Source organism: Nocardioides sp. Z35_8, from assembly GCF_059621125.1.
The window spans coordinates 1-904,025 of the sequence record NZ_JCAQIE010000001.1 but is presented as its reverse complement, the minus strand read 5'-3'; the positions used below and the strand labels follow the sequence as shown (position 1 = coordinate 904,025).

859 protein-coding genes, 9 tRNA genes, 1 pseudogene and 1 riboswitch (1 of these 870 running past the window's edge) are annotated in these 904,025 nt (G+C 72.9%); of the genes and pseudogenes, 509 read left to right on the top strand and 360 right to left on the bottom strand.

Features of this window, described 5'->3' with window-relative positions; translation table 11 throughout:
- The 5 genes from yidC to AC54T2_RS04325 all read left to right on the top strand — a co-directional run.
- A protein-coding gene (yidC, locus tag AC54T2_RS04345; RefSeq protein ID WP_186339683.1) for a membrane protein insertase YidC crosses the window boundary here: on the top strand, positions 1–18 show its final stretch. It extends 957 nt beyond the left edge of the window; only the last 18 of its 975 coding nucleotides appear in the window; the start codon falls outside the window, past its left edge; it ends in the stop codon at positions 16–18.
- A 64-nt stretch (positions 19–82) separates the two neighbouring features.
- Positions 83–682 (top strand): Jag family protein, encoded by a 600-nt coding sequence (locus AC54T2_RS04340; protein ID WP_496665619.1) that lies wholly within the window; start codon positions 83–85, stop codon positions 680–682.
- 50 nt (positions 683–732) lie between these two features.
- Positions 733–1,431, top strand: a complete 699-nt coding sequence (rsmG, locus tag AC54T2_RS04335; protein WP_496665618.1) for a 16S rRNA (guanine(527)-N(7))-methyltransferase RsmG — start codon at positions 733–735, stop codon at positions 1,429–1,431.
- Positions 1,432–1,744: 313 nt separating this feature from the next.
- Entirely contained in the window at positions 1,745–2,683 is a 939-nt protein-coding gene (locus tag AC54T2_RS04330; RefSeq protein WP_277395306.1) for a ParA family protein, read from the top strand.
- Between the two features lie 13 nt (positions 2,684–2,696).
- A complete protein-coding gene (locus AC54T2_RS04325) occupies positions 2,697–3,671 on the top strand; it encodes a ParB/RepB/Spo0J family partition protein (RefSeq protein WP_496665617.1) in 975 nt (324 codons plus the stop codon).
- A gap of 133 nt (positions 3,672–3,804) precedes the next feature.
- On the opposite strand, the gene AC54T2_RS04320 is transcribed toward AC54T2_RS04325, so the two are convergent.
- Together AC54T2_RS04320 and AC54T2_RS04315 are read right to left on the bottom strand one after the other, a co-directional pair.
- Complete coding sequence (locus tag AC54T2_RS04320) at positions 3,805–4,608, bottom strand: lysophospholipid acyltransferase family protein (protein ID WP_496665616.1); 804 nt, start codon at positions 4,606–4,608, stop codon at positions 3,805–3,807.
- A 47-nt stretch (positions 4,609–4,655) separates the two neighbouring features.
- Positions 4,656–5,870, bottom strand: a complete 1,215-nt coding sequence (locus tag AC54T2_RS04315; protein WP_496665615.1) for a pyridoxal phosphate-dependent aminotransferase — start codon at positions 5,868–5,870, stop codon at positions 4,656–4,658.
- 41 nt (positions 5,871–5,911) lie between these two features.
- On the opposite strand from AC54T2_RS04315, the gene AC54T2_RS04310 reads away from it, so the two are divergent.
- On the top strand, positions 5,912–6,556 hold the full coding sequence (locus tag AC54T2_RS04310; RefSeq protein ID WP_186339678.1) for a GNAT family N-acetyltransferase: 645 nt from the start codon (positions 5,912–5,914) through the stop codon (positions 6,554–6,556).
- Between the two features lie 9 nt (positions 6,557–6,565).
- Here the strand turns inward: AC54T2_RS04310 and trxA are convergent, their stop codons facing one another.
- From trxA to AC54T2_RS04275, 7 genes are all read right to left on the bottom strand, one after another.
- Complete coding sequence (gene trxA, locus AC54T2_RS04305; RefSeq protein ID WP_277395305.1) at positions 6,566–6,889, bottom strand: thioredoxin; 324 nt, start codon at positions 6,887–6,889, stop codon at positions 6,566–6,568.
- 88 nt (positions 6,890–6,977) lie between these two features.
- Positions 6,978–7,997 (bottom strand): thioredoxin-disulfide reductase, encoded by a 1,020-nt coding sequence (trxB, locus tag AC54T2_RS04300; protein WP_496665614.1) that lies wholly within the window; start codon positions 7,995–7,997, stop codon positions 6,978–6,980.
- A gap of 96 nt (positions 7,998–8,093) precedes the next feature.
- Positions 8,094–8,828, bottom strand: a complete 735-nt coding sequence (locus tag AC54T2_RS04295; protein ID WP_496665613.1) for a hypothetical protein — start codon at positions 8,826–8,828, stop codon at positions 8,094–8,096.
- Positions 8,829–8,917: 89 nt separating this feature from the next.
- Positions 8,918–9,586, bottom strand: a complete 669-nt coding sequence (gene sigM, locus AC54T2_RS04290) for an RNA polymerase sigma factor SigM (protein WP_496665612.1) — start codon at positions 9,584–9,586, stop codon at positions 8,918–8,920.
- On the bottom strand, positions 9,583–11,622 hold the full coding sequence (locus AC54T2_RS04285; RefSeq protein WP_496665611.1) for a hypothetical protein: 2,040 nt from the start codon (positions 11,620–11,622) through the stop codon (positions 9,583–9,585). The genes sigM and AC54T2_RS04285 overlap by 4 nt, the downstream gene beginning before the upstream one ends.
- 53 nt (positions 11,623–11,675) lie before the next feature.
- A complete protein-coding gene (gene murJ / locus AC54T2_RS04280) occupies positions 11,676–13,316 on the bottom strand; it encodes a murein biosynthesis integral membrane protein MurJ (protein WP_496665610.1) in 1,641 nt (546 codons plus the stop codon).
- Complete coding sequence (locus tag AC54T2_RS04275; RefSeq protein WP_496665609.1) at positions 13,313–15,598, bottom strand: DUF6049 family protein; 2,286 nt, start codon at positions 15,596–15,598, stop codon at positions 13,313–13,315. The genes murJ and AC54T2_RS04275 overlap by 4 nt, the downstream gene beginning before the upstream one ends.
- 92 nt (positions 15,599–15,690) lie before the next feature.
- Here AC54T2_RS04275 and AC54T2_RS04270 point away from each other — a divergent pair, with 92 nt between their 5' ends.
- Positions 15,691–17,103 carry a CCA tRNA nucleotidyltransferase gene (locus tag AC54T2_RS04270; RefSeq protein ID WP_489976478.1) on the top strand — a complete coding sequence of 471 codons (1,413 nt, stop codon included), beginning with the start codon at positions 15,691–15,693 and terminating at the stop codon, positions 17,101–17,103.
- Between the two features lie 192 nt (positions 17,104–17,295).
- On the opposite strand, the gene mgtA is transcribed toward AC54T2_RS04270, so the two are convergent.
- The 3 genes from mgtA to AC54T2_RS04255 form a co-directional block, all read right to left on the bottom strand.
- Positions 17,296–19,887: a magnesium-translocating P-type ATPase gene (gene mgtA / locus AC54T2_RS04265; protein WP_496665608.1), complete on the bottom strand. Its 2,592-nt coding sequence runs from the start codon at positions 19,885–19,887 to the stop codon at positions 17,296–17,298.
- A gap of 205 nt (positions 19,888–20,092) precedes the next feature.
- Complete coding sequence (locus AC54T2_RS04260; protein WP_186339670.1) at positions 20,093–21,175, bottom strand: inositol-3-phosphate synthase; 1,083 nt, start codon at positions 21,173–21,175, stop codon at positions 20,093–20,095.
- 104 nt (positions 21,176–21,279) lie between these two features.
- The gene (locus tag AC54T2_RS04255; protein WP_496665607.1) at positions 21,280–21,888 is read right to left on the bottom strand and encodes a PadR family transcriptional regulator; all 609 of its coding nucleotides are present in this window, start codon (positions 21,886–21,888) and stop codon (positions 21,280–21,282) included.
- Between the two features lie 72 nt (positions 21,889–21,960).
- Between AC54T2_RS04255 and AC54T2_RS04250 the strand changes: the two genes are divergently transcribed.
- Together AC54T2_RS04250 and AC54T2_RS04245 are read left to right on the top strand one after the other, a co-directional pair.
- Positions 21,961–24,312 carry a transglycosylase domain-containing protein gene (locus tag AC54T2_RS04250; protein WP_489976399.1) on the top strand — a complete coding sequence of 784 codons (2,352 nt, stop codon included), beginning with the start codon at positions 21,961–21,963 and terminating at the stop codon, positions 24,310–24,312.
- Positions 24,313–24,320: 8 nt separating this feature from the next.
- Positions 24,321–25,646, top strand: coding sequence for a hypothetical protein (locus AC54T2_RS04245; protein ID WP_496665606.1), 1,326 nt, complete (start codon positions 24,321–24,323; stop codon positions 25,644–25,646).
- Here AC54T2_RS04245 and AC54T2_RS04240 read toward each other — a convergent pair.
- From AC54T2_RS04240 to AC54T2_RS04230, 3 genes are all read right to left on the bottom strand, one after another.
- A complete protein-coding gene (locus AC54T2_RS04240) occupies positions 25,557–26,636 on the bottom strand; it encodes an alanine racemase (protein WP_186339666.1) in 1,080 nt (359 codons plus the stop codon). The genes AC54T2_RS04245 and AC54T2_RS04240 overlap by 90 nt on opposite strands.
- A gap of 7 nt (positions 26,637–26,643) precedes the next feature.
- Positions 26,644–27,780 carry a lipid II:glycine glycyltransferase FemX gene (locus tag AC54T2_RS04235; RefSeq protein WP_241005267.1) on the bottom strand — a complete coding sequence of 379 codons (1,137 nt, stop codon included), beginning with the start codon at positions 27,778–27,780 and terminating at the stop codon, positions 26,644–26,646.
- 284 nt (positions 27,781–28,064) lie between these two features.
- On the bottom strand, positions 28,065–28,949 hold the full coding sequence (locus AC54T2_RS04230) for an SMP-30/gluconolactonase/LRE family protein (RefSeq protein ID WP_496665605.1): 885 nt from the start codon (positions 28,947–28,949) through the stop codon (positions 28,065–28,067).
- Positions 28,950–29,121: 172 nt separating this feature from the next.
- On the opposite strand from AC54T2_RS04230, the gene AC54T2_RS04225 reads away from it, so the two are divergent.
- The 5 genes from AC54T2_RS04225 to AC54T2_RS04205 all read left to right on the top strand — a co-directional run bounded on the left by AC54T2_RS04225 (position 29,122) and on the right by AC54T2_RS04205 (position 34,777).
- Complete coding sequence (locus tag AC54T2_RS04225) at positions 29,122–30,405, top strand: ABC transporter substrate-binding protein (protein WP_186339665.1); 1,284 nt, start codon at positions 29,122–29,124, stop codon at positions 30,403–30,405.
- A 97-nt stretch (positions 30,406–30,502) separates the two neighbouring features.
- A complete protein-coding gene (locus tag AC54T2_RS04220; RefSeq protein ID WP_489976396.1) occupies positions 30,503–31,489 on the top strand; it encodes an ABC transporter permease subunit in 987 nt (328 codons plus the stop codon).
- Positions 31,486–32,316, top strand: coding sequence for a carbohydrate ABC transporter permease (locus tag AC54T2_RS04215; RefSeq protein ID WP_186339663.1), 831 nt, complete (start codon positions 31,486–31,488; stop codon positions 32,314–32,316). Before AC54T2_RS04220 ends, AC54T2_RS04215 begins: the two co-directional genes overlap by 4 nt.
- A complete protein-coding gene (locus tag AC54T2_RS04210) occupies positions 32,313–33,755 on the top strand; it encodes a glycoside hydrolase family 1 protein (RefSeq protein ID WP_496665604.1) in 1,443 nt (480 codons plus the stop codon). Before AC54T2_RS04215 ends, AC54T2_RS04210 begins: the two co-directional genes overlap by 4 nt.
- A gap of 5 nt (positions 33,756–33,760) precedes the next feature.
- A complete protein-coding gene (locus tag AC54T2_RS04205; protein WP_241005265.1) occupies positions 33,761–34,777 on the top strand; it encodes a LacI family DNA-binding transcriptional regulator in 1,017 nt (338 codons plus the stop codon).
- Between the two features lie 100 nt (positions 34,778–34,877).
- Here the strand turns inward: AC54T2_RS04205 and AC54T2_RS04200 are convergent, their stop codons facing one another.
- Together AC54T2_RS04200 and AC54T2_RS04195 are read right to left on the bottom strand one after the other, a co-directional pair.
- Positions 34,878–35,684, bottom strand: a complete 807-nt coding sequence (locus tag AC54T2_RS04200; protein WP_496665603.1) for a deoxyribonuclease IV — start codon at positions 35,682–35,684, stop codon at positions 34,878–34,880.
- Positions 35,681–36,679, bottom strand: a complete 999-nt coding sequence (locus AC54T2_RS04195; RefSeq protein ID WP_496665602.1) for a serine/threonine-protein kinase — start codon at positions 36,677–36,679, stop codon at positions 35,681–35,683. Before AC54T2_RS04195 ends, AC54T2_RS04200 begins: the two co-directional genes overlap by 4 nt.
- 208 nt (positions 36,680–36,887) lie before the next feature.
- On the opposite strand from AC54T2_RS04195, the gene rpsF reads away from it, so the two are divergent.
- From rpsF to rplI, 4 genes are all read left to right on the top strand, one after another.
- The gene (rpsF, locus tag AC54T2_RS04190; RefSeq protein ID WP_186339658.1) at positions 36,888–37,178 is read left to right on the top strand and encodes a 30S ribosomal protein S6; all 291 of its coding nucleotides are present in this window, start codon (positions 36,888–36,890) and stop codon (positions 37,176–37,178) included.
- Positions 37,179–37,302: 124 nt separating this feature from the next.
- On the top strand, positions 37,303–37,920 hold the full coding sequence (locus AC54T2_RS04185; RefSeq protein WP_496665601.1) for a single-stranded DNA-binding protein: 618 nt from the start codon (positions 37,303–37,305) through the stop codon (positions 37,918–37,920).
- Between the two features lie 94 nt (positions 37,921–38,014).
- A complete protein-coding gene (gene rpsR / locus AC54T2_RS04180; RefSeq protein ID WP_056603689.1) occupies positions 38,015–38,251 on the top strand; it encodes a 30S ribosomal protein S18 in 237 nt (78 codons plus the stop codon).
- A 14-nt stretch (positions 38,252–38,265) separates the two neighbouring features.
- A complete protein-coding gene (gene rplI, locus AC54T2_RS04175) occupies positions 38,266–38,712 on the top strand; it encodes a 50S ribosomal protein L9 (RefSeq protein ID WP_186339656.1) in 447 nt (148 codons plus the stop codon).
- Positions 38,713–38,802: 90 nt separating this feature from the next.
- On the opposite strand, the gene AC54T2_RS04170 is transcribed toward rplI, so the two are convergent.
- Both AC54T2_RS04170 and AC54T2_RS04165 read right to left on the bottom strand, forming a co-directional pair.
- Positions 38,803–39,222, bottom strand: a complete 420-nt coding sequence (locus AC54T2_RS04170) for a DUF8738 domain-containing protein (protein WP_496665600.1) — start codon at positions 39,220–39,222, stop codon at positions 38,803–38,805.
- Between the two features lie 116 nt (positions 39,223–39,338).
- Complete coding sequence (locus AC54T2_RS04165) at positions 39,339–40,640, bottom strand: MATE family efflux transporter (protein WP_241005463.1); 1,302 nt, start codon at positions 40,638–40,640, stop codon at positions 39,339–39,341.
- A 676-nt stretch (positions 40,641–41,316) separates the two neighbouring features.
- Between AC54T2_RS04165 and dnaB the strand changes: the two genes are divergently transcribed.
- From dnaB to AC54T2_RS04110, 11 genes are all read left to right on the top strand, one after another.
- A complete protein-coding gene (gene dnaB / locus AC54T2_RS04160) occupies positions 41,317–42,720 on the top strand; it encodes a replicative DNA helicase (RefSeq protein WP_241005264.1) in 1,404 nt (467 codons plus the stop codon).
- Between the two features lie 515 nt (positions 42,721–43,235).
- Positions 43,236–44,213, top strand: a complete 978-nt coding sequence (locus tag AC54T2_RS04155; protein WP_186339652.1) for a Bug family tripartite tricarboxylate transporter substrate binding protein — start codon at positions 43,236–43,238, stop codon at positions 44,211–44,213.
- 63 nt (positions 44,214–44,276) lie between these two features.
- Positions 44,277–44,813 carry a tripartite tricarboxylate transporter TctB family protein gene (locus AC54T2_RS04150; protein ID WP_496665599.1) on the top strand — a complete coding sequence of 179 codons (537 nt, stop codon included), beginning with the start codon at positions 44,277–44,279 and terminating at the stop codon, positions 44,811–44,813.
- Between the two features lie 3 nt (positions 44,814–44,816).
- Positions 44,817–46,364 (top strand): tripartite tricarboxylate transporter permease, encoded by a 1,548-nt coding sequence (locus AC54T2_RS04145; RefSeq protein WP_496665598.1) that lies wholly within the window; start codon positions 44,817–44,819, stop codon positions 46,362–46,364.
- Positions 46,365–46,369: 5 nt separating this feature from the next.
- Complete coding sequence (locus AC54T2_RS04140; protein WP_489976389.1) at positions 46,370–47,020, top strand: nitroreductase family protein; 651 nt, start codon at positions 46,370–46,372, stop codon at positions 47,018–47,020.
- The gene (locus tag AC54T2_RS04135) at positions 47,011–48,150 is read left to right on the top strand and encodes an acyl-CoA dehydrogenase family protein (protein ID WP_496665597.1); all 1,140 of its coding nucleotides are present in this window, start codon (positions 47,011–47,013) and stop codon (positions 48,148–48,150) included. The genes AC54T2_RS04140 and AC54T2_RS04135 overlap by 10 nt, the downstream gene beginning before the upstream one ends.
- A gap of 16 nt (positions 48,151–48,166) precedes the next feature.
- Positions 48,167–49,204 (top strand): acyl-CoA dehydrogenase family protein, encoded by a 1,038-nt coding sequence (locus AC54T2_RS04130; protein ID WP_496665596.1) that lies wholly within the window; start codon positions 48,167–48,169, stop codon positions 49,202–49,204.
- On the top strand, positions 49,204–49,989 hold the full coding sequence (locus AC54T2_RS04125) for an enoyl-CoA hydratase/isomerase family protein (RefSeq protein WP_496665595.1): 786 nt from the start codon (positions 49,204–49,206) through the stop codon (positions 49,987–49,989). Before AC54T2_RS04130 ends, AC54T2_RS04125 begins: the two co-directional genes overlap by 1 nt.
- Positions 49,970–52,153 (top strand): acetate--CoA ligase family protein, encoded by a 2,184-nt coding sequence (locus tag AC54T2_RS04120; RefSeq protein WP_496665594.1) that lies wholly within the window; start codon positions 49,970–49,972, stop codon positions 52,151–52,153. Before AC54T2_RS04125 ends, AC54T2_RS04120 begins: the two co-directional genes overlap by 20 nt.
- 45 nt (positions 52,154–52,198) lie before the next feature.
- Positions 52,199–52,921: a FadR/GntR family transcriptional regulator gene (locus AC54T2_RS04115; protein WP_186339644.1), complete on the top strand. Its 723-nt coding sequence runs from the start codon at positions 52,199–52,201 to the stop codon at positions 52,919–52,921.
- 290 nt (positions 52,922–53,211) lie between these two features.
- The gene (locus tag AC54T2_RS04110) at positions 53,212–53,541 is read left to right on the top strand and encodes a hypothetical protein (RefSeq protein WP_496665593.1); all 330 of its coding nucleotides are present in this window, start codon (positions 53,212–53,214) and stop codon (positions 53,539–53,541) included.
- Positions 53,542–53,560: 19 nt separating this feature from the next.
- Here AC54T2_RS04110 and AC54T2_RS04105 read toward each other — a convergent pair whose 3' ends face one another.
- The 6 genes from AC54T2_RS04105 to AC54T2_RS04080 form a co-directional block, all read right to left on the bottom strand.
- Positions 53,561–55,156 (bottom strand): efflux permease Rv1217c-related protein, encoded by a 1,596-nt coding sequence (locus tag AC54T2_RS04105; protein WP_496665592.1) that lies wholly within the window; start codon positions 55,154–55,156, stop codon positions 53,561–53,563.
- Entirely contained in the window at positions 55,153–56,043 is an 891-nt protein-coding gene (locus AC54T2_RS04100) for an ABC transporter ATP-binding protein (RefSeq protein WP_496665591.1), read from the bottom strand. The genes AC54T2_RS04105 and AC54T2_RS04100 overlap by 4 nt, the downstream gene beginning before the upstream one ends.
- The gene (locus AC54T2_RS04095; RefSeq protein ID WP_496665590.1) at positions 56,040–56,819 is read right to left on the bottom strand and encodes a MerR family transcriptional regulator; all 780 of its coding nucleotides are present in this window, start codon (positions 56,817–56,819) and stop codon (positions 56,040–56,042) included. Before AC54T2_RS04095 ends, AC54T2_RS04100 begins: the two co-directional genes overlap by 4 nt.
- Before the next feature lie 231 nt (positions 56,820–57,050).
- Entirely contained in the window at positions 57,051–57,926 is an 876-nt protein-coding gene (locus AC54T2_RS04090) for an HDOD domain-containing protein (protein WP_489976386.1), read from the bottom strand.
- Positions 57,927–57,992: 66 nt separating this feature from the next.
- Positions 57,993–58,823 (bottom strand): class II glutamine amidotransferase, encoded by an 831-nt coding sequence (locus AC54T2_RS04085; protein ID WP_496665589.1) that lies wholly within the window; start codon positions 58,821–58,823, stop codon positions 57,993–57,995.
- A 132-nt stretch (positions 58,824–58,955) separates the two neighbouring features.
- The gene (locus tag AC54T2_RS04080; protein WP_489976384.1) at positions 58,956–59,576 is read right to left on the bottom strand and encodes a TetR family transcriptional regulator; all 621 of its coding nucleotides are present in this window, start codon (positions 59,574–59,576) and stop codon (positions 58,956–58,958) included.
- 115 nt (positions 59,577–59,691) lie between these two features.
- Here AC54T2_RS04080 and AC54T2_RS04075 point away from each other — a divergent pair, with 115 nt between their 5' ends.
- Complete coding sequence (locus AC54T2_RS04075; protein ID WP_496665588.1) at positions 59,692–60,747, top strand: hypothetical protein; 1,056 nt, start codon at positions 59,692–59,694, stop codon at positions 60,745–60,747.
- A 192-nt stretch (positions 60,748–60,939) separates the two neighbouring features.
- On the top strand, positions 60,940–61,971 hold the full coding sequence (locus AC54T2_RS04070) for an AMP-binding protein (protein WP_496665587.1): 1,032 nt from the start codon (positions 60,940–60,942) through the stop codon (positions 61,969–61,971).
- Positions 61,972–62,153: 182 nt separating this feature from the next.
- Here the strand turns inward: AC54T2_RS04070 and AC54T2_RS04065 are convergent, their stop codons facing one another.
- Positions 62,154–65,156, bottom strand: coding sequence for a reprolysin-like metallopeptidase (locus AC54T2_RS04065; protein ID WP_496665586.1), 3,003 nt, complete (start codon positions 65,154–65,156; stop codon positions 62,154–62,156).
- Between the two features lie 202 nt (positions 65,157–65,358).
- On the opposite strand from AC54T2_RS04065, the gene AC54T2_RS04060 reads away from it, so the two are divergent.
- From AC54T2_RS04060 to AC54T2_RS04025, 8 genes are all read left to right on the top strand, one after another.
- Positions 65,359–66,360 (top strand): RNA polymerase subunit sigma-70, encoded by a 1,002-nt coding sequence (locus AC54T2_RS04060; protein WP_186339635.1) that lies wholly within the window; start codon positions 65,359–65,361, stop codon positions 66,358–66,360.
- A complete protein-coding gene (locus tag AC54T2_RS04055) occupies positions 66,357–66,761 on the top strand; it encodes a DUF6069 family protein (RefSeq protein ID WP_496665585.1) in 405 nt (134 codons plus the stop codon). Before AC54T2_RS04060 ends, AC54T2_RS04055 begins: the two co-directional genes overlap by 4 nt.
- 187 nt (positions 66,762–66,948) lie before the next feature.
- On the top strand, positions 66,949–67,818 hold the full coding sequence (locus AC54T2_RS04050; protein WP_496665584.1) for an aldo/keto reductase: 870 nt from the start codon (positions 66,949–66,951) through the stop codon (positions 67,816–67,818).
- 59 nt (positions 67,819–67,877) lie between these two features.
- Entirely contained in the window at positions 67,878–68,429 is a 552-nt protein-coding gene (locus AC54T2_RS04045; RefSeq protein WP_186339631.1) for a GNAT family N-acetyltransferase, read from the top strand.
- A gap of 51 nt (positions 68,430–68,480) precedes the next feature.
- The gene (locus AC54T2_RS04040) at positions 68,481–68,915 is read left to right on the top strand and encodes a Fur family transcriptional regulator (protein WP_186339630.1); all 435 of its coding nucleotides are present in this window, start codon (positions 68,481–68,483) and stop codon (positions 68,913–68,915) included.
- 68 nt (positions 68,916–68,983) lie between these two features.
- Positions 68,984–71,263, top strand: coding sequence for a catalase/peroxidase HPI (gene katG / locus AC54T2_RS04035; RefSeq protein ID WP_496665583.1), 2,280 nt, complete (start codon positions 68,984–68,986; stop codon positions 71,261–71,263).
- A gap of 127 nt (positions 71,264–71,390) precedes the next feature.
- Positions 71,391–72,809 (top strand): MFS transporter, encoded by a 1,419-nt coding sequence (locus AC54T2_RS04030; protein ID WP_241005263.1) that lies wholly within the window; start codon positions 71,391–71,393, stop codon positions 72,807–72,809.
- A 125-nt stretch (positions 72,810–72,934) separates the two neighbouring features.
- Positions 72,935–75,400, top strand: a complete 2,466-nt coding sequence (locus AC54T2_RS04025) for an immune inhibitor A domain-containing protein (RefSeq protein WP_496665582.1) — start codon at positions 72,935–72,937, stop codon at positions 75,398–75,400.
- 94 nt (positions 75,401–75,494) lie between these two features.
- Here AC54T2_RS04025 and AC54T2_RS04020 read toward each other — a convergent pair whose 3' ends face one another.
- Both AC54T2_RS04020 and AC54T2_RS04015 read right to left on the bottom strand, forming a co-directional pair.
- On the bottom strand, positions 75,495–75,917 hold the full coding sequence (locus AC54T2_RS04020; RefSeq protein WP_186339627.1) for a hypothetical protein: 423 nt from the start codon (positions 75,915–75,917) through the stop codon (positions 75,495–75,497).
- Between the two features lie 35 nt (positions 75,918–75,952).
- A complete protein-coding gene (locus tag AC54T2_RS04015; protein ID WP_496665581.1) occupies positions 75,953–77,089 on the bottom strand; it encodes an alpha/beta hydrolase family protein in 1,137 nt (378 codons plus the stop codon).
- A gap of 99 nt (positions 77,090–77,188) precedes the next feature.
- Between AC54T2_RS04015 and AC54T2_RS04010 the strand changes: the two genes are divergently transcribed.
- Positions 77,189–78,061: a sigma-70 family RNA polymerase sigma factor gene (locus AC54T2_RS04010; RefSeq protein ID WP_496665580.1), complete on the top strand. Its 873-nt coding sequence runs from the start codon at positions 77,189–77,191 to the stop codon at positions 78,059–78,061.
- Between the two features lie 35 nt (positions 78,062–78,096).
- On the opposite strand, the gene AC54T2_RS04005 is transcribed toward AC54T2_RS04010, so the two are convergent.
- On the bottom strand, positions 78,097–79,500 hold the full coding sequence (locus tag AC54T2_RS04005; protein WP_186339625.1) for an MFS transporter: 1,404 nt from the start codon (positions 79,498–79,500) through the stop codon (positions 78,097–78,099).
- A gap of 153 nt (positions 79,501–79,653) precedes the next feature.
- Here AC54T2_RS04005 and AC54T2_RS04000 point away from each other — a divergent pair, with 153 nt between their 5' ends.
- On the top strand, positions 79,654–79,890 hold the full coding sequence (locus AC54T2_RS04000; protein ID WP_496665579.1) for a hypothetical protein: 237 nt from the start codon (positions 79,654–79,656) through the stop codon (positions 79,888–79,890).
- A gap of 116 nt (positions 79,891–80,006) precedes the next feature.
- Here AC54T2_RS04000 and AC54T2_RS03995 read toward each other — a convergent pair whose 3' ends face one another.
- Together AC54T2_RS03995 and AC54T2_RS03990 are read right to left on the bottom strand one after the other, a co-directional pair.
- Positions 80,007–80,324: a hypothetical protein gene (locus AC54T2_RS03995; RefSeq protein WP_186339623.1), complete on the bottom strand. Its 318-nt coding sequence runs from the start codon at positions 80,322–80,324 to the stop codon at positions 80,007–80,009.
- A gap of 31 nt (positions 80,325–80,355) precedes the next feature.
- Entirely contained in the window at positions 80,356–81,468 is a 1,113-nt protein-coding gene (locus AC54T2_RS03990; RefSeq protein WP_496665578.1) for an oxidoreductase, read from the bottom strand.
- A gap of 94 nt (positions 81,469–81,562) precedes the next feature.
- On the opposite strand from AC54T2_RS03990, the gene AC54T2_RS03985 reads away from it, so the two are divergent.
- The 5 genes from AC54T2_RS03985 (at position 81,563) to AC54T2_RS03965 (ending at position 85,184) form a co-directional block, all read left to right on the top strand.
- The gene (locus tag AC54T2_RS03985; protein WP_496665577.1) at positions 81,563–82,159 is read left to right on the top strand and encodes a mycothiol transferase; all 597 of its coding nucleotides are present in this window, start codon (positions 81,563–81,565) and stop codon (positions 82,157–82,159) included.
- Between the two features lie 61 nt (positions 82,160–82,220).
- Complete coding sequence (locus AC54T2_RS03980) at positions 82,221–82,532, top strand: hypothetical protein (RefSeq protein WP_186339620.1); 312 nt, start codon at positions 82,221–82,223, stop codon at positions 82,530–82,532.
- Positions 82,532–83,590: a hypothetical protein gene (locus tag AC54T2_RS03975; RefSeq protein ID WP_489976370.1), complete on the top strand. Its 1,059-nt coding sequence runs from the start codon at positions 82,532–82,534 to the stop codon at positions 83,588–83,590. The genes AC54T2_RS03980 and AC54T2_RS03975 overlap by 1 nt, the downstream gene beginning before the upstream one ends.
- Positions 83,587–84,126, top strand: a complete 540-nt coding sequence (locus AC54T2_RS03970) for a DUF4919 domain-containing protein (protein WP_496665576.1) — start codon at positions 83,587–83,589, stop codon at positions 84,124–84,126. The genes AC54T2_RS03975 and AC54T2_RS03970 overlap by 4 nt, the downstream gene beginning before the upstream one ends.
- The gene (locus AC54T2_RS03965) at positions 84,123–85,184 is read left to right on the top strand and encodes a WD40 repeat domain-containing protein (protein WP_489976369.1); all 1,062 of its coding nucleotides are present in this window, start codon (positions 84,123–84,125) and stop codon (positions 85,182–85,184) included. The genes AC54T2_RS03970 and AC54T2_RS03965 overlap by 4 nt, the downstream gene beginning before the upstream one ends.
- Here AC54T2_RS03965 and AC54T2_RS03960 read toward each other — a convergent pair whose 3' ends face one another.
- Positions 85,185–85,400 carry a hypothetical protein gene (locus AC54T2_RS03960; protein ID WP_186339616.1) on the bottom strand — a complete coding sequence of 72 codons (216 nt, stop codon included), beginning with the start codon at positions 85,398–85,400 and terminating at the stop codon, positions 85,185–85,187.
- A 105-nt stretch (positions 85,401–85,505) separates the two neighbouring features.
- Between AC54T2_RS03960 and AC54T2_RS03955 the strand changes: the two genes are divergently transcribed.
- Entirely contained in the window at positions 85,506–85,871 is a 366-nt protein-coding gene (locus tag AC54T2_RS03955) for a DUF1304 domain-containing protein (protein WP_496665575.1), read from the top strand.
- 12 nt (positions 85,872–85,883) lie between these two features.
- Here AC54T2_RS03955 and AC54T2_RS03950 read toward each other — a convergent pair whose 3' ends face one another.
- From AC54T2_RS03950 to AC54T2_RS03930, 5 genes are all read right to left on the bottom strand, one after another.
- The gene (locus AC54T2_RS03950; protein WP_496665574.1) at positions 85,884–87,545 is read right to left on the bottom strand and encodes an NAD(P)/FAD-dependent oxidoreductase; all 1,662 of its coding nucleotides are present in this window, start codon (positions 87,543–87,545) and stop codon (positions 85,884–85,886) included.
- Positions 87,546–87,651: 106 nt separating this feature from the next.
- Positions 87,652–89,490, bottom strand: a complete 1,839-nt coding sequence (locus AC54T2_RS03945; RefSeq protein ID WP_186339613.1) for a Na+/H+ antiporter — start codon at positions 89,488–89,490, stop codon at positions 87,652–87,654.
- A gap of 40 nt (positions 89,491–89,530) precedes the next feature.
- Positions 89,531–90,094 (bottom strand): dihydrofolate reductase family protein, encoded by a 564-nt coding sequence (locus AC54T2_RS03940; RefSeq protein WP_186339612.1) that lies wholly within the window; start codon positions 90,092–90,094, stop codon positions 89,531–89,533.
- 71 nt (positions 90,095–90,165) lie between these two features.
- Positions 90,166–90,654: an SRPBCC family protein gene (locus tag AC54T2_RS03935; RefSeq protein WP_186339611.1), complete on the bottom strand. Its 489-nt coding sequence runs from the start codon at positions 90,652–90,654 to the stop codon at positions 90,166–90,168.
- Between the two features lie 15 nt (positions 90,655–90,669).
- Positions 90,670–91,044, bottom strand: a complete 375-nt coding sequence (locus AC54T2_RS03930) for a metalloregulator ArsR/SmtB family transcription factor (RefSeq protein WP_489976366.1) — start codon at positions 91,042–91,044, stop codon at positions 90,670–90,672.
- A 152-nt stretch (positions 91,045–91,196) separates the two neighbouring features.
- Here AC54T2_RS03930 and AC54T2_RS03925 point away from each other — a divergent pair, with 152 nt between their 5' ends.
- A complete protein-coding gene (locus AC54T2_RS03925) occupies positions 91,197–92,183 on the top strand; it encodes a protein kinase domain-containing protein (protein WP_206054458.1) in 987 nt (328 codons plus the stop codon).
- A gap of 21 nt (positions 92,184–92,204) precedes the next feature.
- On the opposite strand, the gene AC54T2_RS03920 is transcribed toward AC54T2_RS03925, so the two are convergent.
- Positions 92,205–92,900: an alpha/beta fold hydrolase gene (locus tag AC54T2_RS03920; protein ID WP_186339609.1), complete on the bottom strand. Its 696-nt coding sequence runs from the start codon at positions 92,898–92,900 to the stop codon at positions 92,205–92,207.
- A gap of 93 nt (positions 92,901–92,993) precedes the next feature.
- Here AC54T2_RS03920 and AC54T2_RS03915 point away from each other — a divergent pair, with 93 nt between their 5' ends.
- Entirely contained in the window at positions 92,994–93,950 is a 957-nt protein-coding gene (locus AC54T2_RS03915) for a helix-turn-helix transcriptional regulator (RefSeq protein WP_496665573.1), read from the top strand.
- On the opposite strand, the gene AC54T2_RS03910 is transcribed toward AC54T2_RS03915, so the two are convergent.
- Entirely contained in the window at positions 93,940–94,572 is a 633-nt protein-coding gene (locus AC54T2_RS03910; protein WP_186339607.1) for a hypothetical protein, read from the bottom strand. The two genes, AC54T2_RS03915 and AC54T2_RS03910, sit on opposite strands and share 11 nt — an antisense overlap.
- 39 nt (positions 94,573–94,611) lie before the next feature.
- Between AC54T2_RS03910 and AC54T2_RS03905 the strand changes: the two genes are divergently transcribed.
- Positions 94,612–94,809, top strand: a complete 198-nt coding sequence (locus tag AC54T2_RS03905) for a hypothetical protein (RefSeq protein ID WP_489976364.1) — start codon at positions 94,612–94,614, stop codon at positions 94,807–94,809.
- Between the two features lie 19 nt (positions 94,810–94,828).
- Here AC54T2_RS03905 and AC54T2_RS03900 read toward each other — a convergent pair whose 3' ends face one another.
- A complete protein-coding gene (locus tag AC54T2_RS03900) occupies positions 94,829–95,431 on the bottom strand; it encodes a LysE/ArgO family amino acid transporter (protein ID WP_241005261.1) in 603 nt (200 codons plus the stop codon).
- 141 nt (positions 95,432–95,572) lie between these two features.
- Between AC54T2_RS03900 and AC54T2_RS03895 the strand changes: the two genes are divergently transcribed.
- The 3 genes from AC54T2_RS03895 to AC54T2_RS03885 all read left to right on the top strand — a co-directional run bounded on the left by AC54T2_RS03895 (position 95,573) and on the right by AC54T2_RS03885 (position 100,455).
- On the top strand, positions 95,573–96,349 hold the full coding sequence (locus AC54T2_RS03895; protein ID WP_186339604.1) for an ABC transporter ATP-binding protein: 777 nt from the start codon (positions 95,573–95,575) through the stop codon (positions 96,347–96,349).
- 2 nt (positions 96,350–96,351) lie between these two features.
- On the top strand, positions 96,352–98,895 hold the full coding sequence (locus AC54T2_RS03890; protein ID WP_496665572.1) for an ABC transporter permease: 2,544 nt from the start codon (positions 96,352–96,354) through the stop codon (positions 98,893–98,895).
- A gap of 84 nt (positions 98,896–98,979) precedes the next feature.
- Positions 98,980–100,455, top strand: a complete 1,476-nt coding sequence (locus tag AC54T2_RS03885) for a peptide MFS transporter (RefSeq protein ID WP_496665571.1) — start codon at positions 98,980–98,982, stop codon at positions 100,453–100,455.
- A 31-nt stretch (positions 100,456–100,486) separates the two neighbouring features.
- On the opposite strand, the gene AC54T2_RS03880 is transcribed toward AC54T2_RS03885, so the two are convergent.
- Positions 100,487–101,530: a DNA polymerase IV gene (locus AC54T2_RS03880; RefSeq protein WP_496665570.1), complete on the bottom strand. Its 1,044-nt coding sequence runs from the start codon at positions 101,528–101,530 to the stop codon at positions 100,487–100,489.
- A gap of 67 nt (positions 101,531–101,597) precedes the next feature.
- On the opposite strand from AC54T2_RS03880, the gene AC54T2_RS03875 reads away from it, so the two are divergent.
- The gene (locus AC54T2_RS03875; RefSeq protein ID WP_186339600.1) at positions 101,598–101,843 is read left to right on the top strand and encodes a hypothetical protein; all 246 of its coding nucleotides are present in this window, start codon (positions 101,598–101,600) and stop codon (positions 101,841–101,843) included.
- 8 nt (positions 101,844–101,851) lie between these two features.
- Here AC54T2_RS03875 and AC54T2_RS03870 read toward each other — a convergent pair whose 3' ends face one another.
- The 3 genes from AC54T2_RS03870 to AC54T2_RS03860 are packed head-to-tail and all read right to left on the bottom strand — an operon-like array spanning position 101,852 to position 104,534.
- A complete protein-coding gene (locus AC54T2_RS03870; RefSeq protein WP_496665569.1) occupies positions 101,852–103,063 on the bottom strand; it encodes a cysteine desulfurase-like protein in 1,212 nt (403 codons plus the stop codon).
- A 34-nt stretch (positions 103,064–103,097) separates the two neighbouring features.
- Positions 103,098–104,045, bottom strand: a complete 948-nt coding sequence (locus AC54T2_RS03865; RefSeq protein WP_186339598.1) for a succinylglutamate desuccinylase/aspartoacylase family protein — start codon at positions 104,043–104,045, stop codon at positions 103,098–103,100.
- The gene (locus AC54T2_RS03860; protein ID WP_489976359.1) at positions 104,046–104,534 is read right to left on the bottom strand and encodes a putative ATP-dependent zinc protease; all 489 of its coding nucleotides are present in this window, start codon (positions 104,532–104,534) and stop codon (positions 104,046–104,048) included.
- Positions 104,535–104,585: 51 nt separating this feature from the next.
- On the opposite strand from AC54T2_RS03860, the gene AC54T2_RS03855 reads away from it, so the two are divergent.
- On the top strand, positions 104,586–105,776 hold the full coding sequence (locus AC54T2_RS03855) for a RimK family alpha-L-glutamate ligase (RefSeq protein ID WP_186339596.1): 1,191 nt from the start codon (positions 104,586–104,588) through the stop codon (positions 105,774–105,776).
- 81 nt (positions 105,777–105,857) lie between these two features.
- Entirely contained in the window at positions 105,858–106,586 is a 729-nt protein-coding gene (locus tag AC54T2_RS03850) for a DinB family protein (protein ID WP_489976358.1), read from the top strand.
- Here AC54T2_RS03850 and AC54T2_RS03845 read toward each other — a convergent pair.
- The 10 genes from AC54T2_RS03845 to AC54T2_RS03800 form a co-directional block, all read right to left on the bottom strand.
- A complete protein-coding gene (locus AC54T2_RS03845; RefSeq protein WP_206054456.1) occupies positions 106,583–106,735 on the bottom strand; it encodes a hypothetical protein in 153 nt (50 codons plus the stop codon). The genes AC54T2_RS03850 and AC54T2_RS03845 overlap by 4 nt on opposite strands.
- Positions 106,736–106,799: 64 nt before the next feature.
- Positions 106,800–107,348 carry a putative glycolipid-binding domain-containing protein gene (locus AC54T2_RS03840; RefSeq protein WP_496665568.1) on the bottom strand — a complete coding sequence of 183 codons (549 nt, stop codon included), beginning with the start codon at positions 107,346–107,348 and terminating at the stop codon, positions 106,800–106,802.
- A gap of 155 nt (positions 107,349–107,503) precedes the next feature.
- On the bottom strand, positions 107,504–108,526 hold the full coding sequence (locus AC54T2_RS03835; protein WP_186339593.1) for a GNAT family N-acetyltransferase: 1,023 nt from the start codon (positions 108,524–108,526) through the stop codon (positions 107,504–107,506).
- A gap of 54 nt (positions 108,527–108,580) precedes the next feature.
- Complete coding sequence (locus AC54T2_RS03830; protein WP_496665567.1) at positions 108,581–108,982, bottom strand: hypothetical protein; 402 nt, start codon at positions 108,980–108,982, stop codon at positions 108,581–108,583.
- Positions 108,979–109,338, bottom strand: a complete 360-nt coding sequence (locus AC54T2_RS03825) for a hypothetical protein (RefSeq protein WP_186339591.1) — start codon at positions 109,336–109,338, stop codon at positions 108,979–108,981. The genes AC54T2_RS03830 and AC54T2_RS03825 overlap by 4 nt, the downstream gene beginning before the upstream one ends.
- A gap of 49 nt (positions 109,339–109,387) precedes the next feature.
- On the bottom strand, positions 109,388–110,095 hold the full coding sequence (locus AC54T2_RS03820) for an EcsC family protein (RefSeq protein ID WP_496665566.1): 708 nt from the start codon (positions 110,093–110,095) through the stop codon (positions 109,388–109,390).
- Between the two features lie 46 nt (positions 110,096–110,141).
- On the bottom strand, positions 110,142–112,373 hold the full coding sequence (locus AC54T2_RS03815) for a heavy metal translocating P-type ATPase (protein ID WP_496665565.1): 2,232 nt from the start codon (positions 112,371–112,373) through the stop codon (positions 110,142–110,144).
- Positions 112,363–113,331 carry a DUF8832 domain-containing protein gene (locus AC54T2_RS03810; protein WP_496665564.1) on the bottom strand — a complete coding sequence of 323 codons (969 nt, stop codon included), beginning with the start codon at positions 113,329–113,331 and terminating at the stop codon, positions 112,363–112,365. Before AC54T2_RS03810 ends, AC54T2_RS03815 begins: the two co-directional genes overlap by 11 nt.
- 44 nt (positions 113,332–113,375) lie before the next feature.
- Positions 113,376–113,579 (bottom strand): heavy-metal-associated domain-containing protein, encoded by a 204-nt coding sequence (locus tag AC54T2_RS03805; protein ID WP_186339587.1) that lies wholly within the window; start codon positions 113,577–113,579, stop codon positions 113,376–113,378.
- Positions 113,580–113,625: 46 nt separating this feature from the next.
- A complete protein-coding gene (locus AC54T2_RS03800; RefSeq protein ID WP_496665563.1) occupies positions 113,626–113,928 on the bottom strand; it encodes a metal-sensitive transcriptional regulator in 303 nt (100 codons plus the stop codon).
- A 187-nt stretch (positions 113,929–114,115) separates the two neighbouring features.
- Here AC54T2_RS03800 and AC54T2_RS03795 point away from each other — a divergent pair, with 187 nt between their 5' ends.
- Positions 114,116–114,754 carry a LuxR C-terminal-related transcriptional regulator gene (locus AC54T2_RS03795; protein ID WP_489976351.1) on the top strand — a complete coding sequence of 213 codons (639 nt, stop codon included), beginning with the start codon at positions 114,116–114,118 and terminating at the stop codon, positions 114,752–114,754.
- Here the strand turns inward: AC54T2_RS03795 and AC54T2_RS03790 are convergent.
- On the bottom strand, positions 114,742–115,128 hold the full coding sequence (locus AC54T2_RS03790; protein WP_206054454.1) for a hypothetical protein: 387 nt from the start codon (positions 115,126–115,128) through the stop codon (positions 114,742–114,744). The two genes, AC54T2_RS03795 and AC54T2_RS03790, sit on opposite strands and share 13 nt — an antisense overlap.
- Before the next feature lie 191 nt (positions 115,129–115,319).
- Between AC54T2_RS03790 and AC54T2_RS03785 the strand changes: the two genes are divergently transcribed.
- From AC54T2_RS03785 to AC54T2_RS03770, 4 genes are all read left to right on the top strand, one after another.
- Positions 115,320–115,862, top strand: coding sequence for a DinB family protein (locus AC54T2_RS03785; RefSeq protein WP_496665562.1), 543 nt, complete (start codon positions 115,320–115,322; stop codon positions 115,860–115,862).
- Positions 115,863–115,947: 85 nt separating this feature from the next.
- On the top strand, positions 115,948–117,096 hold the full coding sequence (locus AC54T2_RS03780; RefSeq protein WP_496665561.1) for an LLM class flavin-dependent oxidoreductase: 1,149 nt from the start codon (positions 115,948–115,950) through the stop codon (positions 117,094–117,096).
- Positions 117,093–117,755, top strand: coding sequence for an FMN reductase (locus tag AC54T2_RS03775; RefSeq protein ID WP_186339582.1), 663 nt, complete (start codon positions 117,093–117,095; stop codon positions 117,753–117,755). The genes AC54T2_RS03780 and AC54T2_RS03775 overlap by 4 nt, the downstream gene beginning before the upstream one ends.
- Positions 117,756–118,000: 245 nt before the next feature.
- A complete protein-coding gene (locus AC54T2_RS03770) occupies positions 118,001–118,369 on the top strand; it encodes a PRC-barrel domain-containing protein (RefSeq protein ID WP_496665560.1) in 369 nt (122 codons plus the stop codon).
- 53 nt (positions 118,370–118,422) lie between these two features.
- Here AC54T2_RS03770 and AC54T2_RS03765 read toward each other — a convergent pair whose 3' ends face one another.
- Complete coding sequence (locus tag AC54T2_RS03765) at positions 118,423–119,343, bottom strand: methylenetetrahydrofolate reductase (RefSeq protein ID WP_496665559.1); 921 nt, start codon at positions 119,341–119,343, stop codon at positions 118,423–118,425.
- A gap of 134 nt (positions 119,344–119,477) precedes the next feature.
- On the opposite strand from AC54T2_RS03765, the gene AC54T2_RS03760 reads away from it, so the two are divergent.
- On the top strand, positions 119,478–120,083 hold the full coding sequence (locus AC54T2_RS03760; RefSeq protein ID WP_496665558.1) for a hypothetical protein: 606 nt from the start codon (positions 119,478–119,480) through the stop codon (positions 120,081–120,083).
- A gap of 7 nt (positions 120,084–120,090) precedes the next feature.
- Here AC54T2_RS03760 and AC54T2_RS03755 read toward each other — a convergent pair whose 3' ends face one another.
- Positions 120,091–120,726, bottom strand: a complete 636-nt coding sequence (locus tag AC54T2_RS03755; RefSeq protein ID WP_496665557.1) for a hypothetical protein — start codon at positions 120,724–120,726, stop codon at positions 120,091–120,093.
- A 98-nt stretch (positions 120,727–120,824) separates the two neighbouring features.
- Positions 120,825–122,975: an MMPL family transporter gene (locus tag AC54T2_RS03750; protein WP_496665556.1), complete on the bottom strand. Its 2,151-nt coding sequence runs from the start codon at positions 122,973–122,975 to the stop codon at positions 120,825–120,827.
- 160 nt (positions 122,976–123,135) lie between these two features.
- On the opposite strand from AC54T2_RS03750, the gene AC54T2_RS03745 reads away from it, so the two are divergent.
- Entirely contained in the window at positions 123,136–124,284 is a 1,149-nt protein-coding gene (locus tag AC54T2_RS03745) for a sensor histidine kinase (protein WP_496665555.1), read from the top strand.
- A complete protein-coding gene (locus AC54T2_RS03740; protein ID WP_496665554.1) occupies positions 124,236–124,877 on the top strand; it encodes a response regulator transcription factor in 642 nt (213 codons plus the stop codon). Before AC54T2_RS03745 ends, AC54T2_RS03740 begins: the two co-directional genes overlap by 49 nt.
- Positions 124,878–124,933: 56 nt before the next feature.
- Here AC54T2_RS03740 and AC54T2_RS03735 read toward each other — a convergent pair whose 3' ends face one another.
- Both AC54T2_RS03735 and AC54T2_RS03730 read right to left on the bottom strand, forming a co-directional pair.
- Positions 124,934–126,430 (bottom strand): SDR family NAD(P)-dependent oxidoreductase, encoded by a 1,497-nt coding sequence (locus tag AC54T2_RS03735; RefSeq protein WP_489976341.1) that lies wholly within the window; start codon positions 126,428–126,430, stop codon positions 124,934–124,936.
- A gap of 72 nt (positions 126,431–126,502) precedes the next feature.
- The gene (locus AC54T2_RS03730; RefSeq protein ID WP_496665553.1) at positions 126,503–127,153 is read right to left on the bottom strand and encodes a response regulator transcription factor; all 651 of its coding nucleotides are present in this window, start codon (positions 127,151–127,153) and stop codon (positions 126,503–126,505) included.
- A 59-nt stretch (positions 127,154–127,212) separates the two neighbouring features.
- Here AC54T2_RS03730 and AC54T2_RS03725 point away from each other — a divergent pair, with 59 nt between their 5' ends.
- From AC54T2_RS03725 to AC54T2_RS03710, 4 genes are all read left to right on the top strand, one after another.
- Positions 127,213–128,100 carry an ABC transporter ATP-binding protein gene (locus AC54T2_RS03725; RefSeq protein WP_241005258.1) on the top strand — a complete coding sequence of 296 codons (888 nt, stop codon included), beginning with the start codon at positions 127,213–127,215 and terminating at the stop codon, positions 128,098–128,100.
- Complete coding sequence (locus AC54T2_RS03720; RefSeq protein WP_186339573.1) at positions 128,097–128,744, top strand: ATP-binding cassette domain-containing protein; 648 nt, start codon at positions 128,097–128,099, stop codon at positions 128,742–128,744. Before AC54T2_RS03725 ends, AC54T2_RS03720 begins: the two co-directional genes overlap by 4 nt.
- A gap of 37 nt (positions 128,745–128,781) precedes the next feature.
- Entirely contained in the window at positions 128,782–131,142 is a 2,361-nt protein-coding gene (locus tag AC54T2_RS03715; RefSeq protein ID WP_496665552.1) for an ABC transporter permease family protein, read from the top strand.
- A 64-nt stretch (positions 131,143–131,206) separates the two neighbouring features.
- Positions 131,207–134,287, top strand: a complete 3,081-nt coding sequence (locus AC54T2_RS03710; protein WP_496665551.1) for an FtsX-like permease family protein — start codon at positions 131,207–131,209, stop codon at positions 134,285–134,287.
- A 19-nt stretch (positions 134,288–134,306) separates the two neighbouring features.
- On the opposite strand, the gene AC54T2_RS03705 is transcribed toward AC54T2_RS03710, so the two are convergent.
- The 3 genes from AC54T2_RS03705 to AC54T2_RS03695 all read right to left on the bottom strand — a co-directional run bounded on the left by AC54T2_RS03705 (position 134,307) and on the right by AC54T2_RS03695 (position 137,180).
- Positions 134,307–135,047, bottom strand: coding sequence for a response regulator transcription factor (locus tag AC54T2_RS03705; RefSeq protein WP_186339570.1), 741 nt, complete (start codon positions 135,045–135,047; stop codon positions 134,307–134,309).
- Positions 135,048–135,219: 172 nt separating this feature from the next.
- Positions 135,220–136,035, bottom strand: a complete 816-nt coding sequence (locus AC54T2_RS03700) for a response regulator transcription factor (protein ID WP_496665550.1) — start codon at positions 136,033–136,035, stop codon at positions 135,220–135,222.
- Between the two features lie 227 nt (positions 136,036–136,262).
- Positions 136,263–137,180, bottom strand: coding sequence for a GNAT family N-acetyltransferase (locus AC54T2_RS03695; RefSeq protein ID WP_186339569.1), 918 nt, complete (start codon positions 137,178–137,180; stop codon positions 136,263–136,265).
- A gap of 107 nt (positions 137,181–137,287) precedes the next feature.
- Between AC54T2_RS03695 and AC54T2_RS03690 the strand changes: the two genes are divergently transcribed.
- On the top strand, positions 137,288–139,015 hold the full coding sequence (locus tag AC54T2_RS03690) for a DEAD/DEAH box helicase (protein WP_241005257.1): 1,728 nt from the start codon (positions 137,288–137,290) through the stop codon (positions 139,013–139,015).
- Between the two features lie 354 nt (positions 139,016–139,369).
- Here the strand turns inward: AC54T2_RS03690 and AC54T2_RS03685 are convergent, their stop codons facing one another.
- Positions 139,370–139,939, bottom strand: a complete 570-nt coding sequence (locus AC54T2_RS03685) for a YceI family protein (RefSeq protein WP_496665549.1) — start codon at positions 139,937–139,939, stop codon at positions 139,370–139,372.
- 165 nt (positions 139,940–140,104) lie between these two features.
- The gene (locus AC54T2_RS03680; protein ID WP_260988503.1) at positions 140,105–140,230 is read right to left on the bottom strand and encodes a hypothetical protein; all 126 of its coding nucleotides are present in this window, start codon (positions 140,228–140,230) and stop codon (positions 140,105–140,107) included.
- Between the two features lie 247 nt (positions 140,231–140,477).
- On the opposite strand from AC54T2_RS03680, the gene AC54T2_RS03675 reads away from it, so the two are divergent.
- Positions 140,478–140,738, top strand: coding sequence for a hypothetical protein (locus AC54T2_RS03675; protein ID WP_496665548.1), 261 nt, complete (start codon positions 140,478–140,480; stop codon positions 140,736–140,738).
- A gap of 12 nt (positions 140,739–140,750) precedes the next feature.
- A complete protein-coding gene (gene glmS / locus AC54T2_RS03670) occupies positions 140,751–142,574 on the top strand; it encodes a glutamine--fructose-6-phosphate transaminase (isomerizing) (protein ID WP_496665547.1) in 1,824 nt (607 codons plus the stop codon).
- 163 nt (positions 142,575–142,737) lie between these two features.
- On the opposite strand, the gene AC54T2_RS03665 is transcribed toward glmS, so the two are convergent.
- Positions 142,738–144,318 (bottom strand): glycerol-3-phosphate dehydrogenase/oxidase, encoded by a 1,581-nt coding sequence (locus AC54T2_RS03665; RefSeq protein WP_496665546.1) that lies wholly within the window; start codon positions 144,316–144,318, stop codon positions 142,738–142,740.
- Positions 144,318–144,908 (bottom strand): TetR family transcriptional regulator, encoded by a 591-nt coding sequence (locus AC54T2_RS03660; protein ID WP_489976335.1) that lies wholly within the window; start codon positions 144,906–144,908, stop codon positions 144,318–144,320. Before AC54T2_RS03660 ends, AC54T2_RS03665 begins: the two co-directional genes overlap by 1 nt.
- Positions 144,909–144,925: 17 nt before the next feature.
- On the opposite strand from AC54T2_RS03660, the gene AC54T2_RS03655 reads away from it, so the two are divergent.
- Positions 144,926–146,509: an FAD-binding oxidoreductase gene (locus AC54T2_RS03655; protein WP_496665545.1), complete on the top strand. Its 1,584-nt coding sequence runs from the start codon at positions 144,926–144,928 to the stop codon at positions 146,507–146,509.
- A 103-nt stretch (positions 146,510–146,612) separates the two neighbouring features.
- On the opposite strand, the gene AC54T2_RS03650 is transcribed toward AC54T2_RS03655, so the two are convergent.
- Positions 146,613–147,335, bottom strand: a complete 723-nt coding sequence (locus AC54T2_RS03650; protein ID WP_496665544.1) for a pirin family protein — start codon at positions 147,333–147,335, stop codon at positions 146,613–146,615.
- Positions 147,336–147,353: 18 nt separating this feature from the next.
- Between AC54T2_RS03650 and AC54T2_RS03645 the strand changes: the two genes are divergently transcribed.
- The 9 genes from AC54T2_RS03645 (at position 147,354) to AC54T2_RS03605 (ending at position 156,948) form a co-directional block, all read left to right on the top strand.
- Positions 147,354–148,703 carry a GH1 family beta-glucosidase gene (locus tag AC54T2_RS03645; protein ID WP_186339561.1) on the top strand — a complete coding sequence of 450 codons (1,350 nt, stop codon included), beginning with the start codon at positions 147,354–147,356 and terminating at the stop codon, positions 148,701–148,703.
- Between the two features lie 37 nt (positions 148,704–148,740).
- A complete protein-coding gene (locus AC54T2_RS03640) occupies positions 148,741–149,262 on the top strand; it encodes a hypothetical protein (protein WP_496665543.1) in 522 nt (173 codons plus the stop codon).
- Positions 149,263–149,353: 91 nt separating this feature from the next.
- Positions 149,354–150,346, top strand: coding sequence for a hypothetical protein (locus AC54T2_RS03635; protein WP_496665542.1), 993 nt, complete (start codon positions 149,354–149,356; stop codon positions 150,344–150,346).
- The gene (locus tag AC54T2_RS03630) at positions 150,343–151,089 is read left to right on the top strand and encodes a hypothetical protein (RefSeq protein WP_186339558.1); all 747 of its coding nucleotides are present in this window, start codon (positions 150,343–150,345) and stop codon (positions 151,087–151,089) included. Before AC54T2_RS03635 ends, AC54T2_RS03630 begins: the two co-directional genes overlap by 4 nt.
- A complete protein-coding gene (locus AC54T2_RS03625; protein WP_496665541.1) occupies positions 151,089–151,493 on the top strand; it encodes a hypothetical protein in 405 nt (134 codons plus the stop codon). Before AC54T2_RS03630 ends, AC54T2_RS03625 begins: the two co-directional genes overlap by 1 nt.
- 33 nt (positions 151,494–151,526) lie before the next feature.
- Positions 151,527–152,612: a sulfotransferase family protein gene (locus tag AC54T2_RS03620; protein WP_496665540.1), complete on the top strand. Its 1,086-nt coding sequence runs from the start codon at positions 151,527–151,529 to the stop codon at positions 152,610–152,612.
- Positions 152,612–153,550, top strand: coding sequence for a hypothetical protein (locus AC54T2_RS03615; protein WP_496665539.1), 939 nt, complete (start codon positions 152,612–152,614; stop codon positions 153,548–153,550). Before AC54T2_RS03620 ends, AC54T2_RS03615 begins: the two co-directional genes overlap by 1 nt.
- Entirely contained in the window at positions 153,547–155,337 is a 1,791-nt protein-coding gene (locus tag AC54T2_RS03610) for a glycosyltransferase (protein ID WP_496665538.1), read from the top strand. Before AC54T2_RS03615 ends, AC54T2_RS03610 begins: the two co-directional genes overlap by 4 nt.
- A 3-nt stretch (positions 155,338–155,340) precedes the next feature.
- The gene (locus AC54T2_RS03605; protein WP_489976327.1) at positions 155,341–156,948 is read left to right on the top strand and encodes a glycosyltransferase; all 1,608 of its coding nucleotides are present in this window, start codon (positions 155,341–155,343) and stop codon (positions 156,946–156,948) included.
- Positions 156,949–157,038: 90 nt separating this feature from the next.
- On the opposite strand, the gene AC54T2_RS03600 is transcribed toward AC54T2_RS03605, so the two are convergent.
- The 4 genes from AC54T2_RS03600 to AC54T2_RS03585 all read right to left on the bottom strand — a co-directional run bounded on the left by AC54T2_RS03600 (position 157,039) and on the right by AC54T2_RS03585 (position 161,052).
- Positions 157,039–158,211, bottom strand: coding sequence for a nucleotide sugar dehydrogenase (locus AC54T2_RS03600; protein ID WP_496665537.1), 1,173 nt, complete (start codon positions 158,209–158,211; stop codon positions 157,039–157,041).
- A 78-nt stretch (positions 158,212–158,289) separates the two neighbouring features.
- Entirely contained in the window at positions 158,290–159,321 is a 1,032-nt protein-coding gene (locus tag AC54T2_RS03595; protein WP_496665536.1) for a hypothetical protein, read from the bottom strand.
- Complete coding sequence (locus AC54T2_RS03590) at positions 159,297–160,784, bottom strand: hypothetical protein (protein WP_496665535.1); 1,488 nt, start codon at positions 160,782–160,784, stop codon at positions 159,297–159,299. Before AC54T2_RS03590 ends, AC54T2_RS03595 begins: the two co-directional genes overlap by 25 nt.
- Positions 160,768–161,052 carry a hypothetical protein gene (locus AC54T2_RS03585; RefSeq protein WP_186339549.1) on the bottom strand — a complete coding sequence of 95 codons (285 nt, stop codon included), beginning with the start codon at positions 161,050–161,052 and terminating at the stop codon, positions 160,768–160,770. The genes AC54T2_RS03590 and AC54T2_RS03585 overlap by 17 nt, the downstream gene beginning before the upstream one ends.
- 113 nt (positions 161,053–161,165) lie before the next feature.
- On the opposite strand from AC54T2_RS03585, the gene AC54T2_RS03580 reads away from it, so the two are divergent.
- The 4 genes from AC54T2_RS03580 to AC54T2_RS03565 all read left to right on the top strand — a co-directional run bounded on the left by AC54T2_RS03580 (position 161,166) and on the right by AC54T2_RS03565 (position 163,540).
- Entirely contained in the window at positions 161,166–161,303 is a 138-nt protein-coding gene (locus AC54T2_RS03580) for a hypothetical protein (protein WP_186339548.1), read from the top strand.
- A gap of 91 nt (positions 161,304–161,394) precedes the next feature.
- Entirely contained in the window at positions 161,395–161,529 is a 135-nt protein-coding gene (locus AC54T2_RS03575) for a hypothetical protein (protein WP_260988502.1), read from the top strand.
- A 31-nt stretch (positions 161,530–161,560) separates the two neighbouring features.
- The gene (locus tag AC54T2_RS03570; protein ID WP_496665534.1) at positions 161,561–162,562 is read left to right on the top strand and encodes a beta-ketoacyl-ACP synthase III; all 1,002 of its coding nucleotides are present in this window, start codon (positions 161,561–161,563) and stop codon (positions 162,560–162,562) included.
- Between the two features lie 48 nt (positions 162,563–162,610).
- Positions 162,611–163,540 (top strand): quinone oxidoreductase family protein, encoded by a 930-nt coding sequence (locus AC54T2_RS03565; RefSeq protein ID WP_496665533.1) that lies wholly within the window; start codon positions 162,611–162,613, stop codon positions 163,538–163,540.
- A gap of 13 nt (positions 163,541–163,553) precedes the next feature.
- On the opposite strand, the gene AC54T2_RS03560 is transcribed toward AC54T2_RS03565, so the two are convergent.
- Positions 163,554–164,396, bottom strand: a complete 843-nt coding sequence (locus AC54T2_RS03560) for an IclR family transcriptional regulator domain-containing protein (RefSeq protein WP_489976322.1) — start codon at positions 164,394–164,396, stop codon at positions 163,554–163,556.
- 86 nt (positions 164,397–164,482) lie between these two features.
- On the opposite strand from AC54T2_RS03560, the gene AC54T2_RS03555 reads away from it, so the two are divergent.
- The 12 genes from AC54T2_RS03555 (at position 164,483) to AC54T2_RS03500 (ending at position 175,728) form a co-directional block, all read left to right on the top strand.
- Complete coding sequence (locus tag AC54T2_RS03555) at positions 164,483–165,748, top strand: CaiB/BaiF CoA transferase family protein (RefSeq protein WP_186339544.1); 1,266 nt, start codon at positions 164,483–164,485, stop codon at positions 165,746–165,748.
- 2 nt (positions 165,749–165,750) lie between these two features.
- Complete coding sequence (locus tag AC54T2_RS03550; RefSeq protein ID WP_186339543.1) at positions 165,751–166,533, top strand: enoyl-CoA hydratase-related protein; 783 nt, start codon at positions 165,751–165,753, stop codon at positions 166,531–166,533.
- Position 166,534: 1 nt separating this feature from the next.
- The gene (locus tag AC54T2_RS03545; RefSeq protein ID WP_186339542.1) at positions 166,535–166,999 is read left to right on the top strand and encodes a PaaI family thioesterase; all 465 of its coding nucleotides are present in this window, start codon (positions 166,535–166,537) and stop codon (positions 166,997–166,999) included.
- A gap of 62 nt (positions 167,000–167,061) precedes the next feature.
- Positions 167,062–168,039, top strand: coding sequence for a Bug family tripartite tricarboxylate transporter substrate binding protein (locus AC54T2_RS03540; protein WP_186339541.1), 978 nt, complete (start codon positions 167,062–167,064; stop codon positions 168,037–168,039).
- The gene (locus AC54T2_RS03535) at positions 168,036–168,575 is read left to right on the top strand and encodes a tripartite tricarboxylate transporter TctB family protein (RefSeq protein ID WP_186339540.1); all 540 of its coding nucleotides are present in this window, start codon (positions 168,036–168,038) and stop codon (positions 168,573–168,575) included. The genes AC54T2_RS03540 and AC54T2_RS03535 overlap by 4 nt, the downstream gene beginning before the upstream one ends.
- 16 nt (positions 168,576–168,591) lie before the next feature.
- Positions 168,592–170,256 carry a tripartite tricarboxylate transporter permease gene (locus tag AC54T2_RS03530; protein WP_489976320.1) on the top strand — a complete coding sequence of 555 codons (1,665 nt, stop codon included), beginning with the start codon at positions 168,592–168,594 and terminating at the stop codon, positions 170,254–170,256.
- Positions 170,253–170,750 (top strand): AbrB family transcriptional regulator, encoded by a 498-nt coding sequence (locus AC54T2_RS03525; RefSeq protein WP_186339538.1) that lies wholly within the window; start codon positions 170,253–170,255, stop codon positions 170,748–170,750. The genes AC54T2_RS03530 and AC54T2_RS03525 overlap by 4 nt, the downstream gene beginning before the upstream one ends.
- Entirely contained in the window at positions 170,747–171,961 is a 1,215-nt protein-coding gene (locus AC54T2_RS03520) for a CaiB/BaiF CoA transferase family protein (protein ID WP_496665532.1), read from the top strand. The genes AC54T2_RS03525 and AC54T2_RS03520 overlap by 4 nt, the downstream gene beginning before the upstream one ends.
- Positions 171,958–173,178 (top strand): L-2-hydroxyglutarate oxidase, encoded by a 1,221-nt coding sequence (lhgO, locus tag AC54T2_RS03515; protein WP_496665531.1) that lies wholly within the window; start codon positions 171,958–171,960, stop codon positions 173,176–173,178. Before AC54T2_RS03520 ends, lhgO begins: the two co-directional genes overlap by 4 nt.
- Positions 173,175–174,092: a dihydrodipicolinate synthase family protein gene (locus tag AC54T2_RS03510; RefSeq protein WP_489976318.1), complete on the top strand. Its 918-nt coding sequence runs from the start codon at positions 173,175–173,177 to the stop codon at positions 174,090–174,092. The genes lhgO and AC54T2_RS03510 overlap by 4 nt, the downstream gene beginning before the upstream one ends.
- Entirely contained in the window at positions 174,077–174,850 is a 774-nt protein-coding gene (locus tag AC54T2_RS03505) for an SDR family oxidoreductase (RefSeq protein WP_489976317.1), read from the top strand. The genes AC54T2_RS03510 and AC54T2_RS03505 overlap by 16 nt, the downstream gene beginning before the upstream one ends.
- A 29-nt stretch (positions 174,851–174,879) precedes the next feature.
- Positions 174,880–175,728: a fumarylacetoacetate hydrolase family protein gene (locus AC54T2_RS03500; protein WP_186339534.1), complete on the top strand. Its 849-nt coding sequence runs from the start codon at positions 174,880–174,882 to the stop codon at positions 175,726–175,728.
- Here the strand turns inward: AC54T2_RS03500 and AC54T2_RS03495 are convergent.
- The 3 genes from AC54T2_RS03495 to AC54T2_RS03485 all read right to left on the bottom strand — a co-directional run bounded on the left by AC54T2_RS03495 (position 175,718) and on the right by AC54T2_RS03485 (position 177,660).
- Positions 175,718–176,509 carry an alpha/beta fold hydrolase gene (locus AC54T2_RS03495; RefSeq protein ID WP_496665530.1) on the bottom strand — a complete coding sequence of 264 codons (792 nt, stop codon included), beginning with the start codon at positions 176,507–176,509 and terminating at the stop codon, positions 175,718–175,720. The genes AC54T2_RS03500 and AC54T2_RS03495 overlap by 11 nt on opposite strands.
- 64 nt (positions 176,510–176,573) lie before the next feature.
- Positions 176,574–177,179, bottom strand: coding sequence for a M23 family metallopeptidase (locus AC54T2_RS03490; protein WP_186339532.1), 606 nt, complete (start codon positions 177,177–177,179; stop codon positions 176,574–176,576).
- A gap of 10 nt (positions 177,180–177,189) precedes the next feature.
- The gene (locus AC54T2_RS03485; protein ID WP_186339531.1) at positions 177,190–177,660 is read right to left on the bottom strand and encodes a hypothetical protein; all 471 of its coding nucleotides are present in this window, start codon (positions 177,658–177,660) and stop codon (positions 177,190–177,192) included.
- Positions 177,661–177,795: 135 nt separating this feature from the next.
- On the opposite strand from AC54T2_RS03485, the gene AC54T2_RS03480 reads away from it, so the two are divergent.
- Complete coding sequence (locus tag AC54T2_RS03480; RefSeq protein WP_489976315.1) at positions 177,796–178,182, top strand: cupin domain-containing protein; 387 nt, start codon at positions 177,796–177,798, stop codon at positions 178,180–178,182.
- Here the strand turns inward: AC54T2_RS03480 and AC54T2_RS03475 are convergent.
- Genes AC54T2_RS03475 through AC54T2_RS03465 form a run of 3 tightly spaced genes read right to left on the bottom strand, consistent with a single transcriptional unit; the run spans position 178,154 to position 179,076 of the window.
- On the bottom strand, positions 178,154–178,471 hold the full coding sequence (locus AC54T2_RS03475; RefSeq protein WP_186339530.1) for a winged helix-turn-helix transcriptional regulator: 318 nt from the start codon (positions 178,469–178,471) through the stop codon (positions 178,154–178,156). The genes AC54T2_RS03480 and AC54T2_RS03475 overlap by 29 nt on opposite strands.
- Entirely contained in the window at positions 178,468–178,872 is a 405-nt protein-coding gene (locus AC54T2_RS03470) for a VOC family protein (protein WP_186339529.1), read from the bottom strand. The genes AC54T2_RS03475 and AC54T2_RS03470 overlap by 4 nt, the downstream gene beginning before the upstream one ends.
- Before the next feature lie 54 nt (positions 178,873–178,926).
- A complete protein-coding gene (locus tag AC54T2_RS03465; RefSeq protein WP_496665529.1) occupies positions 178,927–179,076 on the bottom strand; it encodes a hypothetical protein in 150 nt (49 codons plus the stop codon).
- A 120-nt stretch (positions 179,077–179,196) separates the two neighbouring features.
- Between AC54T2_RS03465 and AC54T2_RS03460 the strand changes: the two genes are divergently transcribed.
- Complete coding sequence (locus tag AC54T2_RS03460; protein WP_489976314.1) at positions 179,197–179,781, top strand: hypothetical protein; 585 nt, start codon at positions 179,197–179,199, stop codon at positions 179,779–179,781.
- 3 nt (positions 179,782–179,784) lie between these two features.
- Here AC54T2_RS03460 and AC54T2_RS03455 read toward each other — a convergent pair whose 3' ends face one another.
- Positions 179,785–180,102 (bottom strand): hypothetical protein, encoded by a 318-nt coding sequence (locus AC54T2_RS03455; protein WP_186339527.1) that lies wholly within the window; start codon positions 180,100–180,102, stop codon positions 179,785–179,787.
- Between the two features lie 127 nt (positions 180,103–180,229).
- Here AC54T2_RS03455 and AC54T2_RS03450 point away from each other — a divergent pair, with 127 nt between their 5' ends.
- Complete coding sequence (locus AC54T2_RS03450) at positions 180,230–181,066, top strand: MOSC domain-containing protein (protein WP_496665528.1); 837 nt, start codon at positions 180,230–180,232, stop codon at positions 181,064–181,066.
- Between the two features lie 52 nt (positions 181,067–181,118).
- Here AC54T2_RS03450 and AC54T2_RS03445 read toward each other — a convergent pair whose 3' ends face one another.
- The 6 genes from AC54T2_RS03445 to AC54T2_RS03420 all read right to left on the bottom strand — a co-directional run bounded on the left by AC54T2_RS03445 (position 181,119) and on the right by AC54T2_RS03420 (position 188,493).
- Positions 181,119–182,330, bottom strand: coding sequence for an AI-2E family transporter (locus AC54T2_RS03445; RefSeq protein ID WP_186339525.1), 1,212 nt, complete (start codon positions 182,328–182,330; stop codon positions 181,119–181,121).
- Positions 182,331–182,556: 226 nt separating this feature from the next.
- Positions 182,557–183,996 (bottom strand): HAMP domain-containing sensor histidine kinase, encoded by a 1,440-nt coding sequence (locus AC54T2_RS03440; RefSeq protein WP_496665527.1) that lies wholly within the window; start codon positions 183,994–183,996, stop codon positions 182,557–182,559.
- Positions 183,993–184,724: a response regulator transcription factor gene (locus AC54T2_RS03435; protein ID WP_496665526.1), complete on the bottom strand. Its 732-nt coding sequence runs from the start codon at positions 184,722–184,724 to the stop codon at positions 183,993–183,995. Before AC54T2_RS03435 ends, AC54T2_RS03440 begins: the two co-directional genes overlap by 4 nt.
- A 33-nt stretch (positions 184,725–184,757) precedes the next feature.
- Positions 184,758–185,990, bottom strand: a complete 1,233-nt coding sequence (locus AC54T2_RS03430) for a monooxygenase (RefSeq protein WP_186339522.1) — start codon at positions 185,988–185,990, stop codon at positions 184,758–184,760.
- A 255-nt stretch (positions 185,991–186,245) separates the two neighbouring features.
- Positions 186,246–186,737, bottom strand: a complete 492-nt coding sequence (locus AC54T2_RS03425) for a DUF1360 domain-containing protein (protein ID WP_186339521.1) — start codon at positions 186,735–186,737, stop codon at positions 186,246–186,248.
- Between the two features lie 76 nt (positions 186,738–186,813).
- Entirely contained in the window at positions 186,814–188,493 is a 1,680-nt protein-coding gene (locus AC54T2_RS03420; protein WP_277395304.1) for a long-chain-fatty-acid--CoA ligase, read from the bottom strand.
- Positions 188,494–188,707: 214 nt separating this feature from the next.
- Here AC54T2_RS03420 and AC54T2_RS03415 point away from each other — a divergent pair, with 214 nt between their 5' ends.
- A complete protein-coding gene (locus tag AC54T2_RS03415) occupies positions 188,708–189,127 on the top strand; it encodes a CBS domain-containing protein (RefSeq protein WP_186339519.1) in 420 nt (139 codons plus the stop codon).
- Between the two features lie 45 nt (positions 189,128–189,172).
- Here the strand turns inward: AC54T2_RS03415 and AC54T2_RS03410 are convergent, their stop codons facing one another.
- From AC54T2_RS03410 to AC54T2_RS03400, 3 genes are all read right to left on the bottom strand, one after another.
- A complete protein-coding gene (locus tag AC54T2_RS03410; protein WP_496665525.1) occupies positions 189,173–191,203 on the bottom strand; it encodes an NADPH-dependent 2,4-dienoyl-CoA reductase in 2,031 nt (676 codons plus the stop codon).
- A 1-nt stretch (position 191,204) separates the two neighbouring features.
- On the bottom strand, positions 191,205–191,753 hold the full coding sequence (locus AC54T2_RS03405; protein WP_496665524.1) for a PadR family transcriptional regulator: 549 nt from the start codon (positions 191,751–191,753) through the stop codon (positions 191,205–191,207).
- Between the two features lie 206 nt (positions 191,754–191,959).
- Positions 191,960–192,487 (bottom strand): hypothetical protein, encoded by a 528-nt coding sequence (locus tag AC54T2_RS03400; protein ID WP_496665523.1) that lies wholly within the window; start codon positions 192,485–192,487, stop codon positions 191,960–191,962.
- A 186-nt stretch (positions 192,488–192,673) separates the two neighbouring features.
- Here AC54T2_RS03400 and AC54T2_RS03395 point away from each other — a divergent pair, with 186 nt between their 5' ends.
- From AC54T2_RS03395 to AC54T2_RS03355, 9 genes are all read left to right on the top strand, one after another.
- A complete protein-coding gene (locus AC54T2_RS03395; RefSeq protein WP_496665522.1) occupies positions 192,674–193,822 on the top strand; it encodes a CaiB/BaiF CoA transferase family protein in 1,149 nt (382 codons plus the stop codon).
- Positions 193,819–194,553: a glutamine amidotransferase gene (locus AC54T2_RS03390; protein ID WP_186339513.1), complete on the top strand. Its 735-nt coding sequence runs from the start codon at positions 193,819–193,821 to the stop codon at positions 194,551–194,553. Before AC54T2_RS03395 ends, AC54T2_RS03390 begins: the two co-directional genes overlap by 4 nt.
- A 24-nt stretch (positions 194,554–194,577) precedes the next feature.
- Positions 194,578–195,762 carry an MFS transporter gene (locus AC54T2_RS03385; protein WP_496665521.1) on the top strand — a complete coding sequence of 395 codons (1,185 nt, stop codon included), beginning with the start codon at positions 194,578–194,580 and terminating at the stop codon, positions 195,760–195,762.
- Positions 195,763–195,811: 49 nt separating this feature from the next.
- Positions 195,812–197,260 carry a flavin-containing monooxygenase gene (locus AC54T2_RS03380; protein WP_496665520.1) on the top strand — a complete coding sequence of 483 codons (1,449 nt, stop codon included), beginning with the start codon at positions 195,812–195,814 and terminating at the stop codon, positions 197,258–197,260.
- A 181-nt stretch (positions 197,261–197,441) separates the two neighbouring features.
- Positions 197,442–198,737 carry an ABC transporter substrate-binding protein gene (locus AC54T2_RS03375; protein ID WP_206054681.1) on the top strand — a complete coding sequence of 432 codons (1,296 nt, stop codon included), beginning with the start codon at positions 197,442–197,444 and terminating at the stop codon, positions 198,735–198,737.
- Between the two features lie 37 nt (positions 198,738–198,774).
- Positions 198,775–199,788, top strand: coding sequence for a carbohydrate ABC transporter permease (locus AC54T2_RS03370; protein ID WP_241005253.1), 1,014 nt, complete (start codon positions 198,775–198,777; stop codon positions 199,786–199,788).
- Positions 199,785–200,603, top strand: a complete 819-nt coding sequence (locus tag AC54T2_RS03365) for a carbohydrate ABC transporter permease (RefSeq protein WP_186339510.1) — start codon at positions 199,785–199,787, stop codon at positions 200,601–200,603. Before AC54T2_RS03370 ends, AC54T2_RS03365 begins: the two co-directional genes overlap by 4 nt.
- The gene (locus AC54T2_RS03360; protein WP_496665519.1) at positions 200,600–202,084 is read left to right on the top strand and encodes a GH1 family beta-glucosidase; all 1,485 of its coding nucleotides are present in this window, start codon (positions 200,600–200,602) and stop codon (positions 202,082–202,084) included. The genes AC54T2_RS03365 and AC54T2_RS03360 overlap by 4 nt, the downstream gene beginning before the upstream one ends.
- 10 nt (positions 202,085–202,094) lie before the next feature.
- Positions 202,095–203,129, top strand: a complete 1,035-nt coding sequence (locus AC54T2_RS03355; protein WP_186339508.1) for a LacI family DNA-binding transcriptional regulator — start codon at positions 202,095–202,097, stop codon at positions 203,127–203,129.
- A gap of 29 nt (positions 203,130–203,158) precedes the next feature.
- Here the strand turns inward: AC54T2_RS03355 and AC54T2_RS03350 are convergent, their stop codons facing one another.
- Genes AC54T2_RS03350 through AC54T2_RS03340 form a run of 3 tightly spaced genes read right to left on the bottom strand, consistent with a single transcriptional unit; the run spans position 203,159 to position 205,013 of the window.
- Positions 203,159–203,554 (bottom strand): arsenate reductase ArsC, encoded by a 396-nt coding sequence (locus tag AC54T2_RS03350; protein ID WP_186339507.1) that lies wholly within the window; start codon positions 203,552–203,554, stop codon positions 203,159–203,161.
- Positions 203,551–204,660, bottom strand: coding sequence for an ACR3 family arsenite efflux transporter (gene arsB, locus AC54T2_RS03345; protein ID WP_186339506.1), 1,110 nt, complete (start codon positions 204,658–204,660; stop codon positions 203,551–203,553). Before arsB ends, AC54T2_RS03350 begins: the two co-directional genes overlap by 4 nt.
- Positions 204,657–205,013: an ArsR/SmtB family transcription factor gene (locus AC54T2_RS03340; RefSeq protein ID WP_186339505.1), complete on the bottom strand. Its 357-nt coding sequence runs from the start codon at positions 205,011–205,013 to the stop codon at positions 204,657–204,659. Before AC54T2_RS03340 ends, arsB begins: the two co-directional genes overlap by 4 nt.
- Positions 205,014–205,090: 77 nt before the next feature.
- Between AC54T2_RS03340 and AC54T2_RS03335 the strand changes: the two genes are divergently transcribed.
- The 4 genes from AC54T2_RS03335 (at position 205,091) to AC54T2_RS03320 (ending at position 209,304) form a co-directional block, all read left to right on the top strand.
- On the top strand, positions 205,091–205,522 hold the full coding sequence (locus tag AC54T2_RS03335) for an ArsI/CadI family heavy metal resistance metalloenzyme (protein WP_186339504.1): 432 nt from the start codon (positions 205,091–205,093) through the stop codon (positions 205,520–205,522).
- A 229-nt stretch (positions 205,523–205,751) separates the two neighbouring features.
- Positions 205,752–207,227 (top strand): DEAD/DEAH box helicase, encoded by a 1,476-nt coding sequence (locus AC54T2_RS03330; RefSeq protein ID WP_496665518.1) that lies wholly within the window; start codon positions 205,752–205,754, stop codon positions 207,225–207,227.
- Positions 207,228–207,504: 277 nt separating this feature from the next.
- The gene (locus tag AC54T2_RS03325; protein WP_496665517.1) at positions 207,505–208,569 is read left to right on the top strand and encodes an LLM class flavin-dependent oxidoreductase; all 1,065 of its coding nucleotides are present in this window, start codon (positions 207,505–207,507) and stop codon (positions 208,567–208,569) included.
- Positions 208,570–208,617: 48 nt separating this feature from the next.
- Positions 208,618–209,304, top strand: coding sequence for a CPBP family intramembrane glutamic endopeptidase (locus AC54T2_RS03320; protein WP_496665516.1), 687 nt, complete (start codon positions 208,618–208,620; stop codon positions 209,302–209,304).
- Here the strand turns inward: AC54T2_RS03320 and AC54T2_RS03315 are convergent.
- The 3 genes from AC54T2_RS03315 to AC54T2_RS03305 are packed head-to-tail and all read right to left on the bottom strand — an operon-like array spanning position 209,287 to position 212,165.
- Positions 209,287–210,189: an NAD(P)H-binding protein gene (locus AC54T2_RS03315; protein WP_489976295.1), complete on the bottom strand. Its 903-nt coding sequence runs from the start codon at positions 210,187–210,189 to the stop codon at positions 209,287–209,289. The two genes, AC54T2_RS03320 and AC54T2_RS03315, sit on opposite strands and share 18 nt — an antisense overlap.
- Before the next feature lie 12 nt (positions 210,190–210,201).
- Positions 210,202–211,557 (bottom strand): cation:proton antiporter, encoded by a 1,356-nt coding sequence (locus AC54T2_RS03310; RefSeq protein ID WP_186339499.1) that lies wholly within the window; start codon positions 211,555–211,557, stop codon positions 210,202–210,204.
- Positions 211,554–212,165 carry a MerR family transcriptional regulator gene (locus tag AC54T2_RS03305; protein ID WP_489976294.1) on the bottom strand — a complete coding sequence of 204 codons (612 nt, stop codon included), beginning with the start codon at positions 212,163–212,165 and terminating at the stop codon, positions 211,554–211,556. Before AC54T2_RS03305 ends, AC54T2_RS03310 begins: the two co-directional genes overlap by 4 nt.
- Positions 212,166–212,270: 105 nt before the next feature.
- Between AC54T2_RS03305 and AC54T2_RS03300 the strand changes: the two genes are divergently transcribed.
- From AC54T2_RS03300 to AC54T2_RS03245, 12 genes are all read left to right on the top strand, one after another.
- Positions 212,271–213,482 carry an acetyl-CoA C-acetyltransferase gene (locus AC54T2_RS03300; RefSeq protein ID WP_186339498.1) on the top strand — a complete coding sequence of 404 codons (1,212 nt, stop codon included), beginning with the start codon at positions 212,271–212,273 and terminating at the stop codon, positions 213,480–213,482.
- A 48-nt stretch (positions 213,483–213,530) separates the two neighbouring features.
- Positions 213,531–215,759 (top strand): 3-hydroxyacyl-CoA dehydrogenase NAD-binding domain-containing protein, encoded by a 2,229-nt coding sequence (locus AC54T2_RS03295; protein ID WP_496665515.1) that lies wholly within the window; start codon positions 213,531–213,533, stop codon positions 215,757–215,759.
- Between the two features lie 264 nt (positions 215,760–216,023).
- Positions 216,024–216,722 (top strand): ABC transporter ATP-binding protein, encoded by a 699-nt coding sequence (locus AC54T2_RS03290; protein WP_241005251.1) that lies wholly within the window; start codon positions 216,024–216,026, stop codon positions 216,720–216,722.
- Positions 216,706–218,256, top strand: coding sequence for a hypothetical protein (locus AC54T2_RS03285; RefSeq protein WP_496665514.1), 1,551 nt, complete (start codon positions 216,706–216,708; stop codon positions 218,254–218,256). Before AC54T2_RS03290 ends, AC54T2_RS03285 begins: the two co-directional genes overlap by 17 nt.
- Positions 218,257–218,547: 291 nt before the next feature.
- The gene (locus AC54T2_RS03280; RefSeq protein ID WP_489976290.1) at positions 218,548–219,228 is read left to right on the top strand and encodes a TetR family transcriptional regulator; all 681 of its coding nucleotides are present in this window, start codon (positions 218,548–218,550) and stop codon (positions 219,226–219,228) included.
- Positions 219,225–220,004: a TIGR03084 family metal-binding protein gene (locus AC54T2_RS03275; RefSeq protein ID WP_496665513.1), complete on the top strand. Its 780-nt coding sequence runs from the start codon at positions 219,225–219,227 to the stop codon at positions 220,002–220,004. The genes AC54T2_RS03280 and AC54T2_RS03275 overlap by 4 nt, the downstream gene beginning before the upstream one ends.
- Positions 220,001–221,728: an acyclic terpene utilization AtuA family protein gene (locus AC54T2_RS03270; protein WP_496665512.1), complete on the top strand. Its 1,728-nt coding sequence runs from the start codon at positions 220,001–220,003 to the stop codon at positions 221,726–221,728. The genes AC54T2_RS03275 and AC54T2_RS03270 overlap by 4 nt, the downstream gene beginning before the upstream one ends.
- Complete coding sequence (locus AC54T2_RS03265) at positions 221,725–222,885, top strand: acyl-CoA dehydrogenase family protein (RefSeq protein ID WP_496665511.1); 1,161 nt, start codon at positions 221,725–221,727, stop codon at positions 222,883–222,885. Before AC54T2_RS03270 ends, AC54T2_RS03265 begins: the two co-directional genes overlap by 4 nt.
- Complete coding sequence (locus AC54T2_RS03260) at positions 222,885–223,355, top strand: SRPBCC family protein (protein ID WP_496665510.1); 471 nt, start codon at positions 222,885–222,887, stop codon at positions 223,353–223,355. Before AC54T2_RS03265 ends, AC54T2_RS03260 begins: the two co-directional genes overlap by 1 nt.
- Positions 223,356–223,423: 68 nt before the next feature.
- Positions 223,424–224,983: an acyl-CoA carboxylase subunit beta gene (locus AC54T2_RS03255; RefSeq protein WP_496666252.1), complete on the top strand. Its 1,560-nt coding sequence runs from the start codon at positions 223,424–223,426 to the stop codon at positions 224,981–224,983.
- An 82-nt stretch (positions 224,984–225,065) separates the two neighbouring features.
- Complete coding sequence (locus AC54T2_RS03250) at positions 225,066–227,066, top strand: acetyl/propionyl/methylcrotonyl-CoA carboxylase subunit alpha (protein WP_496665509.1); 2,001 nt, start codon at positions 225,066–225,068, stop codon at positions 227,064–227,066.
- Positions 227,063–228,226, top strand: a complete 1,164-nt coding sequence (locus AC54T2_RS03245; protein ID WP_496665508.1) for an acyl-CoA dehydrogenase family protein — start codon at positions 227,063–227,065, stop codon at positions 228,224–228,226. The genes AC54T2_RS03250 and AC54T2_RS03245 overlap by 4 nt, the downstream gene beginning before the upstream one ends.
- A gap of 4 nt (positions 228,227–228,230) precedes the next feature.
- Here the strand turns inward: AC54T2_RS03245 and AC54T2_RS03240 are convergent, their stop codons facing one another.
- Positions 228,231–229,637 (bottom strand): FAD-binding oxidoreductase, encoded by a 1,407-nt coding sequence (locus AC54T2_RS03240; protein ID WP_186339487.1) that lies wholly within the window; start codon positions 229,635–229,637, stop codon positions 228,231–228,233.
- Positions 229,638–229,750: 113 nt separating this feature from the next.
- Here AC54T2_RS03240 and AC54T2_RS03235 point away from each other — a divergent pair, with 113 nt between their 5' ends.
- Genes AC54T2_RS03235 through AC54T2_RS03225 form a run of 3 tightly spaced genes read left to right on the top strand, consistent with a single transcriptional unit; the run spans position 229,751 to position 232,021 of the window.
- Positions 229,751–230,425 (top strand): winged helix-turn-helix transcriptional regulator, encoded by a 675-nt coding sequence (locus tag AC54T2_RS03235; RefSeq protein ID WP_186339486.1) that lies wholly within the window; start codon positions 229,751–229,753, stop codon positions 230,423–230,425.
- 29 nt (positions 230,426–230,454) lie between these two features.
- Positions 230,455–230,832 (top strand): MmcQ/YjbR family DNA-binding protein, encoded by a 378-nt coding sequence (locus tag AC54T2_RS03230; RefSeq protein ID WP_496665507.1) that lies wholly within the window; start codon positions 230,455–230,457, stop codon positions 230,830–230,832.
- A 40-nt stretch (positions 230,833–230,872) separates the two neighbouring features.
- The gene (locus tag AC54T2_RS03225) at positions 230,873–232,021 is read left to right on the top strand and encodes a heparan-alpha-glucosaminide N-acetyltransferase domain-containing protein (protein ID WP_496665506.1); all 1,149 of its coding nucleotides are present in this window, start codon (positions 230,873–230,875) and stop codon (positions 232,019–232,021) included.
- Here the strand turns inward: AC54T2_RS03225 and AC54T2_RS03220 are convergent.
- From AC54T2_RS03220 to AC54T2_RS03175, 10 genes are all read right to left on the bottom strand, one after another.
- A complete protein-coding gene (locus AC54T2_RS03220) occupies positions 231,997–232,548 on the bottom strand; it encodes a protein-L-isoaspartate O-methyltransferase family protein (RefSeq protein WP_186339484.1) in 552 nt (183 codons plus the stop codon). The genes AC54T2_RS03225 and AC54T2_RS03220 overlap by 25 nt on opposite strands.
- A gap of 12 nt (positions 232,549–232,560) precedes the next feature.
- Positions 232,561–233,040: a cupin domain-containing protein gene (locus AC54T2_RS03215; protein WP_496665505.1), complete on the bottom strand. Its 480-nt coding sequence runs from the start codon at positions 233,038–233,040 to the stop codon at positions 232,561–232,563.
- Positions 233,037–233,501 (bottom strand): VOC family protein, encoded by a 465-nt coding sequence (locus tag AC54T2_RS03210; RefSeq protein WP_186339482.1) that lies wholly within the window; start codon positions 233,499–233,501, stop codon positions 233,037–233,039. Before AC54T2_RS03210 ends, AC54T2_RS03215 begins: the two co-directional genes overlap by 4 nt.
- A 10-nt stretch (positions 233,502–233,511) precedes the next feature.
- The gene (locus tag AC54T2_RS03205) at positions 233,512–233,973 is read right to left on the bottom strand and encodes a helix-turn-helix domain-containing protein (protein WP_186339481.1); all 462 of its coding nucleotides are present in this window, start codon (positions 233,971–233,973) and stop codon (positions 233,512–233,514) included.
- Between the two features lie 194 nt (positions 233,974–234,167).
- Complete coding sequence (locus tag AC54T2_RS03200; RefSeq protein WP_496665504.1) at positions 234,168–235,364, bottom strand: hypothetical protein; 1,197 nt, start codon at positions 235,362–235,364, stop codon at positions 234,168–234,170.
- A gap of 34 nt (positions 235,365–235,398) precedes the next feature.
- Positions 235,399–235,950 carry an RNA polymerase sigma factor gene (locus tag AC54T2_RS03195; RefSeq protein ID WP_206054447.1) on the bottom strand — a complete coding sequence of 184 codons (552 nt, stop codon included), beginning with the start codon at positions 235,948–235,950 and terminating at the stop codon, positions 235,399–235,401.
- Positions 235,951–235,996: 46 nt separating this feature from the next.
- The gene (locus tag AC54T2_RS03190) at positions 235,997–236,728 is read right to left on the bottom strand and encodes an anti-sigma factor (RefSeq protein ID WP_186339479.1); all 732 of its coding nucleotides are present in this window, start codon (positions 236,726–236,728) and stop codon (positions 235,997–235,999) included.
- Between the two features lie 76 nt (positions 236,729–236,804).
- Positions 236,805–237,410, bottom strand: coding sequence for an ECF RNA polymerase sigma factor SigK (gene sigK / locus AC54T2_RS03185; protein ID WP_496665503.1), 606 nt, complete (start codon positions 237,408–237,410; stop codon positions 236,805–236,807).
- 36 nt (positions 237,411–237,446) lie between these two features.
- The gene (locus AC54T2_RS03180) at positions 237,447–238,118 is read right to left on the bottom strand and encodes a fasciclin domain-containing protein (RefSeq protein ID WP_496665502.1); all 672 of its coding nucleotides are present in this window, start codon (positions 238,116–238,118) and stop codon (positions 237,447–237,449) included.
- Positions 238,119–238,268: 150 nt separating this feature from the next.
- The gene (locus AC54T2_RS03175; protein WP_496665501.1) at positions 238,269–239,810 is read right to left on the bottom strand and encodes a molybdopterin-dependent oxidoreductase; all 1,542 of its coding nucleotides are present in this window, start codon (positions 239,808–239,810) and stop codon (positions 238,269–238,271) included.
- Positions 239,811–239,910: 100 nt separating this feature from the next.
- Here AC54T2_RS03175 and AC54T2_RS03170 point away from each other — a divergent pair, with 100 nt between their 5' ends.
- The 8 genes from AC54T2_RS03170 to AC54T2_RS03135 all read left to right on the top strand — a co-directional run bounded on the left by AC54T2_RS03170 (position 239,911) and on the right by AC54T2_RS03135 (position 250,142).
- Positions 239,911–240,669: an enoyl-CoA hydratase-related protein gene (locus tag AC54T2_RS03170; protein ID WP_313960509.1), complete on the top strand. Its 759-nt coding sequence runs from the start codon at positions 239,911–239,913 to the stop codon at positions 240,667–240,669.
- 120 nt (positions 240,670–240,789) lie between these two features.
- Positions 240,790–241,218: a hypothetical protein gene (locus tag AC54T2_RS03165; RefSeq protein ID WP_186339474.1), complete on the top strand. Its 429-nt coding sequence runs from the start codon at positions 240,790–240,792 to the stop codon at positions 241,216–241,218.
- A 119-nt stretch (positions 241,219–241,337) separates the two neighbouring features.
- Positions 241,338–243,515 (top strand): HelD family protein, encoded by a 2,178-nt coding sequence (locus AC54T2_RS03160; protein ID WP_496665500.1) that lies wholly within the window; start codon positions 241,338–241,340, stop codon positions 243,513–243,515.
- A gap of 143 nt (positions 243,516–243,658) precedes the next feature.
- Positions 243,659–244,444, top strand: coding sequence for a hypothetical protein (locus AC54T2_RS03155; RefSeq protein WP_186339472.1), 786 nt, complete (start codon positions 243,659–243,661; stop codon positions 244,442–244,444).
- A gap of 59 nt (positions 244,445–244,503) precedes the next feature.
- Entirely contained in the window at positions 244,504–246,408 is a 1,905-nt protein-coding gene (locus AC54T2_RS03150; RefSeq protein WP_489976276.1) for a chorismate-binding protein, read from the top strand.
- Between the two features lie 101 nt (positions 246,409–246,509).
- Positions 246,510–248,216 (top strand): sulfatase-like hydrolase/transferase, encoded by a 1,707-nt coding sequence (locus AC54T2_RS03145; RefSeq protein WP_496665499.1) that lies wholly within the window; start codon positions 246,510–246,512, stop codon positions 248,214–248,216.
- A gap of 28 nt (positions 248,217–248,244) precedes the next feature.
- On the top strand, positions 248,245–248,805 hold the full coding sequence (locus AC54T2_RS03140; protein WP_496665498.1) for an anthranilate synthase component II: 561 nt from the start codon (positions 248,245–248,247) through the stop codon (positions 248,803–248,805).
- The gene (locus AC54T2_RS03135; protein ID WP_496665497.1) at positions 248,802–250,142 is read left to right on the top strand and encodes an anthranilate synthase component I family protein; all 1,341 of its coding nucleotides are present in this window, start codon (positions 248,802–248,804) and stop codon (positions 250,140–250,142) included. The genes AC54T2_RS03140 and AC54T2_RS03135 overlap by 4 nt, the downstream gene beginning before the upstream one ends.
- 27 nt (positions 250,143–250,169) lie before the next feature.
- Here AC54T2_RS03135 and AC54T2_RS03130 read toward each other — a convergent pair whose 3' ends face one another.
- From AC54T2_RS03130 to AC54T2_RS03110, 5 genes are read right to left on the bottom strand one after another with little or no spacing between them, the layout of a single operon-like run.
- Positions 250,170–251,570, bottom strand: a complete 1,401-nt coding sequence (locus AC54T2_RS03130; RefSeq protein WP_496665496.1) for a HAMP domain-containing sensor histidine kinase — start codon at positions 251,568–251,570, stop codon at positions 250,170–250,172.
- Positions 251,567–252,262, bottom strand: a complete 696-nt coding sequence (locus AC54T2_RS03125; protein ID WP_496665495.1) for a response regulator transcription factor — start codon at positions 252,260–252,262, stop codon at positions 251,567–251,569. The genes AC54T2_RS03130 and AC54T2_RS03125 overlap by 4 nt, the downstream gene beginning before the upstream one ends.
- Positions 252,263–252,313: 51 nt before the next feature.
- Complete coding sequence (locus AC54T2_RS03120) at positions 252,314–253,177, bottom strand: fructosamine kinase family protein (protein WP_489976272.1); 864 nt, start codon at positions 253,175–253,177, stop codon at positions 252,314–252,316.
- Positions 253,177–253,725: a low molecular weight protein-tyrosine-phosphatase gene (locus AC54T2_RS03115; RefSeq protein WP_186339464.1), complete on the bottom strand. Its 549-nt coding sequence runs from the start codon at positions 253,723–253,725 to the stop codon at positions 253,177–253,179. The genes AC54T2_RS03120 and AC54T2_RS03115 overlap by 1 nt, the downstream gene beginning before the upstream one ends.
- On the bottom strand, positions 253,725–254,114 hold the full coding sequence (locus tag AC54T2_RS03110; protein WP_489976271.1) for a phage holin family protein: 390 nt from the start codon (positions 254,112–254,114) through the stop codon (positions 253,725–253,727). The genes AC54T2_RS03115 and AC54T2_RS03110 overlap by 1 nt, the downstream gene beginning before the upstream one ends.
- Positions 254,115–254,178: 64 nt before the next feature.
- On the opposite strand from AC54T2_RS03110, the gene AC54T2_RS03105 reads away from it, so the two are divergent.
- Both AC54T2_RS03105 and hisC read left to right on the top strand, forming a co-directional pair.
- A complete protein-coding gene (locus tag AC54T2_RS03105; protein ID WP_186339462.1) occupies positions 254,179–254,754 on the top strand; it encodes a VanZ family protein in 576 nt (191 codons plus the stop codon).
- 10 nt (positions 254,755–254,764) lie between these two features.
- Positions 254,765–255,865 (top strand): histidinol-phosphate transaminase, encoded by a 1,101-nt coding sequence (gene hisC / locus AC54T2_RS03100; RefSeq protein ID WP_496665494.1) that lies wholly within the window; start codon positions 254,765–254,767, stop codon positions 255,863–255,865.
- 45 nt (positions 255,866–255,910) lie between these two features.
- On the opposite strand, the gene AC54T2_RS03095 is transcribed toward hisC, so the two are convergent.
- Positions 255,911–257,191: an MFS transporter gene (locus tag AC54T2_RS03095; protein WP_496665493.1), complete on the bottom strand. Its 1,281-nt coding sequence runs from the start codon at positions 257,189–257,191 to the stop codon at positions 255,911–255,913.
- The gene (locus tag AC54T2_RS03090) at positions 257,188–257,748 is read right to left on the bottom strand and encodes a helix-turn-helix domain-containing protein (RefSeq protein ID WP_496665492.1); all 561 of its coding nucleotides are present in this window, start codon (positions 257,746–257,748) and stop codon (positions 257,188–257,190) included. Before AC54T2_RS03090 ends, AC54T2_RS03095 begins: the two co-directional genes overlap by 4 nt.
- 72 nt (positions 257,749–257,820) lie before the next feature.
- On the opposite strand from AC54T2_RS03090, the gene AC54T2_RS03085 reads away from it, so the two are divergent.
- From AC54T2_RS03085 to AC54T2_RS03070, 4 genes are all read left to right on the top strand, one after another.
- Positions 257,821–258,810, top strand: coding sequence for a glutathione S-transferase family protein (locus AC54T2_RS03085; protein WP_496665491.1), 990 nt, complete (start codon positions 257,821–257,823; stop codon positions 258,808–258,810).
- Positions 258,811–259,017: 207 nt separating this feature from the next.
- Positions 259,018–260,187, top strand: a complete 1,170-nt coding sequence (pdhA, locus tag AC54T2_RS03080) for a pyruvate dehydrogenase (acetyl-transferring) E1 component subunit alpha (RefSeq protein WP_186339458.1) — start codon at positions 259,018–259,020, stop codon at positions 260,185–260,187.
- Positions 260,184–261,167, top strand: coding sequence for an alpha-ketoacid dehydrogenase subunit beta (locus tag AC54T2_RS03075; protein WP_186339457.1), 984 nt, complete (start codon positions 260,184–260,186; stop codon positions 261,165–261,167). The genes pdhA and AC54T2_RS03075 overlap by 4 nt, the downstream gene beginning before the upstream one ends.
- A gap of 10 nt (positions 261,168–261,177) precedes the next feature.
- Positions 261,178–262,737, top strand: coding sequence for a dihydrolipoamide acetyltransferase family protein (locus tag AC54T2_RS03070; protein ID WP_496665490.1), 1,560 nt, complete (start codon positions 261,178–261,180; stop codon positions 262,735–262,737).
- A 354-nt stretch (positions 262,738–263,091) separates the two neighbouring features.
- Here AC54T2_RS03070 and AC54T2_RS03065 read toward each other — a convergent pair whose 3' ends face one another.
- On the bottom strand, positions 263,092–264,042 hold the full coding sequence (locus AC54T2_RS03065; protein WP_496665489.1) for an NAD-dependent epimerase/dehydratase family protein: 951 nt from the start codon (positions 264,040–264,042) through the stop codon (positions 263,092–263,094).
- Between the two features lie 140 nt (positions 264,043–264,182).
- On the opposite strand from AC54T2_RS03065, the gene AC54T2_RS03060 reads away from it, so the two are divergent.
- The gene (locus tag AC54T2_RS03060; RefSeq protein WP_496665488.1) at positions 264,183–265,640 is read left to right on the top strand and encodes a coiled-coil domain-containing protein; all 1,458 of its coding nucleotides are present in this window, start codon (positions 264,183–264,185) and stop codon (positions 265,638–265,640) included.
- Positions 265,633–266,670 carry a DivIVA domain-containing protein gene (locus AC54T2_RS03055; RefSeq protein WP_496665487.1) on the top strand — a complete coding sequence of 346 codons (1,038 nt, stop codon included), beginning with the start codon at positions 265,633–265,635 and terminating at the stop codon, positions 266,668–266,670. Before AC54T2_RS03060 ends, AC54T2_RS03055 begins: the two co-directional genes overlap by 8 nt.
- A 9-nt stretch (positions 266,671–266,679) precedes the next feature.
- On the opposite strand, the gene AC54T2_RS03050 is transcribed toward AC54T2_RS03055, so the two are convergent.
- Genes AC54T2_RS03050 through AC54T2_RS03040 form a run of 3 tightly spaced genes read right to left on the bottom strand, consistent with a single transcriptional unit; the run spans position 266,680 to position 270,274 of the window.
- Positions 266,680–268,152, bottom strand: coding sequence for a carboxyl transferase domain-containing protein (locus AC54T2_RS03050; protein WP_489976263.1), 1,473 nt, complete (start codon positions 268,150–268,152; stop codon positions 266,680–266,682).
- Between the two features lie 29 nt (positions 268,153–268,181).
- Positions 268,182–269,699: a M1 family metallopeptidase gene (locus AC54T2_RS03045; protein ID WP_496665486.1), complete on the bottom strand. Its 1,518-nt coding sequence runs from the start codon at positions 269,697–269,699 to the stop codon at positions 268,182–268,184.
- A complete protein-coding gene (locus AC54T2_RS03040; RefSeq protein ID WP_186339450.1) occupies positions 269,696–270,274 on the bottom strand; it encodes an RNA polymerase sigma factor in 579 nt (192 codons plus the stop codon). The genes AC54T2_RS03045 and AC54T2_RS03040 overlap by 4 nt, the downstream gene beginning before the upstream one ends.
- A 20-nt stretch (positions 270,275–270,294) precedes the next feature.
- Here AC54T2_RS03040 and AC54T2_RS03035 point away from each other — a divergent pair, with 20 nt between their 5' ends.
- Positions 270,295–271,794 (top strand): serine/threonine-protein kinase, encoded by a 1,500-nt coding sequence (locus tag AC54T2_RS03035; RefSeq protein WP_496665485.1) that lies wholly within the window; start codon positions 270,295–270,297, stop codon positions 271,792–271,794.
- A 9-nt stretch (positions 271,795–271,803) separates the two neighbouring features.
- Here the strand turns inward: AC54T2_RS03035 and AC54T2_RS03030 are convergent, their stop codons facing one another.
- Entirely contained in the window at positions 271,804–272,433 is a 630-nt protein-coding gene (locus AC54T2_RS03030; RefSeq protein WP_496665484.1) for a hypothetical protein, read from the bottom strand.
- Positions 272,434–272,459: 26 nt separating this feature from the next.
- On the bottom strand, positions 272,460–273,113 hold the full coding sequence (locus AC54T2_RS03025; protein WP_186339447.1) for a hypothetical protein: 654 nt from the start codon (positions 273,111–273,113) through the stop codon (positions 272,460–272,462).
- Positions 273,114–273,175: 62 nt separating this feature from the next.
- Here AC54T2_RS03025 and AC54T2_RS03020 point away from each other — a divergent pair, with 62 nt between their 5' ends.
- Positions 273,176–274,675 (top strand): amidohydrolase, encoded by a 1,500-nt coding sequence (locus tag AC54T2_RS03020; protein WP_496665483.1) that lies wholly within the window; start codon positions 273,176–273,178, stop codon positions 274,673–274,675.
- A gap of 91 nt (positions 274,676–274,766) precedes the next feature.
- On the opposite strand, the gene AC54T2_RS03015 is transcribed toward AC54T2_RS03020, so the two are convergent.
- Positions 274,767–275,948: a PucR family transcriptional regulator gene (locus tag AC54T2_RS03015; protein ID WP_186339445.1), complete on the bottom strand. Its 1,182-nt coding sequence runs from the start codon at positions 275,946–275,948 to the stop codon at positions 274,767–274,769.
- Between the two features lie 103 nt (positions 275,949–276,051).
- Here AC54T2_RS03015 and AC54T2_RS03010 point away from each other — a divergent pair, with 103 nt between their 5' ends.
- The 5 genes from AC54T2_RS03010 to AC54T2_RS02990 all read left to right on the top strand — a co-directional run bounded on the left by AC54T2_RS03010 (position 276,052) and on the right by AC54T2_RS02990 (position 281,332).
- Positions 276,052–277,182: a ferredoxin reductase gene (locus AC54T2_RS03010; protein ID WP_186339444.1), complete on the top strand. Its 1,131-nt coding sequence runs from the start codon at positions 276,052–276,054 to the stop codon at positions 277,180–277,182.
- 33 nt (positions 277,183–277,215) lie between these two features.
- Positions 277,216–278,448, top strand: a complete 1,233-nt coding sequence (locus tag AC54T2_RS03005; RefSeq protein ID WP_186339443.1) for a fatty acid desaturase family protein — start codon at positions 277,216–277,218, stop codon at positions 278,446–278,448.
- Between the two features lie 622 nt (positions 278,449–279,070).
- On the top strand, positions 279,071–279,301 hold the full coding sequence (locus AC54T2_RS03000) for a hypothetical protein (protein WP_206054446.1): 231 nt from the start codon (positions 279,071–279,073) through the stop codon (positions 279,299–279,301).
- Positions 279,302–279,499: 198 nt separating this feature from the next.
- A complete protein-coding gene (locus AC54T2_RS02995; RefSeq protein ID WP_186339442.1) occupies positions 279,500–279,754 on the top strand; it encodes a hypothetical protein in 255 nt (84 codons plus the stop codon).
- Positions 279,755–279,829: 75 nt separating this feature from the next.
- Entirely contained in the window at positions 279,830–281,332 is a 1,503-nt protein-coding gene (locus tag AC54T2_RS02990; RefSeq protein WP_496665482.1) for a PQQ-binding-like beta-propeller repeat protein, read from the top strand.
- Here the strand turns inward: AC54T2_RS02990 and AC54T2_RS02985 are convergent.
- Together AC54T2_RS02985 and AC54T2_RS02980 are read right to left on the bottom strand one after the other, a co-directional pair.
- On the bottom strand, positions 281,329–282,255 hold the full coding sequence (locus AC54T2_RS02985; RefSeq protein ID WP_186339440.1) for an oxidoreductase: 927 nt from the start codon (positions 282,253–282,255) through the stop codon (positions 281,329–281,331). The genes AC54T2_RS02990 and AC54T2_RS02985 overlap by 4 nt on opposite strands.
- Positions 282,252–283,091, bottom strand: coding sequence for a maleylpyruvate isomerase family mycothiol-dependent enzyme (locus AC54T2_RS02980; RefSeq protein ID WP_496665481.1), 840 nt, complete (start codon positions 283,089–283,091; stop codon positions 282,252–282,254). Before AC54T2_RS02980 ends, AC54T2_RS02985 begins: the two co-directional genes overlap by 4 nt.
- A gap of 172 nt (positions 283,092–283,263) precedes the next feature.
- Here AC54T2_RS02980 and AC54T2_RS02975 point away from each other — a divergent pair, with 172 nt between their 5' ends.
- Positions 283,264–284,955, top strand: a complete 1,692-nt coding sequence (locus AC54T2_RS02975) for a carboxypeptidase regulatory-like domain-containing protein (RefSeq protein ID WP_496665480.1) — start codon at positions 283,264–283,266, stop codon at positions 284,953–284,955.
- 189 nt (positions 284,956–285,144) lie between these two features.
- Positions 285,145–285,357 (top strand): DUF6458 family protein, encoded by a 213-nt coding sequence (locus tag AC54T2_RS02970; protein ID WP_186339437.1) that lies wholly within the window; start codon positions 285,145–285,147, stop codon positions 285,355–285,357.
- A gap of 27 nt (positions 285,358–285,384) precedes the next feature.
- Here AC54T2_RS02970 and AC54T2_RS02965 read toward each other — a convergent pair whose 3' ends face one another.
- From AC54T2_RS02965 to AC54T2_RS02945, 5 genes are all read right to left on the bottom strand, one after another.
- Complete coding sequence (locus AC54T2_RS02965) at positions 285,385–285,990, bottom strand: response regulator transcription factor (protein WP_186339436.1); 606 nt, start codon at positions 285,988–285,990, stop codon at positions 285,385–285,387.
- Entirely contained in the window at positions 285,987–287,102 is a 1,116-nt protein-coding gene (locus AC54T2_RS02960; RefSeq protein ID WP_496665479.1) for a sensor histidine kinase, read from the bottom strand. The genes AC54T2_RS02965 and AC54T2_RS02960 overlap by 4 nt, the downstream gene beginning before the upstream one ends.
- Entirely contained in the window at positions 287,039–287,836 is a 798-nt protein-coding gene (locus tag AC54T2_RS02955) for an ABC transporter permease (protein WP_241005245.1), read from the bottom strand. The genes AC54T2_RS02960 and AC54T2_RS02955 overlap by 64 nt, the downstream gene beginning before the upstream one ends.
- Positions 287,833–288,723 (bottom strand): ABC transporter ATP-binding protein, encoded by an 891-nt coding sequence (locus AC54T2_RS02950; RefSeq protein ID WP_186339434.1) that lies wholly within the window; start codon positions 288,721–288,723, stop codon positions 287,833–287,835. The genes AC54T2_RS02955 and AC54T2_RS02950 overlap by 4 nt, the downstream gene beginning before the upstream one ends.
- A 218-nt stretch (positions 288,724–288,941) precedes the next feature.
- A complete protein-coding gene (locus AC54T2_RS02945) occupies positions 288,942–290,816 on the bottom strand; it encodes an acyl-CoA dehydrogenase (protein ID WP_186339433.1) in 1,875 nt (624 codons plus the stop codon).
- 273 nt (positions 290,817–291,089) lie between these two features.
- On the opposite strand from AC54T2_RS02945, the gene AC54T2_RS02940 reads away from it, so the two are divergent.
- Together AC54T2_RS02940 and AC54T2_RS02935 are read left to right on the top strand one after the other, a co-directional pair.
- Complete coding sequence (locus tag AC54T2_RS02940; RefSeq protein ID WP_186339432.1) at positions 291,090–291,989, top strand: sulfite exporter TauE/SafE family protein; 900 nt, start codon at positions 291,090–291,092, stop codon at positions 291,987–291,989.
- Positions 291,990–292,102: 113 nt separating this feature from the next.
- Positions 292,103–292,561, top strand: a complete 459-nt coding sequence (locus AC54T2_RS02935; protein WP_186339431.1) for an RrF2 family transcriptional regulator — start codon at positions 292,103–292,105, stop codon at positions 292,559–292,561.
- A gap of 35 nt (positions 292,562–292,596) precedes the next feature.
- On the opposite strand, the gene AC54T2_RS02930 is transcribed toward AC54T2_RS02935, so the two are convergent.
- From AC54T2_RS02930 to AC54T2_RS02920, 3 genes are all read right to left on the bottom strand, one after another.
- Complete coding sequence (locus tag AC54T2_RS02930) at positions 292,597–293,223, bottom strand: DUF2461 domain-containing protein (RefSeq protein WP_496665478.1); 627 nt, start codon at positions 293,221–293,223, stop codon at positions 292,597–292,599.
- A gap of 335 nt (positions 293,224–293,558) precedes the next feature.
- Positions 293,559–293,634, bottom strand: a tRNA-Gly gene (locus tag AC54T2_RS02925).
- 42 nt (positions 293,635–293,676) lie between these two features.
- Positions 293,677–294,450, bottom strand: a complete 774-nt coding sequence (locus AC54T2_RS02920; RefSeq protein WP_496665477.1) for an SGNH/GDSL hydrolase family protein — start codon at positions 294,448–294,450, stop codon at positions 293,677–293,679.
- Positions 294,451–294,506: 56 nt separating this feature from the next.
- Between AC54T2_RS02920 and dcd the strand changes: the two genes are divergently transcribed.
- The 6 genes from dcd to AC54T2_RS02890 all read left to right on the top strand — a co-directional run bounded on the left by dcd (position 294,507) and on the right by AC54T2_RS02890 (position 300,169).
- Positions 294,507–295,082, top strand: coding sequence for a dCTP deaminase (dcd, locus tag AC54T2_RS02915; RefSeq protein ID WP_496665476.1), 576 nt, complete (start codon positions 294,507–294,509; stop codon positions 295,080–295,082).
- A gap of 120 nt (positions 295,083–295,202) precedes the next feature.
- Entirely contained in the window at positions 295,203–296,237 is a 1,035-nt protein-coding gene (locus tag AC54T2_RS02910; protein WP_496665475.1) for an iron-siderophore ABC transporter substrate-binding protein, read from the top strand.
- Positions 296,238–296,239: 2 nt separating this feature from the next.
- A complete protein-coding gene (locus tag AC54T2_RS02905) occupies positions 296,240–297,268 on the top strand; it encodes a FecCD family ABC transporter permease (RefSeq protein WP_186339427.1) in 1,029 nt (342 codons plus the stop codon).
- Positions 297,265–298,329: a FecCD family ABC transporter permease gene (locus AC54T2_RS02900; RefSeq protein ID WP_496665474.1), complete on the top strand. Its 1,065-nt coding sequence runs from the start codon at positions 297,265–297,267 to the stop codon at positions 298,327–298,329. The genes AC54T2_RS02905 and AC54T2_RS02900 overlap by 4 nt, the downstream gene beginning before the upstream one ends.
- Positions 298,326–299,234, top strand: coding sequence for an ABC transporter ATP-binding protein (locus AC54T2_RS02895; protein WP_186339426.1), 909 nt, complete (start codon positions 298,326–298,328; stop codon positions 299,232–299,234). The genes AC54T2_RS02900 and AC54T2_RS02895 overlap by 4 nt, the downstream gene beginning before the upstream one ends.
- Positions 299,231–300,169 carry a siderophore-interacting protein gene (locus tag AC54T2_RS02890; RefSeq protein WP_186339425.1) on the top strand — a complete coding sequence of 313 codons (939 nt, stop codon included), beginning with the start codon at positions 299,231–299,233 and terminating at the stop codon, positions 300,167–300,169. The genes AC54T2_RS02895 and AC54T2_RS02890 overlap by 4 nt, the downstream gene beginning before the upstream one ends.
- Before the next feature lie 172 nt (positions 300,170–300,341).
- On the opposite strand, the gene AC54T2_RS02885 is transcribed toward AC54T2_RS02890, so the two are convergent.
- The 8 genes from AC54T2_RS02885 to AC54T2_RS02850 all read right to left on the bottom strand — a co-directional run bounded on the left by AC54T2_RS02885 (position 300,342) and on the right by AC54T2_RS02850 (position 309,459).
- On the bottom strand, positions 300,342–301,184 hold the full coding sequence (locus AC54T2_RS02885; protein WP_186339424.1) for a DUF4097 family beta strand repeat-containing protein: 843 nt from the start codon (positions 301,182–301,184) through the stop codon (positions 300,342–300,344).
- Between the two features lie 100 nt (positions 301,185–301,284).
- Positions 301,285–301,827, bottom strand: a complete 543-nt coding sequence (locus AC54T2_RS02880; protein ID WP_186339423.1) for a toxin-antitoxin system HicB family antitoxin — start codon at positions 301,825–301,827, stop codon at positions 301,285–301,287.
- A gap of 144 nt (positions 301,828–301,971) precedes the next feature.
- The gene (locus AC54T2_RS02875; protein WP_186339422.1) at positions 301,972–303,348 is read right to left on the bottom strand and encodes a calcium-binding protein; all 1,377 of its coding nucleotides are present in this window, start codon (positions 303,346–303,348) and stop codon (positions 301,972–301,974) included.
- A gap of 163 nt (positions 303,349–303,511) precedes the next feature.
- Positions 303,512–306,712, bottom strand: coding sequence for a heterodisulfide reductase-related iron-sulfur binding cluster (locus tag AC54T2_RS02870; protein WP_186339421.1), 3,201 nt, complete (start codon positions 306,710–306,712; stop codon positions 303,512–303,514).
- A 178-nt stretch (positions 306,713–306,890) separates the two neighbouring features.
- Positions 306,891–307,538, bottom strand: a complete 648-nt coding sequence (locus AC54T2_RS02865; RefSeq protein WP_496665473.1) for a hypothetical protein — start codon at positions 307,536–307,538, stop codon at positions 306,891–306,893.
- Positions 307,538–308,350, bottom strand: coding sequence for an IclR family transcriptional regulator (locus AC54T2_RS02860; RefSeq protein ID WP_186339419.1), 813 nt, complete (start codon positions 308,348–308,350; stop codon positions 307,538–307,540). Before AC54T2_RS02860 ends, AC54T2_RS02865 begins: the two co-directional genes overlap by 1 nt.
- 7 nt (positions 308,351–308,357) lie before the next feature.
- Positions 308,358–308,900: a hypothetical protein gene (locus AC54T2_RS02855; protein WP_496665472.1), complete on the bottom strand. Its 543-nt coding sequence runs from the start codon at positions 308,898–308,900 to the stop codon at positions 308,358–308,360.
- Positions 308,901–308,988: 88 nt separating this feature from the next.
- A complete protein-coding gene (locus AC54T2_RS02850; RefSeq protein ID WP_496665471.1) occupies positions 308,989–309,459 on the bottom strand; it encodes a hypothetical protein in 471 nt (156 codons plus the stop codon).
- 173 nt (positions 309,460–309,632) lie between these two features.
- Here AC54T2_RS02850 and hutH point away from each other — a divergent pair, with 173 nt between their 5' ends.
- Positions 309,633–311,195, top strand: coding sequence for a histidine ammonia-lyase (gene hutH / locus AC54T2_RS02845; protein ID WP_496665470.1), 1,563 nt, complete (start codon positions 309,633–309,635; stop codon positions 311,193–311,195).
- Between the two features lie 11 nt (positions 311,196–311,206).
- Here the strand turns inward: hutH and AC54T2_RS02840 are convergent, their stop codons facing one another.
- Positions 311,207–311,674, bottom strand: coding sequence for a hypothetical protein (locus tag AC54T2_RS02840; RefSeq protein WP_186339415.1), 468 nt, complete (start codon positions 311,672–311,674; stop codon positions 311,207–311,209).
- A 53-nt stretch (positions 311,675–311,727) separates the two neighbouring features.
- On the opposite strand from AC54T2_RS02840, the gene hutU reads away from it, so the two are divergent.
- A complete protein-coding gene (gene hutU, locus AC54T2_RS02835) occupies positions 311,728–313,413 on the top strand; it encodes a urocanate hydratase (protein ID WP_496665469.1) in 1,686 nt (561 codons plus the stop codon).
- A gap of 143 nt (positions 313,414–313,556) precedes the next feature.
- On the opposite strand, the gene AC54T2_RS02830 is transcribed toward hutU, so the two are convergent.
- Complete coding sequence (locus tag AC54T2_RS02830) at positions 313,557–314,828, bottom strand: phosphotransferase family protein (RefSeq protein WP_496665468.1); 1,272 nt, start codon at positions 314,826–314,828, stop codon at positions 313,557–313,559.
- 71 nt (positions 314,829–314,899) lie between these two features.
- Here AC54T2_RS02830 and AC54T2_RS02825 point away from each other — a divergent pair, with 71 nt between their 5' ends.
- Positions 314,900–315,928, top strand: a complete 1,029-nt coding sequence (locus tag AC54T2_RS02825; RefSeq protein WP_496665467.1) for a M48 family metallopeptidase — start codon at positions 314,900–314,902, stop codon at positions 315,926–315,928.
- Between the two features lie 126 nt (positions 315,929–316,054).
- Here AC54T2_RS02825 and AC54T2_RS02820 read toward each other — a convergent pair whose 3' ends face one another.
- The 4 genes from AC54T2_RS02820 to AC54T2_RS02805 all read right to left on the bottom strand — a co-directional run bounded on the left by AC54T2_RS02820 (position 316,055) and on the right by AC54T2_RS02805 (position 318,999).
- Complete coding sequence (locus tag AC54T2_RS02820) at positions 316,055–316,198, bottom strand: hypothetical protein (protein WP_186339411.1); 144 nt, start codon at positions 316,196–316,198, stop codon at positions 316,055–316,057.
- Positions 316,199–316,339: 141 nt separating this feature from the next.
- A complete protein-coding gene (locus AC54T2_RS02815) occupies positions 316,340–317,209 on the bottom strand; it encodes an HpcH/HpaI aldolase/citrate lyase family protein (protein WP_186339410.1) in 870 nt (289 codons plus the stop codon).
- A gap of 1 nt (position 317,210) precedes the next feature.
- Positions 317,211–318,296 (bottom strand): HpcH/HpaI aldolase/citrate lyase family protein, encoded by a 1,086-nt coding sequence (locus AC54T2_RS02810; protein ID WP_186339409.1) that lies wholly within the window; start codon positions 318,294–318,296, stop codon positions 317,211–317,213.
- Positions 318,297–318,435: 139 nt separating this feature from the next.
- The gene (locus AC54T2_RS02805) at positions 318,436–318,999 is read right to left on the bottom strand and encodes a DnaJ family domain-containing protein (protein WP_496665466.1); all 564 of its coding nucleotides are present in this window, start codon (positions 318,997–318,999) and stop codon (positions 318,436–318,438) included.
- Positions 319,000–319,114: 115 nt separating this feature from the next.
- On the opposite strand from AC54T2_RS02805, the gene AC54T2_RS02800 reads away from it, so the two are divergent.
- The 7 genes from AC54T2_RS02800 to AC54T2_RS02770 all read left to right on the top strand — a co-directional run bounded on the left by AC54T2_RS02800 (position 319,115) and on the right by AC54T2_RS02770 (position 325,659).
- The gene (locus AC54T2_RS02800) at positions 319,115–319,765 is read left to right on the top strand and encodes a M15 family metallopeptidase (RefSeq protein WP_489975356.1); all 651 of its coding nucleotides are present in this window, start codon (positions 319,115–319,117) and stop codon (positions 319,763–319,765) included.
- Complete coding sequence (gene alr, locus AC54T2_RS02795) at positions 319,762–320,952, top strand: alanine racemase (protein ID WP_496665465.1); 1,191 nt, start codon at positions 319,762–319,764, stop codon at positions 320,950–320,952. Before AC54T2_RS02800 ends, alr begins: the two co-directional genes overlap by 4 nt.
- Positions 320,949–321,926 carry a D-alanine--D-alanine ligase family protein gene (locus tag AC54T2_RS02790; RefSeq protein WP_496665464.1) on the top strand — a complete coding sequence of 326 codons (978 nt, stop codon included), beginning with the start codon at positions 320,949–320,951 and terminating at the stop codon, positions 321,924–321,926. The genes alr and AC54T2_RS02790 overlap by 4 nt, the downstream gene beginning before the upstream one ends.
- A gap of 136 nt (positions 321,927–322,062) precedes the next feature.
- Complete coding sequence (locus AC54T2_RS02785; RefSeq protein ID WP_496665463.1) at positions 322,063–323,379, top strand: sensor histidine kinase; 1,317 nt, start codon at positions 322,063–322,065, stop codon at positions 323,377–323,379.
- Positions 323,352–324,038 carry a response regulator gene (locus AC54T2_RS02780; protein ID WP_241005239.1) on the top strand — a complete coding sequence of 229 codons (687 nt, stop codon included), beginning with the start codon at positions 323,352–323,354 and terminating at the stop codon, positions 324,036–324,038. Before AC54T2_RS02785 ends, AC54T2_RS02780 begins: the two co-directional genes overlap by 28 nt.
- 54 nt (positions 324,039–324,092) lie before the next feature.
- Entirely contained in the window at positions 324,093–325,322 is a 1,230-nt protein-coding gene (locus tag AC54T2_RS02775; protein WP_206054444.1) for a 4-alpha-glucanotransferase, read from the top strand.
- An 85-nt stretch (positions 325,323–325,407) separates the two neighbouring features.
- Entirely contained in the window at positions 325,408–325,659 is a 252-nt protein-coding gene (locus AC54T2_RS02770; protein ID WP_489975351.1) for a PspC domain-containing protein, read from the top strand.
- Positions 325,660–325,757: 98 nt separating this feature from the next.
- Here AC54T2_RS02770 and AC54T2_RS02765 read toward each other — a convergent pair whose 3' ends face one another.
- On the bottom strand, positions 325,758–326,690 hold the full coding sequence (locus AC54T2_RS02765; protein WP_489975350.1) for a hypothetical protein: 933 nt from the start codon (positions 326,688–326,690) through the stop codon (positions 325,758–325,760).
- A gap of 80 nt (positions 326,691–326,770) precedes the next feature.
- Between AC54T2_RS02765 and AC54T2_RS02760 the strand changes: the two genes are divergently transcribed.
- Positions 326,771–327,400 carry a maleylpyruvate isomerase family mycothiol-dependent enzyme gene (locus tag AC54T2_RS02760; protein ID WP_496665462.1) on the top strand — a complete coding sequence of 210 codons (630 nt, stop codon included), beginning with the start codon at positions 326,771–326,773 and terminating at the stop codon, positions 327,398–327,400.
- Here the strand turns inward: AC54T2_RS02760 and AC54T2_RS02755 are convergent.
- The 3 genes from AC54T2_RS02755 to AC54T2_RS02745 are packed head-to-tail and all read right to left on the bottom strand — an operon-like array spanning position 327,390 to position 330,819.
- Positions 327,390–328,874 (bottom strand): MFS transporter, encoded by a 1,485-nt coding sequence (locus tag AC54T2_RS02755; RefSeq protein ID WP_496665461.1) that lies wholly within the window; start codon positions 328,872–328,874, stop codon positions 327,390–327,392. The genes AC54T2_RS02760 and AC54T2_RS02755 overlap by 11 nt on opposite strands.
- Positions 328,871–330,205 (bottom strand): M20/M25/M40 family metallo-hydrolase, encoded by a 1,335-nt coding sequence (locus AC54T2_RS02750; RefSeq protein WP_496665460.1) that lies wholly within the window; start codon positions 330,203–330,205, stop codon positions 328,871–328,873. The genes AC54T2_RS02755 and AC54T2_RS02750 overlap by 4 nt, the downstream gene beginning before the upstream one ends.
- Positions 330,202–330,819, bottom strand: a complete 618-nt coding sequence (locus AC54T2_RS02745; protein ID WP_496665459.1) for a nitroreductase family protein — start codon at positions 330,817–330,819, stop codon at positions 330,202–330,204. The genes AC54T2_RS02750 and AC54T2_RS02745 overlap by 4 nt, the downstream gene beginning before the upstream one ends.
- Positions 330,820–330,937: 118 nt before the next feature.
- Here AC54T2_RS02745 and AC54T2_RS02740 point away from each other — a divergent pair, with 118 nt between their 5' ends.
- From AC54T2_RS02740 to AC54T2_RS02700, 9 genes are all read left to right on the top strand, one after another.
- Positions 330,938–332,155 (top strand): allantoate amidohydrolase, encoded by a 1,218-nt coding sequence (locus tag AC54T2_RS02740; RefSeq protein ID WP_496665458.1) that lies wholly within the window; start codon positions 330,938–330,940, stop codon positions 332,153–332,155.
- A complete protein-coding gene (locus AC54T2_RS02735) occupies positions 332,152–333,465 on the top strand; it encodes a formimidoylglutamate deiminase (protein WP_496665457.1) in 1,314 nt (437 codons plus the stop codon). Before AC54T2_RS02740 ends, AC54T2_RS02735 begins: the two co-directional genes overlap by 4 nt.
- On the top strand, positions 333,462–334,652 hold the full coding sequence (gene hutI / locus AC54T2_RS02730; RefSeq protein WP_496665456.1) for an imidazolonepropionase: 1,191 nt from the start codon (positions 333,462–333,464) through the stop codon (positions 334,650–334,652). Before AC54T2_RS02735 ends, hutI begins: the two co-directional genes overlap by 4 nt.
- A 336-nt stretch (positions 334,653–334,988) precedes the next feature.
- Positions 334,989–337,907: an ATP-binding protein gene (locus tag AC54T2_RS02725; protein WP_496665455.1), complete on the top strand. Its 2,919-nt coding sequence runs from the start codon at positions 334,989–334,991 to the stop codon at positions 337,905–337,907.
- Positions 337,908–338,006: 99 nt separating this feature from the next.
- Positions 338,007–339,086: a hypothetical protein gene (locus AC54T2_RS02720; protein ID WP_186339397.1), complete on the top strand. Its 1,080-nt coding sequence runs from the start codon at positions 338,007–338,009 to the stop codon at positions 339,084–339,086.
- Between the two features lie 106 nt (positions 339,087–339,192).
- Positions 339,193–339,450 (top strand): hypothetical protein, encoded by a 258-nt coding sequence (locus AC54T2_RS02715; RefSeq protein WP_489975340.1) that lies wholly within the window; start codon positions 339,193–339,195, stop codon positions 339,448–339,450.
- A 101-nt stretch (positions 339,451–339,551) separates the two neighbouring features.
- Complete coding sequence (locus AC54T2_RS02710; protein ID WP_496665454.1) at positions 339,552–340,568, top strand: cupin domain-containing protein; 1,017 nt, start codon at positions 339,552–339,554, stop codon at positions 340,566–340,568.
- Complete coding sequence (locus AC54T2_RS02705) at positions 340,565–341,467, top strand: ferredoxin family protein (protein ID WP_496665453.1); 903 nt, start codon at positions 340,565–340,567, stop codon at positions 341,465–341,467. The genes AC54T2_RS02710 and AC54T2_RS02705 overlap by 4 nt, the downstream gene beginning before the upstream one ends.
- A 96-nt stretch (positions 341,468–341,563) precedes the next feature.
- Positions 341,564–342,859 (top strand): MFS transporter, encoded by a 1,296-nt coding sequence (locus AC54T2_RS02700; RefSeq protein ID WP_489975337.1) that lies wholly within the window; start codon positions 341,564–341,566, stop codon positions 342,857–342,859.
- Positions 342,860–342,884: 25 nt separating this feature from the next.
- On the opposite strand, the gene AC54T2_RS02695 is transcribed toward AC54T2_RS02700, so the two are convergent.
- The 4 genes from AC54T2_RS02695 to AC54T2_RS02680 form a co-directional block, all read right to left on the bottom strand.
- On the bottom strand, positions 342,885–343,877 hold the full coding sequence (locus AC54T2_RS02695; RefSeq protein WP_496665452.1) for a hypothetical protein: 993 nt from the start codon (positions 343,875–343,877) through the stop codon (positions 342,885–342,887).
- The gene (locus tag AC54T2_RS02690; protein ID WP_496665451.1) at positions 343,874–344,173 is read right to left on the bottom strand and encodes a hypothetical protein; all 300 of its coding nucleotides are present in this window, start codon (positions 344,171–344,173) and stop codon (positions 343,874–343,876) included. The genes AC54T2_RS02695 and AC54T2_RS02690 overlap by 4 nt, the downstream gene beginning before the upstream one ends.
- A gap of 63 nt (positions 344,174–344,236) precedes the next feature.
- Positions 344,237–344,749 (bottom strand): DUF1648 domain-containing protein, encoded by a 513-nt coding sequence (locus AC54T2_RS02685; RefSeq protein WP_496665450.1) that lies wholly within the window; start codon positions 344,747–344,749, stop codon positions 344,237–344,239.
- Positions 344,746–345,543 (bottom strand): hypothetical protein, encoded by a 798-nt coding sequence (locus tag AC54T2_RS02680; protein ID WP_186339390.1) that lies wholly within the window; start codon positions 345,541–345,543, stop codon positions 344,746–344,748. The genes AC54T2_RS02685 and AC54T2_RS02680 overlap by 4 nt, the downstream gene beginning before the upstream one ends.
- A gap of 137 nt (positions 345,544–345,680) precedes the next feature.
- Here AC54T2_RS02680 and AC54T2_RS02675 point away from each other — a divergent pair, with 137 nt between their 5' ends.
- The gene (locus AC54T2_RS02675; RefSeq protein WP_496665449.1) at positions 345,681–346,211 is read left to right on the top strand and encodes a hypothetical protein; all 531 of its coding nucleotides are present in this window, start codon (positions 345,681–345,683) and stop codon (positions 346,209–346,211) included.
- Here the strand turns inward: AC54T2_RS02675 and AC54T2_RS02670 are convergent.
- Positions 346,192–347,418 (bottom strand): MFS transporter, encoded by a 1,227-nt coding sequence (locus AC54T2_RS02670; protein WP_241005237.1) that lies wholly within the window; start codon positions 347,416–347,418, stop codon positions 346,192–346,194. The two genes, AC54T2_RS02675 and AC54T2_RS02670, sit on opposite strands and share 20 nt — an antisense overlap.
- Before the next feature lie 88 nt (positions 347,419–347,506).
- Between AC54T2_RS02670 and AC54T2_RS02665 the strand changes: the two genes are divergently transcribed.
- Complete coding sequence (locus AC54T2_RS02665; RefSeq protein ID WP_496665448.1) at positions 347,507–349,453, top strand: M3 family metallopeptidase; 1,947 nt, start codon at positions 347,507–347,509, stop codon at positions 349,451–349,453.
- Between the two features lie 48 nt (positions 349,454–349,501).
- Here the strand turns inward: AC54T2_RS02665 and AC54T2_RS02660 are convergent, their stop codons facing one another.
- The 3 genes from AC54T2_RS02660 to AC54T2_RS02650 form a co-directional block, all read right to left on the bottom strand.
- Positions 349,502–350,941, bottom strand: a complete 1,440-nt coding sequence (locus AC54T2_RS02660) for a M28 family peptidase (protein WP_496665447.1) — start codon at positions 350,939–350,941, stop codon at positions 349,502–349,504.
- Between the two features lie 77 nt (positions 350,942–351,018).
- Positions 351,019–353,028 carry a M4 family metallopeptidase gene (locus tag AC54T2_RS02655; protein WP_496665446.1) on the bottom strand — a complete coding sequence of 670 codons (2,010 nt, stop codon included), beginning with the start codon at positions 353,026–353,028 and terminating at the stop codon, positions 351,019–351,021.
- Between the two features lie 209 nt (positions 353,029–353,237).
- The gene (locus tag AC54T2_RS02650; protein ID WP_496665445.1) at positions 353,238–353,948 is read right to left on the bottom strand and encodes an SGNH/GDSL hydrolase family protein; all 711 of its coding nucleotides are present in this window, start codon (positions 353,946–353,948) and stop codon (positions 353,238–353,240) included.
- An 84-nt stretch (positions 353,949–354,032) separates the two neighbouring features.
- Between AC54T2_RS02650 and AC54T2_RS02645 the strand changes: the two genes are divergently transcribed.
- Positions 354,033–354,833, top strand: a complete 801-nt coding sequence (locus AC54T2_RS02645; RefSeq protein WP_496665444.1) for a GNAT family N-acetyltransferase — start codon at positions 354,033–354,035, stop codon at positions 354,831–354,833.
- Positions 354,834–355,056: 223 nt separating this feature from the next.
- Here the strand turns inward: AC54T2_RS02645 and AC54T2_RS02640 are convergent, their stop codons facing one another.
- Positions 355,057–355,347 (bottom strand): Dabb family protein, encoded by a 291-nt coding sequence (locus tag AC54T2_RS02640; RefSeq protein WP_186339384.1) that lies wholly within the window; start codon positions 355,345–355,347, stop codon positions 355,057–355,059.
- 187 nt (positions 355,348–355,534) lie between these two features.
- Here AC54T2_RS02640 and dnaK point away from each other — a divergent pair, with 187 nt between their 5' ends.
- The 6 genes from dnaK to AC54T2_RS02610 all read left to right on the top strand — a co-directional run bounded on the left by dnaK (position 355,535) and on the right by AC54T2_RS02610 (position 361,743).
- On the top strand, positions 355,535–357,397 hold the full coding sequence (gene dnaK / locus AC54T2_RS02635) for a molecular chaperone DnaK (protein WP_186339383.1): 1,863 nt from the start codon (positions 355,535–355,537) through the stop codon (positions 357,395–357,397).
- Positions 357,394–358,062, top strand: coding sequence for a nucleotide exchange factor GrpE (grpE, locus tag AC54T2_RS02630; RefSeq protein WP_241005235.1), 669 nt, complete (start codon positions 357,394–357,396; stop codon positions 358,060–358,062). The genes dnaK and grpE overlap by 4 nt, the downstream gene beginning before the upstream one ends.
- 72 nt (positions 358,063–358,134) lie before the next feature.
- Positions 358,135–359,322, top strand: coding sequence for a molecular chaperone DnaJ (dnaJ, locus tag AC54T2_RS02625; RefSeq protein WP_186339382.1), 1,188 nt, complete (start codon positions 358,135–358,137; stop codon positions 359,320–359,322).
- The gene (locus AC54T2_RS02620) at positions 359,319–359,732 is read left to right on the top strand and encodes a heat shock protein transcriptional repressor HspR (RefSeq protein ID WP_186339381.1); all 414 of its coding nucleotides are present in this window, start codon (positions 359,319–359,321) and stop codon (positions 359,730–359,732) included. Before dnaJ ends, AC54T2_RS02620 begins: the two co-directional genes overlap by 4 nt.
- Positions 359,733–360,058: 326 nt before the next feature.
- Positions 360,059–361,369 carry a reverse transcriptase family protein gene (locus tag AC54T2_RS02615; RefSeq protein WP_186339380.1) on the top strand — a complete coding sequence of 437 codons (1,311 nt, stop codon included), beginning with the start codon at positions 360,059–360,061 and terminating at the stop codon, positions 361,367–361,369.
- A 104-nt stretch (positions 361,370–361,473) separates the two neighbouring features.
- Entirely contained in the window at positions 361,474–361,743 is a 270-nt protein-coding gene (locus AC54T2_RS02610) for a hypothetical protein (protein WP_186339379.1), read from the top strand.
- Between the two features lie 11 nt (positions 361,744–361,754).
- Here the strand turns inward: AC54T2_RS02610 and AC54T2_RS02605 are convergent, their stop codons facing one another.
- From AC54T2_RS02605 to AC54T2_RS02595, 3 genes are all read right to left on the bottom strand, one after another.
- The gene (locus tag AC54T2_RS02605; protein WP_496665443.1) at positions 361,755–362,522 is read right to left on the bottom strand and encodes a lysophospholipid acyltransferase family protein; all 768 of its coding nucleotides are present in this window, start codon (positions 362,520–362,522) and stop codon (positions 361,755–361,757) included.
- Between the two features lie 157 nt (positions 362,523–362,679).
- Complete coding sequence (locus AC54T2_RS02600) at positions 362,680–363,525, bottom strand: aldo/keto reductase (protein WP_186339377.1); 846 nt, start codon at positions 363,523–363,525, stop codon at positions 362,680–362,682.
- Between the two features lie 45 nt (positions 363,526–363,570).
- Positions 363,571–364,200: a MerR family transcriptional regulator gene (locus AC54T2_RS02595; protein WP_489975328.1), complete on the bottom strand. Its 630-nt coding sequence runs from the start codon at positions 364,198–364,200 to the stop codon at positions 363,571–363,573.
- 77 nt (positions 364,201–364,277) lie between these two features.
- Between AC54T2_RS02595 and AC54T2_RS02590 the strand changes: the two genes are divergently transcribed.
- A complete protein-coding gene (locus tag AC54T2_RS02590; RefSeq protein WP_186339375.1) occupies positions 364,278–364,700 on the top strand; it encodes a hypothetical protein in 423 nt (140 codons plus the stop codon).
- Between the two features lie 6 nt (positions 364,701–364,706).
- On the opposite strand, the gene AC54T2_RS02585 is transcribed toward AC54T2_RS02590, so the two are convergent.
- Entirely contained in the window at positions 364,707–365,504 is a 798-nt protein-coding gene (locus AC54T2_RS02585) for a pentapeptide repeat-containing protein (RefSeq protein WP_496665442.1), read from the bottom strand.
- A gap of 237 nt (positions 365,505–365,741) precedes the next feature.
- Between AC54T2_RS02585 and AC54T2_RS02580 the strand changes: the two genes are divergently transcribed.
- Both AC54T2_RS02580 and clpB read left to right on the top strand, forming a co-directional pair.
- Complete coding sequence (locus tag AC54T2_RS02580) at positions 365,742–366,242, top strand: YflT domain-containing protein (protein WP_186339373.1); 501 nt, start codon at positions 365,742–365,744, stop codon at positions 366,240–366,242.
- Positions 366,243–366,392: 150 nt separating this feature from the next.
- Positions 366,393–368,975 (top strand): ATP-dependent chaperone ClpB, encoded by a 2,583-nt coding sequence (gene clpB / locus AC54T2_RS02575; RefSeq protein ID WP_186339372.1) that lies wholly within the window; start codon positions 366,393–366,395, stop codon positions 368,973–368,975.
- Positions 368,976–368,988: 13 nt separating this feature from the next.
- On the opposite strand, the gene AC54T2_RS02570 is transcribed toward clpB, so the two are convergent.
- A complete protein-coding gene (locus AC54T2_RS02570) occupies positions 368,989–370,659 on the bottom strand; it encodes a WXG100 family type VII secretion target (RefSeq protein WP_496665441.1) in 1,671 nt (556 codons plus the stop codon).
- Complete coding sequence (locus tag AC54T2_RS02565; RefSeq protein WP_496665440.1) at positions 370,656–371,732, bottom strand: hypothetical protein; 1,077 nt, start codon at positions 371,730–371,732, stop codon at positions 370,656–370,658. Before AC54T2_RS02565 ends, AC54T2_RS02570 begins: the two co-directional genes overlap by 4 nt.
- 113 nt (positions 371,733–371,845) lie before the next feature.
- On the opposite strand from AC54T2_RS02565, the gene AC54T2_RS02560 reads away from it, so the two are divergent.
- Positions 371,846–372,676: a CPBP family intramembrane glutamic endopeptidase gene (locus tag AC54T2_RS02560; protein WP_496665439.1), complete on the top strand. Its 831-nt coding sequence runs from the start codon at positions 371,846–371,848 to the stop codon at positions 372,674–372,676.
- Positions 372,677–372,695: 19 nt separating this feature from the next.
- Here AC54T2_RS02560 and AC54T2_RS02555 read toward each other — a convergent pair whose 3' ends face one another.
- The 4 genes from AC54T2_RS02555 to AC54T2_RS02540 form a co-directional block, all read right to left on the bottom strand.
- Positions 372,696–374,555, bottom strand: coding sequence for a reprolysin-like metallopeptidase (locus AC54T2_RS02555; protein WP_496665438.1), 1,860 nt, complete (start codon positions 374,553–374,555; stop codon positions 372,696–372,698).
- A gap of 66 nt (positions 374,556–374,621) precedes the next feature.
- Positions 374,622–375,059 (bottom strand): DoxX family protein, encoded by a 438-nt coding sequence (locus AC54T2_RS02550; RefSeq protein ID WP_496665437.1) that lies wholly within the window; start codon positions 375,057–375,059, stop codon positions 374,622–374,624.
- A 34-nt stretch (positions 375,060–375,093) separates the two neighbouring features.
- Entirely contained in the window at positions 375,094–376,554 is a 1,461-nt protein-coding gene (locus AC54T2_RS02545; RefSeq protein WP_496665436.1) for an FAD-binding oxidoreductase, read from the bottom strand.
- A 21-nt stretch (positions 376,555–376,575) separates the two neighbouring features.
- The gene (locus AC54T2_RS02540; RefSeq protein ID WP_489975320.1) at positions 376,576–377,487 is read right to left on the bottom strand and encodes an AEC family transporter; all 912 of its coding nucleotides are present in this window, start codon (positions 377,485–377,487) and stop codon (positions 376,576–376,578) included.
- A gap of 77 nt (positions 377,488–377,564) precedes the next feature.
- On the opposite strand from AC54T2_RS02540, the gene AC54T2_RS02535 reads away from it, so the two are divergent.
- The gene (locus tag AC54T2_RS02535; protein WP_496665435.1) at positions 377,565–378,497 is read left to right on the top strand and encodes a 2-hydroxyacid dehydrogenase; all 933 of its coding nucleotides are present in this window, start codon (positions 377,565–377,567) and stop codon (positions 378,495–378,497) included.
- An 11-nt stretch (positions 378,498–378,508) separates the two neighbouring features.
- Here AC54T2_RS02535 and AC54T2_RS02530 read toward each other — a convergent pair whose 3' ends face one another.
- Positions 378,509–379,741, bottom strand: a complete 1,233-nt coding sequence (locus AC54T2_RS02530; RefSeq protein WP_496665434.1) for an alpha-hydroxy acid oxidase — start codon at positions 379,739–379,741, stop codon at positions 378,509–378,511.
- A gap of 85 nt (positions 379,742–379,826) precedes the next feature.
- Here AC54T2_RS02530 and AC54T2_RS02525 point away from each other — a divergent pair, with 85 nt between their 5' ends.
- Positions 379,827–381,002, top strand: coding sequence for an L-talarate/galactarate dehydratase (locus AC54T2_RS02525; protein ID WP_241005233.1), 1,176 nt, complete (start codon positions 379,827–379,829; stop codon positions 381,000–381,002).
- Entirely contained in the window at positions 380,999–381,670 is a 672-nt protein-coding gene (locus AC54T2_RS02520; RefSeq protein WP_496665433.1) for a FadR/GntR family transcriptional regulator, read from the top strand. The genes AC54T2_RS02525 and AC54T2_RS02520 overlap by 4 nt, the downstream gene beginning before the upstream one ends.
- A gap of 202 nt (positions 381,671–381,872) precedes the next feature.
- Here the strand turns inward: AC54T2_RS02520 and AC54T2_RS02515 are convergent, their stop codons facing one another.
- The 7 genes from AC54T2_RS02515 to AC54T2_RS02485 form a co-directional block, all read right to left on the bottom strand.
- On the bottom strand, positions 381,873–382,208 hold the full coding sequence (locus AC54T2_RS02515; RefSeq protein WP_186339364.1) for an ArsR/SmtB family transcription factor: 336 nt from the start codon (positions 382,206–382,208) through the stop codon (positions 381,873–381,875).
- A 1-nt stretch (position 382,209) separates the two neighbouring features.
- On the bottom strand, positions 382,210–382,851 hold the full coding sequence (locus AC54T2_RS02510; RefSeq protein WP_496665432.1) for an SRPBCC family protein: 642 nt from the start codon (positions 382,849–382,851) through the stop codon (positions 382,210–382,212).
- Positions 382,852–382,985: 134 nt separating this feature from the next.
- Positions 382,986–384,251 (bottom strand): glucarate dehydratase family protein, encoded by a 1,266-nt coding sequence (locus AC54T2_RS02505; RefSeq protein ID WP_496665431.1) that lies wholly within the window; start codon positions 384,249–384,251, stop codon positions 382,986–382,988.
- A 4-nt stretch (positions 384,252–384,255) separates the two neighbouring features.
- The gene (locus tag AC54T2_RS02500) at positions 384,256–384,651 is read right to left on the bottom strand and encodes a universal stress protein (protein ID WP_186339361.1); all 396 of its coding nucleotides are present in this window, start codon (positions 384,649–384,651) and stop codon (positions 384,256–384,258) included.
- Positions 384,648–386,180, bottom strand: a complete 1,533-nt coding sequence (locus tag AC54T2_RS02495; protein ID WP_496665430.1) for a tripartite tricarboxylate transporter permease — start codon at positions 386,178–386,180, stop codon at positions 384,648–384,650. The genes AC54T2_RS02500 and AC54T2_RS02495 overlap by 4 nt, the downstream gene beginning before the upstream one ends.
- 25 nt (positions 386,181–386,205) lie before the next feature.
- Positions 386,206–386,769, bottom strand: a complete 564-nt coding sequence (locus AC54T2_RS02490) for a tripartite tricarboxylate transporter TctB family protein (RefSeq protein WP_186339359.1) — start codon at positions 386,767–386,769, stop codon at positions 386,206–386,208.
- 119 nt (positions 386,770–386,888) lie between these two features.
- Positions 386,889–387,890 (bottom strand): Bug family tripartite tricarboxylate transporter substrate binding protein, encoded by a 1,002-nt coding sequence (locus AC54T2_RS02485; protein WP_496665429.1) that lies wholly within the window; start codon positions 387,888–387,890, stop codon positions 386,889–386,891.
- 112 nt (positions 387,891–388,002) lie between these two features.
- On the opposite strand from AC54T2_RS02485, the gene AC54T2_RS02480 reads away from it, so the two are divergent.
- Both AC54T2_RS02480 and AC54T2_RS02475 read left to right on the top strand, forming a co-directional pair.
- Positions 388,003–388,908, top strand: coding sequence for a LysR substrate-binding domain-containing protein (locus tag AC54T2_RS02480; protein ID WP_496665428.1), 906 nt, complete (start codon positions 388,003–388,005; stop codon positions 388,906–388,908).
- A gap of 94 nt (positions 388,909–389,002) precedes the next feature.
- Positions 389,003–390,808, top strand: a complete 1,806-nt coding sequence (locus tag AC54T2_RS02475) for a sensor histidine kinase (RefSeq protein WP_186339356.1) — start codon at positions 389,003–389,005, stop codon at positions 390,806–390,808.
- On the opposite strand, the gene AC54T2_RS02470 is transcribed toward AC54T2_RS02475, so the two are convergent.
- A complete protein-coding gene (locus AC54T2_RS02470; protein ID WP_489975312.1) occupies positions 390,780–391,244 on the bottom strand; it encodes a GNAT family N-acetyltransferase in 465 nt (154 codons plus the stop codon). The genes AC54T2_RS02475 and AC54T2_RS02470 overlap by 29 nt on opposite strands.
- 221 nt (positions 391,245–391,465) lie before the next feature.
- On the bottom strand, positions 391,466–391,759 hold the full coding sequence (locus AC54T2_RS02465; protein WP_186339355.1) for a hypothetical protein: 294 nt from the start codon (positions 391,757–391,759) through the stop codon (positions 391,466–391,468).
- Between the two features lie 88 nt (positions 391,760–391,847).
- Here AC54T2_RS02465 and AC54T2_RS02460 point away from each other — a divergent pair, with 88 nt between their 5' ends.
- Entirely contained in the window at positions 391,848–392,768 is a 921-nt protein-coding gene (locus AC54T2_RS02460; RefSeq protein ID WP_186339354.1) for a glucose 1-dehydrogenase, read from the top strand.
- A gap of 180 nt (positions 392,769–392,948) precedes the next feature.
- Here AC54T2_RS02460 and AC54T2_RS02455 read toward each other — a convergent pair whose 3' ends face one another.
- The gene (locus AC54T2_RS02455) at positions 392,949–393,767 is read right to left on the bottom strand and encodes a Rossmann-fold NAD(P)-binding domain-containing protein (protein ID WP_496665427.1); all 819 of its coding nucleotides are present in this window, start codon (positions 393,765–393,767) and stop codon (positions 392,949–392,951) included.
- Between the two features lie 146 nt (positions 393,768–393,913).
- On the opposite strand from AC54T2_RS02455, the gene kdgD reads away from it, so the two are divergent.
- The 4 genes from kdgD to AC54T2_RS02435 all read left to right on the top strand — a co-directional run bounded on the left by kdgD (position 393,914) and on the right by AC54T2_RS02435 (position 398,911).
- Entirely contained in the window at positions 393,914–394,840 is a 927-nt protein-coding gene (gene kdgD / locus AC54T2_RS02450; RefSeq protein WP_496665426.1) for a 5-dehydro-4-deoxyglucarate dehydratase, read from the top strand.
- A 59-nt stretch (positions 394,841–394,899) separates the two neighbouring features.
- Positions 394,900–396,408 (top strand): aldehyde dehydrogenase (NADP(+)), encoded by a 1,509-nt coding sequence (locus AC54T2_RS02445; RefSeq protein WP_496665425.1) that lies wholly within the window; start codon positions 394,900–394,902, stop codon positions 396,406–396,408.
- The gene (locus AC54T2_RS02440; RefSeq protein ID WP_496665424.1) at positions 396,405–397,727 is read left to right on the top strand and encodes an enolase C-terminal domain-like protein; all 1,323 of its coding nucleotides are present in this window, start codon (positions 396,405–396,407) and stop codon (positions 397,725–397,727) included. The genes AC54T2_RS02445 and AC54T2_RS02440 overlap by 4 nt, the downstream gene beginning before the upstream one ends.
- Positions 397,728–397,834: 107 nt before the next feature.
- The gene (locus tag AC54T2_RS02435) at positions 397,835–398,911 is read left to right on the top strand and encodes a YihY/virulence factor BrkB family protein (RefSeq protein WP_186339350.1); all 1,077 of its coding nucleotides are present in this window, start codon (positions 397,835–397,837) and stop codon (positions 398,909–398,911) included.
- Here the strand turns inward: AC54T2_RS02435 and AC54T2_RS02430 are convergent.
- The 4 genes from AC54T2_RS02430 to AC54T2_RS02415 all read right to left on the bottom strand — a co-directional run bounded on the left by AC54T2_RS02430 (position 398,908) and on the right by AC54T2_RS02415 (position 402,262).
- Entirely contained in the window at positions 398,908–399,897 is a 990-nt protein-coding gene (locus tag AC54T2_RS02430; protein WP_496665423.1) for a PfkB family carbohydrate kinase, read from the bottom strand. The genes AC54T2_RS02435 and AC54T2_RS02430 overlap by 4 nt on opposite strands.
- On the bottom strand, positions 399,894–400,439 hold the full coding sequence (locus tag AC54T2_RS02425) for a cysteine hydrolase family protein (protein ID WP_496665422.1): 546 nt from the start codon (positions 400,437–400,439) through the stop codon (positions 399,894–399,896). The genes AC54T2_RS02430 and AC54T2_RS02425 overlap by 4 nt, the downstream gene beginning before the upstream one ends.
- A gap of 99 nt (positions 400,440–400,538) precedes the next feature.
- Positions 400,539–401,354: an ABC transporter permease subunit gene (locus AC54T2_RS02420; RefSeq protein ID WP_186339347.1), complete on the bottom strand. Its 816-nt coding sequence runs from the start codon at positions 401,352–401,354 to the stop codon at positions 400,539–400,541.
- Complete coding sequence (locus AC54T2_RS02415) at positions 401,351–402,262, bottom strand: ABC transporter ATP-binding protein (protein ID WP_496665421.1); 912 nt, start codon at positions 402,260–402,262, stop codon at positions 401,351–401,353. The genes AC54T2_RS02420 and AC54T2_RS02415 overlap by 4 nt, the downstream gene beginning before the upstream one ends.
- Positions 402,263–402,403: 141 nt before the next feature.
- On the opposite strand from AC54T2_RS02415, the gene AC54T2_RS02410 reads away from it, so the two are divergent.
- Positions 402,404–403,663 carry a hypothetical protein gene (locus tag AC54T2_RS02410; RefSeq protein ID WP_496665420.1) on the top strand — a complete coding sequence of 420 codons (1,260 nt, stop codon included), beginning with the start codon at positions 402,404–402,406 and terminating at the stop codon, positions 403,661–403,663.
- Positions 403,664–403,712: 49 nt separating this feature from the next.
- Entirely contained in the window at positions 403,713–404,504 is a 792-nt protein-coding gene (locus AC54T2_RS02405) for a hypothetical protein (protein WP_186339344.1), read from the top strand.
- A gap of 6 nt (positions 404,505–404,510) precedes the next feature.
- Here the strand turns inward: AC54T2_RS02405 and AC54T2_RS02400 are convergent, their stop codons facing one another.
- Together AC54T2_RS02400 and AC54T2_RS02395 are read right to left on the bottom strand one after the other, a co-directional pair.
- A complete protein-coding gene (locus AC54T2_RS02400) occupies positions 404,511–405,680 on the bottom strand; it encodes a pyridoxal phosphate-dependent aminotransferase (protein ID WP_186339343.1) in 1,170 nt (389 codons plus the stop codon).
- Positions 405,681–405,763: 83 nt separating this feature from the next.
- Positions 405,764–406,069, bottom strand: a complete 306-nt coding sequence (locus AC54T2_RS02395) for a response regulator transcription factor (RefSeq protein WP_260988497.1) — start codon at positions 406,067–406,069, stop codon at positions 405,764–405,766.
- A gap of 103 nt (positions 406,070–406,172) precedes the next feature.
- Between AC54T2_RS02395 and AC54T2_RS02390 the strand changes: the two genes are divergently transcribed.
- The 5 genes from AC54T2_RS02390 (at position 406,173) to pyrE (ending at position 412,415) form a co-directional block, all read left to right on the top strand.
- The gene (locus AC54T2_RS02390; protein ID WP_496665419.1) at positions 406,173–408,659 is read left to right on the top strand and encodes a helix-turn-helix transcriptional regulator; all 2,487 of its coding nucleotides are present in this window, start codon (positions 406,173–406,175) and stop codon (positions 408,657–408,659) included.
- A complete protein-coding gene (locus tag AC54T2_RS02385; RefSeq protein WP_186339340.1) occupies positions 408,656–409,138 on the top strand; it encodes a hypothetical protein in 483 nt (160 codons plus the stop codon). The genes AC54T2_RS02390 and AC54T2_RS02385 overlap by 4 nt, the downstream gene beginning before the upstream one ends.
- Before the next feature lie 98 nt (positions 409,139–409,236).
- Complete coding sequence (locus tag AC54T2_RS02380) at positions 409,237–410,556, top strand: TolB-like translocation protein (protein ID WP_496665418.1); 1,320 nt, start codon at positions 409,237–409,239, stop codon at positions 410,554–410,556.
- 80 nt (positions 410,557–410,636) lie between these two features.
- Positions 410,637–411,782, top strand: coding sequence for a hypothetical protein (locus tag AC54T2_RS02375; RefSeq protein ID WP_496665417.1), 1,146 nt, complete (start codon positions 410,637–410,639; stop codon positions 411,780–411,782).
- Between the two features lie 90 nt (positions 411,783–411,872).
- Positions 411,873–412,415, top strand: a complete 543-nt coding sequence (gene pyrE / locus AC54T2_RS02370; protein ID WP_186339337.1) for an orotate phosphoribosyltransferase — start codon at positions 411,873–411,875, stop codon at positions 412,413–412,415.
- 31 nt (positions 412,416–412,446) lie between these two features.
- Here the strand turns inward: pyrE and AC54T2_RS02365 are convergent, their stop codons facing one another.
- On the bottom strand, positions 412,447–413,229 hold the full coding sequence (locus AC54T2_RS02365) for a DedA family protein (protein ID WP_241005230.1): 783 nt from the start codon (positions 413,227–413,229) through the stop codon (positions 412,447–412,449).
- Positions 413,230–413,338: 109 nt separating this feature from the next.
- Between AC54T2_RS02365 and AC54T2_RS02360 the strand changes: the two genes are divergently transcribed.
- Both AC54T2_RS02360 and fbaA read left to right on the top strand, forming a co-directional pair.
- Positions 413,339–413,995, top strand: coding sequence for a TrmH family RNA methyltransferase (locus tag AC54T2_RS02360; RefSeq protein WP_496666251.1), 657 nt, complete (start codon positions 413,339–413,341; stop codon positions 413,993–413,995).
- Positions 413,996–414,267: 272 nt separating this feature from the next.
- A complete protein-coding gene (gene fbaA / locus AC54T2_RS02355) occupies positions 414,268–415,302 on the top strand; it encodes a class II fructose-bisphosphate aldolase (RefSeq protein ID WP_496665416.1) in 1,035 nt (344 codons plus the stop codon).
- Positions 415,303–415,369: 67 nt separating this feature from the next.
- Here fbaA and AC54T2_RS02350 read toward each other — a convergent pair whose 3' ends face one another.
- The 4 genes from AC54T2_RS02350 to lysS form a co-directional block, all read right to left on the bottom strand.
- Positions 415,370–416,143, bottom strand: coding sequence for an HAD family hydrolase (locus AC54T2_RS02350; protein ID WP_496665415.1), 774 nt, complete (start codon positions 416,141–416,143; stop codon positions 415,370–415,372).
- Positions 416,144–416,153: 10 nt separating this feature from the next.
- Entirely contained in the window at positions 416,154–416,576 is a 423-nt protein-coding gene (locus AC54T2_RS02345) for a DUF3151 domain-containing protein (protein ID WP_186339334.1), read from the bottom strand.
- A gap of 213 nt (positions 416,577–416,789) precedes the next feature.
- On the bottom strand, positions 416,790–417,836 hold the full coding sequence (locus AC54T2_RS02340; protein WP_496665414.1) for a hypothetical protein: 1,047 nt from the start codon (positions 417,834–417,836) through the stop codon (positions 416,790–416,792).
- A gap of 202 nt (positions 417,837–418,038) precedes the next feature.
- A complete protein-coding gene (gene lysS, locus AC54T2_RS02335; RefSeq protein ID WP_496665413.1) occupies positions 418,039–419,778 on the bottom strand; it encodes a lysine--tRNA ligase in 1,740 nt (579 codons plus the stop codon).
- A gap of 355 nt (positions 419,779–420,133) precedes the next feature.
- On the opposite strand from lysS, the gene AC54T2_RS02330 reads away from it, so the two are divergent.
- Positions 420,134–421,123 (top strand): helix-turn-helix transcriptional regulator, encoded by a 990-nt coding sequence (locus AC54T2_RS02330; RefSeq protein WP_186339331.1) that lies wholly within the window; start codon positions 420,134–420,136, stop codon positions 421,121–421,123.
- A gap of 10 nt (positions 421,124–421,133) precedes the next feature.
- Here AC54T2_RS02330 and AC54T2_RS02325 read toward each other — a convergent pair whose 3' ends face one another.
- On the bottom strand, positions 421,134–422,048 hold the full coding sequence (locus AC54T2_RS02325) for a diacylglycerol/lipid kinase family protein (protein ID WP_186339330.1): 915 nt from the start codon (positions 422,046–422,048) through the stop codon (positions 421,134–421,136).
- A gap of 108 nt (positions 422,049–422,156) precedes the next feature.
- Between AC54T2_RS02325 and AC54T2_RS02320 the strand changes: the two genes are divergently transcribed.
- On the top strand, positions 422,157–423,440 hold the full coding sequence (locus AC54T2_RS02320; RefSeq protein ID WP_186339329.1) for an adenylosuccinate synthase: 1,284 nt from the start codon (positions 422,157–422,159) through the stop codon (positions 423,438–423,440).
- A 22-nt stretch (positions 423,441–423,462) separates the two neighbouring features.
- Here AC54T2_RS02320 and AC54T2_RS02315 read toward each other — a convergent pair whose 3' ends face one another.
- Positions 423,463–425,562, bottom strand: coding sequence for a serine/threonine-protein kinase (locus tag AC54T2_RS02315; RefSeq protein ID WP_496665412.1), 2,100 nt, complete (start codon positions 425,560–425,562; stop codon positions 423,463–423,465).
- Positions 425,563–425,658: 96 nt separating this feature from the next.
- Between AC54T2_RS02315 and purD the strand changes: the two genes are divergently transcribed.
- Together purD and purB are read left to right on the top strand one after the other, a co-directional pair.
- A complete protein-coding gene (gene purD / locus AC54T2_RS02310) occupies positions 425,659–426,927 on the top strand; it encodes a phosphoribosylamine--glycine ligase (RefSeq protein WP_496665411.1) in 1,269 nt (422 codons plus the stop codon).
- Between the two features lie 62 nt (positions 426,928–426,989).
- Complete coding sequence (gene purB, locus AC54T2_RS02305; RefSeq protein WP_489975295.1) at positions 426,990–428,408, top strand: adenylosuccinate lyase; 1,419 nt, start codon at positions 426,990–426,992, stop codon at positions 428,406–428,408.
- Between the two features lie 85 nt (positions 428,409–428,493).
- Here the strand turns inward: purB and AC54T2_RS02300 are convergent, their stop codons facing one another.
- Entirely contained in the window at positions 428,494–429,945 is a 1,452-nt protein-coding gene (locus AC54T2_RS02300) for an MFS transporter (protein ID WP_496665410.1), read from the bottom strand.
- Between the two features lie 87 nt (positions 429,946–430,032).
- On the opposite strand from AC54T2_RS02300, the gene AC54T2_RS02295 reads away from it, so the two are divergent.
- From AC54T2_RS02295 to AC54T2_RS02270, 6 genes are all read left to right on the top strand, one after another.
- Positions 430,033–430,302, top strand: a complete 270-nt coding sequence (locus tag AC54T2_RS02295; RefSeq protein WP_489975293.1) for an acylphosphatase — start codon at positions 430,033–430,035, stop codon at positions 430,300–430,302.
- Between the two features lie 106 nt (positions 430,303–430,408).
- Positions 430,409–430,960, top strand: a complete 552-nt coding sequence (locus tag AC54T2_RS02290; RefSeq protein WP_496665409.1) for an antibiotic biosynthesis monooxygenase — start codon at positions 430,409–430,411, stop codon at positions 430,958–430,960.
- Between the two features lie 16 nt (positions 430,961–430,976).
- Complete coding sequence (locus AC54T2_RS02285) at positions 430,977–431,879, top strand: phosphoribosylaminoimidazolesuccinocarboxamide synthase (RefSeq protein WP_186339322.1); 903 nt, start codon at positions 430,977–430,979, stop codon at positions 431,877–431,879.
- Positions 431,768–432,316 carry an SRPBCC family protein gene (locus AC54T2_RS02280; protein ID WP_496666250.1) on the top strand — a complete coding sequence of 183 codons (549 nt, stop codon included), beginning with the start codon at positions 431,768–431,770 and terminating at the stop codon, positions 432,314–432,316. The genes AC54T2_RS02285 and AC54T2_RS02280 overlap by 112 nt, the downstream gene beginning before the upstream one ends.
- 32 nt (positions 432,317–432,348) lie before the next feature.
- The gene (locus AC54T2_RS02275; protein ID WP_496665408.1) at positions 432,349–433,911 is read left to right on the top strand and encodes a long-chain-fatty-acid--CoA ligase; all 1,563 of its coding nucleotides are present in this window, start codon (positions 432,349–432,351) and stop codon (positions 433,909–433,911) included.
- Positions 433,911–434,096, top strand: a complete 186-nt coding sequence (locus AC54T2_RS02270) for a hypothetical protein (RefSeq protein WP_186339320.1) — start codon at positions 433,911–433,913, stop codon at positions 434,094–434,096. The genes AC54T2_RS02275 and AC54T2_RS02270 overlap by 1 nt, the downstream gene beginning before the upstream one ends.
- Before the next feature lie 115 nt (positions 434,097–434,211).
- Here AC54T2_RS02270 and AC54T2_RS02265 read toward each other — a convergent pair whose 3' ends face one another.
- On the bottom strand, positions 434,212–435,039 hold the full coding sequence (locus tag AC54T2_RS02265) for a DUF72 domain-containing protein (RefSeq protein ID WP_496665407.1): 828 nt from the start codon (positions 435,037–435,039) through the stop codon (positions 434,212–434,214).
- Positions 435,040–435,173: 134 nt separating this feature from the next.
- Between AC54T2_RS02265 and purS the strand changes: the two genes are divergently transcribed.
- From purS to AC54T2_RS02250, 3 genes are read left to right on the top strand one after another with little or no spacing between them, the layout of a single operon-like run.
- Positions 435,174–435,455, top strand: coding sequence for a phosphoribosylformylglycinamidine synthase subunit PurS (purS, locus tag AC54T2_RS02260; RefSeq protein WP_186339318.1), 282 nt, complete (start codon positions 435,174–435,176; stop codon positions 435,453–435,455).
- The gene (purQ, locus tag AC54T2_RS02255) at positions 435,452–436,120 is read left to right on the top strand and encodes a phosphoribosylformylglycinamidine synthase subunit PurQ (RefSeq protein WP_496665406.1); all 669 of its coding nucleotides are present in this window, start codon (positions 435,452–435,454) and stop codon (positions 436,118–436,120) included. The genes purS and purQ overlap by 4 nt, the downstream gene beginning before the upstream one ends.
- Positions 436,117–436,572: a DUF3817 domain-containing protein gene (locus tag AC54T2_RS02250; RefSeq protein ID WP_186339316.1), complete on the top strand. Its 456-nt coding sequence runs from the start codon at positions 436,117–436,119 to the stop codon at positions 436,570–436,572. Before purQ ends, AC54T2_RS02250 begins: the two co-directional genes overlap by 4 nt.
- A gap of 111 nt (positions 436,573–436,683) precedes the next feature.
- Here AC54T2_RS02250 and AC54T2_RS02245 read toward each other — a convergent pair whose 3' ends face one another.
- The 3 genes from AC54T2_RS02245 to AC54T2_RS02235 all read right to left on the bottom strand — a co-directional run bounded on the left by AC54T2_RS02245 (position 436,684) and on the right by AC54T2_RS02235 (position 439,718).
- Positions 436,684–438,057, bottom strand: coding sequence for a glycoside hydrolase domain-containing protein (locus tag AC54T2_RS02245; RefSeq protein WP_489975288.1), 1,374 nt, complete (start codon positions 438,055–438,057; stop codon positions 436,684–436,686).
- Between the two features lie 152 nt (positions 438,058–438,209).
- Positions 438,210–438,608 carry a hypothetical protein gene (locus AC54T2_RS02240; RefSeq protein ID WP_186339314.1) on the bottom strand — a complete coding sequence of 133 codons (399 nt, stop codon included), beginning with the start codon at positions 438,606–438,608 and terminating at the stop codon, positions 438,210–438,212.
- A 24-nt stretch (positions 438,609–438,632) separates the two neighbouring features.
- Entirely contained in the window at positions 438,633–439,718 is a 1,086-nt protein-coding gene (locus tag AC54T2_RS02235; RefSeq protein WP_489975287.1) for a hypothetical protein, read from the bottom strand.
- A gap of 144 nt (positions 439,719–439,862) precedes the next feature.
- Between AC54T2_RS02235 and AC54T2_RS02230 the strand changes: the two genes are divergently transcribed.
- Genes AC54T2_RS02230 through purL form a run of 3 tightly spaced genes read left to right on the top strand, consistent with a single transcriptional unit; the run spans position 439,863 to position 443,893 of the window.
- Positions 439,863–440,243: a hypothetical protein gene (locus tag AC54T2_RS02230; protein WP_186339312.1), complete on the top strand. Its 381-nt coding sequence runs from the start codon at positions 439,863–439,865 to the stop codon at positions 440,241–440,243.
- Positions 440,240–441,550 carry a hypothetical protein gene (locus AC54T2_RS02225; protein ID WP_496665405.1) on the top strand — a complete coding sequence of 437 codons (1,311 nt, stop codon included), beginning with the start codon at positions 440,240–440,242 and terminating at the stop codon, positions 441,548–441,550. The genes AC54T2_RS02230 and AC54T2_RS02225 overlap by 4 nt, the downstream gene beginning before the upstream one ends.
- 33 nt (positions 441,551–441,583) lie before the next feature.
- Entirely contained in the window at positions 441,584–443,893 is a 2,310-nt protein-coding gene (gene purL, locus AC54T2_RS02220; protein WP_496666249.1) for a phosphoribosylformylglycinamidine synthase subunit PurL, read from the top strand.
- Positions 443,894–443,960: 67 nt separating this feature from the next.
- Here the strand turns inward: purL and AC54T2_RS02215 are convergent, their stop codons facing one another.
- Together AC54T2_RS02215 and AC54T2_RS02210 are read right to left on the bottom strand one after the other, a co-directional pair.
- A complete protein-coding gene (locus tag AC54T2_RS02215; RefSeq protein WP_186339310.1) occupies positions 443,961–444,707 on the bottom strand; it encodes an ABC transporter permease in 747 nt (248 codons plus the stop codon).
- Positions 444,704–445,729, bottom strand: coding sequence for an ATP-binding cassette domain-containing protein (locus AC54T2_RS02210; RefSeq protein ID WP_496665404.1), 1,026 nt, complete (start codon positions 445,727–445,729; stop codon positions 444,704–444,706). Before AC54T2_RS02210 ends, AC54T2_RS02215 begins: the two co-directional genes overlap by 4 nt.
- A gap of 60 nt (positions 445,730–445,789) precedes the next feature.
- On the opposite strand from AC54T2_RS02210, the gene AC54T2_RS02205 reads away from it, so the two are divergent.
- A complete protein-coding gene (locus tag AC54T2_RS02205) occupies positions 445,790–446,746 on the top strand; it encodes a WYL domain-containing protein (RefSeq protein ID WP_489975285.1) in 957 nt (318 codons plus the stop codon).
- Here AC54T2_RS02205 and AC54T2_RS02200 read toward each other — a convergent pair.
- Positions 446,664–447,239 carry an MFS transporter gene (locus tag AC54T2_RS02200; protein WP_496666248.1) on the bottom strand — a complete coding sequence of 192 codons (576 nt, stop codon included), beginning with the start codon at positions 447,237–447,239 and terminating at the stop codon, positions 446,664–446,666. The genes AC54T2_RS02205 and AC54T2_RS02200 overlap by 83 nt on opposite strands.
- Here AC54T2_RS02200 and AC54T2_RS02195 point away from each other — a divergent pair.
- From AC54T2_RS02195 to AC54T2_RS02125, 15 genes and pseudogenes are all read left to right on the top strand, one after another.
- A pseudogene (locus AC54T2_RS02195) lies at positions 447,153–447,401 on the top strand (hypothetical protein); the annotation flags it as partial. The gene AC54T2_RS02200 and the pseudogene AC54T2_RS02195 sit on opposite strands and share 87 nt — an antisense overlap.
- Before the next feature lie 175 nt (positions 447,402–447,576).
- Positions 447,577–448,302 carry an alpha/beta hydrolase gene (locus tag AC54T2_RS02190; protein WP_496665403.1) on the top strand — a complete coding sequence of 242 codons (726 nt, stop codon included), beginning with the start codon at positions 447,577–447,579 and terminating at the stop codon, positions 448,300–448,302.
- Between the two features lie 112 nt (positions 448,303–448,414).
- Positions 448,415–448,753, top strand: coding sequence for a sterol carrier family protein (locus tag AC54T2_RS02185; RefSeq protein ID WP_496665402.1), 339 nt, complete (start codon positions 448,415–448,417; stop codon positions 448,751–448,753).
- A gap of 71 nt (positions 448,754–448,824) precedes the next feature.
- Positions 448,825–451,242, top strand: coding sequence for a phosphoketolase family protein (locus tag AC54T2_RS02180; RefSeq protein ID WP_186339306.1), 2,418 nt, complete (start codon positions 448,825–448,827; stop codon positions 451,240–451,242).
- A gap of 9 nt (positions 451,243–451,251) precedes the next feature.
- Complete coding sequence (locus AC54T2_RS02175) at positions 451,252–452,061, top strand: GNAT family N-acetyltransferase (protein WP_186339305.1); 810 nt, start codon at positions 451,252–451,254, stop codon at positions 452,059–452,061.
- A 365-nt stretch (positions 452,062–452,426) separates the two neighbouring features.
- Positions 452,427–453,473, top strand: coding sequence for a 2-keto-3-deoxygluconate permease (locus AC54T2_RS02170; RefSeq protein WP_186339304.1), 1,047 nt, complete (start codon positions 452,427–452,429; stop codon positions 453,471–453,473).
- Complete coding sequence (locus tag AC54T2_RS02165) at positions 453,470–454,588, top strand: four-carbon acid sugar kinase family protein (RefSeq protein ID WP_496665401.1); 1,119 nt, start codon at positions 453,470–453,472, stop codon at positions 454,586–454,588. Before AC54T2_RS02170 ends, AC54T2_RS02165 begins: the two co-directional genes overlap by 4 nt.
- A complete protein-coding gene (gene pdxA / locus AC54T2_RS02160) occupies positions 454,585–455,652 on the top strand; it encodes a 4-hydroxythreonine-4-phosphate dehydrogenase PdxA (protein ID WP_496665400.1) in 1,068 nt (355 codons plus the stop codon). The genes AC54T2_RS02165 and pdxA (AC54T2_RS02160) overlap by 4 nt, the downstream gene beginning before the upstream one ends.
- Before the next feature lie 38 nt (positions 455,653–455,690).
- Positions 455,691–456,485: a GntR family transcriptional regulator gene (locus tag AC54T2_RS02155; protein ID WP_186339301.1), complete on the top strand. Its 795-nt coding sequence runs from the start codon at positions 455,691–455,693 to the stop codon at positions 456,483–456,485.
- A gap of 136 nt (positions 456,486–456,621) precedes the next feature.
- Positions 456,622–457,971 (top strand): dipeptidase, encoded by a 1,350-nt coding sequence (locus tag AC54T2_RS02150; RefSeq protein WP_496665399.1) that lies wholly within the window; start codon positions 456,622–456,624, stop codon positions 457,969–457,971.
- Positions 457,972–458,222: 251 nt separating this feature from the next.
- Complete coding sequence (locus AC54T2_RS02145; protein WP_186339298.1) at positions 458,223–458,693, top strand: SRPBCC family protein; 471 nt, start codon at positions 458,223–458,225, stop codon at positions 458,691–458,693.
- 67 nt (positions 458,694–458,760) lie between these two features.
- The gene (locus AC54T2_RS02140; RefSeq protein ID WP_496665398.1) at positions 458,761–459,801 is read left to right on the top strand and encodes an NAD(P)H-binding protein; all 1,041 of its coding nucleotides are present in this window, start codon (positions 458,761–458,763) and stop codon (positions 459,799–459,801) included.
- A gap of 83 nt (positions 459,802–459,884) precedes the next feature.
- Complete coding sequence (purF, locus tag AC54T2_RS02135) at positions 459,885–461,399, top strand: amidophosphoribosyltransferase (protein WP_496666247.1); 1,515 nt, start codon at positions 459,885–459,887, stop codon at positions 461,397–461,399.
- Between the two features lie 52 nt (positions 461,400–461,451).
- Complete coding sequence (gene purM / locus AC54T2_RS02130; RefSeq protein WP_496665397.1) at positions 461,452–462,519, top strand: phosphoribosylformylglycinamidine cyclo-ligase; 1,068 nt, start codon at positions 461,452–461,454, stop codon at positions 462,517–462,519.
- Between the two features lie 155 nt (positions 462,520–462,674).
- On the top strand, positions 462,675–462,863 hold the full coding sequence (locus tag AC54T2_RS02125; RefSeq protein WP_186339295.1) for a DUF3073 domain-containing protein: 189 nt from the start codon (positions 462,675–462,677) through the stop codon (positions 462,861–462,863).
- 318 nt (positions 462,864–463,181) lie between these two features.
- Here the strand turns inward: AC54T2_RS02125 and AC54T2_RS02120 are convergent, their stop codons facing one another.
- The 6 genes from AC54T2_RS02120 to AC54T2_RS02095 all read right to left on the bottom strand — a co-directional run bounded on the left by AC54T2_RS02120 (position 463,182) and on the right by AC54T2_RS02095 (position 468,975).
- On the bottom strand, positions 463,182–464,273 hold the full coding sequence (locus tag AC54T2_RS02120) for a Glu/Leu/Phe/Val dehydrogenase dimerization domain-containing protein (protein ID WP_489975276.1): 1,092 nt from the start codon (positions 464,271–464,273) through the stop codon (positions 463,182–463,184).
- A gap of 118 nt (positions 464,274–464,391) precedes the next feature.
- Positions 464,392–465,705 (bottom strand): hypothetical protein, encoded by a 1,314-nt coding sequence (locus AC54T2_RS02115; protein ID WP_496665396.1) that lies wholly within the window; start codon positions 465,703–465,705, stop codon positions 464,392–464,394.
- Positions 465,706–465,797: 92 nt separating this feature from the next.
- A tRNA-Phe gene (locus AC54T2_RS02110) sits at positions 465,798–465,871 on the bottom strand.
- A 46-nt stretch (positions 465,872–465,917) separates the two neighbouring features.
- Complete coding sequence (locus AC54T2_RS02105; RefSeq protein WP_496665395.1) at positions 465,918–467,255, bottom strand: sensor histidine kinase; 1,338 nt, start codon at positions 467,253–467,255, stop codon at positions 465,918–465,920.
- On the bottom strand, positions 467,255–468,367 hold the full coding sequence (locus AC54T2_RS02100) for a cytochrome P450 (RefSeq protein WP_496665394.1): 1,113 nt from the start codon (positions 468,365–468,367) through the stop codon (positions 467,255–467,257). Before AC54T2_RS02100 ends, AC54T2_RS02105 begins: the two co-directional genes overlap by 1 nt.
- Before the next feature lie 218 nt (positions 468,368–468,585).
- A complete protein-coding gene (locus AC54T2_RS02095; protein WP_186339290.1) occupies positions 468,586–468,975 on the bottom strand; it encodes a response regulator in 390 nt (129 codons plus the stop codon).
- A 162-nt stretch (positions 468,976–469,137) separates the two neighbouring features.
- Here AC54T2_RS02095 and AC54T2_RS02090 point away from each other — a divergent pair.
- The 3 genes from AC54T2_RS02090 to AC54T2_RS02080 all read left to right on the top strand — a co-directional run bounded on the left by AC54T2_RS02090 (position 469,138) and on the right by AC54T2_RS02080 (position 469,922).
- Positions 469,138–469,213 (top strand) — tRNA-Glu (locus AC54T2_RS02090).
- 88 nt (positions 469,214–469,301) lie between these two features.
- Positions 469,302–469,378, top strand: a tRNA-Asp gene (locus tag AC54T2_RS02085).
- A 190-nt stretch (positions 469,379–469,568) separates the two neighbouring features.
- Positions 469,569–469,922 carry a metallopeptidase family protein gene (locus tag AC54T2_RS02080; protein WP_186339289.1) on the top strand — a complete coding sequence of 118 codons (354 nt, stop codon included), beginning with the start codon at positions 469,569–469,571 and terminating at the stop codon, positions 469,920–469,922.
- A 58-nt stretch (positions 469,923–469,980) separates the two neighbouring features.
- On the opposite strand, the gene AC54T2_RS02075 is transcribed toward AC54T2_RS02080, so the two are convergent.
- Positions 469,981–470,916 carry an ATP-binding protein gene (locus AC54T2_RS02075; protein WP_186339288.1) on the bottom strand — a complete coding sequence of 312 codons (936 nt, stop codon included), beginning with the start codon at positions 470,914–470,916 and terminating at the stop codon, positions 469,981–469,983.
- A 227-nt stretch (positions 470,917–471,143) separates the two neighbouring features.
- Here AC54T2_RS02075 and AC54T2_RS02070 point away from each other — a divergent pair, with 227 nt between their 5' ends.
- Positions 471,144–472,631, top strand: coding sequence for an NAD(P)/FAD-dependent oxidoreductase (locus AC54T2_RS02070; RefSeq protein WP_496665393.1), 1,488 nt, complete (start codon positions 471,144–471,146; stop codon positions 472,629–472,631).
- A 12-nt stretch (positions 472,632–472,643) separates the two neighbouring features.
- Here AC54T2_RS02070 and AC54T2_RS02065 read toward each other — a convergent pair whose 3' ends face one another.
- On the bottom strand, positions 472,644–473,732 hold the full coding sequence (locus AC54T2_RS02065) for a phosphatase PAP2 family protein (RefSeq protein WP_186339286.1): 1,089 nt from the start codon (positions 473,730–473,732) through the stop codon (positions 472,644–472,646).
- Between the two features lie 113 nt (positions 473,733–473,845).
- Here AC54T2_RS02065 and AC54T2_RS02060 point away from each other — a divergent pair, with 113 nt between their 5' ends.
- Positions 473,846–474,868: a zinc-binding dehydrogenase gene (locus tag AC54T2_RS02060; RefSeq protein ID WP_489975272.1), complete on the top strand. Its 1,023-nt coding sequence runs from the start codon at positions 473,846–473,848 to the stop codon at positions 474,866–474,868.
- Positions 474,869–474,895: 27 nt separating this feature from the next.
- Here the strand turns inward: AC54T2_RS02060 and AC54T2_RS02055 are convergent.
- Positions 474,896–474,968, bottom strand: a tRNA-Lys gene (locus AC54T2_RS02055).
- Positions 474,969–475,028: 60 nt separating this feature from the next.
- Positions 475,029–475,592: a CGNR zinc finger domain-containing protein gene (locus tag AC54T2_RS02050; RefSeq protein ID WP_489975271.1), complete on the bottom strand. Its 564-nt coding sequence runs from the start codon at positions 475,590–475,592 to the stop codon at positions 475,029–475,031.
- A gap of 89 nt (positions 475,593–475,681) precedes the next feature.
- Here AC54T2_RS02050 and AC54T2_RS02045 point away from each other — a divergent pair, with 89 nt between their 5' ends.
- A complete protein-coding gene (locus AC54T2_RS02045) occupies positions 475,682–476,860 on the top strand; it encodes an AfsR/SARP family transcriptional regulator (RefSeq protein WP_496665392.1) in 1,179 nt (392 codons plus the stop codon).
- A 62-nt stretch (positions 476,861–476,922) separates the two neighbouring features.
- The gene (locus AC54T2_RS02040; protein WP_496665391.1) at positions 476,923–478,692 is read left to right on the top strand and encodes an ABC transporter substrate-binding protein; all 1,770 of its coding nucleotides are present in this window, start codon (positions 476,923–476,925) and stop codon (positions 478,690–478,692) included.
- Between the two features lie 74 nt (positions 478,693–478,766).
- Here the strand turns inward: AC54T2_RS02040 and AC54T2_RS02035 are convergent, their stop codons facing one another.
- On the bottom strand, positions 478,767–479,537 hold the full coding sequence (locus AC54T2_RS02035) for an aspartate/glutamate racemase family protein (RefSeq protein ID WP_206054436.1): 771 nt from the start codon (positions 479,535–479,537) through the stop codon (positions 478,767–478,769).
- A gap of 101 nt (positions 479,538–479,638) precedes the next feature.
- Here AC54T2_RS02035 and AC54T2_RS02030 point away from each other — a divergent pair, with 101 nt between their 5' ends.
- On the top strand, positions 479,639–480,367 hold the full coding sequence (locus AC54T2_RS02030) for a copper homeostasis protein CutC (RefSeq protein WP_489975267.1): 729 nt from the start codon (positions 479,639–479,641) through the stop codon (positions 480,365–480,367).
- On the opposite strand, the gene AC54T2_RS02025 is transcribed toward AC54T2_RS02030, so the two are convergent.
- Positions 480,350–481,876 (bottom strand): M81 family metallopeptidase, encoded by a 1,527-nt coding sequence (locus AC54T2_RS02025; protein WP_496665390.1) that lies wholly within the window; start codon positions 481,874–481,876, stop codon positions 480,350–480,352. The two genes, AC54T2_RS02030 and AC54T2_RS02025, sit on opposite strands and share 18 nt — an antisense overlap.
- 285 nt (positions 481,877–482,161) lie before the next feature.
- Here AC54T2_RS02025 and AC54T2_RS02020 point away from each other — a divergent pair, with 285 nt between their 5' ends.
- From AC54T2_RS02020 to pstB, 7 genes are all read left to right on the top strand, one after another.
- On the top strand, positions 482,162–482,365 hold the full coding sequence (locus AC54T2_RS02020; protein ID WP_056598399.1) for a cold-shock protein: 204 nt from the start codon (positions 482,162–482,164) through the stop codon (positions 482,363–482,365).
- Positions 482,366–482,562: 197 nt separating this feature from the next.
- Positions 482,563–482,724, top strand: coding sequence for a hypothetical protein (locus AC54T2_RS02015; protein WP_186339280.1), 162 nt, complete (start codon positions 482,563–482,565; stop codon positions 482,722–482,724).
- Positions 482,725–482,792: 68 nt separating this feature from the next.
- The gene (locus AC54T2_RS02010) at positions 482,793–483,659 is read left to right on the top strand and encodes an NUDIX hydrolase (protein WP_496665389.1); all 867 of its coding nucleotides are present in this window, start codon (positions 482,793–482,795) and stop codon (positions 483,657–483,659) included.
- A gap of 117 nt (positions 483,660–483,776) precedes the next feature.
- A complete protein-coding gene (locus AC54T2_RS02005; protein WP_186339278.1) occupies positions 483,777–484,907 on the top strand; it encodes a phosphate ABC transporter substrate-binding protein PstS in 1,131 nt (376 codons plus the stop codon).
- Between the two features lie 78 nt (positions 484,908–484,985).
- The gene (gene pstC, locus AC54T2_RS02000) at positions 484,986–485,936 is read left to right on the top strand and encodes a phosphate ABC transporter permease subunit PstC (RefSeq protein WP_241005228.1); all 951 of its coding nucleotides are present in this window, start codon (positions 484,986–484,988) and stop codon (positions 485,934–485,936) included.
- Positions 485,933–487,081, top strand: a complete 1,149-nt coding sequence (gene pstA / locus AC54T2_RS01995; protein WP_496665388.1) for a phosphate ABC transporter permease PstA — start codon at positions 485,933–485,935, stop codon at positions 487,079–487,081. Before pstC ends, pstA begins: the two co-directional genes overlap by 4 nt.
- A 37-nt stretch (positions 487,082–487,118) precedes the next feature.
- Positions 487,119–487,898, top strand: a complete 780-nt coding sequence (gene pstB, locus AC54T2_RS01990; RefSeq protein ID WP_496665387.1) for a phosphate ABC transporter ATP-binding protein PstB — start codon at positions 487,119–487,121, stop codon at positions 487,896–487,898.
- A 65-nt stretch (positions 487,899–487,963) separates the two neighbouring features.
- On the opposite strand, the gene AC54T2_RS01985 is transcribed toward pstB, so the two are convergent.
- The 5 genes from AC54T2_RS01985 to AC54T2_RS01965 form a co-directional block, all read right to left on the bottom strand.
- Entirely contained in the window at positions 487,964–488,590 is a 627-nt protein-coding gene (locus AC54T2_RS01985) for a hypothetical protein (protein WP_489975262.1), read from the bottom strand.
- Positions 488,591–488,848: 258 nt separating this feature from the next.
- A complete protein-coding gene (locus AC54T2_RS01980) occupies positions 488,849–489,844 on the bottom strand; it encodes an inorganic phosphate transporter (RefSeq protein ID WP_186339274.1) in 996 nt (331 codons plus the stop codon).
- A 5-nt stretch (positions 489,845–489,849) separates the two neighbouring features.
- The gene (locus AC54T2_RS01975) at positions 489,850–490,467 is read right to left on the bottom strand and encodes a DUF47 domain-containing protein (protein ID WP_186339273.1); all 618 of its coding nucleotides are present in this window, start codon (positions 490,465–490,467) and stop codon (positions 489,850–489,852) included.
- A 106-nt stretch (positions 490,468–490,573) separates the two neighbouring features.
- Positions 490,574–492,751, bottom strand: a complete 2,178-nt coding sequence (locus AC54T2_RS01970) for an RNA degradosome polyphosphate kinase (protein ID WP_186339272.1) — start codon at positions 492,749–492,751, stop codon at positions 490,574–490,576.
- A gap of 45 nt (positions 492,752–492,796) precedes the next feature.
- Complete coding sequence (locus AC54T2_RS01965; protein WP_496665386.1) at positions 492,797–493,159, bottom strand: DsrE family protein; 363 nt, start codon at positions 493,157–493,159, stop codon at positions 492,797–492,799.
- A 22-nt stretch (positions 493,160–493,181) separates the two neighbouring features.
- Here AC54T2_RS01965 and AC54T2_RS01960 point away from each other — a divergent pair, with 22 nt between their 5' ends.
- The 3 genes from AC54T2_RS01960 to ygfZ all read left to right on the top strand — a co-directional run bounded on the left by AC54T2_RS01960 (position 493,182) and on the right by ygfZ (position 495,131).
- Positions 493,182–493,676 carry a heme-binding beta-barrel domain-containing protein gene (locus AC54T2_RS01960; RefSeq protein WP_186339270.1) on the top strand — a complete coding sequence of 165 codons (495 nt, stop codon included), beginning with the start codon at positions 493,182–493,184 and terminating at the stop codon, positions 493,674–493,676.
- Between the two features lie 6 nt (positions 493,677–493,682).
- Positions 493,683–494,102: a Fur family transcriptional regulator gene (locus AC54T2_RS01955; protein WP_186339269.1), complete on the top strand. Its 420-nt coding sequence runs from the start codon at positions 493,683–493,685 to the stop codon at positions 494,100–494,102.
- Positions 494,103–494,183: 81 nt separating this feature from the next.
- Complete coding sequence (ygfZ, locus tag AC54T2_RS01950) at positions 494,184–495,131, top strand: CAF17-like 4Fe-4S cluster assembly/insertion protein YgfZ (protein ID WP_496665385.1); 948 nt, start codon at positions 494,184–494,186, stop codon at positions 495,129–495,131.
- A 27-nt stretch (positions 495,132–495,158) separates the two neighbouring features.
- On the opposite strand, the gene mshD is transcribed toward ygfZ, so the two are convergent.
- Together mshD and AC54T2_RS01940 are read right to left on the bottom strand one after the other, a co-directional pair.
- Positions 495,159–495,974, bottom strand: a complete 816-nt coding sequence (gene mshD / locus AC54T2_RS01945) for a mycothiol synthase (protein ID WP_186339267.1) — start codon at positions 495,972–495,974, stop codon at positions 495,159–495,161.
- 21 nt (positions 495,975–495,995) lie between these two features.
- Positions 495,996–496,712: a response regulator transcription factor gene (locus AC54T2_RS01940; protein ID WP_186339266.1), complete on the bottom strand. Its 717-nt coding sequence runs from the start codon at positions 496,710–496,712 to the stop codon at positions 495,996–495,998.
- A 78-nt stretch (positions 496,713–496,790) separates the two neighbouring features.
- Here AC54T2_RS01940 and AC54T2_RS01935 point away from each other — a divergent pair, with 78 nt between their 5' ends.
- The 8 genes from AC54T2_RS01935 to AC54T2_RS01900 all read left to right on the top strand — a co-directional run bounded on the left by AC54T2_RS01935 (position 496,791) and on the right by AC54T2_RS01900 (position 504,075).
- Complete coding sequence (locus AC54T2_RS01935; RefSeq protein WP_186339265.1) at positions 496,791–497,090, top strand: MoaD/ThiS family protein; 300 nt, start codon at positions 496,791–496,793, stop codon at positions 497,088–497,090.
- Positions 497,091–497,199: 109 nt separating this feature from the next.
- On the top strand, positions 497,200–499,398 hold the full coding sequence (locus AC54T2_RS01930; protein WP_496665384.1) for a carboxypeptidase-like regulatory domain-containing protein: 2,199 nt from the start codon (positions 497,200–497,202) through the stop codon (positions 499,396–499,398).
- Between the two features lie 115 nt (positions 499,399–499,513).
- Entirely contained in the window at positions 499,514–500,023 is a 510-nt protein-coding gene (locus AC54T2_RS01925) for a thioredoxin family protein (RefSeq protein ID WP_496665383.1), read from the top strand.
- A gap of 286 nt (positions 500,024–500,309) precedes the next feature.
- Complete coding sequence (locus tag AC54T2_RS01920) at positions 500,310–500,783, top strand: DUF4395 domain-containing protein (RefSeq protein ID WP_496665382.1); 474 nt, start codon at positions 500,310–500,312, stop codon at positions 500,781–500,783.
- Between the two features lie 61 nt (positions 500,784–500,844).
- On the top strand, positions 500,845–501,693 hold the full coding sequence (locus AC54T2_RS01915; RefSeq protein WP_186339262.1) for a sulfurtransferase: 849 nt from the start codon (positions 500,845–500,847) through the stop codon (positions 501,691–501,693).
- A gap of 1 nt (position 501,694) precedes the next feature.
- Positions 501,695–502,000: a DUF1416 domain-containing protein gene (locus tag AC54T2_RS01910; RefSeq protein WP_186339261.1), complete on the top strand. Its 306-nt coding sequence runs from the start codon at positions 501,695–501,697 to the stop codon at positions 501,998–502,000.
- A gap of 174 nt (positions 502,001–502,174) precedes the next feature.
- Complete coding sequence (locus tag AC54T2_RS01905; RefSeq protein ID WP_496665381.1) at positions 502,175–503,668, top strand: sensor histidine kinase; 1,494 nt, start codon at positions 502,175–502,177, stop codon at positions 503,666–503,668.
- Between the two features lie 284 nt (positions 503,669–503,952).
- The gene (locus AC54T2_RS01900; protein ID WP_260988495.1) at positions 503,953–504,075 is read left to right on the top strand and encodes a hypothetical protein; all 123 of its coding nucleotides are present in this window, start codon (positions 503,953–503,955) and stop codon (positions 504,073–504,075) included.
- A 9-nt stretch (positions 504,076–504,084) separates the two neighbouring features.
- On the opposite strand, the gene AC54T2_RS01895 is transcribed toward AC54T2_RS01900, so the two are convergent.
- On the bottom strand, positions 504,085–505,452 hold the full coding sequence (locus AC54T2_RS01895; protein ID WP_496665380.1) for a helix-turn-helix domain-containing protein: 1,368 nt from the start codon (positions 505,450–505,452) through the stop codon (positions 504,085–504,087).
- A 219-nt stretch (positions 505,453–505,671) separates the two neighbouring features.
- On the opposite strand from AC54T2_RS01895, the gene AC54T2_RS01890 reads away from it, so the two are divergent.
- Together AC54T2_RS01890 and AC54T2_RS01885 are read left to right on the top strand one after the other, a co-directional pair.
- Positions 505,672–507,303, top strand: coding sequence for a sugar transferase (locus AC54T2_RS01890; protein ID WP_496665379.1), 1,632 nt, complete (start codon positions 505,672–505,674; stop codon positions 507,301–507,303).
- Positions 507,303–508,448: a DUF1972 domain-containing protein gene (locus AC54T2_RS01885; RefSeq protein WP_496665378.1), complete on the top strand. Its 1,146-nt coding sequence runs from the start codon at positions 507,303–507,305 to the stop codon at positions 508,446–508,448. Before AC54T2_RS01890 ends, AC54T2_RS01885 begins: the two co-directional genes overlap by 1 nt.
- Before the next feature lie 408 nt (positions 508,449–508,856).
- Here the strand turns inward: AC54T2_RS01885 and AC54T2_RS01880 are convergent, their stop codons facing one another.
- The 5 genes from AC54T2_RS01880 to cysD form a co-directional block, all read right to left on the bottom strand.
- Positions 508,857–510,695: a glycosyltransferase gene (locus AC54T2_RS01880; protein WP_496665377.1), complete on the bottom strand. Its 1,839-nt coding sequence runs from the start codon at positions 510,693–510,695 to the stop codon at positions 508,857–508,859.
- 134 nt (positions 510,696–510,829) lie between these two features.
- Complete coding sequence (locus AC54T2_RS01875) at positions 510,830–511,525, bottom strand: hypothetical protein (protein WP_496665376.1); 696 nt, start codon at positions 511,523–511,525, stop codon at positions 510,830–510,832.
- A 784-nt stretch (positions 511,526–512,309) separates the two neighbouring features.
- Positions 512,310–513,476, bottom strand: a complete 1,167-nt coding sequence (locus AC54T2_RS01870; RefSeq protein WP_496665375.1) for a lipopolysaccharide biosynthesis protein — start codon at positions 513,474–513,476, stop codon at positions 512,310–512,312.
- A gap of 135 nt (positions 513,477–513,611) precedes the next feature.
- On the bottom strand, positions 513,612–514,913 hold the full coding sequence (cysN, locus tag AC54T2_RS01865) for a sulfate adenylyltransferase subunit CysN (RefSeq protein ID WP_186339251.1): 1,302 nt from the start codon (positions 514,911–514,913) through the stop codon (positions 513,612–513,614).
- Positions 514,913–515,827: a sulfate adenylyltransferase subunit CysD gene (gene cysD, locus AC54T2_RS01860; RefSeq protein WP_186339250.1), complete on the bottom strand. Its 915-nt coding sequence runs from the start codon at positions 515,825–515,827 to the stop codon at positions 514,913–514,915. The genes cysN and cysD overlap by 1 nt, the downstream gene beginning before the upstream one ends.
- Positions 515,828–515,928: 101 nt before the next feature.
- Here cysD and AC54T2_RS01855 point away from each other — a divergent pair, with 101 nt between their 5' ends.
- Positions 515,929–517,110 (top strand): glycoside hydrolase family 16 protein, encoded by a 1,182-nt coding sequence (locus AC54T2_RS01855; protein WP_496665374.1) that lies wholly within the window; start codon positions 515,929–515,931, stop codon positions 517,108–517,110.
- Positions 517,111–517,128: 18 nt separating this feature from the next.
- Here AC54T2_RS01855 and dtd read toward each other — a convergent pair whose 3' ends face one another.
- A complete protein-coding gene (gene dtd / locus AC54T2_RS01850; RefSeq protein ID WP_489975243.1) occupies positions 517,129–517,557 on the bottom strand; it encodes a D-aminoacyl-tRNA deacylase in 429 nt (142 codons plus the stop codon).
- Positions 517,558–517,574: 17 nt separating this feature from the next.
- On the opposite strand from dtd, the gene AC54T2_RS01845 reads away from it, so the two are divergent.
- The gene (locus AC54T2_RS01845) at positions 517,575–518,411 is read left to right on the top strand and encodes a beta-keto acid cleavage family enzyme (RefSeq protein WP_496665373.1); all 837 of its coding nucleotides are present in this window, start codon (positions 517,575–517,577) and stop codon (positions 518,409–518,411) included.
- Positions 518,412–518,433: 22 nt separating this feature from the next.
- On the opposite strand, the gene AC54T2_RS01840 is transcribed toward AC54T2_RS01845, so the two are convergent.
- The 4 genes from AC54T2_RS01840 to cysC all read right to left on the bottom strand — a co-directional run bounded on the left by AC54T2_RS01840 (position 518,434) and on the right by cysC (position 522,630).
- Positions 518,434–519,822 carry a tyrosine-protein kinase domain-containing protein gene (locus AC54T2_RS01840; protein WP_496665372.1) on the bottom strand — a complete coding sequence of 463 codons (1,389 nt, stop codon included), beginning with the start codon at positions 519,820–519,822 and terminating at the stop codon, positions 518,434–518,436.
- A gap of 97 nt (positions 519,823–519,919) precedes the next feature.
- Positions 519,920–520,930, bottom strand: coding sequence for a TSUP family transporter (locus AC54T2_RS01835; protein WP_489975240.1), 1,011 nt, complete (start codon positions 520,928–520,930; stop codon positions 519,920–519,922).
- A complete protein-coding gene (locus AC54T2_RS01830; RefSeq protein WP_496665371.1) occupies positions 520,923–521,459 on the bottom strand; it encodes an arsenate reductase/protein-tyrosine-phosphatase family protein in 537 nt (178 codons plus the stop codon). The genes AC54T2_RS01835 and AC54T2_RS01830 overlap by 8 nt, the downstream gene beginning before the upstream one ends.
- Positions 521,452–522,630: an adenylyl-sulfate kinase gene (gene cysC / locus AC54T2_RS01825; protein WP_496665370.1), complete on the bottom strand. Its 1,179-nt coding sequence runs from the start codon at positions 522,628–522,630 to the stop codon at positions 521,452–521,454. The genes AC54T2_RS01830 and cysC overlap by 8 nt, the downstream gene beginning before the upstream one ends.
- Before the next feature lie 41 nt (positions 522,631–522,671).
- Here cysC and AC54T2_RS01820 point away from each other — a divergent pair, with 41 nt between their 5' ends.
- From AC54T2_RS01820 to AC54T2_RS01805, 4 genes are all read left to right on the top strand, one after another.
- Entirely contained in the window at positions 522,672–523,658 is a 987-nt protein-coding gene (locus AC54T2_RS01820; RefSeq protein ID WP_186339243.1) for an asparaginase, read from the top strand.
- A 133-nt stretch (positions 523,659–523,791) separates the two neighbouring features.
- Complete coding sequence (locus AC54T2_RS01815; RefSeq protein WP_496665369.1) at positions 523,792–524,358, top strand: helix-turn-helix domain-containing protein; 567 nt, start codon at positions 523,792–523,794, stop codon at positions 524,356–524,358.
- 41 nt (positions 524,359–524,399) lie between these two features.
- Positions 524,400–525,134: a hypothetical protein gene (locus tag AC54T2_RS01810; RefSeq protein ID WP_489975235.1), complete on the top strand. Its 735-nt coding sequence runs from the start codon at positions 524,400–524,402 to the stop codon at positions 525,132–525,134.
- A 111-nt stretch (positions 525,135–525,245) separates the two neighbouring features.
- Positions 525,246–525,539 carry a DUF2516 family protein gene (locus AC54T2_RS01805; RefSeq protein ID WP_186339240.1) on the top strand — a complete coding sequence of 98 codons (294 nt, stop codon included), beginning with the start codon at positions 525,246–525,248 and terminating at the stop codon, positions 525,537–525,539.
- 22 nt (positions 525,540–525,561) lie between these two features.
- On the opposite strand, the gene AC54T2_RS01800 is transcribed toward AC54T2_RS01805, so the two are convergent.
- From AC54T2_RS01800 to AC54T2_RS01790, 3 genes are read right to left on the bottom strand one after another with little or no spacing between them, the layout of a single operon-like run.
- Positions 525,562–526,983, bottom strand: coding sequence for a sugar nucleotide-binding protein (locus AC54T2_RS01800; RefSeq protein WP_186339239.1), 1,422 nt, complete (start codon positions 526,981–526,983; stop codon positions 525,562–525,564).
- Positions 526,980–527,978, bottom strand: a complete 999-nt coding sequence (gene rfbB / locus AC54T2_RS01795; protein ID WP_489975233.1) for a dTDP-glucose 4,6-dehydratase — start codon at positions 527,976–527,978, stop codon at positions 526,980–526,982. Before rfbB ends, AC54T2_RS01800 begins: the two co-directional genes overlap by 4 nt.
- 10 nt (positions 527,979–527,988) lie before the next feature.
- Positions 527,989–529,872, bottom strand: coding sequence for a DUF4012 domain-containing protein (locus AC54T2_RS01790; RefSeq protein ID WP_496665368.1), 1,884 nt, complete (start codon positions 529,870–529,872; stop codon positions 527,989–527,991).
- A 74-nt stretch (positions 529,873–529,946) separates the two neighbouring features.
- Here AC54T2_RS01790 and rfbA point away from each other — a divergent pair, with 74 nt between their 5' ends.
- From rfbA to AC54T2_RS01765, 5 genes are read left to right on the top strand one after another with little or no spacing between them, the layout of a single operon-like run.
- On the top strand, positions 529,947–530,813 hold the full coding sequence (rfbA, locus tag AC54T2_RS01785; protein WP_186339236.1) for a glucose-1-phosphate thymidylyltransferase RfbA: 867 nt from the start codon (positions 529,947–529,949) through the stop codon (positions 530,811–530,813).
- A 60-nt stretch (positions 530,814–530,873) separates the two neighbouring features.
- Complete coding sequence (locus AC54T2_RS01780; protein WP_186339235.1) at positions 530,874–531,452, top strand: hypothetical protein; 579 nt, start codon at positions 530,874–530,876, stop codon at positions 531,450–531,452.
- A complete protein-coding gene (locus AC54T2_RS01775) occupies positions 531,449–531,763 on the top strand; it encodes a hypothetical protein (protein WP_489975230.1) in 315 nt (104 codons plus the stop codon). The genes AC54T2_RS01780 and AC54T2_RS01775 overlap by 4 nt, the downstream gene beginning before the upstream one ends.
- Positions 531,760–533,535 carry an alpha/beta hydrolase gene (locus tag AC54T2_RS01770; RefSeq protein WP_496665367.1) on the top strand — a complete coding sequence of 592 codons (1,776 nt, stop codon included), beginning with the start codon at positions 531,760–531,762 and terminating at the stop codon, positions 533,533–533,535. Before AC54T2_RS01775 ends, AC54T2_RS01770 begins: the two co-directional genes overlap by 4 nt.
- Before the next feature lie 11 nt (positions 533,536–533,546).
- Complete coding sequence (locus AC54T2_RS01765) at positions 533,547–534,062, top strand: hypothetical protein (protein ID WP_186339232.1); 516 nt, start codon at positions 533,547–533,549, stop codon at positions 534,060–534,062.
- Positions 534,063–534,203: 141 nt separating this feature from the next.
- Here AC54T2_RS01765 and AC54T2_RS01760 read toward each other — a convergent pair whose 3' ends face one another.
- Both AC54T2_RS01760 and gmd read right to left on the bottom strand, forming a co-directional pair.
- On the bottom strand, positions 534,204–535,139 hold the full coding sequence (locus AC54T2_RS01760; RefSeq protein ID WP_489975227.1) for a GDP-mannose 4,6-dehydratase: 936 nt from the start codon (positions 535,137–535,139) through the stop codon (positions 534,204–534,206).
- Positions 535,136–536,116: a GDP-mannose 4,6-dehydratase gene (gene gmd, locus AC54T2_RS01755; protein WP_496665366.1), complete on the bottom strand. Its 981-nt coding sequence runs from the start codon at positions 536,114–536,116 to the stop codon at positions 535,136–535,138. Before gmd ends, AC54T2_RS01760 begins: the two co-directional genes overlap by 4 nt.
- 40 nt (positions 536,117–536,156) lie before the next feature.
- On the opposite strand from gmd, the gene galE reads away from it, so the two are divergent.
- Positions 536,157–537,170 (top strand): UDP-glucose 4-epimerase GalE, encoded by a 1,014-nt coding sequence (galE, locus tag AC54T2_RS01750; protein ID WP_496665365.1) that lies wholly within the window; start codon positions 536,157–536,159, stop codon positions 537,168–537,170.
- 114 nt (positions 537,171–537,284) lie between these two features.
- A complete protein-coding gene (locus tag AC54T2_RS01745) occupies positions 537,285–537,500 on the top strand; it encodes a putative endonuclease domain-containing protein (RefSeq protein WP_496665364.1) in 216 nt (71 codons plus the stop codon).
- Positions 537,501–537,543: 43 nt separating this feature from the next.
- Here the strand turns inward: AC54T2_RS01745 and AC54T2_RS01740 are convergent, their stop codons facing one another.
- Entirely contained in the window at positions 537,544–538,446 is a 903-nt protein-coding gene (locus AC54T2_RS01740) for a dihydropteroate synthase (RefSeq protein ID WP_496665363.1), read from the bottom strand.
- Between the two features lie 31 nt (positions 538,447–538,477).
- Here AC54T2_RS01740 and AC54T2_RS01735 point away from each other — a divergent pair, with 31 nt between their 5' ends.
- On the top strand, positions 538,478–539,155 hold the full coding sequence (locus tag AC54T2_RS01735; protein ID WP_496665362.1) for a dihydrofolate reductase family protein: 678 nt from the start codon (positions 538,478–538,480) through the stop codon (positions 539,153–539,155).
- A 3-nt stretch (positions 539,156–539,158) separates the two neighbouring features.
- On the opposite strand, the gene AC54T2_RS01730 is transcribed toward AC54T2_RS01735, so the two are convergent.
- The 3 genes from AC54T2_RS01730 to AC54T2_RS01720 form a co-directional block, all read right to left on the bottom strand.
- Complete coding sequence (locus tag AC54T2_RS01730; RefSeq protein ID WP_186339225.1) at positions 539,159–539,683, bottom strand: type 1 glutamine amidotransferase domain-containing protein; 525 nt, start codon at positions 539,681–539,683, stop codon at positions 539,159–539,161.
- Between the two features lie 76 nt (positions 539,684–539,759).
- Positions 539,760–540,920, bottom strand: coding sequence for an acyl-CoA dehydrogenase family protein (locus AC54T2_RS01725; RefSeq protein WP_186339224.1), 1,161 nt, complete (start codon positions 540,918–540,920; stop codon positions 539,760–539,762).
- A 42-nt stretch (positions 540,921–540,962) separates the two neighbouring features.
- Complete coding sequence (locus tag AC54T2_RS01720) at positions 540,963–541,460, bottom strand: DUF1707 SHOCT-like domain-containing protein (protein WP_186339223.1); 498 nt, start codon at positions 541,458–541,460, stop codon at positions 540,963–540,965.
- A gap of 93 nt (positions 541,461–541,553) precedes the next feature.
- Here AC54T2_RS01720 and AC54T2_RS01715 point away from each other — a divergent pair, with 93 nt between their 5' ends.
- Positions 541,554–542,915, top strand: coding sequence for an MFS transporter (locus AC54T2_RS01715; protein WP_186339222.1), 1,362 nt, complete (start codon positions 541,554–541,556; stop codon positions 542,913–542,915).
- Positions 542,916–542,952: 37 nt separating this feature from the next.
- Here AC54T2_RS01715 and AC54T2_RS01710 read toward each other — a convergent pair whose 3' ends face one another.
- A complete protein-coding gene (locus tag AC54T2_RS01710; protein WP_186339221.1) occupies positions 542,953–543,573 on the bottom strand; it encodes a hypothetical protein in 621 nt (206 codons plus the stop codon).
- Positions 543,574–543,581: 8 nt separating this feature from the next.
- The gene (typA, locus tag AC54T2_RS01705; RefSeq protein ID WP_496665361.1) at positions 543,582–545,474 is read right to left on the bottom strand and encodes a translational GTPase TypA; all 1,893 of its coding nucleotides are present in this window, start codon (positions 545,472–545,474) and stop codon (positions 543,582–543,584) included.
- 219 nt (positions 545,475–545,693) lie between these two features.
- Here typA and AC54T2_RS01700 point away from each other — a divergent pair, with 219 nt between their 5' ends.
- The 3 genes from AC54T2_RS01700 (at position 545,694) to AC54T2_RS01690 (ending at position 548,616) form a co-directional block, all read left to right on the top strand.
- Positions 545,694–547,040 carry a protealysin inhibitor emfourin gene (locus tag AC54T2_RS01700; RefSeq protein ID WP_496665360.1) on the top strand — a complete coding sequence of 449 codons (1,347 nt, stop codon included), beginning with the start codon at positions 545,694–545,696 and terminating at the stop codon, positions 547,038–547,040.
- A 4-nt stretch (positions 547,041–547,044) separates the two neighbouring features.
- Positions 547,045–547,554 (top strand): O-acetyl-ADP-ribose deacetylase, encoded by a 510-nt coding sequence (locus AC54T2_RS01695; RefSeq protein ID WP_496665359.1) that lies wholly within the window; start codon positions 547,045–547,047, stop codon positions 547,552–547,554.
- Positions 547,555–547,620: 66 nt separating this feature from the next.
- Positions 547,621–548,616 carry a DNA topoisomerase IB gene (locus AC54T2_RS01690; protein WP_496665358.1) on the top strand — a complete coding sequence of 332 codons (996 nt, stop codon included), beginning with the start codon at positions 547,621–547,623 and terminating at the stop codon, positions 548,614–548,616.
- A gap of 24 nt (positions 548,617–548,640) precedes the next feature.
- On the opposite strand, the gene serC is transcribed toward AC54T2_RS01690, so the two are convergent.
- On the bottom strand, positions 548,641–549,762 hold the full coding sequence (gene serC / locus AC54T2_RS01685) for a phosphoserine transaminase (RefSeq protein WP_489975216.1): 1,122 nt from the start codon (positions 549,760–549,762) through the stop codon (positions 548,641–548,643).
- 99 nt (positions 549,763–549,861) lie between these two features.
- On the opposite strand from serC, the gene AC54T2_RS01680 reads away from it, so the two are divergent.
- Positions 549,862–550,395 (top strand): GNAT family N-acetyltransferase, encoded by a 534-nt coding sequence (locus AC54T2_RS01680; protein WP_489975215.1) that lies wholly within the window; start codon positions 549,862–549,864, stop codon positions 550,393–550,395.
- A gap of 7 nt (positions 550,396–550,402) precedes the next feature.
- Here the strand turns inward: AC54T2_RS01680 and AC54T2_RS01675 are convergent, their stop codons facing one another.
- Entirely contained in the window at positions 550,403–552,562 is a 2,160-nt protein-coding gene (locus AC54T2_RS01675) for a DUF5005 domain-containing protein (RefSeq protein ID WP_496665357.1), read from the bottom strand.
- A 425-nt stretch (positions 552,563–552,987) separates the two neighbouring features.
- On the opposite strand from AC54T2_RS01675, the gene AC54T2_RS01670 reads away from it, so the two are divergent.
- The 7 genes from AC54T2_RS01670 (at position 552,988) to AC54T2_RS01640 (ending at position 561,180) form a co-directional block, all read left to right on the top strand.
- A complete protein-coding gene (locus AC54T2_RS01670; protein ID WP_186339213.1) occupies positions 552,988–553,353 on the top strand; it encodes a thiol-disulfide oxidoreductase DCC family protein in 366 nt (121 codons plus the stop codon).
- A gap of 87 nt (positions 553,354–553,440) precedes the next feature.
- A complete protein-coding gene (locus AC54T2_RS01665) occupies positions 553,441–554,088 on the top strand; it encodes a VldE C-terminal domain-containing protein (RefSeq protein WP_496665356.1) in 648 nt (215 codons plus the stop codon).
- A 63-nt stretch (positions 554,089–554,151) separates the two neighbouring features.
- A complete protein-coding gene (gene pdxH, locus AC54T2_RS01660) occupies positions 554,152–554,790 on the top strand; it encodes a pyridoxamine 5'-phosphate oxidase (RefSeq protein ID WP_496665355.1) in 639 nt (212 codons plus the stop codon).
- A gap of 153 nt (positions 554,791–554,943) precedes the next feature.
- A complete protein-coding gene (locus AC54T2_RS01655) occupies positions 554,944–556,677 on the top strand; it encodes an ABC transporter ATP-binding protein (protein WP_186339210.1) in 1,734 nt (577 codons plus the stop codon).
- Positions 556,674–558,698: an ABC transporter ATP-binding protein gene (locus tag AC54T2_RS01650; protein ID WP_496665354.1), complete on the top strand. Its 2,025-nt coding sequence runs from the start codon at positions 556,674–556,676 to the stop codon at positions 558,696–558,698. Before AC54T2_RS01655 ends, AC54T2_RS01650 begins: the two co-directional genes overlap by 4 nt.
- A gap of 440 nt (positions 558,699–559,138) precedes the next feature.
- Positions 559,139–560,725: an MDR family MFS transporter gene (locus tag AC54T2_RS01645; protein ID WP_496665353.1), complete on the top strand. Its 1,587-nt coding sequence runs from the start codon at positions 559,139–559,141 to the stop codon at positions 560,723–560,725.
- Positions 560,722–561,180 carry a MarR family winged helix-turn-helix transcriptional regulator gene (locus tag AC54T2_RS01640; protein WP_496665352.1) on the top strand — a complete coding sequence of 153 codons (459 nt, stop codon included), beginning with the start codon at positions 560,722–560,724 and terminating at the stop codon, positions 561,178–561,180. The genes AC54T2_RS01645 and AC54T2_RS01640 overlap by 4 nt, the downstream gene beginning before the upstream one ends.
- 21 nt (positions 561,181–561,201) lie before the next feature.
- On the opposite strand, the gene AC54T2_RS01635 is transcribed toward AC54T2_RS01640, so the two are convergent.
- Complete coding sequence (locus tag AC54T2_RS01635; RefSeq protein WP_186339208.1) at positions 561,202–562,797, bottom strand: glycoside hydrolase family 13 protein; 1,596 nt, start codon at positions 562,795–562,797, stop codon at positions 561,202–561,204.
- Between the two features lie 12 nt (positions 562,798–562,809).
- The gene (locus tag AC54T2_RS01630; RefSeq protein ID WP_206054435.1) at positions 562,810–563,619 is read right to left on the bottom strand and encodes a hotdog family protein; all 810 of its coding nucleotides are present in this window, start codon (positions 563,617–563,619) and stop codon (positions 562,810–562,812) included.
- Positions 563,620–563,681: 62 nt separating this feature from the next.
- Here AC54T2_RS01630 and AC54T2_RS01625 point away from each other — a divergent pair, with 62 nt between their 5' ends.
- Complete coding sequence (locus AC54T2_RS01625) at positions 563,682–564,362, top strand: iron-dependent transcriptional repressor DtxR (protein WP_186339206.1); 681 nt, start codon at positions 563,682–563,684, stop codon at positions 564,360–564,362.
- On the opposite strand, the gene AC54T2_RS01620 is transcribed toward AC54T2_RS01625, so the two are convergent.
- The 3 genes from AC54T2_RS01620 to AC54T2_RS01610 are packed head-to-tail and all read right to left on the bottom strand — an operon-like array spanning position 564,359 to position 567,348.
- On the bottom strand, positions 564,359–565,195 hold the full coding sequence (locus tag AC54T2_RS01620; RefSeq protein WP_186339205.1) for a Sir2 family NAD-dependent protein deacetylase: 837 nt from the start codon (positions 565,193–565,195) through the stop codon (positions 564,359–564,361). The two genes, AC54T2_RS01625 and AC54T2_RS01620, sit on opposite strands and share 4 nt — an antisense overlap.
- Complete coding sequence (locus tag AC54T2_RS01615; protein ID WP_496665351.1) at positions 565,192–565,458, bottom strand: DUF2277 domain-containing protein; 267 nt, start codon at positions 565,456–565,458, stop codon at positions 565,192–565,194. Before AC54T2_RS01615 ends, AC54T2_RS01620 begins: the two co-directional genes overlap by 4 nt.
- A gap of 30 nt (positions 565,459–565,488) precedes the next feature.
- Complete coding sequence (locus AC54T2_RS01610) at positions 565,489–567,348, bottom strand: beta-propeller domain-containing protein (RefSeq protein ID WP_496665350.1); 1,860 nt, start codon at positions 567,346–567,348, stop codon at positions 565,489–565,491.
- 52 nt (positions 567,349–567,400) lie between these two features.
- Between AC54T2_RS01610 and AC54T2_RS01605 the strand changes: the two genes are divergently transcribed.
- Together AC54T2_RS01605 and AC54T2_RS01600 are read left to right on the top strand one after the other, a co-directional pair.
- Positions 567,401–568,582 carry a saccharopine dehydrogenase family protein gene (locus AC54T2_RS01605; protein ID WP_496665349.1) on the top strand — a complete coding sequence of 394 codons (1,182 nt, stop codon included), beginning with the start codon at positions 567,401–567,403 and terminating at the stop codon, positions 568,580–568,582.
- Positions 568,583–568,612: 30 nt separating this feature from the next.
- A complete protein-coding gene (locus AC54T2_RS01600; protein ID WP_496665348.1) occupies positions 568,613–569,641 on the top strand; it encodes a serine/threonine-protein kinase in 1,029 nt (342 codons plus the stop codon).
- A gap of 31 nt (positions 569,642–569,672) precedes the next feature.
- Here the strand turns inward: AC54T2_RS01600 and AC54T2_RS01595 are convergent, their stop codons facing one another.
- Positions 569,673–571,673 carry a vWA domain-containing protein gene (locus AC54T2_RS01595; RefSeq protein ID WP_496665347.1) on the bottom strand — a complete coding sequence of 667 codons (2,001 nt, stop codon included), beginning with the start codon at positions 571,671–571,673 and terminating at the stop codon, positions 569,673–569,675.
- A gap of 75 nt (positions 571,674–571,748) precedes the next feature.
- On the opposite strand from AC54T2_RS01595, the gene AC54T2_RS01590 reads away from it, so the two are divergent.
- Positions 571,749–572,279 carry a helix-turn-helix domain-containing protein gene (locus AC54T2_RS01590; RefSeq protein WP_496665346.1) on the top strand — a complete coding sequence of 177 codons (531 nt, stop codon included), beginning with the start codon at positions 571,749–571,751 and terminating at the stop codon, positions 572,277–572,279.
- Positions 572,280–572,367: 88 nt separating this feature from the next.
- Complete coding sequence (locus AC54T2_RS01585) at positions 572,368–573,813, top strand: DHA2 family efflux MFS transporter permease subunit (protein WP_241005221.1); 1,446 nt, start codon at positions 572,368–572,370, stop codon at positions 573,811–573,813.
- Between the two features lie 13 nt (positions 573,814–573,826).
- Here the strand turns inward: AC54T2_RS01585 and AC54T2_RS01580 are convergent, their stop codons facing one another.
- On the bottom strand, positions 573,827–574,642 hold the full coding sequence (locus tag AC54T2_RS01580; RefSeq protein ID WP_496665345.1) for a helix-turn-helix transcriptional regulator: 816 nt from the start codon (positions 574,640–574,642) through the stop codon (positions 573,827–573,829).
- 164 nt (positions 574,643–574,806) lie between these two features.
- On the opposite strand from AC54T2_RS01580, the gene AC54T2_RS01575 reads away from it, so the two are divergent.
- The 8 genes from AC54T2_RS01575 (at position 574,807) to AC54T2_RS01540 (ending at position 582,556) form a co-directional block, all read left to right on the top strand.
- Positions 574,807–575,826, top strand: coding sequence for an ABC transporter substrate-binding protein (locus tag AC54T2_RS01575; protein WP_496665344.1), 1,020 nt, complete (start codon positions 574,807–574,809; stop codon positions 575,824–575,826).
- Positions 575,823–576,707 (top strand): siderophore-interacting protein, encoded by an 885-nt coding sequence (locus AC54T2_RS01570; protein WP_186339196.1) that lies wholly within the window; start codon positions 575,823–575,825, stop codon positions 576,705–576,707. The genes AC54T2_RS01575 and AC54T2_RS01570 overlap by 4 nt, the downstream gene beginning before the upstream one ends.
- A complete protein-coding gene (locus tag AC54T2_RS01565) occupies positions 576,704–577,693 on the top strand; it encodes a FecCD family ABC transporter permease (RefSeq protein WP_206054434.1) in 990 nt (329 codons plus the stop codon). The genes AC54T2_RS01570 and AC54T2_RS01565 overlap by 4 nt, the downstream gene beginning before the upstream one ends.
- Before the next feature lie 41 nt (positions 577,694–577,734).
- On the top strand, positions 577,735–578,709 hold the full coding sequence (locus AC54T2_RS01560; protein ID WP_496665343.1) for a FecCD family ABC transporter permease: 975 nt from the start codon (positions 577,735–577,737) through the stop codon (positions 578,707–578,709).
- Positions 578,706–579,479 carry an ATP-binding cassette domain-containing protein gene (locus AC54T2_RS01555; RefSeq protein ID WP_489975199.1) on the top strand — a complete coding sequence of 258 codons (774 nt, stop codon included), beginning with the start codon at positions 578,706–578,708 and terminating at the stop codon, positions 579,477–579,479. The genes AC54T2_RS01560 and AC54T2_RS01555 overlap by 4 nt, the downstream gene beginning before the upstream one ends.
- Before the next feature lie 69 nt (positions 579,480–579,548).
- Entirely contained in the window at positions 579,549–580,130 is a 582-nt protein-coding gene (locus AC54T2_RS01550; protein ID WP_496665342.1) for a carboxymuconolactone decarboxylase family protein, read from the top strand.
- A 5-nt stretch (positions 580,131–580,135) separates the two neighbouring features.
- Entirely contained in the window at positions 580,136–581,017 is an 882-nt protein-coding gene (locus tag AC54T2_RS01545; RefSeq protein ID WP_496665341.1) for an RNA polymerase sigma-70 factor, read from the top strand.
- Between the two features lie 1,116 nt (positions 581,018–582,133).
- On the top strand, positions 582,134–582,556 hold the full coding sequence (locus AC54T2_RS01540; RefSeq protein ID WP_186339191.1) for a hypothetical protein: 423 nt from the start codon (positions 582,134–582,136) through the stop codon (positions 582,554–582,556).
- 534 nt (positions 582,557–583,090) lie between these two features.
- Here the strand turns inward: AC54T2_RS01540 and AC54T2_RS01535 are convergent.
- Positions 583,091–583,166, bottom strand: a tRNA-Arg gene (locus AC54T2_RS01535).
- 230 nt (positions 583,167–583,396) lie between these two features.
- Entirely contained in the window at positions 583,397–583,843 is a 447-nt protein-coding gene (locus AC54T2_RS01530; protein ID WP_489975194.1) for a MarR family transcriptional regulator, read from the bottom strand.
- A 47-nt stretch (positions 583,844–583,890) separates the two neighbouring features.
- Between AC54T2_RS01530 and AC54T2_RS01525 the strand changes: the two genes are divergently transcribed.
- The 3 genes from AC54T2_RS01525 (at position 583,891) to AC54T2_RS01515 (ending at position 586,179) form a co-directional block, all read left to right on the top strand.
- Positions 583,891–584,457, top strand: a complete 567-nt coding sequence (locus AC54T2_RS01525; RefSeq protein WP_489975193.1) for a hypothetical protein — start codon at positions 583,891–583,893, stop codon at positions 584,455–584,457.
- A 200-nt stretch (positions 584,458–584,657) separates the two neighbouring features.
- On the top strand, positions 584,658–585,947 hold the full coding sequence (locus AC54T2_RS01520; protein WP_496665340.1) for an LCP family protein: 1,290 nt from the start codon (positions 584,658–584,660) through the stop codon (positions 585,945–585,947).
- A gap of 13 nt (positions 585,948–585,960) precedes the next feature.
- A complete protein-coding gene (locus tag AC54T2_RS01515; protein ID WP_496665339.1) occupies positions 585,961–586,179 on the top strand; it encodes a hypothetical protein in 219 nt (72 codons plus the stop codon).
- Positions 586,180–586,217: 38 nt separating this feature from the next.
- Here the strand turns inward: AC54T2_RS01515 and AC54T2_RS01510 are convergent, their stop codons facing one another.
- From AC54T2_RS01510 to AC54T2_RS01500, 3 genes are read right to left on the bottom strand one after another with little or no spacing between them, the layout of a single operon-like run.
- The gene (locus tag AC54T2_RS01510; RefSeq protein ID WP_496665338.1) at positions 586,218–586,568 is read right to left on the bottom strand and encodes an MscL family protein; all 351 of its coding nucleotides are present in this window, start codon (positions 586,566–586,568) and stop codon (positions 586,218–586,220) included.
- Between the two features lie 60 nt (positions 586,569–586,628).
- Positions 586,629–587,261 carry an SAF domain-containing protein gene (locus tag AC54T2_RS01505; RefSeq protein ID WP_496665337.1) on the bottom strand — a complete coding sequence of 211 codons (633 nt, stop codon included), beginning with the start codon at positions 587,259–587,261 and terminating at the stop codon, positions 586,629–586,631.
- A gap of 52 nt (positions 587,262–587,313) precedes the next feature.
- Complete coding sequence (locus AC54T2_RS01500; protein ID WP_496665336.1) at positions 587,314–587,664, bottom strand: FmdB family zinc ribbon protein; 351 nt, start codon at positions 587,662–587,664, stop codon at positions 587,314–587,316.
- A gap of 120 nt (positions 587,665–587,784) precedes the next feature.
- Between AC54T2_RS01500 and AC54T2_RS01495 the strand changes: the two genes are divergently transcribed.
- A complete protein-coding gene (locus AC54T2_RS01495; RefSeq protein WP_496665335.1) occupies positions 587,785–590,433 on the top strand; it encodes a penicillin acylase family protein in 2,649 nt (882 codons plus the stop codon).
- Between the two features lie 22 nt (positions 590,434–590,455).
- Here the strand turns inward: AC54T2_RS01495 and AC54T2_RS01490 are convergent, their stop codons facing one another.
- Positions 590,456–591,043 (bottom strand): 5-formyltetrahydrofolate cyclo-ligase, encoded by a 588-nt coding sequence (locus tag AC54T2_RS01490; protein ID WP_496665334.1) that lies wholly within the window; start codon positions 591,041–591,043, stop codon positions 590,456–590,458.
- Between the two features lie 22 nt (positions 591,044–591,065).
- Between AC54T2_RS01490 and AC54T2_RS01485 the strand changes: the two genes are divergently transcribed.
- The 7 genes from AC54T2_RS01485 (at position 591,066) to AC54T2_RS01455 (ending at position 596,565) form a co-directional block, all read left to right on the top strand.
- Positions 591,066–592,496: a UTP--glucose-1-phosphate uridylyltransferase gene (locus AC54T2_RS01485; RefSeq protein WP_496665333.1), complete on the top strand. Its 1,431-nt coding sequence runs from the start codon at positions 591,066–591,068 to the stop codon at positions 592,494–592,496.
- Entirely contained in the window at positions 592,489–593,718 is a 1,230-nt protein-coding gene (gene glp, locus AC54T2_RS01480) for a molybdotransferase-like divisome protein Glp (RefSeq protein ID WP_186339181.1), read from the top strand. The genes AC54T2_RS01485 and glp overlap by 8 nt, the downstream gene beginning before the upstream one ends.
- On the top strand, positions 593,718–594,191 hold the full coding sequence (moaC, locus tag AC54T2_RS01475) for a cyclic pyranopterin monophosphate synthase MoaC (RefSeq protein ID WP_496665332.1): 474 nt from the start codon (positions 593,718–593,720) through the stop codon (positions 594,189–594,191). Before glp ends, moaC begins: the two co-directional genes overlap by 1 nt.
- A gap of 13 nt (positions 594,192–594,204) precedes the next feature.
- Complete coding sequence (locus tag AC54T2_RS01470) at positions 594,205–594,681, top strand: MogA/MoaB family molybdenum cofactor biosynthesis protein (protein WP_186339179.1); 477 nt, start codon at positions 594,205–594,207, stop codon at positions 594,679–594,681.
- A gap of 44 nt (positions 594,682–594,725) precedes the next feature.
- Positions 594,726–595,283 carry a GNAT family N-acetyltransferase gene (locus AC54T2_RS01465; RefSeq protein ID WP_489975185.1) on the top strand — a complete coding sequence of 186 codons (558 nt, stop codon included), beginning with the start codon at positions 594,726–594,728 and terminating at the stop codon, positions 595,281–595,283.
- Between the two features lie 60 nt (positions 595,284–595,343).
- Positions 595,344–596,333, top strand: a complete 990-nt coding sequence (gene sepX, locus AC54T2_RS01460) for a divisome protein SepX/GlpR (RefSeq protein ID WP_496665331.1) — start codon at positions 595,344–595,346, stop codon at positions 596,331–596,333.
- A 156-nt stretch (positions 596,334–596,489) separates the two neighbouring features.
- Positions 596,490–596,565 (top strand) — tRNA-Ala (locus AC54T2_RS01455).
- 66 nt (positions 596,566–596,631) lie between these two features.
- Here the strand turns inward: AC54T2_RS01455 and AC54T2_RS01450 are convergent.
- Positions 596,632–599,253 (bottom strand): CHAT domain-containing protein, encoded by a 2,622-nt coding sequence (locus tag AC54T2_RS01450; protein ID WP_496665330.1) that lies wholly within the window; start codon positions 599,251–599,253, stop codon positions 596,632–596,634.
- A 183-nt stretch (positions 599,254–599,436) separates the two neighbouring features.
- Between AC54T2_RS01450 and AC54T2_RS01445 the strand changes: the two genes are divergently transcribed.
- Positions 599,437–600,717, top strand: coding sequence for a S8 family peptidase (locus AC54T2_RS01445; RefSeq protein WP_496665329.1), 1,281 nt, complete (start codon positions 599,437–599,439; stop codon positions 600,715–600,717).
- A 196-nt stretch (positions 600,718–600,913) separates the two neighbouring features.
- Here AC54T2_RS01445 and AC54T2_RS01440 read toward each other — a convergent pair whose 3' ends face one another.
- Together AC54T2_RS01440 and AC54T2_RS01435 are read right to left on the bottom strand one after the other, a co-directional pair.
- Positions 600,914–601,621, bottom strand: a complete 708-nt coding sequence (locus AC54T2_RS01440; protein WP_496665328.1) for an FAD-binding oxidoreductase — start codon at positions 601,619–601,621, stop codon at positions 600,914–600,916.
- 1 nt (position 601,622) lies between these two features.
- Positions 601,623–602,231 (bottom strand): sulfite oxidase-like oxidoreductase, encoded by a 609-nt coding sequence (locus AC54T2_RS01435; protein ID WP_496665327.1) that lies wholly within the window; start codon positions 602,229–602,231, stop codon positions 601,623–601,625.
- A 91-nt stretch (positions 602,232–602,322) separates the two neighbouring features.
- Between AC54T2_RS01435 and AC54T2_RS01430 the strand changes: the two genes are divergently transcribed.
- Complete coding sequence (locus tag AC54T2_RS01430) at positions 602,323–602,934, top strand: hypothetical protein (RefSeq protein ID WP_186339174.1); 612 nt, start codon at positions 602,323–602,325, stop codon at positions 602,932–602,934.
- Between the two features lie 46 nt (positions 602,935–602,980).
- Here the strand turns inward: AC54T2_RS01430 and AC54T2_RS01425 are convergent, their stop codons facing one another.
- Positions 602,981–603,208, bottom strand: coding sequence for a hypothetical protein (locus tag AC54T2_RS01425; RefSeq protein ID WP_186339173.1), 228 nt, complete (start codon positions 603,206–603,208; stop codon positions 602,981–602,983).
- Positions 603,209–603,364: 156 nt separating this feature from the next.
- The gene (locus AC54T2_RS01420; RefSeq protein ID WP_496665326.1) at positions 603,365–604,945 is read right to left on the bottom strand and encodes a dolichyl-phosphate-mannose--protein mannosyltransferase; all 1,581 of its coding nucleotides are present in this window, start codon (positions 604,943–604,945) and stop codon (positions 603,365–603,367) included.
- Positions 604,946–605,135: 190 nt separating this feature from the next.
- Here AC54T2_RS01420 and rsmI point away from each other — a divergent pair, with 190 nt between their 5' ends.
- The 8 genes from rsmI to AC54T2_RS01380 all read left to right on the top strand — a co-directional run bounded on the left by rsmI (position 605,136) and on the right by AC54T2_RS01380 (position 614,288).
- Positions 605,136–605,966 carry a 16S rRNA (cytidine(1402)-2'-O)-methyltransferase gene (rsmI, locus tag AC54T2_RS01415; protein ID WP_489975180.1) on the top strand — a complete coding sequence of 277 codons (831 nt, stop codon included), beginning with the start codon at positions 605,136–605,138 and terminating at the stop codon, positions 605,964–605,966.
- Complete coding sequence (locus AC54T2_RS01410; protein WP_186339170.1) at positions 605,953–606,864, top strand: TatD family hydrolase; 912 nt, start codon at positions 605,953–605,955, stop codon at positions 606,862–606,864. The genes rsmI and AC54T2_RS01410 overlap by 14 nt, the downstream gene beginning before the upstream one ends.
- 288 nt (positions 606,865–607,152) lie before the next feature.
- On the top strand, positions 607,153–608,292 hold the full coding sequence (locus AC54T2_RS01405) for a resuscitation-promoting factor (protein WP_277395302.1): 1,140 nt from the start codon (positions 607,153–607,155) through the stop codon (positions 608,290–608,292).
- Positions 608,293–608,321: 29 nt separating this feature from the next.
- Complete coding sequence (gene rsmA, locus AC54T2_RS01400) at positions 608,322–609,206, top strand: 16S rRNA (adenine(1518)-N(6)/adenine(1519)-N(6))-dimethyltransferase RsmA (protein WP_186339169.1); 885 nt, start codon at positions 608,322–608,324, stop codon at positions 609,204–609,206.
- On the top strand, positions 609,203–610,162 hold the full coding sequence (locus AC54T2_RS01395) for a 4-(cytidine 5'-diphospho)-2-C-methyl-D-erythritol kinase (protein ID WP_496665325.1): 960 nt from the start codon (positions 609,203–609,205) through the stop codon (positions 610,160–610,162). Before rsmA ends, AC54T2_RS01395 begins: the two co-directional genes overlap by 4 nt.
- A 111-nt stretch (positions 610,163–610,273) precedes the next feature.
- Complete coding sequence (locus tag AC54T2_RS01390; protein ID WP_489975177.1) at positions 610,274–610,771, top strand: NfeD C-terminal domain-containing protein; 498 nt, start codon at positions 610,274–610,276, stop codon at positions 610,769–610,771.
- 57 nt (positions 610,772–610,828) lie between these two features.
- A complete protein-coding gene (locus AC54T2_RS01385; protein WP_186339166.1) occupies positions 610,829–612,370 on the top strand; it encodes a flotillin family protein in 1,542 nt (513 codons plus the stop codon).
- 91 nt (positions 612,371–612,461) lie between these two features.
- A complete protein-coding gene (locus tag AC54T2_RS01380) occupies positions 612,462–614,288 on the top strand; it encodes an ATP-binding cassette domain-containing protein (RefSeq protein ID WP_489975176.1) in 1,827 nt (608 codons plus the stop codon).
- 99 nt (positions 614,289–614,387) lie between these two features.
- On the opposite strand, the gene AC54T2_RS01375 is transcribed toward AC54T2_RS01380, so the two are convergent.
- Positions 614,388–614,873 (bottom strand): MarR family winged helix-turn-helix transcriptional regulator, encoded by a 486-nt coding sequence (locus AC54T2_RS01375; RefSeq protein ID WP_186339164.1) that lies wholly within the window; start codon positions 614,871–614,873, stop codon positions 614,388–614,390.
- Between the two features lie 176 nt (positions 614,874–615,049).
- On the opposite strand from AC54T2_RS01375, the gene AC54T2_RS01370 reads away from it, so the two are divergent.
- Both AC54T2_RS01370 and AC54T2_RS01365 read left to right on the top strand, forming a co-directional pair.
- Positions 615,050–615,850 carry a trans-aconitate 2-methyltransferase gene (locus AC54T2_RS01370; protein ID WP_496665324.1) on the top strand — a complete coding sequence of 267 codons (801 nt, stop codon included), beginning with the start codon at positions 615,050–615,052 and terminating at the stop codon, positions 615,848–615,850.
- Positions 615,850–616,227, top strand: coding sequence for a VOC family protein (locus AC54T2_RS01365; RefSeq protein WP_186339162.1), 378 nt, complete (start codon positions 615,850–615,852; stop codon positions 616,225–616,227). Before AC54T2_RS01370 ends, AC54T2_RS01365 begins: the two co-directional genes overlap by 1 nt.
- Positions 616,228–616,299: 72 nt before the next feature.
- On the opposite strand, the gene AC54T2_RS01360 is transcribed toward AC54T2_RS01365, so the two are convergent.
- From AC54T2_RS01360 to AC54T2_RS01340, 5 genes are all read right to left on the bottom strand, one after another.
- Positions 616,300–617,166: an amino acid ABC transporter permease gene (locus AC54T2_RS01360; RefSeq protein WP_186339161.1), complete on the bottom strand. Its 867-nt coding sequence runs from the start codon at positions 617,164–617,166 to the stop codon at positions 616,300–616,302.
- Position 617,167: 1 nt separating this feature from the next.
- Positions 617,168–617,857, bottom strand: coding sequence for an amino acid ABC transporter permease (locus AC54T2_RS01355; RefSeq protein WP_186339160.1), 690 nt, complete (start codon positions 617,855–617,857; stop codon positions 617,168–617,170).
- A gap of 104 nt (positions 617,858–617,961) precedes the next feature.
- Positions 617,962–618,846: a glutamate ABC transporter substrate-binding protein gene (locus tag AC54T2_RS01350; RefSeq protein WP_496665323.1), complete on the bottom strand. Its 885-nt coding sequence runs from the start codon at positions 618,844–618,846 to the stop codon at positions 617,962–617,964.
- Between the two features lie 93 nt (positions 618,847–618,939).
- Positions 618,940–619,716 carry an amino acid ABC transporter ATP-binding protein gene (locus AC54T2_RS01345; RefSeq protein WP_496665322.1) on the bottom strand — a complete coding sequence of 259 codons (777 nt, stop codon included), beginning with the start codon at positions 619,714–619,716 and terminating at the stop codon, positions 618,940–618,942.
- A gap of 59 nt (positions 619,717–619,775) precedes the next feature.
- Positions 619,776–620,273: a 2'-5' RNA ligase family protein gene (locus AC54T2_RS01340; protein WP_489975171.1), complete on the bottom strand. Its 498-nt coding sequence runs from the start codon at positions 620,271–620,273 to the stop codon at positions 619,776–619,778.
- Between the two features lie 90 nt (positions 620,274–620,363).
- Here AC54T2_RS01340 and miaB point away from each other — a divergent pair, with 90 nt between their 5' ends.
- Positions 620,364–621,866: a tRNA (N6-isopentenyl adenosine(37)-C2)-methylthiotransferase MiaB gene (gene miaB / locus AC54T2_RS01335; RefSeq protein ID WP_489975170.1), complete on the top strand. Its 1,503-nt coding sequence runs from the start codon at positions 620,364–620,366 to the stop codon at positions 621,864–621,866.
- A 200-nt stretch (positions 621,867–622,066) separates the two neighbouring features.
- Positions 622,067–623,044 carry a type IV toxin-antitoxin system AbiEi family antitoxin domain-containing protein gene (locus AC54T2_RS01330; RefSeq protein WP_206054433.1) on the top strand — a complete coding sequence of 326 codons (978 nt, stop codon included), beginning with the start codon at positions 622,067–622,069 and terminating at the stop codon, positions 623,042–623,044.
- 119 nt (positions 623,045–623,163) lie between these two features.
- Here AC54T2_RS01330 and AC54T2_RS01325 read toward each other — a convergent pair whose 3' ends face one another.
- On the bottom strand, positions 623,164–623,469 hold the full coding sequence (locus AC54T2_RS01325; protein WP_489975168.1) for a hypothetical protein: 306 nt from the start codon (positions 623,467–623,469) through the stop codon (positions 623,164–623,166).
- 14 nt (positions 623,470–623,483) lie between these two features.
- Complete coding sequence (locus tag AC54T2_RS01320; RefSeq protein WP_496665321.1) at positions 623,484–623,993, bottom strand: NUDIX domain-containing protein; 510 nt, start codon at positions 623,991–623,993, stop codon at positions 623,484–623,486.
- A gap of 33 nt (positions 623,994–624,026) precedes the next feature.
- Between AC54T2_RS01320 and miaA the strand changes: the two genes are divergently transcribed.
- The 7 genes from miaA (at position 624,027) to hflX (ending at position 631,607) form a co-directional block, all read left to right on the top strand.
- Positions 624,027–624,941: a tRNA (adenosine(37)-N6)-dimethylallyltransferase MiaA gene (gene miaA, locus AC54T2_RS01315; RefSeq protein WP_489975166.1), complete on the top strand. Its 915-nt coding sequence runs from the start codon at positions 624,027–624,029 to the stop codon at positions 624,939–624,941.
- 45 nt (positions 624,942–624,986) lie between these two features.
- Positions 624,987–625,505 carry a dihydrofolate reductase family protein gene (locus tag AC54T2_RS01310; RefSeq protein ID WP_186339152.1) on the top strand — a complete coding sequence of 173 codons (519 nt, stop codon included), beginning with the start codon at positions 624,987–624,989 and terminating at the stop codon, positions 625,503–625,505.
- A gap of 82 nt (positions 625,506–625,587) precedes the next feature.
- Positions 625,588–627,459, top strand: coding sequence for a gamma-glutamyltransferase (ggt, locus tag AC54T2_RS01305; RefSeq protein WP_496665320.1), 1,872 nt, complete (start codon positions 625,588–625,590; stop codon positions 627,457–627,459).
- A 28-nt stretch (positions 627,460–627,487) separates the two neighbouring features.
- Positions 627,488–628,285, top strand: coding sequence for a diaminopimelate epimerase (gene dapF, locus AC54T2_RS01300; RefSeq protein WP_186339150.1), 798 nt, complete (start codon positions 627,488–627,490; stop codon positions 628,283–628,285).
- 64 nt (positions 628,286–628,349) lie between these two features.
- Positions 628,350–629,126 (top strand): SDR family oxidoreductase, encoded by a 777-nt coding sequence (locus AC54T2_RS01295; protein ID WP_186339149.1) that lies wholly within the window; start codon positions 628,350–628,352, stop codon positions 629,124–629,126.
- 191 nt (positions 629,127–629,317) lie between these two features.
- Positions 629,318–630,004 carry an NYN domain-containing protein gene (locus AC54T2_RS01290; RefSeq protein WP_496665319.1) on the top strand — a complete coding sequence of 229 codons (687 nt, stop codon included), beginning with the start codon at positions 629,318–629,320 and terminating at the stop codon, positions 630,002–630,004.
- A 73-nt stretch (positions 630,005–630,077) separates the two neighbouring features.
- Positions 630,078–631,607, top strand: a complete 1,530-nt coding sequence (hflX, locus tag AC54T2_RS01285; RefSeq protein ID WP_496665318.1) for a GTPase HflX — start codon at positions 630,078–630,080, stop codon at positions 631,605–631,607.
- A 30-nt stretch (positions 631,608–631,637) separates the two neighbouring features.
- Here hflX and AC54T2_RS01280 read toward each other — a convergent pair whose 3' ends face one another.
- Positions 631,638–633,797: a M14 family zinc carboxypeptidase gene (locus AC54T2_RS01280; RefSeq protein WP_496665317.1), complete on the bottom strand. Its 2,160-nt coding sequence runs from the start codon at positions 633,795–633,797 to the stop codon at positions 631,638–631,640.
- A 164-nt stretch (positions 633,798–633,961) separates the two neighbouring features.
- Between AC54T2_RS01280 and secD the strand changes: the two genes are divergently transcribed.
- The 3 genes from secD to AC54T2_RS01265 all read left to right on the top strand — a co-directional run bounded on the left by secD (position 633,962) and on the right by AC54T2_RS01265 (position 638,626).
- Entirely contained in the window at positions 633,962–636,247 is a 2,286-nt protein-coding gene (secD, locus tag AC54T2_RS01275) for a protein translocase subunit SecD (protein WP_496665316.1), read from the top strand.
- Between the two features lie 196 nt (positions 636,248–636,443).
- Positions 636,444–636,575, top strand: a complete 132-nt coding sequence (locus AC54T2_RS01270) for a hypothetical protein (protein WP_260988491.1) — start codon at positions 636,444–636,446, stop codon at positions 636,573–636,575.
- A gap of 56 nt (positions 636,576–636,631) precedes the next feature.
- Positions 636,632–638,626 (top strand): ATP-dependent DNA helicase, encoded by a 1,995-nt coding sequence (locus AC54T2_RS01265; protein ID WP_496665315.1) that lies wholly within the window; start codon positions 636,632–636,634, stop codon positions 638,624–638,626.
- Between the two features lie 160 nt (positions 638,627–638,786).
- Here the strand turns inward: AC54T2_RS01265 and AC54T2_RS01260 are convergent, their stop codons facing one another.
- From AC54T2_RS01260 to AC54T2_RS01245, 4 genes are read right to left on the bottom strand one after another with little or no spacing between them, the layout of a single operon-like run.
- Complete coding sequence (locus AC54T2_RS01260) at positions 638,787–639,518, bottom strand: sulfotransferase family 2 domain-containing protein (protein WP_496665314.1); 732 nt, start codon at positions 639,516–639,518, stop codon at positions 638,787–638,789.
- Positions 639,519–639,560: 42 nt separating this feature from the next.
- Positions 639,561–640,778: an NAD(P)/FAD-dependent oxidoreductase gene (locus AC54T2_RS01255; RefSeq protein WP_496665313.1), complete on the bottom strand. Its 1,218-nt coding sequence runs from the start codon at positions 640,776–640,778 to the stop codon at positions 639,561–639,563.
- A 43-nt stretch (positions 640,779–640,821) separates the two neighbouring features.
- The gene (locus AC54T2_RS01250; RefSeq protein ID WP_496665312.1) at positions 640,822–641,181 is read right to left on the bottom strand and encodes a nuclear transport factor 2 family protein; all 360 of its coding nucleotides are present in this window, start codon (positions 641,179–641,181) and stop codon (positions 640,822–640,824) included.
- Positions 641,178–641,996, bottom strand: coding sequence for an NAD(P)-binding domain-containing protein (locus AC54T2_RS01245; protein WP_496665311.1), 819 nt, complete (start codon positions 641,994–641,996; stop codon positions 641,178–641,180). The genes AC54T2_RS01250 and AC54T2_RS01245 overlap by 4 nt, the downstream gene beginning before the upstream one ends.
- Before the next feature lie 82 nt (positions 641,997–642,078).
- Here AC54T2_RS01245 and AC54T2_RS01240 point away from each other — a divergent pair, with 82 nt between their 5' ends.
- Positions 642,079–642,966 (top strand): LysR family transcriptional regulator, encoded by an 888-nt coding sequence (locus AC54T2_RS01240; protein WP_496665310.1) that lies wholly within the window; start codon positions 642,079–642,081, stop codon positions 642,964–642,966.
- A gap of 1 nt (position 642,967) precedes the next feature.
- Here the strand turns inward: AC54T2_RS01240 and lexA are convergent, their stop codons facing one another.
- The gene (gene lexA / locus AC54T2_RS01235) at positions 642,968–643,690 is read right to left on the bottom strand and encodes a transcriptional repressor LexA (RefSeq protein ID WP_222129336.1); all 723 of its coding nucleotides are present in this window, start codon (positions 643,688–643,690) and stop codon (positions 642,968–642,970) included.
- Between the two features lie 128 nt (positions 643,691–643,818).
- On the opposite strand from lexA, the gene AC54T2_RS01230 reads away from it, so the two are divergent.
- The 5 genes from AC54T2_RS01230 to AC54T2_RS01210 all read left to right on the top strand — a co-directional run bounded on the left by AC54T2_RS01230 (position 643,819) and on the right by AC54T2_RS01210 (position 647,281).
- Entirely contained in the window at positions 643,819–644,649 is an 831-nt protein-coding gene (locus tag AC54T2_RS01230) for an SDR family oxidoreductase (RefSeq protein ID WP_496665309.1), read from the top strand.
- A 192-nt stretch (positions 644,650–644,841) separates the two neighbouring features.
- The gene (locus AC54T2_RS01225) at positions 644,842–645,195 is read left to right on the top strand and encodes a LysM peptidoglycan-binding domain-containing protein (protein WP_186339141.1); all 354 of its coding nucleotides are present in this window, start codon (positions 644,842–644,844) and stop codon (positions 645,193–645,195) included.
- Positions 645,196–645,396: 201 nt separating this feature from the next.
- The gene (locus AC54T2_RS01220) at positions 645,397–645,921 is read left to right on the top strand and encodes a hypothetical protein (RefSeq protein WP_496665308.1); all 525 of its coding nucleotides are present in this window, start codon (positions 645,397–645,399) and stop codon (positions 645,919–645,921) included.
- An 11-nt stretch (positions 645,922–645,932) separates the two neighbouring features.
- Entirely contained in the window at positions 645,933–646,730 is a 798-nt protein-coding gene (locus tag AC54T2_RS01215; RefSeq protein WP_496665307.1) for a PKD domain-containing protein, read from the top strand.
- Positions 646,731–646,996: 266 nt separating this feature from the next.
- Complete coding sequence (locus AC54T2_RS01210) at positions 646,997–647,281, top strand: hypothetical protein (protein ID WP_496665306.1); 285 nt, start codon at positions 646,997–646,999, stop codon at positions 647,279–647,281.
- 166 nt (positions 647,282–647,447) lie between these two features.
- Here AC54T2_RS01210 and AC54T2_RS01205 read toward each other — a convergent pair whose 3' ends face one another.
- A complete protein-coding gene (locus AC54T2_RS01205) occupies positions 647,448–647,789 on the bottom strand; it encodes a hypothetical protein (protein WP_186339137.1) in 342 nt (113 codons plus the stop codon).
- Between the two features lie 354 nt (positions 647,790–648,143).
- Here AC54T2_RS01205 and nrdR point away from each other — a divergent pair, with 354 nt between their 5' ends.
- The 3 genes from nrdR (at position 648,144) to AC54T2_RS01190 (ending at position 652,642) form a co-directional block, all read left to right on the top strand.
- Complete coding sequence (gene nrdR, locus AC54T2_RS01200) at positions 648,144–648,620, top strand: transcriptional regulator NrdR (protein ID WP_496665305.1); 477 nt, start codon at positions 648,144–648,146, stop codon at positions 648,618–648,620.
- Between the two features lie 124 nt (positions 648,621–648,744).
- Positions 648,745–651,642 carry a vitamin B12-dependent ribonucleotide reductase gene (locus AC54T2_RS01195; protein WP_496665304.1) on the top strand — a complete coding sequence of 966 codons (2,898 nt, stop codon included), beginning with the start codon at positions 648,745–648,747 and terminating at the stop codon, positions 651,640–651,642.
- A gap of 265 nt (positions 651,643–651,907) precedes the next feature.
- Positions 651,908–652,642: a hypothetical protein gene (locus AC54T2_RS01190; RefSeq protein WP_496665303.1), complete on the top strand. Its 735-nt coding sequence runs from the start codon at positions 651,908–651,910 to the stop codon at positions 652,640–652,642.
- A gap of 683 nt (positions 652,643–653,325) precedes the next feature.
- Here AC54T2_RS01190 and AC54T2_RS01185 read toward each other — a convergent pair.
- A complete protein-coding gene (locus AC54T2_RS01185) occupies positions 653,326–656,133 on the bottom strand; it encodes a DEAD/DEAH box helicase family protein (RefSeq protein ID WP_496665302.1) in 2,808 nt (935 codons plus the stop codon).
- A 154-nt stretch (positions 656,134–656,287) separates the two neighbouring features.
- Complete coding sequence (locus AC54T2_RS01180) at positions 656,288–657,415, bottom strand: glycerate kinase (protein WP_496665301.1); 1,128 nt, start codon at positions 657,413–657,415, stop codon at positions 656,288–656,290.
- 95 nt (positions 657,416–657,510) lie between these two features.
- On the opposite strand from AC54T2_RS01180, the gene AC54T2_RS01175 reads away from it, so the two are divergent.
- The gene (locus tag AC54T2_RS01175; RefSeq protein WP_496665300.1) at positions 657,511–658,242 is read left to right on the top strand and encodes a ComEA family DNA-binding protein; all 732 of its coding nucleotides are present in this window, start codon (positions 657,511–657,513) and stop codon (positions 658,240–658,242) included.
- A 34-nt stretch (positions 658,243–658,276) separates the two neighbouring features.
- On the opposite strand, the gene AC54T2_RS01170 is transcribed toward AC54T2_RS01175, so the two are convergent.
- Positions 658,277–659,110 (bottom strand): alpha/beta hydrolase, encoded by an 834-nt coding sequence (locus AC54T2_RS01170; RefSeq protein ID WP_186339129.1) that lies wholly within the window; start codon positions 659,108–659,110, stop codon positions 658,277–658,279.
- Positions 659,111–659,114: 4 nt separating this feature from the next.
- Positions 659,115–659,501, bottom strand: a complete 387-nt coding sequence (locus tag AC54T2_RS01165) for a DUF2237 family protein (RefSeq protein WP_186339128.1) — start codon at positions 659,499–659,501, stop codon at positions 659,115–659,117.
- 64 nt (positions 659,502–659,565) lie between these two features.
- On the opposite strand from AC54T2_RS01165, the gene AC54T2_RS01160 reads away from it, so the two are divergent.
- Positions 659,566–660,585 carry a DUF2804 domain-containing protein gene (locus AC54T2_RS01160; RefSeq protein ID WP_496665299.1) on the top strand — a complete coding sequence of 340 codons (1,020 nt, stop codon included), beginning with the start codon at positions 659,566–659,568 and terminating at the stop codon, positions 660,583–660,585.
- 10 nt (positions 660,586–660,595) lie between these two features.
- Here AC54T2_RS01160 and AC54T2_RS01155 read toward each other — a convergent pair whose 3' ends face one another.
- Positions 660,596–661,528 carry an acyl-ACP desaturase gene (locus AC54T2_RS01155; protein WP_496665298.1) on the bottom strand — a complete coding sequence of 311 codons (933 nt, stop codon included), beginning with the start codon at positions 661,526–661,528 and terminating at the stop codon, positions 660,596–660,598.
- 151 nt (positions 661,529–661,679) lie between these two features.
- Between AC54T2_RS01155 and AC54T2_RS01150 the strand changes: the two genes are divergently transcribed.
- The 9 genes from AC54T2_RS01150 (at position 661,680) to AC54T2_RS01110 (ending at position 669,595) form a co-directional block, all read left to right on the top strand.
- On the top strand, positions 661,680–662,270 hold the full coding sequence (locus tag AC54T2_RS01150; RefSeq protein WP_496665297.1) for a TetR/AcrR family transcriptional regulator: 591 nt from the start codon (positions 661,680–661,682) through the stop codon (positions 662,268–662,270).
- Positions 662,267–662,893, top strand: a complete 627-nt coding sequence (locus tag AC54T2_RS01145; RefSeq protein WP_496665296.1) for a VC0807 family protein — start codon at positions 662,267–662,269, stop codon at positions 662,891–662,893. The genes AC54T2_RS01150 and AC54T2_RS01145 overlap by 4 nt, the downstream gene beginning before the upstream one ends.
- 118 nt (positions 662,894–663,011) lie before the next feature.
- On the top strand, positions 663,012–663,428 hold the full coding sequence (locus AC54T2_RS01140; RefSeq protein ID WP_496665295.1) for a VOC family protein: 417 nt from the start codon (positions 663,012–663,014) through the stop codon (positions 663,426–663,428).
- Between the two features lie 144 nt (positions 663,429–663,572).
- A complete protein-coding gene (locus AC54T2_RS01135) occupies positions 663,573–665,063 on the top strand; it encodes a GntP family permease (protein ID WP_496665294.1) in 1,491 nt (496 codons plus the stop codon).
- 1 nt (position 665,064) lies between these two features.
- Positions 665,065–666,384 carry a four-carbon acid sugar kinase family protein gene (locus AC54T2_RS01130; RefSeq protein WP_496665293.1) on the top strand — a complete coding sequence of 440 codons (1,320 nt, stop codon included), beginning with the start codon at positions 665,065–665,067 and terminating at the stop codon, positions 666,382–666,384.
- 52 nt (positions 666,385–666,436) lie between these two features.
- Positions 666,437–667,474, top strand: coding sequence for a 4-hydroxythreonine-4-phosphate dehydrogenase PdxA (pdxA, locus tag AC54T2_RS01125; RefSeq protein ID WP_496665292.1), 1,038 nt, complete (start codon positions 666,437–666,439; stop codon positions 667,472–667,474).
- A 24-nt stretch (positions 667,475–667,498) separates the two neighbouring features.
- Complete coding sequence (locus AC54T2_RS01120) at positions 667,499–668,275, top strand: DeoR/GlpR family DNA-binding transcription regulator (protein ID WP_496665291.1); 777 nt, start codon at positions 667,499–667,501, stop codon at positions 668,273–668,275.
- 87 nt (positions 668,276–668,362) lie between these two features.
- Positions 668,363–669,343 carry an SPFH domain-containing protein gene (locus tag AC54T2_RS01115; protein ID WP_496665290.1) on the top strand — a complete coding sequence of 327 codons (981 nt, stop codon included), beginning with the start codon at positions 668,363–668,365 and terminating at the stop codon, positions 669,341–669,343.
- A gap of 12 nt (positions 669,344–669,355) precedes the next feature.
- Positions 669,356–669,595 (top strand): type II toxin-antitoxin system antitoxin, encoded by a 240-nt coding sequence (locus AC54T2_RS01110; protein ID WP_186339121.1) that lies wholly within the window; start codon positions 669,356–669,358, stop codon positions 669,593–669,595.
- A 27-nt stretch (positions 669,596–669,622) separates the two neighbouring features.
- Here the strand turns inward: AC54T2_RS01110 and AC54T2_RS01105 are convergent, their stop codons facing one another.
- Complete coding sequence (locus AC54T2_RS01105; protein WP_496665289.1) at positions 669,623–670,303, bottom strand: nucleoside/nucleotide kinase family protein; 681 nt, start codon at positions 670,301–670,303, stop codon at positions 669,623–669,625.
- A gap of 55 nt (positions 670,304–670,358) precedes the next feature.
- Here AC54T2_RS01105 and AC54T2_RS01100 point away from each other — a divergent pair, with 55 nt between their 5' ends.
- From AC54T2_RS01100 to AC54T2_RS01050, 11 genes are all read left to right on the top strand, one after another.
- Positions 670,359–670,505: a hypothetical protein gene (locus tag AC54T2_RS01100; protein WP_186339119.1), complete on the top strand. Its 147-nt coding sequence runs from the start codon at positions 670,359–670,361 to the stop codon at positions 670,503–670,505.
- A 61-nt stretch (positions 670,506–670,566) separates the two neighbouring features.
- Positions 670,567–671,514 (top strand): ABC transporter ATP-binding protein, encoded by a 948-nt coding sequence (locus AC54T2_RS01095; protein ID WP_496665288.1) that lies wholly within the window; start codon positions 670,567–670,569, stop codon positions 671,512–671,514.
- A gap of 2 nt (positions 671,515–671,516) precedes the next feature.
- The gene (locus AC54T2_RS01090) at positions 671,517–672,692 is read left to right on the top strand and encodes an ABC transporter permease (protein WP_496665287.1); all 1,176 of its coding nucleotides are present in this window, start codon (positions 671,517–671,519) and stop codon (positions 672,690–672,692) included.
- Positions 672,689–673,855, top strand: coding sequence for an ABC transporter permease (locus AC54T2_RS01085; RefSeq protein WP_496665286.1), 1,167 nt, complete (start codon positions 672,689–672,691; stop codon positions 673,853–673,855). The genes AC54T2_RS01090 and AC54T2_RS01085 overlap by 4 nt, the downstream gene beginning before the upstream one ends.
- A 60-nt stretch (positions 673,856–673,915) precedes the next feature.
- The gene (locus tag AC54T2_RS01080) at positions 673,916–674,155 is read left to right on the top strand and encodes a hypothetical protein (protein ID WP_186339116.1); all 240 of its coding nucleotides are present in this window, start codon (positions 673,916–673,918) and stop codon (positions 674,153–674,155) included.
- A 4-nt stretch (positions 674,156–674,159) separates the two neighbouring features.
- Positions 674,160–674,669 carry a mycothiol transferase gene (locus tag AC54T2_RS01075; RefSeq protein ID WP_186339115.1) on the top strand — a complete coding sequence of 170 codons (510 nt, stop codon included), beginning with the start codon at positions 674,160–674,162 and terminating at the stop codon, positions 674,667–674,669.
- Between the two features lie 78 nt (positions 674,670–674,747).
- Entirely contained in the window at positions 674,748–676,046 is a 1,299-nt protein-coding gene (locus tag AC54T2_RS01070) for an ABC transporter substrate-binding protein (protein ID WP_496665285.1), read from the top strand.
- Positions 676,043–676,939 carry a carbohydrate ABC transporter permease gene (locus AC54T2_RS01065; protein WP_186339114.1) on the top strand — a complete coding sequence of 299 codons (897 nt, stop codon included), beginning with the start codon at positions 676,043–676,045 and terminating at the stop codon, positions 676,937–676,939. Before AC54T2_RS01070 ends, AC54T2_RS01065 begins: the two co-directional genes overlap by 4 nt.
- 7 nt (positions 676,940–676,946) lie before the next feature.
- On the top strand, positions 676,947–677,762 hold the full coding sequence (locus AC54T2_RS01060) for a carbohydrate ABC transporter permease (RefSeq protein WP_496665284.1): 816 nt from the start codon (positions 676,947–676,949) through the stop codon (positions 677,760–677,762).
- A 130-nt stretch (positions 677,763–677,892) separates the two neighbouring features.
- Positions 677,893–678,114, top strand: a complete 222-nt coding sequence (locus AC54T2_RS01055) for a hypothetical protein (protein WP_186339112.1) — start codon at positions 677,893–677,895, stop codon at positions 678,112–678,114.
- Between the two features lie 142 nt (positions 678,115–678,256).
- Positions 678,257–679,012: an MOSC domain-containing protein gene (locus tag AC54T2_RS01050; protein ID WP_496665283.1), complete on the top strand. Its 756-nt coding sequence runs from the start codon at positions 678,257–678,259 to the stop codon at positions 679,010–679,012.
- Between the two features lie 51 nt (positions 679,013–679,063).
- Here AC54T2_RS01050 and AC54T2_RS01045 read toward each other — a convergent pair whose 3' ends face one another.
- Positions 679,064–679,384, bottom strand: a complete 321-nt coding sequence (locus tag AC54T2_RS01045; RefSeq protein ID WP_186339109.1) for a hypothetical protein — start codon at positions 679,382–679,384, stop codon at positions 679,064–679,066.
- A gap of 168 nt (positions 679,385–679,552) precedes the next feature.
- On the opposite strand from AC54T2_RS01045, the gene AC54T2_RS01040 reads away from it, so the two are divergent.
- Complete coding sequence (locus AC54T2_RS01040; RefSeq protein WP_496666246.1) at positions 679,553–680,920, top strand: GntP family permease; 1,368 nt, start codon at positions 679,553–679,555, stop codon at positions 680,918–680,920.
- A complete protein-coding gene (locus AC54T2_RS01035; RefSeq protein ID WP_496665282.1) occupies positions 680,917–681,435 on the top strand; it encodes a gluconokinase in 519 nt (172 codons plus the stop codon). Before AC54T2_RS01040 ends, AC54T2_RS01035 begins: the two co-directional genes overlap by 4 nt.
- 15 nt (positions 681,436–681,450) lie before the next feature.
- Here the strand turns inward: AC54T2_RS01035 and AC54T2_RS01030 are convergent, their stop codons facing one another.
- Positions 681,451–683,019, bottom strand: a complete 1,569-nt coding sequence (locus AC54T2_RS01030; protein ID WP_496665281.1) for an FAD-dependent oxidoreductase — start codon at positions 683,017–683,019, stop codon at positions 681,451–681,453.
- Between the two features lie 65 nt (positions 683,020–683,084).
- Here AC54T2_RS01030 and AC54T2_RS01025 point away from each other — a divergent pair, with 65 nt between their 5' ends.
- The 7 genes from AC54T2_RS01025 to AC54T2_RS00995 all read left to right on the top strand — a co-directional run bounded on the left by AC54T2_RS01025 (position 683,085) and on the right by AC54T2_RS00995 (position 690,385).
- Positions 683,085–683,645 (top strand): cupin domain-containing protein, encoded by a 561-nt coding sequence (locus AC54T2_RS01025; RefSeq protein ID WP_489975131.1) that lies wholly within the window; start codon positions 683,085–683,087, stop codon positions 683,643–683,645.
- Between the two features lie 123 nt (positions 683,646–683,768).
- Positions 683,769–684,452 carry an AIM24 family protein gene (locus tag AC54T2_RS01020; protein ID WP_186339104.1) on the top strand — a complete coding sequence of 228 codons (684 nt, stop codon included), beginning with the start codon at positions 683,769–683,771 and terminating at the stop codon, positions 684,450–684,452.
- Between the two features lie 342 nt (positions 684,453–684,794).
- Positions 684,795–688,148 carry an ATP-binding protein gene (locus AC54T2_RS01015; protein ID WP_496665280.1) on the top strand — a complete coding sequence of 1,118 codons (3,354 nt, stop codon included), beginning with the start codon at positions 684,795–684,797 and terminating at the stop codon, positions 688,146–688,148.
- A complete protein-coding gene (locus AC54T2_RS01010) occupies positions 688,145–688,582 on the top strand; it encodes a roadblock/LC7 domain-containing protein (protein WP_186339102.1) in 438 nt (145 codons plus the stop codon). Before AC54T2_RS01015 ends, AC54T2_RS01010 begins: the two co-directional genes overlap by 4 nt.
- Before the next feature lie 13 nt (positions 688,583–688,595).
- Positions 688,596–688,964 carry a DUF742 domain-containing protein gene (locus AC54T2_RS01005; RefSeq protein ID WP_186339101.1) on the top strand — a complete coding sequence of 123 codons (369 nt, stop codon included), beginning with the start codon at positions 688,596–688,598 and terminating at the stop codon, positions 688,962–688,964.
- The gene (locus AC54T2_RS01000) at positions 688,945–689,541 is read left to right on the top strand and encodes a GTP-binding protein (protein WP_241005211.1); all 597 of its coding nucleotides are present in this window, start codon (positions 688,945–688,947) and stop codon (positions 689,539–689,541) included. The genes AC54T2_RS01005 and AC54T2_RS01000 overlap by 20 nt, the downstream gene beginning before the upstream one ends.
- Positions 689,542–689,545: 4 nt before the next feature.
- Positions 689,546–690,385, top strand: a complete 840-nt coding sequence (locus AC54T2_RS00995; RefSeq protein WP_496665279.1) for an ABC transporter substrate-binding protein — start codon at positions 689,546–689,548, stop codon at positions 690,383–690,385.
- A 24-nt stretch (positions 690,386–690,409) separates the two neighbouring features.
- Here AC54T2_RS00995 and AC54T2_RS00990 read toward each other — a convergent pair whose 3' ends face one another.
- A complete protein-coding gene (locus tag AC54T2_RS00990) occupies positions 690,410–691,408 on the bottom strand; it encodes a GTP pyrophosphokinase (protein ID WP_277395301.1) in 999 nt (332 codons plus the stop codon).
- A 100-nt stretch (positions 691,409–691,508) separates the two neighbouring features.
- Here AC54T2_RS00990 and AC54T2_RS00985 point away from each other — a divergent pair, with 100 nt between their 5' ends.
- Complete coding sequence (locus AC54T2_RS00985; RefSeq protein ID WP_186339098.1) at positions 691,509–692,114, top strand: hypothetical protein; 606 nt, start codon at positions 691,509–691,511, stop codon at positions 692,112–692,114.
- 45 nt (positions 692,115–692,159) lie between these two features.
- Here the strand turns inward: AC54T2_RS00985 and AC54T2_RS00980 are convergent, their stop codons facing one another.
- Positions 692,160–693,611, bottom strand: a complete 1,452-nt coding sequence (locus tag AC54T2_RS00980; RefSeq protein WP_496665278.1) for a phosphodiester glycosidase family protein — start codon at positions 693,609–693,611, stop codon at positions 692,160–692,162.
- 102 nt (positions 693,612–693,713) lie between these two features.
- Between AC54T2_RS00980 and AC54T2_RS00975 the strand changes: the two genes are divergently transcribed.
- Entirely contained in the window at positions 693,714–694,913 is a 1,200-nt protein-coding gene (locus AC54T2_RS00975; protein WP_496665277.1) for a site-specific DNA-methyltransferase, read from the top strand.
- A 41-nt stretch (positions 694,914–694,954) separates the two neighbouring features.
- Here the strand turns inward: AC54T2_RS00975 and AC54T2_RS00970 are convergent, their stop codons facing one another.
- The gene (locus AC54T2_RS00970; RefSeq protein ID WP_186339096.1) at positions 694,955–696,373 is read right to left on the bottom strand and encodes a WS/DGAT/MGAT family O-acyltransferase; all 1,419 of its coding nucleotides are present in this window, start codon (positions 696,371–696,373) and stop codon (positions 694,955–694,957) included.
- A 103-nt stretch (positions 696,374–696,476) separates the two neighbouring features.
- The gene (locus AC54T2_RS00965; RefSeq protein WP_186339095.1) at positions 696,477–697,610 is read right to left on the bottom strand and encodes a glutamate--cysteine ligase; all 1,134 of its coding nucleotides are present in this window, start codon (positions 697,608–697,610) and stop codon (positions 696,477–696,479) included.
- Between the two features lie 79 nt (positions 697,611–697,689).
- On the opposite strand from AC54T2_RS00965, the gene AC54T2_RS00960 reads away from it, so the two are divergent.
- A complete protein-coding gene (locus tag AC54T2_RS00960; RefSeq protein WP_186339094.1) occupies positions 697,690–699,144 on the top strand; it encodes a threonine/serine exporter family protein in 1,455 nt (484 codons plus the stop codon).
- Here AC54T2_RS00960 and AC54T2_RS00955 read toward each other — a convergent pair.
- The 4 genes from AC54T2_RS00955 to AC54T2_RS00940 form a co-directional block, all read right to left on the bottom strand.
- Positions 699,122–699,691: a DUF402 domain-containing protein gene (locus AC54T2_RS00955; RefSeq protein WP_496665276.1), complete on the bottom strand. Its 570-nt coding sequence runs from the start codon at positions 699,689–699,691 to the stop codon at positions 699,122–699,124. The genes AC54T2_RS00960 and AC54T2_RS00955 overlap by 23 nt on opposite strands.
- A 240-nt stretch (positions 699,692–699,931) precedes the next feature.
- On the bottom strand, positions 699,932–700,765 hold the full coding sequence (locus tag AC54T2_RS00950) for an SDR family NAD(P)-dependent oxidoreductase (protein WP_496665275.1): 834 nt from the start codon (positions 700,763–700,765) through the stop codon (positions 699,932–699,934).
- 20 nt (positions 700,766–700,785) lie between these two features.
- A complete protein-coding gene (locus AC54T2_RS00945; RefSeq protein WP_241005209.1) occupies positions 700,786–702,222 on the bottom strand; it encodes a sensor histidine kinase in 1,437 nt (478 codons plus the stop codon).
- Complete coding sequence (locus tag AC54T2_RS00940; RefSeq protein WP_277395300.1) at positions 702,219–702,935, bottom strand: response regulator transcription factor; 717 nt, start codon at positions 702,933–702,935, stop codon at positions 702,219–702,221. Before AC54T2_RS00940 ends, AC54T2_RS00945 begins: the two co-directional genes overlap by 4 nt.
- A gap of 390 nt (positions 702,936–703,325) precedes the next feature.
- On the opposite strand from AC54T2_RS00940, the gene AC54T2_RS00935 reads away from it, so the two are divergent.
- The 5 genes from AC54T2_RS00935 (at position 703,326) to AC54T2_RS00915 (ending at position 710,697) form a co-directional block, all read left to right on the top strand.
- Positions 703,326–704,114, top strand: coding sequence for a hypothetical protein (locus tag AC54T2_RS00935; RefSeq protein ID WP_496665274.1), 789 nt, complete (start codon positions 703,326–703,328; stop codon positions 704,112–704,114).
- Positions 704,115–704,168: 54 nt separating this feature from the next.
- A complete protein-coding gene (gene hrpA, locus AC54T2_RS00930) occupies positions 704,169–708,035 on the top strand; it encodes an ATP-dependent RNA helicase HrpA (protein ID WP_496665273.1) in 3,867 nt (1,288 codons plus the stop codon).
- A gap of 29 nt (positions 708,036–708,064) precedes the next feature.
- Complete coding sequence (locus AC54T2_RS00925) at positions 708,065–708,661, top strand: hypothetical protein (protein WP_241005208.1); 597 nt, start codon at positions 708,065–708,067, stop codon at positions 708,659–708,661.
- A 134-nt stretch (positions 708,662–708,795) separates the two neighbouring features.
- Positions 708,796–709,275 carry a type II toxin-antitoxin system PemK/MazF family toxin gene (locus AC54T2_RS00920; RefSeq protein ID WP_496665272.1) on the top strand — a complete coding sequence of 160 codons (480 nt, stop codon included), beginning with the start codon at positions 708,796–708,798 and terminating at the stop codon, positions 709,273–709,275.
- Between the two features lie 9 nt (positions 709,276–709,284).
- Positions 709,285–710,697, top strand: a complete 1,413-nt coding sequence (locus AC54T2_RS00915; RefSeq protein WP_186339088.1) for an ABC transporter substrate-binding protein — start codon at positions 709,285–709,287, stop codon at positions 710,695–710,697.
- Positions 710,698–710,720: 23 nt separating this feature from the next.
- On the opposite strand, the gene AC54T2_RS00910 is transcribed toward AC54T2_RS00915, so the two are convergent.
- Both AC54T2_RS00910 and AC54T2_RS00905 read right to left on the bottom strand, forming a co-directional pair.
- Complete coding sequence (locus AC54T2_RS00910) at positions 710,721–712,070, bottom strand: HRDC domain-containing protein (RefSeq protein WP_496665271.1); 1,350 nt, start codon at positions 712,068–712,070, stop codon at positions 710,721–710,723.
- On the bottom strand, positions 712,060–712,677 hold the full coding sequence (locus AC54T2_RS00905) for a DUF3000 domain-containing protein (protein ID WP_496665270.1): 618 nt from the start codon (positions 712,675–712,677) through the stop codon (positions 712,060–712,062). The genes AC54T2_RS00910 and AC54T2_RS00905 overlap by 11 nt, the downstream gene beginning before the upstream one ends.
- Before the next feature lie 71 nt (positions 712,678–712,748).
- On the opposite strand from AC54T2_RS00905, the gene hemE reads away from it, so the two are divergent.
- Positions 712,749–713,795, top strand: coding sequence for a uroporphyrinogen decarboxylase (gene hemE / locus AC54T2_RS00900; RefSeq protein ID WP_241005206.1), 1,047 nt, complete (start codon positions 712,749–712,751; stop codon positions 713,793–713,795).
- Here the strand turns inward: hemE and AC54T2_RS00895 are convergent.
- Complete coding sequence (locus AC54T2_RS00895) at positions 713,761–714,741, bottom strand: LysR family transcriptional regulator (protein ID WP_186339086.1); 981 nt, start codon at positions 714,739–714,741, stop codon at positions 713,761–713,763. The genes hemE and AC54T2_RS00895 overlap by 35 nt on opposite strands.
- A 294-nt stretch (positions 714,742–715,035) precedes the next feature.
- On the opposite strand from AC54T2_RS00895, the gene AC54T2_RS00890 reads away from it, so the two are divergent.
- From AC54T2_RS00890 to AC54T2_RS00865, 6 genes are all read left to right on the top strand, one after another.
- Complete coding sequence (locus AC54T2_RS00890) at positions 715,036–716,178, top strand: LLM class flavin-dependent oxidoreductase (protein WP_186339085.1); 1,143 nt, start codon at positions 715,036–715,038, stop codon at positions 716,176–716,178.
- The gene (locus tag AC54T2_RS00885) at positions 716,175–716,696 is read left to right on the top strand and encodes an NADPH-dependent FMN reductase (protein WP_186339084.1); all 522 of its coding nucleotides are present in this window, start codon (positions 716,175–716,177) and stop codon (positions 716,694–716,696) included. The genes AC54T2_RS00890 and AC54T2_RS00885 overlap by 4 nt, the downstream gene beginning before the upstream one ends.
- Positions 716,693–717,295: a flavin reductase family protein gene (locus tag AC54T2_RS00880; RefSeq protein WP_186339083.1), complete on the top strand. Its 603-nt coding sequence runs from the start codon at positions 716,693–716,695 to the stop codon at positions 717,293–717,295. Before AC54T2_RS00885 ends, AC54T2_RS00880 begins: the two co-directional genes overlap by 4 nt.
- A 157-nt stretch (positions 717,296–717,452) precedes the next feature.
- Positions 717,453–718,547, top strand: a complete 1,095-nt coding sequence (locus AC54T2_RS00875) for an AI-2E family transporter (RefSeq protein ID WP_496665269.1) — start codon at positions 717,453–717,455, stop codon at positions 718,545–718,547.
- Positions 718,547–718,906 carry a YidH family protein gene (locus AC54T2_RS00870; protein ID WP_206054424.1) on the top strand — a complete coding sequence of 120 codons (360 nt, stop codon included), beginning with the start codon at positions 718,547–718,549 and terminating at the stop codon, positions 718,904–718,906. The genes AC54T2_RS00875 and AC54T2_RS00870 overlap by 1 nt, the downstream gene beginning before the upstream one ends.
- Positions 718,907–718,932: 26 nt before the next feature.
- Positions 718,933–719,277, top strand: coding sequence for a DUF202 domain-containing protein (locus tag AC54T2_RS00865; protein ID WP_496665268.1), 345 nt, complete (start codon positions 718,933–718,935; stop codon positions 719,275–719,277).
- Positions 719,278–719,283: 6 nt separating this feature from the next.
- On the opposite strand, the gene AC54T2_RS00860 is transcribed toward AC54T2_RS00865, so the two are convergent.
- Entirely contained in the window at positions 719,284–720,285 is a 1,002-nt protein-coding gene (locus tag AC54T2_RS00860) for an NYN domain-containing protein (RefSeq protein ID WP_496665267.1), read from the bottom strand.
- 54 nt (positions 720,286–720,339) lie between these two features.
- Here AC54T2_RS00860 and AC54T2_RS00855 point away from each other — a divergent pair, with 54 nt between their 5' ends.
- Genes AC54T2_RS00855 through AC54T2_RS00845 form a run of 3 tightly spaced genes read left to right on the top strand, consistent with a single transcriptional unit; the run spans position 720,340 to position 723,300 of the window.
- Positions 720,340–721,692 (top strand): protoporphyrinogen/coproporphyrinogen oxidase, encoded by a 1,353-nt coding sequence (locus AC54T2_RS00855; protein WP_496665266.1) that lies wholly within the window; start codon positions 720,340–720,342, stop codon positions 721,690–721,692.
- Positions 721,693–721,696: 4 nt separating this feature from the next.
- Positions 721,697–722,416 carry a hydrogen peroxide-dependent heme synthase gene (hemQ, locus tag AC54T2_RS00850; RefSeq protein ID WP_186339080.1) on the top strand — a complete coding sequence of 240 codons (720 nt, stop codon included), beginning with the start codon at positions 721,697–721,699 and terminating at the stop codon, positions 722,414–722,416.
- Positions 722,417–722,454: 38 nt separating this feature from the next.
- A complete protein-coding gene (locus AC54T2_RS00845) occupies positions 722,455–723,300 on the top strand; it encodes a hypothetical protein (RefSeq protein WP_496665265.1) in 846 nt (281 codons plus the stop codon).
- Positions 723,301–723,302: 2 nt separating this feature from the next.
- Here the strand turns inward: AC54T2_RS00845 and msrB are convergent, their stop codons facing one another.
- On the bottom strand, positions 723,303–723,701 hold the full coding sequence (gene msrB / locus AC54T2_RS00840) for a peptide-methionine (R)-S-oxide reductase MsrB (protein ID WP_496665264.1): 399 nt from the start codon (positions 723,699–723,701) through the stop codon (positions 723,303–723,305).
- A gap of 51 nt (positions 723,702–723,752) precedes the next feature.
- On the opposite strand from msrB, the gene AC54T2_RS00835 reads away from it, so the two are divergent.
- Positions 723,753–724,835 (top strand): non-homologous end-joining DNA ligase LigD, encoded by a 1,083-nt coding sequence (locus AC54T2_RS00835; protein WP_489975115.1) that lies wholly within the window; start codon positions 723,753–723,755, stop codon positions 724,833–724,835.
- A 6-nt stretch (positions 724,836–724,841) separates the two neighbouring features.
- Here the strand turns inward: AC54T2_RS00835 and AC54T2_RS00830 are convergent, their stop codons facing one another.
- Both AC54T2_RS00830 and AC54T2_RS00825 read right to left on the bottom strand, forming a co-directional pair.
- Positions 724,842–725,243: an aromatic ring-opening dioxygenase LigA gene (locus AC54T2_RS00830; RefSeq protein WP_186339076.1), complete on the bottom strand. Its 402-nt coding sequence runs from the start codon at positions 725,241–725,243 to the stop codon at positions 724,842–724,844.
- A 102-nt stretch (positions 725,244–725,345) separates the two neighbouring features.
- Positions 725,346–728,102: a stealth conserved region 3 domain-containing protein gene (locus AC54T2_RS00825; protein ID WP_496665263.1), complete on the bottom strand. Its 2,757-nt coding sequence runs from the start codon at positions 728,100–728,102 to the stop codon at positions 725,346–725,348.
- A gap of 107 nt (positions 728,103–728,209) precedes the next feature.
- Between AC54T2_RS00825 and AC54T2_RS00820 the strand changes: the two genes are divergently transcribed.
- Positions 728,210–729,352 (top strand): sulfotransferase family protein, encoded by a 1,143-nt coding sequence (locus AC54T2_RS00820; RefSeq protein ID WP_496665262.1) that lies wholly within the window; start codon positions 728,210–728,212, stop codon positions 729,350–729,352.
- Positions 729,353–729,564: 212 nt separating this feature from the next.
- On the opposite strand, the gene AC54T2_RS00815 is transcribed toward AC54T2_RS00820, so the two are convergent.
- Genes AC54T2_RS00815 through AC54T2_RS00790 form a run of 6 tightly spaced genes read right to left on the bottom strand, consistent with a single transcriptional unit; the run spans position 729,565 to position 734,776 of the window.
- Positions 729,565–730,155: a hypothetical protein gene (locus AC54T2_RS00815; RefSeq protein WP_496665261.1), complete on the bottom strand. Its 591-nt coding sequence runs from the start codon at positions 730,153–730,155 to the stop codon at positions 729,565–729,567.
- Complete coding sequence (locus AC54T2_RS00810) at positions 730,152–731,273, bottom strand: ATP-dependent DNA ligase (RefSeq protein ID WP_489975111.1); 1,122 nt, start codon at positions 731,271–731,273, stop codon at positions 730,152–730,154. The genes AC54T2_RS00815 and AC54T2_RS00810 overlap by 4 nt, the downstream gene beginning before the upstream one ends.
- 37 nt (positions 731,274–731,310) lie before the next feature.
- Positions 731,311–732,009 (bottom strand): ABC transporter permease subunit, encoded by a 699-nt coding sequence (locus tag AC54T2_RS00805; protein ID WP_489975110.1) that lies wholly within the window; start codon positions 732,007–732,009, stop codon positions 731,311–731,313.
- A 13-nt stretch (positions 732,010–732,022) separates the two neighbouring features.
- On the bottom strand, positions 732,023–732,934 hold the full coding sequence (locus tag AC54T2_RS00800; protein WP_186339070.1) for an ABC transporter ATP-binding protein: 912 nt from the start codon (positions 732,932–732,934) through the stop codon (positions 732,023–732,025).
- The gene (locus AC54T2_RS00795; protein ID WP_186339069.1) at positions 732,931–733,824 is read right to left on the bottom strand and encodes an ABC transporter permease; all 894 of its coding nucleotides are present in this window, start codon (positions 733,822–733,824) and stop codon (positions 732,931–732,933) included. Before AC54T2_RS00795 ends, AC54T2_RS00800 begins: the two co-directional genes overlap by 4 nt.
- Entirely contained in the window at positions 733,817–734,776 is a 960-nt protein-coding gene (locus tag AC54T2_RS00790) for an ABC transporter ATP-binding protein (RefSeq protein WP_241005203.1), read from the bottom strand. Before AC54T2_RS00790 ends, AC54T2_RS00795 begins: the two co-directional genes overlap by 8 nt.
- A 172-nt stretch (positions 734,777–734,948) precedes the next feature.
- Between AC54T2_RS00790 and AC54T2_RS00785 the strand changes: the two genes are divergently transcribed.
- Both AC54T2_RS00785 and AC54T2_RS00780 read left to right on the top strand, forming a co-directional pair.
- Positions 734,949–735,027 (top strand) — tRNA-Gln (locus AC54T2_RS00785).
- Positions 735,028–735,074: 47 nt separating this feature from the next.
- Positions 735,075–735,668 (top strand): uridine kinase family protein, encoded by a 594-nt coding sequence (locus AC54T2_RS00780; RefSeq protein ID WP_496665260.1) that lies wholly within the window; start codon positions 735,075–735,077, stop codon positions 735,666–735,668.
- On the opposite strand, the gene AC54T2_RS00775 is transcribed toward AC54T2_RS00780, so the two are convergent.
- The gene (locus AC54T2_RS00775) at positions 735,665–737,152 is read right to left on the bottom strand and encodes a DUF4389 domain-containing protein (protein WP_496665259.1); all 1,488 of its coding nucleotides are present in this window, start codon (positions 737,150–737,152) and stop codon (positions 735,665–735,667) included. The genes AC54T2_RS00780 and AC54T2_RS00775 overlap by 4 nt on opposite strands.
- Positions 737,153–737,349: 197 nt before the next feature.
- Here AC54T2_RS00775 and AC54T2_RS00770 point away from each other — a divergent pair, with 197 nt between their 5' ends.
- From AC54T2_RS00770 to AC54T2_RS00760, 3 genes are all read left to right on the top strand, one after another.
- Positions 737,350–738,750: a glycosyltransferase gene (locus tag AC54T2_RS00770; protein ID WP_489975107.1), complete on the top strand. Its 1,401-nt coding sequence runs from the start codon at positions 737,350–737,352 to the stop codon at positions 738,748–738,750.
- A gap of 45 nt (positions 738,751–738,795) precedes the next feature.
- Positions 738,796–740,232, top strand: coding sequence for a bifunctional UDP-N-acetylglucosamine diphosphorylase/glucosamine-1-phosphate N-acetyltransferase GlmU (gene glmU, locus AC54T2_RS00765; protein ID WP_496665258.1), 1,437 nt, complete (start codon positions 738,796–738,798; stop codon positions 740,230–740,232).
- Between the two features lie 109 nt (positions 740,233–740,341).
- Positions 740,342–741,313, top strand: a complete 972-nt coding sequence (locus AC54T2_RS00760) for a ribose-phosphate diphosphokinase (protein WP_489975105.1) — start codon at positions 740,342–740,344, stop codon at positions 741,311–741,313.
- A 36-nt stretch (positions 741,314–741,349) separates the two neighbouring features.
- Here AC54T2_RS00760 and pepN read toward each other — a convergent pair whose 3' ends face one another.
- Positions 741,350–743,770, bottom strand: a complete 2,421-nt coding sequence (gene pepN / locus AC54T2_RS00755) for an aminopeptidase N (protein WP_496665257.1) — start codon at positions 743,768–743,770, stop codon at positions 741,350–741,352.
- Positions 743,771–744,005: 235 nt separating this feature from the next.
- On the opposite strand from pepN, the gene AC54T2_RS00750 reads away from it, so the two are divergent.
- From AC54T2_RS00750 to AC54T2_RS00685, 14 genes are all read left to right on the top strand, one after another.
- Positions 744,006–744,677 (top strand): 50S ribosomal protein L25/general stress protein Ctc, encoded by a 672-nt coding sequence (locus AC54T2_RS00750; protein WP_496665256.1) that lies wholly within the window; start codon positions 744,006–744,008, stop codon positions 744,675–744,677.
- Positions 744,678–744,806: 129 nt separating this feature from the next.
- Positions 744,807–745,400: an aminoacyl-tRNA hydrolase gene (gene pth / locus AC54T2_RS00745; RefSeq protein WP_186339061.1), complete on the top strand. Its 594-nt coding sequence runs from the start codon at positions 744,807–744,809 to the stop codon at positions 745,398–745,400.
- A 76-nt stretch (positions 745,401–745,476) separates the two neighbouring features.
- Entirely contained in the window at positions 745,477–746,187 is a 711-nt protein-coding gene (locus AC54T2_RS00740) for a hypothetical protein (RefSeq protein ID WP_496665255.1), read from the top strand.
- 110 nt (positions 746,188–746,297) lie between these two features.
- The gene (locus AC54T2_RS00735; protein ID WP_206054422.1) at positions 746,298–747,140 is read left to right on the top strand and encodes a glycosyltransferase family 2 protein; all 843 of its coding nucleotides are present in this window, start codon (positions 746,298–746,300) and stop codon (positions 747,138–747,140) included.
- A complete protein-coding gene (locus AC54T2_RS00730) occupies positions 747,137–747,778 on the top strand; it encodes an acyltransferase (protein ID WP_186339059.1) in 642 nt (213 codons plus the stop codon). The genes AC54T2_RS00735 and AC54T2_RS00730 overlap by 4 nt, the downstream gene beginning before the upstream one ends.
- On the top strand, positions 747,775–748,875 hold the full coding sequence (locus tag AC54T2_RS00725) for a Gfo/Idh/MocA family protein (RefSeq protein WP_496665254.1): 1,101 nt from the start codon (positions 747,775–747,777) through the stop codon (positions 748,873–748,875). The genes AC54T2_RS00730 and AC54T2_RS00725 overlap by 4 nt, the downstream gene beginning before the upstream one ends.
- Positions 748,872–749,879, top strand: coding sequence for an NAD-dependent epimerase/dehydratase family protein (locus tag AC54T2_RS00720; protein ID WP_496665253.1), 1,008 nt, complete (start codon positions 748,872–748,874; stop codon positions 749,877–749,879). Before AC54T2_RS00725 ends, AC54T2_RS00720 begins: the two co-directional genes overlap by 4 nt.
- Entirely contained in the window at positions 749,876–751,027 is a 1,152-nt protein-coding gene (locus tag AC54T2_RS00715) for a DegT/DnrJ/EryC1/StrS family aminotransferase (protein WP_496665252.1), read from the top strand. The genes AC54T2_RS00720 and AC54T2_RS00715 overlap by 4 nt, the downstream gene beginning before the upstream one ends.
- A complete protein-coding gene (locus AC54T2_RS00710; protein ID WP_496665251.1) occupies positions 750,994–751,668 on the top strand; it encodes a NeuD/PglB/VioB family sugar acetyltransferase in 675 nt (224 codons plus the stop codon). Before AC54T2_RS00715 ends, AC54T2_RS00710 begins: the two co-directional genes overlap by 34 nt.
- Entirely contained in the window at positions 751,665–752,783 is a 1,119-nt protein-coding gene (locus tag AC54T2_RS00705; protein ID WP_186339055.1) for a DegT/DnrJ/EryC1/StrS family aminotransferase, read from the top strand. Before AC54T2_RS00710 ends, AC54T2_RS00705 begins: the two co-directional genes overlap by 4 nt.
- Positions 752,780–753,745 carry a glycosyltransferase gene (locus AC54T2_RS00700; protein ID WP_496665250.1) on the top strand — a complete coding sequence of 322 codons (966 nt, stop codon included), beginning with the start codon at positions 752,780–752,782 and terminating at the stop codon, positions 753,743–753,745. The genes AC54T2_RS00705 and AC54T2_RS00700 overlap by 4 nt, the downstream gene beginning before the upstream one ends.
- 108 nt (positions 753,746–753,853) lie before the next feature.
- Positions 753,854–758,617 carry a DUF4082 domain-containing protein gene (locus AC54T2_RS00695; RefSeq protein WP_496665249.1) on the top strand — a complete coding sequence of 1,588 codons (4,764 nt, stop codon included), beginning with the start codon at positions 753,854–753,856 and terminating at the stop codon, positions 758,615–758,617.
- A gap of 107 nt (positions 758,618–758,724) precedes the next feature.
- Positions 758,725–760,209 (top strand): oligosaccharide flippase family protein, encoded by a 1,485-nt coding sequence (locus AC54T2_RS00690; protein ID WP_496665248.1) that lies wholly within the window; start codon positions 758,725–758,727, stop codon positions 760,207–760,209.
- Between the two features lie 29 nt (positions 760,210–760,238).
- Positions 760,239–762,461: a glycosyltransferase family protein gene (locus AC54T2_RS00685; RefSeq protein ID WP_496665247.1), complete on the top strand. Its 2,223-nt coding sequence runs from the start codon at positions 760,239–760,241 to the stop codon at positions 762,459–762,461.
- Here AC54T2_RS00685 and AC54T2_RS00680 read toward each other — a convergent pair.
- Positions 762,397–763,521 carry a glycosyltransferase gene (locus tag AC54T2_RS00680; protein ID WP_496665246.1) on the bottom strand — a complete coding sequence of 375 codons (1,125 nt, stop codon included), beginning with the start codon at positions 763,519–763,521 and terminating at the stop codon, positions 762,397–762,399. The genes AC54T2_RS00685 and AC54T2_RS00680 overlap by 65 nt on opposite strands.
- A 175-nt stretch (positions 763,522–763,696) precedes the next feature.
- Between AC54T2_RS00680 and AC54T2_RS00675 the strand changes: the two genes are divergently transcribed.
- The 3 genes from AC54T2_RS00675 to AC54T2_RS00665 are packed head-to-tail and all read left to right on the top strand — an operon-like array spanning position 763,697 to position 766,895.
- Complete coding sequence (locus AC54T2_RS00675; protein ID WP_496665245.1) at positions 763,697–764,569, top strand: YveK family protein; 873 nt, start codon at positions 763,697–763,699, stop codon at positions 764,567–764,569.
- 3 nt (positions 764,570–764,572) lie between these two features.
- The gene (locus AC54T2_RS00670; protein ID WP_496665244.1) at positions 764,573–765,976 is read left to right on the top strand and encodes an O-antigen ligase family protein; all 1,404 of its coding nucleotides are present in this window, start codon (positions 764,573–764,575) and stop codon (positions 765,974–765,976) included.
- Positions 765,963–766,895 (top strand): glycosyltransferase family 2 protein, encoded by a 933-nt coding sequence (locus AC54T2_RS00665; protein WP_186339047.1) that lies wholly within the window; start codon positions 765,963–765,965, stop codon positions 766,893–766,895. The genes AC54T2_RS00670 and AC54T2_RS00665 overlap by 14 nt, the downstream gene beginning before the upstream one ends.
- A 9-nt stretch (positions 766,896–766,904) precedes the next feature.
- On the opposite strand, the gene AC54T2_RS00660 is transcribed toward AC54T2_RS00665, so the two are convergent.
- Positions 766,905–767,582, bottom strand: coding sequence for a polysaccharide deacetylase family protein (locus AC54T2_RS00660; RefSeq protein ID WP_496665243.1), 678 nt, complete (start codon positions 767,580–767,582; stop codon positions 766,905–766,907).
- Between the two features lie 151 nt (positions 767,583–767,733).
- On the opposite strand from AC54T2_RS00660, the gene AC54T2_RS00655 reads away from it, so the two are divergent.
- The 6 genes from AC54T2_RS00655 to AC54T2_RS00630 all read left to right on the top strand — a co-directional run bounded on the left by AC54T2_RS00655 (position 767,734) and on the right by AC54T2_RS00630 (position 775,150).
- Entirely contained in the window at positions 767,734–768,678 is a 945-nt protein-coding gene (locus AC54T2_RS00655; RefSeq protein WP_496665242.1) for a hypothetical protein, read from the top strand.
- A 17-nt stretch (positions 768,679–768,695) separates the two neighbouring features.
- A complete protein-coding gene (locus tag AC54T2_RS00650) occupies positions 768,696–769,985 on the top strand; it encodes a pyridoxal-dependent decarboxylase, exosortase A system-associated (RefSeq protein ID WP_496665241.1) in 1,290 nt (429 codons plus the stop codon).
- A 19-nt stretch (positions 769,986–770,004) separates the two neighbouring features.
- A complete protein-coding gene (locus AC54T2_RS00645) occupies positions 770,005–770,265 on the top strand; it encodes a phosphopantetheine-binding protein (RefSeq protein WP_489975088.1) in 261 nt (86 codons plus the stop codon).
- Between the two features lie 3 nt (positions 770,266–770,268).
- Positions 770,269–771,696 carry an AMP-binding protein gene (locus AC54T2_RS00640; protein ID WP_489975087.1) on the top strand — a complete coding sequence of 476 codons (1,428 nt, stop codon included), beginning with the start codon at positions 770,269–770,271 and terminating at the stop codon, positions 771,694–771,696.
- A gap of 323 nt (positions 771,697–772,019) precedes the next feature.
- A complete protein-coding gene (locus AC54T2_RS00635; RefSeq protein ID WP_489975086.1) occupies positions 772,020–773,324 on the top strand; it encodes a DUF4082 domain-containing protein in 1,305 nt (434 codons plus the stop codon).
- 83 nt (positions 773,325–773,407) lie between these two features.
- On the top strand, positions 773,408–775,150 hold the full coding sequence (locus tag AC54T2_RS00630; protein ID WP_496665240.1) for a hypothetical protein: 1,743 nt from the start codon (positions 773,408–773,410) through the stop codon (positions 775,148–775,150).
- Here AC54T2_RS00630 and AC54T2_RS00625 read toward each other — a convergent pair.
- From AC54T2_RS00625 to AC54T2_RS00600, 6 genes are all read right to left on the bottom strand, one after another.
- Positions 775,147–776,163 carry a hypothetical protein gene (locus tag AC54T2_RS00625; RefSeq protein ID WP_496665239.1) on the bottom strand — a complete coding sequence of 339 codons (1,017 nt, stop codon included), beginning with the start codon at positions 776,161–776,163 and terminating at the stop codon, positions 775,147–775,149. The genes AC54T2_RS00630 and AC54T2_RS00625 overlap by 4 nt on opposite strands.
- Positions 776,160–777,443 (bottom strand): MFS transporter, encoded by a 1,284-nt coding sequence (locus tag AC54T2_RS00620; protein ID WP_489975083.1) that lies wholly within the window; start codon positions 777,441–777,443, stop codon positions 776,160–776,162. Before AC54T2_RS00620 ends, AC54T2_RS00625 begins: the two co-directional genes overlap by 4 nt.
- A 4-nt stretch (positions 777,444–777,447) precedes the next feature.
- A complete protein-coding gene (locus tag AC54T2_RS00615; RefSeq protein ID WP_496665238.1) occupies positions 777,448–778,212 on the bottom strand; it encodes a hypothetical protein in 765 nt (254 codons plus the stop codon).
- Positions 778,213–778,258: 46 nt separating this feature from the next.
- Positions 778,259–779,725, bottom strand: a complete 1,467-nt coding sequence (locus tag AC54T2_RS00610; protein WP_496665237.1) for an exopolysaccharide biosynthesis polyprenyl glycosylphosphotransferase — start codon at positions 779,723–779,725, stop codon at positions 778,259–778,261.
- Between the two features lie 349 nt (positions 779,726–780,074).
- Positions 780,075–780,758: a LuxR C-terminal-related transcriptional regulator gene (locus AC54T2_RS00605; RefSeq protein WP_496665236.1), complete on the bottom strand. Its 684-nt coding sequence runs from the start codon at positions 780,756–780,758 to the stop codon at positions 780,075–780,077.
- Positions 780,736–782,238 (bottom strand): sensor histidine kinase, encoded by a 1,503-nt coding sequence (locus AC54T2_RS00600; RefSeq protein WP_496665235.1) that lies wholly within the window; start codon positions 782,236–782,238, stop codon positions 780,736–780,738. The genes AC54T2_RS00605 and AC54T2_RS00600 overlap by 23 nt, the downstream gene beginning before the upstream one ends.
- A 437-nt stretch (positions 782,239–782,675) precedes the next feature.
- Here AC54T2_RS00600 and AC54T2_RS00595 point away from each other — a divergent pair, with 437 nt between their 5' ends.
- Both AC54T2_RS00595 and AC54T2_RS00590 read left to right on the top strand, forming a co-directional pair.
- Positions 782,676–783,542 carry a helix-turn-helix transcriptional regulator gene (locus AC54T2_RS00595; protein ID WP_186339035.1) on the top strand — a complete coding sequence of 289 codons (867 nt, stop codon included), beginning with the start codon at positions 782,676–782,678 and terminating at the stop codon, positions 783,540–783,542.
- 66 nt (positions 783,543–783,608) lie between these two features.
- Positions 783,609–784,379 (top strand): 3'(2'),5'-bisphosphate nucleotidase CysQ, encoded by a 771-nt coding sequence (locus tag AC54T2_RS00590; RefSeq protein ID WP_186339034.1) that lies wholly within the window; start codon positions 783,609–783,611, stop codon positions 784,377–784,379.
- A gap of 41 nt (positions 784,380–784,420) precedes the next feature.
- On the opposite strand, the gene AC54T2_RS00585 is transcribed toward AC54T2_RS00590, so the two are convergent.
- The gene (locus AC54T2_RS00585; protein ID WP_489975078.1) at positions 784,421–784,735 is read right to left on the bottom strand and encodes an SMR family transporter; all 315 of its coding nucleotides are present in this window, start codon (positions 784,733–784,735) and stop codon (positions 784,421–784,423) included.
- 12 nt (positions 784,736–784,747) lie between these two features.
- Positions 784,748–784,812: riboswitch (guanidine-III (ykkC-III) riboswitch) on the bottom strand.
- A gap of 85 nt (positions 784,813–784,897) precedes the next feature.
- Between AC54T2_RS00585 and AC54T2_RS00580 the strand changes: the two genes are divergently transcribed.
- Entirely contained in the window at positions 784,898–785,308 is a 411-nt protein-coding gene (locus AC54T2_RS00580; RefSeq protein ID WP_186339032.1) for a VOC family protein, read from the top strand.
- Positions 785,309–785,318: 10 nt separating this feature from the next.
- Here the strand turns inward: AC54T2_RS00580 and AC54T2_RS00575 are convergent, their stop codons facing one another.
- From AC54T2_RS00575 to AC54T2_RS00565, 3 genes are all read right to left on the bottom strand, one after another.
- Positions 785,319–786,842 carry a M28 family peptidase gene (locus tag AC54T2_RS00575; RefSeq protein ID WP_496665234.1) on the bottom strand — a complete coding sequence of 508 codons (1,524 nt, stop codon included), beginning with the start codon at positions 786,840–786,842 and terminating at the stop codon, positions 785,319–785,321.
- Between the two features lie 79 nt (positions 786,843–786,921).
- Positions 786,922–787,599: a hypothetical protein gene (locus tag AC54T2_RS00570; RefSeq protein ID WP_496665233.1), complete on the bottom strand. Its 678-nt coding sequence runs from the start codon at positions 787,597–787,599 to the stop codon at positions 786,922–786,924.
- 87 nt (positions 787,600–787,686) lie between these two features.
- Complete coding sequence (locus AC54T2_RS00565; RefSeq protein ID WP_496665232.1) at positions 787,687–788,400, bottom strand: hypothetical protein; 714 nt, start codon at positions 788,398–788,400, stop codon at positions 787,687–787,689.
- Between the two features lie 194 nt (positions 788,401–788,594).
- Between AC54T2_RS00565 and mfd the strand changes: the two genes are divergently transcribed.
- From mfd to AC54T2_RS00550, 3 genes are read left to right on the top strand one after another with little or no spacing between them, the layout of a single operon-like run.
- Positions 788,595–792,176: a transcription-repair coupling factor gene (gene mfd / locus AC54T2_RS00560; RefSeq protein WP_496665231.1), complete on the top strand. Its 3,582-nt coding sequence runs from the start codon at positions 788,595–788,597 to the stop codon at positions 792,174–792,176.
- A gap of 4 nt (positions 792,177–792,180) precedes the next feature.
- Positions 792,181–792,849, top strand: a complete 669-nt coding sequence (locus AC54T2_RS00555; RefSeq protein WP_489975073.1) for a hypothetical protein — start codon at positions 792,181–792,183, stop codon at positions 792,847–792,849.
- Between the two features lie 4 nt (positions 792,850–792,853).
- Complete coding sequence (locus AC54T2_RS00550; RefSeq protein WP_186339026.1) at positions 792,854–793,270, top strand: MazG nucleotide pyrophosphohydrolase domain-containing protein; 417 nt, start codon at positions 792,854–792,856, stop codon at positions 793,268–793,270.
- 5 nt (positions 793,271–793,275) lie between these two features.
- On the opposite strand, the gene AC54T2_RS00545 is transcribed toward AC54T2_RS00550, so the two are convergent.
- Positions 793,276–793,548 carry a hypothetical protein gene (locus tag AC54T2_RS00545; RefSeq protein WP_186339025.1) on the bottom strand — a complete coding sequence of 91 codons (273 nt, stop codon included), beginning with the start codon at positions 793,546–793,548 and terminating at the stop codon, positions 793,276–793,278.
- Positions 793,549–793,909: 361 nt separating this feature from the next.
- Between AC54T2_RS00545 and eno the strand changes: the two genes are divergently transcribed.
- The 8 genes from eno to AC54T2_RS00505 all read left to right on the top strand — a co-directional run bounded on the left by eno (position 793,910) and on the right by AC54T2_RS00505 (position 799,386).
- Complete coding sequence (gene eno / locus AC54T2_RS00540) at positions 793,910–795,187, top strand: phosphopyruvate hydratase (protein ID WP_496665230.1); 1,278 nt, start codon at positions 793,910–793,912, stop codon at positions 795,185–795,187.
- A gap of 19 nt (positions 795,188–795,206) precedes the next feature.
- Complete coding sequence (locus tag AC54T2_RS00535) at positions 795,207–795,851, top strand: FtsB family cell division protein (protein ID WP_496665229.1); 645 nt, start codon at positions 795,207–795,209, stop codon at positions 795,849–795,851.
- Positions 795,848–796,387 carry a DUF501 domain-containing protein gene (locus tag AC54T2_RS00530; RefSeq protein ID WP_496665228.1) on the top strand — a complete coding sequence of 180 codons (540 nt, stop codon included), beginning with the start codon at positions 795,848–795,850 and terminating at the stop codon, positions 796,385–796,387. The genes AC54T2_RS00535 and AC54T2_RS00530 overlap by 4 nt, the downstream gene beginning before the upstream one ends.
- A gap of 44 nt (positions 796,388–796,431) precedes the next feature.
- Entirely contained in the window at positions 796,432–797,361 is a 930-nt protein-coding gene (locus tag AC54T2_RS00525) for a Ppx/GppA phosphatase family protein (protein ID WP_496665227.1), read from the top strand.
- The gene (locus AC54T2_RS00520; RefSeq protein ID WP_496665226.1) at positions 797,358–798,191 is read left to right on the top strand and encodes a uracil-DNA glycosylase; all 834 of its coding nucleotides are present in this window, start codon (positions 797,358–797,360) and stop codon (positions 798,189–798,191) included. Before AC54T2_RS00525 ends, AC54T2_RS00520 begins: the two co-directional genes overlap by 4 nt.
- A 13-nt stretch (positions 798,192–798,204) precedes the next feature.
- On the top strand, positions 798,205–798,723 hold the full coding sequence (locus AC54T2_RS00515; protein ID WP_186342711.1) for a glycine cleavage system transcriptional repressor: 519 nt from the start codon (positions 798,205–798,207) through the stop codon (positions 798,721–798,723).
- 11 nt (positions 798,724–798,734) lie between these two features.
- Entirely contained in the window at positions 798,735–799,292 is a 558-nt protein-coding gene (gene def, locus AC54T2_RS00510; RefSeq protein WP_496665225.1) for a peptide deformylase, read from the top strand.
- A gap of 17 nt (positions 799,293–799,309) precedes the next feature.
- A tRNA-Leu gene (locus tag AC54T2_RS00505) sits at positions 799,310–799,386 on the top strand.
- 39 nt (positions 799,387–799,425) lie between these two features.
- Here AC54T2_RS00505 and AC54T2_RS00500 read toward each other — a convergent pair.
- Positions 799,426–799,821 (bottom strand): hypothetical protein, encoded by a 396-nt coding sequence (locus AC54T2_RS00500; RefSeq protein ID WP_496665224.1) that lies wholly within the window; start codon positions 799,819–799,821, stop codon positions 799,426–799,428.
- A complete protein-coding gene (locus tag AC54T2_RS00495) occupies positions 799,808–800,023 on the bottom strand; it encodes a helix-turn-helix transcriptional regulator (RefSeq protein WP_496665223.1) in 216 nt (71 codons plus the stop codon). Before AC54T2_RS00495 ends, AC54T2_RS00500 begins: the two co-directional genes overlap by 14 nt.
- A 188-nt stretch (positions 800,024–800,211) precedes the next feature.
- Here AC54T2_RS00495 and AC54T2_RS00490 point away from each other — a divergent pair, with 188 nt between their 5' ends.
- Positions 800,212–801,096, top strand: coding sequence for a Bax inhibitor-1/YccA family membrane protein (locus AC54T2_RS00490; RefSeq protein WP_489975067.1), 885 nt, complete (start codon positions 800,212–800,214; stop codon positions 801,094–801,096).
- A gap of 110 nt (positions 801,097–801,206) precedes the next feature.
- On the opposite strand, the gene AC54T2_RS00485 is transcribed toward AC54T2_RS00490, so the two are convergent.
- Entirely contained in the window at positions 801,207–802,259 is a 1,053-nt protein-coding gene (locus AC54T2_RS00485; RefSeq protein WP_496665222.1) for an SGNH/GDSL hydrolase family protein, read from the bottom strand.
- Positions 802,260–802,319: 60 nt separating this feature from the next.
- Between AC54T2_RS00485 and AC54T2_RS00480 the strand changes: the two genes are divergently transcribed.
- The 5 genes from AC54T2_RS00480 to AC54T2_RS00460 are packed head-to-tail and all read left to right on the top strand — an operon-like array spanning position 802,320 to position 806,635.
- Positions 802,320–803,711 (top strand): cystathionine beta-synthase, encoded by a 1,392-nt coding sequence (locus AC54T2_RS00480; RefSeq protein WP_496665221.1) that lies wholly within the window; start codon positions 802,320–802,322, stop codon positions 803,709–803,711.
- Between the two features lie 17 nt (positions 803,712–803,728).
- A complete protein-coding gene (locus AC54T2_RS00475; RefSeq protein ID WP_496665220.1) occupies positions 803,729–804,136 on the top strand; it encodes a hypothetical protein in 408 nt (135 codons plus the stop codon).
- 14 nt (positions 804,137–804,150) lie between these two features.
- Positions 804,151–804,930 carry a TSUP family transporter gene (locus AC54T2_RS00470; protein WP_496665219.1) on the top strand — a complete coding sequence of 260 codons (780 nt, stop codon included), beginning with the start codon at positions 804,151–804,153 and terminating at the stop codon, positions 804,928–804,930.
- 35 nt (positions 804,931–804,965) lie between these two features.
- Positions 804,966–806,009: a YihY/virulence factor BrkB family protein gene (locus tag AC54T2_RS00465; protein WP_496665218.1), complete on the top strand. Its 1,044-nt coding sequence runs from the start codon at positions 804,966–804,968 to the stop codon at positions 806,007–806,009.
- On the top strand, positions 806,006–806,635 hold the full coding sequence (locus tag AC54T2_RS00460; protein WP_496665217.1) for a YigZ family protein: 630 nt from the start codon (positions 806,006–806,008) through the stop codon (positions 806,633–806,635). The genes AC54T2_RS00465 and AC54T2_RS00460 overlap by 4 nt, the downstream gene beginning before the upstream one ends.
- A 12-nt stretch (positions 806,636–806,647) precedes the next feature.
- On the opposite strand, the gene AC54T2_RS00455 is transcribed toward AC54T2_RS00460, so the two are convergent.
- The 9 genes from AC54T2_RS00455 to AC54T2_RS00415 form a co-directional block, all read right to left on the bottom strand.
- The gene (locus tag AC54T2_RS00455; RefSeq protein WP_186342721.1) at positions 806,648–807,868 is read right to left on the bottom strand and encodes an iron-containing alcohol dehydrogenase; all 1,221 of its coding nucleotides are present in this window, start codon (positions 807,866–807,868) and stop codon (positions 806,648–806,650) included.
- Between the two features lies 1 nt (position 807,869).
- Positions 807,870–808,904, bottom strand: a complete 1,035-nt coding sequence (locus tag AC54T2_RS00450) for an Ldh family oxidoreductase (RefSeq protein WP_186342722.1) — start codon at positions 808,902–808,904, stop codon at positions 807,870–807,872.
- Entirely contained in the window at positions 808,901–810,361 is a 1,461-nt protein-coding gene (locus AC54T2_RS00445) for an aldehyde dehydrogenase family protein (protein WP_489975063.1), read from the bottom strand. The genes AC54T2_RS00450 and AC54T2_RS00445 overlap by 4 nt, the downstream gene beginning before the upstream one ends.
- An 82-nt stretch (positions 810,362–810,443) precedes the next feature.
- Positions 810,444–811,814, bottom strand: coding sequence for an FAD-binding oxidoreductase (locus AC54T2_RS00440; protein WP_186342724.1), 1,371 nt, complete (start codon positions 811,812–811,814; stop codon positions 810,444–810,446).
- Entirely contained in the window at positions 811,811–812,353 is a 543-nt protein-coding gene (locus AC54T2_RS00435) for a gamma carbonic anhydrase family protein (protein WP_496665216.1), read from the bottom strand. The genes AC54T2_RS00440 and AC54T2_RS00435 overlap by 4 nt, the downstream gene beginning before the upstream one ends.
- Positions 812,350–813,270, bottom strand: a complete 921-nt coding sequence (locus AC54T2_RS00430) for a U32 family peptidase (RefSeq protein ID WP_186342726.1) — start codon at positions 813,268–813,270, stop codon at positions 812,350–812,352. Before AC54T2_RS00430 ends, AC54T2_RS00435 begins: the two co-directional genes overlap by 4 nt.
- Entirely contained in the window at positions 813,267–813,674 is a 408-nt protein-coding gene (locus AC54T2_RS00425) for a MaoC/PaaZ C-terminal domain-containing protein (RefSeq protein WP_186342727.1), read from the bottom strand. The genes AC54T2_RS00430 and AC54T2_RS00425 overlap by 4 nt, the downstream gene beginning before the upstream one ends.
- Entirely contained in the window at positions 813,671–814,111 is a 441-nt protein-coding gene (locus AC54T2_RS00420; protein ID WP_496665215.1) for an FAS1-like dehydratase domain-containing protein, read from the bottom strand. Before AC54T2_RS00420 ends, AC54T2_RS00425 begins: the two co-directional genes overlap by 4 nt.
- Positions 814,111–814,908 carry a GntR family transcriptional regulator gene (locus AC54T2_RS00415; RefSeq protein ID WP_496665214.1) on the bottom strand — a complete coding sequence of 266 codons (798 nt, stop codon included), beginning with the start codon at positions 814,906–814,908 and terminating at the stop codon, positions 814,111–814,113. The genes AC54T2_RS00420 and AC54T2_RS00415 overlap by 1 nt, the downstream gene beginning before the upstream one ends.
- 236 nt (positions 814,909–815,144) lie before the next feature.
- On the opposite strand from AC54T2_RS00415, the gene AC54T2_RS00410 reads away from it, so the two are divergent.
- The 9 genes from AC54T2_RS00410 (at position 815,145) to AC54T2_RS00370 (ending at position 825,375) form a co-directional block, all read left to right on the top strand.
- Entirely contained in the window at positions 815,145–816,434 is a 1,290-nt protein-coding gene (locus tag AC54T2_RS00410; RefSeq protein ID WP_496665213.1) for a CaiB/BaiF CoA transferase family protein, read from the top strand.
- 61 nt (positions 816,435–816,495) lie between these two features.
- Positions 816,496–816,888, top strand: a complete 393-nt coding sequence (locus tag AC54T2_RS00405; RefSeq protein ID WP_489975059.1) for a thioesterase, FlK family — start codon at positions 816,496–816,498, stop codon at positions 816,886–816,888.
- Between the two features lie 44 nt (positions 816,889–816,932).
- Positions 816,933–817,901: a tripartite tricarboxylate transporter substrate binding protein gene (locus tag AC54T2_RS00400; RefSeq protein WP_496665212.1), complete on the top strand. Its 969-nt coding sequence runs from the start codon at positions 816,933–816,935 to the stop codon at positions 817,899–817,901.
- A complete protein-coding gene (locus AC54T2_RS00395) occupies positions 817,898–818,494 on the top strand; it encodes a tripartite tricarboxylate transporter TctB family protein (RefSeq protein WP_186342732.1) in 597 nt (198 codons plus the stop codon). The genes AC54T2_RS00400 and AC54T2_RS00395 overlap by 4 nt, the downstream gene beginning before the upstream one ends.
- 3 nt (positions 818,495–818,497) lie before the next feature.
- The gene (locus AC54T2_RS00390; RefSeq protein ID WP_186342733.1) at positions 818,498–820,000 is read left to right on the top strand and encodes a tripartite tricarboxylate transporter permease; all 1,503 of its coding nucleotides are present in this window, start codon (positions 818,498–818,500) and stop codon (positions 819,998–820,000) included.
- Between the two features lie 20 nt (positions 820,001–820,020).
- Complete coding sequence (locus tag AC54T2_RS00385) at positions 820,021–820,800, top strand: enoyl-CoA hydratase (protein ID WP_496665211.1); 780 nt, start codon at positions 820,021–820,023, stop codon at positions 820,798–820,800.
- The gene (locus AC54T2_RS00380) at positions 820,797–821,990 is read left to right on the top strand and encodes a CoA transferase (protein ID WP_489975057.1); all 1,194 of its coding nucleotides are present in this window, start codon (positions 820,797–820,799) and stop codon (positions 821,988–821,990) included. The genes AC54T2_RS00385 and AC54T2_RS00380 overlap by 4 nt, the downstream gene beginning before the upstream one ends.
- 16 nt (positions 821,991–822,006) lie before the next feature.
- Complete coding sequence (locus AC54T2_RS00375) at positions 822,007–822,960, top strand: fumarylacetoacetate hydrolase family protein (RefSeq protein ID WP_496665210.1); 954 nt, start codon at positions 822,007–822,009, stop codon at positions 822,958–822,960.
- Positions 822,961–823,002: 42 nt separating this feature from the next.
- Positions 823,003–825,375, top strand: a complete 2,373-nt coding sequence (locus AC54T2_RS00370) for a thiamine pyrophosphate-binding protein (protein ID WP_496665209.1) — start codon at positions 823,003–823,005, stop codon at positions 825,373–825,375.
- Between the two features lie 50 nt (positions 825,376–825,425).
- Here AC54T2_RS00370 and AC54T2_RS00365 read toward each other — a convergent pair whose 3' ends face one another.
- Positions 825,426–825,788 carry a YchJ family protein gene (locus AC54T2_RS00365; RefSeq protein WP_496666245.1) on the bottom strand — a complete coding sequence of 121 codons (363 nt, stop codon included), beginning with the start codon at positions 825,786–825,788 and terminating at the stop codon, positions 825,426–825,428.
- 52 nt (positions 825,789–825,840) lie between these two features.
- Here AC54T2_RS00365 and abmR point away from each other — a divergent pair, with 52 nt between their 5' ends.
- From abmR to AC54T2_RS00350, 3 genes are read left to right on the top strand one after another with little or no spacing between them, the layout of a single operon-like run.
- Positions 825,841–826,383 (top strand): ATP-binding transcription factor AbmR, encoded by a 543-nt coding sequence (abmR, locus tag AC54T2_RS00360; RefSeq protein ID WP_186342738.1) that lies wholly within the window; start codon positions 825,841–825,843, stop codon positions 826,381–826,383.
- Positions 826,384–826,405: 22 nt separating this feature from the next.
- Positions 826,406–826,942 carry a DinB family protein gene (locus tag AC54T2_RS00355; RefSeq protein ID WP_186342739.1) on the top strand — a complete coding sequence of 179 codons (537 nt, stop codon included), beginning with the start codon at positions 826,406–826,408 and terminating at the stop codon, positions 826,940–826,942.
- The gene (locus tag AC54T2_RS00350) at positions 826,939–827,457 is read left to right on the top strand and encodes a GNAT family N-acetyltransferase (protein WP_489975055.1); all 519 of its coding nucleotides are present in this window, start codon (positions 826,939–826,941) and stop codon (positions 827,455–827,457) included. The genes AC54T2_RS00355 and AC54T2_RS00350 overlap by 4 nt, the downstream gene beginning before the upstream one ends.
- On the opposite strand, the gene AC54T2_RS00345 is transcribed toward AC54T2_RS00350, so the two are convergent.
- Both AC54T2_RS00345 and AC54T2_RS00340 read right to left on the bottom strand, forming a co-directional pair.
- Positions 827,443–828,897 carry a right-handed parallel beta-helix repeat-containing protein gene (locus tag AC54T2_RS00345; RefSeq protein ID WP_496665208.1) on the bottom strand — a complete coding sequence of 485 codons (1,455 nt, stop codon included), beginning with the start codon at positions 828,895–828,897 and terminating at the stop codon, positions 827,443–827,445. The genes AC54T2_RS00350 and AC54T2_RS00345 overlap by 15 nt on opposite strands.
- A 47-nt stretch (positions 828,898–828,944) precedes the next feature.
- Positions 828,945–831,671, bottom strand: a complete 2,727-nt coding sequence (locus AC54T2_RS00340; RefSeq protein WP_496665207.1) for a glycoside hydrolase family 3 C-terminal domain-containing protein — start codon at positions 831,669–831,671, stop codon at positions 828,945–828,947.
- A 284-nt stretch (positions 831,672–831,955) separates the two neighbouring features.
- Between AC54T2_RS00340 and AC54T2_RS00335 the strand changes: the two genes are divergently transcribed.
- Both AC54T2_RS00335 and AC54T2_RS00330 read left to right on the top strand, forming a co-directional pair.
- The gene (locus tag AC54T2_RS00335) at positions 831,956–832,606 is read left to right on the top strand and encodes a response regulator (protein ID WP_186342743.1); all 651 of its coding nucleotides are present in this window, start codon (positions 831,956–831,958) and stop codon (positions 832,604–832,606) included.
- 130 nt (positions 832,607–832,736) lie between these two features.
- Positions 832,737–833,330 carry a hypothetical protein gene (locus AC54T2_RS00330; RefSeq protein ID WP_186342514.1) on the top strand — a complete coding sequence of 198 codons (594 nt, stop codon included), beginning with the start codon at positions 832,737–832,739 and terminating at the stop codon, positions 833,328–833,330.
- Positions 833,331–833,393: 63 nt separating this feature from the next.
- On the opposite strand, the gene AC54T2_RS00325 is transcribed toward AC54T2_RS00330, so the two are convergent.
- The 4 genes from AC54T2_RS00325 to AC54T2_RS00310 all read right to left on the bottom strand — a co-directional run bounded on the left by AC54T2_RS00325 (position 833,394) and on the right by AC54T2_RS00310 (position 836,765).
- Entirely contained in the window at positions 833,394–834,974 is a 1,581-nt protein-coding gene (locus tag AC54T2_RS00325) for a GAF domain-containing sensor histidine kinase (RefSeq protein WP_186340441.1), read from the bottom strand.
- A 16-nt stretch (positions 834,975–834,990) separates the two neighbouring features.
- Positions 834,991–835,431 carry a pyridoxamine 5'-phosphate oxidase family protein gene (locus tag AC54T2_RS00320; protein WP_186340442.1) on the bottom strand — a complete coding sequence of 147 codons (441 nt, stop codon included), beginning with the start codon at positions 835,429–835,431 and terminating at the stop codon, positions 834,991–834,993.
- A gap of 72 nt (positions 835,432–835,503) precedes the next feature.
- Positions 835,504–836,436 carry an SPFH domain-containing protein gene (locus tag AC54T2_RS00315; RefSeq protein WP_186340443.1) on the bottom strand — a complete coding sequence of 311 codons (933 nt, stop codon included), beginning with the start codon at positions 836,434–836,436 and terminating at the stop codon, positions 835,504–835,506.
- Positions 836,437–836,507: 71 nt separating this feature from the next.
- Positions 836,508–836,765 (bottom strand): hypothetical protein, encoded by a 258-nt coding sequence (locus AC54T2_RS00310; protein WP_186340444.1) that lies wholly within the window; start codon positions 836,763–836,765, stop codon positions 836,508–836,510.
- Positions 836,766–836,882: 117 nt separating this feature from the next.
- Here AC54T2_RS00310 and AC54T2_RS00305 point away from each other — a divergent pair, with 117 nt between their 5' ends.
- From AC54T2_RS00305 to AC54T2_RS00295, 3 genes are read left to right on the top strand one after another with little or no spacing between them, the layout of a single operon-like run.
- Entirely contained in the window at positions 836,883–838,292 is a 1,410-nt protein-coding gene (locus tag AC54T2_RS00305) for a sigma 54-interacting transcriptional regulator (RefSeq protein ID WP_489975052.1), read from the top strand.
- On the top strand, positions 838,285–838,854 hold the full coding sequence (locus AC54T2_RS00300) for a GNAT family N-acetyltransferase (protein WP_489975051.1): 570 nt from the start codon (positions 838,285–838,287) through the stop codon (positions 838,852–838,854). The genes AC54T2_RS00305 and AC54T2_RS00300 overlap by 8 nt, the downstream gene beginning before the upstream one ends.
- Positions 838,851–840,848: a VWA domain-containing protein gene (locus AC54T2_RS00295; protein ID WP_489975050.1), complete on the top strand. Its 1,998-nt coding sequence runs from the start codon at positions 838,851–838,853 to the stop codon at positions 840,846–840,848. The genes AC54T2_RS00300 and AC54T2_RS00295 overlap by 4 nt, the downstream gene beginning before the upstream one ends.
- On the opposite strand, the gene AC54T2_RS00290 is transcribed toward AC54T2_RS00295, so the two are convergent.
- Both AC54T2_RS00290 and AC54T2_RS00285 read right to left on the bottom strand, forming a co-directional pair.
- Positions 840,845–841,249, bottom strand: coding sequence for a nuclear transport factor 2 family protein (locus tag AC54T2_RS00290; RefSeq protein ID WP_186340448.1), 405 nt, complete (start codon positions 841,247–841,249; stop codon positions 840,845–840,847). The genes AC54T2_RS00295 and AC54T2_RS00290 overlap by 4 nt on opposite strands.
- 49 nt (positions 841,250–841,298) lie before the next feature.
- Entirely contained in the window at positions 841,299–842,645 is a 1,347-nt protein-coding gene (locus AC54T2_RS00285) for an ABC1 kinase family protein (protein WP_186340449.1), read from the bottom strand.
- 208 nt (positions 842,646–842,853) lie between these two features.
- Between AC54T2_RS00285 and AC54T2_RS00280 the strand changes: the two genes are divergently transcribed.
- From AC54T2_RS00280 to AC54T2_RS00270, 3 genes are all read left to right on the top strand, one after another.
- Complete coding sequence (locus AC54T2_RS00280) at positions 842,854–843,141, top strand: DUF1905 domain-containing protein (protein WP_489975048.1); 288 nt, start codon at positions 842,854–842,856, stop codon at positions 843,139–843,141.
- Between the two features lie 52 nt (positions 843,142–843,193).
- The gene (locus AC54T2_RS00275) at positions 843,194–843,661 is read left to right on the top strand and encodes a hypothetical protein (RefSeq protein ID WP_186340451.1); all 468 of its coding nucleotides are present in this window, start codon (positions 843,194–843,196) and stop codon (positions 843,659–843,661) included.
- 177 nt (positions 843,662–843,838) lie between these two features.
- A complete protein-coding gene (locus AC54T2_RS00270) occupies positions 843,839–845,995 on the top strand; it encodes an MMPL family transporter (protein WP_496665206.1) in 2,157 nt (718 codons plus the stop codon).
- A 28-nt stretch (positions 845,996–846,023) separates the two neighbouring features.
- Here AC54T2_RS00270 and AC54T2_RS00265 read toward each other — a convergent pair whose 3' ends face one another.
- Both AC54T2_RS00265 and AC54T2_RS00260 read right to left on the bottom strand, forming a co-directional pair.
- Positions 846,024–846,686: a response regulator gene (locus AC54T2_RS00265; RefSeq protein ID WP_489975046.1), complete on the bottom strand. Its 663-nt coding sequence runs from the start codon at positions 846,684–846,686 to the stop codon at positions 846,024–846,026.
- On the bottom strand, positions 846,683–847,810 hold the full coding sequence (locus AC54T2_RS00260) for a sensor histidine kinase (RefSeq protein WP_496665205.1): 1,128 nt from the start codon (positions 847,808–847,810) through the stop codon (positions 846,683–846,685). Before AC54T2_RS00260 ends, AC54T2_RS00265 begins: the two co-directional genes overlap by 4 nt.
- Positions 847,811–847,951: 141 nt before the next feature.
- Between AC54T2_RS00260 and AC54T2_RS00255 the strand changes: the two genes are divergently transcribed.
- Together AC54T2_RS00255 and AC54T2_RS00250 are read left to right on the top strand one after the other, a co-directional pair.
- Positions 847,952–848,581, top strand: coding sequence for a GNAT family N-acetyltransferase (locus tag AC54T2_RS00255; protein WP_496665204.1), 630 nt, complete (start codon positions 847,952–847,954; stop codon positions 848,579–848,581).
- Between the two features lie 82 nt (positions 848,582–848,663).
- A complete protein-coding gene (locus AC54T2_RS00250; RefSeq protein WP_496665203.1) occupies positions 848,664–849,209 on the top strand; it encodes a hypothetical protein in 546 nt (181 codons plus the stop codon).
- Positions 849,210–849,215: 6 nt separating this feature from the next.
- Here the strand turns inward: AC54T2_RS00250 and AC54T2_RS00245 are convergent, their stop codons facing one another.
- The 3 genes from AC54T2_RS00245 to AC54T2_RS00235 form a co-directional block, all read right to left on the bottom strand.
- Positions 849,216–849,557, bottom strand: a complete 342-nt coding sequence (locus tag AC54T2_RS00245; RefSeq protein ID WP_186340457.1) for a YciI family protein — start codon at positions 849,555–849,557, stop codon at positions 849,216–849,218.
- A gap of 77 nt (positions 849,558–849,634) precedes the next feature.
- Positions 849,635–850,009, bottom strand: coding sequence for a PaaI family thioesterase (locus tag AC54T2_RS00240; RefSeq protein WP_206054417.1), 375 nt, complete (start codon positions 850,007–850,009; stop codon positions 849,635–849,637).
- Positions 850,010–850,070: 61 nt separating this feature from the next.
- Positions 850,071–851,621, bottom strand: a complete 1,551-nt coding sequence (locus AC54T2_RS00235; protein WP_496665202.1) for a multicopper oxidase family protein — start codon at positions 851,619–851,621, stop codon at positions 850,071–850,073.
- 169 nt (positions 851,622–851,790) lie between these two features.
- Between AC54T2_RS00235 and AC54T2_RS00230 the strand changes: the two genes are divergently transcribed.
- Both AC54T2_RS00230 and AC54T2_RS00225 read left to right on the top strand, forming a co-directional pair.
- Complete coding sequence (locus AC54T2_RS00230; RefSeq protein WP_496665201.1) at positions 851,791–852,855, top strand: FAD-dependent monooxygenase; 1,065 nt, start codon at positions 851,791–851,793, stop codon at positions 852,853–852,855.
- Between the two features lie 127 nt (positions 852,856–852,982).
- The gene (locus tag AC54T2_RS00225; protein WP_496665200.1) at positions 852,983–853,396 is read left to right on the top strand and encodes a DUF6220 domain-containing protein; all 414 of its coding nucleotides are present in this window, start codon (positions 852,983–852,985) and stop codon (positions 853,394–853,396) included.
- A 7-nt stretch (positions 853,397–853,403) separates the two neighbouring features.
- Here AC54T2_RS00225 and AC54T2_RS00220 read toward each other — a convergent pair whose 3' ends face one another.
- The gene (locus tag AC54T2_RS00220; RefSeq protein WP_496665199.1) at positions 853,404–854,138 is read right to left on the bottom strand and encodes an alkylmercury lyase family protein; all 735 of its coding nucleotides are present in this window, start codon (positions 854,136–854,138) and stop codon (positions 853,404–853,406) included.
- Between the two features lie 194 nt (positions 854,139–854,332).
- On the opposite strand from AC54T2_RS00220, the gene AC54T2_RS00215 reads away from it, so the two are divergent.
- Positions 854,333–855,346, top strand: a complete 1,014-nt coding sequence (locus AC54T2_RS00215) for an NAD(P)-dependent alcohol dehydrogenase (RefSeq protein ID WP_496665198.1) — start codon at positions 854,333–854,335, stop codon at positions 855,344–855,346.
- Positions 855,347–855,375: 29 nt separating this feature from the next.
- Here the strand turns inward: AC54T2_RS00215 and msrA are convergent, their stop codons facing one another.
- Positions 855,376–856,026, bottom strand: a complete 651-nt coding sequence (gene msrA, locus AC54T2_RS00210; protein ID WP_496665197.1) for a peptide-methionine (S)-S-oxide reductase MsrA — start codon at positions 856,024–856,026, stop codon at positions 855,376–855,378.
- 157 nt (positions 856,027–856,183) lie between these two features.
- On the opposite strand from msrA, the gene AC54T2_RS00205 reads away from it, so the two are divergent.
- The 5 genes from AC54T2_RS00205 (at position 856,184) to ilvA (ending at position 862,196) form a co-directional block, all read left to right on the top strand.
- Positions 856,184–856,942, top strand: a complete 759-nt coding sequence (locus tag AC54T2_RS00205; RefSeq protein WP_496665196.1) for a hypothetical protein — start codon at positions 856,184–856,186, stop codon at positions 856,940–856,942.
- An 81-nt stretch (positions 856,943–857,023) separates the two neighbouring features.
- Positions 857,024–858,184 carry a cystathionine gamma-synthase gene (locus tag AC54T2_RS00200; protein ID WP_489975034.1) on the top strand — a complete coding sequence of 387 codons (1,161 nt, stop codon included), beginning with the start codon at positions 857,024–857,026 and terminating at the stop codon, positions 858,182–858,184.
- Positions 858,185–858,187: 3 nt separating this feature from the next.
- Entirely contained in the window at positions 858,188–859,609 is a 1,422-nt protein-coding gene (locus AC54T2_RS00195; protein WP_496665195.1) for a glutamate mutase L, read from the top strand.
- 5 nt (positions 859,610–859,614) lie between these two features.
- The gene (locus AC54T2_RS00190) at positions 859,615–860,988 is read left to right on the top strand and encodes an AI-2E family transporter (RefSeq protein ID WP_496665194.1); all 1,374 of its coding nucleotides are present in this window, start codon (positions 859,615–859,617) and stop codon (positions 860,986–860,988) included.
- The gene (gene ilvA / locus AC54T2_RS00185) at positions 860,985–862,196 is read left to right on the top strand and encodes a threonine ammonia-lyase (protein WP_496665193.1); all 1,212 of its coding nucleotides are present in this window, start codon (positions 860,985–860,987) and stop codon (positions 862,194–862,196) included. The genes AC54T2_RS00190 and ilvA overlap by 4 nt, the downstream gene beginning before the upstream one ends.
- A 260-nt stretch (positions 862,197–862,456) precedes the next feature.
- On the opposite strand, the gene greA is transcribed toward ilvA, so the two are convergent.
- Together greA and AC54T2_RS00175 are read right to left on the bottom strand one after the other, a co-directional pair.
- Positions 862,457–862,948 (bottom strand): transcription elongation factor GreA, encoded by a 492-nt coding sequence (greA, locus tag AC54T2_RS00180; RefSeq protein ID WP_186341193.1) that lies wholly within the window; start codon positions 862,946–862,948, stop codon positions 862,457–862,459.
- A gap of 179 nt (positions 862,949–863,127) precedes the next feature.
- Entirely contained in the window at positions 863,128–863,526 is a 399-nt protein-coding gene (locus AC54T2_RS00175) for a DUF4307 domain-containing protein (RefSeq protein ID WP_186340469.1), read from the bottom strand.
- Between the two features lie 37 nt (positions 863,527–863,563).
- On the opposite strand from AC54T2_RS00175, the gene mca reads away from it, so the two are divergent.
- Both mca and AC54T2_RS00165 read left to right on the top strand, forming a co-directional pair.
- Positions 863,564–864,478 carry a mycothiol conjugate amidase Mca gene (gene mca / locus AC54T2_RS00170; protein WP_186340470.1) on the top strand — a complete coding sequence of 305 codons (915 nt, stop codon included), beginning with the start codon at positions 863,564–863,566 and terminating at the stop codon, positions 864,476–864,478.
- A 23-nt stretch (positions 864,479–864,501) separates the two neighbouring features.
- Positions 864,502–864,738, top strand: coding sequence for a hypothetical protein (locus AC54T2_RS00165; protein WP_186340471.1), 237 nt, complete (start codon positions 864,502–864,504; stop codon positions 864,736–864,738).
- 13 nt (positions 864,739–864,751) lie between these two features.
- On the opposite strand, the gene AC54T2_RS00160 is transcribed toward AC54T2_RS00165, so the two are convergent.
- Positions 864,752–866,908, bottom strand: coding sequence for an MMPL family transporter (locus AC54T2_RS00160; protein ID WP_496665192.1), 2,157 nt, complete (start codon positions 866,906–866,908; stop codon positions 864,752–864,754).
- A gap of 140 nt (positions 866,909–867,048) precedes the next feature.
- On the opposite strand from AC54T2_RS00160, the gene AC54T2_RS00155 reads away from it, so the two are divergent.
- On the top strand, positions 867,049–871,803 hold the full coding sequence (locus AC54T2_RS00155) for a 3-keto-alpha-glucoside-1,2-lyase-like domain-containing protein (RefSeq protein WP_496665191.1): 4,755 nt from the start codon (positions 867,049–867,051) through the stop codon (positions 871,801–871,803).
- A gap of 24 nt (positions 871,804–871,827) precedes the next feature.
- Here the strand turns inward: AC54T2_RS00155 and AC54T2_RS00150 are convergent, their stop codons facing one another.
- Genes AC54T2_RS00150 through AC54T2_RS00135 form a run of 4 tightly spaced genes read right to left on the bottom strand, consistent with a single transcriptional unit; the run spans position 871,828 to position 877,495 of the window.
- A complete protein-coding gene (locus AC54T2_RS00150; protein WP_496665190.1) occupies positions 871,828–872,436 on the bottom strand; it encodes a class I SAM-dependent methyltransferase in 609 nt (202 codons plus the stop codon).
- Between the two features lie 60 nt (positions 872,437–872,496).
- Positions 872,497–874,659, bottom strand: a complete 2,163-nt coding sequence (locus tag AC54T2_RS00145; RefSeq protein ID WP_496665189.1) for an alpha-galactosidase — start codon at positions 874,657–874,659, stop codon at positions 872,497–872,499.
- Complete coding sequence (locus AC54T2_RS00140; RefSeq protein ID WP_496665188.1) at positions 874,656–875,471, bottom strand: DeoR/GlpR family DNA-binding transcription regulator; 816 nt, start codon at positions 875,469–875,471, stop codon at positions 874,656–874,658. Before AC54T2_RS00140 ends, AC54T2_RS00145 begins: the two co-directional genes overlap by 4 nt.
- Positions 875,471–877,495, bottom strand: a complete 2,025-nt coding sequence (locus tag AC54T2_RS00135; RefSeq protein WP_496665187.1) for a beta-galactosidase — start codon at positions 877,493–877,495, stop codon at positions 875,471–875,473. Before AC54T2_RS00135 ends, AC54T2_RS00140 begins: the two co-directional genes overlap by 1 nt.
- 168 nt (positions 877,496–877,663) lie before the next feature.
- Between AC54T2_RS00135 and AC54T2_RS00130 the strand changes: the two genes are divergently transcribed.
- The 3 genes from AC54T2_RS00130 to AC54T2_RS00120 are packed head-to-tail and all read left to right on the top strand — an operon-like array spanning position 877,664 to position 880,860.
- Positions 877,664–878,992, top strand: a complete 1,329-nt coding sequence (locus tag AC54T2_RS00130; RefSeq protein ID WP_206054416.1) for an ABC transporter substrate-binding protein — start codon at positions 877,664–877,666, stop codon at positions 878,990–878,992.
- A 3-nt stretch (positions 878,993–878,995) separates the two neighbouring features.
- Complete coding sequence (locus AC54T2_RS00125; protein ID WP_496665186.1) at positions 878,996–879,937, top strand: carbohydrate ABC transporter permease; 942 nt, start codon at positions 878,996–878,998, stop codon at positions 879,935–879,937.
- Positions 879,934–880,860 (top strand): carbohydrate ABC transporter permease, encoded by a 927-nt coding sequence (locus AC54T2_RS00120; protein WP_186340479.1) that lies wholly within the window; start codon positions 879,934–879,936, stop codon positions 880,858–880,860. Before AC54T2_RS00125 ends, AC54T2_RS00120 begins: the two co-directional genes overlap by 4 nt.
- 119 nt (positions 880,861–880,979) lie before the next feature.
- Here the strand turns inward: AC54T2_RS00120 and nagA are convergent, their stop codons facing one another.
- From nagA to AC54T2_RS00105, 3 genes are read right to left on the bottom strand one after another with little or no spacing between them, the layout of a single operon-like run.
- Positions 880,980–882,110, bottom strand: a complete 1,131-nt coding sequence (nagA, locus tag AC54T2_RS00115; protein WP_496665185.1) for an N-acetylglucosamine-6-phosphate deacetylase — start codon at positions 882,108–882,110, stop codon at positions 880,980–880,982.
- A 1-nt stretch (position 882,111) separates the two neighbouring features.
- Entirely contained in the window at positions 882,112–883,362 is a 1,251-nt protein-coding gene (locus AC54T2_RS00110; RefSeq protein WP_186340481.1) for a PTS transporter subunit EIIC, read from the bottom strand.
- Positions 883,362–884,141, bottom strand: a complete 780-nt coding sequence (locus AC54T2_RS00105) for a UTRA domain-containing protein (RefSeq protein WP_489975025.1) — start codon at positions 884,139–884,141, stop codon at positions 883,362–883,364. Before AC54T2_RS00105 ends, AC54T2_RS00110 begins: the two co-directional genes overlap by 1 nt.
- Before the next feature lie 95 nt (positions 884,142–884,236).
- Here AC54T2_RS00105 and AC54T2_RS00100 point away from each other — a divergent pair, with 95 nt between their 5' ends.
- The 4 genes from AC54T2_RS00100 to AC54T2_RS00085 are packed head-to-tail and all read left to right on the top strand — an operon-like array spanning position 884,237 to position 886,699.
- Positions 884,237–885,277, top strand: coding sequence for an SIS domain-containing protein (locus AC54T2_RS00100; protein ID WP_496665184.1), 1,041 nt, complete (start codon positions 884,237–884,239; stop codon positions 885,275–885,277).
- Between the two features lie 29 nt (positions 885,278–885,306).
- The gene (locus tag AC54T2_RS00095; RefSeq protein WP_186340483.1) at positions 885,307–885,540 is read left to right on the top strand and encodes a PTS sugar transporter subunit IIB; all 234 of its coding nucleotides are present in this window, start codon (positions 885,307–885,309) and stop codon (positions 885,538–885,540) included.
- A complete protein-coding gene (locus tag AC54T2_RS00090; protein WP_186340484.1) occupies positions 885,537–886,019 on the top strand; it encodes a PTS sugar transporter subunit IIA in 483 nt (160 codons plus the stop codon). The genes AC54T2_RS00095 and AC54T2_RS00090 overlap by 4 nt, the downstream gene beginning before the upstream one ends.
- Entirely contained in the window at positions 886,016–886,699 is a 684-nt protein-coding gene (locus AC54T2_RS00085) for an HAD family hydrolase (RefSeq protein WP_496665183.1), read from the top strand. The genes AC54T2_RS00090 and AC54T2_RS00085 overlap by 4 nt, the downstream gene beginning before the upstream one ends.
- Positions 886,700–886,721: 22 nt before the next feature.
- Here the strand turns inward: AC54T2_RS00085 and AC54T2_RS00080 are convergent, their stop codons facing one another.
- Positions 886,722–887,711 carry a YihY/virulence factor BrkB family protein gene (locus AC54T2_RS00080; protein WP_496665182.1) on the bottom strand — a complete coding sequence of 330 codons (990 nt, stop codon included), beginning with the start codon at positions 887,709–887,711 and terminating at the stop codon, positions 886,722–886,724.
- Positions 887,712–887,871: 160 nt separating this feature from the next.
- On the opposite strand from AC54T2_RS00080, the gene AC54T2_RS00075 reads away from it, so the two are divergent.
- From AC54T2_RS00075 to AC54T2_RS00040, 8 genes are read left to right on the top strand one after another with little or no spacing between them, the layout of a single operon-like run.
- Complete coding sequence (locus tag AC54T2_RS00075) at positions 887,872–889,152, top strand: ABC transporter substrate-binding protein (protein ID WP_186340487.1); 1,281 nt, start codon at positions 887,872–887,874, stop codon at positions 889,150–889,152.
- Between the two features lie 25 nt (positions 889,153–889,177).
- Entirely contained in the window at positions 889,178–890,170 is a 993-nt protein-coding gene (locus tag AC54T2_RS00070) for a carbohydrate ABC transporter permease (RefSeq protein WP_206054415.1), read from the top strand.
- Positions 890,171–890,175: 5 nt separating this feature from the next.
- Entirely contained in the window at positions 890,176–891,060 is an 885-nt protein-coding gene (locus AC54T2_RS00065) for a carbohydrate ABC transporter permease (protein WP_496665181.1), read from the top strand.
- Between the two features lie 14 nt (positions 891,061–891,074).
- Positions 891,075–892,103, top strand: coding sequence for a substrate-binding domain-containing protein (locus tag AC54T2_RS00060; protein WP_489975022.1), 1,029 nt, complete (start codon positions 891,075–891,077; stop codon positions 892,101–892,103).
- Entirely contained in the window at positions 892,100–894,454 is a 2,355-nt protein-coding gene (locus tag AC54T2_RS00055) for a glycoside hydrolase family 3 N-terminal domain-containing protein (protein ID WP_489975021.1), read from the top strand. The genes AC54T2_RS00060 and AC54T2_RS00055 overlap by 4 nt, the downstream gene beginning before the upstream one ends.
- Positions 894,451–895,122 carry a polysaccharide deacetylase family protein gene (locus AC54T2_RS00050; protein WP_489975020.1) on the top strand — a complete coding sequence of 224 codons (672 nt, stop codon included), beginning with the start codon at positions 894,451–894,453 and terminating at the stop codon, positions 895,120–895,122. Before AC54T2_RS00055 ends, AC54T2_RS00050 begins: the two co-directional genes overlap by 4 nt.
- Positions 895,119–896,390, top strand: coding sequence for an FAD-binding protein (locus tag AC54T2_RS00045; protein WP_186340491.1), 1,272 nt, complete (start codon positions 895,119–895,121; stop codon positions 896,388–896,390). Before AC54T2_RS00050 ends, AC54T2_RS00045 begins: the two co-directional genes overlap by 4 nt.
- Before the next feature lie 32 nt (positions 896,391–896,422).
- Positions 896,423–897,346, top strand: coding sequence for a DUF1353 domain-containing protein (locus AC54T2_RS00040; RefSeq protein WP_496665180.1), 924 nt, complete (start codon positions 896,423–896,425; stop codon positions 897,344–897,346).
- Positions 897,347–897,376: 30 nt separating this feature from the next.
- Here AC54T2_RS00040 and trhA read toward each other — a convergent pair whose 3' ends face one another.
- Complete coding sequence (gene trhA / locus AC54T2_RS00035) at positions 897,377–898,117, bottom strand: PAQR family membrane homeostasis protein TrhA (protein ID WP_496665179.1); 741 nt, start codon at positions 898,115–898,117, stop codon at positions 897,377–897,379.
- An 80-nt stretch (positions 898,118–898,197) separates the two neighbouring features.
- Between trhA and AC54T2_RS00030 the strand changes: the two genes are divergently transcribed.
- The 3 genes from AC54T2_RS00030 to AC54T2_RS00020 all read left to right on the top strand — a co-directional run bounded on the left by AC54T2_RS00030 (position 898,198) and on the right by AC54T2_RS00020 (position 901,502).
- Complete coding sequence (locus AC54T2_RS00030) at positions 898,198–898,977, top strand: isoprenyl transferase (protein ID WP_186340493.1); 780 nt, start codon at positions 898,198–898,200, stop codon at positions 898,975–898,977.
- Between the two features lie 217 nt (positions 898,978–899,194).
- Positions 899,195–900,520, top strand: coding sequence for an RNA 5'-3' helicase PhoH2 (gene phoH2, locus AC54T2_RS00025; protein WP_186340494.1), 1,326 nt, complete (start codon positions 899,195–899,197; stop codon positions 900,518–900,520).
- A 244-nt stretch (positions 900,521–900,764) separates the two neighbouring features.
- Positions 900,765–901,502: an aggregation-promoting factor C-terminal-like domain-containing protein gene (locus AC54T2_RS00020; RefSeq protein ID WP_489975016.1), complete on the top strand. Its 738-nt coding sequence runs from the start codon at positions 900,765–900,767 to the stop codon at positions 901,500–901,502.
- A 197-nt stretch (positions 901,503–901,699) separates the two neighbouring features.
- Here the strand turns inward: AC54T2_RS00020 and AC54T2_RS00015 are convergent, their stop codons facing one another.
- Positions 901,700–902,032, bottom strand: a complete 333-nt coding sequence (locus AC54T2_RS00015) for a hypothetical protein (RefSeq protein WP_496665178.1) — start codon at positions 902,030–902,032, stop codon at positions 901,700–901,702.
- A 145-nt stretch (positions 902,033–902,177) separates the two neighbouring features.
- Between AC54T2_RS00015 and AC54T2_RS00010 the strand changes: the two genes are divergently transcribed.
- Positions 902,178–902,444: a DUF7660 family protein gene (locus AC54T2_RS00010; RefSeq protein WP_186340497.1), complete on the top strand. Its 267-nt coding sequence runs from the start codon at positions 902,178–902,180 to the stop codon at positions 902,442–902,444.
- Positions 902,445–903,171: 727 nt separating this feature from the next.
- Positions 903,172–903,474 carry a hypothetical protein gene (locus AC54T2_RS00005; RefSeq protein ID WP_496665177.1) on the top strand — a complete coding sequence of 101 codons (303 nt, stop codon included), beginning with the start codon at positions 903,172–903,174 and terminating at the stop codon, positions 903,472–903,474.
- The last annotated feature ends 551 nt before the right edge of the window (positions 903,475–904,025 follow it).

The window sequence follows — 904,025 nt, the reverse complement described above, 5'->3', positions numbered from 1 at the left end:
CAGAAGAAGAAGCGCTGACCAGACTTCCCGGGACGGCGACCCTGCGGGCGCCGTCCTCCGTGATCGAGACCAGGAGACACACGTGAGCGAGCAGCTGACCGACGGCGAGACCACCGAGGCCACCCCCGACGGCGGGGCCACCACCCACGTCGACGCCGCACCCGTCGACGCCGCCGGTGCGGACGAGGCCGGCGCGGACGAGGCCGGTGCCGCGCGCCCGTCCAAGGTGCAGCGCCTCGAGAACGAGGGTGACATCGCCGCCGACTACCTCGAGGAGCTCCTCGACATCGCCGACCTCGACGGTGACCTCGACATGGACGTCGAGGGTGACCGCGCGAGCGTGCAGATCGGCGGCGCGGACCTGAGCCTGCTCGTGGGGCGCAACGGCGAGGTGCTGGAGGCGCTCCAGGAGTTGACCCGTCTCGCGGTCTACCGCGAGACCGGCGAACGCTCGCGCCTGATGCTCGACATCGACGGACACCGCGCCCAGCAGCGCGAGCGCCTCGTCGCCCTGGCCGAGACGTCCATCGCCCAGGTGAAGGGGTCGGGCCAGCCGGTCTCGCTCGACCCGATGAGTGCCTTCGAGCGCAAGGTCGTCCACGACGCGGTCGCCGCCGCCGGCCTCACCTCGGAGTCCGAGGGCGCGGAGCCCAAGCGACACGTGGTGATCCTCCCGGCGTGAGCGACGACGTTTCACGTGAAACACCCTCCGTGCCTCCCGAGGCGCGGGGGGTGTTCGCGTCCGACCGGCTGCCGCTTGCGGAGCGCTACGCCGAGCTCTTGGCGACCGAGGGCGTCGTGCGTGGGCTGATCGGCCCGCGCGAGGCGCCGCGACTCTGGGATCGGCACCTGCTCAACTCAGCGGTGCTCGCCGAGGCGATCCCGGACGGATCGACGGTGTGCGACATCGGCACCGGAGCAGGCCTGCCCGGTGTCGTGGTCGCGATCGCACGTCCCGACCTGGCGGTGACGCTGGTGGAGCCGCTGCTACGGCGCACGACGTTCCTCGACGAGGTGGTCGCCGAGCTCGGGCTGACGCACGTGCGCGTGGTGCGGGGACGGGCGGAGGAGCTGCACGGCATCGAGACGTACGACGTGGTGACCTCCCGCGCGGTGGCCCCGCTCGACCGGCTGCTGGGCTGGTCGATGCCGCTGGTGGCGCCGACCGGCGCACTCGTGGCGATGAAGGGTCGGTCGGTGCACGACGAGATCGCGGCCTCCCGTGCGGTGTTGCGTCGCTGGCGGTGCGGCGAGCCCGAGGTGTTCGAGGTCGGCGTCGGCGTGCTCGATCCGCCGACGACGGTCCTCCGGGTGCCGTGGGCCGATCCGGGCCGGATAGGTTGGCCTCTTGCCCGCGGGCACCGGACCACGCCCCACACCAAGCGGCCCGCGCGCGGGGACCGACGAGCGACCAAGCGAGAGGTGAGCTGAGTTGAGCCACGGCCCCCATGACGATCCCACCGTCCACCCTGGTGGCACCGACGACGGGCGCGGCGGCGTTCCCGAGGGCGGTGAGCACTGGCGTGCCGGCGATCGGCCGTACCCGTTTTCCACCGACGCGGCAGGGGGGGGTGAGCGGGATTATCCACAGTTTGGTGTGGGTCATCCACAGAACGGGGACAACCGGCCCGTGCCATCCTCGCCGTCTGAGGACGATGTTTCACGTGGAACCAGCGAGCGCCCGGCGACGGAGCCGCCCGTCCCGACCCGCGGTGTTTCACGTGAAACCAAGCCGGCGTGGCAGGTGCGCACCGCCGGCGAGCTCGCGGGTCAGGACACCGACTTCGCGGACCAGGCGACCCCACTGGCCCAGGCCGCCCAGCACTCGGTGCTCGCGCGGACCGGCGGACTGCGCCGTCAGGGTGTCGCACGTCCCCCGGCGACCCGGGTGATGGTCGTGGCCAACCAGAAGGGCGGGGTCGGCAAGACGACGTCGACGGTCAACGTCGCGGCGGGCCTGGCCCAGCTCGGCCAGAAGGTCCTGGTCATCGACCTCGACCCGCAGGGCAACGCCTCGACGGCCCTCGGCATCGACCACCACCGTGGCGTCCCGTCGACCTACGACATGCTCGTCGAGGGCGCTCCGCTGGCCGACGTGATGACCGAGTGCGGCGACCTGCCCGGGCTGTGGGTCGTACCGGCCACCATCGACCTGGCGGGGGCCGAGATCGAGCTCGTCAGCGTGGTGGCGCGCGAGCAGCGGCTCGACCGCGCCATCACCGCCCACCCCCTCGTGGGGAGCGCGGCCGACGCGGGCGAGGAGCGGTTCGACTACGTCCTCGTCGACTGCCCCCCGTCGCTCGGGCTGCTCACCCTCAACGCGCTCGTGGCGGGGCGGGAGATGTTCATCCCGATCCAGGCGGAGTACTACGCGCTCGAGGGCCTCGGGATGCTGCTGGAGACGGTGGAGATGGTGCGTCAGCACCTCAACCCCCGCCTGACCATCTCGACCATCCTGCTCACGATGTACGACGCCCGCACCCGGCTCGCGGCCGGCGTGGCCGAGGAGGTCCGCGGGCACTTCGGCGACCAGGTGCTCAAGACCGCCGTCCCGCGGTCCGTGCGGGTCTCGGAGGCGCCGTCCTACGGGCAGACCGTGATGACCTACGATCCGGCGTCGGCGGGAGCACTCTCCTACCTGGAGGCCGCCCGTGAGATCGCGACCAAGGGAGCTTCTACATGATCGAGGTCCAGGCATGAGCGCCAACGCACCGCGCCGCGGGCTGGGTCGTGGCCTGGGCTCGCTGATCCCCACGACGCCCAGCCAGCCCGCTCCTTCGACGCCCGGCGCCGCCGCTGCGCCGTCGTCCGACCGTGGCGGACCGGCCGCCGCGGACGCGGGCGCCGCCGCCGCTCCCGTCGCGGGCGCCTACTTCGCCGAGCTGCCGATCGCCCAGGTGCGGCCCAACGCCCGCCAGCCGCGGCAGGTCTTCGAGGAGGAGGCACTCGCCGAGCTGGTGCACTCCATCCGTGAGGTCGGTCTCCTGCAGCCGGTGGTGGTGCGGCGCACGGGCGAGGAGAGCTACGAGCTCATCATGGGCGAACGCCGGTGGCGGGCCTCCCAGCAGGCCGGCCGCGACACGATCCCCGCGATCGTGCGCGAGACCGACGACGAGGACATGCTCCGCGACGCGCTGCTGGAGAACCTCCACCGCTCCCAGCTCAACCCCCTCGAGGAGGCGGCGGCCTACGGTCAGCTGCTCGAGGACTTCGGCTGCACCCACGAGGAGCTGGCCCAGCGCATCGGTCGCTCGCGACCGCAGATCTCCAACACCCTGCGGCTGCTCAAGCTCTCTCCCGCCGTCCAGCGCCGCGTCGCTGCGGGAGTGCTCTCGGCCGGGCACGCACGCGCGCTCCTCTCGGTCGACGACGCGACGCTCCAGGACAAGCTCGCTGCACGGGTCACCGCCGAGGGCATCTCGGTGCGCGGGCTCGAGGAGATCGTGTCGGTCGGCGTCGAGGAGGCCGCCCCCCGGGTGCGGCGCAACAAGCCCGTCGCGCCCGGCCTCGGCGAGCTCGCCGACCGGCTCTCCGACCGTCTCGAGACGCGCGTCAAGGTCGATCTCGGCAAGGCCAAGGGCAAAATCACCGTCGAGTTCGCCAGCCTCGACGACCTGCGCCGGATCGTCGACATCATGGACCCGCGCAACGGGGACGACCGCCCGATCTGACGGTGGGCGGGCCGACACACCACGTACGATCCGGGGCCGGTGTGCGCGGTCTCGAGACGGCGTCGACCAATGTCGACAAAGCGACATGTCGCTCAATCGATGTAACGATGTGGCGACCTAGCGACAGATCGATCTAGCGCTCTGGCTGCTTGTCTGCCGGCATCGCTGCCTGCGTGGAGGCACGCTTCTCGGCGCGGCGCCGGGCGCGCTCGCGCTTCTCCTCGGCGTCGAGCCGCGCGGCCTGCTCGAGCGTGGGGGCACCGCCTCCCATCGACGCGGGCAGCCACCACGAGCCCGGCGGCTGCTCCGCTGCCGGGTGGGCGGCGATGGTCTCGCGCAGCAGCTCGGACATCCGGTCGTGGAGCTGCGCGGTCTCACCCACCGGGTCGTCGCCCGTCGGGTGCAGGGGCTCGCCCACGGTGATCGAGATGGCGCGCCCGCGGGAGAAGTCGCGCGGGTGGTCCTTGGTCATCAACCGCTGGGTGCCCCACAGGATCACGGGCAGGAGCGGAACGTCGGCCGCGGCGGCGATGCGGACGGCACCGGTCTTGAACTCCTTGAGCTCCATGGCGCGCGAGATGGTGGCCTCGGGGAAGATCCCGACCGCCTCCCCGCGACGGAGCAGGTCGACGGCCTGGTGGAAGCTCTCCACGCCCTCGCCCCGGTCGACCCGGACGTGATGCATCGAGCGCATGACCGGACCGCCGACGCGGTGGTCGAAGATCTCGCGCTTGGCCATGAACCGGACCAGCCGTCGCGACGGGTGGGCGGCGAGCCCGCCGTAGATGAAGTCGAGGTAGCTGACGTGGTTGAACGCCAGCAGCACGCCCCCCTCGCGGGGCACGTGGTCGGTGCCGCAGAGCCTGATGTCCTGGCCGAGGAGGCGGAAGGCCGTCTTGGCGGTGACGATGATCGGCGGGTAGGTCACATCGCGCATGGCGAGGAGCCTAGGGGTCGCCCGAGCGGCGCGGCGACCGTTCGTGATCAGCGTCGCGTGGCGAGGAAGTCGGCGATGCGCCCGATGGCCTCCTCGAGCACCGACGCCTCGGGCAGCGTCACCAGCCGGAAGTGGTCGGGCTCGGGCCAGTTGAACCCCGTGCCGTGCGTGACGAGGATCTTCTTGGCCCGCAGCAGGTCGAGCACCAGCTCCTGGTCGTCATCGACCGCGTAGACGGCCGGGTCGAGCCGCGGGAAGCAGTAGAGGGCCCCGCGCGGCTTGACGTTGCTGACGCCGGGGATCTCGTTGAGGAGCCGGTGGGCGAGCATGGACTGCTCGTAGAAGCGTCCTCCGGGGCCGATGAACTCCTCGATGGACTGGTAGCCGCCCAGGGCGGTCTGGATGGCGTGCTGGGCGGGCACGTTGGCGCACATGCGCATGTTGGCGATGAGCGTGAGCCCCTCGAGAAAGTCGGTCGCGATCTCCTTGGGCCCCGAGATCATCACCCAGCCGGCGCGGTAGCCGCACACCCGGTAGGCCTTGGACAGCCCCGAGAACGTCAGGCACAGCACGTCGTTGCCGCCGTAGGTCGCCGCGTGGTGGTGCTGGGCGTCCTCGAACAGGATCTTCTCGTAGATCTCGTCGGCCATCACGACGAGCTGGTGGCGCCGCGCGATGTCGACGAGGGCCTTGACGGTCTCCGCGCTGTAGACGGCGCCCGTGGGGTTGTTGGGGTTGATGATGACGATGGCGTGGGTGTTCTCGGTGATCCTGGCCTCGATGTCGGCGAGGTCGGGATTCCACTCGTTGGCCTCGTCGCACCGGTAGTGCACGGGGACGCCACCGGCGAGCGTCACGGCGCCCGTCCACAGCGGGTAGTCGGGGGCCGGCACGAGGATCTCGTTGCCGTCGTCGACGAACGCCTGGAGCACCATCGAGATCAGCTCGGACACGCCGTTGCCGATGAAGACGTCCTCGACGCCCACGTCGCGCAGCCCGCGCGACTGGTAGTAGTGCATGACGGCGGTGCGCGCCGACCAGATGCCCTGGCTGTCGGCGTAGCCCTGCGACTGGGGCAGGTGGTGGATCATGTCGGCGAGGATCTGCTCGGGCGCCTCGAACCCGAACGGGGCGGTGTTGCCGATGTTGAGCTTGAGGATCCGGTGGCCCTCGGCCTCGAGCCGCTGCGCCTCCAGCAGGATCGGGCCGCGGACGTCGTAGCGGACACCTTGCAGCTTCTTGCTCTGTCGGATCGGGCGCACGCCTCATCCTCTCAGGCGCGGTCGCGGTCTAGCATCGAGACGTGTCCCGCAAGACCGCGTACCTGACGCTCGACCACCTCCGCGAGCTGGCCGACCCGGTGCGTTCGTGCGTGTTCTGGGAGCTCACCCCGGTCGAGCGCTCGCGCCTCGACGACGCCGACCGGATCGCCGAGAAGGAGCGCTGGCTCGCGTCGGTGACACGCGAGTGGGGTCCGTGCGGGCGGGTGGTGCGCATCGACGGTCGTACGGTCGGGCACATCGTCTACGCCCCGGTGCCGCGGCTGCCCGGTGCCGCGGCCCTGCCGACCGCCCCGGGCTCGCCCGACGCGATCATCGCGGCCACCGCCTGGGTCGAGCCGTCCCTGCGGCGCAGCGGACTCGGACGCCTGCTGGTCCAGTCGATGGCCGCCGACCTGGTCGAGCGAGGTCACACCACCATCGAGGCCTACGGCGACACGCGGGGGCACACCGTCGGGTGCGTGCTGCCGGCAGACTTCCTCGGCCGGGTGGGCTTCACCGTCCAGCGGGCGCACCCGACGACGCCGCGGCTGCGGATGGACCTGCGCACGACGCTGAGCTGGAAGGACGAGGTCGAGCTCGCCCTCGAGAAGGTCTGGGGGGTGGTGCGCCCCACGCAGAAGGCGACCCGCCCGATCGGATCGGTGCGGGTCGCCTCGCGCGACTAGAGGTGGGGCTCAGATGATGCCGTCGAGCTCCTTGAGCAGCGCGGCCTTGGGCTTGGCGCCCACGATGGACTTCACGACCTCGCCGCCCTGGTAGACGTTGATCGTCGGGATGCCGGTGACCCGGTAGGACGACGGCGTCACGGGGTTCTCGTCGACGTTCATCTTGAGGAACGTGAGCTTGTCGCCGTGCTCGGCGTTGAGCTCGTCGAGGATCGGGGCGACCTGGCGGCACGGGCCGCACCACTCGGCCCAGAAGTCCACGAGGACCGGCTTGTCAGACTTCAGGACCTGCGCCTCGAACTCGGCGTCGGTCACGGCGGCGATGTTGCCCACGGGTGTGCCTCTCTCTCGATGCTGTTGATGCGACGGAAGTCAGTGCTGTCCCAACACGGGGTCGGGGGCAGATGTTCCCGGGCGCGCCTCAGAGGCCGGCGGTCTGCACCTGGTCGGTGAGCGCGTCCATCGCGACGTCGTCCTGGGCCTGGCGGGCCGTCGCCCCGGTGTGGTCGAGCTCGGCGAGGTAGCGCTCGGCGTCGAGCGCGGCCGAGCAGCCGGTGCCGGCGGCGGTGATCGCCTGGCGGTAGTGGTGGTCGACCAGGTCGCCGGCGGCGAACACCCCGGGCAGGTTAGTGGCCGTGGAGGGGTGCCGGACCAGCACGTAGCCGTCGCCGTCGAGGTCGACCTGCCCGGTGAGCAGCTCCGAGCGCGGGTCGTGGCCGATCGCGATGAACAGCCCGGTGGCGGGCAGCTCGCGGGTCTCGCCGGTGACGGTGTCCTTGAGGGTGATCGACTCGAGACGGTCGCTGCCGTTGATGCTCTCCACGACCGAGTTCCACTCGATCTCGAGCTTGGGGTCGGCGAACGCCCGCTCCTGCATGATCTTGGAGGCGCGCAGCTCGTCGCGGCGCACGATCAGCGAGACCTTGGAGCCGAAGCGGGTCAGGAAGGTCGCCTCCTCGATGGCCGAGTCGCCACCGCCGACCACCGCGATGTGCTGCTCGCGGAAGAAGAAGCCGTCGCAGGTCGCGCACCACGACACGCCGCGCCCGGAGAGCTCCTCCTCGTTGGGCAGTCCGAGCTTGCGGTAGCCCGAGCCGGTGGCGAGGATCACCGCGCGCGCGGTGTAGGTCTCAGTGGTGGTCTTCACGACCTTCACATCACCGGTGAGGTCGACCTCGACGACGTCGTCGGAGACCAGCTCGGCGCCGAACCGCTCGGCCTGGGCGCGCATCTCGTCCATCAGCGCCGGACCCATGATGCCGTCGCGGAAGCCGGGGAAGTTCTCCACCTCCGTGGTGTTCATCAGCGCGCCACCGGCGGTGACCGAGCCCTCGAGGACGAGCGGGTTGAGCGAGGCGCGGGCCGCGTAGACGGCGGCGGTGTAGCCCGAGGGGCCCGAGCCGATGATGATGACGTTGCGCGTCTCGGTGCTGGTGCTCATGAGTGGTCAGTGACTCCTGCGGGATCGACTGGGGGGTGGGCGGTACGCCATCCTCAACGGATCGTAGGGGAGTGTTGTTCCGCAGCGGAGGGGCGCTCAGGGCGCGGGCAGCGTGAGGGTGCGCACCGGGTCGGTGATCCCGCACACGTAGACCTCGGCCTGCTGGGCAGCGCCGTCGGGGCGACGGAACACCACCACGCCGGGCTGGCCGTCGACCTCCACGAGGAGGCGGCGCCCACGGCCCAGGTCCGGCAGGTCGCAGCCGTCGACGGCGTCGGGCGAGCCGACCACCCGGTGCCGGGCGGAGGCCTGCGGGCGCAGCGCCAACAGCTCGTCGTCGAGGCGGGAGTCCGCTGAGGAGAGAGTGGGACGACCCGCGAACGCCGTCGCACCGCCGCTCTTGAGCGACTCCGGCGCGGACTCGGCCGCACCGGCCCCGTCGTCGGCCCCGTCGTCGGCACTGTCACGGGAGCTCGGGTCGCGGCTCGGCGCGGGGGCCCCGGCGATCGAGCTCTGGGAGGAGGACCCGGCGCTGGCGTCGTCGGAGCCGTCACGGGGGAGGGCCTGGCCGATCGCGACCCCGGCGACCACGACCGACGCGGCGGCCAGCAGCCCGATCCCGGCGCGGCGCCGCCGGCGCGAGCCGATGTCGACGATCCTCCCGGGCGACGACGCGGCCGTCGCGTCCGCACCGCGCTCGGCGACGAGCGAGGCCAGGGTGTCGTCGAGGCGCGCGACGACCTCGGGAGGCGTGGACTCGTCGTGACGCGCGTCGGCGAGGAGACGGCGTACGGCCTCCTGCTCGGGTGGCAGCCCGGAGGGATCGGGCATCGGGGCTCACCTCCTCGGGCGGCGCGGCGTGGTCACGGTCGGGGTCGGGCGACCCGGTCACGGACCAGGGTCGGGATCGGAGAACGGGGTCAGGGCGCGGGCGGTCCCCGCGGCCGCACGCTCGGTTGGACGGGACCGTCGGGCGGCGGGTTCCCGTGGGGCGGGTCACCGGCGGGGTGCTGGAGGTCGGCGAGGATCCCGGCCAGCTTGGTGCGTCCGCGCGAGCAGCGGGACTTCACCGTGCCCTCCGCGCACCCGAGCATCCGGGCCACCTCCGCGACGGGGTAGCCCTCCATGTCGACCAGCACGAGCGCGGCGCGCTGCTCGGCGGGCAGGGTCGCGAGCGCGTCGAGCACGCGCCGACGGCGCTCGGAGTCGACGGCGACCTCGTCGGGCCGGTCGTCGCGCACCGCGGTGGCCACCACGGTGCCGCGGTCCTCGACGTCGTCGGGCAGCGCCTCGAGGCGCCGGATCCGCGCCGACCGGATGCGGTCGAGGCACGCGTTGACCACGACCCGGTGCAGCCAGGTCGTGACGGCGGCCTCGCCGCGGTAGGAGCCGGCGCGACGGAACGCCGCGATCATGGCGTCCTGGAGTCCGTCGGCAGCGTCCTCGGGGTTGCCCATCGTGCGCAGCGCGACCGCCCACAGGCGGTCGCGGTGGCGGGCGAACAGCACGCCGAACGCCTCCGCGTCGCCGTCGACGTGGGCCTGCAGCAGCGCCTGGTCGGAGCGCTCGTCGCTCGCGGCGGTCCTCACCCGAGCACCTGCACCTCGGTGATCGTGCCGCGGAAGCCGTCGTCGACCTGGGGCAGCAGGGTGAGCCAGACCGTGACGTAGCGCCCGGACACCGCCTCGTCGAGGTCGACCGTCAGGTCGCCGGTGCCGGAGGCGGTGCCGACCGGGGTGAGCTCGGCGACGCCGGTGGGCGGCTCGGAGGTGACGTAGGCGGCGAGCGAGGTCTGTCCGCCGGTGGTGGAGACGACCACCCGGCGCACCGCCTTGGTGGCGCCGAGGTCGACGACGAGGCCGACCCCGGTCTTGAGGCCGGCCGGGCCGAAGTTCTGCTCGTAGGTCGAGGTCGACCACGAGGTGGCCGGGTCGCCGTCGAGGACGTTGGGCACCGAGTCGGGGTTCTCCTCCTGCGGGGCGGCGCCCTGCGGGTCGAAGTCGACGGCACTCAGGTGGGCGAAGGCCGTCGGCTCGGCGACGCTGGGGCTGGCCGTGGCGGTCGGCTCGTCGCCGGAGCCGGGCGTGGGCGGCTTGAGCCCGAGCTGGTAGGCGGCGACGGCGGCCACCCCCACGAGCAGGCAGATGCCCATGATCAGCGCGAGCCGGATCCAGCGGCGTCCGGGCACCTGGTCGCCGGTGTCGTCGACGTCGCCGGTGTCCCAGCGGTCGTCCGACCACGACCCGGAGGCCCACGACCCGGTGTCGCGCCCGAGCGGACGTACGCCGGAGTCGGTGTTGGGGCCCGAGTCCCACGGCCAGTAGGACGAGTCGGTGACGGCCCGGCTGCCGGGGCGCGGGCGGCGTACGGGCTGACCGTCGGGCGGGTCGGGGGCGAAGAGCGGCTTGGGCTCCGGCTCGTCGAGCGGCGGCGGCGGCGCGGGCCGCTCCGCGCGCGCACGCAGCCAGTCGACCTCGTCGTCGTCGTGGAACACCGGCATCCCGGCCTCGGTGGGCAGGTCGGTCACCGACGGAGCGGGAGCGGGATCGGGAGCGGGCGCCGACGCGTCGGCAGGCGGCGACCCGGGGTCGGCGTCGGCCGCGGGACCGACCCGGGGGGCGACCTCGGTGTCGGTGTCCGAGCCGGACGGGACCACCAGCTCGACGTCGGTGCGGGTGCCGTCCTCGACCTCGGTGGCGGTGTGGGTGGCGGCCCCGGGGGCCAGGTCGGGGGCCAGGTCGGGGGCCAGGTCGGGGGCCAGGTCGGGGGCCAGGACGGGGGTGGGCGGCGCGCCGGAGACGGTGGGCGGCGACGAGGTGGCGATGGGAAGCACGGCGTGGAGGGGGTGGGCGGGCACGTGGGTGCCGGTCGTCTCCCCGACGTGCTCGAGGAGCAGGTCGCGCACGGTGCGGGCCGAGGGCGGCGGGGCGTCCTCGCGCTGGGGGTTGAGCACCTGGTCGCAGAGCGCGTCGAGCATCCGCGGGATGCCGGCGCGGACCCGCCGTGGGCGCAGCACCCGCCCGTGCACCTCGGGTGCGGGAGGCAGGGCGGAGGGGGAGACCCCGGCCCACTTGCCGGTGAGCGCGCAGTAGAGCAGCCCCACCAGGTCGACGTCGTCGACCTGCGCCCGACCGGGCGGGAGGCCGCGCAGGGCGGCCTCGACGCCGAAGCCGATGATGCGTACCTGGCCGTGCTGGTCGACCAGCACGTGCTCGGGGGTCAGGCAGCCGTGGGCGAGCCCCGCCTCGTGCGCCCCGACGAGGCTGTCGGCCACCTCGGCGACGAGCCAGGCGGCGCGGCGGGGGGCGATCGGCCCCTCGCGGGTGAGCAGGATGTCGAGGGAGTCGCCCTGGCCCCACTCGTTGACCACGAAGCAGCGGCCGTCGGCCTCCTCGGCGTCGAGCACCCGCAGCAGCCGCCGGTCGATGACCGGGCCGGTGCGCCGCGCCGCCTCGAGGAGCGGCTGGGCGCGGTCGTCGTCGCGGCCGAGGATGTGGACGGCGACCGGGCGGTGCAGCACGAGGTCGTGGGCCCGCCAGAACCGGCCGGCACCCGACTCGGCCAGGAGGTCGTCGAGGCGGTAGCGCCCGGCGAGGACGTCACCGGCCTGCATCGACGCAGCCACCGCTCACCCCACCTCTCCTCACACGTCCGGTTGCGGGTCCACTCTAGGCAGTCTCACCCGCGCCGGAGGCGCGCCGCGACGGTGTCCAGCACGGTTGTCACCTCGCGGATGCGCAGCAACCGGGCGCCGCCGAGCACGACCACGAACCCGGCCAGCGCGCTGGCCCCGCCCCGGACCAGCCCGACCAGGGGCCCGGGACGCTCACCGAGGTCGGCCAGGGCGAGCCCGACCAGCCACGCCGTCGCGCCCGCGAAGGCGAGCACCACGGCCATCCGCACCAGGAACCGGAGCAGCTGGGGCGTCTCGAGCCCGCCCACCGTGCGCCGGAGCAGGGTGAAGCTCACCACCGCGCCCACGACGTACGACGCCAGGTAGGCGACGACGAGCATCGGCGCCGTCTCCTCGGCCGGGCGCGAGGGCACCAGCACGGTGGCGACCAGGACGTTGGTGGCCGACACCGCGACCTGGATGAAGAAGACCAGCCGCGTCATCTCCATGGCGTAGAAGCCGCGCAGCATGAAGTAGTGGATGGTGAAGAACACCAGCGCCGGACCGAAGAGGGCGAGGGTCGGAGCGAAGCTGGCGGCGGTGTCGGCGCCGCCGCCCCACCCGAACGCGAAGCCGGCCACGTCGCCGGCGACGACCGGCAGGATGACCGCGAAGGGGAGCACGAGCGCGAGCGCGGTGCGCAGCGTCGAGCCGACGGTGCTGCCGAGGTCACGCAGCCGGCCGTCGTGGGCGTGCACGGAGAGCTGGGGCAGGATCGCGGTGGCGAGCGACACGGTGATGATCGAGTGCGGCACCATCATGATCAGCAGGCTGCTGCTGTAGACGGTGTAGCCGGTGCCGTCGCCGCCCCCGGCCGTGCCGCCGGAGGCCAGCCTGACCACGACGAGGTAGGCCGCCTGGGTGACGATGACGAACAGGACCGTCCAGATGCCGAGCGACAGGGTGTGGCGCAGCTCGGGGTCGCGGAAGTCGAAGCGCGGGCGGTAGGTGAAGCCCGACGCCCGGAGGTAGGGCACGAGCACCACGAACTGGGCCACGATGCCCAGCGTCGAGCCGAGGCCGAGCAGCACCTCCTGGTCGGTGCCGAGCGGCGCGTACTGCTCGGGGCCGTCGCCGACCGATCCCCAGACCACGAGGTAGACCAGCAGCATCGCCACGGAGATGAGGTTGTTGGCGATGGGCGCCCACATCATCGGGCCGAAGCGACCGCGGGCGTTGAGCACCTGGCCCACCAGGACGTACATGCCGTAGAAGAAGACCTGCGGCAGGCACCATCGGGTCAGGTCGACGATCGACTCCAGGTGCGCGACCCGGTCGGGGGCGAGGAGGCGGCCGTCGAGGTAGAGGCGCAGCAGCTGGGGTGCGAGCACGACCAGCAGCACCGTGACGGAGCCGAGGAAGAGCGCCGAGAGGGTGATCACCCGGCTGGCGTAGGCGTCGCCGCCGTCGGGGTCGTCGGTGATCCGCCGGACCAGCTGCGGCACCAGCACGGCGTTGAAGATGCCGCCGGCCAGCAGGATGTAGACCATGTTGGGCAGGGTGTTGGCGATGGTGAACAGGTCGCCGCGCAGCCCCGCGCCGAGCGCGGCCACCAGCAGCGCGCTCCGGATGAATCCGGACGCGCGGGAGAAGATCGTGCCGGCCGCCATCACGGCCGAGTTGGCCAGGACCCGCTGGTCGCTCACGAACGCTCCCCGACGGGGGACTGCGGCGCGGGCTCGTCCCGCTGGTCGTCGGGCTCGTCGGGTGGGTCGTCGGCGTCGGCCTGCTCGCGCTCGGCTGCTTGGTCTGCGGCTTGGTCTGCGGCTTGGTCTGCGGCTTGGTCTGCCGCGAGCTGCGCGCGCCGCGCCCGGATCTGGCCCGGCAGCCGATAGCCGACCATCCCGAACAGCACGAGGCCGCCGAGGGCCATGACGATCCAGATGAGCGCGCTCACCCGGGCCGCGCGGATGGGGAGCTCGTCGGACGCGCCGAGCGGTACGCCCTCGAGGCTGGTGACCGCCAGCTGGACCTTGTGCACACCGGCGCGGCTCGTGGTGGCCTCGAAGCGCACCACGCTGCGCGCCCCGGGACCGAGGCGTCGTACGCCGCCGCCGCTGAGCGTCAGCGCGCCGTCGGTGCGCACCTGCACCCGCACCTCGACCGGCTGGTCGAGGCCGTTGACGAGGGTGACGCCGAGCGGGCCGGAGTCGCCGGAGAGGGTCACCGCGGGCGGTGCCTCGATCCCGATCCTGCCCAGGTCGGCCTGCAGGGACTCCTCGATCCGGTTGGCCGCGGTGCGCGCCATCCCCTGCTGCTCGCTGTGCTGCTGGGAGAGCGACACGAGCACCTCGTCGAGCACCGTCGCCTCGATGGTCGTCACGGGGACGAGCACCTGCTCGAGCAGGGTGGCGGCCGCGGTGGCCCGGGAGACGGCGGCGAAGACGGAGCCGCCGATCTCGGCGGCGAGGTCCTCCTCGGTGTAGGTCAGGCTGGCGGCCGGCACACCCTTGGCGGGGCGGCTCGCGATCTCGTCGACCGGCACCACCTCGAGCCAGCGTTGCTCGAGGTCGGTGAAGAACGACGCCGCGTCCTCGCCACGCCACACCGTCGGCAGGGTGACGACCAGGGGCGCGGTGTCGTCGGAGTCCAGCCGGAGGGCCGCCTCGCTGATCAGGCGCTGCCGCAGCGCGAGGGGGTCGTTGGCGGGGGTGGGGCCCGGGCCGCCCGCCTCGGCGCCGGTGCTGGTGACGACCACCTCGTGGCCCAGGAGCCGCACGACCGAGGTCGGGCTGGTCGGTGGGATCTCGAAGGCGTTGTCGCCCAGCAGGACGACCGTGCCCGCGGTGACCGCGGCGAGGGCCTCGGGGCTGAGCACGTCGTTGTCGGGCGCCACCGTGGGCTGGGAGGGGATCCCGAGCTCGGACATGACGGCGGCCGCACGGGCGACGGCCTGGTCGAGGCGGGTGCGGTCGTGGCGGACCGCCGCCGAGACGTCGATGTCGCCGTAGGGAAGGGTCAGCACCGGGGTCGAGGCAACCAGTCCCCGGAAGCGATCCAGCCACGCCGCGGCGGCGGCGGCCAGCGCGGCCTCGCCCTCGGTCGGCTCGTCTGTGGGCGCCGCGTCGGTCGGGCTCCCCGTCTCGCCCGCGGGGTCGGTGGTCTCCTCCCCGCCGGGCTCGACCGGTGTCGGCTCCTGGCCGGGCACGGTGGGGTCGGGGGCGAGGTCTCGCGGGGGGTTGCCCGCCGCCAGGCGGGCGAGGGCGAGCAGCACGGCGGGGTCGACCAGCCAGCTGTGGGGCGTGGTGCCGGCCGACTCGGCCATGTCGAGCACGCCGTCGAGACTGCCGCCCTCGGCGAGGCGGCGGGCCCACCGCTCGGTGCCGGCGACGGAGCCGTCCTCGGCGAACCAGACGCGGCTGCGGATCGGCAGGATCACCGCCGCCTCCTGCACCCTGTCGCCGGTGGGCAGGCGGGGGATGAACGTACGGGCGCGGCCGTCGGCGACGAGGTCGCGCGGCACCGCCCCGTCGCCGAGGGCGTGGATGCCGATCCAGTAGACGCCGGGCTCTCCGGAGGTGGCCAGGAGCTCCACGGGGATGGAGTCGCTGAACTCGGCGGTGGCTCCGGGCGGGAGCTCCTCGATGGTGTCGAACGTGCCGGGCACCGTCACCCGCTCGCCGACGTACTCGGTCGCGTCGATGGTGGCCGAGGCGGCGAGGTTGGCCGCGTCGAGGATGGGGAGCTCGGAGGAGAACGCGTGCAGGTTGACCCGGGTGAAGGTGTCGTCGCTGACGTTGGTGACGGTGCCGGAGATCTCCACGTCACCGCGACGGGGCAGCACCGGACTGATGGTGTCGATGTGCACGACGAGGGGGTCCGACAGGGCCGCGGGGGCCGCCGGAGCGGGTGCGGTGAGCCCGGCGCCGGCGATGCCGACGGTCAGGAGGCCCGCCAGGGCAGCACGGAACGACGACGGGCGGGGCACGCCCCGATGCTAGTTGCTCGGCCCCGTCGGCCCGGCACGTAGACTGGCCTGTCGTGTCCGACGTCGCACTGCAGCCCCTCACGATCGTCGAGATCCAGCGACGGGTCGGTGACGAGCTCGACCGGATCGGGTCGGTCATCGACGAGCTCGGCACCCTGTTCGCCGACGCCGGCGAGGAGCTGGCGCTGGTCGGCGGTCCCGTGCGTGACGCGATGATCGGTCGGCTGCAGAACGACCTCGACTTCACCACCTCCGCCCACCCCGACGTGACCGAGCGGCTCGTGTCGGGCTGGGCCGACGCGGTGTGGGACATGGGCCGCGACTTCGGCACGATCGGCTGCCGCAAGGGGCCGTGGCAGGTCGAGATCACCACCTACCGCTCGGAGAGCTACGACGCCTCCTCCCGCAAGCCCGACGTCGACTTCGGCGACTCCCTCGAGGGCGACCTCGGGCGGCGCGACTTCACCGTCAACTCGATGGCGGTGCGGGTGCCGAGCCGTGAGTTCGTCGACCCGTTCGGCGGCATCGTCGACCTCGCCGAGCGCGTGCTCCGCACTCCCGGCGCCCCCGAGGACTCCTTCTCCGACGACCCGCTGCGGATGATGCGCGCCGCGCGGTTCTCCGCCCAGCTCGGCTTCACCGTCGCGCCCGACGTCGTCGAGGCGATGACCGCGATGGCGGGCCGGATCGAGATCATCTCCGCCGAGCGGGTGCGTGACGAGCTGGTCAAGCTGGTGTGCGCCCCGCACCCCCGCCTCGGCCTCACGCTCCTCGTCGACACCGGCCTGGCGTCCTACGTCCTGCCCGAGCTGCCGGCCCTGGCCCTCGAGCGCGACGAGCACCACCGCCACAAGGACGTCTACGAGCACACCCTCACCGTGCTCGAGCAGTCGATCGAGCTCGAGCACCGCCTCGGCGGCGGCCCCGACTTCGTGTCCCGCTTCGCGGCCCTGATGCACGACGTCGGCAAGCCGCGCACCCGGCGCTTCGAGCCCGGCGGCGTGGTGACCTTCCACCACCACGACGTGGTGGGCGCCAAGCTGACCCGCAAGCGGATGCAGGCGCTGCGCTTCTCCAACCACGACATCGACGCCGTCTCACGCCTCGTCGAGCTGCACCTGCGCTTCCACGGCTACGGCTCGGGCGAGTGGACCGACAGCGCCGTGCGGCGCTACGTCCGCGACGCCGGCGACCAGCTCGAGCGGCTGCACATCCTGACCCGCGCCGACTGCACCACCCGCAACCAGCGCAAGGCCGACCGGCTGCGGCGCACGTACGACTCGCTCGAGGAGCGCATCGCGCGGCTCTCCGAGGAGGAGGAGCTGGCCTCGATCCGGCCCGACCTCGACGGCAACCAGATCATGGAGGTCCTCGGGATCGGCCCGGGCCGCGAGGTCGGCGAGGCCTACCGCCACCTCCTCGAGCTGCGGATGGACGAGGGCCCGATGTCCCGCGAGGCCGCCGAGGCGGCCCTCCGCGCGTGGTGGGCCGCCCGCCAGGGGTAGCGCCTGGCGTCGTGCTCGTCCCGACCTGTCGGCCTCTGTCGGGTCCCCCTGTCGGAGTCCCCGCTCGAGCGGGGACTCCGTCACTCGGAGGGGGTTGCAACCCCCTCCAGGTGTCAGACTTCCCCACCAAGTACGCGCCACGCCCCCTTCGGGTCCGCGCCCGCCACGCCCCCTCCGGCCGGGGCACCGCCGTCACCGCCCACCCGCGCGGGTCCCGCCGTGCTCGCGTACGACGTGCAGCAACCGTTGGTGCCGCCCGCGGGGGGTCACGGGCCGGGGTCGATTCGCCGCGCGGTAGAAGTGGCGCTTGAGCTGCTCCGCCGCCACGACGTAGCCGAGGGTGATCAGCAGGAGCGCGCCGACCACGGCCATGGGCAGGGACTCCAGGCCGAGCACCTCCGACACGCCGGGCACGAACGGGAGGGCCACGGTCAGCAGCCCGACGGCGAGCGAGGAGAGCAGGAGCGCGCGCCCCGGCCGGCTGCGGAACGCGGCGCGTCGGGTGCGCAGCACCATCAGCACCGCCAGCTCGGTCAGCGTCGACCCGACGAACCACGCCGAGCGGAACAGCGTCGAGCCGGCGTCGAAGACCTGCAGCAGGACCGCGAAGGTCAGCAGGTCGAACAGGGTGCTCAGCAGTCCGAAGACCACCATGAAGTCGCGCACGAAGCGCAGGTCCCAGTGCTGGGGCCGGGCCAGCTGCTCGGGGTCGACGCGGTCGACGGCGAGGGTGGTGCTCGGGATGTCGGAGAGGAAGTTGAGCAGCAGGATCTGGCGCGGCAGCAGCGGCAGGAAGGGTAGGAACGCCGAGGCGATCACCATGCTCGCGACGTTGCCGAAGTTGGCGCTGACGGTGGTGAAGACGTACTTCAGGGTGTTGGCGAAGGTCTGCCGCCCCAGGCGGACGCCGTGGCCGAGCACCGCGAGGTCCTTGTCCAGCAGCACGATCGAGGCGGCGCTCTTGGCCACGTCGACCGCGGTGTCGACCGAGATGCCGACGTCGGCGAGGTGGAGCGCGGCCGCGTCGTTGATCCCGTCGCCGAGGTAGCCCACCACCGACCCGCTGTCGCGCAGAGCCTTGATGATCCGCTCCTTGTGCAGCGGGTCGACCTCGGCGAAGACCTCGACGTCGCGCACCCGGCCGACCAGCTGGGCGTCGTCCAGCGCGTCGATGTCGTCGCCGGTCAGCACCGTCGCGGTGTCCATCCCGACCTGGCTGGCGATGTGGGCGGCGGCGAGGTGGTTGTCGCCGGTGATCATCGGCACGCTGATCCCGGCCTCCCGCAGCTCGCTCAGGGCGTCGGCGGCACCGGGCTTGGCCGGGTCGGCGAACGCCAGGAAGCCGACGAACTCCATCTCGCGCTCGTCGTCGGCGCGGAGGTCCTCGGCCCCCGGCATCGGCCGCCGGGCCAGGCCGAGCACCCGGTAGCCCTGGCTGCTGAGCGCGGCGAACCGGGCGTCGAGCGCGGCGCGGTCCACGCCGGCGCAGGCGTCGGCCACGGAGGCGTACGCCCCCTTGCACACCAGCTGCCGCCCGGTCGGGCCGTCGACCAGCACGCCGAGGCGCTTGCGCTCGAAGTCGTAGGGCAGCTCCGCCACCGCCCGGTGGTCCGGGTCCGGGCGGCGCCGCTCCACGATCGCCGCGTCGACGGGGTTGACGAAGCCGGTCTGCAGCCCGGCGTTGAGGGACGCCAGGGCGAGCACGAGGTCGCTCGGCGCGCCGTCGGCGTCCACCGCCGCGTGCAGCCGGGTCGTCCCGACCGTGAGGGTGCCCGTCTTGTCGGTGCAGAGCACGTCCATCGCGCCGAAGTCCTCGATGGTGTCGAGGCGGCGTACGACGACCCGATCGCGCGCCATCCGCCGCGCCCCGGCCGACAGGCTGACGGCGATGATCGCGGGGAGCATCTGTGGGGTCAGCCCGACCGCGAGCGAGAGCGAGAAGAGCAGTGAGTCGACGAACGGTCGCTCGAGCACGAGGTTGAGCAGCAGGATGACCAGCGCCAGCCCGGCGGTGACCCGGGCGAGCAGCAGCCCGAACTGACGGATCCCTCGCTGGAACCCGGTCGCGGGGGGCTGCTGCTCCAGGCGCTCGGACAACCGGCCCAGCTCGGTCCGGGCGCCGGTCGCCACCACCACCGCGAGGCCGCGGCCGCTGACCACGTGGGAGCCGAGCAGCAGGACTGCGTGCCGGTCGGCCGGCGAGGCGTCGGCGGACGTCGCCCCGGGGCGCTTGTGCCGGGGGAAGGTCTCCCCGGTCAGCGCGGACTCGTCGACCTGGAGGGCGTCGGCGCTCAGCAGCCGGCAGTCGGCCGGCACCACGTCGCCGGCGTGCAGCACCACCACGTCGCCGGGCACCACCTGCTCGAGGGCCACCTCGACCTCGGCGCCACCGCGGAGCACGTCGGCGTGGACCTGCACCAGCGCGAGCAGCCGGGCGACGGTGAGCGAGGCCCGGTGCTCCTGCCAGAAGCCGAGGACGCCGCTGAGGCCGACGATGGTCAGGATGATCACCGCGTCGGTGACGTCGTGCAGCACGAGGGAGATCAGGCTGGCGACGACCAGGATCAGGGTGATCGGCTCGGTGAACTGCATGGCCAGGGCGAGGGGCCAGGAGACCCGGTGCGGGGGCGCGAGCCGGTTGGGACCGGCCGACTCGAGCCGACGCGCGGCCTCGTCGGCGGCCAGGCCGGCGTCGGTGCTGCCGAGGGAGGTGAGGAGGTCGTCGTCGGGCAGCGCCCACCACGCCTCAGGCACCGCGGCCGCGGGTCGGTCGCCCTCCCCCATGCGCAAGCCCCTCGCCGTGCGGTGCCGTGCGGTGCCGTGTCGTTTCACGGTACGCCGACGCGCGCCGCAGCGACATGCCCCGCGCGCCGGACGTGGCGCGGGCGCAGCGGACACGCCAGCGGCCCCGCGGGTCCGGAGACCGGCCGCGGGGCCGCTGGTGGTGCTGGGTCGTGCTGGGTGGTGCTGGCGTCCGGGGACGCCGGGGTCACTCGCCCCTGATGAACTTCTCCAGCTCGGCGCGGCCGAGGTCGTCGGCCATCTGCACCGGCGGGGACTTCATCAGGTAGGCCGAGGCCGGCAGGATCGGGCCGCCGATGCCACGGTCCTTGGCGATCTTCGCCGCGCGGACCGCGTCGATGATGATGCCGGCCGAGTTGGGGGAGTCCCAGACCTCGAGCTTGTACTCGAGGTTGAGCGGGGCGTCACCGAAGGCACGGCCCTCGAGGCGGACGTAGGCCCACTTGCGGTCGTCGAGCCAGGCGACGTAGTCGGACGGGCCGATGTGGACGTTGCGGTCGCTGATCTTGTCGGCGAGCTCGCCCTTGAGGTTGGACGTCACGGCCTGGGTCTTGGAGACCTTCTTGGACTCCAGGCGCTCGCGCTCGAGCATGTTCTTGAAGTCCATGTTGCCGCCGACGTTGAGCTGGTAGGTGCGGTCCAGCGCGACGCCGCGGTCCTCGAACAGCTTGGCCATCACGCGGTGGGTGATGGTGGCGCCGACCTGGCTCTTGATGTCGTCGCCGACGATCGGGACGCCCGCGTCCTCGAACTTCTTGGCCCACTCGGGGTCGGAGGCGATGAAGACCGGCAGCGCGTTGACGAAGGCCACGCCGGCGTCGATCGCGCACTGGGCGTAGAACTTGTCGGCCTGCTCGGAGCCCACCGGGAGGTAGGACACCAGGACGTCGACCTCGGCGTCCTTGAGCGCCTGGACGACGTCGACCGGCTCGGCGGCCGACTCCTCGATGGTCTGGCGGTAGTACTTGCCGAGACCGTCCATCGTCGGGCCGCGCTTGACCTCGACACCCAGCGTGGGGACGTCGCAGATCTTGATCGTGTTGTTCTCCGAGGCGTCGATGGCCTCGGAGAGGTCCTTGCCGACCTTCTTGTCGTCGACGTCGAAGGCGAGGACGAACTCGACGTCCTTGACGTGGTAGTCACCGAAGACGACGTGCATGAGCCCCGGCACGGTCCCGGTGGGGTCAGCGTCCTTGTAGTACTCCACGCCCTGGATGAGGGACGTGGCGCAGTTGCCGACTCCCACGATCCCTACTCGTACAGAACCCATGGGGGTCTCCTTCTCTTTCTGGTGTTCCCGGCTGCTGGTCGGTGCTGCTGGTCGTGCTGCTGTGCCGTGCTGTGGTGCTCGGTGCAGGTGCTGGGGGAAGGTGCTCAGTGCAGGGGTTCGGTGGTGGGCCGCGCCGACTGGTTGAGCGCCTGGGCGGCCGCGGAGCCGCCGGCCTCGTCGCCGCGCTCGGCGCGGATCAGGTCGGAGAGCCAGCGGACCTCGCGCTCCACCGACTCCACGCCGTGGCGCTGGAGCTCGCCGGCGTAGCGGTCGACCTCGGCCTGGGTGCGGGCCAGCTCGTCCTGGACGCGGGCCAGCCGCTCCTGCAGGCGCGAGCGGCGACCCTCGAGGACCCGCAGGCGGATCTCCATGTCGGTGGAGGAGAAGAAGGCGAAGCGGATGTCGAAGTTGTCGTCCTCCCACGCCGTGGGTCCGACCTCCGACATCAGGCGCTGGAACTGCTCGTTGCCGGCCGGGGTGACCTCGTAGACGATGCGCGGGCGGCGGCTCGTCGTGGTGGTGGTGGTGCTCACCTCGGTGATGAGGTTGGCGCGGAGCATCTTCTTGAGGGCGGGGTAGAGCGAGCCGTAGGACAGCACGCGCCCCCAGCCGAGCATCAGGTTGAGCCGCTTGCGCAGCTCGTAGCCGTGCATGGGTCCCTCGTGCAGCAGTCCGAGGACTGCGAGCTCGATGGTGTCCCCGCGGCGTGCCATGTGACCTATCGTACCGATATATCCGCTGGCGACGAATCGGGATGCCCTGAGCGTTCCCCTTACCCTTGCCGCGTGAGTGTGAAGAAGCGGAGGGCCGACGGCAAGGCCCAGACCCGGCGGCCCCAGCCGCGGCGTACGGGGAAGCAGCGAGCGGCCAGGATCGCCAAGGTCCTCGCCGTCCTCGGTGTGGTCGGAGCCATCGTCCTCGGCGGCGTGGTGGTCGTGCTCTACCAGGCGATCAGCATCCCCGAGCCCAACGAGGACTTCGAGTCCCAGACCACCTTCGTCTACTACCGCGACGGCGAGCAGGAGCTCGGCACCTACTACGAGGAGCAGAACCGGGTCTCCATCCCGCTGTCGCAGATGCCCGAGACGATGCAGGACGCCGTCGTCGCCGCGGAGAACCAGACCTTCTGGACCGACAAGGGCCTCGACCCCAAGGGCATCGCCCGCGCGCTCTTCTCCAACGCCCGCGGCAACGCCCGACAGGGCGCCTCCACGATCACCCAGCAGTACGTCAAGATCCTCTACCTGACCAGCGAGCAGAGCTACAAGCGCAAGATCCGCGAGGCCGTCGTCTCGCTCAAGATCCAGCAGCAGCTGAGCAAGGAGGAGGTGCTCGAGGGCTACCTCAACACCATCTACTTCGGTCGCGGCGCCTACGGGATCGAGGCCGCGGCGGAGGCCTACTTCGACCGCCCGGCCAGCAAGCTCAACCTGCGCCAGTCAGCCGTCCTGGCCACGGTGCTCAACAACCCCTCCAAGTACGACCCCGCCAATGGCAAGGAGGCGCGGCAGGACCTCAAGGGCCGCTACGCCTACGTGCTCGACAGCATGGCCGAGATGGGCACCATCGACCCCGAGCAGCGCGACAAGGCGGTCAAGCGGCTGCCCAAGTTCCCCAAGATCGCCGCCCAGAGCCAGTACGGCGGGCAGCGCGGCCACATGCTCTCGCTGGTCAAGCAGGAGCTGCTGGCCCGCAACATCGCCAGCGAGGACGAGATCGACGGCGGCGGCCTGCGGATCACCACGACGTTCGACCCCGAGGTGATGAGCGACGTCGCGGAGGCCGTGACCGCGCAGCGCCCGGACGCCGGGATGCCCGGCCCCGCGGGCAACAAGGACCTGCACGTCGGTGCCGCCACCGTCGACACCGCCACCGGCGAGCTGCTCGGCTTCTACGGCGGCCAGGACTACCTCGAGTCGCAGATCAACTGGGCCGTCGCCGGCGGCATGGCGGGCTCGACGATGAAGGCCGCCACCAACGTCGCAGCCATCCGCGAGGGCTACTCCCTCAACGACACCTTCGAGGGCAACAGCCCGATCGACATCGCCGGCACCGAGTTCGGCAACCAGGGCGACACCGACTACGGCTCTGCGGTCTCCATGCTCGAGGCGACCGAGAACTCGATCAACACCGCCTACGTCGACATGGTCGACTCGATGGACGGCGGCCCGCAGAAGGTCATCCAGGCCGCCGAGGACCTCGGCATCCCGGGCAACGAGCCGCAGCGCTGGGGCATCCCGCGCAGCTCGATCGACTTCCAGGACAACATCGGCGTCACCCTCGGCACGGCGCAGGTGAGCCCGATCAACATGGCCAACGCCTACGCCACCCTGGCCAACGGCGGGGTGCGCAACGAGGTCCACGTCGTGCAGAAGGTCGTCGACCGCAGCGGCGAGGTGCTCTACGAGGCCAGCGAGCGGAGCAAGGAGACGGTGGACCCCGACATCGCGGCCGACGTGACCTACGCGCTGCAGAAGGTCGTCGAGTCCGGGTCGGGCACCGAGGCGCTCGCGCTGGGGCGCCCGGCCGCGGGCAAGACCGGCACCGCCACCAACGACAAGGAGGAGGTCTCCTCCTCGTGGTTCGTCGGGATGACGCCGCAGGTCTCCACCGCCGTCATGTACGTCCGCGGCCGGGGCCGTGAGGGCCTCGACGTCCCGCGACCCGACGGGGCCGACCTGTGGCTGCCGACCAGCTCGGACGGCAAGTCCGGCTACTTCGGCGGCAACTACCCCGCCAAGACGTGGACCGACATCATGCAGCGGGTGATGGAGGGCAAGGAGGTCGAGGACTTCCCCGAGCCGGTCTTCGTCGACGGCGACGCGCCCGAGGACGGCCACGAGTACACGCCGCCCCCGCCGCCGCCGTCCTCCTCGACGCCGCAGCCGTCCAACACGCCGTCGCCGACCCTCGAGCCGAGCGAGCCGAGCGAGACCCCCACGGAGACTCCCACCGAGACGCCGACGGAGACGCCGACGGAGACGCCGCTGCCGACCGAGACTCCGGTGCCCACGGAGACACCGACGCTGCCGACCGAGATCCCGACGCTGCCACCCGAGACGCCGCCCACGCCGGGCGTCCCCCCGCCGAGCGGGCGCCTCCAGCCCCGCTCCCCGTTGGCCGACGTCCGACCCTGACCCCGGCCGTGGACCGCGCCCAGCCCGAGCAGCCCGAGCCCGTCGAGGCGCCGACGCGCGTCGACCCGGTCGCGGCGGCCATGTCGGAGGTCGCGGGCGGTCCGCTGGGAGCGCACGCCGCCGGCCACCCCTGGTGGTCGGCCGCACGGGTGCTCGCCGGCGCCACCGCGGTCACCCTCGCCGCCGGGATGCTGGCCAAGACGGCCTGCGTGCCCACGGGCTGGGGCAACGAGCACCAGCCCTTCACCGAGCTGTGCTGGACCGACCTGGCCGGCAGGTCGGTCGACGCCGGGTCGCCGCCGCGGGTGGCCGCCTGGCTCACCGACGGGGTCGAGCGCGCCACCGCGGTGCTGCCCGGCTCGGGCACCGTCGCGACCACCGCGGGGCTGGCGGTCCTCCTCGCCGCGCTGGCCCTGCTGGCGACGGCGCTCCTCGTGCGGGTCGACCGCCGGCGGCCGTGGTCCGCCGCGGGCTGGGCGCTCGGCCCGGTGCTGCTCGTCCACTGGCTCTCGTGGGAGCTCGTCGCAGCCGTGGGCGTCGCCGTCCTGCTGTGGGGCTGGACCTCCGGGCGTCCGTGGCTGGCGGGGGTCGGCGCCGGCGTGGGGGCGGCGTTCGCGCTCCCTGTGGCGCTGGCGTTGGTGGGCGTGCTCGCCGTCGGAGGACGGCTGCGCGACCGGGTCGACGCGCTCCTCGCGGCGGGTGCGGCCTACGTCGTCCTCACCCTGCCCGGCCGGGTGACGGGGCCCGATCTCGACATCGGCTCGATCTGGCTGCTGCTCGACCAGACGGGCATCGGCGCCTCGACCACGGTCCGCACGCTCGGCCAGGTGGGCGTCCTCGCGCTCGCGGCGGCCGCGGCGTGGTGGCTCGTGCGCCGGGCCGGCCGGCCCACGGCGATGACGACCGCGCGCGCCGGGCTGGTGCTGTTGGCCGCCGGCCTGGTGGTGGCGCCGTCGGCCCCGCCCGAGTCGACGCTGCTCCTGCTGCCGCTGGCCGCGCTGGCCGTCCGCCGCTGGCGCGACCTGCTGGTGTGGCAGGGGCTGCACCTGGTGAGCTGGGTGATCACGGGCTGGTACGTCGGGCTGGCCCTGGAGCCGACCGTGTCGGACGACGGCCGTGCCTACTGGGTCGCGGTGCTGCTGCGGGTCCTCGGTCTGCTCTGGCTCATCGGTGCGGTGCTGCGTGACGCCGCGTCCGGGCCCGTCGACGGGCCGGACGACGACGCCGGCTGGCGGCCGCCGGGGTCAGTCGACGACGACGCGGTCGAAGTCCGTCGCGGTGAAGCGCACCCGCACCTCGATGTCCTCACCGACGTGGGGGACGCGCGCCCCTGAGGGGACGAACAGCATCGAGGCCTGCATGTGGGGCGGCTCGGCGAACAGCCGCTGCTTGCCGTCGATGGAGAACGGCGAGCGTACGAAGCCGACGGCGTCGAGGCCGCCGCGGGCCAGCGTCGCGGCCCGCGCCTTCAGCGACTGGTCGCCGGTGGGGGCCTCGAGGCCGATGCCGTGGGCGGTGCCACCGCTGACCACCACGATGTGGCCGTGCTTGGGCGCGCTGCGGCCCCGGTAGCCGAAGGTGTCGCCGCGCTCGACCTCGTGCACGTCGAGGACCGTGGCGGTGACCGAGAGGGCGCCACGGTCGCCGAGCCAGAGGTCGGTGCCGATGCGCGGGCGCACGGTGAAGTCGGGATAGGTGGTGGCCAGGGCGGCGAGCTCGGCGCGCGTGAGGTGGGAGACGAAGACCGTGCGGGTCGGCAGCCCGGACGCGACGATCTCGTTGATGAGGCGGTTGACCTCGCCGAGGTGGGAGGTGGTGTTGAGCGGCAGGTGCATGGCCACCCCGCGCAGCCCGCTGCGCGCCGTGCCCAGCGTCGCGGCCGCCGTGGCGAGGTCGCGGCGGGTCATGCCGTGGCGCAGCATCGAGGTGAGCTGCTCCAGGACGAAACGGGCGCCGGGGTCGCGCTCGCGCAGCGCCACCAGGTCGTCGGGGCGGCTGACGGTGTGCACGACGCGCGAGGCGGTGCGGGCGTCGAGGTCGAGGGCCGCGCCGAACGGGCGCCAGGGGGTGAGCACCAGGAGGTCACCGGAGTAGCGGCTCGCCGCCGGCTCGACCTCGTCGTACGTGCCGACCGCGAGGGTGTCGAGCGGCGCGCCGGTCTCGTCGGCGTGGTCGGCCAGCCACTGCGCGCGCCGGGCGAGGCGGGGGAGCGAGAGGCCGTAGCCGTTGCCCTTGGCGACCGGGACGATGCCCGGGTGGTCGCGGACCGTGCGGAGCAGGTGCGAGCGCCACCGCTCGCCGTCCACCGTGAGGGTCAGGCTCATCCGCGCCTCACCCCCTGCGCGCCAGGTAGAGCTGGAAGGCCTTGTAGATCGCCCGGTTGAGCGGCAGGTCCCACTCGCCGGCGTGCTCGACCGCCTGGCCACCGGTGCCGACCTTGAACTGGATCAGACCGAGGTGCGGGTCGTCGGCGTCAAGGGTCTCGGTGATGCCGCGCAGGTCGTAGACGTGGGCGCCCGCGCCGAGCGCGTCGCGCATCATCGCCCACTGCACGGCGTTGGAGCCGCGGACCTCGCGCTTCTCGGTCGACGAGGCGCCGTAGGAGTACCAGGCGTGGGTGCCGACCCGGATGCCGATGGTCGCCGCGACCAGGTCGTGGTCGTGGCGCGCCAGCCAGACCTGGATCCGGCCGGGGTCCTCGGCGGCCAGGGCGTCGTACATCGTCTCGAAGTAGGACAGCGGGCGCGGGGTGAAGTGGTCGCGCTCGGCAGTGTGGACGTAGAGGTCGTGGAACGCCTTGAGGTCGGTGCGCTGGCCCGGGCTCACCTCGACCCCCGCCTTGTCGGCCTTCTTGATGTTGCGCCGCCACAGCTGGTTCATCCCGGCGAGGACGTCGGCCTCGGTGCGCGGGCGGCCCTCGTCGTCGACCAGCGGGACCTGGAAGTTGAACTGCGGCTGACCGGCGGAGAAGCCGCCCGCCGCCGACTGATGCTGCCAACCGAGCTCGTGGAGCTGGGCGACCACCCGGGCACCCTGCTGGGTGCGCTCGAGCGGAGGCACGTCGCCGAGGCGGTGCACCGCCGGGTCGGCGATCCCCGCCTTGACCTGCTCGGCCGACCAGCGGCGGGTGAGGACCGGCGGTCCCATCCGCACCGCGAAGGCGCCCTGGTGCCTGAGGTGCGCGACCATCGGCGCCAGCCAGTCGGCGAGGTCGTCGCCCGACCAGTCGATCACCGGGCCCTCGGGCAGGTAGGCGAGGTAGCGCCGGACCTTCGGCAGCTGGCGGTAGAGCACCAGGCCCGCGCCGACGAGCTCGTCGCCGCGGAACCAGCCGATCGACTCGGCGCGCCACTCGGCCTTCACGCTCGCCCAGGCCGGGGTCTGCAGGAAGCTCGCGGACGACCGGCTGGCGATCAGGTCTCGGTGCTGCAGCGCGGAGATCGGGCGCAGCGTCAGGGGGGTCGTCACCCCGGCAAGGCTACAAGGGACCAGACACGACCCCCGTGCGTGTCTGGTCCCTTCGCCAGGAGAGACGCACGCCACAACGGATCGGTTGCACGGCGTCCGCCCTTTTCCCGTGGGGCACCCCCGAACGGGTGTACCCAGGGAGATCGTCGGAGAAACCTCGGACTTCCCCAACGCATCGTCGAGGTCGGCCCCGGGGTGCTTCGGACCCGTAGCTGTCCGCGCCCCCGCCACGACGGCTCACCCGGCGCCGCGACCACCGTGCCGGGCACTGCGTCGACGGCCCCTCACGCGCTGAACGCCGCGACCGGTGCTCCCTCGACGGCCACGTCGACGCAGAACACCGCACCCGCCGCGGGGTCCTCGGACTCACCCAGGCCCTGTCGGGACGTGGTGATGTAGAGATGGGTGTCGCCCGGTCCGCCGAAGGCGCACGACGACACCTGGACCGCATCCACCTCGACGACCGCGGTGAGCGTGCCGTCGAGGGAGTAGCGGTGCACCGCGGACCCGCCCCACAACGCGACCCAGAGACCCCCGTGCGCATCCTGCGCCATGCCGTCGGGGTCCCCCCCGGACACGTGCGCCACCGGTCGCCGGTTCGCCAGGGCCCCGGTGTCGCCGTCGTGCTCCAGCACGTCGATCGAGCCCCGCGGGGTGTCGACGTGGAAGGCGCGGGTCCCGTCCACGGACCACACGAGCCCGTTGGGGATCGTCAGGTCCGTGATCGCCGGCGAGACCGTGCGGTCCGGGTCGAGCCTCCACAGGGTGCCCTGTCCGGGCATCGCATGCACGTCCATCGAGCCGCAGTAGAACCGCCCCCGCCGATCGCACCCTCCGTCGTTCATGCGGCGACCGGGGCCGAACAGCGAGGGCGAGGTCCACTCGAGGGCGCCCGCGGGGTCGAGCAGGACGAACCGGTCGTCCGTCGCGACCACGACGCCCCCGTTCGTGCGGGGACGCCACGCCCCCACGACAGCACCCACGTCGAGGCGTGACTCGAGGCGCTCCCCGTCGAGGGTGAGGAGGTCGCCCTCGGAGACGTCGACCAGGCGCAGCCGCGACAGGGCGGGGTCCCAGCAGATGCCCTCTCCGTGGTGCGTGACGACGTCGGTCAGCTGCGCGGCTCGGATGGCTTCCTCCGGAACTGGGACGGGGGTGGGCGTACGCACGAATCCTAGAGAGAGGGGTCCTTGAATGGAACCGATTGCACGCGCTCCCCGGCGGCGTTCTCAGCTGGTGCACGCGCAGCCCTTGACGCTGTGTGTGATGGCGGTCATAGTTTCACGGCAACAACGGTGGAACCGATTCCACCATCGGCTCGACCGCGAGGAGCACCAGACCATGCGCCACTCCACCACTCGACGAAAGGCCGCCGTCGGTGCCGCCCTGGCACTCGTGGCCGGCACCACGGCCGCCTGCGGAGGCGACTCCGACGCGAGCCAGGCCTCGCTCGGCAAGGACGACGTCCTCACCATCACGACGTTCAGCGACTTCGGCTACGACGCGCTCATCGAGCAGTGGAACGCCGACCCCGAGCGTCCCTTCTCGGTCAAGATGACCAAGATCGCCGACTGGGACCCGTGGAAGCAGACGATGACCCAGGCCCTGCAGGCCGGTGACGGCCTGACCGACGTCATCGCGATCGAGGGCGACGCGATGCCGCAGTTCCTCACCGATGGCGCCTCCGAGCAGTTCGCCGACCTCACCGACCCCTCGCTCGACGACCGCTGGGTTGAGTACGCGTACGAGAACGGCCAGACCGCCGACGGCAAGCAGGTCGCCTACCCGACCGACGCGGGACCCGAGGGTTTCTGCTACCGCGCCGACCTCTTCGAGAAGGCCGGGCTGCCGAGTGACCGCGAGGAGGTCAAGGCTGTCTTCGAGAGCTGGGACAGCTACTTCGCCGCCGGCGAGCAGCTCACCGAGGAGCTGCCCGGGACGAAGTGGTTCGACTCGAGCGGGGCGATCGCCCAGGCCATGCTCAACCAGACCGAGTTCCCCTTCCAGACCGAGGACAACGAGGTCGAGGTGAACAACCCCGAGCTGCAGAATGTCTGGGAGACCGTCACCAGCAAGGTCGACACCCTCTCCCCGCGCGTCGTGCAGTGGGACGAGGACTGGGAGGCCGGCTTCACGAACGACGGCTTCGCCACGATCCCCTGCCCCGGCTGGATGTTCTCCAACGTGAAGTCGGCCGCTCCGGACGTCGAGGGCTGGGACTTCGTCGACGCCTTCCCGGGCGGCGGCGGCAACTGGGGCGGGTCCTACCTCGCCGTGCCGATGCAGTCCGAGCACCAGGAGGAGGCCAAGGAGCTCGCCAACTGGCTGACCGACACCGAGCAGCAGCTCGCCGCCTTCGAGGCCGCCGGCAACTACCCGGCCAACATCGGGGCGCAGGAGTCCCTCGCCGCGGACAACATCACCGACCCCTACTTCAACGACGCTCCCACCGCGCAGATCCTCGCCAACCGGGCCGCCGCGGTGGAGCCCGGCCACCCCTACAAGGGTGACAAGTACTCCGACATCCTCGGCCTCTTCCTCACCGCGATCCAGCGCGTCGACGAAGGCACCTCGCCGGACAAGTCGTGGGCGACGTTCGAGCAGGCCGTCGAGAGCCTGTCCTGACCGATGTCCCCGTCCAGCACGGACGCCTCCGCCGGGGAGGTCCCGACGACCTCCCCGGCCCGGGGCACCGGCCCCCACCCACGAGAGGAGCAGCCCGATGACGACCGTCGAGGCGCTCAGGGCCGGTGAGTCGGAGGAGCGGGCCCGTCCGCCGACGCCGCCGCTGACGTGGCGCCAGAAGCTGTCCCGGTGGGACTTCCGGATCTCGCCGTACCTCTACTTCCTGCCGTTCTTCCTGGTGTTCCTGCTCGTCGGGGTCTACCCGATGGCCTACTCGGGGTATCTCTCCTTCTTCTCCTGGCCGCGCTACGGGGCCGACCACGGTGCCGGCGTCGGCTTCGCCAACTACGCCCACGTGCTCACGGACCCGGTGTTCCACAAGGCCTTCTGGAACACCATCGGCATCTTCCTGCTCTCCTCGGTGCCGCAGGTCGTCATCGCCACGGTCATCGCCGGGATGCTGGACACGCCGTTGCGGGGACGGACCTGGTGGCGGATGAGCGTCCTCCTGCCGTTCGTCGTCGCTCCGGCCGCGACCGCGCTGATCTTCGGCAGCCTCTTCGCCGACAAGTCCGGTCTGGTCAACGAGGTCATCCGCGCGGTCGGCCTCCCCGGCGTCAGCTGGCACTCCGACCGCTTCGCCAGCTGGACGGCCATCGCCACGATGGTCAACTACCGCTGGACCGGCTACAACACGCTCATCATCCTCGCCGCGATGCAGGCGGTCCCGCGCCAGATCTACGAGGCGGCGGCGATCGACGGCGCCAACCGCGTGCGGCAGTTCCTCCACGTCACGCTGCCGTCGATCCGCCCGACGATGTTCTTCGTCATCGTCACCGCGACCATCGGCGGGATGCAGATCTTCACCGAGCCCCGGCTCTTCGACACCAACCTGCAGTTCCAGGGCGGCGCGAACTACCAGTACCAGACGCTGACGATGTACGTGTTCAACACCTCCAACAGCGGCACCGACCCCTACCCGCGGGCCGCCGCGGCCACGTGGCTGATCGTGCTGCTCATCATCGGCATCGCGCTGCTCCAGTTCCTCCTCACCCGCCACCTGCAGAGGAGGGCCGAGCGATGAGCCGGCGTCCCGGGTTCCTCGTCTACGGCCTGCTCTCCGCCTTCGTGGCGGGCTCGGCCTTCCCCCTCTACTGGTCGTTCGTCATCGGCTCGGTGACCAAGGAGCGCGCGATCCAGAGCCCGCCGCCGCTCTACCCGGGCGGCCACTTCCTCGACAACGCGCGGCGCGTCTTCGACCAGATCGACTTCTGGTCGGCGCTGGGCAACTCGGTGATCATCTCGAGCGTCTCGGCGGCGTCGGTGGTGTTCTTCTCCACCCTGGCCGGCTACTCCCTCGCCAAGCTGCGGTTCCGGGGCGCCAACCTCGCCATGGGCTTCGTCGTCGCGACCTTGGCGGTGCCCACCCAGCTCGCGTTCGTGCCGCTGCTCAAGGAGTTCAGCAACCTGGGGCTCGCAGGGACCCGCACCGCCGTGGTCCTGCCCTTCCTGGTCACCGCGTTCGGCGTGTTCTTCATGCGCCAGTACCTCGTCGACGCGATCCCGGACGAGCTCATCGAGGCGGCGCGGATGGACGGCTGCACGCAGATGCGCACCTTCTGGACCGTCGCGGTGCCCGCGGCCCGACCGGCCATGGCCATCCTCGCCCTGTTCACGTTCATGCACACCTGGACCGAGTTCATGTGGCCGCTGCTGATCCTGCAGGGCTCCGACGTGCAGACCCTCCAGACCGCTCTCGACCAGCTCAAGATCGCGCCCGCGGGAGGCATCGCCGACATCGCGCTGCTCCAGGCCGGCACCCTGCTCGCGACGATCCCGCTGCTGCTTCTGTTCATCGCGACCGGCCGCCAGCTCGTGGCCGGCATCATGCAAGGAGCCGTCAAGGGATGACGACGATCCGACCGTTCCCCGCCGACTTCCTCTGGGGAGCCGCTGCGGCGGCCTACCAGATCGAGGGCGCCGTGGCCGCCGACGGGCGCACCCCGTCCATCTGGGACACCTTCACCCGGGTGCCCGGTGCGATCCTCCACGGCGACACCGGCGACGTGGCCTGCGAGCACTACGACCGGATGCCGCAGGACGTCGCGCTGATGAAGGCGCTCGACCTCGGGTCCTACCGCTTCTCCGTCGCCTGGCCGCGGGTGTGCCCCGACGGCGGCGCGGTCAACAGGGCCGGGCTGGACTTCTACAGCCGGCTCACCGACGAGCTGCTGGCGGCCGGGATCACGCCCTGGCTCACCCTCTACCACTGGGACCTCCCGCAGGCGCTGGAGGACGACGGCGGCTGGACCAACCGCGACACGGCGCACCGCTTCCTGGACTACGCGATGGCCGTGCACGACGTCCTGGGCGATCGCGTCGACAGCTGGACGACCCACAACGAGCCCTGGTGCTCCGCCTTCATGGGCTACACCAGCGGTGGCCACGCGCCCGGACGCCGTGAGGGAGTCGCCGGCGTCGTCGCCGCGCACCACCTGCTCGTCGGGCACGGCCTGTTCGTCGACGAGTTCCGCCGCCGCGGCGGAACCCCCGACAACGGCAAGGCTGTAGGCATCACCCTCAACCCGACGGTGGCCGATCCCTTCGACCCGACCCGTGACGACGACGTCGACGCGGCCCGGCGCCTCGACGGCTTCCACAACCGGGTCTTCCTCGACCCGCTGTTCCTCGGGAAGTACGCCGACGACCTGTCCCGTGACACCGCGGGGATGCTCTTCCGGGGCCGGCCCTGGGAGGACTTCGTCCAGGACGGCGACCTCGAGCTGATCAGTGCGCCGACCGACTTCCTCGGTGTGAACTACTACCACCCCGACCTCCCGGCGGCCCTGCCGTGCGACGTCGAGCCGGACGAGCTCCTCGGGAGCCGCATCCAGCACTCCCCGCGTCCCCGCGAGTCGCCGTACCCCGGTGGTGGCTTCGTGTTCCCGCGCACCGGCCGGCCGACGACCGACCGCGACTGGGAGATCGACCCGGACGCGCTGACGCGCCTCCTCGTCCGGCTCGCGGAGACCTACGACGCTCCGCCGATCTACATCACCGAGAACGGTGCGATGGCCGACGACGTGGTGGTCGACGGTGCCATCCACGACACCGGCCGGCAGCAGTTCATCGAGCAGCACCTGCACGCGGTGCTGGACGCGGTGGACGCGGGCGTCGACGTGCGCGGCTACTTCGTGTGGTCGTTGATGGACAACTTCGAGTGGAGCTACGGCTTCGCCCACCGCTTCGGCATCGTCCACGTCGACTACGCCACCCAGGTGCGCACGCCGAAGGACAGCGCCCGGTGGTACTCGGAGGTGGCCGTGGCGAACGGCCTGCCAGTAGCGTGACCCACGTGGTGGGGAAGGCGCACGCGTCCACGCTGGACGATGTGGCCAGGCTGGCGGGGGTCAGCAAGGCGACGGCGTCGCGTGCGATCAACGGCAGGTCCAAGGTGAGCGCGAAGGCGCAGGCCGCGGTCCTCGACGCCGTCCGGGAGCTCGGCTACACGCCGAACGGTGCCGCCCGCTCCCTCGTCATGCAGCGGACCGGCTCCGTCGCGGTGATCCTGCCCGAGTCGGACGAGCGCATCTTCTCCGACCCGTTCTTCGCGCGGATGCTGCACGCCGTGGCGCGCTCGCTGCGCGAGCACGACCTGCAGCTCGTGCTCCTGCTCGCCCAGCCGGGCGACGAGGCGCGGATGCTCCTCTACCTGCGCGGGCGCTACGTCGACGGCGCCATCGTCGCGTCCCACCACCGCGACGACCGTCTCGCCGAGCACCTCTCCGACCTCGGGCTCCCGTGCGTGTTCATCGGCACCCCGTGGGTCGGCGCCGACCGGGTCTCCGTCGTCGACAGCGACAACGCCGGTGCCGCCGCCCAGGCCGCACGGGTCCTGGTCGAGAGTGGTCGGCGCAGGATCGCCGCGATCGCCGGACCGCACGACATGCGCGCCGGCCACGACCGGCTCATGGGCTGGCGCCAGGAGCTGGACGCCGCGGGCCTGGACAGCAGCCGGGTCGCCTACGGCGACTTCACCGAGCACAGCGGGACCAAGGCCTGCGCCGAGCTCCTCGACATCGACGGCGACATCGACGGCATCTTCGCTGCCTCCGACCTGATGGCACTCGGCGCGATGCGCGAGCTCGAGGCCCGCGGCATCCGGGTCCCGGACGACGTCGCGATCGTCGGCTACGACGACCTCGGCGTCGCCGAACGCACCCAGCCGCCCCTGACCACGCTGCGCAACCCGATCGACCAGATGGTCACCGAGGCGGTCCGGCTCCTCACGGAGGCCATCGGCCAGGGTGGACGTGGCGCCCCGCGTCGCGTCGTCTTCGTGCCCGAGCTGGTGCGTCGCGACACCGTCTGAGCGTCGCGCCGGCAGGTCGGCGGCTTCACCACCGGGCGGTGCCTCACGGTGAGCGGCGGGCACACCACCTGGTCCCGCCCTCGCTCCGCCGTGTCGTCGGTCAGAGGTGCTCGCGGAGCCAGGCGAAGTCGGCCAGGTGCTCGCTCGCGCCGCCCGGCGTCTCGCAGATGACCGGGGCGCCCGCCTCCCGCACGACACCGGCGAACTCGTCGGGCGGGAGGTGGCCCGCGCCGAAGTTGGCGTGCCGGTCGGCGCCCGAGCCGAACGCGTCGCGCGAGTCGTTGGCGTGCACGAGGTCGATGCGGCCGGTGATGGCACGGACCCGCTCGACGGCGTCGCCCAGGTCGATCCCACCGGCCCACGCGTGGCAGGTGTCGAGGCAGAACCCGACCTGCTCCGCGCCCTCGGCCGCCGAGATCGCGTCCCACACGCCGGCGATGCGGTCGAGGTGGCGCGCCATGGCGTTGTCGCCGCCTGCCGTGTTCTCGATGAGGAGCGGGATCTTGAGGTCGGTGGCCTCGATCGCCTTGCGCCAGTTGTCGAAGCCGACCGCCGGGTCGTCGCTCTTGTTGACGTGGCCGCCGTGGACGATCAGCCCCTTCGCCCCGATCTCGGCCGCGGCGTCCATGTGCTGCTGGAGCAGCTTGCGGCTCGGGATCCGGATCCGGTTGTTGGTCGTGGCGACGTTGACGATGTAGGGGGCGTGGACATAGAGGTCGACGCCGGCGTCCTCGGCCGCCGCGCGCAGCGCCGCCGGCCCGCCCTCGAACCGCACCTCGGGGCCCTGGTAGCCCTGGGGGTCGCCGAGGAAGAACTGCACGAGGCCGGTGGCGCGCGCGACGGCCTCGGCGACGGGGTCGGTCTGCTCGACGTGGGCGCCGATGGGGAGGGTGCTGGCGGTGCTCATGCGGCCCAGCCTAGGAGGACGTACAGACACCCGGCGACCACGCCGACCAGGGAGGCGACCGCCAGCCAGGCGAGCCAGTCCGCGCCGTCGGTGGGCACGGAGGGCGTACGCCGCGGGCGGGGAGCCGGCCCGAGCCGGTCGGGCACCGGCGGGCACTCGGGGGGCGGCACCGGGAGCCGCCGCAGCAGCCGCAGCGCCGCGTCGGCGGTGGCGATGCGCTGGGCGGGATCGGCGACCAGGAGCCGCTCGAGCAGCGGGCGGAGCGGGTGCGAGGGGATCGCAGGTTGGCCCGACGGCGGCAGCCCGGTGAGCAGCTCGAGGGCGACCCGCCCGACGGCGTAGAGGTCCTGCGCGGGGTCGGGCGGAGCGCCGCGCGCCTGCTCGGGCGCCATGTAGCCCTCGGTGCCGACGCCGCCGGGCACCGTGGTGAAGCGCCGGTCGGCCACGGGGGCCGCGACCCCGAAGTCGGCGAGCCGCAGGTGGGGCGGTCCGGTGCCGGTGGCCTCGAGGAGCAGGTTGGCCGGCTTGACGTCACGGTGCACCAGTCCCGCGGCGTGGACGGCACCGAGCCCCCTCAGCAGCTGCTCGACCAGCAGCGCCACCGTCCCCGCGTCGAGCGGGCCGTGCTCGCGCAGCAGCTGGGCCACCGAGCCGCCCGCCACCAGCTCCATCGCGAGCACGACGAGGTCGTCCTCCGCCGCCCAGCCGTGCGGTGCGACGACGTGCGGGTGCCGGACCCGCACCGCCTGCTCGCGCACGAAGCGCGCCAGCAGCGCGGAGCCGTGGCGCCCCAGCACCTTGAGCGCCACGTCGTGCCCGGTGCGCAGGTCACGCGCGCGCCACACCGAGCCCATCCCGCCGGCGCCGACCTGGTCGAGCAGCTGGTAGCGGCCCGCCACCACCGCGGGGGTGCGCGATCGGGTGCGGGAGGGGATGCGGGAGCGCGTCGGGACGGGCGTCATCGAGGAGGGGGTCGACGAGGGGGTCGCGGCCACCCGCCGACGCTAGCCCGGAGCGACGGCGCGTGGACCGTCCTCCACAGGCCGGTGCGACGATTCCAGCCGCCGGGGCGGTCGCTGATAATCTGCTCCGGTTGCCTTCGGGTGACCGTGCCGTGCGACCGATGTCGCCAGCCACGAACGCACAGTCCTCCTGCCACGGAGAGCCCGTGGCCGCTCTAGCCCAGAGGAGGTGGAGACCGCTATGCGTGCCTATGAAGTGATGGTCATCCTCGACCCGAGTCTCGACGAGCGCACCATCGAGCCGTCGCTCGACAAGTACCTCAACGTGATCCGCAAGGACGGTGGCTCGATCGAGTCGCTCGACGTGTGGGGTCGTCGCCGGATGGCGTACGAGATCAAGAAGAACGCCGAGGGCATCTACGCCGTCATCACGCTGACGGCCGAGCCCGCGACGGTCAAGGAGTTCGACCGCCAGCTCACGCTGAACGAGTCGATCCTGCGCACGAAGGTCATGCGTCCCGACGCCCACTGATCGCCCCGACGGGCGTCTGTGGATAGACCCTTCCCGCTGTCGGTGAGTGCCTGTTTGATGGGCGCAGCACCGGGAGCACCCGGATCAACCGGCACAGCAGCAGGACTTTCTGAGGAGACCTGACATGGCAGGCGAGACCACCATCACCGTGATCGGCAACCTCGTCGACGACCCGGAGCTGCGGTTCACCCCCTCGGGGGCCCCCGTGGCCAACTTCCGGATCGCGTCGACGCCGCGCACCTTCGACCGCCAGACCAACGAGTGGAAGGACGGCGACACGCTGTTCCTCTCCTGCGCGGTCTGGCGCCAGGCCGCGGAGAACGTCGCCGAGTCCCTCCAGCGGGGCATGCGTGTGATCGTCCAGGGTCGCCTCAAGTCCCGTCAGTACGAGACCCGCGAGGGTGAGAAGCGCACCGTCTTCGAGATCGACGTCGAGGAGGTCGGCCCGTCGCTGCGCAGTGCATCGGCCAAGGTCACCAAGACGACGCGACAGGGCGGCGGTGGCGGCTACTCCGGCGGCGGCGGTGGCGGCTACTCGGGTGGTGGCGGGCAGCAGTCCGCGCCGGCCGACGACCCGTGGTCCACCCCGGCGCCCGCCCAGGGCGGCGGCGGTTGGGGCGGCCAGTCCCAGGGCGGCCAGCCCCAGGGTGGCCAGTCGTCCCAGGGTGGCCAGTCCGCTCCGCCCAAGGACCCGTGGGCCACGCCCGGGGTCAGCGGCGGCAACGACGAGCCCCCGTTCTGAACCGGTTCCTGATCCGGACCACCTGCACCACGTTCACATTCCATTCCGTCCCTGATTGCCTTCAGGGCCGGGCTCACTGAAAGGGAGCACCACAATGGCCAAGGCAATTCTGCGCAAGCCCAAGAAGAAGGTCTGCCAGTTCTGCAAGGAGAAGGCGACCGGTGTCGACTACAAGGACACCACGCTGCTCCGCAAGTTCATCTCCGACCGCGGCAAGATCCGCGCCCGCCGCGTGACCGGCAACTGCGTCCAGCACCAGCGCGACGTGGCCATCGCCGTCAAGAACGCGCGCGAGCTCGCCCTGCTGCCCTACACGTCCACCGGTCGCTGAGAGGAGCACGGATCATGAAGCTCATCCTGACCCAGGAGGTCGACGGACTCGGCGCTCCCGGCGACGTGGTCGAGGTCAAGGACGGCTACGGCCGCAACTACCTCGTGCCCCGTGGTCTCGGCATCCGCTGGACCCGCGGTGGCGAGAAGACCATCGAGTCGATCAAGGCCGCCCGCACCGCCCGCGCGGTGCGCGACGAGGACCACGCCAAGGACGTCAAGGCCAAGCTCGAGGCCAACGCGGTCAACGTGAAGGTCCGCTCCGGTGAGGGTGGCCGCCTGTTCGGCGCCGTCACCACCACCGAGATCGCTGACGCGATCACGGCCGTCTCGGGCGAGAAGGTCGACCGCCGCACCATCGTGGTGGCCAACCCGATCAAGTCGCTCGGCGCCCACGAGGTGTCGGTCAAGCTGCACGACGAGGTGTCCGCCGCGGTGGCCCTCAACGTCGTTCCCGCCTGACCCGGCGCACGACACGACCACGGCCCGCCGCCCCTTCGGGGGTGGCGGGCCGTGGTGCGTCCGCGACCGGGCGACGCGGGGGGCGGTGGGTCACTGCGTGGGGTGGTCGCAACGCGTGGGGCGTCCGCTCGTGCCTGCGTGGTAGGCGTAGGTCCGAGAGCCGACGCGCAGCGTGATGCGTGAGCCCTCGACCACCGCCTGCGTGTAGGCCATCTCGGGCTCGGCGCAGCCGGGACTGCCGTCTCGCCACGTCACGTCCTCTACCGCGACCACCTCGACCGTGTCGGGGTCGACGCCGAGGGAGGCGGCGAGGTCGGCGACCGCGTGCGTGACGGCCGCCCCGGCCGGCAGGGAGGACGAGGGGGAGGACGAGGGGGAGGACGAGGGGCTGGCCGAGGGGGCCGGGTCCACGGCTGTCTGCTCGGGATCGGGCGATCCGCCCGGCGTCCCGCACGCGGTGAGGACCCAGGCCGCCGCGAGCAGGGTGAGGCGTCGGGGCGCGGTCGTCATGGCGGTGTGACGGGCGACCCGCTGGGAGTGTTCCGCGTGACCCCAGACGTCACCGGGGGAAGGTGGAGGCGATCTCGGAGCCCGGGGCGGAGGTCGTCCGCCGGGGTCGCCGGCCCTCAGCGGGCGGCGGCGCCGGTGACGAGCCAGTGGTCGCCGCGGGCCCGCCAGCCGAGCAGCAGCCCGCGCGCGCCCATGAACACGACCGTCATCGCCACCCAGACGGCGACCAGGCCGTGGGGGAGGGTGGCCGCCCACAGCGCCGCGGGGGCGTACGCCGCCAGCACCACCAGGCCGGCCCACGCGAGGTAGGCGCCGTCGCCGGCCCCGATCAGGACGCCGTCGAGGACGAAGACCACGCCCGCGACCGGCTGGCCGAGCGCCGCCACGAGCAGCACGGGCACCAGCAGGTCGCGCACCGCCGGGTCGGGGGTGAAGAGGACGCCGACGAACGGGGCGAGCGCCGCGAGCGCCAGCCCGGCGACGACGCCGCTGCCCCAGCCCCACCGCACCATGCGCCGGGTGAGGCGGCGGGTGCTCTCGACGTCGCCGCTGCCGAGTGCCCGGCCGGTGAGGGCCTGGGCCGCGATCGCGATGGCGTCGAGGCCGAAGGCGAGGAAGGTCCACAGCGTGATGGCGATCTGGTGGGTGGCGACGTTGACGTCGCCCGCCCCGGTGCCCACCCGCGTGACCGCGTAGGTGCCGACGAGCAGGCACGCCCGCAGCGCCAGGGTGCGGACGACCAGCGCGACGGCGGCGTGCGCGGCCGCGAGGATGCCGGCGCGGTCGGGGGCCAGGGGCGCCTCGTGCTCGCGGGCGGCGCGGACGACGACGACCAGGAACCACGCCGCGCTGAGCACCTGCGCGAGCACCGAGCCGATCGCCGACCCGGCGATGCCGAGGTCGAGGCCGTAGACGAGGACGAGGTTGAGGACGATGTTGAGCCCGTTGCCGACGACGGCGACGAGCAGGGGCGTACGCGTGTCCTGCAGGCCGCGGAGCACCCCGGTCGCGGCCAGCATCACCAGCAGCGGCGTGGTGCCGAGGAAGGCGATGCGCAGGTAGGTCTCGGCGTGCCCGGCCACCTCGGCGCCGGTGTCGAAGGCGCCCACGAGGGCCGGGGTGAGCGCGACGCCCCCGACGGTGGCGAGCACCCCGATCAGCACCGCGAGCCAGATCCCGTCGACCCCTTGGGCGAGGGCGGCACGGAGGTCGCCGGCCCCGAGGTGGCGCGCGACGCTCGCGGTCGTGCCGTAGGCGAGGAAGACGCACAGCCCGACGACCGTCTGCAGGACCACCGCCGCGACGCCGAGCCCCGCGAGCTCGGGGGTGCCGAGGTGTCCCACGATCGCGGCGTCGGAGAGCAGGAACATCGGCTCGGCCACGAGCGCGAGGAAGGCGGGGACAGCGAGTCGCAGGATCTCCCGGTCGGTCCTGCGGGCGGTCTCCCGGGCCGTCTCCGGGGCCGTCTCCGGTGCCGCGCCGGGATCCGACCCGGGGGTGGGGTGGGTGGTCGACCCCGGGGCTGGGTCCGGGGCTGACTCCGGGGGGCGGGCCGTCACGGACCCAGCCTAGGAACCTCCCGGCGCGGTGGCGGGGCGGGGACCCGGGCACCTCGCGGTCGCGTCGTCCATAGTCCATTGGGACTACCTGTGCATGGCCGTGTGGATGACGGCCGGTGGCGGTCGTCGGGGTCCGGGGACGACCCGGGCCGGCGGGCATCTTCCAGATGGCGGACAGATGAACGGTCCCGACGGCAACATATTTTCCCTCCACAGGGTGTGGGGCCCATCGGTGCAGGTCAGCGCGCTGAGCGGGGCTGATTCTCCACCTGTCTCCACAGCCTGTTCCACTGGCCGCCCGCGTGCTCACGCGTGTCGTCCACGGCGTTGCTCAGCTTGTCCACATGCCCTGTGGATAACTCGGCGTCGTCGGCTTCCCCCGGGACGCCGTGAGGACGTACGGTCCTGCGCGGGCCAGTGAGGAGACGACTGGTGGACCCGGGGGCGAGCGCGCCCTCGGCGACGAGGTCGTCGATGTCGGAGGTCGTCCCTACCGTCATGGTCGGCGGACCCGAGCGAGATGGAGGGAGCACCGGTGAGCGTCACCTTCGAGGGGGACACCGACGAGGCCTGGGGCGACGGCCCGGCGGCCTACGAGCCGGGCGCCTCGCCCCGCTCGCCGGGCAACCGGACGCCCCCGCAGGACAACGCCGCCGAGCAGAGCGTCCTCGGCTCGATGCTGCTGTCCAAGGACGCCATCGCCGACGTCGTCGACGTGATCAAGGGCGTCGACTACTACCGCCCCGCCCACGAGGTGATCCACGACGCGATCATCGACCTCTACGGCCGCGGCGAGCCGGCCGACCCGATCACCGTGGCGGCCGAGCTGGTCAAGCGCGGCGAGCTGCAGCGCATCGGCGGCGCCCCCTACCTCCACACCTTGTCGGCCAACGTGCCGATCGCGGCCAACGCCGGCTACTACGCCGAGATCGTGCGCGACAAGGCGATCCTGCGCCGCCTGGTCGAGGCCGGCACCCGCATCGCCGCCCTGGGCTACGCCGGCGAGGGGGAGATCGACGACGTCGTGGACCACGCGCAGGCCGAGGTCTACAAGGTCACCGACCGCCGGGCGAGCGTCGACTACGCCCCGCTGAGCGACATCATGAGCGGCGTCCTCGACGAGATCGAGGCCATCGGCAACCGCGAGGCCGGCCTCTACGGCGTGCCCACCGGCTTCGCCGACCTCGACGACCTGACCAACGGCCTGCACTCCGGCCAGATGATCATCGTCGCGGCCCGCCCGGCCATGGGCAAGTCGACTCTGGCCCTCGACTTCTGCCGTGCCGCGTCGATCCACAACAACCTGACCAGCTGCTTCTTCAGCCTCGAGATGACGCGCTCGGAGATCATGATGCGCCTGCTCTCCGCGGAGGCGAAGGTGCCGCTCAACCACATCCGCAACGGCACGATGCGCGACGACGACTGGGAGAAGCTCGCCCGCAAGATGGGCCAGGTCTCCGGTGCGCCGATGTTCATCGACGACAGCCCCAACATGACGATGATGGAGATCCGGGCCAAGGCGCGTCGGCTCAAGCAGCGCCACGACCTCAAGCTGATCGTGATCGACTACATGCAGCTGATGAGCTCGGGCAAGAAGGTCGAGTCGCGCCAGCTCGAGGTCTCGGAGTTCTCCCGCAACATCAAGCTCCTCGCCAAGGAGCTCGAGCTGCCGATCATCGCGCTGTCCCAGCTCAACCGTGGCCCCGAGCAGCGTGGTGACAAGCGCCCGATGATGAGCGACCTGCGTGAGTCGGGCTCGCTGGAGCAGGACGCCGACATGGTCATCCTGCTCCACCGCGACGACGTCTACGAGAAGGAGTCGACCCGCCCCGGCGAGGCCGACCTCATCGTGGCCAAGCACCGCAACGGCCCCACCCGCGACCTCACCGTCGCGTTCCAGGGCCACTACTCCCGCTTCGTGGACATGGCCCAGGGCTGATGCAGGCGCCGACGATGGTGTCACCGGGCGCGGACGGTCACCATCGACCGGCCCCGTCCCATGCGCGCGTCCCACGTCACGAAGGTTCCTCCGCGGTCGGCGTAGCGGGCGCGAAGGCCCACGTCGGGTCGCCGCCCGCTCTCCGTCGCGTCACCGGGAGCGCGGCCGTGTCGCGCTCTGGGGCGCCCGTGCCCATGCACGCCGGCCACCGCGCGTAGGCCCTGCCGCCCGTCTCGACGGGTGTCTCGACCCGGATTGCGTGGAATCCCCCACGTCCGCGCTCTGAGTCCCCGTCGCGTCCTGTGACCGGCCCCCGTCCGCGGATCCGGAGGCCGGGCCCGATCCCATGTCCCTGCGGCCGCGACGGGAGGGTGGCTCAACGGGTCGTCGGGCGGGCGGAATCTCGCCCGAAAGAAAAGATGGCAATGAATGCATAGATGGCATAGTGTGACGTCCGTCGCTCGCGCCGCTCCAGACGATCGGCCCGCGCCGCTCACAGCCCCAGGGAGGCACCCATGAACCGCGTCAGGATCACTTCGCTCGCTCTCGCACCGTCACTCGCCCTCGCCCTCGCTGCCTGCGGAGGCACGGGGGGCGACGACGCGTCCGCCGACTTCCCCAGCAAGGAGATCACCTGGGTCGTCCCGTACGACGCGGGCGGCAACACCGACTCGATCACGCGCACCGTGGCGGAGGCGATGTCCAAGGAGCTGGGCGAGGACATCGTGGTCGAGAACCGTCCCGGCGGATCGGGCGCCATCGGCATGCAGCACGTCCAGAACGCCGACCCCGACGGGCACACCATCGGGCTCTACACGACCGGGACGATGGTCGTCACCCCGCTGGTCAGCGACCTCGGCTACAGCGAGGAGGACTTCGACAACGTCGGCCTCATGCTCACCCAGCCCGTCGTCTTCCTGGCCATGCCCGACTCGGACTACTCCTCGATCGACGACCTCGTCGCCGCCGCGAAGGACGCGCCCGGCGACATCTCGATCGGCGTTCCGGGAGCGACCACGCCGCAGGGCTACGAGCTCGCCCGCATGGCCGAGGACTACGGCGTCGAGTTCACGCCGGTCCCGTTCGACTCCAACGCCGAGGTCGTGGCCGCGCTGCGCGGCGACAACGTCGACGCCATCGCGCTCAACGCCTCGCAGGACGTGGTGACCCAGATCGAGGCCGGCGACCTGACGCCGCTGGCGGTCGGTGAGCCCGAGCGGGTCACCTGGCTGCCCGACGTGCCGACGCTGAAGGAGTCCGGCTTCGAGGACCTCACGGTCTCGGGCACCCTGATCGGCCTCACCGCGCCCGCCGGGCTCGACGAGGACGTCCTGGCGGCTCTCGAGGATGCCCTCGAGGTCGCGCTGGAGGACGAGGCCGTCCAGGAGTTCCTCGGTGCGGACAACGTCCCGGACGAGTTCGTCGGGTCCGAGGCCGTGACCGAGCAGCTGGGCGAGCGCCGCGCGATCTACGAAGCGCTGATCGACAACTGAGCACAGAGCCCGGCTGGGTGAGGGCGGACCTCACCCAGCCGTGCCCCTGGGAGGGAGCAGGTGATGGTCCAGTCCGACGATGCGCCCGGCGACACCGCCGCGGCGGCGCCCGGGGCGGACGCGGGCGCTCGCTCGCCCCGCTCGTGGCGGCGGGAGCAGGCACACCGCCTGGCTCCGCTCCTGCTGACGGTCCTGGGCGGGCTCTGGGTCTGGCAGGCCTCGACGCTCGCCTTCGGTGAGGTCACCCGACCCGGTCCGGGGATGTGGCCGATGATCAACGCGGTCATCTTCACCGCCATCTGCGCGGCGCTGGTCCTGGTGGACCGGCGAGCCGACTACGAGAAGTGGTCGAAGCGCAGCCCGCAGGTGCTGGCCATGCTGGGGAGCCTGGCCGTCTACGTGGTCCTCTTCCAGGTGCTCGGCTTCCTGCTCGCCTCCACCCTGATGCTCGCGGTCTGGCTGCGTGTCTTCGGCCGGGAGTCGTGGCGGTGGACGCTCGCGCTCTCGGTCGGGGGAGCCGTCGTGTTCTGGATCATCTTCGACCGGCTCCTCGGGGTGCCCTTCCCCGCCGGTGTGTTGCTCGAACGGATCGGAGGCTGAGTCATGAGCGGTCTTCTCGACGGCTTCGCGCAGATGATGGACCCGCAGACGCTCCTCTTCGTCTTCGTCGGTGTCACGATCGGCACCCTGGTGGGCGTCCTGCCGGGGCTCGGGCCCACGGCCACGATCGCGCTGCTCCTCCCGCTGACCTACACGATGGAGCCCACGCAGGCGATCGTGATGCTCGCGGGGATCTACTACGGCTCGATGTACGGCGGGACCATCACGTCGGTCCTGCTCAGGCTCCCCGGCGAGGCGGCCTCGGTCGTGACCACGTTCGACGGGTATGCCATGACGCGTGCCGGCCGGGCCGGCCCCGCTCTCGGGATCGCCGCGATCGGGTCGTTCATCGGCGGGACCATCGCCGTGGTGGGGCTCACCCTGCTGGCACAGCCCATGGCCGAGCTGGCCGTGAAGTTCGGGCCGCCGGAGTACGTCGCCCTCACGGTCGTCGGCATCACGCTGGTCACCTACCTGGGCAGCTCCTCGACGTGGAAGGCCCTCGCCATGGCGGCGCTCGGCCTCCTGCTGGCCACCGTCGGCTCGGACTCCATCACAGGCAGCTCCCGTTTCACGTTCGGTGAGGTCTCGCTCCTCAGCGGACTGGACTTCGTGGCCATCGCCATGGGCCTGTTCGGCGTCAGCGAGATCCTCTACTCCCTGGAGCAGACCGAGACCGCGCAGACCGTGAAGGCGAAGGTCAGGGGCGTGTGGCCCAAGCGCCAGGACCTCCGCGACTCCAGCGGGGCCATCGCTCGCGGCTCCGTCCTGGGCTTCTTCATCGGCATCCTGCCCGGCGGCGGCGGAGTCATCTCCTCGATGGCGTCGTACGCCCTGGAGAAGCGCCGGGCCAAGGACCCGAGCAGGTTCGGCCGCGGGGCCATCGAGGGCGTCGCCGGACCGGAGACCGCGAACAACGCGTCGTCCACGTCGGCGTTCATCCCCCTGCTGACCCTCGGCCTGCCGCCGAACGTCGTCCTGGCGCTGATCTACGGCGCGCTGCTGATCCAGGGGGTGACGCCGAGTCCCCGCCTGATCGAGGAGCACCCCGACGTCTTCTGGGCCGTCATCGCGTCGATGTACGTCGGCAACCTGATGCTGCTCCTGCTGAACATCCCCCTCGTCGGGGTGTTCATCCGCGTGCTCCAGGTGCGGCCCGGGATCCTTGCGGCGTTCACCCTGCTGGTGACGATGGCCGGCGTCTACTCGGTCAACAACGAGGTCTTCGACATGTGGGTCGTCATCGGCTTCGGCGTGCTCGGCTGGCTGATGAAGAAGACCGGCTTCGAACCGGGTCCGCTCGTGCTCGCCTTCGTGCTCGGCCCGATCATGGAGCAGGCCTTCCGCCAGTCGCTGCTGATGTCCGGGGGCGACCTGGGCATCTTCGTCAGCCGGCCGCTCTCCGGCGGCATCCTCGTGACGCTCGTCGTGGCCATGGTCGTCATGGGCGTCCTGCGCACCCGTCTCCTGCGGCGCGCCGAGGAAGACGTCGAGGAGATCCTCGCGACCGAGAACGAGGCGTCGTCCGTGACGCCCACGAAGGAGGGGTGACGGGCATGGCCACCGTGCCTTCCTTCGATCCGGCCGCGATCACCGTGGCCGACGAGCTGCTGACCACCACGCGCGCGGTCCGCAAGCGGCTGGACCTCGAGCACGACGTCGACGACGCCCTTCTCCGCGAAGCGCTGGCCGCTGCCCGCCAGGCCCCCAGCGGGGGTGCGGAGGAGCCGCTGCGCTGGCTCGTGGTGAAGGACCCCGGCACCCGGGCGGCGGTGGGCGAGCTCTACCAGGCGGCGTACGCCGAGCTCGATCGCGCCCGGCCGGCCCCGTCGGGGGAGGCGGCCGGTCAGCTGACCAAGGTCCGGCAGAGCTCGGCCCACCTGGCCCAGGTGATGGGGAAGGTGCCCCGGATCGTCGTCGTCTGCTCGACCGCGCCCGCGCCGCAGGCGGCCGTCGGCGCCGAGGCGGCGAAGTTCTACGGCTCGGTGTACCCAGCGGTCTGGTCGTTCCAGCTCGCCGCCCGCGCCCGCGGTCTGGGCACCTGCCTGACCACGGTCGGCCTGCGGAGGTCCGGCGAGCTCGCCGGGGTCCTCGGGCTGCCCGACGACTGGACCCTGTGCGCGCTGCTGCCCGTCGCGCGCATCACCGGCACCACCCTGGGGGCGGCGCCCCGGCGCAACGGCGAGGAGGTCGTTCGATGGATCTGAGGTACACCGACCAGGAGGATGCCTTCCGCGCGGAGGTGCGCGGCTGGCTCGCCGAGAACGTCCCCCGGACGCCCCTGCCCTCGGGTGACACCGAGGAGGGATTCGCCGCCCACGTGGGCTGGGAGCGGTCGCTCTTCCAGGCGGGGTGGTCGGCCGTGTCGTGGCCGCGGGAGTACGGCGGACGCGACGCCTCGCTGTGGGAGTGGCTGATCTTCGAGGAGGAGTACGCCCGTGCCGACGCGCCGGCGCGCGTCACCCAGAACGGCATCTTCCTGCTCGCCCCGACCGTCTTCGAGTTCGGCACCCCCGAGCAGCAGCGGCGCATCCTGCCGCGGATGGCCGCGGCGGAGGACCTCTGGGCGCAGGGCTGGTCCGAGCCGGGCGCCGGCAGCGACCTGGCCTCCGTGCGGAGCCGGGCGGTCCGCGACGACGACGCCCAGGGCTGGCGGGTGAGCGGCCAGAAGACCTGGAGCACCCGCGGCGGCTTCTGCACGCACCTCTTCGGGTTGTTCCGCACGGACCCCGAGTCCGCCCGCCACCGCGGGCTGACCTATCTGCTGGTGCCGCTGGACGCGCCCGGTGTGACGGTCCGCCCCTTCCCGCGCCTGGACGGCGACCCCGGCTTCGCGGACGTCTTCTTCGACGACGTCCTCGTGCCCGACCGCGACGTGCTGGGCGGCGTCGGGGAGGGGTGGCGCGTCGCGATGTCGACCACCGGCTCCGAGCGCGGCCTCACCCTGAGGTCGCCGGGACGGTTCCGGCGCACGGTCGCCCGGCTCCTCGAGCTGGCCGAGCAGCACCCCGAGCGGGTCTCCGGAAGCCTGCACGACCGCCTCGTCGAGGCGTGGATGGACGCCGAGGCCTACCAGCTGTTCACCCTCAGGCAGGTCACCCAGATCACGGAGGGCCACCAGGTGGGGGCCGAGTCGAGCCTGAACAAGGTCTTCTGGTCGGAGATGGACGTCCGGCTCCACGAGATCGCGATGGAGCTCCTCGGGGCCGAGGCGCAGGTCGACTCGGTGTGGCCGCGGGGCTTCCAGTTCGCGCTCGGCGGAACGATCTACGCGGGGACCAACGAGATCCAGCGCAACATCATCAGCGAACGCATCTTGAAGCTGCCACGGAAGTAGGAGCGGTGGGAAACACATGAGATTCGATCTGACCGAGGAGCACCGGGCGCTGGCCGAGGTGACCGCGTCCCTCCTCGCCGAGCTCTGCCCGCCGGAGTTGCTGGCGCGTGCGTGGGAGTCGGACCCGGGCGGAGCCCCGGACCCGGAGGTCGAGCGGCTCTGGAACGCCCTCGCCGAGCTCGGTGTCCACCGGCTCCTGCTCGACGAGGCGTCGGACGGGCTCGGCCTGGACGAGGTGGCGCTCGCCGTCGTGTGCGAGGAGCTGGGCCACAGCGCCGTTCCGCTCCCGGTCGCCGAGACCATCTGCGCCATGCCCGTCCTCGCCGCGGCCGGTCGCGACGACCTGGTCGATCCCGCCCGCGACCGCGCGCCGCTCGTGGCGTGGTGGCCGGAGCCCGCCGCGCTCGCCGCGTGGGGTCACCAGGCCACCGTCGGGCTGGTCGGCGAGGACGGCGAGAGCCCCGCGCTCCGGCTGCTCGACCCGCCCGCGGCCCGCGTGGTCGACGTGCCGCTCGACAGGTGTCGGCCGCTCGCCCGGCTCGGAGACGATCCGACCGGCGGACAGCCGTTGGAGCTCGCCGCGTCCGACGTCGCCGCCCTCCGCCTCCGCCTCCAGCTGGCCGCGGCGGCACAGCTGGTCGGCCTGGCGCGCCGGATGCTGGCGATGACCCTGGACTACGTCCGCGGTCGCGAGCAGTTCGGCGTCCCCGTCGGCAGCTTCCAGGCCATCAAGCACGCTCTCGCCGACGTCCACCTCCGCGTCGAGTTCGCGCGTCCCGCCGTGTGGCGGGCGGCGTGGTCGATGTCGAGCGGGGACTCGGCGGCCGAGTCGCACGTCTCGATGGCCGTGCTGGCCTCGGTGCGGGCGGCCAAGGAGGCGGCGCGGGTCACCATCCAGGCGCACGGCGCCATGGGCTACTCCGCGGAGTATCCGCTGCACATGTTCGCCAAACGCGTGTGGGCGCTGGAGGCCTCGGTGGCGCCCGCCGACCATCGCCGGATGCTCGGCCGAGCACTCGGCGTACCCACCACCACGAGAAGGGCAAGCGCCTGATGACTTCCGATGCGACCGTGCTGCACGAGCGGCTCGGGCAGGTCTCCATGATCACCATCAACCGCCCGGAACGGCGCAACGCGCTCGATCCCGCCACCCACCTGGAGCTGCGACGCGCGCTCCAGGAGGCGGACCTCGACCCGGCGACCAGGGTGATCGTGCTCACCGGCGCGGGTCAGGGCTTCTGCGCCGGGGGCGACGTCAAGGAGATGGCGGGCAAGGACAGCTACGGCTCCAAGGACCGGGTGCTGTCGGTGGGGCGGGACCTCATCGACATCCTGCTCCGGCTCGAGAAGCCGATCGTCGCGATGGTGAACGGCGCCGCCGTGGGACTCGGTGCGACGATCGCGCTGATGTGCGACATCGTCTACATGGCCGAGGACGCGCGGATCGGCGACCGCCACGTCAACGTCGGGCTGGTCGCCGGCGACGGTGGCGCGGTCGTGTGGCCGCTGCTGATCGGTCCGGGCCGGGCCAAGGAGCACCTGCTCACCGGCCGCCTCATCGACGGGCGTGAGGCCGCGGCCATGGGCCTGGTCTCGCGCGCGGTCCCCGCCGCGGAGCTCCGTGCCGAGGTGCTGGCGCTCGCCGAGGAGCTCGCGGCCCAGCCCCCGTACGCCCTGCGCGCGACGAAGGCCTCCATCAACAAGGCCATCCAGGCCACGGCCAACCAGGTGCTGGACCTGTCCTTGGCCTACGAGCACCTCTCGATGCGCACGGCGGACCACCAGGAGGCGCTGAGCGCCCGTGCGGAAGGGCGTCCTGGTGTCTACACCGGTCAGTGAGGCACGCGAGGTCAGCCCGGTGGGCGACGCCGACGGGGCACGCGAGGAGCTGGTGCCGCGCCTGTTCGACCCGCGCAGCATCGCGGTCGTCGGCGCGTCGTCGGACCCGGTGAAGGCGGCGGGGCGGACGCTGCGCTACCTCCAGCGGTACGGCTTCGCCGGACCGATCTACCCGATCAACCCCGCCCGCACGGAGGTGCAGGGCCTGCCGTGCTACCCCAGCCTCGAGGCCCTGCCGGAGGTCCCCGACCTGGCGGTGATCGTGCTCCCCAGCACGGCCGTCGTCGAGGCCGTCGAGAGGTGCGCCGTCGCCGGGGTCGCGGTGGCGGTGGTGTTCGCGTCCGGGTTCAGCGAGACCGGCGAGGAGGGCCGCCTGCTCGAGGAGCAGCTGGCTCGGGTCACCCGCGAGCACCCGATCCGGGTCGTCGGGCCCAACTGCAACGGCGTCATCGGGGTGGCGTCGGGTGCGACGACCACCTTCATGTCCGGCATCGACGACCCCGACCTCACCCTGCGCGACGACGGGGTCGCCTTCGTCTCGCAGAGCGGTGCCATGGGTGCCTTCATCCTCACCGAGGCGCAGTACTCGGCCCTCGGTGTCGGGCGGTTCGTCAGCACCGGCAACGAGGTCGACGTGAGCCTGGCCGAGGTCGTCGGCGCCCTGGCGGAGGACCCCGCGACCCGCGTGGTCCTCGGCTACGTCGAGGGCGTCCGGGAGCCGGGACGGTTCCGCGACGCGCTGGCCACGGCGCAGCGCCGTGGCGTGCCGGTGTGCCTGATGAAGGTCGGCCGCTCCGCCGCAGGCGCGGAGGCGGCCGCCTCCCACACCGGCGCCCTCGCCGGTGAGGACGTCGTCTTCGACGGTCTCCTCACCCAGCACGGGGTCATCCGCGCGCACAGCGTCGACGAGCTGCTCGACCTCGGGAGGGTCTTCGCCTTCACCCCGCGCCCCGCGGGGCGGCGGCTGTCGATCCTGACCCTGTCGGGCGGAGCGGGAGTGCTGATGACCGACGCCGCCGCGGACCACGGACTGGAGGTCGCGCCCTGGACCGGCAGCTGGGCGCAGGACATGCGGGAGGTCCTCCCGGCGTTCGCCAGCGTGCGGAACCCGATCGACCTCACCGGGGCCCTGGTCAGCGACACCGAGCTGCTGCGCCCGGCGCTGGAGCTGGCGGTCGAGCACCCGGAGACCGACGTCGTGATGGTGATGCTCGGCAACATGCAGAACCAGGAGGCGGACGCCTGCCGGCTGATCGCCGAGGTGGCCGCCACGACCCACAAGCCGGTCGTGACCGTCTGGGTCGGTGGCACCGGGAGTGCGGTACGCCGCCTCGCCGAGGCCGGGCTCCCCGCGTTCACCGACCCGGTCCGTGCCGTTCGCGCCGTGGCCCGGCTGGTGGACCACTTCTGCGAGCCGGCCACCTCGTCGACCCCGGTCGGTGGCGACGGGGACGGCGGGTCCGCGCACGCCGCCCCGGCGCCCAGCTCGGGCACGACCTCCTCGGCCCTCGACGAGGTCGCGGCCAAGGAGCTGGTCCGGCGGCACGGCGTGCAGACCGTCGCCGAGCGGGCGGTGCACACCTCTGCCGAGGCGGCCGAGGCGGCGGAGGCGCTCGGCTTCCCGGTCGTCGTCAAGCTGCTCTCCACCGAGGTCCCGCACAAGTCCGACCACGGACTGGTCGCGGTCGGCCTGCGCGACAGTGGGTCGGTGGCGACGACCGCCGAGGAGATCCTCGCCCGGGCCGGTGCCATGGGCGTGGCGGACCGGCGGCTGGTCGTCCAGGAGATGGTGGCGGGTGAGACTGAGCTGATCCTCGGAATGCGCCGGGACGCTATCTTTGGCCCCGTGGTGGTCCTCGGCGTCGGCGGCGTCCTCACCGAGCTGGCATCGGACGTCCAGGTCCGTCTCCCACCGCTCGAGGAGCGTGACGCGATCTCGATGATGGACGGCCTGCAGTACAGCGAGCTGCTCAAGGGCCCCCGCGGCCGGGTGCCGGTCGACCGCGACGCGCTCACCAGGACGATCCTGGCCTTCGGCGAGTTCGTCCTCCAGGAGGGCGACGCACTGGAGACCGCCGAGCTCAACCCACTGGTCGTCGACAGCGACGGGATCCCGGTCGCGGTGGATGCGCTGGTGGTGAGGGCGACCACCGACGTCCCGTGACGCCGCGCTGCGCCGGCCACCGGGGCCGAGAGAAGAGGATGAGGCATGGGCACGCGTAGACCTCGCATCCCCAAGGCCTCGGACATCGTGGTCTCGGCGGTCCGCGAGCGCATCATCGTCCACCGTCTCGCCGAGGGCACGGCGCTTCCCACGGAGACCGAGATGATGGCCGAGTACGGCGTGGGTCGGGTGACCGTCCGGGAGGCGCTCCGCCTGCTGGAGCACGACGGGCTCATCGAGGTCCGGCGGGGGGTGCACGGGGGTGTCTTCGTGCGCCACCCGCAGGTGCGGCAGGTGAGCGACGTGGTCTCGCTGGTCTTCGCGATGCGGAACACGACGCTGCGCGAGTTCGCCGAGTACCGCCAGCTCGTGGAGCCGGCGGCGGCCGAGCTGGCCGCACGCAACATCTCCGAGGAGCAGCGGACCGCCCTCCGCGGCCTGGTCGAGCAGGAGTCGGGCCTGGGGCAGGTGCAGGACCTGCACCAGCTGGTGGCCGAGGCCACGGGCAACGGTGTGCTCGGCACGGCGCTCAACGCCCTGCACCACCCGTTCCAGGAGCACTTCCGGCCCGGCAAGATCCACGCCAGCCACCTCGCCGAGACCGCGGCCTCCCACCGCAAGATCGCCGAGCGCATCCTGGCCGGCGACGGTGCGGCGGCCCGGCGCGCCATGGCTGTGCACCTGGAGGCCTACCGCGCCTACCTCGAGCGCGAGGACCTGCTCGAGGAGCCGATCATCCCCCGTGAGGTGTGGCGGGTCCCGGGGTAGGCAGGCCCGTCGGCACCCATCACGACCTCGAGACACAACCACCTGGTGAGGCGTCGATCTCGAACGCGGTCCAGCACCGCCCGAATCAGGTCGGCCGGCTCGGCTGCCTCCGGGTCACTGATCGTGGTGCGCTTGCCTGCATCGCTCCGTGCAGAACCGGAAGGACCGCCCATGGCGACCAGGCCATCCAGCACGATCCGGTCCGGCCCCATCAGGGGGCTCGCGCCGCTCGTGCCGCCGAACCCCACATCACCCGGGGCGCGGGGAACGTGGACTTCGCGTCGCGCACGGTGCCTGTTCCGGGGCGGCGTGACGGACCGGCCATCGACTGGGCCCCGGTCGGCTCAGAGCTCGGCACCCCGGCCGAGCTGGGTGAGCGCGAGCTTCGCCGGCAGTCACTCACCGACGTCGACGGAGCACGGTTCGACGAGCCGCTGTGCGGGTCGGGCAGGAGCGATCCGTTCACCGAGATCATCACGACTGTCGAGACGGGGCGCAGCGGTGCCTACATCGACCGCGTGGACGTGAGCTACGACGTCGGGGGTCGTCTGTTCACGCTCTCGACCAGCTGGTCCTACGTCGTGTGCGGAGATGCCATCACCGAGCAGGACAACTGCTGAGCGCGGTCGTCGCGCAGGCTCAGGCGGCGAGGTCGCGGCGGGTGACGGCGGCCAGGGCCGCGACGACAGCTGATGCGGCCACCGCGGCCAGCACCAGCTGGGCAGCGACTCCGGTGCTCGTTGCGAGGCCCGCCGAGGTATGGCCGAACATGCTCAGGTCGACCACCCCCGAGGGGAGCTGCAGCTGCTTGCCGAGCAGCGTCACCCCGCCGCCGACCAGGAGGGGCACCCAGGCGATCCAGCTGATCCGCGGCGCAGCGGCGACGGCGAGGGCGGCCAGCCCGATCACCACCGCCACGGCGGGCCACTGCTGGACTGCCTGCCAGAACGCGTCGCGCGTGACGTCGGGGCCGCTGACGATCGCGCGGGCGATCACTCCGGAAGCGACGCCGCACAGCAGCAGCGTGGCGAGCGAGGTGAGGGCTGCGACGCCCACGTACGCGCGCAGCAGAGCGGAGCGGGTGGCACCGGCGGCGCGTACGTGCTCGGCGAGGCCGGAGCGTTCGGCGGCGGCGACCTGGGTGATCAGGGTGATGCAGACGGCGGAGGCCACGAGGGCCGCGATCGTGCCGCTGAAGGCGAAGTACGCCTCTGCAGGGTCGCGCCCCGACAGCTGGGCGCCGAGGAAGCCGCCGTCGATGCGGCCCCGGCGCAGGTTGTCGATCACCCCAGCGCCGAGGACGGCGAACAGCGCTGCGCCAGCGGCGATGAGCAGGGTCGACCACAGCGCCCGCCGCCGGTCGAGCCGCCACGCCAGGCCGTGGGGGGAGTCGATCCGAAGCCGGGCGGACTGTCGTTGGGGCAGCCTGACGATGCTGGCGCCGAGCTCGTTGGCCGTGGCGAGGCGCACGAAGACCCCGCAGAGCACCGCCGCCTCGATGACTGCGGGCACCAGCCACAGCACCCGGTCGGAGGCGAACGGCAGCGCCAGCGCTCGCAGCGACATCGGTGCCACCCACTGCAGCGCCGGCGTCTGCCCGACGTCGGCGATCGCGCGGACGCCGATGGCGAGCGCGACCGCCAGGGCGCCCGCGGCCCGGGCGGCGCGTGCGGTCGGCAGGGCCATCGCCAGCACAGCGGTGACCAACCCGACCAGCAGGAAGGTGAGCACGACGACCAGCCCGAGCGTCGCGGCTCCGGCGACGTCGACGCCGTCGATGCGACCGGAGTACGCCGCGGTCGCCGTGAAGCAGACCAGCCCGAGCCCGACGGCGACAGCGCCGAGCAGGATCAGCGCCGCCCAGGCCGCGTCGCGGCGCTGCGGGCCGGTGGTGAGCAGCAGCTCGAGCGAGCCGTCCTCGTCCAGGGCGCGGCTGAGCCGGACGGCGAGCAGCACGGCCATGAACGCGGCGATCAGGGTCAGGAACGTCCCCATCTCCCACGCGTAGACCTGCGCCGGCGTCCCCAGCTCGCCGAGTCGGCCGTAGAGGAACTGTGTCGCCGGGTCGGCACGGGCCTCGTCGAGCGCGGCTCTGGCGGTGGCCGCGTCGGCATAGGTCGAGGAGTAGCCGGGCACCGTGGCCGCCGCGACCACGCCGGTGGCGCCGAGCCAGGCCAGCGTCCAGGCCCGGTTGTGCCGCCACAGCGGAGCGGCCACGGACAAGGGACCGATCATCGGGCGGCCACCTCGTAGTGGCGCAGGAAGAGCTCCTCGAGAGTGGCGGGTTCGCACGTGATCGAGGTCGCGCCGACGTCCATCAGGGCGCGCAACACGTCGTTGACCTCGTGTCCGGCGACGCGTACGGAGACCCGGTCGCCGGCCCAGGCAGCCTCGACGCCGGAGATCGAGAGCCTGTGGCCAGCACCAGACGGGACCACCGCACTGACGGTCGAGGAGGCCAGATGGCGCATCTCGTCGACCCGCCCGGTCTCCACCAACCGACCGTCCTTGACGATCGTCACCCGCCCACACAGGCGCTCCACCTCGCTGAGGATGTGACTGGAGAGCAGCACCGTCCGCCCCGCCGCGGCGGCCTCGCGCACGCACGAGGCGAACACCTCCTCCATCAGCGGGTCGAGGCCGGAGGTCGGTTCGTCGAGGACGAGCAGGTCGGTTCGCGCGGCGAACGCGGCGACCAGCATCACCTTCTGCCGGTTGCCCTTGGAGTAGGTGCGCACCCGGCGCGACGGGTCGAGCGCGAAGGCGTCGACCAATCGGCGTTCGGCGTCCGCGTCGTACGCACCGCGGAGCCCGGCCAGCGCGTCCAGCACCTCCTGCCCCGTGAAGCTGGGCCACAGCGCCACCTCGCCCGGTACGTAGGACGCTCGCCGGCACACCGCGCCGGGGTCCATCTCAGGGTCCAGTCCGAGGACGCGGACCTGCCCCGCAGTCGGTCGATAGAGGCCGAGCAGGACCCGGATGGCGGTGCTCTTGCCGGCGCCGTTGGGGCCGAGGAACCCGTGCACCTCGCCCGTGGTGACCGTCAGGTCCAGACCGTCCAGGGCGAGGAAGTCGCCGAAGGTCTTGACCAGTCCCTGGGCCAGAACTGCCGGCTCGCTCACTGCTTCCTCCCGGTCTCGATCTCGCGGGTCAGGTGTCGCTGCATGGCCGTGCCGAGCCGTCGGCCGCGCTCGTCGTTGGTCGCGTCGAAGAGCGCATAGAGTCGTGCCACGACGTCGAGGTCGATCGAGGCCGCGATCTCGGGAAACCGTTCGCCGACCCGCCGCTTCATCCGCTCGACGTTGGCCGAAGCGAACGCGTCGAGCTCCTCGTCGCTGAGCTCGTCGGCGGTGTGGAGAGCGGCGAACGCCGCCAGGCCCTCGCGGAGCAGCTCGGGTGTCGAGCCGAGGAAGAGTGCCTCGGCCTCCGGCGGTACGTCCCCGCGGAAGTACGCCAGCTCGAGGAACTCCCGCTCCTCGCACATCGCCCGACGAGAGGACTCGTCGGGGGCGTGGGCCTCCAGCTCGTCGTAGAAGTCGACGACGACCTGCGGCAGGGGCGTCAGTGAGCCACCGGCGACGATCGAGTCGAGCAGCCGCGCGAGCCGCTCGCGCTGACCGGTGAGCTGGGCCAGACGCGCATCGAGCGTGGCCAGCGCCTCGCGCAGGTCGCTCGCCCCGGCGCCGTCGTGCTCGCCCGAGAGCAGCTCGGCGATGTGGGTGAGGCTCAGCCCCGACTCGACCAGCCACCGGATCCGGATCAACCGCGCCACGTGGCTCAGCCCGTAGTCGCGCACGCCGGCCACCGTCGCAGGCACAGGTATCAGTCCGCGCGCGTGGTAGTGCCGCACGGTCCGCACGCTCACCCCGGCCAGATCGGCCGCGTCCTTGACCCGCATGGCACCAGCATGGCGGTGTGACGTGACGTCACGGCAAGTGTCGGCGGGGTTTCTCGGAGACGTACATCCCGGCTGCGCCCACGACGGCGAGTGCGCACCTCGTCGTTGACACCCACCTGTTCCTCGCCGATGACCTCAAGACCCTCCAGGAGCGCTCGGCGGGAATCGTCGACGACAGCGAGAGCGCCCGCCTGGCCGATGCCTCCCGCCGAGCCGCGTGCCCCGGGGGGCTCAGGCGTTGTACCGGTCGGCCACCGCGTCGAAGCGCTCGCGCGACGTCGCCACGATCTCGTGGTAGGCGCGGTCGTCGAGCTGCAGGACCTGCAGCAGCGGCGCCACCTCGTGGTGCCGGGTCACCTGGCTCTCGAGCTCCTCCGGGTCCTCGTCGCGCGTGGTGATCTCGTGCGACATCGCACACGCCAGCGCCACGGCCGCACTCACGGCGGACAGGTCCTCGTGTGCCTCGTGGTGCTCGCGGATGCCGTCGACGATCGTCAGCGGGAGTCCCCACGCCTCGGCGACCGCGGCGCCGATGTCGGCGTGGGTGAGCCCGAGGACCCGCCGCTCGGTCTCGACCAGGTCGAGGCCGTCGGTGGCGGCGGCCAGGGCGAGCATGTCCAGGATCTGGTTGCCGAAGTGCCGGGCCAGCACGACCATGCCGAAGTCGTGCAGCAGCGCTGCGGTGCCTGCCTCCGCCGGGACCGGGACGCGGGCTCGGGAGCGGATCACCTCGGCCGCGATCGACGCGGCCACCGAGCGCTCCCAGAGCGCTCCCGGCTTGAGGCCGTACGCCGGCAGCGCCGCCAGCATCCTGCCGCCGACACGTGAGGCCATGGTCAGCGACAGCAGGGTGCTGGACCCGAGCCGGACGACGGCGTCGCGCACCGACGTGATGTTGGCGCGGTGGCCGAGCGCCACCGAGTTGGCCCGGCGCAGCACGTCCGCGGCCAGCGAGACGTCGAGTGCCACGGTCTCGCTGATCTCGCGGATGTCGGAGTCGGGGTCCGCGACCAGCGTGGCGAGTCGGGCGATGGTGTGGGGAAGGGGTTCGACGGACTCGGCGGCGGCCAACAGGTCCGCCTGGTCCACGAGCGGTGCGGTGGTCACGTCGTCCCGATCGGCACGACGGCGCCAGACCTGAGGGATTGGTGGGGTCGGGAGCCGGTCGGGCGCTCAGGGTGCCACCGGGCGGAACGGACGCACCTCCTCCACGCCGTCGCGCACCACCAGGAGCGTGGACTCCGGGACCTCCTGCCACATCCCGACCAGCGTGCCGAGCGGCTCGGAGGCCACGATCCGGGAGCCGGCGGAGAGGTCGTGGAGCACGGGGTGGTCGGGGTGCTGCCTCTTGATCGTGTCGACGTCGGTGCTGTGGAACAGCGACCGGGCGTGCCCGTCGCTGGCGTAGCGGAACGCCCACGTGGTCTCGCCGTCGGTGGTGGCCACCGTCATCTGGAGCGGGTGCTCGACGCCGTGGCGACGCCCCGTCTGCTCGATCAGCGCGACGGCCCGGGAGACCGCGGCGGGCGGATCGTCCTCGAGGCCGAAGGTCAGCGCGAGGTAGAAGAAGATCTCGCTGTCGCTCGACCCGGCGATCAGCGGGAAGAGGTCGGGAGCCACCGCCAGCGTCAGGTCGCGCTTGACCCGCGAGAAGGAGGCGATGGCGCCGTTGTGCATCCACAACCAGCGGTCGTGGCGGAAGGGATGGCAGTTCGTCTGCTGCACCGGGGTGCCCGAGGTTGCGCGGACATGGGCGAAGAACCGGTGCGACCGGACCTCCGCGGCGACCTCGCGCAGGTTGAGGTCGTTCCAGGCCGGCTCGGTGCTGCGGTAGCGACCGGGCGTGCCCGTCGCGCCATACCAGCCGACGCCGAACCCGTCGCCGTTGACGGCCTCGGCACCCATCTCGGATCGCTTGCTCTGCACCACCAGGGAGTTGGTGGGCCTGAAGAGGAGGTCCTCCAGCAGCAACGGCGAGCCGGAGTAGGCGAGCCAGCGACACATGGGCCCCTCCTCCTCGTCCCTCTCTGCACGATACGCCGGTGCCGCCGCGCCGCCCAGAGTCGTGGGGCCAGCCCTCCTGCGGTCGCCGTCCGCCTCGACGTACGACCCCGCGGCGCGCACCGGGCGCCCGCGTCACGTGCCCGGTGGCACCGCCCCGGTCGGCTCGGGGCTCCACGACTCCAGCCACGCAGGCCGCGGCCCGGGTGTCATCCCGGCGAGCAGGGTGGCGAGCAGTCGGGGGACCAGGTCGGGTGCCGCATCCCGGATGGCCTCCGGCAGCGGTCGGGTGACGAGCCCCAGGGCGAGCACCAGCTCCAGCGCTGCCACGTCGTCGCGGACCAGCCCGGCCCGCCGGCCCGCCGCGAGCACCCCCTCGACCCCGGCGAGCGTCTGCTCCTGGGCCTCTCGCACGGGGGCGGCGAGGTCGCGGGTCACGTGCTCGGTGAGGGCGGCGGAGACCGCGCCGAGGTCGAGGTCGGCGAGCCTGCCGACATAGCGCGTCCACGCGTGCGCCGGGTCGGTCTCGAGGTCGGCCATGGAGTCGGCGGCGGCCGCGCGCATGTCGAGCAGGATCGCGAGGACCACCTCGTCGGCCAGCGCCGACCTGGACGCGAAGTTGCGGTAGAGCGTGGCGATGCCGACCCCGGCGGCGTCGGCGACGGCCTCCAGGGCGACCTCGCCGCCCTCGGCCGCGAAGAGGTGCCGGGCCGCTCGGATGATCCGGGCGCGCCGCTCGGCTGCGTCCGATCGCATGGGGGTCTCCTGGTGCCGGGCGGGTCGGTGATTTGACTCGACCAGCATAAGCGGAGGATTGTTCTCCACATAAGCGGAGGAAAAGCCTCCGGCCGGCTTCTCCGCGAGGACCCCCGTGACCACCCCCACGCCCGTCTCCATCCCCACCGCACCCACCATTACCGGGGAGGGCGTGGACGACGACGGCTCACGGCCGAGCACGCCGGCACGCCGGACGCCTCCGCCGCTGGTGGCCGCCATCGCGATGACGGCCGGGCTGGGGGCGCTCCTGGTGCTCCTCCTCGCGCTCTTCATCCTCCCCTCGCTCAAGAGCGGCGCGCACCACCTGCCGGTCGGCGTGGTGGGATCCGCGGCGATGACCACGCAGGTCGAGCACGACCTCGCCGCGACGGCGCCCGAGGCCTACCGCCTCGAGCGCTTCGACTCCGCCCGCGCACTGGCCGACGCCGTGCGGGACCGGGAGGTGGCCGGCGGCTTCGTCGTCGGCAGCGACGAGGTCCACGCCGTCGTCGCGAGCGCCGGCTCGGCCGCGATCTCCTCCGCCGTCACCGCCACGGCCCAGAGCCTCGGCCAGGCCCTCGGCGCCGAGGTCAGCACCAGCGACGTCGTCGCGCTGCCCGAGTCGGACCCCACGGGCATCGGCATCGGCGGGCTGGCGTTCCCGCTCGTCTTCGGCGGCATCGTCCCGGCGGTCGCCTTCCGCACGATCTTCCCCCGCCGCCCGACGTGGCGGCTCGCCGGCGTCCTCGGCTTCTCCGTCGCGGGCGGCCTGATCGTCTCGGGGGTCCTGCGCTTCTGGTTCGGCAGCATCGAGACCGCGTTCTGGCCCGTCGCCGGCGCCATGGCACTGGGCATCGCAGCACTGGCGTTCCTGCTCAGCGGGCTCCAGCAGGCCTTCGGCGGCAAGGGCTTCACGATCGGCGCGATGACCATGATGTTCCTCGGCAACCCGCTCGCCGGCATCGCCACCACCGGGGCCTGGCTGCCCGCGGGCCTGGGCACCGTCGGCCAGGTCCTCCCGCCCGGCGCCGCCGGCACCCTCGTGCGCTCCGCCGCCTACTTCGGCGGCGCGGGCGGACTGACCGCCGCTCTCACCCTCGCCGCCTGGGTGATCGCCGGTCTCGCTCTCCACGCGTACGGCGTCGCTCGCCAGGCGCCCGAGCCCGCCTGAGCCCGCCTGATCCCGCCTGATCCGACGGGGGCAGCAGGCGTGCACCGCACCTGGCATGACCTGACCAGCTGACCAGACCAGCGACCAACGGCTTGCCCACCGGCAACCCACGCGAGGGTAAAACGGACACCCTGCTGCGAGGTGGCCGCAAGGGTGGGCGTCTCGTCAGCTGATCCTCGTGGGGAGAACTCGATGGGCCAGATCCCGGTCGCACGCGCCCCGGCGCTGCCGGGTCGCGCGACCGCGCCTGCCCGGTGGTCCCCGTGGCGCTCGCTGGCGCACCTGGCCACGGAGCGTCCCCACGACGTCGCCTTCGTCCTGACGTCCGGGGCCGGCGCGACGCGCACCTGGGCTGAGGTGGCCGAGACGGTCGAGCGCGCCGCCGCGGGCCTGGTCCGCAGCGGGCTGCGGGTGGACCAGGTCGTCGTGTCGCTGCTGCCGGCGGACCACGCCCACCCCGAGCTCGACCTCGCGCTGCGGGTCGTCGGCGCCGTGGTGGTGCACGTCGCCCCCGGTGCCCCCGCGGGCGACCTCGCCCGCGAGCTCGGCGACGCCGACGTACGCCTCGTGGTGGCCGAGGACTCCGACGACCTGTCGCGCCTCGACGGGGTCACCCTCCCGCGGGCGGAGCTGTTCGCCGTCGACGGTGGCCGCGGGTGGGACCGCCTGCTCGAGCTCGGCGCGGAGCGCCTGGTGATGGACCCCACGCTGGTGGAGCGCTCGGACGACATCGTCGACCCGGACGACGCCGACCCCCGGATGATCTCGGAGCGGGCGCCCCTGGGTCGCGTCCCGGTGGCCGGGCTGCGCGACGGCCTGGTGCAGGCCCGGTCGAGTGCCCTCGTCGTCGCCGACGCCGCCGACGCGCTGCTCCAGGTGGTGCGGCGCACGCAGCTCGACCTCGGGTTCGCCCTCTGCGTGGTCGAGGACCCCGCTCGCCTGCCGGGCGTCATGGCCGCCGTGCGCCCCTCGGTCGTCGTCGTGCCCGAGCGGCACGCCGGGGCCGTCCTCGACTCCCTCGGCGACCTCGGTGGGGCGGTCGAGGTCGTCGAGCTCGCCGACCTGCGCGCCGCGGACCTGCCCCAGCCGCCGCCGCTCGTCCTCGGTGATGCCGCCGACCTGCCGCGTCGTTCGCGCCGGGCGCGCGGGGACGACTTCGACCTCCGGCTCCCCCCTGAGCCGGGCGCCTCGGCCTTCCTGCCGGCGTTGCCGACCCGGACGTGAACCTTCGACGAAGCCCTCGGCATCGAGGGCCCGGTGGCCACGCTGCTCGTCGACCACCAGCCACCGGCTGACTCGCCCGAGCAGTGCCGTGACCGGTGCCGTGCCGGCGCCCCGTCCGGAGCCCGGACGCACGAGGGGCCGCCGGTGTCGCCACCGACGGCCCCTCGTCACTCACGATCGCGTCAGCTGGCGCGACCCCGGTCGACCACCGAGAACCGGATCGTCTTCGTGCCGGCCCGGACCTGGTCGTCGCCGCGGTAGCGCACGACGAGCCTGACCTTGCCGGTGCGCGCGAAGCGGGGCAGCTTCACGATGGCGCGGCCGCCGGCGTCGAGCGTCTTCGTCCAGGCCTTCGACCGGCCCGCGCCCTTCACCGTCACCCGCACCTTGCCCGACGGCGTGACGTCGTGGGCGGCCACGGCCACCCGCAGCTTCACCCGGCTGCCCAGCTCCACCGGCTTGACCATCTTGGTCGAGACCCGCGCCGCGACCTTGTCGGCACTCGGCGTGGTGGGGGTGGGGGTCGGCGTCGGGGTCGGGGTCGGCGTCGGCGTGGTGGTGCCACCATCACTCGGCACGTTGTCGGACAGGATCGTGATGTCCGCGTCGTTGACGTCGAAGAAGTAGTTCTCCACCGCCTCGACCTTGATCCGCGCCGTGGTGCTGGGCACGTCGGGCCACGTCACCTGGGCGTTGCCGTCGTTGGGCGTGCTCTCGGCGAGCACCGTCGGGAACGTCTTGCCACCGTCGAGCGAGAGGCTGATCCTCACGTTGGGCGACAGGGCCGCGGTGTTGGCGGTCCAGTAGACGGTCTCCGTGCGACCACCCACCGCGGCGGCGCTGGCGGCGCTCTTCGACGTCACGCGGAACGGGCCGGTGGTCTTGTCGATGAGCAGCTTGACGTCGCTGTAGGCGTAGCCGCCGCCCTCGGGGGCGAGGTCACGGGCGGTGAAGCGGAAGTTGAGCGACGGCTCGGCGTTGCCGTCCCACCCGACGCCGGGCTGCGCGGCGGAGCCCACGTAGTCGGCGGTCGGCAGCCACTCCCCGAAGCACTCGGTGACGGGGACCGTCGGGAGCGGGACGGGGGTCGGGCTGCCCACCGGCGGCTTGGTCGGCATGGCCGGGCAGGTGCCGTCGATCGCGTTGGTGTTGTTGGCCAGGATCTGCGCCATGTCCGGGAACACCCGCGTGGGGCTGGACGTGGCGAGGTTCTCGCCGGGGGAGTTGATCTGCAGCGCGCCGGCCGGGGTCACCGGGGCGTGCACCCCGAAGATCCGGAACAGCGGGCCGTCGACCTTGGTCTGGTTGCCCAGCGCGGTACCGGCGGCGCCGCCGCGGTCGTTCTGCTCCCAGATGTGGACCAGCGGGTCGCCGTCGGGGTCGCTGGCCTCGCCGGTCAGCGCGAACGGCGTCCGGATCGGGATCGTCTTCGTCACCGGGGCCTGCACCTCCGGAGCGTGGTTGCCCGACGGCGTGACGGTGAAGCCGCCGTTGCGCTGCGGGCCGCCCTGGGCGGTCTCGCCGACGAAGCCCGTGACGTCACCGGAGGCCGGCGCGAAGCCGAGCGCGGCGACGTCGGTGCCGGCGTACGGGGCACCGGTGAAGCGCACCTCGAAGCCGGTGTCGTCGAGCGTCGGGACGTTGCCGGGCGCGGGCGCAACCACCCGCAAGTCACCGAAACCTCGCACCTCCACGCTCCCGACGCCGGTCACGGCCTCGATGGCGGCGTCGATCCCGTCGAGGGTGTAGTTGGTGCCGCGCACGATCGGCGGGGTCTGCTGGGCGTTGAAGCTCAGCGTGAACGACTCGGCGTCGCTGAAGCCGCGCAGGGACACCGTCTGGACCTCGTTGATCGGCGCGCGGTTGGCGGTCATGGTGGTCGTCATGTCCGTGATGCTGCGCTGCGAGAAGTACGGGTCGCTGTGCGGCTGGAGGTTGTCCTGCTGGCAGATGCCGGCGTAGGCCATGACCGAGCTGCCCGAGCCCGGCTCGTACGGCGATCCGCCGCGGTTGCCGGAGCAGTTGAGCTCGGTGCCGTTGAAGGTGTGCGGACCGCCGAACTGGTGGCCGATCTCGTGGGCGACGTAGTCGACCGCGAAGTAGTCGCCCTCGGGGGCGGGGAGGCCGGTGCAGCCGCGGGCCTTGCCGTCGCCGCCGATGACGCCCAGGCCGGCGACGCCGCCCCCGTTGACGCCGAGCGCGATGTGGCCCACGTCGTAGGCCGACGCGCCGACGAGCTGGCCGAGCACGATGCGGTTGCGGTTGAGCAGACCGCCGGTGCAGCCGCCGGCGAGCGTGGCGGGCGGGAAGCACGGTGCCGAGCCACACGGGCCGTTGGCCTCGGTCGCCTTGGCGGCGGTGTCGAGGTTGAGCTTGTCGGTGTCGTTGATCAGCAGCATCCGCACGGCGAGGTCGTCGTTGTAGATCTGGTTGACCCGGTTCATCAGGGTGACCTTCTCGGCCAGCACGTTGGCGGTGCCGAAGTAGGTCGCGTAGGACGGGTCGGTCACCAGCGCGAGGCGGAAGGTCCGCAGCGAGACCTCGGTGCCGGGGGCCTTGCCCGCGGACTTGTCGCCGAGACCCTTGACGAGGTCGTCGTCGAGCTCGGGCTCGACGAGTCCCCGCTCGCTCGCGGGAAGGTCGCCGTGGCGGTAGGAGAGGTAGAGGCTGTCGTCGCCGTTCCAGGCGGGGTCGACGTACCAGGCGGCACGCTCACCGGAGCCGCGCACCGAGGCGTGGAAGCCCATCGGCGTGAGGTCGAGGCGGATGGTCGCGGTCGGGTCGCCGACGGCGCGGCCGGCGTAGGTCGCGATCTCGGGGTGACGAGCGGCGAGCTCGGCCTCCATGACGGCGACCTCGTGCACGCGGAAGTCGATCAGCTCGCCGTTGGGAGCCGGAACGCTCACCACGGTGCCGGTGCTGTCGGAGCGGGCGGCGTCCTCGGCGGGGGCCCGGTCGAGCGCGGCGCTGATGGCGTCGCGGTCGAGGGTGAAGGCGGCGTAGCGGGTCGGCTCGACGCGGCGTTCGGCGTCGCCGCGGTCACCGCCGGGACGCTGCTGGCTGGCGGTCCAGTAGCCGTCGTCGGGCGGTGGGGCGGCGGTGCCGGACAGGGCCAGGGCCTGGAGCCCGACGAGGGCGAGGGCGACGGAGACGAGCAGGGACAGGTAGCGGAGCGGACGGGACATGCAGCCTCTGATCTCACGGGGGGTGGAAGTCCGAAACGTAAGGCAGGTCGCCCCCGAAAGGGTGCACCCCGAGGGGGGTGTCCTCCCCCCTCCCGCATCGTGGGACGGCGCGCCCGGAGCGGCCGTCGTGTGCCGGGTGATGAGTTCCGGGTCCGGCAGCGGTCACACGGGTGTCAGGCAACGATGGACGAAAGGTTGGACGATGACGCTCGAGACGATCACCCAGGAGGTCGACATGGACGCGTGGCAGGCCATGGACCAGACGGAGTTCGCGGCGCTCGCCGAGCGGCACCGCCGCGAGCTCCACGTGCACTGCTACCGGATGCTCGGGTCGTTCCAGGACGCCGAGGACGCCGTGCAGGAGGCCTACCTCCGGGCCTGGCGCGCCCGGGCGACCTACGAGGGGCGCTCCCCGGTGCGGGCCTGGCTCTACCGGATCGCCACCAACGTGTGCCTCGACCTGCTCGCCCGGCGCCGCCCCGAGCCGGCCTCCGGGGGCGAGGTGCCGTGGCTGCAGCCCTACCCCGACCGGCTGCTCGACGAGCTGAGCGCCGACGGCGCCGACGAGCCCGAGGCGCTGGCCGTCGCCCGGGAGACCATCGAGCTCGCCTACCTCGTCGCGGTGCAGCACCTGGCTCCGCGTCCGCGGGCCGTGCTGATCCTCCGTGACGTGCTCGGCTGGCCCGCCAAGGAGGTCGCCGAGCTGCTCGGCGACTCGGTCAACTCCGTCAACAGCGCCCTCCAGCGTGCCCGCGCGGGCATGCGGCAGCACCTGCCGGCCGAGCGCCAGGACTGGACCGGCGAGGACGACGACACCGCGACGCGCGACCTGGTCCGACGCTTCACCGAGGCCAGCATCGCCACCGACATCGACGCGCTCGCCACGATGCTGCGCGACGACGTCCGGTTCGCGATGCCGCCCTCGCAGGGGCTGCTGGTGGGTCGCGAGGCGGTCGTGGCGGACTGGGTCGCCCAGGGCTACCCGCAGATGAGCGGCTTCCGCGCGCTGCCGACCGCGGTCAACCGGCAGCCGGCCGTCGCCCACTACCTGTGGAACGAGCAGGAGGCGGCCCATCTCCCGCTGACCCTCGACGTGCTCCGCATCTCCGGCGGGGCGGTGACCGAGGTGACCATCTTCGACGCCGACCGCTTCGCCTCCCTCGGCCTGCCCGACCGGCTCCCCGGCGAGGGAGTGCAGCGGTGAGCGGGCTCGCCCGGACCGCCCTGGTCGGGCTCGGGGCGGCCGCCGCGGCCGCGGCCGTCAACGCCGCAGTCGCCGCCGCCGCCCGCGGCGCGGGCGTCACCCTCGAGGTCGACGGGGGCGAGGCGATCCCGGTCTCGGGCATCGCCTTCGTCACCCTGGTCCTCGCTGCCGCCGGGGTGCCGATCGCGGCGGCACTGTCGCGGTGGAGCACCCGCCCGGTGGCGTGGTGGCTGCTTACGACGACCGCGCTGACCGCGTTGTCGCTCATCCCGCCGTTCGTGGCGGCCGCCGACGCCGCCACCGCGGTGACGCTCGTCGTGCTGCACCTGCTCGCCGCCGCGGTCGTCGTCCCGGTCGTCGCACGCACCCTGCGCACGCCGGCCCGCGCGGCCTCGGCCTGACGGGCGTCGGCCCCTGGCCTCCGGCAGCAGGCCGAGGTCCCGGCCCAGGGGCGTGGCGAGGGAGCGTGCGTAGACCGTCCCTCACTACCGCGCCGCCGCGCCCCGCTGCGGCCCCTCGAGCTCCTCGAGGCGCTCGGGCCCCAGCGGCTCACCCAGCGGCTCAGGCGGTCGACCGTAGGGTCGGGACATGAAGACGCGCACTCTCGGCAACCAGCAGGTCGGCGCCGTCGGCCTCGGCCTGATGACCTTCGACCAGACCGGCACGCAGCCGCGCCAGCAGCTGCTCGACACCGTCTCGGCGGCCCTCGACGCCGGTGTCACCCTCTTCGACAGCGCCGACGCCTACGGGCCCGGCGACGAGCTGGGTGGGGACGCCCAGGGTGAGAACGAGCGCCTGATCGCCTCGATCCTCGACGAGCTCGGCGTACGTGACCGCGTCCTCCTCGCCACCAAGGGCGGCCACGTCCGCACCGACGGCGGCGGCTGGGACACCGACAGCTCCGCGACCCACCTCCGCGAGGCTGTCGACGCCAGCCTGCAGCGCCTCGGCGTGGAGCAGATCGCGCTGTGGCAGCACCACCGCCCCGACCCGAAGGTCCCCTACGAGGAGGTCATCGGCACGCTCAAGGAGATCGCCGACAGCGGCAAGGTCGCGCACATCGGCCTCTCCAACGCCGACCCGCAGCAGATCCGCGACGCCCACGCCGTGCTGGGTGACGCGTTGGTGAGCGTGCAGAACCAGTTCAGCCCCAAGTTCCGCTCCAGCCGGCCCGAGATCGACGTCTGCGACGAGCTCGGCCTGGCCTTCCTCCCGTGGAGCCCGCTGGGCGGGCTGTCCGACGCCAAGGAGCTCGCCGACAAGCACCCCGCCTTCGCCGAGGTCGCGCGCGAGCGCGGCATCAGCGCGCAGCAGGTCGCGCTGGCCTGGGAGCTCGCCCAGTCGCCGGTCGTGATCCCCATCCCCGGAGCCAAGCGGCCCGCCTCGATCGTCGACTCCGCCGCCGCGGCAGACATCGAGCTCACCGCCGACGAGCTCGCGCGCCTCGACGCGAGCTGACCTGCGCGGGCCGGCCCGGCGCGCGCGAGGCGTCGCCGGGCGGCCCTAGGGTGGCGCGCGTGCTGAGCCTGCAGATCGACGACGCCCGCCTGTGTGACCTCGAGCCCTGGCACGCCGAGCAGCTCGCCGGCCTGTTCCGCGCGCACGGCGCCGACTTCTACGAGTGGCTGCCGTGGGAGGGCTTCGAGGACGTCGACGCCGCCCGCGGGTTCATCGAGGGCTTCGCCAAGGCCCGCGGGGAGGGCACCCGGCGTCTCCTCGGCATCTGGGTCGGGGACGAGCTCGTCGGCGGCACGCTGTTCCCGAGCATCAACGCCCGCTCCCGCACGGCCGAGGCGGGCGTCTTCCTCGCCTCGCCGGCGCGCGGGCGGGGCATCGTCACCCGGGCGGTCGCCGCGATGCTCGACTGGGCCTTCACCGAGCGGGGGATGCACCGCGTCGAGTGGCGCTGCGCCCCGGGCAACCACGCCAGCCGGCGGGTGGCGCAGCGGCTCGGATTCACCCACGAGGGCACCCTGCGCGAGGCGTTCTGGGTCCGCGACCAGCGCCAGGACCTCGAGGTCTGGTCGCTCCTGGCCCGCGAGTGGGCCGGCCCGCCCCCGCGCGACTGAGGCGTCGCCACAAACTTGACTCGTTCAAGAAAACGGGGCAGGGTGGGCGCGATGGACGACGTCGACTTCGAGCACCTCCTGCGCAGTGCTGACCTCCGGGTCACCCGGCCGCGTCTGGCCGTGCTCCGCGCCGTACGCCGTCACCCGCACGCCGACACCGGCAACCTGCTCGCCGCCGTGCGCACCGAGGAGCCGACCGTCTCCCACCAAGCCGTCTACGACGTCCTCGGCGCGCTCGCCGACTCCGGGCTGGTGCGCCGCATCCAGCCGGCCGGCTCCACCGCGCGCTACGAGCTGCGCGTCGGCGACAACCACCACCACGCCGTGTGCCGCTCGTGCGGCGTCGTCGCCGACGTCGACTGCGCGATCGGTGCCCGCCCCTGCCTCGACGCCTCCGGCACCGGCGGCTTCGTCGTCGACGAGGCCGAGGTCACCTACTGGGGCCTGTGCGCCGACTGCTCCACCGACCGGGCCGTCGTCACCTGACGCCTCCCCGCCGCATCCCCCGTCCCACCCCACGCCACGCACCGATCCCCTCTCGAAAGGTTTTCACCATGACCGACAGCCAGGACACCACCCCCGAGAGCCCCCAGGGGGTCGACCGGAAGGCCGAGGCCGGGTGCCCGGTCATGCACGACTCCGCCACCGCCCAGGGCAGCGAGAGCGAGAACCCGGCGATCGACTCGCCGCAGCCCAAGACCGGCGGCCGTCCCCACAGCCTCCAGGACTGGTGGCCCGACATGCTCGACCTCTCGGTCCTGCACGCGCGCTCGCCGAAGGGCAACCCGCTCGGCTCCGACTTCGACTACAAGAGCGAGTTCGAGAAGCTCGACGTCGAGGCGCTCAAGGCCGACCTGGTCGAGCTGATGCGCTCCTCGCAGGACTGGTGGCCCGCCGACTTCGGCCACTACGGCGGCCTGTTCGTGCGGATGAGCTGGCACGCCGCCGGCACCTACCGCATCTACGACGGCCGCGGCGGCGCGGGCGACGGCGGCCAGCGCTTCGCCCCGCTCAACTCCTGGCCCGACAACGCCAACCTCGACAAGGCGCGGCGCCTGCTGTGGCCGGTCAAGCAGAAGTACGGCCAGAAGATCTCCTGGGCCGACCTGATCGTCCTGGCCGGCACGGTCGCCATGGAGGACATGGGCTTCGAGAACTTCGGCTTCGCCTTCGGCCGCGAGGACGTCTGGGAGCCGGAGGAGATCTTCTGGGGCCCCGAGGACACCTGGCTCGGCGACGAGCGCTACTCCGGCGAGCGTGAGCTCGACGAGGTCCTCGGCGCGGTCCAGATGGGCCTGATCTACGTCAACCCCGAGGGCCCCAACGGCAACCCCGACCCGATCGCGTCCGCGCGCGACATCCGCACCACGTTCGCGCGGATGGCGATGAACGACGAGGAGACCGTCGCGCTGATCGCCGGCGGCCACACGTTCGGCAAGACCCACGGCGCCGGCGACGCCTCCCTCGTGGGCCCCGAGCCCGAGGGCGCGCCGCTCGAGCAGCAGGGCCTGGGCTGGAAGAGCGAGTTCGGCAGCGGCAAGGCCGGCGACACGATCACCTCCGGCCTCGAGGTCACCTGGACCTATCACCCGACCCGGTGGGACAACGAGTTCTTCCACATCCTCTACGCCTACGACTGGGAGCTGATGGAGTCCCCGTCGGGCGCCCACCAGTGGCGCCCGAAGAACGGCGCGGGCGCCGACATGGTGCCGGGCGCCCACGAGGGCGACCCGCGTCGCGAGCCCCGCATGCTCACCTCCGACCTGGCGCTGCGCATGGACCCCGAGTACGACAAGATCTCGCGTCGCTTCAAGGACAACCCCGAGGAGTTCCGCCTGGCCTTCGCCAAGGCCTGGTACAAGCTGCTGCACCGCGACATGGGCCCCGTCAGCCGCTTCCTCGGCCCCTGGGTGCCCGAGGCGCAGCTCTGGCAGGACCCGGTCCCGCCGGTCGAGGGCGAGCTCGTCGGCGACGCCGACATCGCGACCCTCAAGGCCGCCGTGCTCGACTCCGGCCTCTCGGTCTCCGAGCTGGTCTCCACCGCGTGGGCCTCGGCCGCGAGCTTCCGCTCCACCGACAAGCGCGGCGGCGCCAACGGTGCCCGCATCCGCCTCGAGCCGCAGCGCACCTGGGAGATCAACCAGCCCGAGCAGCTCTCCCGCGTGCTGGACCAGCTCGAGTCGATCCGCGCCGACTTCAACGCCAAGGGCGGGGCGCAGGTCTCGCTCGCCGACCTGATCGTCCTCGCCGGCAACGCCGCGGTCGAGAAGGCCGCCCGCGACGCGGGCGTCGAGGTCACGGTGCCGTTCCACGCCGGTCGCACCGACGCGACCCAGGAGCAGACCGACGTCGACTCCTTCCGGGTGCTCGAGCCGCGCGCCGACGGGTTCCGCAACTACGTGCGCCCCGGCGCCAAGCTGCGGCCCGAGACGCTGCTGGTCGACCGCGCCTACATGCTCGACCTCACGGCGCCCGAGATGACCGTCCTCGTCGGCGGTCTCCGTGCCCTGGGCAACAACGTCGGCGGCGTCCAGCACGGCGTCCTCACCGACCGCCCGGGCGTGCTCACCAACGACTTCTTCGCCAACCTGCTCGCCCCCGGCGCGCAGTGGAAGGCCTCGGAGTCCGAGGAGGGCGTCTACGACATCCGCGACGCCGCGACCGGCGAGCTGAAGTGGACCGCCACCGCGGTCGACCTGATCTTCGGCTCCAACTCGCAGCTGCGGGCGCTGGCCGAGGTCTACGCGAGCGACGACGCCCGCGAGAAGTTCGTGGCCGACTTCGCCGCGGCCTGGGCCAAGGTCATGGAGCTGGACCGCTTCGACCTGCGCTGACCCGCCTGCGACGGCCCGGACCCCTCTGCGGGGTCCGGGCCGTCGTCGCGTCCGGGCGGCTCCCCGCCCGGAGAGCGGGGCCAGAAGTCGGAGGCGCGGTGTCGGTGGGGGCGCCTAGGGTCGCGGTGTGTCCAAGGACGACCTCGACCCGGTGCCGGCGGCCCCCGCGGCCCCGCTCGTCGAGGCACATCTCCCGCCGGGGGTGACCCGCGGCCAGGAGACCCTGCGCACGTTCCGCCACGTGCTCGTCAACACGCTGGTCGCCAACGTCACCTCGAGCTATCTCTGGTTCGCCCTCACGTTCTGGGCCTACCTCGAGACGCGCTCGGTCATGGCCACCGCGATCATCGGCGGCGGCTACATGCTGTTCACCGCCGTCTGCGGCACCTACTTCGGCACCCTGGTCGACCACCACCGCAAGAAGCGGGTGATGGTCGCCTCCTCGACGGTCACGCTCGTCGCCTACGCGGCGTCGGGCGGGCTGTGGGTGCTGCTGGGCGAGGAGCGCCTGGCCGACTGGGGCAGCGCGTGGTTCTGGCTGTTCGCCGCCGTCGTGCTGGTCGGCGGCGTCGTGGAGAGCCTGCGCAACATCGCCCTCTCCACCACCGTGACGCTCCTCGTCCCCGAGGACGGCCGCGACAAGGCCAACGGCCTGGTGGGCACCGTCCAGGGCGTCGCGTTCATGATCACCAGCGTCTTCAGCGGGCTCAGCGTCGGCCTGCTCGGCATGGGCTGGACGCTCGCCGTCGCGATCGCGCTCACCGCGGCCTCGCTGCTCCACCTGCTGCCGATCCCGATCCCCGAGCTCGACCCGGTGCCCGAGGCGGGTGCCTCCCGCTTCGACGTGCGCGGCGCGGTCGCCGCCATCCGAGCCGTGCCCGGACTGGTCGCGCTGATCCTCTTCTCGACGTTCAACAACCTCGTCAACGGCGTCTACATCGCGCTGATGGACCCCTACGGCCTCACGCTGTTCAGCGTGGAGGCCTGGGGCGTCGTGCTCGGGGTCACGGGCATCGGATTCGTCGTCGGCGGCGGTCTGGTCGCCCGCTTCGGTCTCGGCGCCAACCCCGTGCGCACCCTGCTGCTGGTCAACGTCGCCGTCGCCGTCCTCGGGATGACGTTCACGCTGCGGGAGTCGGCGTGGCTCTACGTCGTGGGCCTCTTCGTGTTCATGTGCATCATCCCGGCCGCCGAGTCGGCCGAGCAGACGATCCTCCAGCGCGTCGTCCCGTTCCGCACCCAGGGACGGGTGTTCGGGTTCGCCCAGAGCGTCGAGCTGGCCGCCAGCCCGATCTCGGCGTTCCTCATCGGTCCGGTCGCCGAGTTCGCCCTCATCCCCTACATGGAGTCGCCGGAGGGCCGCGACACCTGGCGGTGGCTGCTCGGCGACGGCGACGCGCGTGGGATCGCGCTGGTGTTCCTGATCGCCGGCGCGATCATGTTCGTCACCGTGCTCGCCGCGCTGGCCTCCGCGCCCTACCGACGCCTCTCGGACGCCTACGCCTCGGCGCCTCCCCAGGAGCTCGAGGCGCCCCCCATGCACTGACCGATCGGTCAGTTTCCCCAAGGTTGGCCCTGTTCAAGACCCCGCCTCCGCGCTTAGTGTCCGCAGGGCAGGGAGTTGTCGTGGCCGATCCCGCCCGCCTTCCTGCCTCTCGGAAAGGAAGTCTCGTGAGATCCACGACCCTTGGGCTGTCCCTGGCCCTGATCACCGGGGCCGGGGCACTGAGCCTCGCTCCCTCGTACGCCGCCCCGGCGGACGACCAGCGCAGCGCCGATGAGGCGCGTGCGGCCACCGCCGAGCACGTCCTGCCCAACCCGGCAGCGGAGAAGCAGGAGGCGCTCCGGCAGCAGGCCTGGGCCGACGTGCTGAGCGGCGAGGCCGCGCCGCAGACCGTCAACGGCAACAGCGTGCTCAAGGTCGGCACGGAGCCGGCCGCCGCACGTTCCACCAACGCCCGTGGCCGCAAGGCCAAGGCCGCGGCCGCCACCCAGGACCAGTACGTCGAGCTGAGCAACGAGCGCACCGACAAGGTGTTCGTGTTCCTCGTCGACTACGGCACCCAGCGCCACCCCGACTTCCCCGACCGTGACACCGATCCACTGACGGCCGGGCCCACGCGCTTCGACGGACCGGGGTTCAACGAGATCCCCAAGCCGGGAGCCGACGACAACTCCACCCAGTGGCGCCCCAACTTCAACAAGCGCTACTACCGCGACCTCTACTTCGGTGAGGGCGAGGGCGTCGAGTCGCTCAAGACCTACTACGAGCGTCAGTCCTCGGGCCGCTACAGCGTCGAGGGCATGGTCACCGACGTCACGACGGTGCCCTACAACCAGGCGCGCTACGGCCGCAGCAACGGCTACCCCTGCGGCGGCACCAACTGCACCAACGTCTGGAACCTCGTCTCCGACGGCATGAACGCCTGGGTCGCCGACCAGAAGGCCGCCGGCAGGACCGACGCCCAGATCAAGCGCACGGTGTCGCAGTACGACATCCGTGACCGCAACGACTTCGACGGCGACGGCAACTTCGACGAGCCCGACGGCTACATCGACCGCTTCCAGATCATCCACGCCGGCGGCGACCAGGCCGACGGCGACCCGCTCTACGGCGAGGACGCGATCTGGAGCCACCGCTGGAAGGCCTTCCAGAACACCGGCCAGGGCCCGACCCCCGGCGGCGTCGCCAACCCCGACGGCGGCACGCAGATCGGCAACACCGGCATCTGGGTGGCCGACTACACCGTGCAGCCGGAGAACGGCGGCCTGTCCGTCGTCGCGCACGAGTACGGCCACGACCTCGGCCTGCCCGACCACTACGACACGGCCGCCTCGGGCGACAACCCCGTCAGCTGGTGGACCCTGATGGCCCAGAGCCGCGTGTCGGCCGCGGGCGACCAGGGCATCGGCACCCGCACCGCCGACCTCGGCGTGTGGGACAAGCTGCAGCTGGGCTGGCTCGACTACGAGACCGTGGTCGCGGGCCAGGACCGCACGATCGACCTCGGCCCCCACGAGTACAACTCCGCGAAGGCCCAGGGCGTCGCGGTCGTGCTCCCCGACAAGCAGATCCCGACCGCGCTGCTCACCCCGACCGAGGGCGCCAAGCAGTGGTACAGCGGTCGCGGCAACAACTACCGCTCGTCGATGTCCCGCGCCGACCTGGCCGTCCCGGCCGGCACGACGTCCCTGTCGCTGAAGGCCGCGTGGAACATCGAGGAGGACTACGACTACGCCTGGTTCGAGGTCGAGTCCCCCGCGGGCAGCGGCACCTGGACGGCGCTCGACACAGCGTCGATCGACCCGGACACCGACGGTGACGCCAACCCCGACAACGACCCGGTCAAGGAGCCGGGCATCGACGGGGTCAGCAACGGCTACGTCGCGGCCACCTTCGACCTGTCGGCCTACGCCGGCACGACGATCGGGTTCCGCGCCCGCTACGCCACCGACGGTGCCGTCGAGGGACAGGACCCCGCCCTCGGCTGGTCCGGTCTGCTGGTCGACGACATCAAGGTGACCAACGGCACCACGACCGTGCTCGCCGACGGCGCCGAGACCTCGCCCAACGGGTGGGCCCTGGCCGGCTTCTCCTCGGTGGGAGCCAGCTACAACACCGCCTACGACCAGTTCTACCTGGCCAGCAACCGCCAGTACGTCTCCTACGACAAGTACCTCCAGACCGGTCCCTACAACTTCAGCTTCGCCGACCGGCCCGACTTCGTGGAGAAGTTCCCCTACCAGGACGGCCTGCTGGTCAACTACTGGGACTCGTCCTACACCGACAACAACACCAGCCAGCACCCCGGCAGTGGCTTGGTGCTGCCTGTCGACGCCAACCCGGAGCCGCACTACAACCTCCAGGGGGCCGCGTGGCGCGGACGCATCCAGACCTACGACGCGCCGTTCAGCCTGCAGACGTCCGACTCCTTCTACCTGACGGCCAACGGTCGGCGCAGCTACATCCGTGGACGAGCGGCCAACCCGCTCTTCGACGACAGCGACCCCAACCGCTACTTCGCGCCGTACGCGGCCGCGGGCCTGCCCCGCGTCGGCGTGAAGGTGGCCGGAGTGGGCGTGAAGATCCAGGTGCTCTCCCAGAGCGGCACCAGCATGCGGATCCGCGTGCGCTGATCCCCGTCGGGCCGACGCCGTCGGCCTGACGACCAGGTCGCAGCGAGGGCCGGGAGCCGCATGGCTCCCGGCCCTCGCTGCGTCACCCGGTGCGTCAACCCAGGACCCGGACCGCCGACGCCCGGACGACCGACCCGGCGCACCCGGTCGCCGCCAGGTCGGGCGCACCCGTCACCGCGACCCGGTCGCCGGGCACCAGGTCGGCGGCCGGACCGCCGGTGATCGTCCACGTGATCGCGTGGTCGTCGCGCACCGCGAGGCAGTCGCCGATCAGCACGACCTCGCCGACCACCCGCACCTTCTGCAGGGCCTCGCTCGGCGGGGTGGTGCTGCCGGTGGTCGGCGCCCCAGTGGGCTCCGAGCTGGGATCGGAACTGGGCTCGGTGCTGGGCTCGGTGCTGGGCTCGGTGGCGGTCGGCTTCGTGGTCGGGTCGGAGTCGCCCGGCTCGCGATCGCCACACCCCGAGACGGACACCGTGAGCAGGAGGGCGAGGAGGGCGACGGTCCGAGAGCGCATGGTGGTGGGACGCCGGGAGGTGGTCGACGGCTCCGTCAGGCCGGCATCCGGGCGTCGAGGAAGCGCACCGTGCGATCCATCGCAGCGATGAACGCCGGGCCGAACGCGTGCCCGTCGTCGTACCACTCGAGGGTCGCGTCGACCCCGGCCCGCGTCATGGCGCGCTGGGTGGCTCGCGCCCACGCGGGCGGGCAGGTGTCGTCGAGGCGTCCGTGCACCATCAGCACCGGCTCGGTGACGTCGCCGAAGCGGGGTCGCGCCGAGATGCCGCGCCAGAACTCCGGATCGTCGGCCGGCAGGCCGTGCCGGCCGCGGAAGCCGGCCGCGAGCTGGGCGAGCGGCGCGTCGGGACGCTGGAACTGCGCGAAGTTGTCGGCCTCCAGGCTCGACACCGAGGCCCAGCCGACGCCGGCGGCGAACAGACCCGGCTCGGCGGCCAGCGCGCGCATCATCACCCCGCCCCCCATCGACCGCCCGAACAGCGCGATCCGGTCGGGGTCGACGCGCACGTCACGCGACTCCCGCAGCGCGTGCAGGGCGGCGATCGCGTCCGCGGCGTAGCCGAGCCGCACGGCCGTCTCGATGCGCGGGTCGTCGCTCGACTCGGCGTGGTTGCGGTAGTCGACGTGCAGCGCGACGTAGCCGCGCTGGGCCAGGAAGCCGCGTTCGCGGGTCATGCCCTGGCCGCGGAGGTAGGAGGCGGGGTCGATGTAGCCGTGGGCCAGCACGACCGCCGGGAACGGCCCGCGCCCGCGCGGCACGTTGAGCACCCCGCTGATCCGCAGCGGCCGCGTGCCCTCGCCCGCCGTCGTGGAGGCGAAGGTGACGTCGTACGACGTGTAGGCGGCCGTCTGCTCGCGCACGGCGCCGAGCCGGAGCCCGCCACCGGTCAGCTCGGCCCGCGACAGGGCGGCCATCGAGAGGGGATGGGCCGGCGCGAGCTCCTCGCTGGGCTCCTCGGACGGCTGCTCGGACGGCTGCGCGGTGGGCTCCTCGGACGGGTCCTGGGTGCGTTTCTCGGTGGGCTCGGCGGACGGCGTGCCGCTGGATCTCGGCGCCTCGCCGCCGCCCGCGTCGCCATCCGCGCCGCCGCCGTTGCAGCCGGTGAGCAGCACCAGGAGCGCGACGACGGTCGCCATCGGGGCCGCGGCCCGGAGCCGGAGAGCCTGCATGTCCTCCAGTGTGCAAGGCGGCCGGTCGCGCGGGTGTCACGTCCGCGGCCGCTGGTGCGTCGACTGGTCGAGACGTCGTGCACGCGCAAAGGTGGACCCATGGACCGGACGGAGGCCTTCGAGGCCGAGCGGCCACGGCTGCTCGTGCTCGCCGCGCGGGTGCTCGGCGACCACGCCGAGGGCGAGGACGTCGTCCAGCAGGCCTGGCTGCGGCTCGAGCGCGCCGCGGACCGCGACGGCACCGAGATCGACAACCTGGCCGCCTGGCTCACCACCGTCACCACCCGGCTGTGCCTCGACCGGCTCCGCGCGCGTACGCCCGTCCCCGTGGAGGACCCCGTGCTCGACGACGCGACGGCCGAGCTCTGGGTCGAGGCCCCGCCCGACCCGGCGGACGACGTCGCGCTCGCCGACACCGTCGGGATCGCCCTCCAGGCGGTGATCGACCGGTTGTCGCCGCGCGAGCGGGTCGCGTTCGTGCTGCACGACAGCTTCGGGTTCGACTTCGCGACCATCGGCGCCGTCCTCGACACCACCGAGGTCTCGGCCCGCAAGCTCGCCTCGCGGGCCCGCGCCAAGGTGTCCCAACCCGCCCCGGAGGACGCGCTGGCCGACTGGGAGGTGGTCGACGCGTTCATGGCCGCGGCCCGGGGCGGCGACTTCCAGCGGCTGCTGCGGCTGCTCGCGCCCGACGCGGTGGTCGGTGCCGACGAGGCGGCCGTCCTGATGGGCACGCCCGCGTCCATCGTGGGCCGCGACGAGGTGGCGACCTTCTTCAACGGCAGCGCCCAGGCGGCCCTGGCCGTCTTCGTCGGCGACCGTCCCGCCTCGGCGTGGTTCCACCGCGGGGCGGCTGCCGTCGTCTTCGACTTCGAGGTGGCCGACGGCCGGGTCCGGGCGATCACCTTCCGCGCCGATCCTGCCGTGCTGGAGCAGGTCGTGCGGCGCGAGGGCGACGCAGCGAGGTCGTGACGAGCGCCGTGGCGCGGACCGCCCGGTGGAGGCGGTCAGTGGTGGACGGGCGGCTTGTGGGGCACGGCGATCCGCTCGCGAGGCGTGCTGAGCGCGAGCCCGGCGATGAGCACCCCGGCGACCAGCAGCACCGCCCACACCCACCCGCCCATGTGGTCGAACGCCAGTGCGTCCGACGACGTCTGCGGTATGGCGAGGATCGAGCCGACGCCGGCGATGCCGATCAGCTGGCCGGTCTGCTTGGAGGTGGAGATGAGGCTGGACGCCAGCCCCGCCTCCGCGGTCGGCAGCTCGGAGAGCGCGGTGACGCTGACGGGATCGGCGATGAGGCCGAACCCGAGACCGAAGACGAAGTAGGGGACGACGACCGTCCACAGCGCCGCCGACTCGGTCGTCCACAGACCTCCGGCGCCGAGGGCGATGAGCACGCCGCTGGCGACCAGTGCCGCACGGGAGTGGCCGCCGGCCACGAGGCGCGCCGCCAGGAGGGCCGAGGCGGTGGCGCCCGCGGCCAGCGGGATCGTCATGAGACCGGCCTGCGTGGCGTCCAGCCCGCGCTCGGACTGCAGGTAGAACGTGTTGACGAACAGCAGGCCCGCGAGCGCGAGGTAGCCCGCCACCGCCATGGACAGCGCGGTGACGAACGGCCGGTCGCCCAGCAGGTGCAGCGGCAGCAGCGGGTCGGAGCGGCGCAGCTCGTAGGGCGCGAGGGCGACCAGTGAGGCGACGGCGACGAGGGCGGCAGCGAGCACCGGCGCGGACGTCCACCCGAGGTGCGACCCTTCGATGAGGGTGAACGCGACCGCGGCGAGGAGGAGGGTCAGCAGTACCTGGCCGACACCGTCGAACGGGGTCGGGCGCTCGGAACGCGACTCCTGCAGGAGCGCGACCGCGAGGACTGACGCGACCCCCCCCAGCGGCACCCCGGCCCAGAAGACCGATGTCCAGCCGAGGTCCTTGACGAGCAGACCGCCGAGGATCGGGCCCGCGGCGAGCGACGCGGTGCCGATCGTCGTCCACCACATCACCGCGACGGCGCGCCGCGCGGTCTCGGGGAACGCCGCCGCCAGCAGGGACAGGCCGGCCGGCGCGATCAGGGCGCTGCCGACACCCTGGACGACCCGCCCGACGACGAGCGATGGCACCGAGGTGCTGAGGGCGCAGACGATCGAGCCGACGACCATCACCACGTTGCCCAGCACGAGCACGCGCCGTCGGCCGATCCGGTCGGCGAGGTTGCCCGCGAAGACCAACAGGCTCGCCAGGCTCAGCACGTAGGCGCTCACCACCCACTGCAGGGAGCCCAGTCCGGCGCCGAGGTCGCGCGAGATGTCCGGCAGGGCGATGTTGGCGACGCTGCCGTAGACGGTGTGCAGGAACTGCGAGAGGCAGCAGACGACGACCAGCCACCCGCCCGCGACGCTGCGTGACCTCGCCATGTGCGCGCCCCCTGTCCGAGGCGTCGACTCTACCGGCGTGGTCGGCCATGCGCAGGGCACGCGAGGGCCCGCCCGCGACGCCGCGTGTCACGTCCGTGGCGTCCCGCTCGTCGACCGGGCAGAGTCACCACCAACACGAAGGAGGAGGACGGCATGAAGACCATGACCTGCCGCCAGCTCGGCGGCCCGTGCGACCTCGCCCACCGCGGCGAGACCCACGACGACGTGATCGTCGCGCAGGACGCGCACCTCAAGGAGGCCGAGAAGGAGGGCGACGAGGCCCACCTGCCGGCCCGCAAGGAGATGAAGGGCCGCTGGCGTCACCCCAAGCGGTCGCTCGGCTGGTATCGCGAGATGCAGGCCGCCTTCGCCGCACTGCCCGACGACTGACGGTTCATCAAGGTATGTCGCTGGACCCGCACTTCCCACGGCGAGCTGACCGTGGGAAGTGCGGGTTGCCCTACATACCTTGATGAACCATCACGGGCGGGCGGGGGGAGCTACCGTCAGGGGCGGGCGCGACGGTCGGCGAGCAGCCACGCCGCGCCGGAGGCGGCGGCGGTGACGCCGAGGACGGACGGCCAGGTGCCGACCTTCTTCGCGAGCGGGTGCGAGACGCCCATGGCGGTCCAGTAGGCCGCGCTCAGCCCGGCCACCAGCGGCGCGCCGCCGACGGCGTACCACTGGCGCGCGGCGAGCACGTTGGCGCCGAGCATCGCCGCCCCACCGAGGGGTCGTACGCCGGTGCGCTGGGCGAGCGTGAAACCACCGACGAGGCCGGCGGCGAGCAGGGGGGCGGTCGGGACGCGGGAGAGGTCGGCCATCCCTCGACCCTAGCGAGACGGCGTACGCGGCTCAGCCGCGGCCGACGCGGCCCTTCGACCCTGCCGCCCAGCACACCGTCGCGACGCACTCGATGGCGTGGTAGCCCAGCGTGCTGACGCGCTTCCACGTGGCCCCGCCGTCGGAGGTGATGCTCGATCCGGCCGAGCCGCCGTAGTCGCCGGTGGCGACGGCGTAGCGGGTGCCGCGCAGGAAGGACACGTCCTCGCCGACGTGCCTCAGGTCGGCGCCGACGGTCCACGTGCGACCGTCGCGGGTGAAGGCCGTCGTGTCCTCGGTGTCGTCGGCGTCGGCGAAGTCGCCACCGACCGCGATGCCGTGGCGGGGCGAGGCGAAGTCGCCGGCGAACCCGCCGGCGGCCTCACCGGCCGGGATGCCCGAGGGGGTGGCGGTCCAGGTCAGTCCACGGTCGTCGGAGCGCAGCACGCGCGAGCGCTTGCCGCCGGTGATCAGGAACGCCGACCGGCCGGCGGTGACCAGGCAGTCGCCGCTGGCGGCGAAGCCGAACTCGCCGTCCGAGGCCGGCATGCCCCTGCTGGGCAGCACCGACCAGCTCCGGCCGCGGTCCGCCGTGGACAGGATGCGGAGCTTGCCGTCGACGGGGTCGCTGACGGCCAGGCCGCGCTTGCCCCCGCCGTAGAAGGCCATGCAGTCGTAGAACGCATCCTCGTCGGTGTTGCGGAACGCCTCGGTCCAGCTGGCACCGCCGTCGGTGGAGCGGTAGATCCGCGAGGCCTCGCCGGGACCGATCGCCAGGACGTGGGCCACGCGACCGTGGACCTCGACGTCGCGGAACGACAGGTCCTCGGTGAGCTCGGGGCTCACGTCGGCCCACGTCCGGCCGCGGTCGGTGGTGCGGAAGACCCGGGCGGGCCCACCGTCGGTCAGGCTCTCGCCCGTCACCCACGCCTCGCTGCGGCTCACGGCGGCCAGGCCGCGGAGGTTCTGGTCGGCGTCGACCACGGTCTCGGACCACCCGTCGCGGAACGGGTCGGGCCCACCGGGCCTGGCGTCGGGGGAAGCGCCGGGGGAAGCGCCGGGCGGCGCCGCGGTCGCCGGGAGGGCGAGCGCGAGGGCCAGCGCTGGGGTGAGGGCTGAGGTGAGGGTGACGCCGAGTCGTCGCATCCGCACACCATGGCGCGAGGCGCGCATCGGTGTCCACACCCCGTGCCCGGTGAACCGGTCGCGGAACGTCCGCAGCCGGGTCTACGGTCCCGGCATGAGCACCGAGGACGACGAGCACGACACCTGGGTCCCGCCGCCGTGGGAGCCGCCGATCGACGGCACCGAGGCCGAGCACGTGGTCGGCGCGCTCGCCCGTCAGCGCGCGACGCTGCGGTGGAAGGCCGACGGTCTCGACGAGGCGGGCCTGCGGCATCGACTGCCGTCGTCCGCGCTCTCCCTCGGCGGCCTGCTGCTCCACCTGGCGATGGTCGAGGACTACTACCTGACGACCAAGCTCCGCGGCGAGGTGCTCGACGAGCCGTGGCGCTCGCTCGGCCACGACGGCACCGACGACTGGGAGTTCACCACCGACCGGCTGGGCGCCGCCGAGACGTACGCCGCCTACGACGACGCGGTCGTGCGCAACACCGCCCGGATCGAGGCGGCCCTGGCCGAGGGCGGCCTGGACCTCCTCGCCCACGTCGACGACGGCGACGGCGACGGCCACCACCCGCGCCTGCGCCGCCTGCTCCTCGACCTGCTGGAGGAGTACGCCCGGCACACCGGCCACGCCGACCTGCTGCGCGAGGCCGTCGACCGGCGCGTCGGCGAGGACCCGCCCGACGGCTGGACGCCTCCCTGGGTCTCCTGAGTCGTCCACAGGCGCTGGTCGCCGCGGTTTGGCGCGCGGCGCGGCGGGGCATCCACTCTCCATGTCGACCTACCAGGTGGAGCCCGCCGAGCTCCGGAGCACCGCGAGCGACCTCCGCTCCGCGGCCAAGGACGCCCGGGCGGCGGACGCCTCGGACGCCGTCGCAACGCTCGGGGGTGCGCTCCCCGGCAGCAGCACCGCGAGCGTGATGCCGAAGTTCGCCACCGCGTGGGACGAGGGCATCGACGGATGGGCGTCGTCGGTCGACGACTTCGCCGACGGACTCGAGGCGGCAGCCACCGACGCGGAGGCCGCCGACGCGAAGGCCCAGGCGTTCCAGGAGTGGCTGCGCAGCTTCGTGGGAGGCAGGTGATGATCACCTTCGGCGACCTGAGGTCCTGGCGCGCCGCGGGCGTGAGGGCGGCGAGCGACGCGCTCCGCGTCGACATCCTGTCCCTGGAGAAGGCCCGCGACGCCGTGGAGTCCGACGCGGTCCCCGCCGGCTGGACGGGCCTCGCGCGGTTGTCCGCCCTGACCCGGCAGGTGGGGCTCGTGGCCCAGATGACGAGGCACATCGACGGCCTGGCCCGCTTCGAGCGCGAGGTCTACGCCCAGATCGGCCAGGTCACCCGGATCGAGCAGGCCGTGCAGGACATCCTCAGCGACGCGGCGGCGCAGGACCTGGCCGTCGACGCCGCCGGCACCGTCAGCGACGTCGGGCCGCGGCGCACCTTCGACAACCAGTTCGAGGCGCGCGAGCACCTTGCGATCCGCCAGAGCGCGGTGTCCGCCCTGGCGGCGCGGGTGGGCGACGCCCTCGACCAGGCCTACGCCGTCGACTCGGCGCTCGTGGCCGCCCGTCCGCAGGGGTCCTTCAGCGACGACGGCCCGGAGTACGTCGCCGACCCCGAGGTCGCGCGCGACTGGGCCTCGATGTCCGACGCCGAGCGCCGTCGGGTGCTGACGCACATCGCCGAGCAGCAGGCCCGCGACGCCGGCGTGGACGACTTCGAGGTGCGCATCGAGGACCTCGAGGACCGGAACGGCGACGGCAAGGACGACGACCCCTCCACCGACTCCCGCGGCAGCTGGAGCGAGAGCGACCGGGTGCTGCGCATCGACGAGGGCAACCTCGACGACCCCACCATCCTCGGCACGGTCGCCCACGAGGTCCGCCACGCCGAGCAGCACAAGGCGGTCGACGACCTGCCCTGGTGGTGGTGGGAGGACTACGACGGACCCCCCGGCGTCAGCCAGGAGGAGGTCGAGCAGTGGCGCGACAACTTCGACGACTACAAGACATCGAAGGTCGACGGCTTCGAGGCCTATCGTGACCAGCCCGTCGAGAGGGACGCCCGTGAGACCGGCGGCGACTACCTCGACGACCTCGACGAGGACGACCTCGACCGGATCAGGAAGGACGCACGATGAGCGCGCACACCGCGCACCCCCCGCCCGACGGGCCGGCACTGTCCGACCTCGCGCTGGTGTGGGCCCGCACCCGGTCGGCCGCCGACCTCGCGGCGCTGCGCGAGGCCGTACGCGGTTCGACCGGGTTCGATCCGGGCCTCGACGTGGTCGCCCTCGCGGGCCCGGCCCTCGCTCGCGGTGACCATGCCGAGGCGGCCTCGCTCGTGCACGCCGCGATGCCGGGCGCGTTCTTCTCGCCGTCGGCGCACGCGGCGCTCGCCGCCGCACACGCCGGACTCGGCGACGACGCCCGGGTGCGCGCCGAGCGCACCCTCCAGGCGCTGGCGCTCGAGTCGATCCGGAGCACCGGCGACGGCACCCGCGAGCGCCCGTGGAGCGTGCTGCGGGTCAGTGACGAGTACGACGTGCTGCGTGCCGACCGGCGGACCTCGCGGCAGCAGAGCCTCCTGACCGTCCACGGCCGCTCGCTCGACCGGCATGAGTGTGACGACGGCAGCGAGGCGTGGTTCGACGTCAGCGGCCTGGTGCGTGCATGAGGTCGGGCCTCCCCGTAGCGGCGGTGCTGACCGTGGCGGCCCTGGCGCTCGCCGGCTGCTCCTCCGGCGACGGGCCCGAGGCGGACCGCAGCGGGGGCGGTGACGGTGGCGACGCCGGGTCGGGTGACGTGGCGCAGGTGCCCGGCGTGGCGTTCACCGGCGACTCCGCGGCGCTGAGCCCCGACGGTGCGCGACTCGCGGTGCCGTGCGACGGCGAGCTGTGCGTGTGGTCCACCGGCGAGGGGACCCTCGACGGGCGGTGGGACGGGGGCGGCGTGGTCGCGTGGAGCACCGCCGGGCTCGTCGCGACCGACCGGATCGACGGCGGGACCGTGTCGGTGGTCCTCCTCGACGACACGACCGGCGAGGAGGTCGGCTCGGTCGAGGCCTACGACGCCGCCGTCGTCCAGGACGCCGCGGGCGGCGGTCTGCGCGACCTCGAGTTCTCACCGGACGGCGACACCCTCGCCGGGGCGGGAGCCGACGGCGTCGTACGCCTCTGGTCGGTCGCCGACCCGGCGGAGGTGGCCGCGGTCGAGCCCGGGATCGACGCCGGGGGCGACGCCGTGGCGGTCGCGTGGTCCCCGCGCTCGCCGACGCTGGCCGTGGCCGCGTCCGACGCTCCGGCGAGCCTCCACGACACCGTGACCGGCGAGCAGGTGGGCGAGCTGGACGCGCCGCCCCAGGGGCACGTGGCCTGGGCCCCGGACGGCACCACCCTCGCGACCTCGTCCTTCGCCCTCGACGACGGCGCCGCCGTCACCGTCTGGGACAGCGCCACGCGCCAGGAGGAGGCCGCGCTCCCCGCCGCCGGCGACCACCTGGCGTGGCTCGGCGCCGACACCGTCGTGGCGAGCGTCAAGGACGATCCGGAGGTGCAGCTCTGGGACTGGCGCGACGACGCCGTGCGGGCGCTCGTCGGCGCCGACGACACCCCGCGCGCGGTGCTGGTGTCGCCCGACGGCTCGCGCATCTACGCGATCAGCCCGCGCGACGGCATCCTCGCCTGGCGGGTGTCGGGCGACCCGGCGACCACGTTCGAGAAGCCGGGGGCCTGACTACTTGCTCGGCTCGGGGGTGTCGATGTCGACGTCGACGCAGTCGACCTTGGGGTTGAGGCCGGTGTAGTTGAGCGGCCCGGCGACGATGTTGAGCGCGATGTCGCTGGCCTCGGAGCAGTTGGTCTTCGTGTCGTCGAAGTAGCCGCGCTGGAACGCCGCGAACGCGCCGATCACCAGCCAGATCACCAGCAGAATGCCGATCAGTCGTCCCATGTGGTCCTCCTCGAGGATCGGGGGCGGGGTTGCCGGGAGGGAGTCTGGGCCGTCTCGGTGCCCGCGTGCCACCCACTCAGGGGTAGGCGAGCCCAGGGTGGGTCGATGACGGTCCTCGCCGCCGTGCTCGCCGCCGCCGCACTCCTGCACGTCTACATCTGGGTGCTGGAGTCGTTCCGGTGGACCGAGCCGGCGACGCGTCGCGCGTTCGGGGTGGCGGAGGCCGATGCGCCGCTGCTGGCGCCGATGGCGTACAACCAGGGCTTCTACAACCTCTTCCTGGCGATCACGACAGGCGTGGGTGTCGTCCTGCTCGGCAGCAACGAGGACGTCGCCGCGCCCTCGCGCTCGCCGGCACCGGCTCGATGCTGGCGGCGGCGCTCGTGCTGGTCACCCACGACCGCACCAAGGCCCGCGCCGCACTCATCCAGGGCACGCTTCCCGCGCTGGCGGTGGTCTTCCTGCTGCTGACGCTCTGAGCGGCTATCGGCCGAGCCAGGCATGGACCGAGGCCACCACCGAGGCCCCCTCGCCGGTCGCCGACGCCACCCGCTTCATCGAGCCCGCACGGATGTCACCGCCGGCGAAGACGCCCGGCAGCGTGGTGGCCAGCTCGGCGGGAGGAACGCCGTCGACCCAGTGCTCCGACCCGACGTCGCGACCGGTGAGGACGAACCCGCGGTCGTCGCGCAGCACGGTCGGGGGCAGCCAGCCGCACTCCGGTGACGCGCCCAGCAGGAGGAACAGCCCGCGCGCCTCGACCCGCTCCCGCGCGCCGCTGTCGACGTCCTCCACGTCGAGCCAGGCCAGCTGCCCGACGTCGTCGGGGCCTCCGTCGACGACGCGGGTGCACGTGCGCACGGTGACGCGGGGGTTCCACTCGATCTCGTCGATCAGGTAGGACGACATGGTCGCCCGGAGGTCGGGGCGCCGCACGACGAGCGTCACCGCGGAGGCGAACCGGGCGGCGTGAACCGCCGCCTGGCCGGCGGAGTTGCCGCCGCCCACGACCACCACGTGGTCGCCGGCCAGCTCGCGGGCCGCTGCCATCGCCGCGCCGTAGTAGACCCCACGCCCGACGAGGTCCTCCAGCGACTCCACGCCGAGGCGGCGGTAGTCGACGCCGGTCGAGACGAGCACCGTGCGGGCGTGCACGTCGCCGCCGTCGGTGTGGACGACGTGGTGGTCGCCGTCGGCGCACGGGGAGATGCCCGTCGCAGGCCAGCCGGTGAAGAACCGGGTGCCGAAGCGCAGCGCCTGGCCGCGGGCGCGCTGGGCCAGGCGCATGCCGGAGATGCCGCGCGGGAAGCCGAGGTAGTTGCGGATCATCGAGCTGGTGCCGGCCTGCCCGCCGATGGCCTCGGCCTCCAGGCAGACGGTGGACAGTCCCTCGCTGGAGGCGTAGACGCTCGCGGCGAGACCGGCCGGCCCGGCGCCGACGACCACGAGGTCGACCACCTGGTCGACGTCGATCTCGTCGGGGCGGCCGTAGAGCCGGATGGCGAGCGAGCGGACGTCGGGGCAGTGCCCCGACCAGCCGGCCAGCGAGGACACGACCGGCCAGTGGCCGACCTCGTCCGGGCAGGTCGCCATCACCCGGCGCCCGACCTCGCTGTCGGGGTGGTGCACCCCGGCCGGCATGCCGACCCGGGCGAGGTAGTCGAGGAGGTCGCGGGCGAGGGCGTCCTTCTCCGGGGTGATGATGCGCACGCTCTCGACGACCGGTGTCGCCACCGTCGCGTTCCACTCGTTGAGCAGCTCGCCGACGGCGAGGTGGAACTCCTCGTCGCGGGGGCCCTGCGGCATCAGCAGCAGCGCGTCGACCTTGCCGGCCGCGACGGCGTGGCGGAAGGTCTGGTTGTCCTCGCGGAAGCGGCTGACGTGGGTGACGATCAGCCGGCGCGAGGTGGGCACCGCCTGGCGGGTGCCGTTGATCAGTCCGACCAGCTTGTCGCGGTCGTGGTCGCTGTCGACGACGAAGAGGGCGACCTGGTGTCCGGAGTGGACCAGCTCCTTGGCTGTGGCCTTGGCCATCACCTCGTCGCTGACGTGGCGGACGTCGTACTCCCGCTCGTAGCGGGCGAACGCCTCACCCAGCTCGGCGGCGTGGTGGGTGGAGGCGATGACGATCGCGGGCGCTCCCATCCGCCGAGCGTAGTCGCGCCCGGACTGGGTAGTGAGGGACGGTTTGGTCGGTTTTCGGGCCCCGGAGCGACCAGTCCGTCCCTCACTACCCAGGACGAGGGGTCAGTCAGCCGGTGATGTCGTGCACGTAGCACCAGCGCCACGACTCGTCGGGCTCGGCCGACTGCACGACCGGGTGCAGGCTCTCGTGGAAGTGGCCCGTGGCGTGCCTGCCGACCGAGGAGTCGCAGCAGCCCACGTGCCCGCAGCTCAGGCACTGGCGCAGCGACACCCACCGGGTGCCCTCGACGAGGCACTCCGCGCAGGCCGGGTCGCTCGCGGTCCGCGTGACCGGGTGCTCCGCGAGATCGCGGCAGGAGCGGCCGCCGGTGGGGGCCAGGCTGCTGCGGCGTACGTCGGCGCGCGCCGAGGTGGCGGCGTCGAGCATCGACTCCTCGATGTCGAGCATGCCGAGCACCTGGCTCACGACCTCCGACGGCACGTGGCCCCTGCTCCGCACGCGCAGCACCTTGGCCCGCTCCGCCTCGATCATCTCGCCGCGGATGCGGGCGTAGAGCTCCGACGGCGTCTCCTCCCCGGACGCGGTGGCCAGTTGCTCCCACGCCGCGAAGGTCCGCTGGTCGACGCGCGCGCGGACCTGGGCGGCGACGCCGTGGTGGTCGTCGTACTCCAGCTCGTCGAGCCGGGCGAAGCCCGCGTCGGCGGCCTGCTGGAGCAGCGAGGCCCGGGCGAGGGCGTCCTCGGCGGGGTCGGGCGCGGGGACGTCGAGCAGCCGGGTCACCAGCGGCAGCGTGAGCCCCTGCACGAGCAGGGTGCCGGCCACGACGGTGAAGGCGATGAGGAGCAGCACCTCACGGTGGGGTGCGTCCTCGGGGATGACGAACGCGGCGGCGAGGGTGACCACGCCCCGCATGCCGGCCCAGCCGATGAGGAAGCTCCACGAGGCGGGGATGGGGTCGCGGCGCCGGAGGAAGCCGGTGGCCTGCATGTAGACGAGCCGGACGACCACGACGGTCAGGAGGGTCGCGCCGCACACGAGCGCGATGCGGGACCCGGGCAGGCTGGAGGCGCGGGCGCCCTCGAGGATCCAGTCGAGCTGGAGGCCGATGAGGAGGAAGACGGTGTTCTCCAGCACGAACGCGACGGTGCGCCAGGTGATCCGCTCGGTGATCCGGGACTGGGCGGTCTGGATGAGCGGCGCCTTGTGGCCCAGCAGCAGCCCGGCGACGACGACCGCGATGACGCCGGACGCGTGGATCTCCTCCGCAGCCACGAACGCCGCGAAGGGGGTCAGGAACGAGACGGCCGTGTCCATCAGCGGGTCGCGCAGGCGCGTGCGCAGGGGGGCGACGAGCAGGAAGGCCGCGGCCCCGATGAGCACGCCCCCGCCGGCCGCCAGCGCGAAGTCACCGGCCACCGCGGCGACCGTCACGCCGGCGGACAGCGCGGCGACGGCCGTGCGGAGGACCACGAGGGCGGTCGCGTCGTTGAAGAGGGACTCGCCCTCGAGGATCGTGACCACGCGGCGGGGGAGCCCGATGCGTCGGGCGACGGCGGTGGCCGCGACGGCGTCGGGCGGCGCGACGACGGCGCCGATCGCGATGGCAGCCGCCCAGCCCAGGCCGGGCACCAGTCGGTCCACGACGACGGCGACCGCCAGCGCCGTGACCACCACGAGCAGCACCGACAGCCGCAGGATGGCGCCTCTGTTGGCGTTGAAGTCGACCAGCGAGGTCTGGATCGCGGCGGCGTAGAGCAGCGGCGGCAGCAGTCCCAGCAGGACCACCTCGGACTCGAGGTGGATCGTGGGCACGCCCGGCACGTAGGCCGCGGCCGCGCCGACGACGACGAGCAGGAGCGGCGCCGGCACGTGCAGCCGCTCGCTGACGGCGGTCACCGCGAGGACGACGGCCGCCATCGAGACGAGCAGCAGGGCGAGCTCCACCGACACAGGGTCCGGCAGAACCGGATGTCGCGCCAGAGGATCAGTGCACGACGTCGTAGCGCTGCAGCAGGATGCCGTTGTCGTAGGCGGCGTGCTCGACGAGCTCGAGCCTGGTCTTGTCGCTCTCGCCGAAGAGCCGCTTGCCGCTGCCGAGCAGGAGCGGGTAGACGAGGAGGGTGTAGCGGTCGACCAGCCCGGCCTTCGCCAGGCCCTGGGCGAGCTGGGCGCTGCCGTGGACGTGGATCTCCCCGCCCTCGGTCTCCTTCAGCGCCGCGACGTCGTCGAGGGAGCGGAGCACGGAGACGGTGCCCTCGCCCCACGGGACCGTGTCGCCCTCGAGCGTGGTGGAGACGACGTACTTCGGCATCGCGTTGTAGGTGGTGAACTCCTTCATCGAGGGCCACACGGGAGCGAACTCGTCGTAGGAGCGCCGGCCCAGGAGCAGGGCGCTGGCCTCCTCGGTCTCGCGGCCCTTGATGTCGTAGGCGGCCATGTCGGGCTCGACGTCCTTGAAGGTCCAGCCGGCGTGGGGGTGGTCGCCGCCGCCGGGCGCCTCCATGACGCCGTCGAGGGAGAGGAACGTGGTGATGACGATCGTGCGCATGGGTGGAGCCTCCTGTGCTCTGGGGCCGGCTGGGCTGGCGGGGCTGGCGGGGCCGGCTGGGCGGAGCGGCGTCAGGGGGCGAGCAGGCCGTCGATCTGGTTGATCGCCTGCGTGGAGCCCTCGACGACGCCCATGGCGAGCACCTTCTGGAGGGAGGCGGCGTCGGCGTAGGTCGAGACGAACGTCGCCCGCGTGCCGTCCGCGGTCTCGCTGAAGTCGTAGACCTGCTGGGACTCGGGCAGGTCGGGGTTGGCGGCGAACGTCTCGTCGACGGCGAAGCCGTCGGTGAACGTGAACCGGTGGGGCCGCTCGACGGTCGCGACGTCCCAGTAGGCGTAGAACCGGTCGCCGCCGGGGCTGGTCATGTAGTAGGTCATCCGCCCGCCCGGGACCAGGTCGTGGTCGACGAACGTGGCGGGGTAGCCGGGAGGTCCCCACACGCGCTCGAGCTGGCGCGGGTCGGCGTAGACCTGCCACACGCGCTCGGGAGGGGCGGCGAAGTCGGCGGTGATGGTGAGCGTGAGGGCGTCGAGGTCATGGGTGACGTCGGTGACGGGCATGGTCTGGTCCGTTCTTCAGGTGGTCCCCGTGCTGGTGGTCCGGCTGGGACGGGTTGGTGGTGCGGGGGCGGGCTCGGCGAGGAGCTCGTCCATGCGGGCGATGCGGCCGCGCCAGAGGCCCTCGAGCTCGGTGAGCATCGCGCCCACCGACCGCACGGCCTCGACGTCGCCGCTGGCCAGGGCCTCGCGGCCCCGACGGCGCTTGGTCAGCAGTCCGGCACGCTCGAGGACGGCGACGTGCTTCTGCACGGCGGCGAAGCTCATGTCGTAGCTGCGGGCCAGGGCGGAGACGGAGTGCTCGCCGGCCAGCACGCGCCGCAGGATGTCGCGCCGGGTGCGGTCGGAGAGCGCGTGGAACCAGGCGTCCGCGCGGTCCTCGTCGCTGTCCATGCCCACAACATACAACCGGTCGGTTGTATGTTGTCAAGGCACCCGTGGGGGTGGGAGCGCGGTCGTCGGCGCGGGAACGGGGTACCCAGCGGAGTAGCATCTGAAGCCTGGGCGCCCTCACGCGCCTCCTCCGAGGGAAGTGGGACACGCCCGTGCACAGGCTCGTGGAAGGACTCCGCCTCGGTGACCGCTACGTCCTGCAGGAGCGCATCGCCTCCGGCGGGATGGCGGACGTCTGGCGCGGCCTCGACGACGTCCTGCAGCGTGAGGTCGCCGTCAAGGTGATGCGGGCCGATCCCGACAACGAGGAGATCTTCGCCGAGCGCTTCCGCGACGAGGCGCTCCACTCCGCGGCTCTCCTGCACCCCAACATCACCACCGTCTTCGACTACGGCCACGACGACCACCTGACCTACCTCGTGATGGAGCTCGTGCCGGGACTGCCGCTCTCGGCGGTCATCCGCGAGCACGGGGCGATGCAGCCCGAGGCGGTGCGCTCGATCCTCGGCCAGGCCGCCCTCGCGCTCGGCACCGCCCACGAGGCCGGCGTGGTCCACCGCGACGTCAAGCCGGCCAACATCCTGGTCCGCGAGGACGGCCTGGTGAAGCTGACCGACTTCGGCATCGCCCGCGCGATCGACGCCATCGGCCACACGCGGGTGGGCGAGATGCTCGGCACGCCCAACTACATCAGCCCCGAGCAGGCGGTCGGGGAGCAGGCCACGGGCGCCAGCGACCTCTACGCCCTCGGCGTGGTGGGCCACGAGATGCTCACCGGCAAGCGTCCCTTCGACCGCGGCACCCCGATCGCGACGGCGCTGTGCCACGTCAACGAGCCGCCCCCGCCGCTGGGCGAGGACGTGCCGGAGGACCTGCGCGCCGTCGTCGCGTCGCTGCTCCAGAAGGACCCGGCGGACCGACCCGACAGCGCGGTCGCGGTGGCGGTGGCGCTGGGGATGGCCCCGGCGGAGCTCGTCGAGGTCGGCGTCGACCTCGCCTCGGGCGTGCACAGCGGCTACGTCGTGCTGCCGGTCACGCCGCTCACCCCGGCGACCCCGCTCGAGGCGGTGCAGCCCGCCGGCCGGGCGCCCGCCGACGTCCCGACGGTGGCGGCCGGGCCCGAGGAGCTGCTGCGCTGAGTCCCGCCGGGCCGACCCCGCTCAGCCGATCCGTGAGCGGGTGGCCGCGGCGTCGAGCAGCGCCGCCAGGGCGGCCGGCCGGGTGAACATCGGCCAGTGGCCGGAGTCGAGGTCGACCAGCTCGAGGGCCGTCGCGGCGGCGAGCTCGGGGACGTCGCCGCCGTCGATCCACTCCTGCGCCTGGGCGGGGCTGAACTCCGGGCAGACGAGGGTCAGCGGCACGCCGTGACGCCGCTCGTCGGTCCAGCGCACCACGCCCTTGGTCACCCCGACGGGCACCGGGTGGGTGCCTGCGGCGACCTCGGCCTTGAGCTCGGGGGACATGTCGTCGGAGTCGGGTCCGGCGAACGGCTCCCAGCCCGGGAACGCGACGGCGTCGCCGTCGGTCTCGAAGAAGTCGGCATAGGTCTCGCCGTCGGTCGTCGGGAAGCCGCCGATCAGCACGACGCCCGTCACGGCGTCGGGGCGCCGGTCCGCGGCCACCCACGCCAGCGTGGACGCGGCGGAGTGCCCCACCACGACGGGTGCGCCCTCGGCGGCGTCGACGGCGGCGAGCACCGCGTCGGCCTGGTCGTCGTACGTCGCGGTGGGGGCGCCGTCGCCCTGCCCGGGCAGCGTCACCGGTACGCCTCGGTGGCCGAGCGCCTCGAGCTCGGGCAGCACGTCGTCCCAGGCCGAGCCGTCGAGCCAGAGTCCGGGGATGAGCACGATGTCCATGGGTCCTCCTTGGTGGTGGGTGTCGACCCTCGACGCCCACGCTAGGACCGGTTGCGGACGTTTTCCGTCCGGAACCGGTGCGAGGATGTCCGCGTGAGCGACATCAGCCCCACCGCCCGCGCGCTGCGGGCGCTCGACATCCTGCAGGCGCGGCCGGGCACGACCGCGGCCGACCTGGCGGCACGGCTCGGGGTCACCGAGCGGGCCGCGCGGCGCTACGTCGCGATCCTGCGCGAGGCCGACATCCCGGTCGAGTCCACCCGCGGTCCCTACGGCGGCTACACCCTCGGGCGCGGGCTGCGCCTGCCACCGCTGGTCTTCTCCGCCACCGAGGCGCTGGGTCTCGTGATGGCCGCCCTCGACTCCCACCACGCGGTGGCCGACTCAGGCGACCCGGTCGGCGCTGCGCTGGGCAAGATCCTGCGGGTGCTGCCCACCAACGTCGCCCGCCAGGCCGTCGCGGTACGGGAGACGGCGCGAGCCGTCCCCGAGCGCACCCCGGTGCGTCCCGACCCCGAGGTCACCACCGAGCTGGTCGCGGCGGTGGCGGCCCAGCGGCAGGTCGAGGTGGGCTACCGCACCGCGGTCGGCAGCGAGCGCACGTTCGTCGTCGACCCCTGGTCGGTCGTGGTCCGCCACGGCCGGTGGTACCTGCTGTGCCACTCCCACCACGCCGACGCGCTGCGCACCTTCCGCGTCGACCGGATCACCGCCGTGGAGCTGCTCGACGGCACGTTCGAGGTGCCGGCCGACCTCGACCCGGCCGCGGCGCTGGAGGCCAACCTCGCCAAGGGGTGGGAGCACGACACGCACGTCGTCTTCGACGCGCCTCTCGACGAGGTACGCCCGTGGATCCGGCCGACCATCGGCGAGCTGCGCGAGCTGCCGGGCGGGCGCTGCGAGCTGCTCGGCAGCACCAGCAACCCCGAGGCCTACGCCGGGGAGTGGCTGGCCGGCGTCCCGTTCCCGTTCACGGTGGCCGGTGGGGCGGAGCTCCGGGCGGCGGTGGCGGTGGTGGCCGAGCGGCTCGGGCGCGCGGTCAGCGACTGACCGCGACCTCCGTGCCGAGCGTCCAGCCGGGCGCGACGGGCAGGTGGTCGCCGCTCCAGAACGTGCCCGGGTCGTACCAGGTGGCCCGCCGGTCGTCGCGCAGGATGCCCATCTCCATGTAGCAGGTCGCCACGACCTCGGCGCAGAACGCCGCCTCCGGGGTGACCCGCCGACCCCGCTCGCGGTGGGGGACGTAGGCGTCGCGGCCGCGCAGCCAGCGCGCTCCGAGCCGCGCCATGCTCGGGAAGGAGACCCCGTCGAGCCGGGCGACGGCGCGCAGCATGCCGTCCTCCTCCTCGGCACCGATCTCGGGCGCGAGCTGGCGCACCCAGGCGTCCTGGTCGTAGTCGGTGTGCCACCGCCCGACCGCCTCGCGCAGGTCGTGCAGCTGCACGCCGCGGTGGTGGGCGCCGGTCCACACGTCGAGCTGCGACCGGCCGAGCTCGGCGTGGAAGATCAGGGGCGGCAGGTCGTCGACGACGACCGCCATCCCGACGTGGTTGACCGGGGCGTTGGTGACGGCGCGGATGGCGCGGTCGGGCGCCCGCCGGCCGCGGAACAGCCAGATGTCGCCGCTGCGCGTCAGGTCGACCGCCTGGTCGAGGGTCAGGGCCGATGCCATGCGCGCAGTCTGCCGCAGGAACGGCGCTAGGCTCGCCGCATGCGCGTGTGGAAGTGGCTCGGCCTGGCGGGGATCCTCGCGGGCGTCGCCACGGGCGCGGCCGTCGCGCGTGACGAGCGGGCGCGCCGCCACTACGAGCCCGACGAGATCCGCGAGCGGCTGCGCGCGCGCCACGACGAGGCGCTCGCCCGGCAGGGCGGCGGGTCGGGCGACGGGTCGGGCACGACCGAGGCCTGAGGCGGCGCGGCCGCGCGGCTCAGGCCCCGAGGGCGAGGCGGACGGCGATCGCCAGCATGACCAGCCCGACGAGCACGTCGAGCACCTGCCACGCCCGCGGGCTCGCCAGGCGCGGCGCGAGCAGCCGGGCGCCGTACCCGAGCCCGGCGAACCATGCGAGGCTCGCCGCGCACGCCCCGAGCGCGAACCACCAGCGACCGGACGCACCGTGGGTGCCCGCGATCGAGCCGAGCAGGAGCACGGTGTCGAGGTAGACGTGGGGGTTGAGCCAGGTCAGCGCCACCGCCCGGACCACCACGCCCCGCCGGGCCTCGACCTCCCCGCCCGCCGCGTCGAGCGCCTGCGGCCGCCGAGCACGCAGCAGCGACGCCGCGCCGTAGCCGGTGAGGAACGCGACGCCGAGCCAGCGCACCACCTCGACGGCCCACGGCGCACGGTCGACGACGACCCCGATCCCGGCGACCCCGGCGACGATGAGCACGACGTCGGACAGCGCGCACACGCCCACCACCAGCCCGACGTGGCTGCGGCGCAGCCCCTGGCGCAGGACGAACGCGTTCTGCGCGCCGATCGCCACGATCAGCGCCAGACCGGTCAGCAGCCCTGCGACGACGTCTCCCACGCGTGCCAACCTAGGGCGCCGGACCCTCGCCGGCCCTCACCGGCCCTCACCGGACCCTTGCCCCGGCCCTGACACATGTCAGGGTCCGCTGCGGGTGTTATCCATGGCCCTGCTGCGTGGCCCCCTGTCAGACTTCCTCACATGAGTGAGCAGCCCACGGGAGAGGCGCCGCAGGGCGTGGCGGCACGTGCACGTGACCTGGTGAAGGTCTACGGCTCGGCGGAGGCGCAGGTGCGGGCCCTCGACGGCGTGACCGTCGACCTGATGAAGGGGGAGTTCACCGCCATCATGGGTCCCTCGGGGTCCGGCAAGTCCACGTTGATGCACTGCCTGGCGGCACTCGACGCCCCGACGTCCGGCGAGGCGGTCGTCGACGGCACGTCGCTGGGAGCCCTCAAGGACAAGGCGCTCACCACGCTCCGCCGCGACCGGATCGGCTTCGTCTTCCAGGCGTTCAACCTCGTGCCGACCCTGACCGCGCGCGAGAACATCGTCCTCCCGCTCGACCTGGCCGGCAAGAAGGCCGACAAGGAGTGGTTCGACGCAGTCATCGACGCCGTCGGCCTGCGCCCGCGGCTGGGCCACCGGCCCAGCGAGATGTCGGGCGGGCAGCAGCAGCGCGTCGCCTGCGCACGCGCGCTGGTGAGCCGCCCGTCGATCGTCTTCGCCGACGAGCCCACCGGCAACCTCGACTCCACCAGCTCGGCCGAGGTGCTCGGCTTCCTGCGTCGCAGCGTCGACGAGTTCGCCCAGACGGTGGTCATGGTGACCCACGACCCGGTCGCGGCGGCCTACGCCGACCGGGTCCTGTTCCTCGCCGACGGCAAGCTCGTCGACGAGCTGCGCGACCCCGACCGCGACGCGATCCTCGAGCGCATGGGCCGCCTCGGCGACGCCGCGGCCCGCAAGGCGGGCTGAGCATGCTCCGCCTCACCTGGCGCAACCTGGTGGCCCGCAAGGTCCGCCTGGTGATGAGCACGCTGGCGATCGTGCTGGGCATCGGCTTCCTCGCCGGCGTCCTCACCTTCAGCCACGGCCTCGGCGCGACCTTCGACAACATCATCGAGGGCTCCACCTCCGACGCCGTCGTGCGCACCGAGGGCGAGGTGTCGTTCCAGGCCTCCGGCGCCGGCACCACCAGCCTGATCAAGCCGAAGGCCGTCGACCGGTTGGCCGCGCTGCCCGAGGTCGCCGCGGCCGACGGCTCGGTCGACGGGGTCGGCGCCTACCTGCTCGGGGAGGACGGCAAGCTCGTCGGCGGCACCGGCGCGCCCACCCTGGTCTTCAACCACAACGACGGCGTCAACATCGCGGGCGAGCCGATCCTGGTCCTCGAGTCGGGCGAGTGGCCGGACGCGCCCGGCCAGATCAACCTCGACGCGTCCTCGGCCGAGCGCGGCGGCTACGAGCTGGGCGACGAGGTCACCCTCCTGCTGCCCACCGGCCAGCTGCGCAAGGAGTTCGAGCTCGTCGGCACGTCCAACTTCAACGGCGGCGGCACGGCCGGCGCCACGCTCGCGCTGCTCGAGACGAGCGAGGCCCAGGACGTCTTCCTCGACGGCGAGGACGCCTACACCACGGTGGCCCTCACCGCCGCCGACGGGGCCAGCCAGACCGAGCTCGCCGACGCCGCGAAGACCGTCCTGCCCGACGGCTTCACCGCCGTCACCGGGCAGGAGGTGATCGACGAGTCCGACGAGCAGATCGGGCAGTTCCTCGACGTCATCGGCTACTTCCTGGTGGCCTTCGCGGTGATCGCGATCGTCGTGGGCGCGTTCATCATCTTCAACACCTTCTCGATCCTGGTCTCCCAGCGGGTGCGCGAGTCGGCGCTGCTGCGCGCGCTCGGGGCCAGCCGTCGGCAGGTGACGCGCTCGGTGCTCGTCGAGGCGTTCCTGATGGGGGTCCTGGGCTCCACCCTGGGCCTCCTGATCGGGCTCGGGCTCTCGCGCGGGCTCGCCGCGATCTTCCGCTCGCAGGGCCTCGACATCGCGTCCGAGGTGCTGGTGCTGACCCCGTCCACGGTGATCGCCGCCTACGTCGTCGGCATCGTGGTGACGATGGTCGCGGCGTTCGTGCCCGCCCGCCGCGCCGCGAAGGTGCCGCCGGTGGCGGCCCTCCGCGACGACCTCACCGTCCAGGAGAAGGCACTCGGTCGCCGGCGCCTCGTGCTGGGCACCCTCGCCCTCGTCGTCGGCGGCGCGCTCATGGTCGCGGGCCTGGTCGGCGCACCGGGCGCCGACCCGGGGTGGATCGGCGCGGGCGCGGTGATCTGGGTGATCACCGTCGCGGTGATGGCGCCGGTCCTCGGGCACCCGGTGCTCCTGGCCTGCCGCACCCTGTTCGACAAGCTCTTCGGCACCACCGGCAAGCTCGCCGGCGAGAACGCGCTGCGCAACCCACGGCGCACCGGGGCGACCGCCTCGGCGCTGATGATCGGCCTCGCCGTGGTCTCGGCCGTGGGCGTGCTGGCGTCGTCGTTGAGCGCGACCAACGACGAGCTGGTCGACCGCGAGTTCCGCAGCGACTTCCTCGTGCAGTCGCCGAGCTTCCAGGGCTTCCCCACCCAGGTGGGCGACGAGATGGCCGAGGTCGACGGCGTCGGCACGGTCTCCCGGATGCAGGGGTCGGTGGCCCTCGTCGACCAGGACCAGAGCTTCGTGGCGGGCGTCGACGACGCGTTCGGCGACATCTACGACCTCGACATGCGCGCCGGCACCCAGGACATGAGCGGCGACCAGACGATCCTCAGCGCGTCGACCGCGAGCGACCTCGGCGCCGACGTGGGCAGCACGATCCCGGCGTCCTTCCCCGGAGGTCGGACCGTCGCCCTCGAGGTCGTCGGGATCTTCGAGGACACGCCGATCACCAACGGCGTGACGATGCCCATCGGCGTCCTCGAGGACGCCGGGCTGCGGCGCAACGACAGCACGCTCAGCATCAACGTCACCGACGGCGCCGACGTCGACGCGGTGCACGACGCCCTCGACGAGGTGGTCGCGGACCTGCCGATCGTCACGGTGCAGGACAAGGAGGGCTTCTCCGAGCTGATCAAGCAGCAGGTCAACCAGCTGCTGTTCATGATCTACGGCCTGCTCGCGCTCGCGGTCGTCATCGCCGTCATCGGCATCGTCAACACCCTCGGCCTCAGCGTCATCGAGCGCACCCGCGAGGTGGGCCTGCTGCGCGCCGTGGGGCTCTCGAGGCGGCGCCTGCGGCTGATGATCACGCTCGAGTCGATCACCATCGCGGTGCTCGGGGCGGTCCTCGGGCTCGTGGTCGGACTCCTCATCGGGGTGGCGCTGCGCCAGTCGCTCTCCGAGGACCTGACCGTGCTGGCCCTGCCGCTCGGCTCGCTCGCGGTCTTCCTGGTGATCGCGGTGGTGTTCGGGGTGCTGGCCGCGATCGTGCCCGCCGTACGGGCGTCGCGGATGAAGGTGCTCGACGCGATCGCCACGGAGTAGCACGACGGAGTAGCACCTGGTCGTCCGCCGCTCCCACCGGCCCCGGGTGCTGACGCATCCGGGCGTCGGTGGCACCGTGGACAGGTGAGCGACTCACGCGACGCGCAGGGAACCCGTCTCGAGGACCGGTCCGACACCCGCTTCTTCGGCCAGCCGGGAGTGCTGGCCAACCTCTTCGGGGTCGAGCTGTGGGAGCGGTTCAGCTTCTACGGCATGCAGGGCATCCTGCTGATCTACCTCTACTACTCCGCGTCCCGGGGCGGGCTGGGCATCGACGAGGGCGTCGCGACCGGCATCGTGGGCGCCTACGGCGGCGGGGTCTACCTCTCGACCATCCTCGGCGCGTGGCTCGCCGACCGGGTGATCGGACCCGAGCGGACGCTCTTCTCCTCCGCGGTCTGCGTGATGGCCGGCCACCTCGCCCTCGCCCTGCTTCCCGGCCTGCTCGGCGTCGGCGTGGGCCTGGTGCTCATCGCCCTCGGCTCGGGCGGGGTGAAGGCGACGGCGACCTCCCTGGTCGGCTCGCTCTACGACGAGCACGACACCCGCCGTGACGCCGGCTTCTCGCTGTTCTACATGGGCATCAACATCGGTGCGCTGCTCGGGCCGTTGCTGACCGGCCTGCTGCAGAAGGAGGCCGGCTTCCACTGGGGCTTCGGGGCGGCGGCGGTCGGGATGGCGCTCGGCCTGGCGCAGTACGCCGCCACCCGCAGCAAGCTGCCCGAGAAGACGCACCGCGTCGCCAACCCACTGCCCCCGGGTCGGTGGCCGCGCTACGTCGCCGTCGCGGTGCTCGCCCTCGCCCTGGTCGCCGTCCTGGTGTGGGTCGACGTGATCACCGCCGCCCGCCTCTCCACCATCGTCATCGGCATCAGCCTGGTGGCCGCGATCGCCTACTTCGCGGTGATCCTCGCCGACCGGGAGGTGCAGGGTGCGGAGCGAAGCCGGATCTTCGCCTTCATGCCGCTGTTCGTGTGCAACGTGGTGTTCTGGTCGCTCTACCAGCAGCAGTTCACCGTGGTGACGATCTACGCCGACAAGCGCCTCGACCGCGACATCCTCGGGTGGGAGATGCCGGTCTCGTGGGTCACCAGCATCAACCCGGTCTTCATCATCGTGCTGGCCGGGGTGTTCGCGGCGCTGTGGACCCGGTTGGGCACGCGGCAGCCGTCGACACCGGTCAAGTTCGGCGCGGGTACCGCGCTGATGGGCGTGGCGTTCTTCGGCTTCCTGCTGATGCCGAGCGGCCAGAACACCGCGCCGCTGCTCGGCCTCGCGGGCATCCTGCTCGTCTTCACCCTGGCCGAGCTGCTGATCTCGCCGGTGGGGCTCAGCGCCACGACCAAGCTCGCGCCTCGCAAGTTCGCGACGCAGATGATCGCGCTCTACTTCCTGTCCATCGCCCTCGGCACGGCTCTCGCCGGCACGCTCGCCGGCTTCTACGACGAGACCGACGAGGCGCCGTTCTTCCTCTGGGTGGGCCTCGCCTCAGTGGTCACCGGCGTCGTGGTGATGCTCGCGTCGAAGCCGATCCACCGGCTGATGGCCGGCGTCGACTGACCTGCTCGAGGCGCTCGGCCGGGGGGGCGACTCAGTAGCCGCCCTCGGGGGCGACCATCTCCCCGCGCACCCCCAGCAGCCGCACCGGGCGCGCGTCGTCCAGGGCGAGGTAGAGCTCGTGGGCCGTCCGGGCGACCACCTCGACGTCGTACGTCGGCTCGGCGAGCTTGCGGATCCGGGTGACGGTGAAGAACGGGGCGAAGCGCACCTTCAGGTGCACCCGCATGACCGCCCGGCCCTCCTTGCGGACGTCCTCCACGACCCGCCCGGCGAGCTCGAGGAGGGCGGTGCGCACCTCCTCGGGCGTCGCGAGGTCGGACTGGAACGTCGTCTCGCGGCCGTGGGCGCGGGCCACCCACGGGGTGTCGTCGGGTCGCGAGCGGCCGCCGCCGCGCCCGAGCCGGCCGAGGTGGGGGCCGTTGGTCGGGCCGAACGCCGCGACCAGGGCCTCGTCGTCGGCACCGGCGAGGTCGGCGACGGTGCGGATCCCGATCGCCTCGAGCCGCGCGCCGATCCTGTTCCCGACGCCCCACAGCGCGGTGGTCGGGCGGTCGCCCATGACCTCCATCCAGTTGTCGCGGGTCAGCACGAACGTGCCCTGCGGCTTGCCGAAGTCGGTCGCGATCTTGGCCCGGACCAGCGTGTCGCCGATGCCGACCGAGCAGTGCAGCCCGGTCGCTGCGAGCACCGCGGCCTGCACGGTTCGCGCCGTCGCGACCGGGTCGTCGGTCTCGACCCCGACGAACGCCTCGTCCCAGCCGAGCACCTCCACGACCGCGCCGGGCGTCGCGCGCAGCGTCTCCATCACCCGCGCCGACGCCTCCTCGTAGACGGGGAAGTCGACCGGCAGGAAGACCGCGTCTGGCGAGCGCCGCTTGGCCAGCTTGAGCGCCAGCCCGCTGCGCACGCCGTGGGCGCGGGCCTCGTAGGACGCGGTGGAGACGACGGCCCGCTCGGTCGGGTCGCCCCGTCCGCCGACCACCACGGGCAGCCCGACCAGCTCGGGGCGCCTGAGCAGCTCGACGGCGACGAGGAACTGGTCCATGTCGACGTGGAGGACCCAGTGCTGTGGCACCTCGCCATTGTGGCCGCAAGCCCTTCGTCCGCGCGTCTGCGACCACCCGTCGGCGTACGGTGGAGACATGACGAGCGACGAGCAGACCGGGCGCGATCCCTACGCCGAGCACCCGGAGGAGTCGGTCTTCCCCGGAGCGGGCGAGCGGGTCAGCGACGCCGACCGCCAGCGCGCGCTCGACGCCCAGCCGCGCGGCAACGCGACCGTCGGCGACACGGTCGACACCGACGACGTCGACTCCGAGGCCCATGAGCACGGTCCCGGCGCCGCGGACGTCGCCGACCAGGCCGACGGCGGCCACATCAGCGACTGAGTCGGCCCTCAGCCGAGGGCGTCGGCCAGCCCGTCGAGGAGCCGGTCGACGTCGCGGTCGTCGTTGTAGGCGGCGAGGCCGATCCGCAGCCCCGAGTCGACCGGGAGCCCGAGGGCGCGGAAGGTCTCGTGGGCGTAGAACGTCCCGGCCGGCACCAGCACGTCGCGGCGGGCGAGCCGCTCGAAGACCTCCCCGGGCGCGTGGTCGCGCAGGGTGAGGAACAGCGTCGAGGTGCGCGAGGCCGCCCGCGAGTGCAGGGTGAGCCGGTCGCCGAGGCCGACGAGCCCGTCCTCGATCCGCTCGCGCAGGCGCAGCTCGTGGGCGGCGATGCGGCCGGCCGCGTCGACCAGCCGCTCGCGACGCGTGTCGCCCGAGCCCAGCGAGGCGATCAGGTCGACGGCGGCGGTGACGCCGGCGAGCAGCTCGTAGGGCAGCGTGCCGAGCTCGAAGCGCTCGGGGACCACGTCGGTGGAGGGGAGCAGCTTGTCCGGCCGCAGCGTCTCCAGCAGCGCCGGGTCGGCGACCAGGGCGCCGCAGTGGGGACCGAAGAACTTGTAGGGCGAGCACACCAGGAGGTCAGCGCCCATCGCGGTGATGTCGGGGGCGGCGTGGGCCGTGTGGTGCACCGCGTCGACGTGGACGAGCGCCCCGACCTCGTGGGCGCGGGCGGCGACGGTGGCGACCGGCGGCCGGGTGCCGAGCAGGTTGGAGGCCGCGGTCAGCGCGACGAGGCGGGTCCGCTCGGTGATCTCCTCGAGCGAGGTGAGGTCGAGCTCGCCGGTCGCGGGATCGAGGCGCAGCCAGCGCACGGTGACGCCGGCCCGCTCGGCGGCCTGGAGCCACGGGCGCACGTTGGAGTCGTGGTCGAGCTCGCTGACCACGATCTCGTCGCCGGGCGACCAGGTGCGAGACAGGGTGCGCGAGACGTCGTAGGTCAGCGCGGTGGCGCTGCGCCCGTGGACCACGCCACCCGGTCGGCCCGCGACGAGGTCGGCGACGGCGGCGCGGAAGCCGACCACGGCGTCCTCGGCGTTGCGCTGGCTGACCAGCGCGGAGCCGCGCTGCGACAGCGGGCCGGTGAGGGTGCGCGCGATGGCGTCGCCGACGACGCGGGGCGTCTGCGTGCCGCCCGGGTTGTCGAAGTGGGCGATGCCCGACTCGAGCGAGGGGAACTCGGCACGGAAGGCGGCGACGTCGAGGACGGGCAGGTCGGCAGGCATGCTGCGCACTCAACCAGACGCCCCGACCGGGCGCTCACCCGGCGATGTGCACCACCGCGTCCCCGGAGTTGACCAGGGGGGCCTCGGTGCGGCCGATCACGACGCCGTCACGGTTGGCGTAGACCGCGCGGAGCGTCTTGCCGAAGGAGTCGAAGAGGGTGCCGAGCCGCTCGCCGTCGCTCACCTTCTGGCCGAGGTGGGCGTCGAGGTGCAGGATGCCCGAGCGCCGCGCACGCACCCAGCCGCTGGAGCGGCACTCCAGGCTCGGCTCGACCGGCGGCTCCTCCACCGGCTCGGTCATCCCCAGCGCGGCGAGCACCCGGCGTACGCCGACCACGCCGGCCTCGACGGCGTAGTCGTCGAAGCGGAGGTTCTCCCCGGCCTCGTAGAGCAGCACCCGCGCGCCGTGCTCGCCCGCCGCGTGGCGCAGCGAGCCGTCACGGATCCGGGCGTGGAGCATGACCGGCGCACCGAAGGCGGCCGCCAGCTCGCGGGTGCGGGGGTCGTCGAGGTCGGCCCGCACCTGGGGCAGGTTGCTGCGCTGATCGGAGCCGGTGTGCAGGTCGATGCCGACCTCGCAGCCGGCGACGATCTCGCGCATGAACAGGTGGGCGATGCGGCTGGCCAGCGAGCCGCGGGGCGAGCCGGGGAACGACCGGTTGAGGTCGCGGCGGTCGGGCAGGTAGCGGTCGCCCGTCATGAAGCCGAGCACGTTGACGATCGGCACCGCGACGAGCGTGCCGCGGAACGTCTTGGGGTCGAGTCCGGCCATCACCTGGCGCACCACCTCCACGCCCGCCACCTCGTCGCCGTGGATGGCGGCGTCGATCCAGATCCGCGGACCGTCCTCGCGCCCGTGCACCACGCGCACCGGCAGCGTGACCTCGGCGCCGGTGACGAGCCGGGTGATCGGCAGCTCGAGAGCACGCGCCGACCCGGCGCGGATCCGGACCCCGCCGATGGCGAAGGACTCGCGCGCCACCTACCTGCCCCAGTTCTTGCGGCGCACGGCGCGGCGCGGCCGCCCACCGGCGTACGACACCGACGCGTCGACGAGGAAGCCGCGCGCCAGCGCCTCGCGGCCGATCAGCATCCGGAAGCCCATCTCGTCGCGGTTGCTGAGCGTCATCTCGGTCGTGATGGTGCGTCCGGCGAGCGTGACGTCGAGCGCGACCGCGTAGCGCTGCTCGGCCTGACCGTTGCTGGAGCGCACCTCACGGCGGTCGAGGACGGGCAGGTCGAGCTCGACGAGGTCGTCGTCGGAGCGCTGCCAGGGGTGGATCGAGAAGCGCACCCGCTGCTGCCCGTCACGCTCGTGGGCCTCGAGGTCGAAGGCGTGCATCGACGACGATCGGGCGCCCGTGTCGATCTTGGCCTTGACCCACGGCACCCCGGCCTGGGGCAGCGCCACCCACTCGCGCCAGCCCAGCACGACCTTGTCGAGCGCGGGTGGCTGGGGGGCTGTGGACACCGGGCCATCTTGGCAGGTGGGCGCCGCGGAGGGGGTGGTTGGATGCTGCCCATGAAGCTCGCCATCCTCTCCCGGGCCCCGCGGTCCTACAGCACGCAGCGGCTGCGCACGGCCGCCGTGGACCGCGGTCACGACGTGAAGGTGCTCAACACCCTGCGCTTCGGCATCGACCTCTCCGGCGAGGAGCCCGACCTGCTGTTCCGCGGCAAGCAGCTCTCGACGTACGACGCCGTGCTGCCGCGCATCGGCAACTCGATCACCTACTTCGGCACCGCCGTCGTGCGCCAGTTCGAGCAGATGGACGTCTACACCCCCAACACGAGCTACGGCATCGCCAACAGCCGCGACAAGCTGCGCGCGACGCAGATCCTCTCGCGCCACAAGATCCCGATGCCGGCGACGACCTTCGTGCGCGACCGCGCCGACGTGATTCCGGCGATCGAGCGGGTCGGCGGCGCGCCGGTCGTGATCAAGCTCCTCGAGGGCACCCAGGGCATCGGCGTGATCCTGGCCCCGACCATCAAGGTGGCCGAGGCGATCATCGAGACCCTGCAGAGCACCCGGCAGAACGTCCTCATCCAGCGCTTCGTCAAGGAGAGCAAGGGCCGTGACATCCGCGCCCTCGTCGTCGGCGACCGGGTGGTCGCGGCGATGCGCCGGGTCGCGCAGGGCGACGAGTTCCGCTCCAACGTCCACCGTGGTGGCACCGTGGAGGCGGTCGACCTCGACGAGGAGTTCGAGCGCGTGGCGGTGCGGTCCGCGCAGATCATGGGCCTGCGGGTGGCGGGCGTCGACATGCTCGAGGGACGCAAGGGACCGCAGGTGATGGAGGTCAACTCCTCACCCGGCCTGGAGGGCATCGAGTCCGCGACCAAGCTCGACGTGGCGGGCGCGATCGTCGACTACATGGCCAACCAGGTCGCCTTCCCCGACATCGACGTGCGCCAGCGGCTGACCGTCTCGACCGGCTACGGGGTCGCCGAGATCGTCGTCCACCACGGCTCCGACATGGTCGGCAAGAAGCTCGGCGACTCCGGCCTCGACGACCGCGACATCACGGTCCTGACCCTGCACCGCGGCCCCCATGTCATCCCCAACCCGCGCAACAAGACGGTGCTGGAGGGCGAGGACCGGCTGCTGTGCTTCGGCAAGCTCGAGGAGATGCGCTCGATGATCCCCGACCGCAAGCAGAAGCGCGTGCGGCGGCTGATGAAGAAGCACCTGCCGCCGGAGAGCCTCTGACCTCCACCCGCGTCCCTGGCCGGCATCCGCGCTGCACGGTGCCCTGGTGCGGTGTCGGTGGCCGGGCCTAGCGTGCCGGGCATGAAGCGGTTCGTGGACGAGGACCTGACGGGCGCGGAGCTCCGCGAGTGCGACCTGAGCGGGGCGCGCCTGGTCGGCGTGGTCATGCAGGGCGCCGTGATCGACGGGCTGGTGACCGACCTCGTCGTCAACGGCGTCGAGGTCATGGCCTACGTCGAGGCCGAGCTCGACCGTCGTCATCCGGTCCGACGGCTCATCCGCTCCGACGACGTGGCCGACCTCCGCCGGGCCAGCCGCGAGCTGCGCACCGACTGGGCGGCGACCGTGGCACGCATGCGCGAGTCGCCCGGCATCGAGCACGAGAGCGTCGACGACGAGTGGTCGGCCGTGCAGACGCTGCGTCACCTGGTCTTCGTCCACGACTCGTGGTTCCGGCGCTGCTGCCTCGGGTCGACCGACCTGTTCACCCCGATGGGCCTCGGCATCGAGTCCGTGCCCCACCGCGAGGAGCAGGGGCTCGACCCGTCGGCGGACCCGACGCTCGACGAGGTGCTGGCTGTCCGTGCAGCACAGGCCGCCGAGCTCGAGCGTTGGCTCGACGCGGTCACGTCCCGAGAGCTCCAGGAGCCGGCACCGGTCCCCGCCGACGACAGGTGGCCGACCTATGCCCGCGGACGGTCGCTGCGGCAGTGTCTGGGCACGGTGCTCCGCGAGGAGTTCGAGCACCGTCGGTTCTGCGTGCGCGACCTCGACCTCCTCGCGGGGCCGGACCGGCGCCTGTCGTCCTAGTCCCGCGCCCGCGTGTGCCAGAGCCACGCGATCCCCACGAACGGCAGCACCAGCGGCAACCAGCCATACCCCGCGCCGTAGTCCGACCACACGGTCGCGTCGGGGAACAGCTCGGGGTCGAGCACGGTGAGCGTGCCGACGGTGAGCACGCCGACCAGCTCGAACCCGACCGCGGCCCAGGCCAGCCGGCGGGCGGTCGCGGCGCGGAGTCGCTCAGGAGAAGCGCACGGCGATGCCGGGATAGTCGAGCACGAGCAGGTGGTCGTCGACGTGCAGCTCGGCCTCGAAGCCGCCCTCGGACGTGTAGTGAAACCGCTTGGCGTCGATGCGCCGGTAGGTCTGGTCGAGCCGCCTGACCTTCAGGTCGAGCGCCTGGACGTAGACCGCCGAGGCCGTCACGGTCTCGCCGACAGGCAGGTCCAGGCGGTGCACGGGGAAGGTGTTGGTGCAGGCAGACGCCTCGAGGTCCACGTCCACGAGCCCGTCGAGGTCCGGTCGAGGCACGTCGTCGACCGTCCAACGACCGTCGCCGTTCACAGACAGGATGACGGTACGTCGGCCGTCGAGGGTGTCACTGCTGACGACGGCCGACGTGGTGCGCCACCCGCGAGAGAACGCGATGCGGTAGTCCACGGCATAGGGCATGCCACCCTCTACGGCGCTGGTGTGACCACGAAGCTCGCCGTCACTGGCGTAGACGACCTCGAACCCGGCGACGGCGTCGGCGAACCGCCAGGCGGCGAATCTGGGTAGCTGCGGCATGCGTCCAGTCGTTCCGTGCGAGATCGCGAAGGGCCGGAGAGTCGAGAATGACACGCCGCAGGCGCGGGTGTCACCAGTCGAGCCCGCTCTGCGAGCGGGATCGTCAGTGGCTGCGCGGGGGTGGCTCGCGTCCCTCGCCCGAGCCGCCGCGACGCTCACCCGAGGCGCAGCCGCGCGAGCGCCTCGCCGTCGTCGTGCTCGCCGGTGGGCACGAACCCCGACGCGAGGTAGAACGCCTCCGGTCCGCCCGGCGCCTGCACCCAGCTCGTCTCCGCCTCGGCGTGCCCCCGCTCCCGCATCGCCCGCACCCACAGGTCGAGCGCGCGGCGGCCGATGCCGCGGCCCTGGTGGCGCCGGTCGACGAGGAAGCGCCAGAGGTAGGGCCGTGGCGGCGACTCGGACCACATGAGGAAGCCGGCGGGATCGCCGTCGGCCTCGATGCCGCGACAGTCCGCGACGAGCGGCACGCCGTCGCGGGTGCCGGGGAAGAGCGCGTCGACGAACGACTGCTGCACCGTCGCGACGAAGCGCTGCTGCGTGTGGTGGACACCGACCCGCGTCCACCTCCGGAACGTGTCGTCGGTGATCTCCACGAGCCGCACGTCGGTCGGCGGCGTACGCGGCCGGTCCCGCCAGGCGCGCCACTGCGCCGCGCTCATCGCGTAGACGAGGTTGTCGTCCCACCCGCCGCGCCACCAGAACGAGCGGTGGGTCTCCACCTCAAACGTCATCCCCAGCCGCTCGAGCAGCCGCGCCGACGCGAGATTGCGCGGCGACAGCTCGGCGACGACCCGGTGCACGCCGAGGCGTTCGACGAGGTCGGCGACGACGGCGCTCGCCGCCTCGGTGGCGATCCCCTGCCCCTGGGCCGCCCGCGCCAGGGTGAACCCGAGGTGGGCCACCCCGCCGTGCTCGTGCAGGCCGACGAAGAGGTCGCCGACGACCCGGCCGTCCTGCTCGATCAGGACCTGGTGGCGGCCGCCGTCGGCGAGGTCGGTGAGGCCGGCGTGCCGGGCGACGAGCTCGAGCGCCCGCTCCTCGCTCCACGGCAGCTCCCAGACCTGCAGCGCGGCCACCTCGGGGTCGTTGCGGTAGGCCGTCAGCGCCGGCACGTCCTCGGCGCGGGGCAAGCGCAGCGTCAGCCGCTCGGTGCGCATCGGGTAGGGCGACGGGATCACCCGTACAGGCTCTCGGCCGCCACCGCGACCGGGCAACGGGGTTTGCACCCGTCGTCAGTCCCGCGCCCGCGTGTGCCAGAGCCAGGCGATGCCCACGAACGGCAGCACGAGCGGGAGCCACCCGTAGCCCGCGCCGTAGTCCGACCACACGGTCGCGTCGGGGAACAGCTCGGGGTCGAGCACGGTCAGGGTGCCGACCGTGAGCACGCCGACCAGCTCGAACCCGACCGCCGCCCAGGCCAGCCCGCGGGGGCTGGGGCCGACCTCGGCGAGGCCGAGGGTGGCGGCGACGTAGACGAGCGCGGCCATGGCCGAGAGGGCGTACGCGAGGGGCGCCTCGTCGGCCTTGGTGGCCAGCTGGACGAGCGAGCGGGCGGTCGCGGCGAGCGCGAAGACGCCGTAGACGGCGACGAGCGTGCGTCCCAGGCCCGACGACGTCGAGGCGGCGCGGCTCACGCGGTCCACACCGCCACCGCGCGGACGACGATGAACGCCTGCGCCAGCGCGGCGATCATCAGCACGGCCGTGGCGCCGCGACTGCGCTCGGCGAGCGACCAGGCGAACCCGATCGGCAGCAGCACGAGCCCTGCGACGAGGTAGCCGAACACCGTGATCGCCGAGGGGCCGCTGAGGTCGGCGCCGCCGACCTGGAACGCGGCGACCACGATCAGCACCAGCGTCGCGGCCTCGATGACGGCGGCGAAGCCGAGCAGGCCCCAGTCGGGCGTGCGGTCGAGCGCGACGTAGACCAGCACCACCAGCGCGAGGAGCAGCGAGGCGGCGAGCAGCACGAGGGGCAGGGGTCCGTCCACGAGGGTCGATTGTCCCAGAGTGGCCCGCACGTCCCGCCGGAGGACCGAGTCAGCCCTCGACCGGGGGGAGCTCGCGCATGGCGTGGTCGGCGATCTTCTTCATCATCCACCCGTCGATGCCGCCGCCGACCAGTCCGCCGGCGACCGGGACGCCCCGGCCGAGGCGGGCCAGCGCCTTCTCGCTCACCCCGCGCACCAGCCGGAAGCCGACGGCCTTGTTGACCATCATCAGCGCCGCGGGCGGCAGGCCCTTGAGGGCGTAGCTCGTCACCCGGCTGCCGGCGGTCGACATGCCGGTCCGACGCAGCACCTCGTCGGCGTCGGAGCCGACCAGCGTGAGCAGGATCGCCGTACGCACCCGCGGGTCGTCGATGTCGTGGCCGCGCAGCACCGCGATGCCGCCGACCATCCGAACGGCCTGGAGGTAGAACTCCGCGACGTTGACCGGCAGCGACACCGGCATCGTGACGAAGCCGCCGATCCCGGTGACGAAGCCGCCGACGCCGCCGGTGAGGGTGCTGCGGCGGGCCAGCGCCGCGATCGCCTTCTCCCGGTCGCCGCCGGCCTTGCGGAGCGCCTCGCCGGCGACCGAGCGGACCGGGCTGAGCGGTCCGCGGCCGTCGAGGCCGACGTCGAGGAGCAGCGCGACCATCCGGTCGACCGCCCCCGGGTCGGGTCGCGGGTCACCGGCGGCGTCGAGTGCCGACGTCCTCGACGTCTCGGAGCCGCCACGGCGCACCAGGTCCTTGAGTCCCATGCTGGCCACCCTACGAAGCGGTCGGGCACCCGACCCCTGGTCCCGCTCAGGAGGTCGCGGAGCGGAAGCCGCGCAGGCGCAGGCTGTTGGTCACCACGAAGACGCTCGAGAACGCCATCGCGGCACCGGCGAGCATCGGGTTGAGGAGGCCGGCGGCGGCCAGCGGCAGGGCGGCGACGTTGTAGGCGAAGGCCCAGAACAGGTTGCCCTTGATCGTGGCGAGCGTGCGGCGCGCGAGCCGGATCGCGTCGACGGCGACCAGCAGGTCGCCGCGCACGAGGGTCAGGTCGCCGGCCTCGATGGCCACGTCGGTGCCGGTGCCCATCGCCAGGCCGAGGTCGGCCTGGGCGAGCGCGGCGGCGTCGTTGACGCCGTCGCCGACCATCGCCACGACCTTGCCGGCCGCCTGGAGCCGCTGCACCTCGGCGACCTTGTCGGCGGGCAGCACGTCGGCCACGACGGTGTCGATGCCGACCTGCGCGGCGACGTGGCGGGCGGCGGCCTCGTTGTCGCCGGTGAGCAGGACCGGCGTCAGGCCCAGCTCGCGCAGCGCGGCGACGGCTCGTGCGGACGTCGGCCTGACGGTGTCGCCGACGACGACGACGCCCCGGGCGCCGCCGTCCCAGCCGACCGCCACCGCGGTGCGGCCCTCGGCCTGCGCCCGCTCCACGGCAGCCTCCAGCGACGGCGGCAGGTGCTGTGCCCAGTCGGCCAGCAGGCTCGGTCGGCCGACCACGACGGCGTGTCCCTCGATGACGCCCTGCACGCCCAGGCCCTCCCGGTTGGCGAACTCCGCCACGGGGGGCAGCGGACCCTCCACGGCGGCGATGGCCCGGGCGATCGGGTGCTCGGACGCCGACTCGAGGGCCGCGGCGAGGCGGCGTACGTGGTCGGGCGACTCGCCCTCTGCGGCCACCACCTCGTGGACGGTCATCTCCCCGGTCGTCACGGTGCCGGTCTTGTCGAGCACGATCGTGTCGACGCGGCGGGTGGACTCCAGCACCTCGGGGCCCTTGATCAGGATGCCGAGCTGCGCGCCGCGGCCGGTGCCGACCATGAGGGCGGTCGGCGTCGCCAGGCCGAGGGCGCACGGGCAGGCGATGATCAGCACCGAGACGGCGGCGGTGAACGCCGCGGTGGCGCCGCCCCCGGCGCCGAGCCAGAAGCCGAGCGTGGCCACGGACAGCGCGATGACGACCGGCACGAAGACGCCGGACACGCGGTCGGCGAGGCGCTGCACCTCGGCCTTGCCGTTCTGGGCGTCCTCCACCAGCCGCGCCATCTGTGCGAGCTGGGTGTCGGCGCCCACGCGGGTGGCGCGCACGACGAGCCGCCCGCCCGCGTTGACGGTGGCCCCGACGACGGCGTCACCGGGGCCGACCTCCACCGGCACGGACTCGCCGGTGAGCATGGACGCGTCGACCGCGGAGGTGCCCTCGACGACCTCGCCGTCGGTCGCGACCTTCTCGCCGGGGCGGACCACGAACAGGTCGCCGACCGCGAGCTGCTCGACCGGGATCCGGACCTCCGCGCCGTCGCGCAGGACGGCCACGTCTCGCACACCGAGCTCGAGCAGCGCCCGCAGCGCCGCGCCCGCGCGCCGCTTCGACCGGTGCTCCAGCCACCGCCCGGCGAGCAGGAACGTCGTCACGCCGGCGGCGGCCTCGAGGTAGATGTTGCCCGCGCCGTCGGTGCGGTCGATCGAGATGCGGAACGGGTGGGTCATGCCCGGCTCGCCGGCCGTGCCGAGGAACAGCGCCCACAGCGACCAGGCGAACGCGGCCAGCACCCCCACCGAGACGAGGGTGTCCATCGTCGTCGCGCCGTGGCGCAGGTTGGTCCAGGCGGCGCGGTGGAAGGGCAGCGCGCCCCAGACCACGACGGGAGCGGCGAGGGCGAGGGAGGCCCACTGCCAGTAGGTGAACTGCCATGCCGGCACCATCGCCATCGCGATCACCGGGACGGTGAGCACGGTGCTGACCAGCAGCCGCTGCAGGAGCGGGTCGCGCTCGGGGACGTCGTCGGGTGTGGGCGCACCGGGGGGCGTCGGCAGCGCGGCGGAGTAGCCGGCGGCCTCCACGGTGCGCAGCAGGTCGTCGGTGCTCACGGTGTCGGGGAAGGTGACCTTGGCCTTCTCGGTCGCGTAGTTGACCGTGGCCGTCACGCCGTCGAGCTTGTTGAGCTTGCGCTCGATGCGGTGGGCGCACGACGCGCAGGTCATGCCGGTGATGGCCAGCTCGACGTCGGCCCGGGGGCTCGTGGTGGTCTCAGTGCTCATGGTCGCCGCCCTCGGCGTGGTCGCCGGACGGTGCCCCGCCCGACTCGACGGTGAACGCGGCGGTGTGCACGGTGCCGCGGTGCTTGAAGTCCAGGAAGAGCCGGTAGGTCCCCGGCTCGGGGAACGCGGTCGCGAAGTCGATGCCCGGGCCCGCGGCGCCGTCCTCGGGGTGCACGTGGAGGTAGCCCAGGTCGCCGGCGCGCATCGCGACGAGGTGGCCGTGGGCGCCGAGGTAGGGCTCGAGGTCCGTGACGGGCTCGCCGTCGAGCTCGATGCGTGTGGTCAGCACCGTCGACGCTCCCGGGGCCGTGTCGCCCTGGAGCGTGACGGCGTACGTGCCCTCGTCCGTGCGGATCCGGTCGGTGCGGTCGTCGGCGGGCAGCGGGCGCGGGGAGAAGTCGCCGGCCACCGCCACGTCGTCGGCCAGCGTGATGCCGTCCCAGCCCTCGGGCACCAGGTCGGCGACCACCCGCCACACCCCGGGGGTCAGGTCCACGTCCACCGACCAGGTGCCGCTCGCGCGGTCGAGGCGCGGGTGCACGTGCTGGAAGCCGGTCAGGTCGCGGCGTACGACGATGAGGTGCAGGTCCTTCTCGTGCTCACGGGTGTAGTCGAGGAGGGGCCGCCCGCTGGAGGTCAGCACCTGGAAGTCGAGACGGGTGCGCCCGGCGGGCAGCGTGCGATCGGCGATGGCCAGCGAGAAGCCGTCGGCGCGGGAGGTGAGCCCGGCGACGTCGGCGACCCCCGACGCGTGCTCCGCGTGCCCGTCGCCCTCCCCGGCTCCGTCCTCGGCAGGGTGGTCCGCGTCGTCCCCGGCACCGTGACCCGCGTCGTCCGTGTGGGCGCCGGCGGCCGGCTCGGTGTCGAGCGGGCCGACGAACCGGCCGCCGACCCAGGCCAGCGCGAAGGCGGTGGCGAGGGAGGCGACGAACGCGACGACGCGCAGGGGGGTGCTCATGCTCGGGTCCTCCGGGAGGTGAGGGGTGGAGGGTGCAGGCGCGCTCAGGCGAGCGCGTAGCCGGCCTCCTCGACGGCGGCACGGACGGCCGACTCGTCGAGGGGGGCGGTGCTGGTGACGGTGACGGCTCCGGTCTCGACGACGACGTCGACGTCCTCGACGCCCGCGATCTCGGAGATCTCCTCGGTGACCGACGCGGCGCAGTGGCCGCAGGTCATGCCGGTGACGGTGAAGGTCTGGGTGCTCATGGGTGCTCCTCGATGGTGGGGATCCGGACTGGTGGTGGCTGGTGGCTCAGGAACGCACGAGGCGCGCGATGGCCTCGGACGCCTCCTGGAGCTTCTGCTCCTGCTCGGGGCCGCCCTGGCGCGCCGCTTCGACGAGGCAGTGCGCCATGTGGTCGTCGAGGAGCGAGAGGGCGAGCGACTGGAGCGCCTTGGTGGCCGCGGAGACCTGGGTGAGGATGTCGATGCAGTACTTCTCCTCCTCGACCATCCGCTGGATCCCGCGGATCTGTCCCTCGATCCGGCGCAGGCGCTTGAGGTGGGCCTGTACGGCCGCGTCGTTGCCCTCGAGGTGTCCGTGCTGCTCGCTCATGCGTCCATCATACCCCTTGGGGGTATGCGCGGCTCCGCGAGGCTCGCCCGTAGGGGTGGAAACGCTCGTGCTGGCACCACCATGAAGCGGTGCGGGGTACCGGCTCGGGCTACTGTCGCGGTGACGGTCGGGGGGTCGTCGGGGGTGGATCGTCCATCCCCCTCCGGACGACACCATCAGGAACACCATGGACATCCGAGTCGCACTTCTCGGTAGTGACGAGCTCGTCAAGCGAGGCCTCGACAGCATGCTCAAGACGCTCGGCGGCTTCGAGCTCGGCACCATCAAGGACCGCGCCCGCCAGCCCATCGACATCGCGCTCGTGGAGACGTTCGGGACGCCTCGCGGCGACACGTCCCTGCAGCGCGCGGTCGCCGATCCGCACATCCGCCGCGTGGCGGTCTACACGTGGAACCACCAGCCGGGGCTGGCGCACGAGCCGCTGGGCCAGGGCGTCACCGGCTACCTCGCCAAGAGCCTCAACGCCCCCCAGCTCGGGCGGGCGCTGCGCGCGATCCACCTCGGCGAGACGGTGGTCGCGCCGCTGCTGCCGGTGCTGCCGACCAAGGCCCTGCGCTCGAGCACGCAGGCCGACCTGCTGACCGCCCGCGAGCGCGAGACGCTGTCGCACATCGCCACCGGCAAGAGCAACGACGACATCGCGCGACAGATGCAGATCTCGCTCAACTCGGTGAAGTCCTACATCCGCAGCGCCTACCGCAAGACCGGTGTGCAGAGTCGGAGCCAGGCCGTGCTGTGGGCCGTGTCCCACGGCCTGGCCGCGGAGGCCTTCGGCGGCGTCGACGACGCCCGTCAGCTCCGGTAGCCGCCCAGCAGCTCGGCCAGGCGCAGGTGCGGCTGGGCCTCCTGGCGCCGTCCCTGGCGCTGCAGGGCGCGCCCGAGCAGCAGGTGGGCGTAGGGCTCGTTGGGGTCGTGCTCGAGCAGCTCGGTCGCGACCCGGATCGTGCCCTCGAGCTGCGCGGAGTGGAACAGCGCACGCGCCAGCAGCAGGCGTACGTCGGTCAGCTCGTGCCGCACCTCGCCGGGGTCGTCGAGCAGCTCGGTCAGCAGGACCGCCGTCTCGCGGTAGGCGCGCTCCTCGAAGAGCGCCTGGGCACGCAGCCAGCGGTCGTGGGTGCTGTCCTCGAGCAGGCCGGCGTGCCCGCGGAGCAGGTCCTCGAACGGGGTGAAGTCGGTCATCGTCGCTCCTCTCGCGGCGCTCGACCCGGGTGTCGTCACCGGGTGCTGTCCTCCGAGCGTGCACCCGGGGACCGGTGCAACGCGCCATCCCGCCCGGCGATTCCGCAGGTCGAGGCGCGGACGTCAGCGGGCGACACGGAAGGGGCGCTTCAGGACACCACCTGTCCTGAGGTGCGGGGAGGCTGGTGCCCATGACGAACTCCCGCATCACCCAGCTGGCTGAGCAGCTCGACTGGCACTGGACGGCCCAGCTGCGTCCCCGGCTCGACGGGCTCACCGACGACGAGTACTTCTTCGAGCCGGTGCCCGGCTGCTGGACGATCCGCAGGCACGGCACACGCATGGTCCCCGACTTCGCCGATCCGCCCCCGCAGCCCGAGCCGCTGACGACGATCGCCTGGCGGATGGCCCACGTGATCGTCGGCGTCCTGGCGACGCGGGCGCACTCCCACTTCGGCGGTCCGCCGGCCGACTACGAGTCGTGGGACTACGCCGCCGACGCCGACACCGCGCTGCGGCAGCTCGACGACGCCTACCGGCTCTGGCGCGACGGGGTGCACGGCCTGGCCGACGCCGATCTCGACACGCCCGTCGGGCCGGCCGAGGGGCCGTGGGCGGCCGCACCGATGGCGACGCTGATCCTGCACATCAACCGCGAGGTCATCCACCACGGAGCCGAGATCGCCCTGCTCCGTGACCTGTACGCCCACACCCCGCCCACCGCCGCGTCCTGACCGGTTCCTCGGAATACTGGGGACGGCAGCCCGGTTGGAGGTGATACAACCTTCAACCAGCCGTTCCCCATGTTCGGAGGACACCATGCAGTTCGGCATGTTCAGCGTCGGCGACGTCACCCCGGACCCGACCACCGGACGCACCCCGTCCGAGGCCGAGCGCATCGCAGCGATGACGCAGTACGCCCTCAAGGCCGAGGAGGTCGGACTCGACGTCTTCGCGACCGGCGAGCACCACAACCCGCCGTTCGTCGTGTCGTCGCCGACCACGCACCTCGGCTTCATCGCGGCGCAGACCGAGCGGCTCCTGCTCTCGACGAGCACCACGCTCATCACCACGAACGACCCGGTGAAGATCGCCGAGGACTACGCGTTCCTCCAGCACCTCTCCGGCGGCCGCGTCGACCTGATGATGGGCCGCGGCAACACCGGGCCGGTCTACCCCTGGTTCGGCAAGGACATCCGCGACGGCATCAAGCTCGCGGTCGAGAACTACCACCTGCTCCGCACGCTGTGGCGCGAGCCCGTCGTCAACTGGCAGGGCCAGTTCCGCACCCCGTTGCAGGGCTACACCTCGACGCCGGCTCCGCTCGACGGCACGCCGCCGTTCGTCTGGCACGGCTCGATCCGGAGCACCGAGATCGCCGAGCAGGCGGCCTACTACGGTGACGGCTTCTTCCACAACCACATCTTCTGGAACAAGGAGCACACCGAGCAGATGGTGAGGCTCTACCGCCGCCGCTTCGAGCACTACGGCCACGGCTCCGCCGACCAGGCCTACGTCGGGCTCGGCGGCCAGGCGTTCATGGCCTCGACCGAGGCCGAGGCCAAGCGGGTGTTCCGGCCCTACTTCGACAACGCCCCGGTCTACGGCCACGGCCCGTCGCTGGAGGACTTCTCCGAGATGACCCCGCTGACCGTCGGCACCCCCGAGCAGGTCATCGAGCGCACGCTCGGCTTCGCCGACTACGCCGGCGACTACCAGCGCCAGCTCTTCCTGATGGACCACGCCGGTCTGCCCACCTCGCTGGTCCTCGAGCAGATCGAGATGCTCGGCACCGAGGTCGTGCCGGTGCTGCGCGCCGAGTTCGAGCGGCGCCGTCCCGCCCACGTGCCCAGCGACCCGCCCACCCACAGCTCGCTCGTGACGGCCGGTCCCGAGGCCCCCCACCACCTCGTCGAGCCCGCCCGGGCCCGCATCGAGGCGCAGCAGGCCGCGCAGGTCGACGCATGAGCCGACGCATCGTCGTCGTCACGGCCGGGGTGACGGTGCCGTCGTCGACCCGGCTGCTGGCCGACCAGCTCGCCGAGGCGACCCTCGCGCAGGTCACCGCGCGCGGCGAGGCCGCCGAGACCGAGTTCATCGAGGTGCGCGAGGTCGCGGGCGAGCTGGCGACGTTCATGGTCACCGGCGGCATCCCCACCCCGCGGCTCACCGAGCTGCGCGAGCTGGTGGCGTCCGCCGACGGCCTCATCGTGGTGACGCCGGTCTTCAACGGCAGCTACAGCGGGCTGTTCAAGATGTTCTTCGACGCCCTCGACAAGGACGCGCTGGTGGGCACGCCGGTGCTCATCGCCGCGGCCGCCGGCAGCTCGCGGCACTCGCTGGTGCTCGACCACGCGATGCGCCCGCTCTTCGCCTATCTCCGCGCGGTGGTCGTCCCCACCGGCGTCTTCGCCGCCACCGAGGACTTCGGCAGCCACGGTCTCTCCGACCGCATCACCCGCGCGGCCGCCGAGCTGGCCGCGCTGGTGCTGGGCCAGGGCGGCTACGCCGTCGGCGGGTTCGCCCCCGACCTCGCCGCCCGCCCGCGGCGTACGTCCGGCACGCAGGTGGAGGCCGACGTGACGCCGTTCGGCGACCTGCTGCGGGGCCACACCGGCACCGACTGACGGCCCGGACCGGGACACCGCCCCACGGGTGTGCTCTCCGCCGTCGGGCGGTGGTTGTGTCGGTGACTTGCGGACCGCCTGTGTCGGAGTCCCCGCCTGAGCGGGGACTTCGACGGGATCGGGGATGATCCCAGCCACTGGGTGACGTGGAGCCTCCACGATCGCTCCGGGGCGCCGGATCGGGCTCCCCGGGGCGTATGCGTGTGACGAGCCTGCACGATCGACCGAGACCCCCGGAGGGACACATGAGCGACACAGTCTGGAGCTACCGCGACAGCGAGTGGGCGCACGACCGCGACCTCGTCGGCTACGACGTCGAGGGTGATGACGGCCCGATCGGCAAGGTCGACCGGGCCACCGCCGACACCGACGGGGCGTGGCTCGTGGTCGACACGGGCTTCTGGATCTTCGGCAAGAAGCGGCTGATCCCGGCCGGCACCGTCGTGGGCATCGACCACGACGGCAGACGGATCATCGTCAACGTCAGCAAGGAGCAGGTCAAGGCCGCGCCCGACTACGACGACGACACCTGGGACGAGCACGCCCGGGGCCGCCACGCCGCGCACTACGGCCGGCACGCCGGCCACGAGCACCGGGACGACCGCGAGCACTGAGACGACCACGAGCACTGAGACGACCACGAGCACCCGGTGCACCGCGAGGACCGCTAGGCCCTCAGGTGGGCCGCCAGCCGGGCGGCGAGGTCGACCGACGCCGCGATCTCGTCACGTCGGATGGAGACGCTCTCCACGTTGACGCCGATGGGCACCTCGAGGCGGCGGCAGAAGTCGATGAGCTCGACGGCCGTCGCCTGCGCCTGGTCGAGCGAGGCGGCCAACGGGTCGGTCGAGTGCCGCAGGTCGTTCTCGATCCACCGGGGGACGTCGACGCCGAGCCAGCGGAGGAACTCGAGGGTCTTCATCGAGCCGCACACGGAGAACGTGAACACCATCGGGACCGGAGCCAGGCCACGGGCCGCGCACTCGTAGCGGTAGTCGGAGACGAGGTTCTTGGCGGCGTTGAGGTCGTAGACGACCTGGGACACGAAGAACCGGCAGCCGGCCTCCTGCTTGGCGATCAGGCGCAGGTGCTCGTTGTCGCGTCGGCTGTGCCGCTCGGGGATCGCCACCCCTCCGCACAGCAGGTCGGGGTTGAGCTCGGTCCGCAGCGCCTGGGCGTCGGCGAGGGACACCGGCGCGGCCAGGCCGCTGGAGGCGGCACCGACCAGCACGGTCAACGTCCGGCGGGGATCCTGCGCGCTGAGCCAGGTCTGCAGCTCGTCGCGCTGGTACTTGCCGACCGCGCGGTAGACGATCGTCGGAGTCCGCCAGCCCCCGAGGTGTTCGGAGCGGTAGTCGGACGGGTCGACGGTCGGGCTGAAGGGGAACGGGCGCTCCGCGGGGTTGCGCGACCGCTCGTCGTCGATGTCGTAGAGGACCAGCGCGTCGAGGTCGAGGTGGTCGAGGCGCTCCATGGTGGCGCGCGCGATCTCCGGGAGCCGCTCGGCGGGCGTCGACCGCCGCGGCGGGGTGATCGCGAAGAGGATGAAGTCACCGTGGCCGGCGCCGATGCGCGTGGTGATCTCCACGCCGCCACGGTAGCGGTGGCGGCGCCCCACCTCCGAATGCGAGGGCTGCGGACGGCCGGGCCCGCGCTCGGGTCGGCCGCGTCTCGACCGTGCTCCTAGGGTGTGCGGAGCCGTCCCACCACCGAGGGAGCCCTGTGCCCGAGACCGAGCTCGTCCCGTGGCGCGCCGAGCCCGCGGTGCCTCGCGTCCACGCCGGCACCGTGCGCGCCGACCGGCTGCGGGTCCGCGCGGACTACCCGGTCACCGGCGTCGCCCTCGTGCTGCTGGTGCTGCAGGCGGTGTTCCTCCTCCCGCTCGTCTGGCAGCTCGACGTGACCGCGGTCGCGGTGCCGGCCCTGCTGGGGCTCGACGCGCTGGGCTTCGGCGGGCTGTGGCTGCTGCGCGAGCGGGCCCGCCGCGACGTCGGCCGGCTCGAGTCGTCGTACGCCGACAGCGAGCGCGACGGCGTCACCCGCGACCGGTCGCTGGCCGGGCTGCTCGCGGTCTCGCGCGAGCGGCACGAGGCGATCCGCGAGGAGTGGACCCGCGCGCTCACCGACCCGCTCGCGTCGCTCGCCCCGGCGGCCGCGACCGACGTCGCCGACCCCGACACCGCGGCGTTCCTCGAGTCCTACGCCGCGTTGGAGGACTTCCTGGCCGCCCACCCCCGCGGCGTGCCGCCCGAGCTGGTCGCGGTCTACGGCGAGGACGTCCGCGAGTGCCGGCGGCGCTGGGACGCGGCCCGGGCGCGCTCGGGCTGAGCGCTCCTCACCGCTCCCACGCCGGCCCGTCGCCGCCCAGGCGCTCGACCAGCCGCCGCCCGACGTGAGCGGCGTTGGCGAGGCGTACGTCCTCGGGGACCTCCGGGAGGTTCTCCTCCCAGTCGAGCAGGCACGACCCGCGCAGCTGCGCCATCCGGGCCGGGCGGGCGAAGAAGAAGGGGTGGGCGTGCGCGCCGCCGTCGCCGTAGCGACCGATGTGGCAGCGACCCACGCTCGGCAGCTCCTCGACCGCGGCGGTGATCCGGGCCATCAGCACGCCCATCTCGGCGGCCAGCTCGTCGGGCAGGTCGGCGACGTCGTGGTGCTCGACCGGGCGCAGGATGAAGGAGACCGGCAGCCTCATGTCGAGGGTGACGAGCAGCCAGCGCTCGTTGCGCCACGCCACCAGCGCGGCGCGCTCGGGCGGCATCGGCTGACGGCAGGAGCAGTCGGCCGGGTCCTCGCCGTCCCGCGGCGGCTCGGCGTCCTGCAGCGCCTCGAGCGGCTTGATCCGCAGCCCGTCGAGCTCGAACGGGAAGACGTCCCACCCCGGCATCGCCTCGATGGCGACCGGAAGCCTGCCCTCGGCGTCGGTGGCCGCGGCGACGCGGGCGTGGAACTGCTCGGCGGTCTCGAGGCTCATGCCGCGCAGTCAACCAGCCGGACCGGCCGGACGGGAGGCCGCGACGCGCCGGGTCGGCAGCGGGTGGGCGCCGACCCGGCACCTCCGGGGGGACGCCGTCACGCAGCGGGGGTGAGCTCGGGCTCGGACCCGGGCCCCGCGTCGACGAGGTCGCCGGTCGGCCGGGCGGGGCGACGCGGCCACCAGACGCGATCGCCGAGCAGCACCAGGGCGGCGGGCAGCATCACCAGCCGGATCAGGGTCGCGTCGAGCAGGATCGCCACCGCCAGCGCGACCCCCATCATCTTCATCTCGAGCATGCTCAGCGTCGCGAAGATGGCGAACACCGAGACCATCACCGCTGCGGCGCTGGTGACGACGGACGCGCTGTCGCGGATGCCCTGCTCGACGGCCAGCCGGGTCGGCAGCCCGCGCCCCACCAGCTCGCGGATCCGCCCGGTGACGAACACGTGGTAGTCCATCGACAGCCCGACCAGCACGACGAGCACGAACAGCGGGATCCAGTCGATCACGAAGCCCGGGCTGGTGAAGCCGAGCGCCCCCTCCAGCCAGCCGTGCTGGAACACCAGGGTCAGCACGCCGAAGGCCACGCCGACCGAGACCAGGTTGAGCGCGGTCGAGACCAGCGCCAGCGGCACGCTGCGGAAGGCGACCCCCATCATCACCAGCGTCAGCAGCAGGACGAACCCGATCACCACAGGCATCCACGTGGTGAGGTGCTCGTCGAAGTCGAGGTTGGACGCCGCGTCCCCGCCCACCGCCCACTCCAGGCCGTCGGCGTCGAGCGCCGCGGGTGCGATCTTCTCGCGCAGGTCGGTGATGGCCTCTGTGGTCCGCTCGTCGGAGTCGGGCCACGGCAGCGCCAGGGTGAGGGACGAGGTGTCGCCGTCGTCGGAGGTGGCCAGCCCGCCGGGCACCTCGCTGAACGCGCCGGATCCGGTCGCGGTGGACGCCAGCTCACCCAGGGCCGTCGCCGACCCCGGGCCATCGGCCAGCACCGTCACGGTGGTGCCCTCGCCGGGGAAGTCCGCTGCCACGTCGCGCATGGTCTGCACCGCCGCGATCTCGCCCGGCAGCGTCTCCAGGGTGGCGGCGTGCATCGTCATGCCGAGCGCCGGCAGGGCGAGGGCGGCGCACACCGCGAGCGACCCGCCGAGCGCGAGCGCGGGTCGGCGTACGACCGGGGCCAGGATGCGGCGACTGATCCCGCCGGCGCCGATGCGGCGGTTGAGGCGCCACAGCAGCGGCACGCGGGGCCGGTCGACCCACCGGCCGAGCTTGACCAGCAGCGCGGGCAGCACGGTGATCGAGCCGACGACCGCGACCGCGACGACGATGATCGCGCCGAGCGCGAGCGAGGTGAAGGTGACGAAGCCGACGAGGAAGAGTCCCGACATGGCCGCCGCCACGGCGAAGCCGGAGACGAGGATCGAGTGTCCGGAGGTCTGTGCCGCGATCTCGACCGCGTCGAGCGTGCTGCGCCCGCGAGCCCGCTCCTCACGTTCGCGCTTGAGGTAGAACAGCGAGTAGTCGACGCCGACGGCCATGCCGATCAGCACGATCATCGAGCCGACGGTCGGCTCCGCCGGCACGAGGTGGGACACCGCCGCTGAGATGCCCATCGTCGCCGCCACGCTGCCCAGGGCCAGCAGCACCGGGATGCCGGCGGCGATCAGGGCTCCGAAGGCCAGCAGCATCAGCACCAGCGTCACCGGGATGCTGATCCCCTCGGCCGAGGCGAGGTCGTCGGCGACCTGGTCGTTGATCGCCTCGTCGAGGCTCGGTCCGCCGGTCTGGCGCAGCGTCAGGTCGGGGTGCGCGGCGGCGACGGCGTCCGTCACCTCCTGGAGCGGGCCGGCGTCGTCGACGCCCTCGGCCAGCGAGGCCGACACCAGCATCGCGGAGCGGTCGTCGTCCCACACCGGCGGAGCGACGTCGCTGACCCCCTCGGCGCGGGCCATCTGCTGGGCGAGGTCGCGAGCCCCCTCCGGCACCCGGGCCGGATCGCCGCTGATGAGGACGACCTCGGACTCGGGTGCGGCCAGTCCCGCCCGCTCGGCCATCGCGTCCGCGCGACCCGACTCGCCCATGCGGTAGTCGGCCGGCTCCGCCTCGTGCGTCGGTACGAGGACGGCGAGGCTGGTCGCCGCCGCCACCAGCGCCAGCCAGGTGAGGATCGCGCGCCACGGGTGCTCGGCGCTCCAGCGCGCGGCGCGCTGGGGGATCCGGGTGATCAGGTCGGCTGCCATCGACGTGCTCCATTCCGTGTGCGTCCGGGCGGGTGGTGCCCGTGGATCGGTCGATCCCCACGCTCCCGGCGATCGCCGCGTCCGGCAGGGGTGGCACCTCCCGGCGCGAGGTGGGGAAAACCCCACCGACCGGGGCCTCGCGATCGGTGAGGATGGGGACATGGCGCACCGACCCGGCCCCCTCCGGCTGACCGGCTTCGCGCTCGCGCAGGTGGCGCTGGCCGTGCCGACGCTGGTCGCCGCCACGCTCGTCGCCCTCGGCGCCGGCACCGCGGTCGTCGTCGTCGGGATCCCGGTCCTGCTCGTCGGCCTGCCCCTGCTGCGCTGGATCGCCGACCGGCACCGCGCGATGGCGGCCGCCACCCTCGCCCACCCCGTACCGGCCGACCGCCTGCCGGACGACGACCTGCCCCTGCCGGCCCGGCTCGCCACCTGGGGTCGCGACCCGATGACCTGGCGCGAGCTGGTGTGGGCCGTGGCGTCGGCGAGCGTCGGGCTCGCGCTCTCGCTGGCCGTGGTGGTGCTGATGCTCGGCGTGGTCACCCTGGTGCTGTGGTGGTTCGCGACCCCGCACCTGATGCGGCTGCGCTCGGTCCTCGACGCCCGCCTGCTGAGCCGGGGCAGCCACGAGCTCCTCGCGGAGCGGGTGCAGGTGCTCACCGAGACCCGTGCCGAGACGGTGGAGGACTCGGCGGCGGAGCTGCGCCGCATCGAGCGTGACCTCCACGACGGGGCACAGGCCCGCCTCGTCGCCCTCCAGATGAGCCTCGGGCTGGCGCGCCAGCTGATCGACACCGACCCCGTCGCCGCCCGCCACCTGCTCGCCGAGGCGTCGACCACGACGGGGGCGGCGCTCGGCGACATCCGCGACGTCGTACGCGGCATCCACCCGCCCGTGCTCGCCGACCGCGGCCTCGCCGGCGCGGTGCAGGCGCTCGCTCTCGACCTGACCGTCCCGGTCGCGGTGGCCGGCGACCTGCCCGACCGGCCCTCGGCCGCCGTCGAGACCGCGGCCTACTTCGCGGTGCTGGAGTGCCTGGCCAACGTCGCCAAGCACGCCGGGGCGCAGCAGGCCTGGGTCGAGCTGGAGCGCCGCGGCGACCTGCTGGTCGTGGTGGTGGGCGACGACGGGCGGGGCGGCGCCGACCCGTCGGGCGGCACCGGGCTGCGGGGGGTGGCGCGGCGGCTGGCGGCGCTCGACGGCAGCGTGAGAGTCTCGAGCCCTGCGGGTGGTCCCACCCTGGTGACGCTGGAGGTGCCGTGCGAGTCGTCCTCGCCGAGGACAACGCCCTCCTCCGCGACGGGCTGACCCGGATCCTCACGGCGCACCGCTTCACGATCGTCCACTCGGTCGACAACGCACCCGCTCTCGCCGAGGCGCTCGCCGACCCCGACGTCGAGGCGGCGATCCTCGACGTACGCCTCCCGCCGACGCTCACCGACGAGGGCCTGCGCGCCGCGATCGCCTGCCGCGCGGCCCGCCCGGGCTTCCCCGTCGTGGTCCTCTCGCAGTGGGTGGAGCACCTCTACGCCCGCGAGCTGCTCGCCGGTGGCGGGGGCGGCATCGGCTACCTGCTCAAGGACCGGGTCGGCGACATCGGTGAGTTCGTCGACGCCGTGCGCCGGGTGGCCGCCGGCGGCACCGTGCTCGACGCGGAGGTGGTCTCCACGATCATGGCGCGGCCGCGGGCGCGCGCGGTCGACCGGCTGTCCGAGCGCGAGCGCGAGGTGCTGGGGCTGATGGCCGAGGGGCGCTCCAACGCCGCCATCGCGGCTCGGCTCCACATCACGCCCAAGGCCGTCGACAAGCACGCCAACAGCATCTTCACCAAGCTCGACCTGCCCGTCGCCCCCGACGACAACCGGCGGGTGCTCGCGGTGCTGGCCTGGCTCGAGTCCTGAGCCTGCCCCGAGCCGGCCCTGAGCCCGCCCCGGCCCACCAGGGGCTCACCGGAGTCTCACCAGGGGGAGGGCTGGTAGTCCTTGACGAAGCAGCCGAAGAGGTCGGTGCCGGCCTCGCCGAGCACGATCGGGTCGTAGACCCGCGCGGCGCCGTCGACGAGGTCGAGCGGGGCGTGCCAGCCCTCGGCGGCGATCCGCAGCTTCTCGTGGTGCGGGCGCTCGTCGGTGATCCACCCGGTGTCGACGGCCGTCATCAGGATCCGGTCGGTCTCGAACATCTCGCCCGCCGACGTGCGGGTCAGCATGTTGAGCGCGGCCTTGGCCATGTTGGTGTGGGGGTGCCCCGCGCCCTTGTAGCGCCGCGAGAACTGCCCCTCCATGGCGGAGACGTTGACGACGTACGCCCGCCCGGAGGTCGCGGCCGCCGCGGCGCTCGCCATCGCCGGGCGCAGCCGCGAGACCAGCAGGAACGGCGCGATCGAGTTGCACAGCTGCACCTCGAGCAGCTCGAGCGGGTCGACCTCGCCGACGGTCTGGGTCCACGAGTTGGAGACCTGCACGTCGGGCAGCAGCCCGCCGGCGTCGACCGCCGTGCCCGCCAGGTGCGCGTCGAGGGAGGCCTGCCCCGCCTTGAGCGCCAGCGCGGTCAGGGTGGCGGCGTTGTGCACGGCCATCGCGTGCTCGGCCGACTCGCCCTCGTGGTGGGCCACGGCGGTGTCGCGCAGCGCGCCCGCGATCGCGGCGGGGTGGGCCTCGGAGATCCGGTCGAAGGTCACCAGCTCGGGCACGGAGTCGTCGGGCAGCGGCAGCGACTCGGCCTCGACGAGCGGCGCGTAGGCGCCCGGCGTGCGGCGCACCGTCTGGCACGCGTTGTTGATGAGGATGTCCAGCGGGCCGGCCGCGGCGACGTCGTCGGCGAGGGAGATGACCTGGGTGGGGTCGCGCAGGTCGATGCCGACGACCTTGAGCCGGTGGATCCACTCGTCGCTGTCGGGCAGGGAGCCGAACCGGCGCACCGCGTCCTTGGGGAACCGGGTGGTGATCGTGGTGTGGGCCCCGTCGCGCAGCAGGCGCAGCGCGATGTACATCCCGATCTTGGCGCGCCCTCCGGTCAGCAGCGCCCGCCGGCCGGTGAGGTCGGTGCGCTGGTCGCGCTTGGCGTGGCTCATCGCCGCGCAGGTGGGGCACAGCCAGTGGTAGAACGCGTCGACGAGGGTGAAGTCCTGCTTGCAGATGTAGCAGCCGCGCGGGTTGATCAGCTCGCCGGCGAACGCGCCGGGCGCGGAGGAGACGAGCGGGATCCCGGACGTCTCGTCGTCGATGCGCTCGGGCGAGCCGGTGGCGGTGAGCTCGGTGACCGCACGGTCGTGCGCCAGCTCCTCGGCGCGCTTGGCCATCCGGCGCTCGGCCTTGATCGCCTTGTACATGTGCGAGGCCGCGCGCTTGACGGTGATGTGGTCGGGGTGGTCGCCCGGCACCCGGTGCAGCTGCTCGAGGACGCGGACGGTCGTCGCCAGGTCGGCCGGGTCGATGCCGTCGTGCTGCTCGTTCACCGGAGCAGGGTACGGGCGGCGGGCGCCGTCGCCCCAAAGCGCGGGCGGCGTCCGGGCGGCGGGTGTGACCCGTCAGACCTCGCGCGCCGGTGAGCCGTTGATCCGCACCCGGTCGGCCCGCATGCCGTGCTCGACGCCCCACAGCACCGCCCGGGAGCGGGAGTCGACGTCGATCTTGCGGTAGGCCGAGCGGATGTAGGACTTGATCGAGTTGAGGGAGAGCAGGGTCCGCTCGGCGATCTCCTGGTTGCTCAGGCCCATCGTGATCAGCGACAGCACCTCGGCCTCGCGGGCGGTCAGGCCCTCCTCGCGGCCGGGCCAGTCGCCCCCGACCAGCGGCGAGCGCCCCCGCGACGGCGAGACGACGAGCTGGCCCCCGGCGATCGAGACCAGGGCCTCGACCAGCCGCGCTGCCGGCAGGCTCTTGGAGAGGTAGCCGCGCACGCCCTGCCCGAGGGTGTCGCGGGTCAGCCACGGCTGGAAGTTCCAGGTGTAGACCGCGACCGAGCGCACCTGGGGGCTCTCGATGAGCTGGCGCACGGCCGGGCCGTTGCCCTGCCCCATCCCGAACGTGTCGTAGAGCGCGACGTCGACGGGCTGGGCGACGGGCTTGCCCGCCGCGAGCTCGACCACGTCGACGCGGTGGCCGTAGCTGCGCATCATCGCGTCGAGGCCCCGGACGACCACCTCGTCGTCGTTGACGAGCGCAACTCGGATCACCATGCATTCAACGTACTGCGGTTTATGTATGTTGAACCTCTTTACAGAGAGTTGAGGGCATCGTGCGGGACAGCGCGGCCGTGGTCGAGGAGACCCGCACCGGGGGCCTCGGCGTCCGTTGTGAGGGGGTCGTCCACCTCTACAAGACCTTTGGCGGACACGACGTCGTCGCCCTGCGAGGCGTCGACCTCACCATCCGGCCCGGCGAGCGGGTCGCGTTCCTCGGCCCGAGCGGGTCGGGCAAGTCGACCCTCCTCGCGCTCCTCGGCGGCATCCAGAAGCCGAGTGCCGGCAAGATCTACCTCGGCGACGAGGAGGTCTCGCGGATGGGCGAGCGCTACCTCGCCCGGATCCGCTCGCGGCAGGTATCCACGATGCTCCAGGGCGCCACCCGCAACCTGCTGCCCTACGCCACCGCCCGACAGAACATCGCGTTCGCCCGGCTCTCGCTCTCGGGCGGCGACCGCGACCACGCGCTGGCCGACACCGAGCTGCTCGACCGCGTGGGGCTCCTCGACCAGGCAGAGCAGGTGGTCTCCACGATGTCCGGCGGCCAGCGCCAGCGGCTCGCGCTGGCCTGCGCCGTGTCGACGTCGCCGCGCCTGCTCCTCGCCGACGAGCCGACCAGCCAGCTCAGCCACGCCGACCGCGACCACGTGCTCCACCTGATCCACTCGCTCGGCGACGACTTCGGCACCACCATCGTCGTGGTCACCCACCAGCCCGAGGTGGCCGCCACCTTCCCGCGCACGGTGACGATGAAGGGCGGCCGCGTCGGCGCCGAGGGCCACGGCGGCTCGGAGTACGCCGTGGTGGGCGAGGACGGCGTCCTCCACCTCCCCGGCCACATCGCCGCCGAGTGGCCCCCCGGCACGCTCGTCCGCTTCGAGGACGACGAGCAGGGCCGCATCATCGTCACCCGCGCCAGCAGTGAAGGATCCCAGGCATGAGCCAGCCGCGCGAGCTGCGGCTCGACGCCATCACCTACGTCAGCGGGCGCACCCTCCTCGACGACGTGAGCGTCACCTTCCCCGCGGGCAAGGTGACCGCGCTGTCGGGTCCGAGCGGGTCCGGCAAGACCACCCTGCTCTCCATCGCCGGCGGGCTGCTCGAGCCCACCTCGGGCTCCGCCGAGCTCGACGGACGCGAGATGTGGACGGGCAGCGGCGACCCGCTGCCCGAGGTGGCGTTCGTCCTCCAGGTCTACGGCCTGGTGCCGATCCTGTCGGCCCGGGAGAACGTCTCCATCGCCCTGCGCGCACGCGGGGTGGCGCCCGCCGACGCCGACGAGGCGGCCGAGGCCGCGCTCGCGCGGTTCGGGATCGCCGACCTGGGCGAGCGGCAGGTCGAGGAGCTCTCCGGCGGCCAGATGCAGCGCGTCGCCTGCGCCCGCGGCTTCGTGGTCGGCGCCGACGTGCTGCTCGCCGACGAGCCGACGTCCGAGCTCGACGAGGGCAACCGCGGTGTCGTCCTGGCCGAGCTGCGCGAGGAGGCCGCCCGCGGCGCCGTCGTCGTGGTGGCCACCCATGACCCCGCCGTCGTGGAGGCGTGCGACCTGCACATCGCGCTCGACGAGGGCCGGGTCGTTCGGTGACCGCCCGTCCGTCCGCGGCACCGGAGAGGCCGGGTCGTTGAGCCGAGTCCTGCGCGGCGCCTGGAGCCGCCGCGGTGCCCTGGCCACGCTGGTGCTGATGTCGCTGGTGGTCGTCGGCGGTGCCGTGACCGTGCTGCAGTTCGCCGAGGCGGCCGGCACCTCGCGCTGGCTGAGCGCCCCGCTGCTCCTGCTCGGGGCGGTCGCGGTGCCGAGCATCGGCGCGGAGCTCGCCGTGGCCCGCCGCGAGGAGGTGGGCCTGGCCCGGCTGCGGGGCGTCCACGGGGTGCGGCTGTGGCGCTTCCTGCTGGTCGAGCCGCTGCTCGCGATCGTGCTCGGCACCCTGCTCGGCCTCGCGGTCGGCGCGGCCGGCACCGTCTGGGCGAGCGCCACCTGGCTCGGCGAGGCCGCCCCGGCGCTCGGGCGTACGGCGCTGCTCGCGGCCGCCGCCATCGCCGGCGTGGGCCTGCTGATCGTCGCGCTGTCCGCGGCCTCGGCCGTGCGCGAGCCGCTCGCCGCCCAGGTCTCGACGCGGCGTCGGCCGCGCCGGGCGACGACGCTGGCGATCTTCCTCAGCGTGCTCGTCCTCGTCGGCGCAGCGGTCGCGGCCTACCGCAGCCGGGAGGGCGACGGCGATCCCGACCTGGTCGTCCTGCTCGGCCCGGCGCTGGTGGGCCTGGCGCTCGGGCAGGTCGCGGTGTGGGTGGTGCGGATCGCGGCCCGGGTGCTGACCCCGGCGACCGAGAGGCGCGGCCTGGGCGCGTTCCTGGCCGCGCGACGGCTCGCGCGCGCCGACGACCTGGTCACCCCCGTCCGGCTGGTCGTGGCCGCCGGCGTCGTCGGGGCCCTGGCGCTGAGCGGCGCGGTGGCGGTCAGCGGCTGGACCGACGAGCAGGCCGCCGTCGAGGTGCCGGGCGAGCGCACGATCGACGCGACCGCGCTCGGCGCGATGGGAGCCGTCGACCTCACCGAGCAGACCGACCCCGAGGGCGAGCACCTCGTCGCCACCGCGATCGTGCGCAACGAGAACCGGCTGGCCGAGCGCCGCGCCTACGTCGACGCCGCGCGCTGGGAGCGGGTGGTCGGCGACTTCTACGACGACACCCCCGCCCGGGCGGCGTCCGACGCCGTCGGGCGCCTCGCCACCGGCCTCGCCCCGGTGCGCGTCGCCGGCGACCGCCTCACGGTGGCGGTCTCCGGGATCGAGCTGCCGCCCGTGCGCACCCTCCGCGGCCCCGACGGCCAGGAGACCGAGGTCGGCGGCGCGCGCGCCGTGCTGACGCTGTCCTACGTCACCGCGGCCAACAGCTCGGGCGCCGTCACCGTCACCCTCGACGTGCCCACCGACGGCACCCCCGCCCGCCGCGCCGTGCGGGTGGACGAGTGCACCGACGGCTGCGTCGTGACCGGGCTCTCGCTCGACCGAGACAGCCGCGGCCTCATCGACGGCAACGACTTCGTGGTGCTGGTGGAGCAGCTCACCCTCGGTGGCACCGACCTGCTCGCCCAGCCGTGGGTGCCCGACCCGTCGTCGGTGGAGGCAGCTCTCTCCAACCAGTTCTTCCGCAACTACGAGCCCCCGGCGGTGCTCGTGGTCAACCGCCCCGACGGTCTCCAGGTGGCGATGCTGCCGGCCACCGCGCTCGAGCTCGACCTCGACCTGGGCGCGAACGAGGTGCCCGTGCTGGTCGCCGACGAGGCCGCGCCGCAGGCGCTCGACCTCGGCGGCGACGACCGGGTGACCGAGGTGGTCGGCGTCGCCCGGTCGCTGCCGCTGCTCGGCAGCATCGGCACGCTCGCCGACATCCGCACCTCGGCGGTCGGGTCGGGGCCGACCGTCCCCTCGGCCGAGGTGCAGGTGGTGGCCCGCGCGGGCGCCCCCCAGGAGGTCCTCGACCGGGTCGCCGAGGCGACCGGCACCCGTTGGCGCTCCCGGACGGCCGTGCGCGAGTCGCTCGGCGAGCGCTTCGGCGGCGCCCAGTCGGTGGCGTACGCCCTCACCGCCCTGGCCTGCGCGCTGGTCGCGCTGCTCGCGCTGGGCGCGGGCGTGGCGCGCCACCTGCGCGACTACCGCCGCGACGTGGCGTCGCTGCGGGTGCTCGGCATCTCCACCGGCACCGCCCGGCGCGCCGGGCGCACCGAGCTGGCCAGCCTCACCGTGCTCGCGCTGGCCGCGGTGGTCGCGGGCGGCTGGCTGGCGGTGCGGCTGCTGCTCGACGGGCTCCCGCTGCTCGCGGTCCCGGTGGCCGGGCTGCCCCTCGACACCGCGCCCCACGCCTGGCCGCTCGTCGTCCCCGCCCTGATCGCGGCGCTGGCGGTCGTGGTGGTGGGCGGCCGTGCGCGGGCCGTGCGCGCCGCCACGACCCGCCCCAGCCTGCTGCGCGAGGAGGAGGGCCAGTGAACCCACCCCACGACGTCCCTCGCCCCCGCTGCGCTCCTCCGACCGACGCCGAGGGGACCCCGCAATGATCCAGCTGTTCGGTGCGATCGTCCGCGGACTGCGGGCCCGGGCGCTGCTGTCCGCGGGCTCGGTGCTGCTGAGCGCCCTCGCCGTCGGCTCGGCCGTGCTCGGCCCGGTCTTCTCCGAGGCGGTGACCAACTCCTACGTCGTGACCCGCCTGCAGGAGACCCCGGCCGGCCTCACCGGCCTGAGCCGCGTCTTCACCCCCGACCCCGGGACCCCCCTCGGCGAGGCGCGCACCGACGCCGTCAACGCCTCGGAGGAGCTCACGACCGGCCCCTGGCAGGAGCCGGTGCCGATCGTGCAGTCCGAGCGGTTCAGCGCCCTGCGCGGCGTGGTCACCTTCTGGGCGCGCACCGACGCCTGCGAGACGCTCGAGGTCGAGGGACGCTGTCCCCAGGCACGCGGCGAGGTGCTGATGCTGGCCTCCGACCTCGAGAAGACCGGTGCCGAGATCGGCCGGCCGCTGGACCTCGCGATCTTCCAGCCCAACGGCGTGGCGGCCCTCGGGCTGCCGCGTCCCGGCATCGACGAGGTCGTCGTGGTCGGCACCTACCTCACCCCGCGCACGAGCGAGGACTGGCTCATCCCGGGACGGCTCACCAGCACCAACGAGCAGGAGAGCATCCGCGGCGGCTACCAGCCGTTCGCCCCCGCCCCGCTGATCACCACCGACGACACGATCACCGCGGCCGGCTCCTGGACGGTGCGCGTCGACACCCACCTGGCCGTCCCCGCCGACCTCACCCCCGAGCAGCTCGACGAGGCCGCGGCATCCGCCTCGGCCGTGCCCAGCGAGGGTGGCGTGGCGGTCGTCGGCGGCATCCTGCGCTCCGACGACACCAACTCGCTGGCCGACGTCGTCGAGGAGGTCCGCTTCCAGCAGTCGACCGCGCGCAGCTCGATCGCGCCGGCCGTGCTGTCGCTGGTGCTGGTCGCACTGGCGCTGCTGATGCGCCTGCTCAACGCCGCCAGCGAGCTGCGGGTGCCCGAGCTGGCGCTGGCGTCGCTGCGCGGGGTCACGTCCCGCAGGCTGTGGGGCCTCGGGCTCGCCGAGCCGCTCACCCTGCTGCTGGTCGCGACCCCGCTCGGCATCGCCTTCGGGCTGGGCCTGGCGGTCGTGCTCGTGCGGAGCTGGCTGGTGCCCGGCCTGCCGCTGCCCCTGCCGGCGGCCAGCTGGGTCGCGGCCGCGCTCGTGCTCGCCGCGGCCGTGGCAGTCGCCTGCGTGGCCGTGGGCCTGGTGGTCCGCGAGTCGCTCGCCTCCCAGCTCTCGGGCGTACGCCGCCCGGTGGCGGCGCGCCGCTGGTCGGTGATCGCCCAGCTCACCCTCCCCGCCCTCGCCGTCGCGACGCTGGCGAGCAAGCTGTCGGCCAGCGGCCCCGCCGAGCCCGACGCGACCGACCTCGTCCTGCCGGTGCTGCTCGCCGTCGTGGCCGGGCTCGCGGCGACGCGGCTGACCGCCGTGCTCGCGACGTGGTGGACCCACCGTTCGCGCGGGCGCTCGCTCAGCGGCTTCGTGTCCTCGCGCGCGATCTCGCGCCGCCAGGAGGGCACCCTCGTCATCCTGCCGATCACCGCCGCCATCGCGGTCGCCGTCTTCGGCGCGGGCGTCTACGACTCCGCCGCGACCTGGCGCACCAGCGTCGCCGCCACCGCCTCGCCGGCCGCCACGACGTGGTCGACCAACCTCACCATCTCCGAGGCCGTCGACCTGACCCGCCGGGTCGACCCCGACGGGGAGTGGATCATGGCCGCGGCCAGCGTCTCCAACCCCGGGGCCAACTTCTCGGTCGTCGACAGCAGCCGGCTGGCGCGCGTGGCGACCTGGCCGCCCACGTGGAGCCCGGGCCGCGACGTCGAGCAGGTCGCCGACACCATCGCGCCCGGTGGCCGGGTGCCGACGCTCGAGGGCCGGCGGATCACGCTCACCGTCGACAACCGGGCCGACCTCGACGACGGCCTGTCCGTCGAGCTCCGCTTCGGCAGCCGCGGAGGGGTGCCGCTCAAGGCCTACCTCGGGCCGTTCCCGCCGGGCGAGAGCAGCCGCTCGGCCCGGGTGTCGTTCTGCCGGGAGGGCTGCACGCTCGAGGGGATGACCCTCGGCGGGGGCGCCGGCACCAACGCCCGCATGTCGGGGACGATCCGTCTGGAGGAGGTCGCGGTCGACGGCACGCCCGTGCCCGACGCCATCGCCGGCGCGGGCTGGACGCCGACCCCCGACCCCGCCGTGCGCACCTCGATCACCGGCATGCGGGAGGTCGACGGCACCCTCGACCTCGACGTCGACACCGGCGACTCCGTCGGCATGGCGCGGCTCACCGCCGGCGGCATCACCCGCGACCGGCCGGCGCTGGCCGGGCCGGGCGTCCAGGCGCGGGCCATCGCCAAGCTCGACGAGGGCTTCGGACTGATCCCCGTCGACCCGATCGGCGGCATCGGCGCCATCGAGGGGATGCCCTTCACCGGCCCGTCGGGGCTGCTGGTCGACTACAGCTCGTTCGTCACCGACCGCCCCGTCTACGACAACCTGGTCACCACCCACGTGCTGGCGCGTGAGGGCACGCCGTCCTCGATCACCGAGGCGCTCTCGAGCGCCGGGCTGACCGTCGGCACCACCCTCCAGCAGGAGCGCGAGGTGCTCGACCAGAGCGCCTACGCCCTCGCGCTGCGCCTCTACGGCGTGGTCGCGGCGCTGGTGCTGCTGATGGCGCTCGCCGGCCTGTTCGTCAGCGCGGCGGTCCAGCTGCCGGCCCGCCGCCGCGACGCCGCGGCGCTGCGCGTGGTCGGCGTACCCCGCTCCGCGGTGATGGTGGCCGTGGTGCGCGAGCTCGCCGTCGTGCTCGGCAGCGCCGCGCTGGCGGGCATCCTGGCCGGCTCCCTGGCGCAGTGGGTGGTGCTGCGCACGATCACGCTCGGCTACGCCGACGATCCGGCGACGCCCGCGCTGGTGGCCGCGATCTCGCCGCTGCGCCTGGCCGTGCTGGCACTGCTCGCCGCGGCCGTCCTCGGCGCCGTCGCCCTGGCCAGCGCGTCGATGACCGTGCGCGGCGCCCGCGGCGCGACCCTGCGCGAGTCGGCCCGCTGAGGCGTCCGACGCCCGGGGGTCAGTCGCAGCAGGGGTCGAAGCGGAACCCGACCCCGCGGATGGTGCGGATCCACTGGTTGCCGGTGGCGGCGGCGCGGAGCTTGCGGCGCAGGTTGGCCAGGTGGACGTCGACCACGTGGGTGCTGTCGGGGACGAAGTCGCTGTCCCAGACCGCGCGCATCAGCTCCTCGCGGGGCACGACCACGCCCGGGTTGGCCACGAGGTGGGCGAGCAGGTCGAACTCGGTGCGGGTGAGGCCGACCTCGCGGCCCTCCACGAGGACCTCGCGGGCGTCGCGGTTGATGCTGAGGTCGCGGCACCCCTCCTGCCGCGTCGCCGGCGGGTCGGGCACCGCGACCAGGGTGGGCGCGGGCTCCGGTCCGGCCTCCGTGGTGCGCGGGCGCCGGAAGAGCGCCGCGACGCGAGCCTGGAGCTCGCGCATCGAGAACGGCTTGACGACGTAGTCGTCGGCGCCCACCTCGAGACCGATGAGCCGGTCGAGCTCGGCGGTGCGGCCGCTGATCACGATCACGTAGCAGTCGCTGACCGCGCGGATCCGGCGGCAGACCTCGACCCCGTCGATGTCGGGGAGCGTGAGGTCGAGGGTGACGAGATCGGGGCGCCGCTCGGCGATGTGCGCGAGGGCGTCGGCGCCGGTGGTCGCGACGGTGACGTCGAAGCCGGCCTGGTCGAGCAGCTGGCTGATGGCGTCGCCGACGTCGCGGTCGTCCTCGACCACGACGGCCGTGCGTGCATCCATGATCAGTCCACTCCCCTGGTTGACCGTTCACCTACCCCGCGCGCGGACGGCTCAAACCGGTCGGCGTGCGAGACCCCCTGCACCGATGCTAGGCGGCGACCGGTGGGTCATGTGGTGAATCGGCCCCACGCGCACCCGCCGGACGGCACCGGCGGGTGGGGGAGCGGACGGCTCAGAAGTCCAGGCCGCGGGCCCGGTCGTCGGAGTCGATGCGTGCCACGAGGAAGGGTCCTCCCCCGGAGCGCCGCTCCTGGTCGTCGTCCTCCTCGCGGTCCATCCGGTAGCCGATGCCACGGATCGTGTGGATCCAGGTGGCGTCGGAGTGCCGGCGCAGCTTGCCGCGCAGGTTGGCCACGTGCACGTCCACGAGGTGGTGGTCGTGGGTCAGGGCGCTGCTCCAGATCGCCAGCACCATCTCCTCGCGGGTGCAGACCCGGGACAGGTGGACGGCGAGGTACTCCAGGACGTCGTACTCGATGCGGGTCAGATCGACGATCGCGCCGTTGACCTGCACCTCGCGGCGGGCCGAGTTGATGACGAGCCCCGCCCCGGCGGAGATCGTGGTCGGCTCCTCGACCGGCTGCGCGGGGCTCGGCACCTGCGGACCGCGACCGGACGCCGACTCGTCGGCCCCCGCCGCAGTCCGGGGCCGGCGGAACAGCGCAGCCACCCGGGCGCGCAGCTCGCGCGGCGAGAACGGCTTGAGCACGAAGTCGTCGGCCCCGACCTCGAGGCCGATCAGCTTGTCGACCTCGTCGGAGCGCGCGGACACGATCACGATGTAGCAGTCGCTGGTCTCGCGGATGCGACGGCACACCTCGATGCCGTCCATGTGCGGGAGCGTCAGGTCGAGGGTGACCAGGTCGGGCGGGTCGCTGGCCGCCACGCTCACCGCTTGTCGTCCGTCCGGCGCCGAGGTCACCCGGAAACCGGCCCCCTCGAGGGTCTCCACCAGCGCTGACGAGATGTCAGGATCGTCCTCGACCACCAAAGCATGAAGTTCTTGCACGTCAAACCCCCACAGATGCGAAGACAAGGGCCCCACGCCCTCGCCGTGCGCCGCCCGAGCGGCGTCGCTCGATGCTAATGCCATCCCCGGGCCAGACATAGGGACGGTCTGACGGGGCGACGGCCTGTCTAGACCGGGGATGGACGCGGCCGCGCCGGGCGTCCCCTGTCGCCCTGTCACCCGTCACCGTCACCGTCACCGTCGGCTCAGCGCAGGTCGATCGCCCGGTTGACCCAGACCTGCTCCACCGCCATCCCGACCCGCTCGTACATCGGCAGCGCGCCGGTCCGCGAGTCGGTGCCCAGCTCGAAGGTGCGCGTGCCGTGCTCGCGACCGCGGGCGAAGGAGTCGACGAGGAGCGCCTGCGCGATCCCCCGGCGGCGCTGGTCGCGCCGCACCGCGAGCCGGTCGACGTACGCCGTGGTGCCCTCGTCGGAGACGAGCACGAGCGAGACCCCCACGACCGTGCCGTCCGGGTCGAGCGCCACGCGCAGGTTCCACGGCTCGAAGCCGGGGCGGCCGGTCGTGGCCGCCTCGAAGTCCTCGAACGGCTCGCGCTCGCGTACCGACCACTCGAGGAACGCGTCCTCCAGCACGTCGTGGGCGGCGCGGACCTCGCCGGCGGCGGCCGTGCGCACGACGTAGCCCTCGGGCAGCGGTCGCGCGGGCACGGTGGCGCCCTCGGGCAGCCGGAGCACCCAGCTCGTCCACCGCACGCGGAAGCCGAGCGACTCCAGCAGGCGGTCGCCGGGCGAGCCCTGCGGGACCGGCATCCCGACGGCCGGCGAGCCCAGGTCGCGGCCGAGGTCGACGAGCCACCGGGCCAGCCAGGTGCCGATGCCGCGGCCGCGGTGGGAGGGGAGCACCGCGGTGTCGGCGCGGTCGGCGCCCGTCAGCTCGGCGTACGCGACGAGGGTGTCGCCGTCGAGGACGCCCACCGAGCGTGCGGCGAGGTCGTGGCTGGGCCGCGCCCAGTCGCTGACGATGTCGGCCTCCTCGATCGCGACCTGCCCGATGTCCTCGAGCTCCTGGGCGACCATCAGCCGGTGGACGGCGCCCGCGTCGGACCTCCGGAGCGGACGGGTGGTGAGGCCCTCGGGGAGGGTGGCGGCGCGAGTCGACATGCAGGGGAGTGTGCTGCCTCACGTTGCCTGCTGTCGCGCGCTTATCGCCGTCCACGGGGGCGGGCGCGAAATCCCACTTTGCCGCCTGAGGCCCTACCGTGGTGAGCGTGAACGACGAGCAGCCCGCAGCGCCCGAGCAGACCTTCTCCGACCTCGGCCTCTCCGCCGAGGTGCTCAAGGCCCTCGCGGACGTGGGCTACGAGTCCCCCTCGCCGATCCAGGCGCGCACGATCCCGCAGCTGCTCGAGGGCCGCGACGTCGTCGGGCTCGCCCAGACCGGCACCGGCAAGACCGCCGCGTTCGCGCTGCCGATCCTCTCCCGCCTCGACCGCTCGCAGAAGACCCCGCAGGCCCTCGTGCTGGCACCCACCCGCGAGCTCGCGCTGCAGGTCTCGGAGGCGTTCGAGCGCTACGCCGCCCATATCAAGGGCGTCAGCGTGCTGCCGATCTACGGCGGCCAGGGCTACGGCGTGCAGCTCTCGGCGCTGCGTCGCGGCGTCCACGTCGTCGTCGGCACCCCGGGCCGGGTCATGGACCACCTCGAGAAGGGCACGCTCGACCTCAGCGAGCTGCGGTTCCTGGTCCTCGACGAGGCCGACGAGATGCTCAACATGGGCTTCGCGGAGGACGTCGAGACGATCCTGGCCGACACCCCGGCCGACAAGGACGTCGCGCTCTTCTCCGCCACGATGCCCAAGGCGATCCGCCGCATCGCGGAGAAGTACCTCAACGACCCCGTCGAGATCTCGGTCAAGGGCAAGACGTCGACGGCCTCCAACATCACCCAGCGCTACCTCATCGTCTCCTACCCCCAGAAGGTCGACGCGCTCACGCGCATCCTCGAGGTGGAGAACTTCGAGGCGATGATCGTCTTCGTCCGCACCAAGAACGAGACCGAGACGCTCGCCGAGAAGCTGCGCGCCCGCGGCTACTCCGCGATGGCGATCAACGGCGACGTCGCGCAGGTGCAGCGCGAGCGCACCGTCAACCAGCTCAAGGCCGGCAAGCTCGACATCCTCGTCGCCACCGACGTCGCGGCCCGCGGCCTCGACGTCGAGCGGATCAGCCACGTCGTCAACTACGACATCCCGACCGACACCGAGTCCTACGTCCACCGCATCGGTCGCACCGGCCGCGCCGGTCGCAGCGGCGACTCGATCGCGTTCGTCACCCCGCGCGAGCGGCACCTGCTCCGCGCGATCGAGAAGGCCACCAAGCAGCCGCTGACGCAGATGCAGCTGCCGAGCGTCGACGACGTCAACGCCACGCGGCTCTCGCGGTTCGACGACCAGATCACCGAGGCGCTGACCCAGCCGGAGCGGATCGACTTCTTCCGCGACGTGGTCTCGCACTACGTCAGCGAGTACGGCGTCGCCGAGGTCGACGTGGCCGCCGCCCTCGCCGCGGTGATGCACGGCGAGCAGCCGCTGCTCCTCGACCCGGAGCCCGAGCCGCGCACCCGCTCGTTCGAGGAGCGCTCGAGCCACGGCGGCAAGGCCGACCGCAGCCCGCGCGAGTCGCGCAGCGGCCAGCCGATGGCGGCCTACCGCATCGAGGTCGGCAAGCGGCACAAGGTCGAGCCGCGCCAGATCGTCGGCGCCCTGGCCAACGAGGGCGGCCTGTCGCGCGGCGACTTCGGCTACATCTCGATCAAGCCCGAGTTCTCCGTCGTCGAGCTCCCCGCCGACCTCCCGCCCGGCACCCTCGAGCGCCTCGCCGGCACCCGGATCTCCGGCAAGCTGATCGAGATCAAGCCCGACAACGGCCCCTTCCGCGGCCGCTCGGGCGGTGGCCACCGCAAGGGCGGCGGCTACCAGGGCAAGAACCCCCGCTGACGGCATAGGTGTCGAGTGGGCGCGTCCTGACCGAGTAGGCCCGTCGAGTCGGCGCGTCCTGACCGCGTAGGCACGTCGAGTCGGCGCGTCCTGACCGCGTAGGCACGTCGAGTCGGCGCGTCCTGACCGAGTAGGCCCGTCGAGTCGGTGCGTCCTGACCGCGTTGGCACGTCGAGTCGGCGCGTTCGAGCTGCCTGGAAATGCGTCGAGTCGGCGCCTCCGCACCATGAACTGGTGAGGAAGCGCCGACTCGATGCCATTCGTGCGTCAGGACGCGCCGACTCGAGGGGTTCAGCGCGTCAGGACGCGCCCACTCGACCGGATGGGGGCGTCAGGACGCGCCCACTCGACAACTCAGGCGTTGCGGATCGCGGAGACGTCGAACTCGAGCTTGATCTTGTCGGAGACGAGGACGCCGCCGGTCTCGAGGCCGGCGTTCCAGGTGAGGCCCCACTCCTTGCGGTTGACGGTGGTCTCGCCCTCGAAGCCGACGCGCACGTTGCCGAAGGGGTCGCGGGCCGAACCGGTCTGCTCGAAGGCGATCGTGACCGGCTTGGTGACGTCCTTGATCGTCAGGTCGCCGGTGATGGTCCACGTGGTGCCGTCGCGCGTGACGTCGGTGGAGGAGAAGGTGAGCTTGGGGTAGGTCTCGACGTCGAAGAAGTCCCCGGAGCGGAGGTGGCCGTCGCGGTCCGCGGTGCCGCTGTCGATGGAGGCGACGTCGATGGAGATGTCGACCTTGGACGCGGACGGGTCGGCCTCGTCGATGTGGGCGGTGCCGTCGAACGAGCCGAACTGGCCGCGAACCTTGGTCACCATGGCGTGACGGGCCACGAAGCCGAGGCGGCTGTGGGTCACGTCGATCGTGTAGTCGCCCGAGATGTCGTCGATGGCGGTGGTGGAGGCGTCGAATCCGGTGCTCATGAGGGCTCCCTCGTCAGGTAGTTGGTAGAACTTTCAACCATCCTAACGACCCATGCCCCGGGTTCATTCCCGAACAGCCAGAGATTCCTCCCCGGACGTGATCGGCGTCCGGACATGACACGAGCCACGCCCCCGCGTGGGGACGTGGCTCGGATGCGGACCGCGTCAGGCGACCTGGGCGGAGAACACCGAGGAGGTCGACCAGCGCGCCTCCATGCGGGTGCGACCCGACGCGTCGGTCACCGGGGTCCACGTGCAGACCGGGCGGTCGGTCATCGTCTGCGTGCTCATCGGACACCTCTCGTTCACCTGCTGTTCACCCAACCTAGCAGGTCTCCACCCGAGGGGACTCCGAACGACCTGACGCGCATCCGCGCCCCACCCGAGCGGCCAGAAGCATGCGTGGGCCGGGCTCATGCTCCACCGAGGCGACAGGCCGACACGAACCGCCGGGGGGATCCCGCGCCAACAGACGACTTTCTGCCCGATTTCGGGCAGGAACTGGTCGCGCGACCGATCTCGCAGGCATGATCGCCCGGTGCCGGACCCCGACCTCGTCGCCCACGTCGTCGCCACCACGCCGCTGACGCCGGGCGAGGCGGCGCGGGTGATCGACGACGTGATCGCCTTCCACGCCCAGCCGGTGGAGGACTACGTCAGGGCGCGCCACGCGCACCTCAAGACCTACGGCGCCAAGAACCCCGAGATCTTCGCGCGCATCGCCGAGGAGCTCACCCATCGCGTCGTCGCTGCTCCGGAGCTCACCGAGCGCCAGCTGCGGCGCATCATCTACGGATAGGACCCCGTCCCCATGTGTGGAATCGTCGGTTACATCGGCCGCCAGGAGGCCGCCCCGATCGTCCTGGAGGGGCTCACCCGCCTCGAGCACCGCGGGTACGACTCCGCCGGGGTCGCGGTGCTCGGCCCTCGGGGCGTCCGGGTGGCCAAGCGGGCCGGGCGGGTGCGCGACCTCGGCGACGCGCTGCCGAAGCGCTTCGCCGGCACCACCGGCATCGGCCACACCCGGTGGGCGACCCACGGCCCCGCGACCGACGCCAACGCCCACCCGCACACCGACGAGGCCGGCCGCGTCGCGGTCGTGCACAACGGCATTCTCGACAACTCCGCCGCGCTGCGTGCCGAGCTGACCGACGCCGGCGTCACGCTCGCCAGCGACACCGACACCGAGGTGCTCGCCCACCTCGTCGCACGCAGCGACGCCGACACGCTCGAGGGCAAGGTCCGCGACGCCCTCGGCGCGGTCGTCGGGACGTACGGGCTCGCGGTGCTGCACGCCGACTTCCCCGACCGCATCGTCGTGGCGCGCAACGGCAGCCCGCTCGTGGTCGGTGTCGGCGACAAGGAGATGTACGTCGCCTCCGACCTCGCCGCGATCGTGCGCCACACCACCACCGTGGCCGTGCTCGACGACGGCGAGATGGCGACCGTCACGGCTGCCGGGTTCAGCACGATGCGCCACCGCGACCTCGTCGCCACCGTCAAGACCGCGGCGGTGCTCGACGTCGACGCGGCGTCGTACGACGCGGGCGAGCACGAGTCCTACATGCGCAAGGAGATCCTCGAGCAGCCCACCACCGCCCAGGCCGTGCTGCGGGGCCGGCTCGACGAGCGCTTCGGCACCGCCCACCTCGGCGGGCTCGACATGGACGCCCGCGAGCTGCGGGCGGTGCGCCGGGTGAAGATCCTCGGGTGCGGCTCGGCCTACTACGTCGGCCAGATGGGCGCGGCGCTGATCGAGGAGCTGGCCAGGATCCCGGCCGACGCCGAGGCGGCCAGCGAGTTCCGCTACCGCGACCCGGTGATCGAGCCCGACACCCTCTACGTCGCGGTCAGCCAGTCGGGCGAGACGATCGACACCCTGCTGGCGGTGCAGGAGGTGCGCCGCAAGGGCGGGCGCTGCGTCGGGCTGGTCAACGTCGTCGGATCGGCGATCGCGCGTGAGTGCGACGGCGGGATCTACCTGCACGCCGGTCCGGAGGTGGCCGTCGCCAGCACCAAGGCGCTGACCAACATGTTCCTGGGCTTCGCGCTGCTCGCCCTCCAGCTCGGCCGCGTGAGGGACCTCTCCATCGCCGACGGCAAGCGCCTGGTCGCGGGGCTCGAGCGGCTGCCCGGGCAGATCGAGGAGATCCTCGCCGGCGAGGCCGACCTGGTCGAGGTCGCCCACGACCTCGCCGAGGCGCGCAGCCTGTTCTTCATCGGCCGGGTGCGCGGCTTCCCGGTGGCCCGCGAGGGGGCCCAGAAGTTCAAGGAGATCAGCTATCGCCACGCCGAGGCCTACCAGACCTCCGAGCTCAAGCATGGCCCGTTGGCCCTGATCGACCCCGAGGTGCCGACCGTCGCGCTCGTGCCCCATGACGAGCTCACCGAGCGCAACGTCGGCGCGCTGCACGAGATCGAGGCGCGCAAGGGGGCCCTGGTCGTCATCACGCACGAGGACGTCGACCTCGGGGAGGTCGGCGCGCGCCGGATCGTGGTACCCCGCAACGAGCCCGAGCTCGACCCGATCCTGCTGACGATCCCGCTGCAGCTGCTCGCCTACCACGCCGCGCGGCACCTCGGACACGACATCGACAAGCCGCGCAACCTGGCCAAGTCGGTCACCGTCGAGTGACCCGGGAGCCCGCAACCCGGGCCTGAGATGGACTGGCCGCCCCTTGCCGCATGGGGTCGGCAAGGGGCGCGCCGTGGAGAACCTTCCCACCCGCTCCACGTCCTGTCCGAGGTTCCCCCGAAGTGGCCCGCGGATTTTGCTGTCGCGAAGATCACGCCCCGGATCAGGGCCGCGAACGCCCCGTCGAGACCCCCCTCGAGACCGGGCGCGACGAGGCGGAGACCAGCTGCAGCGCCCGACGGGCCAGCGGCTCGGCCGCTGCCCGGTCCTCGGCGACGAGGCCGACGCGGGTACGCCGCCCGAGCAGGTCGTCGACGTCGTGCGCGCCCTCGTGGGTGATCGCGAAGACCAGCTCGGCGAGGGTCACGTGGACGTCGTCGGACACCGGCGCGAGCAGCTCGTCGTCGGCCAGGCCGGTCACCTCGCGGGCGACGGCGAGCACGAGCTCGGCGTCGGTGCCGAAGCGTCGGACGAGCCGGGCGGGCACCGTCGTCCGACGCAGGTCGTCGGGGGCGGCGGCGCCGAGCAGGGGGAGCGACGCCGTGCGGCACGAGCCGGCCTCGAGCCGACCGGCGGCGACGAGCGCGTCGAGGGTGTCCTGCGCCATCCGCCGGTAGGTGGTGAGCTTGCCGCCCACGACCGTCGTCACGCCGGTGGGCGCGGTGAGGATGGCGTGGCGGCGCGACAGGTCGGCCGTGGCATCGGTGCCGGCGACCTCGAGCAACGGTCGAAGGCCGGCGAAGGCGCCGACGACGTCGGCCCGCGTCGGCGGGACGGTGAAGGTGGGCGCCACCAACGCCAGCAGGAAGTCGATCTCGCCCTCGCTCGGCACGGGCACGTCGGGCACCGGCCCGGGCGCGGGCTCGTCGGTGAGGCCGACGTAGATCGTGCCGTCCGGCTGCGGGAGCACCATCGCGAAGCGCGCGCTCGTGCCGGGGATCGGCACCATCACCGCCACCCGGGTGCGGGGCAGCGCCGACCCGCGCAGGACGAGGTGGGTGCCCCGGCTCGGGCGCAGCCGCACCCGCTCGTCGAGGTCGCCGGCCCAGACGCCCGTGGCGTTGACGACGGCGCGCGCGCGGACGTCGTACGTCGTGCCGGTCAGCTCGTCGCGCAGCGTCACGGCGGTGCCGGTCGCGGACGTGACGCGAGCCCGGGTGCGCACGTGGGCGCCGTACGACGCCGCCGTGCGCGCGACGGTGACCACCAGCCGCGCGTCGTCCTCGAGCTGGCCGTCCCAGGCGAGCAGGCCGCCGCGGAGGCCCTCGCGACGCAGCGTGGGCGCGAGGGCGAGGGCCTCGGTCGCATTGAGCCGGCGCGGCCGGGGGAGGGTGCGGGTGGTGGTGCCGGCGGAGCGCCGGAGCGCGTCGCCGGCCCGCAGGCCCGCCCACGTGAGGGCTGCTCGGCGGCGCGGCATCGCGTCGTCGAGCGGGGTCAGCATCGGCAGCGCCCGGACGAGGTGGGGAGCCGTGCGGTGCATCAGGATCCCGCGCTCGACGGCGCTCTCCCGCGCGATGGCGAGCTGGCCCTGGGCGAGGTAGCGCAGCCCGCCGTGGACCAGCTTGGACGACCACCGCGACGTCCCGAACGCGACGTCGTGGGCGTCGACGGCGAGCACCGACAGCCCTCGGGTGACGGCGTCGAGGGCGACGCCCGCACCGGTGATGCCCAGCCCGACGACGACGACGTCGACCTCCGCGGGGATGGCGTCGAGGCCGGGGACGATCCGGCGGGCCGGGGACATCACGGCTCCAGCGCGCGGGTGACGGCGCGGACGTATTCCGCGTCGAGGTCGGCCAGCGAGACGCGGTCGTCGGTCATGGTGAGGGCGGAGAAGACGAACCCGTGCGCGCCCAGCGTCAGCGCCCGTGCCATCGGCACGGCGTCGCCCTGACGGATCGCGCCGGAGGCCTGGCCGCTCTCGATCTCGGCGGCGAGGATCTCCACCAGCGCCTCCTGCGAGCGGCCGCGGCGGTGGAGGAGGTAGGGCAGCATCAGGTCGGGGTCGAGCTCGACGATCCTGACGAAGAGCCCGTTGTCGCGCAGCGCCCGCACGGTGGCGAGCGCCGCCTCGGCGATCCCGGCGGGGGTCGTGGTGTCGGCGGCCGCGCGGCTGATGGCGGCGGCGATGCCGACCCACTCGCGGGTCATCAGGTCGCCGAGCAGCGCGCCCATGTCGGGCCAGGCGCGGTAGATGGTCATGCGGGAGACGTCCGCGCGCCGGGCGACCTCGGTGAGCGTCGTACGCCGCCAGCCCAGGTCGAGGATGCACTCTCGGGCCACGTCGAGGTAGCCGTCGAGGCGTGGGTCCGCGGTGTGACGAAGTGACGACATCTGTCACACTGTAACGCATGTCTCCCGCCTCGCCCGTCCCCGAGATGCACCCCCAGCGCTGGGGCGACCCGGCCTCGGCCACCGTCCTGCCCGACTCGGCGCTCGGCCTGGTCGAGCTGGCCTTCGGCCTGCAGGACCGCCGTCCGGTGAGCGGGGCTCGACCCCCGGCGTGTGCGCTCGACGCGGCCCTGCTCGACGACCTTCGCCGCGTCGTCGGCGCCGAGCACGTGCTGGTCGACGACGCCACCCGCACGGTGCGTACGCGCGGCAAGTCGACCCCCGACCTGCTGCGGGCCCGGGCCGGCGACCTCGCCGACGCGCCCGACGCGGTCGTGCGGCCCGACGGGCACGCCGAGGTCGAGGCCGTGCTGCGGTGGGCCGACGAGCACCGGGTCGCGGTGGTGCCCTTCGGTGGCGGCACCTGCGTGACCGGAGGCCTGGCGGCCCGTCGCGACGGCTTCGCCGGCGTCATCAGCCTCGACCTGGGCCGGATGAGGCGCCTCCTCGCCGTCGACGAGGTCTCCATGACCGCGACCCTCGAGCCCGGGCTGCGCGGACCGGAGGCCGAGGCGCTCCTCGCCGAGCGGGGCCTGACCCTCGGGCACTATCCCCAGTCGTTCCGCCACGCCTCGATCGGCGGCTTCGCCGCGACCCGCTCCAGCGGCCAGTCGAGCGCCGGCTACGGCCGCTTCGACGCGATGGTCGTCGGGCTCACGGCCGCCACGCCCACCGGCTCGCTCGACCTCGGCGCGGCGCCCGCCAGCGCCGCCGGACCCGACCTGCGCCAGCTGCTGCTCGGCTCGGAGGGCGCGTTCGGCGTCATCACGTCGGTGACGCTCCGGGTGCGGCGCGCGCCCGCCGTGACGGCGTACGAGGGCTGGCGCTGGCCGTCGTTCGGCGCCGGCTCCGACGCCATGCGCGTCCTGGCGCAGTCCGGGCTGCTGCCGACGGTGCTGCGGCTCTCCGACGAGGCCGAGACGGCGATCAACCTGGCCGACCCGTCCGCCATCGGCGCCACCGACGACCCCGGCTGCCTGATGGTGACCGGCTACGAGGGCACCGAGGCGTTGGTGGAGGCCAGGCGCGCGGCCGTCACCGCGGCGCTGACCGACCTCGGCGGGACGCCGCTCGGCACCGAGCCGGGGGAGAGGTGGGCGCACGGGCGCTTCGACGGGCCCTACCTCCGCGACGCGCTGCTCGACCACGGCGTCCTCGTCGAGACGCTCGAGACGGCCTGCTTCTGGTCGGACCGCGAGCGGCTGCACGCCGACGTCTCGACGGCCCTCACCTCGTCGCTCGGGGAGGGCACGCTCGTGCTGTGCCACGTGTCGCACGTCTACGAGACCGGCTGCTCGCTCTACTTCACCGTCGCCGCCCGCCAGGGCGACGACCCGCTCGCGCAGTGGCAGGCCGCCAAGGCCGCGGCCAGCGACGCGATCGTCGCCGCCGGCGCCACGATCAGCCACCACCACGCCATCGGCACCGACCACCGGCCGTGGCTCGCCGCGGAGATCGGCGAGGTCGGGGTGCGGGTGCTCCGCGCGGTCAAGGCCGAGCTCGACCCCCGCGGGGTCCTCAACCCGGGCGTCCTCATCCCGTAACCCCACCGGCGAGGGGTAGTGAGGGACACACCGGTTGGTGGGCGGGTCGAAAACCGACCAGACCGTCCCTGACTACCCGGACGAGACTAGCCCGGGCGAGCACCTACCCGGGGAAGGACCAGACCAGCAGCTCGGTCGCCTCGGCCGCGCTCAGGACGCGGCCGGGCTCGTCGGTGAGGCGTACGGCGTCACCGGAGTGCAGGTCGAGACCGTCGAGCGTGGCAGCGCCCGTCGCCGCGAAGACGTGCTGGCGCGGGTCGTCGGGCAGGGCCACCGACTCGCCAGCGGCCAGGCGCGCGACGAGCAGCCGGGCGCCGGCGGTGCCGACCGGCAGGCCGTCGCCGCCGGCGACCTCCACCAGTCCGGACGAGGGCTGCGGCGCCTCGCCGAGGACGTACGACGGAGTGGTGCCGGGGGTCGACGGGGTGAGCCAGGCCTGGACGAACCGGCAGCGCCCCGAGTGCCGGTCGGCGACCTCGCTGTGGCGCACGCCGGTGCCGGCGGACAGCACCTGGGCCCGCCCGGCCTCCACGACGTGGCTGGCACCGGAGGAGTCGGTGTGCACGAGCGCGCCCTCGAGCACCCAGGTGACGATCTCGAGGTCGGTGTGCGGGTGCTCGGGGTAGCCCGCGACCCCCGCGACCCCCGCGACCCCCGCGGCCCCCGCGGCAGAGGGGTCGAGCAGGTCGTCGTTGTGGCACACCAGCGGCCCGAAGCCGAGGTTGGCCGGGTCGTAGTGGGGGCCGAAGGAGAAGGAGTGGCGCGTGACCCGGCCCGCGTCGGTCTCGGTCGACCTCCGCGAACCCGCGTACACGGCGATGCCCATGGCGATATCTTCGCCGGTGTGGCTTCCCCGCACGACCTCCCCCTGCTCCCGCCCGGTTTCCGCTTCGGCACGAGCACGGCGAGCTACCAGATCGAGGGTGCGGTGGCCGAGGACGGCCGGGGACCGAGCATCTGGGACACCTTCGCCGCGGAGCCGGGTCGGGTCGCCGACGGCACCACCGGAGCGGTCGCCTGCGACCACTACCACCGCGTCGACGAGGACGTCGCGCTGATGAAGGAGCTCGGCACGGGCGGCTACCGCTTCTCGATCGCCTGGCCGCGGATCCAGCCGACCGGGCGCGGTGCGCCCAACGAGAAGGGCCTCGCGTTCTACGACCGGCTCGTCGACACGCTGCTCGCCAACGGCCAGGAGCCGATGGTCACGCTCTACCACTGGGACCTGCCGCAGGCGCTCGAGGACGACGGCGGCTGGCTCAACCGCGACACCGTCGAGCGCTTCGCCGAGTACGCCGCGATCGTGGGCGAGCGGCTCGCCGACCGCGTCGCGCACTGGATCCCCGTCAACGAGCCCAACGTCGCCTCGATCCTCGGCTACGGCCTCGGCACGCACGCCCCGGGCAAGACGCTGCGCTTCGACGGCCTGCCCGCCTCCCACCACCTGCTGCTGGCCCACGGCCGCGCCGCCATCGAGCTGCGCCGGGCGGGCGCGACGTCGGTCGGCTGCGCCAACAACCACTCGCCCATCTGGCCCGCGAGCGACGACGACGCCGACGTCGGGATGAGCAAGATCTTCGACGCCCTGTGGAACGGCGCGTTCCTCGAGCCGATGCTCCTCGGGCGCTACCCCGCCGACCTGATGCCCCTCTTCGAGGGCGTGATGGCCGACGGCGACCTCGCCACGATCCGCCAGCCGCTCGACTTCTACGGCGTCAACTACTACCAGCCGCTCAAGGTCGCGGCGGCCGACGAGGACTCCGACATCCCCTTCGCCGTCCGCGAGGTCGTCGGCTACCCGACCACCGACCTCGGGTGGCCGATCGTCCCGGACGCCCTGCGCGAGTGGCTGGTGATGTTCCGCGCCCGGTTCCGTGCGGCGCTCCCGCCGATCGTCATCACCGAGTCCGGCTGCGCCTACGGAGGCGACCCCGACGAGGACGGCGTCGTCGACGACCAGGCGCGCATCGACTACCACCGCGCCCACGTCAACGCCGTCGCCGAGGCCGTCCAGCGTGGCGTCGACGTGCGCGGCTACTACTGCTGGTCGCTGCTCGACAACTTCGAGTGGGCCGAGGGCCACCACCAGCGCTTCGGCCTCGTGCACGTCGACTACGACACCCTCGAGCGCACCCGCAAGAAGTCGTTCCACTGGTACGCCGCGCTGATCGCCGCGCAACCGCAGCACCTCTGACGCGGCTGGCTGGTCGCCGGGTGGTTGACTGCGCGCCATGGCCGACGAGCGTCCCGTCCCCGAGCGTCCCGTCCCCGACCGCCCCGGTGCGGAGGGGGGCGGCTTCTCCGGCGGCGCGGCGCGCGACAACCACGGCATGACCTGGGTCGCGCTGGTCCTGCTGCTCGTGATGGTGGTCGTGGTCGGGTGGCGGTTCTACGACTTCTGGGACAGCCGCCAGCCGCCGTCCGGCGTGCAGACGCAGCAGGCGACGGTCCTCGGCTTCGAGGATCTCGGCCCGAGCCGCGCCGGACAGAGGTCGACGGAGTACACCTCGGTCGTCTTCGAGCTGCCCGACGGTGAGCAGGCCTCCGCGCTCTACGAGCTGCGCCGCCTCGGCGACGTGGGGAAGGGCGACGAGATCACCGTCTACCAGCAGGGCGGGGAGTGGCGTACGACGGCCGAGCGGGCCTGGGGCTCGACGCTCGGGTGGGCCCTCGGACTGGTCGCGCTGCTCGCGATGGTCGTCGGCTGGTTCCGCGTGCGGTCGCGCGCGAAGCGGCGCGAGAGCCCTGCCTGACACGACCTCCCGCGTTTTGACGGCGACCGCTCCGGGTAGGAGGGGTGCCGGCACCGACCCCGACCGCGCCACTCGACGAAGGACCCCGACCGTGAGCTTCCAGGTGGACCCCGACGCGCTGACCGCGGCGTCGCGACTCGCGTCCAAGCAGCACGACCACATCAGCACGATCGACGACTACATCTCCTCCTCGTGCAGCAACTTCGGCGCCTTCTCCGGGGTGCTCAACCTCTTCCAGGGCAGCTACGAGTCGGCGGTGGCCACGGCCCACGACGGGCTGCGCGACTCCCGCGCGGTGGCCGACAAGGTGCGCGACGCGTTCCTCGACTCGCGCGACGACTACCTCGAGACCGACGAGGCGACCTACGACCGCTTCCGCGCGCTCGCGCCCGACCCGTCGAGCTTCCCGCCCTACGCCCCCGCCGGCAGCGGCAACGACACCCCGGGCGGCCCCCTGTCCGACGCCCCGCAGGACGGCCGCAAGATCCCCGACCTCGAGGACAAGCACCCCGGCATCTCCGACGGCGCCTCCGCGGTGGGCGACAAGGTCAAGCCCGGCAACGACGTGGGCGACGTGCCGCCGTGGATGGACCCCACGAAGGCCGCCGGGGACCACGTCTCCGACGCGATCGAGCGCCGCACCGATGAGTACAAGTACTACCGCTCGCTCGGCTACTCCGACGCCGAGGCGCTGGCCTACGCCAAGACCGACGGCATCGACGGCCGCGCCGACACGATCAACCACGACCGGATCAACCGCACCGCCGAGGGCGCCTACCACCGTGAGTACGACCGGGCGATCGCCGAGGGCGCCAGCCCCCAGGACGCCCGCGAGCGCGCCAACGACGCCTACGCCGACTCCCGCTCGCGCGACTCCGCCGACCACGACCGGCGCCGCGACATCGGCGAGACGGTCTCGACCTACACCGACGTCTACGACGAGGGCAAGAAGGTCGTCGACAACGTCAACGACCTCGTCGACACCGTCGGCGAGATCGGTGACAACGCCGACGACCTCGACCGATACGACGACTACCAGTCCCAGCACGAGGACGACAGCGCACAGGAGTGGGCCGGCCGATGACGACGATCACCGAGCACGTCAACCCCGTCTCCGCGGTCTCCGGCGGCACCCCGCCGGGCACCCAGGGGCAGTACATCGAGGACAAGAAGGGCGAGTGCGGCCTGATCATCCCGGCGATCGACGGCATCGTCGACAAGATCACCGGCTGGAGCCTGCTCGAGGCGCTGTTCAAGCCGGTCGCCGGCGACTTCAACGCCGTGTCGTCGATGCAGCTCGCCTGGGGCAACGTCGGCAACGCCTGCGGCGCGGTCGGCCAGAACTACACCTCCCTGGGCCAGCAGCTCCCCGCCGTGTGGCAGGGCCCGGCCGGCAGCTCGGCCCGCTCGCGGATGGCCGACGTCGGTGAGATGCACGCCGACCAGCAGGAGGCCTCGGGCTACATCGCCGAGCAGCTCGGCCACGTCATCGAGGTCGGCAAGGCCACCCTCGACGTGCTGGTGATCGCGATCGACTTCATCGACGGCGTGATCCAGGAGCTCATCATCTCCGGCCTCGCCGGACCGATCGGCTGGCTCAAGGCCGGCGTCTCGGCGCCCGGCAAGGCGCGTCGCATCGTCGAGCTGATCCACGACGGGCTGCGCGCGATCGAGAAGCTCACCCAGGCGGCGCAGGCGCTGCTCAAGGTGCTGCGCTACGTCAACGCCGGCCTCGGCGGCGCCAACGCCGTGCTGTCCTCGATCAGCACCGCCCAGCACGCCGCCGCGGGCAACCGCACCGACGACTCCGCGACGCGAGGATTCTGATGGCCCTCTCCGACGACCCCGGCCTGCAGGCCGCCCTCCAGGACTCCCGCCGGCAGGCGCGCGAGGCGACCGCGTCGCTGCGCCAGCTCGCCGCCCACCTCGGCGCCGAGCGCGACAAGTTCCGCGCCGAGTCGGCCCGCCGCATCCAGGACCTGCAGGCGCAGGCCCGCCGCGGCGAGCTCGGCCCCGACCAGGAGCGCCTGCAGCGCCGGGTCGACGCGGGCGAGACGTCGTGGCCCGACATCGCCTCCGGCGCCGACGACGACCCGTCCGCCGAGGCCGCCCGGGTGCACCTCGGCACGAGCCTCAGCGCGCTGCGCGAGGAGCTCGAGCACGACGAGGCGTTCCAGGAGGCCGACGCGGCCGCGAAGGCCCAGCAGGGGCGGGCCACCCCCGAGGCCTGATCGGTGCCGGAGGCCACCGATAGGCTCCGCAGCATGACCGAGCCCACCCGCCGCCGCGTCGTGTTCGTCGTCGGCTCGGGCCGCAGCGGCACGAGCACGATGGCCGGCACCTTGCGCACGCTCGGCCTGCACGTTCCGCAGCCCGAGGTGGTCGCCGACGCGACCAACCCCAAGGGCTTCGGCGAGCCGCGCTGGGTCGTCGACCTCCACACCGAGCTCCTCGCGCGCAGCAACGTGCAGGTCTCCGACGCCCGCCCGCGGGCCTGGCTCGACACCGGCACCACCAGCGGCGACCACGCCACCCGGGCCCGGGTCGCGGCCTGGCTGGAGGAGCAGCTGGCCGTCGGCGACGAGCTCGTCATCAAGGACCCCCGCGCCGCCTGGTTCCTCGGCCTGTGGCGCGCGGCCGCCGACCGGTGTGGCGCCGCGTCGTCCTACGTGACGATGCTGCGGCCGGTGACGGAGGTCGTCGGCTCCAAGCAGACCTACTACGGCTCGATGGGGACCGGGCGCGGTGGCGCCGGAGCCGACCAGGGCGCGATCACCCGCACCGCGGCGTGGGTCAACATGATGCTCCACACCGAGCGCGCCACCCGCGGCCGGCAGCGCGCGTTCGTCCACTACGCCGACCTGCTCGACGACTGGACGCAGCCCGTGTTCGCCCTCGGTGAGGCCTTCGACCTCGCCGGGGTCAAGACGGCGATGGCCGTCGACATCGCCGAGGTGCACCGCTTCATCGACCCCTCGCTGCGCCGGGTGACGATGACCTGGGACGACATCCCCGTGCCCGACCGGCTGCGCGAGCTGGCCGACGAGACCTGGCAGGCGCTCGACGCGATCGCCTCCGACGACACTCCCGCCCACCAGGAGTGGTGCGACCAGCTGCGCATCGCCTACGCCGAGCAGTACGCCGAGGCGGAGGCGTTCGCCCACTCGACCGTCGTCGCCCAGCGGCGCGCGGCCGCCGCGGAGGCGCGGCGCGAGGCGGGCGGGCAGCCCGCGCGCAGCGCCGTCGACCGGGTGCCCCACGCCGTGCGCGCGATGGTGCCCCCCGCGGCCCGCGAGCGGCTGCGCAAGGCGATCGGCCGCGAGCGCCCGCAGGGGCCGGGGACGCGCTGATGCCCGACATCGCCTCCCTCGAGGGCGACCCGGCGTACGACGTCACGTGGCCGTGGACGTCCGGCGAGCCGTTGGCCCCGGGCCTGACGTGCGTGTTCCGGGTGCGCAACGAGGCGCGCAACCTGCCGTGGGTGCTGCCTCCGGTCTTCGACGCGGTGCAGCACGTGCTGCTGGTCGACAACGCCTCCGACGACGGCACCGCCGACGTCGCCCGCGAGGTGGCCGAGCGGTGCGGCGCGTCCGACCGGCTCACCGTGCTCGACTACCCCCACCGGGTGTCGCGCGCCGGCGGCGAGCACCTCGCGACGCCCGCCACCAGCGTCCACTCGCTCACCCACTTCTACAACTGGTGCTTCTCGCACGTCCGCACGGCCTACTCGATGAAGTGGGACGGCGACATGGTGCTCACCCCCGAGGGATCGGGCATCCTGCGCGACCTCGCGTGGCAGCTCGAGGCGACCCGCGCGATCGTCGCGATCCCGCGCCACCCGCTGACCGTCGTCGACGAGTCGACCGGCTGGCTCGACCTGTCGTTGCGCTTTCTCGAGCCGTGGGTCTACCCGATGGGGCCCGACACCACCTTCGTGAAGGCCTTCGACTGGGAGCTGCGCGAGCAGCCGCCGGGCATCGAGCGGATCGTGCTGCAGCAGGGCCTGGTCGTCGAGGTCAGGTGGCTCGACGCCGACGAGTACGCCCACTGGCGCCGCGACGGCGTCGACTTCACCAACACCCGGCTCTACCGCAAGCTGCGGGAGTTCGAGGTCGACGAGGCGATCCGCCACGGAGACCCCGAGGCGCTCGGCGGGCTGGTCAAGGTGACCGCACCGCCGGGCGTGCACATCATCGACCACGTCAGCCGTGACTGGCTGTGGCGTCAGCCCCGACCGCTCGTGCAGCACTCGCTGCCCGCCTCGCTCAAGGAGCGCGTGCGACCGTGAACCTCCCTGCCCAGCACCCCCTCCACGACCTCCGGCTCCCGGGCCCGACGCTGGTCGTGGTCGACGACTCCGACAGCCTGGCTCTCGACGCCCTGCAGGGCATCGAGGACGTGCCCGGCATCGAGCCCACGATCGTCGCGCTGTCCTCGCTCACCGGGCCGCGCAAGGGCTGGGGCTCGGTGCTCGTCGTCGCCGCCGACCGGGCCCGGTTGCGCCGGATGGCCAGCGCCGTGCCGGCGCTCGGGCAGTGCAAGGCCGTCGCCTGCTGGCTCACCGACGCCCCCACGCCGTGGGTGCTGATGCCGCGCCCGGAGTGGCCGCGGATGGTGCACCTGGCCGCGCGCGAGGCCGGTGACCGCGGCGTGCTGACGGTCGTCCGGTTCGCCGCCGGAGCCCGCGCCCAGCTCGTCGTGATGGAGATGGCCCGCCAGGCCGCCGGGCCGGGCGACGCCACGCACGGCGGCCTCGTCGTGGCCTATGCCGGCCGACCGGCGGCGCCCGGGCTCGACGCCCGCGCGGTGCTGCTCCCCGACGTGGCGGACGCCGGCGCCGCCGAGCGCGACGTGCCGCCCGACGTGGTGGTCGCCCGGCGTGGCACCACCTCCCAGCAGGGCGTCGCGGCGCACCACGTGATCGACCGCGCCCCGACGGTCGTCACCGACCCCGGGCCCGAGCCGGTCGACGAGCGGGTCTTCAACCCGATCGGCTTCCGCAAGGACTGGGACCACCCCGTCGTCGACCTGGCCCGGATCGGCCGCGGACCGGTGACCGAGGGGGTCGTCGCGGCCGCGCGGGCGTTCCAGGGCGTACGCCTGCCCGCCGACACCCCCACCGCCGACCTGCTCGCGCTCGCGATCTCCGGTGTGCCGCTGGTGACCTCGGGCGTGCTCGACGTCGCACCGCCGCTGGCCGAGGCCCTCGACGCGGAGGTCGACCTCGACGACGCGCTGCGGCGCGAGGAGCACAGCCTCGCCGTGCGCCGCGCCGCCTTCGACCACCACTCCACGCTGGCCTGGCGCTCGGCGCTGGCCTCGCGGGCCGGCGTACGCCATGTCGGGCTGCAGCCGATCAGCGCGCTGCTGGCCACCCGGCGCCCCGAGATGCTCGAGTTCGCGCTGCGCCAGGTCGCCCGGCAGCGCGGCGCCGACGTCGAGCTGGTGCTGGCCGCCCACGGCTTCGAGCCCGACCGCGAGGTGGTGCGGCGCGTGCTCGGCGACCGCCCGCACCAGGTGCTCGCGTTCGACCAGGCGGAGTTCTTCGGCGACGTCCTGACCGCCGCGGCGCGCGCCGCGTCGAGCGAGGTGCTGCTCAAGATCGACGACGACGACTGGTACTCACCCGACGCGGTGCACGACCTGCTCATGGCGCGGCGCTTCTCCGGCGCCGACGTGGTCGGGATGCCGTCGGAGTTCGTCTACCTCCACGCCACCGACCAGCGCGGCGACCTCACGGTGCGGCGCAACCACCCCTCGGAGATCTTCGCCCGCTTCGTCGCGGGCGGCACCCTGCTCCTCGACCGCGGCCTGCTCCACTCCCTCGGCGACTTCCGCCGGGTGCGCCGCTACGTCGACGCCCAGCTGCTCGCGGGCGTCGAGGCGGCGGGCGGGCGGATCTACCGCACGCACGGCCTCGGCTACGTCCTTCGCCGCACCGGCGCCGGACACACCTGGCAGCGCGACGACGAGGAGTTCCGCCGGCCTGACATCGTGGCGTCCGAGTGGCCGGGCTTCCAGCCGAGCCGGGCGCTGGAGGTCGACCCGGTCGACCGTCCCGACGGGGGGAGCTAGGACATGGCGCGGCAGCCGGTGGTGCGGCACAACGACTGGGGCTCGCTCACGCCCGCCACCCTCGGCGACTGGGAGCCGACGCTGTCGGTGAGCGTCGTCGTCCCGACCTTCAACTACCAGCGCACCCTGCCCTACGTCCTCGCGGCGCTGGCCGCGCAGTCCTACCCCGACCACCTGCTCGAGGTGCTCGTCGTCGACGACCAGAGCTCGCCGCCGCAGGAGCTGCCCGAGGTGCGCCCCGAGCGCACCCGGCTGATCCGCGTCGAGGAGGGCTGGGGCCGCGCCAACGCCTGCCACCTCGGTGCGCTCGCCGCCGAGGGCGACGTCCTGCACTGGTACGACGCCGACATGCTCGCGCACCGCGAGGAGGTCGAGGCGCACGCCCGCTGGCACCACCTCGTCGACTACGCCGTGCCGGGCGGGCACAAGCTCTTCGTCGACCCCGCCTCCCTCTTCGACCTCGACCCCGCCGTCGTGCGCGACCGGGTCGCGGCCGGCGGGGCGGGCGAGCTGTTCCCCGGCCAGGAACACGAGCCGCACCAGTGGGTCGAGGACTACTGGGCCAAGACCGACGACCTGCGCACCGCCGGCCCGCGTGCCCAGCGCTACCACATCGGCATGACCGGCTCGGTCAGCAAGGCGCTCTACCTCGACTCGGCCGGCTTCGACCGCACGCTGCGCCTCGGCGAGGACATGCACCTCGGTCACTCGCTCGCCCAGGCGGGCGGCGTCTTCGTGGTCGACCGCCAGGCGCGCAGCTGGCACCTCGGCCGCTCGCAGGTGCTCCGCCGGGCCGAGCAGGTCAACCGCTTCAACGACCCCTACCTCGCCGACCTCGTCCCGACGATGCGCCCCAAGCGCAACCGGCGCGGCCGCGCCTACCAGGTGCCCTACCTCGAGGTCGTCCTCGAGGCCGGGCCCGCCGACGAGACGATCCACCTCGTCGACTCGCTGCTCGACGGCGACGTGCCCGACCTGCGCATCACCCTCGTCGGGCCGTGGGGATCGGTCCACGACGAGCGCGTGCAGCCCGTCGAGGACCCGGTGCTCGAGACCCGGCTGGTGCACCGCTCCTACCTCCACGAGCCGCGGGTGCGGCTGGTCGAGCAGCGGCCCACCGGCTCCGACGCCGAGTTCGTGCTGACCCTGCCCGACGTCTCGCACGCCCCGCTGCCGGCGACGCTGTCGGCCCTGCTCGACGACCTCGAGCGCACCCACCACGGCGCCCGCGTGCTGGCGTACGACACCGGCGCGGCCGCGCGCCTGGAGCGCACGTCGGCGCTGGCGCGGGTGGCGCGCCTGGTCGACGAGGGCGACGACGCCGAGGCGCTGCTCGACGAGTCGTTCGGCGTGAAGACCTATCCCGCCACGTCGGTGGGCTGGGTGCCGGTCGCCGACCGCGTGGTCGAGCGCTTCGTGCTCGGCGCGCGCCCGCCGATGGACCCCGACAAGTCGGAGCACCGGCTGCGCAAGGCGCTGCGCCGCGCCGCGGACGCCTCCGCTGCGGCCGGGCAGGACGGCCCGGGCCGGCCGGCCGAGCCGGCGCCGGGCGAGACGCCGGACGCCGAGGCCGACCACCACCGCCGGGGCATCTTCGGCCGCCGCCGCTGATGGTTCATCACGGTATGTCGGTGAACCCGCACTTCCCACGGTGAGCTCGTCGAGGGAGGCGCCGGTTGGTCTGCATACCGTGATGAACCGTCAGTCGCCGCCGAACAGGTCGCGGGTGTAGACCCGGTCGGCCACGTCGCGCAGCTCCTCGACCATCCGGTTGGCGACGATGAGGTCGACGCGCTCCTTGAAGCCGGCGAGGTCGCTGGTGACCTCCGAGCCGAACCACGAGTCGACGCCGAGCTCGGGCTCGTAGACGATCACCTCGACGCCCTTGGCCTTGAGCCGCTTCATGATCCCCTGCACCGACGACTCGCGGAAGTTGTCGGAGCCCGCCTTCATGATGAGCCGGTGGATGCCCACGACGCGGGGCGCGCGGTCGAGGATGTCGAAGGCGATGAAGTCCTTGCGGGTGGTGTTGGCCTCGACGATGGCCGAGATCAGCGTCTGCGGCACGTCGGAGTAGTTGGCCAGCAGCTGCTTGGTGTCCTTGGGCAGGCAGTAGCCGCCGTAGCCGAACGACGGGTTGTTGTAGTGGGTGCCGATCCGCGGGTCGAGGCCCACCCCGTCGATGATCTGCCGGCTGTCGAGCCCGTGCGAGAGCGCGAAGGAGTCGAGCTCGTTGAAGTAGGCCACCCGCATCGCGAGGTAGGTGTTGGCGAAGAGCTTGATGGCCTCGGCCTCCGTGGGCTCGGTGAACAGGACCGGCACGTCGTCGGAGTCGGCGCCCTTGACCAGCAGCTCGGCGAACGCGCGCGCCCGCGCGGAGTCCTCGCCCACGACGATGCGCGCGGGGTGGAGGTTGTCGTGCAGGGCTCGCCCCTCGCGCAGGAACTCGGGGGAGAAGATCACGTCGGCGATGCCCAGCCGGGTGCGTACGTCCTCGATGTAGCCCACCGGCACGGTGGACTTCACGACCATGGTGGCGCCGGGCGCGATGCGGTGCACGTCGCGCATGACGGCCTCGATCGAGGTGGTGTCGAAGTAGTTGGTCACCGGGTCGTAGTTGGTGGGCGTCGCGATGACCACGAAGTCGGCGCCGGTGTGGGCCTCCTCGGCGTCGGTGGTGAAGGTGACGTCGAGGTCCTCCTCGGCCAGGAAGCGGGAGATGTCGTCGTCGTGGATCGGGCTCTCGCCCCGGCGCAGCCGCTCGACCCGCGAGGCGTCGAGGTCGAGGCCGACGACGGTGTTGTGCCGGGCGAGCAGCACGGCCATGGACAGGCCGACGTAGCCGAGGCCCGCGACGGAGATCTTCGTGGTCACGCGAGCAGTCTGCCGCACGCCGGCGACGGGAGCGTGACGACGAGGGCGCGATCGCCCGTCATGGGTAGCGGGGCCGGGTCATCCGGCGATCGGGGTCAGGTCGGACGGCAGGACCGCGGGCACGCCCCGAGCGTGGCGGGGCCGTAGCGTGGTGTCGCCCGTGCAGGCCGGGTCGTCGAGCTCGGGGAGCTCCACGACGCGGGTCGGGTCGGGCCCCCCGGTGACCGGGAGCGTCACCCGCAGGTCCGTGCCGCCGGCGCCGAGCCGGGCGGTGAGCACGGCGGGCCCGGCGTCGAGCTCGCGGACGAACGTCGCGAGGGTGGCTCCGCCCCCGCCGCAGGCGGCGTAGGTGAGCCGCCACCCGGGCAGCCGCCCCGCCAGCTCGGCGAGCGTCGTCACGTCGGCCGTGGTCTCGGCGGCGGGTGCGCGGCGCCGGTTGACGCCCTCCTCCAGGCTCACCGACGCCACCCGCAGCCCGAGGTCGGCGAGCCCGGGGTCGGCGGCGGCCTGCTCGAGCAATGCGTCGACCCCGTCGGGGTCGTCGGCCTCCCACGCCGCGTCGGCGTCGGTCGCGCCCGCGTCGCCGATCGGGGCCGAGGCCAGGGGCGGCGCCTCGAACGGGGGCGACTCGGCGTCGAGGCACGTGCGCTCGACCGGGTCGGGCACCGCCCACGCGGTGTCGAGGTGGTGCCGGCCGACGACCTGCACCGCGGCGCTCGCGCCGTCGCCGTCGGGCGTCACGACCAGCTGGGCCACGGCGTCCTGCGTCGGCGCCACGAGCGCGACCCGGACGGCGTCGTCGCACGTGCTCGACGTGGGCGCCCAGCCCGCGGACCGGGCGACCCGCAGCTCGGCCCGGGCGGCGCGCTCGACGCCGGCGGCGTAGGGCGTCGTGCGCTGTGCGACGACCCGGTCGACCTGACCCCTGCTGCCGAGCGCCGGGCCGGCCACTGTCGCGGAGGTGGGCGCGACCCACGGGTCGGACCACACCGCGACCGCCGCGTCGACGTCACTGGCGTCGGAGACGATGCCCGCGTCGTCGGAGCAGCCGGCGAGCACCGCCGCCGTCACGACGGCGACGGCGCTCAGGACGGCGTGACGGCGAACCACGGCTCGTCCCACCCGGAGACACCGAGGTCGCCCCTGGTGAAGTCGTCGCGCGAGACCGTCTGCTCGCGTCCCGTCGCGGGGTCGTAGATCCTCAGCGAGTCGCCGTCGCCGCCGGTGACGAGGACGACGTGGCCGGGCCGGGTGGTGTCGCCGACGTAGAGGGGCACGTGGTGGCCGTCCTCGACCGAGTCGGCGATGTGGTCGTAGGTCGCGCCGCGGTCGCCCGGGGCCACCGTCTGCACCTCGTAGTCGCGCCCCGGCGCGCCGCTGCCGTCCTGCGCGGACATCTCGTTGGCGAGCGCCCACGGCTGGGTGCCGGCGGCCTCCGGCCACGGGAACTGGAGCTCGCCGTCACGGTCGCGGACGGCGTTGGTGCGCTCGTGCATCGCGAGCGACTCGTCGGCGAAGCGCTGCTCGGGGGTGCGCGGGTCGGTGACACCGGTCGCCGCGTCGTAGCCGGTCTCGATCCACAGCGCGTAGGCCGGGTCGTTGAGCATCCGCGACATCACCAGGCTCGAGGAGCCACAGGTCGTCTGGTCGGGCTGGGAGTAGGAGCCGTCGGTCGGCGGGTCGAGGCCGTCGAGCTGGGCGGGGCTCATCGTGTGGAGCTTGGCGAGGTAGTTGGCCAGCGCGGCGCCGCTCAGCCCCGAGGCGACCCCGGCGAGGATCCACGCGCGCTCCTGGTCGCTGCGGGCGCCGGCGAGGGCGTCGCGCACCGCCTGCTGCTGCGCGGGGGTCAGCTGGTCGAACGCCTCGTCGTAGGCGGCCAGGGCGGAGCCCGACAGCGGCCCCTCCTCGTCCTCCCAGGCGTTGACCAGCGACACCGCGCTGATGCCCCGGGGCAGCGAGTCGGGCAGGTCGATCTCGTCCATCGCCCGGCGGATCGCGGCGCGGGCCACCCGCACGGCGTCGCGGGCGTCGGCGTAGGAGCCGATCGCCTCCCGCACGGCGTGGACGACCCCCGCGACCACGCCGCGGAGGTGGTCGACGAGCTCCCACGGCATCAGGTCGCCCCACGAGAGCTCGAGGTTGTTGCGCAGCATGTCGTCGGCCCGGGCGTGCCGCTCGCGCGCGTCGGCCATCGCGTCGGCGAGGGTCTCGAGCGCGGTCACGACGCCGGTCGCGGCGGGAGGGACGGTCGCCGTACGCGTGCCCAGGCGCCGCATCGAGGTGCGGAAGGCGTCGCCCGACGTGCCGCGCCACACGGTCGCGTCGATGCGCTCGCGGCAGGTGTCGAGCTCGCCGCACCCGCGCTCGACGACGCCGGCGATGCGCCGCCACGCGGCCGCCGCGGCCGTCAGGTCGCGGGGGTCGGGGGCGGGCGGGTCGGTGGCGATCTCCACGGCCGTCGCGACGGCGTCGACGATCGTCTGGGCGGCGTCCCACGGCGGCCAGAGGTCGATGTCCTCGACGACCGCCAGGACGCCCCTCAGCCGGGAGACGGTGTCATCGAGCAAGCCCATGGAACTCTCCCGCCGAGCTGCCGTCGGTCGCCTCGAAGTCGGCGATGCACTGCTCGGTGCCGGTGCGGTGCTCGTCGATCACGCCTCGCACGACGCGCAGCACGCCTTCCATGTCGCCGGCCGCGTCGGCCAGGGCGTCGGCCAGGTCTCCGAGGGCGTGACCGGCGGCCTCGCCCGTGTGGTCGAGGCCGTCCTGGACCTCGGCGCGTGCGTTGTCGCCGTAGTGCCATCCGGCGCGGACCGCCGCGGGGTCGAGCTCGATGGTCATGGTGCCTCCCTGTCAGGAGGATTCCCCTCCCGGTGGCGATCAAACAAGGCGGTCGGCGGCTGTGCAGTCGGCGTCGGCGGCGACGGCTTGGCCGGGGCTGGCAGGGTGGAGGCATGGGAATGGCGAAGAAGCTCGCGACGCTCGGCATCGCGAAGAAGGTCTACGACGAGGCGCGCAAGCCCCACAACCAGGCCAAGATCCGCTCGGCCGTGCAGAAGGTCCAGGAACGCCGCGGCGGCAAGCGGTCCTGAGCCGGCCGGGCCGCGGCCGCGCAGGCCTGTCCCGGGCGCAGGCCGGGCCGGGCCGGTTGCCACGCCCGCCCGGTGGGCGTAGGACTGGTGCATGACCACCACACCCGTCGAGCCCGACGCCGACCCCGAGGTCGTGCCGTCCGGCGACCCCTCCGTCAACCCGATCGACCCGGGGGAGGTGCCCGACTCGCCCATCCCCGAGACCCGCCCCGACGGGGAGCAGTAGCGCCGCACCCCCGGCTGCCTATGCTCGCGGCATGACGATCCAGCAGCCCACCGCCCTCACCCACGCCGCGATGCTCGGCCTCGGCGTGCACCGGCCCCAGCGGCTGGTGACCAACGACGAGATCTGCGAGGTCCTCGACTCCTCCGACGAGTGGATCCAGACCCGCTCCGGCATCCGGACCCGCCGCTTCGCCGGCGCCGACGAGACGCTCATCGGCATGTCGATCTCGGCGGCGGAGAAGGCGCTGGCCGCGGCCGGGATCGCCGCCGACCAGGTCGGCTGCGTCATCGTCGCCACGTCGACGCACCCCGAGCACACCCCCGCCTCCGCGCCGCAGGTCGCCAGCGCGCTCGGCATCACGGCCGCCGCGTTCGACATCTCCGCCGGGTGCGCGGGCTTCTGCCACGCGCTCAACCTGGCCGCGGCGATGGTGCGCGCCGGTGCGGAGAGCCACGTGCTGGTGATCGGGGTGGAGCAGCTGAGCCGCTTCATGGACCCCGCCGACCGGGGCACCGCGTTCATCTTCGCCGACGGCGCGGGCGCGGTCGTGGTGGGTCCGTCGGAGACGGCGGGGATCGGCCCGACCGCCTGGGGCTCCGACGGCTCGCAGGCGCACGTCATCACCCAGACGCCCAGCTGCCTCGGCGGACACTCCGACCGCGAGCACCCGGTGGTGCAGATGGAGGGCACCGCGGTCTTCCGCTGGGCGCCGTTCGCGATGGCGAAGGTCGCCCACGAGGCGCTCGACCTGGCCGGCGTCCCGGTCGAGGAGCTCGACGCCTTCATCCCGCACCAGGCCAACCTGCGGATCACCCAGACCCTCGCCAAGAACATCCGGCTGCCCGAGCACGTCGCGATCGCCACCGACGTCGTCGACTCCGGCAACACCTCGGCCGCGTCGGTGCCGCTGGCCATGGAGGCGATGCTGCGCCGGGACGAGGCCGCGGCCGGCGACACCGCGCTGCTCATCGCGTTCGGCGCCGGGCTCAGCTATGCCGGACAGGTCGTGACCCTCCCGCCGCTCGGCGGGTGAGCCGGCCCCGTCCCGCACGGGGGCGACCGGCGGGCTAGGTTCGCGTCCATGGCTCACCACTGGATCGCCACCCGCCCCGGCGGGCTCGACGTCTTCTCCTTCGAGGCCTACGACGTGCCCGCGCCCCCGCGCGGTGAGGTCACGATCGCGGTCCGCGCGGCCGGGATGAACCCGGCCGACGCCAAGCACGTCGCCAGCGGGTCGGGCGACTTCCCCCGGGCCGTCGGCTACGAGGTCGCCGGGGTGGTCAGCGCCGTCGGGCCCGACACCGACATCGCCACGGGACCTGTGGCGGTGGGCGACGAGGTGCTCGCCTTCCGGATCAGCGGTGGCTGGGCGAGCGAGGTCACGGTCCCGGCGCAGGACGTGTTCGCCAAGCCCGCAGCGCTGTCGTTCCCCGAGGCGGCCAACCTCCTGCTCGCGGGCACGACGGCCGCCGAGATGCTCCACGTCACCGGCGTGGCCGCGGGCGAGACGATCCTGGTGCACGGTGCCTCCGGGGCGGTCGGCGTGAGCGTGCTGCAGCAGGCGGCGCGCCTCGGCGCCCGTGTGATCGGCACGGCCAGCCCGGCGCGCCACGACGTCGTCGCCGGCTTCGGCGGGGTGCCCGTGGGCTACGGCGACGGCCTCGAGCAGCGGGTGCGCGACGCCGCGCCCGACGGGATCGCCGCCGCGCTCGACTGCGTCGGCACCGACGAGGCGATCGACACCTCGCTCGCGCTGGTCGCCGACCGTCGTCGCGTCGTCTCCATCGCCGCACCCGGTCGCGCGAAGCAGGAAGGCATCATCGCCATCGCCGGCGCGCTGCCGGCCAGCAAGGCCTTCCGCGCCTCGGTGCGCGCCGACCTCGTCGACCTCGCCGGCGCCGGTGGGCTCGTCGTCCCCGTCGCGCGCACCTTTCCGCTCGCCGACGCGCTCGAGGCAGCCGAGCTGCTGATGGCCGGGCACCCGGGCGGGAAGCTCGCGCTCGAGCCGTGAGCGTCGAGACGGCTCAGGCGCCGGGGCCCGGCCCCTCGGCGAGGAGCCGCCGTTGGTCGACCAGCTCCCGGGTCGCGCCGAGCGCCTCCGAGACCTCCCAGGCGACCTGGGCGGCCCGCGCTCCGAGCTGGCCGGTGCGCGCGCCGTCCATCCGGACCGTCGGCACGGAGAGGCCGAGTGCGCCGACCACCGAGCCGGTGTGGTCGAAGACGGGCGCGGCGACGGCGCGGATGCCCGGGGTGCGCTCGGCGTCGGACCCCGCCCAGCCGCGTCCGCGGGCGACCGCGAGCTCGGCTGCGAGCTCCACCGGGTCGGTCACCGTCTTGTCGGTCACCGGCTCGATGCCGCGTGCGAGGGCCGCCTGCTGCCGCGCCCACGGCAGCATGCACAGCATCGCCTTGCCGGGCGCTCCGTGGGTCAGCGCGATGGGGACCCCGAGGTCGGTGTAGTGACGCCGCAGCTCCTGGCGTGACTCGACCTGGTCGACCACCGTGCGCTCGTACGTCGCGAGCAGCTCGTGCAGGCCGACGGTCTCGTCGACCTCGTCGCGCAGGGCCACCATGTAAGGGCGGGCCGCCTCGCGCAGGCCGGACGGGACGGCGCCCGAGCGCCCGAGCTGCACCAGCAGCGGACCCGGCCGGTAGCGCTTGTCGGGGCCCTGCTTGAGGAGCCGGTTGACGGTCATCGAGCCGAGCAGCCGGTGGGCGGTGCTGGTCGACAGACCGGTCAGCCGGGCGATGTCGGTGATCCCGAGGGCGGCGTGGTGGGCGTCGAAGCACCGCAGGATCGCGACGGCTCGGTCGATCGACTGGACGCTGCTGCGCTCGGTCGGGCGCTCGGTCGGGCGCTCGGTCATGGTGTCGTCCCTCGGTCCACGGAGTCAGTGTGCCGGAGTCCGGCGTTTCTCTTGACGACCCATGTGGCGTGTGCCACAGTTCCCGCATGACGGCAAGCAATCCCACGATACGGGAAAACTCCTCACGGCGTCCACTCGAGGGCTTCCGGGTCCTCGACCTGACCCGCTTCCTCTCCGGCCCCTACTGCACGATGGTGCTGGCCGAGCTGGGCGCCGACGTGATCAAGGTGGAGCAGCCGCACACCGGTGACGACTCGCGGCGCATGGCGCCGAAGATCGACGGCGAGAGCTACCCGTTCGCGATGCCCAACCGCAGCAAGCGGTCGGTGTCGCTGGACCTCAAGACCGACAAGGGCCGGGAGCTGTTCCTCGCGATGGCCGAGACGGCCGACCTGGTGATCGAGAACTTCCGACCGGGGGTCGCCGACCGGCTCGGCATCGGCTACGACGGCGTGAAGGCCGTCCGCGACGACATCCTCTACTGCTCCATCAGCGGGTTCGGCCAGACCGGTCCCTACCGCGAGCGCCCCGGCTTCGACATCATGGCGCAGGGCATGGTCGGCTTCCTCCGGATGACCGGTGAGCCGGGCGGGCGACCCGCCAAGGTCGGCATCGCGGTCAACGACATCGCCGCCGGCGCCACGGCGATCTACTCGATCCTGGCCGCCCAGATGCAGCGGATGACCACCGGTCAGGGCCAGTACATGGACATCTCGCTCGTCGACGCGGGGCTCGCCTGGGCCGTGTGGGAGTCCGGCGCCTACTTCGGCGCCGGCGAGGTGCCGCAGCCGACGGGCACCCGGCACCGCCGGTCCACTCCCTACCAGGCCTACCGCACCAGCGACGGCTACGTGACCATCGGTGCCGCCAACGATCGGCTGTGGCTGAGGCTCCTCGGCGCCCTCGACCGCCCCGAGTGGGAGAACGACCCGCGCTTCCTCACGCTGCCCGACCGGATGGCCCACATCGACGAGCTCGAGGCCGAGATCGAGGCGATCACGATCACGCGCACCACCGACGAGTGGATCAAGGCCATCGACGCCGTCGGCGTCCCCTGCGGCCCGGTGCTCACCTTCGACGAGACCCTCGACGACCCGCACGTCCAGGCCCGCGGCATGATCGCCGAGCTCCACCACCCGGTCATCGGCGAGATGCGGACGATCGCCCCGCCGACCAAGTTCTCCGCGATGGACTACTCCGTGCGCGGACCCGCGCCGTGGCTGGGCCAGCACACCGCCGACCTGCTGCGCGAGATCGGCGAGAGCGAGGACTCGATCGCCGCCCTGTTCGCCGACGAGGTCGTCTTCGACGCCCGACCCGACCTGCACGACCGACTCGAGGGAGAAGCCTGAGCATGTCCGACCACATCCTGGTGGAGCGTCGCGACGCGATCGCGACCGTCGTCCTGAACCGTCCCGAGAGCCACAACGCGATCAACGTCGCGATGTACCGCGACCTGCCCGACGTCGTCCGCGACCTCGACGCCGACCCGAGCGTCAAGGTGATCGTGATGCGCGGCGCCGGCACCCGGTCCTTCGCCTCCGGCGCCGACATCACCGAGTTCGAGGCCGAGCGCAGCGACGCGGTGAAGGCGAAGGCCTACAACGTGAAGGTCGCCGCGGCCGAGCACGCGATCGAGGGGCTCACCAAGCCCTCGATCGCGATGATCCACGGCTACTGCATCGGCGGCGGCGCCGGCCTCGCCCTGGCCTGCGACATCCGGTTCGCCGACCGGGCGGCGAAGTTCGCCGTGACCCCGGCCAAGCTCGGTCTGGTCTACAGCCTCGAGTCGACCAAGCGGATGGTCGACCTCGTCGGCCCCGCGCGCACCAAGTGGATCCTCTTCAGCGGCCTGCAGGTGCCCGCGGCCCGCGCCTACGAGCTCGGCCTCTTCGACGAGGTGGTCGACACCGAGGACCTCGAGGAGCTGACCTACGGCTTCGCCGAGACGGTGTGCAGCCGGGCCCAGTTCAGCGTCCGAGCCGGGAAGGTGATGGCCGACAAGGTCGTGGCCGGGCAGGTCCGCGACGACGAGGCCACCCTCGACCTGCGCAACTCCTCCTTCGACACCGAGGACTTCGCCGAGGGCGTCCGGGCGTTCATGGCCAAGCGTCCGCCCAGCTTCACCTGGTCCTGACATGACGACCACAGCGACCGGACGCGCCGTGCCGCGCGTCGACCCCGACGAGGTGTCGGCCTTGGCGCGCGAGGCGGCGTCCGATCCGGCCTGGGAGTTCGGCTCCTTCTTCCTCAGCCGGTTCCTGCAGCTCGAGATCTCCTATGACGAGCCGGAGCAGACCTGCACCGTCGTCCTTCCGTACGGCCCTCACCTGTGCAACCCGCAGGGCTCGGTGCACGGCGGTGTCATCACCACGGCCCTCGACATCTCGATGGGCCACCTCTGCAAGAAGTTCCTGTCACCGGCGGTGACGATCGAGATGCAGATGCGCTTCTTCCGTCCCCTCACCGGGACGGGCACCTGCACCGGCCGCCTGATCCGCTCGGGTCGCCGCATCGTGCACCTCGAGTCGCGGATGACCGACGACCAGGGACGACTCACCGCTCTCGGAACCGGGTCGTGGCACCGCCTCGACGCGGTGTGACCCACGCACCGACCACTCTCGACCCGGCACGGCAGCGCCGTGCCCCGCAACCAGGAGGAACCATGAAGCACAAGAGGATCGCAGTCGCTTCAGCGGCGGCGCTGATGCTCACCCTGAGCGCCTGTGGTGGCGACTCGGACGGTGGGTCGGGCGGGGCGTACCCGTCGGAGGACATGGACTGGACGATCGCGTTCGGCCCGGGCGGCGGCAACGACCTCATGGCGCGCACGATGGTCGACATCCTGCAGCGCCAGGACCTCTACCCCGAGAACATCCGCGTCGAGAACCGCGACGGCGGATCGGGCGCCACCGGGTGGGGCTACCTGCTCAACCAGTCCGGCGAGGGCTACGGCATCTCGACGACCTCGGGATCGTTCATCACCACGCCCCTGCAGGCCGACACCGGCTGGGAGCCGACCGACTTCACCCCGGTGGGCCTGCTCGCCGCCGACAACGCGCTGCTCATCGCGTCCGGCAAGGCCGACTTCCAGAGCTACGAGGAGTGGGTCGACTACGCCACCGAGAAGGGCAAGGTCGTGGTCGGCGGGATCGGCACGGTCAACGTCGACTACATCATCCAGCAGATGATCGCCGACGCCGAGGGCTACGAGATCGACTACGTGCCCTACAACGAGGAGGGCCAGATGCAGACCTCGCTGCTCTCCGGTGCCATCGACACGATGATCTCCAACCCCGGCTCGATCATGGGCCAGATCGAGGCCGGCCAGGTGACGCCGCTGCTCTTCACCGGACCCGAGCGCCTCGAGGCGCTGCCCGACGTGCCCACCGGCGAGGAGAACGACATCTCCGACATCCCGTCGATGCCGCGCGGCCTGATCCTGCCCCCCGAGGCCCCGCAGGAGGCGCAGGACTGGTGGATCGAGACGATGCAGGAGGTCGTCGAGACCCCCGAGTGGCAGGAGTACCTCGACGAGAACTACCTGCTCGAGGACGAGCGCTGGGGCGAGGACTTCACCACCTACCTCGACGACACGCAGACCGCGTTCGAGGAGCGACTCACCGACCTCGGTGCGCTGTGACGCTCGCTGACGCAGCCACGCCCGCGGCCCGGCCCCAGGGCCGGGCCGCGGGGTGGGTCCGGCCCAAGACCGTCTTCCTGGCGGGCGTGCTGGTCGTGCTCGCGGTCTACACCGAGATGGCCTTCGGCCTCGACTGGCGCACCCAGGCCGGCCGGATCGGTCCGGGGTTCTTCCCGCGGATCGTCGGCGTCGGTGGCCTGCTGATCACGCTGTGGGCCCTGGTCACCGCCATCCGCACCCCGGAGGACGACGAGGTGGTGGCCCTCGAGGACGAGGTCGGTGACGCCGACCTCGGCAAGCACCCGCGACTGCTCGCGATCATGGTGCTCGCCGCCGCCGCCCTCGTCGCCACGCTGCTGTGGCTCGGCACCATCATCTCGTGCGCGCTCTTCCTCGGCGTCATGTTGAGCCTGCTCAACCGCGGGCACCACGTGACCAACGCGGTCGTCGCCATCTGCCTGCCGCTCGTGATGTACATCCTTCTCCAGACCCTCCTGAACGCCGGGCTGCCCGAGGGCATCCTGCCGCGCTTCTGACGACCGGAACCCCGACATGGACATCTTCGACAACCTGGCCAACGGCATCGTCGCCGTCGCCACCCCGATGAACCTGCTGCTGCTGTTCGCAGGCGTCATGCTCGGCATGATCGTGGGGGTGATGCCGGGCCTCGGCCCCTCGGCCGGACTTGCGATCCTGCTCCCGCTCACCTTCACGCTGGACCCGACGGGCGCGGTGGTGATGCTGGCGGCGGTCTACTACGGCGCGATGTACGGCGGCACGATCACCTCGGTGCTGATCAACACCCCGGGCGAGTCGGCGACGGTCGCCAGCACCTTCGACGGCTATCCGCTCGCCAAGCAGGGCAGAGCCGGACCGGCGCTGGTGATGGCCGCCATCGGCTCGTTCGTCGCCGGCACCGTCGGCGCCGTGCTCATCAGCATCGCCTCGCCGGCCACCGCTTCGCTCGCGGCCACCTTCGGCCCGCCCGAGCTCTTCCTCGTCGTCGTCCTCGGCCTGCTCACGCTGATCGTCATCATCGGCGGCAACCGGCTCCTGGGCGCCCTGTCGGCGCTGATCGGCTTCGGCATCGCCACCGTCGGCATCGACATCGGCACGGGTCAGCAGCGCTACACGTTCGGCTCGGTCGAGCTGATCAACGGCATCGACTTCATCCCCGTCGCCATCGGCCTCTTCGGCGTCGGCGAGATCCTGCACACGCTGTGGCGCGGCGGCCACCTCGAGAAGCTCGCCTACTTCAACGTCTCTGCCCGCTCACGGGGCTTCTGGCCCACCAGGACCGACCTGCGCGAGTCGGCCGGGCCGATCACCCGAGGATCGTTCCTCGGCTTCTTCGTCGGCGCCACGCCCGGTGCCGGCGCCACGGTCGCCTCGCTCATGTCCTACAACCTGGAGAAGTCGGTCTCCAAGACGCCCGAGAAGTTCGGCAAGGGCGCGATGGCCGGCCTCACCGGCCCTGAAGCGGCCAACAACGCCGCCTCCTCGGGCGCGATGGTGCCGCTGCTGACGCTCGGCATCCCGGGCTCCGCGTCGACCGCGGTGCTGATCGGCGGCTTCATGATGTGGGGGCTCCAGCCGGGGCCGCTGCTGATGACGCAGAACCCCGAGTTCGCGTGGGGCCTCATCGCCAGCATGTTCCTCGGCAACATCATGCTGCTGCTGGTCAACGTGTTCTGCATCCCGGCATTCGCCAGCATCGCCCGGGTCCCGTTCCGGGTCCTCGGCCCGACGATCATCGTGATCTGCGTCCTCGGCACCTTCACGGTCAACGGCTCGATCGTCGAGGTGGCGATCATGCTCGCCTGCGGCGTGCTCGGCTTCTTCATGCGCCGCTTCGGGCTCTCCCCAGCCGCGATGGTCATCGCGCTCGTGCTCGGCCCCATGGCGGAGGAGTCGCTGCGCCAGACCATGATCATCTCGGGCGGCACCTTCGGGATCTTCTGGGACCGCACCACCTCCCAGGTCCTGATCGCACTGATCGTCCTGCTCCTGGTCCTCCCGCTCGTCACCCGGCTCATCAAGCGGGCCGCAGCCCGCATCATCGCGCGCCTCGGCGCCATGCGGCGCCGTCACGCCCGCGGCGGCACCCCGGTCCCGCCGCCCGAGGACCTTCCCGGCCCGTCCGGTGACGCGCCCACGGACGGCTCCACGGACGACGGTGACCGTGGGCCCACGCCCGAACGCGTGGACTCCCGTTGATCGCCAGCATCCTCGCCACGTCGGCGGCGGCGCTGGTCGGCGCGGGCGTCGCCACCGCGCTCAAACTCCCGGCGGCGCCGCTGCTGGGGGCGATGATCGGGGTCGCGGCCCTCTCGCTGTCGAGCGAGCTGAGCTGGCAGGCGCCGGGCGGGGCCAAGTGGGTGGTCTACGTCGCGATCGGTGCGCTGCTCGGGCAGTCCGTGACCCGCGAGTCGCTCGTGGCGCTCCGCTCCGCGGCGGTGCCCATCGTCATCACCGTCGTGCTGTTCCTCCTCTTCGGGCTGGCCCTCGCCTGGGGACTGTGGAGGTTCACCGACTTCGACGTGCACACCGCACTTCTCTCCACGGCACCGGGCGGCATCGCCCAGATGGGAGCGTTGTCGGCCGAGGCCAACGCCAACGTCCCCGTCGTGCTGTCGATCCACGTCCTGAGGATCACGTCGGTCATCGTGCTGATGAGCCTCGGACTCAAGCTGATGGGAGGACGATCATGAACCCGTCCGGACACCACCACCACCGCTCGCTCGACGGCGTACGCGTCGTCGACCTGAGCCGCGCGCTCGCCGGTCCCTACGCCACGATGATGCTGGCCGACGTGGGCGCCGACGTGCTCAAGGTCGAGCCGCCGTCGGGCGACGACAGCCGCGGCTGGCTCCCCTTCGCGCCGCCCGGCCCCGACGCCGCGCCGGACACCACCGAGGAGTCGGCCTACTTCCTCTCCGCCAACCGCGGCAAGCGCTCGGTGCGCCTCGATCTCAAGTCGCCGGAGGGCGCCCAACGCCTCCGCGACCTGTGCGCCGACGCCGACGTCCTGGTCGAGAACTACCGCCCGGGCCTGCTCGCCAGGCTCGGCCTCGACCCCGCCTCGCTGCGCGAGGCCAACCCGCGACTCGTTACGCTCTCCATCACCGGCTTCGGGTCGGGCGGCCCCGACGGCGACCGCCCGGGCTTCGACCAGATCGTGCAGGCCGAGGCCGGGCTGATGAGCCTGACCGGCGAGGCCGACGGCGACCCCACCCGCGTCGGGCTGCCGATCGCCGACATCCTGGCCGGCATGTTCGGCGCCTTCGGCGTGATGTCGGCCCTGCGCGAGCGCGAGGCGACCGGCGTCGGCCGGTCCGTCGAGACGAGCCTGCTCGCGGCCGTCGCCTCGGTCCACGCCTTCCACGGCTCCGGCTGGCTCAACGGCGGCCGGGTGCCGGCCCGCACCGGCAACCGGCATCCCTCGATCGCGCCCTACGGCACCTTCCGGTGCGCCGACGCCTCCCTGGTGATCGCGGTCGGCTCGGAGTCGCTGTGGCGACGCTTCGCGGCGGTCGTCGGCATCGACCCGGCGCGTCCCGACGTGGCCACCAACCGCGACCGGGTGGGCAACGTCGACGCCCTCCAGGCCGAGATCGACGGCCTGCTCGCCGACCGCGCGGCCGAGGACGTCCTCGCCGAGCTGGCCCGCGAGGGAGTGCCCGCGGGCCGGATCCGCAGCATCCCCGAGGTCTACGCGTGGGAGCAGGTCCGCCACCTCGGCCTGGTCCACCAGCTCCAGCACACGACCCTCGGCCAGGTGGCCGTGCCGGGCGGCGCGCTGCGCTACGACGGCGCGGCCTCGGCCTCACCGGTGCCCCCGCCCCTGCTCGGCGAGCACGAGGACCTCGCGTGGGACCGGCCCTGGCTCGACCAGCGCGACGCCGCGGACGGTGCGGCATGAGCGCCGTGTCGTACGCCGTGATCGGTGGCGGGATCCTGGGCGCGGCCGTCGCGCGGCGCCTCCAGGTGGTCGACCCCGACGCGTCGGTCACCGTGTGGGAGAAGGAGGACCGGCTGGCCGCGCACCAGACCGGACGCAACTCCGGCGTCGTGCACGCCGGGCTCTACTACGAGCCGGGCTCGCTCAAGGCGACCCTGTGCCGGCGCGGGGTCGGCCTGCTCCGCGACTTCTGCGACGAGCACGACATCGCCTACGACGCGTGCGGCAAGGTGCTCGTCGCCCTCGACGCGGCGGAGGAGGGCCGGCTCGACGCGATCGAGGCCAAGGCGCTCGCCAACGGCGTGCCCGGCATCCGCCGGCTGTCGGCCGGGGAGCTGCAGGAGATCGAGCCCCACGTGCGCGGGGTGGGCGGGCTGCACTCGCCGTCGACCGCGATCGTCGACTTCCCCGGCGTCACCCGCCGCCTCGCCGAGCTCGTGGAGCGAGACGGCGGCACCGTCCGGCTCTCGACCGAGCTGACCGGCGTCCGGCACGACGGCACGGGCGTGGTGCTCACCGCCCGCACGCCCGACGGCCCGGTCGAGGAGCGCTTCGACCGCGTGGTCCTCTGCACCGGGCTGTGGGCCGACCACACCGCCGAGCAGGCGGGCGACACGCGGGAGCCGCAGGTGGTGCCCTTCCGGGGCGAGTACCTCCTGCTGCGCCCCGAGCGCCGCTCCCTGGTCAACGGCCTCGTCTACCCGGTGCCCGACCCCCGCTACCCGTTCCTCGGCGTGCACCTGACGCCCCGGGTCGACGGCGAGGTGATGGTCGGCCCCAACGCCGTGCTCGCCCTGGCCCGCGAGGGCTACGACTGGCGCACCGTCTCCGCGCGCGACCTGCGCGAGATCGCGGCCTACGACGGGTTCCGTCGTTTCGCGCGCCAGCACTGGCGCACCGGCGTGATGGAGATGGCCGGGTCGCTGAGCCGCCGCCGCTTCGTCGCCGCCGCGCGCCGCTACGTGCCCGAGCTCCGGCTCGACGACGTGGTGAGCGGGCCCAGTGGCATCCGGGCGCAGGCGCTGGAGCGCAGCGGCGCGCTGGTCGACGACTTCCGGATCACCACCCGCGACCGGGTCACCGCGCTGCGCAACGCCCCGTCGCCGGCGGCGACCTCCAGCCTGGCGATCGCCGAGCACGTCGTCGACGTCGTGCTGGGCCGCGAGGTGGCGCGGTGAGCGACGTCCACCTCGACCGTGGCCTGTGGATGGTGCTCGCCTCGCCGTTCGACGACGGCCTCGCACTCGACACCGCCTCGCTGGAGCGTCAGCTCACGCTCGCCGACTCGGTGTCGGCGCAGGGCGTGGTCGCGCTGGGCGTCTTCGGCGAGGCCGACGCGCTGACGCGCGCCGAGCAGCAGGACGTCGTCCGCACGGTGACCACCGCCTCCGACCTGCCCGTCGTGATCGGGCTGTCGGCGCGCACCACGGCCGTCGCGGTCGACCAGGCGCTGTCCTGCCTCGAGGCCGCGCGGCGACCGCCCCGGGCGCTCATGGTGCAGGTCAACTCCCCGCGCACCGAGGTCGCCGTCGAGCACCTCACCGCGATCCACCGGGCGACCGGGCTCCCGGTCGTCGTGCAGGACTACCCGGCCGCCTCCGGCGTCACCGTCGCCGGCGACGTGCTGGTCGAGGTCGTCCGCGCCTGCGCCGGCTTCGCGGCCGCGGTGAAGGCGGAGGCCGCGCCGACCCCGCCCGCGATCGCGACGCTGACCGGCGCGGTCGAGGTCCCCGTGTTCGGCGGGCTCGGCGGTGTCGGCCTCGTCGACGAGCTCGCCAGCGGCGCCGCCGGGGCGATGACCGGGATGAGCCACCCCGAGGGGCTCCGCGCCGCGCTCGACGCCCACGAGGCCGGCGGTTTCGCCGAGGCCCACCGGGCGTGGGCGCCGTGGCTCCCGCTCGCCAACTTCGAGGGCCAGCTGCGGATCGGGCTGTCGATCCGCAAGGAGATCCTGCGTCGTCGCGGCGTGCTCGCGACCGGCCGGGTCCGCCCGCCCGCCGCCGCCCTTCCCGCCACGATGGTGCCGCTGCTCGAGCAGCACCTCACCCACCTGCCCCCCACCTCTGGAGGAACCCCATGGATCTCGGCCTGACAGGCAAGGTCGCCCTCGTCCTCGGCTCGACCGCCGGACTCGGACGCGCGTCCGCGGAGGCGCTGGCCGCCGAGGGCGCCCACGTCGTCGTCGCGGGGCGCCGCGCCGAGCTCGTCGACGCGCTCGTCGAGTCGCTGCCGTCCGCGGCCGGCGTGGTCGCCGACGTGACCGACCCCGACACCCCGGCCCTGCTGGTCAACCGGGCCCGCGAGAGCTTCGGCGAGGTCGACATCGTCGTCCTCAACGGCGGTGGCCCGCCGCCCGGCCCCGCCGACGCCTTCACCGCCGAGACCGCCCAGGCGGCGTTCGACCTGCTCCTCAAGCAGCACATCAGCCTCGTGGGCCAGGTGCTGCCCGGGATGCGCGAGCGCCGGTGGGGCCGCATCGTGGCGATCGGGTCGAGCGGCGTGCAACAGCCGATCCCCACGCTGACCGCGTCCAACGTCGGGCGCGCCGCGCTCGCGGCCTACCTCAAGACGCTCGCGGGCACGGTGTCCGCCGACGGCGTCACGGTCAACATGGCCCTGCCCGGCCGGATCGACACCGATCGCGTCGCCCAGCTCGACCGGGCCGCGGCCGAGCGCACCGGCACCACGCCCGACGCCTCCCGCGCCTCCTCGGAGGCGGCGATCCCCGCCCGACGCTACGGCGACCCTGCCGAGTTCGGCGCGGTCGTCGCGTTCCTCGCCTCGCAGCAGGCGGCGTACGTCACCGGCGAGCAGGTCCGCGTCGACGGCGGACTCGTCGGCGCCTACTGACCCCCACCACCACCCCCAGGAGACCACCCGTGCGACTCGCCACCATCCTCGACCGCGGCGCCGACGTCCCGGTCCTCGTCGACCCCGAGCGCGGCGTCGTGCCGATCGCGTCGCTCACCGACCGGCCGGTGCCCTCGCTGCTGAGCGTCATCGAGGACGACCTCTACGACGACCTGGTGGCCGCCGCCGCCTCGGCCGGCGCCGAGTCGTTCCGCCCGTCCACCGACGTCACGTGGACCGCGCCCTACCGGCGCCCCCGCAAGATCTGGGGCATCGGGCTCAACTACGTCGACCACGCTGCCGACCTCTCCGAGTCGGTGCCCGACGAGCCGGCCTCCTTCATCAAGGGCGACCACACCATCATCGGCCAGGGCGACGACATCCCGATCCCGTCGCAGAGCGAGCGCACCACGGCGGAGGGCGAGCTGGGCCTGGTCATCGGGCGCGAGTGCCGCAACGTCTCCGAGGAGGAGGCCCTCGACCACGTCTTCGGCGTCACCACGATCCTCGACCAGACGGCCGAGGACATCCTCCAGCGCAACCCCCGCTTCCTCACCCGCTCCAAGAACTTCCCCGGCTTCTTCTCCTTCGGCCCCGAGATCGTGCCGATGGCCGAGGTCCTCGAGCGGTTCGGCTCGATCGGCGACGTCGAGGTGTCCACCGTCGTCAACGGCGACCAGGCGCGCACCAACACCGTCGCGCACATGCGCTACAGCCCGGCGTTCCTCGTCGCGTTCCACAGCGCGGTGATGCCGCTCTTCCCGGGCGACGTCATCTCCACCGGCACGCCCGGCGCGATCCACGTGCGCGCGGGCGACGTCGCGGAGTGCCGGATCCCCGGCATCGGCCGCCTGGTCAACCCGGTGGTCAGCGGCTGACGGGGGCCGGCCGGGCCAGCCGGTCGGCCACCACCGTCCACACGTCGGGGTCGAAGCCCATCCCGAGGTGGGTCGAGCCGACCTCGACGTGCTCGACCCCGGGGGTGGACCGGTCGAGGCACGCCTGCCACGCCACCACCCCGTCGCGCCGGGAGAACAGCACCGTGAGCGGCACGCGGATCGGCGAGGACGCATCGAGACGGCGCGACACCCGGTCGGCGTCCGCATCGGCTCCGGTGCTGGAGGCCCGGGCGACGCTGGTGTGGCGCGCACCACCGGTCACCGGCGTGCCGTAGGTGACCACGCGGCGTACGACGTCGGGGTGGCGGCGGGCGACCTCGCGCGCGATGACGCCGCCCAGGCTCCACCCGACCAGCGAGGCGGGGGCACCCGTCTCGTCCACGAGATCACGGACCCGCCGCGAGAGCCGCTCGACGTCGCGGCGCGGGTCGCCGGTGTTGGTGCCGAAGCCCCAGCCGCGGGCGTCGTAGCCGAGCCGCGCGAGGTAGCCGCGCAGGGGTGCGCCGGTGAGCTCGGGCGCCTTCCACCCCGGGATGTCCACGACGAGGTGGCCGTCGCCGCGCGGTGCTGTCGCCAGCCGCGGGAGGGCGCCGACCAGGCGGGCGGCGTCGAGCGCCGAGCCCAGCTCGCCGAGCGTCGTACGCGCCGACGGTGGTCCGCTCGGGAGGCCGAGCCCCGCGGGGTCCGCGTGGTGCCGCGCCCGCGAGCGGGTGCCGGCGGCCGCCAGGAGGTGGTGCCCGGGGAGGGGGAGGCGTGCCATGTCGCGACTGTACGACGGGGGTGTCCGGCGGCGGCTGCGCCCGGCCCGGCGGCGTCGGCGTGGGCTACCCGGCGTCGACGACCTCGCCGTTGTGGGGCACCCGGCCGCCGAACGTGATCGGCACGGCGGCGGCCTGCGCGACGTCCGCGCGGTCCATCGCCTGGAGGTGGACGTGGGGCTCGGTGCTGTTGCCCGAGTTGCCGCACCGCCCGAGCACCTCGCCCACCTCCACCCGGTCGCCCGGCCGCACCTGGAGGCTGTCGCGTTGCAGGTGGCACACCGCGACCACCGGCCCCTCGGCCGTCCGGACGAGGACGTGGTTGCCGGCCAGCGCCTCCCACCCCGCAGCGACCCGGCGGCGCTGGGTGAGGGCGTAGCCCACGGACGGCAGGCCGCGGTAGGACGGGTGGTCGGTCGCCGTGCCGTGCACGCCCACGACCACGCCCGACACGGGGGCGAGGACGGGGCGCCCGAAGCCGGGGAACCGCTCGGCCGGCTCGGGGCGGACCAGCGACCCGATCGTGACGGGTGCGGTCCGCCCGCCCTCGTCGACCGGGACGAAGTCGATGGCGTACGAGGTGGCCAGCAGCGCGGTGCCGTGGCTGGGCACCCGGTCGGCGGGGCTGTTCTGGGTCAGCCAGCGCCCCGTGAACGGGAACGCGAGGTCCATGGGGGCTTGGTCAGCTCGACAGCGGCGAGGCCTTGCGGATGGCCCGCTTCGAGGTCTTCGCGCCCGCCTTGGCCGCCGAGACGACCCCCTGGCTCAACAGCGTCAGCCCGCCGCCGACCAGCCACACGTCCTTGGCCACCGCGATGCCCTCCTGGCTGGGGCGGATCCCGTCGTCGAGCGTCATCGACGGGGTCCTCAGGTACATCCCGACCAGGCTGCAGCCGAAGCCGGTCAGCGCGGCCCCGGCCACGGTCGCGGGGACCATGGGCGCCAGCAGCGCCGCCCCGACACCGATCTCGCTGTACGCGAGCAGCCGCGCGAACTTCGCCGGCTCCATGTCCTTGAACAGGGCGGGGTAGGCGCCGGCCGCGGCGCCGTGGAGGAACTGGGCCGTGCCCTCGTCGGCACCCAGCTTGCTGACGCCGGAGTTGAGGATGTAGGCACCGGTGGCGAGGCGAAGCGGGATCTGGGTGAGGGACACGGGCTCTCCTGGGTGGGTTTCGTGGACGGGCACTCGCTCTACCGTTACCCCCACGTGGCGCCCACACAACCCCGGGAGCCGATCGGTTTCGCGGGCGCGCTCGTGGGGAGGGTCCGCCCGTGGCACGCTGGGGCGGTGAGCGGTGAGCTGCCCCGGCCCGTGCGGGTCTTCACGCCGGCCGACCTGGCGCCGGGCGACCCGACGCCCGGCATGCACCGTGAGCTGGCCTTCGAGCTGCCCCTGCTGTGGGCCGGACAGGTCGCGACGGACCCCGGTGCCGTGTCTGGCTGGCACCACCACGAGCGCAACGAGTCGAGCCTCTACGTCGTGCGCGGGGTGCTGCGGCTGGAGTTCGAGGGCCACGAGGGCCACCTCGATGCCGGCCCCGGCGACTTCGTCCACGTCCCGGCCTGGACCGTCCACCGCGAGTCCAACCCCGGCCGGGAGCCGTCGCTGGCCGTGATCGCGCGCGTCGGTGGCGGTCTTCCGACCGTCAACGTCGACGGTCCGGCGGCTCGCTGACGCTCGGTCCGGCGTTCTCCTGGCCCCAGCGGCCGAGCGCGACGATCGCCTCGCGCAGGGCGAGCCCGCGGTCGGTGAGCGCGTACGCCCGGGTGTTGTGCCGCAGCGGCAGTCGGGTCAGGACGCCGGCCGCCTCGAGCTCGCGCAGGCGCGTCGCGAGCATGTTGGTCGGCACGCCCAGCTCGCGCTGCAGGTCGCCGTAGCGCTGGGGCCCGTCGAGCAGCCGCTCCACGATGAGCAGGGCCCACCGGGCCCCGACGACGCCGAGGGCCGCGGCGAGGTCGCTCACGCGGTCGGGTCGGCGTCCGGCTTCATCCAGAACGGGGAGTAGTGGTAGCCGTCGGGGTCGTCGAACTGTCGCTGGTACATGAAGGGGTAGTCGTCGGTGTCCCCGATCCGTCCGCCGGCGGCCCCGGCGCGCTCGACGACGGCATCGACCGCCTCGCGGCTGCCGAGGTCGAACGAGACCGTGACCTTGGAGGGCGTGTCGGGGGCGCCGACCAGCTCCTCGCTGCCGCCGACGCTCGCGTACATCTCGCGGCTGCCGAGCATGACGTACTGCTCGGGCGCGATCGCGAAGCACGACACGTTGTGGTCGGACATCTCCGGGTTGAGGGTCCACCCGAGGGCGGTGTAGAAGGCGGTCGCGCGCTCGACGCTGTCGACCGGGCAGGTGATGAAGAGGCTCATGGCATTGACACTTGCAAAATACAAGTGACGCGTCAAGGAGGTGGGGGAGTCGGCTCAGGTCCGCAGCTGCGTCCACTGCCCCTCGGACACCACGCGGACCTCCCCGTCGACCACCGTGATCGCCGTCTGGTCGTCGATCGCGGAGGCCGGGTGGTCGATGCCGGTCACCCACTCCTCCGCCTCGGCCATCGAGTTGCCGGGCATGCCGTCGGGGTGCGCCGACCCTCCCGCCCCCGGCATCGCGGTGACCGATTTGGGTGATGGCGACCGGGTGCTGCCCGGGCGTAGGTTCGGACATCGGCCCTTCGAGCACCGGAGCCCACCATGCGCATCTCCCGGACGCCCACCACCTCCACCGTCGTCGCTGCCCTGCTCCTGGGACTCCTCGCGACGCTGACCGTGGCGGTCGGCGCCGCGACCGGCGCCGGTCGTACGTCCGCTGTCAAGGCGTGCGCCAGCAAGAGCGACGGCTCCCTCCGCCTCGTCGGCACGAAGAAGTCGTGCCGCAGGGGCGAGCAGGCGGTCACCTGGAACAAGCGGGGCGTCCCGGGCTCGGACGGCGTCGACGGGACCAACGGTGCTGCCGGCGCCGCAGGCGCTGCCGGCGAGCGGGGGCCGGCCGGGGCCCCGGGCGTGTCCGGCTACCAGATCGTGGAGCGGTCCACCCCGGTCGACGGGTTCTTCCTCGGGAGCGCCGAGGTCGCCTGCCCCGCCGGGAAGAGGGTGGTCGGCGGTGGCGTCAGCGCGCTCAACGCGGCGGGACGGGACGTCGGGACGAGCACCTTCCTGGTCCGCGCCGAGTACCCGTCGGCGGACGGATCCAAGTGGGGCGCCGTCGTCGAGAACGGCAGCGGCACCGTCGTCAGCCGGTTCGTGATCCGCGCCATCTGCGTCACCGCCCTGGACTGAGCGTCAGCCTCTGGCGTCGCGTCGCTCCTGCAGACGCGCGCGGGCCTCGGGCAGGTAGGCCAGGCACGGCGCCTCGGCGTCGGGGTGCTTGGACGTGAGGTGCAGGATCCATCGGTCCATCGCGGCCATGTAGCCGTTGTCCTCGCCCGGCCGGCGCGTGCCCCAGGCGCGGGTGCCGGTGCCGGGCCGCGGCACCTCGCACTGCGTGCACGAGATCGTGTAGGCGTACGAGCCGTCGGGGCTCTCGTCGATGCGGACCACGGCCAGCGGTCCCGCCTCGGCGCTGGCCTTGCGCTGTCGGGCAGATCGGGTGGCGGGCACAGGGGACCTCGGTTCGTGCTCGGGGATGGCCGTCCCAGCCTAGGCACCGGCGGAGGTGCCGAGCTGCGGGGGCAGCGGTACGCCTCTCGGGCGGATGCCGTCCTCCGCTCTCGCCTACGCTGACGCCATGCTCGTGAGCGGCCTCGCCATCCACCCCGTCAAGAGCACGGCGATCCGGCCGGTGGACAGCGCGCGGGTCCTGCTCGGCGGCCTCGAGAGCGACCGGACGTGGATGGTGGTCGACGGCGAGGGGACGATGGTCACCGCCCGCGAGGCGCACTCCCTGTTCAGGATCGTCGCCGACACGCCGGCCACCGATCCCGCGCTGCAGCGAGGGCTGCGGCTGCGCGCCGACGAGATGCCGGACCTGCTCCTGGACCCGCCGAGCGCGGAGCGGGTGCGCACCCGGCTGTTCGGCCAGCAGCTCGAGGGCGTTCCCGCCGGCCGAGAGGCTGACGCGTGGCTCCGGGCGGTGCTGGGCCGCGAGGACGTCCGCCTGCTCTGGTGCGACGAGCCGACCCGGCGCAGCCTGGACCCCGAGCACTCCCGGCCTGAGGACTTCACGGCGTTCGCCGACGGCTATCCGGTCACCATCGCGTCGCTCGCCTCCCTGCGCCAGCTCAACGACTGGATCGCCGAGGGTGCGGTCCAGCGCGGCGAGGACCCGCCCCCGCCGCTTCCGATGGAGCGCTTCCGGCCCAACATCGTGGTGGACGGCGACCAGCCCTTCGCCGAGGACCACTGGAGCTCGGTGGTCATCGGGGACGTGCGGTTCCGGGCCGCCAAGCTCAATGCCCGGTGCGTGATGACGACGCTCGATCCCGACTCGCTGCAGACGGGCAAGGAGCCGATCCGCACCCTGGCCAAGCACCGGCGGGTCGGTCGGAAGACCCTGTTCGCGGTCAACCTGATCCCGGACACCACCGGTCAGATCAGCGTCGGCGATCCCGTCGAGGTCCGCTGAGGCCGTACGCGGGCAGGGCGGACCGATGCCTCGCCTGCGCCGTTGACCCTTCCTATGGGGCGGGAGGCGGTGCGACGGCAGGCGGGGGTCGTTCTCGGGAGCGTTGGGTGACGACGTCGTCGAGGTAGCGCACGACAACAGCCAGCACTGCTGTCACCGGGACTGCGAAGAACGCACCGGTGACGCCGAACAGGGTGCCGCCGAGGGTGACCGCGAGCAGCACCACGGCCGCGTGCAGGTCCATCGACTTCGACTGGAGGAACGGCGAGAGCACGTTGCCCTCGAGCTGTTGCACGGCGACGACCAGCGCCAGGACGAGGAGAGCGCCGGTCGTGCCGTTGGAGACGAGCGCGATGAGCACGGCGAGGAGGCCGGACGCGAACGCGCCCACGATCGGGATGAATCCGGCGAAGAACGTGATGATGGCGAGTGGCACCGCCAGCGGCACGCCGATGAGGAGCAGCCCGCCGCCGATCAGCACGGCGTCGATCAACGAGACCAGCGCCTGGGTGCGGATGAACCCGCCCAGGGTGTCCCAGGCCCGTTGCCCGACGGACTGCAGGTGGTGTCCCGCGGTGTGCCCCGCCAGGCGACCGACCCAGGGCAGGAAGCGCCTCCCGTCCTTGAGGAACAAGAAGCTGAGGATGAGAACGAGCACGAGGTTGATGACGCCGTTCGTGACTGCTGAGACGCCGGTGAGGACTCCGGAGGCGATGCTGCTGGCGGAGCCCGCGAGCCGTTCCTGCAGTGCCTGCAGGGCGGCGTCGATCTGCTCCTTCGACACGAAGTCCGATTCCTGGACCCACTCCTGCACGCGTTCGAGTCCGTCACTGGCGCTGTCGACGATGTCACCACTCTGTGCCGCCACGGACGGCGCGATGGTGAAGCCCACCGCGACGACGATCGCGACTGCGCCGAGCAACGTCGCGGCGGCTGCCAGGGCGTTCGGCAGGTGCGCCTTGGTCCGCAGGAACCTGGCGACGGGCGACAGGACGGTGCACAGGACCAGTGCCATCAGCACCGGGAAGAGGATGACCCAGGCATATCTGATGACGTATCCCAGGAGAACCGCGCCGAGAACGATGGCAGCCAGCCGCAGGCTCCAGCGTGCGGTCCAGGCCACACCCGCACCGATGGTCTCCTCCCGCGACGGCGGGTACGACGGCACCGCGACGGGTGGGGTCGGCGGAGCAGTCTGTGGGTCGGGGGGAGGCGGAGCCTGCGAGCCGCGCCCGGACGAGAGCTTCCTGGTGAAGAGCTTCACGCCATGAGTATCCATCTGGACGGCGCATGAGCGGCACGCCTGTGCGGGTGCCGATCTGCTGGTGGCACAGCGGCAGTCTCCGCAGCAACGGCGTCGTGAGGTTCCGTCATCCGTCGAGTCCGTCGATGTCCTGCGACGCCCGAGGGATTCAGCGCTGGCAGGCGCTCAGGCACGCGGACCGTCGGTGGCTGCCGGTGTCCGGGTGATCGTCCGCCGTCGGGGCGGGTCAGCGCACCGGGCCGTCCTCCGCGGCGGTGATCCGCGCGATCGGGGTGGGCGGGGACGCCGTCGGAAGGTCGACTCGAAGCAGCGCGCCTCCGCGTGCGGAGCGGGCGGCGGTCACCCGGCCGCCGTGGGCGGCGACGACCCGCTGCACGATCGACAGGCCGAGGCCGGATCCGGGCAACGCCCGGGCGCTGTCGGCCCGGTAGAACCGGTCGAACACCCGCGGCAGGTCGGCGGCGTCGATGCCCGGCCCGGCGTCGTCGACCTCGAGCACCGCGGACGCGCCTTCGGCACGGAGCCTGACCTGGACCTGCTCGTCCGCAGGGGACCACTTGCCGGCGTTGTCGATGAGGTTGAGGACCGCCCGCTGGAGCGCGGCGGGACGCCCGCCCACCCACACGGAGGTCACGTCGAGCGCGATCTCGACGTCGGGCGCGCGGGAACGCGCCAGGGCCGCGGCGGCCACCACCACGTCGGCGAGGTCGAGCAGCTCGGCGCTCTCGTCGGTGATGTCACCACGCGCCAGGTCGGTGAGCTCGGCGGCAAGGGTGCTCAGCTCGGCCACCTGGGCGCCGAGGTCGTTGAGCAGCAGGGTCCGGCTCTCCGCCGGCAGTGCGCTGTCCAGGGTCCCGCGCCGATCGAGCCGGATCAGCAGCTCGACGTTGAGGCGCAGGCTGGTGAGCGGGGTCTTGAGCTCGTGGGCGGCGTCCTCGGCGAGCAGCCGCTGGGCCCGACGGGAGTCCCGGAGCGCGGCGAGCATGTCGTTGATCGACCGGATCAGCCGCCGGATCTCCCCACCGCCCTCGTCCGGGATGTCGGCGTCGAGATCCCCCGTGTCCGCGACACGCACCGCGGCGGCGGTCAGCCGGTCGATCGGTGCCAGCCCGGCCCGCGCCACGGTCCGCCCGACGAAGGCGCCGCCGACCACGCAGAGCAGCCCGACCATCAGCATGCCGAACCCGAACCGGTTGATCGGGCTGTCGTCGGCGGCGCGGGCCACCTGGACCGCACCGGCACCCGCCCGCCGGGTGTGGATCACGTAGCCCTCCTCGGGGTCGTCCGACTCCATCAGGCCGGCCGGCGCGACCCGCCGGGCCTGCTCGGTGACCGGGGGCAGGGCGGGCTGGCCGGCCGGCGTCCGGGTCGAGCCGTCGGGCAGGAGGACCCGCACCAGGCGACCGGATCCGGGATACGGCGGCAGCTCCACCTGAGCCAGACCGGCGCGCTCGGCGGCCGTCGCCAGGACGCGGGAGTCGGCGCGCAGCTGGTCCTCGAGGCTGTCCCGCAGCTCCCGGTCCAGCAGCTCGCTGGCCAGCTGGAAGGCCACGAACACGCTGACCGCGATGGCCGTCGCCGCGATCACCGTCAGCCTGGTGCGCAGGGACCGCCCGCGCCACCACCGGGTCAGCGGGCGCGGCTCCCGGCCCGTGGGTCTGCTCATGGAGGAGTCTCGCGCAACGCGTAGCCCAGGCCGCGCAGCGTGTAGATCAGTCGCGGCTGACCCCCGGCCTCCATCTTGCGGCGCAGGTAGCTCACGTAGACCTGGAGGTTGTTGGCGGTGGCGCTCATGTCGAAGCCCCAGATCGCCTCGAACAGCATCTCGCGGGTCACCACCCGGGTCGCGTTGGCCATGAGCACCTGCAGGAGGGAGAACTCCGTCCGGGTCAGGCGCAGCGGCCGTCCGCCGCGCCACGCCTCGAACCTGTCGGGATCGAGGCGGACGTCGGCGAACGACAGGACCTGCGACTCCTCGTCGGTCGCCGTGCGTCGGCGAAGCAGGGCCCGCACCCGGGCCAGCAGCTCCTCGGTGGCGAACGGCTTGGGCAGGTAGTCGTCGGCGCCCGCGTCCAGCCCCTCGACGCGGTCGGAGACCTGGTCACGAGCGGTCAGCATCAACACCGGCAGGTCCTGGCCCGCGGCTCGCAACCGCCTGCAGGTCTCGATCCCGCCGAGGCGGGGCATCATCACGTCGAGGATCAGCAGGTCCAGCGGGTCACTGCCGGCCCCCCCGACCCCGTCGAGGACGGCGAGACCGTTGGCGACGGTGCTGGTGTCATAGCCCTCGACCCGGAGCACGCGCTCCAGCGATTCACGGATGGCGGCCTCGTCGTCCGCGATCATGATCCGCACGCCGGCCCGCCCTCTCCCGTCGATGCTCCTGCCGCTCATTGTCCCCGATCCACCTGCCCCGTGTTCGCCTCATCAGGGCTCGCGGGGGGAGACCGTCATGATGCCGATGCACATCTCGTCGCCGGTGCCGTCGCCCCACACCACGTATCGCGGCGGCAGCTTGCTCAGCTGGGGCACCTGCTGGCGCAACCCGGCGTCGTGCGTGCACGTCACCCGCAGGGTGTCCCCCGCATCGACCTCCACGGGCGACGGCAGCCTCACCATGTGCTGGTCGTCGAAGTCGAACTGCGGCACGTCCAGCAGGACCTTGGCCTGCGGCGTGCCCGGGTTGAGCTCGACCTTCAAGGACCGCCCGAGCATGTGCATGTGACCGAAACCGGCGAACACGGTCACCGGCTCCTCCACCACGTGGTCGCAGACCTGGGTGTCACCGGGCGTCGGCACGCCGCCCTCGTTGCACTCCTCCACCTGCTCGTCCGCGAACTCGCCGACCTCCGGCCCGAACCGCTTCGTCACGTCCGCGATCGAGGCCGCCCGGTCACACAGCGGACCCGACTCGCCCGCGGCACAGGGTAGGTCGGTCGGCGCGTCGAGCGACCACGTCTCGAGCTCCCGTGTCTGCGGCGTTCCGTCCGTCAGGCGCAGGCGCACCGCCGAGCGGTCCGACCCGGCCGGCTCGCCGTCGGTCGCGAGCAGGTTGTAGTGCATCTGGAAGACGATCAGGCTGCCCGGCTCGAGCTTGAAGCCGGCGTCCTGGTCGAGCAGCGTCTCGGCGGCGCCCGGCGCCCAGGTGTCCACCCACGCCGCGCCCGGGTCGGCGCCCTCGTCGTCGTCCTCCACGTCGGCTCCCTCGACGCCGGTCCCGCCGAAGCACCGCCAGCCGAGGCCGGGAGTCCTCGCGTCCTGCTCGCGCACCGCGTCGGCGTCGCGCGGCGGCACGGCGTACACGATGCCGTGGTGCGCGATGGCGACGTTCTCCGGCATGACCTGGGTCCCGGTCAGGAACGCCTCCTCGGTCAGGCCCGGATCGAGCACCTGGCACCGGTACTCGTCCAGGGCGCCCTCCGGCGGCTCGGGCGTGTAGGCCTCCGCCATCCTCAGCTCGACGAACCGCTCGCCGGCGCGCAGCGGCTGCGGGGGAGCCGACGACCCGCCCGCGTGCATGCTGTGCGAGGCGTCTCCGGGGGGCGCCGTGTCGTCGTCGGCGTCCGAGCTGCAGGCGGCGACGGCCAACGCCGTCGCGAGCACCGTGGTGGCCGCCGTGAACCTCCGCCATGCACCGGACGGCGCCGCGTTGACTGCCATGACTGGCCTCCTGCTTCGTAGTGCCTCGTCTGTCTGAGGCCTACGTCCTACCGAGCGAAACTTAGACACCTGTTAGAGCGATGAGACGGCCCGGAGTCGGTCTCGGGCCCCTCAGGTCAGAGGATGGAGCGGCCTCCGCCGCGACCCGGACCCAGTGTCAGTGGGCCCTGGAAGAGTGTCTCCATGGCGGCGATGGCACACGTCGACGACCACAGTGGTCCGACCACATCGGCAGGGGTTCCCGGCGCGAGTGGCTCAGTCGCCGCGCAGGCGCGAGTAGCCGTGCTGGAGGGCGTCGGACGCGCCGACCACGGTGAGCACGGCCGCGGCGGCACGGGTCGGCCGGGGCGCGAACGCCATCCCGGCGACGTAGGCCGTGCCCACCCAGACGCCCAGGCAGAACGGGCAGGTCAGCAGCTCGCCCACGGTGTGGCGTACGCCGTGCTCGCCGCGCGACGACTCCACGTGCTCGCCCGATCCCGCGGCCGCGTCGAACTCGGTGAACGGCGCGCGCAGCGGGCTGGCGACCGACGAGCGGCTGAGCAGCCGCGTCAGCTTGTGCGTGGCGATCCCGCCGAGGGTGAGGTCCGTGAGGGAGTAGCGCTCGGGGAGCGAGCGTCCCGTGCCGCGGCCGAGGAGCAGCAACCCGCCCACTGCGGCGACGTAGACCGCCATGCTGCCGGTGTAGCCGCGGAGGTCGACTGCGCCGTCCGGGTCGTAGCGGGAGGCGTCGAGGAGCTGGGTCATGCGCGTCCGTACCCCGTACCCGCCCCGACGATGACACGTGTGCCGGCCGATCAGGTCACAGCGGCCGGAGCCGGGCTCAGGAGTCGTGCAGCCGCGTCGCGACCTCGCGGCGCAGCACCTTGCCCATCGGGTTGGTCGGCAACTCGTCCATGAAGACGACCCGGCGCGGCACCTTGTAGGGCGTCAGGCCCTCGCGGGTGTGGGCGCGCAGCTCGTCGGGCTGCACCGGCACCCCCTCCACGAGCACCACCGCGGCGACGACCTCCTCGCCGCCGTCCTCGTGCGGCATGCCGACGACCGCCACGTCGACGACGCCGGCATGGGTGCGGAGCACCGCCTCGACCTCGGAGGGATAGACGTTGAACCCCCCGGTGATGATGATCTCCTTGATGCGGTCGACGATCGTCAGGAAGCCGTCGGGCGACATGGTGACCACGTCACCGGTGCGGAACCAGCCGTCGTGGAACGCCACGGCGGTCTCCTCGGGCATCCCGCGGTATCCGGAGAAGACCTGCGGGCCCCGCACCAGCAGCTCGCCGCGCTCGCCCTGCGGGACGTCGCGGTCGAGGTCCTCGGGGTCGGCGACGCGGATCTCGACGTCGGGGAAGGGCACGCCGATCGAGCCGGGCCGGCGCGCCTTCGTCATCGGGTTGCCGACGATCACCGGCGAGGTCTCGGTCAGGCCGTAGCCCTCGACGAGCAGCCCTCCGGTGGCCGCCTCCCACCGCTCCACGAGCGCGGCCGGCAGCGGCATCGCCCCCGAGAGGGCGTAGCGGATGCCGCGGATCGAGACGTTGCGGCGCTCGGCCTCGTCGACGATGCGCTGGTAGAGCGGCGGCACGGCGGGCACGAAGCTCGGCACGTCGCGCTCGATGGCCTCCATGATCAGCCCGATCTCGGGCTTGGGCAGCAGCACCAGCTTGGCGGCCAGGCTCACCCCGAGCAGCACGCTGACGGTCACGCCGTAGGCGTGGAACATCGGCAGCGCGACGAGGAACGTCTCGGTGCCCTCCTGCAGGCCCGAGACCCAGACGCGGCCCTGGAGCACGTTGGCGACGAGGTTGCGGTGCCGCAGCGGCACGCCCTTCGGCACGCCGGTCGTGCCGGAGGTGTAGAGCAGCAGAGCGACGTCGTCCTTGCCGGGGCGGGGGTGCGACGCGTCGATCGGCTCCGCGGACGCCAGCTCGGACCACTGCGTGGCCTGCGGGGCGGGCGAGGTCAGCTGGTCGCGGGCCGCGCGCGCCTTCGCGATCGGCAGGCGCAGCGCGAGCCGCTTGGTCCACGGCAGGCGGGTGGTCATGTCGACGGCGACGATCCGCTCGAGCGGGGTCTCGCCGACGAGCCCCTCGACGACGGGCACGACCTTGTCCCACACGATCGCGACGCGGGCGCCGTGGTCGGCGAACGGGTAGCGCAGCTCGGCCGCGGTGTAGAGCGGGTTGTGCTCCACCACGGTCGCGCCGAGGCGCAGCACCGCGACGAACGCGATGACGTTCTGCGGGCAGTTGGGCATGACGAGCGCGACGTTGTCGCCGGGGCGTACGCCGAGCGCGTGCAGGCCGCCGGCGACGCGCTGCACCTCCTCGTCGACCTCGGCGTAGGTCGACTCCCGGCCCAGGAAGTCGAGTGCCGGCCGGTCCGGGTGGTCGCGCACCGCGCTCTCCCACAGGTCGAGGACCGTGGTGTCGCCGTAGTCGAGGTGCAGGGGCACTCCGGGTGCGTAGGAGTCTGCCCAGAGGGGTTGTCGAGCAGGCACGGCTTTCCTCGCGTTCGGGTGTCGCGGGACGGGGATCGCGACTGCTTCCAAGATATCGCTCGGACAGCAGGGTCCGGCAGGGCGTACCCGCTCCTGCCCCGCACCGCGACCTCGAGAGCAGTTCGGTCCCTCCGGTGGGGACCAAGGACCCTGACCCGCCTGCCGGTGAGCACGCAGGCTGGAGTCAGCACCAGACACAGACCAGGAGGTCACCATGTACGCCAGCACCAGCACCGCCCACCCCGCCGACGCCGTCGCCCGAGTCATGGTGTGGCCCGTGGCCACGGTGGGCACGGCGACGTCCCTGCTGGAGGTCGCCGAGGCGCTCGCCGCGGAGGGGGTCGGTGTCGTCGCCGTGGTGCACAACGACCGTCTCGCCGGACTGGTGTCCGAGCGCGACGTCGTGCAGCACCTCGCCCAGGGCGCCAACCCCGAGCACGTGACGGCCGCCGACGTGATGAGCGTCGATCTCGTCACCGTGGGCCCCGACGACCACGTGCTCGACACCGCCCGCCGGATGGTGGAGGCCGATGTGCGGCACCTGCCGGTGATGGACGGCGACGAGATCGCCGGCATCGTCTCGATGCGCGACCTCTTCGGTGTGATCGTCGCCGCCGCCGCCCCGTGGGAGTGAGCCGGGGCCTCGAGCCGGTGGAGTGAGCCGCTCACCCCTCCCGGATCACAGCGCGGCCACCACCTCGGTGCCCTGCTTGATCGCCCGCTTGGCGTCGAGCTCGGCGGCGACGTCGGCGCCGCCGATCAGGTGCACCGCGGGTGCGTGCGTCGCCTCGTGGTCGAGGTCGTCGTAGAGGTCGCGCACGGAGTCCTGGCCGGCGCACACCACGATCGTGTCGGCCTCGAGCACGCGGGAGGCGCCGTCGACGGTGACGTGGAGGCCCTCGTCGTCGATGCGGTCGTAGGTCGCCCCGCGGACCTGGGTCACGTGTGACTGCTTGAGCACCGCGCGGTGCGCCCAGCCCGACGTCTTGCCGAGGCCGATGCCGATCGGCGTGGTCTTGCGCTGCAGCAGCGTCACCTCGCGGGCGGGGGTGCGCGGCTTGGCCTCGGTGAGTCCGCCCTCGTGCAGCGCCGGGTCGCCGACGCCCCAGTGGGCCATCCAGTCCTCGAGGTCCTCCTCCTCGTGGGTGAGGAAGACGCTCACGTCGACGCCGATGCCGCCGGCGCCGATCACGACCACCCGGCGGCCAGGGACGACCGCGCCGCTCAGCACGTCGGCGTACGACGCCACGCTGGGGTGATCGATGCCGGGGATCTCCGGCATCCGCGGCTCGACGCCCGTCGCGACGACGACCTGGTCGAAGCCGGCGAGGTCGGCGGCGGTCGCGGCGGTCGAGAGGCGTACGTCGACGCCGAGGACCTCGAGGCGACGGGTGAAGTAGCGCAGCGTGTCGGCGAAGTCCTCCTTGCCCGGCACGGCCATCGCCAGGCGGAACTGGCCGCCGAGCTCGGGCGACTTCTCGAAGAGCGTCACCGCGAAGCCGCGCTCGGCGGCGCTGGTCGCCGCGGCGAGGCCGGCGGGACCGGCGCCGACGACGGCCACCGTCTGCGTGCGGAGCGTGGGCATCAGCACCAGCTCGGTCTCGTGGCAGGCGCGCGGGTTGACCAGGCACGAGGCGCGCTCGTTGCTGAAGACGTGGTCGAGGCAGGCCTGGTTGCAGGCGATGCAGGTGTTGATCTCGTCGGCCCGCTCGTCCATCGCCTTGGCGACGAACGCGGGGTCGGCCAGCAGCGGGCGCGCCATCGAGACGAGGTCGGCCTCCCCGGCGGCGAGGATCTCCTCGGCCAGCTCGGGGGTGTTGATCCGGTTGGAGGCGCAGACGGGGACGTCGACGAGCTCCTTCAGGCGGGCGGTGTGCGCGCGCCACGCGCCGCGCGGCACCTGGGTGATGATCGTCGGCACCCGCGCCTCGTGCCAGCCGATGCCGGTGTTGAAGACGGTGACGCCGGCGGCCTGCAGGTGCAGGGCGAGCTCGGCGGTCTCCTCCCAGGTCTGGCCGCCCTCGACGAGGTCGAGCAGCGAGATCCGGTAGACGAGGGGGAAGTCGGCGCCGACCAGCTCGCGCGAGCGGCGTACGACCTCGACCGCGAAGTGCATCCGGCGCGCGGGGGAGCCGCCCCACTCGTCGTCGCGGTCGTTGGTGCGCGCGGCGAGGAACTGGTTGATCAGGTAGCCCTCGGAGCCCATGATCTCGACCGCGTCGTAGCCGGCCTTGCGGGCCAGCGCGACGCTCTTGGCGAAGGCGGTCGCGGTGCGGTCGACCTCCTTGCTCGACATGGCGCTGGGCTTGAAGGGCGTGATCGGCGACTTCTTGTCCGACGCGCTCTGCGAGAGCGGGTGGTAGCCGTAGCGCCCGGCGTGGAGCACCTGGAGCGCGATCGCGCCGCCGGCCCCGTGGACCGTCTCGGTGATCCGCTGGTGCCGCATCGCGTGGAGGCGGTTGGACATCTCGCTGGCGAACGGCTTGAGCCAGCCGCGCTTGGTGGGGGCGTACCCGCCGGTGATGATCAGGCCGACGCCGCCGCGCGCCCGCTCCTCGAAGAACGCCGCGAGCTTGTCGATGTCCCACGGGTGGTCCTCGAGCCCGGTGTGCATCGAGCCCATGACGACGCGGTTGCGCAGCGTCAGCGCGTCGGGCCCGGCGCCGAGGGTGATCGGCTCGAGGAGGTGGGGGTAGCGGGGGTGGGTCATGTCAGTCCCTCTCGTGGGCCCTGTCGTGGGCGTGCAGGTAGTCGGTGATCCAGTCGATCCAGAAGCGCTCCAGGCGGATGCCGCCGCGCAGCACCAGCCACTGGTCGAGCCCGGCCTCGTCGAGGGCGTCCGGGTCGGGGAACTGCTCGCGCTCGAGCGCCTCGTAGTGCGCGAGCCGGGTGGCGTGGTCGGCGCGCGCGTCGGCGAGGTGGGCGCTCAGCACCGCGCGGTCGCCGTACGACGCCCCGCGCAGCTTGACGGCCAGCTCGCTGCGGAAGGTCTCCATCGGCATGGGCGTGGCCAGCCACTCCGCGAGCACCCGCCGGCCCTCGGCCGACGGGGTGTGGACCCGCTTGTCGGGCCGGCCGTCCTGCTCGACCACCTCCACGGCGACCCAGCCGTCGGCCTCCATCCGCGCCAGCACCCGGTAGATCTGCTGGTGGGTGGCGTGCCAGAAGAAGCCGAGCGACTTCTCGAACCGCCGGGTCAGCTCGAGCCCGCTCGCCGGGCGCTCGCTCAACGCGACGAGGAGGGCGTGCTCGAGGGCCATGCGCGCATCGTGCCCGACCTATGCAACGAGTTGCAAGCCTTTGGTACGCCCGGGGCGAGGGGCGGGCGCGGGCGGAGATCGTGGAGCTTCCGAGTCACCGGGTGGCTCGGATCCACCACGATCTCCCCGTCGAGGCGAGGGGGGTTGGTCCGCGTCGTCGGGCTCGTCCTGCTCCGCGAGCTCGCGGCTCGGCGTCGCCCTTCGGCTCACTCGAAGCCCGGGGGCACGTGGGTCAGGCGCTCCTCGGTGGTGAGGCCGTCGTTCGGGGTGCCCGCGTCGTGCCACGGCGCGCCGTGAGCCAGCCACTCGGCGCGGTAGGCCCGGGCGCCCGCGGGCGTGACGTCCTCGTAGCCGGCCTCGACCTCGCAGCACGGACAGATGTCGAAGTCCGGGCTCCGCCCGTCGTCCCCCCACGGCGGAGACGGCCACCGGTAGCCGCAGGCTCGGCAGTTGTGCTCGTCCCCGGCCGCGCGCAGGTGCGCCCGCAACGGCTTCAGGGCCGTCATTGCTGCCGGATGCACCTCGTCGCCGAACACGGTGAACCTGATGAGCTCGAGGTCGCCCTCGACGTTGCGCACGACCCTCGCCACCTCGGACGAGCCGGGCGAGTCGGTGCGCTCGAGCAGCGTCACGACGGACTGGAGCCCGGCCTGGAGCGTCTCCAGGTCGATCTCGTGGGCGGCGAAGGCGCGCACGGTCTCGGCAGTCGCGGCCAGCAGGGTCTGGTTGCTCATCAGGTGGCCCTCGTGATCACGGTGATGGCGATGTCGTCCTCGGTGACGATACGCACGCCGTCGGCTCGTAGATCTCGCCGATCGCCCCGGCGGGCGTCCGCACCGTGCCGGGCGTGACCGTGCCGAGCGGGTGTCGAGGACGCGCGACCGGGCCGACCCTGACAGCGGTGGTGTCATGATCGGGCCATGACGTACGAGCTGGGGCAGGGCACCGGGCCGTTGCGGGGCGTGCGGGTGGTCGAGGTCGCCGGCATCGGGCCCGGCCCGCACGCGTGCATGATCCTGGCCGACCTCGGCGCCGACGTGATCCGCATCGACCGGCCGGGTGGCGGGATGTTCGCGATGGGAGCCAAGGACGTGATGGCCCGCGGCCGGGCGAGCGTGGCCCTCGACCTCAAGCACCCCGACGCGGTCGCCACCGTGCTCGACCTGGTCGAGCAGGCCGACGTCCTCGTCGAGGGGATGCGCCCGGGCGCGATGGAGCGCCTCGGGCTCGGCCCCGACACGTGTCACGCCCGCAACCCGCGCCTGGTCTTCGCGCGGATGACCGGCTGGGGCCAGGACGGCCCGTGGAGCGGGGCGGCCGGGCACGACATGAACTACGTCGCGATCAGCGGCGCGCTCCACGGCCTGGGCCAGGACCGCGACCGGCCGCACTTCCCGAGCAACCTCCTCGGCGACTTCGGCGGTGGCTCGACCTACCTCGTCATCGGCGTCCTCGCCGCGCTCCTCGAGGCGCGCGCCAGCGGACGCGGCCAGGTGGTGGACGCCGCGATCGTCGACGGCACCGCCCACCTCAACGCGATGGCCTCGACCTTCGCCGCGATCGGCCTCGCCACCGACACCCGCCGCTCGGGCCTGCTCGACGGCGGCACGCCGTGGTACGACCTCTACGAGACCGCCGACGGCCGGCACGTGAGCGTCGGCGCGCTCGAGCCGCAGTTCTGGGCCGCGCTCGTCGAGCGCGTCGGCGTCGACCTGCCCGACCGCGACGACCCGGCCAACCACGCCGAGATCCGGGACGCGCTGACCCGGCGGTTCAAGGAGCGCACGCAGGCCGAGTGGTGCGAGGTCTTCGACGGCACGGACGCCTGCGTCGCGCCCGTCGTACCCCTGTCCGAGGCCCCCGCCCACCCCCACCTCGCCGCGCGCGGCACCTTCGTCGAGCGTGACGGGGTCACCCAGCCGGCGCCCGCGCCGCGCTTCTCGCGCACCGCCCCCACCCTGGGCCTCGCGCCGGCGCTGCCGGGGCAGCACACCCGTGAGGCGCTCGAGGCGTGGGGCGTACGCGATGTCGACCGGCTGCTCGCCGACGGCGCGGCGGCGCAGGCGTGAGGCCCTTCCTCTTCCTCGGCACCCGCGCGGAGGACGACGTCGCCCAGCAGGAGTACGACGCGGTGCTGGCCGGCTGCGGCCTGCGCCCCGACGAGCTGGTGCGCGTCCGGCTCGAGGCCGAGCCGCTCGGCGAGGTCGACCTCGCCGCGTGGTCCGGGATCATCCTCGGCGGCGGCCCCTTCAACGTCTCCGACCCCGAGGACGTGAAGTCGCCGGCGCAGCGCCGGGCCGAGGCCGAGCTGCACCGGCTCGCCGAGCGGGCGGTCGCGGCCGACTTCCCGTTCCTCGGCGCCTGCTACGGCATCGGGGTGCTCGGCACTCTGGGCGGCGGCGTCGTCGACCGGACGTGGGGCGAGCCCATCGGCGCCCTGCCCGTGGGGCTCACCGAGGCCGGCCGCGCCGACCCCCTGTTCGGTGTGATGCCGGCGGAGTTCCTGGCCTACCTCGGTCACAAGGAGGCGGTCTCGCGGCTGCCCGACGGCGCGGTGCTGCTCGCCTCGACGCCCACCTGCCCCGTCCACGCCTTCCGGATCGGACGCCACGTCTACGCCACGCAGTTCCACCCCGAGCTCGACGCCGTCGCGATCTGCGACCGCATCGACGCCTACAGCGCCCACGGCTACTACGAGCCGCACGAGCAGGAGCACCTCAAGTCGGCCGCCCGCGAGGCGATGGTCGCCGAGCCGGTGCGGCTGCTGGCCAGGTTCGTCGAGCTCCACGCCCGCGCCTGAGCCCGTCTCTGGGAGGGTGAGGCGGTGGACGTCGACACGCACCCGGTCGCGGCGCGCCGCGCGCGCCTCGCCGTGCCGGTGGTCGTCGTCGCCCAGCTGCTCGGCACGTCGCTGTGGTTCAGCGCCAACGCCGCGGCCGCCGACCTCCGCGAGGTCTGGGACCTGACCGACGCGGGCCTGGGCAGCCTCACCGTCGCCGTGCAGTCGGGCTTCGTCCTCGGCACGCTCCTCGCGGCGGTGACCAGCCTGCCCGACCGCTTCCCGGCGAGCCGGATCTTCGCGGTCGCCTGCGTGCTCGGCGCGGGCAGCAACGCCGGCTTCGCGCTGCTCGCCGACGGCACGGCCGAAGGGGTGGCGTGGCGGTTCGTCACCGGACTCAGCCTGGCCGGCATCTACCCGCTGGGGATGAAGCTCGTCGTCTCCTGGTCCCCCGACCGCGCCGGCGAGGCGCTCGGCTGGCTCGTCGGCATGCTCACCCTCGGCACCGCCCTCCCGCACCTGATCACCTCGCTCGGCCTCGGCTGGCAGTGGCGGGCCGTCGTCCTCACCTCCTCGGTGCTGGCCCTCGCGGCCGGCGTCGTGGTGCTGCTGCTCGGCGACGGGCCCCACCTGCCGCGCGGAGGTGCCGCCGGGCTGCGCCCCGGCGCCGTGCTCCAGGCGTTCCGGGTGCGGGGCTACCGGGGTGCGGCGCTGGGCTACTTCGGGCACATGTGGGAGCTCTACGCCTTCTGGACCCTCGTGCCGCTGCTGCTGCTCGACCTCCTCGGCGACCGCGGCACGACCCTCAACGGCTGGGCGTTCGCGGTGATCGGGGCGGGGGCGCTCGGGTCGGTCGCCGGGGGCTGGTGGAGCCGGCGCGTCGGCGGCGTACGCGTGGCCGCGACCGCGCTGTCCGTCTCCGGCGCCGCCTGCCTGCTCTACCCGCTGGTCGCGCGCGCCCCGGTCGCGCTCGCGCTGGCGCTGCTGCTCGTGTGGGGCGCCGCGGTCGTCGCCGACTCGGCCCAGTTCTCCGCACTGTCGGCCCGGGCGTGCCCGCCCCACCTCGTGGGCAGCGCGCTCGCCATCCAGAACGGCCTGGGCTTCGGCCTCACCATCGGTGCCATCGCGCTGACCGTCGCGCTGGTCGGCGACCTCGGGCCGCTGGTGTCGCTGCTCCTGCTGCCCGGCCCGGTGCTCGGGCTCGCGGCGATGGCGCGCAACCTGCGCTGACCTGTCACTCGTGGTCACGCCCTGGGCCCGCGTCACCTACCCTCGGGACGTGAGCAGTGGCGAGCACGTCGACGTGCTGATCATCGGGGCCGGGCTGTCGGGCATCGGCGCGGCCGCGCACCTGGCCACCGACCTGCCGCAGACGACGTACGCCGTGTGGGAGCGGCGCGACGCCAGCGGCGGCACGTGGGACCTCTTCCGCTACCCGGGCGTGCGCTCCGACTCCGACATGCACACGCTGGGCTACCGCTTCCGGCCGTGGCGCGGCGACACGGCGCTGGCCGACGGCGCCTCGATCCTGGCCTACCTGCGCGACACCGCGCGCGAGCACGGCGTCGACCGCCACATCCGCTACGGGCACCGCGTCGTCGCGGCGGACTGGGACTCGAGCGCCGCACGGTGGACGGTGACCGCCGAGGTCGACGGCGAGCGGCGCACCATCACCGCCGGCTTCCTCTGGGCGTGCAGCGGCTACTACGACTACGACGCCGGCCACGCCCCGCACTTCGAGGGACAGGAGCGCTTCGGCGGCCGGCTCGTGCACCCGCAGCGCTGGCCCGACGACCTCGACCACACCGGCAAGCGCGTGGTCGTGATCGGCTCGGGCGCCACCGCCGTCACCCTCGTGCCCGCCCTCGCCGACACGGGCGCCGCGCACGTCACCATGCTGCAGCGCTCGCCGACCTACGTCCTCCCCGTGCCGGCCACGGACGGGGTGAAGGGGCGGCTGACCAGGCTGGTGGGGGAGGACCGCTCCTACGTCGTGACCCGCTGGAAGAACATCGCGCTGCAGGCCGCGCTCTACCGCGCGAGCCGCCGCCGCCCCGACCTCGTGCGCCGCTTCGTGCGCCGGGTCAACGTGGCGCAGCTGCCGGCCGGCTACGCCGTCGACACCCACTTCAACCCGGTTTACGACCCGTGGGACCAGCGGATGTGCCTGGTGCCCGACGGCGACCTGTTCCGGGCCATCGGCGACGGACGCGCGGAGGTCGTCACCGACCGCATCGCCACCTTCACCGAGACCGGCGTGGAGCTGGAGTCGGGGCGGCGGCTCGAGGCCGACGTGGTCGTGACGGCCACCGGCCTGTCGCTGCAGGTCTTCGGCGGCGCCGAGCTCAGCGTGGACGGCGAGACCGTCGAGCCCCGCGACACGATGGCCTACCGGGCGATGATGCTGTCCGGGGTGCCCAACTTCGCCTTCACGATCGGCTACACCAACGCCTCCTGGACGCTCAAGGCCGATCTCGTCAGCGAGTACGTCGTCCGGCTGCTGACGCGGATGCGCGCCACCGGGGAGCGCTCGGTGGTGCCGGTGCGCGACCCGTCGGTCGAGGAGGTCCCGCTGATGGACTTCGACGCGGGCTACATCCAGCGGGTGGTCCACACGCTGCCGCGCCAAGGCACCGTCGCCCCGTGGACGCTGCGGCAGAGCTACCTCCACGACGCCCGCACGATCCGCCGCGCGCCCCTCGACGACGGGGTCCTGGACTGGTCGTGAGTGCCGCTTTCATGGAAGCGCTCTCACATTCCGGATCGGTTTCGTCCGCAAGCCGTTGACAGGTCATGTGACCGTCGTCATAGTTGCTGGCGGACGGAAGTGGAAGCGCTCTCACACCGCTCACGTCCACCTCCGGCCGGGCGACCAGCCCGGCACCCCGCAGGACGGCAGGAGTGCAGTGGTGCAGACAGCAAGCAGGACCCAGCGGACCCGGCGGGTGCGACTCGCCTCGAGCGCACTGATGGCGCTCACCCTCGCGACGACCGCGGCCGCGTGCAGCAACGACGACGACTCCGACGGATCGAGCGCCGATGGCGCGACCACGATCACCGTCGCGACGTTCAACGAGTTCGGCTACGAGGACCTCATCGAGGAGTGGAACGCCGACAACGACGACATCAAGATCAAGCAGGTCAAGGTCGGCACCTGGGACGACGCCAAGGCCAACCTCTACACCAAGCTCGCGGCGGGCTCCGGCCTCTCCGACATCGAGGCGATCGAGGGCGACGCGATGCCCGCGATCATGGCCGAGAGCGGCGCCTTCGTCGACCTCACCGACCCCGAGCTCGAGGGCCGCTGGCTCGACTGGAAGGCCGAGGCCGGCACCAACGCCGACGGCCAGATGATCGGCTACGGCACCGACGTCGGGCCGGAGAGCATCTGCTACCGCGCCGACCTGTTCAAGAAGGCCGGCCTGCCCACCGACCGCGAGGAGGTGGCCAAGCTGATGGGGACGTGGGACGACTACTTCGCGACCGGCGAGAAGTTCGTCAAGGCGATGCCCGGCACCGCGTGGTACGACTCCTCCGGCGCGCTCGCGCAGGCGATGCTCAACCAGGTCGAGTACCCGTTCGAGACCGACGAGGCCACCATCGACGTGGACAACCCCGAGCTCCAGGCGGTGTGGACCGCCGTCACCGACAACATCGAGAGCGGGCTGTCGTCCAAGATCCCGCAGTGGAGCGACGACTGGACCGCGCAGTTCCAGGACGACGGCTTCGCCACGATCGCCTGCCCCGGCTGGATGATGGGCATCATCGAGGGCAACTCCGAGGGCGTCGAGGGATGGGACATCGCCAACGTCTTCCCCGGCGGTGGCGGCAACTGGGGCGGCTCGTTCCTCACCGTCCCGGCGCAGGGCGACAACATCGAGGAGGCCAAGGAGGTCGCCGCCTGGCTGACCGCCCCCGAGCAGCAGGCCAAGGCGTTCGAGGCCGTGGGTGCGTTCCCCAGCCAGGTCGAGGCGCAGGACGCCCCGGAGGTCAAGGAGGCGGTCAACGAGTTCTTCAACGACGCGCCCATCGGCACCATCACGGCCGAGCGCGCGGCGGCGATCACGGTGCAGCCGTTCAAGGGCCCGAAGTACTCCGACATCCTCTCCGCGTTCCAGGCCGCCATCCTGCGCGTCGACGACGGCTCGCAGGACCCCGACACGTCGTGGGAGCAGTTCCTGACCGACGTCGAGGCCCTGGGCTGACCCGGCCCCGGGCACCCCACCACCCGATCGGCGAGACGTGACCACTCATCTCCCCACCCGGGGCGACGGCACCGAGCAGGTGCCGTCGTCCCGGGCCCGGCTCCCGGCCGGCCGCGACCCCGGGCGGCGCCCGCGGCCGTGGAGCCACCGGCTGAGCCGGCTCGACGTGGCGCTCTCGCCCTACCTCTACATCGCCCCGTTCTTCATCGTCTTCCTCGTGGTCGGCATGTTCCCGCTGGCCTACACCGCGTGGGTGTCGGTGCACGACTGGAGCCTGCTCGGCGGCCAGGGCGACTTCGTCGGCCTCGGCAACTACCGCGAGGTCATCGACAACCCCTACTTCACCAAGCAGCTGGTCAACACGATCAGCATCTTCCTGATCTCCTCGGTGCCGCAGATCCTGCTCGCGCTCGTGGTGGCCGCCCTGCTCGACAACCAGCTGCGGGCGCGCACGACGTGGCGGATGAGCATCCTGCTGCCGTTCGTCGTCTCGCCCGTGGCCGTGGCGATCATCTTCGGCAGCCTCTACGGCGACCGCTACGGCCTGGTCAACGAGCTCCTCGGCATGGTCGGCATCGACCCGATCGCGTGGCACACCGACCGGCTCGCCAGCCACGTCGCGATCGCGACGATGGTCAACTGGCGCTGGACCGGCTACAACGCGCTGATCTTCCTGGCCGCGATGCAGGCCGTGCCCCGCGACCTCTACGAGTCGGCCGCGATCGACGGAGCCGGCCGGGTGCGCCAGTTCCTGTCCATCACCGTGCCGATGATCCGGCCCACGATGGTCTTCGTCATCATCACCTCCACCATCGGAGGTCTCCAGATCTTCGCCGAGCCCCGCCTCTTCGACGACACCGCGGCCCGCAACGGAGGCAGCGACCGGCAGTTCGGCACCATCACGATGCTGATCTACGACTTCGGCTGGCAGCTGCGCGACCTCGGCCGCGCCTCGGCCACGGCCTGGCTGCTGTTCCTCGTGATCTGCGTCTTCGCCATCGGCAACTTCCTGGCCATCCGCCGCTTCGGCACCCGGGGAGGATCCCGATGAGCCGGCGCCCGGGGTTCCTCGTCTACGGGCTGCTGGCCGCGTTCGCGCTCGGCTCGGCCGCACCGCTCTACTGGTCGTTCCTGCTGGGCTCGCAGACCAAGGAGGTGGCCGCCCAGGGCATCCCGCCGCTGCTCCCGGGCGGCCACTTCATCGACAACGCGCAGCGCGCGCTCGACTCCATCCCCTTCTGGAAGGCGCTGGGCAACAGCCTGCTCGTCTCGACCGTCACCGCGTGCTCGGTGGTCTTCTTCTGCACCCTCGCCGGCTACGCCTTCGCCAAGCTCCGCTTCCGGGGCAACGGGCCGCTGATGGTCATGGTCGTCGCGACGATGGCCGTGCCCACCCAGCTCGGCGTCGTCCCGCTGTTCATCCTGATGTCCAAGCTGGGGTGGGCGGGCAGCATCTGGTCGGTCGTCATCCCCTGGCTGGTGACCGCCTTCGGGGTGTTCTTCATGCGCCAGTACCTCGTCGACGCGGTGCCCGACGAGCTGATCGAGGCCGCGCGGATGGACGGGTGCTCGCAGATCCGCACCTTCCTCACGGTCGCCGTCCCGGCGGCGCGACCCGCCGCGGCGATCCTGTGGCTGTTCACCTTCATGCAGGTGTGGACCGACTTCTTCTGGCCGCTGATCGCCCTGCCGTCGGACAACCCCACCATCCAGGTGGCGCTCAACCAGCTGCAGAGCGGGTACTTCAAGGACTTCAGCATGGTCCTCGCCGGGACCACCCTGGCCACCGTCCCGCTCCTCGTCCTGTTCGTCGTCGCCGGTCGCCAGCTCGTGACCGGGATCATGCAAGGAGCCGTCAAGGGATGACCATCCACACCACGCCCGCCGCCACGCCCGCCGCCACCGCCATCGACACCGAGGCCGCACGCTTCCCGACCGACTTCGTCTGGGGCATGGCGACCGCGTCCTACCAGATCGAGGGCGCCGTCGCCGAGGACGGACGTACGCCGTCGATCTGGGACACGTTCTCCCACATCCCCGGTGCGGTGCTCAACGACGACACCGGCGACGTGGCCTGCGAGCACTACCACCGGATGCCCGACGACGTGGCCCTGCTGGCCGACCTCGGTGCGACGTCCTACCGCTTCTCCGTCGCGTGGCCGCGGGTGCGACCCGACGCCGGTCCGGTCAACGCAGCGGGGCTCGCCTTCTACGACCGGCTCGTCGACGAGCTGCTGTCGCACGGGATCGCGCCGTGGCTGACGCTCTACCACTGGGACCTGCCGCAGGTGATCGAGGACGCCGGCGGGTGGACCAACCGCGACACCGCCCACCGGTTCGTCGATCACGCCATCGCCGTGCACGACGCCCTGGGCGACCGGGTGCCGACCTGGACCACCCTCAACGAGCCGTGGTGCTCCTCCTTCCTCGGCTACACCGCGGGCCACCACGCCCCCGGACGCCAGGAGGGGGCCGCGGGCCTGATCGCGGCCCACCACCTGCTGCTCGCGCACGGGCTCGCGACGCAGGAGCTGCGCAGCCGGGGCGTCGACCGGCTCGGGCTCAGCCTCAACTTCACCGTCCCCGACCCGAGCGACCCGAGCGACCCGGTCGACGTCGACGCCGCGCGGCGCATCGACGGCCTGCACAACCGGTTCTTCCTCGACCCGGTCTTCCGCGGCGCCTACCCCGCCGACGTGCTCGACGACACGGCCGCGCTGACCTGGCAGGGCCGGCCGTGGCTCGACGTGGTGCGCGACGGCGACCTCGACGTGATCTCGTCCCCGATCGACGTCCTGGGCGTCAACTACTACCACGGCAACGAGGTGTCGGGTCACCCGCGCACGGACGTCGTCGGCCTCGGTGCCGACCACCCCGAGCGGGTGGCGCTCTCGCCGTTCCCCGGCTCCGAGCACGTCACGTTCCCCAGCCGCGGGCTGCCGCTCACCGACATGGGGTGGGAGATCCAGCCCGACGGCCTGCACCGCCTGCTGCGGCGCCTGCACGACGACTACCCCCGCCTGCCGATCTACCTCACCGAGACCGGCGCGGCGTTCGCCGACGCCCCCGACTCTCAGGGCCGGGTCCACGACCCCGACCGGATCGCGTTCCTCGACTCCTACCTGCGCGCGGTGCACCGCGCCATCGAGGAGGGCGTCGACGTGCGCGGGTTCTTCCACTGGTCGTTCTGCGACAACTTCGAGTGGGCCTTCGGCTACGCGAAGCGCTTCGGCCTGGTCCACGTCGACTACGCCACCCAGCGGAGGACGCCGAAGTCCAGCGCCCACTGGTACGGCGAGCTGGCCCGCTCCGGGAGCCTGCCGCCACCGGTGGGCGGGGCGCACTAGCGTGGCGCGCGTGTCGTCGTCGCGGAGTGCCGCCAGCGCCGGCCAGCCCACCCTCGACGAGGTGGCCCGGGTCGCCGGCGTCTCGCGCGCCACGGCCTCCCGCGCGATCAACGGCGGCCAGCGCGTCAGCGCGCGTGCCCAGTCGGCGGTCGAGACGGCGGTCCGCACACTCGGCTACGTCCCCAACCCGGCGGCGCGCAGCCTGGTCACCCGGCGCACCGACTCGATCGCGGTGGTCGTGCCCGAGCCCGACGACCGGGTCTTCTCCGACCCGTTCTTCGCCGGCACCCTGCGCGGGGTGACCCGCGTGCTCGGCGAGCGCGACATCCAGCTCGTGCTGCTGCTCGCCCGGCCGGGCGCCTCGAGCACGCGCACCCTGCGCTACCTCACCAACCGGCACGTCGACGGCGCGCTCGTCGTCTCCCACCACCGCGACGACCGGCTCGCCGAGCACCTCGCCGACATCGGCCTGCCCTGCGTCTTCGGCGGCCGGCCCTGGACCGGCGGCGACCGCGTCGCCTACGTCGACGTCGACAACGTGGCGGGGGAGTGCGAGGCCACCGAGCTGCTCGTGGCCCGCGGCTGCACGCGCATCGGCACCATCGCCGGGCCCTCCGACATGACGGCCGCGGAGGACCGTGTCGTCGGGTGGCGCCAGGCCATGGCAGCGGCCGGGTTGGCCGCCGACGCGATCGAGCACGGCGACTTCACCGAGGCGAGCGGCGAGGCGGCCACCCGTCTGCTGATGCAGCGCCACCCCGACCTCGACGGTCTCGTCGTCGCCTCGGACCTGATGGCCGCGGGTGCGTTGAAGGTGCTCGCCGAGCTCGGGCGCCGGGTGCCCGACGACATCGCCGTCGTCGGCTTCGACGACCTCGGCGTCGCCGAGCGCACCACGCCGGCGCTGACCACCGTGCGGCAGCCGGTCGACGAGATGGCCGAGCGCGCGACGCGCCTGCTGCTCGAGTGCGTCGACGACCCCGCCTCCGGCCGTCCGATGCGGCTGATCATCCCCCCGACACTGGTCCGCCGCGCCAGCGCCTGAGCCGCGCGGCGTACCGCGGTCCCTTGCGGTCAGGCCAACGAGGCCAGCAGCTGGTCGACCCGGCGGCGGATCTCGTCGCGGATCGGCCGCACAGCCTCGATCCCCTGCCCGGCGGGGTCGTCGAGGCGCCAGTCCTCGTAGCGAGTGCCGGGGAAGAACGGACAGGCGTCGCCGCACCCCATCGTGACGACGACGTCGGAGGCGCGCACGTCGGCCTCGTCGAGGACCCGCGGCTGGTGGCGCGCGATGTCGATGCCGACCTCGGCCATCGCCGCTACGGCGACCGGGTTGATCGACGACGCCGGCGCCGACCCGGCCGAGAGCACCTCGACCCGGTCGCCGGCGAGGTGACGCAGCCAGCCGGCGGCCATCTGCGAGCGGCCGGCGTTGTGCACGCAGACGAACAGCACGCTGGGAGTGGTCATCGTCGGCTCCTCGGCACGATCGGGTCGGGTGCGGGATCGGGTGCCGGGCCCGGCGCCCAGTCGGCGAAGCGGCCACGCAGGGCCAGGCTGACGTGGACGAGGCCGACGAGCACGGGCACCTCGATGAGCGGGCCCACGACACCGGCCAGCGCCTGGCCGGACGTGACGCCGAACGTCGCCACGGCCACCGCGATGGCCAGCTCGAAGTTGTTGCCCGCCGCGGTGAACGCCAGCGTCGTGGTGCGCTCGTACGACATCTCGAGCACGCGGCCGAGCAGGAAGCCGCCGCCCCACATCAGGGCGAAGTAGGCGAGGAGCGGCAGCGCGATGCGCGCCACGTCGAGGGGCCGGCTGGTGACCTGCTCACCTTGGAGGGCGAAGAGGAGGACGATCGTGAAGAGCAGCCCGACCAGCGCCCAGGGACCGACCCGCGGGAGGAACGCCGCCTCGTACCACTCCCGGCCGCGGAGGCGCTCGCCGTAGGTGCGCGAGAGCCAGCCGAGCAGCAGCGGCACGCCGAGGAAGACCAGCACCGACTTCGCGACCTGCCACGTGGACACGTCGAGGGCGGCCCCCTCCAGTCCCAGCCAGACGGGCAGCGCCTCGAGGTAGAACCAGCCGAGGCCGGCGAAGGCGACCACCTGGAAGACCGAGTTGAGGGCCACCAGCACCGCGGCGGCCTCGCGGTCACCGCACGCGAGGTCGTTCCAGATGACGACCATCGCGATGCAGCGGGCCAGGCCGACGATGATCAGTCCGGTGCGGTAGTCCGGGAGGTCGGGGAGCAGCAGCCACGCCAGCGCGAACATCAGCGCCGGCCCGAGCACCCAGTTGAGGACAAGGGAGGCGACGAGCAGGCGCCGGTCGGAGGTGACCGTGTCGAGGCGGTCGTAGCGCACCTTCGCCAGGACGGGATACATCATCACCAGCAGGCCGATCGCGATCGGCAGCGAGATCCCGTCGACCTCGACGGCCGACAGCGCGTCGTCCAGGCCGGGCACCGAGCGGCCGAGGAGGAGCCCGGCGGCCATGGCGAGGCCGATCCACAGGGGCAGGAGGCGGTCGAGCGTCGAGAGCCCGCCGCCCGCGCGGTCGGGCGTGCTCACGCGTCCCCGCCGATGAGGGCCGCGAGGTCGGCGAGCACCTCGCGACGCACGGCGTAGTAGACCCACACGCCGCGCTTGCTGCGCTCGAGCAGGCCGGCGTCGTGCAGCACCTTGAGGTGGTGGCTGATGGTCGGCTGGGAGAGGTCGAAGGCGTCGTTGAGGTCGCACACGCAGGCCTCGCCGCCCTCGCTGGCGGCGACGATCGAGACCAGGCGCAGGCGCACCGGGTCGGCGAGCGCCTTGAGCAGCGGCGCGACCCCCTCGGCCCGGTGGGCCGACAGCGGCTCGCGCACCAGCGGCGAGCAGCAGGCGACGGTCTCGACGGGGCTCAGGGTCAGCTCGGACTTCGACACGAGTCAATATTGACAGATGTCGATGTCTACGGCAATCTCGACCCATCGACATCCATCAATATCTCAAGGAGCACCCCATGTCCCGCCTACAGCTCGCGCTCAACGTCGACGACCTCGAGGCGTCGATCGCCTTCTACTCCACGCTCTTCGGCACCGAGCCGCACAAGGTCCGCCCGGGCTACGCCAACTTCGCGGTGGCCCACCCGCCGCTCAAGCTCGTCCTGGTGGAGAACGCCGGGCAGGGCGGGAGCATCAACCACCTCGGCGTCGAGGTCGAGGACGTCGACGCCGTGGACTCCGAGCTGACCCGCCTCGCGGCGGCCGGCTTCGCGACGACCGAGGAGCGCGACACCACCTGCTGCTACGCCAAGCAGGACAAGTTCTGGGTGCAGAACACGCCCGACGGGGAGCGCTGGGAGGTCTACACGATCACCGACGACGCACCGGTCCCCGCTGTGGAGGAGCGGGTCGAGGAGGCCGTCGACGGGGGCGCCGTCTGCTGCGCCTGACGCGTCGCGCGACAGCCGGCCGGGACGAACGAGGCGAGCGTCACCGCGCGGGAAATTCACACGAACACCATCCGCACCGGTAGCGTGGGTCTCTCAGACGCCCGGCCGGTCTTGCCCCGGGCGCAGGTCCTTGCGGACCTTTCCTCACTTCTGAGGCACGTACGCCGCGTACGTCCGTTCCACGCACATCGCGGCTCACGGTGGCGAGACGCCAACCGAAAGCAGTCACATGAACTTCGCCGCCCTCGGCGTTCCGTCCTCGCTCGCGCAGATCCTCGAGCAGCAGGGCATCACCACTCCCACCCCGATCCAGGCCGCGACGCTGCCTGACAGCCTCGCCGGTCGCGACGTCCTCGGCCGCGGCCGCACCGGCTCCGGCAAGACGTACGCGTTCCTGCTCCCGCTCGTGGCCCGCCTCGACGCGTCGAAGATGCCGGCCATGCCGCGCAAGCCGCGCGCGCTGATCCTGGCGCCGACGCGCGAGCTCGTCGGCCAGATCCACGCCGCCCTCGTCCCGCTCGCCAAGGCCGCCGGCCTGTCGACCGTCGTGGTCTACGGCGGCGTCGGCCAGAACCCCCAGGTCACCGCGCTGAAGAAGGGCGTCGACGTCGTCATCGCCTGCCCCGGGCGCCTCGAGGACCTGATGGGCCAGGGCTACGCCGACCTCTCCGCCGTCGAGATGACGATCCTCGACGAGGCCGACCACATGGCCGACCTCGGCTTCCTGCCGGGCGTGCGCCGCATCATGGACAAGACCCCGCAGTCGGGTCAGCGCCTGCTCTTCTCGGCCACGCTCGACAAGGCGATCGACGTGCTGGTCAAGCGCTTCCTGACCAACCCCGTCACCCACGAGGCCGACTCGGCGCAGTCGCCGGTCTCCACGATGCACCACCACGTGCTGCACCTCTCGCGCGAGCAGCGGGTGCCGGTGCTGGTCGACCTCACGTCGGCCCCGGGCCGCACGGTGGTCTTCACCCGCACCAAGTACGGCGCCAAGGCGCTGGCCCGCCAGCTCAACAAGTCGGGCGTGCCCAGCGTCGAGCTGCACGGCAACCTGTCGCAGAACGCCCGCACCCGCAACATGGAGGCCTTCCACGCCGGCCACGCCACCACGCTGGTCGCGACCGACATCGCCGCGCGCGGCATCCACGTCGACGACGTCGCCCTCGTGGTCCACGCCGACCCGCCGGTCGAGCACAAGGCCTACCTCCACCGCTCGGGCCGTACGGCGCGCGCGGGCAACGAGGGCACCGTCATCACCTTGATGACCGACGAGCAGGTGCGCGACGTGCGCGACCTGACCCGTCTGGCCGGCATCAAGCCGACCACCACCAAGGTCAACGGCCCCAGCCACCCGATGCTGGTCCAGCTCGCTCCCGGTGAGCGGACCCTCGTCCCCGGCGGTCTCGTGGTCGAGACCCCGACCGGTGCCGGCGCCCAGGGCGCTCGCGCCGGCGGCGGTGGCGGTGGCCGCAACAGGTCGCGTGGTCGCGGCAGGAGCAGCGGCCAGGGCGGCAGCGGTCAGGGTGGCCAGGGCGGCCAGCGCCGCTCCTCCGCCGCGTCCGGCGGGCAGTCGGCCAAGGGCGGCCAGTCCTCCGGCGGTCAGCGCCGGGGCCGCAGCGGCGGCTCGGGCGGCGGCGCCTCGGCCGGCACCTCGCAGGGCGGTCGCGCGCACAGCGCGTCGTCGTTCAGCCGCGGTCGCTGACCTGGCGCTCGGCCCCCCGACGGTTCATCACGGTATGTCGCTGAACCTGCGCTTCCCTCGCTGAATTCGCCGTGGGAGGTGCAGGTCGGCCTGCATACCTTGATGAACCAACGCCGCCCTGGGCCCTGAGTCTCCCTGAGACTCACCGTCCACCGACGGCCTCGATCCACCGCCACTGGCCCGTGAGTCCCTCAGGGACTCACGGGCCAGTGTGCTGTCCGGAATGCCCGGCCGGCCCCGGTGGTTCACGCTTCAACCAACCAAGGAGGGCGGACCCATGGCCGACTTCGACTTCTCCGTGCTCGGTACGCGCGAGCACCCCACGCTGGGCCTCGACACGTTCGGCGACGCCCCGCTCGAGGGCGCCCCGTGCAACCACCCGGAGACGCTCCGCCAGGTCGTCGCCGAGGCGGTGCTCGCCGACCGGGTCGGCGTCGACTACATCGGCCTCGGCGAGCACCACCGCCCCGACTTCGCGATCTCCGCCCCCGACGTCGTGCTCGCCGCGATCGCCGGGCAGACCGAGCGGATCCGCCTCGGCACCGGCGTGACCGTGCTGTCCTCCGACGACCCGATCCGCGTCTACCAGCGCTTCGCCACCCTGGACGCCGTGTCGGGCGGGCGGGCCGAGGTGCAGCTCGGGCGCGGCTCGTTCATCGAGTCCTTCGGCCTCTTCGGTCTCGAGCTCTCCGACTACGACCGGCTCTTTGCCGAGAAGCTCGACCTCTTCGCCGCGCTGCAGGACGAGGGCCCGGTGACCTGGGAGGGCACCGTCCGGCCGCCGCTCTCCGCCCAGCGCGTCTACCCGACCACGGCGGCCGGCCGCGTGCCGGCGTGGATCGGCGTCGGCGGCACACCGCAGTCGGTGGTGCGCGCCGCGCAGTACGGCATGCCGCTGATGCTGGCGGTGATCGGCGGCTCGCCCGCGTCGTTCGTCCAGCTCGCCGAGCTCTACCGCGAGGCGCTCGGGCGCATGGACCTGCCCGAGCTGCCGATCGGCATGCACTCCCCGGGCCACGTCGCCGCCACCGACGACGAGGCGCGCGAGCAGCTCTACCCCCACCAGGCCGAGCTCTACACCCGGCTGGGCCGCGAGCGCGGCTGGCCGCCCTACTCCCGCATCCAGTTCGAGCAGGCCGCCGCGCCGCAGGGCGCGCTGTTCGTCGGCTCGCCGGAGACGGTCGCGCAGAAGATCGCCTGGGCGGCGCGGACGCTGGGGCTCTCCCGCTTCCAGCTGAAGTACTCCGTCGGCGGGCTCGCGCACGAGCACCGCATGGAGTCGGTGCGCCTCTACGGCGAGGAGGTCGTGCCGCGGGTGCGCGAGCTCCTCGCGTCGTCCTAGCCCGAGTGCGCCCGGCCGCGCTGGCAGCGCCCTCCTAGGCTGGCCGACATGCGCTCCTGGATCCAGCGGTCGCTGTGGGACGTGGTCCCGCGCGACCAACGCGACACCGCCGCCGCCTTCCGCCGGCGGCAGGTCGTCGCGGCGGTCGTCGTGCTCGTCGGGGCGGTCGTCCTGGGCTGGTCGTTGCGCCTCGAGCCGGGCGGCAGCACGTTCTACGTCGCCGCGGTCGTGCTGGCCGGCGTCTGGGCGGCCGGCGCGTTCCTGTCCGGCCGGCTCCACCTCGGCCGGATCGCCGGCGACGGCGAGGTGTTCATCCGGCCGATCCTGGCGCCGATCATGCTCGGGCTGCTGATGGTCGGGGTCTTCGTCCTCGGCGCGCTGGTGGTGCGCGAGATCGACCCGCTGGCGACCTACGTCAGCTCGGTCCTGGAGTACGCCGACCAGGGCTCGCTGACGCTGCTGGCCGCCATCACGTTCGTCAACGGCATCGCCGAGGAGCTGTTCTTCCGGGGCGCGATGTACGCCGCGATCCCGCGTCACCCGGTCCTGTGGACCACGCTCGCCTACGTCGTGGCGACGCTGGCCACCGGCAACGTGATGCTGGCCTTCGCCGCCATCCTGCTCGGCACGGTCTGCGGCCTGGAACGACGGGCCAGCGGCGGCGTGCTGGCGCCGATCCTGACCCACATCACCTGGTCGCTCTCGATGCTGTTCCTGCTACCGCTGCTCTTCTGAGGCCGCCCGCTCGGCCAGCGCCCGGCGCACCGACTCGCGGTAGGACAGCGGCTCCCCGGGCACGACGTCGCGGATCGAGGTGTCGCGCACGACCACCTCGGTCGACATCGAGTCGATGAGGTTGCGCCCGGTCGTGGCGTCGACGTCGGTGACCAGCGCCAGCCAGTACGACGACAGCCGCGGCGTCAGCACGGGCACCACCACGATGGGGATGCGGCGTCCGCCGGCCGCCTCGGCGGCCACCCTCATCATGTCGAGGTAGGTGAGCTGCTCGGTGCCGCCGATCTCGAAGACCCGGCCGAGGGCGTCGGGATGGTCGACGACCCCGGCGAGGTAGCGCACGACGTCGTCGATGGCGATCGGCTGGGTGCGCGTCGCGACCCACCTGGGCACCACCATGGCGGGCAGGTTCTTGACGAGCTGGCGGGTCATCTCCCACGAGATGCCGCCGTGGCCCACGACGATCGCCGCGCGCAGCACGGTCACCGGCACGCCGTCGCGAGCCAGCAGCTCCTCGACCTCGCGGCGCGAGCGCAGGTGGGCGGACAGCTGGTCGCCGTCGTCGCCGAGACCGCCCATGTAGACGATCTGCCGCACCCCGGCCGCCGCCGCGGCGGCGCTGAAGCTGCGCGCCGCGTCGGCGTCCTTGCGCTCGAAGTCGGGGTCGTCGAGGGAGTGGACGAGGTAGATCGCCACGTCCACGCCGCGCAGCGCCTCGTCGAGCGACGCGCGGTCGCCGACGTCGGCCCCGACCGGCTCGCCCGGGCCGTCGTACGACTCCGGGCGCCGGGTCATCGCCCGGACGTCGTGGCCGGCGTCGATCAGGGCGGGGACCAGGCGGCGGCCGATGAAGCCGGTGGCGCCGGTGACGAGGACGGTGGCCATGCGGCCATGCTGTCAGGCGGGTCCTGACCCGCCGGTCGATCGAGCCGAGGCGCGGGCCGCGCGGCGGGCGTCGAGCCGCGCCATCGCCGGGGTCGCGGTGACGCCGTGCAGCAGCACCGACGCGATCACCGTGAAGGCGACCGTCGACCACAGCCACGCCTCACCCGGCACGTGCTCGTGGCTGACGGCGTAGCCGAGGTAGAACAGCGACCCCACGCCCCGGACCCCGAAGAACGACACGGCCGCCATCTCCCCGCGGTTGAGGCCCCCGTCGAGGTGCTCGCTGCGGGGCAGCACGCCCACGGCGATCCAGCCGGCGAGGGGGCGTACGACGAGGACGAGTCCCAGGCCCACGGCCACGCCGCGCCAGTCGAGGTGCTCGAGGAGCCCACGGGTCATCGCCATGCCCAGCACCAGCAGCACGAGCAGGGTCATCAGCCGCTCCAGGCGCTCGACGACCCCGTGCATCGCGCGCTGGTAGGAGTGGCCGCGGTGGGTGGCGCGCAGGCTCATCGCGCACACGAAGACGCCGAGGAAGCCGTAGCCGCCGACCACCTCCGTGGCGCCGTACGCCGCGAGCAGCGCGGCGAGCGCCAGCATCGGCTCCCCGTGGTCGGCGAGCCGGAGCGAGTCGCTGCGGGAGCGGAAGGCCTGCCGGCCCAGCAGCCATCCGATCGCGAGGCCCACCACGACGCCGATGGCGATCTTGCCGAGGACGTACCAGCCGAGCCAGGCGCCCGCGTCCGCGAGGCCGAACCCGCCGGCGAGCAGCAGCAGGGCGAGGTGCACGAAGGGGAAGGCGAGGCCGTCGTTGAGCCCGGCCTCCGCGGTCAGCGAGAACCGGATGTCGTCGTCCTCGTCGTCGCGGCGCGTCGGGCCGGGACCCTCGCCGTCGTCGACGTCCTCGGTCAGCGGCTCGCCGACCTGCACGTCGGAGGCGAGCACCGGGTCGGTGGGCGCGAGCGCGGCGCCGAGGAGCAGGGCGACGGCCGGCACCAGCCCGGCGACCCACCAGCCGATCAGCGCGACGCCGAGGATGGTCAGCGGCATGGCGACCAGCAGCAGCCGCCACACCGGCGACCAGGACAGCCACGAGCGCCACGACCGGGGATCGAAGCGGCGGTCGATCGCCAGGCCGACGCCCATCAGCGAGACCAGCACCGTGAACTCGGTGACGTGGGTGATCAGGGTGTGGTGGTCCTGCGGGTCGAGGCTCACCGAGTCGTCGATCGGCAGCAGGCCGATGGCCATGCCGAGGGCGACGAGCACCATGGGCGGCGACACCGGGACCCGGTGGACCAGCTGGGGCAGGACGATCGCGAGGAGCAGGGACAGGCCGAGCAGGAGGTAGACCGCCCCGCCCGTCATCGCGGCCGCCTGCCGTCGTACGCCGCCTGGCTCTCGTCGATCGCCTGCTCGTAGGCCGTCACCAGTCCCGCGATCGTGAGCGGCTTGAGCCGGTGGATGAACTCGCGCAGCTGCTCGGCGGTGTAGCCGGCCTCGCGGAACTGGGGCCAGACCTTGGTGCGCACGATCTCGGAGAGCTCCTCGGCGACCTGGCGCCCGTGGGCGGCGTAGACCTCCGCGACGGCCGCGGCGGCCTCGGGGGAGATGCCCATCCCCGACAGGCCGCCGGGGACGTCGACGTCGCGGTCGCCGGTGACCGGCGCGAGGAGCGAGAGGTGGCGCGCGATGTCGGACGGCGTGGCGGTGGCCGGGATCTGTTCGACGTAGCGCTCGATCGCCGACAGCGTGAAGCCGTGGCCCTGCAGCTCGCGCACGAGCTCGAGCCGGGCGACGTGGTCGGGGCCGTAGTAGCCCGAGCGGCCGCGGCGCACGGGCGGCGGCACGAGGCCGCGGGAGGCGTAGAAGCGCACGTTGCGCGCGCTGACGCCGGTGCGCTCGGTGAGCTGGTCGAGGGTGAGCAGCTCGTCGTCGCGCCGCGTCGGCTGGTCGGCGTGCAGCTCGGTCTCCACCGGACCATCCTCTCGTCTGCGGCGGTGTCGCCGGAGACCCCGTGGGGTGGGTGACCCGCGCCACACCTGTTGGACTGTGACAGTAATGGTGTCACAATCGGCCGCATGGCAGAAGCATTCGTCTACGACCACATCCGCACACCTCGCGGCCGCGGCAAGGCCGTCGGCACGCTCCACGAGGTGAAGCCGGTCGACCTGGTCGTCGGACTCCTCGACGAGCTCAAGACCCGCAACCCCACGCTCGACCCTAGCCGCGTCGACGACGTCGTGCTCGGTGTCGTGACCCCCATCGGCGACCAGGGCGGCGACATCGCCAAGACCGCCGCGCTCAAGGCCGGCTACCCCGAGACCGTCGCCGGCGTGCAGCTCAACCGCTTCTGCGCCTCCGGGCTGGAGGCCGTCAACCAGGCCGCGCAGCGGGTGCGCTCCGGCTTCGAGGACCTCGTCCTGGCCGGTGGCGTCGAGTCGATGAGCCGCGTGCCGATGGGCAGCGACGGCGGCGCCTGGGCGATGGACCCGGCGACCGCGCTGCAGACCGGCTTCGTGCCGCAGGGCATCGGCGCCGACCTGATCGCGACCATCGAGGGCTGGGGTCGTGAGGACGTCGACGCCTACGCCGCCGAGTCGCACCACCGGGCCGCCAAGGCCTGGGCCAACGGCTACTTCGACCGCTCCGTGGTCCCGGTCAGGGACCTCGCCGGCGTGACCGTGCTCGACCGCGACGAGACCGTGCGCCCCGACACGTCGGTCGAGGGGCTCGCCGGGCTCCGCCCGTCGTTCGCGCAGATCGGCCGCGACGCCGGCTTCGACGACGTCGCGCTCGAGAAGTACCACTGGGTCCCCGCGATCGACCACGTGCACCACGCCGGCAACTCCTCCGGCATCGTCGACGGCGCCGCCATCGTCGCGATCGGCACCGAGGAGGTCGGGACGTCGCTCGGCCTGACCCCGCGGGCGCGGATCATCTCGACCGCCGTCTCGGGCGCCGACCCCACGATCATGCTCACCGGTCCCGCGCCCGCTGCGCGCAAGGCGCTGGCCCGGGCCGGCCTCGAGGTCGACGACATCGACCTCTGGGAGATCAACGAGGCGTTCGCCGCCGTCGCGATGCGCTTCATGCGCGACATGGGCATCAGCCACGACGTCACCAACGTCAACGGCGGCGCGATCGCGATGGGCCACCCCCTCGGCGCCACCGGCGCGATGATCCTCGGCACCCTCGTCGACGAGCTCGCCCGCCGCGACCAGAAGCGCGGCCTCGCCACGCTGTGCGTCGGTGGCGGGATGGGCATCGCCACCATCGTCGAGCTCGTCTGAGCCGCGCCTCCTCCTGCCCCTCCTCGCTCCGCCAGACAGGACCTCCGCATGAGCACCGCCAGCACCGAGACCCAGACCGCCGTCCGCTACGACCGCGACGCCGACGGCATCGTCACCCTGACGCTCGACGACCCCACCGCCAGCGCCAACACGATGAACGAGCTCTACCTGTCGTCGATGGAGGCCGCGGTCCAGCGGCTCTACGACGAGCAGGACGACGTCGTCGGCGTCGTGCTGACCAGCGCGAAGAAGACCTTCTTCGCCGGCGGCAACCTCAAGAGCATGATGAAGGCGACGCCCGACGACGCGGCGGAGATCTTCTCGATGGCCGAGGCGATCAAGGCCAGCCTGCGCCGTCTGGAGACGTTCCCGCGCCCCGTCGTCGCGGCCATCAACGGCGCCGCGCTCGGCGGCGGCCTCGAGATCGCGCTCGCGGCCAACCGCCGCATCGCCGTCGACGACCGGTCGGTCAAGATCGGGCTGCCCGAGGCGTCGCTCGGCCTGCTGCCCGGCGGCGGCGGGGTCACCCGCGTCGTACGCATGCTCGGCCTGCAGACCGCGCTGATGGACGTCCTCATGCCGGGCACCCAGTTCAATCCTCAGGGGGCGCTCGCCAAGGGGCTCGTCGACGAGCTCGTCGCGACCCGCGAGGAGCTCGTCCCGGCCGCCCGGGCCTGGATCCTGGAGCACCGCGACGACGAGGACGCAGCGAAGAACCCGTGGGACCGGGCGGGCTACAAGATGCCCGGCGGCACCCCGCGCACCCCGGCGCTCGCGCAGTTCCTGCCGGCGTTCCCGGCGCTGCTGCGCAAGCAGACCAAGGGCGCGGTCTACCCCGCCCAGCGCGCGATCATGAGCGCCGCGGTCGAGGGGGCGCAGGTCGACGTCGACACCGCCTCGCGCATCGAGAGCCGCTACTTCACCAGCCTGGTGGTCAGCCAGCAGGCCAAGAACATGATGCAGGCGTTCTTCTTCGACCTGCAGGCGATCAACTCCGGCTCGCTGCGCCCGCAGGGCGTCGAGAAGTGGCAGGCCACCAAGGTCGCCGTGCTCGGCGCCGGGATGATGGGCGCCGGCATTGCCTACTCCTGCGCCCGCGCCGGCATGCAGGTCGTGCTCAAGGACGTCTCCCTCGAGGCGGCCGAGAAGGGCAAGGCCTACACCGCCGGCCTCAACGCCAAGGGCGTGGAGCGCGGCAAGATCACCCAGGAGAAGGCCGACGAGCTGCTCGGCCGCATCACGCCCACCGCCGACGCCGCCGACCTGGCCGGCTGCGACCTGGTGATCGAGGCGGTCTTCGAGGACCCGTCGCTCAAGGCCACGGTGTTCGCCGAGGTGGCGTCCTTCGTCGAGCCCGACGCGCTGCTGTGCTCCAACACCTCGACGCTGCCGATCACCGAGCTGGCCAAGGGCGTCGACCGCCCGGCCGACTTCATCGGCCTGCACTTCTTCAGCCCGGTCGACAAGATGCCGCTCGTCGAGATCATCCGCGGCGCGGAGACCTCCGACGTCGCGCTCGCCAAGGCGTACGACGTCGTGCAGCAGATCCGCAAGACGCCGATCGTGGTCAACGACTCGCGCGGCTTCTACACCTCGCGCGTGATCGGCACCCAGATCAACGAGGGCCTCACCATGCTGGCCGAGGGCGTCAACCCGGTCTCGCTGGAGCGGGCGGCGACGTCGGCCGGCTTCCCGGTCGGTCCGCTCCAGATCAGCGACGAGCTCAACCTCGAGCTGATGAAGAAGATCCGCGTCGCCAACGAGGCGGCGTGGCGGGCCGAGGGCAAGGACGTCTCCGCCGACCCCTCGTCCGCGGTCGTCGACACGATGCTCGCGCTCGGTCGCCCGTCGCGGCTCAAGGGCGCCGGGTTCTACGACTACGACGAGGCCGGCAAGCGCACGGGCCTGTGGCCCGGACTCGCCGAGACGTTCCCGGTCGCCGAGGAGCAGCCCCCGATCCGCGACGTGCGCGACCGGATGCTGTTCATCGAGGCGCTCGAGACCGCGAAGTGCTTCGAGGAGGGCGTGATCACCTCGGCCGCCGCGGCCAACATCGGCTCGATCATGGGCATCGGCTTCCCCGCCCTGACCGGCGGAGCGGCCCAGTTCATGACCGGCTGGCAGGCGCTGGACGACACCGGCCACGGCGTCGGCCCCGTCGGGCTCCCGGCCTTCTGCGACCGTGCCGACGAGCTCGCCGACACCTACGGCGAGCGCTTCCGCCCGACCGCCTACCTCCGCGACCTCGCGGCGCAGGGCGGCTCCTTCCCCGCCTGACCCCGGGCTGGGTCGAGTGGGCGCGTCCTGACGTTCAGACAGGGTCGAGTCGGCGCGTCCTGACGCCCAGACAGGGTCGAGTCGGCGCGTCCTGACGCCAAGACAGGGTCGAGTCGGCGCGTCCTGACGTTCAGACAGGGTCGAGTCGGCGCGTCCTGACACCGCGGCGGTCAGGATGCGCCGACTCGACGCCCGGTGGGCGCGAATGCGCCGACTCGACGCGTTCTGGGGGTGAGGACGCGCCCACTCGGCCAGAATCGTGCGGTGAGCCAGACCCCAGCCGTCGTCGTCCGAGACCTGCACGTCCGCTTCGGAGACGTCGAGGCGGTCTCCGGCGTCGACCTGTCCGCGGGCAGCGGCCGCGCCACCGCGCTCCTGGGCCGCAACGGCGCCGGCAAGTCGACCACCATGAAGGTGCTCGCCGGGGTCGTGCCGCCGACCTCCGGTCAGGTCACCGTCGCGGGCCACGACGCCGCGACCGACGTCCTCGGCGTCAAGCGCGCGGTCGGCTACTGCCCCGACGTCGGTGGACTGGTGCCGCGCGCCACGCCGTTCGAGCACCTCCAGCTCAGCGCCCGCCTGCGCCGGCTGGAGGCGTGGGAGGAGCGCGGCCGCGACCTGCTCGAGCGCTTCGAGCTGGGCGACGTCGCCCACCGCGTGGTCGGCGGCTTCAGCCACGGCATGAGCCGCCGGCTCAGCGTGGTCCTCGCCGCGCTCCACGAGCCCTCCGTCCTGCTGCTCGACGAGCCCTTCGACGGCGTCGACCCCCTCGGTGTCGAGGCGACCCTCGAGGTCGTCGCCGACGCGCGCGCCCGCGGCGCCTGCGTCCTCCTCTCCACCCACCTGCGCGACCTGGCCCTCGAGGCCTGCGGCGACGCGGTCGTGCTGCGCGGCGGCAACCGGGTCGCCGCGATGCAGGCCGCCGACCTCACCGGCGAGGCCTATCGTGCGCTCCTCGACTGACACGGGTCGGCGCGGCTGGCTCGACGCGGCGCGCGACACTGGCCACCTCCTGGCGTTCCGGACCCGGACCGTACGCCGTCGCGGCCCCGCCGTGCTCGGCCTGGGCGTCGTGCTGACGCTCAGCCTCGCCTTCGCCGTCGGCCCCGCGCGGATCGACCTCGACGCGGTGGGGTCGCCCGCGCTCGAGCGGGCACTGGCCGCCCTCGACTCCAACCTCGGTGCCGCCTTCGCCGGCTTCCTCGTGCTGGCGGTCGGCGCCGCGTTGGGCAGCGGCGGCGGACGCGAGCTGCTGTCGCGCGGCGAGGCCGCGGTCCACCCGATAGGTCCGGTGACCGAGCACCTCGGCGCGCTGCTGCTCGCCCCGCTCAACCTGGCCTGGCTGGTGCAGGTCTGGAGCCTCCTCGCGGTCACCGCGCTGGTCGCGCCGCCCGGCCGCCTCCTCGGCGCCCAGCTCGTCGTGCTGGCCTGGGCCGTCCTCGCGACCGCAGTCGGCCAGGCCGTCGGCTGGGCGGTCGAGGGCGTACGTCGCACCGCGCGCGGCGTGGTCGTCGTCCGGGTGGTCGGTGGCGCGGTCGTCGTGATGCTCGCCGGCCTGCACCTCGCCGGGCACCTCGCACCGCTGGCGCGGGCGCTGCCGACGACGTGGGTCGCCGACGCCGCCCGGACCGGGCGCTGGCCGACCGTCGTGCTCCTGCTCCTCGTCCTCGCTGTGGCGACCGTGGTCCTGGGGGCGCGGCCGGCGGCGTGGGCGCTGGGTCTGCCGCCGCGCGAGGAGCTGCGGACGCAGTCGGGCGTGCACGAGGCGCGGCCCGCTCCGGCGCCACGCTGGGGCTCCGCGGACCGCGCACTGCTGCGCCGCCTCGACCGCGGCTCGGTGTGGCGCTCGGTCGGCATGCGGCGCGGCCTGCTGGTCCTGGGCCTGGGTCCCGGTCTGGTCGCGCTGGTCGCCGGCCTCGAGTGGTCGACGGTGCTGCTGCTGCCCGGGCTGAGCGCGAGCGGCGCGGCGCTGCTCTTCGGCGTCAACGCCTGGTGCCTCGACGGCAAGGGCATGGTCTGGCGCGAGACGCTGCCGGTGCCCGCCGCCGACGTGTTCGGCGTACGCGCGGTCGTCGTCGCCGAGTGCATGGTGCTGGTGTCGGGCGTGACCGTCGTGCTGGCCCTGCTCCGCAACGGCCTGCCGCCGCTCGTGACGGGCGTCGCCGTCGCGTCGTGCTGGCTGGTCGTGCTCGTGCAGGTGCTGGCGGTCGTGATGACCTGGTCGATCCGCTCGCCCTACTCCGCCGACCTGTCCTCGCCCCGGGCGACGCCCGCCCCGCACGCCGCGATGGCGGGGTACGCCGGCCGGCTCTCGCTGGTCACGACGCTGACCGCGATGCTGTTCACCGGCCTCGCTGCGCTGCCGTACGCCTGGCTGCCGGTCGCCGTGGCACTCCCGTTCCTGGCCTGGTCGTCGCGCCGGTTGCTCCGCGCCCGTCGCCGGTGGCTCGCCCCCGACGAGCGCGCGCGCGTGGTGCTGACGGTGGCCGCGGTCTGAGGCTCGGGGGGCCTGTCGGAGCTGCCGGGCCTGTCGGGCCTGCCCGGCCTGTCGGGCCTGCCCGGCCTGTCGGAGTCCCCGCTCGAGCGGGGACTCCGACACCTGGAGGCGGTTGCAACCCCCTCGAGGTGTCGGACTACGCCGACAAGTCGGGGTCGAACGCGGCTGACCCGCCGATCCCACCGCCCATCGACGAGCGGGAGCGCCACGTCGCGACCCGGCGCGGGCGCCGGACACGCCCATTAAAAGTCAGGCTTGACTGTTTGTTTGTTCCCCGGCAGGCTGACGCCCATGACCCCACCGGCCCCGACGCGCGTCCCGCAGGCGGACCGCACCCGCGCGATGCGGGCCCGGCTGCTCGAGGCGACCGTCGAGCTGCTGGTGGAGCGCGGCTTCGCGGGGACGACCACGACGCTGGTCTCCGAGCGCGCGGGCGTGAGCCGCGGCGCCCAGCTGCACCACTTCCCGACCAAGAACGACCTCGTCGTCGCCGCCGTCGAGCACCTCACCGAGCGGCGCGGCGCCGAGCTGGCCGCTGCCGTCGCCCAGCTGCCGACCGGCGCCCGGCGCACCCGGGCCGTGGTCGAGATGCTCGGCGACCACTTCGCCTCACCCGTCTTCGCCGCCGCGCTCGAGCTGTGGGTCGCCGCCCGCACCGACGAGGCGCTGCTCGCCGCGGTCGCCCCGCTCGAGCAGCGGGTCGGCCGCGAGGCCCACCGGATGACCGTCGCCGCGCTCGGCGCCGACGAGTCCCAGCCGGGCGTACGCGAGCTGGTGCAGGCGACCCTCGACCTGGTCCGCGGGCTCGGGCTCGCCTCGACGATCTCCGACGACTCCGCGCGCCGCCGCCGGATCCTGCGCGAGTGGGCCGACGTGCTCGACCGCGAGCTCGACCGCGAGCCGGACGCCCCGCCGCCCGACGACACCACCCCCGTCCCCCCGACCCACCACGCCCCAGGGATCCCCACATGACCGACACCCTCACCCAGGTGCTCGCCGACCTCGCCGCCGAGGGCGACCGCCTCGAGCAGCTCGTCTCGGGCCTCGACGACGACGGCTGGCGCACCCCCACCCCGGCCGACGGGTGGGACGTCGCCACCCAGGTGGCGCACCTGGCGTGGACCGACGAGGTGGCCGAGGCCGCCGCGACCGACAAGGAGCGCTGGGACGGCTACGTCCTCGAGGCGATCAACGACCCGACCGGGTACGTCGACGCCTGCGCGCTCGAGATCGGCCGCGACCCCGCCCTGCTCGAGCGGTGGCGCGACGCGCGTACGCGGCTGGCGGCGGCCCTGACGGCCTACCCGCAGGGCGAGCGGATGCCGTGGTTCGGCCCGCCGATGAGCGCCACCTCGATGGCGACGGCGCGGCTCATGGAGACCTGGGCGCACAGCCTCGACGTGCACGAGGCGCTGGGCGCGCCGGTCGAGGACACCGACGCGATCCGCCACGTGGCCCACCTCGGGGTGCGCACCCGCAACTACTCCTTCGCCAACAACGGCCTCGAGGCCACGGGCGAGGAGTTCCGGCTCGAGCTGGTCGCCCCGTCCGGCGAGCTGTGGACCTGGGGCCCGGAGGACGCGGCCCAGGTGGTCACCGGCTCGGCCGGCGACTTCTGCCGCCTGGTGACCCAGCGCATCCACCGCGCCGACACCGACCTGGTCGCCACCGGCGCCGACGCCGACCGCTGGCTCGACGTCGCCCAGTGCTTCGCCGGACCGGCCGGCGAGGGGCGGGCGCCGCGATGATCGAGGCACACCGCCCACCACTGCGCATCGGCAACGTCTCGGGCTTCTACGGCGACCGGCTGAGCGCCATGCGCGAGATGCTCGAGGGCGCCGGGCCCGACGGGCAGGGTGTCGACGTCATCACCGGCGACTACCTCGCCGAGCTGACCATGCTGATCCTCGGCAAGGACCAGCTCAAGGACCCCACCCTCGGCTACGCCCGCACCTTCGTGCGCCAGGTCGAGGACTGCCTCGCCCTCGCGCTCGAGAAGGGCGTCACCATCGTCACCAACGCCGGCGGCCTCAACCCCGCCGGCCTGGCCGACAGGCTCCGCGAGGTCGCCACGGGCCTCGGCCTCGACGCCCGCATCGCCCACGTCGAGGGCGACGACGTGCGCCACCTGGCGTTCGACAACGCCCTGACCGCCAACGCCTACCTCGGCGCCTTCGGCATCGCCTCGGCCCTGCGCGCCGGCGCGGACATCGTGGTCACCGGACGCGTCACCGACGCCTCCCTGGTCGTCGGCCCGTGCATCGCCCACCACGGCTGGGACGCGACGTCGTACGACGCCCTCGCGGGCGCCGTGGTCGCCGGGCACGTCATCGAGTGCGGGGCGCAGGCGACGGGCGGCAACTTCAGCGGCTTCGGCGACCTCGACCTCGCCACGCCGATCGGCTTCCCGATCGCCGAGGTCGGTGCCGACGGCTCGTGCGTGATCACCAAGCACGAGGGCACCGGCGGGGCGGTCACGCTCGACACGGTCACGGCCCAGCTGGTCTACGAGATCCAGTCCACGCGCTACCTCGGACCCGACGTCACCACGCTGCTCGACACGATCCGCCTCGAGCAGCAGCGGCGCGACCGCGTCGCCGTCACCGGCGTACGCGGCGAGGCCCCGCCCGCAGAGCTCAAGGTCTGCGTCAACGAGCTCGGGGGCTGGCGCAACAGCGTGGAGTTCATGCTCACCGGGCTCGACGTCGAGGCCAAGGCCGCGCTCGTCCGCCGCCAGCTCGAGGCCGCGTGGGGCGACCGCGCCCCCGGCGACGTCACCTGGACGATGGGCCCGCTGCCGCGCCCCGACGCCGACACCGAGCAGGGCGCGTCGACCACGCTGCGCTGCGACGTGCGCGACGCCGACCCGAAGGTCGCCGGCAAGGGCCTCACCGGCCCGGCCGTCGAGCTCGCGCTGGCGTCCTACCCCGGCTTCACCATGACGGGTCCGCCCAGCCCGGCCACGCCCTACGGCGTCTACCGCCCGGAGTACGTCGAGCGCAGCCAGGTGAGCCACACGGTCGTGCACGCCGACGGCACCCGCGAGGTGATCGCCGACCCGGTGACCACGCAGGCGCCGTCCGCCGTCCCGCCCGTGGCCCACGCGCCGCTCCCGCGGCCTGCTGCGACCCGGCGCCAGCCGCTGGGCGAGTGGGTGCACGCCCGGTCCGGCGACAAGGGCGGCGACGCCAACCTCGGCCTGTGGGTCGCCCACACGGCCGAGCGTCGCGCGGAGCGCATCGACTGGCTGCTGCGGAGCGTCACCCCCGAGTGGGTCGCGGCCCTGCTGCCCGAGGCGCGCGACCTCGACGTCGAGGTCCACCCGCTGCCCGACCTGGGTGCGGTCAACGTCGTCATCCACGGGCTGCTGGGCGCGGGCGTCGCCGCGTCGACCCGCTTCGACCCGCAGGCCAAGGGCCTCGGCGAGTGGGCCCGCAGCCGTCACGTCGACGTCCCCGAGGAGATCGCATGACCGGCTGGCAGCACGACACCGAGGAGCGCCAGGCGCTCGCCGACATGGCCGCGGAGTTCACCCGGCGCGCGATCGTGCCGCACCTGCAGGCGTGGGAGGACGTCGGCGAGGTGCCGCGCGAGCTCCACCGCGAGGCGGGGGCGCTCGGCCTGATCGGCGTCGGCTTCCCCGAGGAGGTCGGTGGGCTCGGCGACGTGCTCGACACGGTCGCCGTGCAGGAGTCGATGCTCGCCGCCGGCGCGTCCAGCGGCCTGATGGCCACCCTGTTCACCGCCGGCATCGCGGTGCCGCACATCGCCGCCTCCGGCAACGCCGACCTGATCGAGCGCTTCGTACGCCCGACGCTGGCCGGCGAGCTGATCGGCTCGCTCGCGATCACCGAGCCCGGCGGCGGGTCCGACGTCGCGGCCCTGCGCACCACCGCCGTGCGCGACGGCGACCACTACGTCGTCAACGGCGCCAAGACGTTCATCACCTCCGGCGTGCGCGCCGACTTCGTCACCGTCGCGGTGCGCACCGGCGGTCCCGGCCACGGCGGCATCTCGCTGCTGGTCGTCGAGAAGGGCACGCCCGGCTTCACCGTCGACCGGTCGCTGGCCAAGATGGGCTGGCACTGCTCCGACACCGCCGAGCTCGGCTTCGCCGACGCCCGGGTGCCGGTGGCCAACCTCGTCGGCGACGAGGGCAGCGGCTTCCTCCAGATCGCCGGCCAGTTCGTCTCCGAGCGGCTCGCGCTGGCGGTCCACGGCTACGGCATCGCCGCGCGCGCCCTCGCACTGACCGTCGAGCACGCCCGGAGCCGCGAGACCTTCGGCCGCCCGCTGATCGCCAACCAGACCGTGCAGCACACGCTCGTCGAGATGCGCCGCCATGTCGAGGTCGCGCGCGCCTACGCCTGGCAGGTCGCCCGCCTCCACGCGGCCGGCACGATGCCGATCGCGGAGGTGACGATGGCCAAGCAGACGGGCGTCGACGCCGCGGCGTACGTGTGCGACCGCGCGGTGCAGCTGCACGGCGGCAGCGGCTACATGCACGGCACCGAGGTCGAGCGGCACTTCCGCGACGCGCGGCTGCTGCCCATCGGCGGCGGTGCCGACGAGGTGATGCGCGACCTCGCGGCCAAGCTGCTCGGCTACACCCAGAGGAAGAGCGCCTGATGGGCCTGCTGCCCGACCCCGCCGGCGAGGTGACGCTCTGGATCGACGCCCCGCCCGGCGAGGTGTGGGCGCTGGTCAGCGACGTCACCCGCATCGGGGAGTTCAGCCCCGAGACGTTCGAGGCGCGCTGGACCCGCGGGTCCGACGGCCCCGAGGTCGGCGCGACGTTCAAGGGCCACGTCAAGCGCAACGGCGTCGGCCCGACCTACTGGACGGCCTGCACGGTGACGGCCTGCGAGCCCGAGCGGGTCTTCGAGTTCAGCGTCGGCACGCCCGACGTGGCCGTCAACAACTGGGGCTACCGACTGGCGCCGCGCGACGGCGGCACCGAGGTGACCGAGTACTTCCGGCTGGAGCCCGTGTGGTTCCTGCGCGGCTACTGGCTCCTGCTGGGAGCCCTGCGCGGCCGGACCAACAGGCGCGGAATGCGCACCACGCTCGAGAGGATGAAGGCGGTGCTGGAGAAGTGACGGCAGACGTGAGCACGCAACCCGAGAACGGGGCCGGCGAGGCCGCGCCGCAGACCAACCGCGAGGCGATGCTGGCCCGCCTCGCCGACCTCGACGCGCAGCACGCCGTCGCGGTCGCCGGCGGCGGTGAGAAGTACGTCGCCCGCCACCACGAGAGGGGCAAGCTGACCCCCCGCGAGCGCATCGAGCTGCTCGTCGACCCTGGGTCGGCGTTCCTCGAGCTCTCGCCCCTGGCCGGCTACGGCTCCGACTTCACCGTCGGCGCGTCGGTCGTGACCGGCATCGGCGTCGTCGAGGGCGTGGAGTGCATGATCACCGCCAACGACCCCACGGTGAAGGGCGGCGCCTCCAACCCCTGGACGCTGAAGAAGACGTTCCGCGCCTCGCAGATCGCCGAGGAGAACGCGCTGCCGATGATCTCGCTGGTCGAGTCGGCCGGTGCCGACCTGCCGACGCAGAAGGAGATCTTCATCCCCGGCGGCAAGATCTTCCGCGACCTGACCCGCGCCTCCGCCCGGCGGGTCCCGACGATCGCGCTGGTCTTCGGCAACTCCACCGCCGGTGGCGCCTACGTCCCGGGCATGAGCGACTACGTCGTCATGGTCAAGGAGCAGGCCAAGGTCTTCCTGGCCGGCCCGCCGCTGGTCAAGATGGCCACCGGTGAGGAGTCGGACGACGAGACCCTCGGCGGCGCGGAGATGCACGCCCGCATCTCCGGCCTGGCCGACTTCCTGGCCGAGGACGAGCACGACGCGCTGCGCCTGGGCCGTCGGATCGTGGCCCGCCTCAACTGGACCAAGGCGTCGTACGTCGCGGCCGGCGGGGTCGGCTACGCCGAGCCCGACCACGACCCCGACGAGTTGCTCGACCTGATCCCGCAGGACCTCAAGGAGCCGTTCGATCCGCGCGAGGTCATCGCCCGGATCGTCGACGGCACCAGCGAGGGCAACGAGGTCGCCTTCGACGAGTTCAAGCCGCTCTACGGCTCCTCGCTCGTCACCGGCTGGGCCCGACTGCACGGTCGCGAGATCGGCATCCTGGCCAACGCCCAGGGCGTGCTGTTCAGCGAGGAGGCGCAGAAGGCGACGCAGTTCATCCAGCTCGCCAACGCCAAGGACACCCCGCTGCTCTTCCTGCACAACACCACCGGCTACATGGTCGGCAAGGAGTACGAGCAGGGCGGCATCATCAAGCACGGCGCGATGATGATCAACGCGGTCTCCAACTCGACGGTGCCGCACATCAGCATCCTCATCGGAGCGTCCTACGGCGCCGGCAACTACGGCATGAACGGTCGCGCGTACGACCCCCGGTTCCTCTTCACCTGGCCCAACGCCAAGTCGGCCGTGATGGGCCCGGCCCAGCTGGCCGGCGTGCTGTCGATCGTCACCCGCGCCGCCGCCGAGGCCAAGGGCAAGCCCTTCGACGAGGAGGCCGACGCCGGCATGCGGGCGTTCGTCGAGCAGATGGTCGAGGAGCAGTCGCTGCCCTACGTCCTGTCCGGGATGCTCTACGACGACGGCGTGATCGACCCACGCGACACCCGCACCGTCCTGGGCATCGCCTTCTCCGTCATCGACACCCGGCCGATCGAGGGCGCCTCCTCCTTCGGTGTCTTCCGGATGTGAGGACACCCATGACGTCCACCGCTCCGCTGCGCTCCCCGGCGAACCACGCCACGGGGACCCCGACCCTGACCGAGGTGTCCGCATGATCTCCCGAGTCCTCGTCGCCAATCGTGGCGAGATCGCCCGCCGTGTCTTCGCGACCTGCCGTCGCCTGGGCATCGACACCGTCGCCGTGCACTCCGACGCCGACGCCGAGCTGCCGTTCGTCACCGAGGCCGACCGCGCCGTGCGCCTGCCCGGCAACACCCCCGCCGAGACCTACCTGCGGGCCGACCTGATCATCGACGCCGCCCGCCGGGCCGGCGCCGACGCCATCCATCCCGGCTACGGCTTCCTCTCCGAGAACGCCGGGTTCGCCCGTGCGGTCGAGGCGGCCGGGTTGACCTGGATCGGCCCGGCGCCCGAGTCGATCGAGTCGATGGGCTCCAAGGTCGGCTCCAAGGAGCTGATGCGCGCCGCGGGCGTGCCGGTGCTCGAGGCGCCGGACAGTCCCACCGAGGCCGACCTGCCGCTGTTGGTCAAGGCGTCGGCCGGCGGTGGCGGCCGCGGCATGCGGATCGTCCGCGACCTCGCGGCGCTCGAGGGAGAGATCGCGCGCGCCTCCGACGAGGCGGCGTCCGCGTTCGGCGACGGCACCGTGTTCGTCGAGCCCTACGTCGAGGCCGGCCGCCACGTCGAGGTCCAGGTCGTCGGTGACGGCGCCGGCGAGGTGCTCGTCCTCGGCGAGCGCGACTGCACCGTGCAGCGCCGGCACCAGAAGGTCGTCGAGGAGGCACCCGCGCCGCGCCTGCCCGAGGCCGTCGCCAAGGAGCTGCACGAGGCCGCCCGTCGCGCCGCCGCGGCGATCGACTACCGCGGCGCCGGAACGGTGGAGTTCCTCTACGACCCCGCCAAGGAGCGCTTCTGGTTCCTGGAGATGAACACCCGCCTCCAGGTCGAGCACCCCGTCACCGAGCTGGTCCACGGCGTCGACCTCGTCGAGCTGCAGCTCGCCGTCGCGCAGGGCGAGGCCGACGCGGCGTTCGCCGCCGCCCAGGACGCCACCACCCGCGTCGACGGCCACGCCATCGAGGTGCGCCTCTACGCCGAGGACTCGACCTGGACCCCGCAGTCGGGCCCGCTGGTGAGCCTCGAGATCGAGCACGAGGCCGCCTTCGGTCCGCTCGCTCGCGCGGGCATCCGCCTCGACTCGGGCTTCGCGTCCGGCAACGAGGTCGGCACCCACTACGACGCCATGCTGGCCAAGGTGATCTCCTGGGCACCCACCCGGGCCCAGGCGACCCGCCAGCTCGTCGCCGCGCTGCGCCGTGCGCGCATCCACGGCCTCACGGTCAACCGCGACCAGCTCGTCGAGATCCTCTCCGACCCGGCGTTCGCGTCGATGGACGTGACGACCTCCTGGCTGGAGACCCGCGAGGTCGCCGCGCCCGAGGCGGTCGAGGGGACCGACCCCGCCGCGGTGGCGGCCGCGCTGCTGCTGGCCGCCGACGACGCGCGCCGGCGTACGGTCCAAGCCGGCCTGCCGCCGGCGTGGCGCAACGTCGTCTCCCAGCCCCAGCGCACCACCCTGGTGCCGCTCGGCGCCACCGCTCCCGACGCCGGGGCGGAGGTCGTCGTGGAGTGGCACGGCACCCGCACGGGGTTCGCCGTCGAGGGCGTCACGGTCCTCTCGGCCGGGCCCGAGGCGGTGCGCCTCGAGGTCGACGGGGTGGCCAGCACCTGGGCCGGCCGCATCGTGGCCGACACCCGCACGGGCGCCCGCGACGTCTACCTCGACGGCCCCGACGGCGCGTCCACCTGGCACCACCCGCCGCGCTTCACCGACCCCGCCGACCAGGTGGTCGCGGGGTCGCTCCTGGCCCCGATGCCGGGCTCGGTGGTCACCGTGGCCGTCGCCGCGGGCGACCGGGTCTCCGCCGGCCAGCTCCTGCTGGTCATGGAGGCCATGAAGATGCAGCACAGCGTCACCGCGCCGGCCGACGGGGTCGTCGCCGAGATCAACGTCGAACCCGGGTCGCAGGTCGCGGCCGGGCAGGTCCTGGTCGTCGTGAGCGACGACCTCGAGCAGGGAGCAGACGCATGACGATCAACTTCACCGAGCCCGAGGAGCGCGTGGCGCTGCGCGAGGCGGTCGCCAAGCTGGCCGGCAAGTACGGTCGGGAGTACATCGAGAAGCAGGCGGCCGAGGGTGGCAAGACCACCGAGCTGTGGCTGGAGATGGGCGCCAACGGCTTCCTCGGCGTCAACATCGCCGAGGAGTACGGCGGCGGCGGGGGCGGCATGTCCGACCTGGCCGCGGTGCTCGAGGAGGCGGCGGGCCAGGGCGCCCCGCTGCTGATGATGGTCGTCAGCCAGGCCATCTGCGGCTCGATCATCGGCCGCTACGGCACGCCAGCGCAGAAGCAGCGCTGGCTGCCCGGCATCGCCGACGGCTCGATCACGATGGCGTTCGGCATCACCGAGGCCGACGCCGGCTCCAACTCGCACAACATCACCACCACCGCCCGCCGTGACGGCGACGGCTGGGTGCTGACGGGGCAGAAGACCTACATCTCCGGCGTCGACGAGGCCCAGCTGGTGCTGATCGTCGCGCGCACCGAGGACGCCAGGACCGGCAAGCTCAAGCCCGCGCTGTTCGTCGTCCCCACCGACGCCGAGGGCTTCGGCAAGCAGGTCATCCCGATGGCCTGGTCGGCTCCCGAGAAGCAGTTCACCCTGTTCATCGACGACGTGCGGCTCCCGGGCGACGCGCTCGTGGGCGACGAGGACGCCGGCCTCGTGCAGCTCTTCGCCGGGCTCAACCCCGAGCGGATCATGGGCGCGGCGTTCTCGTGCGGCATGGCGAGGTTCGCCATCGACCGGGCCGTGGAGTACGCCAAGACCCGCACGGTCTGGAAGGCGCCGATCGGTGCCCACCAGGGCATCGCCCACCCGCTCGCCAAGGCCAAGATCGAGCTCGAGCAGGCGCGCCTGCTCTGGCAGAAGGCCGCCGCGCTCTACGACGCCGGGGACGACTTCGGCGCCGGCGAGTACGCCAACATGGCCAAGTACGCCGGCGGCGAGATCGCCTGCAACGCCACCGACATCGCCGTGCACACCCACGGCGGCAACGGCCTCACGGTCGAGTACGGCCTGGCCAACATGATGGTTGCCGCCCGCCTCGGCCGCATCGCGCCCGTCAGCCGCGAGATGATCCTCAACTTCGTGGCCATGCACAGCCTGGGGCTGCCGAAGTCCTACTGACCCCTCAGGTGTCGCGCTGCCCCAGCGGGGGGATGTTGGCATTGCCGCGGAAGACGTTGTCCGGGTCCCACGCGGTCTTCACGGTCCGCAAGCGCGACCACTGCGCCGCGCTGTAGGCCTCCTGGACCCGTGACTGTGCGTCGTCGCTGGTGAAGTTCACGTAGACGCCACGGCTGTGCGGGGCGAGGGCCTCGAAGAAGCCGCGCACCCAGGCCCGGTGCCGGTCCGCGTCCCCGGCCTGCTCGGGCAACCACGAGCCGACGATGTTGATGTCGTGGCTCGCGTCGCGGTGCGCGAAGGCGGTCGCATCGTCCGGCACCCGGCTCATCGCGCCGCCGAAGCTGAAGATCGGCACGGTCGAGAGCGGGCTGCTGATCATCGCGAGGTGCTCGCAGATCGTGTCGATGATGTCGCCGGAGAGCGGGCCGAGCCGGTGCGACCTCCAGTAGTAGTGCCGCCCGTGCGGCACCGCCGGGTCGAGGAACCTCTGGTGCGCGACATAGGGCTTCGCTGCGATCGTGTCGAGCACCGGGTGGCCGAGGGCTCGCACCGGCGCGAGCACCCGCTCGCCCTCTTCCACCGGGCCGGCGTAGGTTGCCACCAGGCCGATGATGGGCCTGCCGTGGAGGTGCTCGGGGAAGAGCGGCAGCGCCGGCGCGAGCCGCAGGTTGGCCATCAGGCCGACCTCGTCGGGCGCGTCGGCGATGAAGTCGCGCAGGAAGGCCAGCACGGTCGGCGCCTCCTCCGCCGACCAGGCGACCAGCCCGGCCAGGACGGTCGGACCGAGCGGCTGGAGCTCGAAGGTGAAGTCCGTGACGACACCGAAGTTGCCGCCACCGCCGCGCACCCCCCAGAACAGGTCGGTGTTCTCGGTCTCCGACGCCCGCACGATCGAGCCGTCCGCGGTCACCACCTGGCACGAGCGCAGCGCGTCGATCGCCAGCCCGGACCTGCGCATCAGGTGGCCGATCCCGCCGCCCAGCGTGAGGCCGGCGATCCCGGTGTGGCTGATGTAGCCGCTGGTCATCGCCAGCCCGAAGGCCTGGCTCTCGCGGTCCACGTGGGCGTTGAGTGCGCCGCCCTGCGCCGACACGGTGCGCGCCGCCGGGTCGACGACGGTGCCGCGCATCCCGGAGAGGTCGAGGACGACGCCGTCGTCGACGAGCGAATGGCCGGCGATCCCGTGGCCCCCACCTCGTACGGCGACGGGCAGGCCATGGTCCCGTGCCCAGCGCAGGGCGACGGCCACGTCGCTCGCCCCCTCGCACCGGGCGAGGAGGGCCGGACGGCGGTCGATCTCGCCGTTCCAGATGCGGCGCTGGACCTCGTACGCCGGGTGGTCGGGCGTGATCAGCTCGCCGGCGAAGTCGCCGGCCAGTGCGTCCATGGTGGGCAGGTCGAGCGTGGTCATGGGTCTCTCCTCGTCGGTGGGTGCTGCCCGACAAGGGTCGGTCGGCCGAGGAGCGGCGCGCGAGTATCGATCCTGTACTGGTACAGAACCCAGAGCGGACCTACCGTCGGAGGATGGCAACCACCTACGGCCAGTTCTGCCCCGTGGCGATGGCCTCGGAGGTGCTCACCGAGAGGTGGACGCCGCTCGTGGTCCGTGAGCTCCTGTGCGGCAGCACGCGCTTCAACGATCTCCGTCGTGGGGTCCCGCTCATGTCACCGGCGCTGCTCTCCAAGCGCCTCAAGACCCTCGAGCGCGTCGGGGTCGTGGACCACGACGGCGGCGCGTACCGGCTGACCGCGGCGGGTAGGGAGCTGTGGCCCGTGATCGAGGCGATGGGGGTCTGGGGCCAGCGGTGGGCGCGCGGTGACGTGATCGCCAAGCACTACGACGCCTCGCTGCTCATGTGGGACATCCATCGCAACGTCGACACCGACGCCCTGCCCGCGCGCCGGGTCGTCGTCCACTTCCACCTCCGGGGGTCGAGCGACAAGAAGAGCCACTTCTGGCTCGTCCTGGCGACACCGGCGGTGGACCTGTGCCTCACCGACCCGGGCTACGACGTCGACGTCGAGGTGGCCGGTCATGTCGAGACGATGATCGACTACTGGATGGGCCGCCGCGACCTGCTGGGAGCGGTGCGGGCCGGTGACCTCGCCATCGCCGGACCGCGTCCCCTGGTCAGGGCGCTCCCGACGTGGTTCACCCGCAGCACCTTCGCGCCGGTGCCGCTGCCCGAGGGCGCCTGACTGTCGGAGCCGGGTGGCAGGATCGCGGCGTGGCCCTCGCCGACCGACCGCTCGTGCCCGAGGAGTGGGTGCGGCGCATCGACGCCGTGCTCGGCGCCCTGCCGCGCTGCGTCCAGGAGCCGGCGTGGACCGGCACCCGGTGGCGGGTCGGCGGCGCCACGGTGGCGCACGTGTTCGGTGGGGAGGACCAGCTGTTCCGGATCACGTTCCGCGGCGAGCCCGACGAGGTCGCCGCCTTCCAGCACATGGGCGCGCCCTACTTCCGCGCCGGGTGGGGCGGCAACCTCATCGGCATGGTCCTCGACGACGACACCGACTGGGACGAGCTCGTCGAGCTGCTCACCGACTCCTACTGCGTCCAGGCGCCCGCCCGCCTCGCCGAGCAGGTGGCTCGCCCGGGCGCGTGAGCGGACGACCCGCCATGGCGCGCCCGGCAGGATGGGCGCCATGACCGCGACGTCGCACGGCCGCCTCGTCGGGCTCGACGTCGCCCGCTGCCTCGCGCTGCTCGGCATGGTCGCCACCCACGTCCTCGACGAGCGCACCCCGGCCGGCGACCTGGCCACCGCCCAGTGGCTGGCCGGCGGGCGGGCGTCGGCGCTGTTCGCCGTGCTGGCGGGGGTCAGCCTCGCCCTGATGACGCGCGAGCCGCTGCGCGCGCGCCCGCTCGCGCTGCGCACCGCCGGCATCGCCGGCCGCGCGCTGCTCATCGCGCTGCTCGGCCTGCTGCTCGGCGGTCTCGACACCGGGATCGCGATCGTCCTCACCTACTACGGCGTGCTGTTCGTGCTCGCCCTGCCGTTCACGCTGCTGCGGCTGCGGACGCTGCTGCCCCTCACCGTCGCCTGGGTGGTCCTGGCCCCGGTGGCCTCCCACCTGGTGCGACCGCACCTGCCGGAGCGCGGCTTCGACAGCCCGACCTTCGGGCAGCTCGTCGACGACCCCGGAGGTCTGGCGAGCGAGCTCCTCCTCACCGGCTACTACCCCGCGGTGCCGTGGCTGGCCTACCTGCTCGTCGGCCTGGTGCTCGGACGGCTCGACCTCCGCGACACCTCCCTGCTCGGCGGGCTCGCCCTGGGCGGGCTGTCGGTGGCGGTGCTCGCCACCCGGGTCTCCGGCTCGCTCGTCGACCCCGCCGTGGCCGAGGAGAACGCGACGGGCATGTACGGCACGACGCCCACCGGCGGGGAGTGGGACTGGCTCCTGGTCGTCGCGCCCCACTCGGCGACGCCGTTCGACCTCGCGCAGACCATCGGCAGCGCGGTGCTGGTGGTCGCGCTCTGCCTGCTCGTGGCACGGGTGCTGCCGCGGCCGGGGACAGCGGCGCTCGCCGTGCTGTTCGGGGCTGGCACCGCGACGCTCACGCTCTACTCCCTGCACGTGGTGATGCGCACCGACGCGGTGTGGCCGCCGGAGGAGCCCTCGACCTACGCCCTCCACGTCTCCGTGCTGCTCGCCCTCGGCGCGGTGCTGCGGGTGCTCGGCCGGCGCGGCCCCCTGGAGGCGGTGGCGGGCCTGCCGACCCGTCTCGCGCGCCGGGCGACCCGGGAGAAGGAGCCGGCCGGCGAGCCTCAGCGCAGCGGCACGAAGCGGTAGCGCCCGTGCTCGGTCACGACCGCCCCGGGGTTGCTCACCCGCAGCATCGTCCCGCCGGCGGGCACCACCATCACGCCCTCGCCGCCGAGCTGGGCGACCAGCTCGCCGGGGAGCGAGTCGGCCATCGCCGAGACCAGGATGCGGTCGTACGGCGCCCCGTCGGGGTCGCCGAGCACGGCCGGGTCGGCGGCGCGGATCGTGGCCCACGGCCGCCTGGTGCGGGCCAGGTTGGCGGCGCCGAACGCCACCAGCTCCGGCTCGAGCTCGACGCCGAGGACCGAGCCGGTCGGCCCCACGAGGTGCGCGAGCAGCGCGGCGGTCCAGCCCGACCCCGACCCGACGTCGAGGACCCGGTGGCCGACGTGGACGTCGAGCAGCCGAAGCATGCCGTCGACGGTGCGTGGCTGGGAGTTGGTCTGGCCTGCCGCGATCGCCAGCGGCCCGTCGTACGACGCGCGGCGCCGGACCCCGCGCGGGAGGAAGTCCCGTCTCGGGGTGGCGTCGAACGCGGCTGAGACCGGGTCCATCGGTCCATGCAATCAGACCCAGTGGTTGTCGTGCTCGCGCATGAAGCGGTCGTAGGCGTCGCCGTCGAGCTCGCCCATGCCGGCGGCGAGCCCTTCGAAGTAGGCCTCGCGCGGGGCGCCGGGTGCGAAGTGGAGGAGCATCGTGGCCGCCCCGTCCTCGTTGCGGAAGCCGTGGATCCCCCCGGCCGGCACGTGCGCGAAGTCACCGGCGTGGCAGCGCACCCAGTCGGCGCCGTCGAAGATCGTCACGGTGCCCTCGAGGACGTAGAACGACTCGGTGATCGTGCGGTGGAAGTGGGCGGCGGGACCGCTCGGCGCCCCGGCGAACTCCCACCGGTAGAGCCCGAACGTGCCCTGGGTGGAGGCGCCCTGCGCGAGGTAGAAGACCTTGTTGCCGTTGGGGTAGAAGACGGCCGGCTCGAGGCCGGCCCGCACGACGCGGGCCGAGACCTCGCCGGACCCACCGTCGTAGATCGGCGGCGGATAGCTCATCGGGCGTCGGCCGCCTCGTAGGCGTCCTGGACGTCCTGGGGGGAGGAGGCGTTGGGCTGGCTGACCCGGACGTGGTTGCCGAACGGGTCGCGGAGGCCGAAGTCGGTGCCGTAGGGCTGCTCGACCGGCTCCTGGGTGATCTCGACGCCCGCGTCGCGGAGCGCGGCGTAGGTCGCGTGCACGTCGTCGCTGAGCAGGAACACCCCGCCGAGGGCGCCCTTGGCGACGAGCTCGCGCACCTGCGTCGCCGAGGCGTCGTCGTGCACCGGGGGCCCGACGAGCTCGAGCAGGATCGAGGTGTCCTGGCCCGGGACGCCGACGGTGAGCCAGCGCATGAAGCCCAGGTCGATGTCGTCGCGCACCTCGAAGCCGAGGTGGCGGGTGTAGAAGTCGAGCGCCTCGTCCTGGTCGAGGACCGGCAGGCTGCGGATGTGGAGGCTGGTGATGTGGTTGGTGGTCATGCCGACGACGCTAGTGAGCCGGGCGCCGGTCCTGCTTCTCCGAAACCGCTGTCCCTTCCTCCTCGGCGCTGCGCTGGCGCGGCCGGGTCCAGGCCGCGACGAAGCACGACGGCACCGCGACCGCCTCGTGGCGGGCGCGGAACTCGCTGGGTGAGCAGCCGACCACGTTGCTGAACGTGCGGCTGAAGGTGCCGAGGCTGGCGAACCCGACGTCCCACGCCACGTCGGTGACGGGCCGGTCGGTCTGGCGCAGCAGGGTCATCGCCCGCTCGACGCGGCGACGCTGGAGGTAGCGGTGCGGGGTCTCGCCGTAGACCTCCTTGAACACCCGGCCGAACTGCGAGACCGACAGGTGGGCGATGGCCGCGAGCGTGGGTACGTCGAGGGGCTCGGCGTAGCGACGGTCCATCGCGTCGCGAGCGCGCAGCATCCGGCGGTTGGTGTCCTCCTGCGCGGACGGCGCCCGGCCCATGCCGAGGAAGGTAGCCCACGCCCACGCCCACGGCACGCGGACGCGACAGCGGCATGACCCCGGGGGGAGGGGCCATGCCGCCGTCTGTGCGTTGTAGGTCGGATCTCGCGTTCTGGGGGGGGATCCCGTACGTCAGCGGGGGTCGACGTACGAGGTGCGAGAGCCGGTCCTGCGGAACGCGGCCGCCGCCGGGCTCACCCGGACGTCTGGTCGTCCCCCTTCCCGGGAGGATCGATGGAGGTGGCACGGCCGGGGCCGTGGTTGCCCGGGTTGACGGAGTTGCCCGAGTTGCCGGGGCCGCCCGAGTTGCCGGGGGCGCCGTTGCCGGGGCCGTTCCCGGGGCCGCCGTGGCTGTGGCCGTTGCCCTGGTTTCCGTTGCCGGAGCTCCCGGGGCCGGAGTCCCCGTTGCCGGGGTTGCCCGAGTTGCCGGGGTTACCCGGATTGCCGTGGCCGTGGCCGGGGCCGCCGCCGGGACCGGAGTTCCCGGGGCCGCCGTGACCCGGACCGCCGTGACCCGGACCGCCGTGACCCGGACCGCCGTGACCCGGACCGCCGTGACCCGGACCGCCGTGGCCGCCGCCGTTGGTGCCGTGGGTGTGGTGGTGGTCGGAGGGGGTCGGCCCGTCGGTCCTGCCGCCGTCGCGCGGCGGACCGATGAGGGCGACGCAGTAGGTGGCGATGCGGTCGGCGCCGCCCGCCTCCTCGGCGAGCGCCTGGAAGGCGGCACTGTCGAGCGACGCGCCGGCCTGCGAGCGGTCGGTGGCCTGGAAGGCGCGGCACAGGCCCGCGTAGTCGGGGATGGCGGGGGTGGTCGTCGGGCCGGGCGTCACGGGCGGCGTCGGCGACGGCTTGGTGGACGGACCGACAGAGCCCGAGGGGCCGCCGGTGCCCGACGGCGCGAGCGACCCGCTGGTCGTCGCGGACGGAGCGCTGTCCGGGCTGCTGCTGGTGGGGTCGCCGGAGGAGGCGGACGGGCTGCCGCCCGTCGTCGGGGTGGCCGACTCGGCCGACTCGGCTGACTCGACCGACTCGTCCGCGGGCTTGCCGGGAAGCGACGGCAGGTCGGGAAGCGAGGGGAGGTCCACCGAGCTGGCGAGGGCGAAGCCGCCCGAGGTCAGGGCCACCACGGCGCCCGTCGCGACGGCGGCTCGGGTCGCGGCGCGGCGGGCCAGACGGGCGGGGGAGACGAAGCCGGAGCGCGTGGCGGGCCGCGGGGACGTCCGGGCGACGCGGAAGGCGGCCACCGTGGCGTCCTCGCGTCGCAGCTCGTCGGGATGCGCGGGTGCGCTCGCGGCGGCGAGCGCGCGCCCCAGGGCGTCGTCGTGCTCCGCCGGTGCGTCGAGCAGGCGCTCGGCGTCACGGCGGGACAGGCGGGGGTCGGGGGTGCTCATCTCACTCCCCTCAGCGTTGTGGGGCCCATGGGTGTTACGGCTCCTCCGAGATCCTCTTCGCGAGCCGCTTGAGCCCACGGTGGGCGGCAGCCCGGACGGCGCCCGGCCTCTTGCCGAGGATGCGTGCCGCGGTGGGGGCGTCGAAGCCCAGCACGGTGCGCAGCATGATCGCCTCGGCCTGGTCGGGCGGAAGCGCGGCGATCAACCGCACGACCTCCTCCGAGCCGACCCGCACGAGGGTGTCGGCCTCGACGTCGGTGCCGTCCGCCAGGTCGACCAGGTCCTCGACGGGCTGGTCGGCGACGGGCCTGCGCCGGGCGTGGCGCAGGTGGTCGAGGGCCCGGTTGCGGCCGATGGTGGTGATCCACCCGCGGAAGCCGTCGGCGTCACCGGTGAAGCGGTCGAGGTCGCGGAACGCCTGCGCCCAGGCGTCGCTCGCGACGTCCTCGGCGTCGGCGGGGCCGACGAGGACGGTGAGGTAGCGCAGGAGCGGCGGCTGCACGTGGCGGTAGACGAGACGGAACGCCGCCTCGTCGCCCGCCTGCATCGCCTCGACCGCATGGTCGAGCCCTTCCTCCGCGCCCACCGCCGCATTGTTGCCGACCGGGTCGCGACGGCACCAACCCCGACCCTCAGGCGGCGTCGGTGAGGTCGAAGACGGCGATCGGGTCGGTCGTGGGCTGCGGTGACCCGCCCTCGGGCTCGACGGTGATGCCCACCGCGGCGGCGTCCGCGGCCGGTCCGTCGAGCACGACGGTCTGGTCGGGGTCGTCGGGCATCAGCCCGGCGGAGACGAACTCGTCGCCGTCGATGAACCACAGCTCGTAGTCCTTGCCGGTCGGCGCGCTCACCATGTCGTCGGTGGTGAGGACGGCGCGGTCGCGCGACTTCGAGCGCGTCAGCGTGGCGCGGCCGGCCTCGCCGAGGTCGACGACGACCTCCTCGGCGTCGGGGGCCTGCAGCACCTGCTCGGCGGCGGTCAGCCGCTCGACGTCGTCGTCGGCGGACTTCCAGGGCTGCGTCACCGCCGCGCCGACGCCGACGATGATCGCGAGCGCTGCCGCGACGAGAAGGGGCACCCAGCCCCTCCTCCGGCCCGGGCGGCGGTGGTCGTGGGGCGGGGCGGGGGAGACCTCGGGAGCGAGTGGGCGGACCTGCGAGATGCCGGCCAGGACGGACTCGCGCAGCGATCCGGGCGGCGCGACGGCGACGGTCTCGGAGAGCAGCGCGGCGGTCTCGCGGAGCTCGGCCACCTCGGCTCGGCAGTCGTCGCACTCGGCCAGGTGCCGCTCGAAGCGGGCCCGCTCGAGCTCGTCGAGCGCGTCCATGGCGTAGGCGCCGGTGAGCTTGTGCACGTCACTCATGCGCCTTCTCGCTTCGCTCGACGCGCGCCGAGGGCACCGGGCGCGCAGGGGTGGATGATGAGCTCGCTGCGCTCGCTCATGAGGCAACTCCCATCAGGTCTCGCAGGCGGATCAGTCCGTCGCGGATGCGGGTCTTGGCCGTGCCGAGGGGCACGTCCAGCAAGGTGGCGACCTCGGTGTGCGTGTAGCCGCCGAAGTAGGTGAGCTCGACGGCCCGGCGCTGCACGTCGGTCAGCGTGGCGACCGCCCCGCGGATGCGGGCCGCGTCGAGCGAGGCATGCGCCGACTCGGCGGTCTGGTCATGGTCGGTGGGGGCCGCCTCGCGGTTCCACGTCTCCTCCCGCGAGGAGGCCGCCTCGACCGAGCGGACCCGGTCGACGGCCTTGCGGTGGACGATCGTGAGCAGCCAGCCGACGGCGCTGCCGCGGTCGGTGTCGTACCTCGTGCTCGAGCGCCACGCGTCGAGGTAGGCCTCCTGGGCCACCTCCTCGGCGTGCGCCGGGTTGCGCACGACACGCAGCGCCAGGCCGTAGGCCCGGGCCGACGTGGCGTCGTAGAACTCGGCGAACGCCGCCTCGTCCCCCAGGGCCGAGCGCCGCAGCAGGTCGGCGAGCCGGGCGGCGTCGCCCCCGGACGGGACGCCCTCAGGCGCCCCGTCCGGTACGGGCCTCACGTGGTCCACGTCAGCAATCCTCGCAGTGTGTGTCGGGTGCGGGCATCACATCTGCGGCATCAGGACCTGGTCGACGACGTAGACGGTGGCGTTGGCGGTCGGCACGTTGCCGCAGATGATGCTCGCCTCGCCGATGGTGAAGTCCTCGCCCTCGCCCTCGACGGTGATCATGTCGCCCGCGAGGGTCTCGTGCTCGCCCGCGACGGTCTCGGGGGTGAGCCGCTCACCGACCACGTGGTGCGTCAGCACGGTGGTCAGCATCTTCTTGTCCTTGAGGAGGGCGTTGAGGTCCTTCTTCGGGATCTGCGCGAACGCGTCGTCGGTGGGCGCGAACACGGTGATGTCCTCGGTCGAGTTGAGCGTGTCGACCAGGTCGGCCTCGGTCACGGCGGCGACGAGCGTCTTGAGGAGGGGGTTGTTGGACGCGGCGGTCGCGACCGGGTCGTCGGCCATGCCCTCGACCGAGCCCTCGCCGGACGTGGGGACGGCCGAGCAGCCCTCGCCGAACGGCGCGTCGGCGGCCATCGGCTCCTCGGACTCCATCGGGGTCTCGGAGCTCGACTCCGACTCCGTGGGGGACTCGGAGGTCGACTCGGACGTGGAGTCGGAGGCGCTGGTGTCGGAGTCGCTGTCGCTGCCACAGGCGGCCAGGCCCATCGACGCGGTCAGCGCGAGGGCGGCCAGTCCGAGGGTGCGGGTGCGGAGCAAGGTGTTCATGACATGCCTTTCGGTTGGAGCCGATCTGGGTGGGCCGGGGGCCCGTTGTCGAGAGGTGTTCGGGGCCGGTCTCGGGGTGGATGGGTGGATCGGCGAAAAACTTTGGACAATCCTTGGACGACCTCGCCCGGGCAGTGCTCGGGGGGCGCGTCAGGTGATGAGGACGGAGATCTCCTGGAGGCCGCTGGAGCCCTCGGGGAAGGGGCGCATCCGCACGTCCGTCTGCACGTCCCCGGCCCTGTTGGTGGCCCGGGCGGCGAGGAGGTGCCGGCCCGGCGTGGCGTCCCACTCGAGGTACCACTGGCGCCAGTAGTCGTCGGTGACCTGCGGGCCGAGGGTCGCCTGCTGCCAGGCCCCGCCGTCGACGCGCACCTCGACCCGGTCGACGCCCACGCCCTGCGCCCAGGCCACGCCGCCGACGACGACCGTGCCTGCGCCGGTCTCCGAGAGCGGTCGCGGGGTGTCGATCCGGCTCGAGATCTTGATCGGCGCGTCGGTGACCCAGTCGCGCTCGGTCCAGTAGGCCTGCTCGGCGTCGTAGGTCGTCAGGGTCATCCGGGTGATCCACTTGCACGCGCTGACGAAGCCGTAGAGCCCGGGCACCACCATGCGCGCCGGGAAGCCGTGGGTGCGGGGCAGCGGGCCGCCGTTCATCCCGATCGCGATCATGGCGTCGCGGCCGTCGAGCGCCACGTCGAGCGGGGTCGAGATCGTCATCCCGTCGACGTCGGTCGACAGGATCTGGTCGGCCCTCGTCGCGTCGATGCCGGCGCGGGCGAGCACGTCGGCGAGCGGTACGCCGAGCCAGCGGGCGCCGCCGACGTAGGGCCCGCCGACCTCGTTGGAGACGCAGGTGAGGGTGATGTCGCGCTCGATGGTCGGCATCGCGGCCAGCTCGTCGAAGGTGAGCGTGACCTCCCGGTCGACGTCGCCGTCGACGGTGAGCGTCCACGAGTCGACGTTCACGGCCGGGATCGTGAGCCGGGTGTCGACGCGGTAGAACTCGCCGGTGGGGGTCCGCAGCGGGGTGATCTGGTCGTAGGTCCCCTCCAGGCCCACCGGGAAGGACGACGCGGGGTCGGCGGCGACCGGCAGGGAGACGTCCGTCCCGCCGAGGCGGTAGGACGTCACCCAGCGGCCGGCGGCCCCCATGACCACGCCGGCAGCGGCGAGCCCGCCGGTCGCCAGCACGACCCCGCGTCGGGTGGGGCCGCCGACCCCCGGCGGCGGCCCCGGGCGGCCCCGGTCGTCGACGCGGTGCAGCCACCACAACGAGGTGGCTGCGACCGCGGCGGCGACCAGGGCGGGTACGAGGTCCAGCGGCCCGGATCCGGGGCGCAGGACGGCCAGCACGCCGGCGACACCGGCGAGCCCGACCAGCACGAGCAGCCCCGGCGTCTCGCGCCGCGCCGCGACCACCCCCGCGACGGCGGCGAGCACCAGCACGACGAGCGTCACCGAGCCGACGAGCACCAGCTTGTCGGCGCTGCCGAACTGCCGGATCGCCCACTCCTTGAGCGGGGTCGGCGTCAGGTCGATGACGGTCGAGCCGACGGCCAGCACGGGCGAGGCGGCCGGCACGGTCAGCGCGGCGACCAGGTGGCCGGCGGCCAGGCCGACGAGGGTGGCGAGCACGCCGTACGCCGCGTGGCGCGCGGTGCGCGAGCGGGACCGCTGGTCGATGGTGTGCATGGGTGGGGTTCGGAGCCGGGGGCCGCGCCGGATGGGACACCCCTGCCGGTCCCTCCAGAACCGGTCGGGAGCACCGCTGCGGTGCGGCAGGATGTCCGCCATGACCGACGCCCCCGACGAGCTGGTGCACTACGCCGTGTCAGACGCCGTCGCCACCATCACCCTCGACAGCCCCGCCAACCGCAACGCCCTGAGCCGCCAGCTGGTGACCGAGCTCTTCGCGCACCTCGAGCGCGCCGGTGCCGACGCCGACGTGCGAGCCGTGCTCATCGAGAGCTCGGGCAAGGTCTTCTGCTCCGGCGCCGACCTGACCGAGGCCTCGAGCGAGGGGATGGAGTCCGGCACCCGGGCGATCGTCGAGCTGCAGCGCCTCATCGCCACGCTCGACAAGCCGGTCGTGACCAAGAACCTCGGCGCCGTGCGAGCGGGCGGGATCGGGATCGTCGCCGCCGCCGACATCGCCATCAGCGCGGCCGACGCCACCTTCGCCCTCACCGAGGTCAAGCTCGGCCTCGCCGCCGCGATCATCAGCCTCACCGTCCACCACCGGATGACCCCGCGGGCGGCCGCCCTGACCACGCTCGGCGGCGAGGTGTTCACCGGCGCCGACGCGGCGGCGTACGGGCTGGTGACCAAGGCGGTGCCGGCCGACGTCCTCGACGAGGAGGTCGCCGCCGTGTGCGCCAGCCTCGCGACCGGGGCGCCCCAGGGCCTGCGGGAGTCGAAGCGGATCCTCAACCGCGACCTGGTCGCGCGCATCGACGCGCTGGGCGAGGAGATGGCGACCACGAGCACCCGGCTGTTCGCCTCCGACGAGGCGCGCGAGGCGATGGTCGCCTTCCTCTCCCGCAAGAAGTAGCCCCCGGGTCGCATCCGTCGGCCGCCCTGCGCGCGAGAAGCAGGTGAGGCGACAGAGGGAGGCGAACGTGGACCAGTACGACGTCGCGCGCCGTGGCCGCGCCAGTCCGGGAGCACCCCGGTGAGCCTGCCCGACCCCGCCGCGTGGCTGGGCGTGGTCGCCGCCGCCCACCTCGGCTTCCAGGTCACCGTCGACCGGGTGGTCTACCCGGCACTGCGCGACGTGGAGCACGGGGTGTGGCAGGCCGCGCACCAACGGCACGCGCGGCGCATCGCCCCGCTGGTGGGGCTGCTCTACGTGCCGCTCGTCCTGGTCCTGGCCTGGACCGCGGCGGTCGAGCCGCGGGCGGCCGGCACGTGGCTCGCCGCGATCGGCGCGTCGCTGTCCGTCGTCACCACCGCCGCGCTCGCCGCCCCGCTCCACGCACGGCTGGCGCGGGCCCCGCTGACGGAGCGCCCCCGGCTGCTGGACGACCTCGCGCGCGCCGACCGGGTCCGCACGCTGGGCGCCGCGGCCTGCCTGCTCGGCGCCGTCCTCCTGCTGACGTGAACGGCGGGTGCGCGGGGCCACGATCGCGAGGAGTCGGCGCTCGTCGGTGCCCGCCGGTAGGCTTGTCGGTCTGCCCGGGACCGTTGGGCAGTGGTTCATCGGGGGATGAGGAGCAGGATTTGAGCGAGGAGCTCGAGGCGCGCGAGATCGCGGCGGAGCAGGCGTACGTCGACGAGGTCTACGTGCAGCTCGAGGCGTCGACCCGCAGCGCGCGGGCGTTGGCGGCCGAGGGCCACAGCCGGGGCAAGCTGGGGCACGAGGGCGGCCTCGTCGAGCGCGACGCGATGGTCTTCCAGGCTGCCAAGCGCATCGCCCAGCTCGACGCCGCCCACGAGGGGCTGGTGTTCGGCCGGCTCGACCTCCGCCCGGAGATCGACGCCCAGCCGCGCTACATCGGGCGCATCGGCGTGCGCAACGCCGACCGCGACGTCCTGCTGATCGACTGGCGCGCGCCCGCCGCCGGCGTGTTCTACCAGGCCACCGCCGCCACGCCGTCCGGCGTGGTGCGCCGACGGGTGCTGCGCTCGCAGCACCGCACCGTCATCGGCGTCGAGGACGAGCTGCTCGACGACGAGGCCGACACCGACCTGCCGATCGTCGGCGAGGGCGCCCTGATGGCCCAGCTCTCCCGCGCCCGCGACCGGTCGATGCACTCGATCGTCGCCACCATCCAGGCCGAGCAGGACAAGGCGATCCGCGCGCCCGGCAAGGGCGTCGTGTCGATCTCGGGCGGGCCCGGCACGGGCAAGACCGTCGTCGCCCTGCACCGTGCCGCCTTCCTGCTCTACTCCGACCGACGCCGCTACGAGGGCGGCGGCGTGCTCGTGGTCGGGCCGAGCGGGGTGTTCATGCGCTACATCGAGCGGGTGCTGCCGAGCCTCGGCGAGACCGCGGTCGCGCTGCGCTCGCTGGGCGAGGTCGTCGGCGGCATCCGCGCCACGCGCCACGACGAGCCGAGGGTCGCCGACGTCAAGGGCGCGACCCGGATGGCCGAGCTGCTGCGCCGCACCGCCCGCCAGCACGCCCCGGGCGCCCCGACCAGCTTCCGCATCTACTGGCGCGACGAGACGATCGTGCTCGACCCCGCCCTGCTGGGCCGGCTGCGCCGCCAGCTGATGTCGCAGGGCCGCCGCAACCGGCAGCTGCCACGGGTGGCCAGGACGCTCCTCGACGCGATGTGGCGCCAGGTGAGCGGCGAGCGCGGCCGCGAGCGCGGCCGACAGGCGTTCGACGACGACATGCTCGGCCACGCCGGCTTCGTGGAGTTCGCCTCCGCCTGGTGGCCCCCGCTCGACGCCCTCACGGTGTTCGGCTGGCTGCGCGAGCCCGACTTCCTGGCCCGCGTGGGCGAGGGCGTCATCTCGCGCGAGGAGCAGCGGCTGCTCGGCAAGTCGTGGGCGTCCGGCGACCTCTCGATCGAGGACGTCCCCCTGGTCGACGAGCTGCGCTACGCACTCGGCGACGTGCCGCAGCGCACCGACGACGAGCGCGACCTCGACGAGACCGGCCTGCTCGAGGGCGGGGTCGACCTCCAGGAGCTCACCACGGTCTCCGAGCGCGACTACGCCCCCGGCGGTCGTCCGTGGGCGGCGCCGACGCACCGGATCGAGGACGACGGCTACGCCCACGTCCTCATCGACGAGGCGCAGGACCTCACCCCGATGCAGTGGCGGATGGTCGGTCGGCGTGGCCGCTCCGCCAGCTGGACGATCGTGGGTGATCCGGCGCAGTCGTCGTGGCCCGACGCCCCCGAGGCCGCTGCGGCCCGTGCGGAGGCGCTGGAGGGCAAGGAGCTCCACGAGTTCCACCTGTCCACCAACTACCGCAACTCCGCGGAGATCTACGCCTTCGCCGCCGACTACGCCCGCCGCGTGGGTCTCGACGCCGACCTTCCCGACGCCGTCCGCCGCACGGGCGAGGAGCCGCGGGTCGTGGGTCCGGTCGACGACCTCGAGGCCGCGGTGCGCGAGGCGGTCACCACGATCGCCGACCGCGTCGAGGGCACCGTCGCCATCGTCGTGCCGGTCGCTCGGCGCTCGGAGGTCAACGCCTGGCTGGCGTCGTGGCCCGAGCTCGCCGACGACGCTGTCGGCGCCCGCGCCGCCGTCGACTCGAGCGTGACGCCCAGCGGCGAGGACCGCGTGGTCGTGCTCACCGGGCTCGACACCAAGGGCCTGGAGTTCGACGGCATCGTGGTGGTCTCGCCGCAGGAGATCGAGGACGAGTCGGCCACCGGCCGCGCCACCCTCTACGTCGTGCTCACCCGCGCCACCCAGCTGCTGACGACGGTCGGTTGAGGGCGTCGGGCAGGGTCCGGCGGCTAGCATCGCCCTTCACCGTCCGGACGCAGTCACGAGTGGGGAGGCCGATGTCTGTGAGCGCACGCCGCGACATCGCTTGGCGACCCGCCCGTCAGGCCGCGAGGGGGGTCGGCGCCGCGATGTCCGCCCTCGCCCTCGTGCTGGGAGCCGGTGCCGCGCAGGCCGCGCTGCCGCGCGGTGAGACCGTCGAGTCCGACCCGGCGCCCACGTGGGGCTGGGAGGAGGCGTTCGTCGAGCAGTTCGACGGACCTGCCGGCACCGCGCCCGCGCAGTGGCACAGCATGCTCGGCTCGAACGGCGCCATCCACAACGGGCTCGGCCAGCTCGCCGTCGGGCACCTGTCCCAGATCCGCACCAACGCCGGCTGGACCTTTCCCCTCGGCACCCAGGTGCGCGCCACCGTCAGCCTCCTCATGCCCGACACGGGCAGCAACTACGCCGCGTTCTGGATCCAGCACCCCAACGGCGTCGACCCGCGCGAGATCGACGTCATCGAGAGCTACGGGCCGCTCAAGACCACGGGCGTCCAGGTGGGCTCGCACCTCTGCTACGACGACACCGCCGACACCGCCGTCAACGCGTGCGCGGCGACCGGCCGGCCGGCCGAGCTGTGGCCCGTCACCGACGCCTTCGGCGCGGGGCCGAGGCCCTGGGACGCCTACTGGGAGTACGCCGCCGAGTTCACCGTCGGTGGCGACACGGTGGTCTACACGGCCTCCGACGGCCAGGGCCAGGAGGTCTACCGCGTGACATCGACGCCCGACGCGCGCCGGGTGCCCAACGGCATCGTGCCGCTCCACCTCCGGCTGTCCAACAAGGACGTCCTGCCCGAGCACGCCGTCCCCGGCGGCAGTCGGCAGGACATGCTCGTCGACTGGGTCCGCGTCGAGGTCCGGACGCCCTAGGCGACGGCCGGGATGAGACGTCCCGGGGGGCGTCCCCGGGCGCCCGTAGGGTGCTTCGCATGACCCAGACCCCCGCCGTCCGCGACCTCCTGGAGCAGATCCAGGGGCACGGCGCGTGGGCGGTCATCCGGCGCAAGGCCTCGCCGACGGTGGGACTGGTCGGCGGCACGCCCCACGAGGTCGCGAGCCTCCTCGACATCCCGCTCGAGACGGGAGCCCCGGAGCCGGGCCGCAGCGCCGACCGGCTGGTGGCGGTGCCGTTCCGGCAGGTGCGCGAGCGCGGCTTCGCCGCCATCGACGACGGCGCCCCGCTGACGGTCGTCGACCTCGAGGTCGAGCACGAGGTGCCGGTCGACGACCTGCTCGCGGCGCTCCCCGACGTGCCCGTCGAGTTCGCCGACCGCGGTGGCTTCGCCACGAGCGACGAGGACTACGCCGACGTCGTCGAGGCGATCATCCGCGACGAGATCGGGCAGGGCGAGGGCGCCAACCTCGTCATCGGCCGGCACTACCGCGCGGTCGTCGCCGACTGGGACGCCGACCGCGCGCTCACGGTGCTGCGGCGGCTGATGGAGCGCGAGCGCGGCGCCTACTGGACGTTCTGCTTCTTCACCGGCGAGCGCTTCCTCATCGGCGCCAGCCCCGAGCGGCACGTCTCGGTGCGCCAGGGCGACGTCCGGATGAACCCGATCTCCGGCACGTTCCGCGTCGCGGGCCACGGCGACGACCTCAAGGAGCGCCTCCTCGACTTCCTCGCCGACGAGAAGGAGGTCTTCGAGCTCTTCATGGTGGTCGACGAGGAGCTGAAGATGATGTGCGACGTCTGCCAGGAGGGTGGCCAGGTCCTCGGGCCGTTCCTCAAGCCGATGACGCACCTGATCCACACCGAGTACCTCCTCGCCGGCCGCTCCGACCGCGACCACCGCGAGATCCTGCGCGACACGATGTTCGCGGCCACGGTGACCGGTGCGCCGGTCGAGAACGCCTGCCGGCTGATCGCCGACTACGAGCCCGAGGGCCGCGGCTACTACGGCGCCGCGCTCGCGCTGTTCGGCCGCTCTCCCGAGGGCACGCCCACGATGGACAGCCCGATCCTGATCCGCACCGCCGACGTGTCGCCGGCGGGCGAGCTCAAGGTCACCGCGGGCGCCACGCTCGTGCGCGACTCCGACGCCGCCTACGAGGTGGCCGAGACCCGGGCCAAGGCCGGCGGCATCCTCAGCGCCTTCGGCCTCGTGCCGGCGGCGACCTCCGACGGCACCGACATCGCCGAGCTGGCACGCGACGAGGACGTCCTGCTGGCCCTCGGCACGCGCAACCAACGGCTCTCCCGCTTCTGGCTCACCGACCAGGCCGGCGAGCCGGCCGACCCCGGTCTGGCGGGCAAGGAGGCCGTGATCCTCCACGGCGAGGACGACTTCGTGAACATGCTGGTCCACGTGCTCGGGGTCTTCGGCATGACCTCGCGGGTGGTGCGGCACGAGGACTACGCGCCCGGGGCGTTCGCCGGCGCCGACCTGGTGATCGTCGGGCCCGGGCCGGGCGACCCGCGCGAGGGCGAGCACCCCAAGATCGCGTCGTTCCGCCGTGCGGTCGACGACCTCCTCGCCTCGCAGCAGCCGTTCCTCGCCGTGTGCCTGGGCCACCAGACGCTGTGCGAGCGGCTCGGCCTCGACCTCGGCTACAAGGACGTGGTCTTCCAGGGCACCCAGTCGCCGGTGCGGCTCGACGGGCGCACCGAGCGGGTCGGGTTCTACAACACGTTCGTCGGCCGCGTGCCCGACGGCGGCGCCCTGCCCGACGGCGTACGCGTCGAGGCCGACCCGGAGACCGGTGACGTGCACGCGATCGTCGGCCCGCACTACCGGGGCATCCAGTTCCACGCCGAGTCGATCCTCACCGAGAACGGCTATGACCTGCTGCACGCCGCGGTGCGCGACCTCCTCGCCCGGCACGACGGGTAAAGTCGACCAGACGTCTAGACATTCGTCCGGCGTGGCAGGCAACGAAACGCCTGCCGAGGACGTCACCCTTGGTGACCGACGTGGGACAGGCAGGGGGGGCAGTGGGGTACGTCAAGGGAGCATGGGCCGGCGTGTGCCTGCTCGCGCTGATGGCATGCGGCGCGGCGAGCGGCGGCACCACCGACGGCTCGCGCGGCCCGGACGGCGTGGCACCGCCGCGCGTGACCAGCGGCGCCGTGGCGGTCGCCGAGGCGGTGCCGGCGGCGGCGCGGGCCCAGCGGCCCAACATCGTCGTGGTGATGCTCGACGACTTCTCGATGGACCTCGTGCAGACGATGCGCTCGGTGCAGCGGATGCGCAAGGCCGGCGCGAGCTACCCGCACTCGTTCGTGACCGACTCGCTGTGCTGCGTGTCGCGCTCGAGCTTCTTCACCGGCCAGTACCCCCACCAGACCGGCGTCCTCACCAACACCTCCAACAAGGGCACCTCCCGCCTCGGCGGCTGGCCCGCCTACGACACCAACGGCAACCCCGAGCGCGCCTTCAACGTGCGACTCCAGGAGGCCGGCTACCACACCGGCTTCATCGGCAAGTTCCTCAACGAGTACGAGTGGTCGCCGGGCCGCGCGCTGCCGCCGGTCGTGCCGGGGTGGACGACGTTCAACGTGGTCTTCGGCTCGGCCTACGACGGCTGGGACTTCGCCAGCACGACCCTGGTCGACCAGCGGCTACAGCTCGTGCAGCACCCCGCGCCGCCGGCGAGCGCGAGCAGCACGGTCAAGGACAAGGCCTACGCCGGGGCGGTGATCGGCGACCTCGCGATGGACTTCGTGCGGGACAACGAGGCCTCCGACGCGCCCTACTTCCTCGAGGTGTCGCTCTACGCCCCGCACAACCGCACCAACCCCGAGGGCCACTACGCCGGCGACCCGCTCTTCCCGCCGATGTTCCGCGACCGCACCGGTCCGCGCAGCTGCGGGCGCGTGGCCTGCCACAAGCTGACCGCGGCCGACCTGCCCGGTCTCGGCGACCCGCGCAAGGACAACCGGCCGCGGCGGGCCGACGGCAAGCCCGCCCGGGCGTGGAACACCGCCCGGATGCTGCCGCGGTCGGCGGCGGTGCGCGACCTGCGCGACCGGGCGCGGATGGCGCAGTCCGCCGACCGGCTGCTGAAGAGGATCCTCGGCGCCGTCGGCCCCCACACCTACGTCGTGCTCACCTCCGACAACGGCTTCCACCTCGGCCAGAACGGCATGGGCCGCGGCAAGGGGACGCCGTACGACACCGACGTGCGGGTGCCGCTGCTCGTCACCGGCCCGGGCGTGGTGCCGGGCAAGCGCCGCGAGGTGACCAGCAACATCGACCTCGCGCCGACGTTCGAGGAGCTCGCCGGCCTGCCGCCGGCGCCGTTCCGCAGCGGGCAGTCGCTGGTGCCGACCCTGGCGCAGCCCACGCTGGTCCAGCAGTCCTACGCGTTCCTCGAGCACACCCAGCAGACGCTCACCGGCAACGACCCCGACGCCGCGTTCAGCGGCACCGAGCTCGACCGGATCCCCTCCTACACGGCCGTGCGGAGCCGCACCGGGCTGCTCGTGCGCTTCGACCTCGACCCGCGCCCGGCCACGACCACCTGGGGCTACGAGTACTACTCCTACAAGAAGGACGCCTACGAGCGGCGCAACGCCTTCGCCGGCAAGCGGAGGTCGCCCGAGGTCAAGGACCTGATGGCGAGGCTGACCGCCTTCGACGGCTGCCGCGAGGCGGGCGACCAACCGGTGTCCGAGGCCTGCCGGGCGCTGCGCCGCTGACGCGCGCGGCAGGCACTAGCCTCGCTGCGTGACGCCGGACGTGATCGTGGTCGACCACCACGACTCCTACACGTGGAACCTGGTGCACCTCCTCGCGCGGGTGAGCGGTGTCCTGCCGCGCGTGGTGCAGCACGACGAGGTGGCGCCCGGCGAGGTGCTGCGGCACTCGCACGTCGTGCTGTCCCCGGGGCCGGGCCATCCAGCCCAGCGCGCCGACTTCTCGGTCGGCACCGCGGTGCTGCGTGACGCCTCGCGCCCCGTGCTCGGCGTCTGCCTCGGCATGCAGGGGCTGGTCACGGCGTACGGCGGCACGGTGGGGCGGCTGGCCCCGGCGCACGGGGACGTCGCGGCCGTGCGGCACGACGGCGTGGGCGTCTTCGCCGGGCTGCCGCAGGGCTTCGCCGCGGTGCGCTACCACTCGCTGGGGGCGGTCGAGTTGCCCGAGGGGCTGGTGGCGACCGCGTGGAGCGAGGACGGCGTGGTGATGGGCGTACGCCACGAGGCCCTGCCCCTGGAGGGCGTGCAGTTCCACCCCGAGTCGGTGCTGTCGGCGCACGGCGAGGACATCGTGCGGAACTTCCTCCGATGAGCGACCCCGTCGCCTTCTTCCGCGAGGTCGCGGACGCGCACCGGCGCTGCTTCTGGCTCGACGGCGGCGGCGCGCGCGAGTGGTCGGGGCGCCGCTCCATCATCGGCTGGCTCGACGACGACGACGTGTCGCTCTCGTGGTCGGCGACCAGGCGCGAGGTGACCCTGCACTCCGCCGGCCGCGCCGAGGTCGTCGGCGACGACGTCTTCGCCGTCCTCGAGGAGCGCATCGCGCCGGGCGAGCAGTGGTTCGGCTACCTCGGCTACGCCTCCCGCACCGACCTGCCCGCCACCCCCGACCCCCTGCTCCCCGACGCCGTGTGGATGCGCCCCCGCTCGGTCCGGGTGTTCGACCACCCGCCGCCGGGGCCGTCGTCGTCGGAGTCCCCGCTCGAGCGGGGACTCCGACACCTGGAGGGGGTTGCCACCCCCTCCAAGTGTCAGACTCCCCCTCCAAGTCAGGGCCCGACGGCCGCTACGACCCCGGCCGCCACTCCGGCCACCCCACCCGCCCCGCCCACCGCGTACGCCGACGCGTACGCGCGCGTCCAGGAGCACCTGCACGCGGGCAACTCCTACGAGGTCAACCTCACCCACCGGATCTCCCGCACGTCCGACCTGGACCCCGTGTCGGCCTACCTCCGCCTGCGTCGGCTCAACCCCGCGCCCTACAGCGGCTTCCTCCAGCACGACGTCGCCGGCGCGCGGGCGTGGCTGCTGTCGAGCTCGCCGGAGAGGTATGCCCTCGTGGGCGCGGACCGGCACCTGGAGACCAAGCCGATCAAGGGCACCACCCCGCGCGGCGCCACGGCCGAGGAGGACGAGCACCACCGCGAGCGGCTGGCCCGCGACCCGAAGACGCGCGCGGAGAACCTGATGATCGTCGACCTGCTGCGCAACGACCTGTCCCAGGTCTGCGAGGTCGGGTCGGTCGAGGTGCCGGCGCTGATGCAGGTCGAGTCCTACGAGTCGGTGCACCAGCTGGTGTCGACGGTCCGCGGGCGCCTGCGCGACGACGTGTCGCCGGTCGCCGCGCTGCGGGCGCTCTTCCCGGCGGGCTCGATGACGGGCGCTCCCAAGCTGCGCACGATGCAGGTGATCGAGGAGGTCGAGTCGACCCCGCGCGGGGCGTACGCCGGCGCGTTCGGCTGGATCAGCGCTGACGGCCCGGCCGACCTCGGGGTCGTCATCCGGTCGCTGACGACCGACGGCGGCGGCACCTGGACGCTCGGCACCGGGGGAGCCATCACGGTGCGGTCCGACCTCGCGGAGGAGTGGGCGGAGGCGGGGTGGAAGGCCGAGCGGCTGCTGCGCGTCTTCGACGCCCCGCCTGCCTGAGCCCGACCCCGGGGGACGAGCGGCGAGTCAGGTGCGCGCCACTGAGACGCCGGGCACCCACAGCGAGAAGCGGGCACCGCCGCCGGGCGCCTCGGAGACCTGGATCTGGCCGCCGTGGCGGTCGACCACCTGTCGCACGATGGCCAGGCCGAGGCCGGAGCCGGGCATCGCGCGCGACTCCTCCGAGCGGTAGAAGCGCTCGAAGACGTGCGGCCGGTCGGCCTCCGCGACGCCGCTGCCCTGGTCGTCGACGGTGAGGACGCCGTCGATGAGCCGGACCGTCACGGTGCCGTCCGGAGGGCTCCACTTGGCGGCGTTGTCGAGCAGGTTGGTCACCGCGCGCTCCAGGCTGCTGGCGTCGCCGACGACGGGCCACGCCTCGAGGTCGACGTCGAACGACACGCCCTGGGCGCGACGGCGCACGCGGGTCACCGCGCGCTCCACGACCTCGGCGAGGTCGACCTCGGCGACCACCCGGGTGGTGGGCTCGTCGCGGGCGAGCTCGACGAGGTCGCCGACGAGCGCGCTCAGCTCCTCGATCTGGCCGCGGACGTCGTCGAGCAGCTCGAGGCGCGCCTCGGCGGGCAGCGCCGAGTTGCCCTCGGCCTGGCGCAGCAGGTCGAGGTTGGTGCGCAGCGACGTGAGCGGCGTACGCAGCTCGTGGCTCGCGTCGGCGACCAGCCGGCGCTGCCGGTCCCGCGAGGCGCCGAGCGCCAGCAGCATGTGGTTGAAGGCGGTGGAGAGGCGGGCGACCTCGTCGTCGCCCTCCACCGGCAGCGGGGTGAGGTCCTCGGTCATCGCGATCCGCTCGACCGCTGAGGTGAGCCGGCGCACCGGTCTGAGCCCGTTGCTCGCGACCAGCCAGCCCGCCAGCAGCGCCGCCAGCACGCCGAGCGCGCCGAAGACGAACAGCACCCCGCTGAGCTTCTCGAGCGTGCGGTCGTTGGGCGCGAGCGGCTGCGCCAGGATCAGCGCGGCGCCGTTGTTGGCCTGCACGGTCGCCACCCGGAACCGCTCGCCCTCGGTCGTGACGAGGGTGCGCACCGACGACTTGCGCTGTCCGGTCGCGACCTCGTACTCCGGGCGGCCGAGGGTGAAGTCGGGGACGTCGTCGCCGGTCACCGTGCGTCCCTCGGCGGTGACGAAGATGATCCGCACGTCGGCCGCGCCGAGCATCCAGGCGGGCGCGCCCGACGCGGTGATGTTGGACAGCGTCGTGAACGCGGTGGCCTTGTGCGCGCGGTTGAGCAGCGACTGGTCGAGCGAGCTCATCATCTGCTGGCGCATCACCACGAACGCGGTGAACGCCATCAGCGCGATCGACAGGCCCAGCGCGACGGTGGTCAGCACGGCCACCCGCGAGGCCAGCGACCTGCGGTAGTGCCAACGCCCGTCGGAGCGGGTGGTGCTCGCGCCTGGGGTGTTCATGCTTCCTTCAGGACGTAGCCGACGCCGCGCACGGTCTGGATCAGCCGTGGCTCGCCCGCCGCCTCGGTCTTGCGGCGCAGGTAGCCCACGTAGACCTCGAGCGAGTTGGCGCTGGTCGGGAAGTCGTAGCCCCAGACCTCCTCCAGGATGAACGAGCGGTCGAGCACCCGGCGCGGGCGGCGCATGAACATCTCGAGCAGGGTGAACTCGGTGCGGGTCAGCTCGATCGGGCGCCCGCCGCGCGAGACGTCGCGGCTGGCGACGTCCATGGTGAGGTCGGAGAACGTCAGCACCTCGCTCGCCCCGTCGCCGTCGGGCACCACGCGCCGCAGCAGCGCGCGCAGGCGTGCCAGCAGCTCCTCGAGCGCGAACGGCTTGGTGAGGTAGTCGTCGGCGCCGGCGTCGAGGCCCTCGACCCGGTCGCCCACCGCGTCGCGCGCGGTCAGCACCAGGATCGGCACGTCGTTGCCGGCGGCGCGCAGCGCGCGCGTCGTCTCGATGCCGTCGAGCCGCGGCATCATCACGTCGACGACCACCACGTCGGGCTGGTGCGACCCGACCGCCACGAGCCCCTCGGCGCCGTCGGCGGCGAGCACCACGTCGTAGCCGTTGAACTCCAGCGACCGGCGCAGCGAGTCGCGCACGGCGCGGTCGTCGTCGACGACCAGCACGCGGGGCCTGGACTCACTCACGTCGCAAGGATGCCACCGCCCCCTGAAGCCACGCTGAGGAGCGCGCGCGGGTCAGGCGTATCGGGCCGCGACCGCCCCGGCGCGGGCGCCGTAGCCGCCGCCGAACATGCACGCGTGCACGAGCAGCGGGAACAGCTGGTGGATCCCGAGCCGGTCCTCCCAGCCATCAGCCAGCGGACGCGCCTCGTCGTACGCCGCCATCACCCGCGGCAGGTGGGTGAGCCCGAAGAGGTGCAGCATGGCCAGGTCGAGCTCGCGGTGCCCGCCGTGGGCCGCCGGGTCGATGACGTGGATGGCGAGGTCCTGGCCCCACAGGCAGTTGCCGTTCCACAGGTCGCCGTGCAGCCGGGCGGGCTCCTCCTCCGGCAGCAGGCTGCTCAGCCGGCCGATCACCGCCTCGACGTTGGCGGCGTCGGTGTCGGTGATCGCCCCGCGGTCGCGGGCGAGCTTCAGGTAGGGCAGCACGCGGCGCACGGCGTAGAACTCCGCCCACGAGTCGGCGGTCCTGTTGGGCAGCGGGAGCCGGCCGATGAAGCCGTCGTGGTCGAGGCCCCAGCCGTCGGCGCCCGCGGCGTGCGTCACGGCGAGCTGCTGGCCGAACGTGACGGCCGCCTCGACCGGCGTCTTGGCGCTCTGCTCCACCCAGGCCAGCACCAGGCAGTCGGGCGCCGCGGCCAGCAGCTCGGGCACCGGCACCCCGCCCTCGACCTCGCCCAGCCACCGCAGGCCCGCGGCCTCTGCCTCGAAGAAGCCCTCGGGCGCGTGCGGCAGCGTCTTCATCAGCGCGGTCTGCCCGTTGGACAGTCGCAGCCGCGTCGCGGTGGCGATGTCGCCGCCCGCCACGGGCGAGGTCGCGACCACGGCCGTGCCGAGGAGCTCCTCGGCACGCCTGGCGACCAGCGGCTGGCGAGCCATCAGGCCCTGCCCCCGCCCGCCGGGTCGCTCCTCTGGTCGCTCGTCTGGTCGGGGTCGAGGGCTCGGGGGAGGGCCGCCACGATCGCATCGCTCGTGCGCTCGACCATCGCCAGCACCTCCTCGAACCCGTCGTCACCACCGTAGTACGGGTCCGGGACCTCACCACCCGGATCGACCGGATCGAAGTCGCGGAACAGGCCCACGCGGTCGGTGCGCCCACCCACGTCGGCCAGGTTGGCCTCGTCCATGACGAGCACGAGGTCGTACGCCTCGGGCCAGGTGGCGTCGTACTGCCGGGCGCGGTGCCGGCTGGCGTCGTAGCCCGCCGCCGTCAGCGTGGCCGCGGCGCGCGGGTCCATCGGGTGGCCGACGTGCCAGTCGCCGGTGCCCGAGGAGGCCACCTCCACCCGGTCGTCGAGCCCGGCGTCGGCCAGCCGGGCCTCGAGCACGACGTGGGCGGTGGGCGAGCGGCAGATGTTGCCCAGGCAGACGAGGGCGATCCGGTAGCGACCGGGACGGCGGGCGGGCGGGAGTGCGGGCACCCGCATCAGTCCAGCGCCGGCAGCGCGGCCCGCACGCCCCAGCCGACGACCGTCACGATGACCGAGCCGACCAGCGCGCTCCAGAAGCCGTCGACGTGGAAGCCGAGGTCGAAGGCGCCGGCGAGCCTGGCGGTGAGCATGAGCATCAGCGCGTTGATCACGAGCAGCAGGAAGCCCAGCGTCAGGATGATGAACGGCAGCGAGAGCAGCTTGACGACGGGCTCCACGAACGTCGAGACGAGGCCGAGGATCACGGCCACGAGGAGCAGCGGCAGGATCTTCTCCTGCAGCTGGGCCTGGCCGCTGTCGGGTCCGTCGAACCAGATTCCCTTCAGCATCCAGGCGGCGACGGCCAGCCCGGCGGCGTAGGTGAGCAACCACGTCACGAAGCGCATGCCGACGACCCTAGCCAACCCGTGTGGGCCGGGGAGGGCCTCCGTCCCCGTTACCCTCGCCGTCGTGGTGACCATCGGAGGGGTGGGCGTGATGGCGCTCGGCGCGCTGGCCGCCGCGGTCGTCGCCCTCCTCGTCGCCCTCGCGGTCCGTCCGCTGCTGGGCACCGCGTCGGCGGTGTCGTTCGCCGGGCTGTCCTGGTCGCTGGTGGTGATCGCCCTGGTCACCCTCGTGCCGACCCGACCGGACGTGGGGATCGTGCCGGCGGAGGGCCGCAGCGAGGCGTGCTCGTGGGACTACGGCGGGCCCTCGGGGGCGGCGTTCGAGGTGTTCGGCCTCGACCAGCGCACCCTCAACGTGCTGCTCTTCGTGCCCGCCGCGGTGTTCCTCGTGCTGGCGGTCTGCCGCTGGTGGGCAGGTCTCGTGCTCGCACCGCTCGGTCTGGCCGGCCTGGCCGCCTACAGCCTCGTCATCGAGATGGTCCAGCTGCAGCTCGCCCGCCTCGACCGGGCCTGCGACGTGACCGACATCGTCGACAACGTGCTGGGAGCCGGCATCGGCTTCGTGGTCGGTGTGGTGCTCCTCCCGGTGGTGCGGCCCTGGCGGGGCCGCCGCCGACCGGAGCCGAGGCCGGCTCACTAGGGTGCGGGGCATGCCCTCCACCCCCGCCGACACCCCCGCCGAGTCCCCCCGGCCGCGGCCCAACGTGCTCGCGATCCCCACCTACGTCGCCGGCAAGCCGCCCGTCGCGCGGGCCGGGCTGGCGTCCTACAAGCTCTCGTCCAACGAGAACCCCTACCCGCCGCTGCCCGGCGTGCTGGACGCGGCGACCGAGGCCGCCGCGCAGATGCACCGCTATCCCGACATGGGCAGCACGGCGCTCTATGCGGCGCTCGGCGAGGCGATGGGCGTCCCGGTCGAGGACCTGGCCGTGGCGACGGGATCGGTGGCGCTGATCTACCAGCTCGTCCACACGTTCTGCGAGCCCGGCGACGAGGTCGTCTACGCCTGGCGCTCCTTCGAGGCCTACCCGATCGCCGTCACCGCCGGCGGCGCCACGAGCGTGCAGGTGCCGGTGACCGCGGACGGTCGCCACGACCTCGACGCGATGGCCGCCGCGATCACCGACCGCACCAGGTTCGTGCTGGTCTGCACGCCCAACAACCCCACCGGCCCGGCGGTCACGCAGACCGAGCTGGACGCGTTCATCGCGAAGGTCCCGGCGCACGTCGTCGTGGTGGTCGACGAGGCCTACCTCGAGTTCGTGCGGATGGACGACCCGGTCGACGGCCTCGCGACCTACCGCCGACACGACAACGTGGTGCTGACCCGCACCTTCTCCAAGGCCTATGGGCTGGCCGGCTTCCGGGTCGGGTACGCCGTCGCTCCCGCACCGCTGGCGGGCGCCCTGCGCGCGGTGTCGCTGCCGTTCGGCGTCAGCCACGTCGCCCAGGCCGCCGCCATCGCGTCCCTGGAGGCGCAGGCCGAGCTGCTCGAGCGCGTCGACGACCTCGTGGCCCGACGCGCCGACCTCGTGACGCGGCTGCGCGAGGTGGGCTGGGAGCTCCCCGACGCCCAGGGCAACTTCGTCTGGCTCCCGCTGGGCGAGCGGGCGCTCGACTTCGCCGCGGCCTGCGGCGAGCAGGGGATCTCGGTGCGTCCCTTCGCCGGCGACGGCGTGCGCGTGAGCATCGGCGAGCAGGAGGGCCTCGACCGCGTCGTCGAGGTCGCCGCCCGCTTCGCGCCCGCCTGAGCGACCCGTGGACGCGCGGACCTCGCTCGCCCCGTCCCGCCCCGTTCAGGCGTGGGGTGGCGGAGGGGTGCCGGGCAGGGTCCGCGCGCCTGCGTCCGGGGTCCGGTCCATGCCCCGGAAGGACGGCACCCGCGTCGGTGCCATCGTGGTCAGGGCGTAGACCGCGCCGGCGACCAGCAGGGCGGGGGAGATGCCGAGCCCCGCGACCGCGAGGCCGCCCAGCACGCCGCCCAGGGGCATCAGCGACCAGCAGATCGCGGTGTTGAGCGACGACACCCGTCCCAGCAGGGGTGCCGGGATCCGCTCGAGGATCACTGCTCCGAGGATCGGGTTGAGGCAGCCCGACGCCACGCCGGCGACGGCCGTGACGGCGAAGACCAGCCACAGCGGCGACTCCAGCGCCAGCACGACGTAGCGCGGGGCACCGGCGACGAGGAACGCGATGACGTACGTCCGGTAGCGCGGCAGCGTCTCGCCCCAGCGTGCCGCGGCGAGTGCGCCCAGCACCGAGGCACCGCTCATCACCGCGAAGAGCGTGCCGAGCACCGCCACCCCCGCCCCGGACTCCTTCGCCCAGACGGGCGCGAGGACCGCCGCGTAGGCCTGGTCGACGAGGTTGGTGACCGCGACCATCGCGCAGATGGCGATCAGCACCGGCTCGGTGCGCAGGAAGTCCCAGCCCTGCCGCAGCGCCCGGCCGTAGGACGTGGCGTCGGCCTCGGCGTCGGCGGCCACAGGCCGGCCGAGACCCGAGGTGGCGACGGCGAAGACGACGAAGGAGACCAGGAAGGACGCGGCGTCGACGTAGAGCGCGTCGGCGGCGCCGACGCTCGCGACGAGCAGTCCCGCCAGCGCCGCGCCGGCCATGGTGGAGGTGCGCTCGACCGCGCTCGCGAGCCCGGCCACCCGCTCCAGGGACCAGCCGGCGACGCGGGCGATCTCGGGGCTCATCGCCGCCTTGCCCGCATCGCCCGGGCCGCGCAGCGCGCCCGCGACCGCGACCAGGGCCAGGAGCGTCGGGAAGCCGAGCAGCCCGAGCCCGTGCAGCAGGGGGATCGCGGCCACCACGACGGCGGACAGCAGGTCGCACGCCAGGGTCACGCGGCGCGGGCCCACCCGATCGAGCAGCGGTCCGCCCAGTGCCTTGAAGAGGACCAGTGGCGTGATCTCGGCGGCGGCGACCAGACCGGTCTGCGTGGCGGAGCCCGTCGTCGAGAGCACGAACCAGGGGATCGCGATCATCGAGATGCGCGTGCCGACGAACGAGATCCCCTCCGCCGCGAGCCAACCGACGAGCGGCGTACGACGGGTGGTCGGCGCGGTCACGACCCGCCCCACCGCTGCCCGGGCCGCGGGAAGGCGTTGAGGTTGACCACGAACGCCGCGGCGTCGTCGCCGTCGGACTCGTCGGTCTCCTCGATGAGGGAGGTGAGCGACTGCACGAGCCGCTGCGCCTGCGCCGGGGTCAGGCTCAGCTCCCAGTCGCTCAGCGTGCCGATGTGCCGCCACTGCGGCGGGAGGGCGGCCATCTCGGCGATCGCAGCCCGCATGCGGTCGGCGTAGAGCAGTGCCACGGTGGTGAGGTAGGCCTCGACGTCGCTGTCGACGACGCCCTCCGCGCGCAACTCCGTGCGGGTGCTGTCGTGGGCCGCTCGCCACCAGCGGTCGCGGCCGTTGCCGCGCTCGGCGTCCTCCTCGATGAACCCGTGCCGCGCGAGCTGGCGCAGGTGGTAGGACGTGGCTCCGGTGTTGAGGTCCAGGCGCCGCGCCAGCGTCGTCGCCGTGGCGGGCCCGTCGCTGCGCAGCAGACCGAGCATCCGCAGGCGTAGGGGGTGGCTCAGGGCCCGGAGCCCCGCGATGTCGGGCGAGATGGAGGACGACACCGATGCACCGTAAACTGCCAACGACCCTTTGCAAAGGGTTGTTGGGGGGTTGGTGCGAGTTATGGTTGAAGAATGAACGACACGGCGACCTACACGACCAAGGGCAAGCCCTTCGAGCGGGACATGTCCTACCTCCCGGACCGCGTGCTGGCCGGCGAGCGGTCCGCCGATCCACTCGACGACACGTTCCCCAGCGGGTCGAAGGACAGCCCGCGCGACGTCCCGGTCTGGAAGGCCGAGCCCGGCCGCTACCGGCTCATCGCCGCCCGGGCGTGCCCCTGGGCGCACCGCTCGATCATCGTCCGCTCGCTCCTGGGCCTGGAGGACGCCATCTCGTGGGGGGCTCCCGGTCCCACGCACGACGCGCGCAGCTGGACGTTCGACCTCGACGAGGGCGGGCGCGACCCGGTCCTCGGCATCGAGCGCCTGCAGGAGGCCTACTTCGCCCGTGAGCCCGACTACCCCCGCGGCATCACGGTGCCGGCCATCGTCGAGGTCGAGTCGGGCAAGGTCGTCACCAACGACTTCCCGCAGATCACCCACGACCTGTCCTTCGAGTGGCGCGAGCACCAGCGCGCCGACGCCCCCGACCTGTGGCCCGCGGACGTCCGCGAGGAGATGGAGTCGGTGATGAGGCGCGTCTTCACCGAGGTCAACAACGGCGTCTACCGGTGTGGCTTCGCCGGCTCGCAGGAGGCGTACGACGACGCGTACGACCGGCTGTTCACCGCGCTCGACTGGCTCGAGGACCGGCTGGCCGAGCGCCGCTACCTGATGGGCGACGCCATCACCGAGGCCGACGTGCGGCTGTTCACCACCCTGGTGCGCTTCGACGCCGTCTACCACGGGCACTTCAAGTGCAACCGCAACAAGCTCACCGAGATGCCCCACCTGTGGGGCTACGCCCGCGACCTCTTCCAGACGCCCGGGTTCGGCGACGAGGTCGACTTCGACCAGATCAAGAAGCACTACTACGTGGTGCACACCGACATCAACCCGACGCAGATCGTGCCGGTCGGGCCCGACGAGTCGGGCTGGCTGACCCCGCACGGCCGCGGCTGACGGGCGCCTCCGACTTCGGTAGGCGCGGTCTGGTCCGGTCACCGGCGCCGGCTCCTCCGGTGACGGACCCGATTGGTGCTGTCCGGGCCCCGGCCGATACGTTGAGCCCCACCATGTGGTCGGGGTCACACACGCCCGCGACCACACTGTGAGCGTCGGCGTCCGGCGATCCCGAGACCGCCGCTGCCCGATTGTGAGGAGAGTGCGTTGTCCGATCCTGTGAGCTTCGGCCCCGACCTTGCGGAGGTCTTCGGACCGTCCCAGTCCGACGGTGGCGCCGACCTCGTCCAGCTGCTCACGCCCGAGGGCGAGCGCGTGCACCACCCCGAGTTCGACCACGACTTCTCCGCCGAGGAGCTGCGCGGGCTCTACCGCGACATGGTGCTGACCCGGCGCATCGACGTCGAGGCCACCGCGCTCCAGCGCCACGGCGAGCTCGGCATCTGGGCCCAGCTGCTCGGCCAGGAGGCCGCGCAGATCGGCGCCGGCCGCGCGCTGCGTCCCCAGGACTACGTCTTCCCGACCTACCGCGAGCACGGCGTGGCCTACTGCCGCGGCGTCGACCCGCTGCGGCTGCTCGGGCTGTTCCGCGGCGTCGACCAGGGCGGCTGGGACCCCAACGAGAACAACTTCGGCCTCTACACGATCGTCATCGGCGCGCAGACCCTCCACGCCACCGGCTACGCGATGGGCATGCAGCGCGACGGCGTCGTCGGCACCGGTGACCCCGAGCGCGACGCGGCGGTGATCGCCCACTTCGGCGACGGTGCGTCCTCCCAGGGCGACGTCAACGAGGCGTTCATCTTCGCCGCCTCCTACAACGCCCCCGTGGTGTTCTTCTGCCAGAACAACCAGTGGGCCATCTCCGAGCCGATCGAGCGCCAGACGCGCATCCCGCTCTACCAGCGCGCGCTGGGCTTCGGCTTCCCGGGCATCCGCGTCGACGGCAACGACGTGCTGGCGACGTACGCCGTCACCAAGGCCGCGCTGCAGCGGGCCCGCGAGGGCAACGGCCCGTCGTTCGTCGAGGCCTACACCTACCGGATGGGCGCGCACACCACCACCGACGACCCGACCCGCTACCGCCTCAACGACGAGCTCGAGCACTGGAAGCTCAAGGACCCGATCGAGCGGCTCAAGGTCTACCTGCGCCGCAACGGCCTGGTCGACCAGCAGTTCTTCGACGACCTCGACGCCGAGGCCAAGGAGCTGGGCCACCACCTCCGCGAGGGCTGCAAGGCGCTGCCCGACCCCAAGCCGCTCGACCAGTTCGACTACGTCTTCGCCGAGATGACCGACGAGATCGCCGCCCAGCGCGACCAGTTCGCCGCCTACCTCGCGTCGTTCGAGGGCTCTGCCGTAGGAGGGCACTCATGAGCACACAGAAGATCACCCTCGCCAAGGGCCTCAACATGGGCCTGCGCAAGGCGATGGAGGACGACGACAAGGTCCTGCTCATGGGCGAGGACGTCGGCAAGCTCGGCGGCGTCTTCCGCATCACCGACGGCCTGCAGAAGGACTTCGGCGAGGACCGCGTCATCGACAGCCCGCTCGCGGAGTCCGGCATCGTCGGCACCGCGGTCGGCATGGCGCTGCGCGGCTACCGCCCGGTCGTCGAGATCCAGTTCGACGGGTTCGTCTACCCCGCCTACGACCAGATCGTGTGCCAGGTCGCGAAGTACACCTACCGCTCGCAGGGCAAGGTGCGGATGCCGATCGTCATCCGCATCCCGTTCGGCGGCGGCATCGGTGCGGTCGAGCACCACTCCGAGAGCCCGGAGGCGCAGTTCGCGCACACGCCCGGGCTCAAGGTCGTCGCCTGCTCCAACCCGGTCGACGGCTACTGGATGATCCAGCAGGCCATCGCCCACGACGACCCGGTGATCTTCCTCGAGCCCAAGCGGCAGTACCACGCCGACAAGGCCGAGCTCGACGAGTCCGCGACCCCCGAGCCGCTGTTCACCTCCCGCGTCGTCCGCGCCGGGTCGGACGCGACGGTGCTGGCCTACGGCCCGACGGTGAAGACCGCGCTCAAGTGCGCCGAGGCCGCCGCGTCCGAGGGCCGCAGCCTCGAGGTGATCGACCTGCGCACGCTCTCGCCGCTCGACATGGGCCCGGTCTACGAGTCCGTACGCCGCACCGGCCGGTGCGTGGTCACCCACGAGGCCCACGTCAACCTCGGCATGGGTGCCGAGCTCGCGGCCCGGGTCACCGAGGAGTGCTTCTACTCCCTCGAGGCCCCGGTGCTCCGCGTCGGCGCGTTCGACATGCCCTACCCGCCCTCGCGGATCGAGGAGGAGTACCTCCCCGACCTCGACCGCGTGCTCGACGCCGTCGACCGCACCTTCGCGTACTGAGAGGAACGACGTGTCCGAATTCCTTCTCCCCGACGTCGGCGAGGGCCTGACCGAGGCCGAGATCGTGGCCTGGAAGGTCAACGTCGGCGACACCATCGAGATCAACGACGTGATCGTCGAGATCGAGACCGCCAAGTCGCTCGTCGAGCTCCCGTCGCCGTTCGAGGGCACCGTGCTGTCGCTCCTCGTGGCCGAGGGCGAGACCGTGCCGGTCGGCACGCCGATCATCGCGATCGGCGTCGAGGGCGAGGCGCCCGCGCCGTCCACCCCGGTGTCGTCGGGCGCCTCGGCGCCCGCCGAGCAGACCGAGTCCGACCCCTACCTGGGCATGGCCGAGAAGGCCGGCGCCAAGGAGGCCGACGCCGCCGAGATCGACCTGTCCAACCCGGCCGCGTCCGGCTCGATGGAGGGCGCGTCCCTCGTCGGCCGGATCAAGGCCGACCGGGGCCCGATGCGCCGCGCCCGCCGCGGCTCGGCGTCGCCGAGCACCGTCGCCGGCTCGCAGACCCAGATGCAGGTCCAGGGCGCGTTCGCCCCGGGCGGTGCGCAGTCCGACGAGGTGATGCCGGCCGACGAGACCCCGGTGCCCGCCGTCGACCAGCGCCCCGCGCCGGCCGCGGCGCCCGCCGAGGCGCTCGTCCCGCCGGCCGCGCAGGCCGCGCCCGGCGACGTACGCGCCCTCGCGAAGCCGCCGGTGCGCAAGCTCGCCAAGGACCTCGGCGTCGACCTGTCCCTGCTGGTCGGCTCCGGCCCGGCCGGGTCGATCACCCGCGACGACGTGCAGAGGGCCGCCAACGGCTCGGCTCCCGCCGCTGCGTCCTCCGTGCCCGCACCCACGGGCGCGCCGTCGTACGACGCGCCGCGCGAGCGCGAGACCCGCGAGCCGATCAAGGGCGTACGTAAGATGATGGCGGCGGCGATGAGCCGCTCCGCCTTCACCAGCCCGCACGTCACCGAGTGGGTCACCGTCGACGTGACCGCCGCGATGCAGCTCGTGGCTCGGCTCAAGGCGCGCCCGGAGTTCCGCGACACCCGGGTCAGCCCGCTCCTCGTGCTCGCCCGCGCCGCCGTCCTCGCGATCAAGCGCACCCCGGAGATCAACTCCTACTGGGACGACGACGCCCAGGAGGTCGTGTCCAAGCACTACGTCAACCTCGGCGTCGCGGCCGCCACCCCGCGTGGCCTGGTGGTGCCCAACGTCAAGGACGCCGACTCGCTCTCGATGGTCGAGCTGGCGCAGGCGCTCGGCGAGCTCACCGCCACCGCCCGCGAGGGGAAGACCCAGCCGGCCGAGATGGCCGGCGGCACCTTCACGATCACCAACGTCGGCGTCTTCGGCGTCGACGCCGGCACGCCGATCATCAACCCCGGCGAGTCGGCGATCCTCTGCTTCGGTGCGGTCAACAAGCGCCCGTGGGTCGACGAGGAGACCGGCGAGATCGTGGTCCGCGACGTCACCACGCTGGCGCTGTCCTTCGACCACCGCCACATCGACGGCGAGAAGGGCTCCCGCTTCCTCGCCGACGTCGCGGGGCTGATGCACGACCCCGGCACCGCCCTCCTCTTCTGACGCTCAACCGGGGTCGAGTGGGCTCGTCCTGACGTTCAACCGACGTCGAGTGGGCGCATCCTGACGTTCAATCGGGGTCGAGTGGGCTTGTCCTGACGTTCAACCGACGTCGAGTGGGCGCATCCTGACGTTCAACCGACGTCGAGTGGGCTTGTCCTGACGTTCAACCGACGTCGAGTGGGCGCATCCTGACGACAGGACGCGCCGACTCGAGCCTGTATCGCGGTCAGAACGAGCCCACTCGACGTGATTCGGCGGTCAGAACGAGCCGCCTCGACGTGTTTACGCGGTCAGGACGAGCCGCCTCGACGTGATTGGGCGGTCAGGACGAGCCGCCTCGAGCCTGTTTGTGCGTCACCGGGAGTGCCAGGCTGCGAGCACCTCGGCCTCGCGCTCGGCCGTCAGGGCGGTGACGGGGGAGTCGAGGCATGCCGGAGCCGTCTCCGAGGGCGGTCGCAGCCGGAGCCCGGCCGCCACGGCGGGGCCGGGGTCGTGGGCCAGCATCCCGGCGTACTCCGGTCGCGGCAGCCACAACGGCAGCGAGCCCTCGCCGGCCCACGGCACGACCCCCTGCTCCTCGAGGAACGACGAGTCGACCCAGGTGAGCGAGGGGCCCGGAGACCCGACGCCGGCCGCCACCTCGCTCAGGAGGTCGCCGAACGCCACCGGCTCGCCGACGGCGTCGTAGGTGCCGGTGGTGCGCGACTCGGCCAGCACCAGCAGCCACGCGGCGAGGTCGCGCACGTCGATCACCTGGACGACGTCCGTCGGCCGGCCGGGTGCCAGCACCTCGTCGCCGCGGGCGAGGCGCTGCGGCCAGTAGGCGAAGCGACCCGTCGGGTCGCCGGGGCCGACGATCAGCCCGGGCCGCGCGATCGCCCACGACGTGGCGCCCGCCTGCACGGCCTGCTCGCACGCGACCTTCATCCCGCCGTAGGCCTCCGCGTCGACCGCGAGGTCGACGTCCTCGTCGATCGGCGCGACCAGCGGCTCCATCGCCGGCGACGAGTTGTCCGCGTAGACGCTGATCGTCGAGACGAAGACCCAGTGGGCGTACGACGTCGCCGCCACCGCGCTGCGCACCTGCGAGGGCAGCCGCGCCACGTCGACCACGGCGTCCCAACCGCCGTCTGCCATCGCCGCCGGGGGAGCGTCGGCCCGGTCGTACGGCAGGTGCGTGGCGCCCTGCGGCACCGGCCCCGACGACCCACGACACGCGCAGGTGACGTCCCACCCCAGCGCCACGGCCAGGGTCGCGACCTCGCGGGACAGGTACCTGGTGCCGCCGAGCACGAGCAACTTCATGAGGTTCACCCCAGCGGGTGAGATACTGCGCACGCAAGCAGTTTCGCTGTCGGCGCAACCGCGTGCGCCCACCCCTCTGTCGTACGCGTCCGCGTGCGTGAACAATGCATGCCCTCGGATCGTGAGGAAGGAGCTGGCGGATGCCCCACAACGCCGCTGCGGCAGCCCCGGGCGAGCCCACGGCCTCGGCACTGCTGGCCCGTGCCCAGCAGGTCGCCGACGAGCTGGTGGGCGAGGCCCGCCGGGAGGCCGACGCGCTGACCGGGGACCTCGCCGTCCTGCGCGAGGAGCTGCGCCGGCTCACGGGCGAGGCGGAGGCCGACCGGGCCGAGGCGGGCCGCGTACGCCGGCAGGCGGAGGAGGTGCTCGCCGGAGCGTCGGAGGAGGCGGCGACCATCGTGGTCGACGCCAACGAGCAGGCCTCGCTGCTGATGTCGTCGGCCGAGAGCGCCCGCGACGAGCAGGTCGAGGCGGCACGGGCCGAGGGCGACGACGTCCTGGTCCGCGCCCGCGAGGCGGCCGGCGCGCTCCGCGCCGAGGCCGAGCACGTCCGCGACACCGCCACCGCCGCCCGCGACGAGCTCCTCGCCGGAGCCAGGGCCGAGGCCGAGTCGACGCTCGCCGCCGCCCAGGAGGCGGCCGCGCAGGTGCTCGAGGAGGCGCGCGCCGGTGGCCAGCAGCAGCTCGACACCGCCATGGCGGAGGCGGAGTCGCTGCGGGCGAGCGCCTCGACGGAGTCGGCCCGCATGCGCGACGAGGCCGCCCTGCACGTCGAGGAGATGCGCCGCACCACCGGCGCGGAGGTCGACCGCATGCGCCGATTGGCCGAGGAGACGCTCGCCGCGGCCCGCGCCGAGAGCGAGGACAAGCTCCGGCAGGCCGCCGAGCAGACCGACTGGGCGACCCGCACCGTCCGCTCGGTGCTCGACGGGGCGGCCGCCGAGGCCGACGCGATCCGCAAGGCGGGTCATGCGGAGATCGGCGAGCACACCCGCGTCGTACGCCGTCGCCTGCAGGGCGTGATGGCAGCGGTCGCCGGGCGGATGGCCCTCGAGCTCTCGGAGGCGAGGCGCCGTGCCGAGGAGATCACCCGTGCCGCGGGCCTGTCCGCCGCGGAGATGGAGAGCGAGGCCAAGTCGACGCTCGCCCGCGCCGAGGCCGATGCCGCCCGCATCGTCGCCGACGCCACCGACGACGCCGAGCGCGCCGTGGAGCGCCTCGAACGCCGGCGCGCCGAGGCCGAGGCGGGCGCCGCGAGCCTGCGCGCGCTGGTGGCCCAGGAGGTCACGCGCAGCCGTGCCGAGGCCGCCGAGGACCGGCGCCGCGCGCGCGAGGAGGCCAACGCGCTGGTCGCCGAGGCCCGCGCGGAGGCCGACCAGCTGCGCGAGGGCGCGCGTCGCGCGCTCGAGCGGGCCCGCACCGAGGTGGCCCAGCTCCAGTCGCGGCGCGATGGCATCGCGGCCGAGCTCGGCCAGCTCTCCGGAGTGATCGCAGCGCTGTCCGTCCCCGACCGCGGCGACGCCGCCCCCACCGACCCGTCCGCCCACCCCCCGAGCGAGCCCCCCTCGTCACCCCACCAGGAGAACCCGGATGCCTGAAGAGATGTTCACGACCGTGCGCCGCGGCTACGACCCGACCGAGGTGGAGCGAGCCGTCGGTCAGGCCCGCAACGAGGCGGCCGAGCTGCGCGAGCGCCTCGCCGCCGCCGAGCAGGCCGCCGAGCAGGCCCGCGCCGAGGCGGCCGCGTCTCGCGACGCGCTCGTCTCGCGGGAGTCGCAGGAGCCCGAGCTCCCGACCTTCGAGCACCTCGGCGAGCGCGTCGGTCAGATCCTGGCCCTCGCGGAGGCCGAGGCGGCCGAGATCCGTGACCGGGTGCTCGGCGAGGTCGAGACGCTGCGCAAGGAGGCCGAGCAGGAAGCAGGAGCGATGCGTGCCGACGCCGACCGCTACGCCGACGAGACCCGCCGCGACGCCGACGCCGAGGGCGCCCGGCTGCTCGCCGACGCCCGGAAGGCCGCCGACGGCGAACGCGACGCCGCCGAGCGCGACGCGTCCGCCCGGCGTGCCGAGGCCGAGGCGGTCTACGAGGACCAGCGGGCCAAGGCCGCCCAGGCCGCCGCCGACTTCGAGACCACCCTCGCCGAGCGCCGGCAGAAGGCGACCGCGGAGTTCCAGGCCCAGCAGGCGGCGACGCAGGCCGAGCTCGACGCGATGACCGCCCGCAACAAGGACACCGAGGCGACCCTCGAGCGCAGCCGCGCCGAGGCCGAGCAGCGGATCGCCCGCATGCTCGCCGAGGCGGAGGAGCGGGCCACGACGCTGGTGAGCGAGGCACGTGCCTCCGCCGACCGCGTACGCGTCGAGTCCGAGCGCGAGCTCGCCGCCGCCGCGCAGCGCCGCGACAGCATCAACGCCCAGCTCTCCAACGTGCGGCAGATGCTCGCCACCCTCACCGGCACCGTGCCCGGCGTGGCGCTGCCCGGCGACCTCCCCGCCGCGTCCCCGCACGGTGACCCGCTCGACGACGCCGCACAGGAGACCGACGACACCCCGGATGAGGCCGGCGAGGTCTCCGACCCGGCCACGGCCGACTCGGAGCAGGCGAGCGACGAGACGCCGGAGCGGTAGCCCGGCGGCTCAGACGTAGCGGCGCGCGCGGTCGGCCGCCGAGCCGGGACCGGACGCCAGGAGCGTGCCGAGCTCGTGCTCGAGCACGGCGCCGACCCGCCGGCAGAACTCCTCCGGCTCGTCGGCCGCGTCGGGCTTCTCCGCCACGATGCGGTCGACGACGCCCCGGCGGTGCAGGTCGATGGCCCGCACCTGCTGCGCGCGGGCCATCTCGGCGGCGTGGTCGCGGTCGCGGTGCACGATCGCCGACGCGCCCTCGGGCGGCAGCGGTGAGAGCCACGCGTGCTGCGCCGCGACGACGCGGTCGGCGGGCAGCAGTGCCAGCGCACCGCCGCCGTTGCCCTCGCCCAGCATCAGGCACAGTGTCGGCGCGTCGAGGGTGACGAGATCGGCCAGCGAGCGGGCGATCTCGCCGGCCAGCCCGCCGTTCTCGGCGTCGGCCGACAGCGCGGCGCCCTGCGTGTCGATGACGGTGACGAGCGGCAGCCCGAGCTCGGAGGCCAGCCGCATCCCGCGCCGGGCCTCGCGCAGCGCCTCGGGGCCCATCGGGTGGTCGGTGGTCTGACCGCGCCGGTCCTGGCCGAGGAGGACGCACGGCGCCTCGCCGAAGCGCGCCAGCGCGATCAGCAGCCCCGGGTCGCTCTCGCCCTGACCGGTGCCGTTGAGGGGTACGACGTCGCGCGCGGCGTAGCGCAGCAGCCGGCGCACGCCCGGCCGGTCGGGGCGCCGCGACCGGGTGACGCAGTCCCAGGCGTCGACGTCCGGCACGTCGTCCTGACCGGGGTCGGGCACCGCGGCGACGCCGTCGCGTGCCGCCATCAGGATCGTGAGCGCGCGGTCGAGGATCTCGGCGATCTCCTCCGGCGGGAGCACGGCGTCGACGATGCCGCGGGCGTAGAGGTTCTCCGCGGTCTGCACGCCCTCGGGGAACGGGCGCTCGTAGAGCGCCTCGTAGACCCGCGGGCCGAGGAAGCCGACGAGGGCGCCGGGCTCCGCGACGGTGACGTGGCCGAGCGAGCCCCACGACGCCATCACGCCGCCGGTGGTGGGGTGGCGCAGGTAGACGAGGTAGGGCAGCCCGGCGTCGCGGTGGGCGGCGATCGCCGCCGAGATCCGGACCATCTGCACGAACGCCGGGGTCCCCTCCTGCATCCGGGTGCCGCCGCTGACCGGGGCCGCGACCAGGGGCAGGCCCTCGCGGGTGGCACGCTCGATGCCGGCGACGATGCGGTCGGCCGCGTCCCGGCCGATCGACCCGGCCAGGAAGCCGAACTCGCCCACCAGCGCGGCGATCCGGCGCCCGCGCAGCCGCGCCTCGCCGGTCAGCACGGACTCGTCGACGCCCGACCTCTCCGCGGCCGCGGCGAGCTCGGCGGCGTACGCCTCGCTGAGGGGCCCGCGCGTCGGCGGGGTGTCCCAGGACGACCACGAGCCCTCGTCGAGCACCAGGTCGATCAGGTCGTGTGCGGAGAGGCGGCCCATGGGGCGAGGGTATTGCGCGCGGGTGCCGCTCAGCCCTGCGGGACCCCGCGCCCGGGCGTACGGGTGCCGGTGATCCACCGGTCGAAGAACGCCGACAGCTCGCGCCCGGTCTCGGCCTCCCAGTGGTCGTAGAGCTGCTCGCGCGACACCGACGTGTTGTCGTGGGCGGCCAGCCACGACCGGGCGACGGCGTAGAACTCCTCGTCGCCGAGGTCGACGCGCAGCTCGTTCCACATCAGCGCGGGCGTGTAGTAGATGTTGGAGCCGCCGAACTGGCGCGGGTCGTAGGCCCCGGGCGGTCCGTAGTCGTCGCGCAGCTGCTGGTCGATCAGGCGGGCGCCGCGCAGGCTCTCGCGCAGCGGGCGGATGTCGTGCTCGTCCTCGTAGGCCCACTGCAGCAGCATCGTCATGCCCTCGTTGAGCCAGACGTCGCGCCAGTCGGCGGGCGAGACCTGGTCGCCGTACCACTGGTGCACGATCTCGTGGGCGACGACCTCGGGCGAGAGCACGTAGTCGTTGTTGCCGAGCGTGACCATCGTCTGGGTCTCCATCGCGCTCTGCGAGTCGGTGACGACGAGGCCGAGGGCGTCGAAGGGGTAGTCGCCGAGCTTGGTCTCGATCCAGTCGACGGTGGCCGCGGCGGTCTGGATCGACGCGAGCGGACGCGTCATGCCGCGCGGCGTCCAGTAGTCGACCCGCAGCCCGCCCTCGGTGGTGGTGCTGCTGTGGGAGTAGTCGCCGATGGCGAGGGTGATGAGGTAGGACGACGCCGGCTCGGTGAGCTGCCACGAGGTGGTCGTGCCGTCGCCGTCCGTCGTGAGGTCGGTGAGCCGGCCGTTGGCGATCCCGGTCCAGCCGCGCGGCGCGTGCACGGTGATGTCGTAGAGAGCCTTGTCGGAGGGATGGTCGTTGACGGGGTACCACGTGAAGGCGCCGTGGGGCTCCTGCATCGTCCACACCTCGCCGGCGTCGGTGACGGTGAAGCCGGTGCTGGCGAAGTCGCCGCGGGTGGTGGGCGCCGGGATCGGGCGTGGCGTGCCGACGTAGTCGAGGGACAGCTCGTAGCGCTGGTCGGCCTCGATGGGCGCGTCCACGACGAGGTCCTTGCCCCGGCGGGAGAACGCGGCGGGCTCGCCGTCGAGGGTCAGCCGGCCGACGGTGAGCGGGCGCCCGAGGTCGAGCTGGAAGCGCGGCGCGGTGCGGGTGGCGCGGAACGTCACCGTGGCCGACGCGGTCAGGTGCTCGGCCTCGGGGTCCCAGTCGAGGTCGAGGTCGTAGTGCAGCGCGTCCACCCGCGGGTCGCCCACCGCGGGGTAGAGGCTGTCCTCACGAGGGGTCGACACCGCCACGTCGAGGTCGGGCTCCACCGGCTCGGCGACCTCCGGGTCCGAGACCGGCGCAGCCGTGGCATCGCCGTCCCCGACCGCGGCGGCCGGGGCGGGGTTGCTGAGCTCCTCGGGACCGGCGGCACCGCCGCCGGAGCACCCGGCCAGGACGGCGAGGGACAGGCCCGCCGCGAGCACCGCGCGGACGGGCCGGTGCCTCATCTCTCGCCCCGGAGCAGGGGGCGGGCGAGCTTGCGGCCGTGGTGGATCTGCGCCTTCACCGTGCCCAGCGGGGCGTCCACCAGCGCGGCGATCTCGTCGTAGGGCAGGCCGTAGACGTCGCGCAGCAGCAGCGGCTCGACGAACTGCGGGTGGTCCTTCTCGATGGTCTCCATCGCCTCGAGCAGGTCGAGGCGGGTGCCGGCGATCACGCTGGTCGTCCGCGGGTCGGGACGGTCGTGGGCGCCGTCCTCGAAGTCGGTCGGGGTGGCGAGGTTCTTGAGCCGTCGGTAGGTCGTGCGCGCGCTGTTGACCGACACGATGTGCAGCCAGGTGGTGAACCGCCCGCGCTCGCCCCACGAGCCGATCTTGGTGGCGACGTTGAGCATCGCCTCCTGGCACGCGTCCTCGGCGTCGCCGGAGTAGGGGAGCACCCCGCGGCAGATGTTGAGCACCCGCGGGCGCACGGCGGCGAGCAGCTGCTCGAGCCCGTCGCGGTCGCCGTCGCGGGCGCGACGAGCCAGCTCGTCGATGTCGTCCGGCGTCAACGCGTCGCCGTGGTCCCCGGAATAGCTCACGCCTGCACGATAATGCCCGGGTGTCCGCTCCCACTCGTCTCGGTCGCTACCCGGTGCGCCGCCGCATCGGGGCGGGAGCGTTCGCGACGGTCTGGCTGGCCTACGACGAGCACCTCGACTCGGCGGTGGCGATCAAGGTCCTCGCGGACAACTGGACCGGCGACCACCACATCCGCCAGCGCTTCCTCGAGGAGGGCCGCTTCCTCCGCAAGGTCGAGTCGCCCCACGTCGTGTCCGTCTACGACGCCGGCGAGCTCGACGACGGCCGCCCCTACCTGGTGATGGCGTACGCCGACCAGGGCACCCTCGACGACCGCCTCGACCTCGCGCCGCTGTCGCGCGCACAGGCGCTCTCGGTGATCACCCAGATCGGGCGCGGGCTCACCGCGCTGCACGACCGGGGCGTGCTGCACCGCGACGTCAAGCCCGGCAACGTCCTCTTCCGCACGGTCGACAGCGGCCGCTCCCCGCACATCGTGGCGATGCTCGGCGACCTCGGTCTCGGCAAGGCGATGGACATGTCCTCGCGGCTCACGATGGCCGGCGGCACCCCCTCCTACGTCGCGCCGGAGCAGGCGCTCGGCGAAGGGCTCGACGCGCGCGCCGACCAGTTCTCCCTCGCCGCCCTGACCTACCACCTCCTGGCCGGTCGCCGGCCCTACGCCCACGCGAGCCTGGCGGCCGCGGAGAACCCGACTCCGCCCGAGCCGCTGGGGATCGACAACCCGGCGGCGGACGCGGTCGTGCTCCGCGGCCTGGCCAAGGACCGCGACGACCGCTTCCCCGACGTCGCGTCGTTCACCGCGGCACTGGCGCAGGCACTCGGCGAGGAGCCCGGCGAGCTCGACGAGACGCCCGCTCCCTGGATCCCCGCCGACCCCGAGCTGACCCGCGCCTCGCGCCTGACCGGACAGGATGGGGCGACGACCGACGCCGACCCCGACCTCGACTCCGGCCCCGACTCCGGCCCCGACTCCGACCCCGCGCCGCGCCCGCGCCGCCGGTGGCCCTGGGTGGCGGCAGCGGCGCTGGCGCTGGTCGCCGGCACCGGCGCCGGGTGGACGCTGGAGCGCGAGACCACCTCGGAGCGCACCATCGAGGACGTCACCGGGACGATCGCCCTCACCGTCCCGAAGGCGTGGACCGCCCAGGTCGACCCCGAGCAGTGGACACCCGTCGACGGACGCGCCGAGCAGCCGTCGGTCGCGTCCGGCACCCGGGCGGGGTGGAACTCCGCCGACGACCCGGGCGAGGGCGTGTTCGTCGCGATCCTGCCCGGCGAGAAGCTGCCCTCGCGGGTGCCGGGCCACGCGGAGTGCCCGGTCGAGCGCGGTCCCTACTTCGACGAGAAGGACGACGAGACCATGACGGTGTTCTTCAGCGGGTGCCCGGGCGTCGACTTCATGGTCGAGCGGGTCATCCGGGTCAACCAGAACGAGCTCCTCTGGGTGCAGATCCGCAGCAACGACCAGCGCGTCGCCCGGCGGGTGCTCGACTCCGTGCAGGCGTTCGGAGTCTGAGCCGGGGGCTCAGCCGAGCTCGATCCCCGACCCCACCCGCGCGATCAGGTGCGCCATCCCGGGGTCGTCGGCCTTGCGGCCGGTGACCGCGATCTCCACCTGTGCGTTGTCGGATCCCGTGAGGTCGAGCCACCGCAGGTGGCCGTGGCGCAGGTGGTTGGCGGCGACGAAGCTGAAGTGCAGGCTGTCGCTGGTCTGCGCGATCACCTCGACGTTGCTCTCGTCCTCGCGGAGCTCGGCGAGGCGCCGGTCGAGCGTCCACTCGATCGATCGCCGGTTGCTCAGCACCTGCTCGACCCTCAGGACGTAGCCGAAGTCGGGCTGGCCGGACGGTCGCCACTGCCACTCGTTGAGCGAGTGCTCGAAGAACGACCACCCCTTCGGCACGGGCAGGGTCATCCGGAAGCTGCCCGTGCCCACCGACTGCCGCACCAGCGCGATGCCCGGCGCCAGCGGCGGCATGTCCGGGTCGGGCAGCAGCTCGGGGACGGGGTCGATCGGCAGGCTCGGCGAGGCGGCGACGGGTGACGCGGTGCCCCCGCCGGGCGGGTTCTCGCCGAGCGCCCACGACGCGCCGAAGCCGGCCGCCGCTCCGCCGGCGAGCACCACCACCAGGACCGCCGTCCCCCGCCAGCTCACGGGCCCAACCTAGTGGCCGGGACCGCTCAGCCGACAGGCCCGCCGCCGGCGCCCCGCATCCCGTCGCCCACCCGGCGGATCAGGTCCCGGGCGCCCGGGATGTCGCGCTCACGTCCGTGGACGACGATCTCCACGTCGGCCTGGCCGCTGGCGTCGAGGTCGAGCCAGCGCATGAAGCTGTAGCGGGCGTTGCCCTCGTTGCTGCGATAGGTGTATTCCAGCGTGTCCGCGCCACGGTCGAGGATCACCACGTCGTCCTGCTCGGCGCGCAGCCGCACCTCGCGGATGTTGATGGCGGCCTCGATGGTGATGTCCTGGCTGTCGATCTGCTCGATGCGCATCACGTAGGTGTTGTTGGACGTGCCGGGCTTCTTCCACTTCCACTCGTTGCTCGCGTTGGCGTTGGTGGTCCAGCCGACCGGCGCCGGGAAGGTGATCTCGAACTTGCCGGTGCCGAGCGTGGCCGGCCGCATCTCGATGCCCGGCTCCAGCCGGGGGTCGTCGGGGTCGTCGGCGAAGGGGCGCGGGGCCTCGACCGGCATGTCCGGCGCCCGGGCCGGCACCGGTGAGGCGACGCCCGTGCCGATGGAGTCGTCGCGGGCCTGCGCGGACGCCACGTAGCCGCCCCCGACGCCGAGCGCCAGGAGCGCGACCAACGCCATGAGCCCCCGCCACTCCACGCCGGTCATCATGTCAGCCGGGCGGGTGTCGCGCGCTCCGACGCACCTCCTACGGTGGCGCCATGCTGATCCGCGACACCCGCCTGGTCGCCCTCACCGAGACCGCGCCCGGGCCGGTCGACGTACGCCTCGACGGCGGCCGGGTGGTCGAGGTCGGCCGCGCGCTGCCGACCGGCGACGAGTCGACGTACGGGCCGACCTACGACGCGGGCGGGCGCTGGCTGATGCCCGGCCTCTGGGACCAGCACGTCCACCTCGGCCAGTGGACGCTCGCCTCGGCGCGGCTCGACCTCGCGCCGGCGCGCTCGGCCGAGGACGCCGTGGCGCTCGTGCGCGAGCGCCTGGAGCAGTGGCCGGACCTGCCGGTCATCGGGTGGGGGCACCGGCCGACGGCCTGGCCCGACAACCCCACCGTGTCCGACCTCGACGCGATCGGCACCGACCAGCCCATCGTCCTCATCGCCGGCGACGGCCATCACGGCTGGCTCAACACCATCGCGCTCCACGCCCTCGCCCTGCCGATCCGCGACAGCGTGGTGAGCGAGGCCGAGTGGTTCATGGCCTACGGCCGGCTGGCCTCGGTGCTGGGCCAGGACGGCACCGGGCCCGAGGCCTACCGGCGCTCGATGGAGGCCGCGGCCGCGATGGGGGTGGTGGGGCTGGTGGACCTGGAGTTCAGCGGCGGGGTGGGCGACTGGGTGGCCCGGTGGGCCGGGGGCGCCGACCTGCTGCGGATCCGCCACGCCTGCTACGCCGATGGCCTCGACGACGTGCTCTCCCGCGGCCTGCGCTCCGGTGACCCGCTCGACCGCGACCCCCGGCTGACGATGGGTCCGCTCAAGATCATCAGCGACGGCTCGCTCAACACCCGCACCGCCTGGTGCTGCGAGCCCTACGCGGAGAAGGCGGTCCCGGGCTTCGAGGAGGGTCAGCCCAATCAGTCGCCCGAGGAGCTGCGCGCGCTGCTGGCCCGAGCCGCCGCGGGCGGCCTCGAGGTGGCCGTGCACGCCATCGGCGACCGCGCGGTGACCGAGGCGCTGGCGGCGTTCGAGGAGACCGGTGCCCGCGGGAGCGTCGAGCACGTGCAGCTCACCACCCGCGACGACGTACGCCGGATGGCGCGCCTCGGCGTGCGCGCGAGCGTGCAGCCCGCCCACCTGCTCGACGACCGCGACGTGACCGACCGGCTGTGGCCCGGGCGGTCCGAGCGGTGCTTCCCGCTGCGCTGGATGCTCGACGACGGCGTCGAGGTGGTGCTGGGCTCCGACGCCCCGGTCTCCCCCCTCGACCCGTGGCTGGCGATCGCCAGCGCCGTGCACCGCTCCGGCGACGACCGCGAGCCGTGGCACCCCGAGCAGTCGATCACCGCCCGCGAGGCGCTGGCCGCGTCCACCGACGGCTGGGGCACGGTCGCCGTCGGTCACCCGGGCGACCTCGTGCTGCTCGACGCCGACCCGCTCGACGGGGCGTCCGACCGCGAGCACGCCCGGCGGCTGCGGGCCTTCGGCGACCACGTCGTCGCGACCTGGGTCGCCGGCGAGCCGGCGTACGCGCGCCCCTGACGCGGCGGGGTCTCCCGGCACGTCGTGGTGGATCCGAGCCACCGGGCGGCTCGGATCCACCAGGATCACGGTCTTCGCGAGGTCGGTGCCCTCAGGCCAGCGCCAGCGTCGCCTCGAGCACGAACGCCGGGTCCTCGAGCCGGTCGCCGTAGACCTCGCGGAGCTGGCCGACGCGATAGCGCACGGTCTGGGGGTGCACGAAGAGCTCCTCGGCGACCGCGTCGCGTCGCCCGTGGTGCACCAGCCAGCTGCGCAGGGTGTCGGTGAGCTTCTCGGCGGTCGACGGGCGCAGGTCGGCGAGTGGCGCGAGCACGCGGGCGCGCAGGTCGGCGCGCGCGGACGGGTCGGCTGTCAGCACCAGGGACGCGAGGTGGTCGTCGGAGTCGACGAGCCCGTGGACGCCGAGTGCCGTGCAACGCAGCGCCCGGCGGTGCGAGGCGACCGCGTCGAGCCAGGGCACGGCCGGGCCGACGACGGCGTCGGTGCCGCGGAGCGAGTGGAGCAGCGTGCGGCGGGAGGCGGCCGAGCCGGTCGTCGGCACGAGCAGCGCGGCGTACCCCTCCCGCAGGCCCGGGACGTCGTCGTTGGGGTGGAGCGTGCGCGGGTCGAGGGCGGTCAACGTGTGGGAGACCTGCGACTCGGGCAGCACGATTGCGGTGAGCGCGCCGGGCGGCTCCCAGTCGGCCCGCTCGGCGGCGGCGTTGACCGCGTCGGCCGGCGCGCCGGTGAGCAGCGCGCGCGCCAGCCGCTCGCGGTTGCGCTGGCGGACGCGCCCGCTGCTCTCGAGCTCGTCGGTGTGCCCGGCGACGGAGGCCGCGGACAGCTCGTCGATGTAGGCGAAGACCAGCTCGGCGAAGCTGGCGAGCTGGCCGGCGTCGACGCCCGCCTCCACCGCGACGTCGGCCATGTCGCGCCACGAGGCGCGCGCGCCGATGCGGTAGGCGGCCAGGAGCGCCTCCACGGTGCGCCCGCTGCGCGCCTCGCCGCGCCCGAGCTGGTAGGCGCCCTCGATCGCCGGGGCCTTGGGTGCCTCGGCGTCCTGGCGGGTGGCGAGGGTCAGGAAGCCACCCAGGGCGAGCTGCACGGCGTTGCGGATCACCTCGCCCATCCGCCCGCTCCACGCCCCGGCATAGCTCGGCACCTCGTCGACGATGGTGAGCACCGCACGGTCGGCGACCTCGGCCAGTCGCGAGCGCAGGGCCGCGGCCACCTCGGGGTCGAGCCCCACGACGGTGGGCACTTGTGTGGCCGGACGCACGGGGCGGGTCGCCATTGGCCCTCCTGAGGCGAGTCTTGTTCGCAGCGAACAAGAGCATAGCCCCGATTCACGTGCGAGGGGCAGGAAGCAGGGGCCGCGATCGGACACATTGGATGTCATGACCACGACTCTCGAACCGCCCGCACGCGGCGGCGCCCGGAGCCGTCGACTGGCCGACCAGCTCGTCCGCGTCGCCGAGGCGGCCACCACCCCCTACCTGCCGTCCGACTTCATGGACCTCTTCGCGCCCCTGCGCTCGGGTGCCGACCTGCGCGGGCGCATCGAGTCGATCCACCCCGAGACCGCCGACGCCGCCACCATCGTGATCCGCCCGGGCGCCGACTGGGCCGGGCACGTCCCGGGCCAGTACCTCCGCATCGGCATCGACGTCGACGGGGTACGCCAGTGGCGCGCCTACTCCCTCACCCACGGCCCGCGCGCCGACGGCCGCATCTCGATCACCGTCAAGGCCGTCCCCGACGGCCTGGTGAGCAACCACCTCGTGCACCGGGCGCGCCCCGGCACGCTGGTGCACCTCGAGCAGGCCGCCGGCGAGTTCGTCCTCCCGCCCGAGGGCGGCCGCTTCCTCATGGTCACCGCCGGCTCGGGCATCACGCCCGTGATCGGCATGCTGCGCAACCTCTTCCCGAGCACCGACGAGGGCGTGCTCCGCCCGGCCCGCAGCGAGGTCCACGACATCGTCGTGGTCCACGTCGCGCCGAGCCACCCCCACTCGATCTTCATCCGCGACCTCGAGGCGCTCCACGCCGCCGGCGCCATCCGCCTCGTCGCGCGCTACGACGACGAGCACGGCGTCCTCGACGTCGCCGACCTCGCCGCCCTGGTGCCCGACCTCGCCGAGCGTACGACGCTCGCCTGCGGGCCGGCGGGCCTGCTCGACGCCCTCGCCGCCCACCACGAGGCTGCCGGCCTGACGCTGACCACCGAGCAGTTCCGCACCGCCCGCGTCGAGCCCGGCGAGGGCGGCACGGTCACCTTCACCTCCGGCACGACCGTCGACGTCGACGGTGCCACGCCCATCCTCGACGCCGCCGAGGACGCCGGGATGCTGATGCCGAGCGGGTGCCGGATGGGCATCTGCATGGGCTGCGTGATCCCGCTGCGCGAGGGCAGCGTCCGCGACCTGCGCAACGGCGCGATCACCACCGCGGTGCCCGGCGAGACGGGCGACATCAAGGTGCAGACCTGCATCAACGCCGCCGCCGGCCCGTGCCACATCGACCACTGACCTGACCTCCCCGACACCCACCAGGAGATCGACATGACCACGATCCAGAAGAAGGCCGTGCTCGGCCAGACCAACCCGATCGCCCACCTCACCGAGGCCGACATCGAGCAGATCGGCATCGAGCTCGACGCCATCCGCCAGGACGTCCTCGACGACCGGGGCGCGAGCGACGCGGCCTACATCCGGCGCGTCATCGACACCCAGCGCAAGATCGAGCTCGGCTCGCGCGCCGTGCTGCTCTTCAGCGCGTTCCCGCCCGCCTGGGTGCTCGGCACGCTGGGCCTCAGCGTCTCGAAGATCCTCGACAACATGGAGATCGGGCACAACATCCTCCACGGCCAGTGGGACTGGATGCGCGACCCCAAGATCCACTCCTCGACCTGGGAGTGGGACATGGCCTCGCCCGCCGAGCAGTGGAAGCACAGCCACAACGAGCTGCACCACACCTACACCAACGTCATCGGCAAGGACAACGACCTCGGCTACGGCATCATGCGCGTCGACGAGGACCAGACCTGGGCGCCGGCGCACCTCGGCCAGCCGCTGTGGTGCTTCATCAACGCCGTGTTCTTCGAGTACGGCATCGCCGCCTACGACCTCGAGCTCGGCGCGGTGATCGCCAAGAAGCAGACCAAGGACCCCGACTTCCGTCGCCGCGCCAAGGCCGTGCTGGGCAAGATCCGCAAGCAGGCGACCAAGGACTACGTCGTCCACCCGGCGCTCTCGATCCCGACCGGCTCCTTCCTGCCGACGCTCGCGGCCAACTTCACCGCCAACGTGGTGCGCAACCTGTGGTCCAACTCCGTCATCCTCTGCGGCCACTTCCCCGAGGGCGTCGAGACCTTCGAGAAGCGCTCGATCGAGGGCGAGACCAAGGGCGAGTGGTACGTCCGCCAGATGCTCGGCAGCGCCAACATCTCAGGCTCCCCGCTCCTCCACCTGATGACCGGCAACCTGTCGCACCAGATCGAGCACCACCTCTTCCCCGACCTGCCGTCCAACCGCTACGCCGAGATCGCGCCCAAGGTGAAGGCCCTGTTCGACAAGTACGACCTCACCTACTGCTCGCGCCCGATGCCGACGCAGGTCGCCTCGGCCTGGCACAAGGTCATCCGCCTCTCGCTCCCCAACGGCTGGCTCGCCACGACCAACAAGAAGAACGCGCCGCAGCAGCTCGCGGTCCTCTACAAGATGGCCACCGGCGACCGTCGCACCCGCCGCCTGCTCGGCCGCAAGCTGGAGAGCGAGGCCCGCGCGGCCGCCTGAGCCGCCCGTCCGGCACCGGTCTTGTACCTCCGTGGAAGCGCGGATGTATCAGGACCGGGTCGAGCGCATCCTTGTTGTCGTGAGCATCGACATGGGGGAGTACGAGATGAGCACGAGCACCACCAAGGTGACGAGCACCACGGGCGTGTCGCGATGATCCGCATCGGGGCGGTGGGGGAGCCCGCCTACGACACGAGCGCCGAGACGCGCCCGCCAGTGCCTCGGCAGCGTGCCGCTGTGGTCGTGGGGGCCACGGCGCGCCAGCCGGTCGCCTGAACACCCGAGACCGACAGCACAGGGGGCTGACGGTCGAGAGCCGGGGGTCGAACGCCGGGCGGTCCACGGGCCGCCCGGCGCAACGACCCCCGGCTCTCGTGTCGAGTGGGCGCGTCCTGGCGCGGGATACGGGTCGAGTCGGCACGTCCTGACCCGCGAGGAGGGTCGAGTCGGCGCGTCCTGACCACAGAGGCGGGTCGAGTGGGCGCATCCTCACCACAGAGGACGCAGGATGCGCCGACTCGAGCACGGATCCGGCGCACGACGCGCCGACTCGACGCAGGTGTGGGCCACGACCGTGGCGAATCCCCGCGACACCGGTGACCCGATGTGGAAGTCTGGCCGCGTGCCAGCGCCCGAGGGATTCGACTACACGGTCCGCGGCCCGGAGGTCGTCATCACCCACCACGGCCGGCGGGCCACCGTGCTGCGCGGCCCGGCCGCGCAGCGGTTCCTCGACGACGTCGGGGACGACGGCGACGCGGGGGCGCAGGAGCTGATGGCGCGGGTCACCGGCAACTACCGCCGCGGCAACGAGCGGATGTCGCGCAACCACCCGCGCAACGCCGGCCGCTGACCCGTCCGGGTGGCACCCGGCGTCGTCCGGCGTCGTCCCGCTCCAGGACGTGCGGGATACGGGCCGCTGGTCTGGACCGTGTCCGGGAGACTTCCCGAAGGGTTGCCGCAGGCGGGGCTGCTCGCCGCCGATCCCTCCTAGGCTCCGGCCCGGGCTGTCCGAGGGGACAGCCGAGCGGTGACAGGAGGAGTCCCAACGATGAAGCACGACCGAGACAGCCGCCCGGTGGACCTCACCGGCCGCATCGAGTCGCTCGAGCACGTCACCGGCTGGCTGGTCGCCCGGCGGGAGTCCGAGGCCGCCGACGCAGACGTGATCCCGATCCGTGAGGCGTCCCGTGTCCGCGTGCCCGTGCCCCGGCGCTCGCGCGTCTACCTGCGCGGCGCCGGCGCACACGGCTCCTTCGCCGAGCTCACCCTCACCGCTCCCGTGCCGCGTCGTCCCGCCGACTGACGGTGTGAGCCACGCATCGGAGCAGCCCCGTTGCGCCTCCCGGGCGCGGGTGTCCGACTCACCTAGAGTCGCCCGGTGGTCTGGCTGGTCGGTGCTTTCCTCCTGCTGTGGATCGCGCTCGGACCGGGCGTCCTGCTCCTGGCCGCCGCCCTGCTCGCCGTGCCGCGCATCCGGTGGTGGGTCCAGGACCGCGTCCACGTCAGCCGTCGCGTCGCTCTCCGGTCGGCGGGCGCCCTCCTGGCCGTCGGCCTGGTGGTGGTGCTGGTCCCCGACGGATGGCTGCCGGTGCCGCCGGCACCCGGCGCCCTGGCCGGGCCGTCGTACGTCGGACGCCCGGCGTCCGCCCAGCCCCTTCCGGCCGAGGAGGTCCCGCAGCATCCGCACCGCAGCGCCGACGACCCGGCCGCCCGCCCGGGACCGCTGGGCCGCCAGCCCGAGGTGGACACCGCCTGGTACGGCCTGCAGCGGTGCGGCCGGCTCGAGCTCACCTCGACCGAGCACCTCGTGGGGCTGTGCGCGTCGGGCTCGGGCCGCAGCCTGCGGGTGATCGACCCCGAGACCCTGCGGCCGGTCGCCTCGCACGACGTCCCCGACGCCCCCGACGGCGCCGGTTGCGACGGCGAGGCGATCTACCTCGACGCCGCCGACCGCGCCGTGCTCGTCACCGGGGAGCGGCAGGTGCTCGCGGTGCGGACCGCGCGCGACGGCGAGCCCGACCTCGGGACCGACGCCACCTGGGACCTCAAGCCCTACGTCCCCTACGGCGACTGCCTCGTCACGGTCGCGCCCGACTGGTCGGGTCGCATCTGGTGGGCCTCGCACGCCGGCCTCGTCGGCACGCTCGACCCGGCCACCGGCCAGGTGGGCGTCGCCGACCTCGGCGAGCGGATCGGCCGCGACGTGGCCGTCGACCCGCGAGCGGCGTACGTCGTCACCGACGAGGCCGTCCACCGTCTCGTCGCCGGGGAGGACGGCACCCCGCAGCCCACCTGGCGCAGCGCGTACGACGGCGGCAACGGGTCGGAGCCGGTGCTGGTCGACGGTGGCGCGCTCGCCCTCACCGACGAGGTCGAGGAGCGGCTCGGTGTGCGGTTCGTCGCCCGCGACGACGGGCGCACCCTGTGCCGGCAGGAGGTCTTCGAGGCCGGCAAGGGCGCCACCGACAGTCCGCTCGCGGCCCTCGGATCCGGGGTCGCGGTGACCAACAACGCCGGCTACCGCTCGCCCCGCAGCACGCTGCTCGGCTTCACCACCCGGTCCGGGATCGCCCGGGTCGACCTGGCCGACGGCGCGTGCACGCTGCGCTGGACCAGCGACGTCGTCTCGCCCAGCTCCGGTGCGGTGGTCAGCCGCGCCACCGGCCTGCTCTACGCCTGGACCAAGCGGCCCTCACCAGCCGGCGTGAGCGCGTGGTACCTCACGGCCGTCGACGCCCACACCGGGCGCACCAAGTGGGGCGTGCGCACCGGCACGGGGCTGCTCGCCGGCAGCGACGGCTCGCGGATCACCCTCGGGCGCGACGGGTCGGCCTACGCCGGCACGATGTCGGGCATCGTCCGGGTGCACGACCGCCGCTAGGGCCAGGCGAGCCCGACCGTCGCCTCGCTCATCTCCCACAGCCGGCGCTGCGCGTCCTCGTCGCGGGCCAGCGGCGTGCAGCCGACGATGCGCGGCGCGCCGGCGGCCTCGCCGGGGCCACCCGGCCCGACGTACGTCCCACCGGGCAGCTCGGCCGTCGCTGCCATCAGCGTCGGCTGCGCCCCGGCCTCGGCGGACTGCGAGACCAGCTTGACGGCCCGGTCCAGGACGGATGCCCGCAGCCCGTGCGTCGTGCCGAGCTGACCGTTGACCGCGAGGTGGGTGCCGGCCAGGCCGGGGTGGGCGGCGAGCGCGCGCACGGGCAGGTCGGCCCGGCGCAGCCGGCGCTCGAGCTCGTGGGTGAAGAGCAGGTTGGCGAGCTTGGTCTGGCCGTAGACGCGCCACCGGCTGTAGCGCCGCGGCTCCCGGAGGTCGCCCACCGGCGCCGACCGGGCCACCCGGTGCATCTGCGAGGACAGCGTGACGACCCTGCCGTCGCCGGAGGCCGCCAGCTGGTCGAGCAGCAGCCCGGTGAGCAGGAACGGGCCGAAGTGGTTGGTCGCCATCTGCGACTCGAGCCCGTCGGCGGTGCGGCGCAGTGGCGGGGCCATCACACCGGCGTTGTTGACGAGCAGGTGAAGCGGGCCGAGATCGGCCGCCGCCTCGCCCGCGCGGCGCACCGACGCGAGGTCGGCGAGGTCGACGACCAACGACGGGGTCTCGGCGCCGGGCACCTCGGCGGCGATCGCGTCGGCCGCAGCACGCAGCTTGTCGGGCGTACGCCCGGCCAGCACCACCCGCGCGCCGTGGCGGGCGAGCTCGAGCGCGGTGTGGAAGCCGAGGCCGCCGATCGTCGGTCCGGTGACCAGCGCGGTGTGACCGCCCAGGTCGCCGATGTCGGCGCTGGACCAGGCGGTGCTCACGGCGTCACCGCCATGGAGGCCAGGACGCGCTCGCCCAGGGCGGCGTCGCCGGAGAGGCGTACGTCGACCCGGTCGGCCGCGCGTCGGCCGCCCGCCAGCAGCACGAAGCCCTCGCGGTCGGTCGCCAGGGTGAGGGCCGGCTCGCTGTCGCCGGGACCCGCGGGTCGCCCGCGACCGTCCTGGCCCACGACGACGGTCGCCGGCGGATGGCCGGACACCGCGAGGCGTACGACGGATCCGACCGGGGCCTGCGCCCGCTTGGCGACGACGTAGGGGAGGCTCTCCAGCAGGTAGTCGGTGGTGTGCACGGCGGGCGCGGAGTCGAGGTTGCCGGGCAGGTCCAGCGCCCGGCGGACGTCCTGCTCGTGCATCCACACGTCGAGGGGCCGGTTGCGCAGGAGCAGCTCGGTCGTCCAGCCGATGGCACCGAAGGCGCCCGGCGCCGGCGCGGACGGATCGGTGGGCGGGTCGGCCAGCAACCGGGCATGCCGCGCGGTCGCCGACTCGCGGATCTCGGTGATCAGCGCGTCGGGCGTGTGGTCGCGCCGGGCCAGCACGCCCTGCTCGGTGAAGCTCCCCATCGCCCCGCGGAGGTGGGCGGCATCGCCCACCTCCCCCTCGTCGTGGGGGCGGCCGGCCAGCAGTGCCTCGAGGTGGGCGGTGTGGGCGGCGACCGCGTGCACGTCCCAGCCGGGCAGGTCGGTCGGGGTGCGCCACCCGTCCTCGCCGATGCCTTCGAGCAGGCGGGTGAAGGAATCCACCGCCTCCCACCACACCGTGACGAGGGCGGCGAGGCGATCCTGGTCGGTCCGCGGGTCGCGCCGCACGTCGTCCATGGCGGACAGAGTAGGCGCTGGGAGGGTTTCACCGGAGCGACGGCGCTCGGCCGGACGCGCGCATCCGAGGGACGTGCCCCATGCGGCCGCGCGAGGAGTCCCGTCGCCATACTTCTCCCGATCATCGACCGCGCCGATCGGCGGCGCGAGTCCTTCGACGTGGGGGAGCTTCATGAACGCACGCCTGCGGCGGCCTGCCGCTGCACTGATCACGACCACGCTGGTGGCCGGCGTCCTTGGCCTCGCGCCCGCCGCGCACGCCGCCGACGGCACCATCTCGGGCATCGTCACAGGCTCGGACGGCCCGCTCGACGACGCCGGAGTCGACCTCTACGCCTTCGACGCCGACGATGCGCGCTGGAGCCTCGTCGCCGGCACCCACACCGATCAGGCCGGCGGCTACTCGATCGCAGTGGCGCCCGGCCAGTACCGCGTGCGCTTCGAGGACACGTACGCCGGACACGTCACGGAGTACTACGACGACGCGCGCCGTGTGGACGACGCGGACACCCTCACCGTGCCGAGCGGTGGCACCGTCGCGGCCAGCGCCCAGCTCGCTCCCGGCGCGCACATCACCGGCACCGTCACGGGTCCGGACGCAGACGCCGACCCGAGCGACATCGTGGCGGCCGCCTACGAGGTGGTCGAGGAGCACGGCTACGTCGCCTACGAGTGGGCCAAGACGGCCTTCGTCCAGGACGACGGCTCCTACGACATCGACGGGCTCGCGGCCGGCACCTACCGGGTGGAGTTCAGGGACAACGCGGACGTCGGCTCTCGCACCTACGCCACCGAGTACTACGACGACCAACCTTCCCTCGACGCCGCCGAGGACGTCGTCGTCGCCGAGGCGGCGACGGTCGCCGGGATCGACGCCGAGCTGTCGCCCGACGCCCAGGTCTCGGGACGGGTCACCGGCCCGACCGGGGCGGGCATCGAGGGCGCGTGGATCTCCGCGCTCGTCGAGGTCGGCGACGACTGGACCCCCGTGGGGAGCGGCCGCACCGGTACGGACGGCTCCTACGTGCTCGACGGACTCGCGGCGGGCACCTACCGCATCGAGCTCGGCGCCAACGTCGAGGGCACCTACGCCTACGAGTACTGGAACGACGAGGCTCGCCTGCGGAACGCCGACGACGTCGTCCTCGCTGCCGGCGGCGCACGAGCGGGCATCGACGCCAGGCTGGTGCCCGGCGAGCACGCTGCCGAGACGACCGTGACCAACACCGTCGCGCCGAGCATCAGCGGCGCACCCGTCGTGGGGTCCACGCTGACCGCGTCCATCGGCACCTGGACGCCGACCCCCACCGTGGTCTCCTACGAGTGGCTGCGCGACGACCAGCTCATCCAGGGTGCCGACGACTCCACGTACGTGCCGACCGCCGAGGACGTCGGGGCGCGGATCACGGTGCGGGTCACCGCCGGTGCCGCCGACCACCTCTCCGGCCGCGCCGAGTCGGCCCCGACGGCGCCCGTCACCGCCCCCGTCACGCCCGAGCCGACGCCCGAGCCGACGCCCGAGCCGACGCCGGTGCCGACGCCGGTGCCGACGCCGGTGCCGACGCCGCCCGTCGTCAGCGCCTCCGTGGCCCTCGCGGCGATCCTCGCGGGTGTCGACGTCAGCGGGAAGCCCAAGGTGGGCAAGACCCTCAAGCTGTCGGGCCTCGACAAGGTCTTCCGCGCGAGCACGCCGGTGACCTACAGGTTCCAGTGGCTGGCGGGCAAGAAGAAGATCAAGAAGGCCACCAGGTCCAGGCTCACGCTCACCCGGGCCATGAAGGGCACGAAGATCTCGGTGAAGGTGACCGCCAAGGCCGCCTCCACCACCAGGTCCGTCACGATCAAGGTCGGCAAGGTGCGCTGACCAGCTGAACCGCACGTGCGCGAGGGCCGGATCCCGCTCGGGGGTCCGGCCCTCGCCGCGTCCTGGCCGAGCACCCCGACGGGTCGGGGTCCACCGATCCGGCGCCGCCCGCCCCTACGCTTCCGGCAGCGCCCGGCCCCGAGCCGGGCGTGCCCGCACCCCGCGGGCCACCCTCACGAAGGAGTCGTCATGGGTATCGGAGTCGGCATCCTGCTGCTCGTCATCGGCCTGATCCTGCTGTTCGCCGTCAAGGAGTTCCCCGACTCGGTCCAGGAGGTCGTCGACCCGACCACCGTGGGCTGGATCCTGGTGATCGCCGGCGTCCTGGCGCTCGTGCTCGCGCTGGTCATGAACAACCAGCGGTCGAAGACCACCCACGTGGAGGAGCGCCGCGACGTGTGAGGCGGCGGCGTGCGGGACGCGGTCGGCTCAGAGCCAGCCGCGCTCCTGGGCGATCCGGGCCGCCTCGCTGCGGGTGGTCGCCCCGGTCTTGCCGATCGCGGCGGACAGGTGGTTGCGCACGGTGCCCTCCGAGAGGTGCACGCGCGCGGCGATCGCGGCCACCGGTGATCCGTCGAGGGCGTGGGTGAGCAGCTCGCGCTCGCGCCCGGTCAGCGGGCTCGGGCCGTCGACGAGCGACTCCGCGGCCAGGTCGGGGTCGACGACCCGCAGCCCGGCGTGGACCCGGCGCACGGCGTCGGCCAGCTGGCGCGACGGCGTGTCCTTGACGACGAACCCGGAGGCACCGGCCTCGATGGCGCGCCGGACGTAGCCCGGCCGGCCGAAGGTGGTGACGATCAGCGACCGCACGCCCGGCAGCTCGCGCCGCAGGGCCGCGGCGGCCTCGATGCCGTTGAGGCCGGGCATCTCGATGTCGAGCAGGCAGACCTCGGCCTCCGAGGCACGGGCGGCCTCGACCACCTCGTCGCCCCGGCCGACCTGGGCCACGACGTCGAGATCTGACTCGAGGTCGAGCAGCGCCGCCAGCGCACCGCGTACGAGCGCCTGGTCGTCGGCGAGCAGCAGCCGGATCACGGCAGCGCCACCTCGACGCGGGTGCCGGGGGTGGCCGGGCGGATGCTGAGGGTGCCGCCGGCGCCGCTGACCCGCTCGCGCATGCCGCGCAGTCCGTTGCCCTCGGCGCCGTCGCAGCCGGATCCGTCGTCGGTGACGGCGATGCCGTCGGGGCTCAGCTCGATGACCACGGTGCGCGCCTGCGCATGGCGCACGACGTTGGTGACCGCCTCGCGCAGCACCCAGGCCAGCAGCGCGCGGTGCCGTGGGTCGGTGTCGGCCACGGAGCCCTCGATCGTCGTGGCGACACCGGCGTCGGCCAGCACCAGGTGAGCGGCGGCCAGCTCGTCGTCGAGGTTGCCGGCGCGCAGCCCGCCGACGGTCGCCCGCACCTCGGCGAGCGCCTGGCGCGCCGTGCTCTGGATCGACTCCAGCTCCTGCTTGGCGCGGGCGGGGTCGAGGTCGATCAGCCGGGCGGCGAGCTCGGCCTTGACCGACAGCGCGGTGAGGGAGTGCCCGAGCACGTCGTGCACGTCGCGAGCCACCCGTTCGCGCTCGGCGACCACGGCGTGCTCGCCCAGGGCGCGGTAGGACAGCTCCTCGCGCTCGCCGAAGATGCGCAGCATGACGGCGCCGATCATGATCGGCCAGAGCACGAGGAAGAAGAAGGGTGGGAAGTCGTCGATCTGCAGCAACGACAGGAGCGGGAACGCCGCCCACAGGCCCACCGCCCACTTCCACCACGGGGTGGGCAGCTCGAGGGCCGAGAGGATCGCGAGGTAGGGCGTGAACGAGATGACGCCCATACCGATCACGGGCAGGGTGGCCAGGGCCATGGCCACCATCACGCCGAGGCACGCCCAGGTGTTCCAGCGCCAGGAGTAGCCCATCACGTTGGCGACGGCGAAAGCGGCGATGCACAGCCAGGCGGCCACCTTGACCGCGACCGGCACGTCGGCAGCCGCGACGGAGGTGACCGGGAAGACCAGGAAGACCAGCCAGATGGCCGCGAACGCCCAGCCCCACCTCTCCCAGGGGTTGGCCGGGAGCGTCGTGGTCGGCGCCGTGGTCATGTCCGCGCCCGGCTGCGGCGTACGCCCCACAGCGCGAGCAGCGCGAAGATCACGGTCCACGCGAGCACGTTAGCGATCGGCAGCCACAGCGGGTCGCGATCTCCCATCATCAGCCAGCCGTCGGTGACCGGGAATCGGGCGAGGGCGAGGTAGCCGTAGAAGGGGGTGAGCCGGCCCAGGTCGAGCATGACGCCGCTCATCGGCACGAAGACGTTGCCGAGGAAGGCCAGCACCACGACCATCCCCGACGCGATGCCGGAGGCGTTGGGACCGCGGAACAGCAGGCAGATCGCCAGGCCGTAGATCGCGAAGAGCGCCGAGCCGAGCCACACCACCGCGCCGGCCAGCACCCAGTCCGTCCAGTGGCCGCGGGCGCCGGTGGCGGCCCCGATCGCGAAGATCGCGACGACGGGGACGGCGGCCACCACCATCGCGACGGCTGCCTTGGCGACCACGAAGGCGACCGGGCGCATCGGGGTCAGCCCGAGCTGGCGTCCCCACCCCATCATCTGCTCGGTGGCGGCGCTGCCCGCGACGGTGGTCGTCGCGGTGACCGCGCCGTAGGCGGCCATCGAGATCATCACGACCATCGCGACGTTGCCGCTGCCGGCCGGGTCGTCGGAGCCGAGGCCGAAGACGAGGTACATGAACGTCGGCAGGCCGACGACGAAGAACATGCCGATCCGGTCGCGGAACTGACGCCGCAGGTCGAGGCGGGCGTAGGCGCGCATCTCGGGTCGCGGGGCGGGCCGTACGTCGTCCGCGGCGCGCGCGGGAAGGGTCGTGGCGGTCATCGGGTGGCTCCTTCGAGCTCGGGTGCGTCGGTCCCGCGCGACGGCTCGGCGGTGAGGGCGAGGAAGGCGGCCTCGAGGCTGGCGGCGGACTCCTCGACGTCGCTGACACCGAGGGGCGCCAGGGCCTCGCGCACCCGTGCCAGCCAGTCGGTGTCGATGCCGGCGCCGCCGACGACCTCCGGCGGGGGGCGGAAGGTCAGGGTGCGCCCGCCGTACGCCGCCCGCACGTCGGCGGTGGCGGCGTCGTGGACGATCCGGCCGTGGTTCATCAGGACCGTGCGCTCGGCGAACTCGTCGGCCTCGGCGAGGTAGTGGGTGGCGAAGACGATCGTGCGCCCGAGCGCGGCGTCGGCGCGCATCGCGTGCCAGAACTCCTGCCGCGCGCCGACGTCCATGCCGGTGGTCGGCTCGTCGAGGATGACCAGGTCGGGGTCGGGCAGCAGCGCCAGGGCGAACTTCAGCCGCTGCTGCTCGCCGCCGGAGCACGCCTCGACCCTGCGCGCGGCGATGCCGTCCAGCCGGGCCCGCCCGAGGACGACCGCGACGCGGTCGGAGCGGCCGTGCAGGGCGGCGATCGCGCGCACCGTCTCCTCGACGGTGAAGTCGTTGAGCAGGCCGCCGGTCTGCATGACCGCCGACACCCGCCCCTGGCGTACGGCGTGCGCGGGGGAGGTGCCGTAGACCTCCAAGGTGCCGGCGTCGGGCGTCGTCAGGCCGAGCAGCAGATCGACCGTCGTGGTCTTGCCGGCGCCGTTGGGGCCGAGGAAGGCGACGATCTCGCCGGGGTGGACCGTGAGGTCGACGTCGTCGACCGCGACGACCCGGGTGCCGTCGCTCGAGCGGAAGGCCTTGCGCAGCCCGGTGGCGTGGATGGCTGGGGTGCTCATGCGTCCACCCTGTCGGCCCGGGCGCGCCCGGCCCTCGCCCACGTGTCACGACCTCCCCGTGACACCTGTCATCCGTGGCGTTGGTCCATCAAGGTACGTAGACGAACCGGCACTTCCCTCGATGAGCTGAGCGAGGGAAGTGCCGGTTGAGCGACATACCTTGATGGACCGTCGGCGGGCCGGCGGCGGCCGCCGCCGCACGCCCGGTCAGGCGACGGTCAGAACGCCGCCTCGTCGAGGTCCATCAGCTCGAGGGTGGTGGCCTCGGCGATGGCGCGCTCGGCGCTGACCCGGGGCAGGTTGGTCTGCGCGAAGAACTGCGCGGCCGCGACCTTGCCCTCGTAGAACGCCTTGTCCTTCGCCGACACCTCACCGGCCAGCTTGTCCAGCGCGACCTCGGCCTGGCGCAGCAGCAGCCAGCCGCAGACGACGTCGCCGAGCGCCATCAGCAGGCGCGAGGTGTTGAGCCCGACCTTGTAGATGTTGCGCTGCTCCTCGGCCGACGACATCAGGTCGTTGATCATGTGGCCGACGATGGCGTTGGCGTCCTCGAGCGCCGTGGTGAGCAGCGCCCGCTCGTTCTTGAGGCGGCCGTTGCCGGCCTCGGAGGCGAGGAAGCCCTCGATCTCCTTGGCCAGGTGGCCCAGCGCCCGGCCCTGGTCCTTGACGATCTTGCGGAAGAAGAAGTCCTGGCCCTGGATCGCGGTGGTGCCCTCGTAGAGGGTGTCGATCTTGGCGTCGCGGACGTACTGCTCGATCGGGTACTCCTGCAGGAAGCCCGAGCCGCCGAACGTCTGCAGCGACTCGGTGCCCAGCAGCACCCACGAGCGCTCGGAGCCGTAGCCCTTGACGATCGGGAGGAGCAGGTCGTTGACCGCGGCGGCGAGGCGGGCCTCGTCGCTGTCGGCGGTGCCCGCGTGCTCGGCGAGCATCACCTCGTCCTGCCAGGTGGCGGTGTAGAGGACGAGGGCGCGCATCGCCTCGGCGAACGACTTCTGGGTCATCAGCGAGCGACGGACGTCGGGGTGGTGGGTGATCGTGACGCGCGGGGCGGTCTTGTCGGCGGCCTGGGTGAGGTCGGCGCCCTGGACGCGCTCCTTGGCGTAGTCGAGCGCGTTGAGGTAGCCGGTCGAGAGCGTCGCGATGGCCTTGGTGCCGACCAGCATGCGGGCGTTCTCGATGACCTGGAACATCTGGGCGATGCCGTCGTGCACCTCGCCGAGCAGCCAGCCCTTCGCCGGCTCGCCGCCACCGACCTGCGGGTCGCCGAAGGTCACCTCGCAGGTGTTGGAGACCTTGATGCCCATCTTGTGCTCGACGTTGGTGACGTAGACGCCGTTGCGCTCGCCCGTGAGCTCGCCGGTCTCGAGGTCGAAGTGCTGCTCGGGCATCCAGAAGAGCGAGAGGCCCTTGGTGCCCGGGCCGCCGACGCCCTCGACGCCCTCGGGGCGCGCGAGGACGAGGTGCATGATGTTCTCGCTCATGTCGTGGGTGGCGCTGGTGATGAAGCGCTTGACGCCGGTGATGTTCCACGAGCCGTCCTCGTTGGGGACGGCCTTGGCGCGGCCGGCGCCGACGTCGGAGCCCGCGTCGGGCTCGGTGAGCACCATCGTGCAGCCCCACCGCCGGTCGACCATGTACTGGGCGACGGCCTTGTCGCGGTCGTTGCCGTTGCGGTGGACCACGTTGGCGAACGCCGGCCCGGCGGCGTACATCCACACGGGGGCGTTGGCGCCGAGCACCATCTCGCCGAGGGCCCAGACCAGGGACGAGGGGGCCGGCGTGCCGCCCAGCTCCTCGTGGACCTGCAGGCGCCAGAACTCCGAGTCCATCCAGGCCTGGTAGCTCTGCTTGAACGACTCGGGCACCGGCGCGGTGTGGGTGGCGGGGTCGAAGACCGGCGGGTTGCGGTCGCTGTCCTCGTAGGACGAGGCGAGGTCCTCGCGGGAGAGCCGCTCGACCTCGCGCAGGATCTCGCGGGCGCTCTCGGCGTCGATCTCGCTGAAGGGTCCGGTGCCGAGGACCTCGTCGCGGCCGAGCATCTCGAAGAGGTTGAACTCGATGTCTCGGAGGTTGGTCTTGTAGTGGCTCACAGCTTCCACCTGTCAGGTCGCGGGATCGGGGGCGAGTGCCTACTCGCCAGTAACAAGATGATGCCTCGCCGGGCGGCGCCGCGCAACACGATCGGGCGAACGTCACGTTCGCCGAGCGCTCCGGGCGTGGTCGGGAAGGGCGACACGCCGCCGCGCCATGTCGATTTTGTCTATCACTCCATGTATGTCTAGTCTTTCACCTGACAAACCAGACCCGCTCGACCTGGCCCGCGACCGCGTCGCAGCCGTCCCCAGAACCGGAAGGAGCTGCGCATGCGCAAGCTCATCGTGCTCGGCGTCGTGGGCCTCATCGCCCAGCTCATCGACGGATCCCTGGGCATGGCCTACGGCGTGACGTCCTCGACGCTGCTCCTCGCGGCCGGTGTGGCACCGGCAGCGGCCTCGGCCGCCGTCCACTTCTCCGAGATCGGCACCTCGCTGGTGTCCGGCGCCTCGCACCACAAGCTGGGCAACGTCGACTGGCGCACGGTGTCGATCCTGGCGGTGCCCGGCTTCGTCGGCGCCTTCGCCGGCGCGACGCTCCTGTCCAACATGGACGCGGCGGTGGCCAAGCCGATCGTCGCGATCATCCTGCTCAGCCTCGGCTTCTACGTCGTCTACCGCTTCCTGCGCCTCGGCGGCGCCCGCCCGACGTTCAAGGGCCACCCCTCCGCGGCGTTCCTGGCCCCGATGGGCCTGGTCGCGGGCACGCTCGACGCCGTCGGCGGCGGCGGGTGGGGCCCGGTCGGCACCACCTCGCTGCTCTCCAGCGGTCGCCTCGAGCCCCGCAAGGTCGTCGGCTCGATCGACACCTCGGAGTTCGTCGTCGCGGTCGGCGGCTCGCTCGGCTTCCTCCTCGGGCTCGGCGCCGCCGGCATCAACTGGGGCTACGCCGGTGCCCTCCTCGCCGGTGGCGTGATCGCCGCGCCCGTCGCCGCGTGGCTGGTCAAGAAGCTCCCGGCCCGCGTGCTCGGCACCGCGGCGGGCGGCCTGATCATCCTGACCAACTCCAAGACGCTGCTCGACTCCATCGGCGCCCCGGGTGTCGCCACCGCCGTCACCGCCGCGGTCATCTTCGTCCTCTGGGTCTCCGCGATCGTCTGGGCCGTCAAGCAGGAGCGGCTGTCCAAGGCCGCACTGGCCGAGGAGGAGCTCCAGCCCACGACGGCCTGACCCGTCGATCGACGCACGCCGGCGCCCGTTCCCGGGCGGCCGGCGTACGTCCTCCGACGCCGCACGTCGGGCAAGCGCACTGTCTCTGCCGACATATCTGACAAACTGGGCATATGCGCGTCTCCGCCAAAGCCGACTACGCCCTCCGGGCCCTGATCGAGATCGCGGTGCGCGCCGACGGGACCGCCGTCAGCGCCGAGCAGCTCGGCAAGGCGCAGGGCATCCCCCACGGCTTCCTCCAGGCGATCCTGGCCGACCTGCGACGCGCCGACATCGTGGTGTCGCAGCGCGGCCAGTCCGGTGGGTGGCGCTTCGCCCGCAAACCCGAGTCGGTCACCGTCGCCGACGTCATCCGCGCGGTCGACGGCCCGCTGGTCTCGGTCTACGGCCTGCGCCCCGAGGCGGTGGAGTACGACGACAGCGCCAAGGTGCTGCAGCACGTGTGGATCGCCGCGCGCCACTCGCTGCGGATGGTCTTCGAGCAGGTCACCATCCAGCAGCTCGCCGACGGCACCCTCCCCGAGGGCGTCGCCGCACTGACCCGCGACGACGACGCCTGGCAGCCGCACTGACGGTCGGGCCCTGACGTACGCCCGACGCGGCCGGCTCAGTCGACCGCGCGCAGCCAGCTGATCAGCGGCCGCAGGGCGCGCCAGTCCTCGCGGACCCGGTCGACGAGACCGGCGCCGATGGCGTCGGCCTCGAAGCCGTAGGACCGCCCCACGAACAGCTGCTTGCGCCGCAGCAGGTGGATGCGCGGGTGGTCGGCGTCGTAGCCGCGGGGCGAGGTCTTGAGCTGGTCGCCGCCGACCTCGAAGCCCGCCCGCTCCAGGTTGCGCAGCAGCCGGTCGAGGGCAGGTCCGGTCGTGTCGTCGGCCATCGCGTCGCGGATCGCCGCGAGCGTCGGCCCGTCGGCGTCGTAGAAGCCGGCGCCGACGCGAGTGCCGCGCGGCGAGATCTCGACGTACCAGCCGGTGCGCGGTCCGGCCGCGACGAACGCGCCCTGGTGGGTCTTGTAGGGCGTCTTGTCCTTGGCGAACCGCACGTCGCGGTAGGGCCGGAACACCTTGGCGGTGCCGAACTCGGGCTCCAGGGCGGCCATCAGCGCCTTCATCGGCGCCTCCACCGACTCCTTGTAGACGTGCTTGTTGGCCTCCCAGAAGGACTTGGTGTTGTCCATCTCCAGGTCGTCGTAGAAGTCGAGCGCGGCGACGGGGAATCCGGTGAAGCTCACGCGGTGCGACGTTAGCCGACCGCGCACGTCCGCCCGCAGCCGAGGGGCGCGGTCAGGAGGAGATGTGGAGCGGATGACGAGATTCGAACTCGCGACATCGACGTCGGCGGAGCGTCGTGCTCGGCGCGCCCTCGCCCTGTAGGGGAAGGGGAGATGTGGAGCGGATGACGAGATTCGAACTCGCGACATCGACGTTCGCGGAGCGTCGCGCTCGGCGCGGTCTGTCGGCCGGGGAGGAGGAGATGTGGAGCGGATGACGAGATTCGAACTCGCGACATCGACGTTTCGCGGAGCGTCGCGCTCGGCGCGCGATCACGGGGGAGATATGGATGGAATGGAGCGGATGACGAGATTCGAACTCGCGACATCGACCTTGGGAAGGTCGCGCTCTACCAGCTGAGCTACATCCGCAGTGCCGTCCTGGGACAGCGGGCCAGATGCTACCGGACCGGGCTAGGCAGTGTCCGACCCGACCCGCGAGAGGGTGGGGTGCTTGGCTGTGACGCTGTCGCCGGACGAGCGCCCGGTGAGGCGCCGGTGCACCCAGGGCGCGAGGAACTCTCGGGTCCACTGGGCGTTGGCGGCCCAGGTCTCGCGGCGGCCGCGGACGGGCAGCGGCTCGACGGTGACCGGCTCCAAGCCGTGCTCCACGCCGATGGCCTCGAGGACGGCGTGCGCCATGTGGGTGTGGCCGGCGCTGTTGAGGTGCATCCGGTCGGTGTCCATGACGCTGCCGATCTCGATGTCGCGCATCCGCCACATGTCGACGATGGTCGCGCCGTGCCGGTCGGCGATCTCGCGCACCCACTCGTTGAAGATCGCCATCCGCCCGCGCACGGGTCCGTAGATGCCGCCGCTGCCGGGGTCGACCATGGTGAACATGACCACGCGGGCGCCCGTGGCGGCGAGCCTCGCGATCGCCTCGTCGTACGTCCGGGCGAGCGCGTCGATGTCGACGCGGGGTCGCAGCACGTCGTTGCCGCCGCCGTGGATGGTGACCAGGTCGGGCTCGAGGGTGAGGGCCACGTCGAGCTGCTCGTCGATGATGGCGCCGAGCTTGCGCCCACGGATCGCGAGGTTGGCGTAGCCGAAGTCGTCGGTCTGCCGGGCGAGCACCTCGGCGACCCGGTCGGCCCAACCGCGCAGGCCGTTGGGCCGGGTCGGGTCGGGGTCGCCGACGCCCTCGGTGAAGGAGTCGCCCAGGGCGACGTAGCGGTGGAAGGTCACCGAGCCATTGTGCGACCCCCTCCCCAGTGGCCGACGGGTGGCCTAGGGTCGGCCGGGTGCTGCTCTCCGATCGCGACATCACCGCTGAGATCGACGCCGGCCGGATCGCCCTGGAGCCGTGGGACCCGCAGATGATGCAGCCGTCGAGCGTCGACGTGCGCCTCGACCGCTTCTTCCGGGTCTTCGAGAACCACCGCTACCCCCACATCGACCCGGCGGCCGACCAGTCCGAGCTCACCCGCGAGGTCGAGCCGGAGGGCGAGGAGCCGTTCATCCTGCACCCGGGCGAGTTCGTGCTCGGCTCCACCTACGAGGTGGTCTCCCTCCCCCACGACATCGCCGCGAGGGTCGAGGGCAAGTCGTCGCTGGGCCGGCTCGGCCTGCTCACGCACGCGACGGCGGGCTTCGTCGACCCGGGCTTCTCGGGCCACGTGACGCTCGAGCTCGCCAACGTCGCCACGCTGCCGATCAAGCTCTACCCGGGCATGAAGATCGGGCAGTTCTGCTTCTTCCGGCTCTCCTCGCCGAGCGAGCACCCCTACGGCTCGGAGAAGTACGGCTCGCGCTACCAGGGCCAGCGCGGCCCGACGCCGAGCCGGTCGTTCCAGGGCTTCCACCGCACCTCGATCTGACGACCGTCCTCACCGCGCGGTCCGTGGCGTGGATTAGGACACACCTCCCTTGTCTTATTCGGGGGGCCTGGGGTTAGGCTGACCTAAGTTAGCCTTGCCTTACTGAGACACGGAGTCCTGATGAAGCGTTCCCTCGCCGCGCCCCTGGCCGCGTTCACCGTCCTGGCCGCAGCCCTCGCCGGCTGCAGCACCGGTTCCACCACCGACAGCGCGTCCGACGCGAAGCCGACGTCGACCACGAGCGTCGACGCGGATGCCTTCCCGGTGACCATCGAGCACGCGCTGGGGGAGACGACCATCGAGTCGGAGCCGACGCGGGTCGCGACGCTGGGCTGGACCGACCACGACCACGCGCTCGCGCTGGGTGTCGTCCCGGTCGGCGCCACCAAGATCACCTGGGGCGGCAACGACGCCGGCTCCACCGACTGGTTCGACGCGGCCATCGAGGAGGCGGGCGCCGAGGCCCCGGTGCGCTACGACGACGCCGACGGCGCGCCGGTCGACGAGATCGCCGAGCTCGCCCCCGACCTGATCCTGGCGACCAACTCGGGCATCACCGAGGCGGAGTACGCCAAGCTCTCCAAGATCGCTCCGGTCGTCGCCTACCCCGAGGCGCCCTGGACCACCGACTGGCAGACCTCGCTCGAGATGGTCGGCGAGGCCCTCGGCCGTACGGCGCTCGCCGACGAGGTCGCCGCCGACACCGAGGCCACCATCGAGCAGGCCGCCGAGGACAACCCCGAGCTGCAGGGTGCCGAGCTGATCTACGGCTACCTCGCGGCGACCGACCTGTCCACGGTCGGCATGTACGCCCCGGAGGACCCGCGGGTCTCCATCCTGCGCGACTTCGGGATGGTCGACGCGCCTGCCGTCGCCGACGCGATCAAGCCGGGCGAGTTCTACGGCACCGTGTCGGCGGAGAAGGCCGCCGACCTCGACTCCGACGTGTTCGTCACCTGGGTCGACTCGCCCGAGACCATCGAGACCATCGAGAACGACAAGCTGCTCGGCCAGATCCCCGCGATCGCGGAGGGCCACTGGTACGCCGAGTCCGACAAGCAGAACGCGATGGCCTCGACCAACCCCACGCCCCTCTCCATCCCGGTCATCGTGAGCGACTTCCTGCCCCACGTGGTCGAGGCGCTGAAGGGCTAGGGATGACCGCCCTCGTCCCGACGCGGGAGGACGTCCTCAGGCCCCCGGGCCGTGGACGACGTCCCGCGCTGCCGGTCAGCGTCGCGATCTCGGTCGTGGCGCTGGCCGGCGCCGGCGCGCTGTCGCTGCTGGTCGGGGCGCGGGCCGTGCCCGTCTCTGCGGTGTGGGACACCTCGCACCCCCTGCACGCGGTCGTCGAGGCGCGCCTGGACCGTACGCTGCTGGCACTCGCCGTCGGCGCCGCCCTCGGCCTCGCGGGCGCGCTGATGCAGGGGCTGACCCGCAACCCGCTGGCCGACCCGGGCATCCTCGGCGTCAACGCCGGCGCCACCTTCGCGATGGTCGTCGGGATGACGGCCTTCGGTGCGTCGGCGATGGGGCAGTTCCTGCCGCTCGCCTTCGTCGGCGCGGCCGTCGCCGCGGCCGCGGTCCACGGCATCGCCTCGATGGGCCGCGACGGCGCCACCCCGATGAAGCTCGCCATCACCGGCGCGGCGCTCAGCGCCGGCCTGGCCAGCTGGACCACCGGCCTGCTGCTGGCCGACCGCAAGACGATGGAGTCCTTCCGCTTCTGGCAGGTCGGCACGGTCGCCGGCCGCGGCACCGACGTGCTGGTGGCCGGTCTGCCGTTCCTGGTCGTCGGCGCGCTGCTCGCGCTCGCCGGCGCCCGCCTGCTCAACACCCTCGCGCTGGGCGACGACCTCGCCCGCGGTCTCGGTCGGCACACCACGCGCGACCGCCTCGTCATCGCGCTCGCGATCGTCCTGCTCGCCGGCACCGCGACCGCACTCGCCGGACCGATCGCGTTCGTCGGCCTCGTCGTGCCCCACGTCGTGCGCGCCCTCGTCGGCCCCGACCACCGCCGGCTGCTGCCGTTCTCCATGCTCGGCGGTGCCGTCCTCGTGGTCGTCGCCGACACCGTCGGTCGCGTCGTGCTGCCGCCGTCGGAGGTGCAGGTCGGCATCATGGCCGCGGTCGTGGGCGTGCCCGTCTTCATCGCCCTCATCCGCCGCACGGGGAGGGCCCTGTGACCGTGACCCTCGACCGCAGCCAGACCGCCGCGGAGGCAGCGCCCGACGCCGCCGACGTCGTACGACGCGCGCGCCGCGCCCCGGTGCGCCACCACCGCCGCCTGCTGGGCGGCCTGGTCGTCGTCCTGGTCGGTGCGTTCGCCGCCCGGGTGCTGCTGGGTGACTACACGGTGACGGTCCCCGACTTCGTCCGCATCCTCGGGGGCGAGCAGATCCCCGGCGCGACCTACATCGTGATGGAGTCCAAGCTGCCGCGCGCGGTGCTCGCGGTGCTCGTCGGCGCCGCCTTCGGCGTGGGCGGCGCGATCTTCCAGACCACGCTCCGCAACCCGCTCGCCAGCCCCGACATCGTCGGCATCAGCCTCGGGGCGAGCGCCGCGGCCGTGTCGGTCATCGCGCTGGCCGGCTGGTCGGGGTGGCCGGTGTCCGCCGCCGCGATCTCGGGCGCCCTGGCCGTCGCCCTCGTCGTGCGCGCCGTCGCCGGCGACCACGGCGGCTTCCGGCTGGTGCTGGCCGGCATCGGGATGGCCGCCGCCATGCAGTCGGTCATCCAATACGTCTTCACCCGCGTCGACGAGTACGACGTGCAGCTGGTGCTGCGCTGGCTGACCGGCAGCGTCAACGGGGTGGCCTGGCGGACCATCGGCCTGCTCGCCATCGCCCTCGCCGTGCTCCTGCCGGCGACGGCCTGGGCGGCCAGGTCGCTGCGCGCGAGCGAGCTCGGCGAGGACACGGCGGCCGGGCTCGGCGTGGGCCGTGGCCGCACCGACCTGCTGATGCTCCTCGGCGTGCTGCTCGTCGCCGTCGGCGTCGCGGCCGCCGGCCCGATCGCGTTCGTGGCGTTCCTGTCCGGCCCGATCGCCCGCGCCCTCAACCGGGGGCGTACGACGCTGCTCGCCGCCGGCCTGGTCGGCGCGGTGATCGTCCTGGTCGGCGACTACGCGGGCGCCTACGCGTTCCCCGACCTCAACCTGCCCGTGGGCGTCGTGACCGGCGCCTTCGGCGCGCCGTTCCTGCTCTGGCTGCTCGCCCGCGGCCGCACCGGAAGGAGGGCGGCATGACCGTCGCCGCTGCCCCGCACGTCCGTCTGGAGGCGAGCGACCTCACGCTCGGCTACACCGACACCGCCGTCGTGCGCGACCTCGACCTGCAGGTCCCGCACGGCCGGATCACCGTCATCGTCGGCGCCAACGCGTGCGGCAAGTCGACGCTGCTGCGCGGGCTCGCCCGGCTGCTCCGCCCCCGGTCGGGGTCGGTGCTGCTCGACGGCGAGGCCATCCACCGGCTCCCGACCAAGCAGGTCGCCCGCACGCTCGGGCTGCTGCCGCAGAACCCCGTCGCGCCCGAGGGCGTCACCGTCGCCGACCTGGTCGGACGCGGCCGTCACCCGCACCACGGGCCGTTCGGACGCTGGACCAGCGCCGACGACGAGGCCGTGGCCGAGGCGCTCACCCTCACCGACACCCTCGGCCTCGCCGACCGGGTCGTCGACGAGCTGTCCGGCGGCCAGCGCCAGCGGGTGTGGATCGCGATGGCGCTCGCGCAGGGCACTGACCTGCTGCTGCTCGACGAGCCCACGACCTACCTCGACGTCGCCCACCAGGTGGAGATGCTCGACCTCCTCGCCGAGCTCAACGCCCGCCGCGGCACCACGATCGTGATGGTGCTCCACGACCTCAACCTGTCGGCCCGCTACGCCGACCACCTGGTCGCGCTGCACACCGGCCGGATCGTCGCCGAGGGCGCGCCCCGCGAGGTCGTCACCGAGGAGGTCGTTCGCTCCGTCTTCGGTCTCGACAACCGGGTGATCGACGACCCGGTGTCGCACACGCCCCTCGTCGTGCCCGTCGGCCGGCACCAGCCCCGCCCCCGGCAGCCCTGCCCCGACGAGTTCAGCCACCCCGCCCAGCCCAGCCCGCTCAGCTCGCCCAGTCCGCACGTCCACCCCAGCCGGGAGACCCGATGACCGTGACCGCCTCCGTCCTGCCCCTGCTCTTCACCGAGGTCGAGGTCGTGGCCGTCGAGCGGCTCTCGCCCACCTTCGTCCGGGTCGAGCTCGGGGGCCCCGACCTCGCCGACTTCGGCGTCGACGGCCCGCGCTGGGACCAGCGGATCAAGCTGATCCTCCCCGATCCGGAGACCGGGGGCATCGCCTCGGCCGAGGGCGCCGACGAGGGCTGGTGGGCGACGTGGCTGGAGCGGCCCGCCTCCGAGCGCGGCCACATGCGCACCTACACGATCCGCGACGTGCGCGGCTCGGGCCCGCAGACGACGTTCGTCGTCGACATGGTGCTCCACCTCGAGGGCGACCTCGTCGGGCCCGGCTCGCTGTGGGCCTCGCGCGCGAGCGTCGGCGACCGGATCGTGATCCTCGCGCCGCGCCGCGGCTACCCCTACGGCGGGATCGAGTTCACCCCCGCCCCCGGTGCCGAGCTGCTGCTCGTGGCCGACGAGACCGCGGTGCCGGCCGTGTGCACCGTGCTCGAGCAGCTGCCGGCCGACGCCCGCGGCACCGCCTTCATGGAGGTGCCGTGCGCGGACGACGTGCAGGACGTTCGCGGTCCCGCGGGCGTCGAGGTCGTGTGGCTGGCCCGCGAGGGCGGCGAGCTCGGGGTCGGGCTGCACGACGCCGTGGTCGCCCACCTCGGCATCCCCGGGGCCGAGGTGGAGGTCGCCCCCGACGAGGTCGACCCCGACCTCTGGGAGACGCCCTACTACTCCTCCTCCGGCGAGGAGGTGCCGGGAGGCATCACCGGCGTGGGCGGCACCTACGCGTGGATCGCCGGCGAGTCGAGGATCGTCACCGGGCTGCGCCGGCACCTGGTCAAGGAGCTCGGCTTCGACCGCAGCCAGGTGGCCTTCATGGGCTACTGGCGCCGCGGCGTGGCCATGAAGGCCTGAGGTGACGCCCCGCCGCGGTGGGCAGCGGTGGATCAGCGGCGGTTGGTGCGGGGCGCGCGGGGGGAGTAGCGCACGCGCTCCGCGATGCGGTGGCGGGCGATCAGCTCGATGTCGGTGAACGAGTCGTGCATGGCCTTCTCCTTTCCGTTGGTCGGGGCTGGGACAGCGGGGCTCAGCTCGGGTGCAGGGTGACGTCGCCCGACGCGGTCGTGGCACGGACCTCGAGGTAGGGCTGGTCGGGGGCGGGCTCGCCCGTGCTCGGCAGCATCGAGGTGAGCCGGCCGCTCGCGGTCCGCACGTCGGTCCAGACGGGGGTCCCGTCGTCGACCCCGATGCGGACGTCGCCGCTGGCGGTCTTGGCCGTGACGCGGCCCGACGCCACCTGGGCGACGACCAGGTCGCCCGAACCGGTGGTGAAGACCGCCTCGCCGCCCAGCGACTGGACGTGGGCGTCCCCGGAGCCGGTCTTGACGGCGAGCCCGTCGGCGGAGTCGACGCGCACGTCGCCGCTGCCGGTGGTGACGACGAGGGCCGACTCCGCGCGGCGTACGACGATGTCGCCCGACCCCGAGCGCAGGTGCGCGTCGCCGAGGAGGTGCCCGGCGTGCAGGTCGCCCGACCCGGACTGGACGACGACGTCGCCCTCGACCACGTCGAGGGACACGTCGCCGGAGCCGCTGTCGACGCGCGTGTCGTCCAAGCGCCCCTCGGCGACGAGGTCGCTGCTGCCGACCTTGGCGCGCAGCCTGCTGGCGGTGGGCAGCTCCACGACGATCTCCGCGCGTGCGTCGCGGCCGAACAGGCCGCCGCTCGAGCGCGGAGGGACGATCGAGATGGCACTCCGCTCGCCGGCCTCGACGTGGTGGACGTCGAACTCCTCGGCCCGCTCGCCGATGATGCTCACGGTCGTCCGGGCGGTGGCGGTGGCGCTCACGCGGACCAGTCCGCGGGCGTTCTCGACGTGGAGGTCGATCGGCTCCGGGGTGTCGAAGGTGAGGTCGATCTGGTTGCGCATCGGGTCTCCAGAGGGTGTGGTCGTCCGCCGGGCCGGCCGGTGCCGGTCCGCTGGTCGCGAGGTGGGGGTGCGAGGTGGGACGGGCCGCTGGCCCGTCAGGTCAGAGCCAGCCGGTCATCCGGCGGTTGCCCTGCTTGCGGTGGCCCGCGAACGGGTCGTAGCCCACGAAGGGCACGCTGCTCAGGTCGATGTCGACGTTGATGGCGTGCTCGTTGGTCGCGCTGCGCACGAGGCCGACCATCCAGGTGTTGAGGCTCTGCCCGGCGGCTGCGGCCTTCTCCTCGGCGCGTGCCTTGACGGCCTCCGGGATGCGGAGGGTGATCCGGGCCAGGTCGCCGTCGTCCTCGTCGGGCGTCGCGGGCGGCGCGGGCGGCGGGGGCGGTGCGGGGATGGCGGCGGGCGGGGCGACCTCGACGACGAAGTCGAGCTCGCGACCCACCAGCCGGACGTCGACGCTGCCGTCCGGGAGCTCGGCGGTGATCTCCGCCGCGGCGTGGGAGATGGCCTCCATCAGCGCGAGCCGCGCGCTCGGGTCGAGCGCGTAGGCCAACCGCTCGGCCGCCTGCCGCAGCTCGTCGCTGCCCGCCTCCGCCGCGGCGACGAGGTCGCGGCGCAGGCCGTCGACGTAGGGGGTGATGTCCATGCGCACCACGATGACATCACGATGATGTCATGTCAAGGAGTATGCGATGTCACCGCGGCTTCGCGGTGACGCCATGATGCCGCGAGATCCGTCAGGTCACGCACGCGCGGCCCCGCCCGGCCCCGATGTGGCGGCGTGACGGCGTCAGCGTTCGCAGCGGCGCTCGCGCTCGGCGCGGCAGGAGTCGCGCCCACTCCCTCCGTCGGCGCGATCGCGCCCGCTCTCGCCCCGGAGCTCGTCCTCGCCGGACCTGCCCCTCAGCTCGTCGCGTCCCGCGCCGCCGTGGAGTCGGTCCGGGCCCTGCCGTCCGTCGAGCCGGTCGTTGCCCGTGCCGCCGCGAAGCACGTCGCGGCCCCGCGTGCCCCGGAGGTCGTCGTCGCCGCGGCCGCCGTCGACCCGCGCCTTCGGGAAGCGAGGGCAGAAGACGGTCTCGAACATGGACTCACTGTCAGGTTGGACCGTGTCCGCTCCGCCCCGACCGCGGACGGTGGCGTCGCACGCGCCGAACGTCAGGCTGTTGCCGTCCCGGGTGCCGGTGAGGACGACGCGGTGGGCGTACAACGAGGCGTTCTCGAAGTCGGTGACCGGGATCGTGCGCCGCGCCTCGGCGCCCGTGACGAGCCTGCCGCGCGCCAGGTCGAGGTCCAGCAGGCCGCTCTCGGTGGTGACGTAGAACCCGTCGTGGCCACGACCGCCCTCGATCGAGCTCCCGGCACGTGGTGCCTCGTCCGCCACGAGGGTGTCGTCCCCGGCGCCGAAGCTCGCGTCGACGGGGCCGGACGCCCGCGCGACGAGGGCCTCGTCGGCCGCGGTGCCGACGAACTGGAGGGGGGCGCCGCCGATCGTCCCGGTGTAGAACGTCTCCAGACCCGACCAGGTCGCGATGACCTGCTGGTCGACCACGAGGGTCCCCGAAGCGTTGTCGATCGTCGTGGCCCCGGATCGCGAGGTCGAGGGGAGGAGCTCGTCCACGCCGTCGCCACCGGCGATCGATCCACCGGGAGCCATCACGCCTGCATAGTCGAGTGCGTCGTCGCCGGCGCCCAGGTCGACGACGTCGGCGTTGGGCTCGCCGGGCACGCCGGTGTCCACCACGTCCCGTGCGTCGCCACCGATGATGACGTCGCGCGCGGTGTCAGCGGGGCCGGCAGCGACGACGTTCTCCCCGTCGCCTCCCTCGAAGCGGTCCGCTCCCTCGCCGAGCTCGGCCTGGACCGAGCCGCGCCAGGCCGTGCCGTCCACGAGGTCATCGCCGGCTCCCGCGTCGATCGTGGCGTGCCCGGACGGAGACATGCCCGTCAGGCAGATCACGTCGTCGCCGCCCACCGCCACGACGCGTGTCGCGCCGTTGGTGACGATGACGTCGCGACCCTCCGTGCCGGTGATGAGCTGCCCGGCCCCGACGAGGGTGGCAACCTCGCCCCGGCAGGTCTCGGCGGCGGCCGACGCGGCGGCGCCGGTCGGCCCGAGCAGGGTGAGCACCAGAAGGGCCGCGGCGGTCAGCGGCGTCGTACGACGCATGATGTCCTCCAGTGGTCGATGTCGTGGACCACTGGTGTGATGCCCGCGACGGTCAGCACGTTGCCACGGTCGCGCCCGCACCCGGCGCTCCCGCGCGGCGCGGCACGTGCCGGGTCGCTCTCCACGTCGCCCCAGTCGCCCTCCGGGTCCACCGCCTAAGCGGTCAGAGGTCGAAGAGCGAGCTCGATCCGCTGATGTCGACGTCGGTGCGTGGTGCTGGGCCGGCGTCGTCGGACGCGGGCTTCTGCGTCGGCGGTACGTCGTCGGCCCCGGATGCCGGCGCCTCGTCCTCGACGGGCTCGGCCTTCGGCGCGGGCTCGGCGGGGGCCGTCGGCTCGGGCTCGCTCGCCGCGGGCGGTGGGGCGGACGCCGGTGCCTCGACGTCGAAGAGCGAGCCGAGGCTCGACAGGTCGACGTCGGTGGCGGGCTCGGCCGTCGTGCCGCTGGTCGGAGCGGGTGACCCGACGGGCTCCGGCTCGGCGGCCGCTGCCTGCTCGGGCTCGGGCTCGGGGTCCGCGACCGCCTCCGCAGGAGCGGACTCGATGGCTGCCGGGGCGGGCTCGCTCGCCGGTGCCTCCACGTCGAAGAGCGAGCCGAGGTCCGACAGGTCTGTGTCCGTGGCCGGGGTGGACGCCGTACCGCTCGAGGTCGGCGCCCCGACCGGCTCGACCGGCTCGGTCGGCTCGCCACCGCTGGTCGCGGGGGACTCCGCGGCGGGCTCGGGCGCCGCGATGTCGAACAGCGAGCCTCCGCCGCCGAGGACGGTGGCGGGCGGCGCCGCGGCTGCCCTCCCGGCCGCCTTCTCGGGAGCCGGGGCGGGGGCTGCCGGCTCCTCCCCGGGCGCGCCCAGGTCGAAGAGCGACCCGCCGCCGAGGTCGGTGGACGGAGCCGGCTTCGAGGCGTCGGCCGGGGTGTCGAAGAGCGACGAGCCGCCGGACGCCGAGTCGGCCGGGGTGTCGAAGAGCGACGAGCCGCCGGACGCCGAGTCGGCCGGGGTGTCGAAGAGCGACGAGCCTCCGGACGCCTTGGCGGCCGGGCCGACGTCGGCGGTCTCGGCGACGGTGTCGTCGGTGAGGGTGACGTCGCCGGCCTCCGGCTCGTCCTTGGTGGCCACGTCGGAGGCCGTCGCGCCGGCTGCGGCAGCGGCGGGGGCAGCCGCGGGGACAGCGGCAGGGGACGACGCGGGGGCGGCCTTGGTCGCCTGCTCGCCCTTGACCGAGGCCAGCAGCATCTGCGCGACATCGAGGACCTCGACCCCCTCGCGGGCCTCGCCGTTCGCCTGCTGGGCCGTGAGCCCGTCGGAGAGCATGACCCGGCAGAACGGGCAGCCGACGGCGATCTGGTCGGCGCCGGTGCCGACGGCCTCCTTGGTGCGGTTGAGGTTGATCCGCTCGCCGAGGTTCTCCTCCATCCACATGCGCGCGCCACCGGCGCCGCAGCAGAAGGACTTCTCGGAGTGGCGCTCCATCTCGACGTACTCCGCGCCGGGCAGCACCTGGAGCAGCTCGCGCGGCGGCGAGTAGACCTGGTTGTGGCGACCGAGGTAGCACGGGTCGTGGTAGGTGATCGAGCGCTTCGCGGCGCCCGCGCCGTCCTTGACGGGGGTCAGCCTGCCCTCGCGCACGAGGCGGTTGAGCAGCTGGGTGTGGTGGACGACCTCGAGCTCGATGCCGAAGTCCTTGTACTCGTTCTTGAGCGTGTTGAAGCAGTGGGCGCAGGTCGAGACGACCTTCTTGACCTTGTACTCCTTGAACGTCTCGACGTTCTGCTGCGCGAGGCCCTGGAAGACGAACTCGTTGCCGGCACGCCGAGCGGGGTCGCCGGTGCAGGTCTCGCCGTTGCCGAGCACGCCGAAGGAGATGCCGGCCAGGTCGAGCAGCTCGGCGACCGCGCGGGTCGTCTTCTTCGCGCGGTCCTCGTACGCCCCGGCGCAGCCGACCCAGAACAGCCAGTCGACCGACTCGAGGGACTCCAGGTCCTCACCGACGACCGGCACGTCGAAGTCGAGGCCCTTGGCCCAGTCCATCCGCGCGGTGGCGGACATGTTCCACGGGTTGCCCTTGTTCTCCAGGCCCTTGAACAGCTGGTTGAGCTCGGCGGGGAAGTTGGACTCGACGAGCAGCTGGTAGCGCCGCATGTCCATGATGTGGTCGACGTGCTCGATGTCGACGGGGCACTGCTGGACGCACGCGCCGCACGACGTGCAGCTCCACAGCACGTCCTCGTCGATGACGAAGTCGCCGTCGGCGGGGTTGTAGAAGTAGTCGAGGACGTCGGTGCCGGCGCCAGCGGTCTCGCCCTTGGAGCCGACCCCGACGAGCTGGCGCTCGGCGTGCGCCTCCTCACCGTCGTGCTTGCCGTAGGCGTGGTCGCGCAGGCTCGTGATGAGCAGCTTGGGCGACAGCGGCTTCTCGGTGTTCCAGGCGGGGCACTGCGACTGGCAGCGACCGCACTCGGTGCAGGTCGTGAAGTCGAGAATGCCCTTCCACGAGAAGTCGTCGATCGAGCCCACGCCCAGCGTGGAGTCCTCGTCGAGGTCGTCGATGTCGTCGAGGGTGATCGCCTTGCCGTCGGACGTCAGCGGCTTCATGGCGCCGAGCGCCGTGCTGCCGTCGGCCTCGCGCTTGAACCAGATGTTGAACCAGGTCGTGAAGCGGTGCCAGGCGATGCCCATGGTGATGTTGCGGGCGATCACCATCAGCCAGACCATCGCCAGCGCGATCTTGAGCGTCGCGATGACGTAGATGAGGTTCTCGAGCGAGTCGACGGAGCTCGGGTAGAGCAGGTCGCCGAGCCACGACGAGAACGGGTAGTGGGCGCGGCCGGCCTCCTCGTCGAGGCGCCACTCCGCGGCGCGGACGAAGAGGATCGCCGAGCCCTCCAGCAGCGCGAGCGCCTCGACGAAGTAGGCCTGCCAGAAGGTCGAGCCGAAGAAGCGGCTCCGGCGGCCCTCGTTGCGGGGGTGGTGGCGCTGCCGGTAGACGATCAGGAAGACGATGCCGACCGTGCTCAGCGCGCCGATGAGCTCCATCAGCCACTCGAAGGGGTACCAGTGGCCGATGACGGGGTAGGCGAAGTCGGGCTTGAAGAGCTGGAAGTAGGCCGCCAGCACCGCGGTGCTGAGCAGCAGGAACCCCATGTAGACGAACCAGTGCATGATGCCGACCCAGTGCCACTGGAGCATCCGCGTGTGGAGGAACGTCTCCTTGAGCATCGTCGCGGTGCGACCGGCCGGGTTGTCGCTGCGGCCCGGCGCGGGCTGGCTCGCCCGGATCACGCCGAGCATCCGGCGTACGGCCGGGACCAGCATGGCGACCGCGGCGGCGGTCAGTGCGAACGAGACGACGATCGCGAACATCTGCATGGAGGGGTGCTCCTCGGTAGGGCGTAGAGGTCCGCAGCCTAGGCCGCCGCACCTGCCGACAGCCGCGCGCTACGGAGTGACACTGATCCTACCCGTTGGTAACTTGAGGTCGAGCGGCAGTGTGGCGGCCCTCCGGTGTACGACGACCCGTAGGCCGTGGCGCGGTTGCGCGACCGGCTCACCCACACCGGGGTTGACGCCCGCACCAGCCCAGCACCTGTGGGCTCCATCCGCGTCTGCTGGGCGCGGTGTCGCTCCGGCCGTCCTTGGCCACCCGCACCGCCGTCCGCCAGGCGCCGTGGTCATCGCCAGACGGGTAGGGGAGCTGGAGGCAGTCCCACAGGGAGGAGAGACCGACGACGAGCACGGCGTCACCGGGCCGCACGTTTCCGACCGGCATGAAGTCCTGGTCGTCGCGGCAGTGCACGCGGGTGCCGGGGTCGTCCCAGCCGCCACCGATCCGGAACTGCTGGTCGACGCGGAGGTCGGAGCGGCGCTTCGGTCCGGGCTTCCTCAGCCGCGCGTCGAGGCGACCCTCCGGCTCGGCGTCGCCGTCGACGTCGAACCAGACCGTGAGGTGGTGCCCGGGCCGGAACCCGCCGGGCACCTCGACCTCCACGTACTGGGTGGGGTTCTCCCAGGGGGCGCCGCGCAGCGTGACGCGCGCGATGTCCACGGACGGGCTCGAGGTCCGGCTGTCGTGGACCGTGACCCGCGGCGGCAGGACGTCCTCGGCCGCGGAGGCCGGCGGGAGCGCGGCGACGGCGAGCAGCAGCGCCATGACCGGGGCGGGAAGCAGGCGCGGGGAGGGGAGGCGAGCCGGCATCATTCGACGCTAGCACCGGCCGAGGGGCCTGGGGAGGGGCTGGGCGAGGGGCTTGTCGAGGCCCGACCGCTGACGCGTCTGGTCAGCCGGGTGGCGGTGTCGGTGACCGCAGCAGCGATCATCTCAGCGTCGGAGCCCGCGCCGCTGGGGAAGGTCACGGCCACCCCGGCCACGGGGTGTCCGTTGTGGTCGAGCACCGGCGCCGCGACGCTTCCCAGGCCGGGTGTCACCTCGCCGTCCTCCGTGGCATGCCCGCGCTGGCGGGTCTCCGACAGCACCGCCCGCAGCGCACTCAGGGAGGCGGGGCCCTTGCCGTGCCGGTCGACGAACGCCGTCCGGTCGGGGTAGAGCGCGCGCACCTGGCTGGCCGGCAGGGCCGCGAGCACCGCCCGGCCCGACGCGGTCAGGTGGGCGGGGAGTCGCACGCCGACGTCCGTGACCAGCGGTGCCCGGCCCGGCGCGCGCTCCTCGACGACGTAGAGCACGTCGCGGCCGTGGAGCACCGCCAGGTGGGCGCCGTGGCCGGTGTTGTCGACGAGCTCGGCGAGCGGTCGCCGGGCCAGCCGGGCCAGCGGCTCCTGGCGGGTGAACCCGCTGCCCACCTCGAAGGCGGCGACGCCGAGGCCGTAGCGGTGCTCGTCGGGCAGGTGCACGACGAAGCCCTCGTCGATCATCGTGTTGAGCAGGTGGTAGGCCGTGCTGCGCGGCAGGTCGCACGACCGCACGATCCGGTCGAGCGGGACCGGGTCGGCCTGGGTGGCCAGGAAGCGCAGGACCCGCAGGGCGCGCGTCGCGGCAGGGACCTGGCTCACCGCGGGGTCAGGACCGGTCGGAGCCCTTGGTGAACCAGCCGCCGCCGTCGCCCGACTCGATGGGCTTGCCCGGCATCTCCTGGGCGCCCGGGGTGCGGCGCGGGAGCAGCGGAGCCTGGCCGGCGGGCTGGTCGGCGGGCTGGTCGGTGGGCTCAGCGTCGACGTCGGCCGGAGCGGTGGGCTGCTGGTCGACCGTGCCGGGGACCTGCGGGGCGTAGTCGTCGGACCTGTGGTCGACACGCGGGTCCAGCCGATCGGCGGCGCGCACCTGCGACTCGTGCTGGGCCTCGGCCTGCTGGGCGGCCAGCCGGGCCTCGTGCGCCTCCGCCTCGGCCTGGTCGGCCCGGGCACGCGCCTCGTCGGCCTGCGCCTCGGCGGCGGCCGCGCGGTCCTGGGCGGGCGCGATGGTGGCCTGCGCCTGGCGCCCCGCCTGCTGACGGAGACTGTCGGCCCGCGCGATGTTGGCCTGTTTGTTCTTGCGCTGGACGACGAGGGCCGCGGCGGCGAGCACCACGACGAGGACGATGATGATGACGACGAGCGTGGTCACGAGACACCTCTCACGGAACAGGGGGGCCTCAGTCTGACAGTGCCCACGGCGTTGTCCAGCACCCCGCCCGTGGCGTCAGCCGATCGGTTCAGGCGGAGTGCGTCCCGCCGGTGGTGCCGTCGGTGCGGCGGGGGTCGTCGGTGTCCAGCACGGTGTCCGGGTCGTGCGTGGCGGTGTCGTGGGTGGCGGTGCCGTCGTCGTGCGTCGTCGTCCCGGGCGTGTAGTCGTCGGAGCGCGTGTCGACGTGGGGGTCGACCTCGTCGGCGGTGCGCAGCCGGTCCTCGTGCACCGCCTGCTGCTGGGTCGCGGCGACCTGCGCCTCGCGTGCCTTCGCCTGGGCGCGCTCGGCCTCGAGCCGCGCGCGCTCGGCCTCGGCCTCGGCCTCCTTGACGCGCACCTGCGTCTCGGGGATCTCGGTCGCGTGCTCGCGGGCCTCGGACCGCAGTCGTTCGGCCTGCGCGTGCTGCTGCTTCGTGCGCTGCTGGGTGACCAGCCAGGCGACGAGCGCCGCGACGACCAGCACCACGACCAGGACGATGATCCACGTCGTCGTATCCATCGGGGGACCTCCCTGCTCCGGCGGCCCGGGCGGCTCGCCACGGCGTCCACCGTGCCACAACGCCGGCGCGCCGGGTTCCCCCCGTTCGGGTGGGCGAATCGGTCTGGGATCCGAGACATCAGACGTACGCGGAGTGCTGGCGCAGGCTCGGCTCCGCGTGTTGCATGGGCGTCATGCAGACCATCCAGCCCATCGAGGTCGGGGTCGGTCCCGTCTCGTTCGAGCAGCTCGTGAGTGTCGCCCGCGACGGTGCGCCCGTCGTGCTCGGCGACGACGCGCTGGCCGCGATCGACCACGCCCGCGGAGTGGTCGAGGCGCTGGCCGACGCCGAGACCCCGACCTACGGCGTGAGCACCGGCTTCGGCGCGCTGGCCACCCGACACATCCCCACCGGGATGCGCGCCCAGCTGCAGCGATCGCTCGTGCGCTCGCACGCCGCCGGCTCCGGCCCCGAGGTGGAGCGCGAGGTGGTGCGCGCGCTCATGCTCCTGCGCCTCTCGACGCTCGCGACGGGACGCACCGGCGTACGCCGAGAGACCGCGCAGCTCATGGCGGACCTGCTCTCCCACGGGATCACCCCGGTGGTGCGCGAGTACGGCTCGCTGGGTTGCTCGGGCGACCTCGCGCCCCTGGCGCACTGCGCGCTCGCGCTGATGGGGGAGGGCGAGGTGCGCGACGCCTCCGGCGCGCTGCTGCCGGCGGCCGACGCGCTCGCCGCCGCCGGCCTCGAGCCGGTCGAGCTCGGGGCCAAGGAGGGGTTGGCCCTCATCAACGGCACCGACGGCATGCTCGGCATGCTCGTGCTGGCGATCACCGACCTGCGGATGCTGCTGCGCACCGCCGACGTGGCCGCCGCGATGAGCGTCGAGGCCCAGCTGGGCACCGACCGGGTCTTCGCCCCCGAGCTCCAGGCGATCCGCCCGCACCCGGGTCAGGCGCTGTCCGCGGCCAACCTCACCGCCCTGATGGCCGACTCCGCGATCGTGGCCTCCCACCGCACCGGGCCCGGCAACACGGTGGAGTGCAACCGGGTCCAGGACGCGTACTCGCTGCGGTGCTCGCCGCAGGTGCACGGCGCCGCCCGCGACACCGTCGAGCACGCCGCCACCGTCGCCGGTCGCGAGCTCGCCAGCGCGATCGACAACCCGGTGGTGGTCGGCGACCGGGTCGAGTCCAACGGCAACTTCCACGGCGCGCCCGTCGGCTATGTCCTCGACTTCCTGGCGATCGTCGCGGCCGACGTCGCCTCGATCAGCGAGCGCCGCACCGACCGGTTCCTCGACCGGGCGCGCAGCCACGGGCTGCCACCGTTCCTGGCCGACGACCCGGGCGTCGACAGCGGCCACATGATCGCGCAGTACACCCAGGCCTCGATCGTCTCCGAGCTCAAGCGGCTCGCGGTCCCCGCCTCGGTCGACTCCATCCCCTCCAGCGCGATGCAGGAGGACCACGTCTCGATGGGGTGGAACGCCGCCCGCAAGCTGCGTCGCGCCGTCGACGGGCTGTCGCGGGTCGTCGCCGTGGAGGTGCTCACCGCGGCCCGCGCCCTCGACCTCCGCGCGCCCCTCGAGCCGTCGCCCGCCACCGGTGCCGTCGTACGACGCCTGCGCGAGGCCGGCATCGCCGGCCCCGGCCCTGATCGCCACCTCTCGCCCGAGATCGAGGCGACGGTCGACCTCGTGCAGTCGGGCGAGGTGCTCGCCGCCGCGGAGACCGTGGTGGGAGCCCTGTCGTGACCGTCCGGTCGTCAGCCGGCGGAGGAGTCCTGGGCGATGAAGTCCTGGACCAGCCACAGCGAGAACAGCACCAGCCCGGGGTCGACCCGCTCGTGGTGCAGCGACACCCGGGCCGGCGTACGCCCCCGTCCGGTGGCCCGCACCTCGAGCAGGGCGGTGTCGCCGTCGGAGACCGAGTAGCGGGTGGTGACCAGCGCCTCGGAGCGCACCCGCAGCGGGCGGTCCCTCCATACGAGCTCGCCTCCGTGGGTCAGCAAACCCTTCTGCGCGAACCGGCCGACCGTCACCCCCGCGGTGTCGGTCGCCACGGCCGCCCTCCCCATCCGGCCCTGCGGGGCGGCGGTCAGCGGGGGCCCCTCGACGGGCACCAGCTCGCAGCTGCGCGACCACCAGCCGCCGCGCCGGATCGTCCCGACGCCGTCGAGGTCGTGACGACGACGGTCCCCGTCGGACCGCGTGAGGACCAGCTCGACCGCCATGCGCCCGACCGTAGTCCCGCCCATGCCCGCACGTCAGTCCCCAGGAGCATCCCGTGAGCACGAACCCCCGCCTGCCCATCCACGCCGCCACCGGCACCGAGCTGAGCGCCAAGTCGTGGCAGACCGAGGCGCCGTTGCGGATGCTGATGAACAACCTCGACCCCGACAACGCCGAGCGCCCCGAGGACCTCGTCGTCTACGGCGGCACGGGCAAGGCCGCGCGCAGCTGGGAGGCGTACGACGCCATCGTCGCGACCCTGCGCGACCTCGAGGACGACGAGACGCTGCTGGTGCAGTCGGGCAAGCCCGTCGGCGTGATGCGTACGCACACGTGGGCGCCGCGCGTGCTGATCGCCAACTCCAACCTCGTCGGCGACTGGGCCGACTGGGAGGAGTTCCGCCGCCTCGAGGACCTCGGGCTGACCATGTACGGCCAGATGACCGCGGGCTCGTGGATCTACATCGGCACCCAGGGGATCCTCCAAGGGACCTTCGAGACGTTCGCCGCGATCGCGGACAAGCGGTTCGGTGGCACCCTCGCCGGGACGATCACGGTCACCGCCGGCCTCGGCGGGATGGGCGGCGCGCAGCCGCTCGCCGTCACCATGAACGACGGCGTCGCCATCTGCGTCGAGTGCGACCAGCACCGGATCGACCGACGCCTCGAGACCCGCTACCTCGACGTCCAGGCGCGCGACCTCGACCACGCGATCGAGCTGGCGCTGGAGGCCCGCGACGATCGCCGCGCCCTGTCGATCGGGCTGCTCGGCAACGCCGCCGACGTGCTGCCCGAGCTGCTCGAGCGCCACCTCGACGGCTCGGTCCGCATCGACGTCGTCACCGACCAGACCTCGGCGCACGACCCGCTCTACTACCTGCCGTCCGGCACGGCGTACGACGACTGGGAGCGCGAGCGCACCGACGACCCGCGCGGGTTCACCAAGCGCAGCCAGGAGTCGATGGCGCGTCATGTGCGGGCGATGGTCGAGCTCCAGGACGCGGGCGCCGAGGTCTTCGACTACGGCAACTCGATCCGCGACGAGGCGCGCAAGGGCGGCTACGACCGGGCCTTCGCGTTCCCCGGCTTCGTGCCCGCCTACATCCGGCCGCTGTTCTGCGAGGGCAAGGGCCCGTTCCGCTGGGCCGCGCTGTCCGGCGACCCCGCGGACATCCACGCCACGGACCGGGCGATCAAGGAGCTCTTCCCCGCCGACGAGAAGCCGGAGTACGCCCGGCTGCACAAGTGGCTCGACATGGCGGCCGAGCGCGTGCAGTTCCAGGGACTGCCCGCGCGGATCTGCTGGCTGGGCTACGGCGACCGGGCGAAGGCCGGCCTGCGCTTCAACGAGATGGTCGCCAGCGGCGAGCTGAAGGCGCCGATCGTCATCGGCCGCGACCACCTCGACTGCGGGTCGGTGGCCTCGCCCTACCGCGAGACCGAGGCGATGCTCGACGGCTCCGACGCCATCGCCGACTGGGCGATCCTCAACGCGCTGGTCAACACCGCCTCCGGCGCCACCTGGGTGTCCTTCCACCACGGCGGCGGCGTCGGCATCGGCCGCTCGCTCCATGCCGGCCAGGTCACGGTCGCCGACGGCACCTCGCTCGCGGCCGAGAAGATCGAGCGGGTGCTCACCAACGACCCCGGCATGGGCGTGATCCGCCACGTCGACGCGGGCTACGACCGCGCCGTCGAGGTCGCCCACGAGCGCGGGGTTCGGGTCCCGATGCTCGGCTGACGCGCCGGGCTTGCCGGGGTGCGGGGCGTCCGCCCCGGCTCGAGCGGTCACGTCCCCGCTCAACCACCCGGATACGGGTGTCCCAGCGGGGACGAGGGTGTCCTAGTGGTCGTACGACGCGTCGGGTCGTCGTCTGCCCACGGCTACTCGTCGGTTGTGACCGACTCGAGGAGCTTGCGCGTCAGCATCAGCACGGCGCCGTCGAAGTCGTGGGTGCCGGCCTCGATCCCCTCGCCCAGCCGGTCGAACGTGACGGTCTGGAAGACCAGGTCGACCAGGGGTGCCAGCTCGACCGCGCGGTCGAAGTCGGCCTCGGGGAACGCGTCGCGCCACGGAAGTAGGACGGTGCGCACCCGGTCCTCTGCGTGGGTCCCGTCCGCCTCGGTGAGCCAGTGCGCGAGGTGGGTGCCGTCGAGGAAGGGGTGCGTGATGCAGCCGTCGCTCCAGTCGAAGACCCGCACGCCCGAGCCGTCGAAGGCGACGTTTCCCGAGTGCAGGTCGCCGTGGGCGAGGGTGTCGGGGAAGCCGCAGGCCCAGAGCTCGCGCACCCGCGTCTCGACGAGCGGGACCGCCTCGACGAGGGCGCCGCGCTCGTCCGTGGTCAGCGCGTCGAGCTCGCGGTTGGTCGCCAGTGCGCCGCGCCAGGCCGTCAGCGTCTCCTCCGCGCCTCGGCGAGGAGCGCCCGCCCCGCGCAGCTCGTCGAGCCAGTCCAGCGATGCGATCTGGGCAGCGGCCCACAGCGGCGCGAGCGTCATGGCGGCCTTTGTCGGCGCGCCGTCGTCGTCGACCCCCCGCAACGGCTCGGTCACGACCCAGCACCTCCTGTCCTCGATGGCGACCACCTCCGGGACCAGGTGTGGGAGGTGGGCGGCGAGCGTCGCCACGATGGCCGCCTCGGCCGCGAAGTGCGCGCAGCTGGCCTTGAACCACACGGGACCTCGGTCGGTCGGGACGACGTGGACCGCCGAGATGCTCCAGACGCGATGGGTCTGGAGCGAGCCGGTGCGCGACCGGCCGGTGTCCACCAGCGCGGCGTCGATCCAGGCCTCGACCTCGTCGGACCATCCGGGGCGATACCAGTCCGGCCGGTGTGCGGGCGGCGTGCCCCAGTGCTCACGGACCGCCCGCTCGACCTGGACGCGCACCTCCTCGCCGAGGTGGTCCGGGTCGGTCCAGTGCCCCCGCTCAGGTGCGCCGCTGCGCGCGCGGACGACGTGCAGGCGGTTGACCTCGTCGAGGACGACCGCCGGCGCGACGGGCACGGCGTCGGTGAGCAATCGGCTGGCGGTGGCCGTCGGGCTTGGCCCGCCTGCCTCCGGATCGTGGACGAAGCTCGGCAGCCGTCCGTCGTCGTCCACCCACACCCGCTCCCCGTCGGTGAGGGCGACGTGAATCGTGCGCGGCTGACGGGTCACCGCCGCATCGTGGCACGCGCGTCCTTCGCGGATCCCATGACATTCCCGCCCGGGTAGGTCAGGATCCCTCCATGGCATCGGGGGAGAGGAAGCCGGCGCGTGCGCGCGTCGTGCTCACGGACATCAGCTCGCGGGCGTGGGAGCACCCCGCCGACAAGGGCGCACTGGTCGCGCTGCGCAAGCTCAAGGGCTTCGACGTGCTGCTCAAGACCATGTCGGGCGTGTTCCGCGAGCGGGCCTGGCGGCTCACCCTGCTGGGCTCCGCGGTGCGCGTCGACGAGCGGCAGTTCGCCCGGCTGCACCGCCTGCTCGCCGAGGTGGGGCGCAGCCTCGACGTCGGCGACCTGCCGGAGATGTACGTCCAGGCCGACCCGACGCTCGGCGCCGTCACGGTCGGCATGGACCGGCCGATCATCGTGCTGTCGTCGGGCCTGGTGCACCACCTCGACGACGACGAGCTCCGCTTCGTCATCGGCCACGAGCTCGGCCACGCCGTCAGCGGGCACGCGGTCTACCGCACGCTGCTGGTGCGCCTGCTCGGGCTGGGCGGGCTGCTCAACGCCGTCCCCGGCGGCGCGCTGGGCATCCGGATGGTCACCGTCGGGCTGCTGGAGTGGTCGCGCAAGGCCGAGCTGTCGGCCGACCGCGCCGGCCTGCTCGCCAGCCAGGACCCGACGGCGGCGCTGCGCACCCACATGAAGCTCGCCAGCGGCGGCACCCTGGAGGAGCTCGACGTCACGTCGTTCCTCCAGCAGGGAGCGGAGTACGACGAGGGCGGCGACGTGCGCGAGTCGCTCATCAAGCTCTCGCTGCTCCAGCAGCAGAGCCACCCGTTCGCCGTCGTCCGGGCCACCGAGCTGCGCCGCTGGACCGACTCGGGCGCGTACACGACGATCCTCGCTGGCGACTACCCGCGCCGCACCGACGACGACACCGCGTCGGTGAGCGCGGCCGCGCAGGAGGCGGCCGCGAGCTACACCGCGACGTTCGAACGGACCCAGGACACCCTCGGCCGCCTGGTCCACGACCTCGCCGGCTGGATGGGCACCGCCAGCACCTGGCTCAACGACCGCTTCCGTCGCGGCGACCAGAGCGCCTGAGCCCACCCGTTCGGACGCGGGCGACGTCCGCCGTACGCACGAGCGGGCGGGCGGGCGGAGCAGCCCGAGACGCGGCAGGACCCCACACACCAGGGGTGTACGGGGTCCTCGCGGGGTGGCGGAGTGCTACCAGACCCGTCGGCTGGAGCCGCCGATCGGCACGAAGTTCAGCACCAGGCCGACCACGATCAAGATGATGCCGAGCGTGGTCAGGATGCTCTGGGGGAGCAGGAGCCCGAGGATGAGAAGGATCAGTCCGAGGACAATCATGGGGTGCCTCCTAGGTGTTGCGGCCGGCCCACGGTGGGCAGGGCGCCGACACTCTTGCGGGTCCGCAGCACGTTCGACAATTCCGCTCATCCCTGCGGGTGAGGCGATGTCAAGACCCTGTCCATCCTGTGGTGACCGCCCTCACTCGGTGCCGATCGCCTCGATGGCCTCGTGGATCGACAGCGTCCGGCGGGCCGACTCGACGTGGAGGTTCTCGATCATCCGGCCGTTGAGGGTCACCACGCCGGCGCCGGCGCCGGCCTCGAACGCGGCGATCAGCTCGCGCGCGTCCTCGACGGCCGCGGGGCTGGGTGCGAAGGCGCGGTTGGCCCCCTCGACCTGCCCGGGGTGGACGAGCGTCTTGCCGTCGAAGCCCATCTGTCGCCCCTGCTCGCACTCGGCGAGGAAGCCGTCGGCGTCCTTGACGTCGTTGTAGACGCCGTCGAGCACCGCGATGCCCGCGGCCCGTCCGGCCAGCAGCGCCGTGTGCAGGCTGGGCAGGATCGGGGCGCGGCCGGGGACGTGCTCGGCGTAGAGCTCCTTGACGAGGTCGTTGGTGCCGATCACGAAGGCGCCGAGGCGCTCGGAGGACCGGGCGATCGCGAGCGCGTCGAGGATCGCGACGGGCGTCTCGACCATCGCCCACAGCCGGGTGTGGTCGGGCGCGCCGGCCTTCTCCATCGCGGCCACCAGCCGGGCCACCTCCTCGGCGCTCTCCACCTTGGGGACGACGATCGCGTCGGGTCCGGCCTGGCTGGCCGCGGCGAGGTCGGCGTCGTGCCACTGGGTGCCGATCGCGTTGACGCGGATGGTGACGGTGCGCCGGCCGTAGTCGCCACTGGCGGCGGCCGCGGCGGCGGCCTCCCGGGCCGACTCCTTGGCGTCGGGCGAGACGGCGTCCTCCAGGTCGAGGATCAGGCCGTCGCAGGGGATCGTCCGCGCCTTCTCGAGCGCCCGCTGGTTGGAGCTGGGCATGTAGAGGACGCTGCGCAGGGGGGTGAAGTCAGTCATCTCAGGCCTCCTCGACCACGATCGCGTCGTACTGCTTCCTCAGCTCCGGGTCGATCGCGGCCAGCTCCTCGGCGAGGGCGACCATGACCTGGCACTGCTTCACCGAGGCGTCGTCCTCCATCTTGCCGTCGATCATCACCGCCCCGGTGCCGTCGCCCATCGCGGCGATGACGCGCCGCGCGTGCGCCACGTCCTCGACGCTGGGGGAGAAGACGCGGTGGGCGATCGCGATCTGCGCCGGGTGCAGGCTCCAGGCGCCGACGCAGCCGAGGAGGAACGCGTTGCGGAACTGGTCCTCGCAGCCGACCGTGTCCGCGATGTCGCCGAACGGCCCGTAGTAGGGGTAGATCCCGTGCATCGCGCACGCGTCGACCATCCGGGCGATCGTGTAGTGCCACAGGTCCTGCTGGTACGTCGCCCGCTCGGCGTCGTGCTGCGCCTTGCCGTCCGCGTCGCGCGGGGCGTCCTGGCGCACGAGGTAGCCCGGGTGGCCGCCGCCGACGCGGGTGGTCTTCATCCGGCGGTCGGCGGCGAGGTCGGCCGGCCCCAGGGACAGGCCCTGCATCCGCGGGCTGGCGCCGCAGATCTCCTCGATGTTCGCCACACCGCGCGCGGTCTCGAGGATCGCGTGGACGAGGATCGGGCGGTCGAGCCCGGCCTTCGCCTCGAGCTGGGCGAGCAGCCGGTCGACGTAGTGGATGTCCTCGGCGCCCTGGACCTTCGGCACCATGATGACGTCGAGCTTGTCGCCGATCGCGGGCACGAGGGTGGTCAGGTCGTCGAGCACCCAGGGGCTGTCGAGCGAGTTGATCCGCGTCCACAGCTGGGTGGGCCCGAAGTCGGTCGCCCGGGCGATGTCGACCAGTCCCCGGCGCGACTTCTCCTTGTTCTCCGCCTTGACGGCGTCCTCGAGGTTGCCGAGCAGCACGTCGACCGTGCCGACCATGCCGGGCACCTTGGCGGCCATTTTCTCGTTGCCCGGGTCGAAGAAGTGGATTGCGCGGCTCGGCCGGGCGGGGATCTCGCGCGGCGGCGCGGGCGCGCCGACGGCGAGCGGGGCGAAGAAGTCCTTGGCGGGGCGGGTCATGGGCGCAAACTACCGCTGCGCCGGAGCAGCCCGATATGACCCATGTCTCGCTGTCGGGCAGGGCGCGGGTCTCCCTCGACTCCTACGTGTGCGGCATCCAGCCGGTGTCCGACCCCGGTCGCAGGCCCAGCGACGACGGTCAGCGGGTGCGCCGGCGGCGCCACCACGACCGCTTCCGCGGCGGCGGCGCGGCAGCACGGGCCGCGGCCCGCTGCGCCTCGATGCGGGACGTCCGGCGCTCACCCCACGCCTCGACCTCCGCGTCGACGTCGCGCACGGCGGTGATCACCGGTGGACCGCCCTGCAGCTGACGGCGGGTCTCCACGACGCGGCGGTTGAAGTCGTCGAGCTCACGTCGTACCTCCCGCTCGATCGAGATCCCGTCGAGGCGTGCGTCGAGCCCGGCGTCCTCCTTGCGCAGCGCCAGGGCCGGCGGGAGGAGCGCGATGCTCTCGCGCTCGACGAGCTTCTTGACCCACCAGTCGGGGTCGTGCTCGCCGCCGAGGTCCTCGATCGGCTTGCCCGTGCCCGGCAGGTCGTCGAACTCGCCGCGCTCCATCGCCTGGCGCACCTGCAGGTCGACCCACGTCGACTGCTGCGCGATCCGGGCGGCGGAGGCCGAGCGCCCCGTGCGGTCGTCGCGCTCGCGCTCGCGGCGTCTCGACCCGGGGTCCGCGACGTCGAAGTCGTCGTTCTCGGACATGCGTCGAGTCTACGGTCGCCGGTCACGCCGAGGCCCACGTCGACCGGTGGCCCCGGACCGTCCCGGTCCTCGAGGACAGCAGCCCGGCACCTCAGGTGGAGGCGGGGGGACCGGCGTGACCGCGAACGTGGTCGTCATGGTGATCCTCCTGTCCGACCCCCGTGTCGCCGCCGTGCCCGTGCGTGAGTCCGGTGAGCCCCTGGTCCGCCTCGACGCGTCGTTCGGGCCGGCCCGGGCGCGGGTCAGGCGCGGCCTGGCCGACCGGCTGGCCCACGCCCGGCGCGACCTGCCGCCCGGCATCGCGATCCGGGTCGTCGAGGGACACCGGTCGGTGGCCGACCAGCGCTCGATCGTCGCCGCCTACGCCACGGAGGTCCGCGCCGCCCATCCGGAGGCCGGCCCCGACGAGGTGCGGCGGCTCACCAGCCGCTTCGTCGCGCCGGTGGACGTCGCGCCGCACGTGGCCGGCGCGGCGGTGGACCTGACACTGGTCGACGCCTGCGGCGACGACCTCGACCTCGGCACGCCCATCGACGCGACGCCGGAGCAGTCCGACGGCGCCTGCTACTTCGCCGCGGCCGGCATCGGGGCCGACGCCCGCGCGCACCGCGACCTGCTGGCGCGCGTGCTCGGCGGCGCCGGACTGGTCAACTACCCCACCGAGTGGTGGCACTGGAGCTTCGGCGACCGCTACTGGGCGCTCGTCACCGGCGCGGGTGCCGCGACCTACGGCCCGGCCCGCGTCGGCGACGAGGCAGCCGCGTGAGCGCGCTGGCCGTGGCGCCCACCGCGGTCCCCTGCGCAGCGCCCACCCTGGACGTCGACCTGTCGGCCGTCGCCGCCAACACCCGCCTGATCGCCTCGCGCACCGCGGCCGAGGTGATGGCGGTGGTGAAGGCCGACGGCTTCGGGCACGGCGGGGCCGATGTGGCCCGCACGGCGCTGGCGCACGGGGCGACCTCGCTCGGTGTCACCAGCATCGAGGAGGCGCTCGCCCTGCGTACGGCCGGCCTGACCGCGCCCGTCCTCAGCTGGCTCAACCCGGTCGACGCCGCGTACGCCGACGCGCTGGCCGGTGAGGTCGAGCTCGCCGTGCCCTCGCGCGAGCACCTCGACGCCGTCGTCCTCGCCCAGCGGTCCGGGCCGCACCAGCGCTCGGCCCGCATCCACCTGCACCTCGACACCGGCATGGCCCGCGACGGTGCGGAGCCGGCGGCGTGGCCCGACCTGTGCCGTGCCGCCCGCCGGGCGGAGCGGGCGGGACTCGTCCGCGTGGTCGGGGTGATGGGACACCTCGGCTGCGCCGACGACCCGGCCGACGCGTGCAACGCGCTGGGCCGGCGGCGCTTCGCGTGGGGGGTGGAGACGGCCCGGGGCGCCGGGCTCCGCCCCGCCCGCCGCCACCTCGCGGCCACGGCGGCGACCCTGCTGGACGTCCGCAGCCACCACACGACGGTCCGCGTCGGCGCCGGCCTCGTCGGCATCGACCCCACCGGCACCACCCTCCTGCGCTCGGGGCTGACCCTCACCGCGCCGGTGGTCGGCGTCCGTCGCGTCCGCGCCGGCGCGGGCGTCGGCTACGGGCACAGCTGGATCGCGCCCGCGGCGACCCACCTGGCGCTGCTGCCGCTCGGCTACGCCGACGGGCTGCCGCGCGCAGCCTCCGGTCGGGCGGAGGTGCTGCTGCGCGGGCGTCGGCGACCCGTCGTCGGGCGGATCTCGATGGACCAGGTCGTCGTCGACCTCGGCGACGACCACGCCGAGCCCGGCGACGCCGCCACCGTGCTGGGCCCCGGCGACGCCGGCGAGCCGACCGTCGGCGACTGGGCCCGCTGGGCCGACACCCTCCCGCACGAGATCGTCACCGGGATCGGTCCCCGCGTGCGCCGCAGCGTCCGCCCCGCCGGCCCTGCCGCGCACTCCTCCTCACCCCGACTCAGGAGCATCCCGTGACCACCCCCGCCACCTCGCAGGGCGCCCGCACCCGGGTCGCCGTCGTCGGCGGCGGCCAGAGCTGCGAGCACGAGGTCTCCCTCGCCTCCGCCGCCGCGGTCGCCGCCGCCCTCGACCCGACGGCCTACGACGTCGTCCGGCTGACCATCGCACGCGACGGGCGCTGGGCCGGCGGCGATCGGGCCCTCGGCCTCGGCGAGGCCGTGACAGTGCTGCAGTCCTGCGCCGCCGTGCTGCCCGTGGTGCACGGCCCGCGCGGCGAGGACGGCTCGCTCGCCGCGCTCTGCGAGCTCGCCGGGGTCGCCTACGTCGGCTCCGGCGTCGGGGCCGGGGCGCTGGCGATGGACAAGTGGGCGACCAAGCTCGTCGCCGGGGCGCTCGGCATCGCGACCGCCCCCGGCGTGCTGCTCACCGCGGCCACCGCCACGTCGTACGCGTGGACCCACCCGGTCGTCGTCAAGCCCGTCGCGGCCGGCTCGAGCCACGGCGTGAGCCTGGTCGGCGACCCGTCCCGGCTGGCCGACGCGCTCGCTGCGGCGCTCGCCCTCGACGACCGCGTGCTCGTCGAGGACGTCGTCGCGGGCCGGGAGGTCGACGTTGCCGTCCTCGGCGGGCCCGACGGCACCCGCGTGGTGTCGCCGGCCTTGGAGGTCGTGGTCGACGGTTGGTTCGACTACGAGGCGAAGTACGCCGGCGGTGCCGACTTCCGCGTCCCCGCCGCGCTGTCGGACGCCGAGCGTTGCGCCCTCGAGGAGGCCGCCCTCGCGGTCTACGACGCCCTCGGCTGCGCCGGAGTGGCGAGGGTCGACTGCTTCGTGACCGGCGACGGCCCGGTGCTCAACGAGGTCAACACCATGCCCGGCTTCACCGAGCAGTCGCAGGTGCCGCGGATGTTCGCCGCAGCCGGGATGTCGTACGCCGACCTGCTCGACCGCCTCGTCCGCGACGTGCTCCCGGGGCGAGCCGTGTCGTGACCGTCCCCGGCATGGTTCGATTGCGCCGTCACGCGCCCAGTCAGCCGCCCAGTCACCTGCCAGGAGGACCCGCCATCGCCGCGCTCACCCCGGTGCCGCCGACGTCGCGGCGGACCGTGCCCGGCGCAGTGGTGCCATGAGCGGCCCGCCGAGCCCGCCCGTCGCCGATCGGCTGCGGGACTGGGCGCCGGACATCGCGATCGGCGCGGCCGTGCTGGTCCTCGGCCTGGTCGAGGCGACGACCGCCGAGCACCTCCTCTCCCCGCCCCAGTTCTCACCGCCCCGGAGGCTGCTCCTGATCGCCGTCGGCATGGCCGTCGCCGCGGGCCTGTGCCGGCGCGCGCCGGCGATCGCGTTGCTGCTGGTCTGGGGGCTCTGCGGTCTCCAGCTGCTCACCGGCACCGATGTGATGCTCGCCCAGCTCGCCATCGCGGTCGTGGCCTTCGGCACCGCGCGCTGGGGGTCGCTCCCGACGGTCTGGCTCAGCGCTCTCTCGATCCCCGCTGCAGGGCTGATCGTCTTCGTGCTGATCGCGGCACCCCAGCTCTCGGGACTGGTCGACCAGGTCGGCCTCGGGACGATCGTCTCGGAGGCCTACTCCTACGGCGACACCTGGCAGATCGGCGCGGCGGTGACCGGGATGTTGGTGCTCGGTGCCCCGTGGCTCGCCGGGCTGGCGCTGCGGTTCATGTCCCGGGCCAGGACGTCGGAGCTCTCGCAGGTCGCCGCCGAGGAGGACGCGGCCCGGGCGCACCGCGAGTCCGAGCAGGCCCGCGAGATCGCCCGGCTGCGCGAGGAGCAGGCCCGCCTGGCCCGCGACGTGCACGACGTGGTGGGCCACTCGCTCGCGGTGATCCTCGCCCAGGCCGAGTCGGCGCAGTACCTCGAGGACGCCGACACCGAGCGGCTGAAGCAGACGATGGCGACCATCGCCACGTCGGCGCGCACGTCGCTGCAGGACGTGAGGGAGGTGCTGACCACCACCCAGGGTGCCACCGCGCCGACGGGCAGCGCGAGCCTCGACAGCCTGGTCGACAACGTCCGTTCCAGCGGGCACGAGGTCGTCTCGAGCGTCGTCGGCCGACCGCAGCCGCTGCCGCCCGAGCTCGAGACCGTCGCCTACCGCGTCCTGCAGGAGATGCTGACCAACGCGATCAGGCACGGCCGCCGCGACAGCCCGGTGACGGTGGAGCGGCACTGGGAGGGCGAGCTGCGTCTCGAGGTCCGCAACGTCGTGGACCCCGCCGCCTCCGACGCCACCCAGCCGATCCGCACCGCGGCCCCGGACGCCCCGCCCGTCGCGGTCCCGGGTCAGGCGGCCGGCCAGGGCGTCGACGGCATGCGGCGCCGGCTGGAGGCGGTCGGCGGCCGGCTCGACGTACGCCGACGCGACGAGGCGGGCGGGCAGACGTTCACCGCGACGGCGTGGCTGCCCGTGCGGGTCACGACGTGATCCGGGTCGTGCTGGTCGACGACCAGGAGCTCTTCCGCGAGGGCGTGCGCACGATCATCGACGCCCAGGACGGCATGGAGGTCGTCGGCGTCGCCGGCGACGGCTTCGAGGCCGTCGCGGTCTGCGACGAGCTCCAGCCCGACGTGGTGCTGATGGACATCCGGATGCCGGAGATGGACGGCGTCGAGGCGACCCGCCAGCTGTGCGCGCCCGACCGGGTGTCGCGGCGCGAGCGCCCGCTGCGGGTGGTGGTGCTGACGACCTTCAACCTCGACGACCGCGCGGCGACGGCGATCCGCTACGGCGCCAGCGGCTTCCTGCTCAAGGACACGACCCCGCTGATGCTGCGCGACGCGATCCGCACGGTCCACGCCGGCAACGCGGTGCTCGCACCCGCCGACCTGTCCCTGCTCCTGCAGGGTCAGTTCGTCGCCCGGGCGCCGGCGCCGGCGGCCTACCTCGCCCTGACCGGGAAGGAGCGCGAGGTCTTCGCGGCCGTGGCACGTGGCTTGTCCAACACCGAGATCGCCGCGGAGATCTTCGCCTCGGAGTCGACGGTCAAGACCCACGTCGGCTCGGTGCTGCGCAAGCTGGCGCTGCGCGACCGGGTGCAGATCGTGGTGTTCGCGCACGAGCACGGCCTGGTCGGCCAGCGCTGACACCGGCCCGGGGGCCTCCTCGTCCCGGGTCGGCTGCGTGGCAGGCTGTCGCCCATGGCGATCCCGGTACTGCCCGACCGTGCCGCAGGAGTGCAGCTCCACGTGACCTCGCTGCCCGGCGGTCGGCTCGGCGAGCCGGCCCGCGACTTCGTGCGGTGGCTGGCCGCCGCCGGCCAGTCGGTGTGGCAGGTCCTGCCCCTCACCGTCCCCGACGCGCACGGGTCTCCGTACGCCTCCCCGTCCGCGTTCGCCACCTGGCCCGGGCTGCTCGAGCACCCGGACGCGCCGGTCGGCGACGACGAGGTGCAGGAGTTCGCCGAGGAGAACGCCTACTGGGCGGGGTCGTGGACGGCATACGGCGGCGACCTCGCCGACCAGGTGCGCTTCGACCGCGAGTGGCGGGCGCTGCGCTCGTTCGCCGCCGACCACGGGGTCCGGGTGCTGGGCGACGTCCCGATCTACGTCGCCGCCGGCAGCGCGGACGTGGCGACGTGGCCCGAGCTGTTCCGCCACGACGCCGTCGCCGGCGTACCGCCCGACGCGTTCACCGACACCGGCCAGCTGTGGGGCAACCCGCTCTACGACTGGACGGCGATGGCGGCCGACGGCTACCGATGGTGGGTGGAGCGGCTGCGCCGGAGCCTCGCGCTCCACGACCTCGTCCGGGTCGACCACTTCCGTGCCTTCGCGGCCTTCTGGGCCGTGCCGGCGGACCACGAGACGGCGGAGCACGGCAGCTGGCAGCCGGGCCCGGGACGGGCGGTCTTCGACGCCGCGTCCGCCGAGCTCGGGCCGCTGCCCGTCGTCGCCGAGGACCTCGGGGTCATCGACGCCCCCGTCGAGGCGCTCCGCGATGCGCTGGGCTTCCCGGGGATGGCGGTCCTGCAGTTCGGCTTCGACCCCGACAGCGACGACGGCACCCACGAGCCCCACAACCTGCGCCCCGACCAGGTCGTCTACACCGGCACCCACGACAACGACACCGTGGTGGGCTGGTGGGACACCCTGCCGGAACGCCGGCGGCACAAGGTCGAGCGTGCCTGGGCCGCGGCCGGCATCGACGACCCGGACCCCGCGTGGGCGATGATCCGCCTCGCCCACCACGCCCCCTGCGCGCTCGCCATGGTGCAGGCCCAGGACGTGCTGTCGCTGGGCGGCGAGGCCCGGATGAACACCCCCGGATCCGTGGCCACCTGGTCGTGGCGCCTCGAGCCCGGCATGCTCACCGACGACCTCGCCCGGCGCCTGCGCGAGGTGAGCGAGGAGTCCGGCCGCGTCCACTGAGTCCGGTCGCCGCTGCGGGCGACCCGGGGTCGGACAAGGGTCGATCCCTATGGTGTCGCGCGCCCCGGCGGCCCATGCTGGAGGCATGGAAAAGATCCGCGCCTCCCTCGCCCGCCAGGGCCTCGTCCGCTCGGCCGACCGCGGCATCCTGGGCGGTGTGTGCGCCGGGGTCGGTCGCCGATTCGGTCTGACGCCCTGGATCACGCGGCTGCTGTTCCTGGTGACGCTCGTGGTCATCCCGGGCAGCCAGTTCCTGGTCTATCCGCTGCTGTGGTTCCTCATGCCGAGCGAGGACAGCGTCGTCGCCGCGAAGAACCCCCCGCACCTCCCGCGCTGACCGTGGTCCGAGGCATCGCTGCCGACTGGCTCGATGTCCCGCAGCACAGCACCCGGCGGTTCGCCGCCGCGCGCGGGACGCCCTGGCGCCTGAGGCACCTACTGGAACGAGACGAACCGGACGTCGGGCAGCGCCCGACGCACCTGCTGGGGCCGCATCCGCGGTGAGTCCTCGTCGTAGAACAGCTTGAAGCCCATCGTGAACTTCCGCGGCACCGCGACGTTGTCGTACGTCACCAGCTTGTCCGCCGGGCTGCCGAAGCCGTCGACGTGCTGGACCATCGCCAGCCCCTCGCGGTGCCGGACCTTGCGGACGTCGGGGACCATCCCGGTCGTGAACTGGTGGATGACGAAGAGCTTCTCCGGCAGCGCGTTGTCGCGGGTCAGCCGCGACAGCCAGCCGGCGGTGCGGTTGATCTCGCGGGCGCCGACGGAGCCGATCTGCTGCCCGGGGAACTGATCGGGGCCGACCCGCCACTCGGGGTCGAGCGCCAGCCCGACCCACGGGTCCTTCAGCGCCCACTCCCACCGCTTGGCCGCGGTCAGGAAGTCGGTGCGACCGGGCTGGAGGTCGAGCAGCAGCAGCGCGCCGTTGCGATGGGCGGCGTCGATGTAGGACTGCACGTGACTGTGCAGGACGTCGTGGGCGTGGTCGCCGTCGGTGCCGGGGTGGTCGGCGCCGTCCGCGACCGTGACGATGAGCTCGTAGACCGGCAGCAGCCGCTCGCCGCGCTGCAGGAACGGCTTCCCCGCACGGGTAATCCTGCGGAACGCCTGGTCCGGACCCGACTCGCCCAGCACGCCCAGCGCCCCGGTCGCGGCCGTGCCGTAGTAGGCGGTGAGGAAGCGCTTCTTGGCGAAGATCGTCGTCCCGCCGCCGGGGAGGCGAGTGGTCGTGCGCGCATCGGTCGCAGCGGCCGTCGTGGACGCCGCCGGATCGTGCGTCGCCGCGGCGGGCGTGCCGCCCAGGAGCGGAAGGGTGAGCAGTGCCGTCGTGAGCGCGACCAGCCGCGCCCGAGTCCCCCGATTCATAAAGCAGGACCCTAGTGGCACGCAGCCTCGCGGGCCCTCCGCCGCGCTGCGGTGTCGGCGCGGCCTGACAGGCTGACCGCATGAGCGACGTGTGGGAGCTGGTGCGCCGTGAGCGCGAGGCGCTGATCGACGACCTGGCCGGACTGTCCGACGAGCAGTGGGAGACGCCGTCGCTGTGTGGCGGCTGGACGGTGCACGACGTCGCCGCCCACCTCGTCGACAACGCCCGGACCACCCGCGTCGGGATCGTGGTCGCGATGGTGCGGGCGCGCTTCGACTTCGACCGGCAGAACGACCAGGGCGTCGCGCGCGTGAAGGGGGCGACCCCCGCCGAGACGCTCCAGCGGCTGCGCGAGGTCGTCGGACGCACGTCGACGCCACCGGCCCCGCTCGACAGCCGCCTCGTCGAGGAGGTCGCGCACGGTGAGGACGTGCGGCGCCCGCTCGGCCTCACCCGCGCCTACCCCGAGGAGTCGGTGGTCCGGGCGCTGGCCCACCAGCTGAGGACGTCGGTGGGGCTCGGCGGTGGCAAGCAGCGGGCGGCCGATCTCCGGCTCGTCGCGAGCGACGCCGACTGGTCGCACGGCGAGGGCCCGGAGGTCCGTGGGCCGCTGGTGTCGCTGCTCCTGGCCGTCTCCGGGCGGGAGCAGGCGCTGGCCGACCTGACCGGCCCCGGCGTCGCCCGGCTCGGCAGCGCCCTCAGCGGGTGATCGGCGGCGCGGGGGCGTCGCCGAAGGCGTGCCTCGGGGCCGCCAGCAGGGCGAGCGCCGCCACGAACGCCGCACCGGCGCACACCGCCCACACGGTGAGATAGCCGCCGAACGGCGCCACCTGCTCGGAGGTCGCGTCGAGCGAGCCGGTCGCGGTCAGCGCGATCGCGAAGATCGCCGAGGCGATGGCGCCGCCGACGGTCTTGGTGCCGTTGGTCATGCCGGTCGCGATCCCGGTGCGCTCGGGCGGCGCGGCGGCGGCCGCCGCGGCCGGCAGCGCCGCGACCAGCGCCCCCGACCCGAGACCGGCGACGCCCATGTTGAGGAGCGCCTGCCACGTCTCGTCGTGGAAGGGCAGCCACAGCAGGTAGCCGACGCCCACGAGCAGGCAGGCGACCACGAGCGCGCGGCGCACGCCGCCGAGCAGTCGGGTGGTCAGCGGCAGCGTGAAGGCGCCGACCGCGAGCGTGACGACGTAGAGGCCGATGAGGGTGGAGACGAACGCCGGGTCGGCGCCGAGCCCGTAGCCACGCTCGACGGGGTCGGCCTGGGCGTAGGTCGACAGCGGGATCTGGCCGCCGAGCACCGGGATGCCGAACAGGAAGGCCGTCAGCTGCACGGGCCACTGGGCAGGGCTCGACAGCAGGCGCACGTCGACGATCGGCTCGGGGTGGCGCTGCTCGAAGCGCCAGAACGCGGCGAAGAGCAGCAGCGACAGCACGATCGTCGACCACCCGAGCAGCGACCCGGCGCCGTCGAGGCGCAGCCACACCAGGCCGCCCATCAGGACGCCGAGCGAGACCGTGACCAGCCCCAGGCCGGTCCAGTCGAGCCCGCCACCGGTGTCGTCGCCCGGCACCTGCTCGATGCCGACGAGGATCACGAAGAAGACCGCGGTGACCACGACGGCGGGCAGGGCGAGCAGGACGTTCATGTCGAGGGTGTCGACGAGCAGGCCGCTGCTCAGCGCGCCCACGATCACTGCCAGCTCGAGCGAGCCGACCAGGACGGCGGCGCCGCGGCGCGTCAGCAGCTCCTGGCGGCCGGAGTCGCGCGTGCGCCGGTGGATGATCGCGATCTCCAGCGGCAGCCAGACGACGTACGCACCCTGGACGGCCCAGCCGAGCAGGAAGCTGCCGAAGCCCGGGGCGAACGCCAGCCACCACGACCCGATCGCGGTCGCGGCGGTCGAGATGAGGAGCACCCGCTTGTGGCCGACGAGGTCGCCGAGCCGCGCGAGGAGCGGGATGCAGAGGGCGCTGACGATGAGCTGCGCCGCCTCGAACCAGTTGATGTCCCCCTCGCTGATGGAGAGGTGGTCGGCGATCTGCGGGTAGATGGGCGTGTAGTAGCCCTGCAGGATGCCGCTGGCGACCTCGACCAGCACCAGGAAGCCGACGACGCTGACCAGACCCTTGACCGCCGAGTGCGCGGCCGGGGCCTGGATCGGGCCGGGCGGGATCTCGGTGCTCATGCCGGAAGCTTCTCGACCAGCAGCCGGTACCAGCGGACGCCGTCGACGAGGTCGGCGACGCCGAGGTGCTCGTCGTAGGAGTGGATGGCCGCGCGCTGCGCCTTGGACATCCGGAACGGGGCGAAGCGGTAGACGCGGTCGCTGATCGCGGTGAAGTGTCGCGAGTCGGTGGCCGCCATCATCACGTAGGGCGTCGCGACCGCGTCGGGGAACACCTCGCCGATGCAGTCCTCGATGAGCTCGAAGGCCTCGTCCATCGGGGACACCGGCGACGGCTCGCCGGTCTCGACCACGTCGATGCGGATCGCGTCGTCGTCGATCACGCGGCGCACGTGCTCCACGACGCCCGCGACGGTGTCGCCGACCATGACCCGGATGTTGAGCCCGGCGCGGGCCGTCGAGGCGATGACGTTGAGGGCGGGGGAGCCGCTCAGGGTCGTGGTGGCGACGGTCGTGCGGGTCATCGCCGCGGCCTCCGGACCGGCGGCGACGAGCGCCCGGGTGATCACCGGCGCGAGCCGGTCGGCGCGGCCCAGCAGGGGACGCAGCGGCAGCGGGACGTGGGGTGCCAGGCGGCGCGCCAGCTCCAGCGTCGGGGCGGGCGCGGACGCCGGGAACGGGGACTTCTCGAGCCGCAGGATCGCCCGGGCGATGCGGGCGGTCGGGCCGTTGCGCGCCGGGGTCGAGGCGTGGCCGCCACGCCCCTCGGCCACCAGCTCGAGCGAGGTGGTGCCCTTCTCGGTCACGCCGATGACGCCCAGGGGCGCCTTCACGCCGGGGAAGGCGCCGCCCGCGATCGCCCCGCCCTCGTCGAGGACGAGCCACGGCGTCACGCCGCGCGTCCGCAGCACCTCGACGGCGTCGGCGGCCGCGGTGCCGCTGACCTCCTCGTCGCAGCCGAACGACAGCCACACGTCCTGGGCCGGCACGTGGTCGGCCTCGAGCAGCTGCTCGACGGCCTCGCAGACCGCCGCGACGCAGCCCTTGTCGTCGAGCGTGCCGCGCCCCCAGATCGCCGGTCCCGCGGGGGAGTCGTGGATCTCGCCGCCGAACGGGTCGTGCTGCCACGGGGCCTCCGCATCGACCGGCACGACGTCGAGGTGGGCCATCAGCACGACCGGGCGCTCCGCGCTCGCCCCGGCCCAGTGGAACAGCAGGCCGTGGGAGGCCACGCGGGTGAGGGACAGCCGATCGTGCAGCAGCGGGAACCGGGTGGCCAGCTCGGCGAGCAGCCGGTCGAAGGCGTCGGCGTCGACGCGCGCGGGGTCGCGGTCGGAGACGGTCGGGATGCGGACGAGCGCCTGCAGGGCGGCGACGACGCGGTCGGTCATGGGGTGACCGTAGTGCCCCATCGCCCGCGGTGGACCAGATCGCCCAGCCGCTCGCGACGCGCCGGCGACCCGGGCGCTCCCGCGTCGTCGTCCGCCCGGTGGCCGACGGTGATCGCGCCGACCGGTGCGTGGTCGTCGGGGATGCCGAACGCGTCGCGGAACGACGCCAGGTGCTCGCCGGGGATGCCGAAGAAGCAGGCGCCGAGACCCTCGTCGACCGCCGTCTGCAGCACCAGCAGAGACGCCATGCCCGCGTCGACCCACCAGTAGGGGACGGGCCAGCGCCCCTCGTCACGATCGGTCCACCCCTTGTCGGGCTGGGCGTAGCGGTCGAGGTAGGCGGCCTTGCTGGTCAGCGGCACGATGACGACCGGAGCGGTGCGCATCCCGTCGAGCCAGGGGTTGTGGTCGTCCGGGTCGGCCCCCGTCGCCGCCCAGAACAGGGCCACGTCCTCGGGGTTGTCGAGCACCAGGAACGCCCAGCCCTGGGTGAACCCGGCGTTGGGTGCGCGCTGGGCGTGCTCGAGCATCCGCTCGACGGCCGCCGGGTCGACGGGGCGCTCGGCGTAGCGGCGCACCATGCGCCGGCGGCGGACGACGTCGCGGAACTCCATGGGGGCAGGCTCTCACCCGCAGCGGTGGAGCGCTCCGCCCGCCGCTGCGTCTGGGATCCGAGACGAATCGCCGACGTCGTGCGTTGACCGCGTCCGGCGATCCCGGTGGACTGCTCGCATGGCAGCACCGTCGGACTTCGAGCAGATGTGGCGCGACCTCGCACCGGTCGGGCGCAGCGCGTCGTCGGGCGGCTACTTCCGTCAGCCCTGGACCTCCGCCGAGTCGGAGCTGCGGGCCTGGTTCGCCGAGGCGTGCGCCGCGCGCGGCCTCGCCGTCGAGACCGACGGCGTGGGCAACCAGGTCGCCTGGTGGGAGCCCGCCAGTGCGTCGACCGCGAGCGGCGTGCTGACCGGCTCCCACCTCGACTCGGTCCTCGACGGCGGGGCGTACGACGGCCCGCTGGGCGTGGTCTCGGCGCTGGCGGCCGTCGACGTGCTCCGCGAGCGCGGCTTCGTGCCGGAGCGGCCGCTCGGCCTCGGCGTGTTCGTCGAGGAGGAGGGCTCGCGCTTCGGCCGCGCCTGTCTCGGCTCCCGCCTGGTCACCGGGGCGACGACCTGGGACGAGGCGCGCGAGCTGCGCGACCGCGACGGGGTGCTGCTCGCCGACGCCGTCGCCGACGCCGGGCTGGACCCGTCGCAGGGGCTGCTGTCGCTTGACCGCGTGGGCACCTTCGTCGAGCTCCACGTCGAGCAGGGCCGTGACCTCGTCCACCGCGACGTCGCGGTCGGGCTGGCCAGCGAGATCTGGCCGCACGGGCGGTGGCGCTTCGACTTCGCCGGGCAGGCCAACCACGCCGGCACCACGCGGATGGAGGACCGCCACGACCCGATGCTGACCTACGCGATGACGGCGCTGGCCGCCAACAAGCAGGCCCGCCTCGCCGGGCAGCGGGCCACCTTCGGTCGCCTCGCGGTCGAGCCCAACGGCACCAACGCGATCCCCTCGCTGGTGACCGCCTGGCTCGACGCCCGCGCCTCGTCGGACGACGCGCTCGCCGAGCTGGTGGACGCCATCGGGCGGCAGGCGCACGACCGGGCCGACCGCGACGGCACGTCGCTGGACGTCACCGCCGAGTCGGTCTCCGGCGCCGTCGCCTTCGACCCCGACCTCGCCGCGCGCCTCACCGACCTCGGCGACTGGCCCGTCATCTCGACCCAGGCCGGCCACGACGCGGGGACCCTGTCCGACGCGGGCATCCCCACGGCCATGGTCTTCGTCCGCAACCCCACCGGGGTCTCGCACTCGCCCGACGAGCGCGCCGAGACCGCCGACTGCCTGGCCGGGGTCGAGGCGCTCGCCGACGTGCTGGCCGAGCTCACCGGGGCCCCCGCGTGACGGCCTACCTCCTCGAGCGCGCCTGGGTGGGCGACCGCTTCCTCGACGACGTGCTCGTCGAGGTCGAGGACGGCCGCTTCACCTCCGTGACCCCGGACGCCGACCCCCGCCGCGCCGTCCCCGTGCGGGGCCTCGTGGTGCCCGGCCTCGCCAACACCCACAGCCACGCGTTCCACCGGGCCCTGCGGGGGCGCACGCAGCGCGAGCGCGGCACGTTCTGGACCTGGCGCGACCAGATGTACGCCGTCGCCGCGCGGCTCGACCCCGACACCTACCTCGCCCTCGCCCGGGCGACGTTCCGCGAGATGGCCGCGGCGGGCATCACCTGCGTCGGGGAGTTCCACTACGTGCACCACCGACCCGACGGCGCCCGCTACGCCGACCCCAACGAGATGGGCCGGGCGCTGGTCGAGGCGGCGCGACAGGCGGGCGTGCGCATCACCCTGCTCGACACCCTCTACCTGTCGGCCGGCTTCGGTGCCGCACCACAGGGCGCCCAGCTGCGCTACAGCGACGACTCGGCCCGGGCGTGGGCCGAGCGGGTCGACGCGCTCGACGTCGACCCCCACGCCCGGGTCGGCGCCGCCGTCCACTCGGTGCGCGCCGTGCCCGACCACGCGCTCGGCACGGTCGCCGACTGGGTCGGCGGGCGGCCGTTCCACGTCCACCTGTCCGAGCAGGTCGCCGAGAACCAGGCCTGCCTGGAGGCCTACGGGCTCACCCCCGCACGCCTGCTCGACGAGCACGGGCTGCTGCGGCCCACCACGAGCGTCGTCCACGCCACCCACCTCACCGACGACGACGTCGCGCTGATCGGTCGCGCGGGGGCGTACGCCGCCTTCTGCCCGACCACCGAGCGCGACCTCGGCGACGGCATCGGCCCGTCGCGGCGCCTGCACGACGCGGGCGCCCGGCTGACCCTCGGCTCGGACAGCCACGCGGTGATCGACCTCTTCGAGGAGATGCGCGCCGTCGAGCTCGACGAGCGGCTCGCCACCCTGCGGCGCGGCCACTGGAGCGCCGACGAGCTGCTCGACGCCGCGACGGTGACCGGCCACGCGTCGCTCGGCTGGTCCGACGCCGGCGCGATCGCCGTGGGGCAGCGCGCCGACCTCGTCGTCGTCGACCCGGCCAGCCCGCGCACCGCCGGCGCCGGCCGCGACGAGGGCGCGGTCGTGTTCGCGGCGTCCGCCGAGGACGTGCAGCGCGTCATGGCCGACGGCCGGTGGATCGTCGAGGAAGGTGAGCGCTACGACATCGGCCTCGAGCTCGAGGCCGCCGTCGCCCGCATCTGGGGGGAGGACCGATGACGACCGGACCGCTCGCGAGCGTGATCACCGGGATCGGCGAGCTCGTCACCAACGACCCGGCCCGCGCCGCGCAGGGCGGCCTGCTCGGCCTCGTCCGCGACGCCGCCGTCGTGATCGAGGGCAGCCGGGTCGCCTGGGTCGGCCCCGCCGTCGAGGCGCCCGCCGCCGACGTGCGCGTCGACGCCGGCGGCCGCGCGGTCATCCCCGGCTTCGTCGACTCCCACAGCCACCTCGTCTTCGCCGGCGACCGCTCCGCCGACTTCGAGGCCCGGATGACCGGGGAGCCCTACGCGGCCGGCGGCATCCGCGCCACGGTCGCGAGGACCCGTGCCGCCACGGACGACCAGCTCACCTCGCACGTCGCCCGGCTCGTCGCCGAGATGCGCGCCCAGGGCACCACCTCCGTCGAGATCAAGAGCGGCTACGGGTTGTCGGTGCACGACGAGGCACGCAGTCTCGCGGTGGCCCGCCAGTTCACCGACGAGACCACGTTCCTCGGTGCCCACGTCGTCCCCGACGGCACCACCCCGGAGGACTACGTCGACCTCGTGACGGGCCCCATGCTCGCGGCGGCGGCACCGCACGCCCGGTGGATCGACGTGTTCTGCGAGGACGGCGCCTTCGACGTCGACCAGGCACGCGCCATCCTCACGGCGGGGTCCGACAGCGGCCTGCGCGGCCGGCTCCACGCCAACCAGCTGACCTACGGCGGGGGCGTCCGGCTGGCCTGCGAGCTGGGCCTGGCCGCCGTCGACCACTGCACCTTCCTGTCCGACGCCGACGTGTCCGCGCTCGCGGGGTCGGGCACCATCGCCACGCTGCTGCCCGGCGTGGAGTTCTCCACCCGGCAGCCCTATCCCGACGCCCGGCGCCTGCTCGACGCCGGCGTCCGCGTCGCGCTGGCCAGCGACTGCAACCCCGGGTCGTGCTTCACCTCCTCGATGGCGCTCTGCGTCGCGCTCGCCGTCCGGGAGATGCGGATGACCCCCGCGGAGGCGCTCCACGCCGCCACCGCCATGGGGGCCGCCGCCCTCGACCGCGACGACATCGGCGTGCTCGCCCCCGGCAGGGCCGCCGACCTGGTCCTGCTCGACGCGCCCTCCCACGTCCACCTGGCCTACCGCCCCGGCGTCCCGCTCGTCGCCGGGGTCTGGCAGGCCGGCCGCCCGGTGGTCGTCCCGCGGTAGGCCGGTGGCCCACCGGCTACCTCGGGCGGGCGTCGTACGCGCCGGGCGGGGCATCTGAGGTAGCCGGCCGGCCGCGGATAGGGCACGCACCCGATGCCGGGTGCTACCTCACGGGCGCAACCTCGACACATCGATCCAGACGGGATCGGGAGACGAGGAGAAGGACATGTTCGCCACCGACAGCTTCCTGAGCGCCGAGATCAACTACCGACACGACAGGATCCGCAAGGACTACGGCCGGCGCCGCTGGACCCGCGTCCGCGCCGACGACACCGGGAAGTGACCCGCACCGCGATCGACCCGCGAGTGTCGGACGGGCACGACACAATGGCGTCCGTGCCGGCCCTGCGGACCACCGATCTCATCGGACGCGATGCCGAGCTGGAGCAGCTGACCGCCCAGCTCGGCATCCGCGCGTCCGGGACCGGCCAGACGGTCCGGTCGATGCTCGTCGCCGGCGACGCGGGTGTGGGCAAGACCCGACTGCTGATGGCGCTGCGCGACGCCGCCCTCGACGCCGACTGGCAGGTCGTCGCCGGACACTGCCTCGACCTCGCCGACAGCTCCCTGCCCTACCTCCCCTTCTCCGAGATCCTCGGCGGGCTCGTCGCCGACCACCCCGACGTCACCGGCCGCGTCCTCGAGGCCCACCCCACCCTCGCCCGCCTCCAGCCCGGCCGGCGCATCCGCAGCGGCGAGAGCGCCTCGGGCGACCAGGCCCTCGACCGCGGCAACGTCTACGACGCGTTCGGCCACCTCCTCGCCGCCGCCGCCGAGCACGCCCCGGTCCTGGTGATCGTCGAGGACGCCCACTGGGCCGACGAGTCCACGCGCGACATGCTCAGCTATCTCTTCTCCCGCCCCGTCCCGGGCGTCGCCCTGGTCGTGTCCTACCGTGCCGACGACCTGCACCGCCGCCACCCGCTGCGTCGCCAGGTGGCGGAGTGGATGCGCCTGCGTGGCGTCGACCGCCTCCAGCTCGAGCCGCTCGCCGCCGACGCCGTACGCCTCCTCGTCCGCGCGCTGCACCCCTCGACGCTGTCTGAGGCGGAGTACACCTCCATCGTCGACCGCGCCGAGGGCAACCCGTTCTTCATCGAGGAGCTCGTCGACGCCGCGTGGTCCGGGCAGGTGCCCGGCGAGCTCGCCGACGTGCTGCTCGTCCACCTCGACCGCCTCGACGAGACGACGCGCCAGGTCGTGCGCATCGTGTCGGTCGCCGGCCGCCAGGTCAGCCACGGCCTGCTCGCCGCCGTCTCCGACCTCGACGCCGCCGCGCTCGAGGCCGCGCTGCGCGCCGCCGTCGACGCCCACGTGCTGATCGCCTCCCGCGGCGACACCTACGCCTTCCGCCACGCGCTGCTCGGCGAGGCCGTCTACGACGACCTGCTGCCGGGCGAGCGCATGCGGCTGCACGCCGACTTCGTCGCCGCCCTCGGCGAGGGCCGCGCGGTCGGCACGGCGGCCGAGCTCGCGCAGCACGCCCGCCGGGCCCACGACGTTCCCGTCGCCGTCCGCGCCTCGATCGAGGCGGGCGAGGAGGCGCTGGCCGTCGGCGGTCCGGCCGAGGCGGCCACCCACTTCCTCGACGCGCTCGAGCTCGTCGACACCTCCCGCGAGCCGGTGCCCGGGATCGACGACTTCGCCCTCGCCCGCCGCTGCGCCGAGGCGCTGATCGCCTCGGGCCGGGTCGCCAAAGCCGTCAAGGTGCTGCGCGCCCGGCTGGCCGCCCTGCCCGCCGAGGGCGCCGACGTCGACCGCGGCCAGCTGCTGACGGCGCTGGCCTCCGCGCTGCTGCTCACCGACAGCCCCGAGTCGCCCAGCGAGACCGCCGCCGAGGCCGTCGAGCTGCTGCGCACGGGGCCGCCCAAGCTGCTGGCCCGGGCCCTGCTGGTGCACGCCCAGACCCTGGTCGGCTGGCACGACGACCAGGCGCGGGCGGTCGCGCTGCCGGCCCTCGAGCTCGCCGAGCGCCACGACCTCGCCAGCCTGGCCGTCGAGCTCCACGCCACCGTCGCCGGCCTCGACCCCGAGGGTGGGTCCAGTGCGGTCGTCGGGTGGCGGGCGGCGGCCGACCGGGCGCGTCGTGCCGGCCTGATCGAGCCGGAGCTGCGGGCGCTCTACCTGCTCGGGCGCGCGCACCACGACGGCGGCGACCTCGCCGCGGCGGTCGAGGTCTATCGCGAGGTGATCGCCCGCAGCGAGGTCGGCGGTCTGACCTGGTCGCCCTACCCCGCCGAGGCGCGGCTGCTGCTCGCCGTCGTGCTCACCCACCAGGGCCTGCTCGACGAGGCGTGGGAGCTCCTCGACGTGAGCGGGCAGAGCCCGCCCATGGTCTCGGAGTGGGCCTACTTCGCGCACCAGATGTTCATCGTCATCGGCCTGCGTGGCAGATCCAAGGCCCAGGCGTTGGAGCGGCTGCGCGAGCACTGGACCACCGACGGGCTGACCGCGATCTCGTCGGCCGCGGCCGAGATCCTGCGCGCCGCCGCCGCCGGCGACGGGGCGCTCGCACTGTCGGTCTACGACGACGTCGTCACCGCGGTCGTGCCGCTGTGGCACGAGTGGTTCCAGGCCCGGCTGCGGCTCGCGACGCTGGCGCTCACCGCGTTCGCGGCCGCCGCCCATCGCCAGTCGGCCGACGAGCGCGAGTGCGCCGCGCGCGACGTCGAGCGGCTGGCGGCCGACGGCGGCCGGGTGATCGACTTCTACGCCCCCTACGACGACAGCCAGGGCCCCGAATACCGGATGTGGGTCGCGCGCCGCACCGCCGAGCACCTGCGGTGGCGCTGGCTGGCCCAGGTCGGCCCGCCATCGGCCGACGAGCTCGTGTCGGCCTGGCGCACGGCCGAGGAGGCCGCCGTGGCCTACGGCAGCGTCCCCGAGCTCGCCCAGACCCGGGTCCGGCTGGCCGGGGTGCTGCGCGCGGCCGGCGACGCCGACGGCGCCCGGCAGGTCGCCGACCTGGCGCGCGAGGTGGCCCGGGCGATCGGCGCCCAGCCGATGCTCGACGAGCTCACCGCGCAGGGCTCCACCGCCACCCCGGCCACCTCCGAGCACGCGGCGAGCCTGACGCCGCGGGAGGCGGAGGTCCTCGCCCTCGTCGCGGAGGGCAGGTCCAACGGCGAGATCGGCAAGCAGCTCTTCATCAGCACCAAGACCGTCTCGGTCCACGTCTCCCACATCCTTGCCAAGCTCGACGCCGCCTCGCGCACCGAGGCCGCGGCCGTCGCCCGGCGCCGGGGGTTGCTGTGACCCGACCGCGTGCCGGGCGTTTGCCCTCCGGCTCCGCCGGGTAGGCAGGGGGGACCCCGGCATCCCACCCGACACCCCACCCGACACGGAGCGAAACACATGCGAGCAGGTCGACGTCTCACCACCGCACTGGCAGCGGCGGGGGTGGTCCTGTCCACGGCGTTCGTCGCCGGTCCCGTCGCGGCCGCCCCCGACGCCGAGCGCCGCACTCCTCCCGACGTGGCGCTGACGACCCGCGACGTGCAGCCACTGCCCCCGCCGGCGCCGCTCGTGGTGGAGGCACCCGGCTCGGCACGCACGTCCTCCGCCCGCGCCGCGCGCAGGCCGCTCTTCGCCTTCTGGGGCAAGAAGTACAACCGCATCGACGGCTTCGGCTTCAGCACCGCCATCCGCGGCTCCGGCACCGGCGTCCAGGTCCAGGCGGCGTGGAAGACCTACCGGGGCGTCAAGCCCATCAAGCCCAAGAAGGTCTTCGTGCAGGCGCGGGTCGACGGAGGCAAGTGGCGCAAGGTCAGCGGGGCCCGCGGCAAGATCGGCCGCCAGCTCGTCACCGCCCGGATCCCGGCCCACGTGGTGCCCGCCGGTGTCCCCGCGCAGCAGGTCGACTACCGCCTCAAGACCAAGAAGATCACCAAGGGCCCGCGGCGCGCGCGCCGCAGCGTGGCCTCCAAGCCGGTGAGCGTCAGGTTCGAGAACCAGGCGATGTACACCGGTGACCAGGCGCGCTTCTACGCGCCCATCGCCTCGCTGTGCCCCAACGCCAACATCACGATCGACACCACCGGTATCACCGGGGACCGCACCGGCGTCTTCAGCTGGCAGCACGGCATCACCATGGACGCCGCCACTCTCGCGACGCTCACGGCCGAGCCGGAGATCAGCAAGCTCGGGATCGCGATCCACGAGTGCGCGCACATGAAGCAGTTCTACAACTGGGGCGGGACCCGGGAGGGCTGGGACGAGCTCGTGGCCCGCTCCGCCGAGGTGTTCGTCCCCGACGTCAACCCCGACCCCGCGGTGCCGACCGTCCCGATGGCACCCGACTGGGCGCCGCTCGAGCACGCCGCCGACTGCGCCAAGGAGCTCATCTCGCCCGAGCGCTACCGCACCTACGGCGGCTACTGCAACCCCACCGAGTACGCCGCGGCGGGCCTGCTCTGGCAGGACCAGCGCTACTGAGGACGAGACCCCGTCCACCGGGGTGTGGAACGGGAGGGACACCGAGCGCCAGACTCGACACAGACCCGGGACGGACCGACCGTCACGGTGCGACTGGGAGGAACCCATGACGACTCCTGACAACCCCCTCGGCGACGACGAGATGAGCACCGAGGGCGTCGACCCCACCGGCGTCGCGGCCGGTCCCGGGACGGATGCCGACGGCACCGACGCCGACGGCACCGACGGTGACTCGACCGATGCGACCGACGGCGACTCGACCGACGCCGACGGCGCGGACGCCGACGGCACCGACGGTGACTCGACCGATGCCACCGACGGCGACTCGACCGACGCCGACGGCACCGACGGGACCGCGCTCTGAGCGCTCTCGACCGCCTCACGGGCGACGCCCAGACCTTCCTCGACAAGGTCTGGGCGTCGTCCGTCCACGTCCACCGCACCGATCCGGCCTACGGCGCCGAGGTGCTCTCGCTCGCCGACGTCGACCATCTCCTGACCCAGACCGCGATCCGCACGCCGGCCGTGCGGGTCGCCCGCAACGGGTCGGTGCTGCCGGAGTCGTCCTTCACCCGCGGCGGCAGCCTCGCCGGCAGGCCGCTGACCGGGCTGGTCGACCCGGAGAAGTTGATGCGCCTGCACGACGAGGGCGCGACGATCGTGCTGCAGGGCCTCCAGCGCTACTGCTCGCCCGTCGGCGACCTCGTCGCCGAGCTCGAGCTCGAGCTCGGCCACCCCTGCCAGGCCAACGCCTACCTCACCCCGCCCGGGGCGCAGGGCTTCGCGGTCCACTCCGACTCCCACGACGTGTTCGTGGTGCAGACCCACGGCACGAAGAGGTGGGAGGTGCACGGCGAGGGCGGGCCCGGCGACCTGCTGCTCGAGCCGGGGGTGGTGGCCTACCTCCCGACCGGCACCCCCCACGCCGCGCGTGCGCAGGAGTCCGTCTCGCTCCACCTGACCATCGGCATCAACCAGCTGACCTGGCGGGCCCTCCTCGCCCGTGAGGTCGAGGGGCTGCTCGCCGACGTGCCCGACGACCACCTGCCCGCCGGCTACCTCAGCGACCCGGCCCGCCTGGCCGCGGGACTGTCGGGCCACCTCACGACCCTCGCCGACGCCGTCCGCCGGCTCGACCCCGCGGCGCTCGCCGCCGGACAGGCAGAGCGGTTCGTCAGCCACCGCGCGCCGCGCCTGGCGGGTGCCCTGCTCGACCGCGCGTCGCTGGCCACGATCGACGCTGACACCCGCCTGCGCCGCCGGCGCGGACATCCCTGCGTGCTGGTCGACGACGGTGGCACGGTCCGGGTGCTGATCGGCGACCGCGTCGTCCGGGTGCCGGCGCGGGTCCGTCCGGCCTTGGAGCACGTCGCCGCCCACGCGGAGCTGACGCCGGGCGACCTCGCCCCGCTCGACGCCGAGAGCGCGCTGGTGCTGTGCCGCCGGCTGGTCCGGGAAGGGCTGCTCGAGGTCGTGCGGTGACCGCCTTCCGGTGCGCCCCGGCCAGCCGCGAGCGCGGCGACCAGCTCGCCGGCACCGCCTCCACCGTGCGCAGCTTCCTGCTGGTCGAGCACCCCGGGCCGTGGGGCGCGGACGCGCTGCGCGACGCTCGGCTCCCCGACGGCGTCGGCGCCCACCTGCGGGAGCAGTCCCGGCGCCACCGCGTACGCGTGCTCCTGGTCCGCCGTCCCGGCCGCAGCGCCCCCGGCGGTCCGACCCGCGTCGTCGCCGCACGCGTCGCCGGCCCGGGCTCCTGGGCCGAGGCGGTCGACCTCGACCGCGTGCAGGACGTGCGCGACCTCGACCTGGCCGCCCTCGGCCGTGGGCAGAGCCTCGGCCTCCCACCCGAGCCGGCCCCGGTGCTCGCGGTCTGCACCCACGGACGCCACGACGCATGCTGCGCCGAGCGCGGCCGACCGGTCGCGCGGGCGCTCGCCGACGGCCCGCACGCCGACGCCGTGTGGGAGGTGTCCCACGTCGGGGGCGACCGGTTCGCCGGCAACCTCGTCGTGCTGCCGCGCGGGCTCTACTACGGCGACCTCGATGCCGGGTCCGCGCAGCGCGTCGCCGCTGCCACGGCGGCGGGCGAGGTGCTGCTCGAGCACCTCCGCGGCCGGTCCGACCTGCCGATGGCGGTCCAGGCGGCCGACGTGGCGCTGCGCCACGAGCACGGCCTCGTCGGCCTCGACGACGTGCGCCCGGGCGCCGTCCGCGTGGACGGCGACCTGACCACCGCCCGGTTCGAGGTGCGCGGGCACGAGCCGGTCGACGTCGTCGTGCGCCGGGTGCCGGGGGAGACGACCCACCGGCTCACCTGCTCGGCCCGCCGCGAGAGCGCCGTGCCGCGCCACGAGGTGGTCGAGGTCCGCGCCGTCTCCTGACGGACCCGCGCGGGCACGAGGCCGGACACGAGGCCGGGCACGTCGTGCGCAATGTCGGGTGCGCCGGCGCGCCGCGATCGGGGAGACTGGTCCCTCGTGACCTGGACCGACCGGCTCCGCTCGATGCGGATGGACGTGACCCCGCTGCGCGAGTCGCGCGACTTCCGGCTGCTGTTCACCGCCGGCAGCGTCTTCTACCTCGGGAGCATGGTCGCCTACGTCGCCGTGCCGTTCGCGATCTACGACCTCACCGGGTCCAACCTCCTCGTCGGCCTCGTGGGCCTGGTCGAGCTCGGGCCGCTGATCGTGTTCGGGCTCTACGGCGGCGCGCTGGCCGACCACGTCGACCGGCGCCGGCTGCTCGTGGTGACCGGGGTCGTCCAGGTCGTCCTGATGGGCGTGTTCGCCTGGAACGCGTTCTCCGCGCACCCCAGGGTCTGGCTGATCTTCGTCGTCGCCGCCCTCTACGCGGCCGCGAGCTCGGTGCAGCGCCCGTCGCGGGAGGCGCTCGAGCCGCGCACCGTGCGGCACGACCAGATCGCCGCCGCCAACGCGCTCAGCAGCTTCGCGATGCAGCTCGGCGTCCTGCTCGGACCGCTCATCGGCGGCCTGCTGATGGCCTACGTCGGCGTCGGCTGGTGCTTCGTGGCGGGCATGGCGGGCTACGCGGTCGCCACGGTGCTGTTCACGGCCATGCGGCCCTACCCGCACGCCGGCGAGACCACGCCGCCGAGCCTGCGCGGCGTCCACGAGGGCCTCACCTATGCGCTGCGCCGCCGCGACCTCCTCGGCACCTACGTCGTCGACATCGCCGCGATGATGCTGGCGATCCCGGTGGTGCTGTTCCCCGCCCTGGCGCACGAGGTGTTCGACCGGCCCGAGCTGCTGGGCCTGCTCTACTCGGCCGAGACCGTCGGAGCCCTGGTCGCCACCGCGCTCAGCGGATGGATCGGGCGGGTGCACCACCACGGCCGCGCGATCGTCATCGCCGCCAGCCTCTACGGCGGCTGCATCGCGCTCGCCGGGCTGATGCCGTCGTTCTGGCTGGCGTGCCTGTTCCTGGCGCTGGCCGGGGCGGCCGACATGGTCTCGGCGGTCTTCCGGTCGACGGTGTGGAACCAGACGATCCCCGACACCATGCGCGGGCGCCTCGCCGGCATCGAGATGCTGTCCTACTCGGTCGGTCCGATGGTCGGCGAGACGCGCGCCGGCTTCGTGGCGGACGCCTGGTCGGTGCGCGGGGCGATCGTGAGCGGCGGCGTGGCGTGCGTCGGCGGGGTCGTTCTGACCGCGGTGGCGCTGCGCGACTTCTGGTCCTACGACTCGCGCACCGACGAGCACGCCGTCGCCGAGCGCGAGCGCCGCGCGACGGACTCGGCGCAGCCGGACTAGCGGGCAGCCGCGGGCGATCCGACGCTCAGCCGAGCCGGTCCTCGAGGTCGCTCGCGGGCCGGCGCTGGGCGATGAGGCGCGGCCCGCCCTCCTCCGCGGCCCGCAGGTCGCGCGCCGCGCGGTTGGCCTGAGCCTGCTCGCGGTCGGCGGCGGCCTCGGCGTCGCGGGCCTCGGCCCGGGCGTCGTCGAGCTCGCGGTGCAGCGCCTGGACCTTCCCTGCCTGGGCGTCGATCTCCTCGTGGGGCGCCCCGGCGAGGAGGAGCCGCTCGAGGCTGTCGAGCGCCGACTGCTCGCGGCGCCTGAGCGCGTCGACGGTGCCGCGAGCCGCGTCCGCGCCGTCCGCGGCCTCGACGGCCTCCCGGGCCTCCTCGGCGGCCTCGCGGCGAAGCTCGCCGAAGGTGACCGCACGTGGGCCGGCGGCGACGACCTTCGCCTGGTCCTTGTCGGGATGCACCCCGGCATGCTCGGCGAGCGCCCGCACGAGCTCGCGGGCGCCCGCACGGCGGGCGTCACGCAGCTCCAGCTTGGTCTCGAAGCAGGCCTGGTAGGCCCTCCACTCGGCCTCCCACGCGTCGGCCTGCCGCTGGGTGGCGTCACCGGGCAGGGTGGCGACCGGGGGCCAGATGCGTTGCTCGCGCACCTCGAGGCCCGTGCTCACGGCGGAGGCGCGCAGCTCCTCGAGTCCCTCACGGTGGCGGCGCAGGACGTCGGCGTAGGCGTTGATCGCCCGGCCGAGGCCGCGCAGGTCGTCGCGGACGCCCGCCGACTCCTCGTGCCGGCGGGCGGCGCGGTCGCGGAGCGTGTCGGCGGCCTCTCCGGCGAAGACGTCCTCGGAGAGCGTCGAGGTGCGCGCGAAGGCGTCGACGGCGAGCTCGACCTTGGCCGACAGCCGGCGCACCGAGTCGCCGTAGGAGTCGACCTCGTCGGGATCGAGCCAGTGGTAGCGGCAGCCGATCGGGTCGCCGAACTGGAAGCGGTCCTCCTGGGTCTCGACCCGGTCGGTCACGATCCTGGTCATGGCGTGACCTGGTCGAGCCTCGCGGCGACGGCGGCGGCCTCCCCGACCATGAGGTCGAGCTCGTCGAAGTCGACGACGGAGTCGTCGATCGCGCCGGCGAGGGCGCGGCACCACTTCGCGACCTGCTCGGCGTCGTCGACCAGGGCGCGCACGCCCTCGACCACCAGGTCGCGCCACGGGAAGTCGTCGGCGGGGTGGTCGATGTCGCCCAGCGCGCCGCGCAACGCCTCCCGCGCGGAGTCGAGCTCCTCCTTGGCGCCCCGCAGCGCCCGCTGGTTGATCGCGATCGGCCTCATGGGGGCCTTGTGCCCTCCGGGCCGGTGTCGAAACCAGGAGTCGTGCTCCTGTGGGCTACGCGCTCATCCGGTCTGGACCGGCGGCCGGTAGGCCCGCAGCAGGCGCACCGTCCAGAGTGCCGTCAGCACGAGGTAGCCCCCCACCAGCACCGGGAACACCCACGAGGGAGCGCCGTCCCGGCCGGTGACGCCGACCCAGGTCGTGAGGACCAGCGCGGCCACGAGCAGGGCCCCGGTGAGCGCGGTGACGGCCTCCATGTCGTCCTGGAAGCGCACGGCGAACTCGGCGCGCCGCTCCGGGGCGAACCAGTAGTCCTTCGACGCCTGCGGCATGTTGACCCAGGTGCCGTCGCCGGCGGTCAGCGCCCGGGTCAGCGCCGGGATGCCGGCGAGCACGACGACGCCGACGACGACCCAGAACGCGAGCATCCCGGTGCGCGAGGACCACTCGTCCACCCGGCCGGCGGCGTCGAAGTGGGTGGGCACCCGGTCGGGCAGGACGACGGCGGCCCACGCCAGCGCCGCGACGTACGCCGCGCCGACCACGAGGAGGGCGCGGCGGCCGGCACCCCTCACACGTGCCCGCTCAGCTGGGCCATCCGCAGCTCGAGGCGACCGAGGAGGTCGCTGCACGCCTTCTCGGGCATGGGGGAGCGCTTGTCGCCGCCCTGGGAGCACACCGGCAGCACGTCGATCGACAGCCTGGCGCCGCCGGCCAGGGCGCGGAGCTCGTCGAGGCGCTCGGCGAAGGGGGAGCCGCTGCCGGGGGAGTAGTAGCGCACCGCCTCGTCGACGTCGTCGGGGAACAGGTCGGCCTTGGTGACCGCGACGACCAGCCAGGTCGGCCGGTCGCGTCGCACCGCCATGCTGGCGATGCGGTGGGCCGTGATGGCCCAGTCGTCGAGCTCGGCGGCGAGCTGCTCCTCGCGCGTGGCGAGCGCCGCGCCGGTGGTGCCGGCGGTGCGCCGCGGGGTGGCGTGGCCCCACGCGACCACGTGCAGCACCCCGTCGACCGGCTCGTCGTGGAAGACCTCGTCGAGGGCGCCGAGGCGGGTGGCGGCGTTCTCGCCGGGCACGACGCGGAAGCGGTAGCCGCGCAGCCGCGCGTTGCGGCGCGTACGACGCTCCATGACGGCCGAGCCCACCTCCGGGCCCCCCTCCGAGCCGCCCGACTCCGCGCTCGCGCGCCGGGAGAGGCGGTCGGCCAGGCGGGTCTTGCCCACGCCCGTCATGCCGGTCACGGCGACCGTGGGGTAGCGGTGGCGCAGCAGGCGGGAGGCGCGCTCCGGGGCAGAGGACAGCGCGGCCAGCGCTCCGCCCGCTAGGGTCGTGCCGATGGCGGCCTTGCCGTGTCGCAACGGTGACTGCATGTGCCCATCCTGTCCGACGCGGGGTGGCACGCCCACCGACGCACCGGCCGACTTGGCCGCGCACCCGCCCCTCCCGGACAATGGCCCCGCCGACAACGAGGCCCCGCACCCCGCGCGAAAGGTCCCTCCCCACCGACATGGACACCGAGAACCGCCCCGTCCTGACGGGGCTCATCGCCCTGGTCGGGGTCGCCGTGGTCATCGGCCTGCTCGGCGGGCTCGCGGTCCTCGTCGGGGTCAAGGTGACCGGCATCGGCGACGACACCGAGGCCAGCGGCGCGCCGAGCTCCTCGGCCACCTTCCGCCTGCCCAAGCCCACCGAGACCAGCACCGAGGCCGGCTCCGCCGAGGCGTCGGAGCCCAACCCGGGTGAGGAGTCGACCTCGGAGGCGCCCGCGGAGGGCATCTCGCTGACGGCCAACCAGCAGTCGGTGAGCCCCATGCAGCAGATCGACCTCACCGGCACCTACCCGGCCGGCGAGGGGGCGATCCTGCAGGTGCAGCGGATGGAGAACGGCACGTGGTCGGACTTCCCGGTGACGATGTCGGTCAGTGGCGGCACGTTCGCCACCTACGTCCAGACCAGCCGCACCGGGCCCAACAAGTTCCGCGTGGTCGACACGGACTCCGAGGTCGTGTCCAACGAGGTCACGGTGACGGTCGGCTGACCGGCACCGCGTTCGTCCGCGCGAGGTCCACCCTCCGCGTCCAGTAGCCCACCCACCCCGCCCCGGCCAGGCCCAGCACGCCGACCACCACGCTCGCCGCAGCCAGCGGCGCGACGGCGGCCACCGCGCTCACCAGCAGGGGACCGCCGGTGTTGCCGATGTCGCCGCACAGCCGCCACGCGCCTAGGAACTGCGACCGGCCGCCCTCCGGCGCGGCATCCGCCCCCAGCGTCATCACGATGCCCGACCCGAGGCCGTTGCCGCACGCGATGAGGGCCATGACGAGCGCGACCGTGAGCGCGCTCGTGGCCAGGGGGAGCAGGAGGCACGCGACGGCCATCGACAGCACCACCGGCACCGCGACCACCATCCGGCCCCGGGCGTCCATCAGCCAGCCGCCCGGCCACATGAACGCCACGTCGATGGCGGACGCCCCCGCGAAGATCAGCGACGTGGTGGACGCCGAGAGCCCGATGTGGTCGGCCCACAGCGGCAGCAGGCTGAGCCGCAGCGACCGACTGACGCCCAGGACCATGACGGCCGTGCCGAGGGTGGCCAGGAGCCGGCGGTGCGCGACGATGACCGACCACACGCCGACGTGGCCACGTGCCCGCTCCGCCGCTCGCTTCTCCTCGCCGAGGTCGGGCATCGTGGCGGCGAGGAGGGCCGCGAGGACCGACATCGCCGCACCGAGCCAGAAGACGCTGGTCAGGTCGGTGACCTCGATCAGGCCGGCGCCGATGAGCGGACCGACGAGCACGCCCACCCGGTGGGAGCCGCCGAGCAGCGACATCGCCCGGGCGCGGTGGGTCTCGGGGACCGCGTCGATCATGAAGCCCTGCCGGGCGATGAGGAAGAGCGTCCAGCACACGCCGCTGAGCAGCACCCCGACCGCGAGCCCGGCGACGGAGTCGGTGAGCGCGGCGAAGGCCATCGCCGCCGCGTCGAGGATCCCCGCGCCCACGAGGGCCCGGCGCTCGCCCACCCGGGCCACCAGCGCGCCCGACGGGAGGCTGGCCAGCAGCATGCCGACGCCGGTGAGGGCCACGATCGCGGCGGCGGTGGAGACGTCGGCACCGAGGTCGCGTGCCCGCAGCGCCAGCACCGGCATGATCGCGCCGTGGCCGATGGCGGAGACCATCGAGGGCCCGTAGGCCACCAGCCAGATGTCGCGGAAGCGGAACGCGACGTCCCCCGAGGTGCTCACGCGCACACGCTACGGCCCGCGGCCCTCGATGCGGACGACCCCGACGGGCGTGCTGGAGCGCACGGGCGCGCGGCCGTAGGCTCGCCCGGTGCCGACCGATCCCCTCGCCCCCGCTCCTGCCCCCATCACCCTTCCCGGCGACGGCGACTGGCTCGACTGGGTGACGCGGCGCTGCCACGACCAGCTCGAGGAGGCTCGCCGCCAGGTCGGGCTGGTCAAGGCCGGCTCGTCCGACGCCCCCGTCGTCCTCGTCGCGTGGAACAAGGCCGAGACCGCCCTCGCCAACGCCGAGGCCGTGGCGCTGTGGGCCGAGGTGCACCCCGACGCCGCGGTCCGCGACCGGGCCGACGACCTGGGCCAGGAGGTCCAGAAGTATGTCACCGAGCTCGGGCTCGACCGCGACCTCTACGCCGTCCTCGACCGGTTGGCGACGTCCTCCGACCTCACCGCCCTCGACGCCGACGCCCGCCGCGTCCTCGACCACACGCTGCGTGACTTCCGGCGCGCGGGCGTCGACCGTGACGACGCCACCCGCGACCGGCTCCGCGCGCTCAGCGAGCAGGCCGTGAAGCTGTCGCAGGACTTCGGGCGCACGATCCGCGACGACGTCCGCTCCATCCGGATCGCCCCGGAGCGGCTCGCCGGCCTGCCCGACGACTACCGCGCCGCCCACGCCCCCGACGACGACGGCCTGGTCACCCTCACCACCGATTACCCCGACCTGGTCCCCTTCCTCACCTTCGGCTCCGACGCCGAGGCCCGCCACGACCTCGCGCTCGCGCACAGCAACGTGGCCTGGCCGGCCAACGACCAGGTCCTGCAGGACCTGCTGGCCGTGCGTCGCGAGACCGCGCAGCTGCTCGGCTACGACTCGTGGCCCGACTACGACACCGAGGTGAAGATGATCGGGAGCGGCCAGGCCGTCGCCGACTTCATCGACCGGATCGGCGAGGCCGCCAAGGAGCGGGCGGGCCAGGAGGTCGCCGTCCTGCTCGAGCGCAAGCGCGTCGACGACCCCACCGCCGACACCGTGACCGGCTACGACTCGCGCTACTACTCCGAGATCGTGCGCCGCGAGCAGTACGACGTCGACGGGCAGGTCGTGCGCACCTACTTCGGTTTCGAGCAGGTGCGGCAGGGCCTGCTCGACGTGACCGGTCGGCTGTTCGGCCTGACCTGGACGCCGGTCGCCCGTGAGGAGGCCGGCACCTGGCACGAGGACGTCGCCAGCTATGACGTCGAGCTCGACGGCACCCGGATCGGGCGCATCCACCTCGACCTGCACCCACGCGAGGGCAAGTTCAAGCACGCCGCCCAGTTCGACCTCGTCAAGGGCATCGCCGGCGAGCAGCTGCCCGAGGGGGTCCTGGTGTGCAACTTCGCCCGCGGCCTGATGGAGCACGACGAGGTGGTCACGCTCTTCCACGAGTTCGGCCACCTGGTCCACCACGTCCTCGCCGGTCAGGGCGAGTGGGCCCGCTTCTCCGGCGTCGCCACGGAGTGGGACTTCGTCGAGGCGCCGAGCCAGATGCTCGAGGAGTGGGCGTGGGACGCCGACGTGCTCGCCACCTTCGCCCGCAACGAGGCCGGTGAGACGATCCCGGCCGAGCTGGTCGCGGCGATGCGCCGGGCCGACCACTTCGGCAAGGGCCTCTACGCCGTCCAGCAGATGTCGTACGCCGCTCGGTCCTACTGGTTCCACGCGGAGCGGCACGACGACCTCACCGCCTACGGCGACGAGCTGCAGCGCCGCTACTCGGTGATCCCGCCGCTCGAGGGCGCGCACATGCACTGCGCCTTCGGCCACCTCGACGGCTACTCCTCGGGCTACTACACCTACATGTGGTCGCTGGTGATCGCCAAGGACCTGTTCTCCGCCTTCGACCCCGACGACCTCTTCGCCGCCGACGTCGCCCACGCCTACCGCGACAAGGTGCTGGCGATGGGTGGGCGCAAGGACGCCGCCGACCTCGTCGCCGACTTCCTGGGCCGGCCCTACTCCTTCGACAGCTGGGCTGCCTGGCTCGCCGAGTGAGCCGGGCGACCGGGAGGGCCAGGACCGGCCCTCGCCTGCGGGGCGGCCTCAGCTCGTCGTCACCGAGGTGTCGTCGAGCACGAAGCTCGTCTGCAGCGACGCGTCCTCGCTCATCAGGAACCGCACGGTGACGGTCTTGCCGCGGTAGGCGAGCAGGCTGTGGGAGAACTGCGCGTAGCCCGCGCCGGCGCCCACGTTGGAGAAGGTGCGCAGGGTGGTCGTCGTGCCGGCGCTGATCACCTGCACCTTGAGGGTGTCGTACGCCGTCGAGCCGGACTCGGCGGTGTCGGTGCGGAGCCAGTAGGCCAGCGACGCCGCGGTGGCGGACGCCGGGATGCTCACCTGCTGGGAGACGTTCTCCGACGTCGTCCGCCCGTTGCCGCCCAGCCACGCCTTCCACGTCCCGGTGCGCGCCGGGCGCGAGGTGCTGCTGGTGATCGCTCCCGACGTGCCCGACCAGCCGCTCGCCCCGGACTCGAAACCGGGGTTGACGAGCAGGTTGGTGCCGGCGGGGGGAGTCGTCGGCGGCGGGGTGGTGGCGCCGTAGTCCTTGTCGGCGTGGAGCCACACCATGTGGCCGATCATGTCGAGGTTGCGGTCGAGCGCGGTGGTGTCGACGTTGGCCGTCGTGTCGCACGCGCGGTGGTAGCAGGGGTCGAACGCCCGCCCGGCGGTGCCGCCCCACTTCGACGCCTGCGCGGCGGTCTTGGTGGTCTCGCCGCCGGAGTACATGCCCGTCGTGGCGATGCCCTGGCTGCGGAACGACGCGTGGTCCGAGCGGCCCTGCACGTCGACGTACTCCCACGCGATGCCCTTGGACGTGTAGTACGCCGTCATCGCGTCGCGGGCGCCGTTGCCGGCCGGGTTGTCGTCGTAGACGAAGTAGCCGGGGTTGGGCGAGCCGACCATGTCGAAGTTCATGTAGAGCTCGATGCGGTCCTTGTCGGCGGCCGGCAGGGTGCGCATGTAGTGGTTGCTGCCGAGCAGGCCCTGCTCCTCCGCGCCCCACCACGCGAACCGCAGGTGGTTGCGGGGGGTGTTGCCGCTCGCGGCCCAGGCGAGGGCGGCCTTGAGCACGGCGGCCGAGCCGGTGCCGTTGTCGTTGATGCCGGGGCCTGCGGCGACGCTGTCGAGGTGGGCGCCGGTCATCACCACGTGCTCGGGGTCGCCGCCCGGCCAGTCGGCCACGAGGTTGTAGGACGTCCCCGAGGAGGTCGAGACCTGCTGCACCTGCGTCGTGTAGCCGACGGCGTCGAGCCTGGCGCGCACCCAGTCGAGCGAGGCCTTGTAGCCGGGACGGCCGGTGGCGCGGTTGCCGCCGTTGGCGGTGGCGATCGACTGCAGCTGCTGGAGGTGGGCGGTGACGTTGGCGATGCTGAGGTCGGGCGACGGGGCCGCGACCGCGGGCGGGGTGCCGCCGACGAGCGCGCCGGCGACGAGGGCGGCGGTGGCCACGGCGGACAGGACGGGCGTACGGAGCGAGCGCATGGGATCTCCCGGGTGCTGGACAGGGGAACGGGGCGGGGCAGCGGTCGCTGCCCCGCCCCGTCACGGAGTGGCTGGCGTCAGGAGACGTTCAGCGCGGTGTCGTCGACCACGAAGCTGGTCTGGAGCGAGGCGTCCTCGGTCATCGTGAAGCGGATGGTGACCGTCCTGCCCTTGTAGGAGGTGAGGCTGTGCGAGTACTGCGTGTACGTCGTGCTGGTGCCCACGTTGGTGAAGGTGCGCACCGTGGTGGCCGTCGACCCGTCGACGACCTGCACCCGCATCCGGTCGTACGCCGTCGAGCCGCTCTCGGCGGTGTCGGTGCGGATCCAGTAGGACAGCGTGGCCGCCGTCGCGCTGGCCGGGATCGTCACCGTCTGGTTGATCGTCTCCGTGCTGGTCCGGCCGTTGCCGCCGAGCCAGGCCTTGAAGGAGCCGGTGCGGGCCGGACGGCTGGTGCTGGAGGTGATCACGCCGGTGTTGCCCGTCCAGCCGGTCGCGCCGGACTCGAAGCCCGGGTTGGCCAGGATGTTGCCGCCGGTCGTCGGGGGCGGTGTGGTGCCGCCACCGCAGGTCGGGTCGGCGGTCTGGGCGGGCACGTTGACCGCGTCCCAGGCGTTCTTGACGGCGTTGAACTGGGCGCACGTGCTGTCCAGGTTCTTCGCCGCGGTGAGGGTCCAGGTGCGGTACTTGAGGTAGTTCGACGAGCTGGTCTTCATCAGCATCGCGTTGTAGAGGACCTTGATGGCCGCCTGCTCGCCGATGCCGGTCGTCGAGGTGCCGTCGCACTTCGACACCCCGCCACGTGAGAGCAGGTAGAACCAGTGGTCGCCGGGGCCGGCGGCCGCGTGGACCTCGGCGGTGGGGATCGAGCTGGTGTAGCACGACGGGTCGCCGACGTTGGCCGGGTTGGAGCCGTCGCGGATCGGGCCCTGCCCGACGAGGTTGACCTCCTCGCCGACGGTGTGGTCGGGGGAGTCGTACGGCGCGGCCTGGCCGTCGTAGTACTCGGTGGCCGCGGCGAGCGCGTCGCCGATGAACTCCTGGGTGCCGCCGCCGGAGATGCCGCCGGGCGTCTTGTCGTCGACGCCGTGGCCGAACTCGTGCGCCACCACGTCCATCGCGGAGATCCAGGCGCCGGCCTGGTTCTTGCCGATCTGGACCTGCGTGCCGTCGTAGTAGGCGTTGATGTCGTTGAGCCCGACGCGGATCGGCACCCACCCGCCCGAGCCGTTCATCCCGTTGCGGCCCAGCCAGGACGACATCATCGCCTTCATCTGCTGGGCGGCGTAGAGCGCGTCGACGCAGCCGGTCTCGCGGTTGGTCGCGTTGCCGTTGCCCCACACGTCGTCGCTGCCGGTGAAGGTCGTGTTGGTGGCGGCGTCCTGGCAGCGCAGCGTGGTCGCCGTCGGGTCGGTCATCGAGTAGCTGCTGCCCGAGCCGCTGGTGGCGATGGGCAGGGGGTTGGGGCCGGAGTAGGCCGCCGTGCCGGTGCCGTGGGCGATCTGCTCGCGCGCCTCGAGGACGCTGCCGTCCTCGGCGTCGATCCAGACCTTCTGCCACGACACCTCGCCGGCGTCGGTGCCGCGCACCTCGACCTCGTAGGCGAGGCGGGTGCCGGCGTCGCGGTGCCAGACCACGAGCTCGGGCGCCGAGGCGTCGGCCACCTCGTCGAGTCGTCCCGTCGCGACGGCGCTCGCGCGCGCCGCGGGGACCGAGGCGGTGGTGTCGCTGATCGCGACGGGCGCCTCCTGGGCGACCGACGACCCGACCACCTGGCCGTCGGCGTCGGCGAGGACGACGAAGTCGCCCCCGACCACGCGCAGGCCCTCGTGGGTCCGCTCGTAGGCCATCGCGTAGATCCCGCTGTCGCCCTCGAACGTGCCGGTGCGGACGAAGGCGTCCGCTGCGGCTCGTTCGAGCGCGCGGGCGTGGCCCTTGACCCAGGCGGACGCCGCCTGCTGGGCCTCGAGACGGGGGTCGCCCGCCGCGGGGGAGGCGCCGGCCGAGGTGGCGGCCGGTGCCAGGAAGGACGCAGCGACGGCTGACGCTGCGATACCGGCCAGGAAGGCCGGACGGAGTGATTTCACTGGGATGTCCAATCGTGAGTTCGCGCCCGGCGGACGCGAGGGTGGATTGGGTGCTGCGGACCTCTGCACAAAGTCGCAATCGCCGACCACCCCGTCAATGAGCGCCGATCTGCGTGTTCGTGCAACGCGAGAACCTGCACCGTTCGGCCGATCGTCGGCGGAAGTGTCCGATAGTCGACGGCGGGCGACCGGTCACCGACCGGTGCGGGTCAGCGCGCCAGCACGGCCGGGCGCGTCGGGCGTACGTCCGCCAGCCGCGCGGCCACCGCGTCGCCGAACGCGCGGTGCCCGCCCGCGGTGAGATGGAGCCGGTCGTCGAGGTAGTCGAGGTCGAGGTCGCCGGTGGGGACGTAGGGCACGCCGTAGAGCGCGGCGAGCCGGGCCAGCTGCTCGTCCACCCTCGGCACGGCGCCCGCGCGCAGCGGAGCGCTCGCGGGGCCGACGACCACCACGTGGTGGCCTCGCAGGTCGGCCATCAGGGCGCGGAAGCCGCGGTCGATGGCGCGGGCGGGCTGGTCGTAGTCGTTGAGCCCGCCGGCGACGACGACGAGCTGTGGACGCACGCCCAACGCCGTCGGAGCGCGGTCGTGGAACGACACGCGGCCGCAGCCGCTGGCCCGGGCACTGAAGCCGGAGCCGGAGAAGCCGCGGACGTGCACCTCGCCGGGGAGGCGACTCGCCCACGACCCGACCGGGTCGTCCAGGCCGAGCCCGACGGACCACGAGTCGCCGATCACGAGCACGGGGGAGCCGTCGCCGGTCACGGCGCGCGCGCGCTCGCGGGACTCGACGCGGTGCTGCTGGCACCGGGACGGGCCGGCGCCGGCGACGTCGGCGACGTAGAACGCCAGGAGGGCGGCGAGCAGCAGCACGACTCCCGAGGCGCCGGCGACCCGGCGCGGGTTCCCCGCATGCAGCACAGGACAAGTGTGCGCCCCCAGCCCGGCGTCGCGCAGCGGAAAACCCCTGAGATTCCCCCGACTCCCGGCCTAGGGTGTCCACCCATGACGACGGACCCGCTGCTGGCGGCCTACGACGAGCAGCTGCGCACCGACGCCGAGATGGCCGGGGCGCAGGGCGTACGACGCGAGGGCCCGCTGTGGTGGGGGGTCTTCGAGCACGGCGGCTTCGTGTCCTACCGCGACCTCGGCGGTGTCGAGGGCGACGACCTCGACGCGCTGATCGCGCGCACCGTCGCCCACTACCGCGACGACACCGACGTGACGTCGTTCGAGTGGAAGTCGCGCGGCCACGATTGCCCGGCCGACCTCGGCGCGCGGCTCCTCGCCCACGGCCTCGCGGCCGAGCCGCGGGAGACCGTGATGATCGGCGAGGCGGCGCTGCTCGACGTCGCGGTGCCCCTCGCGGACACGGCCGAGGGCCCCGTCGTGCTTCGCCGGCTGGAGCCGGGACCGACCGCCGCCGCCGACGTCGTCCGGATGCTCGCCGCGCAGGAGTCGGTCTTCGGCAACGGCCGCGGCCCGTCGGCCGCCTCGACCCTGGCCGAGCTCGACGCCGGCCGCTCCGAGCTCTGGGTGGCCGAGGTCGGCGACCGGGTGGTGTGCACGGGCCGCCTCACCCCCGTCGAGGGCACCGAGTTCGCCGGGATCTGGGGCGGTGCGACCCTCCCCGAGCTCCGCGGCCGCGGGATCTACCGCGCCCTCGTCGCCGCCCGCGCCCGCTCCGCCGTCCAGCGCGGCATCCGCTACATCCACTCCGACTGCACCGACATGTCCCGCCCCATCCTCGAGCGCTCCGGCCTCCGCGCGGTCACCACCACCACGCCCTACGTCTGGTCCCGCTGACCCGAGGCGGCGCGTTCTGGCGCTGAATGGCGGTCGAGGCGGCGCGTCCTGGCGCTGAATCGTGGTCGAGGCGGCGCGTCGTGGCGCTGAATGGCGGTCGAGTCGGCGCGTCCTGCGCGTCAGCTGCCTGGCCACCACGTCAGGACGCGCCGGCTCGGCGGCGTATGCGGGTCAGGACGCGCCGGCTCGGCGGCGTATGCGGGTCAGGACGCGCCGGCTCAGGTCAGAGCGGCGTGTAGTCGATCTCGAGGAAGTCGGCGACCTCCGGCACCCACCGCTCCGCGACGAACGCGGTGTGGACCGGGTGCTCGGTGTAGCCGTCGTACGCCGCCTGGTCGGCGAACTCCATCGAGAAGCCGAAGGTGAAGTCGTTCTTCGCGCTGGTCTGGCGCAGCTGCTCGTACGCCGTGACGCCGGGGACGTCGGCGAGCGCCCGGGCGGCGGCCAGGAAGTCGGCCTCCTCCGCGGAGCCGGGGGCGTGGTGGAGCCGGAAGGCGACGGTGTGGCGGATCATGCGCGCAAGGCTAGAGCGATCCACGTCACATCACGAGTGCGCCGATCGGGGAACATCTGGGTGCGCCCTGCGTTGTACCCCATGAACAGACTTGAGTCAGATCGACTCAACTGTTTTGCCTCCTCCGTGGACCACACGGCAGGATGGCACGCAGACTCACCGTCATCCACACGCAGGAGGTAACACCATGGCTCGAGCGGTCGGCATCGACCTCGGCACGACCAACTCCGTCGTCGCCGTTCTGGAGGGTGGCGAGCCCACCGTCATCGCCAACGCCGAGGGTGCCCGGACGACCCCGTCCGTCGTCGCCTTCACCAAGTCCGGCGAGGTCCTCGTGGGCGAGGTCGCCAAGCGTCAGGCGGTCACCAACGTCGACCGCACCATCCGGTCCGTCAAGCGCCACATGGGCGAGGACTGGTCGGTCAAGATCGACGACAAGACCTTCACCCCGCAGCAGATCAGCGCCTTCGTGCTGCAGAAGCTCAAGCGGGACGCCGAGGCCTACCTCGGCGAGACTGTCACCGACGCGGTCATCACCGTGCCGGCCTACTTCTCCGACGCCCAGCGCCAGGCCACCAAGGAGGCCGGTGAGATCGCGGGCCTCAACGTCAGCCGCATCGTCAACGAGCCCACCGCGGCCGCGCTGGCCTACGGCCTCGACAAGGGCGAGGACCAGACCATCCTCGTCTTCGACCTCGGTGGCGGCACGTTCGACGTGTCCCTGCTCGAGATCGGCGAGGGCGTCGTCGAGGTCAAGGCGACCTCCGGTGACAACCACCTCGGCGGTGACGACTGGGACAACCGCATCGTCGAGTGGATGGTGAAGAAGTTCAAGGACGCCAACGGCGTCGACCTCGGGGCCGACAAGATCGCCAAGCAGCGCCTCCAGGAGGCCGCGGAGAAGGCGAAGATCGAGCTGTCGTCCTCCAGCGAGACCACGATCCACCTGCCCTACATCACCCACGGCGAGTCCGGCCCGCTCCACTTCGAGGAGAAGCTGACCCGCAGCGAGTTCCAGAAGCTGACGGCCGACCTGCTCGAGCGCACCAAGGCGCCGTTCCAGTCGGTGCTCAAGGACGGCGGCGTCGCGGTCAAGGACATCGACCACGTGGTGCTCGTGGGTGGCTCCACCCGCATGCCCGCCGTGGCCGAGGCGGTCAAGGACCTGCTCGGCGGCAAGGAGCCCAACAAGGGCGTCAACCCCGACGAGGTCGTGGCGCTCGGCGCCGCGCTCCAGGCCGGTGTGCTCAAGGGCGAGGTCAAGGACGTGCTGCTCCTCGACGTCACTCCGCTCTCCCTCGGCATCGAGACCAAGGGCGGCGTGATGACCACGCTCATCGAGCGCAACACCACCATCCCCACCAAGCGGTCGGAGATCTTCACCACCGCCGACGACAACCAGCCGTCGGTGGAGATCAAGGTCGCGCAGGGCGAGCGCCAGATGTGGTCGCAGAACCAGCCCCTCGGCAACTTCGAGCTGACCGGCCTCCCGCCGGCCCCCCGCGGTGTGCCGAAGATCGAGGTCACCTTCGACATCGACGCCAACGGCATCGTGCACGTCTCGGCCAAGGACCAGGCGTCCGGCCGTGAGCAGTCGATGACGATCTCCGGTGGCTCGGCGCTCAGCAAGGACGAGATCGACCGCATGGTCAAGGAGGCCGAGCAGTACGCCGAGGAGGACGCCCGGCGCCGCGAGGCCATCGAGGCCCGCAACCAGGGCGACCAGCTCGTCTACACGACCGAGAAGTTCCTCGCCGACAACGCCGACAAGCTCCCCGACGACGTGAAGACCGAGGTCCAGGCCGACGTCGACGCCCTCAAGGAGACCCTGGCCAAGGAGGACGCGTCCTCCGAGGAGATCACCGCGGGCATCACCAAGCTGGGCGAGTCCAGCCAGAAGATGGGTGCCGCGATGTACGCCGCCGCCGAGGCCGACCAGGCCGCCGCGGGCGGCACCACCGGGGCCACCGGTGAGTCCGACGACGACGTCGTCGACGCCGAGATCGTCGACGAGTCGACCGACGGCGCCGCCGAGGGTGAGTCCAAGTGACGCAGCGCCCCGACGAGCCCATGACGGGCACCGAGGCGACCGACCTCCCGGAGGGGGAGCCCACCGCGGCTCCCTCTCCGGAGGGCTCCGGCGGCTTCGGCGCCGCCGCGGGCGAGGCCCCCGCCCAGACCGAGGTCGAGGAGCAGGTCGCCGGTGACGCCGTCGCCGGTGACGCCCCCGGCACCGCCGAGGAGCGCCCCGACGGCCCGGACGACGCGGGCCAGGACGACGGGGAGTCGCTGAGGAAGGCGGTCGCCGACCTCACCAACGACCTCAAGCGCGTCCAGGCCGAGTACGCCAACTACCGCAAGCGGGTCGACCGCGACCGGCAGTTCGTCGCCGAGTCCGCGGCCTACAAGGCGCTGACCCCCGTGATCGAGGTCCTCGACACCATCGACCGTGCCCGCGAGCACGGCGAGCTCGAGGGTGGCCTCAAGGCGGTGGCCGACCAGCTCGAGCGGGTGGTCGCCGCGGCAGGCCTGGTGCGCTTCGGCGAGCCGGGTGACGCGTTCGACCCGACCATGCACGAGGCGCTGAGCAACATGGGCGCCGACCCTGCCGTCGAGGTGACGACCGTCAAGCACGTCGCCAAGGGCGGCTACCGGATGGGCGACCGCGTCGTGCGGGCCGCCCAGGTGCTCGTGGTCGAGCCCGCCGACGCCTGACCCGGCGCCGGCCGATGTCGCGATCGAGCACACGCACCGATGACCACGTCGAGGACGAAGGGAGGTTGATCCGTGGCTGACAACGAAGGTTTCCGCAACGACTGGGCGACCAAGGACTTCTACCAGGTCCTCGGCGTGGCCAAGGACGCCAGCGCGGCCGACATCAAGAAGGCCTACCGCAAGCTGGCGCGCGCCAACCACCCCGACTCCAACCCGGGCGACGAGGCCAAGCACGAGAAGTTCAAGGCCGTCGCCGAGGCCTACGACGTCATCGGCGACGAGGCCAAGCGCGCCAAGTACGACGAGTTCCGCGCGCTGCAGGCCCAGGGCGGGTTCGGCACCGGCATGGGCGGCGGCTTCGGCGGCGGTGGTGGCGGGTTCGGCGGGGGCGGCTTCAACCTCGACGACCTGCTCCGCGACAGGGCCGGCGCCGGCGGTGGGATCGGCGACATGTTCGGCGACCTCTTCGGCGGCGCCCAGCGCGGCCGTGGCCAGCAGCCGCGGCCGCGTCGGGGAGCCGACGTGGAGAGCTCGGCCACGATCGGGTTCACCGACGCGCTCGACGGCGTGACCGTCTCGCTCCGGCTCACCTCCGACTCGGCCTGTCCGACGTGCCAGGGCACCGGCGGCAAGCCGGGCACCCGGCCGCACATCTGCCCCGAGTGCGAGGGCGCGGGATTCGTCGTGTCCGGCACGGGCGGGGCGTTCTCCATCAACGAGACCTGCCCCGCCTGCGGCGGCCGTCAGCTGGTCTACGACGAGCCGTGCCCGACCTGCCACGGCAGCGGTCGCGGCACCTCCTCGCGCACGATCCAGGCCCGGATCCCGGCCGGCGTCAAGGACGGCGCCCGGATCCGGCTCAAGGGCAAGGGCGCGCCGGGCGAGAACGGCGGACCCGCCGGCGACCTGTTCGTCAAGGTCAAGGTCACGCCGCACCGCGTCTTCGGTCGCAAGGACGACAACCTCACCATCGACGTGCCCGTCTCGTTCGACGAGGCCGCCCTCGGTGCCGAGGTGAAGATCCCGACCCTCGGGGGCGCGCCGGTGACCCTCAAGATCCCGGCGGGCACGCCCAACGGACGCACCTTCCGGGTGCGCGGCAAGGGCGCCACCCGGCGCGACGGCAGCAAGGGCGACCTGTTGGCCACCGTCGAGGTCCAGGTCCCGGCCCACCTCGACCCGACCGCTCGCGAGGCCCTCGAGGCCTACCGGGCGGCGACCGCCGGCAAGCCGCTGCGAGCAGGGCTCTTCGACTCATGAGCGGGGCGCTCCACCCCCCTTCGCCCGACGCGGCGGTGTACGTCATCTCCGTGGCGGCCGAGCTCACCGGCCTGCACCCGCAGACGCTGCGCGCCTACGAGCGGATGGGGCTGATCCGGCCCGGCCGCACGGGGGGCGGTGGGCGCCGCTACTCCCACCGCGACATCGAGCGGCTGCGCGAGATCGCGGAGCTGACCCGGGCCGGCATCGGCATCGAGGGAGTGCGGCGGATCATGGACCTCGAGCGGCAGGTCGACGACCTCCGCGCCCGCAACGCCGAGCTCGACGGCGAGCTCGAGGCCCTGCGCCGCGGGCTGGCCTTGCGGGCAGCCGCCCGCTCGGACAACAAGCTCCCCGTGCGGCACCAGTCCGTCAGCCAGTCCCTCGTCGTCTGGCGCCGCGGGTCCTGACGTAGCTCCCGCCATCGACGTCGACGCGCCCCAGCAGGGGCACGACGCGTCGCCGGCCGACCGAGCGGCCTGGCTCGCGGCGCAACCGGCCCCCGGGTGTCGCGGCCTGCCGCTACTGTGCGCGGGGTGCGGCAGCGCAATCTCGAGACGGCGGACCGGTGCGCGTCACCGGTCGGCTTCTCCGGGGCTACCCCGGGGACCACCGGATCGTTCGGGCACGGCACCGCGCGCGACTCGCTGCGCTCCGCTGCAGGTCATCGCGCGCACGACGGGACAGGTCGGGCTGCGCTGCCGCACCCCCGTCCGGCCCACGGGTCGGCCGCCGGATGAGGTCCGACCTGGCGCGCGCCCTGGCGGCCGCCTTCCTCGCCGGTGAGTGGACCCATGAGGGCATGGTCGCGAGCGGGACGACCGTGCTGGGTCGCCGGGCGCGGTGGCTGCCGCCGCTCGTGCGCCAGACGCTCGCGCTCTACCCGCGCGCACCGCTCGACCGTCCCCGGGAGCTCGCCGCCAACCTCGCCTCGCGTCCCGCGGCGGCGAAGGCACAGCGCGCGGTCCCCCTGGTGCGACCGGTCGTCGCCACGCAGATGGCAGCCAACCGGTGGCGGCTGCCGGTGCTCGACGACCTCGCGGACGTGGCGTCGTTCGTGCGCCTCAGCGCCGCCGACCTCGACTGGTTCGCCGACCCGCGACACCTGGCGCGCAGCGCCTCCGAGGTCCGCCTCCAGCACTACCGCGTCAGCCACCGTGTCGCACCCAGCGGGGCGATCCGCGTGCTCGAGGCACCCAAGCCGCGACTCAAGGCCGTGCAGCGCCGGCTGCTCCACGAGATCGCCGCCCTCATCCCGCCGCACGACGCGGCCAGGGGCTTCCGGCCCGGGGGCTCGGTGCGGTCCTACGCCGCACCCCACGCCGACCGGAGCGTCGTCCTGCGGCTCGACCTCGAGGCGTTCTTCGCCAGCGTGACCGTCTCCCGCGTCTACGGCATCTGGCGCACCGCCGGCTACCCGGAGCCGGTCGCGCACTGCCTGGCCGGGCTCGTGACCAGCGTCCTGCCCCTCGCGCAGTGGCGGGCCGTCCCGCCGCCGGCCGACGACGGGCTGCTCGACGCCCACTGGCGCCTCGGCCGCCGCCTGGCCGCGCCGCACCTGCCGCAGGGTGCGCCCACGTCGCCGGCGATGGCCAACCTCGCGGCCTTCCGGCTCGACGTGCGCCTCACGGCGCTGGCCCGGTCGTGGGGCGGGCGCTACACGAGGTACGCCGACGACCTGGCGTTCTCCGGCGAGCGCGGGTGGGGCACCGGCACCTCGCGCCTGATCGACGCGATCGAGGCGATCGTCCGGGACGAGGGCTTCCGCCTCAACGCCCGCAAGACCGGCGTGATGCCACGCGCCGGCCGGCAGACGCTCGGCGGTCTGGTCGTCAACGAACGCCCGAAGGTCGCGCGCCACCAGGTCGACGTGCTGCGGGCGATCCTGCACAACTGCCACCGGCACGGTCCGAGCACGCAGAACCGCGACGACGTGCCGGCCTTCGAGGACCACCTGCGCGGCCGGATCGCCTGGGTGGCCCAGCACGACCCGGTGCGCGGACGCCGGCTGCAGGACGTCCACGACGCGATCGACTGGAGCCGGTGACCACCCTCGTCCGCTGCTGTCGGTGCGAGCGCGTAGGTTCATCACGTGAGTGAGCGAGCGACGACCAAGCGATGAGCAGGCGATGAGCAAGCGATGAGCAAGCGATGAGCAAGATGGACAACCTGCGTGCGATGCGCGAGGCGAAGTACGCCGAGGCGCAGAAGCGCTCGAGCTCCGCGCCGGCGCGCCCGAGGGCTGCGGCGCCCGTCGCGCCGCCTGCTGCGGCTGCGAGGACGCCGGCCAGGTCGGCAGCGCAGCCGGAGGTCGGGGCCGACCAGCCGGCGACCGAGGAGCTGTGCGGCCACCGCAACATGAGCGGGCGCACCTGCACCCGCGAGCAGGGCCACCCGCAGAAGAGCCACCGCTACTCCTGAGCCCGCTGCGCTCAGGCGCTGAGCGCCTCGGCCGGCACGCCGGTCGGGTGCGGCGCCGGCTCGCCGCGCAGCTCCGCGACCTGGGCCACCAGCGTGGCCATGACCTCGTCGGCGAGCCACCGCACCGTCGCCTCGTCGGCGATCGGGCCGTCGGCGACGCCCGCGAGGCGGCGTACGTCGATGGGCTCGCCGACCGCCACCCGCACGCGCGGGCGCAGCACCGTGTTGCGCAGCAGCCGCCGCACCACCCCGCTCGTGCCGACGACCTGGTGGGCGCCGACGAGCGCGACCGGCACGATCGGCGCCCCGGTGCGGAGCGCGAGCCTGACGGCACCGGTCTTGGACCGCTCGGGCCAGTGCTGCGGGTCGCGGCTGATCCGACCCTCGGAGAACAGGCCCACTGCCTCGCCGGCGGCGAGCGCCAGCGCCGCGGCGTCGAGCGAGCCGGCCGCCGCGTCGGTCCCGCGCAGCACCGGGATGAACCCCAGGCGGCGCACGAACGGCCCCACGAGACCGGAACGGAAGACCCCGCTGGTCGCCATCAGCCGCAGTGAGCGGCCGTGGCGGCGTCCGACGAGGGCCAGCAGGATCCCGTCGGCGAAGCTGGTGTGGTTGGCGACGACGATGAGCGGCCCGTCGGGGAGCCGGGTGTCGGGGAGGGCGCGCCGGGTGAGCTCGAGTCGGCTGACCACGGACACGATGGCGCCGAGGAGGCCGGCGGCGACGGCGTAGAGGAGAGCGGCGCGAAGGCCCGGGCGCTGCCAGGTGCTGGGGTCCATGCGCCGAGTGTCGAGCAGCCGCAGGGTGGCGCGCATGAGTACGCGCACCGGTCCTGCCGCCACCACGAAGGCAGTTCGCGACCGCCATCTGGGAGGCCGCGCTCAGCGCGGCGACCCGGTGGGCGAACTGCCTTCATGGTGTCCGGGAGCGGCTCGCTCAGCCGGGGATGTAGTCGAACGTGTCGGGGTTGGGGCCGGTGCGCCCGGGCTCCCCGCGGTCGAGCCCGGAGATCCGGGCCACCTCGTCGTCGGTGAGCGAGAAGTCGAAGATCTCGAAGTTCTCCCTCATCCGCTCGGGGTTGACCGACTTGGGGAAGACGATGTCGCCGCGCTCGACGTGCCAGCGCAGGGTGACCTGGGCGGCCGACCGGCCCTTCGCCTCCGCGATCTCGGTGATCACCGCGTCGTCGAGCACCGCGCCCTGCGCGATCGGCGACCACGCCTCGGTGGCGACGCCGTGGGAGGCGTTGGCGGCGCGGACCGCGTCGTTGGTGAAGTAGGGATGCACCTCGACCTGGTTGACGACGGGCACCACGCCGGTCTCGTCGACGATGCGCTGCAGGTGGGCGGGCTGGAAGTTGGACACGCCCACGGACGCGGCCCGCCCGTCCTCGACGAAGGACGCCATCGTGCGCCAGGTCGAGACGAAGTCCCCGTCGTAGCGCGTGGGCAGCGGCCAGTGGATGAGGAACAGGTCGATGCGGTCGAGGCCGAGGTCGGCGAGCGTCTTGTCGAACGCGCGCTCGGCCTCCGCGGGCTCGTGGAAGCCGTTGTTGAGCTTGGAGGTCACGAAGACCTCCTCGCGCGGCACGCCGGACGAGCGCAGCGCCTCACCCACCTCCTTCTCGTTGCCGTACATCTCGGCGGTGTCGATGTGGCGGTAGCCCACCTCGAGGGCGCGCGACACCGCCTCCGCCGTCTCGGCGGGGTCGATCTGGAACACGCCGAAGCCGAGCTGCGGGATGGACGTGCCGTCGTGGAGCTGGATACGGGGAACGGTCATGCCAGGCACAGCCCGTCCGGACCGGGAGGTATTCCGTCGCCCCGCTCAGGAGGGTGGGGCGAGGTCGGTGAAGCGGCGCAGCGACTCGTCCTCGTGGGCGAGCCGGCGCAGGCCGAGCAGGACGGGCTCGGCCAGGATGCTGCCGAGCAGCGCGTAGGTCACCGCCTCGTCGCGGTCGTCCTCCAGCACGCCGCCGACCTCGGCGCGGGCGACGTCGGCCATCGCCGCGGCGTAGCGGGCGAGCCCGTCGGCGGACAGCGGCTGGCCGGCGCGCGCCATCGCGTCGAGCGCCGCGGCGAGCGCCGTCGCGTGACGTCCGTCGACGTCGGCGCGCGAGTCTCGCGCGGCCAGGAGCGCCGCCACCGCCGCGCGGCTCTCCTCCGACGGCGGGATGTCGGGCTCGGGGGACAGCAGCTGGTGGGCGGCGGCGAGGGCCTCGTGCAGCGTGGTGCGGGAGTCGTCGAGCACGGCCAGCACCTGCCGCACCCGGTCGAGCCCGAAGCCGGCGACATCGACCAGCGCCCGGATCAGCCGCAGCCTCCTGACGTGCGCCATGTCGTACGCCGCGCGGGTCGCCCCGCGCGCCTCGCCCCGCGGGAGCAGCCGCTCGCGCAGGTAGAACTTCACGGTCGGCACGGGCACGCCGCTGCGCTCGGCCAGCTCGGCCATCCACATGGAACGTCCTCCTCAGGGGTTGCTTTGGAGACCATACTGTCCAATTATTGGAGAGTCGACTATCCAAAGGGGTCACCATGGAGCCTGCGTCCTACGTCCTGTCCGACGAGTCCCGGATCCTCGCCGGGATCCTGCTGCTCTCGCTGGTGACGGTCGAGACCGGCGGGCTCTACCTGCTGAGGCTCGCGCGCGGCGCGGTCGAGGTGACGCCGTTCCAGGAGAGGTTCGCCCGCGCCGGCCACGCGCACGCCGGGGTGCTGCTCGTCCTCGCCCTGGTGTGCCAGGTGCTCGCGGACTCGACGGCCCAGGCCGGGGCGCTCGACTGGCTCTCGCGCTCCGGCGTGGCCGTGTCCGCGCTGCTGATGCCCGCCGGCTTCTTCTTCTCCTCGATGGGCCCCGGCCGCACGCGACCCAACGGCCTGGTCGTGCTGGTGCTCGCCGGTGCGGCGCTCCTCGCGGTCAGCCTGACGAGCCTGGGCGTCGGCCTGCTGACCGCCTGAGGCGCCTCACGCCCGCCAGTGGCCCGGACGGGACAGCCCGCCGGGAAGGGTGGTCGCGACGTCGCCGAGCGCCGCGTTGACCTGGGGCTGGGTGAGGAACAGGGCGCTCGAGAGGTCGCAGCCCCGCACGTCGGCGTCGCGCAGGTCGGCGCCGAGGAGGTCGGCGTCGCGCAGGTCGGCGCCGTGGAGGTCCGCCCCGATCAGCAGGGCGCCCCGGAAGGTCGAGCCGCGGTGGTCGCCGGTGACCCGCTGCCCGGCCAGGTCGGCGCGCGTGTGGTCCCGCCCGGCGGGCCACGGTCGCCGTACGCGCGCACTGGCCTCGGCCAGCAGCCGCCCGACCCGGTCGTGGAGGGAGTCGAGGTCGGCGAGCAGGATCGTCTCCGGGTCGGCGCCGGTCAGGTCCTCGATCTCGGTGCGGACCGCGTCGGCGGCCGGGTCGGGCGAGCGCCGGGCGACCTCGACGAGGTGGGCGAGCATCTCGTGCAGCTGGCGCATCACCGTCAGCACCGCGCCCATCTCGGCCAGCCGGTGCGGCGGATTGCCGGGCTCGCGCCACGACACGCCTGCGTAGCTCACCTGCGAGACCTGCTGGCCCGCGCCGAAGCACTCGAAGACCGTGCAGCCCGGCCAGCCGTCCTCGCGCAGTGTCGCGTGGATGCGGCAGCCGTCGTCCTCGAGCAGGTTGAGACACGGGCGCCCGCCCGCCTTGTCGGCGCCGAAGCCGGCGTCGGCGGAGTAGGGCAGCAGGACGCAGCACAGTGCGAAGCAGCGCGAGCAGTCGGAGCTCAACCCGGGTGTCGCCACCCGGGGATCGTCGCACGCGCGTGGTGAGGGACCGGGAGGGTCCTCAGGCGCCGTACCACCCGTGCTGGATGGCGAACGCGTTGACCACGAGGAGGAAGACGAACAGCGCGCCGACCGCTCGGTTGTCGAAGATCAGCTTGCCCATAGCACCACCCTTGCCCGGTTGTTCGCAGAATGAAACAGGCGCTCGGTAAAGATTCTGGCCAGCCTGCCCGCAGGCGGTCGTATCGTGGATGCATGTCGACCCAGGCCCCGACCCCCGCGTCCCCGCTCAAGCTGCAGTTCCCGCAGTCGCTGGCGGTCTACGACGACTACGCCAAGGCGCAGAGGAGCGTGGACTTCCTCGCCGACGCCGACTTCCCGGTCGACCAGCTGATGATCGTGGGCACCGACCTCAAGCGGATCGAGCGCGTCACCGGGAGGCTGACCTGGTCGAAGATCGCCGTCGGCGGGATGCTGTCCGGGCTGTGGTTCGGCGTCTTCATCGGGCTGGTCTTCGCCCTGTTCACGACCGCCAACCTGTGGCAGGTGCTGCTCAGCACGGCGTTCATCGGTGCCACCTTCGGCCTGATCTGGGCCCTCATCGGCTACGCGTTCACGCGCGGGCGGCGCGACTTCTCCTCGGTGACGCAGGTGGTGGCGACGAAGTACGAGGTGCTGGTCGAGCACAAGCACGCCGCGCGGGCGCGCGAGCTGCTGGCCGGCCTGCCGGGCGCGCTGCCCGACCCGTTCGCCTGAGCCCCGGCGACCCGAACCCGGCCCGGACCGCTGCCCGAGCGGCAGCGGGCGGCAAAAAACTGAAGTTGAGGGGAATCGACTCAACTTCTGGCGCGTTGGGACTGACGGGACCACAGTGGTCACCACACGACGACGCAGACGGAGGAAGAGTTGAGCCAGTTCGGTGCCGACAAGTTCACCACCCGCAGCCGCGAGGTCATCGAGGCCGCCCAGCTCGCCGCGACCACCGGCGGCAACACCACCACCGAGCCCATCCACCTGCTCGTCGCCCTGCTGCGGCAGGAGGACGGCGCCACCCGCAGCCTCGTGCAGAAGGCGGGCGTCGACCCGGCCACGCTGCTCGCCCAGGCCGAGCGCGCGCAGCAGCAGCTGCCCCGCGCCACCGGCTCGACCGTGCAGCAGCCCAGCGCGTCGGCCGCCCTGACCCGGGTGCTCGCCACGGCCCTCGACCTGGCCGGCTCGATGAAGGACGAGTACGTCGCCACCGACCACCTGCTGGTCGCCACCGCGACCGTCGAGTCGAGCGCGCAGAAGGTGCTCACCGACGCCGGCCTGACGGAGTCCGGGCTGCGCGAGGCGATCACCGCCGTGCGCGGCAACCGGCGGGTGACCAGCGAGAGCGCCGAGGCGTCGTACGAGTCGCTCGAGAAGTACTCCGTCGACCTCACCCAGGCCGCCGAGGAGGGTCGCCTCGACCCCGTCATCGGCCGTGACGCCGAGATCCGCCGGGTGGTCCAGGTGCTCTCGCGGCGCACCAAGAACAACCCGGTGCTGATCGGTGAGCCCGGCGTCGGCAAGACCGCCGTCGTGGAGGGCCTCGCCCAGCGCGTGGTCGCCGGTGACGTGCCCGACTCCCTCAAGGGTCGCCGGGTGCTGGCCCTCGATCTCGCGGCGATGGTCGCAGGCGCGAAGTACCGCGGCGAGTTCGAGGAGCGGCTCAAGGCCGTGCTCGAGGAGATCAAGGACGCCGGCGGGCAGGTCATCACCTTCATCGACGAGCTGCACACCGTGGTCGGCGCGGGCGCCGGCGGCGACTCCGCGATGGACGCCGGCAACATGCTCAAGCCGATGCTGGCGCGCGGCGAGCTCCACATGATCGGCGCGACCACGCTCGACGAGTACCGCGAGCGGATCGAGAAGGACCCCGCACTGGAACGGCGCTTCCAGCAGGTCTTCGTCGGCGAGCCGAGCGTCGAGGACACCATCCAGATCCTGCGCGGCATCCAGGAGAAGTACGAGGCGCACCACGGCGTCCGGATCACCGACGCCGCGCTGGTCGCCGCGGCCACCCTGAGCGACCGCTACATCCCCGGGCGCCAGCTGCCCGACAAGGCGATCGACCTCATCGACGAGGCCGCCTCCCGGCTGCGCATGGAGCACGAGTCGAGCCCCGAGGAGATCGACGTGCTCCGCCGCCAGGTCGACCGGCTCAAGATGGAGCAGTTCGCGCTGCAGAAGGAGACCGACCCGGCCTCCGCGGAGCGGCTCGAGGTGCTGCGCAAGGACCTCGCCGACCGCGAGGAGGAGCTGCGCGGCCTCGAGGCCCGCTGGGAGCGCGAGCGCGACCAGCTCCAGGGCGAGGGTGAGCTGCGCCGTCAGCTCGACGCGCTCAAGATCGAGGCGGACAAGAAGCTGCGCGAGGGCGACCTCGCCGGCGCCTCGGAGATCCAGTACGGCCAGATCCCCGAGCTCGAGAAGCAGATCGCCGAGGTCGAGAGGGCCGAGGGCGCCGACATCGAGCCGCTGGTCGGCGAGGAGGTCGGTGCCGAGCAGATCGCCGACGTCGTCGAGGCCTGGACCGGCATCCCCACCGGCAAGATGCTGCAGGGCGAGACCGCCAAGCTCCTCGAGATGGAGTCGGTCATCGGCCAGCGCCTGATCGGCCAGCGCGAGGCGGTCACCGCGGTCAGCGACGCCGTACGCCGCTCGCGCGCCGGCATCGCCGACCCCAACCGGCCGACCGGGTCGTTCCTCTTCCTCGGCCCGACCGGCACCGGCAAGACCGAGCTGGCCAAGGCGCTGGCCGACTTCCTGTTCGACGACGAGCGGGCGATCGTGCGCATCGACATGAGCGAGTACAGCGAGAAGCACTCGGTCTCGCGGCTCGTCGGCGCCCCTCCCGGCTACGTCGGCTACGACGAGGGCGGCCAGCTGACCGAGGCGGTGCGGCGCCGGCCCTACAGCGTGGTGCTGCTCGACGAGGTCGAGAAGGCGCACCCCGAGGTGTTCGACATCCTCCTGCAGGTGCTCGACGACGGTCGGCTCACCGACGGCCAGGGTCGCACGGTCGACTTCCGCAACACCCTGCTGATCCTCACCTCCAACCTCGGCTCCCACTTCCTCGTGGACCCGCTGATGGAGCCGGAGGTGAAGAAGGAGTCGGTGATGGGCGTCGTGCGCGCGCACTTCAAGCCCGAGTTCCTCAACCGCCTCGACGAGGTCGTCATGTTCGACGCGCTCACCAAGGACGACCTGGCGCACATCGTCGACCTGCAGCTCGCGCTGCTGGAGAAGCGGTTGGCGGTGCGGCGGATCAGCATCTCGGTCACCGACGCCGCGCGCGCCTGGCTCGCCGAGACCGGCTACGACCCCGCCTACGGCGCCCGACCGCTGCGCCGGCTGATCCAGTCGGCGATCGGCGACCCGCTGGCCCGGATGCTGATCGCGGGCCAGGTCACCGACGGCGGCTCGGTCACCGTCGACGTGGGTGAGGACGGGCTCGTGCTCAGCTGACCCCCCGGGGGTCTCAGGGCGTGAGGCCGCGGAAGGCACCGCCGACGACCCCGTCGGTGCGCTGGTAGTCGCGCGCGGAGTCCATCAGGTTGTCGGAGGCGAGCGCGACCGCCTTCGACCCGGAGCGCAGGCTGTCGGACGCCGCGCCGAGCAGGGTCGTGACGGCCGCGGCGAAGACGGCCGCGCCGGGCACCTCGCCGAGGTCGGCCGCCTCGACCCGCACCCCGCGCACCGTCGACGACGCTGCGGACAGCTGGCCGCTCGGCTTGTCGAGGGCGTGGGAGGCCTCGCGCAGCGTGCCCGGCTGCACCTCGAAGTCCGCGGACAGGCCGAGCGCGGCAAGCGGGGTGACCGCGAGGTAGGGGTTGGCCCAGAGGTCGTCGTCGTCCGGCACGCCGGGGACCCAGCCCCAGTCGCTGCCGTCGTCGGAGTACTTCGCGGCTGTCGACTCGAAGGTCGTGACGAGGTTGCCGTCGACCTCCACGACCCCCTCCGCCATGGTGGGCAGCGGGTAGGGGTCGCTGCGCTCGCCCGAGTCGCGGTCCTGGACGACGAGGGAGCCGTCGTCGAAGCGGTTGGGAGAGGTGCTGAAGACGAACTCCCCGTCGCGCACGACCAGCCCCTGGGACTTGTCGGGGGTGTCGTGGACCTCCGGCTTGCCGCTGGCGTCCAGCACCGGCTGCCACCCGGACGGGCCCATCTCGTAGACGTGGAGCTTGTCGGCCCCGTAGTCGCCGAGGTAGAGCCTGCCGTCGTGGACGGCGGAGTAGGACCCTCCGGAGACGCCTTCCTGGACGCTGGTGGCGTTGACGCTGCCGCCGTTGCTCTGGCCCCGGATGTCCGACATCGAGTAGGTGTAGATCGTGCCCTTGTCGACGACGATGACCTGGTCGCCGTGCACGCTGACCCCGCCGGCGTGCGACGGTCCGGGAGCGGGCGGGTCGGCGTAGGGGTCGTGGACGCCAGCGAGGTCGACGTCGCCGATCTCCTGACCGGTGACGGAGTCGACCAGGGCCAGGGTGGACCTCCCGTCGGGGGTGTAGTAGCTCATCACGTAGGTGCCGGTGCGCGGGTCGTAGGCCAGCCCCTGCGGGATGAGCCCGCGATCGTCGCCGGTCGCGAGGGTGTTGGGGATGAGCGGACCGAAGGTGCTGCCGCTCTCCCCGGCCCACTCCTTGTTCTTCTCCAGCCCCTGCTCGACCCACTCGCGGGTCTCCTCGTCGAGGCTGTCGAGGTCGACGTCCTCCCCCTTGATCACCGCCGCCACCGCGGTCAGCTGCTGGCCGTAGGTGGCGCCCACCTCGACGAGCCGGGTGCGCACCACCATCGCGAGGAGCTGCTCGACGACGGGAACGAGGTCGCCGGGGCGGTTGCGCCAGAAGGAGATGTAGTGGTCGGCGTGCTGCACCGCGGTGCCGTACGCCGTCGCGGCGACGTCGAGGGCGCCGCGCGCCCGGGCGAGCGCGGAGCGGTTGACCGACACCCCGTTGGCGAGCTGCACGATGCGGGCCTGGAAGCCGACGGCGCCCGGCCCGCTCCAGTCGGTCGTGGCGGCCGCGTCGTGGATGCGGCCCCGGGCGTCGTCGAGGTCGTGCCCCACGTCGGCGAGGGTGTCCGAGGCGCCGGTGAGGGCGCTCCGGTCACCCGACACGATGCGCCGGTGGTCGATCTCCGGGTCGATCACGACCCACCTCCTGTCGGGTCGAGGTCGAGTGCCTCGTCGCCGGCGCCGACGGGGAAGAGGATGCGCTCGTCCGTGGTGCCGTCGACGGGGGTGCACCTGCCGTCGGGAACCCGGCAGGTGACCAGCGTCGAGGTGGTGCCGGGACCGATCTGCTGCCCCGTCGCCGGGCCGGAGATCGCGATCCCGACCACGGTCGAGTCGTCGAGCCACCACCGCAGGTCTCGCCGTGGCGTGCCGGTCCGGACCGGCACCGGGCGACCCTCCCGCGAGACGATCCGGTCGTCCAGGCCACGGTCGTCGATCGACCACGCCCCGTCCGGGCTGACCGGGTCGGCGGGGCTGCGTGGAGCCTGGTCGGTCGGCGTCACCTCCCCGTCGGGGAGGGAGACGAGGACGTCGCCCAGCCCCTCGACGACCGCACTCCCGGCGTCGGCGAAGCGCACCCCGAGGTCGACCTCCGCGTAGTCGCGCGCCAGGTCGTCCTGCTCCGGGTCGCCCATCGCGTCGGCGGTCTCGACGACCCGCTCCCCGGAGGTGAGGTCCACGACCACCGCCGTGCCCCGGGGGTGCCCGCTGAAGCGGTCGGCGGGTCCCGAGGTGGCGTCGACGAAGCCCACGTAGCGCCCGTCGGGTGAGCTGCCGATGGACTCGACGTAGACCGTCAGCCCGGTGTCGCTCACCCCGTCGCGGTCGGCGAAGCGCAGGGGCCCGGTCCTCATGGAGCCGTGCTCGGTGGCGGCCGCGTCGCTCGCGGCAGGGGTGAAGTAGACGCCGTCACCGGCCACGACGTAGGTCGCCATCGGGCCGCCGACGTCGACGGTGGTGCCGTCGGAGAGGTGGACGACGCCGCCGGAGGCCCACACCAGGCCGCCGGCCTCGACGGGGTCGGAGCTCGTCGTCCACGCCGTGTCGTCGGGCGGCCCGCTGGTCCCCTTCCCCCCGGCACCTCCGCCGCCCGTGCCCTCGGTCCCGCGCTCGCCCTCGCCGGGGGTGTCGGAGCAGCCCGCGCCCAGCAGCAGTGCTGTGGCGAGCACTGCTGCGAGCGGCGTGCGCGTGCGGGGGCCGGTGGGCATGGGAGCAGTGTGCCCTCGCCGGGCCCGGACAAACCGGCGGCTCCCGCCGGGGCCTCGGCCAGGTCTCGGCGGGGTCTCGGCGGGGTCGCGGCCTGCTGGGGGATGCTGGTCCCGTGACGACCACCGATGACGTACCCCCGTGGTGGCGGCTGCGGGACACCCCCGTCCCGGGCGGGGTGCCCGACCTGGCGAAGGCGCTGCTGTGGACCGAGCTCGCCATCGTCCTGCTCCTCTCGCTCGGGCGCAGCGCGGTCTATTCGGTCGTCAGCATCGTCTCGGCGCTCACCGCCCCGGGTCCGCTGTCGTCGCAGGCGGCCAACCTCAACAACTCGCTGGCCCCCGACCGGCCGTGGCTCGACCTGACCTACCAGCTGCTGCGGATCGGCTTCGCGCTGGTGCCCGTCGCGCTGGCGGCCTACCTGCTGGTCCGCTCCGGCACCCGGCTGCGCGAGGTGTGGGCACGCGACGGCGGCTGGAGCACGTGGCGCGACTGGGGCCGCGGCGCCTGGCTGGCGGCCGGCGTCGGCTCGGTGGGCGTGGTGTTCTACCTCGCGACCTACGCGCTCGGCACCAACCTCACCGTCGTCGCGCAGTCGTTGCCGGGGGAGTGGTGGCGGGTGCCGGTGCTGGTGCTGGCCGCGGCGGAGAACGCCGTGCTCGAGGAGCTCGTGGTGCTCGGCTTCGTGCAGGTGCGGCTGCGCCAGATCGGCTTCGGCGACACCGCTGCCATCGGCCTCGCGGCCCTGCTGCGCGGCAGCTACCACCTCTACCAGGGCCTCGGCGGCTTCGTCGGCAACCTCGCGATGGGCCTGCTGTTCGGCTGGCTCTTCCGTCGCTGGGGCCGGGTGATGCCGTTCGTGGTCGCCCATACGCTGCTCGACGTGGGGGCGTTCGTGGGGTACGCCGTGCTCGCCGGGCGGGTCGACTGGCTGCCGACCCTGTGACCCGCCCGGCGAGGGGCGTTCATCGACGGATCTTGACCTTCTTGGAGGACCGCCGTGCCTTCTCGTAGCCCTTGGCCTTCGCGGTGACCTGCACGGAGATCTTCTTGCCGCGGTCCTTGGCGCGGACGCGGTAGGCGGCCTTCTTGGCGCCCTTGATCGCCTTGCCGTTGCGCAGCCACTGGTAGCGGACCTTGACGTTCTTCTTCGCCGGCTTGGGCTTCCAGCCCTTCACCTTGACCGAGAGGACCCGGCCGGCGCGCGGCACGCCACGGAGCTTGGGTCGCTTCGTGCGGAACGATGCCTTGCCGACCACGACCGGGGCCGAGACCGTCGCCACCGACGGGTAGAAGGGCGCGGAGCCCACGACCTGCACACTGAGGCTCTTGCCGATGTCGCGTCGCGACAGCGAGAAGGTGCTCGTGGTGGCACCCGGGACGGCGACGCCGTCGAGCAGCCACTGGTAGCCCAAGGTGACCGTCGGCGACCACGGCGTCGTGGTGGCCGTGGCCATGCCCTTGAAGCGCGGACTGCCGCCGACGGTGGTCACGCCCGGGTAGATCTGCGACTGGCGGTAGTTGGCCACGGCCGCGATCTGCTCGTTGATGGCCTGGGCGTTGTTGGCTGCGGCGGCGCCGGTGGTGCGGCCGCCGTAGGCCACGTTGGGGTTGGAGAAGTGGCTGATGCGGGGACAGGTCGGGCAGGCGGTCGGGTAGGCCATCACCGTGAGGAAGTTGCCCGGCACGTCGACGTAGCCGCGGGCGTACGGCTTGACGCCGCTCGGCGGGAAGGACGCGCTCGCGTCGTGGTCGGCGCTGAGGTTGTGGCCGATCTCGTGGGCGAAGGTGAGGTTGGCGGTGGCGCACTTGTCGGCCCACACGACCGTCCAGGCCGCGCGCTCGGGATCGTAGGCGGGGTTGCCGCCGCCGAGGGCCCCGAGGCCGCAGGCGCTGCCGGAGGGGTAGGGACCACCGAGCCACAGGCTGACCAGGTCGGCGTGCGTCTCCTCGCGCAGCGCCTGGGCCTCGTCGAACACGCCGTCGCCCGGCGTGCCGAGCGCGCGGTAGTTGGCGTCGAGCGAGGAGTAGGGCGCCGCGGCGACCTGCCGGGTGCCGACCAGCCGGAGCTGCGTGCCGATGCCCGAGGCGGCGAACGCCTGGTTGGTCTGGGTGATGCCGAGGGCGAACTGCGCTTGCATCGCGGCCTCCCCACCCGCCGACGCGGGCAGCGAGGCGGAGTAGACGATGGCGACGTCGACGGTCGACGGCTCGTCGGCGGCGACCGGCACATCGCCGCCGCGCCCGGCCGGGACCTTGGCGTGCGCGTGGTCGGCGTGGATCGCTGCCTGCTCGGCGGGACGCACGGCGTCGTCGTGGGCGTCGGACGGGGACGGCACCTCGGTGACCTCGTAGCCGCCGCCGGGGACGCTGCTCACCTCGAAGGTGCCGTCGGCGGCTGACGCCACCTGCATCCGGACGACGCCGTCGACCTCCACGGCGGTGAACGTGCCGGTGGTGCCCACGAGGGACCCGGTCCACGACGTGACGCCGTCGGCGGAGGTGCGGTCGCCGACGGCCGCGGTGATCGTGGTGTCGTCGAACACCGTCAGGCTGATGCGGTCACCGGCTCGTACGTCGTCGAGCGCGGCCGCGTCGACGTCGACGGGACGCGAGCGCTCGTCGGCTGCCGCCCGAGACTCTGCATCGGCCTGTCGGCCGCTGCCGGCGGGGCCGAGCAGCTCGACGGCTCGCTGGTCGTCGCCGCGGGACGCGCTGGCGGTGGTGGCGGGCACCATGGTGGCGGTCAGGGCAAGGGCGCACAGGCCGGCGACGCCGACGAGTGTCCTGCTGGTGCTCCTGCGGATGGGCACGGTGATGGGCACGGAGTCCCCCTCTCTGTCGGACCCTTCGTGCCCCGCGTGGCGCGCCGCAAACCCGCGCCGGGCGGGCTATTCGCCCGTCTCGACCTCCTCGCGCTGCTCCCGCTCGGCGACGACCGGGCGGCGCCGGCCGAGCATCCCGCCGGCCCAGAGCGCCCACAGCACGAGCACCGGCTGGAAGAACAGCCGCGCCAGCCGTGCGCGGTCGGTGTCGAGCCCGAACGCGTCGGTGCCCTCGACGTACTGCGCGATGTTGCCGGGGACGATCGCGACGAAGAAGGCGGCCAGCAGCGCGCCGACGGTGCGTCGGTGCCTGGGCAGCGCGACGAACGCGCCGCCCAGCGCGATCTCCACGACACCGGAGCCGAGCACGGTGAGGTCCTCGTCGACCGGGAACCAGTCGGGGACCTGCGCCTGGAACTCCTCGCGCTGCGTGGTCAGGTGCATCACCCCCGCGCCCACCATCGCCGAGCCGAGCAGGACGCGACCGAGGGTCTGTGCCTTCATGGCGCCACCCTAGGTCGGGGTGTGGATCGGGGGCCTACGAGTCGGGCGGGAGCAGCACGCCGGGGTTCATCAGGCCGGCCGGGTCGAGGGCCTGCTTGACCGCGCGCATCAGGTCGACCTCCACGTCCGACTTGTAGGACGCCGCCGCGACCGCCTTGGTGCGACCGAGGCCGTGCTCGGCGCTGATCGAGCCGTCCTCGCGAGCGACCGTGTCGTAGATCGTCGCGGTCAGGTCGGCGGCCGCGGCGCGCAGCGCGTCGTCGCTGCGACCGTCGGTCAGGGGGGCGTTGAGGTTGTAGTGCAGGTTGCCGTCGCCGACGTGGCCGTAGGTCACCGGCCGCACCCCGGGGCAGACCTCCTGCAGCAGCGGCGCCGTGGCCTCGGTCCACTCGGCGAGCCGGGCGATGGGCAGCGTGACGTCGTGCTTCAACGTGGCGCCCTCGACCTTCTGCACCTCCGAGATCCCTTCGCGCAGTGCCCAGAGCGCCGAGCGCTGGGCCGGGCTGCCGGCGATCGCCGCGTCGGACGCCACGCCGGCCTCGACCGCCGCGCCGAGCAGCGACTCGAGGGCCTCGTCGAGACCGTCGTCCACGGCGGACCCCGCGAGCTCCACCAGGACGTACCAGTCGCTCGGGGCGGCGAGGGGGTCGCTCGCACCGGGCAGGTGGGCGAGGACGAGGTCGATGGCCTGGCGGTTGGCGATCTCGAACGTCGACAGGTGCACCCCGGCGTGCTGCTGGGCGAAGGCGAGCAGTGACACCGCGGCGGCGACCGACGGCACCGCGACCCAGGCGGTGGCGCGGCGCGGCGTGGCGGGGAACAGCCGCAGCACCGCGCCGGTGATGACGCCCAGCGTGCCCTCCGAGCCCACGAACAGCTGCGTCAGGTCGTAGCCGGTGTTGTCCTTGCGCAGCCCGCGCAGCCCGTCCCACACCCGGCCGTCGGGCAGCACGACCTCGAGGCCGAGCACCAGCTCGCGGGTCATGCCGTAGCGCAGCACGGCCGTGCCGCCGGCGTTGGTGGCGAGGTTGCCGCCGATCGTGCAGCTGCCCTCCGAGCCCAGCGACATCGGGAACAGCCGTCCGGCCTCCGCGGCCGCGGCCCGCACGTCGGCGAGCACGACGCCGGCGTCGACGGTGATCGTCCCGGCCACCGGGTCGACGTCGCGCACGTCGCGCATCCGGCCGAGCGACAGCACGACCTGGCGGCCCGACCCGTCCGGCACCCCGCCGCCGACCAGCCCGGTGTTGCCGCCCTGCGGGACGACCGGCGTACGCGCCTCGTGGCAGGCGCGCAGCACCGCAGCCACCTCGTCGGTGGAGCCGGGGCGGACCACGGCGAGCGCGCTGCCGCGGTGCACGCCGGTCCAGTCGACGACGTAGGGCGCGACGTCGGCCTCGGCGCTCAGCACGTGCGCCTCGCCGACGGCGTCGCGCAGGCGATCGAGCAGGCGGTCGAGCAGGCGGTCGGGCAGGCGGGCGGGCAGGTCGGTCACGGGGTCTCCTCAGGGGGTGGGTCAGCCGAGCACGAGGGCGATGAGCAGCACCACGGGCAGCGAGGCCACGGTGGTGACCAGGATGGTCTCGCGGGAGACATCCTCGCCGACGCGGTAGCGGGTGGCGTGCAGGAAGATGTTCTGGGCGGTCGGCAGCGCCGCGGTGATCACCACGCCCAGCAGGGCGCGGCCGTCCAGCCCGAGGCCGGCGGCCACGGCCCAGGCGACGGCCGGCATGACGAGGAGCTTGAGCACGCTCGCCAGCAGCACCTCGCCGTTGTGGCCCGCCCGGCCGAGCGGTGGGCTCAGCCTCAGCGCGGCGCCGTACGACATCAGCAGCAGCGGGATCGCCGCGCCGCCGAGCAGCTCGAGCGGGTCGAGGACCACCTGCGGCAACGTCCACCCGGTGGCCGCCAGGACCACCCCGACCACGGCGGCGACGGTGAGCGGGTTGGTCACCAGCCGCCGGGCCACCGCGCGGACGCCGTTGCCGCGTCCGGTGATCCGGTCGAGGACGACCAGGGAGGGCGGCTGCACCAGCAGCATCTGCACCAGCAGCGCGGGCACCACCACGGTGATGTCGCCGACGACGTAGGCCGCGATGGCGATGCCGAGGTTGCCCGCGTTGACGTAGGACGACGACAGCGCGCCGATCAGCAGCGGGCCCGTGGAGAGCCGCCAGCGCAGCCGCGCCACCACGGCGTACGTCGCGAACACGACGCCCAGCGACACCGACGAGGCGACGAGGTTGATCGCCGCCGACTCCAGGTGCACCCGGCTGATGGTGACGAGCAGCAGCGCAGGGGAGGCGACGAAGAACGCGATCTCGCCGAGCGTGCGCTGCGAGCGCCGGTCGAGGACACCGGCGTGCGCGAGCCCGGCGCCGGCGGCGATCACGACCAGGATGGTCGCGAAGCCGGTCAGCAGGTCCATCGCTCCCCCGTCCGGTGCATCGTGCGATAGCCAGCCCGTCTTGGACGCGGCGACCGTGGCCCCGCAAGGATGGCGTGGTGACCTCCGACACCCAGCACCCGGTCCGCGTCGTCCAGCTCGGAGGGCTGATGCCCTTCGTGCGCGAGTGGCTCGCCGAGCGCTACGCCGCCCCGTCGCTCGCCGACCTGTCCGACCCCTCGGGCGTGCGCGTCGCGGTGGTCGGCGGCGGGGCGCGCGCCGGCGCGGCCGAGATGGACGCGCTCCCCGACCTCGGCGCGATCGTCAACTTCGGCGTCGGCTACGACAACGTGGACGTGGAGGAGGCGCGCCGCCGCGGCATCGTCGTGTCCAACACCCCCGACGTCCTCACCGACGCGGTGGCCGACCTCGCGGCCTTCCTCGTCGTCGACGTGCTGCGCGGGATCACGGCGGCCGACCGGTTCGTGCGCAGCGGGGCGTGGGCCCGGGGTGAGCGGATGCCGTTGACCCGCGACGTGCGCGGGGCCGTCGTCGGGGTGCTCGGCCTGGGGCGCATCGGCACGGCCGCCGCCGAGCGGCTGGAGGCCTTCGGCGCGGTCGTGCACTACCACTCGCGCAGTCCCAAGGACGTCGCGTGGACCTACCACGACAGCCCGGTCGCGCTCGCCCGTGCGAGCGACGTGCTGGTCGTGCTCACCCCGGGCGGTGCGGGCACGGACAAGCTGGTGGACGCCGACGTGCTCGACGCGCTCGGGCCCGAGGGCCACCTCGTCAACGTCGCCCGCGGCTCCGTCGTCGACGAGGAGGCGCTGGTCGCGGCGCTGGAGGACGGCCGGATCGCCGGCGCGGGGCTCGACGTCTTCGCCGACGAGCCGCACGTGCCCGAGGCGCTGCTCGCGCGCGACGACGTCGTGCTGCTGCCGCACGTCGGCAGCGCCACGGTCGAGACCCGCGAGGCGATGGCCCGGCTGGTGCTCGACAACGTCGCGGCGTTCCTGGAGCGCGGCGAGCTGGTGACCCCGGTCGGCTGAGCCGGCCCGCCTCATCGGTCCCTCAGCCGCGCGTGGTCCGGGGTGAGGGCGGCGACGCTCGGCGCTCCCATCATGCTCATCGCGCGGCGCATCTCCCCGGTGAGCAGGTCGAGCACGTGGCTCACGCCGCGCTGGCCGCCGACCATCAGGCCGTAGAGGTAGGCGCGCCCCACCAGCACCGCCGTGGCGCCGAGCGCGACGGCCGCGACGACGTCGCCCCCGGTGCGTACGCCCGAGTCGAGCAGCACCTCCGCCCGCCCGTCCACCGCGTCCACCACGTCGGGCAGCAGCTCGAGCGGCACGGGCGCGCGGTCGAGCTGGCGACCGCCGTGGTTGGACAGCACGATCGCGTGCGCGCCCGCGTCGACGGCGGTCACCGCGTCGCGCGCCGACTGCACGCCCTTGACCACGACGGGGCCGTCCCACTGCTCGCGCAGCCAGGCGATGTCGGCGGGCCGGATCTGCTGCTCGCGCAGCTCGTTGGACATGCCCCACCGGGCGTACGTCGAGCCCTCCGGGAAGGTGGCGAACCGCAGCGGCTCGGTGGTGAGGATGTCGGCGACCCAGCGCGGGTGGCGCGCCATCCCGCCCACCGTGCGCGCGGTGAGCTGGGGCGGGATCGCGAAGCCGTTGTGCTTGTCCTTGCGCTTCATGCCGGTCACGGTCGTGTCGATCGTCAGCATCAGCGCCTCGTAGCCCTGGGCGCGCGCCTCGTCGAGGTGCGCGCGGTTCACGGCGCGGTCCTTCATCAGGTAGGCCTGGAACCAGTTCCGCCCGCCCGGCGCCGCGTCCGCGACGTCGGTGATCGACGTGGTGGCGTAGGTCGAGAGCGTGTAGGGGAGCCCGGCCTGCGCGGCCGCCGCGGCCACCGCGCGCTCGCCGGTGTGGTGGCTGAGCCGGGTGTAGCCGGTGGGGGCGAGGACGATCGGCGCGGCCGTGGGACGGCCGAGGAGCGTGGTCGCGGTGTCGGGCTCGGCGACCTGCTCGAAGGAGGTCGGGCGCAGCTCGACACGGTCGAACGCGTCACGGTTGCGGCGCATGGCGTGCTCGCCGTCGGAGCCGCCCTCGACGTAGTCCCACACCGCTCCCGGCACCCGGCGGCGGGCCAACCGCTCGACGTCGTCGACCGACAGGCACCGCGCCAGCCGACGGCCCACGGCGGTCCGCTCGACCGGCCGCGGGTGGAGGAACGGCTCGAGGTCGTGCCACCGCGGGACCTGCCGGCTGCTGCGGACCTGCGTCATCGAGTGCTCCTGACCGTGGCTTGACGTACTTGTGTAATGAGTTGCACACTCATCATACAAGTTTGCGACGACCCGAGGAATCCCCATGACCCAGACCCCCACCGCCCCGGCCACCTCGTCGGCTGTTGCCACCGGGCCCGGCACCGGCGACCGCATCCGGAGCGTGACGCTGTCCCACGTCGTACTGCCGCTGCCCAACCCGGTCAGCGACGCCAAGGTGCTCACCGGCCGGCAGAAGCCGTTGACCGAGACGGTCATGCTCTTCGTCGAGCTCACGACCGAGCAGGGCTTCGAGGGCATGGGCTTCAGCTACAGCAAGCGCGCGGGCGGCAAGGCGCAGTACGCCCACCTCAAGGAGGTCGTCGAGGTCGCGATCGGCCAGGACCCCAGCGACATCGCCAAGATCTACGAGTCGCTGATGTGGGCCGGCGCCTCCGTCGGCCGCTCCGGCGTCGCGACCCAGGCCGTCGCCGCGCTCGACGTCGCGCTCTACGACCTCAAGGCCCGCCGGGCGGGGCTGCCGCTGGCCAAGCTGCTCGGCGCGCACCGGGACTCGTGCCGTGTCTACAACACCTCCGGCGGCTTCCTCCAGGCCTCCGTCGAGGAGATCAAGGAGAAGGCGACCGCCTCCCTCGCGTCCGGCATCGGCGGCATCAAGATCAAGGTCGGCCAGCCCGACTGGCGCGAGGACCTGCGCCGCGTCGCCGCGCTGCGCGAGCACCTCGGTGACGGCCCGCTCATGGTCGACGCCAACCAGCAGTGGGACCGCGCCCGCGCGCGCCGGATGTGCCGTGAGCTCGAGCAGTTCGACCTGATCTGGATCGAGGAGCCGCTCGACGCCTGGGACCACGTCGGCCACGCCGACCTGTCGCAGACCTTCGACACCCCGATCGCCACCGGCGAGATGCTGACCTCGGTCGACGAGCACATGGGCCTGGTCGACGCCGGCTACCGCGGCATCGTGCAGCCCGACGCCCCGCGCATCGGCGGCATCACGCCGTTCCTCCGCTTCGCCACCCTCGCCGCCCACCACCGCCTCGACCTGGCGCCGCACTACGCGATGGAGATCCACCTCCACCTCGCGGCGACGTACCCCACCGAGCCGTGGGTCGAGCACTTCGAGTGGCTCAACCCGCTGTTCGAGGAGCGCATCGAGATCCGCGACGGGCGGATCTTCGTGCCGGAGCGTCCGGGCCTCGGGTTCACCCTCACCGAGCGGATGCGCGAGCTCACGGTGGAGACCGCTACCTTCTCGGCATGAGCACCCTGTCGGCGAGCGTGGTCGCCGGCCTCAAGGACAAGATCCTGGCCGGCGACCTCGCTCCCGGGGCCAAGCTGCCGTCGGAGGCCGAGCTCATCGAGGAGTACGGCGTCTCGCGCACCGTCGTGCGGGAGGCGGTCACCCGGCTGCGGGCGGAGGGACTGGTCGAGACCCAGCAGGGGCGCGGGTCGTTCGTGCTCGCCGTGCCGGAGGCGTCGTCGTTCAGCGTCGAGTCGTCCGCGATCCGCTCGCAGGCCGACGTGCTGGCGATGCTCGACTTCCGCATCGGGGTGGAGAGCGAGGCGGCCGGTCTGGCCGCGCTGCACCACACGGCGGCCGACGTCGCCGCGATCGAGCAGGCGATGGCGGGCTTCACCCGCGCCGGCCACGTGGGCGCCGTCGAGGCCGACTTCGCCTTCCACCTCGCCATCGCGCGGGCGACGGGCAACCGGTTCTATGCCGACCTGCTCGGCTCGCTCGGGCCGATGATGATCATGCTGCCGCGCACCCGCCTCGCCGAGCCGTACTCGATGACCGACGCCACCCACGTCGAGCGCGTGCGGCGCGAGCACGACAACGTCGCCGCCGCGGTCCTCGCCGGCGACGTCGACACCGCCCGGGCCGCCATGCGGCTCCACCTCGGCAACACCCGCCGCCGCGTCACCTGACCCCTCCCGTGTCGAGTGGGCGCGTCCTGACGGCTGTGGTGGGTCGAGTGGGCGCATCCTGACGGCTGTCGTGGGTCGAGTGGGCGCGTCCTGACGGCTGTGGTGGGTCGAGTGGGCGCATCCTGACGACGGTGCGGCGTCCAGTCGGCGCATCCTCTCGACGGGAGGTGTCAGGACGCGCCGACTCGACCCGAGAAATGCGTCAGGACGCGCCGCCTCGGCGCCGCTTGCCGCGGGCGACCTCGGTGCCGAGTGCATCGAGCTTGTGCTCCCAGAACACGCGAAACTGCTCCACCCATGCATCCGCCTCGCGGAGGCCGGTCGGGTCGACGGCGTAGAGCCGGCGCGTGCCCTCGGCGCGGACGGTCGCGAAGCCGTGCTCGCGCAACACCTTGAGATGCTGGCTCACCGCCGGCTGGCTGATGCCGAACTCGCCACGGACGATCGCGGCCACCTCGCCGGCGCTGGTCTCGCCGGCGGCGAGCAGCTCGAGGATCCGACGGCGCACCGGGTCGCCGAGGACGTCGAACGCGTGCACCTCAGGCCGGGGGCTCGGCGCCGGTGTAGAACGCCGCGGTGCGCGCGGCCGCCGCGCGGGAGGCGGCCGGGTCGTCGGACGAGGCCGCGTCGGCCTCGCCCCACTCGGTCGCCGAACCACTCATGAACGCCAGCCCGTCGGCGGACGCGCCCCACCCCTCGACCTGCTCGTGGGCGATGGGCGTGCCGGTGGCGAGGTGCTCGGCCAGGCCCATCAGCCCGAGCTCCCAGCCGACGCCGACCGCGCCCGGTCCGTAGGTCGCCCAGTGCTCGCTCGCGCGTACGTCGGCGGCGTGCCGCAGGGTGAGCGTGGTGGTGTCGCCTGCCGTCTCGAGGTCGACGTCGACCCAGGTGGTCTGGTCGCCGAACTCCCAGCTGATCGCGAAGTGCTTCGGCTCGTCGCAGGCGGTGACCTCGCCGCCGGCGTTGCCCTCGACCTGGAAGCGCCCGCCGAGTCGCAGGTCGCCGGACACCGGGGCGAACCAGCGCGCGATGCGTTCGGGATCCGTGACGGCCTGCCAGAGGTCATCGATGTCGGTGGGGTAGGTGCGGGAGGCGACGACGACCTTCACGGGCGTCCCCTCATGGGTGCTGTCCTCGACGGCGCGGGTCACCGCGCCCAGATGCTTGGCAACGTCGAACATGGCCCGAGAGTTTCACTCACCAGTTATATAAGTCAAGGACTATTGAGTGGCGCGCGTCGGTGGTCCCCGGTCAGGATGCGACGGCTCGACCCCTGCTGGCGGTCAGGACGCGCCGACTCGACCCCGACCCGACCTCACCAGCGGGAGGTGTTGACCTCGAAGTCGGGCTGGATGGAGCGCATGTAAACGGTGTCCTCGCGGCGGCGTACGCCGCAGGACAGGTAGAGCTCGTGCAGCTCGCCGATCCGGTCGCGGTCGAGGGAGATCCCCAGCCCGGGGCCCGTCGGCACGGCCACCGACCCGTCGACGAACGGCAGGGCGTCGTCGGCGACGACGTCCTGGGTCTTCCACGGGTAGTGGGTGTCGCAGGCGTAGGTGAGGTTGGGGGTGGCCGCGGCCAGGTGGACCATCGCGGCGAGCGAGACGCCGAGGTGGCTGTTGCTGTGCATCGACAGCCCCATGTCCCAGACCTCGGTGATGCCGCCGAGCAGCGCCGACTTCCTCAGCCCGCCCCACAGGTGGTGGTCGGACAGCACGACCTGCACGGCGTCCTGGGCGATCGCGGGCGGCAGGTGCTCCATCGCGATGACGCACATGTTGGTCGCGAGCGGGACGTCCGTGCGGGCCGAGACGGCCGCCATGCCCTCGATGCCGGGGGTGGGGTCCTCGAGGTACTCCACGACACCGGCGAGCCGCTCGGCCACCTTGATCGAGGTCTCGACGGTCCACGCCCCGTTGGGGTCGAGCCGCAGCGGCATCGACGGGAACGCATCGCGCAGCGCCTCGATCGCCTCGCACTCGTCCTCGGGGGGCAGCACGCCCCCCTTGAGCTTGAGCGAGCCGAAGCCCCAGCCGTCGACCATCCGCCGCGCCTGCGCGACCAGCTGCGACGGCGTCAGCGCCTCGCCCCAGGCGTCGTCGGCGAAGCCCGGGTGGCCGGCCCACTTGTGGAAGAGGTAGCCGCTGAACGGGACGGTCTCGCGCACGGCGCCGCCCAGCAGCGAGCTCACCGGCACGCCGGCCTCGTGGCCCTGCAGGTCGAGGCAGGCGACCTCGAAGGGCGAGTAGACGGTGTCGACGGCCGAGTCGACGTCGAGCATGCCGCCGAACGACGCGCCGCCCCCGCCGGTCTCGCGGCCCAGCACGTCGGTGACGAGCCGGCGCAGTCCGTGGAGGTCGTACGGGTCGTGGCCGGGCAGCGCGGCCGCGACGGCCTCGAGCCGGCCCAGGTGGGTCTCGTCGGCGTAGGTCTCGCCGAGCCCGAGCAGGCCGGAGTCGGTGTGCAGCTCGACGATCGCGCGCAGGGCGTAGGGCTGGTGGACGCCGACCACGTTGAGCAGCGGCGGGTCCTCGAAGGCGACCGGGGTGACGACGACCCGGGAGACGCGGCTGTGGCTCACGCGGTCACCGGGGAGGCTTGACGGCCAGGATCGGCACGTCGAGGTCGAGGAGCAGGCGCTGGGCGTCGCTCCCGGTGACGAGCTTGCCCACCGGCGAGCGCCGGCGCAGGCCGATCACCACGAGGCGGGCGGACGCCGCCTCGGCGACCCGGGAGAAGGTCTCGACGATGTCGTCGCCGTGGTCGGAGTGGTCGACGCGGGCGGTGACGCCGGCCGCGGTGGCGCGCGCGACCAGCTCGTCGGCGGTGGCCTCGTCGATGAGCTCGCCGTCGACGGTGGTCCGTCGGCGCGGGCTGTTGAGGATCACCACCTCGTCGCCGTGGACGGTCGCCTCCTCGAGGCCGGCCTCGAGGGCCGCCTCGCCGGCAGGGGTGGGCACGTAGCCGATCACGATGGTCATCGCAGGGAGTCCTCTCGCTGGACGCTGTCGGGGGTGGACGCCGCGGGGGTGGTGCGGCGGAAGGCCTTCTTGATCAGCGGGAACGCGATGACCAGGACGACGAAGGCCAGGATCGTGCCGGAGATGGGACGGGTCACGAAGCCCGTCGCGTCGCCGTCGAAGATCAGCATCGAGCGGCGGAAGCTCGACTCGATGAGCGAGCCGAGGACGAACGCCAGCACCATCGGGCCGGGCTCGAAGCCGGTCTTCTTCATCAGGTAGCCGACGATGCCGAAGAAGATCATCAAGAAGATGTCGAAGACCGAGTTGCGGATCGTGTAGACGCCCAGGATCGTGATGAGCGCGGTGATCGGGGCGAGGATCGCCGGGCGCACCCGCAGGATCCGGACGAAGATGCCGACGAGCGGGATGCTGAGCAGCAGCAGGATCAGGTTGCCGATGTACATCGAGTTGACCACGCCCCAGAAGAGGTCGGGTCGCTCGTCGATGAGCTGCGGGCCCGGCGTCACGCCGACCACCAGCAGGGCGGCGTAGAGCATCGCCATCGAGGCGTTGGCCGGGATGCCGATCGTCAGCAGGGGGATGAACGACGACGTGGCGGCGGCGTTGTTGGCCGACTCCGGGCCGGCGACGCCCTCGATGGCACCGCGGCCGAAGCGCTCGGGCTGCTTGGCGACCCGCTTCTCCGCCGCGTACGCCGCCAGCGAGGCCATCACGGCGCCACCGCCGGGCAGCACGCCGAGGACGAAGCCGATGAGCGAGCCGCGGCCGATGGCGGGGCCGGCCTGCCGGAGGTCCTTGCGGGAGGGCCAGATGTTGGCGATGGCGGCCGGGACGTGCGGCTTGCCGTAGCGCTCCTCGAGGTTGTAGAGGATCTCGCCGACGCCGAAGAGGCCCATCGCGACGACGACGAAGTCGATGCCGTCCTCGAGGTTGAGGCTGCCGAACGTGTAGCGGTCGGCGCTGGTGAAGGTGTCGCTGCCGACGGTCGCCAGGAGCAGGCCGACCGCGGCGGCCGCGAGGGCCTTGACGGTGTTTCCGTTGCCGATGGTGGCGACCAGCAGCACGCCGAGCAGTGCCAGCGCGGCGTACTCCGGCGGGCCGAAGTCGAGCGCGAACTCCGCCACGAGCGGACCGAGCAGCGTCAGCCCGATGATCGAGATGGTCGCGCCGACGAACGAGCCGATCGCGGCGATGCCGAGCGCCGTGCCGGCCTTGCCCTGCTTGGCGAGCGCGAAGCCGTCGAAGACCGTCACCACCGAGCTGGCCTCGCCCGGGATCCGGAGTAGCACCGACGTGATGGTGCCGCCGTACTGGGCTCCGTAGTAGATGCCGGCGAGCATGATGATGGCCGCGACCGGGTCGTGCGCGCTGTAGACGACCGGCAGCAGGATGGCCATCGTGGCGGCGGGACCGAGTCCGGGGAGGACGCCGATCAGCATGCCGACGACGACGCCGATCAGGCAGTAGAGCAGGTTGCCGGGCTGGGTGACGACGCCGAAGCCGTCGAGGAAGGCGCTGAGGTCCATGGGGGGTTCTCTTCCTGCGCTCGGGTCAGAAGGCGATCAGGTGGGGCAGCGGGACCGACAGGCCGTAGAGGAAGAGCCCGTAGAACGCCGCGGTGGTGAGGACCGAGATGACGATCGTGCTGCGCCAGGACTCCCCGCCGAGGAAGCGGAGCCAGACGATGCTGAGCAGCACGGCCGGGATCTCGAAGCCGACGACGGGGAGCAGCACGCCGAGGCCGACGAACGTGGCGGCGCCGGCGAGGACGAGCAGGCTCGAGCGGGTGAACCGCTCGGTGTCGGTCAGCCGACGCGCCACGACCAGCAGCACCACGGCGAGGACCACGACGAGGAGCGAGACGATGAACGGCCACAGGCCGGGTCCGGGGCGCCGCAGCGAGCCGAGCCCGTAGCCGTGGGCGAGGAAGGCCGCGACGAGGCCGAGCACGAGCAGCGCGGCGGCCGAGACCACCTGGTAGGCCGGCCCGCCCGCGGGCGGGCGCTCCTCGGCGAGGTCCCGGGCGACCTCGGCCTGGATCTCGGCCAGGATGTCGCGCTCGTGCGCGTCGTCCTGCTCCGATCCGGGCGCCGGGCGGGGCTGGGTCTCGCTCATCGTGGTCTCGTCTCCGTGCGGTGAGGGGCGGGGGTCCCCTCGGTGGGGCGTCGGGGTGGTGCGGGCCGGTCCCGGGCGGCGCGGGCCGCGGCCCGTGGCCGGCCCGGGACCGGCCGGGATCAGTTGGCGTCGCCGAGGTTGATGCCGTACTCCTCGACGAGGTCGGCGTAGCGCTGCTTGTCCGCCTCGAGCTGCGCGACGACCTCGTCGCCGGGGAGCTCCATCGGGGTGAGGTTGTTCTGCGCGTTGAAGTCCTGGTACTCCTCGGTCTCGAACGTCGCCTGCATGGCCTCGGCGATGGCGTCCTTGACGTCCTGCGGCGTGCCCTTGGGGACGGTCATGAAGCGGTACTGCGTGACCTCCACCTCGAGGCCCGACTCCTGGGCGGTGGGGACGTCGGGCAGGAACTCGACGCGCTCGGGGCCGAAGACCACGATCGGGGTGAGCTTGCCGGAGCGGATGTTCTCGATGGCCTCGCCGATCTGGAGGCACGCGGTGTCGACCTGGTCGCCGAGCAGCGCGGTGAGGGCCGGGGCGCCGCCGTCGAAGGGGATCGCCTCCGCGGGGGTGTCGTTGACGTTGAAGGTGAGCGCGCAGGCGAGCTGGGCGCCGGTGCCGACACCGGTGGTGCCGTAGGTGACCTTGCCCTTCGCGTCGGCGAAGGAGTCGATCGAGTCGAAGCCCGACCCCTTGCTCGCGACGAGGACGTAGTCGTCGCGCGAGACGCCCTGGACGATGTCGAAGTCGTCGATGTTGGTGGCCTGGTCCTCCGGGACGGCCAGCGGGGTGATCGTGAACAGCGAGGCGTTCTGGACCGAGATGGTCGAGCCGTCCGGGTCGGCCTTGGCGACCTCCGCGGCCGCCAGCGCGCCGTTGGCGCCCTCGCGGTTGATGACGGGGAACGAGCCGCCGAGCTCCTCGGACAGCCCGCGCGAGATCTGGCGGCTGATCAGGTCGGAGGACCCGCCCGCCGACGCGCCGACCGGCATGTTGACCGCCCCGGTGGGGTAGTCGCCGCTGTCGCTGCCGCCACCGGCCGTCGTCTGGACCCCACCGCAGGCGGTCAGGGCGAGAGCGGTGCCGGCGGCGAGGGCTGCCAGGCTGAGGGTCTGCTTGCGCATGGAGGTGCTCCTTGTTCGGGATGTGACCACCGACACTAGGTTTGCGCGATGATGCCGGTCCAAGCCCAATTGGGCATGGACTGATACGCCCGGCGCATCGTACCCTCACCCGGTGATCACCCTCGACCAGGTCCGCTCCTTCGTCGCCGTGGCCGAGGAGCTGCACTTCGGCCGGGCCGCCGAGCGCCTCCAGATGACCCAGCCGCCGCTGTCGCGGCAGATCCAGAAGCTGGAGAAGTCGGTCGGCGCGCGCCTGCTCGAGCGTGACAACCGGCGCGTCGAGCTGACCGGCGCCGGGGCCGCGTTCCTCGACGAGGCGCACCGGCTGCTCAACCTCGTCGAGGGAGCCGGCGACCTCGCCCGCCGGGTCGACGCGGGCGCCGCCGGCGTCGTACGCCTGGGCTTCACCGCCGTGTCGGCCATCTCGATCCTGGGGCCGCTGCTGCGGCGGCTGACCGCCGAGCTGCCCGACGTGGAGGTGGTGCTGTCCGAGCGGGTCACCAACGCGCAGGTCGACGGCATCCGGCGCGGCGAGCTCGACGTCGGCCTGGCGCGCCCGCCGTTCGACACCGGGCTGCTGCGCTCGCGGGTGGTGCTGCGCGAGCCGTTCATGGCCGTCGTACCCGTGTCGCACCCGCTGGCCGAGGCGTCGCGGCCCCTGAGCGCGGGCGACTTCGAGGGTGAGACCGTCATCGGCTACAACCCCGACCAGTCGCGCTACTTCCACGAGCTGTCGGTGCGCTTCTTCGCCAATGCCCACCCGCGGGTCGACCAGCGCGTGCACCAGGTGCTGACCGCGATGCTCCTCGTCTCCGCCGAGCGGGGGGTCACCCTCGCGCCGGCGTCGGCCGCGTCCCTGCACGTCGACGGGGTGGTGTTCAAGGAGCTGGCCCCGCCCGGCGACGCGGGGGGTGGCGCCGACGCGGACCGGCCCGTCGAGCTGCACGCGATCTGGTCGCGGGAGCGGGTGACGCCGGTCGTCCGTCGCGTGCTGGAGGTCATGGCCGCCCACGGGTGAGCAGATGGCGTCAAGGAAACCCTGCACCCGCGGCCCCGCGCCGCCTAGAGTCGGAGTGCTGCAGGCGCCGAGGACAGCGACGACGGGGGGTGTGATGTCGGTCGAGCCGCGTCCGGGTCGGCGTGCCGCCGAGCCCGCCTGGGACGACGAGCAGACGCGCCAGCACCTCCAGGTGCTGGTCGAGGGCGTCGCCACGCTCGCCGGGTTCGCCCAGTCCTCCCTCACACTGCGCCGCGACGACCACTTCGAGGTCGTCGCTGCCGCCGGGGTCGAGGACGGCTTCGTCGGCACCCGGGTGCCGGTCGAGTCGATCGAGCGCGAGCTCGAGGACGCCGACGAGTGGGGGGTGTGGCGTTTCGTGCCGCACGACCGGGCGAGCGCGGAGTCCCTGGCCTACAGCCACATCCCCGACGTCACGCCGCTGGAGGGGGAGGACGCCTGGCACCCGCTCGACCTGCTCGCCGCCCCCGTCCACGACGACCAGGGACGGCTGCGCGGAGTGCTGTCGGTCGACATCCCCGACGACGGCCGGCTGCCCTCGCCGGCGAAGATGGAGGTGCTGACGAGGTACGCCGGGCTCGCGCGCACCCTCGTCCTGCTCGCGCTCGAGCGCGAGGAGCTCAGCCAGCAGGTGCGGATGGCGGCGCAGGCGCGCCAGATCGTGCGCCAGGCGCTCGGGGAGCCGACCCTCGAGCTCGTCCTCGAGGCGTGCCGGGCCGCGGTCGTGTCCTGCTTCGACGCCGTGGGCATGTGGCTGACGGCGTTCGACGCCGACGGCACGGGCTCCACCACGACGTCGTACGCCGTGGACGAGACCTACGACGTGCCGCCGTTCGACGACATCGACGACGTGGTGGTGGGGCTCGCGCGCACCTACTGGGCCGACCAGGTGGTGACGCCCTTCTCCCGCGACCACCTCGACCACCCCGGCCTGTCCCCTGAGGACGCCGGGCGGCTGCTCGGGTTCCTCGACGGCATCGGCATCGGGTCGGTGCTCTTCGTGCCGATGGGAGTGGGGCCCGAGTGCGTCGGCTTCCTCGTGCTGACCCGCGTCTCGGCCTCCCGTCCGTGGAGCGACGTCGAGGTCGAGGCGGCGCGCGACATCGGCCGCGACCTGGGCCTGGCCGTCGGCAAGGCGCGCCAGCTCGAGCTCGAGCGTGCCGTCGTCGACCGGCTGCGGCGCCTCGACAGCTATCGCGTCGAGGTGGTCAACACCCTCGGCCACGAGCTGCGCAACCCGCTCTTCTCGATGAGCGCCAACCTCGAGCTCCTCGACACCGACCGGCTCGACGAGGACGGGCGCCGGTCGGTGGCGGCCGCGACGCGCGGCGCGCGGCGGATGCGGGCCGTCATCGACGACATGCTGACGATGGCCCAGGTCTCCGACCCGCACCGCGAGTTCGACCCGATCCCGGTCGACCTGCGCCGCGTGGTGCACGACGTCTACGAGGAGTGCCACGCCGCCGCGTCCGCCGGAGGCGTCACGTGCGACGCCGACCTGCCCGACGAGCCGCTGCTGGTGCCCGGTGATGCCGAGGAGCTCCACCGCCTCCTCACCAACCTGGCCACCAACGCGATCAAGTACACCGATCCCGGCGGACGGGTCACCGTGCGCGTCGCGCGGCAGGACGACTCGGTCGTCGTCGCGGTCACCGACACGGGCATCGGCATCTCCGAGGCCGACCGCACGCAGCTGTTCCGCGAGTTCTTCCGCTCCACCAACCCCGCGGCGCTGGCGCGACCGGGCACCGGCCTCGGGCTCGCGATCGTGGCCCGGATCGCGGCCCGCCACGGCGGCACGGTCGACATCGACTCCGAGCGGGGGCGCGGCACCACGGCGACGGTGGTGCTCCCGGCCTGGGCCGGCGACGTCAGCCCGGAGCCAGCACCAGCGTCATGAAGCAGCTCAGCGGGTCGTCGGCGTAGGACGCGAAGGGCGGGCACGGCACGAACCCGGCCCGGGCGTAGAACCGGCGCGCGGGCGCGAAGAACTCCATGCTGCCCGTCTCGAGCGACACGCGCCCGACGCCCCGTGCCCGGGCGTCGGCCAGGGCGTGGGCCAGCAGCCGGCTCGCCACGCCAGTGCCGCGCACCCGCGGCTCGGTGCGCATGCTCTTGAGCTCCTCATGGCCGTCCTCGAGCGCCGCCAACGCGGCCGTGCCGACGATCGCCCCGTCGTCCGTGCCCACCCACAGGCGTACGCCGTCGCCCCGCAGGGCGGCCAGGTCGAGGGCGTGGCGGCTCTCCGGCGGCGCGGTGGGGGCGAGGTCGTCGAGGTGCGCCCGGAGGAACGCCGCCAGCCGGGGGTCGTCGAAGTCGGCGCGGGTGATCTCCACGGCGCCAGTCTGGTGGCCTCGTGTTTCGGCGACGTGACTCCCGCCGGCGGGTCCGCGCTGGCTCGGCCTGTCGGAGTCCCCGCTCGAGCGGGGACTCCGACACCTGGAGGCCGTTGCAAAGGCCTCCAGGTGTCAGACTCGCCCACCACGTCGGGCGCTGCCTGCTCAGTCGGGCGGACAGGTGGACCCGCTGCGGAATGGGTCGAGCGTGGCGATCGGCGTCAGGGCCGCGGGTTGTCCCGCCTCCACGGCCGGCTGTCGCGCTTGGCGCCCATCCCCGCGGCGCACCGTCGGCAGACCTCGCGGACCTCGTCGGCGTCGCGTCCCGTGGCCGGCTGGGCATCGACCCACTGCACGTGCGGGAAGCGGTGCAGCCGCGCCTTGCTCAACGGGACGCCGCAGAGCGTCTGGTTGGTCCCCCGCAGCCAGGCGTGGACGAGCCCGGCAGGGGCGCGGATGCCGTCGGGATCGGTCCAACGGTCGGTCGCCGCGACCGCCGCGTCCTTGGGTGACATGGCCTTCCGGTGCCCCGCATCGACCGTCGTATGCCGGGTACCGCGATGCCGACCAGGCAATGCAGGCAACCCGAGAGGACGGACGACCATGGGCGACGACCGACAGGCCGACCAGACCCGCCAGGACCCCACCGAGCTGCACGAGCAGCCCGACACCGAGGGCGAGCAGCTGCCGAAGCCCGGCGACGAGGACTCCGTCACCGGCGAGATGGGCGAGAAGCCCGACCACGGCGAGGAGACGTACGTCGGCCACGACCGCCTGCTCGACCAGGTCGCCGTGATCACCGGCGGCGACTCCGGCATCGGCCGCGCGGTCGCGCTCGCGTTCGCGCGCGAGGGCGCCGACGTGGTGATCGCCTACCTCGAGGGCGAGGACGAGGACGCGCGCGAGACCGGACGACTCGTCGAGGAGGCCGGACGCCGGGCGGTGCTCGTGCCGACCGACCTCGTGCGCGAGGAGGCGTGCCAGGCGCTCGTCGACACGGCCGTCTCCGAGCTCGGTCGCATCGACATCCTCGTCAACAACGCCGCCTACCAGATGGCGCAGCCCGGCGGCCTCGCCGACATCACGACCGAGCAGCTCGACCGGGTGATGAAGACCAACGTCTACGCGATGTTCTGGCTGTGCCGGATGGCGCTGCCGCACATGAGGTCCGGCGCGTCGATCATCAACACCTCGTCGGTGCAGTCGTCGTCCCCGTCGCCGGAGCTGCTCGACTACGCCAGCACGAAGGCGGCGATCGTCAACTTCACCCGCGGCCTGGCCCAGACGCTGGCCGAGAAGGGGATCCGCGTCAACTCCGTCGCCCCCGGGCCCATCTGGACGCCCCTCATCCCGGCGACCATGCCGCCGGAGAAGGTCGAGGTCTTCGGTCAGGACACGCCCCTCGGGCGCGCCGGGCAGCCCGCCGAGGTCGCCACGGCGTTCGTCTACCTCGCCTCACCGGAGTCGAGCTACATCACCGGCGAGGTCATCGCCGTGACGGGCGGGAAGCCGGTCACCATGTGACCGGCGGGGGTGGTGTCGCTGCCGCCGTCGTCGCGTTGTCGGAGTCCCCGCTCGAGCGGGGACTCCGACACCTGGAGGGGGTTGCAACGGCCTCCAGGTGTCGGACTCGCCCACCAGGTACGCCGTTATGTCAGACGCGGTCGGCCCGCGCCAGCACGCCACCCCGCGCCCCCGAAGCCGTCAGCCCGGCAGCAGGCGGGCGTAGCCCTCGCGGTAGGAGGGGTACGCCGGCGCCCAGCCGGTGGCGCGCAGCCGCGCGTCGGACAGTCGCTTGCCGTGGCCCCGGGCCGGGTCGGCCGGAGGCGGGGCGGGTGCGCCGAGGCGCTCGGCGAGGAACGCCGCCACGTCGCCGAGCTGGGCGGGCTCGTCGTCGGTGCCGAGGTAGAGGCGCTCGGGCGGAGCGGGCATCGTCAGCAGGTGCACCACGGCGGCCGCGGCGTCCTGGCGGTGGATGCGGTTGGTCCAGCGGTGCGGGTCGTCGATCCGCCCCTCGCGGACCTGGTCGAGCAGCCGCGTGCTGGCGCCGCCGTAGAGCCCGGACAGGCGCAGCACCGTCCCGTGCGGGATCCGCTCGTGGAAGGCCTCCTCGGCGGCCACGAGCATCCGCCCTGGGCCGTCGGCCGGGGCCGGGGGAGCGGTCTCGTCCTCGACCTCCGGGAGGTCGCGGCTGGCGTGCACCGCGGTCGAGGAGACCAGCACGGCCCGGTCGGGGGCCTCGGCCAGCGTGTCGAGCGCGCGCGCCATCCCCTCGACGTACGTCGCGCGGTAGGCCTCCTCGGTGCGCGGACGGGCGGTGAGGGCGACGACGACCAGGCTCGGGCGTACGCCGGACAGGTCGGGCGCCGCACGGGTGAGGTCGACCGAGCGGCCGACGAGAGGGGCGGGCACCCGCGAGGCGTCGCGCCGCAGGGCGAGCACCCCGTGCCCGAGCGCGGCCAGCCGGAGGCCGACCGTGGCGCCGAGGTCGCCGGCGCCGACGAGGAGGACGTCCGGGGTCACGGGGTCACGGTAACCGGCCGCACCATGCCACAGGAGCATCACTGGATTCAGAAACGGGCTTGGACAGGCATCGTCGGGCTTCCTAGGTTGGTGAACACCGCCACATCCGTGACCACGGAGCCACGGCCCGAACCGAAGGACGCAGCGTGACGAAGTACAGCCCCACCGAGCTCGCCGAGACCCTGGGCAGCGGACTGCTGTCCTTCCCGGTCACCCACTTCGACACCGACCTCACGTTCGACGAGCCGGCCTACCGCGAGCACCTCGAGTGGCTCAGCGGCTATCCGGTGGCCGGCCTGTTCGCCGCCGGCGGCACGGGTGAGGGCTTCTCCCTCAACGCCGAGGAGTCCGACCGCGTCGTGCGGGCCGCGATCGCCGGTGCCGGCGGCAAGGTGCCCGTCCTGGGCCCCGCCACCGGCTCGACCGTCAACGCGGTCGCCCAGGTCAAGGCGGCCCAGGAGGCCGGCGCCGACGGCATCCTGCTGATGCCGCCCTACCTCACCGAGGCCGGCCAGCGCGGCCTGGTCGAGCACATCAGCGCCGTGTGCGCCGCCACCGACCTCGGCGTCGTCTACTACTCCCGCGCCAACGCCGTGCTCGGCACCGACGCCCTCGAGCAGGCCTGCGCCCGCAACGACAACCTCGTCGGCTTCAAGGACGGCGTCGGCGCGATCGAGCAGATGACCCGCACCTACGCCCAGCTCGGCGACCGGCTGATCTACATCGGCGGCCTGCCCACGGCCGAGATGTTCGCCCTGCCCCTGCTCCAGCTCGGCGTGACGACCTACAGCTCGGCGATCTTCAACTTCGTGCCGGGCTTCGCGCTCGACTTCTACGACGCCGTGCGCCGCCAGGACCAGACGACGGTCTACGCCATGCTCAACGACTTCGTCATCCCCTACACCAAGATCCGCGACCGCGAGTCCGGCTACGCGGTGTCGATCGTCAAGGCCGGCCTCGCCGCCGTCGGTCGCCCGGCCGGTCCGGTCCGTCCGCCGCTCGCCGACCTCACCGACGCCGAGCGGGGCGAGCTGCAGACCCTCGTGGACAAGGTGGCAGGCTCCCAGGCCTGACCGCGGGTCTGCCCGGGCCCGACCGGCCACGACCACTCATCCCGATCCCGAAGGACACCATGACCGACAGCCCCACGATCACCGCCACCTCGATCATCGCCGGCGCCGACTCCGAGCACCCGGACGTCGCGGCCGCGACCACGGCCGCCGCGCACGCGTTCACGGCCTACCGCGCCACCACCCCGGAGGAGCGCGGGGCGTTCCTCGAGGCGGTGGCGAGCGAGATCGAGTCCGACAAGGACGCGATCATCGTGGAGGCGGTGCGCGAGAGCGGTCTGCCCGAGGGCCGCATCACCGGCGAGGTGGGCCGCACGACCGGCCAGCTGCGCCTCTTCGCGGGGGTCGTGCGTCAGGGTGACCACCTCGGCGTGCGCATCGACCCGGCGCTGCCGGAGCGTACGCCGCTGCCGCGCGCCGACATCCGCCAGCGGATGGTGCCGCTCGGCCCGGTCGCGGTGTTCGGCGCGAGCAACTTCCCGCTCGCCTTCTCGACCGCCGGCGGCGACACCGCGTCCGCCCTGGCGGCGGGGTGCCCGGTCGTGGTCAAGGGCCACCCGGCCCACCCGGTCACCGGGACGCTCGTCGCCCGCGCGATCACCCGCGCGGTCGAGCGGGCCGGCCTGCCCGCCGGCACGTTCTCCTTCGTGCTCGGCGGCATCGAGACCGGCCAGGAGCTCGTCACCGACCCGCGCATCGCCGCGGTGGGCTTCACCGGCTCGCGAGGCGGCGGCCTGGCCCTGGTCCGCGCCGCCGCGGAGCGCGAGGTGCCGATCCCCGTCTACGCCGAGATGTCGTCGATCAACCCGGTCGTGGTGCTGCCCGGCGCCCTCGAGGGCGACGTCGCCGCCCTCGCCGGGGCCTACGTCGGCAGCCTGACGCTCGGCTCCGGCCAGTTCTGCACCAACCCCGGCCTGCTCTTCCTGCCGTCCGGCGAGCGGGGCGACGCCTTCCTCCGCGCGGCCGGTGAGGCGGTGGGCGCGGCCACCGGCCAGCCGATGCTCACCCCGGGCATCGCCGAGGCGTACGCCAGCGGCACCGCCAGCCTGCGAGGCACCGAGGGCGTCCGGGTCGTGGGCGAGGGCTCCGCGGCGGGCGAGCACGCCCCCGCGCCGGGGGTCTACGAGGCTCCCGTCGAGCTGCTCGCGATCGACGACAGCACGGTGACCGACGAGGTCTTCGGCGCCGCCGGCGTCGTCGTGCGCTACGACGACGTGACGAGCCTGCTGCCCCGGCTCGAGGGCCTCGAGGGCCAGCTCACCGCGACGGTGCACGCCACCGACGCCGACGTCGACGACGCCCGCGCGCTGCTGCCCGTTCTCGAGCTGAAGGCCGGACGCGTGCTCTTCAACGGCTGGCCCACCGGCGTCGAGGTCGGTCACGCGATGGTCCACGGCGGCCCCTACCCCGCGACGTCCGACTCGCGCACCACCAGCGTGGGCAGCCTGGCCATCGAGCGCTTCCAGCGCCCGGTCGCCTACCAGGACGTGCCGGCCGCGCTGCTGCCCGCCGCGGTGCGCGACGACAACCCGTGGGGCCTGCGCCGCCGGATCGACGGTGACCTCGAGTGAGCACGATCGCCAGGGTCGAGGTCGTCCCGGTCGCCGGGCACGACTCCATGCTGCTCAACCTCAGCGGCGCGCACGGCCCGTTCTTCACCCGCAACATCGCGGTCGTCACCGACTCCGAGGGCCGCGAGGGCCTCGGCGAGGTGCCCGGTGGGGAGGCGATCCGGCAGACGATCGCCGACGCCGCCGACCTCCTCGTCGGCCAGCCCGTCGCGCGGTTCCGCACGCTGCTGCGCCGCGTCGCGGCGGCGTACGCCGACCGCGACGCCGGCGGCCGCGGCCAGCAGACCTTCGACCTCCGCACCACCATCCACGCGGTCACCGCGCTCGAGTCGGCGCTGCTCGACCTCTCCGGCCAGGCGCTCGGCGTCCCGGTCGCGGAGCTCCTCGGCGAGGGCCAGCAGCGCGACTCCGTGCCGATGCTGGGCTACCTGTTCTACGTCGGCGACCCCGACCGCACGGACCTGCCCTACCTGCGCGAGCACTCGTCGGGCGTCGACGACTGGGAGCGGCTCCGTCGCGAGGAGGCGATGACCCCGGAGGCCGTCGTACGGCTCGCCGAGGCCGCGCAGGCCCGCTACGGCTTCACCGACTTCAAGCTCAAGGGCGGCGTGCTGCCCGGCGAGGAGGAGGTCGCGGCGGTGACCGCGCTGCACGAGCGCTTCCCCGACGCGCGGATCACCCTCGACCCCAACGGCGGCTGGCTCCTCGAGGACGCCGTCCGGCTGCTCGCCGGCAAGGGCGACGTCCTGGCCTATGCGGAGGACCCGTGCGGCGCCGAGGGCGGCTACTCCGGGCGCGAGGTGATGGCGCAGTTCAAGCGCCGCACCGGCCTGCGCACGGCCACCAACATGGTCGCCACCGACTGGCGCCAGATGGCCGATGCGGTGCGCACCAACGCCGTCGACATCCCGCTCGCCGACCCGCACTTCTGGACGATGGCCGGCTCGGTGCGCGTCGCGCAGCTGTGCCACGACTTCGGCCTGACGTGGGGCTCGCACTCCAACAACCACTTCGACGTGTCGCTGGCGATGTTCACCCAGGTGGGGGCCGCGGCGCCCGGCGAGATCACCGCCCTCGACACGCACTGGATCTGGCAGGACGGCCAGGGCCTGACGACCGACCCGCTGCAGATCCGCGACGGGGCGATCGCCGTGCCTGACGCGCCCGGCCTGGGGGTCGCCCTCGACCGCGACCGGCTCGCCGAGGCCCACGAGCTCTACCTCGAGCACGGCCTCGGCGCCCGCGACGACGCCGTCGCCATGCAGTACCTCGTCGCGGACTGGGCGTTCGACCCCAAGCGTCCGTGCCTGGTCCGCTGACCCAGCGCTGACCGATCGAGCGCGACGCGAGCGGGTGTCCACGGCGCCCGCTCGCGTCGCGTGGCGGACGACCGTATGGGCGGGCGCGCGTCGGGCACTGTGAGGTCATGACGCAGCGATCCGACTCCGCCCCAGGGGAGCACACCAGCGAGGAGCGGGAGACCGCCCCCGAGCCCGACGCACCCGGCAAGCCCGACTCGCCCGACGACCTGGCCAAGCCCACGTGGGGCTACGTGCTGCGCAAGACGGTCCGCGAGTTCCTCGACGACCAGTGCACCGACGTCGCGGCGGCACTGACCTACTACTCCATCCTCGCCCTGTTCCCGGCCGCGATCGCGATGCTCTCGCTGGTCGGCCTCGTCGGCCAGCAGCAGAAGACGGTCGACACGCTCCTGCAGATCCTGAGCGACATCGGTGCCTCCTCGGCCGCCGACACCCTCGAGCCGACGCTGACCGAGCTCGCCGGCAACCAGGGCGCCGGTCTGGCGCTGGTGATCGGCCTCGCCACCGCCCTGTGGTCGGCCTCGGGCTACGTCGGCGCGTTCGGACGCGGCATGAACCGGATCTACGAGATCGACGAGGGCCGCCCGATCTGGAAGCTGCGCCCGACCGTCCTCCTCGTCACGCTGGTGACCGTCGTGCTCGCCGCCGTCGTCGCGGTCGGGCTGGTGCTGACCGGCCCGGCCGCGGAGGCGGTCGGCCGCGCGATCGGGTTGGAGTCGGCAGCGGTCACGGTGTGGAGCATCGCGAAGTGGCCGGTGCTTCTGGCGGTCGTCGTGCTCATCGTGGCGCTGCTCTACTACGCCACTCCCAACGTGAAGCAGCCGAAGCTCCGCTGGATCAGCATCGGCGCGGTCGTCGCGATCGTGGTGTGGGTGCTGGCGTCGGCGGCGTTCGGGTTCTACGTCGCCAACTTCTCCAGCTATGACAAGACCTACGGCTCGCTCGCCGGCGTCATCGCGTTCCTGCTGTGGCTGTGGATCACCAACCTGGCGCTGCTCTTCGGTGCCGAGCTCGACGCCGAGCTCGAGCGCGGACGACAGCTCCAAGCGGGCATCGCCGCGGAGGAGGTGCTGCAGCTGCCCCCGCGCGACACCCGCAAGTCGGACAAGGCCGCCGAGAAGGCGCGCAAGGACGTCGAGAAGGGCCGGCGGCTGCGCGAGTCGGGCGGCCGCCGCACCTAGCCCGTTGCCCGGCCCGTCGCCCGACCCGTCGCCGGGCCGGCTCCCTGCCCGCCGCGGGCCAGGAACGCGTCGACCTCGGCGGCGGTCGGTGCCGACTCGGGGCCGCGCCGGGTGACCTTGATCGCCGCGGCCGCGTTGGCCCGGCGGCAGCCCTCGACCCACGGCGTGCCGGCCACCACCTCGGCCAGGAGCGCGCCGGTGTGGGTGTCACCCGCGCCGTTGGTGTCGACCGGCTCCTGCGGGAAGCCCGGGACGTAGGTCGTCGCGCCGTCGACGTGCACGGCGCAGCCCGCCGGTCCGTCGCGGACGATGGCGACGGCGGCGCCCCGCAGCAGGGGAGCGATGGCGGCGGTGCGGCCGGTGAGGTCGCCCGGCGCCTCCGCCCCCACGGCGTGGAGCAGGTGCTCGGCCTCCTCGGCGTTGCTCGTCCAGACGTCGGTCACAGCGAGCATGGCGGCGCGCACCTCCTCCGACAGGCCGGCGAACGCGGCTCCCGGGTCGAGGACCACGACCACGTCGGGGTCCAGGGTCGGCAACCAGGCCAGCAGCGGGTCGCGCGTGCTGTCGAGGGCGAGCGAGAAGCCGGTGACGCACACCAGGTCGCCGGGACGCGGCTCGGAGGTGCCCAGCGACTCCACGCTGATCCGGCGCTCGGCGCCCAGGGTGGTCACGAACGTCCGCTCGGCGCTCGGCTCGAGCATCACCACGCAGATGCCGGTGTCGAGCCCGGCCACCGGGGGAGCGGAGGCGGTGATCCCCTCGGCGGCCAGCGCCGCCCGGACCAGGTCGCCGTGCGGGCCGGTGCCGTGGGCGCCGGCGTGCACGCACTCCGCGCCGAAGCGCGCCGCCGCCGCGAGCACCGTCACCGCGCCCCCGGCGTAGTCGGCGGTCGAGACGGCCATGACGTTCTGGCCACGTGCGGGGAGGTCGGGCACCTCCACGACCACGTCGACGAGCGCCTGACCGGTGTGGATGACCCGGCTCACGACCCGAGGACCTCGTCGGTCGTGGCCAGGGTGATCTGGGGCGGGTAGAGGTCCATCACGTGCAGGGCCGCGCGCTGGTTGTCGGCCGAGGACCCGGCGCAGCCGTCGGTGACGACGGTGACCGTGGCGCCGGCGTCGGCCGCGGCGAGCGCGGTCGACACCACGCAGCAGTCGGTGCTCACGCCGGTGAGGACGAGGTGGGGCACGGGGCCGGTGACGGCGGCGAGCTCGGGACCCCACTTGCCGAAGGTCGGCAACGAGACGACGACGTCGCCCAGGCCGTGCGCCTCCGGGACCAGGTCGAGCAGCGGGTCGTCGTCGGGGACGTCGGCGAACGGCCAGGCGTCGAGGTAGGCGCGCCAGCTGCCCTGCGGGTCGCGGGCAGGCACCCAGCGGGTGACGACGGTGCGCTCGCCCGCGGCGGCCGCGAGTCGTCGTACGGGCTCCACGATGTCGGGGAACATGGCCGAGCCCCACGGGCTCGCGGGGTCGGCGAAGATCCGCTGCGGGTCGATGACGACCAGCCAGGCGTCCGGGTGCATGCGGCCAGCCTGTCAGAGACCGGGGTCTGCGACAGGCATCAGCGGCCGCCGGTCCCCCGACCGGCAGCCGCTGATGGGCACGAGGGAAGCAGAGGGGATCTACTTCACCTCGGCACGCAGGACCGCGCGCAGCCCGAGGGCCAGCGGGATCCAGAGCCACACCAGGGTCGTCACGCCGAGCTGGGCCCACTGCTCGCCCGTCATCGAGTCGCTGTAGAGCGCCGAGGTGGCGTAGTTGACGTCGATCCACGCGCCGTTGTCGCGCCACCAGTCCTGGGTGGAGGCGAGCGCACTGCTGATCGTGGGGAGCAGGGCGGTGTAGACGAAGTAGCCGACGATCGCACCGGCGGAGCTGCGCAGCAGCACGGCGAGCATGAAGCCGATGCCCATGCCGATCACGTTGGCCAGCACGATCTGCCCGAACTCGGCGAGCGAGACGTTCCAGGTCGTGTCGACCCCGGCGATCGCGGTGCCCACGACGTTGCCCAGGGCGCCGACGGCCGCAGCCAGGAGCATCGACGCGACGGCGACGCCGAGGACGGCGACCGCCTTGGCGGCGATGACGCGTCCGCGGTGCGGGACCAGGGTGAAGGTCGTCAACCCGCTGCGCTGGCTCCACTCGCTGGTGAGCGCGAGGATGGCGACCACCGGCAGCAGGATGGACATCGGCGCGCCGATGGCCGACGCGAACGTCTCGTAGGTCAGCTCGGCGCGGGGGGCGAAGACCAGGACGGCGGCCGTGGCGAGCAGCGAGACGATGCCGATCCCGGCCACCAGCCAGAAGCCGGCGCGGGTGTCGAACATCTTGCGCAGCTCGACCGCCACGAGCCGGGTCGTCGGGATCGGGGTCGCGGCCCGCACAGATCGCCCGGCGACGCCGGCGACAGTGGGCGCAGTGAGGGTCGTGTCGGTCATGCTGCTGCTCCTTCGAGGGCGGTCTCGTCGCGCGAGGTCTGGGCGGTGAGCTGGAGGAACATCTCCTCCAGGCCGGCGCCGTCGGCGGGGCGCAGCTCGTGCAGCGCGACGCCGGCACGGTGCGCGGTCTCGCCCACGAGCTCGGGGTCGGCGTCGGCGCGCAGGCCGCCGTCGACGGGGGTGGTGACGACCGCCGCCTCGTGCAGGGCACGGGCCAGTCGGTCGACGTCGGCGGTGCGCACGAGCGTGCCGGCCGCGGCCAGCAGGTCGGCCTTCCTCCCCTCGGCGACGATGCGACCCTGGCCGATGACGACGAGGTCGTCGGCGATGACCTCGATCTCGTGCAGCAGGTGCGACGACAGCAGCACGGTGCCGCCGTCGTCGGCGAAGCCGCGCAGCAGGTCGCGCATCCACCGGATGCCGGCCGGGTCGAGGCCGTTGGCGGGCTCGTCGAGGATCAGCACCTGCGGGTCGCCGATGAGGGCGGTGGCGAGGCCGAGGCGCTGGCGCATGCCGAGGGAGTAGTTGCGGACGCGGCGCTGGGCCTCGTCGTCGGTCAGACCGACACGGGTGAGCGTCTCGGTGACGCGGGACCGGGGCAGACCCATCGTGTGGGCGGCGACCGCCAGGATCTCGCGTCCGGTGCGACCGGCGTGCTGGGCGGACGCGTCCAGCAGGACGCCGACCTCGAGGCCCGGGTTGGCCAGGTCGCGGTAGTCGTGCCCGGCGATGGTGGCTCGGCCGGCGCTGGGCCGGGTCAGGCCGACCATGATCCGCATGGTCGTGGACTTGCCGGCGCCGTTGGGGCCGAGGAAGCCGGTGACCCGGCCCGTCGCGGCCGTGAAGGAGACGTTGTCGACGGCCGTGAACCGGCCGTAGTGCTGGGTGAGGTGCTCGACGCTGATCATGGCTCCACCTTCGCGGCGCACCGACGTGCGGCGCATCGGGGACAGCGCCCCGCCGGTCCCTGAGCCCGACCCTGAGAAACCCCGTACCGCCGTCACGGGGTGCAGTGGGGGATGGCTGGGTCGCACTGGGACAATGACCGCGTGAGCCAGCCGACCAAGCAGCGCCCGCCCCAGGTCAGCCTGGCGTCTGGCATCGTCATGTTCTCCTCGCTGATGGTGCTGCTCACCGCCTGGGAGCGGGTCACCTCGCTCCGCTCCCTCGAGACGCAGGAGGCGATCCGCGACGTCCTCGCCGACGCGCCGTTCTCCTCGCTGGGCCTGACCGTGCCCGCCACCACCGAGCTGCTGCGGATCTCGTGCATGGTCGCCGCGGCGTGCGCCTGCGCGACCGCCATCCTCGGCTGGTACGTCCGGCGGCCCGACCGCTCGGCCCGCCTGTCGCTCACCCTGTTCGCGATCCCGGTCTTCGTGACCGGCATCCCCGCTGGCGGGCTGGCCGGCTCCTTCGTCGCCGCCGGCGCGGCGATGCTGTGGATGCAGCCCGCGCGCGAGTGGTTCGCCACCGGCCGGTGGACGCCGCCGGAGCCGGTGAAGGCGAAGGAGCGGGGCGGTGACGACGCCCGCCGCGACGCCTCGAGCCCGTCGCCCTGGGGCGGGGCCGGCGACACCGCGCCGCCCGAGGCAGGCGACGGCCCGCCCTCTTCCTCACCCGATTCCTCACCCGGTTCCTCACCCGACGTGCCGCCGCCGGCCAGTCGTCCCTTCGGCGAGCCGGCGCCCGCCCCGGCTCCCGTCCAGCAGCCCGTGGGCGCGCCCGCACAGTCGCCCTACGGCCAGCCCTACCCGCCCCAGCCGCACGCGCCGCAGCCCTCCGCGCCGCAGCCGCACCCGGCGTACGCCCACCCCACGCAGCGCGGCCCGATGCCCCACGCCGCCCGCCCCGGTCAGCGCCACCAGCCCAGCCCGGCGCGGCCCGGTGCGCTGGTGGCGGCGTTCGTGATCACCGTCGTCACGGCCGGCGGGCTGCTGTCGCTGTCACTGCTGTGGCTGGCCATCGCCGGGCTCTCGCCGGACTTCCTGCGCAGTGTCCTCGAGCAGCAGCAGCCCGAGGTGCTCGACGAGCAGATGACGATGGACCAGGTGCGCTCGTCGATGCTCGCGCTGGCCGGTGTGCTCGTCGTCTGGTCCTCCGCGTCACTCGTGCTGGCGGGGTTCGCGATGGCTCGCCGCGCCTGGGCCCGTCGCGGACTGATCGTCAGTGCCTCCTTCAGCGCCGGCGCCTGCCTCGCCCTCGTGCTCGCGACGCCGCTCGTCCTGGTCCCGGCGGCCGCCGCCGTGGCGACGGTGGTGTGCCTGCGACGCGTCGAGGTGCGGCGCTGGTTCTCCCCCGAGGCGCGCTGACCGAGGCGCTCCGCGGCCCCTCGCCGCCCGGACGTGGTGAGATAGAGCCATGAGCGACCCGGGACCCACGCACCAGCCCTACGGCCAGGACCCCTACGGCCAGCAGCCGTCCTACGGCCAGAGCCCCTACGGCCAGCAGCCGTCCTACGGACAGCCGCCGGCCGATCGGCGCCCCGGCACCGTCACCGCGGCGGCCTGGATCACCATCGTCTTCTCCACCCTCAGCGCCCTGCTCTTCGGCTTCACCGGGCTCGCCCTCCTGGTCGCGCGCGACGAGGTCATCAACGAGATGGAGCGGGTCCCGGAGTTCCAGGACGCCAACATCGACGCCGACACGGCCGTGGGTGTGCTGGTGGCCGTCATCGTGGGCCTGCTCGTGTGGGCGATCATCGCCGTCGTGCTCGCCGTGCTGGTGCTGCGGCGCTCCAACGTCGCCCGCATCCTGCTCGTGATCTCCAGCGCGGTCGTGGCCCTCCTGTCGCTGCTGGGCGTCTCCAGCGGTGGCTCTGTCGTCACCCTCGTCGCCGCGGCCGCCACGATCGTGCTGCTCTTCGTCGGCGGGGCCGGCGACTGGTTCGCCGGGACCCCGTCCCACCCCGGCGGGCCCGGTGGCTACGACCAGCAGTACCCCGGCTACGGCCAGTACGGGGGCGGCCAGTACGGCAGCGGCTCGACGCCGCCGAGCCCCTACGGCCAGCCCGGCCAGCAGTCCCCGCAGTACCCGCCGCCGAGCAGCGACCCCTACGGCCAGGGCGGTCAGGGCGACCCCTACGGCCAGCGGCCGGGCGACGAGGGCTCGGACGGCTCCGAGCACCCGCCGCGGGACTACCCGGGTCGCTGAGCGGCGTCAGCGCGACAGGTCGGCGGCCGCGAGCCGGCGTACGCCCTCGCTGATCACGTCGGGCTGCTTGCAGAACGCCCAGCGCACCAGCTGGCGTCCCGCCTCGGCGTCGTCGTAGAACGCCTGCGCCGGGATCGCGACGACGCCGGCGAGCTCGGGCAGCGCGAGGCAGAGGGCCCGCCCGTCCGGCCAGCCGAGGTGGCTCACGTCGGTCGTGGCGAAGTAGGTGCCCTCGGGCACCCGCGGCGCCAGCCCGGCCGCGGTGAGCCCGTCGCAGAGCAGGTCGCGGCGACGTTGCAGGTCTCGGGCGAGCTCGCGCGGCCAGTCGGGCTCGTGGTCGAGCGCGTGGGCGACGGCGGGCTGGAGGGGCGCGCCGGAGGTGAAGGTGAGCCACTGCTTGGCGGCCAGCACGGCCTGCACCAGGTGGGCGGGGCCGGTGGCCCAGCCGACCTTCCAGCCGGTGAGGCTGTAGGACTTCCCCACGCTCGACAGCGTCAGGGTGCGCTCCCCCATGCCGGGCAGGGTCGAGATCGGCACGTGCCCCTCGGCGGATCGGGCGTCGTCGAAGACCAGGTGCTCGTAGACCTCGTCGGTCACCACGATCACGTCGTGCTCGACGGCCAGGTCGGCGACCACCTGCAGCTCCTCGCGGGTGAGGACCGTGCCGGTGGGGTTGTGCGGGGTGTTGAGCAGCACCAGCCGGGTGTCGCGGGTGATCGCGGCCCGCAGCTCGTCGAGGTCGGGCCGGAAGTCCGGAGCCCGGAGGGTCACCGGTCGCCGCCGCGCACCGCACATCTCCAGCACGGCGACGTAGGAGTCGTAGTAGGGCTCCAGCACGACGACCTCGTCGCCCGGGTCGACGAGCGCCAGCAGCGTGGCGGCGATCGCCTCGGTGCACCCCGTCGTCACGACGACCTCCCGGTCGGGGTCGATGTCGAGTCCGTAGTGGCGCTGCTGGTGCCGCGCGATCGCGGCCCGGAGCTCGGGCACGCCGATCCCGGGGGCGTACTGGTTGGCGCCCGACCGCAGCGCCTCCTGGGCCGCGGCGATGACCGAGGCCGGACCGTCGACGTCGGGGAACCCCTGGCCGAGGTTGAGCGCACCGGTGCGCACCGCGAGCGCCGACATCTCGCTGAACACGGTCGGCGGGACGGAGGCGAGTCGGCGGGCGATCATGCCCCGACGCTAGCGGCGACCCCGGGTGCGGCGTGGGGCGCGACGCGCCGCGCAGGCAGGTGGCCTGTCGGGGCCGGCGTGCGTCAGCGTCGGGGGGTGTGCCCGCGCTGCGCCGTGCACCGCAGGCGCGGCCGGGCGGCCGCCGGCGTCACGAAGCCGGTCGTGTAGGCCGCGACCACGAGCGCGACCCGGTCGCGCGCTCGGACCTTGCGCAGCAGCTGAGCCACGTGCGTCTTGACCGTCGGGACGGAGATGAACAGGTCGGCGGCGATCTCGGCGTTGGTCCGCCCCTGCGCGATGAGGCGCAGGACCTCGGTCTCGCGCGGTGAGAGCACAGCGCCCCACCCGGGTGGTGATTCGCGGCGTCGGTCGATGGCGGTGATGGTCATGGAGTCCCCCTCGGTGTGTCGACACCACCCTCGCCGGGGCGGGTGAGCGGCGCATCGTGCAATTGCGCCACGTCCGGCGCGGCCCGCCGCTAGCCTGCTCGCCATGAGGGAGCTCCTGGGGAGAGCAACCGAGCTGGAGTCGTTCGCCGAGCTGCTCGGTGGACCCGAGGGTGCGCTGCTCGTCCACGGCGAGGCCGGGGTGGGGAAGACCGCGCTCACCGCCCGTGCCCTCGCCGCCACCCCCCACCGCGTCGGCGGGGCCCTCGGCACCTTGGCGTGGCTGCCGTTCCTGTCCCTGCGACGGGCGCTCCCCGAGCTGCCCGACGAGACCTGGACCGGCGACCCCGACTACGTCGCGACGGCGGTCGAGGCCGCCATGGGGTCCTCGGTGCTGGTCGTCGAGGACGCCCAGTGGGCCGACCCCGCGACCTTGGAGGTGCTGGAGCAGCTGGTCGGCCGGGTCCGGCTCGTCGTCACCGCGCGGCGCGGCGACCCGGCGGCCGCCGAGGTCGTGACGCGGCTCGACAAGGCGGGCGCCGCCCGGCTCGACCTCGAGCCCTTGGGACGCGACGCCGCCCGGGCCCTGGTCGCGGCGGTCCGCGGCGGCCTCACCGACGCCGAGGTCGACGAGCTGGTGGAGCGCAGCGGCGGCAACCCGCTGTTCATCGAGGAGCTCGGCGTGGACGGGGGGACGGCCAGCCTGGAGCTCGCGCTGCTGGCGCGGTGCCGTGACCTGCCGGAGGCGCAGCTGGAGGGGGTCGCGCTGCTGGCGCTGGCGGGACGGCCGGTTCCGGCCACCGACGTGCCCGACGTGCCGGGCCTCCTCGACTCCGGGCTCGTGGTCGTCGATGCCGACGGCGGCGCCCGGATCCGGCACGCCCTCATCGGCGAGGTCATCGGCGACCTGGTGTCGTCGGAGCGGCGGGTGCGGTGCCACCGCACGCTCGCCCGGCTGAGCGACCACCCCGGTGATGTCGCGCACCACCTGCTCGCCGCCGGCGACCGGGGCGAGGCCCACGCCGCCGCCCTGCGTGCGGTGGAGCAGTCGGCCACCCCCGGGGAGAGGTGGCGCCACCTCGTCACCGCCGCCGAGTCGGCCGACGGGGACGACGCGACCGAGCTGCGGATCCGGGCCGCGGAGGCCGCGTGCACCGCCGCCGAGCCCGAGCGTGCCGGCCAGCTCCTCGAGGGCCTCGAGGTCGCCGGCCCCCACGGCGCCGCGCTCGCCCTGGCGAGGGCGACGCAGGCGTTCCAGATCGGCGACTGGGACCGCTACCCGGTCGAGATCGCCGCCGGTCGTGCCCTGGCGCGGCCCGGGTCCCGGGAGGAGGCGCAGCTGCTCAACCGGGAGGCGGCGGCGGCGCTGATCATGGACAACGACGCGCGTGCCGCGCTGGCGCTGGCCCGCGAGGCGATCGACCTCGCCGCGCGGTCGGGGACCAGCTCGGCCGGCGCCAAGGGCATGGCGGCGTCCGCGCTGGCAGACCTCGAGGAGCCGGGATGGCGCGAGCTCTTCGAGGAGTCGCTGGTCGAGGCCCGGGCGGAGGGCGACGCCTACCGCGAGCTCAGCGTCCTGCTCAACTACACGATCTCGCTGACCGCGGCCGGCGACCTCGACGAGGCCCTGGCGCAGGTCGATCGCCACCAGCGCCGGGCCCGCGAGCTGCGGCTGCTCAAGAAGGCGCACAACTCGGCCGTGACGGGGCTGGTGGTCGCGCTCTACCGCGGAGACCTGGCGTCCGTGGTCGAGGAGGGCTCCAGGATGCTCGCCGAGGCGCTCGCCCCCGGCGACCGCTACGACGTCATCTCCACCATCGGCTTCGCCCAGGCCGAGCTGGGGCACACCCGGGAGGCGCTCGCCGCCGCCGACGCGCTCAAGGACCGGGTCAGCCACCTGTCCAACCACCACGGCGTGCGCCTCCACGCGTTCGCGCTGGGCGGGCAGCCCGAGCGGGCCGTCGCCGAGTGGGAGCCCTTCACCTCGGCCGGCGGCAACGACACCTATGCCATCACCGGCGCGGCGCCGGTCGTCGCGTGGGCGGCGTACGACGGTGGGCTCCCCCCTCCGCCGCGCCCCGAGTCGCTGGCGGGCGGCCTGTTCGCCGGGACGGAGCCGGAGCTCGACGGGATCGACGCGCTCCGCTCCCAGCAGTACGACGCCGCCCGCGGCCACTTCGACCGAGCCGGTGAACTGCACGGCCAGCGGCGGTCCGCGGTCTGGATGTGTCGCTGGGCGGCGGCGGAGGCCACGCGGCTGGGCGGGGACACCGGCTCGGCCGAGGCCGAGCTGCGTGCCGTCCTCACCGCCGCCCGGGAGGATGGACTGGCGCCGTTGGTCGCCCGGTGCGAGAGGTCCCTCCGTGCCGCCGGCGTCCACCAGGGGGCCCGACGCACCGCCGAGGGTGCCCTGCTGAGCGCCCGCGAGCAGGAGGTCGTCGACCTCGTCGCGGAGGGCCTGACCGACCGGGAGATCGCCACCCGCCTCGCCCTGGCCCACCGCACCGTCCAGACCCACCTCGCCAGCGCCCGGAGGAAGCTCGGCGCCGACAACCGGAGCCACCTCGTCGCGATCCTGACCGGCTCGACGTGAAGCCGCTGGTCGTCGTCGAGGCCGGTCCGGACGCGGTCGAGGACGCACGCGGCGAGCTCGCGGCGCTGGGCTGGTCGGTCACCACCGAGCCGCGCGCGGGCGACGTGCTCGAGCTGACGGTCGACGACGAGGCCGCCGCCGTCGACGCCGTGCTCAGCGCGGTGGCGGGCCAGGGCCTGCTGGTCGAGGCGACCGCCGACCGGCCCGTCGTCGACCGGCTGTGCGACGACCTGCGTCGCCTGGGGCACCTCGACCACCGGGTCGCGCCCGGCGCCGTGCTCACCCAGGAGCAGCACGCGCTGCTCGCCCTGCTCGCCGGGGGCGAGTCGCTGGGCGCGGCCGCCGCGCGGCTCCACCTGTCCCGCCGGTCGGCCGACCGGCGGCTGGCCGGTGCCCGCGCGGTGCTCGGTGCCGGATCGACGCCCGCCGCGATCGCCGCCTGGCAGCGTCGCCTCGCGCGCCTGCCGCGTCCGGGCTGAACGACGCTCATCCTCGCGGACGAGGTGATCGCGCCCGTGGGCGGATGTGCGTCCGCGGCCGCGCAGGTGGGATGGGTCGACCAGACCCGAGGAGACACATGCGCATCCGACTGGCGGCCGTGGCCGCCCCACTGATCCTCGCGGCGGGGACGCTCACCCTGCCGCTGACGTCGCTGACGGCCGCGCACGCCGCGGTCCCGGGCGGCACCATCGCCTTCGTGCGCGACGCCAACATCTGGCTCGTCCGCGCCGACGGCACCGGCCTGCACCAGGTGACCCGCGACGGCACCGCCGACCACCCCTACGTGTCGCCGACCATGTCCGACGCGGGCGTCCTCGCCGCAGGGAAGGGCACCGAGATCCTGCGCCTGCAGCAGAACGGCGTGGTCCTCAACCGCATCGACCCGCCCGCCATGCTCAACTCGGTGGGCGCGCCCGTCGACGGGCCGCCGGTCGACGTCGCGATCTCCCCCGACGGCACCAGGATCGCCTACACGATGGCCAGCTACACCTGCCCGATCGGGGTCTCCTGCGGAGCCCGCACGGTGACCGGGGTGACGGCCGCCACCGGGCTCACCGGCCCGGAGATGACGTCGTACGAGCGGGAGCCGTCGTGGGTCAGCAACAGCCGACTCATGGTCCATGGCGGCTACGGGTCCCAGGTCAAGCTGCAGGACCAGGCCGGCGGCAGCCAGCACTGGTTCGACGACGGTGACATCTTCTCGTCGAGCACCGACCTCGGCGACGCCGCGCTCAGCCGCGACGGCACGCACCTGGCGGCCATCCGCAGCTACGGTCCCGACACCGAGATGATCTGGTACGCCGTCACCGGCGACCCGCGCACCGGCGCCATCGCCACGCTCCCGGACCCGACGCCCCGCTGCTCGGGAGCGCCCGGCGCGAGCCCCACCGACGCCCAGCTCCACGACCCGAGCTGGTCCCCCGACGGGGCCGCGTTCGCCGTCGGCGCCACCGAGGGGATCTGGGTGGTGACCCCCGCGCCCACGTGCGAGGCGAGCGGCATGAGCCTGATCGGTCCCGGCTCGGAGCCGTCGTGGTCGCCGGCCGCGATCGACCCGCCGCCGCTGCCCACCACGACCCCGCCCCCGACCCAGCCGCCCCCGCCGCCGCCCTCGGAGGGCGCAACGGGATCGTTCCGGCTGAAGGCCAAGCCCGTGCTCCAGGGCAAGGCCCGGGTGGGCAGGAGGCTCACGGCCACTGCCGGCACCTGGTCGCCCAAGCCCGCGAAGGTCCGCTACACCTGGCTCCGCAACGGCCGGGTGATCAAGGGGGCGACCAAGAAGACCTACCGGGTGGTGCGACGCGACCGGGGGACCCGGATCGCGATCAAGGTGACCGTCAGGGGCCCCGGCCTCGAGGCGGCCTCCGCGAAGTCGTCCGCGAGGCGAGTGCGGTGACCGCCGCGCACGACAGCACGACCGCACCGCCCCGTTGCGGCGCCACCCCACCCGTTCCATCCACGACAGCAGGAGGACCCATGACCGTCCGCAGCACCGTGAAGGCCGTGCTGGCCATGACCGCGTCGGCCGCGCTCGCCGGCAGCGTACTCGCCGCGCCCCCGGCGAGCGCCGCCACCGCGCCCGAGACCACGCTCGTGACCTACACGTGGTCCCACACGGCCCACCTGGCGGACTTCACCTTCCACTCCTCCGACCCTGCGGCGACCTTCGAGTGCAGCCTGACCGCACCGACCGAGCCGGCCTCGTGGACGGCGTGCACCTATCCCCGGAGCATCCAGTACGCCGACCTCGCCGTGGGTGACTACCTGTTCCGCGTCCGGGCCGTGGGCTCGGGGGGTGTCGACCCCACCCCGGCCTCACGCCAGTTCAACATCGGCGTCGACGACGTCCACCCCGTGACCACGCTGGCCACCACCGCGCGGACGACCTCTCGCGACGCCGTCTTCACCTTCGCCTCCTCCGAGCCCGGCACCTTCGAGTGCCGTCTCCGGACCAACAACCGGGGCTCCGACTACTACGAGCCGTGCAGCTCGCCCGTCGTCTACTCGGGCCTCGCCGACGCCCAGTACGAGTTCACGGTGCGTGCCATCGACCTGCACGGCGAGTACGACCGCAGGGGAGCCCAGCACACCTGGCTGCTGGACGCGACGCCGCCCGAGACGTCGTTCTCGGCCGGCACGATCGACGGCTCGGACGCCTCCTTCGGCTTCGGCAGCCCAGAGGGCTTGAGCCAGTGCGCGCTGACCGGTCCCTCCCAGGCCCACGACTGGCGCGCCTGCACCTCTCCGACGAAGTACGCCGGGCTCACGCCCGGCACCTACACGTGGCAGGTGCGCGCCCACGACCGCCACGGCAACGCCGATGCGACCCCCGGCACGCAGACCTGGCAGGTGGCCCCGACGACGGGGAAGGTGAGGGGCGCACGCACGGTCCGCCGCGGGGCCGTCGCGACGTTCAAGCTGTCCTCGCCCCACGCCGGTGCCCGGTTCTCCTGCAAGCTCGACAAGGGCGCCTGGACGTCGTGCAAGAAGACCCACCGGGTGCGCACGGGCAAGCTCAAGGCGTCGGCGCGCGGGACCAAGCACGTGCTCCTGGTCCGGGCCACGGTGGCCGGTGTCACCGACCCCACGCCGGTGCGGAAGGTGTTCCGCGTCCGCCGGTGACCACGGGACACCCAGACCCGCAGGCTCCCCCCGACCCCCGGGGGGGAGCCTGCGCTCGGACGACGACGACCCTTTGCGAGGATGCGACCCATGAACCCGGACGCGACCCCCGACGCCGCCCTCGCCGCCGACATCGACGCGGCCTGCCGCCTCACCGGGCAGTTCACCCTCCGCTCGGGGCAGGTGGCCGACACCTACTTCGACAAGTACCTCTTCGAGGCCCAGCCGGCCCTCCTCGAGCGGGTGGCCGCGCGGGTCGCCGACCTGCTGCCGGAGGGCACCGAGCTCCTCGGCGGCCTCGAGCTCGGCGGCATCCCCATCGCCACGATGGTGTCGGCCAGGACCGGCCTGCCGGCGCTGTTCGTGCGCAAGCAGGCCAAGGAGTACGGCACGGCCAAGCTCGCCGAGGGCCCGGACGTCGCCGGTCGCCGGGTGACGATCATCGAGGACGTGATCACGACCGGAGGCGCGGTCCGCGACGCCACCCACGCGCTGCGCGAGCTCGGCGCGGTCGTGGAGGTCGTCGTCTGCGCGATCGACCGCTCGCCTGCGGGGGAGAACCCCCTGGCCGACGTCGGGCTCGAGGTCCGGTCGGTGCTGACCCGCGCCGACCTCGACGCCGCCCGCGGCTGACGCCGTCCGACCGTCCCCGCCGGGAGGGTGGTCAGTCGAGGTCGCGGCCGGTGATGTCGCGGTCGGGCCCGCCGTCCTGCGGGCCGATCTCGGCACCGGGGGCGTTGGTGCGCTTGTGGCGCCACCATTCGTAGGCGACCGGGACCAGCGAGAACGCCAGGATCGCGATGATCAGCTTGTCGATGCTCTCGCCGAGCGCCGGGAACGCGTCGCCGAGGAAGAACCCGAGCAGGCAGATCGACACGACCCACAGGACAGCGCCGACGAGGCTCCACACGAAGAAGCGGCCCCGGTCCATCCGCGTCACGCCGGCCACGACGGTGATGTAGGTGCGCACGAAGGGCACGAAGCGGCCGATGACCAGGGCCTTGTTGCCGTGGCGGTCGAAGAACGCGGTCGTCTGGTCGAAGTACTTGCGCTTGATGATCCGGCCGTCGCGCTCGTAGAGCGGGGGACCGATGGCGCGGCCGATCTCGTAGCCCACCACGTTGCCGAGGAAGGCCGCGAGGGTCAGGGCGAGCACGGCGATGAGCAGCTCGACGCCCGTACCACCCGGGAACAGGTCGAGCTGGCCGGTGGCGATGAAGAGGCCGAGGGCGAACAGGAGCGTGTCGCCGGGCAGGATCGGGAAGAACAGCCCGCACTCGACGAAGACGATCAGCAGGCTGATCCAGAACAGCGCGGTGCCGAAGCGCTCGAGCAGCCAGTTGGGGTCCATCCAGTCGATGCCGAGCAGCATCGGCTGGACGCCCGCGGACAGGTCCCAGGACGACCCCGAGGACAGGATGGACTGCAGGTCCCACAACGCGCTCACCCGCGTCACCCTAGCCACGGGGTCCGCGGCCTCCGGCTTCGGCGTCGCTGCCTAGGGTGCTGCCATGCAGGACGAGGACCGGGCGCACGAGCGGGCGCCGTACGACCCGATGCCGCACGGTCCGCCCGAGGTCGGGGTGGGTCCGTGGGAGGGGCCGTGGCCCGAGGGGGAGCAGTGGGACCCCGACCTGCTCCGCGACGGCGATCGCCGCAACGTGGTCGACCGCTACCGCTACTGGACCCTCGAGGCGATCGTCGCCGACCTCGACACCCGGCGTCACGACTTCCACGTCGCCATCGAGAACTGGCAGCACGACTTCAACATCGGCACGATCGTGCGCACCGCCAACGCGTTCCTCGCCGCCGAGGTCCACATCGTCGGCAACCGTCGCTGGAACCGGCGCGGTGCGATGGTGACCGACCGCTACCAGCACGTGCGGCACCACCCCGACGCGGGGAGCCTCGCGGCCTACCTGCACTCCCTCCCCGCCGAGCGCGGCGGACCGGTGCGGCTGCTGGGCATCGACAACCTGCCGGGCTCGCTCCACCTCGAGACGATGGAGCTGCCCCGACGGGTGTGCTTCCTGTTCGGCCAGGAGGGGCCGGGGCTGTCCGAGGCGGCGCGCGAGGTGTGCGACGGCACCTTCTCCATCGCCCAGTTCGGCTCGACCCGCTCGATCAACGCCAGCGCGGCCGCCGCCATCGCGATGCACAGCTGGGTGCGGGAGTACGCCGACCTCGCCGGCGACGACGCCTGGCGCGGGTGACCCGCCGGCCGCCGGGTCGGGCGCGGTGGGGCGGACCCGGGCCCGGGATGTCCCCACGACACCCCGGACCCGTCCCCTCCCAAGGTCTGGCGAGCCGGTCCGGCGTCAAACCTAGGTCGGGGCCGCGGCCGCCGACCAGTCCCCGTGGGGGTGGAGCCGATCGGCCCGGGCCGGTCGTCACGAGGTGAGACGACCGGTCGGCCCGGATCGGACTCGCGGGTAGCCACTAGGGTTGGAGAGGCCTGCCTGACCGCTTCAGAGGAGATCTCCAGATGCCCATCGCCACGCCCGAGGTGTACGCCCAGATGCTGGATGCCGCGAAGGAGAGGTCCTTCGCCTACCCGGCCATCAACGTCTCGTCCTCGCAGACGCTCAACGCCGCGCTCAAGGGCTTCGCCGACGCCGGCTCCGACGGCATCATCCAGGTCTCGACCGGCGGCGCGGAGTACCTCTCCGGCCCGTCGGTCAAGGACATGGTCACCGGCTCGGTGGCGCTCGCCGCCTACGCCGCCGAGGTCGCGAAGAACTACCCGGTCAACATCGCGCTGCACACCGACCACTGCCCCGAGGGCAAGCTCGACGGCTTCGTCCGCCCGCTGCTCGACATCTCCGCCGAGCGCGTCGCCCGCGGCGAGGCGCCGCTGTTCCAGTCGCACATGTGGGACGGCTCCGCGGTGCCGCTGGAGGACAACCTCCGGATCGCCGAGGAGCTGCTCGCCAAGTGCGCGGCGGCCCACATCATCCTCGAGATCGAGGTCGGCGTCGTCGGCGGCGAGGAGGACGGCGTCGCCAACGAGATCAACGACCAGCTCTACACCACGCCCGAGGACGCCATCGCCACGATCAAGGCCCTCGGCTCCGGCGAGCGGGGCCGCTACCTGACCGCGCTGACCTTCGGCAACGTGCACGGCGTCTACAAGCCCGGCAACGTCAAGCTGCGCCCGGAGATCCTCAAGTCCGCCCAGGAGGCCGCCGCGTCCGAGCTCGGCCTCGGGGCCGACGCCCGCCCGTTCGACCTGGTCTTCCACGGCGGCTCGGGCTCGACCGCGCAGGAGATCAGCGACGCCGTGGACTTCGGCGTGGTGAAGATGAACGTCGACACCGACACCCAGTACGCCTTCACCCGCCCCGTGGCCGCGCACATGTTCAGCAACTACGACGGCGTGCTCAAGGTCGACGGCGAGGTCGGCAACAAGAAGGCCTACGACCCCCGCGCCTGGGGCAAGGCCGCCGAGGCCGGGATGGCCGCGCGCGTCGTCGAGGCCTGCGAGAACCTCCGCTCCGCCGGGACGTCGCTCGGCCGCTGAGCACCACCCCGCCCGCCGGCACGTCGTACGCCCGACGCGCCGGCGGGCGGTCGTGCGTCCACCCGGCTCAGCCGGCGTCGGCCCCGAGCATCCGCAGGACGTCGTCGGCGCACAGGCGTGGCACCGGGGCGACGAGGGCGTCGACCTGCGCGGCGAGCGTCCCTGACCCCGTGTCCGCGGCCTTCAGGGCACGCACCCGGTCGGCGCGCTCGGTGCCCGGTGCTCCCGGCATGAACCACACGCACCGCAGGCCGGCGCGGACCGCCGACTCCACGCCCACCGGTGAGTCCTCGATGGCGACCACCCGGGAGGCCGGCAGCCCCATCTCGTGCAGCGTGAGGACGTAGACGAGGGGGTCGGGCTTGCCCCGGGGGAGGTCGATGGCCGAGGTGCGGACCGGGATCGCCTCGCGCAGCCCGAGCACCTCGAGCGCCGCGTCGATGAACGGCAGCGCCGACGACGACGCCACGGCGAGCCGAATGCCGCGCCGATGCAGCGCGTGGGCCAGCTCGACGGCCTCCGGGATCGGGACGGGGGCGGCGGCGACGTCGGCGCAGACCCAGTCGATCACCGCCTGGACGACCTGACGGGTCTCGCCGGCGTCGAGCGCCGCATCGAGTCCGAGGTCGGCCAGGGTCGCGGCGACGGTGTCGGGCACCCGGCCGCCCTGGAACCGTGCCATGTCCTCCGGGCGGAGGTCGTGGGTGCCGTGGCCGTGCGCCTCGAGCACCTGCGCGAGGCCGAGTGAGAACCCGCGCGCCCACGAGGGCTCGGAGTCGATGAGGGTGCCGTCGAGGTCGAAGACCACGCCCGGCGGGTCGGTCAGCCGGCCCGTGGCCACGACCTCGCCCTCAGAGGAGCTCGTCGGCCGCTGCCGGGCTGGAGTCGCGGAGGAACGTCGCGCAGCGCTCCCACTCCTCGGTCTCGCCGATGGCGCGCGCGGCCAGGGCGAGGAGGGCGAGGGAGCGGAGGAACCCGCGGTTGGGCTCGTGCTCCCACGGCACCGGCCCGTGGCCCTTCCAGCCGTTGCGGCGCAGCTGGTCGAGCGAGCGGTGGTAGCCGACGCGGGCGTAGGCGTAGACCGTGACGTCGTCGGCGCCGGCGTCGCGGGCCTGCTGGGCCAGGGCGGCCCACGCGGTCGGCGACGCCGGGTGACGGCGTACGACGGCCGCCGGGGCGTCGCCGCCCGCGAGCTCGGCGTCGGCGGGGTCGGCGGGGAGGTGGGTGGGCGGGGGACCGGCCATCAGGTCGCCGCCGAAGGGTCCGGAGGTCATGGGGCAACCCTAGGACCGCCCCCGCCCCCGCCCGGGCGGGGCCTCTGCCTCGGGCTGGCCCTCGCCCTCGCCCTCGCCCAGGCTTCCCCCTCGGGCAGGCTTCCCCCTCGGGCAGGCTTCCCCCTTGGCTCAAGCGGGCTCGTCCCCGCTCAACACGTCGGATCCGACGTGTCCAGCGGGGACGCGGGTGTCCCAGCGGTGCCGGGCGCGCGGTCAGGCCGCGTGGCTCGCCGTGGTCCACAGGGCACCGTCGCGCCGCCGGGGGTGGTCGTCGGCAAACCGGCGCAGGTGGGGCGGGAGCTCCCGGCCGAACCGCGCCTCGGTGACGGCGTACTCCCGCCGGAGCCTGGCAAGCGCGCGGTCGCGCTGGCCGAAGCAGTCCGCCCACACGATGCTGGACACGCCGAGGCCCTCCGCGCTGATCGCGACCTGTCGCGCCCTCTCCTTCCACAGCACCTGCTCGGCGGGTTGTGTCGCGACGCCGCCCCGCTCGACCGGGACGAGCTTGAGCATGCCGTGGCACTCGAAGATGTGGCGTCCTACCCGGATGTCGCACCAGACGACTCGCCCGTCGGCCAGCCCGATGGCGAACTGCGTCTCGACCTCACCGATCTCGAGCTCGCGGACCAGCTGGCGGCCGAGGGTCTCCAGGACGCTCTCCGCCCCTGCGTCAGAGGCGGCGACGGCCGCACGGGCGCGCGCGATGTGGGGGTGGTTGCCCATCCGCGCGAGCTCTGCCGCCAGATCGGCGAGCGGCACGCCCTTCCCGCGGACCGCGTCGACGGCAACCAGTCCCGGCAGGAAGCCGTGCAGCCGGCCGATGTCGACGGCGGTGCGGGCGTACGACGTCACCAGCAGGCCGTCCACCACCTCGACGCACAGCGGCAGGAGGTCGCGGTGCCGGACGATCCCGCTGTTGGTGCGGTTGCCGCGCGCGCCCGTGTGGGTGAGGTGGGTGGCGGGGATCGGCGGCGCGAGCGTGTCGATCTCGAGGAAACGCGCCGCGGAGTCGTGGCTCAGGACCGCCTGCCGGCGCGCAACGAGCAGCGCCGCCCGGTCCTTGAACATCCAGCGCAGCCGCTGGTCTGCGTCCTCGACCAGCAGCCTCTCGCAGTAGACGCCGGTCCGGACCGCGATCCACGGACCGTCGGGACGGACGGCCGCGTCGATCTCACGCCGGGTGTAGCCCGCCCGGAGCGCCTGCTGGCGGGTGAACAGCCCGTCCTGACGTCGGGCACGTGCTCGCAACGAATCTCGCATGCGCTGACGATGGGCCGGCGCGACCGCTCACGCCACCGCCCCGGGCCGTGCCTGTGGACGGGCGGCCGAACGCGTCACCTGTGGAGGGCGTACGTCCTGGTGCCGGCACTCAGCATGCCTGGTCCCCGCTAGGACACCCGGATCCGTGGGGTTGAGCGGGGAAGTCACCGCTCGAGCCGTGCCGGCAACCGGCGCACGCGAGTCAGGCGCCGAGCAGCTGCCGCACCTTGGCGGGGCCGAGGGCGAGGACGAGGGTGGGCAGGCGGGGGCCGCGGTCGGCGTCGACCAGGAGGTTGTAGAGGAGGCGGAAGAAGTCCTTCTGGTCGGCCTTGACCTGGTCGGTGGGGGCGTCGTCGAAGCCCAGGCCCCGGGCGACCTTGGGCACGCCGTAGACCACCGAGGTGACCGCCTCGAGGTCGCCGTCGTCGGGCAGCCGGTCGAGGAAGATCCGCAGCCACAGCTGCTCGTCCTCGGTCAGCGAGCCGAGGCGCTCGGTGTCGGGCGTCTCGCGGACGGTGGTGCGCTCGTCGGCGGGCACGTGCTCGCGCGTCCACTGCATGGCCTTGGTCAGCCGGGGCTCGAGGTCGGCGACCGACTCGTGCGGGTAGCCCGACGACTCGACGATCCGGGAGATCAGCTCGGCCGACCCGGCGGTGACGTCGGCGACCGAGGACAGGGTGCGGAAGGGGACCACGACGGCGGGGGTGGGCAGGCGCCCGGCGGACGCCGTCTCGGAGGCGCGGTGCCACGCCAGGGTCGCGACGTCGGCCTTGGCGGGGTCGGCGGCCTTGCGGCCGAGCGCGTCCCACTCGTCGTAGAGCCGGACGACGGACGCGCCGAAGTCGATGTCGAAGGCCTGCGTCGGCGCGCGGCGGACGTAGAGCCAGCGCAGCATCGGTGCCTCGAGGATGCGCAGCGCGTCGGTCGCGGTCGGCACGCCACCGGCCGACGACGACATCTTCTGCACTCCGGCGAAGCCGACGAACGCGTAGATCACCCGGGCCGGCGCCCGCCAGTCGAAGATGGAGGACACGAGCTCCGTGCCGACGGTGTAGGACGAGCCGGGCGTCATGTGGTCGCGGCCGGCGGGCTCGAAGTCGACCTTCTCGAACGCCCAGCGCATCGGCCAGTCGACCTTCCACACCAGCTTGCCGTCGGTGTCGGTGGACAGGTCGGTCGTGCCCTCGAAGCCGCAGGAGGAGCAGGAGTAGGACAGCGTCGTGGTGGCGTCGTCGTAGGCCGTCGTGGTGACGGTGTCGCGCCCGCACTGGCGGCAGTAGGGGCGGTAGGGGAAGCGGGCGATCACCTCGGAGTCGGAGCCGGAGTCGGAGCCCGAGTCGGCACCGGCCGGCTCGCTGTCCTCGTTGGCGACGGAGTCGGCGAGGTCGGCGGCCTCCTGTGCGGTGGCGTCCTCGCCGGCGGTGACCTTCTTGGTGCGGTGCCGGGCGAGCACCGCCTCGATCTCGTCGCGGCGCGAGACCGCCTCCAGGACCTGCTCGCGGTAGGCGCCGGAGGTGTACATCTGCGTCTGGGAGATCTCCTCCATCTCGACCCCGAGGTCGCGCAGCGCCGCCTGCAACGGTGCCTTGAAGTGCGCGGCCCAGCTGTCGTGGCACTCCCACGGGTCGGGCACCGAGGTCAGCGGCCGGCCGATGTGGTCGGCCCACTCCGCAGGCACACCGGCCGGCACCTTGCGGAACCGGTCGAAGTCGTCCCACGAGTGCAGGTGGCGCACCGGGACGCCGCGACGCCTCAGCTCCTCGGCGACGAAGTGCGGGGTGATGAACTCGCGGAGGTTGCCCAGGTGGATGGGCCCGCTGGGGGAGGCGCCGGACGCCACGGTCACCAGGTTGCCCTCGCCGGCGTGGCGTACGGCGTCGTCCGCCGCACGCGTCACCCAGTCGACCGGTTCGCCGCCGCCTTGACGTCCACTTCGTGCCATGTGGCAAGGCTATCGGTGGCACGGCGGGGCCACCGACGCGCGCCACTCGGCGGCCGTCGGGCGACGCCGACGCGGCCTCTCGAGGACCCCGTCGTACGTCTGGCGCGCGCGAGCCGATGGGGCCCCCTCGTCCGCGAAAGGGCAACGGGACGGCCACCAGTAGTCGACGCAACATCCACAGATCGTCCACAAGGCGGGCATCGGTGGGCGCCGGAGCCGTCCCCCGTGGCGGCTCCGACGCCTTGCTCCGAGGAGCGGTGCGGCCGCACACCCCCGCGGCGGCCAGCGTGTCAAGTATGTGTTGGCCGGTCCGTGCCACGCGGGTCCAAACTGCCGTTGGCACTAAACTGCCACCATGCCCGGTGACCCGTCCTCCGTCCTCGTCGCGCTCGGTCTCGAGCGTCGTGCCGAGCAGCTCTACTTCCGGGTGGCGCCGGTCTCCGGTCACACGGTCGCCGGTGTCGCGCAGGTGGTGCAGGCGCGGCCCGACCAGCTGTTGCGCGACCTCGCCCCGCTCATCGAGCGCGGTCTCGTCGTGGTGGCCGACGACCGCGTCGTCGTGCCGTCCCTCGCGGAGGCGGTCTCCGAGCTGGTGCTGCGCGAGGCGCGAACGGCCGCGTCGTCGGCCGGCAAGCTGGCCGAGCTCTCCCTCGCGGTGCCCCACCTCGTCGCCGCCGCCGCCCGTCCTGAGCGGCACCACGTCTCCGACGTCCAGCCGCTCGACGGCGAGCTCAGCTCCGGCGGCGACCCGTTCGAGCTCCTGCAGGTCATGATGCGCACCAGCCGCGGCGACATGCTGTGGCTGCGGCCGGACGCCTGGGCGATGCCGCGCGAGTCGAGGGTCAGCGAGATGCTCGGCGAGGCGATGTCCACGGGGCGTCGCTCCCGCGCGATCTACCCGGCGCGCGCCCTGACCGAGGCACCCGACGCCCTCCGGGTGCGCGCGTCCCTGGGCGAGCAGGTGCGGATCCTCTCGGAGGTGCCCACGCGGATGTTCATCTTCGGCGACACCCATGCGGTGCTCCCCGAGCCGATCGGCTTCACCGACGATCCGCGGGTGCACGTCCGGCAGCGCTCGATCGTCGCCGCGCTGACCATGTGGTTCGAGTCGCTGTGGGCCCGCGCCGCCCCGATGCGCGAGGTCGAGGCGGGCAAGGTGAGTCCGGACGGGCGGCAGTTCCTGCTGGAGCAGCTGATGGCCGGCTCGACCGACGAGGTGATCGCCCGCAAGCTCGGCATCGGCCTGCGCACCGTCCGCCGTCGCGTCGCCGCCCTGATGACCGAGCTCGGCGTGGACACTCGCTTCCAGGCGGGGGTCGAGGCGGTGCGGCGGGGCTGGCTCTGAGCCGCCGGCGTCAGCGGGGCAGGATCATCGTGTAGGCGCCACGCTCGAGGCGCCAGCTGCGGGTGCGCTCCGGGCCGGAGATCTCCCCGTCGGCCGAGAGCCAGAACTCGTCGCCGCTGACCTTGACCGACTTGCCCCGCAGGGTGAGCACGTCGTCGCGCTCGTCGTGCTCGCCCTTGCGCAGCCGCAGGACGTAGCCCAGCTTGGCGCTCGGTCCGACCGCGCGGCTGACCATCACGTCGAGGAGGCCGTCCTCGGTGTCGGCGTCGGGGTTGACGTCGGTGCCACCGCCGACCTTGGCGCCGTTGCCGATGGCGACCATCAGCACGGGCCGGTCGACGTCGTTGACGACCTCTCCGTCGACCTCGACGTGCAGGCGCCAGGCGGGTGGGTCGAACGCCGAGAGCAGCGCCCCGATGGGGTAGCCGAGCTTGCCGAGGTTGGCCTTGCCCACCCCGACGGCGCCCAGCCGCGACTTCCACTTGTGGCCCTTGCGGCTGGCCTGCGCGCCGACGCCGACGTGCACGTTGTTGACCACGACGTTGCCGGTCTCGTCGACGATGAGGTCGACCGGGCGGGGCTCCCCGGAGAGCACCAGGCGCGCCGCGTCCTCGATGTCGAGCGGGATGTCGTTGCCGCGGGCGAAGTCGTTGCCGGTGCCCATCGGCAGCAGGGCGAGGGTCGCCTGGTCGAGCTCACGGCGCTTGTGGAGCGCGGTCACGACCGCGTGGAGGCTGCCGTCGCCGCCGGCCACCACGACCGTACGTCCGCCCGCACGGTGGAGCACGCCGTCGAGCTCGCCGGGGTTGGAGGTCTTGGCGACCTCGACCGACGCCTTGTCCCGCAGGGCGTCGAGGGCCTGTGCCAGCCGCGCCTCGTCGGAGGTGCCGGCCTCGGCGTTCGTGATGACGAGAAGGGATCGCACGACCGGACCCTAGCCGAGGGGTGCGGTAGCGTGGCGTCGCAAGAGCCCCGGCGCCTTGTGCCGGGGCTCGGTGCATTCCAGTGATGCCGAAGACAGAGGAGGGCTGAGATGCCCGCGATCGTCGTGCTCGGCGCCCAGTGGGGCGACGAGGGCAAGGGGAAGGCCACCGACCTGCTGGCCACCACGGACCCGATCGACTTCGTGGTCCGCACCAGCGGCGGTCACAACGCCGGCCACACCATCGTGATCGACGGCGAGAAGTACGCCACCCACCTGCTGCCCAGCGGCATCCTCACGCCCGGGGCCACCTCGGTCATCGCCAACGGCGTGGTGGTCTCGCCGGAGGCGCTCTTCCGCGAGCTCGACGGACTGCTCGACCGCGGGGTCGAGGTCGCCGACCTCAAGGTCAGCGCCAACGCCCACGTCATCGCGAGCTACCACGCCACCATCGACAAGGTGACCGAGCGGTTCCTCGGCAAGAACCAGATCGGCACCACCGGGCGCGGCATCGGACCCGCCTACGCCGACAAGATCAACCGCGTCGGCATCCGCATCGCCGACCTCTTCGACGAGAAGATCCTGCGGGAGAAGATCGAGGCCGCGCTCGACGTGCGCAACCACCTCCTCACCAAGGTCTACAACCGTCGCGCGATCGAGGTCGACGCCGTCGTCGAGGAGCTGCTCTCCTACGCCGACCGGCTCCGGCCGATGGTGTGCGACACCTCGCTGCTGCTCAACCAGGCGCTCGACGCCGGCCAGACGGTGCTCTTCGAGGGCGCCCAGGCCACGATGCTCGACGTCGACCACGGCACCTACCCGTTCGTCACCTCGTCCAACCCGGTCGCCGGTGGCGTGTGCGTCGGCGCCGGCATCGGCCCCACCCGCATCGACCGGGTGATCGGCGTGATCAAGGCCTACACGACCCGCGTCGGCTCCGGCCCCTTCCCGACCGAGCTCTTCGACGAGGACGGCATCCAGCTCCAGACCCTCGGTGGCGAGATCGGCGTCTCCACCGGTCGCACCCGCCGCTGCGGCTGGTACGACGCGGTCGTCGCGCGCTACGCCAGCCGGGTCAACGGCCTCACCGAGTTCTTCCTCACCAAGCTCGACATCCTCGGCTCGTGGGACCGGATCCCGGTCTGCGTGGCCTACGAGGTCGACGGTGAGCGCGTCGAGGAGATGCCGATGACGCAGACCGAGTTCCACCACGCGAAGCCGGTCTACGAGTTCTTCGACGGCTGGAACAGCGACATCTCCGGCTGCCGCTCCTTCGACGAGCTGCCCGCCAACGCGCAGCGCTACGTCGAGGCGCTCGAGGAGATCTCCGGCGCGAGGATCTGGGGCGTCGGGGTGGGTCCGGGTCGCGAGCAGACCCTGGTCGTGCACGGCTGACCCGACGCCCCGCGGGCGGAGGTCACTCGCGGGCGACGAGGCTCGCGGCCTCCCCCTCGCAGCCCGAGGTGGTGCAGGGCACCACGCCCCACTCCACCGGCTCCTGCAGGGAGTCGCCGTCGGAGACGTACACCTCGACGAGGGCGGTCCCGGCGTCGTCGTCGTAGGCGTGCAGGCGGACGACGTCCTGGTCACCGTCGCCGTCCACGTCGGAGGCGGCCACGTCGAGGTAGGGGAAGTCGGGACCGCCGCTGGTGGGCGCGACCAGCTCCTTCGGCGTGCCGAAGCCGCCGTTGACGAACCGCTGGACCGCGACCGTCGCGCCGTACTCGTCCTCGCCCCACCGGTCGGTGATCAGGTGCACCAGCTCGTCGGCGCCGTCGCCGTCGATGTCGGCGGCGGTGTAGTCGGCCACGCCGTAGCGCCCGTCCTCGATGCGGGTGGTCGGTGACTTGCGGAACCGCTCGCCCGTGCTGAGCAGCACCCGGAACCGGACGCCGACGGCGCCGCCGCCGTTGACCACCCGGGCGGCGAGGTCGTCGAGGCCGTCGCCGTCGAAGTCACCGATGGCGAACTGGTCGTCCTCGTTGGCGCGACCCCCGCGGGACGCGTACTCCACGGGCTCGTCGAAGCCGTCGCCGGCGGAGCGGGCGACCGAGACCACCATGAGCTTCTCGCCGCGGTTGCGGGTGAGCAGCAGGTCGTCGCGGCCGTCGCCGTCGAAGTCGCCCATGCCGTAGAAGCCGTAGTCGGTGCGCCACCGGAACGTCTGCTGCGACAGCTCCTCGACACCGTCGCCGGTGCCGCGCCAGACCGTCGCGGTGACCTCGGTGTCGTCGTCGCTCTCGACGACCTGCACCAGGTCTGGCCGGCCGTCGCCGTCGACGTCGCCGACCTTGGGCCGCTCGATCATCCCGGCGTCCTCGACCGCCTCGCCCAGCGCGGTGCCGTCGGAGGTGAGCAGCACGACCGGCAGGGCCTCGAGGCCGTCGCGCCACACCGAGCGGGCGGCCCGCACGTCGCCCAGCCCGTCGCCGTCCCAGTCGCCGGCGACCGGGTCCGCGATGGCGGCCGGGCCGTCGGTGGCAGCGTCGGGCGAGGCGTCGCCGTCGTCGTCTCCGTCGAACGACCGCACGGCGAGGGTGCCGCCGACCACCGCGACCAGGGCCAGCGCCGCGGCCGCCACCACGGCGGTCGTACGACGTCCGCGGGCGGGCGGTGCGGTGTCGCCCGCCTCCTCGAGCGGGGAGCGGCCCGGCTCGGGGGTCGCGCCGCCGGGGGAGAGCGCGGCCCGGGGCATCCTCGAGAGCGCCACCAGGTCGCTGCGCAGCTCGCCGGCCGAGGCGTGGCGCTCGGCCGGGTCCTTGGCCATGGCGCGCGCCAGGACGCGGTTGAGCTCGACCGTCGCCGCGTCGGTGCCGGGCAGCCGGGGCACCGGCTCGTTGACGTGGGCGACCGCCATCTCCACGTCGGAGCCGACGTAGGGGGCACGGCCCGTGACGCACGCGTGGAGCAGGCACCCGAGCGCGTAGACGTCGCTGGCGGGGGTGGCCGGGGCGCCGTGCGCCCGCTCGGGGGCGAGATAGGCCCAGCTGCCGGCCACGCCGCCGGCCCGGGTGAGCCCGTCGCCGCCGGTGGCGGCCTGGGCGATGCCGAAGTCGCCGAGGTAGACGAACGGCTCCGTGGCGTCGGGGTCGCGGACGAGCACGTTGGCGGGCTTGACGTCGCGGTGCACGATGCCGGCCGCGTGGGCGTCGTGCAGGGCCTCGGCGACCTGGGCGCAGATCGTCGCCGCGAGCTGGACCGGCACCGGGCCCCGCCGCTTGAGCTGGGTGCCGAGGTCGCCACCGGCGACGTACTGCATCGCGAGGAAGGGCGTGCCGTCGACGACGCCGTGGTCGAAGATCGTGGTGATGTGGGGGGAGTCGAGGCGGGCCAGCGTCTCGGCCTCGCGGTCGAACCGGGCGAGGAACTCCTCGTCGCCGGTGAGCTGCGGCGACATCACCTTGAGCGCCACCCGCCTCTGGAGCTTGGTGTCGAGGGCCAGGTGCACCACCCCCATCCCGCCCGCGCCGATCTGCCGCTCGATCTCGTACCGGCCGAACCTGTCCCCAGGACGCACGCGCACCCGACTCCTCTTTGTCTCGTCCGTCTCGTCAGCTGACCCACCGTGCCTGCCCGGTGGAGCCGAGCCCAAACCTCGCTAGGGTCGGCATCCGTGAAGACCCTCGTCATCGGGACCGGCGGGCGCGAGCACGCCCTCGCGCTCTCCCTCGCCGCCGACCCGGCCGTGACCGAGGTGCACGCCGCGCCGGGCAATCCTGGCATCGGCGAGGTCGCCGTCCTGCACCCGGCCGACCCGATGGACGGCACCGCCGTCGCCGACCTCGCCGTCTCCGTGGGCGCCGACCTCGTCGTCGTGGGCCCCGAGGCGCCGCTGGTCGCCGGGGTCGCCGACGCCGTGCGGGAGGCAGGGATCGCGGTCTTCGGACCCTCCCGCGCCGCCGCCCGGCTCGAGGGGTCGAAGTCCTTCTCCAAGGAGGTGATGGCCGCGGCCGGCGTGCCGACCGCCGGCTCGCGCACCTGCACGACCCCCGAGGAGGTCGCCGCGGCCCTCGACGCGTTCGGCGCTCCCCACGTCGTCAAGGACGACGCGCTGGCCGCCGGCAAGGGGGTGGTCGTCACCCTCGACCGCGACGAGGCGCTCGCGCACGCCGCGGGGTGCGAGCGCGTGGTGGTCGAGGAGTTCCTCGACGGCCCGGAGTTCTCCCTCTTCGTGGTCTGCGACGGCAGCGTCGGCCGGCCGCTGCTGCCCGCGCAGGACTTCAAGCGCATCTTCGACGGAGGACGCGGACCCAACACCGGCGGCATGGGCTCGTACGCACCGCTGCCCTGGCTGCCCGACGGCGTCGCCGACTCCGTGATGGCCGACGTCGTCGCGCCGACGCTGGCGGAGATGCGGCGTCGCGGCGCGCCGTTCGTCGGATGCCTCTACGTCGGCCTCGCCCTGACCGCCACCGGGCCGAAGGTCATCGAGTTCAACTGCCGCTTCGGCGACCCCGACGTGCAGCCGGTGCTCGCGCTGCTGACCTCGCCGCTCGGCGGCCTGCTCCGTGCCGCCGCGGTGGGCGACCTCGCGTCCGTGCCCCCGCCGACCTTCGCCGACGGCGCCTGCGTCTCGGTCGTGATGGCGAGCGCCGGCTACCCCGCGGGGTCCAGCGCCGGCGACGTCATCGTCGGCACCGAGACGCTCGCCGCCGAGGACGACGTCGACGTCATCCACGCCGGCACCGCCCGCACCGACGCCGGCCTGGTGACCGCAGGTGGGCGGGTGCTCGCCGTCCGGGCGACCGGCTCGGACGTCGCCGACGCGCGCGCCCGGGCGTACGAGGGCATCGCCTCGATCGGCTTCCCGGGCGCCCAGTGGCGACGCGACATCGCCGCCGAGCCGCTCGGCGTGGTCGAGGGCGCCGTCACCCGGGCCTGAACCCCGCGGGGCGGACGTCCCTCGCTCGGCGTCCCGGGCCGCGGATGGGAGGATGGCTGCCCGTGAGCGTCCCCAACGTCCTGGCCACCCGCTACGCCGGCGCCGATCTCGCCGAGATCTGGTCGCCCGAGCACAAGATCGTCCTCGAGCGGCAGCTGTGGGTCGCGGTGCTCAAGGCCCAGCGCGACCTCGGCGTCGCGGTCCCCGACGGCGTCGTCGAGGACTACGAGGCGGTCGTCGACACGGTCGACCTCGACTCGATCGCCGCCCGCGAGCGGGTCACCCGCCACGACGTCAAGGCGCGGATCGAGGAGTTCTCCGCGCTCGCCGGCCACGAGCACATCCACAAGGGGATGACCTCGCGCGACCTGACCGAGAACGTCGAGCAGCTGCAGGTGCGCCGCTCGCTCGAGGTGGTGCGCGACCGGGCCGTCGCCGCGCTCGTGCGCCTCGGCCGGCTCGCCGCGGAGCACGAGACGACGGTGATGGCCGGCCGCTCCCACAACGTCGCCGCCCAGGCGACCACGCTCGGCAAGCGCTTCGCCACCGTCGCCGACGAGATGCTGATCGCGGTCCAGCGCATCGAGGAGCTCCTCGCCCGCTACCCGCTCCGCGGCATCAAGGGCCCGATGGGCACCGCCCAGGACATGCTCGACCTGCTCGACGGAGACGCCGACCGGCTCGACGAGCTCGAGCGTCGCGTGGCCGGCCACCTCGGCTTCGACCACGTGCTGACCAGCGTCGGCCAGGTCTACCCCCGCTCGCTCGACTTCGACGTCGTCTCGGCGCTCGTGCAGCTGGTCAGCGGGCCGTCCAACCTCGCCACCACCGTGCGGCTGATGGCCGGGCACGAGCTGGTCACCGAGGGGTTCAAGGAGGGCCAGGTCGGCTCGTCGGCGATGCCCCACAAGATGAACACCCGCTCGTGCGAGCGGGTCAACGGCCTCGCGGTCGTCGTCCGCGGGCACCTGTCGATGGTCAGCGAGCTCGCCGGCGACCAGTGGAACGAGGGCGACGTCTCCTGCTCGGTGGTGCGCCGCGTCGCGCTCCCCGACGCATTCTTCGCCACCGACGGCCTCTTCCAGACCTTCCTCACCGTGCTCGACGAGTTCGGCGCGTTCCCCGCGGTGATCCAGCGCGAGCTCGACCGCTACCTGCCGTTCCTCACCACCACCAAGGTGCTGATGGCCGCGGTGCGCAACGGCGTGGGCCGCGAGGCGGCGCACGAGGCGATCAAGGAGGCCGCCGTCGGCACGGCACTCGCGATGCGCGCCGGGCAGGGCGACAACGACGTCTACGGCTTGCTCGCCGCCGACGAGCGGCTCGGCCTGACCCGCGAGCAGATCGACGCGCTCGTCGCCGACCCGATCGAGTTCACCGGCGCCGCCGTGGCCCAGACCCGTGCGGTCGTCGCCCGGATCGAGGCGCTCGCGGCCGCCCACCCGGACGCGGCGGCCTACGTGCCGGGCGCGATCCTCTGACACCACGCGGGCAGTGCGCGCTCCCGGCGCCGCACGCCACTCTCAGCGCGCCACCCGGGCGCCCGAACTGCCTGCACGGTGGCGCTCAGTCGCCGCGGCGCCAGGACAGCACGGCGGCGGCGAAGGCCGCCGACAGCACGACGAGCGCGGCCAGCAGTGCCGCGCGCGCGGCGACCGGGGCGGACGCGACCGTCCCGACCGCCTGGTAGACCGTCATCAGCAGCGCGGCGCCGAGCGCCGAGCCGATCCGCTGGCCGGTCTGGAGCGCTCCGCCGGCCGCTCCGCCCATCCGCGGCGGCACCTCGGCGAGGGTGAGGGTGAAGTTGGGGGAGATGACCCCGCCGCCCCCGATGCCCGCGAGGAACATCGCCGGCGCCAGCGTCCACCACAGCGTGTCGGTGGGCGAGGTCACCAGCCAGGCCGCGAGCGCGGTGCCGGTCATCATCACGCCCAGCGCGACCAGGGTCACCCGCCGGCCCAGGCGGCCGACCAGGTTGCCCGCGAGCGGCGAGGTGAGGGCGGAGCCGGCGGCGAACGGCGTCATCAGCAGCGCCGCCTGCAGCGGGGAGAACCCCTCGCCCTCCTGCAGGTGCACCGACAGCACCAGGAAGATGCCGGTGAAGCCGGTGAAGTAGAGGGTTCCGACCACCAGGCCGTTGGCGTAGCCGGGGAGCCCGCGCAGCAGCGACACGTCGAGCAGCGGCGGGCGCTCGAGTCGTACGGTCCGCGCCTCCCACCGCACGAACCCCCACGCGAGCGGCGGGAAGGCGACCAGCGCCAGCAGGGCGACCCCCGTCCCGCCCTCGAGGCTGATCAGCGGGTAGAGCACCGCCAGGACGGCCAGGCCGAGCAGGGCCGCGCCGACGACGTCGATGCGGGGATCCTCGGGCACGGCCTCCGGGCCTGCGCCGACGTCGTTGTCGGGCACCAGCCGGCGGATCAGCACCAGCGCGACCAGGCCGATGGGCACGTTGATGAGGAACAGCGAGCGCCAGCCCTCGTCCTCGCCGAGCAGGCCGATCAGCGCACCGCCGATGAGCGGGCCGGTCGCCGAGGCGACCGCGACGGTGAAGCCGAACATGCCGAAGGCGCGGCCCCGCTCGGCGCCGCGGAACAGCTGCTGGATGAGCCCGGAGTTCTGCGGGGTGAGCAGCCCGGCGCTGGCGCCCTGCACCAGCCGGGCCACGATGATGGCGGCGGCGTTGGGCGCCAACCCCACCGCGGCGCTGGAGACGATGAAGCCGACCAGCCCGATCGTCATCATCCGGCGGCGACCGTGCGCGTCGCCGAGGCGGCCGCCGGCGACCAGCGTCATGCCGAACGCCAGCGCGTAGCCCGAGACCACCCACTGGATGGTGGCGGCCGAGGTGTCGAGCCCGGCCCGGATCGACGGCACGGCCACGTTGACGATCGTGACGTCGAGCAGCGACATGAAGCCGACGACGAGGGACACCGCGAGGACCCGCCAGCGCCGCGGGTCGGGCTGGTACGCCTCCGCTTCGCCGGTGCCCGCCTCGGTCTGCTCGTCCTGGGTCATCCGCGCCAGCCTCTCACCCGCTCCCACGCGCCGGCGTCGCCCGACGGGGCGGGGCAGAGGAGGCAGGGAGAGCGGCAGGATGGGGGCATGAAGGCGGTCCAGGCGCGCGTGAGCGGCACGGTGCAGGGCGTCGGGTTCCGGTGGTACGCCCGGGAGCGCGCGCAGCAGCTCGGCGTCGCCGGCTGGGTGCGCAACGAGCTCGACGGGAGCGTCCTGCTGCACGCCGAGGGCGAGGACGACGTCGTCGACGCGCTCGTGGAGTGGTGCCGGCAGGGGCCGCCGTCCGCCCGGGTGCGCGACGTCGTGACGCGCGAGGCGGCGGCGAGCGGCGCGGCGACGTTCGAGGTGACCGGCTGAGGCGTGCGGGCGTGGCGGGGATCTCGTCGCCGCGGGCTTCGTCGCGCGTGTGCGGCGCCCCGAGACTGGGCCCTGTGAGCACCATGAGCACCCCACGGCGACCCGCATGACCGCCCCCGTCACCGTGTCGGTGACCCGCCACGTCGACCCCACGCGCACCACGGAGATGCAGGCGTGGGTGCAGGCCGGCACCACGCTCGCGGAGCGCTTCGACGGGTTCCTCGGCTCGGGCTGGGTGCGCCCGAGCGTGGACTCGAGCGACTGGCACATGCTCTACCGCTTCGCCGACAGCGAGTCCCTCGCCGCGTGGGAGGCCTCGCCGCAGCGCGCCTGGTGGCTCGAGGCGGCGCACGGGAGCGTGGAGGAGAAGCGGCGCGAGCGGCGTACGGGCATCGAGGGCTGGTTCGACGAGCCGACGACGGTCGAGGCGCTGAGCGCCGCTCCCGTGCCGCCGCCGCGCTGGAAGCAGATGGTGGTGATCTTCATGGTGTTCCTGCCGCTGAGCCTGACCGCCAACTTCGTCGCCTCCCGCGTGATCCCCGACTGGCCGCTGGTGCCGCGCGTGGTGCTGGTGACCACGGTGATGACGCCGCTGATGACCTACGTCTTCCTCCCGTGGATGACGCGCCGCATGAGCTGGTGGCTGCACCGCCGGTGACGGCTAGGCTCGGCGCGTGGCCGAGCCCGAGATCCCCGCAGCCCCCGCGATCGAGGGCACCACGCACCTGCACTCCGGCAAGGTCCGCGACCTCTACCGCATCGACTCCGGCGAGCACGAGGGTCGGCTGCTCATGGTGGCCAGCGACCGCATCTCGGCCTACGACTTCGTCCTCGACACCACCATCCCCGACAAGGGCGAGATCCTCACCCGGATGTCGCTGTGGTGGTTCGACCGGCTCTCCGGGCTGGTGGGCAACCACGTGGTGTCCACCGACGTGCCCGCCGCCGTCGCGGGCCGCGCCGTGGTCTGCGAGCAGCTCGACATGTTCCCGGTCGAGTGCGTGGCACGCGGCTACCTCACCGGGTCGGGGCTGCTCGACTACGCCCGCACCGGCGAGGTGTGCGGCATCGCGCTGCCCGCCGGCCTGCAGGACGGCAGCCGGCTGCCCGAGCCGATCTTCACCCCCGCGACCAAGGCCGACCTCGGCGACCACGACGAGAACGTCGACTACCGGGCCGTGGTCGAGGCGGTCGGCGACGACGCCGCCGCCGAGCTGCGGATGCTGACCATGGAGGTCTACCGCACGGCCCACGCCGTCGCGCAGGAGCGCGGCATCATCGTGGCCGACACCAAGCTGGAGTTCGGCCGACGGCCCGCCGCCGAGGGCGGCGCCACGATCCTCGCCGACGAGGTGCTCACGCCCGACAGCTCCCGCTTCTGGCCGGCCGACGCGTGGCAGCCCGGGCGCGCCCAGTCGTCGTACGACAAGCAGATCGTGCGCGACTGGCTCACCGGCGAGTCGGGCTGGGACCGCGCCTCCGGCGAGGCGCCGCCGCCGCTGCCGGAGGCGGTCGTGGAGCGCACCCGTGCCCGCTACGTCGAGGCCTACGAGCTGTTGACCGGGGAGTCGTTCTGACGACGCGCCGCTTCACCGCGACCGTCGAGGTCCCGCACTCGGCGGAGCAGGCGTTCGCCTACCTCGTCGACCCGCGGCGGCGTCCGGAGTGGCAGTCGAGCCTGCTCTCCACCGACGTGCCGGAGGACGAGGAGCCCCACCTCGGCCAGTCGTGGACCGAGCTGACGGTGGTCGGGGTGCGCCCGAGCCTGGTGGTCACCGCGTTCGTTCCGTTCCGGTGGTGGGCCGAGCGCGGCACCTGGCGCGGGGTCGAGGCGACGCTGCACCTGCGCTTCACCGGCACCCGCGAGGGATGTCGCGTCGTGGCCGAGGGAGAGGTCACCGGCGACGGCCTCTACGGCGTCGCTGCGCGCAGCTCGGGCCTGCTGGCGGGGCGCGCGATCGCGGCCGACCTGCGCACCGCCGGGCACCGCATCGCCCAGCTCTCGGGCGGGTGACGCGGCTCACGGGCGCTGAGTAGGTTGGCGCCATGGCCAACCTCTCCTCGCTCCTCGAAGGCACCGCCGCGGCCCACCCCGACCGCACGGCAGTGGTGCTGGGTGACACCCGGCTGACCTACGCCCAGGTCGACGCGGCCGCCAACCAGGTGGCCAACCTGCTGGTCTCGCGCGGCATCGAGCCCGGCGACAAGGTGGCGCTGAGCTGCCCCAACCTGCCGTGGTTCCCGATCGTCTACCACGGCATCCTCAAGGCCGGCGCGAGCGTCGTGCCGCTCAACGTGCTGCTCAAGGCGCGGGAGGTGGCGTACCACCTCGACGACTCGGACGCGACGGCCTACGTCTGCTTCCAGGGCACGCCCGAGCTGCCGATCGGCGCCGAGGGCCACGCCGGTTTCGAGCAGGCCGAGAGGTGCGAGCACTTCCTCCTGATCACCGCGGACCCGGCGGCCGCGTCGCCCATCGAGGGCGTCGAGACGCTGGGCCGGGCGCTGAAGGGGCAGTCGCCGGTCTTCGAGACCCGCCAGGTCGACGGCGACGACACCGCCGTCATCCTCTACACCTCGGGCACCACCGGCCAGCCCAAGGGCGCCGAGCTGACGCACCGCAACATGATCTCCAACGCGCTGGTCAGCGACGCGCTCTTCGGCGCCGACGCCGACCGCCCCGACACCCTCCTGTGCGTCCTGCCGCTCTTCCACTCCTTCGGCCAGACCGTGATCATGAACGCCGGGTTCGCCTTCGGCGGCACCGTGGTGCTGCTGCCGCGCTTCGAGCCCGGGCCGGCGCTCGCGCTGATGGAGCAGGAGGGCGTGACGTTCTTCGCCGGCGTCCCGACGATGTACTGGGGCCTCCTCGGTGCGCTCGACGGCTCGGGCGTCGACGTGACGACGATCGCCGACCACGTACGCGTGGCGGTCGCCGGCGGGTCGGCGCTACCGGTGGAGGTGCACAAGGAGTTCGAGCACCGCTTCGGCGTGACCATCCTCGAGGGCTACGGCCTCTCGGAGACCTCGCCGGTCGCGAGCTTCTCGGTGTGGGGCGAGCCGGTGCGCGTCGGGTCGATCGGCACGCCGATCCCCGGCGTCGAGATGAAGCTGATCAACCCCGTGCCTGGGGTGCGCGAGGACCTCGACGGCGACGACGTCGTGGGCGAGATCGCGATCAAGGGCCCCAACGTGATGAAGGGCTACCACGGGCGCACCGACGCGACGGCGGAGGCGATCGTGGACGGCTGGTTCCGCTCCGGCGACCTGGGCCGCAAGGACGCCGACGGCTGGTACTACATCGTCGACCGGTCCAAGGACATGATCATCCGCGGCGGCTACAACGTCTATCCCCGCGAGGTCGAGGAGGTGCTGCTGACGCACCCCGACGTCTCGCTCGCGGCCGTGATCGGCGTCCCCCACGAGAGCCACGGCGAGGAGATCAAGGCCGTCGTCATCCGCAAGGAGGGCGCCACGGTGACCGAGGACGAGCTCGTCGAATGGAGCAAGGAGCAGATGGCTGCCTACAAGTACCCCCGCATCGTCGAGTTCGTCGACGCCCTGCCGATGACGGCCACGGGCAAGATCCTGAAGCGGGAGCTCGCCTGATGCGCGCCCTCGGCATCGCCCTCGGCGTCCTCATGCTCATCACGGGCGCGATCTGGACCTTCCAGGGCCTGGGCTACCTCAAGGGCAGCGCGATGACCGACCAGAGCGTGTGGGCCATCATCGGCCCGCTCCTCGCCGGCCTGGGCGTCGCGTTGCTCATCGTGGCGCTCCGCCGCCAGGAGTGACGTACGCCGGTCTGCTCCCCGCCGTCGGTTCATCAAGGTATGTCGGCGAACCGGCAGTTCCCGCGGTGAATTGACGCAGGGAGGTGCGGGTTGGTCTGCATACCTTGATGAACCATCACGGCGCCGCGGGGCCGGACAGCCGCTCCTGGAGCGCGATCGCGTCGAACGGCGCGTGCACCTTGGCGTCGTTGTCGAAGTAGACGAACACCTCGCGACCGTCGGCCTCCCACCCGCGTACCTTCTGCTCCCAGCGGTCGAGGGCCTCGTCGGAGTAGCCGCTCGCGTAGAGCTCGGTGTCGCCGTGCAGGCGCACGTACACGACGTCGCTGGTCACCTCGTCGAACATCGGCCACGTGCCGGCGGAGTCGGCCACGACCATCCCGATCCCGTGCGCGCGCAGCAGCTCGCAGAACTCCGGCGTGCGGAACGACCGGTGCCGCACCTCGAGCACGTGGCGGAGCGGCCGGTCGACCGGGCACGCGGTGTCGGCGGGCTCCTTGAGCTTGTCGGGGTCATGGTGCGCAGCGGCGTACGACGACGCGGCGGCGGTGGTGCGCGGCAGCAGGTCGAAGAACGCGGCCAGGCGGTCGGGGTGGAAGCCGAGGTTGGGCGGCAGCTGCCACAGCAGCGGGCCCAGCCGCTCGCCGAGCGACAGCACGCCGGAGGCCAGGAAGGTGCCCAGCGGCGCCTCGACGTCGACCAGCTTCTTCATGTGGGTGACGAAGCGGGGTCCCTTGACGGCGAACACGAAGTCGTCGGGCACCTGCTCGCCCCATGCGTGCCAGCTCGAGGGGCGCTGCAGCGAGTAGAAGGAGCCGTTGACCTCCACGCTGCCCAGCCGCTCGCCGACGTAGGACAGCTCGAGGCGCTGGGGGAGCCCGGGCGGGTAGAAGTGCGTGCGCCAGCCGGCGTAGCGCCAGCCGGAGATGCCGATCCGTGCCATGTGAGCTCCTCTCGCGCGTCGCGCCGACACCCGTGGCGTACCCGCTCGGTCCACCGTCATGCCCGCCGGGTGCAGGTGCCCAGCGGATCACTAGAATCGACGGTGCCAGTCCACCTGTCTCCAGGAGCGCCCCCGTGGCCAGAGTCGTCGTCGACGTCATGCCCAAGCCCGAGATCCTCGACCCCCAGGGCAAGGCGGTGCTCGGTGCGCTTCCCCGCCTGGGCTTCGACCTCGTCACCGACGTCCGCCAGGGCAAGCGGTTCGAGCTGCAGGTCGAGGGCGAGATCACCGACGCGGTGCTCGCGGAGATCGAGCGCGTCGCCGGGACGCTGCTGTCCAACCCGGTGATCGAGGACTTCGAGGTCCACGTCGAGGAGCACTCCGTGGCCGAGGTCGCGCGCGGGGTCGGCCGATGAAGGTCGGCGTCGTCACCTTCCCCGGTTCGCTCGACGACGTCGACGCGCGTCGCGCCGTCACGATCGGCGGCAACGAGGCCGTCGCGCTGTGGCACGGCGACCACGACCTCAAGGCCGTCGACGCGGTCGTGCTGCCCGGCGGCTTCTCCTACGGCGACTACCTCCGCTGCGGCGCGATCTCCCGCTTCGCGCCGGTGATGACGTCCGTCATCGAGGCCGCGGGCCGGGGCATGCCGGTGCTCGGCATCTGCAACGGCTTCCAGATCCTCTGCGAGTCGCACCTGCTGCCCGGCGCGCTCATCCGCAACGACCACCGCAAGTTCGTCTGCCGCGAGCAGCGGCTGCGCATCGAGCGCGTCGACACCCCGTGGACCTCGGCCTACGCCGAGGGCGCCGAGGTCACGATCGTGCTCAAGAACGGCGAGGGCGGCTTCGTCGCCGACGATGACACCCTCGACCGGCTCGACGGCGACGGCCGGGTGGTCGCGCGCTACCTCGGCGACAACCCCAACGGCTCGCTGCGCGACATCGCCGGCATCTCCAACGAACGCGGCAACGTCGTCGGGCTCATGCCACACCCCGAGCACGCGGTCGAGGACCTCACCGGTCCGGGCACCGACGGGCTCGGCTTCTTCACCTCGCTCGCTGAAAAGGCATTCGCATGAACGACCAGCTCGCCCCCCGCAGGCTCTACCGCTACGTCGCACTCGCCGAGGCGATCACCTGGGCGCTGCTGCTGACGGGCATGTTCCTCAAGTACGTCACCGACACGACCGAGCTCGGTGTGCAGGTCTTCGGCATGGTCCACGGCGTGGTCTTCATCGCCTACTGCCTGGTCACCGTGCTGCTGGCGGTCGACCAGAAGTGGCCGCTCAGCCGGCTCGCGCTCGGCCTGGGCGCGGCGGTGCCGCCGTTCGCGACGGTGCCGTTCGAGCGCTACGCCGAGCGCGCCGGCCTGCTCAGCGACTCCTGGCGCCTGCGCGCCGAGTCGCCCGCCGGCATCGTCGAGCGGCTCACCTCCTGGCTGGTCCGTCGTCCCGCCCAGGGTGCCGCGGTGGGTCTCGTCGCGGTGCTCGGCCTGACCGGCGTCGCGCTCGTCATCGGCCCTCCGGTCTGACCCTGCCGCCCCGCCTTTCCTCGCGTTCGGCCGGGCTCAAGCGGTCACGTCCCCGCTCAACACGTCGGATCCGACGTGTTGAGCGGGTCTGTCACCGCTTGAGCAGCCGCGTCAGCGCCCCTGCTGGAGCTTGTTCCAGGTCTGGCGCGTGGCGACCCCGGAGACCCCGATCCGGAGCCGGGACTGGTAGGTCCGCACCGCGGCCTCGGTCTTGGCGTCGAACACGCCGGTGGCCCGGAAGCGTCCGGCCCCGGCCGCGTTGAGCGCCCGCTGGAGCCGGTGGACCGACTCGCCGGTGGAGCCGCGCTTGAGCGTCGTACGCGACCCGGCGGCGAGGAGGGCGGTCCAGTGCCGCTGGGTGAAGGTGTCGCTGGGGGCGAACCGGCGCGAGGCCTGCCAGGCGCGGGCGGCGGCGACGGTGGCGGCGTCGTACGAGCCGTCGACGGGGCCGGAGTAGGTGCCCCGCTCGGTGAGCAGGCACTGGAGCACCTTGACCCGCGTGGGCTTGGCCTTGCCGGGGGAGAGGGCGGGGTACTTCCAGTAGCCGAGCCGCGTGCCGGGGCAACGGCCCTCGGGCCGCGGCTGGGACCCGGCGCCCAGGTCGATGAAGTTGCTGTCGATGTTGATGGTCACCCCGCCCCACGTCTCGTCGTGGCCGCCGCGGTACTGCTTCATCCGCCCGCCTGGGCGCCAGCCATCCTCGGGGATGTAGGTCGTGGACGTGTTGGCGGCGCCGTCCCACCGGGCGATCCAGATGCGATCGGGGAGGGCGTACTGCCCCGGGCGCTGCGTCCGGGCGTCGTCGAGCATCTTGATGCCAGAGCTGGCGCTGGAGTAGAAGCCGGCGACGTAGCCGAGCGCCTTGATCCGGGTGACCCACCCGCTCGTGAAGACGAGCGCCGACTCGCGGCAGTGGGTGTTGGCGAGGTCGAACCCCTCGAGGTCGTACCAGAGGGTGCTGCCCGGGCCGATGCCGTACGCCGCCGCGTCGGCGGCGTTCTTGTCCGCCTCCGCCGCCCCCTGCGCGGCCGCCGCGGCGTATCCGCCGGCCGGGGCGGGGGAGATCCTGAAGTCGTCCTTGTAGCGCGGGAAGCGCGGCTGGCAGGACGCCTGGGGGCCGAGCGCGATGGGCAGCAGCCGCCAGCCGCGGGCGACCTGGGCGGCCACCCAGGTCGGGCTGAGGTGGGGCTGGGCACGACAGGCGCGGGAGTCGCCGGAGATGTAGATCCCCACGGCGGTGAACGGCGACTTCTTCCACCAGGTGTCCATGGCCGACTGGCTCGGCGCGACGCACTGGTCGAAGCCGTAGCCGGTGAAGTCGCCGGGCGTCGCGAGGGCGATCTGGCGCTGCGAGGCGAGCGCGCGCGCCTGAATCGGCTCCTCGGCCGTGGCCGGCGCCGTGCCGAGGAGTGGGGCGACGACCAGCAGCGCGAGGGCGGCGGTGGCGGTCCGGGCGAGGGTGCGGATGGGGCGGGGGCGGCGCATGGGTGACTCCAGCTGCGGGGAAGGGCGTGGCGCGGGCAGGCTACCCACGGAATCACACCTGTCACACCGGTAACAGACGTTCCATCGAAGTACAGCGCTGTAGTTCTCATCCCTGCCTGGCTGAGAACCGTCGGCCGCGGGAGGGAGCAGCCTCAGTCGGAGGTGGGGACGTCGTCGAGGAGGAAGTTGCCCTTGGCCTCCTCGGCCTCGACGAGCTCCTCGAACGCGAGCGCGATGTCCTCCTGGTGCTCGTCGATCATCGTCGCGAGGTGGCCCTGCAGGAGGGCGCCGTGGGGGGACTCGCCGGAGAACACCCGCTCCCAGGTGTCCTCGCCGCCGCGAATCTTCTCCACGAGCGTGCGCATGTCGTCGCCCAGCTCCCCCGACTCGGCCTGCTCCTCGAGCGCCTTCCTCTCCTCGTCGGTGAGCAGCGGGCGCGCGTCGAGCTCCTCGACGGTCGCCTGCAGGTCGGCCAGGCTCGAGGTGAGGTCGTCGCGGGCGGCGCTGATCGCGGCCAGGATCTCCTCCTGGCTCCGGGGGTCGGTGCTCATCGGGGTGCCCTCATGCGCGGGAGGCTACGCCGGCGCGGCGGGCGCCGCGACCACCGCGCGGTGCTTGCCGATCGTGGGCGTGGCGACCGTCTCGGGGTCGCGCACGATGCTGCTGGGCGCACCGCTCGACATCGGGCCGCCGGCAGTGGAGACCGGCGCCCGGTCGCCGTCGAAGAACCGCTTGACCGACGAGATGAGCGACTCGACCTGCTTGAGGATGTCGATGAGCTTCATCAACGTGCGGAAGGCCTTCATCACCGCCTGGAAGGCCTGGAACACCGCCTGCACCACGCGCGCCCAGCCGACACCGGGGATGCTCATCGTCGCGAGCGCGGCCGAGACGGTCTGCACCGCCGACTTCACGCACTGCACGACCGACAGCGCGGTCTGCCAGGCGTCGCGGCAGACCTGCACGACGGTCTGGCCCATCTGGATGAGCTGCCCGGCCTGGGTGTCGAGCGAGCCGACCCAGGTGCCGATCTGGGCGATGGCCGCGTCGGACGCCCCGCCCTGCCACGTCTGCGAGATGGTGCTCCCGCCGCTCTGCAGGTTGGCCGAGACGCCCCTCATCGACTGGCCCAGGGCGCCGAAGGACGATCCCTGGGTGGAGGCGCCGACCACGTCGCCACCGATCTTCTCGGCCAGCTCGGCGCGGATGTCGAAGCCGGTCAGCATGCGCACCAGGTCGCACACGGTGTCGTAGGGGAAGCCGAAGCTGACCTGCGGCAGGCTCGTCTCGGTCGCGGCGGCGCGCTTGATGGTGGTGTCGGCGACGTCCCAGAAGCTGCTCGACCCGTCGCGGCCGTCGACGCCCGACGCGCGGTGGCGGCGTACGACGCCGTCCTCGGTCAGCGTGAAGTCGCGGGCGGTGGCCCGCAGCGCCTCGGCGTGGTCGGCCATGCCGCGACCGTTGTCCTCCAGCGACTGGTGCACCGAGGGCAGCAAGGCGTTGTAGGCACCCATCATCGTCTCGAGGATCGGGCCGAAGTCGGTCTGCACGAGGCTGGCGCCGCCGTTGCGGGCGATCCCGCTGAGGTCGTCGCTGGCGCGCTGCACCTGCGCGGACCAGGCGTCGAGCTCGGAGAGGTCGACGGTCATGACGGCGTTCATCGCGGCTCCTGCAGGGCTGTGGGGTGGTGAGGCAGACGTTCCCCTGGCAGGCCGCCGCGAAACTCACCCGGCCGCCGGAACGTTCCGTCCACAGCCGGGGTCGGGGCGCGTTTTGGCCCCCAGCGGCGCGGGTACCTCGTCAGGGTGAGCGCACCCGGCAAGCGGTCCCTGATGCAGGTCGAGCCGGCCAGGCTGGTCGAGCTGGCGGGCTCCTCCGAGCGCATCCTCGACGCCATGAGGCACGACTGGGCCGTCGCGCTGCCCGAGCTGTCGGGTGCCTGCGCGGCGCTGGGTGACGCGACGGGCACCGCCAACCTCGCCGCGTCCTACGCCGACGCGCTGGCCGACGCCGACGAGGTGCTCGGCTCGCTGTCCGGTGCCCTCGAGGTCGGCGTCGCCGGACTGGTCGACGCCGCGCGCGACGCCACCCGGGCCGACGACGGCGTGGCCGCCGAGCTCGAGCGCGCAGCCCAGCTGCTGGGGGAGGGCCCGTTCGGCCTGATGCCCGGTCCGGGAGGTCGATGACCGTGCCGGCCCACCCGTGGGAGCTGCGCGCCGACGTCATGCCGCTCGAGGCCGCCGCCCAGCGGTGGGCCGAGGTCGGCGCCCTGGTGGCCCGCCGCGGGGACGAGCTGGTCGAGGCCGCGCGCCGCGCCACCGAGGGATGGGACGCGGCGGCCGCCGAGAGCTACGAGGAGCACCGCCGGCAGGTGCTCGCGCACCTCGACCACTTCACCACCCTGGCCGAGCGGATCGCCGACTCGCTGCGCGCGTCCGCGGGTCTCCTCGCCTCGTCGCAGAAGGAGCTCGACCAGGCGTGGACGACCGTCGCGGACGTCCCCCACGAGGTCGTCGGAGAATCGCGGCACCTGGTCTTCAGGCCCTCGGAGGACGAGGAGCGCGGCAGGGTCACCCGCGGCCAGGCCGAGGCCGCCGACATCCGGCGCCGACTGGCCGCTGCGCTCGACCAGGAGAGCGCCCGGCTTCGCGCGGCGCGCGCCGAGCTGGTGACGGTCCGCACCGAGCTGCTCCCGCTCACCGGCGGCAGCCTCCCGGTGTTCGACGGTGCGGGAGGGGAGGTGTCGGGTGTCGGCACCCTCGTCGCGACGCCGTCGACCTCCGTGCCCGGCTCCTCGCAGGCGGGGGCCGGGGGCGTCGCCGCCCTGCCGCCGCTGACCCCCGTCGCGGTGACGGTGCCCGACCTCACGGGCGTCTCCGCGGCCGCCCTCGCGCCGCTCGCGGCCAGCGGTGCTGCCACCGCTGCCGGACGGGGCAGGTCCGAACGCCCGCCGCTCGGCACGCCGCCCGTGGGCGCCATGGGCGGCGGCGCGATGGCCGCCCGCGCAGGCACGATGTCGCGCGGGATGGCGAGCGGGCGCGGCGGACCCGCCCGGATGCCGGGCCCCAAGCCGGAGAGGACCGCCGCCGAGGAGGCCGCGGCGCGCGCCGCCCGCGAGAAGGAGGCGTTGCGCGAGGCCAAGCGCGCGGCGCTGGAGCAGAAGCGCGCCGAGCGGGCCGCCCGCAAGGCAGAGCGCGCCGCCGCACGCGACGGCCAGCCCGCCGGCCGCTCGCGCGACGGCGCCCGCCGCGACGACGCCCAGGACGACGGCCAGGACGACGGCCAGGACGACGGCCGGGACGACGGCCGGGACGACGCGCACGACGACGCCGAGGGCCCGGAGCAGGACGAGGAGCTCGACGTCGAGCTCGACGTCGAGCTCGACGCCGCGGCCGACGGTCGGACGGGCCAGCCGGCCGCCGAGCGGAGGCAGGCCGTACGCGTCGTCCACGAGGCGGCTCCCGAGAGCGGTGCCGGGGCCGCGCGCCGGTAGATTGACGCCGTGCCCGACACGAGCGCCGCCCCGCTGCCCGCTGCCCCCGAGAAGGCCGGTCTCACGACGTCCGGCGCGACCGCCACCCTCGACACGGTTGCCCTCGCGGCCACCGACTCCGAGCGCGAGCAGCCATGGGCCGACCTGGGCCTCAAGGCCGACGAGTACGCCCGGATCCGCGAGATCCTCGGCCGGCGCCCGACGAGCTCCGAGCTGGCGATGTACAGCGTGATGTGGAGCGAGCACTGCTCCTACAAGTCCACCAAGGTGCACCTCAAGCAGTTCGGCGAGATCCCGCAGGAGACGCCCGTCGGCACGATGCTGGCCGGCATCGGCGAGAACGCCGGAGTGCTCGACATCGGTCAGGGGTACGCGGTGACCTTCAAGGTCGAGAGCCACAACCACCCGTCGTTCGTCGAGCCCTACCAGGGTGCGGCCACCGGTGTCGGCGGCATCGTGCGCGACATCCTCGCGATGGGCGCCCGCCCGGTCGCGGTGATGGATCCGCTGCGCTTCGGCCCGCTCGACGCCCCCGACACCGCCCGGGTGCTGCCCGGGATCGTGGCGGGTGTCGGCGGCTACGGCAACTGCCTCGGCCTGCCCAACATCGGCGGTGAGGCGGTCTTCGACGAGACCTACGCCGGCAACCCCCTGGTCAACGCGCTCTGCGTCGGCGTGCTCCGCCACGAGGACCTCCACCTCGCCAAGGCGTCGGGCGCCGGCAACCAGGTGGTGCTCTACGGGGCGCGCACCGGAGGCGACGGCATCGGAGGCGTCTCGGTGCTCGCCAGCGAGACGTTCGACGCGACCGGGCCCGCCAAGCGGCCGAGCGTGCAGGTCGGCGACCCCTTCATGGAGAAGCTGCTCATCGAGTGCACGCTCGAGCTCTTCGCCGCCGGGGTGATCGCCGGCATCCAGGACCTCGGCGGCGCCGGGCTCTCGTGCGCCACCTCCGAGCTGGCCTCGGCCGGCGACGGCGGCATGCACGTCGAGCTCGACCGCGTCCCCCTCCGCGACTCGACGCTCGCGCCGGAGGAGATCTTGATGAGCGAGTCGCAGGAGCGGATGATGGCGGTCGTCGAGCCCGCCGACGTCGAGGCGTTCATGGCGATCTGCGCGAAGTGGGACGTCGAGGCCGTCGTGATCGGCGAGGTGACCGACACCGGCCGCCTGCACATCGACTGGCACGGCGAGCGCGTGGTCGACGTACCCCCGCGGTCGGTGGCCCACGACGGCCCGACCTACCAGCGGCCCTACGCCCGCCCCGCGTGGCAGGACGCGCTGCAGGCCGACGGCGCGGAGGCGCTGCCGAGGCCCTCGAGCGGCGACGACCTCCGCGCGACGCTGCTCAGGCTCGTGGCCTCGCCCAACCTGTGCGACAAGTCGTGGATCACCGACCAGTACGACCGCTACGTCCAGGGCAACACGGTGCTCGCGCAGCCGGCCGACTCCGGCATGGTGCGCGTCGACGCCGACACCAACCTCGGGGTCTCGGTCTCGACCGACTGCAACGGCCGCTTCGCCAAGCTCGACCCCTACACCGGTGCGCAGCTGGCCCTGGCGGAGTCCTACCGCAACGTCGCCACGGGCGGCGCGCGCCCGCTGGCGGTCTCCGACTGCCTCAACTTCGGCTCGCCCGAGGACCCCGCGGTGATGTGGCAGTTCGCCGAGGCCTGCCGCGGCCTCAAGGACGCCTGCCTCGAGCTCGGTATCCCGGTGACCGGCGGCAACGTCAGCCTCTACAACCAGACCGGCGAGACCGCGATCCTGCCCACGCCGGTCGTCGCGGTCCTCGGGGTCATCGACGACGTCACCCGGCGTACGCCCACCGGCTTCGGCGCGGCCGGCGAACGGGTCTTCCTGCTCGGCGAGACCCGCGAGGAGCTGTCCGGCTCCGAGTGGGCCCACGTCGTGCACGGCCACCTGGGCGGGATGCCGCCTGCGATCGACCTCGCCGCCGAGCAGGCGCTCGCCGCGCTGCTGCAGGACGCCGCCCGCGACGGTGTCGTCACCAGCGCCCACGACCTCTCCGACGGCGGCCTCGCCCAGGCGCTGGCCGAGTCGGCCTTCGCGCGCGACCTGGGGGTCTCGGTCTCGCTCGACGCTGTCGCCGCCGACGCGTTCGTGGCGCTGTTCTCCGAGTCGACCGCCCGCGCCCTGGTGACGGTGACCGACGAGCAGGCCGACGCCCTGGTCGCCCTGGCCCAGCGCCACGGGGTCCCCCTCGCGCCCCTCGGGCGCACCGGCGGCGACACGATCTCCGTCGAGGGGGTCTTCGACCTGCCCGTGGCCGAGGCCAAGGCCGCCTGGCGGGCCACGCTTCCCGCGGCCCTCGGCTCCTGACCCACCCACCCACCCACCAGCACCCGGCCCGGCGCGGCCGCGGGGGTAGGGAGGGAGAAGCTGGGGGTCAGCTCGAGCGGCGCATCGCGCGGACGCCCACCCAGAGGCCGAGGGCGGCGACGAGGGCCGCACCTGCGACACCCTGGCCGACGACGTCGGCGGGGAAGGTGCCCGCGAAGAGCGCGCGCACCGCGTCGACGACGTACGTCATCGGGTTGAGCTGCGAGACCACCTCGAGCCACCGGGGCGCGCCGTCCACCGGCAGCAGCACGCCGGCCGTGAGCAGCGCCGGGAACAGCAGCGTCTGCTGGACGGTCCAGAACATCCAGTCCTGTCCCTTCGAGGCGAGCGCGAGGGCGAACGACAGCGAGCCGACGCCGACGCTGAAGACCGACAGCACCAGCGCCGCCGCCAGCGCGCCCGCGAGGTGCAGGTCGAAGCTGAACGGTGTCACGACCGCGACGATGATCGCGACCTGCATCAGCATCGGCACGACCTCCTTGAGCGCCCGCCCGACCAGCAGCGCCGGGCGGCTGAGCGGGGAGACCAGCTGGCGCTCGTGCGAGCCGGACTGCATCTCCTCCATCAGGTTGGCCCCGGTGAACGAGGCACCCATCAGCGCGGTCATCGCGACGATGCCGGGCACGAACCACTGCAGCGCCGAGCCGTCGGCCATCTCCGGCAGGAGCGGTGCGAAGAGGCCCAGGAAGACCAGCGGCTGAATCATCGCGAAGACGACGGCCATAGGCTCGCGCCAGACCGGCCTGAGCTCGCGGTTCATCACGTTGACGGTGTCGGACAGGAACGCGCTCATGCCGCGACCTCGCTCTCGGTCTGGGCGGACGCGGCGTCCGCGCCGGGGGTGGACTGGGTCTCGCGCAGGCTGCGCCCGGTGAGGTCGAGGAAGACGTCGTCGAGGGTCGGTCGGGCGACCTCCACCCGCAGCGGCGCGACGCCGTCGGCGGCCAGGTCGGCGAGCAGGTCGCCGACCATGGCGGAGCCGTCCTTGACCCGCAGGTCCACGCCGTCGGCGCGGATCTCGACGCGGGCGTCGGGGACCCGTTCCAGCCGGGCGGCGGCCCGGGCCGAGTCGGCGGGCGACCCGAAGCCCAGGCGCACCAGGTCGCCGAGCCCGCTCTTGAGCCGGGCGGCGGTGTCGTCGGCGATCATCCGACCGTGGTCGACCACGATCACCCGGCCGGCGAGGGCGTCGGCCTCCTCGAGGTAGTGCGTGGTGAGCACGACGGTGCTGCCGCTCTCGGCGTGCAGGCGCCTCACGAGCTCCTGAAGGTTGGCCCGGTTCTGCGGGTCGAGCCCGGTGGAGGGCTCGTCGAGGAAGAGCACGCGGGGCAGGTGGACCAGCCCCATCGCGATGTCGAGCCGACGCCGCTGCCCGCCCGAGAGGGAGGAGACCTTGCGGTCGGCGACCGCGGCGAGGTCGAGCTCCTCGACGAGCTCCTCGGCCCGGCGACGGGCGTCGGCGCGCGAGAGGCCGTGCGCCCGGCCCTGGCTGACGAGCTCGTCGCGGCCGAGCTGGCGGTGCCCGGCGCCGTTGCCCTGGCCGACGAAGCCGATGGCGCGGCGTACGTCGCGCTGGGCGCTCACGACGTCGTGCCCGGCGACGCTCGCCGAGCCCGCGGTCGGGGCGATGAGCGTGGTGAGCATGCGGAGCGTGGTCGACTTGCCCGCCCCGTTGGGGCCGAGGAAGGCGACCAGCTCGCCCTGCACGATCTCGAGGTCGAGGGCCTGGACGGCCTCGACCGTGTGCTTGCGCGAGGTGAAGTGGCGCGTCAGGCCACGGGTCACGATCGCCGGTCCGGTGTGGTGGTGAGTCATGACACCACGCTAGGAACGCATGCGGCCAGTTGTTGTCCGCAATCGGACTAATCTGGATCCATGAGCACGAGCGAGCGGATGCTGCGGTTGCTGTCCCTGCTCCAGACCCACCGCTACTGGCCGGGCCCGGAGCTGTCCGAGCGGCTCGAGGTGAGCCCGCGGACCGTCCGGCGCGACGTCGACCGGCTGCGCGAGCTCGGTTACACCGTCGACGCGGTGCGCGGCGCCGCCGGCGGCTACCAGCTGCGCGCCGGCGCCTCACTGCCGCCCCTGCTGCTCGAGGACGAGGAGGCCGTCGCGATCGCCGTCGGCCTCCGCACGGCCGCGGTGGGCGCGGTGGGCGGGACCGACGACTGGTCGGTGCAGGCCCTCTCCAAGGTGCTGTCCCTGATGCCTCCGCGGCTGCGTCGGCAGATGGACGCGGTCGCCTCGCAGACCGAGACGCCGGGTCCGTGGGAGGGGGCGCCCGTCGTCGACGCGACCGTGCTCACCACCCTCGCCCAGGCCTGCCGCGACAGCGAGCTGCTGCACTTCGACTACGCCGCCCGCGAGGCCGAGGTGACCCACCGCCGCGTCGAGCCGTTGCGGCTGGTCTCGCTCGGTCGGCGGTGGTACCTCGTGGCCTACGACCGCGACCGCGGCGACTGGCGCAGCTTCCGGCTCGACCGGGTCACCGATCCCGAGCCCACCGGCCAGCGGTTCCGTCCGCGCGACCTGCCGGCCGAGGACGCGCTCGCCTTCGTGCAGCAGGGCATCCGGCGGATGCCCCAGCGCCACGCCGTACGCGCGCGGGTGGCGATGCCGGCCGACGACCTCGCCGCGCAGGTCGGGCGGTGGGGCACCGTCACCCCCGACGGCGAGGGCTGCGTGCTGGAGATGAACGTCGACGACCTGGGCTGGCCGGTCATGGTGCTGGCCGGCTGCGGCGCCGAGTTCACGGTCGAGTCGCCGGCCGACCTGGCCGAGCGGGTGGCCGAGGTGGGCGCCCGCTTCTCCCGCGCCGCCGGGGGGCGCTAGGCAGCACGGGCGGGCTTGCCCTCGAGGCCCACTCGGACGGCCGGGGCACCGATCGGATGGAGCGGCTCGAGGTGAGGAGCACCGCCAGCAGCGCGGTCGCGGCCACGAGCACCGTGATCGCCGTGGCGCCGCCGTGGTGCTCGAGCAGGTAGCCGCCGAGCAGCGGGGCCAGCGGCATCACCGACATCGAGACGAACTGGCTGGTCGACGACACCCGGCCCTGGAGGTGGTCGGGGGTCACGGCCATCCGGTAGGAGCTGATGCCGGCGTTGCCGACGGGGTTGAGCCGCAGCAGGAGGAAGGTGCAGGCGCAGGCGGTCCACACGCTCGACGACACCGCCAGCGGCACCAGGGGCAGGCAGCACATCCACCCGATCAGCACGGTCAGCCGGCCCGTCGGCATCCGGTGGATCAGGCTCGACGCGATCGCCGCGCCGAGGATGCCGCCGACCCCTGCGGCGGTGGAGACCTGGCCGATCTGCGCCGGCGACACGCCCGCCGGCAGCAGCGTCGCGCAGAGGCCGCCGAGGTAGGCCGCCTCGACGACCCCCGCGTCCTGCGCGCGCTGGCCCACCCGGTGCGCGGGCGGATCCTCGACGAGATCGAGGCGTCGGGGTCGGTACGCGCGGCCGACGTCGCCCGGGAGCTCGGCATCCCGGCCAACCAGGCGAGCTTCCACCTGCGCCAGCTCGCCAAGTACGGCCTGGTCGAGGAGGCGCCCGAGGAGGCCCGTGACCGGCCGGCGGGCCGTGCTGCTCGGGGCGAGCGCGGTCGGCGTGTCCGCCACCCTCGTCGGCTGTGGCGAAGAGTCGTCCGGCAGGGTGGACGACGTGCCCAGCGGACCCGAGCGGATCACCTACGGCCGCGACCCCAGCCAGTGGGTCGACCTCCACGTCCCGGCGGGCGAGGGCCGCGGACTGGTCGTCGTGATCCACGGTGGCTTCTGGAAGGCCCGGTACGGCGCCGACTACGGCGCCCCGTTGGCCGAGGACCTGGCAGCGCGCGGCTGGTCGGCGGCCAACGTCGAGTACCGCCGCGTCGGCAACGGCGGGGGCTTCCCCGAGACCCTCGACGACGTCCATGCGGCCATCGGCGCGGTCGCGGCCCACGCCCGCGGCCCCGTCGTCACGCTGGGCCATTCCGCGGGTGGCCACCTCGCCACGTGGGCGGGGGCGCGCACCCGCTTCGGGCGCTGGGCGAACGGCCCGGCACTGACCCACGTCGTGAGCCAGGCCGGGGTGCTCGACCTCCGCTCGGCGCTCGCGGACCGCCTCGGCGACGGAGCCGCGACGGCGTTCCTCGGCGATCCGGACGAGGCGGCCTACGAGCAGGCCGACCCGCTGGCCCAGGTGCCGCTCGACGTCCCGGTGTGGGCGGTGCACGCGCGCGACGACGACACCGTCCCGTTCAGCCAGGCCGAGGCCTACGTGGCGGCGGCGACCGCGGCAGGCGCCGAGGCGAGGCTCGTCGAGGTCACCGGCGGCCACTTCGGCGTCATCGACACCGACAGCGACGCGTGGGCCGCCTGTGTGCGGGTGCTCGACACCATCGGCTGACCTGCTCGGCGAGCACCATGCAGGCAGTTCGCGCCGCGCCGCCGCTGCGCCCCGCTCGGCACGGGGCGACCTCGCGCCAACTGCCTGCATGGTGGCCGTCTAGCCTCGGTCCGTGCCTGCCCGACTGAAGGTCCTCACGCCCGACCAGCTCGCCACGGCGGAGGCCGCGGGTGACACCCGGGCGCTCGTCAAGCACTACCTCGCGGTCCTCGAGGTGCGCGCCCCGGGCCGCTCCGTCGAGGTCCGGGTGCCGCCCTACGCCGCGGCCCAGGTCGTGCCCGGCGTGCGGCACACGCGCGGCACGCCGCCGGCGGTCGTCGAGACCGACGCCGACACCTGGCTGGCCGTGGCCACCGGGCGTACGACCTGGGCCGAGGCGCTCGACTCCGGCGCCGTGGCCGCGAGCGGCGAGCGGACCGACCTGTCGCCCTACCTCCCGCTGCGCGACTGACCCACCGGACCGGGCCGAAGGTCATGGCCGACGGGGGTGTGCACCCGCGCGCATTTCCGGTACGAAGGAGCATGGCTACCCTCACCGACGAGCAGGTCCAGGATCTCGACCTCTGGTTCCGCGCGGCCAACTACCTCTCCGTCGGGCAGATCTACCTGCTCGACAACCCGCTGCTCGAGCGCCCCCTCGAGCGAGAGGACATCAAGCCACGGCTGCTGGGCCACTGGGGCACCACCCCCGGGCTCAACCTCGTGTGGACGCACCTCAACCGGCTGATCCGCGAGCGCGACGTCGAGGCGATCATCCTGTGCGGGCCCGGCCACGGCGGCCCGGCTGCGGTGGCCAACGCCTGGCTCGAGGGCACCTACTCCGAGGTCTACCCGGCGATCGGTGAGGACCGCAGTGGGATGTCCCGGCTGTTCCGCCAGTTCTCCTTCCCCGGTGGCATCCCGAGCCACGTCGCCCCCGAGACGCCCGGCTCGATCCACGAGGGCGGCGAGCTCGGCTACGTGCTCTCCCACGCCTACGGCGCCGCGATGGACAACCCCGACCTCGTGGTGACCGCGGTGGTCGGCGACGGAGAGTTCGAGACCGGCCCGCTGGCGACGAGCTGGCACGGCAACAAGTTCGTCGACCCCGTCCATGACGGCGCGGTGCTGCCGATCCTGAGCCTCAACGGCTGGAAGATCGCCAACCCCACCGTCCCCGCGCGCATCCACCGCGACGAGCTCGAGAGCCTGCTGCGCGGCTTCGGTCACCACGTGATCACCGTCGAGGGCGACGATCCGGCCGACGTGCACCGCCAGATGGCCGCCGCGATGGACGAGGCGCACGACATGATCCGCGAGATCTGGCGCGCCGCCCGCGAGGACGGCGACGTCGAGCGGCGGCCGTGGCCGATGATCCTGCTCGTCACGCCGAAGGGCTGGACCGGTCCCCGGGAGGTCGACGGCAAGCAGGTCGAGGGCACCTGGCGGGCCCACCAGGTGCCGCTCGCCGGCACCCGCGAGAACGACGCCCACCGCGCGCAGCTCGAGGAGTGGCTGCGCTCCTACCGTCCCGACGAGCTCTTCGACTCCGAGGGCACGCCCGTCGAGGCGGTGCGCGCCCTGGCGCCGTCCGGCAACCGGAGGATGAGCGCCAACCCGCACGCCAACGGCGGACTGCTCAAGCGTCCGCTCCGCCTGCCCGACTGGCGTACGTCCGCCGTCGGGGTGGAGCGGCCTGGCGGGTCCATCCACGAGCCGACCCGCGTGCTCGGGCAGTGGCTCGTCGGCGTGGTGCGCGACAACGACACCAACTTCCGCATCTTCGGCCCTGACGAGACCGCATCCAACCGTCTCGACGCCGTCTACGAGGTCACCGACAAGGTCTGGGCTGCCGACATCCTCCCCGTCGACGAGCACCTCGCCCACTCCGGCCGCGTGCTGGAGATCCTCTCCGAGCACACCTGCCAGGGCTGGCTGGAGGGCTACCTGCTCACCGGCCGGCACGGGCTGTTCAGCTGCTACGAGGCGTTCATCCACATCGTCGACTCGATGCTCAACCAGCACGCGAAGTGGCTCAAGACCACCCGCGAGATCGAGTGGCGCCCGCGCATCGCGAGCCTCAACTACCTGCTGAGCTCGCACGTGTGGCGCCAGGACCACAACGGCTTCTCCCACCAGGACCCCGGCTTCATCGACCACGTGGTCAACAAGAAGGCCGAGGTCGTGCGCGTCTACCTGCCGCCGGACGCCAACACCCTGCTCTCGACGATGTCGCACTGCTTCGAGAGCGAGCACTACGTCAACGTCGTGGTCGCCGGCAAGCAGCCCACCTTCGACTGGCTCGACGCCGAGCAGGCCGACCTGCACTGCGCGCGCGGGCTCGGCATCTGGGACTGGGCCTCGAACGACGACGGCGAGCCCGACGTGGTCGTGGCGGCGGCGGGCGACGTGCCCACCGTCGAGGCGCTGGCCGCGGTCTCCCTCCTCCGCGAGCACCTCCCCGAGCTGCGCGTGCGCTTCGTCAACGTCGTCGACCTGATGCGGCTGCAGGATGAGCGCGAGCACCCGCACGGCCTGAGCGGGCGCGACTTCGACACGTTGTTCACCACCGACAAGCCGGTGATCTTCGCCTACCACGGCTATCCCTGGCTCATCCACCGGCTGACCTACCGGCGCACCAACCACGACAACATCCACGTCCGCGGCTACAAGGAGGAGGGCACGACCACCACGCCGTTCGACATGGTGATGATGAACGACACCGACCGCTACCACCTGGTCATGGACGTCATCGACCGCGTGCCCGGGCTCGGTCAGCGGGCCGCCTCCGTGCACCAGCTGATGGCCGACACCCGGCGCCGCGCCCGCCAGTGGACGCGCGAGCACGGCGACGACCTGCCCGAGGTGCGCGACTGGCGGTGGGATCCGGCCGCCGACCCGCGCCGGGGTGCCTCGCCGTCCACCACCGCCGAACCCGACACGAGCGCGGACAACCTCTAACGTGCACCCATGCACGTCAGTTCGCTCGGCTTCCGCACCGACCTCGCCCTCCTGACCGCCTCCGGCAGCACCGTGGAGGACCGCGGCACCCACCTCGTGGTCCGCACCCCGGCCAACCCGACCTACTACTGGGGCAACTTCCTGCTCCTCGCCGAGGCTCCCGTGCCCGGCGGCGAGCGGGAGGTGGTGGCGGCGTTCCGCACCGAGTTCCCCGAGGCGGGCCACGTCAGCATCGGCATCGACCGGCCCGACCTCACGCCCGAGGCGCGCGCGGCGTTCGAGGCTGCCGGGCTCGTGGTCGACGTCGCGTCGGTGCTCACCGCGACCGACCTCGTGGCCCCGCGCGAGGTGGACGAGGTGGGCGCCGAGGTCCGAGCGCTGCAGTCCGAGGAGGACTGGGAGAGCCGGGCGCGCCTGAGCTATGCGATCGAGGACCGCGACGACGAGGAGTCGCACCTGCGCTTCGCGCGCGGGCGCAACGTCCAGGAGCAGCTGCTCGCGACGGCCGGTCGGGGCGCGCGGTTCGGCGTCTTCGTCGACGGCGAGGTCGTCAGCACCGCAGCCGCCTTCACCACCGAGGAGGGCGTGGCCCGCTTCCAGAGCGTCGAGACGCACCCCGAGCACCGGCGCAAGGGCCTGGCCGCCGCGGCCGTCCATGCGGCGGGGCGGTACGCCCTCGACCGGCTCGGTGCTCGCACGCTGGTGATCGTCGCCGACGACGACGGGGAGGCCATCGGCGTCTACCGCCGCCTCGGCTTCGCCGACGTCGAGCGCCAGCTCATGCTCGAGCGACGCGCCGGCGGTCCCCGGACGGCGTAGCCGCCCGGCGAGTCGCCCGCCCTGCCTCGGGGGATCTCGTGCCGGGCGTGCATGTCGGAGTCCCCGCTCGAGCGGGGACTCCGACACTGGGAGGGGGTTGCAACGGCCTCCAGGTGTCGGACTGGGCCACCAAGTCGGCCGCCGCGGCCCTCGGCGGCGGCGGCAGCCACGCGTAGCGGTGCCGGCTCCCGCCCACGGCGTACGGCCCAACGCCACGGCCCCAACGCGCGCCCCCACCTCGCGGCGGGCGCGTCTTGCCGCCGTCTCGCAGCCGTCTTGTGACGGTTGACACGACCGACCCGGCGTGCTCCACTACCTGTACGTACAAGTTGTACGGACAACTTTCCCGAGGTGTGTGACCTGACATGACCGACGTCTCCCACGACCGCGAGCCCGACCGCGAGATCGTCCCGCTCTACCAGATGATGAACCGCATCCCCGGCGGGCTGATGCTGATCCCGCTGATCATCGGCTCGCTGCTGGGCACGTTCGCGATGGGCTTCCTGGAGATGGGCTCCTTCACGACCGCCCTGTTCCAGCAGAGCGCGCTGCCCCTGATCGCGCTGCTGATCTTCGCGACCGGCACCCAGGTCACGATCAAGACCAGCGGGCCGGTGCTCGCCACCGCGGGCGTCGTGCTGATCTTCAAGAGCATCATCCCCGCCACGCTGGTGATCCTGCTCGGGCAGCTCGTGGGCCTCGACGGCATCCTGGGCGTGTCGATCCTCGCCCTGCTCGTCGCCGTCGACAACAGCAACGGCGGCCTCTGGCTGGCGTTCACCGGTCGCTACGGCGACAAGCGTGACCGTGGCGCCTACATCGCCTCCGCGCTCAACGACGGCCCGTTCTTCTCGATGCTGTTCCTCGGCGCCTCCGGCCTGGCCGACATCCCCGTCTCGGCGATGGTCGCCGCGGTGATCCCGTTCCTGCTCGGCATGCTGGTCGGCAACCTCAACCCGCACTGGCGCGAGGTGCTGCGGCCCACCCCCGCCATCGTGATCCCGTTCTTCGCCCTGGCGCTGGGCACCGGCATCGACCTCAACAACATCGTCAAGGGCGGCCTCTCCGGCCTCGTCGTGGGTCTGGTGGTCGCGCCGTTCACCGGCCTGCTGGTCTACATCGGCTACCGCTTCGTGCTGCGCCGCGGCTACCGCTCCGGCATCGGCTTCGCCGCGGGCACCACCGCGGGCAACGCCATCGCGACCCCGGCGATCATCGGCATGGCCGACCCGTCGTTCCAGCCCTACGTGGAGACCGCGACCGCCCAGGTCGCCGCATCGGTCCTGGTGACCGCGATCCTGGCGCCGCTGCTCGCCTCCCTGGCCCTCAAGCGCGAGGGCGGCCTGCTCACCGAGGAGGAGATCGACCGGATCGACGAGATGGACCTCGGGGTCAAGGAACCCCAGTTGTGAAGGTCCTCATCCTCGCCGACGACCTGACAGGGGCGAGCGACACCGTCGTGTCGTTCGCCCGGTCCGGGTGGTCGTCGCTGCTGTCGCTCAGCGGCGGGTGGACGCGTACGCCCGACGAGGACGCCGTGGCCGTCACGCTGGACACGCGACGCGACCCGCGCGCCGCCGAGGTGACCGCCCAGGCCGTCGCCGACCTCGCGGGGGACCGGCTCTACCTCAAGATCGACTCCACCGTGCGGGGCACCGTCGCCGAGCAGGTACGCGGCGCGGTGCGCGGGCGGCGGCGCGCCCGGCCCGGGGCGTTCGCGGTGCTCTGCCCCGCCTACCCCGCCATGGGCCGCTCCGTCGAGGACGGCCACGTGCTCGTGGAGGGGCGGCCCGTGCACGAGGGCCCCGCCGGCTCCGACCCGGTCACCCCGGTGACCGAGTCCGAGCTCACGCGCCTCGTCCCCGGCTCCGTCCGCGCGACGGGGCACGACCTCGTCGCGGCCGTACGCGAGGCCGCCCGTGACCACGACGTCGTGGTCGTCGACGCGCGCGACCAGGCCGACCTCGACGCCCTCGCCGCCGCGATCGACGAGATCGGTCCCGACGCGATCCCCGTGGGCTCGGCAGGCCTTGCCATCGCCCTCGCCCGCACCTGGCAGGACGGCCCCGAGCCGCAGCGGCGCCCCGTCGCCATCGCGGCGGACGCGTCCGCGCTCGTCGTCGTCTCCTCCCTGCACGAGGCGGCCCGCAGGCAGGTCGAGGCGCTGCGCGCCGACGCCGAGCGCCTCGGCGTCGACCTGCTCGTCACCCCGTCGGAGCGCGAGGACGGCTCCGCGGTCCGTCAGGCGCGTGAGCTCGCCCGGCAGGCGGTCGACGCGCTCGCCGGGGGACGCCACGGCCTGCTGGTCCTCGTCGGCGGAGACGGCGCCGCCCAGACCCTCCTCGCCCTCGGTGCCACCGGCATCAACGTCGCCGACGCCCCCGTCGAGGGCGTGCCCGCCGGGACCCTCGTCGGCGGCCCGCACGACGGGCTGCCGATCGCGACCAAGGCCGGCGGCTTCGGCACCTCCTCGACCCTCGTCCAGCTGATCGACGCCGTACGCGTCACCCAAGGAGCCCCCTCATGAGCACGTCCACCAGCACCCCCGCCCCCACCCCGGGGGCCCTGCCCGTCCTCGGCCTCACCCTGGGCGACGTCGCCGGCATCGGCCCGGAGATCACCCTGCGCACGCTGCTCGAGCACCCCGACCTCCGCGAGGAGTGCGTCCCGGTCGTGGTGGGCGACGCCGGTGCCCTGCGCCGCGCCGCGCCGTACGTCGGCGTCGACCCCGACGTGATCGTCACCCTCGAACGCGCCGGAGACGCGACCAACGACCCCGGCCTCGTGGAGGTCGTGCAGATCGGCGAGCCGATGCCCGAGGTCCCGATCGGCGAGCTCAGCGCCGTGGCCGGCGACGGGTCCTACCGGTTCGTGGTGGCGGCGTGCGACCTCGCCAAGGCCGGCGAGATCGACGGCATCGTCACCGCGCCGCTCAACAAGGCGGCCATGCACGCGGGCGGCCACAAGTACCCCGGTCACACCGAGCTGCTCGCCGAGCAGTTCGGCGTCGACAACTTCTCCCTCGTCCTGTCGGCCGGCGACCTCTACTTCTTCCACCTCACCACCCACGTCTCGCTGCAGCAGGCGATCGCCGGCATCACGCCGCAGCGCACCGACGACGTGCTCGACCTGGTCTCGGCCTTCGCCGACGCCCTCGGGCGGCCCGGCACCCCCATCGGCGTCGCGGGGCTCAACCCCCACGCCGGCGAGAACCGGCTCTTCGGCGACGAGGACGCCGACGTCCTCGAGCCGGCCGTGCGCCGGGCCCAGGAGCGCGGCATCGCCGCCGTCGGCCCGCTGCCGGCCGACGCCCTGATCCCGCAGGCCGTCCAGGGCAAGTGGGAGCTCGTCGTGGTCTGCTACCACGACCAGGGCCACGCGCCGTTCAAGGCGGTCTACGGCGACGACGGCGTCAACATCACCGTGGGGCTGCCCGTCGTGCGCGTCTCGGTGGACCACGGCACCGCGTTCGACATCGCCGGCAAGGGGATCGCGCGCGAGGCCAGCCTCGTGCTGGCCGCCCGCCGCGCGGCCGCGCTCGCGCCGGGCTGGGACGCCGTGTGGCGCACCGCCCAGCGCGTCGAGGCCTGAGCCGCGACGCGGGTCGTCGCCGACCTAGGGTGGCACCCGTGACCGAGCGCCGCGTCCCCCTCCACGAGACGGTCGAGCGCGCGCTCCGCGAGCGCCTCGACAGCCGCGACCTCCGGCCGGGGGACCTGTTCCCCAGCGAGGCGGCGCTCCAGCAGGAGTTCGCCGTCTCGCGGTCGGTGGTGCGCCAGGCGCTCGCCAGCCTGGAGGCCGACGGGCTCGTCACGAAGGTGCAGGGCAAGGGCTCCGTGGTCGCCGAGCACCGCGAGGTGCGCCGCGACGTGCTGCGCTCTGGGCTCACGCTGCAGGCGGGGGACGGCGCCGTCACCACCCGCGTGACGTCCTACGGACTGGTCCCGCGCCCCGACCACCTCGTCTCCATCACCGGGGCGCAGGTCCTGGAGCTCGGCCGGGTCCGCGCAGTGGGTGGCGTGGTGCTCAGCTACATCCGCACCTGGCTGCCCGCAGACGTCGCCGACGCGATCAGCGCCGACGACCTGGTCGACGCCTCCCTGCACCGACTGCTGGCCGAGCGGCTCGGGCGCGAGGTGGCCGGCGGGCACAACCAGGTGCGCGCCGTGCCGGCCACCGAGTCGCTCGCCGAGCGGCTGCACGCGACCCCCGGCGCGCCGCTGCTGCTGCTCGAGGGCCGTAGCGTCGACCGGTCGGGAGTGGTGCTCGAGGAGTTCTCGACCTGGCACCGCGGCGACCTCGCGGCGTTCGACGTCGAGGCGGTGCCGCCGTCAGCGGGCCGCGAGGGTGCCGACGGGGAGCGGATCGAGCGGCTGACCCGGACCGCGCGCGAGCTCCTGGCCGAGCTCGAGACGCTGCGCTGAGAACCGCGTTGAGCGCCGTGCTGAGCGCCGTGCTGGGCGCCGTGCTGAGCGCCGTGCTCGGCGCCGTCCTGGGCGTCCTGTCGCGCGCCGTGCCCAGGCCATCGAGGGCGGCGGCCGGGCCGGTTAGGGTCGGCACATGACTGTCGACATCGCCGCCCGCCTCGCCGAGGTCATGCCCGGCCTCCGCCGTGACCTCGAGGACCTCGTCCGCATCCAGTCCGTCTCCGCCGACCCGGCCCGCGCCGGCGAGGTCGAGCGCAGCGCCGAGGCGACCCGCGACCTGTTCGCCGCCGAGGGCTTCGAGGCCGAGATCGTGCGCGCGTACGACGGCGCCCCGCCGGCCGTGATCGCGAAGAAGGCCGGCCCGGAGGGCGCCCCCACCGTGCTGCTCTACGCCCACCACGACGTCCAGCCCGAGAACGACCACGCCGACTGGGACTCCCCGCCGTGGGAGCCGACCGAGCGCGGCGACCGCCTCTACGCCCGCGGTGCCGCCGACGACAAGGCGGGCATCGCCGCCCACCTCGGCGCCGTGCGGATCCTCGGCGACGAGCTGCCGGTCAACCTGGTCATGTTCATCGAGGGCGAGGAGGAGGTCGGCTCCGACACGCTCGTCGACCTGCTCGAGGCCCACAAGGAGCGCCTGGCGGCCGACGTCATCGTCATCGCCGACTCCGGCAACTGGGACATCGGCGAGCCCGCCCTCACCACCAGCCTCCGCGGCCTGGTGCGGATGGACGTCGAGGTCCGCACGCTCACCCACGCCGTGCACAGCGGCATGTGGGGCGGGCTGGTGCCCGACTCCATCATGGCGCTGAGCCGGGTCATCGCGAGCCTCAACGACGACGCCGGCAACGTCGCCGTCGAAGGGCTGCACTCCGGCCCCGCCGCCGACGTGGAGTACCCCGAGGCGCGCCTGCGCGCCGAGTCCGGCGCCGCCGAGGGCATCGAGTGGATCGGCGAGGGCCCGGTCGTCGAGCGCCTCTGGACCAAGCCGTCGATCAGCATCACCGGCCTCGACGCGCCCAAGGTCGAGGGTGCCTCCAACACCCTCGTGCCCGCCGCCCGCTGCCGGATCAGCATGCGCATCGCCCCGGGTGACACCACCGCCAACGCCGTCGCGTGCCTCCAGGCCCACCTCGAGAAGCACACCCCGTGGGGCGCGACGCTGACCACCACCGTCGTCGACACCGGCGAGGCGACGCAGATCGACGCCAGCGGTCCGGCGTACGACGCCGCGCGTGCCGCGTTCGCCGAGGCCTGGGACGGCACCGCGCCGGTCGACATGGGCGTCGGCGGCTCGATCCCCTTCATCGCCGAGTTCCTCGAGGCGTTCCCGGAGGCGAGCGTGCTGGTCACCGGCGTCGAGGACCCCGACACCCGCGCCCACGGCGCCAACGAGGGCCTGCACCTCGCCGAGTTCGAGCGGGTCGTCAAGGCCGAGGCGCTGCTGCTGCGCAACCTCGGCGAGCTCCCGCGCGGCTGACCCCGCGTCCGGTCGGACGTACGGGCGGGCGCCACCCTGTCGGTTCATCAAGGTATGCAGGCCAACCCGCACTTCCCACGGTGTGCTGAGCGCGGGAAGTGCGGGTTCGTCGACATACCTTGATGAACCAGCGACGACTTGGAACCCGCGGGTTGGAACCAGCGGCGACCCGGGACCAGCGACCCCCGAAACGCCCGAGGCGCCCCCGGCGCGCGGGTGGCCCGCTGGTGCCCGTCGGTAGCGTGGCGGCCATGGCGACCTTCCGTGCCCGCGACCGCTCCTCGGCCGTGCTCCGCTCCCCCCGCAGCGAGGTGTGGGCGGCGCTCATCGACGCCGACCTCATCGCCCGGATCACCCCCTTCGTCACCTCCATCGACGTCGACGGTGACCGCTGGACCTGGCACATGGGCGTCATCCCGGTGGCGGGGCTGTCGGTGGCGCCGAAGTTCACCGAGGTGATGGACCTCCACCCGCAGGAGCGGATCGTCTTCACCCACGACCCCGACCATGCCCACGAGATGACCGCGGTGATGGGCAACTACCACCTCGCCGACCACCCCGACGGCGGCACCGAGGTCAGCATCGACCTCCAGATCGCCTGCCACCTGCCCCTGCCCGGCCTGGCCCGCCCGGCCGTCGAGCGGGTGATGGCCGGCGTCGTGAAGCACATGGGCACCGTCTTCTCGCGCAACCTGCTCAAGCACCTCGGCGAGACGCCGTGACACCCGCCGCAGCCAACCGTCGTACGCCCCGGGCGCGCCGTGCCGGTCGGCGACCGGGAGGCTGGCGGTGAGGGTCCTCGTCCTCGGCGCCACCGGCTACATCGGCTCGCGCCTGGTGCCGCACCTGCTCGAGCGCGGCCACGACGTCGCGGCCGCCTCGTCGTCGGTGCCGCGTCCCGACCGCTTCGGCTGGGACGACCGGGTGCGGGCGATCCGCTGCGACGTGACCGACGCCCTCGACGTGGCCGCGGCGCTGGAGGGGGTCGACGCCGTCGTCTACCTGGTCCACTCGCTCGACCGCAGCGACTTCACCGACCGCGACCGGGTGGGGGCCGAGACCGTGGCCGCCGCCGTGGCGGACGGGGGCGTACGTCGCCTGGTCTACCTCTCCGGCCTGGTGCCCGACGTGCCCGAGGCCGAGCTGTCGGCCCACCTCGCGTCGCGGCTGGAGGTCGAGCGGATCCTGCTCGGCGCGTGCGAGGGCGCGGTCGCGCTCCGCGCGGGAGTCGTGATCGGCGCCGGGTCGACGTCGTTCGAGATCGTGCGCCAGATCGCCACGCTCTTCCTCGTGCAACCGGTGCCCACCTGGATGCACCGCACGGTGCAGCCGGTGGCGGTCTCCGACGTGCTGCGCGCGATCACCGACGGGCTGGCCGACGACGGTCCCCGCGGGGCCGTCGACGTCGGCGGCCCGGACGTCGTCGCCTACCCCGACCTACTGCGCATCATCGGCGGCGGCGCCGGGCTGGCGCGGCTCCGGGTGCCGGCGCCCGTCGCCCCGACAGGGCTGGTCGGGCTCGGCGCCGCGCTCGTCACGACGGCGCCGTTCCACACCGTCACCGCGCTGGTGGAGTCGCTGCACCACGACATGGTCTGCCGTCGCGGCCACACCTGGGAGCCGCGCGACGGCAGCCCGCTGCTCGGCGTCGAGGAGGCCGTCGAGCGGGCGCTCGCACCGAGGTACGCCGGCCCGGAGGGCTCGCTCGCGTCCGACCCGGCGTGGGCGCGACCGCTGCCGCCGCTCGACGTCCTGCCCGTCCCGGCCTCCGCCCGGGCCGTCACCCGGCTGGCCCTGCACCGGGTCCGCTCGGTCCTGCCCGGCGGCTGACCCGCCCGACCCGCGGCGTCGGTGCGGTGCCCGAGGTGATCGCCCGTAGACTGCGAGCCGTGCCCCAGCGGACGAGCAAGCGGATGGGCGGCGACGGCCGTCTGACCACGGCGATCGACCCCCACGACCAGGGCCCGCAGGACGCCTGCGGCGTCTTCGGCGTCTGGGCCCCCGGCGAGGACGTCGCCAAGCTGACCTACTTCGGCCTCTACGCCCTCCAGCACCGCGGCCAGGAGTCGGCCGGCATCGCGGTGAGCAACGGGCGCCAGATCCTCGTCTACAAGGACATGGGGCTGGTCTCGCAGGTCTTCGACGAGTCCACGCTCGACTCGCTCAAGGGCCACATCGCCATCGGCCACTCGCGCTACTCCACCACCGGCGCCTCCACCTGGCACAACGCCCAGCCGACGTTCCGCCCCACCGGCGACGGCTCGATCGCGCTGGGCCACAACGGCAACCTGATCAACACCCACGAGCTGCGCGAGATGGTGGTCGGGCTGCCCGGTCCCGCAGGTGAGCTCGACATCAAGGGCGTCGAGGGCACGACCAACGACACCACCCTGGTGACCGCGCTGCTGGCCCACCACCTCGACACGACGCTCGAGGAGCGCGCGCTCGAGGTGCTGCCGCAGCTGCGCGGGGCGTTCAGCTTCGTGTGGATGAACGAGCACACCCTCTACGCGGCCCGCGACCCCCAGGGCATCCGCCCGCTCGTCCTCGGCCGGCTCGACCGCGGCTGGGTGGTCGCCAGCGAGGACGCCGCGCTCGCCACGATCGGCGCGAGCGTGGTCCGCGAGGTCGAGCCCGGCGAGATGATCGTCATCGACGAGAACGGCCTGCGCACGCGCACGTTCGCCGAGCCGGAGCGCAAGGGCTGCGTCTTCGAGTACGTCTACCTCGCCCGTCCCGACGCCACCATCAGCGGCCGCAACGTCCACGAGGCGCGCGTCGAGATGGGGCGCCGGCTGGCGCGCGAGTTCCCCGTCGACGCCGACCTCGTGATGCCCGTCCCCGAGTCCGGCACGCCGGCGGCGTCCGGCTACGCCGCCGAGTCCGGCATCCCGTTCGGCCAGGGCTTCGTCAAGAACGCCTACGTCGGCCGGACGTTCATCCAGCCGAGCCAGACGCTGCGCCAGCTCGGCATCCGGCTCAAGCTCAACGCCCTCGAGCACATGATCCGCGGCAAGCGCATCGTCGTCGTCGACGACTCGATCGTGCGCGGCAACACCCAGCGCGCGCAGGTGCGGATGCTCCGCGAGGCAGGCGCGCTGGAGGTGCACGTACGGATCTCCAGCCCGCCGGTGAAGTGGCCGTGCTTCTACGGCATCGACTTCGCCACCCGCGCCGAGCTGATCGCCAACGGCCTCGACGTCGACGAGATCGCGTCCAGCGTGGGCGCCGACAGCCTCGGCTACATCTCGCTCGAGGGGATGGTCGAGGCGACCGGCCAGCCGGCCGACCGGCTGTGCCAGGCCTGCTTCACCGGCGAGTACCCGATCGAGCTGCCCGACGAGAGCCTGCTCGGCAAGCACCTGCTCGAGGCGACGCTGCAGGCGCCCACGCTGGGTCGCGCCCTGCCGGTCCTCAACAACCCCTGATCCGGGCCCGGACCCGAGCCCGCCCCGCACGCCGCCAGCCGAGGAGCTCCGTGTGACCGACCAGACCAACGCCTACGAGGCCGCCGGGGTCTCCATCGACGCGGCCGACCGCGCGATCGACCTGATGAAGGGCTGGGTCGAGAAGGCACGCCGACCCGAGATGATCGGCGGCCTGGGCGGCTTCGCCGGCCTCTTCGACGCCTCCGCGCTCACCCGCTACGAGCGCCCCCTGCTGGCCACCTCCACCGACGGCGTCGGCACCAAGGTCGCCATCGCGCAGCTGATGGACGTGCACGACACCATCGGCTTCGACCTGGTCGGGATGGTCGTCGACGACCTCGTCGTGTGCGGCGCCGAGCCGCTCTTCATGACCGACTACATCGCCTGCGGGCGGGTCGTCCCGGAGCGGATCGCCGCCATCGTCAAGGGCATCGCGGAGGCCTGTGTCGTGGCCGGCTGCGCGCTCATCGGGGGCGAGACCGCCGAGCACCCCGGCCTGCTCGACCCCGACGACTACGACGTCGCGGGCGCCACGACCGGCGTCGTCGAGGCCAGCCGGCTGCTCGGCCCGGGCCGGGTCCGTCCCGGCGACGTCGTCATCGCCATGGAGGCGAGCGGTCTGCACTCCAACGGCTACTCCCTCGTGCGCCACGTCCTGCTCGAGAAGGCCGGGTGGACGGTCGAGCGCCAGGTCGACGACTTCGGTCGCACCCTCGGCGAGGAGCTGCTCGAGCCGACCCGCATCTACGCCAAGGCGTGCCTCGACCTCGCCGCCCGCACCGACACCCACGCGATGTCGCACATCACCGGTGGCGGTCTGGCGGCCAACCTCGAGCGGGTGCTCCCCGAGGAGCTGTCGGTGCGCATCGATCGGTCGACGTGGACGCCGCAGCCGGTCTTCGACGTCGTACGCCGGGTGGGGGAGGTGTCCCAGGCCGACCTCGAGGCCACCCTCAACTGCGGTGTCGGCATGGTGTCGCTCACCCCGGCCGAGTCGGTCGACACCGCCATCTCGGTGCTCGCCGGGCACGGCATCCGGGCCTGGGTCGCCGGCGAGGTGCGCAGCGACGACGTCGACGGCGGCCGCGTCCTGCTGGAGGGCCAGCACCCCGGCTGGTGAGTGATTCGGCACTTCGCGGACGAAAAGCCGGGTCTTGGTGTGCGGGAACACCCACCGCTCGGGTAGCGTTGACCCCACGATATGTAACCGATCAGACCGGGCGCGTCGGGCAGCTCTCCGACAGCCCCGGCCAAGTGTGCGAGGGGGTCGACCCTATGGGGCGCGGCCGAGCGAAGGCGAAGCAGACCAAGGTCGCGCGCGACCTGAAGTACCGGACTCACGAGACGGACTTCGGCGCGCTGGCGAAGGAGCTGCACGGAGAAGACACTCACCCCACGAGTGAGGTCGATGCCGACGATGACGAGTGGGTCGACTATGCCGACCCGCGTCGTCGCGCAGACTGACTGATCGCACCCGATCACGACCCTCGGGTCGTCCGGCGTACGAGCGCGCCCACGATCGGACCGGCTCCAGGACTGCCCGGCTACCCGGCTACCTGGCCGAGTCGGCGCGTCCTCACCCTCAAACAGTGTCGAGTCGGCGCATCCTCGCGCCTGAGCAGCATCGAGTCGGCGCATCCTCGCGCCTGAGCAGCATCGAGTCGGCGCATCATGGCCCGAGCGCGGTCAGGTCGCGCCGACTCGGCGTGCGTGGGCGGTCAGGATGCGCCGACTCGGCGTGCGTGGGCGGTCAGGATGCGCCGACTCGGCGTGCGAGCGAGCTCAGCGGAGGTGGATGCCGCGCAGCCGGCCGACCTCGCGCATGCGACGCTCGGCGAGCCGGTCGGCGGCCTCGGCGGTCGTGACGCCGTCGGTCTTGGCGAGCTCGAACACCGTGCGGGTCGTCTCGAAGATGCCGCTGGCGCGCTGCTGGGCACGCTCGAAGGAGAAGCCCTCGAGCTCGTCGGCGACCTGGATGACGCCGCCGGAGTTCACGCAGTAGTCGGGGGCGTAGAGGATGCCGCGCTCCTCCACCTGCTTCTCGATGCCGGGGTGCGCGAGCTGGTTGTTGGCCGCGCCGCAGATGATCGTGGCACGCAGCACGTCGAGCACCTCGTCGCTGATCGCGCCGCCCAGGGCGCAGGGGGCGTAGACGTCGATCTCGCTCGCGACGAGCTCGTCGGTCGACGCCACGGCCCGCACCTGCGGGAACTGCTCGCGGATCGCCTCGACGGAGGGAGCGTGCACGTCGGTGACGACCACGTGGGCGCCGTCCTCGACGAGGTGGCGTACGAGGTGGCGACCGACCTTGCCGACGCCGGCGATGCCGACGGTGCGGCCGGAGAGGGTGGGCTCGCCCCACGCCTGCTCGGCCGCGGCCCGCATGCCCTGGAAGGTGCCGAAGGCCGTCAGCACCGAGCTGTCGCCGGCGCCGCCGTGGGCGACGGTGCGCCCGGTGACGTAGTCGCACTCGCGCGCGATGTGGTCCATGTCGTCGCTGAACGTGCCCACGTCGCAGGCAGTGAGGTAGCGGCCGTCGAGGGACTGGACGAAGCGGCCGTAGGCCCGCAGCAGCGCCTCGGTCTTCAGCTCGGCCGGGTCGCCGATGATGACGGCCTTGCCGCCGCCGAGGTCGAGGCCGGCGAGGGCGTTCTTGTAGGACATCCCGCGCGAGAGGTTGAGGACGTCGACGATCGCCTCGTCGGTGCTGGCGTAGGGGTAGAACCGCGTCCCGCCGAGGCCCGGGCCCAGCGCGGTGGAGTGGATCGCGATGATGGCCCGCAGGCCGGTCGCGCGGTCGTTGCAGAAGACGACCTGCTCGTGCTCGACTCCGAGCTCGAAGACGTCGACGCCGGAACTGGGTACTCCAGACATTGCGGTGGGTCCTTTTCGTGGTGGGTGCGGCCGCGGGGTGTGCGGGCCAGTCGGCGCGGTCGAGGGGTGGTGACCGCCGTCACCGTCAGGGTATCCCCGCCGTCGGGGCACCCGCGCATCACACCGAGCGCATCACGACCAGGTCGCCGTGGGTGCCGTAGCCGAGCAGCCTGCCGCCCGCGGGACGGCCGTCGAAGGTCACCATGAGCCACCCGCCGTCGACGCACGCCAGGCTCGGCCACGGCAGGTTGGTCGGGTAGGGCGCGTCCAGGGCGCCGACCTCGGTCATGGTCAGGTCGTACGCCGGGAAGCGGGCGCGCAGCCCGCGCGCGGAGTCGCGGCCGTCGCTGGCGAGCACGCGCATCTCGCCACCGACCTCGACCAGCGTCGTGCCCTCGGTCGCGGTGCGGTCGGTGGCGGCGCCCAGCAGCCGCAGCCGGTCGAGCCCGGGCCCGCCCGCGAGCGCGGGGTGGAAGTCGAAGAAGCGGCGCGCACTGACGAAGCCCACCAGCCACTCGCCGTCGCGCCGGACGAGGTGGGGGTCCCACGTGGCGATGGAGCCGAGCCCGTCGACCGGCAGCGGGAGCTCGCGGGTGTCGAGCACGTGCGAGCCGCGCAGCAGGTCGGCGTCCGACTCGGCCACGGTCACCCGCAGGCCCGCGGGCCTACGACGTCCCGCACGCGTGGTCGGCGCCTCGAAGTCGCCCCACGTGCTGGTCGCGACGAGCCAGCCGTCGTCGCTGCGCACCAGGTGGGTCGCGTGGTCGCCGAACACCCCGGGCCGGTCGGGGCGACGGAAGAACAGGTCCGCGGAGTGCGAGACGTCCAAGGTGTCCGGGTCGAGGCGCCACACGCTCGTGTGGGCGGTGTCGAAGAAGCCCGGTCCCGCCGATGTGGCGCTCAGCCAGAGCGCCCCGTCCGCGCGGACCGGACCGCCGTCCTCGTCGGTGACGAACCGGGTGTCGCGCAGGCCGAGCTGGCCGAACCTGCCGGCGACGCCACCGCCCGGCGGCAGCTCCACGTGGAGCCCGGCGAGCGCCTGCTCGTCGCGGGTGTCCGTCACCTCGCGCAGGTCGTGGCGCGCGCGGGCCACCCAGCCGCCCGCCTCGCGGCTCCACGCCGTCAGGTGGGTGCCGGTGAGCGTCAGGCCGAGCCCTGTCGGCGACTCGGCGCGGTGGAACCGCCGGCTGCGGAGCGTGCCGGCTCCGGGGACCTCGAGCGACACCGACCCCCCGACGATCGAGGCCGCGAGCCGGTGCCCGCCCAGGTGGAACGCGAGCGGTCCGTCGACGTCGGCGGTCGTCGCGGCGACGTACGGCGCCACCGCGGGCATCGCGACCTCGCCCGAGCTGTCGGCCTCGACCAGCACCGACCCGGGGGCGATGAGGTCGAACGGACGGAGCCGACGGACGATCTCGAGGCGGGGGAGCACCGCACCATCGTGCCGGGCACACGGGTCGACACCGACGCCGGGACACGCAGAAGGGCCCCGGTCGGGACGTGACCGGGGCCCTCCTGTGCTTGTGGGCAGGGGCGGGGTCGAACCGCCGACCTATCACTTTTCAGGCGATCGCTCGTACCAACTGAGCTACCTGCCCAAGCGGGACGAGGATACATGAGGCCCGTGGGGGTGCGGGAATCGGCTCATTCCGGGGACGGCTGCGGGACGTAGGCCGGGACCTCGAGCCAGAACGACGACCCGGCGCCCGGGGACGACATCCCCGAGACCGCGCCGCCCTCCCGCTCGGCGATGGTGCGCGAGAGCGACAGGCCGAGCCCGCTGCCCGGGGTCGCGGGGGCGGCGAAGCGCACGAACGGCTCGAAGGCGTGCTCGAGCTGCTCGGACGTCAGCCCGGGGCCGTCGTCGCGCACGACGACGCGCACCATCGGGTGGCCGCTCTCGCCGAGGAGCTGCTCGGCGGACAGGTGCACGGTCCCGCCGGCGGGGTGGTGGTGCGCGATGGCGTTGCCCAGCAGGTTGGCCAGGATCTGGCGTACGGCGGACGGGTGGCCCCAAGCAGCCAGCCGCGGGTCGATCACCGCCTGCATGTCGACGTGGGCCGTGCGAGCGGGCGTGCGGTGCCAGTGCACGACGTCGGCCACCGCGTCGGACAGCCGCACCGCCTGACGCTCGACGTCGGCCGACATGGCGCGGCCCGCGCCGAGCAGGCTGTCGACGATGGTGAGCAGCCGGTCGCAGGAGCGGACGATCGCCGGGCCGTCGCGCTTCATCCCGTTAGCGACGTCGTCGGCTGTCCCGTGCTCGGCGTCGTCGAGGAGGGCCTCGGTGTAGCCGAGGACGGTCGCCAGCGGGGTACGCAGCTCGTGCCCGACCGCCCCGAAGAACTGCTGGTTGGCGGCCTGGGCCTCGGCGCGCGCCTCGATCGCCTCGGCGAGCGAGCGTCGAGCGTGCTCCAGGTTGAGCCGGGCGACGAGGGCTGCGTTGAGCAGGCGGAATTCCTGGATGACCTGGGGGGACCACTCACCAGCCTGTCCGCCGACGAGCGAGAGGCTCCCGAACATCACGCCTTCGGAGGTGAGGGTCGACGCGATGAGGCTCTGCACGCCTGCCCGCGTGAGCTCCTTGCGGTCCTGGGCGGCCTCTGGCGGGAGCAGGTCGCGGTCGGCGAGCACCACCATCCCCTGGCGTCCACGCTCGGAGAGCCACGGCATGCTGAGCGCTGCTTCGGGTCCGGCCCCGGGAGGAGGGAGCAGCGTTCGATCGGACTCCTGGCCGGTCCATTCCCGGACCCAGGCCCTGTCGCCGAGCCGGGTCCAGCCTGTCTGGTCCTCGGGGGTGAAGCTGGTGAGCACGACGGTCACGATCTCCACGCGCGGGTCGGAGAGAAGGTGCTCGGCAACCCGATCGATGCCGGCCGACAGGCCGCCGTCTCCGACCGCGATCGCGGCCGCCAGTCGAGCCGCGCCGTCCGTAACGGGCGCCTTCGCAGAGGTCCGCTGGAGGGCCTCGCGAGCTGCCATCAGGTCCCCTCCCTCCTTGCGGTGAACCTGCACGGTAGCGGGGCGATGCCACGGCTCTGGTCGACGACCACGGGTTGGCTCAGTGCGAGAGGGCGCGCGAGCCCCCACTCGGACAGGTGCGTGAGGACCGCCATCCCGAGGTGGCGCCCCGGGCACGCGTGGGGGCCCGCCCCGAAGGGCAGCCACGCGCCGGGACGCTGGGTCTCGTCCCGCCAGCGGTCGGGGGCGAACCCGGTCAGTCCGGAGGGCTCGCCCGGCACGAGCTCGGGAAGGCGGCCGAGCAGGAGCGGGCTCACCAGCACGACGGCGCCCGACGGGACGCGGTGGCCGTCGAGGTCGACCTCCCGGGTGGTGATGCGCGCCGTGATCCAGGTGGGTGGCGTCAGGCGCAGCGTCTCCCAGACCACGTGCGACGCGTCGACTTGCCGGGGGCCCTTCGACGGGTGGGCGGCGAGCCACGCGACCAGCCAGGCTCCTGCCGCGATGGGGACCTGGATCCCGGCGGCCAGCATCGTGGCCGCGAGCTGGGGAGGACCGTCGAGCCCGGGGACCACCGCCAGTGCGGCGTGGAGCGCCGAGCGGGCCTCGCCTTCGCGGCGTCGCGCCCGGCTCCACCGCCGCGGAGGCCTCCTGGCGGCGATCACCGGCGCCAGGGCGTCGATCCAGTCGAGCACCAGGTCGGCGACGAGGTCACGTCGGGTGACGTCGAGGGAGGGCAGCACCGCCGTCGTCGTGCAGCGCGCCACCGGGCGGCGCAGCAGCGCCATGGCGTCGTACGGCTCGTCGGGCGTCGAGCGGTCGTGCTCCGCCAGGGCGGCGTCCCACTCGGCGGCGAAGACGGCCAGCCCGCGAGCGACCCGGTCGGGGGTGACCGGGGGGAACGCCACGTGTCCCGAGCGGGTCTCGCCGCGGCTGGCCGACAGGTCGCCGCTGCGGGTGACGTCGCCGGGGAAGTCGAAGTCGGAGACGTCCGTGAGGACCTGGCGGGCCTGGTCGAGCGAGGTGGTGAGCCACGGTCCGTGACGCCCGAGGGCGACCACCCCGGAGCGTGGCGACGACAGGACAGCGCCGAGCCGGCCTCCTGCCGACTCGACGCTGTCCAGCTGTGTCACGGGGACGAGCGTTGGTCGCGCGTCCGAGCGTGTCAGCGGGCGCCGGGGCCGGGACGCCACAGGTAGTAGGACTGGATCTGCTGGGCAGCGCGCTTGGCCTCGATCGCGGTGCGGATGCGGTTCATCATGGTGTTCTCCAAGGTGGGGTGATGGTGTACGCCGGGGAGGCGCACGGGGCTCTGCGCGGGACTCCGTGCCCGTGGGGTGACAGGGGCGGGTCAGGACTCCAGGTCGCGCAGGGTCTCGGCGATCAGGTCGGTCAGCTGCTGGATCCGCAGCGGCTTCTGCATGACGGTCGTGATGCCGAGTTCTTGGAGGACCGCGCGGTTGTCGCCGGCCCAGGCGGAGATGACGACGACGCGCAGTCCGGGAGCCACGTCGGGGTGCTCGCGCAACCACCGCACCACCTCGACGCCGCTCATCCGGGGCATCGTCAGGTCGAGCAGCATGACCTCGAAGCGCTCGCGCTCCAAGGTCTCCACCGCGTCCTGGCCGTCGCATGCCGTGGACGCCACGTGGCCGGCTCGCTCGACCAGGCGGCAGAAGACGTCGCGGATGTCCTCGTTGTCATCGACGACGAGGAACCGCAGCTGCCGCTCGTTGCTCACGCGTCAAGATTAGTCAAACGGGTGGCAAGTGGTGGGGCGTCTGCCCAAATCTTGTCCGCGGAGCGGGCTGCGGACCCCTCCGCGGCGTCGACGGGTTGGGTGCCCGTCGCCGGCTGGCCCTATGCTGGGCGCTGCTCGACCGGGTCCGTCCCGGACGAGCTGGCCCCCATCGTCTAGCGGCCCAGGACCCCGCCCTTTCACGGCGGTAGCGCCGGTTCGAATCCGGTTGGGGGTGCCACCCGAGTCGGGGGTGGGCGCCGATTGGGTGCCGCCGGAGACCATGGGTTAGAGTTCCACCGCTTCACCAGTTCGACCAGTTGTCACCTGGCCCCGTAGCGCAGTTGGTTAGCGCGCCGCCCTGTCACGGCGGAGGCCGCGGGTTCGAGTCCCGTCGGGGTCGCCAACGCATGACCAGCAGGGTGAGCCACCAGGCTCACCCTGCTGGTCATTTCGGGCTTGGTCATCTCGGGCTTGGTCATCTCGGGCTTGGTCATCTCGGGCCTGGTCACCTCGGGCCTGGTCGTCGGTGGCTGGGCGCTTCGGCGGGGTGACCACGTTCTCGCGCGTTTCCCGGGCGACCCTAGGCTGACGCCATGCCGATCGACCTCGACGCCGACGCGTTCGACGCCATGGTGGAGCGGGCCCTCGACGGCCTCCCCGACGAGCTCGCCCGGCTCGTGGACAACGTGGTGGTCCTCGTCGAGCCGGAGGCGCCCCCGGACGACCCCGACCTCCTCGGGCTCTACGACGGGCTCGCCCTGACCGAGCGGCCGGCCAACCACTCCGGCATGCTCCCCGACCGGATCCTGCTGTTCCGCGGGCCGCTCCTCGACATGGCCGACACCGTCGATGACCTCGAGGACGAAGTGCGCATCACCGTCGTCCACGAGGTGGCCCACCACTTCGGCCTCGACGACCGGCGCCTGCACGAGCTGGGCTGGGGCTAGACCCGACCCGCACGCGGCGCTGGACCACCCGGGACCAGGGGTGCGGCGAGGAGCGAGGTCACCCGACCTGGCTGGCCGAGGACGACGTGATCGCGCGCGGGCTGCCGTCCCACGGCTGCGCGCTGGCGCCGTCGAGCTGGTGGACCAGCTCGCCGAGGAGCCAGTTGTGCAGAGCCCGCTGGCGGGGCGTGCGTGCGATGGACAGCAGCCGCTCGGCCCGGCAGAACGCGTCGGCGACGTCGAACATCTCGGTCATGGTGACGAAGATCGGCCCCGACTCGCGGACCATCGGGAACGCCAGGTCCACGCGCCTCAGCCCGCGCGCCTCGGCGGCGCGGACCTGCTCGACGTACGTCTCGGGGAACTGTCGCTCGAAGTTGGCGAACATCGAGGTCAGGTCGCCCGCCAGCGGGTAGTCGGACTGGTGCGAGAGCGACAGCAGGCGCAGCTCGCGGCGCAGCTCGTGGTACTGCCGGGTGAGGGCGGTGTAGAGGGGGAGGTCGACGCCGAGGAGACGGATGTCGACCGCGTCCTCGCTGGTGGGCTCGGCCCGGGCCGGGTCCTGGCGGTCGATGACCCACTCGACCGACCCGGTGTCGGTCATCTCCGGGGCCGGCTCGAACCAGACGATCTTGCCGTCGGACTCGATGGTCGCGCCCCACGCCTGGGCACACTGGGCCACGATGGAGAGGCCACGGCCGAAGGTGAGCAGGAGGTCGAGGTCGTCGCCCTCGACCGGTGCCGGCGGCACCGGCGGGCGGGGCGAGCCGTCGATCACCTCGATGCGCGGGTGGGAGGCCGTGCCACGCACCCGCACCCGGTAGGGGGCGGCGGCGTGCAGGAGGGCGTTGGCCACCAGCTCCGAGACGCCCAGCTCGGCGCACTCCACCAGGTCGTCACGCTCGAGCCGCAGGCAGATGTCCCCGACCCAGCGACGCGCGTCGGCCGCAGCGCGCGGCGAGGACGCAAGCGTCAACTCGGAGCTCAACGGCACTGGGACTCATTTCGGGCGGGGACGAGCAGTGGTGGACAGTCCAGTGGATCCATGATTGCCCAGGCACGCGTGGTTCAAACCTTGACGAACACCATAGTTTCTCGCACGGCTGGGTAGTGGGTGTGAGCAAGCAGACGCGCCAGGCGTTTCGCCAGCCGTGCGCGCCGAGCGAGAATGGCGTGATGGCGCGCGTCACGCCGCCGCACCTCACGACCCCAGGAGCTCCCATGACCTCGACCGCGACGCAGTCGGAACGCCACAAGGTCGTGGTGATCGGGTCGGGCTTCGGCGGGCTGTTCGGGACCAAGGCCCTGCGCAAGGCCGACGTCGACGTGACCGTCATCGCCAAGACCACCCACCACCTCTTCCAGCCGCTCCTCTACCAGGTCGCGACCGGCATCCTGTCCGCGGGCGAGATCGCCCCGCCGACCCGTGAGGTGCTCAGCGGCCAGCACAACGCCAGCGTGATCCTGGGCGAGGTGACGGCGATCGACCTGACCGCCCGCACGGTCACGTCCACGGTCCTCGGCCGCGACACGGTGACGTCGTACGACTCGCTGCTCGTGGCCGCCGGGGCCAGCCAGTCCTACTTCGGCAACGACCACTTCGCCGAGTTCGCTCCCGGCATGAAGAGCATCGACGACGCCCTCGAGCTGCGGGGCCGCATCTTCGGCGCCTTCGAGATGGCCGAGCTGGGTGCCAGGCGGGGCGACGACGTCGACCACCTGCTGACCTTCGTCGTCGTCGGCGCGGGACCGACCGGCGTGGAGATGGCCGGCCAGATCGCCGAGCTCGCCCACCGCACGCTGCGCAAGGACTTCCGCGCCATCAACACCCGCACCGCCCGCGTCGTGCTGATCGACGCCGCCGGGCAGGTGCTGCCGCCGTTCGGCAGCAAGCTGGGCGAGAAGACCAAGGCCGAGCTGGAGAAGCTCGGCGTCGAGGTGATGCTCGGCGCGATGGTGACCGACGTGGACGAGCGCGGCCTCGACGTGAAGTTCAAGGACGGCCGCGTCGAGCGGATCAGCTCCGTCGCCAAGATCTGGGCCGCCGGCGTGCAGGCCAACCCGCTGGGCAAGACCCTGTCGGAGCAGACCGGTGCCCCGCTGGACCGCGCAGGGCGGATCTCGGTCAACCCCGACCTGACCCTCCCCGGCCACCCCGAGGTGTTCGTCGTCGGCGACATGATCGCGCTCGACAACCTCCCCGGCGTCGCGCAGGTCGCGATCCAGGGCGCCAAGTACGCCGCCAAGGAGATCGCCAACCGGCTCGACGGCAAGGCCCCGCAGGCGCCGTTCAAGTACTTCGACAAGGGCTCGATGGCCATCATCAGCCGTTTCCGTGCCGTGGCGATGGTCGGCAAGCTCCGGCTCACCGGCGTGCTGGCGTGGCTGATGTGGCTCGGCGTGCACCTCGTCTACCTCACCGGCTTCAAGAACCAGGTCTCGGCGCTGATGCGCTGGGCGATCACCTTCGCGAGCAACCGCCGCTCGGAGCGCACGACCACCGAGCAGCAGATCTTCGCCCGTGCGGCGCTCGCGCGGCTGCGCGGCGGTGCGGCCGACCTGGTCTCCGACCCGGGCATCTACGACGCGACGCGCGCGATGATGCAGGAGACGCGGCGCCAGGAGCTCGAGGCATCCGCCGTCCGCGAGGCCGAGCTCACCGACTCGGGCGCGCGCGGCGTCCCGGCCGATCGCGTCGGCGGCGCCTGAGGGCGGACGCGGTCAGGCGCTCGACGGGGCCGCGGGATCGGACTCCGGGGCCGGCTCGCCCTTCGGCCGGCGGAGCTGGTGACCCGTCACGCGGGCGGCGACCACGAACGCGATGATCGCGATCGCGGCACCGGCCACGTCATCGGCGATGTGGTGCCAGCCGAAGTAGAGCGTGGCGATGACGGTCAGGACGAAGTTGACCCAGAAGATCCGCCGCACGATCTTGCTGCTCACCGTGTACTGCGCCATCAGCGCCCACAGCAGGGCGATCGCGGTGTGCAGGCTCGCGAACCCGGCGACGCCCTGGTAGTCGCCCTCGTGCCACAGGAAGCCCTGCCGCGTGTAGACCAGCGACTCCATGAGGTCGGAGGTGCCGTTGGGCGTGAGGTCGCTGGTCAGCCACGGGTACATGATCCCCGGCCCGAGGGTCGGCAGGAGGTAGTAGGACGCGGCGCCCAGCGTCCATGCGATGCCCTGCGCGGTGACGAACCACCAGCCGTGGCCGATGTTGCGCGACCAGACCAGCCAGACGGTGACCAGGATCGCGACGAGCGGGATGTAGGCGAGGTAGACCGCGGACAGCAGGTGCGCCGCGATGCCGGTGCCGAGGATGTCGTGGAGCAGGGTCGACGGGTCGTGGCCGAGGAGCAGGAAGCGGTCGAGGGCACGCAGCTCGCTGTCGAACTTCACCTCGCGCACCAGCGGGAGCAGCGACTTGAGGTTGCGGTAGGCGACGTAGACCACGTAGAAGCCCGAGATGCCGACGATGACGAGCTGCAGGCGGGCGCGGGTCCAGTGCGTACGCAGGCGGTCCCGGATCGCGGCGACGGTGCGGGCCGGGTCGAGGCGCCCCCGCCACAGCGCCTGGGGGAGCAGGTCGAGCACGATGGCCGCCGCGCACAGGACCGGCAGGCGCACCCACGACGGGCCGAGGAAGCTCCCCTCGGGGTCGGCGACGGGCCGGTCGAGCAGCATGCTCGTGGCGAACGTGACGATGCCGATCAGGATCGCGTTGGCCACCAGGAACGTGTAGGGCCGCGACGTCCACCGTCGCCGGCTGCCTGTCGGTGCGTCGAGGGCGGCGGGCGAAGGCGCGGGCATGTGACTCCGGTCGTGCTCAGGCTGGCGGATGCACCCATTGTCGCGGATTGGTCAAGCCCGGGCGCACCCGGGAGGCGGTTGTCCGCCACGCGACGCCGGGCGAGGATGACGGGATGCGAGCAGTGGTCTACTCCGAGAGCGGTGACACGTCGGTGCTCCGGCTGGTCGAGCGGACGGCCGAGGAGCCCGGCCCGGGCGAGGTCCGGGTGAGGATCGTGCGCGCCGGGGTCAACCCCACGGACTGGAAGTTCCGCGCCGGCGGCATGGGCGAGCTCGCGTTCCCCGAGATCGTGCCGGGCCAGGACGGCTCGGGAGTGGTCGACGCCGTAGGCCCCGGCGTCACCGCCTTCGCCGTGGGAGACCGGGTGTGGACGATCCTGGCCCAGCACACCCGGCCGGGCGGCACGGCACAGGAGCAGGTCGTGCTGCCGCTCGCCCACGTGGCACCGCTGCCCGAGGCCGCGTCGTACGACCTCGGCGCCTCCCTCGGCGTCCCCGCGGTCACCGCCCATCGCGCGCTGACGACCTCCGAGGACGGTCCCGACCGGCTCTCGCCCGGAGCGCTCGCGGGGATGACGGTGCTCGTCGCCGGCGGCGCCGGCGCGGTCGGCAACGCGGCGATCCAGCTGGCGCGCTGGGCCGGCGCGACGGTGGTCGCCACGGTGAGCAGCGACGCGAAGGCGTCGCTCGCGACGGCTGCCGGAGCGCACCACGTCGTCAACCACCGCGAGGACGATCTCGTCGGCTCCGTGCGTGCCCTGGTCCCTGCCGGCGTCGACCTGGTCGTCGAGGTGGCGCCCGCACCCAACCTGCGCCACGACCTCCGGGTGATCCGGCCCCGCGGCACGATCGCGATCTACGCCAACAACGGCGGCGACGAGCTGACCCTCAGCGTCCGCGAGACGTTCTCCACCAACGCCCGCTTCCAGTGGGTGCTGCTCTACACCGTCGGACCGGACGCCCTCCGGGCCGCGGCGGCGGACGTCACCGCCGCCCTCGCCGACGGTGCGTTGGGGGTCGGGGACGAGCACGGACTGCCCCTGCACCACTACCCGCTCGAGCGGACGGCCGACGCCCACGCCGCGGTCGAGGCCGGCGCGGTCGGCAAGGTGCTCATCGACGTCGTCGACGCCTGAGCGAGCCGCGCGTCGACCCGCGTTCGGTAGGCCCCGTCGGACTCGAACCGACAACCAACGGATTAAAAGTCCGCTGCTCTACCCATTGAGCTAGAGGCCCGGAGCGCGAGCCTCCGCGTCCGGCGAACCGTCCGACAGACCCACGCGTGGTGCGATCCTCTCAGAGCGCGCGGTCGTGGTGCCCGTCGGCCGCCCGCCGGGCGCGGTAGGCGCGCACCTTCATCACGTTGCCGCAGGGGTCGGTGCTGCACCAGCGCATCGCGTGGGTGGGGGTGGGGTCGTAGTAGATCCACCGGCAGTCATCGCGCTGGCACTCGCGCAGGTGCTCCCACTGCCCGGTCAGCATCGCCTCGTGGACGATCGCGACGGCGTCGCCGACGATCCGCTCGACCGCCGCCGGACGCGACGGGCGGGCCCGCCGCAGGCGCGCGGCGTGCTCGCCCACCTCGACCCGCACGGGATGGCGGCGGGCGACGTCGTTGAAGGCCGATCGGGTCGAGGGCGAGGGCCGGAGCAGCAGGTCGCGCACCACGTCGCGGAAGGCGCGGTAGGGCCTGAGGTCCGCGGTGGCCGGGAGGGGTGCGTAGGCCGAGCCGGCGCGGGCGAGGAAGCGGTTGAGGGAGCCGACGTCCTGGCCGTGGTCGATGCCATGGAACCGGTCGTCGGTGTTGAGGAGGTGGCGCACCTCCTCCAGCGCTCCCGGTGCCGGGCGATCGGTGTCCACTCAGCCCTCCCGCGTCTCGTCCTCGCGAAACCCCGTGACGAGGTGGTTACCATCATAACGTCTCGTGAGGTAACAGGTGGGGGATGGGCATGCTGGCTGCGCAGGTCGGGATCGACGTGCTGGGCCCCAGCGCGGCCCGGGTCGGCGACGTCCCGGTGGCCATGGGCGCGCGACGGCTGCGCAGCCTGCTGGCCCTGCTCGTGCTCGAGCGCGGCCGGCCGGTCGCCGTCGAGCGGATCATCGACGCCCTGTGGGAGGGCGCCCCTCCGCCCGGTGCCGCCAACACGCTGCAGGGCTACGTCGCCGGCCTGCGTCGCCTGCTCGAGCCCGGCCGGCGGCCACGGGCCGCCTCGTCGCTGCTCGTGCACGAGGCGAGCGGCTACCGGCTCGCCGTGCGCCCGGAGCAGATCGACGTCGAGCGGTTCCAGGCGGCCGTACGCTCCGCGCGGGAGCGGCTGCGCCGCCTGCCCGACCCGATGCGACCGGCGCTGCTCCCGGACCTCCCGGTCGGGCCGGGCGTCGAGGCCGCCGAGGCCCGGCGGGCGGAGCTCACCGCCGCGCTGCGGCTGTGGCGCGGCGACGCCTACGCCGACCTCGGCGAGCTGCCAGCGGCGGTCGCGGAGCGACACCGGCTCGAGCAGCTGCGCCTCGAGGCGCGGGTCGCCCGGGCCGTCATCGACCTGTCCCTCGACCGCCCGTCCAGCGCGGCCGCGGCGCTCGAGGACCTGGCCGGACGGCACCCCCTGCGCGAACGCCTCTGGGGGCTCTGGGCTGTCGCTCTCGTCCGCGACGGCCGTCAGGGGGAGGGGCTCGCGGTGCTGGCCACGCTGCGGAGCCGGCTCGCCGACGAGCTGGGCGTCGACCCCACGCCGGCGCTCGCCGCGATGCAGGCCGACGTCCTGCTCCACCACCCCGCCGTCCTCGGCCTCGACCGCGGCGTCGCCCGCGACGAGTCGCGGGCGCACCGTGCCGTGGTGGTCCTCGACGGCGGTGACGAGCAGGACCATCGCCTCGCGGACGAGCTGGTCCGCCGCGCGAGCGGGCCCCTCACCGTGCCGGGACGGGCGAGCGTCGGTGACGCCGGGGCGTGCACCCACGACGGGTGCTGCCGCCAGCCGGTCGTGGTGGTGGTCGTCGACGACGGTCCGGGGCAGCACCCGGGAGTCGGACGCCGCCCGGCGCACCGTGACCCCTCCGTTACCGACCCGGCCCAACGGTCACCGTTTCGTGACGATCACCGCCGTCGCGGGCGGACCTTCCCCGCCTAGCGTCCTGGAGAGGGCCGGGGAGACCCTTCTCCGGCCAGGTCGAGGAAGAAAGGTTGGACAGGATGAGGCGGAACAAGCCGCTCGCGCTCGTTGCCGGTGCTGCCCTGATCACCCTCGCCGCCTGCGGTGGCGGATCGTCGGACGACGGTGAGTCCGGGTCGGGGACCGAGAGGGACTTCAGCGAGCAGGGAGGTGGGACGAAGGACCCCGAGCGCCAGGGCCCCGCTGCCGAGGTCGAAGGAGCGTCGGCGGGCGGGACGATCACGGTCTACCTGCCTGGCGATCCCGGGCCCAACTCGCTCGACCCGACCGGTGGTTGGTCGGTGACCGGCAACTCCATCCAGCAGGCGCTCACGAGCCGCTCGCTGACCCAGTACATCCGTGACGAGAACGGCCAGCCCGTGCTGGTGCCCGACCTCGCCACCGACCTGGGCACCCCCAACGACGACTACACGGAGTGGACCTTCACCATCCGTGACGACGCGACGTGGGAGGACGGCAAGCCCGTCACGGCCGAGGAGGTCGCGTTCGGCATCTGCCGCTCGCTCGACTCCGAGGCGTTCCCGTCCGGTCCGGGCACCGAGTACTCCAAGACCTACTTCGCGGGTGCCGAGGACTACGCGGGTCCCTACACGGCCAAGGACCCGGACTGCAAGGAGTGGGACGGGATCGCGGTCGACGGCCAGGACATCACCATCTCGATGTCGCAGCCGTTCCCTGACATGGACTACTGGGGCGCGTTCATGGCGATGGGCCCCGCGCCCCTCGGCGACGCCTCCGAGCCGCCGAACTACGGCACCAAGCCGCTGTCCAACGGTCCCTACAAGATCGAGAGCTTCAAGCCCAACGAGGAGCTGGTCGTGGTGAAGAACGATCAGTGGGCCGCTGACTCCGACCCGGGTCGTCACCAGTACGCCGACGGGTTCGTCTTCAAGTTCAACCAGGACCAGGCCAAGGTCGACGAGATCATGCTCTCCGACAACGCCGACAGCCAGACGGCCGTGGCCACCGCGCTCGGCTCGGACAAGTACAACGACGCCAACGACCAGCTCGGTGACCGCCTGGTCCAGCAGACCTCGCAGTGCGTCTCCACGCTGACCCCGGACTACACCAAGATCCCCGAGCTCGAGGTCCGCAAGGCGCTGGCCTACGCCTACCCCTACGAGGACGTGTGGATCGCCAGCGGCGAGGTCCCCGGTGTCACCCGCGTCCCGGCCAACTCGCTGATGCCGCCCGGGATGGCCGGCAAGAAGGACTTCCAGGTCGACGGTGAGCAGATCACCTACGACCCGGAGAAGGCCAAGGCCCTCCTGGAGGAGGCCGGTGTCGAGACCCCCTACCCGATCACCATGATCTACTACGAGGTCGACCCGCTGGCCAAGGCGGCCCAGGACCAGACCACCAAGGGCTTCGAGGCCGCCGGCTTCTCGGTCAAGGCGATCCCGGTGCAGGAGTCGCCCTACAACATCTGGCTCGACCCCGACAACAAGGTCAACAAGAAGCTCAACTTCCGGGGCGTCAACTGGTGCTCGGACTGGCCGTCAGGCTCCACGGTCCTGCCCTCGCTCGCCCGGACCGGCGCGGTCTACAACACCGCCTACTTCTCCGAGGAGTCGGTCGACGAGGAGATGGACCGCATCAACACGCTGCCCCTCGACGAGCAGGCTGACGCGTGGGGTGCGCTGGACGAGAAGATCATGACGGAGTACTTCCCGATCATCCCGACCGCCTACCGCAACGACCTGTTCGTGTTCGGCACCAAGGTCGGCAATCCGACGGGCGATGGCTCGATCGGCGCGCCGAACTACAAGGACCTGTTCGTCATGCAGTGATCCTGGCGCGCGTGGATGGGGGTTCCCGGTCTCCGGGAGCCCCCATTCCACGTGTCGGCGCGTGTCGGCGCGCGTCAGCGCGTGGCGGTGCGGACGTCGGGGGAGGTGGTCCCGGGTGCCGGCTCGCCCGGACCGCCGCGCCAGTGCGGCAGCGGTGCGTCGCCCACGGCGACCGCGGTGGCGGCGTCGGCCAGCAGCCGGGTCGTGTCGAGGAGCGGCAGCGGGGAGACGGCGGGCGTGACCAGTGCCCCCAGCTCGGAGCAGCCGAGGACCACCGCCTGGCAGCGGTGCAGTCGCAGTCCGTCGATGAGCTCGAGCACGACGTCGCGCGAGCGCAGCGAGGTCCTCCCGTGCACGAGCTCGTCGAAGACGATGGAGTGCAAGGTCGTCTGGTCGGTCAGTGCGAGCGGCACGGCGGCGATGCCCATCGGCTCGAGCTCGTCGGCGTAGCGGCGCCACTCCAGCGTCCAGCGGGTGCCGAGCACGCCGACCCTGGCGTACCCGTGTCGCTGCGCCTCGGCGGCCACCACCGAGGCCGCGTGGAGTCCGGGCAGGGCGAGGTCGGCGCCGGGCTCGTCGAGCGGGGCGTACGCCGTGTCGTCGGGGCAGACGAAGAAGTGGGCGCCCGCCTCCCGCAGCCGGGTGGCGCCGAGCGCGAGCTGGGTGCGCACGGTGTCGGGGTCGTTGCGCTGCCACGCGTCGGCGCCGCCCGCCAGCGGCTGCCAGACCAGGCTCAGCTCCGGCTGCTGGTGGCCGTCCGGGTGGGAGGCGCTGACCTCGTCGATCCGGCGCAACATCTCGGCGGCGCTGTGCAGGCGCGGAGCGAGGACGCCGATGTGGAACACGGCTCAGCCCCCTCTCGTCCGGGCACACCCCAGACGTCCATCATGACTCGCGTCGCTGGGGTCCGACTGGGACGGACGTCCCGAGCGCCTACCGTGGCCCCGTGGACGCCCTCGTCGAGATCTGCCTGGAGGACGTCGGGGGCGCCGGGATCGCGGCCGCTGCGGGCGCGGACGCCGTGGAGGTGTGCGCCGGGCTGGCCGAGGGCGGCACCACTCCGACCCTCGGGTTCGTCCGGCACAGCGCGGCCTCGGCCGCCGGCCTGGACGTGCGGGTGCTGGTGCGCGCGCGACCCGGTGACTTCGTCCACTCCGCGGCCGAGGTCGACGTGATGGTGGCCGACATCGAGGCCACCCGCGCCGCGCTGGGGGAGTCGGTTCGCCTCGGGTTCGTCCTCGGCACGCTCGAGCCAGACGGCACCGTCGCCGCGGCGGCCGTACGCCGCCTGGTCGCGGCCTGCGGGGACGCACCGGTCACCTTCCACAAGGCCTTCGACTCCGTGCCCGACCGGCTGTCCGCGCTGGCGCTGCTCGCCGACCTCGGCATCACCCGAGTGCTCACGGCCGGTGGACCCGGGCCCGCGCTCGACCACCTGACCGAGCTCGCCGAGCTGGTCGGGCGGGGCGGCGACGAGGTCCGCATCGCCGTCGGCGGAGGCGTGCGCCCGGACAACGTGGCCCGCGTCGTCGCCGAGACCGGCGCCCGCGAGGTGCACCTGCGGGCGGCCGCGCCGGTCGCCCGCGCCGGGGTGTCGCCGGGCTACGACGAGGCTCCGCGCAGCGTGACGAGCGCCGCCGTGGTCGCGGAGGTGCTGTCAGCCCTGGGTCGCTGAGCCGGTGTCGCCGGGGAAGAGCTCGGCCTCCGCGAGGGGGTCGACGTCCGAGACGTCGTCGAGGGGGAAGATCGGGCGCCGGACCCGCCGGTGGCCGAGCCGCACGAGGTCCTGGTCGACCCCTCCCGGGGTGAGCGCGAGCATCCAGTCGGCGGCCAGGTCGAACAGCTCCGGCTCGAGGTAGCCGATCTTGACCACCACGATGTCGGCGCCCCGGGGGTCCAGGCCGAGCCGGGTGAAGTCGGACTCGAGGTGGTAGGGCCTGCGCCGGCGGGTCACGACCACGTCCACGGCGGGGGTGCGCACCACGACCTCGAGGTTGTCCTCGGACGGCACGACGGCGACCACCCGTCCCGACACCTCCACCGGCGGCTCGGGCCGCGCGTCGACGCGTGCTCCCACGGTGAGGCGTACGTCGGCCCCGACGCCGGCCTCCGCGGCCGCGAGCGCGCCGGTCGCGTCGGGGATGGAGGCGTAGATCGCGCGCTTGCCGCTCGCGAGCAGCCCTTCGCTCTCGAGCAGCCGGGCGAGCGTCCACGTGACGTCGCCGGCGCCGCCCGCGGTCGGGTTGTCGCCCGAGTCGGAGATGACATAGGGCGCCTCGGCGGAGGCGATCGCGGCCGCCAGCACCTCGGCCAGCGTGCCGGTCGGGGCGACGAAGCCGAACTCCTCGCGTCGCTCCCACAGCTCGCTCGCGAGTGCGCTCGCCTCGGCCATCGCCAGCGCGGCGTCGTCGCCGAGCACCATCACGACCGCGCCGTTGCGCGGCTCGTCGGCCCACGGGTAGCCGATCCAGATGCCGGCGTCGAGGATCCCGTCGAGCGCCTCGATCTCCGGCACGCGCGCGTAGAGGCTCGTCGCGGGCTCCTGGCGGGTGCTGGTCATCTCGCCCGGCAGGAGGATGGGCACGGGCACCCAGGCCTTCGCCGGGCGGCGGCGTCCCGACGGCAGCGCGAGGCGGTCGAGGAGGTTGCGCGCGGCGCGCTCCTTGGTCTCCTGCCAGTCCACGTGAGGTGCGGTCCGGTAGGTCGTCAGCAGGTCGACGGTCTCGGCGAGGGTGCGCGAGACGTTGCCGTGCAGGTCCATCCCGCTGCTGATGAGGCAGTCGGGGCCCACCACGGCCCGCACGGCCACCGCGAGGTCGCCCTCCATGTCGTCGAGGCCGACGACGCTCGCGGCGCCGTGCATGTCGAGGACGACGCCGTCGAGCGGCGCCTCGCCCACCGCGGCGACGATCCCGGCGAGGAGCTCGGCCTTGAGCTGGGCGTAGTCGTCGGCCGGGATCGCGCCGCCCGCGATGCTGCGGGCCTGCAGGATGCCGATCCACTCCGCCCGGTCGGCGAGCGCGCCGCCGGCCGCCCAGAACGGCCAGGCGTCGAGCACCTCGCGGCCGCGGCGGGGAGCGAGCATCGCAGCGGTGGTGAGAGCGGGGGAGAAGGTGGACGCCTCGAGGCTGATGCCGCAGACGGCCACGCGGGGGAGGTCCGGGAGGACCGCGTCGGTGGTCACCTCGCGATGGTGTCAGGGCGTGTCGAGGGGCCGGTCGGCAGGCCCGTTCGCCGGATGTTCGTCAACAGGTCCCTTCGGACCGGTGACGTCGCGGGATTTCTTGGTAGTGTCTGTCGTGCAACAGGTGCAAGTTCCAGCAGGTTGACGCCCGCGGAGTTTGTGATCCAACGGCGTTTCCCTCTTCGGGCCCTTCCAGCTTGTAAGTCGGAGCGACGTGTCACCGCACTTGCTGCGGGGCCGTCGAAGCGACGGCTTCTCGTTCCGATAAACAGGAGTACCGAGCACATGGCTCAAGGCACCGTGAAGTGGTTCAACGCCGAGAAGGGTTTCGGCTTCATCGCGCAGGAGGACGGCGGCGACGACGTGTTCGTGCACTACTCGGCCATCCAGTCCAACGGCTACAAGTCGCTGGACGAGAACCAGAAGGTCGAGTTCGACGTCACCCAGGGTCCCAAGGGCCCCCAGGCGGAGAACGTCCGTCCGCTCTGATCGGCTGACGCTGGACCTGTTCCAGATCTGATCCGACTCTGGCCCCTCCCCCTTAGCGGGGTGGGGCCAGAGCCGTTTTGCGGGCACACTTGACACATTCGGGTCATGTGCGGCGCCCGGGAGTCCGCCACACTTGTCACGAACACTAGAGTCGACGCGAGCCAGATGTGCCGTCAGGGGAGTCAGGAGGGTGACGGATGCACGACCAGTTCGACGTGACCCTCGAGGACGGTGACCTCCTCGGCGAGGTCGAGCTCACGACCACGCTGATCATCGCCGCCAGCGAGGCCGACGAGCACCTCTCGCAGGACGAGATCGACCGCATCCTCGGGGTCACCCCCCGCAAGCCGCAGGACTGAGCACCCCGCGCGGCGCGAGAGGCGGCGCAGCACTCCTCGCGCGTCGCGGTGGGTGTGAGACTACTGGCATGGAGTCCCGCGACGTGCGCGCTGCCGGAGCCGTGGTGACCCGCAAGGGTGGCGAGGTGCTGCTGGTGCACCGTCCCAAGTACGACGACTGGTCCTTCCCCAAGGGCAAGCTCGACCCCGGCGAGCACGCCGTCACCGCGGCCGTGCGCGAGGTCGCCGAGGAGACCGGCCTCGACGTGTGCCTCGGGCCCGCGCTGCCCCGGCAGCGCTACCGGATGTCCACCGGTCGATGGAAGTCCGTGGACTACTGGACCGCGCGGGCGGTGGGGAGCGACGACGTCGCCGGCTACCGCGCCAACGACGAGATCGACGCCGTGGAGTGGGTGGACCGGCAGGCCGCCCGCGACCGGCTGACCTACCCCTACGACCGCGACACCCTCGACGAGGCGCACCCGCTGCGGCGCCGCACCCGCCCGCTGGTCGTGCTGCGCCACGGCAAGGCCCGCGCGCGCGGCGGGTGGACGAAGGACGACCGGCTCCGCCCACTCGTCCAGCTCGGCGAGTCCCAGGCGCAGCGGCTCGTGCCCCTGCTCGCCGCCTTCGGCGTGACGGCCGTCCACTCCTCCTCCAGCACCCGCTGCGTGCAGACGGTGGCGCCGTACGCCGACGCGGCGGGCTGCCCCGTCGTGCTCCACGACGAGCTGAGCGAGGAGGACGCCACGGTCGAGGCCGTCGTGGACCTCGTCGACGCCCTCCTCGACGACGACGTCGACGGCGGGGGCGCGGTGCTCTGCACCCACCGGCCGGTGCTGCCGACCGTGCTCGACGCGCTCGAGGTGCCCGACGTCACCCTCGAGCCCGGCGCGATGCTCATCGCCCACCACCGCGAGGGCCGGGTCGTGGCGTCGCAGCTCGTGCAGCCCTGACGCCAACCGGTCCGGCCGAGTTCACCGCGCGTTCACCGTCGGCGCGGTGGTCGTTCTCCTGCGCTGCCTACCTTCTGGTCGTCAGCACCCCTCAGACCTCCAGCAGGAGCGACCGACGTGAACCGCACCTCCCTCCGCACGCTGCTCGCCCCCAGCGTCGCCGTGCTCACCCTCTCCCTGTCCCTGACCGCCTGCGGAGGCGGCAACTCCGCCGACGAGGCGGCCGCCGCCACCGGCGGGCCGGGGGACGGAGACTTCGCCGACCTCTCCGGTGAGCTCGCCATCGGCGGCGCCTCCTCGCAGGAGTCCGCGCAGAACGCCTGGATGGTCGGCTTCAGCGAGGTCGCGCCCGGCGTGACCGTGTCGTACGACCCCGTCGGCTCCGGCGGCGGCCGGGAGAACTTCATCTCCGGCGGCTTCCCGACCGCCGGCACCGACTCCTACCTCGACGACGAGGAGGGCGAGCTCAGCGCCGCGACCGAGAGGTGCGGCTCGGAGCCCATCACCATCCCCAACTACGTCTCGCCGATCGCGGTGGTCTACCACCTCGAGGGCGTCGACGAGCTCAACCTCTCGCCGGAGACGCTGGCCCGCATCTTCGCCGGCGACATCACCCGCTGGGACGACGAGGCCATCGTCGCGGACAACCCGGACGCCGACCTGCCGAGCGAGGACATCACCCCCGTCCACCGCTCCGACGAGTCGGGCACCACCGGCAACTTCACCCACTACCTGTCGACCGTGGCCGGCGACGCCTGGCCGCACGGCGAGGTCGAGCAGTGGCCCAACGAGGCCGGCGGCGAGAGCGGCAAGGGCACCTCGGGCGTCGTGCAGGTCGTCACCGACGCCCCCCACACCATCGGCTACGCCGACGCCAGCCAGGCCGGCGGCCTGGGCCAGGCCCACATCGGCGTCGGCGACGAGTTCGTCGCACCGAGCGCCGAGGCGGCCGCCAAGATCTTCGAGGTGTCGCCCCGGCTCGACGAGGACTCCGCGGTCAACATGGCCTACGAGCTCGACTACACGACCGAGGAGGCCGGGGTCTACCCGATCGTCCTGACGTCCTACATGGTCGCGTGCGAGTCCTACGACGACGAGGCGACCGCGTCCAACGTCAGGGCCTACCTCACCTACATCCTCAGCGACGAGGGCCAGGAGATGGGCCAGAGCGAGGCCGGCTCGGCGCCCCTCACCGCCACGGTGATCTCCGAGGCGCAGGCCATCGTCGACACCATCTCGGCAGGCTGAGCCGCCCACAGCACCGAGGCGTGGGTCGGGCCACCGGGCCCGACCCCGTCCGACACGTCGTCACCCCGGAGGAGCACAGTGACCACCGCGATCCAGGAGCCCGTCCCCGACTCGGGACAACGCGCCCGGACCACCCGCGTGGGGGACGCGGTCTTCAGCCGCACCGCGCTCGGAGCGGCCCTGCTCGTCGTCGGCATGCTCGCCGGCGTCGCCGTCTTCCTGGTGCTCCAGGGCCTGCCGGCGCTCGAGGCGTCCGGCGAGCAGGCCTACGGCAAGCCGAGCATCTGGTCGTACGTCGGCCCGCTGCTGTTCGGCACCGTCTTCTCGGCCGCGCTGGCCATGGTGATCGTGACGCCGCTGGCCATCGGGCTCGCGCTGGTGATCTCGCACTACGCGCCCCGGCGGCTGGCCAAGCCGGTCGGCTACCTCGTCGACCTGCTGGCGGCCGTCCCGTCGGTGGTCTTCGGCCTGTGGGGCATCGCGGTGCTGGCGCCGCGCCTGGTGCCGATCTACGACTGGCTCAACGACTGGCTCGGCTGGATCCCGCTCTTCGACGGACCGGTGTCGAGCTCGGGGCGGACCCTGCTCACCGCCTCCATCGTGCTGGCACTGATGGCGCTGCCGATCGTCACCGCCATCCTGCGTGAGATCTTCGCGCAGACGCCGACGATGCACGAGGAGGCCGCCCTCGCCCTCGGCGCGACCCGCTGGGAGATGATCCGACTGGCGGTGCTGCCCTACGCCCGGTCTGGGATCGTCGCCGCGCTGCTCCTCGGCCTGGGCCGCGCCCTCGGCGAGACGATGGCCGTGGCGATGGTGCTCTCGGCCACCGGCGCCATCATCAGCTTCGACGTCATCTCCTCGACCAACCCCAACACCATCGCGGCGAGTATCGCCAACAACTACGCGAACGCCGCCGGCCTCAAGATCAACGTGCTGATCTTCGCCGGCCTGGCCCTCTTCGTCCTGACGTTCGCCGTCAACTTCCTCGGCCGCTGGGTCGCGACGCGCGGGCAGGTGAAGGGATGAGCCTGACGACCGATCTCGACGACGGCCTCGACGACCTCGACAAGGGCCCCGACAAGGGTCCCGACAAGGGTCCCGACGGGGCGCGCCCGGTCGACCGGCTCGGCCCGCTCACCGGCGGCACGCTGCCCCGGGTCGCCCCGCTCCTCGTCGGCGTGTGCTCGCTCGCGCTGGGCGCGCTGGCGGTGCTGCTGGGCCTCGGCCCGATCGGCGGACTGCTGGTGGCGTGGGTGGCCCACACCGGCTGGCTCTACGGCTGGACGCGCGCCGTCGAGGGACCGCGCAAGGCCACCGACACGCTCCTGCGCACGTTCATGTGGACGGCGTTCGTGGTGGCCATGGCGCCGCTCGTCAGCCTGATGTGGACCGTGGTGGCGCGCGGTGCGCCCGTGCTGACGCCGCAGTTCCTCCACGACGACATGAGCGGCCGGGCGCTGCTCGGCGTCGGCGGGGGCATCTACCACGCGATCATGGGCACCATCCTGGTGACCGGCATCGCGGCGGTCATCGCCGTCCCGATCGGCCTGCTCACCGCGATCTACCTGGTGGAGTACGGCAAGGGCAACCGGCTGGCCAAGGTGATCACGTTCCTCGTCGACGTGATGACCGGCATCCCCTCGATCGTGGCTGGCCTCTTCGCGGTCGCGCTGTTCATCGTCGTCACCGGCGACCCGCTGCCCCGCCTGGGCATCGGCGGGTCGGTCGCGCTCGCGCTGCTCATGCTGCCGACGGTCATCCGCTCGGTCGAGGAGATGCTCAAGCTCGTGCCCGACGACCTGCGCGAGGCGTCGTACGCCCTCGGCGTGCCGCGGTGGCGGACGATCGTCAAGGTCGTGCTGCCGACGGCCGTCGCCGGCATCGTCACCGGCGTGACGCTGGCCATCGCCCGCGTCGCCGGCGAGACCGCGCCGCTGCTGCTGATCCTGGGCACCGCGCGGGTCGCCAACTGGAACCCCTTCGACGGGGCGGTGCAGACCCTGCCGGTCTACATCTTCCAGTCGCTCGGCCAGACGACGCACTTCAAGTACGGCGAGATCTGGACCGACCGCGTCTGGGGCGCCGCCCTGTTCCTCATCCTCATCGTCATGTCGCTCAACCTCCTCGCGAGGGTCGTCGGCAAGGCGTTCGCCCCCAAGACCGGCCGCTGAGCGGTCGGCCCTCGCAGCCCTCAAGGAGCTCCCCACCATGGCCAAGAGCATCGACGTGTCCGACCTCGACATCTACTACGGCGACTTCCTCGCCGTCGAGGGCGTCTCCATGCACATCAAGGCGCGCTCGGTGACCGCCTTCATCGGCCCGTCCGGCTGCGGCAAGTCCACCGTGCTGCGCTCGCTCAACCGGATGCACGAGGTCATCCCCGGCGCGCGGGTGGAGGGCAAGGTGACCGTCGACGGGCAGTCGCTCTACGACACCGCGGTCGACCCGGTCGCCGTACGCCGCCAGATCGGGATGGTCTTCCAGCGGCCCAACCCGTTCCCGACGATGTCGATCTACGAGAACGTGCTGGCCGGCAACCGGCTCAACTCCAAGAAGATGAGGAAGGCCGAGGCCGACGACATCGTCGAGCGCTCGCTCAAGGGCGCCAACCTCTGGAACGAGGTCAAGGACCGCCTCGACAAGCCCGGCATGGGCCTCTCCGGCGGCCAGCAGCAGCGCCTGTGCATCGCCCGCGCGATCGCCGTCGAGCCGCAGGTGCTGCTGATGGACGAGCCGTGCTCGGCCCTCGACCCGATCTCGACCGCCGCCATCGAGGACCTGATCCACCAGCTCAAGGCGGACTACACGATCGTGATCGTCACCCACAACATGCAGCAGGCGGCCCGCGTCTCCGACGAGACCGGCTTCTTCAACCTCAAGGCGGCCGGGAAGCCCGGTCACCTCGTGGAGTTCAACGCCACCCCCACGATGTTCGCCAACCCGGACAACGAGGCGACCGAGGCCTACATCTCCGGCCGCTTCGGCTGAGGCCGTGCCCGGGGCCCGGGGGAGTCAGCATGTCGGGTTCGCTAACACGCCGCCCCGACGGTCGATCAGGGCAGCAGGAAGAACGACTGTCCAGCGACCGTCTTCCACGAGCAACGCTTCTTCTTCTTCCCCTTGACGACCACCGTCCTGCACTTCTTGACCTGGCCCTTGACGTCCGTGCCCTTGTAGGGCTCGGGGACCGAGAAGGCGTCGGGGAAGAAGCGCACACGCTCCCCGTTGATCGAGTGGACGACGCTGTTGCGGCGCGAGAGCTTCACCGTGCCACGGCCCTTGCTCTTGAAGACGACCCGCTGGACCTTGGGCGCGGTGGCGTAGAAGTCGTAGTTGATGAAGTTGGGGTCATCTCCCGCAGCGAAGAGGGCCCCGGAATCCACGAGCACGTAGCCCTTGCGCAGCACGGAGTCGCCGTAGAGGCGCCGACAGTCCTCGGACACCGACGGCTCCGCGATAGTGGTGTGAGTGAACACGATCCGGGTGCAGAGTGCGGGCTCGTCGAGGAATCCGATCCCCGGTCCTACCTGTGCGTCGTAGGTGTAGGCACCGATGGCCCCCGAGGTCAGGGGGTAGAGCGCCGTGGGGTCCTGCGCCGGGAGTGCGGCGCGGGCGGGCGTGGCCATCCCTGCGGCGACAGCGATGGCGATGAGGGCGGTGACGGCTGTGGGCGGGCGCATGGTGTCTCCTCGGTCGGACGGGCGTGCCGACGACACCCTAGGGCCAGTTGCCCCGCGACGGTCGTAGGCCGGGGACCTTGCCGATCGGGACGCGTTCGTCGCTCGGCTGCGCGCGGCGTACGGCCCCGTCGGCCAACTGGCTCCATGTCCGGGGAGTGAGGGACGCAATGGGTGGCCGGGGACCGGTTTTCCGACCGGACCGTCCCTCACTACCACCACCACCCACCGCCCCCAGAGGGAGCAGCCAGAGAGGCGGCGTCAGGGGAGGAAGAGGTGAGCCACCCAGTAGCAGATCGCGGCGGCGAGGGCGGCGGCCGGGAAGGTCAGCACCCAGGCGGTGAGGATCGACTTCGCCACGCCCCAGCGGACGGCGGAGAGGCGCTTGGTGGCGCCGACGCCCATGACCGCGGAGGTGATCGTGTGGGTGGTCGAGATCGGGGCCTCGAAGACGTAGGACGTCGTGTAGAGCACCGACGCGGCGACCGACTCGGCGGCGAAGCCGCGCGGCGGGTCGAGGTGGATGATGCGGCGCCCGAGGGTGCGCATGATGCGCCAGCCGCCGGACCAGGTGCCGAGCGAGATCGCGCCGGCCGCGGCGAAGATCACCCACAGCGGGAGGCCGTCGGACTCGGCGACGTAGCCGCCGGTGAGCAGCGCCAGGAAGATGACGCCCATCGTCTTCTGGGCGTCCTGCAGGCCGTGGCCGAGCGCCATGGCGGCGGCCGAGACGGTCTGGGCGACCTTGAAGCCGCGGTTGGCGCGCCCGGGGTTGGCGTTGCGGAAGGCCCACATGATGCCGATCATCAGCGCGAAGCCGAGGCTGAACGCGACGAGCGGGGAGAGGAACATCGGGATGACGACCTTCTCCAGCACGATGGTCCAGTTGGCGCTCGCGCCGGCCGCGACGGCGGCGCCCACGAGGCCGCCGATGAGCGCGTGCGAGGACGACGACGGCAGGCCGTAGTACCAGGTGATCAGGTTCCAGGTGATCGCGCCGAGCAGGCCGCACATCACGATCACCAGGCCGTGGCTTCCCGGCCCCGGATCGATCGTGTCGGACACCGTGTGGGCGACCTTCTGGCCCAGGAAGGCTCCGACGAAGTTCATGACCGCCGCCATGGCGAGGGCCACCCGCGGCTTGAGGGCGCCCGTCGACACGGACGTCGCGATCGCGTTGGCCGCGTCGTGGAAGCCGTTGGTGTAGTCGAAAACCAGGGCGACGACGACGACCGCGATGATGATCCCGATCTCCATCAGGGTCAGGACTCCTTGACGGCGATCTGCTCCACGATGTTGGCGACCTTCTCGAACGCGTCGATCGCCCCCTCGAGGGACTCCACGATGTCCTTCAGCTTGAGCACCTCGAGGGCCTCGTACTCGCCGCTGAACAGGTTGGCCAGGATCCGGCGGTAGGACTTGTCACCGGTGTTCTCGAGACGGTTGATCTCGATCCAGTACTCGTCGAGCGAGCCCATCGACTCCAGCTGCGGCATCGCGGCGGCCGTGAGCTCGGCGCAGCGCTGCAGCACCTCGACCTGCTGGGTGGTCTCCGGCGGCAGGGAGGTGACCTCGTAGAGCAGGACCAGGTCGACGGCCTCGTCCATCATGTCCATCACGTCGTCGAGCGCCGAGGCGAGGGAGTAGATGTCCTCGCGGTCGAACGGGGTGACGAACGTGCTGTTGACCCGCCGGATGATCGAGTGGGTCGTCTCGTCGGCTGCGTGCTCGGCCTCGCGCATGCGCTGGGCGATCTCTGCCTTCGAGTTGCCGACCGACAGCATCTCGCTGAGGAGCTGGGATCCGAGGACGAGGTGGTTGGCGGCTTCGCTGAAGAGGTCGTAGAACGAACTGTCGACAGGGCGGAACTTCAGACGCACGGTGAACTCCGAACGGGGGGCGGATGAACCGTGGTTCATGCTAGGGGGTGATCGGGTCGAGAACGCAACCTCGGGCCGCCGTCGGGGGGCTGGTGTGACGCGGCGCTCAGCGCCGCCGGGCGCGCTGGCGCGCGATGAGCTCGTCCTGGAGGTGGCGCCGGCCACGGTGCAGCACCCACTCGCCGTCGGACCCGAGCTCCCATGCGGTCGTGTCGGGGTCGAGGGCGAGGTCGAGCAGGCTCCGGATGGCTTGGACGACGTGCGGGTCGCTGAGGCGTACGAGCACCTCGACGCGGCGATCGAGGTTGCGGTGCATCATGTCGGCCGAGCCGATCCAGGCCGCCGGCTCGCCGCCGTTGTCGAACCAGAAGATGCGGCTGTGCTCGAGGAACCGGCCCAGGATCGAGCGCACCCGCACGGTCTCGGACAGGCCGGGCACGCCGGGTCGCAGGGCGCAGATGCCGCGGATGAGCATCTCGACGCGTACGCCCGCCTGCGAGGCGAGGTAGAGCGCGTCGATCACCGCCTCGTCGACCACCGAGTTGGCCTTGAACCGGATGCCGGCGGGCCGGCCGGCCTGGTGGTGGGCGATCTCCTGGTGGATCTGCGCGATCAGGCCGTCGCGCACGCTGTGGGGCGCGACGAGCAGGTGGTCGTAGGTGCGGTTGCGGCTGATGCCCGACAGGTTGTTGAACAGCAGCGCGACGTCCTCGCCGATCTCGGGGTCGGCGGTCAGCAGGCCGAGGTCCTCGTAGAGCCGGGCGGTCTTGGGGTTGTAGTTGCCCGTGCCGAGGTGGACATAGCGCCGGATGCCCACGGGCTCGTCGCGGACGACCATCGACAGCTTGCAGTGCGTCTTGAGGCCGACGAGGCCGTAGACGACGTGGCAGCCGGCCTGCTCGAGCTTGCGCGCCCAGCGGATGTTGGCCTGCTCGTCGAAGCGGGCCTTGATCTCGACGACCACCAGGACCTGCTTGCCGGCCTCGGCGGCGTCGATGAGCGCCTCGATGATCGGGCTGTCACCGGACGTGCGGTAGAGCGTCTGCTTGATCGCCAGCACGTGCGGGTCGGCGGCCGCCTGCTCGAGGAAGCGCTGCACCGAGGTGGCGAAGGAGTCGTAGGGGTGGTGCAGCAGCACGTCGCGGCGCGACACCGCGTCGAACACGTCGACGGGGGAGGACGACTCGACCTCGGCCAGGCTCGGGTGGGTGGTGGGCAGGAACGCGGCGTACTTGAGGTCGTCGCGCGGCAGGTCGGCGATGGAGTGCAGTCCGGTGAGGTCGAGCGGGCCGGGCAGCGAGACCACCTCGCCGCGGCCGACCCCGAGCTCGGAGACGAGCAGGTCGAGGACCTTGGGGTCCATCGACTCCTCGACCTCGAGGCGCACGGGCGGGCCGAAGCGGCGCCGCTGCAGCTCCTTCTCCAACGCCTTGAGGAGGTTCTCCGCGTCGTCCTCCTCGACCTCGAGGTCCTCGTTGCGGGTGACCCGGAAGGTGTGCGAGCCGAGCACGTCCATGCCGGGGAACAGCTTCTTGAGGTGCTCGCCGATGACGTCCTCGATCGGCACGAAGCGCTGGTTGCCGAGCCCGACGAAGCGCCCGAAGGTCGGCGGCACCTTGACGCGCGCGAAGTGCTCGGTGCCGGTCTCGGGGTGGCGTACGACGACCGCGAGGTTGAGCGACAGCCCGGAGATGTAGGGGAACGGGTGGGCCGGGTCGACCGCGAGGGGGGTCAGGACGGGGAAGATCCGGTCCTTGAAGAGCTTCTTGCACACCTTCTGCTCGTCGCGGTCGAGCTCGGACCAGCGCAGGATCTCGATGCCCTGCGCGCCGAGCTCGGGGAGGAGGTCGCCGAGCGCGCGGGCGTGGCGCTCCATCAGCTGCCGGCTCTCGACCCACAGCCGCTCGAGCTGCTCGCGCGGCATCAACCCGCTGGCGGCCCGTACGGCGACGCCCGCGGCGATGCGGCGCTTGAGGCCGGCGACGCGGACCATGAAGAACTCGTCGAGGTTGCTGGCGAAGATCGCGAGGAAGCGGGCGCGCTCGAGCAGCGGCAGGGCGGGGTCCTCGGCGAGCTCGAGGACGCGCTGGTTGAAGCGCACCCAGGAGATCTCGCGGTCGATGAACCGGTCGTCGAACTTCTCCACGGCCTGGATCGCCTCGGCGTCGGGGCGGTAGGGCGGCTCGACGTCGAAGGTGTCGGTGGGGTGCCCGAACGGTTGGGTGACCGGTCCCTCCTCCGCCGAGGGGGACACAGCGCTGGTCAGGGTGGCCGGGTCGGACATGTCGCCAGTGTGGCACCGGAAGGTGAACGCCGGGTGAGGCTCGCGTCAGTAGACGAGCGCCTGGACGCCGTCGCCGAGGACCTGCTCGGCGAAGACGGCGGCTCCCGCGATCGTGACACCCTCGCGGAGGTCGCCGGCGACGATCCCCCGGCGGGCGGCGCACTGCGAGCAGACGGTGATCGTGCCTTTGGTGAGGACGGCGGCCATCAGCTGGTCGAGGGGCGTGGCGAGGTCGAGCTCGAACTCCTCGGCGCGGCCCGGCACGCCGAACCAGGCCGCGTCGCCGGTCAGCCAGAGGGAGACCTCGGCGCCGGACGCCGCGGCGGCCGCGGAGACCGTGAAGCCCTGGTTGAGGCGTTCGGGGTCCTCGGCACCGCAGGTGACCTTGACGACCAGTGGGCGAGGCATGCGCCCACACTAGAGTGAACCCATGCCCTTCGAGCTGCCGGACAACCTGCATCCCAACTGCGGCCCCGTCGCGTGGCTGCTCGGCACGTGGCACGGCAACGGCCACGGCGACTACCCGACGATCGAGCCGTTCCAGTTCGGCCAGGAGCTGATCTTCACCCACGACGGCCGCCCGTTCTTCCACTACATGTCGCGCTCGTGGATCGTCGACGAGCAGGGCGAGTTCGTCCGCGACGCGGCGATGGAGACCGGCTTCCTGCGGTGCCCCGAGCCGGGCAGGATCGAGCTGCTGCTCGCGCACAACATCGGCTTCACCGAGATCTGGTACGGCGCGGCCGAGGGCGGCAAGCTCGAGATGCACACCGCCGGCGTGTCCTACACCGAGACCGCCAAGGAGGTCACGGCCGGCTCGCGGATGTACGGCAACGTCGAGGGCGACCTGCTCTACGCCTACGACATGGCGGCCGTCGGCCAGGAGCTCCAGCCGCACCTCTGGGCGCGGCTGAAGAGGGCCTGAGCCCCCATGAGCGACGACCTCGCCACCCGGCTGCGCGAGCAGGGGCTGCGCCTCACCCCGCAGCGCGAGCTGATCCTGCACGCGGTCGAGGAGCTGCGCCACGCCACGCCCGACGAGGTGCTGGCCCACGTACGGGGGCAGGTCAGCTCGGTCAACGCCTCGACCGTCTACCGCACGCTCGAGGTGCTGGAGGAGCTCGGCCTGGTGCGCCACACGCACCTCAGCGACCGCGCCCCGACCTACCACTCCACCGGCGAGCACGAGCACGTCCACGTGGTGTGCCGCGGCTGCCACTCGGTGCGCTCCTACGACCCCGACATCGTGCGCCCGCTCGTCGCGGCGCTCGGGGCGGACGGCTTCTCCGTCGACGTCGGGCACCTCGCGATCTTCGGCACCTGCGCCGACTGCTCCGCCGCTGCCCCCTGAGTCTCTCGGAGACTCAAGGCCCCCGAGTCGGGCGCCTCGACGCCGCTGGGGACGCGGGCGGTCGCCGCGTAGGCTCGAGGCATGCAGTCCCCGCTCCTCTCCCTGCCCGGAGCCGTCGCCGGCGACGGGATCGACGCCCCCGTGGCGGCCCACTACGGCTCCTTCAACACCGAGCAGCGCAGCTTGGCGCGCGGCGACGGCTTCGTGGACCTGTCGCACCACGACGTCGTACGCATCGCCGGTCCCGACCGCCTGTCGTGGCTGCACAGCCTGACCACCCAGTTCTTCGAGGGCCTGGCACCGGGGGTCTGGACGCAGGCACTGGTGCTGAGCCCGCAGGGCCACGTCGAGCACGCCTTCACCGGCGTCGACGACGGGGAGGCGTTCGTCGCCCACACCGAGCCGGGCGCGGGCCCGGCCCTGGTCGAGTGGCTCGAGCGGATGAAGTTCATGACCCGCGTCGAGGTCTCGCTCGTCGACGACCTCGCCGTGATGTGGCGTCCGGCGGACGGCCCGTCACGACCGGGTGGCCGCTACGACCTCGTGCCCCGCGACCGGCTCGAGGCGTACGCCGAGGCGGCCGGGCCCGCCTGTGGGCTCTGGGCCTTCGAGGCGCTGTGCATCGAGCGCGGCGAGCCGCGGCTCGGGCTCGACACCGACCACCGCACCATCCCCAACGAGGTCGGCTGGATCGGCTCGGCGGTGCACCTCGACAAGGGCTGCTACCGCGGCCAGGAGACCGTCGCGCGGGTGCACACCCTCGGCCGCCCGCCCCGCCGGCTGGTGCTGCTCCACCTCGACGGCTCGGAGAACCGGCTGCCCCCCGCCGGGTCCGCGGTGTCGTACGACGGCCGCGACATCGGCTTCGTCGGCTCGAGCGCCCGCCACCACGAGCTCGGCCCGATCGCGCTCGCCCTGGTCAAGCGCAACGTCCCGGTCGACGCGACCCTGACGGTCGACGAGATGCCGGCCACCCAGGAGGTCGTCGTCGACCCCGAGGTCGGCCTGCACGTCCGCCCTCTCCGCTGAGGGTCGGGCATCCCCGGCGGAGGCCGGTCAGCCGCGGCGGTACTGCACGTGGGTGTCGGCCTCGGCGTGCCCGAACCCGAGGCGGGAGTAGAGGGCGACGGCGGGGGCGTTGTCGGACTCGACGTAGAGCAGCACCTCGTCGACCCCGGCGCCGGCGAGGTGGTGCAGCCCGGCCAGCGTGAGCGCCCGGCCGAGCCCACGCCCCTGCGCGGCGGGCGCGACCCCGACGACGTAGACCTCGCCGAGGCGCGCGTCGTGCTGCTTGGTCCAGTGGAAGCCGAGGACTCCCGACGCGTCCTCGGCGACGAGGAGCCCGGCCGGGTCGAACCACGGCTCGGCCATCCGGCGGGCGAGGTTGGCGGCGTCCATCGCCCCCTGCTCGGGGTGCTCGGCGAAGGCGGCGGCGTTGACCGCGACGACGTCGTCGGCGTCGCCGTCGCGATAGGACCGGATCTGCACCCCGTCAGGCAGGGACAGCGGCGGGAGCGGGTCGGCCGTCGGCCGGCGCATCACCCACAGGTCACGCACCCGCTCCCACCCGTGGCGCGCGGCGAGCCGGGCGGCGGCGGGGTGGTTGCCGTGCGACCACGCCGTCAGCGGGCCGTCGTACGACGACTCGGCGCGGGTGAGCAGCGCGGCGCCGAGCCCGCGGCGGCGGGCCGCCGGCCGGACCACCAGCGAGAGGTCGCCGGCGTGCAGGAGCGCGAAGGCGTCGTCCTCGGCGATCAGCGAGACCTCGCCGTCGGCGAGGGCGATCCGTGTCGCCTCGTCGAGCGGGTCGGCGCCGTCGGCGGCCGCGGCCGCCCGGGCGATGTCGTCGACCAGCGAGGCGGTGGCGTCCATGCCGACGACCCTAGTGGGGGCTCAGGACGAGCTGGCCGAGGTCTCCGTCGCGACCGCGTCGCGGCTCGGGACGACGAAGCGGTAGCCGACGTTGCGGACGGTGCCGATGTGGTGCTCGTGCTCGGTGCCGAGCTTGGCACGCAGCCGGCGCACGTGGACGTCGACGGTGCGGGTGCCGCCGAAGTAGTCGTAGCCCCAGACCTCCTGCAGCAGCTGCTCGCGGCTGAAGACTCGGCCGGGGTGCTGGGCGAGGTACTTGAGGAGCTCGAACTCCTTGTAGGTCAGGTCGAGGGAGCGCCCGCCGATGCGCGCGGTGTAGGTGGCGTCGTCGACGACGACCTCGCCGCGCCGGATCACGTGGGCGGCCGGGTCGTCGGGCGTGGCGGCGCTGGCGCGGCCGATCGCGAGCCGGATGCGCGCGTCGAGCTCGGCGGGACCGCAGGTGTGCAGCACGACGTCGTCCATGCCCCAGTCGTGGGCGACGACGGCGAGCCCGCCCTCGGTGACGACGAGCAGCACGGGCGCGTCGGAGCCGGTGGTGCGGATCAGCCGGCACAGGTCGCGCGCGGCGGCGAGGTCCTGGCGGCCGTCGACGAGCACGAGGTCGGCCTCCGGGGCGTCGAGGAGGGCGCTGCCCTGCGCCGGCACGATGCGCACCGAGTGGGCCAGGAGCGCGAGCCCCGGGAGCACCTCGGCGGAGGGCTGCAGCGCGCTCGTGAGCAGCAGCAGTGCGCTCATCGCGGACCTCCTCGGGCGCCGGCGGATCGGTCCGGCGGCAGCCGGAGCCACAGCCGGGGATGAGGAAGGATAGCCCGCATGGGCCCCTCGACGGATCTGCAGCGACGTGGTGAGACGACCGTGACCGTGCGCTACTGGGCGGGCGCCCGCGCGGCGGCGGGCACGGCGGAGGACGTGCTGGCGACCACCGGCGAGCTGACCCTGGCCGAGGTGGTGGCCCGCGTGCTGGAGCTGCACCCGGGCGAGCAGATGGCGCGCACGGTGGGGGTCTGCTCGGTGCTGGTGGGCGACCAGCCGGTCCGTTCGCAGGACCCCGACACGGTCGTCGTACGCCCGGGCACAGTGGTCGAGATGCTGCCTCCTTTTGCCGGAGGCTGAGTGCGCGCGGCGATTTTGCGATAGAACTTCCCTCGACAGGCGTCCACGGGGGATGGCCTGCGCTTCGGGCACGGATGTGCCGACTGATGTCCAAGGGGGACACAACTCAATGAGAAGCACACAAGGGGGAGCTTTCGCGCGCCTTCTCGCCGGTGGCACCGCCGCCGCGACGGCGTGCGCGGGCCTCGCGATCGGGCTGGCGACGCCTGCCCACGCGGCCGTCACGATCAGCGGCAGCACGATCGACGCCGCAGGCAACTACGTCGACGGCTTCATCTCGATCTACCACTACTCCGACCAGGACGGAGACGGCACGGTCGAGTCGTCCGAGTACGACTTCCTTCCGGGGGTCAGCACCCAGGGTGGTGCCTTCGACCTCAACCTCGAGGACGGCCTCTACAAGCTCCAGTTCTACCCCTCCTCCGGCACCGACGAGTACCGGAGCGAGTACTACCGGGACAAGGCCGACCTGGCGAGCGCCGACTTCGTCACGGTCGCGGGCGCCGCCCAGGTGCTCCCGGCGTGGACCATCGACTCCGCCGCGACGGTCACCGGCACGGTCGCGACGACCGACGGCCGCGCCGTGCGCAACGCGCGGGTCGAGGCCTACGCGGCCGATGACGGCATGTTCCTCGCCGGCGACCTGACCGACTCGTCCGGTGCCTTCCGCATCGGGGCGGACGAGGCCGTCAAGCTGCGCTTCTCGGGCTACGACTCGGTGACCGGCAAGGCGCTGGCCACCGAGTACTACTCCGACAAGTCCGACCTCGCCTCGGCCGACGCCGTCGCCCCGGGCGCCGTGCTCGGGACCATCACCCTGGCCCCCGGCGGCTCGATCTCGGGCCGTGTCACCAGTGAGGCCGGAGCTCCGCTCCACCGGGCGCTCGCCTGCACCGAGGACTACTGCGACTACACCGACGCCAACGGCGTCTACACCATCGAGGGCGTCCAGACCGGTGCCCACGTGGTGGAGTTCTCCGACCCGATCGACGAGTTCGCCGGCGAGTACTACAACAACGTCGCCGTCGACGAGTACGGCGACCCGGTCGGCTCCCCGGCGGTCGTGAACATCGCCCCCGGCCAGGCGGCCGCGGGCATCGACGCCGCCCTCGCGGCGAAGTCCAAGCCCGCTCCCACCGGGGTGGACATCAGCGGCACCGTCCGCGACCAGGTCGGCGGGCTCGGCGTGGGCTACAACGTCCTCGCGTACGACACCCCGGCCGACCCGCGTGACCGCAAGATCGTCGCGCGGACGATCTCCAACCGCGCCGGCGGCTACGCGTTCACCACGCTCGACCGCGTCGGCGGCGAGACCGAGTTCAAGATCGTCGTCGAGGGCGAGGCGGCCCGCGAGCGGAACGACTTCGCTCGCCGCACCATCTGGACCGGTCAGAAGTTCGGCTACGACACCGCCGCAGCGGTGACGGCCGCGCCGCAGGTCATCGACTTCGTGCAGCCGGTCGCCGGCGGCGTCGCTGGCGCCGTCACCAGCGAGGCCGGTGGCGCGCCGGAGGAGCCCTGGGTCGCGTTCGTCGACGCCGACGACAACTACGCCAGCTCCTACGCCGAGTTCCAGGCCAACGGCGCCTACGAGACCCGCAACCTCTGGCCGGGCGACTACACCGTCCAGTTCGGCGGCGCGCGTCACGTCCCCGAGTGGTGGAACGACGCTGTCGCCGGAGAGGCGAAGACCATCACGGTCAAGCCGGGCGAGGTGCTCACCGGCATCTCGGCCGCGCTCGCCAAGGACGTCAAGGCCGTCGAGCGCCCGAGCGTCACGGGCGACGCGTGGGTCGGCAAGACCATCCGCATGGACAAGGGCGTGTGGACGGCGATGGCCGGCACCCAGTTCACCTACGAGTGGCTGGTCAAGGGCACCGTGGTCGCGACCGGTCCGTCGCTCAAGATCACCAAGAAGCACCTGGGCGACAAGATCACCGGCCGCGTGACCAACGACGCCGGGTTCACCCAGGGTCAGGCGATCACCAAGGCGACCGCCAAGGTCGGCTACAAGCCGAAGGTCAAGGCGAAGGTCACCAAGAAGTCCGCGGCGATCACCCTCAAGGTCAAGCCCCTCAAGGCCAAGAAGGTCAAGGCCACGGTCACCGTCTTCAAGATCGTCGGCGTCAAGAAGAACGGCGACGACAAGCTCAAGAAGCTCGGCAAGGCCAAGATCAAGAAGGGCAAGGGTGTCGTCACCTTCAAGAAGCCGCTCGGCAAGGGCAAGCACAAGCTCGTCTTCACCGTGAAGGGCAAGGGCAAGGTCGGCTCCGGCGACATCCAGAAGAAGTACAAGATCAAGCGCTGATCCGACGCAGCACCTGCAGCACCCGCACCACGAGCGAGGCCCCGGGATCCGTCCCGGGGCCTCGCCCCGTCTCCGGGCCCGGAACAAATCCGGCGAGTGGCGTCGTTGGGCGGAGGTGAGCACCGGAGCCGGGATCGTCGTCGCCGCCGTCGTGCTGGCGCTCGGGGTCGGCCTGTGGCGCCTGGCCATGGACGGCCGGTTCCGCGAGACCCGCGCCGCGCGTCCCACCTCCCCCGCCGAGGGACGGACCGACGAGGGACAGGCCGCCGAGGGAGCCGCCGGTGCAGCCGCGGGTGCAGCCGCCCCGACGGAGGCGTTCGCCGGCGCCGAGGTGGTCACCGCGGTGGGCCGCGAGCTGGGGGAGCGCGCGACGTTGCTGCAGTTCTCCAGCGCCTTCTGCGCGCCGTGCCGCGCGACCCGCCGGGTGCTCGACGAGGTGAGCGGCCTGGTCGACGGCGTCGCCCACGTGGAGGTCGACGCCGAGCACCACCTCGAGGCGACCCGCGCCCTCGGGATCCTGCGCACGCCGACCACCGTGGTGCTCGACGCGTCGGGCGCGGAGGTCGTCCGGGCGAGCGGTGCGCCCACGCGCGACCAGGTGCTGACCGCCCTGGCCCGGGTCTGATCTCAGGATATGGATGCGTGGGTCACATGGTGAGACGAAGCGGAGCCCACAGCGTCGGACGGCCTAGTGTCGTCGTCATGTCCTCGACCATGCTCACCAAGCGCCGCGCAGTGGACCACTGCCGCGTGCACTCGGCGCTGTGTCGAATGTCGTAGCGGTCCCGCCGCCTCTCTGAGTCCTGTCGTCCAGCCGTCGTCGCTGGACCGTGCTCGGTCGGTGGGACCCGCGTGCCGGGCCCCGTCCCAGCGCGCCCGGCCCCGCCGCGCCGACCGACCACAGGAGAGACATGACCAGCACCACTGCGACGCCCCGTCCGGCGGGGTCCGCCCGCCCTGACGGGCTGATCGACCCACGCGGCCCGCAGCTCGCCGCCGCCGTGACCGCCGTCGTCCTGGCGAGCGTCCTGCTGCTCCCCACGCCGTACGCCGTCGCGCTGCTCGCCGTGCAGGCGGCGCTGTTCGCCGTGGGCGCCGTGCGCGGCGTGCAGGCCACGCCGTACGCATGGCTGTTCCGCCGGCTCGTGCGACCGCGCCTGGCCCCGCCCGCCGAGTGGGAGGCCCCCGAGCCGCCGCGCTTCGCCCAGGCCGTAGGCCTCGCGTTCGCGCTCGTCGGACTGGTCGGCTTCGCGGCCGGCGCCACCGTCCTCGCCCAGGCCGCCGTGGGGCTCGCCCTGGTGGCCGCCCTGCTCAACGCCGCCTTCGCCTTCTGCCTGGGATGCGAGGTCTACCTGCTCGTCCGCCGCTTCATCGCCACCGTCTGATCTCCACCCACATCTTCACCCACATCTTCACCGCCGCACACACCCAAGGAGCACATCACCCATGAGCCGCGAGAACTCGCTCGTCACCGCCCAGTGGGTCGAGGACAACCTCGACACCGACGGCGTCGTCCTCATCGAGGTCGACGAGGACACCACCGCCTACGACAAGGGCCACATCCGGGGCGCCATCAAGCTCGACTGGACCACCGACCTCCAGGACCAGGTCCGCCGTGACTTCGTCAACAAGGAGCAGTTCGAGGCGCTGCTGTCCGAGCGGGGCGTCTCCAACGACGACACCGTCGTGCTCTACGGCGGCAACAACAACTGGTTCGCCGCCTACGCCTACTGGTACTTCAAGCTCTACGGCCACCAGGACGTCAAGCTCCTCGACGGCGGCCGCAAGAAGTGGGAGCTCGACTCCCGCGAGCTGACCGACGACCTCCCCACCCGCGCCGCGACGACCTACACCGCCACCGAGCAGGACACCTCGATCCGTGCCTTCCGCGACGAGGTCGTCGCCGCGATCGGCACGCAGAACCTCGTCGACGTGCGCAGCCCCGACGAGTACGCCGGCCGGCTGCTCGCCCCGGCCCACCTGCCCCAGGAGCAGGCGCAGCGCGCCGGTCACATCCCGACCTCGGTCAACGTGCCGTGGAGCAAGAACGCCAACGACGACGGCACGTTCAAGTCCGACGAGGAGCTCGCCGCGCTCTACGACGAGGTCGGCTTCGACGCCGACAAGGACACCATCGCCCTGTGCCGCATCGGCGAGCGCTCCTCCCTGACGTGGTTCGTGCTGACCGAGCTGCTCGGGCGCAAGAACGTCAAGAACTACGACGGGTCGTGGACCGAGTACGGCTCGCTGGTCGGCGTGCCGGTCGCCCTCGGCGACGAGCCCGGGGAGGCCTGACATGTGCGGAGCGAAGCAGGGCGGGCTCTCCCTCGACGGGGTCAACGTCGCCAAGGAGGCCGTCATCCAGGGGCAGGTGCTGCGCAGCGGTGACGAGCCGGTCGCCAACGCCTACGTGCGCCTGCTCGACCGCAGCGGCGAGTTCACCGCCGAGGTGCCCACCTCGGCCACCGGGCACTTCCGCTTCTTCGCCGGCGACGGCGAGTGGACCCTGCGGACGCTGGCGCCCAAGGCCGAGCCCGTCGACACCCGCGTGGTGGCCGCGACCGGCTCGGTCGCCGAGGTCCAGGTGCTCGTCAGCGCCTGATCGCACCAGTGGTCCAGACCACCGGAGGACGCTCCGTGCCCCGAGCACGGAGCGTTCCCCTCATTTTCGCCACGGTTCGTCTCGACCCCGGACGGGCCGGTCGCCTCGGCCTTACGTTGGGATCTCGGGTCGTACGTCGCACACGGGCTGTGTCGTCAAGGGGGAGGTGTGGGGATGGTCGCTGAGACGACCCCTGGCCCGACACCCGTGCTCGCGACCGACGAGCTCTGGCGACTCACCATGGAGCACTCGCCGGTGGGCATGGCGATCGTGTCGCCGGCCGGCTGCTTCACGACCGCCAACGGCGCACTCTGCGACATGCTCGGCCACGACGCCGACGTGCTCGCGACCATGACGTTCCACGAGCTCACCCACCCCGACGACCTCGCGGTCGACCTCCGCCTGTTCGGGGAGGCGCTCGCCGGCAAGATCAGCTCCTACCGCATCACCAAGCGCTACGTCCGCGCCGACGGCAGCATCCTGGTCGGCGACCTGTCCGTCGCCCTCCTGCGCGACGCCTACGGCGCACCGGTCCACTTCATCGCGCAGGTGGCCGACCTCAGCGAGCGTCATGCCTTCGCCGAGCGCCTCGACGCCGCCGAGGCGGCCGCCGACGCCGACCGGCGCACCGCCCAGGCGGTCTTCGAGGGCGTCGCGGTGGGGCTGCTGCAGATCGACGCCGACGGGCGCTACCTCCTCACCAACACGCGGCTGCGGGAGTTCGTCGATCTCGCCTTCCCCGGCGGCCACCACGGCGTCGCCGGCCAGACCGGCCTCGCCTTCGGCATCGACGAGCAGCCCCTGGCCGCCCACGAGGTCCCGTCGGCGCGCGCCGCTCGCGGCGAGGAGTTCGACGACCTGCGCCTCTGGGTCGGCCACGACCCGCACACGCGGCGAGCCCTGTCGGTCTCGGCCCGCCGGGTGCTCGACCGCTCCGGGTCCCCCGCGGGCGCCGTGCTGGCCTACCACGACGTCACCGACCAGGTCCGGGCGATGGGCGTCAAGGACCAGTTCGTCTCCGCGATCTCCCACGAGCTGCGCACCCCGCTCACGGCGGCGCTGGCCTACCTCGAGCTGCTCGACGACTCGACCGATGTCACGCCCGAGGGCCGCGAGCAGGTGAGCGCCGCGCGGCGCAACATGCTCCGGCTCTCGCACCTGGTCGCCGACCTGCTCTTCACCACGCGCGTCTCGGCGGGCTCGCCGCTCGTCGACCCCTACCGTGTCGACCTGGCGCTGCTGCTGGCCGAGGCGGTCGACGCGGCGTCGTTGCACGCCGACGGCGTGGGCGTGCGGGTCGAGTGCCGGGTGCCGGAGACGCTGCCGGCGCTCGTCGACGGAATGCGCATGCGCCAGGTCTTCGACAACCTGCTCGACAACGCCGTCTCCTACAGCCGCCCGGGCGGTGTCGTGACCGTCGACCTCGGCGTCCGCGGGGAGCACACGGTGCTGACGGTCACCGACGAGGGCATCGGCATCGACGCCGACGAGGTGGAGGCGGTCTTCGACCGGTTCTACCGCGGCACCAACGCCGGTCGCCTGCACGTGCCCGGCACGGGGCTCGGTCTCACCATCGTCCGCAGCATCGTCGAGGCGCACGGCGGAGTGGTCTCGCTGGAGAGCACGCCCGGCGAGGGCACCAGCGTCTGCGCGCTGCTGCCGCGCTGAACCCCCGCCATCACGCGGGGGCGTCGTGCCTGCGACGCGGAACGAGAACGGCCCCCCGCGTGTGGGGCGCGGGGGACCAGGCGCCTCGGGGGGAAGCGCACCTTCTCTCGAACCGACGACGCGGGGGACGCCGTCGGGCGACATCTCGGCGGGGGGTTTGCCAAGTGTGTCTTGCCAGATCTTGCCAGAGAGGGGGCGCCCGCGCCGCGGTTTTGACACAATCGCCGCGAGCGTCCGTCTTCGCGGTGCCGCTCGGTCAGCCCACACCCCACAAGGAGCCACCCATGAAGACCTTCGCTCGCCTCGCCGTCGCCGCCACCGCCCTCGTCAGCATCGCCGGCATGGCGGCTCCCGCCACCGCCGCGCCTCGTGACGTGGAGATGCAGCGCAACATCTGGTGCTGCTGAGACTCGCTCTTACGACGCGGATTCGCGCGTGAGCGCAGGTGCGGTCGTACGAGTCCTGAGACCGGTCGAGGCCGCGGCGCGACGATAGGCGTCCGTCGCGGCCTCGACCAGGCCGACGCCCTCCAGCAGGGCGGCCAGGTCGAACCACAGCTGGGCCGCGCTGTTGTCCGCGCCGATGCTCGACAGCTTGAGGACCGCCGCTTGGTAGAGGCGCGCTGCCTCGTCGGTGTCGGCGCGCGCTGCACTGATCCGGCCTTCCAGGGCGAGCGCCTCGGCCTCGGCCAGCGGTGACTGGCCGTCCGACGTCGCGTGCACGTCGGACAACAGGCGGCGGCACTCGTCGTGGTCGTCGGTGAGGAACGCCGCGCGAGCCAATCCGAGCAGGGTCCAGGCCTTGTCCATCGGGGTGGCGCTGCTCCACTCCATCTCGGACACCGCCTGCTGCAGGTTGTTGCGCGCGTCGTCCACCGCGGGAGGCTCCAGCTCGAGCTGGAGGCGCCCGACCTCGGCGCGCAGACGAGCCAGGTTGCGGGCGTCCTGGCCTTCTCCCAGCAGGGCGAGGGCGCGCTCGGCGAGCGGGACGGCCGCGGTGATGTCGCCCCGGTTGGCCTGCATCACGCTGGCGTTCCAGTAGGCGGACGCACGGGCGCGTGGCGAGTCGAGGGTCTCGGCCTGCGTGATCGCCTTGGCGCAGAGTCGGACGGCGTGGGCCGTGTCGCCGCGCTCGAAGTAGGCCGCCGCCACCGTGACGGTGAGCTGGACGGCCTCGTCGCTCGCGGCGAGTCCGGCGGCGCGCAGCTGCGCGAGCACGTCCTCCCCGCAGGAGATCGCGCGGCCGAGGTCGCCGGTCTCCCGGTGGATGCGGCTGAGGGCGATGCCCGCCTTGATGCGGCTGACGCCGCTGACGGTGTCGTCCTCGAGGAGAGTCTCGAGCTCGATGATGGCGTCGTCCTCGCGTCCGCCGGCCTCCAACGAGCGGGCGTGGAGGAGCCTGGCGCGTTCGCGCATGCCGCTCCCGGGCACGTCGTCGACGCGGCTCAAGGCTGCGTCGAGGTGCTGGGCGGCTTCGGCCGGTTCGCCGGACTCGAGGGCGAGCTCGGCATAGTCCAGCGCCAGCCGGACCTCGTCAGGATCGCGCCCCGGCTCCACGGCGAGCAGCGAGTCGATCGACACGTCGAGCCGGCCGGCGAGCGAGGTCAGCGCCTTCACCGTCGGCTTGCGCGCGCCGGTCTCGAGGCGGGAGAGGTAGGCAACCGACATCGTGTCGCCGACCACCTCGCCCTGGGTCATGCCCTTGGCGAGGCGGATCGAGCGGAGGCGAAGCCCCAGTTCGTGAGCGTCGGCCCCGGCGAGCAGTTCGGCTTGACGTGCGTCCATTCGAACATTGTGCGGGTTGGGGGAGGGGAGTTGTTGAATTCTGGCAAAACACGTTCGCCGCCCGGGCCGGCGGGTCCGTCCGGGCCTGCGGACCCGACCAGGCGGCCCGTGCCGACGTCGAGCCCACCTGTACGCGGGCGCTGGCCCCGTCCATAAGGATGGGACTCATCAACAAGTGAGCCACAGCTCGCCCTACCAAGGTCCCATCTTCGTTCAACTTTGCACGAGCACGGCTCATCGCCGCTTAACGTTGCGACCGTCAGTCAGGGTTTGGCTGACGCTTTATCCGGGGGCTTGTCTCGGTGTGTTGTTCTAGCCATCCGCGGGGGATGCATGTCCGTAGTGAGTCGCGCGCCCGATGCTTCCCTGCCTCCGCCGAAGGCGTTGCATCGCTCGATCCCAACCGTCTCCCGTGAGGCTGACGGAGCCGCCGAGTGGCGTCGGCGCCACGCGCGGGCCCTGCTCCTCGGCGATCTGTTCGTCCTGGCGGTCGCACTCGGCATCGCCCAGGTGGTCCGCTTCGGCCCCTCGGCTGCGCCTGAGGTGGGAGGTCTGGGCGCGACCTACCCTGCGCTCGGGCTGGTCCTGGCGGTCGTCTGGTGGGCGTCGCTCCAGATCCACCAGTCGCGGAGCTCGCTCGTTGTCGGGCACGGGCCGGAGGAGTACCGGCGCGTGATCGTGGCGACCTTCCGGGTGTTCGCGGTGATGGCGATGCTCTCCCTGGCGCTGCAGATCGAGGCGTCGCGCATCTACCTGGCCACCGCGTTCCCACTGGGACTTGTCGGCCTGCTGCTCGAGCGCAAGCTTGCTCGCGTGGGGTTGCACCGCGCGCGTAGCCGCGGGGGTGCGACAACGAAGGTCCTCGTCGTCGGCGGCACGCGGTCTGCCGCGCAGCTCACCCGGTGGTTCGACCAGCACCCCACTGCCGGATATGCGGTGGGCGGCGTCTGGGTCCCGGACGTAGACGGTCCGATCGCAAGCCTGGAAGGTTTCGTCGGACACATCCCGCTGATGTCGGCCAGTCTCGACTTCGCCGAGGCTCTCGCCGTCTCGGAGGCCGGAGCGGTGGTGGTCACTGATACCGAGCACCTCGGTCACGACTCGTTGCGCAGCCTCAGCTGGCAGCTTGAGGGCACCGGGGTCGAGCTGATGATCTCCCCCAACGTGCTCGACGTGTCCTCCGCCCGGCTGCACCTCAACGACGTCTCGGGCATGCCGATGCTTCACCTGCGCGAGCCGCAGTACGCCGGCGCGGACCGATTCTTCAAGCGCGCTTTCGACTTCGTCGGTGCCGCCACGATCCTTCTGCTGCTGGCACCCGTCCTTCTCCTCACCGCGATCGCCATCAAGCTCGACTCGTCGGGACCGGTCTTCTACCGCCAGGAGCGGGTTGGTCGCCACCGCGCCCTGTTCCGGATGACCAAGTTCCGTTCGATGGCGGTCGACGCCGAGCAGCGTCTGGAAGGTCTGCGCGCTCTCAACGAGTCCGACGCCGTGCTGTTCAAGATGCGGCACGACCCGCGGATGACCCGCGTCGGACGGTTCATCCGCCGCTACTCGATCGACGAGCTCCCGCAGCTGCTCGACGTGCTGCGAGGCGAGATGAGTCTGGTCGGCCCGCGTCCGTCTCTCGCTGCCGAGGTGGAGCAGTACTCGGTCCAGATGGGCCGTCGGATGTACGTACGACCGGGCATGACCGGGCTCTGGCAGGTGTCCGGCCGGAGCGACCTCTCGTTCGACGAGGCCCAGCGCCTCGACCTCGCCTACGTGGACAACTGGTCCATCACCGGCGATCTCATGATCATGCTGCGCACCGTGCGCGCCGTCACTCGGGGACAAGGGGCCTACTGATGACCACGTTCGACACCGAATCCTTCGAAGCGACGGCGGGGTCCGATTCCAGGACGCTGCACGTCGCGATGATCGGCACGCGCGGCGTACCCGCGGCGTACGGCGGATTCGAGACCGCCGTGGAGGAGGTCGGACGTCGCTTGGTCGAGCGGGGGCACCGGGTGACGGTCTACTGCCGTAACGCCGACACCTCGATGAAGACGCACCTGGGCATGGAGCTCGTCCACCTCCCCGCCGTGAAGAGGCGCTCGCTCGAGACCTTGAGTCACACCGGCCTGTCTGTCCTTCACGCGATCAAGCAGCGACCCGATGCAGCCATCCTCTTCAACGCGGGCAATGCTCCGTTCATCGGGTGGCTGAAGGCCGCCGGCATCCCGACCGCGGTCCACATGGATGGTCTGGAGTGGAAGCGGGCCAAGTGGGCCGGCCTCGGTGCCAAGTACTACAAGCGGGCCGAGCGTGTGGCCGCCCGCTCGGGTCTCGCGCTCATCGCGGACGCGCAGGGAATTGCGGACTACCTCAAAGCCGAGTACGACCGAGAGAGCCACCTCATCGCCTACGGGGCGCCGATCATCGACCCCGGGGCGGACAGGCTGAGCGAGCTCGATCTCGCGCCCGGGCAGTACCACTTGGTGGTTGCGCGGATGGAGCCTGAGAACCACGTCGACGTGATCGTCGAGGGTTACGCGGGATCCGGCTCGGAGCTCCCTCTGGTGGTCGTGGGCACGGCTCCGTACGGGGACGAGTACATGTCCCGAGTCAAGGAGGTCGCAGGGCCGGCGGACGTGCGATTCCTCGGAGGTCTCTGGGATCAAGACCTGCTCAACCAGCTCTACGCCAACTGCCGCAGCTACCTTCATGGGCACTCGGTGGGCGGCACGAACCCGTCGCTCCTGCGGGCTATGGGGTGCGGTGCGCCCGTGACGGCCTACGACGTGGACTTCAACACCGAGGTAACGGCGGGTCATGCACGTTTCTTCGGGTCAGTTGAGGACGTTTCGGTTGCCATCAAGGCGGACGATCATGACGCCACCAGGTGTCGCATCCGTGGGGCTGCGGGCCGTGATCGCGCGCTGACCGCATATCGGTGGGATGACGTCGCCTCGTCGTACGAGGCGCTGCTGGTCCAAGTCGCCGGCAGGTGAGGTGACTGGCCGCTTGAGGTGTTCGGCTTGGTCATCGCGTAGCAGCGCGGCTGCTCCAGCGTTGGATGAACCCATGTCCGCGGCGACGGGCCGCTTGCGAGAGGGCGGCGGTGGCGTGCCTCGAAGTGCACCGAGCCAGAGCTCAAGCAGATGGAAGGTCGGCCACGAGTCTCCGGGTGATAGTGCTCGGCGAAGAGTCCTGTCGTCGACAAACGCCGCCGTGTTCCGCGCGATCCAGTGGGTGTCGAGCGGTAGGCCGAGCGACCGTCGCCGGCACGCCCACGGTTGTCAACTGGTCCCGCGCAAGTCCCGGTTCAGATCGGCCCAGTCGCCAGGGGATCACGACGAGGCAGCGGCCTGCGTCCTGGCACTCGTCATCGATCCGTCCGCACCCAACCTTCACAGTGATTAGCCGTCCTGAGCTGCGCCGGCTCGTTGACCCTCTCGGTCCGTCGAACCGGTCGATCGCCTCTTCGATTCCCACTCTCGCCCGGTGGCCGGCCTGGGGCCAAAACCGCCGAGCAGACCATCGCGCAATCCCGCTAGCGAGGCAGCAGCCTTGTCTCGACGGTGCGTCTCGATCGTCACGGCGAGAATGTTGGCAACGATGGTCTGCCTGAGAGTTCGTAGAAGCCACCGCGGCTCGTTCCGGCCGTAGCGACGAGCTAGGAGGAAGCGGTTCCTGTTCATGTAATACCGGCGGAATGCCCCATGGGATGTTGCTAAGGGAGCAAAGTTCCCTAACCTGAACACCGGCTCCGATGGTCCCCCTCCGAGCACATGCCCCATCTTGACGTCGCGGCATACGCCAACTTCGAGGCCGAACCGTCGTGCCCGAAGGCAGTACTCAGTGTCGACGCCATCAATGAACAGCGACTCATCAAAGAACCCCAGGGCGTTGATCGTCGCCGACTTCAGGGTCATGCCGCTCTGCAGAATCTCGGTGACGGCACCGTTACCGTCGCTCGTGTAATCGATGCCGGGCAAGGTTCCTGGACCCACCAGATCAAACTGGCCGGAGTCCAGGTGGCCGCCAAGGGCTGCCAACGAATCAGCGTCGAGCCGAGAGTCTTGGTCCAGAGTGGTGATCACCTCAGCCCCATGCTCGAGCGCGAAGGCCACGCCGACGTTCAGTGCGGAAGCGATCCCAGAATTGGCTTCGAGCCGAAGCAAAGCGGCTCCGTCGATTTCCGGAATAGGCACGTCCGAACCGTCATCCACCAGCACCACCTGCGCGACGGGGCGCAGGGTCTCGACGATCAGCCGGACAGCTTCGAGGTCGGCGCTATGCAGTGGTACTACAACCCAATGGGTTGCGCCGGACTCGACGGAAGAACGGGCTACTATGCGGGCACGGCGACGCCAATCTGGCACGTCGGAACACCCATACCAGCCGGCTTGTAGCCCTTTGAGCAAACGCCGCCGCGCTCGCACCTCGGTAGGGGCCTGACGACAAGCCGACACGAGCCCACCTCGAGAGCCGCCTTCGCGCAGGACGACCGCTCCCACGACAAGTACGTCACGTACCAACGCACGCGAGATCGACCCAGGGCGGTTGACGAGCCCGTGTCGCGCAAGTATCAGGAACCGATTCTGGACGCTCAGTCTGTTTGTGGTCGGGTTGGACCGATCGGTCCCAGGCGACCCTCGGTAATGCACACCAACCGCCTGATTGAGAACAAAACTACCGATTCCGAGCATTCGTGCCCGCAGCCCAAGCTCTGCATCCTCGCGATACGCGACAAAGCGCTCGTCGAAGAACTCACCGGTGGCAGCGGTGAGTCGCAGCCACGCGGACTTCGGGGCTACGAGCAGCGCGCCTGTTATCGCATCCACTCGATAATGGTTGGGGAGTCGTCCGAGTAGTTCGAGGTCTTCGTTCTGGAATAGATCGAGATGCCTCGCGTCGGGCGTCCAACGTATGCCGGCGCTGTCAATGACCGGCTGGTGCGTGGCTTGTTCGCGGCTTCCAAGCTGCAGCACTCCCGAAACAAGGTGGTGGTCGCCCAGCGCGGATGAGAAGTCTGCGAGATCGGTGAGGGCTCCAGTGGCCAACGTAACGTCGGGGTTCAGAATCACTACATGCGTCGCTCCTGATTCAAAACCCGCCTTCAAGGCCAGGTTGTGCCCGCCAGCGAAACCCAGGTTCGAGCCCGTTCCCAGCACCAAGCATCCTCCACGCAGTTGTTCGGGGACGAGTTCAAGTGCCTGCTCGGGGGTCAGGGTGGCGCAATTCCGCACGATCATCAATCCGTCTATGCGTTGCGCAGTGAGACTCTCGAGCGTCGCGGTCAGCAATGCGATGTCAGGCCTATATACGACAATGCTCGCAATAACGGAACTGGTTGGATTGCTGGGTCCTACTAGCCCATCAGAGGGTGTCACCTTGTCGCCCTTCTGCTGTGAGAGATGCCATCAGCAACGCCCGCGCGGACGGGTAGCACGCTGCTGAGTGCGTACAGGAGAGCGAACAGTACCAAGGCAGGAATCAAGTAGGTAGCGACCGTGGTGGCAACACCCGCGCCGAATACGCCGGCCCAAGTCGTTCCAAAAACTAGCGCAAAGAGCGCCCCGATCGGAGAGTCTGGAAGCATCTTGGCCGCCGCAACTGCGACAAAGGCGACTAGGCAGGAGAGCATGACGACGCCTACCGTACCCGCGAACAGGAATCCTTCGGCCGCCAACGGAACAGCAATCGCGCCTCCCGAGAAATCGAGTCCAGCATTGGATTTCAGGATATCTCCGATAAGTGGCTGGGGTCCTGGGAGATATGTCGCAAGGGCGGTGCTGAAGAGGTGGAGTCCAGCCAGTCGACTGTCGGGTGGCAAGTCAAGCACGACGCCCCCTGAGTACGGGTCGGCCGCGAGCCTCTGGACAGCGAGCTCGAAAAAGGACGCGTCGCCCCCAGCGTATCTGAGCGTGCCGAGTAGCCAAGCCCCCAGGACCGCCACCACGCCCCCAACCGCCAAGCGCAGATACGGCAACTTCCATGACCTGGTCAGCAGGCCCGCTCCGACGGCAACCAGAATCGCTTTAAGCAGTGCCGCGCGAGAGGCTGTCAGGCCGACGACCAGCACGCAAGCGACAATGAGAAGAAGTTTGGCGCGCCGCGTACTTGTCGTGCGAGTGATGCCAGACGCAACTGTTGCCCCGACGGCAATCGAGGCGCCAATATGGACGACTGCCAGCATCGCGCCAGCTCCGCTGCTCGCTTGCACTCGCGCTTGCTCTGCGTTGAACAGAAGAAGGGGCACACCTCTTCGCGAGAAAAAGAGCACAGCTGCAGAAACTGCAGCCGCTGTCGAGACGACTCCCAGCCAATTCATCGTTTGCACCCGTCGTGCGTGCCATAACGATGTGTCGAACTGACATACCTTGCCGGATAGGCATACAAGGATCATGAAGATGCCAAGCGAGAGCCACATCAGAGAAGCGGCCCTGTCGTGCGGCGAATATGAGGAGTACGGTACGGCGAATAGTCCCAATGCGGACGGGAGCACCCCGAGAACGAAGCACATCACGCGGGGGTCGTATAGTTTGGTCAGCCCCAAGTGAGTTGAGACGGACAAAACTGCGGTCACGATCCACAGTGCGCTCACCATAGGATGCGACTGAGGGACAGCGATCAATGTCGCAGAAAGCCCCGCATTCGCGATGAGAATGAGGGGTCCAACAGGTCTTGCGTCAGCACTCACGCGCCCTACCTTCACCTGCCTGCTAGATGACCGTAAGGCTACCACCGACTGCTCCGAAGGTCGTGAGAGCAGAACTTGAGCCGGGCGAGGCGACACGCTACCGCATCACTATTGCCTTGGGTCGGCAAATTCCTGCGGTGGGTGTCACGCTCGGACGCCATCACTCTCACTTCGATCGTCTCGATAGGGGCGCCGCGGAGAGGCATACGAAAGCGAAAGTGAGCTCGGCTGCGACCATGCCAAGTAGCGCTCCGTCGCTACCCAACGAAAGCACAAGAACCCAGCAACTGGGGAGTCCAATCGCCGCGCTCGCGATAGTGCCCACGAGTACACGTGACTGGTGACCGAGGGGGATTAGCCAGAGTCTGCCGATGCATGTGTTGATCGCGATGCCGAGGTAGATGGTCGCAATCAACGGTCCAGTCAGGGCAGAACTCAGCCGGTAGTTGAATAGTACCTGACTCAAGGCGGGTGCTATCAGCGCGAGGATGATGGCGAACAGGACAGACAGCGCAAGCATGTACTTGACAGACCGTCGGTATCTCTGCGCGCTGCCAGCGCCCATGAAAGCGTTGGCCATCGAGATGGTCGCCAGGTTGGCGTAGTTCACCAGTCGCTGTGATGCCGCGAACCCGAGGGAGCTGGCGGGGGCAATAACGTGGATAAGGGGAAGCAGTGCCGTCGAGTACAGCGAGTTGAGCAGAGCGATACCGACCCCTCGTGCATTCGATCGCAGTTCTGTCGAGAGTCTCCGGTTTGGGATCGAGATCGGCAATTGACGCAACTCGCGTCGATAGAATACCGGGTAGGCACACGCGACCGCTGTGAGGATCAGGAGGGGATAGACCACCGCCGGCGCTCCAACCAGAACGAAAACGCACGAGGCAATCGCCGCCGATGCCCTTGGGATCGAGTCGAAACGAATGAGCGACGACGGGATCCTGCGCCCACTGCACCACCAGCTCGGGCCAATTCCTTGCGTGGCGACAGCTAATACATTGATGCTAGCAAGAAGCGAATGGTCGCCGGCAGTTATCAGGAAGGCAGCGATGCTCGCTGGTGCCCAGGTCACGAACAGGACCGCGCCCCGTGTGCGCAGACTGCTACGAAGCTGCAGGGCTGCTTGGTCCGATGGCATTGATGCCACTCGTTGTGGTCCCGCCACGTCCCAGCCCCAAGTACTGATGATGGCTACGAAGCCGCCCAGCGCTTGGCCGATAGACAGAGCCAGGAACGCACCGCTGCCGTGTACGTGCGCGATTGCTACGGTGCACAGAAGGGGCGCTAGGCTGCCGATGAGCGTTGCGAGGAAGAAGCCCGAAACGTGCCTCACTGATTGACACTCCTGTGCGCACCGCTCTCGTGAGCGTTCAGATGGTTAAGAGCATCGGACCCATACTTCGAAGCGGACCAGGCGCCGCGTGGGCACTACCGTCCTGATCGAGCGCCCTCAGTGTGCTCGGCGACGTCAACTAGCGCTGTTGATCATGCCGGCGCCGACGGTGACCCCGGTGGCCTCGTCGATGAGGATGAACGAGCCCGTGGTGCGGTTCTTCGAGTAGGGGTCGCACAGCAGCGGCACGGTGGTGCGCAGCTGGACGCGGCCGATCTCGTTGAGCCCGAGCTCGCCGGCCTCCTGGTCGCGGTGCAGGGAGTTGACGTCGAGGCGGTACTGGATGTCCTTGACCATCGCACGGCCCGTGCGGGTGGTGTGCTTGATGGCGAGCTTCTGGCGCGGGCGCAGGGGCTCGTTGGTCATCCAGCAGATCATCGCGTCGATGTCCTGGCTGGGCTTGGGCGCGTTCTTGGGCCGGGCGATCATGTCGCCGCGCGAGACGTCGACATCGTCGTCGAGGTGGATGGTCACCGACATGGGCGGGAACGCCTCGGCGATCTCGGTGTCGAAGAGCTCGACCTTGGAGATGGTCGAGGTCATGCCGCTGGGCAGCACGACGATCTCGTCGCCCTTCTTGAGCACGCCACCGGCGACCTGGCCGGCGTAGCCGCGGAAGTCGTGGTAGGCGTCGGACTTGGGGCGGATGACGTACTGCACCGGGAAGCGGGTGTCGACCAGGTCGCGGTCGGAGGCGACGTGCACGTGCTCGAGGTGGTGCATCAGCGTCGGCCCGGAGTACCACGGGGTGTTCTCGGAGCGATTGACGACGTTGTCACCCTGCAGCGCCGAGATCGGGATGACCTCGAGGTCGGGGATGTTGAGCTTGGTCGCGAAGTTCGTGAACTCCTTGTGGATGTTCTCGTAGACCTCCTGCGACCAGTCGACGAGGTCCATCTTGTTGATCGCCAGCACGAGGTGCGGCACGCGCAGCAGCGAGAGCAGCACCGCGTGGCGGCGGGACTGCTCGGTCAGGCCCTGGCGGGCATCGACGAGCACCAGGCCCAGGTCGGCGGTCGAGGCGCCGGTGACCATGTTGCGGGTGTACTGGATGTGGCCGGGGGTGTCGGCGATGATGAACTTGCGCGCGGGCGTGGCGAAGTAGCGGTAGGCCACGTCGATGGTGATGCCCTGCTCGCGCTCGGAGCGCAGCCCGTCGGTCAGCAGCGCCAGGTCGGTGTAGTCGTAGCCCTTGGACTGGCTGGTCGACTCCACCGCCTCGAGCTGGTCCTCGAAGATCGACTTGGAGTCGAGGAGCAGGCGCCCGATGAGGGTGGACTTGCCGTCGTCGACCGAGCCGGCGGTCGCGAAGCGGAGCAGGTCCATCTCGCCCTGGGCGGCGGTGTGCGCGTCGGAGGTCTGGGGGGTGCTGGCCATCAGAAGTAGCCTTCCTTCTTGCGGTCTTCCATGGCTGCCTCGGAGAAGCGGTCGTCGCCTCGCGTGGCGCCTCGCTCCGTCACCCGGGCGATGGCGATCTCGTCGATGATGGCGGCGGTGTCGGTGGCCACCGACTCCACGCAGCCGGTCTGGGTGCGGTCACCCACGGTGCGGAAGCGCACCATCTTCTTCTCGACCGTCTCGCCGCGCTTGGGCTGGATCTCGGGGCCGATGGAGAGCAGCATGCCGTCGCGCTCGACGACCTCGCGCTCGTGGGCGAAGTAGATGGAGGGGATCGCGATCTGCTCACGGTGGATGTAGTGCCAGATGTCGAGCTCGGTCCAGTTGGACAGCGGGAAGATCCGCATGTGCTCACCGGCGTGGATGCGCCCGTTGTAGAGGCTCCACAGCTCGGGACGCTGCATCTTGGGGTCCCACTGGCCGAAGTCGTCGCGGTGGGAGTAGACGCGCTCCTTGGCGCGGGCCTTCTCCTCGTCCCGACGCCCGCCGCCGAACGCGGCGGTGAAGCCGTGCTCCTCGATCGCGCCGAGCAGCGTGCCGATCTGCATGCGGTTGCGGCTGGTCTTGCCGTCGTCGACCACGTGACCCGCGGCGATGGCCTCGTCGATCGTGGCCACGATCATCCGCGCACCCAGCCGCTCGACCCACGAGTCGCGGGTGGTCAGCACCTCCTCGAAGTCGAGGCCGGTGTCGACCTGCAGCAACGGGAACGGCAGCTTCGCCGGGAAGAACGCCTTCTCCGCCAGGCGGAGCATGACGATCGAGTCCTTGCCGCCGGAGAACATCAGGACCGGCTTCTCAAACTCGGCGGCGACCTCACGGAAGATGTGGATCGACTCTGCCTCGAGCTGGTCCAGCTGACTCAGCTGGTAGTCGACGTGGGTGTTGGTCATGGCGTTGCAGGGACCTCTCTAGGGACAGCAGCCATCATCGTAGCGACGGGCGGCGTGGGGGACGATTCGCACTGCCGGGCACGGTCGGACAGACTCGGAGGATGAGCCGCACTCCCCGACTCGTTCCCCGCTCCCGCACGCGGGGGCGCGCCCTGGTCGCCTGCTCCCTGGGCGTGGCGCTCGTCACCGCCGGCTGCTCCTCGAGCGGTGACGGCGAGGCCGCGCCGCCGTCCTACGAGCGGAGCGACGACGTGACGGCGGACGTACTGCCGCAGCTCGCGGCCAACGGCGAGGACGTCGAGGCCGCCGACGACGCGGCGTGGCTGGTCGACGCCACCGTCGCCGACGTCGACGAGGGGACGACCGTGACCCTCGTCGCCCGCACGGACGACGGCTGGACCGAGGTCGACGAGGAGGAGACCGACGCCACGGGGTGGGTCTCCCTGACCAGCCGCGCGTCCGGTGACCTGCACGTGGTGGTCGGGGAGGGCGAGGACGCGATCGGCGCCGAGGTCTCGACCGACGACGCCCCCGCGGCGACGTTCACCGACGACTTCGACGACGACTCCGTCGACGTCGAGGGCGCGACGTGGGTGACCCGCGACCAGGGCTACATCGGCGTACGCACCTGCTCGCGCGCCAGCTCGGACGCCGCCGAGGTGACCGACGGCGTGCTGCGGCTCAGCGTGCTCGAGGACCCGGACCGCAAGGGCGACGTGTGCACGTTGCCCGGGCGCCGCAAGAAGTTCCCCTACCGCCTCAACGGCCACGTCGGCACCGAGGGGACCGTGGGCTTCACCTACGGCTTCGCGGCCGCGCGCATCAAGACCCAGGCGGCTCGCGGTCAGCACGCGGCGTTCTGGATGCAGGCCGTCGGCGGGCAGCGCAGCGGGGGCCCCAAGAAGGGCGGCGCCGAGATCGACGTCATCGAGTACTTCGGCGGCGGCCACCCCGAGGGCGGCCTGACCAGCTTCACCTACTACCTCGACAAGGCCGGGAAGAAGCAGACCGTCGGTGGCTGGCTCCCGGACGCGAAGGAGCTCGGCGACGACTGGGCCGAGCAGTTCCACGTGTTCTCGCTGGAGTGGACGCCCGACGAGTACGTGTTCCGCATCGACGACCGGGTCACCCAGCGGCTCGAGGGGCCGACGGCCGGGCGCCCGGAGTTCCTCATCCTCAGCCTGCTGTCCTCCGACTACGAGCTGCCCCGCTTCGACGGCGAGCTGCCCGAGACGATGGAGGTCGACTGGGTGCGGGTCTGGGAGACCGGCCCGAAGCGGTAGTGCCCACGGGTCGGCGGCCTACGGCGAGTCGAGGACGAGCGTGACCGGGCCGTCGTTGACGCTCGCGACGCGCATGTCGGCGCCGAAGCGGCCGCGCTCGACGTGCGCGCCGAGCCGCTCGAGCTCGGCGCAGACGGCGTCGTAGAGCGGCTCGCTGACCGGGCCCGGCGCGGCGGCCTGCCAGGTGGGTCGGCGGCCCTTGCGCGCGTCGCCGTAGAGCGTGAACTGGCTGACCACCAGCACCGGCGCGCCGACGTCGCTGGCGCTCCGCTCGTCGCGCAGCAGGCGGAGGTCCCAGATCTTGCGCGCGACCCAGGCGACCTCGGCGGTCCCGTCGTCGTGCGTCACGCCGAGGTAGACCAGCAGCCCGGGTCGGTCGAGCTCGCCGACCACCTCGTCGTCGACCCGGACGCTGGCGGAGAGGACCCGCTGGATGACCGCACGCATGGTGCAAGGATGCCGCCATGCCTGCCTCACCCGCCGACCACCTGCTGATCACGGTCGCCCCCACCGGGGCCGAGACCGCCAAGGCCGACTGCCCGCAGCTCCCCACCACCCCGGAGGAGATCGCGCGCACCGCGGCCGAGTGCGAGGCCGCCGGCGCGGCGATGATCCACCTCCACGTGCGCGACTCCTCCCACCAGCCGACGCTCGACCAGGCGCTGCTGCGCGAGTGGGTCGCTGCGGTGCGCGAGTCGTCCTCGCTCGTCGTCCAGCTCTCCACCGGCGGCTCGGTGCACGACCCGCTCGACGAGCGGTTGACGGTGCTCGACGCCGAGCCCGACTCGTGCTCGCTGACGATGGGCACCACCAACTTCGGCGACGACGTCTTCCTCAACCCCTGGCCCTTCGTCCAGGACCTCTACCAGCTCGCCCTCGCGCGCGGGGTCGCCCCGGAGTTCGAGCTGTTCGACCTCGGCCAGGTGCACGCCCTCGGCCGGCTGATCCGGCAGTACGGCGTCCCGGCCGGTGGCAGGGTGCACGTCGACTTCGTCATGGGCGTGCCCGGCGGCATGCCCGGCACGGCCCCGGCGCTGGTCGCGGGCGTGGCCGCGCTGCCGCCGGAGGTCACGTCGTGGTCGGCCACCGGCATCGGCCGCTCGACCCTCGCGGTCGCGATGGCCTCGCTGTCGATGGGCGGGCACCTCCGCGTGGGCATGGAGGACGTGCTCACCATCAGCCGCGGCGTGCCGGTGGAGTCCAACGCCCAGCTCGTCGAGCGCGCGGTCGACCTCGGCCGGATCGCGCAGCGTACGCCGATGACGTCCGCCCAGTGCCGCGAGCTGCTCGGGCTCGCCTGAGCCGTCCGGGTCCTGCCGGCGGTCAGCGCCGGCGGCGCTTGCCGCCCCCGGCCGCGGCGGCGTCGTCGAGCGGGGCGTAGCCGTAGCCGTAGCCGTAGCCGCTGGAGGCGGCCTTGGCCGGCGTCTGGTTGACGACCACGCCGAGCGTGGTGGCGCCGACCGAGTCGAGGCGCTCGATGGCGGTCGACAGCTGGTCGCGGGTCGTCCGCCCGTGGCTGACCACGACGACCGCACCGTCGGCGCGGGTGGCGAGCAGCGCGGCGTCGGTCACCGGCAGCAGCGGCGGGGCGTCGAGGATCACGACGTCGTAGCGTGTGCGCAGCTCGAGCAGCAGCATCTCCATCGCCTGGGACTGCAGCAGCTCCGACGGGTTGGGCGGGATCTGGCCGCACACCATGACGTCGAGCGACGTGTCGGCGTACTGCTGCATGACGTCCTCGGCACTGACCTTGCCGATCAGGACGCTGGTGGTGCCGATGGCGTCGTCGAGCTCGAGCCGGTCGGCGATGAGCGGGCGGCGGAGGTCGCACTCGACGAGCGCCACCCGCTGGCCGGCCTGGGTGAGCGTGACCGCGAGGTTGACCGCGGTGGTGCTCTTGCCCTCGCCCGGCAGCGAGCTGGTGATCACGAAGACCTTCTGCTCCTTGTCGACGTCGACGTACTGCATGTTGGTGCGCAGCACGCGGAAGGCCTCGGCCCACGGCGTCGCGGTCGACAGCACCTCGTGGGGCGAGCGCTTGGCGTCGTTGTCCTGGAAGATGTTGCCGAGGACGGGGGCCGAGGTGATCTCGGCGACGTCGTCGGCGCCCTTCACGCTGGTGTCGAGGAGCTCGCGCGCCACGGCCAGGCCGACACCCAGGAGGAGCCCGAGGATGCCGGCGAGCGCCAGGTTGCGCAGCGGCTGCGGCGCGACGGGGGAGCGGGCGACCTGGGCGTCGTCGATGAGGGTCGCCTTGACGACGGCCGCGGTCTCGCCGCGGGGCGTCTCGAGCTCCTCCACGAGGAGCTGCAGCTGCTCGGCGTAGACCTGCGCGATGTCGCGGGCGCGCTCGGGGTCGGCGTCGACGGCCTCGATCTCGAGCAGCACCGTCTCCGGGACGGCCGAGGCGGTGACCTGCTCGCGCAGGTCCATCGCGTCGGTGTCGCCGAGCTCGGCGGCCACGCGCTCGGCGAGCTGGTTGCTGGTCACCAGGTCGGCGTAGGACGCCACGCGCTGGGTGGCGAAGAGGTTGCCGGTGTAGGCGCTGTTCTCGTCGGTCTGGCTTGTCGAGACGAAGATCCGGGTGGTGGAGGCATAGGTCGGGGTCACCGACCAGGTCCACACCGCGGCGACCGCCAGGACGATCAGAACACTCCCGAGAACCAGCCGCCACCGCCGTCGGACGGTGCGCCAGTAGTCCTGCAGCTCCACGCTTCACTTCCCCCTGTTGTCAACGAAACTTCGCAAAGAATAGGGGTGGTGTGGTCCTCGCCCGTCATCGTGGCGTGCAGCGGGGACGTCGCCTGCTCTACTCCCGGTCGACCTTCTTCATCCCCACGAGCCCGGGACGGTAGTCGGGGTCGTCGAGCTGGGCGATGGTCGGCGAGCCGAACATCGGGAGCCCCTGCTGCTTGCGCAGGAAGCCCCACACGATGGGAAGCACCACCAGGACGGCCAGGCCGATGCCGGCGATCAGCATGGGGTGGGTCTCCTCGACGCCGAGCGGGGCCCAGCCGGACTTGTCGAGCAGCGCGACGCCGCTCATCGTCAGCACGATGACGATGCCCCGGCGGATGAAGGACTGGGGCACGCGCGGGGCGAGGTGGGCGCCGATGATCGTGCCGGGCACCGAGCCGATGACGAGCGGGATCAGGATCCCCCAGTCGATGCCGTGGAGCGCGATGTTGGAGATCGCGGCCGCGAGCACGAGGGGCACCGCCTGGACCAGGTCGGTGCCGACGAGCTTCACCGCGGACAGGCCGGGGTAGAGCATCAGCAGGGCGATCATGATGACCGAGCCGGAGCCGACGCTGGTGATGCCCACCAGCAGTCCGCCCAGCATGCCGACCAGCAGCGTCGGGACCACGCGGATCGTCGGGTCGTCGTCGTGGACGTGGGTGCCCGAGCGGACCCGGAGCAGGTTGACGTAGAGGCGCAGGGCGTAGGTCGCCGCCGCCAGCAGGAGGGCGAAGCCGATGCTGATGATCAGCACGTGGTTGAGCTGCTCGGTGTCGTCGGTGAGCCACGCCACCAGGTGTGGCCCGAGCAGCGCCATCGGGATGGAGCCGATCATCAGCCACATGGCCAGGCGCATGTTGGGCGAGCCCTCGCGCTTGTGCACGATCGCGCCGCCGGTCTTGTAGACGGCCGCCGCGGTGAGGTCGGCGGTCACGACCGTGGCGGCCTCTCCCACGCCCAGGAACAGCAGGGCGGGGGTCATCAGGGCGCCGCCGCCCATGCCGGTCAGACCGACGACGACGCCGACGACGAAGCCGGCGACGAGGATCGAGAGGGCGGTGAGGGTCAGCAGCTCAGCCATCGGAGCCTCCTGTGGCCAGCCGGGGGACGATCACGCTCAGCATTCTCGACATTGTGTCGGCCGCGGTGTCCGCCGCCGATCGCCCGCGCCGGTAGGGGTCGGCGATGTCGTGCTCGGGCCGCGCCGCCGTACGGCGGGCGCCGACGGCCGCGACCAGCTCGCGACCGGTGAGGTCGGGGTGCTCCTCCACCGCGGCGGCGAACTGGCCCACGGTGAAGACCTTGCGGAGGTGCTGGGGGAACTCCTCCAGGATGAAGCTGCGGTGGGTGGACTCCGCGGTCAGCACCAGGTCGGCCTCGGCCATGAGCGGCGCGGTGAGGCGGCGGCTCGCGAAGCCCGACGACGTGTCCTCGGCGAGGGTGGAGACCATGACGTCGTCCATCGCGTGGCTGTCGAAGCCGTGCGTGCCCGCGCTGGAGAACTCCACACCCGAGTCGGGCCCGGCCAGGCGGCGCGCGGTGAGCTCGAGGAAGGGCGAGCGGCAGATGTTGGCGGTGCACACGAAGAGCACCTTCAGCGGCTCACCCATCGGTGCCCCGCAGGTGGAGGTAGCCGGCCTCGTCGAGCGCGACCAGGACGTCGTCGAGCGCGTCCTCGACGGTGCGCCCGGTCGTGTCGACGCGCACGGCTGGGTCGTCGGGCTCCTCGTAGGGCGAGGAGATGCCGGTGAACTCGGGGATCTCGCCGGCACGGGCCTTGGCGTAGAGGCCCTTGCGGTCGCGGCGCTCGCACTCCTCGAGGGGGGTCGCGACGTGGACGAGGAAGAACGCGCCGCCGGCGGCCTCCACCATCTCGCGCACCTGGTCGCGGGTCTCGGCGAACGGGGCGATCGGCGAGCACACCGCGACGCCGCCGTGGCGGGCGATCTCGGCGGCGACCCAGCCGATGCGGCGGATGTTGGTCTCGCGGTCGGCCCGGCTGAAGGTGAGCCCGGCCGACAGGTTGCGGCGTACGACGTCGCCGTCGAGGCTGGTGACCGTGCGGCCGCCCTGCTCGAGCAGGAGGTCGACCAGCGCGCGGGCGAGCGTCGACTTGCCGCTGCCCGACAGCCCGGTGAAGAAGAGCACGAGGCCCTGCTCCTCGGGAGCCGGCTGGTCCTCGTCGACGATCGCGGCGACGGCGGCGGGGAGGTCGCCGGAGGTCTCGGCGAGGGCGTGGACCGGGTCGTCGCCGGCGTAGGTCTGCACCACCCGGGCGCCCAGGGCGTGGTCGGCCTCGGCGTCGCCGTGGGCCGGCAGCGGCACCGCGACGACCGCGGCGTCCGGCAGCAGGTCGGCCGCGGCGAGGGTGGCGCGGACCAGCGCGACGGGGGACAGGGGGGAGGTGCCGGTGCCCGACAGCGCCAGCAGCACCACGCGGCCGAGACCGCGCAGCTCGTCGAGGTCGGCCTCGCTCAGCGCATCGACGACCGGGACGAACGTCGCGCCGGCGTGCTGCTCGCGCACCTGCGCGGGGGTGAGGTGCAGCCGGCGGAAGGGGCCGTACTGGGCGTGCGTCAGCGGCTCCAGCGACCCGTCGGCCGCGACGCGGGCCAGTGGCAGGCCCTCGGGGTCGACCAGCTCGGCGTCGTCCACGCCGTCGGGCAGGTCGAGGGTGACCACGCTGTCCGGCTCGTTGAAACGGGTCAGCGGGGCGTAGGCGCCGGAGACCAGGAGCTCCAGGTCGTCGAGCTCTGTCGGCGTGGGGCAGTGCTGGATCACCCGCGCATCCTCTCAGAGCCGCGGTGAGTAGCCTGCGGGACATGTCGTCTGCCGCCTCCACCACCACGCCGGCCGGTCGGCCGGTCGTCGCCGAGATCGTCCGTTCGGGCTTCGTCGAGGGCCACCACTACGGCTCGATCGTCGCCCTCACCGCCGACGGCGCCGTCGACTGGTCGGTGGGCGCGGTCGACGTCCCCGTCCTCCCGCGCTCGAGCAACAAGCCGGTCCAGGCGCTCGCGATGGTCGAGCTCGGCCTCGACCTGCCCGACGAGCTCCTCGCACTCGCGTGCGCCTCGCACTCCGGGGAGGAGTTCCACGTCGAGGGCGTACGCCGCACGCTGGCGAGCGCGGGCCTCGACGAGTCGGCGCTCCGGACCCCGGCCGACTACCCGCTCGACGACGCGGCCCGGGAGGCCGTCGTACGCGCCGGGGGTGGACGGGCGCCGATCCTGATGAACTGCTCGGGCAAGCACGCCGCCATGCTCGCGACCTGCGTCCTGCGCGGCTGGGACACCGAGACCTACCTCGACCCGACCCACCCCCTGCAGGTGGCGATCGCCGACACCTTCGCCCGGCTCACCGGCGAGCCCATCGCGGCGGTCGCGGTCGACGGGTGCGGCGCGCCGCTGCTCTCCACGTCGCTGACCGGCCTGGCGAGGGCGTTCGCCGCACTGGCCACCGCGGACGACGGCCCGGCCCGCCGTGTCGCCGACGCGATCCGGCGCCACCCCGAGCACGTCAGCGGCACCACCCGCGACGAGCTCGCCCTGCACCGGGCGGTGCCGGGACTCATCGGCAAGGCCGGCGCCGAGTCCTGCTACGCCGTCGCCCTCCCCGACGGTCGTGCCTGGGCGCTCAAGACCGACGACGGCGCGGCGCGGGTGCGCCCCGTGCTGATGGCCGAGGCGCTGCGGCGCTCGGGGGTGCTCGACGAGGACGGGGTGGACGCCGCGGCGGTGCGCACGACCGGGCGCGTCGACCTCCTCGGCGGCGGGGTCCCGGTCGGGGAGATCCGCGCCGTCTTCTGAGGTCGAGCGGGGTCCGCCGGCACCGTTGCGAACAGACGGCTAGCGCCGACAAGCCGCATGGGTCGAGGACTCTGTGAGGGGACTCACCTCCATCGGGCTTGTTTCTGCTAACTCCTGTTAGCACACTGGAGGCATGGCGAAGGAGAAGAAGACCACGAGGGTCGCCTCGAAGACCGCCGCCACGACCGCGACCGCACGCAGGGCCACCAAGGCCACCACCACGGCCACCACGAAGGCCACCACCAAGACCAGCAAGGCGGTCGTCGACTCGATCGGCACGCTGGGTGACTACCTCCGCGAGCAGCGGGTCGGCGCCCAGCTGTCGCTGCGCCAGCTCGCCGACCAGGTGGGCGTGAGCAACCCCTACCTGAGCCAGATCGAGCGTGGCCTGCGCAAGCCGTCGGCCGAGGTGCTCCAGCAGCTCGCCCGGGCGCTGCGCGTCAGTGCCGAGCAGCTCTACGTCCGCGCGGGCATCGTCCATCCCGACCCGGGCCAGGCCGGATCGGTGGAGCTCGCGATCCTCGCCGACACGGCGCTGACGGAGCGGCAGAAGCACTCGCTCCTCGACGTCTACGCCTCGTTCCTCGCCCTCAACGAGCGCGACGCCGCCACCGCACCGACAGAAGTCCAGGCAGAAGTCCAGGCAGACGCACAGCCAGACGCACCGACACGGCCCGTCGACGAGACCGACGAGTCGTGAGCCCGCACACCACCGGCAGCACCCACCCCAAGGAGAGCCCCATGGCCACCACCAAGCGCGACCTCAAGAGCGAAGCCCTCAAGCCCGTCCTGGCCGGCGTCGGCGTCACCGACCTGGCCGTCGAGGCCGTCCGTGAGGCGGTGGCCGACGTGCAGAAGCGGGTCGCCGCCGTGCAGAAGGACGTCACCACCCGGGTCAGCGAGGTGCAGCGGACCGCGACCGACCCGCAGGCGCTGCGCAAGCAGGCCCAGGCGCGCCGCGCCGCCGTCGAGGCCCGCGTCGCCGAGCTGCAGGCCGAGGCCCTGGCCTACCCGGCCCGGGTGACCACCCAGGTCGCCGCGCAGGTCACCACGCTGGTCGACGGCAACGTCTCCGCGGCCAACGCCGCCTACGCCGACCTCGTCAAGCGCGGCGAGTCGCTCGTGGGCCGCATCCGCGGCCAGGAGTCGACCCGGGCCACCGTGTCGTCGGCGCGCACCACCGTCGCCAAGGCCAAGACCACCGCGACCCAGGCCAAGAAGGCCGCCGAGGCCACCACGGCTGCGGCCGACAAGACCGCTGCCACCAAGGTCGCCCCCACGCCCAGGCCGACCGCCAAGAAGGCGACGCGGAAGGCCGCGGCCAAGAAGGCCTCCGCGACCACCGCCCGCAAGAGCGCGGCGAAGAAGAGCGCCACCGCGCAGGCCAGCGCCAAGGCCACCGCGACCGCTGCCACCGCGACGGCGTCCAACGCGGCCAAGGCCGTCGTCGACGCGGCCGAGAAGGTCGGCGACTGAAGGGACCACCCCCACGAGCAGCTGCTGCTGTTCTGAGCCGAGGCCCCCGTCCGTCAGGGACGGGGGCCTCGTTCGTTCCGCAGGCGTGCCTCGGGCGTCTAGGCTGAGCGGGTGAACATCTACGCGTTCGAGAGCACGCTGATGCTGGTGGTGCTCCTCGCCCTGCTCGCGATCAAGGGTTTCGCGTTCATCAACTCCCTCACCTACTCCGCCGAGGCCTACGAGGCGGCCGGCAAGCTGACCAAGCCGGCGTGGTGCGCGATCACGGGGCTCGGCTTCGCGGCCCAGCTGATCCTCATCGGCTCCTCGCCGCTCGGGCTGATCCACCTCGTCTTCACGATCGCCTCGCTCGTCTACCTGGCCGACGTGCGCCCGGCGCTCGCCGAGGTCACCTCGCGCCGGTGAGACCCACGCCCGGTCTCGCCGCTCAGGTGGCGAGGTAGCGGTCGAGGGCGGCCATGGCGTCCTCGGGCTCGAAGCCGGTGGCACGGATCCTGGCGAGCGACATCGCCGAGTGGAGCGGACGCGGGGCGAAGGGCTTGCCCTGCGCGCGTACGCCGTCGGCGTAGGCCTCGGTGCTCGTGCCGGACACGTCGTCGGCGCTGCGGCCCGACCGCTCGAAGACCGCCTGGGCGATCTCGCGCCACGACATCGCCGGCCCGCCGTTGGAGACGTTGTAGGTGCCGAACGCGGCGTCGGAGTCGAGCAGGTGGCCGATGGCGCGCACGAGCTCGTCGGTGAACGTGAGCCGGCCCACCTGGTCGTCGACGACGCTGGGGGAGACGCCCTTCTCGGCGAGCGAGCGCATGGTGCGCACGAAGTTGTTGCCCTCGCCGATCACCCACGACGTGCGCAGCAGGTAGTGGCGCGGGGCCAGGCCCACCGCGAGGTCGCCGGCGGCCTTGGACTGGGCGTAGACGCCCAGCGGCGACAGCGGCTCGTCCTCGGTGTGGCCGGGGTCGAGCGGCGCGGTGCCGTCGAAGACGTACTCCGAGGACAGGTGCACCAGGGTGAAGCGGTGCTCGCGGGCGAGCCGGGCGAGCGTGGCGGGCCCGGTGGCGTTGGCGGCCCACGCGGCCACCCGGCCCTCGGTGGTCTCGGCCGCGTCGACTGCGGTGAAGGCCGCGGCGTTGATCACCACGGCGTAGTCGTGCCAGGGCCAGGCCGCGACGGCCTCGGCGTCGGTGAGGTCGAGCGCGGTGACGCCCTCGTCCTCGCGGAGGTCGACCCGGTCGGCGTCCGGGTGGGCGGCGTGCAGCGCCCGGCCCAGCTGGCCCAGCGCGCCCACGATGAGCGTCTTCTTGGGCGGGATCGCGGTCGAGGCGTCCAGCGCCGGGTTGTGCTGGTCCTTCTCGCTGATGATCGCCTCGGCCAACGGGATCGGCCACGGGATCGCGACCGTCGGGTCGTCAAGGGACAGCGCGGGGTAGGAGATGCCCGGGCGCCAGTGCTCGTTGACGAGGTAGGTGTAGGCCGTGGCGTCCTCGAGCACCTGGTAGCTGTTGCCGACGCCGCGCGGCACGAAGACCGCGACCGAGGTGTCCATCTCGAGCGTGAACGTCGCGCCGAAGGTGTCGCCCTCGCGCATGTCGACCCAGGCGCCGAAGATGCGGCCGGTGGCCAGCGAGACGAACTTGTCCCACGGCTCGGTGTGGATGCCGCGCGTCACGCCGCGGTCGCCGTTGAAGGAGACGTTGTTCTGGACCGGGCCGAAGTCGGGCAGCCCGATGGCGAGCATCTTCTCGCGCTGCCAGTTCTCCTTGAAGAACCCGCGCTCGTCGTCGCGCCGGTCGAGGCGGACGACGACGAGGCCCGGGATCGGGGTGGTCTCGAGGGAGGGGAGGGTCACTGGCCCTTCTCCGCGTACTTGGCCTCCGTGGCGTCCTTGTGGGGGCGCCACCACTCCTCGTGCGTGCGGTACCACTCGATGGTGTCGGCCAGGCCCGACTCGAAGTCCTGGAACTGCGGCGTCCAGCCGAGCTCGTGGCGCAGCTTGCCCGACTCGATCGCGTAGCGCATGTCGTGCCCGGCGCGGTCGTTGACGTGGTCGAAGGCGTCCTCGGCCTGGCCCATCAGCTTGAGGATCAGGCGGACGACCTCGAGGTTGTTCTTCTCGCCGTCGGCGCCGATCAGGTAGGTCTCTCCGATGCGGCCCTTCTCCAGGATCGTCAGCACGGCCGAGGAGTGGTCGTCGGCGTGGATCCAGTCGCGGACGTTCTCGCCCGACCCGTAGAGCTTGGGCCGGATCCCGTCGATCACGTTGGTGATCTGGCGCGGGATGAACTTCTCGATGTGCTGCCATGGGCCGTAGTTGTTGGAGCAGTTGGAGACCGTCGCGCGGACGCCGAAGCTGCGGACCCACGCGCGGACCAGGTGGTCGGAGCCGGCCTTCGAGGCGGAGTAGGGGGACGACGGGTTGTAGGGGGTGTCCTCGGTGAAGCGCTTGGGGTCGTCGAGCTCGAGGTCGCCGTAGACCTCGTCGGTCGAGACGTGGTGGAGCCGCTTGTCGTGCCGGCGCACGGCCTCGAGGATCGTGAAGGTGCCGAGGATGTTGGTGTGGACGAACGGGCTCGGGTCGTTGAGCGAGTTGTCGTTGTGCGACTCCGCCGCGTAGTGGACGACCGCGTCGTGGTCGGCGACCAGCGGGTCGACGACGTCGGCGTCGGCGATGTCACCGACGACGAGCCGCACCCGGTCCTCGGGCAGCCCGGCCAGCGACTCCTTGGAGGCGGCGTAGGTCAGCTTGTCGAGCACGGTCACCGTGAGGTCGGTGTGCTCGAGGAGGTGGTGCACGAAGTTCGATCCGATGAACCCCGCGCCTCCGGTCACGAGTAGGCGTTCCATGCGGCGGAGTCTAGGGGTGGGCGAGGACCTCGTACGACTCGACGCTCTCGAGCGCGTCGCTGCGATAGCGCGCCACCCGGCCGCCGGCGCTCGACCAGCCCTCGGGCAGCTCCGCGTCGACGGCGTAGCCGCGCGGGAAGCGCACCGTGACCCGCACGTCCTGGGGGTCGACCATGCCCTGGGGGTCGATGGCCAGCCGGTAGGCGAGCGCGCCGTCGCGGTCCACGGCGGCGGCGGGCACGACGTAGGTCACCGCGAGGGTGTGGCGCGCCTGCGGGGCGAACTCGATCTCCGGGCGGATGAAGTAGCGACCGTAGAAGCTGCGCGGCGAGACCTCGCGGGGCACGCCGTCGACCTGCACCGAGTCGAAGGTGGCGCCCTTCGGCAGGAACGGCGCGACGCTGAGGGTGTTCCAGCGGGTGAAGTAGCCCTCGCGGGGGTCGGGCAGCGGCTGGGCGTAGGGCGGGGAGTCGTTGTGGACCTCGATCTCCATCCGCACGCGGGCGCTGCCGTCCTCGCGGATCGCGACGTCGGTGCTCACGGTGCGTCGCTGCCAGTAGTCGGACTTGCTGGGCACCTTGTTCTGCGTGAAGACGCCGAGGTAGTCGTGCTCGGTGTCGGAGAGCCGGCCGGTCAGCCCGAGGTCGTCGACGACCGCCTGCTCGTCGGGGCTGCGGAGGTAGACGGCGAAGCGCCGCTGGTCGGCTGCCTCGCCGAGCACCCGGCCGGTGCCGACCGGGTCGTTGCCGGACAGGAGCCGGTCGACGAACACCGGGGCGAGGGCGCGGTTGACGGCCTTGCGCTGTGCGGGCTCGGGGTAGTCGTCGTAGCTGCCGATGAGCTTCTCGACGAGGTTGTCACCGGTGAGCGTGCCGAGGGCCGGCACCTCGAGGGGGCCCGAGACGTCCAGCAGCCGCGAGACGGCGACCACGTCGATGACGACGACGCCCGCCATCCGGCGCCCGCGCAGGCTGCGCCAGGCGTTGGCCAGCTCGTTGCCCGAGACCGCCCAGTCAGGCGCCATCGTGGCCAGCGCCGGCTTCACCTGCCCACGGTGCAGCGGGTTGCCCTTGACCTTGCGCCAGTAGCGGGGCTGGGCCGCGCCCGGGGCGGTCGAGAGGTCGAGCGTCTCGCCCATCGACAGGCGGCCGCGGTCGAGGTCGACGGTCACGAAGGTCTGCGGGGTGCCGCCGGAGTAGAGCATCTCGGCAGGGTTGAGCAACGCCACGAGGTACTGACGACTCGCATTGCGGCCGAGCATCGTGGGCAGGTGGGTGAGCAGCGGGTCGACGGCGTCGAGCCCGTCGGCCAGCGGGTCGACCTCGGCCCGGGCGTCGGCGGCTGCCTCGGCGAGCCGTTCGCCGACGAGCGGGCGCGTGTCGGCCACCGCGTCGAGCTCGGCCTGCGCGTCGGAGAGCCGGTCGCCGACCGCGCGCAGGTCGGCGATCACCGACTCGAGCACGTCGAGGTCGACGTTGCCGCCGTCGAGGAGGGTCGACTCCTCGCCGCGCACCTGCGGCAGGACGCGTACGCCGGTCTCGGCCACGCCGACGAGCTGGTCCAGCGCGTTGCCGAGGCGTCGCACGTCGCGCAGTGCGCCGCCGGCGACGGGCACCCGGCTCCACACGTCGCCGCCGACTCCCTGCACCGCCGCCTGGAGGTCGTCGGTCTCCGAGCGGGCTCGCTCGACGGCGGCGACGGCGTCGTCGATGTCGCCGGCGTCGAGGGCCTCCTTGGCCGCCGTCAGCTCGGCGCGGGCATCCTCGGCGTGCCCCGGCGCGGAGAGGAACGGGATGGCCAGCAGGGCCAGGCCCACCAGCACCAGGAGCAGCGCGCCCGCGACCGTCGCCGGCCGGATCATCCGCCGCGGGGCGGCGCGGCGGGAGGACGGCATGCGCGACATCGTGCCAAACCTGCGCCGGCCCTGGAGAATCCCGGCACCCGTCCCGTACGCCCTAGGGTGCAGCCATGCGCGGAATCATCCTGGCCGGTGGGACCGGCTCCCGACTGCACCCGATCACGCAGGGCATCAGCAAGCAGCTGGTGCCGGTCTACGACAAGCCGATGATCTACTACCCGCTCTCGACCCTGATGCTCGCCGGCATCCGTGACGTCCTGATCATCACCACGCCCCACGAGGCCGACGGCTTCCACCGGCTGCTCGGCGACGGCTCGCAGTTCGGCATCGACCTGACCTTCGCGGTGCAGCCCAGCCCCGACGGCCTCGCGCAGGCGTTCATCATCGGCGCCGACCACATCGGCGACGAGCGCTCCGCGCTGGTGCTCGGCGACAACATCTTCTACGGCTCCGGCCTCGGCCAGCAGCTGCTGCGCTTCTCCGAGCTCGACGGCGCCGCGGTCTTCGGCTACCACGTCGCCGACCCGCGGGCCTACGGCGTCGTGGAGTTCGACGACCAGGGCCGCGCGCTGTCGCTGGAGGAGAAGCCGGAGCACCCCAAGAGCGACTTCGCGGTGCCGGGGCTCTACTTCTACGACAACGACGTGGTCCAGTACGCCGCCGAGCTGAAGCCGTCTGCGCGCGGGGAGCTCGAGATCACCGACCTCAACCGCCGCTACCTCGAGGAGGGCCGCCTGCACGTCGAGGTGCTGCCCCGCGGCACCGCGTGGCTCGACACCGGCACGTTCGACTCGCTCAACGACGCCTCCAACTTCGTACGCACGATCGAGGGCCGGCAGGGCTTCAAGGTCGGCGCCCCCGAGGAGGTCGCCTGGCGGATGGGGTGGCTGTCCGACGACGAGCTCGCCGCCCGCGCCGAGCCGCTGCGCAAGAGCGGCTACGGCGAATACCTGCTCGGTCTGCTCCGGCACGGCTGATCGCGTTTCGACTCCCCGTCGTCGGGGGACATGACACCTAGTCGACGTGAGGAGGAGCGGGTGCCGGAGCCGACACGTCTGGAGTTCGCCCAGGGCCCTCGGGCCACGCGCGCGGTCGCCCTCGACCCGTTCTGGGCGACGGTCATGAGGCGCCACGGCGACGTGGACCTCGTGGTGCTGCCGCCCGAGCCGCCCCGTCGGGCCGACGTCCCGGCCGACGAGCCGGCGGTCGACCCGGTCGCCGCACGCGACGACCTGCGGGCCCGGATGGCCGCCCTGTGGGCGGCACTCGGCCTCGAGGGCGAGCCGGCCCACCTCGACGACACCTGGTTCGCCGGGTCCGAGCCGGGCACGCTGCGCTGGCAGGGCACCGCGACCTTCGACGACCTCGACCCGGTCGTCGCCTCGGCCGCGCTCGGGCGCGCGCAGCAGCTGCTCGCCGAGGCCGACGGCTGGCACGTGCTGGCCCCGCCCGACGGCATTCCCCGGGTGCTGGCCGGACGGCCGGGCCGCTTCGGGCGCGAGGACGTGCAGGTGCTCGTGCCGACGACCGCTCGCGTGGTGGTGCGGGTGCGCTCCGCGCTGGTCGTGGTGGGCGAGGACGCCGCCGCCGCGGCCGTCGGTGGTGATGCGGGATGAGCGACCAGCCGCTGGTCTGGCAGATGGAGTCCCTGCGCCGCGGCACCGAGGGGTGGGAGGCGCAGCAGGCCCTCATGGACACCTCGTCGCGCGAGCTGGGCGGCGCCTCGGCGTCCGCGCTCCCGCCGAGCGTCCAGGGCGCGGCCACGACGTTCCTGTCCCGGTGGGCCGGCTATGCCGGCGAGAGCGCCGCCATCGCGCAGGGGTTCGTGGGCGCGCTGCGCGCGACCTCCGACGACTACACGACCACCGACGACGCGACCGACCGGCAGTTCAGCGACCTCGACGCGCGGCTGGGCTCGCGGCGATGACGGTCACCATCGAGGTGCCGGCCTCCGTCCCGGCGCAGATCAAGAAGCCCGAGGGCGACGCGGGCGGCGCCGACGCCCTCGCCACCACCATCTACGCCGCGGCCGGTCGCTACGAGGAGTTCGCCGACAGGAGCCGCGAGCTGCAGGACCTCGGCAGCTGGGCCGGCGTCGCCTACGACGCCTACAAGGAGGCGTCGGGCGTGGCGTCCGGCGAGCACTCCGCGATGGCGACGACGGTGCGCCGGGTCGGGCGCGGCGTGACCGCGTTCGCCGACACGCTGCGCGACCTGCTCCGCGCCCACGAAGACCTCCTCGAGCGCAAGCGCTCGCTGGACGGGCGGCGCACCGCGCTGATCGCCGACATCGACGCCGCGACCGAGGTCACCGACGCCGAGATCGCCGCCTTCCGCGAGCGGGCGCGCGACCTGCGCGCCGACTACGCCGACCTGGTCGCCGACGACGACGACCTGCAGCGACGGGTGCGCGACAACGAGACGCTGCTGCGCCAGGTCTTCCAGGCCGCCGACTCGCTCCCGGAGTCGCTCTCCGCCGACGGGGGCGTCCCGCCGATGGCCGAGTCGGCGATGAACCGCCCCGGCGCCCCCGGCAGCGGCGCGACGCCCGAGGAGGTGCAGCGGTGGTGGGACGGCCTCAGCGAGGCCGAGCGGGAGGCGGTCATCGCGGCCTACCCCGAGCGCGTGGGCCAGGGCGACGGACTGCCCGCAGACGCCCGCGATCAGGCCAACCGCGTGCTGCTCGACGACGACCTCGCCCGCCTCGCGGCCAAGGACGACGACGGCACGATCTCGCCGCTCGAGCGCCGGGTGCTCGCCAACGCCGGCCAGGCGCGTGACGCGCTCGCCAACGCCGACGCCTACACCGATCCGCTCGACCCGGCGCTGCGTCCCGGCGGCACGCTGTGGCTCTACGACCCGGCCGCCTACGACGGCGACGGGCGGGTGGCGGTCGCCGTGGGCGACCTCGACCACGCCGACGACGTCGCGGTGTTCACCCCCGGCATCACCACCGACATGGGCGACACCACCGCTTACACCGACCGGATGATGAACCTCTACGAGTCGACGCGCTACAACGGCGACGGGTCGAGCGTCGCGACCATGTTCTGGCTCGGCTACGACGCACCCGACGGCCCCACCGACCCGGCCACGCTGAGCGAGGGGCGGGCCGAGGAGGGCGGGCGCAACCTCGCCGACGCCATCGACGGCCTGCGCGCCTCGCGACCCGACGACCCGGCCCACCTGACGGCCGTCGGCCACAGCTACGGCTCCACCACGACGGCGTACGCCACGCACGGCGACGCCTCCGACGTCGACGAGGTGGTGCTCATCGGCAGTCCCGGCGCGGGTCCGGCCGACCACGCCGACGACCTGGGGCCCGGGTCCGACCACGTCTACGTCGGCCGCGACAGCCGCGACCTCGTCGCCGTGCTGGGCGACGAGGGGTGGGTCGGCAAGCTCGGCCTCGGGCTCGGCACCGACCCGTCGTCGGAGGACTTCGGCGCCCAGCGGTTCGAGGCCGAGGACGTCGACCGCAGCTGGATCCGCAACACCGGTGACGCGCACAGCTCCTACCTCGACCCGGACACCGAGTCGCTCTACAACATCGGCCTGATCGTCGACGGGCACGGCGACCAAATCAACGAGGCCGCGCAGAGCTACGACCCGTGGTGGGGCCCGCCGCAGGACCCCGAGTGGGACCGCGACCCGACCGCGGGGCAGCCCGGCCGCTCCGACACGAGCCCCGACCGGTGAGGATGGGGCGCATGACGCTGCTCCCGCTCCGCCTGCTGCTGGCACTGACCCTCGCCGTCGGTCTGGGCTCCTGCGGCGATCCCGACCCCGAGCAGGCGGCCGACGACCTGGCGTCGATGAAGAGCGCGGTCGACTCCGAGGTGCGCGACATGGCGGGGGTGCTCTCCGACAGTGGGCTGAGCCTGGAGCGGGCCAAGGGTCGCGTCGAGAGCGAGGGCATGTCGACCTACCGCGCCGAGGACTACAAGGCGTCCGCGGTCGTCGTCGGGGAGGGTGCCGAGGGCGAGCAGGTCGACCGGGCGGCGACGGCGCTCGAGGAGGCGGGGTGGACGCGCACGGCCGATGGCCTCGATGCCTCCGAGCCGTGGGCCCAGCTCGAGCGCGACGACTTCCGCACCACGATCGGCTGGACCAAGGTGGGCGAGCGCGAGCTCGTGCTCAGCCTCGACCAGGAGGGCGAGGTCGAGGTGCCGAGCGACACCGACCCGGTCGAGCGCGACAACTCGGTGGACATCCCGCTCGACTGACGCCCTCGTCGAGTTGGCGCATCCTCGCGCCGAAATCTCGTCGAGTCGGCGCATCCTCGCGCCGACATCGCGTCGAGTCGGCGCATCCTCGCGCCGACTCGACGGTGTCAGGGGGCCAGGATGCGCCGACTCGACGGTCGGTCAGGCGAGGTCGGCCGCCACCATCCGTCGCACGATCTCAGCGAAGTCGACCGTCGGCGCCCACCCCAGCTCCTCGTGCGCCCGGCTCGCGTCGCCGACGAGCTCGGTCGGGTCGGCGGGGCGGAAGAACGCGGCGTCCTGGCGCACCAGCGGCTCCCAGTCGCCGATGCCGGCGGCGTCGAAGGCGGCAGCCACGAAGTCGCGCACCGAGTGGGCCGTGCCGGTCGCGACGACGTAGTCGCCGGGCTCGTCGGCACGGGCGGCGCGCACCATGGCGTCGACGTAGTCGGGCGCCCAGCCCCAGTCGCGGCGCACGTCGACGTTGCCGAGCACCAGCTCGTCGGCCTCGCCGCGGGCGATGGCGGCCACCGTCGAGGTGATCTTGCGGGTCACGAACCGCGGGTGCCGGCGCGGCGACTCGTGGTTGTAGAGGATCGCGCTCGAGACGTGCAGGTCGCGCTGGCGGTAGACGCGCGCGGACAGGTGGGCGTACGCCTTCGAGGCGCCGTAGGGGTTGACCGGCGCCACCGGGGTGTCCTCGGTCTGGGGCGAGTCGGCGGCCTCACCGAAGATCTCGGCGCTCGAGGCCTGCACCAGGCGTACGCCGTGCACCTGGCGCGCCGACTCCATCAGCGCGACCGCCGCCAGCCCGTTGACCTGCGCGGTGCGGTCGGGCTCGTCCCACGACTGGGCCACCGAGCTGATCGCGGCCAGGTTGTAGACCTCGCGCGGCGCGACCTCGCGCACCAGCCGTCGGGTGCCCTCGACGTCGGCCAGGTCGCCGGTGTGCAGCACCACCTCGGCCGGGCAGTGCTCCGGGTGGCCGTCGCCCGCCAGCGCCAGCGCGTGCACCTCGAGGCCCTCGGCCACCAGGCGTTCGGCGAGGTAGGTGCCGTCCTGCCCGCCGATGCCGGTGATGAGGGCGGCTGCGGTCACCAACCCGCCTTGGCGGCGGCGATGTCGGCGTCGACCATCATCGCCACCAGCTCGGCGAACGAGACGCTCGGCGTCCAGCCGAGCCTGTCCCTGGCCTTGCTGGCGTCGCCGATGAGCAGCTCGACCTCGGCCGGGCGCATGAAGCGGGGGTCCTGGGTGACGTAGCGGGCCCAGTCGTCGATGCCGACATGCGCGAAGGCGAGGTCGAGGAAGTCGCGGATCGACCAGGTCTCGCCCGTGGCGATGACGTAGTCGTCGGCGGTGTCCTGCTGGAGCATCCGCCACATCGCCTCGACGTAGTCGCCGGCGTAGCCCCAGTCGCGGCGGGCGTCGAGGTTGCCGAGGGCCATCGAGTCCTGCTGGCCCAGGTGGATCCGGGCGACCGCCTGGCTGATCTTGCGGGTCACGAACTCGGGGCCGCGGCGCGGAGACTCGTGGTTGAACAGGATGCCCGACGAGGCGTGCATGCCGTAGGACTCGCGGTAGTTGATCGTCATGTAGTGGCCGTAGACCTTGCTCACGCCGTAGGGCGAGCGCGGCCACAGCAGGGTGCGCTCCGACTGCGGGACCTCCTGCACCTTGCCGAACATCTCCGAGCTCGAGGCCTGGTAGAAGCGGATGGAGGACGGGTCGTCGCCCGCGTGGAGGCGCACCGCCTCGAGCATGTTGAGCACGCCCATGCCGGTGACGTCGCTGGTGACGAAGGCGTTTTCCCAGGAGTAGGCGACGAACGAGATCGCGCCGAGGTTGTAGACCTCGTCGGGCTCGGAGTCGCGCATCGCCCGCATCAGGCTGGACAGGTCGGTCAGGTCGCCGTGGTGCAGCGTGACGTCGGGGACGAGGTCCTCGACCAGGGCGCGGCGCGGATTGTTCTGGCCGCGGATCAGGCCGTGGACGTCGTAGCCCTTCTCGATCAGCAGCTCGGCGAGGTAGAGACCGTCCTGTCCGGTGATTCCGGTGATGAGAGCGCTCGGCACCCCGGCATTGTGTCAGCACGCTCCTCGTTAGGGTGGCGCCATGAAGATCCTCGTCAGCGGCGGTGCCGGCTACATCGGCTCGCACACCGTCGTCCAGCTCGTCGCTGCAGGTCACGACGTCGTCATCGTCGACAACTTCAGCAACGCCCATCCCACGGTGCTCGGTCGGATGGAGTCGCTCACCGGCACGGCGCTCACGCTGCACTCCTTCGACCTGTGCGACCGCGACAAGACCGAGCACCTCTTCGCGGCCGAGGCGTTCGACGCGGTGATCCACTTCGCCGGCTACAAGGCGGTGGGGGAGAGCGTCGAGAAGCCGCTCGACTACTACGAGAACAACCTCGGCTCGACGTTCTCGCTCGTGCGCGCGATGCAGCGCCACGGCGTGGACAAGCTGGTGTTCTCCTCCAGCGCGACCGTCTACGGCACCGACCAGGCCGGTGCCACCGAGGACCGCCCCACCTTCGCCACCAACCCCTACGGCTGGACCAAGGTGATGCAGGAGCAGATCCTGCGCGACGTCGCCGCGGCGGCACCGCAGATGCGCTTCGCCCTGCTGCGCTACTTCAACCCCGTCGGCGCCCACGAGTCGGGCACGATCGGCGAGGACCCCTCGGGCACCCCCAACAACCTGATGCCCTTCATCGCCCAGGTGGCGGTCGGCAAGCGCGACAAGCTGCTCGTCTTCGGCGACGACTACGACACCCCCGACGGCACCGGCGTGCGCGACTACATCCACGTCGAGGACCTCGCCGCCGGCCACGTCGCCGCCCTCGAGGCGCTCGCCACCACGAGCGACGGCGTCAACGTCTGGAACCTCGGCTCCGGCCACGGCACGAGCGTCCTGGAGCTGCTGCGCGCCTTCGAGCGGGCGGTCGGTCGCGAGCTGCCCCACGAGGTCGTCGCCCGGCGCCCCGGCGACGTCGCGGTCTCCTACGCCGACCCCTCCAAGGCCAACCGCGAGCTCGGCTGGAGCACGACGAAGTCGGTCGACGAGATGGCCGCCGACACGTGGCGCTGGCAGTCGCAGAACCCGCAGGGCTACACCGGCTGACCACCCTGCCGCGTGGCCGACTCGGCGCTCCGGGAAGGAGTCGTCGACCGCGACGTCCCGCAGGGTCGTGTGCCGGGCGGGGGTCGTCGACCTGCTCGACCGCGTGCTGGGGACGTGGTGGAGGCCGAGTCGTTCGCGCACCACTGGTCGAGGGTGGGGCTCCAGCGCGACGTCGACCGCTACACCGCGGCGGCGCGGGCGGGGCTCGTGGTGCTCCGGTTCTCCTGGCCAGACGTGATGCTCCGCCCGGACGACGTGCGCGCGTCGCTCGAGGACGTGGTCCGGTGGCGCGCCATGCAGGCGGTGGGGCGCCACGGGCTGGTCGCCTGAGCGTGCGGCGCACCCGCCGCGCGAACTGCCTGCAGGGTGGTGGTCAGCGGACCTCGAGCTCGGCCATCGCCCGCAGCACCACCCGCAGGTGCGCGACCTCGTGGACCCGGAGCAGGTGGGCGCCGCCCAGTGCGGCGAAGACGCCGTAGAACCCCTCGGCCTTGCGGAACTCGTCGCCGAACAGGTCGTAGGTGTGCGGCAGCGCGTTGCACGCGGGAACGCCGAGGGGGCGGAGGCGGAAGGTCTGGGCCAGCACCCGGGCCTGGTGGCGGGCGCGGGGGATCGGGTCGACGAGGTTGCCGTAGTAGAAGCCCATGCCGGGGTCGACGACGACCTTGTCCACCCCGAGCGAGCGGGCGTGCTCGAGCCGGGGCGCGAAGTGGTCGAGCAGCACCGGCATCGGATCTGAGTCGGGGGGCACGTCGTCGATGTCGCGCACGTTGGCCGTGGTGCCGAAGCACATGATCACGGCGGCGTCGTACTCCGCGGCGAGGGCGAGCATCCGGTCCTCGTGCTCGCGACCGGTCATGTTGAGGACCCGGGCACCGGCGTCGAGGCAGGCCCGGACCACCTCGGGCTCGTAGGTCTCGACCGAGACGACCGCCTCGGCCGCGAGCTGCTTCACGGCGGGCACGAGACCGGCGATCTGCTCGGCCGGCGTCACCCGCGCCGTGCCGGCGTTGCTCGACTCCGCGCCGAGGTCGATCACGGCGGCGCCCTGCGCGGCCTGGATGCGACCCATGCGCACGGCGTCGGCAGGGCTGGTGGCGACGCTCTCGCGGTAGGTGGAGTCGCGGGAGAGGTTGATGCAGCCCATCAGCGTGACGGCGCCGTCGCCGATCGACACCGGCCCTCTCGGACCGTCGAGGACGACCGGCGCCACGGGGCTGTCCCAGGCACCGGCGTGCTCGGCGTGCAGGGTGGCCAGGTCCGCAAGGGTGATCACCCTCGTCAGGGTAGGCGGCAGGATGAAGGCCGTGACCGAGCCCCTCGAGCTGCAGCGCCTGGCCGACCTGACCGACGACGAGCTGGCGGCCGCCTACACACCGCTCCGCGAGCCGTGGCTGCGGGTCAACTTCGTCAGCACCGTGGACGGCGCGGCCACCGGCTCCGACGGGCTCAGCGGCACGATCAACAACGCCGCCGACAAGCGGGTCTTCGACGCTCTGCGGCGACGGGCGCACTGCCTCGTGGTCGGGGCCGGCACCGTGCGCGAGGAGGAGTACGACGTCCCGCGGGTGCCGATCGTCGTCGTCAGCCGCTCGGCCGACGTGCCGCCGAGCCTGGCCGCGGCGCCGCCCGGGCGGGTGCTGATGGCGACCGTGGCCACCTCGGCCGGGCTGGAGCGGGCGCGCGAGCGGCTCGGCGACGACTGCGTGCTGGTGCTCGGGGAGGAGCAGATCGACCTGGCGGCGCTCAAGGCCGCGCTGGCCCAGCGGGGCTGGACCGAGCAGCTCTGCGAGGGCGGGCCGTCGCTCTTCGCCGACCTGCTGGCCGCGGGGGTGGTCGACGAGCTGTGCTGGACCGTGGTGCCGCAGCTGACCGGCGGCGACGCCGTACGCATCGCCGCCGGCGCAGAGGTCGATGTGCCCCTGCGCCCCACCCTGCTGCTGGAGCAGGACGGGACGTTGCTGGGGCGCTGGCTGGTGGAGTGAGCCTCAGCCGAGCGCTTCGAGCAGCGCCTGGGAGAAGGCCGGGATGTCGTCGGGGTTGCGGCTGGTGATGAGGTTGCCGTCGACGACGACCTCCTCGTCGACCCACTCGCCCCCGCCGTTGCGGATGTCGGTCTGCAGGCTCGGCCAGCTGGCGACCCGCTTGCCGCGCACGCGGTCGGCCTCGACGAGGGTCCACGCGGCGTGGCAGATGGCGGCGACGGGCTTGCCGGAGTCGACGAAGTCGCGGACGAAGGCGACCGCCTCCTCGTCCATGCGGAGGGCGTCGGGGTTGGCGACCCCTCCGGGCAGGACCAGCGCGTCGTAGTCGGCGACGGCCACGTCGGAGACGCGCCGGTCGACCCGCTGGGTGCTCGACTTGTCGAGGTGCTGGAAGAGCTGGACCTCGCCCTCGTCGGTGGAGAGCAGGTCGGCGGTGTGGCCGGCGTCGGTCGCGGCCTGCCACGGCGTGGTGAGCTCGACCTCCTCGACGCCTTCGGTCGCGGTCAGGAATGCGATGCGCTTGGACATGCCCTTCACGGTTGCTCGCGACGCGGGGGCGGACAACACACGTTGGGGTGGTCCGGGCGATCGCTCGGAATCGACGTCAGCCGATCGCGCCGGCGTCGTCCTTGGCCAGCGACCGGGAGATCACCATCCGCTGGATCTGGTTGGTGCCCTCGAAGATCTGCATGACCTTGGCCTCGCGCATGTAGCGCTCGACCGGGAAGTCGCGGGTGTAGCCGTAGCCGCCGAGCACCTGGACCGCGTCGGTGGTGACCGACATGGCGTTGTCGGTGGCGACGAGCTTGGCGATCGAGGCCTCGCGCGAGAACGGCACCCCCGCGTCGCGCAGGCGGGCGGCGTGCAGCACCGTGGCGCGTGCCGAGACGATCGCGGCCTCCATGTCGGCGAGCACGAAGGCGAGGCCCTGGTGGTCGATGATGCGCGTGCCGAAGGTCTCCCGCTCGCGGGCGTAGGCCACGGCCGCGTCGAGCGCACCCTGGGCGAGGCCGACCGCGACGGCGGCGATGCCGAGACGACCCGAGTCGAGGCCGGCCAGCGCGATGCGGAGTCCCTCGCCCTCGGCTCCGAGGCGGCGCGAGGCGTCGACGCGTACGCCGTCGAAGCGCATCGTGGCGGTCGCCGAGCCGGTGAGGCCCATCTTGCGCTCCGGGGGGTCGGCGCTGAGGCCCTCGGCGTCGGCGGGCACGAGGAAGCAGGAGATGCCGTTGCGGTCGTCGGAGGTGCGGGCCATCACCTTGTAGAAGTCGGCGTGCCCGCCGTGGGTGGTCCAGGCCTTGGCTCCGTTGATGACGTACGAGTCGCCGTCGCGTCGTGCCGTCGTACGCATCGCGGCGGGGTCGGAGCCGGCATGCGCCTCGGAGAGGCAGTAGGCGCCGAGCAGGTCGCCGCTGAGCATGTCGGGAAGCCACTCGGCGCGCTGCTCGTCGGTGCCGAAGTGCGCGAGGCCGAAGCACGACAGGGCGTGGACCGAGACCCCCACGCCGACCGACGACCACACGGCGCCGATCTCCTCGAGCACCTGGAGGTAGACCTCGTAGGGCTGCCCGCCCCCGCCCTGCTCCTCGGGATAGGGCAGCGACAGCAGGCCGGCCCGGCCGAGCATCGTGAAGACGTCGCGGGGGAACGTCTCGGTCGCCTCCGCCTCGGCCGCGCGAGGGGCGAGCTCCTTGGTCGCGATCTCGCGGGTCAGCGCGAGCAGGTCGCGGGACTCGTCGGTGGGCAGGTGGCGGCGAGCGGTCATGGAGCGGAGGCTACCCGCGCGTGGGGCGCCGTCCTCGGCCGGTCAGCGGCGGGGGTGCGCCCAGCGGTAGAGCGCGACCAGGCCCGGCAGGAACAGCACGAGCATCACGATGCCGGCGATCCACGAGCCCGGGCCGTCGCCGAAGAGCAGCAGGCCGCTGCCGCCGAGGATGAACGGCGCGGTGAACAGCCCGACCACCCAGAAGAGCAGCCGGGGCACGATGCTCTGCGAGCGGGCAGGCGGCGCGGCCACGAGCGGGTGGGGGACCGGCATGGCAGGAGCCTCAAGCCCCGCCATCACGTCCTCGAGGTCGCCGTAGGTGCGCGCAGCGAGGGCCAGGGAGGTGCGCTCGTCGAGCTCGGGGGCAGTGATGCGGCCCTCGCTGAAGGCGGCCGACAGCCGGCGGCACACCTGGTCCCGCTCGGCGTCGGAGACGAAGAGGGCGTCGCGCTCGGCGTCGGCCTGCTCCTGCAGGCGCCGCCACCGCGCGTAGGCGTCGTCGCCCGGAGCCGATGGGGTGTGGTGCGGCGGCATGCTCATGGGCGACAGGGTAGGGCCCGCGATGCGTGGGACGTCGCCTTCTCCGGGATCGTCGGGGAATGAGGCGCACCGTGCAGGGGTTGTCGCCAGGTGATGCCCTCCACGTCCGCACGCCCCGACGCCGAGGCCCCGGACGACTCCCGCCGGGTCTCGATGCTGCTGGGCCTGCTCTTCGGCCTGGCCGGCATGGGCTCGTCAAGCGCCGCGGTAGCGCTGGCCCTCCTCGGCGAGGACCTCGGTGTGAGCGCGGGGCTCGCCGCGTGGGTCATCAGCCTCTACGTCCTGATGCTGGCGGTCACCACCGCGCTCTACGGCCGGATCTCCGACCTCGTCGGCGTCCGGGGGCCGCTCCTGGCCGGCCTGGTGCTGATGTCGGTGGGGGCGCTGGTCGCCGCGCTCGCCCCGACGTTCGAGGTGCTCCTGGGCGCGCGGCTGCTGCAGGGCGCCGGCGCCGCCGCCGTGCCGACGCTGGGCGTCACCATCCTGTCCGCGAAGTACACCGGCGAGGTGCGCGGCCTGGCGTTCGGTCGCCTCGCCGGCGTCGCCGCCGCCGTCAGCTGCCTGGGCCCGCTGATCGGCGGCCTGGTGGAGGCGGCCTGGGGCTGGCGAGCGGTCATGGCCCTGCCCATCCTCGGGGCCCTCGTCGTGCCGCTGCTGTGGCGTGCGCTGCCGACCGGCGGGAGCGGGGCCCGCCTCGACGTCGTCGGCGCTGTCGTCGTGGCCCTCACCGCCGCCGGCATGGTGCTGCTCGTCCAGTCGCCGTCGGCGGGCCTGGTGGTGGCGGCGGTGGGCGCGACCCTGCTGGTCCTCGGCGTCCCCGCGGTCCGTGCCTCCGTACGTCGTCGCCCCGACGGCTTCCTGCCGGTCGAGGTGATCCGCAACGCCACCGTCGTGCGGAGCGCCGTGGCCGCCTCCGCGGTCCCCGCCTCGTGGTTCGCGATGCTCATCGCGGTGCCCGCCGTGCTGCTCGGGGAGGGCTGGCAGGCGTGGCAGGTCGGCCTGGCCATGGTGCCGAGCGCGGCAGTGGCGCTGCTCGTCCCGCAGGTCTCCGGTCCGATGCTCACCCGGATCGGGGCCGGGCGCTCGCTCGCCGTCGCCGCGCTGGTGGCCTCGGCCGCGCTGCTGGTCTCTGCGGCGGGAGCCCACTGGACGAGCGCCACCGTGCTGGTGGTCGGCATCGTCCTGGTGACGTTCGCCTTCGGCGTCGGCCAGCCCGCGTTGAGCGCGGTGGTCGGCGACGCCGTGCACGAGGAGGTGCGGGGCGTGGCGCTGGGCGTCTCGACGCTGCTGTTCCTCATCGGCGGCAGCGTCGGCTCGGCCGTCGTGGCCGGCGTGAGCGGACCGCTGGGCATGCCGCTCGGCCTGCTCCTGCTCGCGCTCCTGCCGTTGCTCGGGCTCGTCGTGCTGGCCCCGACCCTGCGGCCCGACCTGGTCGAGCCCGTCGTCACCGACTGACAGCGACCCGCGGCCGGGAGGACGGGCAGCCCGGCGCCTAGCGGGAGCGCTCGGCCAGGGCGACTGCCGCGCGCTGCACGACCGGCTGCTCCTCGGGGTCGCGGGCGGCGTCGCTCGGCACCGCCCCGCCCAGCAGCGCGGCCGGGGTGGTGAGCCAGATCCATGCCCGCCACGGGTCGACGCCCGCGGCGAGCAGCGGCTCGAGCACCGCCAGCAGCTCCTCGCGCACCTCGCCGGCGTCGTCGAGCTGGAAGGCCGGCACCAGCGTGCCGCCCTCGTGCTGGACGAGCAGCACACCGCGACGCTCGGCCGCCTTGTGCAGGGCGAAGCGCGCGGCGTTCTCCGAGATCCCGCGCCGGCGGGCCACGCCGGCGTAGTCGAGCCAGCCGCCGTCGAGGAGCGTCTGGCGCACCTCCGCGTCGCGGCGCAGCCGCACCAGCTCGACGGGTACGCCGTGCGCCGGGTCGTCGCCCACCGAGCGGAGGGCGCGGTCGAGCTCGGCGACGCGTTCGGCATCGAGCTCGTCGCCGCTCGCCGGGTCGCGCCAGCGCACCGCGCCGCCGTCGCGCTCGAACGTCGGCAGCCCGGCCGCGGCCAGCTGGCCACTCAGGCCGAGGCGGTCGAGCCAGGCCGCGAGCTCGGTCCCGAGGTCGGCCACCGCTTGACCTACTTGTTGGCCTTGCGGGCCCGCGACGCCGTCTTGGCGCGGGCGTTGGCGTCGAGCACGACCTTGCGGATGCGCACCTGCTCCGGCGTGACCTCGACGCACTCGTCCTCGCGGCAGAACTCCAGGCACTGCTCGAGCGAGAGCCGCTTCGGCGGGATCAGCTTCTCGAAGTTGTCGGAGGTGGCGGAGCGGATGTTGGTCTGCTGCTTCTCCTTGGTGATGTTGACGTCCATGTCGTCGGCGCGGGAGTTCTCGCCCACGATCATGCCCTCGTAGACCTCGGTGGCGGGCTCGACGAAGAGCACGCCGCGCTCCTGCAGCGACGTCATCGCGTACGCCGTCGCCGCGCCGGCGCGGTCGGCGACCAGCGAGCCGTTGTTGCGCGAGCGGATCTCACCGGCCCACGGGAAGTAGCCCTCGGAGATGTGGTGGGCGATGCCCGTGCCGCGGGTCTCGGTGAGGAACTCGGTGCGGAAGCCGATCAGGCCGCGGGAGGGGACGACGAAGTCCATCCGGACCCAGCCAGTGCCGTGGTTGGTCATGCCCTCCATGCGGCCCTTGCGGCTGGCCAGGAGCTCGGTGATGGTGCCGAGGTACTCCTCCGGGGCGTCGATGGTCAGCCGCTCGAAGGGCTCGTGGACCTTGCCGTCGATCTCGCGGGTGACCACCTGCGGCTTGCCGACGGTGAGCTCGAAGCCCTCGCGGCGCATCTGCTCGACGAGGATCGCCAGGGCGAGCTCGCCGCGGCCCTGGACCTCCCAGGCGTCGGGGCGCTCGGTCGGCAGGACGCGGAGCGAGACGTTGCCGACCAGCTCGGAGTCGAGCCGGTCCTTGACCAGGCGCGCGGTGACCTTGGAGCCCTTGACCTTGCCGACCAGCGGCGAGGTGTTGGTGCCGATCGTCATCGAGATCGCCGGCTCGTCGACGTGGATGAGCGGGAGCGCGACGGGGTTGTCGGAGTCGGCGAGGGTCTCGCCGATGGTGATGTCGGGGATGCCGGCGATGGCGACGATGTCGCCGGGGCCGGCGGACTCGCCCGGCTTGCGCTCGAGGCCCTCGGTCACCAGCAGCTCGGTGATGCGGACGTTCTTGACGGTGCCGTCGCGCTTCATCCACGCGACGGTCTGGCCCTTCTTCAGGGTGCCCTGGTGGACGCGCAGCAGCGCGAGGCGACCGAGGAACGGCGAGGAGTCGAGGTTGGTCACGTGGGCCTGCAGGGGCGCCTCGTCGTCGTACTGCGGGGCGGGGATGGTCTCGAGGATCGTCTTGAAGAGCGGCTCGAGGTCGGTGCCCTCGGGCATCGAGCCGTTCTCGGGCTGCTCGAGCGAGGCGATGCCGGCCTTGCCGGAGGCGTAGACGACGGGGAAGTCGAGCGCGTCCTGGCTGTGCGACTCGTCGAGGAGGTCCATGAAGAGCTCGTAGGACTCCTCGACGACCTCGGTGATGCGGGCGTCGCTGCGGTCGGTCTTGTTGACGACCAGGATCACCGGCATGTCGGCGTTGAGCGCCTTGCGGAGCACGAAGCGGGTCTGGGGGAGCGGACCCTCGGAGGCGTCGACGAGCAGCACGATGCCGTCGACCATCGACAGGCCGCGCTCGACCTCGCCACCGAAGTCGGCGTGGCCGGGGGTGTCGATGATGTTGATGACCATCGGCTGGCCGCCGCCGGCGGGACCGGCGTAGTGGACCGCGGTGTTCTTCGCGAGGATGGTGATGCCCTTCTCGCGCTCGAGGTCGCCGGAGTCCATGACGCGGTCGGCGACGCTCTCGGCCTGGTGCGCGGTGAACGCACCGGCCTGGCGGAGCATCGCGTCGACCAGCGTGGTCTTGCCGTGGTCGACGTGTGCGACGATCGCGACGTTGCGCAGGTCGGAGCGGGACTGGAGGGACATGCAGGGGCCTTCCGGGCGGTGATCGGGTGGCGACAGGCGGCTGAGCAGCCGCACGCGCGAAGGCGTGGATCGCGCGACAAGGCTACCGGCGGCACGGCCGAGGCGTTCAATTCCGACGCTCACCCCCCGGGTGGGGAGACAGTTCGCGCACGGCACGGCACCCACGCGGCGGCACGTCGAGTCCTTCCCCCTGTCGGTGGCGCGGGGTAGACAGGGGCGATGACCACGTCTCGGGCCGCGCGCTGCACCTTCATCCCACCCTGGCTCGTGGAGCGGGTCGACGGCCCCGAGCGCGCCGCCGCCGACGAGGCGCTGCGCCGCGAGCGGGCCGCCCGCAGCGGGGTCCGGCCGGAGCCCGCCCCGATCGGGGGCGCGGTCGCGACCGCGGCGTGGACGGTGCACGACGCCGGGTCGAGCACCTCGCTGCCCGGCACCCCCGCCCGGAGCGCGGGCGAGCCCGCGACCGGTGACGTGGCGGTCGACGAGGCCGCCGCCGGCATCGAGGCGACGCTGCTGATGTTCCGCGACGACCTGGGGCGCGACTCCTACGACGGCGCGGGCGCCCCCGTCAGCCTGACCGTCCACTTCGGCTCGCGCTACAACAATGCGTTCTGGGACGGCATCCAGCTGGTCTTCGGCGACGGCGACGGCCGCGTGTTCGAGCGGTTCACCAAGCCCGTCGACGTCCTGGCCCACGAGTTCTCCCACGCCGTCGTCGAGCTCACCGCGGCACTGGCCTACGAGGGCCAGCCCGGCGCCCTCAACGAGTCGGTGGCCGACGCCTTCGCCTCCTGCCTCAAGCAGCGTCTCCTCGGCCAGGACGCGGCCGAGGGCGACTGGCTCATCGGCGAGGGCATCTTCCTGCCGCGCGTGCGGGCCCGGGCGCTGCGTGACCTGGCTGCTCCCGGCACCGCCTACGACGCCCCGGAGATCGGCGCCGACCCGCAGGTGGGCCACTTGGACGACTACGTCGAGACCACCGACGACAGCGGTGGCGTCCACCTCAACTCCGGCATCCCCAACAAGGCGTTCCAGCTCGCCGCCGTCGCGATCGGCGGCCGGGCCGTCGAGGGTGCCGGCCGCATCTGGTACGACGCACTCGTCGGCGGCGATGTCCCGTCTCGGGCCACCTTCGCGACCTTCGCCGCGGCCACCGTGGCCGCAGCCGGGGAGCACGCCGACGCGGTCCGCGAGGCGTGGGCCCGGGTCGGCGTCGAGCCGGCCCGCACCGGTGCCGCCGCATCCACCCAGCCCGAGCCCGGGCGCCAGCCCCAGCCGGGCGTCGCCGGGGGGCGGCTCCGCGTCGAGCGCAGCGGCGGCTTCGCCGGCCGCACCGAGGCGGCCGAGGTCGACCTCGACCCCGCTGACCCCGACCTCGGCCGGTTGGTGACCGAGGCGGTGCTGGGCGCGGCCACCGCTGACGGCCCGCCGCGGCCCGACATGTTCGTCTACACCTTCGCCGTCGACGACCGGGCGCCGGTGCGGGTGCCCGAGCACCTGCTGACCGCCAGCCAGGCCGAGCTGGCCAGCCGGGTCCTGCGCGCCGACGCCGGACGGGAGGGCTGAGCCGGTGCGGCTCACCGTCGTCGAGGGCGACATCACCACCCAGGAGGTCGATGCCGTCGTCAACGCCGCCAACCGCCGGATGCGCGGCGGCGGAGGCGTCGACGGGGCGATCCACGCCGCGGGCGGCCCGGAGGTGCTCGACGACTGCCGGCGACGCTTCCCCCACGGCCTCGCCACCGGCGCCGCCGGCTGGACCACCGCCGGCCGGATGCCCGCCCGCTGGGTGATCCACGTGGTCGGTCCCAACTGGAACGCCGGCGAGCGCGACCGGTCGCTGCTCGAGTCGTGCTACTCCGGAGCCCTCGCGGTGGCCGACGAGCTCGGAGCCCGCTCGGTGGCCTTCCCCCTCGTCAGTGCCGGGGTCTACGGGTGGCCGCGCGACGACGCGATCGCCGCCGCCGTCGACACGCTGCGCGCGACGCCGACCTCGGTGGAGGAGGCCCGGCTCGTGGCCTTCGGCGCGACGGCGTACGACGAGATCCGCGCCGTGCTGTCGAGCCGGCCGCCGGGCTGAGCGCCAGGCCGCCGGACCTCCCTCAGGGTGGCCGCGGAGCGGGGAGGGGTTCGCTAGGTTCGCGCCATGCCGCGACTGAGGCGCACGTTTCCCGACCAGCCCGGCTGGACCCGGCGCCGGGCGGGCAAGGGCTTCGTCTACCTCGACCAGCACGGCGAGCGCCTCGACCCCGACCAGGTCCAGCGCTGCAAGGACCTCGTCATCCCGCCGGCGTGGAAGGACGTGTGGATCACGCCCCACCCCCACGGCCACCTCCAGGCCGTCGGCACCGACGACGCCGGGCGCCGCCAATACCTCTACCACCCGCAGTGGCGGGCCAGCCGCGACGCGGCCAAGTTCGACCGGATCCTCCTGTTCGGCAAGGCGCTCTCCCGGGCCCGCGAGCGGGTGCTGGCCGACATCGGGGCCGAGGGCATGTCGCAGGAGCGGGCGTGCGCGGTCGCCGTGCGCCTGCTCGACCTCGGCTACTTCCGCATCGGCAACGACGTCTACACCGACACCAACGGCTCCTTCGGCCTCACCACCATGCGCAAGGAGCACGTCTCGCGCCACCGGGGCGGCATGCGCTTCTGCTTCACCGGCAAGTCGGGCGTCGAGCACTGCATCGACATCGACGACCCGTCAGCGGTGAGCGCCCTCGAGGTGATGCGTCGTCGCCGCGGTGGCGGTGACGAGCTCCTGGCCTGGAAGGACGGCCGCACCTGGCGCGACCTGTCCTCCTCCGACGTCAACGACTACATCCGTGGCTGCTTCGGCATCGAGGCGACCGCCAAGGACTTCCGCACCTGGCACGCCACGGTGATCGCGGCGGCCGTCCTCGCCGACTCCGACGAGCCGGGGGCGACGAAGGCGTCGCGCAAGCGGGCGGTGTCCGCGGCGATGAAGGAGGTCGCGGAGTTCCTGGGCAACACCCCGACCCTCGCCCGGACGGCCTACGTCGACCCGCGCGTGGTCGAGGCCTACGAGCGCGGCAGGACGATCACGGTGCGCGGGTCCTACGACACCGACGACGCGCGGCAGGCGGCGCTGGAGCGCGCCGTGCTCAAGCTGCTGGCGGCCTGAGCACGACGCGTCCGGCGCGGGACGTCAGCTGTGGGCGACGACGTGGTCGATCGCGGCGGTGAGCTTCTCCACGTCGGCCGGGTCGACCGCGGGGTACATCGCGATGCGGAGCTGGTTGCGCCCGAGCTTGCGGTAGGGCTCGGTGTCCACGATGCCGTTGGCACGCAGGGTGGCAGCGACGGCGGCCGCGTCGATCGAGTCGTCGAAGTCGATGGTGCCGATCACGAGCGAGCGGTCGGCCGGCTCGGCGACGTAGGGCGTGGTGTAGGACGTCCGCTCGGCCCATCCGTAGAGCGCGTCGGAGCTGGCGGTCGTGCGCTCGACCATCCCCTTCAGCCCACCCTGGCTGTTCATCCAGTCGAGCTGCTCGGCCATCAGGAAGAGGGTCGCGACCGACGGGGTGTTGTAGGTCTGGTTCTTCGAGGAGTTGTCGATCGCGGTCGGCAGGTCGAAGAACGGCGGGACGTAGCGCCCGCTCGCGGCGATCTCCTCGGCGCGGGCCAGGGCGCGCGGTGACATGAGGGCGATCCACAGGCCGCCGTCGGAGGCGAAGCACTTCTGCGGTGCGAAGTAGTAGGCGTCCACCTGGTCGAGGTCGACCGGCAGGCCGCCGGCGCCGGAGGTCGCGTCGACCAGCACGAGCGCGTCGTCGGCCGCCCCGGCCGGACGGCGGACGGGCGCCATCACGGCGGTGGAGGTCTCGTTGTGCGCCCAGGCGTAGGCGTCCACGCCCTCCTCGGCGACCGCGTCGGGACGCGAGCCGGGCTCGCTGGTGATGACCGTCGGGTCGGCCAGCCACGGTGCCTTCCTGGCCGACGTGGCGAACTTGGAGGAGAACTCACCGAAGGACAGGTGCTGGCTCTTCTCGCGGATCAGGCCGAAGCAGGCGATGTCCCAGAAGGCGGTCGCGCCGCCGTTGCCGAGCACCACCTCGTAGCCCTCGGGCAGGTCGAAGAGCGCGGCGAGGCCCTCGCGGACGCGGCCGACCGTCTTCTTCACCGGGGCCTGCCGGTGGGAGGTGCCCATCAGCGAGGAGCCGGTCGCGGCGAGCGCGTCGAGGTGGCTGGTCTGGATCTTGGACGGACCCGCGCCGAAGCGGCCATCGGCCGGGAGGAGCTCGGCGGGGATCTTCAGGGCGTCGGTCATGGGAAGCCTCACGTGTGGTGCGGAAGGACGGTCCTGACGACGCTGTCAGCGCGTCTATTGTGGCACCCGCTCGCACACGTCTCACGATCGGGGATCTCGATGGACCACGGCTCGCCGTCCTCCGGCCCTGCAGCGGCCGCGGCGACCGGGGCCGCGGCGTCCGGGCTGCGCATCGAGCGGCTCCCGATCACCCACCGCGACGCGCAGCTGCTGGTGGAGGCGGTCCAGGAGGAGTACGTCGCGCGCTACGGCGGTCGCGACGAGTCGCCGGTCGACCCGGCCGACTTCGAGGACCCGCTCGGGCAGTTCTTCGTCGGCTACCTCGACGGCGTCCCGGTCGCCACCGGCGCGTGGCGGCGCAGCTCGGTGACGGCGCTGGGCGCCGAGGTGAGCGCCGAGGTCAAGCGGATGTACGTCGTGCCCGCGGCCCAGCGGCGCGGCCTGGCGCGGCGGATGCTCGCGCACCTCGAGGCGACCGCCGCCGACGCCGGGATCGAGGTGCTCGTGCTGGAGACCGGGATCAAGCAGCCGGAGGCCATCGAGCTCTACCTGTCCTCGGGCTACGAGCCGATCCCCGGGTTCGGCCACTACTGCGGCTCCGAGCTCAGCCGCTGCTTCGGCCGGCGCATCTGACGTCCCGTCACCCCGGCAGCCGGACGCGCAGGAACGTCGGACGGTAGAGGCGCGGATCCTCCGTGATCCTCCGGGCGTCGACGTTGTTGTTGCTGTAGGACGCCACCACGGTCCCGGGCCGGGGGAACAGCTGCGGGTGCGCGAGCGGCATGTAGGTGATCGCGCCGGAGTCGGCGTCGACGGGCAGCGACGCGACCGGCGCCGTCCGGGTGAAGGGTCCGGTCGGACGGGGGGCGGTCCACAGCACCATCTGGTCGCCGAGGTCGCCGTCCAGCTTGCTCAGGGCGTACCAGCGCCCACCGCGGCGGAAGACGCTCAGCGTCTGCGACACGCCTCCGGCGGCAGGGATGAGCCGGGCCGCCTCGCCGGCGTCGCGCTGCCAGGCGCTGCCGTCCCAGAAGCGCCAGCGCGAGACGTCGAGCACGTCGTTGGGGCGCACGCGCGCGACCCGGAGGGAGAATCCGAAGACGCCCTCCTGGTCGGGGTTGGCGGTCCCGTAGAGGTAGAGCCACCGGTCGGCGACGGCCATCGCCGCCCCCCACTCCGGCGGGCTCCGCCGCGGGTCGTCGGGTCCGATGTCCTCGACCTCGATGAGCTGCGGCGTCGCGCCGTCGGCCACCACGAACACCGCCAGGGACGGCCCGAGGTTGGCGAAGTCGAACGAGCCGGCTCCGGTGGCGGCGACGCGCTGGGTCGAGACCAGCACGAGGTCGTAGCCGGGGCGGTGGGACACGGCGGTCGACATCGGCCAGTAGCCGACCCCGTCGCGGCGGTCGGGGATGAGCGCGCCCCGGGAGGGCGGGAGCACCACCGAGACGCAGTCGGCCTGCCAGAGCATCATCGAGTTGCGCACAAGTCGCGGTCCGTCGAAGGCCGGGGCACGCAGCGTGTCGCCGAAGACGACGAGGAACCGGCCGTCGCCGAGCTGGACGTCGGCCCCCACGTCGCCGCCCTGGAACGCCGGGACCCCCTGCAGGTCTGCGACCTGGGCGTTCAGCTGGGTCACGGTCGTGGGCCGGACGCCACGATCGACGCACGTGGTCCGGGTCGCCACGCTGGGCAGTGACGCGGCGCCGAGCACGTCGGCCGGCACGAAGGCGGTCACCAGTCCCAGCACCGCCGCCAGCGGCGCCACGGCACCCAGCACCCACAGCCGCCAGTGCCGCACCGGCATCGCCGCCCCTGGCTCCCGGGATCGCTCGCGCATCCGGTGGGCGAGCGCCAGCACGAGCAGGGCGACCGCCGCAGCGGCGGCGATCGCGAGCACGTGCTGGCGCGCTGCGGGCTCGACGCGGGCCACCTCCGCGAGCGCCCCCTGCGCCGCGCTGGTCGGCATCCACCCGGTCGCGGCCGCCCAGGAGGGGGGCAGCAGGTAGGGGTCGGTGGCGAACAGCAGCGACGTGGCGAGCACGAAGTGCGCCGCCGTGGCGGTGGCCAGCCCGACCACTCCTGCCAGCGCCTCGGCACCGAGGACGACCGCGCCCATCGTGAACACGTACAGCGCGCCGATGCCGATGACGGCCGGGTCGTCGCCGGGCAGCCGCGTCGCGGGGGCGAGCTGGAGCAGCGCGGCGCCGGTGACGGCGACCCCACCGAGGGCGACTACTGCCGGCAGCAGGCGCGACCGGTCGGACCCGCCGGCCCGGCCCCGCACCAGGGAGAGCACCAGCGCGACGCCGAGTCCCAGCACGCCCGCCAGCAGGACGAACCAGCGGACCCGCTCTGCGGCGTCCGAGTCCTCCACGGCGAGCTCCTCGACGGCGAAGGTCCGGTCCCTGGAGGCCGAGATGGTCTCGAGCCGGTCGGTGACCGCGTCGTTGAGCGCCGCGTCGGCCCGTGCGTTGACGAGCACGACGTCCCGGGTGGTGCGCAGGTCGACCAGCACGGCAGCGACGGCCGTGCCGTCGTGCACGGCGCTGCGGGCCTCGTCCTCGTCGTCGGTCCAGGTGGCGTCGAACGGCGCGGCCGCCATGGTGTCGGCGTCGTCGGCGAGCGACGACGCGACCACCGCCGGTGCGGCGACCAGCAGCGGGACCCGGTGCGGCTCCTGGGCATCGGCGCTCCGGGCGATCATCGCCAACGCGACCCCGTGGGCGAGCACCACGGCCAGGCACGTCACGGCGGTCGTACGACGCGCTCGCTGCCTCGATCCCACGTCGCCTGCCACGTCGCCCCATCCGCCGGTCGGCCAGGTGGGGGGATTCTCCCAGAGGCGGTGGGGTGCGGGAAGCGTCCCGGCCCGTCGGTGGGGTGCGGCTGGCCAGGATGGCGCCCCCGCCAAGGCGGACAGACTGCTGACGCTGAGAACGACCTTCCACGGGTCCCGCGGATCACTGGACACGTCTCGTCCCCGCTAGGACACCCGGATCCGGGCCGTTGAGCGGGGACGTCCCCGCTCAACCCCCGGCGCGCGCGTACGTCCCGGCGCCTCGATCCGGCTGAACGACGCCCGCGCGTCCGGCGACCACTGGACACGTCTCGTCCCCGCTAGGACACCCGGATCCGGGCCGTTGAGCGGGGACGCCCCCGCTCAACCCCACCCGCGCGCCACTGCGGAGCGTGCGCTGCCGCCACGCGACGTAGGCTCGTGCCGTGGACCGAGGCCTCATGCTCAACGACGCCGACTGCGGCTTCTGCATGCGCACGGCCCGCCTGGTGCCGCGGCTCGGCGTCGACGTCGACAGCTCGACCGTGCAGGCCGCCGACCTCGAGGAGCTCGGCGTCGACCCCGAGCGCGCCGTCGTCGAGATGCCCTACGTCCACCCCGACGGTCGCGTCGACTACGGCCACCGCGCGTTCGCCTCGATCCTGCGCACGGGGCCGCTGCCGGCCCGGCTCGCCGGGCGCCTGATCACCGCGCCGGGCGTCGACCCCGTGGCCCGCCGCGCCTACGCCTGGGTCGCCGCCCACCGGCACCGGCTGCCCGGCGGGACGCCCGCCTGCGAACTACAGCGGTGATGTTCTGACGAACCCCTGACGGCGGCGCGCGGGCGCGCCTACGGTCCCTGTGCCGGATGTGGTCACAGGGGAGGGTGGGACGTTTCGATGCAGTCATCAGCGGGGGTCGGCGCGCGGGTCGCGGCCACGGGCGTGCTGCTGCTCGGCCTGTTGCTGGGCCTGCTCGCAGGCGGTCCGGGAGCCTCGGCGCAGGAGCCCGCCAGCCGTCGCGGCACCGTCACGTCGTCGGCGCCGTTCCTGATGCCGATGGAGCCCTACTCGGGCTACCAGCCGCAGACCACCTGCCGACGCAAGCCGAAGGCGGGGGTGCTCATGCTCGCCGACTGGCTGGTCGCCCGCGGCGGCGGCTACGGCCCGATCAGCCGTTCGTGCGCCGGGTCGAGCCGCAGCGAGCACAAGGAGTCGCGGGCGTTCGACTGGCTGCTCGACGCCACCGACCCTGCCGAGGCCGCGCTCGCCGCCGCCCTGATCGACGAGGTCCTGGCGCCCGACGACACCGGCCAGCCGCACGCCCTGGCCCGCCGGATGGGGATCATGTACCTGATCTGGGACGACACGATGTACGCCTCCTACGACGGCTTCGTCGCCAAGCGCTACCTCAGCTCGGGCTGCCGCACGCGCCGCACCTGCTCGCCGACGCTGCGCCACCGCGACCACCTGCACGTCTCGCTGACGCGCAAGGGCGCCAAGGCCAGGACGTCGTGGTACGCCGCCCACGCGGCCACGCTGCCCTGACCGGCCCGCGACAGGGGGTCTCGACGCGGGCTCGCGTTGCGCACCGGCACTAGGGTCGGCGACATGGACATCGCCGGGCTGCGTGAGGAGTACGGCCGCGGCGGGCTCGACCTGCCCGACCTCGCCGACGACCCCCTCGAGATGTTCGGCAGCTGGATGCGCCAGGCGGTCGACGCGGGGCTGCACGAGCCCAACGCGATGGTGCTGGCGACCGCGTCGCCCGACGGCGGCCCGTCGAGCCGGATGGTGCTGCTCAAGGGCGTGGGCCCCGACGGGTTCGTCTTCTTCACCAACCGCTCCTCCCGCAAGGGCTCCGAGCTCGCCACCGACCCGCGCTGCGCGCTGCTCTTCCCGTGGCACCCGCTCGAGAGGCAGGTGCGCGTCGAGGGGACCGCGTCGGTGCTCGGCGACGACGAGGTCGCCGCCTACTTCCACACCCGGCCCCGTGGCGCCCGGCTCGGCGCGTGGGCGTCGCGCCAGTCGCGCCCCGTCGCCTCGCGCGCCGACCTCACGGCGGCCTACGCGCAGGCGCAGGAGCGCTTCGGAGACGACGCACCGATCCCGGTCCCGCCCGAGTGGGGCGGCTACCGCGTGGTGCCGGAGGCCGTGGAGTTCTGGCAGGGACGCCCCAGCCGGATGCACGACCGGCTCGTCTACCGCCGCGACGGTGCGGGCTGGACCGTGGAGCGGCTCGCCCCCTGAGCCGGGCCGTCCGAGGTCGCACGCGTCGGCCCTCGCTGCGTCGTCGGGCGTGGCCGCAAAGGCGTTGGTGGGCCGGTGGGCGCCGACCTATGCTGGCCGGGTGCGCTTCCGGGGGGTCCTCTCGCCGACGACCGCGACCGGCAGGGACTCCTGATGCTCCTCGCACTCGTACGCACCTACCTCCGCCCGTACGCCGCGCCGCTGGCCGCCGTGGTCGGGCTCCAGTTCGCCGGCACGCTGGCCGCGCTCTACCTGCCGAGCCTCAACGCCGACATCATCGACAACGGTGTCGTCACCGGCGACACCGGCTACATCGTGAGCCACGGCGGGCTGATGCTCGCCGTGTCGCTCGTCCAGGTCGCCTGCTCGATCACGGCGGTGTGGTTCTCGGCCCGCAACGCCATGGGCTTCGGCCGTGACCTGCGCGCCGCGATCTTCCACCGGGTGGGGTCGTTCTCGGCGCGCGAGGTGCAGCAGTTCGGGGCGCCCTCGCTGATCACCCGCGAGACCAACGACGTGCAGCAGGTGCAGATGCTGGTGCTGATGGGCGGCACGCTCATGGTGGCGGCGCCGATGATGATGGTCGGCGGCATCGTCATGGCCGCCCGCGAGGACCTCGGCCTGTCGTGGCTGGTGCTCGCCGTGGTGCCCGTGCTCGGCCTGTCCATCGGCCTCATCGTGCGCCAGATGGTGCCGAGCTTCCGGCTGATGCAGGAGCGCATCGACGAGGTCAACCGGCTGCTGCGCGAGCAGATCACGGGCGTGCGCGTGGTGCGCGCGTTCGTGCGCGAGAAGCACGAGACCGCCCGCTTCGCCGACGCCAACGCCCAGCTCACCGAGGTCGCGATCCGGGCCGGACGGTGGCAGGCGGCGATGTTCCCCACGGTGATGATCGTGGCCAACGTGGCGACCGTCGGGGTGCTGTGGTTCGGCGGGCACCGGGTCGAGGCGGGGCAGATGGAGGTCGGCGCGCTGACCGCCTACATCGCCTACCTCATGCAGATCGTGATGTCGGTGATGATGGCGATGTTCATGCTGATGATGGTGCCGCGCGCGGCGGTGTGCGCCGAGCGGATCACCGAGGTGCTCCACACCGACTCCTCCGTCGTCCCGCCCGCCGTCCCGGTCACCGCGCTGCCCGAGCGGCTGGGCCTCGAGCTCGACGGCGTGAGCTTCGCCTACCCCGGCGCCGACGAGCCCGTGCTCCGCGAGGTCTCGCTGCGCGCGGCCCCGGGTGAGACCGTGGCGATCGTCGGCTCGACCGGCGCCGGCAAGTCGACTCTGGTCAACCTGGTGCCGCGGCTGTTCGACGCCACCGGGGGAGCGGTGCGCGTGGGCGGGGTCGACGTGCGCGACCTCGACCTCGACACGCTGTGGTCGCGCCTCGGGCTGGTGCCGCAGAAGGCGTTCCTCTTCCGCGGCACCGTGGCCGACAACCTCCGCTACGGCAAGCCCGACGCGACGGACGCCGAGATGTGGGCGGCGCTCGAGATCGCCCAGGCGCGCGAGTTCGTCGAGGCCATGCCCGACGGCCTCCAGTCGGAGGTGGCCCAGGGCGGGTCCAGCCTCAGCGGCGGCCAGCGCCAGCGGATGGCGATCGCCCGCGCGGTGATCCGCCGGCCCGGGATCTACCTCTTCGACGACTCGTTCTCCGCGCTCGACCTGGCCACCGACGCCCGCCTGCGCGCGGCGTTGCGCCCGGCGACCCGCGACGCGACGGTGGTGATCGTCGCCCAGCGCGTGGCGACCATCCGGCACGCCGACCGGATCGTGGTGATGGAGGACGGCGCCGTGGTCGGCACCGGCACCCACGACGAGCTGCTCGAGACCTGCTCGACCTACGGCGAGATCGTCGCGTCGCAGCTGACCCCCGAGGAGGTGGCATGAGCACCCGCGAGCAGCCCGGCCCGACCACCGGGTCAGCCGACTCCCCGGCCGCCTCCGGCACGTTGAAGGAGACCGAGCGGATCCAGTCCAGCGGCCCCGGGCGCGGGCCGATGGGTGGCGGGATGATCGGGCAGAAGGCCGACACGTTCTGGCCCTCCCTCAGGCGGTTGCTCGCGCGGCTGCACCCCGCGCGCCACAAGGCGTACTCAGTCGTGGTGCTGACGCTGCTGAGCGTCATCGCCACCGCCGTCGGCCCGTGGATCCTCGGCCGGGCGACCGACCTGGTCTTCGCCGGACTGATCGGCAGGGACGTGCTGGGCTCCGGGGGCACCAAGGAGCAGGCCGTGGAGTCGCTGCGCGCCAGCGGCGAGGACGACCGCGCCGACATGGTCGCGTCGATGGACCTCACCGACGGCGTCGACTTCTCCGCGGTCGCCGACGTGCTGATGGTCGTGCTGGCGATCTACGTCGGCGCGTCGCTGCTGTCCTGGCTGGCCGGCTACCTGCTCAACGACGTCGTCCAGGGCACCGTGCTGCGGATGCGCTCGGAGGTCGAGGACAAGGTGCACCGGCTGCCGCTGGGCTACTTCGACAAGCAACCGCGCGGCGAGCTGCTCAGCCGCGTCACCAACGACATCGACAACATCAGCCAGACGCTGCAGCAGACGATGAGCCAGATGCTCAACTCGCTGCTGACCGTCTTCGCGGTGCTGGCGATGATGTTCTGGATCTCGCCGCTCCTGGCGATGGTCGCACTGGTCTCGGTGCCGATCTCGATGGCCGTCACGGGCGCGGTGATGAAGCGCTCGCAGGGCATGTTCATCCAGCAGTGGCGGCGCACCGGCACGCTCAACGCCCACATCGAGGAGACCTTCTCGGGCCACGCGATCGTCAAGGTCTTCGGTCGCCAGGCCGAGGCCGAGCGGGTCTTCGCCGAGCAGAACGAGGAGCTCTACCAGGCGTCCTACGGCGCGCAGTTCGTCAGCGGCCTGATCATGCCGATCATGATGTTCGTCGGCAACCTCAACTACGTCGTCATCGCGGTGCTCGGCGGGCTGCGGGTGGCCAGCGGCACGATGTCGCTGGGCGACGTGCAGGCGTTCATCCAGTACTCCCGCCAGTTCACCCAGCCGCTGACGCAGGTCGCCTCCATGCTCAACCTGCTGCAGTCGGGCGTCGCCTCGGCCGAGCGGGTCTTCGAGCTGCTCGACGCGCCCGAGGAGTCGCCGGACGCGTCCGGCCGCCCGGCCGAGCGCGGGCGGGGCGAGGTGCGCTTCGAGGACGTCTCCTTCTCCTACGACCCCGCGCGGCCGCTGATCGAGCACCTCTCGCTGGTCGCCGAGCCCGGTCACACCGTCGCCATCGTCGGCCCCACGGGCGCCGGCAAGACCACGATGGTCAACCTGGTGATGCGCTTCTACGACCCGCAGTCGGGGCGCATCCTCATCGACGGCGTGGACATCACCTCGATCCCGCGCGCAGTGCTGCGCAGCCGCATCGGCATGGTGCTGCAGGACACCTGGCTGTTCGCCGGCACCATCCGCGACAACATCGCCTACGGTCGGCCGGACGCCGGCGAGGAGCAGATCCTCGAGGCCGCCCGGGCCACCTTCGTCGACCGCTTCGTGCACTCGCTGCCCGAGGGCTACGACACCGTCATCGACGAGGACGGCTCCAACCTCTCGGCGGGCGAGCGGCAGCTGGTGACGATCGCGCGGGCGTTCCTCTCCGACCCGGCGCTGCTGATCCTCGACGAGGCGACGTCCTCCGTCGACACCCGCACCGAGCTGCTGCTGCAGCAGGCGATGGCCGCCCTGCGCTCCGACCGCACCTCGTTCGTCATCGCCCACCGGCTCTCCACCATCCGCGACGCCGACCTGATCCTCGTCATGGAGGACGGCTCGATCGTCGAGCAGGGCTCGCACGAGCAGCTGCTCGGGGCAGGCGGGGCCTACGCGCGGCTCTACCGCTCCCAGTTCGAGGGGGCGCCCGAGGCGGCGCCCGAGGACGTCGTGGGGTGAGCGGCTTAACCCGTTGAGCGGGCCCACCCGGCGACGTACGGTGGTCCTACACAGAAGGGAGGTGATCCGAGGAATGAGTTCTTTTCGGATGAGTGAGGTGGCTGCCAGCTAGGCAGCCCGCATCGCCGACAGCTGCCGGCGAATCCACTGCAGCCACCCGACCCGCAGGCTCCCGGTGTCATCCCCCGGGGCCCCTCCCCGAGGGGCAGCAGGCCTGCGGGTCGCTGCATGTCCGGGGCTGGTCGGGGCAGGTCGGTGAGGTCGGGGCAGGTCGGGGCAGGTCGGGGCAGGTCGAGTCGGCGCGTCCTGACGCCCGAACGACGTCGAGTCGGCGCGTCCTGACGCCGTCCTGGGGTGCGTACGCCGGGTTGGGGAACATCCGGGCCGCGACTATGGTTGTGCAAAACAACTATTGCTCTGAGCAACCGAAAAGGACCGTAGTGACCCAGGCTCCCCCCATCACCGCCGAGCAGAGCGGCGAGATGACGCACCGCGAGGTGCTCGAGGCCCTCAGCGGCCTGCTGCTCGCGATGTTCGTCGCGATGCTCTCCAGCACGATCGTCAGCAACGCCCTGCCGACCATCGTCGACGACCTCGAGGGCAGCCAGACCGGCTACACCTGGGTCGTCGTGGCCACCATGCTCGCGATGACGGCGACCACGCCGATCTGGGGCAAGTTCGCCGACCTGTTCAACAAGAAGACCCTGGTGCAGAGCGCGCTGGTGATCTTCTCGGTGGGGTCGCTGGCTGCCGGCTTCGCACCGTCGATGGAGGTCCTGATCGGGGCCCGCTTCGTCCAGGGCCTCGGCGTCGGCGGCCTGACCGCGCTGGTCCAGGTCGTGATCGCCACGATGGTCTCCCCGCGCGAGCGCGGCCGCTACAGCGGCTACATCGGCGCGGTCTTCGCCCTCGCCACGGTGAGCGGCCCGCTCGTCGGCGGTGTGCTCGTCGACACCATCGGCTGGCGCTGGTGCTTCTTCGCCGGACTGCCCGTGGCCCTGCTGGCCTTCGTCGTCCTCCAGCGCACCCTGCGCCTGCCCGTCGTCCTCAAGCGGGACGTCTCGATCGACTACCTCGGGGCGACCCTGCTGGTCGGCGGCGTGTCCATCCTGCTGGTCTGGGTCTCGCTCGGCGGCAACAACTTCGACTGGATCTCCTGGACCAGCGGCCTGATGATCGTCGCGTCCATCGTCGTGATCGGCCTCGCGATCCACGTCGAGGCCAACGTGGCGGCCGACCCGATGATCCCGCTGCGCCTGTTCCGCGAGCGCACCCTCACCCTCGCCACGGTCGCGTCGGTGCTGATCGGCGTCGCGATGTTCGGCTCGACGGTCTACCTGAGCCTCTACTTCCAGCGCGCCAAGGACATGAGCCCGACCGAGGCCGGCCTGATGTCGATCTGCATGGTCGGCGGGCTGCTCGTCTCGAGCATCGTGAGCGGGCGGATCATCTCCCACACCGGCATCTGGAAGCGCTGGCTCGTCGGCGGCATGGTGGCGGTCATCGCCGGCATCGCTCTGCTCGGCACGATCGACGCCTCCACCCCGCTGTGGCGCACCGGCCTCTTCATGGCCGTCCTGGGGCTGGGACTCGGCGCGACCATGCAGAACCTCGTCCTCGCCGTGCAGAACACCATCGCGCTCTCCGACATGGGAGCCGGCTCCTCCGTCGTCGCCTTCTTCCGCTCCCTGGGCGGCTCCGTCGGCATCGCCGCGCTCGGTGCCGTGCTCGCCCACCAGGTCGCCGCGGCCGTCGAGTCGGGGCTGACGAAGCTGCTCGCGATCCACCCGGAGTACGCCTCCGCGGTCTCGCACGACACCGGCAGCATCCCCGACGTCTCGGACCTGCCGGCTCCGGTGCGGGCGATCTTCGAGAGCGCGTTCGGCGACGCGACCGGCCACATCTTCCTGGTCGCCCTGCCGTTCGCGGTGGGGGCGCTGATCGCGGTGCTCTTCATCAAGGAGACCCCGCTGCGCACCTCGGTGATGCGCGAGGACGAGCTCCTGGCGCAGGAGCCCCGGTCATGAGCACGAGCGCGACGGCCACGAGGCAGGACGACCTGCGCTTCATCGAGGCCGAGGTCGGCATCCTGATCCGCCGGGTCAAGCGGGTGATGGCCGACCGGGCCCGGGAGGTCCACCCCGACCTGCACCCCATCACCTACTTCATCCTGAGCCACCTGGCCCAGCACGGCCCGCTCCGTGCCGCCGACCTGGCCGACGCGTACGGGATGGACAAGGGCGGCGTCAGCCGCCAGGTGCAGACGCTCGTCGACCTCGGCCTGGTCGAGCGCCAGCCCGCCGCCGACGACCGCCGCGCGATCCTGCTCGACGCGAGCGCGGAGGGCCGCCGGCGGCTCGAGGCGATGTTCCGGGCCCGCAGCGACCGCTTCGACGAGCGGCTCTCGGCCTGGAGCGACGAGGAGCTCGCCGCCTTCGGCGCCCAGCTGGCGGCCTACAACCGCGCCCTCGGCGACGACTGAGCGACCGACACGGCGCAGCCGTCAGCGCCGCAGCCAGACGGAGGCGTCCGCGGGGAGCCGGCCGTTGTCGACGGGCGCGCTGGCCACGAGCACCTCGCCGTCGGGGAGGTCGACGGCGGTGGAGCCGCAGTTGAGCACGACGGTGAGCGGCCCGCGGCGGAACGCGAGCACGTCGGGGGCGAGGTCGAGAAGCTCGACCTTCTCGCCGGCCGTCCACGCGAACTCGTGCCGCGCGGCCAGCACCCGGCGGTAGAACTCGAGGCTCGACCCCTCGGCGCCGGTCTGCGCCTCGACCGTCAGTCCCGCCCAGTCGGCAGGCTGCGGGATCCACGGCTGCCCGGTGCCGGGACCGAACTCGTACGGGGGCTCGCTCCCGCCCCACGGCATCGGGACGCGGCAGCCGTCGCGGCCGACCTCCCCGGTGCGCAGGTAGGCCGGGTCCTGCCGGTCCTCGGGGGCGACGTCGACCTGCTCGAGGCCGAGCTCCTCGCCCTGGTAGAGGTAGCACGAGCCGGGCAGGGCGAGCATCGCCAGCGTCGCCGCGTGCGCCCGGGCCAGGCCCCGCTCGCCGCCGCCGTAGCGGGTGGGGTGGCGTACGACGTCGTGGTTGCTGAGCACCCACGTCGGCGAGGCGCCCGCCGGCTCGACCGCCGCGAGGGTCTCGGTGACGACCCGCGCGAAGTCGTCGGCCGACCAGTCGGCCAGCAGCCACGCGAAGTTGAAGGCCTGGTCGAGCTCGTCGGGACGCACGAACGCCGCCATCGACTCCGACGTCTGGGTCCACGCCTCCGCCACGGCCATCCGGTCGGGTCCGGCCTCGTCGAGCACGCGGTGCCAGGCGCGGTAGACGTCGTGCACCTCGGGCTGGTCCCACATCGGCTCGTCCTTGAGCTCGCGGGACACCATCGAGTGGTCGGTGTTGACCTGCCCCGAGCTCGGCCGCTCGCCCTCCCCGACCACCTGGTCGCGCAGGCTGGCCTCCTTGAACAGGCCGTGCGCGACGTCGACGCGGAAGCCGTCCACACCGCGGTCGAGCCAGAAGCGCAGGACGTCCTCGAACATGGCCGGGACCTCGGGGTTGCGCCAGTCGAGGTCGGGCTGGGAGGAGTCGAAGAGGTGGAGGTACCACTGGCCGTCCTCGACCTGGGTCCACGCCGGTCCGCCGAAGACCGACTGCCAGTTGTTGGGCGGGGTGCCATCGTCGCCGTCGCGGAAGAGGTAGCGCGCCCGCTCGGGGCTGCCGGGACCGGCGGCCAGCGCCGCCCGGAACCACTCGTGCTGGTCGGAGGTGTGGTTGGGCACGAGGTCGACGACCACGCGCAGGCCGAGCTCGTGGGCGCGCGCGATCAGGTCGTCGGCGTCGGAGAGCCGGCCGAACAGCGGGTCGACGTCGCGGTAGTCGGCGACGTCGTAGCCGTGGTCGTGCTGGGGCGAGGTGTAGAACGGCGTGATCCACAGCGCGTCGACGCCGAGGTCGGCGAGGTAGGGCAGGCGCGAGGTGATGCCGGGCAGGTCGCCGACGCCGTCGCCGTCGCTGTCGGCGAAGCTGCGGACGTAGACCTGGTAGATCACCGCGTTGCGCCACCAGTACGTCGTTGGATCGTTCACATCAGCCATGCGGGCATCTTCTCAAACGGCGCCAGCGGCTCCCCGGCCGTCGGGTGAGCGGCCGCCGAACTGCTGCGGGTCGACGGCGATCCAGGTGTGCTCGGCCGTGGCGACGACCCGGCCGTCGGCGTCGTGGAGGGTCGAGGCGGTGAACGTCTTGCGGCCGTCGCGACCGCGGCCCTCGCCGACGACGACGTGGGCCTCGCCGATGACCGGGAGGGCGTCGACCCGCGCGGTCATCCGGCCGAGCACCATCAGCCGCTCGGTGAGGTCGCCGGCCCAGCCGCCGATGCAGTCGAGCGCAGCCCAGGTCGCGGCCACGCTCGCGCGGGGGTGGTCGTCGACGTAGGTGTGCCAGTCCTCCTGGAGGCTCGGGTGGGGCGTCCACGGCGCGGCGACCCGACCGCCCTCGGGCTCCCCGCCGACCGGTCCGGGGAAGATCCGCAGCCCGTCGCCCTCCTCCCGGTCGGTGCCGCAGACGAAACAGGTGGGGAAGGGGTGGAACGTGAGACCGGGGTAGCCCGCCGTCGCCGCGGCGGCCACCGCGGGGTCGACCGGCTCGACGTCGGTGAGCGTGCGGTCGACGCGGTGGGCGGTCGCGACCGGCGCCTCGCCGTACGACGCGCTCGTGACGCCGGCGTCGGTCGAGACGCCGAGCGGGGTGTCGAGCGGCGGTGGCCGGCGCAGCGAGACCTCGATCGGCGGCCAGCTGCGGTTGTGGTCACCGGGCGCGTCGGTCTCGTCCAGCGCGGCGAGGGACCCGGCCGTCCAGCCCCCGTTGCCGGAGTCGGGCGGGCCGCAGAAGCGGCGGGGCACGATCAGCGCTGTCACCGGCCTCACTGTGCCACGACTCGTGTGCGTGCGGCGGTTGGGGGATGGGACACAATGAGCCCGTGAGCGACCTGATCGACACCACCGAGATGTACCTCCGCACGATCTACGAGCTCGTCGAGGAGGGCATCCCGCCGTTGCGTGCGCGCATCGCCGAGCGGCTTCACCAGTCGGGCCCGACGGTCTCGCAGACGGTGGCCCGGATGGAGCGCGACGGGCTGGTCACCGTGCAGGGCGACCGCCACCTCGAGCTCACCGAGGAGGGCAGGCGCCTGGCCACGCGGGTGATGCGCAAGCACCGGCTCGCCGAGCGGCTGCTCACCGACGTCATCGGCCTCGACTGGGAGCTCGTGCACGCCGAGGCGTGCCGCTGGGAGCACGTGATGTCGGAGACCGTCGAGCGTCGCCTGCTCGAGCTGCTCGACCACCCGACGGAGTCGCCCTACGGCAACCCGATCCCGGGCCTCGACGAGCTGGGCGACCGGGCCGGCGAGGACTTCATGGACAACGTGGAGCCGCTCTCCGGCGCTGCCGGTGCCGAGGACCAGCGCGTCCACGTCAAGCGGATCTCCGAGGAGATGCAGAAGGACGAGGAGCTGATGGGCCTGCTGCGCCGCGTCGGCGCGGTCCCGGGCAAGACCGTGACCATCGCCCGCACCGAGGAGGGCATCCTCATCGGCTCCGGGGGCGAGACCGCCGAGCTCGTGGTCGAGGCGGCCGAGCACATCTTCGTACGCCGCTAGGTGTCCTGATCGGCCACCCGCGCGGCCAGCTCGCCGAGGAACTCGCTGCACCCCACGTCGAGCTTGTACGACGCCAGCGCGTCGCCGCGGGTCAGGCCGCGGTTGACGATGACGACCGGCGTCCCTCCCTGGGCGGCACGCCGGACGAAGCGCAGCCCGCTCATCACGGTGAGCGACGAGCCGGCCACCAGCAGCGCACCGGCGCCGCCGAGACCCTCGACGGCGGCGTAGCAGCGTGCCACCCGGTCGGGCGGCACGTTCTCCCCGAAGAACACGACGTCGGGCTTGAGGGCGCCGCCGCACGGGCAGCGCGGCACCACGAAGTCGTGGGTGTGGTCGAGGTCGACGTCACCGTCGGGGCGCGACGCGACCCAGCCGTGCCGCTCCAGCCAGCCGGGGTTGAGCGCGTCGAGCTCGGCCTCCAGCGCCGCGCGCGAGGAGGTGGTGCGGCACGCCAGGCACACCACGTCGGCCACCCGTCCGTGCAGTGCCACCAGCCGACGTGACCCGGCGGCCTCGTGGAGGCCGTCGACGTTCTGGGTGATCAGCAGCTCGGGGTCGATCGCGGCGAGGGCGCGGTGCCCGGCGTTGGGCTGCGCCCGGCCGATCCGCTGCCAGCCGAGGTGGCTGCGCGCCCAGTAGCGCTGCTGGGCCTGCGGGGTGGCGACGAACTCCTGGTAGGTCATCGGCGCCCGCACCGGGGCGCCCGGACCGCGGTAGTCGGGGATGCCCGAGTCGGTGGAGAGTCCGGCGCCGGTCAGCACGACCAGGGGCCGCGAGCAGAGCAGGTCGAGGGCCTCCTCCTCGGCCGGGCCGGACGCGGGAAGGCTCACGCGTAGCGCGCCTGCGCCCGGGCACGGGCCTTGGCGGCCTCGACGTCGCGGTTCTTCGGCGGCGCGGTCGTGACGAGCTCGTCGAGGAGGTGCTCGGTGATGTGGGCGATCTCCCGCACCGCTGCGTGGAAGGCCGCCTCGTTGGCCTGCGACGGCTTCGTGGTGCCGGCCACCTTGCGGACGTACTGCAGGGCGGCCGCCGTCACCTCGTCACGGGTCGCCGGCGGCTCGAAGTTGTTGAGCGGGCGGATGTTGCGGCACATGCTGCGAGCCTACGACGCGCCGCGCGCGTGTCACAGGTCGAAGAACGTCACGTCGTCGCCGGTCACCAGCACGACCTCGCCGGACGCGAGCGGCACCAGGCGGACGGCGTCGACGTCCGTGCCGTGCTCCACCTCGACCATCCGGTTGTCCATCGAGCCGTCGGCCAGCGACAGGACCGAGACCCAGCCGGTCATCCCGACCCTGCCGCTGCGCGAGACGACCGTCAGCGCGACCCGCCGGTCCGGCAGCCAGGCGAACTGTCGCGGGTCGCCGCCGGCCGCGGCCCACGTGCCGTCGTCGTAGCGCACCACGTCGATCTGCCGCGGGTCGGTGAGGTCGGTGACGTCGAACAGCGCGGCCTGGGCGCCACGGGTGACGCCCCGCAGGGACGCGTCCTGGCCCATGCCGATGAGGCGGCGCTCGCCGAGCGGGTGGAGGTAGTCGGAGAAGCCGGGGATCTTGAGCTCGCCGAGCAGTCGCGGCTCCGTGGCGTCGGAGAGGTCGACGGCGTAGAGCGGGTCGGTCTGGCGGAAGGTCACCACGATCGCGAGGTCGTCGAACCAGCGCACGGACTTGATCTCCTCCCCGACACCGAGGCCGTCGACACGACCGTCCTCGACCAGGTCGGCACCCTCCTCGCGCAGGATGACGACCGAGTTGAAGTCGCCGGTCTCGCTGCTCGGCCCGAGCGCCACCCGCAGCGACCCGCCGACGGCGTCCATCGACCAACGGTCGGCGATGGTGCCCTCGACCTCGCCGGAGGCGACGTACGTCGTGTCGGTCCCCTCGAGCGCGAACGCGAACAGCGGGGTGGTGCCGTCGGGCATCGGCATGCCGCCGGGGCGGCAGTCCATGCAGTCAATCCAGCCCCACTGCGGGCTGGCCGCGGCCAGGTAGAAGCGGTCGGTGGAGAAGTAGGAGATGTCGGAGTCGGTGGCCACGGCGTCCGTGGTGAGGGTGGTTGGGTCGGCGGGGTCGAGGGCGAGCACGGTCGTGGTGCCGACGGCGACCTCGCTGTCCTCCGGTACGGCCACGTCCGCGCAGTCGACCACCGGGTCGCCGGCGACGGTGGGGAGCCAGTCGGCCAGCGTGGTGTCGCGCACCAGGGCCCGGTTGCGCATCCGGGCGCGCAGCTCGCCGAGCGTCCCCTCGGGCATCGCGAAGTCGAGCTGCGGGAGGCTGTTGTGCACCACCACGCGGACGACGTCGCCGTGCAGCCGCACCGCGGAGGCGCGGCCGCCGACGGTGGTGGCGTCGACCACGGCCGGCGCGGTCGGGTCGGCGAGGTCGACCGTGGTGATCGTCGTGGACGACGCGCCGGCCGACGTCCCGACCACCACGGCCCGGCCGTCCACGAGCAGCAGCTCGCCTCCCGGGTCGCCGACCCAGCCGTTGCTGCCGCGGGCGTCGTCGAGTCGCGTCGCCGACAGCAGGCTCGGCTCCTCGCCCGAGACGTCGTAGGCCAGCAGCTCTCCCTCGCGGAGCCGCACCAGCAGGCTGCCGGCCACCTTGACCACGTCGGACTCGTCGACGCCGGCCTCCTGGACGTTGGTGCCCGACTCCGCGCTGGTGCTCCGCGACGTGCTGACCGTCGAGCGAGCGCTTTCCGCGGCGTCGGCGGGCGCGGCCGCGTCGGCCCCGGACATCGCCTCGGAGTAGACCGTGTCGCCCCATCCGTAGGGGCCGACCTCGACGAGCGCGCGCTCGACGTAGCTGTCGAGCAGGTCGGCGCAGCTCGAGGCGACGGTGAGGTCGGCGTTGGCCAGCGTGATCGGGGGTGCGGCCGGGGGCCGGGCGCCGGGGTCGTCGCCCAGGGCGTAGCCGATGCCGAGTGCCGCGGCCAGACTGGTGACGACGGTGAGCGAGGTGACGATCCTTCGAGCGCGCATGGCGGTCGGACGGAGCATCCCGGGGCGGGGTTCCGCGTGGCACGATGGCGCGGTGAGCGCCCCCCTCGACAGCCGTCCCGACCGTGATCTCGACCTCGTGCTCTTCGGGGCCACCGGCTTCACCGGGGGCCTGACCGCCGACTACCTCGCCGCCGCGGCGCCGGCCGGACTGCGGTGGGCCATCGCCGGCCGCAATGCCGACAGGCTCGACGACGTACGCCGCCGGCTGGCCGCGGAGCGGGGCGTGGACGTCGAGGTGCTGGTCGCCGACTCCACCGACGCCGCCGCGCTGTCCGACGTCGCCCGACGCACCCGTGTCGTCGCCACCACGATCGGTCCCTACCTCCGGCACGGCGCCCCCCTCGTCGGCGCGTGCGCCGAGGCCGGCACCGACTACCTCGACCTCACCGGCGAGCCGGAGTTCGTCGACAGGATGTACCTCGAGCACCACCAGACCGCCGTACGCACGGGCGCACGGCTCGTGCACGCCTGCGGCTTCGACTCGATCCCACACGACCTGGGTGCCTACTTCACCGTGCAGCAGCTGCCGTCCGACGAGCCGATCACGCTGCGTGGCGTGGTCCGCTCCGGTGGCACCTTCTCCGGCGGCACCTTCCACTCCGCGCTCGACCAGTTCGCCCGGGCCACGCAGATGAAACAGGCCTACGCCGCCCGCCGGCGCGCCGAGGCGCGGCCCGAGGGGCGCTCGTCGCGTGCCGTGCGCGGACGGCCCCACCGTGACCCGGTCCTCGGCTACTGGCTCCTCCCGCTGCCCACCATCGACCCGATCGTCGTCGCGCGCACCGGGGCGGCGCTGGCGTCGTACGGCCCGGAGTTCCGCTACTCGCACTGGGCCGGCACCAAGACGCTGCCCTACGCCGTCGGCGGCGCCGTGGGTGTCGGCGCGCTGGGCCTGGCCGCGCAGGTCGGGCCCGTGCGCGAGCTCCTCAAGTCCAAGGTGCCGCAGGGCTCGGGGCCCTCATCGGAGAAGCGCGAGCGGTCCTGGTTCACCGTCGACTTCGTCGGCGAGGCAGGCGGACGCGCCGTCCGCACCCGGGTCTCCGGTGGCGACCCCGGCTACACCGAGACGGCCAAGATGCTCTCCGAGGCAGCGCTCTGCCTGGCCCTGGACGACAACCCGCGGACCGCCGGTCAGGTCACGCCCGCGCAGGCGATGGGCGACGCGCTGCTCATCCGGCTGCAGAAGGCCGGCATGCGCTTCGAGACGCTGTGAGGGCCGCCTCGCGCCGGGGGGCTCACGACCGTGGGTGAGGTCTTCGCGGGACGGTTCGAGCTGCTGGAGCCGATCGCCGACGGTGGCATGGGCTCGGTCTGGGTCGTCCGCGACCGACGCGACGGAGAGGTCTACGCCGGCAAGGTGCTGCGCCAGTCCGACTCGGCGTCGCTGGTGCGGTTCATGCGCGAGCAGGGCACCCGCATCCCGCACGACCACGTCGTCACGCCGTTGTCGTGGGCGGGGGAGGACGATCGCGTCCTGTTCACGATGCCGCTGGTGCGCGGGGGCTCGGTCGCGACCCTGATCGGCGACCACGGCCCGCTGCCGGCGACGTGGGTGCGCGAGCTGCTCGTGCAGCTGCTCACCGCGCTGGACGTCGTGCACGCGACCGGGATCGTGCACCGCGACGTCAAGCCGGCCAACCTGCTGCTCCGGGCGACCGGCACCGCGCGCCCCCACCTCCTGCTCACCGACTTCGGGATCTCGGCCCGGACCGACGACCCCCGGCTCACGCGGGCCAGCCAGGTGATCGGGTCGCCGGGCTACATGGCGCCCGAGCAGCTGGCCGGGGCGGACCCGTCCGTCGCCCAGGACGTCTACGCCGCGGGGATGGTCGGGCTGGAGATGCTGGCCGGCGTCCGCCCGCCCCACGCCACCGACGCCGTCGCCGCACTGGTCGTCGACCAGCCGGGCCTCCAGCCGCTCGCCGCGCTGCTCCTCGAGGCGGTCAGCTCCGACCCCGCCGCGCGACCGACCAGCGCCGCCGCGCTGCGCGAGCGGCTCGCCGCCCTCGACCTGTCGGGCGCCCCGGCGCCGGTGGAGCCGGTGGTCGTGCTCGACCAGCTGGCGGGAGTGCTCGGGGCCGAGACCCGCACCGCCGTGGCGACCGCAGCCAGCGGTCCGGGCAGCGGTCCGGCCAGCGGCACTGGCACGGGCTCTGGCAGCCAGTCACGCGGCGGGCCCGATGTCCCGGCCGACCGGCGCGGGCTGGCCGTGCTGCTGCTGGTGGTGGCCGCTGCCTGTCTGTGCGGCGCGGTCTGGCTGCTCCTGGGGTGACCGTCGCGCCGGCCGGGCCTGCATGGTGCCCTCAGCCGCGACGTCCTCGGAGCAGGTTGACCGCGACCGCCACGCACCCGAGCGCCACCGCGGCCAGGGCGCCGGCAGCGGCGAGGGTGCCGGCGGAGGGGGGCTCGGCCTCGTCCTTCGGCGCCGCCTGCCCGGAGTCGTCCGCCGGGTCGTCCGCGCCGTCGTCGGAGGGCTCGTCCGGCTCGGCCGGGGCACTGATCGGCGCGCCCAGCGGGGCGTCCGTGCCGGTCAGGAGCGCCTGCCCTTCGGCGTACTCCGGTGCGCCCGACTCCTCGCCGCGCACCTCGAGCTCGAGCCGGTAGGGCATCTCGTAGGACTCCCCGCGGTGGTCGGAGTCGGCTGCGAAGACGAGGTAGTAGTAGCCGGGCAGGCTGGTGCCCACGGTGACCGAGCTGACGCGGTTGTTGTAGCGGACCTCGGGGGTCTGCACGCCGAACACCCCTGAGGAGCTGGTGGCCGCGAACCCGTGGGTGTTGATCCCCTCCCCACTGATCGGCACGTTCCCGCGCATCGGGCTGTAGACCAGGAACGAGGCGAACGGGCCCTGGTGGCCGATCTGCTCGTGGAGCGCCGGGGAGGCGGGGGGAGTGCGCAGCCGCGCGCTGAGCTTCTGGCCGTAGGCCAGTTGCACCCGGAAGGCCTGCGTCTCGCCCGGCACGATGGTGCCCTTGTAGACGCCGTCGGTGAGGACCGGCGCGGTGGCGAAGGAGTCGCCGCCCGTCACCGCCTCCGGCGTGCCGGAGACGTCCGGCGGGTCCAGGACGATTCCGCTCCAGGAGCCCTCCTCGGCGAGCGACGTGCCGTCCGCCGGTGGCTCCTCGACCACCTGGAGGCTGAACGGCGACTGTCCGCGACCCATGTTGCTGAGCGAGCGGGACACCATGATCAGCACCTCGTCGGAGGTCACACAGTCCTCGTTGCTCTGGGGCTCGCCCACGGCGACCTCGGCCCCGAGGAGCTCGGCGGAGTTGACGTTCTTGAAGCTGTTGTCGATGCCGCAGGAGTCCCCGAGCGGCGTGCTGGTCTCGAGCTGCACGGTGTCCCACTCGTCGGGGTCGCCGCCGAGGCTGGACAGGCCGACCCGGACGGTCGAGCCGGGCATCGTGCGCGTGTAGGAGAACCAGCGCTCGGAGTCCTGCGGCGTCGTGCCCACCTTGTCGCTCCACAGCCCGGCCTCGATCGGAGTGGGGTCGTCGGAGCCGCCGCCGGCCAGCGGCGTGCCGTCGAGCGCGAAGGGACGCACGGCACGGTCGGCCGCCGTCTCCAGGCTGGCGACGATCTCGTCGGCGTCGTCGGCGTCGTAGTAGGTGCCGTTGCCCTTCGCCGCGACGCACCGCAGCTGGGCGCGGGCCTTGGCGTCGACGCTCAGCCCCACGACGTCGATCTGGAGGTCGATCCCCTGCTGGGCGAGCTCGCCCGCCACGACGCAGGGGTCGGGCTCGCAGGTGGCGATGCCGTCGGAGACCAGCACGATGGACCGGGTCGACTCGCCACCGATGTCGCCGGCCGCCTGGCGCAGGGCGTACCCGATCGGCGTCTCGCCGTAGGGCTCGTACGACTCCAGCGCCGCCCGCAGCTCGTCGCGGTTGTCGGTGCCGGGGTCGACGATGAGCTGCGAGTCGGTGCAGGCGCCCTTCTGGTCGCGGGAGAACACCGTGGCGCCGTAGACCCGCAGTCCGACGTAGGCCTCGTCGGGCAGCCCGTCGACGACGGTGCCGAGCGCCTGCCGAGCGGCGTCGATCTTGGTGGTCCCGCCGCCCGCCGGCTCCGCCATGGACCCCGAGGCGTCGAGGACCAGGACCATCCGCGCGTAGTCGGTCTCGGGCGCGGCATCGGGCTCGGTGTCGGCGGCGTCGCTCGCCGGCGGGTCGGTCTCGCCGCTCGTGGCGCCGGCCGGGCTGCTCGCGCCCATCGCGGCGACGAGGACCAGCATGGTCAGTGCGGCGAGGGCGGCGAGCGCCGTCGTCGCGTGGTGGGGGATCGTCCGGATCCGGTGGGTCATGGGGCACCTCCTGCGACGGTCCTACCCGGCGTTAGCAATCGCAAACATAACATGTGCGTGCGTTATCATCGGGCCATGGTCGGGCAGTCGCAGAGCCGTCGGCGCCAGCAGGAGCTCTACGGCGCCGCGATCGGCGACGTCCTCGACCGGGTCACCGCGGCGCTCGGGCTCAGCCAGGCGGCCGTCGCGCGCACGATCGGCGTGAGCGCGCCCATGCTCTCGCAGCTGGCGAGCGGGCGGCGCACCACCATCGGCAACCCGCTGGCGGTCCAGCGGCTGAGCGCGCTCGTCGAGCTGGCCGACGAGGTCGGGTCCGGGCTGGCCCACAGCCAGGTCGCTGTGCGCCTGGAGGAGATCCGCCAGCAGGACTCCACCACCCTGACCGGCGCTGCCGCGCGCCCGCCGGCCGAGCCGACGACCGCCGAGCTGCTGCGCACCGTGGCCTCCGGCCAGGACCTGCTGCGGGCGGCCGGCCTGCTCGCCGCCGAGCACCCGGCGCTCGCCGAGCTCATCCGCGTGCACGGCACCGGCTCGCCGGAGGAGGTGCGGGCCCACCTCGACGGGTTGACCCGGATCACCCGGCGCCCGTCCGGCCCGGAGGAATAGCGCCCGCTCGCGCCGGGTTGACGGTCACTGACACACACCGCGGCCGCGACGACGCATGCCGCGACCGCAGACCCGGAGGACGCCGCACGTGACCACGACCGCCCAGCCGACACCTCCCGACCTCGGGACCGCGTCGCCCCACGGGCACGGCCGCCTGATCGGGCTGCTCGTCGCGTCCGCCTTCGTGGTGATCCTCAACGAGACGATCATGAGCGTCGCGCTGCCCGACCTGATGCGCGAGTTCGACGTGCAGGCCACGACGGCTCAGTGGCTCACCACGGCCTTCCTGCTCACCATGGCCGTGGTCATCCCGATCACCGGCTGGCTGCTGACGCGCTTCCCTCTGCGCACCGTTTTCGTGGCGGCGATGGCGTCGTTCAGCACCGGCACGCTGGTGGCCGCCCTGGCGCCGGTCTTCCCGATGCTGGTGGCCGGCCGCGTCGTCCAGGCCGTCGGCACCGCCCTGATGATGCCGCTGCTCATCACCACGATCCTCAACGTCGTCGACGAGCGCCGGCGCGGCCAGACGATGGGCACGATCTCGATCGTCATCTCCGTCGCCCCGGCCATCGGCCCGACCATCTCCGGGATCGTCCTCGACCAGCTGTCGTGGCGCTGGATGTTCTGGATCGTGCTGCCGATCGCGCTGCTCTCGCTGGCCCTCGGCGCGGCCTGGGTGCGCAACGTGACCGAGCCGCGCGACGTGCCCGTCGACGTCCTCTCCGTCGTGCTGTCCGCGCTCGCGTTCGGGGGGCTGATCTACGGCCTGAGCAGCATCGGCGAGAGCGCGACCGGCCACACCCCCGTGCCCGTGTGGCTGCCGCTGGTGCTCGGCGGCCTGGCGCTCGTCACCTTCGTCGCCCGTCAGCTGCGGCTGCGCGACCGGGCGCTGCTCGACCTGCGTGCCTTCCGGGTGCGCGCGTTCAGCGTCGCCGTGCTGCTGGTCGCGGTCAGCATGATGGCGCTCTTCGGCACGCTGATCCTGATTCCCCTCTACCTGCAGAACGTGCTGGGCCTGTCGGTGCTCAACACCGGCCTGCTCCTCCTCCCCGGCGGCCTCACCATGGGGCTGCTCGCCCCGATCGTCGGGCGCCTGTTCGACCGGGTCGGCCCCCGGCCGCTGGTCGCGCCGGGCGCCGCGCTCGTCAGCGCCGCGCTGTGGGGGATGACGACCCTGGACGCCGGGACCGGGCAGGCCACCGTCGTCGGACTCCACGTGCTGATGAGCGTGGGGCTCGCGTTGATGTTCACCCCGCTCCTCACCTCCGCGCTGGGCTCGCTGCCGCCGCAGCTCTACTCCCACGGCAGCGCGATCGTCTCGACGCTCCAGCAGGTCGCGGGCGCTGCCGGCACCGCGCTCTTCGTCACCGTGATGACCCGCGTGACGGTCGCCCGGACCGAGGAGGGTGCCGCCCTGGTCGAGGCGACCGCCGACGGCGTCCACGCGGCGCTCATGTACGGCGGCGTCATCTCCGCCGCGGCGGTGCTCGTCGCCCTGCTCGTGCGGCGCCCGGGCGAGCCCGCGGCGCACTGAGCCGGGGGCGCGCTCAGCCGGCGTAGCGCCCGGGGCTGGTCCCGAACTCCCGGGTGAAGGCGGCGGTGAACGCGGACACGCTCGTGTAGCCCACCCGGTGCGCCGTCTCGGTGACCGACAGGTGGCGCAGCATGGCGGCCGCGGCCCGCAACCGGGTCGTCGTACGCCAGGCGGTGAAGGTGGTGCCGAACTCGCGCTCGAAGTGGCGCTGCAGCGTCTTGCCGCTCACGTGCAGCCGGGCCGCCCAGGCCGTGAGGCTGGTGCCGTCCGCCGGGTCGCGCAGCAGGGCCTGCGCAACGGTGTGCGCCGGGCCGGCGCCGCCGTCGACGTGGCCCAGGTGCACGGCCCGGCACCCGGCGAGCGCCTCGAGGACGTCGTGCCGCGCCCGGAGTCCGTCCTGCTCCTCGACGCCGGGGCGCGCGATCTCGAGGAGCCGCCCGCCCACCTCGGCCTCGGGCGCGAGCACCCCTGCCTCGAGCGCGCTCAGCGAGGCCGGCGCCTGGCGGACGCACACCCGCAGGACCGTCTGCCGGCCGAGCCCGTGGACCTCGGCCACGACGCCCCGGCGCACCCACAGCATCTCGGCGGAGGAGAGGAAGCGCGAGGTGTCGCCCCGGTGCACGGCGAGGATGCCGTCGGGCGACCAGAAGAGCTGGTGCACGAAGTCGTCGCGGTCGGGTGGGAAGTCGGGCACGGCGGCCTGCGGGGGATAGCGCAGGACCAGCACGCCGGTGGGCGGCCCGAGGCCGTAGCCGTACTCCTCCACCGCGATGGCGCCGGCCGCCGTCGCGGTGGGAGCGCCCCACGGCGGGTGTCCGATCGACGACACCATCTGTCTCCTTCACGACAACCTCGCAGGATTGGTAAGGCTACCCTTAGTTCACCGTGGGTCCGGCTCGGGCCCCCACGAGCGCGCCCCGCGGCAGGCGGTGCGCCGCGACCGCCGCCGCCAGCCGGCGGCCACCGACCCCCCGACCCACCCGAGGAACCCCCATGCGCCGCCACAGCCCCGCCCGTCGCGCCACCGTGCTCGCCGGTGCCGCCGCCCTCTCCCTCGTCCTCGCCGCGTGCGGCGGCGAGGACGGTGCGGCCGAGTCCGAGGACGGGCCCGACACCGTCACCTTCTCGGCCGACAACGGCGAGATCGAGATCCCGGCCGACCCCGAGCGCGTCGTCGCCACCGGCTACGCCGTGCCGGTGCTCCTCGAGGTCGACGCGCCGCTCGTCGGCATCTCGGAGTGGGGTCGCGGCACCGCGCTCATGACCGAGGAGGACCTGGCGACCTACGAGGAGACCCCGAAGGTGATGGGGGAGAGCGCCGACTCGATCAACTACGACGCGGTCGCGGCGGCCGAGCCCGACGTGATCATCCTCGGCGTGCCGCTGCCGGTGCTCGGCGACGTCAACATGGAGCGGCTCGAGACGATCGCGCCCGTCGTGGTCCTCGGCCCGGGCCGCCCCGACGACTGGAAGGACCTCGGGGCCCGCCAGAGCGAGGCCGCGGGCGCGTCGGAGCAGTACGCGGAGAACCAGGAGGCCTACGAGGCGCGCGCCGCCGAGCTCACGGACAAGTACGCCGACGTGCTCGAGGGCCTCGACTTCGGCCACGTCGGCTCCTACGGAGACGTCACCGCCGGTCAGTTCCACCGCGAGTTCGCCGGGTCGTGGGGCACCAACATCGCCACCGACATCGGCGTCACCTACTACGGCGAGGTGAAGGACCCCAGCGACGGCGGCTCGGCCGAGGTCAGCGAGTACCCCTCCATCGAGGAGCTGCCCGACAGCCTCGGCGACGCCGACGTGATCACCTACAGCGTCCAGGGCGACGGCACCCCGGTGGAGGCCGTGCAGTACGTCCTGGACTCCCCGCTCTGGAAGAACCTCCCGGCCGTCGAGGACGGCATGGCGGTCGGCGTGCGCCACACCGAGGCCGCCACCTACGCCTCGGCGATGCAGACCCTCGACGCCCTCGACGCGGCCTTCGAGGAGGCGTTCGCCGAGGAGCTCGAGTGACCGCGATCGACCGCTCGCACCCCGGCCCACGGGTGCGCGCCCACCAGCTCGACGGGCGCGGGACCCGCCGCGTGGGCTATCCGATCGGCATCCGCACCGCCACGGTGGTCGCCCGCACCCAGGTCACCCCCCACATGCTGCGCCTCACGGTGGCGTCCCCGGCCGTCAAGCACGTGGTGACCCACGCCTGCGACGACCACGTCGGCATCGTGTTCCCGCTGCCCGACGGCACCCGCAACGACCCCGTCCACGACCCCGAGCGGCAGATGCTCGACTGGCGGTCCCCCCAGCCGCCCATGCGCAAGTACACGATCCGGCGCCTCGACACCGAGACCGGCGAGCTGGACCTCGACGTCGTGCTCCACCCCGGCGGCCTGGCCTCCGCGTGGGCCTCGCAGGCCGAGGTCGGCGCCGAGGTCGTGCTGGCCGGACCGCCCGGCGCGCTCGCCTTCCCCCACACCTACGACCACTACGTGTTCGCCGTCGACACCACCGCGATCCCCGCGCTCGCACGCTGGCTCGACGAGGGCGACTGGCTCGAGGAGCGCGGCGTCTCCGTCCAGGTCGTCGTCGACCACGACCACCCGGACGAGACGCGATACCCGCTGCGCCAGCGGCCGGGCGTGCACGTGGAGTGGCTCCCCCGCGCGGGCGGGTCGCGGCTGGCCGAGGTGGTCACCGGACTCGACCTCGGCGGCCACGACCCCGCCGACGTCTTCCTCTTCGCCGCCGGCGAGGCCGGCGACATCAAGCCGCTGCGGCGCTGGGCGAAGGACCGCGGGGTCGACGCGCTCGTGACCGGCTACTGGAAGCGCGGCGCCACCGAGCACGACGACCACGACGAGCACGATCACGACGACCACGATCACGACGAGGAGTGAGCGCGAGACAGGGCGCTCCGGCGTACGCGCTCGCCGCCGGCCTGCTGCTGCTCGGCGCGGCGGTGATGCTCAGCCTGACGGTCGGCCAGGGCGCGGTCACCGTGGCGGAGGCCTACCGCGCCGTCGTCGACCACGACCCGGGCGACAACGCGCACATCACGGTCCTCGACGTACGCCTGCCGCGCGCGCTGCTCGCCGTCCTGGTGGGCGCCGCACTGGCCGTCTCCGGGGCCCTGGTGCAGACCCTCACCCGCAACCCGCTCGCCGAGCCCGGCCTGCTGGGGGTCACGGGCGGCGCCTCCTTCGCGGTGGTCGTAGCGACGCGCCTCGGCGCCTCCGGGCAGGCGGTCACGCTGGTGCTGGCCTTCGTGGGCGCGGCGCTGGCGGCGGCGCTCGTCTACGCCGTGGGCCGGTCCGATCCGCTGCGCCTGGTGCTGGCCGGGGTCGCCCTGACGGCGGTGCTGGCAGGGCTGTCGATCGGCATCCGGCTCACCGACCCCGCCACCTTCGACGTCTACCGCTTCTGGTCGGTCGGCTCCCTCGCCGGTCGCGAGCAGGCGCCGCTGCTCGTCCCCTGTCTCGTGCTGGTCGTCGCGCTGACGGCCGCCCTGCTGCTGGGCCGGTCGCTGAGCGCGGTGACGCTGGGTGACGACGTCGCCCACGGGCTCGGGGCGTCCGTCGTGCGGACCCGGGTGCTCACCCTGCTCGTGGCCACGGTGCTGGCCGCGACCGCCACGGCCGTCGCCGGGCCGATCGTGTTCGTCGGCCTCATCGTGCCGCACGCGGTCCGCCGGCTCGCGGGTGCCTCGATCGGCTGGCTGATCGGCCTGTGCGTGGTCTTCGGCCCGCTCCTGATGGTGCTCTCCGACGTGCTGGCGAGGGTGCTGCTGGCGACCGGGGAGGTGCCGGTCGCGATCGTGACCGCGGTCATCGGCGGCCCGGTGCTCATCTGGGTCGTCCGGCGCTACGGGGCGGTGGGCGTGTGAGGAGCGTGTCGATCCCGCTCGGGTCCGGGCAGGTGCTCCGCGTGGACCGACGCACGTCGTACGTGTCGGCGGGCCTGGTGGTCGCCGCGCTCGCCGTCGCCTTCGCGGCCCTCTGCTTCGGCGACGGGTGGGACAGCCCCACCGACGTCGTCGACGCGCTGCGGGGCACCGGCCCGGTCCGGATCCCGGTGACCGAGTGGCGGATGCCCCGGGTGCTGGCCGCCCTGGTCTTCGGTGCGGCCCTCGGACTGGCGGGCGCGGTCTTCCAGAACCTGACCCGCAACCCGCTCGGGTCGCCGGACGTGATCGGCCTCGATGCCGGCGCCTACACCGGGGTGCTGCTCGTCTTCACCCTCACCACGGCCACGGAGCTTGTCATCACGTCCGCGGCGGTCGGCGGGGGGTTGGCCGCGGCGCTGGTGGTCTACCTCCTCTCGACGGGCACCGGCTTCTCCGGCGTGCGCCTGGTCGTGATCGGGATCGCGGTGCAGGCCGTCCTCACGGCCGTCAACTCGTGGATCATCCTGCGCGCGGAGCTCGACCTCGCGATCGCGGCCAGCGTGTGGCAGGCCGGATCGTTGAACGGCCTGGACTGGTCCGACGTCGACCTGCCGGTCGTCGTGATCGCCGCCCTCGGCGTGCTGCTCGCCCTGCTCGCCCGTCCGATGCACCAGCTCGCGCTCGGCGACGACGTGGCCGTCGCGTCCGGGACCGACGTACGACGACTCCGCCTGCTGCTCGTGCTGGTGGGCGTCGGGCTCTCGGCGACCGTCACCGCGATGGCCGGCCCCATCGCGTTCATCGCGCTCGCCGCTCCGCAGATCGGGCGCCGCCTGGCGCGCGCGGCGGGGGTGCCGTTGCTGCCCGCCGCCCTCACGGGGGCGTTCCTGCTCGCCGCCTCCGACCTGCTTGCCCAGTGGATCCTCGCCCCGCAGGCCCTGCCGGTGGGCGTGGTGACCACCGGGGTGGGCGGGCTCTACCTGTTGTGGTTGCTGACGAAGGAGATCCGCTCGTGACACGCCTGCAGGCCCGCGGCCTCACCCTCGGCTACGGCGACCGCCTGGTCGTCGACGCCCTCGACCTCGCGGTCCCGCACCACGCGTTCACCGCGGTGGTGGGCCCCAATGCGTGCGGCAAGTCGACGCTGCTGCGGGCCCTCGTGCGGCTGCTCCCCGCCCGCTCCGGCACCGTCGAGCTCGACGGCCGGGCGGTCAAGGACTGGAGGAGCAAGGACCTCGCGCGCGAGGTCGGGTTCCTGCCGCAGGCCACCGTCGCCCCGGAGGGCATCCGGGTGGAGGCCCTCGTGCGGCGCGGGCGCTACGCGCACCAGTCGGTGCTGGGGGCCTGGCGGCCCGCCGACGACGAGGCGGTCCGCCGGGCCATGGACGCGGCGGGGGTGGCGACGCTCGCGGACCGGCCGGTCGCGGAGCTCTCCGGAGGGCAGCGCCAGCGGGTGTGGGTCGCGATGGTGCTGGCCCAGGAGACGCCCTACCTGCTCCTCGACGAGCCGACCACCTTCCTCGACATCGCCCACCAGTACGACCTGCTGCGCCTGTTGCGCCGGCTCGTCGACGAGGGACGCACCGTCGTCGTGGTCCTCCACGACCTCAACCAGGCCTGCCGCTTCGCCGACCACGTCGTCGCGATGCGCGACGGCCGGATCGTGGCGAGCGGGGCGCCGTCGGAGGTCGTGACCGCCGACCTGGTGCACGACGTGTTCGACATGGACTGCGTGGTCGTGCCGGACCCGGTGACCGCGACGCCGATGGTCGTGCCCGCGCGCTGAGTCGCCTGGGTGTCACACGGGGGTGCTCGGCGGCGTCTTGATGTCGACCGACCACCTCAGGAGGGTGACATGACCGGAACGACCCGTATCCCCGCCGCAGAGATCTCCGGAGTGAAGGGCTTGCTGATCAAGCGCCTCGCCAGGAGGACGTTGGGTCAGGTGCCGAGCTCGATCGGCGTCCTCTGGAACAACCCGAGGGTGCTGATGGACATGGCCGGCGTCGGACGCAAGGTCAAGAAGTGGGACACCTGCGACGCCCAGCTCACGTCGTTCGCGCACATGGCCGTCGCCTCGATGGTCGGCTGCACGTGGTGCCTGGACTTCCACTACTTCGAGGCCGACAACAGGAGCCTCGACACGGCCAAGGCGCGGGAGCTGCCGCGTTGGCGCGAGTCGGACGCCTTCACCCCGCTCGAGCGCGAGGTGCTCGCCTACGCCGAGGCCATGACGGCGACCGAGCCGACCGTGACCGACGCGATGGTCGCCTCGCTGCGGGAGCAGCTCGGTGATCCCGGGCTGATCGAGCTCACGGCGGTGATCGCGTTCGCGAACGCCACGACGCGCTCCAACGTCGCGCTCGGGATCGAGTCCGACGGCTTCGCCGAGGCGTGCGGTCTGGAGCCGCTGGCCCCGCGCGCCGCCGTAGGGTGACGACCGTGCCGGAGGACCCGTTCGTCACCCACCGCGGCCTGCTCTTCACCGTCGCCTACGAGATGCTCGGATCGGCCTCGGCGGCCGAGGACGTCGTCCAGGAGACCTGGATCCGCTGGGACGCCATCGGCGCGGATGCCCGCTCCGAGGTCAGGGATCCGCGGGCGTTCCTGGTGCGGATGGTCACGCGCAAGGCGCTCGACCGCCTCCGGGCCGACGCGCGACGGCGTGAGGAGTACGTCGGCGAGTGGCTGCCCGAGCCGCTGCTGACGGCACCGGACGTCGCCGACGACGTCGAGCTGGCCGAGAGCGTCTCCTTCGCCATGCTCACCGTGCTCGAGACGCTGACCCCGACCGAGCGCGCCGTCTTCGTCCTGCACGAGGTGTTCGACGTGCCCTACGGCGAGATCGCGGAGGCGGTCGACAAGTCGGCCGCGGCAGTGCGCCAGATCGGCCACCGGGCTCGGGAGCACGTCGCGGCCAGGCGACCGCGGATGGAGGTGAGCCGCAGTGAGCAGGAGCAGGTCGTCGGTCGGTTCCTCGCGGCGGTCGCCGGCGGCGACCTGCAGGGCCTGCTCGACGTCCTCGCCCCCGACGTGGTGCTGGTGGCGGACGGCGGCGGGATCGCCCAGGCGATCGCCCATCCGGTCCCAGGCGCGAAGAAGGTGGCGAACCTGCTGCGGGCGTTCCCCAAGCTCGGGGCGGGTGCCACCGTCGTGCCGGTCCTGCTCAACGGGTCCCCGGGCGTCAGGATCGTCGGACTCGAGGACGGTCACGACACGGCCGTCATGTTCGTCGTCGACGACCGGCGGATCACCCGGATCTACGCCGTCCGCAACCCCGCGAAGCTCAGCCGGATCGACGTCGAGGCGACGCTCACCCGCTAGGTGCGTCGACCGATCGATCCGTGCCGTCCAGGTCAACCTGATGGCCAGGTACATCTAGGTCCGTTCGGCGCGTCGTCGCTCCATGAGGGCATCGACGCCGTCCAGGGAGCACTCGAGACCGAACCCGAAGGCGTCGTCGCCGCCGAACTCACCGTGTCTGGCCGCCTGTGCCGCGGCGCCCACCCTGACCGCGAGAGGGTACGCCGCGACGTCGACCACAGGTGCGAGGGACGGAAGCAGGGACCCCCCGCCCAACGACTCGTCGCTGCCGGCGAGCAGGCCACGCGCCGTCGGGGACACAGACGGTGCCCTAGTCCGCCCCCAGTGAACCCGGCCAGGTCGGCGCGGAGGACATGGAAGGGCTGCCCGTCGCGGTCGAGCATCCTGGCGGCGGCCATACCCGTGTCGGTGACGGTCTCGACGAACGAGCGCGCGGACAGCCGGCCGCCTGTCGCAAGGCCGGTGTGGATGAGTCGGTAGAGGGACCGGTCGAACTCATCGACAGAGAAGCCGGTCCGGTCCTGGTCCGCCTCGGTCAGCCGCGCCGGCGCAGGCTCCCCGGCTGGGTCCGGCTCAAGGAGCCAGGGCCACTCGCTCACGTCTGCGAGGAAGAGCCGCAGAGCAGGCGCACGGTCGTATAGCCACCTGCCGATGCGCTTGGCCTCAGCCAGTTCGGCTCGCAGCGCGTCAACGTCAACCGCGTCCGCTGCGGCGGGCTGGCCGTTGGGGTCGTTGTCGGGTCCGTCGGCGGTGGTCATGTCCGGACGCTCGCCGCGACCGCGGACATCGGCGTGTGGAGAACCGGTTGAGAGGGGCGGCGTGCCCGAGAGTGATGGCTTCGGGGTCGTCTCCGCCGGTGTGGCGCACCAGTTGGACAACGGTGCCAGCACTGGACCACGGCGCCAGCACCCGCTCGCGCGGCGACGACCCGACAGAGGCGTTCGCGAGCACGCGGCAGCCCGGCTGTCCTTCCTTCGGGTGGAGTACTGCGGGCGTAGAGCGCGTCTGCTCTCCAGCATGGGTGGACGGGTCGTTCGAGCCGCTGCGGCGGCGGTGCTCGCTGCTGGGTCGGTGGCTGTGACCGCTGGATCGCCGGCGTCGGCCACGACGGGCACGGTGACCGTGCCGAACTCGGTGTACTACGACTTCCGGTGCATCGACGTGCCGTACACGTATGCGTACACGCTGCGCCCCGGCTACGAGCTCGAGGATGCGCACCTGGAGGTCATTGCCCCTGACGGCCTGGAGGCCGGTCGTGACAGCGTCACGTCGACGGCGGTAAGCGGGAGCAGCGAGGTGCAGATCTGCAGCGGTGAGCCTGGCGCCTACGCGGGGACCGTCGACGTGCTCGCGTGCACGCCGAACATCACCGACTGCTACGAGTTCGTGATGACGGTCCGCGACGAACGGCCGACCGGGTACTTCCCCACCAGCGGTGCGACGGTTCGGTTGCAGCCCAGTACCGGTCGGGTGCGTGGCGCCACCTCACGCGCGGCGCGGTGTACCTGGACACGCGGCGAGCGGGGCGAGCGGTCGTGAAGGTGACGATGAAGCAGAACCGCGGCCGGTTCCGGGCAGTCATGCGGAAGACGAGTTCGCTCAAAGGGTCGAGGTCGCGCACCATCAAGGTGAGCTGACGCTCTCAGCCCTTGTCACAGTCGGTTCTCGCCGTCCGCTGGGCGCACCAAGGCGGCTGACACCCACGACTGCGACATGTGCACCTCGGAACCCGTGCCAGTCGAGTACGACTCCACGCGCACCACCCACGCCTCCCAGCCGCGTCGATCAGAGTGCCGCCAAGCGAGCAGGACGCCAGGCGCCGGCACCGACCACCTGCCCGTCAGGTCCACCCACACGTGGAACGGCGGCTGACGAGGCACCGCTCAAGAATAGAACAGGTGTTCGATCACGGCTGGCACGCAACCGAATGCCGCGGGAGATTTCACACCAAGAGACGACGCAGCCGTTTGCCACGAACTCACACGGCCCAATCCGTGCCAACCCGTATCCATGAGTCCGCAAGGACGAAACGGCTCTCACCTGCGCCTGTGGCGCTGACCTGCATGTTTCCTGTGGTGCCCCAGGCAAGAGTCGAACTTGCGACCTTTCGCTTAGGAGGCGGCTGCTCTATCCACTGAGCTACTGGGGCGGGCCATGTGCACATTCGTGTCGAAGAATGCGTCCACTGCTGGCGGACATCTTGTCAGCCCTCGCTTGATGAGACGAATGCGCCCCGCTGACGGGTTCTCGCGGCTCACCGCTGGGACCCAGGGGGTTGTCGGGGCAGCACGACTACCCAGGACATGGACGCTTTCGACGACGAGCCGCCCGACGACCATCGGCGGGAGGCTGGCAGTCGCCCGGCCCGACCCGCCCTCGTCACTCGGTGGCGGCCTCCAAGAGCTGGGTCTCGGCCTTCAGCACGTCGATCACCCCGGTGAGCCATCGTTCGATGGCGGCGACCTCCTCGGGACTGAACGTGGAGCTCAGGGCGTGGATGCGCTCGGAGATTCGAGAGGTGGATGGCCGCATGGTGACTTCGTAGCCGCCGGCGAGCTCCACCAGCACCGATCGGCCGTCCGCCTCGTTTCGTCGTCGTGAGACGTATCCCGCAGCCTCGAGGCTCGACACCAGCTTGGTGATGGCCGGGTTGCTGAGCCCCGTCCGCGACGCCAAGTCACTGGGGCTCACTCCTTCGGGATGCTGTGCGACCACGTCGAGCAGCTTGTGCTCGCTGTTCGTGATCCCCAGGCGTCGCGCGATCGCCTCGTGGAACATGATCACGCGCAGGCTCAGGTCGGACCCGAGCTGGTCGCCGGTGCTCACCATCTCTCCTTACTTCACTTTCGTGAAACAAATGCTACCGTCCCAGCATGGCGCCCATCGTCGCGCACCCCGCTCCGAGCGCGGCACCGCGGCCATTCGTCTCGGCTCTCATCCGCACCTACGCGGCCATGCTTGTCGTAGCCGCCCCGCTCCTCGCGCTCCTGCTGACCCCCGGCCTCATGCGCAGCCGCGTCGCTTGGTTCGGGGGCAGCTCATGGATCGGCATCGTCGGCTTCGAGGTGCTCTCGCTGCTCGCCGTCCTGGCGTCGGTCGTCGTGTCGGCTGCCGTGGCCGGCGCGGCAGGTCGGTGGCGTCCCCGCACGGCGTGGGCCAGGTCCCGCGACCTGCGTCGGCGGCGACCCGGGAGGTGGTGGCGGCTCGCAGGCGAGGCGTTCGGATGGTTCCTCGCCTCACAGCTGGTGGGCGGCTACCTCGCCTGGCTGGCGCCCTACATCTGGCGGGACCCCGCGGGCGGGTGGGTGCTGGACTACACCAATTACGCGATGCAGGCGATCGGCATGTATCTCGTCATCTGCTTCGCGGCGGCGTGGTTCGGCACCCGCATGCGCCAGGACGTGCTCACGGTCGAGTCGGGCCCCGAGAACCGTGCCTGATCCCGTGAGGCTCGCCGGCTCGCCTCATGCCGGTTGCGTCATACGGGCGGGCGTGTCGGCTCGCTCCGGGCCAGCCGGGTGGCGTGGTGGGTGCGCGTGCACCACCGCCGGGCCGGAGGGCGTCACGGAGGCCCGGAAAGTTGCGGAAGTGAAGTAGATTCCGTCTCGATCAGTCCCTCCACCCCTTCGAAGGTGAGCCCGTGTCCGACGAGTCGCGTCCGGAGCCTCCCTCGGGTGCGCCCAAACGCCGGGGCAAGGCCCCGCGCAAGCACACGGTCGGCCGCGTCATCCTCATCAGCGCGGTGGTGCTGGCACTGGTCACGGGCCTGAGCACGGTCTACTTCATCCGCCACCTCAACGGCAACATCGAAGGGCTCTCGCTCGACGCCCTCGGCGACGACCGTCCCGAGGAGGTCTACACGGGCAACGGCGAGCCCCTCGACATCCTCGTGATGGGCTCGGACTCCCGCGACTGCGAGGGCTGCGGCCTCGACTCGGAGGGCGGCGGCGGCTCCGACACCACTATCCTGGTGCACCTGTCCGCGGACCGCTCCCGGGCGTACGCCGTGTCGATCCCGCGCGACTCGATCGTCGACCGGCCCGAGCAGGGCTGCGACTCCCCGGCCCAGACCGACGTGATCTGGAACGCCGCCTACGCCGTCGGTGGGCCGGTGTGCACGCTCGCGCAGGTCGAGCAGATGACCGGCATCCGCGTCGAGCACTTCGTGGTGGTCGACTTCGCCAGCTTCGGCGACATGGTCGACGCCGTCGGCGGGGTGCCGGTGTGCGTGCCCGAGGACCTCGTCGACAAGCCGCACCAGATCTTCGTGCCCAAGGGCAACCCGTCGGTCCTCACCGGCGACGAGGCCCTCGACTACGTCCGCGCGCGCTACGTCGGCGAGCTGGTCCAGCAGAACGACATCTCGCGCATCCGGCGCCAGCAGGAGTTCATCGGCGCCCTCGTGCGCGAGGTGATGTCGGCGGGCACGCTGACCCGCCTCGACAAGGTCGTGCGCTTCCTCGACGCCGCGACCAAGTCGCTGCAGACCGACGAGGAGTTCGCCTCGGTGACCCGCCTGGGCAAGGTCGCGATGCAGGTGCAGAACATCGGTCTCGACCAGGTCAAGTTCGTCACGCTCCCGACCGAGTACTACGCCAGCGACTCCGAGTTCCGCGGCAAGGTCTACTGGACGCCGGCGGCCGACCGCATCTGGGAGCTGCTCAACCAGGACAAGGTGCTGCCGCCGAAGCTCATCAAGGGCACCTCCGTCAGCGCCGAGGGGCCCCCCGGGGCGTCGACGACGTCGCCCGGCGGCGAGACACCGTCCGGGACCCCCGAGTCGGAGAGCCCCGAGTCGGAGAGCCCCGAGTCGGAGAGCCCCGAGTCGGAGACCCCGGAGTCGGAGACCCCGGACAGCGCGACCGAGACCACCGCGCCCGAGCCCCCCGCCACGACGAAGCCCGACCCCATCCCGGGTGTCTGCGCCTAGGCCCGAGCCCGCCGTGCATCCCGACGACGACTTCGACCACCAGACCGGCGGCGCTGCCGCCGGCGGCTCGAGCCCGGCGCCCGAGCCGGAGTGGAAGCGTCGCCGACGCCTCGCGGCGGTCTTCGGTGAGGGCCCGCCCGAGCAGACGAGCGACGACCGCGACCCCCGCGAGGACCGCCCGGGCAAGGGTGATGACTGGTATCGCGCCGAGGTGCCGCCCCACCACGGCTGAGGGCGCGCCGCCTCGTGCGGGGCGAGGGGGACGGTGGGTCAGACCGCGCCGCCGCGGGCGCGGATCAGGTCGCGGATCTCCTCGAGCAGGGCGACGTCGGGCGCGGCCCCGGCCTCCTCGCTGGGGAAGAAACGCTCGCGGGCCTTGGTGTAGGGCAGCACGATGAAGAAGTAGACGACCGCGCCCATGATCAGGAACGAGATGAGCGCGTTGAGGAAGGCGCCGAAGGTGCCGGTCTCGGTGCTGAAGAAGCCGTCGGTGTCGGGGAGCAGGCCGGTGAGCCACTCGGTGAAGGTGGTGACCACCGCTGAGAAGGCGAGCGCCATGATCAGGCCGGTGGCGATCTCGATCAGGTTGCCCTTGAGGATGAATGCCTTGAAGCCGCTCATGCCGGATCTCCCTCTGCTGAGGCCGCGGGTAGGGCCGCTGACGGGTGGATGCTCTCCACGCTAGCCCTCCCAGGACACCGTGAGGAACTGGGTGAGCGCGGCGCCTGCGATCCGCACGGCCTCCTCGGCGCTCGCGCCGACGACCACCAGTGCCCCGCCCGAGCCTCCCGCCGGACCGTCGGGCAGGCCCCTCGGCGTCGCCAGGACCGTGACGTCGCCGGCGACCAGGGTCGCCTCGCCGGTGCCCGGCTCGGTCGCCAGCACGTCCACCTCGTCGCCGGCGCGCAGCAGCGCGGCCATGCCCGCGTCGGGCAGGCGCACCGGCACGATCGTCTGGCCGGGCTGCGCGCGCGCCAGCCCGGGACCGACGAGGCGTACGTCGGTCACCACCTCGCCGCGGCCGATGGGCGCCGCCAGCACCCGTCCGGCCGCCGCGCTCGCCGCGCCGGCCGGGGCGAGGCCGGCGGGATAGGCACGCACGGCGAGGTCGTCGGCACCCAGCCGGGTGCCCGAGGGGAGCTCGCGCGCGGCGACGAGCACCTCGACCGTCTCGGGTGGCGGCGGCGCCCACGTGCGCACCGCCGCCAGGGCGGCGACGGCCGTGAGCGTCGCGGCGATCAGCCGACGGCGGCGCCGCAGCTGGTGGCGTACGGCGCGCAGCCGGCGACGTGCCGGCGGGAGTCCCGGGAACATGCTCCGACGCTAGGCCGGAACGCCCGGATCGCGCCGGGCCTGTCCACAGGGGTCAGTCGGAGGACGAGGACGACGACGTCGTCGACGACGTGGACGTGGACGACGTGGAGGACGCGGGCGATCCGGACGACGTGGTCTTCGAGGACGCGGAGTCGGACGCGCCCGAGGAGCCGGACGGGCTCGACGACGCCGCGGTGGTCGAGGCGGACCCGTCGGTGCGGCTGTCGGTGCGGCTGTCGGTGCGGTAGAAGCCGGAGCCCTTGAACACCACGCCCACGGCGTTGTAGAGCTTGCGCAGCCGGCCCTGGCACTCGGGGCAGACGGTCAGCGCGTCCTCGCTGAAGCTCTGGAACTGCTCGAAGGAGTGGCCGCACTCGGTGCAGGCGTACTGGTAGGTCGGCATGTGTGGGTCCTCTGACAGCGACGGGGTGGAGCGACGGTGGTGCGGTGATCGGCCGGGCCGGCGCGACGCGCTGGCACTCGGGCCCTTCGACTGCCAATGGTACGGCACAATGGCCCGGACATGAGCGAGCCTGCACCCCCCACCGACCCGACGGCCGCCACGGAGCCGTCCCCCGAGCCGGCCCGGCGTTCGCGCTGGCAGTCCTTCCGCCGCGCCCCGAGGGCGGTGCGCTGGACGGCGTGGACGGCGCTCGGCCTGGTGGTGCTGCTCGTGGCGCTCGCGGCCGTCACGGTGGTCGTCGTACGCCGCCCGCTGCCGCAGGCCGATGGCGAGATCGAGGTGCCCGGCCTGTCGGCCTCCGTCGAGGTGCTGCGCGACGAGCACGGCATCGCGCAGGTCTACGCCGACACCGACGCCGACCTGATGTTCGCCCAGGGGTTCGTGCACGCCCAGGAGCGCTTCTTCGAGATGGACTTCCGGCGCCACGTCACCGCTGGCCGGCTCTCGGAGATCTTCGGCCCCGACACGCTCGAGACCGACAGGCTCATCCGCACGATGGGCTGGCGCAGGGTCGCCGAGCGGGAGTGGGCCCTGCTCGAGCCGGCCACCCGTGACGCGCTCAGCTCCTACGCCGCCGGTGTCAACGCCTACATCGGCGACCGCCGCCCGTCCCAGCTCGCGGCGGAGTACAGCGTGCTCGGCCTCACCGGCCTCGACTACACCCCCGCCGAGTGGGACCCGATCGACTCGCTCGCCTGGCTCAAGGCGATGGCGTGGGACCTGCGCGGCAACATGGAGGCCGAGGTAGACCGGGTGCTGCTCTCCCTCGACCACACCGCGGAGGAGGTCGCCGCCCTCTGGCCCGACTACCCCTTCGACGAGCACCCGCCGATCGTCAGCGGCGGCGGCGTCGTCGACGGGGTCTTCGAGCAGAACGCGTCGGGCAACGCGACCCGCAACCCGCGCCGCCCGGCCTACCCGCCGGCCGTCGTCGACGCGCTCGAGCGGGTCCGCGACCGGCTCGACGCGATGCCCGCGCTCATGGGCAAGGGGCGCGGCATCGGCAGCAACTCGTGGGTGGTCGACGGCGAGCACAGCGCCACCGGCATGCCGATCCTGGCCAACGACCCGCACCTCGGCATCAGCCAGCCCGGCGTCTGGATGCAGATGGGCCTGCACTGCCGCGAGGAGGCCGCCGACTGCACGCTCGACACCTCGGGGTTCACCTTCTCCGGCGTGCCGGGCGTCATCATCGGCCACAACGCCGACATCGCCTGGGGCTTCACCAACCTCGGTCCCGACGTCACCGACCTGTTCCTGGAGCAGACCGAGGGCGACGACCGCTACGTCCGCGACGGCGCCACGGTGCCGCTGCAGGTGCGCACCGAGACCATCGGGGTGCGCGGTGAGGACGACGTCGAGCTGCGGGTGCGCGAGACGGTGCACGGTCCGCTGATCAGCGACGTGTCCTCGGAGTTCGCGACGGTGGGCGCCAACGCGCCGACCGACGAGCCGGGCGACCGGGGGAGCGGCTACGCCGTCGCGCTGGCCTGGACCGCCCTCGACCCCGCCCCCACCGCTGACGCGATCCTCGCCCTCAACCGCGCCTCCGACTGGGACGAGTTCCGGGCGGCCGCCGCCGACTTCGCGGTCCCCGCGCAGAACCTCGTCTACGCCGACCGCGAGGGCCACATCGGCTACCAGTCCCCGGGCCGCATCCCGATCCGGCGCGGCGGCAACGACGGCACCATGCCGGTGGAGGGCTGGATCAGCGCCAACGACTGGACCGGCGACTACATCCCCTTCGACGGCCTGCCCAGCGTGCTCGACCCCGAGGAGGGCTACCTCGTCACGGCCAACCAGGCCGTCATCGACGAGCGCTACCCCTACCTGCTGACGAAGGACTGGGACTACGGCTACCGCTCGACGCGGATCCGCGAGGTGCTCGAGACCGAGGGCGAGCTCTCCGTCTCGGAGATGGCCGACCTGCAGCTCGACTCGGCCAACCCGATGGCCGAGACGCTCGTGCCCTACCTCCTCGACGTCGAGCGCCTGCCCTCGCCCTACTACCGCAATGCGCAGAACCTGCTGCGCGACTGGGACTTCACCTCCCCGGCCGACAGCGCGCCCGCCGCCTACTTCAACGTCGTGTGGCGCACGATCCTCGAGCGGACCTTCCACGACGACCTGCGCCAGCGCACGTGGCCCGACGGCGGCGACCGCTGGTTCCGCGTGGTGAGCGACATGCTCACCGAGCCTGCCGGGCCGTGGTGGGACGACGCCCGCACCGACGACCGGGTCGAGACGCGTGACGACATCCTGCGCGCGGCGCTCATCGAGGCCCGCGACGAGATGACCCGGCGCCAGTCGCGCGACCCCCGGCTGTGGGAGTGGGGCCGCCTGCACCGGATGAACCTCCGCCACGCCACCCTGGGTGACTCCGGCGTCGGGCCGGTCGAGCGGTTCTTCAACCGCGACGGCTGGGAGGTCGGCGGCGGGTCGTCCATCGTCGACGCCACGTCGTGGAACGCCGTCGACGGCTTCGAGGTCACGGCCGCCCCGTCGATGCGCATGGTCGTCTCGCTCGCCGACTGGGACGACTCCCGGTGGATCAACCTCACCGGCGTCTCCGGCCACCCGACCTCGTCGCACTACACCGACCAGACCGAGCTCTACGTCGACGGCCAGACCCTGCCGTGGGCGTGGAGCCGCGAGGCCGTAGAGACCGCGACCGAGCACCGGCTGACGCTCGTCCCCGCGGCCGACTGACGCCCGCGCGCGCCGGGACGGCTCACCGGGTGAGTCGGACGACCCCGCTCGACGTCAGCGCGAAGCCCACCGGGACGTCGTGGGGGTCGGTCGGCACCGCGAGCCCCACCTCGTCGTCGTGGAGCAGCACCGCGACGGGCGTGCCCGCCGGCACCCGCGCCAGCGCGCGGTCGTAGGAGCCGCCGCCGCGCCCGAGGCGGTCGCCCGTCGGGGACACGGCGAGCCCCGGCACGATCACGACGTCGGCGGTGCGCACGCCGTCGACGCCGAGCCGTGGCCCGGCCGGCTCGTAGAGGCCGCGGGCGGCCCTGACGAGGCCGTGCTCCCCGGTGTGGACGGCCCAGTCGAGGTCGTTGTCGGGCCGCAGCACGGGCAGCAGCACCCGGGTGCCGGCGGCCAGGAGTGCGTCGAGCAGGTGCCCGGTGCCGGGCTCGCTCCCCACCGAGACGTACGCCGCGACGGTGCCGGCGTGCCGGACCGGCTCCCACGACCGCGCGACCTCCGCGACGGAGGCCGCGAACGCGGCGCAGGCCTCGAGCGGACGACGCCGCCGGGCCGCCAGGACCTGGTCGCGAAGGGCGGTCTTGGCCGCCGAGTGTCCTGCTCCCACACCCGCAGCCTACGATCGATCCATGGCAAGCAAGGGCAGTGCGCAGGGCCTCCAGCTCGCGCGCCAGAAGATGCGCGACGCCGGCGTCGACGAGGTCGCGATCGACACGTTCGCGCACTACTACCGGCTCCTCGAGCACGGCGAGACCGGGATGATCCCCGAGGCCTCGATCGAGCCCCTCGACATGGAGTCGCTGGACGACGTCGAGGTCCCCGAGGAGGTCGGCGCCGAGGCCATCCGCAGGACGGCGGTCATCAAGCTCAACGGCGGGCTCGGCACCTCGATGGGGATGGACCGCGCCAAGTCGCTGCTGTGCGTGCGCCGCGGCCTGAGCTTCCTCGACATCATCGCCCGGCAGGTGCTGCACCTCCGCAAGGAGCACGACGCCACGCTGCCGCTGATGTTCATGAACTCCTTCCGCACCTCCGCCGACACGATGGCGGCGCTGGCGCGCTACGAGGACCTGCCGGTCGACGGCCTGCCGCTGGAGTTCCTGCAGAACAAGGAGCCCAAGCTGCTGGCCGCCGACCTGATGCCCGCGGCCTACCCCAAGGATCCCGACCTCGAGTGGTGCCCGCCCGGCCACGGCGACATCTACACCGCGCTGCGCGGCACCGGGCTGCTGGCCCGGCTGCTCGACGCCGGCTACCGCCACGTCTTCGTCTCCAACTCCGACAACCTCGGAGCCGTGCCGGACGCCCGGGTGGCGGGCTGGTTCGCGCAGAGCGGAGCGCCGTTCGCGATCGAGGCGGTGCGGCGTACGCCGTCGGACCGCAAGGGCGGCCACTTCGCGCGCCGCAAGGCCGACGGACGCATCGTGCTGCGCGAGTCGGCCCAGACGCTCGACGCCGACAGGGAGGCGCTGGCCGACCTGAGCCGGCACCAGTACTGCTCCACCAACAACCTGTGGTTCGACCTGCAGGCGATGGTGGAGGCGCTCGACGCGCGTGGCGGCATCCTGGGCCTGCCCCTGATCAAGAACGTCAAGCACCTCGACCCGGCCGACCCCTCCACGCCGGAGGTCATCCAGATCGAGACCGCGATGGGCGCCGCGATCGAGGTGTTCGAGGGGGCCCGCACCATCGAGGTGGGTCGCGACCGCTTCGTGCCGGTCAAGACGACCGACGACCTGCTGGTCCTGCGCTCCGACGTCTACGACCTGCGTCGCGACTACGTGCTCGACCAGGCGGGTGAGCAGGTGCCCTTCGTCTCCCTCGACGGAGACTTCTACAAGCTCGTGCGCGACTTCGACAAGCGCTTCCCCGAGGGCGCGCCGTCGCTGCGCGAGGCGGGGTCGTTCACGGTCGAGGGCGACTGGACCTTCGGCCCCGGCGTCCGTGTCGTCGGCGACGTGTCGCTCGCGGCCCCGGCCGCCCAGCGGGTCGAGGCCGGCGCGGTGCTCGGCGAGCAGCCGGATGGCACCCGGCCCGACGACCAGGACAGCGATGGCTGACCTGCTGCCCGTCGCCGACTACGTCGAGCGCATCCTGGCCACGGTCTCCCCACTTCCCGCGTTCCCGCAGCCGCTGATGGAGGCGCTCGGCCTGGCGCTGGCCGAGGACGTGGTCGCCCCGATCTCGCTGCCGAGCTTCGACAACTCCTCGATGGACGGCTACGCCGTGGTCGCCGAGGACGTCGCCGGCGCGAGCCAGGACGCTCCCGTCACGCTCCCCGTCGTCGGCGAGATCGGCGCCGGGCGGTCCTCGATCCTGGCGATCTCGCCCGGCTCGGCGGTGAAGATCATGACCGGCGCACCGGTGCCGGCCGGCGCCACGGCGGTGGTGCCCTACGAGTGGACCGACCGCGGCGTCGCGTCCGTGCGCATCACCCGCGCGGCGGCTCCGGGCCAGCACATCCGGCCGACCGGCGACGACATCGCCGAGGGCGACATGCTGCTGGAGGAGGGCACCGTCCTGGGGCCGCGCCACCTCGGGATGCTCGCCGCCGTCGGTCGTTCCACGGTGCGTACGCGCCCGCGTCCGCGGGTGGTCGTGATCTCCACCGGCTCCGAGCTGCGCGACCCCGGCACCCCGCTCGGTCGCGACTCGATCTACGACGGCAACTCCTACCTGCTCGCCGCGGCGGCGCGCGCCGCCGGCGCCATCGCCTACCGGGTCGGGATCGTCCCCGACGAGGCGCACGCCTTCACCGAGGCGCTCAGCGACCAGCTCGTCCGCGCCGACCTCGTCGTCACCAGCGGTGGCGTGAGCGAGGGCGACTTCGACGTCGTCAAGGAGTCGCTGTCGCACCACGGGTCGATGTGGTTCGGAGGCGTGGGCATGCAGCCCGGCAAGCCCCAGGGCTTCGGCACGGTCGGCGAGGACGACACCCCGGTCTTCACCCTCCCCGGCAACCCGGTCTCCTCCTACGTCTCCTTCGAGATGTTCGTGCTGCCGGCGATCCGCCGGATGATGGGCAAGCTGCCCTACGTCCGCCCCGCCGGCCGCGCCCGCCTGACCCACGGGCTGTCCTCCCCGGACGGCAAGGTGCAGCTGGTGCGCGGGCTCTACGAGACCGACCGCGGAGGCGCCTTCGTCTCACCCGTCGGCGGCCACGGCTCGCACCTGATCGGCGACCTCGCGGCTGCCAACTGCCTCATCGAGGTGCCGGCCGCCACGACCGCGATCCCGGCCGGCGAGATGGTCGCCATCCGCCGCCTCGACGAGGAGTTCTGATGGACGACCCGCGGCTGACCCACGTCGACGAGCACGGCGCCGCCCGCATGGTCGACGTCGGCGACAAGCCCGTCACGACGCGTACGGCGTCGGCGAGCGGCCGCGTGCTCGTCAGCCCGGCCGTGGTCGAGCTGCTGCGTGGCGAGGGCGTGCCCAAGGGCGACGCGCTGGCAGTGGCCCGGATCGCCGGGATCATGGGGGCCAAGCAGACCCCCGCGCTCGTCCCGCTGTGCCACCCGCTCGCGATCTCCGGTGTCACCGTCGACCTCGAGGTGGCCGACGACGCGGTCGAGATCACCGCGACCGTGCGCACCACCGACCGCACCGGCGTCGAGATGGAGGCCCTCACCGCCGTCTCGGTGGCGGCCCTCACCGTCGTCGACATGGTCAAGGCCGTCGACAAGGCCGCGACGATCACCGACATCCGCGTCGAGACCAAGACCGGTGGCCGGTCGGGCTCGTGGACCCGGTGACGCGGTGGCAGCGGTGAGCCTCCCGGCCGCGGTCGTCGTCGCGTCCAACCGCGCCGCGGCGGGCGCCTACGCCGACGAGACCGGTCCGGTGATCGTCGCGTGGCTGCGCGAGCAGGGCTTCGACTGCGGCGAGCCGGCGGTCGTGCCCGACGGCGACCCGGTCCGCGACGCCATCGCCGCGGCCGTCGCGGCCGGGGCCCGCCTGGTCCTCACGACCGGCGGCACCGGACTCACCCCCACCGACCGCACCCCCGAGGCCACGGCGCCGCTGCTCGACCGCGAGGTGCCCGGGATCGCCGAGGCGATCCGCGCCGCGGGCGTGGCCCAGGGCGTACCGGCCGCGATGCTGTCCCGCGGCCTCGCCGGCATCGCCGGGCAGTGCCTCGTCATCAACCTCCCGGGCTCGCGCGGCGGCGTGAAGGACGGGCTCGGCGTGCTGGAGCCCGTCGTGCGCCACGCCGTCGAGCAGGTCGTGGGGAGCGACCACTGAGCGCCCCGGGCTGGCCCGCCCGCCTGGAGTCGGAGGGGATCGTCGTGCGCTCGCTGCGCCGGAGCGACGCCGACGACTGGCAGGCCGTGCGCGCCCGCAACCACGACTGGCTGCGCCCGTGGGACGCGACCGTCCCGCCGGGCTCCGCGCCGCGCCCCTCGTCCTACAAGGTCGTCACCCGCACCCTCCTCCACCAGGCCCGGCAGGGCCTGTGCCTGCCGTTCGTGATCGAGGTCGACGGCCGATTCTCCGGTCAGGTGACGGTCAGCAACGTCGCTCGCGGCTCGGCGCAGTGGGGCTCCATCGGCTACTGGGTCTCCGCCGACGTCGCGGGCCGGGGAGTGGCGCCGCGTGCGGTCGGCATGGTGATCGACCACTGCCTCGGTCCGGTGCGCCTGCACCGGCTCGAGATCTGCATCCGGCCCGAGAACACCAACTCGCTGCGCGTGGTGGAGAAGCTGGGGCTGCACCAGGTGGGCTACGCCCCGCGGTTCCTCCACATCGACGGGGACTGGCGCGACCACCGGATCTTCGCGATCACCGCCGAGGAGGCGCCGGAGGGTGTGCTCGCGCGGCTCGGAACACACCAGTCACACCAGTAGTTCTGCGACACACCACTTGACATCCGTCCCGGTCGCGCTCCACGCTCATACGCTTCGACCGTGGACCTGAGCGCTCTCATCTTCGTCGCCCTTGCCGTGGCGTGGGCCGTCTACCTGATCCCCAAGGCTCTCAAGCACCACGACGAGGTGGTGCGCAGCCGCTCGGTCGAGAAGTTCTCCCACACCATGCGCGTCCTGGCCCGCCGTGAGCCCGTCGACCGCCGCAACGCCCGGCTGGTCGTCTCGCCGATCCGCACCGGGCTGCGGCCGCCGGTCGAGACCAAGGCCCGCACCCAGGCCTTCCCCGACGCCGACGCGGCGTCCGCGGTCGTGTCGACCTCGATCACCACCGAGGTGACGCGCGAGGTCACCGCCACTTCGTCCCCCTCCTCTTCCTCCGCGGCCGTCCCCGGTCGTACGTCCTCGCGCCGACCGTCACCGGCCGCCGAGCGGGCGTCCGCACGCCGCGCCGCCAAGCGCCGCCGCAACGTGCTCGCCGTCGTGCTGCTCGCCAACCTCGTCGTCATCGGGCTGGCCGCAGCCCGCGTCGTCGCCTGGCCGTGGGTCGCGGTCCCGGCCGGCGTCCTCGTCGCCTGGCTGGTCGCCTGCCGGGTCTCGGTGCGCGCCGAGCGGCGCCAGCGCGCCGCCCGCTCCGCCCTCGAGGTCGGCGTGCCGCCGGTCGTCGAGGAGGAGCTCGACGCCACGGGTGAGATCTCGGTGACGCCGCCCTCGCCGCGCACGCCCGACGTGACCGTCGAGACCGTCGAGCCTGCCGAGGCGGGGGACACCCCCGCCGCGGCGGACGCCCCGGCCGTGCTCACCGGTGAGGTGCCGGTCGTCGGCGGCTGGGACATGGTGCCCACCACGCTGCCGACCTACGTCGGCAAGCCGGCGGTGCAGCGGCGCACCGTCTCCACGATCGACCTCGACTCCACCGGCGTGTGGTCCAGCGGCCACCACGACGGCGACTCCGCCCTGGCCCGCTCCGCCGAGCAGTCCGAGAAGTCGGCCCGCGACGCCGCCGAGACCCGCCGCGCCAGCGGCGCCTGACCCCTCCCTGACCCCTCCCGGCCCCGTCCCACCCCCATCCCACCCGGACGTCATGGGAATCCCGGTCCCGACCGGGCGCCCGCATGACGTCCCGCCGGGGGGATTGGGTGGGCGCCGACGCGCTCGTGTATCTTTGCGACGCGCCGTGAGGCGTTTGGGGCTGTGGCGCAGTTGGTAGCGCGTCTCGTTCGCAATGAGAAGGTCAGGGGTTCGAATCCCCTCAGCTCCACCACGTACGCACAGCACCGCCCGTCACCTGCCCGCACAGGTGGCGGGCGGTCCTGCGTCTGCGGCGGGGTCAGGTCCCCAGGGCGGTGAAGCTCACCGCGGTCGCGAGGAGGAGCTGGTCGTCCGCGACGGCCTGGCGAGTCAGGAGCATCGCCGCGGCACCGCTCTCGCCGTCTCGCAGCGCGGCGTGGAGGTGCGTCATCACCTCGGCGGTCGCGTGGTCGTGCACCTTGACCAGGCTCGAGACGACGCCGGCACTGCCCATCGCCAGCAGGCTCACGCTGAGGCCGAGCAGCTCGTCGGCGCCGACGGGCTGCATGTCGCCGGTCTCGCACGCCGAGAGCACCACCCGGTGCGGCGGGCGGGCGAGCCGTTCGAGGTCGTGGACCATCAGCGGACCGTCGGCGAGCTCGATGGAGGAGAACAGCGGGTTGTCCTTGCGGAAGCTGCCGTGCGCCGCGATGTGGACGAGCGCGGCGCCGTCGATGCCGGCCAGGCAGGCCTGGACCGTCGCGGTGTCGCCGGCCAGGTGGGCGGCGTCCGGGTCGTGGCGTCGGAGGGTCTCGACCTCGGCGCCCCCGGAGGCCAGCCCCGGGCCGACGATGAAGCTGCGCCGGTCGCTGGCCGGACGTCGGCGCGACGCGCGCAGCCACAGCCGCGCCGACGGCGTGCTCGACACGGCCCGGTCGGTCAGCGCCGGGAGCAGCGCCCAGGGGAGGCGCTGGAGCTGGTTGGGGGCCGAGACCAGCACGGGCCCCGAGCCGGGCACCGCCTGGTCGCCGAGCAGCGCGGCCTGGAGGCGGGCGCCGGCCTGGGCCAGTGCGACCGACTGCCCCCGCCCGGCCCGGGTGAGCAGGAACCGGGCGTACTCCTGGGCCTGCACCGCCTTGGCGAGGTCGCCGACGTGCACGAGCCGGGCGCGCCCGCGGTGTGCCACCACTGCGTGGAGGTCGCCGTCGAGGGTGAACAGCTCGACGAGCGTCGTGTCGTGCTCGGCCAGGGTGTCGAGCAGCTCGGACACCTCGGTGCGCGCACCGTCCGCACCGGCCGGGTCGTGGGCACCCGACGCCCGTCCGCTGCGCAGCAGGTGCCTCTCGCGGATGCGGCGCTCCAGCTCGGCGATGCGGCGCTCGAGGTGCGCGGTGGGCTGTCCGGCGTCGCGGGCGGAGTTGGCCTGCTGGGTCTGCGACCGCAGGGCGGCCAGGTCACGGGCGGTGTCGTCGTCGCGGTGCACGACGCTCGGCGCGTCCACGACGGTGCCCCGCCAGCGCTCGGTCCAGTGCAGCACCTGGCGCGGACGGCCCGCGGCCAGTGCCGAGCGGAGGCCGAGCGTGGCCAGCTCCTGCCCGCGCGCGGAGGCGAGGGCGCGCAGCTCGTCGCTCCCCAGCAGGCTCTGGTGCTCCGCGATGGCCGAGAGCCCCCGCTCGCAGGCGCGCAGGGTGGCCGCGGTGCGCCCGGCAGCCATCTGCCGGCGGGCCGTGGCGAGCCATCCGAGCGCCCGGGTCAGGGCCGCGTCGTGCCGCTTCGCACGTTCGGCCTCGCGCAGCAGCTCGTCGGCGAGGCCGGGCTCGGCGTCCCCGACGATGGTGGCCGCCAGGAGCAGCACCTGGACGTGCTCGGGGATGCGCAGGCGCCGTGACCGCTCGACCAACGCGAGGGCGTCTCGCCGCAGCGCCGGCGACGTGCGTCGGCTGCGAGCGTGCCGGGCGGTGAGGGCCACCAGCTGCACGCGTGCGGCGAACCACTCGCGTCCCTGGTGGGTGAGGATCCGCGCGGCGCGAGACGCAGTCGACTCCGCACGGTCGTGGTCGCCGGCGGCGAGCGCGACGCGGGCCTGGACGCTGAGCAGGTCGGCCTGCTCCTTGGCAGGCCACGATCCCTCCTCGAGCGCCGACGCGACGCTCTCGCGCGCCTCCGGCAGCAGCCCGGCGGTGAGGTAGGCGGTGCTGCGGTCGATGACGAGGTCGGCTGTCGTCGCGCCCGTCTTGGCGAACGCCTCGGCGGCCTCGCCCAGCAGGGCGAACGCGCGGGGCAGGTCGCCGGCGAGGTAGGCGACGTAGCTGTGGTTCTGGACGGTGACGGCGTGGGTGAAGTCGTCGCCGAGCTCGGTGCTGATGCGTCCGGCCAGGGCGAAGTGCCGGTCGGCGGCCTCGAGGGCGCCGCGGAACAGGCACGCGTAGCCCAGCAGGTTGAGCGCCCGTGCGTGCCACACCTGGTCGCCCTCGGCCGCGAACCGCTCGACGGCCCTGGTCATGTCGGCGGCGCCCTCGTCGAAGCGGCCCTGCGCCGTGATGTAGACCCACCCGCGCCGCGTCAGCGCAGTCGCGCGCTCCGTGCCGCGAAGGACCGCGATGGCCGCGTCGAGGTGCTCGAGGCCCTCCCGGGTCCGTCCGGCCGTGGCGAGGGTGCCGCCGAGCGTGGCCTGGACGTCGGCCCGGCGCGTGCGGCTGCCCGCCTCCTCGGCAAGGCGCATCGCGGTGCGCAGCTCGCGCAGCGCCCGCGGCAGGTCGCCCTGCTCACGGTGCGCGATGCCGAGGACCTGACGGGCGTAGGACAGGGTGATCGGGTCGCTGCTGCTGCGCACCAGGTCGTGGGCGCGCGCCCGTGCGCCGGCGAGGTCGACGAACATCCCGCGCAGGAGCTCGGCCGCCTCGTCCTGCGACTGCTTGGCGCGCACGGACCGGTCGGTCAACGGGCCCCCTCTCGCGGGTGCACCCCCGATGCGCGCCCCCACCGGGATCCTACTGACGTACGCCGCTCCCCAGGCACGCTCGGCGCCACGTGGACGCGCCGGTGCGCGCAGGCCGTTCCGCGCGGTGAAATCCGACCGCGGCAAACCGTCCTCGCCGCCCCCGAGTGGGTCTAGTGTCCGAGCATGGCTCACGACCACGAGATCAAGGACGACGCCCGTCGCAAGCTGACCGACCAAGTGCTGAACTTCCATGAGGCCAACGGCGATGCCGTGGCGTGGAACACCGAGGCTCCCGCTGACTTCACCTTCCTCTTCGACCCCGATCACCTGCTGGTGCGCGCGAGCGCCGTGGAGGCGTTCGAGCGGGCCGTCGCGGCCACCAAGGACGAGCTGCTCGACGGTGAGCTCACGCGGGCCGAGGAGTCGGTCCAGGGCCGGCTGACCCGCTACCGGCTCCCACCCCGCCGCGCCGGGCTGTCGCTTCCCGACGTCGTGACCGAGCTGCGGCGCATCGGCGACTTCCCGCCGGGCGACGTGACCCTCGACCACTGGATCCACGTCGCGCCGGGAGGCGGCACCCTCTGCCCGGCGATCGAGCCGGAGGAGACGGGCCTGAAGGAGCCGTGGCCGGGGCAGTGCGAGTCCCGCAGGCGCAAGCGCAAGCCGGTGCGGGTCTCGGTGGTCGACTCCGGCTGGCACCCGCCGGCCGCGACGGACCCGCGCACCCCGTGGCTGGCGGACGTCGAGGGCGACGACGAGCTCAACGGGCCCGACCTTCGCGAGTACGCCGGGCACGGCACGTTCATCGCGGGCATCATCCGCTGCCTCGCCCCCCACACCGACATCTACGTCGAGGGGTTCTGCATCGGCGGCGCCGGCGGCGGGGGCATCCTCGAGTCGCGGATCGTCGACCAGCTCGAGGAGGCCCTCGCCCGCGACCCGAAGGTCATCAACCTCTCCGCGGGCTGCCGCACCCACGACGACCTCCCCTCCCTCGCCTTCGAGGTCTTCTACGAGACCCTGCTCAAGGAGCGCGACTGCGTGCTCGTCGCGGCCGCGGGCAACGACGCGTCGCCCGCCCCGTTCTGGCCGGCCGCAGCCCCGTGGGCGATCGGCGTCGGGTCGCTCGACCATGACGGCCGCGTCTCGAGCTACTCCAACTACGGCGTCTCCGCCGACGTCTACGCCCTGGGACGCAACATCGTCAACGCGTTCCCCGACGGCACCTTCACCTGCGAGGAGACGCCCAGCAAGGGCGACGTCCGGGTCTTCAACACCGGCATGGCGCGGTGGTCCGGCACGTCGTTCTCCGCGCCCGTGGTCGCCGGCCTGATCGCCCGGGAGATCTACGCGTCGGGCTCGTCGGCCGCCGACGCCGCAGAGGCCGTGCTGGCGACCAGCGCGTACATGTCCGACCCTGCCGTGGGGCCGCTCCAGGGGTTGCGCCAGCCCTACGACGCCTGAGCCGTACTGCTCGCACACCTCGGTCGTTCGGGTGGCGACACGATCGGCGCCTCCCACGCTGGGCCTGCCCCGAGCCTTCAGGGCGGGCCAGCCAAGACACCCTCGTCCCCGCTAGGACACCCGGATCCGGGTGGTTGAGCGGACATGTGACCGCTTGAGTCGGGGCGCGGACGCCGAGGCCCCCCGCTGCCCCGGCTCAGGCCGAGTCGCCCGTGGGCCCGAAGCGCTCCACCCGGATCGACGCGGGGGCGAGGCCGCACGCGACGAGCAGCTTCTCGGCGTACGCCGCGAACCGGGCCGAGCCGCACACGAAGCCGAGCTCGACGCCGTCCAGCAGCGGGGTGAGCTCCTCGACCGTGAACGGTCCGGCGGGCCGGCCGTCCACGTCGGCGCGGGTCCAGGCCATCGTGGCGCCGTGACGCTCGAGCTCGGCGGCATAGGGGAGCTCCTCACGGCTGCGGCCCACCGCGGCGATGCGCAGCAGGTCGGTGCGGCCCAGCCGTCGTGCCGTGCGCGCCATCGCCACGGCGGGCACCACCCCGGTGCCGCCGACGAGGCACAGGACGGGGGTCTCGGTGTCCCAGACGAACCAGCGGCCGATCGGCCCGCGCAGCTCGAGCACGTCGCCCACCTCGGCGACGTCGGCGAGGAACTCCGAGACCTCGCCGTCCGGCTGCCGCTCGATGAGCAGCTCGAGGAGCGGGTCGTCGGTGTCGGAGGCCAGGGAGTACGACCGCTGGGCCGTGTAGCCGTCGGGGGCACGCAGCCGCACCAGGTAGTGCTGCCCGGGCAGGTGGCGGGGCCGGCCCTCGACGTGCATCCGCAGCCGCACCGTGGTCGGGGTCGGCATGTCCTTGGCGATGATGCGGCCGTCGGTCCAGGCCGCCAGGGGCGCCGGGGCCACGTCAGTCGCCCTGGTAGCGCTGCTCGAGCCACGGGTCGCCGCGGTCGTGGTAGCCGTTCTGCTCCCAGAAGCCCGGCCGGTCCTCGGCCATCAGCTCGAGCCGGGAGAGCCACTTGGCGGACTTCCAGAAGTAGAGGTGCGGCACGAGCAGCCGCAGCGGCCCACCGTGCTGGCGGGGGAGCGGCTCGCCGTCGAAGCTCCACACCACCCACGCCTTGCCGCCGGTGACGTCGGCGAGCGGCAGGTTGGTGGTGTAGCCGGTGATCGAGTGCGCCATCACGTAGCCGGCCGAGCCCTCGGGCGCCGCGACGTCGAGGAGGTCGTCCACGCTGACGCCGCTGAAGGTGGTGTCGAACTTCGACCAGGTGGTGACGCAGTGGATGTCGCCGAAGAACGTCGACCCGGGGAAGGCGTGCAGCTCCGACCAGCTCCACGTGTGCGGCGACGCCACCAGCCCGTCGACGCTCAGCGTCCACGTCTCCGCCGGCTGCTGCGGGGTGGCCTCGGCGCTCAGCACCGGCCACGACGACCCGGTGTCGTACTGCCCCGGTGGCAGGCGGCCGTGCTGCGGCTCGGGACGACGGCGGTGGAAGCCTCGGGTGATGGGCATGGTCTGCTCCAGAGGGATCAGGGGACTCGTCCGACAGTCTGCCGCCGCGGCGCCGGTCGTGGGACCCCGTGGGGCGGACTACCGTCTGAGCGTGACCGACTACCAGCGGATCCTCGTGGTCAGCACGCAGGCCGGCGCCGACGAGCTCGCGCGCGTGCGGTCCGGGCTCGGCTCCTCCGCGACCGTCGTCACCGCCCCGACGGTCGAGGGCAAGCGCGTGGTCCAGGCGCTCGGACGCCCCGCCCATCCCGAGGTGCTGCTCGCGCCGGTGCGCTTCCCCGGCGTGGACCGCGGGCACCGGCTCGACGAGGTCGTACGCCGCCACGCGGTCGCCGACCGCTTCCGCGACGTGGTCGTGGTGGCCGACCCGGCGACGATCACGCTCCTGCTGCGGGTGCTGGCCCCCGACCAGCTGCCGGCGTCCGGACCCGTCACCGAGGTCGGCCTGCCGCGTGGCGCGCGCCCGGTGCCGCTGCTCTGGGCGGCCGTCGCCGGCGTGGGGCTCGCGGTGCTGGCCGGGCTGTTGTCGGCCGTCCTGTCGTTCTGGGTGCTGCCCGCCGTCGTCGGGGTCGCCGGCCTGGTGCTGCTGGCGGTGCCCGGTCGGCGGTGGGTCGGGGAGGCGGCGCTGATCGCCGTCGTCGTCTCGCTGGTGGTCTCGCTGTTCGCGATCGTCGGGTCGACGAGGTTCCCGGGCGCCTGGTGACCGACCTGGTGACGACCTGGTGACGACCTGGTGACGACCTGCGGCGTCAGCCCTTGCGCTGGCCGAAGAGCAGTCCGCGACGCATCGAGCGACGCGGCCGCGGGATCGCGGGGGCGGGCCACCACTCGACACAGACGTAGCCGGCGCGGTTGAAGCCCTCGCGGTAGACGAAGTTGTCGCCGCACCCGCACACCCAGCGCTCGCCGAGCTCGTGGTCGTCGCCCCTGGGCGCTCCCTCGGTCTGCAGGCAGACATGAATCATCGTCGAGTCCATCGCAACGCCCCCTCCTCGCGTCGACACCCGGCAGCAGCCCGGGTCGGCCCATCGTCATCGGACGCGAGCGCAAAGAGAATGGGCACGCGCGGAAGTGCGGACCATCTTGAGACAACCGCGACAATTCGTGCCGGGTTCGGGGGGAGCGGGCGGGCGTCAGATCCAGCGCAGGAACCAGATGCGGGCGTTCCACTCCGACTTCGTCAGCAGCGCGTCGGTCCAGATCGGCCAGAACCACGCGAACGCGATCAGGGCGAGCACCGTGTAGCTGCCGGCCACCACCACGCCGAACGTGCGGCGCGGGGTCGGGACGTCGGAGGTGCCGATGAGGTGGCCCATCGCGAGCACGATCGAGAGCACCAGGAAGGGCAGGGCGGTGATCGCGTAGAAGAAGAAGATGGGCCGGTCGTCGTAGGCGAACCACGGCAGCCAGGTGCTGGCGAGGCCGGCGACGGCCACCCCGTGTCGCCAGTCGCGGGCGCCGATCCACAGCAGCAGCGAGGCGACCATGGCCAGGCAGCCGCCCCACCAGATCACCGGGTTGCCGATCAGCAGGACCTGCCGGATGCAGCTCGAGCCGGACGGTGCCTCGCACCCCTGCGATCCCGGCTGGATGTCGGTCTGGGCGTCGACGCCGACCGGACGGCCGATCACCAGCCAGGTCGACGGCTTGGAGGCGTAGACGTGGGAGGAGTCGTCGAGGAAGTGGCTGTGGAACGTGTAGACGTCCCGGTGGTAGGACCACAGCGAGCGCAGCGACTGGGCCACCTCGCCCAGCCCTTCCGCGTCGGGCTCGCTCGCGGTGGGCCACGGCTCGCCGCCGCCGTAGGACGTGTACTGCGTGTTGCTGAAGGCCTCCTCGTAGGCGTCGGCATGGATCAGCCAGCCCGTCCACGACGCGACGTACGTCGCCAGCGCGACGCCGACGAGGGCGACGAACGCCGGGATGCCGTCGAGGACGACCGAGCGCAGCAGCGGTCGGCGCTGGCCGAACGCGCGGCGGGCGCCGGCGCTCCACAGCCACGCGAGCAGACCGAAGACGGCCAGGCCGTAGACGGCCGACCACTTGGTGCCGCAGGCGAGCCCGAACGCGACGCCTCCGGCGACCAGCCACGGGCGCCACCAGAAGAGACCGCGACGGCCGCCGCCGGACGCCAGCCGGTCGCGCAGCCACTGGCGGTCCGCGACCACGCAGTGCACGCCGCAGAGGGTGAAGAACGCGAGGAAGATGTCGAGCAGCGCCAGCCGCGACAGCACGAGCTGCAGGCCGTCGATCGAGAGCAGCAGCCCGCCGACGAGACCCAGCACAGTGGAGCCGGTGACGCGACGGACGAACCGGCACATCAGCAGCACCATGAGCGCGCCCACCACCGCCGACGCCGTGCGCCAGCCGGTGGGGTCCATCCCGAAGACCTTGATCCCCGCGGCGATCAGCCACTTGCCGACCTCGGGGTGCACGATCATCGACGGTCCGTCCTCGAACAAACCGGTGAGGCTGCCGTTGAGGATCGTCTTGTCGGCGTCCTCGACGTAGTCGCGCACGTAGCCGTGGTTGAGCAGCGACCACGCGTCCTTGGCGTAGTAGGTCTCGTCGAAGGCGAACGCGTGGGGCGTGCCGAGGTGCCAGCGCCGCAGGAAGAAGGCGAGGGCGGCCAGGCAGAGCGCGCCCGCCCACCCGAGCACCGGGTCCTCCGATCGCCAGCGCGGTCGATTGCGCTCGGCCGCTGTCGGAGTCACGCGAGGCACTCTAGCCAGACCCGCGCGAGGCCACGGGCGTACGCACGGCCGGGCGCGGCCGCGTCGTCGCCGACCGCGGCGGAGCCGGGAGCCGGACCCCCGCGGCGAACATCTACGGTGAACCCATGAGCACCCCCCGACGTTCTTCTCCTCCGCTCCGCTCCTCCGAACAACGCCGCGGGGACCCCGCTTGACTGGCGTCCTGGTCCTCGCGGGCACCCCGATCGGGCAGGCCGGCGACGCGCCACCGCGGCTGGCGGAGGAGCTGTCCGGCGCCGACGTGGTCGCCGCCGAGGACACCCGGCGGCTCAAGCGGCTCTGCGCCGACCTGGGCATCACGCTGCGCGGGCGGGTGGTGTCCTACTTCGAGGGCAACGAGCAGGCGCGCACGCCCGTGCTGCTGGAGGCGCTGCTCGCCGGCGAGCGGGTCGTGCTGGTGACCGATGCCGGGATGCCCAGCGTCTCCGACCCCGGCTACCGGCTGGTCGCGGCCGCGGTCGAGCACGATGTGCGCGTCACGGCGGTGCCGGGGCCGAGCGCGGTGCTCACCGCGCTCGCCGTCAGCGGCCTCCCGGTCGACCGGTTCTGCTTCGAGGGCTTCCTGCCCCGCAAGGCCGGGGAGCGCGGGCGTCGCCTGGCCGCCCTGGCCGCCGAGGAGCGGACCATGGTCTTCTTCGAGGCGCCGCACCGCACCGAGGCCGCGTTGGCGGCGATGGCCGACGCGCTGGGCGACGACCGCCCGGCCGCGGTGTGCCGCGAGCTCACCAAGACGCACGAGGAGGTGCGCCGGGGGCCGCTGGCCGAGCTGGCCGCCTGGGCCGCCGACGGCGTCCGCGGCGAGGTGACGATCGTGGTGGAGGGCTCCAGCGGCGCCCCCGCCGTCGACACCGACCCGGGCTCGATCCGCTCGGCCGTGGCGGGCCTGGAGGCGTCCGGCTCGACCCGCAAGGAGGCGATCGCCGAGGTCGCCCGTCGGGCCGGGCTGCCCAAGCGGGAGGTGTACGACGTTGTCCACCGGTGACCAGGCATCGGAGCAGGGGCCGACCCGCAGCCGCGCCGCCACCGAGGAGAGGTCGGGAGCCCGGCGCGACCGCGAGCGCCCGCCTGCGCCGGAGCCGCTGCCGCACCCCGTCGTCGACAACCACTGCCACCTCGACATCGCCGACGGCGACTGGCTCGACACCGGCGACGCGATCGCGGCGGCGGCGGCCGTCGGCGTGCCGCGGATCGTGCAGATCGGCTGTGACCTGCCGGGCGCCCGCTGGGCGGTGGCCGCGGCGGCCGAGCACGACGCCCTGGTCGCCGGCGTGGCGCTGCACCCCAACGAGGCGCCCCGGCTCGCCGAGGCCGGGCGGCTGGAGGAGGCGCTGGACGAGATCGAGCGGCTCGCGCAGTCGCACGCGAAGGTGCGCGCCATCGGCGAGACCGGGCTCGACACGTTCCGCACGGGCGAGGAGGGCCGCACCGCCCAGGAGGAGAGCTTCCGCCGCCACATCGACCTCGCCAAGCGGCTCGACAAGACGCTGGTCATCCACGACCGCGACGCCCACGACGACGTGCTCCGCGTCCTCGACGAGGAGGGTGCCCCCGAGCGCTGGGTGATGCACTGCTTCTCCGGCGACGCCTCTTTCGCGCGCCGGTGCCTCGACCGCGGGGCCCACCTCAGCTTCGCCGGCACGGTGACGTTCAAGAACGCCGCCCCCCTGCGCGAGGCGCTGGCGATCACGCCCGTCGACCGGGTGCTGGTGGAGACGGACGCGCCCTACCTGACCCCGACGCCGTGGCGCGGACGACCCAACGCGTCCTACCTGGTGCCGCACACCGTGCGGGCGATGGCCGAGGTGCTGCAGGCCGACCTGGAGCACCTCTGCCGGGCGATCGACGCCACCACCGAGGTGGCCTTCGGGGGACCCTGGTAGCCGGTCCGTCGACGGGCGGGCGTGCCCTCCCCGCGGGTGGACGTGGGGAGGGTCTCCCCAGAAATCCGCCCTCAGGAGTTTGCGTCGTCGCCCGTCATCGTTATCGTCTTGTGATTGTTGGCCGGGATCGGGAGCGATGTCCGGCAGCAGGAGGACCGGTTCGGGCCGGTCCTGCGAGACCCCCGCTCGCACGTCGCGCGACTCCCACGGCTCTTCCCGTGGATGCCGCGCACGCTCGGCCGGGGGGTGCTGCCCCCGAGGCCCGGACAGAACGACGTTCGGAGAATCGTGCGCTCTCGTCTCGCGCAGCTCAGCAGGTCCAAGACCGTCCTGGCGACCCTCGGGGCGCTCGTCGTGGCAGCCGTCGGAGGAACGACGGTCGGCTACGCCGCCCTCACCAAGGACGTGACCCTCACCCTCGACGGGGACCCTCGGCAGGTCAGCGCCATCGGCGGCACCGTCGGCGACGTCCTCGAGGCCGAGGGTGTCGAGCTCACCGACAAGGACCTGGTCGCTCCAGCGCTCGACGAGCCGGTCAGCGACGGCTCGGCCATCGCCGTGCAGTTCGGGCGACCGCTCGAGCTCTCGGTCGACGGCACGGCGCACACCTACTGGGTCAACTCGACCGACGTGGCCAGTGCCCTCGGTGAGATCGGGCGCCGCTTCGCCGGCGCCGACCTGTCGGCCAGCCGCAGCTCGGCGATCGGTCGCGACGGCCTCGCCCTCGAGGTCGTCACCCCCAAGGTGGTGCACCTCAAGCTGGGCGGCAAGCAGCTGAAGAAGCGCAAGCTGGCCGCGATGACGGTCGCCGACGTGCTCGACGACGCCGGCTTCGACGTCGACCGGCACGACAAGGTGCGTCCCTCGCTGACCACCGAGATCGCCGACGGCGACAAGATCGTCGTCACCGACATCCGGGTGGTGACCAGGAAGGTCGCCCGCGAGGTGGTCGAGGCCCCGGTCGTCGAGCGCGAGGACTCCTCGATGCTGGAGGGCAAGCAGGAGGTCGTGCGCGCCGGTCGCGACGGCGTCCGCAACGTCACCTACCGCCTGCGCTTCGTCAACGGCGAGCTCCGGGCCCGCACGGTCGTCAAGGCCGACGTGAAGGTGAAGGCCCAGCCGCGGGTCGTCCGGGTCGGCACCAAGGAGGAGCCCGAGGAGCTGGCCGCCAACTTCGCCGGCGGCAGCACCGTGTGGGACTCGCTCGCGCAGTGCGAGTCGGGCGGCAACTGGGCCATCAACACCGGCAACGGCTACTACGGCGGCCTCCAGTTCAACCTCGGCACCTGGCGCGCCTACGGCGGCACCGGCTACCCGCACCAGGCCTCCCGCGAGACCCAGATCGCGGTCGCGACGCGCCTGCGCGACGCCACCGGCGGCTACGGCTCGTGGCCGTCCTGCTCGGCCAAGCTGGGCCTGCCGCGCTGATCGGGGACCCCCCACTAGGCTTCGCGATCATGACCACGAACCCGGCCGGCCCGAGGCTCCTCGGGCCGGCCGAGGTGCGTCAGCTGGCCGCGGAGCTCGACCTGCGCCCCACCAAGCAGCGCGGCCAGAACTTCGTCATCGACGCCAACACCGTGCGCCGGATCGTGCGCGAGTCCGCCATCACCGCCGACGACGTCGTCGTCGAGGTCGGCCCGGGCCTGGGCTCGCTCACGCTGGCCCTGCTCGCGGTCGCCCGCCGGGTGATCGCCATCGAGGTCGATCCGCTCCTCGCAGGGCGGCTGCCCGCCACCATCGCGGCGTACGCCCCCGACCAGGCCGACCGCTTCGAGGTCGTGCTGGCCGACGCGATGCGCGTGGAGTCGGTGCCCGGGCCGCCGCCGACCGCGCTGGTGGCCAACCTGCCCTACAACGTCTCGGTGCCCGTCCTGCTCCACCTCCTCACCCTGCTGCCCTCGCTGGAGCGCGGCCTGGTGATGGTGCAGGCCGAGGTCGCCGACCGCCTCGCCGCGCCACCGGGGTCGAAGACCTACGGCGTGCCGAGCGTCAAGGCCGCCTGGTTCGCCGACGTGCGCCGTGCGGGCACGATCGGCCGCAACGTCTTCTGGCCCGCCCCCAACGTCGACTCCGGGCTCGTCGCCTGGACCCGGCAGGACCCGCCGCGCACGACGGCCACCCGCGAGGAGGTCTTCGCCGTCGTCGACGCCGCCTTCGCCCAGCGGCGCAAGCAGGTGCGCGCCGCGCTGCGCGGGCTGGCGGGCTCGGCCGAGGCGGCGACCGCCGCGCTCGAGGCGGCCGGCGTCGACCCCACCGCGCGCGGCGAGGTGCTCGACGTGGGCGACTTCGCCCGGATCGCCGAAGGGCTGGCGGCCACCCGGGACCGGGCGGCGGAGTGAGCACCACCGTCCGGGCGGCCGCGAAGATCAACCTCCACCTCGGCGTCGGCGCGCCCCGCGAGGACGGCTTCCACCCGCTCGACACCGTCTACCAGGCGATCTCGCTCTACGACGACGTCACGGTCTCCACCGCCAGCTCCACCCCCAACTCCACCCCCAACTCCACGGTCAGCTCCACCGTCGCCGAGGACTCGCTGTCCGTCTCCGGCTCGTCGTACGTCGACGTGGCCGGGGTGCCGACCGACGCCACCAACATCGCGCTGCGGGCGCTCGACGAGGCGCGGTGCGGGGGCGCCCACCTCGTGGAGATCGCCAAGCAGATCCCGGTCGCGGGCGGCATGGCCGGCGGCTCCGCCGACGCGGCGGCGGCCCTGCTCGCGCACGACCGGCTGCACGACCTGCGCCAGCCCGACGACGTGCTGCTGGCGCAGGCCGCCCGTCTCGGCAGCGACGTCCCGTTCTCGCTCGTGGGAGGAACGGCGCGCGGCCGTGGCCGCGGCGAGGTCGTCGAGCCGATCGTCGACCACGGCACCTGGTGGTGGGTCGTCGTCCCGGCCGCGGTCGGCCTCTCCACGCCGGAGGTCTACCGCCACTTCGACCGGCTCCACCCCGACGCGCCGGCGCAGCCCGCCGAGCCGACCGAGCTCCTGGCCGCCCTGGCCAGCGGCGAGCCCGTCCGGCTGGCGCGCGCGCTGCACAACGACCTGCAGGAGGCGGCCGTCGACCTGCGCCCCGAGCTGGGCGACCTGATCGACCGCGGCGAGGCCGGCGGCGCCCTGCGCGGCATGGTCAGCGGCTCGGGCCCCACGTGCGTCTTCCTCTGCGACTCGCAGGAGGGCTCGGCGGAGGTGCTCGCCGCGCTGTCGGCGTCGTACGACGTGGTGCTGAGCGCCGTCGGACCCGTCGCGGGCGCGCACGTCGTCGACACGCACCAGGTCGGGACGGGCCCGCGGTAGGTCAGGGATGGGGTCTTGACCCGATGGCGCGAACCGCTGCGGGCGGGGAAGCATGTCGCTATGGTGTGCGCAACGTCGACGACGTCGCACTGATCGCCTGGGGGAGGCATCGTGACCGTGTTCCTTGTCGTGGGCGGCGTCGGCGTGCTGCTGCTGCTCGTGACGCTCGTCCTCGGCGACGTCCTCGACGGCGCCCTCGAGGGCCTCAGCGCGGGACTCTTCTCGACCGAGGCCCTCGCCGGCTTCCTCGGCGCCCTCGGCTTCGGCGGCGCGATCGCCCTCGAGACCACCGGGTCGACCTCGCTCGCGGTCGTCGTCGGCCTCGTGCTCGGCGTCCTGCTCGGCTGGCTCGCCGCCCGGGCGTCACGGTTCCTCCACGGCGACGGCGAGGGCGACTCGGTGCGCACCTCCGACATGCTCGAGCGGATCGGCCAAGTGGTCAGCGCGATCCCCGAGGGGGGCTTCGGTGTCGTCTCGCTGACGGTCGGCGGCCACCTCACCCGCCTCAACGCCCGCTCGAGCGTCGCCCTGCCGGCCGGCACGCAGGTCAGCGTCACCCAGGTCATCTCGCCCACGGCCGTCCAGGTCGAGCCGCTCTTCCTTCCCTGAAGCCAGCCCTTCTCGTCTCGCACCACCCCACCTCACGCCCTCCTAGGAGCCCTGCCCATGTTCGGACTGTCCCCGGTGATCACCGCGGTGATCGGCCTCGTCGTCCTCCTCGTGCTGCTGGCGCTGCTGGTCACCACGCGCTACAAGGTGGCCGGGCCCAACGAGTCGTTCATCGTCACCGGACGCAAGGGCAAGGGGGAGGTGCGCAACCCGGAGACGGGTGAGATCTCGACCGACCTGTCGGGCCAGAAGGTCGTCATGGGCGGGGGCGTGTTCGTCATCCCCTTCGTGCAGCGCCTCGCGACGCTCGACCTGTCCTCGCGCCGGATCTCGGTGCAGATCCGCGGCGCGGTGTCCGGACAGGGCATCAAGCTCAACCTCGACGGAGTCGCGCTGGTCAAGGTCGGTGGCAACGAGGACTCGATCCGCGCCGCGGGCCAGCGCTTCCTCAGCCAGCAGGGCGAGATCGAGACCTTCACCCAGGAGGTCCTCGCCGGCGCGCTGCGCTCGATCGTCGGCTCCATGTCGGTCGAGCAGATCATCCGCGACCGCGCCGCCTTCGCCCAGCGCGTCGCCGAGGAGTCCGAGTCCTCGCTCACCGGCCAGGGCCTGGTGCTCGACACCTTCCAGATCCAGGACATCACCGACGACGGCTCCTACCTCGCCGACCTCGGTCGTCCCGAGGCCGCCAAGCTCAACCAGCTCGCCTCCATCGCCGAGGCCAACGCCCGCCAGGCGGCCGAGCAGGCGCGCATCGCCGCCGAGCAGGAGATCGCGGTCACCCAGCGCGCCCTCGCGCTCAAGAACGCCGAGATCAAGGCCGAGACCGACGCCGCCAACGCCCAGGCAGCGGCCGCCGGGCCGCTCGCCCAGGCCGACCGCGACCAGGCCGTGCTGCTCGAGCAGGAGAAGGTCGCGGTCCACCAGGCGGCGCTCAAGGAGCGCCAGCTCGACACCGAGGTCCGCAAGCCCGCCGACGCCGAGCGCTACCGCGTCGAGACCGAGGCGCAGGGCCGTCGCGCCTCCGCCATCCTCGAGGCCGAGGCCCGCAAGGCGTCGTCGATCGCCAACGCCGAGGCCGAGGCCGAGAAGGCCCGCCTGACCGGTGAGGGCGAGAAGTCGCGTCGCTCGGCGCTCGCCGAGGCCGAGGCCATCGAGGGTGCCAAGCGCGGTGAGGCCGAGAAGGCCCGTCGCGTCGCCGAGGCCGACGCGCTCCGTGCCGAGGGTGAGGCCCAGGCCGCCACCATCCTCGCCGCCGGCCAGGCCGAGGCCGAGGCCATGGACAAGAAGGCCGCCGCCTTCGCCGGCTACAACGAGGCCGCCGTGCTCCAGATGCTCATCGAGGTGATGCCCAAGGTGGCCGCCGAGCTGGCTCGCCCGATGGGCAACATCGACAAGCTGACGGTCATCTCGGCCGACGGCGCCGGCGAGCTGCCCAAGCAGGTGACCAACAACCTCGTGCAGACCATGGAGATGCTCAAGGCCACCACCGGCCTCGACGTCGAGTCGCTGATACAGAAGTACTCCGGCACCAACGGCTCGGCCACGCCGACCCTGGGCGAGGGGTCCTCCGCGGCCGGCGGCCAGTCGGACTCCTGACGCCGTCGGGCGTTCCCCTCACGCAGCGCCCGTGAGGGGGGCGTGCGCCGATCCGTGCCGAGCGGGGTGCACCTGAGAGGATCGCCCGGACATGGCGAACCTGATCAACCTCGAGCGCGTCTCGAAGTCCTACGGCGTACGGCCCCTGCTCGACGACGTCTCCCTCGGTATCTCGGTGGGCGAGCGCGTCGGCGTCGTCGGCCGCAACGGTGACGGCAAGACGACCCTGCTCGAGGTGATGACGGGCCTCGAGGAGCCCGACTCCGGACGCGTCTCGCGCACCCGTGGCATCGAGATCGGCTACCTCCACCAGGGCGACGAGCTCGTCGACACCCACACCGTCCGCGAGGCGGTGCTCGGTGGCCGGCAGGACCACGAGTGGGCCGCCGACGCCACCACCCGCGAGGTCGTCGAGGAGCTGCTGGCGGGCGTCACCCTCGACCGCGCCGTGGTCGGCCTGTCCGGCGGCGAGCGCCGTCGGTGCGCCCTGGCCGCCCTGCTGCTCTCGCGCCACGACCTGATCGTGCTCGACGAGCCGACCAACCACCTCGACGTCGAGGCCGTCGCCTGGCTCGCCGCGCACCTCGTCCAGCTCCCGTCCGCGCTGATCGTCGTGACCCACGACCGGTGGTTCCTCGACGCCGTCTGCCAGACCACGTGGGAGGTCCACGACGGCGCGGTCGACGCCTACGAGGGCGGCTACGCGGCCTACGTGCTGGCCAAGGCGGAGCGCCAGCGGCAGGCGGCAGCCACCGAGACGCGGCGGCTCAACCTCGCCCGCAAGGAGCTCGCCTGGCTGCGCCGCGGCGCCCCCGCGCGTACGTCGAAGCCCAAGTTCCGCATCGAGGCCGCCAACGCGCTCATCGACGACGTGCCCCCGCCGCGCGACCGCATCGAGCTGCAGCGCTTCGCCAGCCAGCGGCTGGGCAAGGACGTCATCGACATCGAGGACGTCGACCTGTCCCGCGGCGACCGGCGCCTGCTCGAGCACGCCACGTGGCGCATCGGTCCCGGCGACCGGGTGGGCATCGTGGGCGTCAACGGCGCGGGCAAGACCTCGCTGCTCTCGCTGATCTCCGGCACCCTCGCCCCCGACGTGGGCCGGGTCAAGCACGGCCGCACGGTGCAGATGCAGCACCTCACCCAGGCGCTCGACGAGATCGACCCCGACGCGCGGGTGCTGCCGACGGTGGAGTCGATCCGCCGCGTCAGCAAGACCCTCGACGGCCAGGAGGTCACCGCCACCTCGCTGCTCGAGCGCTTCGGCTTCACCGGCGACCGGCTGACCGCCCGCCTGGGCGACCTGTCGGGTGGCGAGCGGCGACGCTTCCAGCTGCTCAAGCTGCTGCTCAGCGAGCCCAACGTGCTGCTCCTCGACGAGCCGACCAACGACCTCGACATCGACACCCTCAACGTCCTCGAGGACTTCCTCGACTCCTGGCCCGGCACGCTCGTCGTCGTCTCCCACGACCGCTACTTCCTCGAGCGGGTCACCGACTCGATCTGGGCCCTGCTCGGCGACGGCCAGGTCTCGATGCTGCCCCGGGGGGTCGAGGAGTACCTCGAGCGCCGCGCGGCCCTCCCGGCGGCCCCGTCGGCCGGGCCGTCCACCGCTGCGTCCTCCGCTGCGTCCTCTGCTGGGTCCTCGTCAGCACCCGCCGGTACGCCCTCGCCCGACGTCGCTGCCAGGGCCCGGCCCGGCTCGGCCGAGGACCGCGCCGCCCGCAAGGTGCTGGCCCGGGTCGAGAAGCAGCTCGAGCGCATCGCCGAGCGGGAGGCCGAGCTCCACGCCGAGATGGAGGCCAACCTGTCCGACTACGACCTCCTCGCCCGCGTCGGCGCCCAGCTCGGCGAGCTCGCCGCCGAGAAGGAGGAGCTGGAGCTGGAGTGGCTCGAGGCCTCCGAGGTCGTGGAGTAGCCGGGTCCGGGCCCTCCTGTCGAAGTCCCCGCTCGAGCGGGGACTCCGACACCTGGAGGCGGTTGCAACCCCCTCCAGGTGTCAGACTTCCCCACCAGGTCAGCTGAAGGGCGCGAGCAGCGAGCGCAGCAGAGCGGCGAGCTCGGTGCGGTCGCGGTCGGACAGGTCCGACATCAGGTCGGCCTCGGCCGCCAGCAGCGCCTCGAACGCCCCGTCGACGGCGGCCTTGCCGTCGGCGGTCAGCCGCACGAGCACGCCGCGCCGGTCGTGCGGGTCGGGGAGCCGCTCCACCAGGCCGCGGCCGGCGAGCCGGTCGACCCGGTTGGTCATCGTGCCGCTGGTCACGAGCGTCTCGCGCAGCAGCCTGCCGGGGGAGAGCTCGTAGGGCTGGCCGGCGCGGCGCAGCGCGGCCAGCACGTCGAACTCCCACGACTCGATGCCGTGGGCGGTGAAGGCGTCGCGGCGGGCCAGGTCGAGGTGGCGGGCCAGCCGGCTGATGCGCGAGAAGACCTCGACGGGCGCGAGGTCCAGGTCGCCGCGCTCGCGGCCCCAGGCCTCGACCAGGTCGTCCACCTCGTCACGCATGGAGGACATCGTGCCAGATCGGTCGAGAATCTTGACATCGAGACTGTTCGGGCGAGAGGGTGAACTATCTCGACATCAAGATATGTTACGGACGAGATCCGCCGGGTATGGGACGGTCGGACGGGCGACCCGTTCGCCACTGGACGCCCGGCGTTCGAGCGAGGAGGACACACGACATGAGCCACAGCTGGGACCCCGACCGCTACCTGGCGTACGCCGACGAGCGCGGGAGGCCGTTCGTCGACCTGCTCGCGCGGGTGCCCGCGGAGAACCCCCATGTCGTGGTCGACCTCGGCTGCGGGCCGGGCAACCTCACCGCCCTGCTGGCCGACCGGTGGACCGGCGCCCGCGTCATCGGCGTCGACAGCAGCCCCGAGATGATCGCCGCCGCCCGCGCCCTCGACGGCATCGAGTGGGAGGTCGGCGACCTCCGCGACTGGGCCCAGCCCGACCCGCTGGCCCTGCGCGAGCCGATCGACGTGCTCGTCTCCAACGCCACGCTCCAGTGGATCCCCGACCACCTCGAGCTCCTTCCGGGCCTGCTCGACCGCGTGCAGCCCGGGGGGTGGCTCGCGTTCCAGGTGCCGGGCAACTTCGACGAGCCCAGCCACACCATGCGCGCCGACCTCGCCGCGCGATCGCCGTACGCGGAGCACGTGCGCGGGGTGCGGGTGCCGGCCAGCCACGACCCCGACGACTACGCCCGGGTGCTGCTCGACCGCGGCTGCGAGGTCGACGTGTGGGAGACGACCTACCTCCACGTCCTCACCGGCCCGGACCCCGTCTTCGACTGGGTCTCGGGCACCGGAGCCAGGCCGACGCTGCTGGCGCTGCCCGACGACCTGCGCTCGCACTTCGAGGACGAGTTCAAGGCGCTGCTGCGCGCGGCCTACCCCGCCGACGACTCCGGCCGCGTCATCCTGCCGTTCCGCCGGATCTTCGTGGTCGCGCGCAAGGCTCCGGGGGTGCTGGTCTGATGCGGCTGCACCACGTGCAGGTCGCCTGCCCGCCCGGAGGGGAGGAGGCGGCGCGTCGGTTCTACGCCGACGCGCTCGGCATGAGCGAGGTCGACAAGCCGGCCGACCTCGTCGCCCGCGGCGGCTGCTGGTTCCGGGCGTACGACGACGCGGGCGCGGTGGCGGCCGAGCTGCACGTCGGCGTCGAGGACCCGTTCGCGCCGGCGCGCAAGGCGCACCCGGCCTTCGTCGTCGACGACCTGGCCGAGGTCTCCGCACGGCTGCAGGGGCTCGGCTTCGAGGTCGACGAGCGGGAGCGCGACTCGTTCCCCGGCCACGTCCGCCTCCACACCCGCGACGGTCACGGCAACCGCGTCGAGGTGCTCCAGCGCCGCTGAGCCGATGTCCCCGGGATCGGGCCACCTCCGCCGATCCGCGGACGCACGGCGCTGGCGGGCGCACTCAGGTGGCTAGGCCAGTGGCTTGGCCTCGGCCGTCGACTCGCCCACCATGCTGACCTCGAGGACCTTCTTCTCACCGACGAACTTGTGCTGCAGCCAGGTGGCCAGCCACGTCAGCAGCAGGTTGACGACCACGTAGATCGCCGTGATGACGATGATCGTCGGGACGTGGTTGCCGAAGCTCTGGTAGATCGGCTTGGCGATCCGGGTGAGGCCGAGGCCGGCCACGGCGTAGCCGAGGCTGGTGTCCTTGAGGGCCACCACCATCTGGCTGATGATCGCGGGGATCATGATCTTGACCGCCTGCGGCAGCAGCACGATCGTCATGACCTGCGTCTTGCGCATGCCGATGGCGTACGCCGCCTCCGCCTGACCCCTCGGCACGGCGTTGATGCCGGCGCGGAAGACCTCGGCGAGCACGGCGCCGTTGTAGAGGGTGAGCGCGAGCACGACCGACCAGTAGGTGCGGCGGCTGAGCTCGTCCATGCCGCCGAAGATCGCGTAGAAGCAGAAGATCATCAGCATGATGACCGGCACCGCGCGGAAGAACTCCACGACGAGCCAGCACGGCCAGCGCACCCAGCCGTGGTCCGACAGCTTGCCCACGCCGAACAGCACGCCGAACACGACGGCGCCGATGACGGCGCTGAAGGCCATCTGGAGGGTGATCAGCAGGCCGTCGACCAGGATCGCCTCGATGTAGCGCGGGGTGAGGAACGGCTCCCACTTGTCGTACTCGAGCTGGCCGGTGGCCTGCAGGCGCCACACGACGAAGGCGAGGGCGGCGACGACGCCGACGCCGGCGATGATGCTGTAGGTGCGGTGCCGCGCGCGGGTGGCGGGCCCAGGGGCGTCGAAGAGGACTCCGGTGCTCATGTCAGGCCACCTTCCAACGGCGCTCGAGCATCGTCGAGACCAGGGAGATGATCTCGACGAGGATGACGTAGCCGATCGCGAAGGCGATGAAGATGCCCCAGCGCTGGTCGGCGTAGTCGTTGGTGAAGCCCTTCATCCGGCCGACTGCCTCGATCACGCCGAAGACTCCGGCGACCGAGGTGTTCTTGAGCAGGGCGATGAGGGTGCTGGCCAGCGGCGGCACCGAGGCTCGGATCGCCTGGGGCAGCACGACCTGGGACATCACGCCGGTGAACGGCAGGCCGATCGCGCGGGCCGCCTCGGCCTGCCCGAGGGGCACCGCGTTGACGCCGGAGCGGATGGCCTCGCACACGAAGGCCGCCGTGTAGAGGCTGAGGGAGGCGACCGCGGCGCTGAAGAACGAGGTGAAGTCGAAGGGGCCGATGTGGATGTCGACCCAGGTGAAGCGGAGGGCGTCGAAGATCTTGCCGGCGCCGAGCTGGAAGAACAGGAAGATCATGACCAGCGGGGTGTTGCGCACGAGCGTGACGTAGGCCGTGCCGAAGATGCGCAGCACCGAGACCGGGCCGACCCGCATGGCGGCGAGCAGCGTGCCGAGCGCGAGCGAGAGCACGGCGGAGACCAGGAAGAGGAAGATCGTGTAGCCGAAGGCCCTCAGCACCAGGTCGAAGTTGTCCAGGACGGCGTTCACGCCACTCCTCTCTCGGTCGGGCCCGGCCTCAGCTCGGGGCCCGGTGGGAGACACGGCCCCGGGCCCGCCGAGGACGGCAGGCCCGGGATCCGGTCAAGTGGGTACTACTCGCAGGAGTCCATCTCCGGCAGCTCGGGCACCTCGACGCCCGAGGGGCCGAGGGTGGCGTTGAACGCCTCCTCGTACGTGCCGTCGTCGTAGGCCTCGGTGATCGTGTCGACGATCCACTGGCACATCTCGGGGTAGTCCTGGGAGTAGCCGACGCCGATGCGCTCCTCGGAGAACTCCTCGCCGACGACCTTGAGCTCGCCCTCGTTCTGCGCGGCGTAGCCGGCGAGGATCGTGCCGTCGGTCGTCATCGCCTCGACGGTGCCGTCGAGGACCTTCTCGACGCACTCGGAGTAGGTGTCGAAGCCGACCGGCTTGGCGCCCTCGGCCTCGATGTTGTCGAGCGAGGTGGACCCGGTGACCGAGCACACCTCCTTGCCCTTGACGTCGGCGACGTCGTCGATGTCGCTGTCGGCCTTCACCAGCAGCTGCTGGCCGGTGACGAGGTAGGGGCCGGCCTGGCCGACGACCTGGCGGCGCTCGTCGGTGATGGAGTACGACGCCAGCACGAGGTCGACGGTGTTGTCCTCCAGGAAGGGCTCACGGTTGTCGGAGATCGTCTCGACCCACTCGACGTCGGTCTCCGGGTCGATGCCGAGGCTCGCGGCGAGCACCTTCGCCATCTCCACGTCGAACCCGGTGGGCACGTCGGAGGCGGCGTCCTTGAAGCCGAGGCCGGGCTGGTCGTACTTGACGCCGATCTTGATCTTGCCGTCCTCGGCAAGCTCCTTCATCCGGGTGCCGTCGTCGAAGTTGTCGGCCGCGTTCTCGGTCACCTCGACCTCGGCGCTCTCGGTGTCCTCGCCGGCGTCGCCGCAGGCGGCCAGCGACAGGGCGAGTCCCGCCGTGGCGATGACCGCCTTCGTCCTGATGAATCTCATGCGTTGTTCTCCTTTGGTTCGCGGCCCCGAGGCCGTCGGTGGGTTCCGGGTGGGGAGCTGCGGGGGGAGGGGCGGGGAAGGGCGGGGAAGGCCTCAGTGCTTGAGGATCTTGCCCAGGAAGTCCTTGGCGCGGTCCGAGCGCGGGTGGATGAAGAACTCCTCGGGGGTGTTCTCCTCCACGATCGCGCCGTCGGCCATGAACACGACGCGGTCGGCGGCCGTGCGGGCGAAGCCCATCTCGTGGGTGACGACGATCATCGTCATGCCCTGCTCGGCGAGGTCGACCATGACGTCGAGGACCTCCTTGATCATCTCCGGGTCGAGCGCGGAGGTCGGCTCGTCGAAGAGCATCACCTTCGGCTCCATGGCCAGGGCGCGGGCGATGGCCACGCGCTGCTGCTGGCCGCCGGAGAGCTGGGCGGGGTACTTGTTGGCCTGGTGGTCGACGCCGACCCGCTCGAGCAGCTCGCGGGCCTTCTGCTCGGCCGCGGCCCGGCTCATGCCGCGCACCTTGATCGGCCCGAGGGTGACGTTCTCGAGGATCGTCTTGTGGGCGAAGAGGTTGAAGCTCTGGAAGACCATGCCGACCTCGGCCCGCAGTGCGGCGAGCGCCTTGCCCTCCTGGGGCAGGTCCAAGCCGTCGAGGGTGATCGTGCCCTCGTCGATGGTCTCGAGCCGGTTGATCGTGCGGCACAGGGTGGACTTGCCGGACCCGGACGGGCCGATCACGACGACCACCTCGCCGCGCGTCACGGTGAGGTCGATGTCGCGGAGTGCGTGGAGCTGCCCGAAGTACTTCTGGACGCCGTTCAGCACGACGAGGGGCTCGCCCCGGCCGGCGCTGACGGTGGCCGTTTGCTGCGCGGTCATGGGGGCAACCTATCGGCAGGTGGCCCGCGCGGACCATCAGGCATGGCCCCCGGGGACCATCACAGAGTGGTGACGATTCCCGCGTCGGGGTCCCACCGGCGCAGCGACGACAGGGTCACCACCACGTCCTCGTGGCCCAGCACGCCGACCGCGCGGCCCACGTCGGCTCGTGCCATCCGCCGCGCCAGCGTGAGGTGGGGGAGCCACCCGACGTGCTGGACGTCACGCACCCGCGAGCGCAGGTCGAGCACGGCGCGCACCAGCGCGTCCGGCACGTCGAGGACCCGGACCAGCGAGACCCGGCTGCCGCCGAGGAGGGCGAGCCCCGAGGCGCGGACCTCCACCGGCAGCAACGGCCCGAGGAGGTCGTTGGCCCGCTGCTCGTCGTCCCCGCCGAGCGCCGGGGCCGCGACGACCGTCACGTGCGGGCTGTTGGTCGACCCGCGGTGGTCGAGCTGCGACGGCAGCCCGGCGTCGCGCAGCGCCTGCCAGTCCCGGCGTACGGCCTCGCGACCGGTCTCGTCCGGCAGCAGCTCGAGCGCGTGCATGCGGGGCATGCCGCGAGCCTAGGCACGGTGCCGCGGCGGGCGCGGGGTCCTCGTCGCGATTGCCCCCGCCCCCGCGCGCCGCCGTACCCTTGAACGGTCATGAGCACCGTCGCAGAGACCCCCGCACGCACCTACGAGGTCAAGACCCACGGGTGCCAGATGAACGTCCACGACTCCGAGCGGCTCAGCGGCCTGCTCGAGGACGCGGGCTACGTCCGCGCCGCGGCGGACGAGCAGGCCGACGTCGTCGTCTTCAACACGTGCGCGGTGCGCGAGAACGCCGACAACAAGCTCTACGGCAACCTCGGTCACCTCGCCCCGGTCAAGGCCGCCAGGCCGGGCATGCAGATCGCCGTCGGTGGCTGCCTGGCGCAGAAGGACCGCGACACCATCACCCAGCGGGCGCCGTGGGTCGACGTCGTCTTCGGCACCCACAACATCGGCTCGCTGCCGGTGCTGCTCGAGCGGGCCAGGGTGGCCGAGGAGGCGCAGGTCGAGATCCTCGAGTCGCTGTCGGTCTTCCCCTCGACGCTGCCCACCAAGCGCGAGTCGGCGTACGCCGCCTGGGTGTCGATCTCGGTCGGGTGCAACAACACGTGCACCTTCTGCATCGTCCCCGCCCTGCGCGGCAAGGAGAAGGACCGCCGCCCCGGCGAGGTCCTCGCCGAGGTCGAGGCGCTGGTCGCGGAGGGCGTCACCGAGATCACCCTGCTGGGCCAGAACGTCAACGCCTACGGCGTGGAGTTCGGCGACCGCCAGGCGTTCTCCAAGCTGCTGCGCGCCTGCGGCTCGATCGAGGGGCTCGAGCGGGTGCGCTTCACCTCGCCGCACCCGGCGGAGTTCACCGACGACGTCATCGAGGCGATGGCCGAGACGCCCAACGTGATGCCGTCGCTGCACATGCCGCTGCAGTCGGGCTCCGACAAGGTGCTGCGCGACATGCGCCGCTCCTACCGCCAGTCGAAGTACCTCGGCATCATCGAGCGCGTGCGCGCCGCGATCCCCGACGCCGCGATCACCACCGACATCATCGTGGGCTTCCCCGGCGAGACCGAGGAGGACTTCCGGGCCACCCTCGACGTGGTCCGCGCCGCTCGCTTCTCCGCCGCCTTCACCTTCCAGTACTCCAAGCGCCCCGGCACCCCGGCCGCCGTGCTCGAGGACCAGGTGCCGCCGGACGTCGTCAAGGACCGCTACCAGCGCCTGATCGAGGTGGTCGAGGAGGTCGCCTGGGCCGAGAGCAAGGCGATCGTGGGCCGCACCGTCGAGCTGATGGTCGCCGAGGGCGAGGGCCGCAAGGACGTCGCGACCAAGCGCCTGTCCGGTCGCGCCCGCGACAACCGGCTCGTCCACTTCGCCGCCGACTTCTCGGCCGTGCCCGACGACTCCGTCCGCCCCGGCGACATGGTGGAGGTCGAGATCACCTACGCCGCGCCCCACCACCTCGTCGCCGACGGTCCGATCCGCTCCGTGCGCCGCACCCGCGCCGGCGACGCCTGGGAGCGGCGTACGTCCGCCCCCGCGGCTCCCGCCTCCGTCGGGCTCGGCATGCCCGCGGTCGGCGTCCCCGCCCCGCTTCCCCCCGCTCCCGCCTGCGGCTGAGCCCGCCCGCCGCTCGCCCGCCCGCTTGTCGTCTGGTCGTCTGTCGGCTGTCGTCTGTCGGAGTCTCCGCTCGAGCGGGGACTTCGACAGGAGCGTGGAGCATCCGAGCCACCAGGTGACCCGGATCCTCCACGATCGCCTCATCCACAGATCGGGCGGAGGGGGTCGCGCCGAGGAGCGCGGTCGTCGAGCGTGGTCGGGTGTTCGATCTGGACTCCCTGCTCGCCTCCCAGGACGGGGTCGTCTCCCGCGCGCAGGCACTGGGCGCGGGCCTGCTGCCGCACGACCTGCGCCGGATGGTGCGCCGCCGCGAGCTGGCGCCGCTGCACCCCGGCGTGTACGTCGCCCACACCGGCGACCCCGTGTGGGTCCAGCGGGCCTGGGGCGCGGTGCTCGCCTGCGCGAGTCCGCGCGGCGTCGCGGGCGTCGAGCTCGGCGCGGCGCTGGCGGGTGTCTCAGCGATGCGGGCGGCGGACGGCCCCGGGCGTCCGGACGGCGACGCCGGCCCGATCCACGTCGTGGTCCCGCGCAGCCGACGGGTGGTCGCGCCGGAGGGGGTACGCGTCACGCGCACCTTCCTGCTCCGCGACCGGGTCGGCTGGAACCTCGGACCGCCTCGACTGCGCTACGAGGAGGCGGCGCTCGACGTCGCACTGGGCACGGTCGGCGATCTCGCGGCGGTCGGAGCGGTCGCCCGCGCGGTGCAGGGTCGCCACACCACGGCTGTACGCCTGCAGCACGCCCTCGCCCACCGCGCTCGGGCCCCGCGCCGCGACTTCCTTGACGCCGTCCTGCGCGACGTGGCCGACGGGTCGTGCTCGGTCCTGGAGCACGCCTTCGTCACCCGCGTCGAACGTCCCCACGGGCTGCCGCGCGCCGAGCGACAGCAGCGCGCCGGCACCGTCACGGGCGTGGTCTATCGCGACGCGTCCTATGGCCTGCGCCTGCTCGAACTCGACGGACGCCTGTGGCACGACACCGCCGAGCAGCGCGACCGCGACTTCGAGCGCGACCTGGACGCGGCCGTCGAGGGGCGCGACACCGTACGCCTCACGTGGGGGCAGGTCGTCGGCCGGCCGTGCTCGACCGCGGCCAAGGTCTCGGCGCTGCTGGAGCGGGATGGATGGCCGCCGGCCAGGTCGTGCGGCGGTGGATGTGCGCTCGAGCGGGCGGCATGAGCGCGGTGCCTGTCTGTCGAGGTCTGTCGAGGTCTGTCGGAGTCCCCGCTCGAGCGGGGACTCCGACAGGAGCGTGGAGGATCCGAGCCACCAGGTGACTCGGATCCTCCACGATGTGGTCAGGCGGGGGGCTCGGGGGACCCGTCCTCGGCCTGCTGGCCGGCGGTGGGCTCCCCGGAGGCCTCCTCACGCGGGGTGTCGGACTCCTTGTCCTCCGCCTCGCCCTCGGGCGCCTGCGGCTTCTCGTCGGGCTCGGCGATCTCGTCGGGCAGCACGTCGTCCACGGCCGGGTTCTCGTCCGGGTCCAGGTCGCGCGCGAGGCCCGCGTCGGCGGGGTCCTCCTGCAGCGCGTCGATCCCACCGGGGACCAGCTGCGGCTCCTCGGAGTACGGCTCGGGCATCGGGCTCAGTTGTTCGTCGGTCATCGATTCCCTCCCTGTCATCCGGGTGATCCTGCCTCGCCCGTCCCGCCCGGGCCACCCCCGGGCGGAGGGGCGTCCCACCCGAAGGTGAGGTAGCCGACCCCGGAGAACAGGTGCGCCAGCGCGTGCGCCTCGTGCGGCACCATCGGCTCGGGCAGGTCGTCGAGGCGGCACCAGCGCTGCTCGGCGCACTTCTCCGGCTCGACGATGCGCGGCTCGCCGGTCCACGACCGCGACGTGAAGAACCAGTCCACCCGCTCCTCGATCGCCGGCCCGAACTGGCTGCGCTGCATGGTCAGCACGAAGTCGAGCTCGAGGTCGGTGATGCCGAGCTCCTCGAGCGCCTCGCGCCGGGCGGCGTCGTACGCCGTCTCGCCGGGCTCGACGTGGCCCGCGGCGCCCGCCGCCCAGTGGCCGGGCATGTAGGGCACCGGCCCGCGCCGCTGGAGCAGCACCTCCGTCCCGCCGGACGACTCGCGGAGCAGGTAGACGTAGGACGCCGGGACGAGGGCGAAGTGGTCGCTCACCCGCCCACCGTAGGGCGCTGCGACAATCGGCTCATGCCCCGTCCTGTCGTCGCCGTCGTGGGGGCCACGGCCTCGGGCAAGACCGGGCTCAGCCTCGACCTCGCGGAGAGGCTCGGGGGAGAGGTGGTCAACACCGACGCGATGCAGGTCTACCGCGGGATGGACGTCGGCACCGCCAAGCTGCCCGAGTCGGAGCGGCGCGGCATCCCGCACCACCTGCTCGACCTCTACGAGGTCACCGAGCCGGCGACCGTCGCGCTGTTCCAGGGCTGGGCGCGCGAGGCGATCGCCGAGATCCGCGGTCGCGACGCCACCCCGGTGCTGGTGGGTGGGTCGGCGCTCTACACCCGCGCGATCCTCGACCGCTTCGAGTTCCCCGGCACCGACGACTCGCTGCGCCGCGAGCTCGAGGCCGAGCTCGAGCGCGTGGGCAGCCACGCGCTGCACCAGCGGCTGGCGGGGGTCGACCCGGAGGCGGCCGCGCAGATCCTGCCCGACAACGGGCGCCGCGTCGTACGCGCGCTCGAGGTCGTCGCGCTCACCGGCCGCCCGTTCAGCGCCAGCCTCCCACGGCTGGAGTACGTCGACCCGCTGACGGTGCAGGTGGGCGTCGACATCGACCGGCCGACTCTCGACGAGCGGATCGCCCACCGCGTCGAGGAGATGTTCGCCGGAGGGCTCGTCGAGGAGGTCGAGGCGCTGCTCGAGCGCGGCCTCGCCGAGGCCCGCACCGCCTCACGGGCCATCGGCTACCGGGAGGTGATGGGCTACCTCGCCGGCGACCGCAGCCTCGACCGGGCGATCGAGCAGACGATCGTCGCGACCCGGCGCTTCGCCCGCCGCCAGGACGCCTGGTTCCGCAAGGACCCGCGCATCGTGTGGGTCGCCCACGACGACCCCGACCGCGTCGAGAAGGCGGTCGGGGCGGTCGAGGCCCTGCTGGGCTGAGCTCGCCCGGGGCGCGGTGTCGGCGGGCGGTGCCATGGTGGTCCGATGGCGACCATCTACTACACCGGCTGCACGCTCGACGGCTTCATCGCGGCCGACGACCACTCGCTCGACTGGCTCACCTCGCGCGACATCGACGAGGAGGGGCCGATGGCCTATCCCGGCTTCCGCGAGCGCCTCGGCGCGTGCGTGATGGGGGCGTCGACCTGGCAGTGGATCCTCGACCACGACGACGACCCGTGGGGACCGCTGCCGACGTGGGTGCTGACCCACCGCACCTTCCCGGAGGCGCCGCCGAGCGTCCGCTTCGACCGCGACGACGTGCGTCGTGTGCACGCCGCGATGACCGAGGCCGCCGCCGGCAAGGACCTCTGGGTGGTGGGCGGCGGCGACCTGGTCGGTCAGTTCCACGACGCCGGGCTGCTCGACGAGGTGTGGCTGCAGTACGCCCCGGTGACCCTCGGCGGCGGCGCGCCCGTGCTGCCCCGCCACGTCGAGCTCCGGCTCGAGGAGGTCGGTCGCAACCGCGACTTCCTGTGCGGGCGCTACACCGTCGTGGGCTGACGTCGGCACGCACCCGGTGGGGTGTGGGACAAGCCGCACCGGCGGGGGCAGGGTTGGGGCCAACGACTCCCGAGAGGAACCCATGCCCCACCTCGCTCGTCGCGTCACCGCCACCTTCTCTGCCGCCAGCGGACTGGCGGTCGCCGCGTCGCTCGTCGCCTCGCCGGTGCCCGCGCAGCCGGCGGCCCAGGCGCCCTCCACCGCGCCGGCGCCGACCTCCGAGCTCCGACCGACGGTCAAGGACCCCACGGCCGTCGGCAAGGGCGGCGCGATCAGCACGGTCGACCCCGAGGCGAGCGCGGCCGGGCTCAAGGTGCTCAAGGCGGGCGGCAACGCGGTCGATGCCGCCGTGGCCGCGGCGGCGACGCTCGGCGTGACCGAGCCCTACAGCGCGGGCATCGGCGGCGGCGGCTACTTCGTGCACTACGACGCCAAGTCGGGCAAGGTCCGCACGCTCGACGGTCGCGAGACGGCTCCGCGCAAGATGCCGCAGGACGCCTTCATCGACCCTGCCACGGGCAAGCCCTACACCTTCACCCCCGACCTCGTCACGAGCGGCGCGAGCGTCGGCACCCCCGGCACCCTGGCGACCTGGGACAAGGCCCTCGCCAACTGGGGCACCCTCTCCCTGGCCGAGGCGCTCGCGCCCGCCACCAAGGTCGCGCGCCGCGGCTTCAAGGTCGACGAGACCTTCCGCCAGCAGACCCTCGACAACGAGGTGCGCTTCGCGGCGTTCCGCGACACCAAGAAGCTGTTCCTGCCCAAGGGCGACGCACCCAGGGTCGGCTCGGTGTTCCGCAACCCCGACCTCGCCGACACCTACGACCTGATCGCCCAGCGCGGCCCGAAGGCGTTCTACCGCGGCCGCCTGGCCCGCCTGATGGCCGACGTGGTCCGCAAGCCGCGCACCACCAAGCGCACCGAGCTCCCCGTGCCGGCCGGCTGGCTGACGGCCCGCGACCTGCGCGACTACCAGGTCCGCTCGCAGCGCGCGACCCGCACGACCTACCGCGGCCACGAGGTCTACGGCATGGCGCCGTCGTCCTCCGGCGGCACCACCGTCGGCGAGGCGCTCAACATCCTCGAGCGCTACGACCTCTCCGCGATGACGGCCGAGCAGGCCCTCCACCACTACCTCGAGGCCAGCGCGCTGGCCTTCGCCGACCGCGGCAAGCACGTCGGCGACCCCGCCTACGTCGACGTCCCGGTCAAGCGCCTGCTCGACGACCGGTTCGCCGCCGAGCGTGCCTGCGCGCTCGACCCCGCGAAGGCCGCCACCAAGCCGGTCGCCGCCGGTGACGTGACGTCCTACGACGGCGTGTGCTCGCCGTCGTCGGCCAAGGGCACGACCGACGCCGACACCGAGAACATCTCCACCACCAACCTCACGGTCGCCGACCGGTGGGGCAACGTCGTGGAGTACACCCTCACCATCGAGCAGACCGGCGGCTCGGGCATGGTCGTGCCCGGCCACGGCTTCCTGCTCAACAACGAGCTCACCGACTTCTCGACCGTCTACGACGCCGCCGACCCCAACCGCATCCAGCCCGGCAAGCGCCCGCGGAGCTCGATGTCGCCCACGATCGTGCTCAAGGACGGCAAGCCGTTCCTGGCGCTCGGCTCGCCCGGCGGATCGACGATCATCACGACCGTCCTGCAGATGCTGGTCAACCGGATCGACCTCGGCATGACCATCGAGGAGGCCATCGCCGCGCCGCGCGCCGCCCAGCGCAACACCGCCAGCGTCACGGCCGAGCCGGAGTTCATCGCGGCCTACGGCCCGGCGCTCACGGCCCTGGGCCACACCTTGGCGCCCGCCGGTGACGCGTTCACCAGCGCCGCCGAGATCGGGGCGGCGACGGCGATCGAGTTCGGCTCCGGCAAGCGGATGACGGCGGTCGCCGAGCCCAGCCGTCGCGGCAAGGGGTCGGCCAAGGTGGTCGACCCGCGCTGAGGCTCGTCCCGCCTGCCACACTGGCGGCGTGAGCTACCCCTTCCTCAAGGGACACGGCACCGAGAACGACTTCGTGGTGCTGCCCGACCCCGACGGCACGGTCCACGGCGACGCCGACGGCGAGATGGACGCCGCGCGCGTACGCGCCCTCTGCGACCGTCGCGCCGGCATCGGCGGCGACGGGGTGCTGCGGGCGGTGCGCCGCGACGGCGGGTGGTTCATGGACTACCGCAACGCCGACGGGTCGGTCAGCGAGATGTGCGGCAACGGGGTGCGCGTCTTCGCCCGCTACCTCCACGACGTCGAGGGCGAGCCGTTCCCGATGCGGATCCTCACCCGTGCCGGCGTCAAGGCCGTCGACCGGTCCGGCGACGAGCTGACCGTCGACATGGGCGCCCCCGAGGTGCTGGGGGAGACGAGCGTGTCGGTGATGGGCCGGACGTGGCCCGCGCGTCACGTCTCGATGGGCAACCCCCACGCGGTGGCCTCCGTGGACAACCTGGCCGAGCCGGGCCCGCTCATCGAGCCGCCCGAGCACGACGACGCGGTCTTCCCCGAAGGCGTCAATGTCGAGTTCGTCGTGCGCCGCGGGGAGCACCACGTCACGATGCGCGTCCACGAGCGCGGCTCGGGGGAGACCCGCTCGTGCGGCACCGGCGCCTGTGCGGTGGCGGTCGCCACGGCGCTGGCCGACGATGCCCCGCGCGGCACCACCTACCGCGTCGACGTGCCCGGCGGCACCCTCCACGTCGTGTGGACCGAGGACGACCGCGTGCTGATGACCGGCCCCGCGGTGCTAGTCGCCCGCGGCGAGACCGACCTCTGAGTCGACGCCCGGCCCGTCGCAGCCGCCTCCGGGCCCCGCACCCGACTGGCATAGCATCCGGCGCATGGACATCACCGGATCCTCCGCCATCGTCACCGGCGGCGCGAGCGGCATCGGTGCCGCCGTCGCCCGGGCCCTCGCCGCGCGGGGCGCCGTGGTCGTCGTCGCCGACCTCAACGCCGAGAAGGGCGAGGCGCTCGCCGCGGAGATCGGTGGCGTCTTCGCCCCGGTCGACGTGACCAGGACCGACCAGGTCGCCGCCGCCGTCGAGGCCGCCGCCGAGATCGCCCCGCTGCGCGCGTGCGTCAACTCCGCCGGCATCGGCTGGGCGCAGCGCACCATCGGCCGCGACGGGCTCCTCGAGCAGGCCCACGACCTCGACGCGTTCCGCCGGGTCGTCGAGATCAACCTGATCGGCACCTTCGACATGACCCGCCAGGCCGCGACGGTGATGAGCCGCAACGAGCCCGACGCCGACGGCCAGCGCGGCGCCATCGTCAACCTCGCCTCGGTCGCCGCCTTCGACGGCCAGATCGGCCAGGCGTCCTACTCCGCCTCGAAGGGCGGCGTGGTCGGCATGACGCTCCCGGTCGCCCGCGACCTCTCCGCGGCCGGCATCCGGCTCAACACGGTGGCGCCCGGCCTGATCGACACCCCGATCTACGACGCCTTCCCCGAGCCCGAGGAGTTCAAGGCCAACCTGGGGCGCAACGTGCTCTTCCCCAAGCGCCTGGGTCGGGCCGAGGAGCTCGCCGGCATGGTCGTGGAGTGCCTGACCAACTCCTACATGAACGGCGAGACGATCCGCGTCGACGGCGGCATCCGGATGCCCCCCAAGTGATGCCGGCCCGCTGACCGGGCCGCTGTCCGGCCTCTGACCGGGCCGCTGTCTGGCCCGCTGACCGACCCACTGACGCCCGGCTCCGGCTGGTCCAGACCGACGGCCCCGATTCGGCCGATCGCCGCCGCGGCGGCCCGCGATGGAGGATCGTGCTGGACGGAACGTCCAGGACAGCCTGTGGGGGGCTCACGATGACCAACCTGATCGAGCCGCGCCCGGCGACAGCCGGCGTGGACAGCGACGACAGCGAGCTCGCCTCGCTCGTACGCCGATGGGTGGGCGCGCGCCGTGGAGGCGCACCGCGCTCCGTCCCACCGCCGGCACGCGCGCCCGCCGCGGAGTCGCTGCGTCCCGCCGTCCCGGCCCCGCCCGCGGCGCGGGTCCTCCCGCGCCGGCCCGCCGGGCCCGACCCGGTGCAGGCGCGCCGGCTGGCCGTGCTCATCGACGCGCGCCGCATCCCCGAGGAGGTCGCCGCCGGGCTGCTGCAGCGGCTCGAGGGCCGCGGCTCGGTCACCGTGTGCCGCGCCTACGCCGACTGGAGCCGCTCCGACCTCGGCTCGTGGGTCGAGCACCTGCGCCGCCAGGGGCTGCACTCGTTCCACCAGCTCGCCGACGACGACGACCAGGCCCGGGTGGCGCTGGCCATCGACGCCGTCGACATCGCCCGCGAGTCCGCCGTCGACGAGGTGGTCGTCGCGGGCGACATGACCTCGATGCTCCCCCTGCTCCAGCGCCTGCACGCCGCCGGCGTCAGGGTCGTGGTGGCCGGGCCGCCGCACACGCCCTCCGACGTACGCGCCGCCTGCGACGAGTTCGTCGACGTGGGCACCCTCACCGGGCCGGCTCCCGCCGCCTCGGCCGGGCGGCACCGCGCCTGAGGCCCACCCCGCCGTCAGCCCTGCGCGAAACCGTTCGCGCAGGTGAGGCGGTGCGACCTAGGCTGGACGGCATATGACGAACGCACCTGACTTCAACCTGCGCGACGCGCTCGACGCCACCCGCGCCTGGGACGACGAGACCATCGAGCTCGACGACGAGCTGCTCGCCGACGACGTCGAGTCCGGCTATGCCGACGACGCGTCGTCCGACGCCTGGGACGAGCCCGACCCCGAGGAGCTCACCGTCGGCGCGCAGGAGCTCGCCGAGCGCCACGCGCTGCGCCGCGTGGCCAGCCTGCGCACCGAGCTCGAGGACATCACCGAGGTCGAGTATCGCCAGCTGCGCCTGGAGAAGGTCGTGCTCGTCGGCGTGTGGACCGAGGGCAGCGTCACCGACGCGGAGAACTCCATGGCCGAGCTCGCGGCGCTCGCCGAGACGGCCGGCTCCGAGGTGCTCGAGGCCGTGTTCCAGCGCCGCCAGAAGCCCGACCCCGCCACCTACATCGGCCGCGGCAAGGTCGAGGCGATCCGCGAGATCGTCGAGGCCACCGGCGCCGACACCGTGATCTGCGACGGCGAGCTGGCCCCCAGCCAGCTGCGCAACCTCGAGGACAAGATCAAGGTCAAGGTGGTCGACCGCACCGCCCTGATCCTCGACATCTTCGCCCAGCACGCCAAGAGCAAGGAGGGCCAGGCGCAGGTCGAGCTGGCCCAGCTGCAGTACATGAAGCAGCGCCTGCGCGGCTGGGGCGGCAACCTGTCGCGCCAGGCCGGTGGCCGCGCTGCCGGCGGTGACGGCATCGGCGGCCGCGGCCCCGGTGAGACCAAGATCGAGACCGACCGGCGCCGCATCAACACCAAGATCGCCAAGCTGCGCCGCGAGCTCAAGGAGATGCGCGGCACCCGCGAGGTCAAGCGCCAGTCGCGCCGCCGCAACCACGTGCCCAGCGTCGCGATCGCCGGCTACACCAACGCCGGCAAGTCGTCGCTGCTCAACCGGCTGACCGACGCGGGGGTGCTGGTGGAGGACGCGCTCTTCGCGACCCTCGACCCCACCACGCGGCGTACGACGACCTCCGACGGCCGCATCTACACGATGTCCGACACCGTCGGGTTCGTCCGCCACCTGCCGCACGGCCTGGTCGAGGCGTTCCGCTCGACGCTGGAGGAGGTCGCCGACGCCGACCTGCTGCTCCACGTGGTCGACGGCTCGCACCCCGACCCCGAGGGCCAGATCGCGGCGGTGCGCGAGGTGCTCGCCGAGATCGGGGCGACCAAGGTCCCCGAGATCATCGTGATCAACAAGGCCGACGCGGCCGACCCGCTGGTGATCGGCCGGCTGCGGTCGCGCGAGCCGCACAGCGTCGTGGTGAGCGCCAAGACCGGTGAGGGCATGGAGGAGGCGCTGCGCGCCGTCGAGTCCGAGCTGCCGCGCCCGCAGGTCGAGTTCGACGTGCTGCTGCCCTACGAGCGCGGCGACCTGGTCAACCGGATCCACCAGGAGGCCGAGATCGGCTCGATGGAGCACACCGGTGACGGCACGCTCGTGGTCGGCCGGGCCAACGCCGACCTCGCCGGCGAGCTCGCCGCGTACGCCCGCTGAGCTCGTCAGCGGGCGCACGCGGCGCGGACCTCAGTCCTTGAGCCGGCCGCGTCGGCAGACGTCGCCGACGCCGACGACCTCGCCCCGGTCGACGACGACCTCACGCGTGCCGAGCACGCGGTCGCGACGGTCGGTGCAGGAGACGACCCACGCCTCCTTGACGCCGGTGTCGATCGGCGGGTCGGGGCTCTCGAACGTCACCTGCCCGGTCCAGTCGTGGGCGGCGTCGCCTCCCGCGTAGTTGTCGGCCACGAGGGTGTAGGTGCCCGGCTGCGGGTCGGGGACCCGGATCACCTCGGGGTTGCCGAGCGTCGCGCCCGAGCCCACCGGCGTGCCGTCGGGCCCGATGAGCGTGAAGTCCCAGTCGTAGGCCTCGGCGTCGTCCGACGGCCAGCCGACGGTCACCACCGCATAGCCGTTGTCGGCCGCGGGCAGGCCCTGCACCTCGAACGTCGTGGTCTCGCTGCTGCCGACCGCCGGGACGCCGGCGGGGTTGACGAGCGTGACCGGCGCCTGCGGCGGCGCCTCGGGGTAGCGGCCGTAGCGGCCCGCGACCAGCGGGCGCGTCGACGGGTTGACGTCCAGGACGAACCGGCCGCCGCGGTCGGTGGCGTACTCGGTGACGAGCGTGTCCTCGTAGAGGATGGGCTCGCCGACCGTGCCGTCGATCTGGATCACCGGCGAGGTCGGCGACACGACGTGCTTGGACACCGTGATCGTGCGCCCGGCCGGGGCCGTGCCGCGGATGCGGGAGTGCAGCGCGTCGTCGGCCGCCGCCTCCGCGGCGAGCCAGTAGGCCTCCCGGTTGCCGCCGAGCCCGGCGCTGTCCGCGGGGGCCTGGCCGAGGTACTCCCCGACGACGGCCTCCTCGTAGGCGGGGTGGAAGCCCTCGTCGCCGATCTCGATCGTGTAGCCGAGGCCGCCGGTGATCCAGTAGCTCCAGTCCTCCGTCGAGCCCGAGGTGTCGTAGAGCTGGTACGACGCCTGGCTGGTGTAGGCGTTCTGCGCCGCCATCGCGTCGCCGAGCGCCTTGAGCTCCGGCTCGTCCGGCGCCAGGCCGGTGGCCGCGATGGCCGGCGGGCGGAGCACCAGGTTGCTGTAGGTGTGGTTGGAGATCATGACCGTGACCGAGCGCTTCGAGATCAGCTTGCGCACGGCGTCCGACTCGGGCTCGCTGCCCGGCCCGTCACCGCGGAAGGTGTCGCTCGACCAGGTGGGGCTCGCGCCGCCGCCTCCCCAGAAGCCGGGGTAGTTGCGGTTGAGGTCGGTGCCCCGGAGCCGGCCGGCGGGGTTGTCGTCGCACGTCCCGGTCCGGTACTGCGCGGGCGTGGCCGCCGAGATCGAGCAGTTCTTGCGCTTCATCTCGTAGTCGAAGGTGCTGAAGTCGCCGAGCGGCGCCGCGCCTCGCGAGATCTTGAACCCGTCGACGTTCACGATCGGCACGACGATCACGCGCGAGTCCTCCAGCACGCGGCGGGCCCGGTCGCGGACGTCGCGGTCGCGGGCGTAGTAGGACTGCAGCAGGTCGAAGGCGAACTCCATCGTGTGCTCGGCGCTGGGCCACTCGCGGGCGTGGTGGGCGCCCATGAGGAGGAAGACGGGCTTGCCGTCGCGGACGTCGGTGGCGCCGACGCTGATCTCCAGGCCGCGGATGCGCTCGCCGAGCACCGTCGGGTTCTCGAGGGTGAGCGGCTTGGTGAGCGTGGGGTAGAGCCGGGCGAGCCGGGCCATGTCGCGCTGGTAGTCGTCGTAGGTGCGGTACGACGTCCGGCCGCTGGGCAGGGCCGAGGTCTCGACGCGGGCGTCGTAGGCCCGGTCGGCCTGGCGGTTGGCGCGCGTGAGCGCCTCGAGGTCGTCGACGGTGACCGTCCAGGTGAAGCCCGCGTCGCGCAGCGCCTCGGCGTCCTTGTCGTCGTGCAGGACGACCTCGATGCCCCGCTCGGTGGCGTGCTCGGTGACGTCGAGGCCCAGGGCGATCACCTCGTTGCGATCCTCGACCTCCGGCGCCCGGACCATCACGATCATGGTGGTGTCGTCGGACGCGGTGCGGGCGACCTCCCGGCGCCCGTCGTCGCGATCCGGCGCTCCCGCCCCGCTCGCCACCCCTGCCCCTGCGGCCAACCCTGCTGCCACCAGCGCGCCGACGGCCGCCAGCCGTACGCCACTGGTCGTTCTCCTGCGTGTGGACATGTGCCCTCCCGAGAGCGCGGCCGTGGATCGGCCGCAGTCTGACCACACAACACCCGTGCGGCGACCCCTGTCGAGAGGGCTCGGAACCTTCGTCCGGGGCCGCGCGTTGACCCCTCCGGGCCCTGATTGGGGCGTTCGAAGTCTCGTGGTGGAGGATGTCGCGCATGTCACGAGGTGTCTGGATCCGCTTCATCCTGGTGCTCGGCCTCCTGGCCGGGTGCGCGGCGCTCGCCATCAACGTCAAGCCCAACCTGGGTCTCGACCTCCGGGGCGGCGCGCAGTTCGTCTTCGAGGCGGAGGGCACCGAGCAGACCCCCGCCAACGCCGAGAACGTCGACAAGACGCTGCAGGTCCTCCGCGGGCGCGTCGACGCCCTCGGTGTCGCCGAGTCCACCCTCGTGCGCCAGGGCGACAACCGCATCCTCGTCGAGCTGCCGGGCGTCACCAACGACGAGGAGGCCCAGGAGGCCGAGGAGCGCATCGGCACCACGGCCAAGCTGACGATCCACGAGGTCATCGCGACCGCGCAGCCCGACGCCAAGCCCAGCAAGAAGAAGAACCTCGTCCTGCCCTCCGACCAGGGCGACACGCTCGAGGTCGGTCCGACGGTCATCCAGGGCGAGGAGATCAGCGGCGCCAGCGCCGTGCAGCGCGACCAGAGCGTCGAGTGGGTGGTGGCCATCGACTTCAGCGGCCCCGGCGGGCGCACCTGGGCCGACATCACCGGCAAGGCCGCCTGCAACCCGGCCGGCGACCCCAAGCGCCGCATCGCGATCGTGCTCGACGGCGAGATCATCTCCTCGCCCGAGGTCAACACCGACGTCGGTTGCGACGTCGGCATCCGCGGCGGCTCCACCGACATCACCGGCAACTTCACCTCCACCGAGGCCAAGGACCTGGCCGCGCTGATCGAGGGCGGCGCGCTGCCCCTCGAGCTCAAGGCGATCTCCGACCGCCTCGTCGGACCGTCCCTCGGTGCCGCGGCGATCGACGCCTCGATCGAGGCCGGCATCATCGGCATCGCGCTGACCGGCCTGTTCATCATCTTCGTCTACCGGCTCGTCGGCTTCGCCGCGACGCTCGCGCTGGCGTCGTACGCGCTGCTCGCCTACGCCATGCTCGTCGGGCTCGGCTCGACGCTGACGCTGCCCGGCCTCGCGGGATTCGTGCTCGCCATCGGCATGGCGATCGACGCCAACGTGCTCGTCTTCGAGAGAGCCAGGGAGGAGTACCAGGCCTATCCCTCGGCAGGGCTCAGGCGGGCGCTCCAGGTGGGCTTCAACAAGGCGTGGAGCGCGATCATCGACTCCAACATCACCACGCTCCTCGCCGCGGGCCTGCTGTTCTTCCTCGGCTCGGGCCCGATCAAGGGCTTCGGTGTCACGCTCTCGATCGGTGTCATCGCCTCGATGGTCTCGGCGCTGATCATCGCCCGGGTGCTGTGCGACGTCGCCGTCTCCAACAAGGCCGTCGGGCGTCACCCGGCCGTCAGCGGGCTGGGCTCGGTCGGCAAGGTCCGCGAGTGGCTGGACCGCAAGAACCCCCAGCTGATGAAGCGCCGCAACACCTGGCTCGGCATCTCCGCGGCCGCGCTCGTGCTCGCCGTCACCGGCATCGTCACCCAGGGGCTCAACCTCGGCGTCGAGTTCACCGGCGGCCGGCAGCTCGACTACTCGGTCAGCAAGGACCTCACGGTCGACCAGGCGCGCGAGGCCGTCGCCGAGGCCGGCTTCCCGGAGGCCGTCGTCCAGTCCGCCGACACGGCCGACTTCACCGTCCGCACCGGCTCGATCTCCAACGAGGAGGAGCAGCGGATCGAGGCCGAGCTCGCGAAGGTCGGCGGCACGGTCGACAAGGTCGACGACCAGCAGATCGGCGCCTCGCTCGGTGAGCAGCTGCGCAACAACGCGCTCATCGCCTTCGGCGTCGCGTTCCTCGCCCAGCTGCTCTACCTCGCCATCCGCTTCAAGTGGACCTTCGGCGTCGCGGCGGTGCTCGCGATGGCCCACGACGTGATCCTCGTGGTCGGGCTCTTCGCGTGGCTCCAGAAGCCCATCGACGGCATCTTCCTGGCCGCGGCGATGACCATCGTCGGTCTGTCCGTCAACGACACCGTCGTCGTCTTCGACCGCATCCGAGAACGGTGGTGGGGCTCCAAGCCCGACGACAAGTTCATCGACATCTCCAACAAGGCGGCCGTCGAGACGATCCCCCGCACGGTCAACACCGGCCTCGGCTCGATGTTCATCCTGGCCGCGCTCGTCTTCCTCGGCGGCGACTCGCTGCAGGACTTCGCCATCGCGCTGCTCGTCGGCCTCGTCGTCGGCACCTTCTCCTCCGTCGTGGTCGCCACCCCGCTGCTGACCTACTTCAACGAGAAGTGGCCCATGAGCCGGGTGAAGAAGGAGAAGGTCGAGCGGGCCCGCGAGGACTCCGGCGCGGTCGTCTGACCCGCCGGGCGCCTGGGCGCCTCTCTCCGCTCTTCTCGTACGGTCGGAGTCCCCGCTCGAGCGGGGACTCCGACACTTCGAGGCGGTTGCAACCCCCTCCAGGTGTCGGACTTCCCCTCCAGGTCGAGGGTCGGCGCGCCTGGACGGCCGTCCGGATAACCGGGACCGGCTGGGCGGGACGGCGTACGCTTGCCCCATGTTGTGGATCCTGCTGATCGTCGTCCTGGGCGTGGTCGCCTACCGCTTCCGGTTCAAGATCCTGGCCAAGGTGCTGGGCCAGCCCGAGCGTCGCATCGAGCGTCAGATCGGGCGCAAGAAGAACTACTGAGCGGCTCTGTGGACGGCGTACGACGGAGCGTCGGCGCCGCCACGTAGGGTGCTCTGGTGCCTGAGACCGCCACCGCCCCCGCGCCCGTCAGCGAGGTGCTGAGCACCGCGGTCGCCGCGCTCGGCGGCCAGCAGCGCGACGGGCAGGTGCAGATGGCCACCGAGGTGGCCGAGGCGATGGAGGAGGGCCGCCACCTCCTCGTGCAGGCCGGCACCGGCACCGGCAAGTCGCTGGGCTACCTCGTCCCGGCGATGCTCCACGACAAGCGCGTCGTGGTGGCCACCGCGACCCTCGCCCTCCAGCACCAGCTCGTCGAGCGCGACCTGCCCCGCCTGGTCGAGGCGGTCAAGGACGTGCCCGGGCTCGACACGTCCTACGCGGTGCTCAAGGGGCGCTCCAACTACGCCTGCCTCCACCGCATCCGCGCCGGCGTCCCCGACGACCAGGGCACGCTCGTCGACGTGCCCACCGGCTCGCTGGCCGAGAAGGTGCTCGAGCTGCGCGCGTGGGCGGAGGAGGAGTCGGAGCAGGGCGGCAGCGGCGAGCGCGACAACGCTCCGCGGCACACCGACCGCGAGTGGCGCCAGGTCTCGGTCAACCACCGCGAGTGCCTGGGCGCCAGCAAGTGCCCGTTCGGCGCGGAGTGCTTCGCCGAGCTCGCCCGCGAGAAGGCGCACCGCAGCCACCTGATCGTCACCAACCACTCCCTCCTCGCGATCGATGCGATCGAGGACGTGCCGATGATCCCCGACTACGACACCGTCGTCATCGACGAGGCCCACGAGCTCACCGCGCGGGTGACCCAGGCGGCCACCGACGAGCTCGCGGTGCCCGACATCGAGCGCGCCGCCCGCCGCGCCAGCCGGTGGACCGACTCCGCCGACGGCGACCCGGGCGGCGACCTCGAGGACGCCGCGCAGCAGCTCGCCGAGGCCTTCGAGGCGACGCCCCCCGGCCGCATCGACCAGATGTCGACCCAGCTCTCCGACGCACTGGTGCTCGTCCGCGACGCTGCCCGCGCCTGCCTGTCGGCGTTCCCGCGCGAGTCCGGCGGCGAGGGCGAGGGCGACGCCGGCCGCACCCAGGCCAAGGGCATGGTGCAGGAGGTCTTCGTCAACGCCGAGCGGATGGCCGCCGGCTCGCAGGCCGACGTGCTGTGGCTCGGCGAGGCGCGCGACCGCTTCCCGGCCCGGCTCCACGTCGCCCCGCTCCAGGTCTGGGGCCCGATGCGCGACAAGCTGCTGAGCGACAAGACGGTCGTCTTCACCAGCGCGACCCTGATGCTGGGCGGCGAGTTCGGCGCCGTCGCCACCTCGCTCGGCCTCAAGCCCACCGAGCGCGTCGACTCGCAGGTCGCCCTCGCCGACCCCGACACGGCACTGCCGTGGAAGGGCATCGACGTCGGGTCGCCCTTCGACTACGGCCAGCAGTCCATCCTCTACGTCGCCCGCCACCTGCCCCAGCCCGGACGCGACGGGCTCGGGCCTGCGCAGCTCGACGAGATCTGCGAGCTCGTCGACGCCCTCGACGGCCGCACGCTCGGCCTGTTCTCCTCCCGTCGTGCCGCCGAGACCGCCGCCGAGGCCGTGCGCGCGCGGCTGCCCCACCTCACGACGCTCGCCCAGGGCGACGCCCAGCTGCCCGAGCTCGCCAAGCAGTTCGTCGACGACCCCCACACGATCCTGTTCGGCACGCTGTCGCTGTGGCAGGGCCTCGACGTGCCGGGCGACACCTGCCAGCTGGTGATCATCGACCGCATCCCCTTCCCGCGCCCCGACGACCCGCTCATGTCGGCGCGCCAGCGGGCCGCAGACCAAGCCGGGGGCAACGGCTTCATGCAGGTCGCCGCCACCCACGCCGCGCTGCTCCTCGCGCAGGGCGCCGGGCGGTTGATCCGCACCACGTCCGACCGCGGGGTGGTCGCCGTGCTCGACCCGCGCCTGGAGACCGCGCGCTACGGCCGGTTCCTCAAGGCCTCCCTGCCGCCGATGTGGTCGACCACCGATCCCGCGCTCGTACGGCAGGCGCTCAAGCGGCTCGGGCAGTCCTAGGCCCCTGGTCCCGCTTGTTGCGGTTTGCCGTCAGGACGGTCGGTCGACCCTTGACGCGGGCACCATGTCGGCAGTTCGGCCGGGGACGGGCCACCGTCACGCTCGGCACCGGGGTGCCGGGCATGCGAACTGCCTTCATGGTGGTCGCCGCCCAGGGGGCTCACGCCGGCGGCTCGTAGCCGAACACCTGGTAGTCGCGGGCGTACATCCGCCCGACCAGCTCGCCCAGCTCGGGCGACACCCGCCGGTCGCGGCCACCCGGCGCCGTCTGGTTCTTCGGCGCGGTCGGCACCGCCGGGGCGCCGATGCGCTCGCACACCTCGGCGAAGTCGCGGTCGAACGTCTCGAGCCGGCCGACGAAGTCGACCCGGTTGAGGTCGATCATCCGGCTCTGCAGCGTCAGGTGCTGGTCGGTGCCCGGGACGGCCGCCAGGTCGTGGCCCGCGGTCCAGCGGGCGAACTCCTCGATCGCCTGCATCCGCTCGTGGGTGGCCGGGTCGAAGCCGTAGTAGTTGTGGTCGACGACCTTGTCCTGCCACGCCGAGACGAAGCGGTCGAGCGGGTCACGCACGAAGGCGAAGGTGAAGTAGTCGGCGAAGCTGGCCAGGGGATAGCGCACCCGCATCGCGTGGTCGACGTCCATGCTCACGCCGTGGGTCTCGCAGTGGTGGCGGATCGTGCGGGTGGCGACCTTGGCCACGCGATACCAGACGAACCGGTGGCTGTGGCTGATGGTGAGGTTGTACGCGAGCGGGCTGAGCCACGCGGACGCCTCGGCCGCGCCCGCCAGCCGCTCGACCTCCTCCTGCGCCTCCGGCGTCAACCGCCGCCGGTTGCCCGGGCGGGTGCGGAAGAGCCCCGGAGGGGGAGGGTGGGGGCCGGAGGATGACATCGGCGCGAGGCTACACCGGCGCCGCGCCCTGCCCGGGCGCGCTCAGCCCAGCGGGATGCGCCCGCGCAGCGACTCCGGGTCGGCCACCGGCTGCTTCGCCGTCTCGGCGATCACCTCGCGGGCCCGGTCGACGCTGTCCCAGACGTTCCACAGCAGCACGCCGCGCACCAGCCCGGACCGGAGGTAGTAGACGACGCCGGTGCCGATCTCGCCGTCCTTCCAGTCCTCCACCAGGTCGAGGTCGCTGCTGGTCTCGCCGACGGCCTCGTAGCCGAAGTCCAGGATGTCGGACCAGAAGAAGGGCGTGTAGCCGTACGCCTCGTCGGCGCCCGCCATCGCCCTGCCGGCGTGCTCGCCGGACTTCTCGGCCTGGTCGACGTGCTCGACGCGTCGGCGCCCCAGCAGCGCGTCGGGGTAGGACGCCACGTCGCCGGCGGCGTAGACGTCGGGGTCGCTCGTGCGCAGGTGCTCGTCGACCACGACGCCGTCCTCGACCTCGAGGCCGGCGGACTCGGCGAGGCCGGTGCGCGGCAGCACCCCGACTCCGATGACGGCCGCGTCGGCCGCGACGTCGGTGCCGTCGGCGAGGCGGATGCGGACGCCGCCGTCGTGCTCGGTGCCGCGCTCGATCGAGCCGTGCACGAGCCGCACGCCGCGGTCGGCGAGCGCCTTGGTCACCGTGGCCGCCAGCGCGGTCGGGAACATCTGCTCCTGCACGTCCTCGCGGTCGAGCACGAGCGTCACCTCGACGCCGTTCTGCACCAGGGCGGAGGTGATCTCCGAGCCGATGTAGCCGCCACCGACGACGACGACGTGGCTGCCCTCGGTCGCGATCGTCCGCAGCCGCTGGTAGTCGGCGGCGGTGCGGTAGTAGACGACCCGCGGGCCCGGGTCGACGGGGAGCTGGCGGGGCTCGGCACCGGTGGCCAGCAGCAGCTTGCCGTAGCCGACGGTGCTCCCGTCGGCGAGGCGTACGACATGGGCGCCGGGGTCGATCTCCGTCACGGTCGTGTCGGTGGCGAGGTCGACCGCGTCGTCGTCGTCGAGGTCGCCGGCCAGCGACGCCCCCTCGAGCGTCTCGTCGTCCTTGAGCCAGAGGTCCTTCGACAGCGCCGGTCGGTAGACGGGCTTGTCGGGCTCGGAGCCGATGACGGCGATGCGGCCGCTCTCGTCACGCGAGCGGATGCCCTTCGCGGCGCTCGCCGCAGCGACCCCCGCACCGACGATGACGTAGTCATAGGACTGCTCGAGGTGGCTCATGGAGCCATCGTGCCCGCCGGGCCCTGAGGTGCACCGGTCCGCGTCAGGACGCGTGCCGGTGGTAGACCTTGTTGGCGATCCGCCAGACGCCGTCGACCCGCACCAGGACGAACATGTCGGTGAAGACGGACTCCCCGTGGCGCAGCGTCATGGTCGCCGTGGCGACGGTCCCTTCGACGCACACCTGGTCGACGGTCCTGCTCCGGTCCGCCTCGTCGGGCGCCGGCGTGCCGTCGAACAACGCGCAGTAGTCGTCCATCGACCAGGAGGTGAAGGTGCCCTCACGCAGCCCTTCGACGTGCGCGGTGGGCAGGAACGCGGTGCGGAACCACGACGGGTCCCCCGTAGCGTGCCCGCGGACATAGGCGTGCAGCGGCGCCCGCACGTCGTCGATGCCGGTCACGACGTGGCCGTCCGGGTGGAGGCGGAGAGCGCCACGGCCGACACGTCGTCGGATCCGGTCAACCGACCCGTCGTGACGAGGCGGGAGAGCCGGTCGAGCGGGGCCGAGGGTCCTCCCGCAGCTGCGAGGAGCCCGAGGTCCTTGACGAGCGCGTCGACGGTGAAGTGCGCGGTCTGGTCGGGGCGCTCGAGGCGAGGGCGGAGCGATCCCACGGTGTCGCCGAGCCGCCCGAGGGCCAGCACGTCGAGCGCCGCGGTGAGCGGGAGCCCGAGCGCCGCTGCGCCGGCCAGGCAGTCGCGCACGGAGAGCAGCGCGGCGGCCAGCGACGCGTTGGCGACCAGCTTGGCGGCCGCGGCCTCGCGCGGGGTGGCGAACCGGCTCACGCCGCCCAGCACCGGTGTCAGTGCCTTGACCGCTTCCTCGACGTCGGCAGCCGGTCCGCCCGCCAGGAGGCGCAGGGTGCGGGCCCGGACCGCCGGCACGGAGCCGACGACGGGCGCGTGGACGTATCGGCCGCCCGCCGAGGACACGATCGACGCCAGCGCGTCGGCCTCGTCGACTCCGACCGTGCTCGTGACGACGACCAGTCGCCCGGCGAGGTGCTCGGCGACCTGGGCGAGCACCGCGCGACAGGCAGGCCCGTCGTAGACGGCGAGCACGACCGGCCCCGGGCGCGCCAACGCCTCCGGGGCCGTGCCGGCCGTCCCGCCGCCGCCTCTGCTCCACGACGCGACCCGTGCGCCCGCGGAGGCAAGGGTCTCTGCCATCGCCCGGCCCATCCGCCCGAGCCCCAGCACCACCACGTGTTCGTTCATGCCTACGACCATGGAACCGGCAGCGGCCTGCGACAAGCGGAGGTGTCGCATCGCTCCATGCGGTCTGCGCATACTTCTCTGCATGGCGTTGACGGCGTGGCGGACCTTCGTGGCGGTGTGCGAGGCCGGCTCCTTCACGGCCGCGGCCGACGAGCTCGGCTACACCCAGTCGGCGATCTCGCGCCAGGTGGCGAGCCTGGAGCACGACCTCGGCGAGGCCCTGCTCGAGCGCCTGCCGCGCGGGGTCCGGCCGACGGCCGCAGGGCAAGCGCTGCTGCCGCACGCGCGCCTGCTGGTGGGTGAGGCGGCCCGGGCGAGGGACGCCGTACGTCGCGCCCGCGCTGGCGACGCGGTGCCGCTCACCCTCGGCGCCGTGCCCTCCGCCTCCGTGGACCTCGTGCCCCGCACGCTGCGGTCGCTCCCGGCCGAGGGTCCGCGGGTGGCGCTGCGCTCGGACGGCTCGGCCCGGCTGCACGAGCGGGTGCGCACGGGCGACGTGGACGTCGCGGTGGTCACCGACTATCCACCCGGCCTGCCCACGGACCCCGAGGTGCGACGTACGAGACTGCTCGAGGACGAGATGTGCGTCGTCCTGGCCGCGGGGCACGCCCTGGCCGCCGGCCGCCGGCGCGTGCGGCTCACGTCGTTCGCCGACGAGATCTGGGCCGAGGACCACCCCGGCTCGGGCAGCCTGCTCGAGCGGGCCGCGGGCCGGGTCGGGTTCGAGCCCAGGGTCGAGCTGGTGGCGGGCGACCTGCTCGGCAAGGTGGCACTCGTCGCGGCCGGGCTCGCCGTCGCCCTCGTGCCGGCGATGCTGGTGCCGGGCCTGCCGGCGGGCGTCGCCGTACGCCGTCTGGTCGCGCCACCGACCCGCACCGTCTACGCGCTGAGCCGCGAGCGTCGTCCGCGGCCCGGCGTGCAGGAGCTGACGGCGGCGCTGGTCGCCGCCGCGTCCGGCTCCGCGCGGTAGGTCAGAGGCTGCGCAGGACCGCCGTCACCACGCCGAGGATCGTCGCGTCGTCGCCGGGGATCGGGTCGTAGGCGTCGTTGTGGGGGAGCAGCCACACGTGGCCGTCCTTGCGCTGGAACGTCTTGACGGTCGCCTCGCCGTCGATCAGCGCGGCGACGATCTGGCCGTTGGTGGCGGTCTGCTCCTGGCGGATCACGACGTAGTCGCCGTTGCAGATCGCCGCGTCGACCATCGAGTCGCCGGAGACCTCGAGGAGGAAGAGGGTGCCGTCGCCGACGAGCTGCTTGGGCAGCGGGAAGACGTCGGTGACCTGCTCCTCGGCGAGGATCGGGCCACCGGCGGCGATGCGGCCGACGACCGGGATGTTGATCGCCGTCGGCATCGCGTCGCCGATGCCGGTCTCGTCGATCGAGGTCTCCTCGCCGCTCGACATGCTGCGACGGGCGGCCATCACCTCGGGGAGGAACACCTCGAGGGCGCGGGGACGGTTGGGGTCGCGCTTGAGGAAGCCCTTGCCCTCGAGCACGCGCAGCTGGTGGGCGACGCTCGAGGACGACGTGAGGCCGACGGCCTGGCCGATCTCGCGCATCGACGGCGGGTAGCCCTTGGTCTCGATGGAGTCCTTGATCGTGGCGAGCACCCGCTGCTGGCGCGGGGTCAGGCCGGTGGCGTCCGGGGGTCCGTCGGGCATCTCGATGACGTTCTTGTCGTCCTGCTTGGCCATGCGTCCTCCAGTGCGGTTGCCCCCTCCGTCCACGGCTGGTCAGGGAGGAGCTGGTGCGCCCACCGTAGACCGCCCGGCAGGTCAGGATCAAACACCTGTTCGAAGCCGCGTGTCGCTAGGGTCCCGCCATGACGACACGCTCCTCGCGACCCTCCTCGGCACGCTCCTCGACCGGGACCCCCACCGTGAGCGTCGTGACGGGTGGTGCGCGTGGGATCGGTCGCGGCATCGCCGAGCTGATGATCGCCCGCGGCCACCGGGTCCTGATCGGCGACCTCGACGGCGCCGCGGCGACCGCCACCGCCGACGAGATCGGCGCGGTCGCCGGCCTGGCCCAGGACGTACGCGACCCTGCGTCGCACCGGCTCGTGGCGGAGGAGGCGGCTCGCCACGGCGAGCTGACCGCGTGGTTCAACAACGCCGGCGTCGGCGACGACGGCACGCTCGCCGAGCTGGCGGAGGAGCAGGTGCGCCGCTTGGTCGAGGTCAACCTGCTCGGCACGATGTGGGGCACCCGCGCGGCGCTCGCGGCGTTCGGCCCAGCGGGTGGCGACGTCGTCAACGTGGCCTCGCTCGCGGGCCTCGGCCCGGTGCCGGGATACAGCGTGTACGCGGCCACGAAGGCCGCGGTCGTCTCGCTGTCGACGTCCGTCAACGCCGAGTCGCCGCGCGGGGTGCGGGTCCACGCCCTGTGCCCCGACGGGGTCGACACCGCGATGCTCGCCGCGCAGGACCCCGACGGCCTGGGGTCGCAGCTGGTCTACTCGGGAGGCCCGATCCTGGCCGTGGCGGACGTCGCGGCGGCCGCGGTCGAGCTCGTCGGGTCGAGCCGGGTGGTGCGTGCCGTGCCGGGGTGGCGCGGGGGAGTCGTGCGCGGCTCGGCGCTCGCTCCCGGGCTGATGCAGCACGCGGCCGGGCTCTTCGCCGCGCAGGGCCGGCGCGCCATGAAGCGCCGCTGACGTCTCCACCTGGGGAAGCCCCGAACATTTGTTCGACGAGGTGCTTGCGTCGTTCGAACACGTGCTCTACCGTCGTACACATGTTCGATCGAACGTCTGATCGACCACCGGTGGCCGAGGCCACTGTCGGTGGGCCCGACTAGACATTCGCTCGACAGAGACGACCGGCTGATTCTTCCCCAGGAGGCCACCATGAGCACCCTCAGCCTTTCCCCCGCTTTCGCCCCGGCTGCTGCCCAGCGCCGCTCCACCGTGCGGCTGACCCGCCGTGGCCGGCTCGTGGTCTTCCTGACCTCGCTGTTCCTCGCCCTCGCCGTGGCGTTCGTCCTCGCCGGCGGCGCGGTCGGCACTGGCGAGGCCGGCCAGCCCGCCCCGACCCAGATCGTCCAGGTGGCGCCCGGCGACACCCTGTGGGGGATCGCCAGCGACATCGCCACCGACGGCGACGTCCGCGCGGTGATGACCGAGATCGAGCGGCTCAACGCCCTCGAGTCCGCCGGCCTCGCGGCCGGCCAGAAGCTCCGCGTCCCGGTCGTCTCCGACTGACGCGCGAGGCCTCCATCAGCCGCTTCGACCCCGGCTGGTGGACCAGGGGAAGGCGAGGGGCGGGCCCACGGGCCCGCCCCTCGGCGCATTCCCATCCCGGCCCCGCTGGGGCGTCGTCCACAGGTTTCGTCGCCGGGGTGGTTGCGGGGGCGCGGGAATGGGTAGTTTCAGCGTGCTGATGTCGTTCTCGGGAGGCACTTCATGCACCTGCGCCGCGCACTCGCCCTCACCCTCGCCGTCCCGCTCCTCGTGGCCGGGTGCTCCGACGAACCCGCCCCCGAGCCCCAGATCCCCGATCCCACCAGCTCCTCGCCGACCCCGACACCCACGGAGACCGAGACGGTCGCCGTCGAGAGTCCGGAGGACTTCATTCGGAGGTGGGTTGAGGTGAGCAACTCGATGCAGAACTCGGGCGATACCTCGGAGTACCTCCGCCTGTCGGCCGGGTGCAAAGCCTGCTCGCAGGTGGCCGATCGGGTTCGGAGCGCCTTTGACGCCGGCGGTTTCGTGAGGACCGAGGGTTGGTCCGTTGAAGACGTGGCCGACAAGTCCGGAGGCGATTCACGTCCGGTCTTTGACGTGCGCGTGACATCAGCGCCCACTGTGATCAAAGAGAATGCGAATGCCCGGGAGCAGGAGTATTCGGGCGGGGACCTGGTCTACCGATTCCGTCTCAATGCGACGTCGCCGTGGAGGGTCGTGCGACTCACGCAGGTGCCGTCGTGATCGGTGCTCGGGTGATCTACGTCGTCGTGATCGTGCTGGCCGCGCAGAGCGCCATCTGGTCGCCGACGGCTGCGCAGGCGGATGGGCAAACCTGCTACGAGACAGCCGACCTCTACTCGGTTGAGGTCGTATGCGAGTACACGGGTCAGACCCTCCAAGCGGCGCAAGAGGCCGAGCCGAAGTCGACGTGGCTGGTCTATCAGTTGTGTAAGGACGGAACTTCGGGCGGGGTGGAAGCTTGTTCAAATCCCCGGGCCTGCACGGTCGATGGTCGTACGGGAACGTTGTACGCGGTGTTTCGAGACGGGACTAGGGTGGGCACGGCCTGTTTGACGGCGGACGAGGCGGCGGACGTTGACGACCCTCCAATTCGCACACTTGTGATCCGAGCGTTTGACGAACTGGACTGGTCCCCATCGGCACTGTCGGTCCAGCCGCCGAACGGGAAGACGCTTGTCAACCTGGAGACCAACTTCTTCACCACCAACACGCAAGCGTCAAGCATTCCGGTGCAGTTGCAGGGATCCAACGTGGTCGTCACCGCCAGGCCGGTCGCCTACCGTTGGAACTTCGGCGACGGCACCTCCGAGACGACGACCAGCCCAGGGGCGCCGTACCCAAGTCTCGACGTGGCCCACGTCTACGAGCAGGTCGAACAGGTCGCTGTCAGCGTTGACACCCAGTACGGGGCTGCCAGCTTCACGGTCGACGGCGGCCCCCCTGAGACCATTCCGTCCACCATCTGGGTCACCGGCGCCAGCGAGGACCTCGAGGTCGTCGAGGCACTCCCGCAGCTCGTCCTGCGATGACCCACCGCATGGTCGTGCGGGCGCTGGCGGGTGCCGCAATCGCGATGAGCCTCGCGTCGTGCGGCAGTGCAGCCAAGGAGCCTGCGCCCGTACCTCCCAGGACGAGCGACGGTCCCCAGTCTGGTCATGGGAAGCCACAGGAACGGCGGCCCGTTGACTCTGCCTACTTCGCGCGGGACCGGTCGAACCCACGAGCCTTCATCCGTCGGTGGGAAGTAGCCAGCGACGAGATGCAGGTGACGGGAAGGACGTCGCACTACGCGTCCATGACCTCTGAATGTGACCCCTGCGATGGTTTCGTGGAGGCGGTCGAACGTGCCTTCGAGGGCGGTGGCTCCGTCGACTTCCCGGGCTCGACCATCATCCGTATCACCAAGGTGCGCGGTTCTGACGCGACCTACCTCGTCACAAAGGACGTCCCTCGTACGGTCGTCCGGCACGGGGACGGGCGACGTGAGGAGTTCCCGGGTGGCCGCACCACCCTTCGGGTCGTCCTCGAGCCGTTCCGCAAGTGGTGGGTGGTGGGTCATTACTGGATCGAGCCAAGCTGATCAGGCGTAGATCGACGTGCACTTGCGTCGGCACGCAAGCAAGACTGCGAGTCGGCCTCATGCGCCGCGCCCGATGCCGCGATCGGGGAGGGCGGGACGCACGGCCCGTCGCCCGTCCCACGATCGTGGACGTTCCGAGCCAGTGGGCGGCTCGGATCCTCCACGGTCAGCGAGCGGCGCGCTTCCCGCCGACGGGGCGCGGGGGAGCGTCGTCCGGAGGGGGTGGCGCCTCGGTGATCCCGAGGGTCCGCATCAGCCGGGCGACGAGCATCAGCCCCGCGAACAGGCAGGCGATCGCGCCGAGGCAGGCCAGCGCCATGAACAGCCAGGCCGAGCCGCCGGAGGAGCTGCGCGCCGCCGTGCCGAAGTCGATGGCGGCGTAGACGAGGTAGCCCCACGCCACCACGCACAGGGTGATCGCGGCGCCGAGGACGAGGGCGGTCCGGTCGAGGGTCCGCGGGGGCCGCGCGCCTCTCCGCGCACCTGCTCGCTTCCCCGCTGTGGACACCCCGTCATTGTGGCGGATGGGGCCTCATGGGGCAGGGGTTCGACGAGTTTGGCGCCGACCGACACGCCGTCCAGGACCGCCCCCCGAGGTGCGGTGCCGCGCACTGACCTGCGGTTTTGTCGAGCGGGCGAAATACCTCGGGCGAGGATTCGCGTTCGCTTGCCAGGCGTTGTGGTCGGGGCGTACGGTTACCACTACATCTAGTACTTACACCGCTGTAGTTATCCACATCTGGTGCACAGGCCAGAGGGCGAACCACACAGCCCGAGGCTAGTTGTCCACAGGAACATCCCCAGCCGACACCCCGTTATGTGGGTGTATGACGCGCGCCCGCCGCTCGAGAGGAGGACCGCCGTGCACTGTCCCAACTGCAAGAACGAGGACACCAAGGTCCTCGACTCCCGGGTGGCCGACGACGGCGCCTCGATCCGCCGGCGGCGTACGTGTGCCGCGTGCGACCGCCGCTTCACCACGGTCGAGAAGATGCAGCTCACGGTGCTCAAGCGCTCCGGCGCGACCGAGCCGTTCAACCGCGACAAGGCGATCGCCGGCGTCCGGAAGGCCTGCAAGGGCCGCCCGGTCACCGATGCCCAGCTCGCCTGCCTCGGCCAGGAGGTCGAGGACGCCCTGCGCCTGAGCGGTCAGGCCGAGTTCGACGCCAACGACGTCGGCCTCGCGATCCTGGCCCCGCTGCGGGCGCTCGACGAGGTGGCCTACCTGCGCTTCGCGAGCGTCTACCGCGCGTTCGAGTCGGTCGACGACTTCGACGCCGAGATCAAGATGCTGCGGCTCGAGCGAGCCGCCGACGATCAGCCCGTGCAGGCCGGCTGACCCCCCAGACGGGCCCGGCAGGTAGTGGGGAAGCTGCCTGCCGGGCCTCACCAAACCCCCCGCGAGTCGACTCGCGCACGCACCACCACCCGCACCATCCATATACGAGGGACAGAGGAACTCCATGACCGAGACGGTGAGCACCCGCGCCAAGGCGAGGGGCAAGGGCCTGAAGATGGAGCGCGTCTTCAGCACCGAGGGCACGCACCCCTACGACGCCATCACGTGGGAGCGTCGCGACGTCCTCCAGCAGAACTGGAAGACCGGCGAGACCGTCTTCGAGCAGCGCGGCGTGGAGTTCCCCGACTTCTGGTCGGTCAACGCCTCGACGATCGTCACCACCAAGTACTTCCGCGGCGCCGTCGGCTCCGACGTCCGCGAGTGGAGCCTCAAGCAGCTCATCGACCGGGTCGTGAAGACCTACACCAAGGCCGGCATCGACAACGGCTACTTCGCCACCGACGCCGACGCCGAGATCTTCGAGCACGAGCTGACCTGGCTGCTGGTCAACCAGTACTTCTCCTTCAACTCGCCCGTCTGGTTCAACGTCGGCACCCCGTCGCCGCAGCAGGTCTCGGCCTGCTTCATCCTCTCGGTCGACGACTCGATGGACTCGATCCTCAACTGGTACAAGGAGGAGGGGTTCATCTTCAAGGGCGGCTCCGGCGCCGGCCTCAACCTCTCCCGCATCCGCTCCTCCAAGGAGCTGCTCTCCTCCGGCGGTACGGCGTCCGGTCCCGTCTCCTTCATGCGCGGCGCCGACGCGTCCGCGGGCACCATCAAGTCGGGCGGCGCGACGCGTCGTGCGGCCAAGATGGTCGTCCTCGACGTCGACCACCCCGACATCGAGGAGTTCGTGATGACGAAGGCGCGCGAGGAGGACAAGATCCGCGCGCTGCGCGACGCCGGCTTCGACATGGACCTGGGTGGCGCCGACATCACCTCCGTGCAGTACCAGAACGCCAACAACTCCGTGCGCGTCAGCGACGAGTTCATGCGCGCCGTCGAGGACGGCACCGAGTTCGGCCTGCGCTCGCGCGGCACCGGCGAGGTCATCGAGACCGTCGACGCCCGCGACCTGTTCCGCAAGATCAGCCAGGCCGCGTGGGAGTGCGCCGACCCGGGCCTGCAGTACGACGACACGATCAACGACTGGCACACCAACCCCGAGACCGGCCGCATCACCGCGTCCAACCCGTGCTCGGAGTACATGTCGCTCGACAACTCCTCGTGCAACCTCGCCTCGCTCAACCTGCTGAAGTTCCTCAAGGACGACGACACCTTCGACGCCGCGCTCTTCGCCAAGGCCGTCGAGTTCATCATCACCGCGATGGACATCTCGATCTGCTTCGCCGACTTCCCGACCGAGGCGATCGGCAAGACCACCGTCGACTACCGCCAGCTCGGCATCGGCTACGCCAACCTCGGCGCGCTGCTGATGGCGATGGGCCTGGGCTACGACTCCGAGGGCGGCCGCTCGATGGCCGCCGCGATCACCTCGCTCATGACCGGCACGTCCTACAAGCGCAGCGCCGAGCTCGCCGGGATCGTCGGCCCCTACGCCGGCTACGCCCGCAACGCCGAGGCCCACAAGCGCGTGATGCGCAAGCACCAGGCGGCCAACGACGTCGTACGCGTGCTGCACACCGAGGACGGCCGGGTGCACAAGCTGGCCACCAAGGCGTGGGCCGACGTGATCAAGGTCGGTGAGAAGTTCGGCTTCCGCAACGCGCAGGCGTCCGTCCTCGCGCCCACCGGCACCATCGGCTTCATGATGGACTGCGACACCACCGGCATCGAGCCCGACTTCTCGCTCGTGAAGTTCAAGAAGCTCGTCGGCGGCGGCTCCATGCAGATCGTCAACCAGACGATCCCGCGGGCCCTGAAGAAGATGGGCTACCAGGCCGAGCAGATCGAGGCGATCGTCGCCTACATCGCCGAGCACGGGCACGTCGTCGACGCCCCCGGCCTCAAGACCGAGCACTACGAGATCTTCGACACCGCGATGGGCGCCCGCTCGCTCAAGCCGATGGGCCACGTCCGGATGATGGCGGCCTGCCAGCCGTTCCTCTCCGGTGCGATCTCCAAGACGGTCAACCTGCCCGAGAACGCCACGGTCGAGGAGATCGAGGACGTCTACCTGCAGTCGTGGAAGCTCGGCCTCAAGGCGACCGCGATCTACCGCGACAACTGCAAGGTCGGCCAGCCGCTGTCCGACGGTGGCGGCAAGGCCAAGAAGGACGCCGCCGACAAGGCCGCGGCCTCCGCCGAGGTCGAGACCAAGGTCGTGGAGAAGGTCGTCTACGCCCCGGTCCGCAAGCGCCTGCCCAAGTCGCGCGTCTCCCGCACGACGTCGTTCACCGTGGGTGGTGCCGAGGGCTACATGACCTCCGGCGCCCACGACGACGGCCAGCTCGGCGAGGTCTTCCTCAAGCTCGGCAAGCAGGGCTCGACCCTCGCCGGCGTGATGGACGCCTTCTCGATCGCGGTGTCGATCGGCCTGCAGTACGGCGTCCCGCTGGAGACCTACGTCTCGAAGTTCACCAACCTGCGCTTCGAGCCCGCCGGCCTCACCGACGACCCCGACGTGCGGATGTCGCAGTCGATCATGGACTACATCTTCCGTCGCCTCGCCCTGGACTACCTGTCCTTCGAGGAGCGCTCGATGCTCGGCATCTACTCCGCCGAGGAGCGCCAGCGCCACCTCGAGACCGGCTCCTACGAGCCGCTCGTGGAGGAGACGGGCTCGGCCTCCGAGCTCACGTCGCCCGCGTCCTCCTCGGCGTCCGCGGACGTCGTCGAGGTCCAGGACCTCGAGACCAAGGACACCCACGGCGCCGAGGCCCGCGAGGTCCCGGCCCGGGTCACGACCGGCGAGGCGAAGACGACCGCCGAGCTCTTCGAGAAGCTCACCGGCACCGCCGTCGACTCGCCGCTCTGCATGACCTGCGGCACCAAGATGCGCCCCGCCGGCTCGTGCTACGTGTGCGAGGGCTGCGGGTCCACTAGCGGCTGCAGCTGATATCGAATCTCGTGAGTTCTGCACCGAGTATCACGAGGTTTCTGCACTAGTGACACAACCCGAAGGGCCTGCTTCCAAGCGGAGGTAGGCCCTTCGGGCTCGGGGGTGATGGCCCCTGGATCTTCTGACCCCTGTCATCGACCGCTTCTCACCCACGGCCCGACGGCGGTCGCGTACCGTGCCTCACGCAGGTTGCCTAGTCGGATCGCGTCATGGCACGCGCTGGGTCTGGTACCGGTGTGAATGACAAATAGGGGGACCAGCAGTGAGCGGCAAAGAGATGGCCTCGAAGGCACTGACGAAGGCGTTGACCTTCCAGTCGCCGATGGCGCGGAAGAACTTCGAACGACTCCGTCGGGTCCATCCCGACGACTCCCCACAGGACCTCGCCAGTCGCGTGAACACGCACTACCTTGGCACGGTGACGGCCTCCGGGGCCGTGTCCGGCGGAGCGGGTGTGATACCCGGTGCGGGGCTACCAGCAGCGGGTCTCGACATCATCGCGTTCACTGAGGCGTCAGTCCTTTACGTGCTCACTCTCGCCGAGATTCACGGACTGCACCCCGAGGACATCGAACGCCGCCGTCTGCTTGTCCAGACCGTTCTCATTGGCGAGTCCGCCGTCACGGTACTGAACAAGGGGGCCGGGCGTACCGTCCCCTACTGGGGCAAGCAGATCGTGGAACGGATTCCCATGTCTGCGGTCAACGCAGCGAACAAGGTCCTTGGTCCGCGCTTCATCACCAAGTACGGAACCAAGCAAGGTGTACTGGTCTTGAGCAAGCAGGTCCCGTTTGGGATCGGTGCCGGTATCGGTGCTGGCGCGAACCACCTGGTCGGGCGTGCGATCGTCAAGACAGCAAAGCGGGTCTTCGGCCCACCGCCGACGGAGTTCACCTCCCTGCCCGGTGCTGATACCACCGACGCCGAGATCATCGACGTCGACTGGGTCATGGACGGTGACGACGCGCTCGGCGATGGGCAGGATGTGACGGCTTAGCACCGGTGCTGGACCCACGGGCGTGACACATGGCTGCGCCATCGTGGTCCCGAGATAAGTGATGGGCCGGTCACCCGTATGGGGTGACCGGCCCTTAGGTCGGATGGACCGACTGGGGAGTAGTCCCGCAAGGCAGGCGGCTTAGGGTGGCGCGCGGTGGACGACAGGACGACCGTTGAGGCACCTGGGCTCGTTTGGGTGAAGGACCCGGTGAACCGGTCGACGGGCGTACCGAACGGGGACCTCCCCAAAAGTCGCCATCACGACGACTGCATGCACTGGTATCGCGACGCGTCTGGCGGTTTGTTGGGGCCTGCGCCCTATCGGGCGAGTGAGCAACTGATGCAAGAACTGCCGCCGTGCCAGACATGCGCCACCTCTGTCCGGGGCTCGCAGGTCGGGAGCGCGTCGTGAGGTGGGTGGTGGGGTCAGCCTCGAGGTCATGATGCGCGCCGATCCGAGGTACGTCGACTATCCGCCGTTGCCCTACGAGGACGAGATCAGCCGCCAGGACGACGGTAGCCGTCGCCGTCGCCGTTGACCTCTGCCGGAGGAGTCCTCGAAGGTGGTCCCGCTTGCGCGCCGGACAGTATGGTCAAACGACATCGCGCGGCTGGACCCGACCCTGACCATCGTCGCGGTCTAAGGCCCACGTGGTCGCCGAGTTCGGCACGCGCACTGGGTCAGGACCAGTGGCGTCGCATGACCGTGGTCGCAGCGAACGGGTCCTCGCCCGACACCGCGGTCGCGACGCCGGCTCCCTCCGGCTTCGCGGTGGCGAGCAGCCGGCCCTCGCCGACCCACCTGCGCCAGGCGTCGAGGTAGCAGCGGGCGTTGGTGGCGTTGCGGCCGAGGACGGTCGGGACCGGATGCCAGGCCTCGCTGGTGGCGCGGGCGGCACGCAACGCTGAACGCGCGCCCCGGCGCGTACGGATCGCGCGGTCTGGCAGGTGCGCGTCGGTGTAGCGCGACACGAGGTAGCGCGGGGCGCCGACCGGGGCGATCGCCTCGTCGAACGCGGCTGTGAACACCTCGGCGTCGTCCTCGGTGCCGACGAGGCGGAAGCGGTACTCCCCGCCCGGGTGGACGTCGACCGCGAGCGCCGACGCGCCGATGGTCGTCAGCCCGGCCGCCACAAGGCCGTCCGCGACTGCCGCCGCGACCGCCTCCAGCGGTGGGACGCCCGCCGTCAGGGCGAGCTGTTCTCGCACCCACGAGGCGAGGTCGTCCGCGTGCGAGCGAGCGGTCACGGCGCTCCGGCCGAGAGTCGCGAGCCCGCCCACTGCGCCGGCCACGAGCGCCCACTCGCCGACGGTGAGGGAGGCGGCGCCGACACCGGCAGCCGCCGCGCCCAGCGCGAGGGACGTACGCCAGCTCGTCGCGGGGACCGGGGCCTCGGTCGTCATGCCGTCCGAGGTCAGCCGCCACGACGGAGGGACCGGCGTGAGGGTGACGACCTCGTCGGGTGGCGCGAGGTCGACGGCGGGGCGGCGTACGCGCAGCGACGCGAGCGTGACGTCCTGGTAGGGCTCACCCACCTTCCAGGCCTCGCGGATGGCGTCTCGCGCGGAGGCAGCCATCAGCATCCGTGCGTTGAGGGCGTCGAACGAGTCGACGGGTGGCGGGGTGAAGGGGGAGAAGGACGCGTCGATGTGGGCGACCCCGTCGACGATGTCGCCGTCGGCGTCGATGCCGTGGAACCCCTGGTGCTTGCGCACCAGCCGGGACCAGTCGTTGTCGCCCCTGGGGTGTGACTCCGAGACGCACACGACGGTCCAGTTGGTGGCGACCTTGTCCGGCCAGGTCGGGTCGGTGCGCAGCGCCCGGCCGCGTGTCTGGACGACGGCCGTGAGGGTGGTGGCGGTGGTCAGGTCGACGAGCGAGGAGACGCCGCGGGCGTTCCACCCCTCGCCGAGGAGACCGCGGGTGCCGACGAGGACCTGGGTCCGGCCGGACTCGAAGAACGCGGTGACGTGGCCGACCCAGGCGCGCGAGGTCCATCCGGACGCGCACGTCGCGACCGGGCCATCCGCGGTCTCGACGTGCAGGCGCGAGGCCAGGTCGGGGTCGCGGTCGGTGACGAAGGCGACGAGGTCGCGCAGCGTCGCCTCGGAGGCGGCGACGACGGAGCCGGTGACCAGCATCGGGTGCAGGAGGGCGGTGCTCGGGTCTGCGAGCAGGGCCTCCAGCGCCGCGATCGCCGACCCGGCCTCGGCGTCGAGGACCCCGTCCAGGGTCAACGGCACGGTCGCGGTCGCGCGCTCGTGGTCGCACAGCACCAGCACCCGGGTCCGCTCGCCGATCGCGGCGTGCTCGGACGCGATGATCTGGACGGCGGCGCCGGGCTTGGCGTACGACCTGGCCAGCACGCGGTCGACGGTGGAGCGCCCGCGTCGTACGCCGCGACGCGTCCACTGGTAGCCCACCGACGGCAACGCGGCCCTCACCACCGCGAGCACCTCGGCGTCGGCCGGGTCGGCGGACTCGGCGACGTGGTGAAGCAGCCAGTCGCCGAGGAGCCGGACCCAGTCCTCGGCCGACGGGGCGTGCCGGTGCCCCTCCCGCAGCCGGGCGCCGGGGGGCAGGGCGAGCAGGCCCGCGTGGTGCATGCGCAGAGCGGCGTCGCACAGATCGGGCTCGCGCTCGGCGAGCGCCGCCCAGGTGGTCGTGGCGGGGACGGGCTCGACGAACCGGGCGGTGAGCCACTCGTAGAAACCGACCGACCCGAAGCGCGGGGTGGTGAGCAGGGTGGTGAGCTCGGTGAAGCGCAGCGCCTCGCCGGTCAGCCAGTCCTCCTCGGTGGCCGTAGGGGTGGTCAGCCACACGAGCTCGTCGAACGGCGCGAGGTGGCCCTCCTTCACCACCGCGGGCACCGAGACGCGGTAGCGGATCTCTCCGAAGAGCCGGTCGACGAGGGCGCGCTGCTCGCCGGCGAGGCTCTCGGGCGGTGTCGCGGTCAGCGCGAGGACGTGCGCGCGACCGATGGCGTCGAGCAGCTCGGCGAGGAGCCGCCCCCACACCTCGAGCAGGTGGTGGCACTCGTCGAGGACGAGCACCAGGCGTGGCTGGGTGCGGATCCGCTCGAAGAGGGCGATGCCGTTGGGGTGCAGCCGGTCGACGACCGGGGTCGTGGAGTCCACGTCGTCGGCGGCCTCGGAGTCGAAGACGGCCAGGGACTGGTAGGTCAGGCAGGTCAGCGGGCTGAGGAGGGACTTGTCGTCGCTCGCGTCGAGCCCCAACGTCTGGGCCTCGGCGATCCACTGGGACTGGATGGCGGTGTTGGGGGCCAGCACGACGGCGCGGGTGTCGGGGTGTGCCCGGAGCTCGCCCGAGACGGCCTCGAGTCCGACGCGCGTCTTGCCTGCGCCGGGCGGCAGGACGACCCATGCGCGTGGGTGATCCGCGTCGGCCCATGCGCGGGTGAGAGCCTCGAGCGCTTCACGTTGGTGGATGCGCAGCGGCGGCACGGCGGACGTGTCCGGATCGGGCACCGTGGACGCCTCCTGGTCGGCTCGGGGGACTCACCTGGCGAGCCGCCGTGCGCTGCAGGTGTGTCGGTGAATGCTGCCACGCGGCCGCGACCTCCACCGTCTCGGAGAGGCGGGCGCCAGCCGCCAGGCCACGGACGCCCGCGAGTGGTGTGAGTCAGAGGTGGCGCGGCAGCTCGTCGGCAGCGAGCTGCTCGAGGTGCGTCGCCGCGTCGTGGATGGCGGACTCGGTGCTCGGCGCGCGGTCGACGACGGCGTAGGCCGCGTCGATGCCCGCCGCCGCGAGGGCGGATGGGGTCAGGTGGTTGACCCCGCAGACGGCGACCACCCGGGCGCCGGCGGCCCGCGCGAGCCGGGCCACGCCGATCGGCGCCTTGCCGCGCAGCGACTGCTCGTCGAGAGCGCCCTCGCCGACGACGACGAGGTCTGCGCCCGCCAGGGTCTGCTCGAAGCCGACCATCTCGAGCACGAGGTCGATCCCGGGCCGGAGCGTGGCGCCGAGCACGGCCATCGCGGCGAACCCGACGCCGCCCGCTGCTCCGGCGCCGGGGGAGTCGCGGACGTCGCGGACGTCGCGGCCGGTCGCGGCCGACACCAGGTCGGCGAGGCGGCCCAGGTGCGCGTCGAGCTCGGCCACCTGCGCCTCGTTCGCGCCCTTCTGCGGCCCGTAGATCGCCGCTGCGCCGTGCGGGCCGGTGAGCGGGTTGTCGACGTCGCACGCCACCACCACCTCGACCTCGCGCAGCCGCGGGTGGAGCCCGCCGAGGTCGACGGCCGCCAGCGCGGCGAGGGCGCCGCCGCCGTCGCCGATCTCGGCACCCGACGGGTCGAGGAGTCGCGCGCCGAGGGACTGGAGCAGGCCGGCCCCGCCGTCGGTGCAGGCGCTGCCGCCGACGCCGAGCACGATGCGTCGCACGCCCGCGTCGAGCGCCGCCGCGATGAGCTCGCCCGTGCCGCGGCTGGTGGCGGTCATCGGCTCCAACCGCCCGCCGGGCAGTCGCACCAGCCCCGACACGTCGGCCATCTCCACGATCGCAGTGCCCGCGAGGTGTGCCCACGCAGTGTCGACCGGCTCGCCGGTCGGCCCGCTCGCGCGGACGGCGACCCTCTCGTAGCCAGCCGCGACGGCGGCGTCGAGCGTCCCGTCGCCACCGTCGGCGACCGGGGAGACCGCCACCTCGACGTCGCCGGCGACGCCCGCCAGCCCGCGCTCGAGCGCGGCCGCGACCTCGGTCGCGGTGAGCGAGCCCTTGAACTTGTCGGGGGCGAGGAGGACGCGGGTCATGGCGCCAACCTAGGGCGTGCGTCGGCGCGTCCGGCACGCGGATCCCACGCGTCGTTCTGCGGCGACGCGCGCGCCGACGACATACGATCGCGCGCATGCAGCCCAGCCCACCCGCAGGTCCCTACGGCGGCGAGCACATGCGGCCCGGCCCGCCCGCCGTCCACCACAGCCGCAAGCCGCTGCGATGGCTGTGGGTGTTCCCCGCCTTCTCGATGGGCCTGCTGGCCGTGGTGCCGCTGATCGCCATCGCGACCAAGTCGAGGACCCGGCAGGCATGGACGTGGGCCGGCGGCCTGGGCGCCTCGTGGCTCGTGGGCTTCATGCTCGTCGCCGCCGACGACTCCGACGGCCTGGCCTCCGACATCGGCCTCACGCTCTACTTCGCTGCCTGGATCGGCTCCGTCGTCTACGCGCTCGTCATGGGAGGGAGGGTCGCGGGGCCTGCCCAGGTGAGCTATGTGCCGGTGGCTGCGCCCCTTCCGTCGTACGACCCCAACGCGGCCGCGGTGGCCCTCGTGCAGGCCGAGCGCGCCAAGCGCGAGGAGGCGCGCGCCCTCGCGAGGCGCGATCCCGCCATGGCCCGCGACCTGCGGATCGGTCGGCCCGACCTGCCCCGGCAGTACGACGACGGCGGGCTGGTCGACGTCAACAGTGCGCCCGCCGAGGTCCTGCAGCAGTTGCTCGGGCTCACCCCCGACCAGGCCACGGGCGTCGTCGAGTCACGCCAGCAGCTGAGCAGGTTCGAGCACCCCGAGGACCTGATGACCCTCGCCGGCCTCGAGCCCACCACCTTCGACAGCGTGCGGGACCGCATCATCCTGCTGTGAACGAGGTGAGCAGCTGACGGTGGGTGGACGGAGCTCAGCGCACCTCGCGGGCGAGCCGGGCGACCGCCTCGGCCACCCGCCGCCCGAACATGACCGCGTCGTTGTGGTCGGCCCCCTCGAACACGACGCGCTCGACGAGGGCCGGCGCGCCGTCGGCGACCCGCGCGCTGAGCTCGGTCGGCACCACGCTGTCGCGGTCGCCGTAGATCACGGTGACGGGGACGTCGCTGGCGGCCAGGGGCTCCAGCACGGGGAACCGGTCGCGGAGCAGCGTGCGCACAGGCAGCCACGGGTAGTGGTGGCGACCGACGTCCGCGAGCTCGGTGAACGGCGACCGCAGCACGATGCCGGCCGGACGGTGCCGCTGCTGCAGGCCTGCGACCACGCCGGTGCCCAGCGACTCACCGAAGAAGAGCGTGCGGTCGAGCGGATGGCCGAGGTCGCCCAGGGCTCGCACCGCGGCGTCGGCATCGGCGGCCAGTCCCTTCTCGCTCGGCCTGCCGGGGTTGGCGCCGTAGCCGCGGTAGTCGACCAGAAGCACGCTGAATCCACGATCGCTCAGCTGCCGCGCGAGACCGGCGCGTCCGGCGCGGTTGCCACCGTTGCCCGGCGCCACCAGCACCGCCATCCCGGTGTCGCTCGCGGCGTCGGCCGCGACGTACCACGCACCCAGCTCGAGCCCGTCGGACGTCTGCAGGGTGACGTCACGGGCGCCGGGGAGCACCTCGTCCGCAGGCGGCACGTCGCTCGCGTCGGGGAAGTAGATCAGCTGCCGCTGCAGTCCCCAGACGGCCGCCAGGGCCAGCCCGCCGACGAGCAGCACGACCACGACCGCCATGAGGATCCTCCTGCCGAGACGACGGGTCATCGGGTCAGAGCCCGCTGAGGTCGGGCGGCACGTCGACCGAGTGGGCCTGCAGCACCTCGAGGGGCACGACGTCGAGCGCGCGCTCGGACGTGGCCGACAGCACGACGGGGGCGGCCACCCCGGCGTCGTACGCCTGGAGCCAGCGGACGGCGACGACACACCACCGGTCGCCCGGGACGAGACCGGGGAAGTGCCACTCGGGACGCGGGGTGGACAGGTCGTTGCCGACCGCGGCCTGGTGGGCCAGGAACTCCTCGGTCATCACCGCGCAGACGGCGTGCAGGCCGACGTCCTGCGGGCCGACCGTGCAGGTGCCGTCGCGGTGGAAGCCCGTGACCGGGTCGGTGCCGCAGGGGTCGAGCTCGCCGCCGAGGACGTTGCGCTCCGTCATGGGGTGATCATCGCGCCTGCCACCTGACGGGCGCCCGGGGCGGGGCCGGTGGTTGGGTTGCGCCATGAGTGGTGAGCAGCTGCGCGAGCGCGAGATCACGGCCGCGACGTCCCTGACCCTGCCCGACGGCCGACTCAACCGCGAGGCCGTCGGCTGGACCCGGACCCCGCTGATCACCACCGACGGGATCGGGCGCGGCCGGGTGGGGCGCGGGCGCAACAAGCGCTGGGAGTACTGGGGGGTCACCACGCCCACCCATGTGGTCGCGCTCGTCGTCTCCGACATCGACTACGCCGCCGTGCACAGCATCTGGGTGCTCGACCGCCGCACCGGCGAGGAGGTCGCGCACGACGCCATCGGCGTGCTGGGACGCAGCGCGACCCTGCCCGGGACCCTCGGCCGCGGACCGGCCCGGGCGCGCACCAGGAAGGTGAGCATCGACCTCGACGAGGTCGACGGCGGCACCCGGCTGCGCGCGGAGGGGAGCCGGGTGCGCGTCGACGTCACCGCCGAGCGCCCGCCCGGGCACGAGAGCCTGGGCGTCGTCGTGCCGTGGTCGGACCGGCTCTTCCAGTACACGGTCAAGGACGTCGCGCGTCCGGTCGTCGGCACGGTGTGGGTCGACGGCCAGGAGTACGCCGTCCCGGCGGGTGAGTCGTGGGCGGTGCTCGACCACGGGCGCGGGCGCTGGCCCTACGCGATGCACTGGAACTGGGGAGCCGGCTCGGGACGCACCGACGGACGCGTGGTCGGCCTCCAGGTCGGCGCGAGGTGGACCGACGGCACCGGCATGTGCGAGAACGCGCTGGTCGTCGACGACCGCCTGACCAAGATCAGCGAGGAGCTCGACTGGCGCTACGACACCGACGACTGGATGGCGCCCTGGCGGGTGGCCGGCGAGGCCGCCGACCTGACCTTCACGCCGTTCCACCTCAAGCGCTCGGTCACCGACCTCAAGGTCTTCTCCTCGCGCACGCACCAGTGCTTCGGCCACTGGTCGGGGCGCGTGCGTGACGAGGCGGGGGAGTGGATCCGCGTCGACGACCTGGTCGGCTGGGCCGAGGACGTCCGCAACCGCTGGTGAGGGCGGCGGGTCAGGCGCCTCGCGCCGCCTTCTTCGCCGCCGCCTCGTCGCGCCGCTCCACGAAGCGGGTCGCCTCCCCGTCGAGCGCGGCGACGGCCGCGGCCAGCTCGTCGCGGGCCGCCTCGCCGTCGGCGTCCAGGTCGGTCAGCTCCCACACCCCCCACTGCCGCAGGAGCGGCGTGACGATGTCGTCGTGGTGGATGCGCAGGTCGTAGATGCCGGCCTTGGCCATCTGCACGGCCTTGCGGGAGAAGCCCGGGATGACGCTGCCGGGCATCTCGAACCCGACGACCTCCTCGGTGATCGCGCGCATGGTCTGGCTGGGCGTGAGCTCGAGGGCGGCGGTGACGAGGTTGCGGTAGAAGATCATGTGGAGGTTCTCGTCCTTGGCCACGCGGGCGAGCAGCCGGTCGGCGATCGGCTCCTCGGTGTAGCGGCCGGTGTTGCGGTGCGAGACCCGGGTGGCGAGCTCCTGGAAGGACACGTAGGCGCACACGTTGAGCAGCGCCTTGTCCATCGCCTCGTAGCCGGTCTCCATCGTCTCCATCCGCGCGCGCTCGAGCTCGACGGGGTCGACGCCGCGGGTGACGAGGAGGTAGTCGCGGATGCAGAACGCGTGGCGTCCCTCCTCGGCCGTCCACCGGTTGACCCAGGTGCCCCAGGCGCTGTCGCGGCCGAAGGCGCGGTCGATCTCGCGGTGGTAGCTCGGCAGATTGTCCTCGGTGAGCAGGTTGACCTCGAGGGCCGTGCGGGCGACGGGGGAGAGCTGCGACTGCGCCACCTCCCACGGGTCGCCGCCGAGGTCGGCGAAGTCGCGGCCCAGGCTCCACGGGACGTACTCGTGGGGCATCCACTCGTCGGCCATCGACAGGTGCCGGTTGAGGTTGTCCTCCACCACCGGCTCGAGCTCGGTCAGCAGCTGGGTGCTCTCGAGTGCGGCCATGCCATCTCCTCGTGGGGCTCCTCGTGGGGCTCCTCGTCGGGCGGACGCGAGGACGGACGGCCTCACCCTCCCTGCCTACACCCGCGGGGGTCCGCTGGATAGGGCGGACGAGCCGGTGGCGGGGATTACTCATCTGAGTTACTTTTTATCCATGCAGGTAACTTCCCGCTCGGTCACGTCGGAGGCCCGTCGGGCGCAGGTGCTCGAGGCGACGATCGCCGTCGTCGCCGAGGAGGGCTTCGCCCGCGCGTCGTTCGCGCGGATCGCCGAGCGCGCCGGCCTCTCCAGCACCCGGCTGATCAGCTATCACTTCGCGGGCAAGGACGAGCTGGTCGCCGCGCTGGTCGAGCACGTGGTCGCCGGCATCGGCGCGTACGTCGGCCCGCTGGTCATGCGGCAGGACACGGCCCGCGGCCGGCTGCGGGCCTACATCGAGGGCGTCGTCGGCTACGCCGACACCCACCGAGCGCCGATGGCCGCGCTGCTCCAGGTGGTCATGTCCGGCGCGTGGGGCCAGGGCGCGGCCGGGCCGAGCGACGTCAGCCACCTCGAGCAGATCCTGCGAGACGGCCAGGAGCGGGGGGAGATGCGCGGCTTCGACCCGCACGTCGTCGCGAGCACGGTCCAGCGCGCGGTCGAGGCCGTCCCGTTCCAGCTGCAGGCCGACCCCGACCTCGACTGCGCCGCGTACGCCGCCGAGCTGGTCGAGCTCTTCGACCGCGCCACCCGGGCCGACCCGTGACGCTCCTCCGGCCGCTGCTCGGCATCGTCGGCTCGACCGCGCTCTACTACCTGATGCGCCAGGCCGGCGTCAGCGTCTACGCCGCCCTCGTGGCCGGCGCGGTGCTGTCCCTCGTGCCGGCCAGCATCGCGATGCTGCGCGGCCACCGCCCCAGCGGGCTCGAGGCGTTCTTCACCGTCCTGCTCTTCGCGAGCTTCGCGATCTCGTTGCTTCCCGGCGACGAGCGGTTCCTCCTCGCCAAGGACGCGCTCGTCACCGGCGGCGTCGGCTTCTGGTTCCTCGCCAGCCTGTGGTGGGCCGAGCGCCCGCTCGCCTACCAGTTCGCCAGGCCCATGGTCGAGGGCCGCCTCGGCTGGCCGCGCGACTGGGAGGGACTGTGGGAGCGCGAGCCCTGGTTCCGCCGGATGTGGCGCACCTCGAGCACGCTGTGGGCGGCCGGCACCCTGCTCGACGCGGTCGCCCGGGTGGTGATGGCCTACACGCTCCCGGCCGACGCGGTGCCCGGGCTCAACCTCGCGATGTACCTCGCCACGGCCGTGGTGCTCAACGTCGTGACGGCCGTCGTCTACGTCCGGGCGGGCGCGGTGGGGCGAGGGCGCCGGGGGCGGGCGACGACGGGCTGAGCGCGCCCGGTCGCCGCACACGTACTGGGCTGTCCACACAGGGCGGTAGGAAGGCGTGCGCCTGGCCGGGAGCATCGGCGTTGTGACGCCCCGCCGGGGCCCGACCAGAGGAGTGCGCATGTTTCGAGGCTTCGCCACCATCAGCTTCGCCGCCGACGACCTGGGTGCAGCGAGCGCCTGGTACGCCGAGCTGCTCGGCGTGCAGCCCTACTACTCGTTCCCGCCAGCTCCGGCGGAGCCGGCCTACGTGGAGTTCCGGGTGGGCGACGACGAGGACGAGCTGGGGATCATCGACCGCAGGTACGCCCCGGGCTCTGCCGGGGACGGGCCGGGCGGCGCGGTGATGTTCTGGCACGTCGACGACCTCCCCGGCACCCTCGCCACCCTCCTCCGGATGGGCGCCGTCGAGCACGAGCCGCTCACCGAGCGCGAGGCCGGCTTCGCGACCGCCTCGGTGGTCGACCCGTTCGGCAACGTGCTGGGCGTGATGCACAACCCGCACTACCTCGAGGTGCTGGCGCGACGCGACCCGTGACGGACCCGGGGTGCGTGGCCTGGGACCGAACGACGTGCGCAGTGTGCGCAACTCAGTTGCGCAGACCTCTTGATTGTGATGGCCGTCACAGTCGAGGATGAGCCGCAGCCCCGACCGTTGGACCCCGGACCCTGGAGGCTCTCGATGGACCTGCAACTGCTTCTCGCCCTCGTGCTCGGCATCGGGACGATCATCTTCCTGGTCCTGCGTACCAGGATCGACGCCTTCGTCGCGCTGCTGATCGCCGCGCTGGTGACCGGGTTCGTGGCCGGCTCGCCGGCGCTCGACACGATCACCTCGATGACCACGGGCTTCGGCAACACCCTCGCCTCGATCGGCATCGTGATCGGTCTGGGCGTCGCGATCGGCAAGATCCTCGAGGTGTCCGGAGCCGCTGACACGCTGGCCAAGACCTTCGTCAAGGCGCTGGGACGCGGCCGCGAGCACTGGGCCATGGCGGGCACCGGTGCGGTCGTCTCGATCCCGGTGTTCTGCGACTCGGGCTACGTCATCATGAACCCGCTCGCGCGCTCGATCGCCCGCCGGATCAACGGTCGCTACGTCACCCTGGCGCTGGCGCTCGGATGCGGGATGACCCTGACGCACCACCTCGTGCCGCCGACGCCCGGACCGCTGGGGGTGGCCGGCATCCTCGGGGCCGACCTCGGCGGGCTGATCCTGGCCGGCCTCGTCTTCACGATCCTCCTGCTGCCGATCGTCGTGCTCTATGCCGCGTGGATGGGACCCAAGCTCGAGAGCGAGCTCAACGAGGGGGTCCGTGAGGCGGTCTACGGCCGGGTCTCGGCCCACGCCTCGCCGCGCTCGGGCGGCACCTCGACGACCACCGTGGACGGCCAGGGGGACGGTGCCGATAGCCCGATGGTGGACGAGGCTCCCGTGCACCAGCTCGGTGAGCCGCCGGAGGGCGGGAAGCCGCACACCATCTCGTTCGGTCTGGCTGCCCTCCCGCTGCTCGTGCCCCTGCTGCTGATCGTGCTCAACACGGTGGCCGCCGCCGTCGACCGCAACAGCCAGGGTGCGCTCGGCCCCGACGACGAGTACACGCCCTCTGCCTGGGCCGAGGTGCTGGCGTTCATCGGCAATCCCGTCGTCGCGCTGATCATCGGCATCGTGCTCGCCGTCTACGTCCTGCTCCCGCGCTGGACCCCGCGCAAGCAGGTCCACAACTGGATGGCGGAGGCCGCGGCGTCCGCCGGCCTGATCATCCTGATCACCGGCGCCGGCGGCGCCCTCGGCCAGGTGCTCCGCGACTCCGGCGTGGGTGACGCGCTGGCGGAGGCGATCGCCGACCTCAGCCTGCCGGGCGTGCTCGTGCCCTACCTCATCGCGAGCCTGGTCCGGGTCGCCCAGGGCTCCGGCACGGTCGCGATGATCACCGCGGCGTCGGTGAGTGCCCCGCTCGTGGTGGGCCTGGACCTGTCCCCGCTCGCCGCAGCGCTGGCGTGCTGCGCCGGGTCGATGGTGTTCAGCTACTTCAACGACTCCTACTTCTGGGTCGTCACCAGGTTCACCGGCCTCGAGGGCACCGCGGCCCTGCGCGGCTGGTCCGGCATCACGACCGCCGTCTGGCTCGGCTCGCTGCCGCTGGTGCTCGTCGCGGGCGCGGTCCTGTGACATGGCAGGAGTGCTCGTCATTGCCGACGACCTGACCGGGGCGAACGCCTGCGCGGCCGGATTCGCCCGGGCCGGGTTCCGCGCCGCCACCGCGAGTGCCGGCGAGCACGCGGACGTCGTCGCCGAGATGGTGTCGCGCTTCGACGCCGTCGTGGCCACCACCGACAGCCGCCACCTCGACCCGGCCAGGGCGCGCGAGCGCGTCGGCCGGGTGGTCCGCGCCGGCTGGCCGGCCCGGTTGGTCTGCAACCGCATCGACACCACCCTGCGCGGCAACGTCGGTGCGACCACGCGCGAGGTGCTCGAGCGCGTCCGCGAGCTGACCGGCGCGCACGTCGCGGTGCTCTGCGCGCCGGCCCACCCCGAAGCGTCCCGGCAGACCATCGGCGCAATGCAGCTGCTCGACGGGCGGCGGCTCGAGGACACCGAGGTGGCGCGCGACGCCCGCAGCCCCGTGCGTACGTCGAGCGTCGTCGCGCTGCTCGCCGACCAGGCCGACCTCCGCGTGGTCGCGGTGCGCCTCGAGGACGTCACCGGCGACCTCGACGCGCTCGCCGGCACGATCCGCCGGCACCTCGACGAGGGGGCGGAGGTGATCGTCGCCGACGCCACGACGACCGACCACCTCGACCGGGTCGCCACGGCGGCGGTCGCCGCGACCGCCGGCACGGACACGGTCTGGACGACCACCGACCCGGGACCGGCGTCCGTGGCGCTCGCCCGGGCGATGGGGCTGGCCGACGACGTCCCCGGCGCGCCGCTGCTCTGCCTCTCCGGGTCCGCCACCGAGCTGACCCGGCTCCAGCTGCGCCAGCTCGTCACCGAGCGCGGCGCCCGCGCCCTGCGTACGCCCGGGGTGCGCGCCGTTCCCGACGTCGACGCGACCGCCGAGCTGCTCGCCGACGCGCTGGCCGTGGCTGGCGCCGGCGGCATCGTCGTGCTCGCCACCGTCCTCGACGAGTCGGACCTGTGGTCGCCGACGCCGGAGGAGGCGACGCAGATCCCGCTCGCCCTGGCCCGCGCGGCCCGCCGTGCGCTGGAGTCGCACCGCGTGGACGGCGTCTTCACCACCGGGGGCGACGTGACCGCCGCCCTCCTCGCCGAGCTGGGGTCGCACGGCCTCGAGGTCGCCGACGAGGTGGAGCCGCTGGCGGTCTCCGGCTCGTTGGTCGGCGGGCAGTGGGACGGTATGCAGGTGGTGACCAAGGGCGGCCTCATCGGCGACGCCGGCACCACGGTCGCCTGCCTCGACCACCTCCGCACGCAGGTCGACGCCCACCGCCGACAGGTCAGCGCGGCCGAGTCGCGCGAGCGCCGCTGACGCCGCAGCACCCCCGATCCGCACAGCAGGCCCGCAGAGAAGGAGAGCCATCATGACCCGACACGTACTCGCCCTGACCCTCGGCGACCCGGTGGGCATCGGCCCGGAGATCACCGCGAAGACCCTCGTCGACCAGGCCGGCGCGAGCGACCACCACGGTGTGGCCGTGGGCGACCCCGCCGCGCTGCGTCGCGGCGCGGAGGCGATGGGGCTCGACGTCGAGGTGCGGGTCGTCGACGCGTTCGACGTCGAGCCCGTCGAGGGCGTCATCGACTGCTACGACACCGGCGTGCTGGGCGACGACGTGCCCGAGTGGGGCGTCGTCGACAAGCGCGCCGGCCTCGCGGCCGTGAAGTCGATCGAGGTCGCCACCCAGGCCGCGATGGACCGCAAGGTCGCCGGCATCGTCACCGGCCCGATCAACAAGGAGGCGATCTGGGCGGCGGGCTCGGAGCACCTCGGGCACACCGAGATGCTCGGCGCGCTGACCGGCGTGACCAAGCAGGACACCATGTTCGTGGTGCGCAACGACGCAGCCGGCGGGCACCACCTGCGGATCTTCTTCACGACCCGGCACGTGTCGCTGCGCAAGGCGCTCGACCAGATCACCCGCGAGTCGGTGGGGGAGTCGATCGTCAAGGCCCACACCGCGCTGAAGGTCTTCGGCGTCGAGGAGCCCCGCCTGGCGATCGCCGCGATCAACCCGCACGGCGGCGAGAACGGGGCCTTCGGCGACGAGGAGATCGTCCACCTGGCGCCGGCCGTCGAGGACGCGCGGGCCAACGGGATCGAGGTGTCCGGCCCCGTCCCCGCCGACTCGGTCTTCCACCAGGGTCTCGTCGGCAGGTATGACGGCGTCCTGTCGCACTTCCACGACCAGGGCCACATCCCCGCCAAGACCTTTGACTTCGACGGCACGATCTCGGTGACGGTGGGGCTGCCGATCCTGCGGACCTCGGTCGACCACGGCACCGCCTTCGACATCGCCGGCACCGGCAAGGCCGGGCACGGCACGATGCTCTCGGCCTACCTGGCAGCGGTCGACTACGCGCCCTACGTCGACAACATCCGATCGACCTACGGCTCCTGAGCACAGGCGCCCGGCAGGAGGACCGTGGCTCGCGACACCCGAGTGCGACGCGCGACGCAAGAGCGCCACGACGCGGTGGTCGCCCTCGTCCGCGAGGGCGTGGACAGCGTCGAGGTGCTGGCCGAGCGGCTCGGCGTCTCCGCCTCGACGGTCCGCCGCGACCTCGCGACCCTGCAGCGCGACGGACGGCTCGCCCGGACGTACGGCGGTGCGCTGGCGCGCGACGTGTTCCACGAGCGGTCCTTCCTCGAGAGCGAGCGCCTCAACCTCGCCGCCAAGTCGGCCATCGCCGCGACGGCGGTCGAGCTGGTGCCGGCCGGGGGGACGGTGTTCGTCGACGCCGGGACCACCTGCCTGGCGCTCGCGCAGCTGCTGGTGGACCGCGGCCCGCTGACGGTGGTCACGCGCGGCCTCGAGGCCGCGCTGCTGCTGTCGCGGGCCGAGGGCGTCGACGTGGTGGTCGTCGGCGGACGCGTGCAGCCGCTCAGCCACGGCGTTCTCGGCCCGCTGTCGGCGTTGGCGCTGGACCGCTACCAGTTCGACGTGGCCTTCCTGGGCGCCGATGCCGTCGACCCGCTGCGGGGGCTGGGGGAGCCGACCGTCGACGAGACGTGGATCAAGGAGCGTGCCGCGGCGGTCGCCGACCAGGTCGTGCTGCTGGCCGATGCGTCCAAGCTGGGGCAGCCAGCGCCGACCTGGCTGCCGGTCGAGCCGTCGTGGACCGTGGTGATCGACGCCTCCGCGTCGGACGCGGCGATCGCCCAGCTCCGCGAGCGCGGGGTGCAGGTGCTGATCGCGTGACGTCTCGCGCCACGAGTCCTCCGCAGGCAGCACGACCTCAGTAAAATGTGATATCACTTTGCCATCACATTCTGACGGAGGGTGCACATGAGCGGTGAGCAGCAGGTCAAGGACGCCGGACACGTCGACGAGTCGGAGGGCGGGACCCCCGCCGGCCGGCCGGTCGGGCACGAGGGGACGCGGGTGGACGTCACCGAGCGTGTGGCGTGGTCGGTCGACGGCTTCGCGGGCCTAGCGGTCTCGCTGGCGCTGATCGGGCTCGGCTGCTGGTTGGTCGTGCTCGGCATCATCGACGCCGACGCCGGGCGCGGCGGCATCGGCCAGATCCTCGGCGGATCGACCGTGGTGCTCCTCGGGCTGGTGCTCTCAGCGTCGCTGACGATCGTGGCGCCGGGACAGACCCGGGTCGTGCAGTTCTTCGGCCGCTACGTCGGCACGGTGCGCAAGCCGGGCCTGCGGATGCTCGTGCCCCTCACCACGCGCCGCAACGTCTCGGTGCGCGTGCACAACTTCGAGACCCACGAGCTCAAGGTCAACGACGCCGACGGCAACCCGATCAACATCGCCTCGATCGTCGTGTGGCAGGTCGCCGACACGGCCCGGGCCACCTTCGCGGTCGAGGACTACGAGGACTTCGTGGCGGTGCAGGCCGAGTCCGCGCTGCGCCACGTGGCGATGAGCCACCCCTACGACCACGCCGCCAACGAGGTGACCCTGCGCGGCGACACCGAGATCATCTCCGGCGAGCTGGCCGCCGAGGTCGCCGCCCGCATCGCGCTGGCCGGCCTCGAGGTCATCGAGGTGCGCATCTCCGCCCTCGCCTACGCCCCCGAGATCGCCCAGGCGATGCTCCAGCGCCAGCAGGCGTCGGCCGTGATCGCCGCGCGCGAGAAGATCGTCGAGGGCGCGGTCGGCATGGTGGAGAGCGCGCTCGCCCAGCTCGAGAAGAAGGACATCGTCGACCTCGACGCCGAGCGCAAGGCGGCCATGGTGTCCAACCTGCTGGTGGTGCTCTGCTCGGAGCGGGGCACGACACCCGTCGTCAACGCCGGGTCGCTCTACACCTGAGCGGGCCCGGCCATGGGCGAGGAGACGGAGCCGGCGGCTCCCCGACGGGGTCCGGAGCGCAAGCCCGTGCTGGTGCGCCTGGACCCCGCCGTGCACGCCGCCCTCCAACGGTGGGCGGCCGACGAGCTGCGCAGCGTCAACGCCCAGATCGAGATCGTGATCCGCGACGCGCTCCGGGCCGCCGGCCGGGCGCCGCGCGACGCCGGCCCGGTGCCCAGGCGCGGCCGCCCACCCGCCACCCGGGACGAGTGACCGCGGGGTCCGTCACGGACGCCGCGGTCACGGCCCGTCGAGCCGGACGACCAGGTCGGCGGCGTCGCGGGTGGCCGTCACCCGCTGGGCGTTGGGCTCGTCCACGCGCGTGACCCACGACCGCGCGGCCCCCGGGGACTTGCCGTACCGCTCGTGGCGGCGCACCAGCCGCTCGCGTCGTACGCCGGGGTCGAGGTCGACGTACCACGCCTCGGCGAGCAGGGGGCGGACCCGGTCCCACCCCCCGTCGGGCAGCAGGAGGTAGTTGCCCTCGGTCACGACGAGCCGCGCGGTCGGCTCGATCGCGATCGCCGCCGCGACGGGCTGCTCCAGGTCGCGCTCGAAGCCGGGGACGTAGAGGGTGCGGTCGGGCTCGCCGTGGAGCCGGCGCAGGGCGGCGACGTAGCCGTCGACGTCGAACGTGTCGGGCGCGCCCTTGCGGTCGCGCCGCCCGAGCCGGTCGAGCTGGACGTCGGCGAGGTGGAAGCCGTCCATCGGCAGGTGGGCGACGGCGTCGTGGCCGAGGTCGTCGGCCAGTCGCGCCAGCAGCCGCTCGGCGAGCGTCGACTTGCCCGCGCCCGGCGGGCCGACGATGCCGAGCACCGCGCGACCCGGCCGGTCGAGGAGGCGCGCGGCGCGCCCGACCAGCGCAGAGAGGGTGGGGTATCCCGGCGGCGTGCGCCGGTCGGGGTCCGCCGCGTGGTCCATGCCGCGAGCGTAGGGGTGAGCGCGTCCATCGCGGGAGGTCGGCGCTGCCGACGGCGTGCTCGCGCGAGACGACGACGTCGAGGTCGTCGCCCGCGGCAGCCGGGGCTCCACGGGGACGCCGATGACCCGCGACCGGCTGCTCCCCGAGCTCGCCGAGCCGCGGGTGCTGCGCACCCGCGCCGATCAACCGCCGCACGCGTGACGTTCGGCCCTCCCCGAGCTCGCCCGCGGTCCCTAGCGTGGGGGCGAGGAGGAAGGGGGCCGTGGTGACCGACGACGTGCTGGTGGTGGACTCGCTGGTCCGCCGGTTCGGGGACCTGACGGCGGTCGACGACGTCTCGTTCCGCATCGCGCCGGGCGAGACCTACGGCCTGCTCGGGCCCAACGGGGCGGGCAAGACCACGACGATCTCGATGGTGGCCGGCCTCATCGCGGCGGACCACGGCACCGTGACCGTCGCCGGCGAGCGGATGACCCCGCGGACCACCGACCCCAAGCGGCACGTCGGGCTGGTGCCGCAGGAGCTCGCGATCTACCCCGACCTGACGGGTCGCGAGAACCTCATGCTCTTCGGCCGGTTGCAGGGCCTGCGCGGTGCGGCGTTGAAGGCGCGCGTCGACGAGGTGCTCGACCTGATCGGCCTGGCCGACCGGGCCAAGGACCGCAGCAAGCACTACAGCGGCGGCATGAAGCGCCGACTCAACATCGGCGTCGGCCTGCTCAACCGGCCGACCCTGCTGATCCTCGACGAGCCCACCGTGGGCGTCGACCCGCAGTCGCGCAACGCGATCCTGGAGTCGGTGGAGGCACTGTCGGTGGAGGGCATGGCCGTGCTCTACACGACGCACTACATGGAGGAGGCCGAACGGCTCTGCGACCGCATCGGCATCATCGACGCCGGCCGCCTGGAGGCCGAGGGCACGCGCGACGAGCTCATCCGGCTCATCGGCGGTGTCGACACGATCCGGCTCGGCGCCAGCAGCGGTGACCTGGCGGACGCCGCCGAGGAGCTGCGCCGCATCCCGGGCGTCGAGCGCGTCGAGGCCGACCGGAGCGCGGCGACGCTGACCGTCAAGGACGCCTCGACACTCGTCGCGCCGGTCGTCGGCACGGCGGCGGCGCACGGCGTCACGCTGGCCGACGTGGAGATCTCCCGGCCCGACCTCGAGTCCGTCTTCCTCCACCTCACCGGCAAGGGCCTGCGGGACTGACGATGCGCCAGCTCCTCGTCCTCACCGGTGCCGACCTGCTCCAGCGGCTGCGCGACCGGTCGGTCCTGATCTTCGCGCTGGTCGTGCCGCTGGCGTTGATGACGGTCTTCAACCTGGTCTTCGGCGCCGCCGAGGACGTCGACCTCGCCCCGGTCACCGTCGCGGTCAGCGCTCCCGCGGCCGACGACGTCGCTCAGGTGCTGGTCGGCGTGGTCCGCTCGCTCGACGACGCCGACGAGCTCGACGTCACCGTCGTCGAGACCGACGACGAGACGGCCCGGCGGCAGGTCGAGGACGGGGACGCCGGGCTGGCACTGCTCGTCCCCGAGGGCTTCGGGCAGGCGGCCGGGGACGGGACGCCCGTCACCGTCGCCGCCGTGCGCGGCGACGAGGCCGGGGTCGAGACCGACATCGTGCTGTCGGTGGTCGACGGGGCGCTGCAGCAGCTGGCTGGCGGCGCGGCCACCACCCGCGCGGCCCTGGCCGAGGGCGTGCCGCAGGACCAGGTCGCCGCGCTGGTGGAGGAGGCCACGGCCGACGCGCCGGCGTACGACCTCGTGCGCGGCGAGGCGTCCGACGAGCAGCTCGGCGCGGGTGCGGCGCTGGTCGCGGGGCAGGCCGGGCTCTTCCTGCTCTTCACCGTGAGCTTCGGCGTCAGCGGGCTGCTGGTCGACCGCGAGGCGGGCACGCTGGCCCGGCTGCGCTCGATGCCGATCCCGCGGTGGGTGGTGATCGCGTCCAAGGCGCTGGTCAGCTTCGTGCTCGGCGTCGTGTCGACGAGCATCCTGCTGGCGCTGGGCGGCTACCTCTTCGACGCCCACTTCGGCTCGGTCCCGGCCGTCGCCCTGCTCGTGCTCTGCGCGGCCGCGGCCGGGACGTCCGTGATGTTCCTGGTCGTCCGGGTCGCCCGCACCACCGAGCAGGCGGGCATCGCGACCTCGATCGTCGCGCTGGTGCTGGGCATCGGGGGCGGCGCCTTCTTCCCGGTCGGCGCGAGCGGCCCCCTCTCGCGGGTGCTCGACCTCAACCCGGTGTCGGCGCTGCTGCGCGGGCTCGGCACCACCTCCGCCGGCGGAGGCATCGGCGACCTCGGCGCGCCGGTGGCCGTCATGCTGGGCTTCACCGTCGCGATGCTCGTCGTCTCGCGGCTGGTCCCCGACCGGGGAGCGCTGTCATGAGGAACGCCCTCACCGTGGCCGGCGCCGAGCTCCGGCTCTTCCTGCGCGACCGCTCCAACCTCTTCTTCGTCTTCGTGTTCCCCCTGCTGCTGGTGCTGATGATCGGCCTGCAGTTCGGCGAGGACGCGACCGCGGGTCGCGTGGCGGTCAGCGGCCCGGACTCGTCGCTGCGCTCAGCGCTGGTCGAGCAGCTCGAGACCCAGGACGTCGTGGTCAGCGACGACGCCGCGTGGGACGAGGCGCTCGCGCTGCTCGCCCGCGGCCGGCTCGACGCCGCCGTGCGCGTCGACGGTGACGCGGGGACGGCGTACGACGCCGGCGGGCCCGTGACGCTGGAGGTCGTGCGCGGCTCCTCGGGCACCGCCCAGGTCGTCGAGCAGGACGTGCGGACCGCCGTCGAGGCGCTGCGATCGAGACGTGGGCAGCAGCTCGCCCTGGAGGCCGCCGGGGTGCCGGCCGATCGGGTCGCCGCAGCGCTCGCAGCCGCCGAGCGCGAGGTCGGCCCCCCGCGCCTCGAGGTGACGAGCGTCGACCGGGTCAGCGAGGAGTTCGACGCGATGGGCCAGTTCGAGTTCGGTGCCGCGGGGCAGCTGCTGCTCTTCGTCTTCCTGGCCTGCCTCGGCGGGTCGGCCACCCTCATCCAGGCCCGTCGGCTCGGTGTCGTGTCGCGGATGCTGGCCGGGCCCGTGACGCCCGGTGAGCTCATCGCCGGCCAGGTGCTCGGCCGGTGGGCGATCGGCCTGTTCCAGGGCGGCTACCTGATGCTCGCGACCAGCCTCATCTTCGGCGTGGCCTGGGGCAGCCTGCCGGTCGCCCTGCTCGTGCTGGTGCTCTTCAGCCTCGTCGCGGCGGGGGCCGCGATCCTGCTGGGCACCCTGCTGGAGAACGAGGGGGCGGCCAACGGCGCCGGCATCGGGATCGGGCTGGTCCTCGCGGCACTGGGCGGGTCGATGTTCCCGCTCGAGCTCTTCCCCGACACGATGCGCACCATCTCGCGCTTCACCCCGCACGCGTGGGCCTACGAGGCGCTCGCCGACGTCCAGCGCCGCGGCGCCGGCCTGGTCGACGTGCTGCCGGAGCTCGCCGTGCTGGCGGGGATGGGGGTCCTGCTGGGCGCCCTCGGTGCCTGGTCGCTGCGGCGCAGCCTGGCCCGCGCGATGTGACGGGCTCGGCCCGCCGGCACACCCCGACGGACGGTTGACCGCCTCACTACCGTGGTCCGCATGACTGACGAGGTGAAGCAGGCAGCCACCGAGGCCGCGCAGCGAGTGGTCGACGAGGTCTCCTCCTGGCAGTACAGCGCCGAGGACAGCACCATCGCCGAGCAGCTCGACGAGGGGCTCGCCAAGGCGCAGGTCTCGCTCAGCGCAGACGAGCGCACGCGCATCCTCACCGAGATCGACGCCATGAAGGACGAGCAGTCCTCGGCCCCCCAGGTCCGGTCCGCGACCCCGGTGGAGTGACGTCATGGACGTGCGAGGAGTGCTCACCGAGGGCTTCGGCCGGATCACCGAGATCTACGACGGGATCGCCGACGGCCTCGATGACGAGACGCTGCACCACCGCCCCGACGGGGTCGGCAACCCCATCGGCTGGCTGCTGTGGCACCTGGCCCGGGTGCAGGACGACCACATCGCCGACCTCGCTGGGGAGCGGCAGGTCTGGGAGCGGTTCCAGGACCGCTTCGGCCTGCCCAACGGCACCGACGACGTGGGCTACGGCCACACCAGCGAGCAGGTCGACGCCCTGCGCATCGAGGACCCGGCCCTGCTCGTGGACTACCACCACGAGGTGACGCTCGCGACCGCGCGCTACCTGCAGACCGTCGACGAGGCCGAGCTCGAGCGGGAGGTCGACCAGCGGTGGGACCCGCCGGTCACCGCGGGCGTACGCCTGATCAGCATCGAGGCCGACTGCCTCCAGCACCTGGGGCAGGCGGCCTACGTGAAGGGACTTCTCGGGTCGCGCTCCTCCTGACACAGGGGGGAGGTCGGGGTCAGCCCCTAACCCGATTAAGGTAGTCGAGTTAGTCGCCAAATCCGAAAGGACATCGCCATGCCCTCCTCCCACCGACCGATCAGCATCGACCGCCGGAGCTTCATGGGGTTGGTGGGCGCCGCCGGCATCGCGTACGCCGCCAGCTCCTGCGCCGGGCCCGGCTCGACGTCCGGTGGTGGTGGCACGGCTCCCTCTGGTGGATCGGCCACCGACACCATCTCGTTCGCCCACTGGCGCGCCGAGGACCAGCAGGTCTTCGACTCGATCATCACCGGCTTCGCCGATGCCAACGCCGACGCCGGGGTCACGCAGGACATCTCGCCGTCGCAGGACTACCAGTCCAGCGCGATCCAGCGGTTGCGCGGCGGCGAGGTCGGCGACGCGTTCACCGCCTTCCGGGGCGCGCAGTTCGAGGACATGGTCTCCGCCGGTCTCTTCGCCGAGCTCGGCGGCCAGGACTTCGTCTCCCGCTACAGCGACCGCTTCACCCCCGTGGGCCAGAAGGACGGCACCCAGTACGGCCTGCCCTACCAGGTCGTGTTCCTGATGCCGATCTACAACGTCGACCTCTTCGAGAAGGCCGGAGTCTCCGAGCTGCCGCAGGACTGGGACGGCTTCCTGGCACTCTGCGAGCAGCTGCGCTCGGCCGACGTCACCCCGATCGCCTGGCCCGGCGGCGACGCCGGCAACGCCGCGCAGCTGTTCAACGCGATGACCATGAACAACGCGCCGTCCGACGACTTCGGCACGAAGATCGAGTCCGGCGACTACAAGTGCACCGACGACTGGTTCCTCAAGACGCTCGGTCAGTACGCCGAGCTGGCGCCCTACATGCAGAAGAACGCCACGGGGAGCGCACCCGAGCCGCTGCAGCAGCTCTTCACCGAGCAGAAGGCCGCCATGCTGGCCACCGGGAGCTACCACATCGCCGCCACCCGGGCGCTGGGCGCGGAGTTCGCGATGGACCTCATCGCCCCGATCACCACGTCGGCCGGCGAGGCGCGCTACGAGGGGGTGCACAACGCCACGTTCATCCTCGGCGTCAACGGCAGCTCCGACAAGCAGGAGACCGCCGTCGCGTGGCTCGAGCACCTCTCCGACCCCGAGGTGGCCGGCGAGTACGCCAACGGCACCGCCCAGCACGTGACGGTCGAGGGGGTCGACTACACCAACCCCGACCTCAAGCGGATCGAGCCCTGGCTGTCGAGGAACACCGCCCTCGCCCCGCGCTACCAGTTCCTCGACCTCGACGTGGAGGCCGCGGTCGAGGCGGCGTGCGTCGCCGTCGTGGGCGGCCAGTCGCCGGAGCAGGCGGCCGAGGAGGCACAGAAGATCGTCGACGAGCAGATCGGATGAGGAAGCCCGACGGGCCCGGGCGACCACACCCGGCGCTCTACCTCTTCCCCCTGCCCGCCGTCGCCCTCTACGTCGTCTTCTTCGTCATCCCGACGGTGCAGGCGGTGCAGTACGCCACCACCGACTGGGACGGCTTCAGCCCCGACTTCGAGCGCGTCGGCGCCGACAACCTGGTCAAGCTGGCGACGGGCGGCGACTCGCTCTTCACCACCGCGCTGACCAACAACCTCAAGTTCCTGCTGGTCGTGGTCGTGCTCCAGACGCTGCTCTCGCTCGGTCTGGCGCTGATGCTGCTGCGCACCACCAAGGCGTCGGTGTTCCTGCGCTCGGTCTACTTCCTGCCCACCATCCTGTCCTCGGTGTCGGTCGCCTTCATCTGGCGCTTCGTCTACGACCCCAACGTCGGACCGGTCAACCAGGCCCTCGGCGCCGTGGGGCTCGACCAGCTGCAGTCGGGCTTCCTGGGCAACCCCGACCAGGCGATCTACTGGGTGGCGATGACCCAGGTGTGGGCCCACGCGGGCCAGCTGATGGTCATCTTCATCGCCGGGCTGCAGCAGATCCCCGAGGACCTCTACGAGGCCGCCCGCCTCGACGGAGCCGGTCGCTGGCACCAGTTCCGGCACGTCACCTGGCCGCTCGTGGCGCCGACCACGACGATCGTCGTCGCCTACACCACGATCCAGTCGTTCAAGGCCTTCGACCTGATCCTCGGCCTCGGCGGCAACCCGCCGCGCCGCTCCCTCGACATCTTGTCGACGCGCATCTACACGACGTTCACCAACGCCGAGTTCGGCTACGCCGCGGCCGAGTCGCTGATCTTCATGGCCATCATCCTCGCCGTGACGTTCCTGCAGCGCCGTGCGCTCAAGCTCACCCAGAGGGGAGCGTGAGGACCCGGTGACCGCCACCCTGGGCCGCCGGGCGCTGCTCGGCTTCTACGCCCTGCTCATCCTCCTGCCGCTCTCGCTGGTCCTCACCGGCAGCTTCAAGACCACCCCCGAGCTCTTCGACTCGCCGTTCGGCGTGCCGGGCTCGCTGAGCCTCGACAACTACCGCACGGTGCTGGGCGACCAGGCGATGTCCACCGCGCTGCGCAACAGTGCCCTCGTCACCGCGGGCGGCGTCGCCCTCACGCTGCTGCTCGCGATCCTCGCGGCGTACGGCGTCGCGCGCATCCCCGGCTGGCGCGGGTGGGCGATCCACGGCTTCCTGGTGCTGGGGATGGCCGTGCCGGCGCAGGCCAACATGATCCCGCAGTACGTCCTCTTCGACCAGCTCGGCCTGCTCAACAGCCTCCTCGGACTGGTGCTGATCGAGACGGTCGTGTGCCTGCCCGTGGCGGTCTTCATCCTCGCCGGCTTCATGCGCACGCTGCCGCCGGAGCTCTACGAGGCCTCGGCCCTCGACGGAGCGGGGCCCTGGCGCACCCTGTGGTCCATCGTGCTGCCGCTGTCGCTGCCGTCGATCGCGGCGACCGCGATCTTCCTGGTCGTGATCCAGTGGAACGACCTGCTCTACCCGCTGCTGTTCATCCAGACGCCGGAGAAGCGCACCCTGCCGCTCGCCCTGCTCGACTTCCAGGGCGAGTTCCTCACCAACTACCCGCTGCTCTTCACCGGCGTGCTGGTCGCCTCGGCGCCCCTGGTGGTGGCCTACGTCTTCCTCCAGCGCTACTTCGTCGCCGGGCTGACCGCCGGCTCGGTGCGCGGCTGACGTCCCCTCCACCGTCGGCTCCGGAGCCGACGACGCGGCGCCGAGCGAGCGGGTGTCGTGAGCGATCATGACGGCATCTTGAGGACGTGGATGGGCCCGGATGCGGGTCGGCGAGGCATACTTAGGGGTGATGACCTCTCAGAGCGGCCGACGGCCCAAGCACCTCCCCAGCAGCCCCTTCAAGCCTGCGGTCGAGCCCGTGGTCGAGGTGTTCGCGGTCGGTGACCGCGTCACCCACGACCTCTACGGGCTCGGGCAGGTCACCCACCTCGACAGCCACGCGGTGACCGTCGACTTCGGGTCGAAGTCGGTGCGGATCGCGCACCCCTACCCCAAGCTGCACCACCTCTGAGGCCGTTCGGGCTCGGCGGCCCCGCGCACTGACGTCCCACGGGCGTCGGCGGCAGGCAGCGACCCCGGGCGGGCGAGACCCTCGCGGTCGCCGGGGCCGAGCTGCGTCCTCGGCGCGCGTGAGTGCGTGCCACCATGGCCGCATGCCGGCCGAGCTCGTCGTACGCCAGGCCGGGTTCGCGCCGGTCAAGGGCATGCGCCACCTGTCCCTCCCGGCGATCGACCTCGACGCGCACGGCGCCCTGGGTGACCGCTCGCTCTGTCTCGTCGACGTGGACCGCGCGCGGGTCCTCAGGACGGTGCAGCACCCGTCGCTGATCGGTGTCGTCGCGCGCGTCGCCGACGACCTCCTCGACCTCACGCTCCCCACGGGCGAGTCGCTCTCCGCTCCCGTCGTCCCCAGCGGCCGCAGCGTCACGTGCGACTACTGGGGCCGGCAGGTCCTCCTCGAGCTCACCGAAGGTCCCCACGCCGAGCTCCTGTCCGACTCGCTCGCCGTGCGTGTGCGCCTCGCGGCCGCGCCGCGCGGGGGAGTCGTGTTCGGCGAGCCGCTCACCGTCGTCGGCACCGCCTCGTTGCGTGACCTCGCCGGCCGGGTCGGGCACGCCGGGCTCGTCGCCGAGGCGGCGCGCTTCCGGTCGACGCTCGTCGTCGAGACCGAGGAGCCCTACGTCGAGGACTCGTGGACAGGACGGGAGCTGGTCGTGGGTGGCGCGACCGTGCGGATAGGCGGCCCGGTGCCACGGTGTGCCGTCGTCGACCACCACCCGGTGACAGGGGAGCGGGACGTGCGGCTGCTGAAGGCGCTGGCGCGCGAGCGTCCGGTCAACGGTGCCGGCGAGCCGATGCTGGGGGTCTACGCGGGCTGCGTGCGCCCGGGCCGGGTCGTCACCGGCTGACCTGTCGCTGGGGCGGCGTCGAGCTGGTCGAGCACGCCCTCGAGTGAGCCGTCAGTGACCGACGCGCCGGTCGGCCTGGCGCGGCACCACGGGCCCACGGTCGATGTCGGCGAGCTCTCGGCGAGCGAGGTCGAGGGCGCCGAGGAGGGCCCCCAGGGCGTCGATGGTGTCGTGCGCGGCGGTGTCCCACCGGTCCCAGTGCGAGCCCCGGTGGAGGGCCGCACCGCCCTGCCACGCCACGACGAGCCTGTCGACGCTGAGCTCTGCGTCGCGTCGTCGCGCGTCGATCTCGGCGACGCGGGCGGCCAGGCGCGAGGAGTCGGCCGACGGCTTGGGACGGTGGTGGTGGTGCAGGTGGCCCGAGATGATCATTGCGGGTCGTTACCCACCCGGTCCCCCCGGTTACACCCCACTTGACGACACCTAGACGGAACCGTGACGCACCCTTGCCCAACAGCGAGCCTGCCCACGGCCCGCCCGAGGTCCTACTCTGGACCGACCCACCGCCCACCGCCCACCTCGGAGGACCACGTGGACACCATGACCCCTGCCTACGGCGCGGGCACGCTGCTGACGATCGCCGCCCTCGCCGTCGCCGTGCTCCTGCTCCTGATCATCGTCCTGCGCATGCACGCCTTCGTGGCGCTGGTGCTGGTCAGCCTGGGCACCGCGGTCGCGGCCGGCGTGCCCCTGGCGGACGTGCCGGCGATATCGATCGCCGCCTTCGGCAGCACGCTCGGCAACGTCGCCCTGCTCGTCGGGCTGGGCGTGATGATCGGGCGGATCCTCGAGGTGACGGGTGGCGCGCAGGTGCTGGCCGACACGTTGGTCAGTCGCTTCGGGGAGAAGCGCGCCCCGCTCGCCCTGGGCGTCGCCGCCCTGTTGTTCGGCATGCCGATCTTCTTCGACGCCGGGCTCGTGGTGTTCCTCCCGATCATCTTCTCGGTCGCGAAGCGGTTCGGCGGCTCGGTGCTGATGTACGCCCTCCCGGCCGCGGGAGCGTTCGCCGCGATGCACGCGATCGTGCCGCCCCACCCGGGCCCGGTCACCGCTGCCACCGAGATCGACGCCAGCATCGGTCTGACCCTGCTGGTCGGTGTCGTGGTGGCGGTCGTCGCCTGGATCGTCGGCGTCTACGTCGTGACCACCGCTTGGCTCGGCAAGGTGGACGTCCCGATCGACGACTCGGTGCTCACCGGCGGCCGCGAGGCCGACACCGCCAACCCACCCGGCTTCGCGCACGTGCTCGGCATCCTGCTGCTGCCGGTGCTCCTCATCGCCGCCAACACGATCCTCACCACGCTGCGCACCAACGGCTCGATCGCGGAGGACGGTGCGTTCGTCGACGCGCTGATCTTCATCGGGCAGACCCCGGTGGCGCTGCTCATCGCGCTTCTCGTCGCCACCTACACCCTGGCCGTGCGCCGCTACTCGCGCGGCGAGACCGAGCACCTGCTCAACGAGTCGCTCGGCCCGATCTGCGCGATCATCCTCATCACCGGCGCGGGCGGGATGTTCGGCGGCGTGCTGCGCTACAGCGGCATCGGCGAGGCGCTGTCGGACTCGCTCGCCGACATCGGGCTGCCGCTGATCGTGTCGGCGTTCGTGATCGCCACCATCCTGCGTGTCGCCCAGGGCTCGGCCACGGTCGCCCTGACCACGACCGCGGGGCTGATCTCGGCCGGCGTCGCCGACGCCGACCCGTCGTCGCTGCAGCTCGTGGCACTCGTGCTGGCGATCGCCGCGGGCGCCACCGTCCTGTCCCACGTCAACGACTCGGGCTTCTGGCTGGTCGGCCGCTTCTTCGGGATGGACGTGCGGACCACGCTGAAGACGTGGACGGTGCTCGAGACCACGCTCGGCGTGAGCATCTTCGTGCTCGCCCTCGGCATCTGGGCCCTCGGATGACGGCCGCCGACCAGCCGCCCCTCCACCTCGTCTTCATGGGCGTCTCCGGGTCCGGGAAGTCGACGATCGGCCGGGCGGTGCAGGAGCGACTGGGCTGGGAGTTCGCCGAGGGCGACGACTTCCACCCCCCGGAGAACGTCGCCAAGATGCGTGAGGGGATCGCGCTGGCCGACGCCGACCGCTGGGGATGGCTGGAGTCGCTGGCGGCGTGGACCGCCGAGCGCGACGCCCGCGGCGAGCCGACGATCATCGCCTGCAGCGCACTGCGCCGGGCCTACCGCGACGTGCTGCGGCGCGGCGGCGAGGGCACCTTCTTCGTGCACTGCACCGGCAACAAGCACATGCTGCTCGAGCGGATGAACGCCCGTGACCACTTCATGCCGCCGAGCCTGCTGGAGTCGCAGCTCGACACCCTCGAGCCGCTGCAGCCCGACGAGCACGGGATGGACGTCGACCCCGCGCTGCCGGTCGACCGGCTCGCCGCGATGGTGCTGGCGAGGCTCGACCTGGCCTGACCACGGCGGGGCCGCTCAGCCGACCCGTCGCGCGCGGAGCACGGAGTCGCGCACCGTCATCTGCTCGCCCGACTCGGGGTGTGCCTGGGTGCGGGTGCGGGTCTCGCACGTCTCGACCACGAAGCCGTCCGGAAGGCCCGGCAGCAGCGACTCGGGGGTGAAGAGGAACGAGCGGTGCCCGTGCCTCATGCCGGTGGCCAGGTCGCCGGGGTGGTGCCCGACGACCAGCAGCGTGCCGCCCGGCGCGACGGCGGCGGCGAGGCGTCGTACGAGCTCGGGCATCGCGCCGTCGGGCAGGTGCATGAACTGCGAGGACACCAGGTCCCACGTCTCGCCGGCCGGGTCGAAGGTGCGTACGTCGACGCGGCGGGTGCCGATCCGCTCGCCGACGCCGGCCTGCTGGGCGTGCTCGGAGGTGCGGGCCAGTGCGGCGTCTGCGAAGTCGACCGCGGTGACGTCCCACCCCTGCTCGGCCAGCCAGACGGCGTCGCCGCCCTCGCCGCACCCGACGTCGAGCGCCCGGCCCGGCGTCAGCGACGCGGCCTCGGCCGCCAGCTGGGCGTTGACCCGGCCGCTCCACACGCGCTCGCCCGAGTAGCGGCCCTCCCACGCCGGCCGCTCGAACATCTCGGCCCGCTGCGCCTCGACGGCGCGAGCCGCATCGGCGGCCGCGAGCTCGCCGTTGATCCATGCGCCGACGCGGGTGCCGTGGGCCGCCGAGGCTATCAGCGTCACCGAGACGTCGGTGGCGTTGCCGGCGGCGAAGACGCCGGGAACCGTGGTGGCGCCGGTGGGCTCCACGGCGATCACGGACCCGATGACGGCGCCGCCCATCTCGACGGGCTGCGGCTCGATGCCGAGCGGGGCGAGGTGGTCGGCGCGCACGTGCGGGCGCACCGCCACCACGATCGCCTCCCGCTCGAGCACCGAGCCGTCGGCCAGGCGCAGCCCGACGAGCCGATCGCCGTCGGTGACGACCTCCTGCGGCGTGCCGTGCTCGACCCGCACGCCGATCGCACCCAGCCGCTCGAGCTCGTCGTCCGGCAGCTCGACGCCGTCGTGCACGACCACGACGACGTCGTCGGAGAGCTGGCGGAACAGCAGGGCCTGGTGGCCGGCCATCGGCGAGGTCGCGAGGATCGCCAGCGGCCGGTCGCGGACCTCCCAGCCGTGGCAGTAGGGGCAGTGCAGCACGTCGCGGCCCCACCGCTGCGCCAGTCCGGGCACGTCGGGGAGCTCGTCGAGCGTCCCTCCCGTGACCAGCACCCGGCGGGCGCCGTAGCGCCGTCCGCCCTCGGTGGTGACCAGGAAGGCGTCGGCCTCGCCGGACACGCCGACCACGCGGTCGGCGAGCACCTCGACGCCGTAGGCCGCGACCTCGGCGCGGCCGTCCTCGAGCAGCTCCAGTGGCGCGACGCCCTCGCGCCCCAGGTAGTTGTGGGCGTGGGCGGCGGTGGCGTTGCGCGGCTCGCCCGCGTCGACGACCAGGACGGACCGCCTCGACCGGCCCAGCGCCATCGCGCCGCTCAGGCCGGCGGCGCCGCCGCCGACGACCACCACGTCGTACGTCTCGTTCTCGCTCATGCTGCGAGCATGCGCTCGCCGTGTCTGATTGACAAACATCCTTGCCGAAGTGGCAAAGTGGCGTCGTGAGCGACGAGGAGGTGCTGCGGGGCGTGGGCACCCGGCTGCGCCAGCTGCGGCTCGAGCGCGAGGCGACCCTGAGCGACCTCGCGGAGGAGACCGGCATCTCGGTGAGCACGCTGTCGCGGCTCGAGTCGGGCCAGCGCAAGCCCACCCTCGAGCTGCTGCTGCCGCTCGCGCGCGCCCACCGCGTCGCGCTCGACGAGCTGGTGGACGCGCCCGAGACCGGTGACCCGCGCATCCGCTCGAAGCCCGTCGTGCGCCACGGCCGCACATTCATCTCACTCACCCGCCGACCCGGCGGGCTGCAGTCGTTCAAGATGGTGTTGCCGGTCGAGCGCGACCCCCGCCCGACCCTGCAGACCCACGAGGGCTACGAGTGGCTCTACGTCCTCAGCGGCCGGGTGCGCCTGGTGCTCGGCACCCGCGACATGCTGCTCGAGCCCGGCGAGGTGGTGGAGTTCGACACCCGTACGCCCCACTGGATCGGCAACCCCGGCCCGACGCCGGCTGAGGTGCTCGCGATCTTCGGGCCGCAGGGCGAGCGGATGCACGTCCGCTCCTGAGAGGTGGGGCGGCGCCGCGGAGCTCGGTCGGATGTGCCGGGGCCTCGCCGCGGCTGTCGGTAGGGTGCCTCGCGAGGCGACCGGGAGCGGCCGCCGACCACCATCTCGAACGCCGGGGGAACGATGCGCAGCGAGCTCTTCGACCAGACCAACCAGGAGAACGCGACCACGGAGCGCTTCAGCCTGCACCACCGCAAGACGCTGCGGGCGGTGCTGGGCGAGCCGGTGCTGGCCGCCAAGGGCTCGATGGTCGCCTACCAGGGGCAGGTGACCTTCGAGCACAAGTCGGCCGGGTCGCTCGGCAAGATGATGCGCCGGCTGGTGACGACCGAGGACACGCCGCTGATGACAGTGTCGGGACAGGGCGAGGTGTTCTTCGCCGACAGCGCCAAGGACATCTTCCTGGTGCACCTGGAGGGCGACGGGCTCTCGGTCAACGGCACCTCGCTGCTCGCGATGGACGCCACGCTCGACTACGACGTCCATCGCGTCAAGGGTGCCGGGATGATGAGTGGCGGGATGTTCAACACGCTCATCCAGGGTGCGGGCACCGTCGCGCTGACCAGCGACGGGCAGCCGCTGATCCTCGACTGCTCGCAGTCCCCGACCTACGTCGACGTCAACGCCGCGGTGTGCTGGTCCGCCAGCCTGGTCCCGCAGGTCGTCAGCTCGATGAACGTGCGCTCACTGGTGCGCGGCGGCACGGGCGAGGCGTTCCAGTACGCCTTCCAGGGCCCGGGCTTCGTCGTCGTCCAGCCCTCGGAGGGCCCGGTCGTCCCGCCCCACAACCACGGCTCCGGCGGCTGACGCGCCCCACGCCGCGGACGGGATCGCCGCACCGGGCCGCGGGCGCCCGCCGTTGACGGGTGAGGAAAGGGTTGCGGTTCTCCTGCCGCTGGGCGAGGATCTGGCCGGTCGTCGCGGTGCATCTCGGACGCGTCGACCGGGTCGGTGAGGCTCCACCACGGTGCGTCTCGCGATCCCGGTCGACGGTGGACGGGCCGTGCCTCTCACGGCTCCCATACACCCCCGCGACCCTGGTTCTGCGAAAACGCCACGGAATGTCGCCGAACTCCTTAGGTTGAGCCTGCGCCGGTCATGCCGGTGCGTTCTCGACTTCGACGTAGGGCTCACACAGGCGAGGCACACATGACTCAGGACGCAGCCCAGACCCGGAAGGGTGTGGGCCACTCGGTCGCCGGTTGGCCGCTCGGCCGGAAGATGGCCCTGGCCCTCGCGATCCCGCTGCTGCTCGCGGCCCTGCTCAGCGGCCTGCGGGTCACCGGCGACTACGGCGACTCGCGTCAGGCTGCGCGCAGCGCGCAGCAGGTGACCGTCATCCAGCCCGCGATCGACTACCTCACCGCGTCCGAGACCGCGATGGTGGCCGCACAGTCCGACAGCGCTGCCAGCCAGGGCGACCTGATCGACTCCATCAGCGACATCTCCGAGAACGCCGAGGCGCTGGTGCGCGCCCGTGACGAGGCCGACCTCGACGAGCTGCAGGCCGCCCACGTCAACGCCCTGCTCGACCTCAGCCAGGCGATGCGCGGCGAGGGTGCCGAGACGCTCGGCCCGGCCACCTGGATCGCGCTCGTCCGGCAGCTCGAGTCCAGCGTCTCGCAGCTCATCACCAGCGTGAACGCCGCGCAGGAGACGCCCGAGCCGCGCCTCGAGCAGCTCTCGCAGGCGATGAGCGGGCGGCTGTCCCTCGCGCTGCAGCAGGGCCTGCTCGCGACCACGTTGTCCCAGTCGAGCTCGCAGGAGCTCTTCTCCGAGATCGGCGTCGAGGCCGCGGCCATCGACCGTCTCGCCGGGTCGGTGGAGGGCGTGAAGGACCAGACCGCCCTCCTCCGCACGCAGAACACCCGCCACGCCGGCCAGATCCGCGACGACGCCGCCACCGACCTCGACGGCCGTGACGCGTACGCCCCCTACGACGCGATCACCGAGAGCCTCGTCAGCGGGGTCACCGCGACCCTCGACGACGCGGCCGGAGCCGCGCAGCGCAACGCGTTCGTCGGCGCCGTGCTCACCCTCCTGGCCCTCGCCGCGGCGATCGCGCTCGCGTTCTTCATCGCCCACAGCCTCCTCGACCCGATCGGCAGGGTCCGCGACGGTGCGCTGGCCGTGGCCCGCCACCGCCTTCCCGACGCCGTCTCCCGCATCCGCGCCGGCCAGGAGCCCGAGCCGATCCGGCCCATCGACGTCCACACCGACGAGGAGGTCGGCCAGGTCGCCCGGGCGGTCGACGACCTCCACCGCCAGGCCATCCACCTCGCGTCCGGCGAGGCCCAGCTCCGCCAGACCGTCAACGCCATGTTCGTCACGCTCTCGCGCCGCTCGACCTCCCTGGTCAACCAGCAGCTCGCGCAGATCGAGCGCCTCGAGCACGACGAGGAGGACCCCAAGCGCCTCGAGTCGCTGTTCCGACTCGACCACCTCGCCTCGCGGATGCGGCGCACGGCCGACTCGCTGCTGATCCTGGCGGACGCCCCCAACCGGGCCGCCGGGCAGTTCAGCCTGACCGTCGGCGAGGCGCTGCAGGCGGCGACCTCCGGCGTGCAGGACTACCAGCGCGTGCAGATCCTCTCCAACCTCGGCACCCGCGTGGGCGACGAGGCCGCCGCCGACGTCGTCCACCTCCTCACCGAGCTGGTCGACAACGCGCTGAGCTTCTCGCCTCCGGCAGAGCCCGTCAGGCTGGCCGCCAAGGAGAGCCCCGACGGGGTGAGCATCACGATCACCGACGCCGGCCTGGGCGTGCCGCCCGCCGAGCTCGAGCAGCTCAACAACGACCTGCAGCACGGCGCCGAGGCCACCCCCGACACCGCCCGCCGCATGGGCCTGTTCGTGGTGTCCCGCCTCGCCGAGCGTCACGGCATCCGGACCCACCTGGCCCGCAACCCGGGCGGCGGCATGACGGCCACCGTCCACCTCCCGCTGTCGATCCTGCCCGACCTGGCACCGGCGGGCGCCCCGGCGCCCACGGCCGAGGCGAGCAGCACCGCCCCCTCGCCGAGGGTCGGCGCCGACCTCGTCGGCGCCGCGGCCGGCGACGCCCCGGTCCTGTCCAAGCGCGAGGCGCGCAACCGGGCCCGCGCTGAGAAGGCCGAGGCCAAGGCCGCCGAGCGCGCCGCCGCCGCCGAGGCCAAGGCCGCAGCCAGGGCCGCCAGGGCCGAGGCCGACCTGGAGCCCGTCGCGACGGGTACGACGTCCGCTGGGACCGACGCCGCTGCCACCCCGGCGCCCACTCCCGCTGCCGCCCCCGCTGCCAGCCCAGCGCCTGCTCCCACCCCCGCCCCGGCTGCGTCCGCCCCGGCTGCGTCCGCCTCGTCCGAGCCGACCCCCGACCGACCGCCGCTCGGCACCCTGCTCCCGCGCCGCGCCCCCGGCGCCAACATGCCGCTCACCGGCGCGGACGCGTTCACGCCGCCTGAGACCTCGGGCGCCACCGGACCGCTCTTCGGCAAGCGTCCCGAGCCCTCCGGCGTGAAGCCCGACGCGGCCGCCGCCGGGAGCTCCCCCGCCGAGCGCGCCGAGCGTGTCGCGCGCGTCGTCCCGATCACCGCCCTCGCCTCGCGCCAGCGGGCGCAGGCCGAGCAGGCGGCGCACTTCGAGGCGCCGGCGGCGTCCTCCGCGGACACCTCCGCGCAGGACGAGACCTCCGCCGACATCGCGGGCGAGCAACCGGTCGAGCAGCCCCGGGCGCACGACCCGCTGTCCGACCCGCTCCCCGCCGGCGCGTTCGACGACCCGTTCGCCCCCGAGCGGTCCGACCCTGGGCCGTCCGCCGCCGAGCCGTTCGCGGCCGACCCTGCCCCCGTCGAGCCGTACTCGGCCGACCCGTTCGCCGCAGAGCCGTTCGCGGCCGAGCCCACCCCCGCCGAGCCCTACTCGGCCGACCCGGCACCCGCTGCTCTGGTCGAGCACCACCGCGAGGTGGAGGTCGACGCGGACGACCCGCTCGGCCTGGGCACGCCCGCCCGGCGGCAGCCGGTCGCGGAGCCGGAGCCCGAGCCGGTGGCGCCCTACGACGCGGCCGCGCTCCTCACCGAGGGCGCCGACCACCGCGCCAACGGGCACCGAGCCGACGGCCACACCGCCGACGGCCACCCGACCGGCGGCGGCCTCGGCCTGCCGACCCGCGGCGCCGAGCCGGCCCGATCCGGCGGCGAGTCGCCCATCTTCAAGTCGATGCGCTCGGGCTGGCTGGCCGGTGACGGCGAGGGCGAGTGGCACCAGACCGAGGTCGACCGCGGCTGGGAGCTCGCCGAGCAGGTCACCGAGCCGGCTCCGGTCGCCGAGTCGACACCCGCCGGCCTTCCGCGACGCGCACCCGGCGAGCGCCTCGTCCCCGGAAGCGTGACGCCTCCCACGGCCGCCAAGACGCGCGACCCCGAAGCGATCCGCCGGCGCCTCCAGGCACACACCGCGGGAGTCTCCCGCGGGCGACGCGCAGCCCAGAGTTCCACCCAGCACACGGAAGCAGGACCCTCATGACTCACGACACCTCCGCTGCCCCCGCCGCCAGCACGGCTGGTGACGACCGAGACCTCGACTGGGTGATGTCGCGATTCGTCGACGACGTGCCCGACGCGGCGCACGCGATCCTCGTGTCCGCCGACGGTCTCCTGATGGCCTCCAGCACCAGCATCCCGGGCGAGCGCGCCGAGCAGGTCGCGGCCGTCTCGTCGGGCCTCGCCAGCCTTGCGGTGGGCGCGGCCCGGCTCTTCGAGGGCGGGTCGGTGATGCAGACCATCGTCGAGATGGAGATGGGCTTCCTGATGCTGATGAGCGTCGGCGACGGGTCCAACCTCACCGTGCTGACGACCGAGCAGGCCGACATCGGCCAGGTGGGCTACGAGATGGCCCTGCTGGTGGACCGCGTGGGACGTACCGTCGAGGCCCAGGCCCGCGTCGGTACGGGCGGCTGAGCGGGCTCGTGCCGTGACGCCTCCAGACGACCCGGACGCCGAGGGCTACCGCCCCCGGTTGATCCGGTCCTACACCCTCACCGCAGGCAGGACGGCCGCCAAGGTCGAGCTGGCCATGGAGGCCACGCTCCGCCTGCAGGCAGGGGTGGAGGCCCCGGTGCTGTCACCGTCGGCTGCGCAGGTCCTCGAGGTCTGCGACCGGCGCTCCGTGGCCGAGGTGTCGGCTCTGACCAAGATGCCGATCGGCGTCACCCGGGTGCTGCTGGGCGACCTGATCGAGCAGGGCCTGGTCCGCATCCAGGCCACCATCACCGACAGCACGTCGACAGATGAGCGTCTCGAGCTCATCGAAAGGACCCTCCGTGGACTTCGAAACTACTAAGGCACAGCGGGCGGCTGCGTCGACGAAGATCGTCATCGCCGGCGGCTTCGGGGTCGGCAAGTCGACGCTCGTCGGCGCGGTCTCGGAGATCGACCCGCTGCGCACCGAGGCACTCGTCACCAACGAGTCGGAGGGCGTCGACGACCTCGCCGCGGTGCCCACCAAGGCCACCACGACCGTCGCGATGGACTTCGGCCGCCTGACCCTGGCCGAGGACCTCGTCCTCTACCTGTTCGGCACGCCGGGGCAGCGCCGCTTCTGGTTCATGTGGGACGACCTGTGCCGCGGCGCGATCGGCGCGATCGTGCTGGTCGACGTGGCTCGCCTCGACGAGTCGTTCTCCCCGCTCGACTACTTCGAGTCCAAGGGCATCCCGTTCATCGTGGCCGTCAACGAGTTCGACGGCGTCCCGCGCTACCCCACCGAGGAGATCGCCGCGGCGCTGGCCCTGCCCGCGGACGTGCCGATCATCAGCCTCGACGCCCGCGACCGCGAGCAGGCCAAGGGCGCGCTCGTGAAGATCACCGAATACGCCCTCATGCGACTGCGCGAGTCGCTCACCGTGAATGCGAACTGACGCCATGACCCGCAGCATGACCCGCACCATGACCCGCACCCCTCGACGCGCCGGCCCCGCCCGCACCGCGCTCGCCGCCCTGTCGTCGGTGGCCCTGATGGCCACCCTGAGTGCCTGCGGCGGCAGCGCCAACGCCGACGAGGCCGACGCGCTGAGCGACGTGTCGCTGGTCTTCAGCGGCGCGCTCACCGTCTGCAGCGACATGCCCTACGCGCCCTTCGAGTACGAGAAGGACGGCAAGCCCACCGGCTTCGACATCGACCTGGTCCGCAAGGTCGCCGACGAGCTCGACGCCGAGCTCGACGTGATCGACGTGTCGTTCGACGACATCACCTCGGGCACCTCGCTCAACAACGACGTGTGCGACCTCGCCATCTCGGCGATGACGATCACCGGCGAGCGCGCCCGCGTGCTCGACTTCTCCAGCCCCTACTTCGACGCCAAGCAGGCACTCATCACGCCGCGCGGCTCCGGGCTCGACTCGCTCCCCGAGCTCGCCGGCATGCAGGTCGGCGCGCAGAAGGAGACCACCGGCGAGACCTACCTCAAGGACTTCGCCCCGGACTCCACCCAGATCGTCACCTTCGACGACGCGGCCGGCCTCGAGGCGGCGCTCGCAGCGGGCTCGCTCGACGCGGCGATGCTCGACAACACGGTGTCCGGACAGTTCGTCACCTCCAACCGCAGGCTCAAGCTCGCCCGCGAGTTCGAGACGGGCGAGCAGTACGGCATGGCGGTGAAGAAGGACGGCAACATCCCGCTGCTGCGCACGATCAACCGCACGCTCGCCGAGCTCCGCGAGGACGGCACCTACGACGAGATCTACGCCACCTACTTCAGCTGACGGCTCCGGCTGGTCGCTGCCCGCTCAGCCCTCGGGGGTGGTGAGCTTCTCCAGCCGGGCGCGCAGCAGCGGCACGCGGTGGCTGTTGCCCTCGAGGGTGACGTACTGCTCGCCGAAGATCGCGAGCAGCGCGTCGTCGAGGCGGCGCACCGCGCCGGCGGGGTAGCGGTAGCCCATCCGGCGGATCACCGCGTCGGCGTCGACGGACGTGAGCAGGTCGTCGAGGTCGTCGACACTGTCGATGCCGAGCTCGGCGAGCAGGCCGGCGATCCAGTCGTAGTGGTCGGTGTGCGACCAGCCGGCGTCGCTGTAGTGCCCGGCGAGGAAGGTCGCGAGCTCCTGGCCGACGATGTGGTCGGCGTCGGCCTCGGCGGTGCTGCCGGGCGCGGCCGCCTGGATCCGCTCGCGGATCGTCGCGAACTCGCGGTCGGCCAGCTCGATCAGGCCGGCGGCCAGCGTGAAGCGGCGGTCGAGGTCGGCGGCGGCGTCCTCGGGCACGTTGCCCTTGTAGCGGATGTCGTGCTCGAACTCGGCCCACGCGTGCTGGAGCACCGTGCGCACCTGGACACTGGCGCGCTCGCCGACGAGCTCGGGGTGCTCCTCGGCCGCGTCGGTGCGCACGAGGAGGTGCCGGCTGGCGTAGCCGAAGCGGCCCGCGCGCGCGGTCTCCTCGCCCAGGTCGCGGTCGTCGAGGATGGTGAGCTCGTCGTCGAGCAGCTCCGCGACGGCCGCGACGTCGCTGTGGACGTAGGTGATCACCCGGACGCCGATCTGGTCGGTCACCTGCTCCAGCGGGTCGGGATAGACCAGCCGGCCGTCCAGCGCCCGGTTGGCCTTGGCCGCGAACGACGCGACGCTCTTGGTCCGCCCGGTGACGCTCAGGTAGTCGATGCCCGCGTCGTCGAGCAGGGTGCGGATCAGCGTCACCCACCCGGCGGTCGCCGCGGCCAGCTGCGGCTGTCGGGCGGCGTAGGCGCGCACGGCCTCGCGTACCGGCTCGGCCTGGGTCTCGGGGCCACTCATGGCGCCAAGCCTGCCAGTGCAGGCGCCACGGCGTCGACGCGGCGTCCCGCGTGCGAGCCTGCCGGGGGAGCGGGACCCGCGTCGATATCGTCGGAGGACCATGACAACCTCACCGCGTCGCTCGGGCGCCCGCACCCGGTCCGCCTCCGCCCTCCTCGCCGCCCTGGCCCTCTCGGCGTCGCTCGCCGCCTGCGGGTCCGACGACGAGACCGCGACCGACCCGGCCGGCGCCTCGAGCACCCCCAGCCCGTCCGAGCCCACGACGTCCCCGTCGGAGTCGCCGTCGGAGTCACCGTCCGAGCCCCCGTCGGAGTCGCCCTACGTGCCGGCCGGCGCCGAGCCCATCGACGTCGTGGGGTCCGCCGGGGTCACCGAGGCCGTCGTCATCGGCGCGACGGAGGGCGGAGGGTCGCCCTCGACGATGGCGTTCGCGCTCGACACCGACCGGGCCGTCGCCGACTTCGTCGCCGACCTCGCTGCGGGCCTGCCGGACCAGGTGGCGGCCGTCGCGGCCGACCTCCGCGACCGCTCGCCCGACGCGACGCCCTACGGGGCGGTGGTGTCGACCGGGTGCGAGCCGCCACGCAGCGTCGCCATCGACGCGGGCGAGGCCGGCTTCCAGGTCGTGCCGGCCCTGCCGAAGAGCACCGTCCAGTGCTTGGCCCCGGTCACCTACGTCGTGCTGTTCGCAGCCCCCGACGCCTGAGCCCCCGAAGCGGGGCGGACACCGGACGCCGGCACTGCGCCGGCGTCAGGGGGTGGGCGGGGTGACCGGCGGCGTCGTGGGGGGCGGCGTGACGGTGGGGGTCGGCGTGGGGGTCGGCGTGGGGGTCGGCGTCACGGTCGGCGGCGGCAGGATCGGCACGACCGGCGGCAGGTCGCCGTGGTAGACCACGCCGAACCCGTTGGGCACGAGCCGCTCTGAGCCGTCGGAGGGCTCGTTGACGATCCCGAACGCTCCACTGCCGGTGCGGCTGTACATGGCCGAGGAGCCGCCGCCGTCCAGGTTGATGGCGTTCTCCGCGCCGAGCGCGGTCATGATGTCGGCGAGCTCGACCATCGTGTAGCCGCGGCTCACCGCGGAGCGCCCGTCGACCACGAGGATCAGCAGCCGGCGGCCGTCGGCGTCGATGCCGACCGCCGTGCGGGGGTGGGCGATCGTGTTGTTGACGACCGTGCGCACGCCGTTGACGAGCAGGGGGCGGTCACCGCTGATCGCGACGGTCGGCCGGCCGCCGACGATGCGCTGCGACAGGGTGATCTTCTTGCCGCGCTTGAGGTTCTTCAGCTTGCCGGCGGCACTGCCGGTGCCGATCAGCACGCGCTCCTTGCGGTGGATCTTGCGGCCGCTGGAGAGCTTGGGCCGGTTGGAGATGACCCGGTTGTTGCGCAGGACCACCTCGCGCGCCCGCTTCTTGCCCGAGGTGACCTGGTAGCCCTCGGTGCGGTTCCAGGCGGAGGTGAACACGCCGATCTGGCCCGGCGGGATGCTCGGGTGGTTGATGCCGCTGACCGTCCAGGCGCGGCGCTGACGGATCGTGTACTCCAGGCTCAGCGGGCTGACGTGCGGCCCGGAGTCGTCGAACCACAGGGACGAGTTGACCCCGGGGATCCACCCCTCGCGCGAGCCGGTGAGGACGCCCTCCTCGCGGTCGATCGAGACCCCGAGCGGGGCGTCGGTGCGGCCGATGTCGAAGAAGTCGCCGTTGACCGCGGCGAGCGCGTCGTTCCACCCGCCGAGCTGGCTGACCTTCTTGCGGCTGGTGACGAACGTGGGGGAGAGCTCCTCGAAGGACAGGTTGGGCGCGTCGAGGTTGACGGTGACCAGGTTCATCCGCACCTGCCCGACCGGCTGGCGCCCGTCGACCTGGTCCCACTCCCGCAGCACCACGCCGGGCGCGATCTCGTAGCTGACGTCGTTCTTCACCTGGACGGCTCGCCCGCGGGCGTTGACCGGCGGGCCGACGACGATGCCGGGCTTGCCGTCGGAGGTCTGGTTGCGCCCCCGGTAGCCGTCGGCGGCACCGGACGTCAGGCCCCGGCCGTCGACGCCGTCGCGGTCGTCGGCCACCGACGGTCCGGCGCCCACGTTGAGCGCGAGCCCGGCGACGAGCACGCCGGCCGTGGCGAGCGTCAGCGCGCGCGCGCGGGCGGGCGCGGGACGGCGGGCGGACGAGTGGGAGCGGCGCGAGGAGGAAGGCACGCGTTCCAGAGTAAAGGACGTCGTGGGGCCGGTGGGACAATTGTGATGTGCGGGTCGGTCGTGCGCGGCGGGGGCTCCGGGCCACCGCCTAGGCTGGCGCGCGTGCCCGTCGAGCCCGCGCCCCGTCCCGGCGCCGCGTGCACCCTCCACGTCGGTGACAACCTCGACGTGCTGCCCCGGCTCCCGGCGGGGTCCGTCGACGTGGTCTACGCCGACCCGCCCTACAACACGGGCAACGACTTCGCCTACGCCGACCGCTTCCGCGACGACTCCCACGCCGACCCGTACGCAGGACGCCACGCGGCCTGGACGGCGATGATGCATCCGCGCCTCGTGGCCGTCCGCGAGGTGCTGGCCCGGCACGGCGCGGTGTTCGTCAGCATCGACGACAACGAGGTCGCCCATCTGCGGCTGCTGATGGACGAGATCTTCGGGGAGGCCAACTTCCTCGCCCAGGTCGTGGTCAACCTCAACCCCAAGGGCCGCCAGCTCGGCCGGGGGTTCGCGACCAGCCACGAGTACGTCCTGGCGTACGCCCGCCACCTGCCCGACTGCCTGGTCGACGGCACCAGCGCCGAGGCCGTGGACGAGGCCGACTTCCCGCTCACCGCGCCCGACGGGCGCCGGTTCCGCTACCTCCCGCTGCGCAACACCAACAAGAAGTTCAACCCGGTGAGCACGCCGACCCTCCACTACCCGCTCCACGGCGACCCCGTGACCGGGCGGGTGTCGGTGGCGGAGTTCGACGGCAGCAGGGAGCTGACGCCCGTCTTCGGCGACGGTCGGCCGGCGGTGTGGCGGTGGTCGAGGCCTCGGGTCGAGGAGCGTCCCGACGACCTGGAGTGCCGGGTGATCCGCGGCCGTGCCGGCGAGCGCGCCGACATCTTCCAGCGCGACTGGCTGCACCGCGACGGTGGGCGCCGCAAGAAGCTGCGCACGATCTGGCTGGCCGAGGAGATCGGCTCGACGGACACGGCGGTCGCCGAGCTCAAGGCGCTGGTCGGCCACGTCTTCGAGTCGCCCAAGCCCACCGGCCTCGTGCGCCGGATCCTCTCCACGCTGCCCGACGACGTCGTCGTGCTCGACCCGTTCGCCGGCAGCGGCACCACCGGTCACGCGGTCGCGCTGGCCAACGCCGCCGACGGGGGCACCCGTCGCTGCGTCAGCATCAACTCCGCCGAGCCGACCCGGGAGGGCTCCAACGCCCGGCTCGCCGGCCTCGACACCGTCGCCGACATCACCCGTGCGCGGCTGGCCGCCGTCGCCGAGCAGGTCGGCGGCGGCCTCGACGTCGTCGGCTAGGCATCACGCCCAGGCATCACACCCGGAATCACAACCACGCATCACACCTGGACGCCGGCGGCCTTCTCGAGGGCCGCCAGCTCCTCGTCGAGGTGCTGCAGGAGCACCTGCAGGCGGGGGACCGTGCGCCGGCACCCGGTGAGGCCGAAGCACATCTTCTCGTCGTAGGAGGTGCAGGTGATGTTGAGCGCCATCCCGTTGATCGGGATCGACAGCGGGTAGGTGCCGGTGAGCCGGGCGCCGTTCCAGTAGTGGGTGGTGCGTGGGCCGGGGACGTTGCTGACGATGAGGTTGTAGGGCGGGCGCACGACACCCTGCATCCGCAGGAGCGGCCCGAGGATGGCCGGCGCCTGCCCGATCGCGCTCATCGCGAGGATCTGGGTCGGCGTCATCGCCGACAGGCTGGCCTTGCCGTCGGTCATCGAGCGGTGGATCGCCGCGAGACGGTCGGCCGGGTCGGGCAGGTGGGTGCCGAGCTGCACCATCACCGAGCCGACCGCGTTGCCGCCGCCGCCCGCCGTGAGCTTCGCCTGCTTGGCGCTGAGCGCGACCGGCACCATCGAGATCAGTGTCGTGTCGGGAAGGGCGTCGAGCTCGATCAGGTAGGTCCGCATCGCGCCGCTGACCATCGCCAGCACCACGTCGTTGATCGTCGTGCCGGTGGCCCGGCCGACCGCACGCAGCCGCTCGACGGGCCAGTCCTGGGCGGCGAAGCGGCGCGAGCCGGTGATGCCCTGGTTGAGGATGGTGCGCGGGGCGTGGAGCGAGAGCGCCGAGGTCTCGTTGCGCACGCTCCTGGTCAGGGTGCGGAGCAGCGCTCCGGGCATCCCGGCGGCCTCCGCCGCGATCGCCAGGGTGGAGCGCACCGTGGCCGCGGTGAGGTCCGACAGCGACGCCTCGGAGGTGCCGTCGGGCTCCTCGTGCGCTGGGCCCGGCGGGCGCGGCCGCACCGCCCACGGCGCCGGCATGTCGCGCTCGTCGGGGTCGGTCGACAGCACGCTCGCCATCAGCCGCATCGCGGAGAGGCCGTCGACGAGCGAGTGGTGGGTCTTGGTGTACATCGCGACCCGACCGTCGTGCAGGCCCTCGATGACGTGCGCCTCCCACAGCGGCCGCTCCCAGGCCAGGCGGGTGCCGTGCAGCCGTGAGCACAGGTCGAGCAGCTCGCGGACGCGTCCCGGCTTGGGCAGGGCGCTGTGCCGGACGTGGTGATCGATGTCGAACTGCTGGTCGGGCACCCACACCAGCTGACCCGCCGTTCGCGCGGAGCGGTGCGGGTGCTTGAGGAACAGCGGCGCGACCTGCTCGACGTCGCGCATCTTCTCGTACATCTCGCGGACGTAGCCGCGGCCCGCCCCCGCGGGCTTCTCGAAGAGCTGGAGGCCGCCGACGTGCATCAGCATGTTGCGGTTCTCGGCGAGCAGGAAGCCGGTCGCCGTCGGGTCGATCACGTCCGCCACGTGCTGCTCCTCCGTCTCGGCCACCCCTCCTCGCGGGGCGAGGAGGTCCGGGCATCCTCTCGCCCCCCGCCCGGTGCCACAAGGGCATCAGGTCCTGGGTGGCTCAGGCCTTCAGCGAGTGGGCCAGCTCGGCGACGAGGGCGTCGACCACCGCGACGAGGTCGCCGCCGGACTCGTGCGCCACCGCCCGCTGGCGCTGGTAGGACGCACCGCGGACGGGGATGTCGGCGACGGCGCGCAGCTCGGCCTCGCAGCCGAGCCGTCGGGCGACGGGGGTGAGGCGTTCGAGCAGGTCGGAGAGGTCCTCGGTGACCAGCCGCTCGCGGTTGTGGTCGTCGACGATGACGATGGCGTCGAGGCCGTAGCGCGCGGCCCGCCACTTGTTCTCCTGCACCTGCCACGGCGGCAGGGTCGGCAGCCTTTCGCCGGCGGTGAGCCGGGAGTCGAGGTCGACGACGAGGCAGTGCACCAGCGCCGTGAGGGCGCCGAGCTCCTGCAGGTCGGACATCCCGTCGCACACGCGGTGCTCGAGCGTGCCCAGGTGGGGGGCAGGTCGCAGGTCCCACCGCACGTCCGACATCGAGTCGATGATCCCGGTGGTCGTCTGGTCGGCGATGCACTTCTCGAACTCGGCCCACGTCTCGAACGCGAACGGCAGGCCGGCGGTCGGGAGCTGCTGGAACATCAGCGCCCGGTTGGACGCGTAGCCGGTGTCCTGGCCCGCCCAGATCGGCGAGCTCGCCGACAGCGCCAGCAGGTGGGGGTAGGTGGTGAGCATCGACTCCAGCACCGGCATCACCCGGTCGCGCTCGGGCATCCCGACGTGCACGTGCACGCCCCAGATCAGCATCTGGCGACCCCACCACTGCGTGCGGTTGATCAGCTCGGCGTAGCGGTGGCCCTCGGTGAGCTGCTGGTGCGACCAGTCGGCGAAGGGGTGGGAGCCGGCGCCGAGGAGGTCGACTCCGAGCTCGGCCGCGGCGGGGGCGACGACCGCGAGCGTCCCGCGGAGGTCGGCGACGGCCTCCTCGACGGTGTCGCAGACGCCGGTGACGACCTCGATCGTGTTGCGCAACAGCTCCTTGTGGAGCCGCTCGGGCCGGTCGAGCCGGCCGCCGGCGAGCTCGTGGAGCTCGGACGCGACGCTGACGAGGTCGCGGCTGGCCCGGTCGACCAGCGCGAGCTCCCACTCCACCCCGAGCGTCGGCTCCGGCGACGCGTGGAAGTCGATGCGCATGCGGCGAGTCTAGGTAGGCGACCGGCGGTGAGGCTCACCCCTCCGACCGGTGCCGGCCCGGGTTTGCCACCATGGACGGATGGACCGCGAGGACGGACGCACGCGCACGCCGGGGGACCCCGACCCCGACCACGACGCCGAGCACGATCCCGACCACGATCCCGACCACGACGCGGCGCGCGCCGCGGCGGAGCAGCGCACCCTCGACAACCTGACGATCGACCTCTGCCTGCGGATCGGCGAGATGCTGCTGTCCTCGGGTGCGGGCGCGGCCGACGTCATGGCGACGATGCGCTCGGTGGCCGACCACCTCGGTCTGCGCTCGGCCGAGCTCGACGTCACCTTCACCGCCCTGTCGATGAGCCACCAGCGCTCGGGCGACGACGTACCGACGCTGATGATGCGCCACGTGCAACGGCGAGTCATCGACTACGAGCACCTCACCGCCGTCGACCACCTGGTGCGCGACATCCTCACCGACCGGGCCGACGTCTACCTCGCGCGCTCGCGGATGGCCACGATCGTCTCGCTGGGCCACGCCTTCCCGCGCTGGGCGGTCACCCTGGCGTGGATGGTGATGGCCGCCGCGGTCGGCATCTTCCTCGGCGGCGGGCCGGTCGTGGCGGTGGTCGCCGCGGTGGCGGCGGCCCTGATCGACCGGGTGCAGATCGTGCTCGCCCGGCGCCGGCTGCCGTTCTTCTACCAACAGGTCGCCGGCGGCGCGATCGCGACGGTCCTCGCCGCAGTGGTCGCGGCAGGCCCGGTCGAGGTCGACCCGTCCGTGGTCGTGACGGCCAACATCATCCTGCTGCTGGCCGGGATCGGCCTGATGGGCGCCGTGCAGGACGCGCTCACCGGCTTCTACCTCACCTCGAGCGCCCGGCTGATCGAGGCGATGATGGCGACCGCCGGCATCATCGCCGGCGTCGCGATGGGCATCTCGCTCGCCGGGGGCGTGGGCCTCGAGCTCGGGCAGCTGGTGCCGGGGAAGGTCGAGCTGGCCGACCTGCCCGCGGTGCTCGGCGGCGCCGCCGTGTCGGCGGCGGCGTTCAGCGTCGCGTCGTACGCGCCCCGCCGCGCCGTGGTGCCGATCGCGCTGATCACAGCGGGGGCGGCGGCGGTATCGCAGGGCGTCACGGCGGCCGGGTTCGGGCGCGCGGCAGCCGCCGCGGCCTGCGCCTTCTTCATCGGTCTGGTCGCCTACGCGGTGGCGGGGCGGGTGCGGATCCCCCCGCTGGTGGTCGCAGTGCCGGCGATCGTGCCCTTCCTCCCCGGCCTGTCGATCTACCGAGGCCTGACCTTCCTCGCCGAGGGCGGGCCCTTCATCTCGCGGGGCATCCTGGCGCTGATGACGGCGCTCTCGGTCGCGATCGCGCTGGCGTCCGGGGTGATCCTGGGCGAGTACGTCGCGCAGCCGCTCAAGCGGGAGGCGCGCCGCCTGGAGAGCCGGCTGTCCGGGCCGCGGCTCGTCGGACCGTTCCGGGCGCTGTCGCGCGCAGAGCGGCGCGCGCTCAGGAGGAAGTCAGGCGACTGAGCTCGGCGAGCCACCGCCGGTGCGCGCCGTCGTACGGTGCGCGGCCGGTGCGGACGTCGACGACCAGCGCGTCGCACGAGGCCTGCGCGCGGGCAACCACGTCGGCGGGGTAGCCGTAGCGCACCTGGTGCTCGGCGAACTCGTCCTCGTCGTCGACGAACACCTCACCCGGACCGGCCGGGGCGACGGCCCACGGTGCGCTGTCCACGGGTGGAAGCGGGTCGGGGAGGCGGATGACGTCGAGGTCGAGGTCGACCGCTCGGAGCACGTCGCGGTCCCACGCGGGGGGCGTGGTGACGTCGATGTAGAGGTCGCACCAGATCCCCGGTGCCTGGAAGGTCGCGAGGTGCCACCCCTCGGGCTGCACGAGCGTCACGGAGTCGACGGCGGCGTGGAACTCGTGGCCCGGGCGATGGTTGTGCGTGCCGGCGGGGAAGCCCAGCCACTCCCCGTGCTCGTCGGCCCCGAGGTAGGTGCCGACCAGCTGCCAGTGCGGCCGGTCGCCCCACTTGGTCATCTCGCAGCGGATCGTGGTCCCGGGCTCCATACGCCCATCCCTATCAGGTCGAGTGGGCGCGACCTGGCGCGCCTACGGGGTCGAGTGGGCGCGTTCTCGCGCGCCTACCGGGTCGAGTCGGCGCGTCCTCGCAGGTAGACGGGGTCGAGTGGGCGCGTTCTCACACATAGACGGGGTCGAGTGGGCGCATCCTCGCCGACTCCCGGTCAGGATGAGCCGGCTCGACGGTGATGAGCGGTCAGGATGCGCCGGCTCGACGGTGATGAGCGGTCAGGATGCGCCAGCTCGACGGTGCAGGCGGGCGACGACGTCCTGGTAGCGCGCGCCGAGGAGCCGGGCGGCGTGGTGGATGACGTGGGCGTCGAGGCCGACGAGCACCCGCGGCTTCCCGGCGAGCGCGCCGGCGAGGATGATCTCGGCGGCGCGGTCGGGCGACATCCGCGCGAGCCTGTCGTCGAACAGCGCGTCGATGCGGGCGCCGTCGAGGCCGGCGGCCTTGCGGCCGTGGCGGCTGATGCCGGTGCGGATGCCGCCGGGGTGGACGCAGGTCACGGTGACGGGGTGCCCGGCGATGAGCATCTCCTCGCGGATCGCCTCGGTGAGCCCGCGCACGGCGTACTTGGTGGCGTTGTAGGCCGACTGCCCGGGGGCGGAGACGAGGCCGAAGAGCGAGGAGATGTTGACCAGGGCGCCGTTGCCGCTCGCGATGAGGTGGGGCAGGAACTCCTTGGACCCGTGGACCACCCCGGAGAAGTTGACGCCGACGATCCAGTCGAGGTCGTCGTAGGTCAGGTCGGTGAAGTCGCCGGTCGCGGTCACGCCGGCGTTGTTGACGACGAGGTCGACCCGCCCGAGCCGTTCGACGACCGCGGACGCCCACGCCGCGACCGCGGCACGGTCGGAGACGTCGACGAGGTCGTGGCACACGGTGGTCGCACCGGCCTCCCGGACGAGCCCCACGGTCTCGGCGAGCCGCCCGGCGTCCCAGTCGGCGAGGGCGAGGAGTGCACCCGCCCGGGCGCAGCGCAGCGCGAGCGCGCGGCCGATCCCGGATCCGGCGCCGGTGATGACGACGACCTTGTCGGCGACGGTGCTGAGGCTCACCCCGCCACCGTAACCGGCGTCTACGCCGGCACGGTCGGGAGCGCCACGGTGATCGTGGTGTCGCCCGGGCGGCTGGCGAGCGCCACCGTGCCGCCGTGGGCGCGGACGATCGCCTCGACCAGCGAGAGCCCGAGCCCGGCCCCGCCGCGGCTGCGGGCCGCGTCCCCGCGGGTGAAGCGCTCGAACGCGTGGGGCGCGAGGTCCGGCGCGAAGCCCGGGCCGTCGTCGTGGACGGAGAAGCCGCTCGCGCTCCCGGTGACGGTCACGGTCGTGCCGGGCGGGGTGTAGCGGCTGGCGTTGGTCAGCAGGTTGGTGATGACCTGGTGCAGGCGGGCGGCGTCGCCCTCCACGACGAGGGGCGCGTCCGGCAGCGACAGCCGCCAGTGGTGCTCGGGGTCGACCACGCGCGCGTCGTCGACGGCCTCGAGCAGCAGCCGCGAGAGGTCCACCGGCTCGCGCTGGAGCGGACGCCCCGCGTCGAGCCGGGCGAGCAGGAGCAGGTCCTCGACGAGGGCGGTCATCCGCGCCGACTCGTTCTCGACCTTGGTCAGCGCCGCGGGCATCGTCTCCGGGCGCCGCCGGGCGAGCTCGGTGTAGCCGGCGATGGTCGCGAGCGGCGTGCGCAGCTCGTGCGAGGCGTCGGCCACGAACTGCCGCACCTGCTGCTCGCTGCGGTAGCGCCGGTCGAGCGAGTCCTCGACGTGGTCGAGCATCGCGTTGAGCGCCGAGCCGACCTGTCCGACCTCGGTGCGCTCGTCGGTGAGCCGCGCCGGCACCCGCTCGGCCATCTCGATCTCCCCGGACGCCAGCGGCAGCTCGGCGACCCGGCGGGCGGTGGCCGAGACCTCGCGCAACGACGCGAGCTGGCGGCGTACGACGACCGTCCCCACCGCCGCGGCGGCCACCACGCCGAGGAGGGTGGCGAGCAGCTCGAGGCGGACGAGGTCGCCGACGGTGTCGTCGACGTCGGCGAGGGGGAGCCCGGCGACCACCCGGCCGCCCGGGACCTCCCTGACGCCGACGCGGTAGCGGCCGAGGTCCGGGACGTAGACGGTGCGGAGCTCGGGGCCGTCGCCGTCGGCACGGACGTCGGCGAGCACGTCGAGCTGGTCGTCGCTGAGCGCGGTCGCGGCGCCCCAGCTGTCCTCGTCCTGCTCGGACAGCACCAGACCCGACGCGGTGCCGTCGTCAGGGACGACGGCCTGGATGGAGCCGAACTGCTGGCCCGGGCCGAAGCCCTCCTCGCCGCGACCCGGCCCGCGGCCGGGACCGTCCGAGCCGCGGATGGTCCGCTCGAGGGCCACCCGGACGTCGCCGTCGAGCTGGCTGTCGAGGTTGCGCTGCATCGCCAGCGTGGTCACGGTGCCGATGACGGCCGCGGTCAGCGCGACGAGCAGCACCACCACCGCGACCAGCCGCGCGGTGAGCGTGACGGGCCGGTGGAGCGGGCGCCTCACGACGCCGGCTTCAGGACGTAGCCGGCTCCGCGCATCGTGTGGATCATCGGGGGTCGGCCGGCGTCGATCTTCTTGCGCAGGTAGGAGATGTAGAGCTCGACGACGTTGGCCTGGCCGCCGAAGTCGTAGTGCCACACCCGGTCGAGGATCTGCGCCTTGCTCAGCACCCGTCGCGGGTTGCGCATGAGGAAGCGCAGCAGCTCGAACTCGGTCGCGGTCAGGTGGATCTCGTCGCCGCCGCGGTGCACCTCGTGGCTGTCCTCGTCGAGGGTGAGGTCGCCGACCACCAGCACGTTGCCCGCGTCGGCCTGCGCCGCGGTGCCGCCGCGGCGGATCAGTCCGCGCAGCCGGGCCACGACCTCCTCGAGCGAGAAGGGCTTGGTGACGTAGTCGTCGCCGCCGGCGGTCAGGCCGGCGACCCGGTCCTCGACGGCGTCCTTGGCGGTGAGGAAGAGCACCGGCACGTCGTTGCCGTCCGCGCGCAGGCGGCGGAGCACCTCGAGGCCGTCGAAGTCGGGGAGCATGATGTCGAGCACCACGGCGTCGGGGTGGAACTCGCGCGCGGTGGCCACCGCCTCGCTGCCGGTGTGCGCCATCCGCAGGTCCCAGCCCTCGTAGCGCAGGGCCATCGCGAGGAGCTCGGCGATGTTGACCTCGTCGTCGACGACGAGGACGCGCACGGGCGAGCCATCGGGTCGGGTGAGCTGTTGCACGAGACCATCGTGCCTCCGTTTCCTGTGGGACCGCTGTGTCCTTCCTGTCAGCGCGCCGAGTTGAGCCGCGGTCGACGAGCTCGCCGTCGGCCTCCAGGCGCCTGCCGAAGTCGTCCACGAACGCCATGTGGGCGTCGACCTCCTCGGGGGCCCACTGGTCGATCGGGACGTCGGTCACGGCCACCGGGGCGCCGCGATGGTGCTGGAGGTGCAGGTACTTCGGCAGGATCGGTCTCCTGGTCAGGTGCGGCCCATTGTCGCCGCGTCCACCCCGGGGACGGAGCCGCCGCGGCGCCCTCGACGTCGACGGGCCGACCGGGTCCGAGATCTCTGAGCGGCCGCAGGGGCTGGGCACAGGTGCGCCACAGGTGTGCGCCGCACGCTGGTCACATGACGAACGAGAACCTGGGCCGGCAGCCCGACGAGACGCAGCCCATGCGTCCTGCTGGCGCCGCCCCCGACCCCACACCGCACCCCGACCCGGGGGCACCCACGGCCGGTCCCGCGACCGGTCCCGCGACCGGTCCCACGACCGACTCCCCCACCGACCCCACTCCTGATGCCATGACCAACTCCCAGAACGAGCCCATGACCAACGCACAGCACGACCCCACGACCACCGCACCCGCCGACCCCGGCCCCAGCCCCGTCCCCGGCTCGGAGGGCAAGCGCGGGATGCGTGAGCGCCTGCGCGGGATGCGCCCCTCCAACGGCGGCCGCGGCCGCCGCTTCGGCACGGGTGCGCTCGCCGGGACCGCGATCGCCGGCCTCATCGTCGGTGGCCTCGGCGGGGTCGCCGTGAGCGCCTCGGCCGACGACGACCTCGGCCCCGGCGACTCGGGCTGGATCGAGCGCCACGACCAGGGCGGCCCCGGCTACCAGGGCGGCCCCGGCTACCAGGGCGAGCCCGGCGACCAGGGCGAGCCCGGCTACCAGGGCGGCCCCGGCTACCAGGGCGAGCGCGAGGACGACGAGCGCCACTTCGGTCACGAGCGCGACTTCGGCGATCACGAGCACGGTGACCGCTACTTCGGTGACCGCGACTTCGGCGAGCGCGACGACGAGCGCGACGACGAGCGCGGCGGGCCGAGCTTCGGCGGCCCCGGAGCGCCCGACGGCGAGATGCCGTCCCCGCCCGAGGGCGACGCCCCGGACGCCGAGGACGACTCGGAGTCCTGACCCGCTCCGCAACGGGCGCCACCGCCTCCGCACGGGTTGCCACCGTGGGCGAGAATGGCGCCCGTTGTGAAGATCACCTACCCGGCCGAGCTCCCGGTCTCCGCGCGCCGCGACGACATCGCCGCCGCCATCCGCGACCACCAGGTGGTGATCGTCGCGGGCGAGACCGGCTCGGGCAAGACCACCCAGCTGCCCAAGATCTGCCTCGAGCTCGGCCGGGGGCTCGGGGCGGCGGAGGGCGGCAGGCTGATCGGCCACACCCAGCCGCGGCGCATCGCGGCCCGCTCCGTCGCCGAGCGGATCGCCGAGGAGCTCGGCACCGAGCTCGGCGACGTCGTGGGCTACCAGGTCCGCTTCACCGACCGCACCAGCCGCGCCAGCCGGGTCAAGCTGATGACCGACGGCATCCTGCTCGCCGAGCTGCAGCGCGACCGCGACCTGCGCAAGTACGACACGATCATCATCGACGAGGCCCACGAGCGCAGCCTCAACATCGACTTCCTGCTCGGCTACCTCAAGCGCCTGCTGCCGCGCCGGCCCGACCTCAAGGTGATCATCACCAGCGCGACGATCGACGTCGACCGCTTCGCCGAGCACTTCCGCGCCCCCGTGGTCGAGGTGTCGGGGCGTACGTACCCCGTCGAGGTCCGCTACCGACCGCTGCTGGAGCTGCCGGAGAACGACGACGACGGCGAGCCGGTCCAGCGTGACCAGACCGAGGCGATCCTCGACGCCGTCCGCGAGCTCTCGGCCGAGGGACCGGGCGACGTGCTGGTGTTCCTGCCCGGCGAGCGCGAGATCCGCGACACCGCCGACGCCTTCTCCGCCCTCGGCAGCGACCGGCTCGAGATCGTCCCGCTCTACTCCCGGCTCAGCGCGGCCGACCAGCACAGGGTCTTCTCCAGCCACCCCTCCACCGTGCGGCGCGTCGTCCTGGCCACCAACGTCGCCGAGACGTCGCTGACGGTGCCGGGCATCCGCTACGTCGTCGACACCGGCGTCGCGCGGATCAGCCGCTACTCGGTGCGCACCAAGGTGCAGCGCCTGCCCATCGAGCCGATCAGCCGGGCCTCGGCCAACCAGCGCTCCGGCCGCTGCGGGCGCGTGTCCGAGGGCATCGCGATCCGGCTCTACTCCGAGGAGGACCTCGAGGCCCGCCCCGAGTTCACCGACCCGGAGATCCTGCGGACCAACCTCGCGAGCGTGATCCTCCAGATGGCCTCGCTGCGCCTCGGCGACATCGCGAGGTTCCCCTTCGTCGAGCCGCCCGACCGCCGCAACATCAAGGCCGGCACCGACCTGCTCGAGGAGCTCGGCGCGATCTCGACCGCCGCCGACCCCGGACGTCAGGAGAGTCCGCGGTCCGGACCGCAGAGGTCCATGACGTCCCGGCCGGGGGTACGCCTGACGCAGGTCGGCCGGCGGCTGGCCCGGCTCCCGATCGACCCGCGGCTGGGCCGGATGATCCTCGAGGCCGAGCGCCTCGGCTGCCTGCGCGACGTGCTGGTGATCGCCGCGGCGCTGTCCATCCAGGACCCGCGCGAGCGGCCCGAGGAGCAGCGGGCGCACGCCGACCAGCTGCACGCCCGCTTCACGCACGAGTCCAGCGACTTCCTCACCTGGCTCAACCTCTGGCGCCACCTCAAGCAGCAGCAGCGCGAGCTGTCCTCCAGCGCGTTCCGCCGGATGTGCAAGCGCGAGCACCTCAACTACCTGCGCATCCGCGAGTGGCAGGACTACGAGTCGCAGCTGCGCCAGGTGTGCAAGGAGATGAAGCTCGACCTCGGCCGCACCGGCAGCAGCGAGGGCGGAGCGGCCTACGACGAGGACGGCATCCACCAGGCGCTGCTCTCCGGCCTGCTGAGCCACGTCGGCGCGCTCGAGGAGCGGGAGAAGTCGCGGCCGGGGGAGCGGCGCCCGATGCGGGAGTACGTCGGCGCGCGCAACGCCCGCTTCGCGATCTTCCCCGGCAGCGTGCTGAAGGGGCGCAACCCCGACTTCCTGATGAGCGCCGAGCTGGTGGAGACCTCGCGCCTGTGGGCGCGCCAGAACGCCGCCATCAAGGCCGAGTGGGCCGAGCGGATCGGCGCCCACCTGGTCAAGCGCACCTACTCCGAGCCGCACTGGTCGCGCAAGCGCGCCGCCGTGATGGCGCGCGAGCGGGTCACGTTGTACGGCGTCCCGCTGGTGGCCGACCGCCTCGTGTCCTACGGCAAGGTCGACCCGCCGCTCGCGCGCGAGCTCTTCATCCGCCACGCCCTCGTCCAGCGCGAGTGGGACTCCCGCCATCGCTTCCTCGCCGAGAACTCCCGCCTGCTCGAGGAGGCGGAGGAGCTCGAGCACCGGGCGCGGCGCCGCGACATCGTCGTCGACGAGGAGACGCTGTTCGAGTTCTACGACGCGCGCGTCGGCGCCGACGTCGTCAGCGGCCAGCACTTCGACCAGTGGTGGAAGCGGGCGCGGCAGAAGCAGCCCGACCTGCTCACGTTCGACCCCGAGATGCTCACGCACGACACCGCCGGCGAGGTGCGCGCGCACGACTTCCCGACGCAGTGGCACGACAGCGACGAGGCGGGGCTGACCTTCCCGATCAGCTACCACTTCGAGCCCGGCGCCGCCGACGACGGGCTCACCATCGACGTCCCCGTCGCCACCCTCAACCGCATCGACGCCGACGACTTCTCGTGGCTGGTGCCGGGGCTGCGCGAGGAGCTGGTCACCGAGCTGATCCGCTCGCTGCCCAAGAGCCTCCGTGTCGCGATGGTGCCCGCGCCCAACACCGCGCGCGAGTTCCTCGCCGCGACGCCGCCGGGCGCCGAGCCGCTCCTCGACGCGCTCGAGCGGTTCGCCCGCAGCACCCGCAGCCTGGTCATCCCCCGCGAGGCGTGGGACTGGTCGAAGGTGCCGGCCCACCTCCGCCCGACCTACCGGGTGGTGACCGACGAGGGGGCCGAGGCGGCCCGCGGCAAGGACCTCGACGCGCTCAAGGAGCCGCTGCGACCGACGTTCGAGCAGGCGATGGCCGACGTGGCGTCCGACTCCGGCGTGAGCGCCACCGGCCGCACGACGTGGACGTTCGGCACGGTCGAGGAGTCCTTCGTGCAGCGTCGCGCCGGCCACGAGGTGCGCGGCTTCCCCGCGCTCGTCGACGAGGGCCCGACGGTGGGCCTCCGGGTGCTCGCGACGGCCGAGGAGGCCGCCGCGCACCACCGGTTGGGCGTACGACGCCTGGTGCTCCTCGCGCTCGGGCCTGCCGACCCCGTCGACGACGTGCTCGCCGCCGCCGGGCTCGACCAGCGCGCCAAGCTCGCGCTGGTCGGCTCGCCCTACCCGTCGGTGGCCGACCTCCTCGACGACCTGCGCGCCGGCATCGTCGGCGAGGTCGTCGACCGGCACCCGACGGTGCGCGACGAGGCGGCGTACGACGCCGTGGTGGCGGACGCCCGCGACGCCGTCGCCTCCGGCCTCGGCCCGGCGGTGCACGAGGTGATGCGGGTGCTGGAGGCCTGGCGCACCACCGACCGGGCGATCTCCGGGCGCGCCGACCTGATCACCCTGCCGGCCCTCACCGACATGCGCGCGCAGGTCGAGCGGCTGATGGCCCCCGGCTTCATCGGGGAGGCGGGGGTGCGCCGGCTGCGCGACTACCCGCGCTACCTCGCCGCCGTGACCCACCGGCGCGAGCGCCTCGACGGCCAGGTCGCCCGCGACCGCCAGCTGATGGACCAGGTGTCCGGGCTGCAGGAGGCGTGGCTGCACGCCGTCGCGGCGCTGCCCGAGGGCCAGCCGATGCCCCAGCGCCTCCGGGAGGCCCGCTGGCTGCTCGAGGAGTACCGCGTGTCCCTGTTCGCCCAGCAGCTCGGCACGGCCACCAAGGTCAGCGACCAGCGCATCCGCAAGGTGATGGGAACGGCTGGCTGAGCCGTTCCGGGCCGTTCTAGGCTGGCCCGGTGACCGGTCGCCAGCACCACCGCCCGATGACCCCCGGCGACGCCTTCTTCGCCGACATCGCCGGGGGCGCCGACCCCGCGCAGCTGCGCGAGGCGGGCGACCTCGCCGCGACCGTGCTGGTGCGCGGCGCGCGCCGGTCCGCCGATCCCGCGCTTGCCGAGCGGGTGGTCCACCTCGCCGACACCGAGGGCCTCGAGACGCTCGCCGAGGTGTGGTCGGGGGCGCCCGCCGACACGCTTGCCGGGAGCCTGTGGCGGCTGTTCCTGCTGCGCTCGTGGGTGCACGCCGACCCCGACCGGGTGGCCGACGACTACGAGGCGGGCCAGCGCCGCGTCGACGTGGCGCGGGTGGTCGCCGGCGTGGCCGACCCTCCCGGCCCCGACGAGCTGCGCCGGATGGTGGACGAGGTCCTGCGCGGGATCACCCGCGGCGACTTCGCGGTCACCCTGTTCCGCGCGGCCGCCTTCGCGCGCATCGTCGCCGCCGGCCGCGCCGCCCTCGGCAGCGCCTCGCACGAGGAGATCACCCGCATGCTCGCGCTGTCGGAGCAGCTGGAGGCCGCTGGTCAGGTGGAAATCCGCGGCAGCCTCGCCTGAGGCGTTAAAATGTCCCTGAGTGCGTCGGGCCGTGGCAGCCCCGGGTCCCGAAATAAGCCGCTACGAGCGGCCACGCGCCGTGAGGCGCTCCCGGTCCGGCGCACTCATCTGCTCCGCAGGCCTAGGCTCGGGTCATGAGCCTCCGCAGCCGTGTCGCCGGCCTGCTGTCCCGCGTCGGGTCCCCCTCGTCCACGGCGCCCCCTGTGCCGTCGGCGCCCACTTCGCCGGGCGAGGGCACCTACGCGCCCGAGCGTGACGGCGAGCCAGACCCGGGTGAGGTGGTGTGGGCATGGGTGCCCTACGAGGACGACGCGAGCCGCGGCAAGGACCGGCCCGTGCTCGTCATCGACACCGCCGGGGAGGAGCACGACGGCTGGGTGGGGCTGATGCTGAGCAGCCAGGACCACGACCGTGACGCCGCCGACGAGGCCAGGTGGGGGCGCCACTGGATGGACGTCGGCACCGGTGGGTGGGACTCCCGGGGCCGGCCCAGCGAGGTGCGCCTCGACCGGCTGATCCACCTCGAGCGGGGCGGCGTACGACGCGAGGGCGCCGCGCTCGACGAGACGATCTTCACTGCCGTGCTGGCGGCCCGCCGTGGCCTGTCCCGATAGGGTTTCGCCGTGTCCCGGACCCCTTCCCTGCGTCGCTGTGCCCTGCTCGCCACGGCCCTCGCGGTCGCGCTGACGACGGCCGCCTGCACCGGGGAGGACGAGCCCGAGCCGCGCCCGACCCCCTCGGCGGGGCAGTCCGGCAATCCGACCAAGACGGCCGCGAAGCCCCGCGAGGTCACCTTCGGCGCCTACGGCAGCGAGGAGGAGGTGGCGGCGTTCCAGAGCGTCGTCGACTCCTTCAACGCCTCCTCCACCGACCGCCGGGTCGTCCTCGAGTCGTGGCCCGACCACGAGGCCGCCGTGGCCGACGTGCTGGCCGGTGACGCGCCCGACGTGTTCCTCACCTCGCGCATCGACCTCGACCAGCTCGTCGAGGCAGGTGCGCTCCAGCCCGTGAGCCTGCTGCTCGACGAGCGCGGCGTCGACTTCGGCGACCGGTTCTCGCGCGACGCCGTCGACGCCTTCGCGATGGACGACGAGCTGCAGTGCATGGCCTACTCGGTCTCCCCGATGGTCATCTACTACAACACCCGCCTCGTCGACTTCGACAAGATGGAGCGCCGCGGCCTCGACGTCCCCAGCACCAACGACGAGGGGGTGCGCGAGCGCTGGACGCTCGCCGAGTTCGGCGCGGCCGCGCAGTTCGCCAGCCGGCGCGGTGACCGGCGCGGCGTGTGGATCGACCCGACCCTGCAGGGTCTCGCGCCGTTCATCTACTCCGGCGACGGGAAGGTCTTCAACGACGACAGCGAGCCCACCTCGCTCGCCTTCGCCGACGACTCCACCCGCGAGGCGCTGAGCCAGACGCTGGCCATCCTGCGTGACCCCACGATCACGCCGACCAACGCCCAGCTGGCGCGCGCGACGCCCGTCAAGCTGTTCAAGCGCGGAGAGCTCGCGATGGTCGCCGGCTTCCGCAACCTCGTGCCGGAGATGCGTGAGGCCGAGGACCTCGACTTCGACGTGCTGCCGATGCCGGTCATCGACACCCGCGCGACCGTCGGCGACATCAGCGGCCTGTGCCTGTCCGCCGACTCCGACGTGACGGGCGACGCGGCCGACTTCATCGCCTACGCCGTGTCCGACGCGGCGATCGCCACGGTCGCCGCGACGGGCTTCATCGTGCCGGCCAACACCTCGGTCGCCGCGTCGCCGGAGTTCCTGGCGCCCGGCGAGGAGCCGGCCAACGCGGAGGTCTACAACACCAGCATCCGCTACATGGTGGTGCCGCCGTTCATCGACCGGCGTGAGGAGCTCGAGGAGGCGGTCACCCCCCTCCTCGACCGGCTCGTGACCGCGCCCGGTGTGCTCGACCTCGACGCGACGACCGAGCAGATCGACCTGGTCTCGCAGACGGTGCTCGCGCCGGAGGACGAGGAGTCGGAGTCGCCGGAGCCGACGGAGACCCCGACCGAGGAGTAGGCCAGGGGAGCAGGAGCGGCCTCCTACTCCCCGGGTGCCGCCCCGGGGTGCTCGGGATCCTGCTCGGCTCCGAGGATGGCGCCCACCAGCGCCCCGGTGACCAGCTCGGCCTGCCACGGCCGGGCGCCGTAGGACGCCAGCTGGGCACGGACCTGCTGGGCGAGCTCGGCCGGCTCGCGGGTCCCCGGGGGCGCCCACATCAGGCGCCGGAGGTAGTCGGGGGTGAGCAGGTTCTCCACCGGCAGGTGGTGCGCCTCTGCCAGGTTGAGCATCGCCTCGCGCGCGGCCTTGAAGCGTCGGTCGGCGACCGGGTCGCGATCGGCCCAGGTGCGGGGATGGGGCGGTCCGTCGCCGCGGGGTGCGCGGGTGGGCAGCTCGCTCTCGTCCATCTGACGGACCCGTTGCAGCGCGTCGACCCAGGTGGCGGCGTAGCGGCTCGCGCCTCGGCCGTGGAAGCCGGGGGTGGCCAGCAGCGCCCGGCGGTCGGACGGCATCGCGGTGGCGGCGGCCACGATCGCCGCGTCGGGCAGGATCCGCCCCGGCGTCACGTCGCGCTCGGCGGCGATGGCGTCGCGGGCCTCCCAGAGGGCGCGGGCCGCACCGAGGGCGCGACGCCCGCGCAGCCGGTGCACCCCGGACGTACGCCGCCACGCCTCGACACGCACGGCAGGCTCGAAGCCCAGCAGGTGGTCGAACTCCTGGCGCGCCCACTCGGCCTTGCCGGCGCGCTCCAGCTCGGTGGCCATGTGGTCGCGCAGCTCGACGAGCACCTCCACGTCGAGCGCGGCGTACTCCAGCCACGGCTCGGGCAGCGGGCGCGTCGACCAGTCGGCCGCGGAGTGCTCCTTGCGCATCCGCTGGCCCAGCACGGTCTCGACGAGCGTGGCGAGGCCGACGCGGGGGTAGCCGAGGAGGCGGCCGGCGAGCTCGGTGTCGAAGAGGCTGGTCGGGGTGAGGCCGACCTCGCGCAGGCAGGGGAGGTCCTGGGTGGCGGCGTGGAGGATCCACTCGGTGCCCTCGAGGGCCTCCTGGAGCGGGGCGAGCGTGGTCATCCCGATCGGGTCGACGAGCCAGGTGCCGGCGCCCGCGCGGCGCAGCTGGATGAGGTAGGCGCGGTTGGAGTAGCGGTAGCCGGACGCTCGCTCGGCATCGATGGCCACCGGTCCGGTCGCCGCGGCCAGCGCAGCGGACGCCTCCAGCAGGCCGGCATCGGTGTCGACGACCGCGGGCAGGCCGTCGCGCAGCTCGAGGAGCGGGGCGGGCGGTGCCGCCGGCGCCTCGGGCTCGTCGGCGGAGGTGGCCGCGGGGATGGCCTCGGGGGTGACCTCGGCGGGGGTGGTCTGGGGCTCGTCGGCCATCGGGTCAGGTGCCACGCTGGCCGCGTCGGCTGGGGATGGCGGTGACGCCCTCCGGCACGGGCGGCAGCCCGACCGCAGTGCACATCAGCTCGCCCCAGGCCTCGACGTGCGCCGTCATGTCGAGGTCGCCGTCGTCGACCTCGGGCGTCCACGACGCGCGGATCTCGACCTGGGCGGTGCGCGCGTCCTCGGCCATGCCCCCGAAGCTCTCGCTGGTGACGCAGGTGACCGTGCCCGAGGCGGCGTGGTGGCGGGCCCCGTGTGCGTCCAGGGCCTCCACCAGCCACGACCAGCCGACCGCGGCCAGCATCGGGTCGGCGCCGAGCTCGGGGTCGATGTCGGCGCGGGCGTAGGCCACGCATCGGAAGGTGCCGTCCCAGGCGTCGTTGCCGGCCGGGTCGTGGAGCAGGATCAGGCGGCCGGTGCCCAGGTCCTCCTCGTCGACGGTGATGTCGGCGCTGAGGGCCGACGACCAGGGCGCGATGCGCTGGGGCGCCGGCATCTCCTCGCAGAAGACCTCCGGGCGCAGCGACGCCCGACGCATCGACTCCACGGCCGAGCGGAACTCCGCGGGCCCAGCCGCGGCAGCATTGCCCGGGTGGGTCTCGTGACGGGCCACCATGTGGCCAGAGTAGGCCAGCGCCGGCCCTCGCCGATGTGCCGCCACGCCGCCTCACCTGCGAGAATTCAGGGGTGACCGACGCCCCCCGCACGCCCCATCCCGGACTGGCCCGGAGCCCGTTCCTCGCGGCCGCGCGCGGAGAGGTGCCGTCCCACACCCCGGTCTGGTACATGCGACAGGCGGGCCGGTCGCTGCCGGAGTACCTCAAGGTGCGCGAGGGCATCGGGATGCTCGAGTCGTGCATGGACGCCGACCTCGTCACCGAGATCACCCTGCAGCCCGTGCGCCGCTACGGCGTGGACGCCGCCATCTTCTTCTCCGACATCGTGCTGCCGCTCAAGGCGGTGGGGGTCGACCTCGACATCAAGGCCGGCATCGGCCCCGTCGTGGCGTCGCCGGTGCGCACCCTCGCCGACGTCGAGGCCATCCCCGACCTGACTCCCGAGCACGTGCCCTCCATCGTGCAGGCCGTCGGCCAGCTCGTCGCCGAGCTCGGCGCGACGCCGCTCATCGGGTTCGCCGGAGCGCCCTTCACCGTCGCCTCCTACCTCGTCGAGGGCGGTCCGTCGAAGGAGCACGCCAAGACCAAGGCGATGATGTTCGGCGCCCCCGACGTGTGGGACGCGCTGATGAGCAAGATCGCCGGCATCGCCGCGACCTACCTCCGCATCCAGGTGCAGGCCGGCGCGTCGGCGGTGCAGCTCTTCGACTCGTGGGCCGGCGCCCTCACCCCGACCGACTACCGCGACTCGGCGATGCCCTACTCCCGGCGGGTGCTCGCCGCGGCGGGCGAGCTCGGCGTGCCGCGGATCCACTTCGGTGTCGGCACGGGAAGCCTGCTCGGCCTGATGGCGGAGGCCGGCGCCGACGTGGTCGGTGTCGACTGGCGTACGCCCCTGGAGCAGGCGATCCCGCTCGTGGGCGACCGCGCCGTGCAGGGCAACCTCGACCCGACCCTGGTCTTCGCGCCGACCGAGGTGATGACCGCCCGGGCCGCCGAGGTCGTCGAGGCGGGTCGCCGGGCCAAGGGCCACATCTTCAACCTCGGCCACGGGGTGATCCCCTCCACCGACCCCGGTCAGCTCACGGCGCTGACAGACTTCGTGCACGGCTGCTGATCGGCGTCACCGGGGTCAGGTCCGCGGCGGGCGCGGCCACCGCCGACTCCCGGTAGGCCCGGGCCTGTCGCACCAGCGCGCGCTGCAGGTCGCGCAGCGGCTCGGGCACCCGATCGGCCCGGCGGCGCACCATCAGCAGCGTCACGGTGGTCTGGTCGGTCTCGATCGGCCGGGTGGTGAGCACGCCGGCCCGCACGAGCGGATCGGCGACGATGGAGAAGTCGGGCAGGACGGAGATCCCGAGCCCCGCGGCCACCATGGCCTTGCCCATCTCGGCGCCGTCGGTGGCGTACGTCGTGCCGGGCAGCGAGCCGCCGAACAGGCGATGGGCGTAGCGATGCATCACGAAGCCCGGCCGCATCAGGACGTGCGGCTCCGCACGCAGGTCGTCGACGGTGACCCGGCTCCGGGCCGTCAGCGGGTGCGCCACGGGCAGGCAGGCGACCGGGGTGCCGTCGAGGAGGCGGTCGGCGACGAGCGTGGGCGGCACCTCGTCGCCGGGGAGCACGTTGACCAGGCCGAGGTCGAGCGACCCCTCGGCCAGTCCCTGGTGGATGTCGACCTGGCGCCCGTGGACCACCTCCACGCCTCCCGACCCGTGGCGCGCGTGGAGGTCGCGCAGCGCCGGGGCGAGCAGGCTGGACGAGGCGGTGTTGACCGTGCCGATGCGGAGGTCGCGCCGGCGCACCGACTGCTGGCCGGCGGCCTGGCGCAGCCGGTCGACCGCCTCGAGGACCTCCGTCATGTTCTGCAGCAGGTCGAGCCCTTGCCGGCTGATCCGCGAGCCGGTGCGGCGCCGGTCGAGCAGGGTGGTGCCCAGCTCCTTCTCCAGCTTGGTCACCGCCTCGCTCAGGGCCGGCTGGGAGATGTGCATGGCCTCGCTCGCGCGCCGCAGCGAGCCGTGCTCGGTCACCGCGGCGAGGTACTCCAGCTGTTCGATCCGCACGTGTGCTCCTGCCGTGTGCCGGGACGGGGCCCGAGGGTCTGGTGAAGGGGGGAGGGGTGACGGGGAAGGGGAGGGCCTGCGGCCCGCCCGGCAGAACCTGCCACCGGGGCGTGGTCGGGTGCCGCCGTCCTTCCGTAAAGTCTAGTGAATAACTAGACAAAACGCGAGGACGCGGTCCCGGCGCGCCGGCCCGGGGCGGGAGGGCGGGCTGCTACTTTGTCTACAAGATCGATAGAGATAATGACATCGGGTTCGGACGTTCCGCGCCGGCGCGCACCCCGCGAAAGGATCGACATGTTGTTCCACTGGTTCCTCCCCACCAACGGCGGTGACGGCCGGCAGGTCGTCAGTGGCGGCCACGGCGTCTCGCACGGCTCCGGAGGTCGGCCCGCCAGCGTGGCCTACCTCGGCCAGATCGCCCGCAGCGCCGAGCAGCTGGGCTTCGAGGCCGCGCTCACCCCGACCGGCGCCTGGTGCGAGGACGCCTGGCTGACCACCGCGATGCTCGCCCCGCTCACGGAGCGGCTGAAGTTCCTGGTGGCCTTCCGGCCGGGGATGACCTCGCCCACCCTGGCCGCCCAGATGGCCGCCACCTTCCAGCGACTGTCGGGCGGCCGGCTGATGCTCAACGTCGTCACGGGCGGCGAGTCGCAGGAGCAGCGCGCCTACGGAGACTTCCTCGACAAGGACGCCCGCTACGAGCGGTCCGACGAGTTCCTCGAGATCGTGCGGCGGCTGTGGACCGGCGACCGGGTCACCTTCGCCGGACGCCACCTCCGCGTCGAGCAGGCGCAGCTCCAGCAGCTGCCCGACCCGATCCCCGAGGTCTACTTCGGCGGGTCGTCGCCGGCCGCGGGTCTCGTCGCCGCCCGCCACGCCGACGTCTACCTCACGTGGGGCGAGCCGCCGGCCGCGGTGGCGAGGAAGATCGCGTGGATCCGCGAGCTCGCCGAGAGGCAGGGCCGCGAGATGCGCTTCGGCATCCGGATGCACACCATCAACCGCGACACCTCCGAGGAGGCGTGGGCCGAGGCGGACCGGCTCATCGAGGGCATCGACGACGCCGAGATCCGCCGCGTCCAGGAGGGCCTCAAGAAGTCGGAGTCGGTCGGCCAGCAGAACATGCTGGCCCTCAACAACGGCTCGCGCGACGGCCTGGAGATCCACCCCAACGTGTGGGCCGGCGTCGGCCTCGTCCGCGGCGGGGCGGGCACGGCGCTCGTCGGCAGCCACGAGGAGGTCGCCGACCGGATCGAGGAGTACGCCGCACTCGGGATCGAGGAGTTCGTGCTCTCCGCCTACCCCCACCTCGAGGGCGCCTACCACTTCGGCGAGGGCGTGCTGCCCGTGCTGGAGCGGCGCGGCCTCTGGGCCGCCCCCGCGCCGGTGGCGGCCCGCGCGTCGGTGCCCCTCGGCGCGCACCGGGCGGCGTCGTGAGCGCCCGGGTCGCCGTGGTCGTCGGCAACCCCACGCCGCGCTCGCGCACCCACGCGTCGGCGCTCGCCGTCGCCGACCGGCTCGGCGGCGCCGACCTGGTGGTCGACCTGGCCGACCACGCGTCCGAGATCTTCGACCCCGCGGCGGGGCGGGTCGCCGACCTGGTCGAGGCCGTGGCAGGCAGCCTGGTGGTGGTCGTCGCCAGCCCCACCTACAAGGCGACCTACACCGGCCTCCTGAAGGCCTTCCTCGACCGCTTCCCTCACCAGGGACTGAGCGGCGTGACCGCGATCCCCCTGATGCTCGGCGCGTCCCCGGCCCACTCGCTCGCGACCGAGCACTCCCTCCGCCCGCTCCTCGTCGAGCTCGGCGCGTCGGTGCCGACCCGCGGCCTCTACGTCCTCGACTCCGAGCACGACCGTCCCGAGACCTACGACGCCTGGTTCGCGGCCGCGCACCAGCTCCTGCCCACGCTCCCCGCCCCGACCGCCCACGCCCTGGAAGCGAGCCCCGCATGACGGCGTCCACCAGCTCCTGCCCTGCACCCGTCCCCGCCCTCGACCAGCGCACGCTGCGCGACGCCTTCGGGGCCTTCCCGTCCGGGGTCGTCGCCGTCGCGGCGTCGGTCAAGGGCAGCCTCGCCGGCATCGCCGCGTCGTCGTTCACCTCGGTGAGCATCGACCCACCGCTGGTCTCGTTCTCGATCGCGACGACGAGCTCGACCTGGCCGCAGCTGCGTGAGGCCGGTCGCCTCGGCATCAGCGTGCTGGCCGACCACCACGACGCGGTGTGCCGCCAGCTCGCCGGACCGCGCGAGGAGCGCTTCGCCGGCCTGCCCTTCCGGGTCACCGGCGACGGGGCCGTGCTGCTCGACGAGGCGGTCGCGACCTACGACTGCTCGCTGCACGAGGAGGTCGTGGCCGGCGATCACGTGATCGTGCTCCTCGAGGTGCACGAGGTCGGCGCCGGGGACGGCGAGCACCCCCTCGTCTTCCACCGCTCGGCCTTCGCCAAGCTGCACCGCGACGACCTCGACCCCGCCCGCCTCGACGGCCGGATCAACGGCGCCGAGGTGGATCGCGGCGCCCGCGCCGACGCGGGGAGCGACGCGGCCTGAGGCCGGGAATCGCGAGGTTCGGCTGCACGCGAGCGCCTGAGGCAGGCGTATGGTCGAGAGCGGTAGGGGGTCCGTCGCCACCGGCGCCGGGGGGCCCGAGTCTCGTGGAGCCGGAGCAGCCCCGGGACGTCTCGGCGTCCCGGACGGAGGGAGCCCCGTGCCCATTCCAGCCGCAGACCCGGACGAGCGGGGCCGACCCGGGCGGCGTGCCGGCGCCTCGTGGAACGGCGCGCTGCCGCGCGGCCTGATCGTGCTGCTCGGCCTGGCCGCGGCGTTCGTGGTGATCTCCGGCATGCGCGCCTCGTCGAGCCTGATCGGGTCCGCCTTCCTCGCCCTGGTCCTCACGATCGCCGTGCATCCACTCCGGGTGTGGCTCGACCGTCACCTGTGGGGATGGCTGGCGACCGCACTGTGTGTGCTGCTGGTCGCCGTCCTCGCGATCGGCCTGGCGGCGTCGATCGTGGTGGCCGTCGCCAGGTTCGCGACCCTGTTGCCGCAGTACAAGGACGACTTCAACCAGGCGCTCTCCGACGCGATGGGGGTCCTCGAACGGGTGGGTGTCTCGACCGAGCAGATCCGCCACGTCCTCGACGGCCTCGACCTGGGCAAGTTCCTGGGCCTGGCCACCGACGCCCTGTCGGACGTCTACGGCCTGGTCTCCGGCCTGGTCTTCATGCTCGCGCTGGTGCTGTTCATGACCGCCGACGGCAGGTCCTTCGGGCACCAGCTCGACGCCGTGGCCACGGACCGGCCCGACCTGGTCGCCGCTCTGCGCAACTTCGCCCACGACACGCGTCGCTACCTCCTGGTCTCCACGGCGTTCGGCCTCCTCGCGGCCGTCCTCGACACCATCGCCCTGACCCTCCTCGACCTCCCCGCGCCGCTGGTGTGGGGACTGCTGGCCTTCCTGACCAGCTACATCCCGCACATCGGCTTCGTCATCGGACTGGTGCCGCCGGCCGTCCTCGCCCTGCTCGAGGGTGGCCCGAGCCTGTTCGTGACGGTGGTGGCGGTCTACCTGGCGGTCAACTTCGTGATCGGCTCGGTGATCCACCCCCGCGTCGTCGGCAACTCGGTCGGGCTGACCTCCACCCTGACGTTCCTCTCCCTGCTCTTCTGGGCCGGGGTGATCGGGCCCGTCGGCGCCATCCTGGCCGTCCCGCTCTCGATCCTCGTCCGCTCGCTCCTCGTCGACGCCGACCCGGCCAGCAGGTGGTTGTCCCCGCTGGTCGCCAACCGGGATCCCGCCTAGTGGCCGGGCGCAGCCGCCGCCCCCGGTGGGTCTACGGCGAGGGCGACGACCCCGACTACAGCGCGAGCCTCGCCAACGAACGGACCTTCCTGGCCTGGATCCGCACCGCGCTGGCCCTGCTCGCCGGCGGGGTCGCCCTCGACGTGGTCGACCTCTCCATCCCCGCGGGCGCCCAGCGCGCCATCGCCCTCGCCCTGATCGTCCTCGCCCTGGTCGCCGCGGCGCTGACCTGGCTGCGGTGGGGGCTGGCCGAGCGGTCGATGCGCCGTGGCGCGTCGCTGCCGCCCCTCGGGTTCGGGGCGCTGCTCACGCTGGTGATCGTCGGGGTGTGCGCCGTCCTGCTCGCCCTGTTGTGGTGACGGGTCGTGAGGGTGAGGCCGACGCCATGACGAGCACGGAGCATCCCGGCGACGAGACGCCTCGTCGCGCCAGGCGCAAGGAGGACGACATCAAGACCACCCTGGCGTGGGAGCGCACGGCGATGGCCCTGCTGGTGGTGGCCGTCGCCACCGCCCGCCACACCTGGTCGCTCCTGGGGCCGGCCGCCCTGGTCCCGGTCGCCGGGTTGACCGTGCTCACGCTGTGGGTCCTGGCCGAGGGGTGGCGCCGCTACGGCGCCGACCGCCGCGACCGCCGCCACTACCGCGCGATCGGCGGGCCGACCCTCGTGCTCGCCGCGACGACCGCACTGGCCGCCGCCACCGAGCTGGTCCACATGGTCGCCCGGTGACCGGGGTCAGGACCGCTTCGCCGACGCCCTCCGCGTGGTCGTCCTCACCGTCGCCTTCACGGTGGGGGTCTCGGGCTCCCTCTCCGCCGCCTTCTCAGGAGCCTTCTCGGCGGCCTTCTCAGCGGCCTTCTCAGGGGCCTTCTCGCTCGTCGGCGCCGCCGCCGACTTCTTCGCCGCCGACTTCTTCGCCGCCGACCTCCGGCCGACCGGCTTCTGGGCCGGCTTCTGGGCCGTCTTCTGCGTCGTCTTCTGCGTCGCCGGCTTGTGGCCCTTGAGCCGGACCAGCATCGCGTTGCCCGTGCCCGAGGTCTCCAGATAGGGCTGAGCGGTGACGAGGGTGCTCAACCTCGCCCCGGGACCGGCGAAGTTGCGCGCGTCGAACGACGGGTGGGTGCGGATCAGCTGGTTGCCCAGCGCCGGCAGCAGCGCCCAGCCGTCGTCGTCGGAGACGGCGTTGACCGCCCGGGTGAGCGCGCTCTGCAGGTTGATCGAGGGGGTGGTCGCCCCGGCCGTGTCGTCGGTGTCGGCATCGACGGCGGTGTCGTCGTCGCTGTCGTCCGTCTGGTCGGCGACGACGGCCAGGTCGATGAACTTGTCGCACGCGTTGCGCAGCGACTCCGGAGCCTTGCTCTCGCCGAGCACGTAGACCCACTTGCCCGACTCGCGGAGGCGGTGGGCGAGGCTGGTGAAGTCGCTGTCGCTGGTGACCAGCGCGAACGCCTCCACGTTGCCGTCGTAGAGCAGGTCCATCGCGTCGATCACGAGCGCGAGGTCGGTCGAGTTCTTCCCCGACGTGTAGGCGTTCTGGTGCATCGCCCGCAGGCCGAGGCTGTTGAGCTTGCGCGACCACTGCGTGAGGTGGGCGTTGGTCCAGTCGCCGTAGACCCGCCGGATCGTGGGGTTGCCGTACTTGGCGACCTCGCTGAGCACCTCGTTGGCGTAGGACGGCCGCGTGTTGTCGGCGTCGATCATCACGGCGATCCGGTCGGCTGCTGGGGAGGAGTCCATGCCCGCAGCCTAGGTCCCCGCACGGGCGGGGGAGCGCTCTGGCAGGCTGGAGGCGTGAGGCGTGACGCTGTGGTGGTGGGTGGCGGGATCGCCGGGCTGGTGGCCGCGCGAGGGCTCGCCGCCACCGGACGCGACGTGTTGCTCCTCGAGGGCTCGCCGCAGGTCGGCGGCAAGCTGCGGACCGGCGAGGTGGCCGGACTGCGGGTCGACGTCGGTGCCGAGGCGATGCTCGCCCGCCGTCTCGAGGGGCTCGCGCTCGCCGAGGAGGTCGGCACGCAGGTCGTGCACCCGACGCCGGCGACGTCGGCGGTCTGGTCGCGCGGGGCCCTGCGCACCATGCCCCGCTCGCTGATGGGTGTCCCGTTCGACCTCGACCAGCTCGCGGCCAGCGGGGTCCTCAGCCCCGAGGGGCTGGCCCGGGCGAGCGCCGAGGCCGACGTCCCCGTCACGTCCGACGACGTCTCCGTGGGCGACCTGGTGGCCGCCCGCCTCGGCGACGAGCTCGTCGACCGGCTCGTCGAGCCGCTCCTCGGCGGGGTCTACGCCGGCCACGCGCGCCGCATCTCCGCGGCCGCCGCCGTGCCCCAGCTGCTCGCGATGGCCCGCCGCGGCCGCCTGCTCGACCAGGCCGCCTCGGTGCCCGCCTCCGTCGCGCCCGTCTTCGCGGCGCTGCCGGGCGGGATGGGCCGGCTGCCCGGCCTCGTCGTCGACGGCGGCCGCTTCGAGGCGCGCACCTCGGCCACCGTCCGCGCGCTGCAGCGCACGCCGACGGGCTGGGCGCTCACGGTCGGGCCCACCACGAGCGCCGAGACCGTCGAGGCCGACGCCGTCGTCCTGGCCACCCCGGCCGCGCCCACCGCCCGCCTGCTCGGCGACGTTCTCCCCGACGCCGCGGCGGAGCTGGGGACGATCGAGGCGGCCAGCGTCGCCGTGGTCACGCTGGCCTTCCGGTCCCGGGACGTGCCCGAGGCGCTCTTCGACCGCTCCGGCTTCCTCGTGCCGCCCGTCGAGCGCCGCGCGATCAAGGCCTCGACCTTCTCCTTCGCCAAGTGGGCGTGGGTGCGCGACCTCGACCCCGACGTGGTGGTGCTCCGCACCTCGCTCGGGCGCCACCGCCAGGAGGCCACCCTCCAGGCCGGCGACGGCGACCTCGTGCGGGTCTCCCTCGCCGACCTGGCGACGATCGCCGGCATCACCGCGCGCCCCGTCGACACCCACGTGCAGCGGTGGGGCGGCGCGCTGCCGCAGTACGCCGTCGGGCACCTCGACCGGGTGGCGCGGATCCGCGCCTCGGTGGCGGGGGCTCCGGGGCTGGCGGTGTGCGGGGCGGCGTACGACGGCGTCGGCATCCCCGCGGTGATCGGGTCGGCCCGGCAGGCCGTGGCCTCGGTCACACGGGCAGAATGAGGTCATGAGCACCGAGTCGACCGAGACGCAGACCAACGCCGCCCGCACGCGGGATCTCAACGACACGATCCGCTACACGATGTGGTCGGTCTTCAAGCTGCGCGACGTCCTGGGCGACGCCGACCGCGCGGCCGAGGCGACCGACGTCCAGGCCCTCTTCGAGGTGCTCGCCGAGCAGGACGTCGTGGTGCGCGGGCTCTACGACGTCAGCGGCCTGCGCGCCGACGCCGACCTGATGGTCTGGTGGCACGCCGCCGACTCCCAGCAGCTGCAGGGCGCCTACAACGCGTTCCGACGCACCTCCTTCGGCAGCCGCCTCGAGCCGGTGTGGTCGCAGATGGCGCTGCACCGTCCGGCGGAGTTCAACAAGTCGCACATCCCAGCGTTCCTCGCCGACGAGGAGCCGCGCGCGCACGTGTGCGTCTACCCGTTCGTGCGGTCCTACGAGTGGTACCTCCTCGAGGACTCCGAGCGTCGTCGCATGCTCTCCCAGCACGGCCAGCAGGCGCGCGGCTACGCCGACGTGCGGGCCAACACCGTCGCGTCCTTCGCGCTCGGCGACTACGAGTGGATGCTCGCCTTCGAGGCCGACGAGCTGCACCGGATCGTCGACCTGATGCGCGAGCTGCGCGCGTCCGACGCGCGTCGCCACGTGCGCGAGGAGGTGCCGTTCTACACCGGCGCCCGCGTGACGCCGGCCGAGCTGCTCGAGCGCCTGCCCTGAGCCCGGAACGGCCCGGGACGCAGTAGCGTCGGAGGATCATGAGGATCCTCACCGCTGCTGCCGTGCTGACCGTCCTGGGTGCCGCCACCGCCTGCTCGACCGAGGCCGAGATGCGGGCCGTCGACTCCGCCGGCTCGGGCGAGCCGTCCGCGTCGTCCGACGGGCCGCCGACGCCGGTGCCCGACGGGGAGGTGCGCACCCGCGGGCTGGTGACCGTGCTCGACTCCGGTGGCGGGCCCGAGCTCTGCCTGGGTGCGGTCGCCGAGTCCTACCCGCCGCAGTGCGGCGGCCCCACGCTGGAGGGCTTCGAGTGGGGTGACGTCGGTGCCGAGGAGGCCGGCGGGGTGACCTGGGGCCAGTACGCCGTCACCGGCACCTTCGACGGCACGACGTTCACCGTCACCGAGGCGACCCCGGCGGCGCTCTACGACCCGATGGGCGACGTCGAGGCCGGCGCCGGCGGCCTGGAGCCGGCCTGCGACGACGCCACCACGACCGACCCGGACAAGGCCACTCCCGAGGACATGGACGCCACCCTCGCCGCCGCCTCCGCGCTGCCGACGTACGCCAGCGCATGGCTGAGCAACGGCACGATCAGCGTCGCGGTCACCGGCGACGCCGCAGCCGCCGAGGCCGAGCTGCGCAAGACGTGGGGCGGGCTGCTCTGCGTGACCACCGTCGAGCGCACCGACGCCGACCTCAACGCCATCAGCCAGGAGCTCCAGGCCGCGCTCGGCGAGCAGCTGCTCACGAGTGGGTCGACCGCTCCCGACTCGCTCGACGCGGACGTCGTCTTCGACGACGGCTCGATCCAGGCGTGGGCGGACGAGACCTACGGCGAGGGCCTGGTGACGGTCACCTCGGCGCTGCAGCAGGTCGACTGAGGCTACTTCTTGTCGTTGAGCGTGATGCTGATCGAGTTGATGCAGTAGCGGTCGCCGGTGGGCGTGCCGAAGCCGTCGGGGAAGACGTGACCCAGGTGCGAGCCGCAGGTCGCGCAGCGGACCTCGACGCGCTTCATGCCGTGGGAGTCGTCCTCGATGTACTCCACCGTGTCGGTCATCGGCTGGTAGAAGCTCGGCCACCCGCACCCGGAGTGGAACTTGGTGTCGCTGGCGAACAGCTCCGACCCGCAGGCCTTGCACGAGTAGGTGCCCTCGGTCTCGGTGTCGGTGTACTCGCCGGTGAACGCGCGCTCCGTGCCCGCCTGGCGCAGCACGGCGTACTCCTCGGGGGTGAGCTCCTCGCGCCACTGCTCGTCGGTCTTCTGCACGTCGTAGGCCATGTGGCGAGTCTACGGAGGCGATCCAGCCGGCGGCCCGGCTAGGGTCGGCCCATGGCGAAGGCGTCGGAGGCGTACGTCCGGGCGGGGGAGCGCGAGGTCAGGATCTCCTCGCCGGACCGGGTGATCTACGAGGCGACCGACCGCACGCCGGCGGTCACCAAGCTGATGGTCGCGGAGTACTTCACGAGCGTCGAGGAGGGCCTGATGCGGGCCCTGCGGGACCGGCCGACGGCGCTGGAGCGGTGGACGTCCGGCGTGCGGCCGGGCATGAAGCTGGCGACCGGACCCCAGGACCGCGATGCCGACGCGTTCTACCAGAAGCGGGTGCCCAAGGGCGCGCCCGACTACCTCGAGTCCGTCGCGATCACCTTCCCCTCCGGGCGCACGGCCGAGGAGATCTGTCCGACCGAGATCGCGGTGCCCGTCTGGTGCGCGCAGATGGGCGCGCTGACCTTCCACCCGTGGCCGGTGCGGCGCGACGACGTCGACCACCCCGACGAGCTGCGCATCGACCTCGACCCCCAGCCCGGCACGACGTTCGCCGACGCGGTGCGGGTCGCCGGGGTGGCCCGCGAGCTGCTCGCCGACCTCGGCATGACGGGCTACGCCAAGACCTCGGGCAACCGCGGCATCCACGTCTACGTCCGCATCGAGCCGCGGTGGGAGTTCGCCGAGGTGCGGCACGCCGCGATCGCGTTCGGCCGCGAGCTGGAGAAGCGCGACGACGGCGTGACCACCGCGTGGTGGAAGGAGGAGCGCGGCGAGCGGATCTTCGTCGACTTCAACCAGAACACGCGCGACCGCACCATCGCCTCGGCCTACTCGCTGCGTCCCCTGCCCGGCGCCCCGGTCTCCACGCCGCTGGCGTGGGACGAGCTGGCCTCACTCACCTCGCCGGCCGACCTCAACCTCTTCTCGGTGCCCTCGCGCCTCGCCGTCGACGGCGACCCGTGGGCGTCGATCGACGACGTGCACCACTCGCTCCAGCCGCTGCTCGAGCTGTGGGAGGAGCACCCGGTCGAGCTCAACTTCCCGCCCGACCACCCCAAGATGCCCGGCGAGCCGCCGCGGGTGCAGCCGTCGAAGAAGGTCGAGTCGCACTGGGACGCCGACGGCAACCGGATCGCCGACTGAGGGCGCTCACACCCTCTCTGCCGGGGCGCGGAGCGCGAGCCCGATGAGGGCCAGCACGATGCCGAGCACGAACGCCATCGCCGAGACCCCGAAGGCGACGACCGACGTGAACAAGGACGCCTGCAGGAACGCCGAGTCCATGGCGACCTCCCGGTTGGGGTCCTCGCGGTCGAGCTCGGCGTAGGTCTTGCCGCCCGTCATCTCCAGGGTGTGCTTGTCGATGACGTCGGCCTGGCAGTAGGCCGACAGGGGGCCGTTGACCCCGTCTCCCGCGGCACACGAGGCGTCGTCGGACACGGTGATCCTCTGGTCGGCCAACGTCGTGGAGACCACGATCCAGACCACGACCCCGGCGATCGCCATGACGACCCCGACCACGATGGATGTCAACGCTGCAACCTTGCGCATGAGCCTGCTCCCTCCTGCCCGGCCGGCGCGCGGCGCCGACGGCGCGTACGTCTGCACGCCTGTCCAGCGTGACCCCGGGGGAGACAGGGCGCAACCCGGTGGCTAGGACCTCTCCCACGGCGCGGGGATCGGGAAGTAGCGCTCCAGGAAGTCGTGCAGCAGCCCGTCGGCGCGCTCCTCGTCGAAGGCGGCGAGCAGGTTGTCGGCGATGCAGAAGAAGTCGCGGTCGCGCTTGAGCATCTGGCCGAGCTGGGCCGGGAGTTGTTGGTGGCCCAGGTCGACGTAGCCGTGGCGGGCGCCGGCCCGGTACGCCTGGCCGGTGATCAGGCCGTAGCTCTGGGCGAAGGACGACAGCAGCGAGAGGTCGCTCGCCGAGCGGAACGGCGCGTGCGTGGTGCGCTCGACCTCGTCGGGGAAGCGGGCCGCGATCTCCTCCAGCGTCGTACGCCGCTGCGGGTGCGGGCTGTGCATCATCGTGTGCGTCAGCGCCACCCCGAAGGCGTCGCCGAGCACGCGACGGTTGTTGTGCGCCGCCGAGAGGTAGGGCCGGTCGTCGGTGCCGGGGAGGCCGACGGCGCGGTGGTCGGCGACGAACGCGGCGTACTGGCCGCCGGGGGAGAAGAAGTGCTCGGGGCGCCGCGGGCGGCCCAGGAAGACGTCGTCGTTGACGTAGACGAAGTGGTCGGCGAGGTCGGCCACGGCGTGGAGGCGGGTCTCGATCGCGTGCGAGCTGAACGTCGGCAGTGCCGACGCGGGCAGGATCTCGCGGTGGTCGACGACCCGCACCCGGTCGTGACCCGTGTCGAGCCACGACGGCACCTGCCCGGCGGTCACGAGGTGGATGCGCCGCACCCACGGCGCGAAGAGGTGGATGCTGCGCATCGAGTAGCGCAGCTCGTCGCGGCTGCGGTAGCGCGACGCGCCGCCGGCGCGGGCGCTCGGGGTGCCGCCGAGCTCGCGGATCCGCTCGTCGCGGGCGGCGAGCCAGGCCTCGTCGTCGCCGTCGACCCAGGTGTAGACGACGTCGACGTCGAAGCGGCAGTCGTCGACGGTGGGCAGCGCCATCACCTCGAGCGTCGGCACCTCAACGCCCTCGACGGTCGTCGTGGTGCGCGGGGTGCCGGCCGGCACGCGGTCGCCGTAGCGGTTGGGTCCGGGCGCGAGCAGGTCGCCGTCGGGCGCCTCCTCCCAGAACTGCACGCCGACCTCGACGCCCTCGGCCAGGAGTCCGTCGTGGCCGCCGCGCATCGGCCACGGCTCGAGGAACAGCGTGGCGGTGCGGGTGCGGGCGAGCTCGTCGGCCATGACCGCGACCGTGCCCCGGCGCTCGGGCCAGCCGCGCTCGGCCGGGTCGCGCACCGACAGCCAGTCGGGCAACGACCCCGCGGCCAAGGCGGCGAGGAACGCGCCGCGCCGCGAGGACGGGACGACGACCACCGGGTGGGGATCGAGGCCGCGCGCCGGCACCACGAACCAGCCCTCGCCGGCGGCGTCCGCGGCCGCGGTCAGCGCCCGCAGCGCCGTCGTACGCGCCTGCGCGGGGGTGACGCCGGCCGCGCCCGAGGTCTCGGGGAGGTCGCCGAGCGGGCCGGGTCGCAGGCCGTGCAGCACCCGTCGCGGTGCCAGCGGGTCGGCGCGGCGGGCGACGGCGGTGCGGAACGTCTCGACCCACCGGCGTGCCAGCACCTGCCCGTCCCAGGAGCGCGAGCGCTCGAGGGCGGCGGCGCCGAGTCGGCCGCGGAGGTCGTCGTCGGCGGCGATCCGCAGCATGGCGGCAGCCAGCGCGGCCTTGGAGGCCGGCGGCACGAGGAGTCCGTCGACGTCGTGGGTGATCATCTCGCGCGGGCCCGACGGGCAGTCGTAGGTCACGGGGGGCACCCCGGCCGACATCGCCTCCTGCAGGACGAGCGGGTAGCCCTCCCCGCGCGAGGCGAGCACGGCCACGCTGGCCCGCGCCCACTCGGCGGCGAGGTCGTCGGTCGAGCCGGGCAGGCGTACGCGGTCCTCGAGGCCGAGCTTGCGCACCTGGGCGGCGAGGTTGTCCGCGCGCGGCCCGTCGCCCCAGATGGTGAGGGTCCAGCCCGGCAGCTGCTCGTGGACGCGCCAGAAGGCGTCGACGACGTGCTCGAACTGCTTCTCCGGCGCGAGCCGGCCGGCGGTGACGAACGTCCCCTGGTCGAGCGGGGAGCGGGGCTGGGGGTGTGCGGGTAGCGGGTTGGGGATCACCTGCAGCTCGGGCGCGGCCCCGCCGAGCCGGCCGGCGAGCCAGCGCGACATCGACTCGGTCAGGGAGACGACCACGTCGGCGCGCGGGGCGAACTGCAGCAGCGCGCCGAGGTCGTTGACCCGGCTCGACGACGCCCGGTGCTCCTGGTGCACCAGCGCCACGTCGGCGGGCGCGAGCTGGGCCACCGCGGCCAGCAGCTCGGGGGTCGTGGTGACGAGGACGTCGGCGTCGATGCCGGCAAGCGCCTCACGCATCGTGGCGTCGGTCAGGGCGTTGTAGAGCGCGTCCCAGCTGCGGGGCACGATCGTCGACTCGCGCTGGGCCAGCTCGGCGGGGTGGTCGCCGGAGACGGCGACCGGGCGCTCGGGGCGTACGTCGACGAGGTAGGTGACCTCGAGCCCGTCGACCAGCGGATAGTGGGTCGCGTCGCCGCTGCGCGTGACGCTCAGGATGCGGACCCGGTGGCCCTCGCCGAGGCTCAGGAGGGCGTTGGCCTGCTCGATGCCGGAGCGGGCGGTGCCGCCCATGCCGTCGGCGTTGAAGAGGACGTAGACGACGTCGAGCGGGCCGTCGCGGCGCGCGCGGCGCATCGCGGAGCGCACCTTGCCGCCGAGCCTGTCGGTGAGTGCCACGTGTCGTCAGTCCCGTTCTCGAGGTGGGCGGCGGAGGGTCGCGACGATCCTAGAGGCCGCCCCGGTGGGCGGGCAGGGAGCGTGCGTCCGGCCGATAGGGTGACGCCATGCCGACGTCCCCTGTCCAGCCGGACGCCCTCTCGCACGCGCAGCCCGACACGCAGCCGGGCACCCCGCTGGTGCTGGTCTCCGGGTCCGGTCGCAGCGGCACGAGCTCGCTCGCCGGCACGCTGAAGCGGCTGGGCCTCCACGTGCCGCAGCCCGAGGTGGAGGCGTCCGAGACCAACCCGCGCGGGTTCTACGAGCCGCAGTGGGTCATCGACTTCCACAAGCGGCACCTCAAGGAGCTCGCGCTCTTCAACATCGACAGCCGCCCCGCGGCCGTCGACATCGTCGCCCGCTACGTCGAGACCGGCGTCCCGACCGGCGAGCTGCACGAGTGGCTCGCCGGCCAGCTCGCCGAGCGCCAGCCCGGCGACCAGGTCGTGGTGAAGGACCCCCACGCGTTCTGGTTCGCGCAGGTGTGGGAGGTCGTCAGCGCCGAGCTCGGCGCCGACCTGCGCTGGCTCACCGCGCTGCGGCACCCGGCCGAGGTGGTCGGCTCGCGCGACATCGCCTACCTCTCCAGCCAGCCCGACGAGCTGCGGCTGACCAAGGAGACGTCCAACGTCGCCGGGTGGGTGCACGCCGCGCTGCTCACCGAGCAGGCCGGCCGCGGCTCCAAGCGGGCGTTCGTGAAGTACGTCGACCTGCTGGCCGACTGGCGCGCGGCGCTCGCACCGGCGCAGCAGCAGCTCGAGCTCGCCTTCGACACCGACCTGTCGGCGCCCGCCTCCGAGCGCGAGCACCACCCGGTCGACGACTTCATCGAGCCGTCGATGCGCAAGTCGCAGCTCACCTGGGACGACGTGCGCACCCCCGACTGGCTGCGCGACATGGCCGAGGAGGTCTGGCAGCTGCTCGGCGTGCTCACCACCACCCCGCACGACCCCGACACGCTGGCCGCGCTCGACACGATCCACGCCGACTACAACGCCCGCTACGCCGACGCCGTCGCACTCACGTTCGACCACACCAAGGCCGAGTCGACGCTCGCCGCGCGCCAGGCGCGCGAGGCCCAGCGGGCCACCGTGCAGCAGCTGCGACGCGACCTCGAGCAGGCCCGCCGCGGCCAGCAGGCAGTCGTCGGCGGCCGCGAGGCGGCCGCCATCCTGCGCCGCGCCGTCGTACGCCGCGTCACCCGCCGCTGAAGGTCGAGGCGGCGCGTTCTGACAGCGGTTGGAGGTCGAGGCGGCGCGTTCTGACAACGGTTGGAGGTCGAGGCGGCGCGTTCTGACAACGGGAAGCCGTCGAGTCGGCCTGTCCTGACGGGCGTCTCGTCAGGATGCGCCGACTCGTCGCTGTTCGGGTGTCAGGATGCGCCGACTCGACGTTGTTCGGGGGTCAGGATGCGCCGACTCGGCTAGAGGCCGCTGACGCCCTCGCCGGAGCCGGAGGACTGCTCGTCGAAGTTCTCGTACTCGATGAGGTGGAGGACGGGTACGCCGAGCTTGCGGCGGGCGCGGGAGGTCCAGTCGACGTGGAAGAACTCGGCCACCACGTGGGGGCGGGTCAAGATGATGGCCTCCCGCGCGTCGACGGAGCGGACCAGCGCGGCGAGCGCGTCGACCGGCGGCTCGGAGGTGATCTTGCCGTGGGCGGTGCCGCCGGCGTCGCGCAGCGCCACGAGGGTCTGCTGGAGGTCGGAGGACGACTGCTCCTCGCACTCGCGGCGCAGCGCCTCGATGTCGACGTCGTTCATCGCCAGGGCCGGCGCGGCCATCAGGTCGCCCGCGCCGAGCGTGCCCAGCGAGGCCTCGATGCGCGCCGCGGCGTCCTCGAGCGGCAGCAGCACGTGGTAGACGACGGGGTCCTCGATCTCGGCGTGGAGCGACCGCACGCGCTTCGCGTCGCCCGGCGTGATCGCCTGCTCGACGAGGAGCACGACGTCGTAGCTGCCCCTGCCGTCGTGGATCGAGTCGTCGGTGGTGGGGTGGTCGGTGTGCTCGGTCATGACTCGCCTCCGGGTCGGGTGCTGAGGATCCTAGTGAGGTCGTAGCCGGCGGGCTCCTCGAGCTGGGAGTAGTCGCAGCTCTGGGGGTCGCGGTCGGGTCGCCACCTCACGAAGTGGGCGGTGTGGCGGAAGCGGCGGCCCTCCATGTGGTCGTACTTCACCTCCAGCACCCGCTCGGGTCGCAGGGCGGTGAAGCCGAGGTCCTTGCCGGCGCTCCACCGGCTCTGGGTGCCGGGGACGCGGTCGGGGTTGGCGGTGAGGAACTCGTTCCACCGGCCCCACGGGTGCTCGGCGATGTCGCACACGAGCGGCTGGAGCTCGTGCCACAGCTCGGCGCGCCGAGCGGCGGTGAAGCTGGCCGAGACGCCGATGTGCTGCAGCTCGCCGGCGTCGTCGTGGAGGCCGAGCAGCAGCGACCCGATCAGCGGCTGCTCCGGCGTGGACGTCTTGTGCTCGCGGTAGCCGGCGAGGACGACGTCGGCGGTGCGCTCGTGCTTGATCTTGAGCATGGTGCGCTTGTTGGGCTCGTACGCCGCCCCGAGCGGCTTGGCGACCACGCCGTCGAGCCCCGCGCCCTCGAACTCCTCGAACCACCGCTCGGCCTCGCCGGGGTCCTCGGTGGTGCGGGTGAGGAAGCACGGCCCGGTGCCGTCGAGGTCGCCGAGCGCCTCCACGAGGGCGGCGCGGCGCTCGGCGAACGGCCGATGCACGTACGACTCGTCGCCGAGCGCGAGCAGGTCGAAGGCGACGAAGCCGGCGGGCGTCTCGACGGCGAGCTTGTCGACCCGGCTCGCGGCGGGGTGGATGCGCTCCTGCAGGGCCTCGAACTCCAACCGCCAGCCGCCGGCGCCCTCGAGTCCGACGAAGATCTCGCCGTCGAGCACGACGCGCTCGGGCAGCTGACGGCGCACGGCTTCCACGAGCTCGGGGAAGTAGCGCGTGAGCGGCTTGGTGTTGCGGCTGGCGAGCTCGACCTCGTCGCGGTCCTTGAAGACCAGGCAGCGGAATCCGTCCCACTTGGGCTCGAAGCTCAGGCCGCCGTGCTTCGCCGGGTCGGGCACGCCGCTCACGCTCTTGGCGAGCATCGGCTGCACCGGCGGCATCACGGGGAGGTCCACACAGCGAGCCTAGTGGGACGCCGCCCGGCCGCGGCGGCTACTCGTCGCCGCTGATGGAGAACGAGCGGAGGCGGTCGCCGGCGAACCACACGCCGGCGGCGGTCACCACCACGCTGGCGATGATCGCGTAGGGCAGGTTGGCCGGGTCGGGCAGCTCGGAGGAGATCTCGTGCCCGATGCGCAGGCCCCACTGGCCGATGCTGAGCCAGGCGATGCCGCTGAACAGGTTGCCCAGCAGGCTCTCCCAGATCAGCACGAACATCAGCGACGCGATGACGGCGTGCCGGGTCACCGCGGAGATCGCGAGGAAGAGCGCGGAGTACGCCGTCCCGGCGACGGCCGCAGCGACGAACAGCGCGAGCGCCCGGGTGCTGTCGCCGGTGATGAGCGCGGCGACCAGGATCGGCAGCGCCCCGGCCGTCAAGGTGGCGCCGAGCGCGACGATCCACTTGCTGAACGCGACGCCGTGACGGTTCACCGGCTTGGCGAGGAGGTAGACGATCGAGCCGTCGTCGACCTCCGGGCCGAGCACCGAGGAGGAGGCCAGGATCGCGACGAGGGGCAGCACGAGCGGGTAGCCGAGGTTGGGCAGGATCTGGTAGGCGGCGTCGCCGTCGACGAGTGCGGTCACCAGCACGACGAGCCCGATCAGCAGGATCGGGAACGCGAGCAGGAGGTAGAAGCGGCGGCGCCCCAGCAGCGCCTGCAGCGCGAGCTTGGCAATCGTCCCGTTCATGAGGGGTCCTTGATCATCGGGCCACCAGGTAGGCGAAGACGCTCTCCAGCGACTCGTCGCTGGGGGAGAGCTCGAACAGGGTCACGTCGTGCTGCCGGGCCAGGCCGGGCAGCTCCACCGCGAAGCTGCCCAGGTCGTCGACCTGGACGTCGAGGTGGTCGTCGCCGAGGCGCACCGCGCGCACCGACTCCTGCGCCATCAGCGCGGCGGCGAGGGTGCGGTTGTCGCTCGACTGGACGGCGTAGCGCACCGGCCGGTCGACCATCAGCCGGCGGATCGCGCCGAAGTCGCCGGATGCGGCGTGCCGGCCGGAGACGACGACCTCGATGTGCCGGGCGAGCCGCTCGACCTCCTCGAGGATGTGCGAGCTGAAGAGGACGGTGCGGCCCTCGTCGCCGAGGCGACGCAGCAGCTCCATGAGGTGCATCCGCTGCCGCGGGTCGACGCCGTTGAACGGCTCGTCGAGCAGCAGCACGGCCGGGTCGTGGACGAGCGCCGCGGCGATCTTGATGCGCTGCCGCATGCCCTTGGAGTAGGTGTCGAGGCGCCGGCTCGCCGGCTCGACCATGTCGACGACCTCGAGGATGCGCTCGGTGGCGCCGCCCGGGTCGGGGATCCGGTGGAGGTCGGCGTTGGCCCGGACGAACTGGCGTCCGGTGAGGTAGCCGAAGCTGAGCTCGCGCTCGGGGACCAGGCCGATGTGCCGGTAGGTCTCGGTGTTGCGCCACACCGGCCGGCCGTCGAGGGTGACGCGGCCCGCAGACGGGGCGAGGAAGCCCGACATCATCGCCATCAGCGTGGTCTTGCCGGCACCGTTGGGGCCGAGCAGGCCCGTCACGCCGGGGCCGATGGACAGCGACACGTCGTTGACCGCGACCACGTTGCCGAACCAGCGCGAGGCCGACTCGAGGACCAGGGTGCTCATCGCGAGCCCACCTTCCGGAAGCGCGCGACCAGCCCGAGCAGGCAGGCGGCGACGAGCAGCACGGCCACGATGGCGTACGCCGGGACCCAGGCGCCGGTGACGTCGACCGGCGTCTCGACGCCGGCGTCCCACGCGTTGGCCAGGCCGTTGACCAGCGACCACGGGGAGACCAGCCCGACGCCGACCGAGGCCGCCTCGCTGTCGCCCTCGTAGTAGGCGATGTTCTGCATCACCGTCACGATGCCGGTCAGCACGATCAGCGCCATCACCGAGCCGACGACGGCGAAGCCGCGGCGCAGGGAGATCGACGAGATCAGGCCGCTGACCCCGGCGATCATCATCGCCAGCAGGACCTGGAGCACGAGCGCCTTGAGGAGCGCCGTCGTCTGGTCGCTCTTGTCGAGCCCGGCGAGCATCGCGCCGGCGTAGAGCACGACGGTGGGGATCGCGGTGAAGAGCAGGACGGCGACGGTCAGGGAGAGCCACCGCACCAGCGCGAAGACCGCCGCGGGGAGCGGGCGGGCGAGGTAGAGCACGATCGAGCGGTGGCGCAGGTCGCGGGAGAACAGCACCGGCGCCTGGGAGGCGGCGAACAGGCTCACCAGCAGCTGCGTCTGGTTGGTGTAGTCGGCGTAGGACACCGGAAGGTCGCCCAGGCCGGTGAGGACCACCACGCCGACCACGATCGTGGCCGGCAGCAGCGACATCGCCAGCAACAGGAACGGCATCACCTTGGACTTGCCCGACCGGCCGAGCCCGTAGGCGTGGCGCAGTCCGGTGGCGAAGAGGGTGCGCGCGATGGCGGGGGTGCCCTCGCGCACGCCCTCGTAGTGGCGGTAGCCGAGGTCGTGGATGACGCCGGAGCGTCCCGGGCCGGAGGGCTCAGACACGGGTGCCTCCTTCGAGGAAGACGTCCTCGAGGTGGTGCCGGTCGGGCTGGAGCCGCATCAGGCCCAGGCCGAGGTCGGCGGCGACGTCGCGGACCAGGTCGTGGACGGCCGTGCCCTCGGCGAGCTCCGGCGGGGGCGGGTCGACCGCGACCATCGTGCCGCGCGGGCGGCAGGTGAGCCCGCGCTGGGCGAGGGCCTCACCGAGCCGGTCGCGCTCGCTCTCGGTGCCGACCACCTCGACCAGCAGGCTCCCGGTGCGCTCCAGGAACTCACCGGTGGCGCTGCTGCGCAGCAGGTGGCCGCCGTCGAGGACGATGACGTGGTCGCTGACCTGCTCGAGCTCGCCGAGCAGGTGGGATGTGACGAGGACGGCGATGCCGAAGTCGTTGCCGATGCGCCGCACCAGGCGCAGCATGTCGGTGCGTGCCGCCGGGTCGAGGCCGTTGGTGGGCTCGTCGAGGAAGACCAGCCGCGGGTCGTGGGCCAGTGCCTGGGCGAGCTTGGCGCGCTGCTTCATGCCCGTGGAGTAGCCGCCCATGGGCCGGTAGCGCTCCTCGTCGAGGCCCACGTGGCGCAGCACGTCGGCCGACCGCTCGCGGGCCGCGGAGGCGCCCAGTCCCGACATCCTCGCCATGTGTACGACGAAGTCGCTGGCGCTCACGTCGGGCGGCAGGCAGTCGTGCTCGGGCATGTAGCCCACGAGCCGCCTGATCTCCTGGCTGTCCTGCTCGATGTCGTGGCCGAGCACGTGGGCGTGGCCGCCCGTCGGCTCGAGCAGGCCGAGCAGGATCTTGATGAGCGTCGACTTGCCGGCGCCGTTGGCGCCGACCAGCCCGGTCACGCCCTCGCCGACGTCGACGGTGAGGTCGGTCAGCGCATGCACCGTCCCGTAGTGCTTGGTGAGGCCCGCGGTCGAGATGACCGGCGGGCGTCTGAGAATCTCCCCCGTCACGACGGCCACGCTAGCGGGCCGGGACCCCACGCCGCACCCGGACGGGCCGGGATCGGCGTGGAGGTCTCGTGAAGACCGCCCGAGGCGGGCCCTAGGCTTGGGCGCCTATCCCCGGTTGGTCTGCCGGGTCTCGGCAGTCCCGCCCGAGGCGGGCCCTAGGCTTGGGCGCCTATCCCCGGTTGGTCTGCCGGCAGGGCCCGCCTGACTTTGAATCAGGACTAGCGACGTAGGTTCGACTCCTACCCGGGGAGCGAAACTCGCTGGCGCCGCGGCCCGGCACCCCGGCAGGGTCGCGGTGATGCCCACCGCGACGACGTACGACGACCTGCTGGCCTGGGTGCGCCGTCTGGTGCCCGCCACCGGCCGGATCCCGGTCGTCGGCATCAGCGGTCACGGCGGTGCGGGCAAGTCGACCTTGGCGCTCCGGCTGGCCGCCGACCTCGGTCTGCGGGAGGCGCAGGTGGTGGCGACCGACTGGTGCAAGGCGGCCACGTGCGGCCGCGACGCCGGGATGTGGGAGCAGCACGACTGGGCGCTGGTCGAGTCGGTCGTGCACGACGCACGGCGGGGCCGCGAGCGGCTGAGGTTCGACTACCGCTGGTCGTCGGGGGAGACGGGCGTCGTGGACGAGCCGATGCCGGCCGTCCTGCTCGTGGAGGGCATCCGGCTGTTCGGCGACCGCACGCGCGACTGGTTCGACCTGGCCGTCTGGATCGACCTCGACCCCGCCACCGCCGGCGCCCGCGCGAAGGTGCGCAACGCCGCGCAGGGCGACGGCCGCGACGAGCTCGACCTCTGGGACACGAAGTGGATCCCGGAGGGGCACGCCTACGAGCGGGTGGAGCGGCCGGCGGAGCGCGCGGACGTGGTGATCGCCGCGGCTGGCCCCTAGGTCCTGTGGCGCCGCGGCCTCGCGGTGAGGACGCCGATGGCGACGAGCACGATCCCGACCAGCAGGACCAGCCCGGCGAGCACGAGCACCACTGCCGCCGATTCGTCGAGGCCGGAGACCTTGACGCCGGTGGCCACCCGGGCCGACACACCGGCCGAGCCGTCCTCGTTCATCACCACGACGGTCCAGTCGCCGCCGGCGAGCTCCCAGGTGAGCGTCGCATCGGCGCCGCTCGCTTTCGCCGCCCAGAAGGTTTCCTGGGCCGGAGGCGAGGCGGGGGCGTCGCCGCGCGTGGTCCTGAGCTCGGCGTGGTCGTCGTGGACGTCCTCGAGCGTGGCGTGCTCCACCCCCGAGAGGTAGCGCCGCACGTCGGCCGTCGGGGCGACACCGACGAACAGCGGCGTGCCGGAGACCGATTCAGCACTGACGCGAACGTCGCCGACCACCCCGTCAGGCAGGTCTGACGCCACGTCTCCCAGGTCGAGGCGGGCGCCCGGGGAGATGACGGCGTGGGTGGCGCTGTCCACGTCGATGCGCGGACTGGTGAGGAAGCCGTCGTCCTCGGCCAGCCCGACGGCGGCCACGATCAACGCGCCGGCCGCGAGCATGAGGCTCATCAGGACCAGGAACGAGCCGACCACGACGGAGAGGACCTTGGCGACCGTCCAGCGCGACGGCGTCGTGGACGACGGTCGCGAGACGTGCGCCGGGGCCGGATCGATCGAGGCGCCCACGCCATCAAACGCGTCCGGTGCACCGGCCACGGTGCTCTCGTGGCCGCCCATGTCGAGCCGGAAGGGCGGGTACTGGTCGGTCATCAGCGACGTGTAGGCCGACACCCGCATGACCCACCTGTTGAGGCCGACGACCAGGTCGAAGATCGACGGCGGGTAGCGCCCGGTGAAGAGCAGGGCGACGGCGGCGATCAGCACGAGCGTGGCGATCAGGCCGAGGCCGGCCCAGACCGCGTCGGAGGAGTCGTCGACGCCGGCCACGGCGTAGCCCGTGGCACCGGTGAAGATGCCCACGACGAGATAGTGGGGGAACGCGAGCAGCCACTTCACGAGCACGAGTCCGCGTGAGAGCCGCTCGGGGTAGTCGATCTCGAGGTGCGCGGGGTAGTCGGGCACGTCTGCCAGCCGGAACGGCGGGTAGCGGTCGGTGCCCAGGACGCTGGTCGCGTAGTAGCCCACCCGCCAGTTCCAGCGCATGATCCCGACGTTGAGGTCGAAGACGGAGCGCGGGTAGCGGCCGGTGATGAGGATGGCGAAGAACGCGACGACGCTCAGCACCCCGAACGCGATCCACAAGAACGCCAGCACGATGAGGTGGGGGATCGCGAGCAGCCACTTGACGAGCCACAGGCCACGGCTGAGCCCGGGGTCGAGGTCGGCGTCGACGTGGACGGGATAGGAGTGGACGGGATAGGACGGCACGGGAGAGGTCGGGACGGGAGGGTCGCCCTGCTCCGGCGAGGTGGTCATGGCGGTCTCCTGCCGTTGCGGGGTTCCGGGGACACGGGCGGTGGCCCGACTGGCCGCAGGTCGGCCCCCACGGTCTCGCTGCGTGGCGGGCGGTGGCAGGGTCGGACGGCCCGTGCCGTGGGCGACCCGGGACCCGGGACCCTTCCGGGAAGGCGCGCCCTGACCCACACTCGAGGCGAGACCTGAGGAGGCCTGTGATGAGCCACGCCCCGATGCCCCGCCCGCCCGAGCCCTCGACCGCCCGCGTCGTCGAGGTCCGGGTCGCCCCCGTCCCGCTCGATCGGCTGACCCCGCTGCTCGCGCCCGAGCGCGTGGGCGAGCTCGGGCGCCACGTCGCCGCGGTGCGCCGCCTGCTCGGCGGTCGCACCGTGTGGAACATCAACTCGACGGCGCGCGGCGGGGGCGTGGCGGAGATGCTGCACGGGCTGGTGGCGTACGCCGCCGGCGCCGGGCTCACCGTGCGGTGGCTCACCGTGGGTGGCGGTCCGGAGTTCTTCGCCGTCACCAAGCGCCTGCACAACCGGCTGCACGGCTCGCCCGGTGACGGGGGCGCGCTCGACGCCGCCGCGCGGGCGACGTACGACGCGACGCTTGCCGCGCAGGAGCAGCAGGTGCTCGACCTGGTGCAACCGGGCGACGTGGTGCTGCTCCACGACCCGCAGACCGCCGGGCTCGCGCAGGTGCTGCGCCGGAGGGGCGTCTGGGTCGTCTGGCGCTGCCACGTCGGGGTCGACGAGCACGACCAGTGGACCCGCGAGGCGTGGGCCTTCCTGCGTGACCTCGTCGAGCCGGCGCACGCCTGCGTCTTCTCGCGCGAGCAGTTCGCCCCCGACTGGGTCGACCGGCGCTGGATGCGCATCATCCCGCCGTCGCTCGACCCGTTCAGCCCCAAGAACGTCGGCCTCGGCGCTGAGGAGATCGACGCGCTGGTGCACCGCGAGGAGATGGTGGTCGAGGGTGGGCCGGTGCCGTCCCGCGACGCGCGGGTCGTGCTCCAGGTCAGCCGATGGGACCGGCTCAAGGACATGGGCGGCGTGCTGGACGCCTTCTCCCGGCACCTCGACGCGCTCCCGTCCGACGTGCACCTCGTGCTCGCCGGACCGGAGACGACCGGCGTGGCCGACGACCCGGAGGCGGTCGAGGTGCTCGCCGCGTGCCGCGAGCAGTGGCAATCGCTGCCGGCGGCGGCGCGTGAGCGCAGCCATCTCCTCTCGGTGCCGATGGACGACCTCGACGAGAACGCGCGCACCATCAACGCGCTGCAGCGGTGGGCGACCGTGGGGATCCAGAAGAGCCTCGCCGAGGGGTTCGGCCTGACCGTCACCGAGCCGATGTGGAAGGGCCGGCCCGTGGTGGCGTCCGCGGTCGGCGGCATCCGCGACCAGGTGGAGGACGGCGTGTGCGGCCTGCTGCTCGACGACCCGCGAGACGGCGAGGCGCTGGTCGGCGCCCTGGCCTCGCTGCTCGCCGACCCCGAACGGTGCGAGCGGATGGGGCGTGCTGCCCACCTGCGGGTGCGCGACCACTACCTGGCCGACCGCCACCTCATCCAGTACGCCGAGCTGTTCGGGGAGCTGCTCGAGGCGGGCGAGGCGTAGGCGGCGGTTTCCCGGGGTGGCCGCGAGCGGTGACAGACTGCGGGCATGGACAACCTCACCGTCATCGTCCTCGCCGCCGGCGGCGGCACCCGCATGAAGTCGAAGACCATGAAGGTGCTGCACCCGATCGGAGGCCGCTCGATGATCGGCCACGTCCTGCACGCGGTGCAGGCGGTGGAGCCGACCGAGGTCGTCGCGGTCGTCGGCCACCAGCGTGAGCAGGTCGGGCCGCACATCACCGCGCTGCTGCCCTCGGCGGTGCTGGCCGTGCAGGAGACGCAGGAGGGCACCGGGCACGCCGTCCGGGTCGCGATGGACGCGCTCGGCACCACCTCGGGCACGGTCATCGTCGCGGCCGGCGACACCCCGCTGCTGGAGGGTGACACGCTCCGGGCGTTCGCCGAGGAGCATCACGCCGCCCAGCGCGCGGTCAGCATCCTGAGCGGCCTGGTCGCCGATCCCTTCGGCTACGGACGCATCGTGCGCAACGACGAGGGCGACGTCGAGGCGATCGTGGAGGAGAAGGACGCGACGCCCGAGCAGCGCGAGATCCACGAGGTCAGCTCCGGGATCCTGGCGTTCGACGCGGAGTTCCTGCTGTCGGCGCTGGAGCGGATCACCAACGACAACGCCAAGGGCGAGTACTACCTCACCGACGCTGTGGCCATCGCGCGCGAGGACGGGCTCACCGTCGGCGCCCACCTCATCGCCGACGTCGCGCAGACCGCGGGCGCCAACGACCGCGCCCAGCTGGCCGACCTCGGCCGCGAGCTCAACCGTCGCATCGTCACCCGCTGGATGAAGGAGGGCGTCAGTGTCATGGACCCCGCGACGACGTGGATCGAGGCCGACGTGGTGATCGAGCCGGACGTCACGATCCTGCCCGGCACCCAGCTCCTCGGCGCGACGGTGGTCCGCGAGGACGCGGTGGTCGGCCCCGACACGACGCTCAAGGACTGCGAGATCGGCGCCGGGGCGCGCGTCGTACGCGCCCACGGCGAGCTCGCGATCGTCGAGGACCGCGCCACGGTCGGTCCGTTCGCCTACCTGCGACCCGGCACGCGGCTCGGGATCGGCGGCAAGATCGGCGCGTTCGTGGAGGCCAAGAACGCCTCCATCGGCGACGGGGCCAAGGTGCCGCACCTGTCCTACGTCGGCGACGCCGAGATCGGCGAGGGGACCAACATCGGGGCCGGCACGATCTTCGCCAACTACGACGGTGTGGCCAAGCACCGCACGGTCATCGGCCGCCACGCCCGGACCGGCTCCAACAACACCTTCGTCGCGCCGGTCGAGGTCGGCGACGGCGCGGGCACCGCGGGCGGCGCGGTCGTACGCAACGACGTGCCGCCGGGGGCGCTGGCGATCAGCAGCGGCCAGCAGCGCAATCTCGAGGGCTGGGCCGAGGCCAAGCGCGCGGGCACGGCCCAGGCCGAGGCCGCCCGCACCGCTCGCGAGCGGCTCGAGCAGCCCGAGGAGTGACCCCGGGGTTGGTGGTGGGACGGATGTGGGTCAGACTTGACCAGCACCTCCGAACGAGCCTTCCCCCGAGGCCGACCAGGACAGCGAGGAGTCGCGTCGCGTGACCGGAATGAAGCGGACCACCGAGAAGAACCTCATGGTCTTCAGCGGCCGGGCGCACCCCGACCTCGCACACGAGGTCGCCGACCTCCTCGAGACCGGGCTCGTCCCGCAGAGTGCCTACGAGTTCGCCAACGGCGAGCTCTACGTGCGCTACGAGGAGTCCGTGCGGGGGTGCCACGCCTTCGTGATCCAGAGCCACACCGCTCCGATCAACGAGTGGATCATGGAGCACCTGATCATGGTCGACGCGCTCAAGCGCGCCTCGGCCAAGCGGATCACCGTGGTGATGCCCTTCTACGGCTATGCCCGTCAGGACAAGAAGCACCGCGGCCGTGAGCCGATCTCGGCGCGACTGGTCGCCGACCTGTTCAAGACCGCCGGCGCCGACCGGCTGATCACCGTCGACCTGCACGCCGACCAGATCCAGGGCTTCTTCGACGGCCCCGTCGACCACCTGATGGCGCTGCCGATCCTCACCGACTACGTCAAGGAGAAGTACGGCGACCAGCAGCTCGCCGTGGTCTCCCCGGACGCCGGCCGGATCAAGGTCGCCGAGCGATGGTCGGCGCGCCTGGGCGGGGCGCCGCTGGCGTTCATCCACAAGTCGCGCCGCATCGACGTCGCCAACGAGGTCGTCGCCAACCGCGTCGTCGGCGAGGTCAAGGACAAGATCTGCGTCCTGACCGACGACATGATCGACACCGGCGGCACGATCGTGAAGGCCGCCGAGGCGTGCATGGCCGAGGGCGCCGCCGGCGTGGTCATCGCCGCGACCCACCCGATCCTCTCCGACCCGGCGGTCGACCGGCTCAAGAACTGCTCGGCGATGGAGATCGTGGTCACCGACACCCTCCCCATCCCGTCCGAGAAGCAGTTCGACAAGCTGACCACGCTCTCGATCGCCCCGCTCATCGCCCGCGCCATCCGCGAGGTGTTCGAGGACGGGTCGGTCACGTCGATGTTCGACGGCCACGCCTGACCGACCGCGCGGCGGACCACCGCGCGGCCGGGTCGCTCAGAGCGTCCGGTCGAGGTCGTCGAGCGCGTCGTTCCACGACCGCGCGAGCACCGTCGGCACGTCGCCCTCGAGGGCGACGGCGACCGCGGCGCGCAGCTCGCGACGTACGTCGAGGGACAGCGGCAGGAGCGGGAACGCGTCGCCGATGACGTCGCCCATCGCCTGGCCCGAGCGCCGGGCCAGCGCCAGGCCGTCGGAGACGTAGCGAGCGAGGTAGGGACGCACGAGGTCGGCCTGCTCCCAGCCCCAGAACCCGGCGCCGACGGCGTCGAACTCGTGGCTGCCCAGCTCGCCCCCCATCAGCTGCGCCCAGGCGGCGGCCTTGGCCTCCGGCGTCGGCACGGCGGCTCGGGCGGTGAGGGCGGCGTGGTGGCCGGCGACCGACCTGTCGCGCTGCTCCTCCGGGGCGATCCACGAGTCGTCGCCCAGCTCGGCGAGGCGCTGGACCGCCGCCCACCGCACGGTGGGGTCGACGCCGTCGCGGCCCAGCCACGCGACGAGCAGGTCGCGGTCGGCGCTGAGCCGGGCCAGCACCCGCGACGCACCCGGGGCGAGCGACGGGTCGGCGCCGTCGACCGCACCGCGGGCGATGTCGGCGACCACCGCCAGGTGGCCGGCCACCTCGCCCGGCTCGGCGTAGCGGCGCACGACCGACTGGAGCGCGCGCATCACGCCCTCGAAGACGAGGGGGTGCCGCTCCGGACGCAGGTGCCGCTCGGCCAGCCCGAGCAGCTCGCCGACGCCGATGACCTGCGACTCGCACAGGTCGACCGCGGTCCACCACAGCACCGCGCGGGTCAGCTGCGACTCGACCGACGACAGCCCGGCGGTGATCGCGGCCCAGGACTGCTCGTCGGGCCGGACGACCGCGAAGGTCTCGTCGCCGGAGTTGGGCACGACGACCCGCCCGGCGAACTCCTCGAGCCGCACCGGCCCGGCCCCGAGGTGCACGTCGCGGGAGTCCACGAGCCGCATCGCGTCGTCGTACGCCGAGACGGTGAGGCGGTGCGGTCGCGAGCCCGCGCGGGTCAGGACCGGCACGCCCTCGTCGTCGCGGCTCACCCGCAGGGTGTCGAAGCCGGTGGTGCGCAGCCAGGCCGCCGCCCACGCCCGGACGTCCTTGTCGGTGGCCGCGTCGAGCGAGTCGAGAAAGTCGGCCAGGTCGGCGTTGTCGAAGGCGTGCGCGGTGAGGTGGCGGTTGACGCCGGCGAGGAAGTCCTCCTCGCCGAGCCAGTGGCCGAGCTGGGCGAGCGCCGAGTTGCCCTTGGCGTAGGTGATCATGTCGAAGTTGGCGAAGGCCGTGTCGACGTCGACGATCTTGTCGGTGTCCTCGGCGATCGGGTGCGTCGAGCGCCGCCGGTCGGCGCGGTAGCCGGCCGGCTTGCGGGTGATCGCGGCCGACGTCCAGGCGTCGGTGTAGCCCGCCGCCACGCCCGCGACGTCGTAGCCCATGAAGTCGGCGAACGACTCGTTGAGCCACGAGTCCTCCCACCACCGCATCGTCACCAGGTCGCCGAACCACATGTGGGCCATCTCGTGGGCGATCGTCGAGGCCAGCCACTGGCGCTCGAGCTCGGTGGGCGTGCCCTGGGTGAGCGCCTGGTCGCGGAAGACCACGCAGCCGGGGAACTCCATCGCGCCCCAGTTGAGCCCGGGGGCGAAGACCTGCTGGTAGTCGGCGTAGGGGTAGTCGGGCTCGAAGATCGTCGTGTAGTGCTGGAAGCACGCGCTGGTGATGCGACGCAGCTCGTCGGCGTCGCGGCGCAGCTCGCGCTCCTGCGAGGCCCGGGCGTGCCAGCCGAACGGCAGCGTCCCGCCCGGCGCCGGGGCGTAGGGCTCGTCCCACGTGACCGAGACCCACGGTCCGCCGACGAGGGTGAAGAGGTAGGAGGAGAACGGCGGCGTGGTGCCGAAGCGCCAGGTGTCGGCGCCCTCGCCGCTCGCGCGGTCCTCCAGCGGGCCGTTGGCCAGCACCGTCCAGTGCGACGGCGCCGTGACGCCCACCGTGAAGGTCGACTTGATGTCGGGCTGGTCGAAGCAGGGCACGACCTTCTGGGCGATGTCCATCGAGGTGTGCGCGCAGACGTAGCGCTCGCCGTCGGCCGGGTCGACGGTCACGGTCATGCCGTCGCCGTCGGTGACGTAGGGCATCCGCGCGGTGACCCGCACGGTGTTGGTCGCGGCGAGGTCGGTCAGCGCGATCCGCCCGTCGGCGTACGGCGCGGGGGACCCGTCGAGCGTCACCGCCGTGGCGCCGTTGAGCTCGAGGAACGTCGACGCCCCGGGCTGGGTGCAGCCGAACGAGATCGTCGCCTCGACGCCGAAGTCCTCGGTGGAGGTCAGGTCGAGGTGGACCTCGGTGTGGACGTCGGTCAGCAGCACGGCGCGCTCGCGCGCCTCGGGGAGCAGAAGGGGCACCGGGCCACCCTAGTGAGCCCGCCGGAGGCGACCGCGATTCGACCCGGCCGCGGGCCGGGGTCTAGAGTTCTGGGGTTGCCTCGGCGAGGGAGCCCGCACGACCCGGACTCCGTGATCGACTGGGCCGGTCCCTTGCGCCGCGCCTCCGATCCGGAGCGCGGCGTTCGTCGTCTCCGGCCCCGAGGCCCACCGACCACGCACTCGCACGACCAGCCCACGACGTACGGAGAACACCATGTCTGCCCCCGAGAAGATCGCCGCCGAGGCGCGCACCGAGTTCGGCAAGGGCGCCGCCCGCCGCATCCGCCGCGAGGACAAGATCCCCGCCGTCATCTACGGCCACGGCAACGACCCGATCCACGTCATCCTGCCCGGCCACCAGACGATGATGGCTCTCAAGCACGGTGGCGCCAACGCGCTGCTGGCCCTCGAGGTCGACGGCTCCGAGCAGCTCGCCCTGACCAAGGACGTCCAGATCGACCCGATCCGCCGCGTCATCGAGCACGTCGACTTCGTGGCCGTGCGCCGCGGCGAGAAGGTCACCGTCGACGTCCCGATCCACGTCATCGGCGACGCCGCCCCCGACACCCTGGTCGTCAACGAGAACGCCGTGCTCTCCGTCGAGGCCGAGGCCACCCACATCCCCGAGTTCTTCGAGGTCTCGGTCGAGGGCGCCGCCATCGGCACCCAGATCCTCGCCAAGGACCTCGACCTGCCGTCGGGCACCACCCTGCTCGCCGACGAGGACCTGCTCATCGTCAACGTGACCCAGCAGATCTCCGCCGAGGCCCTCGAGGCCGAGCTGGAGGAGGCCGAGGCCGACGCCGGCATCGAGCACGACGCCCCGCAGTCCGACGACGACTCTGCGTCCGGCGACGACGCCGCCGAGGGCTCCGACTCCGAGTGACCAAGGGGCGCGTCCTCGCGCCCAGACCCCGTCGAGTCGGCGCATCCTGACGCACGTCGCGTGCAGGATGCGCCGACTCGGCGCCATTTCGGCGTCAGGATGCGCCGCCTCGACTGATTGGATGGGACCGTGAGCGACGCCCCGACCTCGGACGTCTGGCTGGTCGTCGGGCTCGGCAACCCCGGCCCGGCCTATGCCGGGCACCGCCACAACATCGGCTACCTCGTCACCGACGAGCTCGCCTCCCGGATGGGCGCGAAGTTCCGCGCGCACAAGACGGGCCGCGCCGACGTCGTCGAGGGCCGCCTCGGGCTCGGCGGCCCGCGGGTCGTGCTCGCCCGCGGCCGCGGCTACATGAACGAGTCCGGCGGCCCGGTCAAGGCGCTCGCGACCTTCTACAAGGTCGCCCCCGACCACATCATCGCGATCCACGACGAGCTCGACATCGCCTTCGGCACCCTGCGGGTCAAGCTCGGTGGCGGCGACAACGGCCACAACGGGCTGAAGTCGATGCGCTCCTCGCTGGGCACCGGCGACTTCTACCGGGTGCGGGCCGGGATCGGCCGCCCGCCCGGGCGCCAGGACGTCGCCGACTTCGTGCTGTCCAACTACTCGACCGTCGAGCGCAAGGAGCTGCCGTTCCAGGTCTCCGACGCCGCCGACGCGGTCGAGTCGCTGATCACCGACGGCCTCGAGAAGACCCAGCAGCGCTTCAACTCCTGACCGCACCGTCCCCCGTTTGGGGCATGAGGTCGCGCCCGCGAGCGCCTAGCGTCGACGGGACGGACGGGGGAGTGCGATGGCGCCAGGGCCGACCGGCCGGCCGGCGGGCCGGCGTACGCGGCTGCGCCGCCCGGCGGCGGTGGTCGCGCTGCTCGTGGTGCTCGCCGTCGCGGCCGCGGCGTGCGTCAACCTCAGCCTCACCAGCCGGATGGGCCGCATCGACGGCGCGTTCGACGGGCTGTCCGGGCGCCCGGCGCCGGCGGCCGGCGACACGATCCTCCTGGTCGGCACCCGCCCGGGCGGCACGCAGGACGTGACGTGGCTGCCCGGCGAGCAGTCCGTCGAGTCGATGATGCTCGTGGAGGTGCCCGCCGACGGCCGTAGCGCGCTCGTCGAGTCGGTGTCCGTCCGCGCGGACGCGCCGGTCGTGGACGGGCCGAGCGCCGTGGTCGCGGCGGTGGAGTCGTCGACCGGGCGGCGGGTCGACCACCTGGTGGCGATCGACTGGCAGACCTTCGCCGAGCTGGCGGGCGACAACGACGTCGACGCGACCTACCGCTACGGGTCGGCCCCGGGCGTGCAGCACGACTACCTGCGACTGGTCCTGGAGGGGACCCTGCACGCCGAGCTGCGCAAGCAGCCCCACCTGCTCTACCGCGCCCTGCGCACGACGGCGACCGGCGTGGCGGTCGACGACACCTGGTCGGTGCTCGAGCTCGACCTCCTGGTGCTCCAGCTGCGCGACCTGCGCTCGGCCGACATCCGCTTCGCGGACGCGACGGGGTAGGGCTCCCCAAAATGGGCGAAAGCCCCCGTGGGCGCTCCTCCGGGGCGAGCGCCTTGCCCAAGATCTGAGGGTGCCGCCGATCGGTCGGCACGCGACGTGGGGGAGTGGGAATGGCCCTGGCCAGTGTCGTCATCCCGGCGCACAACGAGGCAGCGACGATCGGCCGCAACCTGGCCGCGTTGCGCGGCGGGACACGCGGCGGCGACCTCGACGTGGTCGTGGTCTGCAACGGCTGCACCGACCGCACGGCCGAGGTGGCCCGGGCGGCCGACCCGCAGGCCCGCGTGATCGAGATCGCGCAGCCGTCCAAGGCCGAGGCCGTCCGGGTCGGCAACGCCGCCACCGACGTCTTCCCGCGCATCCACCTCGACGCCGACATCGAGCTCGGCGGCGTCGCGGCGCTCCGGCTCCTGGAGCCGATCGCCCGCGACGAGGTGCTGGCCACTGCGCCGCGCCGCGCCGTGCCGCGCACGGGCTGCTCGCCCTGGGTGCGGTGGTACTACGACGTGTGGGAGGCGCTGCCGCAGGTGCGGACCGGCCTGTTCGGTCGTGGGGTCGTGGTGCTCTCCGAGGAGGCCCAGGCGCGCGTGGGCGCGCTGCCGCGGATGATGGGCGACGACCTCGCCATGTCCGACTCGTTCGGCGACCACGAGCGCCGCGTCGTGCCCGGTGCCGTCGCCGTGGTCCACCCGCCTCGCACCGTGCGCGACCTGGTCCGCCGTCGGGTGCGGGTCGCGACGGGCAACGCCCAGGCCGAGCAGCTCGGCGTACGCCGTCCCGCCTCGCGCACGAGCCCGCGCACCCTGCTCGGCCTGGCCGCCGAGCGGCCGGGGCTCGCCCTCCGGCTCCCGGTGTTCGTGGCCGTCCACGTCGCCGCCCGGCTCGGTGCCCGACGGGCGCTGAGGGACGGGGACTTCACCACCTGGCAACGAGACGAGAGCTCCCGCACATGACCTCACTGTCCAGCGCGCGTGCCCGCTCCCGCGCCCACTCCCGCGACCGCGCCCACGTCGCGCCCACCGCGACCGTCGAGGACGGCGCCCGCGTCGGTCGCGGCGCCCAGGTGTGGGACCAGACCGTCGTCCGAGAGGGGGCGCAGGTCGGCGACGGAACGATCCTGGGCCGCGGCGTCTACGTCGGCCCGGGCGCCCGGATCGGCGAGCGGTGCAAGGTGCAGAACCAGGCCCTGGTCTACGAGCCGGCCGTGCTCGGGGACGGGGTGTTCATCGGCCCCGCGGTGGTGCTCACCAACGACACCTACCCGCGCGCGGTGACGACCGACGGCCGGCGCAAGGGCGCCGAGGACTGGGAGCCCGTCGGGGTCACCATCGGCGAGGGCGCGTCCGTCGGGGCGCGCGCCGTGTGCGTGGCCCCGGTGCGGATCGGCCGGTGGGCCAGCGTCGGCGCCGGCGCGGTCGTGACGCGCGACGTCCCCGACCACGGGCTCGTGGTGGGCATGCCCGCACGACGCATCGGATGGGTGGGCCGCAGCGGCGTCCCGCTGGTCTTCGACAACCGCGACCGGTGGATCTGCCCGGTCACCGGAGAGGTCTACGTGGAGGCCGACGGCCGACTGGAGGAAGCACGATGAGCATCCGCACACCCGGCCCCCTGGGCATCGCCGTCATCGGCGCCGGCTACTGGGGCCCCAACCTGGTCCGCAACTTCGGGGCGTCCCCCGACTGGAGCCTCGAGGCGGTCTGCGACCTCGACCTCGAGCGGGCGCGCCGGGTCGCCGGCCCGCACGTCGAGGTCACCGACAGCCTGGAGCGGGTGCTCGACGACCCGCGCATCCACGCCGTCGCGATCGCCACCCCGGCCCGTACGCACCACGGGCTCGCGCTGCAGGCGCTCAGCGCGGGCAAGCACGTGCTCGTGGAGAAGCCGCTCGCGGACAGCGTCTCGCGCGGCCGCACCATGGTCGACCTGGCGGATGCCCAGGGCCTGACCCTGATGACCGACCACACCTACTGCTACACGCCGGCCGTGCAGCGGATGCGCGACCTCGTCGGCAGTGGCGAGCTCGGCCAGGTGCACTTCGTCGACTCGGTGCGGATCAACCTGGGGCTGGTGCAGCCCGACATCGACGTGCTGTGGGACCTGGCCCCGCACGACCTCGCCATCCTCGACTTCGTGCTGCCCGGAGGGCTGCCCACGACGGGCATCGGCGCGACCGGAGCCGACCCCATCGGCGCCGGCCGCGCCTGTGTCGGCCACCTGACGCTGCCGCTGCCCGACGACGGGCTCGCGCACGTGCACGTCAACTGGCTCAGCCCCACCAAGATCCGCCAGATGGTGATCGGCGGGTCGCGGCGCACGCTGGTCTGGGACGACCTCAACCCCCAGCAGCGGCTCAGCATCTACGACCGCGGCGTCGACCTCGCCCGCACCTCGGTGGCCGGCGCCGACCGCACCGCCTCGACCGTGTCCTACCGGCTGGGCGACACCTGGTCGCCGGCGCTGCCCGAGCGCGAGGCTCTCGGGGCGATGGTGACCGAGTTCGCCACCGCGATCCACGAGGGCCGCCCGGCGGTGACCGACGGCCGCGCCGGGCTGCGGGTCCTCGAGGTGCTCGAGCAGGCCTCGCACCGGCTGGCCGAGCGGTCCGGGACGGCGTACGACGCCGGGTCGGCGGCCCCGCCGGGCCCACCGGCGCCCCGCCTGAGCGTGCTGGAGGCGGCGCGATGACGGCCCTCGCAGGAGCGACCGCGCTGGTGACCGGCGGCGCCGGCACCATCGGCTCGACGCTCGTCGACCAGCTCTTCGATGCGGGGGTCGCCCAGGTGCGGGTGCTCGACAACTTCGTCCGCGGCCGGGAGGCCAACCTCCAGGCTGCCCTCGGGCGCGGCGACGCCGACCTGGTGCTGGTGCGCGGCGACATCCGCGACCGCGACCTCGTGCACGACCTGACCAGCGGCTGCGACCTGGTCTTCCACCAGGCCGCCATCCGGATCACGCAGTGCGCCGAGGAGCCGCGGCTGGCGCTGGAGGTGCTGGTCGACGGCACCTTCAACGTCGTCGAGGCCGCGGCGTCCGTGCCGGGCGTCGACAAGCTCGTCGCGGCGTCGTCGGCGTCGGTCTACGGCCTCGCGGAGCGCTTCCCGACGCCGGAGGACCAGCACCCCTACGACAACGACACGTTCTACGGTGCCGCCAAGACCTTCAACGAGGGCATGCTGCGCAGCTTCCGGGCGATGCACGGGCTCGACTACGTCGGGCTGCGCTACTTCAACGTCTACGGACCGCGCATGGACGTCCACGGCCTCTACACCGAGGTGCTGGTGCGGTGGATGGAGCGCATCGACGACGGCCTCCCGCCGCTCATCTTCGGCGACGGTCGCCAGACGATGGACTTCGTCTTCACCACCGACATCGCCCGGGCCAACGTGCTGGCGGCGTCCTCCGACGTCGTCGAGGGCGTCTACAACGTCGCCCGCGGCGAGGAGACCAGCCTGCTGGGGCTCGCGCAGACGCTGCTGCGCGTGATGGGCTCCGAGCTGCCCGTCGAGCACGGCCCGGAGCGGGGCGTCAACGGAGTCGTCCGCCGCCTCGCCGACACCTCCGCCGCCCGGCGCGACCTCGGCTTCACGGCCACCACCGGGCTCGAGGACGGACTGCGGCAGCTGGTCGAGTGGTGGCGTCCCCAGCGCGAGCAGATCGCCGCCGGACGCTCCGTGGCGGTGGCCCGATGAGCCTCGAGCAGGAGCTCACGCGCATCAACGTGATGCAGCCGTGGCTCGGCGAGGAGGAGGTGGCCGCCGTCTCGGAGGTGCTGCGCTCCGGCTGGGTGGCCCAGGGCCCGCGCGTCGCGGCCTTCGAGACGGCGTTCGCCGAGGCGCAGGGCGTCGCGCACGCCGTGGCGCTGAGCAACTGCACGACCGCCCTGCACCTGGCGCTCGTCGTCGCCGGGGTCGGTCCCGGCGACGAGGTCGTGGTGCCGTCGTTCTCCTTCGTCGCCACCGCCAACGCGCCGACCTACGTCGGCGCCACCCCGGTCTTCGCCGACGTCGACCCCGACACGGGCAACCTGACGCCCGCCACGATCGCCACGGCGGTCACCCCGCGCACGCGCGCGGTGATCGCCGTGGACCAGGGCGGCGTGCCGCTCGACCTCCTGGCCATCCGCGCCTGGTGCGACCCGCTCGGGATCACGGTCGTCGAGGACGCCGCCTGCGCGGCCGGGTCCACGGCCCACGGTCGACCGGTGGGCGCCGGCGCCGAGCTCGCGACCTGGTCGTTCCACCCGCGCAAGCTCCTCACGACGGGGGAGGGCGGGATGCTCACCACCTCCCGGGCCGACTGGGCGGCCCGCGCCCGGCGCCTGCGCGAGCACGCCATGAGTGTCTCCGCCGCCGAGCGCCACGCCAGCGTGCTGGCGCCTCCGGAGAGCTTCGACGAGGTCGGCTTCAACTACCGGATGACCGACCTCCAGGCCGCGGTCGGGCTGGTCCAGCTGCGCCGGCTCCCCGAGATGGTGGCCCGGCGCCGCGAGCTCGCCGCGAGGTACGCCGAGGCGGTCACCGTGCTGCCCGGGATGCGGCTCGTGGGCGACCCGGCATGGGGCACCACCAACTTCCAGTCCTGCTGGCTCGAGGTCCTGCCCGACCACCCGCTGGACCGCGAGCAGATGATGGAGCACCTCGCCGCGGCCGGCATCTCGGCGCGCCGCGGCATCATGGCGGCCCACCGCCAGCCCGCGCACGGCGAGCGGGGGCACGCGCCGCTGCCGGTCACCGAGCGCCTCACCGACCGCACGCTGGTGCTGCCGTTGTTCCACCAGATGAGCGACGCCGAGCACCAGCGGGTGTGCGACGCCCTCGGGACGGCGCGGCGGCCGTGACCGGGCTGGTGCTGGTCGGCGCCAGCGGCCTGGCGCGCGAGGCGACCGCGGTCGCCGTGCTCCTGCAGCACGACGGGCCGCTCCACGTCGTCGACGACGACCCGCTCAGGTGGGGCACCCTCCACGGCCTGGTGCCGGTGCTGGGCGGGGTCGACCTGGTCACCGAGCTCGTCGACCACGAGGTGGTCCTGGCGCTCGGCAAGGGCCGCCTGCGCCGCCGCATCGCCACGCGCCTGGCCATGGTCGGTCTCGACCCGGCCCGCTACGGCACCCTGCTCCACCCGCGCCTGGTGCTGCCCGGCAGCTGCCACGTCGGCGCCGGCACGATCGCCCTCGACGGCGTGGTGCTCACCGCGGACGTCGAGGTCGGCCAGCACGTCGTCCTCATGCCGCACGTCACGCTGACCCACGGCTGCACCGTGGCCGACTACGCCACCCTGTGCGCCGGGGTGTCCCTCGGCGGCGGCGTCGAGGTGGGCGAGGCGTCCTACCTCGGCATGAACGCCTCCGTGCGCGAAGGCGTGCGCATCGGCGCCGACGCGACCGTCGGGATGGGGTCGGTGGTCCTCGAGGACGTCCCCGCAGGACAGACCTGGGTGGGAGTGCCCGCCCGACCGATCCGGACAGGAGTCCGCACATGAGCAACGTCCCCTTCGTCGACCTCGCCGCCCAGCACGCGGAGATCGCCGCCGAGGTGGAGGCGGGCCTCGCGGCCGTCTTCGCCGCGACCGCCTTCGTCGACGGCCCGCCCGTCGCCGACTTCGAGCACCAGTACGCCGAGTTCGTCGGCGTCGACCACTGCGTCGGGGTCGCCAACGGCACCGACGCCCTCGAGCTCGCGCTCCGTGCCGCCGGTGTGCGTCCGGGCGGCGAGGTGGTCATCCCCGCCAACACGTTCATCGCCACCGCGGAGGCCGTCTCGCGCATCGGTGCGCTGCCCGTCCTGGTGGACTGCGACGACGAGCGGCTGCTCATCGACCCCGACCTGGTCGCGGACGCGATCACCGACCGGACGCAGGCCGTGGTGGCCGTCCACCTCTTCGGCCAGCTCGCGCCGATCCAGCGGCTGGCGGAGGTCTGCGACGCAGCCGGCGTGCCCCTCGTCGAGGACGCCGCCCAGTCCCAGGGCGCGCGGGTCGACGGGCGCGGCTCGGGCGGGCTCGGCACGGTCGCCGCCACCAGCTTCTATCCCGGCAAGAACCTCGGGGCTGCGGGCGACGCCGGCGCGGTGACCACCGACGACGCGACGATCGCGGCGGAGGTGCGCCGCCTGCGCAACCACGGCTCCTCGACCCGCTACGTCCACGACGTGATCGGCATGAACTCCCGGCTCGACACGGTGCAGGCGGTCTACCTGCGCGCCAAGCTCGACCGGCTGGAGAAGTGGAACGAGCTCCGGGTGCGGGCGGCCGCCCGCTACGACGCGCTCCTCGCCGACGTGCCCGGCGTACGCCGCCCGCTGCTCGGAGCGGAGGGCCAGCACGTCTGGCACCTCTACGTCGTGCGGGTCGCCGAGCGCGACCGGGTGCTGGCCGAGCTCGGCCGGGCGGGCGTCGGCGCGGGCGTCCACTACCCCTACCCCGTGCACCTGACCGGCGCCTACGCCCACCTGGGCCTCGGCCCGGGGACCGCGCGGGTGGCGGAGCGGGCGGCGGGGGAGATCCTGTCGCTGCCGATGCACCCGCACCTCAGCGAGGACCAGCAGGAGCGGGTCGTCGCGGTGCTGGCCGACGCCGTCGCCGGGATCCGCGGATGACCACCCTGCTCGTCGCCAACGACGGTGGGCACGTGATGCAGCTGCACACCCTGCGACCGCGCCTCGGCGTGGGCGACGACGTGGTGTGGGTGACGCCCCGCACGGCCCAGACCGAGTCGCTGCTCGCGGGGGAGCGGGTCCACTGGGCGCTGCCGTGCCCGCCGCGCGACACCCGCGCGCTGGCGCGCAACGCCGTCGCGTGCCGACGGCTCTTCAGCGACCACGACGTGTCGCTGGTCGTGAGCACCGGCGCCGCGCTGGCCCTCGCCCTGCTGCCGCAGGCGCGGCTGCGCGGGATCGAGACGGTCTACATCGAGAGCGCCACCCGGCTGGACGCGCCGTCGGTGTCGGGTCGAGTGCTCGCGCTGGTGCCCGGCATCAGGACCTTCAGCCAGTCGACCTCGCTCACCCGCGGCCACTGGCAGTACCTCGCCTCGCCGTGGGAGCTCTACGAGACCATGCCCACCGAGGAGCGGGCGGTGCGCTCGATGGTGGTCAGCCTCGGCACGCAGGAGGGCTACGGCTTCCGGCGGCTGCTCGACCGGCTCGTGGCCCTGGTGCCGCCCGGCGCCGAGGTGCTGTGGCAGACCGGGGGCACCGACGTCACCGGTCTCGGGATCGACGCGCGCGAACGCGTGCCGTCGGCCGAGATGGCCGCCGCCATCCGCGCCGCCGACGTCGTGGTCGCGCACGCCGGCACCGGGATCGCGCTGATGGCGCTGGAGAACGGCCGGTGCCCGGTGCTGGTGCCCCGCCGCGCGATGCACGGCGAGCACGTCGACGACCACCAGCTGACCATCGCGCTCGAGCTGGCCCTGCGCGACCTGTGCATCTCGCGCGATGCCGACAGCCTCAAGGCGCGCGACCTGGTGGCGGCTGCCAGCCGCACGGTGACCAAGGTGCCCGACCCGCCGCCGCTGCGCATCCGCGCGACGCGGGAGGCGGTCGCCGCCGGCCTCTGACGCGTCTGTGAAATTGGGGATATCGACCGCTCCGCTGCCCGCTCGGGGTGCCGCGTGGACAGGATCTGACCGTGGGGCGCCGCGTCGCGGGCCATGAAGGGTGGAGAGATGGCCAGCACTGCTGGGAATCGCACGTGGGGTCTCGGGCGAGCGTGGACGTGGAAGGTGGCAGTGCTCGCGCTGGTCGCGGCACTGAATGCGATGGTGGGACCGGCCCTGCTGGGTGGTCCGTCGGCGGCCAGTGCCGCGGACCCCTGCGGCCCGTCGGGCAACAAGATCGCCTGTGAGAACGCCAAGACGGGCACCGACGCCGAGGTCTGGGACATCGACGGGGCCGGCTCGGACTCCATCCAGGGCTTCTCGACCGACATCTCGGTCAACGTCGGCCAGAGGATCGACTTCAAGATCAAGACGCCGGCGACGTCCTACTCCATCGGGATCTACCGGATCGGCTACTACCAGGGCTACGGCGCTCGCTACATCACCTCGGTCAGCCCCAGCGCGTCCCTTCCCCAGGACCAGCCCAACTGCATCAAGGACGGCACCACCGAGCTGTACGACTGCGGCAACTGGGCGGTGTCGGCGTCGTGGAACGTGCCGTCGACGGCCGTGTCCGGCGTCTACGTCGCCCTGCTCAAGCGCTCCAACGGCGACCGCAGCCACATCACGTTCATCGTGCGAGACGACGCCAGCACCTCCGACGTCGTGTTCCAGACCTCCGACCCGACGTGGCAGGCCTACAACACCTACGGCGGCTCGGACTTCTACCAGGGCGGCGCCAACGGTCGCGCGTACCAGCTCTCCTACAACCGCCCGATGATGACGCGCGGCGACAACGGCGGGCGCGACTTCTTCTTCTCCAACGAGTACCCGATGGTGCGCTTCCTGGAGCAGAACGGCTACGACGTCAGCTACATCGCCGGTGTCGACACCGACCGCAGGGGCCACCTGCTCACCAACCACGAGGTCTTCCTGTCCGTGGGTCACGACGAGTACTGGAGCGGCGCCCAGCGCGCCAACGTGGAAGCGGCGCGTGCGGCCGGTGTCCACCTGCAGTTCCTCAGCGGCAACGAGGTCTACTGGCGCACCCGCTACGCGCCGTCCGCCGACGTCAGCCACACGCCCTACCGCACCCTCGTCTCCTACAAGGAGACCTGGGCCAACGCCAAGATCGATCCGTCCCCCCAGTCCACCGGCACCTGGCGCGACCCCCGGCTCGCGCCGAGCAGCCAGGGCGGTGGACGGCCGGAGAACGCGCTCACCGGCACGGCGTACCTCTCGAACTTCAGCGAGCTCCCGATCACGGTGAGCTCGGAGGAGGGCAAGCTGCGCATGTGGCGCAACACGTCCCTGGCGACACTGCCGGCCGGTACCAGGGCCGCACTGTCCGACGCGACCATCGGCTACGAGTCCAACGAGGACCTCGACAACGGGCACCGGCCCGCGGGACTGATCCGGATGTCGACCACGGTCGGCGACGTGCCCCAGATCCTCCAGGACTTCGGCAACACCACGGCGCCCGGGAAGACCGAGCACCACATCACGCTCTACAAGGCGCCCAGCGGCGCGCTCGTGTTCAGCGCCGGCACGATCCAATGGTCGTGGGGGCTCGACGACACCCACGACCGGGTCGGGGGACCGCAGGACGCCCGGATGAGGCAGTTCCAGGTCAACCTGTTCGCCGACATGGGCGTCCAGCCCTCGACCCTGGCCCCCGGGCTGGTGCCCGCCACCAGGAGCACCGACACCACGGCACCCACGGTGGCGATCACCGCTCCGGCCACCACCGTCCAGCAGCACAACGGCGCGTCGGTGACCATCACCGGCACCGCCGGCGACGTCGGGGGCCGGGTCGCAGGCGTGGAGGTGTCCCTCGACGCCGGGGAGACCTGGCACGCCGCCACGGGCACGACGTCCTGGTCCTACACGACCCTGCAACGCGGGGTCGGCGCGGTCAGCGTGCGGGCGCGGGCGATGGACGACAGCGCCAACATCGGCGCCGCCGTCACCCGCTCCTACACCGCCAAGTGCCCGTGCAGCGTCTTCGGTCAGTCCATGCCCGACACGCCCGCGGTCGACGACGCCTCGTCGGCCGAGGTCGGCCTGCGCTTCGTCGCCGGGGGCGACGGCTTCATCACGGGCGTGCGCTTCTACAAGGGTGCCGGCAACACCGGGACACACGTCGGGTCCCTGTGGGGCGCCACGGGTGAGCGGCTCGCCTCGGTCACCTTCACCGGTGAGACGGCGTCAGGCTGGCAGCAGGCGAGCTTCTCCGCGCCGGTGGCAGTCGCGGCCGGCCAGACCTACGTCGTCTCCTACACGGTGCCCAACGGGCACTACGCGGTCCAGGCCGACGCCTTCGCGGCCGCGCCGCTCGACACCGGGGCCCTGCTCGTCGAGGGCGGCTTCGGCGCGGCGTCGGCGGGCGTGTTCGGCCCCGCCGGCTCCTTCCCCAACCAGTCCTACCGAGGCAGCAACTACTACGTGGACGTGCTCTTCAACACCGAGGACGCGTCGCCCCTGATGGCGACCAACCAGCTCCCGGTGGCCGGCGCGTCGAGCGTGCCCACCACGTCGACGGTGACGGCACGCTTCACGAAGCCGTTGACCGCGGGCAGCGCCGGCCTGGTGCTGAAGGACTCCAACAACGCCACCGTCGCGGGTGCCACGACCTACGACGCCTCGACCCGCACGGTGACCTTCACGCCGAGCCAGCCGCTGGCCGGCTTCGTGAGCTACACCGCCACCGTCTCCGGCGCCGACACCCAGGGCAGCCTGGTGACGGCCGGCAGGACCTGGTCGTTCCGCACCGCCAGGCCCGCGGCCGCGGTGGGGGTCTGCCCGTGCACGCTCTTCGACGAGACCGAGGTGCCGACGGTGCTCCAGGCCACCGACGGGTCGCCGCTCACGGTGGGCACGCGTTTCACCACCACGCAGAACGGCGTGATCACCGGCGTCCGCTTCTACAAGTCGCAGGCCAACACCGGCAGTCACGTCGGCACGCTGTGGAGCTCAGCCGGGGCGGTGCTCGCGTCGGGCACCTTCGCCGGTGAGTCGACGGTCGGCTGGCAGGAGCTGACGTTCACGCAGCCCGTGCCGGTCGCGCAGTCGACCGAGTACGTCGTGTCCTACCACTCGCCGACCGGCCTGTTCTCCCACACGACCAACGGCTTCCTCGCCGAGAACCACTCCCGCGGACCGCTTGCGGTCACCGGCACGTCGGGTTCCTACGCCTACGGCACCGGCTTCCCGGGGTCGAGCTCGTCGAACAACTACTACGTGGATCCCGTCTTCGCCTATCCCGAGCCGTCGATCTCGGTCACGTCGCAGGACCCGGCCGACGGAGCGACGGGGGTCAGCCGCGGGAGCGTCGTCTCGGTCCGGACGTCCGCGGCGGTCGCCAACGGCTACACCTTCGTGCTGAGCCAGTCGGGCAGCACGATCGCCGGCACGACCACGTCCAACGCCGACCGCACCAAGCTGACGTTCACACCGACCCAGCCGCTGCCGAAGGATGTGCTCGTCACGGCGTCCCTCACCGGCGTGGTGTCCGACGAGGGCGCGACGCTCCCGGCTCAGCAGTGGACCTTCCGCACGTCCGGTGACGACGACGTGGCCCGCCCCCAGAGCCTCTTCGGGGACCTCGTGCCCCAGGTGCAGGCCGCGGACGACAGCTCGACGGTCGAGGTCGGCACCCGGTTCGTCCCGGCCGCGGACGGCAAGGTGACCGCCATCCGGTTCTTCAAGGGAGCAGGCAACGGCGGCACGCACACCGGCTCGATCTGGAGCGCCACCGGCACGCGGCTCGCGACGGTGACGTTCACCAACGAGACGGCGACCGGGTGGCAGACGGCCACGCTGGCGACGCCCCTCAACGTGACCGAGGGCCAGGAGTACGTCGTCTCCTACCTCGCGCCGCAGGGTCGCTACTCCATGTCGCCGCAGTTCTTCGCCACCGCGTGGGTCGAGGGTGACGTCACTGCGCCGGCGGCCAACAACGGTCGCTACGTCTACGGCGGCGGCTACCCGGCCTACAGCTACAACGCCACCAACTACTTCGTGGACGTGGTCTACCGGCGGGGCGTCCCGACGATCACCACGACCGGCCGATCGCCGTCCTCCGGGGCGACCGAGGTCGCCACCTCGGTGTCGCCGAGCATGACGTTCTCGGCCCAGGTGTCGCCTGGCTGGTCCTTCACGGTCAAGGACGGCGCGACGACCGTGCCGGGCACCGCCACGCTGTCGGGCGACGGCAGGTCGCTGACGTTCGTGCCCAGCGGGGGACTACCGCCGGGCAGGACCTTGACCGCGACGGTCTCCGGGGTGGTCTCGACCCGTGGTGCGGTCCTGGCCGACCAGACGTGGTCGTTCACGACGAAGGCGTCGGCCACCGCGGTGGCCAGCCTGATCGGCCCCGCGACGCCCGCCACCCTGTCGTCGGGCGAGTCGAGCGACATCGAGCTGGGCATGGCGTTCACGACCAGCAAGGCCGGGACGGCCACGGCGATCAGGTTCTACAAGGGACCCGGCAACACCGGGACCCACACCGGGTCGATCTGGAACGCCGCGGGCACTCGCCTCGCGACGGTGACGTTCACCAACGAGACCGCCAGCGGCTGGCAGACCGCCGCCCTGGCGACGCCGCTGGCGCTGACGCCGGGAGAGACCTACGTCGTCTCCTACTACGCACCCAACGGCAACTTCTCCTACACCGGAGCCTTCTTCGCCAGTGCCGTCACCTCCGGGCCGCTGACCGCGGCGACGACCCAGAACGGGCGCTACGTGTACGGATGGGGAGGTGGGTTCCCGGTGTCGTCGTGGAACGCCACCAACTACTTCGTCGACCTGGAGTTCGAGTACGCGGTGCCGTAGGGCGAGACCGCGCGGACGGCCCGGGTGCGGGCCGGGCATGCAGGGGACCAGGGGGACCGGCGGCTTTGGCCGACGCAGGGGGAAGACGTGACGTGAGTGGGGACACTGTGAGCAGGACTCGGGGACGGCAGGTCCTCGACGGGCGCGCTCCGGAGTCGGGGCGCGGCCTCGAGGCGCGCGTGCGGTCGGGCGCGGCGTGGGGAGTCGTCAACAACCTGACGATCCGCTTCGCCAACATCGCAGTGATGGTGGTCGTGGTCCGCCTCGTCTCACCTGAGCAGTTCGGGGTGTTCGCCGCGGCGCTGACGGTGTCGGTGGTCGTGAGCGGCTTCGCCGACTGGGGAGTCGCGGCCTACCTCGTGCGCGGCGACGTCGACCCCGACGAGGTGGGTCCGACCGTCACCGCGATCGCCATCCTCAGCGGTGTCGTCCTGGCGGTCCTGGTCAGCCTCTCCGCGCCGCGGCTGGCGGACATGTTCGGGGCGCCCACCGCGGTCGAGGAGATCCGGGTGATGTCCCTCGTCCTCGTCGTCGGCGGCGTGATCGCCGTGCCCACGGCCCTGCTCGCGCGCGAGTTCCAGCAGGGCCGGCTCTTCGCCGCGACCGTCGCGGGCTTCGTCCCCTCGAGCATCCTGCTCGTCGTCCTTGCCACGCAGGGTGCCGGCGCGATGGCGTTCGCCTGGTCGCGGGTCGCGGCCATCGTCTTCCAGGGGGCCTTCATCCTGGTCGCGGTGGCCCGGGTCTACCGACCGCGGATCACCTCGCGCCACCTGCGCCACGTCTTCGCCTTCGGGCTCCCGCTCGCGGGTGCCAACCTGGTCAACTACGCCCTCGTCAACGCCGACTACGCCTTGGTCGGACACCAGTTCGGCGCTGCCTTCCTCGGCGTCTACATGCTCGCGTTCAACGTGTCCTCCTGGGCGACCGCCGTCCTCAGCGGTGCGATCAACGGCGTCGCGATGCCCGGCTTCTCGCGGGTGTGGGGCGACCGCCAGCAGCTCTCCTCCGCGCTCGGCCGCTCCACCCGGGCGGTCTGCCTGGTCGCCTTCGTCATCGCCGCGATGACCTACGTGCTCGCCGAGCCGCTCATCCGGGTGCTCTACGGCGCGACGTGGGACGAAGCGGCGCCGGTGCTGGAGATCCTCGCGGTCTACGGCGGCTGCTTCGCCCTCGTCTCCCTGCTCTCCAACCTGCTCGTCGGTGCCGGGCGCACGTCGCGGGCGCTGGTGATCCAGGTGGCCTGGCTCGTTGCCCTGTTCCCCGCGATGGCGATCGGGGCGCGGATGGACGGGCTCCATGGCGTCGCCTGGGCCCACGTGGCCGTCGTGCTCCTCGTCGTGCTGCCCGCCTACGGGCTCGCGGTGTCGCCGCTCGTCGACGGGCTGGCCGGCATCCTGGGCCGCGCGATCGTCCTGCCGCTGGCCTGCGCAGGACTGGCGGCGGTCGCCGCCGCCCTCGCCATGCGCACGGTCGAGAGCCCCCACGGGCAGCTGCTGGTCGGTGCCGCGGCCGGCGGCGCGGTCTACACCGCGGTCGCGGGCCGTGCGCTCCTCGACCTCGCCCGGTCCGGACGCGGCGGAGGGGGCGCGTGAACGCCGGACCTCGAGCCACCACGGTGCCCGTGGCGAAGCCGCGTCTGCTCTTCTTCCGCTGGGTCCGCCCGGGGCTGGCGCCGTTCGTCCACGACCAGCTCGCCGAGCAGATCCGCGGCCTCTCGTTGCACTTCGACGTGACCCTGGTCGACCAGGACGGCGACTTCGACGCCCTGTGCGACCAGCACCGGCCCGACCTCGTCCTCTTCGAGTCCGGCGTCTACGTCGGACCGCGCCGGCTGACCCGCCTCGACACCCACGCAGACGTTCCGCGGATCGGCTTCCTCAACTCGGACGCGTTCGACCCGGTGCGGGGAGTGTTCCTCGCCGACATGGCCGACTGGGGCGTGGAGACCTACTTCACCGTCTCGGTGGCGATGGGCGCCTACACCCCCGAGATCGCCGATCGGCTCTTCTACTGGCCCAACTGGGTCGACCCGCAGGTCCACCGCGACCACGGCCTGCCCAAGGTCGTGCCGGTGCTGCTCACCGGGAGCCAGGCGCGGCACTACCCGTGGCGCAACCGCGTCAACAAGGTGCTCGCCCAGCACTACCCCGTCCTCTCCACGCCGCACTTCGGGTGGACCGACTCGGCCGGCACGCGGTCGATGCCGGTGGGCGAGGCGTACTCGCGCCTGATCAACTCCGCCTCGTTCGCCCCGAGCTGCGGCAACTTCACGCAGGACTTCGTGCGCAAGCACCTCGAGATCCCTGCCTCGGCCACCTGCCTGATCGCCCAGGACACCCCCGCCATGCACGCGGCGGGCTACGTCGACATGGTCAACTGCGTCCTGGCCGACGAGGACGACGTGCTCGACAAGGTGCACCACCTCGTCACCCACCCCGACGAGCTGGCCGCGGTGACGGTCGCCGGGCGGCGTCTCGTCCTCGAGCGGCACACCGCCGACCAGCGTCGGCAGCTTCGCGACTGGTACGACCTGGCCACGAGCACCGGCTCGACCGCCGCGCTGGTCCAGGACCACCCCTTCGCGCCGGTGCGGTCGGCCTCCTCGAACCCCTCGACGGGCATGTCCACGGCTCCGGGGTCGACGGCCGAGGACCGCGTCTACCTGCGCCAGGGCTGGGCTGCGGTCGAGCGGAGGCGCTACCAGGAGGCCGAGCGCGCGTTCACCGGCGCCGCCAGCTTCCAGTACGTCCCCGAGGCGGTCGTCGGCACGGCCACGGCCCAGCTGCTCGACGGCCGGGCCGCCGATGCGCTGTCATCGGTCACGCAGCTGCTCGAGCGGGTCGACGGGCTCTACGAGCCCACCAGCCCCGACCCGGTCCAGTGGGCGGTGCTCATCTGGGCCCGCCTGTGCCTCGGCGACCTCGCGGGCGCTCGGGTGGCGGCGGCGGAGCACCCGGGCCTGGGCCACACCGAGCTCGACCGGACCCGCGCCGTCGTCGCGGACCTCACCGGCATGGCGGTGCCCCCCGCGCCCATCGGTCGTCCGTCTCCCAACCCGCTGCCTCCGCTCTCGTGGACGCACTGGCTCGACCGCCTCGCCACGATGCTCCGGGCGAACGACCAGGCCGAGGCCGCGGCCGAGGTCGCCGCCCTCGCGAGGGACCTGGAGCCGCGACGGGGCGCGACACCCCAGCGGACGGTGGGCGTCGCCCCGCTCGCCCCGGCCCCCGTGCGCCGACCGTCGACCGCCGTGCCGGCGTCGGTGGCCGGCACGGTCGGGGCCGCGGTGCGTCGCGCCGCCACGGGCCTGCGAGGCGTCGCGGCGCAGGCGACCGAGCGGGTGCGCGAGAGCGCCCGACGTCGGGTCGGGCACGACTGGCTGGAGTCGCTGACCGATGTGGTGGAGCGCGAGGCGCTCGACACGGTGCTCGTCTTCGGCGCCTCCCGCCTGAGCCTGCGGGAACGGTCCATGCGGCTGGCAGCGGCGCGCAACCCCCGCCTGCCGCGGGTCGCCGACGTGGCCGCCAGCCGGGACGAGCCGACCGGCACCGGCCCCGACGCTGCCGACCAGCGGACCCTCGTGCACGTGGGCCGGCACGCGGTGATCACCCCGGCCGTGGGCGACGCTGCCCACCGGGCGCGCATCGTGATCCTCGAGGACGCGTTGCGCAGCCCCGTCACCCGCCTGGCCGAGCAGCTCACGTGGAGCGGTCGGTTCGAGCTCATCGCTGCGTCCCGCGACCGTGGCGGCTACTACATCTTCCGCCACCAGTTGGGGGTCAGCGACCGAAAGCCGCGATCCGCCAGTCCCGGTAGCGGCTGGACCAGTCATGCGCGGACCTGAAGGCGGCGAGCTCCTCCGCGGAGGGGCGAGGCATCTCACACGCGGTGAGCACCGCCGGGGCCAGCGGCGTGCCCTCCTCGACCAGGAGGCACCGATCGGAGACGCCACGCATCGGCTCGAGGTCGGTGGCGACGACCCGCGCTCCGGAGGCCAGGTACTCGTAGAGCTTCAGTGGGCTCATGGCCTCCGACATCGGCGTACGCCGGTGGGGGATGAGGCAGACCGTGGCCCGCGCCATCAGCTCGAGGACGACCGGGCGCGGCTCAGGCGGCATCACGTGCACGTTGGGCACCTCGGCGAGACGGGCGAAGCGCGGCGGGTCCTGGAGCGGGCCGACCAGCACGACCTGCCAGTCGGGGAGGTCGAGGGCCAGGCGGCGCACGGCCTCGACGTCGACCCGCTCCTGCAGCGCTCCGACATACAGGGCGACGGGTCCGTCCAGCTCCTCGAACCAGCCAGGAACGGCAGCGCCCCCCGGCTCGTGGTCCATGCCGTTGATGCCGTTGGGCACGACGCTGCCACGGGGCGACCCGACTCGGTCCACGATGGCGCGCGTGACGCCGATGACGTTGACCTCCCGCTCGGCCATCAGCTCGTAGCCGTGGGCGACGAGGTCGGTCAGGTGCGCGTGGTTCGGGTAGGTCAGCCAGTCGTCCCAGCCGTAGTAGACGACGTCGCTCCAGTGCCGGTCGTCCGCGACCGCCGCGAGCAGCGGGTGGCAGCTCACCAGCACGGGACGCTCCTGCCCCAGGCGCCGGCTCGCCGCGGCGAGCCAGTGGTCGAGACGACGGTAGGTCGCGAGCGACGACTCGACGGACGGGGAGTCCTGACGCCGCCACCTCCGAGGCTGGACCAGATGGCGTCTGGGTCGGTCGGGGAGGAGCTCCGCCGCCTGCCCGCGGCCACGAAGCCGCTCGAGATGGCTACGCAGCGGGTTGGCCACGACGACGCTGTCCAGCGAGGTGTCGTCGAGGAGATGCACCGCGAGGCGGTCCGGGGACCAGGCGAACTGCCGGGTCAGGCCGTCCGCCCACGTGTGGTAGGCGAGCGCAAGGGTCACCTCAGTGGGGTGAGCACGTTGCGGTGGGGTCACGGTGTTGGCTCGCGATCGCTAGCTGCGGACCTGGCCCTCCGCAGGATAGTGGCGGCATCTGCCGAGTCGGGGCGAATGCGCCGACCCGAGGGCCACTCGTCGTTAGCATCGAATTGTTCACGCCCCGAGGAGAGCGGCTCGTATGGACTTCATTGACGGTCTGATGGTGTTGCGGCGTCGATGGTGGATCGTCCTCATCGGGCTCGGGCTGGTCGCGGCGGGTGTGATGGTGGTCCGCTCGCTGGTCCCGGTCCAGCACCAGGCCTCCGGGTTGATGCTCTTCCTCCTCCCGCCTGACGCGCCGGGGGACAACACGAGGGTCAACCCCTACCTGAACCTGCCGGCGGGCCTGACGACGACCGCCTCGCTGATCGGCTCGGAAGCGGTCTCCGACGATGTCGCCGCGTCGCTCGCAGCCGAGGGATACGACGCCGTCTACTCCGTGGCGCTCGTCCCCGACACCGGACCCCTGCTCACGATCACCTCGACCGACACCGACTCCGCCGTCGCCGTGGCGACCCGTGACGCGGTGATGAGCTGGATCGACAAGAGGCTGGTCGACATCCAGGTCAGTGTGGACGCACCGCGTTCGCAGCTGATGAGGACCAACAAGACCAGCGTCACGACGACCGCAGAGGTGCTGTCGGGGAGCCGGCTCCGTGCGATGGCGGGAGCCGCCGCTGGCGGCTTGGTCCTCCTTCTGGTGGCCGTGTTCGTGATCGATCGTCTCCTGACCCGGCGACAGCGTCGCGCGGCGCGTGCCGAGCACGAGCCCGGCTCCGGGCCGAGCGGTCCCGACGATGATCCGATCCGGACGGCCGCGGTGGTGGACGAGGACGGTGCCGACGACGCGGTGCAGCACCATCCGGTCGACGACCCGGCACCCGAGGCGGTGGAGCACCCACCTGCCACCATTCCCGATCCTGCCGACGCCACCGGCACCGCTCACCCGCCGTCGCGGCCCGGGAGGTCGGGGCGTGGCAAGAAGCAGACGCGGCCGAGGGGCGGACGGTGACGCGTGGCGACCCGACCGCACCTGCTCGTCGGCACGGATCCCGTCGTTGCTGATGTGACGGGGGCTCGCCGCACGCTCCCGGCAGTCCACTTCCTGTGCGCGTACGTCGTGCTCCTGCTGGGGCTGCCGTCCGTGCTGATCTTCGCCCCCCTGGGATCGCCCGGGACTCCGGCGAACATCTGGGGTCTGGGCATCCTGTTGTGGTGGGTGCTGGCGACCCTGGGGGGACAGAATCACGTCAGCGGACTCACCTGGTACCGGGTGGTCGTCGGTGCGTTCGCCGGCACCGTGCTGATGAGCTACGCCTCTGCCATGGCCCATGGGTGGTACTCGCCGGGCCACCTTCGCCGGGGCATCAGCGACTGGACGCTCATGGTCCCCTCGGTCACCGAGCTCGCGGACGTCCAGGTGAGCGCTGCCGACCGCGGGCTGGTCGCGGTGTTCGCCTGGGTGGGGATCACGCTCCTCGCCGCAGAGGGCCTGAGGACCTGGCAGGAGCTCGAGCGGGTGATCACCTGGCTCGCGGCGCTGGGCGCCTTCATGGCCGTGCTGGGTCTGGTCCAGTACCTCACGGGTTTCAGCATCACCTCGCTCTACGTCATCCCCGGGCTCAGTGCGAACTCCGAGTTCGGCAGCGTGGCCTCCCGGTCGGTGGTCAACCGGGTGTCCGCGACGGCCGCGCACCCGATCGAGTTCGGGGTGATCATGGCCGCCCTGCTGCCGCTGTCGCTGCACCGCACCGTGTACGAGTGGGGCAATCGTTGGGCCCTGACGCCGACCATCCTGATCGCGGTGAGCGCGGGACTGTCGGTGTCCCGATCGGCGGTCGTGTCCACGATCGTGGCGCTCGTCGTGATCCTGGTCGGCTGGCCCAACAAGTGGAGGATCCGCGCACTGGTGCTGCTCCCGTTCGCGATCGTGGCCATGCGTGGGGCCTTCCCAGGACTGCTGGGCACCATCTACGCCCTCTTCGCCAACCTCGGCAACGACCCGAGCATCTCTGGACGGACCACCGACTACGACGCGGTGTCCCTCCTCTGGAGCCAGGGCCCGGTTCTCGGTCGCGGCTTCTTCACGTTCGTGCCGCAGTTCTACAGGATCCTCGACAACATGTACCTGCTCCTGCTCCTCGAGCTGGGGATCGTGGGACTCCTCTGCACGATCGTGCTCTTCGTGACCGGCTTCCTCTCGGCTCGCGCGGCGCGCTCGCGCGCGCCCGACGAACGCTCGCGACACCTCGGGCTGTGCCTGTCGGCGTCCCTGCTGGGCCTGTTCGTCGCCCTCGGCACCTTCGATGCCCTCGTCTTCTCCATGACGGCAGGCGCCCTGTTCCTGCTGCTCGGCCTGTCGGCCGCCGCGTGGCGGCTCAGCCGCCAGCAACGGACGGCTGCCCATGACGGCCGGTGACCCGATCGATGACGAGGTCGTCGTCGTCGTCGTCACCTACAACAGCGCGAGCCTGGTGGCCGACCTCCTGGCGTCGTTGCCGACGGGCATGGGCGACGTGCCCTGGCGTCTGGCCGTGGCCGACAACGACTCCCACGACGGCTCACTGGAGGTCGTGCGCGAGCTGGCGCCCGCCGCGGTGCTCGTGCCCGTGGGGCGCAACGCCGGCTACGCCGCCGGGATCAACGCGGCCGTGGCCGCCACCGGGGTCGGTCGCGCCGTCCTCGTGCTCAACCCCGACGTACGCCTCATGCCGGGGTGCGTGCCGGCCCTGCTGGAAGCGCTGGCGCTGCCCGGCACGGGCGTCGCGGTGCCGCGGCTCCTCGACGGGCAGGGGGGCCTGGTCCCGTCCATGCGCCGGGAGCCGACCATCGCACGGGCGCTGACCGACGCGCTGCTGGGGGCCACCCGGGCCGGTGGCCTGGGTGCCCTCGGGGAGGTGGTGACCGACCCGTCGGCCTACGACCGTCCCGCGACGACCGAGTGGGCCGAGGGCTCGACCCAGCTGATCAGTGCCGAGTGCTGGGCGGCGTGTGGCGAGTGGGACGAAGGCTTCTTCCTCTACTCCGAGGAGACCGACTACCACCTGCGGGCTCGAGACCGCGGTTATCTCACCCGGTACGTCCCCTCGGCGACGGCGGTCCACCTCGGCGGTGACTCCACGACGTCACCACGACTGTGGTCGATGCTCGTGGCCAACCGGCTCCGGCTCTTCGCGCGTCGCAACGGCCCTGTCCGCACAGCCGCCTACTGGCTGGTGCTGCTCGCCCGGGAGACCAGCCGGGGCGTCCTCGGCAAGCAGACGTCGCGCGCGGCGGTCCGCGCCTTGCTGTCGCCGCCGACCCTGCGGGCCGCCCGAGGACCCGAGTGGGGCGCGTGACCGCGTCGATCAGCGCAGTCGTTTGGCGAGGCCGACGGCCTCGAGCCTGACCCGCTGGCCGAAGGGCTGGGGCGTGAGGATCTCCCGGCGGACCGAGTGGGGTGTGTCGTGCGAGCGGACGCTGAACCGGGGCTGGAGCCAGGCGCTGTCCGTGGACCACCGGCGGTCGCTCGACGCGACGGACGCGTAGCCGAGCCTCCGCAGGTGACCGAGCGTGCGGCGGTCGTAGCGTCCGAGCGGGAGCGCGGCCCGGTCGACCTGCTGCCCGGCGGCCTCGGTGAGGATCGCCCGTGCCTCGACGAGCTCACGGCGCACCCCGGCCGGCAGGAGGCCGCGCCACGGGCGGTGGTCCATGCCGTGCGAGCCGATGGTCATGCCGGCGCGCGACAGCTCGCGGACGTCGCCGCGCGCCAGGCTGCCCGGCCGGTCGAGGCGGGCGGCCAGGACGTAGAAGGTGGCGGTGAGGCCGCGCTCCACGAGCGCGGGCAGGCCGATCTCCAGGTCCGACGCGTTGCCGTCGTCGAAGCTGAGCCGCACCCGAGGGTCGCCGGCGACCTCGTCGAGCACGCGCTGGTAGGTGTCGGCGGTGATCCAGTAGGGCTCCTCGCCGTCCTCGAGGTCGCGCGCCGGGCGACCGATCCCGTGGAAGCAGAGGTGGACGACCCGGGCAGCCGATCCTCGGCGCATGACGCTTCCCCCCTCACCCACCGCGAGCAGGTGCCCGCGCACCTCCAGTCGAGCGTGGCGCCGGGATCGCGGAGGGACTTCCCGGTCCTACATCCCATGAGTTGGGTATGCGCGTCCGCTACGGCGCATCCGCGGTCCGGACGGATCTAGCGTGATCGCCATCGGTCCCGATCGGGGCTCGGTGTGGGGAAGCGCCGCGGGTGGGATCAGCACGCGGGCGCTCGAGCTCGAGGAGGCCAGCGTGGGGGTGCACGTCGAGCCAATCACGTCTCGTGACCTTCCCGACGTCGGCCGGTTCCTACACCAGCACCTCAACGCCCGCGTCGCGCCCCAGCAGTGGGTCGAGGCGCTCGCGGTGCCGTGGCTGGTGGACCAGCCCAACCATGGCTACCACCTCCGCCAGGACGGACAGGTCGTCGGCGCCTACCTCGCCTACTACTCCGACCGGGTCGTCGGCGGCTCGGTCGAACGGTTCTGCAACCTCGGAGCATGGTGTGTCCTCGAGGGTCACCGGCACCGCGGCACGCGCCTCCTGACCCGGCTGCTCGCGCAGGAGGGCTACCACTTCACCGACTTCTCGCCGAGTGGCAACGTCGTGCCGCTCAACCGCAAGCTGCACTTCGCCGACCTCGACACCACGACCGACCTGGTCCCCAACCTGCCGGCCACGCCCCGGAACGGGGTCCGCGTCTCGAGCGACGCCCAGGATCTCCTCGAGACGCTGACGCCCGCGGAGCTCGACCGCTACCGCGACCACGTGCGCGCAGCCGCTGCCAAGCACCTCCTCGTCAGCACGCCCCGCGAGCACTGTCACGTGGTCTTCCGCCACGACCGGCGCAAGAACGTGCGCGCGTTCGGGACGATCCTCCATGTCAGCAACCCGGACCTGTTCCGCACGGCCGCCGGCCAGGTCGCCGGCCACCTGCTCACCAGGCACCGGATCCCGATGACCCTGGTGGAGCATCGGGTCGCCGGCGGCAGCGTGCGCCGCGGGCGGCAGCTGGCCCGGCCCCGTCCCAAGATGTTCCGCAGCCCGACCCTGGCGCCGGAGCACATCGACTACCTCTACAGCGAGCTGACATGCCTCGCGTGGTGAGGGACGGGATCGGTGCAGTGACTGCCCAGCCCGCCACCGCTCTCCCCGCCCCGGCGGCGGCCGCGGCACCCTCGAAGGAGCCGGCTCCCGCCGTGCGGCCGAGCGCCCGGGTCTCGCAAGGACCGGACCTGCTGGTGGGAGGAGTGCCCGTACGCCGCCTCGCCGACCGCATCGGCAGCACACCGTTCTTCGCCTACGACCGGGCCATGCTGACGGACCGCATCGCCGCACTCCGGGCCGCTCTCCCCGCCGACCTCGAGATCAGCTACGCCGTCAAGGCGAACCCCATGCCTGCCCTGGTGCAGCACCTCAGCCGAATCGTCGACTCCCTCGACGTCGCCTCAGGTGCCGAGATGCGGCTCGCCCTCGACACGCCGGCCGCGCCGGAGACGGTCAGCTTCGCCGGGCCGGGCAAGTCCGTCGAGGAGCTGTCCCAGGCGGTTGCCGCAGGGGTCGTCATCGAGATCGAGTCGCGGCTCGAAGCCGAGCGGATCACCGCCGTCGCCGCGCGGATGGGGATCCGGCCGGTCGTGGCCATCCGGGTCAACCCCGACTTCGAGGTGAAGGGCTCCGGGATGCGGATGGGTGGCGGCCCCCAGCAGTTCGGGGTGGACGCCGAGGACGTACCGAGCCTGGTCCGCGAGCTCGAGGTCCGGGACCTCGACCTGCGCGGCTTCCACGTCTTCGCCGGGTCGCAGAACCTCCATGCGGACATCCTCATGAAGGCGCAGCGCGAGACGGTCGACCTGGTCATGCGGATGGCCGAGGCCATGTCGGCGACGCCGACCTACTTCAACCTGGGCGGCGGCTTCGGCATCCCGTACTACGGCAAGGAGCAGCCGCTCGACCTCGGTGCGATGGGCGACAACCTCCAGCAGCTGATGCGCGACCGGCTGCGACCGGCCTTCCCGGACGCCCGCGTCCTGCTCGAGCTCGGCCGATACATCGTCGGCGAGGCCGGGGTCTACGTGACCCGCGTCGTCGACCGGAAGGTCTCCCGCGGCACCACGTTCCTGGTGGTGGACGGCGGCATGCACCACCAGCTGGCGGCGTCCGGCAACTTCGGCCAGGTGATCCGGCGCAACTACCCGATCGCAGTGGGGACGCGGATGGACCAGGCCGCTTCGGAGACCGTCCAGGTGGTCGGGTGCCTCTGCACGCCGCTGGACCTGCTCGGCGACAAGGTCGACCTGCCGGTGAGCGAGGTCGGCGACCTGGTCGTCCTCTTCCAGGCCGGGGCCTACGGGCTCACCGCAAGCCCTACCCAGTTCCTCAGCCACGCCGCACCGCTGGAGGTGCTGGTGTGAACCCTCGAAAGGTGACGAGATGACCGACATGATGCTCACCCGGACGGCCGACGTGCTGGCCGGCATGCTCGCCGAGCTGCTCGGCGGCAGCCCCTCCGACTACCCGCCCGACACCGAGCTGTTCGGCTCGTTGCCGCAGCTCGACTCGCTCGCCCTGGTCGAGCTGATCACCGCGATCGAGGACCGATTCGAGTTCGAGCTCGACGAGGAGGACATCACCGCCGAGGTGTTCGGCACGGTCGACTCGCTCGCGCGGCACATCGACACCTGCACCTCCTGAGGCATGGTCGAGCTGCACGGCCTCGTGCGAGCCGCCGCGGCGGGCGCCGCACCGCCGACGGTGTCGGACCGCAGGAAGGTGCGCCCGCTGTCCGAGGTCCTCGAGGGCGCCGAGCACCTGGCGGCGCGCATCCGGTCCCTGTCGGTCCGCGAACGCCCGGTCGTGGTCGCGCGGCTGCCGGCATCGGTCGACGCGGTGGAGGTGCTCCTCGCCGCCGTTGCCGGCGACCTCACCTTCTGCTTCGTCGACCCCTCCGCGGCCCCGGAGCGGGTCTCGGCCATCGAGGCGGCTCTCGACCCGGACGTGGTGGTCGACTCGGAGGGGCTCACCGGTCGCACTCCGACCAGCGACGGCCCCGCTTCGGGAGGCTACGTCGCGACCTCCTCCGGCTCCACTGGCGGAGCTCCCAAGGGCGTGCTCTCCACGTGGTCGTGTCTTGCCGAGTTCGCGCCCCACGGCGCGGCCGCACTCCGGCTCGGGCCGGGCGACCGGCTCGCCGAGCCCTCGCATCCCGCCTATGACCTGTCGATGACCAACTGGCTCCTGGCCCTGGCCAGCGGTGCCTCTCTCGTCGTGTCGAGCGCGCTGGGTGACCGGATGCGTCCGCTGGCGTTCCTCACCCGGGCACGTGCCACCCACGTCCGCGTGGCGCCGCGCTTCATCGACCTGGCCCGAGCGGAGCGGGTCGGCTCGGCGAACCCCGTCTCGCTCCGGGTGTGGGGGTCGGGTGGCGACCGTCTCTCGCACGGCCAGGCCGAGCACGTCTTCGGCTTCGGTGTGCCCACGCTGGTCAACACCTACGGGACCAGCGAGACGGCCGGTTTCGCCAGCGCCGCGGCGTTCGACCGGTCGGATCACCTGACGTCGCGACATGGCTCGGTGTCCATCGGTCGAGGGAGGGTCGGACCGTGGCGGACCGCCATGGTCCAGGAGGGCGACGGCGACGACGTGACGGAGATGCTCGCCGTCCGGTCGCCGCACCTGGGTGAGGGGTATCTGCTGGGCGGTCCCTCGAACGACCTCGGTGGTGATCCCCTCTATCCGCGGTGGGAGACGGGCCGGGTGGTGACGGGCGACCTGGGCTGCACGGCGGGCGACGACCTGGTCTGCCTGGGGCGGTCCGGACGGCTGGTCAAGCGCAGCGGGGTGTTCGTCAACCTCGACGACGTCGACCGGGTGCTGCGCGAGACCACCGGGATGGACGCCATCACCGTCGCGATCCGCACCGGCGAGCTGGTGACCCTGGCGGTGCCGGCAGGAGACGGTGACGTGGACGAGGAACGGGTCGGCGACCTGCTCGCCGCCCACATGTCTCCCGACTCCCGCCCCGACGTGCTGGTGCGCGTCGACGGGATACCGCGGCTGGCCAACGGCAAGACCGACCACGCCGGCGCGCTGCGGCTGGCTGAGGTCGCGGCCGCGGGTTCTTGATGAACTCGCGGAACGATCTGATACCAAATTCTGGCTAAATCACTGATTCCGCCACACTCCTGGGTCTGGTGTGACGTATGTGTTCCGTTTGATGGTGTGCGGCTTTGTCGCGGTCACGGGGTGTGCCTTACTGGCCGGACGGGGATGGTCCACGTTGTCGCACGGAAAGTTGCTTCATGTTCCGACACGAACGTCAGCACGCCCGCACCCGATCTGAGGCCTTGGCGCTCGCAGCTGTCGCTGCACTCGTCGCGGCACTCGTTGCGGCGGTGACCGTCGAGGCCACGCCGTCGCCGGCGGTCCCCGGCACGGAGCCCCGGGCCGTGGCACCCGTCACTCTGTTCGGTGCCAAGGCGCCGACCAAGGTCGCGAAGGACCCGGACGCCAGGTCGGTGGAGCTGGGACTGCGGTTCAAGGTCCTCCGCAAGGGAAAGATCGCCGGCTCGCGTGTCTACAAGATCGCCCAGGGCGCCGGGACGACCCCGAGGCGTGCCTCGCTCTGGAACGCCGACGGCGAGCGACTCGCCACGGCCCGCATCGCTCCCCGTCGCGGCCCCGGCTGGGTGGACGTGGAGTTCCCGCGCAAGGTCGTCGTCAAGCCCGGCACCATCTACACGGTCTCGGTCTTCGCGCCGAAGGGTCGCTACGCCGTGACCAAGGGCGGACTCAAGAAGCAGCGGTCCAACGACTACCTCCGCACGGTGCGCAAGGCAAGCAGCGTCTATCGCTACGGCGCGAAGTCCACGTTCCCGACGCGCAGCCACCGTCACTCCAACTACTGGGTCGACGTCCTGTTCAGCCCGACGACCACCGGGGAGACGACGCCCACGCCCACGCCTTCGCCGACGCCGACTCCCACCAGCACGGGCTGGCCCGACGCCACCAACACGGGCGTGCCGGCGGGCACGGCGCTGACCACCTACACCGGGCCGATGACCATCACCCAGGCCGGCGCGGTGATCGACGCCAAGACCATCGCCGGCAGCCTCACCGTCGCCGCGCCCAACGTCACCGTCTCGCGCTCCTCCATCGTGGGCACCGTGGGCGTCGCCTCCGGGGGCAGCCTCACCATCAAGGACACGATGATCGACGCCGGCAACAAGGAGGGCACCGGTCTCGGCGAGACCGACTTCGTCGCCGAACGCGTGCACATCGTCGGTGGCAACCGATCGATCAACTGCGCTGAGGACTGCACGGTCAAGGACTCCTACGTCCACGGCCAGTTCAAGGACCTCTCGGGCTACTACCACGAGTCCGGGATCCGCATGGGGATGAACTCCCAGATCCTCCACAACACGATCGCCTGCGACGCCCCCGACGTCCCGCCGGAGGCGGGTTGCTCGGCCCCGCTGACGGGCTACGGCGACTTCGGTCCGGTCCAGAACAACCTCATCCAGAACAACCTGTTCAAGGCGACCCCGGCGTGGTTCTGCGCCTACGGCGGCTCCTCGGCCGGCAAGCCCTACTCCGGCCAGGCCCGCAACATCCGGTTCATCGACAACGTGTTCGAGCGCGGCACGACCGGCAAGTGTGGACGCGGTGGTCCAATCACCGACTTCGACCGCAACGCACCCGGCAACGAGTGGACGGGCAACACCTACGACGACGGGGCGGTAGCCCGACCCTGAGCCCGTCCGACCGCCTCCACCTCTGCGTGCTCCTGCCCAGGATTGGGCAGGAGCACGCGGCGATCCAGCCCTAGGCTGGCGGCATGCAGCCCGGGGTCCTCTGCGTGTCGCGCGGTGTTGCCGCCCCCACTGCCGGCGAGGTGCGCGAGGCGCTCGCGGTGGCGCGCATCGGCGAGGCGGACCTCCAGGAGACGGGTGGCCTGCTCGTCGCGACGTGGGGCGGCCTCCGCCTCGACGGCACCGGCTACGCCGCGCTCGCCCGCGTGGCACGACGGCGCGAGCGCCAGCTCACCGACGCCGACGTCGTCCGCCTGCTCGAGGCCGAGGACCTCGCGGGTCTCGCCGAGATCCTGCCCCCCTTCGGTGCCTTCCGCCGGATCTCGGACGACGAGGCGGTGGCCGTCACCGACGCGCTCGGGTTCCGCCACCTCTACCACGCGCAGTGGGACGGCTGCGCAGCGCTGAGCACGTCGGCTCGCGTCCTGGGGTCGCTGGGGGGGCACGGCGTGGACCGGGAAGCGCTCGCCGTCCAGAGCCTGCTCGGTTGGCAGGTCGGTCAGGGCACCTTGTACGCCGGGGTCACCAAGCTCGCCCCCGGCCACCTCGTACGCCTCCGTTCCGGGCGAGTCGAGCTCGAGGACGGCCGGCCGGCCCCGATCGCGCCCCTGGACCTCGACGATGGGGTGGCCGCTGCCACCGACATGCTGCGCACCCACCTCACGGCCTATGTCACCGATCATCCCGACGCGACGCTGCAGCTCACGGGTGGCCAGGACTCCCGGATCCTCCTCAGCGCGGTCCCGCCGGAGCTGCGCCGCGGGCTGCGCGCCATGACGCTGGGCGTGCCGGGCTCGCCCGACGCCGCGATCGCTGGGGAGATCGCCGCCCGCACAGGGCTCCGGCACCAGGTCGAGAAGCTGGAGAGCCTCGACGGCCTGAGCGCCGAGGAGGCCCACGCGTTGGCGGTCGAGGCGAGCCTGAGACTCGAGGAGATGGCCGATCCGCTCGCGCTGGCGGCTCTGACCGTGGTCGAGCAAGGCTTCGACCAGGGGCACCGCATCGCAGGGCTGGGGGGAGAGGTGGCCCGCGGCTTCTACTACCTGGGGCCCTCGCGGAGCACGGCAGTGACGCGTGCGCGGGTGGCCCGCCTGGCCGGGTGGCGGATGTTCGCCAACGAGGGCATCGATCCCGAGGCCCTGGTGTCACCGCTGCGCGAGGCCGCCGAGGACGTGGCCGTCGACCGGATCCACCGACTGATGTCCGCCACCGGCAAGGAATGGCTCGCCGCCACCGACGACTTCTACCTCGAGCAGCGCATGCAGCGCTGGGCTGGGGTCACCGACACCGCGGTGTGCACGGACCGGTCCGTGGCCAACCCGATGCTGGACGACCGATTCATCGCCATCGCCCAGGCCATGTCGCCGGCGAGCAAGCGGCGGTCGGTGTTCCTCGCCCGTCTCCAGATGTCCCTCGACCCCGAGCTCGGCAGGGTGCCTCTCGACGGCCGGCCACCGCCGGAGGCGTTCGCCAGACCCGGGCTCGCCACCACGGCGCGAGCCGCGCGGACGGTGTCCCGCAGGGCTGTCGCCAAGGCGCGACAGCGCCTGTCGAGCACCACCCGGCCGCCCGCCGGCGGCGTGGTGCTGGCCAGGCGCGTGGTGGAGCACTGGCGCCGACATCCCGATCTGCTCGACGCCGCCCGCGAGCACCAGGTGCTCGACGACGCCTGGCTCGACCGGCTGGTCGGCGGCGAGATGGACCCGGCGCCCAGCACCGTGGCGTACGTCCTCAACCTCTCCACGCTGCCGCCTGCCTCCGGCTGCTAACGCACGACGGTGGCCGACCACGCCTGCTCGATGAGCAGGCGCGGAGTCGCGTCCGGGGTCGTGTCGACCGCCCAGGTGTCGGTCACGCCGGGCTCGTCGGTGCGCGGCATCCCGTAGAGGATCGTGTCGTCGTCGAGCCACTCGACCTGGTCGTCGAGCCCGCGCGGCCCCTCGACGAGCAGCGTCCGCTCGCCCGTGGCGAGGTCCTGGACCGCGACCTGCCACACGACCCGGCTGCCCGGGTCGACGTCGACCTTGAACGCCACCCGGGTGCCGTCGGGGGAGATCGAGGGGCACTCGGCGTCGGACGAGACCGAGGTCAGGGTGCGCTCGGCGAGGTCGCCCTCGACCAGCCACGTGCGCCCACCCGTCGCGACGGTCGCGTAGAACGTCTCGTCGTCGGCGAAGGTCACCCCCCACACGTTGCGGTCGACCGGGTTGACCCGGCGGCCGTCGACCACGAGCTGGAAGTCCTCCAGGTTGCCCCACCGCTCGTCGCCGTCGACCGCGTGCACCTCGGTGGCGGTGGAGAAGCCGGTCGACATGTAGGAGTGCCCGGCCACGAAGACGGTGGAGGCCACGAGCGTCCCGTCGGGACTGAGCCGCGTGCGGCTCGGGATGCCGGGCAGGTCCTCGCGCCCGACCTCCCGCCAGTCCGCGTCGAACGTGCGCGCCTCGAAGGACGTCGTGACGCCGGGGTCGGTGACCAGGCAGGACGCGCCGGTGCTGCGCGCCGCGACGCGGTCGCACGAGACGTCGGTGAACGCCCGGGGTCCGTCGGGGTCGTCGAGCGGCACGACCGCCACGACGCCGTACTCGCTGTCGGTGCCGGTGTGGCGGAAGACGATCCGCGGTCCCGTGGTCACCGACGTGATCGGCGCCTGCTCGGCGTCGGGCTCGGCCGCGCGCTCGGCGCGCACCTCTCGCCGCTCGACCACGACATAGCCGGTCGCGGCGACCGCGAGGAGCACCGTCAGGGCGACGAACGCCAGCACGCGCGCGCGGACGCTCACGAGGTGACCGCCGCGCCGTCCAGTCGCGCGACGCGGGTGGCGGCGGCGAGGACGGCCACGGTGAGCAGCGCCGCGACGGTCGCCATGGCGCCTGCGGGGCCGAGCAGCAGCCACAGCACGCCGAAGCCGGCCGAGGCGAGCATCCGGGCCAGGGCCACCACGGTCTGGGCCGCGGCGATGCCGCTGGTGCGGGCCTGCACGGGCACGAGCCGCCCGGCGATCGCGGCGATGACGCCGTCGGTCGCGGCGTAGAACGTGCCCAGCAGGACCAGCGTGCCGACGGTGGCGGCGGCGGTCGAGGTCGGGAGCACGGCGCACAGGTAGGCCCCGACGAGGGCCAGGTGTCCCACGACCAGGGTGCGGGCCCGCCCGACCCGGTCGGCCAGGCGCCCGATCGGCACGGCGAGCAGCAGGTAGGCCACGTTGGTGCCGACGTAGAACAGGGGGAACCAGGTGACGTTGATGCCGCCGTGGTCGAGCAGGGCGAGGTAGATGAACCCGTCGCCCACCGTCAGCAGGCCCAGCACCGCGGCGACCGCGAGCAGCGGACGCAGCCGCGGGTCGGTCAGGTCGCGCCATCGGAAGGGCGGCGGCGTGGGCCCGGTCGGGGCCGCGTCGCGCCGGGCGCGCACGTCGGGGCCGAGCAGCCCCAGCAGCGCCACGCCGGCCAGGGCGAACGCGAGGGAGACCACGAGCACCACCGAGTAGCCGTCGGGCACGAGCACCAGCAGGCCGAACGCGATCAGCGGGCCGAGGGCCGCGCCGATCGTGTCGAGCATCCGGTGCACGCCGAAGGCCCGCGCGAGGTGCTCGGTCGGGGCCGCGGTGCTGATCATCGCGTCGCGCGGAGCGGTGCGGATCCCCTTGCCGATCCGGTCGGCGGTCACGACGGCCGCGATCCCGGCCGCCCCGCTGGCGAAGAGCAGGAACACGCGAGCCACCGCCGAGAGGCCGTAGCCCAGGAACGCCACCCACTTGGGACGGTCGGAGGCATCGGCCAGCCACCCGCCCCCGAGGCGCACGAGCGCGCTGACGCCCTGGTAGAGGCCGTCGATGACCCCGTACGCCACGGGCGTGAGGCCGACGACGACCGTGAGGTAGAGCGGGAGGATCGCCGAGACCGACTCCGACGACACGTCGGTCAGCAGCGAGACGATCCCCAGCGTGACGACGACCCGGCCGACCGGCGGCCGGGTGGTGGCGGTGCCGGTCGTGGTGCCGGTCGTGGTGCCGGTCGTGGTCGCGCCGGCCGCCGGCCGGTCGCGGAGCGAGATGTACACCGGCTCATCCGCGCCCGGCGCGCAGCGAGGCGTGGAGCGAGTACGTCGCCCCCGACCCGCGCGGGGTCACCGTCACGGTCACGATGCTGCCGCCGCGCCGGAAGGCGGCCGCCTGCGAGCCGGCGACGGCCGGCGGCGCGGCCGTCTCGACCAGACCCCGGCGAGCGAGGCGGGTGCGGTAGGCGAGGAGCACCTGGGACGCGGACAGCGCGGTCGACGCGACCAGCCCGACCTGGAGGCGGTCGCCCGAGGGCGAGACGCTGCTGCTCTGCACCGCCGCGGAGCGGGTGGGGCGCAGGGCGGCCGGGAACCGTCGCACCAGGCGTCCCCGCGCGCTCGCCGCCCGCGGGAGGGGCGACGTCACGAGCGGCGCGGGGTCGGCCGGCGGGAGGAGCTCGGCGAGGCCGGTGACCGGAGCCTCGGGCGCCGGCGGCCCCTCGGTCCCGGGGCTCGCGCCGTCGCCGTCGCCATCTCCGGGCGGGTCGGGTGCCTCGTCGCCGGCGTCGCCGGCGACGCTGCTGTCGCTGTCGCCGGTCGTGGCAGCCCCCGAGCCGCCCGGCCCTCCGCCCGACTCCCCGTCTGCGTTCCTGTCTGCCTCCCCGTCCGCCGTGCCAGCGGACGGCGAAGGCGAGCCGGCCGAGCCCGTCGCGGCCGGGGACGAGCCGGGCGCGTCGTCGGGAGACGCCGCATCGGCGCCGCAGCCGCCGAGGACGAGGACGAGGCAGGCTGCGACGCCGAGCCCGGCGTTGCGCGATCGTCTGGTGTTCATGGACTGGCGACCCCCACGGTCGTTGGTGGAACGAAAGGTCGCGTGATCAGTAGGCGCCGCGGTGCCCGAGCACGGCGCTCACGGTGCGGACGAGGATCGAGAGGTCGAGGCGCAGCGACCAGTTCTCGACGTACTTCAGGTCGAGGCGCACCGACTCCGCCCAGGTGAGGTCGGAGCGACCCGACACCTGCCACAGGCCCGTCACTCCCGGCTTGACCACGAGCCGGCGCCGGGGGTCGACGTCGTACTGGGCGACCTCGCACGGCAGCGCCGGACGGGGACCGACCAGCGACATGTCACCCCGCACGACGTTCCACAGCTGGGGCAGCTCGTCGAGGGAGTAGCGGCGCAGCCGGCTGCCCAGCCGGGTGATCCGCGGGTCGTGGGCGATCTTGAACAGGACGCCGTCCTTCTCGTTGTCGTCGGCCAGCCCGGTCCGCACCGACTCGGCGTCGACCCCCATCGAGCGCAGCTTGAGCATCGTGAACGGCACGCCGTCGCGCCCGATGCGCTCCTGGCGGAAGAACGCCGGTCCCGGCGTCTCGCGGCGGATCGCCACGGCCAGGACCGCGATCAGCGGCAGGGCGAGGACGAGGGCGACGAGGGCGAGCGTGCGCTCGACGAGGTCCTTGAGCACCCGGCGCGGGCCGTGCAGCGCCGGCTTGCCGACGTGGAGCACGTCGAGGCCCGCTGTCGACATGACGCGGGTGCGCTGCGGCTCGACGTCGAGGAGGCCCGTGCCCAGGAAGAGCTCGGTGCCGATCTTGCCCAGTGACCAGTGCAGTCGTCGCACCTCGACGGGTGACAGGCGCGCTCCGGGCAGCACCACGAGCGCGTCGGCGCGGTGGTCGTCCGCGGCCGCCGAGGACGACTCGAGGCCGACGTAGACGGGCACGTCGCCCTCGATCGGTGTCGCCGAGGCCCGGGTCAGGCAGGCGGCGACCACCTCGTGGGTGCCGCTCGCCCGCAGCTGCGCCGCGGCCTCACGGACCGCGCGCGGCTTGCCCGCGAGCACGACGCGGGGCCGGGAGCGTCCGGGGCCGACGAACGGGACGGCACTGGCGACGGTGAGTCCCGCGACGAGCACGCCCAGGGACGCGGGGTGGGCGTCGCCGAGCCACGGCGACGCCGCCAGCGCGAGGACGGCGGTGCGACCGCCGGCGCCGAGCACCACGGCGAGCCGCTCGGACCGCGCGTGGCCCAGGGCCTGGTGGCGGTAGCGGCCCGACATCGCGAGCGCGGCCGGCCACACGGCCGCGATGCCCAGGGCGGCGCCCAGCCCGACCCTGCCCAGGGCCGACCAGCCGACCGCGAGGGCCACACCGAGTGCCAGGTCCAGGGCCGGCGCCGGCCACGAGCGATGCCTCGACGCCCGACGGAGGACCGTCTCGACGACTGGCTCCGCGACCGGGGCCGCCAGGGGCGGCACCATGGCGATGCTGCGCGGGCGGGGGACCGGCCTCGCCAGCACGCCTCCGTCCGGTGTGACCACGTCGGACACGACCTGCGTCATGCTCACCATCCCCCTCCGGGACACCGCCCAAGGCACCCCGTTTGCTGACCTTCCCGTGAGCCTAGGAAGGACCGCCGCCGGGGGCATGCCGCAAATGAGCGAAAGCGGTGCGCGCCCGGGAGATACCCATTCGGAGGGATGGGCACCGCGCCGGGGCCGGCCCTACTCTCGAGGAGGTGCACCAGCACTGGTTCGCATCTCTCGGGCCAGCCCCGCACTGGCCACTCCGGTGGCCGCTGGCGTGACGCGGAACCCCACGCTTCGTCACCTGGAACCGAGCGAACCAGTGGCGGCGGCCGAGGTCCCCCTCCTCGGCCGCCGCAACCGCGCGCACGGGGGGTCTGCTGGGTCAGGCGCCGAGCTTCCAGCCGACCTGGTTGGCCATGCCCACGGCCGCCAGCTGCGAGGAGACCTCGAGCTTGCCGAGGATCGACTTGACCTGCGTACGGACCGTGGCCTCCGACACCACGCTGTCCTGGGCGATCGAGCGCACCGTACGGCCCTCGATGAGGGCCCCCAGCACCTGCCGCTCGCGCGGGGTGAGCAGGTCGAGGCGGCGGCGTACGTCGTCGTGCACCTGGCGGTCGCGCGCCCAGGCCTCGAGGAGCGACTCGAGCTCCTCGCGGGTGACGACCGGCAACCCCTGGTGCAGTCGTCGCACGGTCGCGAGCGCCTGCTGCAGCGCGCCGCTCTTGGAGAGCACCTTGCGCGCCCCCAGCCGCATGCACGCACCCCACCGGCCGATGTCGTCCGACGCGGTCAGCACGACCACGTTGGCGTTGGCCCGGGCGAGCGGCGCCACGAGGTTCATCCCGTCGCCGAACCGCCCCAGGTCGAGGTCGAGCAGGACCGTGCGGGCGTTGGCCCGCAGGGCCAGCGATCTCAGCGTCGCCATCGAGCCGCCCTCCTCGGGGGGCTCGAGGCGGCGTACGTCGTAGCCCTCCAGCGACAGGGCGAGCTCGAGCGACTCCGCGAACAGCACGTGGTCGTCGATGATCAGCACGCGGTGCTCACCGCGAGATGCGCCCGGCACGGTCGTCCTCCATCCTCAGGTCCGTGGTCAGGCCCTTGGTCAGGTCCTTGGTCAGGTCCTTGGTCAGGTCCTTGGCCAGTTCGTTCGCCAGCCCGTTCTCGGCCGAGCCGCGAGCCGCGGGCAGCGAGATCACGAACGACGACCCGGCGCCCTCGCGCTCGGCGAGCCGCAGCGACCCGCCGGCCTCGGTCATCAGCCGCTGCGCGACGTTGAGGCCGATGCCCTCGCCACGCGAGTCGTTGCCGCGGCGACCCCAGTCGAAGATCTGTGGACGCTGCTCGAGGGGGATCCCGCGGCCGAAGTCGGTCACGGTGATGTCGACGGTGTCCTCGTCGCGGCGCGTGACCTCCACGACGCTGGCGTCGGTGCCGCCGTGCTTGACGGCGTTGTCGACGAGGATGTTGAGCACCTCGGCGAGGGCGTCGAAGCGCGCTCGGACGACCTCGGACGTCGCGTGCAGCTCGACGCGGCGGCCCTTGAGCCGCTGGAGGTCGAGGATCTGGGCCAGCGCGTCGTCGAGGCGCAGGTCGGCGGTCGAGTCGCCGGCGCCGGTCAGCATCCGCTCCATCCGGTCGAGCTCGCGGCGCACCGAGGCCCACAGGCGCTCGCGGGTCTGCGGAGAGATGTCCGCCCGGTCGAGCAGGGCCGACCCGGAGACCAGGCCCGCGACCGTGCTCCGCAGCTCGTGGAGCCGCTCGCGCTGCTCGCGGGTGGAGTCGACGAGCACGTGCTCGAAGGAGTCGAGGCGGCGCCGCTCGTCCTCCAGGCTGCGGCGCAGCCGCGCCCAGGCGATCCCGAGCCAGGCGGCGCCGATGGCGGTGCGCGCCGCCCACAGGGCGGCGTCGAGGGCACCGCCGGCGAGCCCGGCCGGCGGGACCAGCTGGCCTGCGACGACCACGCCGACCGTGGCCAGCAGCAGCAGGCGCAGTGCAGTGGACGCGACCCGCTGCTGGAGCACCAGGACGGCGGCGAGCAGGTGCGTGGCGATCAGCACGCCGATGAGCAGCTGCATCGCCGGCGACGACGGCTGCATCCGCGGGAACTGCAGCAGCAGGTGACCCGCGGCGACGAGCCCGAGGCCCAGCCCGATGACGAACGTCTCGTCGACCACCCGCCGCACCCGCTCGGGTGCCAGGAGCGGCACCACGACGCCGAGCATGCCGACGAGCGCGGCGACGAGCAGGGCGAGGTGCATGCTCGACCCGTGCGGCGGCGGTTCGTGGAGCGCGATCAGCGTGACGGCGAGCGCCTGGCCGGCGACGAGCGCCCCGGTCGCCACGATCCACCCGGCCACCGCCCCGGCGTGCCTGCGCCAGGTGACCATGGCTGCGCACCCGGCTGCGGCGACGAAGACGCCGCTGACGACGCCTTCCCCGAGCGTCGGCACCGTCGTCGCCGACGGCGGTGCCCACCACGGGTGGTCCGACCCCGATCCGATCCAGACCAGCACCAGGAACGAGGCGAGCCCCGTGATCCCCATGCGGACCCAGTGACGCAGATCCCCCCTGCAGAACCCCAACATCGTGCTCCCCCTGCGATACGACTTCGGTCCACGCCGATCGATCACGGTGGGCGTTCCCGGCGCCCTGCGAGATCGACGTGGTTGGTGTGTGAGTGCACTCCCTCCACGAGAGTGCGACTGTGGCGCGAGGGGGTCCGACGATTGTGTGAGCCCTCCCCCATATCGGGCAACGCCGGTCTGGTCCGCCGTTCGCAGGAGTCCTGCAGGCTTCGTCAAGGAGCCGTTCAGGTCGCCGTCAGGGCGGATCCAGCGGGCATGGATTTCCCTTCAAGCGGGTAGGCGTCACCCACGCTGCTTCCCGCCTCCCCAATTCGGTGCACGTTGGGTGGCGAGGGACCTTTCCTCGTCCCGGCCCGGACAGGCTGGGAGGCGCGACCAGCGCGAGGGAGGCGTACATGAGCGTGGCGGGTCCGGTGTGGGTGCTGTCCCCGCACCTCTTGGTGGCGCAGGCGATCACCGCCGCGCTCGGCTCCGTCGGTGTGCCTGCACGCACCCGCCGGTGGGAGTCCGTGGACGGAGAGGCGACCTCCGACGACTCCGAGGAGCTCGGTCCAGCGGTGTTCGTCGCCGTGGTGGACGGTCTTGACAATCCGGAGGTCGTCGCCCATGTCGAGGCGCTGGCGCGCCGACGAGCCGGTCGGGTCGTGGTGGTGACCTCCGCCGAGGCCTCCGTGCGATGGGGTGGACTCCTGGCCGATGACACCGTCGACGTGGTGACCGTGTCGACCTCGGTGACCCAGCTCGCCGACGTCGTACGGCGACTCGTGGCCGGCGACTCGGCGATGGACCCGGACAGGCGGGCGGTGCTCCGCGCCGCCTACGCCCACGACCTCGACCGGCGCCGGCAGGCACGCGCCCAGCTCGAGACGCTCTCGCCCCAGCAGCGGCGCGTCCTCGAGCTCCTCGCGTCCGGGCGGCGGGTGGCCGAGGTGGGCGTCGAGATGGGGGTCGCGGAGGGCACCGTCCGCAGCCACGTCAAGGCGCTGCGCGCCAAGCTGGGCGTGTCGACGCAACTCAAGGCCGTGGCGACGTTCCACCAGGCCTACCAGTCGTACCCGGGCTCGAACGCGGGCTCGGAGCGCGAGCCGGAGTCGGGCTCGGACTCGGACTCCGGCTCGGACTCGGGGGAGGTGCCGCGAGCCGAGCCGGCCGCCGAGCCCCGAGCGGCGGGGGAGGTGCGCGTCACGGTCGAGGCGGTGCCGGACCCTCGGCGGGGGACTGCGGACCGGGCGCCCCCGGCCCTGGTGCTCCTCCGTCGCTAGGCTTCGGTCCATGACCTCACCCCACGTCGAGCACCGCTCCGCCCCCCTCGCCGCGGGGGCCGCAGCATGATCGACCCCGCCACGCTCGACGACCACGCCTTCGCCGCCTGGGCGGCCGAGCGCGCCGGCTCGGTGCTGCTCGACGTGCGCGCCGGCGCGGCGGCCGAAGGGCTGGAGGGCAAGGCGCTCAAGGACGCCGGCGACGCCGCGGCCCAGGCCGAGCTCGACCGCGTCCTCACCCTGCACCGACCGGACGACGCGGTGCTGTCGGAGGAGGCGGCCGACGACAAGTCGCGCCTCACCGCGCGTCGCGTCTGGATCATCGACCCGCTCGACGGCACCCGGGAGTTCTCCGAGCCGCCCCGCGACGACTGGGCGGTCCACGTGGCGCTGTGGGAGGACGGCGACCTCGTCGCGGGCGCGGTCGCCCAGCCCGCGCTGGGGGAGACGTTCAGCACCGGCAGGCCCAGCGTGGTGCCCCCGCGCACGTCGCAGCGTCCCCGCATCGCGGTCTCCCGCAGCCGCCCGCCCGCCTTCGTCGAGGCGCTGGCCGCCGAGCTCGACGCCGAGCTGGTGCCGATGGGCAGCGCCGGCGTGAAGGTGATGAGCGTGGTGCGTGACATCGCCGACGCCTACGTCCACGCCGGTGGGCAGTACCAGTGGGACAACGCCGCCCCGGTCGCCGTCGCGCGGGCGGCCGGCCTGCACTGCAGCCGCGTCGACGGCTCGCCGCTGGTCTACAACGCCGACGACACCTCGCTGCCCGACCTGATCGTGTGCCGCCCCGAGCTGGCCGACGAGATCGTCGACTTCGTCCGCCGCCACGGCACCGACTGACCCGCTGCCTCGGGTCGAGGGGGTCGATCGGATCGAGGGCGTCAGTGCACCAGCTTGAGCCCGACGATGCACCCGACCAGCCCGGCCAGCAGCAGGGCCTTGACCACCGAGAACGACTCGGTGCCGGTGAGCATCGCCACGACCACGGTCAGCACGGCGCCGATGCCCACCCACACGGCGTACGACGTGCCGACCGGCAGGGTGCGCATGGCGTAGCCCAGGCCGGCCATGCTCATCGCGAGCGCGACGAGGAAGGTCGCGGTGGGCAGCGGACGGGTGAGCCCCTCGGAGCGGCCGAGCGCGGTGGCCCACACCGCCTCCAGGACGCCGGACAGGACGAGCACCAACCAGGCCATGGCCATCTCCTCGACGGCCGTCTTGTCGCTGTCCGGGTACGGCTCCCTCGTCCGGTCGCCCGCGGTCGGGGCACGGCCCACGGTGTCACGCCGGGGCGAGGCGGGCAACTCACCCCGAAAGCCGGTTGCGGGAGGTCGCGCCCATTGCCAGTGTGGGCGCCCATGACCTCCTTCGTCTCGCACACGACCGTCGACTGTCACGACGCCTACGAGCTCTCCACCTGGTGGAAGGCGCTGCTCGGCTACGTCGACGTGGCCGACGACCCCAACGAGCCGGGCCACGAGGAGTGCATGATCCTCGACCCCGACACCGGCCACAGCATCCTGTTCCTCGAGGTGCCCGACGCCGACCTGCCCCCCAAGCGGACCCACTTCGACCTGCGCCCGCGCACCGGCACCCGCGACGACGAGATCGAGCGGGTCCGTGGCCTCGGCGCCACCGAGGTCGCCGACCACCGCGGCGAGTGGGGGCCTGGCACCGGATGGGTGGTGTTCGCCGACCCGGAGGGCAACGAGTTCTGCATCCTGCGCTCGCAGGCGGAGGCGGACGCCGCGCCACCCCCGCCTGCGTGAGCGACCAGGCTCAGGTGGCCAGCGCGTAGGCCGCGCAACCGATCATCTCCATGCTCACCGTCAGCCGGTCCATGCTGATGTTCTTGTCGATGGTGTCCTCGGGCGAGTGGTAGGGCGGCTCGAGCAGGGCCGGCGTCGCCTCGCCACGCCAGGAGAAGTTGGCCGAGGCGATGCCGACCTCCTGGAACGACTGGTGGTCGCTGGCCCCGCGCTGGGTCACCGGCGAGATCTGCGGCTCGTAGCCCAGCCGTCGCGAGGCGGCGGTGATCTGGTCGGTGGTCGCGTTGCCGGCGCCCGAGAACGACAGCTGCCAGTAGCGGGTGGCGGGGCTCCAGCTGGTGCCGACCATGTCGTTCTGGAACACGCCGCGGATGCGTCCGCGGTCGGTCGCCGAGAGCTGGGCGACGTGGTGGCGCGAGCCGATGAGGCCCTGCTCCTCCGAGCCCCACAGCGCGAGGCGGATCGTGGCGTCGACCTTGGGCAGCTTGCGCAGCACCCGGGCGAGCTCGAGCGTGAGCACGGTGCCCGAGCCGTCGTCGTTGGCTCCGGGGGCGCCGATCACCGAGTCGTAGTGAGCGGAGATGTAGACGAGCGGGCCGCCGGCGCGGGCGCGACCGGGGATGTCGGCGAGGACGTTGTTGCTGGTCAGGCCGCGGTGCGAGGTCGTGCGGATCGTCAGGCGCAGCGGGCGCACCGCGAGCTCCTCGCGCAGCAGCCGCTTCTGCACCTGCGCGACGCCCAGCACGGGGATCGTCGCGACGGGCGTCCACGGCGGGGCGCTCGACCCCGTCGTGGGCACCAGCCGCGGCGAGGAGGCGGAGGCGCGGCGGGGATACTCCAGGTCGGCGGGCAGGAGGATCACGGCCGCCGCGCCGCGTCGCTGGGCCTCGAGCACGAAGGCCGCGCGCAGCTCGACGCGAGTGGCGGGGGTGGCGTCCTGGGCGTCGTCGGCCAGCACGACCGCGCCGGTGATCGCCGCCGGGTCGGCGGGCCACGCGGGTGCGGTCGCCGCCTTCACGTCGACCACGCGGCCGGTGACCGGGGCGCGGTCGAGGCCGGCGTCGGGGGACGCGCCGGCCTGCCAGCTGATGTCGTCGGCCAGCTGGCGGTCGGGGTCGCCGATGTCGGCGAGGAACTTGTCGGCGACGGCGAACGGCTCGAGGCGTACGTCGCGGCAGCCGGCGCTGCGCAGCGAGGTGAGGGCGAACTCGGCGGCGGCCCGCTCCGAGGCGGTGCCGCCGATCCGCGGGCCGATGCGCTCGGAGAGCACCCGCAGGTCGGACAGCGCGCGGGAGGGGCGGATGCCCTTGACGACGAGGCGGTCACGGACGGCGAGGGAGGGGCCGCGCACCGCTCCGGGGCGGGTGGCGTCGGCGGCCCAGGCGGGCTGACCCGCGGCGACGATCGCGACGCCTCCGGCGGCGCCGGCGAGGAGCTTGCGCCGCGTCAGCGCCGCGGCGGGCTGGCCGGACGGGGTGGGCTGGGTGGGCTGGGTGGGCAGGCTGGACTGGTCTGATCCCGAGAAGTGGTTCATGGAAGGCGAACCTATGTGTTCGACAGTCGAACGGTAAAGGCACGATCCACGATCCGCGCCCGACGGCGCGGCACGGGGGTCAGGAGACCCAGGTGCGCCAGCGGAAGCTCGCCGGGAGGTAGGCGGCGTCGCCCTTGGTCTGGAACGACCAGAACCACGTCCCCTTGCGACGGGGGAGGTCCAGGCGGTACCTGCCGCGGTCGTCGGTCCGGATGACCCGGTAGCGCGTGTAGCCGGAGTACTGCTTGCGCGAGACCTTGACGACGATCTTCTTCTGCACGTAGCGGGGCCGGACCTTGCCCGTGATCGCGAACCCGCCGGAGGGGCGGGTGATGGACCGGGCGACCTGGACGGTGAACTCGTCCGACTCGCTGGAGGTGTAGCCGTCGTCCTGGGAGGAACCTGCCTTGTCGCCGTCGTAGGCGACCTTGTAGGAGGTGTTCATCCGCGGCCTGACGCCGGTGAAGTCGAGCAGGGGCGAGGAGTTCGTCGCGATCTCGCGCCACTCGTCGGACGTGGCCCGCTTGGCGAGGAGCGTCGTCGTGCCGTCGGTCGGCGCGGAGCCCGACTCGCTGTCGACGTCGACGTCGACGTCGATGACGATGACGTCCCCGAAATCGATCACCGTCTCGCTCGGCACGGCGACGGTCGTCGTCGACTCCGGGTCAGCGGCGGTGGCGGGGGCGGCGACGGCGGTCATCGTGCCGACCAGCGCTCCTGCGACGAGGAGTCGGGCGGTGCCGCGGTGGGAGGACATGGTGGCGCCCCTCGATGGTTCGGGATGGGCCGTGAGCCAGCGCCGCCCTCGGCGGGCGACGCTGGCTCACGTGGTGAAGCAGTGCGGTCAGGCCCGCTCGGCGGCGCTGCGCGCGAGAGGAGCCCGATAGCTGTAGGTGTACCAGACCTCACTGTAGGCGAGGAACTTCGAGTTCCCCGGCACGGTGATCTTGAAGTAGAGCCGCTTGCCGCGCTTGGCAGCAGGCAGGCGGACCTGGAACTTGCTCTTCTTGTCGGTCTTGACCGTCTTGAACTTCTTGTACTTCTTGCCCTTCTTGATCTGGATCTTGACCTTGCTCTTCTTGTAGTCCGGCTTGACCTTGCCCTTGATGGTGAGGCGGGCCTTGGCCTTGTCGATGGTGACGTTGCGCGCGACGCCGACGGTGAAGGGCGCGGACTCCGCGGCCGCGTAGTTGTTCTGGTAGGTCGAGGTGGCGGCGTAGCCGTTGTAGACGACCTTGTACTGGGTGTTGGCGGCCGGCTTGACGTCGTAGAACGAGCTCGACGCGTAGGTGCCGGTGGCGACGGGCACCCACGCGGCCGCGCCGGCCTCGAGGGCGTAGAGGGTCGAGTTGCCGTAGCTGACGCTGCGGCCGTCGGAGCCGGTGACGGTCACGCTGACGGACAGGTCATCGCCGTACTCGACGGCGTCCGTGCTGGGCGTGGCGGTGACCGTGGCGGTCAGGTTCTCGGTCGCGCTGCTGGGTGCGGCGACGGCGATGGGCGCGAGGCCGAGAAGGCCGGCCGTGACCGTGCCTGCGATGAGACGAGTGATGCGCATGTCCCCGTGTGTTCCTCTCAGGTGAAAGTGCTGACACGCCCGGCAACGCCGGGCGTTGACGTGCTTGCTACCCGTGGGGCGTACGGGACAAACCCCTCTCCCCGTCCGCGTGTCCGGCAGCCCCCGTAGACTTTCATCCTCCCCCCTCTCGGACCACAGGGGGGCTCTTCCGCGTGCTCTCGAAGGGATCTCCGGTGTCGTCCACGCCCCTCGCCGCCGTCGCCCGGCGCGTCGTCGCTGCTCCCACGCTGGGCGGAGCACTGGCCGACGCCGGGGTGCAGTCCGCGCTCGACCTGACCGGCCCCGCGGCGGTGCGGCCGTTCGTGGTGCACGGGCTGGTGGAGCGCGGGCGCACGGTGCTCGCCGTCACGGCGACCTCGCGCGAGGCCGAGGACCTCGTCGAGGAGCTGGCCGACCTCGTCGACCCCGCCTCCGTGGCCTACTACCCGAGCTGGGAGACGCTGCCCCACGAGCGGCTGAGCCCCCGCAGCGACACCGTCGGACGCCGCCTCGCCGTGCTGCGGCGCCTGCGCCACCCGGGCTCCGACGTCGCCAACGGCCCGCTCAAGGTCGTCGTGGCCCCCATCCGCAGCCTGCTCCAGCCGCAGGTCGCCGGCCTCGCCGACATCGAGCCGGTCGAGCTGGCGCCGGGCGACAACCGTCCGCTGGAGGAGGTCGTGCGCGGCCTGGCCGACGCGGCCTACTCGCGGGTCGACATGGTCGAGCGGCGCGGCGAGTTCGCGGTGCGCGGCGGCATCGTCGACGTCTTCCCGCCCACCGAGGAGCACCCGCTGCGGGTGGAGTTCTGGGGCGACGACGTCGAGGACATCCGCGCCTTCTCCGTCGCCGACCAGCGCACCCTCGAGACCGTCGAGCGGCTGTGGGCGCCGCCGTGCCGCGAGCTGCTGCTGACCGACGACGTACGCCGGCGCGCCGCCGAGCTCGGCCAGGCGCACCCCCAGCTGGTCGAGCTCACCGACAAGATGGCCGCCGGCATCGCGGTGGAGGGCATGGAGTCGCTGGCGCCCGCGCTGGTCGACTCGATGGAGCTGCTCGTCGACCTGATGCCGGCCGACACCACGGTCCTCGTGCTCGACCCCGAGCGCGCCCGCACCCGCGCCCACGACCTGGTGGCGACCAGCGAGGAGTTCCTCGGCGCCTCGTGGGCCGCGGCCGCCGGCGGTGGCACGGCGCCGATCGACCTCGGCGCGGCCTCCTACCGCGAGGTCGCCGACGTCCGGCTGCACGCGCTCGGGCTGGGCCACGCGTGGTGGACGGTGAGCCCTTTCGGGATCGACACCGACGACGTGGTGCCCGACGCCGCGACCGCCGGGGTGCCGAGCCGCACCCTGCCGGTGCATCCCGCCGAGGCCTACCGCGGCGACCTCCAGCAGGCGGTCGACGACATCCGCGGCTGGGTGAGCGACGACGTCGACGTCGTCGTGGTGCACGCCGGCCACGGCCCGGCGCAGCGGTTCGTCGAGCTGCTCGGCGAGAACGACATCGCGGCCCGCCTCGTCGAGGAGGAGGAGACGGCGGGGCCCCACGTGGTCACCGTGACGTGCGGCCACCTCGTGCACGGCATCGTCGACGACGAGGCGCGCGTCGCGGTCCTCACCGGCGACGACCTGTCCGGGCAGAAGGCCTCGACGCGCGACATGCGCAAGATGCCGGCGCGGCGCAAGAAGCAGATCGACCCGCTCGAGCTCAAGGCCGGCGACTACGTCGTCCACGAGCAGCACGGCGTGGGCCGCTTCGTGGAGATGAGGCAGCGCGAGATCAGCGGCGCGGTGCGCGAGTACCTCGTCCTGGAGTACGGCCCCAGCAAGCGCGGCGGCCCCAACGACATGCTCTACGTCCCGGCCGACACCCTCGACCAGGTCACCCGCTACGTCGGCGGGGAGAACCCCAGTCTCGACCGCCTCGGCGGGGGCGACTGGACCAAGCGCAAGAACAAGGCGCGCCGTGCGGTCCGGGAGATCGCCGCCGAGCTGATCAAGCTCTATGCCGCCCGCCAGGCCACCAAGGGCTACGCCTTCGGGCCCGACACCCCGTGGCAGCGCGAGCTCGAGGACGCCTTCCCGTTCACCGAGACCGCCGACCAGCTGACGACGGTCGAGGAGGTGAAGGCCGACATGCGCCGTGTCGTGCCGATGGACCGCCTGGTCTGCGGCGACGTGGGATACGGCAAGACCGAGATCGCGGTCCGCGCGGCGTTCAAGGCGGTGCAGGACGGCAAGCAGGTCGCGGTCCTGGTGCCCACGACCCTGCTCGTCACCCAGCACCTGTCGACGTTCTCGGAGCGGATGAGCGGCTTCCCGGTCGAGATCCGCGCCCTCTCGCGCTTCCAGACCGACAAGGAGGCCAAGGAGGTCGCCGCGGGCCTCGCCGACGGCTCGATCGACATCGTCGTGGGCACCCACCGCCTGCTCAACCCCGACATCGTGGTCAAGGACCTCGGGCTGATCATCGTCGACGAGGAGCAGCGCTTCGGCGTCGAGCACAAGGAGCAGATGAAGCGGATGCGCACGTCGGTCGACGTGCTGTCGATGAGCGCGACGCCGATCCCGCGCACGCTGGAGATGGCGGTGACCGGCATCCGCGAGATGTCCACGATCACCACCCCGCCGGAGGAGCGGCACCCGGTGCTCACCTACGTCGGCGCCTACGAGGACCGCCAGGTCGTCGCGGCCGTGCGGCGCGAGCTGCTGCGCGAGGGGCAGGTCTTCTACATCCACAACCGGGTGCAGTCGATCGAGAAGGCGGCAGCCCGCATCCGCGAGCTGGTGCCGGAGGCGCGGGTCGCGACCGCGCACGGCCAGATGAACGAGCGCCAGCTCGAGCAGGTCATGCTCGACTTCTGGGAGAAGCGCTTCGACGTGCTCGTCTGCACCACGCTGGTGGAGTCGGGCCTCGACGTGTCCAACGCCAACACGATGATCATCGAGCGTGCCGACACCCTCGGCCTGTCCCAGCTGCACCAGCTGCGCGGCCGGGTCGGCCGCTCGCGCGAGCGCGCCTACGCCTACTTCCTCTATCCCGCCGAGAAGCCGATGACCGAGACCGCCCACGAGCGGCTCGCCACCCTGGCCCAGCACTCCGACCTCGGCGGCGGCATGGCCATCGCGATGAAGGACCTCGAGATCCGCGGCGCGGGCAACCTGCTCGGCGGTGAGCAGTCGGGCCACATCGCCGACGTCGGCTTCGACCTCTACGTCCGGCTGGTCGGCGAGGCGGTCGCCGACTTCAAGGGCGGGGGCGAGGAGGAGCTCGCCGAGGTGCGCATCGAGCTGCCGGTCGACGCCCACCTGCCCCACGACTACATCCCCAGCGAGCGCCTGCGGCTCGAGATCTACAAGCGGCTGGCCGAGGTGCGCACCGACGCCGACGTCGACGAGGTGCGCGCCGAGCTGGTCGACCGCTACGGCACCCCGCCGGAGGTGGTCGAGTCGCTGCTCGTCGTGGCCCGGTTCCGGGCGCGCTGCCGCCAGGTCGGCGTCCGCGAGGTCACGGTGGCCGGCAAGTACGTCCGGTTCGCGCCGGTCGACCTGCCCGAGTCGCGCGTCGTACGACTCCAGCGGCTCTACCCCCGCAGCGTCGTCAAGGCCCCCGTCAGCACGATCCTCGTGCCGCGCCCGCAGGGCACCGGGTTCCCCGTGCGTCCGGTGGCGGGCGTGGCCCTGCTTGAATGGGCCCGAGGCGTGATCGACGAGGTCGTCGCCCCGCCCGCGCCCGCGGCCAGCGGCGCCGCCCCCGCAGCATCGACCAAGGAGTGACCCCGTGAGCAAGACCCGCCTGATGACGGCCGCGACGACGGCCCTCGCAGGACTGCTGCTGACCGGCTGCGGCGGGATCAGCCCTGGCGTGGCCGTGCAGGTCGGCGACGAGGAGATCACGACCCGCGAGGTCGACCGGGTGACGGCCAACTACTGCACCGCGGTGGGCGACCTCGACACCGAGGTGCCGATGGGCTTCGTGCGCCAGTACGTCGTGCAGCTGCTGACCCTGCGCGCGCAGGTGTCGCAGATCGCGGACGAGTACGGCGTCGAGCCGGGCTCGGGCTACTACAACGACGTCGCGCAGCGCCAGGGCACGGCCGCCACCAAGCCCGAGGAGGTCCGCGACGACTTCGTCGAGCTGGCGTCCGCCTCGGCGTACGCCCAGGACGTCCTCGAGCAGGTCGGGCGCGAGGTCCTCGAGGACGAGGGCACCGAGGACCCGTCCGTCGAGCAGGCGACGGACGCCGGCATCGAGGTCTTCAACGCGTGGCCCGAGACCCACGACCTCGAGATCGACCCGCGCTACGGCCTGCGCAGCGTCGACGGGGTGCTCTCGCCGGTCGACACCAACACCTCCGTGGCGGTGGGCGACTTCGCGAAGTCGGGGCTCGCGACCGAGCCCGACCCGGCCTTCGCCTCGTCGCTGCCGGTCAACCAGCGCTGCGGCTGAGGCCATGACGGGCGGCGCTCCCCAGGGCACCGACGGCGCCGAGGGCTCCGCGCTGGAGGCCTTCGCCGACCAGATGCGGGTGCTCCAGCGCGAGTGCCCCTGGAAGCGCGAGCAGACCCACGCCTCGCTGATCCCCTACGTGCGCGAGGAGGCCGAGGAGGTCGTCGAGGCGATCGAGTCGGGCGACCCGGCCGCGCTGTGCGACGAGCTCGGCGACCTGCTGCTGCAGGTGGTGATCCACGCGGTGATGGCCGAGGAGGCCGGCGAGTTCACCCTCGACGACGTGGCTCGCGGGGTGATCGCCAAGATGGAGCGCCGCAACCCGCACGTCTTCGGCGACGCCGTCGCGACCGACACCGCCGAGGTGATGCGCCTCTACAACGCCGCGAAGGCGGCTGAGAGGGCCGAGAAGGCCGAGTAGGCCAGTCAGGGCGCGGTGGTGAGCCGGCGGGCCACGAGGCGGCCGGCGACCCCGATGGCCAGGACCGCCAGCCCGGCCAGGACCGAGCCGAGGGGGAGCGCGGCGGCCATCGCGACGCAGCCGGCCATCCCGGCCACCTGCAGGGCGCGCGGCCAGCGGCGGTGCTCGGCGGGCTGGCGCAGGGCCGCGAGGTTGGCGACGGCGTAGTAGACGAGCACGCCGAACGACGAGAAGCCGATCGCGCCGCGCAGGTCGACGAGCAGCACCAGGGCGACCACGGCGGCACCGATGACGACCTGCGCCGTGTCGGGGACCCGGTGTCGCGGGTCGACGGACGCCAGGTGGCCGGGCAGGTCGCGCGGCGGTGGCGTCGGCGACCGGCACCGCGGACGTGACCAGGGCGGCGCCGAGGACGTGCACCAGCGCCAGGGCGACCAGCAGGTAGAGCACGACGGCGGTGCCCAGCGCGACGAGGATGGCCCGGCGGGGTCCTCGGCGCAGAGCGTAGGCACCCCCGGCCGACGCCGGCCACCCGTTCGGACGCCCCGGCGACGTCGGGGTCGGGCGCGACTAGGCTGGCGGTCGAGCACGACGTTCACCTACCGACGTTCCCCTACCGACGTTCCCCAGGAGTCCTCCATGTCGATCATCGCTGCTGTCGGTGCCCGTGAGATCCTCGACTCGCGCGGCAACCCCACCGTCGAGGTGGAGGTGCTGCTCGAGGACGGTGCGTTCGGTCGGGCGGCCGTGCCCAGCGGGGCGTCGACCGGCGCCTTCGAGGCGGTGGAGCTGCGCGACGGTGGCAAGCGCTACCTCGGCAAGGGCGTGCAGAAGGCCGTCACCGGTGTCCTCGACACCATCTCCGGGGCGATCGTCGGGCTCGACGCCGACGACCAGCGCCTCGTCGACCAGACGATGCTCGACCTCGACGGCACGGCCAACAAGGCCAACCTCGGCGCCAACGCGATCCTCGGCGTCTCCCTCGCGACCGCCAAGGCCGCCGCGGAGTCGGCCGGGCTGGCGCTGTTCCGCTACGTCGGCGGCCCCAACGCGCACCTGCTGCCGGTGCCGATGATGAACATCCTCAACGGTGGCGCCCACGCCGACTCCAACGTCGACGTCCAGGAGTTCATGATCGCGCCGATCGGCGCGCCGACCTTCCGCGAGGCGCTGCAGCACGGCGCGGAGGTCTACCACGCACTCAAGTCGGTGCTGAAGAAGAAGGGCCTGTCCACCGGGCTCGGCGACGAGGGCGGCTTCGCGCCCGACCTGGCGAGCAACCGCGCCGCGCTCGACCTGATCGCCGAGGCGGTCAAGGCCGCCGGCTTCACCCTCGGCAAGGACATCGCCCTCGCGATGGACGTCGCGGCCAGCGAGTTCCACGACAAGGGCTCCTACACGTTCGAGGGCAAGAAGACGACCACGGACGCGATGGTCGACTACTACGCCGACCTCGTCGCCGCCTATCCGATCGTCTCCATCGAGGACCCGCTCGACGAGGAGGACTGGGACGGCTGGAAGGCGATCACCGAGGCCCTGGGCACCCGGACGCAGCTGGTCGGCGACGACCTCTTCGTGACCAACGTGGAGCGCCTGCAGCGAGGCATCGACGGCGGCCAGGCCAACGCGATGCTGGTGAAGGTCAACCAGATCGGCTCGCTCAGCGAGACCCTCGACGCGGTCGAGCTCGCCCACCGCGCGGGCTTCAGCAACATGATGAGCCACCGCTCGGGCGAGACCGAGGACACCACGATCGCCGACCTGGCGGTGGCCACCAACTGCGGCCAGATCAAGACCGGTGCGCCGGCCCGCTCCGACCGCGTCGCCAAGTACAACCAGCTGCTCCGCATCGAGGACGAGCTGGGTGACGCGGCTCGCTACGCCGGCCGGGGTGCCTTCCCGCGATTCGGCGGCTGAAGCAGGCACACTGGGCGCCATGCCTTCCCAGCGCCGTACGCCTCGGGGCGGGCCCGGCGGCCGCAACGGGTCGCGCGGACCGAGGCAGGGCAACAGCACGCGCCCCGGGTCCCGCGGCTCGCGCCCGCGCGGCGCGGCGACGCGGCCGACGTCCGCCCGCTCGGGCGAGCCGGCTGGTGGCGCCGCGCGTCCGGGCCCGGCGCGGCCTACGGCGCGGCGTCCCCGCTTCACCGGCCGCGCGGCGGTGCTGGTGCTCGTGCTGGCGGTGCTGACCGTGTCCTACGCGTCCTCGCTGCGGGCCTACCTGCAACAGCGCTCCCACATCGGCGACCTCAAGGCGCAGATCGCCGAGCGGGAGGCCAGCATCGACGACCTCGAGCGCGAGAAGAAGCGCTGGGACGACCCGGCCTACGTCAAGGCCCAGGCCCGCGCCCGGTTCGGCTACCTGATGCCCGGCGAGGCCGGCTTCGAGGTGACCGGGCCCGACGGCAGGCCGCTCGAGGCGCAGGCCTCCCTCAACGACCCCGACGACGTGATCAAGACGGTGCCCACGGCCTGGTGGACGACCGCCTGGGAGTCCATGGAGCTCGCCGGCAACCCGCCCCCGCCCGAGCAGCGCCCGGCCGACCTGGTCGACGGCACCACCGACGGAACGAAGCAGTGAGCGACGACGCGCCGACCCCCTCGCCCGAGCAGCGCATCGACCCGGCCGACGAGGCGGCCATCCGCGCCCAGCTCAAGCGCCGCCCCCGCGGCATCGACTCGGTGGGCCACCGGTGCCCCTGCGGCAACCCCGACGTGGTGACCACCGAGCCGCGGCTGCCCAACGGCACGCCCTTTCCCACCACCTTCTACCTCACCTGCCCGCGGGCGGCCTCGCGCATCGGCACCCTCGAGGGCTCGGGCCTGATGAAGGAGATGCAGGCGCGCCTCGGCACCGACGAGGAGCTGGCCGCTGCCTACCGCCGGGCGCACGAGCGCTACCTCGAGGCCCGCGCCGAGGTCGCCGAGCGGGCCGGGCTCGACGTGCCCGAGATCGAGGGGATCACCGCGGGCGGCATGCCCGACCGGGTCAAGTGCCTGCACGTGCTCGCCGCGCAGTCGCTGGCGATGGGTCGCGGGGTCAACCCCCTCGGCGACGAGGTCGTCGACCTCCTCGGCGACTGGTGGTCGGCCGGGCCCTGCGTGAGCGCCGACTGACGCGAGCCGCCGGACGCCCCGATCCGGGGCGGCACAATGACGCCATGACCGATCCCGGGCTCGTCGCCGCCGTCGACTGCGGCACCAACTCGATCAAGCTGCTCGTCGGACGCGTGCTCGACGGCGGCCGGCTCGACGTGGTGCTGCGCGAGTCGCGCGTCGTACGCCTCGGGCAGGACGTGGACCGCACAGGCGTGCTGGCCGACGAGGCCCTGGCTCGCACGCTCGCCGCCATCGACGACCTGGCCGCGATGGTCCGCGGCCAGGGCGTGGCCCCGGAGCGGGTGCGCTTCTGCGCCACGTCGGCCACCCGCGACGCCGCCAACGCGGGCGTGTTCGCCGACGGCGTGCGCGCGCGGCTGGGTGTCGAGCCGGAGGTGCTGTCGGGCGACGAGGAGGCCGCGCTGGTCTACGCCGGCGCGATCGCCGCCCAGGACCCGGTGCCGCCGGCGCCCGTGCTCGTCGTCGACATCGGCGGCGGGTCCAGCGAGCTCGTGCTGGGCGGGGGCGAGGAGCGACAGGCGGTGTCGATGGACATCGGCTCGGTGCGCCTGCACGAGCGCCACCTCCACAGCGACCCCCCGACCGCGGCCGAGGTCGCCGCCTGCGTCGCCGACGTCGACCGGCACCTCGACGACTGCGGCGTCCCGCTCCAGCGGGCGCGCACGGTCATCGGCACCTCGGGCACCATCAAGACGATCGCGTGCGGCGTGCTCGGCCTGGCGGGCTACGACCGCGACGGCTTCGACGGGGCGGTGCTGCCCAACGCCACGACGACCTCGTTCGTCGACGACCTGGTGGCGATGACGGTGGCCGAGCGGCGCACGCTGCCCTACATGCATCCCGGTCGTGCCGACGTGATCGGCGCCGGTGCGCTGATCTGGAGCCGGATCCTCGACCGGGTGCCGGTGACCGAGCACGTCGTGTCCGAGGCCGACATCCTCCACGGCATGGCGGCGGCGATCGGGCGATGAGCGAGCCGGTGCTCCTGCCGCACCCCGTCGTGAGCGGCGCGTTCTCCAGCCCGGTCGCGCCCGGCACCGGATGGCCCGACGACCCCGCCGCCCCCGACACCCCGGTCGCGCGCGACGCCGACGACGTACGCCGTCTCGCGAGCGACGTGCCGCTGGCCGAGCTCGACGCCCGGGTGAGCGTCTGCTCCGCGTGCCCGCGCCTGGTCGCCTGGCGCGAGGACGTCGCGGTGGCGAAGCGGGCCTCGTTCGCCGACCAGCCCTACTGGGGGCGGCCCATCCCCGGCTGGGGCGACCCGGAGCCCGCGCTCCTGGTCGTCGGCCTGGCCCCCGCGGCCAACGGCGGCAACCGCACCGGACGGATCTTCACCGGCGACCCCAGCGCCGACTGGCTCTTCGCCAGCCTGCACCGCACCGGGTGGGCCGCGCAGCCGACGAGCGAGCACGCCGGCGACGGGCAGCGGCTGCTGGGCGCCCGGATGGTCGCGACCGTGCGCTGCGCACCGCCGGACAACAAGCCCACCGCGGTCGAGCGCGACACCTGCGCGCCGTGGATCGCCGCGGAGCTGGCGCTGCTGCCGACGGTGCGGGTGGTGGTGGCGCTCGGTGGCTTCGGGTGGGACGGCGCGGTGCGCTCGCTCGTCGCGGCCGGTGCGCCGGCGCCGGCGCAGCGCCCGCGGTTCGGCCACGGTGCCGAGGTGGTGCTGGGCGGCGTGACCCTCCTCGGCTGCTACCACCCCTCGCCCCACAACACCTACACCCGCCGGCTCACCCGCGAGATGACCGACGAGGTCTTCGAGCGTGCCCGCGAGCTGACCGACGCCGCCGGCTGAGAGGATGCGCGGCGTGACCCTCCACGCCATCACCGTCCTCGGCCACGACCGCCCCGGCATCATCGCCGAGACCACCGGCAGGCTCGCCGGGCTGGGCCTCAACCTCGAGGACTCGACGATGACCCTGCTGCGCGGCCACTTCGCGATGATGCTGGTCTGCGAGGGCTCGGCGCCCGACGCCGAGATCGAGCAGGCGCTCGCGCCGCTCACCGCCGACGGCAGCCTGACCGTGACGGTCCGCGAGGTCCCCACCGAGCACCGGGCGGCCGGCGACGGCACGTCGTGGGTGCTGTCGGTCCACGGCGGCGACCGGCCCGGCATCGTGTCTGCCGTCGTCGCGGTCATCGCGGGCGTCGGGGGCAACATCACCGACCTCACCACCCGGCTGGCCGGCGACCTCTACCTGCTCGTCGCCGAGGTCGACCTCCCGTCCGGCGCCGACGCCAGCGCCGTGGAGCGCGAGCTCTCCCGGGTCGCGGCCGACCTCGGTGTGGGGGTCACCCTCCGCGCCGCCGACACCGACGAGCTCTGAGCACGCGAGCGATGGTCGTCAACACCCGGGTCCTGGAGTGGACCGAGACCGACCTCGGCGTGGCCGGGGAGCTCCGCGAGGTCGTCCGCGCGCCCGCCGCCGTGCTGTCGACGGTCGGCGAGCGGGTCGACCCGACCTCGCCCGACGTCGTCCGGCTCGCGGCCGACCTGGTCGCCACCATGCGGGTCTCGCCCGGCTGCGTCGGCCTGGCCGCGCCGCAGGTGGGGGTGGGCGCCAAGGTGTTCTGCGTCGACGTGTCCGCGCACCCCAAGACCCGGGCGCACCACGGCACCTTCGTGCTCTGCAACGCCGAGGTCGTCTCGGGCAGCCGCAACGAGAAGGCCCGCGAGGGGTGCATGTCGGTGCCGGACCTCACCGGCGACGTCAAGCGCGCCAGCCGGGTCGTCGTACGCGGGCAGCTGCCGGGCACCGGCGAGGAGGTCGAGATCGAGGCCGAGGCGTTCGAGGCGCGGGCGCTGCAGCACGAGATCGACCACTGCGACGGGCTGCTCTTCCTCGACCGCGCGGCCGGCGCGCACGCCGTCTACGCTCGCAAGACCTACCTCTGACCTGGCTCCAGGTCGCCGCCCCGGTATCCCAACCGGTAGAGGAAGCGGTCTTAAAAACCGCACAGTCTGGGTTCGAACCCCAGCCGGGGCACCACCAGGTCGCGATCGGGCTCCAGGTCGTGCCTGCGGCGGATCACCGGCGGAAGCGGAGCCAGACCAGCGCGGCGACGTACGCCAGTCCGCCGATGGCGCCGAGGGTGACGTAGGGCTGTCCGTCCCGCCCGAGGGCGACCTCCACGACGAATCCCACCAGGACCGCGACGAGGACGACCATCCCGCTGACGAGGGACGCGTCGCGGTCGATGCTGTTGATGCGTTCGTCCCGGCGATCGAGCAGTCCCTCGACGGTCTCGCTGCGCATGCTGAGCAACCAGGCCCCGACGGCCACCGCCGTCATCAGGGCCAGGCCGCCCCACGCGAAGGCCGTGTCGCCGCCCATGAGGCCTGCGACGAGGTAGGCCACACCGATCGCGACTGCGACGGTCGGGATCGCCCAGCGCCTGCGCTGCGTGACGTCAGTCGTCGTCATGGAAGAGCTCCTCTACTGCGGTGTCGAAGAATCGGGCGAGGCTGACGGCCAACGGGAGGGACGGGAGGTAGCGCCCCGTCTCGATCGAGATGATGGTCTGACGCGAGACGCCCATCGCCTCCGCGAGCTGGGCCTGCGACAGGCCGCGCTCGAGCCGTACCTCGCGGATGGTGTTGCGCACGACGTAAAGGGTGCTTGACATGACCAGAGTTGTCAAGGTCGCTTGACATCGCGCGCCAACCTGAGAAGTTGCTGTGAGGGGAACACCGCGGTCCGTGCCCGCGTTTCAACCGATGTCACCCCGGCTAGAGTGGCGTGACACCACAGGCGTCGTCACCGCGACGGCGCCCACCCTCCGGAAGCTCCGGGGGCGGCCTCCAAGGAGAGACCATGAAGAGCAACAACCCTGTTTTCGCCCGTTCCGAGGAGTTCAACCGCGCCTCGTCGAACGCCTACGGCAACCAGACCCACGCCGGCGGCGGCTCCGCCTACCCCGGCTACGGCGACGCCGGCACCGACCCGTCGACGTGGGGCACCGGCGCGCCCGGTCAGGTCGACCAGGGCCGGATGACCGTTGACTCGGTGGTGCAGAAGACCGCCATGTCGGTGGGCCTCGTCTTCGTGACGGCGTTCCTCACCTGGTGGTGGATCGGCGACATGGTCACGACCGACTCGTTCGGCCGCACCGTGGCCGACAGCGACGCACTGGGTCAGGCCAGCCTGCTGGCCATGCTCGGCGCGGGCGGCGCGTTCCTGCTGTCGCTGGTCAACAGCTTCAAGCGCGTGATCAGCCCCGCCCTGGTCCTGGCCTTCGCTGCCGCCGAGGGTGTCGCCCTCGGTGCGATCAGCAAGGTGTTCGACGCCCAGTTCGGTGACGGCATCGTCACCCAGGCCGTGCTCGGCACCTTCGCCGCCTTCATCGGCACGCTGGCCGCCTACAAGTTCTTCGACATCAAGGTCGGCGCCAAGTTCCGCACCTTCGTGGTCGCGGGCATGCTCGGCATGGTCGGCCTCGGCCTGCTGTCCCTGGTGCTCAGCCTCTTCGGCGTCCAGACCGGCCTGTTCGGCTTCGGCACCCTGGGCCTGGTCATGTCGATCGTCGGCCTGACGCTCGGTGTCTTCATGCTGATCCTCGACTTCGACTTCGTGGAGAACGGCGTCGCCGCCGGCCTCCCCGAGCGCGAGTCGTGGCGCGCGGCCTTCGGCCTGACCGTCAGCCTGGTCTGGATCTACACCAACCTGCTCCGGATCCTCGCGATCCTGCGTGGCGACTGATCCGCTGAGCCGCACCACCTGAACCACACACCACGGCCCGCCCGAGCACAGCTCGGGCGGGCCGCGGTGCGTCCGGAGGCTCAGTCCTGGCCGGCGGAGCTGCTGCCGGCTCAGCTGCTGGCGGGGGAGGTGCCGGCGGGGGAGACCCCGGCGGTGTCCTCCTCCTCGTGCTCGCCCGGCGACTCCGCGTCGGGGGTGGGGCGGCGCCGGCGGTGCCGCAGCTCGACCCAGCGACCGCGCAGGCCGCGCTGGGTGCCGCCGACCTCGGTGCCGTCGACCTCCGTGCCGGGCGTGCGCGCGGCACGCACGGCCGCGGCCGCGACCGGGAGGATGCCCTCGCGACGCCGCGGCTCGGGCATCGCCTCGTCCTCGGGCAGCAGGTCGAGGGCGGCCAGGCACGAGGGGACCAGCACCGACGCGAGCTGCTTGTAGCCGTCGGCCGAGGGGTGGAACCGGTCGGGACCGAAGAGCACCGCGGGAGCCGCGTCGAACTCCGGGCCGAGGATGTCGCCGAGCGAGACGGACCTGCCGCCGTTCTCCACGACCGTGATGGTCTGCGCTGCCGCGAGGCGCCGCGACCACTCGCGTGCGATCTGCTTGAGCGGCGGCGGGATGGGGCGGATGGTGCCGAGGTCGGGACAGGTGCCGACGACGACCACGATGCCCGCCTCGCGCAGGCGGCGTACGCCCTCCGCGAGGTGGCGCACCGACGCGGACGGCAGCACGGTGTTGGTGACGTCGTTGGCGCCGATGAGCACGACGGCGAGGTCGGGGTGGGTGCCGATCGCGGCGTCGACCTGCTCGCCCAGCGCGCTCGACTGGGCGCCCACCACGGCGAACGAGCGCAGGTGGACCCGGCGGTCGGCCTGGGCGGCGACGCCGGTGGCCAGGTGGGCGCCGGTCGTGTCCTCGACCCGCTCGACGCCGTAGCCGGCAGCGGCCGAGTCGCCCAGCAGGGCGATGCGGATCGCCGGCCCGGGACGGCCGCGGCCGTACCAGCCGGTGGCGTCGGGCGGGATGTCGGTCGCGTTGCCGATGATCCGCCGCGCGAACTTCGCCTCGGCGACCAGGACCCCGTAGAGCCCGGCGCCGAGCACGGACAGCCCGCCACCGCCCAGGGCGGCGGCCGATGCCAGCTTGCGTGCTGCTCCTGTTGCCCCCACACCCTGATGCTACGCAACGGCAGTGACGGTCTCGGGCGAACGGCGGGCTAGATTGGCCGGGTGCAGTACGTGAACTCGCTCCTCGACCTCATCGGCAACACTCCGCTCGTCCGGCTCGGCCGGACCATCGACCTCCCCGAGGGCGCGGCCGCCCCCCTGGTGCTGGCGAAGGTGGAGTACCTCAACCCGGGCGGCTCGGTGAAGGACCGCATCGCATCCCGGATGATCGAGGCCGCCGAGGCGTCGGGGGAGCTTCAGCCGGGCGGCACGATCGTCGAGCCGACCTCGGGCAACACCGGCGTCGGGCTGGCGATGGTGGCCCAGCAGAAGGGCTACCACTGCATCTTCGTGTGCCCCGACAAGGTCAGCGAGGACAAGCGCAACGTGCTCAAGGCCTACGGCGCCGAGGTCGTGGTGTGCCCGACCGCCGTCGCGCCCGAGCACCCCGACTCCTACTACAACGTCAGCGACCGCCTCGCCTCCCAGCCCGGGGCGTGGAAGCCCGACCAGTACTCCAACCCCCACAACCCGCGCTCGCACTACGAGACCACCGGCCCGGAGATCTGGGAGCAGACCGACGGCCGGATCACCCACTTCGTGACCGGCATGGGCACCGGCGGCACGATCAGCGGGGTGGGGCGCTACCTCAAGGAGCAGAACCCCGACATCCAGGTCGTCGGCGCCGACCCGGCCGGGTCGGTCTACTCCGGCGGCACCGGCCGTCCCTACCTCGTCGAGGGCGTGGGCGAGGACTTCTGGCCCGACACCTACGACCGGGGCGTGGCCGACCGCGTCATCGAGGTCTCCGACGCCGACTCGTTCGCCTTCACCCGGCGCCTGGCCCGTGAGGAGGCCATGCTCGTCGGCGGGTCCGCCGGCATGGCCGCCTTCGCCGCCCGCCAGGTCGCCCACGAGCTGGCCGCCGAGGGGCGCACCGACGCCGTGGTCGTGGTGCTGCTGCCCGACTCGGGCCGCGGCTACCTCACCAAGGTCTTCAACGACGACTGGCTCGGCCAGTACGGCTTCGCCACCGGCGCGCAGGCCGACCACCGCACCGTCGGCGAGGTGCTGCACGGCAAGGCCGGACGGCTGCCCGACCTGGTGCACACCCACCCCGGCGAGACGATCGCCGAGGCCGTCCACATCCTGCAGGAGTACGGCGTCAGCCAGATGCCCGTCGTCCGGGCCGAGCCGCCGATCGTGGCCGCCGAGGTCGCCGGATCGGTCTCCGAGCGCACCCTCCTCGACGCGCTCTTCACCGGCAACGCCAAGCTGACCGACCAGGTCGAGGACCACATGTCGGAGGCGCTGCCGACCATCGGCTCGACCGAGGCCGCCGCCGACGCCGTCAAGCTCCTCGAGCACGCCGACGCGGTGCTGGTGCAGGAGGACGGCAAGCCCATCGGCGTGCTGACCCGCCAGGACCTGCTCACGTTCGTGGCCTCCTCGTGAGGCGGCTCGCTGCCACCGTGCTGTCCGTCGCGTGCCTCGGCGCGCTGGGCGCGTGCGGCGACGACGTCGACACCGGCACCGACCCGGTCGAGGTCGAGGTCGGCGAGGCCTTCACCTGGAACGGCTTCAGCGTCGAGGAGGGCTGGAAGCTCACCGGCGTCAAGCGGTCGACGGGCGCTGAGGAGGTGACCACCCCCGAGGTGAGGGGCACGATCACCAACGCCTCGGACGAGGAGCGGGCAGCGCTCTTCGAGATGGTGTTCTCCGCCGACGGGGCGCCGGTCGCGACCCTCAACTGCTCGGCCGCCACCATGGAGCCCGACCAGTCGCAGGAGTTCGTCTGCCCCGGCCTGAGCGCCACCATGCCCGAGGACTACGACGCCGTCGTCGTGCAGGAGTTCAGCCGAGACACCACCTCCAGCTGACGTGGGGGCTCGACATGGGTGACCTCTCCGCCGAGGTCGTCCTCTTCCTGGTGCTGGCGGCGCTGGTCGCCGGGTTCGTCGACGCCGTCGTCGGCGGCGGTGGCCTGGTGCAGCTGCCCGCCCTGCTGGTGGGCCTGCCGGGCGCGTCCGTGGTGCAGATCGCGGCCACCAACAAGCTGGCGTCGTTCTGCGGCACGTCGATCAGCGCAGCGACGTACGTGCGGCGCATCCGGCCCGACCCGCGCACGTTCCTGCCGCTGATGCTGGCAGCCGGCCTCGGGTCGGCGGGCGGGGCGCTGGTGGCCTCGATGCTGCCGCGCAGCGCCTTCGACCCGATCATCCTCGTGGTGCTGGTGGTCGTCGGCGGCTACGTCCTGATGCGCCCCAGCGTCGGCGAGCTGACCCGGCTGCGCTTCCAGCAGGGCCGACACCTCGCCGTCGTGGCCCTGACCGGCCTGACCATCGGGTTCTACGACGGCGCCATCGGCCCCGGCACCGGCTCGTTCCTGGTGTTCGCGCTGGTCGGGCTGCTGGGCTACAACTTCCTCGAGGCGTCCGCCAAGGCCAAGCTCGCCAACTGGGCGACCAACCTGGCCGCGTTGGCCGTCTTCATCCCCCAGGGCGCGGTCATCTGGGACCTCGCGCTGGTCATGGCGGCTGCCAACGTGACCGGCGGCTACTGCGGCGCCCGGCTGGCGATGGCGCGCGGCGCGCGCTTCGTCCGGGCGTTCTTCCTCGTCGTGGTGTCGGGGTTCGTCGTGCGACTCGGCGGACAGCTGCTCGGCTGGTGGTGACGGGATCGGCGGGTGCGCCCGGTAGCCTCCATCAGGTGGGAGCGGTCTCGGCAGTCGACGGGTTCCAACGCCGTCATCCCGTGCTGGGCTTCCCGATCGCCGTCGTCTACAAGTTCTTCGACGACCAGGGCCCCTACCTCGCGGCCGCGCTGACCTACTACGCCTTCATCGCGATCTTCCCGCTGATGCTGCTCGGCACCTCGATCCTCGGCCTGGTCCTGCGCAACGAGCCGCAGTGGCAGGAGGCGATCCTCAACTCCGCGCTCTCGCAGTTCCCGATCATCGGCGACGAGCTCGGCCGGCCCGAGGGGCTGCAGGGCTCGGTCACCGGTGTCGTCGTCGGTGGGCTCGCCGCGCTCTACGGCGCGATGGGGCTCGGCCAGGCGCTGCAGAACACCCAGCACGTCGCCTGGTCGGTGCCGCGCAACAGCCGTCCCAACCCGTTCTACGCCCGGGTCAAGACGCTGCTGCTGCTCCTGACCGCCGGCCTCTCGCTGCTCGCGGTGACGATCGTGTCGACCATCGCCAGCACCACCGACCTGTTCACCGAGGTCATCGGCGGCGCGGTGAAGGGGCTGCTCCCGCTGCTCACCGTGCTGCTGGTCGGCACCGGGTTGACCTACCTCTTCCGCTTCGCCGCCACCGGCCAGCACTCGTTCTGGCGGGCGGCGCCGGGAGGGTTCACCCTCGCGGTGATGTGGCAGCTGCTCCAGATCGGCGGCGCGGCCTACGTCGACCGCACGCTGGTCAACACCACCTCGATGACCAAGACGTTCGGCCTCGTCCTCGGCCTGATCGGCTTCCTGTGGATCGGCGCGGTGATGGCCGTGCTGGCCACCGAGATCAACGTGGTGCTCTCGCGCCGGCTGTGGCCGCGGGCCCTGCTCACGCCGTTCACCGACAACGTCGAGCTCACCGATGCCGACCGCACGGCCTACGCCCTCTACGCGGGCATGCAGCGGCACAAGGGGTTCGAGGAGGTGGTGGTGCGCTGGAAGCCCGGCCCCGCCGAGAGTCCCGCCGAGAGTCCCGCCGCCGAGCCCGACACGACCGACGAGCCGTCGCAACGCCCGGCGTGACGTCCTACCTCACGATCGCGCGCGACGCGAGCGCGATGGTGGAGGACCGCGGCTCGCGCTTCCTGTGCACGCTGCGCCGGGTGTCCACCGAGGACGAGGCCCGCGCGCTCGTGGCCGCCCTGCGCCGCGAGCACTGGGACGCGCGCCACCACTGCTCGGCGTTCGTGCTCGGTCCGGACGCCGCCGTCCAGCGCTCCTCCGACGACGGCGAGCCGGCGGGCACGGCGGGCGCCCCGATGCTGGAGGTGCTCCGCGGGGCCGGGCTGAGCGACGTCGCGGCGGTGGTGACCCGGTGGTTCGGCGGCACGCTGCTGGGCGCGGGCGGCCTGGTCCGGGCGTATGGCGACGCCGTGCGGGGTGCGGTGGCCGAGGCGGGGGTGCTGCGCCGCTCGCTGCTGACCGAGCTGGCGGTCGACCTCGACCACGCCGACGCGGGCCGCGTGGAGGGGGAGCTGCGCGCACGGGGCGTCGCGGTCCTCGACGCGACGTACGACGCGCAGGTGCGGCTGCTGCTGGCCGCCCCGCCCGGTGAGGTCGCGCGCCTCGACGAGCTCGTCGCCGCGGCCACGGGCGGCCGGGTGCGCCCGGTCGCGGTGGGGGAGCGGTGGGTCGACGTCAGCGCGTGACGTCCCGGTCGATCAGCGAGTCGCTGCGGTGGGGTCGCCGAGCCACGCGGCCTCGAGCAACGCCGTCAGGCTGGCGGTGTCGGTCGGACCCGGGTGGTTCTGGATCAGCCGGGTGACCCCGCTGGCCATGTCGGCGAACCGCGGCAGGTCGGCGCGCTCGACGCCGATGTCGGCCAGGCTGGCGGGGATGCCGATGTCTGCCAGGAGCTGGACGAGCCAGGGCACGAACGCGTCCGCGGCCTCGCTCTCCGAGGAGCCGTCCACCTCCAGTCCGCACACCCTCGACAAGGTGGCCAGCCGGTCGCCGATCACCTCGCGCGCCGCGACCAGGGCGTAGGGCAGCAGCAGTCCCACTCCGAGGCCGTGCGGCGTGTGGGTGGCTGCGCCGATCGGGTACTGCAGGGCGTGCGGGGCGCCATTGCCTGCGTGCGAGAACGCCAGCCCGGCGAGCACGGACCCGTAGGACATGTCCGCCCGGGCCACCACGTCGTTGCCGTCGCGGACGGCGCGGCGCAGGCTGCGGGCGATGCGCTCGGCGCCCTGGAGCGCGTAGTGGTCGGTGATCGGGTTGCGGCCGAGGAAGACCTGCTCCACCAGGTCGCGCGGTTCGTGGGCACGGGGGGCGGCGATGTAGCTCTCGACCGCGTGGCAGAACGCGTCGATGCCGGAGTACGCCGTGGCGGTCGCGGGGCACGAGTAGGTGAGCTCGGGGTCGACGACGGCGAAGTCGGGCACGATGTGGACGCTCGAGACACCGACCTTCAGCTCGCGCTCGGGGTCGGTCAGCACGGACACGGGGGTGAGCTCGGAGCCCGTGCCGGATGTCGTGGGCACGGCCACGAGGGGCATCGTCGGTCCGGGCACCCGGGACTCGCCGTAGTAGTCGCGCGGCGCTCCGCCGTAGCGGTGGATGACCCCGACGATCTTGGCGAGGTCGATGACCGTGCCGCCACCGATGGCGAGCAGCACGTCCGCGTCGACCTGGGCAGCGGCGGCCACCGCGAGGTCGACGTCCGTGAGGGGCACGTCGGGCGTCGCGTCGGCGAAGACCGCCACCGTGGCGACCCTGGCCTGCACGGCGGCGATCAGCTCGGCCACCCGCGGCTGGGCGAGGAGGACGCGGTCGGTCACGATGAGGACGCGCGAGCCGCACTCGGCCACCACCCGCGGGACGTTCTCCGCGACTCCCTCGCCCACCATCAGCTGGCGTGGTCCACGAACGGTCTCGAGCATGTCAGTGCCTTTCGGAGAGGTCGGCTGCGATCTGTTGGGCGGTCGCCCAGGTCCCCTGGGCGACCGGGACGCCGGCAGCGAGGTTGGCGGCGCGGGTGGCCCGGGCCCGGTCGCCGGGGACGAGGACCCGGTCGTGCCCCGGCGCCGGCGTGGTCTGCCGGAGCGTGGCGAGGTAGTCGGCGACCGGAGCGGTGCCGGACCCGAAGACCGCCGGGTCCATGGCGATGAAGAGGTCGCCCTTGGTGGACGGATCGGTCGGGTCGAGGGTCCCGCGCACGTCCTGGCCGAGCGCCGTGCGGGTCAGGGTCGCGACCAGCACCTCGAGCATGACGCCGAGGGCGTAGCCCTTCGGGCCCCCGAACGGACTGATCGCCCCGTCGACCGCGGCGGCGGCGTCCGTGGTCGGCACGCCGTCGGCGTCGACAGCGTCCCCGGGCGCCAGCGGCAGGCCGCGGGCGGCGTGGTCGAGGACCTTGCCGCGCGACACCTGGCCGGTCGCCATGTCGAGGACGAGCGGGTCCTCGCCCGGCACCGGCACCGCGACGGCGAGCGGGTTGGTGCCGACCAGTGCCTGGGTCCCGCCCCACGGGTGGACCAGGGCCTCGCTGGTGGTCAGCGCGATGCCGACGACTCCTGCCGCGGCCATCGCCTCGACGTAGGGCGCAAGCATGCCCAGGTGGTTGGCGTTGCGGACGGCGGCGACCGCCACCCCGCTCTCGGCGACCCTGCCGAGCAGCTCCTCGGTGGCGCGCCGGGCGATCGGCGGACCGAGCCCGCCGTCACCGTCGACGACGAGGACCGACTCCGTGACCCAGGTGCTCGTGGGCCGGGCGTCCGCCCGTGCGGCACCGCTGCGCAGCCGTTGGGCGAGCATGTCGAGGCGGCGGAGGCCGTGGGAGGCGTGGCCGCGGAGGTCGCCCTCCAGCAGCAGCTCCGCCTGCTCGCGCGCCGCCGCCTCCGGCACCCCGAGGGCGGTGAGGACGCGCGTGGACACGTCGCGGTGCTCGCTGACGGGCACCCGGAGCAGGTCGGTCACGGCAGGTCGACCGCCGCGTAGGTGACCTCGAGGTACTCGAGGATGCCCTCGTGCGACCCCTCCTTGCCGATCCCGGACTGCTTCACGCCGCCGAAGGGGGCCGACGGGTCCGAGATCAGGCCCCGGTTGATGCCGAGCATCCCGGTCTCCAGGCCCTCGGTGAAGCGGAGCGCGCGCTGGAGGTCCCGGGTGAAGACGTAGCCGACCAGGCCGTGCTCGGTGTCGTTGGCCTTCGCCATCACCTCGTCGTCGGAGGTGAAGGAGATGATCGGCGCCACCGGGCCGAAGATCTCCTCCTCCAGCAGCCGGGCGTCCTCGGGGACGTCGACCAGGACCGTCGGCGGGTAGAAGTACCCCGGGCCGTCCGGGCGCTCGCCGCCCACCAGGACCTTGGCGCCGCGCTCGACGGCGTCGGTGACGAGGCCGTCGATCTTGGTGACCGAGGCCTCGTCGATCAGCGCCCCGACGTCCGTGCCGTCCTCGAGCCCGTGGCCCATCGACAGCGCGCCCATCCGCTCGGTGAAGCGCGCCGTGAACTCCTCGCGCACCGGCTCCTCGACGTAGATGCGGTTGGCCGCGATGCACGACTCGCCGATGTTGCGCATCTTGGCCACCATCGCGCCGTCCACCGCCACGTCGAGATCGGCGTCGGCGCACACGATCAGGGCCGCGTTGCCGCCGAGCTCCATGGAGGTCCGCAGCACGTTGTCGGCCGCCTGACGCAGCAGCAGGCGGCCGACCTCGGTCGAGCCGGTGAACGAGACCTTGCGGGTCCGCCGATCGGCGAGGAGCGCCGAGACGACCTCGCCGGAACGCTCGGTCGTCACCACGTTGACGACGCCCGGAGGGACGCCGACCTCCTCCATGATGCGGGCGAGGAGCAGCATCGTGAGGGGCGTCTGCCCAGCAGGCTTGGTGATCGTCGTGCAGCCAGCGGCCAACGCCGGAGCGATCTTGCGCGCCCCCATGGCCAGGGGGAAGTTCCAGGGTGTCACGAAGACACACGGGCCGACCGGCTTCGGCACGGTGAGGATGCGGTAGCCCCCGGCGGGAGCGGTGCTGTAGCGGCCCTCCACGCGCACCGCCTCCTCGGCGAACCAGCGGAAGAACTCCGCGCCGTAGGCCACCTCGCCACGGGCCTCGGCGAGCGGCTTGCCCATCTCGAGCGTGATGAGCCGGGCGATCTCCTCGGTCCGGTCGGTCAGGGCCTGGTAGGTCGCGGTCAGCAGCTCCGAGCGCTTGCGCGGCGGTGTCGCTGCCCAGGCCGCCATCGCCTCCGTCGCGGCATCGAGGGCGGCGAGGCCGTCCTCGGGGCCTGCGTCCGGGACCTCGGCGATGATCGCGCCCGTGGCCGGGTCCTCGACGTCGAACGTCGCCCCGTCGGCGGCGTCGCGCCAGGTGTCGCCGATCCGGAGCCGCCGGTGCTCGGCGGCCAGGACGTTCATGGGGTCACTCATTGCCGTCTCCTGTGAGGTGCTGGTGGTGTGCGTGGGTGCCCGGGTGGTGTCACCCGGGGCAGGGCAGGACTGGGGATGCGGGTCACACGACCTTGCCGGGGTTGAGGAGGCCGAGCGGGTCGAACGCTTCCTTGACCCGCCGCTGCAGGCGCAGCCCGACGCTGCCGATCTCCTGCTCGAGCCACGGCCTCTTCAAGGTCCCGACGCCGTGCTCGCCGGTGATGGTCCCCCCGAGCTCGAGCGCGAGCTGCATGATCGCGCCGAACGCGGCCTCGGCCCGGGCTGCGGACGCGGCATCGCCGCGGTCGAAGACCACGTGGGGGTGCATGTTGACGTCACCGATGTGTCCGGGGCACAGGATCCGGACGTCGTGCTCGGCGGCGATCCCGGCGATGCCGTCGAGCAGGTCGACGAGCCTGGCCCGCGGCACGGCGACGTCGTCGACGAAGCTCGCCCCGACGTGCTCGACCGCGGGGTTGATCATCCGGCGCGCGGCGAGCAGCATCTCCGACTCCTCCGCGTCGCTCGCGACGGCGACGTCGGTGGCGCCGAGCCGCTCGCACAGCTCGCCCATGGCCGTGACGTCGTCGGCGGCCAGCGGCCCGCGGTCGGACTGCAGCAGCAGCATGGCCTGCGCCGACTCCGACAGGCCCATGTCCCGGTAGGCCTGGATGGCGGCGATGGAGGGGCCGTCGAGGAACTCGAGCAGGGAGGGCCGGATGCCCGACGACATGATCTGCATGGCGGCCTCGAGCGCAGGTGGCACCGCGTCGAAGAGCGCGACCATCGTCAGCGCGTCCTCGGGAGCCGGTCGCAGCGACACGGTGGCCTGGGTGATCACGCCGAGCGTCCCCTCCGAGCCCACCAGCAGCTTGGTCAGCTCGTAGCCGGCCACACCCTTCACCGTGCGCCGGCCCGTGCGGATGACCTCACCGTCGGCGAGCACGACCTCGAGGCCGCGCACGAAGTCGCCGGTGACGCCGTACTTCACGCAGCACAGGCCGCCGGCGTTCGTGGCGATGTTGCCGCCGATCGTCGACTCCTCCCACGACGACGGGTCGGGCGGGTAGTAGAGCCCGGCGTCGAGGGCAGCACGCGACAGGACCGCGTTGACGACACCGGGCTCGACGACGGCGACCTGGTCGAGCGGGTCGATCTCGACGATCGCGTCCATCCGGGCCAGCGAGAGCAACAGGCAGCCGTCCACGGCGTTCGCGCCACCGGAGAGGCCGGTGCGCGCTCCCTGCGGGACGACGGGCACGCGGTGTCGGGTCGCCCACCGCATGACGACCTGCACCTGCTCGGTCGTCCGTGGCCGCACCAGGGCCAGCGGCGTCCCGGCCGGGCACAGGTCCGCGCGGTCGCGGCGATGGTTCTCGACGGTCACCGGTTCGACGACCACCACGTCGGCGGGCAGCGCCGCCATCAGCTCGTCGAGCGCCGCGCCGCTCATCGGGCGTCGTCCCACGGAAGGGCGAGGAGGTACTCGTCTCGCAGCCGCTGGTAGATCCGGCCGTTCTCGCGCAGGCCCTCGACCTTCTCCTCGTCGAGCTCGCCGCGCACCTTGGCCGGGACACCCGCGAGGAGGGACCGCGGAGGTGTCTCCCGGCCCTCGAGCACGACTGCTCCCGCGGCGAGGAGCGACTCGGAGCCGACCCGCGCCCCGTTGAGCACCCGCGAGCCCATGCCGACCACGACGTCCTCGCCGATCGAGCATCCGTGCAGCACGACGCCGTGGCCGACCGAGGTGTTGCGGCCCACGGAGAGGTGCAACCCGTCGTCGGTGTGGAGGACGGAGTTGTCCTGGATGTTGGCGTCCGGTCCGACCTCGATCGTGCCCTCCTCCGCGCGGAGGACGGAGCCGAACCAGATGCTGGCTCCGGCGCGCACCGTCACGCGGCCCACGAGCACCGCGGTGGGCGCGATCCAGGCGCCCGGCTCGACCACGGGCGCCACGCCGCGCAGCGTCACCAGCAGCGGACCGCCCCTCATGCGCGGGTCCCGGTGACGGCGGGGGCGGTGGGGTGCTCGACGAGGTCGGGGGCCAGCTCGGCCAGCAGCCGCAGGACGAGCTCGGCCCGGCGGACCCGCTCCCGGCCCAGGTCCACCGCCACGCGGGCGAGGTGTGCCCCGACGGGGTAGATGTGGGGGGCGTTGCGCACCCCCAGCTTGAGGTAGACCGGCGCGGCCACCCGCACGACCTCGGCCACCTCGTACATCCGGACGCTGCCGCCCTGGTCGTCGGGGACCTCGAGGTACATGTCGATGGGTGCGGTCGTCGCCGCCCGGATCTCGGCGAGCTGCGCGATGGTGAGGTCGGTGGACACGTTGAGGCTCGTGGCGCCCGCCCGCTCGTAGAGCGCCGCCGTGGGTCCGTTGCCCAGCGGCATCAGCACCGAGGTCTTGAGGACCAGGTCGGCCGGGAGGTCGCCGGCGGCCTTCATCCGGCCGAGCAGCTCGAGGACGCCGAGGTCACCGACGAGCAGGCTGCGCACGCCCAGGTCGCAGGCGCGGACGGCGTCGGCCAGCGAGGCGCCGACCGCCGCGTTGCCGCGGGCGGCGCCACCGACGGCGGCCGAGACCTTGGCCTGCGCGCCGGTGTCCCAGGCGCCGCGCGGACCGAGGAAGAGGCAGACCTCGACGTCGTGGTCGCGGGCGAGCTCCACCATCGCGGTGATCTCATCGTCGGTGAGCATCATGATGCCGCTGCCCTGGGAGATGCGGTCGATGGGGACCCCGCGGGTGGTGGCCTCCTCCAGCACCGCCGCCATCACGGCCGGCCCTTCACAGCTCGGGATCTCGATGCGGTACCGGCGCCCGTCGGGGAACCGGCCCGCCGACTCCGGCTCGCCGGTCACCACCGGGTGCCCGAGGCCGGCCACCAGCGTCCTGATCTGGTCCAAGGTCATGCGTTGCTCCCTGAGGGGTCGTCGAGCTCGATCGTGGCGGCGCCGGTCGTCGTGATGTCGCCGTCGCCGTTGCGTGTCCAGAGCGAGAGCTCGACCGTGGAGCCCTCCCGCCGAGTCACTTCGCCGCCGCAGGCCACCGCCTGGTCGCGGAAGTCCATCCCGCGGTAGGAGACCTCGAACGAGGTGACCCGGCCCCGGCCTGCGAACCAGTCGTCGACGAGCTGTCCGAGCCATGCCGCCTTCAGCAGCCCGTGGACGGACAGCTCGGGGTGGCCGCGCTCGTGCGCGAAGGGCAGGTCGTAGTGCATCTCGTAGAAGTCACCGCTGGACCCGGCGTACTGGACGAGGGTGCGCAGCGAGGCGGTGTGGGCGCGTTCGAAGCGCTCGGGCGTGGCGTCGGTCATCGGCGGATCCTCGTCCCGATGTGGCGGACGGCGACCGTGTCGTCCGGGCGGACGAACTCGGTCTCGAAGGTGAGCACGGCCAACGTCCCGCTGCGGCCGTGCTTCTCGCTCACGGCCGTGAAGGTCAGGCGAGAGCGCAGCTCGTCCCCGAGGGTGAGCCGCGGCCCGGCGTACTCGAAGCGGTCACCGCCGTTGATCCAGCCGAGCCCGTAGGCCTCGGCCGCCGGCATCGGCGGGGGCTCGGACAGGAAGCAGGCGCAGATCGTCAACGGGACGTCGGTGCCTTGTGGGTCCAGGCCGAGGGTGCGGCGGTAGTCGGCGAGGTGTCGTCGTTCGATCACGTCGACGCGCTGGGGACCCTGCCAGCCCACGGCCTCGCGGAGCCGGGTCAGCGCGGGACTGTCCGTGTCCGCCCCCGCGGGCCTGCCGGCCGCCATCACGCGCCCTGCCCGGGAGCGTCGTCCGGCGTGTCCTGAGCGTCCTGAGCGGACGACTCCAGCTGCGCGCGGACCTCTGCGAACCAGGCCTCCGACTGGGGCGAGTTGCCGCCGAGGTGCTCCTCGGCATCGAGGAGGAAGGTGCGCTGGCCGTGGTCGCGGAGCACCTCGAGCAACCCGTCGCGGTCCCCGGCCACCGCGAGGTCGAGCAGGGGTCGGTGTCGGACGGCATCCTCCGCGATGGACTCCAGGCCGGACCGCGCGCGCCGGTTCATCGCCATGCAGAGCTGCATCTGCAACGACAGGGACCGGTAGGTCTCCTCGATCCGACTGTGGCCCGCCAGCCCCACGAGGGCGAGGTGGAACGCGAACGCGTGCCTGGTGTGCTCCTCCTGGTCGACGCCGGTGGTGGCCTCGAGGTCGGCGTAGGCGGCGCGCAGCCGGTCCAGACGGCTCTGCTCCACCACGGGGACGCCGAGCTGGACGGCGAGCGTCTCGAGCTCGGCGCGCAGGGTGTAGATCTCGTAGATGTCGTGGGCCGTGAGCGGCCTGACGATCGCACCGCGCCGGGGCGCCTGCACGATCAGACCCTCCTGCTCGAGCACGGACATCGCCTCCCGCAGGGGCGAGCGACTGACGCCCAGCTGGGCGGTCAGGGTGTTCTCCGGGAGTCGGTCGCCGGGCAGCAGCTCACCGCTGAGGATCATGGAGCGGAGCGCCTCGGCGGCGAGCACGGACATCGTGGGTGGCGCGGCGATGCGCCGTTCGGCGCCCGCAGGTTCCTGGTGTGGACTCATGACTCACCCTCTCGCACGATCCGGTCGGCACGGCGGTTCGACCGTGTGCCGCAGCCCGGCCGCGACGGTCGCGGCAGTGCGGCATTTCACATGAATTCCCTTGTGATGCTTGCCACAGCGGCTGATGTTCTGTAGACAGTATTCCGTCGCGGGTCGACAAGGCAAGGCCTCTCGCGGGCCGGGTCGGACACCCGGACGCCAGGATTCCGCCGCTTCCAGAAGAGATCGGACAGCCGATGACCACCCCCGCATCACCACCCACCACGAAGGGATCCGGGCCGCTCGACGGCATCGTGGTCCTCGAGGTGGGGGCATTCATGGCTGCCCCGTTCGCCACGATGCACCTCGCCGACCTCGGTGCCCGGGTGCTGAAGGTGGAGAACCCGGCCACGGGCGGCGACCCGGTGCGTGCCACCGGCCCCTTCGTCGCCGGTGAGAGCTCCCCGTTCGCCCGGCTCAACCGCAACAAGGAGTCGGTCGGCCTCGACCTGAAGCATCCCGACGGGCTGGCGGCGTTCCGCCGGCTGGTCGAGGGCGCGGACGTCCTGGTGGAGAACCTGCGGCCGGGCACGATGCAGCGGCTCGGTCTCGGCTACGACGAGCTGCGACAGCTCAACCCGCGCCTCATCTATGCCTCCGCCTCGGGCTGGGGGCAGGACGGACCCCTGGCCATGCTGCCGGGGCTCGACATCATGGCGCAGGCCCGCGGCGGGCTGATGAGCATCACCGGGACCGCCGACGGTGACCCGGTGAAGATCGGGGTCCCGATCTGCGACCTCGTCTGCGCGATGTACGTCTCGATGGCCGTGCTCGCCGCCCTCCGGCAGCGCGACATCGACGGCGAGGGCCAGCACCTCGACGTCTCGCTCCTCGAGGCCGGCGTCTCGTTCGCGATCTGGGAGGCGGGCAAGTACTTCGCGACCGGCGAGGTCGGCGCCCCGCTGGGGTCGGCCCACCAGAGCACCGCCCCCTACCAGGCCGTACGCACGTCCGACGGCCACGTCACGGTCGGCGCGGTCACTCCCAAGACCTGGGACGCCTTCTGCCGCGCACTCGACCTCGGCGCGCTGCTCGAGGACGAGCGCTACGCGAGCGCGTCCGACCGGCACGCCCACCGACCCACCCTCATCCCGTCCATCGAGGCCGTCACCGCCACCCTCGCCACCGACGAGGTCATCGAGCGGCTCGACGCGGCGGGCGTGCCCTGCGCGCCGATCGCGAACTACGAGCAGGTCTTCAACGACGACCACCTCAACCAGCGCGGCTACTTCTGGGACGCCGAGCACCCGGTCATGGGATCGGTCCGGCAGCTCGGGTCACCCATGCGGATGTCCCGGACGCCGGCACGGCGCGACAACGCCGGGCCCCTCCTGGGCCAGGACACCCGCGCCGCGCTCGAGGAGGTGGGGGGGTTCTCGGCCAGCGAGGTCACCGCACTGGCCGAGGCGGGCGTGGTCGTCGACCCCATGCGCCCCGGCCCCCCGCCGCACCGCCCGGCCGGCTCGCCGCAGCCGCCGACCGACTGATGCCCCACACGCACCGACCTTCCCGCACCAACGCCCAGACCCACACGAGGAGAACGACCCGATGACAGAGCTTGCCCCCGGCACCGAAGGCGTCCTGGTGCGCACCGTCGAGATGCAGCACACCACCCGGCGCGGCCGCTTCGACATCTTCTCCACCCCCAACCTGGTGCTCCTCCTCGAGGAGGCCGCGATCGAGGCGCTCGCGCCCTACCTGCGCGACGACCAGGCCAGCGTGGGCACCAAGGTCGAGGTCGCACACACCGCGGCCACGCTGCTCGGGCAGAAGGTGACGGCGACAGCCACTGTCACCGAGGTCGACCGCCGTCGCGTCGTCTTCTCGATCAAGGTCGTCGACGACCTCGAGGAGATCGGCACGGGGACGCACGAGCGCTTCATCGTCGACGTGCCCGGTTTCGAGGACCGGCTCGCGCAGAAGTCCACCCGACTCGGCTGAACAACACCCCACCCTCTCAGCGTCACCCATTGAAGGAGCTCCACGTGAAGCGCACCATCCGTACGACCTTTGCGGCCGCCGCCGTGCTCAGCCTGCTCACCGCCTGCGGCGGAGGCGGCGCCAGTGACGCCGACGGGGAGTTCACCCTCGACGGAGACGTCACCATGCTCATCCCGTTCGCCGCCGGCGGCGGCAGCGACCTCGCCGGCCGGGCCACGGCCGCCGCCATGGAGGCGGCCAACGACGACCTCAACATCAACGTGGAGAACCGCGACGGAGGCTCGGGCGCCGTCGGGTACGCCCAGCTCCAGGGTCAGTCCGGCAACGAGCAGTACCTCCTCGCCTCGGAGACCGCGCTGCTCGCGCTGCCGCTCAGCGGCGTCGTCAAGTGGACCTACGAGGACTTCACCCCGATCATGAAGATCGCCGACGACTTCACGCTGATGGTGACCCGTGCAGACGCTCCCTACGAGACCTGCGCCGATGTCGTCGACGCGGCCAAGAGCGACCGGATCGTGGCCGGGATCAGCGGGGCCACCGGCCTCGACAACGTCGTGTTCACCCTGACCGAGCAGCAGACCGACGTCGAGTTCGACCGGGTCTCGTTCGAGTCCGGCGGAGAGCTCACCGCCGCGCTGCTGGGCAAGCAGATCGACATCGCCTCCCTCAACCCGGGCGAGGTGATCGGGCAGCTCGAGTCCGGCGACATCAAGGCCCTGTGCGCCTACGCCGACGAGCGCTACGAGTACGACGAGCTGAAGGACATCCCGACCGCGAGCGAGCAGGGCATCGACGTGTCGTTCGCGCAGTTCCGCGGCGTGCTCGCCCCGGGGGACATCAGTGACGCGGCCAAGGACTACTGGGTCGAGCAGATGGAGGCGGCCATCGAGACCGACGAGTACACCACCTACATCGAGGACAACTTCCTCCAGGCCAACGCCGCCGGTGGCGACGAGTTCTCCACCTACCTCGAGGAGAACAGCTCCCAGCTGGCAGAGGTCATGGGCGAGTGAGCGCTCCAGCACGCCGGATCGCGGTCGAGGAGGCCGTCGCGTACGGCTTCCTCACCGCGATCGGCGGCTACGCCACGTTGACCGCGTTCGACTACCCCGCCTTCACCGAGGGCAACCGGATCGGACCGGGCCTCCTGCCGGCCGTCTTCGGCGGTCTCATCACGCTGATCTCGGCCGGGCTGCTCGTCTCGACGTTGACCGGACACCGGACTCGGCACGACCACGGCCTGGCCGAGGTCGCCCAGTCGGTGGCTCCGGACAGCCTTCCCGCGTCCGGGCCGGCAGCCGACACCGGGTCCGACGTCGAGAGTGCCGACAGTGGCGTCGACATCTTCGGTCGGACGGCGGCGCAACGGATGCGACAGCTGCAGATCGTGACCGTGGCGTTGGTGGTCGCACTCCTGCTCGTCCCCGTGGTCGGCCTCCTGGGCGCCCTGGGGCTGTTCAGCCTCTTCGCCTCGATCGTGGTCGAGCGCCGTCCCTGGCTCTCGTCGGTCATCATCTCGGCGGTGTCCGTGCTGGTGATCTACCTCGTGTTCTCGGTCGTCCTCAACGTTCCCCTCCCAGCCGGCGCTATCGGGATAGGTGGTTAGCAGATGCTCGACAACCTCATGCTGGGCTTCCAGACGGCGCTGACCCCCGAGAACCTGCTCTGGTGCTTCGTCGGGGTCTTCATGGGCACCGTGATCGGCGTCCTCCCCGGACTGGGATCCACCACGGGCGTCGCCGTGCTGCTGCCCCTGACTCTCGCCTTCGAGCCGGTCACGGCGGTGATCATGCTCGCCGGCATCTACTACGGCTCGCAGTACGGCGGCACCATCACGTCCGTCCTCATCTCCACACCGGGCGAGGCGGCGAGCGTGGTGACCACGCTCGACGGCTACCAGATGGCGAAACAGGGACGCGCCGGAGCAGCGCTGGCCATCGCGGCCATCGGCTCGTTCGTCGCGGCGATCATCTCGCTCGTGCTGCTCATCCTGCTGGCTCCGCCGTTCGCCCAGTGGGCGTTGAAGTTCGGCCCGCCGGAGATGATGGCCGTGATGGTCCTCGGCCTCGCGACGATCATCAGCTTCGCCGGCGACAACCGCCTGCTCGGCCTGCTCATGGCGCTCGTCGGACTCCTCATCGCCTGCGTCGGCGTCGACACCGGCAGCGGCACCGCCCGCTACACGTTCGACTCCATCTACCTGCTCTCGGGCATCCCGTTCGTGGAGGTGATGATCGGTCTCTTCGCGGTCGGCGAGGTGTTGAACCAGATCCATGAAGGAGCCGCGCGGCCCATCCGGGCGGGCTTCAGGGAGCTGATGATCACGAAGGCCGACCTGCTGCGGTCCCGTGGCGCCATCCTCCGCGGCAGCTTCCTTGGCTTCGCGTTCGGCGTCCTGCCGGGTGCCGGCTCGACGCTCGCCTCGTTCATGGCCTACGGCATCGAGAAGAACGTGTCGAAGAACAAGGCCGAGTTCGGCAAGGGCGCGATCGAGGGCGTCGCCGCCCCTGAGGCCGCCAACAACGCCGCGGCGAACGCCAACTTCGTGCCGACGCTGACCCTCGGCATCCCCGGCGGTGCCACGACTGCCGTGCTGCTCGGTGCGTTCCTGATGAACGGCATCCGGCCCGGGCCGCTGCTCTTCGACGAGCAGCCCGAGCTGGTGTGGGGCCTGATCGCCTCGTTCTTCATCGGCAACGTGATCCTGCTGCTGCTCAACCTGCCCCTGGCGCCGGTCTTCGCGCAGATCCTGCGCGTGCCCTACGGGTACATGTACCCGCTGATCCTGCTCACCAGCTTCATCGGCGCGTACTCCGTCACCAACAGCATGTTCAGCGTCTGGGTCGTGCTGATCTTCGGGATCGTCGGCTACTTCATGAAGCGGCTGGACCTGCCGATGGCGCCGCTGGTGCTCGGCCTGGTGCTCGGCCCGCTGTTCGAGAAGGCGCTGGTGCAGACCTCCGCCATGGGTGACGGCAGCCTCGCCATCATCTTCGAGCGGCCGATCGTCATGGTCGTCCTCGGCCTGGCACTGCTCCAGGTGGTCGCGCCGGCCATCTTCTCCCGTCTGCTCCGTGGCCGCCGCGCGGCGGCCACCGAATCCGTCCAGTGACCCCGGAGGTACCCCCCGACATGAACGACGCCCCGCAGCTGCTCGTCGAGCAGGACGGCCCCGTCCTCACCGTCACGTTCAACCGCCCGCGCCAGCGCAACGCGATGACGTGGGAGATGTACGAAGGACTGTTCGACGCGTGCGAGCGCGCCGACGCCGACGCCGAGATCAGGGTCATGGTGCTGCGCAGCAGCAGCGACAAGGCCTTCATCGCCGGCACCGACATCAGCCAGTTCGCCGACTTCACCGAGGGTGAGCAGGGCGTCGCCTACGAGGAGAAGATCGCTCGCATCACCAACCGGCTGGAGGACGTGGACGTCCCGACCGTGGCGGCCATCCAGGGCTTCTGCGTCGGTGGTGGCCTCGGCCTGGCGAGCGTCTGCGACCTCCGGATCGCCACCCCCTCGGCGCGGTTCGGGCTGCCCATCGCCCGGACGCTCGGCAACTGCCTGTCGATGAACAACTACTCGATCCTGATCCAGCAGGTGGGTCCGTCGGTGGCCCTCGACCTGTTGCTGCGGGCGCGGCTGCTCACGGGCGAGGAGGCGCACGCCTCGGGATTCGTGGCCGAGCTGTGCGGCGAGGACGAGCTGTCCTCTGCGACCGACGGCGTGGTGCAGACCCTGCTCGGTCACGCCCCGATCTCGATGTGGGCGGCCAAGGAGGCGGTCCGCCGGTTCCGCCGGATGACCATCCCGGAGGGCGACGACATCGTCGCGCGCGCCTTCGCCAGCGAGGACTTCCGCCGTGCCGTCGCGGCCTTCGCCGCCAAGGAGCAGGTCGAGTGGCAGGGCCGATGACGACCGAGGTCGCCGGCCCGCTGGCCGGCACCGTGGTGCTCGACCTGTCCCGGGCGCTCGCCGGTCCACATGCGGCGATGATGCTCGCCGACATGGGGGCCCGGGTGATCAAGGTGGAGACGGCGACCGGTGACGACTCCCGAGGCTGGGGGCCGCCGTTCGTCGGGCCGGAGGACGACCCGGTGTCGACCTACTACCTCTCGGCCAACCGCAACAAGGAGTCCGTCCGCCTCGACCTCAAGACCCCGACCGACAGCGCGACGCTGGCGGCGTTGGTGGCCAAGGCCGACGTGCTCATCGAGAACTTCCGTCCCGGCGTGCTCGACCGGCTCGGGTTCCCGGTCACCCGCCTGGCCGAGATCAACCCACGACTCGTCGTGCTGTCCATCAGCGGGTTCGGGCACGACGGTCCGGAGGGTGGCCGCGCGGGCTACGACCAGATCGCCCAGGGTGAGGGCGGGCTCATGTCCCTCACCGGGCCGGACCCGCAGCACCCCACCAAGGTCGGCGTACCCATCGCGGACCTGCTGGCCGGGATGAACGGCGCGTTCGGCGTCGCGACCGCCCTCGCCGCGCGGGAGCGGACCGGACGCGGCACCGTGGTCCGGACCTCGCTGCTGGCGGCCATCGTGAGCGTCCATGCCTTCCAGGGGACCCGGTGGACCGTGGCGGGTGAGGTGCCGCAGGCCAGTGGCAACCACCACCCGGCGATCGCGCCGTACGGGTCGTTCCGGGCGGCCGACGGCATGATCCAGGCCGCTGTCGGCAACGACCAGCAGTGGCGCGTGTTCGCGGGCTGCCTCGGCCTGGACCCGGACGACCCGCGCTTCACCACCTCGCGGCTCCGCGTCGACCACCGCCCGGAGCTGATCGAGGCGATCGAGGAACGGCTCGCCACAGCGCCGGCGGACACCTGGCTGGCCCGCCTCGACGAAGCGGGCGTCCCGGCGGGCCGGATCCGCACGATCGACCAGGTCTACGAATGGGACCAGACGATCAGCCAGGGCCTGGTGGTCGAGGTGGACCACCCCACGCTCGGACCCGTCCGGCTGCCCGGGCCCCCGCTCCGCTTCGAGAGCCCCGAGGGGGAGCCGGCGGGCCGGACCAGCCACAGCCCGCCCCCGCTGCTCGGCGAGCACGACGACGCGATCCGCGCCTGGGCCGCCGAGAGCTCCTCGGTCGGCCAGTGACGGACGGACCTCTCCCATGCACCTGATCCGCTACGCCGAGCGCGCCACGTGGCGCGAGCGCGTCGGCGTCCTCGTCGACGACGACGTGCTGCCGCTGCCCGACGTCTCGGGCTTCGCCGAGCTGCTCCGGCGCCCGGTGGCCGAGATCCAGAGCCTGGTCACCCGACCGCCGGCCGGCGAGGCCTGCTCGCGTGACGACGTCCTGCTGCTCCCGCCGGTCGACGGCCGCATGGAGGTGTGGGCCGCGGGGGTGACCTACGAGCGCTCGATGGATGCCCGGATCGAGGAGACCACCGCGTCCCAGGACGTCTACGCGCGGGTCTACGACGCCGAGCGGCCGGAGCTGTTCTTCAAGGCCCCCGGCTGGCGCACGGTCACCGACGGTGAGCCGATCGGCGTCCGGCCCGACGCCACTCTCACCGTGCCCGAGCCCGAGCTCGCGATGCTCGTCACGGCCGGCGGCGAGATCCTGGGCTACACGATCTGTGACGACGTCTCGTCGCGCGACATCGAGGGCGACAACCCGCTCTACCTGCCGCAGGCGAAGATGTATGACGGCTCGTGCGCGATCGGGGCGCTCGTCCGGCCGGCCTGGGAGGTGCCCGATGCCCACGCGCTGGGGATCCGCCTCGTCGTCCGGCGAGACGGCCGCACGCTGCTGGACGAACGCACGAGCACCGCGCGCATGCACCGTCGGCTCGACGACCTGGTCCTCCACCTGGGCCGGGCCCTCGCGCTCCCGGACGGGGCGGTGCTCGCGACCGGCACCGGCATCGTCCCGGACCTCGACTTCACGCTCCGTCCCGGGGACCTCGTCGAGATCACGATCGACGAGATCGGCACCCTCAGCAACCCGACGGCCCCGTCCTCCACGATCCAGTGGCTCTCGTCGGCCGCCGACGACCCCTCACGCAGGGAGGCGCTGAGCCGCACCGGACGTGGTGGCGACGACGCTTCTCGGATGCACTGAACGCTTGACGACACGCGACGCACGATGACCGAGGAGACCAGCATGACCATGGCCCCGCCTTTCGGCACGACCGGCGCTGCCTCGGCGCAGGCGCCCCTGGCCCCGGGGGAGGACGCCGCGCAGGCAGCCGTGCTGCGCTCGATCTCGCAGCGCGTGCTGTGGCTCTCCGCCGCCATCGTCGACGCGGCCAACCGCGGTCGGCCCAACAGCAGCGGCGTGAAGGTCGGCGGGCACCAGTCATCCTCGGCGTCCATCGTCGACATCATGGTCGCGCTGTGGTTCCACACCCTCGGTCCCGCCGACCGGGTCTCGGTGAAGCCCCACGCCTCCCCGGTCCTGCACGCCATCAACTACCTGCTCGGCGACCTCGACCCGGCCTACCTGACGACGCTGCGGTCGAAGGGCGGCCTGCAGAGCTACCCGAGCCGGCTCAAGGACCCCGACACCGTCGACTTCTCGACCGGATCGGTCGGCATCGGCGCCACCGCCGCGTTGTGGGCGGCCGTGTCCCATCGCTACGCGCGCTCACACTTCCCGGACACGCCCGCGGCAGGCCGCTTCGTCAGCCTCCTCGGGGACGCGGAGCTCGATGAGGGCGCCATCTGGGAGGCCGTCGCCGACCCCCAGGTCGCCTCGCTCGGAGAGCTGCTGTGGGTCGTCGACCTCAACCGCCAGTCGCTCGACCGGATCGTGCCCGACATCCAGATCGAGCGGTTGCACGGCATGTTCGCCGCCGCCGGGTGGCAGGTCGTCACCCTGAAGTGGGGTCGGTTCATCTCCGAGCTCTTCGAGCGTCCCGGGGGACAGGAGCTGCGACAGCGACTCGAGGCGATGCCGAACGAGGAGTACCAGCGGATGCTGCGCGTCCCGGACACCGGCGTCGCCGAGCGCATCCTCGCCGCGCAGGAGTCGCCGGCACTGCGCGACCTCGTCGAGAGCCTGAGCCCCGAGGACCTCGCTCACGCCGTCCGAGATCTCGGCGGGCACGACCTGTCGCTGCTCGTCGACACGTTCGACGGTGCCGACGACCACCGCCCCACGGTGGTCTTCGCCTACACGATCAAGGGCCGCGGGCTGGCGACCGAGGGCCACCCCAACAACCACTCCGCCCTGCTGACCGAGCCGCAGATGCGGCAGCTCGCCGAGGCCTGCGGCACCGACCTCGCCGACCCCTGGGCGACCTTCCCCAGCACCTCCGACGCCGGCCGCCTGTGCGCCCGGCGTGCCGACGAGCTGCGCCGCCCCGCGCTGGCCAGCACCCCCGCGATCGCTGTGCCGACCTCGCTGGGGCACCCGCACCGCAAGCCGGTCTCCACCCAGGCGGCGCTGGGACGCCTGCTCGCCGACCTCGTCCGCGACGCCCCCGACGTCGCCGCCCGGATGGTGACCTGCAGCCCGGACGTCGCCTCGTCCACCAACCTGGGCGGGTGGATCAACAAGACCGGCGTGTGGTCCGTGCGGGAGCGCCATGACTGGTTCGCCGACGACCGCGAGCGCGTGCTGCGGTGGTCCGAGAGCGAGGCCGGACAGCACATCGAGCTCGGCATCGCGGAAGTGAACCTCGTCGGACTCCTCGGCGAGCTGGGCACCACGTGGTCGCGCTGGGGCGAGCGACTCATCCCGATCGCCACGATCTACGACCCCTTCGTCAGCCGCGCGCTCGAGCCGTGGTCCTACGGGATCTATGCCGGCGGGCAGTCCATCCTCGTCGGCACTCCCTCGGGAGTCACGCTCGCGCCGGAGGGCGGGGCGCACCAGTCCATCACCACGCCTTCCATCGGCCTGGAGCAGCCCGGCTGCATCGCCTGGGAGCCGGCGTTCGCCTCCGACCTGGAGTGGACGTTCCTCCACGCCGCCAGCCGGGTCGGCATCCCCGGCGGGACCTCGTCCTACTTCCGCCTCTCCACCAGGCCGCTCGACCCGGCGCTCGCCCGGCTGCCCGAGGAGCCGTCGCTCCTCGAGCGCCGCCGACGCCAGGCCATCGCGGGCGGCTACCGCCTCAGCGCGCACCCCGCCGGTCGCGACGACGTCACCCTGGTGGGCGTGGGTGCGATGATGCCCGAGGTCATCGCGGCAGCCGAGGTGCTGGCCGACAGTGGGGTCACCGCCGGCCTCGTGTGCCTGACCAGTCCGGACCTGGTCTTCAGGTCCTTCCAGCAGCACGGTGTCCGCGAGGCGGGCGACGGCGACATCGTCGGGGAGATCTTCCCGGCGCACGCCCCGGCACCGCTGGTCACGGTCCAGGACGGCCACCCCCACACCCTGTCGTTCCTCGCCGGGGTGCGTGGCGACCGCATCCGTTGCCTGGGTGTGACGGACTTCGGCCAGTCGAGCAGCCTGGCCGAGGCGTACGCCCTGCACCAGATCGACACGTCGGACATCGTGGACGCGGCCCTCGGCATCGTCGGCAGGTAGGGCCGACGCGGCGTCGCCTCCGCAGCTCGCCGCCCCCGCCGTGGTCGGCGTCAGCGCGTGACGTCCCGGTCGACCTCGCCGTCGACGTAGCACCACCGGCCGGCCCGGCGCTCGAACCGGCTCACCTCGTGCACCTGCCCGCCCTCGTAGGTCGCGACGAACTCGACGGTGTCGCCCTCGGCGGCCACGACCCGCAGGCCGGTCCACCGCGTGCCGGGGTCGGGACGGACGTCGTCGGGGCGGGTGCGCGGGTGCCAGGTGCGGAAGAGGTGGTCGGCGTCGCCGGTGACGAAGGCGGTGTAGCGCGAGCGCATGAGCTGCTCCGGCGTCGCCGCCTGGGCGACGTTGGCGAGCAGCGGACCGCAGCAGGCGTCGTAGGTCGCTCCGGACCCGCAGGGGCAGGGGGTGGACAGCACGCCGCGAGGATATCGACATCGTTTGACTTGCGGTGTAATCATGTAATGCATGAAGAACGATGAGAGCCGTCGCGGTCGCCGCGGCGGGTGGCAGGTCGCGGACCTGCCGGACGCCTCCGACGCGTCCGAGTGGTTCCACGGGCGGCTGCCCGAGGCATGGTTCAGCGCGGTCGACGTCACCGTCGACCGCGAGGAGGTCCTCGTCGTCGGCACCCTGTCCGGTGCCGACGACCTCAGCGGTGCCGAGGCGGAGGGCCGCATCGGCCGCTTCCGCGCCGAGACGAAGGAAGAGCGCATCGAGATCGCGCGCGAGGCCCAGGCCCGCTACCAGCGCAAGGTGTCGTGGGGGGTGCGGATCGGCGACACCGAGGCGCTCTTCACCCACGTCGCCGCGCCGGTGATGACCCGGCTGCGCCAGCCGGAGCGGCGCGTGCTCGACACGCTCGTCGACGCCGGCGTCGCCCGGTCCCGCTCCGACGCGCTCGCGTGGTCGGTGCGGCTCGTCGGCGAGCACGCCGAGGAGTGGCTCGAGCAGCTGCGCGACGCGATGGCCGAGGTCGACAAGCTGCGCGGCGAGGGACCGGTGCTCTGAGCGGCCGCTAGGGTCGCGTGCCATGACGATCGAGCGGCCCGACCCGCCCTTCAGCGCCGACGAGACCACGATGCTGCGGTCCTTCCTCGACCACTTCCGCGCCACGGTCCGGCTGCAGGCCAGCGGGCTCACCGACGCGCAGCTCGACCAGGCGCTGGCGCCGAGCGACCTGACCCTGGGTGGGATGCTCAAGCACCTGGCCTACGTCGAGGACTGGTGGCTCTCCTACCACCTCGCGGCCAACGAGCCGGCTCCGCCGTGGGACACCGCCCCGTGGGGCGACGACCCCGACTGGGACTGGCACAGCGCGGCCGGCCAGACCCACGCCGAGCTCGACGGACTGCTCGCCGCGGCCATCCGGCGCTCCGACGCCTGTCTCGACGCCGCGCTCACGGCTGACCCCGACCCGGGCCGCCCCGTCGCCCGCCGGCGCCCGCCCGAGAAGGGCGAGACCGTCACGATCCGCTGGGTCCTCGTGCACATGGTCGAGGAGTACGCCCGCCACGCCGGCCACGCCGACCTCATCCGCCAGTCGATCGACGGCGCGACCGACGTATGAGCGTGCCCACCGGCGTCCGCGAGGCCACCGACGCAGACTGGGCCGCGATCTGGCCGATCTGGCGTGAGGTCGTCGAGGCCGGCGAGACCTATGCCTACCCGCTCGGCGCCACCTCCGAGCAGGCGCGGGGCTGGTGGTTCGACGGCAGCCGGGTGACCGTCCTCGAGGAGGGCGATCGCGTGCTCGGATCCGCCAAGATGGGCCCGAACCGCCCGGGGCGCGGCGCGCACGTCGGCACCGCGTCCTTCATGGTGGACGCGGCGGCCCGCGGCCGCGGCATCGGGCGGCGGCTCGCCGACGACATGGTGGCCTGGCACCGCGGGCAGGGCTTCGCCGGCATCCAGTTCAACGCGGTCGTCGAGACCAACGTGGCCGCCGTCCGCCTGTGGCAGCAGCTCGGCTTCGAGGTCGTGGGCACGGTGCCGCGTGCCTTCGACAGTGCCCGCCACGGCAGGGTCGGCCTCCACGTGATGTACCTCGACCTGGCCCGGCCCCACGTGTCATCGCGTCCCTGAGACGCCGCGGACCTCGGCGTCGGGGGAGACCCGCACCGGGGTGCCGTCGACGTCGACCGAGTTGCCGGTGACCTCGATCGCGCGTCCGGCCTCGACGTCGATGCCGTTCGCAGGGCCGGTGACCCGGTTGCCGGCGATCAGCACGTCGGTGGCGACGCCGGCGCCCCGGCCGTCGGTGCCCTCGTCCTCGGTCACCACGATCGCCCAGAAGGCGGCGTCGCCCCCGGCGACGGAGTTGTCGCGCACGACCGTCCCGGGTGCGTTGCGCAGCTCGATGCCCACCGCGGAGCCGCGGCTGCCGACGATGTCATTGTCCTCGACGAGGGTGTCCGGGGTGCCGAGGATGACGAGCACCCCCTGGAGGTTGCCCACCAGCCTGTTGTCGTGGACCCAGTTGCCCTCACCGCTCGCGTCGTGCCGGTGCTTCTCGCCTCCGGAGTTGCCCAGTGCCACCGCGGCGGCGGGGACGTCGGTGACCGTGTTGTCGCGGATCTCGTTGAGGTACTCGCCCTCGCCGTGCAGGTCGATCGCGTCCAGCACACCGCCGTCGATGGTGTTGCCCGCGATCAGGTTGTTGTGCGTGGGGAACTGCAGCAGGATGCCGTGCCGCAGGTGCGTGCCGTCCAGGTGGTTGTCCACCACCACGTTGTGCCGTGAGTCGTCTCCGGCGTCGGGGTCGCGCTGGTCGGCCATGCCCTCCACGGCGATGCCGTAGCCCGACCCGCCCGGGCCGACGCTGGTGGCGTCGGCGACCCGGCAGCCGGTCACCGTCACCTCGCGGGTGCCCTTGAGGGTGATGCCGTGGCGCTGGAACAGCTCCACGGAGACGTCCTCGACCAGGATCCGTCGGCTGCCGTCGCCGATCTGCACGCCATACATGGGCCCACCTCCCGGGCCCTCGTCGTCGGGGTCGGTGCCGAGCGCCCCGGTGTGCTCGGAGCTGATGGTGAGACCCGCGACGGCGGCGTCGTGCACGCCCATCGCACGGACGACGGCGCTGTCGTCCTCGCCGTCGAGCGACGTGCGCAGCACGGTGGCGCCCTGCCCGGCCCCGCGCAGCCGCACGCCGTCGGGGAGCAGCAGGTTGGCCTCCGCGTCGTCGGGGTCGGTCGACCGCAGGTCGTAGACCCCGGCGGGGAGGACGACCTCGTCGCCCGCCCTTGCGGTGGCCAGCGCCTCCCGGATGGCCGGGGCGTCGTCACCGGTGCCCGGCTCCGGGTCGGCGTCCAGCTCCGTGACGTCGTACGACGATCCGGTCGGCGGGTCCGGCACCGGGACGTCGACGGGCGTCCCGTCGGTGGCGACCAGCCCGGCCCGCGGACCCGTCGGGGAGCCGGTGGTCGCCTCGGGCGTCGGGCGCGTGGGTGCGGGAGCGTCCCCGGTGCAGGCGCTCAGGGTGAGCACGAGCAGCCCCAGGACGATCCCGCACCGGCGACGCATCGGCACAGCCGGCCCAGCTCGTTCCCGCTCGTCGCCGGCCTCTGCGACTACCTCCTCCTGGCCTTCTTGACCCGGATCACGAGCGTCCGGGTGGCTCGCTGCGAGACCTCGGACCCGAGGTAGACGAGCTTGACCTTGCGCTTGCCCGCCTTGAGCCGCGAGATCCTGACCTTCGCGATTCCGCGTCGGTCGAGGGTGGCGCGCCCGATCACGCCCCCGCCCTGCCGGACGCGGACCTTGCCTGCGGCGGGCTGTCCGCCCGAGACGACGGCGAACGTGATGCGCGCCCGGGTCTTCGTCGTCACCCGCTTCGGGCGCACGGTCGGCTTCTTGATCCGCGAGGGAGCCTTGGTGCTCGAGGGGGTGGTGGCCAGGTCGCGGAGATCCACCGTCCGTCGCAGCGGGAGATCCTCGGACGAGCCGCCGACGAAGATCGTGAAGTCGCCGTCCGGCGTCCTCCACTCGCCGTCCGCCCACAGCTTGAGGTCGTCGGGATCGTCGGGCACGTAGTAGGAGAACGGGTGGTTGGACGCCCTGGCGTCCAGGACCACCGTGACGCGGTTGCTCTCACCGGGGGCGAGGCTGACCTTCTGGAACTCGACGAGGCGGTTGAAGTTCTCCCGGGCCTCACGTGGCAGCCTCAGATAGACCTGCGAGGCCTCCTTGCCGGCGACGTCGCCGGTGTTGGTCACGGTGTAGCTGACCCTCAGACCGGTCGTACGCCGGTCCTGGCGGATCTTGGCCACGTCGAGGTTGCTGTAGCCGAAGGTCGTGTAGGACAGCCCGTAGCCGAAGGGGAACAGCGGCTGGGTGCCGGTCGCCTGGTACCACCGGTAGCCCATCTTGAGCCCTTCGGTGTAGCGGACCACCCGCTGCGGCGCCCCGGGGATCGGGTCGCGACCGATGCCGCCGTCGACTCCCGTGTCCTCCTGGTAGCCCGGGTACTGCTCCTTGGTCTGGTAGGCCGCCTCGCGGTCGGTCCGCCCGAAGGTCACCGGGAGCTTGCCGGAGAAGTTGGTGACCCCGAAGAGCGCGTCGGCCACGACGTTGCCGTCCTCCTGGCCCGGGTACCACGCCTCCACCAGGGTGTCGACCTTGTTGATCCAGGGCATGTTCACCTGCCCCTGGGTCTTCAGCACCATCACCGTGTCGGGGACCGCGTCGAGCATGCGGGGGATCAGCTCCTGCTGGTCGGTGCCCTGCACCGTGGGCAGGTCCAGGTCGGGGATCTCGTTGCCGGCACCCGAGACGTTGCCGCCCGGGTTCTCGTCCTGGTAGTTGCTGTTCTTGTCCCACGTCTCGCGGGCGACGTCGCCGACCATCAGGATGGTCACGTCGGACCTCTGGGCCAGGGCGATGGCGTTGCCGATGTTGGTGGCGTTGTTGTAGGTGACCGTGGCGTCTCCGGCGCCGAGGCTGCGCAGCGTGTTCTGCAGGCCCTCCTGGGGCGTGACCTCGTACGGCGCGTTGACGGAGATGTTGCGCGTCCGGTCACCGCTGCGCGGCGGCAGGGTCGCCTCGCCGGCGAACCACTTGGGGCCGATCAGCGCCACCGAGTCGATCGCCCTGGCGTCGAGCGGCAGCTGCTTGCGCTCGTTGCGCAGGAGCACCAGGCTCTCCGCGGCAGCGTCCTTGGCGACCTGCGCGTGCGGACCACCCTTGGCGAGCTCGTCCTGGAGCTGGTCCCAGCCGAAGGACGTGGCCGGGTCGTCGAAGTCGCCGAACTGGAACATCTTGATGTAGCGGTCTCGGAGCATGTCGTCGATGTCGGCCTCGGTGACCTGGCCGGCGGCGATCGCTGCCTTCACCAGGTCGGGCGCGTACCACTCGGGTGCCTCGTCGACCTCGACGTCGGTGCCGGCGAGGATCGAGGGCACCGTGCTCTGCTGGGCGCGCCGGTCGGAGAACACGTAGCCGTCGAAGCCCCAGTCGTCACGCAGGGTCTGGCGCAGCAGGGGCGCGCTCTCGCAGTTGTAGCTGAAGTTGACGTAGCCGTAGGCGCACATCACGGAAGCGACCTTGGCGTCCTTGACGGCCATCTCGAACGGCAGCAGGTAGAGCTCGTGCATCGCCCGTGAGGGGACCCGGATCGCCGCGGTCCACCGCTCGAACTGGAACTCGGAGTCGTTGGCGACGAAGTGCTTGGCGGTCGCCTGGCTCACCCCGCGCGCCTGGATGCCGCTGATGATCTTCGACGCGAGCACGCCGGTCAGGTAGGGGTCCTCGCTGAAGAACTCGTTGTTGCGCCCGCCGTAGGGCGTGCGGATCAGGTTGAGCACCGGTCCCCACAGCACCTGGTGGGCCCAGGCCCGCAGCTCCAGGTCGAGCACCTGGCCCCAACGGTCTCCGAGGGGTCGGCTGAACGTCGCCGCCGACGAGATCTGGGCGGGCAGTGCCGTCGCGGTCGGCTCCGGGAGGCAGTCGCCCCCGCGGATGCCGGTGCCGCCGTTGGCCATCCGGAAGTCGGGGATCGCCAGCTCCGGGATGCCCTCGATGTGGCGGCCGATCTGGGTGAAGTCGCACCCCTTGCCGTTGTCCGGGACGCCGTCGTCGAGGTCGTCGTTGTAGAAGGGCTGGTTGAAGATCTGCTGGAGCTTCTGGTCGAGCGTCATCGCGTCCAGCAGCAGCTCGGTGCGCTGCGTCGGTGAGAGCGCGGTGTTCATCCAGGGGAGGTCCGCCTGTCCCGCAGCCGACCGTTGGATGCCGAGGGTGGCCCCCGTGGTCACGACCACGAGGGCGAGCGCGGAAAGCGCGCTGATGAGTGTCTTCTTCATGAGCTACGTCCCCGATCGTTGGCGTGACGTGGATCACTCAGCATGCGCCCGCGCTGGAGGGACAACAAGGACGCCCCCGCAGCGTCCGGCACGGTCCGGAGGAGACCGTCCGTGACCTCAGGAAGACAGTGGGAAACTGGGCATCACGGGCGCAGGAGTACGCAGGCCGAGGCTGCCTCAACCACTCGCGGGGGGATCTTGTCGAGGTGGGTCGCCCCGGCGCTCACGGGTCCGGCCAGCGTACGTCTGTGTGGTCCGCGCCGCGCATCTGGTGGAATGTCCGCATGTCCGAGCCGATCCGCGTCTTCCTCCTCGACGACCACGACGTCGTCCGTGAGGGTCTGAAGTTCCTCCTCGAGCAGCAGGAGGACATCGTCGTCGTGGGCCAGTCCGCGACCGCGACCGAGGCGACCGCGCGGATCCCCGCCCTGCGGCCCGACGTCGCCGTGCTCGACGCCCGGCTGCCCGACGGGTCGGGCATCGAGGTGTGCCGGGCCGTGCGGGCGGTCGACCCGTCGATCAACGCCCTCATCCTCACGTCCTACGACGACGACGAGGCGCTCTTCGCCGCCATCATGGCGGGCGCGTCCGGCTACGTCCTCAAGGAGATCCGCAGCTCCGACCTGGTCACCGCCGTGCGCCACGTCGCCTCGGGCCGGTCCCTCATCGACCCGGCCATGACCGCGACCGTGCTGGAGCGGATCCGCAAGGGCCCCGACACCCCCGACGAGCTGAGCTCGCTGACCGACCAGGAGCGCATCCTGCTGGGCCACATCGCCGAGGGCCTGACCAACCGGCAGATCGCCGAGCAGATGTTCCTGGCCGAGAAGACGGTCAAGAACTACGTCTCCAGCATCCTGTCCAAGCTGGGCCTCGAGCGGCGGACGCAGGCCGCCGTGCTGGCCTCCAAGCTCCTCGGTGGCGCCACGCCCTGAGGTCCCTGGGTGGTGGGGACCTTGGTCCCGGCCGATCATGGACGTCCTCCCCTCCACGCGACCCCGCCCCTCGGCGGACAGTAGAGGTACCGGAAGACATCCGGAATCGTGAACCGAGGAGGAGATGACGATGAGCGTCATCCACCGCCAGCACCACATCAGCACCGAGGGCGTCACCACCTCCGAGACCGAGGAGGTCACCCGCCCGGGCTTCGCCCGCGCCCTCGCCGTCCTGCGGATCGCCTTCGGAGTGACCTTCCTGTGGGCCTTCCTCGACAAGACCTTCGCCCTGGGCTTCCACACCGGCTACGACCAGGCAGGCAACCTCGACCGCTTCGGCCCCGCCGCCTGGATCAACGGCGGCAGCCCCACCGAGGGATTCCTGTCCTTCGCCGTCCCGGCCGACAACCCCTTCCACGGGTTCTTCACCTCCCTGGCCGGACACGCCTGGGTCGACTGGCTCTTCATGGCCGGCCTGCTCGGCATCGGCCTGGCCCTGCTGCTCGGGATCGGGATGCGCATCGGCACCGCCGCAGGCGCCCTGATGTACGCCTTCATGTACGCCGCGTCGCTCCCGCTGGAGAACAACCCCATCGTCGACGATCACCTCATCGGCGTCATCGTGATGGTCGTCCTCGCCCTCGGCGCGGCCGGCATGACCTGGGGCCTGGGCCGCTGGTGGAGCAACACCGCACTGGTCCGCAGGTTCCCCATCCTCCGCTGACACCCACCCACACCACACAACCCGGACCCGGCGCCCACGGCGCCGGGTCCTCTCGCGTGTGGGTCACTGCAGCGGCACGCGCCACACCAGCAGCGTGCCGCGCTCGCCGACGCGGGACAGCTCCAGCGTGCCGCCGAGGTCGGCCGCGCGGCGGCGCGCGTTGCGCAGGCCGCTCTCGATCATCTCGTCCGGCAGGCCGACGCCGTCGTCGGTCACCCGCAGCTCGAGGCGGTCTCCCGCGACGACCACGTCGACCTCGGCGGCATCGGCCAGGGCGTGCCGGGCGACGTTGGAGACCGCCTCGCGGAGCACGGCGACGAGCTGGGAGCCGATCTCCGGCGGGACGGCCGTGTCGACGGGCCCGGACGTGCGGACCACCGGGGTGAAGCCCAGCACCGGGACGTACTCCTTGACGAGCTTGCGGATCGCGGCGCGCAGCGAGTCGCCGCGCCGGTCCTGGAGCTCGAAGATGGTGCCGCGGATCGCCTTGATCGTGTCGTCGAGGTCGGCCACCGACTTGTCCAGCCGCTCGGCGATCGCGCTGCCGCCGTTCATCGCCGCGATGCCCTGCAGCTGCAGGCCGGTCGCGAAGAGGCGCTGGATGACGATGTCGTGCAGGTCGCGGGCGATCCGCTCGCGGTCGGAGATCAGCGCCAGCTCCTGACGGTCGGCGAGCGCCTGGGTGCGGTCGAGGGACAGCGCCAGCTGGTCGGCGAACCCGGCGAAGAGGTCACGCTCCTGCACGTCGAGCAGGCTCGAGCCGGGCTCGGCGACCGCGACGAGCGCAGCGACGGGGGCGAGGTGGGAGCGCAGGGGCACGACGACGAGGGGCACGCCGTCGGCGCCGGTCGTCACGACCGCGGCGCTGCTGCCGGGCTCGACGGCCGCCCGCGCGGCGGACATCATGTCGGTGATCCGGTCGGCATCGGCCGTGGCGTCGGGCGCGAGGCTGATCGAGTCGTGCTCGGGGTCGAGCGAGGAGAGCAGCGCCACCGCCCGCGCGCGGGAGACCTGGCGTGCGGTCGAGACGATCTGCGGCAGCACGGCGTCGAGGTCCACGGGCGGCTGGAGGAGCTCGGCGAGCTCGGCCGAGGCCTCCAGCCACTGCCGGCGACGCTCGCTGACGGCGAACGAGCGTGCGTTGCTGATGACGTAGCCGGCGGTGCGGGCGAGCTCCTCGACGAGCCGCTCGTCGGCCTCGGTGAAGGGGCCGCTGCCGGCCTTCTCGGTGAGGTAGAGGTTGCCGAACACGGTGCCCCGGATGCGCAGGGGCATGCCGAGGAACGTCTTCATCGGTGGGTGGTCGGGTGGGAAGCCGACCGACGCGGGGTGGGCGCTCAGGTCGGCCAGCCGCAGGCCCGAGGGGTCCTCGATGATCACCCCCAGGATCCCGCGTCCGCGGGGCAGGTCGCCGATCAGGGCGCGGGTGCGCTCGTCGATGCCCGTGGTGATGAACTCGGCCAGGTCGCCGTCGCTGCTGAGGACGCCGAGCGCACCGTAGCGGGCACCGGTCAGCGCGGTCGCCGCCTCGATGATGCGGGTGAGCACGCTCGTGAGGTCGAGGTCGCTGGAGATGGCCGTGACGGCCTCGAGCAGCGAGCGGGCGTCGTCGCCGAGGTCGGAGGAGGGTGGGGTGGGGGTCACGGGCCCCAGTCTGCCGTCAGGCGAGCCGGCGTACCGGCAGGTGCTGCCACGGGTCCCATCCGTCGCCGAGCTGGCGGCCCGTCACCTCGGTCCACGCGATCCGGACGATGAGGTTGCGCTGGCCGGTGGCCCACGGGCGCGGCTGCCACGACCGGGCGATCTCCGCGAGCTCGTCCTGGTCGTCGACGAATCGTCCGCGTCCGCGCACCACCACGCTCCAGCCCCGCTTGAGCTCGTAGTCGAACTGGTCGACCTCGAAGCACAGCTGGGCGTCACGACCGTAGGTGCCGAGCAGGCTGTAGGCCGTGGTGCGGATCAGGATGGACTCGTGGTCCACGGCGTAGTTGACCGGCAGGATGTGCGGCCCGGTCGGAGTCGTGACCGCGACCCGGCCTGCGACGCCGGCAGTGAGCAGGCGGGTGCAGTCCTCCCGGGACAGGTCGTGCGTGGTGTGCATGGGTCCTCCTTCGGCTCGACTCCCAGCCTCGCCCGGCCGGGTCGTCCTCAGCAGGGCCGAAGGTCCCGCGCGTCAGGGTCCGGAGTTGGTGATCAGCGCGCCGGTCGTCGGCTGGTAGGGGTTGAGGCCCTTGTCGATCGCGTACTGCCGCAGGTAGCCCTCGCGGCCGAGCACCTTGATCCGCTCGGCGATCTTCGCCGCCTCGGCGCGCTCGACCTCGACCTGCGCCTGCGCCGCCTTCACCTGCGCCGCGGCCTCGGCCTCCTTGGCCTTCGCCCGCGCGACCGCCTCCTGCTGGGCGACCAGGGCCGCCTTCACCGACTCCGGCGGGACCGGCTTCTGCAGGGTGATGGCGAAGTTGGTGAAGAACTCCTCGTCGCCGTCGATCTGGCGCCCGACGAGGTCGGGCATCTGCTCGAGGACGTCCTGCTCCCACTGCGCCTTGACGTTGGGGTCGGTGTAGAGCTCGGTGTAGGTGTAGTTCTGGCTGGCGCGGTCGATCGCGGTCTCCAGGGGCCGGCTGATGTAGACGCTGAGCATCGCCAGCCACCCCGCCGAGCCGTTGCCGTCGGAGGAGTCCATGTAGGCGGCGTAGCGGTTGCCGATGAGGTCGTGGAACTTCTGCAGGGTCCGGCAGTCGGTGTTGAGCAGGAACGCGGCGACGCCGTCGACCGACATCTCGATGCCGTCCTTGCTCACGAACGTCACCGCAGCGCGGTCGCCCTGCTGGCCGAAGACGTAGTTGCGCTGCGAGGACGGGTAGGAGTAGTGCTTGTCGCCCGGTCCGTGCCAGGCCCGCTGCGAGCTCTCCACGCAGTCCTGGAACCGGCGGGGGGTGAAGGCGCCGTCGCTGTAGTGCAGCGCCACCTGGTCGGGGCCGGTCGAGACGGTGGTCGGCCGCACGACGACGAGCACCGCGAGCAGGACGGCGACGACCAGCCCGAGGCCCAGCAGGACCTTGCCGGCGCGGCCGACACGCTGGGAGACGGGGGCGATGGAGGGCATGGCGGTCCTTGGGTGCGGTGGGTGGGCGATGGGCGGGCGGTGCGTGCGTGGGTGGGTGGGCGAGCCGGGGCTCAGGCGCCCGGGCCGGGCAGGCCGCGGCCCTTGCGGTGCCGCTGGGCGATCTCGTCGATGACGATGGTGGACAGCTCGGGGGAGACGTCGCGGTGCTGCCAGGCGAGCTCGCGCAGCTGCTCGATGAACGCGTCGCGCTCGGCGAGCTCGGCCGGGTCGGTGGCGAGCGGCGCGGCGGGCGCCGACGTACGACCGAGCCAGTAGGCCACCGGCACGGCCACGACGACCAGCAGGACGAGCAGCGTGACCGCGGGCATGGCGGCATCCTGCCCTGTCGCGACCGGTTCGACCCTCGGTACGCGCCGGTCGGGGGAGCTTCTTCCGGGCGTCTTCGAGCGCACTCGACGTTGACGGACCTGCGTAGCGTGGAGGACGTGACGCACGCAGCCCAGCAGACCAACCAGCACCCCGAGCCCAGCACCCTCGGCCAGCTCCGCGAGAGCGGCCACCGGCTCAAGCCGCTGCGCCAGGAGCTGCGCGACAACCTGCTCGCGCGGCTGCGCGCCGGCGAGGACCCGTGGCCCGGGCTGCACGGCTTCGACGACACGGTGATCCCACAGGTCGAGCGGGCGCTGCTGGCCGGTCATGACATGGTGCTGCTCGGTGAGCGCGGCCAGGGCAAGACCCGGCTGCTGCGCTCGCTGGTGGCGCTGCTCGACGAGTGGACACCCGTGATCTCCGGGTCCGAGCTGGGCGAGCACCCCTACGAGCCGGTCACGGTGACGTCCCAGCAGGCGGTCGCGACCTACGGTGACGACCTGCGCATCTCGTGGCGTCACCGCGACGAGAGGTATGCCGAGAAGCTGGCGACGCCGGATACGTCGGTGGCGGACCTGATCGGCGACGTCGACCCGATGAAGGTCGCCGAGGGACGCCACCTCGGCGACCCCGAGACGATCCACTTCGGCCTGATCCCGCGCAGCCACCGTGGGATCGTGGCGATCAACGAGCTGCCCGACCTCGCCGAGCGGATCCAGGTCGCGATGCTCAACGTGATGGAGGAGCGCGACATCCAGATCCGCGGCTACGTCCTCCGGCTGCCGCTCGACGTGCTGGTGGTCGCCAGCGCCAACCCCGAGGACTACACCAACCGCGGACGCATCATCACCCCGCTCAAGGACCGCTTCGGCGCCGAGATCCGCACCCACTACCCGCGGCAGGTGGAGGAGGAGATCGCTGTCATCGAGCAGGAGGCCGACCTCGTCGCCGCCGTCCCGCCCTACCTCCTCGAGGTGCTGGCACGGTTCACCCGCCACCTGCGCGACTCGCAGTCGGTCGACCAGCGCTCCGGGGTCAGTGCGCGCTTCGCGATCGCGGGCGCCGAGACCATCGCCGCCGCGGCCCTGCACCGCGCCACCACGCAGGGCGAGGACGAGGCCGTGGCTCGCGTCGTCGATCTCGAGACGGCGGTCGACGTGCTCGGCGGCAAGATCGAGTTCGAGACCGGCGAGGAGGGCCGGGAGACCGAGATCCTCACCCACCTGCTCCGCACCGCGGTCGCCGAGACGGTGCGCGCCCACCTCGCCGGCATCGACCTGCGCCTGCTCGTCGAGGCCATCGAGGAGGGGGCGATGGTCAGCACCGGCGCCCGGGTGGGGGCGCGCGACTTCCTCGCCGGTCTCCCCGTGCTGGGGGAGTCCGACCTCTACGACGCGGTGTGCGACCGGCTGGGGGCCACCAACGACGGCGAGCGCGCCGCCGCGATCGAGCTGGCGCTCGAGGGCCTCTACCTCGCGCGCAAGATCGGCAAGGACACCGAGGCCGGGGAGACCGTCTATGGGTGAGGCGGCCGGCGAGACGCGGGGCGACGGGGTCATCACCCACGTCATCACCCACGACATCAGGCTGCGCCCCGGCACGACGGCCGACATCCCCGCCTTCCGCGCCCTCGGCGAGGCGGTCGTGCCGGCGACCTACGGCCCGATCGACGCGGCGTACGCCCAGCGGATGCTCGACGAGTGGTGGGTGCCTGAGGTCTTCGAGCGGTCGCTGGCGCGCAACGCGCACCTCGTCGCCGAGGTCGACGGCCAGGTCGTCGCGATGGCCGCGTTCGGCCGGCTCTCGCAGTCGCACCGGGACTTCCCCCACGTCACCGGCGACCGCGAGGTGATGTGGAAGCTCTACGTCCACCCCGACCACCAGGGTCGCGGCATCGGCGGCCGCCTGCTGGCCGAGGTCGAGGCGATGGTCGAGGGCGACGTGCTGTGGCTCGAGGTCGTCGACGGCAACCAGCAGGCCCACGACTTCTACCGCGCCCACGGCTTCACCGAGGTCGAGCGGGTCACCGACCGCGACTGGCCCGACGACGTGTGGCTCCGCAAGGAGCTGGGCAGGGGACCGCGGTGAGCCGCTTCCGCAAGTACGACGGCGGCGACCCGCTGGCCCCGCCGGTCGACCTGGCCGAGGCGCTCGACGCCATCGGCCAGGACGTGATGGCCGGCTACTCGCCCGAACGGGCGATGCGTGAGTTCCTGCGCCGCGGCGGCACCGACCGGGCCGGGCTCGACGAGCTCGCCCGGAAGGTGGCCGAGCGTCGGCGCGAGATCCTGCAGCGCAACGACCTCGACGGCACGATGCGCGAGGTGCGCGAGCTCCTCGACCGGGCGGTCCTCGCCGAGCGCGGCCAGCTGGCGCGCGACATCACCATGGACGACGGCGACCGGGCCTTCCGCGAGCTCATGCTCGACAACCTGCCGACCTCCACGCCGGCGGCGGTGAGCGAGCTGTCGTCGTACGACTGGCAGTCGTCGGAGGCGCGCGAGGCCTACGAGGAGATCAAGGACCTGCTCGGTCGCGAGCTGCTCGACCAGCGCTTCGCGGGCATGAAGCAGGCGCTCGAGGGCGCCACCGACGACGACCGGGCAGCGGTCAACGAGATGCTCTCCGACCTCAACGACCTGCTCGAGAAGCACGCCGCGGACGGCGTCACCGACGACGAGTTCCGCGACTTCATGGACAAGCACGGCGACTTCTTCCCCGACGACCCACAGGACATGGACGAGCTGCTCGACTCCCTCGCCCAGCGGGCCGCGGCGGCGCAGCGGATGCTCAACTCGATGACGCCCGAGCAGCGCCAGGAGCTGATGGAGCTCTCGCAGCAGGCCTTCGGCTCGCCGCAGCTGATGGAGCAGCTGGCGCGGATGGACGCCAACCTCCAGGCGTTGCGCCCCGGCGAGGACTGGTCGGGCTCGGAGAGCTTCGAGGGCGAGGAGGGGATGGGCCTCGGCGACGGCACCGGCGCGCTGCAGGACCTCGCCCAGCTCGACGCGCTCGCCGACCAGCTCGCCCAGTCGCACCACGGCGCGCGGATGGACGACGTCGACCTCGACGCGCTGGCCCAGCAGCTCGGTCCCGACGCGGCGGTGGCCGCCAGGACGCTGCAGGAGCTCGAGCGCGCGCTGCGTGACAGCGGCTACCTCAAGCGCGGCTCCGACGGCGAGCTGCGGCTCTCGCCCAAGGCGATGCGCCAGCTCGGCAAGGCGCTCCTGCGCGACGTGGCCGAGCGGATGAGCGGGCGCTCCGGCGCCCGCGAGACGCGCACGACCGGCCTGGCCGGCGAGCCGTCGGGCGCGTCGCGGCGCTGGGAGTTCGGCGACACCGAGCCGTGGGACGTGCCGCGCACCATCACCAACGCGGTGCTGCGTGACGGAGGCTCGTCGCCCGTGCGGATCCAGGTCGACGACATCGAGGTGGTCGAGACCGAGGCGCGCACCCAGGCGGCGGTCGTGCTGCTGGTCGACACGTCGTTCTCGATGGCGATGGACGGGCGATGGGTGCCGATGAAGCGCACCGCGCTGGCGCTGCACCAGCTCATCCGCTCCCGCTTCCGCGGCGACGACCTCCAGCTGATCGCGTTCGGCCGGCACGCCCAGGTCATGGAGATCGAGGAGCTCACCGCCCTCGACGCCCGCTGGGACAAGGGCACCAACCTCCACCACGGGCTGCTGCTCGCCAACCGGTTCTTCCGCAAGCACCCCAATGCCCAGCCGGTGCTCCTCGTCGTCACCGACGGCGAGCCGACCGCCCACCTCGAGCCCGACGGCGAGGTGTGGTTCTCCTACCCGCCCCACCCCCTGACGATCGCCCACTCGGTGCGCGAGCTCGACGCCGCCGCCCGGCTGGGCGCCCAGGTGACGTTCTTCCGCCTCGGCGAGGACCCCGGACTGGCGCGCTTCATCGACTCGATGGCGCGCCGGGTGGACGGCCGGATGGTCAGCCCCGAGCTCGACGACCTCGGGGCCGCGGTGGTCGGGTCCTACCTGGGCTCGCGGGCTCCCGGGTCGTCCTACCGCGAGCAGTTCGGCGAGTGGTACGGCGGCGGGCGGGGCTTCTGGGTCTAGCCGCCCGCGGCCTCCAGCATCCGCAGCAGCTCGGCGCCCATCTGCTCGATGACCGCCTGCAGGGCCTTGGCCGGACGCACCATGACGGTGAAGTCGACGATCTGCCCGGCGTCGTCCCAGGTGATGATGTCGACGCCGGAGACCTGCAGGCCGCCGACGTCGGTGCGGAACTGGAGCACCGCGGAGTCCGCGCCGAGCCACTCCCGCTCGTAGGTCAGTCCCGGACCCAGCACGGTGAACGCGGCCGTGAGGTAGCCGACGACCGTGTCGCGACCCTCCTGGGGCGTGTGCACCGCCGGACTGCGGAAGACCGCGTCCTCGGCGATGAGGCCGGGGAGCCCGGCGGGGTCGCGACTCTCGACGACGGCGTGCCAACGGGCGAGGGCGGCGGCGGCATCCATGCGCGTCATGGTGCCACCCGGTCACGCGATCCGGGCCGATCGCGCGGCGTCAGTCGTCGAAGCCCGGCAGCGACTCCTCGAGGATCTCGCGGAAGGGCGCCGTGGCGCCGAGCTGGCTGAGCAGGCCGATCGCGCCGAGCCAGGTGCGGTGGATGAGCAGGTAGGACGACGGCAGGTTGAGCCGGGTGGCCAGCGAGAAGGACTCGGCCTGGGAGTCGTTGATCCGCTCGAACTGCTCGCGCATCCAGTCGCGGGTGAACGCGAAGCGCTCCTGCGCCGCGGGCTCCACGAACGGCCCGAGGTAGTCGAGCAGCATCGCCGGGTCGACCTCGATCCCGTCCTTGATGAACCCCTCCTCGCGCAGCCCCGCGACGAGCGACGCCTCGTCGGAGTCGAGCGCGATGCGGATGAGCCGGCCCATCGCCTCGGGGAGCTGGCCCTGGGGGAGTCGGGCGACGGCGCCGAAGTCGAGCACACCGAGCCGGCCGAGTCCGCCGTCGGGAGCCGGGATCACGCGGAAGTTGCCCGGGTGCGGGTCGGCGTGGAGCATGCCGGTGCGCTGCGGTCCCTCGAAGAGGAAGCGCACGAAGAGCTCGCCGTAGTGGTCGCGCTCCTCCTGCGTGCCCACGCGGATGACGTGGGCGAGGGAGTGGGCGGAGTCGAGCCACTCGGTCACCAGCACCTCGGTGCCCACGGCGACCACGGCCGGCACCACGATGTCGGGGTCGTCGGCGAACGCGTCGGCGTAGGCCGCCTGCGCCTGCGCCTCGAGCTCGTAGTCGAGCTCGTCGGCGGCACGCTCCTGGAGCTCGGCGACCAGCGGCTTGACGTCGATGCCGGGGAAGACGGGCGCGACGCCGCGCGCCACGCGGGCGATCTGGCGCAGGTCGGACATGAGCGCCTCGCCGGCGCCGGGATACTGCACCTTCACCGCGACGTCGATGTCGTCGTCGTCCGGGTCGTCGCGCCAGCGACCGCGGTGCACCTGTCCGATCGAGGCCGCCGCCGTGGGTGCGCCGTCGAGCCAGACGAGGCGGTCGGACCAGTCGGGGCCCAGGTTGGTGGTGAGCTGTTCGCGCACGGTCGCGGTGGGCATGGGCGGCGCCGAGTCCTGGAGCGCGGTGAGGTGCTCGCGGTAGGGCGCGGCGACGTCCTCGGGCAGGGCCGACTCCAGCACGCTGAGCGCCTGGCCGAACTTCATCGCCCCGCCCTTGAGCTCGCCCAGTGTGCGGAACAGCTGCTCGGCCGTGCGCTGCTGCACCTCGGTGAGCACCGCGTCGGCCGACTTGCCCCCGAGCCGCTTGCCCAACCCCATCGCCTGGCGGCCGGCATACCCGAGGGGGAGTGCGGCGAGGCGGGCCGTGCGGGCGGCGGCCTTGCGGGGGAGGTCGGTCATTCCCCCATTGTCCCCGGCCGCGCAATCGCGTTGCGCCGTGACCTGCCGCCGGTCCGCTCGTTGACACAGGTGACGAGAGCGCGACCCGTCAGGAGGAAGCCACCGCGGCAGGGGGGCGGTGGCGGAGTGCGGGCGAGGGCCGTGGGGTCCCCCGCCCGCACCCCACCTTTCCGCCCCGGGACGGCCGGACTGCTGGCAGGGTGGGGCGATGGAGATCGACTTCGCCGGCGAGGTGGTCGAGTGGCGCGGCCCTGCGCCGTACGTGTTCGCGGCCCTGCCTCCGGACGCGGCCGGGCTCGTCGACGAGGTGAAGGCCGACGTCGTCTACTGGGGCGTGGTCCCCGTCCGCGCCCGGATCGGCGACACCGGCTTCGCCACCGCGATGTTCCCGCGAGAGGGCACGTGGTTCCTGCCGCTGAAGGTGGCCGTCCGCCGCGCCGAGGGCATTGAGCTGGGGGAGGTCGTCGAGGTGCGGCTGCAGGTCGGCCGCGACTGAGCCGCGGCCGCGGGGGTGCCGCCGGGGCGCCGGGGCACGTAGCCTCGATCGGGTGCAGCGACTCGTGCTCGGCGTCGTCGTGGCGGTGCTGGCCACCCTGGTCGCACCCGCCCCTGCCCAGGCCCGGAAGGATCGCAGCGACGCGATCCCGTACGGCGTGATTCCCTACTCGGGCGTGCTGATCGGCGTCAGCGAGCCCTCGCTCGTCGACCATCGCGTCCGCGTGAAGTTCAGGCGGGTCGGTGGGCGGGGGCAGCGCCATGTGCGGGTGGGCGAGCGGCACAAGCTGCCGGGCACCTTCCGGTGGAGTCGCTACCGCTACACCGACGTCGTCGAGCTCGGCGTCGGCGAGAAGTTCATCTTCACCACCGAGGGCGCGCTGCCCTGCGCGCCGGCCAGGGATCCGCTCGGGATCGTGGTCGAGATGAAGGTCAAGATCCCCGGCAAGCCCTGGCCGAGCTGGCGGGTCTACAGGCGTGCGGACCACCTCCTCCACGACTGCGCGGTGTCGTCCTCGTGATCTCGGACCGGCGCTCAGCCGGCCGGGCTCACCGAGCCCCACGCGGGGCGCACCCGTCCCTCCTCACCGATCCGACCGTCGCCTGGTGACGACGCTGCTCTCGCCTGCCGCGGCCTGTGCGGGTCCCGGCTCGTGCCTAGCGTCGTGGGCTCGAGCAGCTGAGCGGAGGAGCGTGAGGTGGAACGACTAGCGCGAGCGTGTGCGCGCCGACGGTTCGTGGTGCTGGCCGCGTGGGTGGTCCTGGTGGTGGCGGTGTCGGTGCTCTCGGGAGCGGTGGCCGGGGAGACCAGCGACGACTACGCCCTGGCGGGCTCGGAGAGCGAGCGTGCCGCCCAGATCCTGCAGGAGGCCGGGTTCGACGTGGGTGCCGGGACGCAGGCGCAGCTGGTGTTCCGCGTCGACCGGGCGGACGACGACGGCCTGCGCGCCCAGGTCGAGGCGGTCGCCGACCGGGTCCGGGACGAGGTCCCCGAGGCGCGGGTGGTCAGCCCGTACGAGCCGGAGGGGAACCGCCAGCTCTCGCCGGACCGGTCGATCGGCTACGTCGCCGTCGACCTCCCCCGCATGGACGCGGCGGAGCTCGCCGACGTGCAGGAGACCCTCTCGGGCATCCGCGAGACCTCACCCGACCTGCGCCTCGAGGTCGGCGGGATCGCGGTCGAGCAGGAGGCCGAGGGCGGCCCGCCGAGCGAGCTGATCGGCATCCTCGCCGCCGTGGTCATCCTGCTGTTCGCCTTCGGCTCCGTCATCGCCATGGGCCTGCCCATCCTGGTGGGCGTCATCGGAGCGGCGAGCGGCATCGCGGCCGTCGGCATCGGAGCGCGGTGGGTGGACATGCCGAGCTTCGCGGCACCGGTGAGCGCCATGATCGCGATCGGGGTGGGCATCGACTACGCGCTCCTCGTCGTGACGCGCTACCGCGAGGCGCTCGCCGGCGGCGAGGAGCCGGCCGAGGCCGTCGTGTCGGCGCAGGCCACCGCCGGCCGGTCGGTGCTCTTCGCCGGGGTCACCGTCGTGATCGCGTCCCTGGGCCTGGTGCTGATGGGCCTCGAGCTCATCACCGGGGTGGCGCTGGGCATCGCGGTCTCCGTGCTCCTGACGATGCTGGCCGCCGTGACGCTGCTGCCGGCGATGCTGGCCGTCGTCGGGCGCCGCATCGACAGGTATTCGATCCATCTCCGCAGGCGGGGTGGCGCAGCGGCGGACGGAGCGGCCGACGGAGCGATCGCGCGGAGGTGGAGCCGGCGGATGCAGCGCCACCCGCTGCCGTGGGCGTTGGCGTCCAGCGCCGTGTTGCTGGTGATGAGCATCCCGGTCCTCGACATGCGCCTCGGCTTCTCCGACGCCGGCACCAAGCCGCCGAGCGACACCGCCCGGCGTGCCTACGACCTGATGGCGGAAGGGTTCGGCGCGGGCTCCAGCGGCCCCCTGGTCGTCGCGGTCCGGACCGGCGAGGGGTCCGGGCCTGCGGTCCTCGACCAGCTGCAGGAGGAGCTGGCAGGCACGCCCGGCGTCGCCGCCGTCAGCCCCCCGGCGGTGGGGGAGGGCGGGGACGTGGCGGTGCTCCAGGTCGTCCCCGGGACGGGACCGCGAGACGAGCGCACCACCGACCTGGTCCACCGCCTGCGGGAGGACGTCGTCCCCTCGATCGTCGCCGGGGAGGACGTGGAGGTCGCCATCGGCGGCACGACAGCGGCGGCCGTCGACTTCGCCGACTACACCGCCGAGCGCCTCCCGGTGTTCCTCGCCGTGGTGCTCGGTCTCGCGATGGTGCTCCTGGTGGCGGTGTTCCGCGGGATCGCGGTCGCCGTGAAGGCCGTCGTCGTGAACCTCCTGTCGATCGGCGCTGCCTTCGGGGCGACGGTCGCGGTCTTCCAGTGGGGCTGGGGGGTGGACCTGCTCGACCTGGGGGCCAGCGCGCCGGTGGAGGCCTGGGCACCGATGATGCTGATCGCCATCGTGTTCGGCCTCTCCATGGACTACGAGGTGTTCCTCCTCTCGCGCATCAAGGAGGAGCGTCACCGCACCGGCGACAGCTCCGCAGCGGTCGTGGAGGGCCTGGCCCGCACGGCACGGGTGATCACGGCTGCTGCTGCGATCATGATCTGCGTCTTCGGCAGCTTCGTCCTCGGCAGCAGCAGGGAGCTGCAGCTGTTCGGCTTCGGGCTGGCCTTCGCCGTCCTCGTCGACGCGACCCTCGTGCGGATGGTGCTCGTGCCCTCGGTGATGCAGCTGCTGGGCGACCGGGCCTGGTGGCTGCCGCGACCGCTCGACCGCGTGCTGCCCACGCTCGACATCGAGCCGCCAGAGCCCCGGCAGGGGGAGCCGGCATGACCGGCGTCCCCGTGCCCGAGGTGCGCCCTCAGTCGACGGTCGGGTCGACCAGGCCCGCGCGGTGCGCGAGCACGACGAGCTGGGCCCGGTCGCGCGCGCCGAGCTTGGTCATCAGCCGGCTCACGTAGGTGCGGGCGGTCTCCGGGCTGAGGAACAGGGCGCGCCCGATCTCCTCGTTTGACAGGCCCAGGCCGACGTGGGTGAGGATCTCGAGGTCGCGCTCGGTCAGGCCCGCCAGCTGCTCCTCGCGGCTGCGCCTCGTCGGGAGCCGCGCGATCCGGTCCATCATCTGCCGCAGCACGCCGGGCGCCATGTCCGCCTCGCCGGCCGCCGCCCTCCGGACGGCGCGCCGCAGGTCCTCGGCGTCGATGTCCTTGAGCAGGTAGCCGTCGGCCCCGGCGGCGAGCGCCTCCACGACGTCGTCGTCCTCGTCGAACGTCGTCAGGACCAGCACGGCCGCGCTCTTGAGGGACGGGTCCCTCCGGATCTCCCTGATCGCCTCGTGGCCGTTCATCGTGGGCATCTGGAGGTCCATCAAGAACACGTCGGGGGAGTGCTCGCGCCCGAGGGCGAGGGCCTCTCGCCCGTTGCGGGCCTGTGCCACCACGGTCAGGTCGTCGGCCACGTCGAGGATGGCCCGAAGCCCTTCGCGCAGCAGTCGCTGGTCGTCGACCAGGAGCACCTTGATCACGTCGCCGCCTCCCAGGGGATCGTGGCGTGGACGCGCCAGCCGCTGCTCGCGGTGTCGACGGTCAGGACGCCGCCCAGGTCCGCGACCCGCTCGCGCATGCCGCTCAGCCCGTGTCCCAGCTCGACCGGCGCGGTCCGGTGGCCGGCGCCGTCGTCGCAGATGCTCACGTCCACCATGTGCGAGCCCGCGCAGGAGACGCGGACCTCGATGCGGCGGCCGGAGGAGTGCTTCAGCGCGTTGGTGATCCCCTCCTGGGCGAGGCGGTAGATCGCCGCGCCGACGGGCACCGGCACGGCGACGTCCGGCACGTCGACGCGTACGTCGTAGCCGGCGGCGCGCGGTGCCTCGGCGAGGTGACGGATGTCCTCCAGGCCCGGCCCGGCCAGGCTGGCGTCCTGCTCGCGCAGCACCCGGACCGTCCGTCGCAGGTGCGACAGGGCCTCCGAGACCGCCGTCCTGACCATCGTGAGGCTCTGGTCCCTGCGCTCGGGTCCCACGTCGCGCTCGAGGGCCAGCCCCGCGTAGATCGACGCGACCGTCAGCGAGTGACCGATCGAGTCGTGCAGGTCGCGGGCCAGCGTGAGGCGGTCGTCGCGCTTCGTCACCTCCGCGTCGAGGTGGCGCTGACGCGCCAGCAGTCGGGTCACCTGGTCGCGCCTCAGGCGCAGCTGGCGGGTGGTGCGCAGGCTGTGGCCGAGGGCGATCACCGCGGCCATGAGCGCGACGTGGGACGCGAGCTCGTAGGCGAGGACGTAGGCCAGGTTCTGGTTCGAGGCGACCCGGTAGCCGGTGGACCCGAGCAGGGTCACGGCGCCGGTCGCCACCGCGGCCCGCGTGTGCCCCATCTCGGCCGCGGAGAAGAGGGCGGCCGCGACCGGCACGGCGACGCCCATGGCGGGGAATCCGGCCGCGTGATAGCTGAAGTAGCCGATCGTCGTCAGCACCAGCACGAGCAGCGGGTGGGCCCGCCGGATCAGCATGAGCAGCCCGAGGCCCACCGTCCACACGTAGGCCAACGGGTTGATCGGTCCCGTGAATCTGCCGCCCTGCCCCGAGGTGACGATCGTGGCCAGGATGACGATCACCCCGACGGCGAGCAGCACGTCGACCTTGCGGGCGTTCACCTCGCACCGTCCATTGCTCGATGCTAGGACGACATCGCGTCGCGCGGCGTCGCTCGCAGGCGACTCTCTCGATGGACACGAGCGGACGGGTGTCGCCTCCCGTCGATGGGCGCCCGTCCTCGGCGTTCCTACGGTGGGGACGTGAAACCATCCCCCGCCTCACCAGCGGTCGGACGCCTCGCGCGGGCCGAGCGGAGCGCGGCCGTCGACCTCGTCGCCCGAGCGATGGTCGACAACCCGCTGCACGTGGCCGCCTACGGCGACGACCCGGACGTGCGCCTCGTCGCGCACCGCAGGCTCGTCGGCGGCGCCATCGGTGTGATGGACGCGCTGGAGGTCCTGGCGCTGAGGTCCCGCGGCCGGGTCGTGGGGGTCGCCGGGATGGTCCCGGCCGGTCGCTGCCGGCCCACGGCGCGACAACGGCTCCGGCTGCTGCCGGTCCTGGCGAGGCTGGGACCCCGGGCCGGACGTCGGGTGGCGGGCTGGCTCGGGGAGTGGTCCCGGCACGACCTGCGCGAGCCGCACGTGCACGTCGGTCCCGTCGCCGTGCATCCGGACCTGCAGGGACGCGGGCTCGGCACCCGCCTCATGGCGGCCGTCTGCGCGGAGCTCGACTCCTCGGGGCTGCCGGGCTACCTGGAGACCGACAAGGCCGCCAACGTGCCCTTCTACGAGGGCTGCGGCTTCGAGGTGGTGGGTTCGGCCCCGGTCATCGGGGTCGAGAACTGGTTCATGCGTCGCCCCTCCGCGGCGCCGGTCCAGACCGCCTGACCTCCCGGGGGCAACCTCGGGGCCGGACCGTGCGTCTCCCTCTCGTCCCGCCCGGGCACCTGACATGAGAACGGACACCCCCATGCGTACGACCCTCCTGAGCACCGCGGCCCTGGCGGTCGTCGCCCTCACCCTCAGCCCGCTCGCCCCGGCCGGCGCCGCGGTGATCGACGTCACCGACCCCGCCGACCTCGGCCACGGCGTCGACCTCCGCGCGGTGCGGGTCGAGCACAAGGCGCGCAACATCGTCGTGACGACCACCCACGCCAACCTGCGCAAGACCTGGCGCAGCGGCTCCTCGGGATCGGTCTTCCTCGACACCGACCCCGCCGATCCGGGGCCCGAGTACGTCTTCGCCAGCGGCTACTTCGACGGCACCGACTACCAGCTGCTGTCGGTCGACGGCTTCGCCGCCAAGAAGTGGGGCGAGCCGGTCGAGGGCAGCTACCGGCTGCGCATCGACTACGACCGCGAGCAGGTGCGGATGCGGGTCGCCCGCGCGGCGCTCGGCTCGCCGGATCAGGTCCGCGTCGCCGTGCACGTGGCAGGGACGCGCCCCGACGGCTCGAACGCCGGCACGGACTGGCTCGGCGAGCCGCGCAGCTTCACCGACTGGGTCGCTCGGTAGCCGGCGCTACGTGACGACGCGGACCTCCTGGGGCCAGCCGCACCCCTCGGCGATCTTGCCGGCCCACAGCTTGGCCGCATCGATGTCGGGCACGTCGACGATGGTGATCCCCCCGAGGTATTCCGTGCTCTCGGTGTAGGGCCCGTCGGTGATGGTGATGGTGCCGCTGGTGGCGTCGGCAGTGAACGCCTCGGCCATGTCCTCCTCGAGGCCGCCGGCGAAGACCAGGACCCCGGCGTCCTTCATCTCCTCGATGACCGCCTTGCTCGGCGCCACCCGGCCCTGGAACCACTCGGCAGGGTGGTCGCCCACCCAGTGCTGCTGGAAGTAGATGGCGTACTTCGTCATGTCGATCCTCCTCCTGCGGCCGCCCCGTGCGGCCGGTCACCACTCTGACGGACGAGCAGGGCCGAAATCGACAGGCGTCAGTCCGCCAGGAGGGCGAAGGTGGCGAGCGCGTGCACCAGCGTCCTCCCCTCCTGCTCGACGTCGGCCTCGCAGACGGTGAGGCTGTCCCCCCGCTTGCGCACCCGGGCGGTGACTTCGAGGGGTCCGGGCCTGCCGGGACGCAGGTAGGTGAGGGTGAGCTGACTGGTGGCGGGGGTCTCGCCGTCGACGGCGCTCCGGATCGCGGCGCCCATCGTCGCGTCGACCAGGGTGGCGAGCATGCCGCCGTGGACCGTGCCGGCCGCGTTGAGGTGCCGCTCGTCCGCCTCCACCGTGAGCGTCGAGCGTCCGTCCGTCGCCTCGGGGGTGTCTGCGCCGATCGTCGCCAGGAAGTCGTGCTGGGTGTGGGTCACGTGTCGCCGTACCCCTGACCCGGCGCTTGATCCCCGCCCCCCGCGCGCGCGGGCGCCGGGCTCAGTGGTCGTGGTCGGCGCCTCCGAGCTCGACCGGGTCGTCGTCGCCCGGCTCCACCACGACGAACTGGCCCATCATGCCGTCGTCCTCGTGCAGGAGCAGGTGGCAGTGGAACATGTAGGGGCGGGTGGGGTCGGCGTAGTCGTCGAAGCGCATGATCAGGTCGTAGGTGCGCAGCGGCTCGAGGTAGACGGTGTCCTTGAGCCCGGCCAGCTCCGGTGGCGGCGGTGAGCCGTCGATCGCGAGCACCTGGAACTGCACATCGTGCACGTGGAAGTTGTGGGGGAACAGGTTGCGGCTGTGCACGCTCCAGACCTCGACGGCGCCGAGGTGGGCGGTCACGTCGACGCGATCCATCTCCATCTGCCGGCCGTTGATGTCACGACCCTCGAGCTCGAACGTGCGCCGGACGTCGGCACTCGACTCCTCCAGCCGTTCGATCGCGGCCAGGGTGCCGGGGACGAAGACCCCGGCGTGGGGCCGGGCGGCCACCCGGAACTCCACGAGGTCGGCCTCGTCCTCGGCCCCGAACGCCTGGGGGGCGGCGACGTCGCCGAGCTCGGCCCCGAACGTGCGCAGGTGCACGGTCTCCCCGGCCTCGAAGGTGACCACCAGCTCGGCCCGCTCGCCCGGCGAGAGCCGGACGGTCTCCACCGCGACGGGCGCCTCGAGCAGGCCGCCGTCGGAGGCGACCAGCTGCACGGTGCGCCGGTCCGACATGCCGATGTCGTAGGTGCGGGCGGTCGACCCGTTGAGCAGCCGCAGCCGGGTCCGGGCGGCGGAGACGGTGAAGGTGGCGCCCGCGACGCCGTTGGCGAGCATGAGGTTGCCGAGCAGGCCGATCTCGTTGCCCCCGTCGTCGAAGACGAGGCGTCCGTCGACATCGATCAACTTGTCCTGCACGATGATCGGGACGTCGTCGACCCCGTACGTGCTGGGCAGCGCGGGGCCCTCAGCGCCCGCGTCGTCGAGGACGAACAGCCCGGCGAGACCGCGGTAGACGTGCTCCTCGGTCTCCCCGTGGGGGTGCGGGTGGTACCACAGGGTGGCGGGGGCCTGCCGGACCTGCCAGGACGGGCTCCACGTCCCGCCGCCGGCGGCGATCGGCTGGTGCGGGCCCCCGTCCATCTCCGCCGGCAGGTGCATGCCGTGCCAGTGGACGGTCGTCTCGACGTCGAGCTCGTTCACCACGTCCACCCGCACGTCCTCGCCGACGGCCGCCCGGAGCGTCGGCCCGAGGTAGCTGCCGTTGAAGCCCCACGTCGGGGTCCGCACGCCCGGGCGGAACTCGTGGGTGCCCTGCTGGATCGTCAGCGAGAAGACGCGCGTCCCGTCCTCCAGCCGGGAGTCGGCCAGGGGTGGGATCGGGAGCGGGGTGTCGAACTCGACGGGCGGCTCCCAGACGTCCGGTCCGCCGCACGCGCTGGCGAGGGTCGTCACCGCGAACGCCGCGAGCCCGGCCTCGAGCAGCCGCCGGCGGGTCAGGCGGACCGGCCGCCGGCCGGGGAGGCGAGGGGGACGGGACGGGCTGGGGCGGTGTGGACGCGACATCTCCTCGAGGCTAGGGACGACCGCGCCCGCGGCCATGCGGGCCGGGGCGACACCTGCCTCGCTCCCGGGCGACTGTCCAACCGCGGGTCCCGTACGCGTCGCGTCCCGGCGTCCGTGGTCACGCTCTGCGGGGACTCCGCCGCCCGCTCCCGCTCCGTAGCGTCGCCCCATGAGCCCTGCACCCACTCCCTCGCGCTCCGCGCTCGTCGTCGGGGCGGGCGTCGGCGGACTGACGGCGGCCGTCGCCCTGGCCGCCCGCGGCTGGCACGTGCGCGTGGAGGACGTGCGCGACACCGTGGACTCCCGCGGGGCCGCGCTGGGCCTCTGGCCGGCGGCCTGGCGTGGCCTCGAGGACGTGCACGTCACGCCCGGACTCGGCGAGGCCCACCCCTACCGGGGCGCCACCATCCGCTCGGTGGACGGGCGGGTCATGGGCCACCTGCCGCTCGGGCGCATCGAGAAGAGGGCCGGCGCGCCCGTGCGCCTGGTGACGCGGCCGGCGCTGATGGCCGAGCTCGTGTCCCGCGCCCGGGCCGCAGGTGTCGACCTCGCCCTCGGGACGGCGTTCGGCGGACCCGACCGGATCGCCGGCCACGACGTGGTGATCGGGGCCGACGGCATCAACAGCGTCGTACGTGGTCACGTGGCGGGTGTCGTGCGCCCGCGTAGCCTGGGAGCCGAGGTGTGGCGGGGGTCCTGCGACGGCACCGTCGGGCACTGGGGCGAGATCTGGGGGCGCGGGATGTTCGCCGGCGTCACGCCGGCCGGGACCGGCCGGACCAACTGGTACGTGCCCGTCGCCGACAGCGCGCCCGTGTCCTCCTTCCGCGACCTGCAGGACCGGCTCGCCGGGTGGCCGGCAGAGATCAGGGACGCCGTCGCCCGGACCGACCCGCCCGCCCTGCTGCGGCACCCGCTCCACGACCTGCCGCCCCTGCCGGCCTACTCGCGCGGCCGGCTCGTCCTGGTCGGCGACGCCGCGCACGCGATGGCGCCCAGCCTGGGCCAGGGCGCGTGCCAGGCCGTCCTCGACGCCCTGACCCTGGCCAGGCTCCTCGACGAGGACGACGTGGTCCCGGCGCTCGTGCGCTACGACCGGGTGCAGCGGCCCGTCGGCGAGCGGCTCGTGCGCCGGTCCAGGCGGCTGCTGGCGCTCCAGCTGTCGCCGCGGTGGTCACCGGTGCGCGACCTCGCGCTCCGCGTCACGGCCCCGGTGAGTTCGCGCTGGGCGTGACGGCGGGGTCGATCCACGGCGTCACGTCCGTCCTCCCCAGTGGATGGTCCGGGTCGGTGCGCCCTCCCTACGGTGCCGTGATGGATGACCAGCACCTCCACACCCACGATGACGAAGGAGCACGATGATGCGCGCGACCTACCGGATCCTGTCCGCCGCCCTCCTCGGGTCGGTGGCCGTCCAGATCTTCCTTGCCGGGCGCGGGATCGGCACCGGCTCGTTCGCGCCCCACCGGGGGTTCGCCTACGGCGTCCTGGTGCTCGCGCTGGTGACGACGGTGGCGGGGCTGGTGGCCCGGGCGCCCCGGCGCGCGGTGTCGTGCACCGCCGGCGCGTTCGCCCTGATGTTCCTGCAGCCGGTGCTCGTCCACCTGGGCAAGTCGGCGGGAGCCGACGCCGGCGGCGGCCTCTTCTTCGGGCTGCACGCCCTCAACGCCGTGGTGATGGTGTCCCTGCTCGTCGTCGCCCTGCGCCAGCCGTCGCCCCGGCGGCGGCCGACCGAGGAGGAGACGGCTCGGGCGCGGGAGGGTGCCGCGTCGTAGCCACTTGTCAGGCGTCGTCCTCCCGACGGGGGCCGGGCGGGAGCCGCCAGAAGTCCCCGCCGAGTCCCCGCTCGTCCAGCAGGGCCTGCTGGTGCTCGCGTGTGGGCCGCCGGAAGTCGGGGTCGAGCCGGTCGGCGTACCAGTCGCGGGCGAGGTCCCACACCGTGACGGCGGACACGACCCGTCCGCGGCCCGGTGCGTGGGCCGCCGTCCACCGGTCGGCGTGGTCGCGCGAGCAGAACATCCGGATCGCCGAGCACGTCGCGACGACGTCGTCCCACCACTCGGGCGCCGGTCGCGGGAAGCGGACCACGAGGTGGTCCGGGGGAGGGGTGGCCGGGCCGGCCGGGACGGACAGGGAGGCGGAGCAGTGCGGGCAGGTCGTGTCGACGCGTACGTCGAGGCCGAGGGCGGCACTGATCCCGAAGGAGTCCCACGCACATCCGCCCCACCACCGTCGGTCGTCCCCCTCGCCGAGGGGGGTGACGACGAACCCCATCGGGGAGGCGGCGAACGGGTGCGCCATCCGGATGGAGTCGCCGGCCCCGTCCAGGACCAGCAGGTGGGCGTCCGCGAGGTCGCCGAGCAGCTCTCGCACCTGCCCGGGCGGCGCAGCGGTGCTGCGGGCGAGCTCGGCAAGCGTCGGGGCGCGCCCCTCCCGCGCGAACGCCTCGAGCGCGAGCAGGCGCAGGCGGCGGCCCTCGGCGCTGCTCATCGGGTCGGGTCGACGGTGCTGCTCCATGGACGGTCCTGCGCTTTCGTCGTCGTTGCCGGTCTCACGAGCCGACCCCGCCGACGCTAGGTCGTCCGCACGACTCCCGGAGTCGTCGTGGGGCGACCTGCGCGTCGCAGCCGCGCGTCCCTGTGCCGCGTCGGGACCCGACAGCCCTCGGCATTCGTCGTTCCGGGGTGAGGCCGCTCCAGTACGTTCCGGGCATGAGAGCGATCGTCCAGAGCGGCTACGGATCTGTCGACGACCTCACCCTGGGCGAGGTGCCGGTGCCGGAGCCGGCCCCGGACGAGGTGTTGGTCAGGGTCCGGGCGGCGTCGGTGCACCCGGACGTGTGGCACGTCGTGGCCGGCCGACCCGCGGTGCTCCGCCTCATGGGCTCCGGGATCAGGACCCCTCGCGAGCAGGTGCCGGGGACCGACGTCGCCGGGGTGGTGGAGGCCGTGGGCAGCGCGGTGACCCGGTTCGAGCCGGGCGACGAGGTCTTCGGAGAGACCGTTCGCGGTGTCCAGTGGCGCAACGGCGGGGCGTTCGCCGAGTACGCCACCGCCCCTGAGGAGGGGGTGGCGCTCAAGCCGTCCAGCGTCAGCTTCGAGGAGGCGGCCGCCGTGCCGACCGCCGGCCTCATCGCGCTGAGCAACCTGCCCCGACGTCGGGTGCCGGCCGGGTCGAGAGTCCTGGTCAACGGCGCCGCGGGAGGCGTCGGCGCGATGGCCGTGCAGCTCGCCAAGGTGTACGGCGCCCACGTCACCGGGGTCGACCACACGAGCAAGCTCGCCCTCGTGGGCTCCCTCGGCGCGGACCGGGTCATCGACTACACGTCCGAGGACTTCACGCGTAGCGGCGAGCGGTGGGACCTCGTCCTCGACGTGCCCGGAAACCACTCCTTCCGGGAGATCCGCCGCGCACTCGACCCGCGAGGCAGCTACGTCCTGATCGCGCACGACGCGTTCGGGGCGACCGGGCACCGCTGGCTCGGCAGCATCCCGCGCGTGCTCGGACTGGTGGCACGCTCGGCGGTGTCCCCCCAGCTGCGCGGCGGGTCCTTCGCAGCACCCGACAAGAGGGCGCTGATGGGCACGCTCGCGGGCTACCTGGAGGCGGGCCAGCTGCGGGTGGTGGTGGACCGGACCTTCCCCCTGGACCAGGCGGCCCGAGCGATGCGCCACCTCATGTCCGGCCAGCCGGTGGGACGAGTCGTCCTCCGCATCGACGACTGAGGCACGGCGTCGATCGCCGCAGCTGCTCCTCAGGCGGTCTCGGGGAACTTCACGCCCGTGTTGGCGTGGCAGCGGTAGCCGAAGGGGTTCTTGGCCAGGTACTGCTGGTGGGGGTCCTCGGCGTAGTAGTACGGCGTCTCGCTGGCGGGGCGGATCTCGGTGGTGATCTCGCCCAGGCGGCGGCGGGCGAGCTCGTCGCCGTACACGTTGGTCAGCTCGCGGGCGGTCTGCTCCTGCTCGGGGGTGGTCCAGTAGATCGCCGAGCGGTACTGGGTGCCGACGTCGTTGCCCTGGCGCATGCCCTGGGTCGGGTCGTGGATCTCGAAGAACCTCTTCAGCAGGTCGGCGTAGGAGACGACGGAGGGGTCGAAGACGACGCGGATCGCCTCGGTGTGGCCGGTCTGTCCGCTGCAGACCTCCTCGTAGGTCGGGTGGGGGGTGCTGCCGCCGGCGTAGCCGACCGACGTCGACCAGACGCCGGGAATCTGCCAGTAGACCTCCTCCGCGCCCCAGAAGCAGCCGAGGCCGAGGATCGCGACCTCGTGCCCCTCGGGGACCTCGTCGCTGACGACGGGGGTGTGCAGCACCACGTGCTCGCCCAGGGTCCAGGGCTGCTGCTCACGCCCCGGGAGCGCCTGGTCGGGGGTGGGGAGGGTGGTGGGCTTGCCGAATCCGAACATGGCTCCAGTGTCGCTCGCGAGGCAAGGGCCGCGCTGTGGCAGGCGGCGCGTACGTGGTTCTACGCGGTCTAGACGTCGTGCTGTCCCCGATGTGCCCTCCCGCGCCGGGGGAGGACCGTGAGGTCTCCCAGCTCATCCTGCGCAAGGGAGATCCCTGATGTCCTCACGTCGATCAGTCAAGCAGCTCCTCGTGGGCGCCCTCGTCGGTGTCGTGGTCGGGGGCGGCCTCATGGTCGTCACTCCGGCCGGCGCCGAGGTCAGCAGCGCGGTCGCCACGCAGTGGAAGAAGGTCTGGAAGAAGGAGCTGCGGCCGATGGCCGACAAGCGCTACCGCACCAAGAAGCAGAGCGACGCGGCCTACCAGCCGAAGGGCTCCTACGAGCCCGCCGGCTCGGGCTACTCCAAGGGTGAGAGCGACGCCAGGTACGCCGGCGCCGGGTCGTCCTACACGAAGGCGGAGAGCGACGCGCGGTACGCCGCGGCGCCCGGCCTCCTCCGCGGCGTCTACCTGCACCAGGTCGCGCCGGGCACGACCCTGCTGAGTCAGTCCGTCGACTTCGGCTTCACCCTCGCCACTCCGCCGGAGGCGCACTACATCGGAGTCGGGGCCCCGGTGCCGGCAGGCTGCTCGGGATCCGTGGCGGCCCCCAACGCGGCGCCCGGCCACCTGTGCGTCTTCGAGAGCGGCTCGGCCAACGTGGGCGGGAAGGACGTCTTCAACCCGGGGACCGTGACCGCTGGGTCCGCCGCCTACGGGGCGACGATCGTCGGCTCGCAGACGAACAGCGCCACCACGGCGTGGTTCCGCGGGACCTGGGCGATGCGCCCGGGCTCGCCCGTCGTGAGCGCGGGCTTCGCTGCGTCGGCGCCCGCAGCGGTGAACCGCGGCGTCGAGGGCGACGCCGCGGCTCCCTGAACGACCAGCAGGACGGCACCACACCCAGCTCCGCAGTCCCCGGGCGGGGCCCCATCCCCGCGCGGGGACTACGCTCGCCGGGTGACCCAGGAACGCGCCAACAAGGCCGGGTTCGAGACGCGTGCGATCCACGCCGGCTACGAGCCCGACGCGATGACGGGGGCGGTCAACCCGCCCATCTACGCCAGCAGCACCTACAAGCAGGACGGCGTCGGAGGACTGCGCGGCGGCTACGAGTACAGCCGCTCCGCCAACCCCACGCGTACGGCACTCGAGGGCGCGCTCGCGGCCGTCGAGGACGGCGAGCGGGGCTTCGCCTTCGCCTCCGGCCTCGCCGCGGAGGACGCGATCATCCGGGCGCTGACCCGGCCCGGCGACCACGTCGTCATCCCCGACGACGCCTACGGCGGCACCCACCGGCTGTTCGACAAGGTCGCCAAGGTGTGGGGCACCGACCACAGCTCGGCGTCGGTCGCCGACACCGAGGCCGTGGCCGCGGCGATCGAGCCCGGCCGCACCAAGCTGGTGTGGGTGGAGACCCCCACCAACCCGATGCTCACCGTCGGCGACATCGAGGCGCTCGCGCGGGTCGCCCACGACTCCGGCGCGCTGCTGGTGGTCGACAACACCTTCGCCTCGCCCTACCTCCAGCAGCCCCTGACGCTGGGCGCCGACGTGGTGGTGCACTCCACGACCAAGTACGTCGGCGGGCACAGCGACGTCGTCGGGGGAGCGGTGGTGGTGCGCGACCTCGAGCTCGCCGAGAAGATCGGCTTCCACCAGAACGCCATGGGTGCGGTGGCCGGCCCCTTCGACGCGTTCCTCACCCACCGCGGCCTCAAGACCCTCGGCGTGCGGATGGACCGCCACTGCGACAACGCGGAGCGGATCGTCGACTTCCTCGACGGCGACGAGCGCGTCGACCAGGTGATCTATCCCGGTCTCGCCGCGCACCCCGGCCACGAGGTCGCGGCCCGCCAGATGAGGCGCTTCGGCGGGATGGTCTCCTTCCGCGTCGCCGGCGGCGTCGAGCGGGCCCTGGCGGTCTGCGAGCGCGCCGAGGTGTTCACCCTCGGGGAGTCCCTCGGCGGCGTCGAGTCGCTCATCGAGCACCCCGGGAGGATGACCCACGCCAGCGTCGCGGGCACCGACCTCGAGGTGCCCGACGACCTGGTGCGGCTGAGCGTCGGCATCGAGAGCGTCGCCGACCTGCTCGCCGACCTCGACCGCGCCCTGGGCTGAGGCGTGCCCCCTCCCGTCGCGGCGGAGACCCGCGTCGTCTGCGTCGACTTCGGGTCGACCTTCACCAAGGCGGCGCTGGTCGACGCCGCGACGGGGGAGCTGCTCGCGACCGCGAGCCACCCCACCACCCTCCCCGACGCCGGGGGTGACGGCGACGTCCTCGACGGCTACGACGCCTGCCTGGCGGCGCTGGCCGAGCAGGACCCCGGTGCCATCGATGCCGACGTCCTCGCCTGCTCGTCGGCCGGCGGCGGGCTGCGGATCGCCGTTGTGGGCAACGAGGAGCTGGTCACCGCGGAGGCGGGCCGGCGGGTCGCCCTCTCCAGCGGCGGCAAGGTCGTGCTCGTCCTGCACGGCGGCCTCGACGCCACCGGGCTCGAGCGGCTCCGGGCCGCCGAGCCCGACGTCGTCCTGCTGGTCGGCGGCACCGACGGCGGCAACGCCGAGGTGCTGGAGGGCGACGCCCGGTTCCTGTCCGACGTCCCGTGGCCGGGACCGGTCGTGGTGGCCGGCAACGTCGAGTCGCAGCCGGTGGTCGCCGAGCTGCTCGCCGCCTCCGGAACGCCCCACGTCCTCGCCGACAACGTCGTGCCGCGCATCGGGGTCCTGGCTCCCGACGGCGCGCGCCGGGCCATCCGCGAGATCTTCCTCAGCCACGTCATCGGCGGCAAGCACCTCAGCAGCCGCACCGACGCGCGCGGGCGCACCTTCACCGACATGGTGCGCGGCGCCACGCCCGACGTCGTGCTCACCGGCGTCGAGCTGCTCGCGCGCGGCCTCGACGACGAGCACCCGGGCGCCGGCGACGTCGTGGTCGTCGACGTGGGCGGCGCGACCACCGACGTCCACAGCGTCGTCGAGCTCGACCCGGAGGACAGCGGCCTGGCCCGCGAGGTCGTCGCGACCACCCCGGTGACCCGCACGGTCGAGGGCGACCTCGGCATGCGCTGGTCGGCGATCTCGACGGTCGAGGCGGCCGGCCGCGACGACCTGCACGAAGCCGCCGTACGCCGTCGCGAGCGCCCCGACCTCCTGCCCGACAGCGACGCCGAGCAGGAGGCCGACCTCGCCATCGCCGCGGCCGCGGTCCGGATCGCGCTCGAGCGGCACGCGGGGCGGAGCAAGGTCGTGGTGAGCCCCGAGGGCCGGGTGGTCGAGCGCAGCGGGAAGGACCTCCGCGAGGTCGACCTGCTCGTCGGCTCGGGCGGGGTGCTGCGCCACGGCGGGCCCGATGCGGTACGGCGCGTGCTGGTGCCGGCCACCGGGGACGCCTTCGAGGGCGGCTGGCAGCTGCCCCGCGCGCCGCGCGTCGTCGTCGACCACGACTACGTCCTCGCGGCCGCCGGTCTGCTCGCCGCGGACCACCCGGTCGCGGCACACCGACTGTTGGGTGGTCTCAGGGCCACGGGGGGATCGGTAGCGTGAGCGACGTGAGCGATCACGGCAGGCCCGCGTCCGACGTCCCCGGCGACACCGAGGTCGAGTCGGGGCGACGCCGCTTCTTCGCCGCGCTGGCTCGCGAGGAGGACGGTCTCGCCGAGCGCATCGTCAGCCAGTGGGCGCAGGGACGCGCCGAGCGCCGGTCCGAGCCCGCCTTCACCACCGGGCCGTCCAACTTCAGCCGCGCCCAGGTGCCGTGGGGGCTCGACCTGGCCGCGGCGTGGTCCTGGCGCCTCATCGTCATCGTGGTCGCCGGTCTCGGCCTGCTCTGGACGATGCGCTACTTCGCCGTGATCACCCTGCCGATCGCGATCGCGCTGCTGTTCGCGGCGATGGCGTCGCCGCTCGTCGTGTGGCTGCGGCGGGTCGGGGTGCCACGTGGGCTCGCGACGGGCATGGTCATGATCGTCGGGATCGGCACCGTCGCCCTGCTGCTCACCTTCGTCGGCCAGCAGGTCGCGCAGGGCGCGAGTGACCTCGCCGACTCGGTCGTCACCGGCCTCGGCCAGGTCCGCGACTGGCTGCGCACCGGGCCCCTCAACGTCTCCGACTCCCAGCTCGACGGCTACATCAAGCAGGTGCAGTCCGCCGTCTCCGGAAGCACCGGCGCCGACGGCGTGGTCACCCGCGCCACCGAGGTCGGCACGGCACTCGGACACGTGGTCGCGGGCTTGTTCATCGTGCTGTTCTCCACCTACTTCTTCCTCGCCGACGGCGAGCGCATCTGGTCGTGGCTGGTCCGCCTCGCCCCGCGGGCCGCGCGCGAGCGCGTCGACGCCTCGGGACGGGTCGCCTGGGTGTCGCTGACGCAGTTCGTGCGGGCCACGGTGCTGGTGGCGCTCGCCGACGCCATCGGCATCATGATCGTGGCCTACTTCCTGCAGGTGCCCTTCGTCGTGGCCATCGGCGTACTCGTCTTCCTCGGCGCGTTCGTGCCGATGATCGGCGCCACCGTGGCCGGCACCGTCGCCGTGCTCGTCGCGCTGGTCGACCAGGGCCCGTGGACGGCGCTGCTGATGCTCGGCGGCGTGATCCTGGTGCAGCAGGTGGAGGGCCACGTCCTGCAGCCGTTCCTGATGGGCCGCTTCGTCTCGCTGCACCCGCTCGGAGTGATCGTGGCGATCGGGTGCGGGGTGCTGGTGGCTGGCGTCGCCGGCGCGCTCATCGCCGTCCCCCTCGCCGCGGCCGGCAACGCCGTCGCCCAGCACCTCGCGTCCTACACCGAGATCGGCGAGGAGGACCACGACGAGGCGCTCGACCAGGACATCGGGCCACCGCCGACGGAGGCCGACGACGTCCCCGACGACGACAGCCCGCTCGCCGGCCCCGAAGCGCCCGACTCCGACGAGAAGGACCCGTCATGACGGCCCCGCAGGTCTCCCTCGCCGACATCGTCGCCGCGCGCGAGCTGCTCGACGGCGTCACCGTGACCACGCCCATGGAGGAGTCACGCTGGCTCTCCGCCCTGGTCGGCGGCCCGGTCTCGCTGAAGTGCGAGAACCTCCAGCGCACGGGCTCGTTCAAGTCACGAGGGGCCTACGTTCGGATGGCCCGCCTGTCCCCGGAGGAGCGGGCCAACGGCGTCGTCGCGGCCTCCGCCGGCAACCACGCCCAAGGCGTGGCGCTCGCCGCCGCGAAGCTCGGCATCCCCGCAACCGTCTTCATGCCGGAGGGCGCACCGATCCCCAAGGAGAACGCGACCCGCGGCTACGGCGCCGACGTGGTGTTCCACGGTCGCTACCTCGAGGACTCGCTCGTCGCGGCCCGCCGGTTCGCCGAGGAGACCGGGGCGGTGCTCATCCACCCCTTCGACCACGTCGACATCGTGGCCGGGCAGGGCACCCTCGGGCTCGAGGTGCTCGAGCAGGCGCCCGACGTACGCACCGTGCTGGTGCCGACCGGGGGCGGCGGCCTGCTGGCCGGGGTCGCGATCGCGATCAAGGCGCTGCGACCCGACGTGCGGGTGGTGGGGGTGCAGGCCGAGGGCGCGGCCGCCTACCCCGGGTCGCTCGCGGCCGGGTGCCCGGTGCCGCTGGGGTCGATGAGCACGATGGCGGACGGCATCGCCGTCGGGATGCCGGGCGACATCACCTTCGCGGCCGTGCGCGACCACGTCGATGAGGTCGTCACGGTCTCCGAGGAGTCGCTCTCGCGCGCGCTGCTCGCGCTGGTCGAGCGGGCCAAGCAGGTCGTGGAGCCGGCGGGTGCGGCCGCCGTCGCGGCGCTGCTCGACCACCCGGCCGGCTTCGAGACGCCCGCGGTGGCGGTGCTCTCGGGCGGCAACATCGACCCGCTCCTGCTCGGCAAGGTGATCCGCCACGGCCTCGCCTCGGCCGGGCGCTACCTCTACCTGCGCGTGTGCATCCCCGACCTCCCGGGCGGGCTGGCGTCCCTGCTCTCCGAGGTGGGCGCCGAGGGGGCCAACGTGCTCGAGGTCGCGCACGAGCGGCTCTCGCCCTCGCTGCACCTCAACGAGGTGGAGGTGCGCATCCAGCTCGAGACCCGCGGCGAGCCGCACGCCGCGCTCCTGGTGCAACGGCTGCGCGAGCGCGGCTACCGCGTCGACTCCTGAGCGGGCCGGTCAGGCCTTGTAGGGCTCCGCGTCTTTCCTCGGCGTGGGTCGGTCGGAGTCCCCGCTCGAGCGGGGACTCCGACACCTGGAGGCGGTTGCAACCCCCTCCAGGTGTCGGACTACCCCACGGAGCTGGCCGGAGCACGTGCGGAGCGCAGCAGCAACGACCGCAGTGCGGCCGGGCCGCGGCAGCGGGCACCACGGGAGTACGCGCCACCGCCCGCCTCGGTGCGCCGGGGTGGCGGGCGGTGGCGACGCGCTCAGGCCTTGTAGGGCTCCGCGTCCACGATCGTGACGCTGAGCTCCTTGCCGTTGGGCGCGGTGTAGGTGACCTCGTCGCCCCGCGAGCGGCCGTTGATCGCCGCGCCCATCGCGGACTGCGGGGAGTAGACGTCGAGCTCGTCGCCCTCGCTGAGGTTCTCGCGAGCACCGAGGAGGAACTTCTCGTGGTCGCCGCCACCGAAGTCGACGGTGACGACCATGCCGGGCTCGACCACGCCGTCGTTGGGCGGGGTCTCGCCGACCTCGGCCTTGCGCAGCATGTCCTCGAGCTGGCGGATGCGGGCCTCCTGCTTGCCCTGCTCGTCCTTGGCGGCGTGGTAGCCGCCGTTCTCCTTGAGGTCACCCTCGTCGCGGGCGGCCGAGATGCGCTCGATGATCTCCTGGCGCTTGGGTCCCTTGAGGTCCTCGAGCTCGGCCTGCAGCTTGTCGTAGGCCTCCTGGGTCAGCCAGATGGTGCCCTGGTCGGTCATGTCGGTGCTCCTGCTCACGTGGTAACTGGACGAGGGTGTGCCTCAGCCGCCCTGCATGGGGTCGGTGTGTTGGGTCTTCCGTCCGATCGGAGTGGGCGCGGCGACGGACGTCGGCCAGCGCACCCGGACGGGCAGAACGCTCAGGTTAGCAAGACTGGCGCAAAAGTGCAGGCCGACGGTCAGCGCGGCCGGGGCTGGCCGGGCGCGGTGCAGCCGAGCTTCTCGACCGACGTCGCCCGGCGCTCGGTGCGGATCACGACCTCGTTGACGCCGTCGACGGGGGTGAAGGCCAGCTCGCCGACGGCCGTCTTGTCCTCCGCGAGCGCGCGCACGCGGCAGCTCGCCTGCACGCCGTCCTCGAGCTCGACGTCGACGCGGGCCCGCACCTCGTGGTCGTCGGTCACCTCGAAGGTGACGACGTCTGAGCGGACGTCGGGGCTGCCGTGGAACCACGCCGCCCACCCCAGCCAGGTGAGCCCGACGACCGCCAGGACGACCGTCAGCGCGATGGCCACGGGTCGTCCCCAGCGGGCCGGCGCGCCATAGCGATCGCTGAGGTCGGTGAGGTCGGTGGTCACGCACAGAAGGGTAAGTCCCCCCTCCTAGACTCCTCGCATGGCCCAGCCCCCCGCAGACCGGCACCCCCGCGAGACGCCCCGCGCCGGTCTCCGACTCATGCACGTGCACGCCCACCCCGACGACGAGTCGAGCAAGGGCGCGGCGTCCACGGCGAAGTACGTCGCAGAGGGTGTCGACGTCCACGTCGTCACCTGCACCGGCGGCGAGCGCGGCTCGGTGCTCAACGCCAAGATGGACCGCCCCGAGGTCTGGGACAACATCACGGAGATCCGTCGCGAGGAGATGCACCGCGCCCGCGACATCCTCGGCATCCGGCAGGACTGGCTCGGCTTCGTCGACTCCGGCTGGCCAGAGGGCGACCCGCCGCCGCCCCTGCCCGAGGGCTGCTTCGCCCTGGTGCCGCTGGAGGAGGCGACCGAGCGGCTGGTGCGCCTGATCCGCGAGTTCCGCCCCCACGTGCTGACGACCTACGACGAGCGCGGCGGCTACCCGCACCCCGACCACATCCGCTGCCACGAGGTCTCGGTGGCCGCCCACCGCGCGGCCGGCGACCCTGACCGGTTCCCCGACGCGGGGGAGCCGTGGCAGCCGATGAAGCTCTACTACCACCACGGCTGGAGCTGGGCGAAGACCAACGCCCTGCACGAGGCGATGCTCGCCCACGACCTCGAGTCGCCCTACGCCGAGCGGCTGGCCACGTGGAAGCGCGAGCCCGACTGGGACGACCGCATCACCACGCGGGTGCCGTGCGGCGACTACTTCGGCGTGCGTGACCAGGCCCTGCTCGCCCACGCCACCCAGATCGACCCCGACGGCATGTGGTTCGCGATCCCGCGCGAGATCCAGCAGAAGGTCTGGCCCACCGAGGACTACGAGCTGGTCGAGTCGACGGTCGAGACCTCGCTGCCGGAGGACGACCTGTTCGCGGGGATCCCGACACCCGCTCCCTAGGGGGGAGGTGGGACACTGGGGGCATGCTCGACCTGCTGATCGTCCTCCTCGAAGACCCCACCCCCGAGCCGACCGAGGTCAAGGCCGGCCCGCTGGGCTTCGCGGTGTGGATCTTCATGATCCTCGCGGTCGTCGTCATCGCGTTCAGCCTGGTCAAGCAGCTGCGCAAGGCGCAGGCGGCCAAGGACGCCGGCGTCTACGGCGACGAGCCCGCGCAGCGCGACGCGACGGACTCCTCCGCCGCCACCGACGAGCGCTGACCCACCCGGCCGCTCACCCCTGCCGCCGACCCGACCGTCGGCTCGGCAGCCACCAGTTCCACCGCCCGAGCAGGGTCATCGTCGACGGCAGCAGCAGGCCGCGTACGACGGTCACGTCGAGGAGCACGGCCACGCTCATGCCCACGCCGATCTCCTTGACCGCGACGAGCTCGCCCATCGCGAAGCCAAGGAAGACGATGCCGATCGCGACGGCGGCCAGTGTGACGACCGGGCCCGAGGCCGTGATGCCCTCCAGCACCGCGCGGTCGTTGACCGTGCGCGGGTCGACGGGCCGAGCGCGGCGGCGCGTCGGACGCTCCCCGGCGGCGGCGTCCCACGCCTCGCGGATCCGGGCGACCAGGAACACGTGGTAGTCCATGGACAGCCCGAACGCGAACATGAACAGCAGCAGCGGGGTGGTGACGTCGAGGGCGCCCCACGGCTCGAAGCCGAGCACGGAGGAGCCCCACCCCCACTGGAAGACCGCGACGACCACGCCGAGGGTCGCGCACAGCGAGAGCAGGTTGAGCAGCACCGCCTTGACCGGCACGACCACCGAGCGGGTGAGCAGCCCGAGCAGGAGCGCCGTGAGCAGCACGACCACGGCGACGGCCAGCGGCGCGCGCTCGGCGAGGGCGTCGCGGGTGTCGACGAGCTCAGCGGTCGGACCGCCCACCAGGACGTCCGAGCCGAGGTCGGCGGCGCGCAGCCGCCGGACCAGGTCCTGGGCGAGGGGCCCGTCGTAGTCGCCGGCCCCGTCGGGCTCCGGCTCCACGACCAGCCGGCTGAGGTCGCCGGGCACGGGGTCGAGCAGCATCACGTCGGCCACGCCCGGCAGGCCGACGATGCGCGCCATCGCGTCGGCCGTCTCCTGGGACGTGTAGGGCGCGTCGACCAGCACCGTGACCGGTGTCGCGACCTGCTCGGGGAAGCCGCGCTCGATCGCCGACTGGACCTGCCGCGGCTCGCTGTCCGCGGGCAGTGAGCGGGCGTCGGAGTTGCGCAGGTCGAGCGACAGCAGGGGTGTGCTGAGCAGGAGCAGCAGGGCCGTGGCGCCCAGCAGGACCGGCCACGGTCGGGCCAGCGCGAGCCGGGCCAGCCGCGGCAGGAGCGCGTGCGCGCTCGGGGTCCCGCCGAGCACCCGGCGGGGCGCCGGGGCGGCGATCCAGGGGTGGGCGACCGCGACCAGCGCGGGGGCGAGGGTGAGCCCGGCCAGGGTCGCCGCCGCGACGGCGACGAGACCGCCGACGGCCATGGGGGAGAGCACCGGATCGCCGACCAGCAGCAGGCCCGCCAGCGCCGTGCCGACCGTCAGGCCCGAGACGAGCACGGTGCGTCCTGCCGTGGCCAGGGTGGTGCCGAGCAGGTCGGCGGCGCCCGTGCGTCCCGGCGCCGCGGCCCGCTCCTCGCGGAAGCGTCCGAGCACCAGCAGGGCGTAGTCGACGGCCAGTCCGAGGCCCAGCAGCGTGACGACGTTGACGGCGTACTCGCTCACCGCGCTGACCCGCGCCAGGCCGGCGAGCGCCAGCAACGAGACGGCGACCCCGCCGAGCGCGGTGACCACGGGGAGCAGGCCGGCCACGAGACCGCCCAGGACGAGCGCCAGCACGACGAGCAGCACGAGCACCGCGACGCCCTCGCCCCGCGCGGCGTCCCGGATCGCCTGCTCGGCGAAGGCCTCCTCGGCCAGCAGTGGGCCGCCCACGAGCACCTCCGGCACGGCGACCTTCCGCAGCGTGTCCTCCACCCGCTGGACCGCCGCCCGGGCCCGCTCGTCGTCGACCGTGGGATCGATCTCCACGGTGACGACCGTGCCGGTGCGGTCGGGCGCCACCAGGTCCTGGGCCCCGGTGGTCCACGGGTCGCGCACCTCGACGACGTCGGGCAGGTCGCGCACGTCGTGCAGGACGCGGCTGGCCTGGTCGATGAGGTCGATGCCGTAGATGTCCGCCCCGGACAGCACGGCGACCACGAGCTCGCCCTCCGGGTCGTCGGCCGCGAGCCGCCGCTCCAGCTGCGCCGACTCGGCCTCGGCGCGCAGCGGGTCGGGGGTCCGCGCGAGGTCGAAGACCGATCCCCCGAGGACCGCGCCCGCGACGGCCAGGGCCGCCCACGCCGCGAGGACGACACGTCGCCACCGGTGGAGCAGCCGTCCGAGGTCCGCGAGCACGAGCGCGACTGTAGCCACCCGCCGCGCTTCTGACGATTGCCGGTCAAAAGTTGTTCACAAGGCGTCGGATGCGCCCTAGGGTGAGCCACGTCACAGCTCTCCCGGCGTGCGTCGTGCCGTCGGGCTCCCAGGAGGTCCCGGTGTCGAAGTCCGTCGTGCTCCACCCGCGCTCGCGCGCCGCCCGCACCGGCTCACGTCGCCGTTCCCGCTGGGGCGCCGGCGCCCTGGCCGTCACCGTGGCGGCCGGCCTCACGGCCGCGATGCCGAGCGCGTCGGCGGTGCCCCCGGGCGACGAGGCGGGGGTGACCATGCGTGCCTTCCAGCTCGGCCAGTCGATCTCCGAGCTGTGCACGCTCAAGTCGGGGCAGACCCCCAACGTCGACCAGCTCGAGCCGGTCGTCGACTGGGCGAGCCCGGCCGACTTCGGGGGCCTCGAGGACAACTTCGTCGTCGAGGTGCTGGCCAACCTCTCCATCGAGGAGGCGGGGACCTACGAGTTCCGGCTGGTCAGCGACGACGGCTCGCGGCTCACCATCGGCGACCAGGTCGTCGTCGACCACGACGGTCTGCACGGCGACACGGCCAAGGACGGCTCGATCACCCTGGGCGCCGGGGCCCACCCGCTGCGGATCGACTACTTCGAGGCCGGCGGCGGCGAGCGCCTGACGCTGTCGTGGCGCAAGCCCGGCGAGCCGGGCTTCACGGTCGTTCCCACCTCCGCCCTCAGCACCGAGGCCAACGTGACGCGGGTGACGGCCCCCGGCTTCAAGTACTGCGAGGGCCAGAGCGACTCCGCCGGCGACGGGCTCCAGCTCGACGGCCTCAACCCCGCCTACGACCTCGTCGACCTGCGCCCCGCCGGCTTCGAGCCGCAGGTCACCGGCCTGGAGTGGGACGGCGACGACCTGCTCGTCCTCACGTGGGGCGGCAACGGCAACGACCAGGGCAACGTCGAGCTCGGCGAGCTCTGGCGCCTCGAGGGGGTCGAGGACGCGACCTCCCCGGCCGACGTCACCCGCACCCGGATCGCCGGCGAGCTCAAGGAGCCGCAGGGCATCGCGGTCGTCGACGGCGAGATCTACGTCTCGGAGAAGACCGGCCTGGTCAGGCTCACCGGCGAGGACCCCCAGGGCGTCTTCCAGACCCGGGACGAGATCGCGGACTACCCGTTCGACGGCAACTTCCACGAGTTCGGCTTCGGGATGCTCTACCACGACGGCAAGTTCCACGTGAACCTGTCGGTGTCGATCAACCTCGGCGGCGCGACCACGGTGCCCCAGGGCTCCCACGACCGCGGCACCCACATCACCATCGACAGGGAGACCGGCGCGATCGACGTCGTCGCCGGTGGCCTCCGCACCCCGCACGGCATGGGCTGGGGTGCCGACGGCGAGATCTTCGTGACCGACAACCAGGGCGGCTGGCTGCCCGCGTCCAAGCTGCTGGAGATCAAGCCGGGCGAGTTCTACAACCACTACACCACCGAGCCGGACGGCAGCCCGGGTCGCTTCGACGACCAGCCGGTGACCAAGCCGGTGCTGTGGATGCCGCAGAACGAGATCGCCAACTCCCCGAGCACCCCCATCGTCGTGGAGGAGGGCCCCTACGCCGGCCAGATGTTCATCGGCGACGTGACGTACGGCGGCCTGCAGCGCGCCGACCTGGAGAAGGTGGACGGCCGCCACCAGGGCGCGCTGTTCCGGATGACCCAGGGACTCGAGGCCGGCGTCAGCCGCGTCCTCGCCGCCCCGGGTGGCTCACTCATCGTCGGAGGCCTCGGCGCCGGCGGCAACTGGGGCCAGACCGGCAAGCTGCGCTACGGCCTGCAGAAGCTCGACCTGAGCGGTGACGTGCCCTTCGACATGGCGTCGATGGACGTCGTCGAGGGCGGCTTCGAGATCACCTACACCGAGCCGCTGTCGGCGCAGACCCTGACCGACCTGGCGTCGAAGTACCAGCTCGAGCAGTGGCGCTACCGCGCCACGGCGCAGTACGGCGGCCCCAAGCTCGACGAGGAGAGCCTCGAGGTCACCAGCGCGACGGCCAGCGACGACGGCCGCACGGTCACCCTCCAGGTCGAGGGCATGAAGCCCGACCGCGTCGTGCACCTGCGCTCGCCCCGGCCCTTCGACTCGGCCTCGGGTCAGACGTTGTGGAGCACCGAGGCCTGGTACACGCTCAACAGCTACCCCGGCTACGTCGAGCCGCCGCCGACGCCCGCCCCGTTCGGCCTCTACGAGCTCGAGGACGGCGAGCTGTACGGCTCTGCCCGGATCGACACCGAGCACGCCGGCTACAGCGGCAGCGGCTTCGTCGCCGGGATGGGCGAGGACGGCGCCGGCTCCGAGGTGCAGGTGGTCGTCGACGAGTCCGGCGCGTACGACCTCACGCTCGGCTACGCCAACGGGCCCAACCCGTTCGAGGGCGACAAGACGCTGAGCCTCTACGTCGGTGGGGAGCGCACCGAGCTCACCCTGCCCTCGACGGGCACGTGGAAGACCTGGGGGTCGATCACCCGGCGCATCGAGCTCCCGGCCGGGCCGACGAGCCTCCGGGTGGTCCGCGACCCGGGCGACGACGGGCACGTCAACCTCGACTACGTCCAGGTCCTCGAGCCCACGACGCGGCGCTACGAGGCCGAGACCGCGGGGAGGTCCGGCGGTGCCAATGTGCAGACCGAGCACGCCGGGTTCAGCGGCACCGGCTACGTCGGCGGGCTCGAGACGCCCGGGGCGAGCGTCACGTTCACCGTCGACGCCGCCGAGGCGGGGGAGCACGCCCTCACCTTGGGCTACGCCAACGGCCCGCACCCCTCGCCGGGCCTCACCAAGACGTTGGAGCTGTCCGTCAACGACGGTCCGGTCGAGGCGGTCACCTTCGCCAACACCGGCGCCTGGAGCGCCTGGAGCACGTCGACGGACACCGTCGAGCTCGACGAGGGCGCCAACACGCTGTCCTACACCGTCCCCGCCGCGGGCGGTCCGACCGACGGTCGCGTCAACCTCGACTACCTCGACATCGGACTGCCAGGCGAGGTCTGCGACCCCGAGGCCGAGGTCGCGTCGGACGACGAGTTCGACGGCGACCGGCTCGACGCCTGCCGCTGGACCACGATCCGCAACCGCACCCCCGGCGGGCTCGAGGTCTCCGGTGGCCGGCTCAGGATCAACGCCCAGGCCGGCGACCTGTCCGGTGGCGCCGTCGACGCCAGGAACGTGGTGCTGCAGGACGCGCCTGCCGACGGACCGTGGGCCGCCACCACGCAGCTCACGATGACGGGCACCGACGACTACCTCCAGGGCGGCCTCGTCGCGTGGACCGACGCCGACAACTACGCCAAGGTCGTGGCGATGGAGACGCCCGACGGCGACTGGGTGCTCGAGCTGGGCCGCCGGATCAACGGCGAGATGGTCTACACCAACGCCGACCTCCCCGGCGGGACCGCTCCCGAGGACCTGCAGCTGCAGCTGGTCTCGACCGGCAGCGCGATCCAGGCGCGGTGGTCGACCGACCAGGGCGCCACCTGGTCGTCGATGGGCGCCGGCTACCCGGCCACCGGTCTCGTCGACCCCGACATCGGCGTCGCCGCCTACAACGGCACCGGCAGCCAGGTCGGCGAGTTCGACTGGTTCCGCGTGAGCGGCGACCCGGTCGTCGAGCCGGACACCTGCGCGCCCACGACGGCCGACCCCGGCTACCGGATGCTCTTCGACGGCACCGCCGAGAGCCTCGAGGACTGGAACATGGCCGGCCCCGGGCTGTTCACCCGCGAGGCCGACTGCTCGCTGAAGACCAACGGCGGGATGGGGCTGCTGTGGCACTCGGAGCCGTTGGAGGGTGACTACTCCCTCCAGCTCGACTGGAAGCTGACCAAGGACGACAACGGCGGTGTGTTCGTCGGGTTCCCCGATCCCGGCAACGACCCGTGGGTCGCGGTCGACAACGGCTACGAGATCCAGATCGACGCCTCCGACCTGCCCGACCGCACGACCGGCGCCGTCTACACGTTCCAGGGCGCCAACGCCCAGCGGGACTCGGCGCTCAAGGGCCTCAACGAGTGGAACCACTACGAGATCCGGGTCGAGGGCAAGCGGATCCGCGTCTACCTCAACGACGTGCTCGTCAACGACTTCACCAGCCCCGAGGCGGAGGACAACCGCCTGACGTGGCCCAGCTACTTCGGGCTGCAGAACCACGGCGGCGGCGAGAACGTCTTCTACCGCGACGTGCAGGTCAAGGAGCTCGCCGACCCGGAGAACGTGCCGTCGACGGTGAGCGTCTTGGCGCCCGCGCAGGTCGAGACCGGCGCGAAGGCGCGGGTCGAGGTCGCGGTGACCTCGGCCGCGCCGGAGGCCCCGACCGGCGAGGTGGTGCTGTCCGTCAACGGCAGCGACCTGCCGCCCGCGCAGCTCAAGGAGGGGAAGGCGACCATCGAGGTCGGCCCCTTCCAGGCCGCGGGCACCGTCGAGCTGGTGGCGTCCTACGCCGGTGACCTGGCGGTCGACGCCGGGCGCGGCAGCACCCGGCTCGAGGTGGTACGGCCGACCCCGCCCGTCGTCCCGCCCGTCGTCCCGCCCTCGGTCGATCCCGTGGTCGCGGTGAAGAAGGGCGGCAAGGTCGACGCGACGCGCGACCGTCGCCGGGCCAGGATGGTGCTGAGCTGCGGGTCGGCTCCCTGCGAGGTCAAGGTCGTGCTGCGCACCCGCGGCGCGACGGGCACGCGCCTCGGCGCCGGCGCGTTCGACCTGGACGCGCGGGAGAAGGGCACCGTCACCCTCCGGCTCACCCAGCGGGCGCGTGCGCTCCTGGGCAAGAAGGCGACGGTGAAGGCCGTGCTCGTGGTCCGGCACGAGGACGGCTCCACGCAGCGCGTGAAGGTGCGCCTGACGCGGTGAGCGTGCCGGGTGGTCGGGCGCGGATCAGCGCCTGACCACCCGCACCAGGCAGTCGCGCGCCGTGCGGCGATCCTCCCCGCGGTGGGCCTCCGCCGTTGTCACCTCGCGGTCGACCCGCTCGGCGCGCAGGACCTGGACGTCGGAGCCGGCGAGGTCGGCCACGACGTCCTCCGCCGTCATCAGCACCGACGGGTCCTGCGGCCCACCGGTCCCCTCGGTGAGGTTGGTCGAGTCGTGGGCGACGAGGAGGAACGTCCCGCCGGGCCGCAGCATGGTGACCGCGTTGCGCACCGCCCGGCGGCGGTCGGCCGCCGGGAGCTGGAGGTAGGCCACGACCACCAGGTCGACCGGGGCGGGCGGCTGCCAGGTGGTGGCGTCGGCGCAGACCCACGTCACGTCGAGGCCCTCGGCCAGCCGGGCGCCCTTGTCGAGGGCGACCTGCGAGAAGTCCACCGCGGTCGCCGACCACCCGCGGCTCGCCAGCCAGATCGCGTTGCGCCCCTCACCCGCCGCCAGGTCGACGGCCGTGCCGGGTGGCAGGTCGGCGAGCTCGGCCGCCACGAGCCGGTTGGGCTCGCGTGACCACACCAGCTCGCTGGCCGCGTACCGCTCGTCCCACGCCTGTGCGTCCATGGGGTCAGCGTAGATCCGTCGGGCCTCTCGTCTTCTGCGGCCGCCACGTGAAGCACCCGGTCAGCGAGCGACCGTGGTCGCCACCCGCAGCACCCGCGCCTCCTCCGGGCCCAGCACCGGCAGCGCCACCCCCGCCTCCTGTAGCGCCCTGCCGGGCAGCTCGACACCATCGGGCGCCCAGGCGTCGGTGAGGTCCGCCCCACCGGGCGGTGGCGGGAGCTGCTCGGTGAGGCGGTAGATGCGGGCAGGGTCCAGGCCGGTCGGCCGCAGCGGCGCGAGGTGCTGGGTGGCGGTCGCGCCGACGGTGGCCACGACGTACCACGCCTCCGAGCGATCGGCGGCGACCACGCCCGTCACCATCACCGACGGGTCGGGGTGGTCGGGGTGCACGAGCGTGCCGGTGCCGATCAGCGGGCGGACCTGCTTGTGCAACGAGATCCAGGACCGGAGCTCGGCGAGCCCGGCGTCGTCCACGCGGGTGAGGTCCCACTCGACACCGAAGGAGTGGAGGAGCGCGGTGGCCGCCCGGTAGCGCAGCGCGTGCGTACGCCCGGTGGTGTGCGAGATCGGCCCGCCCACGTGTGAGCCCATCAGCTCCGGCGGCACCAGGAGCGAGGTCCACCGCTGCAGGTGTTGGCGTTCGAGCGGGTCGATGGTGTCGCTCGGCCAGATGCGGTCGGCGCGCGTCAGCACCTCGGCGTCGACCCGGGCGCCGCCGGACGAGCAGGACTCGATCTCCAGGGCCGGATGTGCCTCACGCAGCTCGTCGAGCAGCCGATAGGCCGCCACGGTCTGTCCGTGCACGGCGGGACGGCCCTCGTGGGTGGCGTCGGTGAGGTCGCGGTTGTGGTCCCACTTGAGGTAGGCGATGTCAAGCTCGTCGAGCAGGGCCAGGAGGGCGGCGCGGAGGTCCGCGTAGGCCGCGTCGTCCTGCAGGTCGAGCACCTGCTGGTGGCGCCACTCGGGCGGTGGCGTCGAGCGGCCGCGCAGCACTCGCTCCGGGTGGGCCTGGGCCACTCGGGAGTCGAGGTTGACCATCTCCGGCTCGACCCACAGACCGAACTCCATCCCCGCCCCGGTGACGTGCTCGACCAGCGGCCCGAGCCCGTGGGGCCACACCGCCGGGTCGACGCTCCAGTCCCCGAGCGCGGCGGTGTCGTCGCGACGTCCGAGGAACCAGCCGTCGTCGAGGACGAAGCGTTCGACGCCGACCGACGCGGCCACGTCGGCCAGCTCGGTGAGCCGGCCCAACGACTGGTCGAAGTAGACCGCCTCCCAGGTGTTGGCGATGACCGGCCGCTCGCCGCGGGCTCGCGGCGTGACGGCGCGGAGGTGGGCGTGGAGCCGGTGGCTGAGCGGGTCCAGTCCAGCACCGGACCACGAGGCGAGGAGGCGGGGGGAGTGGTAGGTCTCACTCGGCGCGAGGACCACCTCGCCGGGGCTGAGCAGCTCGCCGCCCCCGAGCAGGCACTCGCCTTCGGGGGTGCGCTCGGCGTACGTCGTGTGGTTGCCGCTCCAGGCCGTGTGCACCGCCCACACCTCCCCGCGACTGAACGAGAAGCCGGGTGTGCCGGCGACCATCAGCAGCGTCGCGTCGTGCCCGGTGCGCCCGCGACGGCCGTCGCGGCGGTGCGTGCCCTGGACCCAGGGGTGCCGTTGTGGCGTGCGTTCCCGGCACCAGCGGCCGGTGAGGTCGAGGAGCTCGCCGGCGCGGGCCGGCACGGGCAGGGACGTCAGCACCGACGCCAGGTGGAGATCGCCGTCGGCGGTGTTGGTGACGCTCGTGCGGGCGTGCAGCAGGCCGGCGTCGTCGAGGACCAGGTCGACCATCACCGACCACCCAGCCTCGTCGTCGGTGGAGGTGCAGACGAGCCGCCCGTCGGCGAGGCCCACGTCCCAGGCGACCAGGCTCGGAGCGGCGGCCGTCGCGCTGCCCCCGACGCGGTGCCCGCTCAGGCCGGGGGTGCCGGAGAAGCCGCGCGTGCCGTCGGGCACCAGTCCGGTGCGGCGCGGCAGGTCGTACGACGATCGCGGGACGCCCGGCGCGCCGGCCGCCACCAGCGCGGACAGGGCGGCGGCGTCGAGATCGCCCAGGGCGGTGCCCCAGTGCAGAACGGCCGGAATGCCTCCGGCGTCGCGGCCGACCACGACGCTGACGCCGCCACGGCTGAGGTGGACCGGGCCGTCGCCGGGCTGATCGGTGGGTGGGAAGTCGTCGCTCATCGGTGGCCGGCTTCCAGGTCGTCGGGTTGGTCGGGGTCGGCCGGGTCCACGACGACGACCTCCGCCACGTGGTCGGCGAGGGCGCCGCTGGCGTGGGCGGAGAGGCCGGAGTCGGTGACGAGCACGGCCGCCTCGGACAGGGCCGCCATGCTGCTGAGTCCCACCACGCCCCACTTGCTGGAGTCGGCGAGCACGATGAGCCGGCGCGAGCGCTCGATCATGGCGCGGTTGGTCTCCGACTCCAGCAGGTTGGGCGTGCTGAAGCCGGCCCGGACGTCCATGCCGTGCACCCCCATGAAGAACGCGTCGACGTGGAGGCTGCGCAGCGAGGAGACCGCGACGGGACCGACCAGGGCGTCGGAGGGTGTGCGGAGGCCGCCGGTGAGCAGCACCGACGTGGTCGCCTCTCCGGTGCGGTGCAGGACGTCGGCGACCCACACCGAGTTGGTGACGACGGTGAGGTCGGGGACGCGCGCGATGTGATCGGTGAGGACGTGCGTGGTGGTGCCGGCCGACACGGCGATCGCCATCCCCGGGTTGACCAGGCCGGCCGCGGCGGCCGCGATGGCCTCCTTCTCGCTGCGGCGCTGCACCGACTTGGCGGCGAACCCGGGCTCCGCCGACGAGGGCTCGGCCACCGCCAGGGCACCGCCGTGCACCTTCTCCAGCAGGCCGTCGCGGTGCAGCGCGACGAGGTCGCGCCGGACCGTCATGTCGGAGACCCCGAGGAGCTCGACGAGGTCGGTGACGCGCACCGTCCCGTCGCGGCTCAGCTCGGCGAGTATGCGTCCGCGGCGCTGCGCAGCCAGCATCAGGCGCCTCGTTCCCGTGCGGTGGTGTCCTCCCGCACGACGGCGACCCCTCCGGCGGGCACCACGAGGCTGCCCGCGACCGGTGTGCCGGTCAGCAGCTCGACGCCGTGCACCGGGACGTCTGCCCGGTCGGGGCCGTGGTTGAGCACGAACAGCCACTGCGCGTGGTCGCCGACGCGCCGGGTCACCTCGACCATCGGGCCGGCGCCGGGCAGGCGCTCGATCCCGGTCTCGGTGACCAGCCGCTCGACCAGGCGATCGGTGCCGTCGGCGTCCAGGCGGGTCGCGACGTACCAGGCCGAGCCGGCGCCGACCTCTCGCCGGGTCACCGCGGGCAGGCCGGCCGCTGGACCGCCGAGGTGGGTGGCGACGGCCTCGGCCCCGACCAGCTCGAGGTCCTCCGCCCAGGTGTCGGCGGTGACCGTCCCGGTCCCGAGACCCTCCACCTGCACCGTCTCGCCCGACAGCAAGGGGAGGAACTCGGTCGTACGCACGCCGAGCAGGTCACGGAACGCGCCGGGGTAGCCCCCCAGGCGGATGTGGTCGTTCTCGTCGACGATGCCGCTGAAGTAGGTGATCACCACGGTGGCGCCGGCCTCGGCGGTGGCCGCGATCGCGGCGGCGTGCTCGGCGGAGACGAGGTAGAGGGTCGGCACGACCACGAGGCGGTAGCCCGACAGGTCGGTGCTCGGGTGGACGACGTCGACACCCACGCCGTACGCCGACAGGGCCCGGTGGAGGTCCTCGGCCCGGTCGCGGTAGCTGACGTCGACGCTGGGGTGGGAGTCCAGCTGGCAGCCCCACCACGCCTCGTAGTCGAACAGGATCGCGGTCTCGTTGCGCGGGGTGCTCCCGGCGGCCTCCTCGATCGCATCGAGGACGCGCGAGAGCTCAACGACCTCCCGCCACTGCCGGGTGTCGGTGCCCGCGTGCGGGAGCAGGCCGGAGTGGAACTTCTCCGCTCCCGCCCGCGAGGCCCGCCACTGGAAGAACAGCACGGCGTCGGCACCGTGCGCGACGTGGGCGAGGCTGTTGCGGATCATCTCGCCCGGTCGCTTGGCCCGGTTGCGCGGCTGCCAGTTGACCGCGCTCGTGGAGTGCTCCATCAGCAGCCACGGCCGTCCGTGCGCGGTGCCCCGGGTGAGGTCGGCGCTGAAGGCCAGCTCGCGGTGGCCGCCCTCCTCGGCGGCGATGAGGTAGTGGTCGTTGGAGACGACGTCGAGCTCGCGGCCCCACCGCAGGTAGTCCATCTCCATGGTCTGACGCATCACCATGAAGTTGGTGGTGACCGGGACGCCGGGGGAGAGGCGATGGAGCACGTCGCGCTCGACGACGAAGTTGTCGAGGAGCTGGTCGGAGGAGAAGCGCAGGAAGTCCAGCTGTTGCGTCGGGTTGGCGTGGGCCGGGGCCAGCCGCGGAGGCAGCACCTGCTCGAAGTCGTCGTAGCGCTGGGACCAGAACGCCGTACCCCAGGCGTCGTTGAGGCGGGCCACGTCGTCGGCGTAGCGCTGCCGCAGCCACGTGCGGAACGCCGCCGCGCTGACGTCGCAGTAGCAGCGGGCGTTGTGGCAGCCGAGCTCGTTCGAGACGTGCCACAGCGCCAGCGCCGGATGGTCGTGGTAGCGCTCGGCCAGGGCCGTGCAGAGGGCGACTGCGTGCTCGCGGTAGACGGGCGAGCTCGGGCAGAAGGCCTGTCGTCCGCCGGGGAACAGGGTCCGGCCGTCGTGGGTCACCGGGAGCATCTCGGGGTGCCGGTGCGTCAGCCACGGCGGGGGCGACGCGGTGGCCGTCGCCAGGTCCACCGCGATCCCGGCGGCGTGCTGCGCGTCCATCTGCTCGTCGAGCCAGGCGAAGTCCCACGTGTCGGGGCTCGGCTGCAGCCAGGCCCACGAGAACACGCCGAGGGTGACCAGGTCGACCCCGGCCTCCCGCATCAGGCTGCGGTCCTCCTCGTGGGCGGCCACGGGCCACTGCTCGGGGTTGTAGTCGCCGCCGAATGCGAGTGGGGGCAGGGGTGTCGGCATGCGGCTACTGTGACGAGGCTCACGCGGCGAAGTCAACGTCCGTCGGGGTGGATATCGGTTCGGAAATGTTCGAAGCAGTCCGAATCGGACGGACTTCGGGGTTGACGGTGCTGTGTCGCTCGTCACATGCTGTGGCTCCTTGTTGGGTATTGTCTCGAGGAGGCCGTCGTGTCCCGCACCCCGTCCAGCGCCGTACCCCGTTCCGCCGTCGCCACCATGACCGCCACCCGGCGCTCGATCCTGCGCGGTCTGGCGCTCAGCGGCCTCGCGGTCGGTGGGGCCAGTGCGCTCGCCGCCTGTGGCGGCGACGACTCCGGGCCGTCGAGCGGCTCGGGTGCCACGGTCAAGTTCGGCATCAACGAGGCCGAGGGCGTGGGCCCGGCCTACGACCGGCTCGCGGCCATGGCCGAGGCGTACACCAAGGAGACCGACACCAAGGTCAGCCTCAACGCGGTCGACCACAACACGTTCCAGGAGAGCATCAACACTTACCTGCAGGGCACCCCCGACGACGTCTTCACCTGGTTCGCCGGGTTCCGCATGGCGCAGTTCGCCGAGAACGGGTTGATCACCGACCTCAGCGACCAGTGGCCCATCGACGGGCTCAACGACTCGTTCAAACAGGCGGCGACGGCGCCCGACGGCAAGCAGTACTTCGTCCCCGTGCAGTACTACCCGTGGGCGGTCTTCTACCGGAAGTCGGTCTTCGACAAGAACGGCTGGGCACCGCCGGAGACCAACGACGACTTCATGGCGCTCATGGAGGACATGCAGGGCAAGGGCGTCACCCCGTTCGCGTTCGGCGACAAGGACGGCTGGCCCGCGATGGGGACCTTCGACATCCTCAACATGCGGCTCAACGGCTTCGACTTCCACATGAGCCTGATGGCCGGTGACGAGGCGTGGGACGGTGACGAGGTCAAGCAGGTCTTCGAGACCTGGCGCACGCTGCTGCCCTACCACCAGGCCGACCCGCTCGGCAGGACCTGGCAGGAGGCGGCCACCGCCATGGGCAAGGGCGAGTGCGGGATGTACCTCCTCGGCACGTTCGTCGTGGACGCCCTCGGCGAGAACGGCGAGGACCTCGACTTCTTCACCTTCCCCGAGCTCGACGCCTCGATCGGCTCGGATGCCCTCGACGCCCCCATCGACGGCTTCTGCGTCGCCTCCGCCGGCAAGAACCAGGAGGCAGGAAAGGCGATGGCGAAGTGGCTTGGCAGTGCCGCCGCCGCGGACGCGGCCAACAGCAACGCTGACGCGCCGTTCATCGCTGCCAACGAGGGCGCGAGCACCTCGACCTACAGCGACCTGCAGAAGAAGTCCGCGGAGGTTGTGGGAGCCGCGGCCAACATCGCGCAGTTCATGGACCGCGACACCAACGCCGACTTCGCCAACACGGTGATGATCCCCTCGATCCAGGCCTTCCTGAAGGACCCGGACGACATCGACGGGGTGACGGCCAGCATCCAGGAGCAAGCCACGTCGATCTTCGGCTGAGTCATGACCCACATCGACGAGGCGCCGCCGCCGGCGCAGGCTGGGGCCGGGGCGCCACCCCGGGGCCGGGAGAAGAAGCTCCGCGGCACGGACAGGGCGACCGTCCTCGTGATGGTGACGATCCCGCTGCTCCTCGTCGTGCTGCTGGTGTGGGTGCCGGCCCTGCTGTCGGTCGTGCTGTCCTTCGGGAAGTGGAACGGCTTCGGCGATCTCGACACGATCGAGTGGGTCGGCGTCCAGAACTACCACGACATCTTCACCATCTACCCCGCGTTCTGGCCGGCGATCCGGCACAACCTGATCTGGCTGGGCTTCCTGTTCGTCTTCCCGACGATCCTCGGCATGGTGCTCGCGGTGGTCCTCGACCGGGAGATGAAGGGAAGCCGGTTCTACCAGACGGCGTTCTACATGCCCGTGGTGCTGTCGCTGGCCCTGATCGGGTTCATCTGGCAGCTCTTCTACTCGCGCGACCAGGGCCTGATCAACCAGGTCTTCAACAGCCAGGTCGACTGGTACGGCGACCCCGACATCAACCTGTGGGCCGTGCTGGTCGCCACCGCATGGCGACACACCGGCTACATCATGCTCATCTACCTCGCGGGCCTGAAGGGAGTCGACGCCAGCCTGCGTGAGGCGGCCGCGGTCGACGGCGCCGGCGAGGTGAAGACCTTCTTCCACGTCATCTTCCCGGTCATGCGTCCGATCAACCTGGTCGTGGTGGTCATCGTGGTCATCGAGTCGCTGCGCGCCTTCGACCTCGTCTGGGTGATCAACAAGGGCCGCAACGGGCTGGAGGTCATCGGCGCCCTCGTCGCGCAGAACGTCGTCGGCGAGGCGACGCGCTACGGCTTCGGCTCGGCGCTCGCGGTGATCATGATGGTCATCTCCTCGGTGTTCATCACCCTCTACCTGCGGACCGTCTTCCGCGAGGAGCGCTCCCGATGACCTACGAGACCCCGGTCGCCACCGCGCCCACCCCGCTCGGGTCCGTGCCGGCCCGCACGGAGGGTGGGGTGTTCAGCAAGCGCCGCGGTGCCGTGGCGACGGTCATCGTCGCCGTCCTGGCCCTCGTGTGGCTGTTCCCGCTGCTCTGGGCGCTCATCAACTCGTTCCGGGAGTACGAGTACACGCAGGCCAACGGCTACCTGTCCTTCGGGGGGTGGACCACCAGCAACTACGAGCAGGCGTGGGAGCAGGGCAACTTCGGGCGGCACATGCGCAACTCGCTCCTCATCACCGTCCCGGCGGTGGTCCTGACGTTGTGGCTCTCGTCGATGGTGGCCTTCGTGCTGGCCCGGTTCAGCTATCGTTTCAACCTCGCGATGCTGGGCGTCTTCCTCGCCGCCAACCTGCTCCCGCCGCAGGCGTTGCTCATCCCCGTGTTCCGAATGTTCCGCGAGATCCCGCTGCCCTACTTCATGAGCGACTCGGAGTCGATGCTCAACAGCTTCTGGGCGCTCATCCTCGTCAACACCGCCTTCCAGCTCGGCTTCTGCACGTTCGTGCTGAGCAACTACATGAAGACGCTGCCCCACGAGATCTACGAGTCGGCCGAGCTCGACGGGGCGAGCGTGTGGCGGCAGTACTGGCAGCTGACGATGCCCCTCGTCCGTCCCGCGCTCGCCGCGCTGGCCACCTTGCAGGTCACCTGGGTCTACAACGAGTTCTTCTGGGCGACCGTGCTCATCCAGCAGGGCGACAAACTGCCCGTGACGTCGGCGCTCAACAACCTGCGCGGGCAGTTCTTCACCGACACCAACCTGGTCGCGGCGGGGTCGATCATCGTCGCCCTGCCGGTGCTGGTGGTCTTCTTCGCGCTCCAGAAGCAGTTCGTGTCCGGGCTGACGCTGGGTTCCACCAAGGGCTGACCACCCTCCGACGGTTCATCAAGGTATGTCGCTGGACCTGCACCTCCCATGGTGAGCTCGCCGAGGGAAGTGCGGGTTGGGCTGCATACCTTGATGAACCGTCAGCACGGGTCAGCGGGTCAGCGGCGCACCCAGGCGCCGGACCGCATCACCCGGACCACCTCGAGCCCGGCGTCGAGGACCACGAGGTCGGCGCGGCGGCCGGGCGCGAGGGCGCCCACGTCGCCGAGCCCCCACGCGGCGGCCGGGACGGTGCTGGCCGCGCGTACGACGTCGACCAGCGGCAGGTCCGCGGTCCGGACGGCGAACCGCACCGCTGCGTCCATGGTGAGCGTCGAGCCGGCGATCGCGCCGTCGCCCGTGCTGTCGGCCAGTCGGGCGATGCCGTCGCGCACCTCGATGTCCATCGGGCCGAGGCGGTAGTCGCCGTCGGGTGCCCCCGCCGCCGCCATCGCGTCCGTGACGAGGATGCAGCGCCCGGGCGCCGCCGCGAAGGCGGCGCGCAGCACGGCGGGGTGCAGGTGGACCCCGTCGGCGATCAGCTCGACGGCGGCGGTCGAGTCGAGGAGCGCCCCGGCGGCCCCGGGCTCGCGGTGGTGGAGCGCTCGCATGGCGTTGAAGAGGTGCGTCCCGACACGTGCACCCGCGTCGAGCGCGGCGCGCGCCTGGTCGTACGTCGCGTCGGTGTGCCCGATCGCGACCACCACCCCCGCCGCGTCCAGCCGGCGCACGGCGTCGAGCCCGCCGGGCAGCTCGGGGGCGAGGGTGACCATCCGGACGGCTCCGTCGCCGGCGCCCAGCAGCGCCTCCACCGCGGCGGGGTCGGGGTGCGCGAGGGCGCCGGGCTGGTGGGCGCCCGAGCGTCGCGGGCTGAGCCAGGGGCCCTCGAGGTGGATCCCCGCGAGCCGGCCGGCCCTGACCACCCCGGCGAGCTCGCGTACGGCGGCCGCCATCCGGTCGGTGGTGTCGGTGACCAGGCTGGCGGCCATCGAGGTGGTGCCGTGGGCGAGGTGGGCGGCTGCGACGACCTCGGCGGCGTCGGGCGTGCCCGCGTCGAACGACGCGCCGCCCCCGCCGTGCACGTGGATGTCCACGAAGCCGGGCGCGACGGTGACGTCGCCGAGGGCGACGTCGGGGGAGCGGGGCGGCGGGCCCTCGCCCACCTCGACGATCCTCGCCCCCTCCAGGAGCAGCCACCCCGGCGCGAGGACCCGCGCCGGGGTGACCACCTGGGCTGCGCTGACGATCACGTCAGGCCTTGTTGTCCTGCACGAGGATCGACCCGCCGCTGGCGGGGTCCGTGTCGTCCTCGCGCCCCGGCGTCTTGAGGTTCCACTTGCGGATGACGAAGCGGAAGCCGAAGTAGTAGACGGCCGCGTAGGCCAGACCGATCGGGATGATCAGCAGTGGCCTGGTCGCGATGTTGAAGTTGAGCACGTAGTCGAACAGGCCGGCCGAGAAGCCGAAGCCGTCCTTGATCCCGAGGGCGTTCACGAGAGCCATCGACGTGCCCGTGAGAAGGGCGTGGATGACGTAGAGCGGGAACGCGACGAACATGAACGCGAACTCGAGCGGCTCCGTGACGCCGGTGAGGAACGCGGTCAGCGCGGCGGACAGCATGATGCCGCCGACGAGCTTCTTGTTCTCCGGGCGCGCCTCGTGCCAGATCGCCAGCGCGGCGGCCGGGAGGGCGAACATCATGATCGGGAAGAAGCCGGTCATGAACGCACCGGCGGTGGGGTCGCCGGCGAGGAAGCGCGCGATGTCACCGTGGTAGACCTCGCCGTTGGCGGAGTACTCGCCGAAGATGAACCACGGCGGGTTGTTGAGGATGTGGTGCAGGCCGAGCGGGATGAGCAGCCGGTTGAGGGTGCCGTAGACGAACCCGCCGAGCACGGCGTTGTCGGTCACCCACTCGCCGAGGCCGGTGATGCCGGCGTCGAAGGCGGGGTAGACGAAGCTCATCAGGACCGAGACGACCAGCATCGCGAACGCGGTGATGATCGGCACGAAGCGGCGCCCGCCGAAGAACGCGAGGTAGGGCGGCAGGGTGATCCGGTGGTAGCGCTGCCACAGCCACGCGCTGACGAGGCCGGAGACGATACCGCCCAGCACCCCGTAGTTGATCAGCTCGTCGCCCTCGAGGATGACCGGCGACATCGCGTCGCCGACGCCCTTGAAGACGAGGTAGCCGACGACCGCCGCGAGCGCCGTCGAGCCGTCGGACTTGCGGGCCATGCCGATCGCGATGCCGACGGCGAAGAGCAGCGGCAGGTTGGCGAACAGGGCGTTGCCGGCGGCTCCGATGACCGCGGCGACGTTGTCCCAGCCCAGGCCGTCGGCCCCGAGCAGGTCGGGCTGCCCCAGCCGGAGCAGCAGGGCTGCCACGGGGAGGGCGGCGATCGGGAGCATCAGGCTGCGCCCGAACCTCTGGACCGGCGCGAGGTTCCACCTGCGCTTGTCCGACGTGGTGCCGCTCGACGCGGCTTCCTGGGTGGTCATCAGGATCGTTCCCTTCTCGTGGTGCTGTCGGTGGTGCTGTCGGTGCTGCTCGCGCGTGGATCCGCGCGGAGGCTCATGTGGACCTGGTAGTGGTCTCCGCGGTAGCGCGAGACGACGTGCTCGACGGGGCGCCCGGCGGCGCTGGAGACGCGACGGAAGACCAGGAGCGGGGTGTGGACGGGGGCCTCGAGGCGACGCGCGGTGGCCCCCTCGGCGCTCTCGCCCCACACGGTCTGCTCCGCGTTGTCGATGACGAGGCCGTAGCGCTCGGCGAAGAGGGTGTAGAGCGAGCCGGTGAGGTCGGCGGTGTCGAGGCCGGGCAGGAGGTCGGTGGGATACCACCCCTGCTCGATCGCCATCGGGCGCCCGTCGGCCAGGCGCACGCGGTCGATGCGCCATGCCGTGCCCCTCTCACCCAGCTGCAGTGAGCCCACCACGTCACCGGGCGGCCGCTCCTCGTCGACGAGCATCAGGCGCGTCGAGGGCACCAGCCCGCGACGGCGCATGTCCTCGGAGAACGACGCCAGGTGGAGGTGGCTCTCCACGCGCGGCGCGGCGACGAAGGTGCCCTTGCCCTGGATCCGGCGGAGCAGCCCGCCGGCCACCAGGCTCTCGATCGCCCTGCGGACGGTCGCCCGCGAGACGTCGTAGGTCGCCATCAGCTCGCGCTCGGACGGGATGGCCGTGTCAGGGCCGAGCTCGCGGGTCGCCAGGTCGGCCAGCACGTCGCTCAGCTGGGCGTGCTTGGGCCGGGGGCCGTCGTCGATCCTGCGGGCCATCTCCACCTCTCGACGCCGGGCGCCTGCATTGGTACGGTCTGGTCCGTACCAGTTGGGAGGATGGGTCCCGGCGCCCCCGTTGTCAAGGACCGCTCATGAGCACAGCACCGACGCGCATGGCCGCCGAGATCGCCGAGCAGCCGGCGGCTGCGGCGCGCACCCTCGAGCACCTCGTGCCGCTCCAGCCCCGCCTGCGCGAGCTCGCGGAGGACAGGCGCCGCGTGCTCCTCGTCGCGCGCGGGTCCAGCGACAACGCCGCGATCTACGGCCGCTACCTCCTCGAGGTCGCCGCCGCGGTGCCGGCGGCGCTGGCGGCCCCCAGCGTGGCCACCCACTACCGCTCGCGGCTCGACCTCTCGGACTGCCTGGTCGTCTCGGTCTCGCAGTCGGGCGCCACCGCCGAGATCGTCGAGACCCAGGACTGGGCCCGGTCGTGCGGGGCCGCGACCGTCGCCATCACCAACGTCGACGGGTCACCGCTCGCCGACGCCGCCGACCTCAGCCTGGTCACCCGCGCCGGCCCCGAGACGGCGGTGCCCGCCACCAAGACCTACCTGACCCAGCTCGTGGCGCTCGCCCTGCTGGCCGACGCCCTCGCACCGGACCACGCGCTGGCCGACGGCCTGGCCCACGTCCCCGAAGCGGTGGCCCGGCTGCTCGAGTCCGACGTGGCCGCGGCCGCCGAGACTCTCGCCGCCGCCGAGCAGGTCGTCGTCTCCGGTCGCGGGCTCCTGCTGGGCACCGCCCTGGAGACGGCGTTGAAGATGGAGGAGACCTGCCTGCGGCCGGTGCGGGGCTACTCCTACGCCGACCTGCGCCACGGTCCCATCTCGGTGGTGCGGGAGGGGCTGCTGGCCGTGCTGGTGGGCTCGGCGAGCGGCCCGCTGGCCGAGCCGATGGCCGACCTCGTCCGCGATCTCCGCGAGCGGGGCGCGCGTGTCCTGGGCATCGGCGGGACGCCGACGTTCGCCGACCTGTGCGACCTGCACCTCGCCGGGCCCGACCTGCCCGAGACGCTCGAGCCGATCGCGTCCATCGTCCCGGCGCAGATGATGGTCGAGCAGACGGCCCGCCGGCTCGGCCTCGACCCCGACAATCCCCGCGGACTCCGCAAGCTCACCCGGACCGACCGCTGACCCCGACCCACCCACCGAAGGACATCCACATGAGCAGCAAGGCAGAGAAGATCCTGGCCGGCCTCGGCGGCGCCGACAACGTCGTCGAGATCGAGGCGTGCATCACCCGGCTCCGCACCGAGGTCAAGGACGGGTCGCTCGTCGACCAGCCCGCCCTCAAGGCCGCCGGAGCCCACGGTGTGATGGCCAGCGGCACCGTCGTCCAGGTCGTCGTCGGGCCCGAGGCCGACAACCTCGCCGACGACATCGAGGACCTGATGTGAGCGGTGGGTCCGTGCAGGTGCTGGCCCCCTGTCCGGGGCGGGTGGTCGCGATCGCCGAGGTGCCCGACGCGGTGTTCGCCGAGGAGATGGTCGGCCCCGGGATCGCCATCGAGCCGGCCATCGAGCCCGACGGCGGACCCACGACGGTCGTCTCGCCGATCGCCGGGACCGCCGTGAAGGTGCTCCCGCACGCGTTCGTCGTGCTCGGCGACGGCGTCGGCGTGCTGGTGCACCTCGGCATCAACACCGTCCGTCTCGAGGGCGAGGGCTTCGACGTCCTCGCCGCGCAGGGGAGCGAGGTGGCCGCGGGCGACCCGATGATCGCCTGGGACCCCTCGTCGCTTCCCGCCAGCGCGGGAGGGCAGGACGTCTCGCCGGTCGTCCCGGTCGTCCTGATGGACGCGGCGAAGGGCTCGGTCACCAGTGAGGCGATCGGCACCTCGGTCGCGGCGGGCGACCTCCTCTTCGTGGCTCCATGACCGGCTCCACGACCGGCTCCACGACCGGCTCCACGACCGGCTCCGCCCTCTCGGGCTTCCTGCTCGACCTCGACGGGACCCTCGTCGACTCCGAGTCGCTGCACCGGGCGTCGTACGAGGCGTGGTTCGCCCACCGCGGCTGGGAGCTGCCCGACCTGGCCATGTTCACGGGGCGGCGCGCCGAGGACGTCTTCGCCGTCGAGCCCGGTCCCTGGTCGGGGCACGACCCCGTGGCGCTGGCCCGGGAGGTGGTGCCGTTCGTGCCGGACGAGCCGCCCACGCCGGTGCTCGGTGCCCGCGACCTGCTCCTGGGCGCCCGCGCCACCGGTGTGCCGCTGGCGATCGTCACCTCGGCCGGTCCTGACTGGGTCGAGCGCTCGCTGCGCGCGATGGCGCTGGACCTCGACAGCGTCGACGTCGTCGTCACCTCCCGCGACGTCGCCGACGGCAAGCCGCACCCGGCCGGCTACGCCCTGGCCTGCGAGCGGCTCCACATCGATCCGGCCCACGCCCTCGCAGCCGAGGACTCGCCGGCCGGGGTGCGCGCGGCGCGCGGCGCCGGCGTACGCCGCGTGGTGGGCGTCGCGACCACCCACCTCGCGGCCCGGCTCGAGGATGCGGGCGCCACCGAGGTGCACGACGACCTGCGTCCACTGCTGGGGCTCGTCGCCCGCGGCTGAGGCACCCGCGCCCGGCCGCGGTTCAGCGGTCGCCCCGGTCGCCCACGGTCCGCGCGTGCGGGCGGCCCGGGTCGTCGAGGGCGGGCGCGACCTCTCCCGCGCGCAGCGCCTCGAGCTGCGCGCAGACGGCCGTGCCGTAGAAGAACGCGACCGACGACAGCAGCGCCCACAGCAGCAGGGCGAAGACGCCGGCGAGCGGGCCGTAGACGCTGCCGAAGGACCCGCTCAGCGAGACGTACGCCGCCAGCCCGGCCGTGGCGACCGCGCTCAGCACGACCGCGATGCCCGACCCCAGCGCGAGCCAGGTGAGGCCCGGCTGCCGGCGGCGCGGCGCGTGGTCGAGGAGCACGGCGATCGCGACCACGAGCAGTGCGATGCCGACCGGCCAGCGCAGCACGTTCCACCAGTCGATCGTGCGATCGGACCAGCCGTAGCTGTCGGCCATCGCGTCGCCGAAGGCGCCACCGCCGACGAGCATCACGAAGCCGATGCCGACCGGTGCGGCGAGCACGGCCGTCAGCACCGCCGCGCGGCCGTACTTGGCGAGCGCCGGGCGGTCGCGCCGGATGCCGTAGATGCGGTTGGCGCCGCGCTCGACCTGGGCCATCGCCGTGGTCATCGACACGAGCGCGAACCCCAGGCCGAGGAACAGCGCGATCTCGCCGGCCAGCTCGGAGGCGTCCGACCCGTCCACCGCCGAGGCGAGCGCGTCGCCCTCGCCGGCGCCGGGGGAGATCGAGTCGACGACGTGGGCCACGACCGCAGCGGGCCGCTCCTCGTCGAGGTCGGCGGCCAGGCCGGTCAGGGCCAGCAGGAAGGGAACGACGGCGAGGCACGCCTGCAGCGCGAGGGCCCGGGAGTTGGTGAACCCGTCGCCGTAGCGGAACCGCACGAACGACTCCACCGCGATCCGGCGCAGCCCGTGCTCGCGCGCGAGGTGCCACGCGTCGAGGGCGTCGAGCTCGTCACCGTCCATCTCCGTGGTGACGGGCACGGTGCGCGCGGTGGTCATGCGCCGCACCCTAGGTGGCCACCCGCGGGGCGACCCTGTCGGCCCGGAACAGGTCGAAGAAATCGTTATCGACAACGATTGACACCACGGACGCGCCTCGGGCACGCTGCTCGGGTGTGATCCACGTCATAGGCGGCGGGGTCGGAGAGGATCGATCGAGATGCGGAAGCAGACACGAGTCGCAGCGCTGGCCCTGCTGTGCGCCGGGACCACCCTGACGGCCTGCGGCGCCGACGACAGCACCGCAGACGGGGACGACAACACCATCACGTGGTGGCACAACTCCAACAACGAGCCGGGCAAGGGCTTCTACGAGAAGGTCGCGTCCGACTTCGAGGACGACAACCCGGGCGTCACCGTCGAGGTCACGGCGATGGCCCACGAGGACATGGTCGACAAGCTCGCCGCCGCCTTCCAGAGCGGCGACCTCCCCGACGTCTACATGGAGCGCGGCGGCGGGGAGCTCGCCGCCCACGTCGACGCGGGCCTCACCCGTGACCTGACCGAGGACGCCGCCGAGGAGATCGAGGCCATCGGCGGCTCGGTCGCCGGGTGGCAGGTCGACGGCCGCACCTACGCGCTTCCCTTCTCCCTCGGCGTGGTCGGCGTCTGGTACGACACCGAGCAGTTCAAGGAGGCCGGCGTCACGCCGCCCACCACCATGGCGGAGTGGGAGCAGGCCAACGACGACCTCAAGGCCGCCGGCATGACGCCCCTCTCCCTCGGCGCCGGCGACAAGTGGCCGGCCGCCCACTACTGGTACTACGCGGCCGTGCGCACCTGCAGCGAGGACGTCCTGACCCAGGCGGTCGCCGACCTCGACTTCTCCGACCCCTGCTTCGTCGAGGCCGGCGAGGTGGTCGAGGACATCGTCGCCACCGAGCCGTTCAACAAGGGCTTCCTGGCGACGCCGGCGCAGGAGGGGGCCAACTCGGCGTCCGGCCTGCTCGCCACCGGCAAGGTCGCCAGCGAGATGCAGGGCCACTGGGAGCCCGGCGTCATGCAGGGCCTCACCGACAGCGGCGAGGGGCTCGGCGACCGGACCGGCTGGTTCCCGTTCCCCGCGGTCGAGGGTGGTGCCGGCGACCCGGCCGCGGCCCTCGGCGGCGGTGACGCGTGGGCCGTCGCGGAGGGGGCGCCCGACACGGCCGTCGACCTGGTCACCCACCTGCTCAGCGAGGACGTGCAGCGTGAGTTCGCCGAGAACGACATGGGCCTGCCGACGGTGCCCTCCGCGACCGACGCGGTCAGCGACCCGGTCCTCGCGGACCTGATCGAGGTCCGCGACAGCGCGCCCTACGTCCAGCTCTACTTCGACACGGCGTTCGGCGAGTCCGTGGGCGGTGCGATGAACGACGCGATCGCGCTCATGTTCGCCGGCAAGGCCACGCCGCAGGACGTCGTCGACGCCATGCAGCAGGCCGCCGACGACCAGGGCTGAGCGGGAAGCCGGCCAGGAAGATTCCGTGACCCTGCCTCCACTGACCGCCGCCCCCGATCTGGGGACCGGCGACCCCGCCCCGGGGGATCGGGCCGAGATGGTGCGGTCGGCCCGCCCCCGGGGCGGGACCCGACCCACCGCGCGCCAGCGGCTGGAGATCGTGGTCTTCGTCCTGCCCGCCCTGGTGCTGCTCGGCCTGTTCGTCGCGTGGCCGGTGCTCTCGGCGGTGCGCATGTCGCTCTACCGGTGGCGCGGGTTCGGGCCGATGGACGACTTCGTCGGCCTGGCCAACTACCGCCGGGTGCTGACCGACGACGTGTTCACCCAGGCGGTGACCCACAACCTGGTGATCGTCGTGCTCAGCATCGCCATCCAGCTGCCGCTGGGCCTCGGCGTCGCGCTGCTGCTCAACCGGCGGATGCGAGGGCGCGGGGTGGTGCGCACGCTCATCTTCGTCCCCTACGTCGTCGCCGAGGTCATCGCCGGCGTCATCTGGTTCCAGCTGATGATCCCCGACACCGGGGTCGTCGACGGACTGCTCGGCGGGGTCGGCGTCGTCCCGCCGGAGCAGGGCTTCCTCGGCACCCCGGGGCTGGCGTTGTGGGCCGTCATGGCCGTGCTCACGTGGAAGTACCTCGGGCTGGCGATCCTGCTCCTCCTCGCCGGGCTCCAGTCGGTGCCGGAGGAGGTCTACGAGGCGGCGCAGCTCGACGGCGCGTCGTGGTGGCAGACCCAGTGGCGCGTGGTCGTTCCGCTGCTCGGCCCGACCATCCGCACCTGGTGCTTCCTGTCGATGATCGGCTCCCTCCAGCTCTTCGACATGGTCTGGGTGCTGACCGGCGGCGGCCCGGCCAACGCCACCACGACCATGGCGACCTACCTCGTCACCCAGGGCACCCAGCGCGGCAACTACGGCATCGCCGGGGCCGCCTCCGTCGTGCTCTTCGTCATCGGCGTGGCCATGGCCGCGCTCTACCAGCGTCTCGTGCTGCGGCGCGACACCCGAGACCTGAGGTGAGCACCGTGACGTCTCCCAGCGCAGCCCTTCGTGCTGCCCCTCGTGCTGCTGCCCCCCGGGCGGCTCCCCGGTCCATCGGCCGCGCCAACCCCGCCGTCTACGTGATCGCGCTCGCCGTCGTGGCGGTGAGCGTCGGCCCGGTCGTCTACGGCGCGCTCAACGGCTTCCGGTCCAACGAGCAGATCGCCAGCGACCCCGCCGGGCTGCCGAGCCCGTGGCGCCTCGACAACTACACCGCGGTGCTCACCAACCCCGACTTCTGGCGCTACGCCACCAACTCGCTGGTGGTGGCGGCCCTGACCACCCTCGTCGCGGTCGGGGCGGGAGTGATGGCGGCCTACCCGCTGGCGCGCTACGAGTTCCGGCTGCGCGAGCCGCTGTTCATGGTGTTCGTGCTCGGCCTGCTCTTCCCCCTCGCCACCGCGATCATCCCGCTCTCGATCCTGATCAGCCGCGACCTCCAGCTGTCCAACACCTGGTGGGGCGTGGCCCTGCCGCAGGCGGCGTTCGCGCTGCCGGTGACCGTCGTGATCCTGCGCCCCTTCCTGATGGCGCTGCCGCGCGAGCTCGAGGAGGCGGCCCTGATCGACGGCGCCTCACGGGTCGGCGTGTTCTGGCGGATCGCGCTGCCGCTCAGCCTGCCCGCCCTGGTCACCGTCGGCGTGCTGGCCTTCGTCGGGTCCTGGAACTCCTACCTGCTGCCGCTGCTCCTGCTGCAGGGCGAGATGCGTACGCTCCCGCTCGGCGTCGCCGACTACTCCACCCAGTACTCCGCCGACACGGCCGGCGTGCTCGCGTTCACGACCGTGGCGACCCTGCCCGCACTCATACTCTTCCTGGCCCTCCAGGGTCGGATCGTCAACGGGCTGCAGGGTGCGGTGAAGGGCTGATGAGGATGGTGGAGATGACCGGGCAGCGGACCGCCCGCCGGGTGACCATGCAGCAGGTCGCCGCCGAGGCGGGGGTGTCGGTCTCGACCGTGTCGAAGGTGATCAACGGCCGCTACGGCATCTCCGCGGTGACCGCCGCCCACGTGAGCGGCGTGATCGAGCGGCTCGGCTACGAGACCAGCCTCGTCGCGCGCAGCCTGCGCAACCAGCGCACCCACGTGGTCGGCGTGCTGGTCGCCGACTTCGAGCCCTTCAGCACCGAGGTCCTCAAGGGAGCGGCCGACGCCATCCGGGGCTCCGGCTTCGAGCTCGTCGCCTACTCCGCCGGTGGTCGGGTCGACGAGCACGTCGGGTGGGAGCGTCGCTACCTCTCCCGGCTGATGGGCACCCTGGTCGACGGGGCGGTGCTGGTGACGCCGACGGTCACCGACGTCGACGCCGACGGGCCCGTCGTCGCCATCGACCCGCACACCGGCAGCACCACCATCCCGACGGTGACCGCCCACAACCTGCAGGGCGCCAGCGCGGGCGTACGCCACCTCCTCGAGCTCGGGCACACCCGCATCGGCATGGTCACGGGCCGCGCCGACCTGGTCTCGGCACAGCTGCGCGAGCAGGGCTTCCGCGACGCGCTCGGCGAGGCAGGCGTCCCGGTCGACGAGTCGCTGGTCGTGCGCGGCGCGTTCGAGACCGACGTGGCCCGCGAGGTCGCGCACCAGCTGCTCGGGCGCAGCGACCGGCCCACGGCGGTCTTCGCCGCCAACGACCAGATGGCCCTCGCGGTGCTCGACGTCGCCCGCGAGCTCGGCATCGACGTGCCCGGCGACCTGTCGCTCGTGGGCTTCGACAACATCCCCGAGTCGGCGCTGTCGGAGCCGCCGCTGACCACGGTCGCCCAGCCCATCCGCGAGATGGGACGCGACGCCGTCTCCATGCTCCTCGGGCTGATCGAGGGCCGCGAGCCCGCAGACCCCCACCACACGCTGGGCACCGAGCTGGTGCTGCGGCGTTCCACCCGAGCCCCCGGAGGTGTCGCCCCGTGACCGCCCCGCTCTCCCCGACCGACCCGCACGAGCCATGGCGCGACCCGACCGTGGGCATCGACGACCGGGTCGACGACCTGGTGGCCCGGATGACGCCCGCCGAGAAGGTCGCCCAGCTCTCCGGGGTGTGGCTCCTCGCCGCCGACGCCGGCGAGATGGCGCCGATGCTGCACGAGTCGGGTCCCGACCTGGCGTGGGAGGACATCGTCGCCGACGGCCTCGGCCAGCTGACCCGGCCGTTCGGGACCGCGCCCGTCGAGGTCGAGCACGGGCTCCGCACGCTCGCCGAGCGGCAGGACCAGGTGCGGGCGGCCAACCGCTTCGCCATCCCGGCGCAGGTGCACGAGGAGTGCCTGACCGGGCTCAACGCCTGGGGCGCCACGATCTACCCGACGCCGCTCAGCTGGGCGGCGGCGTTCGACCCCGACCTCGTCGAGCGGATGGGGGCGCAGATCGGCACGCTGATGGCGCGGCTGGGCATCCACCAGGGCCTGGCGCCGGTGCTCGACGTCACCCGCGACCTCCGTTGGGGCCGCGTCGAGGAGACGATGGGGGAGGACCCCTACCTCGTCGGGACGATGGCCTCGGCCTACGTGCGCGGCGTGCAGTCCGCCGGCGTGGTGGCCACCCTCAAGCACTTCCTCGGCTACTCCGCGTCCCGCGGCGGGCGCAACCTCGCCCCCGTCGGCATGGGCACCCGCGAGCTCCACGACGTGATGCTGCCGCCGTTCGAGATGGCCCTGCGCGCGGGCGCCCGCTCGGTGATGAACGCCTACACCGACATCGACGGCATCCCGTCGGCGGCCGACCCGGCCCTGCTCACCACGCTGCTGCGCGACCAGCTCGGCTTCGAGGGCACGCTGGCCGCCGACTACTTCTCCGTGGCGTTCCTGCACACCCTGCACCGGATGGCCGCCGACCTCGGAGAGGCGGCCGGCCTCGCGCTGGACGCCGGCATCGACGTCGAGCTGCCGACGGTCGACGCCTACGGCGCCCCGCTGCTGGAGGCGCTCGCCGACGGCCGCGTCGACGAGAAGGTCGTCGACCGCGCCCTGCGGCGCGTGCTGCGGCAGAAGTGCGAGCTCGGGCTCCTCGACGCCGACTGGGAGCCGGCCCCGGCGCGTCCGGTCGACCTCGACCCCCCGGAGGCCCGCGCTCTCGCGCGCGACATGGCGCGGCGCTCTGTCGTACTGCTGGCCAACGACGGCACGCTCCCGCTCGCCGAGGGCACCCGGGTCGCGCTGGTCGGGCCCAACGCCGACACCGGCGAGGCGATGCTGGGCTGCTACTCCTTCCCGATGCACGTGCTGGCGCACCACCCGGGCACCGAGGTGGGCCTTGCGATCCCGACCCTGCGCGACGTGCTCGCCGGGTCCTACGACGTCGTGCACGTGCGCGGCTGCGCGGTGGGGGTGGCGCGCCTCGTCGACGACGAGCCGGACGACCCCGAGGCCGCCCTCGAGGCGGCGGTGGCCGCGGCGCGCGACGCCGACGTGTGCGTCGCGGTGCTCGGCGACCGGGCCGGGCTCTTCGGCAACGGCACCTCGGGCGAGGGCTGCGACGCGGCCGACCTGCACCTGCCCGGGCGGCAGGAGGAGCTGCTGGGCCGGCTGCTGGAGACCGGCACGCCCGTCGTCGCCGTCCTGCTCGTCGGGCGGCCCTACGACCTCAGCGCGTATGCCGACCGGCTCGCCGGCGTCGTGTGCGGGTTCTTCCTGGGCGAGGAGGGCGCGACGGCGGTCGCCGAGGTGCTCTCGGGCCGCACCAACCCGTCCGGGCGGCTGCCCGTGAGCTTCCCCGGCGCCGGCTCCGTCCAGCCGTCGACCTACCTCGGCTCGCCCCTCGCGCACCGCACCGAGGTCACCACCCTCGACCCGACGCCCCTGTTCCCCTTCGGGCACGGCCTCGCCTACGCGCGGGCGACCTGGCGCGGCGTGGAGCTGCTGTCGGGGCCGACCTGGCCCACCGACGGCGTGGCCGAGGTGCGCGTCGAGCTGGCCAACGAGACCGACCGCGAGGTCTCGGAGGTCGTGCAGGTCTACCTCCACGACTGCGCCGCCTCCGTGGTGCGCCCGGTCCAGCGCCTGGTGGCGGCGGTCCGGGTCGACCTGGCACCCGGCGCACGTCGCCGACTCGACCTGCGGCTGCACGCCGACCTCACGTCGTTCACCGGCCGTGACCACGTCCGGCTCGTCGAGCCCGGAGCGGTCGAGCTGCGGGTCGGTCGCTCCAGCGCCGACCACGAGGCGGTCCTGGCGCTGAGCCTGGTCGGCTCCGAGCGGACGGTCGGTCCCGACCGCGTGCTCGAGCCCGAGGTCGTCGAGGTCGTCGAGGTCGACGTGGCACCGTGAGCGACGGGTTCGTGCCGGGCGGGGCCACCGCGCCGACGGCCGTCCCGGTCGAGGCGGCGCGGGGCACCGGCCGGGTGGCCGCGCTGACCTTCGACGACGGCCCGGACCCCCGCCAGACCGGCCGCCTGCTCGACGTGCTCGCCGAGCTGGGCGTCACGGCCACCTTCTGTGTCGTCGGGCAGCGCGTACGTGCCCCCGGAGGGGCCGAGCTGCTGCGCCGCATCGTGGCCGAGGGACACGCGCTGGGCAACCACTCGCTCGACTACGCCGACCTCGGGTCGGCCACCGAGGAGGAGGCCGCCGCCGTGCTGCTGGCCACCCTCCGCATCATCCGTGAGGCGCTGGGCGACCCGGACGCGGCGGTGCCCTGGTATCGCGCGCCCAACGGCTCGTTCGGCCGCACCGGGCAGGTGGCTGCGTCGCTCGGGATGCAGCCGCTCGGGCTGGGCAACGTCATCCACGACTGGGACGACTGCGACGATCGCAGCGTGGCCACCCTGGCGGACCACCTGCGCGCCGCGATCGCCCCGGGCGCCGTCGTCCTGGCCCACGACGGCGGTGGCGACCGGGCCACGACCGTCGACGCCGTCGCCCTCGTCGTCGCCGAGAAGGTCGCCGACGGATTCCACTTCACCCTGCCGCGTGGCGGCGCCGAGGAGCACCCGTGACCACCTCCGACCCCGCCCGCATCAACTGGGCGGGCAACGTCACCTACCGCGCCCGCGAGCTGGTCGCGCCCGGCAGCACCTCCGAGCTGCAGGAGGTGGTCGCGGCGGCCGCGGCCGATGGGATGCGGGTGCGTGCCCTGGGCTCGCGCCACTCGTTCTCGACGGTCGCCGACACCGACGGACTCCACGTCAGCGCCCGCGACCTCGGGCTGCCGGTGGAGGTCGAGGACGGCCCCGACGGGCCGGTCGCGGTGGTGCCGGCCGCGGCGACCTACGCCGAGGTCGCGCCGGTGCTGCACGCCGCGGGCCGCGCGCTCCACACCATGGGGTCGCTGCCCCACATCAGCGTGGCCGGCGCCTGCGCCACCAGCACCCACGGGTCCGGCGACGACAACGGCTCCCTGGCGACCGCGGTCACCGCGCTCGAGCTGGTCACGTCCGCCGGCGAGCTCGTCCGCATCGGGGCCGACGACCCCGACCTGCGCGGGGCCGTGGTCTCGCTCGGCGCGCTCGGCGTGGTGACCCGGCTGTGGCTGCGGACCGAGCCCACCTACGACGTCCGTCAGCGGGTCTGGGCCGACCTTCCCGCAGCCGAGGTGGCCGAGCAGCTGCCGGCCGTGCTGGCCAGCGGCGACAGCGTCAGCGTGTTCACCGACCTGTCCGACCCGGAGCGGGTCACCTCGGTGTGGGTCAAGGAGCGCCTCGACAGCCCTCGCGCGCTCGCGCCGTGCCTGGCCTCGCGCGCCCCGGCCGACCGTGAGCTGCACCCGGTGCCGGGGGTCGACCCGCTCGCGACGTCGCCGCAGCAGGGCGTGCCCGGTCCGTGGCACGAGCGGCTGCCGCACTTCCGGGCCGCGCACCTGCCGAGCGTGGGGGAGGAGCTGCAGAGCGAGCTCTTCCTGCCGAGGGCCGCTGCACCCCACCTGCTGCCGACGATGACGGCCATCGCCCCGCTGGTCGCCCCGGCCCTCCTCGTCCACGAGATCCGCTCGATCGCCGCCGACGACCTGTGGCTGAGCCCGTTCCGTGGCCGCGACACGGTCGCCGCGCACTTCACGTGGCGCCCCGACGCGGCGCTGGTGCGCCCCGCACTGCGTGCGGTGGAGGACGCGCTCGCGCCGTGGGAGCCGCGCGCCCACTGGGGCAAGATCACGGCCACCCCGGCGCTGCGCGACCCCGGCGGCGCCTACGACCGCGCTGGGTTCGAGGCGCTGCGTGCGCGCCTCGACCCCGCCGGAGCGTTCCGCAACGACCTGCTCGACCCCTGACGCCTGTCGGTCGGCAGCGCCACACTGGGGCCATGGGCACTCGGGAGCGCTGGGGACAGGTCGCGGTGCAGCCGCGCAGGTTCTACGACGGCGGCACCCTGCCGACGCCGACCGGGCCCGGCGAGCCGCCCGATCCGGGCTCCGACCCCCGCATCGTGCTCGAGCGCCACTCCGACGAGGGGGTCGAGACGTTCGCGCTGGCGCGACGCCTGGCCTACCGCGACCGCCACCTCGGCGAGCTGCTCGTGCCGGCGCGCCCCGACTTCCGCACCGACCTGACGTCCGTGCCCGCCCTCTTCACCTGGCTGGTGCCCAAGACGGGCGCCCACCTGCCGGCCGCGCTGCTCCACGACGCCCTCGTGGCGGGTCGCGACGACCCGACGTCCTACGTCTCCACGGAGGGCCACGTGGTCGACCGGGTCGAGGCCGACCGGGTCTTCCGCGACGCGATGGCCGACACCGGCACGGGCGTCGTCCGGCGCTGGATCGTGTGGTCGGCGGTGACCGTGGCCACCGTCTTCATGGGTCGCGCGGTGCCCTGGTCGACGGCTCGGCACTGGTCCTACCGGGTGGCCGCCGCCCTCACGATCGCCGTCATCGTCTCCCTCGGCTACAGCGCCACGAGCGACCTGCTCGACCGCTCGTGGTGGGGCGCGGTCGACCTGCCGTGGATGGGGGAGCGGCCGTGGTGGGTCGAGCTCGCGGGCGGTTTCGCCGGGGCCGTGGTGCTGCCGCTGGCGCTGAGCCTGCTCTGGGGACGGCTGCGGACGGCGGGCGCGATCGCCGGGATGATGCTGGCGGTGCTGCTCCACGTCACCGTCGCCCTGGCCGCCATCGCGGCGACCTACCAGACGGCGGAGTGGCTGGCGCGCCGCTCGCCGGTGGCGGCCTGGGCCCTGGCGGGGGCCGTCACCGGCGCCGCGCTGGTGCTGTTCGCGCTGCTCAACCTCGGCTGAGCACGACCCGGGACTCGGCCTGGGTCGCGCTCAGCGCAGCGAGTAGGTGGCGAGCGCCACACCGACGTAGTGCGCGGCGAACGCCAGGACGGTGAACGAGTGGAACACCTCGTGGAACCCGAACCAGTGCGGCGAGGGGTTGGGCCGCTTGAGGCCGTAGACCAGGCCGCCCAGCGTGTAGAGGACGCCGCCGACGGCCACCAGCACGAGCGTCGCGACCGCGACGCCGCTGCTGAACCGGTCGGCGCCCTCCATGAACTGGGGGATGAAGAAGACCGCGGCCCAGCCGAGCGCGATGTACATCGGCGTGTAGAGCCAGCGGGGCGCGTCGGTCCAGAACACGCGGAACACCACGCCGGCCACGGCCGCGCACCACACCACGACGAGCAGTGTCGTGCGGGCGGTGCCGTCGAGGAACAGCAGCGCGTAGGGCGTGTAGGTGCCGGCGATGAGCACGAAGATGTTGGCGTGGTCGAAGCGCCGCAGGAAGGCCCACGTGCGCGGCGACCAGGTGCCGCGGTGGTAGATCGCGGAGACGGTGAAGACGAGGAGGGCGGACAGGGCGAACGCCGCCGATCCGATGCGGGTCGAGGCGGTCGGAGACATCGCCACGAGCACGATGCCGGCGGCGCCGGCGATCGGAGCGGTCGCGGCGTGCAGCCAGCCGCGCAGGCGCGGCTTGATCTCGGCCATCTTGTCGGCCATCACCTCGCCGGCACGGTCCACGGCGTGCTCGACGCGGTCGCGGGGGGTCATGGCGGGGTGGTCCATACGGAAAAACTACCCCGTAGGGCGAGAGGCGCGCAGTCGTCGGCGACAAGCGCCGGCACACCCGGCGTTACGATCGGTTCGTGATCAACGTGAAGGACGTCGTGCGACGGGTGCTCTACCCGGCCTACGAGTCCCGGGTGGTGAAGCGCCTGCCCCACGACCAGATCCCGCAGCACGTCGGCGTGATGCTCGACGGCAACCGGCGATGGGCCAAGGCGGTCGGTCTCGACACGGCCGAGGGCTACCAGGCCGGCGCCGACAACATCCGTCCCCTCCTGGTCTGGTGCGAGGAGGTCGGGGTGAAGGTGGTCACGCTCTGGCTGCTCTCGAGCGACAACCTCACCAACCGTCCCGCCGAGCAGCTCACCGGCCTGCTCACGATCATCGAGGGCGCGGTCGAGTCGCTGGCCGAGGCACGCCGTTGGCGGATCCACCCGGTCGGTGCCCTCGACCTGCTGCCGCCCGAGACAGCCGCGAAGCTCAAGGCGGCGGAGGAGGCGACCCGCGACATCGACGGGCTGCTGGTCAACGTCGCCGTGGGCTACGGCGGGCGCCGCGAGATCGCCGACGCGGTCCGCGCGCTGCTCTCCGACCACGCCACCAAGGGCACCTCGCTCGAGGAGCTGGCCGACAGCATCGACGTCGAGCACATCGCCGAGCACCTCTACACCAAGGGCCAGCCCGACCCCGACCTGGTGATCCGCACCTCGGGCGAGCAGCGCCTCGGCGGCTTCCTGCTCTGGCAGTCGGCCAACTCGGAGTTCTACTTCTGCGAGGCGCTCTGGCCCGACTTCCGCCGGGTCGACTTCCTGCGCGCGATCCGCGCGTACGCCGCCCGCGAGCGCCGCTTCGGCGGCTGACCGCGGCCCCCGGCCGTTGCCTCGTCGTGACCTCGCGTTCGGGCGTGTCGACCCGGATCGCGGTGTGACCAAGCGTACTTTCGCGATATCGGCAGGTGGGGAAGCCTGCTGTACCGGGAGGCACACCGTGGGCACTCAGAGGGGAGCTCTCCGGTCCGTTGAATGACATCGGGCCGGGCGAGGAGTGCGCGCGCCGACCCGCAGCAAGGGGTTAGTCGTGGCCAGCAGCAAGACCTCACCCAGCACCACCCGCCGCACCTACGTCCTGGACACGAGCGTCCTTCTCGCCGACCCGGCCGCGACCAAGCGCTTCGCCGAGCACGAGGTGGTGCTGCCAGTGGTCGTCATCACCGAGCTGGAGGGCAAGCGCCACCACCCGGAGCTGGGGTTCTTCGCCCGCTCCGCGCTGCGGGCCCTCGACGAGCTGCGCATCGTCAACGGGCGCCTCGACCAGCCGGTGCCCGTCGGCACCGAGGGCGGCACGCTCCGCGTCGAGCTCAACCACACCGACGCCGACTCGCTGCCGTCCGGGTTCAGGCTCGGCGACAACGACACCCGCATCCTCGCCGTCGCGCGCAACCTCGCCGACGAGGGGCACCGGGTCACCCTGGTCAGCAAGGACCTCCCGCTGCGGATCAAGGCCTCGGCCGTCGGGCTCGACGCCGAGGAGTACCGCGCCGAGGCCGTCAGCAGCTCCGACACCGGCTACACCGGCATGGCCGAGCTCGAGGTGCCCGCGGGCGACCTCGACGAGCTCTACGAGGACGGGGTGATCGACCTCGCCGAGGCGCGCGACCTGCCCTGCCACAACGGCCTCGTCCTGCTCTCCGAGCGCGGCACGGCGCTGGGCCGCGTCGGTGCGGACAAGCGCGTGCACCTCGTGCGCGGCGACCGCGACGCCTTCGGGATCCACGGGCGTTCGGCCGAGCAGCGGGTGGCGCTGGAGATGCTGCTCGACCCCGAGGTCGGCATCGTCTCCCTCGGCGGGCGCGCCGGCACGGGCAAGTCCGCGATGGCGCTGTGCGCGGGCCTCGAGGCCGTGATGGAGCGTCGCCAGCACACCAAGGTCGTCGTCTTCCGGCCGCTGTTCGCCGTCGGCGGCCAGGAGCTCGGCTACCTGCCGGGCTCGGAGGGGGAGAAGATGTCGCCCTGGGCGCAGGCCGTCTTCGACACCCTCGGCGCGCTGGTCTCGCGCGAGGTCGTCGACGAGGTGATGGACCGCGGGATGCTCGAGGTGCTCCCGCTGACCCACATCCGCGGCCGTTCGCTCCACGACGCCTTCGTCATCGTCGACGAGGCCCAGTCGCTCGAGCGCAACGTGCTGCTCACCGTGCTCTCGCGCATCGGCGCCAACTCCAAGGTCGTGCTCACCCACGACGTGGCCCAGCGCGACAACCTGCGGGTGGGGCGCCACGACGGCATCGTGGCGGTCGTGGAGAAGCTCAAGGGCCACCCGCTGTTCGCCCACGTCACGCTGACCCGATCGGAGCGTTCGCCCATCGCCGCCCTGGTCACCGAGATGCTGGAGGACGTCACCCTCTGACCTCGCGCTGTGGCGGAGAAGACACCGGTGTGCCGGTGCTGGTGTGACCCCTGAGGTCAGGCGTGTCTCATGTGACGAAAGGGACAGCACCGGATGTGGCGTTTGGTTTGCACGGCTCCTGAGGCTCCTGCATGGTGGCTCGTGACCGCTTCGTGACCTGGGCCGTTGGGCCCGGGTCCGCGCGGTCGCTCCACGCCCGGCTCCACCGGGGCGTGGCACCCCGTCGTCTACCCCGTGAGCCCCCGTGTCGAAGTCCGACAAGCACGTCCCGAAGCACCGCGCGCCCGGCCGGCACAAGTCCGTGCGCGCCCCGCGTCGACCCCTGCGCACCAGCGTGGCGCTGACCGGCCTGGCCGTCGCCGTGACCGGCATGAGCGTCACCGGCGGTCTCGCGCTCGATGAGCCGCGCGTGCCCTCTCCGATCGCCGCCGACCCGGCGAGCTCGGCGGCCGGCGCGTCCGGTGCCACCGGCACGACCGCCGGCACGGCTGCTGGCACCACCACCGCTGGCGGCACCACCGACGGTGCCGAGACGGTCGCCGACACCGAGTCGAGCGCCGGTGAGCTCGAGCGGCGCTCCTCGCGGGCCGTCGTCTCGCGCGCGGCCCGCCGCACCGACCGCGTCAAGGCCACCGCGCTCGAGATGTCCGGTGGTGCGGCGGTGACGCGCTCGGAGAAGCTGTCCGACGGCGACCCGCGCGACATCGCCCGCGCCCTGCTGCCGGCCTACGGCTTCTCCGCCGACCAGTTCTCGTGCCTGGACTCGCTCTACGTCAGCGAGTCCAACTGGCGCGTCGACGCCGACAACCCGACGTCCTCGGCCTACGGCATCCCGCAGGCCCTCACGCAGCTGCACGACCTGCCCGACGACTACATGACCTCCGCCGAGGCGCAGATCCGCTGGGGGCTCGACTACATCCGCGACACCTACGGCACCCCCTGCAGCGCGTGGAGCTTCAAGCAGGCCAACGGCTGGTACTGATCCCCCGTTCGATTGACTCCAGCCGCCGGTTCCACCATCCGGGGTGCTCTGCTGCCTGCTGCCGCAGCCTGGCGTACTCGCGAGGCGTGGCCCACCGCAGCACGGGCGCCACCGCGAGTGCCGTCACAGCGCCCCACCGCCACTTGCTACGGTTCTCCAGAGTCCCGCGACCCCGGCGACAGCCGGCGCCTGGAGGATCACGTTGTAGGGCCGACGACTGGCCCCTCGAGCCCTTCGTGCTCGGTCAACCACGGCAGGCCGGCGCGCCACCTGCGAGGCCAGCTGCTGCAGTGCCCGACGACCGCTGCGAGGAAGAAGCCGTTCGCGATCGCGTACGTACGGTCACCGCGCGGGCTCACGAGCCGACCGGCGGGCACGTACGCGGCAGCGGCGGAGAGCGCGAACGTCCCGGCAGCCGCTCGTACGCCGACATGTGGCGCCAGCGGCACCGCGACGCCCGCCACGAGCTCGTAGCAGACGTGACCGGCGATCGCGACGATGCCGAGGCGGGTCCAGTGACGTTCAGCCATCCGGTCCCGTACCCCAAGACGCCGGCCGGCACGAGCACCTCACGGCCGGCGGCTGCACTCGACGTCCTGACATGCCCTGGCCGGGGGCGGCTCATGCCGATGTGAGGACGCGTTCTCGCGGCGTCGGGCATGACAGTCTGCGGCCATGGCACACGAGACAGGGCGCGACACGATCGCCGACCCGTCCGTTGTGACGACGCGCGACGAGTTCGGATGGTTCGTGGAGGAGGTGCTCCGCGACTATGTCGATGCGGGACGCGTCGAGTGGGAGAACTCGACCGTCGAACGCCTTCTGGATGCGTTGACCGCCTTCTCAACCGCTCCGGTGGAGACCGATGTGGACTACGACCAAGAGGCACCCTCAGGGCGTCTGTTCGCCGAGATGGTCCGCGCGGCCACTGGCTACGAGTAGGCACCCGCATCTGCCGCGACCCGTGCGTCCGCTCACGTCGATGAGTCCGTCTCCCAGGCCGCTGTTGCAGTCGCGTGGTCACCGTTGACCTGCTGCGCGTGAAGTCCCCGGGCGCAGCCGTCTCGGGTCTCATGACGACGGGACTGCTGAGCGATGGCTGGCACTCGCTCCTACACCGGCTGGCACTCCTCTTCCTGGCGGTTGCCTTCTTGGTCGCCGGTTGGTGGCAGCTGAGACCGGGCGTACGCGCTGAGTTCCTGCGGCGGCCCAAGTCCACGGACGACCCCGACTGGCTTCGTCGAACGTCCGCTCATGCCGCCTGAATCCACACCGATGTCCTGACGCCGATGCGCCAGAATGTGACCATGGGTTGGCGGGGAGTAGTGCGGACTGACAACGGTCACCGCCTGACTCCGAGATGGGTCACGCGTAGCCGCTTGCCTGACATGCTTCCGGGCGTTCTGTGGCGCCGTGGAGTCGTTCTTTTCGGTGGTCGATTGCACTTCTGCGTGGGCAACCTTGAAGCCGCGCATCGAACCATCGAGTGGAAGGGCTACGACTGGCTCGTCGGGCACCGGCCCTACGACGGGCCTCATCGCGAACGTGAGCCCAACCGCTTCGATGACCCTGACTCTTACGAAGACCTCGGCTGACGGAGAACGTCCGGGGTCTGCCGCTGACATGCGCGGATCTGCCGATGAGCGGTTGACGGTGCCATGCTGCGTCCATGGATGAGCCCCCAGGTCCCAAGCCGCTTATCAGTGGTCGCGGCATGTTGCGGATCGAGGACTTCTGCCGAAGCACCGGTCTCGCCCGGGCCACAGTGGAGGAACTAATGCGCGCCGGGCGTCTCGACGGGGTGCTGTGGACGCCTGAGGAACCGAGCCACCCGGTCGGGATCTTTGACGATGTACTGCCCTCGTCGGAGGCACTCGCCGCCCTGGGGCTGCAGGCAAGTGATGACTACGATCCCGATGCCCTCCGATCGTTCGAGATGACCGACGACGAAGATGCTGAGGGCGGCGCGTAGTCACTACATCACTTGCCCAGACGCCCGGATCTGCCGCGATGAGCGTGCGGATCTGCCGAGATGAGGGCGCCGGGCGAGCGGGGTGGCCGCCAGCGTTCGCGTCCCCAGGTGCAGTGGGGCGCGTTCGATGCGCCAAGAGCTCGGCACGATCCCGTCGGGGCTGCGCTCGCGTCGTAGAACGGCTTGCCGACCTAGAGTTCGACGCATGACCGCTGCCCTGAGTTGGCGTCTGTTGCGTCAACATGAGTTGACTATCACGGGAGAAGTCAACTACGGTTGACCGCATGACAGAGGTCGATCTTGCCCGCATTCACCGAGAACGCTGATCCGCTCCAAGCCCTGCGCGATACAACCGCGCTGCGCCGCCGACTGGAGGGACAGGAGGAAGTCCTGGTGCACCGCGCTCGGGTGTCAGGGACCACGTGGACGCAGATCGCTGAAGCGCTCGGTGTGACGAAGCAGGCCGTTCACAAAAAGTACGGCGGCCGACGCCTGTTCGGGCGGACGGAGGCATGACGGTGACGAACTCGCTCCTCGATGATCTGGCGGGA

Excerpts from the sequence above, each read along its gene's own strand:
- AC54T2_RS03935 (WP_186339611.1), bottom strand. The coding sequence starts at position 90,654 with ATGCCCGTCACCGACGTCACCCATGACCTCGACGCCCTCACGCTCACC.
- AC54T2_RS02460 (WP_186339354.1), top strand. The coding sequence starts at position 391,848 with ATGGGCGACGACCGACAGGCCGACCAGACCCGCCAGGACCCCACCGAG.
- greA (WP_186341193.1), bottom strand. The coding sequence starts at position 862,948 with ATGACCGACCAGGGCACCATCTGGCTGACCCAGGAGGCCTACGACAAG.
- AC54T2_RS00735 (WP_206054422.1), top strand. The coding sequence starts at position 746,298 with ATGGCCCTGGCCAGTGTCGTCATCCCGGCGCACAACGAGGCAGCGACG.
- AC54T2_RS02980 (WP_496665481.1), bottom strand. The coding sequence starts at position 283,091 with ATGGACGACGTGCGGCGCGACCCGCGGACCGACCAGGATCGCCTCGCC.
- AC54T2_RS02690 (WP_496665451.1), bottom strand. The coding sequence starts at position 344,173 with ATGAGGCCGATCGCGATCAACCAGCGGGCGCTGCGGGGCGCCAAGGAG.
- AC54T2_RS02520 (WP_496665433.1), top strand. The coding sequence starts at position 380,999 with ATGAGCACCCTGTCGGCGAGCGTGGTCGCCGGCCTCAAGGACAAGATC.
- AC54T2_RS00695 (WP_496665249.1), top strand. The coding sequence starts at position 753,854 with ATGGCCAGCACTGCTGGGAATCGCACGTGGGGTCTCGGGCGAGCGTGG.
- AC54T2_RS01965 (WP_496665386.1), bottom strand. The coding sequence starts at position 493,159 with ATGCCTCGCCCACTGGTCGTCAAGGTCACCTGCGGTGCCGAGGACCCC.
- AC54T2_RS01165 (WP_186339128.1), bottom strand. The coding sequence starts at position 659,501 with ATGACGGAGCGCAACGTCCTCGGCGGCGAGCTCGACCCCTGCGGCACC.
- AC54T2_RS02415 (WP_496665421.1), bottom strand. The coding sequence starts at position 402,262 with ATGATCAGCGTCGAGCACCTCACCCAGCACTACGGCCGGTTCACGGCC.
- AC54T2_RS04010 (WP_496665580.1), top strand. The coding sequence starts at position 77,189 with ATGGACCGGACGGAGGCCTTCGAGGCCGAGCGGCCACGGCTGCTCGTG.
- AC54T2_RS01715 (WP_186339222.1), top strand. The coding sequence starts at position 541,554 with ATGCCCTCCACGTCCGCACGCCCCGACGCCGAGGCCCCGGACGACTCC.
- AC54T2_RS01880 (WP_496665377.1), bottom strand. The coding sequence starts at position 510,695 with ATGATCGTGCGGAATTGCGCCACCCTGACCCCCGAGCAGGCACTTGAA.
- AC54T2_RS02445 (WP_496665425.1), top strand. The coding sequence starts at position 394,900 with ATGACCGACAGCCCCACGATCACCGCCACCTCGATCATCGCCGGCGCC.
- AC54T2_RS03850 (WP_489976358.1), top strand. The coding sequence starts at position 105,858 with ATGAAGCGGTTCGTGGACGAGGACCTGACGGGCGCGGAGCTCCGCGAG.
- AC54T2_RS02465 (WP_186339355.1), bottom strand. The coding sequence starts at position 391,759 with ATGTCACCCAAGGACGCGGCGGTCGCGGCGACCGACCGTTGGACCGAT.
- AC54T2_RS01920 (WP_496665382.1), top strand. The coding sequence starts at position 500,310 with ATGACCAGCACCACTGCGACGCCCCGTCCGGCGGGGTCCGCCCGCCCT.
- AC54T2_RS02955 (WP_241005245.1), bottom strand. The coding sequence starts at position 287,836 with ATGACCGCCACGACCCTTCCCGCGCGCGCCGCGGACGACGTACGGCCC.
- AC54T2_RS00285 (WP_186340449.1), bottom strand. The coding sequence starts at position 842,645 with ATGACCGACCTCCCCCGCAAGGCCGCCGCCCGCACGGCCCGCCTCGCC.
- AC54T2_RS02525 (WP_241005233.1), top strand. The coding sequence starts at position 379,827 with ATGACCCAGACCCCCACCGCCCCGGCCACCTCGTCGGCTGTTGCCACC.
- AC54T2_RS01370 (WP_496665324.1), top strand. The coding sequence starts at position 615,050 with ATGAGCCACAGCTGGGACCCCGACCGCTACCTGGCGTACGCCGACGAG.
- AC54T2_RS01010 (WP_186339102.1), top strand. The coding sequence starts at position 688,145 with ATGACTCACGACACCTCCGCTGCCCCCGCCGCCAGCACGGCTGGTGAC.
- AC54T2_RS01065 (WP_186339114.1), top strand. The coding sequence starts at position 676,043 with ATGAGGAAGCCCGACGGGCCCGGGCGACCACACCCGGCGCTCTACCTC.
- AC54T2_RS01295 (WP_186339149.1), top strand. The coding sequence starts at position 628,350 with ATGGACATCACCGGATCCTCCGCCATCGTCACCGGCGGCGCGAGCGGC.
- AC54T2_RS01080 (WP_186339116.1), top strand. The coding sequence starts at position 673,916 with ATGACTGACGAGGTGAAGCAGGCAGCCACCGAGGCCGCGCAGCGAGTG.
- mca (WP_186340470.1), top strand. The coding sequence starts at position 863,564 with ATGGCCCAGCCCCCCGCAGACCGGCACCCCCGCGAGACGCCCCGCGCC.
- AC54T2_RS00405 (WP_489975059.1), top strand. The coding sequence starts at position 816,496 with ATGACAGAGCTTGCCCCCGGCACCGAAGGCGTCCTGGTGCGCACCGTC.
- AC54T2_RS03565 (WP_496665533.1), top strand. The coding sequence starts at position 162,611 with ATGGCTCACCACTGGATCGCCACCCGCCCCGGCGGGCTCGACGTCTTC.
- AC54T2_RS01575 (WP_496665344.1), top strand. The coding sequence starts at position 574,807 with ATGCGCCGCCACAGCCCCGCCCGTCGCGCCACCGTGCTCGCCGGTGCC.
- AC54T2_RS02745 (WP_496665459.1), bottom strand. The coding sequence starts at position 330,819 with ATGGAGTTCCGCGACGTCGTCCGCCGCCGGCGCATGGTGCGCCGCTAC.
- AC54T2_RS01160 (WP_496665299.1), top strand. The coding sequence starts at position 659,566 with ATGAGTGGTGAGCAGCTGCGCGAGCGCGAGATCACGGCCGCGACGTCC.
- AC54T2_RS00165 (WP_186340471.1), top strand. The coding sequence starts at position 864,502 with ATGCTCGACCTGCTGATCGTCCTCCTCGAAGACCCCACCCCCGAGCCG.
- AC54T2_RS00310 (WP_186340444.1), bottom strand. The coding sequence starts at position 836,765 with ATGCCCGCGGTCACGCTGCTCGTCCTGCTGGTCGTCGTGGCCGTGCCG.
- AC54T2_RS02530 (WP_496665434.1), bottom strand. The coding sequence starts at position 379,741 with ATGACGCAGGTCCGCAGCAGCCGGCAGGTCCCGCGGTGGCACGACCTC.
- AC54T2_RS01955 (WP_186339269.1), top strand. The coding sequence starts at position 493,683 with ATGAGCGACGACCTCGCCACCCGGCTGCGCGAGCAGGGGCTGCGCCTC.
- miaB (WP_489975170.1), top strand. The coding sequence starts at position 620,364 with ATGAGCACCGTCGCAGAGACCCCCGCACGCACCTACGAGGTCAAGACC.
- AC54T2_RS03585 (WP_186339549.1), bottom strand. The coding sequence starts at position 161,052 with ATGACCATCGAGCTCGACCCCGCGGCGGTCCGCGCCGGATGGCACTAC.
- AC54T2_RS02645 (WP_496665444.1), top strand. The coding sequence starts at position 354,033 with ATGACGACGGACCCGCTGCTGGCGGCCTACGACGAGCAGCTGCGCACC.
- AC54T2_RS03895 (WP_186339604.1), top strand. The coding sequence starts at position 95,573 with ATGAGTGAGCAGCCCACGGGAGAGGCGCCGCAGGGCGTGGCGGCACGT.
- AC54T2_RS02225 (WP_496665405.1), top strand. The coding sequence starts at position 440,240 with ATGACCGTGCCGGCCCACCCGTGGGAGCTGCGCGCCGACGTCATGCCG.
- AC54T2_RS01690 (WP_496665358.1), top strand. The coding sequence starts at position 547,621 with ATGCCGCGACTGAGGCGCACGTTTCCCGACCAGCCCGGCTGGACCCGG.
- AC54T2_RS00750 (WP_496665256.1), top strand. The coding sequence starts at position 744,006 with ATGTCTGCCCCCGAGAAGATCGCCGCCGAGGCGCGCACCGAGTTCGGC.
- AC54T2_RS02600 (WP_186339377.1), bottom strand. The coding sequence starts at position 363,525 with ATGACCGTTCCCCGTATCCAGCTCCACGACGGCACGTCCATCCCGCAG.
- AC54T2_RS02210 (WP_496665404.1), bottom strand. The coding sequence starts at position 445,729 with ATGACTCACCACCACACCGGACCGGCGATCGTGACCCGTGGCCTGACG.
- AC54T2_RS02550 (WP_496665437.1), bottom strand. The coding sequence starts at position 375,059 with ATGAAGGCACAGACCCTCGGTCGCGTCCTGCTCGGCTCGGCGATGGTG.
- AC54T2_RS03530 (WP_489976320.1), top strand. The coding sequence starts at position 168,592 with ATGGACATCTTCGACAACCTGGCCAACGGCATCGTCGCCGTCGCCACC.
- AC54T2_RS03840 (WP_496665568.1), bottom strand. The coding sequence starts at position 107,348 with ATGCCGCAGCTACCCAGATTCGCCGCCTGGCGGTTCGCCGACGCCGTC.
- AC54T2_RS02265 (WP_496665407.1), bottom strand. The coding sequence starts at position 435,039 with ATGGCACGGATCGGCATCTCCGGCTGGCGCTACGCCGGCTGGCGCACG.
- AC54T2_RS00845 (WP_496665265.1), top strand. The coding sequence starts at position 722,455 with ATGAGGATCCTCACCGCTGCTGCCGTGCTGACCGTCCTGGGTGCCGCC.
- AC54T2_RS02360 (WP_496666251.1), top strand. The coding sequence starts at position 413,339 with ATGCCGCACGGTCCGCCCGAGGTCGGGGTGGGTCCGTGGGAGGGGCCG.
- AC54T2_RS03555 (WP_186339544.1), top strand. The coding sequence starts at position 164,483 with ATGACGGCAAGCAATCCCACGATACGGGAAAACTCCTCACGGCGTCCA.
- glmU (WP_496665258.1), top strand. The coding sequence starts at position 738,796 with ATGGACAACCTCACCGTCATCGTCCTCGCCGCCGGCGGCGGCACCCGC.
- AC54T2_RS01810 (WP_489975235.1), top strand. The coding sequence starts at position 524,400 with ATGGCCACCACCAAGCGCGACCTCAAGAGCGAAGCCCTCAAGCCCGTC.
- AC54T2_RS02870 (WP_186339421.1), bottom strand. The coding sequence starts at position 306,712 with ATGCAGATGTTCGCGATCGTCGTCTCGTTCGCACTGACCGCCGCCGCG.
- AC54T2_RS02040 (WP_496665391.1), top strand. The coding sequence starts at position 476,923 with ATGAGGCGGAACAAGCCGCTCGCGCTCGTTGCCGGTGCTGCCCTGATC.
- AC54T2_RS01595 (WP_496665347.1), bottom strand. The coding sequence starts at position 571,673 with ATGACCCACCGGATCCGGACGATCCCCCACCACGCGACGACGGCGCTC.
- AC54T2_RS02750 (WP_496665460.1), bottom strand. The coding sequence starts at position 330,205 with ATGACCGACCGCGTCGTCGCCGCCCTGCAGGCGCTCGTCCGCATCCCG.
- pdxA (WP_496665292.1), top strand. The coding sequence starts at position 666,437 with ATGACCCGACACGTACTCGCCCTGACCCTCGGCGACCCGGTGGGCATC.
- cysN (WP_186339251.1), bottom strand. The coding sequence starts at position 514,913 with ATGGCCAGCACCCCCCAGACCTCCGACGCGCACACCGCCGCCCAGGGC.
- AC54T2_RS01505 (WP_496665337.1), bottom strand. The coding sequence starts at position 587,261 with ATGTTCCCGGGACTCCCGCCGGCACGTCGCCGGCTGCGCGCCGTACGC.
- AC54T2_RS01150 (WP_496665297.1), top strand. The coding sequence starts at position 661,680 with ATGCAGGTAACTTCCCGCTCGGTCACGTCGGAGGCCCGTCGGGCGCAG.
- AC54T2_RS00570 (WP_496665233.1), bottom strand. The coding sequence starts at position 787,599 with ATGTCCTCCCACCGCGGCACCGCCCGACTCCTCGTCGCAGGAGCGCTG.
- AC54T2_RS01070 (WP_496665285.1), top strand. The coding sequence starts at position 674,748 with ATGCCCTCCTCCCACCGACCGATCAGCATCGACCGCCGGAGCTTCATG.
- AC54T2_RS00860 (WP_496665267.1), bottom strand. The coding sequence starts at position 720,285 with ATGGACTCCTCCCCAGCAGCCGACCGGATCGCCGTGATGATCGACGCC.
- AC54T2_RS03615 (WP_496665539.1), top strand. The coding sequence starts at position 152,612 with ATGCCCGACATCGCCTCCCTCGAGGGCGACCCGGCGTACGACGTCACG.
- AC54T2_RS02615 (WP_186339380.1), top strand. The coding sequence starts at position 360,059 with ATGAGGTCCGACCTGGCGCGCGCCCTGGCGGCCGCCTTCCTCGCCGGT.
- AC54T2_RS03685 (WP_496665549.1), bottom strand. The coding sequence starts at position 139,939 with ATGAGCACCGGATTCGACGCCTCCACCACCGCCATCGACGACATCTCG.
- AC54T2_RS02435 (WP_186339350.1), top strand. The coding sequence starts at position 397,835 with ATGACGCAGCGATCCGACTCCGCCCCAGGGGAGCACACCAGCGAGGAG.
- AC54T2_RS01280 (WP_496665317.1), bottom strand. The coding sequence starts at position 633,797 with ATGTCCACACGCAGGAGAACGACCAGTGGCGTACGGCTGGCGGCCGTC.
- AC54T2_RS03425 (WP_186339521.1), bottom strand. The coding sequence starts at position 186,737 with ATGACCCAGCTCCTCGACGCCTCCCGCTACGACCCGGACGGCGCAGTC.
- AC54T2_RS00725 (WP_496665254.1), top strand. The coding sequence starts at position 747,775 with ATGAGCATCCGCACACCCGGCCCCCTGGGCATCGCCGTCATCGGCGCC.
- AC54T2_RS03890 (WP_496665572.1), top strand. The coding sequence starts at position 96,352 with ATGCTCCGCCTCACCTGGCGCAACCTGGTGGCCCGCAAGGTCCGCCTG.
- pdxA (WP_496665400.1), top strand. The coding sequence starts at position 454,585 with ATGAGCACGTCCACCAGCACCCCCGCCCCCACCCCGGGGGCCCTGCCC.
- AC54T2_RS01045 (WP_186339109.1), bottom strand. The coding sequence starts at position 679,384 with ATGATCATCTCGGGCCACCTGCACCACCACCACCGTCCCAAGCCGTCG.
- AC54T2_RS00575 (WP_496665234.1), bottom strand. The coding sequence starts at position 786,842 with ATGAACCACTTCTCGGGATCAGACCAGTCCAGCCTGCCCACCCAGCCC.
- AC54T2_RS01325 (WP_489975168.1), bottom strand. The coding sequence starts at position 623,469 with ATGACCGACGAACAACTGAGCCCGATGCCCGAGCCGTACTCCGAGGAG.
- ilvA (WP_496665193.1), top strand. The coding sequence starts at position 860,985 with ATGACGGCCCCGCAGGTCTCCCTCGCCGACATCGTCGCCGCGCGCGAG.
- AC54T2_RS03815 (WP_496665565.1), bottom strand. The coding sequence starts at position 112,373 with ATGAGCACTGAGACCACCACGAGCCCCCGGGCCGACGTCGAGCTGGCC.
- AC54T2_RS03580 (WP_186339548.1), top strand. The coding sequence starts at position 161,166 with ATGGGAATGGCGAAGAAGCTCGCGACGCTCGGCATCGCGAAGAAGGTC.
- AC54T2_RS01015 (WP_496665280.1), top strand. The coding sequence starts at position 684,795 with ATGACTCAGGACGCAGCCCAGACCCGGAAGGGTGTGGGCCACTCGGTC.
- AC54T2_RS00085 (WP_496665183.1), top strand. The coding sequence starts at position 886,016 with ATGACCGGCTCCACGACCGGCTCCACGACCGGCTCCACGACCGGCTCC.
- AC54T2_RS03405 (WP_496665524.1), bottom strand. The coding sequence starts at position 191,753 with ATGGCCCTCGAGCACGCCCTCCTCGTCGCGTTGAGCGAGCGCCCGGCG.
- AC54T2_RS00535 (WP_496665229.1), top strand. The coding sequence starts at position 795,207 with ATGCCTTCCCAGCGCCGTACGCCTCGGGGCGGGCCCGGCGGCCGCAAC.
- AC54T2_RS00220 (WP_496665199.1), bottom strand. The coding sequence starts at position 854,138 with ATGGAGCAGCACCGTCGACCCGACCCGATGAGCAGCGCCGAGGGCCGC.
- AC54T2_RS02810 (WP_186339409.1), bottom strand. The coding sequence starts at position 318,296 with ATGACCCGCCCCGCCAAGGACTTCTTCGCCCCGCTCGCCGTCGGCGCG.
- AC54T2_RS03570 (WP_496665534.1), top strand. The coding sequence starts at position 161,561 with ATGACGATCCAGCAGCCCACCGCCCTCACCCACGCCGCGATGCTCGGC.
- AC54T2_RS03640 (WP_496665543.1), top strand. The coding sequence starts at position 148,741 with ATGGCCGACGAGCGTCCCGTCCCCGAGCGTCCCGTCCCCGACCGCCCC.
- mgtA (WP_496665608.1), bottom strand. The coding sequence starts at position 19,887 with ATGGGGGAGGGCGACCGACCCGCGGCCGCGGTGCCTGAGGCGTGGTGG.
- AC54T2_RS03115 (WP_186339464.1), bottom strand. The coding sequence starts at position 253,725 with ATGCGGGTGCCCGCACTCCCGCCCGCCCGCCGTCCCGGTCGCTACCGG.
- AC54T2_RS03260 (WP_496665510.1), top strand. The coding sequence starts at position 222,885 with ATGGGCCTGCTGCCCGACCCCGCCGGCGAGGTGACGCTCTGGATCGAC.
- lhgO (WP_496665531.1), top strand. The coding sequence starts at position 171,958 with ATGAGCGCCGTGTCGTACGCCGTGATCGGTGGCGGGATCCTGGGCGCG.
- mshD (WP_186339267.1), bottom strand. The coding sequence starts at position 495,974 with ATGGACGCCACCGCCTCGCTGGTCGACGACATCGCCCGGGCGGCCGCG.
- AC54T2_RS02875 (WP_186339422.1), bottom strand. The coding sequence starts at position 303,348 with ATGCGTCGTACGACGCCGCTGACCGCCGCGGCCCTTCTGGTGCTCACC.
- AC54T2_RS03060 (WP_496665488.1), top strand. The coding sequence starts at position 264,183 with ATGCCCCACAACGCCGCTGCGGCAGCCCCGGGCGAGCCCACGGCCTCG.
- AC54T2_RS03275 (WP_496665513.1), top strand. The coding sequence starts at position 219,225 with ATGACCGACACCCTCACCCAGGTGCTCGCCGACCTCGCCGCCGAGGGC.
- AC54T2_RS02145 (WP_186339298.1), top strand. The coding sequence starts at position 458,223 with ATGGCGACCTTCCGTGCCCGCGACCGCTCCTCGGCCGTGCTCCGCTCC.
- AC54T2_RS00355 (WP_186342739.1), top strand. The coding sequence starts at position 826,406 with ATGACGATCGAGCGGCCCGACCCGCCCTTCAGCGCCGACGAGACCACG.
- AC54T2_RS00880 (WP_186339083.1), top strand. The coding sequence starts at position 716,693 with ATGACGGCGTCCACCAGCTCCTGCCCTGCACCCGTCCCCGCCCTCGAC.
- AC54T2_RS03965 (WP_489976369.1), top strand. The coding sequence starts at position 84,123 with ATGAGGTCGGGCCTCCCCGTAGCGGCGGTGCTGACCGTGGCGGCCCTG.
- AC54T2_RS04210 (WP_496665604.1), top strand. The coding sequence starts at position 32,313 with ATGACGACGATCCGACCGTTCCCCGCCGACTTCCTCTGGGGAGCCGCT.
- AC54T2_RS01225 (WP_186339141.1), top strand. The coding sequence starts at position 644,842 with ATGAGCACCCTCAGCCTTTCCCCCGCTTTCGCCCCGGCTGCTGCCCAG.
- AC54T2_RS03300 (WP_186339498.1), top strand. The coding sequence starts at position 212,271 with ATGGCAGAAGCATTCGTCTACGACCACATCCGCACACCTCGCGGCCGC.
- AC54T2_RS02680 (WP_186339390.1), bottom strand. The coding sequence starts at position 345,543 with ATGCAGTCACCGTTGCGACACGGCAAGGCCGCCATCGGCACGACCCTA.
- AC54T2_RS00995 (WP_496665279.1), top strand. The coding sequence starts at position 689,546 with ATGACCCGCAGCATGACCCGCACCATGACCCGCACCCCTCGACGCGCC.
- AC54T2_RS03205 (WP_186339481.1), bottom strand. The coding sequence starts at position 233,973 with ATGGGCCGGGCGCCGTCCGCGCAGGAGGACACCAACCGCCGGATGCTG.
- AC54T2_RS03995 (WP_186339623.1), bottom strand. The coding sequence starts at position 80,324 with ATGGCCGACCTCTCCCGCGTCCCGACCGCCCCCCTGCTCGCCGCCGGC.
- rplI (WP_186339656.1), top strand. The coding sequence starts at position 38,266 with ATGAAGCTCATCCTGACCCAGGAGGTCGACGGACTCGGCGCTCCCGGC.
- AC54T2_RS01815 (WP_496665369.1), top strand. The coding sequence starts at position 523,792 with ATGGCGAAGGAGAAGAAGACCACGAGGGTCGCCTCGAAGACCGCCGCC.
- AC54T2_RS02595 (WP_489975328.1), bottom strand. The coding sequence starts at position 364,200 with ATGTGGATGGCCGAGCTGGCCGAGCGCAGCGGCGTGCCCGTGCCGACC.
- AC54T2_RS00550 (WP_186339026.1), top strand. The coding sequence starts at position 792,854 with ATGACGGGCGGCGCTCCCCAGGGCACCGACGGCGCCGAGGGCTCCGCG.
- AC54T2_RS03875 (WP_186339600.1), top strand. The coding sequence starts at position 101,598 with ATGACGAGCGACGAGCAGACCGGGCGCGATCCCTACGCCGAGCACCCG.
- lysS (WP_496665413.1), bottom strand. The coding sequence starts at position 419,778 with ATGGCACGAAGTGGACGTCAAGGCGGCGGCGAACCGGTCGACTGGGTG.
- AC54T2_RS04070 (WP_496665587.1), top strand. The coding sequence starts at position 60,940 with ATGGGCCAGATCCCGGTCGCACGCGCCCCGGCGCTGCCGGGTCGCGCG.
- rfbB (WP_489975233.1), bottom strand. The coding sequence starts at position 527,978 with ATGGAACGCCTACTCGTGACCGGAGGCGCGGGGTTCATCGGATCGAAC.
- AC54T2_RS04060 (WP_186339635.1), top strand. The coding sequence starts at position 65,359 with ATGACGCTCGAGACGATCACCCAGGAGGTCGACATGGACGCGTGGCAG.
- AC54T2_RS03790 (WP_206054454.1), bottom strand. The coding sequence starts at position 115,128 with ATGACCGACTTCACCCCGTTCGAGGACCTGCTCCGCGGGCACGCCGGC.
- AC54T2_RS03055 (WP_496665487.1), top strand. The coding sequence starts at position 265,633 with ATGCCTGAAGAGATGTTCACGACCGTGCGCCGCGGCTACGACCCGACC.
- AC54T2_RS03980 (WP_186339620.1), top strand. The coding sequence starts at position 82,221 with ATGTCGACCTACCAGGTGGAGCCCGCCGAGCTCCGGAGCACCGCGAGC.
- AC54T2_RS00125 (WP_496665186.1), top strand. The coding sequence starts at position 878,996 with ATGACCCACATCGACGAGGCGCCGCCGCCGGCGCAGGCTGGGGCCGGG.
- AC54T2_RS04255 (WP_496665607.1), bottom strand. The coding sequence starts at position 21,888 with ATGGCACGCCGCGGGGACACCATCGAGCTCGCAGTCCTCGGACTGCTG.
- AC54T2_RS03495 (WP_496665530.1), bottom strand. The coding sequence starts at position 176,509 with ATGGCACGCCTCCCCCTCCCCGGGCACCACCTCCTGGCGGCCGCCGGC.
- AC54T2_RS01240 (WP_496665310.1), top strand. The coding sequence starts at position 642,079 with ATGGCGTTGACGGCGTGGCGGACCTTCGTGGCGGTGTGCGAGGCCGGC.
- rpsR (WP_056603689.1), top strand. The coding sequence starts at position 38,015 with ATGGCCAAGGCAATTCTGCGCAAGCCCAAGAAGAAGGTCTGCCAGTTC.
- AC54T2_RS04225 (WP_186339665.1), top strand. The coding sequence starts at position 29,122 with ATGCGCCACTCCACCACTCGACGAAAGGCCGCCGTCGGTGCCGCCCTG.
- AC54T2_RS03235 (WP_186339486.1), top strand. The coding sequence starts at position 229,751 with ATGGCAACCACCTACGGCCAGTTCTGCCCCGTGGCGATGGCCTCGGAG.
- AC54T2_RS00675 (WP_496665245.1), top strand. The coding sequence starts at position 763,697 with ATGGACTTCATTGACGGTCTGATGGTGTTGCGGCGTCGATGGTGGATC.
- AC54T2_RS02820 (WP_186339411.1), bottom strand. The coding sequence starts at position 316,198 with ATGATTGTCCTCGGACTGATCCTTCTCATCCTCGGGCTCCTGCTCCCC.
- AC54T2_RS04320 (WP_496665616.1), bottom strand. The coding sequence starts at position 4,608 with ATGCGCGATGTGACCTACCCGCCGATCATCGTCACCGCCAAGACGGCC.
- AC54T2_RS03620 (WP_496665540.1), top strand. The coding sequence starts at position 151,527 with ATGACCGAGCCCACCCGCCGCCGCGTCGTGTTCGTCGTCGGCTCGGGC.
- AC54T2_RS00830 (WP_186339076.1), bottom strand. The coding sequence starts at position 725,243 with ATGCGCAAGGTTGCAGCGTTGACATCCATCGTGGTCGGGGTCGTCATG.
- AC54T2_RS02610 (WP_186339379.1), top strand. The coding sequence starts at position 361,474 with ATGAGCAAGATGGACAACCTGCGTGCGATGCGCGAGGCGAAGTACGCC.
- pyrE (WP_186339337.1), top strand. The coding sequence starts at position 411,873 with ATGAACCCGGACGCGACCCCCGACGCCGCCCTCGCCGCCGACATCGAC.
- AC54T2_RS00330 (WP_186342514.1), top strand. The coding sequence starts at position 832,737 with ATGAGCGTCATCCACCGCCAGCACCACATCAGCACCGAGGGCGTCACC.
- AC54T2_RS02495 (WP_496665430.1), bottom strand. The coding sequence starts at position 386,180 with ATGGACCTCAGCGCCTTCCTCGACGGCTTCGGCGTCGTCACCCAGCCC.
- AC54T2_RS00770 (WP_489975107.1), top strand. The coding sequence starts at position 737,350 with ATGAGCCACGCCCCGATGCCCCGCCCGCCCGAGCCCTCGACCGCCCGC.
- AC54T2_RS03950 (WP_496665574.1), bottom strand. The coding sequence starts at position 87,545 with ATGGGAGCGCCCGCGATCGTCATCGCCTCCACCCACCACGCCGCCGAG.
- AC54T2_RS01610 (WP_496665350.1), bottom strand. The coding sequence starts at position 567,348 with ATGCGCGCTCGAAGGATCGTCACCTCGCTCACCGTCGTCACCAGTCTG.
- AC54T2_RS03190 (WP_186339479.1), bottom strand. The coding sequence starts at position 236,728 with ATGAGTGACGTGCACAAGCTCACCGGCGCCTACGCCATGGACGCGCTC.
- AC54T2_RS03470 (WP_186339529.1), bottom strand. The coding sequence starts at position 178,872 with ATGAGCCTCTTCATCACCTGCCCGGTCGACAGCGTCGAGCGCGCGACC.
- AC54T2_RS02105 (WP_496665395.1), bottom strand. The coding sequence starts at position 467,255 with ATGGCAGCTCGCGAGGCCCTCCAGCGGACCTCTGCGAAGGCGCCCGTT.
- AC54T2_RS03450 (WP_496665528.1), top strand. The coding sequence starts at position 180,230 with ATGCTCGTGAGCGGCCTCGCCATCCACCCCGTCAAGAGCACGGCGATC.
- AC54T2_RS01140 (WP_496665295.1), top strand. The coding sequence starts at position 663,012 with ATGTTTCGAGGCTTCGCCACCATCAGCTTCGCCGCCGACGACCTGGGT.
- AC54T2_RS00290 (WP_186340448.1), bottom strand. The coding sequence starts at position 841,249 with ATGGATGCCGCCGCCGCCCTCGCCCGTTGGCACGCCGTCGTCGAGAGT.
- AC54T2_RS04095 (WP_496665590.1), bottom strand. The coding sequence starts at position 56,819 with ATGCGGGTCAAGGACGCGGCCGATCTGGCCGGGGTGAGCGTGCGGACC.
- AC54T2_RS04170 (WP_496665600.1), bottom strand. The coding sequence starts at position 39,222 with ATGACGACCGCGCCCCGACGCCTCACCCTGCTCGCGGCGGCCTGGGTC.
- AC54T2_RS00645 (WP_489975088.1), top strand. The coding sequence starts at position 770,005 with ATGACCGACATGATGCTCACCCGGACGGCCGACGTGCTGGCCGGCATG.
- AC54T2_RS00245 (WP_186340457.1), bottom strand. The coding sequence starts at position 849,557 with ATGACGAAGTACGCCATCTACTTCCAGCAGCACTGGGTGGGCGACCAC.
- AC54T2_RS02045 (WP_496665392.1), top strand. The coding sequence starts at position 475,682 with ATGCTGGCTGCGCAGGTCGGGATCGACGTGCTGGGCCCCAGCGCGGCC.
- AC54T2_RS02580 (WP_186339373.1), top strand. The coding sequence starts at position 365,742 with ATGTCGACCCAGGCCCCGACCCCCGCGTCCCCGCTCAAGCTGCAGTTC.
- AC54T2_RS00520 (WP_496665226.1), top strand. The coding sequence starts at position 797,358 with ATGAGCGAGCCGGTGCTCCTGCCGCACCCCGTCGTGAGCGGCGCGTTC.
- AC54T2_RS02475 (WP_186339356.1), top strand. The coding sequence starts at position 389,003 with ATGTCGGTCGAGCCGCGTCCGGGTCGGCGTGCCGCCGAGCCCGCCTGG.
- AC54T2_RS00015 (WP_496665178.1), bottom strand. The coding sequence starts at position 902,032 with ATGGCTGAACGTCACTGGACCCGCCTCGGCATCGTCGCGATCGCCGGT.
- pstA (WP_496665388.1), top strand. The coding sequence starts at position 485,933 with ATGAGCCTGACGACCGATCTCGACGACGGCCTCGACGACCTCGACAAG.
- AC54T2_RS03605 (WP_489976327.1), top strand. The coding sequence starts at position 155,341 with ATGGCGCGGCAGCCGGTGGTGCGGCACAACGACTGGGGCTCGCTCACG.
- AC54T2_RS01055 (WP_186339112.1), top strand. The coding sequence starts at position 677,893 with ATGACCTCTCAGAGCGGCCGACGGCCCAAGCACCTCCCCAGCAGCCCC.
- AC54T2_RS02320 (WP_186339329.1), top strand. The coding sequence starts at position 422,157 with ATGCCCGCGATCGTCGTGCTCGGCGCCCAGTGGGGCGACGAGGGCAAG.
- AC54T2_RS00345 (WP_496665208.1), bottom strand. The coding sequence starts at position 828,897 with ATGCGTCGCCGGTGCGGGATCGTCCTGGGGCTGCTCGTGCTCACCCTG.
- AC54T2_RS03220 (WP_186339484.1), bottom strand. The coding sequence starts at position 232,548 with ATGGACCCGGTCTCAGCCGCGTTCGACGCCACCCCGAGACGGGACTTC.
- AC54T2_RS02375 (WP_496665417.1), top strand. The coding sequence starts at position 410,637 with ATGACCGTCCGCAGCACCGTGAAGGCCGTGCTGGCCATGACCGCGTCG.
- AC54T2_RS01255 (WP_496665313.1), bottom strand. The coding sequence starts at position 640,778 with ATGAGCCACCTCGAGCAGTCCTATGACTACGTCATCGTCGGTGCGGGG.
- AC54T2_RS01035 (WP_496665282.1), top strand. The coding sequence starts at position 680,917 with ATGACGGCCGCCGACCAGCCGCCCCTCCACCTCGTCTTCATGGGCGTC.
- AC54T2_RS00610 (WP_496665237.1), bottom strand. The coding sequence starts at position 779,725 with ATGACGCAGGTCGTGTCCGACGTGGTCACACCGGACGGAGGCGTGCTG.
- AC54T2_RS01155 (WP_496665298.1), bottom strand. The coding sequence starts at position 661,528 with ATGGCCGCACTCGAGAGCACCCAGCTGCTGACCGAGCTCGAGCCGGTG.
- AC54T2_RS03575 (WP_260988502.1), top strand. The coding sequence starts at position 161,395 with ATGACCACCACACCCGTCGAGCCCGACGCCGACCCCGAGGTCGTGCCG.
- AC54T2_RS00920 (WP_496665272.1), top strand. The coding sequence starts at position 708,796 with ATGAGCCTCCGCAGCCGTGTCGCCGGCCTGCTGTCCCGCGTCGGGTCC.
- hemQ (WP_186339080.1), top strand. The coding sequence starts at position 721,697 with ATGAGCACCGAGTCGACCGAGACGCAGACCAACGCCGCCCGCACGCGG.
- AC54T2_RS02715 (WP_489975340.1), top strand. The coding sequence starts at position 339,193 with ATGACGACTCCTGACAACCCCCTCGGCGACGACGAGATGAGCACCGAG.
- AC54T2_RS01135 (WP_496665294.1), top strand. The coding sequence starts at position 663,573 with ATGGACCTGCAACTGCTTCTCGCCCTCGTGCTCGGCATCGGGACGATC.
- AC54T2_RS03180 (WP_496665502.1), bottom strand. The coding sequence starts at position 238,118 with ATGAACACCTTGCTCCGCACCCGCACCCTCGGACTGGCCGCCCTCGCG.
- AC54T2_RS03050 (WP_489976263.1), bottom strand. The coding sequence starts at position 268,152 with ATGGGCCGCCTCTCCGCACACGACCTGATCGACCTGGTGCTCGACGAG.
- AC54T2_RS00955 (WP_496665276.1), bottom strand. The coding sequence starts at position 699,691 with ATGGAGCCCGGGACCACGATCCGCTGCGAGATGACCAAGTGGGGCGAC.
- AC54T2_RS04220 (WP_489976396.1), top strand. The coding sequence starts at position 30,503 with ATGACGACCGTCGAGGCGCTCAGGGCCGGTGAGTCGGAGGAGCGGGCC.
- AC54T2_RS02765 (WP_489975350.1), bottom strand. The coding sequence starts at position 326,690 with ATGAATCGGGGGACTCGGGCGCGGCTGGTCGCGCTCACGACGGCACTG.
- AC54T2_RS03720 (WP_186339573.1), top strand. The coding sequence starts at position 128,097 with ATGAGCCAGCCGCGCGAGCTGCGGCTCGACGCCATCACCTACGTCAGC.
- AC54T2_RS01900 (WP_260988495.1), top strand. The coding sequence starts at position 503,953 with ATGAAGACCTTCGCTCGCCTCGCCGTCGCCGCCACCGCCCTCGTCAGC.
- AC54T2_RS00225 (WP_496665200.1), top strand. The coding sequence starts at position 852,983 with ATGCGCGCGACCTACCGGATCCTGTCCGCCGCCCTCCTCGGGTCGGTG.
- AC54T2_RS01380 (WP_489975176.1), top strand. The coding sequence starts at position 612,462 with ATGGCGAACCTGATCAACCTCGAGCGCGTCTCGAAGTCCTACGGCGTA.
- AC54T2_RS03800 (WP_496665563.1), bottom strand. The coding sequence starts at position 113,928 with ATGAGCGAGCAGCACGGACACCTCGAGGGCAACGACGCGGCCGTACAG.
- AC54T2_RS03350 (WP_186339507.1), bottom strand. The coding sequence starts at position 203,554 with ATGACCACTCCCAGCGTGCTGTTCGTCTGCGTGCACAACGCCGGCCGC.
- AC54T2_RS03435 (WP_496665526.1), bottom strand. The coding sequence starts at position 184,724 with ATGAGCGGCAGGAGCATCGACGGGAGAGGGCGGGCCGGCGTGCGGATC.
- AC54T2_RS02180 (WP_186339306.1), top strand. The coding sequence starts at position 448,825 with ATGGCTACCCTCACCGACGAGCAGGTCCAGGATCTCGACCTCTGGTTC.
- AC54T2_RS01500 (WP_496665336.1), bottom strand. The coding sequence starts at position 587,664 with ATGCCGACCTACCAGTACGCCTGCACCGAGTGCGGCCACTCCTTCGAG.
- AC54T2_RS03775 (WP_186339582.1), top strand. The coding sequence starts at position 117,093 with ATGAGCCGACGCATCGTCGTCGTCACGGCCGGGGTGACGGTGCCGTCG.
- AC54T2_RS03155 (WP_186339472.1), top strand. The coding sequence starts at position 243,659 with ATGTCCGCCCTCGCCCTCGTGCTGGGAGCCGGTGCCGCGCAGGCCGCG.
- AC54T2_RS04325 (WP_496665617.1), top strand. The coding sequence starts at position 2,697 with ATGAGCGCCAACGCACCGCGCCGCGGGCTGGGTCGTGGCCTGGGCTCG.
- AC54T2_RS00615 (WP_496665238.1), bottom strand. The coding sequence starts at position 778,212 with ATGAACACCAGACGATCGCGCAACGCCGGGCTCGGCGTCGCAGCCTGC.
- AC54T2_RS04050 (WP_496665584.1), top strand. The coding sequence starts at position 66,949 with ATGAAGACGCGCACTCTCGGCAACCAGCAGGTCGGCGCCGTCGGCCTC.
- AC54T2_RS00375 (WP_496665210.1), top strand. The coding sequence starts at position 822,007 with ATGCACCTGATCCGCTACGCCGAGCGCGCCACGTGGCGCGAGCGCGTC.
- AC54T2_RS01820 (WP_186339243.1), top strand. The coding sequence starts at position 522,672 with ATGTCGTCTGCCGCCTCCACCACCACGCCGGCCGGTCGGCCGGTCGTC.
- AC54T2_RS01260 (WP_496665314.1), bottom strand. The coding sequence starts at position 639,518 with ATGTCATCCTCCGGCCCCCACCCTCCCCCTCCGGGGCTCTTCCGCACC.
- AC54T2_RS01130 (WP_496665293.1), top strand. The coding sequence starts at position 665,065 with ATGGCAGGAGTGCTCGTCATTGCCGACGACCTGACCGGGGCGAACGCC.
- AC54T2_RS04080 (WP_489976384.1), bottom strand. The coding sequence starts at position 59,576 with ATGCGATCGGACGCAGCCGAGCGGCGCGCCCGGATCATCCGAGCGGCC.
- AC54T2_RS03755 (WP_496665557.1), bottom strand. The coding sequence starts at position 120,726 with ATGAGCCTCGAGACCGCCGAGCAGTTCCACGCCCGCGTCGCCGCGGCC.
- AC54T2_RS01765 (WP_186339232.1), top strand. The coding sequence starts at position 533,547 with ATGACGCTGCTCCCGCTCCGCCTGCTGCTGGCACTGACCCTCGCCGTC.
- AC54T2_RS01615 (WP_496665351.1), bottom strand. The coding sequence starts at position 565,458 with ATGTGCCGCAACATCCGCCCGCTCAACAACTTCGAGCCGCCGGCGACC.
- dtd (WP_489975243.1), bottom strand. The coding sequence starts at position 517,557 with ATGCGTGCGGTCATCCAGCGGGTCCTCTCCGCCAGCGTCCGGGTCGAC.
- AC54T2_RS00775 (WP_496665259.1), bottom strand. The coding sequence starts at position 737,152 with ATGACCACCTCGCCGGAGCAGGGCGACCCTCCCGTCCCGACCTCTCCC.
- katG (WP_496665583.1), top strand. The coding sequence starts at position 68,984 with ATGACCGACAGCCAGGACACCACCCCCGAGAGCCCCCAGGGGGTCGAC.
- AC54T2_RS02895 (WP_186339426.1), top strand. The coding sequence starts at position 298,326 with ATGACCGTCGCCGCTGCCCCGCACGTCCGTCTGGAGGCGAGCGACCTC.
- AC54T2_RS00095 (WP_186340483.1), top strand. The coding sequence starts at position 885,307 with ATGAGCAGCAAGGCAGAGAAGATCCTGGCCGGCCTCGGCGGCGCCGAC.
- AC54T2_RS01050 (WP_496665283.1), top strand. The coding sequence starts at position 678,257 with ATGCCGGCCGAGCTCGTCGTACGCCAGGCCGGGTTCGCGCCGGTCAAG.
- AC54T2_RS03360 (WP_496665519.1), top strand. The coding sequence starts at position 200,600 with ATGACCATCCACACCACGCCCGCCGCCACGCCCGCCGCCACCGCCATC.
- AC54T2_RS01195 (WP_496665304.1), top strand. The coding sequence starts at position 648,745 with ATGACCGAGACGGTGAGCACCCGCGCCAAGGCGAGGGGCAAGGGCCTG.
- abmR (WP_186342738.1), top strand. The coding sequence starts at position 825,841 with ATGAAGAACGATGAGAGCCGTCGCGGTCGCCGCGGCGGGTGGCAGGTC.
- trxB (WP_496665614.1), bottom strand. The coding sequence starts at position 7,997 with ATGAGCACCAGCACCGAGACGCGCAACGTCATCATCATCGGCTCGGGC.
- AC54T2_RS01385 (WP_186339166.1), top strand. The coding sequence starts at position 610,829 with ATGTTCGGACTGTCCCCGGTGATCACCGCGGTGATCGGCCTCGTCGTC.
- AC54T2_RS02540 (WP_489975320.1), bottom strand. The coding sequence starts at position 377,487 with ATGGACCTGCTGACCGGCTTCGCGACCATCCTGGTCGTGATCGCCGCC.
- AC54T2_RS00150 (WP_496665190.1), bottom strand. The coding sequence starts at position 872,436 with ATGGACGCACAGGCGTGGGACGAGCGGTACGCGGCCAGCGAGCTGGTG.
- AC54T2_RS00525 (WP_496665227.1), top strand. The coding sequence starts at position 796,432 with ATGACCGATCCCGGGCTCGTCGCCGCCGTCGACTGCGGCACCAACTCG.
- AC54T2_RS01075 (WP_186339115.1), top strand. The coding sequence starts at position 674,160 with ATGGACGTGCGAGGAGTGCTCACCGAGGGCTTCGGCCGGATCACCGAG.
- AC54T2_RS03330 (WP_496665518.1), top strand. The coding sequence starts at position 205,752 with ATGAACTTCGCCGCCCTCGGCGTTCCGTCCTCGCTCGCGCAGATCCTC.
- AC54T2_RS03545 (WP_186339542.1), top strand. The coding sequence starts at position 166,535 with ATGACGACCACAGCGACCGGACGCGCCGTGCCGCGCGTCGACCCCGAC.
- AC54T2_RS02605 (WP_496665443.1), bottom strand. The coding sequence starts at position 362,522 with ATGGACCCCAGCACCTGGCAGCGCCCGGGCCTTCGCGCCGCTCTCCTC.
- AC54T2_RS00815 (WP_496665261.1), bottom strand. The coding sequence starts at position 730,155 with ATGACCGAGCACACCGACCACCCCACCACCGACGACTCGATCCACGAC.
- AC54T2_RS03250 (WP_496665509.1), top strand. The coding sequence starts at position 225,066 with ATGATCTCCCGAGTCCTCGTCGCCAATCGTGGCGAGATCGCCCGCCGT.
- AC54T2_RS00660 (WP_496665243.1), bottom strand. The coding sequence starts at position 767,582 with ATGCGCCGAGGATCGGCTGCCCGGGTCGTCCACCTCTGCTTCCACGGG.
- AC54T2_RS02275 (WP_496665408.1), top strand. The coding sequence starts at position 432,349 with ATGGCCAACCTCTCCTCGCTCCTCGAAGGCACCGCCGCGGCCCACCCC.
- AC54T2_RS00720 (WP_496665253.1), top strand. The coding sequence starts at position 748,872 with ATGACGGCCCTCGCAGGAGCGACCGCGCTGGTGACCGGCGGCGCCGGC.
- AC54T2_RS02590 (WP_186339375.1), top strand. The coding sequence starts at position 364,278 with ATGGAGCCTGCGTCCTACGTCCTGTCCGACGAGTCCCGGATCCTCGCC.
- AC54T2_RS00005 (WP_496665177.1), top strand. The coding sequence starts at position 903,172 with ATGGATGAGCCCCCAGGTCCCAAGCCGCTTATCAGTGGTCGCGGCATG.
- AC54T2_RS04185 (WP_496665601.1), top strand. The coding sequence starts at position 37,303 with ATGGCAGGCGAGACCACCATCACCGTGATCGGCAACCTCGTCGACGAC.
- AC54T2_RS00585 (WP_489975078.1), bottom strand. The coding sequence starts at position 784,735 with ATGGCCTGGTTGGTGCTCGTCCTGTCCGGCGTCCTGGAGGCGGTGTGG.
- AC54T2_RS00280 (WP_489975048.1), top strand. The coding sequence starts at position 842,854 with ATGGAGATCGACTTCGCCGGCGAGGTGGTCGAGTGGCGCGGCCCTGCG.
- AC54T2_RS00990 (WP_277395301.1), bottom strand. The coding sequence starts at position 691,408 with ATGAGTGGCCCCGAGACCCAGGCCGAGCCGGTACGCGAGGCCGTGCGC.
- AC54T2_RS03175 (WP_496665501.1), bottom strand. The coding sequence starts at position 239,810 with ATGCACACCATCGACCAGCGGTCCCGCTCGCGCACCGCGCGCCACGCG.
- AC54T2_RS02880 (WP_186339423.1), bottom strand. The coding sequence starts at position 301,827 with ATGGACATCACCCCCTACGTCGACGGCCTGCGCCGCGACCTCGTCGCC.
- AC54T2_RS02405 (WP_186339344.1), top strand. The coding sequence starts at position 403,713 with ATGAGCGACCCGGGACCCACGCACCAGCCCTACGGCCAGGACCCCTAC.
- AC54T2_RS03730 (WP_496665553.1), bottom strand. The coding sequence starts at position 127,153 with ATGGTGATCCGAGTTGCGCTCGTCAACGACGACGAGGTGGTCGTCCGG.
- AC54T2_RS03990 (WP_496665578.1), bottom strand. The coding sequence starts at position 81,468 with ATGCGACGACTCGGCGTCACCCTCACCTCAGCCCTCACCCCAGCGCTG.
- AC54T2_RS04260 (WP_186339670.1), bottom strand. The coding sequence starts at position 21,175 with ATGGGTTCTGTACGAGTAGGGATCGTGGGAGTCGGCAACTGCGCCACG.
- AC54T2_RS03490 (WP_186339532.1), bottom strand. The coding sequence starts at position 177,179 with ATGGACCTCGCGTTCCCGTTCACGGGGCGCTGGCTGACCCAGAACAGC.
- AC54T2_RS00630 (WP_496665240.1), top strand. The coding sequence starts at position 773,408 with ATGCAGCCCGGGGTCCTCTGCGTGTCGCGCGGTGTTGCCGCCCCCACT.
- AC54T2_RS02340 (WP_496665414.1), bottom strand. The coding sequence starts at position 417,836 with ATGCGAGATTCGTTGCGAGCACGTGCCCGACGTCAGGACGGGCTGTTC.
- AC54T2_RS00415 (WP_496665214.1), bottom strand. The coding sequence starts at position 814,908 with ATGAGTCCACACCAGGAACCTGCGGGCGCCGAACGGCGCATCGCCGCG.
- AC54T2_RS03130 (WP_496665496.1), bottom strand. The coding sequence starts at position 251,570 with ATGAACACCCCAGGCGCGAGCACCACCCGCTCCGACGGGCGTTGGCAC.
- AC54T2_RS01550 (WP_496665342.1), top strand. The coding sequence starts at position 579,549 with ATGACCGGAACGACCCGTATCCCCGCCGCAGAGATCTCCGGAGTGAAG.
- AC54T2_RS00145 (WP_496665189.1), bottom strand. The coding sequence starts at position 874,659 with ATGAGCGACGACTTCCCACCCACCGATCAGCCCGGCGACGGCCCGGTC.
- AC54T2_RS03745 (WP_496665555.1), top strand. The coding sequence starts at position 123,136 with ATGGCGCACCGACCCGGCCCCCTCCGGCTGACCGGCTTCGCGCTCGCG.
- msrB (WP_496665264.1), bottom strand. The coding sequence starts at position 723,701 with ATGGCCTACGACGTGCAGAAGACCGACGAGCAGTGGCGCGAGGAGCTC.
- AC54T2_RS03780 (WP_496665561.1), top strand. The coding sequence starts at position 115,948 with ATGCAGTTCGGCATGTTCAGCGTCGGCGACGTCACCCCGGACCCGACC.
- AC54T2_RS00595 (WP_186339035.1), top strand. The coding sequence starts at position 782,676 with ATGAGCGTGGCGGGTCCGGTGTGGGTGCTGTCCCCGCACCTCTTGGTG.
- AC54T2_RS01665 (WP_496665356.1), top strand. The coding sequence starts at position 553,441 with ATGCAGTCATCAGCGGGGGTCGGCGCGCGGGTCGCGGCCACGGGCGTG.
- AC54T2_RS03795 (WP_489976351.1), top strand. The coding sequence starts at position 114,116 with ATGGACATCCGAGTCGCACTTCTCGGTAGTGACGAGCTCGTCAAGCGA.
- AC54T2_RS04065 (WP_496665586.1), bottom strand. The coding sequence starts at position 65,156 with ATGTCCCGTCCGCTCCGCTACCTGTCCCTGCTCGTCTCCGTCGCCCTC.
- AC54T2_RS02770 (WP_489975351.1), top strand. The coding sequence starts at position 325,408 with ATGGAAAAGATCCGCGCCTCCCTCGCCCGCCAGGGCCTCGTCCGCTCG.
- purQ (WP_496665406.1), top strand. The coding sequence starts at position 435,452 with ATGAAGGTCGGCGTCGTCACCTTCCCCGGTTCGCTCGACGACGTCGAC.
- AC54T2_RS03750 (WP_496665556.1), bottom strand. The coding sequence starts at position 122,975 with ATGGCAGCCGACCTGATCACCCGGATCCCCCAGCGCGCCGCGCGCTGG.
- AC54T2_RS04295 (WP_496665613.1), bottom strand. The coding sequence starts at position 8,828 with ATGCCCGATCCCTCCGGGCTGCCACCCGAGCAGGAGGCCGTACGCCGT.
- AC54T2_RS03460 (WP_489976314.1), top strand. The coding sequence starts at position 179,197 with ATGCGCATCTCCCGGACGCCCACCACCTCCACCGTCGTCGCTGCCCTG.
- AC54T2_RS01650 (WP_496665354.1), top strand. The coding sequence starts at position 556,674 with ATGAGCACCCGCGAGCAGCCCGGCCCGACCACCGGGTCAGCCGACTCC.
- rfbA (WP_186339236.1), top strand. The coding sequence starts at position 529,947 with ATGCGCGGAATCATCCTGGCCGGTGGGACCGGCTCCCGACTGCACCCG.
- AC54T2_RS02170 (WP_186339304.1), top strand. The coding sequence starts at position 452,427 with ATGACCGACGTCTCCCACGACCGCGAGCCCGACCGCGAGATCGTCCCG.
- AC54T2_RS02020 (WP_056598399.1), top strand. The coding sequence starts at position 482,162 with ATGGCTCAAGGCACCGTGAAGTGGTTCAACGCCGAGAAGGGTTTCGGC.
- AC54T2_RS03315 (WP_489976295.1), bottom strand. The coding sequence starts at position 210,189 with ATGGCCACCGTCCTCGTCACCGGCGCCACCGGCTTCATCGGCCGCCGC.
- AC54T2_RS02330 (WP_186339331.1), top strand. The coding sequence starts at position 420,134 with ATGCCCGGTGACCCGTCCTCCGTCCTCGTCGCGCTCGGTCTCGAGCGT.
- AC54T2_RS04150 (WP_496665599.1), top strand. The coding sequence starts at position 44,277 with ATGGTCCAGTCCGACGATGCGCCCGGCGACACCGCCGCGGCGGCGCCC.
- AC54T2_RS03560 (WP_489976322.1), bottom strand. The coding sequence starts at position 164,396 with ATGACCGAGCGCCCGACCGAGCGCCCGACCGAGCGCAGCAGCGTCCAG.
- AC54T2_RS02815 (WP_186339410.1), bottom strand. The coding sequence starts at position 317,209 with ATGACTGACTTCACCCCCCTGCGCAGCGTCCTCTACATGCCCAGCTCC.
- AC54T2_RS03590 (WP_496665535.1), bottom strand. The coding sequence starts at position 160,784 with ATGGGCTTGCTCGATGACACCGTCTCCCGGCTGAGGGGCGTCCTGGCG.
- AC54T2_RS00335 (WP_186342743.1), top strand. The coding sequence starts at position 831,956 with ATGTCCGAGCCGATCCGCGTCTTCCTCCTCGACGACCACGACGTCGTC.
- typA (WP_496665361.1), bottom strand. The coding sequence starts at position 545,474 with ATGTCCCTCCAGTCCCGCTCCGACCTGCGCAACGTCGCGATCGTCGCA.
- AC54T2_RS00385 (WP_496665211.1), top strand. The coding sequence starts at position 820,021 with ATGAACGACGCCCCGCAGCTGCTCGTCGAGCAGGACGGCCCCGTCCTC.
- AC54T2_RS03240 (WP_186339487.1), bottom strand. The coding sequence starts at position 229,637 with ATGACCACGCTCGACCTGCCCACCATGGACGCACTGGCCGGCGACTTC.
- AC54T2_RS00665 (WP_186339047.1), top strand. The coding sequence starts at position 765,963 with ATGACGGCCGGTGACCCGATCGATGACGAGGTCGTCGTCGTCGTCGTC.
- AC54T2_RS02675 (WP_496665449.1), top strand. The coding sequence starts at position 345,681 with ATGGACACCGAGAACCGCCCCGTCCTGACGGGGCTCATCGCCCTGGTC.
- AC54T2_RS00250 (WP_496665203.1), top strand. The coding sequence starts at position 848,664 with ATGCGTACGACCCTCCTGAGCACCGCGGCCCTGGCGGTCGTCGCCCTC.
- AC54T2_RS00470 (WP_496665219.1), top strand. The coding sequence starts at position 804,151 with ATGGGTGACCTCTCCGCCGAGGTCGTCCTCTTCCTGGTGCTGGCGGCG.
- AC54T2_RS02775 (WP_206054444.1), top strand. The coding sequence starts at position 324,093 with ATGGCGATCCCGGTACTGCCCGACCGTGCCGCAGGAGTGCAGCTCCAC.
- AC54T2_RS00445 (WP_489975063.1), bottom strand. The coding sequence starts at position 810,361 with ATGAGTGACCCCATGAACGTCCTGGCCGCCGAGCACCGGCGGCTCCGG.
- AC54T2_RS01270 (WP_260988491.1), top strand. The coding sequence starts at position 636,444 with ATGTTGTGGATCCTGCTGATCGTCGTCCTGGGCGTGGTCGCCTACCGC.
- AC54T2_RS01180 (WP_496665301.1), bottom strand. The coding sequence starts at position 657,415 with ATGACCCGCGTCCTCCTCGCCCCCGACAAGTTCAAGGGCTCGCTCACC.
- AC54T2_RS04005 (WP_186339625.1), bottom strand. The coding sequence starts at position 79,500 with ATGGCGAGGTCACGCAGCGTCGCGGGCGGGTGGCTGGTCGTCGTCTGC.
- AC54T2_RS01970 (WP_186339272.1), bottom strand. The coding sequence starts at position 492,751 with ATGTCCGACCCGGCCACCCTGACCAGCGCTGTGTCCCCCTCGGCGGAG.
- AC54T2_RS01655 (WP_186339210.1), top strand. The coding sequence starts at position 554,944 with ATGCTCCTCGCACTCGTACGCACCTACCTCCGCCCGTACGCCGCGCCG.
- purF (WP_496666247.1), top strand. The coding sequence starts at position 459,885 with ATGGGCGGCGACGGCCGTCTGACCACGGCGATCGACCCCCACGACCAG.
- AC54T2_RS02695 (WP_496665452.1), bottom strand. The coding sequence starts at position 343,877 with ATGACCAGGATCGTGACCGACCGGGTCGAGACCCAGGAGGACCGCTTC.
- AC54T2_RS02425 (WP_496665422.1), bottom strand. The coding sequence starts at position 400,439 with ATGCACCCGGACGCCTGGCTGGTCGTCATCGACCCGCAGCGGATCTTC.
- AC54T2_RS03465 (WP_496665529.1), bottom strand. The coding sequence starts at position 179,076 with ATGCCCGGCAACTCGATGGCCGAGGCGGAGGAGTGGGTGACCGGCATC.
- AC54T2_RS02290 (WP_496665409.1), top strand. The coding sequence starts at position 430,409 with ATGACCGCCCCCGTCACCGTGTCGGTGACCCGCCACGTCGACCCCACG.
- AC54T2_RS02245 (WP_489975288.1), bottom strand. The coding sequence starts at position 438,057 with ATGCGCCGCCCCCGCCCCATCCGCACCCTCGCCCGGACCGCCACCGCC.
- AC54T2_RS00205 (WP_496665196.1), top strand. The coding sequence starts at position 856,184 with ATGTCCTCACGTCGATCAGTCAAGCAGCTCCTCGTGGGCGCCCTCGTC.
- AC54T2_RS02345 (WP_186339334.1), bottom strand. The coding sequence starts at position 416,576 with ATGACCTCCGGACCCTTCGGCGGCGACCTGATGGCCGGTCCCCCGCCC.
- AC54T2_RS01855 (WP_496665374.1), top strand. The coding sequence starts at position 515,929 with ATGAGCCGCACTCCCCGACTCGTTCCCCGCTCCCGCACGCGGGGGCGC.
- AC54T2_RS03855 (WP_186339596.1), top strand. The coding sequence starts at position 104,586 with ATGAAGCTCGCCATCCTCTCCCGGGCCCCGCGGTCCTACAGCACGCAG.
- AC54T2_RS03120 (WP_489976272.1), bottom strand. The coding sequence starts at position 253,177 with ATGGCTCGCCAGCCGCTGGTCGCCAGGCGTGCCGAGGAGCTCCTCGGC.
- AC54T2_RS03395 (WP_496665522.1), top strand. The coding sequence starts at position 192,674 with ATGACGTACGAGCTGGGGCAGGGCACCGGGCCGTTGCGGGGCGTGCGG.
- AC54T2_RS01350 (WP_496665323.1), bottom strand. The coding sequence starts at position 618,846 with ATGAGATTCATCAGGACGAAGGCGGTCATCGCCACGGCGGGACTCGCC.
- AC54T2_RS00140 (WP_496665188.1), bottom strand. The coding sequence starts at position 875,471 with ATGCTGGCTGCGCAGCGCCGCGGACGCATACTCGCCGAGCTGAGCCGC.
- AC54T2_RS02080 (WP_186339289.1), top strand. The coding sequence starts at position 469,569 with ATGCCGATCGACCTCGACGCCGACGCGTTCGACGCCATGGTGGAGCGG.
- AC54T2_RS03170 (WP_313960509.1), top strand. The coding sequence starts at position 239,911 with ATGACCGACGCCCCCGACGAGCTGGTGCACTACGCCGTGTCAGACGCC.
- AC54T2_RS03150 (WP_489976276.1), top strand. The coding sequence starts at position 244,504 with ATGACCCAGACCCCCGCCGTCCGCGACCTCCTGGAGCAGATCCAGGGG.
- AC54T2_RS01375 (WP_186339164.1), bottom strand. The coding sequence starts at position 614,873 with ATGCGTGACGAGGTGGACGACCTGGTCGAGGCCTGGGGCCGCGAGCGC.
- msrA (WP_496665197.1), bottom strand. The coding sequence starts at position 856,026 with ATGTTCGGATTCGGCAAGCCCACCACCCTCCCCACCCCCGACCAGGCG.
- AC54T2_RS00805 (WP_489975110.1), bottom strand. The coding sequence starts at position 732,009 with ATGAACGGGACGATTGCCAAGCTCGCGCTGCAGGCGCTGCTGGGGCGC.
- AC54T2_RS01230 (WP_496665309.1), top strand. The coding sequence starts at position 643,819 with ATGACGACACGCTCCTCGCGACCCTCCTCGGCACGCTCCTCGACCGGG.
- AC54T2_RS00435 (WP_496665216.1), bottom strand. The coding sequence starts at position 812,353 with ATGAGGGGCGGTCCGCTGCTGGTGACGCTGCGCGGCGTGGCGCCCGTG.
- AC54T2_RS01310 (WP_186339152.1), top strand. The coding sequence starts at position 624,987 with ATGGCGACCATCTACTACACCGGCTGCACGCTCGACGGCTTCATCGCG.
- AC54T2_RS01830 (WP_496665371.1), bottom strand. The coding sequence starts at position 521,459 with ATGGGTGAGCCGCTGAAGGTGCTCTTCGTGTGCACCGCCAACATCTGC.
- AC54T2_RS04000 (WP_496665579.1), top strand. The coding sequence starts at position 79,654 with ATGAAGACCATGACCTGCCGCCAGCTCGGCGGCCCGTGCGACCTCGCC.
- AC54T2_RS03245 (WP_496665508.1), top strand. The coding sequence starts at position 227,063 with ATGACGATCAACTTCACCGAGCCCGAGGAGCGCGTGGCGCTGCGCGAG.
- hisC (WP_496665494.1), top strand. The coding sequence starts at position 254,765 with ATGCCCTCCACCCCCGCCGACACCCCCGCCGAGTCCCCCCGGCCGCGG.
- AC54T2_RS01340 (WP_489975171.1), bottom strand. The coding sequence starts at position 620,273 with ATGCCCCGCATGCACGCGCTCGAGCTGCTGCCGGACGAGACCGGTCGC.
- AC54T2_RS00040 (WP_496665180.1), top strand. The coding sequence starts at position 896,423 with ATGGGCACTCGGGAGCGCTGGGGACAGGTCGCGGTGCAGCCGCGCAGG.
- AC54T2_RS00425 (WP_186342727.1), bottom strand. The coding sequence starts at position 813,674 with ATGACCGACGCCACGCCCGAGCGCTTCGAACGCGCCCACACCGCCTCG.
- AC54T2_RS01115 (WP_496665290.1), top strand. The coding sequence starts at position 668,363 with ATGAGCGGTGAGCAGCAGGTCAAGGACGCCGGACACGTCGACGAGTCG.
- AC54T2_RS03010 (WP_186339444.1), top strand. The coding sequence starts at position 276,052 with ATGACCACGACTCTCGAACCGCCCGCACGCGGCGGCGCCCGGAGCCGT.
- AC54T2_RS01635 (WP_186339208.1), bottom strand. The coding sequence starts at position 562,797 with ATGGCTGATGTGAACGATCCAACGACGTACTGGTGGCGCAACGCGGTG.
- AC54T2_RS02235 (WP_489975287.1), bottom strand. The coding sequence starts at position 439,718 with ATGAACGCCGTCATGACCGTCGACCTCTCCGAGCTCGACGCCTGGTCC.
- AC54T2_RS00300 (WP_489975051.1), top strand. The coding sequence starts at position 838,285 with ATGGGTGAGGCGGCCGGCGAGACGCGGGGCGACGGGGTCATCACCCAC.
- AC54T2_RS03960 (WP_186339616.1), bottom strand. The coding sequence starts at position 85,400 with ATGGGACGACTGATCGGCATTCTGCTGGTGATCTGGCTGGTGATCGGC.
- AC54T2_RS04105 (WP_496665592.1), bottom strand. The coding sequence starts at position 55,156 with ATGATCGGTCCCTTGTCCGTGGCCGCTCCGCTGTGGCGGCACAACCGG.
- AC54T2_RS00490 (WP_489975067.1), top strand. The coding sequence starts at position 800,212 with ATGAAGAGCAACAACCCTGTTTTCGCCCGTTCCGAGGAGTTCAACCGC.
- AC54T2_RS00590 (WP_186339034.1), top strand. The coding sequence starts at position 783,609 with ATGATCGACCCCGCCACGCTCGACGACCACGCCTTCGCCGCCTGGGCG.
- AC54T2_RS03215 (WP_496665505.1), bottom strand. The coding sequence starts at position 233,040 with ATGAGCTATCCGCCGCCGATCTACGACGGTGGGTCCGGCGAGGTCTCG.
- AC54T2_RS03985 (WP_496665577.1), top strand. The coding sequence starts at position 81,563 with ATGAGCACCGAGGACGACGAGCACGACACCTGGGTCCCGCCGCCGTGG.
- AC54T2_RS03540 (WP_186339541.1), top strand. The coding sequence starts at position 167,062 with ATGAAGCACAAGAGGATCGCAGTCGCTTCAGCGGCGGCGCTGATGCTC.
- pstB (WP_496665387.1), top strand. The coding sequence starts at position 487,119 with ATGGCCAAGAGCATCGACGTGTCCGACCTCGACATCTACTACGGCGAC.
- AC54T2_RS01935 (WP_186339265.1), top strand. The coding sequence starts at position 496,791 with ATGGGCCCCTCGACGGATCTGCAGCGACGTGGTGAGACGACCGTGACC.
- AC54T2_RS02840 (WP_186339415.1), bottom strand. The coding sequence starts at position 311,674 with ATGGCGGTCGAGCTGGTCCTCACGCGGTCCGACGGGGACCGTCGTCGT.
- AC54T2_RS00010 (WP_186340497.1), top strand. The coding sequence starts at position 902,178 with ATGGCACACGAGACAGGGCGCGACACGATCGCCGACCCGTCCGTTGTG.
- AC54T2_RS01680 (WP_489975215.1), top strand. The coding sequence starts at position 549,862 with ATGGACCACGGCTCGCCGTCCTCCGGCCCTGCAGCGGCCGCGGCGACC.
- AC54T2_RS00080 (WP_496665182.1), bottom strand. The coding sequence starts at position 887,711 with ATGACCACCGCGCGCACCGTGCCCGTCACCACGGAGATGGACGGTGAC.
- cysD (WP_186339250.1), bottom strand. The coding sequence starts at position 515,827 with ATGACCAACACCCACGTCGACTACCAGCTGAGTCAGCTGGACCAGCTC.
- AC54T2_RS00350 (WP_489975055.1), top strand. The coding sequence starts at position 826,939 with ATGAGCGTGCCCACCGGCGTCCGCGAGGCCACCGACGCAGACTGGGCC.
- AC54T2_RS01040 (WP_496666246.1), top strand. The coding sequence starts at position 679,553 with ATGACCCCTGCCTACGGCGCGGGCACGCTGCTGACGATCGCCGCCCTC.
- hutH (WP_496665470.1), top strand. The coding sequence starts at position 309,633 with ATGCAGACCATCCAGCCCATCGAGGTCGGGGTCGGTCCCGTCTCGTTC.
- AC54T2_RS03295 (WP_496665515.1), top strand. The coding sequence starts at position 213,531 with ATGAGCACCGCCAGCACCGAGACCCAGACCGCCGTCCGCTACGACCGC.
- AC54T2_RS01030 (WP_496665281.1), bottom strand. The coding sequence starts at position 683,019 with ATGAGCGAGAACGAGACGTACGACGTGGTGGTCGTCGGCGGCGGCGCC.
- AC54T2_RS01525 (WP_489975193.1), top strand. The coding sequence starts at position 583,891 with ATGGCGCCCATCGTCGCGCACCCCGCTCCGAGCGCGGCACCGCGGCCA.
- AC54T2_RS01835 (WP_489975240.1), bottom strand. The coding sequence starts at position 520,930 with ATGGCTGAGCTGCTGACCCTCACCGCCCTCTCGATCCTCGTCGCCGGC.
- AC54T2_RS00985 (WP_186339098.1), top strand. The coding sequence starts at position 691,509 with ATGACAACCTCACCGCGTCGCTCGGGCGCCCGCACCCGGTCCGCCTCC.
- AC54T2_RS03065 (WP_496665489.1), bottom strand. The coding sequence starts at position 264,042 with ATGAAGTTGCTCGTGCTCGGCGGCACCAGGTACCTGTCCCGCGAGGTC.
- AC54T2_RS03085 (WP_496665491.1), top strand. The coding sequence starts at position 257,821 with ATGAACGACACGGCGACCTACACGACCAAGGGCAAGCCCTTCGAGCGG.
- AC54T2_RS00905 (WP_496665270.1), bottom strand. The coding sequence starts at position 712,677 with ATGGTGGCCCGTCACGAGACCCACCCGGGCAATGCTGCCGCGGCTGGG.
- AC54T2_RS00835 (WP_489975115.1), top strand. The coding sequence starts at position 723,753 with ATGGCGAAGGCGTCGGAGGCGTACGTCCGGGCGGGGGAGCGCGAGGTC.
- AC54T2_RS01170 (WP_186339129.1), bottom strand. The coding sequence starts at position 659,110 with ATGACCCGTCGTCTCGGCAGGAGGATCCTCATGGCGGTCGTGGTCGTG.
- AC54T2_RS02485 (WP_496665429.1), bottom strand. The coding sequence starts at position 387,890 with ATGCGCAAGCAGACCCTCAGCCTGGCAGCCCTCGCCGCCGGCACCGCT.
- AC54T2_RS01495 (WP_496665335.1), top strand. The coding sequence starts at position 587,785 with ATGAGCGAGCCTGCACCCCCCACCGACCCGACGGCCGCCACGGAGCCG.
- AC54T2_RS00420 (WP_496665215.1), bottom strand. The coding sequence starts at position 814,111 with ATGGCGGCCGGCAGGCCCGCGGGGGCGGACACGGACAGTCCCGCGCTG.
- moaC (WP_496665332.1), top strand. The coding sequence starts at position 593,718 with ATGGACGACCCGCGGCTGACCCACGTCGACGAGCACGGCGCCGCCCGC.
- def (WP_496665225.1), top strand. The coding sequence starts at position 798,735 with ATGGTCGTCAACACCCGGGTCCTGGAGTGGACCGAGACCGACCTCGGC.
- AC54T2_RS02295 (WP_489975293.1), top strand. The coding sequence starts at position 430,033 with ATGAAGGCGGTCCAGGCGCGCGTGAGCGGCACGGTGCAGGGCGTCGGG.
- AC54T2_RS00430 (WP_186342726.1), bottom strand. The coding sequence starts at position 813,270 with ATGACCTTGGACCAGATCAGGACGCTGGTGGCCGGCCTCGGGCACCCG.
- AC54T2_RS03210 (WP_186339482.1), bottom strand. The coding sequence starts at position 233,501 with ATGACCACCAACCACATCACCAGCCTCCACATCCGCAGCCTGCCGGTC.
- AC54T2_RS01175 (WP_496665300.1), top strand. The coding sequence starts at position 657,511 with ATGCAGCCCAGCCCACCCGCAGGTCCCTACGGCGGCGAGCACATGCGG.
- AC54T2_RS02720 (WP_186339397.1), top strand. The coding sequence starts at position 338,007 with ATGCGAGCAGGTCGACGTCTCACCACCGCACTGGCAGCGGCGGGGGTG.
- AC54T2_RS00640 (WP_489975087.1), top strand. The coding sequence starts at position 770,269 with ATGGTCGAGCTGCACGGCCTCGTGCGAGCCGCCGCGGCGGGCGCCGCA.
- AC54T2_RS03335 (WP_186339504.1), top strand. The coding sequence starts at position 205,091 with ATGTCCCGCCTACAGCTCGCGCTCAACGTCGACGACCTCGAGGCGTCG.
- AC54T2_RS04085 (WP_496665589.1), bottom strand. The coding sequence starts at position 58,823 with ATGTGTCGCTGGCTCGCCTACTCCGGCTCGCCGTTGCTGCTGGAGGAC.
- AC54T2_RS01485 (WP_496665333.1), top strand. The coding sequence starts at position 591,066 with ATGGCAAGCAAGGGCAGTGCGCAGGGCCTCCAGCTCGCGCGCCAGAAG.
- rpsF (WP_186339658.1), top strand. The coding sequence starts at position 36,888 with ATGCGTGCCTATGAAGTGATGGTCATCCTCGACCCGAGTCTCGACGAG.
- AC54T2_RS02950 (WP_186339434.1), bottom strand. The coding sequence starts at position 288,723 with ATGAGCACCCCAGCCATCCACGCCACCGGGCTGCGCAAGGCCTTCCGC.
- AC54T2_RS01720 (WP_186339223.1), bottom strand. The coding sequence starts at position 541,460 with ATGAGCATGCCGCCGCACCACACCCCATCGGCTCCGGGCGACGACGCC.
- glmS (WP_496665547.1), top strand. The coding sequence starts at position 140,751 with ATGTGTGGAATCGTCGGTTACATCGGCCGCCAGGAGGCCGCCCCGATC.
- AC54T2_RS01365 (WP_186339162.1), top strand. The coding sequence starts at position 615,850 with ATGCGGCTGCACCACGTGCAGGTCGCCTGCCCGCCCGGAGGGGAGGAG.
- AC54T2_RS00215 (WP_496665198.1), top strand. The coding sequence starts at position 854,333 with ATGAGAGCGATCGTCCAGAGCGGCTACGGATCTGTCGACGACCTCACC.
- AC54T2_RS02995 (WP_186339442.1), top strand. The coding sequence starts at position 279,500 with ATGAAGCACGACCGAGACAGCCGCCCGGTGGACCTCACCGGCCGCATC.
- hrpA (WP_496665273.1), top strand. The coding sequence starts at position 704,169 with ATGGCGCCCGTTGTGAAGATCACCTACCCGGCCGAGCTCCCGGTCTCC.
- AC54T2_RS01930 (WP_496665384.1), top strand. The coding sequence starts at position 497,200 with ATGAGAAGCACACAAGGGGGAGCTTTCGCGCGCCTTCTCGCCGGTGGC.
- AC54T2_RS01425 (WP_186339173.1), bottom strand. The coding sequence starts at position 603,208 with ATGGACTCGACGATGATTCATGTCTGCCTGCAGACCGAGGGAGCGCCC.
- AC54T2_RS01725 (WP_186339224.1), bottom strand. The coding sequence starts at position 540,920 with ATGACCGCTCGCCGCCACCTGCCCACCGACGAGTCCCGCGACCTGCTC.
- AC54T2_RS03870 (WP_496665569.1), bottom strand. The coding sequence starts at position 103,063 with ATGCCTGCCGACCTGCCCGTCCTCGACGTCGCCGCCTTCCGTGCCGAG.
- AC54T2_RS02400 (WP_186339343.1), bottom strand. The coding sequence starts at position 405,680 with ATGATCGCCCGCCGACTCGCCTCCGTCCCGCCGACCGTGTTCAGCGAG.
- AC54T2_RS01510 (WP_496665338.1), bottom strand. The coding sequence starts at position 586,568 with ATGAGCGGCTTCAAGGCATTCATCCTCAAGGGCAACCTGATCGAGATC.
- AC54T2_RS01105 (WP_496665289.1), bottom strand. The coding sequence starts at position 670,303 with ATGGACCACGCGGCGGACCCCGACCGGCGCACGCCGCCGGGATACCCC.
- AC54T2_RS03930 (WP_489976366.1), bottom strand. The coding sequence starts at position 91,044 with ATGGACAGCGACGAGGACCGCGCGGACGCCTGGTTCCACGCGCTCTCC.
- AC54T2_RS03705 (WP_186339570.1), bottom strand. The coding sequence starts at position 135,047 with ATGGATGCACGCACGGCCGTCGTGGTCGAGGACGACCGCGACGTCGGC.
- AC54T2_RS03665 (WP_496665546.1), bottom strand. The coding sequence starts at position 144,318 with ATGTCCCCGGCCCGCCGGATCGTCCCCGGCCTCGACGCCATCCCCGCG.
- AC54T2_RS00740 (WP_496665255.1), top strand. The coding sequence starts at position 745,477 with ATGGCGCCAGGGCCGACCGGCCGGCCGGCGGGCCGGCGTACGCGGCTG.
- AC54T2_RS04130 (WP_496665596.1), top strand. The coding sequence starts at position 48,167 with ATGAGATTCGATCTGACCGAGGAGCACCGGGCGCTGGCCGAGGTGACC.
- AC54T2_RS04020 (WP_186339627.1), bottom strand. The coding sequence starts at position 75,917 with ATGCGCTCTCGGACCGTCGCCCTCCTCGCCCTCCTGCTCACGGTGTCC.
- AC54T2_RS01905 (WP_496665381.1), top strand. The coding sequence starts at position 502,175 with ATGGTCGCTGAGACGACCCCTGGCCCGACACCCGTGCTCGCGACCGAC.
- AC54T2_RS01895 (WP_496665380.1), bottom strand. The coding sequence starts at position 505,452 with ATGGACGCACGTCAAGCCGAACTGCTCGCCGGGGCCGACGCTCACGAA.
- miaA (WP_489975166.1), top strand. The coding sequence starts at position 624,027 with ATGCCCCGTCCTGTCGTCGCCGTCGTGGGGGCCACGGCCTCGGGCAAG.
- AC54T2_RS02015 (WP_186339280.1), top strand. The coding sequence starts at position 482,563 with ATGCACGACCAGTTCGACGTGACCCTCGAGGACGGTGACCTCCTCGGC.
- AC54T2_RS02620 (WP_186339381.1), top strand. The coding sequence starts at position 359,319 with ATGAGCGGGGCGCTCCACCCCCCTTCGCCCGACGCGGCGGTGTACGTC.
- AC54T2_RS03975 (WP_489976370.1), top strand. The coding sequence starts at position 82,532 with ATGATCACCTTCGGCGACCTGAGGTCCTGGCGCGCCGCGGGCGTGAGG.
- AC54T2_RS00440 (WP_186342724.1), bottom strand. The coding sequence starts at position 811,814 with ATGAGCGGCGCGGCGCTCGACGAGCTGATGGCGGCGCTGCCCGCCGAC.
- AC54T2_RS04135 (WP_496665597.1), top strand. The coding sequence starts at position 47,011 with ATGGATCTGAGGTACACCGACCAGGAGGATGCCTTCCGCGCGGAGGTG.
- AC54T2_RS02205 (WP_489975285.1), top strand. The coding sequence starts at position 445,790 with ATGAGCACGAGCGAGCGGATGCTGCGGTTGCTGTCCCTGCTCCAGACC.
- AC54T2_RS01700 (WP_496665360.1), top strand. The coding sequence starts at position 545,694 with ATGACCACGTCTCGGGCCGCGCGCTGCACCTTCATCCCACCCTGGCTC.
- AC54T2_RS00890 (WP_186339085.1), top strand. The coding sequence starts at position 715,036 with ATGTTGTTCCACTGGTTCCTCCCCACCAACGGCGGTGACGGCCGGCAG.
- AC54T2_RS03660 (WP_489976335.1), bottom strand. The coding sequence starts at position 144,908 with ATGTCGTCACTTCGTCACACCGCGGACCCACGCCTCGACGGCTACCTC.
- AC54T2_RS01345 (WP_496665322.1), bottom strand. The coding sequence starts at position 619,716 with ATGACCGCGCAGCAAACGGCCACCGTCAGCGCCGGCCGGGGCGAGCCC.
- AC54T2_RS03270 (WP_496665512.1), top strand. The coding sequence starts at position 220,001 with ATGATCGAGGCACACCGCCCACCACTGCGCATCGGCAACGTCTCGGGC.
- AC54T2_RS03255 (WP_496666252.1), top strand. The coding sequence starts at position 223,424 with ATGCTGGCCCGCCTCGCCGACCTCGACGCGCAGCACGCCGTCGCGGTC.
- AC54T2_RS03630 (WP_186339558.1), top strand. The coding sequence starts at position 150,343 with ATGACGACGATCACCGAGCACGTCAACCCCGTCTCCGCGGTCTCCGGC.
- AC54T2_RS03940 (WP_186339612.1), bottom strand. The coding sequence starts at position 90,094 with ATGCGCACGATCGTCATCACCACGTTCCTCTCCCTCGACGGCGTCATG.
- AC54T2_RS00800 (WP_186339070.1), bottom strand. The coding sequence starts at position 732,934 with ATGAGCACCCTGGTCCTCGAGTCGGCCTCGCGCTGGTTCGGCAACGTG.
- AC54T2_RS02785 (WP_496665463.1), top strand. The coding sequence starts at position 322,063 with ATGAGCGGCCCGCCGAGCCCGCCCGTCGCCGATCGGCTGCGGGACTGG.
- AC54T2_RS00865 (WP_496665268.1), top strand. The coding sequence starts at position 718,933 with ATGACGAGCACGGAGCATCCCGGCGACGAGACGCCTCGTCGCGCCAGG.
- AC54T2_RS04040 (WP_186339630.1), top strand. The coding sequence starts at position 68,481 with ATGGACGACGTCGACTTCGAGCACCTCCTGCGCAGTGCTGACCTCCGG.
- AC54T2_RS01210 (WP_496665306.1), top strand. The coding sequence starts at position 646,997 with ATGACCTCTGAATGTGACCCCTGCGATGGTTTCGTGGAGGCGGTCGAA.
- AC54T2_RS03430 (WP_186339522.1), bottom strand. The coding sequence starts at position 185,990 with ATGGCAGTCAACGCGGCGCCGTCCGGTGCATGGCGGAGGTTCACGGCG.
- AC54T2_RS02250 (WP_186339316.1), top strand. The coding sequence starts at position 436,117 with ATGAACGACCAGCTCGCCCCCCGCAGGCTCTACCGCTACGTCGCACTC.
- AC54T2_RS01775 (WP_489975230.1), top strand. The coding sequence starts at position 531,449 with ATGAGCGACCAGCCGCTGGTCTGGCAGATGGAGTCCCTGCGCCGCGGC.
- AC54T2_RS02420 (WP_186339347.1), bottom strand. The coding sequence starts at position 401,354 with ATGACCGACACGACCCTCACTGCGCCCACTGTCGCCGGCGTCGCCGGG.
- AC54T2_RS02395 (WP_260988497.1), bottom strand. The coding sequence starts at position 406,069 with ATGACCATCACCGCCATCGACCGACGCCGCGAATCACCACCCGGGTGG.
- fbaA (WP_496665416.1), top strand. The coding sequence starts at position 414,268 with ATGCCCATCGCCACGCCCGAGGTGTACGCCCAGATGCTGGATGCCGCG.
- AC54T2_RS03710 (WP_496665551.1), top strand. The coding sequence starts at position 131,207 with ATGATCCAGCTGTTCGGTGCGATCGTCCGCGGACTGCGGGCCCGGGCG.
- AC54T2_RS03505 (WP_489976317.1), top strand. The coding sequence starts at position 174,077 with ATGGATCTCGGCCTGACAGGCAAGGTCGCCCTCGTCCTCGGCTCGACC.
- AC54T2_RS03320 (WP_496665516.1), top strand. The coding sequence starts at position 208,618 with ATGCGCTCCTGGATCCAGCGGTCGCTGTGGGACGTGGTCCCGCGCGAC.
- AC54T2_RS01910 (WP_186339261.1), top strand. The coding sequence starts at position 501,695 with ATGTGCGGAGCGAAGCAGGGCGGGCTCTCCCTCGACGGGGTCAACGTC.
- AC54T2_RS02150 (WP_496665399.1), top strand. The coding sequence starts at position 456,622 with ATGACTGTCGACATCGCCGCCCGCCTCGCCGAGGTCATGCCCGGCCTC.
- AC54T2_RS03920 (WP_186339609.1), bottom strand. The coding sequence starts at position 92,900 with ATGGACATCGTGCTCATCCCCGGACTCTGGCTCGACGGCTCGGCCTGG.
- AC54T2_RS03020 (WP_496665483.1), top strand. The coding sequence starts at position 273,176 with ATGCTGATCCGCGACACCCGCCTGGTCGCCCTCACCGAGACCGCGCCC.
- AC54T2_RS02380 (WP_496665418.1), top strand. The coding sequence starts at position 409,237 with ATGCGCATCCGACTGGCGGCCGTGGCCGCCCCACTGATCCTCGCGGCG.
- serC (WP_489975216.1), bottom strand. The coding sequence starts at position 549,762 with ATGACCGACGCCCTGAAGATCCCCGCCGAGCTCCTCCCGGCCGATGGC.
- rsmA (WP_186339169.1), top strand. The coding sequence starts at position 608,322 with ATGACCACGAACCCGGCCGGCCCGAGGCTCCTCGGGCCGGCCGAGGTG.
- AC54T2_RS01980 (WP_186339274.1), bottom strand. The coding sequence starts at position 489,844 with ATGGAGATCGGGATCATCATCGCGGTCGTCGTCGTCGCCCTGGTTTTC.
- AC54T2_RS01885 (WP_496665378.1), top strand. The coding sequence starts at position 507,303 with ATGACCACGTTCGACACCGAATCCTTCGAAGCGACGGCGGGGTCCGAT.
- AC54T2_RS00700 (WP_496665250.1), top strand. The coding sequence starts at position 752,780 with ATGACCACCCTGCTCGTCGCCAACGACGGTGGGCACGTGATGCAGCTG.
- AC54T2_RS03225 (WP_496665506.1), top strand. The coding sequence starts at position 230,873 with ATGACCGCGACGTCGCACGGCCGCCTCGTCGGGCTCGACGTCGCCCGC.
- AC54T2_RS02060 (WP_489975272.1), top strand. The coding sequence starts at position 473,846 with ATGCGAGCAGTGGTCTACTCCGAGAGCGGTGACACGTCGGTGCTCCGG.
- AC54T2_RS02970 (WP_186339437.1), top strand. The coding sequence starts at position 285,145 with ATGGGTATCGGAGTCGGCATCCTGCTGCTCGTCATCGGCCTGATCCTG.
- AC54T2_RS01290 (WP_496665319.1), top strand. The coding sequence starts at position 629,318 with ATGACCAACCTGATCGAGCCGCGCCCGGCGACAGCCGGCGTGGACAGC.
- AC54T2_RS00820 (WP_496665262.1), top strand. The coding sequence starts at position 728,210 with ATGCCGACGTCCCCTGTCCAGCCGGACGCCCTCTCGCACGCGCAGCCC.
- AC54T2_RS02825 (WP_496665467.1), top strand. The coding sequence starts at position 314,900 with ATGGCATCGGGGGAGAGGAAGCCGGCGCGTGCGCGCGTCGTGCTCACG.
- AC54T2_RS01220 (WP_496665308.1), top strand. The coding sequence starts at position 645,397 with ATGCACCTGCGCCGCGCACTCGCCCTCACCCTCGCCGTCCCGCTCCTC.
- glp (WP_186339181.1), top strand. The coding sequence starts at position 592,489 with ATGGCTGACCTGCTGCCCGTCGCCGACTACGTCGAGCGCATCCTGGCC.
- dnaK (WP_186339383.1), top strand. The coding sequence starts at position 355,535 with ATGGCTCGAGCGGTCGGCATCGACCTCGGCACGACCAACTCCGTCGTC.
- AC54T2_RS00960 (WP_186339094.1), top strand. The coding sequence starts at position 697,690 with ATGGACCGCGAGGACGGACGCACGCGCACGCCGGGGGACCCCGACCCC.
- eno (WP_496665230.1), top strand. The coding sequence starts at position 793,910 with ATGTCGATCATCGCTGCTGTCGGTGCCCGTGAGATCCTCGACTCGCGC.
- AC54T2_RS01960 (WP_186339270.1), top strand. The coding sequence starts at position 493,182 with ATGCCCTTCGAGCTGCCGGACAACCTGCATCCCAACTGCGGCCCCGTC.
- AC54T2_RS01020 (WP_186339104.1), top strand. The coding sequence starts at position 683,769 with ATGCGCAGCGAGCTCTTCGACCAGACCAACCAGGAGAACGCGACCACG.
- AC54T2_RS01985 (WP_489975262.1), bottom strand. The coding sequence starts at position 488,590 with ATGCGCCCGCCCACAGCCGTCACCGCCCTCATCGCCATCGCTGTCGCC.
- AC54T2_RS02940 (WP_186339432.1), top strand. The coding sequence starts at position 291,090 with ATGCGCAAGCTCATCGTGCTCGGCGTCGTGGGCCTCATCGCCCAGCTC.
- AC54T2_RS00390 (WP_186342733.1), top strand. The coding sequence starts at position 818,498 with ATGCTCGACAACCTCATGCTGGGCTTCCAGACGGCGCTGACCCCCGAG.
- AC54T2_RS00105 (WP_489975025.1), bottom strand. The coding sequence starts at position 884,141 with ATGGCCCGCAGGATCGACGACGGCCCCCGGCCCAAGCACGCCCAGCTG.
- AC54T2_RS01915 (WP_186339262.1), top strand. The coding sequence starts at position 500,845 with ATGAGCCGCGAGAACTCGCTCGTCACCGCCCAGTGGGTCGAGGACAAC.
- AC54T2_RS00410 (WP_496665213.1), top strand. The coding sequence starts at position 815,145 with ATGACCACCCCCGCATCACCACCCACCACGAAGGGATCCGGGCCGCTC.
- AC54T2_RS01940 (WP_186339266.1), bottom strand. The coding sequence starts at position 496,712 with ATGAGCGCACTGCTGCTGCTCACGAGCGCGCTGCAGCCCTCCGCCGAG.
- AC54T2_RS04115 (WP_186339644.1), top strand. The coding sequence starts at position 52,199 with ATGGGCACGCGTAGACCTCGCATCCCCAAGGCCTCGGACATCGTGGTC.
- AC54T2_RS02885 (WP_186339424.1), bottom strand. The coding sequence starts at position 301,184 with ATGCGCAACCAGATCGACCTCACCTTCGACACCCCGGAGCCGATCGAC.
- AC54T2_RS00315 (WP_186340443.1), bottom strand. The coding sequence starts at position 836,436 with ATGCCCTCCATCGCCCCCGTCTCCCAGCGTGTCGGCCGCGCCGGCAAG.
- AC54T2_RS02760 (WP_496665462.1), top strand. The coding sequence starts at position 326,771 with ATGAGCGACGTGTGGGAGCTGGTGCGCCGTGAGCGCGAGGCGCTGATC.
- AC54T2_RS02865 (WP_496665473.1), bottom strand. The coding sequence starts at position 307,538 with ATGCCGGCTCGCCTCCCCTCCCCGCGCCTGCTTCCCGCCCCGGTCATG.
- AC54T2_RS02215 (WP_186339310.1), bottom strand. The coding sequence starts at position 444,707 with ATGAGCGCGTTCCTGTCCGACACCGTCAACGTGATGAACCGCGAGCTC.
- AC54T2_RS03695 (WP_186339569.1), bottom strand. The coding sequence starts at position 137,180 with ATGTCGACTCGCGCCGCCACCCTCCCCGAGGGCCTCACCACCCGTCCG.
- AC54T2_RS00380 (WP_489975057.1), top strand. The coding sequence starts at position 820,797 with ATGACGACCGAGGTCGCCGGCCCGCTGGCCGGCACCGTGGTGCTCGAC.
- AC54T2_RS02270 (WP_186339320.1), top strand. The coding sequence starts at position 433,911 with ATGCGCGCCCTCGGCATCGCCCTCGGCGTCCTCATGCTCATCACGGGC.
- AC54T2_RS00730 (WP_186339059.1), top strand. The coding sequence starts at position 747,137 with ATGACCTCACTGTCCAGCGCGCGTGCCCGCTCCCGCGCCCACTCCCGC.
- AC54T2_RS00580 (WP_186339032.1), top strand. The coding sequence starts at position 784,898 with ATGACCTCCTTCGTCTCGCACACGACCGTCGACTGTCACGACGCCTAC.
- AC54T2_RS01435 (WP_496665327.1), bottom strand. The coding sequence starts at position 602,231 with ATGCCCATCACCCGAGGCTTCCACCGCCGTCGTCCCGAGCCGCAGCAC.
- AC54T2_RS03265 (WP_496665511.1), top strand. The coding sequence starts at position 221,725 with ATGACCGGCTGGCAGCACGACACCGAGGAGCGCCAGGCGCTCGCCGAC.
- AC54T2_RS03110 (WP_489976271.1), bottom strand. The coding sequence starts at position 254,114 with ATGCGCTTCGTGACGTGGTTGCTCACCTACGCCGCCGGGCTGGCCGTC.
- AC54T2_RS04015 (WP_496665581.1), bottom strand. The coding sequence starts at position 77,089 with ATGCAGGCTCTCCGGCTCCGGGCCGCGGCCCCGATGGCGACCGTCGTC.
- AC54T2_RS02065 (WP_186339286.1), bottom strand. The coding sequence starts at position 473,732 with ATGCCCGCGCCTTCGCCCGCCGCCCTCGACGCACCGACAGGCAGCCGG.
- AC54T2_RS02175 (WP_186339305.1), top strand. The coding sequence starts at position 451,252 with ATGCACGTCAGTTCGCTCGGCTTCCGCACCGACCTCGCCCTCCTGACC.
- AC54T2_RS02490 (WP_186339359.1), bottom strand. The coding sequence starts at position 386,769 with ATGAGCGAGACCCAGCCCCGCCCGGCGCCCGGATCGGAGCAGGACGAC.
- AC54T2_RS03325 (WP_496665517.1), top strand. The coding sequence starts at position 207,505 with ATGGCCGACTTCGACTTCTCCGTGCTCGGTACGCGCGAGCACCCCACG.
- AC54T2_RS00340 (WP_496665207.1), bottom strand. The coding sequence starts at position 831,671 with ATGAAGAAGACACTCATCAGCGCGCTTTCCGCGCTCGCCCTCGTGGTC.
- AC54T2_RS03810 (WP_496665564.1), bottom strand. The coding sequence starts at position 113,331 with ATGAGCACCCCCCTGCGCGTCGTCGCGTTCGTCGCCTCCCTCGCCACC.
- AC54T2_RS03015 (WP_186339445.1), bottom strand. The coding sequence starts at position 275,948 with ATGGCGACCCGCCCCGTGCGTCCGGCCACACAAGTGCCCACCGTCGTG.
- AC54T2_RS00705 (WP_186339055.1), top strand. The coding sequence starts at position 751,665 with ATGAGCAACGTCCCCTTCGTCGACCTCGCCGCCCAGCACGCGGAGATC.
- AC54T2_RS02905 (WP_186339427.1), top strand. The coding sequence starts at position 296,240 with ATGACCGCCCTCGTCCCGACGCGGGAGGACGTCCTCAGGCCCCCGGGC.
- AC54T2_RS02975 (WP_496665480.1), top strand. The coding sequence starts at position 283,264 with ATGAACGCACGCCTGCGGCGGCCTGCCGCTGCACTGATCACGACCACG.
- AC54T2_RS02935 (WP_186339431.1), top strand. The coding sequence starts at position 292,103 with ATGCGCGTCTCCGCCAAAGCCGACTACGCCCTCCGGGCCCTGATCGAG.
- AC54T2_RS00760 (WP_489975105.1), top strand. The coding sequence starts at position 740,342 with ATGAAGCGGACCACCGAGAAGAACCTCATGGTCTTCAGCGGCCGGGCG.
- AC54T2_RS01245 (WP_496665311.1), bottom strand. The coding sequence starts at position 641,996 with ATGAACGAACACGTGGTGGTGCTGGGGCTCGGGCGGATGGGCCGGGCG.
- AC54T2_RS03625 (WP_496665541.1), top strand. The coding sequence starts at position 151,089 with ATGGCCCTCTCCGACGACCCCGGCCTGCAGGCCGCCCTCCAGGACTCC.
- AC54T2_RS00320 (WP_186340442.1), bottom strand. The coding sequence starts at position 835,431 with ATGCACACCACGCACGACCTGTCCCGGGAGGACTGCACCCGCCTGCTC.
- AC54T2_RS02510 (WP_496665432.1), bottom strand. The coding sequence starts at position 382,851 with ATGTTCGACGTTGCCAAGCATCTGGGCGCGGTGACCCGCGCCGTCGAG.
- hutI (WP_496665456.1), top strand. The coding sequence starts at position 333,462 with ATGACGACCGGACCGCTCGCGAGCGTGATCACCGGGATCGGCGAGCTC.
- AC54T2_RS03805 (WP_186339587.1), bottom strand. The coding sequence starts at position 113,579 with ATGAGCACCCAGACCTTCACCGTCACCGGCATGACCTGCGGCCACTGC.
- ygfZ (WP_496665385.1), top strand. The coding sequence starts at position 494,184 with ATGCAGTCCCCGCTCCTCTCCCTGCCCGGAGCCGTCGCCGGCGACGGG.
- pdxH (WP_496665355.1), top strand. The coding sequence starts at position 554,152 with ATGGACATCGCCGGGCTGCGTGAGGAGTACGGCCGCGGCGGGCTCGAC.
- AC54T2_RS02070 (WP_496665393.1), top strand. The coding sequence starts at position 471,144 with ATGACCTCGACCGCGACGCAGTCGGAACGCCACAAGGTCGTGGTGATC.
- AC54T2_RS02890 (WP_186339425.1), top strand. The coding sequence starts at position 299,231 with ATGACCGTGACCGCCTCCGTCCTGCCCCTGCTCTTCACCGAGGTCGAG.
- AC54T2_RS01590 (WP_496665346.1), top strand. The coding sequence starts at position 571,749 with ATGGTCGGGCAGTCGCAGAGCCGTCGGCGCCAGCAGGAGCTCTACGGC.
- AC54T2_RS03005 (WP_186339443.1), top strand. The coding sequence starts at position 277,216 with ATGACCACGATCCAGAAGAAGGCCGTGCTCGGCCAGACCAACCCGATC.
- AC54T2_RS04215 (WP_186339663.1), top strand. The coding sequence starts at position 31,486 with ATGAGCCGGCGTCCCGGGTTCCTCGTCTACGGCCTGCTCTCCGCCTTC.
- AC54T2_RS03905 (WP_489976364.1), top strand. The coding sequence starts at position 94,612 with ATGCGCGTGTGGAAGTGGCTCGGCCTGGCGGGGATCCTCGCGGGCGTC.
- AC54T2_RS00565 (WP_496665232.1), bottom strand. The coding sequence starts at position 788,400 with ATGCGCATCACTCGTCTCATCGCAGGCACGGTCACGGCCGGCCTTCTC.
- AC54T2_RS00455 (WP_186342721.1), bottom strand. The coding sequence starts at position 807,868 with ATGCTCGAGACCGTTCGTGGACCACGCCAGCTGATGGTGGGCGAGGGA.
- AC54T2_RS01445 (WP_496665329.1), top strand. The coding sequence starts at position 599,437 with ATGGCTCACGACCACGAGATCAAGGACGACGCCCGTCGCAAGCTGACC.
- AC54T2_RS00715 (WP_496665252.1), top strand. The coding sequence starts at position 749,876 with ATGAGCCTCGAGCAGGAGCTCACGCGCATCAACGTGATGCAGCCGTGG.
- AC54T2_RS03310 (WP_186339499.1), bottom strand. The coding sequence starts at position 211,557 with ATGACGGGCGGGGCGGTCTACCTCCTGCTCGGCCTGTCCCTGCTCCTC.
- AC54T2_RS01640 (WP_496665352.1), top strand. The coding sequence starts at position 560,722 with ATGAGCACGAGCGCGACGGCCACGAGGCAGGACGACCTGCGCTTCATC.
- AC54T2_RS02850 (WP_496665471.1), bottom strand. The coding sequence starts at position 309,459 with ATGGATACGACGACGTGGATCATCGTCCTGGTCGTGGTGCTGGTCGTC.
- AC54T2_RS00120 (WP_186340479.1), top strand. The coding sequence starts at position 879,934 with ATGACCTACGAGACCCCGGTCGCCACCGCGCCCACCCCGCTCGGGTCC.
- AC54T2_RS02755 (WP_496665461.1), bottom strand. The coding sequence starts at position 328,874 with ATGAGCACCGAGATCCCGCCCGGCCCGATCCAGGCCCCGGCCGCGCAC.
- AC54T2_RS02125 (WP_186339295.1), top strand. The coding sequence starts at position 462,675 with ATGGGGCGCGGCCGAGCGAAGGCGAAGCAGACCAAGGTCGCGCGCGAC.
- ggt (WP_496665320.1), top strand. The coding sequence starts at position 625,588 with ATGCCCCACCTCGCTCGTCGCGTCACCGCCACCTTCTCTGCCGCCAGC.
- AC54T2_RS02010 (WP_496665389.1), top strand. The coding sequence starts at position 482,793 with ATGGAGTCCCGCGACGTGCGCGCTGCCGGAGCCGTGGTGACCCGCAAG.
- AC54T2_RS03520 (WP_496665532.1), top strand. The coding sequence starts at position 170,747 with ATGAACCCGTCCGGACACCACCACCACCGCTCGCTCGACGGCGTACGC.
- AC54T2_RS03680 (WP_260988503.1), bottom strand. The coding sequence starts at position 140,230 with ATGAGCACGCAGACGATGACCGACCGCCCGGTCTGCACGTGGACCCCG.
- AC54T2_RS02120 (WP_489975276.1), bottom strand. The coding sequence starts at position 464,273 with ATGTCTGGAGTACCCAGTTCCGGCGTCGACGTCTTCGAGCTCGGAGTC.
- AC54T2_RS04155 (WP_186339652.1), top strand. The coding sequence starts at position 43,236 with ATGAACCGCGTCAGGATCACTTCGCTCGCTCTCGCACCGTCACTCGCC.
- AC54T2_RS04240 (WP_186339666.1), bottom strand. The coding sequence starts at position 26,636 with ATGAGCCTGACCCTCACGGTGGACGGCGAGCGGTGGCGCTCGCACCTG.
- AC54T2_RS02660 (WP_496665447.1), bottom strand. The coding sequence starts at position 350,941 with ATGCGCTCGCTCCGTACGCCCGTCCTGTCCGCCGTGGCCACCGCCGCC.
- AC54T2_RS03785 (WP_496665562.1), top strand. The coding sequence starts at position 115,320 with ATGACGAACTCCCGCATCACCCAGCTGGCTGAGCAGCTCGACTGGCAC.
- AC54T2_RS00600 (WP_496665235.1), bottom strand. The coding sequence starts at position 782,238 with ATGGGGATCACGGGGCTCGCCTCGTTCCTGGTGCTGGTCTGGATCGGA.
- AC54T2_RS02640 (WP_186339384.1), bottom strand. The coding sequence starts at position 355,347 with ATGATCCGCCACACCGTCGCCTTCCGGCTCCACCACGCCCCCGGCTCC.
- AC54T2_RS03970 (WP_496665576.1), top strand. The coding sequence starts at position 83,587 with ATGAGCGCGCACACCGCGCACCCCCCGCCCGACGGGCCGGCACTGTCC.
- AC54T2_RS01360 (WP_186339161.1), bottom strand. The coding sequence starts at position 617,166 with ATGAGCACCGGAGTCCTCTTCGACGCCCCTGGGCCCGCCACCCGCGCG.
- AC54T2_RS01090 (WP_496665287.1), top strand. The coding sequence starts at position 671,517 with ATGCGCCAGCTCCTCGTCCTCACCGGTGCCGACCTGCTCCAGCGGCTG.
- AC54T2_RS00500 (WP_496665224.1), bottom strand. The coding sequence starts at position 799,821 with ATGACGACGACTGACGTCACGCAGCGCAGGCGCTGGGCGATCCCGACC.
- AC54T2_RS03820 (WP_496665566.1), bottom strand. The coding sequence starts at position 110,095 with ATGGGACTCAAGGACCTGGTGCGCCGTGGCGGCTCCGAGACGTCGAGG.
- AC54T2_RS00965 (WP_186339095.1), bottom strand. The coding sequence starts at position 697,610 with ATGCGCATCGACTTCCACGCGTCGCCGGAGCCGACGCTCGGGGTGGAG.
- AC54T2_RS02500 (WP_186339361.1), bottom strand. The coding sequence starts at position 384,651 with ATGACCATCGTGATCGGCTACGTGCCCACCCCTGCCGGCGAGGCGGCC.
- AC54T2_RS03910 (WP_186339607.1), bottom strand. The coding sequence starts at position 94,572 with ATGGCATCGGCCCTGACCCTCGACCAGGCGGTCGACCTGACGCGCAGC.
- AC54T2_RS00935 (WP_496665274.1), top strand. The coding sequence starts at position 703,326 with ATGACGAACGAGAACCTGGGCCGGCAGCCCGACGAGACGCAGCCCATG.
- AC54T2_RS04125 (WP_496665595.1), top strand. The coding sequence starts at position 49,204 with ATGACTTCCGATGCGACCGTGCTGCACGAGCGGCTCGGGCAGGTCTCC.
- AC54T2_RS03400 (WP_496665523.1), bottom strand. The coding sequence starts at position 192,487 with ATGAGCAACCAGACCCTGCTGGCCGCGACTGCCGAGACCGTGCGCGCC.
- AC54T2_RS00060 (WP_489975022.1), top strand. The coding sequence starts at position 891,075 with ATGACCGGGCAGCGGACCGCCCGCCGGGTGACCATGCAGCAGGTCGCC.
- AC54T2_RS03550 (WP_186339543.1), top strand. The coding sequence starts at position 165,751 with ATGTCCGACCACATCCTGGTGGAGCGTCGCGACGCGATCGCGACCGTC.
- AC54T2_RS01085 (WP_496665286.1), top strand. The coding sequence starts at position 672,689 with ATGAGGAACGCCCTCACCGTGGCCGGCGCCGAGCTCCGGCTCTTCCTG.
- AC54T2_RS00110 (WP_186340481.1), bottom strand. The coding sequence starts at position 883,362 with ATGACCACCCAGGAAGCCGCGTCGAGCGGCACCACGTCGGACAAGCGC.
- AC54T2_RS03280 (WP_489976290.1), top strand. The coding sequence starts at position 218,548 with ATGACCCCACCGGCCCCGACGCGCGTCCCGCAGGCGGACCGCACCCGC.
- AC54T2_RS02565 (WP_496665440.1), bottom strand. The coding sequence starts at position 371,732 with ATGCCCACCGGCCCCCGCACGCGCACGCCGCTCGCAGCAGTGCTCGCC.
- AC54T2_RS03410 (WP_496665525.1), bottom strand. The coding sequence starts at position 191,203 with ATGACCCACCCCCGCTACCCCCACCTCCTCGAGCCGATCACCCTCGGC.
- AC54T2_RS03650 (WP_496665544.1), bottom strand. The coding sequence starts at position 147,335 with ATGGGCATCGCCGTGTACGCGGGTTCGCGGAGGTCGACCGAGACCGAC.
- AC54T2_RS01770 (WP_496665367.1), top strand. The coding sequence starts at position 531,760 with ATGACGGTCACCATCGAGGTGCCGGCCTCCGTCCCGGCGCAGATCAAG.
- AC54T2_RS03075 (WP_186339457.1), top strand. The coding sequence starts at position 260,184 with ATGAGCACACAGAAGATCACCCTCGCCAAGGGCCTCAACATGGGCCTG.
- AC54T2_RS04200 (WP_496665603.1), bottom strand. The coding sequence starts at position 35,684 with ATGAGCACCGCCAGCACCCTCCCCATCGGCGCCCACGTCGAGCAGACC.
- secD (WP_496665316.1), top strand. The coding sequence starts at position 633,962 with ATGTCACGAGGTGTCTGGATCCGCTTCATCCTGGTGCTCGGCCTCCTG.
- trhA (WP_496665179.1), bottom strand. The coding sequence starts at position 898,117 with ATGGACCACCCCGCCATGACCCCCCGCGACCGCGTCGAGCACGCCGTG.
- AC54T2_RS00780 (WP_496665260.1), top strand. The coding sequence starts at position 735,075 with ATGCCCACCGCGACGACGTACGACGACCTGCTGGCCTGGGTGCGCCGT.
- AC54T2_RS01110 (WP_186339121.1), top strand. The coding sequence starts at position 669,356 with ATGGGCGAGGAGACGGAGCCGGCGGCTCCCCGACGGGGTCCGGAGCGC.
- hflX (WP_496665318.1), top strand. The coding sequence starts at position 630,078 with ATGACGAACGCACCTGACTTCAACCTGCGCGACGCGCTCGACGCCACC.
- AC54T2_RS03365 (WP_186339510.1), top strand. The coding sequence starts at position 199,785 with ATGAGCCGGCGCCCGGGGTTCCTCGTCTACGGGCTGCTGGCCGCGTTC.
- AC54T2_RS03440 (WP_496665527.1), bottom strand. The coding sequence starts at position 183,996 with ATGAGCAGACCCACGGGCCGGGAGCCGCGCCCGCTGACCCGGTGGTGG.
- AC54T2_RS03045 (WP_496665486.1), bottom strand. The coding sequence starts at position 269,699 with ATGAGGCACCGGCCCGTCCGCGCGGTGCTCGCGGCGGGCCTGTCCCTC.
- AC54T2_RS03135 (WP_496665497.1), top strand. The coding sequence starts at position 248,802 with ATGAGCGACCCCGTCGCCTTCTTCCGCGAGGTCGCGGACGCGCACCGG.
- AC54T2_RS02740 (WP_496665458.1), top strand. The coding sequence starts at position 330,938 with ATGGCAGCACCGTCGGACTTCGAGCAGATGTGGCGCGACCTCGCACCG.
- AC54T2_RS03770 (WP_496665560.1), top strand. The coding sequence starts at position 118,001 with ATGAGCGACACAGTCTGGAGCTACCGCGACAGCGAGTGGGCGCACGAC.
- lexA (WP_222129336.1), bottom strand. The coding sequence starts at position 643,690 with ATGGCCAAGCAGGACGACAAGAACGTCATCGAGATGCCCGACGGACCC.
- AC54T2_RS00495 (WP_496665223.1), bottom strand. The coding sequence starts at position 800,023 with ATGTCAAGCACCCTTTACGTCGTGCGCAACACCATCCGCGAGGTACGG.
- AC54T2_RS00135 (WP_496665187.1), bottom strand. The coding sequence starts at position 877,495 with ATGCCGACACCCCTGCCCCCACTCGCATTCGGCGGCGACTACAACCCC.
- AC54T2_RS03415 (WP_186339519.1), top strand. The coding sequence starts at position 188,708 with ATGTACGCCAGCACCAGCACCGCCCACCCCGCCGACGCCGTCGCCCGA.
- AC54T2_RS03955 (WP_496665575.1), top strand. The coding sequence starts at position 85,506 with ATGACGGTCCTCGCCGCCGTGCTCGCCGCCGCCGCACTCCTGCACGTC.
- AC54T2_RS02390 (WP_496665419.1), top strand. The coding sequence starts at position 406,173 with ATGAGGGAGCTCCTGGGGAGAGCAACCGAGCTGGAGTCGTTCGCCGAG.
- AC54T2_RS01730 (WP_186339225.1), bottom strand. The coding sequence starts at position 539,683 with ATGTCCAAGCGCATCGCATTCCTGACCGCGACCGAAGGCGTCGAGGAG.
- AC54T2_RS00075 (WP_186340487.1), top strand. The coding sequence starts at position 887,872 with ATGCGGAAGCAGACACGAGTCGCAGCGCTGGCCCTGCTGTGCGCCGGG.
- AC54T2_RS00235 (WP_496665202.1), bottom strand. The coding sequence starts at position 851,621 with ATGTCGCGTCCACACCGCCCCAGCCCGTCCCGTCCCCCTCGCCTCCCC.
- AC54T2_RS00100 (WP_496665184.1), top strand. The coding sequence starts at position 884,237 with ATGAGCACAGCACCGACGCGCATGGCCGCCGAGATCGCCGAGCAGCCG.
- AC54T2_RS02910 (WP_496665475.1), top strand. The coding sequence starts at position 295,203 with ATGAAGCGTTCCCTCGCCGCGCCCCTGGCCGCGTTCACCGTCCTGGCC.
- galE (WP_496665365.1), top strand. The coding sequence starts at position 536,157 with ATGAAGATCCTCGTCAGCGGCGGTGCCGGCTACATCGGCTCGCACACC.
- AC54T2_RS04140 (WP_489976389.1), top strand. The coding sequence starts at position 46,370 with ATGGCCACCGTGCCTTCCTTCGATCCGGCCGCGATCACCGTGGCCGAC.
- AC54T2_RS02240 (WP_186339314.1), bottom strand. The coding sequence starts at position 438,608 with ATGAGCACCGACCCCCGGAGCCAGGAGGAGATCCTGGCCGCGATCAGC.
- AC54T2_RS02805 (WP_496665466.1), bottom strand. The coding sequence starts at position 318,999 with ATGTCCGAGAACGACGACTTCGACGTCGCGGACCCCGGGTCGAGACGC.
- AC54T2_RS01790 (WP_496665368.1), bottom strand. The coding sequence starts at position 529,872 with ATGCCGTCCTCCCGCCGCGCCGCCCCGCGGCGGATGATCCGGCCGGCG.
- AC54T2_RS04145 (WP_496665598.1), top strand. The coding sequence starts at position 44,817 with ATGAGCGGTCTTCTCGACGGCTTCGCGCAGATGATGGACCCGCAGACG.
- AC54T2_RS03655 (WP_496665545.1), top strand. The coding sequence starts at position 144,926 with ATGTCTCCCGCCTCGCCCGTCCCCGAGATGCACCCCCAGCGCTGGGGC.
- AC54T2_RS00370 (WP_496665209.1), top strand. The coding sequence starts at position 823,003 with ATGACCATGGCCCCGCCTTTCGGCACGACCGGCGCTGCCTCGGCGCAG.
- AC54T2_RS03200 (WP_496665504.1), bottom strand. The coding sequence starts at position 235,364 with ATGAGCACCCCCGACCCCCGCCTGTCCCGCCGTGACGCCGAGCGCCTG.
- AC54T2_RS02300 (WP_496665410.1), bottom strand. The coding sequence starts at position 429,945 with ATGACCCAGGACGAGCAGACCGAGGCGGGCACCGGCGAAGCGGAGGCG.
- AC54T2_RS00230 (WP_496665201.1), top strand. The coding sequence starts at position 851,791 with ATGAGCCCTGCACCCACTCCCTCGCGCTCCGCGCTCGTCGTCGGGGCG.
- AC54T2_RS01845 (WP_496665373.1), top strand. The coding sequence starts at position 517,575 with ATGCCTGCCTCACCCGCCGACCACCTGCTGATCACGGTCGCCCCCACC.